This window comes from Pantoea sp. WEP, from assembly GCF_041678305.1.
Taxonomy (GTDB): Bacteria; Pseudomonadota; Gammaproteobacteria; order Enterobacterales; family Enterobacteriaceae; genus Pantoea; species Pantoea dispersa.
Genome location: NZ_JBGNXB010000001.1, coordinates 2,465,830 through 3,380,299, shown reverse-complemented (window position 1 = coordinate 3,380,299; position 914,470 = coordinate 2,465,830). Strand labels below are relative to the sequence as shown.

At 58.1% G+C, this 914,470-nt stretch carries 851 protein-coding genes, 20 tRNA genes, 3 rRNA genes, 1 other RNA gene, 9 pseudogenes, 2 riboswitches and 1 other annotated feature (2 of these 887 running past the window's edge); of the genes and pseudogenes, 523 read left to right on the top strand and 361 right to left on the bottom strand.

Annotated elements, in window-relative coordinates; all coding sequences use genetic code 11:
• Together nhaA and nhaR are read left to right on the top strand one after the other, a co-directional pair.
• Positions 1-131 carry the final stretch of a Na+/H+ antiporter NhaA gene (gene nhaA / locus ABVR31_RS15835; RefSeq protein WP_338670519.1) on the top strand. 1,048 nt of this gene lie to the left of the window's left edge, so 131 of the gene's 1,179 nt are visible here — the last part of the coding sequence; the start codon falls outside the window, past its left edge; its stop codon occupies positions 129-131.
• Between the two features lie 29 nt (positions 132-160).
• A complete protein-coding gene (gene nhaR / locus ABVR31_RS15830) occupies positions 161-1,063 on the top strand; it encodes a transcriptional activator NhaR (protein WP_372773415.1) in 903 nt (300 codons plus the stop codon).
• Positions 1,064-1,114: 51 nt separating this feature from the next.
• Here nhaR and rpsT read toward each other — a convergent pair whose 3' ends face one another.
• Positions 1,115-1,378 (bottom strand): 30S ribosomal protein S20, encoded by a 264-nt coding sequence (gene rpsT / locus ABVR31_RS15825; protein ID WP_013507813.1) that lies wholly within the window; start codon positions 1,376-1,378, stop codon positions 1,115-1,117.
• A gap of 319 nt (positions 1,379-1,697) precedes the next feature.
• Here rpsT and ribF point away from each other — a divergent pair, with 319 nt between their 5' ends.
• The 10 genes and pseudogenes from ribF (at position 1,698) to folA (ending at position 15,439) form a co-directional block, all read left to right on the top strand.
• Complete coding sequence (ribF, locus tag ABVR31_RS15820; RefSeq protein ID WP_150059233.1) at positions 1,698-2,636, top strand: bifunctional riboflavin kinase/FAD synthetase; 939 nt, start codon at positions 1,698-1,700, stop codon at positions 2,634-2,636.
• A 27-nt stretch (positions 2,637-2,663) separates the two neighbouring features.
• A complete protein-coding gene (ileS, locus tag ABVR31_RS15815) occupies positions 2,664-5,483 on the top strand; it encodes an isoleucine--tRNA ligase (RefSeq protein WP_088516070.1) in 2,820 nt (939 codons plus the stop codon).
• Entirely contained in the window at positions 5,483-5,983 is a 501-nt protein-coding gene (gene lspA, locus ABVR31_RS15810) for a signal peptidase II (protein WP_021507598.1), read from the top strand. Before ileS ends, lspA begins: the two co-directional genes overlap by 1 nt.
• 9 nt (positions 5,984-5,992) lie before the next feature.
• Positions 5,993-6,463 carry an FKBP-type peptidyl-prolyl cis-trans isomerase gene (gene fkpB, locus ABVR31_RS15805; protein WP_021507597.1) on the top strand — a complete coding sequence of 157 codons (471 nt, stop codon included), beginning with the start codon at positions 5,993-5,995 and terminating at the stop codon, positions 6,461-6,463.
• Positions 6,444-7,397: a 4-hydroxy-3-methylbut-2-enyl diphosphate reductase gene (ispH, locus tag ABVR31_RS15800; RefSeq protein WP_021507596.1), complete on the top strand. Its 954-nt coding sequence runs from the start codon at positions 6,444-6,446 to the stop codon at positions 7,395-7,397. Before fkpB ends, ispH begins: the two co-directional genes overlap by 20 nt.
• Positions 7,398-7,620: 223 nt before the next feature.
• A pseudogene (dapB, locus tag ABVR31_RS15795) lies at positions 7,621-8,435 on the top strand (4-hydroxy-tetrahydrodipicolinate reductase).
• Positions 8,436-8,905: 470 nt separating this feature from the next.
• Positions 8,906-10,054 (top strand): glutamine-hydrolyzing carbamoyl-phosphate synthase small subunit, encoded by a 1,149-nt coding sequence (gene carA / locus ABVR31_RS15790; RefSeq protein ID WP_238561184.1) that lies wholly within the window; start codon positions 8,906-8,908, stop codon positions 10,052-10,054.
• 13 nt (positions 10,055-10,067) lie between these two features.
• Entirely contained in the window at positions 10,068-13,292 is a 3,225-nt protein-coding gene (gene carB / locus ABVR31_RS15785; protein WP_021507592.1) for a carbamoyl-phosphate synthase large subunit, read from the top strand.
• A gap of 235 nt (positions 13,293-13,527) precedes the next feature.
• On the top strand, positions 13,528-14,670 hold the full coding sequence (locus tag ABVR31_RS15780) for a porin (protein WP_058774843.1): 1,143 nt from the start codon (positions 13,528-13,530) through the stop codon (positions 14,668-14,670).
• A 286-nt stretch (positions 14,671-14,956) separates the two neighbouring features.
• Positions 14,957-15,439, top strand: a complete 483-nt coding sequence (gene folA, locus ABVR31_RS15775; RefSeq protein ID WP_031279709.1) for a type 3 dihydrofolate reductase — start codon at positions 14,957-14,959, stop codon at positions 15,437-15,439.
• 176 nt (positions 15,440-15,615) lie between these two features.
• Here the strand turns inward: folA and apaH are convergent, their stop codons facing one another.
• From apaH to lptD, 6 genes are read right to left on the bottom strand one after another with little or no spacing between them, the layout of a single operon-like run.
• On the bottom strand, positions 15,616-16,485 hold the full coding sequence (gene apaH, locus ABVR31_RS15770; RefSeq protein WP_058759644.1) for a bis(5'-nucleosyl)-tetraphosphatase (symmetrical) ApaH: 870 nt from the start codon (positions 16,483-16,485) through the stop codon (positions 15,616-15,618).
• A gap of 52 nt (positions 16,486-16,537) precedes the next feature.
• Positions 16,538-16,915: a Co2+/Mg2+ efflux protein ApaG gene (gene apaG, locus ABVR31_RS15765; RefSeq protein WP_021507588.1), complete on the bottom strand. Its 378-nt coding sequence runs from the start codon at positions 16,913-16,915 to the stop codon at positions 16,538-16,540.
• Positions 16,916-16,919: 4 nt separating this feature from the next.
• Positions 16,920-17,744 (bottom strand): 16S rRNA (adenine(1518)-N(6)/adenine(1519)-N(6))-dimethyltransferase RsmA, encoded by an 825-nt coding sequence (gene rsmA / locus ABVR31_RS15760; protein ID WP_021507587.1) that lies wholly within the window; start codon positions 17,742-17,744, stop codon positions 16,920-16,922.
• Positions 17,737-18,729 carry a 4-hydroxythreonine-4-phosphate dehydrogenase PdxA gene (gene pdxA, locus ABVR31_RS15755; protein WP_031279708.1) on the bottom strand — a complete coding sequence of 331 codons (993 nt, stop codon included), beginning with the start codon at positions 18,727-18,729 and terminating at the stop codon, positions 17,737-17,739. Before pdxA ends, rsmA begins: the two co-directional genes overlap by 8 nt.
• Positions 18,719-20,014, bottom strand: coding sequence for a peptidylprolyl isomerase SurA (gene surA / locus ABVR31_RS15750; protein WP_031279707.1), 1,296 nt, complete (start codon positions 20,012-20,014; stop codon positions 18,719-18,721). Before surA ends, pdxA begins: the two co-directional genes overlap by 11 nt.
• Before the next feature lie 54 nt (positions 20,015-20,068).
• Positions 20,069-22,465, bottom strand: a complete 2,397-nt coding sequence (lptD, locus tag ABVR31_RS15745) for an LPS assembly protein LptD (protein WP_372773409.1) — start codon at positions 22,463-22,465, stop codon at positions 20,069-20,071.
• A 182-nt stretch (positions 22,466-22,647) separates the two neighbouring features.
• Between lptD and djlA the strand changes: the two genes are divergently transcribed.
• Positions 22,648-23,460: a co-chaperone DjlA gene (gene djlA / locus ABVR31_RS15740; RefSeq protein ID WP_021312869.1), complete on the top strand. Its 813-nt coding sequence runs from the start codon at positions 22,648-22,650 to the stop codon at positions 23,458-23,460.
• A gap of 14 nt (positions 23,461-23,474) precedes the next feature.
• Here the strand turns inward: djlA and rluA are convergent, their stop codons facing one another.
• From rluA to polB, 3 genes are all read right to left on the bottom strand, one after another.
• Entirely contained in the window at positions 23,475-24,134 is a 660-nt protein-coding gene (gene rluA, locus ABVR31_RS15735; RefSeq protein ID WP_372773407.1) for a bifunctional tRNA pseudouridine(32) synthase/23S rRNA pseudouridine(746) synthase RluA, read from the bottom strand.
• Between the two features lie 21 nt (positions 24,135-24,155).
• Positions 24,156-27,062 (bottom strand): RNA polymerase-associated protein RapA, encoded by a 2,907-nt coding sequence (gene rapA / locus ABVR31_RS15730; RefSeq protein ID WP_372773405.1) that lies wholly within the window; start codon positions 27,060-27,062, stop codon positions 24,156-24,158.
• A gap of 151 nt (positions 27,063-27,213) precedes the next feature.
• Positions 27,214-29,574 (bottom strand): DNA polymerase II, encoded by a 2,361-nt coding sequence (gene polB / locus ABVR31_RS15725; RefSeq protein ID WP_372773403.1) that lies wholly within the window; start codon positions 29,572-29,574, stop codon positions 27,214-27,216.
• Positions 29,575-29,742: 168 nt separating this feature from the next.
• Between polB and ABVR31_RS15720 the strand changes: the two genes are divergently transcribed.
• A complete protein-coding gene (locus tag ABVR31_RS15720) occupies positions 29,743-30,507 on the top strand; it encodes a DedA family protein (RefSeq protein WP_021507580.1) in 765 nt (254 codons plus the stop codon).
• On the opposite strand, the gene thiQ is transcribed toward ABVR31_RS15720, so the two are convergent.
• From thiQ to sgrR, 4 genes are all read right to left on the bottom strand, one after another.
• Positions 30,504-31,205: a thiamine ABC transporter ATP-binding protein ThiQ gene (gene thiQ, locus ABVR31_RS15715; RefSeq protein ID WP_021507579.1), complete on the bottom strand. Its 702-nt coding sequence runs from the start codon at positions 31,203-31,205 to the stop codon at positions 30,504-30,506. The two genes, ABVR31_RS15720 and thiQ, sit on opposite strands and share 4 nt — an antisense overlap.
• Positions 31,189-32,799, bottom strand: coding sequence for a thiamine/thiamine pyrophosphate ABC transporter permease ThiP (thiP, locus tag ABVR31_RS15710; RefSeq protein ID WP_372773400.1), 1,611 nt, complete (start codon positions 32,797-32,799; stop codon positions 31,189-31,191). Before thiP ends, thiQ begins: the two co-directional genes overlap by 17 nt.
• Positions 32,775-33,761, bottom strand: coding sequence for a thiamine ABC transporter substrate binding subunit (thiB, locus tag ABVR31_RS15705; protein ID WP_372773398.1), 987 nt, complete (start codon positions 33,759-33,761; stop codon positions 32,775-32,777). The genes thiP and thiB overlap by 25 nt, the downstream gene beginning before the upstream one ends.
• 46 nt (positions 33,762-33,807) lie before the next feature.
• A riboswitch (TPP riboswitch) is annotated at positions 33,808-33,901 on the bottom strand.
• 70 nt (positions 33,902-33,971) lie between these two features.
• Positions 33,972-35,633, bottom strand: a complete 1,662-nt coding sequence (sgrR, locus tag ABVR31_RS15700; RefSeq protein ID WP_058770626.1) for an HTH-type transcriptional regulator SgrR — start codon at positions 35,631-35,633, stop codon at positions 33,972-33,974.
• Between the two features lie 254 nt (positions 35,634-35,887).
• Between sgrR and ABVR31_RS15695 the strand changes: the two genes are divergently transcribed.
• Entirely contained in the window at positions 35,888-37,069 is a 1,182-nt protein-coding gene (locus tag ABVR31_RS15695; protein ID WP_021507575.1) for an MFS transporter, read from the top strand.
• A gap of 91 nt (positions 37,070-37,160) precedes the next feature.
• Here the strand turns inward: ABVR31_RS15695 and leuD are convergent, their stop codons facing one another.
• The 5 genes from leuD to leuL all read right to left on the bottom strand — a co-directional run bounded on the left by leuD (position 37,161) and on the right by leuL (position 42,014).
• Positions 37,161-37,766, bottom strand: a complete 606-nt coding sequence (gene leuD, locus ABVR31_RS15690) for a 3-isopropylmalate dehydratase small subunit (RefSeq protein ID WP_058759635.1) — start codon at positions 37,764-37,766, stop codon at positions 37,161-37,163.
• Positions 37,767-37,769: 3 nt separating this feature from the next.
• Complete coding sequence (gene leuC / locus ABVR31_RS15685; RefSeq protein WP_275026361.1) at positions 37,770-39,176, bottom strand: 3-isopropylmalate dehydratase large subunit; 1,407 nt, start codon at positions 39,174-39,176, stop codon at positions 37,770-37,772.
• Between the two features lie 4 nt (positions 39,177-39,180).
• A complete protein-coding gene (gene leuB / locus ABVR31_RS15680; RefSeq protein WP_058759633.1) occupies positions 39,181-40,272 on the bottom strand; it encodes a 3-isopropylmalate dehydrogenase in 1,092 nt (363 codons plus the stop codon).
• 2 nt (positions 40,273-40,274) lie between these two features.
• Positions 40,275-41,837, bottom strand: coding sequence for a 2-isopropylmalate synthase (gene leuA / locus ABVR31_RS15675; RefSeq protein WP_372773395.1), 1,563 nt, complete (start codon positions 41,835-41,837; stop codon positions 40,275-40,277).
• A gap of 93 nt (positions 41,838-41,930) precedes the next feature.
• Complete coding sequence (gene leuL, locus ABVR31_RS15670) at positions 41,931-42,014, bottom strand: leu operon leader peptide (protein ID WP_125308910.1); 84 nt, start codon at positions 42,012-42,014, stop codon at positions 41,931-41,933.
• Between the two features lie 132 nt (positions 42,015-42,146).
• On the opposite strand from leuL, the gene ABVR31_RS15665 reads away from it, so the two are divergent.
• The 22 genes from ABVR31_RS15665 to secA all read left to right on the top strand — a co-directional run bounded on the left by ABVR31_RS15665 (position 42,147) and on the right by secA (position 68,020).
• Complete coding sequence (locus ABVR31_RS15665) at positions 42,147-42,326, top strand: hypothetical protein (RefSeq protein WP_150059246.1); 180 nt, start codon at positions 42,147-42,149, stop codon at positions 42,324-42,326.
• Between the two features lie 419 nt (positions 42,327-42,745).
• On the top strand, positions 42,746-44,470 hold the full coding sequence (ilvI, locus tag ABVR31_RS15660; protein WP_031279705.1) for an acetolactate synthase 3 large subunit: 1,725 nt from the start codon (positions 42,746-42,748) through the stop codon (positions 44,468-44,470).
• Positions 44,471-44,472: 2 nt separating this feature from the next.
• A complete protein-coding gene (gene ilvN, locus ABVR31_RS15655) occupies positions 44,473-44,964 on the top strand; it encodes an acetolactate synthase small subunit (RefSeq protein ID WP_010615603.1) in 492 nt (163 codons plus the stop codon).
• A 197-nt stretch (positions 44,965-45,161) separates the two neighbouring features.
• Positions 45,162-46,172: a catabolite repressor/activator gene (gene cra, locus ABVR31_RS15650; protein ID WP_010615604.1), complete on the top strand. Its 1,011-nt coding sequence runs from the start codon at positions 45,162-45,164 to the stop codon at positions 46,170-46,172.
• 492 nt (positions 46,173-46,664) lie between these two features.
• Positions 46,665-47,123 carry a division/cell wall cluster transcriptional repressor MraZ gene (gene mraZ / locus ABVR31_RS15645; RefSeq protein WP_021507569.1) on the top strand — a complete coding sequence of 153 codons (459 nt, stop codon included), beginning with the start codon at positions 46,665-46,667 and terminating at the stop codon, positions 47,121-47,123.
• A gap of 2 nt (positions 47,124-47,125) precedes the next feature.
• Positions 47,126-48,067 (top strand): 16S rRNA (cytosine(1402)-N(4))-methyltransferase RsmH, encoded by a 942-nt coding sequence (rsmH, locus tag ABVR31_RS15640; RefSeq protein WP_058759631.1) that lies wholly within the window; start codon positions 47,126-47,128, stop codon positions 48,065-48,067.
• Positions 48,064-48,384, top strand: a complete 321-nt coding sequence (gene ftsL, locus ABVR31_RS15635) for a cell division protein FtsL (RefSeq protein WP_021507567.1) — start codon at positions 48,064-48,066, stop codon at positions 48,382-48,384. Before rsmH ends, ftsL begins: the two co-directional genes overlap by 4 nt.
• A gap of 16 nt (positions 48,385-48,400) precedes the next feature.
• Positions 48,401-50,170 (top strand): peptidoglycan glycosyltransferase FtsI, encoded by a 1,770-nt coding sequence (locus ABVR31_RS15630; protein ID WP_021507566.1) that lies wholly within the window; start codon positions 48,401-48,403, stop codon positions 50,168-50,170.
• On the top strand, positions 50,157-51,644 hold the full coding sequence (murE, locus tag ABVR31_RS15625) for a UDP-N-acetylmuramoyl-L-alanyl-D-glutamate--2,6-diaminopimelate ligase (RefSeq protein ID WP_058780438.1): 1,488 nt from the start codon (positions 50,157-50,159) through the stop codon (positions 51,642-51,644). The genes ABVR31_RS15630 and murE overlap by 14 nt, the downstream gene beginning before the upstream one ends.
• Positions 51,641-53,002, top strand: coding sequence for a UDP-N-acetylmuramoyl-tripeptide--D-alanyl-D-alanine ligase (gene murF, locus ABVR31_RS15620; RefSeq protein ID WP_372773391.1), 1,362 nt, complete (start codon positions 51,641-51,643; stop codon positions 53,000-53,002). The genes murE and murF overlap by 4 nt, the downstream gene beginning before the upstream one ends.
• On the top strand, positions 52,996-54,078 hold the full coding sequence (mraY, locus tag ABVR31_RS15615) for a phospho-N-acetylmuramoyl-pentapeptide-transferase (RefSeq protein ID WP_021507563.1): 1,083 nt from the start codon (positions 52,996-52,998) through the stop codon (positions 54,076-54,078). The genes murF and mraY overlap by 7 nt, the downstream gene beginning before the upstream one ends.
• A 2-nt stretch (positions 54,079-54,080) precedes the next feature.
• Positions 54,081-55,397: a UDP-N-acetylmuramoyl-L-alanine--D-glutamate ligase gene (gene murD / locus ABVR31_RS15610; RefSeq protein ID WP_127833673.1), complete on the top strand. Its 1,317-nt coding sequence runs from the start codon at positions 54,081-54,083 to the stop codon at positions 55,395-55,397.
• A complete protein-coding gene (ftsW, locus tag ABVR31_RS15605) occupies positions 55,397-56,611 on the top strand; it encodes a cell division protein FtsW (RefSeq protein WP_021507561.1) in 1,215 nt (404 codons plus the stop codon). Before murD ends, ftsW begins: the two co-directional genes overlap by 1 nt.
• Positions 56,608-57,666: an undecaprenyldiphospho-muramoylpentapeptide beta-N-acetylglucosaminyltransferase gene (gene murG / locus ABVR31_RS15600; RefSeq protein ID WP_372773389.1), complete on the top strand. Its 1,059-nt coding sequence runs from the start codon at positions 56,608-56,610 to the stop codon at positions 57,664-57,666. The genes ftsW and murG overlap by 4 nt, the downstream gene beginning before the upstream one ends.
• Before the next feature lie 70 nt (positions 57,667-57,736).
• Positions 57,737-59,212: a UDP-N-acetylmuramate--L-alanine ligase gene (gene murC, locus ABVR31_RS15595; RefSeq protein WP_031279704.1), complete on the top strand. Its 1,476-nt coding sequence runs from the start codon at positions 57,737-57,739 to the stop codon at positions 59,210-59,212.
• Positions 59,205-60,125 carry a D-alanine--D-alanine ligase gene (locus tag ABVR31_RS15590; protein WP_104188113.1) on the top strand — a complete coding sequence of 307 codons (921 nt, stop codon included), beginning with the start codon at positions 59,205-59,207 and terminating at the stop codon, positions 60,123-60,125. Before murC ends, ABVR31_RS15590 begins: the two co-directional genes overlap by 8 nt.
• A gap of 1 nt (position 60,126) precedes the next feature.
• The gene (ftsQ, locus tag ABVR31_RS15585; RefSeq protein ID WP_058780440.1) at positions 60,127-60,966 is read left to right on the top strand and encodes a cell division protein FtsQ; all 840 of its coding nucleotides are present in this window, start codon (positions 60,127-60,129) and stop codon (positions 60,964-60,966) included.
• Positions 60,963-62,219 carry a cell division protein FtsA gene (gene ftsA, locus ABVR31_RS15580; protein ID WP_013507861.1) on the top strand — a complete coding sequence of 419 codons (1,257 nt, stop codon included), beginning with the start codon at positions 60,963-60,965 and terminating at the stop codon, positions 62,217-62,219. Before ftsQ ends, ftsA begins: the two co-directional genes overlap by 4 nt.
• 71 nt (positions 62,220-62,290) lie before the next feature.
• Complete coding sequence (gene ftsZ, locus ABVR31_RS15575; protein ID WP_021507556.1) at positions 62,291-63,445, top strand: cell division protein FtsZ; 1,155 nt, start codon at positions 62,291-62,293, stop codon at positions 63,443-63,445.
• 101 nt (positions 63,446-63,546) lie between these two features.
• A complete protein-coding gene (gene lpxC, locus ABVR31_RS15570; protein ID WP_372773385.1) occupies positions 63,547-64,464 on the top strand; it encodes a UDP-3-O-acyl-N-acetylglucosamine deacetylase in 918 nt (305 codons plus the stop codon).
• 272 nt (positions 64,465-64,736) lie between these two features.
• Positions 64,737-65,237 (top strand): secA translation cis-regulator SecM, encoded by a 501-nt coding sequence (gene secM / locus ABVR31_RS15565; protein WP_132466702.1) that lies wholly within the window; start codon positions 64,737-64,739, stop codon positions 65,235-65,237.
• Between the two features lie 77 nt (positions 65,238-65,314).
• Positions 65,315-68,020 (top strand): preprotein translocase subunit SecA, encoded by a 2,706-nt coding sequence (gene secA / locus ABVR31_RS15560; protein WP_059010287.1) that lies wholly within the window; start codon positions 65,315-65,317, stop codon positions 68,018-68,020.
• 40 nt (positions 68,021-68,060) lie between these two features.
• Here the strand turns inward: secA and ABVR31_RS15555 are convergent, their stop codons facing one another.
• Entirely contained in the window at positions 68,061-68,447 is a 387-nt protein-coding gene (locus tag ABVR31_RS15555; RefSeq protein ID WP_021507552.1) for a transcriptional regulator, read from the bottom strand.
• A 185-nt stretch (positions 68,448-68,632) separates the two neighbouring features.
• Between ABVR31_RS15555 and mutT the strand changes: the two genes are divergently transcribed.
• On the top strand, positions 68,633-69,028 hold the full coding sequence (mutT, locus tag ABVR31_RS15550; RefSeq protein ID WP_010618124.1) for an 8-oxo-dGTP diphosphatase MutT: 396 nt from the start codon (positions 68,633-68,635) through the stop codon (positions 69,026-69,028).
• A 26-nt stretch (positions 69,029-69,054) separates the two neighbouring features.
• Here the strand turns inward: mutT and yacG are convergent, their stop codons facing one another.
• Genes yacG through coaE form a run of 3 tightly spaced genes read right to left on the bottom strand, consistent with a single transcriptional unit; the run spans position 69,055 to position 70,617 of the window.
• Positions 69,055-69,252 (bottom strand): DNA gyrase inhibitor YacG, encoded by a 198-nt coding sequence (gene yacG / locus ABVR31_RS15545; protein ID WP_021507551.1) that lies wholly within the window; start codon positions 69,250-69,252, stop codon positions 69,055-69,057.
• Between the two features lie 8 nt (positions 69,253-69,260).
• Positions 69,261-70,004 (bottom strand): cell division protein ZapD, encoded by a 744-nt coding sequence (zapD, locus tag ABVR31_RS15540; protein ID WP_058759493.1) that lies wholly within the window; start codon positions 70,002-70,004, stop codon positions 69,261-69,263.
• A 4-nt stretch (positions 70,005-70,008) separates the two neighbouring features.
• Positions 70,009-70,617, bottom strand: coding sequence for a dephospho-CoA kinase (gene coaE, locus ABVR31_RS15535; protein ID WP_058780442.1), 609 nt, complete (start codon positions 70,615-70,617; stop codon positions 70,009-70,011).
• 207 nt (positions 70,618-70,824) lie between these two features.
• Between coaE and ABVR31_RS15530 the strand changes: the two genes are divergently transcribed.
• Positions 70,825-71,865, top strand: coding sequence for a GMP reductase (locus ABVR31_RS15530; RefSeq protein WP_021507548.1), 1,041 nt, complete (start codon positions 70,825-70,827; stop codon positions 71,863-71,865).
• Between the two features lie 30 nt (positions 71,866-71,895).
• Here ABVR31_RS15530 and hofC read toward each other — a convergent pair whose 3' ends face one another.
• From hofC to nadC, 4 genes are all read right to left on the bottom strand, one after another.
• Positions 71,896-73,095, bottom strand: coding sequence for a protein transport protein HofC (gene hofC, locus ABVR31_RS15525; RefSeq protein ID WP_372773381.1), 1,200 nt, complete (start codon positions 73,093-73,095; stop codon positions 71,896-71,898).
• Positions 73,088-74,476, bottom strand: a complete 1,389-nt coding sequence (gspE, locus tag ABVR31_RS15520) for a type II secretion system protein GspE (RefSeq protein WP_372773379.1) — start codon at positions 74,474-74,476, stop codon at positions 73,088-73,090. The genes hofC and gspE overlap by 8 nt, the downstream gene beginning before the upstream one ends.
• Complete coding sequence (gene ppdD / locus ABVR31_RS15515; protein WP_058759497.1) at positions 74,469-74,918, bottom strand: prepilin peptidase-dependent pilin; 450 nt, start codon at positions 74,916-74,918, stop codon at positions 74,469-74,471. Before ppdD ends, gspE begins: the two co-directional genes overlap by 8 nt.
• 176 nt (positions 74,919-75,094) lie before the next feature.
• Positions 75,095-75,991: a carboxylating nicotinate-nucleotide diphosphorylase gene (gene nadC, locus ABVR31_RS15510; protein ID WP_372773376.1), complete on the bottom strand. Its 897-nt coding sequence runs from the start codon at positions 75,989-75,991 to the stop codon at positions 75,095-75,097.
• 182 nt (positions 75,992-76,173) lie between these two features.
• Between nadC and ampD the strand changes: the two genes are divergently transcribed.
• Both ampD and ampE read left to right on the top strand, forming a co-directional pair.
• Positions 76,174-76,725: a 1,6-anhydro-N-acetylmuramyl-L-alanine amidase AmpD gene (gene ampD, locus ABVR31_RS15505; RefSeq protein WP_088516646.1), complete on the top strand. Its 552-nt coding sequence runs from the start codon at positions 76,174-76,176 to the stop codon at positions 76,723-76,725.
• Between the two features lie 16 nt (positions 76,726-76,741).
• Entirely contained in the window at positions 76,742-77,596 is an 855-nt protein-coding gene (gene ampE, locus ABVR31_RS15500; RefSeq protein ID WP_372773374.1) for a beta-lactamase regulator AmpE, read from the top strand.
• Here the strand turns inward: ampE and ABVR31_RS15495 are convergent.
• From ABVR31_RS15495 to aroP, 3 genes are all read right to left on the bottom strand, one after another.
• A complete protein-coding gene (locus ABVR31_RS15495; protein ID WP_058759499.1) occupies positions 77,578-78,531 on the bottom strand; it encodes a family 43 glycosylhydrolase in 954 nt (317 codons plus the stop codon). The genes ampE and ABVR31_RS15495 overlap by 19 nt on opposite strands.
• Positions 78,528-79,934, bottom strand: coding sequence for a glycoside-pentoside-hexuronide (GPH):cation symporter (locus ABVR31_RS15490; protein ID WP_372773372.1), 1,407 nt, complete (start codon positions 79,932-79,934; stop codon positions 78,528-78,530). Before ABVR31_RS15490 ends, ABVR31_RS15495 begins: the two co-directional genes overlap by 4 nt.
• A 154-nt stretch (positions 79,935-80,088) precedes the next feature.
• Positions 80,089-81,444: an aromatic amino acid transporter AroP gene (gene aroP, locus ABVR31_RS15485; protein ID WP_058759500.1), complete on the bottom strand. Its 1,356-nt coding sequence runs from the start codon at positions 81,442-81,444 to the stop codon at positions 80,089-80,091.
• A 512-nt stretch (positions 81,445-81,956) separates the two neighbouring features.
• Here aroP and pdhR point away from each other — a divergent pair.
• The 4 genes from pdhR to lpdA all read left to right on the top strand — a co-directional run bounded on the left by pdhR (position 81,957) and on the right by lpdA (position 89,020).
• On the top strand, positions 81,957-82,721 hold the full coding sequence (gene pdhR / locus ABVR31_RS15480; RefSeq protein ID WP_021507539.1) for a pyruvate dehydrogenase complex transcriptional repressor PdhR: 765 nt from the start codon (positions 81,957-81,959) through the stop codon (positions 82,719-82,721).
• Positions 82,722-82,847: 126 nt separating this feature from the next.
• On the top strand, positions 82,848-85,514 hold the full coding sequence (gene aceE / locus ABVR31_RS15475) for a pyruvate dehydrogenase (acetyl-transferring), homodimeric type (protein ID WP_021507538.1): 2,667 nt from the start codon (positions 82,848-82,850) through the stop codon (positions 85,512-85,514).
• Between the two features lie 14 nt (positions 85,515-85,528).
• A complete protein-coding gene (aceF, locus tag ABVR31_RS15470; RefSeq protein ID WP_372773370.1) occupies positions 85,529-87,421 on the top strand; it encodes a pyruvate dehydrogenase complex dihydrolipoyllysine-residue acetyltransferase in 1,893 nt (630 codons plus the stop codon).
• 174 nt (positions 87,422-87,595) lie between these two features.
• A complete protein-coding gene (gene lpdA, locus ABVR31_RS15465; protein ID WP_372774062.1) occupies positions 87,596-89,020 on the top strand; it encodes a dihydrolipoyl dehydrogenase in 1,425 nt (474 codons plus the stop codon).
• 149 nt (positions 89,021-89,169) lie between these two features.
• Here lpdA and ABVR31_RS15460 read toward each other — a convergent pair whose 3' ends face one another.
• A complete protein-coding gene (locus ABVR31_RS15460; RefSeq protein ID WP_152999350.1) occupies positions 89,170-89,316 on the bottom strand; it encodes a Hok/Gef family protein in 147 nt (48 codons plus the stop codon).
• Positions 89,317-90,079: 763 nt separating this feature from the next.
• Here ABVR31_RS15460 and acnB point away from each other — a divergent pair.
• On the top strand, positions 90,080-92,677 hold the full coding sequence (acnB, locus tag ABVR31_RS15455; protein WP_141496256.1) for a bifunctional aconitate hydratase 2/2-methylisocitrate dehydratase: 2,598 nt from the start codon (positions 90,080-90,082) through the stop codon (positions 92,675-92,677).
• A gap of 168 nt (positions 92,678-92,845) precedes the next feature.
• Positions 92,846-93,208: a protein YacL gene (gene yacL, locus ABVR31_RS15450; RefSeq protein ID WP_031279698.1), complete on the top strand. Its 363-nt coding sequence runs from the start codon at positions 92,846-92,848 to the stop codon at positions 93,206-93,208.
• Between the two features lie 39 nt (positions 93,209-93,247).
• Here the strand turns inward: yacL and ABVR31_RS15445 are convergent, their stop codons facing one another.
• From ABVR31_RS15445 to ABVR31_RS15430, 4 genes are all read right to left on the bottom strand, one after another.
• The gene (locus ABVR31_RS15445) at positions 93,248-94,567 is read right to left on the bottom strand and encodes an MFS transporter (protein WP_021507533.1); all 1,320 of its coding nucleotides are present in this window, start codon (positions 94,565-94,567) and stop codon (positions 93,248-93,250) included.
• Between the two features lie 41 nt (positions 94,568-94,608).
• Positions 94,609-95,562 carry a phosphoglycerate dehydrogenase gene (locus ABVR31_RS15440; protein WP_058770607.1) on the bottom strand — a complete coding sequence of 318 codons (954 nt, stop codon included), beginning with the start codon at positions 95,560-95,562 and terminating at the stop codon, positions 94,609-94,611.
• Positions 95,563-95,732: 170 nt separating this feature from the next.
• A complete protein-coding gene (locus ABVR31_RS15435; protein ID WP_371221702.1) occupies positions 95,733-96,617 on the bottom strand; it encodes a dihydrodipicolinate synthase family protein in 885 nt (294 codons plus the stop codon).
• A gap of 11 nt (positions 96,618-96,628) precedes the next feature.
• Complete coding sequence (locus ABVR31_RS15430) at positions 96,629-97,783, bottom strand: iron-containing alcohol dehydrogenase (RefSeq protein WP_222951275.1); 1,155 nt, start codon at positions 97,781-97,783, stop codon at positions 96,629-96,631.
• Between the two features lie 188 nt (positions 97,784-97,971).
• Here ABVR31_RS15430 and ABVR31_RS15425 point away from each other — a divergent pair, with 188 nt between their 5' ends.
• From ABVR31_RS15425 to ABVR31_RS15415, 3 genes are read left to right on the top strand one after another with little or no spacing between them, the layout of a single operon-like run.
• Positions 97,972-99,243, top strand: a complete 1,272-nt coding sequence (locus ABVR31_RS15425; protein ID WP_222951274.1) for a four-carbon acid sugar kinase family protein — start codon at positions 97,972-97,974, stop codon at positions 99,241-99,243.
• Complete coding sequence (locus ABVR31_RS15420) at positions 99,236-100,216, top strand: D-threonate 4-phosphate dehydrogenase (RefSeq protein ID WP_222951273.1); 981 nt, start codon at positions 99,236-99,238, stop codon at positions 100,214-100,216. The genes ABVR31_RS15425 and ABVR31_RS15420 overlap by 8 nt, the downstream gene beginning before the upstream one ends.
• 6 nt (positions 100,217-100,222) lie before the next feature.
• On the top strand, positions 100,223-100,984 hold the full coding sequence (locus ABVR31_RS15415; RefSeq protein ID WP_022547144.1) for a DeoR/GlpR family DNA-binding transcription regulator: 762 nt from the start codon (positions 100,223-100,225) through the stop codon (positions 100,982-100,984).
• Between the two features lie 78 nt (positions 100,985-101,062).
• On the opposite strand, the gene speD is transcribed toward ABVR31_RS15415, so the two are convergent.
• The 3 genes from speD to ABVR31_RS15400 form a co-directional block, all read right to left on the bottom strand.
• On the bottom strand, positions 101,063-101,872 hold the full coding sequence (gene speD, locus ABVR31_RS15410) for an adenosylmethionine decarboxylase (protein ID WP_021507527.1): 810 nt from the start codon (positions 101,870-101,872) through the stop codon (positions 101,063-101,065).
• Positions 101,873-101,891: 19 nt separating this feature from the next.
• Positions 101,892-102,746, bottom strand: a complete 855-nt coding sequence (gene speE, locus ABVR31_RS15405; protein WP_058780455.1) for a polyamine aminopropyltransferase — start codon at positions 102,744-102,746, stop codon at positions 101,892-101,894.
• A gap of 109 nt (positions 102,747-102,855) precedes the next feature.
• On the bottom strand, positions 102,856-103,203 hold the full coding sequence (locus ABVR31_RS15400) for a YacC family pilotin-like protein (protein WP_021507525.1): 348 nt from the start codon (positions 103,201-103,203) through the stop codon (positions 102,856-102,858).
• Between the two features lie 177 nt (positions 103,204-103,380).
• Between ABVR31_RS15400 and cueO the strand changes: the two genes are divergently transcribed.
• On the top strand, positions 103,381-104,994 hold the full coding sequence (cueO, locus tag ABVR31_RS15395; protein ID WP_372773364.1) for a multicopper oxidase CueO: 1,614 nt from the start codon (positions 103,381-103,383) through the stop codon (positions 104,992-104,994).
• On the opposite strand, the gene ABVR31_RS15390 is transcribed toward cueO, so the two are convergent.
• Positions 104,981-106,276 (bottom strand): cystathionine gamma-synthase family protein, encoded by a 1,296-nt coding sequence (locus ABVR31_RS15390; protein WP_288423367.1) that lies wholly within the window; start codon positions 106,274-106,276, stop codon positions 104,981-104,983. The genes cueO and ABVR31_RS15390 overlap by 14 nt on opposite strands.
• Positions 106,277-106,430: 154 nt before the next feature.
• On the opposite strand from ABVR31_RS15390, the gene hpt reads away from it, so the two are divergent.
• The 4 genes from hpt to ABVR31_RS15370 all read left to right on the top strand — a co-directional run bounded on the left by hpt (position 106,431) and on the right by ABVR31_RS15370 (position 110,065).
• Positions 106,431-106,967, top strand: coding sequence for a hypoxanthine phosphoribosyltransferase (hpt, locus tag ABVR31_RS15385; RefSeq protein WP_021507522.1), 537 nt, complete (start codon positions 106,431-106,433; stop codon positions 106,965-106,967).
• A gap of 245 nt (positions 106,968-107,212) precedes the next feature.
• Positions 107,213-108,139, top strand: a complete 927-nt coding sequence (locus tag ABVR31_RS15380) for an ABC transporter ATP-binding protein (protein ID WP_021507521.1) — start codon at positions 107,213-107,215, stop codon at positions 108,137-108,139.
• Positions 108,136-108,906, top strand: coding sequence for an ABC transporter permease (locus ABVR31_RS15375; RefSeq protein ID WP_021507520.1), 771 nt, complete (start codon positions 108,136-108,138; stop codon positions 108,904-108,906). Before ABVR31_RS15380 ends, ABVR31_RS15375 begins: the two co-directional genes overlap by 4 nt.
• Positions 108,907-109,057: 151 nt before the next feature.
• Complete coding sequence (locus ABVR31_RS15370; RefSeq protein WP_058780458.1) at positions 109,058-110,065, top strand: acyltransferase; 1,008 nt, start codon at positions 109,058-109,060, stop codon at positions 110,063-110,065.
• A gap of 36 nt (positions 110,066-110,101) precedes the next feature.
• Here ABVR31_RS15370 and panD read toward each other — a convergent pair whose 3' ends face one another.
• From panD to thpR, 9 genes are all read right to left on the bottom strand, one after another.
• Complete coding sequence (gene panD, locus ABVR31_RS15365) at positions 110,102-110,482, bottom strand: aspartate 1-decarboxylase (RefSeq protein WP_021507518.1); 381 nt, start codon at positions 110,480-110,482, stop codon at positions 110,102-110,104.
• A gap of 85 nt (positions 110,483-110,567) precedes the next feature.
• On the bottom strand, positions 110,568-111,422 hold the full coding sequence (gene panC, locus ABVR31_RS15360) for a pantoate--beta-alanine ligase (RefSeq protein ID WP_336699512.1): 855 nt from the start codon (positions 111,420-111,422) through the stop codon (positions 110,568-110,570).
• A gap of 15 nt (positions 111,423-111,437) precedes the next feature.
• Positions 111,438-112,232 (bottom strand): 3-methyl-2-oxobutanoate hydroxymethyltransferase, encoded by a 795-nt coding sequence (gene panB / locus ABVR31_RS15355; RefSeq protein ID WP_058780480.1) that lies wholly within the window; start codon positions 112,230-112,232, stop codon positions 111,438-111,440.
• 82 nt (positions 112,233-112,314) lie between these two features.
• Positions 112,315-112,800 (bottom strand): 2-amino-4-hydroxy-6-hydroxymethyldihydropteridine diphosphokinase, encoded by a 486-nt coding sequence (gene folK, locus ABVR31_RS15350; RefSeq protein ID WP_058780459.1) that lies wholly within the window; start codon positions 112,798-112,800, stop codon positions 112,315-112,317.
• Positions 112,797-114,212, bottom strand: coding sequence for a polynucleotide adenylyltransferase PcnB (gene pcnB / locus ABVR31_RS15345; RefSeq protein WP_206099480.1), 1,416 nt, complete (start codon positions 114,210-114,212; stop codon positions 112,797-112,799). The genes folK and pcnB overlap by 4 nt, the downstream gene beginning before the upstream one ends.
• Positions 114,213-114,250: 38 nt before the next feature.
• The gene (gluQRS, locus tag ABVR31_RS15340; RefSeq protein WP_372773359.1) at positions 114,251-115,186 is read right to left on the bottom strand and encodes a tRNA glutamyl-Q(34) synthetase GluQRS; all 936 of its coding nucleotides are present in this window, start codon (positions 115,184-115,186) and stop codon (positions 114,251-114,253) included.
• A 70-nt stretch (positions 115,187-115,256) separates the two neighbouring features.
• Positions 115,257-115,712 carry an RNA polymerase-binding protein DksA gene (gene dksA, locus ABVR31_RS15335; protein ID WP_021507512.1) on the bottom strand — a complete coding sequence of 152 codons (456 nt, stop codon included), beginning with the start codon at positions 115,710-115,712 and terminating at the stop codon, positions 115,257-115,259.
• 239 nt (positions 115,713-115,951) lie between these two features.
• Positions 115,952-116,668: a DNA/RNA nuclease SfsA gene (gene sfsA, locus ABVR31_RS15330; RefSeq protein ID WP_021507511.1), complete on the bottom strand. Its 717-nt coding sequence runs from the start codon at positions 116,666-116,668 to the stop codon at positions 115,952-115,954.
• Positions 116,669-117,208: an RNA 2',3'-cyclic phosphodiesterase gene (gene thpR / locus ABVR31_RS15325; protein WP_136547259.1), complete on the bottom strand. Its 540-nt coding sequence runs from the start codon at positions 117,206-117,208 to the stop codon at positions 116,669-116,671.
• 35 nt (positions 117,209-117,243) lie between these two features.
• On the opposite strand from thpR, the gene hrpB reads away from it, so the two are divergent.
• From hrpB to fhuB, 6 genes are all read left to right on the top strand, one after another.
• On the top strand, positions 117,244-119,721 hold the full coding sequence (gene hrpB / locus ABVR31_RS15320) for an ATP-dependent helicase HrpB (protein ID WP_372773357.1): 2,478 nt from the start codon (positions 117,244-117,246) through the stop codon (positions 119,719-119,721).
• 98 nt (positions 119,722-119,819) lie between these two features.
• Complete coding sequence (mrcB, locus tag ABVR31_RS15315; protein WP_104188135.1) at positions 119,820-122,348, top strand: bifunctional glycosyl transferase/transpeptidase; 2,529 nt, start codon at positions 119,820-119,822, stop codon at positions 122,346-122,348.
• A 328-nt stretch (positions 122,349-122,676) separates the two neighbouring features.
• Positions 122,677-124,884 carry a ferrichrome porin FhuA gene (fhuA, locus tag ABVR31_RS15310; protein WP_104094025.1) on the top strand — a complete coding sequence of 736 codons (2,208 nt, stop codon included), beginning with the start codon at positions 122,677-122,679 and terminating at the stop codon, positions 124,882-124,884.
• 44 nt (positions 124,885-124,928) lie between these two features.
• A complete protein-coding gene (gene fhuC / locus ABVR31_RS15305; protein WP_150059264.1) occupies positions 124,929-125,723 on the top strand; it encodes a Fe3+-hydroxamate ABC transporter ATP-binding protein FhuC in 795 nt (264 codons plus the stop codon).
• A gap of 9 nt (positions 125,724-125,732) precedes the next feature.
• A complete protein-coding gene (gene fhuD, locus ABVR31_RS15300) occupies positions 125,733-126,611 on the top strand; it encodes a Fe(3+)-hydroxamate ABC transporter substrate-binding protein FhuD (protein ID WP_372773354.1) in 879 nt (292 codons plus the stop codon).
• The gene (fhuB, locus tag ABVR31_RS15295; protein WP_058774802.1) at positions 126,611-128,587 is read left to right on the top strand and encodes a Fe(3+)-hydroxamate ABC transporter permease FhuB; all 1,977 of its coding nucleotides are present in this window, start codon (positions 126,611-126,613) and stop codon (positions 128,585-128,587) included. The genes fhuD and fhuB overlap by 1 nt, the downstream gene beginning before the upstream one ends.
• 35 nt (positions 128,588-128,622) lie before the next feature.
• On the opposite strand, the gene hemL is transcribed toward fhuB, so the two are convergent.
• Positions 128,623-129,903, bottom strand: a complete 1,281-nt coding sequence (gene hemL / locus ABVR31_RS15290) for a glutamate-1-semialdehyde 2,1-aminomutase (RefSeq protein ID WP_372773352.1) — start codon at positions 129,901-129,903, stop codon at positions 128,623-128,625.
• Positions 129,904-130,124: 221 nt separating this feature from the next.
• Between hemL and erpA the strand changes: the two genes are divergently transcribed.
• Positions 130,125-130,472 carry an iron-sulfur cluster insertion protein ErpA gene (erpA, locus tag ABVR31_RS15285; protein ID WP_021507501.1) on the top strand — a complete coding sequence of 116 codons (348 nt, stop codon included), beginning with the start codon at positions 130,125-130,127 and terminating at the stop codon, positions 130,470-130,472.
• A gap of 33 nt (positions 130,473-130,505) precedes the next feature.
• Here the strand turns inward: erpA and ABVR31_RS15280 are convergent, their stop codons facing one another.
• From ABVR31_RS15280 to mtnN, 3 genes are all read right to left on the bottom strand, one after another.
• Positions 130,506-130,757, bottom strand: a complete 252-nt coding sequence (locus ABVR31_RS15280) for a hypothetical protein (RefSeq protein ID WP_021507500.1) — start codon at positions 130,755-130,757, stop codon at positions 130,506-130,508.
• Positions 130,758-130,863: 106 nt separating this feature from the next.
• Positions 130,864-131,670, bottom strand: a complete 807-nt coding sequence (gene btuF / locus ABVR31_RS15275; protein ID WP_222951264.1) for a vitamin B12 ABC transporter substrate-binding protein BtuF — start codon at positions 131,668-131,670, stop codon at positions 130,864-130,866.
• Entirely contained in the window at positions 131,663-132,361 is a 699-nt protein-coding gene (gene mtnN / locus ABVR31_RS15270; RefSeq protein WP_021507498.1) for a 5'-methylthioadenosine/S-adenosylhomocysteine nucleosidase, read from the bottom strand. Before mtnN ends, btuF begins: the two co-directional genes overlap by 8 nt.
• Before the next feature lie 98 nt (positions 132,362-132,459).
• Here mtnN and dgt point away from each other — a divergent pair, with 98 nt between their 5' ends.
• The 3 genes from dgt to ABVR31_RS15255 all read left to right on the top strand — a co-directional run bounded on the left by dgt (position 132,460) and on the right by ABVR31_RS15255 (position 136,888).
• Positions 132,460-133,953, top strand: a complete 1,494-nt coding sequence (gene dgt / locus ABVR31_RS15265) for a dGTPase (RefSeq protein WP_058770587.1) — start codon at positions 132,460-132,462, stop codon at positions 133,951-133,953.
• A 136-nt stretch (positions 133,954-134,089) separates the two neighbouring features.
• Complete coding sequence (gene degP / locus ABVR31_RS15260; protein WP_058759526.1) at positions 134,090-135,529, top strand: serine endoprotease DegP; 1,440 nt, start codon at positions 134,090-134,092, stop codon at positions 135,527-135,529.
• Between the two features lie 201 nt (positions 135,530-135,730).
• Positions 135,731-136,888 (top strand): CdaR family transcriptional regulator, encoded by a 1,158-nt coding sequence (locus ABVR31_RS15255; protein ID WP_021507495.1) that lies wholly within the window; start codon positions 135,731-135,733, stop codon positions 136,886-136,888.
• 38 nt (positions 136,889-136,926) lie between these two features.
• On the opposite strand, the gene ABVR31_RS15250 is transcribed toward ABVR31_RS15255, so the two are convergent.
• From ABVR31_RS15250 to map, 4 genes are all read right to left on the bottom strand, one after another.
• Complete coding sequence (locus ABVR31_RS15250; RefSeq protein WP_010616197.1) at positions 136,927-137,319, bottom strand: DUF3461 family protein; 393 nt, start codon at positions 137,317-137,319, stop codon at positions 136,927-136,929.
• A gap of 294 nt (positions 137,320-137,613) precedes the next feature.
• Positions 137,614-138,438: a 2,3,4,5-tetrahydropyridine-2,6-dicarboxylate N-succinyltransferase gene (gene dapD / locus ABVR31_RS15245; protein ID WP_021507493.1), complete on the bottom strand. Its 825-nt coding sequence runs from the start codon at positions 138,436-138,438 to the stop codon at positions 137,614-137,616.
• A 172-nt stretch (positions 138,439-138,610) separates the two neighbouring features.
• Positions 138,611-141,265: a bifunctional uridylyltransferase/uridylyl-removing protein GlnD gene (gene glnD, locus ABVR31_RS15240; RefSeq protein ID WP_372774060.1), complete on the bottom strand. Its 2,655-nt coding sequence runs from the start codon at positions 141,263-141,265 to the stop codon at positions 138,611-138,613.
• A gap of 197 nt (positions 141,266-141,462) precedes the next feature.
• Positions 141,463-142,257 carry a type I methionyl aminopeptidase gene (gene map, locus ABVR31_RS15235; RefSeq protein ID WP_021507491.1) on the bottom strand — a complete coding sequence of 265 codons (795 nt, stop codon included), beginning with the start codon at positions 142,255-142,257 and terminating at the stop codon, positions 141,463-141,465.
• A gap of 317 nt (positions 142,258-142,574) precedes the next feature.
• On the opposite strand from map, the gene rpsB reads away from it, so the two are divergent.
• From rpsB to ABVR31_RS15130, 21 genes are all read left to right on the top strand, one after another.
• Positions 142,575-143,294, top strand: coding sequence for a 30S ribosomal protein S2 (gene rpsB / locus ABVR31_RS15230; RefSeq protein WP_031279692.1), 720 nt, complete (start codon positions 142,575-142,577; stop codon positions 143,292-143,294).
• Between the two features lie 180 nt (positions 143,295-143,474).
• The gene (gene tsf, locus ABVR31_RS15225) at positions 143,475-144,326 is read left to right on the top strand and encodes a translation elongation factor Ts (RefSeq protein ID WP_058759527.1); all 852 of its coding nucleotides are present in this window, start codon (positions 143,475-143,477) and stop codon (positions 144,324-144,326) included.
• A 153-nt stretch (positions 144,327-144,479) separates the two neighbouring features.
• A complete protein-coding gene (gene pyrH / locus ABVR31_RS15220) occupies positions 144,480-145,205 on the top strand; it encodes a UMP kinase (protein ID WP_010616191.1) in 726 nt (241 codons plus the stop codon).
• A gap of 148 nt (positions 145,206-145,353) precedes the next feature.
• On the top strand, positions 145,354-145,911 hold the full coding sequence (gene frr, locus ABVR31_RS15215; RefSeq protein ID WP_021507488.1) for a ribosome recycling factor: 558 nt from the start codon (positions 145,354-145,356) through the stop codon (positions 145,909-145,911).
• A gap of 115 nt (positions 145,912-146,026) precedes the next feature.
• Positions 146,027-147,229, top strand: a complete 1,203-nt coding sequence (gene ispC / locus ABVR31_RS15210; protein WP_222951261.1) for a 1-deoxy-D-xylulose-5-phosphate reductoisomerase — start codon at positions 146,027-146,029, stop codon at positions 147,227-147,229.
• A gap of 165 nt (positions 147,230-147,394) precedes the next feature.
• The gene (gene ispU / locus ABVR31_RS15205; RefSeq protein WP_058759529.1) at positions 147,395-148,147 is read left to right on the top strand and encodes a (2E,6E)-farnesyl-diphosphate-specific ditrans,polycis-undecaprenyl-diphosphate synthase; all 753 of its coding nucleotides are present in this window, start codon (positions 147,395-147,397) and stop codon (positions 148,145-148,147) included.
• Positions 148,148-148,165: 18 nt separating this feature from the next.
• Positions 148,166-149,023 (top strand): phosphatidate cytidylyltransferase, encoded by an 858-nt coding sequence (gene cdsA, locus ABVR31_RS15200; protein WP_010616187.1) that lies wholly within the window; start codon positions 148,166-148,168, stop codon positions 149,021-149,023.
• A gap of 12 nt (positions 149,024-149,035) precedes the next feature.
• Positions 149,036-150,385, top strand: coding sequence for a sigma E protease regulator RseP (rseP, locus tag ABVR31_RS15195; protein WP_222951260.1), 1,350 nt, complete (start codon positions 149,036-149,038; stop codon positions 150,383-150,385).
• Between the two features lie 51 nt (positions 150,386-150,436).
• Positions 150,437-152,848 (top strand): outer membrane protein assembly factor BamA, encoded by a 2,412-nt coding sequence (gene bamA, locus ABVR31_RS15190; protein ID WP_021507483.1) that lies wholly within the window; start codon positions 150,437-150,439, stop codon positions 152,846-152,848.
• A gap of 113 nt (positions 152,849-152,961) precedes the next feature.
• Positions 152,962-153,459 carry a molecular chaperone Skp gene (gene skp, locus ABVR31_RS15185; RefSeq protein WP_021507482.1) on the top strand — a complete coding sequence of 166 codons (498 nt, stop codon included), beginning with the start codon at positions 152,962-152,964 and terminating at the stop codon, positions 153,457-153,459.
• Positions 153,460-153,462: 3 nt separating this feature from the next.
• Complete coding sequence (gene lpxD / locus ABVR31_RS15180) at positions 153,463-154,488, top strand: UDP-3-O-(3-hydroxymyristoyl)glucosamine N-acyltransferase (RefSeq protein ID WP_021507481.1); 1,026 nt, start codon at positions 153,463-153,465, stop codon at positions 154,486-154,488.
• Between the two features lie 194 nt (positions 154,489-154,682).
• On the top strand, positions 154,683-155,138 hold the full coding sequence (fabZ, locus tag ABVR31_RS15175) for a 3-hydroxyacyl-ACP dehydratase FabZ (RefSeq protein ID WP_013507953.1): 456 nt from the start codon (positions 154,683-154,685) through the stop codon (positions 155,136-155,138).
• Positions 155,139-155,141: 3 nt separating this feature from the next.
• Positions 155,142-155,930, top strand: coding sequence for an acyl-ACP--UDP-N-acetylglucosamine O-acyltransferase (gene lpxA, locus ABVR31_RS15170; protein ID WP_021507480.1), 789 nt, complete (start codon positions 155,142-155,144; stop codon positions 155,928-155,930).
• 3 nt (positions 155,931-155,933) lie between these two features.
• On the top strand, positions 155,934-157,082 hold the full coding sequence (lpxB, locus tag ABVR31_RS15165) for a lipid-A-disaccharide synthase (RefSeq protein ID WP_058759532.1): 1,149 nt from the start codon (positions 155,934-155,936) through the stop codon (positions 157,080-157,082).
• The gene (rnhB, locus tag ABVR31_RS15160) at positions 157,075-157,701 is read left to right on the top strand and encodes a ribonuclease HII (protein ID WP_058759533.1); all 627 of its coding nucleotides are present in this window, start codon (positions 157,075-157,077) and stop codon (positions 157,699-157,701) included. The genes lpxB and rnhB overlap by 8 nt, the downstream gene beginning before the upstream one ends.
• Before the next feature lie 31 nt (positions 157,702-157,732).
• Entirely contained in the window at positions 157,733-161,215 is a 3,483-nt protein-coding gene (dnaE, locus tag ABVR31_RS15155; protein WP_372773343.1) for a DNA polymerase III subunit alpha, read from the top strand.
• Positions 161,216-161,227: 12 nt separating this feature from the next.
• Entirely contained in the window at positions 161,228-162,187 is a 960-nt protein-coding gene (gene accA, locus ABVR31_RS15150) for an acetyl-CoA carboxylase carboxyl transferase subunit alpha (protein WP_021507476.1), read from the top strand.
• A gap of 231 nt (positions 162,188-162,418) precedes the next feature.
• Positions 162,419-164,569: a lysine decarboxylase LdcC gene (locus tag ABVR31_RS15145; RefSeq protein WP_059010415.1), complete on the top strand. Its 2,151-nt coding sequence runs from the start codon at positions 162,419-162,421 to the stop codon at positions 164,567-164,569.
• A gap of 75 nt (positions 164,570-164,644) precedes the next feature.
• A complete protein-coding gene (locus ABVR31_RS15140) occupies positions 164,645-165,034 on the top strand; it encodes a VOC family protein (RefSeq protein ID WP_058770579.1) in 390 nt (129 codons plus the stop codon).
• A 54-nt stretch (positions 165,035-165,088) separates the two neighbouring features.
• On the top strand, positions 165,089-166,387 hold the full coding sequence (gene tilS / locus ABVR31_RS15135) for a tRNA lysidine(34) synthetase TilS (RefSeq protein WP_141496278.1): 1,299 nt from the start codon (positions 165,089-165,091) through the stop codon (positions 166,385-166,387).
• A gap of 15 nt (positions 166,388-166,402) precedes the next feature.
• On the top strand, positions 166,403-166,711 hold the full coding sequence (locus tag ABVR31_RS15130) for a cytochrome c (RefSeq protein ID WP_058780481.1): 309 nt from the start codon (positions 166,403-166,405) through the stop codon (positions 166,709-166,711).
• 39 nt (positions 166,712-166,750) lie between these two features.
• On the opposite strand, the gene rof is transcribed toward ABVR31_RS15130, so the two are convergent.
• A complete protein-coding gene (gene rof / locus ABVR31_RS15125) occupies positions 166,751-167,014 on the bottom strand; it encodes a Rho-binding antiterminator (protein WP_021507471.1) in 264 nt (87 codons plus the stop codon).
• Positions 167,001-167,201 (bottom strand): YaeP family protein, encoded by a 201-nt coding sequence (locus ABVR31_RS15120; protein ID WP_021507470.1) that lies wholly within the window; start codon positions 167,199-167,201, stop codon positions 167,001-167,003. Before ABVR31_RS15120 ends, rof begins: the two co-directional genes overlap by 14 nt.
• A gap of 216 nt (positions 167,202-167,417) precedes the next feature.
• Here ABVR31_RS15120 and arfB point away from each other — a divergent pair, with 216 nt between their 5' ends.
• Positions 167,418-167,828 (top strand): alternative ribosome rescue aminoacyl-tRNA hydrolase ArfB, encoded by a 411-nt coding sequence (arfB, locus tag ABVR31_RS15115; protein WP_021507469.1) that lies wholly within the window; start codon positions 167,418-167,420, stop codon positions 167,826-167,828.
• Between the two features lie 32 nt (positions 167,829-167,860).
• Here the strand turns inward: arfB and proS are convergent, their stop codons facing one another.
• From proS to metN, 6 genes are all read right to left on the bottom strand, one after another.
• Positions 167,861-169,579, bottom strand: a complete 1,719-nt coding sequence (gene proS / locus ABVR31_RS15110; protein ID WP_132466636.1) for a proline--tRNA ligase — start codon at positions 169,577-169,579, stop codon at positions 167,861-167,863.
• 91 nt (positions 169,580-169,670) lie between these two features.
• Positions 169,671-170,378, bottom strand: coding sequence for a tRNA (N6-threonylcarbamoyladenosine(37)-N6)-methyltransferase TrmO (gene tsaA / locus ABVR31_RS15105; RefSeq protein WP_058774790.1), 708 nt, complete (start codon positions 170,376-170,378; stop codon positions 169,671-169,673).
• Positions 170,375-170,776 carry an Rcs stress response system protein RcsF gene (gene rcsF, locus ABVR31_RS15100; protein WP_021507466.1) on the bottom strand — a complete coding sequence of 134 codons (402 nt, stop codon included), beginning with the start codon at positions 170,774-170,776 and terminating at the stop codon, positions 170,375-170,377. Before rcsF ends, tsaA begins: the two co-directional genes overlap by 4 nt.
• Positions 170,777-170,903: 127 nt before the next feature.
• A complete protein-coding gene (locus ABVR31_RS15095) occupies positions 170,904-171,719 on the bottom strand; it encodes a MetQ/NlpA family lipoprotein (protein ID WP_021507465.1) in 816 nt (271 codons plus the stop codon).
• A gap of 37 nt (positions 171,720-171,756) precedes the next feature.
• A complete protein-coding gene (locus ABVR31_RS15090; RefSeq protein ID WP_372773338.1) occupies positions 171,757-172,410 on the bottom strand; it encodes a methionine ABC transporter permease MetI in 654 nt (217 codons plus the stop codon).
• Entirely contained in the window at positions 172,403-173,434 is a 1,032-nt protein-coding gene (gene metN / locus ABVR31_RS15085; protein WP_058759540.1) for a methionine ABC transporter ATP-binding protein MetN, read from the bottom strand. The genes ABVR31_RS15090 and metN overlap by 8 nt, the downstream gene beginning before the upstream one ends.
• Positions 173,435-173,622: 188 nt before the next feature.
• On the opposite strand from metN, the gene gmhB reads away from it, so the two are divergent.
• The 7 genes from gmhB to dkgB all read left to right on the top strand — a co-directional run bounded on the left by gmhB (position 173,623) and on the right by dkgB (position 180,901).
• Positions 173,623-174,183, top strand: coding sequence for a D-glycero-beta-D-manno-heptose 1,7-bisphosphate 7-phosphatase (gmhB, locus tag ABVR31_RS15080; protein WP_141496279.1), 561 nt, complete (start codon positions 173,623-173,625; stop codon positions 174,181-174,183).
• 405 nt (positions 174,184-174,588) lie between these two features.
• Positions 174,589-176,130 (top strand): 16S ribosomal RNA (locus ABVR31_RS15075).
• 88 nt (positions 176,131-176,218) lie between these two features.
• Positions 176,219-176,293, top strand: a tRNA-Glu gene (locus ABVR31_RS15070).
• Between the two features lie 213 nt (positions 176,294-176,506).
• Positions 176,507-179,412 (top strand): 23S ribosomal RNA (locus tag ABVR31_RS15065).
• A 222-nt stretch (positions 179,413-179,634) separates the two neighbouring features.
• A 5S ribosomal RNA gene (rrf, locus tag ABVR31_RS15060) occupies positions 179,635-179,750 on the top strand.
• The 16S, 23S and 5S rRNA genes sit together here with 2 tRNA genes alongside, the layout of an rRNA operon.
• A gap of 100 nt (positions 179,751-179,850) precedes the next feature.
• A tRNA-Asp gene (locus ABVR31_RS15055) sits at positions 179,851-179,927 on the top strand.
• Between the two features lie 170 nt (positions 179,928-180,097).
• Positions 180,098-180,901 (top strand): 2,5-didehydrogluconate reductase DkgB, encoded by an 804-nt coding sequence (gene dkgB, locus ABVR31_RS15050; RefSeq protein ID WP_088516998.1) that lies wholly within the window; start codon positions 180,098-180,100, stop codon positions 180,899-180,901.
• Positions 180,902-180,913: 12 nt separating this feature from the next.
• Here the strand turns inward: dkgB and yafC are convergent, their stop codons facing one another.
• A complete protein-coding gene (gene yafC, locus ABVR31_RS15045; protein ID WP_021507312.1) occupies positions 180,914-181,822 on the bottom strand; it encodes a DNA-binding transcriptional regulator YafC in 909 nt (302 codons plus the stop codon).
• A gap of 100 nt (positions 181,823-181,922) precedes the next feature.
• Here yafC and ABVR31_RS15040 point away from each other — a divergent pair, with 100 nt between their 5' ends.
• Positions 181,923-183,101: an MFS transporter gene (locus ABVR31_RS15040; RefSeq protein WP_021507311.1), complete on the top strand. Its 1,179-nt coding sequence runs from the start codon at positions 181,923-181,925 to the stop codon at positions 183,099-183,101.
• 148 nt (positions 183,102-183,249) lie between these two features.
• Entirely contained in the window at positions 183,250-184,050 is an 801-nt protein-coding gene (locus ABVR31_RS15035) for an endonuclease/exonuclease/phosphatase family protein (RefSeq protein ID WP_031279675.1), read from the top strand.
• Between the two features lie 191 nt (positions 184,051-184,241).
• Here the strand turns inward: ABVR31_RS15035 and mltD are convergent, their stop codons facing one another.
• Both mltD and gloB read right to left on the bottom strand, forming a co-directional pair.
• A complete protein-coding gene (mltD, locus tag ABVR31_RS15030; protein WP_288421317.1) occupies positions 184,242-185,618 on the bottom strand; it encodes a murein transglycosylase D in 1,377 nt (458 codons plus the stop codon).
• A 71-nt stretch (positions 185,619-185,689) separates the two neighbouring features.
• The gene (gene gloB / locus ABVR31_RS15025) at positions 185,690-186,445 is read right to left on the bottom strand and encodes a hydroxyacylglutathione hydrolase (RefSeq protein ID WP_021507308.1); all 756 of its coding nucleotides are present in this window, start codon (positions 186,443-186,445) and stop codon (positions 185,690-185,692) included.
• A 40-nt stretch (positions 186,446-186,485) separates the two neighbouring features.
• Here gloB and ABVR31_RS15020 point away from each other — a divergent pair, with 40 nt between their 5' ends.
• Positions 186,486-187,220, top strand: a complete 735-nt coding sequence (locus ABVR31_RS15020; RefSeq protein WP_021507307.1) for a class I SAM-dependent methyltransferase — start codon at positions 186,486-186,488, stop codon at positions 187,218-187,220.
• Here ABVR31_RS15020 and rnhA read toward each other — a convergent pair.
• Positions 187,205-187,772 (bottom strand): annotated as a pseudogene (rnhA, locus tag ABVR31_RS15015) (ribonuclease HI). The gene ABVR31_RS15020 and the pseudogene rnhA sit on opposite strands and share 16 nt — an antisense overlap.
• Here rnhA and dnaQ point away from each other — a divergent pair.
• Positions 187,726-188,457 (top strand): DNA polymerase III subunit epsilon, encoded by a 732-nt coding sequence (dnaQ, locus tag ABVR31_RS15010; RefSeq protein WP_058776026.1) that lies wholly within the window; start codon positions 187,726-187,728, stop codon positions 188,455-188,457. The pseudogene rnhA and the gene dnaQ overlap by 47 nt on opposite strands.
• 134 nt (positions 188,458-188,591) lie before the next feature.
• Positions 188,592-188,668, top strand: a tRNA-Asp gene (locus tag ABVR31_RS15005).
• A 100-nt stretch (positions 188,669-188,768) separates the two neighbouring features.
• Here the strand turns inward: ABVR31_RS15005 and ABVR31_RS15000 are convergent.
• Positions 188,769-190,262 carry an NCS1 family nucleobase:cation symporter-1 gene (locus ABVR31_RS15000; RefSeq protein WP_021507305.1) on the bottom strand — a complete coding sequence of 498 codons (1,494 nt, stop codon included), beginning with the start codon at positions 190,260-190,262 and terminating at the stop codon, positions 188,769-188,771.
• Positions 190,263-190,406: 144 nt separating this feature from the next.
• Here ABVR31_RS15000 and ABVR31_RS14995 point away from each other — a divergent pair, with 144 nt between their 5' ends.
• From ABVR31_RS14995 to puuE, 3 genes are read left to right on the top strand one after another with little or no spacing between them, the layout of a single operon-like run.
• Entirely contained in the window at positions 190,407-191,129 is a 723-nt protein-coding gene (locus tag ABVR31_RS14995; protein WP_058769324.1) for a GntR family transcriptional regulator, read from the top strand.
• Positions 191,126-191,857, top strand: coding sequence for an allantoin racemase (gene hpxA / locus ABVR31_RS14990; protein WP_150058542.1), 732 nt, complete (start codon positions 191,126-191,128; stop codon positions 191,855-191,857). The genes ABVR31_RS14995 and hpxA overlap by 4 nt, the downstream gene beginning before the upstream one ends.
• 35 nt (positions 191,858-191,892) lie before the next feature.
• Entirely contained in the window at positions 191,893-192,846 is a 954-nt protein-coding gene (gene puuE, locus ABVR31_RS14985) for an allantoinase PuuE (RefSeq protein WP_021507302.1), read from the top strand.
• Positions 192,847-192,909: 63 nt separating this feature from the next.
• Here puuE and hpxZ read toward each other — a convergent pair whose 3' ends face one another.
• From hpxZ to ABVR31_RS14965, 4 genes are read right to left on the bottom strand one after another with little or no spacing between them, the layout of a single operon-like run.
• Positions 192,910-193,293, bottom strand: a complete 384-nt coding sequence (hpxZ, locus tag ABVR31_RS14980) for an oxalurate catabolism protein HpxZ (RefSeq protein ID WP_058769325.1) — start codon at positions 193,291-193,293, stop codon at positions 192,910-192,912.
• 2 nt (positions 193,294-193,295) lie between these two features.
• Entirely contained in the window at positions 193,296-194,693 is a 1,398-nt protein-coding gene (locus ABVR31_RS14975; RefSeq protein WP_150058541.1) for an AtzE family amidohydrolase, read from the bottom strand.
• Positions 194,690-194,875 carry an oxalurate catabolism protein HpxX gene (gene hpxX / locus ABVR31_RS14970; RefSeq protein WP_010616983.1) on the bottom strand — a complete coding sequence of 62 codons (186 nt, stop codon included), beginning with the start codon at positions 194,873-194,875 and terminating at the stop codon, positions 194,690-194,692. The genes ABVR31_RS14975 and hpxX overlap by 4 nt, the downstream gene beginning before the upstream one ends.
• Positions 194,876-194,886: 11 nt before the next feature.
• Positions 194,887-196,473, bottom strand: coding sequence for a gamma-glutamyltransferase family protein (locus tag ABVR31_RS14965; RefSeq protein ID WP_372773331.1), 1,587 nt, complete (start codon positions 196,471-196,473; stop codon positions 194,887-194,889).
• A gap of 192 nt (positions 196,474-196,665) precedes the next feature.
• Between ABVR31_RS14965 and hpxU the strand changes: the two genes are divergently transcribed.
• The 10 genes from hpxU (at position 196,666) to katG (ending at position 206,376) form a co-directional block, all read left to right on the top strand.
• Positions 196,666-197,505 (top strand): MurR/RpiR family transcriptional regulator HpxU, encoded by an 840-nt coding sequence (hpxU, locus tag ABVR31_RS14960; RefSeq protein WP_021507298.1) that lies wholly within the window; start codon positions 196,666-196,668, stop codon positions 197,503-197,505.
• Positions 197,506-197,699: 194 nt separating this feature from the next.
• Entirely contained in the window at positions 197,700-198,485 is a 786-nt protein-coding gene (locus tag ABVR31_RS14955; RefSeq protein WP_031279673.1) for a transporter substrate-binding domain-containing protein, read from the top strand.
• A gap of 12 nt (positions 198,486-198,497) precedes the next feature.
• Positions 198,498-199,166, top strand: coding sequence for an amino acid ABC transporter permease (locus tag ABVR31_RS14950; protein WP_021507296.1), 669 nt, complete (start codon positions 198,498-198,500; stop codon positions 199,164-199,166).
• On the top strand, positions 199,163-199,819 hold the full coding sequence (locus tag ABVR31_RS14945) for an amino acid ABC transporter permease (RefSeq protein WP_021507295.1): 657 nt from the start codon (positions 199,163-199,165) through the stop codon (positions 199,817-199,819). The genes ABVR31_RS14950 and ABVR31_RS14945 overlap by 4 nt, the downstream gene beginning before the upstream one ends.
• Positions 199,800-200,531 (top strand): amino acid ABC transporter ATP-binding protein, encoded by a 732-nt coding sequence (locus ABVR31_RS14940; protein ID WP_021507294.1) that lies wholly within the window; start codon positions 199,800-199,802, stop codon positions 200,529-200,531. The genes ABVR31_RS14945 and ABVR31_RS14940 overlap by 20 nt, the downstream gene beginning before the upstream one ends.
• Positions 200,532-200,552: 21 nt before the next feature.
• Entirely contained in the window at positions 200,553-201,788 is a 1,236-nt protein-coding gene (locus ABVR31_RS14935; protein WP_058781166.1) for an alanine--glyoxylate aminotransferase family protein, read from the top strand.
• Positions 201,785-203,044, top strand: coding sequence for an allantoate amidohydrolase (gene hpxK, locus ABVR31_RS14930; RefSeq protein ID WP_058758022.1), 1,260 nt, complete (start codon positions 201,785-201,787; stop codon positions 203,042-203,044). The genes ABVR31_RS14935 and hpxK overlap by 4 nt, the downstream gene beginning before the upstream one ends.
• A 12-nt stretch (positions 203,045-203,056) precedes the next feature.
• A complete protein-coding gene (gene uraD, locus ABVR31_RS14925; RefSeq protein ID WP_058758021.1) occupies positions 203,057-203,551 on the top strand; it encodes a 2-oxo-4-hydroxy-4-carboxy-5-ureidoimidazoline decarboxylase in 495 nt (164 codons plus the stop codon).
• Complete coding sequence (gene uraH, locus ABVR31_RS14920) at positions 203,548-203,883, top strand: hydroxyisourate hydrolase (RefSeq protein ID WP_021507290.1); 336 nt, start codon at positions 203,548-203,550, stop codon at positions 203,881-203,883. The genes uraD and uraH overlap by 4 nt, the downstream gene beginning before the upstream one ends.
• A 294-nt stretch (positions 203,884-204,177) precedes the next feature.
• Entirely contained in the window at positions 204,178-206,376 is a 2,199-nt protein-coding gene (gene katG, locus ABVR31_RS14915) for a catalase/peroxidase HPI (RefSeq protein WP_262256383.1), read from the top strand.
• A 41-nt stretch (positions 206,377-206,417) separates the two neighbouring features.
• Here the strand turns inward: katG and ABVR31_RS14910 are convergent, their stop codons facing one another.
• The 5 genes from ABVR31_RS14910 to fadE all read right to left on the bottom strand — a co-directional run bounded on the left by ABVR31_RS14910 (position 206,418) and on the right by fadE (position 211,817).
• A complete protein-coding gene (locus ABVR31_RS14910) occupies positions 206,418-206,834 on the bottom strand; it encodes a type II toxin-antitoxin system HigA family antitoxin (protein WP_372773327.1) in 417 nt (138 codons plus the stop codon).
• The gene (locus tag ABVR31_RS14905; RefSeq protein ID WP_215480918.1) at positions 206,831-207,142 is read right to left on the bottom strand and encodes a type II toxin-antitoxin system HigB family toxin; all 312 of its coding nucleotides are present in this window, start codon (positions 207,140-207,142) and stop codon (positions 206,831-206,833) included. The genes ABVR31_RS14910 and ABVR31_RS14905 overlap by 4 nt, the downstream gene beginning before the upstream one ends.
• A gap of 121 nt (positions 207,143-207,263) precedes the next feature.
• The gene (locus tag ABVR31_RS14900) at positions 207,264-208,034 is read right to left on the bottom strand and encodes an amidohydrolase (protein WP_059010998.1); all 771 of its coding nucleotides are present in this window, start codon (positions 208,032-208,034) and stop codon (positions 207,264-207,266) included.
• The gene (locus ABVR31_RS14895; protein WP_372773325.1) at positions 208,022-209,182 is read right to left on the bottom strand and encodes a pyridoxal phosphate-dependent aminotransferase; all 1,161 of its coding nucleotides are present in this window, start codon (positions 209,180-209,182) and stop codon (positions 208,022-208,024) included. The genes ABVR31_RS14900 and ABVR31_RS14895 overlap by 13 nt, the downstream gene beginning before the upstream one ends.
• 184 nt (positions 209,183-209,366) lie before the next feature.
• Positions 209,367-211,817, bottom strand: coding sequence for an acyl-CoA dehydrogenase FadE (fadE, locus tag ABVR31_RS14890; RefSeq protein WP_372773323.1), 2,451 nt, complete (start codon positions 211,815-211,817; stop codon positions 209,367-209,369).
• A gap of 229 nt (positions 211,818-212,046) precedes the next feature.
• On the opposite strand from fadE, the gene lpcA reads away from it, so the two are divergent.
• The gene (gene lpcA / locus ABVR31_RS14885; protein WP_021507284.1) at positions 212,047-212,625 is read left to right on the top strand and encodes a D-sedoheptulose 7-phosphate isomerase; all 579 of its coding nucleotides are present in this window, start codon (positions 212,047-212,049) and stop codon (positions 212,623-212,625) included.
• Positions 212,626-212,673: 48 nt separating this feature from the next.
• Complete coding sequence (locus ABVR31_RS14880) at positions 212,674-213,441, top strand: class II glutamine amidotransferase (RefSeq protein WP_127833720.1); 768 nt, start codon at positions 212,674-212,676, stop codon at positions 213,439-213,441.
• Here the strand turns inward: ABVR31_RS14880 and dpaA are convergent.
• Positions 213,412-214,155, bottom strand: a complete 744-nt coding sequence (gene dpaA / locus ABVR31_RS14875; protein WP_021507282.1) for a peptidoglycan meso-diaminopimelic acid protein amidase — start codon at positions 214,153-214,155, stop codon at positions 213,412-213,414. The two genes, ABVR31_RS14880 and dpaA, sit on opposite strands and share 30 nt — an antisense overlap.
• Before the next feature lie 244 nt (positions 214,156-214,399).
• Between dpaA and dinB the strand changes: the two genes are divergently transcribed.
• Positions 214,400-215,455 (top strand): DNA polymerase IV, encoded by a 1,056-nt coding sequence (gene dinB, locus ABVR31_RS14870; protein WP_058758014.1) that lies wholly within the window; start codon positions 214,400-214,402, stop codon positions 215,453-215,455.
• A 109-nt stretch (positions 215,456-215,564) separates the two neighbouring features.
• Here the strand turns inward: dinB and pepD are convergent, their stop codons facing one another.
• Positions 215,565-217,025, bottom strand: a complete 1,461-nt coding sequence (gene pepD / locus ABVR31_RS14865) for a beta-Ala-His dipeptidase (RefSeq protein ID WP_058776015.1) — start codon at positions 217,023-217,025, stop codon at positions 215,565-215,567.
• 254 nt (positions 217,026-217,279) lie between these two features.
• Here pepD and gpt point away from each other — a divergent pair, with 254 nt between their 5' ends.
• The 3 genes from gpt to crl all read left to right on the top strand — a co-directional run bounded on the left by gpt (position 217,280) and on the right by crl (position 219,617).
• A complete protein-coding gene (gpt, locus tag ABVR31_RS14860) occupies positions 217,280-217,738 on the top strand; it encodes a xanthine phosphoribosyltransferase (RefSeq protein ID WP_021507279.1) in 459 nt (152 codons plus the stop codon).
• Between the two features lie 120 nt (positions 217,739-217,858).
• Positions 217,859-219,106, top strand: coding sequence for an esterase FrsA (gene frsA, locus ABVR31_RS14855; protein ID WP_127833722.1), 1,248 nt, complete (start codon positions 217,859-217,861; stop codon positions 219,104-219,106).
• A gap of 109 nt (positions 219,107-219,215) precedes the next feature.
• A complete protein-coding gene (gene crl / locus ABVR31_RS14850; RefSeq protein ID WP_021313042.1) occupies positions 219,216-219,617 on the top strand; it encodes a sigma factor-binding protein Crl in 402 nt (133 codons plus the stop codon).
• Between the two features lie 81 nt (positions 219,618-219,698).
• Here the strand turns inward: crl and ompC (ABVR31_RS14845) are convergent, their stop codons facing one another.
• The gene (gene ompC, locus ABVR31_RS14845; RefSeq protein WP_021507277.1) at positions 219,699-220,781 is read right to left on the bottom strand and encodes a porin OmpC; all 1,083 of its coding nucleotides are present in this window, start codon (positions 220,779-220,781) and stop codon (positions 219,699-219,701) included.
• Positions 220,782-221,027: 246 nt separating this feature from the next.
• On the opposite strand from ompC (ABVR31_RS14845), the gene proB reads away from it, so the two are divergent.
• From proB to ABVR31_RS14795, 10 genes are all read left to right on the top strand, one after another.
• Entirely contained in the window at positions 221,028-222,131 is a 1,104-nt protein-coding gene (gene proB / locus ABVR31_RS14840) for a glutamate 5-kinase (protein ID WP_088517013.1), read from the top strand.
• A gap of 10 nt (positions 222,132-222,141) precedes the next feature.
• Positions 222,142-223,395: a glutamate-5-semialdehyde dehydrogenase gene (proA, locus tag ABVR31_RS14835; protein ID WP_372774056.1), complete on the top strand. Its 1,254-nt coding sequence runs from the start codon at positions 222,142-222,144 to the stop codon at positions 223,393-223,395.
• A gap of 353 nt (positions 223,396-223,748) precedes the next feature.
• Positions 223,749-224,480: a S24 family peptidase gene (locus tag ABVR31_RS14830; RefSeq protein WP_031279669.1), complete on the top strand. Its 732-nt coding sequence runs from the start codon at positions 223,749-223,751 to the stop codon at positions 224,478-224,480.
• 412 nt (positions 224,481-224,892) lie between these two features.
• Positions 224,893-225,171, top strand: coding sequence for a hypothetical protein (locus tag ABVR31_RS14825; protein WP_021507273.1), 279 nt, complete (start codon positions 224,893-224,895; stop codon positions 225,169-225,171).
• Between the two features lie 178 nt (positions 225,172-225,349).
• Complete coding sequence (locus ABVR31_RS14820; RefSeq protein WP_021507272.1) at positions 225,350-225,817, top strand: glycoside hydrolase family protein; 468 nt, start codon at positions 225,350-225,352, stop codon at positions 225,815-225,817.
• A 2-nt stretch (positions 225,818-225,819) separates the two neighbouring features.
• Positions 225,820-226,164, top strand: a complete 345-nt coding sequence (locus ABVR31_RS14815; RefSeq protein WP_031279668.1) for a hypothetical protein — start codon at positions 225,820-225,822, stop codon at positions 226,162-226,164.
• Positions 226,161-226,454, top strand: coding sequence for a hypothetical protein (locus ABVR31_RS14810; RefSeq protein WP_058769339.1), 294 nt, complete (start codon positions 226,161-226,163; stop codon positions 226,452-226,454). The genes ABVR31_RS14815 and ABVR31_RS14810 overlap by 4 nt, the downstream gene beginning before the upstream one ends.
• Positions 226,402-226,605, top strand: a complete 204-nt coding sequence (locus ABVR31_RS14805) for a hypothetical protein (protein WP_125310414.1) — start codon at positions 226,402-226,404, stop codon at positions 226,603-226,605. Before ABVR31_RS14810 ends, ABVR31_RS14805 begins: the two co-directional genes overlap by 53 nt.
• Positions 226,606-226,655: 50 nt before the next feature.
• A complete protein-coding gene (locus ABVR31_RS14800) occupies positions 226,656-228,401 on the top strand; it encodes an amylovoran biosynthesis protein AsmF (RefSeq protein WP_021507268.1) in 1,746 nt (581 codons plus the stop codon).
• A gap of 196 nt (positions 228,402-228,597) precedes the next feature.
• Positions 228,598-228,673 (top strand) — tRNA-Thr (locus tag ABVR31_RS14795).
• A 453-nt stretch (positions 228,674-229,126) separates the two neighbouring features.
• Here the strand turns inward: ABVR31_RS14795 and ABVR31_RS14790 are convergent.
• Positions 229,127-229,309 carry a hypothetical protein gene (locus ABVR31_RS14790; protein WP_372774053.1) on the bottom strand — a complete coding sequence of 61 codons (183 nt, stop codon included), beginning with the start codon at positions 229,307-229,309 and terminating at the stop codon, positions 229,127-229,129.
• Between the two features lie 218 nt (positions 229,310-229,527).
• On the opposite strand from ABVR31_RS14790, the gene ABVR31_RS14785 reads away from it, so the two are divergent.
• Complete coding sequence (locus tag ABVR31_RS14785) at positions 229,528-230,613, top strand: DUF4297 domain-containing protein (protein WP_372773317.1); 1,086 nt, start codon at positions 229,528-229,530, stop codon at positions 230,611-230,613.
• Entirely contained in the window at positions 230,613-232,265 is a 1,653-nt protein-coding gene (locus ABVR31_RS14780; RefSeq protein WP_032237310.1) for an ATPase AAA, read from the top strand. The genes ABVR31_RS14785 and ABVR31_RS14780 overlap by 1 nt, the downstream gene beginning before the upstream one ends.
• A 301-nt stretch (positions 232,266-232,566) precedes the next feature.
• Here the strand turns inward: ABVR31_RS14780 and ABVR31_RS14775 are convergent, their stop codons facing one another.
• The 3 genes from ABVR31_RS14775 to ABVR31_RS14765 form a co-directional block, all read right to left on the bottom strand.
• Positions 232,567-233,424: an HNH endonuclease gene (locus ABVR31_RS14775; RefSeq protein WP_372774051.1), complete on the bottom strand. Its 858-nt coding sequence runs from the start codon at positions 233,422-233,424 to the stop codon at positions 232,567-232,569.
• Positions 233,424-234,941 carry an AAA family ATPase gene (locus ABVR31_RS14770; protein WP_000402610.1) on the bottom strand — a complete coding sequence of 506 codons (1,518 nt, stop codon included), beginning with the start codon at positions 234,939-234,941 and terminating at the stop codon, positions 233,424-233,426. Before ABVR31_RS14770 ends, ABVR31_RS14775 begins: the two co-directional genes overlap by 1 nt.
• A gap of 667 nt (positions 234,942-235,608) precedes the next feature.
• Positions 235,609-235,866, bottom strand: coding sequence for a HigA family addiction module antitoxin (locus ABVR31_RS14765; RefSeq protein ID WP_001575470.1), 258 nt, complete (start codon positions 235,864-235,866; stop codon positions 235,609-235,611).
• A gap of 719 nt (positions 235,867-236,585) precedes the next feature.
• Between ABVR31_RS14765 and ABVR31_RS14760 the strand changes: the two genes are divergently transcribed.
• The 5 genes from ABVR31_RS14760 (at position 236,586) to ABVR31_RS14740 (ending at position 240,251) form a co-directional block, all read left to right on the top strand.
• Positions 236,586-236,855 (top strand): hypothetical protein, encoded by a 270-nt coding sequence (locus tag ABVR31_RS14760; protein ID WP_032150968.1) that lies wholly within the window; start codon positions 236,586-236,588, stop codon positions 236,853-236,855.
• A 302-nt stretch (positions 236,856-237,157) separates the two neighbouring features.
• Entirely contained in the window at positions 237,158-237,511 is a 354-nt protein-coding gene (gene traJ / locus ABVR31_RS14755) for a conjugal transfer transcriptional regulator TraJ (protein WP_000218774.1), read from the top strand.
• Between the two features lie 81 nt (positions 237,512-237,592).
• Positions 237,593-238,387: a P-type conjugative transfer protein TrbJ gene (gene trbJ / locus ABVR31_RS14750; protein ID WP_001373492.1), complete on the top strand. Its 795-nt coding sequence runs from the start codon at positions 237,593-237,595 to the stop codon at positions 238,385-238,387.
• A 187-nt stretch (positions 238,388-238,574) separates the two neighbouring features.
• Complete coding sequence (trbL, locus tag ABVR31_RS14745) at positions 238,575-239,969, top strand: P-type conjugative transfer protein TrbL (RefSeq protein ID WP_372773313.1); 1,395 nt, start codon at positions 238,575-238,577, stop codon at positions 239,967-239,969.
• A 69-nt stretch (positions 239,970-240,038) separates the two neighbouring features.
• Complete coding sequence (locus ABVR31_RS14740; protein WP_023338107.1) at positions 240,039-240,251, top strand: hypothetical protein; 213 nt, start codon at positions 240,039-240,041, stop codon at positions 240,249-240,251.
• A gap of 32 nt (positions 240,252-240,283) precedes the next feature.
• Here the strand turns inward: ABVR31_RS14740 and ABVR31_RS14735 are convergent, their stop codons facing one another.
• The 4 genes and pseudogenes from ABVR31_RS14735 to ABVR31_RS14720 form a co-directional block, all read right to left on the bottom strand.
• On the bottom strand, positions 240,284-240,484 hold the full coding sequence (locus ABVR31_RS14735) for an antitoxin VbhA family protein (RefSeq protein WP_023338108.1): 201 nt from the start codon (positions 240,482-240,484) through the stop codon (positions 240,284-240,286).
• Positions 240,485-240,497: 13 nt separating this feature from the next.
• Complete coding sequence (locus ABVR31_RS14730; protein WP_023338109.1) at positions 240,498-241,445, bottom strand: hypothetical protein; 948 nt, start codon at positions 241,443-241,445, stop codon at positions 240,498-240,500.
• A gap of 10 nt (positions 241,446-241,455) precedes the next feature.
• Positions 241,456-242,528 (bottom strand): annotated as a pseudogene (locus tag ABVR31_RS14725) (site-specific integrase).
• A gap of 342 nt (positions 242,529-242,870) precedes the next feature.
• The gene (locus tag ABVR31_RS14720; protein WP_222951237.1) at positions 242,871-244,289 is read right to left on the bottom strand and encodes an aldehyde dehydrogenase family protein; all 1,419 of its coding nucleotides are present in this window, start codon (positions 244,287-244,289) and stop codon (positions 242,871-242,873) included.
• A 104-nt stretch (positions 244,290-244,393) separates the two neighbouring features.
• Between ABVR31_RS14720 and ABVR31_RS14715 the strand changes: the two genes are divergently transcribed.
• Positions 244,394-245,308: a LysR family transcriptional regulator gene (locus ABVR31_RS14715; RefSeq protein WP_372773310.1), complete on the top strand. Its 915-nt coding sequence runs from the start codon at positions 244,394-244,396 to the stop codon at positions 245,306-245,308.
• A 9-nt stretch (positions 245,309-245,317) separates the two neighbouring features.
• On the opposite strand, the gene ABVR31_RS14710 is transcribed toward ABVR31_RS14715, so the two are convergent.
• Complete coding sequence (locus tag ABVR31_RS14710; protein ID WP_372773308.1) at positions 245,318-247,213, bottom strand: flagellin; 1,896 nt, start codon at positions 247,211-247,213, stop codon at positions 245,318-245,320.
• Between the two features lie 1,203 nt (positions 247,214-248,416).
• Between ABVR31_RS14710 and ABVR31_RS14705 the strand changes: the two genes are divergently transcribed.
• From ABVR31_RS14705 to ABVR31_RS14695, 3 genes are read left to right on the top strand one after another with little or no spacing between them, the layout of a single operon-like run.
• A complete protein-coding gene (locus ABVR31_RS14705) occupies positions 248,417-249,394 on the top strand; it encodes a glycosyltransferase family 2 protein (RefSeq protein WP_372773306.1) in 978 nt (325 codons plus the stop codon).
• Between the two features lie 16 nt (positions 249,395-249,410).
• Positions 249,411-250,718 (top strand): oligosaccharide flippase family protein, encoded by a 1,308-nt coding sequence (locus ABVR31_RS14700; RefSeq protein ID WP_058758004.1) that lies wholly within the window; start codon positions 249,411-249,413, stop codon positions 250,716-250,718.
• Entirely contained in the window at positions 250,715-251,710 is a 996-nt protein-coding gene (locus ABVR31_RS14695; protein WP_166719896.1) for a glycosyltransferase family A protein, read from the top strand. Before ABVR31_RS14700 ends, ABVR31_RS14695 begins: the two co-directional genes overlap by 4 nt.
• Before the next feature lie 166 nt (positions 251,711-251,876).
• Here ABVR31_RS14695 and ABVR31_RS14690 read toward each other — a convergent pair whose 3' ends face one another.
• Positions 251,877-252,122, bottom strand: coding sequence for a hypothetical protein (locus ABVR31_RS14690; RefSeq protein ID WP_315655215.1), 246 nt, complete (start codon positions 252,120-252,122; stop codon positions 251,877-251,879).
• Between ABVR31_RS14690 and ABVR31_RS14685 the strand changes: the two genes are divergently transcribed.
• A complete protein-coding gene (locus tag ABVR31_RS14685) occupies positions 252,110-253,399 on the top strand; it encodes an HAAAP family serine/threonine permease (protein WP_372773303.1) in 1,290 nt (429 codons plus the stop codon). The genes ABVR31_RS14690 and ABVR31_RS14685 overlap by 13 nt on opposite strands.
• A gap of 99 nt (positions 253,400-253,498) precedes the next feature.
• Here the strand turns inward: ABVR31_RS14685 and ABVR31_RS14680 are convergent.
• From ABVR31_RS14680 to dbpA, 3 genes and pseudogenes are all read right to left on the bottom strand, one after another.
• Positions 253,499-255,053: pseudogene (locus ABVR31_RS14680) on the bottom strand (methyl-accepting chemotaxis protein).
• Between the two features lie 713 nt (positions 255,054-255,766).
• Positions 255,767-256,729 carry a chemotaxis protein gene (locus ABVR31_RS14675; RefSeq protein ID WP_021507259.1) on the bottom strand — a complete coding sequence of 321 codons (963 nt, stop codon included), beginning with the start codon at positions 256,727-256,729 and terminating at the stop codon, positions 255,767-255,769.
• Between the two features lie 141 nt (positions 256,730-256,870).
• Positions 256,871-258,250: an ATP-dependent RNA helicase DbpA gene (dbpA, locus tag ABVR31_RS14670; RefSeq protein ID WP_159377459.1), complete on the bottom strand. Its 1,380-nt coding sequence runs from the start codon at positions 258,248-258,250 to the stop codon at positions 256,871-256,873.
• 391 nt (positions 258,251-258,641) lie between these two features.
• Between dbpA and ABVR31_RS14665 the strand changes: the two genes are divergently transcribed.
• A complete protein-coding gene (locus tag ABVR31_RS14665) occupies positions 258,642-258,839 on the top strand; it encodes a hypothetical protein (RefSeq protein ID WP_010618157.1) in 198 nt (65 codons plus the stop codon).
• A gap of 109 nt (positions 258,840-258,948) precedes the next feature.
• On the opposite strand, the gene ABVR31_RS14660 is transcribed toward ABVR31_RS14665, so the two are convergent.
• Positions 258,949-260,310 carry an amidohydrolase family protein gene (locus ABVR31_RS14660; RefSeq protein ID WP_371221803.1) on the bottom strand — a complete coding sequence of 454 codons (1,362 nt, stop codon included), beginning with the start codon at positions 260,308-260,310 and terminating at the stop codon, positions 258,949-258,951.
• 89 nt (positions 260,311-260,399) lie between these two features.
• Entirely contained in the window at positions 260,400-261,260 is an 861-nt protein-coding gene (locus ABVR31_RS14655) for a LysR family transcriptional regulator (RefSeq protein WP_371221805.1), read from the bottom strand.
• Between the two features lie 87 nt (positions 261,261-261,347).
• Between ABVR31_RS14655 and ABVR31_RS14650 the strand changes: the two genes are divergently transcribed.
• The 6 genes from ABVR31_RS14650 to yniD all read left to right on the top strand — a co-directional run bounded on the left by ABVR31_RS14650 (position 261,348) and on the right by yniD (position 267,047).
• Complete coding sequence (locus tag ABVR31_RS14650; protein WP_371221806.1) at positions 261,348-262,520, top strand: cyanate transporter; 1,173 nt, start codon at positions 261,348-261,350, stop codon at positions 262,518-262,520.
• A gap of 227 nt (positions 262,521-262,747) precedes the next feature.
• Positions 262,748-264,397, top strand: coding sequence for an L-lactate permease (gene lldP, locus ABVR31_RS14645; RefSeq protein ID WP_136546371.1), 1,650 nt, complete (start codon positions 262,748-262,750; stop codon positions 264,395-264,397).
• Positions 264,394-265,179 (top strand): transcriptional regulator LldR, encoded by a 786-nt coding sequence (gene lldR / locus ABVR31_RS14640; RefSeq protein WP_325923135.1) that lies wholly within the window; start codon positions 264,394-264,396, stop codon positions 265,177-265,179. The genes lldP and lldR overlap by 4 nt, the downstream gene beginning before the upstream one ends.
• Entirely contained in the window at positions 265,179-266,369 is a 1,191-nt protein-coding gene (lldD, locus tag ABVR31_RS14635) for an FMN-dependent L-lactate dehydrogenase LldD (RefSeq protein ID WP_058769356.1), read from the top strand. The genes lldR and lldD overlap by 1 nt, the downstream gene beginning before the upstream one ends.
• 62 nt (positions 266,370-266,431) lie before the next feature.
• Positions 266,432-266,860, top strand: coding sequence for an OsmC family protein (locus tag ABVR31_RS14630; RefSeq protein WP_021313986.1), 429 nt, complete (start codon positions 266,432-266,434; stop codon positions 266,858-266,860).
• 79 nt (positions 266,861-266,939) lie between these two features.
• Positions 266,940-267,047, top strand: a complete 108-nt coding sequence (yniD, locus tag ABVR31_RS14625) for a small membrane protein YniD (RefSeq protein WP_021507251.1) — start codon at positions 266,940-266,942, stop codon at positions 267,045-267,047.
• A 111-nt stretch (positions 267,048-267,158) separates the two neighbouring features.
• Here the strand turns inward: yniD and ABVR31_RS14620 are convergent, their stop codons facing one another.
• Positions 267,159-267,398, bottom strand: coding sequence for a hypothetical protein (locus ABVR31_RS14620; RefSeq protein WP_021507249.1), 240 nt, complete (start codon positions 267,396-267,398; stop codon positions 267,159-267,161).
• Positions 267,399-267,509: 111 nt separating this feature from the next.
• Entirely contained in the window at positions 267,510-267,833 is a 324-nt protein-coding gene (locus ABVR31_RS14615) for a hypothetical protein (RefSeq protein WP_125310664.1), read from the bottom strand.
• Between the two features lie 58 nt (positions 267,834-267,891).
• On the opposite strand from ABVR31_RS14615, the gene ABVR31_RS14610 reads away from it, so the two are divergent.
• The 5 genes from ABVR31_RS14610 to ABVR31_RS14590 all read left to right on the top strand — a co-directional run bounded on the left by ABVR31_RS14610 (position 267,892) and on the right by ABVR31_RS14590 (position 271,765).
• The gene (locus ABVR31_RS14610; RefSeq protein WP_021507248.1) at positions 267,892-268,077 is read left to right on the top strand and encodes a hypothetical protein; all 186 of its coding nucleotides are present in this window, start codon (positions 267,892-267,894) and stop codon (positions 268,075-268,077) included.
• Positions 268,078-268,285: 208 nt separating this feature from the next.
• Positions 268,286-268,594, top strand: a complete 309-nt coding sequence (locus ABVR31_RS14605; protein WP_031279665.1) for a PTS sugar transporter subunit IIB — start codon at positions 268,286-268,288, stop codon at positions 268,592-268,594.
• Between the two features lie 88 nt (positions 268,595-268,682).
• Entirely contained in the window at positions 268,683-269,999 is a 1,317-nt protein-coding gene (locus ABVR31_RS14600; RefSeq protein ID WP_325923137.1) for a PTS sugar transporter subunit IIC, read from the top strand.
• Complete coding sequence (locus ABVR31_RS14595; protein ID WP_010618140.1) at positions 269,999-270,313, top strand: PTS lactose/cellobiose transporter subunit IIA; 315 nt, start codon at positions 269,999-270,001, stop codon at positions 270,311-270,313. The genes ABVR31_RS14600 and ABVR31_RS14595 overlap by 1 nt, the downstream gene beginning before the upstream one ends.
• A gap of 12 nt (positions 270,314-270,325) precedes the next feature.
• Complete coding sequence (locus ABVR31_RS14590; protein WP_159377453.1) at positions 270,326-271,765, top strand: glycoside hydrolase family 1 protein; 1,440 nt, start codon at positions 270,326-270,328, stop codon at positions 271,763-271,765.
• 51 nt (positions 271,766-271,816) lie between these two features.
• Here the strand turns inward: ABVR31_RS14590 and ABVR31_RS14585 are convergent, their stop codons facing one another.
• Positions 271,817-273,196 (bottom strand): NAD-dependent succinate-semialdehyde dehydrogenase, encoded by a 1,380-nt coding sequence (locus tag ABVR31_RS14585; RefSeq protein ID WP_021507244.1) that lies wholly within the window; start codon positions 273,194-273,196, stop codon positions 271,817-271,819.
• A 152-nt stretch (positions 273,197-273,348) separates the two neighbouring features.
• Between ABVR31_RS14585 and ABVR31_RS14580 the strand changes: the two genes are divergently transcribed.
• Complete coding sequence (locus ABVR31_RS14580) at positions 273,349-274,233, top strand: LysR substrate-binding domain-containing protein (protein WP_372773296.1); 885 nt, start codon at positions 273,349-273,351, stop codon at positions 274,231-274,233.
• On the opposite strand, the gene ABVR31_RS14575 is transcribed toward ABVR31_RS14580, so the two are convergent.
• A complete protein-coding gene (locus ABVR31_RS14575) occupies positions 274,228-275,247 on the bottom strand; it encodes a LacI family DNA-binding transcriptional regulator (protein WP_336700448.1) in 1,020 nt (339 codons plus the stop codon). The genes ABVR31_RS14580 and ABVR31_RS14575 overlap by 6 nt on opposite strands.
• Before the next feature lie 93 nt (positions 275,248-275,340).
• Entirely contained in the window at positions 275,341-275,988 is a 648-nt protein-coding gene (locus tag ABVR31_RS14570; protein WP_021507241.1) for a CPBP family intramembrane glutamic endopeptidase, read from the bottom strand.
• Positions 275,989-276,522: 534 nt separating this feature from the next.
• Between ABVR31_RS14570 and ABVR31_RS14565 the strand changes: the two genes are divergently transcribed.
• Both ABVR31_RS14565 and ABVR31_RS14560 read left to right on the top strand, forming a co-directional pair.
• Positions 276,523-276,822 carry an I78 family peptidase inhibitor gene (locus ABVR31_RS14565; RefSeq protein ID WP_372773293.1) on the top strand — a complete coding sequence of 100 codons (300 nt, stop codon included), beginning with the start codon at positions 276,523-276,525 and terminating at the stop codon, positions 276,820-276,822.
• 250 nt (positions 276,823-277,072) lie between these two features.
• Positions 277,073-277,390 (top strand): hypothetical protein, encoded by a 318-nt coding sequence (locus ABVR31_RS14560; RefSeq protein WP_021507239.1) that lies wholly within the window; start codon positions 277,073-277,075, stop codon positions 277,388-277,390.
• A gap of 12 nt (positions 277,391-277,402) precedes the next feature.
• Here ABVR31_RS14560 and ABVR31_RS14555 read toward each other — a convergent pair whose 3' ends face one another.
• Positions 277,403-277,654: a biofilm development regulator YmgB/AriR family protein gene (locus ABVR31_RS14555; protein WP_021313231.1), complete on the bottom strand. Its 252-nt coding sequence runs from the start codon at positions 277,652-277,654 to the stop codon at positions 277,403-277,405.
• Between the two features lie 393 nt (positions 277,655-278,047).
• Here ABVR31_RS14555 and ABVR31_RS14550 point away from each other — a divergent pair, with 393 nt between their 5' ends.
• Positions 278,048-279,346, top strand: coding sequence for a multidrug efflux MFS transporter (locus ABVR31_RS14550; protein ID WP_058757990.1), 1,299 nt, complete (start codon positions 278,048-278,050; stop codon positions 279,344-279,346).
• Here the strand turns inward: ABVR31_RS14550 and ABVR31_RS14545 are convergent.
• The gene (locus ABVR31_RS14545; RefSeq protein ID WP_372773290.1) at positions 279,279-282,365 is read right to left on the bottom strand and encodes a beta-galactosidase; all 3,087 of its coding nucleotides are present in this window, start codon (positions 282,363-282,365) and stop codon (positions 279,279-279,281) included. The two genes, ABVR31_RS14550 and ABVR31_RS14545, sit on opposite strands and share 68 nt — an antisense overlap.
• 492 nt (positions 282,366-282,857) lie before the next feature.
• The gene (locus tag ABVR31_RS14540; protein ID WP_155519908.1) at positions 282,858-283,010 is read right to left on the bottom strand and encodes a hypothetical protein; all 153 of its coding nucleotides are present in this window, start codon (positions 283,008-283,010) and stop codon (positions 282,858-282,860) included.
• Positions 283,011-283,028: 18 nt separating this feature from the next.
• Here ABVR31_RS14540 and iraP point away from each other — a divergent pair, with 18 nt between their 5' ends.
• The 4 genes from iraP to ABVR31_RS14520 all read left to right on the top strand — a co-directional run bounded on the left by iraP (position 283,029) and on the right by ABVR31_RS14520 (position 286,458).
• Complete coding sequence (gene iraP, locus ABVR31_RS14535) at positions 283,029-283,283, top strand: anti-adapter protein IraP (RefSeq protein ID WP_021507236.1); 255 nt, start codon at positions 283,029-283,031, stop codon at positions 283,281-283,283.
• Between the two features lie 85 nt (positions 283,284-283,368).
• Positions 283,369-283,674: a PsiF family protein gene (locus tag ABVR31_RS14530; RefSeq protein ID WP_058757988.1), complete on the top strand. Its 306-nt coding sequence runs from the start codon at positions 283,369-283,371 to the stop codon at positions 283,672-283,674.
• Between the two features lie 199 nt (positions 283,675-283,873).
• Positions 283,874-284,785 carry a lipid A hydroxylase LpxO gene (lpxO, locus tag ABVR31_RS14525; protein WP_141496680.1) on the top strand — a complete coding sequence of 304 codons (912 nt, stop codon included), beginning with the start codon at positions 283,874-283,876 and terminating at the stop codon, positions 284,783-284,785.
• Positions 284,786-284,931: 146 nt separating this feature from the next.
• On the top strand, positions 284,932-286,458 hold the full coding sequence (locus ABVR31_RS14520) for an FAD-dependent oxidoreductase (RefSeq protein ID WP_372773287.1): 1,527 nt from the start codon (positions 284,932-284,934) through the stop codon (positions 286,456-286,458).
• A gap of 116 nt (positions 286,459-286,574) precedes the next feature.
• Here the strand turns inward: ABVR31_RS14520 and proC are convergent, their stop codons facing one another.
• Entirely contained in the window at positions 286,575-287,387 is an 813-nt protein-coding gene (proC, locus tag ABVR31_RS14515) for a pyrroline-5-carboxylate reductase (protein WP_021507232.1), read from the bottom strand.
• 144 nt (positions 287,388-287,531) lie between these two features.
• On the opposite strand from proC, the gene ABVR31_RS14510 reads away from it, so the two are divergent.
• Positions 287,532-287,975, top strand: a complete 444-nt coding sequence (locus ABVR31_RS14510) for a YaiI/YqxD family protein (RefSeq protein WP_010616571.1) — start codon at positions 287,532-287,534, stop codon at positions 287,973-287,975.
• Here ABVR31_RS14510 and ABVR31_RS14505 read toward each other — a convergent pair whose 3' ends face one another.
• Positions 287,976-288,662, bottom strand: coding sequence for a DUF2076 domain-containing protein (locus tag ABVR31_RS14505; RefSeq protein WP_058775202.1), 687 nt, complete (start codon positions 288,660-288,662; stop codon positions 287,976-287,978).
• Between the two features lie 332 nt (positions 288,663-288,994).
• Between ABVR31_RS14505 and aroL the strand changes: the two genes are divergently transcribed.
• Together aroL and ABVR31_RS14495 are read left to right on the top strand one after the other, a co-directional pair.
• Positions 288,995-289,519 (top strand): shikimate kinase AroL, encoded by a 525-nt coding sequence (aroL, locus tag ABVR31_RS14500; RefSeq protein ID WP_372773284.1) that lies wholly within the window; start codon positions 288,995-288,997, stop codon positions 289,517-289,519.
• A gap of 110 nt (positions 289,520-289,629) precedes the next feature.
• A complete protein-coding gene (locus tag ABVR31_RS14495; RefSeq protein ID WP_021507229.1) occupies positions 289,630-289,821 on the top strand; it encodes a YaiA family protein in 192 nt (63 codons plus the stop codon).
• Between the two features lie 76 nt (positions 289,822-289,897).
• On the opposite strand, the gene ABVR31_RS14490 is transcribed toward ABVR31_RS14495, so the two are convergent.
• On the bottom strand, positions 289,898-290,092 hold the full coding sequence (locus ABVR31_RS14490; RefSeq protein WP_132466392.1) for a hypothetical protein: 195 nt from the start codon (positions 290,090-290,092) through the stop codon (positions 289,898-289,900).
• 17 nt (positions 290,093-290,109) lie between these two features.
• Between ABVR31_RS14490 and ABVR31_RS14485 the strand changes: the two genes are divergently transcribed.
• From ABVR31_RS14485 to ppnP, 5 genes are all read left to right on the top strand, one after another.
• Positions 290,110-290,868, top strand: coding sequence for an IclR family transcriptional regulator (locus tag ABVR31_RS14485; protein ID WP_058757986.1), 759 nt, complete (start codon positions 290,110-290,112; stop codon positions 290,866-290,868).
• A gap of 182 nt (positions 290,869-291,050) precedes the next feature.
• On the top strand, positions 291,051-292,610 hold the full coding sequence (locus ABVR31_RS14480) for an OPT/YSL family transporter (protein ID WP_058775204.1): 1,560 nt from the start codon (positions 291,051-291,053) through the stop codon (positions 292,608-292,610).
• Positions 292,611-292,625: 15 nt separating this feature from the next.
• On the top strand, positions 292,626-293,558 hold the full coding sequence (locus ABVR31_RS14475) for a DUF1177 domain-containing protein (RefSeq protein ID WP_166709669.1): 933 nt from the start codon (positions 292,626-292,628) through the stop codon (positions 293,556-293,558).
• A gap of 2 nt (positions 293,559-293,560) precedes the next feature.
• On the top strand, positions 293,561-294,238 hold the full coding sequence (locus ABVR31_RS14470; RefSeq protein WP_058758052.1) for an AroM family protein: 678 nt from the start codon (positions 293,561-293,563) through the stop codon (positions 294,236-294,238).
• Between the two features lie 104 nt (positions 294,239-294,342).
• On the top strand, positions 294,343-294,627 hold the full coding sequence (gene ppnP / locus ABVR31_RS14465; RefSeq protein WP_010616577.1) for a pyrimidine/purine nucleoside phosphorylase: 285 nt from the start codon (positions 294,343-294,345) through the stop codon (positions 294,625-294,627).
• Between the two features lie 195 nt (positions 294,628-294,822).
• Here the strand turns inward: ppnP and rdgC are convergent, their stop codons facing one another.
• A complete protein-coding gene (gene rdgC / locus ABVR31_RS14460; protein ID WP_021507129.1) occupies positions 294,823-295,734 on the bottom strand; it encodes a recombination-associated protein RdgC in 912 nt (303 codons plus the stop codon).
• A 147-nt stretch (positions 295,735-295,881) separates the two neighbouring features.
• Between rdgC and mak the strand changes: the two genes are divergently transcribed.
• Positions 295,882-296,793: a fructokinase gene (mak, locus tag ABVR31_RS14455; RefSeq protein ID WP_372773280.1), complete on the top strand. Its 912-nt coding sequence runs from the start codon at positions 295,882-295,884 to the stop codon at positions 296,791-296,793.
• A gap of 60 nt (positions 296,794-296,853) precedes the next feature.
• Here the strand turns inward: mak and ABVR31_RS14450 are convergent, their stop codons facing one another.
• From ABVR31_RS14450 to eat, 3 genes are all read right to left on the bottom strand, one after another.
• Positions 296,854-297,786 (bottom strand): LysR family transcriptional regulator, encoded by a 933-nt coding sequence (locus tag ABVR31_RS14450; RefSeq protein ID WP_150361724.1) that lies wholly within the window; start codon positions 297,784-297,786, stop codon positions 296,854-296,856.
• A gap of 137 nt (positions 297,787-297,923) precedes the next feature.
• Positions 297,924-298,922 (bottom strand): aldo/keto reductase, encoded by a 999-nt coding sequence (locus tag ABVR31_RS14445; RefSeq protein ID WP_372773277.1) that lies wholly within the window; start codon positions 298,920-298,922, stop codon positions 297,924-297,926.
• Positions 298,923-299,131: 209 nt separating this feature from the next.
• Positions 299,132-300,496 carry an ethanolamine permease gene (eat, locus tag ABVR31_RS14440; RefSeq protein ID WP_058758051.1) on the bottom strand — a complete coding sequence of 455 codons (1,365 nt, stop codon included), beginning with the start codon at positions 300,494-300,496 and terminating at the stop codon, positions 299,132-299,134.
• Between the two features lie 267 nt (positions 300,497-300,763).
• On the opposite strand from eat, the gene ABVR31_RS14435 reads away from it, so the two are divergent.
• Positions 300,764-301,768: a phosphotransferase enzyme family protein gene (locus ABVR31_RS14435; RefSeq protein WP_058757981.1), complete on the top strand. Its 1,005-nt coding sequence runs from the start codon at positions 300,764-300,766 to the stop codon at positions 301,766-301,768.
• Positions 301,769-301,824: 56 nt separating this feature from the next.
• Here the strand turns inward: ABVR31_RS14435 and ABVR31_RS14430 are convergent, their stop codons facing one another.
• A complete protein-coding gene (locus tag ABVR31_RS14430; protein ID WP_264441582.1) occupies positions 301,825-301,965 on the bottom strand; it encodes a hypothetical protein in 141 nt (46 codons plus the stop codon).
• Between the two features lie 32 nt (positions 301,966-301,997).
• Here ABVR31_RS14430 and ABVR31_RS14425 point away from each other — a divergent pair, with 32 nt between their 5' ends.
• A complete protein-coding gene (locus ABVR31_RS14425) occupies positions 301,998-303,137 on the top strand; it encodes an AraC family transcriptional regulator (RefSeq protein ID WP_058757980.1) in 1,140 nt (379 codons plus the stop codon).
• On the opposite strand, the gene ABVR31_RS14420 is transcribed toward ABVR31_RS14425, so the two are convergent.
• Positions 303,019-303,399, bottom strand: a complete 381-nt coding sequence (locus ABVR31_RS14420; protein WP_254185826.1) for a cell envelope integrity TolA C-terminal domain-containing protein — start codon at positions 303,397-303,399, stop codon at positions 303,019-303,021. The genes ABVR31_RS14425 and ABVR31_RS14420 overlap by 119 nt on opposite strands.
• A 200-nt stretch (positions 303,400-303,599) precedes the next feature.
• Here ABVR31_RS14420 and ABVR31_RS14415 point away from each other — a divergent pair, with 200 nt between their 5' ends.
• From ABVR31_RS14415 to ABVR31_RS14405, 3 genes are read left to right on the top strand one after another with little or no spacing between them, the layout of a single operon-like run.
• On the top strand, positions 303,600-304,277 hold the full coding sequence (locus tag ABVR31_RS14415; RefSeq protein WP_021507138.1) for a CsgG/HfaB family protein: 678 nt from the start codon (positions 303,600-303,602) through the stop codon (positions 304,275-304,277).
• A gap of 11 nt (positions 304,278-304,288) precedes the next feature.
• A complete protein-coding gene (locus ABVR31_RS14410; protein WP_021507139.1) occupies positions 304,289-304,645 on the top strand; it encodes a DUF4810 domain-containing protein in 357 nt (118 codons plus the stop codon).
• Positions 304,642-305,298 carry a DUF799 domain-containing protein gene (locus ABVR31_RS14405; RefSeq protein WP_021507140.1) on the top strand — a complete coding sequence of 219 codons (657 nt, stop codon included), beginning with the start codon at positions 304,642-304,644 and terminating at the stop codon, positions 305,296-305,298. Before ABVR31_RS14410 ends, ABVR31_RS14405 begins: the two co-directional genes overlap by 4 nt.
• 45 nt (positions 305,299-305,343) lie before the next feature.
• Here ABVR31_RS14405 and ABVR31_RS14400 read toward each other — a convergent pair whose 3' ends face one another.
• Both ABVR31_RS14400 and sbcD read right to left on the bottom strand, forming a co-directional pair.
• Positions 305,344-309,021, bottom strand: a complete 3,678-nt coding sequence (locus ABVR31_RS14400; RefSeq protein WP_372773274.1) for an AAA family ATPase — start codon at positions 309,019-309,021, stop codon at positions 305,344-305,346.
• Complete coding sequence (gene sbcD / locus ABVR31_RS14395; protein ID WP_372773272.1) at positions 309,018-310,235, bottom strand: exonuclease subunit SbcD; 1,218 nt, start codon at positions 310,233-310,235, stop codon at positions 309,018-309,020. The genes ABVR31_RS14400 and sbcD overlap by 4 nt, the downstream gene beginning before the upstream one ends.
• A gap of 197 nt (positions 310,236-310,432) precedes the next feature.
• Here sbcD and phoB point away from each other — a divergent pair, with 197 nt between their 5' ends.
• From phoB to proY, 6 genes are all read left to right on the top strand, one after another.
• Positions 310,433-311,122, top strand: a complete 690-nt coding sequence (gene phoB / locus ABVR31_RS14390; RefSeq protein WP_021507143.1) for a phosphate response regulator transcription factor PhoB — start codon at positions 310,433-310,435, stop codon at positions 311,120-311,122.
• Positions 311,123-311,137: 15 nt separating this feature from the next.
• Positions 311,138-312,451 (top strand): phosphate regulon sensor histidine kinase PhoR, encoded by a 1,314-nt coding sequence (gene phoR / locus ABVR31_RS14385; protein ID WP_059010574.1) that lies wholly within the window; start codon positions 311,138-311,140, stop codon positions 312,449-312,451.
• Between the two features lie 18 nt (positions 312,452-312,469).
• Positions 312,470-313,396, top strand: a complete 927-nt coding sequence (locus tag ABVR31_RS14380; RefSeq protein WP_325923170.1) for a phosphate ABC transporter substrate-binding protein PstS family protein — start codon at positions 312,470-312,472, stop codon at positions 313,394-313,396.
• A 165-nt stretch (positions 313,397-313,561) separates the two neighbouring features.
• Positions 313,562-314,668 (top strand): cobalamin-independent methionine synthase II family protein, encoded by a 1,107-nt coding sequence (locus tag ABVR31_RS14375; protein ID WP_372773269.1) that lies wholly within the window; start codon positions 313,562-313,564, stop codon positions 314,666-314,668.
• Positions 314,669-315,070: 402 nt separating this feature from the next.
• Positions 315,071-316,390 (top strand): branched-chain amino acid transporter carrier protein BrnQ, encoded by a 1,320-nt coding sequence (gene brnQ / locus ABVR31_RS14370; protein WP_021507147.1) that lies wholly within the window; start codon positions 315,071-315,073, stop codon positions 316,388-316,390.
• A gap of 69 nt (positions 316,391-316,459) precedes the next feature.
• Complete coding sequence (gene proY, locus ABVR31_RS14365) at positions 316,460-317,815, top strand: proline-specific permease ProY (protein ID WP_058757974.1); 1,356 nt, start codon at positions 316,460-316,462, stop codon at positions 317,813-317,815.
• Positions 317,816-317,857: 42 nt separating this feature from the next.
• Here proY and ABVR31_RS14360 read toward each other — a convergent pair whose 3' ends face one another.
• The 4 genes from ABVR31_RS14360 to ABVR31_RS14345 all read right to left on the bottom strand — a co-directional run bounded on the left by ABVR31_RS14360 (position 317,858) and on the right by ABVR31_RS14345 (position 322,872).
• The gene (locus ABVR31_RS14360) at positions 317,858-319,810 is read right to left on the bottom strand and encodes an acyltransferase family protein (RefSeq protein WP_372773267.1); all 1,953 of its coding nucleotides are present in this window, start codon (positions 319,808-319,810) and stop codon (positions 317,858-317,860) included.
• 276 nt (positions 319,811-320,086) lie between these two features.
• Positions 320,087-321,322 carry a histidine-type phosphatase gene (locus ABVR31_RS14355; RefSeq protein WP_372773265.1) on the bottom strand — a complete coding sequence of 412 codons (1,236 nt, stop codon included), beginning with the start codon at positions 321,320-321,322 and terminating at the stop codon, positions 320,087-320,089.
• Positions 321,319-322,128: an inositol monophosphatase gene (locus ABVR31_RS14350; RefSeq protein WP_372773263.1), complete on the bottom strand. Its 810-nt coding sequence runs from the start codon at positions 322,126-322,128 to the stop codon at positions 321,319-321,321. Before ABVR31_RS14350 ends, ABVR31_RS14355 begins: the two co-directional genes overlap by 4 nt.
• Positions 322,129-322,290: 162 nt before the next feature.
• Positions 322,291-322,872, bottom strand: coding sequence for an ACP phosphodiesterase (locus ABVR31_RS14345; RefSeq protein WP_058781210.1), 582 nt, complete (start codon positions 322,870-322,872; stop codon positions 322,291-322,293).
• 104 nt (positions 322,873-322,976) lie between these two features.
• Between ABVR31_RS14345 and queA the strand changes: the two genes are divergently transcribed.
• Genes queA through secF form a run of 5 tightly spaced genes read left to right on the top strand, consistent with a single transcriptional unit; the run spans position 322,977 to position 328,421 of the window.
• Positions 322,977-324,047, top strand: coding sequence for a tRNA preQ1(34) S-adenosylmethionine ribosyltransferase-isomerase QueA (queA, locus tag ABVR31_RS14340; protein ID WP_372773261.1), 1,071 nt, complete (start codon positions 322,977-322,979; stop codon positions 324,045-324,047).
• A gap of 39 nt (positions 324,048-324,086) precedes the next feature.
• Complete coding sequence (gene tgt, locus ABVR31_RS14335) at positions 324,087-325,211, top strand: tRNA guanosine(34) transglycosylase Tgt (protein ID WP_021507154.1); 1,125 nt, start codon at positions 324,087-324,089, stop codon at positions 325,209-325,211.
• 25 nt (positions 325,212-325,236) lie between these two features.
• The gene (yajC, locus tag ABVR31_RS14330; RefSeq protein WP_021507155.1) at positions 325,237-325,569 is read left to right on the top strand and encodes a preprotein translocase subunit YajC; all 333 of its coding nucleotides are present in this window, start codon (positions 325,237-325,239) and stop codon (positions 325,567-325,569) included.
• A gap of 25 nt (positions 325,570-325,594) precedes the next feature.
• Positions 325,595-327,442, top strand: coding sequence for a protein translocase subunit SecD (gene secD, locus ABVR31_RS14325; RefSeq protein WP_071813591.1), 1,848 nt, complete (start codon positions 325,595-325,597; stop codon positions 327,440-327,442).
• A 10-nt stretch (positions 327,443-327,452) separates the two neighbouring features.
• Positions 327,453-328,421, top strand: coding sequence for a protein translocase subunit SecF (gene secF / locus ABVR31_RS14320; RefSeq protein WP_372773258.1), 969 nt, complete (start codon positions 327,453-327,455; stop codon positions 328,419-328,421).
• Between the two features lie 65 nt (positions 328,422-328,486).
• On the opposite strand, the gene ABVR31_RS14315 is transcribed toward secF, so the two are convergent.
• Together ABVR31_RS14315 and lysM are read right to left on the bottom strand one after the other, a co-directional pair.
• The gene (locus ABVR31_RS14315) at positions 328,487-329,059 is read right to left on the bottom strand and encodes a DUF3251 domain-containing protein (protein ID WP_372773255.1); all 573 of its coding nucleotides are present in this window, start codon (positions 329,057-329,059) and stop codon (positions 328,487-328,489) included.
• 15 nt (positions 329,060-329,074) lie between these two features.
• Entirely contained in the window at positions 329,075-329,512 is a 438-nt protein-coding gene (gene lysM / locus ABVR31_RS14310; protein ID WP_372773253.1) for a peptidoglycan-binding protein LysM, read from the bottom strand.
• 171 nt (positions 329,513-329,683) lie between these two features.
• Here lysM and nrdR point away from each other — a divergent pair, with 171 nt between their 5' ends.
• From nrdR to ABVR31_RS14270, 8 genes are all read left to right on the top strand, one after another.
• On the top strand, positions 329,684-330,133 hold the full coding sequence (gene nrdR / locus ABVR31_RS14305) for a transcriptional regulator NrdR (RefSeq protein ID WP_031279647.1): 450 nt from the start codon (positions 329,684-329,686) through the stop codon (positions 330,131-330,133).
• A 3-nt stretch (positions 330,134-330,136) separates the two neighbouring features.
• Positions 330,137-331,240 (top strand): bifunctional diaminohydroxyphosphoribosylaminopyrimidine deaminase/5-amino-6-(5-phosphoribosylamino)uracil reductase RibD, encoded by a 1,104-nt coding sequence (gene ribD, locus ABVR31_RS14300; RefSeq protein ID WP_104092646.1) that lies wholly within the window; start codon positions 330,137-330,139, stop codon positions 331,238-331,240.
• 93 nt (positions 331,241-331,333) lie between these two features.
• Positions 331,334-331,804 carry a 6,7-dimethyl-8-ribityllumazine synthase gene (gene ribE / locus ABVR31_RS14295; protein ID WP_021507162.1) on the top strand — a complete coding sequence of 157 codons (471 nt, stop codon included), beginning with the start codon at positions 331,334-331,336 and terminating at the stop codon, positions 331,802-331,804.
• Positions 331,805-331,823: 19 nt separating this feature from the next.
• On the top strand, positions 331,824-332,243 hold the full coding sequence (gene nusB, locus ABVR31_RS14290; RefSeq protein ID WP_031279648.1) for a transcription antitermination factor NusB: 420 nt from the start codon (positions 331,824-331,826) through the stop codon (positions 332,241-332,243).
• Positions 332,244-332,289: 46 nt separating this feature from the next.
• On the top strand, positions 332,290-333,267 hold the full coding sequence (gene thiL / locus ABVR31_RS14285; protein ID WP_021507164.1) for a thiamine-phosphate kinase: 978 nt from the start codon (positions 332,290-332,292) through the stop codon (positions 333,265-333,267).
• The gene (gene pgpA / locus ABVR31_RS14280; protein ID WP_021507165.1) at positions 333,254-333,745 is read left to right on the top strand and encodes a phosphatidylglycerophosphatase A; all 492 of its coding nucleotides are present in this window, start codon (positions 333,254-333,256) and stop codon (positions 333,743-333,745) included. Before thiL ends, pgpA begins: the two co-directional genes overlap by 14 nt.
• Positions 333,746-333,870: 125 nt before the next feature.
• On the top strand, positions 333,871-334,188 hold the full coding sequence (locus tag ABVR31_RS14275; RefSeq protein ID WP_372773250.1) for a helix-turn-helix domain-containing protein: 318 nt from the start codon (positions 333,871-333,873) through the stop codon (positions 334,186-334,188).
• Between the two features lie 11 nt (positions 334,189-334,199).
• Entirely contained in the window at positions 334,200-334,997 is a 798-nt protein-coding gene (locus tag ABVR31_RS14270; RefSeq protein ID WP_372773248.1) for a transposase, read from the top strand.
• A gap of 228 nt (positions 334,998-335,225) precedes the next feature.
• Here ABVR31_RS14270 and ABVR31_RS14265 read toward each other — a convergent pair whose 3' ends face one another.
• From ABVR31_RS14265 to xseB, 4 genes are all read right to left on the bottom strand, one after another.
• Complete coding sequence (locus ABVR31_RS14265; protein WP_372773246.1) at positions 335,226-336,200, bottom strand: aldo/keto reductase; 975 nt, start codon at positions 336,198-336,200, stop codon at positions 335,226-335,228.
• A 67-nt stretch (positions 336,201-336,267) separates the two neighbouring features.
• Entirely contained in the window at positions 336,268-338,133 is a 1,866-nt protein-coding gene (gene dxs / locus ABVR31_RS14260; protein ID WP_150058488.1) for a 1-deoxy-D-xylulose-5-phosphate synthase, read from the bottom strand.
• Between the two features lie 19 nt (positions 338,134-338,152).
• Entirely contained in the window at positions 338,153-339,052 is a 900-nt protein-coding gene (ispA, locus tag ABVR31_RS14255; RefSeq protein ID WP_021507168.1) for a (2E,6E)-farnesyl diphosphate synthase, read from the bottom strand.
• The gene (xseB, locus tag ABVR31_RS14250; protein WP_372773243.1) at positions 339,052-339,294 is read right to left on the bottom strand and encodes an exodeoxyribonuclease VII small subunit; all 243 of its coding nucleotides are present in this window, start codon (positions 339,292-339,294) and stop codon (positions 339,052-339,054) included. Before xseB ends, ispA begins: the two co-directional genes overlap by 1 nt.
• 234 nt (positions 339,295-339,528) lie before the next feature.
• Between xseB and thiI the strand changes: the two genes are divergently transcribed.
• Positions 339,529-340,977, top strand: a complete 1,449-nt coding sequence (thiI, locus tag ABVR31_RS14245; protein ID WP_058757965.1) for a tRNA uracil 4-sulfurtransferase ThiI — start codon at positions 339,529-339,531, stop codon at positions 340,975-340,977.
• Between the two features lie 140 nt (positions 340,978-341,117).
• On the opposite strand, the gene yajL is transcribed toward thiI, so the two are convergent.
• The gene (gene yajL, locus ABVR31_RS14240) at positions 341,118-341,729 is read right to left on the bottom strand and encodes a protein deglycase YajL (RefSeq protein WP_058781215.1); all 612 of its coding nucleotides are present in this window, start codon (positions 341,727-341,729) and stop codon (positions 341,118-341,120) included.
• A complete protein-coding gene (panE, locus tag ABVR31_RS14235) occupies positions 341,683-342,603 on the bottom strand; it encodes a 2-dehydropantoate 2-reductase (protein WP_372773241.1) in 921 nt (306 codons plus the stop codon). Before panE ends, yajL begins: the two co-directional genes overlap by 47 nt.
• A 127-nt stretch (positions 342,604-342,730) precedes the next feature.
• On the opposite strand from panE, the gene ABVR31_RS14230 reads away from it, so the two are divergent.
• On the top strand, positions 342,731-343,222 hold the full coding sequence (locus ABVR31_RS14230) for a YajQ family cyclic di-GMP-binding protein (protein WP_021507173.1): 492 nt from the start codon (positions 342,731-342,733) through the stop codon (positions 343,220-343,222).
• Here ABVR31_RS14230 and ABVR31_RS14225 read toward each other — a convergent pair.
• A complete protein-coding gene (locus ABVR31_RS14225) occupies positions 343,219-344,985 on the bottom strand; it encodes a sigma-54-dependent Fis family transcriptional regulator (RefSeq protein WP_372773239.1) in 1,767 nt (588 codons plus the stop codon). The genes ABVR31_RS14230 and ABVR31_RS14225 overlap by 4 nt on opposite strands.
• Before the next feature lie 261 nt (positions 344,986-345,246).
• Between ABVR31_RS14225 and ABVR31_RS14220 the strand changes: the two genes are divergently transcribed.
• Entirely contained in the window at positions 345,247-346,767 is a 1,521-nt protein-coding gene (locus ABVR31_RS14220; RefSeq protein WP_021507175.1) for an aldehyde dehydrogenase family protein, read from the top strand.
• Positions 346,768-346,797: 30 nt separating this feature from the next.
• Entirely contained in the window at positions 346,798-347,838 is a 1,041-nt protein-coding gene (gene adhP / locus ABVR31_RS14215; protein ID WP_021507176.1) for an alcohol dehydrogenase AdhP, read from the top strand.
• 56 nt (positions 347,839-347,894) lie between these two features.
• Here the strand turns inward: adhP and ABVR31_RS14210 are convergent, their stop codons facing one another.
• From ABVR31_RS14210 to ABVR31_RS14175, 8 genes and pseudogenes are all read right to left on the bottom strand, one after another.
• Positions 347,895-349,259 (bottom strand): MFS transporter, encoded by a 1,365-nt coding sequence (locus ABVR31_RS14210; RefSeq protein WP_315658223.1) that lies wholly within the window; start codon positions 349,257-349,259, stop codon positions 347,895-347,897.
• A 203-nt stretch (positions 349,260-349,462) separates the two neighbouring features.
• Positions 349,463-350,351, bottom strand: a pseudogene (cyoE, locus tag ABVR31_RS14205) (heme o synthase).
• Between the two features lie 13 nt (positions 350,352-350,364).
• Entirely contained in the window at positions 350,365-350,694 is a 330-nt protein-coding gene (locus tag ABVR31_RS14200) for a cytochrome o ubiquinol oxidase subunit IV (RefSeq protein WP_372773236.1), read from the bottom strand.
• Positions 350,694-351,308, bottom strand: coding sequence for a cytochrome o ubiquinol oxidase subunit III (locus ABVR31_RS14195; RefSeq protein ID WP_021507179.1), 615 nt, complete (start codon positions 351,306-351,308; stop codon positions 350,694-350,696). The genes ABVR31_RS14200 and ABVR31_RS14195 overlap by 1 nt, the downstream gene beginning before the upstream one ends.
• On the bottom strand, positions 351,308-353,290 hold the full coding sequence (gene cyoB, locus ABVR31_RS14190) for a cytochrome o ubiquinol oxidase subunit I (protein ID WP_021507180.1): 1,983 nt from the start codon (positions 353,288-353,290) through the stop codon (positions 351,308-351,310). The genes ABVR31_RS14195 and cyoB overlap by 1 nt, the downstream gene beginning before the upstream one ends.
• 4 nt (positions 353,291-353,294) lie before the next feature.
• The gene (gene cyoA, locus ABVR31_RS14185) at positions 353,295-354,218 is read right to left on the bottom strand and encodes a cytochrome o ubiquinol oxidase subunit II (RefSeq protein WP_031279652.1); all 924 of its coding nucleotides are present in this window, start codon (positions 354,216-354,218) and stop codon (positions 353,295-353,297) included.
• A 438-nt stretch (positions 354,219-354,656) separates the two neighbouring features.
• A complete protein-coding gene (gene ampG, locus ABVR31_RS14180) occupies positions 354,657-356,144 on the bottom strand; it encodes a muropeptide MFS transporter AmpG (RefSeq protein WP_372773233.1) in 1,488 nt (495 codons plus the stop codon).
• Positions 356,145-356,199: 55 nt separating this feature from the next.
• On the bottom strand, positions 356,200-356,778 hold the full coding sequence (locus ABVR31_RS14175; protein WP_021507183.1) for a lipoprotein: 579 nt from the start codon (positions 356,776-356,778) through the stop codon (positions 356,200-356,202).
• 268 nt (positions 356,779-357,046) lie between these two features.
• Here ABVR31_RS14175 and bolA point away from each other — a divergent pair, with 268 nt between their 5' ends.
• The 9 genes from bolA (at position 357,047) to ABVR31_RS14130 (ending at position 367,435) form a co-directional block, all read left to right on the top strand.
• A complete protein-coding gene (gene bolA, locus ABVR31_RS14170) occupies positions 357,047-357,361 on the top strand; it encodes a transcriptional regulator BolA (RefSeq protein ID WP_058757958.1) in 315 nt (104 codons plus the stop codon).
• A gap of 303 nt (positions 357,362-357,664) precedes the next feature.
• Positions 357,665-358,969 carry a trigger factor gene (gene tig / locus ABVR31_RS14165; protein WP_021507185.1) on the top strand — a complete coding sequence of 435 codons (1,305 nt, stop codon included), beginning with the start codon at positions 357,665-357,667 and terminating at the stop codon, positions 358,967-358,969.
• A 336-nt stretch (positions 358,970-359,305) separates the two neighbouring features.
• Positions 359,306-359,929 carry an ATP-dependent Clp endopeptidase proteolytic subunit ClpP gene (gene clpP / locus ABVR31_RS14160; protein ID WP_010616837.1) on the top strand — a complete coding sequence of 208 codons (624 nt, stop codon included), beginning with the start codon at positions 359,306-359,308 and terminating at the stop codon, positions 359,927-359,929.
• Between the two features lie 127 nt (positions 359,930-360,056).
• Entirely contained in the window at positions 360,057-361,328 is a 1,272-nt protein-coding gene (gene clpX / locus ABVR31_RS14155; RefSeq protein ID WP_021507186.1) for an ATP-dependent protease ATP-binding subunit ClpX, read from the top strand.
• A gap of 189 nt (positions 361,329-361,517) precedes the next feature.
• A complete protein-coding gene (lon, locus tag ABVR31_RS14150) occupies positions 361,518-363,872 on the top strand; it encodes an endopeptidase La (protein ID WP_372773230.1) in 2,355 nt (784 codons plus the stop codon).
• A gap of 212 nt (positions 363,873-364,084) precedes the next feature.
• A complete protein-coding gene (gene hupB / locus ABVR31_RS14145) occupies positions 364,085-364,357 on the top strand; it encodes a nucleoid-associated protein HU-beta (RefSeq protein ID WP_014606441.1) in 273 nt (90 codons plus the stop codon).
• A gap of 237 nt (positions 364,358-364,594) precedes the next feature.
• The gene (gene ppiD / locus ABVR31_RS14140) at positions 364,595-366,463 is read left to right on the top strand and encodes a peptidylprolyl isomerase (protein ID WP_150361506.1); all 1,869 of its coding nucleotides are present in this window, start codon (positions 364,595-364,597) and stop codon (positions 366,461-366,463) included.
• A 139-nt stretch (positions 366,464-366,602) separates the two neighbouring features.
• Positions 366,603-366,926 carry a helix-hairpin-helix domain-containing protein gene (locus ABVR31_RS14135; protein ID WP_021507189.1) on the top strand — a complete coding sequence of 108 codons (324 nt, stop codon included), beginning with the start codon at positions 366,603-366,605 and terminating at the stop codon, positions 366,924-366,926.
• 101 nt (positions 366,927-367,027) lie between these two features.
• Positions 367,028-367,435 (top strand): thioesterase family protein, encoded by a 408-nt coding sequence (locus ABVR31_RS14130; RefSeq protein WP_058769390.1) that lies wholly within the window; start codon positions 367,028-367,030, stop codon positions 367,433-367,435.
• 44 nt (positions 367,436-367,479) lie between these two features.
• Here ABVR31_RS14130 and queC read toward each other — a convergent pair whose 3' ends face one another.
• Together queC and ABVR31_RS14120 are read right to left on the bottom strand one after the other, a co-directional pair.
• Positions 367,480-368,175, bottom strand: coding sequence for a 7-cyano-7-deazaguanine synthase QueC (gene queC / locus ABVR31_RS14125; RefSeq protein ID WP_058775231.1), 696 nt, complete (start codon positions 368,173-368,175; stop codon positions 367,480-367,482).
• A 26-nt stretch (positions 368,176-368,201) separates the two neighbouring features.
• The gene (locus tag ABVR31_RS14120; RefSeq protein WP_372773227.1) at positions 368,202-369,917 is read right to left on the bottom strand and encodes an SgrR family transcriptional regulator; all 1,716 of its coding nucleotides are present in this window, start codon (positions 369,915-369,917) and stop codon (positions 368,202-368,204) included.
• A gap of 93 nt (positions 369,918-370,010) precedes the next feature.
• Here ABVR31_RS14120 and cof point away from each other — a divergent pair, with 93 nt between their 5' ends.
• Entirely contained in the window at positions 370,011-370,832 is an 822-nt protein-coding gene (gene cof, locus ABVR31_RS14115; RefSeq protein ID WP_058757954.1) for an HMP-PP phosphatase, read from the top strand.
• A gap of 34 nt (positions 370,833-370,866) precedes the next feature.
• Here the strand turns inward: cof and ABVR31_RS14110 are convergent, their stop codons facing one another.
• Positions 370,867-371,901: a PLP-dependent cysteine synthase family protein gene (locus ABVR31_RS14110; RefSeq protein WP_021507195.1), complete on the bottom strand. Its 1,035-nt coding sequence runs from the start codon at positions 371,899-371,901 to the stop codon at positions 370,867-370,869.
• Between the two features lie 115 nt (positions 371,902-372,016).
• Here ABVR31_RS14110 and ABVR31_RS14105 point away from each other — a divergent pair, with 115 nt between their 5' ends.
• From ABVR31_RS14105 to amtB, 5 genes are all read left to right on the top strand, one after another.
• On the top strand, positions 372,017-372,478 hold the full coding sequence (locus ABVR31_RS14105) for an Lrp/AsnC family transcriptional regulator (protein ID WP_021507196.1): 462 nt from the start codon (positions 372,017-372,019) through the stop codon (positions 372,476-372,478).
• A 24-nt stretch (positions 372,479-372,502) separates the two neighbouring features.
• Positions 372,503-374,272 (top strand): SmdA family multidrug ABC transporter permease/ATP-binding protein, encoded by a 1,770-nt coding sequence (locus ABVR31_RS14100; protein WP_348878610.1) that lies wholly within the window; start codon positions 372,503-372,505, stop codon positions 374,270-374,272.
• Entirely contained in the window at positions 374,265-376,040 is a 1,776-nt protein-coding gene (locus ABVR31_RS14095) for a SmdB family multidrug efflux ABC transporter permease/ATP-binding protein (protein ID WP_315658249.1), read from the top strand. Before ABVR31_RS14100 ends, ABVR31_RS14095 begins: the two co-directional genes overlap by 8 nt.
• Positions 376,041-376,299: 259 nt before the next feature.
• Complete coding sequence (glnK, locus tag ABVR31_RS14090) at positions 376,300-376,638, top strand: P-II family nitrogen regulator (protein WP_007886947.1); 339 nt, start codon at positions 376,300-376,302, stop codon at positions 376,636-376,638.
• A 33-nt stretch (positions 376,639-376,671) separates the two neighbouring features.
• Positions 376,672-377,961 carry an ammonium transporter AmtB gene (gene amtB / locus ABVR31_RS14085; RefSeq protein WP_058757951.1) on the top strand — a complete coding sequence of 430 codons (1,290 nt, stop codon included), beginning with the start codon at positions 376,672-376,674 and terminating at the stop codon, positions 377,959-377,961.
• Positions 377,962-378,033: 72 nt separating this feature from the next.
• On the opposite strand, the gene tesB is transcribed toward amtB, so the two are convergent.
• Both tesB and ABVR31_RS14075 read right to left on the bottom strand, forming a co-directional pair.
• Entirely contained in the window at positions 378,034-378,897 is an 864-nt protein-coding gene (gene tesB / locus ABVR31_RS14080) for an acyl-CoA thioesterase II (protein ID WP_372773220.1), read from the bottom strand.
• The gene (locus ABVR31_RS14075) at positions 378,894-379,085 is read right to left on the bottom strand and encodes a hypothetical protein (RefSeq protein ID WP_372773218.1); all 192 of its coding nucleotides are present in this window, start codon (positions 379,083-379,085) and stop codon (positions 378,894-378,896) included. The genes tesB and ABVR31_RS14075 overlap by 4 nt, the downstream gene beginning before the upstream one ends.
• A gap of 15 nt (positions 379,086-379,100) precedes the next feature.
• On the opposite strand from ABVR31_RS14075, the gene ABVR31_RS14070 reads away from it, so the two are divergent.
• Positions 379,101-379,658, top strand: a complete 558-nt coding sequence (locus tag ABVR31_RS14070; RefSeq protein ID WP_372773216.1) for a YbaY family lipoprotein — start codon at positions 379,101-379,103, stop codon at positions 379,656-379,658.
• Between the two features lie 167 nt (positions 379,659-379,825).
• Here the strand turns inward: ABVR31_RS14070 and ABVR31_RS14065 are convergent, their stop codons facing one another.
• The gene (locus ABVR31_RS14065) at positions 379,826-380,137 is read right to left on the bottom strand and encodes an MGMT family protein (RefSeq protein WP_021507202.1); all 312 of its coding nucleotides are present in this window, start codon (positions 380,135-380,137) and stop codon (positions 379,826-379,828) included.
• A 175-nt stretch (positions 380,138-380,312) separates the two neighbouring features.
• Here ABVR31_RS14065 and ffs point away from each other — a divergent pair.
• Positions 380,313-380,409: signal recognition particle sRNA small type (gene ffs, locus ABVR31_RS14060), an RNA gene on the top strand.
• A 128-nt stretch (positions 380,410-380,537) separates the two neighbouring features.
• Here ffs and ABVR31_RS14055 read toward each other — a convergent pair.
• The 3 genes from ABVR31_RS14055 to ABVR31_RS14045 all read right to left on the bottom strand — a co-directional run bounded on the left by ABVR31_RS14055 (position 380,538) and on the right by ABVR31_RS14045 (position 381,657).
• A complete protein-coding gene (locus ABVR31_RS14055) occupies positions 380,538-380,756 on the bottom strand; it encodes an HHA domain-containing protein (protein ID WP_021507203.1) in 219 nt (72 codons plus the stop codon).
• 24 nt (positions 380,757-380,780) lie between these two features.
• Positions 380,781-381,158 (bottom strand): Hha toxicity modulator TomB, encoded by a 378-nt coding sequence (gene tomB, locus ABVR31_RS14050; protein WP_021313568.1) that lies wholly within the window; start codon positions 381,156-381,158, stop codon positions 380,781-380,783.
• Between the two features lie 145 nt (positions 381,159-381,303).
• Entirely contained in the window at positions 381,304-381,657 is a 354-nt protein-coding gene (locus tag ABVR31_RS14045; protein ID WP_372773213.1) for a hypothetical protein, read from the bottom strand.
• Positions 381,658-381,984: 327 nt separating this feature from the next.
• Here ABVR31_RS14045 and ABVR31_RS14040 point away from each other — a divergent pair, with 327 nt between their 5' ends.
• From ABVR31_RS14040 to ABVR31_RS14030, 3 genes are read left to right on the top strand one after another with little or no spacing between them, the layout of a single operon-like run.
• Positions 381,985-382,641: a metal ABC transporter ATP-binding protein gene (locus tag ABVR31_RS14040; protein ID WP_372773211.1), complete on the top strand. Its 657-nt coding sequence runs from the start codon at positions 381,985-381,987 to the stop codon at positions 382,639-382,641.
• Entirely contained in the window at positions 382,638-383,477 is an 840-nt protein-coding gene (locus ABVR31_RS14035) for a metal ABC transporter permease (protein WP_021507206.1), read from the top strand. Before ABVR31_RS14040 ends, ABVR31_RS14035 begins: the two co-directional genes overlap by 4 nt.
• 21 nt (positions 383,478-383,498) lie before the next feature.
• Complete coding sequence (locus ABVR31_RS14030) at positions 383,499-384,377, top strand: metal ABC transporter substrate-binding protein (RefSeq protein WP_058769397.1); 879 nt, start codon at positions 383,499-383,501, stop codon at positions 384,375-384,377.
• A gap of 44 nt (positions 384,378-384,421) precedes the next feature.
• Here ABVR31_RS14030 and ykgO read toward each other — a convergent pair whose 3' ends face one another.
• The 4 genes from ykgO to ABVR31_RS14010 form a co-directional block, all read right to left on the bottom strand.
• On the bottom strand, positions 384,422-384,562 hold the full coding sequence (gene ykgO, locus ABVR31_RS14025) for a type B 50S ribosomal protein L36 (protein WP_010616859.1): 141 nt from the start codon (positions 384,560-384,562) through the stop codon (positions 384,422-384,424).
• A 15-nt stretch (positions 384,563-384,577) separates the two neighbouring features.
• Positions 384,578-384,835, bottom strand: coding sequence for a type B 50S ribosomal protein L31 (locus tag ABVR31_RS14020; RefSeq protein WP_021507208.1), 258 nt, complete (start codon positions 384,833-384,835; stop codon positions 384,578-384,580).
• 159 nt (positions 384,836-384,994) lie between these two features.
• Positions 384,995-388,144 (bottom strand): multidrug efflux RND transporter permease subunit AcrB, encoded by a 3,150-nt coding sequence (locus ABVR31_RS14015; protein WP_021507209.1) that lies wholly within the window; start codon positions 388,142-388,144, stop codon positions 384,995-384,997.
• Positions 388,145-388,161: 17 nt separating this feature from the next.
• Positions 388,162-389,352 carry an efflux RND transporter periplasmic adaptor subunit gene (locus ABVR31_RS14010; RefSeq protein ID WP_372773208.1) on the bottom strand — a complete coding sequence of 397 codons (1,191 nt, stop codon included), beginning with the start codon at positions 389,350-389,352 and terminating at the stop codon, positions 388,162-388,164.
• 142 nt (positions 389,353-389,494) lie between these two features.
• On the opposite strand from ABVR31_RS14010, the gene acrR reads away from it, so the two are divergent.
• Positions 389,495-390,133 carry a multidrug efflux transporter transcriptional repressor AcrR gene (acrR, locus tag ABVR31_RS14005; RefSeq protein WP_058757946.1) on the top strand — a complete coding sequence of 213 codons (639 nt, stop codon included), beginning with the start codon at positions 389,495-389,497 and terminating at the stop codon, positions 390,131-390,133.
• On the opposite strand, the gene rsmS is transcribed toward acrR, so the two are convergent.
• The 3 genes from rsmS to ABVR31_RS13990 are packed head-to-tail and all read right to left on the bottom strand — an operon-like array spanning position 390,130 to position 391,098.
• Positions 390,130-390,285 carry a pleiotropic regulatory protein RsmS gene (gene rsmS / locus ABVR31_RS14000; RefSeq protein WP_072209946.1) on the bottom strand — a complete coding sequence of 52 codons (156 nt, stop codon included), beginning with the start codon at positions 390,283-390,285 and terminating at the stop codon, positions 390,130-390,132. The genes acrR and rsmS overlap by 4 nt on opposite strands.
• A gap of 8 nt (positions 390,286-390,293) precedes the next feature.
• Complete coding sequence (locus ABVR31_RS13995; protein ID WP_010616865.1) at positions 390,294-390,539, bottom strand: GlsB/YeaQ/YmgE family stress response membrane protein; 246 nt, start codon at positions 390,537-390,539, stop codon at positions 390,294-390,296.
• 49 nt (positions 390,540-390,588) lie between these two features.
• Entirely contained in the window at positions 390,589-391,098 is a 510-nt protein-coding gene (locus ABVR31_RS13990; RefSeq protein WP_325924045.1) for a primosomal replication protein, read from the bottom strand.
• A gap of 58 nt (positions 391,099-391,156) precedes the next feature.
• On the opposite strand from ABVR31_RS13990, the gene ABVR31_RS13985 reads away from it, so the two are divergent.
• The 6 genes from ABVR31_RS13985 (at position 391,157) to htpG (ending at position 397,428) form a co-directional block, all read left to right on the top strand.
• Positions 391,157-391,540, top strand: a complete 384-nt coding sequence (locus ABVR31_RS13985; RefSeq protein WP_058757944.1) for a DUF454 family protein — start codon at positions 391,157-391,159, stop codon at positions 391,538-391,540.
• Positions 391,541-391,690: 150 nt separating this feature from the next.
• Positions 391,691-392,242: an adenine phosphoribosyltransferase gene (gene apt, locus ABVR31_RS13980; RefSeq protein WP_372773205.1), complete on the top strand. Its 552-nt coding sequence runs from the start codon at positions 391,691-391,693 to the stop codon at positions 392,240-392,242.
• Between the two features lie 247 nt (positions 392,243-392,489).
• Positions 392,490-394,469 (top strand): DNA polymerase III subunit gamma/tau, encoded by a 1,980-nt coding sequence (dnaX, locus tag ABVR31_RS13975; protein ID WP_372773203.1) that lies wholly within the window; start codon positions 392,490-392,492, stop codon positions 394,467-394,469.
• Positions 393,811-393,872, top strand: a sequence feature (DnaX frameshifting element). It overlaps the preceding gene by 62 nt.
• Before the next feature lie 49 nt (positions 394,470-394,518).
• On the top strand, positions 394,519-394,848 hold the full coding sequence (locus ABVR31_RS13970) for a YbaB/EbfC family nucleoid-associated protein (protein ID WP_010616869.1): 330 nt from the start codon (positions 394,519-394,521) through the stop codon (positions 394,846-394,848).
• Positions 394,848-395,453: a recombination mediator RecR gene (gene recR, locus ABVR31_RS13965; RefSeq protein WP_372773201.1), complete on the top strand. Its 606-nt coding sequence runs from the start codon at positions 394,848-394,850 to the stop codon at positions 395,451-395,453. The genes ABVR31_RS13970 and recR overlap by 1 nt, the downstream gene beginning before the upstream one ends.
• A gap of 106 nt (positions 395,454-395,559) precedes the next feature.
• Complete coding sequence (gene htpG / locus ABVR31_RS13960) at positions 395,560-397,428, top strand: molecular chaperone HtpG (protein WP_185749251.1); 1,869 nt, start codon at positions 395,560-395,562, stop codon at positions 397,426-397,428.
• A 172-nt stretch (positions 397,429-397,600) separates the two neighbouring features.
• On the opposite strand, the gene ABVR31_RS13955 is transcribed toward htpG, so the two are convergent.
• Complete coding sequence (locus ABVR31_RS13955) at positions 397,601-398,470, bottom strand: LysR substrate-binding domain-containing protein (RefSeq protein WP_058769402.1); 870 nt, start codon at positions 398,468-398,470, stop codon at positions 397,601-397,603.
• Positions 398,471-398,659: 189 nt separating this feature from the next.
• Here ABVR31_RS13955 and ABVR31_RS13950 point away from each other — a divergent pair, with 189 nt between their 5' ends.
• The 4 genes from ABVR31_RS13950 (at position 398,660) to ABVR31_RS13935 (ending at position 402,718) form a co-directional block, all read left to right on the top strand.
• On the top strand, positions 398,660-399,487 hold the full coding sequence (locus tag ABVR31_RS13950) for a DUF6024 family protein (RefSeq protein WP_031279661.1): 828 nt from the start codon (positions 398,660-398,662) through the stop codon (positions 399,485-399,487).
• 151 nt (positions 399,488-399,638) lie between these two features.
• Positions 399,639-400,283 (top strand): adenylate kinase, encoded by a 645-nt coding sequence (gene adk / locus ABVR31_RS13945; protein WP_021507222.1) that lies wholly within the window; start codon positions 399,639-399,641, stop codon positions 400,281-400,283.
• Positions 400,284-400,398: 115 nt separating this feature from the next.
• A complete protein-coding gene (hemH, locus tag ABVR31_RS13940) occupies positions 400,399-401,358 on the top strand; it encodes a ferrochelatase (RefSeq protein ID WP_021507223.1) in 960 nt (319 codons plus the stop codon).
• A gap of 58 nt (positions 401,359-401,416) precedes the next feature.
• Complete coding sequence (locus ABVR31_RS13935; protein WP_021507224.1) at positions 401,417-402,718, top strand: inosine/guanosine kinase; 1,302 nt, start codon at positions 401,417-401,419, stop codon at positions 402,716-402,718.
• Positions 402,719-402,816: 98 nt separating this feature from the next.
• Here the strand turns inward: ABVR31_RS13935 and ybaL are convergent, their stop codons facing one another.
• A complete protein-coding gene (gene ybaL, locus ABVR31_RS13930) occupies positions 402,817-404,505 on the bottom strand; it encodes a YbaL family putative K(+) efflux transporter (RefSeq protein WP_372773199.1) in 1,689 nt (562 codons plus the stop codon).
• Between the two features lie 219 nt (positions 404,506-404,724).
• The gene (locus tag ABVR31_RS13925; RefSeq protein WP_058769404.1) at positions 404,725-405,924 is read right to left on the bottom strand and encodes an MFS transporter; all 1,200 of its coding nucleotides are present in this window, start codon (positions 405,922-405,924) and stop codon (positions 404,725-404,727) included.
• 163 nt (positions 405,925-406,087) lie between these two features.
• On the opposite strand from ABVR31_RS13925, the gene ushA reads away from it, so the two are divergent.
• The gene (ushA, locus tag ABVR31_RS13920) at positions 406,088-407,839 is read left to right on the top strand and encodes a bifunctional UDP-sugar hydrolase/5'-nucleotidase UshA (protein ID WP_372773197.1); all 1,752 of its coding nucleotides are present in this window, start codon (positions 406,088-406,090) and stop codon (positions 407,837-407,839) included.
• Positions 407,840-407,873: 34 nt separating this feature from the next.
• Here ushA and ABVR31_RS13915 read toward each other — a convergent pair whose 3' ends face one another.
• The gene (locus tag ABVR31_RS13915) at positions 407,874-408,305 is read right to left on the bottom strand and encodes a multidrug/biocide efflux PACE transporter (protein WP_021508647.1); all 432 of its coding nucleotides are present in this window, start codon (positions 408,303-408,305) and stop codon (positions 407,874-407,876) included.
• A gap of 90 nt (positions 408,306-408,395) precedes the next feature.
• On the opposite strand from ABVR31_RS13915, the gene ABVR31_RS13910 reads away from it, so the two are divergent.
• Positions 408,396-409,265: a LysR family transcriptional regulator gene (locus ABVR31_RS13910; protein ID WP_021508646.1), complete on the top strand. Its 870-nt coding sequence runs from the start codon at positions 408,396-408,398 to the stop codon at positions 409,263-409,265.
• Here the strand turns inward: ABVR31_RS13910 and ybaK are convergent.
• From ybaK to copA, 3 genes are all read right to left on the bottom strand, one after another.
• The gene (ybaK, locus tag ABVR31_RS13905) at positions 409,262-409,741 is read right to left on the bottom strand and encodes a Cys-tRNA(Pro)/Cys-tRNA(Cys) deacylase YbaK (RefSeq protein ID WP_150360899.1); all 480 of its coding nucleotides are present in this window, start codon (positions 409,739-409,741) and stop codon (positions 409,262-409,264) included. The two genes, ABVR31_RS13910 and ybaK, sit on opposite strands and share 4 nt — an antisense overlap.
• Positions 409,742-409,904: 163 nt before the next feature.
• Positions 409,905-410,705: a TraB/GumN family protein gene (locus ABVR31_RS13900; RefSeq protein ID WP_021508644.1), complete on the bottom strand. Its 801-nt coding sequence runs from the start codon at positions 410,703-410,705 to the stop codon at positions 409,905-409,907.
• A gap of 68 nt (positions 410,706-410,773) precedes the next feature.
• Positions 410,774-413,284, bottom strand: a complete 2,511-nt coding sequence (copA, locus tag ABVR31_RS13895) for a copper-exporting P-type ATPase CopA (protein WP_372774046.1) — start codon at positions 413,282-413,284, stop codon at positions 410,774-410,776.
• 95 nt (positions 413,285-413,379) lie between these two features.
• Between copA and cueR the strand changes: the two genes are divergently transcribed.
• Entirely contained in the window at positions 413,380-413,796 is a 417-nt protein-coding gene (gene cueR / locus ABVR31_RS13890) for a Cu(I)-responsive transcriptional regulator (RefSeq protein ID WP_088516259.1), read from the top strand.
• Here the strand turns inward: cueR and ABVR31_RS13885 are convergent.
• The 5 genes from ABVR31_RS13885 to tesA form a co-directional block, all read right to left on the bottom strand.
• Positions 413,772-414,230: an NfeD family protein gene (locus tag ABVR31_RS13885; protein ID WP_021508641.1), complete on the bottom strand. Its 459-nt coding sequence runs from the start codon at positions 414,228-414,230 to the stop codon at positions 413,772-413,774. The two genes, cueR and ABVR31_RS13885, sit on opposite strands and share 25 nt — an antisense overlap.
• A complete protein-coding gene (locus ABVR31_RS13880) occupies positions 414,230-415,144 on the bottom strand; it encodes an SPFH domain-containing protein (protein ID WP_021508640.1) in 915 nt (304 codons plus the stop codon). The genes ABVR31_RS13885 and ABVR31_RS13880 overlap by 1 nt, the downstream gene beginning before the upstream one ends.
• Before the next feature lie 64 nt (positions 415,145-415,208).
• On the bottom strand, positions 415,209-416,063 hold the full coding sequence (locus ABVR31_RS13875) for a co-chaperone YbbN (RefSeq protein ID WP_288443228.1): 855 nt from the start codon (positions 416,061-416,063) through the stop codon (positions 415,209-415,211).
• Positions 416,064-416,142: 79 nt separating this feature from the next.
• Positions 416,143-416,916, bottom strand: coding sequence for an SDR family oxidoreductase (locus tag ABVR31_RS13870; RefSeq protein WP_372773193.1), 774 nt, complete (start codon positions 416,914-416,916; stop codon positions 416,143-416,145).
• Positions 416,917-416,947: 31 nt separating this feature from the next.
• The gene (gene tesA, locus ABVR31_RS13865; protein ID WP_021508637.1) at positions 416,948-417,574 is read right to left on the bottom strand and encodes a multifunctional acyl-CoA thioesterase I/protease I/lysophospholipase L1; all 627 of its coding nucleotides are present in this window, start codon (positions 417,572-417,574) and stop codon (positions 416,948-416,950) included.
• On the opposite strand from tesA, the gene ybbA reads away from it, so the two are divergent.
• Positions 417,542-418,228, top strand: coding sequence for a putative ABC transporter ATP-binding protein YbbA (gene ybbA / locus ABVR31_RS13860; protein ID WP_211726330.1), 687 nt, complete (start codon positions 417,542-417,544; stop codon positions 418,226-418,228). The genes tesA and ybbA overlap by 33 nt on opposite strands.
• Positions 418,225-420,642, top strand: a complete 2,418-nt coding sequence (ybbP, locus tag ABVR31_RS13855) for a putative ABC transporter permease subunit YbbP (protein WP_372773191.1) — start codon at positions 418,225-418,227, stop codon at positions 420,640-420,642. The genes ybbA and ybbP overlap by 4 nt, the downstream gene beginning before the upstream one ends.
• A 161-nt stretch (positions 420,643-420,803) precedes the next feature.
• On the opposite strand, the gene purK is transcribed toward ybbP, so the two are convergent.
• The 4 genes from purK to ppiB all read right to left on the bottom strand — a co-directional run bounded on the left by purK (position 420,804) and on the right by ppiB (position 423,718).
• A complete protein-coding gene (gene purK / locus ABVR31_RS13850) occupies positions 420,804-421,868 on the bottom strand; it encodes a 5-(carboxyamino)imidazole ribonucleotide synthase (protein WP_372773189.1) in 1,065 nt (354 codons plus the stop codon).
• Positions 421,865-422,374: a 5-(carboxyamino)imidazole ribonucleotide mutase gene (gene purE, locus ABVR31_RS13845; RefSeq protein ID WP_058769411.1), complete on the bottom strand. Its 510-nt coding sequence runs from the start codon at positions 422,372-422,374 to the stop codon at positions 421,865-421,867. Before purE ends, purK begins: the two co-directional genes overlap by 4 nt.
• Positions 422,375-422,507: 133 nt before the next feature.
• The gene (locus ABVR31_RS13840) at positions 422,508-423,224 is read right to left on the bottom strand and encodes a UDP-2,3-diacylglucosamine diphosphatase (RefSeq protein ID WP_372773187.1); all 717 of its coding nucleotides are present in this window, start codon (positions 423,222-423,224) and stop codon (positions 422,508-422,510) included.
• Positions 423,224-423,718, bottom strand: coding sequence for a peptidylprolyl isomerase B (ppiB, locus tag ABVR31_RS13835; protein ID WP_021508631.1), 495 nt, complete (start codon positions 423,716-423,718; stop codon positions 423,224-423,226). The genes ABVR31_RS13840 and ppiB overlap by 1 nt, the downstream gene beginning before the upstream one ends.
• 218 nt (positions 423,719-423,936) lie before the next feature.
• On the opposite strand from ppiB, the gene cysS reads away from it, so the two are divergent.
• The gene (gene cysS, locus ABVR31_RS13830) at positions 423,937-425,322 is read left to right on the top strand and encodes a cysteine--tRNA ligase (RefSeq protein WP_021508630.1); all 1,386 of its coding nucleotides are present in this window, start codon (positions 423,937-423,939) and stop codon (positions 425,320-425,322) included.
• 136 nt (positions 425,323-425,458) lie between these two features.
• Here the strand turns inward: cysS and ybcJ are convergent, their stop codons facing one another.
• Together ybcJ and folD are read right to left on the bottom strand one after the other, a co-directional pair.
• The gene (gene ybcJ / locus ABVR31_RS13825) at positions 425,459-425,671 is read right to left on the bottom strand and encodes a ribosome-associated protein YbcJ (protein WP_010618497.1); all 213 of its coding nucleotides are present in this window, start codon (positions 425,669-425,671) and stop codon (positions 425,459-425,461) included.
• Positions 425,671-426,537, bottom strand: coding sequence for a bifunctional methylenetetrahydrofolate dehydrogenase/methenyltetrahydrofolate cyclohydrolase FolD (gene folD / locus ABVR31_RS13820; RefSeq protein WP_021508629.1), 867 nt, complete (start codon positions 426,535-426,537; stop codon positions 425,671-425,673). Before folD ends, ybcJ begins: the two co-directional genes overlap by 1 nt.
• A 175-nt stretch (positions 426,538-426,712) precedes the next feature.
• Between folD and ABVR31_RS13815 the strand changes: the two genes are divergently transcribed.
• The 5 genes from ABVR31_RS13815 (at position 426,713) to ABVR31_RS13795 (ending at position 430,221) form a co-directional block, all read left to right on the top strand.
• Positions 426,713-427,216 carry a DUF1198 family protein gene (locus ABVR31_RS13815; RefSeq protein WP_141496716.1) on the top strand — a complete coding sequence of 168 codons (504 nt, stop codon included), beginning with the start codon at positions 426,713-426,715 and terminating at the stop codon, positions 427,214-427,216.
• 95 nt (positions 427,217-427,311) lie between these two features.
• Positions 427,312-427,388 (top strand) — tRNA-Arg (locus tag ABVR31_RS13810).
• A 456-nt stretch (positions 427,389-427,844) separates the two neighbouring features.
• Complete coding sequence (locus ABVR31_RS13805; protein ID WP_372773184.1) at positions 427,845-429,092, top strand: PD-(D/E)XK nuclease family protein; 1,248 nt, start codon at positions 427,845-427,847, stop codon at positions 429,090-429,092.
• Positions 429,093-429,441: 349 nt separating this feature from the next.
• Positions 429,442-429,867 carry a cell envelope integrity TolA C-terminal domain-containing protein gene (locus ABVR31_RS13800; protein WP_372773182.1) on the top strand — a complete coding sequence of 142 codons (426 nt, stop codon included), beginning with the start codon at positions 429,442-429,444 and terminating at the stop codon, positions 429,865-429,867.
• Positions 429,868-430,017: 150 nt separating this feature from the next.
• On the top strand, positions 430,018-430,221 hold the full coding sequence (locus ABVR31_RS13795) for a hypothetical protein (RefSeq protein WP_150058464.1): 204 nt from the start codon (positions 430,018-430,020) through the stop codon (positions 430,219-430,221).
• A 43-nt stretch (positions 430,222-430,264) separates the two neighbouring features.
• Here the strand turns inward: ABVR31_RS13795 and ABVR31_RS13790 are convergent, their stop codons facing one another.
• On the bottom strand, positions 430,265-431,344 hold the full coding sequence (locus ABVR31_RS13790) for an FAD-dependent oxidoreductase (RefSeq protein ID WP_372773179.1): 1,080 nt from the start codon (positions 431,342-431,344) through the stop codon (positions 430,265-430,267).
• A gap of 76 nt (positions 431,345-431,420) precedes the next feature.
• Here ABVR31_RS13790 and ABVR31_RS13785 point away from each other — a divergent pair, with 76 nt between their 5' ends.
• Both ABVR31_RS13785 and ABVR31_RS13780 read left to right on the top strand, forming a co-directional pair.
• On the top strand, positions 431,421-431,876 hold the full coding sequence (locus ABVR31_RS13785; RefSeq protein ID WP_215786389.1) for a MarR family winged helix-turn-helix transcriptional regulator: 456 nt from the start codon (positions 431,421-431,423) through the stop codon (positions 431,874-431,876).
• 299 nt (positions 431,877-432,175) lie between these two features.
• On the top strand, positions 432,176-432,856 hold the full coding sequence (locus ABVR31_RS13780; protein WP_245001417.1) for a BPL-N domain-containing protein: 681 nt from the start codon (positions 432,176-432,178) through the stop codon (positions 432,854-432,856).
• 23 nt (positions 432,857-432,879) lie between these two features.
• Here the strand turns inward: ABVR31_RS13780 and ABVR31_RS13775 are convergent, their stop codons facing one another.
• Positions 432,880-433,455, bottom strand: a complete 576-nt coding sequence (locus ABVR31_RS13775) for a TetR/AcrR family transcriptional regulator (protein WP_193751834.1) — start codon at positions 433,453-433,455, stop codon at positions 432,880-432,882.
• A gap of 342 nt (positions 433,456-433,797) precedes the next feature.
• On the opposite strand from ABVR31_RS13775, the gene ABVR31_RS13770 reads away from it, so the two are divergent.
• Entirely contained in the window at positions 433,798-435,261 is a 1,464-nt protein-coding gene (locus tag ABVR31_RS13770; protein WP_372773177.1) for a sugar porter family MFS transporter, read from the top strand.
• A 199-nt stretch (positions 435,262-435,460) separates the two neighbouring features.
• On the top strand, positions 435,461-435,721 hold the full coding sequence (locus ABVR31_RS13765) for a hypothetical protein (protein WP_031279895.1): 261 nt from the start codon (positions 435,461-435,463) through the stop codon (positions 435,719-435,721).
• Positions 435,722-435,942: 221 nt separating this feature from the next.
• Here the strand turns inward: ABVR31_RS13765 and ABVR31_RS13760 are convergent, their stop codons facing one another.
• The gene (locus ABVR31_RS13760) at positions 435,943-436,182 is read right to left on the bottom strand and encodes a biofilm development regulator YmgB/AriR family protein (RefSeq protein ID WP_021508614.1); all 240 of its coding nucleotides are present in this window, start codon (positions 436,180-436,182) and stop codon (positions 435,943-435,945) included.
• Positions 436,183-436,494: 312 nt separating this feature from the next.
• Here ABVR31_RS13760 and ycgZ point away from each other — a divergent pair, with 312 nt between their 5' ends.
• From ycgZ to ABVR31_RS13745, 3 genes are all read left to right on the top strand, one after another.
• Positions 436,495-436,737, top strand: coding sequence for a regulatory protein YcgZ (ycgZ, locus tag ABVR31_RS13755; protein ID WP_021508613.1), 243 nt, complete (start codon positions 436,495-436,497; stop codon positions 436,735-436,737).
• Between the two features lie 99 nt (positions 436,738-436,836).
• Positions 436,837-437,106: a hypothetical protein gene (locus tag ABVR31_RS13750; protein WP_058757918.1), complete on the top strand. Its 270-nt coding sequence runs from the start codon at positions 436,837-436,839 to the stop codon at positions 437,104-437,106.
• 134 nt (positions 437,107-437,240) lie between these two features.
• Positions 437,241-437,507 carry a biofilm development regulator YmgB/AriR family protein gene (locus ABVR31_RS13745; protein ID WP_058757917.1) on the top strand — a complete coding sequence of 89 codons (267 nt, stop codon included), beginning with the start codon at positions 437,241-437,243 and terminating at the stop codon, positions 437,505-437,507.
• Positions 437,508-437,539: 32 nt separating this feature from the next.
• Here ABVR31_RS13745 and ABVR31_RS13740 read toward each other — a convergent pair whose 3' ends face one another.
• From ABVR31_RS13740 to ABVR31_RS13720, 5 genes are all read right to left on the bottom strand, one after another.
• A complete protein-coding gene (locus ABVR31_RS13740) occupies positions 437,540-437,737 on the bottom strand; it encodes a hypothetical protein (protein WP_021508610.1) in 198 nt (65 codons plus the stop codon).
• 80 nt (positions 437,738-437,817) lie between these two features.
• A complete protein-coding gene (locus ABVR31_RS13735) occupies positions 437,818-438,078 on the bottom strand; it encodes a hypothetical protein (protein WP_021508609.1) in 261 nt (86 codons plus the stop codon).
• A 180-nt stretch (positions 438,079-438,258) separates the two neighbouring features.
• Positions 438,259-438,540 carry a hypothetical protein gene (locus ABVR31_RS13730; protein ID WP_288443546.1) on the bottom strand — a complete coding sequence of 94 codons (282 nt, stop codon included), beginning with the start codon at positions 438,538-438,540 and terminating at the stop codon, positions 438,259-438,261.
• 66 nt (positions 438,541-438,606) lie between these two features.
• A complete protein-coding gene (locus ABVR31_RS13725) occupies positions 438,607-439,767 on the bottom strand; it encodes a diguanylate phosphodiesterase (protein ID WP_141497077.1) in 1,161 nt (386 codons plus the stop codon).
• A 263-nt stretch (positions 439,768-440,030) separates the two neighbouring features.
• Positions 440,031-441,134, bottom strand: a complete 1,104-nt coding sequence (locus tag ABVR31_RS13720; RefSeq protein ID WP_058769423.1) for an AI-2E family transporter — start codon at positions 441,132-441,134, stop codon at positions 440,031-440,033.
• Between the two features lie 192 nt (positions 441,135-441,326).
• On the opposite strand from ABVR31_RS13720, the gene ABVR31_RS13715 reads away from it, so the two are divergent.
• The 3 genes from ABVR31_RS13715 (at position 441,327) to ABVR31_RS13705 (ending at position 443,744) form a co-directional block, all read left to right on the top strand.
• Complete coding sequence (locus tag ABVR31_RS13715; RefSeq protein ID WP_010615634.1) at positions 441,327-441,566, top strand: DUF1272 domain-containing protein; 240 nt, start codon at positions 441,327-441,329, stop codon at positions 441,564-441,566.
• Between the two features lie 779 nt (positions 441,567-442,345).
• The gene (locus ABVR31_RS13710; RefSeq protein WP_058775266.1) at positions 442,346-442,807 is read left to right on the top strand and encodes an RcnB family protein; all 462 of its coding nucleotides are present in this window, start codon (positions 442,346-442,348) and stop codon (positions 442,805-442,807) included.
• A 109-nt stretch (positions 442,808-442,916) separates the two neighbouring features.
• Positions 442,917-443,744: a Cof-type HAD-IIB family hydrolase gene (locus ABVR31_RS13705; protein ID WP_021508604.1), complete on the top strand. Its 828-nt coding sequence runs from the start codon at positions 442,917-442,919 to the stop codon at positions 443,742-443,744.
• Between the two features lie 34 nt (positions 443,745-443,778).
• Here ABVR31_RS13705 and ABVR31_RS13700 read toward each other — a convergent pair whose 3' ends face one another.
• Positions 443,779-444,924 (bottom strand): iron-containing alcohol dehydrogenase, encoded by a 1,146-nt coding sequence (locus tag ABVR31_RS13700; protein WP_348878632.1) that lies wholly within the window; start codon positions 444,922-444,924, stop codon positions 443,779-443,781.
• Positions 444,925-445,201: 277 nt separating this feature from the next.
• On the opposite strand from ABVR31_RS13700, the gene gntT reads away from it, so the two are divergent.
• On the top strand, positions 445,202-446,518 hold the full coding sequence (gene gntT, locus ABVR31_RS13695) for a gluconate transporter (protein WP_021508602.1): 1,317 nt from the start codon (positions 445,202-445,204) through the stop codon (positions 446,516-446,518).
• A gap of 33 nt (positions 446,519-446,551) precedes the next feature.
• On the opposite strand, the gene ABVR31_RS13690 is transcribed toward gntT, so the two are convergent.
• From ABVR31_RS13690 to ABVR31_RS13680, 3 genes are all read right to left on the bottom strand, one after another.
• Entirely contained in the window at positions 446,552-447,634 is a 1,083-nt protein-coding gene (locus ABVR31_RS13690; protein ID WP_372773171.1) for a malate/lactate/ureidoglycolate dehydrogenase, read from the bottom strand.
• Positions 447,635-447,735: 101 nt separating this feature from the next.
• Positions 447,736-447,981, bottom strand: a complete 246-nt coding sequence (locus ABVR31_RS13685; RefSeq protein WP_021508600.1) for a hypothetical protein — start codon at positions 447,979-447,981, stop codon at positions 447,736-447,738.
• Positions 447,982-448,355: 374 nt separating this feature from the next.
• Positions 448,356-448,541 (bottom strand): hypothetical protein, encoded by a 186-nt coding sequence (locus ABVR31_RS13680; protein WP_058775268.1) that lies wholly within the window; start codon positions 448,539-448,541, stop codon positions 448,356-448,358.
• A gap of 396 nt (positions 448,542-448,937) precedes the next feature.
• On the opposite strand from ABVR31_RS13680, the gene pagP reads away from it, so the two are divergent.
• From pagP to ABVR31_RS13665, 3 genes are all read left to right on the top strand, one after another.
• Positions 448,938-449,510 (top strand): lipid IV(A) palmitoyltransferase PagP, encoded by a 573-nt coding sequence (pagP, locus tag ABVR31_RS13675; protein ID WP_242868554.1) that lies wholly within the window; start codon positions 448,938-448,940, stop codon positions 449,508-449,510.
• Between the two features lie 150 nt (positions 449,511-449,660).
• Positions 449,661-449,870, top strand: a complete 210-nt coding sequence (gene cspE / locus ABVR31_RS13670; RefSeq protein ID WP_010615627.1) for a transcription antiterminator/RNA stability regulator CspE — start codon at positions 449,661-449,663, stop codon at positions 449,868-449,870.
• A gap of 347 nt (positions 449,871-450,217) precedes the next feature.
• The gene (locus ABVR31_RS13665) at positions 450,218-450,643 is read left to right on the top strand and encodes a GNAT family N-acetyltransferase (protein ID WP_021508597.1); all 426 of its coding nucleotides are present in this window, start codon (positions 450,218-450,220) and stop codon (positions 450,641-450,643) included.
• On the opposite strand, the gene ABVR31_RS13660 is transcribed toward ABVR31_RS13665, so the two are convergent.
• A complete protein-coding gene (locus tag ABVR31_RS13660) occupies positions 450,627-451,982 on the bottom strand; it encodes an aminotransferase class I/II-fold pyridoxal phosphate-dependent enzyme (protein WP_125309948.1) in 1,356 nt (451 codons plus the stop codon). The two genes, ABVR31_RS13665 and ABVR31_RS13660, sit on opposite strands and share 17 nt — an antisense overlap.
• Before the next feature lie 136 nt (positions 451,983-452,118).
• On the opposite strand from ABVR31_RS13660, the gene ABVR31_RS13655 reads away from it, so the two are divergent.
• The 6 genes from ABVR31_RS13655 to tatE all read left to right on the top strand — a co-directional run bounded on the left by ABVR31_RS13655 (position 452,119) and on the right by tatE (position 456,810).
• A complete protein-coding gene (locus tag ABVR31_RS13655; protein ID WP_058775270.1) occupies positions 452,119-453,078 on the top strand; it encodes a hypothetical protein in 960 nt (319 codons plus the stop codon).
• Between the two features lie 2 nt (positions 453,079-453,080).
• Positions 453,081-453,875: a deaminated glutathione amidase gene (locus tag ABVR31_RS13650; protein ID WP_372773167.1), complete on the top strand. Its 795-nt coding sequence runs from the start codon at positions 453,081-453,083 to the stop codon at positions 453,873-453,875.
• A gap of 22 nt (positions 453,876-453,897) precedes the next feature.
• Positions 453,898-454,785: an ABC transporter substrate-binding protein gene (locus ABVR31_RS13645; RefSeq protein WP_372773165.1), complete on the top strand. Its 888-nt coding sequence runs from the start codon at positions 453,898-453,900 to the stop codon at positions 454,783-454,785.
• The gene (locus tag ABVR31_RS13640) at positions 454,782-455,741 is read left to right on the top strand and encodes an amino acid ABC transporter permease (RefSeq protein WP_058757905.1); all 960 of its coding nucleotides are present in this window, start codon (positions 454,782-454,784) and stop codon (positions 455,739-455,741) included. Before ABVR31_RS13645 ends, ABVR31_RS13640 begins: the two co-directional genes overlap by 4 nt.
• The gene (locus ABVR31_RS13635; RefSeq protein ID WP_058757904.1) at positions 455,738-456,508 is read left to right on the top strand and encodes an amino acid ABC transporter ATP-binding protein; all 771 of its coding nucleotides are present in this window, start codon (positions 455,738-455,740) and stop codon (positions 456,506-456,508) included. The genes ABVR31_RS13640 and ABVR31_RS13635 overlap by 4 nt, the downstream gene beginning before the upstream one ends.
• Positions 456,509-456,606: 98 nt before the next feature.
• On the top strand, positions 456,607-456,810 hold the full coding sequence (gene tatE, locus ABVR31_RS13630) for a twin-arginine translocase subunit TatE (protein ID WP_010618871.1): 204 nt from the start codon (positions 456,607-456,609) through the stop codon (positions 456,808-456,810).
• 77 nt (positions 456,811-456,887) lie between these two features.
• Here the strand turns inward: tatE and ABVR31_RS13625 are convergent, their stop codons facing one another.
• From ABVR31_RS13625 to leuS, 14 genes are all read right to left on the bottom strand, one after another.
• Positions 456,888-457,937, bottom strand: coding sequence for a hypothetical protein (locus tag ABVR31_RS13625; protein WP_372773162.1), 1,050 nt, complete (start codon positions 457,935-457,937; stop codon positions 456,888-456,890).
• Between the two features lie 156 nt (positions 457,938-458,093).
• The gene (gene lipA, locus ABVR31_RS13620) at positions 458,094-459,059 is read right to left on the bottom strand and encodes a lipoyl synthase (protein WP_058757902.1); all 966 of its coding nucleotides are present in this window, start codon (positions 459,057-459,059) and stop codon (positions 458,094-458,096) included.
• Between the two features lie 176 nt (positions 459,060-459,235).
• Positions 459,236-459,886 carry a lipoyl(octanoyl) transferase LipB gene (lipB, locus tag ABVR31_RS13615; RefSeq protein WP_372773160.1) on the bottom strand — a complete coding sequence of 217 codons (651 nt, stop codon included), beginning with the start codon at positions 459,884-459,886 and terminating at the stop codon, positions 459,236-459,238.
• A 69-nt stretch (positions 459,887-459,955) separates the two neighbouring features.
• Positions 459,956-460,219, bottom strand: coding sequence for a DUF493 family protein YbeD (gene ybeD / locus ABVR31_RS13610; protein WP_010618866.1), 264 nt, complete (start codon positions 460,217-460,219; stop codon positions 459,956-459,958).
• Positions 460,220-460,312: 93 nt separating this feature from the next.
• Positions 460,313-461,524 (bottom strand): D-alanyl-D-alanine carboxypeptidase DacA, encoded by a 1,212-nt coding sequence (gene dacA / locus ABVR31_RS13605; RefSeq protein ID WP_021508587.1) that lies wholly within the window; start codon positions 461,522-461,524, stop codon positions 460,313-460,315.
• A 118-nt stretch (positions 461,525-461,642) separates the two neighbouring features.
• Positions 461,643-462,743, bottom strand: coding sequence for an endolytic peptidoglycan transglycosylase RlpA (rlpA, locus tag ABVR31_RS13600; RefSeq protein WP_372773158.1), 1,101 nt, complete (start codon positions 462,741-462,743; stop codon positions 461,643-461,645).
• Between the two features lie 10 nt (positions 462,744-462,753).
• Positions 462,754-463,866 (bottom strand): peptidoglycan glycosyltransferase MrdB, encoded by a 1,113-nt coding sequence (gene mrdB, locus ABVR31_RS13595; RefSeq protein WP_031279886.1) that lies wholly within the window; start codon positions 463,864-463,866, stop codon positions 462,754-462,756.
• An 8-nt stretch (positions 463,867-463,874) separates the two neighbouring features.
• On the bottom strand, positions 463,875-465,779 hold the full coding sequence (gene mrdA, locus ABVR31_RS13590; protein ID WP_021508584.1) for a peptidoglycan DD-transpeptidase MrdA: 1,905 nt from the start codon (positions 465,777-465,779) through the stop codon (positions 463,875-463,877).
• A gap of 34 nt (positions 465,780-465,813) precedes the next feature.
• Entirely contained in the window at positions 465,814-466,284 is a 471-nt protein-coding gene (rlmH, locus tag ABVR31_RS13585) for a 23S rRNA (pseudouridine(1915)-N(3))-methyltransferase RlmH (RefSeq protein WP_058757899.1), read from the bottom strand.
• Between the two features lie 3 nt (positions 466,285-466,287).
• Positions 466,288-466,605, bottom strand: a complete 318-nt coding sequence (rsfS, locus tag ABVR31_RS13580; RefSeq protein WP_021508582.1) for a ribosome silencing factor — start codon at positions 466,603-466,605, stop codon at positions 466,288-466,290.
• A gap of 92 nt (positions 466,606-466,697) precedes the next feature.
• Positions 466,698-467,342: a nicotinate-nucleotide adenylyltransferase gene (gene nadD / locus ABVR31_RS13575; RefSeq protein ID WP_372773155.1), complete on the bottom strand. Its 645-nt coding sequence runs from the start codon at positions 467,340-467,342 to the stop codon at positions 466,698-466,700.
• Positions 467,335-468,366, bottom strand: coding sequence for a DNA polymerase III subunit delta (gene holA / locus ABVR31_RS13570; RefSeq protein WP_021508580.1), 1,032 nt, complete (start codon positions 468,364-468,366; stop codon positions 467,335-467,337). The genes nadD and holA overlap by 8 nt, the downstream gene beginning before the upstream one ends.
• Entirely contained in the window at positions 468,363-468,962 is a 600-nt protein-coding gene (gene lptE / locus ABVR31_RS13565) for an LPS assembly lipoprotein LptE (protein WP_021508579.1), read from the bottom strand. The genes holA and lptE overlap by 4 nt, the downstream gene beginning before the upstream one ends.
• A 14-nt stretch (positions 468,963-468,976) precedes the next feature.
• Positions 468,977-471,559: a leucine--tRNA ligase gene (leuS, locus tag ABVR31_RS13560; protein WP_222951174.1), complete on the bottom strand. Its 2,583-nt coding sequence runs from the start codon at positions 471,557-471,559 to the stop codon at positions 468,977-468,979.
• 221 nt (positions 471,560-471,780) lie between these two features.
• Here leuS and ABVR31_RS13555 point away from each other — a divergent pair, with 221 nt between their 5' ends.
• Positions 471,781-472,263: a zinc ribbon-containing protein gene (locus tag ABVR31_RS13555; RefSeq protein ID WP_021508577.1), complete on the top strand. Its 483-nt coding sequence runs from the start codon at positions 471,781-471,783 to the stop codon at positions 472,261-472,263.
• Between the two features lie 435 nt (positions 472,264-472,698).
• Here the strand turns inward: ABVR31_RS13555 and ABVR31_RS13550 are convergent, their stop codons facing one another.
• The 9 genes and pseudogenes from ABVR31_RS13550 to miaB all read right to left on the bottom strand — a co-directional run bounded on the left by ABVR31_RS13550 (position 472,699) and on the right by miaB (position 482,005).
• On the bottom strand, positions 472,699-473,424 hold the full coding sequence (locus ABVR31_RS13550; protein ID WP_058757895.1) for an amino acid ABC transporter ATP-binding protein: 726 nt from the start codon (positions 473,422-473,424) through the stop codon (positions 472,699-472,701).
• Entirely contained in the window at positions 473,425-474,102 is a 678-nt protein-coding gene (gltK, locus tag ABVR31_RS13545; RefSeq protein ID WP_021508575.1) for a glutamate/aspartate ABC transporter permease GltK, read from the bottom strand.
• Positions 474,102-474,842 (bottom strand): amino acid ABC transporter permease, encoded by a 741-nt coding sequence (locus ABVR31_RS13540; protein ID WP_021508574.1) that lies wholly within the window; start codon positions 474,840-474,842, stop codon positions 474,102-474,104. The genes gltK and ABVR31_RS13540 overlap by 1 nt, the downstream gene beginning before the upstream one ends.
• 161 nt (positions 474,843-475,003) lie before the next feature.
• Complete coding sequence (locus ABVR31_RS13535; RefSeq protein WP_021508573.1) at positions 475,004-475,897, bottom strand: glutamate/aspartate ABC transporter substrate-binding protein; 894 nt, start codon at positions 475,895-475,897, stop codon at positions 475,004-475,006.
• A gap of 438 nt (positions 475,898-476,335) precedes the next feature.
• Positions 476,336-477,862, bottom strand: a complete 1,527-nt coding sequence (gene lnt / locus ABVR31_RS13530; protein WP_372773150.1) for an apolipoprotein N-acyltransferase — start codon at positions 477,860-477,862, stop codon at positions 476,336-476,338.
• A 4-nt stretch (positions 477,863-477,866) separates the two neighbouring features.
• A pseudogene (corC, locus tag ABVR31_RS13525) lies at positions 477,867-478,749 on the bottom strand (CNNM family magnesium/cobalt transport protein CorC).
• 82 nt (positions 478,750-478,831) lie between these two features.
• On the bottom strand, positions 478,832-479,305 hold the full coding sequence (gene ybeY, locus ABVR31_RS13520) for an rRNA maturation RNase YbeY (RefSeq protein ID WP_278427517.1): 474 nt from the start codon (positions 479,303-479,305) through the stop codon (positions 478,832-478,834).
• A complete protein-coding gene (locus ABVR31_RS13515) occupies positions 479,302-480,375 on the bottom strand; it encodes a PhoH family protein (protein ID WP_058757893.1) in 1,074 nt (357 codons plus the stop codon). The genes ybeY and ABVR31_RS13515 overlap by 4 nt, the downstream gene beginning before the upstream one ends.
• Before the next feature lie 205 nt (positions 480,376-480,580).
• On the bottom strand, positions 480,581-482,005 hold the full coding sequence (gene miaB / locus ABVR31_RS13510) for a tRNA (N6-isopentenyl adenosine(37)-C2)-methylthiotransferase MiaB (RefSeq protein WP_021508568.1): 1,425 nt from the start codon (positions 482,003-482,005) through the stop codon (positions 480,581-480,583).
• A gap of 468 nt (positions 482,006-482,473) precedes the next feature.
• On the opposite strand from miaB, the gene ubiF reads away from it, so the two are divergent.
• Complete coding sequence (ubiF, locus tag ABVR31_RS13505) at positions 482,474-483,646, top strand: 3-demethoxyubiquinol 3-hydroxylase (RefSeq protein WP_222951171.1); 1,173 nt, start codon at positions 482,474-482,476, stop codon at positions 483,644-483,646.
• A gap of 105 nt (positions 483,647-483,751) precedes the next feature.
• On the opposite strand, the gene ABVR31_RS13500 is transcribed toward ubiF, so the two are convergent.
• From ABVR31_RS13500 to nagB, 12 genes are all read right to left on the bottom strand, one after another.
• A tRNA-Gln gene (locus ABVR31_RS13500) sits at positions 483,752-483,826 on the bottom strand.
• Between the two features lie 28 nt (positions 483,827-483,854).
• A tRNA-Gln gene (locus tag ABVR31_RS13495) sits at positions 483,855-483,929 on the bottom strand.
• Positions 483,930-483,936: 7 nt separating this feature from the next.
• Positions 483,937-484,013 (bottom strand) — tRNA-Met (locus ABVR31_RS13490).
• 29 nt (positions 484,014-484,042) lie between these two features.
• Positions 484,043-484,117 (bottom strand) — tRNA-Gln (locus tag ABVR31_RS13485).
• A gap of 34 nt (positions 484,118-484,151) precedes the next feature.
• Positions 484,152-484,226 (bottom strand) — tRNA-Gln (locus tag ABVR31_RS13480).
• 21 nt (positions 484,227-484,247) lie between these two features.
• Positions 484,248-484,332, bottom strand: a tRNA-Leu gene (locus ABVR31_RS13475).
• A 7-nt stretch (positions 484,333-484,339) separates the two neighbouring features.
• Positions 484,340-484,416 (bottom strand) — tRNA-Met (locus ABVR31_RS13470).
• Between the two features lie 216 nt (positions 484,417-484,632).
• Entirely contained in the window at positions 484,633-486,300 is a 1,668-nt protein-coding gene (gene asnB / locus ABVR31_RS13465; RefSeq protein ID WP_058757891.1) for an asparagine synthase B, read from the bottom strand.
• Between the two features lie 339 nt (positions 486,301-486,639).
• Complete coding sequence (locus ABVR31_RS13460; RefSeq protein WP_372773147.1) at positions 486,640-487,392, bottom strand: HAD-IIA family hydrolase; 753 nt, start codon at positions 487,390-487,392, stop codon at positions 486,640-486,642.
• 41 nt (positions 487,393-487,433) lie between these two features.
• A complete protein-coding gene (locus ABVR31_RS13455; protein ID WP_058757890.1) occupies positions 487,434-488,654 on the bottom strand; it encodes an N-acetylglucosamine repressor in 1,221 nt (406 codons plus the stop codon).
• Between the two features lie 7 nt (positions 488,655-488,661).
• A complete protein-coding gene (gene nagA / locus ABVR31_RS13450) occupies positions 488,662-489,810 on the bottom strand; it encodes an N-acetylglucosamine-6-phosphate deacetylase (protein ID WP_059012584.1) in 1,149 nt (382 codons plus the stop codon).
• Positions 489,811-489,868: 58 nt separating this feature from the next.
• Positions 489,869-490,669, bottom strand: a complete 801-nt coding sequence (nagB, locus tag ABVR31_RS13445; protein WP_031279884.1) for a glucosamine-6-phosphate deaminase — start codon at positions 490,667-490,669, stop codon at positions 489,869-489,871.
• Positions 490,670-491,012: 343 nt separating this feature from the next.
• Between nagB and nagE the strand changes: the two genes are divergently transcribed.
• The 3 genes from nagE (at position 491,013) to ABVR31_RS13430 (ending at position 495,497) form a co-directional block, all read left to right on the top strand.
• Complete coding sequence (nagE, locus tag ABVR31_RS13440) at positions 491,013-493,046, top strand: N-acetylglucosamine-specific PTS transporter subunit IIBC (RefSeq protein WP_058758041.1); 2,034 nt, start codon at positions 491,013-491,015, stop codon at positions 493,044-493,046.
• Positions 493,047-493,197: 151 nt separating this feature from the next.
• Complete coding sequence (glnS, locus tag ABVR31_RS13435; RefSeq protein WP_372773144.1) at positions 493,198-494,865, top strand: glutamine--tRNA ligase; 1,668 nt, start codon at positions 493,198-493,200, stop codon at positions 494,863-494,865.
• 236 nt (positions 494,866-495,101) lie between these two features.
• Complete coding sequence (locus tag ABVR31_RS13430; RefSeq protein WP_222951168.1) at positions 495,102-495,497, top strand: hypothetical protein; 396 nt, start codon at positions 495,102-495,104, stop codon at positions 495,495-495,497.
• 61 nt (positions 495,498-495,558) lie between these two features.
• Here ABVR31_RS13430 and fur read toward each other — a convergent pair whose 3' ends face one another.
• The 4 genes from fur to ybfF form a co-directional block, all read right to left on the bottom strand.
• Positions 495,559-496,008, bottom strand: a complete 450-nt coding sequence (gene fur, locus ABVR31_RS13425) for a ferric iron uptake transcriptional regulator (protein WP_021508558.1) — start codon at positions 496,006-496,008, stop codon at positions 495,559-495,561.
• A 352-nt stretch (positions 496,009-496,360) separates the two neighbouring features.
• A complete protein-coding gene (gene fldA, locus ABVR31_RS13420; protein WP_021508557.1) occupies positions 496,361-496,891 on the bottom strand; it encodes a flavodoxin FldA in 531 nt (176 codons plus the stop codon).
• 137 nt (positions 496,892-497,028) lie between these two features.
• Positions 497,029-497,304, bottom strand: a complete 276-nt coding sequence (gene ybfE, locus ABVR31_RS13415) for a LexA regulated protein (protein ID WP_010616122.1) — start codon at positions 497,302-497,304, stop codon at positions 497,029-497,031.
• A gap of 169 nt (positions 497,305-497,473) precedes the next feature.
• Complete coding sequence (gene ybfF / locus ABVR31_RS13410) at positions 497,474-498,238, bottom strand: esterase (protein ID WP_021508556.1); 765 nt, start codon at positions 498,236-498,238, stop codon at positions 497,474-497,476.
• 248 nt (positions 498,239-498,486) lie between these two features.
• Here ybfF and seqA point away from each other — a divergent pair, with 248 nt between their 5' ends.
• Positions 498,487-499,026, top strand: a complete 540-nt coding sequence (gene seqA, locus ABVR31_RS13405; RefSeq protein ID WP_010616121.1) for a replication initiation negative regulator SeqA — start codon at positions 498,487-498,489, stop codon at positions 499,024-499,026.
• Between the two features lie 25 nt (positions 499,027-499,051).
• Positions 499,052-500,692 (top strand): phosphoglucomutase (alpha-D-glucose-1,6-bisphosphate-dependent), encoded by a 1,641-nt coding sequence (gene pgm / locus ABVR31_RS13400; protein WP_372773141.1) that lies wholly within the window; start codon positions 499,052-499,054, stop codon positions 500,690-500,692.
• A 42-nt stretch (positions 500,693-500,734) separates the two neighbouring features.
• On the opposite strand, the gene kdpE is transcribed toward pgm, so the two are convergent.
• Positions 500,735-501,409, bottom strand: coding sequence for a two-component system response regulator KdpE (gene kdpE, locus ABVR31_RS13395; RefSeq protein ID WP_021508554.1), 675 nt, complete (start codon positions 501,407-501,409; stop codon positions 500,735-500,737).
• Positions 501,410-501,655: 246 nt separating this feature from the next.
• On the opposite strand from kdpE, the gene ABVR31_RS13390 reads away from it, so the two are divergent.
• The 11 genes from ABVR31_RS13390 to nei all read left to right on the top strand — a co-directional run bounded on the left by ABVR31_RS13390 (position 501,656) and on the right by nei (position 510,895).
• The gene (locus tag ABVR31_RS13390; RefSeq protein ID WP_031279882.1) at positions 501,656-501,856 is read left to right on the top strand and encodes a YbfA family protein; all 201 of its coding nucleotides are present in this window, start codon (positions 501,656-501,658) and stop codon (positions 501,854-501,856) included.
• A gap of 151 nt (positions 501,857-502,007) precedes the next feature.
• Positions 502,008-502,964 (top strand): 2-thiouracil desulfurase family protein, encoded by a 957-nt coding sequence (locus tag ABVR31_RS13385; RefSeq protein WP_058757888.1) that lies wholly within the window; start codon positions 502,008-502,010, stop codon positions 502,962-502,964.
• Positions 502,965-502,976: 12 nt separating this feature from the next.
• Positions 502,977-504,404: a deoxyribodipyrimidine photo-lyase gene (gene phrB, locus ABVR31_RS13380; RefSeq protein WP_372773138.1), complete on the top strand. Its 1,428-nt coding sequence runs from the start codon at positions 502,977-502,979 to the stop codon at positions 504,402-504,404.
• 18 nt (positions 504,405-504,422) lie between these two features.
• The gene (locus ABVR31_RS13375; protein ID WP_021508550.1) at positions 504,423-505,166 is read left to right on the top strand and encodes a type 2 GTP cyclohydrolase I; all 744 of its coding nucleotides are present in this window, start codon (positions 504,423-504,425) and stop codon (positions 505,164-505,166) included.
• Between the two features lie 161 nt (positions 505,167-505,327).
• A complete protein-coding gene (pxpB, locus tag ABVR31_RS13370) occupies positions 505,328-505,984 on the top strand; it encodes a 5-oxoprolinase subunit PxpB (RefSeq protein ID WP_021508549.1) in 657 nt (218 codons plus the stop codon).
• Positions 505,978-506,916 (top strand): 5-oxoprolinase subunit PxpC, encoded by a 939-nt coding sequence (pxpC, locus tag ABVR31_RS13365; protein ID WP_058757884.1) that lies wholly within the window; start codon positions 505,978-505,980, stop codon positions 506,914-506,916. The genes pxpB and pxpC overlap by 7 nt, the downstream gene beginning before the upstream one ends.
• On the top strand, positions 506,900-507,637 hold the full coding sequence (pxpA, locus tag ABVR31_RS13360) for a 5-oxoprolinase subunit PxpA (RefSeq protein WP_058769446.1): 738 nt from the start codon (positions 506,900-506,902) through the stop codon (positions 507,635-507,637). The genes pxpC and pxpA overlap by 17 nt, the downstream gene beginning before the upstream one ends.
• A 57-nt stretch (positions 507,638-507,694) precedes the next feature.
• Positions 507,695-508,423, top strand: a complete 729-nt coding sequence (locus ABVR31_RS13355) for a DUF969 domain-containing protein (protein WP_021508546.1) — start codon at positions 507,695-507,697, stop codon at positions 508,421-508,423.
• Positions 508,423-509,439, top strand: a complete 1,017-nt coding sequence (locus tag ABVR31_RS13350) for a DUF979 domain-containing protein (RefSeq protein WP_058757881.1) — start codon at positions 508,423-508,425, stop codon at positions 509,437-509,439. The genes ABVR31_RS13355 and ABVR31_RS13350 overlap by 1 nt, the downstream gene beginning before the upstream one ends.
• Positions 509,440-509,446: 7 nt before the next feature.
• Entirely contained in the window at positions 509,447-510,094 is a 648-nt protein-coding gene (gene pcp, locus ABVR31_RS13345; RefSeq protein ID WP_150058437.1) for a pyroglutamyl-peptidase I, read from the top strand.
• 12 nt (positions 510,095-510,106) lie between these two features.
• Positions 510,107-510,895, top strand: a complete 789-nt coding sequence (gene nei, locus ABVR31_RS13340) for an endonuclease VIII (RefSeq protein ID WP_058769449.1) — start codon at positions 510,107-510,109, stop codon at positions 510,893-510,895.
• 306 nt (positions 510,896-511,201) lie between these two features.
• On the opposite strand, the gene ABVR31_RS13335 is transcribed toward nei, so the two are convergent.
• Positions 511,202-512,485, bottom strand: a complete 1,284-nt coding sequence (locus tag ABVR31_RS13335) for a citrate synthase (RefSeq protein WP_021508542.1) — start codon at positions 512,483-512,485, stop codon at positions 511,202-511,204.
• A gap of 755 nt (positions 512,486-513,240) precedes the next feature.
• On the opposite strand from ABVR31_RS13335, the gene sdhC reads away from it, so the two are divergent.
• From sdhC to ABVR31_RS13225, 22 genes are all read left to right on the top strand, one after another.
• The gene (gene sdhC, locus ABVR31_RS13330; RefSeq protein ID WP_021508541.1) at positions 513,241-513,630 is read left to right on the top strand and encodes a succinate dehydrogenase cytochrome b556 subunit; all 390 of its coding nucleotides are present in this window, start codon (positions 513,241-513,243) and stop codon (positions 513,628-513,630) included.
• Positions 513,624-513,971, top strand: a complete 348-nt coding sequence (sdhD, locus tag ABVR31_RS13325) for a succinate dehydrogenase membrane anchor subunit (protein WP_021508540.1) — start codon at positions 513,624-513,626, stop codon at positions 513,969-513,971. Before sdhC ends, sdhD begins: the two co-directional genes overlap by 7 nt.
• Positions 513,972-515,738 carry a succinate dehydrogenase flavoprotein subunit gene (gene sdhA, locus ABVR31_RS13320; protein ID WP_021508539.1) on the top strand — a complete coding sequence of 589 codons (1,767 nt, stop codon included), beginning with the start codon at positions 513,972-513,974 and terminating at the stop codon, positions 515,736-515,738.
• 14 nt (positions 515,739-515,752) lie between these two features.
• A complete protein-coding gene (locus ABVR31_RS13315; protein ID WP_021508538.1) occupies positions 515,753-516,469 on the top strand; it encodes a succinate dehydrogenase iron-sulfur subunit in 717 nt (238 codons plus the stop codon).
• A gap of 206 nt (positions 516,470-516,675) precedes the next feature.
• Positions 516,676-519,483 carry a 2-oxoglutarate dehydrogenase E1 component gene (gene sucA / locus ABVR31_RS13310; protein WP_021508537.1) on the top strand — a complete coding sequence of 936 codons (2,808 nt, stop codon included), beginning with the start codon at positions 516,676-516,678 and terminating at the stop codon, positions 519,481-519,483.
• 15 nt (positions 519,484-519,498) lie between these two features.
• A complete protein-coding gene (gene odhB, locus ABVR31_RS13305) occupies positions 519,499-520,713 on the top strand; it encodes a 2-oxoglutarate dehydrogenase complex dihydrolipoyllysine-residue succinyltransferase (RefSeq protein WP_021508536.1) in 1,215 nt (404 codons plus the stop codon).
• 70 nt (positions 520,714-520,783) lie between these two features.
• Positions 520,784-521,950 (top strand): ADP-forming succinate--CoA ligase subunit beta, encoded by a 1,167-nt coding sequence (sucC, locus tag ABVR31_RS13300; protein ID WP_006118458.1) that lies wholly within the window; start codon positions 520,784-520,786, stop codon positions 521,948-521,950.
• On the top strand, positions 521,950-522,825 hold the full coding sequence (gene sucD, locus ABVR31_RS13295) for a succinate--CoA ligase subunit alpha (RefSeq protein WP_021508535.1): 876 nt from the start codon (positions 521,950-521,952) through the stop codon (positions 522,823-522,825). The genes sucC and sucD overlap by 1 nt, the downstream gene beginning before the upstream one ends.
• A 676-nt stretch (positions 522,826-523,501) precedes the next feature.
• Complete coding sequence (cydA, locus tag ABVR31_RS13290) at positions 523,502-525,073, top strand: cytochrome ubiquinol oxidase subunit I (protein ID WP_058757874.1); 1,572 nt, start codon at positions 523,502-523,504, stop codon at positions 525,071-525,073.
• An 11-nt stretch (positions 525,074-525,084) separates the two neighbouring features.
• Positions 525,085-526,224 carry a cytochrome d ubiquinol oxidase subunit II gene (cydB, locus tag ABVR31_RS13285; protein WP_021508533.1) on the top strand — a complete coding sequence of 380 codons (1,140 nt, stop codon included), beginning with the start codon at positions 525,085-525,087 and terminating at the stop codon, positions 526,222-526,224.
• Positions 526,225-526,239: 15 nt separating this feature from the next.
• Positions 526,240-526,353 (top strand): cytochrome bd-I oxidase subunit CydX, encoded by a 114-nt coding sequence (gene cydX, locus ABVR31_RS13280; protein WP_010615998.1) that lies wholly within the window; start codon positions 526,240-526,242, stop codon positions 526,351-526,353.
• Positions 526,353-526,646: a cyd operon protein YbgE gene (ybgE, locus tag ABVR31_RS13275; protein WP_058757871.1), complete on the top strand. Its 294-nt coding sequence runs from the start codon at positions 526,353-526,355 to the stop codon at positions 526,644-526,646. Before cydX ends, ybgE begins: the two co-directional genes overlap by 1 nt.
• 177 nt (positions 526,647-526,823) lie before the next feature.
• A complete protein-coding gene (gene ybgC, locus ABVR31_RS13270) occupies positions 526,824-527,246 on the top strand; it encodes a tol-pal system-associated acyl-CoA thioesterase (RefSeq protein WP_168714917.1) in 423 nt (140 codons plus the stop codon).
• The gene (gene tolQ / locus ABVR31_RS13265; protein ID WP_010616001.1) at positions 527,243-527,929 is read left to right on the top strand and encodes a Tol-Pal system protein TolQ; all 687 of its coding nucleotides are present in this window, start codon (positions 527,243-527,245) and stop codon (positions 527,927-527,929) included. The genes ybgC and tolQ overlap by 4 nt, the downstream gene beginning before the upstream one ends.
• Before the next feature lie 13 nt (positions 527,930-527,942).
• Positions 527,943-528,371, top strand: coding sequence for a colicin uptake protein TolR (gene tolR, locus ABVR31_RS13260; protein WP_021508530.1), 429 nt, complete (start codon positions 527,943-527,945; stop codon positions 528,369-528,371).
• Positions 528,372-528,396: 25 nt separating this feature from the next.
• Positions 528,397-529,656: a cell envelope integrity protein TolA gene (gene tolA / locus ABVR31_RS13255; protein ID WP_021508529.1), complete on the top strand. Its 1,260-nt coding sequence runs from the start codon at positions 528,397-528,399 to the stop codon at positions 529,654-529,656.
• Between the two features lie 116 nt (positions 529,657-529,772).
• Entirely contained in the window at positions 529,773-531,068 is a 1,296-nt protein-coding gene (tolB, locus tag ABVR31_RS13250) for a Tol-Pal system beta propeller repeat protein TolB (RefSeq protein WP_021508528.1), read from the top strand.
• Between the two features lie 64 nt (positions 531,069-531,132).
• Positions 531,133-531,651, top strand: coding sequence for a peptidoglycan-associated lipoprotein Pal (gene pal, locus ABVR31_RS13245; RefSeq protein WP_021508527.1), 519 nt, complete (start codon positions 531,133-531,135; stop codon positions 531,649-531,651).
• Positions 531,652-531,660: 9 nt separating this feature from the next.
• Positions 531,661-532,452, top strand: coding sequence for a cell division protein CpoB (cpoB, locus tag ABVR31_RS13240; RefSeq protein WP_058757869.1), 792 nt, complete (start codon positions 531,661-531,663; stop codon positions 532,450-532,452).
• Positions 532,453-532,618: 166 nt separating this feature from the next.
• A tRNA-Lys gene (locus ABVR31_RS13235) sits at positions 532,619-532,694 on the top strand.
• A gap of 50 nt (positions 532,695-532,744) precedes the next feature.
• Positions 532,745-532,820: transfer RNA gene (locus tag ABVR31_RS13230), tRNA-Lys, on the top strand.
• Between the two features lie 32 nt (positions 532,821-532,852).
• Positions 532,853-532,928: transfer RNA gene (locus tag ABVR31_RS13225), tRNA-Lys, on the top strand.
• Positions 532,929-533,336: 408 nt separating this feature from the next.
• Here ABVR31_RS13225 and ABVR31_RS13220 read toward each other — a convergent pair.
• Entirely contained in the window at positions 533,337-534,797 is a 1,461-nt protein-coding gene (locus tag ABVR31_RS13220; protein WP_372774042.1) for an AlkA N-terminal domain-containing protein, read from the bottom strand.
• Positions 534,798-534,955: 158 nt separating this feature from the next.
• Between ABVR31_RS13220 and ABVR31_RS13215 the strand changes: the two genes are divergently transcribed.
• From ABVR31_RS13215 to pnuC, 3 genes are all read left to right on the top strand, one after another.
• On the top strand, positions 534,956-535,495 hold the full coding sequence (locus tag ABVR31_RS13215; RefSeq protein ID WP_372773127.1) for a methylated-DNA--[protein]-cysteine S-methyltransferase: 540 nt from the start codon (positions 534,956-534,958) through the stop codon (positions 535,493-535,495).
• A gap of 101 nt (positions 535,496-535,596) precedes the next feature.
• Positions 535,597-536,658 carry a quinolinate synthase NadA gene (gene nadA / locus ABVR31_RS13210; RefSeq protein WP_372773126.1) on the top strand — a complete coding sequence of 354 codons (1,062 nt, stop codon included), beginning with the start codon at positions 535,597-535,599 and terminating at the stop codon, positions 536,656-536,658.
• 25 nt (positions 536,659-536,683) lie between these two features.
• The gene (gene pnuC / locus ABVR31_RS13205) at positions 536,684-537,403 is read left to right on the top strand and encodes a nicotinamide riboside transporter PnuC (protein WP_372774040.1); all 720 of its coding nucleotides are present in this window, start codon (positions 536,684-536,686) and stop codon (positions 537,401-537,403) included.
• On the opposite strand, the gene zitB is transcribed toward pnuC, so the two are convergent.
• From zitB to ABVR31_RS13185, 4 genes are all read right to left on the bottom strand, one after another.
• Entirely contained in the window at positions 537,400-538,356 is a 957-nt protein-coding gene (gene zitB, locus ABVR31_RS13200) for a CDF family zinc transporter ZitB (protein WP_372773124.1), read from the bottom strand. The genes pnuC and zitB overlap by 4 nt on opposite strands.
• On the bottom strand, positions 538,331-541,411 hold the full coding sequence (locus tag ABVR31_RS13195; protein WP_372773122.1) for an ATP-binding protein: 3,081 nt from the start codon (positions 541,409-541,411) through the stop codon (positions 538,331-538,333). Before ABVR31_RS13195 ends, zitB begins: the two co-directional genes overlap by 26 nt.
• Entirely contained in the window at positions 541,393-541,977 is a 585-nt protein-coding gene (locus ABVR31_RS13190; protein WP_021508519.1) for a response regulator transcription factor, read from the bottom strand. Before ABVR31_RS13190 ends, ABVR31_RS13195 begins: the two co-directional genes overlap by 19 nt.
• A gap of 103 nt (positions 541,978-542,080) precedes the next feature.
• Positions 542,081-542,437 carry a YbgS-like family protein gene (locus ABVR31_RS13185; protein WP_372774038.1) on the bottom strand — a complete coding sequence of 119 codons (357 nt, stop codon included), beginning with the start codon at positions 542,435-542,437 and terminating at the stop codon, positions 542,081-542,083.
• A gap of 297 nt (positions 542,438-542,734) precedes the next feature.
• On the opposite strand from ABVR31_RS13185, the gene aroG reads away from it, so the two are divergent.
• Positions 542,735-543,787: a 3-deoxy-7-phosphoheptulonate synthase AroG gene (gene aroG / locus ABVR31_RS13180; protein WP_021508517.1), complete on the top strand. Its 1,053-nt coding sequence runs from the start codon at positions 542,735-542,737 to the stop codon at positions 543,785-543,787.
• A gap of 63 nt (positions 543,788-543,850) precedes the next feature.
• Here aroG and gpmA read toward each other — a convergent pair whose 3' ends face one another.
• The 6 genes from gpmA to modE form a co-directional block, all read right to left on the bottom strand.
• Positions 543,851-544,603 (bottom strand): 2,3-diphosphoglycerate-dependent phosphoglycerate mutase, encoded by a 753-nt coding sequence (gene gpmA / locus ABVR31_RS13175; protein WP_010616013.1) that lies wholly within the window; start codon positions 544,601-544,603, stop codon positions 543,851-543,853.
• 152 nt (positions 544,604-544,755) lie between these two features.
• Positions 544,756-545,790: a galactose-1-epimerase gene (gene galM, locus ABVR31_RS13170; protein WP_058757860.1), complete on the bottom strand. Its 1,035-nt coding sequence runs from the start codon at positions 545,788-545,790 to the stop codon at positions 544,756-544,758.
• Positions 545,784-546,932, bottom strand: coding sequence for a galactokinase (gene galK, locus ABVR31_RS13165; RefSeq protein WP_325967051.1), 1,149 nt, complete (start codon positions 546,930-546,932; stop codon positions 545,784-545,786). The genes galM and galK overlap by 7 nt, the downstream gene beginning before the upstream one ends.
• Positions 546,933-547,976: a galactose-1-phosphate uridylyltransferase gene (gene galT / locus ABVR31_RS13160; protein ID WP_021508514.1), complete on the bottom strand. Its 1,044-nt coding sequence runs from the start codon at positions 547,974-547,976 to the stop codon at positions 546,933-546,935.
• 262 nt (positions 547,977-548,238) lie between these two features.
• Positions 548,239-549,711: a molybdate ABC transporter ATP-binding protein ModF gene (gene modF / locus ABVR31_RS13155; RefSeq protein ID WP_104187140.1), complete on the bottom strand. Its 1,473-nt coding sequence runs from the start codon at positions 549,709-549,711 to the stop codon at positions 548,239-548,241.
• 76 nt (positions 549,712-549,787) lie between these two features.
• Positions 549,788-550,570 (bottom strand): molybdenum-dependent transcriptional regulator, encoded by a 783-nt coding sequence (modE, locus tag ABVR31_RS13150; RefSeq protein WP_372773118.1) that lies wholly within the window; start codon positions 550,568-550,570, stop codon positions 549,788-549,790.
• Positions 550,571-550,687: 117 nt separating this feature from the next.
• Here modE and ABVR31_RS13145 point away from each other — a divergent pair, with 117 nt between their 5' ends.
• From ABVR31_RS13145 to modC, 4 genes are all read left to right on the top strand, one after another.
• The gene (locus tag ABVR31_RS13145) at positions 550,688-550,846 is read left to right on the top strand and encodes an AcrZ family multidrug efflux pump-associated protein (protein WP_021508511.1); all 159 of its coding nucleotides are present in this window, start codon (positions 550,688-550,690) and stop codon (positions 550,844-550,846) included.
• Between the two features lie 127 nt (positions 550,847-550,973).
• Positions 550,974-551,747: a molybdate ABC transporter substrate-binding protein gene (gene modA, locus ABVR31_RS13140; protein WP_372773116.1), complete on the top strand. Its 774-nt coding sequence runs from the start codon at positions 550,974-550,976 to the stop codon at positions 551,745-551,747.
• Positions 551,744-552,436 carry a molybdate ABC transporter permease subunit gene (modB, locus tag ABVR31_RS13135; RefSeq protein ID WP_021508509.1) on the top strand — a complete coding sequence of 231 codons (693 nt, stop codon included), beginning with the start codon at positions 551,744-551,746 and terminating at the stop codon, positions 552,434-552,436. Before modA ends, modB begins: the two co-directional genes overlap by 4 nt.
• Complete coding sequence (gene modC, locus ABVR31_RS13130; RefSeq protein ID WP_372773114.1) at positions 552,436-553,494, top strand: molybdenum ABC transporter ATP-binding protein ModC; 1,059 nt, start codon at positions 552,436-552,438, stop codon at positions 553,492-553,494. Before modB ends, modC begins: the two co-directional genes overlap by 1 nt.
• Before the next feature lie 107 nt (positions 553,495-553,601).
• Here modC and ABVR31_RS13125 read toward each other — a convergent pair whose 3' ends face one another.
• Positions 553,602-554,420, bottom strand: coding sequence for a pyridoxal phosphatase (locus ABVR31_RS13125; RefSeq protein ID WP_372773112.1), 819 nt, complete (start codon positions 554,418-554,420; stop codon positions 553,602-553,604).
• A 148-nt stretch (positions 554,421-554,568) separates the two neighbouring features.
• On the opposite strand from ABVR31_RS13125, the gene pgl reads away from it, so the two are divergent.
• On the top strand, positions 554,569-555,564 hold the full coding sequence (gene pgl, locus ABVR31_RS13120) for a 6-phosphogluconolactonase (RefSeq protein ID WP_372773110.1): 996 nt from the start codon (positions 554,569-554,571) through the stop codon (positions 555,562-555,564).
• A gap of 78 nt (positions 555,565-555,642) precedes the next feature.
• On the opposite strand, the gene ABVR31_RS13115 is transcribed toward pgl, so the two are convergent.
• The gene (locus ABVR31_RS13115) at positions 555,643-556,119 is read right to left on the bottom strand and encodes a kinase inhibitor (RefSeq protein WP_058781275.1); all 477 of its coding nucleotides are present in this window, start codon (positions 556,117-556,119) and stop codon (positions 555,643-555,645) included.
• Between the two features lie 67 nt (positions 556,120-556,186).
• On the bottom strand, positions 556,187-557,479 hold the full coding sequence (bioA, locus tag ABVR31_RS13110; RefSeq protein ID WP_372773108.1) for an adenosylmethionine--8-amino-7-oxononanoate transaminase: 1,293 nt from the start codon (positions 557,477-557,479) through the stop codon (positions 556,187-556,189).
• Between the two features lie 87 nt (positions 557,480-557,566).
• On the opposite strand from bioA, the gene bioB reads away from it, so the two are divergent.
• The 4 genes and pseudogenes from bioB (at position 557,567) to bioD (ending at position 561,155) form a co-directional block, all read left to right on the top strand.
• Complete coding sequence (gene bioB, locus ABVR31_RS13105; RefSeq protein ID WP_058757850.1) at positions 557,567-558,598, top strand: biotin synthase BioB; 1,032 nt, start codon at positions 557,567-557,569, stop codon at positions 558,596-558,598.
• On the top strand, positions 558,599-559,750 hold the full coding sequence (gene bioF / locus ABVR31_RS13100; protein ID WP_372773106.1) for an 8-amino-7-oxononanoate synthase: 1,152 nt from the start codon (positions 558,599-558,601) through the stop codon (positions 559,748-559,750).
• A pseudogene (gene bioC / locus ABVR31_RS13095) lies at positions 559,731-560,487 on the top strand (malonyl-ACP O-methyltransferase BioC). The gene bioF and the pseudogene bioC overlap by 20 nt, the downstream one beginning before the upstream one ends.
• Positions 560,484-561,155, top strand: a complete 672-nt coding sequence (bioD, locus tag ABVR31_RS13090) for a dethiobiotin synthase (protein ID WP_372773104.1) — start codon at positions 560,484-560,486, stop codon at positions 561,153-561,155. The pseudogene bioC and the gene bioD overlap by 4 nt, the downstream one beginning before the upstream one ends.
• Positions 561,156-561,197: 42 nt before the next feature.
• Here bioD and ABVR31_RS13085 read toward each other — a convergent pair whose 3' ends face one another.
• Positions 561,198-561,914, bottom strand: coding sequence for an ABC transporter ATP-binding protein (locus ABVR31_RS13085; protein ID WP_021508499.1), 717 nt, complete (start codon positions 561,912-561,914; stop codon positions 561,198-561,200).
• A 918-nt stretch (positions 561,915-562,832) separates the two neighbouring features.
• On the opposite strand from ABVR31_RS13085, the gene uvrB reads away from it, so the two are divergent.
• The gene (gene uvrB, locus ABVR31_RS13080) at positions 562,833-564,854 is read left to right on the top strand and encodes an excinuclease ABC subunit UvrB (RefSeq protein WP_021508497.1); all 2,022 of its coding nucleotides are present in this window, start codon (positions 562,833-562,835) and stop codon (positions 564,852-564,854) included.
• Positions 564,855-564,884: 30 nt separating this feature from the next.
• Here the strand turns inward: uvrB and yvcK are convergent, their stop codons facing one another.
• Positions 564,885-565,787 carry a uridine diphosphate-N-acetylglucosamine-binding protein YvcK gene (yvcK, locus tag ABVR31_RS13075; RefSeq protein ID WP_021508496.1) on the bottom strand — a complete coding sequence of 301 codons (903 nt, stop codon included), beginning with the start codon at positions 565,785-565,787 and terminating at the stop codon, positions 564,885-564,887.
• 194 nt (positions 565,788-565,981) lie between these two features.
• Positions 565,982-566,118, top strand: a riboswitch (molybdenum cofactor riboswitch).
• Here yvcK and moaA point away from each other — a divergent pair.
• The 7 genes from moaA to ABVR31_RS13040 all read left to right on the top strand — a co-directional run bounded on the left by moaA (position 566,107) and on the right by ABVR31_RS13040 (position 570,749).
• Complete coding sequence (gene moaA, locus ABVR31_RS13070) at positions 566,107-567,093, top strand: GTP 3',8-cyclase MoaA (protein WP_152391226.1); 987 nt, start codon at positions 566,107-566,109, stop codon at positions 567,091-567,093. Its footprint overlaps the riboswitch before it by 12 nt.
• A gap of 17 nt (positions 567,094-567,110) precedes the next feature.
• On the top strand, positions 567,111-567,626 hold the full coding sequence (moaB, locus tag ABVR31_RS13065) for a molybdenum cofactor biosynthesis protein B (protein ID WP_021508494.1): 516 nt from the start codon (positions 567,111-567,113) through the stop codon (positions 567,624-567,626).
• Positions 567,627-567,628: 2 nt separating this feature from the next.
• Positions 567,629-568,114 carry a cyclic pyranopterin monophosphate synthase MoaC gene (gene moaC / locus ABVR31_RS13060; protein WP_058757847.1) on the top strand — a complete coding sequence of 162 codons (486 nt, stop codon included), beginning with the start codon at positions 567,629-567,631 and terminating at the stop codon, positions 568,112-568,114.
• Positions 568,107-568,352: a molybdopterin synthase sulfur carrier subunit gene (gene moaD / locus ABVR31_RS13055; RefSeq protein WP_021508492.1), complete on the top strand. Its 246-nt coding sequence runs from the start codon at positions 568,107-568,109 to the stop codon at positions 568,350-568,352. Before moaC ends, moaD begins: the two co-directional genes overlap by 8 nt.
• 2 nt (positions 568,353-568,354) lie before the next feature.
• Complete coding sequence (gene moaE / locus ABVR31_RS13050) at positions 568,355-568,807, top strand: molybdopterin synthase catalytic subunit MoaE (protein WP_372773101.1); 453 nt, start codon at positions 568,355-568,357, stop codon at positions 568,805-568,807.
• 82 nt (positions 568,808-568,889) lie between these two features.
• Entirely contained in the window at positions 568,890-569,984 is a 1,095-nt protein-coding gene (locus tag ABVR31_RS13045; RefSeq protein ID WP_104187090.1) for a DUF1615 domain-containing protein, read from the top strand.
• 57 nt (positions 569,985-570,041) lie between these two features.
• The gene (locus ABVR31_RS13040; RefSeq protein ID WP_021508489.1) at positions 570,042-570,749 is read left to right on the top strand and encodes a Bax inhibitor-1/YccA family protein; all 708 of its coding nucleotides are present in this window, start codon (positions 570,042-570,044) and stop codon (positions 570,747-570,749) included.
• 136 nt (positions 570,750-570,885) lie between these two features.
• Here the strand turns inward: ABVR31_RS13040 and ABVR31_RS13035 are convergent, their stop codons facing one another.
• The 3 genes from ABVR31_RS13035 to ABVR31_RS13025 are packed head-to-tail and all read right to left on the bottom strand — an operon-like array spanning position 570,886 to position 573,853.
• Positions 570,886-571,851: a lysylphosphatidylglycerol synthase domain-containing protein gene (locus ABVR31_RS13035; RefSeq protein ID WP_058757844.1), complete on the bottom strand. Its 966-nt coding sequence runs from the start codon at positions 571,849-571,851 to the stop codon at positions 570,886-570,888.
• The gene (clsB, locus tag ABVR31_RS13030; RefSeq protein ID WP_058757843.1) at positions 571,851-573,095 is read right to left on the bottom strand and encodes a cardiolipin synthase ClsB; all 1,245 of its coding nucleotides are present in this window, start codon (positions 573,093-573,095) and stop codon (positions 571,851-571,853) included. Before clsB ends, ABVR31_RS13035 begins: the two co-directional genes overlap by 1 nt.
• A complete protein-coding gene (locus ABVR31_RS13025; RefSeq protein WP_021508486.1) occupies positions 573,092-573,853 on the bottom strand; it encodes an endonuclease/exonuclease/phosphatase family protein in 762 nt (253 codons plus the stop codon). The genes clsB and ABVR31_RS13025 overlap by 4 nt, the downstream gene beginning before the upstream one ends.
• Positions 573,854-574,029: 176 nt before the next feature.
• On the opposite strand from ABVR31_RS13025, the gene ABVR31_RS13020 reads away from it, so the two are divergent.
• From ABVR31_RS13020 to ABVR31_RS13005, 4 genes are all read left to right on the top strand, one after another.
• Complete coding sequence (locus ABVR31_RS13020; RefSeq protein WP_021508485.1) at positions 574,030-574,422, top strand: YbhQ family protein; 393 nt, start codon at positions 574,030-574,032, stop codon at positions 574,420-574,422.
• A gap of 239 nt (positions 574,423-574,661) precedes the next feature.
• A complete protein-coding gene (rhlE, locus tag ABVR31_RS13015; protein ID WP_021508484.1) occupies positions 574,662-576,068 on the top strand; it encodes an ATP-dependent RNA helicase RhlE in 1,407 nt (468 codons plus the stop codon).
• A gap of 4 nt (positions 576,069-576,072) precedes the next feature.
• Positions 576,073-577,035, top strand: a complete 963-nt coding sequence (gene dusC / locus ABVR31_RS13010) for a tRNA dihydrouridine(16) synthase DusC (RefSeq protein WP_058775305.1) — start codon at positions 576,073-576,075, stop codon at positions 577,033-577,035.
• A gap of 174 nt (positions 577,036-577,209) precedes the next feature.
• On the top strand, positions 577,210-578,409 hold the full coding sequence (locus ABVR31_RS13005) for an MFS transporter (RefSeq protein WP_021508482.1): 1,200 nt from the start codon (positions 577,210-577,212) through the stop codon (positions 578,407-578,409).
• Here ABVR31_RS13005 and ABVR31_RS13000 read toward each other — a convergent pair.
• Complete coding sequence (locus tag ABVR31_RS13000; protein WP_372773096.1) at positions 578,393-580,000, bottom strand: inorganic phosphate transporter; 1,608 nt, start codon at positions 579,998-580,000, stop codon at positions 578,393-578,395. The two genes, ABVR31_RS13005 and ABVR31_RS13000, sit on opposite strands and share 17 nt — an antisense overlap.
• A 165-nt stretch (positions 580,001-580,165) precedes the next feature.
• On the opposite strand from ABVR31_RS13000, the gene ABVR31_RS12995 reads away from it, so the two are divergent.
• Positions 580,166-581,191 (top strand): transporter, encoded by a 1,026-nt coding sequence (locus ABVR31_RS12995; RefSeq protein ID WP_372773094.1) that lies wholly within the window; start codon positions 580,166-580,168, stop codon positions 581,189-581,191.
• A gap of 104 nt (positions 581,192-581,295) precedes the next feature.
• On the opposite strand, the gene ABVR31_RS12990 is transcribed toward ABVR31_RS12995, so the two are convergent.
• Positions 581,296-582,408, bottom strand: a complete 1,113-nt coding sequence (locus tag ABVR31_RS12990; protein ID WP_058775308.1) for a L,D-transpeptidase family protein — start codon at positions 582,406-582,408, stop codon at positions 581,296-581,298.
• A gap of 199 nt (positions 582,409-582,607) precedes the next feature.
• Positions 582,608-584,422, bottom strand: a complete 1,815-nt coding sequence (locus tag ABVR31_RS12985) for a glycoside hydrolase family 15 protein (RefSeq protein ID WP_021508478.1) — start codon at positions 584,420-584,422, stop codon at positions 582,608-582,610.
• Positions 584,423-584,540: 118 nt separating this feature from the next.
• Here ABVR31_RS12985 and ABVR31_RS12980 point away from each other — a divergent pair, with 118 nt between their 5' ends.
• The gene (locus ABVR31_RS12980; RefSeq protein ID WP_058757839.1) at positions 584,541-585,320 is read left to right on the top strand and encodes an SDR family oxidoreductase; all 780 of its coding nucleotides are present in this window, start codon (positions 584,541-584,543) and stop codon (positions 585,318-585,320) included.
• Here ABVR31_RS12980 and ABVR31_RS12975 read toward each other — a convergent pair.
• Positions 585,317-585,892 (bottom strand): DedA family protein, encoded by a 576-nt coding sequence (locus tag ABVR31_RS12975; protein WP_021508476.1) that lies wholly within the window; start codon positions 585,890-585,892, stop codon positions 585,317-585,319. The genes ABVR31_RS12980 and ABVR31_RS12975 overlap by 4 nt on opposite strands.
• A gap of 164 nt (positions 585,893-586,056) precedes the next feature.
• Between ABVR31_RS12975 and ABVR31_RS12970 the strand changes: the two are divergent.
• The 3 genes and pseudogenes from ABVR31_RS12970 (at position 586,057) to ABVR31_RS12960 (ending at position 590,483) form a co-directional block, all read left to right on the top strand.
• Positions 586,057-586,645 (top strand): annotated as a pseudogene (locus ABVR31_RS12970) (Yip1 family protein).
• A gap of 224 nt (positions 586,646-586,869) precedes the next feature.
• Entirely contained in the window at positions 586,870-587,814 is a 945-nt protein-coding gene (pbpG, locus tag ABVR31_RS12965) for a D-alanyl-D-alanine endopeptidase (protein WP_372773091.1), read from the top strand.
• Positions 587,815-588,038: 224 nt separating this feature from the next.
• The gene (locus ABVR31_RS12960) at positions 588,039-590,483 is read left to right on the top strand and encodes a DUF3772 domain-containing protein (protein ID WP_211726281.1); all 2,445 of its coding nucleotides are present in this window, start codon (positions 588,039-588,041) and stop codon (positions 590,481-590,483) included.
• Positions 590,484-590,751: 268 nt separating this feature from the next.
• Here the strand turns inward: ABVR31_RS12960 and dld are convergent, their stop codons facing one another.
• A complete protein-coding gene (gene dld / locus ABVR31_RS12955; protein WP_372773089.1) occupies positions 590,752-592,461 on the bottom strand; it encodes a D-lactate dehydrogenase in 1,710 nt (569 codons plus the stop codon).
• A 155-nt stretch (positions 592,462-592,616) separates the two neighbouring features.
• On the opposite strand from dld, the gene bglX reads away from it, so the two are divergent.
• Both bglX and ABVR31_RS12945 read left to right on the top strand, forming a co-directional pair.
• On the top strand, positions 592,617-594,914 hold the full coding sequence (gene bglX, locus ABVR31_RS12950) for a beta-glucosidase BglX (RefSeq protein WP_031279874.1): 2,298 nt from the start codon (positions 592,617-592,619) through the stop codon (positions 594,912-594,914).
• Between the two features lie 181 nt (positions 594,915-595,095).
• On the top strand, positions 595,096-595,974 hold the full coding sequence (locus ABVR31_RS12945; RefSeq protein WP_372773087.1) for an oxygenase MpaB family protein: 879 nt from the start codon (positions 595,096-595,098) through the stop codon (positions 595,972-595,974).
• On the opposite strand, the gene ABVR31_RS12940 is transcribed toward ABVR31_RS12945, so the two are convergent.
• Complete coding sequence (locus ABVR31_RS12940) at positions 595,965-596,258, bottom strand: hypothetical protein (protein WP_136548115.1); 294 nt, start codon at positions 596,256-596,258, stop codon at positions 595,965-595,967. The two genes, ABVR31_RS12945 and ABVR31_RS12940, sit on opposite strands and share 10 nt — an antisense overlap.
• Before the next feature lie 226 nt (positions 596,259-596,484).
• Here ABVR31_RS12940 and ABVR31_RS12935 point away from each other — a divergent pair, with 226 nt between their 5' ends.
• Positions 596,485-597,594: a suppressor of fused domain protein gene (locus ABVR31_RS12935; protein ID WP_058769485.1), complete on the top strand. Its 1,110-nt coding sequence runs from the start codon at positions 596,485-596,487 to the stop codon at positions 597,592-597,594.
• 51 nt (positions 597,595-597,645) lie between these two features.
• Here ABVR31_RS12935 and ABVR31_RS12930 read toward each other — a convergent pair whose 3' ends face one another.
• Complete coding sequence (locus ABVR31_RS12930; protein WP_372773084.1) at positions 597,646-598,539, bottom strand: LysR substrate-binding domain-containing protein; 894 nt, start codon at positions 598,537-598,539, stop codon at positions 597,646-597,648.
• Positions 598,540-598,639: 100 nt separating this feature from the next.
• Between ABVR31_RS12930 and ABVR31_RS12925 the strand changes: the two genes are divergently transcribed.
• Entirely contained in the window at positions 598,640-599,374 is a 735-nt protein-coding gene (locus ABVR31_RS12925) for a sulfite exporter TauE/SafE family protein (protein WP_372773082.1), read from the top strand.
• A gap of 158 nt (positions 599,375-599,532) precedes the next feature.
• Here the strand turns inward: ABVR31_RS12925 and ABVR31_RS12920 are convergent, their stop codons facing one another.
• Together ABVR31_RS12920 and ABVR31_RS12915 are read right to left on the bottom strand one after the other, a co-directional pair.
• Entirely contained in the window at positions 599,533-600,105 is a 573-nt protein-coding gene (locus ABVR31_RS12920; RefSeq protein ID WP_288422754.1) for a hypothetical protein, read from the bottom strand.
• 43 nt (positions 600,106-600,148) lie between these two features.
• Positions 600,149-601,561 carry a hypothetical protein gene (locus ABVR31_RS12915; RefSeq protein WP_152391208.1) on the bottom strand — a complete coding sequence of 471 codons (1,413 nt, stop codon included), beginning with the start codon at positions 601,559-601,561 and terminating at the stop codon, positions 600,149-600,151.
• 397 nt (positions 601,562-601,958) lie between these two features.
• Here ABVR31_RS12915 and ABVR31_RS12910 point away from each other — a divergent pair, with 397 nt between their 5' ends.
• Positions 601,959-603,854, top strand: coding sequence for a methyl-accepting chemotaxis protein (locus tag ABVR31_RS12910; RefSeq protein ID WP_058769488.1), 1,896 nt, complete (start codon positions 601,959-601,961; stop codon positions 603,852-603,854).
• A gap of 193 nt (positions 603,855-604,047) precedes the next feature.
• Positions 604,048-604,581 (top strand): isopentenyl-diphosphate Delta-isomerase, encoded by a 534-nt coding sequence (gene idi / locus ABVR31_RS12905; protein ID WP_058757829.1) that lies wholly within the window; start codon positions 604,048-604,050, stop codon positions 604,579-604,581.
• A gap of 31 nt (positions 604,582-604,612) precedes the next feature.
• Here idi and ABVR31_RS12900 read toward each other — a convergent pair whose 3' ends face one another.
• Entirely contained in the window at positions 604,613-606,079 is a 1,467-nt protein-coding gene (locus ABVR31_RS12900; protein WP_372773079.1) for an MFS transporter, read from the bottom strand.
• Between the two features lie 217 nt (positions 606,080-606,296).
• On the opposite strand from ABVR31_RS12900, the gene ABVR31_RS12895 reads away from it, so the two are divergent.
• From ABVR31_RS12895 to ABVR31_RS12880, 4 genes are read left to right on the top strand one after another with little or no spacing between them, the layout of a single operon-like run.
• Complete coding sequence (locus ABVR31_RS12895) at positions 606,297-607,205, top strand: ABC transporter substrate-binding protein (RefSeq protein ID WP_058780854.1); 909 nt, start codon at positions 606,297-606,299, stop codon at positions 607,203-607,205.
• A 3-nt stretch (positions 607,206-607,208) separates the two neighbouring features.
• Positions 607,209-608,375: an ABC transporter permease gene (locus tag ABVR31_RS12890; RefSeq protein WP_372773077.1), complete on the top strand. Its 1,167-nt coding sequence runs from the start codon at positions 607,209-607,211 to the stop codon at positions 608,373-608,375.
• On the top strand, positions 608,368-609,303 hold the full coding sequence (locus ABVR31_RS12885; RefSeq protein ID WP_372773075.1) for an ABC transporter ATP-binding protein: 936 nt from the start codon (positions 608,368-608,370) through the stop codon (positions 609,301-609,303). Before ABVR31_RS12890 ends, ABVR31_RS12885 begins: the two co-directional genes overlap by 8 nt.
• Positions 609,303-610,034 (top strand): ABC transporter permease, encoded by a 732-nt coding sequence (locus tag ABVR31_RS12880; protein ID WP_021508456.1) that lies wholly within the window; start codon positions 609,303-609,305, stop codon positions 610,032-610,034. The genes ABVR31_RS12885 and ABVR31_RS12880 overlap by 1 nt, the downstream gene beginning before the upstream one ends.
• 167 nt (positions 610,035-610,201) lie before the next feature.
• On the opposite strand, the gene ABVR31_RS12875 is transcribed toward ABVR31_RS12880, so the two are convergent.
• Positions 610,202-610,936: a MerR family transcriptional regulator gene (locus ABVR31_RS12875; RefSeq protein ID WP_031279872.1), complete on the bottom strand. Its 735-nt coding sequence runs from the start codon at positions 610,934-610,936 to the stop codon at positions 610,202-610,204.
• A gap of 152 nt (positions 610,937-611,088) precedes the next feature.
• On the opposite strand from ABVR31_RS12875, the gene ABVR31_RS12870 reads away from it, so the two are divergent.
• Positions 611,089-611,652: a helix-turn-helix domain-containing protein gene (locus tag ABVR31_RS12870; protein WP_058757823.1), complete on the top strand. Its 564-nt coding sequence runs from the start codon at positions 611,089-611,091 to the stop codon at positions 611,650-611,652.
• Positions 611,649-612,167: an N-acetyltransferase family protein gene (locus ABVR31_RS12865; RefSeq protein ID WP_372773073.1), complete on the top strand. Its 519-nt coding sequence runs from the start codon at positions 611,649-611,651 to the stop codon at positions 612,165-612,167. Before ABVR31_RS12870 ends, ABVR31_RS12865 begins: the two co-directional genes overlap by 4 nt.
• A gap of 144 nt (positions 612,168-612,311) precedes the next feature.
• Here ABVR31_RS12865 and ABVR31_RS12860 read toward each other — a convergent pair whose 3' ends face one another.
• Positions 612,312-613,283 carry a LysR family transcriptional regulator gene (locus ABVR31_RS12860; RefSeq protein WP_372773071.1) on the bottom strand — a complete coding sequence of 324 codons (972 nt, stop codon included), beginning with the start codon at positions 613,281-613,283 and terminating at the stop codon, positions 612,312-612,314.
• 156 nt (positions 613,284-613,439) lie between these two features.
• Between ABVR31_RS12860 and argH the strand changes: the two genes are divergently transcribed.
• From argH to ABVR31_RS12825, 7 genes are read left to right on the top strand one after another with little or no spacing between them, the layout of a single operon-like run.
• Complete coding sequence (argH, locus tag ABVR31_RS12855) at positions 613,440-614,867, top strand: argininosuccinate lyase (RefSeq protein ID WP_058769494.1); 1,428 nt, start codon at positions 613,440-613,442, stop codon at positions 614,865-614,867.
• A 9-nt stretch (positions 614,868-614,876) separates the two neighbouring features.
• Complete coding sequence (locus tag ABVR31_RS12850; RefSeq protein WP_021508449.1) at positions 614,877-615,755, top strand: amino acid ABC transporter permease; 879 nt, start codon at positions 614,877-614,879, stop codon at positions 615,753-615,755.
• A 13-nt stretch (positions 615,756-615,768) separates the two neighbouring features.
• Complete coding sequence (locus ABVR31_RS12845) at positions 615,769-616,533, top strand: amino acid ABC transporter ATP-binding protein (protein ID WP_021508448.1); 765 nt, start codon at positions 615,769-615,771, stop codon at positions 616,531-616,533.
• 18 nt (positions 616,534-616,551) lie between these two features.
• A complete protein-coding gene (locus ABVR31_RS12840) occupies positions 616,552-617,373 on the top strand; it encodes an ABC transporter substrate-binding protein (RefSeq protein ID WP_021508447.1) in 822 nt (273 codons plus the stop codon).
• An 11-nt stretch (positions 617,374-617,384) separates the two neighbouring features.
• Complete coding sequence (locus ABVR31_RS12835; RefSeq protein WP_372773068.1) at positions 617,385-618,230, top strand: polysaccharide deacetylase; 846 nt, start codon at positions 617,385-617,387, stop codon at positions 618,228-618,230.
• The gene (locus tag ABVR31_RS12830; RefSeq protein WP_132465439.1) at positions 618,223-619,110 is read left to right on the top strand and encodes a polysaccharide deacetylase; all 888 of its coding nucleotides are present in this window, start codon (positions 618,223-618,225) and stop codon (positions 619,108-619,110) included. The genes ABVR31_RS12835 and ABVR31_RS12830 overlap by 8 nt, the downstream gene beginning before the upstream one ends.
• Positions 619,094-620,455 carry an MmgE/PrpD family protein gene (locus ABVR31_RS12825; protein WP_058757817.1) on the top strand — a complete coding sequence of 454 codons (1,362 nt, stop codon included), beginning with the start codon at positions 619,094-619,096 and terminating at the stop codon, positions 620,453-620,455. The genes ABVR31_RS12830 and ABVR31_RS12825 overlap by 17 nt, the downstream gene beginning before the upstream one ends.
• A gap of 157 nt (positions 620,456-620,612) precedes the next feature.
• On the opposite strand, the gene ABVR31_RS12820 is transcribed toward ABVR31_RS12825, so the two are convergent.
• Positions 620,613-621,698 carry an iron-containing alcohol dehydrogenase family protein gene (locus tag ABVR31_RS12820; RefSeq protein WP_141496517.1) on the bottom strand — a complete coding sequence of 362 codons (1,086 nt, stop codon included), beginning with the start codon at positions 621,696-621,698 and terminating at the stop codon, positions 620,613-620,615.
• Positions 621,699-621,826: 128 nt separating this feature from the next.
• Here ABVR31_RS12820 and ABVR31_RS12815 point away from each other — a divergent pair, with 128 nt between their 5' ends.
• The 3 genes from ABVR31_RS12815 (at position 621,827) to ybiB (ending at position 625,954) form a co-directional block, all read left to right on the top strand.
• Positions 621,827-622,723, top strand: coding sequence for a LysR family transcriptional regulator (locus ABVR31_RS12815; protein ID WP_058780844.1), 897 nt, complete (start codon positions 621,827-621,829; stop codon positions 622,721-622,723).
• A 54-nt stretch (positions 622,724-622,777) separates the two neighbouring features.
• Positions 622,778-624,913: an ATP-dependent DNA helicase DinG gene (dinG, locus tag ABVR31_RS12810; protein ID WP_058757814.1), complete on the top strand. Its 2,136-nt coding sequence runs from the start codon at positions 622,778-622,780 to the stop codon at positions 624,911-624,913.
• A gap of 72 nt (positions 624,914-624,985) precedes the next feature.
• Positions 624,986-625,954, top strand: a complete 969-nt coding sequence (gene ybiB / locus ABVR31_RS12805) for a DNA-binding protein YbiB (protein WP_372773065.1) — start codon at positions 624,986-624,988, stop codon at positions 625,952-625,954.
• 114 nt (positions 625,955-626,068) lie between these two features.
• Here ybiB and ABVR31_RS12800 read toward each other — a convergent pair whose 3' ends face one another.
• The 3 genes from ABVR31_RS12800 to hutH (ABVR31_RS12790) all read right to left on the bottom strand — a co-directional run bounded on the left by ABVR31_RS12800 (position 626,069) and on the right by hutH (ABVR31_RS12790) (position 631,065).
• Positions 626,069-627,226 carry a M20 aminoacylase family protein gene (locus tag ABVR31_RS12800; protein ID WP_021508439.1) on the bottom strand — a complete coding sequence of 386 codons (1,158 nt, stop codon included), beginning with the start codon at positions 627,224-627,226 and terminating at the stop codon, positions 626,069-626,071.
• Positions 627,227-627,815: 589 nt separating this feature from the next.
• A complete protein-coding gene (gene hutU / locus ABVR31_RS12795; RefSeq protein ID WP_125308529.1) occupies positions 627,816-629,501 on the bottom strand; it encodes a urocanate hydratase in 1,686 nt (561 codons plus the stop codon).
• 10 nt (positions 629,502-629,511) lie between these two features.
• Positions 629,512-631,065 carry a histidine ammonia-lyase gene (hutH, locus tag ABVR31_RS12790; RefSeq protein WP_104187040.1) on the bottom strand — a complete coding sequence of 518 codons (1,554 nt, stop codon included), beginning with the start codon at positions 631,063-631,065 and terminating at the stop codon, positions 629,512-629,514.
• A gap of 319 nt (positions 631,066-631,384) precedes the next feature.
• Here hutH (ABVR31_RS12790) and hutC point away from each other — a divergent pair, with 319 nt between their 5' ends.
• Positions 631,385-632,140: a histidine utilization repressor gene (gene hutC / locus ABVR31_RS12785; RefSeq protein WP_021508436.1), complete on the top strand. Its 756-nt coding sequence runs from the start codon at positions 631,385-631,387 to the stop codon at positions 632,138-632,140.
• Here hutC and ABVR31_RS12780 read toward each other — a convergent pair.
• A complete protein-coding gene (locus tag ABVR31_RS12780; protein ID WP_372773062.1) occupies positions 632,124-632,663 on the bottom strand; it encodes a HutD family protein in 540 nt (179 codons plus the stop codon). The two genes, hutC and ABVR31_RS12780, sit on opposite strands and share 17 nt — an antisense overlap.
• Positions 632,660-634,015, bottom strand: coding sequence for a formimidoylglutamate deiminase (locus ABVR31_RS12775; RefSeq protein WP_372773060.1), 1,356 nt, complete (start codon positions 634,013-634,015; stop codon positions 632,660-632,662). The genes ABVR31_RS12780 and ABVR31_RS12775 overlap by 4 nt, the downstream gene beginning before the upstream one ends.
• A gap of 84 nt (positions 634,016-634,099) precedes the next feature.
• On the opposite strand from ABVR31_RS12775, the gene hutI reads away from it, so the two are divergent.
• The 7 genes from hutI to hutH (ABVR31_RS12740) all read left to right on the top strand — a co-directional run bounded on the left by hutI (position 634,100) and on the right by hutH (ABVR31_RS12740) (position 641,057).
• Positions 634,100-635,314, top strand: a complete 1,215-nt coding sequence (hutI, locus tag ABVR31_RS12770; protein ID WP_104092738.1) for an imidazolonepropionase — start codon at positions 634,100-634,102, stop codon at positions 635,312-635,314.
• Positions 635,311-636,102, top strand: a complete 792-nt coding sequence (hutG, locus tag ABVR31_RS12765; protein ID WP_372773058.1) for an N-formylglutamate deformylase — start codon at positions 635,311-635,313, stop codon at positions 636,100-636,102. Before hutI ends, hutG begins: the two co-directional genes overlap by 4 nt.
• A 348-nt stretch (positions 636,103-636,450) precedes the next feature.
• On the top strand, positions 636,451-637,302 hold the full coding sequence (locus ABVR31_RS12760) for a transporter substrate-binding domain-containing protein (RefSeq protein WP_021508431.1): 852 nt from the start codon (positions 636,451-636,453) through the stop codon (positions 637,300-637,302).
• A 12-nt stretch (positions 637,303-637,314) separates the two neighbouring features.
• Positions 637,315-638,034 carry an ABC transporter permease gene (locus ABVR31_RS12755; protein WP_031279871.1) on the top strand — a complete coding sequence of 240 codons (720 nt, stop codon included), beginning with the start codon at positions 637,315-637,317 and terminating at the stop codon, positions 638,032-638,034.
• Between the two features lie 11 nt (positions 638,035-638,045).
• A complete protein-coding gene (locus ABVR31_RS12750) occupies positions 638,046-638,774 on the top strand; it encodes an ABC transporter permease (protein ID WP_215480147.1) in 729 nt (242 codons plus the stop codon).
• 1 nt (position 638,775) lies between these two features.
• A complete protein-coding gene (locus ABVR31_RS12745; RefSeq protein ID WP_021508428.1) occupies positions 638,776-639,576 on the top strand; it encodes an ABC transporter ATP-binding protein in 801 nt (266 codons plus the stop codon).
• Complete coding sequence (hutH, locus tag ABVR31_RS12740) at positions 639,573-641,057, top strand: histidine ammonia-lyase (RefSeq protein WP_288422746.1); 1,485 nt, start codon at positions 639,573-639,575, stop codon at positions 641,055-641,057. Before ABVR31_RS12745 ends, hutH (ABVR31_RS12740) begins: the two co-directional genes overlap by 4 nt.
• A 33-nt stretch (positions 641,058-641,090) precedes the next feature.
• Here the strand turns inward: hutH (ABVR31_RS12740) and ABVR31_RS12735 are convergent, their stop codons facing one another.
• Positions 641,091-641,720 (bottom strand): flavin reductase family protein, encoded by a 630-nt coding sequence (locus ABVR31_RS12735; protein ID WP_021508426.1) that lies wholly within the window; start codon positions 641,718-641,720, stop codon positions 641,091-641,093.
• A 179-nt stretch (positions 641,721-641,899) separates the two neighbouring features.
• Between ABVR31_RS12735 and rlmF the strand changes: the two genes are divergently transcribed.
• Complete coding sequence (gene rlmF, locus ABVR31_RS12730; RefSeq protein ID WP_127833848.1) at positions 641,900-642,826, top strand: 23S rRNA (adenine(1618)-N(6))-methyltransferase RlmF; 927 nt, start codon at positions 641,900-641,902, stop codon at positions 642,824-642,826.
• Between the two features lie 65 nt (positions 642,827-642,891).
• Here rlmF and glnQ read toward each other — a convergent pair whose 3' ends face one another.
• From glnQ to rhtA, 5 genes are all read right to left on the bottom strand, one after another.
• Positions 642,892-643,614, bottom strand: coding sequence for a glutamine ABC transporter ATP-binding protein GlnQ (gene glnQ / locus ABVR31_RS12725; protein ID WP_021508424.1), 723 nt, complete (start codon positions 643,612-643,614; stop codon positions 642,892-642,894).
• Complete coding sequence (gene glnP, locus ABVR31_RS12720; protein ID WP_021508423.1) at positions 643,611-644,270, bottom strand: glutamine ABC transporter permease GlnP; 660 nt, start codon at positions 644,268-644,270, stop codon at positions 643,611-643,613. Before glnP ends, glnQ begins: the two co-directional genes overlap by 4 nt.
• Before the next feature lie 86 nt (positions 644,271-644,356).
• Positions 644,357-645,103 carry a glutamine ABC transporter substrate-binding protein GlnH gene (gene glnH, locus ABVR31_RS12715; protein ID WP_222986696.1) on the bottom strand — a complete coding sequence of 249 codons (747 nt, stop codon included), beginning with the start codon at positions 645,101-645,103 and terminating at the stop codon, positions 644,357-644,359.
• A 311-nt stretch (positions 645,104-645,414) separates the two neighbouring features.
• Complete coding sequence (dps, locus tag ABVR31_RS12710; RefSeq protein WP_021508421.1) at positions 645,415-645,918, bottom strand: DNA starvation/stationary phase protection protein Dps; 504 nt, start codon at positions 645,916-645,918, stop codon at positions 645,415-645,417.
• 294 nt (positions 645,919-646,212) lie between these two features.
• The gene (gene rhtA, locus ABVR31_RS12705) at positions 646,213-647,121 is read right to left on the bottom strand and encodes a threonine/homoserine exporter RhtA (RefSeq protein ID WP_031279870.1); all 909 of its coding nucleotides are present in this window, start codon (positions 647,119-647,121) and stop codon (positions 646,213-646,215) included.
• A gap of 502 nt (positions 647,122-647,623) precedes the next feature.
• On the opposite strand from rhtA, the gene ompX reads away from it, so the two are divergent.
• A complete protein-coding gene (gene ompX, locus ABVR31_RS12700; RefSeq protein ID WP_031279869.1) occupies positions 647,624-648,136 on the top strand; it encodes an outer membrane protein OmpX in 513 nt (170 codons plus the stop codon).
• 146 nt (positions 648,137-648,282) lie between these two features.
• On the opposite strand, the gene ABVR31_RS12695 is transcribed toward ompX, so the two are convergent.
• On the bottom strand, positions 648,283-648,477 hold the full coding sequence (locus ABVR31_RS12695) for a hypothetical protein (RefSeq protein WP_021508417.1): 195 nt from the start codon (positions 648,475-648,477) through the stop codon (positions 648,283-648,285).
• 264 nt (positions 648,478-648,741) lie between these two features.
• Between ABVR31_RS12695 and mntR the strand changes: the two genes are divergently transcribed.
• From mntR to ABVR31_RS12655, 8 genes are all read left to right on the top strand, one after another.
• Positions 648,742-649,200 carry a manganese-binding transcriptional regulator MntR gene (mntR, locus tag ABVR31_RS12690; RefSeq protein ID WP_021508415.1) on the top strand — a complete coding sequence of 153 codons (459 nt, stop codon included), beginning with the start codon at positions 648,742-648,744 and terminating at the stop codon, positions 649,198-649,200.
• Between the two features lie 21 nt (positions 649,201-649,221).
• Positions 649,222-650,331: an SLC13 family permease gene (locus ABVR31_RS12685; protein ID WP_058769512.1), complete on the top strand. Its 1,110-nt coding sequence runs from the start codon at positions 649,222-649,224 to the stop codon at positions 650,329-650,331.
• Between the two features lie 182 nt (positions 650,332-650,513).
• Positions 650,514-651,641: an HlyD family secretion protein gene (locus ABVR31_RS12680; RefSeq protein WP_021508413.1), complete on the top strand. Its 1,128-nt coding sequence runs from the start codon at positions 650,514-650,516 to the stop codon at positions 651,639-651,641.
• The gene (locus tag ABVR31_RS12675) at positions 651,638-653,206 is read left to right on the top strand and encodes a DHA2 family efflux MFS transporter permease subunit (RefSeq protein WP_058757803.1); all 1,569 of its coding nucleotides are present in this window, start codon (positions 651,638-651,640) and stop codon (positions 653,204-653,206) included. Before ABVR31_RS12680 ends, ABVR31_RS12675 begins: the two co-directional genes overlap by 4 nt.
• A 1-nt stretch (position 653,207) precedes the next feature.
• Positions 653,208-654,737, top strand: coding sequence for an efflux transporter outer membrane subunit (locus ABVR31_RS12670; protein WP_021508411.1), 1,530 nt, complete (start codon positions 653,208-653,210; stop codon positions 654,735-654,737).
• Between the two features lie 243 nt (positions 654,738-654,980).
• Positions 654,981-656,459, top strand: a complete 1,479-nt coding sequence (locus ABVR31_RS12665; RefSeq protein ID WP_372773052.1) for a sugar porter family MFS transporter — start codon at positions 654,981-654,983, stop codon at positions 656,457-656,459.
• Positions 656,460-656,888: 429 nt separating this feature from the next.
• Positions 656,889-657,290 (top strand): H-NS family nucleoid-associated regulatory protein, encoded by a 402-nt coding sequence (locus tag ABVR31_RS12660; RefSeq protein WP_021508409.1) that lies wholly within the window; start codon positions 656,889-656,891, stop codon positions 657,288-657,290.
• A 258-nt stretch (positions 657,291-657,548) separates the two neighbouring features.
• Positions 657,549-659,141, top strand: coding sequence for an ABC-F family ATPase (locus ABVR31_RS12655; protein ID WP_031279866.1), 1,593 nt, complete (start codon positions 657,549-657,551; stop codon positions 659,139-659,141).
• 100 nt (positions 659,142-659,241) lie between these two features.
• Here ABVR31_RS12655 and moeB read toward each other — a convergent pair whose 3' ends face one another.
• From moeB to ABVR31_RS12635, 4 genes are all read right to left on the bottom strand, one after another.
• Complete coding sequence (gene moeB, locus ABVR31_RS12650) at positions 659,242-660,003, bottom strand: molybdopterin-synthase adenylyltransferase MoeB (protein ID WP_336700361.1); 762 nt, start codon at positions 660,001-660,003, stop codon at positions 659,242-659,244.
• A complete protein-coding gene (gene moeA / locus ABVR31_RS12645; RefSeq protein ID WP_372773050.1) occupies positions 660,003-661,238 on the bottom strand; it encodes a molybdopterin molybdotransferase MoeA in 1,236 nt (411 codons plus the stop codon). Before moeA ends, moeB begins: the two co-directional genes overlap by 1 nt.
• A 169-nt stretch (positions 661,239-661,407) precedes the next feature.
• Positions 661,408-661,713, bottom strand: a complete 306-nt coding sequence (locus tag ABVR31_RS12640; protein WP_021508405.1) for a contact-dependent growth inhibition system immunity protein — start codon at positions 661,711-661,713, stop codon at positions 661,408-661,410.
• Positions 661,713-662,546 (bottom strand): RNase A-like domain-containing protein, encoded by an 834-nt coding sequence (locus ABVR31_RS12635; protein WP_372773048.1) that lies wholly within the window; start codon positions 662,544-662,546, stop codon positions 661,713-661,715. Before ABVR31_RS12635 ends, ABVR31_RS12640 begins: the two co-directional genes overlap by 1 nt.
• A 321-nt stretch (positions 662,547-662,867) precedes the next feature.
• On the opposite strand from ABVR31_RS12635, the gene ABVR31_RS12630 reads away from it, so the two are divergent.
• The 5 genes from ABVR31_RS12630 to gsiD all read left to right on the top strand — a co-directional run bounded on the left by ABVR31_RS12630 (position 662,868) and on the right by gsiD (position 669,179).
• A complete protein-coding gene (locus ABVR31_RS12630) occupies positions 662,868-663,827 on the top strand; it encodes an isoaspartyl peptidase/L-asparaginase family protein (RefSeq protein WP_104092747.1) in 960 nt (319 codons plus the stop codon).
• A gap of 9 nt (positions 663,828-663,836) precedes the next feature.
• A complete protein-coding gene (gsiA, locus tag ABVR31_RS12625) occupies positions 663,837-665,693 on the top strand; it encodes a glutathione ABC transporter ATP-binding protein GsiA (RefSeq protein WP_104187022.1) in 1,857 nt (618 codons plus the stop codon).
• 64 nt (positions 665,694-665,757) lie between these two features.
• Positions 665,758-667,293 (top strand): glutathione ABC transporter substrate-binding protein GsiB, encoded by a 1,536-nt coding sequence (gene gsiB / locus ABVR31_RS12620; protein WP_058757797.1) that lies wholly within the window; start codon positions 665,758-665,760, stop codon positions 667,291-667,293.
• Positions 667,294-667,342: 49 nt separating this feature from the next.
• Complete coding sequence (gsiC, locus tag ABVR31_RS12615) at positions 667,343-668,263, top strand: glutathione ABC transporter permease GsiC (protein ID WP_372773045.1); 921 nt, start codon at positions 667,343-667,345, stop codon at positions 668,261-668,263.
• 10 nt (positions 668,264-668,273) lie between these two features.
• The gene (gsiD, locus tag ABVR31_RS12610) at positions 668,274-669,179 is read left to right on the top strand and encodes a glutathione ABC transporter permease GsiD (protein WP_058757796.1); all 906 of its coding nucleotides are present in this window, start codon (positions 668,274-668,276) and stop codon (positions 669,177-669,179) included.
• Positions 669,180-669,306: 127 nt separating this feature from the next.
• Here the strand turns inward: gsiD and ABVR31_RS12605 are convergent, their stop codons facing one another.
• Positions 669,307-670,974 carry a methyl-accepting chemotaxis protein gene (locus ABVR31_RS12605; protein ID WP_372773043.1) on the bottom strand — a complete coding sequence of 556 codons (1,668 nt, stop codon included), beginning with the start codon at positions 670,972-670,974 and terminating at the stop codon, positions 669,307-669,309.
• A gap of 116 nt (positions 670,975-671,090) precedes the next feature.
• Here ABVR31_RS12605 and ABVR31_RS12600 point away from each other — a divergent pair, with 116 nt between their 5' ends.
• Positions 671,091-671,540 carry a DUF4385 domain-containing protein gene (locus tag ABVR31_RS12600; RefSeq protein ID WP_021508397.1) on the top strand — a complete coding sequence of 150 codons (450 nt, stop codon included), beginning with the start codon at positions 671,091-671,093 and terminating at the stop codon, positions 671,538-671,540.
• Here ABVR31_RS12600 and rimO read toward each other — a convergent pair.
• From rimO to ABVR31_RS12585, 3 genes are all read right to left on the bottom strand, one after another.
• The gene (gene rimO / locus ABVR31_RS12595) at positions 671,537-672,862 is read right to left on the bottom strand and encodes a 30S ribosomal protein S12 methylthiotransferase RimO (protein WP_372773040.1); all 1,326 of its coding nucleotides are present in this window, start codon (positions 672,860-672,862) and stop codon (positions 671,537-671,539) included. The genes ABVR31_RS12600 and rimO overlap by 4 nt on opposite strands.
• Before the next feature lie 126 nt (positions 672,863-672,988).
• Entirely contained in the window at positions 672,989-673,354 is a 366-nt protein-coding gene (locus ABVR31_RS12590) for a helix-turn-helix domain-containing protein (RefSeq protein WP_372773038.1), read from the bottom strand.
• Positions 673,355-673,427: 73 nt separating this feature from the next.
• Entirely contained in the window at positions 673,428-673,688 is a 261-nt protein-coding gene (locus ABVR31_RS12585; RefSeq protein WP_031279864.1) for a type II toxin-antitoxin system RelE/ParE family toxin, read from the bottom strand.
• Positions 673,689-673,984: 296 nt separating this feature from the next.
• Between ABVR31_RS12585 and ABVR31_RS12580 the strand changes: the two genes are divergently transcribed.
• On the top strand, positions 673,985-674,620 hold the full coding sequence (locus ABVR31_RS12580; protein ID WP_021508393.1) for a carbonic anhydrase: 636 nt from the start codon (positions 673,985-673,987) through the stop codon (positions 674,618-674,620).
• A gap of 113 nt (positions 674,621-674,733) precedes the next feature.
• Positions 674,734-675,867 carry a PQQ-dependent sugar dehydrogenase gene (locus ABVR31_RS12575; RefSeq protein WP_372773036.1) on the top strand — a complete coding sequence of 378 codons (1,134 nt, stop codon included), beginning with the start codon at positions 674,734-674,736 and terminating at the stop codon, positions 675,865-675,867.
• On the opposite strand, the gene ABVR31_RS12570 is transcribed toward ABVR31_RS12575, so the two are convergent.
• Positions 675,868-676,524: an HAD family phosphatase gene (locus ABVR31_RS12570; protein WP_021508391.1), complete on the bottom strand. Its 657-nt coding sequence runs from the start codon at positions 676,522-676,524 to the stop codon at positions 675,868-675,870.
• A 274-nt stretch (positions 676,525-676,798) separates the two neighbouring features.
• Between ABVR31_RS12570 and ABVR31_RS12565 the strand changes: the two genes are divergently transcribed.
• Complete coding sequence (locus ABVR31_RS12565; protein WP_104092753.1) at positions 676,799-678,004, top strand: serine hydrolase; 1,206 nt, start codon at positions 676,799-676,801, stop codon at positions 678,002-678,004.
• A 48-nt stretch (positions 678,005-678,052) separates the two neighbouring features.
• Here the strand turns inward: ABVR31_RS12565 and ybjG are convergent, their stop codons facing one another.
• The 3 genes from ybjG to ABVR31_RS12550 form a co-directional block, all read right to left on the bottom strand.
• Positions 678,053-678,658 (bottom strand): undecaprenyl-diphosphate phosphatase, encoded by a 606-nt coding sequence (ybjG, locus tag ABVR31_RS12560; RefSeq protein WP_021508389.1) that lies wholly within the window; start codon positions 678,656-678,658, stop codon positions 678,053-678,055.
• On the bottom strand, positions 678,645-679,400 hold the full coding sequence (locus ABVR31_RS12555; protein ID WP_372773034.1) for a phosphatase PAP2 family protein: 756 nt from the start codon (positions 679,398-679,400) through the stop codon (positions 678,645-678,647). Before ABVR31_RS12555 ends, ybjG begins: the two co-directional genes overlap by 14 nt.
• 201 nt (positions 679,401-679,601) lie before the next feature.
• Entirely contained in the window at positions 679,602-681,290 is a 1,689-nt protein-coding gene (locus ABVR31_RS12550; protein ID WP_021508387.1) for an aspartate:alanine antiporter, read from the bottom strand.
• 260 nt (positions 681,291-681,550) lie between these two features.
• On the opposite strand from ABVR31_RS12550, the gene ybjM reads away from it, so the two are divergent.
• The gene (gene ybjM / locus ABVR31_RS12545; RefSeq protein WP_372773032.1) at positions 681,551-681,922 is read left to right on the top strand and encodes an inner membrane protein YbjM; all 372 of its coding nucleotides are present in this window, start codon (positions 681,551-681,553) and stop codon (positions 681,920-681,922) included.
• A 33-nt stretch (positions 681,923-681,955) separates the two neighbouring features.
• Here ybjM and ABVR31_RS12540 read toward each other — a convergent pair whose 3' ends face one another.
• Positions 681,956-682,219: a GrxA family glutaredoxin gene (locus tag ABVR31_RS12540; protein WP_010618314.1), complete on the bottom strand. Its 264-nt coding sequence runs from the start codon at positions 682,217-682,219 to the stop codon at positions 681,956-681,958.
• A gap of 208 nt (positions 682,220-682,427) precedes the next feature.
• On the opposite strand from ABVR31_RS12540, the gene ABVR31_RS12535 reads away from it, so the two are divergent.
• From ABVR31_RS12535 to rlmC, 10 genes are all read left to right on the top strand, one after another.
• A complete protein-coding gene (locus ABVR31_RS12535) occupies positions 682,428-682,679 on the top strand; it encodes a DUF1418 family protein (RefSeq protein WP_058769528.1) in 252 nt (83 codons plus the stop codon).
• A gap of 12 nt (positions 682,680-682,691) precedes the next feature.
• A complete protein-coding gene (gene nfsA / locus ABVR31_RS12530; protein WP_372773030.1) occupies positions 682,692-683,414 on the top strand; it encodes an oxygen-insensitive NADPH nitroreductase in 723 nt (240 codons plus the stop codon).
• A gap of 17 nt (positions 683,415-683,431) precedes the next feature.
• On the top strand, positions 683,432-684,334 hold the full coding sequence (gene rimK, locus ABVR31_RS12525; RefSeq protein WP_021508383.1) for a 30S ribosomal protein S6--L-glutamate ligase: 903 nt from the start codon (positions 683,432-683,434) through the stop codon (positions 684,332-684,334).
• Between the two features lie 87 nt (positions 684,335-684,421).
• Entirely contained in the window at positions 684,422-684,901 is a 480-nt protein-coding gene (locus tag ABVR31_RS12520) for a YbjN domain-containing protein (RefSeq protein WP_021508382.1), read from the top strand.
• A gap of 372 nt (positions 684,902-685,273) precedes the next feature.
• Entirely contained in the window at positions 685,274-686,383 is a 1,110-nt protein-coding gene (gene potF / locus ABVR31_RS12515) for a spermidine/putrescine ABC transporter substrate-binding protein PotF (protein ID WP_021508381.1), read from the top strand.
• Positions 686,384-686,502: 119 nt separating this feature from the next.
• Complete coding sequence (potG, locus tag ABVR31_RS12510; RefSeq protein WP_021508380.1) at positions 686,503-687,636, top strand: putrescine ABC transporter ATP-binding subunit PotG; 1,134 nt, start codon at positions 686,503-686,505, stop codon at positions 687,634-687,636.
• A gap of 9 nt (positions 687,637-687,645) precedes the next feature.
• Positions 687,646-688,602, top strand: a complete 957-nt coding sequence (gene potH, locus ABVR31_RS12505; RefSeq protein ID WP_021508379.1) for a putrescine ABC transporter permease PotH — start codon at positions 687,646-687,648, stop codon at positions 688,600-688,602.
• The gene (gene potI, locus ABVR31_RS12500) at positions 688,599-689,444 is read left to right on the top strand and encodes a putrescine ABC transporter permease PotI (RefSeq protein ID WP_058757786.1); all 846 of its coding nucleotides are present in this window, start codon (positions 688,599-688,601) and stop codon (positions 689,442-689,444) included. Before potH ends, potI begins: the two co-directional genes overlap by 4 nt.
• A gap of 66 nt (positions 689,445-689,510) precedes the next feature.
• The gene (locus tag ABVR31_RS12495) at positions 689,511-689,975 is read left to right on the top strand and encodes a YbjO family protein (protein WP_021508377.1); all 465 of its coding nucleotides are present in this window, start codon (positions 689,511-689,513) and stop codon (positions 689,973-689,975) included.
• Between the two features lie 48 nt (positions 689,976-690,023).
• A complete protein-coding gene (rlmC, locus tag ABVR31_RS12490) occupies positions 690,024-691,160 on the top strand; it encodes a 23S rRNA (uracil(747)-C(5))-methyltransferase RlmC (protein WP_288422731.1) in 1,137 nt (378 codons plus the stop codon).
• Positions 691,161-691,223: 63 nt separating this feature from the next.
• On the opposite strand, the gene ABVR31_RS12485 is transcribed toward rlmC, so the two are convergent.
• The 6 genes from ABVR31_RS12485 to ABVR31_RS12460 all read right to left on the bottom strand — a co-directional run bounded on the left by ABVR31_RS12485 (position 691,224) and on the right by ABVR31_RS12460 (position 695,756).
• A complete protein-coding gene (locus tag ABVR31_RS12485; RefSeq protein WP_372773026.1) occupies positions 691,224-691,955 on the bottom strand; it encodes an arginine ABC transporter substrate-binding protein in 732 nt (243 codons plus the stop codon).
• A 154-nt stretch (positions 691,956-692,109) separates the two neighbouring features.
• Positions 692,110-692,778, bottom strand: coding sequence for an arginine ABC transporter permease ArtM (artM, locus tag ABVR31_RS12480; protein ID WP_021508374.1), 669 nt, complete (start codon positions 692,776-692,778; stop codon positions 692,110-692,112).
• Between the two features lie 3 nt (positions 692,779-692,781).
• On the bottom strand, positions 692,782-693,495 hold the full coding sequence (gene artQ, locus ABVR31_RS12475) for an arginine ABC transporter permease ArtQ (RefSeq protein WP_021508373.1): 714 nt from the start codon (positions 693,493-693,495) through the stop codon (positions 692,782-692,784).
• 6 nt (positions 693,496-693,501) lie between these two features.
• Positions 693,502-694,233, bottom strand: a complete 732-nt coding sequence (gene artJ / locus ABVR31_RS12470; protein WP_021508372.1) for an arginine ABC transporter substrate-binding protein — start codon at positions 694,231-694,233, stop codon at positions 693,502-693,504.
• A 15-nt stretch (positions 694,234-694,248) separates the two neighbouring features.
• Positions 694,249-694,977 (bottom strand): arginine ABC transporter ATP-binding protein ArtP, encoded by a 729-nt coding sequence (artP, locus tag ABVR31_RS12465; protein ID WP_058775358.1) that lies wholly within the window; start codon positions 694,975-694,977, stop codon positions 694,249-694,251.
• Between the two features lie 239 nt (positions 694,978-695,216).
• Positions 695,217-695,756 carry a lipoprotein gene (locus ABVR31_RS12460; RefSeq protein WP_372773023.1) on the bottom strand — a complete coding sequence of 180 codons (540 nt, stop codon included), beginning with the start codon at positions 695,754-695,756 and terminating at the stop codon, positions 695,217-695,219.
• Between the two features lie 108 nt (positions 695,757-695,864).
• Here ABVR31_RS12460 and ABVR31_RS12455 point away from each other — a divergent pair, with 108 nt between their 5' ends.
• Positions 695,865-696,185, top strand: a complete 321-nt coding sequence (locus tag ABVR31_RS12455; RefSeq protein WP_372773021.1) for a heavy metal-binding domain-containing protein — start codon at positions 695,865-695,867, stop codon at positions 696,183-696,185.
• Positions 696,185-697,009 (top strand): N-acetylmuramoyl-L-alanine amidase, encoded by an 825-nt coding sequence (locus tag ABVR31_RS12450; RefSeq protein ID WP_325923429.1) that lies wholly within the window; start codon positions 696,185-696,187, stop codon positions 697,007-697,009. The genes ABVR31_RS12455 and ABVR31_RS12450 overlap by 1 nt, the downstream gene beginning before the upstream one ends.
• Before the next feature lie 15 nt (positions 697,010-697,024).
• Here the strand turns inward: ABVR31_RS12450 and ltaE are convergent, their stop codons facing one another.
• The 3 genes from ltaE to ABVR31_RS12435 all read right to left on the bottom strand — a co-directional run bounded on the left by ltaE (position 697,025) and on the right by ABVR31_RS12435 (position 700,826).
• Entirely contained in the window at positions 697,025-698,026 is a 1,002-nt protein-coding gene (gene ltaE / locus ABVR31_RS12445; protein ID WP_372773018.1) for a low-specificity L-threonine aldolase, read from the bottom strand.
• Between the two features lie 69 nt (positions 698,027-698,095).
• Positions 698,096-699,817: a ubiquinone-dependent pyruvate dehydrogenase gene (gene poxB / locus ABVR31_RS12440; RefSeq protein ID WP_372773016.1), complete on the bottom strand. Its 1,722-nt coding sequence runs from the start codon at positions 699,815-699,817 to the stop codon at positions 698,096-698,098.
• Positions 699,818-699,926: 109 nt separating this feature from the next.
• Positions 699,927-700,826, bottom strand: coding sequence for a lysine exporter LysO family protein (locus ABVR31_RS12435; protein WP_058780819.1), 900 nt, complete (start codon positions 700,824-700,826; stop codon positions 699,927-699,929).
• 134 nt (positions 700,827-700,960) lie between these two features.
• On the opposite strand from ABVR31_RS12435, the gene ABVR31_RS12430 reads away from it, so the two are divergent.
• A complete protein-coding gene (locus tag ABVR31_RS12430) occupies positions 700,961-702,601 on the top strand; it encodes an ATP-dependent endonuclease (protein ID WP_058757775.1) in 1,641 nt (546 codons plus the stop codon).
• Between the two features lie 90 nt (positions 702,602-702,691).
• Here ABVR31_RS12430 and cspD read toward each other — a convergent pair whose 3' ends face one another.
• Positions 702,692-702,913 carry a cold shock-like protein CspD gene (gene cspD, locus ABVR31_RS12425; RefSeq protein WP_058757774.1) on the bottom strand — a complete coding sequence of 74 codons (222 nt, stop codon included), beginning with the start codon at positions 702,911-702,913 and terminating at the stop codon, positions 702,692-702,694.
• 323 nt (positions 702,914-703,236) lie between these two features.
• On the opposite strand from cspD, the gene clpS reads away from it, so the two are divergent.
• Complete coding sequence (gene clpS, locus ABVR31_RS12420) at positions 703,237-703,557, top strand: ATP-dependent Clp protease adapter ClpS (protein WP_021508363.1); 321 nt, start codon at positions 703,237-703,239, stop codon at positions 703,555-703,557.
• Positions 703,558-703,612: 55 nt separating this feature from the next.
• Positions 703,613-705,892 (top strand): ATP-dependent Clp protease ATP-binding subunit ClpA, encoded by a 2,280-nt coding sequence (gene clpA, locus ABVR31_RS12415; protein WP_021508362.1) that lies wholly within the window; start codon positions 703,613-703,615, stop codon positions 705,890-705,892.
• 93 nt (positions 705,893-705,985) lie between these two features.
• Here the strand turns inward: clpA and infA are convergent, their stop codons facing one another.
• The 5 genes from infA to trxB all read right to left on the bottom strand — a co-directional run bounded on the left by infA (position 705,986) and on the right by trxB (position 711,889).
• On the bottom strand, positions 705,986-706,204 hold the full coding sequence (gene infA / locus ABVR31_RS12410; RefSeq protein WP_002211347.1) for a translation initiation factor IF-1: 219 nt from the start codon (positions 706,202-706,204) through the stop codon (positions 705,986-705,988).
• 346 nt (positions 706,205-706,550) lie between these two features.
• Entirely contained in the window at positions 706,551-707,243 is a 693-nt protein-coding gene (gene aat, locus ABVR31_RS12405) for a leucyl/phenylalanyl-tRNA--protein transferase (RefSeq protein WP_372772919.1), read from the bottom strand.
• Positions 707,244-707,275: 32 nt separating this feature from the next.
• Positions 707,276-709,006 carry a cysteine/glutathione ABC transporter ATP-binding protein/permease CydC gene (gene cydC / locus ABVR31_RS12400; RefSeq protein ID WP_372772917.1) on the bottom strand — a complete coding sequence of 577 codons (1,731 nt, stop codon included), beginning with the start codon at positions 709,004-709,006 and terminating at the stop codon, positions 707,276-707,278.
• Positions 709,006-710,778, bottom strand: coding sequence for a cysteine/glutathione ABC transporter permease/ATP-binding protein CydD (gene cydD, locus ABVR31_RS12395; RefSeq protein ID WP_372772915.1), 1,773 nt, complete (start codon positions 710,776-710,778; stop codon positions 709,006-709,008). The genes cydC and cydD overlap by 1 nt, the downstream gene beginning before the upstream one ends.
• Positions 710,779-710,923: 145 nt before the next feature.
• Positions 710,924-711,889, bottom strand: coding sequence for a thioredoxin-disulfide reductase (gene trxB / locus ABVR31_RS12390; RefSeq protein ID WP_141496496.1), 966 nt, complete (start codon positions 711,887-711,889; stop codon positions 710,924-710,926).
• A 521-nt stretch (positions 711,890-712,410) separates the two neighbouring features.
• On the opposite strand from trxB, the gene lrp reads away from it, so the two are divergent.
• The 6 genes from lrp (at position 712,411) to ABVR31_RS12360 (ending at position 721,438) form a co-directional block, all read left to right on the top strand.
• Positions 712,411-712,905: a leucine-responsive transcriptional regulator Lrp gene (lrp, locus tag ABVR31_RS12385; RefSeq protein ID WP_006118610.1), complete on the top strand. Its 495-nt coding sequence runs from the start codon at positions 712,411-712,413 to the stop codon at positions 712,903-712,905.
• A gap of 119 nt (positions 712,906-713,024) precedes the next feature.
• Complete coding sequence (locus ABVR31_RS12380; RefSeq protein WP_372772906.1) at positions 713,025-716,444, top strand: DNA translocase FtsK 4TM domain-containing protein; 3,420 nt, start codon at positions 713,025-713,027, stop codon at positions 716,442-716,444.
• A 173-nt stretch (positions 716,445-716,617) separates the two neighbouring features.
• Entirely contained in the window at positions 716,618-717,229 is a 612-nt protein-coding gene (gene lolA / locus ABVR31_RS12375) for an outer membrane lipoprotein chaperone LolA (RefSeq protein WP_010618286.1), read from the top strand.
• A gap of 7 nt (positions 717,230-717,236) precedes the next feature.
• Positions 717,237-718,583, top strand: coding sequence for a replication-associated recombination protein A (locus ABVR31_RS12370; RefSeq protein WP_088516417.1), 1,347 nt, complete (start codon positions 717,237-717,239; stop codon positions 718,581-718,583).
• A 97-nt stretch (positions 718,584-718,680) separates the two neighbouring features.
• Positions 718,681-719,973: a serine--tRNA ligase gene (gene serS / locus ABVR31_RS12365; protein ID WP_021508354.1), complete on the top strand. Its 1,293-nt coding sequence runs from the start codon at positions 718,681-718,683 to the stop codon at positions 719,971-719,973.
• Between the two features lie 313 nt (positions 719,974-720,286).
• Positions 720,287-721,438, top strand: coding sequence for an MFS transporter (locus ABVR31_RS12360; protein ID WP_372772903.1), 1,152 nt, complete (start codon positions 720,287-720,289; stop codon positions 721,436-721,438).
• A gap of 99 nt (positions 721,439-721,537) precedes the next feature.
• Here ABVR31_RS12360 and pflA read toward each other — a convergent pair whose 3' ends face one another.
• The 4 genes from pflA to ycaO all read right to left on the bottom strand — a co-directional run bounded on the left by pflA (position 721,538) and on the right by ycaO (position 727,770).
• Positions 721,538-722,278 carry a pyruvate formate lyase 1-activating protein gene (gene pflA, locus ABVR31_RS12355; protein WP_222951108.1) on the bottom strand — a complete coding sequence of 247 codons (741 nt, stop codon included), beginning with the start codon at positions 722,276-722,278 and terminating at the stop codon, positions 721,538-721,540.
• A 163-nt stretch (positions 722,279-722,441) separates the two neighbouring features.
• Entirely contained in the window at positions 722,442-724,724 is a 2,283-nt protein-coding gene (gene pflB, locus ABVR31_RS12350; protein WP_372772901.1) for a formate C-acetyltransferase, read from the bottom strand.
• Between the two features lie 69 nt (positions 724,725-724,793).
• The gene (gene focA / locus ABVR31_RS12345) at positions 724,794-725,654 is read right to left on the bottom strand and encodes a formate transporter FocA (protein ID WP_021508350.1); all 861 of its coding nucleotides are present in this window, start codon (positions 725,652-725,654) and stop codon (positions 724,794-724,796) included.
• A gap of 352 nt (positions 725,655-726,006) precedes the next feature.
• Complete coding sequence (gene ycaO, locus ABVR31_RS12340) at positions 726,007-727,770, bottom strand: 30S ribosomal protein S12 methylthiotransferase accessory factor YcaO (protein WP_372772899.1); 1,764 nt, start codon at positions 727,768-727,770, stop codon at positions 726,007-726,009.
• A gap of 311 nt (positions 727,771-728,081) precedes the next feature.
• Here ycaO and serC point away from each other — a divergent pair, with 311 nt between their 5' ends.
• The 12 genes from serC to ABVR31_RS12280 all read left to right on the top strand — a co-directional run bounded on the left by serC (position 728,082) and on the right by ABVR31_RS12280 (position 742,075).
• Positions 728,082-729,167, top strand: a complete 1,086-nt coding sequence (gene serC / locus ABVR31_RS12335; protein ID WP_021508348.1) for a 3-phosphoserine/phosphohydroxythreonine transaminase — start codon at positions 728,082-728,084, stop codon at positions 729,165-729,167.
• A gap of 85 nt (positions 729,168-729,252) precedes the next feature.
• A complete protein-coding gene (gene aroA, locus ABVR31_RS12330) occupies positions 729,253-730,539 on the top strand; it encodes a 3-phosphoshikimate 1-carboxyvinyltransferase (protein WP_372772896.1) in 1,287 nt (428 codons plus the stop codon).
• 198 nt (positions 730,540-730,737) lie between these two features.
• Positions 730,738-731,418 carry a (d)CMP kinase gene (gene cmk / locus ABVR31_RS12325; RefSeq protein ID WP_021508346.1) on the top strand — a complete coding sequence of 227 codons (681 nt, stop codon included), beginning with the start codon at positions 730,738-730,740 and terminating at the stop codon, positions 731,416-731,418.
• A gap of 122 nt (positions 731,419-731,540) precedes the next feature.
• Positions 731,541-733,214 (top strand): 30S ribosomal protein S1, encoded by a 1,674-nt coding sequence (gene rpsA, locus ABVR31_RS12320; protein WP_021508345.1) that lies wholly within the window; start codon positions 731,541-731,543, stop codon positions 733,212-733,214.
• Positions 733,215-733,300: 86 nt separating this feature from the next.
• Positions 733,301-733,585, top strand: coding sequence for an integration host factor subunit beta (gene ihfB, locus ABVR31_RS12315; RefSeq protein ID WP_010618275.1), 285 nt, complete (start codon positions 733,301-733,303; stop codon positions 733,583-733,585).
• Between the two features lie 232 nt (positions 733,586-733,817).
• Positions 733,818-736,046, top strand: a complete 2,229-nt coding sequence (locus ABVR31_RS12310) for a DNA internalization-related competence protein ComEC/Rec2 (RefSeq protein ID WP_372772893.1) — start codon at positions 733,818-733,820, stop codon at positions 736,044-736,046.
• Positions 736,047-736,080: 34 nt separating this feature from the next.
• Positions 736,081-737,829, top strand: coding sequence for a lipid A ABC transporter ATP-binding protein/permease MsbA (gene msbA, locus ABVR31_RS12305; protein ID WP_021508343.1), 1,749 nt, complete (start codon positions 736,081-736,083; stop codon positions 737,827-737,829).
• Positions 737,826-738,827, top strand: coding sequence for a tetraacyldisaccharide 4'-kinase (lpxK, locus tag ABVR31_RS12300; protein ID WP_372772890.1), 1,002 nt, complete (start codon positions 737,826-737,828; stop codon positions 738,825-738,827). Before msbA ends, lpxK begins: the two co-directional genes overlap by 4 nt.
• Positions 738,828-738,847: 20 nt before the next feature.
• Positions 738,848-740,065 (top strand): winged helix-turn-helix domain-containing protein, encoded by a 1,218-nt coding sequence (locus ABVR31_RS12295; RefSeq protein ID WP_372772888.1) that lies wholly within the window; start codon positions 738,848-738,850, stop codon positions 740,063-740,065.
• Positions 740,066-740,143: 78 nt separating this feature from the next.
• The gene (locus ABVR31_RS12290) at positions 740,144-740,326 is read left to right on the top strand and encodes a Trm112 family protein (RefSeq protein ID WP_010618270.1); all 183 of its coding nucleotides are present in this window, start codon (positions 740,144-740,146) and stop codon (positions 740,324-740,326) included.
• A complete protein-coding gene (gene kdsB, locus ABVR31_RS12285) occupies positions 740,323-741,072 on the top strand; it encodes a 3-deoxy-manno-octulosonate cytidylyltransferase (protein ID WP_166718640.1) in 750 nt (249 codons plus the stop codon). Before ABVR31_RS12290 ends, kdsB begins: the two co-directional genes overlap by 4 nt.
• 109 nt (positions 741,073-741,181) lie before the next feature.
• Positions 741,182-742,075 carry a YcbJ family phosphotransferase gene (locus ABVR31_RS12280; protein WP_372772886.1) on the top strand — a complete coding sequence of 298 codons (894 nt, stop codon included), beginning with the start codon at positions 741,182-741,184 and terminating at the stop codon, positions 742,073-742,075.
• Here ABVR31_RS12280 and elyC read toward each other — a convergent pair.
• Complete coding sequence (gene elyC / locus ABVR31_RS12275; protein WP_372772884.1) at positions 742,055-742,840, bottom strand: envelope biogenesis factor ElyC; 786 nt, start codon at positions 742,838-742,840, stop codon at positions 742,055-742,057. The genes ABVR31_RS12280 and elyC overlap by 21 nt on opposite strands.
• A gap of 124 nt (positions 742,841-742,964) precedes the next feature.
• On the opposite strand from elyC, the gene cmoM reads away from it, so the two are divergent.
• From cmoM to ABVR31_RS12240, 7 genes are all read left to right on the top strand, one after another.
• Positions 742,965-743,735 carry a tRNA uridine 5-oxyacetic acid(34) methyltransferase CmoM gene (cmoM, locus tag ABVR31_RS12270; protein WP_058757758.1) on the top strand — a complete coding sequence of 257 codons (771 nt, stop codon included), beginning with the start codon at positions 742,965-742,967 and terminating at the stop codon, positions 743,733-743,735.
• 11 nt (positions 743,736-743,746) lie between these two features.
• The gene (gene mukF, locus ABVR31_RS12265) at positions 743,747-745,069 is read left to right on the top strand and encodes a chromosome partition protein MukF (protein ID WP_058757757.1); all 1,323 of its coding nucleotides are present in this window, start codon (positions 743,747-743,749) and stop codon (positions 745,067-745,069) included.
• Positions 745,050-745,778 carry a chromosome partition protein MukE gene (gene mukE / locus ABVR31_RS12260; protein ID WP_031279857.1) on the top strand — a complete coding sequence of 243 codons (729 nt, stop codon included), beginning with the start codon at positions 745,050-745,052 and terminating at the stop codon, positions 745,776-745,778. Before mukF ends, mukE begins: the two co-directional genes overlap by 20 nt.
• A complete protein-coding gene (gene mukB / locus ABVR31_RS12255; RefSeq protein WP_338670360.1) occupies positions 745,775-750,241 on the top strand; it encodes a chromosome partition protein MukB in 4,467 nt (1,488 codons plus the stop codon). Before mukE ends, mukB begins: the two co-directional genes overlap by 4 nt.
• Positions 750,242-750,397: 156 nt before the next feature.
• Positions 750,398-752,200, top strand: coding sequence for a L,D-transpeptidase (gene ldtD, locus ABVR31_RS12250; RefSeq protein ID WP_372772881.1), 1,803 nt, complete (start codon positions 750,398-750,400; stop codon positions 752,198-752,200).
• A gap of 188 nt (positions 752,201-752,388) precedes the next feature.
• Positions 752,389-752,940, top strand: coding sequence for a YcbK family protein (locus ABVR31_RS12245; protein ID WP_031279855.1), 552 nt, complete (start codon positions 752,389-752,391; stop codon positions 752,938-752,940).
• A 36-nt stretch (positions 752,941-752,976) separates the two neighbouring features.
• Positions 752,977-753,606, top strand: coding sequence for an MBL fold metallo-hydrolase (locus tag ABVR31_RS12240; RefSeq protein WP_058769556.1), 630 nt, complete (start codon positions 752,977-752,979; stop codon positions 753,604-753,606).
• Positions 753,607-753,639: 33 nt separating this feature from the next.
• On the opposite strand, the gene ABVR31_RS12235 is transcribed toward ABVR31_RS12240, so the two are convergent.
• The 4 genes from ABVR31_RS12235 to pncB all read right to left on the bottom strand — a co-directional run bounded on the left by ABVR31_RS12235 (position 753,640) and on the right by pncB (position 759,193).
• Positions 753,640-754,830 (bottom strand): amino acid aminotransferase, encoded by a 1,191-nt coding sequence (locus ABVR31_RS12235; protein WP_021508330.1) that lies wholly within the window; start codon positions 754,828-754,830, stop codon positions 753,640-753,642.
• Positions 754,831-755,030: 200 nt separating this feature from the next.
• Entirely contained in the window at positions 755,031-756,131 is a 1,101-nt protein-coding gene (gene ompC, locus ABVR31_RS12230; RefSeq protein WP_274526761.1) for a porin OmpC, read from the bottom strand.
• A gap of 300 nt (positions 756,132-756,431) precedes the next feature.
• Positions 756,432-757,832, bottom strand: coding sequence for an asparagine--tRNA ligase (gene asnS, locus ABVR31_RS12225; protein WP_031279853.1), 1,401 nt, complete (start codon positions 757,830-757,832; stop codon positions 756,432-756,434).
• A 155-nt stretch (positions 757,833-757,987) separates the two neighbouring features.
• A complete protein-coding gene (gene pncB / locus ABVR31_RS12220; protein ID WP_058780857.1) occupies positions 757,988-759,193 on the bottom strand; it encodes a nicotinate phosphoribosyltransferase in 1,206 nt (401 codons plus the stop codon).
• Positions 759,194-759,438: 245 nt separating this feature from the next.
• Between pncB and pepN the strand changes: the two genes are divergently transcribed.
• Positions 759,439-762,054 (top strand): aminopeptidase N, encoded by a 2,616-nt coding sequence (pepN, locus tag ABVR31_RS12215; RefSeq protein WP_222951097.1) that lies wholly within the window; start codon positions 759,439-759,441, stop codon positions 762,052-762,054.
• A gap of 164 nt (positions 762,055-762,218) precedes the next feature.
• On the opposite strand, the gene ssuB is transcribed toward pepN, so the two are convergent.
• Genes ssuB through ssuE form a run of 5 tightly spaced genes read right to left on the bottom strand, consistent with a single transcriptional unit; the run spans position 762,219 to position 766,487 of the window.
• Positions 762,219-763,010, bottom strand: a complete 792-nt coding sequence (gene ssuB / locus ABVR31_RS12210; protein WP_021508325.1) for an aliphatic sulfonates ABC transporter ATP-binding protein — start codon at positions 763,008-763,010, stop codon at positions 762,219-762,221.
• Complete coding sequence (gene ssuC, locus ABVR31_RS12205; protein WP_125308465.1) at positions 763,007-763,798, bottom strand: aliphatic sulfonate ABC transporter permease SsuC; 792 nt, start codon at positions 763,796-763,798, stop codon at positions 763,007-763,009. Before ssuC ends, ssuB begins: the two co-directional genes overlap by 4 nt.
• A gap of 10 nt (positions 763,799-763,808) precedes the next feature.
• Positions 763,809-764,954 (bottom strand): FMNH2-dependent alkanesulfonate monooxygenase, encoded by a 1,146-nt coding sequence (gene ssuD, locus ABVR31_RS12200; RefSeq protein ID WP_150058379.1) that lies wholly within the window; start codon positions 764,952-764,954, stop codon positions 763,809-763,811.
• 11 nt (positions 764,955-764,965) lie between these two features.
• Entirely contained in the window at positions 764,966-765,925 is a 960-nt protein-coding gene (locus tag ABVR31_RS12195; protein WP_150058378.1) for a sulfonate ABC transporter substrate-binding protein, read from the bottom strand.
• 10 nt (positions 765,926-765,935) lie between these two features.
• Complete coding sequence (gene ssuE / locus ABVR31_RS12190; RefSeq protein WP_150058377.1) at positions 765,936-766,487, bottom strand: NADPH-dependent FMN reductase; 552 nt, start codon at positions 766,485-766,487, stop codon at positions 765,936-765,938.
• A 732-nt stretch (positions 766,488-767,219) separates the two neighbouring features.
• Here ssuE and ABVR31_RS12185 point away from each other — a divergent pair.
• The 5 genes from ABVR31_RS12185 (at position 767,220) to ABVR31_RS12165 (ending at position 772,459) form a co-directional block, all read left to right on the top strand.
• On the top strand, positions 767,220-768,014 hold the full coding sequence (locus tag ABVR31_RS12185) for a hypothetical protein (RefSeq protein ID WP_372772875.1): 795 nt from the start codon (positions 767,220-767,222) through the stop codon (positions 768,012-768,014).
• Positions 768,015-768,116: 102 nt separating this feature from the next.
• Complete coding sequence (locus ABVR31_RS12180; RefSeq protein WP_021508319.1) at positions 768,117-769,634, top strand: lipopolysaccharide biosynthesis protein; 1,518 nt, start codon at positions 768,117-768,119, stop codon at positions 769,632-769,634.
• Complete coding sequence (locus ABVR31_RS12175) at positions 769,631-770,635, top strand: glycosyltransferase family A protein (RefSeq protein ID WP_058780800.1); 1,005 nt, start codon at positions 769,631-769,633, stop codon at positions 770,633-770,635. Before ABVR31_RS12180 ends, ABVR31_RS12175 begins: the two co-directional genes overlap by 4 nt.
• Before the next feature lie 120 nt (positions 770,636-770,755).
• Positions 770,756-771,766, top strand: coding sequence for a quinone-dependent dihydroorotate dehydrogenase (gene pyrD / locus ABVR31_RS12170; RefSeq protein ID WP_021508317.1), 1,011 nt, complete (start codon positions 770,756-770,758; stop codon positions 771,764-771,766).
• A 150-nt stretch (positions 771,767-771,916) separates the two neighbouring features.
• Entirely contained in the window at positions 771,917-772,459 is a 543-nt protein-coding gene (locus ABVR31_RS12165; protein WP_058759732.1) for a cell division protein ZapC, read from the top strand.
• Positions 772,460-772,462: 3 nt separating this feature from the next.
• On the opposite strand, the gene ABVR31_RS12160 is transcribed toward ABVR31_RS12165, so the two are convergent.
• Entirely contained in the window at positions 772,463-773,572 is a 1,110-nt protein-coding gene (locus ABVR31_RS12160; RefSeq protein WP_372772872.1) for a YcbX family protein, read from the bottom strand.
• Positions 773,573-773,668: 96 nt separating this feature from the next.
• On the opposite strand from ABVR31_RS12160, the gene rlmKL reads away from it, so the two are divergent.
• The 6 genes and pseudogenes from rlmKL to rmf all read left to right on the top strand — a co-directional run bounded on the left by rlmKL (position 773,669) and on the right by rmf (position 781,613).
• Positions 773,669-775,786, top strand: a complete 2,118-nt coding sequence (rlmKL, locus tag ABVR31_RS12155) for a bifunctional 23S rRNA (guanine(2069)-N(7))-methyltransferase RlmK/23S rRNA (guanine(2445)-N(2))-methyltransferase RlmL (RefSeq protein WP_372772870.1) — start codon at positions 773,669-773,671, stop codon at positions 775,784-775,786.
• Positions 775,787-775,791: 5 nt separating this feature from the next.
• Complete coding sequence (locus ABVR31_RS12150) at positions 775,792-777,699, top strand: ABC transporter ATP-binding protein (RefSeq protein ID WP_058775386.1); 1,908 nt, start codon at positions 775,792-775,794, stop codon at positions 777,697-777,699.
• Between the two features lie 16 nt (positions 777,700-777,715).
• The gene (pqiA, locus tag ABVR31_RS12145; RefSeq protein WP_372772868.1) at positions 777,716-778,999 is read left to right on the top strand and encodes a membrane integrity-associated transporter subunit PqiA; all 1,284 of its coding nucleotides are present in this window, start codon (positions 777,716-777,718) and stop codon (positions 778,997-778,999) included.
• Positions 778,971-780,615 (top strand): annotated as a pseudogene (gene pqiB / locus ABVR31_RS12140) (intermembrane transport protein PqiB). Before pqiA ends, pqiB begins: the two are co-directional and overlap by 29 nt.
• Positions 780,612-781,178 (top strand): membrane integrity-associated transporter subunit PqiC, encoded by a 567-nt coding sequence (pqiC, locus tag ABVR31_RS12135; RefSeq protein ID WP_150058372.1) that lies wholly within the window; start codon positions 780,612-780,614, stop codon positions 781,176-781,178. The pseudogene pqiB and the gene pqiC overlap by 4 nt, the downstream one beginning before the upstream one ends.
• Positions 781,179-781,445: 267 nt before the next feature.
• Positions 781,446-781,613, top strand: coding sequence for a ribosome modulation factor (rmf, locus tag ABVR31_RS12130; protein WP_013508548.1), 168 nt, complete (start codon positions 781,446-781,448; stop codon positions 781,611-781,613).
• Positions 781,614-781,678: 65 nt separating this feature from the next.
• Here rmf and fabA read toward each other — a convergent pair whose 3' ends face one another.
• Together fabA and ABVR31_RS12120 are read right to left on the bottom strand one after the other, a co-directional pair.
• A complete protein-coding gene (gene fabA, locus ABVR31_RS12125) occupies positions 781,679-782,197 on the bottom strand; it encodes a bifunctional 3-hydroxydecanoyl-ACP dehydratase/trans-2-decenoyl-ACP isomerase (protein WP_010616565.1) in 519 nt (172 codons plus the stop codon).
• Between the two features lie 67 nt (positions 782,198-782,264).
• Complete coding sequence (locus ABVR31_RS12120) at positions 782,265-784,127, bottom strand: Lon protease family protein (protein ID WP_241797785.1); 1,863 nt, start codon at positions 784,125-784,127, stop codon at positions 782,265-782,267.
• Between the two features lie 53 nt (positions 784,128-784,180).
• Here ABVR31_RS12120 and matP point away from each other — a divergent pair, with 53 nt between their 5' ends.
• Positions 784,181-784,648 (top strand): macrodomain Ter protein MatP, encoded by a 468-nt coding sequence (gene matP / locus ABVR31_RS12115; RefSeq protein WP_021508308.1) that lies wholly within the window; start codon positions 784,181-784,183, stop codon positions 784,646-784,648.
• 69 nt (positions 784,649-784,717) lie between these two features.
• On the opposite strand, the gene ompA is transcribed toward matP, so the two are convergent.
• Both ompA and sulA read right to left on the bottom strand, forming a co-directional pair.
• On the bottom strand, positions 784,718-785,788 hold the full coding sequence (gene ompA / locus ABVR31_RS12110) for a porin OmpA (protein WP_058759727.1): 1,071 nt from the start codon (positions 785,786-785,788) through the stop codon (positions 784,718-784,720).
• A gap of 348 nt (positions 785,789-786,136) precedes the next feature.
• Positions 786,137-786,628, bottom strand: coding sequence for an SOS-induced cell division inhibitor SulA (gene sulA, locus ABVR31_RS12105; protein WP_031279848.1), 492 nt, complete (start codon positions 786,626-786,628; stop codon positions 786,137-786,139).
• A gap of 224 nt (positions 786,629-786,852) precedes the next feature.
• Between sulA and ABVR31_RS12100 the strand changes: the two genes are divergently transcribed.
• Positions 786,853-787,482, top strand: a complete 630-nt coding sequence (locus ABVR31_RS12100; RefSeq protein WP_058759726.1) for a TfoX/Sxy family DNA transformation protein — start codon at positions 786,853-786,855, stop codon at positions 787,480-787,482.
• Here ABVR31_RS12100 and yccS read toward each other — a convergent pair.
• Entirely contained in the window at positions 787,479-789,617 is a 2,139-nt protein-coding gene (gene yccS / locus ABVR31_RS12095) for a YccS family putative transporter (RefSeq protein WP_371220914.1), read from the bottom strand. The two genes, ABVR31_RS12100 and yccS, sit on opposite strands and share 4 nt — an antisense overlap.
• An 8-nt stretch (positions 789,618-789,625) precedes the next feature.
• Positions 789,626-790,069 carry a YccF domain-containing protein gene (locus tag ABVR31_RS12090; RefSeq protein WP_021508303.1) on the bottom strand — a complete coding sequence of 148 codons (444 nt, stop codon included), beginning with the start codon at positions 790,067-790,069 and terminating at the stop codon, positions 789,626-789,628.
• 123 nt (positions 790,070-790,192) lie between these two features.
• On the opposite strand from ABVR31_RS12090, the gene helD reads away from it, so the two are divergent.
• Entirely contained in the window at positions 790,193-792,247 is a 2,055-nt protein-coding gene (gene helD / locus ABVR31_RS12085; protein ID WP_371220915.1) for a DNA helicase IV, read from the top strand.
• A 4-nt stretch (positions 792,248-792,251) separates the two neighbouring features.
• Here helD and ABVR31_RS12080 read toward each other — a convergent pair whose 3' ends face one another.
• On the bottom strand, positions 792,252-792,713 hold the full coding sequence (locus tag ABVR31_RS12080; RefSeq protein ID WP_021508301.1) for a methylglyoxal synthase: 462 nt from the start codon (positions 792,711-792,713) through the stop codon (positions 792,252-792,254).
• A gap of 68 nt (positions 792,714-792,781) precedes the next feature.
• Entirely contained in the window at positions 792,782-793,408 is a 627-nt protein-coding gene (locus ABVR31_RS12075) for a DUF2057 family protein (RefSeq protein WP_021508300.1), read from the bottom strand.
• Positions 793,409-793,582: 174 nt separating this feature from the next.
• On the opposite strand from ABVR31_RS12075, the gene ABVR31_RS12070 reads away from it, so the two are divergent.
• On the top strand, positions 793,583-793,996 hold the full coding sequence (locus tag ABVR31_RS12070; RefSeq protein ID WP_021508299.1) for a CoA-binding protein: 414 nt from the start codon (positions 793,583-793,585) through the stop codon (positions 793,994-793,996).
• Positions 793,997-794,027: 31 nt separating this feature from the next.
• Here the strand turns inward: ABVR31_RS12070 and hspQ are convergent, their stop codons facing one another.
• The gene (hspQ, locus tag ABVR31_RS12065) at positions 794,028-794,345 is read right to left on the bottom strand and encodes a heat shock protein HspQ (RefSeq protein ID WP_021508298.1); all 318 of its coding nucleotides are present in this window, start codon (positions 794,343-794,345) and stop codon (positions 794,028-794,030) included.
• A gap of 59 nt (positions 794,346-794,404) precedes the next feature.
• Positions 794,405-795,595: a 23S rRNA (cytosine(1962)-C(5))-methyltransferase RlmI gene (rlmI, locus tag ABVR31_RS12060; RefSeq protein ID WP_031279846.1), complete on the bottom strand. Its 1,191-nt coding sequence runs from the start codon at positions 795,593-795,595 to the stop codon at positions 794,405-794,407.
• Positions 795,596-795,677: 82 nt separating this feature from the next.
• Here rlmI and yccX point away from each other — a divergent pair, with 82 nt between their 5' ends.
• Positions 795,678-795,956: an acylphosphatase gene (yccX, locus tag ABVR31_RS12055; protein ID WP_058775394.1), complete on the top strand. Its 279-nt coding sequence runs from the start codon at positions 795,678-795,680 to the stop codon at positions 795,954-795,956.
• Here the strand turns inward: yccX and tusE are convergent, their stop codons facing one another.
• Positions 795,957-796,283, bottom strand: a complete 327-nt coding sequence (tusE, locus tag ABVR31_RS12050; RefSeq protein ID WP_010616552.1) for a sulfurtransferase TusE — start codon at positions 796,281-796,283, stop codon at positions 795,957-795,959.
• Positions 796,284-796,383: 100 nt separating this feature from the next.
• Positions 796,384-797,040 (bottom strand): FtsH protease modulator YccA, encoded by a 657-nt coding sequence (gene yccA, locus ABVR31_RS12045; RefSeq protein WP_021508295.1) that lies wholly within the window; start codon positions 797,038-797,040, stop codon positions 796,384-796,386.
• Between the two features lie 223 nt (positions 797,041-797,263).
• On the opposite strand from yccA, the gene ABVR31_RS12040 reads away from it, so the two are divergent.
• From ABVR31_RS12040 to agp, 3 genes are all read left to right on the top strand, one after another.
• Positions 797,264-797,351: transfer RNA gene (locus ABVR31_RS12040), tRNA-Ser, on the top strand.
• Between the two features lie 39 nt (positions 797,352-797,390).
• Positions 797,391-797,478, top strand: a tRNA-Ser gene (locus ABVR31_RS12035).
• A gap of 256 nt (positions 797,479-797,734) precedes the next feature.
• Positions 797,735-799,357, top strand: a complete 1,623-nt coding sequence (gene agp / locus ABVR31_RS12030) for a bifunctional glucose-1-phosphatase/inositol phosphatase (protein WP_288444415.1) — start codon at positions 797,735-797,737, stop codon at positions 799,355-799,357.
• A 119-nt stretch (positions 799,358-799,476) separates the two neighbouring features.
• Here agp and ABVR31_RS12025 read toward each other — a convergent pair whose 3' ends face one another.
• The 3 genes from ABVR31_RS12025 to wrbA are packed head-to-tail and all read right to left on the bottom strand — an operon-like array spanning position 799,477 to position 801,753.
• The gene (locus ABVR31_RS12025; protein ID WP_166718662.1) at positions 799,477-800,850 is read right to left on the bottom strand and encodes an NAD-dependent succinate-semialdehyde dehydrogenase; all 1,374 of its coding nucleotides are present in this window, start codon (positions 800,848-800,850) and stop codon (positions 799,477-799,479) included.
• 52 nt (positions 800,851-800,902) lie between these two features.
• Positions 800,903-801,133: a YccJ family protein gene (locus ABVR31_RS12020; RefSeq protein ID WP_021508292.1), complete on the bottom strand. Its 231-nt coding sequence runs from the start codon at positions 801,131-801,133 to the stop codon at positions 800,903-800,905.
• Positions 801,134-801,153: 20 nt separating this feature from the next.
• A complete protein-coding gene (wrbA, locus tag ABVR31_RS12015) occupies positions 801,154-801,753 on the bottom strand; it encodes an NAD(P)H:quinone oxidoreductase (protein ID WP_021508291.1) in 600 nt (199 codons plus the stop codon).
• 312 nt (positions 801,754-802,065) lie between these two features.
• On the opposite strand from wrbA, the gene ABVR31_RS12010 reads away from it, so the two are divergent.
• Both ABVR31_RS12010 and ABVR31_RS12005 read left to right on the top strand, forming a co-directional pair.
• On the top strand, positions 802,066-802,230 hold the full coding sequence (locus ABVR31_RS12010; RefSeq protein WP_010616548.1) for a general stress protein: 165 nt from the start codon (positions 802,066-802,068) through the stop codon (positions 802,228-802,230).
• 110 nt (positions 802,231-802,340) lie between these two features.
• The gene (locus tag ABVR31_RS12005; protein ID WP_222951082.1) at positions 802,341-803,255 is read left to right on the top strand and encodes a DMT family transporter; all 915 of its coding nucleotides are present in this window, start codon (positions 802,341-802,343) and stop codon (positions 803,253-803,255) included.
• On the opposite strand, the gene rutG is transcribed toward ABVR31_RS12005, so the two are convergent.
• From rutG to rutA, 6 genes are read right to left on the bottom strand one after another with little or no spacing between them, the layout of a single operon-like run.
• Positions 803,252-804,577: a pyrimidine utilization transport protein G gene (gene rutG / locus ABVR31_RS12000; protein ID WP_021508289.1), complete on the bottom strand. Its 1,326-nt coding sequence runs from the start codon at positions 804,575-804,577 to the stop codon at positions 803,252-803,254. The two genes, ABVR31_RS12005 and rutG, sit on opposite strands and share 4 nt — an antisense overlap.
• Before the next feature lie 45 nt (positions 804,578-804,622).
• Positions 804,623-805,144, bottom strand: a complete 522-nt coding sequence (rutF, locus tag ABVR31_RS11995) for an NADH-dependent FMN reductase RutF (RefSeq protein ID WP_058769583.1) — start codon at positions 805,142-805,144, stop codon at positions 804,623-804,625.
• Positions 805,145-805,158: 14 nt separating this feature from the next.
• Positions 805,159-805,959: a pyrimidine utilization protein D gene (gene rutD / locus ABVR31_RS11990; protein ID WP_372772858.1), complete on the bottom strand. Its 801-nt coding sequence runs from the start codon at positions 805,957-805,959 to the stop codon at positions 805,159-805,161.
• Positions 805,959-806,354 (bottom strand): pyrimidine utilization protein C, encoded by a 396-nt coding sequence (gene rutC, locus ABVR31_RS11985; protein ID WP_021508286.1) that lies wholly within the window; start codon positions 806,352-806,354, stop codon positions 805,959-805,961. The genes rutD and rutC overlap by 1 nt, the downstream gene beginning before the upstream one ends.
• A gap of 42 nt (positions 806,355-806,396) precedes the next feature.
• On the bottom strand, positions 806,397-807,107 hold the full coding sequence (gene rutB, locus ABVR31_RS11980; RefSeq protein WP_141496467.1) for a pyrimidine utilization protein B: 711 nt from the start codon (positions 807,105-807,107) through the stop codon (positions 806,397-806,399).
• Positions 807,107-808,198: a pyrimidine utilization protein A gene (gene rutA / locus ABVR31_RS11975; RefSeq protein WP_058759710.1), complete on the bottom strand. Its 1,092-nt coding sequence runs from the start codon at positions 808,196-808,198 to the stop codon at positions 807,107-807,109. Before rutA ends, rutB begins: the two co-directional genes overlap by 1 nt.
• 308 nt (positions 808,199-808,506) lie before the next feature.
• Between rutA and rutR the strand changes: the two genes are divergently transcribed.
• The gene (gene rutR / locus ABVR31_RS11970; RefSeq protein ID WP_031279844.1) at positions 808,507-809,142 is read left to right on the top strand and encodes an HTH-type transcriptional regulator RutR; all 636 of its coding nucleotides are present in this window, start codon (positions 808,507-808,509) and stop codon (positions 809,140-809,142) included.
• Positions 809,143-809,167: 25 nt separating this feature from the next.
• Positions 809,168-810,142: a metal-dependent hydrolase gene (locus ABVR31_RS11965; protein ID WP_222951080.1), complete on the top strand. Its 975-nt coding sequence runs from the start codon at positions 809,168-809,170 to the stop codon at positions 810,140-810,142.
• 41 nt (positions 810,143-810,183) lie between these two features.
• Here ABVR31_RS11965 and cycA read toward each other — a convergent pair whose 3' ends face one another.
• Positions 810,184-811,575, bottom strand: coding sequence for a D-serine/D-alanine/glycine transporter (cycA, locus tag ABVR31_RS11960; RefSeq protein ID WP_372772855.1), 1,392 nt, complete (start codon positions 811,573-811,575; stop codon positions 810,184-810,186).
• Between the two features lie 286 nt (positions 811,576-811,861).
• Here cycA and ABVR31_RS11955 point away from each other — a divergent pair, with 286 nt between their 5' ends.
• Entirely contained in the window at positions 811,862-812,560 is a 699-nt protein-coding gene (locus tag ABVR31_RS11955; RefSeq protein WP_141496464.1) for an extensin family protein, read from the top strand.
• 1 nt (position 812,561) lies between these two features.
• On the opposite strand, the gene ABVR31_RS11950 is transcribed toward ABVR31_RS11955, so the two are convergent.
• Positions 812,562-813,236, bottom strand: coding sequence for a DUF4396 domain-containing protein (locus ABVR31_RS11950; protein WP_058759707.1), 675 nt, complete (start codon positions 813,234-813,236; stop codon positions 812,562-812,564).
• Between the two features lie 539 nt (positions 813,237-813,775).
• Between ABVR31_RS11950 and sdiA the strand changes: the two genes are divergently transcribed.
• Positions 813,776-814,498 (top strand): transcriptional regulator SdiA, encoded by a 723-nt coding sequence (sdiA, locus tag ABVR31_RS11945; protein WP_021508278.1) that lies wholly within the window; start codon positions 813,776-813,778, stop codon positions 814,496-814,498.
• 124 nt (positions 814,499-814,622) lie between these two features.
• Entirely contained in the window at positions 814,623-815,234 is a 612-nt protein-coding gene (locus ABVR31_RS11940; protein ID WP_031279842.1) for an acyl-homoserine-lactone synthase, read from the top strand.
• Positions 815,235-815,265: 31 nt separating this feature from the next.
• Here the strand turns inward: ABVR31_RS11940 and ABVR31_RS11935 are convergent, their stop codons facing one another.
• The gene (locus ABVR31_RS11935) at positions 815,266-815,493 is read right to left on the bottom strand and encodes a DUF2594 family protein (RefSeq protein ID WP_010616664.1); all 228 of its coding nucleotides are present in this window, start codon (positions 815,491-815,493) and stop codon (positions 815,266-815,268) included.
• A 433-nt stretch (positions 815,494-815,926) separates the two neighbouring features.
• Between ABVR31_RS11935 and uvrY the strand changes: the two genes are divergently transcribed.
• The 6 genes from uvrY (at position 815,927) to ABVR31_RS11905 (ending at position 819,469) form a co-directional block, all read left to right on the top strand.
• Positions 815,927-816,586, top strand: a complete 660-nt coding sequence (uvrY, locus tag ABVR31_RS11930) for a UvrY/SirA/GacA family response regulator transcription factor (protein WP_021508277.1) — start codon at positions 815,927-815,929, stop codon at positions 816,584-816,586.
• Entirely contained in the window at positions 816,579-818,411 is a 1,833-nt protein-coding gene (gene uvrC, locus ABVR31_RS11925; RefSeq protein WP_058769589.1) for an excinuclease ABC subunit UvrC, read from the top strand. Before uvrY ends, uvrC begins: the two co-directional genes overlap by 8 nt.
• Positions 818,412-818,479: 68 nt before the next feature.
• Positions 818,480-819,028 carry a CDP-diacylglycerol--glycerol-3-phosphate 3-phosphatidyltransferase gene (gene pgsA, locus ABVR31_RS11920; RefSeq protein ID WP_021508275.1) on the top strand — a complete coding sequence of 183 codons (549 nt, stop codon included), beginning with the start codon at positions 818,480-818,482 and terminating at the stop codon, positions 819,026-819,028.
• A 151-nt stretch (positions 819,029-819,179) separates the two neighbouring features.
• Positions 819,180-819,255: transfer RNA gene (locus ABVR31_RS11915), tRNA-Gly, on the top strand.
• A 43-nt stretch (positions 819,256-819,298) separates the two neighbouring features.
• Positions 819,299-819,372: transfer RNA gene (locus ABVR31_RS11910), tRNA-Cys, on the top strand.
• 11 nt (positions 819,373-819,383) lie between these two features.
• A tRNA-Leu gene (locus ABVR31_RS11905) sits at positions 819,384-819,469 on the top strand.
• A 112-nt stretch (positions 819,470-819,581) separates the two neighbouring features.
• On the opposite strand, the gene ABVR31_RS11900 is transcribed toward ABVR31_RS11905, so the two are convergent.
• The gene (locus ABVR31_RS11900; protein WP_181444752.1) at positions 819,582-819,752 is read right to left on the bottom strand and encodes a hypothetical protein; all 171 of its coding nucleotides are present in this window, start codon (positions 819,750-819,752) and stop codon (positions 819,582-819,584) included.
• 110 nt (positions 819,753-819,862) lie between these two features.
• Positions 819,863-820,726 (bottom strand): helix-turn-helix domain-containing protein, encoded by an 864-nt coding sequence (locus ABVR31_RS11895; protein WP_125309414.1) that lies wholly within the window; start codon positions 820,724-820,726, stop codon positions 819,863-819,865.
• Positions 820,727-820,863: 137 nt separating this feature from the next.
• On the opposite strand from ABVR31_RS11895, the gene rclA reads away from it, so the two are divergent.
• Positions 820,864-822,189 (top strand): reactive chlorine resistance oxidoreductase RclA, encoded by a 1,326-nt coding sequence (gene rclA / locus ABVR31_RS11890; protein ID WP_372772851.1) that lies wholly within the window; start codon positions 820,864-820,866, stop codon positions 822,187-822,189.
• 41 nt (positions 822,190-822,230) lie between these two features.
• Here the strand turns inward: rclA and ABVR31_RS11885 are convergent, their stop codons facing one another.
• The gene (locus ABVR31_RS11885; RefSeq protein WP_264248706.1) at positions 822,231-823,730 is read right to left on the bottom strand and encodes a SulP family inorganic anion transporter; all 1,500 of its coding nucleotides are present in this window, start codon (positions 823,728-823,730) and stop codon (positions 822,231-822,233) included.
• 151 nt (positions 823,731-823,881) lie between these two features.
• Positions 823,882-824,139, bottom strand: a complete 258-nt coding sequence (locus tag ABVR31_RS11880; protein WP_058780778.1) for a biofilm/acid-resistance regulator YmgB/AriR — start codon at positions 824,137-824,139, stop codon at positions 823,882-823,884.
• Between the two features lie 478 nt (positions 824,140-824,617).
• Here ABVR31_RS11880 and ABVR31_RS11875 point away from each other — a divergent pair, with 478 nt between their 5' ends.
• The 23 genes from ABVR31_RS11875 (at position 824,618) to ABVR31_RS11765 (ending at position 846,293) form a co-directional block, all read left to right on the top strand.
• On the top strand, positions 824,618-825,049 hold the full coding sequence (locus ABVR31_RS11875; RefSeq protein ID WP_058769594.1) for a MarR family winged helix-turn-helix transcriptional regulator: 432 nt from the start codon (positions 824,618-824,620) through the stop codon (positions 825,047-825,049).
• Positions 825,050-825,051: 2 nt separating this feature from the next.
• Positions 825,052-826,737: an MFS transporter gene (locus ABVR31_RS11870; protein WP_372772849.1), complete on the top strand. Its 1,686-nt coding sequence runs from the start codon at positions 825,052-825,054 to the stop codon at positions 826,735-826,737.
• Positions 826,734-827,825 (top strand): HlyD family secretion protein, encoded by a 1,092-nt coding sequence (locus ABVR31_RS11865; RefSeq protein ID WP_238561005.1) that lies wholly within the window; start codon positions 826,734-826,736, stop codon positions 827,823-827,825. The genes ABVR31_RS11870 and ABVR31_RS11865 overlap by 4 nt, the downstream gene beginning before the upstream one ends.
• A complete protein-coding gene (locus ABVR31_RS11860) occupies positions 827,822-829,192 on the top strand; it encodes an efflux transporter outer membrane subunit (RefSeq protein ID WP_372772847.1) in 1,371 nt (456 codons plus the stop codon). Before ABVR31_RS11865 ends, ABVR31_RS11860 begins: the two co-directional genes overlap by 4 nt.
• A gap of 236 nt (positions 829,193-829,428) precedes the next feature.
• Entirely contained in the window at positions 829,429-829,818 is a 390-nt protein-coding gene (locus tag ABVR31_RS11855; protein WP_058780774.1) for a hypothetical protein, read from the top strand.
• A 193-nt stretch (positions 829,819-830,011) separates the two neighbouring features.
• Complete coding sequence (locus ABVR31_RS11850; RefSeq protein WP_282954201.1) at positions 830,012-830,743, top strand: beta-ketoacyl synthase chain length factor; 732 nt, start codon at positions 830,012-830,014, stop codon at positions 830,741-830,743.
• On the top strand, positions 830,733-831,533 hold the full coding sequence (locus ABVR31_RS11845) for a 1-acyl-sn-glycerol-3-phosphate acyltransferase (RefSeq protein ID WP_288422668.1): 801 nt from the start codon (positions 830,733-830,735) through the stop codon (positions 831,531-831,533). The genes ABVR31_RS11850 and ABVR31_RS11845 overlap by 11 nt, the downstream gene beginning before the upstream one ends.
• A 3-nt stretch (positions 831,534-831,536) precedes the next feature.
• Positions 831,537-831,794 carry a phosphopantetheine-binding protein gene (locus tag ABVR31_RS11840; protein WP_021508263.1) on the top strand — a complete coding sequence of 86 codons (258 nt, stop codon included), beginning with the start codon at positions 831,537-831,539 and terminating at the stop codon, positions 831,792-831,794.
• Between the two features lie 11 nt (positions 831,795-831,805).
• Positions 831,806-832,057 carry an acyl carrier protein gene (locus ABVR31_RS11835; RefSeq protein ID WP_021508262.1) on the top strand — a complete coding sequence of 84 codons (252 nt, stop codon included), beginning with the start codon at positions 831,806-831,808 and terminating at the stop codon, positions 832,055-832,057.
• Between the two features lie 8 nt (positions 832,058-832,065).
• Entirely contained in the window at positions 832,066-832,626 is a 561-nt protein-coding gene (locus ABVR31_RS11830; RefSeq protein ID WP_021508261.1) for a hypothetical protein, read from the top strand.
• The gene (locus ABVR31_RS11825; RefSeq protein WP_222951071.1) at positions 832,623-833,951 is read left to right on the top strand and encodes an AMP-binding protein; all 1,329 of its coding nucleotides are present in this window, start codon (positions 832,623-832,625) and stop codon (positions 833,949-833,951) included. Before ABVR31_RS11830 ends, ABVR31_RS11825 begins: the two co-directional genes overlap by 4 nt.
• Entirely contained in the window at positions 833,938-834,285 is a 348-nt protein-coding gene (locus ABVR31_RS11820) for a hydroxymyristoyl-ACP dehydratase (RefSeq protein ID WP_058780771.1), read from the top strand. The genes ABVR31_RS11825 and ABVR31_RS11820 overlap by 14 nt, the downstream gene beginning before the upstream one ends.
• A complete protein-coding gene (locus ABVR31_RS11815) occupies positions 834,279-835,973 on the top strand; it encodes a glycosyltransferase (RefSeq protein WP_288422667.1) in 1,695 nt (564 codons plus the stop codon). The genes ABVR31_RS11820 and ABVR31_RS11815 overlap by 7 nt, the downstream gene beginning before the upstream one ends.
• Positions 835,966-836,382 carry a thioesterase family protein gene (locus tag ABVR31_RS11810; protein WP_058769602.1) on the top strand — a complete coding sequence of 139 codons (417 nt, stop codon included), beginning with the start codon at positions 835,966-835,968 and terminating at the stop codon, positions 836,380-836,382. The genes ABVR31_RS11815 and ABVR31_RS11810 overlap by 8 nt, the downstream gene beginning before the upstream one ends.
• Positions 836,379-836,990, top strand: coding sequence for an outer membrane lipoprotein carrier protein LolA (locus ABVR31_RS11805; RefSeq protein ID WP_222951069.1), 612 nt, complete (start codon positions 836,379-836,381; stop codon positions 836,988-836,990). The genes ABVR31_RS11810 and ABVR31_RS11805 overlap by 4 nt, the downstream gene beginning before the upstream one ends.
• Positions 836,956-839,277: an MMPL family transporter gene (locus ABVR31_RS11800; RefSeq protein WP_372772843.1), complete on the top strand. Its 2,322-nt coding sequence runs from the start codon at positions 836,956-836,958 to the stop codon at positions 839,275-839,277. The genes ABVR31_RS11805 and ABVR31_RS11800 overlap by 35 nt, the downstream gene beginning before the upstream one ends.
• The gene (locus ABVR31_RS11795; RefSeq protein ID WP_059010480.1) at positions 839,274-839,849 is read left to right on the top strand and encodes a DUF3261 domain-containing protein; all 576 of its coding nucleotides are present in this window, start codon (positions 839,274-839,276) and stop codon (positions 839,847-839,849) included. Before ABVR31_RS11800 ends, ABVR31_RS11795 begins: the two co-directional genes overlap by 4 nt.
• Complete coding sequence (locus tag ABVR31_RS11790) at positions 839,846-841,003, top strand: beta-ketoacyl-[acyl-carrier-protein] synthase family protein (RefSeq protein WP_372772841.1); 1,158 nt, start codon at positions 839,846-839,848, stop codon at positions 841,001-841,003. Before ABVR31_RS11795 ends, ABVR31_RS11790 begins: the two co-directional genes overlap by 4 nt.
• Positions 840,996-841,469, top strand: coding sequence for a hotdog family protein (locus ABVR31_RS11785; protein ID WP_264239601.1), 474 nt, complete (start codon positions 840,996-840,998; stop codon positions 841,467-841,469). Before ABVR31_RS11790 ends, ABVR31_RS11785 begins: the two co-directional genes overlap by 8 nt.
• Positions 841,469-842,200 (top strand): 3-ketoacyl-ACP reductase FabG2, encoded by a 732-nt coding sequence (locus ABVR31_RS11780; protein ID WP_372772839.1) that lies wholly within the window; start codon positions 841,469-841,471, stop codon positions 842,198-842,200. Before ABVR31_RS11785 ends, ABVR31_RS11780 begins: the two co-directional genes overlap by 1 nt.
• Positions 842,200-843,432 carry a beta-ketoacyl-ACP synthase gene (locus tag ABVR31_RS11775; protein WP_058759684.1) on the top strand — a complete coding sequence of 411 codons (1,233 nt, stop codon included), beginning with the start codon at positions 842,200-842,202 and terminating at the stop codon, positions 843,430-843,432. The genes ABVR31_RS11780 and ABVR31_RS11775 overlap by 1 nt, the downstream gene beginning before the upstream one ends.
• A 169-nt stretch (positions 843,433-843,601) precedes the next feature.
• Entirely contained in the window at positions 843,602-845,803 is a 2,202-nt protein-coding gene (locus tag ABVR31_RS11770; RefSeq protein WP_372772837.1) for a TonB-dependent receptor, read from the top strand.
• A gap of 313 nt (positions 845,804-846,116) precedes the next feature.
• Positions 846,117-846,293: a hypothetical protein gene (locus ABVR31_RS11765; protein ID WP_021506450.1), complete on the top strand. Its 177-nt coding sequence runs from the start codon at positions 846,117-846,119 to the stop codon at positions 846,291-846,293.
• Here the strand turns inward: ABVR31_RS11765 and ABVR31_RS11760 are convergent.
• Entirely contained in the window at positions 846,290-847,429 is a 1,140-nt protein-coding gene (locus ABVR31_RS11760) for a beta-glucosidase (RefSeq protein WP_372772835.1), read from the bottom strand. The genes ABVR31_RS11765 and ABVR31_RS11760 overlap by 4 nt on opposite strands.
• A 152-nt stretch (positions 847,430-847,581) precedes the next feature.
• On the opposite strand from ABVR31_RS11760, the gene ABVR31_RS11755 reads away from it, so the two are divergent.
• Complete coding sequence (locus ABVR31_RS11755) at positions 847,582-849,042, top strand: phosphatidylserine/phosphatidylglycerophosphate/cardiolipin synthase family protein (RefSeq protein ID WP_021506448.1); 1,461 nt, start codon at positions 847,582-847,584, stop codon at positions 849,040-849,042.
• A 40-nt stretch (positions 849,043-849,082) separates the two neighbouring features.
• Here ABVR31_RS11755 and mdoC read toward each other — a convergent pair whose 3' ends face one another.
• Positions 849,083-850,228: a glucans biosynthesis protein MdoC gene (mdoC, locus tag ABVR31_RS11750; protein ID WP_372772833.1), complete on the bottom strand. Its 1,146-nt coding sequence runs from the start codon at positions 850,226-850,228 to the stop codon at positions 849,083-849,085.
• Positions 850,229-850,506: 278 nt separating this feature from the next.
• Here mdoC and ABVR31_RS11745 point away from each other — a divergent pair, with 278 nt between their 5' ends.
• The 3 genes from ABVR31_RS11745 to ABVR31_RS11735 all read left to right on the top strand — a co-directional run bounded on the left by ABVR31_RS11745 (position 850,507) and on the right by ABVR31_RS11735 (position 855,054).
• Complete coding sequence (locus ABVR31_RS11745) at positions 850,507-852,042, top strand: glucan biosynthesis protein G (RefSeq protein ID WP_182688977.1); 1,536 nt, start codon at positions 850,507-850,509, stop codon at positions 852,040-852,042.
• Entirely contained in the window at positions 852,035-854,587 is a 2,553-nt protein-coding gene (mdoH, locus tag ABVR31_RS11740) for a glucans biosynthesis glucosyltransferase MdoH (protein ID WP_372772831.1), read from the top strand. The genes ABVR31_RS11745 and mdoH overlap by 8 nt, the downstream gene beginning before the upstream one ends.
• Before the next feature lie 227 nt (positions 854,588-854,814).
• The gene (locus ABVR31_RS11735; RefSeq protein ID WP_021506444.1) at positions 854,815-855,054 is read left to right on the top strand and encodes a YceK/YidQ family lipoprotein; all 240 of its coding nucleotides are present in this window, start codon (positions 854,815-854,817) and stop codon (positions 855,052-855,054) included.
• Between the two features lies 1 nt (position 855,055).
• Here ABVR31_RS11735 and ABVR31_RS11730 read toward each other — a convergent pair whose 3' ends face one another.
• The 3 genes from ABVR31_RS11730 to ABVR31_RS11720 all read right to left on the bottom strand — a co-directional run bounded on the left by ABVR31_RS11730 (position 855,056) and on the right by ABVR31_RS11720 (position 857,323).
• The gene (locus tag ABVR31_RS11730; RefSeq protein ID WP_021506443.1) at positions 855,056-855,454 is read right to left on the bottom strand and encodes a MysB family protein; all 399 of its coding nucleotides are present in this window, start codon (positions 855,452-855,454) and stop codon (positions 855,056-855,058) included.
• A 121-nt stretch (positions 855,455-855,575) separates the two neighbouring features.
• The gene (locus ABVR31_RS11725; protein ID WP_021506442.1) at positions 855,576-855,842 is read right to left on the bottom strand and encodes a hypothetical protein; all 267 of its coding nucleotides are present in this window, start codon (positions 855,840-855,842) and stop codon (positions 855,576-855,578) included.
• A gap of 557 nt (positions 855,843-856,399) precedes the next feature.
• A complete protein-coding gene (locus ABVR31_RS11720) occupies positions 856,400-857,323 on the bottom strand; it encodes a Kdo(2)-lipid IV(A) acyltransferase (protein ID WP_021506441.1) in 924 nt (307 codons plus the stop codon).
• Between the two features lie 267 nt (positions 857,324-857,590).
• Here ABVR31_RS11720 and ABVR31_RS11715 point away from each other — a divergent pair, with 267 nt between their 5' ends.
• The gene (locus ABVR31_RS11715) at positions 857,591-858,646 is read left to right on the top strand and encodes a rhodanese-related sulfurtransferase (RefSeq protein WP_372772828.1); all 1,056 of its coding nucleotides are present in this window, start codon (positions 857,591-857,593) and stop codon (positions 858,644-858,646) included.
• Between the two features lie 44 nt (positions 858,647-858,690).
• Here the strand turns inward: ABVR31_RS11715 and ABVR31_RS11710 are convergent, their stop codons facing one another.
• From ABVR31_RS11710 to mdtH, 10 genes are all read right to left on the bottom strand, one after another.
• Complete coding sequence (locus ABVR31_RS11710; protein WP_288422658.1) at positions 858,691-859,266, bottom strand: YceI family protein; 576 nt, start codon at positions 859,264-859,266, stop codon at positions 858,691-858,693.
• A 1-nt stretch (position 859,267) separates the two neighbouring features.
• The gene (locus ABVR31_RS11705; protein WP_127833911.1) at positions 859,268-859,840 is read right to left on the bottom strand and encodes a cytochrome b; all 573 of its coding nucleotides are present in this window, start codon (positions 859,838-859,840) and stop codon (positions 859,268-859,270) included.
• Positions 859,841-860,124: 284 nt separating this feature from the next.
• On the bottom strand, positions 860,125-861,240 hold the full coding sequence (gene solA / locus ABVR31_RS11700) for an N-methyl-L-tryptophan oxidase (RefSeq protein ID WP_372772825.1): 1,116 nt from the start codon (positions 861,238-861,240) through the stop codon (positions 860,125-860,127).
• Positions 861,241-861,346: 106 nt separating this feature from the next.
• Positions 861,347-861,601, bottom strand: coding sequence for a biofilm formation regulator BssS (gene bssS, locus ABVR31_RS11695; RefSeq protein ID WP_021506436.1), 255 nt, complete (start codon positions 861,599-861,601; stop codon positions 861,347-861,349).
• Between the two features lie 287 nt (positions 861,602-861,888).
• Entirely contained in the window at positions 861,889-862,158 is a 270-nt protein-coding gene (locus ABVR31_RS11690; protein WP_010617279.1) for a hypothetical protein, read from the bottom strand.
• Positions 862,159-862,302: 144 nt separating this feature from the next.
• The gene (gene dinI, locus ABVR31_RS11685) at positions 862,303-862,548 is read right to left on the bottom strand and encodes a DNA damage-inducible protein I (protein WP_021506435.1); all 246 of its coding nucleotides are present in this window, start codon (positions 862,546-862,548) and stop codon (positions 862,303-862,305) included.
• Between the two features lie 68 nt (positions 862,549-862,616).
• A complete protein-coding gene (gene pyrC, locus ABVR31_RS11680) occupies positions 862,617-863,663 on the bottom strand; it encodes a dihydroorotase (RefSeq protein WP_278707738.1) in 1,047 nt (348 codons plus the stop codon).
• Between the two features lie 218 nt (positions 863,664-863,881).
• Positions 863,882-864,445, bottom strand: a complete 564-nt coding sequence (locus ABVR31_RS11675; protein WP_021506433.1) for a lipoprotein — start codon at positions 864,443-864,445, stop codon at positions 863,882-863,884.
• A gap of 115 nt (positions 864,446-864,560) precedes the next feature.
• Positions 864,561-865,208: a glutaredoxin 2 gene (gene grxB, locus ABVR31_RS11670; protein ID WP_021506432.1), complete on the bottom strand. Its 648-nt coding sequence runs from the start codon at positions 865,206-865,208 to the stop codon at positions 864,561-864,563.
• Between the two features lie 89 nt (positions 865,209-865,297).
• Positions 865,298-866,500, bottom strand: coding sequence for a multidrug efflux MFS transporter MdtH (mdtH, locus tag ABVR31_RS11665; RefSeq protein ID WP_372772822.1), 1,203 nt, complete (start codon positions 866,498-866,500; stop codon positions 865,298-865,300).
• A gap of 244 nt (positions 866,501-866,744) precedes the next feature.
• Between mdtH and rimJ the strand changes: the two genes are divergently transcribed.
• The 4 genes from rimJ (at position 866,745) to murJ (ending at position 870,580) form a co-directional block, all read left to right on the top strand.
• Entirely contained in the window at positions 866,745-867,338 is a 594-nt protein-coding gene (gene rimJ, locus ABVR31_RS11660; protein ID WP_021506430.1) for a ribosomal protein S5-alanine N-acetyltransferase, read from the top strand.
• A gap of 15 nt (positions 867,339-867,353) precedes the next feature.
• Positions 867,354-867,998 (top strand): DUF480 domain-containing protein, encoded by a 645-nt coding sequence (locus tag ABVR31_RS11655; RefSeq protein ID WP_241797815.1) that lies wholly within the window; start codon positions 867,354-867,356, stop codon positions 867,996-867,998.
• 1 nt (position 867,999) lies between these two features.
• Complete coding sequence (locus tag ABVR31_RS11650; protein ID WP_336698596.1) at positions 868,000-868,920, top strand: Gfo/Idh/MocA family oxidoreductase; 921 nt, start codon at positions 868,000-868,002, stop codon at positions 868,918-868,920.
• A gap of 121 nt (positions 868,921-869,041) precedes the next feature.
• On the top strand, positions 869,042-870,580 hold the full coding sequence (gene murJ, locus ABVR31_RS11645) for a murein biosynthesis integral membrane protein MurJ (RefSeq protein WP_058759461.1): 1,539 nt from the start codon (positions 869,042-869,044) through the stop codon (positions 870,578-870,580).
• Between the two features lie 67 nt (positions 870,581-870,647).
• On the opposite strand, the gene flgN is transcribed toward murJ, so the two are convergent.
• The 3 genes from flgN to flgA form a co-directional block, all read right to left on the bottom strand.
• A complete protein-coding gene (flgN, locus tag ABVR31_RS11640) occupies positions 870,648-871,079 on the bottom strand; it encodes a flagellar export chaperone FlgN (protein ID WP_141495567.1) in 432 nt (143 codons plus the stop codon).
• 5 nt (positions 871,080-871,084) lie between these two features.
• Positions 871,085-871,387: a flagellar biosynthesis anti-sigma factor FlgM gene (gene flgM / locus ABVR31_RS11635; RefSeq protein WP_058775421.1), complete on the bottom strand. Its 303-nt coding sequence runs from the start codon at positions 871,385-871,387 to the stop codon at positions 871,085-871,087.
• 106 nt (positions 871,388-871,493) lie between these two features.
• On the bottom strand, positions 871,494-872,153 hold the full coding sequence (flgA, locus tag ABVR31_RS11630) for a flagellar basal body P-ring formation chaperone FlgA (RefSeq protein ID WP_021506424.1): 660 nt from the start codon (positions 872,151-872,153) through the stop codon (positions 871,494-871,496).
• A gap of 154 nt (positions 872,154-872,307) precedes the next feature.
• On the opposite strand from flgA, the gene flgB reads away from it, so the two are divergent.
• The 11 genes from flgB (at position 872,308) to flgL (ending at position 882,198) form a co-directional block, all read left to right on the top strand.
• Positions 872,308-872,721, top strand: coding sequence for a flagellar basal body rod protein FlgB (flgB, locus tag ABVR31_RS11625; RefSeq protein ID WP_021506423.1), 414 nt, complete (start codon positions 872,308-872,310; stop codon positions 872,719-872,721).
• A 2-nt stretch (positions 872,722-872,723) separates the two neighbouring features.
• Positions 872,724-873,128 carry a flagellar basal body rod protein FlgC gene (gene flgC, locus ABVR31_RS11620; protein WP_021506422.1) on the top strand — a complete coding sequence of 135 codons (405 nt, stop codon included), beginning with the start codon at positions 872,724-872,726 and terminating at the stop codon, positions 873,126-873,128.
• A gap of 12 nt (positions 873,129-873,140) precedes the next feature.
• Positions 873,141-873,815 carry a flagellar hook assembly protein FlgD gene (flgD, locus tag ABVR31_RS11615; protein ID WP_021506421.1) on the top strand — a complete coding sequence of 225 codons (675 nt, stop codon included), beginning with the start codon at positions 873,141-873,143 and terminating at the stop codon, positions 873,813-873,815.
• A 25-nt stretch (positions 873,816-873,840) separates the two neighbouring features.
• Positions 873,841-875,043, top strand: a complete 1,203-nt coding sequence (gene flgE / locus ABVR31_RS11610) for a flagellar hook protein FlgE (RefSeq protein ID WP_021506420.1) — start codon at positions 873,841-873,843, stop codon at positions 875,041-875,043.
• A gap of 20 nt (positions 875,044-875,063) precedes the next feature.
• On the top strand, positions 875,064-875,822 hold the full coding sequence (locus tag ABVR31_RS11605; RefSeq protein ID WP_058759464.1) for a flagellar basal body rod protein FlgF: 759 nt from the start codon (positions 875,064-875,066) through the stop codon (positions 875,820-875,822).
• Positions 875,823-875,839: 17 nt separating this feature from the next.
• Entirely contained in the window at positions 875,840-876,622 is a 783-nt protein-coding gene (flgG, locus tag ABVR31_RS11600) for a flagellar basal-body rod protein FlgG (RefSeq protein WP_021506418.1), read from the top strand.
• A 62-nt stretch (positions 876,623-876,684) separates the two neighbouring features.
• Entirely contained in the window at positions 876,685-877,395 is a 711-nt protein-coding gene (locus ABVR31_RS11595; protein ID WP_021506417.1) for a flagellar basal body L-ring protein FlgH, read from the top strand.
• A gap of 69 nt (positions 877,396-877,464) precedes the next feature.
• Complete coding sequence (locus tag ABVR31_RS11590) at positions 877,465-878,514, top strand: flagellar basal body P-ring protein FlgI (protein WP_230201060.1); 1,050 nt, start codon at positions 877,465-877,467, stop codon at positions 878,512-878,514.
• Positions 878,514-879,455 carry a flagellar assembly peptidoglycan hydrolase FlgJ gene (gene flgJ, locus ABVR31_RS11585; protein ID WP_021506415.1) on the top strand — a complete coding sequence of 314 codons (942 nt, stop codon included), beginning with the start codon at positions 878,514-878,516 and terminating at the stop codon, positions 879,453-879,455. The genes ABVR31_RS11590 and flgJ overlap by 1 nt, the downstream gene beginning before the upstream one ends.
• A 116-nt stretch (positions 879,456-879,571) precedes the next feature.
• Positions 879,572-881,215, top strand: a complete 1,644-nt coding sequence (gene flgK / locus ABVR31_RS11580) for a flagellar hook-associated protein FlgK (RefSeq protein WP_021506414.1) — start codon at positions 879,572-879,574, stop codon at positions 881,213-881,215.
• Between the two features lie 17 nt (positions 881,216-881,232).
• The gene (gene flgL / locus ABVR31_RS11575) at positions 881,233-882,198 is read left to right on the top strand and encodes a flagellar hook-associated protein FlgL (RefSeq protein ID WP_059010446.1); all 966 of its coding nucleotides are present in this window, start codon (positions 881,233-881,235) and stop codon (positions 882,196-882,198) included.
• 181 nt (positions 882,199-882,379) lie between these two features.
• On the opposite strand, the gene rne is transcribed toward flgL, so the two are convergent.
• Positions 882,380-885,658: a ribonuclease E gene (rne, locus tag ABVR31_RS11570; protein WP_372772815.1), complete on the bottom strand. Its 3,279-nt coding sequence runs from the start codon at positions 885,656-885,658 to the stop codon at positions 882,380-882,382.
• Between the two features lie 573 nt (positions 885,659-886,231).
• On the opposite strand from rne, the gene rluC reads away from it, so the two are divergent.
• On the top strand, positions 886,232-887,191 hold the full coding sequence (rluC, locus tag ABVR31_RS11565; RefSeq protein ID WP_021506411.1) for a 23S rRNA pseudouridine(955/2504/2580) synthase RluC: 960 nt from the start codon (positions 886,232-886,234) through the stop codon (positions 887,189-887,191).
• 10 nt (positions 887,192-887,201) lie between these two features.
• Here the strand turns inward: rluC and ABVR31_RS11560 are convergent, their stop codons facing one another.
• Positions 887,202-887,783, bottom strand: coding sequence for a nucleoside triphosphate pyrophosphatase (locus ABVR31_RS11560; protein ID WP_372774031.1), 582 nt, complete (start codon positions 887,781-887,783; stop codon positions 887,202-887,204).
• 143 nt (positions 887,784-887,926) lie between these two features.
• Between ABVR31_RS11560 and yceD the strand changes: the two genes are divergently transcribed.
• The 22 genes from yceD (at position 887,927) to ABVR31_RS11450 (ending at position 906,625) form a co-directional block, all read left to right on the top strand.
• Positions 887,927-888,448: a 23S rRNA accumulation protein YceD gene (gene yceD, locus ABVR31_RS11555; protein ID WP_058759469.1), complete on the top strand. Its 522-nt coding sequence runs from the start codon at positions 887,927-887,929 to the stop codon at positions 888,446-888,448.
• Positions 888,449-888,462: 14 nt separating this feature from the next.
• Positions 888,463-888,633 (top strand): 50S ribosomal protein L32, encoded by a 171-nt coding sequence (gene rpmF, locus ABVR31_RS11550; protein WP_016192161.1) that lies wholly within the window; start codon positions 888,463-888,465, stop codon positions 888,631-888,633.
• A 27-nt stretch (positions 888,634-888,660) separates the two neighbouring features.
• Complete coding sequence (gene plsX / locus ABVR31_RS11545; RefSeq protein WP_058759470.1) at positions 888,661-889,701, top strand: phosphate acyltransferase PlsX; 1,041 nt, start codon at positions 888,661-888,663, stop codon at positions 889,699-889,701.
• Positions 889,702-890,655 (top strand): beta-ketoacyl-ACP synthase III, encoded by a 954-nt coding sequence (locus ABVR31_RS11540; protein ID WP_021506407.1) that lies wholly within the window; start codon positions 889,702-889,704, stop codon positions 890,653-890,655.
• A gap of 16 nt (positions 890,656-890,671) precedes the next feature.
• Positions 890,672-891,604, top strand: a complete 933-nt coding sequence (fabD, locus tag ABVR31_RS11535; RefSeq protein ID WP_372772812.1) for an ACP S-malonyltransferase — start codon at positions 890,672-890,674, stop codon at positions 891,602-891,604.
• 10 nt (positions 891,605-891,614) lie between these two features.
• Complete coding sequence (gene fabG / locus ABVR31_RS11530; protein WP_021506405.1) at positions 891,615-892,349, top strand: 3-oxoacyl-ACP reductase FabG; 735 nt, start codon at positions 891,615-891,617, stop codon at positions 892,347-892,349.
• Positions 892,350-892,502: 153 nt separating this feature from the next.
• On the top strand, positions 892,503-892,739 hold the full coding sequence (gene acpP / locus ABVR31_RS11525; protein WP_010617251.1) for an acyl carrier protein: 237 nt from the start codon (positions 892,503-892,505) through the stop codon (positions 892,737-892,739).
• 85 nt (positions 892,740-892,824) lie between these two features.
• Positions 892,825-894,066 carry a beta-ketoacyl-ACP synthase II gene (gene fabF, locus ABVR31_RS11520; RefSeq protein WP_058759473.1) on the top strand — a complete coding sequence of 414 codons (1,242 nt, stop codon included), beginning with the start codon at positions 892,825-892,827 and terminating at the stop codon, positions 894,064-894,066.
• 123 nt (positions 894,067-894,189) lie between these two features.
• A complete protein-coding gene (gene pabC, locus ABVR31_RS11515) occupies positions 894,190-895,002 on the top strand; it encodes an aminodeoxychorismate lyase (RefSeq protein ID WP_127833920.1) in 813 nt (270 codons plus the stop codon).
• A complete protein-coding gene (gene mltG, locus ABVR31_RS11510) occupies positions 894,999-896,018 on the top strand; it encodes an endolytic transglycosylase MltG (protein WP_325923553.1) in 1,020 nt (339 codons plus the stop codon). The genes pabC and mltG overlap by 4 nt, the downstream gene beginning before the upstream one ends.
• Positions 896,008-896,643 carry a dTMP kinase gene (gene tmk / locus ABVR31_RS11505; RefSeq protein ID WP_141495562.1) on the top strand — a complete coding sequence of 212 codons (636 nt, stop codon included), beginning with the start codon at positions 896,008-896,010 and terminating at the stop codon, positions 896,641-896,643. The genes mltG and tmk overlap by 11 nt, the downstream gene beginning before the upstream one ends.
• On the top strand, positions 896,640-897,629 hold the full coding sequence (gene holB, locus ABVR31_RS11500; protein ID WP_372772808.1) for a DNA polymerase III subunit delta': 990 nt from the start codon (positions 896,640-896,642) through the stop codon (positions 897,627-897,629). The genes tmk and holB overlap by 4 nt, the downstream gene beginning before the upstream one ends.
• 17 nt (positions 897,630-897,646) lie before the next feature.
• Positions 897,647-898,438, top strand: a complete 792-nt coding sequence (locus tag ABVR31_RS11495) for a metal-dependent hydrolase (RefSeq protein WP_372772806.1) — start codon at positions 897,647-897,649, stop codon at positions 898,436-898,438.
• A gap of 286 nt (positions 898,439-898,724) precedes the next feature.
• Entirely contained in the window at positions 898,725-900,158 is a 1,434-nt protein-coding gene (gene ptsG / locus ABVR31_RS11490) for a PTS glucose transporter subunit IIBC (protein ID WP_021506398.1), read from the top strand.
• 328 nt (positions 900,159-900,486) lie between these two features.
• Entirely contained in the window at positions 900,487-900,837 is a 351-nt protein-coding gene (hinT, locus tag ABVR31_RS11485; RefSeq protein WP_021506397.1) for a purine nucleoside phosphoramidase, read from the top strand.
• 18 nt (positions 900,838-900,855) lie between these two features.
• On the top strand, positions 900,856-901,221 hold the full coding sequence (locus ABVR31_RS11480; protein ID WP_021506396.1) for a YcfL family protein: 366 nt from the start codon (positions 900,856-900,858) through the stop codon (positions 901,219-901,221).
• Positions 901,222-901,231: 10 nt separating this feature from the next.
• Positions 901,232-901,828, top strand: a complete 597-nt coding sequence (gene lpoB, locus ABVR31_RS11475; RefSeq protein ID WP_021506395.1) for a penicillin-binding protein activator LpoB — start codon at positions 901,232-901,234, stop codon at positions 901,826-901,828.
• Positions 901,815-902,630: a thiamine kinase gene (gene thiK / locus ABVR31_RS11470; RefSeq protein WP_058775433.1), complete on the top strand. Its 816-nt coding sequence runs from the start codon at positions 901,815-901,817 to the stop codon at positions 902,628-902,630. The genes lpoB and thiK overlap by 14 nt, the downstream gene beginning before the upstream one ends.
• Before the next feature lie 15 nt (positions 902,631-902,645).
• Positions 902,646-903,689, top strand: a complete 1,044-nt coding sequence (nagZ, locus tag ABVR31_RS11465) for a beta-N-acetylhexosaminidase (RefSeq protein WP_021506393.1) — start codon at positions 902,646-902,648, stop codon at positions 903,687-903,689.
• Positions 903,690-903,728: 39 nt separating this feature from the next.
• The gene (gene ycfP / locus ABVR31_RS11460) at positions 903,729-904,271 is read left to right on the top strand and encodes an alpha/beta hydrolase YcfP (RefSeq protein WP_021506392.1); all 543 of its coding nucleotides are present in this window, start codon (positions 903,729-903,731) and stop codon (positions 904,269-904,271) included.
• A gap of 212 nt (positions 904,272-904,483) precedes the next feature.
• Positions 904,484-905,788 (top strand): NAD(P)/FAD-dependent oxidoreductase, encoded by a 1,305-nt coding sequence (locus ABVR31_RS11455; RefSeq protein ID WP_031279261.1) that lies wholly within the window; start codon positions 904,484-904,486, stop codon positions 905,786-905,788.
• A gap of 294 nt (positions 905,789-906,082) precedes the next feature.
• Complete coding sequence (locus ABVR31_RS11450; protein WP_031279257.1) at positions 906,083-906,625, top strand: glycine zipper 2TM domain-containing protein; 543 nt, start codon at positions 906,083-906,085, stop codon at positions 906,623-906,625.
• 125 nt (positions 906,626-906,750) lie between these two features.
• Here ABVR31_RS11450 and mfd read toward each other — a convergent pair whose 3' ends face one another.
• Together mfd and ABVR31_RS11440 are read right to left on the bottom strand one after the other, a co-directional pair.
• On the bottom strand, positions 906,751-910,194 hold the full coding sequence (mfd, locus tag ABVR31_RS11445) for a transcription-repair coupling factor (protein ID WP_021506389.1): 3,444 nt from the start codon (positions 910,192-910,194) through the stop codon (positions 906,751-906,753).
• Between the two features lie 186 nt (positions 910,195-910,380).
• The gene (locus ABVR31_RS11440; protein ID WP_021506388.1) at positions 910,381-910,590 is read right to left on the bottom strand and encodes a hypothetical protein; all 210 of its coding nucleotides are present in this window, start codon (positions 910,588-910,590) and stop codon (positions 910,381-910,383) included.
• A 248-nt stretch (positions 910,591-910,838) separates the two neighbouring features.
• Between ABVR31_RS11440 and lolC the strand changes: the two genes are divergently transcribed.
• The 4 genes from lolC to cobB all read left to right on the top strand — a co-directional run.
• Positions 910,839-912,038: a lipoprotein-releasing ABC transporter permease subunit LolC gene (lolC, locus tag ABVR31_RS11435; RefSeq protein ID WP_021506387.1), complete on the top strand. Its 1,200-nt coding sequence runs from the start codon at positions 910,839-910,841 to the stop codon at positions 912,036-912,038.
• Positions 912,031-912,732 (top strand): lipoprotein-releasing ABC transporter ATP-binding protein LolD, encoded by a 702-nt coding sequence (gene lolD, locus ABVR31_RS11430; RefSeq protein WP_021506386.1) that lies wholly within the window; start codon positions 912,031-912,033, stop codon positions 912,730-912,732. Before lolC ends, lolD begins: the two co-directional genes overlap by 8 nt.
• The gene (gene lolE, locus ABVR31_RS11425) at positions 912,732-913,976 is read left to right on the top strand and encodes a lipoprotein-releasing ABC transporter permease subunit LolE (RefSeq protein WP_150360952.1); all 1,245 of its coding nucleotides are present in this window, start codon (positions 912,732-912,734) and stop codon (positions 913,974-913,976) included. Before lolD ends, lolE begins: the two co-directional genes overlap by 1 nt.
• A gap of 147 nt (positions 913,977-914,123) precedes the next feature.
• Positions 914,124-914,470 carry the beginning of a Sir2 family NAD+-dependent deacetylase gene (cobB, locus tag ABVR31_RS11420; protein ID WP_372772801.1) on the top strand. 487 nt of this gene lie beyond the right edge of the window, so 347 of the gene's 834 nt are visible here — the first part of the coding sequence; the start codon lies at positions 914,124-914,126; the stop codon falls past the right edge of the window.

The following is a 914,470-nucleotide window of genomic DNA, read 5'->3' as shown; positions in this document are numbered from 1 at the left end:
TCTTCATCAGCTCGCTGGCGTTTGACGCCGCGCATGAACAGCTGGTGACGTTCTCGAAGCTGGGCATTCTTAGCGGTTCACTGCTGTCGGCGGTGATAGGTTATACGCTGCTGCGCATCAAACTGCGCTAATAAGGAGAGGCGCAAGCCTCCTTTATGGTATGAATCAGCTCAATTTTAATCATCTCTACTACTTCTGGCAGGTGTGCAAAACCGGTTCGGTGGTGCGCGCCGCTGAAGTGCTGTGCCTCACGCCGCAGACCGTAACCGGCCAGATCAAAGCGCTGGAAGAGCAGCTGGATGGCGTGCTGTTTCGCCGTCAGGGGCGCGGTCTGGTGCCCACCGAGCTGGGGCAGCTGGTGTTCCGCTATGCCGATCGCATGTTTATGCTCAGCCAGGAAATGCTTGATATCGTTAACTACCGCAAGGAGTCGCATCTGCTGTTTGATGTTGGCGTGGCGGATGCGCTGTCAAAACAGTTGGTGAGCAAGGTGCTGGAAACGGTGGTGATGGCCGGCGAGAAAATTCAGCTGCGCTGCTTTGAATCAACGCATGAAATGCTGCTGGAGCAGCTCAGCCAGCACAAGCTGGATATGATCCTCTCCGACTGCCCGATAGATTCAACCCAGCAGGCCGGGCTGTTTTCGGTCAAGCTCGGCGAATGTCCGGTTAGCTTCTGGTGTAATGCGCCACTGCCTGAGCTGCCGTTTCCGGCCTGTCTGGAGCAGCGGCGCCTGCTGCTGCCCGGCCGGCGTTCGATGCTGGGGCGCAAGCTGCTGAACTGGATCCACAGCCAGGGGTTACAGGTTGAGATTCTCGGTGAATTTGATGATGCGGCGCTGATGAAGGCGTTTGGCGCGCAGAACAACGCGATCTTTGTCGCACCGACGCTGTACGGAGATGACGTCTATCGTGACGATAGCGTGCGCGAGATCGGCAGGCTGGAGACGGTGATGGAGGAGTATCACGTTATTTTTGCCGCGCGTATGATTCAGCATCCGGCGGTGCAGAGCATCTGCCATCGCGACTTCAGCGCGCTGTTCAGCCACGGATCGCAGGCATAAAAAAACCGGCGAAGCGCCGGTTCTTTTAACAAAGCGATAAACAGACGGCGATTAAGCCAGTTTGTTGATCTGAGCAGTCAGGTTTGCTTTATGACGTGCAGCTTTGTTTTTGTGGATCAGACCTTTAGCAGCCTGACGGTCCACGATTGGTTGCATTTCGTTGAATGCGTTCTGCGCAGCAGCTTTGTCGCCGGTTGCGATAGCCGCGTATACTTTCTTGATGAAAGTACGCATCATAGAACGATTGCTCGCGTTATGCTTGCGACGTTTCTCAGATGTTACGGCGCGTTTCTTAGCTGATTTGATATTAGCCAAGGTCCAACTCCCAAATGTGTTCTATATGGACAAATCAAAGGCCGAGGACTATGCCTTTTGCGCCTTCTTTTGTCAATGGATTTGTGCAATAAAGCGTCGTTTTAACTACGACACCCGCTTACGTAATTGATGGCGCAAGATTCTACCAGCAACACCGCGCTGAATACAGTATTTCGCAACAAAATTGTTGTGATGGGGCCGGAGCCGCCAGCCAGCGGGCGCCTGACGCTGAATCAGGCGCAGGAAAGGCACGCAGACGGGTTAACCTGAACGCTATTCAAGGGTATAATCCGCCGATTTCCACCGGTTTGAGTCAGCCATGAAGTTTATCCGCGGTATTTACAATCTGAAAGAGCAGCATCGCGGCTGCGTCCTGACCATTGGTAATTTTGACGGCGTGCATCGCGGCCACCAGGCGCTGATGGCGGAGTTAATTGCCGAAGGACGTAAACGCAACCTGCCGGTGGTGGTGATGCTGTTTGAGCCACAGCCGCTGGAGCTGTTTGCCGGCGACAAAGCGCCGGCGCGCCTGACGCGTCTGCGTGAAAAGCTCAAATACCTCGCACTGGCGGGCGTTGATGCCGTGGTGTGCGTGCGCTTCGATCGCCGGTTTGCGGCACACTCAGCACAAAGCTTTATCAGCGAACTGCTGGTCGACAAGCTCAATGTGAAATTCCTCGCAGTGGGGGATGATTTCCGCTTTGGCGCTGGTCGCCAGGGGGATTTCCTGTTATTACAGAAAGCCGGTGCGGAGTATGGCTTTGAGGTCATCAGCACCCAGACCTATTGTGATGGCGGCAAACGTATCAGCAGTACGGCGGTACGTCAGGCGCTGGCGCAGGACGATTTTGCTCAGGCGCAGCTGCTGCTCGGTCATCCGTTCAGTATTTCTGGCCGCGTGGTGCACGGTGATGCACTGGGACGCACCATTGGTTTCCCGACCGCCAATCTCCCGCTTCGACGCACCGTGACGCCGGTAAAAGGTGTCTTTGCGGTAGAAGTGCTGGGGCTGGGCGAGCAGCCGATTCCCGGCGTGGCAAACATTGGTACGCGCCCGACGGTAAAAGGTCTGCGTCAGCAGCTTGAAGTTCACCTGCTCGACACACATATGAATCTTTATGGGCGCCACATTGAGGTGGTGCTGAAGCAGAAGATTCGCGACGAACAGCGTTTCGCTTCGCTGGACGCGCTGAAAGAACAAATTGCGAAAGATGTGGTGACGGCCCGCCAATTTTTTGGGCTAAAAACACCGGTTTAATGACCGAAATACGGAACCGAGAATCTGATGAGTGACTATAAATCTACCCTGAATTTGCCGGAAACGGGGTTCCCGATGCGTGGCGATCTGGCCAAACGCGAACCGGGAATGCTGCAACGTTGGTATGATGACAACCTGTACGGCATCATCCGCGCAGCCAAAAAAGGGAAAAAAACCTTTATCCTGCATGATGGCCCTCCGTATGCGAACGGCAGCATTCATATTGGTCACTCAGTTAACAAGATTCTGAAAGATATTATCGTTAAGTCGAAGGGCATGGCGGGCTTTGACTCGCCGTATGTTCCCGGCTGGGACTGCCACGGCTTACCGATTGAGCACAAAGTTGAGCAGATGATCGGCAAGCCAGGCGAGAAAGTCAGCGCAGCTGAATTCCGCGCAGCCTGCCGCAACTACGCGGCGGAGCAGGTTGAAGGCCAGAAGAAGGACTTCATCCGCCTTGGCGTGCTCGGCGACTGGGATCGTCCTTATCTGACCATGAATTTCCAGACCGAAGCCAACATCATTCGCGCGCTGGGCAAGATCATCGGTAATGGCCATCTGCACAAAGGCGCCAAGCCGGTGCACTGGTGCATGGACTGCCGTTCCGCGCTGGCGGAAGCGGAAGTGGAGTATTACGACAAAACCTCACCTTCTATCGACGTGATGTTTAACGCGCTGGACGCCGACGCGGTACGCGCGAAGTTTGGCGTTGCGGCGTCGGAAGGCCCGGTTTCACTGGTTATCTGGACCACCACGCCGTGGACTATGCCGGCAAACCGCGCCATCTCGCTGCATCCGGAATTCGACTACCAGCTGGTGCAGATTGCCGGCCGCAGCCTGATCCTCGCGAAAGATCTGGTGGAATCGGTGCTGAAACGCGCGGGCATCAGCGAGTGGCAGGTGCTGGGCGAATGCAAAGGCGCCGCGCTGGAGCTGCAGCTGTTCCAGCATCCGTTCCTTGAGCAGATCCAGTCGAAAGTGGTGCTGGGCGAGCACGTCACGCTGGACGCCGGTACCGGTGCGGTGCACACCGCGCCAGGCCACGGTCCGGATGACTATGTGATCGGCCAGAAGTACGGCATCGAAACCGCTAACCCGGTCGGACCGGACGGCGCGTATCTGCCGGGCACCTATCCAACCCTGGATGGCGTTAACGTATTTAAAGCCAACGACATGATCGTTGCGCTGCTGCAGGAGAAAGGCGCGCTGCTGCACGTGGAAAAACTGCTGCACAGCTATCCGCACTGCTGGCGTCATAAAACGCCAATCATCTTCCGGGCTACGCCGCAGTGGTTTATCAGCATGGATCAGAAAGGCCTGCGTGCGCAGTCGCTGAAAGAGATCAAAGGCGTGCAGTGGATCCCGGACTGGGGTCAGGCGCGTATCGAAGCGATGGTCGCTAACCGTCCGGACTGGTGCATCTCGCGTCAGCGCACCTGGGGCGTGCCGATGGCGCTGTTCGTCCATAAAGAGAGCGAGCAGCTGCACCCGGATACGCTGGAGCTGATGGAGAAAGTGGCGCAGCGCGTCGAGCAGGACGGCATTCAGGCGTGGTGGGATCTCGATCCGCGCGATCTGATGGGCGATGACGCCGATCACTACGTCAAAGTGCCGGATACCCTCGACGTCTGGTTTGACTCCGGATCGACCAGCTTCTCGGTGGTGGATGCGCGTCCGGAATTTGACGGGCACGCACCGGATATGTATCTGGAAGGCTCGGATCAGCATCGCGGCTGGTTCATGTCGTCGCTGATGATCTCCACGGCGATGAAAGGCAAAGCGCCTTACCGTCAGGTACTGACCCACGGCTTTACCGTCGACGGTCAGGGCCGCAAAATGTCGAAATCCATCGGCAATACCGTGGCACCGCAGGACGTGATGGACAAGCTGGGCGCGGATATTCTGCGTCTGTGGGTGGCCTCAACCGACTACTCCGGTGAGATGGCCGTATCCGACGAAATCCTGAAACGGGCCGCCGACAGCTATCGCCGTATCCGTAACACCGCGCGCTTCCTGCTGGCCAACCTTGCAGGCTTCAATCCGGCGACAGACTGCGTCAGCCCGGAAGAAATGGTGGTAGTGGATCGCTGGGCTGTCGGCCGTGCGCTGGCGGCACAGCAGGATATTGTGCAGTCGTACGAGAACTACGATTTCCACGAAGTGGTGCAGCGTCTGATGCACTTCTGCTCCATTGAGATGGGCTCGTTCTACCTCGACGTGATCAAAGATCGTCAGTACACCGCGAAGGGCGACAGCCTGGCGCGTCGCAGCTGCCAGACCGCGCTGTGGCATATCGCTGAAGCGCTGGTGCGCTGGATGGCGCCGATCATGTCGTTCACCGCGGATGAGATCTGGGGCTATCTGCCTGGCGAGCGTCCACAGTACGTGTTCACCGAAGAGTGGTATCAGGGCCTGTTTGGTCTGGCGCAGGATGAAGCGCTGAATGATGCTTACTGGGCAGAACTGCTGAAAGTGCGCGGTGAAGTAAACAAGGTTATTGAGCAGGCGCGCAGCGACAAACGCATCGGCGGCGCACTCGAAGCCACCGTCACGCTGTACGCCGATCCGGAACTGGCGGCGAAGCTGCAGGCGCTGGGCGATGAGCTGCGTTTCGTGCTGCTGACCTCGGGCGCGACCGTGGCGGATTATGTGACGGCCAGCGACGAAGCACAGCAGAGCGAGCTGTTAAAAGGTCTGAAAATCGCGCTGCATAAAGCAGAAGGCGAGAAATGTCCGCGCTGCTGGCATTACACTACTGACGTCGGCCAGAATCCGGAGCATGCTGCGGTGTGTGGACGTTGCTACACCAACGTAGCCGGAAACGGTGAAGTGCGGAAATTTGCCTGATGAGTAAACTGTGCTCAACCGGACTGCGCTGGGTATGGCTGGTGCTGGTGGTGATCGTGGTCGATTTTGCCAGCAAGCAGTGGGTCATGAACAACATGATGCTGCATGAAACCCAGCCGCTGATGCCGTTCCTGAACCTGTTCTACGCGCACAACTATGGCGCGGCGTTCAGCTTCCTGGCAGACAAAGGCGGCTGGCAGCGCTGGTTCTTTGCCGGTATTGCCATCGCCATTGTGGTGTCGCTGCTGGTGATGATGTATCGCAATCGCGCCAGCAATAAATTAACCAACATTGCCTACGCGCTGATTATTGGCGGGGCGCTGGGTAACCTGTTTGATCGTGCCTGGCACGGCTTTGTGGTCGACTTTATCGACTTCTATGTCGGTGACTGGCACTTCGCCACCTTTAACATTGCCGACTGCGGAATCTGCATCGGTGCGGCGCTGGTGGTGCTGGAGGGCTTTCTCAGCCCGAAAGGCAAACAGGTCACGAATAAATAAGGGTAACAGATGACAGACATCGTTCAGCGCGACAGCGCGCTGCTGGTGCATTTTACACTGAAGCTGGAGGATGGCTCGACGGCTGAATCCACGCGCGCCAACGGCAAGCCTGCGCTGTTCCGTCTGGGAGATGGCAGCCTGTCGGCGGCGCTGGAGCAGGAGCTGGTCGGGCGTAAAGTGGGCGATCAGCACGCCTTTACGCTCGAGCCGGAAGACGCCTTTGGCGCTGCCAGCCCGGATCTGATCCAGTACTTCTCGCGCCGTGATTTCATCGACGCGGGCGAGCCGGAAGTCGGTGCCATCATGCTGTTCAGCGGCATGGGCGGCAGCGAAATGCCGGGCGTGATTCGTGAAATTTCCGGTGACTCGATTACCGTCGATTTCAACCATCCGCTGGCGGGTCAGCGCATTAAATTCGAGATTGAAGTGCTGGAGATCGATCCGGTGCTGGAGGCCAGCGATGCAAATCCTGTTAGCTAACCCACGCGGTTTCTGTGCAGGCGTCGACCGCGCCATCAGCATTGTCGAGCGGGCGCTGGAGATGTATGGCGCGCCAATCTACGTGCGTCATGAAGTGGTGCATAACCGCTACGTGGTTAGCAGCCTGCGCGAGCGCGGTGCGATCTTCATTGAAGAGATCAGTGAAGTACCGGACAACGCCATCCTGATTTTCTCGGCACACGGCGTTTCCCAGGCGGTACGCGCCGAAGCGAAAGCGCGCAGCCTCACCATGCTGTTTGACGCCACCTGTCCGCTGGTGACTAAGGTGCATATGGAAGTGGCGCGTGCCAGCCGTAAAGGTGTGGAAGCGATTCTCATCGGCCACGCCGGCCATCCGGAAGTGGAAGGCACCATGGGCCAGTACAGCAACCCGAACGGCGGTATGTATCTGGTGGAGTCGCCTGAGGATGTGTTTAAGCTGCAGGTAAAAGATGAAAACAACCTGTGCTTTATGACGCAGACCACGCTGTCGGTGGATGATACCTCGGACGTGATCGATGCGCTGCGTCAGCGCTTCCCGGCAATCATCGGACCGCGTAAGGATGATATCTGCTATGCCACCACCAACCGCCAGGAAGCCGTGCGTGTGCTGGCGCAGGATGCGGAGGTGGTTCTGGTGGTCGGCTCGAAAAACTCCTCCAACTCGAATCGTCTGGCGGAACTGGCGCAGCGTGCTGGCAAGCTGGCGAAGCTGATTGATTCTGCGGATGATATTCAGGAAGAGTGGGTCAAAGGCGTGCAGTGTATCGGCGTTACCGCCGGCGCTTCGGCTCCGGATATTCTGGTGCAGCAGGTGATTCAGCGCCTGCGTGAGCTGGGCGGCGAAGCGGCAATTGAGCTGATAGGCCGTGAAGAGAATATCGTGTTTGAAGTGCCGAAAGAGCTGCGCGTCGACGTACGCAACGTGCAGTAAGCACTTCAATTTGCTGACAGAAACAGGCCGACAATGTTCGGCCTTTTCTTTATCCTTTGTCACCTCAGCCGTGACTTCCAGCGGGCGGGATTGCTTTTACTGATAATCTATCGCGGCTGGCCTAAAATTCTTATTATCCCGTTATTATTGTGGCGTGACTGTTATCTGACCGTTAACCTGTTTACGCTTTGCATGCATAGTTTTGTATCAGGAATGAATAAATATGAGTGAAATCCGCATTGCTATTGTTGGTGCGCCGGGTCGCATGGGACGCAATCTGATTCAGGCCGCACAGCAGGCGGAAGGCGTGGTGTTAGGCGCGGCGCTGGCGCGCAGCGGTTCCTCGCTGCTGGGGGCGGATGCCGGTGAACTGGCGGGAATCGGCAAAACCGGCGTACGGGTGACCGACGATCTGCAGCAGGTGGTGAATGATTTCGATGTGCTGATCGATTTCACCCGTCCGGAAGGCACGCTGGAATATCTGGCGTTCGCCGTCAGCATCAAAAAGCGATGGTGATTGGCACCACCGGTTTTGATGAAGCCGGTAAGGCAGCCATCCGTGAAGCGGCTGAAGAGATTGGCATCGTATTTGCCGCGAACTTCAGCGTCGGCGTCAATCTGGTGCTTAACCTGTTACAGCAGGCGGCAAAAGTGATGGGCGACTATGCGGATATCGAGATTGTGGAAGCGCATCACCGCCATAAAGTGGATGCGCCATCAGGCACGGCGCTGGCGATGGGAGAGGCGATTGCCGACGCCATGCACTGGAAGCTGGATGAGCACGCGGTTTACGCGCGCGAAGGCCATACCGGCGAGCGCAAGGCGCAAACCATCGGCTTTGCCACCGTGCGCGCGGGCGATATTGTCGGTGAGCACACCGCGATGTTTGCGGATATCGGCGAGCGCGTAGAGATTACGCACAAGGCTTCCAGCCGTATGACCTTCGCCAACGGGGCCGTTAAGGCTGCTGCGTGGTTAAAAGATAAGAAATCTGGCCTTTATGATATGCGTGATGTGCTGGATTTATCGATGTTGTGAGTGTTGTGAACCATCGTGATGTGGTTATTTCAATCGGTAAGATATTGATTGAACGGGGCAATGTTTTCATTGCCCTTTATTTTGTCTGTAAAATGGCAATCTTAATGTGATTTTTGTTTGTGATGGTTATTTTTGTGACTTATCTGCACGTTTTTTCATGTCGAGTGGCTTTTTTTGACCATTTGGTCAAAAATATACGCATTCAGCCGGTGTTTTGCCATTAATTGCGTCAGGCAACCGATTATTTATCGGAGATCTCTCACTATTTTGTCGCCTTGCTTCACTTTTAACATTCAGTATCCCGAAATATACAAAAAAATAACCGCTCAGGGTAGACAATCACCAGGTCGATCATTAGAATGCGCGCAATTTGCCAAAAATCGAGCGGTCAGGCGGTTTTTGCATTGATTCAGCGCATCATTTTGAATTAATATGCAGATATTGTGACTGTTTATTCCCTGGAGGATGTTTTGATTAAGTCAGCGCTCTTGGTTCTGGAAGACGGAACCCAATTCCACGGTCGGGCCATCGGGGCAATGGGATCGGCAGTGGGGGAGGTCGTTTTCAATACGTCAATGACCGGTTATCAAGAAATCCTCACTGATCCTTCCTATTCCCGCCAGATCGTCACCCTCACTTATCCTCATATCGGCAACGTTGGTGCCAATGCCGCCGATGAAGAATCCAGTCAAATCCATGCTCAGGGCCTCGTCATCCGCGATCTGCCGCTGATTACCAGCAACTTCCGCAGCGAAGAGAGCCTGTCAGCCTATCTGCAGCGCAACAATATTGTCGGTATCGCCGATATCGATACGCGCAAACTGACGCGCCTGCTGCGTGAGAAAGGGGCGCTGAACGGCTGCATCATCGCCGGCGACAGTCCGGATGCGGCGCTGGCGTTGCAGAAAGCCCAGGCGTTCCCGGGCCTGAAAGGCATGGACCTGGCGAAAGAAGTGACCACGGCGGAAACCTACGCGTGGCAGCAGGGGAGCTGGGCGCTGAAAGGCGGCCTGCCCGAGCAGCAAAGCGCTGACGCGCTGCCGTTCCACGTGGTGGCTTATGACTACGGCGCCAAGCGCAACATTCTGCGCATGCTGGTGGATCGCGGCTGTCGCCTGACGGTTGTCCCGGCGCAAACGCCGGCTGATGACGTGCTGGCGCTGAATCCGGACGGGATTTTCCTGTCAAATGGCCCTGGCGACCCGGAGCCGTGCGACTACGCCATCAGCGCGATTCAGGCTTTCCTGAAAACTGACATTCCGGTGTTTGGTATCTGTCTTGGCCATCAGCTGCTGGCGCTGGCCAGCGGTGCGAAAACCGTGAAGATGAAGCTTGGCCATCACGGTGGCAACCATCCGGTGAAAGACCTCGATAACAACACCGTGATGATCACCGCGCAGAACCACGGTTTTGCCGTCGATGAAACCAACCTGCCGGCTAACCTGCGCGTGACCCATGTTTCCCTGTTTGACCAGACCGTACAGGGCATTCACCGCACCGACAAACCGGCGTTCAGCTTCCAGGGACATCCGGAAGCCAGCCCAGGCCCGCACGATGCGGCGCCGCTGTTCGATCACTTTATCGAACTGATCGAAGCTTACCGTTCTAACGCGAAGTAATCAGGAGCCCACGATGCCAAAACGTACTGACATAAAATCTATCCTGATCCTTGGCGCTGGCCCGATTGTGATTGGCCAGGCATGTGAATTCGATTATTCAGGTGCGCAGGCGTGTAAAGCGCTGCGTGAAGAGGGATACCGCGTCATTCTGGTGAACTCTAACCCGGCCACCATCATGACTGACCCGGAAATGGCGGATGCGACCTACATCGAGCCTATCCACTGGGAAGTGGTGCGTAAAATCATTGAAAAAGAGCGCCCGGATGCGGTGCTGCCGACCATGGGGGGCCAGACCGCGCTGAACTGTGCGCTGGAGCTGGAGCGCCAGGGTGTGCTGGCCGAGTTTGGCGTGACCATGATTGGTGCCACCGCCGATGCGATTGATAAAGCCGAAGACCGTCGCCGCTTCGACGTGGCGATGAAGAGCATCGGTCTGGATACCGCACGTTCCGGTATCGCGCACACCATGGAAGAAGCGCTGGCGGTAGCGGAAGAGGTTGGTTTCCCGTGCATCATTCGTCCGTCATTTACCATGGGCGGCACCGGTGGCGGTATCGCTTACAACCGCGAAGAGTTTGAAGAGATTTGCGAGCGCGGCCTCGATCTGTCGCCAACCAATGAGCTGCTGATTGATGAGTCGCTGATTGGCTGGAAAGAGTACGAGATGGAAGTGGTGCGTGATAAAAACGACAACTGCATCATCGTCTGCTCGATCGAAAACTTTGACGCCATGGGGATTCACACCGGTGACTCCATCACCGTGGCGCCAGCCCAAACGCTGACCGATAAAGAGTATCAGATCATGCGTAACGCCTCGCTGGCGGTACTGCGTGAAATCGGTGTCGAAACCGGCGGTTCCAACGTCCAGTTCTCGGTGAACCCGAAAGATGGCCGCCTGATCGTTATTGAGATGAACCCGCGCGTGTCGCGTTCTTCAGCGCTGGCCTCGAAAGCGACCGGCTTCCCGATTGCCAAAGTCGCGGCCAAGCTGGCGGTGGGCTTTACCCTCGATGAACTGATGAACGACATCACCGGTGGCCGTACGCCGGCCTCGTTCGAACCGTCCATCGATTACGTCGTCACCAAGATTCCCCGCTTCAACTTCGAGAAGTTTGCCGGTGCCAATGACCGTCTGACCACGCAGATGAAGTCGGTTGGTGAAGTGATGGCGATTGGCCGCACGTTCCAGGAGTCGATGCAGAAAGCGCTGCGCGGTCTGGAAGTGGGCGCCAGCGGCTTCGACCCGAAAGTGGATCTGGATGATGGCGAAGCCCTGACCCGTATCCGCCGCGAGCTGAAAGATGCCGGTTCTGACCGCATCTGGTATATCGCTGATGCGTTCCGTGCCGGCATGTCGGTCGACGGCGTGTTTAACCTGACCAACGTTGACCGCTGGTTCCTGGTGCAGATTGAAGAGCTGGTGCGCCTGGAAGAGCAGGTGGCGCGCGAAGGTGTCAACTCGCTGAGCGCGGATTTCCTGCGTGCGCTGAAGCGTAAAGGCTTTGCCGATGTGCGTCTGGCAACGCTGGCCGGTGTGGCGGAAAGTGAAATCCGCAAGCTGCGTCATCAGTTCAACCTGCATCCGGTTTACAAGCGCGTGGATACCTGTGCGGCAGAGTTCGCCACGGACACCGCCTACATGTACTCCACCTATGAAGAAGAGTGCGAAGCCAATCCTAATCAGGATCGCGACAAAATCATGATTCTGGGCGGCGGGCCAAACCGTATCGGTCAGGGCATTGAGTTCGATTACTGCTGCGTGCATGCGGCGCTGGCGCTGCGTGAAGACGGTTACGAAACCATCATGGTCAACTGTAACCCGGAAACCGTGTCAACTGATTACGACACCTCAGACCGTCTCTACTTCGAGCCGGTAACGCTGGAAGACGTGCTGGAGATCGTGCGCATCGAGCAGCCAAAAGGCGTTATCGTGCAGTACGGTGGCCAGACGCCGCTGAAGCTGGCGCGCGCGCTGGAAGCGGCTGGCGTGCCGGTGATTGGTACCAGCCCGGATGCCATTGACCGCGCGGAAGACCGTGAGCGTTTCCAGCAGGCGGTGGATCGCCTGAAACTGAAACAGCCAGCTAACGCCACGGTGGCGACGCTGGAACAGGCGGTAGAGAAAGCCGCAGGGATTGGCTATCCGCTGGTGGTGCGTCCTTCCTACGTGCTGGGCGGCCGGGCGATGGAAATCGTCTATGACGAAGTGGATCTTAAGCGCTACTTCCAGACTGCGGTGTCCGTGTCCAACGATGCGCCAGTGCTGCTGGATCGTTTCCTCGATGACGCGGTGGAAGTGGACGTCGATGCGATTTGCGACGGCGAGCGCGTGCTGATTGGCGGCATCATGGAACACATTGAGCAGGCGGGCGTGCACTCCGGTGACTCGGCCTGTTCGCTGCCGGCGTACACCCTGAGCACTGAGATTCAGAACGTGATGCGCCAGCAGGTGGAAAAGCTGGCCTTTGAACTCAACGTACGTGGCCTGATGAACGTGCAGTTTGCGGTCAAGGACAACGAAGTTTACCTGATTGAGGTGAACCCACGTGCCGCGCGTACCGTGCCGTTTGTCTCCAAAGCCACCGGCGTGCCGCTGGCGAAAGTGGCTGCACGCGTGATGGCTGGCAAAACCCTGGCTGAACAGGGCGTGACCGAAGAGGTGATTCCGCCGTACTACTCGGTAAAAGAAGTGGTGCTGCCGTTCAACAAATTCCCGGGCGTGGACCCGATTCTTGGTCCGGAAATGCGTTCGACCGGTGAAGTGATGGGCGTGGGCCGCACCTTCGCGGAAGCATTCAGCAAAGCTATGCTGGGCGCGCAGAGCAATATGAAGAAGCAGGGGCGTGCGCTGCTGTCGGTGCGTGAAGGCGACAAGAAACGTATTGTTGACCTGGCCGCGAAGCTGCAGAAGTTTGGCTTCGAGCTGGATGCGACGCACGGTACCGCCGTGGTGCTGGGTGAAGCCGGCATCAATCCGCGCCTGGTGAACAAGGTGCACGAAGGGCGTCCGCACATTCAGGATCGCCTGAAGAACGGTGAGTACACCTACATCGTCAACACCACCGCAGGACGCCAGGCGATTGAGGATTCTAAACTGATTCGCCGCAGCGCGCTGCAGTACAAAGTGCATTACGACACCACGCTGAACGGTGGTTTTGCCACCGCGATGGCGCTGAATGCGGATCCGACCGAAAAAGTAATTTCGGTGCAGGAAATGCACGCGCAGATCAAAGGCTAAACCGCCTGCTCTGTGACTAAACGGCCCCGCGCGGGCCGTTTTTTTTGGCCTGTTTTGCCTGTGCTGCATAAGTTTATACGTTACAAATCTATTGATTTGACATAATTTTTATCAGTTGATGCGAAACCAGTTACATTCAGGCGTATCCGCACAAAATTATAAATACCTCTCCGCTAAGCGCACCGTACTATTCCGCAGCTCAATCATAGAGCGCTCACCTTTACGGGATATAAAAATGAAAATGCGTGCTTTCACTCTCAGCGCAGTGGCTGCGTTACTTGTTGCTGCACCTCTAGCCAGTCAGGCGGAAATCACCCTGCTGAAGCAGGATCCGCAGGCCGGCGATCCGCTTAGCCGTCTTGATTTCAAAGTGGGCGGCAGTATTCGTCCGCAGTATCTGCACCAGAACGGGGTTAACGATAAATCGTATAAGCGTAACGGCTACGACGGCGGTTCACGTTTCCGTTTCAGCGCCAACTACTACCTGTTTGACGATGTCAGCTGGGTGGGTTACTACGAGCTGGGCGTTAACTTCCCGGCATGGTGGGGCTGGGATAACCACTATGCGGACGGCGCCCATAACACCACGCGTCGCCAGCTGTATACCGGTTTCAAAAGCGCATCGCTGGGCGAGCTCTATTTTGGCCAGCAGAACAGCGTTTATTACGATGTCGTCGGCGCTAAAACCGATATCTGGGACTACGATATGCTGGCCCAGGCACCGGGCAACGGCATCAACGGTGACTACGACGGATCTTACCGCTCGCGTAAGATGCTGAAGTATAAAAACACCTTTGGCGATGCGGATGTCTATGCCGCTTATTTGTTTGAAGATGACGATTATCTGCCGGGTAACGGCCTGCGCTACAAGCGTAAGGGCGGCGGTTCGCTGGGTGTGAACTATCACATCACCAAAGATCTGGCGTGGGGCACCGCGTGGAACTACACCCGCGCGGATATCCGCAATCCGGGCAATGGCGACAGCAAGCGTTACGACCAGAATATCTACGGCACCGCGCTGAGCTGGACGCCGGACAACTGGACGCTGTCCGCCGGTGCGGGCTGGTATGAGAACTTCTCGCCAACTAAACGCAACACCGTTAACAACTACTTCGCGGATGATGCGTGGGGCGTTGAATACTTCGCCGGTTATAAATTCCCGATCGGCCAGTATGCTGTGAAGAGCATCCAGCCGTACTTCATGGGCGATCGCCTGGAGTTCGTCAACGGACGTAACTACAAGCGTATCGATAACGGCGTGGGCGTCAGCGCGCAGCTCGACTACGGTTTCCGCGTCGACTACGAGTACGTGATCACCTCCAGTACCGATAAATCTCTGGGCAACGTTAATCTGGTGCGCCTGCGCTACGATTTCTGATGCGTAAATCAACGGCTCCTGCGGGAGCCGTTTTTTTTGGCGGGCACAGTGCGCTTTTCTTTACACAGCGCGCGGGCAGCGCTGAGCATCACCCTGAGTTGTAGCGCCTTCACCGCGAATTCTGGCGGCTCTTTCCGCTAACGGCCGCAAAGCCGGAGTAAAACTCTGTCGGTCAGACAAAACGCCGAGCCAAGCGGGCTTTACGTAAATAGCACGGTCGTCCTATCGACGAAAGTTTCACCTTTACGTATCATTGCGCCAATTTTTTTCCTGTAGGTCTTTTAACATGATTAGTTTGATCGCGGCACTGGCAGCAGATCGTATTATTGGCATGGAAAACGCCATGCCATGGCACCTGCCTGCCGACCTCGCGTGGTTCAAGCGCAACACGCTGAACAAACCGGTGATTATGGGCCGTCTGACCTTTGAATCGATTGGTCGCCCGTTACCGGGACGCCTGAATATTGTGGTCAGCAGCCAGCCCGGCAACCATGACGGCGTGACCTGGGTGACGTCGCCGGAAGAAGCGATTGCCGCAGCGGGTGAGGCAGAAGAGATCATGGTGATTGGTGGTGGCCGGATTTATGCGCAGATGCTGGCGCGCGCCGATCGTCTGTATCTGACGCATATCGATGCGGAAGTGGAAGGCGACACCCAGTTTCCGGATTACGAGCCGGACGAGTGGCAGTCGACGTTCAGTGAGTTCCACGATGCCGATGCGCAGAATTCGCACAGTTACTGCTTTGAGATTCTGGATCGCCGCCGTTGAGAATGGCCAGGTGCGCATGAATGCGCAGCCTGTAAAGGCAGGGATCAATCGCTGTTTTTGACGCGATAAACCCGTGCAATATCAGGCTGATGGCTGTCACGGTACAGATGGTCGTTGTAGGGTCGCCATTTATGGTGACCCAAAAAAAGCCCCGCTAACATCGCGGGGCTTTTTGTTTACTGCATATCGCTCAGGGGGGAGGGCGCATTCACCGCGCTTTCCGCCATGGCCTGGTCACGGTTCGAGACCTGGGTGTAATACTGGCCGCTCTCCCAGTGCAGCAGGGTCAGCGTTCCGCCCCAGCAGCAGCCGGTGTCGAGCCCGATCACATGCTCTGGCGTGCCTTTTCCTTCCAGCGAAGCCCAGTGACCAAAGATTTGCGTATAATCGCTGCTGATTTTGCCGGGCACCTGGAACCACGGTTTCAGCGGCGGCGGCGCTGAGGCGGGTGCCTCTTTGCAGATCATATCGAGCTGACCATTGGGGAAACAGAAGCGCATGCGCGTCAGCGCATTGGTGCTGAAACGCAGGCGCGCCAGTCCGCTCAGCTCCGGTGTCCAGTTGTTCGGCATGTCGCCATACATGGCATCGAGAAACAGCGGATAGCTGTCGCTGGATAAGACCGCCTCAACTTCGCGCGCGCACTGCTGTGCCGTCTCCAGATCCCACTGCGGCGTAATGCCAGCATGAGCCATCAGCAGCTTTTTCTCTTCATCCACCTGCAGCAGCGGCTGGCGCCGCAGCCAGTTAATCAGCTCGTCGGCATCGTCCGCTTCCAGCAGGGGCGTCAGGCGATCCTTGGGCTTGTTACGGCTGATACCGGCATACACTGCCAGCAAATGCAGGTCATGGTTGCCCAGCACCATGCGCACACAGTCTCCGAGCGACCTGACGTAGCGCAGTACCTCAAGCGAACCCGGACCGCGCGCTACCAGGTCGCCGGTCAGCCAGAGCTCGTCCTGCTGCGCATCGAAATTGACCTGCGCCAGCAGCGCACGTAATTCGTCATAACAGCCGTGAATATCGCCAATCAGGTATGTACTCATTAAGTCAGTCCGATGAAAACGCGCCGCCCGGACTGGCCGGGCGGAGGAGGAATTAGTGAATGTGGGTTTGCACCGCGAGGCGGAACACCGGAATCTCCACGTGGAAGGTCTCGCCCTCTTCGTCGATCATCACATAGTGTCCCTGCATGGTGCCCATCGGCGTTTCCAGAACCGCACCGCTGGTGTACTGAAACTCATTGCCGGGCGCGATATGCGGCTGCTCACCGACCACGCCTTCACCCTGCACTTCGGTCTCGCGCCCGTTGCCATTGGTGATTAGCCAGTAGCGGCTGCGCAGCTGCACGCTGTTGCGCCCGAGGTTACGGATGGTGATGGTGTAGGCAAACACGTAGCGATCCTCATCGGGAGAGGATTGCGATTCCACATACTGACTCAGTACCTGAACACAAACGCGGGCCAGTTCACTCATGCACTCAGTTCTCCGCAGATTCAGCCTGATGATTGCCCAGCCAGTTTGCCAGCTGGCAATACTGCGCCACGGTGACATTTTCTGCCCGCAGCGAGGCGTCGATGTTGAGTTCATCCAGCGCACCGGCCGTGAACAGGTGTCCCAGGCTGTTACGCAGGGTTTTGCGTCGCTGACCAAACGCTTCGGTGGTGATACGGCTCAGTAAACGCACATCGCTGACCGGATACGGTGGCTGGGTAAAGGGCACCAGACGCACTACCGCCGAATCCACTTTCGGTGGCGGGGTGAACGATTGTGGTGGCACTTCCAGCACCGGAATCACCTGACAATAATATTGCGCCATCACGCTGAGACGCCCGTAAGCTTTGCTGCCCGGGCCGGCTACCAGACGGTTAACCACCTCTTTCTGCAGCATGAAGTGCATATCTTTAATCGAACCAGTATAGCTGAAAAGGTGGAACATCAGCGGCGTCGAGATGTTGTAAGGCAGGTTGCCAAACACGCGCAGCGGCTGACCCTGCTCCTTTGACAGCGCGGAGAAGTCGAAGGTCATCGCATCCTGCTGATAAATCGTCAGCTTAGGACCGAGGAACGGGTGCGTCTGCAAACGCGCGGCAAGGTCGCGGTCCAGCTCGACGACAGTCAGCGCATCAAGACGCTCGCCCACCGGCTCGGTTAACGCACCCAGCCCTGGGCCAATCTCCACCATGGCTTCACCCTTTTGCGGATGAATAGCGGAGACGATGCTGTCGATAATGTACTGATCGTTCAGGAAGTTCTGCCCGAAACGTTTACGGGCGTAGTGCCCCTGATGGACGCGATTATTCATTACTGCTCTTGATCATAGTGATGGCGAGGTTAAGCGCCGTAATAAAGCTGCCCGGCTCTGCGCTGCCCAGACCGGCGAGTTCCAGCGCGGTGCCGTGGTCAACAGAGGTACGGATAAATGGCAGGCCGAGGGTGATATTCACCGCGCGACCAAATCCCTGGAATTTTAGCACCGGCAGGCCCTGGTCGTGATACATCGCCAGCACTGCATCAGCGTGCTGCAGATATTTCGGCTGAAACAGCGTATCCGCCGGTAACGGACCGGTGAGCTGCAGGCCCTGCTGGCGCAGTTCGTCGAGCGCCGGGATGATGGTATCGATCTCTTCCCGGCCCATATGACCGCTTTCGCCAGCATGCGGGTTGAGCCCGCAGACAAAGATATGCGGCTGCGGAATGCCAAACTTTTGCTGCAAATCCTGATGCAGGATGGTGATGACTTCATGCAGGCTGTCACGGGTGATGGCGTTCGCGACATCTTTCAGCGGCAGATGCGTGGTGGCCAGCGCCACGCGCAACGCTTCGGTCGCCAGCATCATCACCACGCGATCGCCACCGGCGCGCTCAGCAAAGAACTCAGTGTGGCCGGTGAAGGGGATGCCGGCGTCATTGATCACGCCTTTGTGCACCGGACCGGTTACCAGCGCGGCAAACTCGCCGCTGAGGCAGCCGTCGCAGGCGCGGGCCAGCGTCTCCAGTACGTAATGACCGTTGGCGACCGTCAGTTCGCCGGCGGTCACCGGCTGCGCCGTCGCGATGGGCAGCAGCGTCAGCGTACCGGCCTGCTGCGGCTGCGGTGCCACGCCGGGCTGATAGTCACGCAGCGTCAGCGGCAAACCCAGTTGAGCCGCGCGCTGGCGCAGCACGTCGCCGTCTGCGCACACCACCAGCTCAACCGGCCAGTCACGCTGAGCCAGCGCAACGGCGAGATCGGGACCAATCCCGGCGGGTTCGCCGGGCGTGATCGCCACACGATAATTACTGACCATTGCCATCCAGAATCTTCACGTAAGCACTGGCGCGCTGTTCCTGCATCCAGGTTTGCGCTTCTTCGGCAAACTTACGGTTGAACAGCAGACGGTAAGCGCGCTCTTTCTGCGCGGCATCGGTTTTATCCACCTGACGGGTATCCAGCAGCTGAATCAGGTGCCAGCCGAAGGAGGAGTGCACCGGCGCGCTGACCTGGCCTTTCTGCAGCTTCAGCAGCGCATCACGGAACGCCGGATCGTAGATTTCCGGTGACGCCCAGCCGAGGTCGCCGCCCTGGTTCGCTGAACCCGGATCGTCGGAGAACTGTTTCGCGGCAGCGGCGAAGGTGGTTTTGCCACTCTTGATGTCTGCGGCGATCTGTTCAATCTTCTGACGTGCCTGATCGTCGGTTAGGATCGGTGACGGCTTCAGCAGAATGTGGCGGGCATGCACTTCGGTGACCGAAATGTTTTTGCTCTCGCCGCGCAGGTCGTTCACTTTCAGGATATGGAAGCCAACGCCGGAGCGGATTGGGCCGACGATGTCGCCTTTCTTCGCGCTGCTCAGCGCCTGCGAGAATAGCGTTGGCAGCTCTTCAATTTTGCCCCAGCCCATGTTGCCGCCTTTCAGCGCCTGCGGATCGGCAGAGTAGGTCACGGCCAGTTTACCGAAATCGGCACCACCTTTCAGTTCACCCACCAGCTGACGCGCCAGCGCTTCCTGGTCGTCAACCTGCTGCTGAGTTGGATTTTCCGGCAGCGGCAGCAGAATCTGGCTGATGTTAAGTTCGGTGCCCTGGGTATTCTGCGAGCCGATCTGCTTAGCCAGCGTATCCACTTCCTGCGGCAGAATGGTGACGCGACGGCGCACTTCATTGTTACGCACTTCAGAGATCAACATCTCTTTGCGGATCTGCGCGCGATAATCGTTGTAGTTCATCCCGTCATAGGCCAGACGGCTGCGCAGCTGATCAACGCTCATGCGGTTCTGCGCGGCGATGTTCTGGATCGCCTGATCCAGTTGCTGATCGCTCACCTGCAGACCGGCTTTTTCGCCCATCTGCAGAATGATGGCATCCATGACCTGGCGTTCAAGGATCTGATGACGCAGGGTTTTGTCATCCGGCAGTTGCTGACCAGCCTGCTGCGCCTGTGACTTCACCGTGCGCAGCATGTTGTCTACGTCACTTTCCAGCACCACGCCGTTGTTCACGACTGCGGCAACTTTATCGACCATCTGTGGGGCTGCGAACGCAGTGTTAGCGGTGATCGCCACACCAAGAATCAGCATTCTCCAGTTCTTCATACTTTATCCATTGTTGTTTCCGCACTGCGGGATAGCCTGTCAAATATCACAACATCAGAAAGCGCGCTGATAAGGGATGATGCCCTGACGCAGCATTTCATTGGTGCCTAAGCCATAGTTAGAACTCAGACCACGCAGCTCAATGTTGAATGAGATTTGGTTGTCATACTTGCTGTCGTTGTTTTCCCAACCGTTGATCTTGCGTTCGTAACCCAGACGAATGGCGTAGCAGCAGGAGCTGTACTGCAGACCGACTAGCTGCTCGGCCGGACGGCTGTTGCGGGTGTCATAGTAGTAACCCCCCACCAGCGACCAGGCATCGGCAATCGGCCAGCTGGCCGTGGCGCCCACCTGCGAAATACCGTTTTTGTAGATCTTCTGGTAGCTAGGGTTGTCAATCAAACCAGAATCACTCAGCGCCTGCGCCACATACTCCGGGCTGCTGTAGCGGTAGCTCAGCTGCACCATACGGTCGGCATCACGACGGTATTCCACAATGGCATTGCCCTGGGAAACGTTGTCCAGCCGCGTATCGTATTGCAGGCCGCCGCGCACGCCCCAGCGATCGCTGACTTTCCAGTAAGTATCACCCGCCCACACCAGGCTACCGGTATCATCTTCTTTATTCGTCTGGTTTACGCCGGTACGAGACGGGGTAAACGAGTAGATTTGACCCACGGAAACGTTAAAACGTTCAACCAGATCGTTATCATAAATACGCGTGGTCACGCCGGTCGCCACTTCGTTAGACGAAGCGATACGATCGAGGCCACTGTAGGTGCGATCGCGGAACAGGCCGGTGTAGTCGGTCTGCAGCAGCGTGGAGTCGTACGGATAGATGTTGCTCTGGTTGCGGTACGGGATATACAGGTACTGCACGCGCGGTTCCAGCGTCTGGGTGTAGCCTTCAGCCCAGTCCATATTGCGGTCAAATACCAGGCGACCATCAACTTTAAATTGAGGAAGAGTGCGATTTACCGAGTCTTTAAGCAGGCCACTATTGTTATTGATGGCGTTAGGATTAAAGCGGTTGTTATAGTTTTCGATATTGTCCTGCTGATAATGCGTTGCCAGAAGTTTGGCTTCGGTATCCAAGCTGGCCCAGCCGTTCGACAGCGGCAAGTTAAGTGTAGGTTCAACATGCAAACGCGTCGCTTCCGGCATCCGGTTGCTGACGTTGGTAAACTTTACCGCCTGCGCATAAATACGGCCGTCAAAGGGGCCCATATCATTTTGGTAGGCGTTGAGGTCAAGCTGCGGCTCGGCGCGATAGACGTTAGCAGAACTAGTGTTGCCAAAGACCTGAAAATCTTTAGTCGACAGGGTAGCGTCCCAATTAGTATCTGCATAACCAAGGCTAAATTTCTGCGTCGCATAGTTATTGGTCGAACTGTAATATTTGGAGTCGATATCATTGAAATAGTACGGATCGCTAACTTTGGTATAGTTGGCGTTGAAGCGCCAGTGCTGATCGTAGACGCCGGAGTGGCGCCAGTAGAATAGCCAGCGGTCGTCATTGCTGTCGTTCTGCACTGACTGACGCGCGGCTTTATCTTTGTTGTACTGATTGTCAGACGGCAGATAGTCCAGCTCTAACAGGCCGGCACCAAACTGCGTCAGGTAGCGGAACTCGTTCTGCAACTGCAGACCGCGCTTGCTCATGTAGTGCGGCGTAATGGTGGCATCGGCCTGAGGCGCGATGTTCCAGTAGTACGGCAGCATGAATTCAAAGCCGTTGTTGCTGCCGTATTTCGCGTTAGGGATCAGGAAGCCGGAGCGGCGGCGGTCGCCAATCGGCAGCTGCAGATACGGGCTGTAAAACACCGGCACGTTGCCGAGCTTGAAGCGCGCATTCCAGATCTCCGCCACTTCTTCTTCACGGTCCTGAATCACTTCCGAACCGACCACGCTCCAGCTGTTGGAACCCGGCAGACAGGAGGTAAAGCTACCGTTTTCCAGAATGGTATAGCGGTTATTACCGCGCAGTTTCATCTGGTCAGCATCACCGCGACCCTGACGGCCGACCATCTGATAATTACCGTTCCACACGTTGGTGTCTTTGGTGTTCAGATTGGACCAGGCTTTCGGACCTTTCAGGATGACCTGGTTGTCGTCATAGTGCACATTACCCAGCGCATCGACGGTACGCACCGGCGTCGTTTGTCCGTCCTGCTGACGCTGATGCAGCTGCATCTCGTCGGCAACCAGACGGCTGTTCCCCTGCTGCACATCAACATTACCGGTGAACACCGCGTCGTTCGGATAGTTCCCTTTTGCTGAGTCAGAGTTGATGGTTACCGGCAGCGAATTCGCGTCGCCACTGACCAGCGGACGGTTGTAGCTCGGCACGCCCAGCATACACTGCGACATCAGATCGTCGGCCAGTGCATGCTGACTATAAAGCGCTGCACCAATCATGGTAGCCAGCAGGGTAGGTATACGTTTTTTCATACGCGGTTTCGATAATTCCATGAAAACTGGCATCATGCCGACAATCCGGACAGAGACTAACGTACCGCCCGGCGTTGCGCCAGTGTTAATCCTGCTCTGCCTGCGTTGCCGTTAGGCGCGGAGATAAATGACAGGTATGATAATGCAATTTTCAGCCGCAAGCATGGCGAATTGAGGAGTTTATGCGCTACTGGGGAAAAGTTATTGGTCTGGCTCTCGGCTTACTTTCCGGAGCAGGCTTTTGGGGCATCGTACTGGGTCTGATCATTGGTCATCTGTTTGACAAAGTGCGCAGCGTGAAGGGACAGGGCTACTTCGCCAATAATCAGGCGCGTCAGACGCTGTTCTTCAGCACCACGTTCCAGGTGATGGGCCATCTGACCAAGTCAAAAGGGCGCGTCACCGAAGCGGATATCCAGATTGCCTCTCTATTTATGGATCGCATGCAACTGCATGGCGAGGCGCGCACCGCGGCACAGCGTGCGTTTCGTGAAGGTAAGCAGAGCGAATATCCGTTACGTAATAAACTGCGCGAGCTGCGCAGCGCCTGCTTTGGCCGTTTTGACCTGATTCGGATGTTTCTGGAAATTCAAATCCAGGCGGCGTTTGCTGATGGTTCGCTGCATCCCAACGAGCGTCAGGTGCTGTACGTTATCGCGGAAGAGCTGGGGATTTCCCGCGCGCAGTTCGATCAGTTCCTGCGCATGATGGAGGGCGGTCAGCAGTTTGGTGGCGGCTCGTCGTACGGCGGCGGCGCTTATCAGCAGGCGAAACGTGGCCCGACGCTGGAAGATGCCTGCAGCGTGCTGGGGGTGAAAAGCAGCGACGACAGCACCACCATCAAGCGCGCTTACCGCAAGCTGATGGCCGAGCACCATCCGGATAAGCTGGTGGCGAAAGGTCTGCCGCCGGAGATGATGGAGATGGCGAAGCAGAAAGCGCAGGAGATTCAGGCCGCGTACGACCTGATTCGCAAAGAGAAGGGCTTTAAATAAGGGGCGGCGGCCCCTTAAAAATCGGCCGGCTGGCGAAACGTCATGCTGTTGCCAAACGCCGGATGGGTAATGGTTAGCGATTCGGCGTGCAGCTGCAGGCGTGGCGCCATGGCTAACGCCTCGGGATGGGCATAGAAGCGATCGCCGAGAATCGGATGCCCCAGCGCCAGCAGATGCACGCGCAGCTGGTGGGAACGGCCGGTGATCGGCTTCAGCTGCACCCGCGCGCTGTTATCGGCGTCATACGCCAGCACCTGATACTCCGTCTGCGCCGGCTTACCCAGCTCCACACTCACCATCTGCTTCGGCCGGTTAGGCCAGTCGCAAATCAGCGGCAGATCGATCATGCCCTTTTCCGCCGCCGGATGTCCCCAGACGCGCGCCACGTACTGCTTCGCGGGCTCGCGCTCGCGAAACTGCCGCTTCAGCTCGCGCTCAGCCGCCTTGGTCAGCGCCACCACAATCACACCGCTGGTGGCCATATCGAGCCGGTGCACCGACTCCGCCTGCGGAAAATCACGCTGGATGCGCGTCATCACGCTGTCCTTGTGCTCCTCAAGGCGGCCAGGCACCGACAGCAAACCGCTCGGCTTGTTAACCACCACGATGTGCTCGTCCTGATACAGAATATGCAGCCAGGGGTCGAGCGGCGGATTGTAGGGTTCCATCAGCATGATTCAGCGCGGCCTCAGCGATTATTGGTGTGTCACAACGATCAGACGCAGCGCATCCAGCCGCCAGCCGGCCTCGCCGAGGCTGGCCAGCACCTGCTCGCGGTTGCTCTCCAGCGCATCAACCTCATCATCACGGATGTTGGGGTTGACCGCCTTCAGCGCTTCGAGGCGCGACAGCTCGGCGCTCAGCTTCTCCTCGGCTTCGGCTTTGGCCGCCGCAATCAGCGCCTGCGCTTCCGGCACGATGACTTTTTCCGCCTGCGTCAGGATGTGATGCACATCCTGCTGCACCGCATTCACCAGCTTGCTGCCGGTATGGCGATTGACTGCGTTGAGCTGACGGTTAAAGCTTTCGAACTCCACCTTGCCGGCGAGGTTATTTCCGGCGCGATCCATCAGCAGGCGGACCGGCGTGGGCGGCAGGAAGCGGGTAAGCTGCAGGTGCTTCGGCGCCTGCGCTTCGACCACATAGATCATCTCTACCAGCAGCGTGCCCACCGGCAGCGCCTTGTTCTTCAGCAGCGACAGCGCACAGCTGCCGGTATCGCCGGAGAGAATCAGGTCGAGACCGTTGCGAATCAGCGGATGTTCCCAGGTAATGAACTGGGTATCTTCGCGTGACAGCGCCTGGTTACGGTTAAAGGTTACGGTGCAGCCATCTTCCGGCAGGCCGGGGAAATCCGGCACCAGCATGTGGTCCGACGGCGTCAGGACGATCAGGTTATCGCTGCGATCTTCCTGGTTGATCCCGACGATATCAAACAGGTTGAGCGCAAAGTTCACCAGCTCGGTGTCGTTATCCTGTTCGCCGATGGCATCAGCCAGCGCCTGCGCGGCTTCGCCGCCGTTCGAGTTCAGCTCCAGCAGACGGTCGCGCCCCTGCTCCAGCTGCGCCTTCAGCGTGTCATGCTGTTTGCGGCTCTGGGCGATAAAGTCGTCCAGCCCCTGCGGGTTGTCCGGCGCGGCCAGATACTCAATCAGCTGCGGGTAAGCGCTGTCGTAGATGGTGCGGCCGGTCGGGCAGGTGTGCTCAAACGCGTCCAGCCCTTCGTGGTACCAGCGCAGCAGCACTGCCTGGGCGGTTTTCTCCAGCCACGGCACCAGAATCTGGATGTCATGCAATTGGCCGATACGATCAAGACGGCCGATACGCTGCTCGAGCAGATCCGGGTTAAACGGTAAATCGAACATCACCAGCCGGCTGGCGAACTGGAAGTTACGCCCTTCCGAGCCGATCTCCGAACACAGCAGCACCTGGGCGCCATCTTCCTGCGAAGCGAAGAAGGCGGCCGCGCGGTCGCGTTCGATGATTGATAGCCCCTCATGGAACACCGCGGCGCGGATGCCTTCGCGCTCGCGCAGCACCTGCTCCAGCTGCAGCGCAGTGGCGGCTTTGGCGCAAATCACCAGCACTTTCTCTTTACGGTTGCTGGTGAGGTAGCCCATCAGCCACTCAACGCGCGGGTCGAAGTTCCACCAGGTGCCACTGTCGCCTTCAAATTCCTGATAAATCTGCTCGGGATACAGCATGTCGCGCGCGCGCTCTTCCGCCGTTTTGCGCGCCGCCATAATGCCGGAGACTTTAATCGCCGTCTGATACTGCGCCGGCAGCGGCAGGCGAATCTGATGCAGTTCGCGTTTCGGGAAGCCTTTCACACCGTTACGCGTGTTACGGAACAGCACGCGGCTGGTGCCGTGGCGATCCATCAGCATCGAAATCAGCTCTTTGCGCGCGTCGTCTTTGCCGTCGCGATCGCTGTTCGCCACCTGCAGCAGCGGTTCAATATCCTGCTCGCCGACCAGGTCGTTGATCAGGTTCATCTCCTCTTTGCTGATGGCGTGATCGGCCAGCAGCGTACTGACGGCGTCTGCCACCGGGCGGTAGTGCTGCTGCTCGGCCACGAACTGCGCGAAATCGTGGAAACGATTCGGGTCCAGCAGACGCAGACGGGCAAAGTGGCTCTCCATGCCGAGCTGTTCCGGCGTCGCGGTCAGCAGCAGCACGCCGGCGGTCTTTTCCGCCAGCTGTTCGATAACCTGATATTCGCGGCTCGGCGCGGCTTCGCTCCACGCCAGATGGTGCGCTTCGTCGACCACCAGCAGATCCCAGTCAGCTTCGGCCAGCAGCTCCAGCCGCTGCTTATTGCGGCGGACAAAATCCAGCGAGCAGATAATCAGCTGCTCGGTATCAAACGGGTTGTCGCTGTCGTGCTGCGCTTCGGTGTAGCGGTCGTCGTCAAACAGGGCAAAGCGCAGGTTGAAGCGGCGCAGCATTTCCACCAGCCACTGGTGCTGCAGGGTTTCCGGCACCACGATCAGCACGCGCTCGGCGCGTCCGGCCAGCAGCTGCTGCTGGATAATCATCCCGGCTTCAATGGTTTTACCGAGGCCGACTTCATCGGCCAGCAGCACGCGCGGCGCGTGACGGCGACCGACGTCGTGCGCGATGTGCAGCTGATGCGGAATCAGGTTGGTGCGCATGCCGCGCAGGCCGCTAATCGGCAGGCGATACTGTTCGCTCTGGTATTTGCGTGCGCGGAAGCGCAGGGCGAAGCGATCCATGCGGTCCAGCTGGCCGGCAAACAGGCGATCCTGTGGTTTGCTGAACACCAGTTTGCTGTCGAGCATCACTTCGCGCAGCACCACGTTGCTTTCGTCGGTATCAAGACGCGTGCCGATGTAAGTCACTAAATCGTTTTCGTTGCGGACTTCATCAACCTGCATCTGCCAGCCTTCGTGGCTGGTGACGGTATCACCCGGATTAAAAATCACGCGGGTGACCGGAGAATCATTACGGGCATAGAGGCGGTTTTCGCCGGTGGCGGGAAACATCAGTGTGACCATGCGCGTATCCAGCGCCACGACTGTCCCCAGTCCCAGCTCACTTTCCGTATCACTAATCCAGCGTTGACCCAGTGTAAAAACCATATATTTTTTGCTCGATTCTCTAAAAGATAGAAAGACGTTCGCCTGCTCTCAGACAATACCCCACCGCCAGACAGTTATCTGGTCAGCTGGTGCACGCGGTGAGAATCAGGAAGGGCGCTATGGTACTGGATGGCAGGGCATTCGTCACCTGTCAAAAAAGCCCCAGTTGTCCGGTGATCAGTGTAGCAAAGTCATCACCGACAAACGGTAAAATCCCCTCGGCGATCGGCTGCAGCTGCTTGCTGACGTAGTGATCGTAATCCAGCGGCGTGCTGCGCGCTTCCAGCGGCTCCGGCCCGGCAGTGGCCATGACGTAGCGGATCGATCCGCCGTTCTGATACTGCAGCGGACGCTGCAGTTTACGGTTATGTTCATCGGCGAGGCGCGCGGCACGCACGTGGGGTGGCACGTTGCGTTCGTAATCTTTCAATGGCCGGCGCAGGCGCTTTTTATACACCAGCAGATCGTCCAGCTCGCCGGCCAGCAGCTGTGCCACGGTGTCGCGAATGAAGTCCTGCCAGGGTTCACCGCGGAATATGCGGCCATACAACGTCTGCTGGAACTGCTGCGCCAGCGGCGTCCAGTCGGTGCGCACCGATTCCAGCCCCTTAAACACCAGCCGTTCGTCGCCGTCGCGGCGAATCAGTCCGGCATAGCGCTTTTTACTGCCCTGTTCGGCCCCGCGTATGGTTGGCATCAGGAAGCGGCTGAAGTGGGTTTCGTACTCCAGCTCCAGCGCGCTGTCGAGACCGTAAGTCTGCTGCAGATGCTGTTGCCACCAGCGATTCACGTGCCCGGCCAGCCGCTGGCCGATCGCGGCGGCATCGGCTTCGCTGTGGGCGCTTTTCAGCCAGACAAAAGTAGAATCGGTGTCACCGTAAATCACGTCAAAACCTTCGGCTTCAATCAGCTCACGCGTTTGCTGCATGATGGCGTGGCCGCGCAGGGTAATCGACGAAGCGAGGCGCGGATCGAAAAAGCGACAGGCGCTGGTGCCAAGTACGCCATAAAAAGCGTTCATGATGATCTTCAGCGCCTGCGACAGCGGCTGGTTGCCATCGCGTTTGGCGGCCTCGCGCCCCTGCCAGATCTGCCCGACAATCGCCGGTAAACAGTGGGTGCGGCGCGAAAAGCGCGCGTGGCGAAAACCGGGAACCGAATCGGCGTCATCCGGATGCGCCAGGCCTTCGACCAGCCCGACCGGATCAATCAGAAAGGTGCGGATGATCGACGGATAGAGGCTTTTATAATCCAGCACCAGCACCGAATCATACAGTCCGGGGCGCGAATCCATCACGTAGCCGCCAGGGCTGGCTTCCGGTGCCACTTCGCCGAGATTAGGCGCGACAAAGCCGGCGCGGTGCATTCGCGGAATATACAGGTGGCTGAACGCCGCCACCGATCCGCCGTGGCGATCCACCGCCAGGCCATTGACGGTGGCGCGCTCCAGTAAAAACGGCATGATGGCGGTGTGCTGGAAAATACGCGTAACCAGCTCGCAATCCTTCAGGTTGTAGGTGGCCAGCGCCGGTTTGTCGTGGGCAAAGCGCCAGTTGATCTCTTCCATGCGCTGCCACGGATTGTTGATGGCTTTGCCTTCGCCCAGCAGCTCGCGCGACACCGCTTCAAGGCTGAATGAGGCGAAGTCCCAGAACGCCGATTTCAGCGCCTCGATACCGTCAATCACCAGCCGGCCGCTGGCCTGAGCGAAGAACACGCCGGGCTTAAAGCCGTGCTCGCGCCACTCCAGCGGCTGCTGCTGACGGCCAAGACGCAGCGGAATACCGTAGCGGTCGGCATGTTTTTGCAGCACGCGCAGGTCGAACTGCACCACGTTCCAGCCGATGATGACATCGGGATCGTGACGGGCGAACCAGGCGTTAAGCTGCTCCAGCAGCTGTGGCCGGCTGTCGAGGTAAATCAGCTCAAAATCCAGCTGGCTGGCATCACCGTTCGGCGGGCCGAGCATATAGACCTGGCGCTGGCCGCAGCCCTCCAGCCCGATGCAGTAGAGCTCGCCGTGCTCGGTGGTTTCGATGTCGAGCGACACCCATTTCAGCTGCGGACGGTAATCGGGATGCGGCTTGAGGCGCGCGTTGACGAGGCTGTCGCCGCGCGGCTCGCCGCTGAACCACACCGGCGCCGTGATAAAGCGCTCCATCAGGTAGCGTTCCGGCGGGCGGATATCTGCTTCATACACCGCAATGCCGTTTTCACGCAGGCGTTTTTCAATGCTTTGCAGCTGTCGGTGGCTGCGGCAATAGAGTCCCAGCACCGGTCGGCGACGAAAATCTTTCAGATCCAGCGGTTGCAGGCGCGTATGGCGCTCGTCGCGAATCAGCGCTTCGGTTTGCGCCTGGAACTCCCGGGGAATAAACGCCACTGACTCCTGCGCAGGCAGCACCAGGCGCTGCGGGCCCTGGTCGGTGGCCAGCCACAGCACCACTTCGCTGCCGGTCGGGGTATCCCGCCAGTGGCGAGTCAGCAAAAATCCTGCGCGCGGTTCGGTCACGTTAACTCCGGAGAATGAATTCATTTCAGTATATCATGGATGTTTATACAGTGTACTGCGGTGGTGCCGTCGTCTGCGCGGCGCGGGCGTGCGGGAGCGCGGGGAATTGCTTGACGCTGTGGGGCTGTCTCAGGACAATCCAGCCTCTATATTCCGCAGAGGATAGTTATGGAAGCCTGGATCCAACACCTGTTTACGCAATCGCTGGAGTACGCGCTGATTGCCGTGGCGCTGGTGACCTTTCTTGAGTCGCTGGCGTTTGTCGGCCTGCTGCTGCCGGGAACGGTCCTGATGGCCAGCCTCGGCGCGCTGGTGGGCAGCGGACAAATCGGGCTCTATCCGGCGTGGGCCGCCGGGCTGGCCGGCTGTCTGATTGGCGACTGGGTGTCGTACGGCATTGGCTGGAAATTCCAGGGACCGCTGCACCGCTGGAAATACCTGCAAAAATACAAAGGGCTGCTGGATAAAACCGAGCACGCGCTGCATCAGCACAGCATGTTTACCATCCTCGTGGGGCGCTTTGTCGGACCGACGCGTCCGCTGATTCCGCTGGCGGCCGGCATGCTGGAGCTGCCGGTGCGTAAATTCCTGCCGCCGAACATTATCGGCTGCATCCTGTGGCCGCCGGCCTACCTGATGCCGGGCATTCTGGCGGGCGTGGCGATCGACGTGCCGCAGGCGGCGCAGGGCGACAGCTTCAAATGGCTGCTGCTGGCGGTGGCGCTGCTGCTGTGGATCGGCGGCTGGCTGCTGTGGCGCTGGTGGCGCAGCGGCAAAAGCGTCGACTGGGCCACGCCTTATCTGCCACTGGCGCGGCTGCGCTGGCTGGCTCCGCTGATGGCGCTCATCGGCGTGGGTGCCTTTATTGCGCTGTTGTTCCACCCGATGATGCCAATTTTCCTGCAGCTGCTGTGGAAGGTGTTCTTCGCTTAACGCGGTGATACGCCAAGGATGGCGGCCGCCGGGCTTTCACCGCGCAGCAGGCTGGCGGTGCTGCCATCCCAGTACACCCGACCGTCAACAATCACCAGGCTGCGTGACGCAATCTGCTGCGCATCCTCCAGACTGTGCGACACCATCAGCAGCGTGATAGTGCGCGCCTCGCACACCGCGCGCACCAGCTGCAGCATCTCGCTGCGCAGCGCCGGATCGAGTGCCGAAAACGGTTCATCCAGCAGCAGTACCGGCTGATTACGCAGCAGGCAGCGCGCCAGCGCCACGCGCTGGCGCTGGCCGCCGGAGAGCTGGCCGGGCAGACGCGTCAGCATCGATTCCAGCCCGGTTTGCTCCGCAATCTGCTGTACCTGCTGCTGCTGTTCGCGCGTCAGCTTCAGGCCGGGATGCAGGCCCAGACCCAGATTTTGCTGCACCGTCAGGTGTGGAAACAGATTGTTCTCCTGAAACAGCATCGATACCGGTCGCGCGGAAGGCACGCTGCGGGTGTGGTCGACGCCATCGATCAGCAGGCTGCCCTGACTCACCGGCAGAAAGCCGCCGAGCAGGCTCAGCAGGGTACTTTTGCCCGCGCCACTCGGGCCGAGAATGGCGAGACGTTCACCGGCCTGTGCGCTAAAGCTGAAGCGCATCGGCAGATGCTGGTAGAGATAAGTAAGGTTATTCAGTGTCAGCATGGCGACCCGGTAATTTTTCCATCAGCGTAAACAGCAGCAGGCATAACAGCAGCAGTAGCAGCGCGGTTACCGCGCCATCGGCACCGCGATAGGCGCCAATCTGCTGGAACAGATAAAACGGCAGGGTGCGGAAATCGGCGCTGCCGAACAGCGCCACCACGCCGAAATCCCCAATCGATAGCACGCAGGCAAAGGCCAGCGCCTGTGCCAGCGGACGTTTCAGCGCCCGCAGTTCAATCAGCCGCAGGCGAGTAAACCCACTGATGCCCAGCGATGCGCACAGCTGAGCGTAGCGCGCGCTAAGATCGCGCATCGGATTTTCCAGCACTTTCATGGCGTAGGGGATAGCGATCAGCGCGTTGGTGAAGATCACCAGCGCATCGGCACGCTGCGGCAGGCCAACGGTGGCGTTGAACAGCAGGAAGAACCCACTCGCCAGCACGATGCCCGGCATCGCCAGAATCAGCATCCCGCTGAGTTCCATGGCCTGCGCGGCGAAGCGCTGCTGACGCTGGCGCAGTTCGCGACTGCTCCACAGCAGCATCATGGTCAGCAGCACGCACAGCACACCGGCACCGAGTGCGATACGCAGCGACGTCCACGTGGCCTGCCACAGCGCGGGCTGTTGCAGCGCGCCGGCAATGCCGCCGCGTAAGCCGTCGACCAGCACCGCCGCCAGCGGTGGCAGCAGTAACAGCAGTGCCAGCGTAATCAGCAGCGTATCCGCGACGCGTGCGTGCCAGGAATCCTGCGGATCGCGCCAGCCGCGCACCGTCTGGCTACCGGCCGGAATCGCTTTACTGAAGCGCTGGCTGAGCAGCACCAGCAGCAGACAGCAGCCGAGCTGCAACAGTGCCAGCAGCGCGGCGCGGCCGGGATCGTAATCAAAGCTAAGCGCCTGATAAATGGCCAGCTCCAGCGTGGTGGCCTGCGGACCGCCGCCCAGTGCCAGCACGGTGGCAAAACTGGCGAAGCACAGCATAAAGATCAGCGCTGCCGTTGGCAGCAGCGGACGGCGCAGCCACGGCCACTCCAGCAGGCGAAACAGCGACCAGCCGCGCAGACCGAGCTGCGCCGCCAGCTGGCGCTGCTCGCCGGGAATGCTCTCCAGCGCCTGCAGCAGCATGCGCGTCGCCAGCGGCAGATTAAAGAACACGTGCGCCAGCAAAATACCCTGCAGGCCGTAAGGCGAGAAGTGATAGTCGATACCGACGGCGGCACACAGCTGCGCCAGCCAGCCGCTGCGCCCATAGACGCTCAGCAGACCGAATACGGCGACCAGCACCGGCAGCACCAGCGTCATGGCGCACAGGCGCAACAGCAGGGTGCGGCCGGTAAAACGGCGGCGATAGAGCGCGCGGGCCAGCAGAATGGCTGGCAGCACCGAGAGCAGCGCTGACAGCAGCGCCTGTTCAAAGGAGAACGCCAGCACATGGTGCAGATAGCTATCGCTGAGCAGCGCGCGCCAGTCGGTGGCCGGCGCGGCGAGCAGCAGGGCACCGAGCGCCAGCAGCGCGACCGCACACAATAGCAGTGCGCTAAGCGCTCCGGGCAGCAGCCAGCCGGGCATCAGCGGCTGACGGCGCGCTGCCACGCGCTAATCCACGCCACGCGATGGTCAGCCACCTCTGTCGGGGTGTATTGCAGCGCATTCGCGGGCACCGGTAACGCCTGATAACCGGCGGGTAAATCGCTTTTGATCACCGGATACATCCAGTTGCCGGTGGGAATGGTGCTCTGAAACGCTGGCGACACCATAAACTGCATGAACTGCTGCGCCAGCTGCGGCTGTTTGCTGCTGGCGAGCTGCGCCCCCACTTCTACCTGCAGGTAGTGGCCTTCGCTGAACGGCGCGGCGGCGTAGTTATCCTTTTTCTCTTCAATAATGTGGTAAGCCGGCGAGGTGGTGTAGCTCAGCACCAGATCGCTTTCGCCTTTGAGGAACAGACCATAAGCTTCGCTCCAGCCTTTGGTCACGGTCACGGTTTTGCTGGCCAGCTTCTGCCAGGCCGCCGGCGCGTCATCGCCGTACACTTTCTGCATCCACAGTAGCAGGCCGAGCCCCGGCGTGCTGGTGCGCGGATCTTCATAAATCACCCGCCATTTTTCCGGGCTTTCGACCAGCTCCTTCAGGCTGTGCGGCGGATTCTTCAGCTTGTTTTTGTCGTAAACGAACGCGAAGTAGCCGTAATCAAACGGGATAAAAGTGTCATTGTGCCAGCCGTCCGGCAGCTGCAGTGCACGGGTATCCACCGTGCTTTTGCTGAACAGGCCGGTTTTTTCCGCCGCCTGAATCAGGTTATTGTCCAGCCCCAGCACCACGTCGGCCTTGCTGTTCTTTCCTTCCATACGCAGGCGATTAAGCAGCGATACGCCATCCTCCAGCGCCACATAGTTCAGCTCACAGCCGCACCGGGCCTCAAAGGCTTTTTTCACTGCCGGACCGGGGCCCCAGTCGGCGGCGAACGAGTCGTAGGTATACACGGTGAGGACGGGTTTGGCCGCCAGAGCCGGCGCAGCGATCAGCAGCAACAGGGGCAGAACTTTATTTAACACTTTGCGTTCCTTAAGGAGAAGGTAAGGTTGCGTCGCAAAGGATCTGAGGGCGGAGCATCTCAAATCCCTACGCCGGTACGAGCCGGATCAGGTTCGACGGGTCTCTCTCAGCCAGTTAACCGGCACCCCGTTGAGAACGACATATTCTAGACATTTACAGGACAACGCGAAAGGTTCACCTGCCGGTCGTGTTGTCTGATGCTGCCCTTTTTACAGCTCCGGCGGGGCGAACCAGGCGGACTTGAAGTCAAACCAGCCGAGCGTGTTCAGCCGCACGCCACGCATGCTGCGCTGGCCCTCCAGCAGCAGCCAGTGATGAAACAGCGGATGCAGATAGTCGCTGTTTACCAGCTGTTTACTCCACTCCGCCAGCGGCAGCGCTTTCTCACGCCAGCGCGCGGCGTCGGCCTGCCAGTCCAGCGGGATACAGTGATGCATCAGCGGTAGCTCGTAGAGCTGAGCGAACAGGGCGTAGTCGAGCGGCAGGGTAAAATTGACGCTGCCCAGCCAGATGTCACTCTCGCCCGCGCCGTCGAACCAGCTTTCGTAGCTCACTTCACGGGTAATCAGCTCAACGCCCTGCTGCGCCAGCAGTGGCCGCAGCGCATTGGCGATGCCCTCGTGTTCGACGTGGTGGCTGTACCAGCTGAGCGTCAGCTGGGTCACGCCGTCGGGCTTGTGGGCTGGGGTGATATCGCGCCGATGGTGCCAGCGCGGCAGCAGGCCATAAGCCGGGAACCAGTAGCGCTGATAGCCGACGCCGGCATGATTAAGCAGCGCGATAGGATTAAGCAGATCGCTCACCCAGCGGCGGAAACCGGCATCGCGCCCGCGTTCAGAGCGCTGATCGAACAGCAGAAAATAGCAGCCCTCTTCGAGGCGACTCTCTTCCGATTTTTCGTCGTCGTTTTCGCCTTCCAGTTTTACACCGGCGTAGACCAGCTCATCGCTGATCTCCGGCAGCACCCAGATCGAGACATCATCAATCAGCGCGCGGTAGCCGAAGTAGTCATCAAACGCGGCGATTTTCAGCTGGGTTTGCTGGTTGCGCACCACGCTGTACGGACCGGTGCCAATGGGCTGACGGGCGAAGTGGCGCAGCGTCGGCCACTCACGCGGCAGAATCATGGCGCTGACGCTGGCCAGCAGCCACGGCAGCCAGCAGTCCGGCTGGCTGAGATGGATATCCAGCGTCCACGGCGCCGGCGAGTGCAGCTGGTCGATGTGCGAAAACAGCGGCTGGCTGCGCACCCGTTCCAGTGAAGCGATGACATCCTCCATCTCCAGCTCGCGACCATGATGAAAGCGGATTGCCGGCCGCAGGAAGAAGCGCCAGTGCAGTGGAGAGGTTTGCTGCCAGTGATGGGCGATGTCGGCGGCGATTTCCCCCTTTTCCTCATTTATACGCGTCAGGCCGCTGAATATCTGTCGCGCCAGATGGGTTTCTGAACGGCGCAGCGGCGAGCCGGGCAGCAGGTTAGGCAGGGGCCGGTAGTAGAGTACGCGCAGAATATGCTTGCCCTGGCGAAAGCTGCGGCCAAGGTGCGCGGCAATCATCTGTCGCACCTGGTTTTTATCGCCCACCAGCTGCACCAGCTGGTCGATGCGATCCTGCTCCAGCAGGTCTTCGGCGCGCTGCTGCTGTAGCGCCAGTCCGGTGTAGCAGAAGCTCAGCAGCGAGCGTTTACCGCGACCGGCTTCAGCCTGCCAGATCAGCCAGCCCGCCGCCTGCATGGCGTTCAGCAGGTTACGCATGTGGCGGCGTGAGCAGTGCAGCAGTTCGGCCAGCTCGCTCAGCGTGGTTTCCTGATCCTGGCCCTGACAGTGTTGCCACAGGCGAATGAATTGCTGTTGCAGACGCGCAGAGGACATAAAAGGGGAACTCCTTCTCGACTTCGCTCAGTTTTTCCTGCCCCATATTAGAGGCATACTGGCGGGCAATGGAAGAGCGGGAGGCATTCAGCAATGAATGGCGCTCTGCCAGCGGTTCCGCCGACGTGGAACCTTTTCTGAGTAGGGTGCAATTTCACCGCCAGCGGAGTTTTTCTCTGCTGGCTTTTTTCGTTTTGCTGTGGAATCTTCTACGCTGTTTTTTTCCCGGTCTTTTTCCTCAAAGGGATTTCTGCATGAAATCGCTGTTACCGCGGCCGCGCCGCCTGAATCCGGTTTACCTCTCCTTTATGGCGGTGTCGTTTATGGTCGGCGTGGCGGGGGCGTTACAGGCACCGACGCTCAGCCTGTTTTTGACGCGCGAGGTGCAGGTGCGGCCGTTCTGGGTCGGCCTGTTCTTTACCATCAACGCCGTCGCCGGGATCGTGATCAGCCTGCTGATGGCGAAGCGTTCGGATAACCGTGGCGATCGCCGTCATCTGATCCTGTTTTGCTGCCTGATGGCGGTGGCTAACGCGCTACTGTTTGCCTTTAACCGTCACTATCTGACGCTCATCACCCTCGGCGTGCTGCTGTCGGCGCTGGCCAGCGTGGCGATTCCGCAGATCTTCGCGCTGGCGCGTGAATATGCCGATCAGTCAGCGCGGGAAGTGGTGATGTTCAGTTCGGTGATGCGCGCGCAGCTGTCGCTGGCGTGGGTGATTGGGCCGCCGCTGTCGTTCGCGCTGGCGCTCAACTACGGCTTCGTCACGCTGTTCTGTGTGGCGGCGGTGATTTTTCTGCTGAGTATGCTGCTGATCTGGCGCACGCTGCCCTCGGTGCCGCGCATCGCCGCCACGCCGGAGCAGGTGCTGATGCAGCTCAGCCCGTGGAAAGACAGCCAGGTGCGGCTGCTGTTTATCGCCTCGGTGGTGATGTGGGCGTGTAATACCATGTATATCATCGATATGCCGCTGTATATCAGCGCAACCCTTGGCCTGCCGGAGAAGCTGGCAGGGCTGCTGATGGGCACCGCTGCCGGGCTGGAGATCCCGATCATGCTGCTGGCCGGCCATTACGCGAAGCGCTACGGCAAGCGCAAGCTGATGCTGCTGGCGCTGGTGGCAGCGATTGTATTTTATCTCGGGCTGGTGCTATTCCGTTCTCAAACCGCGCTGATGGTGCTGCAGCTGTTTAACGCCGCGTTTATCGGCATCATCGCCGGCATAGGTATGCTGTGGTTTCAGGATTTGATGCCGGGCCGTGCCGGTGCGGCGACCACCATGTTCACCACCTCGATTTCAACCGGGTTGATTATCGCCGGCCTGATCCAGGGGATACTGAGTGAGCGCTTTGGTCATGAGTCGGTGTACTGGCTGGCATTAGTGATGGCGGTGGTGGCGCTAGTGCTGGCGGCGCGGGTACGGGATGCGCGGTGAGGGCGGTGTGGAGATTGAAGGTCGCCATCAATGGCGACCAAATTACTGACGCGTTTGCTGTAGGGTGCGCCTTGCTGCGCACCGGGTAACCTTAACGCAGAAACGCTGGCTGGCTGGATTCGTAGCTGGCGATGGACGCTTCATGCTGCAGCGTCAGGCCAATGCTGTCGAGGCCGTTGATCATGCAGTGACGGCGGAAGCTGTCGATTTCAAAGCTATAAACCTTGTCGCCGGCGGTGACGGTCTGCGCTTCGAGATCGACGGTGAAGCGGATACCCGGCTGCGCGGCCACCAGTTTGAACATTTCATCGACCTGCTCTTCGCTCAGCTTCACCGGCAGCAGCTGGTTGTTAAAGCTGTTACCGTAGAAGATGTCGGCGAAACTCGGCGCAATCACCACGTGAAAACCGAAGTCGGTCAGCGCCCACGGCGCGTGTTCACGCGAGGAGCCGCAACCAAAGTTCTCGCGCGCCAGCAGGATGCTGGTGCCTTTAAACTCCGGCTTATTCAGCACGAAGCTGGCGGTCGGCTGGGTGCCGGCGTCATCATCAAAACGCCAGTCGTGGAACAGGTGCGCGCCAAAGCCAGTGCGCGTCACTTTCTGCAAAAACTGCTTCGGGATGATGGCATCGGTGTCGACGTTTGCGGCATCCAGCGGGGCCACAATCCCGGTGTGTTGGGTAAATTTGTTCGCCATGGCTTAAGCTCCCTGAGTCAATTCACGAATGTCGGCAAAACGACCGGTTACCGCCGCCGCAGCAGCCATCGCCGGGCTCACCAGATGGGTGCGACCGCCGCGCCCCTGGCGACCTTCAAAGTTACGGTTACTGGTTGAGGCACAGCGCTCGCCCGGATTCAGACGGTCGTTGTTCATCGCCAGGCACATCGAACAGCCCGGCAGACGCCACTCAAAACCGGCTTCGAGGAAGATTTTGTCCAGGCCTTCGGCTTCAGCCTGCGCTTTCACCGGACCAGAACCTGGCACCACCATCGCAACCACGCCCGGCGCCACTTTGCGGCCTTTGGCGATCGCGGCAGCCGCGCGCAGATCTTCGATACGTGAGTTGGTGCAGGAACCGATAAACACTTTATCGATCGCTACCTCAGTCAGTTTGATGCCCGGCTGCAGATCCATATAGGCCAGCGCTTTCTCGGCAGAAGCGCGTTCAACCGGATCGGTAAACGAGGCCGGATTCGGGATGGCCTGATCCACGGCCATCACCTGGCCCGGATTGGTGCCCCAGGTGACCTGCGGCGCGATATCGGCAGCATTCAGGGTCACGACGGCGTCAAACTGCGCGTCGCTGTCAGACTTCAGGGTGCGCCAGTAAGCCACTGCCTGCTCCCACTGCTCGCCCTTCGGCGCAAACTGCTTGTCTTTCAGATAGGCAAACGTGGTGTCATCCGGTGCCACCAGGCCCGCTTTGGCGCCCATCTCAATCGCCATGTTGCACAGCGTCATGCGGCCTTCCATGCTCAGCGCTTCAATCGCCGGGCCACAGAATTCAACCACGTGACCGGTGCCGCCGGCGCTGCCGGTTTTACCGATGATCGCCAGTACGATGTCTTTGGCGGTGATGCCCGGCGCAGCTTCGCCCAGCACTTCAATCTTCATGGTTTTCGCCCGGCCCTGTTTCAGGGTCTGGGTGGCGAACACGTGCTCCACTTCGGAGGTGCCGATACCGAACGCCAGGGAACCGAAGGCGCCGTGCGTTGCGGTGTGCGAGTCGCCGCAAACGATGGTCATGCCTGGCAGCGTCATGCCCTGCTCGGGACCGATCACGTGCACAATGCCCTGGAACGGGTGGTTCAGGTCATACAGCTGAATGCCGAACTCAGCACAGTTCTTCATCAGCTCCTGCATCTGGATACGCGCCATTTCACCCGAGGCGTTGATGTCTTTGGTCTGGGTGGAAACGTTGTGGTCCATGGTGGCAAAGGTCTTCGACGGCTGGCGCACTTTGCGGCCATGCGCACGCAGACCGTCAAACGCCTGCGGCGAGGTGACTTCGTGAATCAGGTGACGATCGATATACAGTAACGGCGTTTCGTCTGGCGCTTCGTGAACGACATGTGCATCAAATAACTTCTGGTATAAGCTTTTCATTTTGTTATTTTTCCTCGCTGATGTAACCGGCAATGATGCTGCCCATTTCATCGGTGCTCACGGCAGGGCCGTCACCGGCCAAATCACGGGTGCGATGGCCCGCTTCCAGCGCACGGCTTACCGCGCGCTCAATGCTATCCGCAGCGGCGTCAGCGTTCAGGCTGAAACGCAGCAGCATCGCCAGCGACAGAATCTGCGCAATCGGGTTGGCGATGTTCTGGCCGGCGATATCCGGTGCGGAACCGCCCGCCGGTTCGAACAGGCCGAATCCCTCTTCATTCAGGCTGGCCGAAGGCAGCATGCCCATCGAGCCGGTAATCATCGCGCACTCGTCCGACAGAATGTCACCAAACAGATTCGAGCAGAGTAAAACGTCAAACTGCGACGGATCCTTAATCAGCTGCATGGTGGCGTTGTCGATGTACATATGGCTCAGCTGCACATCCGGATAATCTTTTGCCACTTCGTTGACGATTTCACGCCACATCACCGAGGTCGCCAGCACGTTAGCTTTATCAACAGAAGTCACTTTATTACGGCGCTTGCGCGCAGCTTCAAAGGCGTTGCGGGCAATACGCTCGATTTCAAAACGGTGATAGACCTCGGTATCAAAAGCGCGTTCATGCGCGCCGCTGCCTTCGCGGCCTTTCGGCTGGCCGAAATAGATGCCACCGGTCAGCTCACGCACGCACAGGATATCAAAGCCGCGGGCAGCGATGTCGCTGCGCAGCGGGCAAAATGCTTCCAGACCTTTGTACAGCGCCGCCGGGCGCAGGTTGCTGAACAGTTTGAAGTGTTTACGCAGCGGCAGCAGCGCACCGCGCTCAGGCTGGCCGGCCGGCGGCAGATGTTCCCATTTTGGACCGCCGACCGAGCCGAACAGAATGGCATCAGCCTGCTCAGCACCGGCCACTGTGGCGGCGGGTAAAGGTTCACCGTGACGATCGATGGCGATACCGCCGACATCATATTCGCTGGTGGTGATGCGCATATCGAAGCGCGCGCGAATCGCGTCGAGAACTTTCATGGCCTGCGCCATCACTTCCGGACCGATTCCGTCGCCTGGCATTACCGCAATATGATAAGACTGAGTCATAGTTACACCGTTTCCTTCTGATCTTTAAATTTACGCTGCAATTCTTTTTCGACCTGCTTTGCCCGCCAGATGTTGTTCAGGGCATTCACCATCGCTTTCGCCGAGGATTCGACGATATCGGTCGCCAGGCCCACGCCGTGGAATTTACGCCCGTTGTAGTTGACCACGATATCGACCTGACCCAGCGCGTTTTCGCCGTGGCCTTTCGCGGTCAGCTTGTAGTTCACCAGCTCAGCATCGAAGCCGGTGATACGATTAATGGCCTGGTAGACGGCATCAACCGGACCGTTACCGGTGGCGGCGTCGGCTTTGGCCTCTTCGCCGCAGCCCAGCTGCACCGACGCCGTCGCGGTGACGCTGGAGCCGGTCTGCACGTTGAATTCGTTCAGCTGGAAGTACTCCGGCTCTTCATTCTGCTTATTAATGAAGGCCAGCGCTTCCAGGTCGTAATCGAACACCTGGCCTTTTTTGTCCGCCAGCTTCAGGAAGGCGTCGTACAGCGTATCCAGGTTGTAATCGGACTCTTTGTAACCCATCTCTTCCATACGGTGCTTCACGGCGGCACGGCCGGAGCGGGACGTCAGGTTCAGCTGAATTTTGTGCAGGCCAATCGATTCTGGCGTCAGGATTTCGTAGTTTTCGCGGTTCTTCAGCACGCCATCCTGATGAATGCCGGAGGAGTGGGCGAAGGCGTTGGAACCGACCACCGCTTTGTTGGCGGGGATCGGCATGTTGCAGATCTGGCTGACAATCTGGCTGGTGCGGTAGATTTCCTGATGATTGATATTGGTGTGCACGTTCATGATCTGCTGACGGGTTTTAATCGCCATGATCACCTCTTCCAGCGCACAGTTACCGGCGCGCTCGCCCAGGCCGTTCAGCGTGCCTTCGACCTGACGCGCACCGGCCAGCACTGCCGCAATGGCGTTACCGGTCGCCATGCCCAGATCGTCATGGGTGTGCACCGACAGAATCGCTTTGTCGATGTTGGGTACGCGCTGCACCAGCTGACCAATAATGTTGGCGTACTCGCCCGGCAGAGTATAGCCCACGGTGTCCGGAATATTGATGGTGGTGGCGCCGGCGTTGATCGCGGCTTCTACCATGCGGCACAGGTCGTCAATCGGCGTACGGCCACCGTCTTCGCAGGAAAACTCAACGTCATCAGTATAGTTGCGCGCCCGCTTAATCATGTGCACCGCGCGTTCAATCACTTCCGGCAGCGTGCTGCGCAGTTTAGTGGCGATGTGCATCGGCGAAGTGGCGATAAAGGTGTGAATACGGAAGGCGTTGGCCACGCGCAGCGATTCGTAAGCCGCGTCGATATCTTTCTCCACACAGCGCGCCAGACCACACACGCGGCTGTTTTTGATGGTCCGGGCAATAGTCTGCACGGATTCGAAATCACCCGGCGAAGAGACCGGAAAACCGACTTCCATTACATCCACGCCCATCCTTTCCAGCGCCAGGGCGATCTGCAGTTTTTCTTTAACACTCAGGCTGGCCTGTAATGCCTGTTCGCCGTCGCGCAGAGTGGTATCGAAAATTATTACTTGCTGGCTCATGGTCATCTTCCTTTTGCATTGACTTCGCCGGTGCTACGAGCATAAAAAAACCCGCGCAGTGGCGCGGGTTTTTTAACTTTCAGCAGGTTCGAATCAGTTGTTGATTTCGCCCACGAGTCTACCGCGCAAACTGGATGCGTTAAGTAGTAGACCGAGTAGACGAAAAGAACGTGACATGAATCAAACCTCGTAAAATGAGTGCTGCACATATTGGTACTGGATTCGCCTGGCGATGTCAACCCTAAGTGAAAGGGTATTTCTCTGGCCGGAAAAGGGCGATGTGCTGGGATTATCGGTCATCACAGAGCATTGCCATTAATTAACGGTGGCTTAGCGCGTTATGCCACTTTAAAAAATCTTTTAAAAAAGGCGGGTAATTTTAAGTTGCTGAATTATATGTTTTTAGTCAGGCTTATTCGTCAGGTGGAAAAACAAGATAAAGCTTGTTGCTTAGCAGATTGTGATGTGGAAGATGGATTTAAGAGTTAATCACGCCAGAAACGCGGTAACGGAAAAAATTGTGGGCTAAACACGCTGGCAATATGAAAATCATATTTCTTACAACACGCTGTAAATAATCTGCAAACCAGCATTTTCCTCTGTCCATATGCCATCGCATTAGTTTATTCCTCCCGGGCGATAATCACGCGTCAGTGCCTTTTTTGCCACTGACAGCGCCGTGCCGCCTTATGACGTTTGCAGGCCGGGTTTTCTGCGGTTATGGTAATCGACCTACTCTCAAAAGAATCCACGCAGGTAGATTCCCTGTACCTGGAAGACGAAATGAATGGCGTCTTCTGAGCATAAACATAAGGTTTTGATCTTAATTGGCAATAAAGGGACAGATGCGAGCGGCACGCAGGATAGCGTTTGCTGGCGCAGCTGGCTCTCAAGCCTGGAGGCAGAAAATGGAGATGTTGTCAGGAGCCGAAATGGTCGTCCGTTCGTTAATCGATCAGGGCGTTAAACAGGTATTCGGTTATCCGGGCGGTGCGGTGCTCGATATTTATGATGCGCTGCAAACGGTCGGTGGTATTGACCACGTGCTGGTGCGCCACGAGCAGGGCGCCGTACATATGGCGGATGGCCTGGCGCGCGCGACCGGCGAAGTCGGCGTGGTGCTGGTCACCTCAGGTCCTGGCGCCACCAACGCCATCACCGGCATTGCGACCGCTTATATGGATTCCATTCCGCTGGTGATCCTCTCCGGTCAGGTGCCGTCCTCGCTGATTGGCTATGACGCCTTTCAGGAGTGCGACATGGTGGGGATTTCGCGTCCGGTGGTGAAGCACAGCTTCCTGGTGAAAAGCACCGAAGAGATTCCGACGGTGCTGAAAAAAGCCTTCTGGCTGGCGGCCAGCGGTCGTCCGGGGCCGGTGGTGATCGATCTGCCAAAAGATATTCTGAATCCGGCCAACAAGCTGCCGTACGTGTGGCCGGAAACTGTCAGCATGCGCTCTTACAATCCGACGCTGCAGGGCCATAAAGGCCAGATCAAGCGCGCGCTGCAGACGCTGCTGGCGGCGCACAAGCCGGTAATTTATGTCGGCGGCGGGGCCATTACTTCTGGCTGCGAGGCGGAACTGCTGCAGCTGGCAGAGCAGCTGAATATTCCGGTCACCACTTCGCTGATGGGGCTGGGCGCGTTCCCGGGCACGCATCGCCAGTGTGTGGGCATGCTCGGTATGCACGGCACCTATGAAGCCAACATGACCATGCACAATGCCGATCTGATCTTTGGTATCGGCGTACGCTTTGACGACCGCACCACCAACAATCTGGCGAAGTATTGCCCGAATGCCACCGTGATGCACATTGACGTTGATCCGACCTCGATCTCCAAAACCGTCAGCGCCGATATTCCGATTGTTGGCGATGCCAGACAGACGCTGACGCAGATGCTGGAGCTGCTGGCGCAGAGCGAGGCGAAGCAGGAACTCGACAGCCTGCGTGACTGGTGGCAGAGCATTGAAGGCTGGCGCAGCCGCAAATGCCTGGAATTTGACCGTACCAGCGACAAAATCAAACCGCAGGCGGTGATCGAAACCATTTGTCGTCTGACGCACGGCGAGGCGTATGTGACCTCGGACGTCGGCCAGCATCAGATGTTCGCCGCGCTTTACTATCAGTTCGATAAACCGCGTCGCTGGATCAACTCCGGCGGCCTCGGCACTATGGGCTTTGGCCTGCCGGCGGCACTCGGCGTGAAGATGGCGCTGCCGCAGGAAACCGTAATTTGCGTAACCGGCGACGGAAGTATTCAGATGAATATTCAGGAGCTGTCGACCGCGCTGCAGTACGACCTGCCGGTGCTGGTGCTGAACCTCAACAACCGCTTCCTCGGCATGGTGAAACAGTGGCAGGACATGATTTACTCCGGCCGCCATTCACAATCTTATATGGAGTCGCTGCCGGACTTCGTGCGCCTGGCGGAAGCCTATGGCCACGTGGGCATCGCGATTCAGCATCCGGCTGAGCTGGAAGAGAAGCTGCAGCTGGCGCTCGATACGCTGGCGAAAGGGCGTCTGGTGTTTGTGGATGTCACGGTGGACGGCAGCGAGCACGTCTACCCGATGCAGATTCGCGGTGGCGCGATGGATGAGATGTGGTTGAGCAAAACGGAGAGGACTTAATTATGCGTCGTATTTTATCAGTTCTGCTGGAGAACGAATCCGGCGCATTGTCGCGCGTGGTGGGGCTGTTTTCCCAGCGCGGCTATAACATTGAGAGCCTGACCGTCGCGCCGACCGACGATCCTACCCTGTCGCGTATGACCATTCAGACCGTGGGCGACCAGAAAGTACTGGAGCAGATCGAAAAGCAGCTGCACAAGCTGGTAGACGTGTTACGCGTCAGCGAACTGGGGCAGGGCGCTTACGTCGAGCGTGAAATCATGCTGGTGAAGATTCAGGCCAGCGGGTACGGTCGCGAAGAGGTAAAACGCAGCGCGGAAATTTTCCGTGGGCAGATTATCGATGTGACGCCGACGCTGTACACGGTTCAGCTGGCCGGCACCAGCGATAAACTCGACGCGTTCCTTAACACCGTACGCGAAGTGGCGGAAATCGTTGAAGTGGCGCGTTCCGGCATCGTCGGGGTATCACGCGGCGATCGCGTAATGCGTTAATACCGCAAAGTTATCATCGGTTTTCAAGCTAACCCGGCGGAATGCCGGGTTTTTTTATTTTATGCGCTTCGGCCGCTTGTGCATGAAAAGCGGTTGCTCAGCGTACTGTTCTGCGGTTAGATGTTACAAATGTTTTACCCTTAGCTACTCTGCGGACATTTTCGCCAGCCCTGGCTTATCAGAATTAAGGTGTCATCGTGAAACTGGATGAAATTGCGCGCCTGGCGGGCGTGTCGCGCACCACGGCGAGCTATGTCATCAATGGCAAAGCGCGGCAGTATCGTGTCAGCGACAAAACCGTTGAGAAAGTCATGGCGGTGGTGCGTGAGTACAACTATCACCCCAACGCGGTGGCTGCAGGCCTGCGCGCCGGACGCACCCGTTCGATTGGCCTGGTGATTCCCGATCTGGAAAACACCAGTTATACCCGCATCGCCAACTATCTTGAACGCCAGGCGCGTCAGCGCGGCTATCAGCTGCTGATTGCCTGTTCCGAAGATCAGCCGGATAACGAAATGCGCTGCATTGAGCATCTGCTGCAGCGTCAGGTGGATGCGATCATTGTCTCCACGTCGCTGCCGCCGGAACATCCGTTCTATCAGCGCTGGGTCAACGATCCGCTGCCGATTATCGCGCTGGACCGCGCGCTGGATCGTGAACACTTCACCAGCGTGGTCGGTGCCGATCAGGATGACGCGCAGGCGCTGGCGGCTGAATTGCGTCAGCTGCCGGTGAAAAACGTGCTGTTTCTCGGCGCGCTGCCGGAGCTGTCGGTCAGCTTCCTGCGTGAAATGGGTTTCCGCGAGGCGTGGCAGGGCGATGAACGCCCGATCGATTTCATCTATTGCAACAGCTTTGACCGCGCCGCTGCGGCGACGCTGTTTGAAAAATACCTCGAAGACCACGCGATGCCCGAAGCGCTGTTTACCACCTCGTTTGGCCTGTTGCAGGGGGTGATGGACGTGACGCTGAAGCGTGACGGCCGCTTGCCAACTGACCTGGCTATTGCAACTTTCGGCGACCACGAATTATTAGACTTTCTGGAGTGCCCGGTGCTGGCGGTAGGGCAGCGCCATCGCGATGTCGCTGAGCGTGTGCTCGAGCTGGTGCTGGCTTCGCTGGATGAGCCACGCAAACCGAAGCCAGGTTTAACCCGTATCCGCCGTAATTTATTCCGCCGCGGACAATTAAGTCGTCGCGCTAAATGAAGCGTCGGGCGAGACGTCGCCCGCGCTGATTTCTCTCATCCATATTTAACCAGACGCACACGGGCGTAAAAAAGCGTAAATTATCATCGCCCCGGCTAACGAATTATCGGCGCTGGATTTTCTTATTTGTTTACATCTTCAGCAGTCGCGCATAGCTGAGCTGATGCGATGGTGCTGGGCTTCCTTTCAGAAATCCCCTAAAATGCCGCCGCCGTCGCAGATTGGGGCAGAATAATCGCAGCGGTAAAATTGCGCTAATTTTCACCGATAAATCTGACGCAAATTTTTTTTATACTGTTATTCATCAGGTTAATTTTATATTGACCATTCATTCTCCTCTTATTCTTCTCTCCGGTTAATTTCATTCGGTGTAAAGAGTGATATTCACTTGCCGTTGCGGCTTGACAAGGATTTCATCGGCTCCGTAAACTCGTTTCGTGGTAAAAAGTGGGATAAAGTGGTGAAAACGGGTAACTGAGGGGTAGGGCTGGCATGTTCCGTGGAGCAACGTTAGTCAATCTCGACAGCAAAGGGCGCCTGGCGGTGCCGACGCGTTATCGCGAATTGCTGCTCGCAGAGTCTCAGGGTCAAATGGTTTGCACTATTGACCTCCATCAGCCCTGCCTGCTGCTTTATACCCTGCCCGAATGGGAAATTATTGAGAAAAAACTGGCCCGGTTATCCAGTATGAATCCGAACGAGCGTCGCGTGCAGCGTCTGCTGTTAGGACATGCCAGCGAGTGCCAGATGGATAACGCAGGCCGTTTACTGCTGGCGAACACGTTGCGCCAGCATGCGAGCCTGACCAAAGAAGTGATGCTGGTTGGACAGTTCAACAAGTTTGAGCTGTGGGATGAACAGACCTGGTATCAACAAGTTAAGGACGATATTGACGCAGAACAGTCAGCTCAGGAGCCTTTATCTGAGCGGTTGCAGGACTTGTCGCTATAGCTATGCAGGAAAATTTTAAACACACCACGGTGCTGCTGGATGAGGCGGTTAACGGCCTTAATATCAGGGAAGACGGCATTTACATTGACGGCACCTTTGGTCGCGGCGGTCACTCACGCCTGATCCTGTCGCAGCTTGGCGCGCACGGACAATTACTGGCGATCGACCGCGATCCGCAAGCCATAGCCGCAGCCGCTGAGATAAACGATCCACGTTTCTCGATTGTGCACGGGCCGTTTTCAGCGCTGGCTGAGTATGTCGAAGAGCGCGGACTGACCGGCAAAATCGACGGCGTACTGCTGGATTTGGGCGTCTCTTCACCTCAGCTGGATGACGCCGAGCGCGGTTTCTCCTTTATGCGCGACGGGCCGCTGGATATGCGTATGGATCCGACGCGCGGTCAGTCGGCAGCCGAGTGGTTGCAGAGCGCGGAAGAGGCAGACATTGCGTTTGTGCTGAAAACCTACGGCGAAGAGCGCTTCGCAAAACGCATCGCCCGCGCCATCGTCGAGCGCAACCGGGAACAGCCGATGACGCGCACCAAAGAGCTGGCCGATCTGATTGCGGCGGCAACGCCGGTAAAAGACAAGTTTAAGCATCCGGCGACGCGCAGCTTCCAGGCGATACGCATCTGGATCAACAGTGAGCTGGAAGAGATCGATATCGCGCTGAAAGGGGCATTAACGGTGCTGGCACCGGGCGGGCGTTTATCCATCATCAGCTTCCACTCGCTGGAGGATCGGCTGGTGAAGCGCTTTATGCGTGACCAGAGCCGCGGACCGCAGGTGCCGGCCGGGATTCCGATGACCGAAAGCCAGCTGAAAGCGCTGGGCGGACGTGAACTGAAAACCCTCGGCAAGCTGATTCCTGGCGAAGCCGAAGTCAAAGACAACCCGCGCGCGCGCAGTTCGGTCCTGCGTATCGCTGAGAGAACCGCATCGTGATTGGCAATGAGCGTCACAGCCTGCCCGGCGTCATTGGTGGCGATCTGCTGCGTTTTGGCAAGATCCCGCTGCTGCTGCTGATCGCCGTGCTGGTTTCTTCGGTGCTGGTGGTGACCACCACGCATAAGACCCGTCTGCTGACAGCGCAGCGTGAGCAGCTGGTGCTGGAGCGTGATGCGCTGGATATCGAATGGCGCAACCTGATCCTCGAAGAGAATGCGCTGGGCGATCACAGCCGGGTAGAACGGATAGCAACCGATAAGCTGCAGTTGCAGCATGTTGATCCTTCACAGGAAAATATTGTGGTGCAGAAATAAGGAATCGCAGACCTCAATGAGCGGCGCAGGCAAAACGCTGAAGTTAAGAAAACAGGAAGATAAGGCCAGCTTTGTAAGCTGGCGTTTTGCGTTGCTGTGCGGCTGTATTCTTCTGGCGCTGGGCGGATTGCTGTCGCGCGTGGCGTGGCTGCAGGTCATCAGCCCGGATAAGCTGGTGAAGGAAGGCGATTTACGTTCGCTGCGCGTGCAGGAAGTGCCTACCGCACGCGGCATGATCAGCGATCGCGCCGGACGCCCGCTGGCGGTAAGCGTGCCGGTTAACGCCATCTGGGCCGATCCCAAAGAGCTGACCGAGCACGGCGGCGTCACCGTTGATAGCCGCTGGAAAGCGCTGTCGGATGCGCTGTCGATCCCGCTGGATCAGCTGGCGGCGCGCGTCAACGCCAATCCAAAAGGGCGCTTTATTTACCTCGCCCGTCAGGTTAATCCGGCGATTGGCGAATACGTGAAAAAGCTCAAGCTGCCCGGTATTTACCTGCGTCAGGAGTCGCGCCGCTACTATCCGGCCGGCCAGGTCACTGCCCACCTGATTGGCTTCACCAACATTGACGGCCAGGGCATTGAAGGCATTGAGAAGAGCTTTGATAAATGGCTGACCGGCGAGCCGGGCGAACGTACCGTGCGCAAAGACCGCTACGGGCGGGTGATTGAAGATATCTCCTCGGTCGATAGCCGCGCCGCGCACAACCTGACGCTGAGCATCGACGAGCGCCTGCAGGCGCTGGTGTATCGCGAACTGAACAATGCCGTTGCCTTCAACAAAGCCGAATCGGGCACTGCGGTGCTGGTGGACGTGAACACCGGCGAAGTACTGGCGATGGCCAACAGCCCGGCTTACAACCCCAATAATCTCAGCAACACGCCGAAAGACGTCATGCGTAACCGCGCTATTACCGACATCTTCGAGCCGGGTTCCACCGTGAAGCCAATGGTGGTGATGACCGCACTGCAGCGCGGCGTGGTGAAAGAGAACAGCGTTCTGAACACCGTGCCGTATCGCGTCAATGGCCATGAGATCAAAGACGTGGCGCGCTACAACGAATTGACCCTTACCGGGGTTCTGCAGAAGTCGAGTAACGTCGGGGTTTCGCGCCTCGCGTTAGCGATGCCCTCCTCAGCGCTGGTAGAAACTTACGCGCGCTTTGGCCTGGGTAAACCGACCAATTTGGGGCTGGTCGGGGAAAGTAGTGGCTTATACCCTCAAAAACAACGGTGGTCTGACATAGAGAGGGCCACCTTCTCTTTCGGCTATGGGCTAATGGTAACGCCGTTACAGTTAGCGCGAGTCTACGCAACCATTGGCAGCTACGGCATCAACCGCCCGCTGTCGATTACCAAAGTTGACCCGCCGGTGGCGGGCGAGCGCGTTTTCCCGGAAGACCTGGTGAAAACCGTGATGCACATGATGGAAAGCGTGGCGCTGCCGGGTGGCGGTGGTGTTAAAGCCGCCATCAAGGGCTATCGCATCGCGATCAAAACCGGTACCGCGAAAAAAGTCGGGCCGGACGGGCGCTACGTCAATAAATACATTGCCTACACCGCGGGCGTTGCGCCTGCCAGTCGCCCGCGTTTTGCGCTGGTGGTGGTGATCAACGATCCCCAGGCCGGTAAATATTATGGTGGTGCGGTTTCTGCACCGGTGTTTGGCGCCATCATGGGCGGTGTGCTGCGCACCATGAACATTGAACCGGATGCGCTGCCAACGGTGGATAAAAACGAGTTGGTGAAGAATAAGAGAAGTGAGGAATCAAGTGACAGATCGTAACCTGCGCGACTTGCTGGCCCCGTGGGTGCCTGGCGCGCCGGCGCGTCCACTCCGTGACATGACACTGGACAGCCGCGCTGCGGCTGCTGGCGATCTGTTTATCGCCGTGGCGGGCCATCATGCTGATGGACGTCGATTTATTCCACAGGCCATCGCCCAGGGTGTGGCGGCGGTCATTGCCGAGGCTGAAGGTGAAGCCAGCGATGGTGATATCCGCGAGATGCACGGCGTCCCGGTTATCTATCTGGCCCAGCTGCCGCAGCGCCTTTCCGCGCTGGCCGGGCGTTTCTACCAGCAGCCGGCTGAAAAATTAAAGCTGATTGGTGTGACCGGCACTAACGGTAAAACCACCACCACGCAGCTGATTGCGCAGTGGGCCAACCTGCTGGGTGAAACCGGTGCGGTGATGGGCACGGTGGGCAATGGCCTGTACGGTCAGCTGGTGCCGAGTGAAAACACCACCGGTTCGGCGGTGGATGTACAGCATATTCTGCACGACCTGGTCGGGCAGGGGGCTACCGTGGCGGCGATGGAAGTCTCTTCGCACGGTCTGGTGCAGCATCGCGTGGCCGCGTTGCCGTTTGCCGCCGCGGTATTTACCAATCTGAGCCGCGATCACCTTGATTATCACGGTGACATGCAGGGCTACGAATCGGCCAAGTGGCTGCTGTTCTCTGAGCATCAGGTGGGCGAGGCCATCATCAACGCTGATGATGAAGTGGGCCGCCGCTGGCTGGAAAAATTACCGGATGCCGTGGCCGTTACGCTGGGCAACAATCTGCAGCCCGGCTGTCGTGGCCGCTGGCTGCAGGCGACGGCGATCGATTATCACGACGGCGGCGCACACGTGCAGTTCAGTTCGAGCTGGGGCAACGGCGAGTTTGACAGCCGCCTGATGGGCGCCTTTAACGTCAGCAATCTGCTGCTGGCGCTGGCGACACTGCTGACGCTGGATTATCCGCTCGACACGCTGGTGGCCAGTGCCAGCCAGCTGCAGCCGGTGTGCGGGCGTATGGAAGTATTCACCGCCGCGCACAAGCCGACGGTGGTGGTGGATTACGCACATACGCCAGACGCGCTGGAAAAAGCGCTGGAAGCGGCCCGGCTGCACTGCAAGGGCCAGCTGTGGTGCGTATTTGGCTGCGGTGGCGACCGTGACAAAGGCAAACGTCCACTGATGGGCGCGATTGCCGAACAGTTTGCCGATATCGTGGTGATCACCGATGACAATCCGCGGAGCGAAGAGCCAACGGCGATTGTTAACGACATTCTCACCGGCCTGCTCGATCCGGGCCGGGCCCGCGTCATTGCAGGACGAGCGCAGGCGGTCACCCATGCGGTGATGCAGGCCAGCGCCGACGACATCGTGCTGGTGGCCGGTAAAGGCCACGAAGATTATCAAATCATCGGCAACCGCCGCCTTGACTACTCTGACCGCGACACCGTCGCCCGTTTGCTGGGGGTAATGGCATGATTCCGGTTACGCTGAAAACCCTGGCAGAGATTAGCGGTGGACAGCTGCACGGCAGCGATCTCACTATTGCGGATGTCACCACGGATACCCGTAAAGTCACCCCAGGCAGCCTGTTTGTCGCGCTGGTGGGCGAACGTTTTGATGCGCACGATTTTGCCGCAGACGCCATCGCCAGCGGCGCCCAGGCGCTGCTGGTGAACCGTGTTTTAGCGGTCGATGTGCCGCAGGTGGTGGTCGCCGATACGCGAATTGCCTTTGGTCAGCTTGGCGCCTGGGTGCGTCAGCAGGCGAAAGCGCGCGTGGTCGGACTGACCGGCTCCTCCGGTAAAACCTCGGTGAAAGAGATGACCGCGGCGATTCTGCGCCAGTGCGGTGAAACGCTGTATACCGCCGGTAATCTCAACAATGACTACGGCGTGCCGATGACGCTGCTGCGCCTCACGCCACAACACGCGTATGCCGTGATTGAAATGGGCGCAAACCATCAGGGTGAAATCGCCTACACCACCAATCTGGTGCGTCCGGAAACCGCGCTGGTCAACAATCTGGCGGCGGCGCATCTGGAAGGCTTCGGTTCGCTGGCGGGCGTGGCAAAAGCCAAAGGCGAAATCTTTGGCGGCTTACCGGTGCACGGCACCGCAATCATCAACGCTGACAGCAACGATCTGCCCAACTGGCAGCCGCAGTTTGCTGACAAAACCCTGTGGCGCTTTTCGCCGCAGCCGATGGCAGACGCGGAGTTCCGCGCCAGCGATATCGTACTGCGCGCTGACGCCACGCTGTTTACCCTGCACACGCCGCGCGGCGACATCGCCGTCGAGCTGCCGCTGCCGGGTCGGCACAATATCGCTAATGCGCTGGCTGCTGCCGCGCTGGCGCTGTCGGTTGACGCGCCGTTAACCGCTATCCAGTCTGGCCTTAAAACCCTACAGCCCGTTCCTGGGCGCCTGTTCCCGATTCGCCTCGCCGGTAATCAGCTGCTGCTGGATGACAGCTACAACGCCAACGTCGGTTCGATGACCGCCGCTGCGCAGGTGCTGGGCGATATGCCGGGCTTCCGCGTCATGGTGGTGGGTGACATGGGTGAGCTGGGCGACGAGGCCGAAGCCTGTCATCGTCAGGTGGGCGAAGCGGCGAAAGCCGCCGGTATTGATTGTGTGCTGAGCACTGGCAGGCTCAGCCATTTTATTAGTGAAAGCAGCGGCAAAGGCGAACATTTCGCCAGTAAAGCCGAACTGACTGAACGTTTACGCACGCTGCTGTCCCAACATCCGGACATCACTATTTTGGTTAAAGGTTCACGTAGTGCCGCCATGGAGCAGGTAGTACAGAGCTTACAGGAGAAAGGAACATGCTAGTCTGGCTGGCCGAACATCTGGTCGCATTTTATTCCGGCTTTAACGTCTTTTCCTATCTGACGTTTCGCGCCATTGTCAGCCTGCTGACCGCCCTGTTCATCTCTTTATGGATGGGCCCGCGCCTGATAGCCTGGCTGCAGAAACTGCAGATTGGCCAGGTGGTACGTAACGATGGTCCGGAGTCGCACTTCAGCAAGCGCGGCACGCCGACCATGGGCGGCATCATGATTCTGACCTCCATCACGGTTTCGGTGCTGATGTGGGCTTATCCGTCCAATCCTTACGTCTGGTGCGTGCTGGTGGTGCTGGTCGGTTTTGGCGTGATTGGCTTCGTTGATGACTACCGCAAAGTGGTGCGTAAAGACACTAAGGGCCTGATCGCGCGCTGGAAATATTTCTGGATGTCGGTGATTTCGCTCGGCGTGGCGTTCGCGCTGTTCATTGCCGGTAAAGATACGCCTGCCACACAGCTGGTGGTGCCGTTCTTCAAAGATGTTATGCCGCAGCTCGGCCTGTTCTACGTGGTGCTGGCCTACTTTGTGATTGTCGGAACCGGTAATGCGGTAAACCTGACAGACGGTCTGGATGGTCTGGCCATCATGCCAACGGTGTTTGTCGCGGCGGGATTTGCGCTGGTGGCCTGGGCGACCGGTAACGTGAAATTTGCCGAGTATCTGCACATCCCGTATCTGCGTCACGCCGGTGAGCTGGTGATTGTCTGTACCGCGATTGTCGGGGCCGGTCTGGGCTTCCTGTGGTTCAACACCTATCCGGCGCAGGTCTTTATGGGCGACGTGGGTTCGCTGGCGCTGGGCGGCGCACTGGGTACGCTGGCAGTGCTGCTGCGTCAGGAATTTTTGCTGGTGATCATGGGCGGCGTATTTGTGGTTGAGACGCTGTCGGTGATTCTGCAGGTGGGATCGTTCAAGCTGCGCGGTCAGCGTATTTTCCGCATGGCGCCGATTCACCATCACTATGAACTGAAAGGCTGGCCGGAGCCGCGCGTGATCGTGCGCTTCTGGATTATTTCGCTGATGCTGGTGCTGATTGGCCTGGCAACGCTCAAGGTACGTTAATCATGGCTGACTATCGGGGCAGAAAAGTCGTCATCATTGGATTAGGCATTACCGGCCTCTCCTGTGTTGATTTCTTCCTCGCGCAGGGCGTGACGCCCCGCGTGATGGATACCCGTGTGTCACCGCCGGGGCTGGACAAACTGCCAGAGCAGGTGGAGCGCCACGTTGGCGGTATCAATAGCGACTGGCTGCTGGCGTGCGATTTGATCATCGCCAGCCCGGGCATCGCGCTGGCGCACCCGGCGCTGAGCGAAGCGGCTGACGCCGGCATTGAAATTGTCGGCGATATCGAACTGTTCTGCCGTGAAGCGCAGGCGCCGATTGTGGCGATCACCGGTTCCAATGGCAAAAGTACCGTCACCACGCTGGTGGGCGAAATGGCGCGCGCCGCGGGCTGGCAGGTGGGCGTAGGCGGCAACATTGGGCTGCCGGCGCTGACGCTGCTCAAATCGCCGGCGCAGCTGTATGTGCTGGAGCTCTCCAGCTTCCAGCTGGAAACCACCTACAGCCTGAAAGCGGCGGCGGCAACCATCCTCAACGTCACTGAGGATCATATGGATCGCTATCCGCTCGGCATGCAGCAGTACCGCGCCGCTAAATTACGTATCTATGAAAACGCGGATATCTGCGTGGTGAATGCTGACGATGGCATGACCATGCCAGTGCGCGGCGCCGATCGCCGCTGCGTCAGCTTTGGCATCGACGTTGGCGATTATCACCTCAACCAGCAGCAGGGCAGTACCTGGCTGCGGGTGAAGGGCGAGAAAGTCCTTAATACCGACGAGATGAAGCTGGTCGGGCAGCACAATTACACCAATGCGCTGGCCGCGCTGGCGCTGGCCGATGCGGTGAATATCCCGCGCGCCTCCAGCCTGAAAGCGTTAACCACCTACAGCGGCCTGCCGCATCGCTTCCAGCTGGTGCACGAAGCGCATGGCGTGCGCTGGATTAATGATTCGAAAGCCACCAACGTGGGCAGCACCGAAGCCGCGCTTAACGGCCTGCAGGTGAAAGGTACGCTGTGGCTGCTGCTGGGTGGCGATGGCAAAGGGGCGGACTTTACGCCGCTGGCGCGCTATCTGCAGGGCGGCAACGTGCGGCTGTTCTGCTTTGGCCGCGACGGCGACGCGCTGGCCGCGCTGCGTCCGGCAGTGGCGACGCGCACCGACACGCTCGAACAGGCGATGACGCAGATTGCCGCTCAGGTGCAGGCGGGCGACCTGGTGCTGCTGTCACCGGCGTGCGCCAGCCTCGACCAGTTCCGTAATTTTGAACAGCGCGGCGATCGCTTCGCGCAACTGGCGAAGGAGCTGAGCTGATGCGTATTCCCGGAGCCAGTATCGCCAGTTTTATTTCGCTGCGCCTGCGTGATTGGGTGATGGGCGCGCGCGACAACGACGACGCGCCGGTGGTGCTGTATGACCGCACGCTGCTGTGGCTGACGTTTGGCCTGGCGATTATCGGTTTTGTCATGGTCACCTCGGCGTCGATGCCGGTTGGACAGCGTCTTAACGACGATCCGTTCTACTTTGCCAAGCGTGATGCCTTTTATATCGCACTGGCGCTGGGGATGGCGTTAGTGACGCTGCGCGTACCGATGGATTTCTGGCAGCGCTACAGCAACGCGATGCTGATGGCTTCGGTGGCGATGCTGCTGATCGTACTGGTGGTCGGTAGCTCGGTTAACGGCGCATCGCGCTGGATCGCGCTCGGGCCGCTGCGTATTCAGCCGGCGGAGTTATCCAAGCTGTCGCTGTTCTGCTATCTCGCCAGTTATCTGGTGCGCAAAGTGGAAGAGGTGCGGAACAACTTCTGGGGCTTCTGTAAGCCGATGGGCGTGATGGTGGTGCTGGCGGTGCTGCTGCTGGCCCAGCCGGACCTCGGCACTGTGGTGGTGCTGTTTGTTACCACGCTGGCGATGCTGTTCCTGGCGGGCGCCAAACTGTGGCAGTTCCTGGCGATTATCGGCTCGGGCATTTTCGCCGTGGTGCTGCTGATTATCGCGGAACCTTACCGTATGCGCCGCGTGACCTCCTTCTGGAACCCGTGGGAAGATCCATTCGGCAGCGGCTACCAGCTGACCCAGTCGCTGATGGCGTTTGGCCGCGGTGAGTTCTGGGGGCAGGGCCTGGGCAACTCGGTGCAGAAACTGGAGTATCTGCCGGAAGCGCATACCGACTTTATCTTCTCAATTATCGGTGAAGAGTTGGGTTATGTCGGTGTGGTTTTGGCGCTGTTGATGGTATTCTTCGTCGCTTTTCGCGCAATGTCGATTGGCCGTCGCGCGCTGGAGATCGACCAGCGTTTTTCCGGCTTCCTCGCCTGTTCCATTGGGGTGTGGTTTAGCTTCCAGGCGCTGGTTAACGTTGGTGCGGCGGCGGGTATGCTGCCGACCAAGGGCCTGACGCTGCCGCTGATCAGTTACGGTGGATCGAGTCTGATCATTATGTCGACCGCCATCGTGTTTTTATTGCGCATAGATTATGAAACGCGTCTGGCAAAAGCCCAGGCGTTTACCCGAGGTGCCCGATGAGTGGTAAACGGCTGATGGTCATGGCAGGGGGTACCGGCGGACATGTGTTCCCCGGACTGGCCGTGGCGCATCATCTGATCGAACAAGGCTGGCAGGTGCGCTGGCTGGGAACGGCAGACCGGATGGAAGCCAATCTGGTGCCAAAGCATGGCATCGATATCGACTTCATCCGCATCAGTGGACTGCGCGGTAAAGGCATAAAGGCCCTGCTGTTGGCACCGGTGCGCATCTTCAATGCGTGGCGCCAGGCGCGCCGCATCATGAAAAACTGGCAGCCGGATGTGGTGCTGGGCATGGGCGGTTATGTTTCCGGGCCGGGCGGCCTTGCGGCGTGGAGTTGCGGCATCCCGGTGGTGCTGCACGAGCAGAACGGCATTGCCGGGCTGACCAATAAGTGGCTGGCGAAAATCGCTACCACAGTGATGCAGGCCTTTCCGGGCGCGTTCCCCACTGCTGAGGTGGTGGGCAACCCGGTGCGTAATGATGTGCTGGCGCTGCCGCTGCCGGCGCAGCGTCTGGCACACCGCAGCGGGCCGATTCGCGTGCTGGTGATTGGCGGTAGTCAGGGGGCGCGCATCCTCAATCAGATCGTGCCGCAGGTCGCCGCCGAACTGGGTGACGCCATCACGTTGTGGCATCAGACCGGCAAAGGTGCACGGGAGACCGTGCAGCAGGCGTATCAGGCCGCTGGCCAGCCGCAGCACAAGGTCACCGAGTTTATCGATGACATGGCGCAAGCCTATGCGTGGGCCGATGTGGTGGTGTGCCGCTCCGGCGCGCTGACCGTCAGTGAAGTGGCGGCGGCGGGTTTACCGGCGATTTTCGTGCCGTTCCAGCACAAAGATCGTCAGCAGTACTGGAATGCGCTGCCGCTGGAAAAAGCCGGCGCGGCCAAAATTTTCGAGCAGCCGCAGTTTACTGCTGCGGCCGTCGCAGACACGCTGCGCCACTGGGATCGCGCCACGCTGCTGGCGATGGCGGAAAAAGCCCGCCAGGTCGCGATTCCTGATGCGACCGAACGGGTGGCACAAGAGGTTGCGCGCGTCGCGAAGTAAGTTAACCGGTCAGTTTGACTGGCCCGCATCTGAATGCAGGTGCAAACGGGAAAACAGGTAACAGAGACAGATGAATACACAACAATTGGCAAAACTGCGTTCTATTGTGCCCGAGATGCGTCGCGTCCGGCACATCCACTTTGTCGGCATCGGCGGTGCCGGCATGGGCGGTATTGCCGAGGTGTTGGCGAACGAAGGCTATCACATTAGCGGCTCCGATCTGGCGCCCAATCCGGTTACGCAGCATCTGGCCTCGCTGGGCGCGACCATTTACTTCAACCATCGCCCGGAAAATGTTACCGACGCCAGCGTCGTCGTGGTTTCCACCGCCGTGGCGCAGGATAACCCGGAGCTGGTGGCGGCGCGTGAGCAGCGTATCCCGGTGATCCGCCGGGCGGAGATGCTGGCTGAGCTGATGCGTTTCCGTCACGGCATTGCGATTGCCGGCACGCACGGTAAAACCACCACCACCGCGATGGTGACCAGTATTTATGCGGAAGGCGGTCTCGATCCGACGTTCGTCAATGGCGGTCTGGTTAAAGCGGCGGGTACGCACGCGCGCCTCGGCAGCAGCCGTTATCTGATTGCGGAAGCGGACGAAAGCGACGCCTCTTTCCTGCATCTGCAACCGATGGTGGCGATTGTCACTAACATCGAAGCGGATCACATGGATACCTATCAGGGCGATTTTGAGAACCTGAAGCAGACGTTTATTAACTTCCTGCACAACCTGCCATTTTACGGGCGCGCGGTGATGTGCGTGGACGATGTGGTGATTCGCGACCTGATTCCGCGCGTGGGCCGTCAGGTCACCACCTATGGTTTCAGCGACGATGCGGATGTGCGGGTCGAAAACTACGAACAGCGCGGCGCGCAGGGCCACTTCACCCTGATTCGTCAGGACAAGCCGGTGCTGCACGTGACGCTGAATGCGCCGGGTCGCCATAACGCGCTGAACGCCGCGGCAGCCGTGGCGGTTGCCAGCGAAGAAGGCATTGACGACAACGCCATTCTGGCGGCGCTGGAGAGTTTCCAGGGCACCGGTCGCCGTTTCGACGTGCTGGGCGAGTTTGACACCGCAGCCGTTAACGGTAAGCCAGGCAGCGCGATGCTGGTCGACGATTATGGCCATCATCCGACCGAAGTGGATGTCACCATCAAAGCGGCGCGCGCCGGCTGGCCAGAGAAAAAGCTGGTGATGGTGTTTCAGCCGCATCGCTACACGCGCACCCGCGACCTGTTCGATGATTTCGCCAATGTGCTGTCACAGGTGGATGTGTTACTGATGCTGGATGTCTACCCGGCGGGCGAAGCCGCTATTCCGGGCGCGGACAGCCGTTCACTGTGCCGTGCCATCCGCAATCGCGGCAAGGTCGATCCGATTCTGGTCTCCGAGCACGAAGCGCTGCCGGATGCGCTGGCACCGCTGCTGTCCGGCGACGATCTGGTGATTGTGCAGGGCGCCGGCAACATCGGCAAAATTGCCCGCAAGCTGGCTGAGATTCAGCTGCAGCCGGCTCTGAACACGGAGGCGCGCCATGGCTGAGAAAGTCGCGGTATTGATGGGCGGTACCTCCGCCGAGCGCGAGGTGTCACTGATGTCCGGCAGCGCGGTGCTGGCAGGACTGCGTGAGATGGGCATTGATGCGCACGGTGTCGACACCCGTGACGTCTCAGTGCTGGACCTCCGGCAGCAGGGCTTTGCCAAAGCGTTTATCGCGCTGCACGGTCGCGGTGGCGAAGATGGCACGCTGCAGGCGCTGCTGGAGTTTCTGCAACTGCCCTACACCGGCAGCGGCGTCATGGCGTCGGCCATCACCATGGATAAACTGCGCAGCAAACTGCTGTGGCAGGGCAGGGGATTGCCGGCGGGCAAATTTGTCTGGCTGACGCGCCAGCAGTATGAGCAGGGGCTGGATGCTGCAGCGCAGGCGTCGATCGCCGCGCTCGGACTGCCGCTGTTTGTGAAGCCAAGCTGTGAAGGTTCCAGCGTTGGCATCAGCCGCGTGAACCAGGCGGAAGCGCTGCCAGCCGCGCTGCAGGAGGCGTTTCGCCATGATGATGACGTGCTGGTGGAAGCTTTTCTCAGCGGTGCCGAATACACCGTGGGCATCGTCGGCGACGAAATTCTGCCGTCAATCAGAATTCAGACCGCCAGCGAGTTCTATGACTATGAAGCAAAATACATTTCTGACGATACTCAATACTTCTGCCCGAGCGGTCTGAGTGCGGAGAAAGAGGCGGAACTGCAGACATTAGTGCTGGCGGCGTGGCGCGCGTTAGGCTGCAGCGGCTGGGGACGGGTTGATGTGATGGTCGACGGTGACGGCAATTTCCAGCTGCTGGAAGTTAACACCTCGCCTGGCATGACCAGCCACAGCCTGGTGCCGATGGCGGCGAAGCAGGCGGGATACAGCTTCCCGCAACTGGTGGCGCGCATTCTGGAGCTGGCTGACTGATATGTCTCAGGCGGCACTGCGCGTTAGAAATCGCGAACCTCAGGAGCGTGCGCGCTCCGGACGGAGCAATGGGGCACGGCTGTTTGGCATCGTGTTCCTGCTGCTGGTGATGGGCATCATGGTGGCTGGCGGCCTCGTGGTGCTGAAGTGGATGAATGATGCGTCGCGTCTGCCGCTGTCGAAGCTGGTGGTGACGGGCGAAACCCACTACACCACGCACGATGATATTCGTCAGGCGATTTTATCGCTCGGCGCGCCGGGAACGTTCATGTCGCAGAACGTGGACATTATCCAGCAGCAGATCGAGCGTTTACCGTGGATTAAACAGGTTAGCGTGCGCAAGCAGTGGCCTGATGAGCTGAAGATAAACCTGGTGGAGTTTGTCCCGGTGGCACGCTGGAATGACTCGCACATGGTGGACGCCGATGGCGTCTCCTTCAGCGTCCCGGCCAGCCACATCGGCAAAGAAACGTTGCCGATGCTGTATGGGCCGGAAGGCAGTGAGAAAGAGGTATTGGCTGGCTATCACACCATGAGTGATGTGCTGCGGGCCAGTAAGTTTACCCTGAAGGTCGCGTCGATGACGGCGCGGCGCTCGTGGCAGCTGGTGACCAGCGACGATGTGCGCATCGAACTGGGGCGCAGCGACACCATGAAGCGTCTGAACCGTTTTATTGAGCTCTATCCGGAGTTGCAGCAGCAGGGCCAGAGTCAGAACCAGCGTATCAGCTATGTTGATCTACGCTATGACTCCGGCGCCGCAGTAGGCTGGGCACCGGCACCGATTGAGCCACAGGACAGTAATCAGCAACAAAACCAGGCACAGGCTAAACCACAATGATCAAGGCAACGGACAGAAAACTGGTAGTAGGACTTGAAATCGGCACTGCGAAGGTCGCCGCCCTGGTTGGGGAAATTCTGCCCGATGGTATGGTCAACATTATTGGCGTCGGCAGCTGCCCGTCCCGCGGTATGGACAAAGGCGGCGTGAACGATCTGGAGTCGGTGGTGAAGTGCGTTCAGCGCGCCATCGACCAGGCGGAATTGATGGCAGACTGCCAGATTTCGTCGGTATACCTTGCTTTATCGGGCAAACATATTAGTTGTCAGAACGAAATCGGGATGGTTCCGATTTCCGAAGAGGAAGTCACTCAGGATGATGTGGAAAACGTGGTGCATACGGCGAAATCCGTTCGCGTGCGCGACGAACATCGTATTCTGCATGTGATTCCACAGGAATACGCCATCGATTATCAGGAAGGCATCAAAAATCCGGTTGGCCTTTCCGGCGTGCGTATGCAGGCCAAGGTGCATCTCATCACCTGCCACAACGATATGGCAAAAAATATCGTGAAAGCCGTTGAACGTTGTGGCCTGAAAGTTGACCAACTGATTTTTGCCGGACTGGCATCCAGTTTTTCGGTGCTGACCGAAGATGAACGTGAGCTGGGAGTCTGTGTTGTTGACATCGGTGGCGGTACAATGGATATCGCGGTGTACACCGGCGGCGCGCTGCGTCATACCAAAGTGATTCCCTATGCCGGGAACGTGGTGACCAGCGATATCGCCTATGCCTTTGGCACACCGCCAACCGACGCCGAAGCGATTAAAGTGCGTCATGGTTGTGCGCTGGGTTCGATTGTCGGCAAAGACGAAAACGTCGAGGTGCCGAGCGTGGGTGGACGTCCGCCGCGCAGCCTGCAGCGCCAGACGCTGGCAGAAGTGATTGAACCGCGTTACACCGAACTGCTGAATCTGGTGAACGACGAGATTCTGCAACTGCAGGAGCAACTGCGCCAGCAGGGCGTGAAGCATCATCTGGCAGCCGGTATTGTGCTGACCGGCGGTGCGGCGCAGATTGAAGGTCTGGCGGCCTGTGCACAGCGGGTGTTCCACACCCAGGTGCGCATCGGTCAGCCGCTTAACATCACCGGCCTGACGGATTATGCGCAGGAGCCGTACTACTCGACGGCGGTTGGCCTGCTGCATTACGGCAAAGAGTCACACATGAACGGTGATGCAGAAACGGAAAAACGTGCTTCAGTGGGCAATTGGTTTAAACGCATCAACAGCTGGCTGAAGAAAGAGTTTTAATTTTTTGAAAAAGGAGATCATCAGGCAATGTTTATGATCTCCAGGCGACAGGCACATAACGGAGAGAAATCATGTTTGAACCTATGGAATTAACCAATGACGCGGTGATTAAAGTCATCGGCGTCGGCGGTGGCGGTGGCAACGCCGTAGAGCACATGGTACGCGAGCGTATCGAAGGTGTGGAATTCTTCGCTGTGAATACCGACGCGCAGGCGTTGCGTAAAACGGCGGTCGGCCAGACGATTCAGATCGGGACCAATATCACCAAAGGTCTCGGTGCGGGTGCTAACCCGGAAGTCGGCCGTACCTCGGCGGAAGAGGATCGCGAAGCACTGCGCTCTGCGCTGGAAGGGGCAGACATGGTGTTTATCGCCGCGGGCATGGGTGGCGGTACCGGTACCGGTGCAGCTCCTGTGGTGGCTGAAGTAGCCAAAGATTTAGGCATCCTGACGGTTGCGGTGGTGACGAAGCCCTTCAACTTCGAAGGGAAAAAACGCATGGCGTTTGCTGAGCAGGGTATCGCTGAGCTGTCCAAGCATGTTGATTCACTGATCACCATTCCTAACGACAAGCTGCTGAAAGTGCTGGGCCGTGGTATCTCTCTGCTGGATGCCTTCGGTGCGGCTAACGACGTGCTGAAAGGTGCGGTGCAGGGTATCGCAGAACTGATTACCCGTCCGGGTCTGATGAACGTCGACTTCGCCGACGTGCGTACCGTGATGTCAGAAATGGGTTACGCGATGATGGGTTCTGGCGTTGCCTGTGGTGAAGACCGTGCTGAAGAAGCGGCCGAAATGGCGATCTCCAGCCCGCTGCTGGAAGATATCGATCTGTCGGGTGCGCGTGGCGTGCTGGTCAACATCACGGCGGGCTTCGACCTGCGCCTGGATGAGTTCGAAACCGTGGGTAACACCATCCGCGCCTTCGCCTCGGACAACGCGACCGTGGTTATCGGTACCTCGCTGGATCCAGAGATGAACGACGAGCTGCGCGTCACCGTGGTGGCGACCGGTATCGGCATGGACAAGCGTCCGGAAATCACTCTGGTGACTAACAAGCCTGCGACTCAGCCGGTCATGGATCATCGCTACCAGCAGCACGGCATGGCGCCGCTGCCGCAGGAGCAGAAACCGGCCGCGAAAGTGGTGAATGACCAGCCAGCGTCATCCAGCAAAGAGCCTGACTATCTTGATATTCCAGCCTTCCTGCGTAAACAGGCAGACTAAGAATATCCTGAGAATTGGGATTCTCCGCTCTTTGTGCTAAAGTGTTCGCCCGCCGGTAATTTATACTGGCGGTCGGATGGGTAATATTGCGAGATAATGCGATGATCAAACAAAGGACATTAAAACGTATTGTTCAGGCGACTGGCGTCGGTTTGCATACCGGCAAAAAAGTCACGCTGACTTTACGCCCTGCGTCGGCTAATACCGGGGTCATCTATCGTCGCACTGACTTGAATCCACCGGTTGATTTCCCGGCTGATGCAAAATACGTGCGCGACACCATGCTGAGTACCTGCCTGGTGAATGATGAAGGCGTGCGTATTTCGACGGTTGAACACCTGAATGCTGCATTGGCAGGTCTGGGTATCGACAACATTATTGTTGAAGTCGATGCGCCAGAAATTCCGATCATGGATGGCAGTGCCGCGCCTTTTGTTTATTTGCTGATGGATGCCGGTGTCGAAGAGCTGAGCAGCGCGAAGAAATTCGTGCGCGTGAAGCAAACGGTACGGGTAGAAGATGGCGATAAGTGGGCCGAGATCAAACCGTACAACGGTTTTTCACTCGACTTCACCATCGACTTCAAACATCCGGCGATCGACTCAAGCTCGCAGCGTTACCAGCTCAATTTCTCGGCTGAATCCTTTGTGCGTCAGATTAGCCGTGCGCGCACCTTCGGCTTTATGCGTGAAATCGAATATCTGCAGTCTAAAGGCCTGTGCCTGGGCGGTAGTTTAGATTGTGCGATTGGCCTCGATGACTTCCGCGTATTGAATGAAGATGGCCTGCGCTTTGAAGATGAGTTCGTGCGTCACAAAATGTTGGACGCCATCGGCGACCTGTTCATGTGTGGTCATAACGTGATTGGCGCATTCTCTGCGTTCAAGTCCGGCCATGCGCTGAACAACAAGCTGTTGCAGGCGGTACTGGCTAAGCAGGAAGCCTGGGAATGGGCGACCTTCGAAGACGAAGCTGAACTGCCACTGGCCTTCAAAGCGCCAAATTTAGTGCTGGCGTAATAAGTCAGCCATCAAACGGCGGGCTTCCCTGACACCCTCTCCGGTCAGTGGAACCCGCCGTTTTTTATTGCCCGTCGCTGAGGCTGTAATCCCGCTCGCAAAACCCTGTTGTCCGCGACCAAACCCTGCGCAAAAAAACGTGAAATCCGCCGTAAGCCCTTTAATCCCTGATGTCGAAGCCCCACATAAGTGCTATTATCTGGCGCTCATGTAAGCAGGGTACGTAACGTAACTCTGGCTTAGCGCTTAATGACTGGCATGATGGACGAAAGGTGATCGGGATTTTCTCACGCTGGCGACAACTCGGCAGACGCTATTTCTGGCCTCATCTCCTGTTGGGAATGGTGGCGGCCAGTCTCGGCCTGCCTGCCTGTGCACAAAGCGCAGAGCCCACCAGCAGCGATTCGCCGGTCAGCAGCCTGTTTACCGGCAAGGTGGTGCGGTTTGATCACCTGATTCGCCTGCAGGAAAGCGCGCGTCGCCCCAGTTTCAACGTTGACTACTGGCATCAGCACGCCATCCGCACCGTCATTCGCCATCTCTCATTCAGCATGACGCCGCCCGCAACAGCGGAAGCGGAACATGCATTGCCGCTGGCGGCGCAAAAGCTGGCGCTGATTGACTCGCTGCAGGCGCTGCTGACTTCACCCGCGCAACCTTTAGCCACGATGGCACCGCCGTCGCGAGCGCATCATGTTTCGCCCAACGTTCACTCTTCTGCTGACTGGCAGGCTGCTATTCATGGCATCCGCGCCGGACCTTTCATTGCTTAACGCTAACGTTTTTTTCCTTTTTCTGTTTTTTGCCTTTGCAGCCCGTATTGTTACGGCTGAATTGAGATAAATTTATTATGTTAATCAAATTGTTAACGAAAGTTTTTGGTAGCAGCAATGATCGTACTCTGCGCCGCATGCGTAAAGTGGTCGATGTCATCAACAAGATGGAGCCGGAGTTCGTCAAACTGTCTGACGACGAACTGAAAGCGAAAACCGATCAATTCCGCGAGCGCCTGAAAAAAGGTGAAACGCTGGAGAGCCTGATTCCCGAAGCCTTCGCCACCGTGCGTGAAGCCAGTAAGCGCGTGTTTGGCATGCGCCACTTTGACGTGCAGCTGATCGGCGGCATGGTGCTCAACGAACGCTGCATCGCGGAGATGCGCACCGGTGAGGGTAAAACCCTGACTGCGACGCTGCCGGCTTACCTGAACGCGCTGAGCGGCAAGGGCGTGCACGTTGTGACCGTCAACGACTATCTGGCGCAGCGTGACGCCGAAAACAACCGTCCGCTGTTTGAGTTCCTTGGTCTGACAGTCGGTATCAACCTGCCGGGCATGCCGGCGGTGGCCAAGCGCGCTGCCTATGCAGCCGATATCACCTACGGCACCAACAACGAATACGGCTTCGATTATCTGCGCGATAACATGGCCTTCAGTCCGGAAGAGCGCGTACAGCGTAAACTGCACTATGCGCTGGTGGATGAGGTGGACTCGATCCTAATCGATGAAGCGCGTACCCCGCTGATTATCTCGGGTCCGGCCGAAGACAGCTCCGATCTCTACATCAAGGTCAACAAAATCATTCCACACCTGGTGCGCCAGGAAAAAGAAGACTCGGATAACTTCCAGGGCGAAGGTGACTTCTGGGTGGATGAAAAAGCCCGTCAGGCGCACATGACCGAACGCGGTCTGGTGAAAGTGGAAGAGCTGCTGGTCAGCCAGGGCATTATGGATGAGGGCGAATCACTCTACTCGCCGACCAACATCATGCTGATGCACCACGTGACGGCAGCACTGCGCGCCCATGCGCTGTTCACCCGCGACGTTGACTACATCGTGAAGGACGGCGAGGTGATCATCGTTGATGAACACACCGGTCGTACCATGCAGGGACGTCGCTGGTCTGATGGCCTGCACCAGGCGGTCGAAGCCAAAGAAGGTGTGGAGATCCAGAATGAAAACCAGACGCTGGCTTCCATCACCTTCCAGAACTACTTCCGTATCTACGAGAAACTGGCCGGTATGACCGGTACCGCTGATACTGAAGCGTTTGAGTTCAGCTCCATCTACAAGCTCGATACCATCGTGGTGCCGACCAACCGTCCGATGGTGCGTAAAGATATGGCCGATCTGGTCTACATGACCGAGAAAGAGAAGATCGATGCCATTATCGAAGATATTCGTACCTGTACGGCTAACGGTCAGCCGGTACTGGTGGGCACCATCTCGATTGAAAAATCGGAAGTGGTATCCCAGGAGCTGACGCGCGCGGGTATCAAGCACAGCGTACTGAACGCCAAGTTCCACGCCAGCGAAGCGGATATCGTGGCGCAGGCAGGTCAGCCAGCCGCGGTAACCATCGCGACCAACATGGCCGGTCGTGGTACGGACATCATGCTCGGCGGTAGCTGGCAGGCGGAAGTAGCCGCGCTGGAAAACCCGACGGAAGAGCAGATTGAAGCCATCAAGGCGGCGTGGAAACTGCGCCATGATGCGGTGCTGGCGGCAGGCGGTTTGCATATTATCGGTACCGAACGCCACGAATCACGCCGTATCGATAACCAGCTGCGCGGCCGTGCGGGTCGTCAGGGTGACGCCGGTTCTTCGCGCTTCTATCTGTCGATGGAAGATGCGCTGATGCGTATCTTTGCCTCCGATCGTGTGTCCAACATGATGCGTAAGCTGGGTATGAAGCCGGGCGAAGCGATTGAGCATCCGTGGGTAACCAAAGCGATTGCTAATGCGCAGCGCAAAGTGGAAAGCCGCAACTTCGATATCCGTAAACAGCTGCTGGAATACGATGACGTCGCTAACGATCAGCGCCGCGCCATTTACAGCCAGCGTAACGAACTGCTGGATGTCTCTGACGTTTCGGACACCATCAACAGCATCCGTGAAGATGTGTTCAAAGCCACTATCGACACTTACATTCCGCCGCAGTCGCTGGAAGAGATGTGGGACGTCCCGGGGCTGGAAGAGCGTCTGCGCAATGATTTCGATCTGGATCTGCCGATTGCCGAGTGGCTGGATAAAGAGCCGGATCTGCATGAAGAGACGCTGCGTGAGCGCATCATGAGCCGCGCCAGCGAAAACTATGCGGCGAAAGAAGAAGTGGTCGGCGCAGAAATGATGCGCAACTTTGAAAAAGGCGTGATGCTGCAAACGCTCGACTCGCTGTGGAAAGAGCATCTGGCGGCGATGGACTATCTGCGCCAGGGTATCCATCTGCGTGGCTATGCGCAGAAGGATCCGAAGCAGGAGTACAAACGTGAATCTTTCGCCATGTTTGCCGCGATGCTGGAGTCGCTGAAGTACGAAGTGATCAGCACCCTGAGCAAAGTGCAGGTGCGGATGCCGGAAGAAGTGGAAGCGATGGAGCAGCAGCGTCGTGAAGAAGCAGAGCGTCTGGCACAGCAGCAGCAGCTCAGTCATGTCGATGACGACACCGCAGCGGCCGCTGCACTGGCGGCACAGGGCGGTGAGCGGAAAGTGGGACGTAACGATCCGTGCCCATGCGGCTCAGGTAAAAAATACAAACAGTGTCACGGTCGTCTGGCCTGATAACAAAAAGGAGCCCGCGGGCTCCTTTTTCTTTGGCTGATTAGCGGGTAATCGCCATCAGCTTCTCCTCATTCAGCCGCACGCCATGGTAGGGCAGCGTAACCAGCAGCCCATCCGGCAAACCATAGCGTTTCAACAGCGCCCGGCTCTGAAACAGCAGCTGGTGATAGTTGTTGTCGCTGATCCCCGGATAGCTCTCATTCCATACCGTGGCAATGATCTGCCGTTTCGACGTGATGCGCAGCAGCAGGCAGGAGAAGAAGCGCTTCTGTGCTTCATTAAGCGGGATGGTCTTCTGTTCTGGCCACCAGGTTAAGGTGTTCTGCGCGCTGTCGAGCGTCAGGATGTCGTGAAAAACCAAATGGCGTAAGGTATTCATCTGTTTCTGTGCGTCTTGCGCCAGAAACGTTGTTAGTTTGCGTTCCATGTGTAGTCGGCCTGGCTAGAGTAAAGTGGCTGCGAGTATTCCCAACATGGCGCCGTGCGATCATTACGACCTGTCTTAATAACTGGAATCTGTGCGACAGGATCGCGGTGAGGCCGACAGCAGTTAACATCGTCCGGCGTCTGCTTTAAAATCAGCGCTCACTCACTACAAGCGGAATCCAGCTTATGAAACACCTGCAGGTTGCGGTGGGCATCATTCGCAATGCCAGTCGTCAGATCTTTCTTGCCCAGCGCGCAGCAAGCTCGCACATGGCCAACAAATGGGAGTTCCCGGGCGGAAAAATTGAACAGCACGAAAGCGCAGAACAGGCGTTAAAACGTGAGCTGATGGAAGAAACCGGTATTGAAGTGACGGCGGCGAAAGCGATTGGTCAGGCCGACCACAGTTACGACGACCTGCGTGTTACGCTGCATTTCTTCCTGGTGGAGGGCTGGCAGGGTGAGCCGTGGGGACGCGAAGGTCAGCCGCAACGTTGGGTCGAGCAGCGTGATTTAGTGGCCGATGAATTCCCACCTGCCAACCACGCCCTGATTGCCCGCTTAGTGGCGGGCGAGATTTAAACTCAGGGGCCGCGTGCCCCTGCCGATCACGACTGCTCTTCACTCCAGTCGTCACTCTCCGTCATGTCTCCGCTGCTGGGAATGCGTTTCTCCTCTGCGGCCCATTCGCCCAGGTCGATCAACTGACAGCGTTTGCTGCAAAACGGGCGCCACGGGCTGAGTTCATCCCACATCACGGCTTTACCGCAGTTAGGGCAAGGTACGGTAATCATCTCTTCCTGCATAACATCCTCTAACAACAGGCTAATTCAAAATTCAGTCGCGCCGGCACTTCACCGCGTTCGCTATCGAGCGGTAAAAAGCGGATGGCATAGCGGCTTTTATGACCAGAGACCTGCGGATAGAGCGCATCTTCCAGCGTCAGCTGCAGGCGCAGCAGGTCGGACCCTTCGGCGTTATCCTGATAAAAGCCGTTGAGGCTGGTCTGATGGCGAAACACGCCTGACTGACGAATCAGGTTGAGGATCATCGTCAGGCTGTTGCGCAGCGGATCGAGCGAGGCCAGCCAGCTATTCACCAGGGTATCGCGCAGCGCCTGTGGCTGGTGCAGCCAGATGTGTAAACCCGGCAGATCAAAACTGCAGCAGCCGCCGGGAATGCTCAGGCGCTGACGCACTGAGGCAATCAGCCGGTCTTCGCGCAGCTGCTGGCCCATGCGCGGCGCAGCCATCAGCTCGCTGGATTGCTGCTTCAGCTGTTCGCGCAGCTGGCTGACGGTGTGTTCATCGACACCCGGCACATCCAGCCAGGCACGCAGTTTTTGCTGCTGACGCTCCAGCTCTTTTAACAGCTCGGTGCGCATATCGCCGCGTTCGAAGATATCCAGCAGGTCGCCAATAATACGAAACACACCGAGTGCGGCAACCGAGCTGTTGACCGGCAGCGTTTCGTGCAGCTGGTTAATCAAAAACTCCACGCGCAGCCAGGTGCGCATTTTCTCATTCAATGGGTGTTCAAACAGAACCACTGTGCTCATGATATTAATCCCGTCCGGTTGCTGCCAGGCGTAAATAGCGCTGGTGAAGTTCAGCAACGCGCGGCAAAGCCTGTTCCGGCGTGCCGCTGTTATCAATGATGTCATCCGCGCAGGCTAAACGCTGCTGACGGCTGGCCTGCGCGGCAAGAATCCGTTGCGCCTGGCTGAGAGAGATACCATCACGCTGGCGGGTGCGCTGCAGCTGCGTGGCCTCGTCGACATCTACGACTAATACCCGATCAGCCTGATGCTGCAGACCATTTTCTACCAGCAGCGGCACTACCCACATGACGTAAGGCGAAGTCGCCTGCGCCTTCAGCTGCTGGGTACGGGCGTTAATCAGCGGATGCAGCAGTTGATTGAGCCAGTTTTTCTCTTGCGGCTGCTGGAAAATAATTTCCCGCAAACGCGCGCGATAAAGCGTGCCTTCTGCGGTCAGAATCGATTCTCCGTGGCGTTTCACAATCGCATTGAGCGCAGGTGTGCCCGGTTCAACCACCTCGCGGGCAATCACATCGGCATCAATGATGTCGACGTTCAGCGCGGCAAAAGCGTTAGCAATGGTGCTTTTACCACTACCAATGCCGCCGGTCAGTGCAACGGTAAAAGGCATAGCGTTCTCTCAACATTTTCTCATCTGCCGCAGCGTGATGAGAGCCCGATCACAATCGGTTTTCTCAGCTAAATTTAACGGATTGTAGCTTAAATAAAGTGAAATTCGCAGTCTTGTCGCGGAACGAATGGCGCGTATGATAACGACACTGGAGCCGTGAGCGCTACCCGAACTGCGGTTCGTCGTCACTAACCAGGACACTCTGCTATGCGTATCGAAGAAGATGTAAAACTGGGCTTTAAAGATGTATTGATCCGCCCGAAACGCTCCACGCTGAAAAGCCGTTCCGAGGTTGAGCTGGAACGTACGTTCACCTTCAAACATTCAGGCCTCGCCTGGTCCGGCGTTCCGGTGATTGCCGCCAACATGGATACCGTCGGCACCTTTACCATGGCCGAAGCGCTGGCTGGCTTTAACGTGCTGACCGCCGTTCACAAGCACTACAGTGTTGAAGCGTGGCAGACCTTTATCCAGCGCGTACCGGCCACGGTGCTCAGCCACGTGATGGTCTCCACCGGGACCTCAGAAGCAGATTTCACAAAGTTAAGCGCGATCCTCGCGCTGTCGCCCCAGCTCAATTTTATCTGTATTGATGTAGCAAACGGCTACTCCGAGCACTTTGTTGCCTTCCTGCAGCGCGCGCGGGAAAGCTTCCCGGGGAAAACCATTTGTGCCGGGAATGTGGTGACCGGTGAAATGGTCGAAGAGCTGATTCTGTCCGGTGCCGACATTGTGAAGGTGGGAATCGGCCCGGGTTCGGTATGCACCACGCGCGTCAAAACCGGCGTTGGCTACCCGCAACTCTCTGCGGTGATTGAGTGTGCTGATGCGGCGCACGGCCTCGGTGGGCAGATTGTCAGTGACGGTGGTTGCGCCGTGCCGGGCGATATCGCCAAGGCGTTCGGCGGCGGCGCTGACTTCGTGATGCTCGGCGGCATGCTGGCGGCACACGATGAGTGCGAAGGCACTCTTGTTGAAGAGCAGGGCGAGCAGTTTATGCTGTTCTACGGCATGAGCTCCGAATCCGCGATGAAACGTCATGTGGGCGGTGTGGCGGGCTACCGCGCCGCAGAAGGTAAAACCGTTCGTCTGCCGCTGCGTGGACCGGTCGCGGAGACGGTGAAAGATATCCTCGGCGGGCTGCGTTCGGCCTGTACTTACGTCGGCGCAGAGCGCCTGAAAGAGCTGACCAAACGCACCACCTTTATTCGTGTGGCAGAACAGGAAAACCGCGTCTTTAACCGCTGATGTGCCGCAACGGGCGCCGCGTGCGCCCGTTTAACGTATGGCGTCTCCCAGACCAAATACCGGCAGATACATGGCAATCACCAGCGTGCCGACAATGCCGCCAATCACCACCATCATTAATGGCTCCAGCGAAGCGGCGAGGCTGTCTGCGCGCGTCAGCGTTTGCGCTTCGTGCCACTCCGCCAGTCGCGCCAGCATCACATCCAGCGCACCGGCCTCTTCACCAACGCGGATCAACTGAGCGCACAGCGGTGTAAACAGCGGATGTCCCTGTAGCGCCTGATGCAGCGGCGCGCCAGCGGCAATGTGCTGCTGTAACGCCACGATGGCATCGCGCCACAGTCGCGCGGCCAGCGTCACTTCCACCGCCTGCAGGCTTTGCAGCAGCGTCAGCCCGGCCTGCTGCGTCAGTTGCAGAATCGCGTATATCTGACTGAGCTGACCGCCGCGCCACAACGGGGCCAGCAGCGGAAGCCGCAGCAGCCACTGCTGGCTGCGCTTTTGCCACGCAACGGATCGTCGGTAGGTCAGACGCGCCAGCCACCCGGACGCCACACCGCACAACAGCAGCGGCAGCGCCGCCTGCTGCAACAGTGCCGACAGCGCCATCACGCCGGCGGTAAAGGCCGGCAGCGGTGCGTCAAAGCTGGCGTACACCGCAACAAATTCCGGCAGCACAAACAGCAGCATCCCGGCGCTGACCGCCAGCGCCACCAACAGGATAAACAGCGGATAGCGCAACGCTTTCACCACTTTCTGGCGCAGAAACTGTTGCCTGCTCTGCTGTAGTGCCAGCTGGCGGCAGCACTCGTCCAGTTGCCCGGTCAGCTCACCTACCTGCATCAGTGCAGAAAACAGCGGCGGGAAGATATCCGGCCAGGCGCGCAGCGCCTGAGAAAACGGCTCTCCGGCCATGACCCGCTGTTGCAGAAGGCTCAGCAGCACGCGCCAGCCTGCATGAGGATGGCCGCTGGCCAGCAATTTCAGACTCTCCGCCAGCGGCAGCCCGGCTTTCAGCAACGTCGCCAGCTGGCGCATCAGGTCAATTTTCTGCTGCCACTTCCAGTCGCGCGCGCGCCAGTACTTGCCGCGTTGCCAGCTCACCACCAGCATGCCGCGATCGCCCAGCTGGCCGAGCAGGGCATCCTGCGTGGGCTGCAGCGACTCGCCCTCCTGCAGCAGGCCCATGCTGTCCAGTGCCTGCCAGTGAAACTGGTAGCGATTAGCCATTGCCAAGGCCCACCACGCGCTGCATCTCCTCGAAAGAGGTGTCACCGCGGCTCACCGCTTCCAGCCCGGCGGTCAGCAGCGTTTTCATTCCCTGCTCCGCGGCCAGCGTCAGCAGGTGCTCCAGCGGCATATCAGCCGAGATGGCGTTCTGCAACCTGCTGCTCATCGGCAGGATTTCAAACAGCGCCAGGCGGCCGTAATAACCCGAGAAGCAGTGATCGCAGCCGGGCGCACGCCAGGTTTGCAGCGTGCCGGGCCACATATCGCCGGGCAGATGGGCAATCGCCTGGCCCGGCTGACGGCAGTGCACGCACAAACGGCGCACCAGCCGCTGCGCCACCACCAGCTGTAGCGCCGGGCCAAGCAGATAGCCGGGAATGTCCATCTGCCGTAAGCGGGTCAGGGTTTCGGCCGTCGAGTTGGTGTGCAAGGTTGAGAGCACCAGATGTCCGGTCTGCGCCGCTTTTACGGCGATGCTGGCGGTTTCAGCATCACGAATTTCACCGATCATTATGACGTCCGGATCTTGCCGCAGCAGCGCGCGCAGGACGCGGTTAAAATCGAGACCGCTCCGTGGCTGTACCTGCGTCTGGTTAATCCCCTGTAGCGGAATTTCCAGCGGGTCCTCCACGCTGCAGACGTTTTTCTCCGGCACGTTGAGGGCGCTCAGGCTGCTGTACAGCGTAAAGGTTTTGCCGCTGCCGGTTGGGCCGGTGACCAGAATCAGTCCCTGCGGTTTGGCCAGCGCGTTTTTCAGCAGGCGCAGCTGTGGCACCGGCATGCCCAGCTTATCGAGCGCAATGGCGCTGTTTTCGCTTTGCAGCAGGCGTACCACCGCTTTTTCACCCTGGCTGACCGGCAGGGTCGACAGGCGGAACGCCGCCGGTTTGTCATCCACCTCCAGACTGAACTGGCCATCCTGCGGCAGCCGACGCTCCGCGATATCCAGACCGCCGAGGATTTTCAAGCGTGCCAGCACGGCGGCGGGTGGGGCATCCGGTAACTGCGGCAGCGGATGCAGCACGCCGTCAATCCGCAGCCGTACGCGCAGCCCGTGACGCTGCGGTTCAAAGTGCACATCGGAGGCGCGTCGCTGTATGGCCTGGCGCAGAATCTGATCCACCGCGTGAATGGCGGACTCGGCGCTGGCCTGTTCGCGCGGTGCCGCACTGCTTTCTGGCTGGTGCAGCAGCTGCTCCAGCCGTGCGGCGGGCCAGCACTCAACCTCGACTGCGCACTGGCTGGCAAACTGCAGCGCCTCTAACAACAGCGGGTCTGGCGCGTCCGCGACCGCCACGCGCAAGTGCGTGGCGTCATGGTGCAGTATCACGGCCTGATAGCGGGCACACAGTGCCTGCAGGGCGCTATCCGGCTTATCCATTGTTTTCTTCCTTGTCGGCAAAGCGGAACTGCTCAAGACAGCTGTCGCGCAGGCTGGTGTTGTCGCTGGTGCAGCTGCGTTGCCAGCTGAGTGCGCCTTCCGCCGCATTCCATATCGGCAACATTGCAACGGTTAACCCCGTCAGGCTCTCCTGGCCGGTCAGCGTAATGGCACCATTGACTACGCTCAGGTTCGCCACATAGCGTGAGCCTTTGGCGGCGGGAATACCGCGCTCGCCTGCCTGACACTGCGCCGGTCCGCCGCGCTCGATGGCGCACAGCTCCACGGCAGTTTTATAGGGCACCATGGTTTGCAGCATGTCGGTCAGCGCGGCACGTTGCAGATAATTTTGGTAAGCGGGCAGGCCAATAGCGCTGAGAATGGCGACGATACCGATGACAATCATCAGCTCGATCAGGGTAAAACCGCGTTGTTTATCCATAATGAGGCTCCTTGTTGTGGAGCCGCAACGGTAAAAAAGGGCGGGGAAAAGCGGAAGGGGGCGCGTTTCAATCCCGGAAAGGGGCGCGCAGACAATGTAGCGCGTTACAGGCGAAGCCACATGATGATGGAAGCCGGCTCGCAATTTGCCGCCAGCGCCGGCGGCATGGCCTTACGTCAGACTTCGCGAAAACGCATCGACAGATCGAGCGCCTGCACGTGCTTAGTCAGCGCGCCTACCGAGACATAATCCACTCCGGTGGCGGCGATCTGCGGCAGCGTCGTCTCCGTCACGTTGCCGGACACCTCCAGCAGCGCGCGCTTCGCCGTCAGCGTAACCGCCTGCTGCATCATCGCCAGCGTGAAGTTATCCAGCATGATGATGTCGGCGCCGGCCGCCAGCGCCAGCTGCAGTTCGCTGAGATTTTCCACTTCCACCTCAACCGGCACATCCGGGTGCAGCCACAGGGCTTTCTCCACCGCTTTACTGACCGAACCGCTGGCAATGATGTGGTTTTCTTTGATCAGGAAAGCGTCGGACAAGCCCAGACGATGATTCTGCCCGCCGCCGCACAGCACCGCATACTTGAGCGCGGTGCGCAGCCCGGGCAGGGTTTTGCGCGTATCCAGCAACTGGGTATTGCTGCCAGACAAAAGCGCCACATAGCGGTTCACGGCTGTCGCTACGCCGGAGAGCGTCTGCACAAAGTTTAACGCGGTGCGTTCTGCGGTCAGCAGCAACCGTGCCGGTCCCTGTAATTCAAACAGCAGCTGATCGGCCACCAGCGGTTGGCCGTCTTCGACGTGCCAGGTAATGGAAACGTTATTGCCCAGCTGGATAAATACCTCTTCCACCCAGCGTTTACCACAGAAAACACCGGCTTCGCGGGTGATGACGCGCGCTTCAGCCTGCGCCGCCTGCGGCAACAGCTGAGCGGTGATGTCGCGCTCAGCGTCAACGTCACCGCCTAAATCCTCCTGAAGTGCGCGCGCCACGGTTTCCGGGATATCCAGCTGAATACGTTTAAGCAGTTCCTGACGACGATGTTCGGGATTATAACGACGCGACACCATGATTTTGCGGCTCCACCCTACGGATTACGTGCGCTCACCTTAGCCTGATTTTGCAGCTATTGCCAGACACGGCAGGTGAAATGTTTAGTATCCTTAACTTGCTGATGCCATAACGCATTAAGTCACAAGCAGCGAGGTGGAATCATGGTATTCTCAGCCAGATTTTGTTCAGGATAACAGGCATGAAACTGGAACACGGCTGGATCACGAGCGCACGCAAGGTGCCGTCGCCGCACTTCAATGCGCGGCCGGATAACGAAGCGCCGTCGCTGCTGATCATTCATAACATCAGTCTGCCGCCGGGCGAATTTGGCGGTCCGTGGATTGACCGGCTGTTCACCGGTACGCTACCGGCTGATGCGCATCCCTATTTTGCGGATATCGCCCAGTTACGCGTGGCGGCGCACTGTCTGATTCGCCGTGACGGTGAGCTGGTACAGTATGTTTCCTTTGACCAGCGCGCCTGGCATGCCGGCATTTCGCAGTTTGCCGGACGGGAAAACTGCAACGATTTTTCCATGGGCATTGAGCTGGAAGGTACCGACACGCTGCCCTACACCGATGCCCAGTACGCTACGCTGCAGCAGGTTACCCACCTGCTGATGCAGCATTATCCGCTGACGCCGCAGCGTATCACCGGTCACAGCGATGTTGCGCCGGAACGCAAGACCGATCCCGGTCCGGCATTTGACTGGATACGCTATAAACAGGCTATCGGGCAGGAGCACCCCTGACACCGCAGGAGCAGGTATGACGTTGTTTAGTTTGTTGTTAGTTTTGGGTTGGGAACGCCTTTTTAAATTAGGTGAACACTGGCAGCTGGATCATCGGCTTGAGCCGCTGTTTCGCGGTCGCCAGCGCTTCTCGTTGCTGCGTACGCTGCTGATGACCGTGATCGCCATGCTGCTGGTCTGGCTGGTGGTGTGGAGCCTGAAGGGTATTCTGTTTGGCGTGGCGCAGCTGCTGTTCTGGATTGTGGTCGGTTTGCTGTGCATTGGTGCCGGCTCGGTGCGGCTGCATTACCACCAGTATCTTAAAGCGGCGAGCCACGATGATGAAGCGGCCCATCAGGCGATGGCCGCAGAGCTGACGCTGATTCACGGCGTGCCGGTTGACTGTAGCGAGCGCGAATTTCTGCAGGCGCTGCAAAACGCGCTGATCTGGATTAATTTCCGCTTCTATCTTGCGCCGCTGTTCTGGTTTGTGGTCGGTGGCCTTTACGGGCCAGTGTTGCTGGTGGGGTATGCGTTTCTGCGCGCCTGGCAGAGCTGGCTGGCAAAACACCGTTCCCCGCTGGAACGCGCACAGTCCGGCATCGATCGCATTCTGCACGTGCTGGACTGGATTCCGGTGCGGCTGGCCGGTGTGGCTTATGCGCTGCTCGGCCACGGCGAGCGTGCGCTGCCGGCATGGTTTGCCGCGCTCAGCGATGTGCATCGTCCACAGTATCAGGTGCTGACCAGCCTGGCGCAGTTCTCGCTGGCGCGCGATCCGCATCTGGATAAAGTGGAAACGCCACGGGTCGCCGTGGCGCTGGCCAAACGCGTTTCGCTGGTACTGGTCGTGGTAGTGGCGCTGCTGACTATCTACGGCACGTTAGTGTGATCGGCAGGCGGCACGCCGAAATCCGGTGTGCCGTCTTCGCGCCAGGCAAAATATTTAAGCCGCGTATGGCGGTTGGGATCCCACAGCGGATCGCCCTCAATTTCGGTGTAATTCCGTGCGTGATACACCAGCACATCCCGTCCTGCTTCATCCACGGTAAAACTGTTATGCCCCGGACCGTACTGGTGATTATCCCAGCTGGTGGCAAATACCGGCCGCGCCGATTTATGCCATGCGCTGATGTCGAGCGGATTGGCCTGCGCGTCAATACTCAGTATGCCGAGGCAGTAATTTTCATCCGTGGCGCTGGCTGAGTAGGTGACAAACAGCCGCTCGCCATGACGAATCACCGCCGGTCCCTCATTAACGCTAAAGCCGGCACACTCCCACTCATACTCCGGCCGGCTGAGCATCAGCGGCTGGGTTTTCAGCGTCCACGGATTCAGTAATTCCGCCAGATAAAGGTTGGAGTTACCGGGAATGGCCGGGTCTTTTTGCGCCCACAGATACCAGTTTTTACCCTGATGCACGAAGTGGGTGGCGTCGAGGGCGAAGGTATCGAGGTGGGTTTGCACGCGGCGGCACGGCTGCCAGTGACCGCTGAGTGGATCAGCATCATCACATACCAGCGCGTACATACGGTGCTGAAACAGCCCCTCTTTGATTTCGCGGGACGGCGCGGCGGCAAAGTAAATCACCCACTGGCCATTGATCACGTGCAGTTCCGGTGCCCAGATCAGGGCGCTGCAGGGACCGCTGTCCGGTTTACGCCACACGGTTGTGGCCGGGGCGGTAATCAGGCCGTTAAGCGTGCTGGCATAGCGCAGTTCCAGTCGATCGTACTCGGGCACCGAAGCGATAAAGTAGTAGCCATCGCCGTGGCGCAAAATAAACGGATCGGCACGTTGCGTAATAAACGGGTTAGGCCAGCTCATTTAATTTCTCCTGGTTGTGAGGTTGCGCGGCGAACGGGGGCAGACAGGTCATGGAAGTTGGCGCGACGCAGGGCGAGATTCTGCTGGATGGTGCGCATCAGCGCGCGGTCCACTTTCAGCAGGCGCACCACGCCGGCGGTGATCAGATAGCCGACGCCGGGGATCAGGGTAAACAGCAACACAATGCCGTTAAGCGCGCTGGCAGACTGCTGCTTCGCCGCTGCGTCATAGCCATACATCGACAATAAAAAGCCGACCATGGCACCCGCTACCGCCAGTCCGACCTTGAGGAAAAACAGGTTGCCGGAGAAGCTGATCCCGGTGATGCGTTTACCGGTTTTCCATTCGCCGTAGTCATCGACATCAGCCATCAGTGACCAGTGCAGCGGCGACGGGATTTGGTGCAGGATGTTCAACAGGAAATAAGCAATTACCACGGTGACGGTGGCGTGCGGATCGATCCAGTAAAAGCCGCTGGAGAACAGCGCCAGCGCAATGTTGGTCCAGAAAAACACCTTCAGCTTGCACCAGCGATCGGTGAGGACTTTCGCCAGTGTGCTGCCCAGCATCATGCCGATGACGCCCAGGCTGATAAACAGCGTCGCAAAGTGCGTCGACTGGCCCATCACCCAGGTGACGTAATACATGGTGGCGGCCATGCGAATAAAACCGGGGCAGACATTACAGAACGTCAGCAGCAGAATGCGCACCCACTGATCGTTCTTCCATACATCGCGCAAATCTTTCTTCAGATCATCGTTGCTCGGTACCGCCGGACGAATACGCTCGCGCACCGTGGCAAAACAGAACAGAAACATCACCAGGCCAATCAGCGCCAGCACGCTCATCGCCAGCTGATAGCCGCGCGCTTTGTTGTCGCCGCCAAACCACTCGGCCATCGGCAGCAGCGACAGCGAGAGGATCAGCGTGGCGATGCCCACCATGACAAAGCGGTATGACTGGCATGAAACGCGTTCACCGGGATCGTTAGTGATGACGCCGCCCAGCGAGCAGTAAGGAATATTGATGGCGGTGTAGGTCAGCGACATCAGGAAATAGGTGACAAATGCCCAGATCACCTTGTTGTCGTAGCTCCAGTCCGGGGTGGTAAACATCAGCACGCTGAACAGCACGTAGGGCAGCGATATCCACAGCAGCCACGGGCGAAAGCGTCCCCAGCGGCTCTGCGTGCGGTCGGCAATCGCGCCCATTATCGGGTCGGTCACCGCATCCAGCACCCGTACCGACAGCAACAGCGTGCCGACCAGCGCCGGAGCAAGGCCAAATACGTCGGTGTAGAAGTAGTTGAGGAACAGCATGATGGCACCGCCGATCATGTTGCATCCGGCGTCACCCATGCCGTATCCCAGTTTTTCTCTGAACGAGAGGGCTGCTCCTTTCATCAGTCGTCTCCTGCGACAAGTGGAGCAAAAATTATCAGCGTTAAATCAGTAACCTGGTGGGGAACAATCGGTCAGGATGATGGACAAAATACGCGGGCGGGGAAAAGTGTGAAGCGGATCGGCCCGGCAGCAGCGTGCCGGGCCCGGTGAAGCATCAGGCTTTCTGCACCCGATTTTTAACGGTATAACCCACGGCCAGCACCAGCAGCCACACCGGAATGAGCCACACTGAAATCGCCATGCCCGGCGTCATTAGCATGATCACCAGAATGGCCGCCAGGAACAGCAGGCAGATCCAGTTACCCAGCGGATACAGCACCGCCCTGAAACGGGTGGTCACGCCCTGCTGGTCTTTTTTCTTGCGGAATTTCAGGTGCGCGAGGCTGATCATCGCCCAGTTGATGACCAGCGCGGAGACCACCAGCGACATCAGCAGGCCGAAGGCTTCGCCCGGCATCAGATAGTTAATCAACACGCACAGCGCAGTGGCTACTGCCGAGACCAGAATGGTCGCCACCGGCACGCCACGACGGTCCACTTTCAGCAGCGCTTTTGGCGCGTTGCCCTGCTGCGCGAGGCCGAACAGCATGCGGCTGTTACAGTAAACACAGCTGTTATACACCGACAGCGCGGCGGTCAGGATCACCACGTTGAGCGCATTCGCCACCAGCGCATCACCCAGTTCGTGGAAGATCAGCACAAATGGGCTGGTCTCTTCGGTGACGCGCGTCCATGGCAGCAGCGAGAGCAGCACCGCCAGTGAGCCGATGTAGAAAATCAGGATACGCCACAGCACCTGGTTGGTGGCTTTAGGGATGCTCTCTTGTGGATTGTCGGCTTCTGCGGCGGTGATACCCACCAGTTCAAGGCCGCCGAAGGAGAACATGATGATCGCCATCATCATCACCAGCCCGCTGACGCCGTGCGGCAGGAAACCGCCCTGGTTCCACAGGTTGCTGACGCTGGCCTGTGGGCCGCCGTTGCCGCTAAACAGCAGCCAGCCGCCAAACAGGATCATACCGATGACCGCCACCACTTTGATAATCGCGAACCAGAACTCCATCTCACCGAACACTTTGACGTTGGTCAGGTTGATGGCGTTGATCACCACAAAGAAGATAGCCGCAGTGGCCCAGGTGGGGAATTCCGGCCACCAGAACTGAATATATTTGCCGACGGCGGTGAGTTCAGCCATCGCCACCAGCACATACAGCACCCAGTAGTTCCAGCCGGAGGCAAAGCCGGCAAAGTTGCCCCAGTATTTATAGGCGAAGTGGCTAAAGCTGCCGGCCACCGGCTCTTCCACCACCATTTCGCCGAGCTGGCGCATGATCAGGAAGGCAATAAAACCGGCGATGGCATAGCCAAGAATCACGGCCGGACCGGCCGATTTAATCACTGATGCGCTGCCCAGAAACAGACCGGTACCGACGGCACCGCCCAGCGCAATCAGCTGAATATGGCGATTTTTCAGGCCGCGATGCAGCGTTTCGCCATGCTGTTGTTCCATACAAACCTCATGATGTTGTTATTGTGCACCTGCAGTGCGCGCACTGTAAGGCTGTTCTATCTGTGTACGTTTTTCTTTACGGTATCCGGCGGGCTGTGTGCAAGCCTGAGCTACCCTGGCGACCAGAATAGTGATAAGCGCGCCGCTTTGCACCTGCTTTTGCTTTTTGTGCTGAGAGATGGCTGAAAAAGCAGCAGCATCCTCTGCGCTTCCCTTGCGCTATTTCTGCCATGAATAAGGCTTAAACACGAATAGCATTCGCTTATGGCTACGCAGCCTGGTGCGCGCTAATGCAGTGTAAGGTTTGGTAAAAGTGAAATCTGTTAACATTTGCCGCGCTGAGACGCTTTTCTGCCAGATCCCGGTAAGTTAGCGCACGGTAACCGGTGTCTGCGGTGAAAGTGTGCGGGGGGCCATATAGACACAAGGTGAATACTTTGTTACTTTACGGGCACCATTTTTCAATTGGTATTACCAATTTACTCCGGACGTTTGGTTCATAAGAAGGGATGATGGCCTACAGTAAAATTCGCCAACCCAAGCTCTCCGATGCAATCGAGCAGCAGCTGGAATCCCTGATTATGGAAGGGACGCTCCAGCCGGGTGAAAAACTGCTTCCCGAGCGTGAACTGGCCAAACAGTTTGATGTCTCACGTCCATCGCTGCGCGAAGCGATCCAGAGTCTGGAAGCCAAAGGCCTGCTACTGCGCCGTCAGGGTGGTGGCACCTTCGTACAGCAGAATCTCTGGCAAAGCCTGAGCGACCCGCTGGTCGGCCTGCTTGCTGAACATCCTGAATCCCAGTTTGACCTGCTGGAAACCCGCCACGCGCTGGAAGGCGTTGCGGCCTACTACGCTGCGCTGCGCGGCACCGATGAAGACCTGCAGCGTATTCGCGACTGTCACGTCAACATCCAGCAGGCGCAGGACAGCGGCGATTTAGATGCTGAGGCCGATGCGGTCATGAAGTATCAGATCGCTGTCACAGAAGCCGCCCATAATGTGGTGCTGCTGCACTTGCTGCGTTCGATGGGCCCTATGCTGGAACAGAACGTCCGTCAGAATTTCGAATTGCTCTACGCTCGCCGCGAAATGCTGGCGAAAGTGAGCGGTCACCGCGCCAGTATCTTTGAGGCGATTGTGGCTCGTGAGCCAGAACAAGCACGCGAGGCATCCCATCGTCACCTGGCGTTCATTGAGGAAATCTTGCTGGACAGAAGTCGGGAGCAGAGCCGTCGTGAACGCTCCCTGCGTCGTTTACAGCAACGTAAGGAATAACGCACGGCAATGAACGTGCGACATAAACGACGGGCCTGTCTTCTTGTGCTGTGAATCAGAAGCAAAGCACAAGCAGACAGGCTCCTGATAATTCAACGTATTAGACACAGATAAGGAATACACCCCATGTCAGAACGTTTACAGAATGACGTGGATCCGATCGAAACTCGTGACTGGCTACAGGCGATCGAATCGGTCATCCGTGAAGAAGGTGTTGAGCGCGCGCAGTATCTGATTGATCAGGTATTGAGTGCTGCACGCAAAGGCGGTGTGAAAGTGGCAGCGGGCGGCAATGCCGTCAGCAACTACATCAACTCCATTGCGGTCGAAGATGAGCCGGAATATCCGGGTAACACCTCTCTTGAACGTCGTATCCGTTCCGCAATCCGCTGGAACGCCATTATGTCGGTTCTGCGTGCGTCGAAGAAAGATCTGGAGCTGGGTGGTCACCTGTCGTCTTTCCAGTCTTCTGCCACCATTTATGAAGTGTGCTTCAACCACTTCTTCCGCGCGCGTAGCGAGCAGGATGGCGGCGATCTGGTCTATTTCCAGGGCCACATTTCTCCGGGCATCTACTCCCGTGCGTTCCTTGAAGGACGCCTGACTGAAGAGCAGATGAACAACTTCCGTCAGGAAGTCCACGGCAACGGTCTCTCTTCCTATCCGCATCCGAAACTGATGCCGGACTTCTGGCAGTTCCCGACCGTGTCGATGGGTCTCGGCCCACTGAACGCCATCTATCAGGCGAAGTTCCTGAAATATCTGGAACACCGCGGCCTGAAAGATACCTCTAAGCAGACCGTTTACGCCTTCCTTGGCGATGGCGAGATGGACGAACCAGAATCCAAAGGGGCGATCACCATCGCTACCCGTGAGAAGCTGGATAACCTGGTGTTCATCATCAACTGTAACCTGCAGCGTCTCGACGGTCCGGTCACCGGTAACGGTAAGATCATCAACGAGCTGGAAGGCATCTTTGCCGGTGCTGGCTGGAACGTGATCAAAGTGATCTGGGGCGGACGCTGGGACGAGCTGCTGAAGAAAGACACCAGCGGCAAGCTGATTCAGCTGATGAACGAAACCGTTGACGGCGACTATCAGACCTTCAAATCACGTGACGGTGCGTACGTGCGCGAGCACTTCTTCGGTAAATACCCGGAGACCGCAGCGCTGGTGAAAGACTGGTCAGACGAAGAGATCTTCGCCCTGAACCGTGGTGGTCACGATCCGAAGAAAATCTACGCGGCACTGAAGAAAGCGCAGGAGACCAAAGGTCAGCCAACGCTGATTCTGGCGCATACCATCAAAGGCTATGGTATGGGTGACACCGCGGAAGGTAAGAACATCGCGCACCAGGTTAAGAAGATGAACATGGATGGCGTTCGCTACATCCGCGATCGCTTCAACGTGCCAGTGGCTGACGACAAGATCGAACAGCTGCCGTATGTGACCTTCGAAAAAGGCTCAGAAGAGTACAACTACCTGCACGGCCAGCGCGAGAAGCTGGGTGGCTATCTGCCAACCCGTCAGGCTGAGTTCAGCGAAAAGCTGGAAATGCCGGCGCTGGAAGAGTTCAGTGCGCTGCTGGAAGAGCAGAGCAAAGAGATCTCTACCACCATCGCCTTCGTGCGTGCGCTGAACGTGATGCTGAAGAACAAGTCGATCAAAGATCGTCTGGTGCCGATCCTCGCGGACGAAGCGCGTACCTTTGGTATGGAAGGTCTGTTCCGTCAGATTGGTATCTACAGCCCGAACGGCCAGCAGTATACGCCGCAGGACCGTGAGCAGGTTGCTTACTATAAAGAAGACGAGAAAGGCCAGATTCTGCAGGAAGGGATCAACGAGCTGGGCGCAGGGTCTTCCTGGCTGGCGGCGGCGACCTCTTACAGCACCAACAACCTGCCGATGATTCCGTTCTACATCTACTATTCGATGTTTGGTTTCCAGCGCATCGGCGATCTGATGTGGCTGGCAGGCGACCAGCAGGCGCGCGGCTTCCTGGTGGGCGGCACGTCCGGTCGTACCACGCTGAACGGCGAAGGTCTGCAGCACGAAGATGGTCACAGCCACATTCAGTCGCTGACTATCCCGAACTGTATCTCTTACGATCCGTCTTACGCGTACGAAGTGGCAGTCATCATGCATGACGGTCTGGTACGTATGTACGGCGAAGCGCAGGAAAATATTTACTACTACATCACCACGCTGAACGAAAACTACCACATGCCTGCGATGCCGCAGGGTGCGGAAGAGGGTATCCGTAAGGGTATCTACAAGCTGGAGACGGTAGAAGGCAGTAAAGGCAAAGTGCAGCTGCTGGGCTCAGGTTCTATCCTGCGTCACGTGCGCGAAGCGGCACAGATCCTGGCGAAGGATTACGGCATCGGTTCTGACGTCTACAGCGTGACCTCGTTCACCGAGCTGGCACGCGACGGTCAGGATTGTGAGCGCTGGAACATGCTGCACCCAACGGAAACGCCACGCGTACCGTACATCGCTCAGGTGATGAACGACGCGCCGGCGGTGGCATCGACCGACTACATGAAGCTGTTCGCAGAGCAGGTTCGCAGCTACGTGCCAGCCAGCGATTATCGCGTGCTGGGTACCGATGGTTTCGGCCGTTCAGACAGCCGCGAAAACCTGCGTCACCACTTCGAAGTGGATGCGTCATACGTAGTGGTTGCAGCCCTGGGTGAACTGGCTAAACGCGGCGAAATCGAGAAGAAAGTGGTGGCGGATGCGATCGCGAAATTCAACATCGATGCCGATAAAGTTAACCCGCGTCTGGCTTAAGAGGTAAGAGAGTAATGGCTATCGAAATTAACGTACCGGATATCGGGTCAGACGAAGTTGAAGTCACCGAGATTCTGGTCAAGGTGGGCGACAAGGTTGAAGCCGAACAGTCGCTGATCACCGTGGAAGGCGATAAAGCCTCGATGGAAGTGCCTTCGCCGCAGGCCGGCGTGGTCAAAGAGATCAAAATCGCGACCGGTGACAAAGTGAATACCGGTTCACTGATCATGATTTTCGACGCCGAAGGTGCAGCTGCTGCGGCACCGGCCGCCGAAGAGAAACCAGCGGAAGCGGCACCTGCTGCGGCCGCCGCCAGCGAAGCGAAAGACGTTAACGTCCCGGATATCGGCGGCGATGAAGTCGAAGTCACCGAAATTCTGGTTAAAGTGGGCGACAAAGTGGCGGCTGAGCAATCGCTGATCACCGTCGAAGGCGACAAAGCCTCCATGGAAGTGCCTGCACCGTTTGCCGGTGTGGTGAAAGAGATCAAAATCGCCACGGGCGACAAGGTGAACACCGGTTCACTGATCATGATCTTTGAAGCCGAAGGCGCAGCGCCAGCAGCGGCTGCCAAACCTGCCGTGAAAGAAGCGGCGGCCTCCGCGCCAGCCGCGGCTGCGGGTGCCAAAGACGTTAACGTCCCGGATATCGGCGGCGACGAAGTGGAAGTCACCGAAGTGCTGGTCAAAGTAGGCGATAAAGTTGAGGCTGAGCAGTCACTGATCGTGGTGGAAGGCGATAAAGCGTCAATGGAAGTTCCGGCGCCGTTTGCCGGTACGGTTAAAGCGCTGAAAGTGGCTACCGGCGATAAAGTCAGCACCGGTTCGCTTATCATGGTGTTCGAAGTAGAAGGCGCTGCGCCGGCTGCTGCGGCACCGGCAGCGAAACAGGAAGCCGCACCCGCTGCAGAAGCCAAACCGGCAGCTGCACCTGCGCCAGCAGCGGCGAAAGCCGATGCGAAGAGCGAATTTGCTGAAAACGACGCTTACGTGCACGCTACGCCGGTGATTCGTCGCCTGGCGCGCGAGTTCGGTGTTAACCTGGCGAAAGTCAAAGGCACCGGCCGTAAAGGTCGCATCCTCAAAGAGGACGTGCAGGCTTACGTGAAAGACGCGGTGAAACGCGCTGAAGCGGCACCGGCTGCGGCCGCAGCCGGCGGTATTCCGGGCATGCTGCCATGGCCGAAAGTGGACTTCAGCAAGTTCGGTGAAATCGAAGAAGTGGAACTGGGTCGTATCCAGAAAATCTCGGGTGCTAACCTGAGCCGTAACTGGGTAATGATTCCGCATGTGACCCACTTCGACAAAACCGATATCACCGATCTGGAAGCGTTCCGTAAGCAGCAGAATGCGGAAGCCGAGAAGCGCAAGCTGGATGTGAAGTTCACCCCGGTGGTGTTCATCATGAAAGCGGTCGCGGCGGCACTGGAGCAGATGCCACGTTTCAACAGCTCGCTGTCGGAAGATGGTCAGAAGCTGACGCTGAAAAAGTACATCAACATCGGTGTGGCGGTCGATACGCCAAACGGTCTGGTGGTTCCGGTGTTCAAAGACGTGAACAAGAAAGGCATCACTGAGCTGTCGCGTGAGCTGATGGCGACGTCGAAGAAAGCGCGTGATGGCAAACTGACCGCCAGCGATATGCAGGGCGGCTGCTTCACCATCTCCAGCCTTGGCGGCCTCGGCACCACGCACTTCGCGCCAATTGTTAACGCGCCGGAAGTGGCTATCCTCGGGGTGTCTAAGTCGGCGATGGAGCCGGTGTGGAACGGCAAAGAGTTCGCTCCGCGCCTGATGATGCCGATTTCGCTGTCGTTCGACCACCGCGTCATCGACGGTGCGGATGGTGCGCGCTTCATCACCATCATTAACAATATGCTGTCTGATATTCGCCGTCTGGTGATGTGACGTTAATCAAGGCCGGCAAATGCCGGCCTTGTTGTAAGCATTCGGAGTTGCCGCGGTTGGCAGTTTGTTAACAATTCTGTAAACTCTCGCGGTGAAATGTCCCGGTGGAGATAGGGCATCAAGAGCCTGGGAAAGGGTCGCTTTTGACCGCCGGCAATCTAACAAGAGGTCATGATGAGTACAGAGATTAAAACTCAAGTCGTGGTACTTGGGGCAGGTCCTGCAGGTTACTCTGCAGCCTTCCGTTGCGCTGATTTAGGTCTGGAAACCGTACTGGTAGAGCGCTACAGCACCCTCGGCGGTGTCTGTCTGAACGTCGGCTGTATCCCGTCAAAAGCGCTGCTGCACGTGGCGAAAGTCATCGAAGAAGCTAAAGCTCTGGAAGAGCACGGTATCGTGTTTGGCCAGCCGCAGACTGACATCAACAAAATCCGTACCTGGAAAGAGAAAGTCATCACTCAGCTGACCGGTGGTCTGGCTGGCATGGCAAAAAGCCGCAAAGTGAAAGTGGTCAACGGTCTGGGTAAATTCACCGGTGCCAACACGCTGGTAGTGGAAGGAGAGGGCGGCGCAACCACCATCAACTTCGATAACGCCATCATCGCTGCAGGCTCGCGTCCAATCGAACTGCCCTTCATTCCACATAACGATCCGCGCGTGTGGGACTCTACCGATGCGCTGGAGCTGAAAGAAGTTCCGAAGCGTCTGCTGGTTATGGGCGGTGGCATCATCGGTCTGGAGATGGGTACCGTCTACCATGCGCTGGGTTCAGAGATCGACGTGGTCGAGATGTTTGACCAGGTGATCCCGGCCGCCGATAAAGATGTAGTGAAAGTGTTCACCAAGCGTATCAGTAAGAAATTCAACCTGATGCTGGAAACCAAAGTCACCGCGGTAGAAGCGAAAGACGACGGTATCTACGTATCAATGGAAGGTAAAAAAGCGCCGGCTGAACCACAGCGCTACGACGCAGTGCTGGTGGCGATTGGCCGTGTACCGAACGGTAAAGGTCTGGATGCTGGCAAAGCAGGCGTGGAAGTGGACGATCGCGGCTTTATCCGCGTCGACAAACAGATGCGCACCAACGTGCCCCACATCTATGCTATCGGTGACATCGTCGGTCAGCCAATGCTGGCGCACAAAGGCGTGCACGAAGGTCACGTGGCGGCAGAAGTGATTTCCGGTCTGAAGCACTACTTCGACCCGAAAGTGATCCCTTCTATCGCTTACACCGAGCCAGAAGTGGCCTGGGTGGGTCTGACCGAGAAAGAAGCCAAAGAGAAAGGCATCAGCTACGAAGTGTCCACCTTCCCGTGGGCGGCATCGGGCCGTGCTATCGCGTCTGACTGCGCAGACGGTATGACCAAACTGATCTTCGACAAAGAGACGCACCGTGTTATTGGTGGCGCGATTGTCGGTACCAACGGCGGCGAGCTGCTGGGTGAAATCGGTCTGGCTATCGAGATGGGTTGTGATGCCGAAGATATCGCGCTGACCATCCACGCGCACCCAACCCTGCACGAATCGGTTGGCCTGGCGGCGGAAGTGTTTGAAGGTAGCATTACTGACCTGCCAAATCCAAAAGCGAAAAAGAAATAAGTTCGCCTGAGGCTTAGGTTAATTAACGGCTCCTGTAAGGAGCCGTTTTTTTATTAATTGAAAACGTAATTTGAATAGATAAAAGCGGGCGCAGGAGCATCACCTTAAACGATGCCGGAATAGCGGAGGAAACCCTCCGCTATTGAAGTTTACTGTTGTGCTTCGTAAGCCATGACAGCCGATAATTCAGCCGTGAATATCCGCAATCGTAATTCACACAGTGAACTGCGATTTGCCAGGCATAAACCTAACAGGATGAGCCCGCTGATAATCAGCGTGCTGAATTTCACCTTCATAATCACTTACTCCTTGCATTAGCACGAGCAAGCCATTACCCTGACACTGTCTGGGTGTAGGGTAGTGGCTCACCCGTGCGGTTAATGAAAATTAATCGCACGGTTCACCTTCCACCATCCACCTCAATTTCTTTTGCAGATCTTAAGGCAGATAGCCTCAAGCGCCCGCAGGCAGTCTACGCTATTTATTTATCATTTCCTCTTTTATTTTTTATCTCTTTTTTAAATCCCAGTTATTTTTTAAGGGTTTATTTTAATTGAATGACTAAGTTTAAAGATTCATTTAAACCGGCACTGCGTTGATAATTAATTAGATGTGCGCAAGGCATTGCGTTCAATATTTATCAGGTGATGTGGTATTAATTTTTCCTCAGGAAAACGTATGGGAAGCTGAACAGTAGCCGTTTAGTGCAAGCGCATTAGCACATAACCAAAAGTGAATGAACCGGCCTGAAAGGGGATTGCAGGTTATGGATTCGCTGTGTGAAGGCCGGAGGCGACAAATTACGCGCTACAACCTGGCTCCGCTGGCTATCGGCACAGGCGCGAACAGGCACTATTAGAGCCGTTCTGGCTTCTCTCCTGGCGCAAAGCGCAGTCAAATCTGCTAAATAACGCGCGGATGTTGCTTTTTTGTAAACGGATTAACAATCAGCCGAAATCCTGCTATGCTGGCCGACGCAGAACCGGGCACCTCACCCTACTGTTTGACAGCATCAACAGGTGCACCGGAAAGCTATACAATGAGAGCGAGGAGAACGTCGTGCTAGAAGAATACCGTAAGCACGTTGCCGAGCGTGCTGCCCAGGGAATCGTACCTAAGCCGTTAGATGCTTCCCAGATGGCCGCGCTGGTTGAACTGCTGAAAAACCCGCCAGCGGGTGAAGAAGAATTCCTGACTGACCTGCTGGTCAACCGTGTCCCGCCGGGTGTTGATGAAGCGGCGTATGTAAAAGCCGGATTCCTGGCAGCTATCGCAAAGGGCGAAGCCCACTCTCCTCTGGTCACTCGTGAAAAAGCAGTCGAACTGCTGGGCACCATGCAGGGCGGCTACAACATCCATGCGCTGATCGAGGCGCTTGACGATGAGGCTCTGGCACCGATTGCCGCTGAAGCACTGTCCCACACGCTGCTGATGTTCGATAACTTCTACGACGTCGAAGAGAAAGCCAAAGCGGGTAATCCCCACGCGAAGAAAATCCTCCAGTCCTGGGCTGATGCAGAATGGTTCCTTAAGCGTCCTAAGCTGGCAGAAAAAATCACCACCACCGTGTTCAAAGTGACCGGCGAAACCAACACCGACGACCTCTCTCCGGCGCCGGATGCATGGTCACGTCCGGATATTCCACTGCACGCGCTGGCAATGCTGAAAAACCCACGTGACGGTATCGAACCCGACGATGCTGGCAACGTTGGCCCGATCAAACAGATTGAAGCTCTGCAGCAGAAAGGCTTCCCGCTGACCTACGTCGGTGACGTGGTTGGTACCGGTTCTTCACGTAAGTCCGCGACCAACTCAGTGCTGTGGTTCATGGGTGACGACATTCCGTATGTGCCGAACAAAAAAGGCGGCGGTCTGTGCCTCGGCGGTAAAATCGCGCCGATCTTCTTCAACACCATGGAAGATGCCGGCGCGCTGCCGATCGAACTCGACGTTGAGCGCCTGAACATGGGCGATGTGATTGACGTTTACCCTTACAAGGGTGAAGTACGCAATCACGAGACCAATGAACTGCTGGCGACCTTTGCGCTGAAAACCGACGTGCTGCTGGATGAAGTGCGCGCCGGTGGCCGTATTCCGCTGATTATCGGTCGCGGCCTGACCACCAAAGCGCGTGAGTCGCTGGGTCTGCCGCACAGCGATGTGTTCACCAAAGCCAAAGATGTGGCTGAAAGCAACCGTGGTTACTCGCTGGCGCAGAAAATGGTGGGCCGCGCCTGTGGCGTGGCAGGGATTCGTCCTGGCGCCTACTGTGAACCAAAAATGACTTCGGTCGGCTCTCAGGACACCACCGGTCCGATGACCCGTGATGAACTGAAAGATCTGGCGTGTCTGGGCTTCTCCTCCGATCTGGTGATGCAGTCCTTCTGTCACACCGCCGCTTATCCGAAGCCGGTCGATGTCACCACACACCACACGCTGCCGGACTTCATCATGAACCGTGGCGGTGTCTCGCTGCGTCCGGGCGATGGCGTGATTCACAGCTGGCTGAACCGTATGCTGCTGCCGGATACCGTCGGCACCGGCGGTGACTCACACACCCGCTTCCCGATTGGCATCTCGTTCCCGGCCGGTTCTGGTCTGGTGGCGTTTGCCGCCGCGACGGGCGTTATGCCTCTGGATATGCCGGAGTCAGTGCTGGTGCGCTTCAAAGGCGAAATGCAGCCGGGCATCACGCTGCGCGATCTGGTGCACGCGATTCCGCTGTACGCCATCAAGCAGGGCCTGCTGACCGTTGAGAAGAAAGGCAAGAAAAACATCTTCTCCGGTCGCGTGCTGGAAATCGAAGGTCTGCCGAAGCTGAAAGTTGAGCAGGCGTTTGAGCTGACCGATGCCTCGGCCGAGCGTTCTGCGGCGGGTTGTACCATCAAGCTGGATAAAGAGCCGATCATCGAGTATCTGAACTCCAACATCGTACTGCTGAAGTGGATGATCTCAGAAGGCTACGGCGACCGTCGTACGCTGGAGCGCCGTATCCAGGGCATGGAAAAATGGCTGGCCGATCCGCAACTGCTGGAAGCCGATGCCGATGCGGAATACGCAGCGGTGATCGAAATCGATCTGGCGGAAATCAAAGAGCCCATCCTGTGTGCGCCGAACGATCCGGACGACGCGCGCTGGCTGTCTGACGTGCAGGGCGAGAAGATCGACGAAGTGTTCATCGGTTCGTGCATGACCAACATCGGTCACTTCCGTGCGGCAGGTAAACTGCTGGACGCGCACAAAGGCCAGCTGCCGACCCGCCTGTGGGTAGCGCCGCCAACCAAGATGGATGCCGCGCAGCTAACGGAAGAGGGCTACTACAGCGTCTTTGGTAAGAGCGGTGCGCGTATCGAGATCCCGGGCTGTTCACTGTGCATGGGTAACCAGGCGCGCGTGAAAGACGGCGCGACGGTGGTTTCCACCTCGACCCGTAACTTCCCGAACCGTCTGGGTACCGGTGCCAATGTGTTCCTGGCATCAGCCGAGCTGGCCGCGGTCGCTTCCCTGCTGGGTAAACTGCCTACGCCGGACGAGTATCAGCAGTTTATGGTGCAGGTGGATAAAACCGCTGCCGACACCTACCGCTACCTGAACTTTGATCAGCTGGGCCAGTACACCGAAAAAGCGGACGGAGTGATTTTCCAGACCGCAGTGTAAAATACGCCTGCCAGTGAAAAAGGGACGAGCGCATCGTCCCTTTTTTTATGCGCTTTTTTCCCTCGCCGTCTCCAGGCATAATGCGAGCGCGATCCCACTTTCTTGCGCGCGCTGCGCACAAAATGCACGAAAGCGTGCCGTCTGGCGCGCCACAGGTATGAGGCCAACATGGAATATGAATTTCTGCGTGACGTGACCGGTCAGGTCCGGGTACGCATGTCGATGGACCACGAAGCGGTGGGGCACTGGTTCAATGAAGAGGTGAAAGAGAACTTTGCGCTGCTGGATGAAGTCGAAGCCGCGGTGCGTGCAGTCAAAGGCACGCAGCAGCAGTGGCAGCGCGTCGGGCACGAATATACGCTGTGGCTGGATGAGGAAGAGGTGATGATCCGCGCCAATCAGCTGGCGTTAGAGGATGACGGCCTGGAAGAGGGCATGACTTATTACGATGAGGAGAGCCTGTCGTTCTGCGGCGTGGAGGATTTTCTTGCGGTGATTGCTGCTTATCGCCGGTTTATGGCCGGCCGCTAACGGGCGCCCGCAGCCGGGGCGCCACTGCCGTTGCGCAGGTTACACGCCGTTAATGGCGGAACGGGCGTGGGATAAAGGTTCCTCATCCACAATCGGTTCGACCTTGCCGAGCAGGAACAGGTAGTTAAGGATTCCGATCACTACCAGCACCGCCGAGAACACCAGCGCCCAGGTAAAGTGGCCAGTGGCACCGACGATAGCGCCGGTAATGATTGGCCCGACCGCGCCGCCCATATTGGATACGGTATTCTGCAGCCCGGCAACAATTGACACGCTGTTGGTGGGCGCAACATCGCCTGGCAGCGCCCACACCTGAGAGGCCGCGACGGTGGTGCCGGACTTAGCAATACACAGCAGCAGTACCGTCATGAACACGGAATCGGTAAATGGCGCAAACCCGATGCACAGCGCCATCAGCAGGCCAATCGTCAGGAACAGCTTGCGCGTGGCGGTCAGCGACAGCACTTTTTTGTGCACCATACGGTCCGACGCCCAGCCCGCCAGCACCTCAATCACCATGCCGCAGATCAGCGGCAGCGCCGCCACCATGCCCATTTTCAGGAAATCCATCCCTTTGTCTTTCACCAGGTAAGTTGGCAGCCAGGTGATAAAGAAGTAGGAGGTGTAATTGATGGTGAAGAAGCCAATACACATTGCCCAGATGTTGCGGTAGCGCAGCAGCTTGTACCACTTCATCGGTCGCACGTTCTTATCGCCGTGCTTCTGCGCCTGGCCATCGCGGATCAGGCGCACTTCATCGGCGCTGATCGCTTTGTGGTCTTCCGGGTTCTCGGCATAAATGAAGTACCAGGCGATGACCCAAATCAGCCCGACGGCACCAATCGCCAGAAAGGTCAGACGCCAGTCGAACAGCGCGATCATAAAGACGATCAGCGGCATGGCGACGGCCCCGCCAAATTTTGATGCGCTGTCGAACAGGCCGGAGACGGTGGCGCGCTCGCGATCCGGGAACCAGCGCGCGGTAATACCGGCGTTGCTGGGATAAGCCGCTGCTTCACCCACGCCGAGCGCCAGACGCAGCGCCAGCAGTGATTTAAAGCCGGTGGCGAGCCCCATCGCCATGGTGGCAATCGACCACCAGCCGACAGCGATGCCGAGGCCTTTTTTCTGGCCGAAGCGGTCGGCAAACCAGCCTGCCGGGATCTGCAACAGCGCGTAGGACCAGAAAAATGCCGCCATGATAAAGCCCATCATCTCCGGATTGATGTCGAGCTCGGTGATCAGGTGCGGTGCGGCAGCAGAGAGTACGGTACGATCAATATAGTTAATGGCAATGGCCAGCCACATCAGGCCGGCGATCCACCATCTGATGCGTGTTGAGCGTGCGGTGTTGGTCATAATCATTATCCACGCGAAAAGGGTGACAGAGGAGGGCGGCGTCAGGCCAGCCCGTTCATGACATTCATCGGGCGTTCGCCCTGTTTTATACACTGCACAATCTGCGTCACGCAGCGTTCGCCGATGGCGCTGATGGCACCGTCGGTATAACCGGCAAGGTGCGCCGTGGGGATAAAGTTGCTCAGGGTGAACAGCGGATGCTGCGCCAGCGGCTCCTGCACAAAGACATCCGCCGCCGCACCGGCAATCACGTTATCCTGCAACGCCTGGTAGAGATCCTGCTCATTCACCACGCCACCGCGTGACGCGTTGATGAGAAACGCGCTCTTCTTCATGCGTTTCAGGCGCGCAGCGTCGAACAGGTTTTGCGTCTGGTCGGTGAGCGGCATATGTAAGGTGATAAAGTCGCTGTGCTCCGTCAGCTGATCGAGGCTGACAAACGTCACACCGTGTTCGGCGGCGAAGGCGTCATCGGGGTAAAAATCGAAGGCGAGAATGCGCATGTTGAAGCCTTTAGCGCGCAGTGCCACCTGCTTACCGATATTGCCCAGGCCGATGATGCCGAGCGTTTTGCCGTAGACGTCGGTGGCAAAAATGCGTGGCCAGTGGCCGGCGCGGGTCTCTATTGCGGCGGTGGTGATCTGGCGCGCGCTATTGAGAATCAGCGCAAAGGCGAAATCGGCAACCGCGTGTTTGTTCGCGTCCGGCACGTTTGTCACGTAAATACCGCGCGCACGGGTTGCGTCGAGGTCGATGTTATCGACGCCCACGCCGTGCTTGCAGACAATTTTCAGCTGCGGTGCCAGCGACAGCAGCGCATCGTTGACCTCGGTAAAGGCCACGATCAGGGCGACGGTGTCGGCGAGATGCGGCGCCAGCGCGCTGAGCGGTGCGTCGGCGGGCAGCGTAATCAGCTCAAAGCCCTGCTGGCGCAGTGTGTCGATCGGCGCGGCGTCGTAGCGGGCGAACGAAGGTGAAGTACAGATGACTTTCATAGCAAATGCGTCCCGGTGTTAATAACAGCAGCCATCGCTGCCTGAATCCGCCCCGCCTCCGTCAGATTAACCCTAACCCTGATGGCGGCAGGGGTAGCGGCGGCTGTATTGCGCGATGAATCGCGCCGCTACCACAGTTGCGTGCGGTAAGTGCTTTGAATTTCCTGGCTTTACTGCAAATACTGATTCACGATCTGGCGGATCTTCTGCTCTTCCTCCGCAGAGAAGCGCACCGCATAGCGGCTGTCGCCAACCTCATAGCCGAGCAGCGCCACGGCTTTTTTCACCGCCGCCGGGGAAAAACCAATGCTGTAAAGATCGGTACGCAGGCCGGTGACGTTCTCCTGAGCGGCGCGCGATCCGGCGATGTCACCGGCATGGAAGCGCGCCCAGATGGCGTTAATCTCTTTCGGCGCCACGTTAGCCAGCCCGGAAATACAGGCGGAACAGCCATCGACGAAGCCCTGATGAATCAGTGAATCCGGCCCGTTCAGCACGTTGAAATGCGCAATACCTGCCGCTGCCTGCAGAAAGCCGCTCAGGCTTTCGTAGCTGCCGGCGCTGTCTTTGATGCCAATGATGTTGGGATGCGCTGCCAGCGTGCGCACGGTTTCCGGCAGCAGCGTATTACCGGTGCGCGCCGGAATGTTGTAGAGAAACAGCGGGACGTCGATAGCGTCGGCCACGGCACGGTAGTGATCAATCAGCTCTTCCTGTTTGAGCGGCACAAAGTAAGGGGTGATCACCGAGACGGCATCCACGCCCAGCTTTGCCACCTGCCTGCCCAGCCGTATAGTGTCACGCGTCGAGATCTCGCCAATGTGCGCCACCACCGGTGCAGTGCCGTTTACTTCGTCGACGCAGGTCTCGGTCACCGCCAGCTTTTCCTGCTCGTTCAGCACGAAAAACTCCCCGTTGGTGCCGCCGCAGAAAATACCGTTACCGGCGCTCAGCTGACGCCGAATCTGTTCACGCTGCGCGGCAGGATTGTAGGCTCCGTCGCGATCAAAAGTGGTGACGATGGCGGTCAGTACGCCCTGAATATTGTTGCTCATGATTCCCCCGCTCATGCTGAGTGATTTAACGCCGGAAACAGCGTCAGGTAGACGTTGCGCACATCGTCGGCGCTGACTTTCATCGGTACATTCTTCATCAGGCGCTGCACGTCCAGCGCGGCTTCGACCAGATACGGCAGATGATCCGGCCCGATGCCCAGCGCTTCCAGGCTGGCAGGCAGTTTAAGGCGCTGCACCAGCGCGGCGAAATAGGCCACCAGCGCGTGCGATTTAGCCTCTTCATCCAGTGTGCTATCGGCATCCGGCAGCAGATCGTAGGCCTGCGCGAACTTGCTCACCGCCGCCGGACGCACAAACTGCATGCACGGCGCCAGCAGAATGGCGTTGGCCACGCCGTGCGGCAGATGATACTTGCCGCCCAGCGGATAGGACATGGCGTGCACCAGGTGCGTCCCGGCATGGGCGATCGCCGCTCCGCCGTAGTAGGACGCCCACAACATATTCAGCCGTGCTTCCAGGTTGTCCGGTTCGGCAAGGGTCTTTTCGAGGCTGGCGAACAGCTTTTTCATGCCGATCAGCGCATAGTTATCACTCACCGGATTGGCCACGGTGGCGGTGAAGCACTCAATCAGGTGGCACAGCGCATCAATTCCGGTCGACGAGGCGATGTGCGCCGGCATGCTGGTGGTCAGTTCCGGAATCAGCGCCACATAGTCCGGCAGCATCACCGGCGAAATAATACCGACTTTGGTCTCTTTCTCCGGAATGGCAAGGATGGCATTGGGCGTGGCTTCCGAGCCGGTGCCGGCCGTGGTCGGGATCAGTAAAGAAGCGGTACGCGTGTGCGGCTTCTCACCGGCCAGCAGCGCCGTCAGGGTTGGCGCATCGGCTACGCACAACACGGACAGCAGCTTCGCCACATCCAGCACGCTGCCGCCGCCAATGCCGATCACCAGATCGACGTCGCCGTGCGGCAGCGCCGCAACAATCGCCGCCACATCATGCTGGCTCGGCTCGGGCGGCACTGTATCAACCAGGCTCAGGCTGGCGATCTGCTGCTGCAGCCGGGCGATAAGCGCCTGCACCGCCGGAATACCCAGAATGTTTTTATCCGTGACCAGCAACGCCTTCTGCTTATCCTGCAGTAAATAGCTGAGATCGTTTAGAGCCTGATAGCCACTGATCACGGTGCTGTTGATATTCATGTCATGCCCTTATAACGGTTTTGCACATTATGATTAGGTTTGCTCAATGCTGTGCGGGGTGTATCCCTTTCTGAGGCTAAATTTATAGGCGATATCGATTTCAATTAATTTGATCTTGCTCACATATAATCAATCATGATTGAATATAATCAAATGCAGCACGGCAAGGGGCCGTGACAGGAGAGAGAATGACTTCATCGCCATGGAAAACGCCCGTTCTGGTGATTGCCGACGATTTTACCGGTGCCAATGACGCAGGCAGCGGCTTCGCGCTGGCCGGCGCGCGCGTCCACGTGCTGTTCAATAACCTGACGCCCCCGGATGCCGGCGCAGCGGATGTGCTGGTGATCAGCACCGATAGCCGTGCGGTGAGCGCAGCGGAAGCCGCCAGCCGTACACATGCCGCCATGCAGCCGCATCAGCAGATAGCGCAACACGGCTGGCTGTTTAAGAAAATTGACTCAACGCTGCGCGGCAATCCAGGCGCTGAGGTGGCTGCCGCGCTGCAGGTCAGCGCGAAACGGCTGGCGCTGGTGGTGCCGGCGGTGCCAAAGCTGGGCCGCATCACGCGCGGCGGGGAAGTGTGGATCCATCAACAGCGCCTGACTGATACCGAATTTGCCAGCGATCCTAAAACCCCGGTGACCAGCAGTAACGTGCTGACGCGGCTGCAGATGCAATGCGACCTGCCGGGCGAGCAGATCGATCTTGCCACGGTACGCAGCGGCACGCTGGCCGCACGGCTGGCGACCAGTCAGGGACTGCTGGTACTGGACGCGGAACTGCAGGCGGATATCGACACTATTATCGCGGCGGCCGCGACGCTGCCGGAACGTCCGCTGCTGGTCGGCGCGTCCGGGTTAAGCGATGCGCTGGGTGCGCATCTTGCTGCGCGGCCCTCTCGCCCGGTGCTGGCGATAGTCGGTTCGATGAGCGCCATGGCGCAGCAGCAAATCGCCCGGCTCGCCAGCCAGCGTGACATCCGCTTGATTGATATTGATATTTGCCAGCTGTTTGCCACACCGGCATGGCCGCAGGCGGCGGCCTGGCAGCAGGCGATGGTCCAGGCGCTGCGCGAGGGCGTGCACTGTGTGGTACGCACCACGCAACAGGCTGATCAGCGCTACGCGATTGCGCAGCTGTGTCAGCAGCAGCAGATTACGCGCCAGCAGCTCGGCGAGCGCATCTGCCAGTTTCTGGCGCAGCTCACGCGCGCCGTCTGCGCGCACATTCAGCCTGCCGGCCTGTTTCTTTCCGGCGGTGACGTGGCCATCGCGGTGGCGCAGGCACTCGGGGCCAGCGGCTTTCAGATTCAGGGCCAGGTGGCGGGCTGTGTACCGCACGGGGTTCTGCTTAACAGTGAATTACACCTGCCGGTGATGACCAAAGCGGGTGGCTTTGGTGATGAAAACACCCTGGCAGAAGCCATTCGTTTTATTGAGGAGAAGTCGAGTGAATAACACTATTGCGGTGACCATGGGCGATCCGGCGGGCATCAGCCCGGAAATCATCATTAAAGCGCTGGCAGAAGGGGAGCTGGCGGGCATTCCGGCGGTGGTGGTCGGCTGTGCCGCGACGCTGCGTCGGGTGCTGGCGCTGAACATTACGCCGCAGGCCGAGCTGCGCGTGCTGGACAGCGTGCAGGATGCGCATTTCGCACCGGGCATCATTAACGTCATCGATGAGCCGCTGGCCGATCCTGATGCGCTGCAGCCGGGCAGGGTGCAGAAGCAGGCCGGCGATCTGGCCTGGCGCTGCGTGAAGCGCGCCACCGAACTGGCGCTGGCGGGCGACGTGCAGGCGATTGCCACCGCCCCGCTGAACAAAGAGGCGCTGCACGCGGCGGGCCACCTTTATCCCGGCCACACTGAACTGCTGGCACAGCTGACCCAGACCAAAAATTACGCCATGGTGCTGTATACCGACCATCTGAAAGTGATCCACGTGACCACGCACATCGCGCTGCGTAAGTTCCTCGACACGCTGAACGGCGAACGTATTCAGACGGTGATCGGCATGGCTGACAGCTTCCTGCGCCGCGTGGGCTATGACCAACCGCGCATCGCGGTCGCCGGGGTCAATCCGCACGCGGGCGAGAATGGCCTGTTTGGTGATGAAGAGATCACCACGGTGACACCAGCCATCCAGGCAATGAAGCAGCAGGGCATTGATGTCTATGGCCCGTGCCCGCCGGATACGGTGTTTTTACAGTGCCAGCAGGGGCAGTACGATATGGTGGTGGCGATGTACCACGATCAGGGGCATATCCCGTTGAAACTGCTTGGCTTTTACGATGGCGTCAACATCACGGCGGGACTGCCGTTTATCCGCACTTCCGCCGACCACGGCACGGCATTTGATATCGCCTGGACAGGTAAAGCGAACTCTGCGAGCATGGCGATCTCGATAAAACTCGCGATGCAGCTTGCATAGGGAAATATGAAGGGACAAAGCCGTCTCGACCAGATTATGGACTATCTCAAAAGTCATAATCTGGTCACTGTTGAACAGCTGGTGAGCGCCATTTCTGCTTCGCCAGCCACCATTCGCCGCGATCTGATTAAGCTGGACAAGGAAGGGGTGATTAGCCGCAGCCACGGCGGCGTCACGCTGAACCGCTTTATCCCGACGCAGCCGACCACGCTGGAGAAGATGCAGCGTAACCTGGCGGAGAAGCAGGCCATCGCCCAGTTCGCTGCCAGCTATGTGCAGTCCGGCGATGCGGTAGTGCTGGATGCCGGCACCACCATGCTGGAACTGGCACGACAGCTGACCCATTTGCAGCTGCGGGTGATCACCGCCGATCTGCACATTGCGCTGTTTTTGTCGGAGTTTAAACAGATTGAGACCACCATCATCGGCGGCCGCATCGACGACTCCAGCCAGTCGTGCATTGGTGAGCACGGCCGGCGCCTGCTGCGCAGTATCAATCCGGACATCGCGTTTGTCAGCTGTAACTCATGGAGTATTGAGCGCGGTATTACCACGCCGACGGAAGACAAAGCCGGGCTGAAGATGGATCTGCTGGCCAACGCGCGCCGGCGCATTCTGCTGGCCGACAGCAGTAAATATGGCTCATGGTCGCTGTACTGCGCGGCACCGATTGATAGCCTGACCGATGTGGTGACCGATTCCCGCCTTGATGAAGCGGTATGCCGTGATTTGCGCGAGCGCGGCATTGGCCTGCAGCTGACCGCGTAAATGTGCCGCCTGCATCAGCGGGTAAATGACGTGCGCTGCGTTACCGCGGCGCAGCCTTCACCCACTGCTGGCGCTGAGTTATAACAACTTCAATCCCGTCGCCGGAATATTGCGCCCGTAATAAATCTCACGCATCTCCTTCCACAACAGATTGGTAATGCGCTTGTGCTCCTGCGGGCTCAGCTCTTCAGGTTTGGTGTTGAACAGGTAATACTTCAGATCAAATTCCTTCAGCAACATCTTGGTATGAAAGATGTTTTCCTGATAAACGTTAACGTCCACCATGTCGTACATCGCTTTCATATCCTCGGACATGAAGTTCTGAATGGAATTGATCTCATGGTCGATGAAATGCTTCACGCCATTGACGTCGCGGGTGAAGCCGCGCACGCGGTAATCCACGGTCACGATATCCGACTCCAGCTGGTGGATGAGATAATTCAGCGCCTTCAGGGGCGAAATCACGCCGCAGGTCGAGACTTCAATGTCGGCGCGGAAGGTACATAAACCGCCTTCCGGGTGACTCTCCGGATAGGTGTGCACGCAGATGTGACTCTTGTCGAGGTGCGCGACCACCGAACTGGGCAGCGGGCCGGGATGCTCGGAATTATCGATATCCTGCGGATTGATCGGCTCTTCGCTGACCAGAATCGTCACGCTGGCACCCTGCGGCTCATAATCCTGGCGCGCGATATTCAGCACGTTAGCACCGATAATCGAGCAGGTCTCGGTGAGGATTTCCGTCAGGCGGTTGGCGTTATATTGCTCATCAATATAGGCGATATAGCCATCACGTTCGGCTTCGCTATTGGCATAGCAAATGTCGTAGATACAAAAACTCAGGCTTTTGGTCAGATTATTGAAGCCATGTAGTTTTAGCTTTTGCAATTGGGTTCACCTCCTGAGATCAGCTGAGCGCGTTTAAAAGATATTGCGGCAGGGCAAAGCTGCCGATGTGCAGCTGTGGCGTGTAGTAACGGCAGGGCAGTCCGGCCGCGGCAAAACGTGACTGCAGCGTCGCAAGGTCCGGCTGGCGCAGCGCCGGATTATCGCTCGCCCAGGCAAAGGTCATGATGCCGCCGTAATAGGTCGGAATCGCCGCCTGATAAAAGCTGACGTCAGCGAAATAGTGGCTGAGTTTGCGGTGGCTGTTGACCGCTTCATCCTGCTGCAGGAAGCAGACGCCGTTCTGCGCGACAAACACGCCACCGGGATTGAGCGCCTGTTTGCAACCGGCATAAAACGCCGAGGTGAACAGACTCTCGCCGGGACCGATTGGATCGGTACAGTCGGAGATGATCACATCAAACCGTTCCTGCGTCTGGCTGACGAAGTTAACGCCATCGTCGATCACCAGCTGCAGACGCGGATCGTCGTAAGCGCCGGCGCTGTGGTTAGGCAGATAGGTTTGACAGAAATTCACCACGCCGGCATCAATTTCCACCATGGTGATGTGCTCAACGCGCTGATGCCGGGCGACCTCGCGCAGCATCGCGCCGTCACCGCCGCCGATAATCAATACGCGCCGGGCATTGCCGTGCGCCAGAATCGGCACGTGCGTCATCATTTCGTGATAGATAAACTCATCGCGCTCGGTGGTTTGCACCACGCCGTCCAGCGCCATCACGCGGCCAAACGCGGCGTTCTCAAAGATCACCAGATCCTGATGCGCGGTTTTATCGCGGTAAAGCAGATTATCTACGCTGAAATATTGGCCAAAGCCGCTATGCAGCGTCTCATGCCAGGTCTCTTTGTCGGCCATGCCGGAGCGCTCCTTATGCTGTTAACGCGCAATAATGCCAGAAAAAAGCATAACGAATTATGACCGTGCTTGCACGGTCAGGGCGTTAACAGCAGCGCAGGGCGGAGGATTATTTCACGTAGGCAAGCAGGCTGAGGGAATCGCGCGCCAGCGACTTACACTTTTTGTCATTGGTGATGGCGATACCGCTCAAATCTTTGTAGCTCTCTTCACCGAGGGATTTCATGTTGTAAGCGCTGTAGTTGCTCAGATCCCAGCGGTTTTGCTGGGCAAAAAACACCAGTGCTTTACGAATCTGCGCGTCGGGCAGATCCTGATAGCCGCAATCATTTTTCAGATAGACAAACACCGCGGTGAGGTCAGCCAGATCTTCTGCTTCGGATTCGCTCAGGGCAAAACTGGTGGAGGAGAAGCCAAGGAGTCCCGCCAGCAGCAGGATCTTGATGCTTTTCGTCATAATCGTTCTCAACAAGGGACAATTTAATGACGTTAGCACAGTTATTGCCGGGATTCCGCTAAATTTGGCTAAATGGGCCACTGGCGCGCTTTTTATCCCGGCGGGCGCTTTCATCGCTTGACCCTCCCGCAGGGGAAAGGTTTACGCTGTGCCCCTATTCACGATAAGGATATGAATATGCAACGTCGTCATTTTCTCAAGCTGACCGCCGCCCTCAGTGCAGCCGGCGCGCTGCCCTTCTGGAGCCGCTCGCTGATGGCCGCTACGCGCCCGCTGTTGCCCATCCCGTCGCTGCTGGAGCCCGATGCACACGGCCAGTACACGCTGACCGCCATGACCGGCAACAGCCAGTGGAACGGCAAATCCGTCCCAACCTGGGGTTACAACGGTAGCCTGCTCGGCCCGGCGCTGCGGCTGCAGCGTGAGAAAAGCGTCACCGTCAATATTCATAATCGCCTGCCGGAAGCCACCACGCTGCACTGGCACGGGCTGGAAATTCCCGGCGCGGTGGATGGCGGTCCGCAGGCGCTGATTGCGCCCGGCGCCACGCGTCAGGTGAGTTTTACCCCCGATCAACCGGCGGCGACCTGCTGGTTCCATCCGCATCAGCACGGCAAAACCGGCTATCAGGTGGCGCAGGGGCTGGCGGGGCTGGTACTGCTAGAAGATGAGGCGTCCGGCAAGCTGCGGCTGCCGATGCAGTGGGGCGAAGATGATGTGCCGCTGATTTTCCAGGATAAGCAGCTCACTCAGGACGGTACGCGTATCGATTATCAGCTGGATATCATGCGCGCCGCCGTGGGCTGGTTTGGCGATTTGATGCTGACCAACGGCGTGCCGTATCCACAGCACGCGGTGCCGCGCGGCTGGCTGCGCCTGCGCCTGCTCAACGGCTGCAACGCGCGCTCGCTGCACATCGCCGCCAGCGATAAACGTCCGCTGTACGTGGTGGCGAGCGACGGTGGCCTGCTGGCTGAACCGGTGAAGGTTAAGAGCCTGCCGCTGCTGCCGGGCGAGCGCTTTGAAGTGCTGGTGGATACTTCAGACGGCAAAACCTTTGATATCGTAACGCTGCCGGTCACGCAGATGGGCATGACGCTGGCGCCGTTCGATCAGCCGCTGCCGCTGGTGCAGATTCTGCCGCTGCGCGTGATGGCCAGCGGTACGCTGCCGGACCAGCTGGTGGATGTGCCGCCGCTGCCGGCAACGGAAGGGCTGCAGAGCCGCTGGCTACAGCTGATGATGGATCCGCAGCTGGATCAGCAGGGCATGCAGGCGCTGCAGCAGCGCTACGGTGCCAAAGCGATGGGCAGCCAGCACGGCGCGGGCAAAGCGATGGATCACGGCAGCATGAAGATGGACCATGGCGCGATGGATCATAGCAACATGGATCACGGCGATATGGCGATGGATCAGGGCAACCCTGCCCGCAGCGCCGTATATGATTTCCACAACGGCAACAAAATCAACGGCCAGGCCTTCAACATGGAAAAGCCCATGTTTGCCGTGCCGCTGGGCAAATATGAAAAATGGACCATCTCCGGCGAAGGCGACGCCATGCTGCATCCGTTCCACATTCACGGCACGCAGTTCCGCATTCTGTCCGAGAACGGCAAGCCGCCTGCGGCGCATCGCGCCGGCTGGAAAGACATGGTCAGCGTCAACGGCTGGCGTAGTGAAGTGCTGGTGCGCTTCAACTACGTCGCCGATAGCGAAAATGCCTATATGGCGCACTGCCATCTGCTGGAGCATGAGGATACCGGCATGATGCTGGGCTTTACGGTGAGCTGACGGCCGCTTCCAGCGCCAGGCGGATATCCTCAATCAAATCATCGGCATGTTCGATGCCGATCGACAGGCGCACCGTCGCGTCGGTGATGCCAATGCGCTCCCGCACCTCCTGCGGTACGCCGGAATGGGTGGTGCTGGCGGGATGGCTGGCGAGCGACTCGGTGCCGCCGAGGCTCACCGCCAGTTTGAACAGCGCCAGCGCGTTGAGAAAGCGGAATGCCGCAGCCTGGCCGCCCTCGATATCAAAGGAGAAGGTGGAACCGGCGCCGCTGCACTGGCGCTGCCAGGTTTCTCCTGCCGGACTGCTGGCGTCGAGATAGGGCAGCCAGTGCAGTTTCGCCACCTGCGCGTGATCGCGTAGAAATGCCGCGACCTGTTCCGCATTGCTGGCGGCTTTCTCCATGCGCAGCGACAGCGTTTCCAGCGAGCGGCCAATCATCCAGCTGGAGTGCGGATCGAGTTGGGTGCCAATCGCGCTGCGCAGCGAACGCACTTTGTTGATGAACGCCCGGCTGCCCAGCGCGGCGCCGGCAATCAAATCGGAATGACCGCCGACATATTTGGTCAGCGAGTAGAGCGAGATATCCGCGCCGTGCTGCAGCGGACGCTGAAACAGCGGGCCGAGCAGGGTGTTGTCGCAGGCGAGAATCGGCCGGGAGCCCTGCTGCTGGGTGATCACCTCCGCCACCTGACGCATCAGTTGGATGTCCACCAGACTGTTGGTGGGGTTGGCCGGTGTTTCAATCAGAATCATCGCGACGCGCCCGCGCTGCCACGCCAGCTTCGCGGCTTCATACACTTTATCTTCGTCGGTGCCGTCGCTGAATCCCACCGCTTTGATCTCCAGATCGTGCAGCGTTTTGCTCAGCAGCGTTTCGGTGCCGCCGTACAGCGGCTGCGAGTGCAGGATCACTTCGCCGGGACGGGCAAAGGTCAGCAGCGTGGTGGCAATCGCCGACATGCCGGAAGAGAACAGCGCGGCGCTTTCGGCACCTTCATAAATGGCCAGCCGATCTTCGACGATCTCGCTGTTAGGATGGTTGAAGCGGGAATAGACCAGCCCGCCGCTTTTGCCCGCCGGCGGTTGCTGGCGGCCGGCAACGAAATCGAAAAATTCTTTGCCCTCTTCGGCGCTGTTAAACACAAAGGTTGACGTCAGAAACACCGGCGGCTTCACCGCACCTTCTGACAGGCGCGGATCGTAACCGTAGTTGAGCATCTGCGTTTCCGGATGCAGTTCACGCGTGCCGATCTGCGTTTTTTTACCTGATGAAGCGGCCATAGGGATCTCCAGAGAGAGCGGGCAGGATGCTTACAGTTAACGCCAGCGCAATAAATTTCGCCACGATAACGTTTGCGTTCTGTGCGCGGCGTTAGCCTGTGCGTCGACTATGATAGAATGCGCGGCTTTCTGAAAACCTTCTTAGGCGAATGCAATGAAACACACCGTCGACGTGATGATCTCTGAGCAGGAGATCGCAACCCGTATTGCCGAACTGGGCAAGCAGATCAGCGAGCACTACCGCAACAGCGGCAGCGAAATGGTGCTGGTCGGCCTGCTGCGCGGCTCCTTCATGTTTATGGCAGACCTGTGCCGCGCCATTGATGTTGCGCACGAAGTCGACTTCATGACCGCCTCCAGCTACGGCAGCGGCATGTCCTCCACGCGCGACGTGAAAATCCTTAAAGATCTCGACGAAGACATTCGCGGCAAAGACGTGCTGATCGTCGAAGACATCATCGACTCCGGTAACACCCTGAGCAAAGTGCGTGAAATTCTGCAGCTGCGTGAGCCAAAATCACTGGCGATCTGCACGCTGCTGGATAAGCCGGAGCGTCGTGAAGTTGAGGTGCCGGTCGAGTTTGTCGGCTTTACCATTCCGGATGAGTTCGTGGTCGGCTTCGGTATTGATTACGCACAGCGCTACCGCCATTTGCCGTATATTGGCAAAGTTACGCTGCTGGACGAATAACCGCACAATCTTCCAAGGCTGATTCCCTCCGCCTGCGATAAGATGCGCAGCCCGTAACTCAATGACTTACGGGCTCGGCACGCGTTTTCCTGCGGCACGCAGAGTGGTAGAGTGTGGTGGGTTATCACTCTGCGCAATTCCTTTGATTTCACAACCGTTATCGCTGAATAACCCCGCACGCTCGACGCGAGCGCACTATCATTTCATATGGCTATGATGTCACTACAACAGGGTACGGACTCGCAATGACTTATGCACTGGAACTTTCCGGGCTGACCAAGACCTATCCCGGCGGCGTACAGGCGCTGAAAGGCCTCGATCTCAACGTGGAAGCAGGCGATTTTTATGCCTTACTGGGCCCTAACGGTGCCGGTAAGTCCACCACCATTGGCATTATCAGCTCGCTGGTGAACAAATCCAGCGGCAGCGTGCGCGTGTTTGGCTACGACCTGCAGAAAGATGTGGTCAACGCCAAGCGGCAGCTTGGGCTGGTGCCACAGGAATTCAACTTTAACCCGTTTGAAACCGTGATGCAGATTGTGGTTAATCAGGCCGGTTATTACGGCGTGGAACGTGCCGAAGCGAACAAGCGCGCGGAAAAATACCTTAATCAGCTCGACCTGTGGGGCAAGCGTAACGAACGGGCGCGCATGTTGTCCGGCGGGATGAAGCGCCGGCTGATGATTGCCCGGGCGCTGATGCATGAACCGAAACTGCTGATTCTTGATGAGCCGACGGCTGGTGTAGATATCGAACTGCGCCGCTCAATGTGGGTGTTCCTGAAAGAGCTGAACGCCAAAGGCACCACCATCATCCTGACCACCCACTATCTGGAAGAGGCGGAAATGCTGTGCCGTAACATCGGCATCATCCAGAGCGGCGAGCTGGTGGAGAACACCTCAATGAAAGGGCTGCTGTCCAAGCTGCAGTCGGAAACCTTTATCCTCGACCTGGCGCCGCGCAGCCCGCTGCCGCAACTGGAGGGCTTCCAGTATCGTCTGGTTGATACCTCAACGCTGGAAGTGGAAGTGATGCGTGAACAGGGGCTGAATAGCGTATTCAGCCAGCTGAGCGCGCAGGGCGTGCAGGTGCTCAGCATGCGCAATAAAGCGAATCGTCTGGAAGAGCTGTTCGTCAGCCTGACGCAGGGAAAAACAGGAGTAACCGCATGACGCATCTGTACTGGGTGGCGCTCAAGAGTATCTGGAGCAAAGAGATCAACCGTTTTGCCCGCATCTGGATTCAGACGCTGGTGCCGCCGGTGATCACCATGACGCTGTACTTTATTATCTTTGGCAATCTGATCGGCTCACGCATCGGCGATATGCACGGCTTCAGCTACATGCAGTTTATCGTGCCGGGCCTGATTATGATGGCGGTGATCACCAACGCTTACGCCAACGTCGCTTCGTCATTCTTCAGCGCTAAGTTCCAGCGCAACATTGAAGAGCTGCTGGTGGCGCCGGTGCCGACGCACATCATTATCGCCGGTTATGTCGGCGGCGGCGTAGCGCGCGGCGTGTGCGTGGGCGTGCTGGTGACGGCGGTGTCGCTGTTTTTTGTGCCGTTCCACGTATTCTCGTGGCCGATGGTGGCGATCACGCTGCTGCTGACGGCGATTCTGTTCTCGCTGGCGGGCCTGCTGAATGCGGTGTTTGCGCGCACCTTTGACGACATCAGCCTGATCCCGACCTTCGTGCTGACGCCGTTAACTTACCTCGGTGGCGTATTCTATTCGCTGGCGCTGCTGCCGCCGTTCTGGCAGGCGGTGTCGAAGCTCAATCCGGTGGTGTACATGATCAGCGGGTTCCGCTATGGCTTCCTTGGCATCAACGATGTTCCGCTGGTGTTGACGCTGTCAGTGCTGGTGGCGTTTATCGTGGTGTTTTACGTGCTGGTGTATGCGCTGATTCAGCGGGGACGCGGCTTGCGCACCTGAGGCGCAGCTCCGAATAAGAAGCCGCTGCCGGCGTCGTCCGGCGGCGGCTTTTTTTTACCCACTCTTCGCAATTCCAGACGCGTCTTGTGCTTTCAGTCTGTGGCTTTCCCCATAGTGGCCGCTGACCAAAAAAGCAGCGGGGAAGCGAAGAGTGAATCGGGTATCATGGATTGATAATTTACGCGGTATGAGCATTCTGGCCGTGATTTTTTTGCACTGCATGATTGCAGTGAACCAGCAGGCCGGGCACTTCACTGCCTTTAACGAGCTGGTGAATCAGCTGCTGGCGCCGGTGCGTATGGGGCTGATGTGCTTTGTCTCCGGACTGTTCGTCGCCAGCGGTTTACGCCACGGGCAGGCGCGCTATCTGCGAAACAAAGTCAGCAGCATTCTCTATCCGTTTGCCGTCTGGGCGCTGATCTACGGCGGGCTGAAGTGGACCTTCAGCGCGATGGCCAATCACCCACAGTCGCCGCTGGCCATCGCGCTCGGCCATCTGAGCGGCGGCGATATCACCTGGTTTCTGCACTCGCTGTTTCTGTTCTTTGTGCTGATTATCCCGGCGCGCCGCCTGCCTGCGGCGCTGGTGCTGACATTGTGCGTTGCCGGTGCGGTGCTGCTGCCGCCGGTGCCGCCTGACTCGCTGTTTGCCAGTTTCGACAACCTGCATCTGAACAAGTCGCTGGTGCTGTTTGCCTTCTTCTACAGCGCCGACTGGCTGGTGCGCCAGGATATTGATATTGCCGCGTTCGCGCAGCGTCGTACGCCGCTGCTGCTGTCGCTGATCGCCTTTATGCTGCTTGCGGCGTTCAGCCTGTGGGGCGGGCTGCGTCAGCATTCGCCGTGGCTGCTGCCGCTGGCGCTGCCCTCAATCCCGCTGTTCGTTGCGCTGGCCTGCCGTATCAATCTGCGGGCGGTTAACTACGTTGGCCGCCATTCGATTGTGTTTTATCTGTCGCACTATCTGGCGATTCAGGTGTGCAGTAAATTGCTGCGCCACGACGGCCACTCTGCGTGGCTGGCTGACCTGCATTTTGTGCTGGCGTTCAGCGTCGCGCTGGCGTTGCCAACGGCGCTGTGCGTACTGCGGGCAAAAGGGTGGTTTGACTGGTTGTTTACGCTGAAGCGCAAAGGGCAGCCGCAGCTGGCGGGTGTGTAAGGGAAAGGCGCGCTGTCAGTACAGCGCGCGGGATGATCAGGCCACCTGCACCGGTAGCGCTTTAGCGATACGTTTCATTTCGTTATCGCCGTCGAAGTAGGCCACTTTGGGCTGCCAGCTGCGCGCCACTTCATCTTCCACCTGCACATAAGAACAGATGATCAGCAGATCGCCCTGACAGGCACAGCGCGCGGCTGCACCGTTGACCGAAATGATTTTCGAGCCGCGCTCGGCGGCAATGGCATAGGTAGAGAAGCGCTGGCCGTTGGTGACGTTATAGATGTCGATGGCTTCGTATTGCAGAATGCCGGAGGCATCAAGGAAATCCTGATCGATGGCGCAGGAGCCTTCATAATGCAAATCCGCCTGTGTCACTTTTACGCGGTGCAGTTTGCCTTGTAATACGGTACGAATCATAGCGTGATACCTTTGTTATACCCGTGCGCGGCCGGTTTCTACCGCGCAGTGTGTAGCGGGTACATGCTGCCCATAAACGACGGCGTTAAACCGTCAGATCCACTTGCTGATTATCAATTAAACGCGCATTGCCGAGCCAGGCGGCCATCAGAATCACTGCGCGCTGGCTGTCGACCGTCAGCGGCTGCAGCGTATCGGCATCGCAGATGGCCAGGCCGTCCGGGCGCAGGCCCTGATCGCGCAGCGTCTGTTCGGCGTGCTCAATAATCTCATCCACGTGCCGCTCGCCGTTGCTGAGGCGCTGCGCCATGCTGTTCATCACCTGGCTGAGCACCGGCGCCAGCTTGCGTTCATCGGCAGTAAGATAGCCGTTACGTGAGCTGAGCGCGAGACCGTCGTTGGCGCGCACCGTCGGCACGCCAACGATGTCAATGTCAAAGCCCATGTCCGCCACCATCTTGCGGATGATCGCCAGCTGCTGAAAATCCTTCTCGCCAAAACAGGCGATATCCGGCTGCACCAGATTAAACAGCTTGCTGACGATGGTCGCCACGCCGCGGAAATGACCGGGACGGCTGGCACCTTCCAGCAGCGAAGAGAGACCCGGGACTTCAACAAACGTCTGGCTGTCGAGACCCTGCGGATAGACATCGGCCGGCGCCGGGGCAAAGACCAGGTCGACGCTGTGGCGATTGAGTTTTTCACAATCGTCCTGCAGCGTGCGCGGATAGCGCGCCAGGTCGTCGGCGCGATCAAACTGCATCGGGTTAACGAAGATCGATACCACCACGATATCTGCGCGCTGGCGTGCTTCATCCACCAGCGTCAGATGCCCCTCATGCAGGTTGCCCATAGTGGGCACCAGCGCGATGCGTTTACCTGCCTGGCGCCAGCGTCGAATCTCACGGCGCAGCAGCGGCAGCGTTTCAATGATCAGCACTGCAAATCTCCTGATTTACTGGAAACTGTGTTCGGCAGCAGGGTAGGTGCCTGCCTCAACGTCGGCCATATACTGGCGAATTGCCGCACGAATGTCGCCGGTTTCCGCAAGGAAATTTTTGGCAAATTTTGGAATGTGGCCGCCGGTAATACCAAACGCGTCGTGCATCACCAGAATCTGGCCGTCGGTGACGTTACCGGCTCCGATGCCGATCACCGGTACCGACAACGCTTTTGTGACGCGCTCAGCCAGCGCGACCGGCACGCACTCCAGCACCAGCAGCTGCATACCGGCCGCTTCCAGCGCCAGCGCATCCGCCAGCAGGCGCTCGGCTGCCGCTTCATCGCGCCCCTGCACCTTGTAGCCACCGAAGATATTAACCGACTGCGGCGTCAATCCCAGATGACCACACACCGGCACGGCGCGCTCGGTCAGCATGCGCACGGTCTCTGCCAGCCAGGCGCCGCCTTCCAGTTTTACCAGGTTGGCACCGGCGCGCATCAGCTGCGCGGCACTGTCAAAGGTTTGCTGCGGCGTGGCGTAACTCATAAACGGCAGGTCGGCCATCACCAGCGCGTCAGGCGCACCGCGCCGCACAGCGGCGGTGTGATAAGCAATATCGTCGACCGTCACCGGCAGCGTGGAATCATGGCCCTGCACGGTCATGCCGAGCGAATCGCCAATCAGCAGCAGCGGAATGCCCTGGTCGGCAAACAGGCGCGCGAAGCTGAAGTCGTAGGCGGTCAGCGTGGCGAACTTGCGGCCGCTGGCTTTCAGCTGGCGTAAGTGAGAGAGGGTGGTGGGTTTCATCGCAATCTCCAGCAATTTCTGATGCGCGCAGTGTACTGGATTGATTGCAAAGGCGATACGACGGGCGTGCGATTCTGCCGCGTCAGGCGGACCACAAGCGGATGCTGCTGCGGTCCAGCGTCGCCAGAATGCCGGCCAGCGGCTGGCCGTTTGGCAGGCGCAGTGTCGGCGCGATCTCCAGCAGCGGCACCAGCATGAAGGCGCGGTTGTGCATATCGTAGTGCGGCACCGTCAGGCGCGGCGTGTGGATCACCGCATTGCCGAACAGCATAATATCGAGGTCCAGCGTGCGCGGTCCCCAGCGTTCGGCTTTGCGCACCCGGCCATGCTCCAGCTCAATGCGCTGGGTGTGATCGAGCAGCGTTTCCGCGGCCAGTGTGGTCTCCAGCGCTACCACGGCGTTGAGATAATCCGGCTGATCCGGCGGGCCGTAAGGTGGCGTGCGATAAAACGCGGAGGTGGCTACGCGGTGGGTATCGGGAATGGCATCCAGCGCGGCCAGCGCTGCATCAACCTGATGCAGCGGATCGGCGAGATTACTGCCTAGGGCGAGATAGACCCGCGTCATGACGCGCTGTGGTTGCTGTCGCGGCGCGGGCCAGCTGGACGACGGCGCGGACGGCGCGGTTTACGGCGCGGAGCCGGATCGTCACCCAGGGTGTTGAGCATGGTTTTCTGCTGTGTCGGCACCGCCGACTGGAACTCGCCCCACCACTGGCTGAGGCGCAGCAGCTCGGCGTTGTTCTCGACTTCTGCGCGCAGCGCCAGCAGGTCGTAGGCGGCGCGGAATTTAGGATGCTCCATCAGCTTCCATGCGCGCTTACCGTGACGGCGCGACATGCGCAGCTGCAGCTGCCAGATATCGCGAATCAGCGTGGTGATACGTTTCGGAATCGCCAGCGCACGGCAGGCTTCATCCAGCGTTTCGTTCATGGACAGCGCAAAGGCGTCGAAATAGGTCAGGCCGCTCTCCTGCGCAATCTGCTCGGCTGACTCCAGCTGCGGATACCAGAACATCGCCGCAAACAGGAACGCCGGATTCACGCGCATATCGTTGTGCAGGCGGGTATCGGTGTTTTTCAGCACCTGGGCCAGCATGCGTTCCATCGGGCTGTCGCCCTGTTCGGTAAAGTTGCGCGCCAGCGTCGGGAACAGCGGCTGGAACAGCTGGTATTCGCGCATCATCAGATAGGTGCGATAACCGTAACCGGCCTGCAGCAGCTTCAGCGACTCCTCAAACAGGCGCGCCGGCGGAATGTCATTGAGCAGCGTGGCGAGGCGGGGAATCGGCTCGGCGGTTTCCGCCGCAATGCTCATGTCCAGCTTGGCGGCGAAGCGCACCACGCGCAGCATACGCACCGGATCTTCGCGGTAGCGCGTTTCCGGATCGCCAATCATGCGGATGATGCCTTCCTGCAGATCCTGCAGGCCACCGACGTAATCGCGTACGGTGAAATCAGCCACGCTGTAATAGAGGCTGTTGATGGTTAAATCGCGGCGCTGCGCATCATCTTCAATGTTGCCAAAAATATTGTCGCGCAGCAGCATGCCGTTCTGACCGCGCTGCGAACCGTTGCGATCGTCGACGCTCTCTTCCTGATGATGGCCGCGGAACGTGGCGACTTCGATCACTTCCGGACCGAACATCACATGCGCCAGACGGAAGCGACGCCCGACCAGGCGGCAGTTGCGGAATAGCTTACGCATCTGCTCCGGCGTGGCGTTGGTGGTCACGTCAAAGTCCTTCGGCTTTTTACCCAGCAGCAAATCGCGCACGCCGCCGCCAACCAGATAGGCTTCGTATCCGGCTTTGTTCAGGCGATACAGCACTTTGAGAGCGTTTTCGCTGATATCTTTGCGTGAGATATTGTGGCTTTCCCGGGGGATAACGGTCATCAGACTTACGGTTTCCACCTCTTCAGGGGCCTCCTCATCACGCTTGAGGACTCTCCGGCAAAAATTAGCGACTCGGGTAAAAATGGGACACCTCGACAGTGAGAAAATGGGTGTGAATAAAATCAGCGGCTAATCATAGCCTGTTGCGAACCATTTAGGAATGGCGTTGTCGTCTCATCCGGTTGTTGCGCATCATGCCGCGGAATCGATGCGCTATCCCAGTGTGTAACGGCATGGTCCAGCAGCGCCTCCAGCCCATGGTCCTGCCAGCCCGGCAAAACCGACTGCCCCAGGAAGCTCAGCGCCTGCACCAGCACCGGTCGCGGATCGCCGTCCGGTAAGGCCGGCGCGTGGTTCTGCTTCGACAATTTATTACCGTCCGGGTTAATTGCCAGCGGCAGATGCAGATAAGCCGGCACCGGCCAGCCAAACTGCTGATACAGCGCAATCTGGCGCACCGTTGGCTCAATCAAATCCGCACCGCGCACAATCTCCGTCACGCCCTGAAAATGGTCATCGACCACCACCGCAAGGTTATAGGCGAACAGTCCATCACGACGGTGAATAATAAAGTCTTCCTGCGCCAGACGCGGCTCCGCCTGCAGATGGCCGCGCAGGCGATCGTCAAAACCGTACACCGGCGCATGCTGACGCAGCCGCAGCGCGGCGCCCTCCGGCTGCAGATGTAAATCGCGGCAGTGACCGTCGTAAAAGCCGCCCAGCTGCTGAATGCGGCTGCGCGGGCAGGTACAGAAGTAGCTTTGACGATGTTCGCGCAGCCAGCTAAGCGCCGCGCGATAGGCCTCGTGGCGCTGCGACTGCCACAGCACGTCGCCGTCCCAGTGCAGCCCATAATGGGTCAGCTGACGCAGGATGCGCGTTGCGGCACCGGCGACTTCACGTGGCGGATCGATATCTTCAATGCGCACCAGCCAGCGGCCCTGCTGCGCGCGCGCGCTCAGGTAGCTGCCTAATGCGGCTATCAGCGAACCGAAATGAAGATCACCGGAAGGAGAGGGGGCGAAACGCCCGATGCAGGGAAGCGTGGCGGACATCATGCTGTGGTACACCGCACGGCGGGAAAACAGTGGTTTTCCCGGCTGTGCGGCGACAGTCTGTTAACGGCCATTAGCCTGCCATCTGCTTCTCGCGGATTTCTGCCAGCGTTTTGCAGTCAATGCAGAGATCGGCGGTCGGACGCGCTTCGAGACGGCGGATACCAATTTCGACTCCACAGGATTCGCAGTAGCCAAAGTCGTCGTCTTCCACTTTCTTGAGCGTTTTCTCAATCTTTTTAATGAGTTTGCGCTCACGATCGCGGTTACGCAGCTCCAGGCTGAACTCCTCTTCCTGGGCGGCACGGTCAACCGGATCCGGGAAGTTGGCAGCTTCGTCCTGCATATGCGACACAGTACGGTCTACTTCATCCCTGAGTTGGTTGCGCCAGGCTTCCAGAATCTTGCGGAAATGGCTCAGCTGGGCGTCATTCATATACTCTTCGCCCGGTTTCTCCTGATACGGCTCCACCCCAGCGATGGCGAGGATACTCAGGGACGATGTTTTACGGTTTTGCCCTTCTTGCATGTTGTTTCTCCTGGATAACACGCACTACCCGTTCTGTTTCAGATTGCGAAAGCCTTTGCCTGCAACCCGACGCATGCGGGGCATATCGATTCCCATCAGGGAAAAAAACAGGCCGCTATAAATAGCAGAAGCAATCAAGGTTGGCAATTATTCATGAACGCACCTTGACAAGCCTGTGAGGAACAGCGTATTTAGCGCACCGCTCAGAACATTCTTATCACAGCAAATAACGTTAAATATTACAACTGTGCGTTAATCGTTACCGTTAACGGCCGGGTAAGTAACATTTCTGCCGGTGAAATCTGAGCCTGATACGCCAACACTTCCACACCGCAGCGCTGCGCCTGTACCAGTAGTTCTGCGTATTGCGCATCGATATGGTGCGCCGGGGAAACGTCCTCAATCCCCGTGTGCAGAACAGCAAACAACAAAACGGCCCGGTGGCCTTCTGCCGCGATAGTGCTTAATTCGCGCAGATGTTTCTGTCCACGAGCCGTCACCGCATCCGGAAAATAGCCTTTACCATTTTGTAAAAGGGTGACGGACTTGACTTCAATATAGCAGTTGGCTTTGCCCTCCGCTTGCAACAGGAAGTCAATTCGGCTTTTTTCCGTGCCGTATTTCACCTCAGCCTGGCAGTGGCTATAAGCGGATAATTCCGGAATTGCGTCGCGCAGCAGCGCCTCGCGCACCAGTTGGTTAGCGCGCAGGGTGTTGACGCAAATCCAGTGGCCCTGCGCGGTTTGCGTTATTTCCCAGCTGTGCGGATATTTGCGCGTCGCGCTGGCCGAGGTGGAGTACCACACCGTGTCGCCTGGCGTGGCGCAGCCGGTCATCGCGCCGGTATTGGCGCAGTGCAGGGTAAAGGTGTCACCTTCCGGCGTAATGACATCGGCTAAAAAACGTTTATAGCGGGTGATTAAGCGGGCTGATTGTAACGGCGGATCGAACTGCATTTATGCTCCTGCGGCAGATAACAGTGGCCAGCGCGCCAGCCGGCGATAGCGCGTGCGTCCCTGCGTGAAGCTGGACGCAAACAGCGCGAAATGACTCACCTCAATGCGCCAGTGAAAACCGCGCGGCGGCAGCGCCACGGCCTGCGCAGCGTGGCGCAGCAGGGTGATGTGGGGATGGAACGGCTGCGTACTCTGCGCACAGCCATGGCGCGCGGCCTGGGCGCGCAGCAGGTTGGCCAGCTGCAGTAAACCGCGCGGCGCGCGCTGGCAGCCAAGCCACACCACGCCGGGACGCGGCCAGTGACCGGCGTCATCGAGATCCAGCGTAAAGCCAGGCTGGCGGATGCGTGCCGCCAGCTGCTGCAGCTGCTCCGCCGTTTCCGTGCTGACCTCACCGAGAAACGCCAGCGTCAGGTGCAGATTCGCCGCCGCCACCGGTTTACCCGCGTCTGCGGCGAAGCAATCGGCCCGCCATTGCACCAGCTGTTGCTGGAGGGCATCAGGCAATTCGAGGGCAAAAAACAGTCGTTGCGTGGCCATGCTGAACTCCGGTAATTGGCGCCGGGTGGTGTACAATGCGCGCCATCTTAGCACAGGCAGAGTGGGAGTTGAGTGTGAGTGAGTTACCGGTAAGCGAGGTACTGCCTGCATTGCTGGCCGCGCTGGCGCAGTCGCCACAGGTGCTGCTGGCGGCCCCGACCGGCGCCGGGAAATCCACCTGGCTGCCGCTACAGCTGCTGCAACAGGCGCAGCTGCCAGGGCAAATCATCATGCTGGAGCCGCGCCGGCTGGCGGCACGCAACGTGGCACAGCGGCTGGCGGAACAGCTGGGTGAACAGCCAGGCGAGACGGTAGGTTATCGGCTGCGCGGGGAAAACTGCAGCAGCGCAGCGACGCGTCTGTTGGTGGTCACCGAAGGCATTCTGACGCGCATGCTGCAGCGCGATCCGCTGCTGGAGGGCGTATCGCTGGTGATCCTCGACGAATTCCATGAGCGCAGCCTGCAGGCTGATCTGGCGCTGGCGCTGCTGCTTGATGTGCAGCAGGGATTGCGCGACGACCTGAAAATTCTGCTGATGTCGGCAACGCTGGATAATCAGCAGCTACGCACGCTACTGCCCGACGCGCCGTTTATTGCGTCACAGGGGCGCAGCTTTCCGGTGATGCGACATTACGCTTCGCTCAATCCGCAGCAGCGGTTTGAAGAGGCAGTGGCGCGCGAGGTGGCACAGTTGCTGCGGGATGAGCCCGGTTCGCTGCTGCTGTTTCTGCCCGGCGTGGCGGAGATTGAACGGGTGAAGCGTGAACTGGCGTCGCGCGTCAGTGATGAGGTGGATTTATCTCCTTTATATGGTGCGCTGTCGTTGGAGGCACAGCGGCGGGCCATCCTGCCGGCCGCGCCGGGCCGGCGTAAAGTGGTGCTCGCCACCAATATCGCCGAGACCAGCCTGACGATTGAAGGTATCCGCCTGGTGGTGGACAGCGCGCTGGAGCGCGCGGCGCAGTTTGACGTGCGCAGCGGCGTGACGCGTTTGCTGACCCAGCGCATCAGCCAGGCATCGATGACGCAGCGCGCTGGCCGCGCCGGTCGCCTGGCGCCGGGGATCTGCCTGCATCTGCTGCCGCAGGAGCAGGCGCTGCGTGCGGCGGCGCAGAGTGAGCCGGAGATACTCACCAGCGATCTGGCCTCGCTGCAGCTGGATTTACTGCAGTGGGGCTGTCAGGACGCGGCTCAGCTGCAATGGCTGGATAGTCCACCGGCGCGCAGCCTGCAGGCGGCACGTCAACAGCTGCAGCGGCTCGGCGCGCTGGATAGCGAAGGACGGCTCAGCGCGCGCGGTCGTAAAATGGCGCAGCTCGGCAGCGATCCGCGTCTCACGGCGATGCTGTGCGCCGCCGGCGATGATGTGCACGCCATCGCCAGCGCGGCGCTGCTGGTGGCGATTCTGGAGGATCCGCCGCGCAGCGGCAGTGTCGATCTGCGTGATGCGCTCAACCAGCCACAGCCGCAGTGGCTGCGGCGCGCGCGGCACTGGCAGCAGCGCCTGAATGCAGGTCAGGGGCGCGTTGACGCCGATCGCTTCCCGGCGCTGCTGGCCGCCGGATTTGCTGACCGGCTGGCGCAGCGTCGCGGTCACAGCGCGCGCTATCAGCTCGCCAATGGTATCGGCGCGATGCTGGATGAGCACGACGGCCTGAGCCGCTATGAGTGGCTGATTGCCCCGAGCCTGCTGCAGGGGGCCAGCAGTGCCGATGCGCGCATGCTGCTGGCGCTGCCGGTAGAGATGGATGCGCTGCGCCAGCAGTGCCCGCAGCTGGTGGAGCAGCGCACCGATGTGGACTGGGATGAAGACAAAGGCACGCTGCGCGCGTGGAAGCGGGAAGCGATTGGCGCGCTGATCCTGCGGGCCCAGCCGCAGGCGCGGCCCGAGCCGGAGATCCTGCATCCGGCGATGCTGCGCTGGATCCGCGAAAAAGGGCTGGCGGTGCTCGGCTGGACGCCAGAGGCAGAGCAGTTGCGTGTGCGCCTGCAGTGCGCCGCGCAGTGGCTGCCGGAAGAGGCGTGGCCGACGCTGGATGATGACACGCTGCTGGCCTCGCTGGAGCACTGGCTGCTGCCGGAGATGGGCGCAGTACGCGATTTGAAAGGGCTGCAGAGCGTTAATCTTGTCAGCGCTTTATTACATTTGCTGACATGGTCACAGCGGCAGCGGCTGGATACTGTGCTGCCAACTCATTACACTGTGCCGACCGGAAGTCGCCTGCCGATTCGCTACGACACGGAAAAGCCCCCCGCGCTGGCGGTGCGTATGCAGGAGATGTTTGGCGAGGCGCAGAACCCGGCGGTTGCCGATGGGCGCGTTCCGCTGGTGCTGGAGCTGCTTTCGCCGGCGCACCGTCCGCTGCAGATCACCCGCGACCTCGCGGCGTTCTGGCGCGGTGCGTATCCTGAAGTGCAGAAAGAGATGAAAGGGCGCTATCCCAAACATCCGTGGCCGGACGATCCGGCCAGCGCCTTGCCGACGAGGCGCACCAAAAAATATTCCTCGTAGCCCGCAGTGGATCGAATTCAGAGGGTTCTGCCATGCGCGGCACGAGAAAGCAGTTAGAGTAGCGGCGCTGCCGTAGCTATGCCTGGAGAAAACAAAGCATGTCTGGGAACGATCGCGAACCTATTGGGCGCAAAGGAAAAGCGCCAAAGCCGCCGCGTAACGTTACGCGCCGGGGTCGCCGCAGGGAGCCTGAAGATGATATCGATCAGGACGATTTTGACGAAGATGATGAGGAGAGTGCGCCGGTGCCACCCAAAGGTAAAGGAAAACGACCCGCGCGTGGCAAACGCCGCTGGTTAGGCTGGTTGATTAAACTCTTCCTGGTGTTTGTCGTGGTGATGGCCGCCTGGGGCGTCTATCTCGATTCGGAAATCCGCAGCCGCATTGACGGTAAAGTGTGGCAGCTGCCAGCGGCCGTGTACGGGCGCATGGTCAGCCTCGAACCGGGCATGGCTTACGACAAGAAAGAGATGATTGCGCTGCTGGAAGGCACGCAGTATCGCGAAGTGTCGCGTATTACCCGTCCGGGTGAGTTCAGCGTGAAAGGCAACACTATCGACCTGCTGCGCCGTCCGTTTGATTTTCCGGACAGCAAAGAGGGCCAGATTAACGCGCGTCTCACCTTCAGCAACAACGAGCTGAGCGAGATTAAAAACCTCGATACCGGACGCGACTTTGGCTTCTTCCGTCTCGATCCGCGGCTGATCACCATGTTGCAGTCGCCAAACGGCGAGCAGCGTCTGTTTGTGCCGCGCGCCGGGTTCCCGGATCTGCTGGTCGATACGCTGATCGCCACCGAGGACCGCCACTTCTACGAGCATGACGGCATCAGCCCGTACTCGATTGGTCGCGCCTTCCTCGCCAATATCACCGCCGGTAAAGCGGTGCAGGGCGGCAGTACGCTGACGCAGCAGCTGGTGAAAAACCTGTTCCTCACCAACGAACGCTCGCTGTGGCGTAAAGCGCGTGAAGCCTACATGGCGGTGATCATGGATGCGCGCTACAGCAAAGATCGCATTCTTGAGCTCTACCTGAACGAGGTGTATCTCGGCCAGGCGGGCAACGACCAAATCCGCGGCTTCCCGCTGGCCAGCCTGTACTACTTTGGCCGCCCGGTGGACGAACTGAGCCTTGATCAGCAGGCGATGCTGGTCGGCATGGTTAAAGGTGCGTCGCTGTACAATCCGTGGCGTAATCCGCAGCTGGCGCTGGAGCGACGTAACCTGGTGCTGCGTCTGCTGCAACAGCAGAAAGTGATCGACCAGGAGCTATACGACATGCTGTCGGCGCGGCCGCTTGGCGTCCAGCCGAAAGGCGGGGTGATCACGCCGCAGCCGGCGTTTATGCAGATGGTGCGTAATGAGCTGCAGGCGAAGCTGGGCGATAAGGTAAAAGACCTCTCCGGCGTGAAGATCTTCACCACGCTCGATCCGATTTCGCAGGATGCCGCGGAAAAAGCGGTTGAAGACGGCATTCCCACGCTGAAGAAACAGCGCGGGCTGAAAGATCTGGAAACCGCGATGGTGGTGGTCGACCGCTTCAGTGGTGAAGTGCGCGCCATGGTCGGCGGTGCCGATCCGCAGTTTGCCGGCTATAACCGCGCGCTGCAGGCACGTCGCTCGATTGGCTCACTGGCAAAACCGGCGACCTATCTGACCGCCCTCAGCCAGCCAAACAGCTATCGCCTGAACAGCTGGATCGCCGACGAGCCGATTGCGCTGAAACAGCCAAACGGTTCGGTGTGGAAGCCGATGAACGACGATCGTCGCTTCAGCGGTAAAGTGATGCTGGTGGATGCACTGACTAACTCGATGAACGTGCCAACCGTTAACCTCGGTATGACGCTGGGACTCGATGCGGTAGTGGATACCTGGACCAAACTGGGCGTGCCAAAAGATCAGCTGCATCCGGTACCGGCTATGCTGCTGGGGGCGCTTAACCTGACGCCGATTGAAGTGGCGCAGGCGTTCCAGTCAATTGCCAGCGGCGGTAACCGCGCAGCGCTGTCGGCGGTGCGCTCGGTGATTGCGGAAGATGGTACGGTGCTGTATCAGAGCTTCCCGCAGGCGCAGCGCGTTGAGCCGGCGCAGGCGGCGTATCTGACGCTGTATACCATGCAGCAGGTGGCCGATCACGGTACGGCGCGGGCGCTGGGCGCACGCTTCCCGGGTGCGCATCTGGCGGCGAAAACCGGTACCACCAATGACCTGATCGACAGCTGGTTTGCCGGTATTGATGGCAAAGAAGTGGCGATCACCTGGGTTGGCCGCGACAACAACCAGACCTCGAAGCTGTACGGTGCCAGCGGTGCGATGCAGATCTATCGTCGCTACCTCGACAATCAGGCGCCGATGCCACTGGTCCTGACGCCACCGGAAGATATCACTCAGATGAATATCGATTCGGCCGGTAACTTTGTCTGCGGCAGCGGCAGCAGCACCTGGCGTTCGCTGCCGGTGTGGGCGCTGGATCCGAACGCGCTGTGCCAGCAGCAACAGCAGCAGATTCAGCAGCAGCAACAGCAAGAGCAGCAACAGCAACAGCAGCAACAGCAACAGCCGCAGGGCGAGCAGAAGGACTCTGACGGCGTCGCGGGCTGGATTAAAGATATGTTTGGCAGTAAATAAGCCATCCGGCACTGCACCGGCTTTATACCTTCAGAGCCTGTGCAGTGCCGGCGTTTTACCACCACGTGGCGGTGCCAGATACATGGCGGCGCTCCAGCCTGAGTCTTGCATAAAAGCTGAATTTAACTCCCTCTGGCGCTGCGGCGCCTTTTTCTTTGCCCGCCATTTTTTTAGCCGCGATCATGGATATGTGCGATCCGCTGGCAAACTCACCGCCAGCAGGCATTACATCTTGCGGTGCTTGCCAGGTTTCGCCTAAAATCCGTGCGTCTAATAATCATTCTCGTTTCCATTCGCCTGCATTGTTCTATTTTCATGAGATCCCACTATGAATGCGCGAAACACTTTTCCTTGTTCTCTGCGCGCGGTGACCACCCGTCGACCGCTCGCGTTATTGATTTCCCTGACTCTGGGCACCCTCAGCATGCAGGCGCTGGCCGAAGATACCGTGGTGGTAACGGCTGATGGCGGCAGCGGCGTCGCGCAGGAGAGCGCATGGGGACCGTCGCCGACCATCGCCGCCAAACACAGCGCGACCGGCACCAAAACCGATACGCCAATCGAGAAAAATCCGCAGTCGGTGTCGGTGGTGACGCAGGAAGAGATGTCAATGCATGCGGTGACCAGCGTCAAAGGTGCGTTCAATTACACGCCAGGCGTGCTGACCGGTAACCGCGGCAGCTCGGACGTTATCGATGCGCTGTCGATTCGCGGCTTCAGCGAAACCAACACCAACCAGTATCTGGATGGCCTGAAGCTGCAGGGTGACAACTACTCCGAATTCGCTATCGATCCTTACTTCCTCGAGCGCGCGGAGCTGCTGCGCGGTCCGGTTTCGGTGCTATACGGTAAGAGCAACCCGGGCGGTGTGGTGTCACTGGTGAGCAAGCGGCCGACCCAGGAGACGCTGCGTGAAGTCCAGTTCCAGATGGGCACCGACAACCTGTTCTCCACCGGCTTCGATTTTGGCGGCTCACTGGATGATGACGGCGTTTACAGCTATCGCCTGACCGGCCTGGCGCGCAGCGCCGATGCGCAACAGGAGATGAACAAAGAGAAGCGCTATACCCTTGCGCCTTCGTTCAGCTGGCGTCCCGATGCCAATACCCGCTTTGACCTGCTGACCTACTTCCAGAACGAACCGGAAACCGGCTATTACGGCTGGCTGCCGCGTGAAGGCACCGTGGTGGGCATCACCCGGCCGGACGGCAGCAGCTATAAGCTGCCCACCAATTTTGATGAAGGCGAAGACAGCAATAAGATCTCGCGCAACACCAAAATGGTTGGCTACAACTTTGAGCACAGCTTTAACGATACCTGGACGGTGCGCCAGAATCTGCGCTATGCCGAAATGCAGACCGATTATCGCAGTATTTATGGCTTCGGTTATAACCCTGAGAATCAACTGATTACCCGCAATGCCGCATTCTCAAAAGAAAAACTCAACCAGTTTGCCGTGGATACGCAAGCGCAGGCTAAATTCGCAACCGGTGATTTAGCCCATACGTTACTGCTGGGCGTCGATTTTCAGCGCACCCGTAACGATATTGATGGTCAGTTCGGCACCGCTACCGGCCTGAGTCCATTCAATCCGCAATATGGCAACGACAGCTACACCCCTTATGACGATCCTTATCAGCGTTTGAACCAGCAACGCCAGACCGGTCTGTACGCGCAGGATCAAATGGAGTGGAACCGCTGGGTACTGACGCTCGGTGGCCGCTACGACTACGCGATGAATTCCGTTACCGACCGCGTAGCGCAGAGCGTTGATCGCCAGAACGATCAGGCCTTTACCTGGCGTGGTGGTGTTAACTATGTGTTCGATAATGGCATTGCACCTTATTTCAGTTACAGCGAAGCGTTTATTCCTAATGCTGGCGCAACATGGGGCGGCGAAGCGTTTGATCCGTCACGCGCTAAACAATATGAAGCGGGCGTAAAATACGTTCCCAAAGATCGTCCGATTGTCATGACGGCGGCGGTCTATCAGCTGACCAAAACGAAGAATCTGACGGCCGATCCCGATTCAAGCCATCAATTTGCCAGCGTGCAAAGCGGTGAAATCCGCTCACGCGGCGTCGAGCTGGAAGCCAAAGCGGCGCTTAACGCCAACATCAACCTGACGGCGGCTTACTCTTACACCGATGCGGAATACACCGAAGACACCTTGCTAAAAGGCCGTACGCCGGTGCAGGTGCCGAAGCATATGGCTTCGCTGTGGGGCGATTACACCTTCCACGAAACCGCCCTGTCGGGCTTCACCGTGGGGGCCGGAGTGCGCTACGTGGGTGAAAGCAAAGGCCTGTACGCCAGCGGCCCAAATGCCAACCAGAACTTTGACGTCGCTGCTTACACCACTGTAGATGCCGCACTGAAGTACGATCTGGGCCGCTTCGGCTTGCCGGGCTCAACCGTCGGCGTCAACATCAACAACCTGTTCGATCGCGAATACGTTGCCAGCTGCTACCGCGACTACGCCTGCTACTGGGGCGCAGAGCGCCAGATCGTCGGTACCGCCACCTTCCGCTTCTGATACTGAACACAGGGCGCTGTGGCGCCCGTTAACCAGGGATTATCATGCAGCATCCGCACCACGCAGAAACCACCTTTTCACTGGAAAACGTCAGCTTCCGTGTGCCCGGCCGCACGCTGCTGCATCCGCTGTCGCTGACTTTCGCTCCGGGCAAAGTCACCGCGCTGATCGGGCATAACGGTTCCGGTAAATCCACGCTGCTGAAGATGCTCGGCCGTCACCATGCCGCCAGCGAAGGGCGCGTGATGCTCAACGGTGAGGCGGTTGATACCTGGAGCAGTAAAGCTTTTGCACGACAGGTGGCCTATCTGCCGCAGCAGCTGCCTGCGGCGGAGGGCATGACGGTGCGCGAGCTGGTGGCGATTGGGCGCTATCCGTGGCACGGTGCGCTGGGGCGCTACGGCCAGGAAGATCGCGATCGGGTAGACGAGGCGATTGCGCTGGTTGGACTGAAACCCTTCGCCGGGCGGCTGGTGGACAGCCTGTCCGGCGGCGAGCGGCAGCGTGCGTGGCTGGCGATGCTGGTGGCACAGAACAGCCGCTGCCTGCTGCTGGACGAACCCACATCTGCGCTGGATATTGCCCATCAGGTTGATGTGCTGGCGTTGATTCAGCGCCTCAGCCACGAACGCGGCCTGACGGTGATAGCGGTATTGCACGATCTCAACATGGCGGCTCGCTACTGTGACCAGCTGGTGGCGCTACGCGGGGGCGAAGTGATCGCGCAAGGCGGACCGGAAGCGATTATGCAGGCCGGGGTGCTGGGTGATATTTATGGCATTCCGATGGGCATTCTGCCGCATCCGCAGGGCGGCGCGCCCGTCAGCTTTGTCTACTGAGGCCTCGTGATGTTCGACATTTCCCGTCGCCGTCTGCTGACCGCGCTGGCGCTCTCACCGCTGATGAACCTTACACCGCTGCGCGCCGCGCCGCCGGACAACCAGCGCATCCTGGCGCTGGAGTGGCTGCCAGTGGAGTTGCTGATGGCGCTCGGCGTCGCCCCGCTCGGCGTAGCCGATCTGCACAACTACGCCATCTGGGTGGGTGACCCGGTGTTGCCGGCCGGCACCCTCGATCTCGGCTTACGCACCGAACCCAATCTGGAACTGATGACCCAGCTGGCACCGTCGCTGATCCTGCACTCCAACGGTTACGGCCCGGCGGTCGACAAGCTGGAGCGCATTGCGCCGACGATGGGCTTTGACCTCAACAGCGGCGATGGCAAACCGTTCACCACCGCGCGCACATCGCTGCATGCGCTGGCTGCCCGGCTTGGCCTTGAAGCGCAGGCTCAGGCCCATTTGCACTGGGTGGATGGTGAAGTGGCGGCCGCGCGTGAGCGGTTACGTCCGTGGGCGCAGCGTCCGCTGCTGCTGATGTCGCTGATGGATCCGCGTCACGCCATTACCTTCGGTAAAGGCAGCCTGTTCCTCGAAGTGATGGAGCAGCTTGGCCTGCGCAATGCCTGGCAGGGCGAAACCAACTTCTGGGGCAGTGCGGTGGTCGGGCTGGAGCGGCTGGCGGAGGTCGGTGACGTTGAGGTGATCTGCTTCGATCACGATAACGAACGCGATATGCAGCAGGTGACGCAAAGCGCACTGTGGCAGGCGCTGCCGTTTGTCCGTTCCGGCCGTTTCCGGCGGGTGCCGGCGGTGTGGTACTACGGTGCTACTTACTCAGCCATCAAATTTATTCGCGTGCTGGAACGCGCGCTGGAGTCGCACTGATGCGCAACCGTCTGTTTCCCGCCGCGCTGCTCAGCGTGCTCAGTTTACTGGCGCTGGCGCTCACGTTTATCAACCTGCGCCAGGCGCTGCCGCTGGTGCAGTGGCAGCAGGCGATGTTCGCGCCGGATATCGATAACATCCGTCAGGTGGTGTTCCACTACAGCCTGCTGTCGCGGCTGGCGCTGGCGCTGCTGGTCGGGGCCGGACTTGGCCTCGCGGGCCTGCTGTTCCAGCAGGTGCTGCGCAATCCGCTGGCGGAGCCGACCACGCTGGGCGTCTCTTCCGGCGCGCAGCTTGGCCTGACCGTCGCCACTCTGTGGCAGCTGCCGGGCGGGGAGCTGACGCAGCAGTTTGCCGCGATGGGCGGGGCGGTGCTGGTCGGCGTGCTGGTGTTTGGCATCGCCTGGGGCAAGCGTCTGTCGCCGGTGACGCTGATCCTGGCCGGTCTGGTACTGAGCCTGTATGCCGGCGCGGTTAATCAAATCTTTGCCATCTTCAATCACGATCAGCTGCAAAACATGTTTCTGTGGAGCACCGGCGCGCTGAACCAGCTCGACGGCCACAACGTGGCGCTGCTGTGGCCGCGCCTGCTGCTGGCGTTCGCACTGGCGCTGGCGCTGTTGCGTCCGCTGACGTTGATGGGGCTGGATGATGGCGTGGCAAAAAACCTCGGTCTGGCGCTGTCGGCAGCGCGCATTGCCGCGCTGGCGCTGGCGATCCTGCTCAGTGCGCAGCTGGTTAACGTCGCCGGTATCATCGGCTTTATCGGGCTGTTCGCGCCGCTGCTGGCGAAGATGCTGGGGGCGCGTCGTCTGCTGAGCCGCTTGCTGCTGGCGCCGCTGATTGGCGCACTGCTGCTGTGGCTGGCCGATCAGTGCGTGCTGTGGCTGACTGCGCACTGGCGTGAAGTGTCAACCGGGACGGCTACCGCGCTGATTGGCGTGCCGATTCTGCTGTGGCTGCTGCCGCGTCTGCGCACGGGCTCGCTGCCGCCGGCGATGAATGCCGGCGACACAGTGCCGCAGGAGCGGCAGGCCGTGCTGCGCTGGTGTCTGGCGGGCGTGATGATTCTGGCGCTGTGCAGTCTGGCGGGCATTGCGTTTGGGCGCGACGCACACGGCTGGACGTGGGTCAGCGGCGATATGCTGCAACAGCTGCTGCCGTGGCGCGTGCCGCGCGTGCTGGCGGCGCTGGTGGTCGGCACGATGCTGGGCGTCGCCGGGGTGCTGATTCAGCGCCTGACCGGTAATCCAATGGCCAGTCCGGAAGTGCTGGGCATCAGCTCCGGAGCGGCCTGCGGGGTGGTGGTTATGCTGTTCTTTGTGCCTGGTAACGCGGTCGCCTGGCTGCTGCCGGCCGGCGTGCTGGGTGCCGCGCTGACGCTGCTGGTGATTATGCTGGTGGCCAGCCGCGGCGGTTTTGCACCGGAACGCATGCTGCTGGCCGGAATGGCGCTGAACAGTGCGTTCGTCACGTTACTGATGGTGTTGCTGGCGAGCGGCGATCCGCGCATGGCCGGGCTGCTGAGCTGGATTTCCGGTTCGACGTACAACATCTCAATGACGCAGGCGCTGCAGAGTGCTGTCGTGGGCATGATACTGGTGGCGCTGGCACCGCTGGCCAGCCGCTGGCTGACGCTGCTGCCGCTCGGCAGTGCCACGGCGCGCTCAGCCGGCATGGCGCTGAACCGATCGCGCTTCAGCCTGCTGTTGCTGGCGGCTGCGCTGACCGCCACCGCGACGCTCACTATCGGTCCGCTGAGTTTTATTGGCCTGATGGCGCCGCACATTGTGCGCATGCTCGGCTTCCGTCGCGCGCTGCCGCAATTGCTGATGGCTGGCCTGCTCGGCGGGGGCCTGCTGGTGTTCGCCGACTGGTGCGGCCGCATGCTGGCGTTCCCGGATCAAATCCCGGCGGGCCTGATGGCGACCTTCTTCGGCGCGCCGTATTTTATCTGGCTGCTAAGGCGCGCTTAGTGAAGCGGGGCGCTATGAGTGGCGCCCCGGCAGGTTTACAGCTGCGCGAAGCAGCGGCGGGCGGCATCGACGGTGCGCTGAATATCTTCCTGGCTGTGCGCCAGTGACATAAAGCCGGCCTCATAGGCCGATGGCGCGAGGTAGACACCTTCCTGCAGCATCAGATGGAAGAAACGCTTAAAGCGCTCCACATCGCACTTCGTCACGTCGGCGTAGCAGGTCACGCTGTCGGCGTCGGTGAAGAAAATACCGAACATGCCACCGACGTGGTTCACCACCAGCGGGATATTTTCCGCCTCCGCCGCCGCCAGCAGGCCAGCACACAGCTGGTCGGTGAGTGCGGTTAAGGTCGCATGGGTGCCAGGCTGCGCAATCTGCGACAGGCAGGCAAAACCGGCAGCCATGGCAATCGGGTTGCCGGACAGCGTGCCCGCCTGATACACCGGGCCGGTGGGGGCCAGCGCGGCCATCACTTCGCGGCGGCCGCCAAAGGCACCAACCGGCATACCGCCGCCGATGATCTTGCCGAGGCAGGTCAGGTCTGGCGCAACGTCGTAATAAGCCTGGGCACCGCCCAGCGCCACGCGGAAGCCGGTCATCACTTCATCGATAATCAGCAGCGCGCCAAACTCATCGCACAGCGCACGCAGGCCCGGCAGGAATTCCGGCTGCGGCGGGATGCAGTTCATGTTGCCTGCCACCGGTTCGACGATAATACAGGCGATCTCTTGCGGATACTGCTCAAACGCCGCGCGCACCGAGTCGAGATCGTTATAGGTGCAGGTCAGGGTGTGACGGGCGAAATCCGCCGGCACGCCCGGCGAGTTGGGCTGGCCGAGCGTCAGCGCACCGGAACCGGCTTTCACCAGCAGGCAGTCAGCGTGGCCGTGGTAGCAGCCCTCAAATTTGATGATTTTGTCACGCTGGGTGAAACCGCGCGCCAGGCGGATGGCGCTCATGGTGGCTTCGGTGCCGGAGTTAACCATCCGCACCATATCCATGCTCGGCACCAGCTCGCACACCAGCTCGGCCATTTTCACTTCCATCTCGGTCGGCGCGCCAAAACTCAGGCCGCGCGCGGCGGCTTCGATCACCGCATTGCGAATGGTGGCGTTATTGTGGCCCAGCACCATCGGTCCCCAGGAGCCGACGTAATCGATATAGGCTTTGCCATCGGCATCATACAGATAGGCACCGTCGGCGCGTTCGATGAACAGCGGCACGCCGCCCACGCCGGTAAAGGCACGCACCGGGGAGTTCACGCCGCCCGGGATCAGGCGTTGTGCTTCGGCATACAGGTTTTCTGACTTACTCATGGTTCGGCTCCTGCTGTTCTGGAAAAAATCTGGCGCCATTCTACGGAAGAGCGGCCGGTGAAGAAAGGCGCGCGGCCGCTTGCGCCTGCGACATTGCTATACTTTATGCCATAACTGGCGGCACACAGTGTCAAGGGCGCTACTTGATTGCACTGGACGGCTGGCAGATAATAGCGAAATTGAGGTCGTTTTCTGACCTGGACGTTTACCCGGAGTAAAAGATGAGTGACGACGTAGCCGCGCTGCCTCTGCAGTTCACCGATGCAGCAGCGAAAAAAGTAAAAAACCTGATTGCGGATGAAGAGAATCCGGCGCTGAAACTGCGCGTATATATCACCGGCGGGGGCTGCAGTGGCTTCCAGTATGGTTTTACTTTTGACGATCAAATGAATGACGGCGACATGACCATCGAGAAGCAGGGTGTGGCGCTGGTGGTTGACCCGATGAGCCTGCAGTATCTGGTGGGTGGATCGGTTGACTACACCGAAGGTCTGGAAGGTTCCCGCTTTATCGTGACCAATCCCAACGCCAAAACCACCTGCGGCTGCGGCTCCTCTTTCAGCATCTGATGCTGGGCTGGCTGCCGTTCTGGCAGCCATGATTTACCACTCAATCGTCACTAAGCGTGCCGTTTCACGGCGCAACGCATCGCGGTTCAGTACGCTTTGTGTCACGCGCGGCTGCGCGCTGAAATGCCGGCCACAGTCAACAGACGGCAGCGTCTGCTCACTCGGGCGTGAGATATCGCAGCGGGAGAAGATCGTTAGCGAGACGGCGATAGAGCCCGTGGTGGTTGCCGCACCGATCGGTGCAGCCACGATCAGCCCTATGGCCAGCAGCAGCGCTCTGGTCATGGTGAAATCCTGGTGATGTCAAAAGTGCGCTATGCGCTAAAAGGGCACAGAGCATACGTGGCTGCTGTGCCTTGTTATTTGATTTTCGACATGAATCGTCGAATCTTTAGTCTGGTAATGCTTTATTTTTCGTCGGATGTAAAGCTTCGCACAATTGTTTTGCCGCCAGCAGCAGGCGCGGACCCGGCCGGCTCAGCCAGTCATCGTTAAGCGCAATCACCGGCACGTTAAGCTGCGGCTGCCAGAAGCGCGCGACGCTGGCGGCGCGGCTGGCATCACCGCCAGTGACAATCGCCTGCGGGTGCCGCGTCAGCACCTGCTCCCGGCTCACCTGAGGCCAGCTCACGCTGCTGTCAGCAAAGATATTGCGACCGCCGCACAGGGTGATGACCTCATTCTGCAGCGTGCTGCGCGCGGCGGTAAACAGTGGCTGCTGGCCAAACTGCAGAAACAGCGGCACCGGCGTTTGCTGCTGATAGCGCTGACGCAGCGTCTGCAACTGCTGGTGTAACGCCTGCGCGGCCGCGGTGGCCCGCTGGGGCTGTGGGCTCCAGCGCTGCAGCGCCGCCAGCGCGTCAATCATTTGGTCGAGTGATTGCGGATCGATCCATTCCACATGGATGCCCAGACGCTGCAGCTGCTCAACCTGGCGCAGTGGATTGCCGCCACGCCAGGCCAGTACCACATCCGGTCTGAGCTGCGCAATGCGTTCAACGCGAATGCCCTGCCAGTTCGCCACCTGCTCCAGCTGGCGAGCAGCGGCGGGATAGTCTGACCAGGCGCTCACCGCCACCGGCGTGATGCCGGCGGCAAACGCCAGTTCAGTGAGATGCGGCGACAGGGTAATGACGCGCGGTGCAGCCAGCAGGCTGTGGCACAGCAGCCACAGCCCGAGCAGCAGATATTTAGCCACGCGCCAGCTGAGCCAGCAGGTTTTCCACCATCAGCGACGACTGTTTAGCCGCCACGCTGAGGAACTCTTCGAAACTCAGATGCGACGCTTTATCGGCCACGTCAGAAATAGCGCGTACCACCACGAACGGCACCTTAAACTGATGGCAAACGTGACCAATCGCCGTGGCTTCCATCTCTACCGCAATCGCCTGCGGGAAGGTGCTGCGGATACGCTCCAGCGGCGCGGCGCCATTGATAAAGGCGTCTCCGCTGACCACCAGACCGCGCACCGCGTTGAGATCCAGCTGTTTGATCACCTGCTCTGCGGCGGCAATCAGCGCGCTGTCCGCGACAAACGCCGCCGGGCAGCCCGCCATCTGACCAGGCTCATAGCCAAAAGCGGTGACATCGGCATCGTGATAACGCACTTCATCGGACACCACGATATCGCCCACCTGCAGGGTTGGTGCCAGACCGCCTGCGGAACCGGTGTTGATCACCAGATCCGGTTTGCACAGCTCCAGCAGCAGCGTGGTACCCAGCGCCGCCGCGGTTTTGCCGATGCCCGATTTCAGCAGAGCCACCTCAACGCCGTTGAGCGTACCGGTGTAAATTTCGCAGCCGGCCAGCGTCAGCGTCTGACGGTTTTCAATTTTGTCACGCAGCAGTGTGACTTCCTGCTCCATCGCGCCAATAATGCCTGCTTTCATAAAGAATCTCGCTGTAGTTATGGATGTATAAGGCTAAAGTGAGGCATAGTCTAACATGGCTCAATGGGGATCAATTCAGGAAAAAATAAGGGGTAACAATGGCGACGATCAATTTCAGGAAGAAGATCAGTTTCACCCGCCCTTATACCAGCCGCAAAGATCCCGAAGGCGAATACTTTATTACCCGCCACTTTGAAAGCGATCGTGGACGCATTATTAATTCTGCCGCGATTCGCCGTCTGCAACAAAAAACCCAGGTGTTTCCGCTGGAGCGGAATGCGGCCGTGCGTTCGCGCCTGACCCATTCGCTTGAGGTGCAGCAAACCGGGCGTTACATCACCAAAGAGATTCTGCATACGCTGAAAACCCAGGGCGGCGGGCTGGCGGCTTACGGCCTCGATGGCTTTGAGGGCGCGGTCGAGAGCCTGGTGGAGATGGCCTGCCTGCTGCACGACGTCGGCAACCCGCCGTTTGGCCATTTTGGTGAAGCGGCGATCAATGACTGGTTTGATGACAACCTGCCGGCCGAACTGGTGGATCCGCTGGTGGCGGGCGTGGCGGATGACGCGCAGCGTGCCGATTTCGACCGGTTAAATGCAATGATTCGTCAGGATTTGTGCCATTTCGAAGGGAATGCGCAGGCCATTCGGCTGGTGCATACCCTGCTGCAGCTAAATCTTAGCTATGCGCAGGTAGCGTGTATTTTAAAATACACCGCGCCGGCGTGGTGGCAGGGTGATAAGCCGGCGGAGTTCAGCGTGTTAATGAAAAAGCCGGGTTTCTATTTATCCGAACGTGAATATGTGGCCGATCTCCGCGCGGCAACGGATATACCTGAGCACCACCGTTATCCGCTGACCTGGATAATGGAAGCGGCTGACGATATCTCCTATTGTATTGCCGACCTCGATGACGCCGTAGAAAAAGACATCTTCACCGTCGATACGCTCTATCATTCTTTGCTCAACGCCTGGGGCCCGGTGAAACCCGGCGACGCGTTTAGCCGCACCATTAATGAAGCCTGGAAAGAGGCTAATCAGAAAAAGCGTCGCAGTATTAGCGATCAATTTTTCATGTCGCTGAGGGTTAACGTCCAGAGCGTGCTGGTCAGCCATGCGGTGCGCCGCTTTGTTGATAATTTACCTGCCATTTTTGCCGGCAGCTTTAACCATGCGCTGCTGGAAGATGACGGTGATGAAGGGCGCCTGTTAAAATTATTTAAAACCGTGGCGCGCCAGCAGGTGTTTAATCACCCTGAAGTTGAGCAGCTGGAATTACAGGGTTATCGGGTCATTAAAGGATTACTGGAAATTTATCAGTCGCTAATGCAGCTCGATTATGAACAGTTTACCACGTTAATGAATGAGGATTTTCTCGCGAAACATCCGATCGAAACCCGACTGTTTCATAAACTTTCCGGTAAACATCGCAAAGCTTATCAGCAACAGATGCGTAACCTGGTGGTGCAGCATAAATATCAGCGATTGTTATGGGAACGTTATTACCGCTCGCGGCTGATTCAGGACTATATCAGCGGGATGACGGACAATTACGCCTGGGATGAGTATCGTCGGTTGATGGCGGTGGAATAAGCGCAGTTTTGTAAAGACGAAGAATAAATTTTTACCTTTACCCAATACTTTATCAGGAACTTCGCGCTAAAAACTTAATCTCATCATCACGACCACAGCAATGGTCTGCACGTTAATTTCAGAGAGACACAGACGAATGAAAAAAAGCACATTAATGTTAAGTGCGCTGGCGCTTAGTCTGGGCATGGCGTTAAGCCCTGTCAGTGTTTTCGCGGCGGAGACAGCGTCTTCCTCCAGTCAGCAACTGCCCAGCCTGGCACCCATGCTGGAAAAAGTGATGCCTTCCGTGGTCAGTATCAGCGTTGAAGGCAGCACCACGGTGAAAACCCCGCGCATGCCGCAGCAGTTCCAGCAATTCTTTGGCGATAATTCCCCCTTCTGTCAGGACGGATCGCCGTTCCAGGGTTCACCTATGTGCCAGGGCGGCGGCGGTGACGGTAGCGACGATGGCGCCAACGCGCAGAAGCAGCAGTTCCGCGCGCTCGGTTCTGGGGTAATCATCAACGCCGACAAAGGCTATGTGGTTACCAACAACCACGTGGTGGATAACGCCACCAAAATTCAGGTACAGCTGAGCGATGGCCGTCGCTACGATGCTAAGGTCATCGGCAAAGATCCGCAGTCTGACATCGCGCTGATCCAGCTGCAGGATGCGAAAAACCTGACGGCAATTAAGATTGCAGACTCCGACAATCTGCGCGTCGGTGATTACACCGTGGCCATCGGTAACCCGTACGGCCTGGGCGAAACGGTCACGTCCGGCATCGTCTCGGCGCTGGGGCGCAGCGGCCTTAACGTCGAAAATTACGAAAACTTTATCCAGACCGATGCCGCCATCAACCGCGGCAACTCCGGCGGTGCGCTGGTTAACCTGAACGGCGAGCTGATCGGTATTAACACCGCGATCCTCGCACCGGACGGCGGCAACATCGGTATCGGCTTTGCCATCCCGAGTTCCATGGTGAAAAACCTGACCGCGCAGATGGTGGAGTATGGCCAGGTGAAACGCGGCGAGCTGGGCATCATGGGCACCGAGCTCAACTCCGAGCTGGCTAAAGCGATGAAAGTGGATGCGCAGCGCGGCGCCTTTGTCAGCCAGGTGCTGCCAAACTCCGCGGCGGCGAAAGCCGGCGTGAAAGCGGGCGATGTGGTGGTCTCTATGAACGGTAAAGCGCTGACCAGCTTTGCTGCCCTGCGTGCGGAAGTCGGCTCGCTGCCGGTCGGCACCAAACTGCAGCTGGGCCTGCTGCGCGACGGCAAACCGCTGAACGTGACGGTTGAGCTGCAGCAGAGCTCACAGGATAAAGTGCAGTCCGCGACGATTTACACCGGCATTGAAGGCGCCGATCTCAGTAACGTTGACAGCAACGGCCAGAAGGGCGTGCGCGTTGACAGCGTGAAAGCCGGCAGCGCTGCGGCACGTATCGGCCTGAAGAAAGGCGATGTGATCCTCGGTGTGAACCAGCAGGCGGTAAGCAACCTTGGTGAGCTGCGTAAAATCCTCGACACCAAACCGTCGGTGCTGGCGCTCAACGTCAAGCGCGGCGACAGCAGCCTCTATCTGCTGATGCAGTGATCCTTTTATTGGTCTCTCAGGCGAGCTGCGGCTCGCCTTTTTTATTGCCTGTATGTTGCTGCGCCCCCAGTCATCTGTGCCTTCCCAGTGTGACCGCTGCCGCAATTCCGGTAATCGCCCTGCGGCTATGTGCAGTTGCACAATGCCAGGGGCAATCGGGATGCGTATTCTGTCGGTTCGTCCCGAATTCTGGAGTGTTTGATGGCCACCTATCATCTTGATGCGCGACTGGCTCAGGATATCGTTGCCCGCACCATGAAAATTATCGACAGTAATGTCAATGTGATGGATGCGCGCGGCCGCATTATTGGCAGTGGCGATCGCGAGCGTATTGGCGAATTGCACGAGGGCGCGCTGCTGGTGCTGTCACAGGGCAGGGTGGTTGATATTGACGAAGCGGTGGCTAAACACCTGCACGGCGTGCGGCCGGGCATCAATTTGCCGCTGCGCATTGATGGCGACATCGTCGGCGTGATTGGCCTCACCGGCCAGCCCAGCACGCTACGCCACTACGGCGAGCTGGTGTGCATGACGGCAGAGATGATGCTGGAACAGGCGCGCCTGCTGCATATGCTGGCGCAGGACAGCCGCCTGCGTGAGGAGCTGGTGCTGAACCTGATCCGCAGCGATACGCTGTCGCCAGCGCTGAACGAATGGGCGCAGCGACTGGGCATCGATCTCAATCAGCCGCGTGTGGTGGCGGTGGTGGAAGTGGACAGCGGACAGCTGGGGGTCGACAGCGCAATGTCGGAGCTGCAGCAATTACAGACGCTGCTGACCACGCCCGATCGCGACAACCTGATCGCCATTGTTTCGCTCACCGAAATGGTGGTGCTGAAGCCAGCGCTGAATGCCCATGGCCGTTACGATCAGGACGATCATCGCCGCCGCGTCGATCAACTGCTGCAGCGCATGAAAGAGAGCGGTCAGGTGCGGATGCGCATCGCGCTCGGCAATTTCTTTACCGGGCCGGGCAGCATTGCGCGCTCTTACCGCACCGCCCGCACCACCATGATGGTGGGCAAACAGCGCATGCCGCAGCAGCGGAGCTTCTTCTATCAGGATCTGGTGCTGCCAGTGCTGCTGGATAGCCTGCGCGGCGGCTGGCAGGCCAGCGAGCTGGCACGTCCGCTGGCAAAACTGAAGAGCATGGACAATAACGGTTTGCTACGGCGCACGCTGGTTGCGTGGTTCAGTCATAACGTGCAGCCGAGCGCCACAGCGCGCGCGCTGTTTATTCATCGCAATACGCTGGAGTACCGCCTGAACCGCATCTCGGAACTGACCGGCCTCAACCTGGCGAACTTTGACGATCGGCTGCTGCTGTATGTGGCGCTGCAGCTTGATGAACAGGCATAAAAAAGGCCAGCAGCGGCTGGCCTGAGAAGCGGCGGGAATTAGCGACCGTTGCGGGTCAGCTGATCGAGATCGGATTCGATTTCCGCGATTTTGTTCGACACCACGTTCTCCAGATGGCGCAGATCGGCGAGGATTTTGCGCTTCAGATCCACTTCTACCTGATCGCGCTGGCAGATCTGATCCAGTTCGTCGATCACGTAACGCAGGTTAGGGCTGATTTCCTGAATCTCTTTATAACCCTGGGTGGTGTGATCGGCCACCACGGTTTTGCGCTGACGCGGGTATTTAAACTTCACGCTTTTGGCGAAGAACTCGCCCTTGTCTTTGCGGAAGTAGATTTTCAGGATGTCGTTGTTGGCTTCCTGACGCAGGCTGTAGCGGTCAATGTCTTCAGGATTGCTGATACCTAAGCTTTTCAGGTTGTCGTACATAGCGTTTATATTCCATCTGAGAGTGAGTGAGCGCGCAGGATTATCATCATCATTCGGCTGCGTAATAAGCGCAACGAACCGAACGCTTACGGCATACTTAATCAACTGTAGACACAAAAACCGGGATGAACAGTGCGCGACCGGAGTTAACTGGCGCGGATTATGACCTGTTTGAAAAACAAACGCACCTGTTAATTCGCGGCGCGAAACAGGTAATGGCGGCAGGAGTGTAAAGAAAAAATGACGGGCCTGAATACAGGCCCGTGGGTATAAAAATAGGCGGGAAGAAAAAACTTAATCGATGGTACGCAGCAGTTCGTTGATGCCGGTTTTTGCCAGCGTTTTCGCGTCGACTTTCTTCACGATCACCGCACAGTACAGGCTGTAGCTGCCATCTTTAGACGGCAGATTACCGGAAACCACCACCGAACCCGCCGGTACGCGACCGTAGTGCACTTCGCCGGTTTCGCGGTCATAAATTTTGGTGCTCTGGCCGATGTAAACGCCCATGGAGATGACCGAACCTTCTTCGACGATCACGCCTTCAACGATCTCGGAACGGGCACCGATAAAGCAGTTATCTTCGATGATGGTTGGGTTGGCCTGCAGCGGTTCCAGTACGCCGCCGATGCCGACGCCGCCGGACAGATGCACGTTTTTACCAATCTGCGCACAGGAGCCGACGGTGGCCCAGGTATCAACCATGGTGCCTTCATCGACATACGCACCGATGTTGACATAGGACGGCATCAGCACGGTGTTGCGCGCGATGAATGCACCCTGACGCACTGCGGCCGGTGGCACGACGCGGAAGCCGGCGCTTTTAAAGCGCGCTTCATCCCAGCCGGCAAATTTCATCGGCACTTTGTCGTAGAAGCGGGTTTCTGCCCCGTCGATCACCTGGTTGTCGTTGATACGGAACGACAGCAGTACCGCTTTTTTCAGCCACTGATGCGTTACCCATTCGCCGTTGATCTTTTCTGACACGCGCAGTTCACCGCTGTCCAGCAGGCCAATCACCTGGTTGATCGCTTCACGGGTGGCGCTGTCCACGCTGGTCGGCGTAATATCGGCGCGGCGTTCAAAGGCAGATTCGATAACGCTCTGTAACTGTTGCATATTTAATTCCTGAGTCTGTCATTGCGGATGCACGCCAGCTGGCGTGCAGAGTAAAATTATCGGGCAAACATCCTTCATGCTGCAAAACGGTGGCGCGCCTATCGGAGCGAGATCCACGGATGGGCCGGGTCACCAGGCCAATGCATCGGCAACGTGAAGAATGGAAGCCGGGTCACATTTTATCGTTTGGATTAAGTACCTCTGTCAACCGTTGTTGCAGCACGGAGCGCATTTCGGCATCCAGCGCACGTCGTTCGCTGTTGGCAAGGATGAACAAATCCTCCACCCGTTCGCCGATGGTACTGATGCGGGCGCCGTGCAGCGAAACACCGAGGTCAGCAAACACTTCGCCGACGCGCGCCAGCAAACCTGGCTGGTCCAGCGCCACCAGCTCCAGATAGCTGCGGCGGTCGGTATGGGTGGGCAAAAAGTTGACTTCGGTATCGACGCTGAAGTGTTTCAGACGTGACGACGGCCGGCGCGTACGCGGTGGCACCCACTGCGTTTGCGTGATCGCCTGCTCCAGCGCCTGAATAATCAGCGGATGGCGATCTGCGGCCAGCGGACTGCCGTCCGGCTCCAGCACAATAAAGGTGTCCATGGCCATGCCGTCGCGGCTGGTAAAGATCTGCGCATCGTGCACGCTCAGATTACGGCGGTCGAGCTCTCCGGCTACGGCGGCAAACAGGTAAGGGCGATCCGGGCTCCAGATGAAGATCTCGGTGCCGCCGCGCGTGGCCTGCGGGCTTACCAGCACCAGCGGTTTGCTAAGGTCATGGTTGATCAGATGCCGCGCGTGCCACGCCAGCTGGTTGGGCGTATGGCGCAGGAAGTAGTCGGCGCGGCAGCGGCTCCAGATATGGTGCAGGCGCTCTTCGTTGAGATTTTCCATGCGCAGCAGCGCCAGTGCCTGCAGCCGGTGATGACGCACGCGCTCGCGCAGATCCGGGCTGTTCTCCATACCGCGGCGCAGCTGTTTTTCGGTGGCGAAGAACAGCTCACGTAGCAGGCTCTGTTTCCAGCTGTTCCACAGGCTTTCATTGGTGGCGCAGATGTCGGCAACCGTCAGGCAGGCCAGATAGCGCAGCCGGTTTTCATTTTGCATCACTTCAGCAAACTGCTGAATCACCGTGGGGTCCTGAATGTCGCGGCGCTGAGCCGTCACCGACATCAGCAGGTGATGACGCACCAGCCACGCCACCAGCTGCATTTCGCGCGAATTGAGGCCGTGCAGCTCAGCAAAGTCCAGCGCGTCCTGCGCGCCGAGAATCGAGTGGTCACCACCGCGCCCTTTGGCGATATCGTGCAGCAGCGCGGCCATCAGCAGCAGCTCCGGCTGCGGCAGACGCGGCCACAGCTCGACGCACAGCGGGTGCATCGGGCGCGTGGCTTCGTCGGCAAAACTTTCCAGCTTCTGCAACACGCGGATGGTGTGCTCATCCACGGTGTAGGCATGGAACAGGTCGAACTGCATCTGGCCGACAATGTTGCCCCACAGTGGCGTATAAGCCCACAGCACGCTGTGGCGATGCATCGGCAGCAGCGCGCGCTTTACCGCGCCAGGATGGCGCAGAATCGCCATAAAGGTGCGGCGCGCTTCGGGGATCTGACACAGCGGCTGTTGCAGATGACGGCGGGCGTAGCGCAGCTGGCGCAGCGTGGTGGAATAGATGCCGGTGATGGTTTCGTTACGCACCATCACGTAAAACATGCGCAGAATCGCCTGCGGCTCGCGCTCAAACAGCGTGGGATCGCGCAGGTCAATCAGATTACCGCGCAGCTGAAAATCCTCATCAATGCTGCGCGGCTTCTCGGTGGTCGACAGCGCCAGAATGGCTTCGTCAAACAGCTGCAGCAGCATCTGGTTCAGCTCGCCGATACGGCGCGTGACGCGATAGAAATCTTTCATCATGCGCTCAACCGGCTCATTGCCTTCACCGCCATAGTTGAGGCGCTGTGCCACGTTGAGCTGGCGATCGAACAGTAAGCGGTTATCGTAGCGCGGCAGCGTCAGGTGCAGCGCGAAACGGATGCGCCAGAGAAATTCCTGGCACTCATTGATCTCATTGCGTTCGGCTTCAGTGAGAAAGCCAAAGCCGACCATCTCATCCATGGTGGTGGCGCCAAAGTGGCGGCGCGCGACCCACTGCAGAGTATGAATGTCGCGCAGCCCGCCCGGGCTGCTTTTGATATCCGGTTCGAGGTTGTAGCTGGTACCGTGATAGCGCTGGTGGCGTTCCAGCTGCTCCTCGATTTTGGCGGCGAAAAAGCGTGACGACGGCCAGAAACCGTCGCTGAAGATATTCTTTTGCAGTTCGAGAAACAGCGCCACGTCGCCGGTCAGCATGCGCGACTCAATCAGGTTGGTGGCGACGGTGAGATCCGACAAGCCCTCCAGCAGACACTCTTCCAGCGTGCGTACGCTGTGGCCGACCTCCAGCTTGAGATCCCACATCAGCGTCAGCAGTTCTGAGGTGCGCTGCGCGGCAGCTTCGTCCAGTGGCTGACGGCTCAGGATCAGCACGTCGATGTCCGACAGCGGATGCAGCTCGCCGCGGCCATAGCCGCCCACCGCCACCAGCGCGATCTCTTTCATCTGGTCAAAGCCAAACAGTCGCCATAGCCGGCGCAGCAGGCGATCGATAAACAGCGTGCGCGCATCAATCAGTGATTCGATATCGCTGCCGGCGTCAAAAGCGCTGCCCAGATGCTGCTGGAACTGTTCAAGATACTGTTTGAGTTTGTCGCGCGTCAGCGCGTCGTCTGGCCAGCTGGCGGGGGAATCGGTCAGGCTTTTGTGTACTGCTTCGGTCACGCTACCACTCATCAACATGCCTCTTCTGCGCCATAAAAAGCGGGCTTAACGCCGTGATGCCGTTCAGTTAGCCACCGTCCGTGACATCACCGCAGTAGCGGCGCGGGTTAACGCGCAACTGATGGCGCCGCTACGGGAGGTGCAGGGATGGGTGAACCTAAACTGACAGGCGTTCGTTTTGAGCCGGCCTGTTATCCTGATGACGAGCGTTACGCGTTGTTTTCCAGCACCGCTGGAATAGTGTCGTCTGCACGCAGCGTCAGGATTTCACAGCCGTTTTCCGTCACCACAATAGTATGCTCATACTGTGCGGACAAGCTGCGATCTTTGGTTTTCACCGTCCAGCCATCTTTCATGGTGCGGATGCGATAATCACCGGCGTTAACCATCGGTTCGACGGTAAACGTCATGCCAGCCTGCAGCACCACGCCGCTGTCGTCGGCATCGTAATGCAGCACCTGCGGCTCTTCATGGAAGCCTTTACCGATGCCGTGTCCGCAATACTCGCGAACCACGGAAAAATCCTGTGCTTCCACGTATTTCTGAATCGCCCGGCCCAGTTCACGCAGGCGAATGCCCGGCTTCACCAGACGCAGCGCAATGTACAGGCTCTCCTGCGTAACCCGGCACAGGCGTTCACCCTGAATCGTCGGTTTGCCGACGATGAACATCTTTGACGTATCACCATGGTATTCATCTTTGATCACCGTGACGTCAACGTTAACGATATCCCCGTCTTTCAGCACGCGATCGTCGCTGGGAATACCGTGACATACCACTTCGTTGACCGAAATACACACCGATTTCGGAAAGCCGTGGTAGCCGAGACAGGCTGAAATGGCCTGCTGCTTTTCGGTGATGTGCTGGTGGCACAGACGGTCAAGCTCGCCGGTGGTGACGCCTGGCACGACGTGTGGAGCGATCATCTCCAGCACTTCTGCAGCCAGACGGCCCGCCACGCGCATTTTTTCGATTTCTTCTGGGGTTTTGATTGAAATGGCCATTAAATAATCCGCAATCGCCGCAATTTTCGACAATAATGAGTTCTGTGGCAGTCATGTTAGCAGTCAGCAAATGGGCTGCCAAATCGGGATTACAGCCTGCCGCTCATGCTAACAACTGTTGGCGTATTCCTGCGCATTGTGGTATAAAGCGCGCCGACGATTCTCTGTCACCTCGTATGAGAGGGCAGGAAACGCATAAATCTCATTATGTGTACTAAAACACACATGTATCGACACGTACGCCGGGGTGCCTCGTAAGAGGTCGGTTGTATGGGATACATGGAGGCCCAACCCCAAACAAACTTTTAGAGGTAATCATGGCAACTGTTTCCATGCGCGACATGCTCAAGGCTGGTGTTCACTTCGGTCACCAGACCCGTTACTGGAACCCAAAAATGAAGCCATTCATTTTCGGTGCGCGTAACAAAGTTCACATCATCAACCTTGAGAAAACCGTACCAATGTTCAACGAAGCCCTGGCTGAGCTGAACAAGATCTCTTCCCGTAAAGGTAAGATTCTGTTTGTTGGTACCAAGCGCGCTGCTGCCGAAGCGGTAAAAGAGTCTGCACTGAGCTGCGACCAGTTCTTCGTTAACCACCGCTGGCTGGGTGGTATGCTGACCAACTGGAAAACCGTTCGTCAGTCAATCAAACGCCTGAAAGATCTGGAAACTCAGTCTCAGGACGGTACTTTCGACAAACTGACCAAGAAAGAAGCACTGATGCGTGCTCGTGAGCTGGCCAAGCTGGAAAACAGCCTGGGCGGTATCAAAGATATGGGCGGTCTGCCGGATGCACTGTTCGTTGTTGACGCTGACCACGAACACATCGCAATCAAAGAAGCAAACAACCTGGGTATCCCGGTATTTGCTATCGTTGATACTAACTCTGATCCAGACGGCGTTGATTTCGTTATCCCAGGTAACGACGATGCGATCCGTGCTGTAAGCCTGTACCTGACTGCCGTTGCCACTACCGTGCGCGAAGGCCGTTCACAGGACCTGGCTGAGCAGGCTGAAGAAGCTGCTGAAGCTTAATAAGGTTCGCTCTTTCTGAGAGCCCTTAGACATCAGATGTGATCTGTTAAGGGGCCGTGAAGGCCCCTTTATTTATCTCACTTAGTCACGCACCCTTTTCGGGCTGGCGGGGCAAGTAAATTTTCCGCAACAAGTTTCTGACAGTGTGAAAGCACTGCGAGACGAATCGAGGATTCTGGAATGGCTGAAATTACCGCTGCACTGGTAAAAGAACTGCGCGAGCGTACTGGCGCAGGCATGATGGACTGCAAAAAAGCGCTGACCGAAGCGAACGGCGACATTGAGCTGGCGATCGAGAACATGCGTAAGTCTGGTGCGATCAAAGCTGCTAAGAAAGCAGGCAACGTGGCTGCTGACGGCGTGATCAAAACCAAAATCGCTGGCGACTATGGCGTGATTCTGGAAGTGAACTGCCAGACTGACTTCGTGGCAAAAGATGCCGGTTTCCAGGCCTTTGCTGACAAAGTGCTGGACGCTGCTGCTGCCGGTAAAGTGACTGATGTGGAAGTTCTGAAAGCGCAGTTCGAAGAAGAGCGCGTGGCACTGGTTGCGAAAATCGGTGAGAACATCAACATCCGTCGTGTTGCTGTCCTCGAAGGTGCTGAGCTGAACGGCTATCTGCACGGCGCACGTATCGGCGTACTGGTTTCTACCACCGGCGCTGATGAAGAGCTGAGCAAGCAGATTGCGATGCACGTTGCTGCCAGCAAGCCAGAGTTCGTGAAGCCAGAAGACGTTTCTGCTGACGTGGTTGAGAAAGAGTACCAGGTTCAGCTGGACATCGCGATGCAGTCTGGCAAGCCAAAAGAGATCGCAGAGAAGATGGTTGAAGGCCGTATGAAGAAATTCACCGGCGAAGTCTCTCTGACCGGTCAGGCTTTCGTTATCGATCCGAGCAAAACTGTTGGCCAGGCGCTGAAAGAGAAAGGCGCTGACGTGATCAACTTCATCCGCTTCGAAGTGGGCGAAGGCATTGAGAAAGTCGAATCTGACTTTGCAGCCGAAGTTGCTGCCATGTCCAAACAGTCTTAATGGTTTGCAGGAACCGCCGAGAGGCGGTTCTTTTTTGTCTGCGTTTTGGCGCAGCAATTTTCAGTCTCATCCCAATAGCTTTTCTCACGCGCTAAGCGGATGATCGATCAGATTTAACTTCTCATTCATCTTATCTTCCAGGAAGAATTGACCATGGCGACCAACGCAAAACCTGTATATCAACGTATCTTACTGAAACTGAGCGGCGAAGCACTGCAGGGTGCCGAAGGTTTTGGTATCGACGCGAGCGTGCTTGACCGTATGGCGCAAGAGGTGAAAGAGCTGGTTGAGCTGGGCATTCAGGTGGGTGTGGTAATTGGTGGCGGTAACCTGTTCCGTGGCGCGGGTCTGGCGCAGGCAGGCATGAACCGCGTGGTCGGCGACCACATGGGGATGCTGGCGACCGTGATGAACGGCCTGGCAATGCGTGACGCACTGCATCGTGCGTACGTCAACGCGCGCCTGATGTCGGCGATTCCGCTGAACGGCGTGTGTGATAACTACAGCTGGGCAGAAGCCATCAGCCTGCTGCGCAATAACCGCGTGGTGATCTTCTCTGCCGGTACCGGCAACCCGTTCTTTACCACCGACTCAGCGGCCTGCCTGCGCGGCATCGAAATCGAAGCGGACGTGGTACTGAAAGCCACCAAGGTCGACGGCGTCTACTCAGCCGACCCGGTGAAAAATCCGGATGCCACGCTGTACGAACAGCTGACCTACGGTGAAGTGCTGGAAAAAGAGCTGAAAGTGATGGATCTGGCCGCCTTTACGCTGGCGCGCGACCATCAACTGCCGATCCGTGTCTTCAATATGAACAAGCCTGGCGCGCTGCGTCGCGTGGTGATGGGTGAAAAAGAAGGCACCCTGATTACGCATTAATACCCGACGCAGGATAAAATAAGGTATATTCTGTTGGCGCGCTGCACTGCTGTCGCGCAGCATTCAGGATGATCGATGTTTATCGATACCGTTTCCGTTCCGCTGCGTCCGGAAGTGGCCAGGTCAAACCGAATCCAAGGGTTTCAACGTGATTAACGATATTAAAAAAGATGCTGAAACGCGCATGGACAAATGCGTGGAAGCATTCAAAAACACCATCAGCAAAGTGCGCACCGGTCGTGCTTCGCCTTCACTGCTCGACGGCATCGTTGTGGAATATTACGGTACGCCAACGCCGCTGCGTCAGCTGGCCAGCGTCACCGTTGAAGATTCACGCACGCTGAAAATCAACGTGTTCGATCGCTCGATGGGTCCGGCAGTCGAGAAAGCCATCATGGCTTCTGACCTCGGCCTCAACCCAAGCTCAGCCGGTAGCGACATTCGTGTTCCACTGCCTGCGCTGACCGAAGAGCGTCGTAAAGATCTGATCAAGGTTGTGCGTGGCGAAGCCGAGCAGGGCCGTGTTTCCGTGCGCAACGTGCGCCGTGACGCGAACGACAAGATCAAGGCGCTGCTGAAAGACAAAGAGATCAGCGAAGACGACGAACGTCGCTCGCAGGACGAGATCCAGAAAATGACCGACGTTCGCATCAAGCACGTTGATGCGGCGCTGGCCGAGAAAGAGAAGGAACTGATGGAATTCTGATTCCGTCATTTGCCTGACAAAACGCCGTTCAGAGACGTAGTACGACTCTGGCGGCGTTTTACATTGTGCCCGGCGTACGCGCGGGCGCGCACCACGACTTCACAGGGACAGCACCATGAAGCGATTAACTCTGCTGGGTTCGACCGGCTCAATTGGCACCAGCACGCTGGCGGTAGTGGCGGCGCATCCTGAGCGCTATCAGGTGACTGCGCTGGTGGCCGGTCAGAATGTGGCGCTGATGGCCGAACAGTGTCAGCAATTTAAACCGCGCTACGCGGCGATGTCCGACGACGCTTCCGCTGCGGCGCTGCGTGAACGACTGAAAGCACTCAACATGGATACGGAAGTGCTCTCCGGCGTTCAGGCCGCCTGCGAACTGGCCGCACTGGATGAGGTCGATCAGGTAATGGCCGCCATTGTGGGCGCTTCCGGCTTACAACCGACGCTGGCCGCCATTCGCGCCGGCAAAACCGTCCTGCTTGCCAATAAAGAATCGCTTGTCACATGCGGCCGTTTGTTTATGGAGGCGGTACGCCAGCATCAGGCGCAGCTGCTGCCGGTCGACAGCGAGCACAACGCCATTTTTCAGAGTTTGCCCGCTTCCATACAGCATCAGTTGGGGTACGCTGATCTGCGGGAGAATGGCATCGAGTCGATTCTCCTTACGGGATCGGGTGGTCCTTTTCGTGACACGCCATTAGCCGAGCTGGCCGCTATGACGCCAGATCAGGCCTGTGCGCATCCGAACTGGTCAATGGGGCGTAAAATCTCCGTTGATTCGGCCACCATGATGAATAAAGGTCTTGAATACATTGAAGCCCGCTGGCTGTTTAACGCCACCGACGCACAAATGGAGGTCATCCTGCATCCGCAGTCGGTGATTCACTCCATGGTGCGATACTGCGACGGTAGCGTGCTGGCGCAGCTGGGTTCACCCGATATGCGCACGCCAATCGCCCACAGCATGGCCTGGCCGGCACGTATTACCGCAGGCGTAACGCCGCTTGATTTCACCCGAATGAAGGCGCTGACGTTTGCTGAGCCGGACTACGAACGCTATCCCTGCCTGAAGCTGGCAATCGATGCATGCGCAACCGGACAGGCGGCCACCACCACGCTGAACGCAGCCAATGAAGTCGCGGTAGCGGCATTTCTGCAGCATCAGATTCGCTTTACCGATATCGCGGCCATCAACAGTGAAGTGCTGGCAACCCTGCAGTGTCAGGAGCCGTGCAGCGTGGATGACGTGATGGAGATTGATCGGATCGCACGCGTGCGGGCCACGGCGTTGCTGCCGCGCTTTCGTTTAGCCGGTTGATGGTGGCGCTATTTGTTCGCTCAGGGTGAAAATGGTATAGTCGCTCGCTCGCGTTTTACGGCCCGACATTGTTTCGATGTCATCCGGTGAGGTTACCGGCGTTTGCCGCAGGCGCAATGTATTCAGAAACCACAGCATTTCTGATGAAAGGAATTATTACGCGTTATGTCGTCCAACAATCACAATACAATCGATGACGGGTCGTACTGCACGCCACGTCACGTGGCCATCATTATGGATGGTAATGGTCGCTGGGCAAAAAATCAGGGCAAACTGCGTATTTCAGGCCACAAAGCCGGGGTAAAATCAGTACGCCGGGCTGTCAGCTTTGCGGTCAGCAACAAGCTGGAAGCGCTCACGCTCTATGCGTTCAGCAGTGAAAACTGGAGCCGACCGGTACAGGAAGTGACGGCCTTAATGGAATTGTTTGTCTGGGCGCTCGACAGCGAAGTCAAAAGCCTGCACAAGCACAATGTGCGTCTGCGCATTATTGGTGATATCAGCCGTTTCAATAACCGCATTCAGGAACGCATTCGCCGCGCCGAGGAACTGACTCAGCAAAATGATGGACTCACCCTCAACATTGCTGCCAACTATGGCGGCCGTTGGGATATTATCCAGGGTGTAAAAAAACTGGCTGAACAGGTTCAGGAAGGACTGCTACGTCCTGACCAGATAACTGAAGAAAGTCTGGCTCCGCATCTGTGTATGCAGGAGCTGGCGCCGGTGGATTTAGTGATAAGGACCGGGGGAGAGCATCGGATCAGCAACTTCCTGCTGTGGCAGATCGCCTATGCTGAGTTTTGGTTTACCGATGTTCTCTGGCCTGATTTTGATGAACACGTTTTTGAAGGTGCACTGAATGCATTCTCTCTGCGGGAGCGACGCTATGGCGGCGCTGCACCAGGCGGCGCCTGAGCAACCTGGGGGTAACCTTTGCTGAAGTCTCGTCTGATCACCGCGTTTATTCTGATTCCGCTGGTGATCGCTGCTCTGTTTTGGTTGCCGCTGTCCGGTTTTGCGATTACCACCATCATCATCTGCATGCTTGCCGCCTGGGAGTGGGGGCAGCTGGCGGGGATGGCAACGCGTCAGCAGCGTATCTGGCTGGCGGTGCTATGCGGCCTGCTGCTGGCGGTGATGCTGTTCACCCTGCAACCCTATCAACGTAATCTGCACCAGTTCCAGATGGAGAGCTCGCTCTGGGCCTCGCTGGGCTGGTGGATTGTCGCGCTGTTTCTCGTGCTGTTTTATCCGGCCTCCGCTGCGCTGTGGCGCGCATCGCGTCCGCTGCGCCTGCTGTTTGGCGTGCTGACCGTGGTGCCGTTCTTCTGGGGCATGATGGCGCTGCGCCAGTATCACTATGACACCGACCATTTCGCCGGCGCCTGGTGGCTGCTGTTCGTGATGTTCCTCGTCTGGGGCGCGGATTCCGGTGCTTACATGTTTGGTCGTCTGTTCGGCAAGCATAAGCTGGCGCCGAAAGTCTCGCCGGGCAAAACCTGGGAAGGCTTCTTTGGCGGACTGCTGTCATCGGCGATTATCGCCTGGCTGTTTGCGCTGCTGGCCCCGCTATCGGTGGCGCCGGGCACGCTGATTATCTGCGCCGTGATTGCCACGCTGGCCTCCGTGCTGGGCGATCTCACGGAAAGTATGTTCAAACGTGAAGCCGGTATCAAAGACAGCGGTAACCTGATTCCGGGGCACGGTGGTATCCTCGATCGCATTGATAGCCTGACAGCCGCGGTGCCGGTATTTGCCTGCCTGCTGCTGCTGGTGTTCCGCACCCTCTGAGGATAAGCGACGATGTTGAGCATACTCTGGAGTTTTGTCGCCTTTATCGTGGCGCTCGGCGTGCTGATTACGGTGCACGAGTTCGGCCACTTCTGGGTGGCGTGTCGCTGCGGTGTCAAAGTAGAACGCTTCTCGATCGGTTTCGGCAAAGCCCTGTGGCGTCGCACTGACCGCCAGGGCACGGAATACGTGATCGCGCTGATTCCGCTCGGTGGCTACGTCAAAATGCTCGACGAGCGCGTAGAGAGCGTGCCCGCTGAGCTGCGTCATCAGGCCTTCAACAATAAAACCGTGCTGCAGCGTGCCTCAATCATTGCCGCCGGTCCCGTCGCCAATTTCATCTTTGCCGTGTTTGCCTACTGGGTGGTGTTCATCCATGGTGTGCCGGGTGTTCGCCCGGTGGTCGGCGAAATTATGAGCGGTTCCGTCGCGGCAGAAGCGCAAATTACCTCCGGCATGGAACTTAAAGCGGTTGACGGTATCGAAACGCCTGACTGGGATGCTGTGCGCCTGGCGCTGATCGGTAAAATCGGCGACAGCAGCGCCACGCTGACCGTGTCACAGTTTGGTCAGCAGGCGACGCAGCAGAAGCAGCTCAATCTGCGCGACTGGCAATTTGAACCGGACAAACAGGACCCGGTGGTCGCTTTAGGTATTCGACCGCGCGGGCCGCAAATCGAAACCACGCTGGCAGAAGTGCAGGCGCGTTCACCGGCAAGTGCTGCCGGTTTGCAAGCCGGCGACAGGATCGTTAAAGTCGATGGTCAGCCATTAACGCAATGGCAGGTTTTTGCGGCTCAGGTTCGGGATAATCCCGGCAAAAACATGGCGCTGGAGGTTGAGCGTAACGGTGAACCGTTAACGCTGACGCTAACGCCGGAAGCGAAACCGGGCAACGCAGCGGAAGGTTTTGCCGGGGTGATCCCGCGTGTGATCCCGCTGCCGGATGAGTACAAAACGGTAAAACAGTACGGACCTTTCGCCGCGATTGGTGAAGCCGGTGTCAAAACCTGGCAACTGATGAAGCTGACGGTTTCGATGCTGGGCAAGTTGATAACCGGGGACGTCAAACTGAATAACCTGAGCGGGCCAATTTCGATTGCGCAGGGTGCCGGATTATCAGCTGAATATGGGGTGATTTATTACCTGATGTTCCTCGCGCTGATTAGCGTCAACTTAGGGATCATCAATCTGTTCCCTCTGCCGGTTTTAGATGGTGGACATCTGCTCTTTCTGGCGATCGAAAAGATCAAAGGTGGACCGGTGTCCGAGCGAGTTCAGGACTTCAGTTATCGCATCGGCTCAATTTTGCTGGTGCTTTTAATGGGGCTTGCACTTTTCAATGATTTCTCTCGCCTGTAATCGCTGGAACGCAGACAGGCGCGGGATGTGTTAGGAAAACGCATAACAACGATGGCGATGAAAAAGTTGCTCATAGCGTCGCTGCTGTTTAGCAGCGCCACCGTTTACGGTGCAGACGATTTCGTAGTGAAGGACATTCATTTCGAAGGTCTACAGCGAGTCGCCGTCGGCGCGGCTCTGCTCAGCATGCCGGTACGCGTCGGTGATACGGTGAATGATGATGACATCAGAAACACCATTCGCTCACTGTTCGCTACCGGTAACTTTGAAGATGTCCAGGTTCTGCGTGACGGCACCACCCTGATTGTTCAGGTGAAGGAACGTCCGACCATTGCCAGCATCACCTTCTCCGGTAACAAAGCGGTGAAAGAGGATCAGCTGAAGGAGAACCTTGAGGCCTCCGGTGTGCGCGTCGGCGAAGCGCTTGACCGCACCACGCTCTCTTCCATCGAGAAGGGGCTGGAGGACTTTTACTACAGCGTCGGTAAATATACCGCCAGCGTCAAAGCCATCGCGACGCCGCTGCCGCGTAACCGTGTCGATCTGAAATTCGTCTTCCAGGAAGGCGTCTCGGCCAAGATCCAGCAGATCAACATTGTCGGCAACAAAGCGTTCAGCTCAGACGAACTGATCTCCCGCTTCCAGCTGCGCGATGAAGTGCCGTGGTGGAACGTGGTGGGCGATCGTAAATACCAGAAGCAGAAACTGGCGGGCGATCTCGAAACCCTGCGCAGCTTCTATCTGGATCGCGGTTATGCGCGTTTCAATATTGATTCCACGCAGGTGAGCCTGACGCCGGACAAGAAAGGCATCTACATCACCGTCAACATCACTGAAGGCGATCAGTACAAGATTGCCGGCGTGATCGTCAACGGCAGCATGGCGGGCCACTCGGCGGAAATTGAGCACCTGACGCAGATTCCTAACGGTGAGCTGTATAACGGCACCAAAGTCACCCAGATGGAAGATGACATCAAGAAGCTGCTGGGCCGTTATGGCTACGCCTATCCACGCGTGGTGACGCAGCCGGAAATCAACGATGCGGATAAAACCGTTAAGCTGCACATCAACGTTGATGCCGGTAACCGTTACTACGTGCGTAAAGTGCGTTTTGAAGGTAACGACACCTCGAAAGATGCCGTACTGCGCCGCGAAATGCGTCAGATGGAAGGCGCATGGCTGGGCAGCGACCTCGTCGATCAGGGCAAAGAGCGCCTGAACCGTACCGGTTACTTCGAAACCGTGGACGTTGATACCCAGCGCGTTCCGGGCTCGCCAGACCAGGTAGACGTGGTTTACAAAGTCAAAGAGCGTAACACCGGTACCTTCAACTTTGGTGTGGGTTACGGTACGGAGAGTGGCGTCAGCTTCCAGGTCGGCGTGACCCAGGAGAACTGGCTCGGCACCGGTAATACCGTCGGCATCAGCGGTACCAAGAACGACTACCAGACTTACGCAGAATTCTCACTCACCGATCCGTACTTCACGGTGGACGGTGTGAGCCTCGGCGGCCGCCTCTTCTACAACGACTTTAAAGCGGATGATGCTGACCTCTCCGACTACACCAACAAAAGTTACGGTGTGGACGGTACGCTCGGCTTCCCGGTTAACGAAAACAACACGCTGCGCGTTGGCTTAGGTTATGTGCACAACGACCTGTCCAACATGCGTCCGCAGGTGGCGATGTGGCGTTACCTTGACTCGGTGGGTCGTCATCAGGGGCTGAATGATGACGGTGATTTCTCTGCGGATGACTTCACCTTCAACTACGGCTGGACGTACAACACGCTCGATCGTGGTTTCTTCCCGACGCGCGGTAACCGTACCAACCTGAACGGTAAAGTGACCATTCCGGGCTCTGATAACTCGTTCTATAAAGCGACGCTGGACACCCAGCAGTACGTGCCGCTGAACCGTGATGGCACCTGGGTGGTGCTGGGTCGTGGCCGTGTTGGCTACGGTGACGGACTCGGTGGCAAAGAGATGCCGTTCTATGAGAACTTCTACGCCGGCGGTTCCAGCACCGTGCGTGGCTTCCAGTCCAACACCATTGGTCCGAAAGCCGCTTACCTGAACGATCGCTCGTCGAGCTGTAATCTGACCGATCCGGACGGCATCTGTAAGTCTGACGATGCGGTGGGCGGTAACGCCATGGCGATCGCCAGCCTTGAGCTGATTACGCCAACGCCGTTCCTGAGCGAGAAATATGCAAACTCAGTACGTACCTCGGTATTTATGGATGCCGGTACCGTCTGGGATACCAAGTGGCAGAACACCGCGGAAACCCGCGCGGCGGGCATTCCGGACTACAGCGACCCGAACAACATTCGCGTCTCTGCCGGTCTTGCGCTGCAGTGGATGTCGCCACTTGGACCACTGGTGTTCTCCTACGCACAGCCAGTGAAGAAAGTCGAGGGAGACAAAGCAGAACAGTTCCAGTTTAACATCGGTAAAACCTGGTAAGGTTCTGAGCACGGAAGCAGAGTCGTAGTACGGCATCGCGCCGGCGCCAGACGGGAGCCGGACGATGCCAACACTGTGTCGCTGACACAAACGTTGATGGTAAGGAGTTTATAGTGAAAAAGTTGTTGTGTGCCGCAGGTCTGGGTCTTGCTTTAGCGGTTTCCGCGGGCGTTCAGGCTGCTGACAAAATTGCAGTGGTAAACGTGTCCAGCATTTTCCAACAGTTACCGCAACGTGCGACCGTTGCTAAACAGCTGGAAAACGAATTCAAGGGCCGTGCCACTGAGCTGCAGAGCCAGGAGCGCGATCTGCAGACTAAAATGCAGAAACTGCAGCGTGATGGTTCAACCATGAAGGCCAGCGACCGCAGCCGCATGGAAAAAGACATCATGTCACAGCGCGAAGCGTTCTCGACGAAAGCGCAGGCTTTCGATCAGGATAACCGCCGTCGTCAGATGGAAGAGCGTAACAAACTGCTGAGCCGTATTCAGGACGCAGTGAAGAAAGTGGCGGACAGCGAAGGGTATGACGTGGTAATCGACGCCAATGCCGTTGCCTATGCTTCTAACGCGAAAGACATTACTGCTGACGTGCTGAAACAGGTTAAATAATCGATGTCATCAATTCGACTGGCTGATTTAGCCCAGCAGTTGGATGCAGAATTGCACGGAGATGGCGATATCGCCATCTCCGGCATTGCTTCTATGCAATCCGCCACCCCTGGTCAAATCACTTTTCTTGCCAACAGCCGCTACCGCGAGCAGCTCGCACAGGTTCAGGCCTCAGCCGTGGTGCTGACGGAAGCGGATCTGGAGTGGTGTAAAACCGCCGCGCTGGTGGTGAAAAACCCTTACCTGACTTATGCCCGCATGGCACAACTGCTGGACACCACGCCGCAGCCCGCGCAAAATATCGCGCCCAGCGCCGTGATCGATCCGAGCGCGAAGCTGGGGAACAATGTCTCGGTGGGCGCTAACGCGGTCATCGAGTCCGGCGTTGAGTTGGGTGATGACGTGGTGATTGGCGCCGGCTGCTTTGTCGGCAAGCGCACGCGCATTGGCCGTGGTTCCCGTTTGTGGGCCAACGTTACGGTTTATCATGAGATCCAGATTGGTCAGGATTGTCTGATTCAGTCTGGCACCGTGATTGGTGCCGATGGTTTCGGTTATGCTAACGACCGCGGCAACTGGGTGAAAATTCCTCAGCTGGGCACCGTGGTGATTGGCGATCGGGTAGAAATTGGTGCCTGTACCACGATCGATCGCGGTGCGCTGGATAACACTCTGATCGGCAATGGTGTTATCATAGACAACCAGTGTCAGATTGCGCATAACGTCGTGATTGGTGATAACACCGCGGTTGCCGGTGGTGTGATCATGGCGGGTAGTCTGAAGATTGGGCGTTACTGTATGATTGGCGGAGCCAGCGTCATTAACGGCCATATGGAAATCTGTGACAAAGTGACGGTAACCGGCATGGGCATGGTCATGCGTCCCATCACAGAGCCTGGGGTATACTCATCGGGTATCCCGCTGCAACCCAACAAAACCTGGCGTAAAACGGCAGCGCTGGTGATGAACATCGATGACATGAGCAAACGCTTAAAAGCCATCGAACGCAAGGTCGGCAAAGACGACTGAGTACATCCCGGCTCTACCCGCTTTCATAATAAAGCAGCGTACCTTCTTTCACCTCGGGGTTAACCAGAGTGCGGCAGCAGGTATCGTGGTAAGCGAAACGCCACTGAACTGATTTGCGGCCTGCGAAAGATCATTTTGATCGGTGCAGGCCGTGTTATTGTTGCCATCAGATTTTTTAGGACAGGAAGAGTATTTTGACAACTGAAACGCATACTCTGAAAATTGAAGAGATTTTAGAACTGCTGCCGCACCGCTACCCGTTTTTGCTGGTTGACCGCGTGCTGGAATTTGAAGAGCATAAATACCTGCGTGCGGTAAAGAACGTTTCTGTTAATGAACCGTTTTTCCAGGGACACTTCCCTGGTAAACCGATTTTCCCAGGCGTTCTGATCCTGGAAGCGATGGCGCAGGCGACCGGTATTCTGGCGTTTAAAAGCGTTGGAAAACTGGAACCGGGCGAGCTGTACTATTTCGCCGGTATCGACGAAGCCCGTTTCAAGCGTCCGGTAGTGCCGGGCGACCAGATGATCATGGAAGTCACCTTCGAGAAGACCCGCCGTGGCCTGACGCGCTTCAAAGGCGTGGCAACCGTAGACGGTAAGATTGTCTGTGAAGCGACCATGATGTGTGCCCGTAGCCGGGAGGCATAATTAGTGATTGATTCAACCGCCAGCATCCATCCAACGTCCATCATTGAAGAAGGTGCGGTGATCGGCGCCAACGTCCAAATCGGTCCGTTTTGTGTTGTCGGAGCGAACGTGGAAATTGGCGAAGGCACGGTGCTGAAATCGCACGTGGTGGTGAATGGCCACACGCGTATCGGTAAAGATAACCAGATCTACCAGTTCGTTTCGATTGGCGAAGTGAATCAGGATCTGAAATATGCCGGTGAACCGACCCGCGTTGAAGTCGGCGATCGCAACCGCATCCGCGAGAGCGTCACCATTCATCGTGGCACCACGCAGGGTGGCGGCCTGACCAAAGTCGGCAGCGACAACCTGCTGATGGTCAATGCGCACATTGCCCATGACTGCGTGATCGGCAATCGCTGTATTCTGGCCAACAACGTAACGCTGGGCGGCCACGTTACCGTGGATGATTTTGCCATCATCGGCGGCGTGACGGCGGTGCACCAGTGGTGCACCATTGGTGCCCACGTGATGGTAGGCGGTTGTTCCGGTGTCGCGCAGGACGTGCCGCCGTACGTGATTGCGCAGGGCAACCATGCCACGCCGTTCGGTGTCAATATCGAAGGCCTGAAGCGTCGTGGCTTCAGCAAAGAAGCACTGCACGCCATTCGTAACGCGTACAAGCTGCTGTACCGCAGCGGTAAAACGCTGGATGAAGTGAAGCCGGAGATTGAAGAACTGGCTAAACTTCATAGCGAAGTGCAGCCTTTCTACGACTTCTTTGCCCGTTCTACCCGTGGATTGATTCGTTAATTCATGTCTGTGCGTCCCTTAACGATTGCCCTGGTCGCCGGAGAAACCTCCGGCGATATTCTTGGTGCCGGATTGATTCGTGCGCTAAAAGCGCGCCATCCTGACGCGCGCTTCGTTGGCGTTGCCGGTCCGCTGATGCAGGCCGAAGGCTGCGAAGCCTGGTACGAGATGGAAGAGCTGGCGGTAATGGGCATCGTTGAGGTGCTTGGCCGCCTGCGCCGTTTGCTGCACATCCGCAAGGATTTAACCCAGCGCTTTACTGAGCTGCGGCCGGATGTCTTCGTCGGCATCGATGCCCCGGATTTCAACATCACGCTGGAAGGCAACCTCAAGCGTGCCGGCATTCGCACCATTCATTACGTCAGTCCCTCCGTGTGGGCCTGGCGACAAAAGCGCGTGTTCAAAATTGGCCGCAACACCGATCTGGTGCTGGCGTTTCTGCCTTTTGAAAAAGCGTTTTACGATCGCTACAACGTGCCGTGCCGCTTCATCGGGCACACCATGGCCGATGCGATGCCGCTGCAGCCGGACAAACTGGCCGCGCGGCGTGAATTAGGCATCGCGGATGATGCGCTGTGCCTCGGCCTGCTGCCGGGCAGCCGCGGCGCGGAAGTGGAGATGCTCAGCGCCGATTTCCTGCGCGCTGCACAGCTGCTGCGCCAGCGCTATCCGGCGCTTGAGATCGTGGTGCCGCTGGTTAACGCGAAGCGGCGCGCGCAGTTCGAGCAGATTAAAGCCAGCGTCGCGCCGGAATTGCCGATGCACCTGCTGGATGGCAAAGGGCGCCAGGCGATGATCGCCAGCGACGCAGCGATTCTGGCTTCCGGCACTGCAGCGCTGGAGTGCATGCTGGCGAAATGCCCGATGGTGGTGGGCTATCGTATGAAGCCGTTCACCTTCTGGCTGGCGAAGCGGCTGGTGAAAACCCCGTACGTTTCGCTGCCTAACCTGCTGGCCGGCCGTGAGCTGGTGCAGGAGCTGCTGCAGGAGGAGTGCCAGCCTGCAGCGTTAGCCGCGGCGCTGGAGCCGCTGTTGCATGCCGGTCCGGAGCGTGACGCGCTGCTGGCCACTTTCACCCAATTGCATCAGCAGATTCGCTGGAACGCCGACGAACAGGCGGCGGATGCGGTACTGGAGATTGCCAATGGCTGAATTTATCTATCCTGACGCCCGGCTGATTGCCGGCGTTGATGAAGTCGGACGTGGCCCGCTGGTCGGTGCCGTGGTGACCGCCGCCGTGATCCTCGATCCAGCGCGGCCGATTGCCGGCCTGGCAGATTCCAAAAAGCTGTCTGAAAAGCGCCGCCTTGCGCTGTTTGATGAAATCAAAGAGAAAGCGCTGGCGTGGAGCCTGGGCCGCGCTGAGCCGGAAGAGATCGATCAGCTGAACATCCTGCACGCCACCATGCTGGCGATGCAGCGCGCGGTTGCCGGTCTGCATATTGCACCGGATTTTGTCCTGATTGATGGCAACCGCTGTCCGGCGCTGCCGATGCCGTCGCAGGCGGTGGTTAAGGGTGATAGCCTGGTGCGGGAAATCAGCGCTGCCTCGATTATTGCCAAAGTCACGCGCGACCGTGAAATGGCCGAGCTGGACCTGCTGTTTCCGCAGTACGGTTTCGCCCAGCACAAAGGCTATCCGACCGCGCTGCACATGGAAAAACTGACGCAGTTTGGTGCCACACCTCACCACCGCCGCAGCTTTGCGCCGGTGCGTAACGCCCTGATTGATGCTGATGTGCTGGCCGCGCGCCAGCCGACTACGCTTTAATAGCCTGACGCTGTTTTAACCGGAAACTGATATGGCTGAACCTCGTTTTATACATCTGCGCGTACACAGCGATTACTCCATGGTCGATGGTCTGGCCAAGACCGGGCCGCTGGTAAAAAAGGCGGCCGCGCTCGGCATGCCAGCCATTGCCATCACCGACTACACCAACCTGTGCGGGCTGGTGCGCTTTTATGGCAGCGCGCACAGCGCCGGTATCAAACCGATCGTCGGGGCTGACTTCCAGGTGGCCAGCGATTTGATGGGCGATGAGCTGACGCAGCTCACCGTGCTGGCCGCTAATAACACCGGTTACCAGAATCTGACGCTGCTGATTTCGCGCGCTTACCAGCGCGGTTACGGTATCACCGGACCGATTATCGATCGCGACTGGTTACTGGAGCTGGGCGAAGGGTTGATTCTGCTGTCGGGCGGACGGCGCGGCGACGTCGGTCGCAGCCTGCTGCGTGGCAATAACGCGCTGGTGGCGCAGTGCCTGAGCTTCTATCAGCAGCATTTCCCTAATCGCTACTATCTGGAACTGACGCGTACCGGCCGGCCAGACGAAGAGGCCTATCTGCACGCCGCGGTTGAGCTGGCGATTGCTGAATCGGTGCCGGTGGTGGCCACCAATGAAGTCTGCTTCCTCAACGAAGAAGATTTCGACGCCCATGAAATCCGCGTGGCGATTCACGACGGCTACACGCTGGACGATCCTAAACGTCCGCGCAACTACAGTCCTCAGCAATATATGCGCAGCGAAGAGGAGATGTGCGAGCTGTTCTCGGACATCCCGGAAGCGCTGGAAAACAGCGTAGAGATTGCTAAGCGTTGTAACGTCACGGTGCGCCTCGGCGAATACTTCCTGCCGCAGTTCCCGACCGGCGACATGTCGACCGAAGATTTCCTGGTGATGAAGTCGCGCGAAGGGCTGGAGGAGCGCCTGGCGTTTCTCTTCCCGGATGAGCAGGTGCGTGCCGAACGCCGGCCGGAGTATGACGAGCGTCTCGACATCGAGCTCAACGTCATTAACCAGATGGGCTTCCCCGGCTACTTCCTGATCGTGATGGAGTTTATCCAGTGGTCAAAGGACAACGGCATTCCGGTCGGGCCGGGGCGTGGTTCCGGTGCCGGTTCGCTGGTGGCCTACGCGCTGAAAATTACCGATCTCGATCCGCTGGAGTTTGACCTGCTGTTCGAACGTTTCCTTAACCCGGAACGTGTCTCGATGCCCGACTTTGACGTCGATTTCTGCATGGAAAAACGTGACCAGGTGATCGATCACGTGGCTGAGATGTACGGCCGCGATGCGGTGTCGCAGATTATCACCTTTGGTACCATGGCGGCGAAAGCGGTGATTCGCGACGTCGGCCGGGTGCTGGGGCATCCGTACGGCTTTGTTGATCGCATCTCAAAACTGATCCCGCCGGATCCGGGCATGACGCTGGAAAAAGCGTTCCAGGCGGAACCGCAGCTGCCGGAGATCTACGAAGCTGACGAAGAAGTCAAAGCGCTGATCGACATGGCGCGCAAGCTGGAAGGGGTCACGCGTAACGCCGGCAAGCACGCCGGTGGCGTGGTCATTGCGCCGACCAAAATCACCGATTTTGCGCCGCTGTACTGCGATGAGAACGGCCAGTTCCCGGTCACCCAGTTCGATAAAAACGACGTGGAATACGCCGGACTGGTGAAGTTTGACTTCCTCGGCCTGCGCACGCTGACCATCATCGACTGGGCGCTGAAGATGATCAACCCGCGGCGCGAAAAGCAGGGGTTACCGCCAATCGATATCGCTGCCATCCCGCTGGATGACAAAAAAAGCTTCGACATGCTGCAGCGCTCGGAAACCACCGCGGTGTTCCAGCTTGAATCGCGCGGCATGAAAGATCTGATCAAGCGCCTGAAGCCGGACTGCTTCGAAGATATGATCGCACTGGTGGCACTGTTCCGTCCGGGGCCGCTGCAGTCGGGCATGGTCGATAACTTTATTGACCGTAAGCACGGCCGTGAAGCCATCTCCTACCCGGACATTCAGTGGCAGCATGAGAGCCTGAAGCCGGTGCTGGAGCCGACCTACGGCATCATCCTCTATCAGGAACAGGTGATGCAGATTGCCCAGGTCCTGTCCGGCTATACGCTGGGCGGCGCGGATATGCTGCGTCGTGCCATGGGTAAAAAGAAGCCGGAGGAGATGGCCAAGCAGCGTTCGGTGTTCCAGGACGGTGCTGAGAAGATGGGCATCAACGGCGAACTGTCGATGAAAATCTTCGATCTGGTGGAGAAGTTCGCAGGCTACGGCTTTAACAAGTCGCACTCTGCTGCTTATGCGCTGGTCTCCTATCAGACGCTGTGGCTGAAAGCGCACTATCCGGCCGAGTTCATGGCGGCGGTGATGACCGCCGATATGGATAACACCGAGAAGGTGGTTGGACTGGTGGATGAGTGCTGGCGCATGGGGCTGAAAGTGCTGCCGCCAGACATTAACTCCGGGCTCTATCCGTTCCACGTCAACGATGACGGGGAGATCGTGTACGGCATCGGCGCCATCAAAGGCGTGGGTGAGGGGCCGATCGAAGCGATCCTCGAAGCGCGTAATCAGGGCGGCTACTTTAAAGAGCTGTTTGATCTCTGCGCGCGCACCGACACCAAAAAGATCAACCGTCGCGTGATGGAAAAACTGATCATGTCCGGCGCGTTCGATCGTCTTGGCCCGCACCGCGCGGCGCTGATGAGCGCGCTGGGTGACGCCCTGAAGGCGGCGGATCAGCATGCCAAAGCCGAAGCGACGGGACAGGCGGATATGTTCGGCGTGCTGGCCGAAGAGCCCGAGCAGGTTGAGCAATCTTATGCGGCCATTACGCCGTGGCCGGAGCAGGTGCAGCTGGATGGCGAGCGTGAGACGCTCGGTCTGTATCTCACCGGCCATCCGATCAATCAGTATCTGAAAGAAATTGAGCGCTACGTTGGCGGCATGCGCCTGAAAGACATGCATCCAACAGAACGTGGTAAAGTGACCGTTGCGGCCGGGCTGGTGATTGCCGCCCGCGTCATGGTCACCAAGCGCGGCAACCGAATTGGTATCTGTACTCTTGACGACCGCTCTGGCCGTCTTGAGGTGATGTTATTTACCGATGCGTTAGATAAATACCAGCAGCTGCTGGAGAAGGACCGTATCCTGATCGTCAGTGGACAGGTCAGCTTTGATGACTTTAGCGGTGGGCTTAAAATGACCGCCCGGGAAGTCATGGACATCGACGAAGCGCGGGAAAAATACGCGCGCGGACTTGCTATCTCGCTGACGGACAGGCAAATTGATGACCAGCTTTTAAACCGTCTCCGCCAGTCTCTGGAGCCTCATCGCTCCGGGACCATTCCGGTGCATCTCTATTATCAGAGAGCAGATGCGCGGGCGAAGCTGCGCTTTGGTGCAGCGTGGCGTATTTCGCCCAGCGATCGTTTACTCAACGATTTGCGGTCGTTAGTAGGGTCGGAGCAGGTGGAACTGGAGTTTGACTAAAACAGGAACATTATGAGTCTTAATTACCTGGATTTTGAACAGCCAATCGCTGAACTGGAAGCGAAAATCGACTCGCTGAAATCGATTGGTCGTTCGGATGAGAAACACGATATTAATCTGGATGAAGAAGTGCAGCGTCTGCGCGAGAAAAGCGTCGAGCTGACCCGTAAAATCTTCTCCGATTTGGGTGCATGGCAGGTTGCGCAGCTGGCGCGCCATCCGCTGCGTCCTTATACGCTGGACTATGTCCGCAATGCGTTTGACGATTTTGACGAGCTGGCCGGTGACCGCGCCTATGCCGATGATAAAGCCATTGTCGGCGGTATCGCTCGTCTGGATGGGCGTCCGGTGATGGTCATTGGCCATCAGAAAGGCCGCGAAACCAAAGAGAAAATCCGGCGTAACTTCGGTATGCCAGCACCCGAGGGCTACCGTAAAGCACTGCGTCTGATGGAGATGGCCGAGCGCTTTAAGATGCCACTGATCACCTTCATCGACACGCCGGGTGCCTATCCGGGCGTGGGCGCGGAAGAGCGCGGTCAGTCTGAAGCGATTGCCCGCAATCTGCGCGAGATGTCAGGCCTGAAGATCCCGGTGATCTGTACCGTGATCGGCGAAGGCGGCTCCGGCGGCGCGCTGGCGATTGGCGTTGGCGATAAAGTGAATATGCTGCAGTACAGCACCTACTCGGTGATCTCACCGGAAGGCTGTGCATCAATTCTGTGGAAGAGCGCCGACAAAGCGCCACTCGCCGCAGAAGCGATGGGCATCACCGCCGGGCGTCTGAAAGAGCTGAAGCTGATCGATTCGATCATCCCGGAACCGCTGGGCGGCGCGCACCGTCATCCGGTGGACATGGCGGCAGCGCTCAAGCAGCAGCTGCTGGCCGATCTGGCCGATCTCGATGTGCTGAGTACGGAAGAGCTGCTTAACCGCCGCTATCAGCGCCTGATGAGCTACGGCTACGCGTAAGCGCCAAAAAGCCTTTACAGAAGCGGACCCCGGTCCGCTTTTTTTATGCCTGTTTGTACCTCAATGCGCACCCTGGGAAAAACCGGGCAGTGATCCTGTAGGGTCGCCATTCATGGCGACCTGAGATGCATCGCTGGCAAACATCAGGCCAACAACGGCGCTATTCCGGAACATTCACCCGCCACTTTTCGCTATCCTTATTCCGTGCCACAACACCACAGGAGGTGAGCATTGAATATTATTGCGATCATGGGACCGCACGGCGCGTTCTACAAAGATGAACCGATTCGCGAACTGGACGCGGCGCTGAAGCTGCAGGGTTTCCAGACCGTTTATCCCAACAATGCCAGCGACCTGCTGAAACTGATCGAACACAACCCGCGCGTCTGCGGGGTGATATTTGACTGGGACGACTACAGCCTGGCGCTATGCAGCGACATCAATCAGCTCAACGAATCGCTGCCGCTGTATGCCTTCATCAACACCCATTCGCAGATGGATGTCAGCATTAATGAAATGCGCATGGCGCTGCACTTCTTCGAATACGCGCTCAACGCCGCTGACGATATCGCACTGCATATCCGGCAGTACACCGATGAGTACATCGACAAAATTATGCCGCCGCTGACCAAAGCGCTGTTCACCTACGTTAAAGAGGGGAAATACACCTTCTGCACGCCGGGCCACATGGGCGGCACAGCGTTTCAGAAAAGCCCGGTCGGCAGCCTGTTCTATGATTTCTTCGGCGCCAACACGCTCAAAGCGGATGTATCGATCTCGGTCACCGAACTGGGTTCGCTGCTCGATCACACCGGTCCGCACCTCGAAGCAGAAGAGTATGTGGCGCGCACCTTTGGCGCTGAGCAGAGCTATATGGTCACCAACGGCACGTCGACCTCGAATAAAATCGTCGGAATGTACGCCGCACCGGCCGGCAGCACGGTATTGATTGACCGTAACTGCCACAAATCGCTGACGCATCTGCTGATGATGAGCGACATCATCCCCATCTGGCTCAAACCAACGCGCAACGCGCTGGGCATTTTGGGTGGCATCCCTAAGCGCGAATTCACCCGCGACAGCATCCAGCAGAAAGTTAACGCTACCCCGCGCGCCAGCTGGCCGGTGCATGCGGTCATCACCAACTCAACCTACGACGGTCTGCTGTATAACACGCAGTACATCAAACAGACGCTGGACGTGCCGTCCATCCATTTCGATTCCGCCTGGGTGCCATACACCAATTTTCACCCTATCTACAGCGGCAAAAGTGGCATGAGCGGCGAGCGCATTCCCGGCAAAGTGATCTATGAAACCCAGTCGACCCACAAACTGCTGGCGGCGTTCTCACAGGCGTCGCTGATTCACATCAAGGGCGATTACGATCACGACACCTTCAACGAAGCCTACATGATGCACACCACCACCTCGCCGAGCTACGCGATCGTCTCTTCGATTGAGACCGCGGCGGCGATGCTGCGCGGTAATCCGGGCCGGCGGCTGATTAATCGCTCGGTGGAGCGCGCGCTGCATTTTCGCCGCGAGATCCAGCGGCTGCGCGAAGAGTCTGACGGCTGGTTCTTTGATATCTGGCAGCCGGAGCAGGTCGATGAAGCCGAATGCTGGCCAATTCAGCCGGGTGACGAGGCGTGGCACGGCTTTACGCACGCCGATCGCGATCATATGTACCTTGATCCCATCAAAGTCACCATACTTACGCCGGGCATGAGCGAACTGGGCCAGATGGCGGAAGAGGGCATTCCGGCCGCGCTGGTGGCGAAATTCCTCGATCAGCGTGGCATCGTGGTGGAGAAGACCGGACCGTACAATTTGCTGTTCCTGTTCAGCATTGGCATCGATAAAACCAAAGCGATGAGCGTGCTGCGCGGACTGACGGAGTTTAAACGCGCCTACGATCTCAACCTGCGGGTAAAAAACATGCTGCCGGATCTCTATGCTGAAGATCCTGACTTCTACCGTAACATGCGCATCCAGACGCTGGCGCAGGGCATTCATCAGCTGATCCTGCAGCACGATCTGCCGCGTCTGATGCTGCGGGCATTCGACGTTCTGCCGGAGATGAAGATGACGCCGCACCAGGCGTTTCAGCGGCAGGTGCAGGGGCAGGTGGAAACCGTGGACATTCGTGAGCTGGTTGGGCGGATTTCAGCCAACATGATCCTGCCTTATCCGCCAGGCGTGCCGCTGGTGATGCCGGGCGAGATGATTACCGAACAGAGCCGGGCGGTGCTGGATTTCCTGCTGATGCTCTGCACCATCGGGCGGCACTATCCCGGCTTTGAAACGGATATTCACGGTGCCACGCTCACCGACGACGGTCGCTATCTGGTGCGCGTGCTGCGCGACGAACCTGTGCGCTAACTTCAGATAATTGCCTCTTTTCAGCGCCGCGCCGGGCACGTAGGCTAAGCGGCTCAGAATACTTTCGGAGCCGCTATGCTGCAGATAAAACAGATCCACCACATCGCCATTATTGCCACCGATTATCAGCGCAGTAAGGCGTTTTACTGCGACGTGCTGGGCTTTGAGCTACTGGGTGAATACTATCGCGCTGAGCGCGACTCATGGAAAGGCGACCTTGGCCTTAATGGCGTCTATACCATTGAGCTGTTCTCATTTCCTGCGCCGCCGCCGCGCGTCAGCGGGCCGGAAGCGTGCGGGCTGCGCCATCTGGCGTTTTGTGTGGATGATGTCGAACAGTCGGTTGCCGCGCTGGCAGAAAAGGGCGTGGTGTGCGAGCCGATCCGCATCGATGCTCTCACCGGTAAAGCCTGTACTTTCTTCCCCGATCCGGACGGTTTGCCGCTGGAGCTGTATCAGGCGTAAAATAGCGCGCGCAGTGAGCCGCAATCCGGCGGTTCACCTCAACGGAATGCGTGCATGTCCTTTTCTCATCTTGCTGCGCTGCTGCCAGCCGATGCCCGCTGCGTGCTGGCATTCAGCGGCGGGCTCGATTCCAGCGTCCTGCTACATCAGTTAGTGAGCTGGCAACGCCAGCAGCCGCAGCTGCGCGTGCGCGCATTACATGTGCATCATGGTTTAAGCCCCAACGCCGATCGCTGGGCGGCGCACTGCCAGCAGCAGTGTCAGCAGTGGCACATTCCCTGCGAGGTGCTGCGCGTGCAGGTGGACGCTCGCGCCGGCGGGATCGAAGCCGCAGCCCGCACGGCGCGCTATCAGGCGTTATTTAGTCATCTGCAACCCGGTGAGTACTTACTTACTGCTCAGCACCTCGATGACCAGGCTGAAACGCTGCTGCTGGCGCTGAAACGCGGCAGCGGTCCGGCTGGTCTGGCGGCGATGCCGCAGCAGCGGCAGGTTAACGGCCACTGGCATCTGCGCCCGTTGCTCAACCTCAGCCGTCAGCAGTTGGAAGCTTACGCTGTCGGGCACCAGCTGGACTGGATTGACGATGAGAGCAACGCTGACCGTCGCTACGATCGCAATTTCCTGCGCCAGGACGTGCTGCCGCTGCTGCAGGCGCGCTGGCCGCACTTCAGCGCGGCCAGCGCCCGCAGCGCAGCGCTGTGCGGTGAGCAGGAGCAACTGCTGGATGAGCTGCTCAGCGAGCAGCTGGCGCAACTGACCGATGCCCAGGGCGCGCTGCATTTTCCGCCGCTGCTGGCCTGTAGCGAGGCGCGACGGCACGCGCTGCTGCGGCGCTGGATTGGCGAACGCGGTGGTGCAATGCCCGCGCGCGACGCGCTGCAGCGCATTACCGACGAGGTGATGCACAGCCGTGAAGATGCGCAGCCATGTCTGCGCTTTGGCGCGCACGAACTGCGGCGCTACCGGGAACGGCTTTACTGGCTGCCGCGACAGCACTCACTGAGTCAGCACTCGCTAACCTGGCAGCCGCTGACGCAGCCATTAATTTTGCCTGATGGGCTGGGTGAACTGCGTGCCAGCCCGGCGCTGGCGGAACTGCGCCAGCCGGTGGCAGATGAGCAGGTTATTGTGCGCTTTCAGGCCCACGGCTATCACCATGTTGTCGGCCGGGCTGGTGGTCGCGAAATGAAAAAACTGTGGCAGGAGCTGGGCGTCCCGCCGTGGCAGCGCGAACGCATTCCGTTGATTTACTACAACCAGACGTTGATTGCCGCGCCCGGGCTGTTTGTCACCCGCGCAGGCGCGGCGGGCGAGACGCAAGGCTGGCAGGCGATCTGGTCAACACCCTAAAAAGGAACAGCAATGATGAAACAGTGGATTGTCGCGGCGCTACTGGCTGCTGCGCTGCCGGCGTTTGCGCAGGGCGACGTCAGGGCTGGCGCGCAGAAAGCCGCCAGCTGTATGGCCTGCCATGGCGCGGAAGGTAAGAGCGCGGTGCCGCTTTACCCTAATCTGGCCGGGCAGCATGCACCTTACCTGCTGCATTCGCTGCAGGCCTACAAAAAAGGCGAGCGCAGTGGCGGTCAGGCAGAGGTGATGAAAGCCTTTGTGGCCGGGTTGAGCGATCAGGATATGGATGATTTAGCGGCGTACTACGCTTCGCTGCAGCCTTAAGCGAGGTGGGCGGGAATAGCTTTCCCGCCCGGGGAGAGATTATTCGTCTTCGCTGACGATAACGGTGCCCAGCTCGGGATGGCTGAAGCTGGCGATGTGGTCGAGACGCAGCTCGCGCGTTTCACCGGAGAGGTCGACCGCAAGATACTCGACGTTTTTACGTGAGACCATGTCCACGGCTTTCGCCTTCAGCTGGTCGCCGTTTTTGAGCTCCAGCGACAGCGTCCAGTGTTTGGTACAGGCGAGCTCGAGGTTGTCGTAGTCATCACAGTTGATGGGTTTGTAGGCTTCATTCGTCAACATAGTCGCTCACCAATAAGTTTGCAGCGGCATACGCTGCCTGTTCCCTGACAGAAGAGTTTAGCGCAGAATTAGCGGCAATATCATTGAGTGCTTTCAGTGCGCATCCGATCGCGTCTGGCACATACCCCAGGTCGCCGCTGCCAATCCCGGCATACTTCTGGCGAACTAACTCACAATACTTTTGCACATACACCTCCTCAGCAGAGCATCAATACTCTGGTTGATATGCGACTATATCACAGGGGTTCGCTGGAAATCAGCCAGGGGGCGCAGGGAAGGTGGCAAAGAAAGGGCAAAAAGTGACAGCCAGCACTGGTCTCAGCCAGCCTGGCGGCGCACAAAAGGTTAAGTTGATGAACAGGTTATTTCCGGATACAACCGCGCTGATAACGGCAGGTGGCAGATGATTGTGCTGTCACGTAGTGTTTCAATTGCGGACAATGAAGTGGAGCTCAGTGCCATTCGCGCTCAGGGCGCGGGCGGCCAGCACGTCAATAAGACGTCGACCGCTATCCATCTGCGTTTCGATATTCACGCCTCGTCGCTACCGCCGTTTTATAAACAGCGGCTGCTGGAGGCGAACCACCACTTGATCAGCGCCGATGGCGTGGTGATTATCAAAGCGCAGGAGTATCGCAGCCAGGAGATGAACCGCGAAGCGGCGCTGCAGCGGCTAATCAACCTGATACGCGAGCTGACAACGGTGGAGAAAGTGCGCCGCGCGACGCGCCCGACGCGGGCGTCCAGAGAGCGGCGGCTGGAAGGTAAATCACGACGCAGCAATGTGAAGGCGCTGCGCGGCAAGCTACGCTAAAAAAAACGCCTCCGGCAGGAGGCGTCAGGGGATTACTTGTTGAGGGCGCGGCTGAGGAAGTCGACGATGTCGTGCTGCTTAATCATCTGCTTCTCGCTGGCGGCGCGGGCTTTGTACTCGATCTCCTGGTTATCCAGGTTGCGGTCGCCAATCACGATAGTGTGCGGTACGCCGATCAGTTCCATATCGGCGAACATCACGCCCGGACGCTCTTTACGATCGTCAAGAATGACGTCGATGCCTTTGGCGCGCAGCTCGTTGTACAGCTGTTCCGCCAGCTCTTTCACGCGGAAGGATTTGTGCATGTTCATTGGCAGAATCGCCACTTCGAACGGTGCCAGCGCTGCAGGCCAGATAATCCCGCGCTCGTCGTGGTTCTGTTCGATAGCCGCCGCCACGACGCGGGTGATACCGATACCGTAGCAGCCCATGGTCATGATCTGGTTGCGACCATCTTCACCCTGTACCGCTGCTTTCATCGCGTCCGAATATTTGGTGCCGAGCTGGAAGATGTGGCCGACTTCAATGCCGCGCTTAATCATCAGCACGCCTTTGCCATCCGGGCTCGGATCGCCTTCTACCACGTTACGAATATCTTCTACGCGTGCTTCTGGCAGATCGCGGCCCCAGTTGATGCCGGCATAGTGCTGGCCATCAATGTTGGCGCCTGCCGCGAAGTCACTCATTTTTGCCACGGTGCGGTCAGCAATCACCGGGATGGTCAGACCGACCGGACCGAGAGAGCCAAAACCGGCACCGATGGCGGCGCGAATCTCTTCCTCGCTGCCCATTTCCAGTGGCGCGGCCACAATGTCCAGATGCTCGGCTTTGATTTCGTTGAGCTCGTGGTCGCCGCGTAACAGCAGCGCAACCAGCGAATGACCGCTCTCTTCGCTGGCTTTCACAATCAGCGTTTTCACCGTTTTTTCTACCGGGATCTGATGCTGTTCGACCAGCTCGGCGATGGTTTTCGCGTCTGGCGTAGCGAACTGCGTCAGCGCCTGCGTTGCCGCCGGGCGCTCACCGGCAGGTGCCAGCGCTTCGGCTTTCTCAATGTTGGCCGCGTAATCGGACTCGCTGGAGAAGATCACATCATCTTCACCACTCTGCGCCAGCACCTGGAATTCATGCGAGCCGCTGCCGCCAATCGAACCGGTATCGGCCTGCACGGCGCGGAAATCCAGCCCCATGCGGCTGAAGCTCTGGCTGTAGGCGCGGTACATCGCATCGTAAGTTTCCTGCAGCGACTCCTGCGAGGTGTGGAACGAATACGCATCCTTCATGATGAATTCGCGCGAACGCATCACGCCAAAACGCGGGCGTACTTCATCACGGAATTTGGTCTGGATCTGATAGACGTTGAGCGGCAGCTGCTTATAGGAGCTGAGCTCGTTGCGGATCAGGTCGGTGACCACTTCTTCATGGGTCGGACCCAGCACAAACGGACGTTCGTGGCGGTCTTTAATGCGCAGCAGCTCCGGGCCGTACTGCTCCCAGCGACCGCTCTCTTCCCACAAATCGGCTGGCTGAACCACCGGCATTGAGATCTCAATCGCACCGGCGTTGTTCATCTCTTCGCGCACGATGTTTTCAACTTTTCGCAGCACGCGAATACCGGTCGGCAGCCAGGTATAGAGACCGGAAGCCAGTTTGCGGATCATACCGGCGCGCAGCATCAGCTGGTGGCTGATCACTTCAGCATCGGAAGGCGTCTCCTTCAGGGTGGAGAGCAGATATTGAGTAGTACGCATTAATTTACGATTCCAGTTGTACGGAAGGATACGAACAAAAAATTTGCTGGCGGCTAGTGTACCAGCGAGATCCGTCACTCAAAAGCTTGTTTTAGCGCGGATCGAGCGCGATCACCTCGGTTCCCGCCGCGTCAATGCGCCAGCGCACATTAAAGTCGAGCAGCCAGGCGGCATATTCACGGCCAGGGCTTTCACCTTTGCGATAAGCCGGGCGCGGATCCTGCGCCAGCACTTCAGTGATAAAGCGCGCCAGCTGCGGGTAGTGGCGTTGCTGCTGCTGCAGCTGCTGCTGCGCCTGCGCGGAGAAACGCACCGGCATGCTGGCGTCGGGCGCGCTCTGGGCGAAACCCGCGCGCGCCTCAGGCAGCGCTTCGGCGAAGGGCAGGTAAGGCTTGATATCCACCACAGGGGTGCCGTCCACCAAATCGAGGCTGCCTAATTGCAGAATCACCTGTTGCTGCTCGCAGCGGATGCCTTTGAGCTCAACCAGCGACATGCCGATAGGATTGGGGCGAAAGGTCGAGCGGGTGGCAAATACGCCCATGCGGGCATTACCGCCGAGGCGCGGCGGGCGTACGGTTGGGCGCCAGCCGCCGGCCATGGTCTGGTGAAAGACGAACAGCACCCACAAATGGCTGAATGCCTCCAGTCCACGCACCGCTTCAGGCTGATTGTACGGCGCCAGCAGATGCAGTTCGCCACCGCCGTCCTGCACCAGACCCGGCTGGCGCGGTACGGCAAATTTCTCTTTCCACGGCGAACGGATCACACCGATTTGCGCAAAGGCAAATTCACTCATTGATTGGAGACTTTCAGCGCGGAACCCTGGCATACCGCCTGGCGATAGCAGCCTGGCGTGCTGGAGACAATTTCACACTTGTGCAGCAGCACGGCGTTGGCTTTCATGCCGGCCGCTTTAATCTGCAGGCGTTTACGCGCGGTATTGAGGTTCGGCGGTGAGTCCTGGGTGCTGCTCTGGCAATCATCACCCGACACTTCGCCCAGATCGCGGAACGGATTGCTGACCAGATCGGTCGCATCGGTATAGATCTTCACCGGGGCCGGACGCGCAGCCGGTTTGCGCTGAGGTTCGCTGGTTGATTGCTGCGGGCGAGACGGAGCACTGCTTATTGGGTGATATTCACGCACGCACCCGGTCAGCATCAATGCCAACAAGCAGAGCGGTAAAAAACGCATGGCAACATCCTCATGTAATAAAAAGTGGCGTTATTGAAACAAGGACGACCAGAAATAACAAGTCAGCTGCCACATGCTGAAATAGAAAGGGCGGCCGAAGCCGCCCTGCACCGCATGAAAGGGATAATTACCAGCCTTTCACTGCGCCGCCGTTGAAGATTTTGTTGGCGGCTTCAGACACTTCGTCTGACTGATAAGCCTCAACAAACTTCTTCACGTTCTCCGCGTCTTTGTTGTCTTCGCGGCTAACGATCAGGTTCACGTACGGCGAGTCTTTATCTTCGACGAAGATGCCGTCTTTCGCCGGGGTCAGGCCAATCTGGCTGGCGTAAGTGGTGTTGATCACCGCCAGCGCAATCTGCTGATCGTCCAGTGAACGTGGCAGCTGTGGCGCTTCCAGCTCAACAATCTTCAGGTTCTTTGGATTCTCAGTGATATCCAGTGAGGTTGGCAGCAGGCCCACGCCATCTTTCAGTTTGATCAGGCCCACTTTCTGCAGCAGCAGCAGAGAACGACCGAGGTTGGTTGGATCGTTCGGGATAGCGATCTGCGCACCGTTCTGCAGCTCATCCAGCGATTTGATTTTTTTCGAGTAGCCGGCAATCGGATAAACGAAGGTGTTGCCGACCGGCACCAGTTTGTAGCCGCGGTCTTTGATCTGCTGATCGAGGTACGGCTTGTGCTGGAAGGCGTTAACGTCAATATCGCCTTTGCTCAGCGCTTCGTTAGGCAGCACGTAATCGTTAAAGGTAACCAGTTCAACATCGAGACCGTATTTCTCTTTCGCGACTTTCACGGCAGTTTCCGCAACCTGCTGCTCAGCCCCGACAATCACACCCACTTTAATGTGGTTGGGATCTTTCTCTTTCTGATCGCATCCTGCCAGCGCAATCGCGCCAATCAGAGCACCCACAGCGGCAATCTTTTTAAATGTGAAAGACATATCCTTTCCTTAATAGAGGACTATTGATGTTGTTTGCTTATTTATGTGACACCGCACGCACGATGCGGTCACCACAGAACTGAATTAAATACACCAGCACCACCAGCAAAATCAGCACGGTATTCATCACGGTGGCGTTATAGCCGATGTAACCATACTGATAGCCAATCTGGCCCAGACCGCCCGCGCCCACAGCACCACCCATGGCGGAGTAGCCCACCAGCGTAATCAGGGTAATTGTAGCGGCATTCACCAGCCCTGGCAGCGCTTCCGGCAGCAGCACTTTACGCACGATCTGCAGCGGTGTGGCACCCATGGCGCGCGAGGCTTCAATCAGTCCGGTCGGCAACTCAAGCAGCGCGCTCTCCACCATACGGGCGATAAACGGCGCCGCGCCCACGGTCAGCGGAACGATGGCCGCCTGCAGACCAATGGAGGTGCCGACGATGGCACGGGTAAACGGAATCATCCACACCAGCAGGATAATGAAAGGAATAGAACGGAAAATATTGACGATGGCTGACAGCACGCGATACAGCGCAGTGTTGGCCAGAATCTGTCCCGGACGCGTGACGTACAGCAGTACGCCAACCGGCAGGCCAAGCACAAAGCCAAAGAAACCAGAAACGAAGGTCATCATCAGCGTTTCCCAGACGCCACGCGTCAGTAACCACAGCATCGCTTCAGACATAACCCAGCACCTCTACTTTCACATGATTTTCTTTCAGCCAGGCAATAGCGGCTTGTGTATCTGTTTCACTGCCGTCCATTTCGGCCAGCATGATGCCGAACTTCACGCCACCGGCGTAATCCATCTGGGCACTGATAATGTTGTTATTGACGTTGAAACGGCGCGCGGCTTCTGACAGCAGCGGCGCATCCACCGATTTACCGGTGAACTCCAGCCGCAGCAGTGGCACGCTCTCGCTGCCCGCGCTCGCCTGCATGCGCTGCTGGTAATCATCCGGAATATCCAGATGCAACGTTGACTGAATAAACTGCTGGGCCAGGGGCGTTTTCGGATGCGAGAACACTTCGCTGACGCTGTCTTTTTCAATCAGTTCGCCGTTGCTGATCACCGCTACCTGATCGCAGATGCGTTTCACCACATCCATCTCGTGAGTAATCAGCAGAATAGTGATGCCGAGCCGACGGTTGATGTCTTTCAGCAGCTCCAGAATCGAGCGGGTAGTGGCCGGGTCCAGCGCGCTGGTGGCTTCATCACACAGCAGGACCTTCGGATTGCTGGCCAGCGCACGGGCAATCGCGACGCGCTGTTTCTGACCGCCGGACAGATTCGCCGGCCAGCTGTCGTGTTTGTCCGCCAGACCGACCAGCTCCAGCAGTTCGCTGACGCGCTTTTTGATCGCTTCGCGTGACAGGTTACCCAGCTCAAGCGGCAGCGCAACGTTGCCCGACACGGTGCGGGAGTTCATCAGGTTGAAGTGCTGGAAGATCATGCCAATCTGGCGGCGCGCCAGCGTTAACTGCCCGGAAGAGAGCGCGGTGAGATCCTGACCGTCAACCAGCACGCGGCCGGATGTCGGGCGCTCCAGCAGGTTGACGCAGCGGATGAGCGTACTTTTACCGGCACCGGATGAACCGATGACGCCATAAATCTGTCCGGCAGGCACGTGCAGGCTAACGTTTGACAACGCCTGAATAGTGCGTGAACCTTGCTGGAACACTTTGGTGATATTTTCGAGTTTAATCATTAGTTTAATTGTTATCGTGTTGCGTTGTCCGTGGTGTATCGGTCTTCGCGCCGCCGGGGCAGGCGAAATCTGGATGGATGGTAAGGCATCCAGACGGCTAAATCAATCAAAGTCATTCAATCTGCCATTCTCACGGTATGCGCAATCATGCGATACTGCGCGGCACTATTTGCAGCAGGAGTTTCTACGTGGCGAACCCAGTCCCGGCTATTTTTCTCGATCGTGATGGCACCCTGAATGTCGATCACGGCTATGTTCATGAGATCGATAATTTTCAGTTTATTGATGGCACCATTGAAGCGCTGCAGGCGTTAAAGAAGATGGGCTACGCGCTGGTGCTGGTGACCAACCAGTCTGGCATCGCGCGCGGCATGTTTACCGAAGATCAGTTTATGCAACTCACCGAGTGGATGGACTGGTCACTGGCCGATCGCGATGTCGATCTCGACGGCATCTATTTCTGTCCGCATCTGCCTGATGCAACGGTCGTGGAGTACCGCCAGACTTGCGATTGCCGCAAGCCGCAACCGGGCATGCTGCTTTCGGCGCAGAAACACCTGAACATCGATATGGCAGCTTCTTATATGGTGGGCGATAAGCTGGAAGATATGCTGGCAGCAAAGGCGGCAGGCGTGGGAACCAAAGTGCTGGTGCGCAGCGGTAAGCCGGTCACCGCCGAAGGCGAAGCGGCCGCAGACTGGGTGATTGATAGTCTCGCAGACCTGCCGGCGCGCATGAAAAAGGCCTGAAATCAGGCCTTCTGCACAAATCTTAAGCGAACAGTAAAAAAGTTGAAATTTGCACTTGCGCTTCCATAAGTTCGCCCTATAATGCGCCACCACTGAGACGGCAAAGCGGCAACGCAGGCGGCTCAGCAGGGCGTGAAGCGATTCACCCCGCCGGAGAAAAACGCTGAAAAAAGTGTTTGACTCTGAAGGAGGAAAGCGTAATATACGCCACCTCGCGACAGCAGGCCGAACGCCGCGTCGCACCGCTCTTTAACAATTTATCAGACAATCTGTGTGGGCACTCGCAGGATTGATATCAGCGTCTCCGGACGTAAAAAATATCAAGTCTTTGCTGAGTGAACACGTAATTCATTACGAAGTTTAATTCACAGAGCATCGCTGCACTCGTTGCAGCAAATCAAACTTAAATTGAAGAGTTTGATCATGGCTCAGATTGAACGCTGGCGGCAGGCCTAACACATGCAAGTCGAACGGCAGCACAGAAGAGCTTGCTCTTTGGGTGGCGAGTGGCGGACGGGTGAGTAATGTCTGGGAAACTGCCCGATGGAGGGGGATAACTACTGGAAACGGTAGCTAATACCGCATAACGTCGCAAGACCAAAGTGGGGGACCTTCGGGCCTCACACCATCGGATGTGCCCAGATGGGATTAGCTAGTAGGTGGGGTAATGGCTCACCTAGGCGACGATCCCTAGCTGGTCTGAGAGGATGACCAGCCACACTGGAACTGAGACACGGTCCAGACTCCTACGGGAGGCAGCAGTGGGGAATATTGCACAATGGGCGCAAGCCTGATGCAGCCATGCCGCGTGTATGAAGAAGGCCTTCGGGTTGTAAAGTACTTTCAGCGGGGAGGAAGGCGGTGAGGTTAATAACCTTGCCGATTGACGTTACCCGCAGAAGAAGCACCGGCTAACTCCGTGCCAGCAGCCGCGGTAATACGGAGGGTGCAAGCGTTAATCGGAATTACTGGGCGTAAAGCGCACGCAGGCGGTCTGTTAAGTCAGATGTGAAATCCCCGGGCTTAACCTGGGAACTGCATTTGAAACTGGCAGGCTTGAGTCTCGTAGAGGGGGGTAGAATTCCAGGTGTAGCGGTGAAATGCGTAGAGATCTGGAGGAATACCGGTGGCGAAGGCGGCCCCCTGGACGAAGACTGACGCTCAGGTGCGAAAGCGTGGGGAGCAAACAGGATTAGATACCCTGGTAGTCCACGCCGTAAACGATGTCGACTTGGAGGTTGTGCCCTTGAGGCGTGGCTTCCGGAGCTAACGCGTTAAGTCGACCGCCTGGGGAGTACGGCCGCAAGGTTAAAACTCAAATGAATTGACGGGGGCCCGCACAAGCGGTGGAGCATGTGGTTTAATTCGATGCAACGCGAAGAACCTTACCTGGCCTTGACATCCAGAGAACTTAGCAGAGATGCTTTGGTGCCTTCGGGAACTCTGAGACAGGTGCTGCATGGCTGTCGTCAGCTCGTGTTGTGAAATGTTGGGTTAAGTCCCGCAACGAGCGCAACCCTTATCCTTTGTTGCCAGCGGTTCGGCCGGGAACTCAAAGGAGACTGCCGGTGATAAACCGGAGGAAGGTGGGGATGACGTCAAGTCATCATGGCCCTTACGGCCAGGGCTACACACGTGCTACAATGGCGCATACAAAGAGAAGCGACCTCGCGAGAGCAAGCGGACCTCATAAAGTGCGTCGTAGTCCGGATTGGAGTCTGCAACTCGACTCCATGAAGTCGGAATCGCTAGTAATCGTAGATCAGAATGCTACGGTGAATACGTTCCCGGGCCTTGTACACACCGCCCGTCACACCATGGGAGTGGGTTGCAAAAGAAGTAGGTAGCTTAACCTTCGGGAGGGCGCTTACCACTTTGTGATTCATGACTGGGGTGAAGTCGTAACAAGGTAACCGTAGGGGAACCTGCGGTTGGATCACCTCCTTACCTGAAGATACCTTCCCGCGAAGTGCTCACACAGATTGTCTGATAGAAAAGTAACGAGCAGGACGGCTGCGAAGTCGTGACACTTTGTGTCCCCTTCGTCTAGCGGTTAGGACTCCGCCCTTTCACGGCGGCAACAGGGGTTCGAATCCCCTAGGGGACGCCACTGCTTGGTGACAGGTGAAAGGTGTCTCCACAGAATATCTCAAAACTGACGGTAACGTCGTGTTTGAGATATTGCTCTTTAACAATCCGGAACAAGCTGAAAATTGAAACGACGCGTCGCTTCATTTCTCCGTAATAAGAAATGAATCACGATGCGTTCGGGTCTCTCAAATGCTTGCAGTCTGCAGCGTTGCAAAACGCCTGTGGGTTGTGAGGTTAAGCGACTAAGCGTACACGGTGGATGCCCTGGCAGTCAGAGGCGATGAAGGACGTGCTAATCTGCGAAAAGCGACGGTAAGGTGATATGAACCGCTACAGCCGTCGATGTCCGAATGGGGAAACCCGGTGCACTCTGTGCATCATCGTTTGATGAATACATAGTCAAACGAGGCGAACCGGGGGAACTGAAACATCTAAGTACCCCGAGGAAAAGAAATCAACCGAGATTCCCCCAGTAGCGGCGAGCGAACGGGGAGCAGCCCAGGACCTGAATCAGCTTGTGCATCAGTGGAAGCGTCTGGAAAGTCGCGCGATACCGGGTGACAGCCCCGTACACGAAGATGCATGAGTTGTGAGTCCGACGAGTAGGGCGGGACACGTGGTATCCTGTCTGAATATGGGGGGACCATCCTCCAAGGCTAAATACTCCTGACTGACCGATAGTGAACCAGTACCGTGAGGGAAAGGCGAAAAGAACCCCGGCGAGGGGAGTGAAACAGAACCTGAAACCGTGTACGTACAAGCAGTGGGAGCCTACTTGTTAGGTGACTGCGTACCTTTTGTATAATGGGTCAGCGACTTATATTCTGTAGCAAGGTTAACCGCATAGGGGAGCCGAAGGGAAACCGAGTCTTAACCGGGCGTTAAGTTGCAGGGTATAGACCCGAAACCCGGTGATCTAGCCATGGGCAGGTTGAAGGTTGGGTAACACTAACTGGAGGACCGAACCGACTAATGTTGAAAAATTAGCGGATGACTTGTGGCTGGGGGTGAAAGGCCAATCAAACCGGGAGATAGCTGGTTCTCCCCGAAAGCTATTTAGGTAGCGCCTCGTGAACTCATCTCCGGGGGTAGAGCACTGTTTCGGCTAGGGGGCCATCCCGGCTTACCAACCCGATGCAAACTGCGAATACCGGAGAATGTTATCACGGGAGACACACGGCGGGTGCTAACGTCCGTCGTGAAGAGGGAAACAACCCAGACCGCCAGCTAAGGTCCCAAAGTCATGGTTAAGTGGGAAACGATGTGGGAAGGCACAGACAGCCAGGATGTTGGCTTAGAAGCAGCCATCATTTAAAGAAAGCGTAATAGCTCACTGGTCGAGTCGGCCTGCGCGGAAGATGTAACGGGGCTAAACCATGCACCGAAGCTGCGGCAGCGACGCTTATGCGTTGTTGGGTAGGGGAGCGTTCTGTAAGCCGCTGAAGGTGTGCTGTGAGGCATGCTGGAGGTATCAGAAGTGCGAATGCTGACATAAGTAACGATAAAGCGGGTGAAAAGCCCGCTCGCCGGAAGACCAAGGGTTCCTGTCCAACGTTAATCGGGGCAGGGTGAGTCGACCCCTAAGGCGAGGCTGAAAAGCGTAGTCGATGGGAAACAGGTTAATATTCCTGTACTTGGTGTTACTGCGAAGGGGGGACGGAGAAGGCTAGGTTATCCGGGCGACGGTTGTCCCGGTTTAAGCGTGCAGGTGTGAAGACCAGGCAAATCCGGTCTTCTTTAACACTGAGGCGTGATGACGAGCCGCCACGGCGGTGAAGTAACTGATGCCCTGCTTCCAGGAAAAGCCTCTAAGCTCCAGGTAACACGAAATCGTACCCCAAACCGACACAGGTGGTCAGGTAGAGAATACCAAGGCGCTTGAGAGAACTCGGGTGAAGGAACTAGGCAAAATGGTGCCGTAACTTCGGGAGAAGGCACGCTGGCGCGTAGGTGAAGGGACTTGCTCCCGGAGCCGAAGCCAGTCGAAGATACCAGCTGGCTGCAACTGTTTATTAAAAACACAGCACTGTGCAAACACGAAAGTGGACGTATACGGTGTGACGCCTGCCCGGTGCCGGAAGGTTAATTGATGGGGTTATCCGCAAGGAGAAGCTCTTGATCGAAGCCCCGGTAAACGGCGGCCGTAACTATAACGGTCCTAAGGTAGCGAAATTCCTTGTCGGGTAAGTTCCGACCTGCACGAATGGCGTAATGATGGCCAGGCTGTCTCCACCCGAGACTCAGTGAAATTGAAATCGCTGTGAAGATGCAGTGTACCCGCGGCAAGACGGAAAGACCCCGTGAACCTTTACTATAGCTTGACACTGAACATTGAGCCTTGATGTGTAGGATAGGTGGGAGGCTTTGAAGCGTGGACGCCAGTCTGCGTGGAGCCAACCTTGAAATACCACCCTTTAATGTTTGATGTTCTAACGTAGGCCCGTAATCCGGGCTGCGGACAGTGTCTGGTGGGTAGTTTGACTGGGGCGGTCTCCTCCCAAAGCGTAACGGAGGAGCACGAAGGTTGGCTAATCCTGGTCGGACATCAGGAGGTTAGTGCAATGGCATAAGCCAGCTTGACTGCGAGAGTGACGGCTCGAGCAGGTGCGAAAGCAGGTCATAGTGATCCGGTGGTTCTGAATGGAAGGGCCATCGCTCAACGGATAAAAGGTACTCCGGGGATAACAGGCTGATACCGCCCAAGAGTTCATATCGACGGCGGTGTTTGGCACCTCGATGTCGGCTCATCACATCCTGGGGCTGAAGTAGGTCCCAAGGGTACGGCTGTTCGCCGTTTAAAGTGGTACGCGAGCTGGGTTTAGAACGTCGTGAGACAGTTCGGTCCCTATCTGCCGTGGGCGCTGGAGAATTGAGGGGGGTTGCTCCTAGTACGAGAGGACCGGAGTGAACGCACCGCTGGTGTTCGGGTTGTCATGCCAATGGCACTGCCCGGTAGCTAAGTGCGGAAGAGATAAGTGCTGAAAGCATCTAAGCACGAAACTTGCCCCGAGATGAGTTCTCCCTGACCCCTTGAGGGTCCTGAAGGGACGTTGAAGACGACGACGTTGATAGGCCGGGTGTGTAAGCGCAGCGATGCGTTGAGCTAACCGGTACTAATGACCCGTGAGGCTTAACCTTACAACGCCAGAGGCGTTTTGGTCTGAGAGACCGGAGAATTTTCAGCTTGTGACGGATAAAGAATCAGCTTTGTTCTGCGGACGCGAGTCCGGAGGATTTTGCGCTGAGGCGAGGCGGCAAGCGAAGGAAAGGAAGGAGCATACACGAGTATGTGACTGACTTTGCGAGCGCGGCCAACGCGGCATCAGCGCGAAAGACGCGGGACAGGGCACAAAGAATTTGCCTGGCGGCAACAGCGCGGTGGTCCCACCTGACCCCATGCCGAACTCAGAAGTGAAACGCCGTAGCGCCGATGGTAGTGTGGGGCCTCCCCATGCGAGAGTAGGGAACTGCCAGGCATCAATTTAAGACCCCTAATCGGGTCGTGACCTTCCCGGTGACGCGGAAAGGGCGAAACACCTGAAATCAGCGACGGTCTGATATCAGTACAGAATCGGTGGAGCGGTAGTTCAGTTGGTTAGAATACCTGCCTGTCACGCAGGGGGTCGCGGGTTCGAGCCCCGTCCGTTCCGCCACTTAAACTGAGAAGCCCTGACTGCAAAGTCAGGGCTTTTTCATGTCCGCTAAAAACCCGCCATTGTTGAGTAAAACGCAAAATTCCTCTGCTCATAAGCGGATTTTTCAGCAACAATAATCCTGCCACAATACGCCTCATCACAACATTCAACGCAATGATGAGGAAAACATGACAATCCCCGCTTTTGGTTTAGGAACATTTCGTCTGCAGGACGATGTCGTTATTCATTCAGTGAAAACTGCACTGGAACTTGGTTACCGCACCATCGATACCGCTCAAATTTATGAAAACGAAGCTGCCGTAGGTCAGGCTATTGCCGAAAGCGGCGTGGCACGTGATGAGCTGTTTATCACCACTAAAATCTGGATTGAGAATCTCGCCGCCGACAAACTGATCCCCAGCCTGCAGCAGAGCCTGGCAAAACTGCGTACCGACTATGTCGATTTGACGCTGATCCACTGGCCATCGCCGGGTGCAGCGGTATCTGTCAAAGAGAGCATGCAGGCATTGATGGCAGCGAAAGAGGCGGGTCTGACGCGTCAGATTGGTATCTCTAACTTCCCGATTGCCCTGATGAAAGAGGCCATTGCCGCTGTGGGCGCAGAGAACATTGCAACCAACCAGATTGAGCTGCACCCGTTCCTGCAAAATCGCCAGGTCGTGGAGTTCGCGAAACAGCAGGGCATTCATATCACTTCATACATGACGCTGGCATATGGCGAAGCGTTAAAAGAACAGGTGATAAAGCAGATTGCGCAGAAACATCAGGCCACACCCGCGCAGGTCGTCCTGGCGTGGGCACTGGCACTGGGTTATGCCGTGATTCCCTCCTCAACCAAGCGTGAGAACCTGGCCAGCAATATGGCGGCGCAGGATCTGACACTGGATGCGGACGACATGGCGCAAATCGCCGCGCTGGATCGCCAGCAGCGTCTGGTCAGCCCGGAAGGCCTGGCACCAGACTGGGATTAATTCTCCCGTGCATCAGCCCTGCACGCGCCAGGGCTGATCTCTGACCCACTCGCTGAGAAAATCAATAAAGGCCCGCACGCGCTGGCTCACCCCTAAATCGCTGTAATACACCGCATTAAAAGGCATCTCAACCGGTACCGACTGGTGCGCCAGCACCTCTACAAAAGTGCCCGCCGCAATTTCCGCATTCACCATAAAGTCTGACAGACAGGCGATACCCTGATCGTTCAGGCACAGCTGCTTGATCGTCTCTCCGCTGTTTGATGACATCGCCGCGTCAATTTCATACAGATCGCTGCCATTAGCCGACACGGGCCAGCGATTGAGACGAGGCGTCTCGACAAAGCCGAGGCACTGATGCTGTGCCAGCGCCTCCACCGACGCCGGCGTGCCATATTTTGCCAGGTAAGCTGGCGTAGCGACCATTTTACGATAGCTGGTGAACAGCAGCCGGGCACGCAGCGTGGAGTCGGTTAAATCCCCGGCACGAATAGCGACATCCACTTTACGATCAATCAGGTTGATAAAGCTTTCGGAAGAGATTAGCGATAGCGTGACCGCCGGATAGCGTTCGCGAAAGGGTTTAATCATCGGCATCAGCAGGTTAAGGATCACTGGTGTTGCCGCGTCGATGCGCAGCACGCCCTGTGGCGCCTGCTGGCGCTCAATCAGCTCATTCTCTGCCGTTGCCATCTCAAGGATCAGCTTCTGCACGCGCCGGAAATAGAGTTCGCCTTCATAAGTCAGCGCCAGCTGACGGGTGGTACGCGTCAGCAGCGACACGCCAAGCTTGTTCTCCAGCTTCTTCACCGTGCGGCTCACCGCTGAATTGGCCATCTGTAACTGCTCCGCTGCACGGCTAAAACTGCCGCTTTCCACCACAGCGATAAAGACTTTTAACTCCTCTGAAGATGCCTTCATTATGCCTCCTCAGGCAAAAGTTTATTGTTACTTTGCTTCTTTTTGTTATTAAAGCACGAGTCGATAATGGCGCCCATCAAAACATTATTGGGAGTCAACCATGCCACTTGCACTCTGGGCGCTGACCATCAGCGCCTTCGCTATCGGAACCACCGAGTTTGTTATCGTCGGGCTGATTCCGACCATCGCTGAACAGCTCAGCATTACGTTACCTTCTGCCGGGATGCTGGTATCCATCTACGCGCTTGGCGTAGCCGTCGGCGCGCCAGTGCTCACCGCCTTAACCGGCAAGCTGCCGCGCAAGCAGTTGCTGATGGGGCTGATGGCGCTGTTTACCGTCGGTAATCTGGTGGCCTGGCTGGCACCCAACTATGAAACGCTGGTGATGGCGCGTCTGCTGACCGGTCTGGCGCACGGTGTTTTCTTCTCCGTCGGCTCAACCATTGCGACCAGCCTGGTAAGCAAAGAGAAGGCCGCCAGTGCGATAGCCATCATGTTTGGCGGCTTAACCGTGGCGCTGGTCACCGGCGTACCGCTTGGCACACTGATTGGTCAGCATTTTGGCTGGCGTGAAAGTTTTCTGGCGGTCTCTCTGCTGGGCGTGATTGCGCTGGTCAGCAGTATGATACTGGTACCGCGTAACATCGCACAGCCGCCTGCCACCTCCCTGGCACAGCAGGCCGCGGTAATGATCAATCCGCGGCTGCTGCTGATTTACGCGATTACGGCGCTGGGCTACGGTGGCATTTTTACCACCTTCACCTTCCTGGCACCGATGATGCAGTCACTGGCCGGTTTCTCACCGACCGCCGTCAGTGGCGTGCTGCTGGGGTACGGTATTGCAGTGGCGATCGGGAATATCTGGGGCGGCAGGCTGGCCGATCGCCGCGGGGCGGTACCGGCGCTGACGCTGATTTTTATCGCGCTGGCCATACTGTTAGTGGTATTCCAGTTCACCGCCAGCATGCATTACCTCGCGCTGCTCACGGTGCTGGTGATGGGCGTCTTTGCCTTTGCTAACGTACCTGGCCTGCAGGTTTACGTGGTGCAAAAGGCTGAACACTATGCGCCAGGCGCAGTTGATGTCGCGTCAGGGCTGAATATCGCGGCCTTTAATATTGGCATCGCACTGGGTTCAACCGTCGGCGGTCACATCGTGGAACATTACGGTCTGGCGCAGACGCCATGGGTGGGTGCCGTCATCGTGTTTGCGGCTCTGCTGCTGGTCCGCCTCAGTGGCCAGCTGGATAAGCCGCGCACGGCAGCCATTACTGAATAAGCCGCACAACAGCCTGCCGTATGGCGGGCTGTTGCCGTTGCTGGCTGTGAGGCGAATTCCGACAATCAATAACAGCAATTGAAACCCCGCGCTAAAATCCCTATAACAGTCAGGTGAAGTTGTAGTCGTAAATCAGCCAGGCGGGACAGTGCGAAAAAAAACTTATGCAATGCGGTATGTAGCAGGTCAGCCTGCTGAGCGGATTTTTCCGCCAGGGGCGATGCTGCATCTTGGGCAGGCGTTACCGCCCGGTGCACCGCTGCCAGCCGACCCAACCCTGCGCGTGCTGGTGTGGAATATCTTCAAACAGCAGCGGGCAGACTGGATGTCAGTACTGCAGGGCTTCGGCAAAGATGCCCATCTGGTGCTGCTGCAGGAGGCGCAGACCACACCGGAACTGGTGCAGTTCGCCACCAGCAATTATCTTGCGGCCGATCAGGTACCGGCCTTTGTGCTGCCACAACACCCCTCTGGCGTCATGACGCTGGCTTCTGCCCATCCGGTCTACTGCTGTCCGCTGCGTGAACGTGAGCCGCTACTGAGGCTGTCTAAATCTGCTCTGGTCACTGCCTATCCGCTTCCCACCGGCGAAATGCTGATGGTGGTGAACATTCATGCGGTCAATTTCAGCCTCGGCGTTGATGTGTACAGCAAACAGCTGGGGCCGATTGGCGAGCAAATCCAGCATCACCGCGGGCCGGTGATCATGGCCGGCGACTTCAATGCCTGGAGCCGCCAGCGTATGAATGCGCTCTACCGCTTTGCCCGTGAGATGGCGCTGCGTGAAGTAAACTTTACTGATGATCATCGGCGCAAAGCCTTTGGCCGCCCGCTGGATTTTGTCTTTTACCGCGACATGAAGGTCAGCGAGGCATCGGTGCTGGTGACGCGAGCCTCTGACCACAATCCTCTGCTGGTTGAATTCAGTCCCGGCGCGGCTAAACGTTAAGCCAAGTGCTGCACGCCAAAGCGAATGATTAACAGCGCTGAAGCCGCATCCTGCTCAATAAACCACTTCAGACCGCTAAAGGCATGGCGCAGCGGCGATAATAATGAGGTTTGCGCGTAAGTGTGTCTGACTGCGGGAAAGGGAAAGGTAAATAATGAAAAAGGCTGACAAAAGTCAGCCTTTTCGGTGCATCAGGTATCAGGTGTTGCGCTATTCTTCACAAACAGCGTCAGCTTGTCGCCGGGCTGAATGTCTTTAGCGTCACTGTTCCAGCGCATCACGTCTTTGGTGTTAACACCGTGACGTTTGGCGATACTGGCAAAAGAATCACCCTTACGCACACGGTAGGTGATGCTGTTGCCGTTATCCGCCAGCTGCGACGCGCCAGCTTTGCTGCCAACGGTCAGTGTCTGACCGATGCGTACTGACGCACTGCGCAGGTTATTCTGCTGCTTCAGTGCACTAACGCTCACACCAAGCTTACTGGCAATGCCCGATAAGGTGTCGCCTTTGCGGACCTTATAGCTATTGCCTGCAGCGCTGACTTTCGCCAGCTCGCCGGGCTGTACCGCAGCAATATCACCGGAAGCCAGTGAATTGCGCAGCTGAGCCACGTTGGACTTTGGCACCATAATATAGTGCGGTCCGTTTGGCGCGGTGGTGCCGTTTTTATACCCGGCATTGAATGTCTTCAGCTTGCTGAGCGACATACCGGCCATATCTGCGGCCTGCGTCAGTTCAATCTGCTGTCCCACTTCAACGCGAGCCAGTGCACGGCTCTCATTGGCGGTTGGCAGCTTAATACCGTAGCGCTTGCTGTTCTTGAGAATATCACTCAGGGCCAGCATTTTAGGTACGTAAACCGTGGTCTCGCGTGGCAGCGATAAATGCCAGAAGTCGGTCGGCTTACCGCGCGCCTTGTTCTGTTTCATCGCCTTCAGCACACGCCCTTCACCGCTGTTATAGGCGGCGATGGTCAGTAACCAGTCACCGTCAAACATGCCGTTCAGACGCTGCATCATATCCAGCGCAACTTTGGTTGAGGCCACCACATCGCGGCGTCCGTCGTACCATTGGTTCTGTTTCAAACCATAGTTTTTGCCCGTTTGCGCAACGATCTGCCAGATGCCAGCGGCATTCGCAGTAGAGGTTGCGTGTGGGTCAAAAGCGCTCTCCACTATGGGTAGCAGTACCAGTTCCATCGGCATTTTACGTTTCTGTATCTGCTCGACAATCCAGTACATGTACGGCTCTGCCCGTAATGTTACATCGTGGAGATAGCTCTTATTTTTTAAGTACTTTGTTTTTTGTTCGCGGATTCGCGGGTTTTCCGGAATCCCCATCTTCAACTCGTCACTAATGTGATTCCAGAGATCAGTGTCTTCTGCGAGGCTGGTTCCATCATCTTGCCAGCGCGGCGACAACAAGCGATCTCCGTACTTTCCATTTTCACCTTGACCAGCTGAAGACAGACTCTGTGCATGCTGTACCGGGATACTGGCGTCATTCCTTGATGCCTGACATCCAACCAGCAAGACCGAGGCGAGTAATATCGCTTTAGCCTTCATGTGTGTGTCAATAGTTCGCTTAAAAGACGAGCAACTATACGTTAGCGACCGGCACAACACAACCAGAAATATCAAAAACGGTCTTTCTTCTCGCGTAGATCGGCAAAAGTCTGCCATAACGGAGCCGACGACACATTAATGCCTAAAGCCTTTTGCAAATCAGGATCTTGCGTACGCAGGAATAAATTTATTTCACGCTCCAGCGCCAGTTTTGTTGGCAAAGTAATGCGATTTTCTGCGCGTAAGTCCTTAATTTGCTGATACCTTGCCAAAATTTTCGGGTCCTGAGGCAGAATAGCCGCAGCAAACTTCATATTGGATAAAGTGTATTCATGCGCACAGCAGATAAGCGTATCGGCAGGGAGTTGATTAAGCGCTTGAAACGACTCAAACATTTGCTGGGCAGTGCCTTCGAACAGTCGTCCGCAGCCACCCGAAAACATCGTATCGCCACAGAAAAGATAAGGTGAGCTGAAATATGAGATATGTCCTAAAGTGTGTCCAGGCGTTGCGATGACGCGGAAATTTAGCCCGAGCAGCGTAAATTCATCACCGTCACTGAGAATAGTGCGCGCGCCTTTATCGGCGGTCTCCTGCGGACCATAAACCTCAAGTTGCGGATAGTGCTCCAGCAGTTCGCTAACGCCGCCCACGTGATCGTGATGATGATGGGTCAGCAGAATGGCCTGCGGCTGCCAGTGATTGGCGTGAATTTTTTCCAGCACCGGTCGGGCTTCACCCGGATCGACGATCAGACAGCGTCCCTGTTCATCGTTCAGTGTCCAGATGTAGTTATCCTGCAACGCGGGAATACTGGTAAGATTCATAAACACCTCTCAGGTCGTAGAAAAAGGAAAATGGTAGAGCATGAAGCCAGCGAAAACACGCCAAATCCTGACTGCGCCGCGCTCCTGGCAGGATATGCCCTGGGGCGACTATTTCCGCGACGCGTTAACCCAGCAACTGCAACCGTATCTCGGCAAGCTGTACGGCTTTCATATGCTTAAAATTGGCAGCCTCAGCGCAGAAATCAATACCCGCCAGTGTGCCATATCGCATCAGGTTAATGTGGGCGATGAGGGCGATGGGCTGCACGTCATCGCCAGCGCAACGCAGTTGCCGTTTGAAGCCAAATCGATTGATGCCTGTCTGCTGGCGCACACGCTGGCCTGGAGCCAGGATCCGCACCGCGTACTGCGCGAAGTGGATCGCGTACTGATTGATGACGGCTGGATGATTATCAGCGGCTTCAATCCGTTCAGCCTGCTGGGCATCAGTAAAGGCCTGCCCGGATTACAGCGCCGCGCACCGTGGAGTGGACGGATGTTCAGCCAGGTGCGCCTGCTCGACTGGCTGAGCTTACTCAATTATGAAGTGGTGTATCGTACGCGCTTTCAGGTGGTGCCGTGGCACCGCCAGGGCGGCAAGATGATCAGCACGCACCTGCCGGCGCTGGGCTGTCTGAATATCGTGGTTGCGCGTAAGCGCACCTTCCCGCTGACGCCGGGCAAAGTGAAGATGATGCCCGGCAAAACCCAGTTACGGCCAGCGGTCAATGCCACGCGGCAGTTTCGTGAAGCCAGCGATCAGGACTCAACCTGATAGCCAATATCGTCGAGGGAAGGATTGCCGGCAGCGCTGCGTGCCAGTTCATCACAGCGTTCGTTCTCCGGATGACCGGCATGGCCTTTTACCCACTCCCACTGAATCTTATGGGTACTGAGCGCCGCGTCGAGTCGCTGCCACAGATCAACGTTCTTCACCGGCTTCTTTTCTGCGGTTTTCCAGCCGCGCTTTTTCCAGTTGTGAATCCAGCTGGTGATCCCCTGGCGCACGTACTGGCTGTCGGTGCTGAGCACCACGTCACACGGCTGGGTCAGCGCTTCCAGTGCCACAATGGCTGCCATCAGCTCCATGCGATTATTGGTAGTAAGGCGGTAGCCGGCGCTGAATAATTTCTCGTGCTGGCGGTAGCGAAGAATGGCGCCGTAGCCGCCGGGACCGGGATTGCCCAGGCAGGATCCATCGGTGAATATTTCTACCTGTTTGCGCATCTCTGGTAGACTTCCTTCTGACAAAACGCCAAGTCTGACATAAAACGAGTCCTATGAGCACTGCAAATAACCGCCAGATCGTCCTCGATACCGAAACCACCGGCATGAACATGATCGGGGTGCATTACGAAGGACATCGCATCATTGAAATCGGTGCGGTTGAGGTGATCAACCGTCGCCTGACCGGCAACAACTTCCATATGTATCTCAAGCCCGATCGGCTGGTGGATCCGGAAGCGTTCGGCGTACACGGTATTGCCGATGAATTCCTCGCCGATAAACCGACCTTTGCGCAAATCGCCGACGAATTCCTCGATTACATTCGCGGCGCGGAGCTGGTGATCCATAACGCTTCGTTCGACATCGGCTTTATGGATTACGAATTTGCCATGCTGCAGCGCGACATCGGCAAGACAGAAACCTTCTGTCAGATCACCGATAGCCTGGCGATGGCGCGTAAAATGTTCCCGGGCAAGCGCAACAGCCTGGATGCGCTGTGTAACCGTTTCGAGATCGATAACAGCAAACGTACGTTGCACGGCGCTTTGCTTGATGCCGAGATTCTGGCCGAAGTGTTCCTCACCATGACCGGCGGCCAGACCTCGCTGGCGTTTTCAATGGAAGGCGAGCAGAGCAATCAGGTGGCAGGTGAGCATATACAGCGCATCGTTCGTCCGGGCGCCGGCCTGCGCGTGGTTAGCGCCAGCGATGAAGAGATAATGGCGCATGAGAGCCGGCTCGATCTGGTGCAAAAGAAGGGCGGCAGCTGCCTGTGGCGTGCCTGAAACCGCTGATTTTGCGTGGAAAAGCGTCGTTAAGCTGAAAAAACCGGCAAACGAGAGATTCCCCTGCAAAAAGCGTTGACGAGGGATGAGGCTGCCATTAATATGCGCCTCGTTCCCGACGGGGAACAAAGCGCGGAGCGGTAGTTCAGTTGGTTAGAATACCTGCCTGTCACGCAGGGGGTCGCGGGTTCGAGCCCCGTCCGTTCCGCCAATCTCTTTAAAGAAGCCGATGCAGCAATGCATCGGCTTTTTGCTTTTCTAAATCATACCCATCTGGCGTACGGTCGCCATTCATGGCGACCACCAGCACATTAATCCTTCTGTACCGCCACTTCCGCACGATAGGTGGCTTGCGGCACCTCACGTTCGGCGCGCGCCAGCCAGCGGTAGCAGCCAGCGCCCAGCGCCACGCCGATGAACCAGCTGAAGTTTGCCACCGCGTGCAGGGACGGAATAAAGCTAATCACCAGACAAATGCCAACGGAAGGCAGCAGTGCAGCAATCGCTTTCGGATTGAAACCGCCGCGATACCAGTAGCGGCCTTTTGGCGTATCGTTGAACAGGTCATCAACGTACACCTTGCTGCGTTTGATCAGGTAGAAATCGGCGATCAGAATGCCAAACAGTGGCCCGATAAACGATCCCAGCACATCCAGCGTGTAGTGAATCAGCTCCGGCGACTGGAACAGATTCCACGGCGTCAACAGCACTGAACCCACGGCGGCAATCATGCCACCGGCGCGGAAGCTGATCTTCTGCGGTGAGCAGTTAGAGAAATCAAATGCTGGCGAAACGAAGTTCGCCACGATATTGATGCCGATGGTGGCGGTAATCATAGTCAGCAGCCCGATAGCGACCGCCACATCGTTGCCTACCATGCTCACGGTTTCGATCGGGTCGGTGATCATTTTGCCAAACAGCGACTGAGTACCCGAGACAATGACCACGGTCACAATCGAAAACAGCAGGAAGTTGAACGGCAGGCCCCAGCGGTTGCCGCGGCGAATCTCACCCATGCTTTTGCCGTAGCGCGAGAAGTCACCAAAGTTGAGCAGCGGACCGGAGAAATAAGAGACCACCAGCGCGGTCGCGGTGATCATCTGCCAGGTTTGCTCGCCCGCGCTCAGTGATTTACTGGCGAGGGTGAAGGAGATACCGTCAAAACCGGTTTTGTATACAATCCAGCCCGCCAGCGCCACCATCACCACGTAGACCGCCGGACCGGCGATATCGATAAAGCGTTTGATCGCGCTCATGCCGTGCCAGAACACCATCGCCTGCAGCAGCCACATGACGCCGAAACAGCACCAGCCAAGCTGCGACAGGCCGAGCCAGCTGCTCTGCGTCATGCTGCTTAACGACGGGTAGAACTTCAGCAGCACCAGCATCAGCGCATTCGCCGCCAGATAGGTCTGAATGCCGTACCAGGCGAAGGCGATCAGCCCGCGAATCACCGCCGGGATGTTGGCCCCGAACACGCCAAATGCCTGACGCGAAATCACTGCATAAGGCACGCCGGCCATCTGGCTCGGCTTTGCTACCAGGTTAGCGCACAGCTGCACGATGCAAATTCCCACCAGCAGACACAGCAGCACCTGCCAGCTGGCCAGACCGAGGGTGAAGAAGCTGGCCGCCACCACATAGCCGCCCATGCTGTGCACGTCCGACATCCAGAACGAAAAAATGTTGTACCACGACCAGCTCTGGTTGCGGGTCGGCGCCAGGTCGTCGTTACACAGACGCGGGCTGTAATGGGCGTTGGCTTCAGAGGCCACCGCAGAGGTCACTTCAGAATGATTTGGCATGAAACCTGCTCCTCTTAACTTCATGGAAAAATAATGACAGCGTGAAACGGTATTGCAGGATCCAGGCCAGAATTGATTTCTTGTATACAAAAAATGAATTTCACGTATACGATGTCTGCATACAGTCACTTGCCGGAGCGGGTAATGAAGAGTGAAACAGGCCTGAAAACGGCTGCCGATCTGAATGACAGAGACGAACCTATCTATCAGGCGTTGCTGAACGCCATCGTGGAGCACCAGCTGCCGCCGGGCAGCAAATTGCCGGAAGAGGCGCTGTCGGAGGTGTTTGGCGTCAGCCGTACCGGCATTCGTAAGGTGCTGCAGCGCCTCGCGGCGGTGCAAATGATCACCCTGTCGCCCAGACGTGGTGCACAGGTGGCGACGCCGGGCGTGGAGGAAGCGCGCGACATCTTCGCCACGCGTAGCCTGCTGGAGTGCGCCAATCTGCCGGCGGTGCTGGCGCATCTGCAGCCGCCGCATCTCGCCGCGCTGAGTGGCTTAATTGCCGACGAGCAGCAGGCGCACCAGCAGCACGACGGGGCCGCCGCCATCCGTCTGTCTGCGGCTTTTCATATCCAACTGCAGGCGATTTCCGGCAACCAGGTGCTGACTGACATGGTGACGCGCCTGACGCAGCGCTCCTCACTGGTGATCGCCGCTTACGGTGCCCCCTGGCAGCGCGGCTGTCGTTGCGATCATCACGATCGGCTGGTGGATCTGCTGCGGCAAAACGATCTGCCGGCGTTAACCACGGCGCTGCAGCATCACTTCGAACATATCGTCGCCAGCCTGCACTTTGAACGCAGCGGCGAAACCCTGCCTGATTTCACCCGGTTATTTGCCGGTCATAAAGGAGCGGCATCATGAGCCTGATCCAGGTGATCAACCCGAATACCAGCGCCGCCATGACGGCGACCATCGGCGCAGCGGCACGCGCCGTGGCCGCGCCTGGCACGGAGATTCTGGCGGTGTGCCCGAGCGAGGGCGTGCCCTCCATTGAAGGGCACTTTGATGAAGCGATTGCCGCGGTGGGCGTGCTGGAACAGGTAAAACGCGGCAAAGAGCAGGGCGTCAGCGGCCACATCATCGCCTGCTTTGGCGATCCGGGACTGCTGGCGGCGCGCGAACTGGCGAGCGGACCGGTGATTGGCATTGCCGAAGCGGCGATGCACACCGCGACGCTGGTGGCGACGCGCTTTTCGATTGTCACCACGCTGCCGCGCACGCTGGTGATCGCCCGCCATCTGCTGCAGCAATACGGATTCAGCCATCACTGTGCCGCGCTGCACGCCATTGACCTGCCGGTGCTGGCGCTTGAGGACGGCAGCGGCGTCGCGCAGGAGAAAGTGCGTGAGCGCTGTCTGCAGGCGAAACGTGAAGATGGCAGCGGGGCGATTGTGCTGGGCTGCGGCGGCATGGCGTCGCTGGCGCAGGATCTGACTAAAGAACTGGGCCTGCCGGTGATTGATGGCGTCAGTGCGGCGGTGAAAATGGTCGAGTCATTACTGGCGCTGGGCTTTGGTACCAGCAAACACGGCGATCTGGCTTACCCGATTAAAAAACCGCTCAGCGCGGCATTTCAGCACCTAAACTAAGGGCTGGTTGAGGACTGATGACAGGAACTTGCAGAATGAGTGATGTATCTGAAAAGAAAGAGTACAGCTTCAACAAAAATTATCCGCGCGATCTGATTGGCTATGCGGGCCAGCCGCCGCACGCGCAGTGGCCGGGTGAGGCGCGGGTGGCGGTGCAGTTCGTGCTCAATTATGAAGAGGGCGCTGAAAACAATGTGCTGCACGGTGACGCGGGCTCTGAGCAGTTTCTCTCCGACATCATCGGTGCCGCCAGCTATGCCGATCGCCACATGTCGATGGATTCCCTGTATGAGTACGGCTCGCGTGCCGGTTTCTGGCGCATCCATCAGGAGTTTCAGCAGCGCGGCCTGCCGCTGACCATCTTTGGCGTCGCGATGGCGCTGGCGCGGCACCCGCAGATTGTCGAGGCCATCAAAGCCGCCGATTACGATGTGGTCAGCCACGGCTGGCGCTGGATTCACTATCAGGGGATGGATGCCAAAACCGAGCGTCAGCACATGCAGCAGGCAGTGGACGTGCTCACCGAGCTATTCGGTAAAGCACCCACCGGCTGGTATACCGGGCGCGACAGCCCCAATACGCGGCGGCTGGTGGTCGAGCAGGGCGGCTTCAGCTACGACAGCGATTACTACGGTGACGATCTGCCGTTCTGGACGCAGGTCACCTGTCAGGACGGCACGGTGAAGCCGCATCTGATCATTCCCTATACGCTGGAGTGCAACGATATGCGCTTCGCCACGCCGCAGGGATTCAACACCGCCGAGCAGTTCTATACCTATCTGCGCGATACCTTTGATGTACTGTATGAAGAGGGCGCGACGGCGCCGAAGATGATGTCGATTGGCATGCACTGCCGTCTGCTGGGGCGTCCGGGGAAATTCCGCGCGCTGCAGCGTTTCCTCGACCATATTCAGCAGCACGACAAGGTGTGGGTGTGCACGCGTCAGCAGATTGCCGATCACTGGATGAAGACGCATCCGGCTGCCTGAGCGGCCTTACCTTTCACTGATGTGTGCCCTCTCTTGCCAGGAGAGGGCAACACTCGCGTCCGCTCAGCTCATCAAACTCACCTGCGCTGCCACGATGCGCCAGCCGCACGGCAGCCGTACCCAGGTCTGCTGCTGACGGCCGATCTTTTCTACGCCCTCGCGGGTGAACTCGGTGCTGCACACCGCATAGTCATCGCCAAAAGTGGTGATGACCGTATTGCGCAGCGTGCGATCGAGCCCCTTTGACGGACGCGCCGCGCGAAAGGCGCGAATCTCGTCAATCCCGTACAGATTCTCTCCGGCACCGAGTCGCACCGTACGCGCATCGTGCCAGAACAACTCGTCCAGCACGGCGACATCATTGCTCACCAGCGCCTGCTCGTAGCGGTAAAACGCGGCGGTGACTTCAGCCAGTATCGCCGGACGATCGATATGTTCAGGTGTCATCTTCAGGCATCCATAAAAGAGGTTTGTGGCAGCGTCACACCCTGCTGCTGCAGTGCCCAGGCGGCGCGCAGCGCCAGCTGTTCGTTAAACGGCGCGGCAATCAGCTGCAGGCCAATTGGTAAGCCGCTGGCGGTGAGCAGCGGTACGCTACACACCGGCAGGCCGAGGAACGAAATCGGCTGCGTCAGCATGCCCATGCTGGCGCGTGTCGGCAAATCCTGACCGTTGATGTGGATGGTTTCCTGGCCGATGGTGGTGGCGGTACAGGGCGTGGCCGGGGCGATCAGCACATCATAATGGTCGAACAGCGGCAGCACCTGCTGCTGGAAGTGACGGCGGAAACGCTGGGCCTGCACATACCACGCGGCGGGCAGCATCGCGCCAGCCAGCAGGCGTTCGCGTGAATTCGGCTCAAAGCGTTCTGGCTGGGTGCGCAGCGCTGGCAGATAATGATTGCCGCCTTCCGCGGCGGTCATGATAAACGCGGCCGAGCGCGCCAGTTCGGCCTGGGGCAGCGTCACTTCTTCTGTCGCGCCGAGCGCGCTGGCCGCTACCGTCACCGCCGCGCGCGCCTCATCGCTGCACCAGTCAGCAAAAAAGCCGCCCAGTACCGCGCTGCGCAGCTTTTCGCTGCCTGCAGAGAGCCTGTCACTGACCGGTTCCGCAGGGCGCGCCGCCTGAAACGCATCGCTGGCGTCGCCGCCCTGCAGCGCATCGTAGACCAGACTCAAATCTTCCACCGAGCGGGCAAACGGACCGATGTGATCGAGGCTGGCGACAAACGGATGGCTGCCGCTGCGCGACAGACGACCAAAGGTAGGTTTCAGGCCGAAAATGCCGCACAGCGAAGCAGGCACGCGAATCGAGCCGTTGGTGTCGGTGCCGAGTGAAAAGTGCACCAGCCCGGCAGCGACGGCTGCCGCGGAACCGCCAGATGAACCGCCGGCCACGCGCGACAGATCGCGCGGGTTGCGGGTGGCACCATAATGGGTGTTCTCGGTGGTAAAGCCGTAGGCGTAGGCGTCCATATTCAGCATGCCGGAGAGCAGCGCGCCGCTCTGCTGCAGCTGAGAGACCGCCCACGCATCCTGCTGTGCCACCGGTCGCTCGCTGAACAGGCTGGCACCGGCAAGCGTGCTGTGACCGGCGACGTCAAACAGGTTTTTTACCGCATAGGGAATGCCAGCCAGCGCCGGCAGCGGCTCGCCGCGCTGACGCTGCTGATCCAGCCGATCGGCTTCCCGCAGCATGCGCTGCGCGGTGACGGCGGTCCAGGCGTTGATGGCCGGGTTATGCTGTTCAATGGCGGCCAGCGTCTGCTGTGCGATGTCGCGCGCGCTGAGATCGCCCTGCGCCAGTGCCTGCTGCAGCTGGCTAATCGATAAGGCTGCCAGCGTCATGGATGAAACACTCCCGCCACTTCCAGGCGATCGTCCAGCGGCAGCGCCATCAGCGGCTGCGCCATCGCGGCGATACGGTTAAACTGCGTCAGCAGTTCGGCGCGGCGCGTGTCGTCCAGCTCCAGCGCCAGAATCTGTTCCATTTGGGCGATATAGGTTGCCCAGTCCGGTTGTGCACTCATGATTGTCTCCGTTAAAAACCGGCAGCGCTGCCGTTGCTGCGAGGATCAAACGCGCCTTCCAGCATGCCATTGTTGTGTCTGACGATGGCGCCAGCGTGGCCCACCACTTCACTGTATTCAGCCAGCAGTTCGACCTCATGACCGAGCGCGCGCAGTTGCTGCACGGTTTCAGGCGCGATGCGCGCCTCCAGCTTGAGGGAGTCCGAGGATTGGCCCCACGTGCGGCCAAGTAGCCAGCGCGGTGCGCTGACCGCCTGCTGCAGCGGCTGGCTCTGAATGACATAGCGGGTAAAGATCGCTGCCTGGGTTTGCGGCTGGCCATCACCGCCCATTGAGCCGTACACCAGCGTGCGGCCATCCTTCAGGCGCGCCGCCGCTGGATTGAGCGTATGGAACGGCTGTTTGCCCGGTGCCAGCGTCAGCAGGTGATCCGGCTGCAGGCTGAACGCCGCGCCACGGTTTTGCCAGGTAATACCGGTGCCGGGCAGCACGACGCCGCTGCCAAATTCGTGGTAAATGCTCTGGATAAAGGAGACCGCCAGGCCGCTGCTGTCCATCACCCCCATCCACACGGTATCGCCCGGTCCGCGTCCGGTGCCCCAGGGCGCGGCGCGATCGTCCCGCACCTGCGCGGCCAGCGTGCCGAGATGATCGGCATTCAGCAGTGACTGCACATCAATCGCCATGTGACGCGGATCGGTGATGTGTTGATCGCGCAGGGCAAAGGCCTGTTTGGTGGCTTCAACGATGCGGTGCACCGTCTGCGCTTCACTGGCGTTGGTCATCGCCAGACGATCGGTGATCCCGAGGATCGCCAGCGACACCAGCCCCTGCGTTGGCGGCGTCATGTTCCAGATATCGCCTTCGCTGTGCGCGAGGTGCAGCGGCGTGCAGCGCCGGGCGCGCTGCCGGTGTAAATCGTCCAGCGTAATCGGCATGCCGAGCGCGCCCATTTCGCGCGCCAGATGGTGCGCCAGCTCACCGCGATAAAAGCTCTCCAGCCCTTGCTCGCTCAGCACGCTCAGCGTCTGCGCCAGCGCCGGCTGGGTAAAACGACTGCCGGCGGCAGGCGGTGCGCCATCAGGCAGAAAGGTGGCAGCAAAACCGGGCTGATGTTGCAGCTCATGCTGTTTTGCCGCCGTCGCTGCCGCCTGGGAGGCGGTGACCGGAATGCCATCGGCCGCATAGCGAATCGCATCGCGCAGCAAACGGCTCAGCGGCAGCGGCGTCGCGCCCAGTTCGTGCGCCAGCGTCAGCGCTTCCTGCCAGCCGCTGACGGTGCCGGCAACCGTCAGTGCCGCTTTAGGGCCGCGATGCGGAATATGGCTCTCACCGTGATAGAAGTCGGGGTGCGCCAGCGAGCCGGCGGCGCCGCTGGCATCGATAGCAATCGGATCGCCGCCGGGCGGCACCACCAGCCAGAAGCCGTCGCCGCCGAGGCCATTCATGTGCGGATAGACCACCGCAATGGTCGCCGCGGCGGCCACCATGGCTTCCAGCGCGTTGCCGCCTTCACGCAGAACCGCCAGTGCGCTTTCGCTGGCAAGGTGATGTGGCGTCACCGCCATGCCCATCGGGGCCATATTGCTTTGAATCATAATGAACTGTTCCCGGATTATTCTTTGGTAGCGGCGCGATTTGGCGCGCTGGATAGGGAAAACAAGCGCAACAAATTGCGCCGCTACCAGTCTGTACTAATGGTAAAGCAAGAGCCGTTCCAGTTTTGGTGTTACGCCAGCCTGGATCGATTTATGCTAGCTTGTGATGAAACGAAAGTTACAGGACCGATGATGAAACAGCTCGATGAACGCCTTCGCAGTCACTATCCGCAACTGTCGCCGCAGGAGCAGCGCATTGCTGACTTTGTGTTTGACCACTTTGATGATCTGATTAGCTATAACAGCGCTGAGCTGGCGCGGCTCAGCGGCGTATCAAAGGCCACGGTAAGCCGGCTGTTCAAACGCCTCGGCTATGAAAAATACAAAGACATGCGTGATGAGCTGCGCACCCTGCGCCAGAGCGGAATGCCGCTGACCGATAACCGCGATGCGGTGCAGGGCAACACGCTGCTGTCACGTCATTACAAGCAGGAGATGGCGAACCTGACGCAGTGGGTCAACAGCATTGACGCCCGGCAGTTTAGCGAGGTGATTGCCGCGCTTGGCGCCGCACGGCGGGTGTTCATCATTGGGATGCGCAACGCGTATCCGGTGGCGCTGCACCTGCGTCAGCAGCTGCTGCAGGCGCGCGCTCAGGTGCAGGTGTTGCCGCAGCCAGGCCAGACGCTGGGCGAAGAGCTGGTGGACATGACGCCGGAAGATGTGGTGGTGGTGATGGCGTTTCGCCGCCGGCCACGCATCATTCGTCCACTGATGCAGCAGCTGCAGCAGAGCGGCATCCCGGTGCTGGTGCTGTGCGAACCGCAGGCGCAGGGCATTCTCACCCTGGCGCGCTGGCAGCTGTGCGCACCGCTCGACAGCGTTTCCGCCTTTGACAGCTACGCCTCGGCAATGAGCCTGATCAACCTGCTGGCCAACGCGCTACTGCACGAAATGCTGTCGCAGGGGCGTCAGCGCATTCATCAAATTGCCGATCTTTACCAGCAGCTCGACGAGCTGGAACACCGCTAAAGGGCACCGTTTTGGTGCTTTGCACCTTTTTTGATCGCGTCTGCTAACGGGGTGCTCCCCGTTAAGATGCGCCCTTAATCGCCTTAAATCCTCCGCTTAGCCGCTGCGTTTGCTGCCCGTTGTGGTTGGCACATTAGTTGCAAATCAATTTATCAAGAATCTTTTGTTTCACCATTAACTCACCGGGGTGCATAATGAACAAAGTATTACTGGCAGTAGCAGGGGCAGCATTGCTGCTGGCGCAGGCAGGCAGCGCCATGGCCGATCAGCTGCAGGATATCCAGAAGCGTGGCGTGATTCGCGTGGCGGTGCCGCAGGACTTCCCGCCGTTTGGCTCGGTCGGTACCGATTTGCAGCCGCAGGGCTATGACATCGACATGGCGAAATACCTCGCGAAGCAGATGAAACTGAAGTTGCAGCTGGTGCCGGTGACCAGTGCCAACCGCGTACCGTATCTGCAGACCGACAAGGTCGACCTGGTGATCTCCAGCATGGGCAAAAACGCCGAGCGCGAAAAAGTGATCGACTTCAGCCGCGCCTACGCACCGTTCTTCCTCGGCGTGTTCGGCCCGAAAGGCGAGACGCTGAAAGATGCGGCGGCGCTGAGCGGTAAATCGATTGGCGTAACGCGCGGTGCGGTAGAGGACATGGTGCTGAGCGATGTCGCCCCGAAAGATGCCCAGGTGAAGCGCTACGAAGATAACAACACCACGCTGTCCGCCTATCTCTCCGGTCAGGTGCAGTATGTCGCCACCGGTAACCTGGTGGTCGCGGCGATTGCGCGCCAGAACGCGGAAAAAGCCCCGGTGCCGCAGTTTATGCTGAAAGATTCACCGTGCTTTATCGGCCTGAAAAAGAATGAGCCAGCGCTGAAAGAGAAAGTGAACGCACTGATTGAGCAGGGTATTAAAGACGGCACGCTGAACAAGCTGTCGGAAGAGTGGCTGAAAGCGCCGCTGCCTGCCAACCTCGGCGCATAACAGGAACGGCCAATGATTGGGCAACTTAACTTTGCAGATCTCTGGCCGCACTGGCCAGAGCTGCTGGCCGGACTGTGGGTCACGGTGCAGCTTACGGTGCTGGCGACGGTGGGCGGTGTCGGACTGGGTATTCTCGGCGCGGCGCTGCGCAGCGGCAAACCGGGCTGGGCCAGCCGCCTGTGGGGCATCTACGTCGAGCTGATTCGCAACACGCCGTTTGTGGTACAGCTGTTTTTTATCGTGTTTGGTCTGCCTAATCTCGGGCTGAAACTGACGGCCGGTGAAGCGGCGCTGCTGGCGATGCTGATTAACCTTGGCGCCTACAGCACTGAAATCATTCGTGCCGGTATCCAGGTCACGCCGCGCGGGCAGTGGGAAGCGGGGCGCGTGCTCGGGCTGAGCCGCACGCAAACCTTCATCCGCGTGGTGCTGCCGCCCTCGCTGCAGCGCATTTATCCGGCGCTGGTCAGCCAGTGCATCATTGTGATGCTCGGCTCGTCGGTGGTGTCGCAGGTCTCTTATGAAGAGCTGACGTTTGCCGCCAACCTGATTCAGTCGCGCACCTTTTTGAGTTTTGAAGTTTATCTGGTGACCACGCTGATCTATCTGGCGTTGTCGATTGCCATGCGTCAGCTGCTGCTGGCGCTGGGTCGCAAATGGTTTGGAGCGCAGCCGGCATGACAACGTTTACTGACTGGGACATCCTGCGCAACCTGCTGCTGGCGGCGCGCTGGACGATTTTGCTGTCGCTGGTGGCCTTTTTCGGCGGCACGCTGGTGACACTGCCGCTGCTGTTTCTGCGTCTGCTGCAGCGTCGCTGGCTCACCCGCCTGATTCGCTGTTATACCGAGCTGTTTCAGGGCACGCCGCTGCTGATGCAGCTGTTTCTTGCCTTCTTCGGCGTTGGCCTGTTCGGCATCGACGTCGCGCCCTGGACGGCGGCGTCGCTGGCGCTGACGCTGTATACCAGCGCGTTTTTACTGGATATCTGGTACGGCAGCATTCGCGCGCTGCCAAAAGGGCAGTGGGAAGCGTCGCGCTGCCTCGGCCTGAACTTTGGCCAGACGCTGTATCGCGTGGTGGCACCGCAGGCTATCCGCATCGCCATCGCGCCGACCGTTGGCTTTGCCGTGCAGGTGATCAAGGGCACCGCGCTGGCGTCGATTATCGGCTTTGTCGAGCTGACCAAAGCCGGCACCATTCTCAACAATGTGACGTATCAGCCCTTCAAGGTGTTTGGCCTGGTGGCGCTCGGTTACTTCCTGATGTGTTATCCGCTGTCGCGTTACAGCCAGTACCTGGAGAAAAAATTCAATGCCGCTCATCACCATTAATCAGGTCCAGAAGTACTACGGTGATAACCACGTACTGAAAGGGGTCGATCTGGATATCGACAACGGCGAAGTGATTTCCATTATTGGCCGCAGCGGCTCCGGTAAAAGTACCCTGCTGCGCTGCATGAACGGGCTGGAAGGCTATCAGGAAGGCAGCATTAAACTGGGCGGCATGACGATTACCGATCGTGAATCGCAGGCGCGTGAAATCAGCCGCTCGGTGGGCATGGTGTTTCAGAACTTTAACCTGTTTCCGCACATGACCGCGCTGGAAAACGTGATGCTGGCACCGCGCCGCGTGCTGAAAAAGAGCGAGGCGGAGTGCCGCACGCTGGCCACGCAGATGCTGGAAAAAGTCGGGCTCGGCGAACGCCTCAATTACTACCCGGCCAACCTGTCGGGCGGTCAGCAGCAGCGCGTGGCGATTGCCCGTGCACTGGCGATGCAGCCAAAAGTTTTACTCTGTGACGAAATCACCTCGGCGCTCGATCCGGAGCTGGTGGGTGAAGTACTGAAAGTGCTGGAGCAGCTGGCCGCCGAAGGCATGACGCTGATTCTCGTCACCCATGAAATGAACTTCGCCCGCGACGTGGGCGACCGCGTGGTGTTTATGCATCAGGGACGCGTGTGGGAGCAGGGCGACAGCAAAACGCTGTTTGCAAACCCACAAACCGCCGAGCTGAAGCAGTTTATTTCGACCGTGCGTCTGTAACCGAACAATAAGGAACCCCTCATGGATATCAGCCAGTTCTCGCAAATCAATCCGCCACAGCGTCTGCTGATGGGACCGGGCCCGATCAACGCCGACCCGCGCGTGCTGCGCGCCATGTCGAGCCAGCTGCTTGGGCAGTACGATCCGGCGATGACGCACTATATGAACGAGGTGATGGCGCTGTACCGTGGCGTATTCCGCACTGAAAACCGCTGGACCCTGCTGATTGATGGCACCTCACGCGCCGGTATCGAAGCCATCCTGCTGTCGGCGATTCGTCCGGGCGATAAAGTGCTGGTGCCGGTGTTCGGCCGCTTCGGCCATCTGCTGTGCGAAATTGCCCGTCGCTGCCGCGCGGAAGTCCATACCATCGAGGTGCCGTGGGGCGAGGTATTTACCCCGGATCAGATCGAAGATGCGATCAAAAAAGTCAAACCGCGCCTGCTGCTGACGGTGCAGGGCGATACCTCAACCACCATGCTGCAACCGCTGGAGCAGCTCGGTGCGATTTGTCGCCAGTACGGCGTGCTGTTGTACACCGATGCCACCGCATCGCTGGGCGGCAACCCGCTGGAAACCGATGCCTGGGGGCTGGATGCGGTCTCTGCCGGGATGCAGAAATGCCTCGGCGGTCCGTCCGGCACCTCGCCGATCACCCTGAGCCCGCAAATGGAAGCGGTGATCCGCCAGCGTAAGTGCGTGGAGCAGGGCATCCGCACCGACGCACATCAGGATGGCGTCGACGAGATGATCTACTCCAACTACTTCGATCTCGGCATGATCATGGATTACTGGGGACCGGAGCGGCTCAACCATCATACCGAAGCCACCTCGGCGCTGTTTGGCGCACGCGAATGTGCCCGTCTGATCCTGCAGGAAGGGCTGGATAACGGCATCGCGCGCCACAAGCTGCACGGTGATGCGCTGCTGAAAGGTATTCAGGGCATGGGGCTGGAAACCTTTGGCGATCTCAGACACAAGATGAATAACGTGCTTGGCGTGGTGATCCCGCAGGGCATCAACGGCGACCAGGTACGCAAATTGATGCTGGACGATTTCGGCATTGAGATCGGCACCTCGTTCGGTCCGCTGCACGGCAAAGTGTGGCGCATCGGCACCATGGGCTACAACGCGCGCAAAGATTGCGTGATGCTGACGCTGAGCGCGCTGGAGTCCGTGCTGAATCACGTCGGTTTCCGCACCACTCAGGGCGCGGCGCTGCAGGCTGCCTGGGACCACTACGGGAGCCACGCATGAGTCATAGCCTGATGAGCGCCGGTGAGGCGCAGTCAGCGGCGGCGCGGGTGATGGCGCGCTGTGACGCGCTGGCAGCAATCAGTGAAAGCGAGGAGGGACTGACCCGCGTCTATCTGTCGCCGGAGCAGGTGCGCGCCAACGCGCGCGTTGCTGAGTGGATGCAGGCGGCAGGTATGCACACCTGGCAGGATGCGGTCGGCAATATCTGCGGTCGCTATGAAGCGGCGGAGCCGGGCGCACCGGCGCTGCTGCTCGGCTCGCACCTTGATACCGTGCGCAACGCCGGACGTTACGACGGCATGCTGGGCGTGCTCAGCGCCATCGAAACCGTGCAGTGGCTGCACGACCATCAGCAGCGCCTGCCGCTGGCGATTGAAATTGTCGGCTTCGGCGATGAAGAGGGCACGCGCTTTGGCATCACGCTGCTTGGCAGCCGCGGCCTCACCGGCAGCTGGCCGGAGAGCTGGGTGTCACATCCGGACGGTAACGGTATTACGGTGGCGCAGGCGATGCAGGACCTCGGCCTGGACGCGGCGCTGATCCCGCAGGCGGCACGTGAGGTGAGCGACATTGTGGCTTATCTCGAACTGCACATTGAGCAGGGACCGTGCCTGGAACAGGACGATCTGGCGCTTGGTGTGGTAACGGCAATAAACGGCGCGCGCCGTCTTAACTGCCGCTTTGTCGGAGAGGCCGGTCATGCCGGCACGGTGCCGATGACGCACCGCAAAGACGCGCTGGCAGCAGCGGCAGAGTGGATGGTGTTTGTGGAACAGGCCACGCAGGATCAGGATGCGCAGCTGGTGGCCACGGTGGGCACGCTGAGCTGTCTGCCGGGCGCCGTTAACGTTATCCCCGGCGAGGTGCAGCTGTCGCTGGACGTGCGCGGACCGCAGGATGAACCGCTGGAACGTCTGCTCTCCAGCCTGCTGACCCAGGCGGAAGCCATCGCGCTGCGGCGCGGGCTCAGCTTCAGCGCTAACGAGTACTATCGCATCGCGGCCACCGCCTGTGATACGCGGCTGCAGCAGGCGCTGAGCCATGCGGTAGAAACCGTGCAGGGGCGCAGTCTGGCGCTGCCGAGCGGAGCCGGTCACGACGCGATCGCGATGGCTGAGCGCTGGCCGGTAGGCATGCTGTTTGTGCGCAACCATCGCGGTATCAGCCATCATCCGGCGGAATCGGTGCAGGTGGCCGATGTGGCGCTCGGTGTACAGGCCTATCTGCAGGCGGTGTGCGATCTGGCGCGCAGCTAAAGGAGCCGCGAAATGGATCTGAACGATTTTAATCAGGCGAGCACCGCGCAGGCGCAGGCGGCGATTGCCCACTGCGTGGCGATTCCCGCCTGGCAGCAGGCGCTGGTGGCGGCGCGGCCGTTCGCCAGCCTGACGGCGCTGTACACCACGGCGCAACAGCTGGCGCTGGCGTGGCAGGGCGACGCCTTGCGACAGGCGCTGAGCGCCCATCCGCGCATCGGCGAAAAAGCGCAGGGCGCGGGTAAAGAGGCCGCGCTGTCGCAGCAGGAACAGGCGGCGATGCAGCAGGCTAACGGCGCGCTGCAACTGGCGATGCTGGCCGGTAATGAGCGCTATGAGCAGCGCTTCGGCCGGGTGTTTCTGATTCGCGCCAAAGGGCGCAGCGGCGAGCAGATGCTGGCGGAATTACAGCGCAGGCTCAACAATGATGAAGAGACTGAGCAGCAGGAAGCACTGGCGCAGCTGCGGGAAATTACCCTGTTACGGCTTAAGGAGAGCATCACATGAGCACTATCACTACCCATATTCTCGACACCGCGCTGGGCAAACCGGCGATTGGCGTCGCGATGTCGCTGGAGCAGAACAGCCCTGAGGGATGGCTGCCAGTGGCCGAGGGCGAAACCGACAGCGACGGGCGCATCAAAGATCTCACGCCTGAACCGCTGGCGCCGGGCCACTATCGCTTAACCGCGGAGATCGGTGACTATTTCGCCGCCGACGGGCGTGATGCGCTGTACGTCAGCGCGCAGATTGATTTTGTGATTGGCTCCGCCGGCAGCCATTATCACCTGCCGTTCCTCATTTCCCCGTGGTCGTGGTCGACCTACCGCGGGAGTTAATCCAGGTCGCCATAAATGGCGCAATGCTTGTCTGTTAAATTGTAAATCCGCTTAACAACGGTTGCGTTTTGGTAGCGGCGCAATTTATTGCGCGATGAATCGCGCCGCTACGAATCTTGTGCGACTTGCAGTACCGGCTTCATACCCTCTCAGGCCCGCTGAAATTCGTGCTCTCTATCACAAACCTCGCGCTTGAAAGCCAGTAACTATCAAAACCTTCGGTCCATCCAAATATATTCTGCAACACGGTGCGGTTATCTTAACCGGACAACGTGAAGCCAATGGAGCCGAGAAATGAGCACGCCCGAAAATAATGATAATGCAGCCGCCTCAGGAAAATGCCCCTTTCATCATGGAGCATCGGAAGAGAAAAGCGTTTTAGCGCGTGGCGCCGGAAGCGGGACCACCAACCGCGACTGGTGGCCAAACATGCTGCGCGTCGATCTGTTAAACCAGCATTCCAGCCGTTCTAACCCCCTCAGTGACAATTTCAACTACCGTGAAGAGTTCAGCAAGCTGGATTACGCCGCGCTGAAAGCCGACATTCGTGCGCTGCTGACCGACTCGCAATCCTGGTGGCCTGCCGACTGGGGCAGCTACATCGGCTTGTTTATCCGTATGGCATGGCACAGCGCCGGTACCTACCGCACCATCGACGGTCGTGGCGGTTCCGGGCGTGGCCAGCAGCGCTTTGCGCCGCTCAACTCCTGGCCGGATAACGTCAGCCTCGACAAAGCACGTCGTCTGCTGTGGCCGGTGAAACAGAAGTATGGTCAGAAAATTTCCTGGGCCGATCTCTACATTCTTGCCGGTAACGTGTCGCTGGAAAACGCCGGCTTCCGTACCTTTGGCTTTGGTGCCGGTCGTGAAGATGTCTGGGAACCGGACATGGACGTGGACTGGGGACATGAGACCGAATGGCTGGCGCACCGCCATCCGGAAAGCCTGGCAAACGCGCCGCTCGGTGCGACGGAAATGGGCCTGATCTACGTGAACCCGGAAGGTCCGGAAGCCAGCGGCGATCCGCGCTCGGCGGCCCCGGCGATTCGCGCTACCTTCGGCAACATGGGCATGAACGATGAAGAGATCGTCGCGCTGATTGCCGGCGGTCACACGCTGGGTAAAACGCACGGTGCCGCTGCGGCCAGCCACGTGGGCGTCGATCCGGAAGCCTCGCCGCTGGAAGCGCAGGGTCTGGGCTGGCACAGCAGCTACGGCAGCGGTGCCGGTGCCGATGCCATCACTTCCGGTCTGGAAGTGGTATGGACGCAAACCCCAACGCAGTGGAGCAACTACTTCTTCGAGAACCTGTTCAAATATGAGTGGGTACAAACGCACAGCCCGGCGGGCGCGATTCAGTTCGAAGCGGTTGATGCCGAAGCGATTATCCCGGATCCGTTCGATCCAGAGAAAAAACGCAAGCCGACCATGCTGGTCACCGACCTGACGCTGCGTTTCGATCCGGAGTTCGAGAAGATTTCGCGTCGTTTCCTCAACGATCCGCAGGCGTTCAACGAAGCCTTCGCCCGTGCCTGGTTTAAACTGACGCACCGCGATATGGGTCCAAAAGCGCGCTACCTCGGTCCGGAAGTGCCGAAGGAAGATCTGCTGTGGCAGGATCCGTTACCGCAGGCCACGCATCAGCCGACGCCGGATGACATCACCGATCTGAAAGCGAAAATTGCCGCTTCGGGTCTGAGCGTCAGCCAGCTGGTCTCTGCGGCCTGGGCGTCTGCTTCCACCTTCCGTGGCGGCGATAAACGCGGCGGGGCAAACGGTGCCCGTCTGGCGCTGGCGCCGCAGAACGGCTGGGCGGTCAACGCCAGTGTCACCCGCGATGTGCTGCCGGTGCTGCAGAAGATTCAGCAGGAGTCAGGTAAAGCGTCGCTGGCGGATGTGATTGTGCTGGCGGGCAGCGTCGGGATTGAGCAGGCGGCAGCAGCGGCAGGTGTCGCGGTGCAGGTGCCGTTCACGCCGGGCCGCGTGGATGCGCGTCAGGACCAGACGGATGTCGAGTCATTCAACGTACTGCAGCCGCTGGCCGATGGTTTCCGTAACTATCGCCGCGTACAGGGCGGTTCTTCCACCGAAACCCTGCTGCTGGACAAAGCGCAACAGCTGACGCTGAGCGCGCCAGAGCTGACGGTACTGCTGGGTGGTCTGCGCGTGCTGGGCACCAACTTCGACGGCAGCGCGCACGGCGTGTTTACCGATCGCGTGGGCGTGCTGAGCAACGACTTCTTCATCAATCTGCTGGATATGCGCACCGCATGGCGCGCCACTGATGAGAGCGCTGAGCTGTTCGAAGGCCGCGATCGTCAGAGCGGAGAAGTGAAGTACAGCGCCACTCGCGCCGATCTGGTGTTTGGTTCTAACGCCATCCTGCGCGCGCTGGCGGAAGTTTACGCCAGCAGCGATGCGAAGCAGAAGTTCGTTAACGACTTCGTGGCCGCCTGGACCAAAGTGATGAACCTCGACCGGTTCGATCTGTAATCCCCTGAGCCGCAGCGTCATGCGCTGCGGCTTATTCCTGCTTATACCTCACGAAATGCCTCAAACGGCAGATTAAAGCGTCGCGCCAGCGCCGCCTTATGCTTGTCCGTCAATCTGCGCTCGCCTTTCAGAATGCGATTCACATACGAACGGTGACCGATTTCTGCCACGAAAGAGGATTGATTCAGACCGTGCTGATCCATCAGCACCCGCAGCAGCGCTACGCCGCCCGGCAGCGCCTGAGTGCGTGCATTAAACGCGGCAAATTCCGCTGCGGTTTCTTCATACTTCGCGACTTTAACGGCCAGCATCTCGATCAGCGGATGCCCCGGCTGATGCTCAACCAGGTATTCCACCAGTTCAAGCGCCTGTTCATAATCGGCTCTGGACTGACTCCCGCCCAGCAGCGGCACGGCTTTAATCAGATTGTTGGAGGCCTGAATCGCTTCGCTAATCATTCTTTGTTCTCCCGGTAATGCTTAACCAGCTTGTCATACTCAGCATGCGTCACGATATGCTTTACGAAGACTCTTTTTGCCACAAAATCCGCAAAGAACATCAGCCGGAGATTGTTGCCGCCGACATTAATTACCCACCATTTTGCCCGATACTTCATGCGATCCAGGCTGGGAAACCAGGCTTTTAACGCCTGTGGATCGGCAAAATCATGGCCGCTTAATAGTCGGTAAGTGGCATCCAGCGCTGCGGCATCATTAGGAAATCTCTGTGTCGCTTCGTTAAACACTTTCCTTGAGATAATGTGCATCATTCCCTCGAACTGTTCCAGGGTGGAAACATTGTAACGCACAACATAGAATGTTTCCACACGGGAAACAACAGGGCGGGAGGAAATATGGAAGCCGCATCGCAGGGATGCGGCTAAAAGATTACTTCAGCGTATATTCATCCGCGTCGCGCCAGGCCGGGAAGCGTTCGCGATAGTCCTGCAGCGCCTCCAGTGATAACTCGGCGTCGAGGCGCGCGCGGGCGAAGGGTTCAGCGGCCGCGAGGATCTCACCCTGCGGCGAGATGATCCGGCTGTCGCCGCTGTATTGATGCTGATTGCCGTCACTGCCGACGCGGTTACACCCGGCTACATAGGCCTGATTCTCAATAGCGCGCGCCAGCAGCAGCGCCTGCCAGTGCAGCGCGCGCGGTGCCGGCCAGTTGGCGACGTACAGCGCCAGATCGTAATCATTCTGGTTGCGCGAAAACACCGGGAAGCGCAGGTCGTAGCAAATCTGCGGCAAAATACGCCAGCCGCGCCAGTGGAACACCTCGCGCGTTTCACCGGGTACATAGTGCTGGTGCTCACTGGCCATGCGGAACAGATGACGTTTGTCGTACTGGTGCAGCGTGCCGTCGGGCTCCACCAGCAGGAAACGGTTTACCGCGCCCTGGTCGCTCTGAATCGCCGCGCTGCCGCCGACCAGGGCATTCAGGGCTTTGGCATGACCGTGCAGCCACGCTACCACCTGATCCTGCGGCAGCGAACTGGCCGCCGCCTCCATGGCGAAGCCGGTGGTAAACATCTCCGGCAGCAGGATGACATCGCGGCCCGTCAAGCCCTGCAGCACCTCATCAAAATGGCGCAGGTTGGCCGCGCCATCCATCCAGCTCAGGGTTTCCTGTAATACGGTAAGTTTTAAAGCTGACATAAACGCTCCGCAGCGGCGTCGAGCGTCGCTTCCTGTTTAGCAAAGCACAGGCGAATGAGCTTGTGCGGGAAAGGGTCCGCGCAGAACACCGACAGCGGTATCGCCGCCACGCCCACTTCGCGGGTTAACCACTGGCAGAAACTGACATCATCCAAATCGGAAATGGCGCTGTAATCCACCAGCAGGAAATAGGTGCCGGCACAGGGCAGCACCTTAAACCGGCTGGCGGCCAGCGCCTGCGTCAGACGGTCACGCCGGGCGCGATAGAATGCCGGCAGCGCATCAATATGGTCCGGCTGCTGGCGCAGCATATCGGCAATCGCCAGCTGCGCCGGGGTATTCACTGAAAAGGTGAGATACTGATGCACTTTGCGAATTTCGGCGCTGATCGCCGCCGGAGCGATGCAGTAACCCACTTTCCAGCCGGTCATATGAAAGGTTTTGCCGAAGGATGAGACTGCGATGGCGCGCTGACGCAGGTCGGCATGTGCCAGCACGCTGGCATGGCCCTGCTCATCGAAACAGATGTGCTCATAGACTTCATCGCTGAGCACATAAATTTCCTGTCCGGCGATCGCCTGCCACAGCGCGGCGTAGTCGCTGGCGTGCCACACGGTGGCGGACGGATTATGCGGCGTGTTGACGATCACCAGCCGGGTGCGCGCGCCGAGCAGGCTGCTGAAGGCCTGCCAGTCGACCTGAAAAGCGGGCGGCTGCAGCGCGATGCGTTTCAGCACGCCGCCAGCCAGCTGAACCGCCGGCGCATAGCTGTCGTAACTGGGATCGAAGCAGATCGCCTCGTCGCCCGGCCGCACCAGCGCGGTGATCGCTGCATATAGCGCTTCGGTCGCGCCCGCTGTCACGGTGATGTCGCTGTTGATATCCGGCCGATGACCGTACATGTCTGCGGTTTTATCGGCGATCGCCTCGCGCAGCGGCAGGGTGCCAATCATCGGCGCGTACTGGTTAGCGCCTTCGCTGACGTGATGTGCCAGGCGCTGCTGCAAATAGCGCGGGCCGTCAAAATCGGGAAAGCCCTGTGACAGATTGATGGCGTTGTGCTGGGCGGCGAGGGCGCTCATTTGGGTAAAAATGGTGGTGCCGAGCGCCGGTAGTTTGCTCTCGGGGATCAGGTTGGGCTGCGTCATTATCGGGTGCCTTAAGCGCGAATGTCGTTGCGGAGTAACCTTGTGCTGCAGCCACTATAAACAGGATGTTAACACTTGGCAATCGAGACGCTTAGACGTCTAAACGTGGCTGGCACAGACGCTGAGTGCGCTTATCCGCTGCCGCAGGCCATAAAAAAAGCCTCCGGCTGGAGGCTTTTTGCGGTTACGCCGCTTCGCTGGGGCGGGCGCTCGGTTTGGGTTTGCTGTCCGGTTTCGCCACCGCCAGCGCCTCGGGCGCAAAATCATCCACGTTAATGGCCTTCAGCCGGCTGGCTTCGGCCCGCGTCAGCACCTTCGCTTCACTCTCGTCAATCCAGCCTTCTTTCAGCGCGCGCTGGGCCAGCGCATCCAGCCGGGTGAAGGAGAAGTGTTTTTTCTGCTGCTGACACAGACGATCGTGAATCACTTCCGCCGCCATCACATCCTGCAGCGCCTGCTCCAGCTGACCGGCCGGGTTGTGCTCACTCGGCGTCAGATACTGGCCGCGGCCCAGACGGGTGCGGGTTGCGGACGGCAGCTGCAGCATTTTGGCCAGCTTATGATCCAGTTTATCGGACGGTGCCGGGCAGTGTTTCCCGCCGGCGAAAATCACCAGCCGCAGCGCACCTGCAACCAGGCGATTCGGGAAGTTGCGCAGCAGATCGTCCATCGCCACTTCCGCCTGATGCAGCGCATCCTGCACGCCCCAGTGCACCAGCGGCAGATCCGACTCGTTGCGGCCTTCATCGTCATAGCGTTTCAGCGTGGCGGATGCCAGATACATCTGGCTCAGCACATCGCCGAGGCGTGCCGAAATACGTTCGCGACGTTTCAGGCTACCGCCCAGCACCGCCATCGACACATCCGACAGCAGCGCAAGGTTGGCGCTCAGGCGGTTCAGCTGCTGATAGTAGCGGCGGGTCGCGTCACGCGTTGGCGTAGCGCTGGTGCGGCCGCCGGTCAGGCCAAGCCACAGGCTGCGCACTTTGTTGCTACCGACGTGGCCGATATGGCTGAACAGCGCGCGGTCAAAGGCGACGAGATCGTTGTTCGCGGCGGCGTTCATCTCTTCCAGCACCCACGGGTGGCAGCGGATTGCGCCCTGGCCAAAGATAATCATGCTGCGCGTCAGGATGTTCGCGCCCTCAACGGTGATGGCGATCGGGGCGCCCTGATAGGCACGCGCCAGGAAGTTATTCTCGCCAAGCATGATGCCTTTACCGCCGGCGATATCCATTGCATCAATGATGGCGCGCTGGCCGCGATGGGTGCAGTGGTATTTAACAATCGCTGACAGCACCGCCGGTTTTTCGCCCAGCATAATGCCGCTGGTGATCAGCGTCGCCGCCGCGTCCATCACGTAAGCGTTACCGGCGATGCGTGCCAGCGGCTCCTCAATCCCTTCCATTTTACCGATAGAGACTTTGAACTGGCGGCGAATGTGCGCGTAGGCACCGGTCGCCAGCGCCAGGCTTTTCAGGCTGCCGGTGGCGTTAGACGGCAGGGTAATGCCGCGTCCCACCGACAGGCACTCAACCAGCATACGCCAGCCCTGACCGGCCATCGCCGGACCGCCGATGATGTAATCGATCGGCACAAAGATATCTTTGCCGCGCGTCGGCCCGTTCTGGAACGGCACGTTCAGCGGGAAGTGACGTCTGCCAATCTCAACGCCTGGCGTGTGGGTCGGGATCAGCGCACAGGTAATGCCCAGCTCTTCGGTTTCGCCCAGCAGATGATCGGGGTCGGAGAGCTTGAAAGCGAGGCCGAGCACGGTGGCAATCGGTGCCAGGGTAATGTAGCGCTTGTTCCAGGTCAGGCGCATGCCCAGCACCTGCTGGCCCTGCCAGTCGCCCATGCACACCACGCCGGTATCCGGAATGGCACCGGCGTCGGAGCCCGCTTCCGGGCTGGTCAGCGCAAAGCAGGGGATTTCATCGCCGCGCGCGAGGCGTGGCAGGTAGTGATCTTTCTGCTCATCGGTACCGTAATGCTGCAGCAGTTCACCCGGGCCCAGCGAGTTCGGCACGCCGACGGTGATCGCCAGGATCCCGGACACGCCTGCCAGTTTTTGCAGCACACGCGCCTGCGCGTAAGCGGAAAACTCCAGACCGCCGTACTCTTTTTTGATGATCATGGCAAAGAAGCGGTGCTGCTTGAGGTAAGCCCACAGCTCCGGCGGCAGATCGGCCATTTCATGGGTGATTTCGAAGTCGTTAGCCATGCGGCAGGCTTCTTCCACCGGGCCATCCAGAAACGCCTGTTCCTCTTCGGTCAGGCGCGGCTGCGGATAGTTGTGCAGTTTCTGCCAGTCCGGTTTGCCGCGAAACAGATCGCCTTCCCACCAGGTGGTGCCGGCGTCGATCGCCTCTTTTTCGGTGCGCGACATCGGCGGCATCACCTTCTGGAAGCTGTGCAGAGCCGGCTTAGAAAACATGCTGCGGCGCATCGCCGGCAGGTTGAAAGGCAGCAGAATAATGGCCAGCGGCAGCAGCAGCCACGGCGTCCACAGGCCGGTGGCGGCCAGTGCCGCGGTCCACAGCAGCACAATCGCACTGCTGAGCCGCAGTGAAACCTGATGGTAGAAGAGGGCGCTAATTAACACCAGCGTCGCGATGATCGAGGCAAGCAACATAATGAACCGCTCCGTAAGTTGTAAGAGGTCTGACCTGTTAGTGATAAGGTTTAGAGCAGTGCACGAAATTTATCAATCTGTTTACATCGCAATTACAACCGAACTCACAAAATCGCGCCGGCAATTGGACGCCAGCGCGGCGTCGCGCTTTTCCCTGCTGCGGGCGCTTTGCGGCTCTGGCCCATTCCGTTAAACTTGCTGGGTCAATTTTCCTCTAAAGGACATCCCTATGTATCAGGACATTATTCGCTCAGAACTCAATGAAGCCGCCGATACGCTCAATAAGTTCCTGAGTGATGAAGCCAACATTCACGCCATTCAGCGCGCAGCCGTGCTGCTGGCCGACAGCTTCAAAGCCGGTGGCAAAGTGCTCTCCTGCGGCAACGGCGGCTCGCACTGCGATGCCATGCACTTCGCTGAGGAGCTGACCGGGCGCTACCGCGAAAATCGTCCTGGCTATCCGGCCATCGCCATTTCGGATGTCAGCCATCTCTCCTGCGTCAGCAACGATTTTGGCTACGACTATGTGTTCTCCCGCTACATCGAGGCGGTCGGGCGCGAGGGCGATGTGCTGCTGGGGCTGTCCACCTCGGGTAACTCGGCCAACATCATCAAAGCCGTAGAAGCCGCGCGCGCCAAAGGCATGAAAGTGATTACCCTGACCGGCAAAGACGGTGGCAAAATGGCCGGTACGGCCGATATCGAAATTCGCGTGCCGCACTTTGGTTATGCCGATCGCATTCAGGAGATTCACATCAAAGTGATCCATATCCTGATGCTGTTAATCGAAAAAGAGATGGTTAAGTGATGACGTGCTCCTCCCGCGCCCGCGGGAGGTTCTGATAAGGCGGTTGCTATGTGCGAATTGCTCGGGATGAGCGCCAATGTCCCCACGGATATCTGTTTCAGTTTTACCGGTCTGGTGCAGCGTGGCGGTGGAACCGGGCCGCACAAAGATGGCTGGGGCATCACCTTTTACGAAGATAAAGGCTGCCGCACGTTTAAAGATCCGCTGCCGAGCTACAACTCGCCGATTGCCCGCCTGGTGCAGGAGTATCCGATCAAGTCGCACTCGGTGGTGGCGCATATTCGTCAGGCCAATCGCGGCCAGGTGTCACTGGAAAATACCCATCCGTTTACCCGCGAACTGTGGGGCCGCAACTGGACTTACGCGCATAACGGCCAGCTAAAGGGCTATCGCCAGCTGGAGACCGGACATTTCCGTCCGGTAGGCGAAACCGACAGCGAAAAGGCGTTTTGCTGGATTCTGCATAAGCTGGCTGAGCGCTATCCGCGCACGCCGGGCAACTGGCCGGCGGTGTTTCGCTATGTGGCGGAACTGGCGACGGAGCTGCGCCAGAAGGGCGTGTTCAATATGCTGCTGTCTGACGGACGCTATCTGATGGCCTTCTGCTCAACCAATCTGTACTGGATTACGCGCCGCGCGCCGTTTGGCAAAGCGAAGCTGCTCGATCAGGATGTGGAGATTGACTTCCTGCAGCAGACCACGCCGAAAGACGTGGTGACGGTGATTGCGACGCAGCCGCTGACCGGTAATGAAACCTGGCACCGCATCGTGCCAGGTGAGTGGGCATTATTTTACCTGGGTGAGCGCCAGGAATGATTTCGACGCCGCTTCCGGCGTGGTCATGACCGGCGTGTTGTTCACCGCATACTGACCGGTTGCCGTCACGTTGACCGTTGGCGGCACGTGGTATTTGGCGAAGTAAGCATAGCCCGGCTGCAGTTCACGCCAGAAGCTGATGTAAGTCGAGTAACGATGACGCTGCATGTTGCTGTCGGTCATGCGGAACGGGAAGATGTTAACCTGCACATCCTGCTGACCGTTACGCAGCGCGGCGTTCACGTAAGTGAAGATCTCGTCCATCGACGCGTTGGTCATGGCATAGCAGCCCACGGACACGCAATCGCCGTGAATCATCAGGTAGTTACCGTTATAGCCTTTGGCGCGATCGTACTGATTCGGGAATCCGGTATTGATGGCGCGATAAAAACGGCTGTCCGGCTTAAGCTGATTCATCTTCACGTTATAAAAGCCTTCCGGACTTTTAAAATCGCCCTGACGACGTTTCGGCCCGAGGCCGCCGGAGAAGTTACAGATGCGATAGCTGTCCAGCAGACGATATTCATTACCGATTTTGCCGTACAGTTCCAGCGTACGCTCTTCCTTGAAGATCTGAATAAATACTGGTGTACCCAGTAATTGTTTCTTTAACTCTTTGCTCACCGGAGCCAGCGGCTGCATTGGCTCAGGCGTCATTGCCCAGCTCAGGAGCGGCATAAGAATCATCGCAAACAATAATGCGATTCTGCCCATTCTGTGTGTACCTTGAAGTGAAGAGGAACGCTGACGCAGTGCGTCACTGTATTGCATTATCGGAAATATCCGCTACCGCAGCGCAACATTATCATTGTCTGGCGTTTAATCAAGCCGGAGTCCGAGAAAATGGTGCAATCCTAAAGGGAATACGACCACAAATTTGTAAACTTTAATCGCACGCGCCACAAATATTGCCGTTGTTTTTCTCTGCTGTATACTTATCCAGTATCCGGAGGGGCGTATGCGCAAAATCATTCATGTCGATATGGACTGCTTTTTCGCGGCAGTGGAAATGCGTGACGATCCTTCATTACGTGATATCCCGATTGCCATCGGCGGCAGCCGCGTGCAGCGTGGGGTGATCAGCACCGCCAACTATCCGGCGCGGAAATATGGCGTGCGCAGCGCGATGCCGACCGCCACGGCGCTGCGCCTCTGTCCCCATCTGAAACTGCTGCCCGGCCGCTTTGATGCCTATAAAGAAGCTTCGCAGCAGATTCGCGCCATCTTTACCCGCTATACGCCACTGATTGAGCCATTGTCGCTGGATGAAGCCTACCTGGACGTCACCGACAGTGAACACTGCCAGGGATCGGCCACGCTGATGGCGCAGGCGATTCGCGCCGATATCCTTCGCGAAACCGGCCTGACCGCGTCCGCCGGCATTGCGCCGATCAAGTTCCTCGCCAAAATCGCCTCAGACATGAACAAGCCAGACGGCCAGTATGTGATCACGCCGCAGGCGATGCCGGACTTTCTGCTGACGCTGCCGCTGAGCAAGATTCCCGGCGTTGGCAAAGTGGCCACCAAAAAGCTCGAAGAGATGGGGCTGCGCACCTGCGCTGACGTACAACAGGCCGATCTGGCGCAGCTGCTGAAGCGCTTTGGAAAATTTGGCCGCGTGCTGTGGGAGCGCAGCAACGGCATCGACGATCGCGACGTGGTGGTGGAGCGCGAGCGCAAATCGCTGGGCGTCGAGCGTACGCTGGGCGAGGACATCCATCACTGGGAGCAGTGTCTGGAGATTATTGATTTTCTTTACGCCGAACTCGACCGCCGTCTCAGCGCGATCCGCCCGGATAAGCAGATTGCGCGCCAGGGCGTAAAGCTGAAGTTCAACGATTTTCAGCTCACCACCCAGGAGCATGTCTGGCCGGTGCTGAATAAAGACGACATGATTGCCGTGGCGCGTCAGGCTTGGGATGAACGCCGCGCCGGACGCGGTGTGCGCCTGGTGGGGCTGCACGTCACGCTGGTAAATCCGCAGCTGGAGCGCCAGCTGGTGCTGGGGTTGTAATGGCTGAGCTGCCGCTGGAAGAGAGCTACAGCGCGGTCGCCTGACGCGGCACCGTTACCGTAAATAAAAAATCCTGCCCGGGGGCAGGATTTTTTTTATCGCAACGGCGTTACGCTTTTTCTGGCACCACGTTCAGCAGCGCGGTCAGCAGTTTCCAGTACAGACCGACGCTGTCGATGTGCACCTGCTCGTCCGGCGAGTGCGGACCGGTGATGGTTGGCCCAATCGATACCATGTCCATGTCCGGATACGGTTTTTTGAACAGACCGCACTCCAGACCGGCGTGAATCACCTGAATGTTTGGCGTCTTACCAAACAGCGCTTCATAGGTCTTACGCGTCAGCGCCATGATGGGCGAGTCGGCATCCGGCTGCCAGCCCGGGTAACCGCCTTTCGGCGCGGTTTTTGCCCCGGCCAGCGCACCCAGCGAAGTCAGGGTTTCGACCACCCAATCTTTACCGGTGTCGATCAGCGAACGAATCAGGCAGATGATCTCGGCGCTGTCCTGCTCCATCGTGACCACGCCGACGTTAAGCGAGGTTTCCACCACGCCTTTCGCCACGTCCGAGTTGCGAATCACACCGTTTGGCGTGCTGTTCAGCAGGTTGATGAAGCGATCGCGGCTGTCTGCGGTCAGCGCCTGGCCCTGATGCGCCAGCGGCTCGCTCAGCACGGTGACGTTCTTCTCTTTACTGCCCAGCTCATTCTGCAGCGTGGCCTGGAAATGGGCGGCAGCAGACTTCAGCGCATCCACTTTATGGCTGTCGATGGCCAGCGTAGCGAACGCCTCGCGCGGAATCGCATTGCGCAGCGTACCGCCGGTGAACTCAATCAGACGGATATCCAGCTCAGCCGCGTGCACGGCAAGGAAGCGCGCCAGCAGCTTGTTGGCGTTGCCGAGACCAAGATGAATGTCCGCGCCGGAGTGGCCGCCTTTCAAACCTTTCAGCGTCAGCTTCAGGGTTTCGAAACCGGCAGGCACGGCCTCGCGGCTCAGCGGCAGGGTAGTGATAAAGTCGATACCCCCGGCGCAGCCCATATAGATCTCACCTTCCTCTTCCGAGTCGGTGTTGATCAGGATGTCCGCCTGCAGCCAGTTTGGCTGCAGACCAAAGGCGCCGTCCATGCCCGACTCTTCGGTCATGGTCAGCAGCACTTCCAGCGGACCGTGAGTCAGGCTGTTGTCCGCCAGCACCGCCAGCGCAGAGGCCATACCGATACCGTTATCCGCACCCAGCGTGGTGCCGCGCGCTTTCACCCACTCGCCATCAACGTACGGCTGAATCGGGTCTTTGGTGAAGTCGTGTACCGTGTCATTGTTCTTCTGCGGCACCATATCAAGGTGCGCCTGCAGCGCCACCGGAGTACGGTTTTCCATGCCTGCGGTAGCAGGTTTACGAATCAGGATATTGCCGACCTGATCGCGTTCAACCCAGAAACCTTGCTCTTTAGCCCAGCCAACAACGTATTCGGCCAGCGCTTCTTCATGGTAAGAAGGGTGCGGAATCGAGCAGATTTTTGCGAAGATATCCCACAGCGGCTGCGGGGAAAGTTGAGACAATTCAGACACAACGCGTCTCCTGTGTCAGCGCGGCGGACATACCGCTCGCACGCGGGTTTCCAGTGAAAGATCGCCGTCAGCACATCTGACGTGATGGGCCAGAGAATATCACTGTTTCCTGCCGGGTGCGCCATCGGGCGCGCTAAAAACCTGCAACCGATGTGACGGGTGCTGGTTTTTAACGCGTCAGATCCTTATAATCTCGCGCAACCTTTTCCCCCTTGCATATTTTTAAGCCAATATCATTGGCCGGGATTCCTTTTATGAGCGAAAAATACGTCGTTACCTGGGACATGCTGCAGATTCATGCCCGTAAACTGGCCCAGCGCCTGCTTCCTGTGGAACAGTGGAAAGGCATCATCGCGGTCAGCCGCGGTGGTCTGGTTCCGGCATCGCTGCTGGCGCGTGAACTGGGGATTCGCTACGTCGATACCGTGTGCATCTCCAGCTACGATCACGATCACCAGCGTGAAATGAAAGTGCTGAAGCGCGCAGAAGGCGACGGTGAAGGTTTTGTGGTCATCGACGATCTGGTGGATACCGGCGGTACCGCGCAGGCGATTCGTGATATGTATCCAAAAGCGCGTTTCTGCACCATCTTCGCCAAGCCGGCTGGCCGCGCGCTGGTGGACGACTACATTGTCGATATTCCGCAGAACACCTGGATCGAGCAGCCGTGGGACATGGGCGTGGTGTACATTCCGCCGATTGTAAAAAGCTGATTGATGCAACGCAAACAACGCCCGGTTATGCCGGGCGTTGTGCTTTCTGCGCCTCGCGCCCGTGCGGCGGGTGCAGTACACTCTTAGCCATCTATGCGACTGCCGCAGGAGAAGCTTAAGATGGCCGAGAAAAATCTCAGCGAAGAACTGTTCAAACCCCGCTTCAAACACCCGGAAACCTCCTCGCTGGTGCATCGCCAGCACCACCCGACGGCGCAGGTGCACAATGCCCTGGAAGGCGATACCCAGCGCGGCTGGTATCGCATGCTGAACAAGCTGCTGTGGACATGGCGCGGCCTGGCGCCGCAGGAGATCAGCGAAGTGCTGGCGCGCATTGCCGTCAGTGAGTTTGAACACACCGACGAAACGCTGCTGGACACGGTGATTGGCTATCGCGGCGGCAACTGGAACTATGAGTGGTCGAAGCAGGCGGCGCTGTGGCAGCAGCGCGCGATGCAGAACGCCGATCACGATGAGGCCGGCCAGCAGTGGCTGCATGCCGCCAGTCTGTACAGCCTGGCCGCGTATCCGTACATTAAAGGTGATGAGCTGGCGGATCAGGCGCAGGTGCTGGCGAATCGCGCTTATGAAGAAGCCACCCAGCGCCTGCCCGGCGAGCTGAAATCCCTGACCTTTCCCATCAGCGGCGGCAGTCCGGTCACCGGCTTCCTGCATATGCCGGCGCAGGCCAGCGCACCGTATCCCACCGTGCTGCTGTGCGGCGGTCTCGACTCGCTGCAGAGCGACCATTACCGGCTGTTTCATGATTATCTGGCACCGCGCGGCATCGCCATGCTGACGCTGGATATGCCGTCGGTGGGTTTCAGCAGCAAATGGACGCTCAATCAGGACACCAGCCAGCTGCATCAGCAGGTGCTGCGCGAGCTGAGCAACGTGCCGTGGATTGACCACACGCGCGTGGCGCTGTTCGGTTACCGCTTTGGCGCCAACGTGGCGACGCGGCTGGCTTACCTTGAGGTGCCGCGTCTGCGCGCGGTGGCGTCGCTCGGGCCGATGGTGCATCACGTGTTTGTCGATGCGCAGCGCCAGCAGCAGCTGCCGGATATGTATATGGACATGCTGGCCAGCCGGCTGGGCATGTCGTCGACCTCCGACAGCAATCTGCGCATCGAGCTCAACCGCTATTCGCTCAAAGTGCAGGGCCTGCTGGGTCGCCGGACGCCGGTGCCGATGCTGGCCGCTTACTGGCCCAACGATCTGTTCAGCCCGGAAGAGGAGGCGCAGCTGATCGTCAACTCCTCGGCGCAGGGCAAGGCGCTGGCGATTCCCGCCACGCCAGTGTTTGCCAGCTTTGATAAGGCGCTCAATCAAATTTGCGACTGGCTGGCAAAACAGTTGCAGCGCTAACTGGCGAAATACGCAGACTCTGCTACAACTTATCTTCGGGAAAATACGTGCGGTGGCGTTTTGCCGCCGCGCTGCGTTTTATACGGTTTATTTGAGGGAGAGAGTTAGCATGACGTTACCGAGTGGTCACCCCCGTAGTCGCCTGCTTAAGCGCTTCACCGAATTGGGGCCGTACATCCGTGAAGGACAGTGTGAAGAGACGCGTTTCTTCTTTGATTGCCTGGCGGCGTGCGTCAACGTCAAACCGGCGCCGGAAAGCCGCGAGTTCTGGGGCTGGTGGATGACGCTGAACGCCTATGAAGATCACTTCACCTACGAATACCACTTCGGCCTGTTTGATAAAGACGGCGACTGGAGCGTGGCCGCCATCAAGGGCAAAGAGAACAATGAGAAAGTGGAGAGCACGCTGCGTAATTTCCACGAGCGCCTGAAAGCCACGCTGCATGAGTTTAAGCTTGATCTCAGGCCCGCGGCGGGGTTCAAAGAAGAGCCGGTTAAACTCAGCGCCTGAACCTGAGCCAGACCTGAATAAGAAAGAGCCGGTGATGAGCCGGCTCTTTTTTTACAGACACAGACAGGGTAATGCTGACGCTTAGAACTGGTAGGTCAGACCGACCGCCACCACGTCATCGCTGTTGATGCCCAGCGGGTTGTTGTCATCCAGCTGGTTGATTTTGTAGTCAACCATGGCCGACATGTTTTTGTTGAAGTAGTACGTCATCGCCACGTCGACATATTTCACGATGTCCGCATCGCCAATGCCTTCAATGTCTTTGCCTTTGCTCTGCACGTAGCCCAGCGATGGACGCAGACCGAAGTCGAACTGATACTGTGCAACTACTTCAAAGTTCTGCGTTTTATTCGCCACGCCGCCTGTGATTGGCGTCATGTTACGGGTTTCAGAGTAGGTCGACGCCAGGTAGATGCTGTTCGCATCATATTTGATGCCCGCGCCCCAGGCTTCCGCTTTGTCACCACGGCCCAGACGGGTCGCCACGTCCTGCGAGTTGGTACGGTCAGCAGAGGAGATCGCACTCATCAGGCTGACACCGCTATCGCCGAGCGTGTAACCCAGTGACGCACCGTAACCGTCGCCGTTCTGCTTAGGAATCTCTGAACGGCCGTTGGCGCTGGTGGAATCGTTCTTGCCCTGATACTGCACCGCGAAACGCAGGCCATCCACCAGACCGAAGAAATTGCTGTTGCGGTAAGTGGCGACGCCAGAAGTACGGCCCAGCATGTAGGTGTCGGTGTAGGCGCTGTCGCCACCGAATTCTGGCAGCACGTCGGTCCATGCCAGCACATCGTAAACCACGCCGTAGTTACGACCGTAATCAACAGAGCCGTAGTTACCAAACTTCAGACCGGCAAAGCCCAGACGGGTTTTGTTACCGATGTTAGCGTCGGTGTTGGTTTCTGCGCGGTTACCCTGGAACTGATATTCCCACTGACCGTAGCCGGTCATCAGGTCGTTAATCTGCGTCTGCCCTTTGAAGCCCAGACGGATGTAAGTTTTGTCGCCGTCAGCGGCTGCGTTGTCGCTGAAGTAGTGCATGCCTTTCACACGACCGTACAGATCCAGTTTGTTACCGTCTTTGTTATAAACTTCTGCGGCTTGAGCGGTTGAGGCCAGAGCCAGCGCGGAAACGATGAGTGCCAGTGTGCTTTTCTTCATTTTGCTATCAATCCCAATGAGTAAAATTTGTTGTACCCGTGAAAAGGTTTGTAAAACACGGGACGTTTTACCGACTGGCAATGAAGGTTTTATGACATTTTTTCTGATTTCTTGTTAATCGCGAACTTTTGGTCTACCCGCTTGTCAGGCGTTTTTTGTGCTTTTCCCCTTGCCGCTGTTGGCTTCCTTGCTGACTCCTGTTAAAACGTCCCTTCGCAGATTTTTTTCTTACATGGCAGGAAAAACATGAGTGGCAGTCAGACCCTGGTGGTCAAATTGGGTACCAGCGTCCTCACCGGCGGATCGCGCCGGCTGAACCGGGCGCATATGGTGGAGCTGGTTCGGCAGTGTGCACAACTGCACGCCGCCGGTCATCGCATTATCATCGTCACCTCAGGCGCGATTGCCGCCGGTCGCGAACACCTTGGTTACCCGGAACTGCCACCGACCATCGCCTCAAAGCAGCTGCTGGCTGCGGTGGGGCAGAGCCGTTTAATCCAGCTATGGGAGCAGCTGTTCTCCATCTACGGTATCCATATCGGGCAGATGCTGCTGACGCGCGCCGACATGGAAGACCGTGAACGTTTCCTCTACGCGCGCGATATGCTGCGCGCGCTGCTCGACAACCATATCGTGCCGGTCATTAACGAGAACGACGCGGTGGCAACCGCGGAAATCAAGGTTGGCGACAATGACAACCTGTCCGCGCTGGCGGCGATGCTCGGCGGTGCCGATAAACTGCTGCTGCTGACCGATCAGCCTGGCCTGTTTACCGCCGATCCGCGTACCAATCCCGAAGCAGAACTGATCAGCGATGTGCATCAGATTGATGATGCGCTGCGCACGCTGGCTGGCGGCAGCGTCTCCGGTCTCGGCACCGGCGGCATGGCCACCAAACTGCAGGCGGCGGATGTTGCCTGTCGCGCCGGCATTGACGTGATCATTGCGGCCGGCAGCCGCGCGGATGTGATCGGGGATGTGCTGCACGGCAAACCAGTGGGGACGCGCTTCCACGCGCAGCAGTCACCGCTGGAAAACCGCAAGCGCTGGATCTTCGGCGCGCCACCGGCGGGCGAGATCACCATAGACGACGGCGCGCTGGCGGCGGTGCTGGAGCGCGGCAGTTCGCTGCTGCCGAAAGGCGTCCGTGACGTGCAGGGCAATTTCTCGCGCGGCGAAGTGATCCGCATTCGTAACCTGCAGGGGCGCGATATCGCCCACGGCGTCACGCGCTACAACAGCGATGCGATGCGCATGATCGCCGGTCATCACAGTCAGGAGATTGGTGAGATCCTCGGTTACGAATATGGCCCGGTTGCGGTGCACCGCGACGATATGATCGTCAGTTAAGGAGCGGATGATGTTAGAACAGATGGGTAAAGCGGCGCGTGAGGCGTCGTACAAACTGGCGGAGCTCTCCACCGAACAAAAAAATCAGGTACTGCTGACCATCGCCGATCGGCTGGAAGCGGAAAGCGCTGACATTCTGGCGGCTAACCAGCAGGATCTGGCCGATGCGCGCACTAACGGCATGAGCGCGGCGCTGCTCGATCGTCTGACGCTCAACCCGCAGCGCCTGAAAGGCATCGCGGATGACGTTCGCCAGGTGTGCCGTCTGGCCGATCCGGTTGGCCAGCTGATCGACGGCGGGCGGCTCGACAGCGGCCTGCGCATTGAGCGACGTCGCGTGCCGCTCGGCGTGATCGGGGTGATCTACGAAGCGCGCCCGAACGTCACGGTCGATGTGGCGTCACTGTGTCTGAAAACCGGCAACGCGGCGATTCTGCGCGGCGGCAAAGAGACCTGGCGCACCAACGCCGCCACGGTGCAGGTGATCCAGAACGCGCTCATTGAACATGGTTTACCGGCAGCAGCGGTGCAGGCGATTGAGAATCCGGATCGCGAACTGGTGAATCAGCTGCTTAAGCTCGATCGCTACGTTGACATGCTGATCCCGCGTGGCGGCGCCGGGCTGCACAAGCTGTGTCGCGAAAATTCCACCATTCCGGTGATCACCGGCGGTATCGGCGTGTGCCATCTCTATCTTGACGAAACCATGGAGACGGACGCCGCGCTGGAGGTGATTGTTAACGCCAAGAAGCAGCGTCCCAGCGCTTGTAACTCGCTGGAAACCCTGCTGATTCATCGCGATCAGGCTGAGCGTTTCATTCCGGCGTTTCTGCAGCGTATGGCGCAGGAGAACATTGCGCTGCACGCCGATGAAAACGTGCTGGCGCGGCTACAGCAGGGCCCGGCCAGCGTGGTGGCGGTGCAGATGCACCAATACGACGATGAGTGGCTGTCGAACGATCTGAACGTCAAGCTGGTGGCGGACCTCGATGAAGCGGTCGCGCACATCCGCGCGCACGGCACCCAGCACTCCGACGGTATTCTGACGCGCAGTATTGGCAACGCCAATCGCTTCGTGAATCAGGTCGACTCATCGGCGGTGTACGTCAACGCCAGCACCCGCTTTACCGACGGCGGCCAGTTCGGTCTCGGCGCTGAAGTGGCGGTCAGTACGCAGAAACTGCATGCGCGCGGTCCGATGGGCCTCGAAGCGCTCACCACCTACAAATGGATTGGCTGGGGCGACGATACCCTGCGCCGTTAGTTTTCTCTCCGGCATCATAATGGGCACCTGACGCGGTGCCCTTTTTGATCGCTTTCGATCCAGTTATTTCCAGAGCTTTTCGTTTTATTCCTGTCATCTGTGGCGCGCCCGCGGCTTTTCGCCCATTTTTTGCTGTGGGTGCTGGTCTCAGCGTTACAGAACAATCCTGAAAACCCCTGTCAGAACAAGCTGTCAGAGATTCATTACTGGTTTCCACCAGGGCGAAGAGGATAATGATCGTCCAGCTTTATTGATAAAAGCGGTTGGGTAGTAAACTAGCGGTAATATAAAATGAACTGGTAGCAAAAATGAAAATAACATTCAGTCTTTTACTGATGGCAGACTATTAACTGATGGTTAAAAAAGAGAGTACGAGACAAGCTTTTACTGCCAGGCTGATTGCCGCATGCGAGAGCGCGGGAATTGTCGGACATGGACGGAACAAACAGGTCGCTCAGGCACTGCAACAACGGGGATGCAGGATCTCAACTCCAGGGGTCTGGAAATGGTTTAACGCGCAATCCATTCCGGATGACAGTAATCTGCTGGCGCTCAGCCAGCTGTTAGGCGTGCGCGTGGAGTGGCTGCAGTTCGGCATGGAAAAACCGGATGTGGCGCTTGCCCGTCAGCGCCTGATTGATCCGCAGCACATGTTCCGCGTCGAAAGCCTGGATATCGGGCAACGCAGCGCACAGGGTATTGTCGCGCGCGACGAACTTGTCGAGACCATTCAGGCGATTGAATACGGTCTGGATGAGGCGCGCGTGCTGTTTAACGGCCGCCCGGCCGAAAATATCCGGCTGATTGCCCTGAACAGTGACTCCATGGCCGGTACTTTTGCACCGCGCGATCAGCTGTTTGTCGATATCAGCGTGCACCGCTTCGACGGCGACGGCATCTACCTGTTTAATCTCGACAACCAGCTCTACCTCAAGCGGCTGCAGTTACAGCACAAGAAGGTGGCGGTGATCTCCGACAACAAACGCTACGAGACCTGGTATCTGACGCTGGACGAAGCGGCGTCGCTGCAGGTGATTGCCCGCGTCATCATGAGCCAGGCGCGTGACTATCAGATTCTGGGCTGAACAGCAGTGCGTTAACCGGCAAAAAAATAATCCGGCTGAAATCAAAAATTTAACTGTCGGTAAATAAAAAATTAACTGTCAGTGTTTGCCAATGCATTAGAACCTGTTAATAATTTGACCATAGATGGACGACATCTCTGCTCCCGGACGAGCCCGCTCTTAAACAATTGAGGCGCTGCACAAGCGCGAGACAACCCACCCAAAGTCAGTGAATTTTGGGATGGGGTGGATACGCACTTAGCAGCGTCGTCAGTTGTCCTCTGCTTTCACTCTCCTCTGCTTATACCTGGCCGTTTTTTACGGCCGGGCAAGCCAGTTGCGGGTGATTGCAGAGGGGCCACGGACGTCCCGGTCTGTGCCGAATCGCCGTGCTCACCACCCCATCGCCAAAGACTCATTCACAGGAGGAGTTATGGCGATTATTCAATATGGCAAATCAGTCTTTAGCGGAAACGCGCGCACCCGTCGCCACCGGCGGCGTCAGCCGCTCAGCCGCCTGAAGCGCAGCATCGACAGTGCCCTGGGCCTGGAGTGTGATGAGATCACCCTGCGCACCGCCGAGCGCATCTGCCAGCGGGAAATCCGCTCCCGGGTAGACCGCGCAGTACTGGCGCCCACCCGGCCCTGCAACGACAACCCCAGCTTTGATAACTGCTGTTTGCCCCACGTTCATCTGTATGCCGTGCGTTAATTCTCTGCTGTTTTCCCAGTTCTGAACGGAACGTTTCACCTTCCCTCACTGTTTAGTTGCGCTTGAGCGTTGCGCTTAACGGCTGCCTGTCGCCCGGCGCAACCGATCAGCGAGGTTTATGTGTTGTGGTTATTTGCGCAGCTTTTCATGCCGTTGCGCCCGTCAAAGAGGAACCGTTATGAGCCAAATCATTGCCATTTTGAATTTCGAAGAGGGATACCGCGAAGCGCCTTACCTCGACACGCAGGGATTTCCCACCGTTGCGGGCGGTATTCGCATCGGGCCGAAAGGCGCGTCGCTCAGCCACTATATCTTCCGCGTGCCGCGCCGCGTTGGCGACGTGTGGAAGCAGTGCATCGTTGAGGGCAAGGTGCAGGAGATGCAGCAGCGCGCACTGGTGCAGCAGGCACTGAGTCAATGCAATGAGGCGCGCAGCGATGTGCTGATCAGCATGGCCTACCAGATGGGCGTCGACGGTCTGGCGCTGTTTCGCGGCATGCTCACCGCGGTGACGCAACGCGATTTCGACGCGGCGGCGAACGCCATGCTCGACAGCCTGTGGGCGCGGCAAACTGCGGGGCGCGCCCGGCGTCATGCCGAAGTGATGCGCACGGGCACCTATGACATCTACAGGGGGCTGTTATGAACATGCGCTGGCTGTTGTTCGTTATCGCCGTGCTGGCGGCCATCATCCTGCTGCTGTTGCTGCAGCGCTTCACCACGCTGGAGTTTGTTAAACACGCGCGCCTGCTGTTTAAAACCTGGTCGGTGTGGCTGGCGTCGCTGGGTTCGATGCTCAGCGCCTGGGTGCAGTCGTTTCCCTCGTCAGCGCTGGATGCATGGAACGCGCTGCCGGCGGATATCAAAGAGATCCTGCCGCACAACTATCTCGGCCTGATCGGCGCCTTCATGGTGGCGATGGGCGTACTGGCGCAGTTCGTGCGTCAGAAGAACCTGGTGGAGCAGAGAAAAACGCTGGAGGACAAACCATGAGCTTTCTTCTTTCTCAGCTTGCCGGCAGCTGGCACTGGCTGGCGGCGATTGGCGGTGTGATTGCCGCGCTGATTGCCAGCTACGCCGGTGGCAAAAAAATCGGCAAGGTGCAGCAGCAGGCGAAAGCTGATGTTGCGCAGGCCGAAAAGACCGCCGCGCAGGCGGTTGAAGTTAATCAGCAGCAGCAACAGCTGCGTGAGGAGGCCAGACGTGTGGAAACCCGCAACGGTAATCTTGATGACGCTGCTGCTCGTGACAAGCTGCAGCAGTCGAAATACCACCAACCCTGAGGCGCCCGTCGTTATCGACTCCGCCTGTTCGTTATTTTCCCCGATTTACACCCACGGCAATGACGCCGAACGCATGGACATTCGCACCGTGCGCGCCATCAACAACCACAACGATCTCTGGGACCAGCACTGCCGCCCGGCGGCGCACTGACGCTGTTCTCTCGCTTTGTATTGCAAACCTGAAATGCCGAGGAGGCTAAGATGATCGAAGTTAACTCTTTTGCTGAACTGCGTACCACTGTGCCGGCCAAAAACGGCGATCTGGCGTTCCTGCGCCGCTACAACCCGGACTCCACCTTCCGTGGCGGTGGGGATTTCACCGGCTTTATCGGCACCACTACGGCCGCCGATGACGGCGGTACGCTGGCGGTCGGCAATGGCTTTTACTGGAAACGCGTGATCAACGATCCGGCCGACGTCAACGTCTACCACTTCGGCGCGAAAGGTGACGGTTACGCTAACGATACCGACGCCTTTAACCGCATGCTGGCGTGGACGCAGGGTTACAGCGGTAATATCCGTGACCTGCCGGTGCGTTTCCCGGGCGGTAAATTCCTGATTAACCCGATCGACATCAGCGCTACCGAGATCGCCTTTTTTGGTCTGCAGGGGGATGACGTGGAGCTGGGTTCGCTGCCGCGCACCACCATCATCTCCGACAAAAGTGCCAACACGGTGTTCAAAGTGAAGGCACGGCGGACCGCGATCAAAGGCATCACCTGGCACGGTCAGGCATCGGCCGACGTCACCACCAACAAAGGTACCATTACCGCCGAGATGTGTACCAACGTGCAGCCGTTCTTCGAAAACACCTGCATCGAAGGCACCACGTTAAATATTTACTGTTTCCGCGCGCAAAACAGCGGCGGCACGGTGATTAAAGCGCTGGATACGCTCGACAGTAAATTTGACCAGATCTACACGCTGTGGACCTATGGCCGGGTGTTTGACATTGGCTGGTCGAACTCGCCAAACGGCAAGTGGGACCACTCAACGGCTATCGAGATCTGCAACTGTAACTTTCAGACCGGCTACGGCGACGCCACGCTGTACATGCCGCGCGTGACGCAGGGCATCATGCGTAACGTGTGGATTGAGCACACGCGTAATCCGGGCGATCTGTCGGACGGTGCCTGGAGCATTGATACGCTGAACATTGAGGATTGCGGCACGCCGTTCAATCTCAATAATGCGCGCGTCATCATGCGCCAGATTGGCCTGCAGTCCGGAGCGAAGATCTCGAACGATATGGCCGGCACGCGCTGGCTGTCGACCTTTGACTACGGCTATCGTCGTGAAGAGCATCACGGCACGCTGATCACCGGCTCATTCCGCGCGGGCTACTACAGCGGCCACAAAGTCACCAACAACACCGACACTGATAACTGGTATCGCCTCGGCCAGCTGTTCTTCCCGACGGCGAATCAGCAGTGGGTGATGGAGCTGATTGGTAAAGCCGACGCCACCCAGCCAACCGGAACGGCCGCTTCGCCGGTCAATCTGGCGGGCACCGGGAAAACGTGGATTAACCTGCAGCGGCTGGAAACGGTATGGGCTGACGCCTGCCATATGGGGCAGCCGGCGGTGCTGGATATTCGCTACAGCCGCGTCGGCACCACGTATGCCGTGGTGTGGGTGAAGCTGCGCGCCAACAGCGGCGACACGCTGATTAACCTGAAGACCACCGGTCCGACGCGTTTTGAAGCCGGCTCCTGCTCGCTGTTCCAGCCTGACTTCTCGGTGGTGACGGATACCACCAAAATGGGCACCCTCAAACCGGCGGCGCGCTTTGGCCTGCACAATGGCGTCGCGGGTATTGGGGCTAACGAGAAAGGCGTGCTTACCGTCGCGACGGCAGCAGGTACGCCGACCAATAAAACCACGCCGACGGGCTTTGTGCTGGTCAATATCAACGGTGTCGATCGTAAGCTTCCTTATTACGATTGAGGCCAGCACCTTTTGGCGAGGCTGCGGCCTCGCCTTTTTTTGTGCCTGGCGCGAGAGGGCGCTGTTCGCGGCGTTTTTTCCGCGTCAAAACTAAGGCCAGCCCGGGTGATGCTGAAAAACGCAGCACTTAACCGGCACCATCTTGACTCATCCCCCCGATTTTTCTATGTTTACTCCCCGTAGTTCCCGCCTCAATGCCGGTATAGCTCAGTTGGTAGAGCAGCGCATTCGTAATGCGAAGGTCGTAGGTTCGACTCCTATTATCGGCACCATCTTTTCTCGTAAAATCATCAGGTTACTATTGCAGAGTTTTGCTTTGTTTAACACTAATGTGCAATTTTGCGCGTTGTAGGTGTGGCAAAATTGTGGCAAGTCCAGTGAGATTGTTTGTGGCTCAATGCAAGGGTATGCTAACAGCACGTGTTACCTTTTAGCTCCCGCCTATCTTGCCTTTTGAGCAATATTACTACTTTGATGGTTTCTGGTTACGGATGTTGTCAGTCCAGTTCGCAGCCAGCACGGTTTGACCTAAAGGATGTTATTACAATAACCTACGCAGGCATTCAAACACGTTTAGTCTGCCATTTAGGTTATTGCATTCACTTGACGACCCATTTGCATTTCACTTAGTCATATCTAACAAAAAAATGCATCCGATACCCTACTATTGACAGGCAGCTTTGAGCGATCTGCTGACATTACCAGCATAGTGGCGTATTAATCATCTAGGAGCAGGTCACAATCTCAGCCATCAAGCTCTGGACTAACCCAACTGCGAAACGCTGCAGACTAACAAGACCATCTTCGTCGTCCTCGCCGTAGAAACGTTTGAAGGCAACCGATCGCACCTTCTCATAGTCTTCACCATGTTCATCGCCTCCAAAACGCTTGGCGAGCGCCGCCAGCACGTACTTCAAAGACTCTTGGTCCTCCTCTGAACGAATAGAGCTATGACTTCGCTAGAGACAAAGTCGCTTACTTAGCTTCACTGTTTCGATGTTGCAACTCACATATTTTTAACTTTCAGAATGTGTTACCCAATAGTTCGTGCTAATGCTACTATTTGTATTCAATCGGATTAATGATGTTGTTACGCGAGTCCATTGAACTAAACATAAGGGAGTATATGGGGTTAGCTGAAACATTAGTTAGTATTCCACAGTCTGAAAGAGGCGGTGAGATTGCTCAACGTGGGTTTGACTATCAAACTTGCTGGGCTTTATCTCAAATGCTGGAATATGAACTAGATGAAAAGAACTATGTGTTTATCTTCGAATATCATGATGATGTTCTTATTCTTGATGACGAAGTTTCTCCAACACAACTCACATTTGCTCAAGTAAAAACAAGAGAGAAACACTGGACTGCATCCACTCTTAGTAATAGCACCAAGAAGAACCCAATATCTATCATCGGTAAGTTATTTATTCATCAAAAGAATTTCGCCGAATATTCACCCAAGCTCCTTTTTGTTACTAATGCTTCTTTCAATCTATGTGAGGAAAACGGTGGTAAGTCTTGTTTTGGTGCAAATGAAGTCAAAGTGGAGTATCAGACGAGCTTTAAGAAAGCAATCAAAGATCAAGTAAAGCTTGATGACTCCAGTATCGATCTTTCTGTTATGCGTTTCGTTCAATCCTCATTAAGCCTAGATGACCACATTACACATCTAAAAGGTAAACTATGCGATTTCCTTAGCAAGAAGTTTGGCGATAGCATTAGCCTGAGTGTTAATGCATTAGCTTCTTTGCTTGAACAGGCGTGTCGAGAAAAATCCAAGGTAAAATCCGCAGATATTATTAATTTTCCTGAACTTATTTCACGAAAGGGTTTCTCATCAGAAGCATTGAATGGTGTGCTTGATTCCTTGAATGCAAGTAATAGTTTAAAGCCTGATTGGGACAAAGCTAGTCCCCTATTCAATGATCTTGGCAAAACATCGCTTCAGCTCATTATCCTGCAAGCCATGTTCTCACAAGTTTGCATCGACCTTAACCAAAACAAAAAAAATCCTTCGACTGTATATCTAGAATATGCAATTAGCCTTTACGATGAGGCGAGTGCTCACTCGGATTTGAAATTATATCTAACTGAAACCATGTACAAAATTGATGCACTTTGTCCAGATTATGCATTGACTTTAAAGTCAGGGAAGAAAGAATGCATAGTTATTTACTCAATAATCCAGAAGCTCTTAGAGGGAAGTGAATAATGAAAAGCATATACTTTAAAAGTGCTCATATATTATCCCTTCGCGATAAGAAAGGATTCTCCTTCAAGTTCTCACCTGATATTAATATCATTACAGGTGAGAACGACACAGGTAAGTCTAGCTTTATTAAGAGCTTATATCATACATTAGGTGCTGATGTTCGACTGGATAAAAAGTGGAAAGAAGATAACTTTGTTTCAAAAGTTGTTATTTGTGTTAATAATCGTGACTATGCGTTTCTTCGTCACGAAAAACGTATTTCCATTTTCGATATAACAGCAGGACAAGAGCATCACTTAGTGACCTCTAGCTCTCGTGCAGAGATTGCATTAGCTGTGCGTGATGTCTTTGATTTCAATTTGGAGCTTGTGACTAAAACTAATTTGGTTCAGGGACAAGCACAACCAGCAAGTCTTTATCTCCCTTACTATATTGATCAAGATAACGGTTGGGGGAAAGTTTTAGATTCATTTAGCAGTTTGGCTATGTATGAGGACTGGCAAAAAAATATCTTGAATTTTCATACTGGTGTAAAACCAAAGGAGTACTATACTTTACAAGGAAAGATTAATTTAATTGATATCGATCTTGTTGAAATCCGAACGACGTTAAAAGCTCTAAAGAGAGCTAAAAAGCGATTCGAAGAGTCATTTGGAAGAGTACTTTTCGATGTGGATGTAAAATATTATGAAGAGCTGCTGGAACGTTTCCTTCGTAAGTGCCAAGACTTACATCAAGAAGAAACAGAATACAGAATTAAGCTCATAAAAATATTATCTCTACGAGATCAATTAGTAACAGAAATAGAGGAATCAAAAAGACAGCTCGATGAAAATGATATAGATTCTTTGCTACCATCGGCAGGCTTAGAAGCAAGATATGTAGTACTTGAGAATAAAGAAAAGCTATTGCAAATCATACCAAAGTTGTATGAGGAAAAATCTGTATATGATGATCAACTCTCTAAAATTAAAGAAGATTTGAAACAGGCTATAAGCTTAAGCTCAGAACTCAAAAACATGCTTCTGGAAGTCAAAGAGCAACTGACTCTTCAAGACGTTATTAAGTCTCAAGCAAGTAAGCAGGTTGAGGTAACTTTCGATGAGCAAATTAACGAATTACTGCTAAAAATAGGCGAATTGGATGTTGCTAGAACTCAGCTTTCAAAAGAAATAGCAAAGTTCGAAGATAAAAAGCGAGCAAAAGAAATCAATGATAAGTTTAAAGAGTCACTGAAGTTTGCGCAAACTGAGTTAGGTATCAAAGATCCTAAAGTTGGAACTATTCTTCAATATGGTCCGATTTCTAAGAGCGAAACAGGGAGCCGTGCTCCAAGATCAATATTGGCTTATCACTATGCTCTTCTAAAAACAATAGAAGATAAATCGACAAGTCCTATGCTTCCAGTAGTAATTGACTCGCCTAAACAACAAGATCCAGATCCGCGTACAACAAAAAAGTTATTCGATTTATGTATTAATGGTTTATCAACTAATAGCCAGCTAATTATCGGCTCAGTTTCATTTGAAAGAGAAACGAATCAGTTTAAAACACTTATTATGACTGAAAAATACAGTCTGCTAAAATCAGAGCTTTACAATCAGGTTTATCAAGAGATTATGCCTCTTTATGAACGAGCTGCGTTATCATAATCTGATCATTTATATGGGAACACGCTCATCACTATGAGTGTGTCTCCTCATAGTTACGCTAGCTATCAATTAAATTAGCCTATTCAATTGACCAGCTCTTCATTGATCAACAATAAGTGCTATTAGCTACTTCAGCTTTCGGCACAGAGCGGACGAGATGGCTGGTTTGAAGGTCCGCTGTGAGCGAAGAGCGGAACTACGCGATTAATCTCGCAGTCAAATAGTTGCATTACTCACATTACGGCGTATTAATCAATGGAAAGCAGATCAATAAGAACAGAAATAAACATTCCAAGCATTACTACAAGTCTGACATTAGAGCCAAACACATAATCCGTTCCCAGTGATTCACAAAAGGCGAATTATTGATTATTGTTTGAAATATAAGGTCTTTAGCAGCATTTTTATCTACGGAGATTGGTAGTACTGAGTTATATAGAGCTAAAAGCACAACTAACCTCGCACCAGCTTCTTTAGAGTATCTTAAAGATAAATCAAAATCGTTAAAATGTTTTTCCACTCTTTGTTTATGTGCATTATCCCAATCAGCAGGTGGCGAAACAAAATACTCAATAACTCCAGGCTCATCATTTTTGCCAACCAAGTATCTAGCCGATATCCACTGTTCATCATAATAACGGCTATCGTCTAAATAGGGATGTATTATCTGTTCTGCTTCATTTCTTGCAAAAGCTTCCCCTTTACCATCCATATTACAATCTCGACAAGCTGGCACAAGATTAACAGGCAATATAGAAAACTGAGGATAGTGAGCTTTAGGCAAATAATGATCTAAATTTCGAGGGCGCCCAATCCCACCACAAAATGGGCATTTTTCATTAGCAGCTGTCATCAGGGCATCATAAATAGTCCGAGCAGGCTTTTTCTTCCCAACAACATAATTTCCATAAAGCTTAACAAAGTCAGATTTCTTTAACCGACCTACAACAATAGGGTCTTCCTCATTTTTTATTTGCAGTGGTTGTATTGTATAAAGTTCACCAGTTAATGCCGATGCATTGTATGAAGCTGCCAATGTTCGCAAATCAGTTATTGCTTCATTCACTTTCAGCAACAAGCCCGGATTACCAGTTATGCCTTCGCGGCAGCTAGTCAGCATATCGGCATATGTATAAGCAGGTTGTTTAAGTTTTAACATCACTTAACACTCCGATCTCTGTGTGTGACAAGCGCTTTTAATAGAGCTCGGGCTTCAACACCAAGCTGGTTACGATACTCATCGACTATATCCTCATATGTTCCACCTGACTTAACAGATTGGACTAATAAATCGTGAAAACCGGATTTAACTACTTCAAGACCAAATACCTCTCTTGTTAAGATTCCTACATTCTCACCAAATGTTTCAATGTCTGGCCTGCGAGATTCGGTAGACAATCTTGAACGATTGATTTTCCAAACACATCGTTTAGGGACCTCTTGAAGTACCACAGGTGAGTGAGTTGCAATAATAGAAACACCATTTCTATCAAGTAGCAAATCAGACAGTGCACGAATAAAAGCAGACAGCAACGGTGGATGAAGATGGCTCTCTGGTTCATCAATTAGCACTAACGTTTTTTCTTCCACCGTTGCAACTAAACGTGTAAGTGTTAATAACACTACCGCATGACCGGAGCTCATTCTTTTTATACGTTTCCGTGCATTACTAACGAGCATCTCACCATTATATCCTGCTAGATTTTTCAGCTCCATGCTTGCAAAATTTTCATCAGACTCCAAAGTATCAATAGCCTGCAGCCATCTTTCACGCTTAGGAATCTGGCTAAAGCATAGCGTCAAAGCTTGTAGAAAGTCTTCATGAATATCATTTAGTCCTTTCAGCGACTCTCCTTTTTTTTTCAAACCTATATAGAAGTAGCAAGTTCCCTTTGATGGATCAGGCTGTTCACTTGGTGGCTCGAATGGATCGAATGCGCTAAATGACACAGAGACTAAACTACTAAAGTAATCATTATCAATCGGATCATCACTCCACCCCTCCAGATCATAAAATTTTGCATTCGACGTACCTTTACTGGTAACAGCTTCAATCATTCCGTTTAGAATTGTCGTTTTCCCTACACCATTACGACCTATGATCGCGTGAATATTGGTGCTTGGTTTTTCTCCTACTTTCACCTTAAATGATAATTCGATATCGGAAATCTTGTCTTGTGCAGGGCGAATGAACTTGAACTCAAAATTAGTCAGTGGATTCTTTCCCTCAAGTACTCGCGCAAACTGCCCTTTAATAACAGACAAGCTAACATACCGAAGCAAAGACGTTTTAAAGACCTCCTCATCCTTAACAAGATCTATAAGTTCTGGCGCATAAGCAATATCTTTGAGCGCCTCAAGTAATGAAACTTTGACGGATTCTGGTAAATTCGAAATTTTCTGATAATAGTCGACATCCTGACCAACGGAAAAATATCCTTCTGGGAGAATTCTAAACCTGCTTCCTAACGTGGAGTAAGTTGATTTTTCAGTAGTTTGTCCTTGAAAGCCAATCTTGACATTCCCAATATCATGCCGTTCACCTTTCTGATCAAACAGATACATGTAAAACATTGTAATGAATGAAAAGTCATTCCAACGATCCACATGCAGGTAAGCCGTACTAATACCTGCGGCAGGAATACGTTGCTCTCGGGGTACAATAATGATTTCCATATAATTTCCGAAAACCTTTTTTGTTTAGATTCACCTAATTATATCAAAAACAACAACAGATGTGTAAATATCTGCTGCGAGAAATTTAAATATACAAGAAAAATCAAGAATTGTTTTTGCGGTTACGCTACTAATTAAAAGAAGTATCTTCAGGAGTTCTAATTATTAGTTGAAATAATTTACATATGAGCCGCAGTTGGACTTTTGACATAATAAGATTCTAGCAAAGGCAGCTTCTGGCCAAAAGCAGTCTTTCGGGTTTAAGACCTACAGCCTGACACTTCCGAATCTAAGTGGTCGAATTTTATTAGTGATGGTGGAGTAATCTGCAAATGGGTAGTCAAGTCAAATGGAACTATGTATCCATTAGTATTTGCGGCTAATTAGATGTATGATATTAACGTCTAATGTAGGAATGTTCCATTCAGGCCAGAGCGTCAAACAAAGTCCGAATTTACCAGTCGGGCTTCTTTATGTCGGTTTTCAGTGTCGCCTGTACCACGGCTAAAATGATTTGTCCGGTCAGGACTGTGTCCCATCATCCAGGATTAAATTTCTCAATCCTCAGTCCTCTTGGTATTATCATGTTTTAATGAGTCACTAGTAATACATGAGTATTATTCAAAGCATATTATGTATTAGGACTAAGCAATCGAATTGAATACCATTACTTTTTTTTATTAAACCATGCCTCATGTAGCTCTTGCAGTTTCACCCAAAAATATGCATCTGTATTGAAAATTATCGCGAGTTGAAAAGCTTCCTCAAGAGTTATATTTCGCTCATTTTTTATTATTTCCAAAATTTTTTCATATGATGTATCCATCAGTTCAGCAAGTCTTGCGGGAGGCATATCCAATGGTTTCAAGAATTCTTCGTATAAAATCTCTCCGACAGTTGAAGGTGCAGCATTTATCGTCCTCATCCCCCCTCCTTTTTTTAAACGTCATCGGATTCATTATAGTAATTTGTTTAGCTAAACAAATCATAGAGTAAGGTTGGTTTAAGTGTTTTTCTTACTCAAATTCTATATATCCGCTGTCAGGTATGAATCATTTGCAAACAGTAGTTCTTATAAAGGTTAGCTAACCAAATTTATAAGTCATCTACAATCCTCTGTTATTTACATTTCGTTTCATTTTATTTATTGCTATTTAGTTTAGCTAAACAATCTATTTCATCATGTATAATCTGTGTATTTATCCACAGATTCTGTTGATAATATTGTGCATGACTTGCTTGTTAATTTTTTATTATATGACATATGAGGTACGCTTTTATGACATATGAGGTACGCTTTCATGACATTTGAGGTACGGGTATAATTTAAAATTGTCATAATAAACAAATAAATATATCGCTTTTCCCCCCCCCCCTCTAACCTGATCTTTAACCTTATATATAACCAAAAAGATTAAAGGGATTATTAAAACCTTAGTGTGATTCAGAAATTGGTCAATAAAACAAATTTCATATGAAGTAAGAACCAGATGAATAAAAACCCTGTTGACATTATTCTTTTTGGCAGTAAGTTTTAATTATTCTCAATTCATAACGTTGGTTAGCAAACTTTAGCGCCTAAAATTTTAGCCGCTAAAATCCTCAAATTTCTACTGAGAGATGGGTTCTTCGATGAAATCAGTTATGCCAGAACTTATAACCGTTGAAGAGTTGGCTTTTGCATTAAAGAAAACTGTAAAAAGTATCCGCAGTGATGCAACGCGAAATCCAAAATGTCTTCCACCAAGATGTCGTCTTCCCGGTAATAAACGTCTTCTCTGGCGTAGAGAGGATGTTAAGGACTGGATAGATAAATCTGTTGAGTCAAAGACAGAAAATGACGATATAGCGAAAGAGATAAATAGGTTTCAAAGGAAACGTGGCAGGCCGCTAAAACCCAAGCCGCGAGAATAAAAATATTCCTTGGGGTATTCAGATAAGTTTCCTTTCAATAAACACATATGCTGCACACTTTTACACGACTAATACTGCACAAATGCTTTACGAAAACACACTGAGTACACAGGAATACACAATACGTACACAGGAATACACAATACGTACACAGATTCACAACGGCAAATGTAGGGCAGGACATGTAAAGTAGGCCCACCGTAAACGGTGCTTCTACTTTACCTTCCCTTATTCGCAGCTGAGCTGCTCAACGGAGTCCTGCTCTGCGAGGCTGATCGGCTACCGCCTGTATGGAGAATGATATGACCGTTTCTCAGACTAGAAAAAATAGTACACCAATTAAAGTTTATTGTTTGCCAGATGAAAAAGCGCAAATCCAGGAAAATGCAGAAGCATCTGGCTTAAGTGTAGCGAGTTTCATTCGTAAAGTAGCAATGGGTTATCAGGTTGAGTCTATGGTAGATATTGAACAGGTTGTAGAGCTTAGCCGAGTAAATGCTGATCTTGGTCGACTTGGTGGGTTACTTAAACTGTGGTTAGCTAACGATCCACGCACAGTTGATTTTTCACCCTCATTGATAAAAACGTTGCTTGCTAAAATAGAATCAACCAGACAAGAACTAAGAAATATTATGGATAGAATCTTGGATAAATAAATTTATGGTTTCCTAAATATCTGTATTTGTTAAAAGTACGAGTTTTCAATATTAATAATCAGTTAAATTTGAGGTGGGCAAATGAAGTTAATGCTCCGAGTATTTTCATCACTGAGAGGGATTTTAGCAGCTAAAAAATCATTAGCAGCTTCCTTCCTGGCGTCCATCATGGCATTACCGGCGACAGCCGGTATCCCTGTAATCGATGGTACTAATGTGGTGCAGACCACAATCAGCGCAGTCAACAACGTTCAGGCTGTGGCAAAACAGATCCAGCAGTACCAGACGCAGCTGCAGCAGTATGAAAACATGCTCAAAAATACAGTCGCACCTGCAGCCTATATCTGGGATCAGGCCAATTCGACCATCAACAAATTGTTGCAGGCGCAGGACACCCTTAATTACTACAAAAACCAGGCCGGGAGTCTTGATTCATATCTGAAGCGTTATCAGGACGTGAATTACTACCGCTCATCACCGTGCTTTAACAGTAATGTTGAATGTACTGCGGATGAAATTAGCGCACTGCGCAAAGCTGAACAGAACAGCTCTGAGGCACGTAAAAAGGCCAATGACGCTGTATTTAAGGCTCTTGACGAACAGCAGGAAACACTGCAAAGCGATGCTGACAACCTTGCAGATTTGCAAACGCAGGCAACCGGCGCACAAGGGCAAATGGAAGCTATTCAGGCCGCTAACCAGCTTGCCAGTGCTCAAACGAACCAGTTGCTGCAAATCCGCTCGCTTCTGGTAGCTCAGCAAAACGCTGCAGCAACACTGGCACAGGCTGAGGCTGATAAAGAAGCCCAACAAATAGTCGCTGATGAAAAAGCGTTAGCTGGCGAGAACACACCAAGCCCGAAGCGAATTTGGTGAGGGAGAGCTGAATGAAAGATAAACTTTTGGTCATTTTTATTCTAATAATTTCATTAATTCTATGCTCTTGCGATAAAAAAGATGAAGATTGTTTATCGACGTCAGAGAATAAATTGAACGAACATAACTACGATAAATGTGCCCTGAGTGGCAATAACAATCCTAGCCCTAAGCGAGAATGGTAATTATGAGAATAGTAAGCAAGCTCACTTTTTTAGGAATGGTTTTTTTGTTTTCTGTAAATGCTTATGCTGGTCAATTAGATAGTAGCGGATTACTTGATACGTTATTAGATAAGTTTCAGCAAGTAGCCAGCACATGGTCATTAGTAATTGGTGATTATGCAAATTGGCTCTTCTGGGGGCTGGTATTAATAAGTATGGTTTGGACATTTGGTATGTTGGCGATGCAAGGGGAAGGTTTAATCAGTGCACTTGCAGAAATAGTTCGTTTTTTTGCCGTGATTGGTTTTTTTTATTATCTTTTAATCAACGGCCCAGCCATATCACAATCTATAATTAACTCAATGAGACAACTTGCAGCAAATGCTTTAGGAACAAGTACTGGTATTTCACCCTCCAGCATAGTGGATATGGCATTTGTGATATTAACAAAGGTCAGTTCAGCAGCATCAATTTGGTCTCCAATGATTTCGACCATTATGATAACCGTCGCGATAATAGTATTAGTAGTAATGGCGCTTATCGCGATAAATATGCTAATAATGTTAGTTTCTGCATGGGTGTTGTGTTATGCAGGAGTTATTTTGCTTGGGTTTGGTGGCTCGAAATGGACTTCTGATATAGCAATAAATTACTTACGCACAGTATTATCGATTGGTATTCAGTTATTTACGATGACATTAATCATGGGGATTGGGCAATCATTTATAGATCAGTATTTTTCTATTATTAAAAATGATATTCCTGATCTTAATAGTCTTATTGTTTTACTTCTGGCGTCAATTATTCTTTTAGTATTGACGAATAAATTACCGTTGTTGTTATCAGGCGTTGTTGGAGGAGCGTCCTTACAAGGGATCGGTGGTTTTGGAGCAGGTATGATTACTGGCGCTGCTACTACTGCAATCAGTGGCGCTGGGGCAATGGCAATGAGTGCTACAGCTCAAGTCAGTGGTGGTGCTTCCGCTCTAAAAGCAGCATTTGAATCTGCACAAGCGGCGATGGCCGAAGAATCTGGTTCTGGTGATAAAGGTGGTTCAGGTGGAGGATTTGGCGGAGGGGAAGATACCGGTTCCGTAGATACTTCTGGAGGACAACCATCAGGCGGTTGCGGTGGTTCTTCTGCAGGGAGTAATACAGGTAGCGTCAGCGGAGGAAGCCAGGGGTTTGCTTCATCATTCTCACGAGCTGGCCGCATGGCTTCTCACATGGCGAGCGGGCTGTCTAACGGAGCTTCGGAGTATCAGATGATGAAGGTAAGTACTAATACTATCCGAAGACAACAGACCGTTGGTGGGGAAATAGCGAATCAAATACGTAAACACACAGCCGATCGTCAGACTAACCACGAACAGGATGAGTTTGAGGGTGATAGTTTAACTGGCAGTAAAAAATCTTGATTTAGGCGCGTCAGTTAGCGCGGTAACGTTAACTGACGCTTCCACTAAACACCTGTAAGGAGGTGGATAATGGCTGATTATAATAGCTTTGTTTTGGAAGGAATAAAAATTATTTTTGCCGATAACAACAAGGAGTTTATTAAAGAGATTTGTGAACCATTGATAAATATTCTATGCATCGAAGAGTATTATTCTGCTACGGGAATTTATAATTATGATGATGCTGATGAGCAAACGGAGTTATTGAAAAAAGCAATTTTTAGTTATAGGAATAATCATTGAGAAGATAGGCTAACATAATGTTAGCCTTTTTCTTATTTTTTCGATTTCTCTATATGGTGATTTAAAATCTCTGCTTTTGCCTCTTCATAAGTTAGCTTACCTCTTATAACTTCATCCTTTATTTTCTGGTAAAATTCTGACCCGCGAGGATCTTTACCTGATAAATATAAGCTAGCCTCTGCTTTCCTAAATGCCTCAATCCTTTTTCTCTTCGTGGTCTCATCCATTTTCATTACTACCTATATTTTAGTCAGCTGATGAGGTAAATGATATCATTTCGATAACTTCTATTCCTTTAGAATTAATTCTGTAGCATTCGTTTTTCGATTTCCTGATGTATGAAAATGAATCTTTTTTTGTATTGCAATCTGTCTTAGAAAAAGCATCAAGTAAAAGAAAAGACTTCTGATGCTCTGGTATTATCTTTATTGAAAAAACACCAATGAATAATAATGCAATTGCTGTCGATAATAGATCTGCAACTCTTAAGTAGCTATTCGAACATATAAGTATTTTTTTAAACCATATCATTAAAATTAGTTTTGCTCTATTAATATCTTGTGCCATTGTTTTTGCAATGTATAATAGATTCTTTTTATTGGATGAAGTTGATTCTTTATTTGTTTTTTGCATTGCTTTGAACATGGTTACGATACCGAAAGCTAACCCGAAAACTAACAACATAATAACTTTGAAATCAACCTCTTGGTTTTTTTCAATCGTCTCTCTTAGCATTGCAGAAAAAGGGATGGTCAAAATTGCCGCGTAAAAGCATTGATAAGCAGTAATTCTTCCAAAGTATAAGTATATGAAAATGCTAAGGCCATAAATGGATAGAGATAGAGGAATGGCCATTGCGAAAGCATAACCATAAGATGAGTATATTAAGTATTCCGGTTGAATATCGTAATCAAAATTAATTTTATGTTTTGCATACCACATACAAATTGAAAAAATCAATACTGTTCCAATCCATTTAATGATGCTGTGCTCAATCATTTTATTGACGATTGTTTTTTTGTTGTTATAGGCACAAAAAATGAATGCTACCGAGAGGAATAATCCACAAACTAAGAAGGTTTTATCTTGAAGTAATAATGGGAACTTCATGATTACAATGCAAGCAATCAGCAAATATATAATGGATACAATGTTGAAATCAAAATTTGCAATGTGTTTTCTAATGTAACGCATAAGATATCCTTTATTTCAACTTTAACGCTAAATCCTCAGCTTTTGGATGATAATACCGCATTAGCATTCTCGGGTCTTTATGCCCCGTGATTTTTGTCAGCTCGTGCATGGGGAAAATCTCAGCCAAGCGAGAGGTCGCTTCATGCCGGAGATCGTGAAATCTTAAATCTTTGAGGAAAGTGTCATCACATTGAGGTTTAGCTTGTTCATATCTTTCTCTGGCGCGCTTTACAGCTCGATCAAAAGCGCGGGTGATCGCATCGGCACGCATTCCAAAAACCTTGTCATCAGCTTGTTTAGAACGCTCCTTTAGATTGGATAGTACCATAACAGCCTTTGTGGATAAGGGGACATCGCGAGCATTACCATTCTTAGTATCTGGCAGATGTGCAACTCGCCTATCAAGATCGATAAAGCGCCATCGAAGTTCTGCAATTTCGCTACGGCGCATGGCTGTCTCTAACGCCAGAAGAATGATTGCTGGCAATACTAATGAATGTGTTGCGGCAATGATATGTTCGATCTCGTTGGCTAATTCCTTTCCTGACGTAACACCGGTTTGCTCAGAAACTAAAGGCAGCGCTTCCAGGCGTCTGGTCCTTGAGTTCTGGGTTGGGGTTTGCGAATGGCCTCTACGGGGTTCAGCAGGCTCTCCATGCCCCATTCTTTCCGCGAAACATTGAATACATGAGAAAGTAAGGCCAAACGCCTTAAAACGGTTGCAGGAGCATAAATTTTCAACCATTCATCTCTTAGCTTGGCGACATCGGCACTCCTGATGCTGGCCATATAGTTTTTTGCCAGCTGAGTGCCTTTTAGTATCCGCACCAATGATCGGTCTTGCACTGCTCCTTTTTTGTCGGGAACAATCTCTTTTTCATAGCGCGTTAGGGCTTCATACAATGTCGTAGATTCCGCTTCGCTGCGGCTAAGCCAAACTCCTCTCGCCATTTCTGACTCGATCATTTTGGCCCAAGCATCTGCTTCTACTTTGGTGTTAAAGGTTTTGGTTTGAGAGGGAAAACCACGTTTACGGATTTGAGCTTCCCATTGGTAGTTACCACGTTTGCGTATAGTCGCCATTTCTGTCTGATTCCTAACGAACTGTGGCAATATTGTGGCAAAAAATCTATTTAAATTCGATAGGTATTGATTTTACAGGACCAATTTACGCATTCGTAATGCGAAGGTCGCAGGTTCGACTCCTGTTTCCGGCACCAGTTAAATCAATGCCTTATCTAATATTGTTACTGTCCCGATTCAGCCTGTGTGACAGATTTGTGCCCTTAACACTCATAAACATGGCGATTTTTGCGTGCGCAGAAAGGTGATGGGCGTCAGGATAATCACAATCTAAAAGAGGCGCATTGCTCGGGCGCGGCACCCTGCGCCGCAGTGCTATTCACTGCAGCGTTCATATCTTCCTTACCCAGCAATCAGCGCCCGTGGTTCCAGAAACGCGCTGATACCCGCCTGTCCCATTTCCCGGCCTATGCCGGAGTGGCGAAAACCGCCGAACGGCGCGCGTGGTTCGTGAGCCAGCGTGTTGATCATCACGCGGCCGGCGATCAGCTGTTCTCCCACGTTGCGCGCATGCTGTTCATCCGCACCGATCACCAGTGCCGACAGGCCGTAATCGCTGTCGTTGGCCATGGCGATGGCTTCGGCTTCATCGCGGTAGGTCAGGATGCTCAGCACCGGGCCAAAAATCTCTTCGCGCGCCAGCGGCATTTCATTGGTGACATCGCTGAACAGCGTCGGGCGGATATACCAGCCGTGGTGCAGCCCGTCCGGGCGGCCGCTGCCGCCGGTCAGCAGGCGCGCGCCCTGTTGTTCGCCAAGCGCAATATAGTGCTGCACGCGCTGCCACTGTTTCTCGTTAACCATCGGCCCGATAGTGGTGCGCGCGTCAGCCGGATCGCCGGAGACCTCCGCAGCGACTGCCGCCGTCAGCGCCTGTTCGAACTCGGCCTTGCGCTGCTCCGGCACCAGAATGCGCGTGCCGGCAATACAGGCCTGGCCGCTGTTGATAAAGCCAGCCTGAACCGCCAGCCCGGCTGCCTGCGCGGCATCGGCATCCGGCAAAATCAGCGTCGGTGATTTACCACCCAGCTCCAGCGTGACGCGTTTAAAGGTGTCGGCGGCGCTGCGCAAAATCGCTTTGCCGGTGGCGGTCGAGCCGGTGAAGGAGATTTTTGCCACCTGCGGACTGCGGCTCAGGGCTTCACCGACGCTGGCACCGCGTCCGGTGACGATATTAAACACTCCCGCAGGCAAACCGGCGGTGTGTAGCGCCCTGGTGATCACCTGGGTCTGCAACAGGCTGAACTCGCTGGGTTTGATCACGGCGGTACAGCCTGCGGCAATCGCGGTCGCCAGTTTATGGCAGATAAAGCCCGCGTTGCTGTTCCATGGCGTGATCAGGCCGGCAACGCCGAGCGGCAGCATCTGCACCTGCGCGCGGCCTGCCTGTTGTACAAACGGATAGCGTTTCAGCTCTTCAATTACCTGCAGAATCACGTCAGCCGGATAGCGGCTCATCCACTCGGAGCGTGCGGTGGGCGCGCCGTACTCCTCAAGGATCGCCGCGTGCAGCTCACTTTCGGCTCCGTTAACCGCATGGTACATCTGTTCCAGCAGGGTAATGCGCTGCGCCACCGTGGTCGCGGCCAGGGCGGGAAACGCCGCCGCTGCCGCCGCAATCGCGCGTTCAGCATCCTGCGCATTGGCCAGACGCGCTTTACCGATAACGCTGCCGTCGGCAGGTTTGATAATATCCAGCCATTCATCGCCGTCAGGAGTGACAAACTGGCCGTTGATATAGATGTGTTCAATCATGTGCATGGCTATGCTCCTTTGCATGTTGCGTGGCGGCAAAGTAGCACGCACCACCGGCGGCGATAATCCGCCTCCGCCTGCAAAGGGTATTGCGCGAAACGGAATAATTGATGAACCGGACAGGTCTGACTGAACTGGAAATTGTGCTGGCGGTCGCGCGGCGCGGCACCTTTAAAGCGGCGGCCAGCGAGCTGGAGATGTCGGCTTCGGCGGTGACCAATGCGGTTGCCGCGCTGGAGAAACGACTGGGCGTGCGGCTTTTCAACCGCACCACGCGCAGCGTCGCGCTGACCGATGCCGGACGGCGTTTCAGCGAGAAAATTGTGCCAGCGCTGGCGATGATCCGCAGCGCGGCTGAGGAAGCCGGCAGCGATCCGGGCGATCCGGCCGGTATGCTGCGTCTCAACGTGCCGCCGGAGAGCAGCGCGCTGTGGTACGCATCGATATTGCTGCCGTTCCTGCAACGCTATCCGCGCATTCGCGTCGATATTTACAGCCAGAAAGAGCGGGTGGATATCGTGGCCGACGGCTTCGATGCCGGTATTCGGCTGGCAGAGGACGTGCCGGGCGATATGATTGCCGTCAGGCTGACGCCGGAAATGCGCATGATTGTGGTGGCCGCGCCAGCCTACCTCGCACACGCGGGCACACCGCAGACGCCAGAGGCGCTCGATCAGCATCAAACCCTGTGTATGCGCATGGCGGACGGCAGCGTTTACCGCTGGGAGCTGAGCCAGCAGCAGCGTTATCGGCTGCAGGGCGAGCCGCGTATGGCGGCCAGCGACATGAGCGCCATCCACCAGCTAGCGCTGGCGGGTCTGGGCATTGCCTGCATGACGGAACAGCAGGTCGCGGCGGATGTGCAGGCGGGCCGACTGGTGCACCTGCTGCCCGGCTGGCAGGTGCCTCTCGGTGCGCTCTGCCTCTACTATCCGGGACACCGGCTGGTGCCGCCGGCGCTGCGGGCGCTCACCGACTTTGTGCGTGAGCAGCGTGATGCTTCTGCCTCATCTGAAGCCGGATGACGTCCTTTATCAGGCGTTCAGTAACTTCAGCACCTGCTGCGGCAGCTGATTAGCCTGCGCCAGCAGGGCGCTGCTGGCCTGCTGCAGAATTTGCTGACGCGACAGGCTGGAGACTTCCGTGGCGTAATCCGCATCCTCAATACGGGAACGCGATGCCGCAATCGCGGCGGTCGCGTTACCCTGCAGCGTTTGCGCCGAGAGCAGCCGGTTAGCAACGGCGCCCAGACGGGTGCGCTGACTGTCGATTTGGCCGATAGCGCGATCCAGCGTGGCGAGCGGATCGTCCGGATGCTTCAGGCGGATCTCTGAACCGGTCTCGGCCACGCGCAGCGTCGTAAAGTTGGTGGAGGCATCGGTAACTGACGACAAAGCCGCCTGGAAGTAAATCTGCACGTCACCCACGCCCTGCAGGGTTTTCAGCATCAGGTTGCCGCTGCTGTCACTGCGGACGAAGGTGGCGGTTTTATCCAGATTGCCGTTCGGCACATCCATGTAGTAATTGCCGTCGGCGTCGAGTTTCAGCACATCATTACTGCTGTTGCCATCGACATCGGTATAGCGCACATCCACATTGGCCGGATCGAGCGTGATGTAGGAGGTGCCGGTCACGCTGTTTACCGCACTGAAGCTGTTAATGCTGCTGGCGCTGGTCGCGACGATGCTCAGGGAATTACTGGTGCCATCCGAGGTCGCGCTGACGGCGGCGTTGTAATACTGGTAGCTACCGCCGCCGTTATCCACTTCCATTACATACTGCCCGCCGCTGCGCAGCAGACGGCCATTGCTCACCGCGTTGCCGCTGGCATCGCTGAAGCTAAGGCTGGCGGTGCTGGTGTCGATCGCCGACGTGTCGGTCACCGTGGTCGGCAGGGTGGCGAAATCACTGTCGGTTTTGGCGGCACCGCCGGTCATGCGTGCCGTTACTGCGCCGCTGCTGCCAAAGCTTAGCGTGGCCGGATACCAGCTGTTGTTCTGCTCAATATAATACTGGCCATTATCCTGCGTTAACGTGGCTGCTGGCGTGGTGCTCAGCGCGCTGCCACTGCTGTCCTGATAATTAACCGCCGGGATGGTGCGCGACGCAATGCTGCTGACGTTGCTGTACAGCGGCGCCGGATTGCTGCGGCTAATCGAGACGTTACCGGCAGCCGTGGCGGTATCCCAGCGCGCACTGACGGCGGCCAGATAATAGACCGGCTTGCCGTCGGCGTCGCTGCTCTGCACGTACTGGCGGTTATCACCACTGCTGCGCACCAGCTGCGGTGAGCCGCTGGCGGGCAGATAGTTCACGGTAATTGCCGGGTTGCTGAACGCCATATTGGTGGCGATGCCGGTAAGGGTGGTGACATTGGTCACTTTGCCGCTGATGCCGCTGATCACCAAATCCTTAAGTCCCAGTGCCTCCACGCTGAAGCCGGGTGCCGACAGGTCGAGACTGATTTTCTCGTTGTCATTAGCGCCCACCTGGAATCCCAGCTTACCGGCGCTGCCATCCAGCAGCCTGATGCCATTAAAGCTGCTGCTGGTGTTGAGCCGGTCAATCTCTTTCAGATTGAGGTTAATCTCCGCCTGAATGGCGTCCGAGTCGCTCTGCGAATTGGTGCTGTTTAATCCCTGAACCGCCAGCTGGCGAATCCGCTGCAGGCGGTTATTGATCTCATCCAGCGCGCTTTCCGCGGTTTCGACCAGTGACAGGCCGTCACCGGTATTACGCTGCGCCACTGCCAGGCCGTTCTGCTGGCTGCTAAAACGGTTACCAATCGCCTGACCTGCCGCATCGTCACGCGCGCTGGTGATGCGCATACCCGACGATAAATGGCGGATCGCATCGCCCAGCGCCGCGCCACTTCTGGCAGATTGCTTGCTGGCGTTGAGGGCTGAGAGATTGGTTTGCAGGCTGATCATTTCCGGGCTCACTGATAAATACACTGATAGCGTTATCGGCATTTACCGGCTTTCTTTAAAAAAATATTTGGCCTAAGTCACGTCAGCGAAGTGCTGATTGTTAAAATAAGCAGCATGAAATCGCGCTAAGTTGAGTTTGTGATGCGGTAAGGATCTGTATTTTTTCGCACGGCGCTAATTTATAGAGGCAGCGCTTGACGACTACTAAAAATAGCAGGTCAGCAGAATGAATAAAGGTTATTACTGCTTAAGCGGGACGGCGAGGGCGTAACCCATTGCGATAACAACCGCTTAGGATGCTACTGGACTTATCCGCCGGTTTCCCTGCTCTTATTCCTGGTCAGCAGCGCGCGCCGCCCTTATCAATCGCCGCGGTTGCGCTTTATCGATGCTAATCAGTCAGCGCGAAATAAGGCGGTGGGGCGAGTGAGTAAATTCCGTTTTGGTCTGGAAGGCATTGACCTTATAACTGCGCCTGGTAAGAATGCGGTAAAAGTTTTGAATCAGATCGCAATTTTTGGCCTTGTGCCATTTGCAGTCCGGCTGCGATAGCCGGACTGAATTAACGCCACTTGCACCTCGCGCCGTGCAACATACATCGCGGCGTAATAAAAGTGCAGGGCATACAGCAAATATCGTTAATGTCGTAACGCTCGTTGCGAAGGCCCGTCGAAAGATGCACCTTTTCAACCGCGGTCGGCAGTTCCCGTTCTCCTGATGCGGCAAAAAATAGCTGGAGAGGTAGCGCCGATTAGGATAACGAATAAACCTTTATCTGATAAATGTTTTACCCGGCAGCAACGCAATAAATACGTTGCTGTGCAGGAAGTGCTGGGGCTAACTGTCTGATAAATAACTGAACTCTGCGGGGTGCAGCGCCCCTTCTTTACGCCTGAAAATGCACCAAAGAGAATTCCAGCACGCTGGTCGCTGTAAGCCAGGGGCGGTAGCCTGCGGTTTTTACCCTTTAAATCGCCAGATAAACCTGACCTGAATATATAGCGAAATTCTTATCTTGTTGCAGCAAAAAATAGACGTGTTTCGGCGGTCATATTTTGCTGAGGAAACTCTGAAAACAGCGGCGTATTAATGTTAAGCCGGATGAAAGCATGGGCCGTTAAACGTTAAGCATTAACGGTTCAGTATCAATTTTTATTTTGTCACGGCGGGTTCAACCCCCAATAAATTATGTTTTGAGGTCATATGCAAACTCCCGTTAACGACGTGCTGATTAGCGTCATTGTGCCGGTGTATAACGCCGCAGCTTATCTGGAAAGATGCATCGACAGCCTGCTGCAGCAGGATGAGGTTCGCTTTGAGGCCATTTTTATTAATGACGGCTCCAGCGATGACTCGCTGGCGATCCTGCAGCGCTACGCCGGTTATCCGCAGTTCCACCTTATCAGCCAGGCCAACGCGGGCGTCTCGGCGGCACGCAACCGGGGCATTCGCGCCTCGCGCGGCCGGCTGCTGTGTTTTTTAGACGCCGATGACTTCCTGCCGCCCCAGGCCTTCTCGACGTATGTGCGGCTGATGAGTGATGAAACGGCGATGGTGGTGGGCGAGTCACAACACTTCAACCCGGACGGCGCACCGCTGGATTTTCCCGCCAACCGTGAACAGGCGCACGCGCTGTCGGTGTCTGCGGCGATTAACGATCTGCTCTATTACCACCCGCGCCACGGTATCTGCGACAAGGTGTTTCGCGGCGATGTCATTCGTCAGCACCGGCTGCGGTTCAACGAAGAGATTGCCAATTTCGAAGACCTGCTGTTTGTCATGAACTACCTGCATCTGCAACAGGATCGCCAGGTAGTGATGACGCAGCGGGTGGTTTATCACTACGTCAAATCCACGCACTCCGCAACGCGTTCGGCGCTGCGGGAAAAACATTTCTCTTTTGCCCGCTCGTTCAGCGGCATGAAGGCGTTTTTATCGAGCCAGCATTATCGCTGCTATTACCACCTCTATTTAAAAGTCACGGCGTCTTACATCCACAAAGGGCTGCACAGCGACAGCCTGAGCCGCGCCTTCATTGATGAATACATCACGCTCTATCGCCGCAGTTTCCGCAGCTGGTGCACCGCCGGACCGCTATTTAATCCGTGGAGCCTGTACTTTGCGCTGTTTTTCATTAGCCCGCGCCTGGTTTCACGGCTGCGCCGGCTGGCAGAGAAATAATCGCACCGGAGGCGTTGTGAAAGACAAATTAAAAAACTCCATGTGGATGATTGCCGAAAAGCTGATTGCGGTATTCGGCCTGATCTTTGTCACCTCCTACGTGGCGAAATACGTCGGGCCCACCACCTTTGGCATTATCTCCATCGCCATGCTGGTATTTCAGTTTATTCAGACCATCGCACTGATGGGCAGCGATGTGATTTTGCTGAAACGCATCGCGCAGAATCATCACTCCGGCCTGCGCCTGATGATGGCGACCTTCCTGCTGGTGCTGGTGCTGTATTGCGTGCTGTCAATTGTCGGCATGGCGATTATGGAAGAGGAGTGGAGCGCCGACGCGCTGGTCTTTATCTGCGCGGCAGCCATTGCCTGCCTGTTCTCATCCATTGACCTGGTCAATATTTACAACGAAGCGAGGCTCAACGCGCGTCTCAATGTGATTGCCAACGTCATTGGCCTGGCGATCAGCCTGACGGTGCGCTTTCTGATCTCCTATTACCAGCTGGAACCAGCCTGGCTGGCGATTCCGATTGTGCTCGCCACCTTTATTCCTTTCACCATCAAGTTAACGCTGTTTTTGCTGTATGAGCGGCGTGCACCGCTTCCGGCGCTGCGCCACGTGAAAAAGTATTCGCGCTACATGCTGGTGTCCGGCATGTCGCTGATCTTCTCTGCGATTGCCGTTGCGCTCTATACACGCGTGAATCAAATCAGCGTCTCTTATTTTCTCGGCGTGAAAGAGGCGGGCATTTTTTCCGTGGCGCTGACGTTGTCAACCGCCTGGGTATTTTTACCCAGCGCGCTGCTGGCGTCGTTTTATCCGGCGTTTTTTGCCGAGCGTAATGACCAGCAGGCGATCGTCAAAGCGCAGAAACTGCATCTGCTGGTGATTGGCGTTTCCGCTGCGGTAATTGTGGCGATCTGGCTGCTGTCGGGCTGGTTTATTCGTGACTTCTATGGTGAGCAATATCTTGATGCGGTGGCGCCGACGTTATTACTCAGCCTCGGTGCGATGTGCGCGGTGCTGAGCAGCGTCATGGATCGCTTCATCATTAAATATAACGGCTATCGCTATCTGGTGAAGAAAACCTTCGCTGTATTAGTGATTTGCCTGCTGTCGTCGCTGCTGCTGGTGCCGCATTTCGGCTTAACCGGTGCCGCCATGAGCGTGGTATTAACCGAGTTTTTATCGTTCTCCCTGCTGAATTACTTTTTCCCGGCACAGCCGGTCATGCGTATTCATCTGATCTTTTTCAACCCCAGGAAACTATGGCAGCTCTTTAGCACTATCAAAACCTCAGACAGTAAAGAGAGTTTATCATGAATGAAAAAACGCTATTTAGTATTATCATTCCCGTCTATAACGCGCAAAACACTATCCGGCGTACGCTGCAAAGCGTATTAAATCAAACCTTCAGTAGCTATGAAATAATTGTTGTCAACGATGGCAGTCGCGATAACAGTGCCAGAATTTTGCAGGAATTTGCTCACTATCCGCAGGTTACGGTGCTTAATCAAATTAACGCAGGCGTCAGTGCGGCACGCAATAGCGGGCTGCAGCAGGCCTGCGGGGAATATGTCCTGTTTCTCGATGCGGATGACTGGGTTGACGATAACTTCCTGATGAGTTTCAAACTCAATCTCAATGCCTGGCCGGCCGAAGCGGTGGACTTAATGGTCGGCAATCTCAACGACAACCGTATCGGCAAAGTCTCGCAGGCGGGATTCTTCAGTCAGCAGGATATTCCTTACGTGCTGGGCGAGCTGGAGATGAGTGACAACATTGGCTATCTGCATAATAAATGTTATCGCCGCCAGATTATTGACGATCTTCATCTGCGCTTCATGGAAGGCGTCTCGATGAGTGAAGACCTGCTGTTTAACCTGAAGTTTTTCAGCTGCGTCAGTAATTTTCTGATCACCCCAGGCGCGGCTTATCATTATGAGGATGTGGCGGGATCGCTGTCGAAACGTAAAGTGCAGTACAGCGAACTGAAAGTGCGTAAACAGTCGCTTACCGATTTGTACGATTCGATTGTGGAAAAGTACGCGTCGGGTAATCTCGACCATTTTTTAAAAGCAATCTCGAAACGCGTGCTGGCACTGGATATGCAGATTGTCACCGCTATGTATCACGCCTCGTTTTCACCTGCCGATATTGCGCAGGAAATTAATCAAATCAAGCGCGGAAAATATTCTAAAGGTATTTTTACGCTGCTGAATAAAAATGAAAAACTGAAGTACATGATTATGAATTTGAATACTATCACAGCGTACTATTTCCTTTATGCCCTCTATAGAATGCGGGCATTCTGATTTTCAATTCTCCCGGCGTTATCCTCTGGCGAAGTACAGCATTGCCCGAGGCTAGCTGCCGGGGGAGTTTCCTCCTGAGCGCTCTGCTGCTGGCAACATCCCCGCACTTCATTCTCCCGCTCACGTCCACTTCGCGCTGTGTCTTGCACTCCTGACACTTCTCAGGTCAAATAGCGCCCCAGGCAATCGATTGCGTGCGTGTTTTGTGCGTAATTGTTGCTTTTATCGCCATCTCGCGCATTTTTACCGCCTTTGTGATGCATGTCTTGCGTTGCGGCAATCCACGCCGGGCAAAAACGGGTAGCATAGGCGCGTTTTGTGAAGCGACCGCACGCTGCAGGCCGCCGCGAATTTTTAGCCGTCGTTCCGGCTGCATTTGAGACAATTTTGGAGAGACAGATGGATAACTCACAAACCGGTACCCTTGGTACGGTGGAGGCGGCAGCAACCGGCTGGCGCAAGAGTGATACGGTGTGGATGCTGGGCCTGTACGGCACCGCGATTGGCGCAGGGGTGCTGTTTCTGCCGATTAACGCCGGCGCGGGCGGGCTGATTCCATTACTCATCATGGCGATTCTCGCCTTCCCGATGACCTTCTTTGCGCACCGTGTGCTGACGCGCTTTGTGCTCTCCGGCAAAAATCCCGGTGCGGATATCACGGACGTAGTGGAAGAGCATTTCGGTGTCGGCGCCGGTAAGATCATCACGCTGCTCTACTTCTTTGCCATCTACCCGATCCTGCTGATGTACAGCGTAGCGATCACCAATACCGTGGACAGCTTTATTGTGCACCAGCTCGGGCTGGTATCGCCGCCGCGTGCGCTGCTGTCGCTGATTTTGATTGCTGGCATGATGACGGTGGTGCGCTTCGGCGAGCAGATGATTGTCAAAGCGATGAGCGTGCTGGTGTTTCCATTTGTGGCGGTGCTGATGCTGCTGGCTGCGTATCTGGTGCCGCACTGGCACGGCGCGGCGCTGGAGACCTTATCGTTTGCGCAAAGCGGCAGCGACAGTAGTATCTGGATGACGCTGTGGCTGGCGATTCCGGTGATGGTGTTCTCCTTTAACCATTCGCCGATTATCTCGTCTTTTGCCGTGGCGAAACGCGCCGAGTACGGCGCCGGCGCGGAGAAGAAGTGTTCACGCATTCTGGCCAGCGCCCATCTGATGATGGTGGTGACCGTGATGTTCTTTGTGTTCAGCTGCGTGCTGAGCCTGTCGCCCGCCGATTTACAGGCAGCAAAGGCGCAGAACATCACCATTCTGTCCTATCTGGCGAACCACTTTAACGTGCCGATGATTGCCTGGATGGGGCCGATTGTCGCCATCGTGGCGATCACCAAATCGTTCCTCGGCCACTATCTGGGCGCGCGTGAAGGCTTCAACGGCATGGTAGCGAAGTCGCTGCGCAGCCGCGGTAAAACCATCACGCCGCAGAAAATGAATCGCCTGACCACGCTGTTTATGCTGCTGACCACCTGGCTGGTTGCCACTCTGAACCCGAGCATTCTCGGCATGATTGAGACGCTGGGCGGGCCGGTGATTGCGATGATTCTGTTCCTGATGCCGATGTACGCTATTCATAAAGTCCCGGCGATGCGCCAGTACAGCGGCAAAATCAGTAACCTGTTTGTGGTGCTGGTGGGGATTCTGGCGATTTCGTCCATCGCTTATTCGCTGATGAATTAACAGCAGGGCGCGGTGCGCCGGACCCGATGCGCACCGCCATGACAATGCCAGCGACACTGAACGGCCCCGTCTGACGCATGCAGAACGGGGCTGTCTGTTTTAAACCGCAGCGGTTTTAAACACGCTCATCGACTGCGCCAGACGGTCGGCCTGTTCCTGCAGCGCCTGAGATGCAGCGGACGCTTCCTGTACCAGCGCGGCGTTCTGCTGCGTCACCGCTTCCATCTGCGTAATGGCCTGATTGATTTCACTGATGCCGCTGCTCTGTTCGCTGCTGGCGATGGTGATTTCGCTCATGATCTCCGCCACGCTGCTTACGCTGTTGACCACTTCACCAATGGTCGAACCGGCGTGCGTCACCAGACGGCTGCCTTCATCCACCTTCGCCACCGAGTCTTCAATCAGCACTTTGATCTCTTTCGCCGCGGAGGCAGAACGCTGCGCCAGGTTACGCACTTCGGTAGCGACAACGGCAAATCCGCGACCCTGTTCACCGGCGCGCGCCGCTTCGACCGCCGCGTTGAGCGACAGGATGTTGGTCTGGAAGGCGATAGAGTCGATCACGCTGATGATGTCGACAATCTTCTTCGAGGAGAGGGCAATCGCCTCCATCTTCACAATCACCTGCTCCATCACTTCACCGCCTTCTTTGGCGACGCCGGAGGTTTTCGCCACCAGCGAGTTGGCTTCGCGCGCATTGTCGGCGTTGTGCTTCACGGTAGCGGTCATCTGCTCCATCGCGGACGCCGTCTCTTCCAGCGAGCTGGCCTGCTGTTCAGTGCGCGAAGAGAGATCGATGTTACCGCTGGAGATCTGGTTGGACGCCACGGCGATGGTGTCGGATCCAGCGCGTACGTCGGAAACAATGGTCAGCAGGTTATCGTTCATCGCCTGCAGCGCCTGCATCAGCGCGCCAGTTTCATCTTTGCTGCGTATTTCAATGCGCGAGCTGAGATCGCCGGCAGCCACTTTGCTGGCGATGGTCACCGCTTCATTCAGCGGATGCACAATCGAACGGGTTAGCAGCCAGCCCATCACCACGGCAGCGAGAATGGCGAGCGCGGAACACCAGCGTGACTTCAATCGCCGTGGTGCCATCGTCGATAATGCCGGCGCCTTCCTGCTGGAGCTGTGAGGACTGGGAATCAGCAAACGCCACCGCCAGGTCGAGGTAGGCATTCTGCACGGCGGTAATTTTTTTCAGCACGTAGTAGCTGGCGTCATCGGCTTTACCGGCACGCACCAGATCCAGCACCTCATTTTTCTGCTGTTCAAACTGCTGACTGGCAGCCAGCAGGCTGGCAATTTTCTTCTTGCCTACGGCGGTAATCTGAATCGCTTCGATCTTCTTCATCGCCGCGTTGGTACGGGCGGTGGCGTCTGCCAGCTGCTGAAAGCGCTGCACGTTGAACTGCGGTCGGGTGGTATCGATGACGATGCCGCGCAGGTATTTGATCTGATCGTTGACGCCATCGCGCACGTCAAAGCCGAGGCGCACTTTTACATAGCGATCTTCCACAATCGAGGTAATGCCGCTCTTGATGTTGTTGATCTTCATGATTGAGGTGATACCAATCACCACCAGTAGTGCCACCACTAAACCAAAGGCGATGCCCAGGCGGACGCCGACCTTCATATTCTTTAAGTTCAACATTGGATCTCCCCGCAATGCCAGAATGCTGTTGTGTTAAAACGGAAACGCAGACGACGGGTCTGCAATATGTCGATGATGTGTAAAGGAAAGATTTTTTGCCATTGCGGCGAGACGGGTCTGGCGCCACCAGCGCAGGCGCTAAAGTTATCGGTTGCTAATGTTTTAACTTTAATTTTTTAGGGATTTGTCACAAAACGGTTAAGAGGGCTTAAGGTTGATTAATCACTGGTCGTAATTAGCTGGCGTCACGGCCTATGTCGGTGCGCAAAATTGCGCCCCCTACAAAAACGCGCAGAGGCGGCAGGGTCACCATTGATGGTGACCTGAGACGCGCAACTGAAAGGCATCGCGCAATAAATTGCGCCGCTACCACTCGTGCGGTTATCAGCGGCATCACATGAAAGGAATATCTGCGTGACACGTCGCGCCATCATGATTCATTGCGGATGGGATATCTGCATTATCCCGTCGCACAAACCGTAGCGGCGCGATTCATCGCGCATTTCATTTCCCGCACCGTGGCGGAATGCGCAATAAACTGCACCCTGCAAAAAACGCGCAGAGGCTCTGTAGGGTCACCATTCATGGTGACCAGGGACGATTAACTGTCCGGCAATACGTAATAAATACGCCGTTACGGTAATGCAGCGGATGGCGAGCGGGCACAAAAAAGGCGCGAATATCGCGCCTGAGGGGAAAATCGGGGCAAGCGCTTAGCGCTTCTTCTCCAGCACGCGATAAATCACGCTGGAAAGCTCGTTGATTTCAAACTTAGCGACGTAACCGTCAGCGCCCACTTTGCGCACGTGATCTTCGTTGGCGCTGCCGGAAAGCGACGAGTGAATCACCACCGGAATCTGCCGCAGCGCGTCGTCGCGCTTGATGTTGCGCGTCAGGGTAAAGCCGTCCATCTCCGGCATTTCGAGGTCGGTCAGCACCAGCGCGATTTTGTCGTGAATCGACTCGCCGTTAGCCTGTGCTTCTTTCTGCATCTCGCTGATTTTTATCCACGCTTCAAGCCCGGTATTGTGCATGATGGCCGGAATGCCCATGCTTTTCAGCCCCTGTTCCAGCAGCTGACGCGCCACTTTAGAGTCTTCAGCAACAATCGCTACCTGGCCGGGTTTAAGGTTGAAATTCTTCGCCGTCTCTTCGCTCGGCTCAACGCCACGCACCGACGGAATGATGTCATACAGAATCTGCTCGACGTCGAGCACCAGTGCCAGATTGTTGCTCTGACCGTCGGTGTCCAGACAGGCGATGCTGGTGATGTTACGGCTGCCGATGCCTGCTTCCGCCGTGTGCACCTGATTCCAGTCGAGACGCACAATGTTCTCCACCGATTCCACGGCAAATGCCTGGGTGCTGCGCGCATATTCGGTGACCAGCAGCAGGTTGAGGCCGGTTTCCGGTTTGCAGCCGGTTACTGCCGGCAGGTCGATCACCGGAATAAACTGGCCGCGAATGCTGGCCATGCCGAGCAGCGGTGAATTCATGCCGGCGGCGCGGGTAATGGTCGGCATCGGCACAATTTCACGCAGTTTAAATACGTTGATGCCGTACAGCTCAGACTTGCCTTTCAGCCGATCGGAACCCAGCCGGAACAGCAGCAGTTCGAACTTGTTAGAAAGCGCAAGGTTAGCGCGTTCATCGATCTCTTTCTGAAAATTATCCATTGTGGCCTCGGGGCAGAATCTGGGCGGAGTAAAGGGCAGGGCAATAGCGCCATGATTAACTTATCGGCAGCGGAGGAAAAAAATGAAGGGAAGGGCGATGAAAATTTAGCGTAAGGGCGATCGCCCTCACGCTCACGACAGTTACTTCAGCAGAATCGCGCGCACGCTTTTGCCTTTGATCTTGCCCTCTTTCAGCTTGATCAGTGCTTTCTTCGCCTGTGCGGCGTCGATGGCGACATACGCATGGGTCGGGGTGAGATCGATTTTACCGATCTGATCGCCGCTGAAACCGGCTTCACCGGTCAGGGCGCCCAGAATATCGCCGGGACGCATCTTGGCTTTACGCCCACCGTCAATGCACAGCGTCATCATTGCCGCCGGCAGCGGCTGTGCGCCTTTGCCTTTCAGCGTGCTGGCCGGCTGCCAGTTGAGCTTCTGCTGCAGGTAATCTTCCAGCGCATGGGCGCGCACCATTTCGTCGGCCGCCACAAAGCTGACCGCCAGCCCCTGTTCGCCGGCGCGGCCGGTACGGCCAATGCGGTGAATGTGCACTTCCGGATCCCACGCCAGCTGGAAGTTAACCACCAGCGCCAGCGATTTAATGTCGAGGCCGCGCGCGGCGACGTCGGTGGCGATCAGCACGCGGATGCTGCCGTTGGCAAAGCGAATCAGCACGCGTTCGCGATCGCGCTGTTCCAGATCGCCGTGCAGCGCCAGCGCGCTGATCTGGCGATCGTTGAGCGCGGCTGCAATCTCATCGCATTCCCGTTTGGTGTTACAGAACACCACGCAGGAAGCCGGTTGCTGCTGGCTGAGCAGGGCGCTGAGCAGGTTGATACGCTCGCTGGCGCTGGTTTCAATAAACTGCTGCTCAATCGCCGGCAGTTCCGACTGCGCTTCGGTCGCTACTGCCAGCGCATCGCGCTGAAAGCGCTGACTCAGGCTGGCAATGGTATCGGGCCAGGTGGCGGAGAACAGCAGCGTCTGACGCGAATCCGGCGTAAAGCCAATGATGGCTTCCATATCGTCGCGGAAACCCATCTCCAGCATGCGATCGGCTTCGTCCAGCACCAGGCTCTGCAACTGACTTAAATCGAGATTGTCACGCTTGAGATGATCGAGGATGCGCCCCGGCGTGCCGACCACAATATGCGGCGCATGCACCAGCGAATCGCGCTGCGCACTCATTGGCTGGCCGCCGCACAGCGTCAGGATCTTGATGTTGCGGGTGAAGCGCGCCAGCTGACGCAGCACGTTGCTGACCTGGTCGGCCAGTTCACGCGTCGGGCACAGCACCAGCGCCTGGGTATGAAAACGCCCGCTGTCGATGCGGTTCAGCACGCCAATACCGAAGGCGGCGGTTTTGCCGCTGCCGGTTTGCGCCTGCGCCCGCACATCGCGTCCGCTAAGGATGGCCGGCAGGGAAGCGGCCTGAATCGGCGTCATGGCGTCGAAGCCCATCTCGCGCAGGTTGTCGAGCTGGCTGGCAGGCAGTTGCGTCAGGGTAGAAAAAGCAGTCACAGGAGCATCTCAGGTAGTAACAGGAATAGCGGCGGCCAGTCTGGCAGAAAGGCGGCCTATCGGCAACGGCAATTGCGGTAATAATCACGTTGTGAAATTAGTCAGTCGTTGCGCTTTGTCAGGTCAATGATGAGGTGCAACTATCGCAAAGTTTTAATGAATGTTCCGAATTTCACACCAGGCAGCACGAACGGTAAAAACGCTTTTTCGAGGGAAAAAATGATATTAGCGGCAGGTAAGCGGCAATATCGCTGCATGTTACGGCTATTTTCAGTAAGATTTCGCTTATATGTTACCTGTTACGCGGAAAATCTGAGTAAAAATCCTAACCGCTTTGCTTTATATTTAGCGCGCCATTTGGCAATTAATAATTACTTCAGAGGTCACCTCATTGAGTCACTATGTCCAGGGACAAAACGAAGACGTTCTGAAAATCGTCGGCCGCGCCGTGCTAACGCTGCATCTGCATGGAGAGACGTTATCCTCCGATAAAGTCAGCTCCATGATTGCCTGTTATGCGGAAGAAGAGCCTGTTAATGACGATGAGCACCAGCGCCTGTATGCGCTGGCGATTCAGATGTTGTCTTAAATCCAGCATTATCATCGGGCTTGCCGCGCCGGTGTCACCTTCCAAAGCCTCCTGCGGGAGGCTTTTTTCTGGCCGGGTCTGGCGTGCTGGTGCTGGCTGCGATGCGCCTTCAGGCGCTGAATACCGGCGTGCCGCGCTGGAACGTAGCGCGCACCGGCGCAATGCGCGCCACGGCTTCCGCCGAGCAGCTGGCGTCGACCAGCATCATACTGGCTTCATCCTGCAGCTGCGGCCACTGGCGCTCCCCGCTATTGGCGAGCGGCAGAATGCCGCCGGTGGCGATATGCAGCGCGCGGCTCAGGCCAAACTCATCCGATCCGCGATACAGCTGGGCATACAGATTGGCTTTCTCCAGCATGCTGCCGGTACCGAACGGCGACCAGTGATCGATCACGCTGTCGGTGCCGGTCATCACCGTCACGCCCGCTGCCTGCAACTGCGGCAATGGCATCGTCAGCTTGCCAATCGGAATCGTTGACGCCACGCTCATCTGCTGTTCGGCCATGCCGGCGATAATCTCATCCAGCGCCTTACCTTCCAGCGTGGCGAGCGCGAAACCGTGGCTCAGTGTCACTTTGCCTTTCAGCTGCGGATTACGGGCGATGGTGGCGATCATGTACTGAATGGCTGCCACGCCGGCGGCGCTGGTCTCATGCAGATGAATGTCCACGCCGCGATCGTAGTCGAGCGCGATGCGGAACATCGCATCAAGCGAAGCCTGCATGGCACCATCCACGTTGGTGGGATCCAGCCCACCGACATACTGCACGCCGAGCTGCATCGCCTCACGCATCAGACCATCGACCTGCGAATGCAGCAAACCATGCTGCGGAAAGGCGACGATCTCACAGCGAAACGCCGGATGGTTGGCCAGCGCCATTTGCAGATGTTCGAGACTTTTCAGGCCACTAACCGGATCGATGTTGCAGTGGCTGCGCGCTTCGGTGCTGCCTTTGCTTTGCAGCAGGCCAATCAGCGCTTCGGCGCGCGCCTGCGAGGTTGGCAGCAGCTGGGGAATCAGCACCTGCTCGCGCGCAATCATATCCATGATGGTCTTGCCCTGCCGCGGACGCGGTGCCTGCCACGGTCCGCCGTAGAAAGTTTTATCCAGATGGATATGCATGTCCCGCGTACGCGGTAACAGCAGCGCACCGCCGGCATCCCACTGCGGCAGGGTCGGTTGGCGCGCCTGGCTAGCGGCGCTAATGGCGCTGAACTTGCCTTCTTTAATGGTGATGTCGTACAGCGCGGTGCGGGTGGCGACTATCTCCGCGCCGTCGCGCTCAAATCCCTCTTCGAGGCGCACATTCAGCAGCTGATAGTGCGCCACGGCAGGCGGCGGTGTGGACGAGACCGGCGGTGTGTCGGGGCGGGCGGCGCTGCTCATGCCAGCCATCATCAGGCTGCCTGCGGCAGTAAGGCGCACGCCGTGGCTGAGGAAATCACGTCGGCTGGAAGCGGTCAGAGGCATCGGAAACTCCAGGCAAAAGGAAAAAACCTAATCTGGCAAAACCGACGCCGCCGCGCTGCGATATTTCCCACTGCCTGGCAGTGGAAAAATCACTGCCACTGTAGCTGGCAGAATTGCACCAGCGCAGCGGCCAGTGCCTGCTGCAGCGCATCCTGCGGCTTACGGCAGAACAGCGCCAGCTCGAAATGGCTGATCACTGGTAAATCCTCAGCGCTGCCCAGCACGCGGTGACCGGGCAGGTGGCAGCTGGCGGGCAGCAGCGTCAGGCCGAGACCGGCGGCGCTGGCGCTGGCGAGGGCCACCAGGCTGGCGCTGCTGTAGCTGATGCGCCAGCTGCGGCCGAGCGCATCCAGCGTCTGACACATCTCTTCGCGATACAGCCCCTGCTGCGGAAATACCACCAGCGGCAGCGGCGTCTGGTCAAAGCAGGGATGTTCAGCACTGTCCAGCCACAGCAGCGGCTCGGGCCGGGCGGCCAGCGGGCGATCGCCGCCCGGCTGCTTGATCAGCATCAGATCCAGCTCTTCGCGCTGCCATGCGCGATGCAAATCGACGTACATGCCGCTCATCACGTCAAGACGCAGCTGCGGATGCTGTCGGCTGAATCCGGCCAGCAGGCTGGCGGTCGGGGCGGCGAAATCCTCCGGCACGCCAATGCGCACAATGCCGTCGCGCCACTTATCGCTCAGCACATCGTGCGCTTCACCGTTGAGGGCGATAATGCGCCGCGCGTAGCCGAGCAATTTTTCTCCCTCTTCGGTCAGCGCCACCTGATGTGAGGTGCGCTGTAACAGCGCTTTACCCACCATCTCTTCCAGCCGCCGCACCTGCTGACTGACCGTCGACTGTGACAGGTGCACACGCTCGGCGGCGCGGGTAAAGCTGGCGGTCTCGCACACCGCCACAAAGCTTAATAGCTGCTGCGGCGTAAACATTGGCTGACGATTCATTTATCCACTGCCCATCATGGTGTTATTTCATTTCCAAATAGTACTGTCTGCTGCGATGCTGACAACCTTTTCACTGCAGGATGGGTTATGAACCGACATGCCAATACGTTAACGCTGGCTGCGCTGGTGCTGGCCGGGCTGAACATGCGCCCGCTGCTGACCTCGGTCAGTCCGCTGCTGGGCCAGCTGCGCCACAGCCTGCATCTGTCAGGGCTGGCCGCCTCGCTGCTGCCGGCGGTGCCGATGGTGATGATGGGCGCGGTGGCGTTGTTCAGCGCCAGGCTGATGCAGCGCGTGACCTTAAAGCCCTTGCTGCTGGCCGGGCTGACGTTATTGCTGCTGGCACTGGCGGCGCGCGGCGTAATCGACAGCGGCAGCGGGCTGGTGCTCAGCGCGCTGTTTGCTGGCATCGGCGTCGGCGTGGTGCAGATGGCGATGCCGGGACTGATTCGACAGCGTTTTAGCCGGCGCAGCGCGGCGGTTACCGGGCTGTGGGCGGGCGCGCTGATGGGCGGCGGTGGACTGGGCGCGGCGCTGTCGCCGTGGCTCAGCGCGCAGCTTGGCGTACCGCTGGCGCTCAGCGGCTGGGCGCTGCCGGTGCTGCTGGCTATCCTGCTGTGGCTTCGGGTGCGCGTGCCTGCCGCGCCGGATGCCGCGCAGGTAACGCTGCCGCCGTTGTGGCGTAAGCCGCGCGCCTGGTCGCTGGCGCTGAGCTTTGGCCTGGTCAACGGCGGCTATGCCACCTGCGTTGCCTGGCTGCCGGATGCGTATCACCGGCTGGGCTGGTCGGCGCAGGCCGGCGGCTCGCTGCTGGGCGTGATGATTCTGAGCCAGGTTGCCGGCGCGCTGCTGATGCCACTGCTGGCGCGCGGTGCCGATCGTCGTCCGCAGCTGATTGTCAGTCTGCTGTGTCAGCTGGCCGGGATGAGCGGGTTTCTTTTTGCGCCACTGCTGGCGCCGTGGCTGTGGGCCGCCATCGCCGGCTTCGGTCTCGGTGCCGCGTTCCCGCTGGCGATGGTGCTGGCGCTCGATCATCTGCCGCAGCCGCAGGCAGGCGCGCGGCTGGTGGCCTTCATGCAGGGCGCAGGATTCATCATCGCCGGCTGCATGCCGTTTATTGCCGGTCAGTTGCAGGTGCTCACCCACAGCTTTGCCAGCGTCTGGCTGATGCAGGGCATCGTGACGCTGGGGCTGATCGGACTCAATCTGCGTTTTCATCCGCGCAGCTATGCGCGCGCCTTTGGTGCGGCAGCGCGCTGATTGGTCCTACCAATGTTATAAAAATGTAGCCACATGGTCACATAACACGAAAAATCACGCCTGCCGCGTTGCTTTGGGTTAACAATGCATTAACTATCTGGAGCCAGAAAGCTCGTCAGCCGCAATGTGGTCCTACCAATTGTGGTGCGGAACCGGGCAACAATCTGCGGCGCACGCCTGCTTTTGCCGATGCGCCGCATCCCTCTGGTGACCTCTGGAGAAACGGCATGCAGGTGTGGCAACAAAACTACGATCCGCTCAACAATTTGTGGCTATCCAGCCTGGTGGCGGTGATCCCGATTGTTTTTTTCTTCTTCGCGCTGATTAAGCTCAAGCTGAAGGGCTATCAGGCCGGTACGATCACCGTGGTGCTGGCGCTGCTGGTGGCGCTGCTGCTGTACGGCATGCCGGTGCCCCAGGCGCTGGCGTCGGTGGCGTATGGTTTTTTATACGGCCTGTGGCCGATTGCCTGGATCATCGTGGCGGCGGTGTTTGTCTACAAGATCTCGGTGAAAACCGGCCAGTTCGATATCATTCGCGCCTCGATTCTCTCCATCACGCCAGACCAGCGTTTGCAGATGCTGATCGTCGGCTTTTCGTTTGGCGCGTTTTTAGAGGGCGCGGCAGGCTTTGGGGCACCGGTGGCGATCACCGCCGCACTGCTGGTCGGGCTGGGCTTTAATCCGCTCTATGCCGCCGGACTGTGCCTGATCGTCAACACCGCGCCGGTGGCGTTCGGCGCGATGGGGATTCCGATCATCGTCGCCGGTCAGGTCACCGGGCTGGACAGCTTCCAGATTGGCCAGATGGCGGGACGCCAGCTGCCGTTTCTCACCCTCATCGTGCTGTTCTGGATCATGGCGATCATGGATGGCTGGCGCGGCATCAAAGAGACCTGGCCGGCGGTGATGGTGGCCGGCGGCTCGTTTGCCATCGCCCAGTACCTCAGCTCTAACTTCCTTGGCCCGGAGCTGCCGGACATTATTTCGTCGCTGGCTTCGCTGATCTGCCTGACGCTGTTTCTGCGCCGCTGGCAGCCGGTGCGCATCTTCCGCTTTAAAGAGCCCGCGCCAGAGACTGCGCCCTCAGGGACACAACGCTACACGCTGGCGCAGATTGTGCGTGCCTGGATGCCGTTCCTGTTCCTTACCGCGACCGTTACGCTGTGGAGTATTCCGCCGTTTAAAGCGCTGTTCGCTAAAGGCGGCGCGCTGTATGACTGGGTGTTTAGCGTGCCGGTGCCGCTGCTGCACGAGCTGGTGGCACGCATGCCGCCGGTGGTGAGCGCAGCAACGCCGTATGCGGCGCTGTTCAAATTTGACGTGGTCTCTGCCACCGGCACTGCGATTCTGCTGGCGGCGGTGATCTCGGTGATTTTTCTGCGCATGAAGCCGGCGGCGGCGCTGCGCACCTTTGGCGAAACCCTGAAGGAGCTGGCGCTGCCGATCTACTCCATCGGCATGGTGCTGGCCTTTGCGTTCATCTCAAACTACTCCGGGCTATCGGCCACGCTGGCCCTGGCGCTGGCGCACACCGGTCAGGCCTTCACCTTCTTCTCGCCGTTCCTCGGCTGGCTGGGCGTCTTTCTGACCGGCTCCGATACCTCTTCCAACGCGCTGTTCGCCGCGCTGCAGGCGACCACCGCGCAGCAGATTGGGGTGTCGGATGTGCTGCTGGTGGCCGCCAATACTACCGGTGGCGTCACCGGTAAAATGATTTCGCCGCAGTCGATCGCCATCGCCTGCGCCGCCGTGGGGCTGGTGGGGCGCGAGTCCGATCTGTTCCGGTTTACCGTTAAACACAGCCTGATTTTTACCTGTATGGTCGGCGTGATCACCACGCTGCAGGCGTATGTCTTTACCTGGATGATTCCATGATTGAACCCACACCGCGGCTGGCGGATACGCTGCGCGCGCGTCTTAGCGCCTGGATTGAAGAGCATCAGCTGAAACCCGGCATGCGTTTACCTTCGGAGCGTGCGCTGGCCGCCCGCTTCGGCGTGTCGCGCTCGTCGGTGCGTGAGGCCATCCAGCAGCTGATCAGCAGTGGCGTGCTGATCAGTAAACGCGGTGGCGGCACCTGGCTGTGCGAGCCGCAGGAGCCGTGGTCAGAACAGCGCATCGTTGAGCCGATTCGTCAGCTGCTGGCCGCCGACCCTGACTACCGCTGGGATATTCTTGAGGCGCGCCACGCGATTGAGGCCAGCACCGCCTGGCACGCCGCGCAACGCGCCACCGAGGCGGATAAAGAGCGGCTGCGCTATGCCTTTGACGCGCTGATACAAATGAACGACTGCGACGATCCCGAACTGGCCGCGCAGGCGGATCTGCGCTTCCACCTCGCCATTGCCGAAGCCTCGCATAATCTGGTGCTACTGCAGACCATGCGCGGATTTTTTGATCTGCTGCAATCCTCCGTGCTGCACAGCCGCCAGCGTATGTACACCCAGCCGGTGATTTTCAACCAGCTCAACGCCCAGCATCAGGCGATGTTCGATGCGGTGATGGCGGGCGACGCCGACGCGGCGCGCCAGGCGGCGATGGATCACCTCGGCTTTGTTCACACCACCATGAAAACGCTGCATGAAGACGAAGCGCGCCAGGCCCGCATCACGCGGTTACCGGGCGCCACGCAGGCTACCCGTAAGGAAGACAACTGATGATTATTTCTGCTGCCAGTGACTATCGCGCCGCGGCGCAACGTATCCTGCCGCCATTCCTGTTTCACTATCTGGACGGCGGGGCCTACGCAGAACATACCCTGAAGCGCAACGTGGCCGATCTCTCTGACGTGGCGCTGCGCCAGCGCGTGCTGAAAAACATGGCTGAGCTGAGTCTGGAAACGCGGCTGTTTAATGAAACATTGTCGATGCCGGTGGCGCTGGCGCCGGTCGGCCTGTGCGGCATGTACGCGCGACGCGGTGAAGTGCAGGCGGCACGTGCGGCAGCCAATCGCGGTATTCCATTTACCCTGTCGACGGTGTCGCTGTGCCCGATAGAAGAGGTGGCACCGGCGATTAACCGTCCGATGTGGTTTCAGCTGTATGTGCTGCGCGATCGCGGCTTTATGCGTAACGCGCTGGAGCGGGCCAAAGCGGCAGGCTGCTCGACGCTGGTGTTCACCGTCGATATGCCGACGCCGGGCGCGCGATACCGCGATGCGCACTCCGGCATGAGCGGCCCGCATGCCGCGCTGCGCCGTTACTGGCAGGCGGTCACCCATCCGCAGTGGGCATGGGACGTCGGGCTGCACGGGCGTCCGCACGATCTCGGCAATATCTCCACGTACCTTGGTAACCCTACCGGACTGGAAGATTATATCGGCTGGCTGGCGAACAATTTCGACCCGTCGATCTCGTGGCAGGATCTGGAGTGGATTCGCGAATTCTGGGAAGGGCCAATGGTGATAAAAGGCATTCTCGACCCGGAAGATGCGCGCGATGCGGTGCGTTTTGGCGCCGATGGCATCGTGGTCTCCAACCACGGCGGACGTCAGCTGGATGGCGTGCTGTCGTCGGCGCGCGCGCTGCCGGCCATCGCCGACGCGGTAAAGGGCGACATCACCATTCTGGCCGACAGCGGCATTCGTAACGGGCTGGATGTGGTGCGCATGATTGCGCTGGGGGCTGACAGCGTGCTGCTGGGACGCGCGTTTATCTATGCGCTGGCGACGCACGGCCAGCGCGGCGTGGAGAATCTGCTGAGTCTGGTTGAGAAAGAGATGAGGGTGGCGATGACGCTGACCGGCGCGAAAACCATTGCGGACATCACCCAGGATTCGCTGGTGCAGGCGAATGCGCTGCTGAGCGAAGCCGGACTCAGCCCGGCGCGCCCGCACGCGGTGCGCTAAGCCAGGCAAAGCGCCGGCTCTTGTCTATACTGAATAGCTGTCTGACTAACAGGAGGAATGACATGACCATTCACAAGAAAGGATCGGCCCATTGGGAAGGCGACATCAAAGGCAAAGGCACGGTTAGCACTGAAAGCGGCGTGCTCAGCAACCAGCCATACGGTTTTAATACCCGTTTTGAAGGCGAGAAGGGCACCAATCCGGAAGAGCTGATTGGCGCGGCACACGCCGCCTGCTTCTCCATGGCGCTGTCGCTGATGCTGGGCCAGGCCGGTCATCCACCGAAAAGCATCGACACCACCGCCGATGTTTCACTGGACAAAAAGGGCGACGGCTTCGCCATCACCAAAATTGCCCTCAACAGCACCATTGCGCTGCCGGGCATCGATGATGCCAAATTTGATGAAATCATTCAGAAAGCCAAAGCCGGCTGCCCGGTGTCTCAGGTGCTGAATGCCGAAATCACCCTCGACTATACGCTGAATAATTAATCGCCCTCACGGGTGACCAGCGGTAGACTATGCGATGCGCCTGCGGGCGCATCGTTGCTTTCTGCTGTCTGGAGGAAACGTGGCAAAAAAACTGGCTGCGACAAAACACTGGAAGATGATTGTGGTGTTGCTGTGCATCTGCGGCGCGCTGATGCTGATTCGCTGGGCGGCGATGATATGGGGCTAAAGGATTGGATATGCCGCCACAAGCTCGGGGTGCTGGTGATGATTATTCTGGTGCTGGAACTGGTGCACTACCTGCTGACGGCCTCGTGGCTGCCGTGGCAATTCTGACGCCTCAGGCATATTCGCCGTCATGCTCATGCTGGCGCAGATTGCGCACGCTGCTGCGCGCAATGCGGTAGGCCTTGCGCGGATCGCCCGCGACAAATTCAAAGGTGGGCGAATAGTAAAACGGCAGCCAGCCGCCGAAGCCGCTCTCCCACTCCCAGCGCACCGGACAGGGCCAGAGAATGCCGTCATACAAAATGTAATAAACCCAGCGTCCGTTGGGACGACGGGGGCGAGTTTTTTTCATGGGATTCACAACTGTAATAGTGTAAAGCAGCTTATATTTTGAACGCTGCGGGCCCAGGTTGCAATGCCGTCTGGCTGTTTTTTATGCAATTGATGACACACTGGCACCGAATTAACGGTGCACTTCCCCACAAAGCAGCACCACGTTCGGCCGGACTTTATGGATGCGATCGGCCATCTGTTCGCAGGCCACTTTCGTGGGGTAAATCCGCTCCGACACCGGCAGGGCATCACAGGCATCGTGGCCGCAGGCACTCACTAACAAGACAAAACCAATCAACATAACCGACTCCTTCTGCACCATTCCCGTGGTACGGAATGCGTGGCTGTGTGTTCCTTTTTTTGATCCAGTATAGCTAAACGCCTCAGGCGTCAATGAACAGCCTGAGCGGCTTTTTTGTCCGAACAGAATGATGATAACCAGCGCCGCGCCCATTAGCAGCACAATCTGGGCTAAACTGTGCGGCACTGACAACAATAAGGAGTGATATCTGATGTCTCATGAAATTGCCCATCCGGCCAGCAGCCCAAAACAGGCCGCCCTGCAACTGGTCATCGAACTGGTGCGCGCCGGTAAACTGAGCCCGCTGCACGGCGATGCTTCCAATATGATCTCCATCTACGAACAGTTCAAGGCACACTTCGAAGCCGACAAGCAAAAAGATTCCGCCATCTCCTGACGCTTCTGCCCCGGTGGCGCGCTGTGTCTGGCCGCGCCACTGTTCCCCGACTTTCACATAATCTCTTCCGTTTATTATTGCATCCCGATTAAATTTGCAGTGCGCTTTTTGATATTTCTCACAGATCCGTAACGCAAATCTGAAACCGGTTGCAGAAAATCTTTAGCGCGGGTATTCGTTAATTAAACCCCACACTGAGGATTGAATGATGCCAAAGATTCTACTCTGCTGCGCCGCCGGGATGTCCACCAGCATGGTGGTGCAGAAAATGGAGAAGGCCGCCAAAGAGAAGGGCGTCGAGGTTGAGATAAAAGCCGTTGGCATTGAAGAGTTTAACGATCAGATCGCGAACTTTGACTGTTGCCTGCTCGGGCCGCAGATTAAATACAAACTGGCGGACTTCCAGCCGCTGGCGCAGCAGCTAAATAAGCCTATCACTGTGATTAATAGCATGGATTACGGCATGATGAATGGCGCGAAAATATTAGATGATTCGCTAAAGCTGATTCACGCCTGACGATTGTTCCGAAAATAAAATAATTGTTTATGCCTGTGCGCCAATGCACAGGCTTATTCTGTTGTTGCCTGATGCAAGGAGCTCGCCGATGAGCAGCATAAGCGAATCGTTATTTGGTGTGATTGAAAACCGCATCAGCCCGCTGGCCGGGCGCCTCTCCAGCCAGCGCCATGTGATTGCCATCCGCGATGGATTTATCGCCTCGATGCCGTTTCTGATTGTGGGCTCGTTTATGCTGCTGTTTGCCCATCCGCCGTTCTCAGCTGACAGTTCATGGGCGTTTGCCCAGTGGTGGCTCGGTATGGTGCGCGCGCATGAAACGCAAATCATGATGCCGTATAACATGACCATGGGCATCATGGCGCTATATATCGCCAGCGCCATCGCCTATAACCTGGCGAACAGCTACAAGATGAACGGCTTTATGGCGGCCAGCCTGGCGCTGATGGCGTTTCTGGTGGTGGCCGCGCCGCAGAGCAACGGCACGCTGCCGGTTGGCTCACTCGGCGGCGAGGGCATTTTCACCGCGATTCTGGTGGCGCTGTTCGCCACTGAGCTGATGCACTTCCTGCAAAAGCACAACATCGGCTTTAAGCTGCCGGAGCAGGTGCCGCCCAAAATTCGTCAGTCGTTCGATCTGCTGATCCCGATCATCGCCATCTTCATCACGCTGTTTCCGCTCAGCCTGTGGGTGCAGGCGCAGTTTGGCCTGCTGCTGCCGCAGGCGATCATGGCGCTATTCGCACCGATTATCTCCGCCTCGGATTCGTTACCGGCGGTGCTGGTGGCGGTGCTGCTGTGCCACATGCTGTGGTTCGCCGGCATTCACGGTGCGGTGATTGTCGGCGGCATTCTGCAGGCGTTCTGGCTGACTAACCTCGGTCTCAACCAGCAGGCGCTTAACGCAGGTGAGCCGATCACGCACGTGTTTATCGAGCCGTTCTGGCAGTTTTTCATCGTTATTGGCGGCTCCGGTTCCACCATGGGGCTGGTGCTGCTCTACCTGCGCAGCCGCTCGGCGCATCTGCGCTCGATTGGCAAGCTGAGCATTGTGCCCAGCATGTTCAACATCAACGAGCCGGTCATCTTCGGTTCGCCGGTGGTGATGAATCCGATTCTGTTCATTCCGTTTATCTGCGCGCCGTTAGTCAACGCCACGCTCGCCTGGACAGCCACCAAAACCCACTTGATTAACCACGTGGTGTCGCTGGCCCCTTGGACCACGCCGGCACCGATCGGGGCGGCCTGGTCGACCGGCTGGGACTGGCGCGTCATCGTGCTGATTGCCGTGCTGGTAACCATCGCCACGCTGATTTACTACCCGTTTTTCAAAATTTATGAGCGGCAACTGCTGCAGCAGGAGCTTGAGCAGGCCGCCGCAGCGCAACCGGTTAAGGAGGCATGATGGAAATTGATGAGAGCACGGTCATGGAACTGATTATTCAGGCGGGAGAAGCGCGCTCCTGCTCGATGGAAGCGCTGCGCGCGGCGCGGCGCAAAGAGTGGCCACGCGCCGATGCGTTGCTGAGCGAAGCCAGCGAGGCGGCCAGAGCCGCGCACCGTATCCAGACCGAATTGATCGGTGCCGACGAAGGCTGCGGCAAAATTCCGGTCAATCTGATCATGGTGCATGCACAGGATCACCTGATGAACGCCATGCTGTGTCGTGAACTGGCGGAAGAGATCATCCAGCTGCGGCGCGAGCTGGCTGCGGACTAACAAGGAGGCAGTATGCAACATCCTAACCCCGGTGCGTTTCCGCACGGCTTTCTGTGGGGCGCTTCAACCTCGGCGTATCAGGTTGAGGGTGCCTGGAACGAAGACGGCAAAGGGCCGTCGGTGATCGATAAAGGCCATTTTCCTGAGGGGATGACGGATTTCACCGTCACCAGCGATCACTATCATCGCTTCCGGGAAGATATCGCGCTGCTGGCGGAGCTGGGCCTGAAAACCTATCGATTCTCCATCGCCTGGAGCCGCATCTATCCGCAGGGTGACGGCGAGCTGAATCCGGCGGGCATTCAGTTTTATCAGCAGCTGATTGATGAAATTTGCCGCCACGGCATTGAGCCGCTGGTCACGCTCTATCACTTCGACCTGCCGTGGGCGCTGCAGCAGGATGGCGGCTGGTCAAACCGGCGTACCGTGGCCGCTTTTGAGCGCTTCGCCATCACCTGTTTCGAGCACTATGGCGACCGGGTGAAATACTGGCTGACCATCAATGAACAGAACATGATGATCCTCAAAGGCGAGGTGATTGGCACGCTGCCGGCCGGCACGGTGGATGCGCAGAAGACGCTGTATCAGCAGAACCACCATATGATGCTGGCGCAGGCCAAAGCGATGATTGCCTGTCACCAGCGCTTGCCGCAGGCCAAAATTGGCCCGGCACCGAACATCTCCTGTATCTATGCCGCCAGCGCCAGACCGGAAGATGTGCTGGCCGCCGATAACTTTTCAGCGATCCGCAACTGGCTCTACCTCGACCTGGCGGTGCACGGCCATTACAACAACGTGGTGTGGGCGTTTCTGCAGCAGCGCGGCTGGCTGCCGCATATTGAGGCGGAGGATATGGCGACCATCGCCGCCGGTCAGCCGGACTTTATCGCCTTCAACTATTATGCATCGGCCACCGTCAGTGCTGACATGCCTGAGGTCGCGCGCGGTGAGCTGAACAGCAAGCAGCAGGCCGACCAGCAGATGGCCGGCATCGACAAATCGGTGTACGTCGGCTGTAACAATCCGCATCTGCAGCAGAATCAGTTTGGCTGGTATATCGATCCGGTCGGTTTCCGCATTACCGCGCGCGAGATCTACGCGCGCTATCGCCTGCCGCTGATTGTCACAGAAAACGGTCTCGGTGCGTTCGACACGCTGGAGGCGGGCAACAAAGTGTATGACGACTATCGCATTGCCTATCTGCGTGAGCATATCGCTCAGCTGCGGCTGGCAATTGCCGATGGCGTCGAGCTGTTTGGCTACTGTCCGTGGTCGGCCATCGATCTGGTCAGCACCCATCAGGGCATCAGCAAACGCTACGGCTTTATCTACGTTAACCGCGATGAACACGATCTGCGCGATCTGGCGCGCTATCGCAAGAAGAGCTTTTTCTGGTATCAGCAGTTGATCCGCAATAACGGTGCACAGCCTGATGCGGAGGTGGAATACTAACGCGCGGCGCGGCGGCATCCCGGCTGGGTCGCCGCCGCGCCAGCAGCGTGATTAACGGTGTTGTCCCGCCATCAGCACATATTTTACCTGCACATACTCTTCAATACCGTAATGGCCGCCCTCACGGCCGTAGCCGGAGTGCTTGATACCGCCAAACGGCACTGATGCCGTACCGACTGAGCCGGAATTGAGGATCACCATGCCGGCTTCCAGTTTTTTCGACAGGCGGAAAGCGCGGCCAACGTCCCGCGTCCACGCATAGGCCACCAGACCGTATTCGGTGTCGTTAGCGCAGCGAATCACCTGCTCTTCATCACTGAAACGGTACAGGGCAAATACCGGTCCGAAAATCTCGGTGTTGTGCACGGCAAACGAGGCGTCCAGATCGCACAGGATGGTCGGCTCATAGAACAGCCCGCCCTTCGCGTGTGGCTTGCCGCCGAGGCGCAGCGTCGCCCCCTGCGCTACCGCATCATCCACCAGCGCGGTGACTTTATCGAGCGCCATGCGGTTAATCAGCGGGCCAACCACAAATTCCTGCTGCATACCCTGATCGACACGGATCTCACTGACTGTTTTCACCAGTTGCTGCACAAAGGCATCGTAAATCGCGTCATGCACAAAGATGCGGTTAGGCGAAATACACACCTGGCCGGAGTTACGCAGTTTGGCGCTGACCAGCCCGGCCACGCTCTCTTCCAGCGGGCTGTCGGCGAACACGATAAACGGCGCGTTGCCGCCCAGCTCCATGGTCATCTTTTTCAGCGTGGCCCCGCACTGCTGCGCCAGCAGTTTGCCGACGCGGGTAGATCCCGTGAAGGAGATTTTGTGGATGCGCGTATCGCTGGTAAAAGCTTCGCCGATGGCTTGCGGATCGCCGGTCACCATCTCAAACACGCCCGCGGGAATACCGGCCTGACGTGCATACTCCAGCAGTTTATACGCGGTAAGCGGCGTCTCTTCTGCCGGTTTGATGATCATGGTGCAGCCTGCGGCCAGCGCGGTAGCGATTTTGCGGGTGATCATCATAAACGGGAAGTTCCACGGCGTGATGGCCGCGGTCGGGCCGACCGGTTCTTTTACCACCAGCACGGAGGCGTTAGCATCGTGCGACGGCAGGGTATCACCGTTGACGCGTTTGGCCTCTTCCGCATACCACTCAATAAAGCCGAGACCGTACTCGATTTCGCCCAGCGCTTCGCTCAGGCATTTGCCGTTCTCCCTGACCATCAGTTCAGCAAACAGGTGCTTATCGGCGCGTACCAGATCGTACCAGCCACGCAGCAGGTCGCTGCGCTGTTTCGCGCTTTTTGCCGCCCATGCCGGAAACGCGGCACAGGTGCGATCGATAGCGGCCGCGACCTCGTCGTGGCGCATGAACGGTGCTTCGCCGACGAGGCTGCCGTCGGCAGGATTGGTGACTTTAATCATTCCAGTGTGCTCCAGTGTCAGAATCAATGTGACAACCTGGCAGTCAGCGTTATCGGGCTGGCTGCCGCTGTGCAGAAATGATGCGCGTCTGGCCTTTTCGCCACAATCGATTAAAATTGCTCCATCATTGAGAAAAACTGAACGGTTAACTGATGCGTGATTTGCCACCCCTGAATGCCTTGCTGGCGTTTGAATATGTCGCCCGTAGCGGCAGCGTGCGGGCAGCGGCTGATGGCCTGTCGGTGACACCAGGCGCGGTGAGTCGTCAGATTCGTCTGCTGGAAGAGTACTTTGGCACGGCGCTGTTTCAGCGTCAGGGGCGCGGGCTGGTACTGACACTGCCCGGCAATGCCTATTTTCTGCAGATCAGCCAGCACCTCGACGGTATTCGCCAGGCGAGCGCCACGCTGCAGCGCAATGCCGGCCGCACGGTCATCCGGCTGCACTCCTTCACCACCTTCGCCACCCGCTGGCTGATTCCGCGGCTGGCACAGTTTCAGCTGGCGCATCCGGCGATTGACGTGCGCCTGACGACCGCGTCGGAATGGGACGATACGGTGGATTGCGACGCAGCGATTCGGCTTGGTGACGGTACGTGGCCGCAGCAGCACGCCACGCCGCTGGTGAAAAACGTGCTGGTGCCGGTGTGTCGTCCGACGGCTGACCGGCGCGCCAGCATGCATCTGGCCGGGCTGGCGCAGCATACCCTGCTGCTGGTGCGCGGACGTCCTGATGACTGGCAGCGCTGGTGCGAAGCATTTGGCGTGGAAATGGACGCGCTGCCGCACCGGCGGCAGATGGAAAGTTCGGCGCTGGCCTATCAGGCCGCCATTGAAGGGCAGGGAATTGCGCTGGCGCAGCGCGTGCTGGTGGAAGCGGAGCTGAAGGCAGGCACGCTAATCGCCATGGAGGATTACCAGCTGGACTATGGCCGGCACACCTATTACCTGGTGCGCCCGCAGGAGAGCGTTAAGGCTGCTACGCTACAGCAGCTGGAGCAGTGGCTGGTCACGCAGGATGCTGGCGAGGCGTTATGAGCGGCGAAATGGTCCATCTGCCACGGAGGCGCGCTCAATCAGCCGTCCGCTGAAGGGCGGCAGGGGCGCAAACGCTTCGCCCTCCAGCATCGCCACCAGCTGCGCCAGCGTGTGCTGAATCATCTCCGCCACCGGCACGTGAACCGTCGTGAGCGGCGGCAGGAAAAATTCGGCCATGCGAATATCATCAAAGCCCATCAGCGATACATCCTGCGGCAGCCGTTTGCCCGCCGCACTCAGGGCCAGCGCGGCACCAATCGCCATATCGTCATTGCTGGCCATCAGCGCACTGAACGGTACGCCGGCACTCAGCAGCTGGCGTGCCGCCGCCTGACCGCTCTCCGGCGTCCACGCGCCCGGCAGTACGCGCGCCGCTTCATACGGCAGCTGATGGTCGGCCAGCGCCTGCTGATAGCCAGCCAGACGCGCGGCGGCGGTGGGCGATCCCGCCAGTCCGGTGATAAACGCGATATCATGGTGACCGCGCGCAATCAGGTAGTTCACCGCATCACGGGTATTTTGCTGGTGCGAAGCCCACACGCAGTTCGCCGCGTGCTGCGTCAGACGGCGGTTAACCACCATGATCGGGATATCGTGCTGGTCGATGATCGCTTCCAGCGCGGCGGTGTCGAGAAAACGCGGGTAGATAATGATGGCGTCGCAGCGCAGATCGAGCAGAAACTCGATTGCCGCGCGCTCATCGTCAGCGCTGGTTTTGCCATCGGCGAGGATCAGCTGGCGGCCATAGTTATTGGTCAGCGTGGCCGTCTGGTACAGCAGCTCGCTGAAATAGGGGCCGTTAAACAGCGAATGGGTGACGATCAGGCCGATATTCTGCGATTTTTGCGTCGCCAGACTGCGCGCCAGCAGATTCGGGCGGTAGCCTGTTTCCTCTATCGCCTGAAACACTTTCTGCTGCGTGGATTTGCTCACATAGCGGTTGCCCGCCAGCACGCGCGACACGGTGGCTTTAGAAACGCCCGCTTTGCGGGCCACATCCAGCATAGTAATCATCAGCGCTTCGACCATCATTCCTGCAGGCTAAAAAGCGATAGTACCTGAAAATGCAGGGAAATTAATGGCATCGTTAGCAAACAGTGAGGGGGATCAGGCGTAGAACCAGGCGGGCAGGATGGCGATCAGGTTATTCAGCGTATGCAGAAAAATCGGCAGCGCCAGGCTGTTGCTGCGCAGACGCGCGTAGCACAGCAGCAGCGAGAACAGCGTCAGCGCAACGATGGTTTCCCAGTGCACGTACTGCGTGTGTAACGCGGCGAACAGCAGCGATGTGAGCAACATGCAGGCAAAACGGCTTTTGGGCGCCCACAGCAAAAACGCCTGCAGCAGGAAGCCGCGGAACAGCACCTCTTCAAACACCGGCGCCAGCAACACGGCGGTGAGCAGCAGAATCAGCATTGAGCTGCGTCCCTGCTGGCTCTGTTCAATCAGCCAGCCTTCCGGCTGCAGGAACTGCGTCTGCGCCACCATCAGCACAAACAGCGCGCCGATAAACAGCAGTGCCTGGCCGGGACGCAGAAAGCCCAGAGGAATGTCGCTGCGGCGCTGGCAGTAGAAACGGTACAGGGGATAGATCACGGCAAATTCAAACAGGCACAGCACCGGCACCAGCAAGCCGTTATTGCGCAGCGTCCCGTAATTGGGAAACAGCGTAATCAGCATGGTCACGAGGTAATAAACCACAAAGCTACCCACGTAAAACAGGGTCAACGTAACTTTGTCGGATTGGGTGTCCATAGGCGACTCAGCGGGCAGAGGAAGACGCATAGTAGCAACGGCGATCGGTGCTGTCGAGGTGCGTTTGCGGAGATTTTCGCCGGTTCAGATACGCCACAATCGCGGCGCTGACCGACCGCCTCATCGCAGGCGATGCGCGGCATGATGGCTTGCGCTTTCATCGCTGAGCAGCAGGCGGAGAGGGAACCGAATCACTTATCTGGCGCGGAGAATGCCGCTGGCACCGTTTGGTGCACAACGGCAGAGAGAAAATTAACGAGGCTTAACGCACCCGGACGGCCACGAAGGTCATCACGATGGCGAAGCCGATAAAAATAGCCAGTTCCATCATTATCTCCTCAGAAAAGTCTTAGATAATTGTAGCGTCTGCCCGGGTGATTTTTAGACACAGCGTGCGATTAATCCGAAAATGTGAGCAGGAAATCGCGCCTTTTGTCACGCAATGCGACCAGTCTGCTGGAAAAATTTTCGCATCGGCGGCACGCTTTGTTACTCTCAGGAACCCGCTTGTTCATTATCCAGGAGGAGAAAATTGTGAACCATTATGGAAAAGCGCTGCTGCTGACGGCGATGCTCGCCCTAACGGCCTGTCAGTCAGCCAGTAAAACTGACAGCAGTCACGCCGTCAGCCACGATCCGGAAACCGACCAGTGCGGTGCCTCGCAGTATCAGAACTACCTCGGTCAGCCGCTGAGCGCGCTTGATACCCAGCGCTTTGCCGTACCGGTGCGTGCGATTCCGTGGAACGGTGCCGCCACCATGGACTTCAATCTGCGCCGCCTGAATTTCCTCGGCGATCAGAACGGGAAAATTTCCCAAGTTTATTGCGGGTAACACCAAACGGACACGGCATTGTCATCGGGCTGTCACGGCGGCGGGCGAGGATAGCTGCGCATTACGGAGATTTCCTCGTCACTCTCGAATATGCAATGCTCGTCTTGTTTCTTCCCGCTACGGCGGGAATTTTTTTCGCTATAACCTGCCTGCTGCGCCATATTGTCCCCGCCATAGCGCGCGATGAATCGCGGCTCTGCGACGCCAGGCGTACAGGCAGCAATAACAGACTGACCTTACAGGAGTGACGATGAAATACCTGACCCGAACGCTGTGTTTGACGCTGCTGCTCAGCCCGCTGGCGCAGGCCTCAAGCGAGGCAGCATGGCAGCAACACGATAAAAACCTGCAGCAGGCGTGTGTGCAGGCCAGCGGTCTGAAAGCGGTGAAAGTGGTGGGCAAGCCGATCATGTACGACGACAGCGTTGGCTACGATGCGCTGTTGCTCGAAGGCCGCTATCCGCAAAAGCACATGAAAAATCAGCTGGGGCGGGAACTGTGCCTGTATCAGCGTCAGAGCGGTAAAGCAGTGGTCAGCGAAGCCGACCAGTTGCGGGTGGTGAAATAATCTCCGGGGCCGCTATTTTTGCGGTCCTGCTTCTAACAGCTGCGCCAGCAGGTTGCGGTAACTCTGCAGGCGCTGTTCATCGCCTTCCACTTCCAGCCGGGTAATCACGCGGGCAATCACCGCTTTATTGGTGGCGGGCTGGCCATCATCCATCAGCTCGCGCATGATGGCGGCCAGCAAATCGCTCTCGTGCGGCGCGTGCCAGGCGGGGCTGTTGAAATAGTCGGTAATCGCCCGACTGGCGCTGTCATGGTGCGTTCTCATAGCCGACCTCCGCAGAGACAACGAAGCCTGCCACCCACGACGGGCAGCAACTGAAAACCTGAATTAAGCATGCGGACTGTCCAGGACGGGCAGCGCCTCGCCAGTGATAACTGGTGATTTTTTAAACATAGATGCGGTGTGGAATATTGTCAGTAACGAATCGTCATATTTTTTCACGTTTGCCGTCTTTCGCGATGCGCTTATCGGGCCTTATGCCAGGTAACCGCACATAAAGACACTACAAAAGTGAGGCATTGCCCTATTTGCTGTGAGCAGAATCACGCCCGGCAGCGAAAAACTGCGTTTTCATCCTCATGCCATGTTTTGCCGTCCGGTAATGTTACGAGGTTGTTAGACTGAACCCTCGTTTCATTTTTTCTGACATCTGCGCTCATGCTACGCTCCATCGAATCCTGGAAGATCAATCTGATATCCGTCTGGTTTGGCTGCTTTTTTACCGGCCTGGCCATCAGTCAGATCATTCCTTTCCTGCCGCTTTACGTGGAAGAGCTGGGTATCCGTGGCGGCAACGCGCTCAGTATCTGGTCAGGCCTGACCTTCAGTGTCACCTTTATTGTTTCTGCCGCCGTGGCGCCGCTGTGGGGCAGCCTTGCCGATCGCAAAGGGCGCAAGCTGATGCTGCTGCGCGCTTCGTTTGGCATGGGCGCGGTGATTCTGCTGCAGGCGTTTGTCACTCAGGCGTGGCAGCTGTTGCTGCTGCGCGCGCTGATGGGACTGACGTCCGGTTATATTCCCAACGCCATGGCGCTGGTGGCCGCGCAGGTGCCGCGTGAGCGCAGCGGCTGGGCGCTGAGCTGCGTGTCGACCGGACAAATTGGCGGCGTGATCCTCGGGCCGATGATTGGCGGTCTGCTGGCCGACTGGCTGGGCCTGCGCATGGTGTTTATCGTTACCGCGGTACTGCTGATGGTCAGCTTTCTGGTGACGCTGTTTCTGATTAAGGAGACCGGCTACACGCCGGTGAGTAAGCAGGACAAACTGAGCGGGCGTGAGGTGATGCGCAGCCTCGATAATCCACGCCTGATGTTCTGCCTGTTCGTCACCACCATGGTGATTCAGATGTGTAACGGTTCGGTGAATCCTATCCTGACGCTGTTCGTGCGTGAGCTGGCGCCGGATGCGCAGAATATCGCGTTTCTCAGTGGTGTGATTGCCGCGCTGCCCGGCGTGTCGGCACTCATCGCCGCACCGCGTCTCGGCAAACTCGGCGATCGCATCGGTACCCAGCGTATTTTGCTGGCGACCATGATCGCCTCGCTGCTGCTGCTGATTGCCATGTCGTTTGTCACCAGCGCCACGCAGCTGGGCGTCCTGCGCTTTCTGCTCGGCTTTGCCGATGGCGCGATGATGCCGGCGGTGCAAACCCTGCTGGTGCGTCATTCACGCGATAACGTCACCGGCCGTATTTTTGGTTATAACCAGTCGTTCATGTACCTCGGTAACGTCGCCGGACCGCTGCTGGGCGCAGCGGTCTCAGCCGCCACCGGTTACCGCTGGGTATTCTTCGCTACCGCGGTCGTCGTCCTGCTCAATGTGCTGTTGCTGCAGCGCTTCTATCGCCGGCCAAAAACCGAGCTGAAACCCCTTAGCCCGGCGGCCGCCGCTAAACCGGCTGACGCAGCGTCAGCGCATAGTGCCAGCGCCGCTGAGAAAGCAAAAACTCCAGGCTGACGCTCGGGCTCCACGAATCGTCGCCGCCGACGCCCATATGGAAGCCGTCGAGATGCAGCCAGCAGCCGGGTTCGTCCTGCAGCAAATGGCGGTGCGAGGTGGCGCGCAGCTGCTCAAGGCTGTGGCGGCTGAGCGAGAAGGCAAAGTCGCCGCTGATCTGCCAGCTGCCGCTATCCAGCTGGCGCGTGCCGCAGCGCAAGCCATTCTCACCCGGAAAGACGTAGCCGGTGCTGAGCGCCGCCAGCGGCAGCTGCCAGCGTGAAAACTGCGCCGCCAGCTGGCGATCCGGATAGTTTTCATGAGGCCCCAGTCCCAGCCAGCTCACCTGGTGCGGGACCTGAGCCAGCTGGCAGCGCAGGCCGATGCGCGCGGGCGGCGGCAGACCGGCGGCCTGTTGTACATCGACGCTGATAGTCAGTTCGCCATCGCCGCTGATGCCATAACGCTTATGGCTGGTAAACAGGTGCTGACCCTCACCCAGTACGCGATGCCAGGTTTCAATCTGCACGCCGTGCTGCAGGCTGTCGACCTGCATCGCCAGCAGCTCTGTTTGCAGCCGATCATAGCCCGCGCGTTTCCAGCGCTCGACCCAGGCGTTGGGGGCGATATTGGCAGCTTCGCTGGTGCCGATATCATTATCGATCGGTGCGCGAATAAAGCACTCCTCCAGCGGTGTCAGCATGGTTTCACGATCGTTCACCCACCACTGCAGCAGCGCGCCGCTGCGGCGACAGAAGTGCCAGCGCTGCGTGGGCAGCACCACCGCCACCAGATTGTGATTGGTTTCCAGCTGGGGCGCGCAGGCGCTGAGCGGCGGCAACGTAACCGGCAGTGCGGCCGGCAGCGCCCACTGATCCCAGGCCACGCGATGATCCGCCTCAGACCAGGGCGTGGCGGCGATCTGATGCACCGCGAGGTTGAGCCACGCTTCACCCTGCAGCGTTTCAGGCGCGGGCACGGTAAAGGTGTGGCTGCCTTCGGCATCGAGATCCAGCACCCATTCACCGCGCGCGAGGGTTACACCGTCCTGCTCAATCCACCAGCGCAGCCGTTCGTTGTCGCTGCGGCGGAATAAATATTCGCTGGTGACGGTCACGCGATACGCATCGCCGGGATCGCGCGTAAACCGGAAAAACTGCTGGGCGCGCTGTGCTTCAAACAGCGCCGGATGCGGCGTGCGATCGGCAAACACCAGCCCGTTCATGCAGAACTGGCGATCGTTGGGCGTGTCACCGAAATCGCCGCCGTACGCCTGCCACGGCTGGCCGTGTTCGTCATAGCGCGTCAGGCTTTGATCGACCCAGTCCCAGACGAAGCCACCCTGCAGCCGCGGAAACTGGCGAAATGCCTGCCAGTATTTGGCAAAGCCACCAAAGCTGTTTCCCATCGCATGGGCGTATTCACACAGGATCAGCGGACGCGCTTCATCCGGCAGGCTGATCCATTTTTTCAGTGACCACTTCGGTACCGCCGGGAAGGGCTGGTCCTGATCGACGCGCGCATACATCGGGCACAGAATATCGGTGGCCGCCGTGTTGGCACCGCCGCCTTCATACTGTACCGGGCGCGTGCTATCGCTGCTTTTCACCCAGCGGTACAGCGCATCGTGCGTGCTGCCGTGGCCGGACTCATTGCCCAGCGACCAGATGATGATGCAGGCATGATTACGATCGCGCTGCACCATGCGCGTTACGCGTTCGCTATAGGCGGCAAACCAGCGCGGGTCGTCGGAGAGGCGGTTCATCGGCTGCATGCCGTGCGTTTCGATATTGGCTTCGTCAACCACGTACAGGCCGTACTCATCGCATAGCCGATACCACAGCGGATGGTTAGGATAGTGAGCACAGCGCACCGCGTTAAAGTTGTGGCGCTTCATCAGTTCAATGTCCTGACGCATGCTGGTTTCATCCACTACCTGACCGCGCTCGGGATGGTGCTCATGACGATTAACGCCGCGTATCAGCAGCGGCTTGCCGTTGAGGCACAGCTGGCCGTGCTCAATGCTGACGCGACGGAAACCCACATCATAAGCTTCGGCTTCAATCACCTCGCCGGCATCATCAAGCAGCGTGACGACCGCGCGGTAGAGATGAGGCGTTTCGGCGCTCCACAACAGCGGTTGCAGTACCGGCAACACCAGCAGGGTACGTTCCGGATAGTGGCCACGTTCATCAATGATGGCGCTGCCCGGCGGCTGTTCGTGCTGCGCAATACAGTCGCCGTTGCGCCATAGCGTGACGCGTACCCGACACTGACTGAGCGAGCGCGCGCCGGCATGGATTTTGACACTCACCCGTAAATCGCCGCGCAGATATTCCGGGCTGAGTGCGGTTTCGATCTGCACATCGCTCAGGCGGGTGTCCGGTTTGTGCAGCAGCGTCACGTCGCGGAAAATGCCGCTCATGCGCCACATATCCTGATCTTCCAGATAGCTGCCGTCGCTCCAGCGCAGCACCATGACCGCCAGACGGTTGTTTCCCGGCTGCAGCGCGTGGCTGAGATCAAATTCGGCGGGTAAGCGGCTATCCTGCGAATAGCCCATCCACTGTCCGTTGCACCACAAATGAAAGGCCGAGCTGACACCATCGAAGATGATGCGCGTCTGCCCCTGGCTTAACCAGCCGTCATCAACTTTAAATGTGAGCGAATAACATCCGGTGGGGTTCTCGCGTGGCACCAAAGGGGGGTTGACCGGAATGGGATACTGCACATTGGTATAAATGGGCGCGTCGTAGCCGTGCAACTGCCAGTTGGCAGGCACCGGCAGCGTTGCGGCGTCCGGTAAGTCCTGTAGCAGCCAGCTGTGCGGCACCGCTTCCGGCGCGGTAAAATAGCTGAAGGCCCACTGACCATTCAGCCGCTGCTGCGCAGGTGAGGGATGGCCATCGCGCGCGCTGACTTCATCGCGCCAGCTGGCAAACGGTGGATGCGCGTCCAGGCGATGCAGGCTGGTGATAACCGGGTTTTCCCAGTCACGGCGCGCCAGCACTTCACTCAGAGAAACAGCCGCTAAGGTCATAGTGAGATCTCATTAATTGTATTGCGCTCACATTGCGTGAAATAGCGATAGCTGTAAAGACGCAGCGCGCAATTTTGTTACTGCGCGCACAGCGAGCAGCACTGACGTTTGCGGCACAGCGTTCGCTGTAACTTAAGCTGATGGATTGAGCGGTCTGTGAGGCTTTTTTAGCGGTTTCTTGCCACTAAAACGTTAAGCGTGGTGAGCAGGCATGAATAGCGCCGGGTTGCGGAGCATTCTGTATTGTCGTGTTAACCGCCGCTTCATACACTCAGCGCAATTTCAGCAACCTGAGGTCAATATGATCCGTATCGTTAAGCTCGCTGCCGTTGTGGCGCTGGTGTCCGCGTTAAGCGGTTGTCTTTTTCCGCCGCCGGGCGGCGGCGGCGGAGGAGGTTGGGGTGGTCCTGGCGGTGGCGGTCCCGGCCATGGGTATCAGGGGCCGCGTTAATTTAGCGCCAGTGCATAATTAATGCAGCGATGCGAAACGTTTTATCTGCGGCGTATTTTGTCAGTGAAACGTTTCGCTGTTATATATTGAATTTCAGCCACTTTTTTTACGCTTCGGCTAACCATTATTTTTCCTCTGGCCGGCAAAAATTCTTGTTGTTTTAATCCTGCCAATGCTAATTTTTGTTTTCCCATTCTGACTGAGTCCATCGCATGAAAAACCTGATTGCGGAACTCCTGCTCAAGCTGGCAGAAAAAGAAGAAGAGTCTAAAGAATTAGTGGTCCAGGTTGAGGCGCTGGAAATCGTGCTCACCGCCATGCTGCGCAGACTGGATGCCGCCCAGGTTAGCGACATCGCGGCGGGTATTGATCGCGCGATGCCGCCCGCCGCTTCCGTGCAGGAAAATCCGGACGCGCTGATGCTGCGCAATTACGTCGAAAAGTTGCTCAACCACCCGCGTGAATAATCCCGCCGTACGCGCATAGATTTTTTTCCGCTTTGCTTATTCCGTGCCATGCTTAACAGGCAATAATCACACGGAGAAACCGGCAATGAAATCGTGTCTTGTGGCAATAATGGCAGCAGGCCTGCTGCTGGCTGGCGGTGCGGGCGCGGCGGAGAAAACCGCGCAGCAGGAAAAAATGACGCTGTGTAATCAGCATGCAGGCGCGCAAAATCTGAAAGGCGATGCGCGTAAAAGCTTTATGAGCGAATGCCTGAAGAAAGACAGCAAAATGGGCAATATGACGCCGCAGCAGATGAAAATGAAAAGCTGTAATAGCGAAGCAGGAGAGAAAAAACTCAGCGGCGATGCGCGTAAAACCTTTATGAGCAGCTGTCTGAAGAAGAGTGCTTAAAGCTCTGGCGGCCTGCGGGCCGCTTTTTTGTGTCCGCACTCGCAGGGTTAACGCGCGACGTATTTTTTCTGTCATAAACGGCACGCGTTGCCAAAACTTTACAAAATACTTACATAAAATTCCATTTCTCCCCCTCCAGTCTCTCTGACGCTTAACCGTGGCCAGAGCGGCTTTACGTGCAACATAAGGAACCTGTTGTATGGTCGCTGCGATCATTATTGGTATATTTATTATTAGTGTGCTTTACGCCCACTCACGCGGCGTGGAAAAGCAAAAGTTTTCCCGTCAGTTATTTGATCACTCCACTTTTATGGCGCCGATCAATATGTTTATGACCGGGCTGTCGCGACTGCCGGCTAAACAGCCCTATTTTCCGGTTGAGGATTTTCCTGAGCTGCGTCAGCTGACCGATAACTGGCAGGTGATTCGCGATGAAGCCATTCGCCTGCAGGATCACATTAAAGCGGCGCAGACGCATAACGATGCCGGATTTAATACCTTCTTCAAGCGTGGCTGGAAGCGTTTCTATTTAAAATGGTATAGCGATGCACATCCGTCAGCGCGCGAACTCTGTCCGGTAACCACCGAACTGGTGAGCAACATTCCCGGCGTTAAAGCGGCCATGTTTGCTGAACTGCCGCCGGGCAGCCATCTGGGCAAACACCGCGATCCTTATGCCGGTTCGGTGCGCTATCACCTCGGGCTGCAAACGCCGAACGACGATCGCTGCTTTATTGAAGTGGATCGTCAGCGCCACAGCTGGCGCGACGGTCAGGCGGTGATCTTCGACGAAACTTACGTGCACTGGGCGCAGAATGAAAGCGAGCAGACGCGTATCATCCTGTTTTGCGATATCGAGCGGCCAATGAAATGGCGCTGGGCGCAGGCGGTCAATCACTGGGTGGGCTCGACGTTAATGTCAGCAGCGGCATCGCCCAACGACGAAAACGATCGTACCGGCTTCCTCAACCGCATCTTCAAATACGTTTATGCGCTGCGCGATGCCGGTCAGAACCTGAAGAAACGCAATCGCCGATTGTATTACTGGGTCAAACATGGACTGATTGTGGCGATTTTCGCGCTGATCATCGTGCCCAGCGTGTTCTTCTGATCCTTTCGTGCCGCTTAAAACGGCGGTTTAACAGACAGTTAACCGCCGTTTCGCTTTGTTTCTCCTGCTAAATCCTCACGCTTTGCCACACTTACTCTTTGTAAGGAATTGGCGTATCAGACGAATAACCCCGAAGGAGGCGAACCGTGAGCTATCAATCTGTCGTGGAACTCAAGGCGCTGGCGCAGCGTAAACCCACTAAAGTGACCGTCGGCGAAACGGATATGGTGCTGATTCGCGACGGCGACCGCGTGCAGGCGCTGCAGGCAAAATGTCCGCACGCGGGCGCGCCGCTGGAGCAGGGCGCAGTGTGCGGCGACAAACTGGTGTGTCCGTGGCATAAGGCGGTGTTTGAACTGCGCGATGGCAAAATGTGCGAGCCGCTGGCGCTGGCCAATCTCAAACGCTATCCGGTGCGCATTGAACAGGGGCAGGTGCTGATTAATCCGCAGGCGATGTCGCCGGCCAGTGCGCCGGTGGCCCAGGGTGAAGCGCCGGTGTGCGTAATTCTCGGCTCTGGCGCGGCGGGCAGTGCCGCGATCTGGACGCTGCGCGATGAAGGTTTTAGCGGCCGTATTGTGCGTATCGAGCGTGAAAGCGACGCCCCTTACGATCGCACTACGCTGAGTAAATTTGTGCCCTCCGGCAAGATGGCCATTGATGAGGTACCAAAGCTACTGAAACAGGATGTGCTGGGCCCGGTGGCGTGGCTGCAGGGGGAGGTGGTGCAGCTGAAGGCGCAGGAGCAGACGCTGGTGCTGAAAGACGGGCAGCAGGTGAAGTTTGACCAGCTGCTGATCGCGACCGGCGGCGTGCCGCAGCCGCTTGATATCCCGGGCAAGGATCTGGATGGCGTGCACCTGCTGCGTTCACTGCGCCAGGCCGACACGCTGATTTCGCAGGTGGATGAGGCGCAGCAGCTGGTGATTATCGGCAACAGTTTTATCGGTATGGAAGTGGCCGGTGCGCTGCGAAACCGCGACATTGATGTCACGGTGGTGGCGCGTCATCCGCTGCCGTTTGCCAGCCAGTTCGGCGAAGAGATTGGCCGTCATTTTTATGAGCTGCACCGCAGCAACGGCGTGAAGTTTGTCGAGGGTGAACCGGAAGCGCTGAGCGGCGAAGGCGCAGTGAGTGGCGTGCGGCTCAAAGGTGGCAAAACCGTGCCAGCCAGCCAGGTGCTGTTTGCCACCGGCATTGTGCCGGCCACCCATTTTATTCACGACCTGCCTTTACAGAAGGATGGCAGCCTGCTGGCCGACAGTCAGCTGCGGGTCAGTGAAAACATCTGGGTCGCGGGGGATATTGCCAGCTATCTCACGCCGCGCGGCGTGCAGCGCATTGAGCACTATCGCGTGGCGCATCAGCAGGGGCGCATTGCCGCGCTGAATATGCTGGGCAAACGCATCATGTACGATCGCGTGCCGTTCTTCTGGACTGCGCATTACGGCACCCGCTATGAGTATCTGGGGCATGCAGAGGAGTGGGATGATTATCGCCTGCTGGGATCGCTGCAGGACAAACGCTTCATCGCTTTTTACTGCCAGCAGGGCATGATTGCGGCAGTGTGTTCAGCCGGCATGTATACGCTCACCGCCGCGCTGGTGCACGAGATGCAGCAGCCAATGACGCTGGAACAAGGCCTGGCGCTGTTTGAAGCGTATCAGGGTTAAGGTTCAAGTCCGCACCCAACAGTCCCCTCTCCCGCCTGCGGGAGAGACAAACGAGCACCCAACAGTCCCCTCTCCCGCCTGCGGGAGAGGGTTAGGGTGAGGGGAAACCCGCACCATCACTGCTTACTCAGCGCCTCGGACTTCGCCATGCACTGCTGCATCGCGCCCATCACCGCAGCGCGGAAGCCTTTCTCTTCCAGCACCTTCACCGCTTCAATGGTGGTGCCGCCCGGTGAGCACACCATATCTTTCAGTTCGCCAGGGTGTTTGCCGGTCTCCAGCACCATCTGGGCGGAACCTTTTACCGCCTGCGCCGCAAACTGATAAGCCTGCGCCCGCGGCATGCCGCCCAGCACGGCGGCATCAGCCATCGCTTCGATAAACATAAACACGTAAGCCGGTGCCGAGCCGCTGACACCCACCACGGCATGAATCAGATACTCGTTCACCACCGCCGCTTTGCCGAAGCTCTCAAAAATGGTCACCACCTCGTCCACTTCCTGCGGTTCCACCAGCACGTTCGGCGTAATAGAGGTCATGCCTTCGTTGACCAGCGACGGCGTATTCGGCATCACGCGGATGATTTTACGGTCATGACCGAGTACCGCCGCCAGCGAATCCAGCGTCACACCTGCGGCAATCGACACCACCAGCGCATCTTTCTTCAGCTGGCCGGCCAGATCCTTGAGTACTTTGAGAATCACGTTGGGTTTCACCGCGCCAAACAGAATGTCCACTTCACGTGCCAGACTCTCGACGCTTTCTGCCGCCGTCACGCCATACTGCTGCGCCATCGCCTGGTTGGTGTCGGGTTTTCGATCGTGCACCCAGATATTGGCCGGGGCGATCTGCCCGCTGTTCACCAGGCCGCTGATGATGGCTTTCGCCATATTGCCGCAGCCGACAAACCCGATTTTCTTCTCCAGCATCGCTTTATCCTTTACGTGGTTCGGTTTTCTCAGTGGGTTAGCTTACGTCAGCGGCGGTGAATAACAAGTCGCGCACAAATAACATTTGCCATTCGCGGTCAGCGCGGCAAGATCGCAGGCATTGCCCGTTAATAAGGATTAAACATGTCGATTTGGGTGGATGCCGATGCGTGTCCCAATGTCATCAAAGAGGTGCTGTATCGCGCCGCTGAGCGCACCAAAGTCACCGTGACTTTCGTCGCTAACCAGCCGCTGCGCGTACCGCCGTCGCCGTTTCTGAAAACGCTGCAGGTAGCTGCCGGCTTTGATGTGGCCGATAACGAGATTGTGAAACGCGTGCAGCCGGGCGAGCTGGTGATTACCGGCGATATTCCGCTGGCAGCAGAAGTGCTGGAGAAAGGGGCGGCAGCGCTGAATCCGCGCGGGGAGCGTTACAGCAGCGATACCATTCGCCAGCGTCTGACCATGCGCGATTTTATGGAAACGATGCGCGCCAGCGGCATTCAGAGCGGCGGCCCGTCGGCATTAAGCCCACGAGACCGCCAGCAGTTTGCCAACGAACTGGATAAATGGTTACGTCAGCGTTAATCAGACGAAGCTGTCGTCGTCGTCAAAATCACCGCCGCTGCCGAAATCGTTGAAATCATTGTTATCGGCAAAGCTGTTGTTGTCCCAGCCTGAATTGTCATTCAGGAAGGCGTTGTTGCTGTCATTGCCGTTGAAGGTGTCCAGATTATCATCCACCTGCGGCAGCGCCGGTTCGTTGATGATATTGACGATCTCTTCCGGCTGCGAATGGTGGAACAGGCTGGTCAGCATGTCCGCCATCACCACACCGCCGGCCACGCCGACAGCCGTTTGCAGTGCGCCGCCAAGAAAGCCGGTACCGCGCGCCGGTGCAGCATACTGCTGCTGAGGCGGTGCGGCATATTGTGGCTGTTGCGGTGCGCTGTTCCATGCCGGCTGTTGCGGCTGCGCCGGGCGTGAACCGCCGCCAAACAGACTCGACAGGAAACCGCCGCTGCTTTGCTGCGGGGCCTGCTGCTGCGCCTGCGCCAGACGGCTCTCCAGCTCAGACACCTGCGCGTTGAGCTTTTTCATCGCCGCTTCCTGAATCAGGATCGCCTGCGCCATGTAGTAGGGCGCACCGGGCTGGCTCTGTAAATGCTGATTGATTAACTGTTCGGCACCGGCATCACGCGGGCCGCTCTGGCTTTCTGCCTGTTTCAGACGGCTGAACAGGCTTTCAATAAGTTGTTGTTCCTGGCTCTGCATGGTGAACCTCCGGTTAGGCATAGCGTGTTGTTCTTCAGGCGACCAACAGGACGTCCGTTGCCTGAACTATAAAGCGTATATGCGGGCTGCGTGACAGAAAGTAAATCAGCGGCCTGGTAAGCAAATGTTGCCCCGCGCTTACAAATCGCCTGATGCACGAAATGCGCATCGTTTTCCCGTTAAAAATCAAAACAATGGCATTGGCTATCGCTGAAATACGCGTAATTCGTGCTTCGCGGCTGGCTGATAAAATAAAATCCAGGTATCATGCGACGCATTATTGACCTGATGACGTTGCCCGCGCGGCAGACTACGGCGGAGGATGAGCCCGGATGTCATTACCCATCTATCTGATCGGCGCACGCGGTTGCGGTAAAACCACCATTGGCCAGGCGCTGTCGCAAGCGCTGGGCTATGCCTTTCGTGACACTGACCACCACCTGCAGCTCACCACACAGCGCAGCGTGGCAGAGATTGTGGCAACGGAAGGCTGGGACAGCTTTCGCGCGCGTGAAAGTGAATCGCTGCGGGCGGTTACCGCGCCTACCAGCGTAATCGCCACCGGCGGCGGCATGGTGCTGGCTGACGTCAATCGCCACTTCATGCGCGAGCATGGCCAGGTCATCTGGCTCAACGCGCCCTCTGGCGTGCTGGCCGATCGGCTGGAGCGTCAGCCAGAAGCGGCACAGCGTCCGACCCTGACCGGCCGGCCTATCGCGGAAGAGATGGAAGATATCCTGCGTGAACGCGCGCAGCTCTATCGTCAGGCCGCGCACCATGAAGTCAACGCGATGCAGGCGCCGGAGCAGGTGGTGGAACATATTCTGCAATCGCTGTCTCTCGCCCGCGCCAGCTAACTGTCTAAGAATTCTCCCTCTTTTTTACAGCGATCCTCGATTGTCTATACTGAATAGCAGGCAGAGGATCACCGCTGTCTGTGTGGAAACCTGACATAAGAGGGAAAACGATGCCAACCAGACCACCCTATCCGCGAGAAGCGCGCATTGTTGCCGTTGAAAAAGGGCAGGCGGGCAATACCGTCACCTGGTATGAATTACGGGCCGACCATCCACGTCCGGATACCTTAATTAGCGAACATAAATCGGAAGCGGAAGCGCAGGATGCCAAAGACCGCTATGAAGATGTGGAAAAAGAATAATCCCGGCGGGCAGGGATGCCCGCTTTAGCGTAATTACGTCCGGTCGCTAAATAGATTTTTTATTTTCCCTGATGCGCTAATTACGGCGATAAAAGCTGCCGTCTTTTCTGTTTAATCGCTCTCCTGCCTGATAACGTCTTTTTATTTTGCCTTTAGCCCTTATTTTCTGCTGCCTTAAATAGCCTGCGTTTTGTCCGGTGCAAAATTTGCGCTTGACCGATAAACCGTCGCGTTTTACTTTCGGGTTATCGATACAGGAACTCAGTTCCATATAGTGAAACCAGCGCCATGACCACACTCGAAAATGCCGCCGCCGTGCTTAAGTTGTTTCAGCGCTTTGGCGTGGCGCAGGGCCATCCCGGCCTGACCTTTACCGAGGTGGTGGAGGCGCTGGGGCTGCCGAAAAGTACCGTGTCGCGCCTGCTGGCGACCATGGAAAGTGAAGGCTTACTGGAGCGCGATCCCGACAGCCGCTGTTTTCAGATTGGCCGCGTGCTGTTGTCCGTTGCCGGGCATTATCTTTCGACACCGCTGATTGACAGCGCATCGGCGCCAATGGCGCGCCTGGCGGCCAGCAGCGGCTGCATGGGCTATATCTCGGTGCTGGACGGGGACGATGTGCTGGTGATGCGCATGTACCACGGTCGCTTCTTTACCCAGCTGGTGACGCCGCCGGGTACTCGGGTATCGGTTACCGGCACGTCGACCGGCCGCGTGCTGTTAGCGCAGCTGAGCGATGACGAGGTGCGCGCGCGCTTCAGCGATAACTGGCAAACCGCGTCGATCAATTCACCGCTGAATATCGATGCACTGTGCAAAGAGCTGGCATTGATTCGTCAGCAGGGCTGGGCACTGGCCCGCAATGAAACGCTGCCTGGCATTAGCTCGCTTGCCGTAGCGGTAACCAATAAACACCGCGGTGAAAGTGCCGCATTGTGTCTCTCATTTCTTTCGCAGGAAGCGGCCCCGGGTTATCCGGAAGCGCTGCTCAGCGAATTGCGCGCAACGGCTGCACTGATGGCCGAAAAATACGGCGCAGCGTCCTGAATAAAACAGGACAACCCTAATTTGATTTCAAGGCGTAATACTTCGCGCCACACCGGGGAAATAGCAGGTCTTCGGACCTGCTTATTTCAATAATCAGGGAACGATGAATAAAACGTTGAGGTTCCGCGTGTCGGGCACAATGTCATTGCGCGTTTTCTACAGGGTGAAAATACGGGGATAATATGCGTCTGGATAATCCAATAAAAAATATTGGCGTGGGTCTGATGCTGGTTCTGCTGTCAGTTGCAGGGGCCATCATTGGGGTACAGCTGATCACAACTATTGGGGTAACGCCCAATACTTCAATTATCGGCGCGCTATTTGCCATGCTGCTGGCGCGCATTCCGCTACAGTGGTTTCGCCGCTACCGTTCGGTTGAAGTGCAAAACCTTGCACAGACCGCCATCTCTTCCGCCACCTTCGGCGCTGCCAATAGCCTGCTGATGCCGATTGCCGTGCCGTGGGCGCTGGGTGAGCCGCAGCTGGTGCTGCCGCTGTTTGTCGGCGTCAGCGCGGCAATGCTGCTGGATGCGTGGCTGCTGTATCGTCTGTTCGACACGCGCGTATTCCCGGCCAGCAATGCATGGCCACCGGGCGTGGCAGCGGCAGAAGCGATCAAAGCCGGTGATAAAGGCGGTCGCCAGGCCTGGCTGCTGGTGGCCGGAATCGTGGGCGGCGTCGCGGGCTCGATGCTGAAAATCCCGATGTCCGCCTTTGGTACGGCATTCATTGGCAATATCTGGGCGCTGACCATGCTCGGCATCGGCTTCCTGCTGCGTGCCTATGCGCAACCGGTTGCTGGTATCGATATTAACGCGCTGTACATTCCGCACGGCGTAATGGTCGGAGCCGGTCTGGTGGCGCTGATTCAGGTGGTGCAGGTGATTCGCAGTCGCCGTCACGACAACCTCAACGTCAGCCGCAGCGACACCGAAGTTAAACGCGCGCTCGGCCTGGGGACTGTCGGCTATATCGTAATCTCGGCACTGCTGGCGCTGGGTGGCGGGCTGTGGAGCGAGATGGGCCTGCCGATGCTGCTGCTGTTTATTATCTACGCGGCCTTTGCCGCCTTCGTGCATGAGCTGATTGTCGGCATCGCCGCCATGCACTCGGGCTGGTTCCCGGCCTTCGCGGTAGCGCTGATCACCCTGATCCTCGGCATCCTGCTCGGCTTCCCGCCGCTGGCGCTGTGCCTGCTGTGCGGCTTCACCGCGGCCACCGGTCCGGCCTTCGCCGATATGGGCTATGACCTGAAGGCCGGCTTTATTCTGCGCGGCAACGGGGCCGATGTGCAGCAGGAGCTGTGGGGCCGCCGCATCCAGCTGATCGCCGCGATGATCGCTTTCGTCATCGCAATTCCGGTGGTGTGGTATGCGCATAACCTGTTCTTTGTCGACAATCTGCTGCCGCCGGTGGCGCGCGTTTACGCCAAAACCATTCAGGCCGGCGCGGAGCCCGGCATTGCCGGTAGCCTGCTGATGTGGGCGATTCCGGGGGCGATTATTCAGCTGATCGGCGGGCCTAAGCGCCAGCTCGGCGTGCTGCTAGCCACCGGTCTGTTAATCAACAACGCCGCCGCAGGCTGGGCGGTGCTGGTCGGGATTGCGTTACGTGTCCTGATCCTGCGCGTGTGGGGCGAGCGTGGACGTTCACCGATGGAGGTGATGGCCGCTGGATTCATTGCGGGCGACGCGCTTTACAGCTTCTTCCACTCACTTTTTGCCAGTAGTAGTAAGAAATAATTCAGGGATTTAGCGATGAGTTTACAGCAGACACTACAGGTTTTTGAGTTACTCGACAGCGCCTGCGTGGATGGCCAGCAGGTGGTCGATCTGTTCGCCGCCTATCCTGGCGTGCAAGCCAGCTTTAAGCGCGTCAGTGGGCCAAAAGGGCGCACCGATTTTGTGCGCATCGACATTCCTGGCGCCCAGGGCAAAAGCCGGGGCGGCAGCGCGCCGACGCTGGGGATCATTGGCCGTCTCGGCGGCATCGGTGCGCGCCCGACGCGCATCGGCATGGTGTCCGACGCCGACGGTGCGGTTGCTGCGGTGAGCAGCGCGCTGAAGCTGGCACAGATGCAAACCAAAGGCGACGTGCTGGCTGGCGACGTGATCGTAACCACCCATATTTGTCCGGATGCGCCGACCCGGCCGCACGAGCCGGTGGACTTCATGGATTCGCCGTGCGACGACATCACCATGAATGACAACGAAGTGGTTGAAGGCGTCGACGCGATTCTCTCTATCGATACCACTAAAGGAAACCGCATCCTCAACCATAAGGGCTATGCGCTATCACCCACGGTGAAAGAGGGCTACATCCTGCGCGTATCGGAAGATCTGCTGCGCATTATGGAGATGACCAGCGGTCAGCCTGCGGTGACGTTCCCGATCACCACGCAGGACATCACCCCTTACGGCAACGGCGTGTATCACCTCAACAGCATCCTGCAACCGTCCACCGCCACTGATGTGCCAGTGGTGGGCGTCGCGATTTGTGCGCAATCCGTGGTGCCTGGCTGCGGCACCGGCGCCAGCCATGAAGTGGACATCGCGGCGACCGTGCGCTTTGCGGTGGAAGTGGCCAAAGAGTTTGGCCGTGAGACCTGCCAGTTTTATGACCCGCAGGAGTACGCGCTGCTGCTATCTTTGTATGGTAGCCTCAGCCACCTGCGCAGCCGGAAAGCCTGATGATGAAACCGTCGCTTGTAACCTTAACCATTGGCCAGTCACCGCGTAGCGATATTTTGCCGCTGCTGCAGGAGCATTTGCCCGCCGACGCCGTCGCGCATGCCGGTCTGCTGGATGGCCTGACGCTGGCTGAAGTGGAGCAGTTATACGCTCCCGCGCCGGGCGATAAAGTGCTGGTTTCGCGCATGAGCAGCGGCGAACAGGTACGGCTGGCGGCGGCCACCGTCGAACAGGGACTGCAGCGTAAAATTACCGCGCTGGAGCAGCAGGGTTACGACACCATTCTGCTGCTGTGTACCGGTGAGTTCGGCACGCTAAAAACCACGTCGGCGCTGCTGCTGGAGCCGGATCGCATCATTCCGCCGCTGGTCAGCGCCATCGTACAGGCGCACAAAATCGGCATCGTGGTGCCGGTTGAGGAGCAGATCGCTGAGCAGGCCAGCAAATGGCGTAACCTGCAAAGCTCGCCCTGTTTTGCCGTCGCCAGCCCGTACCTGGCGCAGCAGAGCGAACTGATGGAAGCCGGACTGACCCTGCAGGAGCAGGGCGCTGATGTGGTGGTGCTCGACTGTATCGGTTATCACCAGAAACACCGCGATTTCCTGCAGAACATGCTGGGCATTCCGGTGCTGCTGTCGAATGTGCTGGTGGCGAAACTGGCGGCTGAACTGATCGTCTGATCGAGGCCGATCACAACTTGCGACGGGCGGCGCTAATTCGCGTGACAGATCAGCGAGTTCCCTTGTAATCTGCCGGTAACCCTAATGTGCTGTGAGGAAGTAACATGCTCAACGTAAGTGAGTATTTCGACGGAAAAGTGAAATCCATTGGTTTCGACAGCGTGACCATTGGCCGGGCCAGCGTTGGCGTGATGGCGGAAGGCGAATATACCTTTGGTACCGGCCAGCCGGAAGAGATGACGGTAGTGAGCGGCGCGCTGAAAGTGCTGCTGCCGGGCGAAGCCGAGTGGAAATGGTACGAAGCCGGATCGGTATTTAACGTGCCGGGCCACAGCGAATTCCACCTGCAGGTGGCGGAGCCAACGTCTTACCTGTGCCGCTATCTTTAAGCATTAAAGCAGCATCCATTATCAACCGGTAATGCCTGTGCGGCGTTACCGGTTTTTTTATGCGCCAGCATGAGGTGTGGCCTGCGGTCAGCATAAATGCTGACCCTACAGCTATGAATCAGCATATTTGCAGGGGCGCCATTCATGGCGATCGTTAACCACACCCGTACTATCCTTGCAGCTTGCGATGTCCGCTTAACGCTGCGCTTCGCCGCCTAACGCTTCCACCAGATTGCTGATCAATGCCGCCAGCTCGCTGGTCATCAGAATGAAATCGGCATCAAAACGCTGGGCGAAATCATCGCGATCGATATCGTCATTCTGCTCGCGCAGCGTGTCGCTGAACTTCAGACGCTTCACCGATGCATCATCGGCGATCACCAGCTGAATACGCTCCTGCCAGTCGAGCGCCAGTTTGGTGACCACTTTACCGGCTTCGATGTGGGTGGCGATCTCGTCGGAAACCAGATCCTGCTTTTTACAGCGGATCACGCCGCCATCTTCCAGTATCGCCTTCAGCTCAGCCTCGTCCATCAGGGTGAAACCCGCCGGCAATTCACCGGAGCGCACCCATTCGGTCAGCGTCAGCTCGATCGGATTTTCCAGCGTCAGTGGCACCACCGGTAGCGAGCCGAGGCTCTTACGCAGTAACGCCAGCGTATCTTCCGCTTTCTTCGCGCTGGCGCAGTCGACGATGATCAGATTGTTGACGGTGTCGATCCACATAAAGGTCTGACTGAAACGGCTGAAGGCGCGCGGCAGCAGGCTATGCAGCACTTCATCTTTCAGCGAATCCTTTTCGGTCTTTTTCAGCTTGCGGCTCTGTTCCGCTTCCAGCTTCTCAATTTTGGCTTCCAGCGCCTGCTTCACCACCGGCGACGGCAGAATTTTCTGCTCGGTGCGGGCGCAGATCACTATCTGACCGTTAATCACATGCGTCAGCGCTTCGCTGCGGTTGCCCATCGGCGAGACCCAGCCGGTTTTGGCCATGTCCTGGCTGCCGCACGGCGTGAAGGTGAAGGCGTCGAGCTGTTTTTCCAGATCGTCTGCGGACAGCGGGATGTCCCGATTCAGACGATAAACCATCATATTTTTAAACCACAACATCAGGATTCCTTACCGTGGGTGCGATCGGGCGCACAAGTCTAAAACAGTCAGCGCGCATGATAGCGAAACATCGGAGTGGTTTCATTGCCTTTCCCGATTCAGCCTTCTACTGTATCTGTCACCTGAACGAATAATGAGGAATAAATCGTGCGTATCGGTATTGATTTAGGCGGCACCAAAATTGAAGTGATTGCGCTGTCTGACCAGGGCGAGGAGCTGTTTCGCCACCGCGTGAATACCCCGCGTGACGACTACGCCGCCACGGTGCAGGCGATTGTCGACTTAGTCCTGCTGGCGGAAGCGCAGACCGGGCAGCAGGGGACGGTCGGCATCGGCATTCCCGGCACGATTTCTCCTTATACCCAGCGGGTAAAAAATGCTAACTCGACGTGGCTCAACGGCCAGCCGCTGGACAAAGATTTGGCGCGTGCGCTGAATCGTGACGTGCGCATCGCCAACGACGCGAATTGCCTGGCGGTTTCCGAAGCGGTTGATGGCGCAGGCGCAGGCCAGCCGCTGGTGTTTGCGGTGATCATTGGCACCGGTTCCGGCGCAGGCGTGGCCATCAACGGAGAATCACGCATTGGCGGTAACGGTAACGCAGGCGAGTGGGGTCACAATCCGCTGCCGTGGATGGATGACGACGAACTGCGTTATCGCGCGGAAGTGCCGTGCTACTGCGGGCTGCAGGGCTGTATTGAGACGTTTGTCTCCGGCACCGGCTTCGCCATTGATTATCAGCGTCTCAGCGGACAGGCGCTGAAGGGCGCGGAGATCATCCGGCTGATCGAACAGCAGGATCCGGTAGCCGAGCTGGCGATGAGCCGTTATGAAACGCGGCTGGCCAAATCGCTGGCGCAGGTGGTTAACCTGCTCGATCCGGATGTGATCGTGCTCGGCGGCGGAATGAGCAACAACGATCGGCTGTACCAGACGGTGCCGACGCTGATGAAACAGTGGGTGTTCGGCCGCGAGTGCGAAACGCCGGTGCTGAAAGCGGTGCACGGTGACTCCAGCGGCGTACGCGGTGCCGCCTGGCTGTGGCCGGTGAAAGGGTAGCATAACGACGCTTTATGCGTGCTTAACCCCTCTTCCAGCGGAAGAGGGGGCCGAAGCGGGTCAGTGTTGGCTTAACTGACCGGCGTGACACACGATATCGTGCGCATGCAGCACGGCTGGCCGGTTTTCATTCAGTCGGATGGCGGCATAAATATCGATATGCAGTTTTTGCGCTTCATCGTCAGCCAGTGCGCGATAACACAATCCTTCCTGATGAAAGGTACATTTCGACTGCGGCATCAGGGCAAAGCCTTTTCCTCGGGCAATGTGTGTCAGCATAACCAGTGAATCATCCGGCTCTTTAACTCTTTTAAGCGGGGTGTGGAGCTGTGAAAACAAGCGTTCACATTTATCGTAGAACGACGGATTGGCGCTTCTGGCAAACCAGAACAGCGGTAAATCACCGATCGCTTCCAGCGAGACTTTTTCCTTCAGGCTGGCCGGATGTCTGGCCGGCATTGCTACCAGCAACGGCTCACGACCGATCCACTGGTACTGCACGGTATCTTCGTGGCCGGTTGCCCTTTCGCCCGTCAGTACCAGGTCCAGGCGGTTTTTTGCCAGACACTGCAGCAACTGCGCAGACGTCAGATCGGGCGTTTCCACATCGTCGGCGGCGTCCAGTTTCAGCAGTTGCTGGTGAATGGGCGCAATCAGTGCAAAATTCAGCGTGCGGGTGAGGCCGATACGCAGGCGCTTTTCTGAAGAAAGCGAGCCAGGCTTGAGTTCATTCAGCGCCTGAAGGATCTTCTCCGCTTTGATTACCAGCGCCCGGCCAGCGTCCGTCAGACTAACGTCATGGGTGCTGCGGCTAAACAACGGCTGCTCCAGCACGGCTTCAAGGCGCTTAATCTGTCGGGTTAGCGGAGGCTGAGTCATTCTGAGCCGTTCGGCGGCCCGGCGAAAGTTCAGCTCGTGCGCAACCGCAAGAAAGCATTGAAGCTGTTTCACGCTGGGGAGATGGTTGCTGATAAGGTGCTCTGCCGTCGCCATAGAGTCCATCCGGGTAATCAAAGACGTTATTCTACCCCGCGAAAGATCAGCAGGATATGGGGTTAATCGGTCTGGACGCGCAGCAGGCTGGCGGCGCGACGTCCGAAAAAATAACCGGGCGTTACCCGGTTATGGCTTCAGGCATTAATGCTTTTCATCCCTTCCTGAGAATAGCGCTCGCCACTGATCTCAATATGCTGGTGGATAGCGTTCAGTAAAGCGATATCTGCCTGCTCCAGCACGATATCGGCGGCCTGCGCATTTTCCGCCAGATAGCGGGTCTGTTTCGTTCCCGGAATGGGGATCAGCTTGTCGTACTGCGCCAGTAGCCAGGCCAGCGCAATCTGCCCCGGCGTGCAGCTGTACTTTTCAGCAAGCGGGTGCACCGCGTCAAGAAGCTGGGCATTATGGTCGAGGCTGGACTGGCTGAAGCGTTCATTATTTTTGCGGAAATCACCCTCAGCGAAGTCGCTGTTATGACGATACTTTCCGGTCAGAAACCCTCTGCCCAGCGGAGAGTAGGGAACTAAACCTATACCCAGCTCTTTCACCACCGGCAGAATCTCAGCTTCGATATCGCGCGTCCACAGTGAATATTCGGTTTGCAGGGCAGTAAGCGGGTGAATGGCATGGGCCCGGCGCAGAGTTGAAGCAGAAACTTCACACAGGCCAATGTGGTTGATCTTACCCGCTTTAACGAGGCGGCTCAGGCATTCCATGCTCTCTTCAATCGGCGTAACCTGGCTCACGCGGTGAAGATAGAACAGATCGATGCGCTCAACGCCAAGCCTTTTAAGCGATTCATTACAGCAGCGGATGATGTAGTCAGGTTGGTTGTTAATCGTCCGGGCATAAGCCTGGTCCGCAGGGCGATCGATTCCGCACTTGGTGGCAATGTTAAACTGCTCACGCGTGGTGTTATCCAGACCGGCAAGAAAGTGGCCAATCAGCCGCTCATTATGGCCCCGCCCGTACATATCCGCGGTGTCGATAAACGTGATATTCAGGTCGATAAGCGTGTGTAACAGCTGCAGTGAAGCGTGGTCGTCTGTCTGTCCATAAAATTCGCTCAGTCCCATGGCACCATAGCCGATCGAACTGACAGTCAGGGTTTGCGATAAATGTCGGGTGTGCATAATGGCTCCTTTTGTGGTTTTTTTGATTGTTGCACCCTGATTACGCGTAATGAATTGTCATTTTCGTCATGCAAAAAAGGTATCACAGCAGCAGGACCGGAGCGGTGCTGTGGTGGGATGGATTTATCACGTGGGGCAGAAAGAGGCGGGTACACAAAGGGCTCTGTGTACCCGCCTCCGTTGCCTGAAGGGCAGGGGCAATGCGTTTGTTACTCGCCGACCAGCATGGAATCCTGCGGTGCGCGCTCGCGCTGGGCTTTGGTAGCGAGGAAGTAAAGGTAGCCGAGCACCATGATCGCCACAAACAATCCGCCGATTACCGGGTTGAACCACAGCATCGCCACCAGACACACCAGCGACAGCACCAGTGCGATGCCCGGAACCAACGGATAGCCCGGCGCACGGAAGCTGCGCTCCAGGTCCGGTGCGCTGCGGCGCAGCTTAAACAGGCTCAGCATACTCATCAGGTACATCACGATCGCGCCGAACACCGCCATGGTGATCATCGCCGCCGTCAGCGTCATGCCCTGCAGATTGATCAGTCCGTCGCTGTAAATGGCGGCGATACCGATGACACCGCCGGCGATGATGGCACGGTGCGGCGTCTGGAAGCGCGACAGCTTCGCCAGGCTGGGCGGCAGATAGCCCGCGCGCGCTAGGGCAAAGAACTGACGCGAGTAGCCAAGGATAATGCCGTGGAAACTGGCGACCAGGCCAAACAGGCCGATCCACACCAGCATATGCATCCAGTTAGAGTGCTCCCCGACGATCATCTTCATCGCCTGCGGCAGCGGATCGTTGATGTCCGACAGCTTGCGCCAGTCGCCCGCGCCGCCGGCCAGTAGCATCACGCCAATCGCCAGCACCACCAGGGTAAGAATGCCGCTGATGTAGGCTTTTGGGATGGTGCGCTTCGGATCTTTGGCTTCTTCGGCCGCCATGGCCGCGCCTTCAATGGCGAGGAAAAACCAGATAGCGAAAGGGATGGCGGCAAAGATGCCGGACAGCGCTGGCATGCCAAAATGGTCGCTGCCGGCCCAGCCGTTGGCGGCGAAGTTAGCGACGCTGAAACCCGGCGATACCACGCCCATGAACACCAGCAGCTCCAGCACTGCCAGCACCGTCACCACCAGTTCGAACATCGCGGCCAGCTTCACGCCGAGAATATTCAGTGCCATAAACAGCAGATAAGCCCCGACCGCCGCCGTTTTGGGGTTGAGATCGGGATACTGCACGTTGAGGTAGGCGCCAATCGCCATGGCGATGGCCGGCGGGGCGAACACAAACTCAATCAGCGTCGCCAGACCGGCAATCAGACCACCGGTTTCGCCAAATGCCCGACGGCTGTAAGCGAACGGCCCGCCAGCGTGCGGAATCGCCGTGGTCAGTTCGGTAAAGCTAAAAATAAAGCAGGTATAAAGCGTGGCGATCAGCGCGGTGGTGATCAGGAATCCCAGCGTCCCGGCCACGCCCCAGCCATAGCTCCAGCCGAAATACTCACCGGAAATCACCAGTCCAACCGCAATACCCCATAAATGCAGGGTGCCCAGCGTGGGTTTTAGTTTGCCTGTCATCTTCATCTCCCCGTCATGCTTGTTGTGCGGCGTTGGCACCGCGCTATTGTGGGTTTGCGCTACAGTGAAGGGATAATGCCGCTGCCCGGGACGGGAAAACTTGACGCCGGCGCAGTGAGTTTTGTCCTCTGCGGTCAACTCGCTGCCAGAAAAAGCGCTGGCTGTACGCTGCGGTCAACTTTTGCTGTTCTGCGGTCAGGCAGTCAGGACGACCTCATCCCATGCTGATAACACTGGTTTATAGAGACTGATGCTGGAGAGTGATGAATGAGCGCCAAACAAGCCGAATCCCTGACCGATGCCGAGATCACCCTGCTGGCGCAACGTGCGCTGGCCTGCTATCCCGCCGCGCTGCACGGTGAGCTGCAATTACTGTGCCGTTCGGAGAACGCCACCTTTTTGCTGCGTGCCGGCGGCAAACGCTACGCGCTGCGCCTGCACCGGCCGGATTACCACAGCAAAGCGGATATTCTCAGTGAACTGATGTGGCTCGATGCGCTGCGCGAGACCGGCATCATGGTGCCGCAGGCCATCCCGGCGCGCGACGGTGAAAGCGTGCTGACGCTGACGCTGGCGGACGGCAGCACGCGTCATGCGGTGCTGTTCCACTGGATTGACGGCGAGATGCCGACCACCGACGTCGATCCCAAAGCTTTTCAGCAGCTCGGTACTATCACCGCGCGCCTGCATCAGCACAGCCGCAGCTGGCAGAAACCCGAAGGTTTTCAGCGTATTATCTGGGATCATCACACCATGGTCAGCGAGCACAGCCACTGGGGGCGCTGGCAGGATGCGCCGCATCTCGATCCGGCCGATCACGGCATTATCGCAGCGGCGGTGGAGCGCGCCGGGCAGGCGCTGGCGGAATTTGGTAAAGAGCGCGATCGCTACGGCCTGATCCACGCCGATCTGCGTCTGACCAATCTGCTGCTGCACAAAGGCGAGACCCGGGTGATCGACTTTGACGACTGCGGCATGGGCTGGTATCTGCACGATCTGGCGGCCGCGATCAGTTTCGTCGAGCACCATCCGCGTGCGGCGGAGTGGGTGGATAACTGGATCCTCGGCTATGAACGCGTGGCGCACATCAGCGATGCTGAGATGGCGCTGGTGCCGACGCTGCTGATCCAGCGTCGTATCCAGATGACGGCGTGGATGGGCACGCACGCCGATACCGAGATGGCGCTCAGCCTCGGGCCGCACTGGGCCAGCCATTCGGTGCGGCTGTGCCGTCGCTATCTTGAGAGCAGCCAGCTGCCGGTAGGCGCGTGACCTGCACCAGCAGAGGGCAGCGGCGCGCGCTGATGGCGTAATCTGGTGCCTGCGCATCAAGCGCGCCAGCCGTGACAGGCGCGCTGCCAGGCACGCAGATCGCCGCCGGGAGCGCGCCAGCGGCGGCCAGGCGGTGCATTGCCTTGCACCGCGCGCCGTCGGGTGACGCTGGTATGAAAATTGCTGGATCCCTTCATTCTGTTATCCGCGCGATCCCTGAGAGGTTCCCATGCAATCACTCATCTCTGCTGCAGATGCCTTCAGCGCGTTTGCCACACCCGCCAGCAACCGTGGCGTTCTGGCCGCGGCGGCGACCGGTCTGAGCGCCTTCATTACGGATAAAGGCGGCGATGTCGATCGCATCTTTGGCATCAGCGGTATCGATTCCGAACTGCTGGCCAGCCCGACACTGAGCCTCGGGCTGGTGAACTATTGCCGCGTGATGGAAGAAGCGGCGCGCCACTCCGGCTTTGATAACTTCGGTTTGCATTACGGCAGGCAGTTCAAACCGCAGTCATTAGGGTTAATTGGCTACATCGGACTGTGCTCGCCGACGCTGGAGCAGGCGCTGCACAATGTGGTGAACGCGTTTCCCTGGCACCAGCACGATACGCTGACGCGGCTGGTGGACAAGGGCGACTGCTGGCGGCTCGATTATCAGGTGCGCCACGGAGCGATCCTGGCACGCCGTCAGGATGCGGAGCTGACGCTCGGCATGTTCCTCAACCTGATTCGCCACGTGGCGGGCAAAAACTGGGCGCCGCGCGAGGTGCACTTTGAACATCCGCGTCCGGAGCAGTGGCACGAGCACTGCAAAGTGTTTGATGCGCCGGTCTGGTTCGATCAGCCGTTTAACTCACTGCTGATCGCGAAACGCGACCTGCAGCGCGCCATGCCGGAGCAGGATGCGATGCTGCTGATGGTGATGCAGGATGCCATTCGCCGCCTCAACAGCAGCGCCAGCGTGCAGAGCGTGGTCGAACAGGCGCGTTCGCAGGTTAGCCTGACGCTCATTCAGGGCGAACCGGTACTGGAGGAGATCGCCGGCAAAATGGGGTTGTCGAGCTGGTCGCTGCAGCGACGCTTGCGCGAAGAGGGCATCAGCTTTAGCGCGCTGGTGGATAAGGTGCGCTGCGAAATGGCCACGCACTACCTGCAGCAAAGACAGCTGCCCATCTCGGAGATGGCGCTGCTGCTCGGCTATTCCGAGGTCAGCGCGTTTTCCCGCGCCTTCCGCCGCTGGTTCGGCATCAGCCCGCGCCAGTGGCGCCAGGATGGGCTGGTGAGTCAGGCCGGTGCGGCGCAAAGCCAAACCACGCTGGCTGGTCGCGCTGCGGCGGAGGCGGTAAGCCGCGCGACTGACCAATAAGCTGCCACGCGCGCAAACACAGCGCTTCGTCGCCCTGGGTTTGCGTCACCGCGTAGCGCCCACTGTTCTGCCACTCCAGGCGCACCCAGCACTGCTGTCCGGCATAGCGCGCCGCATCGTGAAACTGCTTATTGAGCTGCTGCTGCAGTGCTTCACTCCAGTGGCAGGCGGCGCTGTCAGCATCGCCCTGCGGCTGGCACTGATTGGCCAGGCTGGGGGCTGGCGCGGACACCTGCTGGCAGGCGCTGAGCCCCACCATCATTACTAACCCACCTGATAGTCTCGCTAATCGATTAATTAAATTCATTAATAAGCCTGCATTTTCGCTAAAGATTCCTGGCGCTGCTGCCGACAGTCTACAGACCGCAGCAGGGAATGCTATGGCATTACTCTGACTGTCGGCATAACCAGAATTTGCCGCCTGGTGGCGGTGTTATCCCTTCCTTTATTCATGGACCAGAAATGCAGAAGAAATATGCCTTTGCGGCACTCTCCTTGTTAAGCGCCGCGCTGCTCAGTGGCTGTGCCACCGAGTCGTCGCGCGCCATCGACGCGCCTCAGGTTCGCGCCGCAAGCCAGCCGGCTTATCAGGGCGTGCGCAGCCCAATCGCGGTGGGACAGTTTGATAACCGTTCGTCATACATGAATGGGATTTTCTCCGACGGCGTTGATCGTCTGGGCAACCAATCCAAAACCATTCTGATTACGCATCTGCAGCAGACCAATCGCTTCAACGTGCTGGATCGCAGCAACCTGAAAGAGTTGCAGCAGGAAGCCGACTTCAAACACAGCCAGCAGAATATCAAGGGCGCTAACTACATCATCACCGGTGACATCACCGAGTTCGGGCGCAAAGAAGTGGGCGACCAGCAGCTGTGGGGCATCCTCGGGCGCGGTAAAAGCCAGATCGCTTACGCCAAAGTGAACCTGAATGTGGTGGATGTGACCACTTCAGAAGTGGTGTACAGCGTGCAGGGCGCGGGTGAATACCAGCTGTCAGCGCGTGAGGTGATCGGCTTTGGCGGTACCGCCAGCTATGACTCTACCCTGAACGGCAAAGTGATGGATCTGGCGATCCGTGAAGCGGTCGACCACCTGGTGGATGGCATCAATAACGGCGCATGGCGCCCGGTGAAATAAGGATATTGACGATGAAATTACTGCAACTGAGCGCCGCGCTGATCGCGGCAGGCGTGCTGGCCGGCTGTGCGCCAAAAGGACCGGAGCCGATCTACTACTGGGGTGATTACCAGCAGCAGGTCTACAGCTATTACCAGAAAGACAGCGATCCGCAGAAGCAGATTGATGCGCTGAATCTGGATATCGAAAAGGCCAAAGCGGTGAACAAGCCGGTGGCACCCGGTCTGCACGCCCAGCTGGGCCTGCTGTACGCCAAAAACGGCAATACGGATAAAGCTTTCAGCCAGTTCGCCCTCGAGAAGCAGCTGTTTCCGGAATCGGCCCCGTACATGGACTTTCTGATGAAGAAAAAAGGAGTGAACCAATGAAAAAACTGATTGCCGTGTGCGGCGTATTCGCGGCGCTGCTGCTGACCGGCTGTGCCCAGAATAAGAAACCGTATGACTACAGCGCCTTCCGTGCCAGTAAGCCGGCGTCAATTCTGGTGCTGCCTGCCGATAACCGTGCGCCGGATATCAACGCGTCGCACAGCTTCACCTCGCTGGTGACCCAGCCGCTGGCGGAAGCGGGTTACTACGTGTTCCCGGTGGCGGTGGTGGAAGAGACCTTCCAGCAGAACGGCCTGAGCAACGGGCATGAAATTCAGGCGGTGAGCACGAAGCGTTTGCATGACATCTTCAACGCAGACAGCGCACTGTACATTTCGATTACCGATTACGGCAGCAGCTATCTGGTGGTTGATTCGGTGACCACGGTCTCGGCCACTGCCCGTCTGGTCGATCTGCGCAGCGGTAAAGAGCTGTGGCAGGGCATGGCCACCGCCAATGATTCTGAGAACAGCAACAACAGCAACGGCGGCATCATTGGCATGCTGGTGTCGGCGGCGATCAAACAGATCGCCAGCAACGCGGGCGACAAAGCGCACACCATTGCCGGTGTCACCAGCGCGCGTCTGTTAGCGCAGAACGAGCAGGGTGGTCTGCTGGCCGGTCCGCGCTACAAAGCGCCGGTTACGCGTTAATCTACCTGGCGCGGCGATCGGCTGATCGCCGCGCCACTTCACGCATCACTCGCCCGGCAGCTCCAGTTTACTGTAGCCGAGCCCGTTCATTTTACGCACCCGGATTTGCACCGGGATGCGCTCTTTCATCGCTTCCACGTGGCTGATCACGCCGATGGTTTTCCCGCTGGCGTTGAGCGCATCCAGCGCATCCAGCGCGGTATCCAGCGTTTCGGCATCCAGCGTGCCGAAGCCTTCGTCGAGAAACAGCGATTCAATGCGCGTTTTATGGCTGACCAAATCGGACAGCGCCAGCGCCAGCGCGAGGCTGACGAGGAAGCTCTCGCCGCCGGACAGCGTACGCGTGTCGCGCGTGGCATCGGCCTGCCAGGTATCCACCACTTCCAGCTCCAGCTCATCGCTGACGCGGCGCTGCAATAAATAGCGGCCGTGCAGGCGATCGAGCTGGCGGTTTGCCAGCCACACCAGATGATCGAGGGTTAAGCCCTGAGCAAAGCGGCGGAACTTGTCGCCTTTGGCCGACCCGATCAGATCGTTGAGGCGGCTCAGCTGTGCCAGTTCCGCTTCGTCAGCGGCGATCTGCGCCAGCAGCGTTTGCTGCTGCTGACGCTGTTGGGTATCGCTGTGCAGCTGCTGCTGCGCTTCCCCCTGCTGGCGTGCGTTGTCACGCAGCGCCACGCGCAGCTGCTCGAGCCGGGCGGCGATGGTGCCAGCATCGGCATCGCTGAGCGCGGCCGGGCGCTGCTGCTGGTGATCGCTCAGCCGCTGCGCCAGTCTGGCATGCAGCGCGGTGTGCTGCTGATGCTGCTGCTCCAGCGTTTGCAGCCGCTGGCGCAGCGTCTGCACCTCATCTTCCACCAGCAGCGCGGCGCGCAGGGCGCTTTCGTCAGCGAAATCACTGAGCAGCAATGCCTGCCGGAAGGCGCTTTCGGCGTCCGCTGCGCGCTGCGCCAGCGTCTGCTGCTGGCTGACAATCTGTTCATACTGACCTTTCAGGCCGTGCAGCTCGCTTTGCGCCTGCTGCCAGCGCTGCAGCTGTTGCGCCAGCGCCTGGTCATGCTGTTGCAGCGTGGCGTGCTGCTGCTGACGCGCGTCCGCCACGCGCCGGTCGCCAAACAGCTGCTGGCGCTGCTGCTGTTGAGCCTGCTGCTGCTGCTGCAGGTGGTTAAGGGCTTGCTGCAGGCTGGCGACCTGCTGCTGTTCACGCGCCAGAGCGTGCTGCAGGCTGCTGCCTTCCGTTTCGCTTTTCGCCAGCTGCGGCTGTAGCTCAGCAAGTAACCGCTCACTTTCCTGCCACTGCTGCCAGCGCTGCTGCAGCGTTTGCAGCCAGCCGGCGCGCTCGGGCGCTGCAGGCAGGCTAAGCTGATGGGCAGCCAGCTGCTGTTCCAGCTGCTGCAGTTGCTGCTGCCATGCCTGACGTTCACCGCTGACGCGCTGATCGATCTCATCCCGCTGCTGCCGGGCGCTGGCAAGCTGCTGCTGTGCCAGCTGTTGCTGCTGCTGATGTTGCTGCCAGCGCTGCTGCTGTTGCAGATGCGCGTCTTTGGCCTGCTGCAACGTGACGGCCGCCTGTTCACGCGCCTGCAACTGCTGCTGCTGGCGGGCTTCGAGCGCGTCCTGCTGCTGCTGCCAGGCGCTGAATTCTGCGTGCTGTTCAGCGCTGAAGGTAAGCGCCAGCTCACCGCACAGCGCCTGCCAGCGCTCGCGGGTGGCGGCGATCTGCTGGTCGAGATCGGCGATTTCCTGTTGCAGCGCCTGCTGTTGCTGCTGCGACAGTTTAAGCTGCTCGCCCCGCGCGGTGCCGGCTTCCCTGAGCTGCGCCACGTGCGTTTCCAGCGCCGCCTGCCGCTGCTGATTTTCATCTGGCTGCAACTGCTGGTAGCGGTCGATGGCCGGATGCTGGCAGGAGCCGCACAGCGGGCAGGGCTGTTCCGGCTGCAGCCGGGCCCGCTCGTCGGCCAGCTGAATAATGGTGCGCTCCAGCTCGCACAGGCGACGCACATCCAGCAGCGTCTGATGCTCGCGCTTGTACTCCTCGCGCAGCTGCTGCAACGCCAGCGCTTCCTGCTCAGCATGCTGCTGTAACTGCTGCAGTTTAAGCTGACGCTGCTGGCGCTGCGGCTGGAGCGTTTGCCACTGTGCCGCCAGCAGGCTGAGCTGCTGACGTGCGCCGCGCTGCTGCTGATGCTGCGCCAGCGCCGTCCGCAGCGCCGGGCTGGCGATCTCCGCTTCCAGCGAAGTAAGCACCTGCTCCGCCTGCTGGCGCTGCTGCTGTGCCGCGGCTTCTGCCTGTTGCAGCGGCTGTGCCGCCTGTTCGCGCGCCTGTAGCGCCTGCTGCTGCTGTTCCAGCTGGCTTTGCAGTTGTTGCTGCTGCGCGCTGAGCTGCGTCAGCGTTTGCTCACGCTCTTCAAGCCGGGCGAGTTCGGCCTGCCAGCGCGCCAGTTCGCCGCCCCAGCGGGCGACAGCGGCTTCACTCAGGCGAAACGCCTGCTGCTGCGCCAGCTGCTGTTGTAAGCGTTCACTTGCCTGCTGATGCTGATCCAGCGCCTGCTGGCTGAGTAACAGCGTTTTTTGCTGTTCGCTCAGCAGCGCCTGCTGCTGCTCAAGCTGCTGTGCACGGCTGGCGATCTGCTGATCGAGCGGGATCACCTGTTCGCTCAGCAGCGTCTCCAGCTGTTGCTGTTCGGCCAGCGCGCGTTCACGTGCCTGCTGTGCGGCCTGATAGTGGCTTTCACCCTGCTGCAGCGCCGCTTGCGCCTGTTGCTGTTGCTGCTGTAACTGCTGCGCCTGCTGGTTCAGTGTCTGCTGGTCGCGCTGCAGCTGTTCGCGCTGCTGCAGTTTGTCGCGCAGCTTCTCCGCCGGTTCAGCACGCGCCAGCCGCTGGCGATCGCCTTCCGCCTGCTGCCAGGCCGTGGCGGCAGCCTGCAACGCCTGCTGCGCCTGCTGTTGCTCCGCGTTGAGCTGCTGCTGCTGCGTCAGCCACTGCTGCTGCTGCTGGGCCTGCGCCAGCTGCTCGCTCAGATCCTGTTCGGTGCGGGTCAGCTGCTCCAGCTGCTGCGCCAGTTCGGCGCGGCGGGCGTCGTCGAGCAACTGCACCGCACCGGCGCGGGCGCGCAGCGTGTCGAGTGCCGCGCGCGCCGTGCGCCAGCGCTCGTAGATCTGCATCGAGATGTGGCCGTAGATTTCGGTGCCGGTCAGCTCCTCCAGCAGCTCGGCGCGCTCGCCGGGTTTGGCATTGAGGAAGGCGGCAAACTGCCCCTGCGACAGCATCATCGAACGGGTGAAGCGGGCAAAATCGAGACCGGACAAGGTTTCGATGGCTTTGAGCTTGTCACCGACTTTATCGGCGACGATCTGGTTGTCCGCCACGCGCGCCAGTTCGACGCGCGGCGCCTGCAGTTTACCTTCCGCCAGGCCGCGCGCGCGGTTCTGGCTCCAGAAGGCGCGCCAGGCTTCACCTTTGATCTCAAACTCCACTTCGGCGAGGCACTCAGCGGTGTCACGCGTCATCAGCTGATTTTCGCTCTGCGACAGGCCACCAAGGCGCGGCGTCTGGTGATAGAGCGCCAGACAGATGGCATCCAGCAGCGTGGTTTTACCCGCGCCGGTGGCGCCGGTGATGGCGAACAGCCCGTTGCTGGCAAACGGCTCGCGGCGGAAATCGATAAACCACTCGCCGCGCAGCGCGTTGAGGTTTTTAAAACGCAGCGTCAGAATTTTCATGCGCCCGGATCCTCCAGCGTGGCCAGCGTGCTGCGAAACAGCTGCGTTAACTGCGCGCGCTGTTCATCCTCCAGCTGCTCCTCCAGCGCCAGCCGGCGGGCAAACACCTCTTCAACTTTCAGTTCGCTCAGGGTTTCGTTCTCCAGCCGCGCCAGGCTGCGCTGACGCTGATCGCGGCTGCGGCGCACCAGCAGCACCTCAACCGGCAGCGACTCGGTAAGCTGTTCGATGCGGCGCTGCAGGTCGCTCAGGTACTCCTGAGTAGTGATTTCGATATCCAGCCACACCGGCAGATCGCCTTCATGGGTGTGAAACGCGGTCAGTTGCTGTTCGATCTCCGCCATGGCGCCTTTTAACATCTGCATCGGCTGGAATGACGGAATCACCAGCGGTGTGACGGACTCCAGCCGGGTGCTAAATTCCAGCAGGAATACGCTTTTCTCACGCCCCAGCTCATCAAAACTGAGCGCAATCGGCGAACCGCTGTAGCGGATGTGATCGCTGTCGGCGATGCGCTGCGCGCGATGTATATGGCCCAGCGCAATGTAGTCGGCTGGCGGGAAGGCCTGCGCCGGAAAGGCGTCCAGCGTGCCGATGTAGATATCACGCACCGAATCGCTCTTGCTGACGCCCACGGTGGTGAGATGCCCGGTGGCGATGATCGGCAGCGTACTGCCCATGGCTTCGCGCTGCGCCACAGCGGCGGCATAACAGTGCTGATAGTGCTGCTCAATCGCCTGCAGCAGCGACAGCTGCTTATCGCGACCGGACTGACCCGCCTGGCTGCGCAGAATATCGCGCGGACGCAGATAGGGAATGGCGCACAGCAGCGCCCCCGGCGTGCCGTCGCGCTGTTGCAGCGTCAGCACCTGCTGCTCGCCGCCGGGCGTGGCGCTGGTAATGACGCGGGTATTGAGGCAGGCCAGCAGCTCGCGCGATTCATTCAGCGTGGCGACCGAATCATGGTTGCCGGACAGCACAATCAGCTGGCAGCCGCTGGGCTGCAGCGCCACCACGAAACGGTTAAACAGTTCGCGCGCGTAGCTGGGCGGCGAACCGGTATCAAACAGGTCGCCAGCGACGATCAGCGCATCCACCTGATGCTGCACAATCGCGGCCAGCAGCCAGTCGAGGAATTGCTGGTGCTCGGCGGCGCGGCTTTTGCTGTAAAAGAACTGACCGAGATGCCAGTCAGCGGTGTGAATAATGCGCATGAATGCTCCGTGCCTGCTATCGCAAAGCGGCAGTATAACCGCTTAACAACGCAATGAAAAAAAAGCGAAACCGGTTGTCACAATTGCGCTTTTTATCTGATTATCATGAGGTGGGTTTTTCATAAAAGTGTCACAAAACTGACGCATAATGGCGCCGCAAACCCCCGTGACATGCCGTCACAATCGCAGGAGTAATAATGGCTAAGCGCATTTTGGTTGTGGAAGACGAAGCTCCCATCCGTGAAATGTTATGTTTCGTGCTGGAACAAAACGATTACCAGCCGATTGAGGCTGAGGACTATGACAGCGCGATTGGCAAGCTGATCGAACCCTGGCCCGATCTGATTCTGCTGGACTGGATGTTACCCGGCGGCAGCGGCATTCAGTTCATCAAACATTTAAAGCGTGAAGCCATGACGCGTGATATTCCGGTGATGATGCTGACGGCGCGCGGTGAAGAGGAAGATCGCGTGCGCGGGCTGGAAGTGGGCGCCGATGATTACATCACCAAGCCGTTCTCGCCCAAAGAGCTGATGGCGCGCATTAAAGCCGTGATGCGCCGTATCTCACCGATGGCGGTGGAAGAGGTGATTGAGATGCAGGGGCTGAGCCTCGATCCCTCCTCGCATCGCGTGATGTCCGAAACCACGCCGCTGGAAATGGGACCGACCGAATACAAACTGCTGCACTTCTTTATGACACATCCGGAGCGCGTATACAGCCGCGAACAGCTGCTGAATCACGTGTGGGGCACTAACGTGTATGTGGAAGACCGCACCGTGGATGTGCATATCCGTCGTTTACGTAAAGCACTGGAAGTTTCCGGCCACGATCGCATGGTACAAACCGTTCGCGGAACAGGGTATCGTTTCTCTGCCCGCTACTAAACGGAGTCTTTTACCGTGCTGGAACGACTCTCCTGGAAGAGATTACTGACCGAGCTGGCGCTGGTGTGTCTGCCTGCGCTGGTGCTGGGTCTGCTGGTTGGCTATCTGCCGTGGTGGCTGTTACTGGCCGTGTGCGGCGTGCTGTTCTGGCACTTCAAAAATCTGATGCGGCTGTCGCACTGGCTGTGGATTGATCGTTCAATGACGCCGCCCACCGGGCGCGGCAGCTGGGAACCGCTGTTTTACGGCCTGTATCAAATGCAGTTGCGCAATCGCCGCCGCCGGCGCGAGCTGGGCAATCTGATCAAACGCTTTCGCAGCGGGGCCGAGTCGCTGCCGGACGCGGTGGTGCTCACCACCGAAGAGGGCACCATTTTCTGGTGTAACGGTCTGGCTCAGCAGCATCTCGGGCTGCGCTGGCCGGAAGATAATGGCCAGAATATCCTCAACCTGCTGCGCTACCCTGAATTCTCCCGCTATATCCGCCAGCGCGACTTCAACAAGCCGCTGACGCTGGTGCTGAATAATCAGCATCACATGGAGTTCCGCGTCATGCCTTACAGCGAAGGGCAGTGGCTGATGGTGGCGCGTGACGTCACCCAGATGCACCAGCTGGAAGGGGCGCGGCGTAACTTCTTCGCCAACGTCAGCCATGAACTGCGTACCCCGCTGACAGTGCTGCAGGGCTATCTGGAGATGATGGACGATGTCGGGATGAACGAACGCACCCGCAGCAAGGCGCTCAGTACCATGCAGGAGCAGACGCGACGCATGGACAGCCTGGTGAAGCAGCTGCTGACGCTGTCACGCATCGAAGCGGCCCCCGCCATTGATCTGAAAGAGACGGTGGATGTGCCGACCATGCTGCTGCTGTTGCAGCGCGAGGCGGAAACCCTTAGCCAGGGCCGTCACAGCATCCATTTCCATACCGATCCACACCTGAAGGTGTTCGGCAATGATGAACAGCTGCGCAGCGCGATTTCCAATCTGGTGTATAACGCGGTGAACCACACGCCGGATGGCACGCGCATCGACATCAGCTGGTTGCGCACCAAACAGGGCGCCGAATTTAAAGTGTGCGACAACGGGCCCGGCATCAGCGAGGAGCATCTGCCGCGCCTGACCGAACGCTTCTACCGCGTGGATAAAGCGCGCTCGCGCGCCACCGGCGGCAGCGGGCTGGGGCTGGCCATTGTTAAGCACGCGCTCGGCCACCACACCACGCGGCTGGAGATCAGCAGCGTGCCGCATCAGGAAACCTGCTTCCGCTTCGTGCTGCCACCGCGCTTGATTGTGGCGAACGGAATCCGCGAGAATGTGGCGCAGTAAACGCCACCGGACTCTGTGATGAAATCGCTGCTGCTCTCTCTTTTATTACTGTGCCCGCTGCTGGCGACGGCTCAGCAAAGCATGCTGACCGGCAACCTGAGCAGCGTGGGCTCGGACACGCTGGGCTACCTGATGACGCTGTGGGGCGAAGATTTCAGCCGTCAGTCGCCGGGTGTCAACGTGCAGGTGCAGGCGGCGGGATCGTCGACGGCGCCGACCGCGCTGGCCGCAGGGGCCGCTCAGCTTGGCGCCATGAGCCGGCCGATGCAGGTGGATGAGCGTCAGCTGTTTATCGCGCGCTATGGTTATGCACCGCTGGCGGTGCCGGTGGCGATGGATGCGCTGGTGGTGGTGGTTAATCAGGACAATCCGCTGCCGTCCATCCGTCAGCCGCAGCTGGATGCGCTGTTCTCCGTGACGCGGCTATGCGGCGCACAGCAGGTGCCACAGCGCTGGGGCGATGTTGGCCTGCATACGGCGAACTGGGCAACGCGCAGTATCCAGCGCTTTGGCCGTAACTCCGCTTCCGGCACCTGGGGCTTCTTCAAGCAGCAGGCGCTGTGTCGCGGCGATTTCCGCGCTGACGTCGCGGAGTTTCCCGGCTCGGCAGCGGTGGTGCAGGCGGTCGCCAGCACGCCGAACAGCATCGGCTACGCCAGCTTTGGCTTTCACCTGAGCGGCGTGAAAACCCTGCCGATCGTCACCGCCAGCGGCGACAGCGTCATGCCGGATGCCGAATCGATCCGCAGCGGCCGTTATCCGTGGTCGCGCCCTCTGTATATCTACGTTAACAAAGCACCCGGCAAACCGCTGCCGCCGCTGGTCGCCGCCTTTCTGCAGCAGGTGCTCTCTGCGCAGGGGCAGCGCCGCGTAACGGAGGCCGGCTACCTGCCGCTGTCCGACAGCCAGATCGCGCAGGCGCGCGCGGCGATTGCGCAAAACTAATTCACGCTGACCGATCATGAATTTTTTTCACGTCCCCTGAATTTTCTTCCATTGCCGCCGGTGGGGCGGCATGTCACTCTTATGGACATATAGCCATCCAGATGGCCAAAAATAACCGTACGCAATTATACCCTGACGCAATTATGCGCCAGTGCAGGAGTGAATATGCAACGCAACACCGCCCCGTTCCGCGCCGATACCGTCGGCAGCTTTCTGCGTCCCGCCGCCATTAAACAGGCACGTGAACAGTTCGCCAGTGGTGCCATCAGCGCCGACCAGCTGCGTCAGGTAGAAGACGATGCGATTCGCCAGGTGGTGGAGCAGCAGCGCGCCAACGGTCTGCAGGTGGTGACCGACGGTGAATTCCGCCGCGCCTGGTGGCACTTTGATTTCTTTGGCCATCTGCACGGCGTTGAGCTGTTTGAGGCCGATCAGGGCATTCAGTTCAACGGCGTGCAGACCAAAGCGCACGGCGTGAAGGTCACCGGCAAAGTCGCTTTTAACCCGCAGCATCCGATGCTGGACCATTTCCGCTTCCTGCAAAGCGTGGCCGGCGATGCGGTGGCAAAAATGACCATTCCCAGCCCGAGCGTGCTGCACTTCCGCGGCGGCCGTAAAGTGATTGATGCCACGGTGTATCCGGATCTGGATCAGTACTTCGCCGATCTGGCGCAGACTTACAAAGAGGCGATTAAGGCGTTTTACGACGCTGGCTGCCGCTATCTGCAGCTGGATGACACCGTGTGGGCGTACCTGTGTTCAGGCGATCAGCAGCAGCAAATTCGCGAGCGCGGTGAAGATCCGCAACAGCTGGCGCACATTTATGCGCAGGTGCTGAATCGCGCGCTGGAAGATAAACCGGCGGATCTCACCGTCGGCCTGCACGTGTGTCGCGGTAACTTCCGCTCGACCTGGATCTCGGAAGGCGGCTACGAGCCGGTGGCGGAAATTCTGTTTGGCAGCGTGAACATCGACGCGTTTTTCCTCGAGTACGATAATGAGCGCTCCGGTGGCTTTGAGCCGCTGCGTTTCATCAAACCCGGTCATCAGCAGGTGGTATTAGGGCTGATCACCACCAAAACCGGCGAGCTGGAAGACGCTGCACAGGTGAAGGCGCGCCTGCAGGAAGCGGCGCAGTTTGTCAGCCTCGACCAGATTTGCCTCAGCCCGCAGTGTGGCTTTGCGTCAACGGAAGAGGGCAACAGCCTGACCGAAGCGCAGCAGTGGCAGAAGATTCGTCTGGTTGTCGACATCGCACAACAGGTGTGGTGATGCTGTAAAGTTGTGCAAACAGGCGCGTAAAGCGCGCCTTTTGTGCATCCCTGCGGCGGTTTCTGCAAGGAGATCGCCCGCTTTGCAGAAACTTTAAGCAAATCATCTCAGGTGTTTTCCGACTATTTCCTGCTTATCCACTGCGTTCTGACGCTTTCCTGTTATATCCTTCTGGTTTTCCGATCCTGTATTGCCTTTCTTCGCTATAAACGTTTTAATTTGCGCCGTTGTCGATTCATCCCTCTGTGAACAGAAGAAAAGCAGTTTAAATCACCTGCGCTGTACCGATTCGGCCCGCATAACGCACTGGTCAAGCCAGTTAAGCCATTGTTTTCGCGCATCCAGGGGACAACACAAACCCAACTTCCACCGCAACATCAGCTACAGGCAGTACAGAAGTTTATGACACATCGTTTAACCTCCAGGGATATCCTGGCGCTGGGCTTCATGACCTTTGCCCTGTTCGTTGGCGCAGGAAACATCATTTTCCCGCCTATGGTCGGTATTCAGTCTGGTGAACATGTCTGGATTGCCGCCTTCGGCTTCCTGATCACCGCGGTTGGTTTGCCGGTGATGACCGTGATCGCGCTGGCGCGCGTCGGCGGCGGTATTGATGCGCTCAGCTCACCGATTGGTAAAGCGGCCGGTCTGCTGCTCGCCACCGTGTGCTATCTCGCCGTCGGCCCGCTGTTTGCCACGCCGCGCACCGCGACCGTTTCATTTGAAGTCGGGATTGCGCCGCTGACCGGCGACGGCCCGCTGCCGCTGTTTATCTATAGCCTGGTGTACTTTGCGCTGGTGATTGGCATTTCGCTCTATCCGGGCAAGCTGCTGGACACCGTCGGCCACTTCCTCGCACCGCTGAAAATTGTCGCGCTGACCATTCTGGGCGTCGCGGCGCTGCTGTGGCCGGCTGGCGGCATTTCGCCGGCCACCGCCGACTACCAGCGCGCAGCCTTCTCCAGCGGTTTCGTGAACGGCTATCTGACCATGGATACGCTCGGCGCGCTGGTGTTCGGTATTGTCATCGTTAATGCGGCGCGTTCACGTGGCGTGGAAGACAGCAAACTGCTGACGCGCTATACCATGCTGGCCGGCGTGATCGCCGGTGTCGGTCTGACGCTGGTGTACCTCAGCCTGTTCAAGCTGGGCTCCGGCAGCGGCGCGATTGTCGATCAGAACGCCAACGGCGCGGCGATTCTGCATGCTTACGTGCAGCAGACCTTCGGCGGCATGGGCAGCGTCTTCCTCGCCGCACTGATTTTCGTCGCCTGTATGGTTACGGCGGTGGGCCTGACCTGTGCCTGCGCAGAATTCTTTGCGCAATACCTGCCGTTGTCGTATAAAGCGCTGGTGTTTATTCTCGGCCTGTTCGCCATGCTGGTGTCGAACCTCGGTCTCAGTCACCTGATTCAGATTTCAATTCCGGTGCTGACGGCTATCTATCCGCCGTGCATCGTACTGGTGGTGCTGAGCTTTACCCTGAGCTGGTGGAATCGCAGCACGCGCATCATTGCGCCAACCATGCTGATCAGCCTGCTGTTTGGCATCGTCGATGCCATCAAAACCACCAGCTTTAAAGATGCGCTGCCGCTGTTTAGCCAGCATCTGCCGCTGGCCGATCAGGGACTCTCTTGGCTGCCGCCGTCGCTGGCGATGCTGGTGATTGCTGCGGTGGTTGACCGGGTGAAAGGGCGTGAGCAGGTTGCCGTTCACCAGTAAGCGACATCGCTGTTAATTCCGACCACGGGCTTGCCCGTGGTTTTTTCATTTCCACAGGTACTGTTTGTTATGCAAGAAACCAATAAGCTCAAACGCGGACTGAGCACGCGCCACATCCGTTTTATGGCGCTGGGATCGGCGATCGGCACCGGGCTGTTTTACGGCTCGGCAGATGCCATCAAAATGGCAGGCCCCAGCGTACTGCTGGCCTACATCATCGGCGGCGCCGTGGCGTATATCATCATGCGCGCGCTGGGCGAGATGTCGGTTAACAATCCGCAGGCCAGCTCGTTTTCACGCTACGCGCAGGATTACCTCGGACCGCTGGCGGGCTATATCACCGGCTGGACGTACTGCTTTGAAATCCTGATTGTGGCGATCGCCGACGTCACGGCTTTTGGTATCTACATGGGCGTGTGGTTCCCGGACGTGCCGCACTGGATTTGGGTGCTGTCGGTGGTGCTGATCATCGGCGCCATCAACCTGATGAGCGTGAAGGTGTTTGGCGAAGTGGAGTTCTGGTTCTCCTTCTTCAAAGTTGCCACCATCATCATCATGATCGTGGCCGGTTTCGGCATGATTTTCTGGGGCATCGGCAACGGCGGTCAGCCGACCGGCATCCATAACCTGTGGACCAACGGCGGCTTCTTTGCCCACGGTATCGTCGGCATGCTGCTGTCGCTGCAGATGGTGATGTTCGCCTACGGCGGCATTGAGATCATTGGCATCACCGCCGGCGAAGCTAAAGATCCGGCGAAATCGATCCCGCGCGCCATCAACTCCGTACCGCTGCGCATTCTGGTGTTCTATGTCGGCACGCTGTTTGTGATCATGTCGATCTATCCCTGGAACCAGGTCGGTACCGCAGGCAGCCCGTTCGTGCTGACTTTCCAGCACCTCGGTATCGCCGCCGCCGCCTCCATTCTGAACTTTGTGGTACTGACTGCCTCGCTGTCGGCGATTAACAGCGATGTGTTTGGCGTCGGCCGCATGCTGCACGGTATGGCGCAGCAGGGACATGCGCCGAAGATGTTTATGAAGGTGTCGAATCGCGGCATTCCGTGGGTCACGGTACTGGTGATGATGCTTGCCATGCTGGTGGCGGTGTACCTCAACTATCTGATGCCGGAAAAAGTGTTCCTGGTGATTGCCTCGCTGGCGACGTTTGCCACCGTGTGGGTGTGGATTATGATTCTGCTGTCGCAGATCGCGTTCCGCCACAAAATCGGCAAAGAGCAGGCCGGTAAGCTGCAGTTTGCTCTGCCGGGCGGCAGCGCTACGGCGTGGGTAGGGGTGCTGTTCCTTGCCTTTATCATCGCGCTGATTGGCTACTTCCCGGATACGCGTATCTCGCTGTACGTCGGGTTTGCGTGGATTGTTCTGCTGCTGCTGGCGTGGCCGCTGGCGAAGAAGCGTAAAGCGTAAGTAATTCTACAGCGGGCGAAGCGAGACTTCGCCCGTGGTGCATTACCAGTTTTTCCCCAGCGCCATCTCTCCGCCGTACGGATTCAGGTGATTGTTGTCGTACCAGAGCGGCATGCCCTGATGAGTGACCAGACAACCCTGCGCATTACACAACGTCTCCTGCAGTGACAACACGCGCACGCCATGCTGCTGATAATCCTTTAACAGCTCTGCCACCGATGCGTTTGGCATCTGCAACTGCTGCGTGCGTTCCGCCGCCAGCGCCGCGCCATCCTGCGCGCTGAGCCAGCTATTCAGGCTGCGGCGCAGCGGCATATTGCGGTTATGGCTGTAGCGCAGCGGATCGAGCGTGATGGTCGGCACATCGTCAATCAGGGTGATCTTTTTCCCCGCCGCCAGCAGCTGCGCCACCACGGTATCCAGCCCGCTTTTCAGCGACTGCAGATTGTCCTGCGCCGGATCGCGGAGACTGCGGAATCCGCTGCCCGGCTGCGTACTGAGGCCCGCAGCCCAGAACGCGCTGATCACCACTTCGTCTATTTTATCGCTCAGAATGATCGGCAAAACCCGCTGATTAAAATCGAGGCACTGCTGTGCATGCTGCGGTTTTTGCGGCATCGCGCGCGTGGCGTCAAGCAGGAAAGGGCAGGAGGCTTTGGTCAGCTGAAACAGCGGTTTCTGCTGCCGCCGGGCGTAATCGGCGACGTTAGACGCCAGCGCGGCGGCATGGCTGTCGCCAATCAGCGCTATCGCCGGTGTGTCACTCTGCGGCTGGCACTGCGCATCGCGGGCGGGCCGCGTGGCGCCGTAATCCAGCAGGCAGGGATCGCGCTGGGCGGCGACTTTCCATTCGTCGCCGAGCATCACCGCTTCACTGACGCGCGATTTCAGGCCACCGCTCTGCCACAGCAGCACCATGGCACCGGCTGCCAGCAGCGACGAGGCGCAGTAGCCGGGGATCAGCCAGCGCGTACCGCTGCGCGCCCGACGGAATGGCTGTTCGATGAAGCGCCAGGAGAGCCAGGCGATGACCAGCGCCACGGCACAGATGCTCAGCGCCTGCCAGATGCTGAGCGGGCGATCGCTGCAGATGCGCGCCAGACTGAGCAGCGGCCAGTGCCACAGATACCACGAGTAGGAAATTTTACCGATGAAGCGCATCGGCGCGTTCTTCAGCAGCCGCTGATTGAGCGGGCTGCGTGCACCGATCATCAGACAGGCCGCCAGCACCGGCAGCAGCGCCAGCCAGCCAGGGAAGCGATCGCTATGGCTGAGTAACAGCGTGGCACCGATGATCAGCAGCCAGCCAGCAAGATGACAGAGGCTGGCCAGCCGGCCGGTGACGGGGCGGGGTTGCCACAGCGCCAGCAGCACGCCGGCACCCAGCTCCCAGGCGCGGGTTGGCAGCAGATAAAACGCCTGAGTGCTGGAGAGGGGCGTTAACCACAGGCAGCCGGCCAGCGACAGCAGGCTGAGCAGTAGCACCACGCCGGTCATTGTGCGCCGCAGCCGCACGGCCAGCAGCAGAACAAACGGCAGCACGATATAGAACTGCTCCTCAATGCCCAGCGACCAGGTCATCAGCAGCGGATTGAGATCGGCATCCGCACTAAAATAGTCGCCACTCTTCAGTAACAGCATATTGGGCACCGAGAGAAACACCGCCATGCTGTATTTTGCCAGCTGGCTTAATTCCAGCGGGGATAACAGCAGATAACCGAGCAGCAGCAATACCATCAGCATAAAAAACAGGGCGGGCGCAATACGCCGGATGCGGCGTAAATAAAACTGATAAAACGAGAAGGTGCCGGCGGTAATTTCTTTACTGATAATACCGCCAATTAAAAAGCCGGAAATAACGAAAAATATATCGACGCCAATAAAGCCGCCCGGCACGGCGCTGACGCCGCAGTGGAACAGCACAACCAATATAATGGCGACAGCGCGCAGACCATCGATATCCGGACGATAGCGCAGCGAGACAGGTTCAGACATAACAGGATCCCAGTTATTCAATGTTAATTTGCGATTTTATTACTGCGGGTAAAAATAGCTCGGCGCATCCTGTCGCCGAAAAATGTAAAAAGAGAAAGGTATTACTAAGGGATGATTGACCCGTGCAGCATATCGCAGTTTTACAGCGCTAACGCTTTTAAGGGAAAAAAAAGAAAAGTCTCAGATAACCGTGCCCACCAGCTTGCAGTTTATTGCTGTAATTTCGCTGCAGGAATAAGCCGGCGTAATCTGTCTGGCTTAACCCGGTGGCTGGCGTCAGGGATAGTCCACGGGGATTACCGCGCGCTGATCAATGGCGGTGCGCCAGTGCTCAAGCGTCGATTGATAAGGACACAGCGTGCCCACCGCCGTCTGGCGACAGTTTTGCTGATGCCACTCCTGGCGCAGCAGCGGGTGCTGCCGATCGATCGGCGTTAGCTGGCGCAGCGCATCCAGACTTTGCGCCTGAAAATAGACGCGCAGCAGCAGCGTCTGCGTCTGGTTATCGCGCCAGCGCTCAAACACCAGACTGCTGCCGGGCGGAATATTACCGCGCGCGTAGCCGGGCAGTTGCCAGCTGAAGTCGATCAGCGTGCGCAGCATGGCGATATTGGTGTCGTGTGCCACCAGCAGCAGCCAGCGGGTGGAGGGCGTCGCCGCATCGTCCTGCAGGTTGCGCACCACCGCGTCCAGCAGAATCGACGCACGCTTTTGCGCGATATACGGCACATCATTACTCAGATCGTAATTGGCGGTCAGCAGCGGCAGCAGGGCGCTAATCTGCTGCGCCCGGGTGATGTTGCCCCACGCCAGCTGGCTGAACGGCAGATTTTCGCTCCAGCCGAGCCGTAAGGTTTCGGCCATGCTGGCCAGCACGCTGAGACCCTGCACGTAGGTATGGCCGCTTTTACTCTGCTTCAGCTGCCAGGGGCGATCGAAGAACGGGCAATCTCCCACACACACCGCCTGCCTGAGCTGCTGCACGGCGGGCTGTAAACGCTGCTGCAGTGCGGCGAGATCGCCGGCGCGCGCCGCGACCGCTGCCCGCTCCGTGGCAGCATCCGTTTGGCCGAACGGCAGTTTTTCGCTCTGAAACAGCGGATCGACCGCCCCCGCGACGTGATGAACTGCCACATCGCAGCCAGGAAAGGCACCCTGCAGCAGCGCCTGCGCCGTGGCGCGGGTACGCTGCAGCGGACTGGCACGCAGGTAAATTTGCCCGGCATCGGGACAGCCGGCGCGCAGCAGGCCGAGCTGGCGATAGTGTTCACCCTGCCAGCGACCTTTATTCACGACCGCTGCATAACCGTGTGCGGTGAGTTTCCCGTCGGCGCTGCGCCAGCGCGGCCAGGCGCGCTGGGTGGCGGCTTCGATTTCCGTACGGTTACCTGCGGTGGGAGGCCGCACGCCGTGACGGCTGATCTCTACCACTTTTTCCAGCTGGTAGCGCGGCTGCGCCTGCGCGGTGAGCGCCAGCAAAGCCAGCAGCGCGCTCAGCAGCAGACGTGTCATAGCGTTGGCTGTGCCGGCAGCAGCGCTTTGAGCTGCGGATAGAGCACCGCGTTGGCCAGCAGCACCGGATTACCCTGTTGCAGGCCATGGTGGCTGAGATAATCGTTGGTGACGCCGCCCGCTTCGCGCATCAGCACAATGCCAGGCAGGCCATCCCACGGATTCATGTGCGCTTCGTAATAGCCAATCAGCCGGCCGGCGGCCGCCCAGGCGCTCATCAGCGCACCGGAACCGTTGCGGATAAACATGCCGCCCTGCGCCAGCAGCTGGCTGATAAAGGTGGTCAGCGGTTCAATCGGCTGGCTGTTCGAGCTGCTGAGGCCCAGCAGCCCCTGATCGAGCCGCTGCGCGCTGTGTGCCTGAATGCGCTTGTCATTCACCCAGGCACCTTTGCCGCGGCAGGCGTGGAAGGTTTCCTGATGATTAGGATCGCTGACTACGCCAATCACCGGCTGATTGTCACAGACAATCGCCAGCGAGACGCACCAGTTGTGCAGGCCGTTAAGAAAGCTGCTGGTGCCGTCAATCGGATCGATGACCCAGATAAAGCGCGCGCCGCTGACGTCACCGCCGCTCTCTTCACCCAGCACCGCATCGTCAGAAAAACGCTCATGAATCAGGTGTTTTACCAGCAGCTCAACGTTGCGATCCGCCTCGCTGACCACATCCTGCAAATCCTTCTTGTGCTCCACCACCAGCTGATGGCGCTGCTGATACCACGCCAGCGCGCGGCTGGCAGCGGTTTTCGCCACCTCACAGGCATAGTGATAACGGGCATCTAATTCGGTTAGCGTAGCTGATGACATTTTTCCCTCTTATCATTCACTGGCAATCGACGTGGCGAACCACGCCGGATAAAGCGCCATGGCTGTGTGACTTGCTTAACAAAAGTTAAGCAAGGCTTCATTAAGCCGCAGATGGCTGCGGCTGGCAAGGGGAGGCAATGCGGGGCAGCGGCAAATTGTGCTTCACAGCTGCCGGGCGCGCGCGGCGGCCATCAGGCGTGGATAGAACTGGAAAAACAGCGGTTCGAGCTGGGTATAGTGGTCAACAAAATCCTGATAGGAGTCGCGCAGCGCCGCCAGCCGTGGCCGGCGATGCGCCATGCCGCTTAGCACGCGCGCCAGCCGCGCCGGGTCAGCATAGTGTTCAAACCAGCGTTCGCGCCACATTACCGCGTTGAGCTCGATAAAATCGCCCGGCGTGCCGGGCAGCTGCGGCACAATGTCGCGCTCGGCAGCGGCGCTAAAAGCAGACAGCGACTGCGCCGGATGCAGCTGATCCCAGTGGCGCGCCAGGAAGTGGTCCCAGATCACGTCGAGGGTGATGGGCGCCACGCGGCGCGTTTCGGCGCGGAACAGCTGACGCGCGCTGCGCACTTCCGGCAGGTTATCGGTCAGCACATCAATGCGCCGGTGCAGGGCAATACCGGCCACCACTGGCTGCGGCCACTGCGCCTCAACGTTGCCGCGCACGAAGTCGGCCAGCAGATTACCCAGCAGTGAGCTGTCGGCCAGGGTTGCAAGGTGAAGGTGAGCAAGAAAGTTCATGGCGCATTATAGGCAGAATCACACCGGCGCAGCCAGTTGTTCAGAATTGCCCACTTTTCCGCTAAACTATGCCGCCTGTTTTTTGAGTCCTGAAGAAGTGATGCATGCGTGTAGCCGATTTTGCCTTTGAATTACCGGAATCTTTGATCGCCCACTATCCGCAGGCGCAGCGCAGCGGATGTCGTCTGCTGTCGCTGGATGGCCCGAGCGGGGCGCTGAACCATGGCGTATTTACTGATGTGCTGGATAAGCTCAATCCGGGCGATCTGCTGGTGTTCAATAATACCCGGGTGATTCCGGCGCGCGTCTATGGCCGTAAAGCCAGCGGCGGCAAAATTGAGATGCTGGTTGAGCGCATGCTGGATGACAAACGCGTGCTGGCGCACGTGCGCGCCTCCAAAGCGCCGAAGCCGGGTGCCGAATTACTGCTGGGCGACGACGAAAGCGTCAAAGCCACCATGGTGGCGCGCCACGATACGCTGTTCGAAATCGAGTTTGCGGACGATCGCGCGGTGCTGGATATCCTGAACAGCGTCGGCCATATGCCACTGCCGCCGTACATCGATCGTCCGGATGAGGAAGCTGACCGCGAGCTGTACCAGACGGTGTACAGCGCGCGCCCCGGCGCGGTGGCAGCGCCGACCGCCGGTCTGCACTTCGATGAGCCGCTGCTGGCGGCGCTGAAGGCAAAAGGCGTGGAGATGGCGTTTGTGACGCTGCACGTCGGCGCTGGCACCTTCCAGCCGGTGCGCGTAGAGAACATCAACGATCACATCATGCACTCTGAATATGCCGAAGTGCCGCAGGACGTGGTGGACGCGGTGCTGGCGTGCAAAGCGCGCGGTAACAAAGTGGTGGCGGTGGGCACCACCTCGGTGCGTTCGCTGGAGAGCGCAGCGCAGGCCTGTCAGGATGGGCTGATCGCGCCGTTTTTCGATGACACGCAGATCTTTATCTATCCGGGCTATCACTACCAGGTGATTGACGCGCTAATCACCAACTTCCACCTGCCGGAATCGACGCTGATTATGCTGGTCTCGGCGTTTGCCGGTTATCAACACACCATGGCGGCTTATCAGAGCGCGGTGGCGGAGCAGTACCGTTTCTTTAGCTACGGGGATGCGATGTACATCACCCGTAATCCACAGGCTCCCGACGAAATCGTTGGTGGCTGAGTAATCAGACTGTTTCTCTGATTATCGAAAGAGGTCAATGTGAAATTTGAATTAGATACCACCGACGGGCGCGCGCGCCGTGGCCGTCTGGTCTTTGATCGCGGCGTCGTGGAAACCCCGGCGTTTATGCCGGTCGGCACCTACGGCACGGTCAAAGGCATGACGCCGGAAGAAGTGAAAGAGACCGGCGCGCAGATCCTGCTGGGTAACACCTTCCACCTGTGGCTGCGTCCGGGGCAGGAGATCATGAAACTGCACGGCGACCTGCACGATTTCATGCACTGGCAGGGACCAATTCTGACCGACTCCGGCGGCTTCCAGGTGTTCAGCCTCGGAGATATTCGTAAGATCACCGAAGCCGGCGTGCATTTCCGCAACCCCATCAACGGCGACCCGATTTTCCTCGACCCGGAAAAATCGATGGAGATTCAGTACGATCTCGGCTCCGACATTGTGATGATCTTCGACGAATGTACGCCGTATCCGGCGGACTGGGATTACGCTAAACGCTCGATGGAGATGTCACTGCGCTGGGCGCAGCGCAGCCGCGACCGCTTTGACGCGCTCGGTAACAAAAATGCGCTGTTTGGCATTATTCAGGGCGGGGTTTACGAAGATTTACGTGATGTCTCGGTTAAAGGTCTGGTAGAGATTGGCTTTGATGGGTACGCTGTGGGCGGCCTGGCGGTGGGTGAACCGAAAGAGGACATGCACCGCATCCTGGAACACGTCTGTCCGCAAATTCCGCAAGACAAACCGCGTTATTTGATGGGCGTCGGCAAACCGGAAGATCTGGTGGAAGGCGTTCGCCGCGGTATCGATATGTTTGACTGTGTTATGCCAACGCGTAACGCGCGCAACGGCCATCTGTTCGTCACCGATGGCGTGGTGAAAATCCGCAATGCGAAATACAAAGATGACACCGCGCCGCTGGATGCGGAGTGTGATTGTTACACCTGTCGCAATTACACGCGTGCCTACTTGCATCATCTTGATCGCTGTAACGAAATACTGGGCGCACGTCTGAACACCATCCACAATCTGCGCTATTACCAGCGTCTGATGGCGGGTTTACGCCAGGCCATCGAAGAGGGTAAATTAGAGCACTTTGTTAGCGAGTTCTACCAACGGACGGGCAAAGCGGTTCCACCGTTAAACGTCTGATAATTCTATCAATGAGGGAAATTTAATGAGCTTTTTCATTTCTGACGCCGTGGCCGCAGCTGGCGCTCCGTCTCAGGGAAGTCCGTATTCTCTGGTGATCATGCTGGTGGTTTTTGGTCTGATTTTCTACTTCATGATCCTGCGTCCACAGCAGAAGCGCGCCAAAGATCACAAAAAGCTGATGGATTCCATCTCCAAAGGTGATGAAGTGCTGACCAACGGTGGCCTGGTGGGCCGCGTAACGAAAGTGGCTGAAACCGGCTACATCGCTATCGCCCTGAACGACACCACTGAAGTAGTGATTAAACGTGATTTCGTGGCCGCCGTTCTGCCGAAAGGTACAATGAAGGCGCTGTAATTTATTCTTCCCGAAGGGAACTGCCGTGTTAAACCGTTATCCTTTGTGGAAGTACATCATGCTGGTCGTCGTGATTCTCGTCGGCCTGCTGTATGCGCTTCCTAACCTTTATGGTGAGGATCCGGCCGTTCAGATCACTGGTGCGCGCGGTGGCGCCGCCAGTGAGCAAACGTTGGATCAGATCCAGACCGTATTAAAACAAGACAATATCCAGAGCAAATCCCTCGCGCTGGAAAATGGTGCCATTCTGGCCCGTTTCGCTAACACGGATATTCAGCTGCGCGCGCGTGAAGCCATCACCAATGCGCTGGGCGAAGATTTCGTCGTGGCGCTCAACCTGGCCCCTGCCACACCGCGCTGGCTGACCATGCTGGCCGCTGAACCGATGAAACTCGGCCTCGATCTGCGCGGCGGCGTGCACTTCCTGATGGAAGTCGACATGGATACTGCCCTCGGCAAGCTGCAGGAGCAGAATGCTGATGGCCTGCGCAGCGACCTGCGCGAAAAAAATATCCCTTACACCAACGTTAGCAAAATCGCTAACTACGGCACCGAAATACGTTTCCGCGACGGCGCCAGCCGTGATGCGGCCATCAGCTATCTGACGCCGCGCCATCGCGACCTGGTGATCACCAGCGCTGGCAGCGACACGCTGCGTGCGGTGATGACCGATGCCCGTCTGAGTGAAGCGCGCGAATATGCGGTGCAGCAGAACATTAACATCCTGCGTAACCGTGTGAACCAGCTGGGTGTAGCTGAGCCGCTGGTACAGCGTCAGGGCGCTGACCGCATCGTGGTTGAGCTGCCGGGTATCCAGGATACCGCGCGTGCCAAAGAGATTCTGGGTGCTACCGCAACGCTGGAGTTCCGCCTGGTCAACACCTCGGTGGATCCGAGCGCAGCCGCCAGCGGCCGCGTGCCGGGTGACTCGGAAGTGAAAAAGACGCGTGAAGGTCAGCCGGTGGTGCTGTACAAGCGCGTGATTCTCACCGGTGACCACATCACCGACTCGACGTCCAGTATGGATGAGTACAACCAGCCGCAGGTGAATATCTCGCTTGATGGCGCCGGCGGTAACATCATGTCCAACTTCACCAAGGACAACATCGGCAAGCCGATGGCGACCCTGTTTGTGGAGTACAAGGACAGCGGTAAGAAAGATGCAAACGGTCGTGCGATTCTGGTGAAGCAGGAAGAAGTGATTAACGTGGCGAACATTCAGTCGCGCCTCGGCAACAGCTTCCGAATTACCGGTATCAGCAACCCGAACGAAGCGCGTCAGCTATCGCTGCTGCTGCGTGCCGGTGCGCTGATTGCGCCAATCCAGATTGTGGAAGAGCGGACCATCGGTCCAACCATGGGCCAGCAGAACATCACGCAGGGTCTCGAAGCCTGTCTGTGGGGTCTGATTGCCTCCATCATCTTTATGGTGGTGTTCTACAAGAAGTTTGGTCTGATTGCGACCAGCGCACTGCTGTGCAACCTGGTGCTGATTGTCGGCATCATGTCACTGTTACCGGGCGCCACGCTCACCATGCCGGGCATTGCCGGTATCGTGCTGACGCTGGCGGTGGCGGTGGATGCTAACGTGTTGATTAACGAACGTATTAAAGAAGAACTGCGTAACGGACGCTCGGTACAGCAGGCGATTCATGAAGGCTATAAAGGCGCCTTCTCCAGTATCGTCGACGCCAACGTCACCACGCTGATTAAAGTTATCATTCTTTATGCGGTCGGTACCGGCTCGATCAAAGGGTTTGCGATTACCACGGCTATCGGTATCGCGACTTCCATGTTCACCGCTATCGTCGGCACCCGTGCCATCGTTAACCTGGTGTACGGCGGCAAACGCATCAATAAGCTGTCTATCTGAGGAGTGCGTTGTGGCACAGGAATATCGTATTGAACAGCTGAACCATGGGCGTAAAGTCGTCGACTTTATGCGCTGGGACACGCTGGCCTTTATCATCTCCGGCCTGCTGATTGTGGCGTCCATCGCCATTATCGGTGTGCGCGGCTTTAACTGGGGGCTCGATTTCACCGGCGGGACGGTGATTGAGATCAACCTCGAGAAGCCGGCGGATCTTGATGCGCTGCGTGACGGGCTGGTGAAGGCAGGCTTTGAGGAGCCGCTGGTACAGAACTTTGGCAGCAGCCGTGATGTGATGGTGCGTATGCCACCGACCACCGGCAATGCAGGCCAGGAGCTGGGTAACAAAGTGGTCGCCTCGATCAACCAGACGACGCAGCAGAACGCGACCGTGAAGCGAATTGAGTTCGTGGGCCCGAGCGTGGGCAGCGATCTGGCGCAGGCCGGGGCGATGGCGCTGCTGTCAGCGCTGATAGCGATTCTGATCTACATCGGCTTTCGCTTTGAGTGGCGTCTGGCGCTGGGCACCGTGCTGGCGCTGGCGCACGACGTGATCATCACCTGCGGCATTCTGTCGCTGTTCCACATTGAGATCGATCTGACGATTGTGGCGTCGCTGATGTCGGTGATTGGTTACTCGCTCAACGATAAGATCGTGGTTTCCGACCGTATTCGTGAGAACTTCCGCAAAATCCGTCGCGGTTCTTCTTACGACATCACTAACGTGTCGCTGACCCAGACGCTGAGCCGTACGTTGATCACCTCGATCACCACGCTGGCGATGATCCTGATCCTGTTCATCTTTGGTGGCGCACTGCTGAAAGGCTTCTCGCTGACCATGCTGATCGGTGTCACCATCGGTACCATTTCGTCGATCTACGTGTCGTCCGCGCTGGCGCTGAAGCTGGGCATGAAGCGTGAACACATGCTGGTGCAGAAAGTGGAGAAAGAGGGCGCCGATCAGCCTTCGATTCTGCCGTAATTGTGCCGGAGAAATGAAACGGGCTGCCTGAGTGCAGCCCGTTTTTTTTATGCCTGACGCCAGAGTTACTGGCCTGCAACGACCGTGCTGGCATCCGTCACCGCCTGCACATCATGCACGCGCACGTAGCCGGGCTGACCCGGTGCCAGCCCGCTGAGGCGCAGCGGTACGCTGACCGAACTGCGCGGCATCAGACTGGCGGGCACGGTAATGGTCTGGCTCAGGCTGTCGGCGTTCAGCGGCTTGCCGCTGGCGGGATCCATTTCGCCCCATACCACGCGGGCGCTGAGCGCCGGCACCGGCTTATCATCGGTTGCACGGATATTCAGGTTAGCGCGGCTGCCGCTGGCTTCCCCCTCAACGTGCGACAGCGACAGGCGCAGTTTACCCAGCTGCGTCTGCAGCTCTACCGGCGTATTCGCCTGCGGGAGTAACCATGCGCCCTGCGTCGACTGGCTGTTGAGCTGCCCCTGAATCTCCATCGCGCTGGCCTGACTGGTCAGTTTGCGCATCTGCTGGTTGAGCTGGCTCACTTCCTGATGCAGCGCTTTGACCTGAGGTGAAGCGGGGGTGGAGCTGCAACCACTGAGCACCAGCGCAGCAAGCGCTGCCGGCACCCAAATCATCCTGAACGTCATGCAATGTCCTTCCGGTTATTTAGGGATACGTAAAACCTGGCCGGGATAGATCTTATCAGGATGCGTCAACATTGGCTTGTTCGCCTCAAAGATCTTGTTGTATTCGTTCGGCGTGCCGTACACCTGCTTCGAGATAGCGCTCAGGGTATCGCCTTTTGTCACCGTGTAGAATTCGGCCTGCGTGGCGCTGTCACTGGTGGTGACGTTATCTTCCACTTTGGTGATGCCGGCCACGTTACCCGCCGCCACCAGAATCTTCTCTTTCAACTCCTGCGAGATACCGTCACCGCTGACCTTCACGGTATCGCCCTGGACATCGACTTTCACTTTATCGCTGTCGGGCAGGCCGAGTTGATTAATGTGCTCCTGCAGCTTTTTGCTCTGGTCATCGCCGCCTGACACCGCATCCCACAGTTTTTCACCCGCTTCTTTGACGAAATTGAATAAACCCATACATCCTCCTGTCATTAAGCCGGATTGGCTCTCTAAGCTTAGTAACTTTTCACGGTTTGCTGTAACCGTCAGGCGTCGCTGTGAGCCAGGTGGCGATTCTGCGCCCTGTATTTTGTTGCAACCGGGAACGCGCTACACTATCCGCCCCCAATTCTCGCGACAGGAAACGTCATGCATTGCCCATTCTGCTCCGCTGTGGACACCAAAGTGATTGATTCACGTCTGGTTAGTGAAGGCTCCTCAGTGCGCCGCCGCCGCCAGTGCCTGGTGTGCCATGAGCGTTTTACCACCTTTGAAGTGGCCGAGCTGGTAATGCCGCGCGTGGTGAAAAGCAACGACGTGCGCGAACCCTTTAACGAAGATAAGCTGGCCAGCGGCATGATGAAGGCGCTGGAGAAGCGTCCGGTGAGCGCGGATGCCGTCGACAATGCGGTCAATCACATCAAAACCCAGCTGCGCGCCACCGGCGAACGTGAAATTCCCAGCAAGCTGATTGGTAACCTGGTGATGGAAGAGCTGAAGAAACTGGATAAAGTTGCTTATATTCGCTTCGCATCGGTGTACCGCAGTTTTGAAGATATTCGTGATTTTGGCGAAGAGATCGCCCGCTTACAGGATTAATCCATGACCGATGCGCACTACATGGCGCGCGCGCTGGAACTGGCGCGGCGCGGACAATATACCACCACCCCGAATCCTAACGTCGGCTGCGTTATCGTGCGCGACGGCGAGATCGTGGGCGAAGGCTGGCATCAGCGCGCTGGTGAACCGCACGCGGAAGTGCACGCGCTGCGCATGGCGGGTGACCACGCACGCGGTGCGACCGCGTATGTCACGCTGGAACCCTGCAGCCATCACGGCCGGACGCCGCCGTGCTGCGATGCGCTGATTGCCGCCGGCGTCAGCCGGGTGGTCGCGGCGATGCAGGATCCTAATCCGCAGGTGGCCGGGCGCGGCTTGTATCGTTTACAGCAGGCCGGCATCGACGTGAGTCACGGCCTGATGATGAATGAAGCGGAAGCGCTCAATCGCGGTTTTCTCAAACGCATGCGTACCGGTTTTCCGTGGATTCAGCTCAAACTGGGCGCCTCGCTGGATGGTCGTACCGCCATGGCCAGTGGCGAAAGCCAGTGGATCACTTCCGCAGCGGCAAGGCGCGATGTGCAACGTTTACGTGCCCGCAGTTCAGCTATTCTTACCACCAGCGCCACCGTGCTGGCGGACAATCCGTCGCTGACGGTGCGCTGGGATGAACTGAGCGAGACCGTGCGCCAGCAGCTGAATGAGAGCCAGCTGCGTCAGCCGGTGCGGGTGGTGATCGACAGCCAGCAGCGCGTGACGCCACAGCATCGTTTGATCGCCCAGCCCGGCGAAACCTGGCTGATGCGCACGGAGGCTGATGCACAAAGCTGGCCGCCGGGCGTGAGTCAGATTGAGGTGCCGCCGCGCGGTGAGCAGCTCGATCTGGTGGCGATGATGATGCTGCTCGGTCAGCGTCAGATCAACAGCGTGTGGGTTGAGGCCGGTGCCGGTCTGGCCGGTGCGCTGCTGCAGGCCGGCCTGGTGGATGAACTGATCGTTTATCTGGCGCCGAAACTGCTGGGTAATGCCGCGCGCGGCCTGTGTGCGCTGCCGGGACTGGAAACGCTGGCCGATGCGCCAGCGCTGAATTTTAGCGACGTGCGTCAGGTTGGCGACGATTTACGGCTGACCCTGACACCACGCTGAGCATGCACGGAAAAGCCTGAGCGCGTTGCCGAAGAGTATGATAGAATCCGCCCCCTTCTGCGGGGCCATAAAACAAACACCCAAAGGATATGTATGAAAGTTATCGAAGCTGCTGTTGCCACGCCTGATGCCAATATTGCCATCGTAATCGCGCGTTTTAACAATTTCATCAATGACAGCCTGCTGGACGGTGCGGTTGACGCGCTGAAGCGTATTGGCCAGGTCAAAGCGGAAAACATCACCGTGGTCTGGGTACCGGGCGCTTACGAGCTGCCGCTGGCGGCACGCGCCCTGGCGAAAACCGGCAAGCACGACGCGATCGTTGCACTGGGCACGGTGATCCGTGGCGGTACCGCACACTTCGAATACGTGGCGGGTGAAGCCAGCTCCGGCATCGCTCACGTAGCGATGAACAGCGAAATTCCGGTGACCTTCGGCGTCCTGACCACCGAAAACATCGAGCAGGCGATTGAACGCGCCGGCACCAAAGCGGGTAACAAAGGCGCCGAAGCGGCCCTGACCGCACTTGAAATGATTAACGTATTGAAAGCCATCAAAGCCTGATTTTTGTAAGGGGAATTTTGTGAAACCTGCTGCTCGTCGTCGCGCCCGTGAGTGCGCTGTCCAGGCGCTTTACTCCTGGCAGTTGTCTAACAACGACATTGCCGATGTGGAATACCAGTTTCTGGCGGAACAAGACGTCAAAGACGTCGATATTAGCTATTTCCGCGAACTGCTGGCCGGTGTGGCGACCAACAGCGCGTTCCTGGACGGCCTGATGAAGCCTTACCTGTCGCGCCAGCTGGAAGAGCTGGGCCAGGTAGAAAAAGCCATCCTGCGCATTTCGCTCTATGAACTGAGCAAGCGTGACGATGTGCCGTACAAAGTGGCGATCAACGAAGGTATCGAACTGGCTAAAGTGTTTGGTGCTGAAGACAGCCATAAATTTGTTAACGGCGTGCTGGATAAAGCCGCTCCGCAAATTCGACCGAACAAAAAATAAGTGCAAAAGGCCGGCTCACCGGCCTTTTTTCATTGAGACCTGACTTATGTCCTGTGGTGAATTCGAACTGATCGCACGTTATTTTAACCGCGTCACCAGCTCCCGCCGCGATGTGGAGAAGGGAATTGGTGACGACTGTGCGTTACTTAACGTGCCGGAAAAACAGACGCTGGCCATCAGCACCGATACGCTGGTGGCGGGCGTGCATTTCTTACGTGATATCCATCCGGCCGATCTCGGCTACAAAGCGCTGGCGGTTAACCTGAGCGACCTGGCGGCGATGGGCGCCGATCCGGCATGGTTAACGCTGGCGTTGACGTTGCCTGAGGTAGATGAACCCTGGCTGGCCGCGTTCAGCGACAGCCTGTTTGAGCTGCTGGATTATTACGATATGCAGCTGATCGGCGGCGATACCACGCGCGGGCCGCTCAGCCTGACGCTGGGCATTCATGGCCTGGTGCCGGCCGGCCGTGCGCTGAAGCGCGCCGGGGCTAAACCGGGTGACTGGATTTTTGTCACCGGCACGCTGGGCGACAGCGCTGCTGGTCTGTCGCTGCTGCAGCACCATCATCGCCTGAACGATCCGGCGGTGCATGAAGTGCTAATCAAGCGCCATCTGCGCCCGATGCCGCGCGTGCTGCAGGGCCAGGCGCTGCGCAATCTGGCGACGTCAGCCATCGATCTGTCCGATGGCCTGATCTCCGATCTCGGCCACATTCTCACCGCCAGCCGCGTGGGTGCCCGCATCAATCTGGATGCGCTGCCGCTGTCGGCTGCGTTGCGCGATCACTTCGAGCCGGAACAGGTGCTGCGCTGGGCGCTGAGCGGGGGTGAGGATTATGAGCTGTGCTTTACCGTGCCGGAAGTCAATCGTGGTGCACTGGATGTGGCGCTGGGCCATCTTGGCGTGGCGTATACCTGCATCGGCCAGATCGCGCCGGAAGCAGAAGGGCTGACGCTGCTGGAGAACGGCAAGCCGCGCAGTTTCCATCACAAGGGATTTGATCACTTTGACGCTAAATAAAGATGTGGCCAAAAGCCGTCTGCGCATGGCCAATCCGTGGCACCTGCTGGCGACCGGTTTTGGCAGCGGCCTGAGCCCGATTATGCCCGGCACCGCCGGTTCAATTGCCGCCATTCCCTTCTGGTGGCTGATGACGCTGCTGCCGCTGCAGCTGTATTCGCTGCTGGTGCTGATTGGCATCAGCGTGGGTGTCTACCTGTGTCACCGCACCGCGCGTGATATGGGCGTGCACGACCATGGCAGCATCGTGTGGGATGAGTTCATCGGCATGTGGATTACGCTGATGGCGATACCGGCGATGAGCTGGCAATGGGTGCTGGCCGGCTTTGTGATTTTCCGTATTTTCGACATGTGGAAGCCGTGGCCGATTCGCTGGTTCGACCGTAACGTGCACGGCGGCATGGGCATTATGGTCGATGACATTATCGCCGGGGTCATTTCAGCGGCGATTTTGTATGGCCTGGGGCTGGTGCTTTAATGCGCCAGGTGCGCATGAAGGTACAAACCGGCCACATAGGTAACACTTTAGACCGGGCACATGGGTAACAGTTATAAACGGCATAGCAGAGGAGACTCACTATGCCCTGGACTGAGACTGTTACCATGCAACGCCTTGAATTCATCCTCGCCTGCCAGGCAGGCGGGGAATCCATGACGCAGCTGTGTCACCGCCACGGCATCAGCCGCAAAACCGGCTACAAGTGGCTCAGCCGCTTTAACCCCGGCGAGCTCTCCTCGCTTGAAAATCTCTCCCGCGCCCGCCATCTCCAGCCCGATAAAATCGCCCCCGACATCACCGCGCGCCTCGTTCAGTTCCGCCAGCAGCACCCCGACTGGGGGCCAAAAAAATCCGCCACTGGTTCCTCAGCAACGGCGCTGACTTCAGCGTCCCTGCCGCCAGCACCATCGGCGACCTGCTGAAGGCGGCGGGAATGGTTCAGCCGCGGACGCCGCGCAAGCGAACGCCGGGCAACCTGCGCAGCCTCACGACGCCCGTGAGGAATAACCACGTCTGGAGCGCTGATTTTAAAGGGCGCTTCCGCCTGAAAGACGGCAGCTGGTGCCGCCCCTTCACGCTTACCGATAACCACAGCCGCTACCTGCTGTCCTGCGAGCCGGGCACGTCGGAGACCACGGTGTTCGTGCGCGGCTGCATGGAAAGGGCCTTCCTGGAAGGCGGGCTGCCCGACGTTATCCGCACCGACAACGGCTCGCCCTTCGTTGCGCCGGGCATTCTCGCGCTGACGCAGCTGAGCGTGTGGCTGATAAAGCTGGGGATACAGCCGGAAAGAACCGCGCCGGGCTGTCCGGGGCAGAACGCCCGCCACGAGCGGATGCACCGGTCGCTGAAGGTCGCCATGAGCCACCACGACGTCTTTGGCTCGCTGCCGGAGCAGCAGGCGTGGTGCAGCGGATGGCGGAACGAGTTCAATCAGGAAAAGCCGCATGAGGCGCACGGGCAGCAGCCGCCCGCGAAAATATGGACGCCTTCACCGCGGAAATGGGACGGAAAAGTGCCGGAGGTGGGCTATCCGGAGGGGGCGAAGCTGTACAAAGTCGGTGAAAAAGGCGACCTGAGGCTGAACGGGCGAACCTTCCTGAGCGCGGCGTTACGGGGGGAATACGTGCGGTTCCTGGAAGTGGACGACGGCATTGACGTCATCCTCTTCGACAGGCTCATCCTTGCGTATTATGACCGGGCAGAAAAGCGTATTATCCGGATCGACTGACCACAAAAAGTGTTACCTGTGTGCCCGGTCTGATCTGTTACCCATGTGCCCGGTCGTACCTGAATGCGCACCCTACAAAAAGCGTTGCCATGAATGCGTTGCCGCAGGCAGATCGCCAGGAATGCGTAGCCCGCAGGCAGGTCGTATGAATGCGTAGACCACAGGCAGGTCGCCATGCATGCGCTGCCTGTGACATCAGGTCGCCCTGAAGGCGACCTGACTGGACCGTTACTCGAATCCCACCACCGGATGCGGTTGGTAGACGCTCTCCAGCTCGGCGATATCGGTTGAACTCAGCTCCACGTCCACGGCTTTCACCAGTTCGGCAAACTGCTGCTCGCGCGAGGCACCAATAATCGGCGCGGTAACCACCGGCTTATGCAGCAGCCACGCCAGCGCCACCTGCGCGCGCGTTACGCCTTTGTCCGCAGCCACCGTTGCCAGCCGTTGCGCAATGGCCGCGTCATTCTCTTCGGTGCCGGTATAGAGTTTTTCCATCACGTTATCCGACACCGAACGCGCAGTGGTTTCTCCCCACGGACGCGTCAGCTTACCGCGCGCCAGCGGGCTCCACGGCAGCACCGCGATGCCTTCGCGCTGGCACAGCGGATGCATCTCCTTCTCTTCTTCGCGCTGAATCAGGTTGTACTGATCCTGCATACTGACAAAACGCGCCCAGCCATGCTGCTGCTGTAACTGCAGCGCCTGCGCAAACTGTGTGGCATGCATCGAAGAAGCCCCGATGTAACGCGCTTTGCCTGACCGCACTACCTGATCGAGCGCTTCCAGCGTCTCTTCAATCGGCGTGGCGTAATCCCAGCGATGAATCTGCAGCAGATCGACATACTCCATGCCAAGCCGCGTCAGGCTGTCATCAATCGACTGCTGAATATTGGTGCGCGACAGCCCCTGCGACAGGTTGCTCAGCGGAAAGTAGACTTTGGTCGCCACCACCACCCGATCGCGCTGCGCATAATCTTTGAGCGCGCGGCCGAGGATCTCCTCACTGCTGCCGTCGGAGTAGCTGTTAGCGGTGTCGAAGAAGTTGATGCCCGCGTCCAGCGCCTGCTTAATCAGCGGTCGGCTGCTCTCTTCCGGCAGCGTCCAGGCGTGGTTACCGCGCAGCGGATCGCCATAGGTCATACAGCCTAAACAGAGACGTGAAACCTGCAGATCGGTCTGGCCTAAACGAACGGTTTTCATGAAGGGCTCCTGCTCTTATGCGTGGGGTTTTACCCTCAAGCATAGCAGCAGGAGCGGGGAAGGGCGGTTACTGCGCCAGCCAGGCGGCGATTTGCTGCTGGATGCCTGCGGCGTCCAACTGATAATCCTGACGCACTTCTTCCTGCGTTCCCTGCGGAATAAACTCATCCGGCAGGCCGAGGTTAAGCACCGGCACGCGCAGGCGTTTCGCCATCACGTATTCGTTGACGCCGCTGCCGGCACCGCCTTTGATCGCGCCTTCTTCCAGCGTAACCAGCGCGTCGTGGCTGGCCGCCAGCTCGCTAATCAGGGCTTCATCCAGCGGCTTAACAAAGCGCATGTCGACCAGCGTGGCGTTGAGCGCGTCGGCGGCGGCCTGCGCTTCCGGCAGCAGAGTACCAAAGTTGAGGATGGCCAGCTGCTCGCCGCGACGCCGGATGATCCCTTTGCCAAGCGGCAGGCTGGCCAGCGGTTCCAGCGTGGCGCCGGTGCCGGTGCCGCGCGGATAGCGCACCGCGCTCGGGCCATCCTGATAGTGGTAGCCGGTGTAAAGCATCTGACGGCACTCGTTTTCATCGCTTGGCGTCATGATCACCATGCCCGGCACGCAGCGCAGATAGGCGATATCAAACGCCCCCTGGTGCGTCTGGCCGTCGGCACCCACGATACCGCCGCGATCGATAGCAAACAGTACCGGCAATTGCTGAATTGCCACGTCGTGAATCACCTGATCGTAGGCGCGCTGCAGGAAGGTGGAGTAAATCGCCACCACCGGCTTGTAACCGCCGATGGCCATGCCTGCGGCGAACGTCACCGCATGCTGCTCGGCGATCGCCACGTCAAAATACTGCTGCGGATAATCACGCGAGTAGCTCACCATGCCGGAGCCTTCGCGCATGGCCGGCGTCACCGCCATCAGCCGCGCATCGTCGGCGGCCATCTCGCTCAGCCAGTTACCAAAAATTTTCGAGTAGCTCGGCAGGCCCGGCGCGCTTTTCGGCAGCGAGCCGCTGGCCGGATCGAATTTCGGCACCGCGTGCCAGGTTATCGGATCCTCTTCCGCCGGCGCGTAGCCCTTGCCCTTTTTGGTCATGATGTGCAGGAACTGCGGCCCTTTCAGATCGCGCATATTCTTCAGCGTGCTAACCAGCGTCAGCACATCGTGACCGTCGACCGGACCGATATAGTTAAAGCCCAGCTCCTCAAACAGCGTGCCCGGCACCACCATGCCTTTCAGGTGCTCTTCGGTGCGCTTCACCAGCTCTTTGATCGGCGGCAGGCCGCCCAGCACGCGCTTGCCGCCTTCGCGCAGGCGTGAATAGGTTTTCCCCGAGAGAATCTGCGCCAGGCGATTGTTCAGCGCACCTACGTTCTCAGAGATCGACATCTCGTTGTCATTGAGAATCACCAGCATGTCCGGCTTGATATCACCGGCGTGGTTCATGGCTTCAAACGCCATGCCCGCGGTAATCGCGCCGTCGCCAATAATGCAGGCGGTGCGACGACCTTTGCCTTCGCGTTCGGCGGCCACGGCCATGCCGAGACCGGCGCTGATGGACGTCGACGAGTGGCCCACGCTCAGCACGTCATATTCGCTTTCGCCGCGCCACGGGAACGGGTGCAGGCCATTTTTCTGACGGATAGTGCCGATACGGTCGCGGCGGCCGGTCAGAATCTTGTGCGGATAGGCCTGATGGCCGACGTCCCACACCAGATGGTCAAACGGGGTGTTGTACACATAATGCAACGCGACGGTCAGCTCGACGACGCCCAGACCCGAAGCAAAGTGGCCGGACGAGCGGCTCACGCTGTCCAGCAGGTACTGACGCAGCTCGTCGCACAGGTCCGGAAGTTTTTCTTTAGGCAGTAAACGTAATTCCTGAACCGTGCCTGCTAACGCCAGTGTCGGGTATTTTGCAATATCAAAACTCATCAGAGACTCATTATATAAGTTATTTATCGCGTTCAATTATAAAGCTGGCCAGCGCCTGCAGAGCGGACGTGTCATACGACTGTGCCGCCAGCACCTCCAGCGCGCCCAGTGCTTCGCGATAGAGATCCTGCGCTTTGGCCCGCGCGTTATCCAGTCCCAGCAGCGCCGGGTAAGTACTTTTCCCCAGCGCCTGATCGGCTCCCTGGGTTTTGCCCAGAACGGCGGTATCGCCGACCACATCAAGGATGTCATCCTGCACCTGAAACGCCAGTCCGATGGCGTTGGCGTAGATATCCAGCTGCGGCAGCGCATCGCGGCCCGCTGCACCTGCTGTGAGGGCGCCGAGACGCACGGCGGCGCGGATCAGCGCACCGGTTTTGTGGCGATGGATCTGCTCCAGCTGGTTCAGGTCCACGGATTGGCCTTCGGCGGCTAAATCCAGCGCCTGGCCACCGCACATGCCGGCCACGCCGCTGGCCTGCGCCAGTTCGGAAATCATGGCAATGCGATCCTGCGGGCTTACGCCGGGCATCGGCTGGTCCGCAAGAATGGTAAACGCCAGGGTTTGCAGGGCATCGCCGGCCAGAATCGCCGTGTCTTCGCCATATTTGATATGGCAGGTTGGCTGCCCGCGACGTAACGCATCGTCGTCCATCGCCGGCAGGTCATCATGAATCAATGAGTAAGCGTGAATGCACTCCACCGCTGCGGCGGGGGCATCCAGGCTGGCCGCCTCGGCGCGCAGCATCTCGCCAGTGGCATACACCAGAAACGGGCGCAGGCGCTTACCGCCTAATAGTGCCCCATATTGCATGGCGTTCACCAGAGGAGAACTCTGAAAAGGAAGTGGATCTATTAAGCGCGTCAACGCCTGGTTCACGCGCTCATGGTAGGCACGCTGCAGTTGCACGAAATCCATTACTCATTTTCCGGCGTGAAAGGGGTGAGCGGGGCGTCTTTGTCGTCGCTCAGCAGAATCTGCACGCGCTGTTCCGCCGCCTGCAGGATTTGCTGGCCGCTGCGTGCCAGCTGTACGCCGCGCTCGAATTCATTCAGCGCCTCTTCCAGCGGCAGTTCGCCACTCTCCAGACGGCTGACAATCTGTTCCAGCTGCTGCAGTGCGTTTTCAAAACTCACGGGCGCTTCGGCTTTTTTCGGCATAATCAGTGTCGACTCACAGGTTGGGACATTATGTTGCAATCGGTCATGGTAGCCGACGGGCATTGATTAGCAAAATAATCAATGCGGCGAAGGTTGCTTACAGCAGTCACCCGACAAAGGTGATATACTTGCGCGCCTCGGATGCGGTGGCTGATGCCAACCCGCAATTATATGATTTTACCAGCTAAGTGTTGATGATTTTAGCACTTATTTGCCCAACGAAGCTGTGTCGCCATGAAGTTTATCATCAAGCTCTTCCCTGAAATCACCATCAAAAGTCAGTCGGTGCGCCTGCGCTTTATCAAAATTCTGACCGGTAACATCCGTAATACCCTGCGCACCCTCGACGAAGAGATCGCCGTGGTGCGCCACTGGGATCACATCGAAGTGCGCGCGAAGAAGGAAGCGCTGCGTGCCACCGTCACGGAAGAGCTGACGCGCATTCCCGGTATCCACCATGTGCTGGCGGTCGAAGACCGCGCCTATACCGACATGCACGATATCTTCGAGCAGACGCTGGCGCTCAACCGCGAGCGGCTGGAAGGCAAGAGCTTCTGCGTGCGCGTGAAGCGTCGCGGCAAGCACAGCTTTAGCTCGCAGGATGTGGAGCGCTACGTCGGCGGCGGTCTCAATCAGCACATTGAAAGCGCGCGCGTGCAGCTGAATCACCCGGATGTGACGGTGAATCTGGAGATTGAAGATGATCGCCTGCTGCTGATTACCGGCCGCTATGAAGGCCTGGGCGGCTTCCCGATCGGCACCCAGGAAGATGTGCTGTCGCTGATTTCCGGCGGCTTTGACTCCGGCGTCTCCAGCTATATGCTGATGCGCCGCGGCTGTCGCGTGCACTACTGCTTCTTTAACCTTGGCGGCGCGGCGCATGAAATCGGCGTGCGTCAGGTGGCGCACTATCTGTGGCAGCGTTTTGGCCGTTCACATCGCGTGCGTTTTGTCGCCATCAATTTTGAGCCGGTGGTGGGCGAGATTCTGGAAAAAGTTGATGACGGCCAGATGGGCGTGGTGCTGAAGCGCATGATGGTACGTGCGGCATCGATGGTGGCTGAGCGTTACGGCGTGCAGGCGCTGGTGACCGGTGAGGCGCTGGGCCAGGTCTCCAGCCAGACGCTGACTAACCTGCGTTTGATTGATAACGCGTCCGACACGCTGATTCTGCGCCCGCTGATCTCGCACGATAAAGAGCACATCATCAATATTGCGCGTCAGATCGGCACCGAAGACTTTGCCCGCACCATGCCGGAGTACTGCGGCGTGATTTCGAAAAGCCCCACGGTGAAGGCGGTGAAGGCGAAGATCGAAGCCGAAGAGCAGAACTTCGATTTCGACATTCTGCAGCGCGTGGTGCAGGAAGCCAGCAACGTCGATATCCGTGAAATCGCGGAGCAGACGGAAGACGAAGTGGTGGAAGTGGAAACCGTGGCGTCATTCAGCGGCAACGATGTGGTGCTGGATATCCGTTCAATTGATGAACAGGACGACAAGCCGCTGGCGCTGACCGGCGTGGAAGTGAAATCGCTGCCGTTCTATAAGCTGAGCACTCAGTTCGGCGATCTCGATCAGAGCAGAACCTGGTTGCTGTACTGCGATCGCGGCGTGATGAGCCGGTTGCAGGCGTTGTATCTGCACGAGCAGGGCTTTAAGAACGTGAAGGTGTACCGTCCGTAATCGCGGGGGAGTTAAGCCTGGCGCGCCTGATTTCGGGTGCATGGGCAAAACCCGGTGCGCAGGAATGCGCACCCTGTAATCACCGCGACGAATAAAAATGTGCGCTGATCCCGTGAGGTCGCCATTGATGGCGACCTTTTTTATGCGCGCTCTTCAAATTCCTGATAATTATAAATCCCTGCCGCCAGCACCAGCTGTGATGCGACTTCACGCGCTTGCTCTTTATCCACCAGCAGATCAATCAGCTTCAGGGCAAAATCGATCGCCGTGCCCGGCCCCTGGCTGGTCAGCAGATTAACGCGCGGATCCCACACCACGCGGCGCTCCATCCATTTCTCCTCCGGAATGGTGTGCTTCAGGCCGGGAAAACCGGTCATATTGCCCACCGGAAACAGGTCATGCGGTACCAGTACCGTGCCCGGCGCGGCACAGATCGCCGCCACAATTTTGCCTGACAGATGACACTGGCGTACCGTCTCCACCAGCAGCGGGCTGTCGCGGAAGGTTTCAGCGCCTTTGAGGCCGCCCGGCAGGACGATGGCGGCAAAATCGTTATCCGCCACTTCAACCAGCGGTGCGTCAGCCAGCAGGCGTACGCCGCGGGAGCAGACAATCTCGCGCGTGCCGTCGCTCTCCACGCTGGCGGTGGTCACCTTCAGGCCGGCGCGGACCAGCAGGTCAATGGTGGTGACCGCTTCGGTCTCTTCACTGCCATGGGCCAGGCAAACCAGCACTGATGCGTTCGCGCTCATATTGGGACTCCTTGCGTTTAATCAGGTCGTACAGGCGGGTGTTTTCCGGCAGTGCAATCCCCTGCGCACGGGCGCGCCGCAGCAGGTAGCCGGTAATGTAATCAATTTCAGTCTGACGCTGTGCACGCACATCCTGCAGCATTGAGGAGACGTTGGCGGCGGTGCTGTCGATGACGTCGTAAATAATGTCGCGCAGGTTATCCAGCGCAATGTGCTGGCCCTCGCGCTCCATCACCCAGGCCAGCTCCTCGCACAGCCGGTTAATCTGCTCCGGCCAGGTGCGCAGCGCGCCGTTCTGGCAGTCGTGCTCAACCGTCAGCGTGTTGATCACGCAGTTAACTGCCAGCTTGCGCCAGCTGGCAGACGCGATGTTATCGTGCCACGCCACGTCCGGCAGCGCCTGATGCAGAATATCGGCGATATCGCTCAGCGCCGCGCTTTCGCGGCTGGCAGGCCCGATATGGGTGATGCCCTGCGCGACATGTTTAATCACCGTGCCGTCGCGCATCGCCGCGTGCGTGGTGATGCCGCGCAGCAGCGGCTGCTGCACTTCTTTCAGCTCTTCGATCGTACCCATGCCGTTGTGCAGCAGCAGGATCGGCGCGTGGCGCGGCAGCACGCTTTGCAGGTTTTTCACCGCAGGGGAAACCTGTGGCGCTTTCAGGGTCACCAGTAGCAGCTGGCTTTCGGCCAGAAACAGCGGATCGTTAGCGATGAAGGTGTGATTGCTGACGTGGCCCTGCGGATCGACCACGTTGACCGAACAGTATGGCTGCGGTACGCGCAGCCAGCCCTGAACCTCATGTCCCTGGCGTGCAAGGGCCGCGAGCCAGATTTGCCCCAGGGCGCCGCAACCCAACACGGTAATTTTCATTATGCCTCCCGCTGGCGGGTGGGTGAATGGGTGTCACACCCTTAATTATAGCTTTCCGCGTCGCGTGTTTTATTAGCGCGACAAGACGCGTATTATGCATGTCACTTTAGTATCAGGAGAAGAAAAGATGCCATCTTTCGATATCGTTTCCGAAGTCGAACTGCCGGAAGTGCGTAATGCGGTGGAGAATGCCAACCGTGAGATCTCAACCCGTTTCGATTTCCGCAACGTGAGCGCCAGCTTTGAGCTCAACGAAAAGAATGAGACCATCAAAGTCACCAGCGAATCGGATTTTCAGGTGAAGCAGCTGGTGGATATTCTGCGTGAAAAGCTGCTGAAGCGCGGCATTGAAGGCGCGGCGATTGAAGTACCGGAAGAGATTGTGCACAGCGGTAAAAGCTGGAGCGTTGAAGCGAAGCTGAAAAAAGGCATCGAAAGCGATGTCGCGAAGAAAATCGTTAAGCTGATCAAAGACAGCAAACTGAAAGTGCAGACGCAGATTCAGGGTGAAGAGCTGCGCGTCACCGGTAAATCCCGCGACGATCTGCAGGGTGCGATGGCGCTGGTGCGCGGTGGCAACCTGGGTCAGCCGTTCCAGTTCAAAAACTTCCGCGATTAATCCCCTCTGTCGCGTGCCGCACGACGATACAGCGTGCTGCGCGCGACCCCCAGCGCCTGCGCCGCTTTACTGATATTGCCGTCATAGCGCTGCAGCGTTTCACTGATCAGCTGTTCATCGTGGCGTTCGCGCAGCGGCGGGGCTGGTGGGCGGCGATACTCTGTCGGCAAGTGACTTTCCGTCAGCGTTTCGCCCTCATCGGCGAGCGCCAGCAGCACGCGCAGCAGACTACGTAGCTGGCGCACATTGCCCGGCCACGGCTGCTGCGCCAGCGCCGTCAGCAGCGCCTGAGACAGCTGTACGCCACGCTGCGCGGCTCCCAGTTCCTGCCATAAATCGCGGATAAACCCGGCGACGTTCGGCCAGGCGCGCAGCGGCGGAAGGGTCAGGGCGAACTCCTGCAGACGATAGAGCAAATCTTCACGAAATTCGCCGGCGGTCACGCGCTGGGCCAGATCGCGATGCGTGGCGCAAATCACGGCAAAATTCACCGGCCAGCTGCGACTGGAGCCGAGTGGCGCCACCTCTTTTTCCTGCAGCACGCGCAGCAAACGGGTCTGCAGCGTCAGCGGCATATCACCGATTTCATCCAGAAACAGCACGCCGCCATCTGCTTCGCGAATTTTGCCGATGTAGCCATTTTTACTGGCGCCGGTAAATGCGCCGGGCTGGTAGCCAAACAGTTCGGATTCAATCAGCGCTTCGGGGATGGCGGCACAGTTGATGGCGACAAACTTGCCCGTGCGCCACCGGCTTTGCTGGTGCAGCGCGCGGCTGACATACTCCTTGCCGCTGCCGGTTTCACCATAAATGCACAGCGAAACGCCGGCATCCAGCAAGCGCAGCATTTTTGCGCCGTCAGCTCCCAGCACGCGCGGCAGATCTTGCGTGCAACTGTCCGGCACGCTGACGTGGCTGCGCTGCGGCGCGCGCAGGCGGAACCAGTAGCGCTGCGTGCCAATGTCGACCGCGGCGGGAACGCTGTTGGCCTGCTGCTGCAGTTGCGGAAACAGCTGCTGAAACGTCAGGCTGGCAAAGCGGTCGGCGCTGAGAGCCAGTTCGCGCATCGCCAGCCGGTTGGCTGCGGTCAGCACATTGTCAGAGAATACCAGCAGCAGTTCATCACTGGTGTCGATGCCCTGCGGCTGCGGATGCAGACTGAGCAGCCACTGCTGCGGATGCAGGCTCTGCTTCACCCACAGGTACTCGATCTGCTTTGCCGCTGCTTTCACCCGGTTCAGGGTATGCGGATGCGGAAAGTGTGCCGGCCCCGAGATATCCAGCACGCCAGCTATCTGTCCGTTGGGCATCTGCAACGGCATCGCGGCGCAGTACAGACCCTGATTGCGCGTCAGGAAATGCTGCTGACCATCAATTTCACAGCCGTCATCAATCGCCAGCGCGGTGCCAATCGCATTGGTGCCGCGTCCGCATTCACTCCACAGATTACCGGGAGCCAGGGCAAAGCGCTGGGCTTTCTCCAGCGCCTGCATATCGCCAAAGGTGTTCAGCACCAGCCCGCTGGCATCGGACAGGATCACCACCGACTGCGTCTCCGCCATCTGCTGCGCCAACTGGCGGATGACCGGCTGCGCAAACTGCTGCAGCCCGGCGTTGCTGGCCAGCACATCGGCCAGCTCGCCCTGACGCACGCGCGGGAAATCGTCGGCGCTGCGCTCTAATCCATACAGCTGGCTGCGGAACCAGGAGTCGCTTAACAGCGGGTTGGCGTGCACGGCAGACGCGGCTGAATTTCCCTGCATGAGTGACCTCAGAACGGCGTGTAAGTGTTGCAACATTGTAGCGTTCGGGTTTCTGCACTGTTGCGATACGCAACACAGATACCGCGTTTGTCCTGGAGAACTGGCAGGGTTGCTGGCAGGGGGTGATTTTATTTGATTGATAAATAACGAATTTATTGCTTTTCCGCCTGATGAGAAAAAACTGGCACGCGCGCTGCAATACCAACACAGGCAGTTGCGCTGCCTGTTCAGACCCTCTGACCTGATAATAAGGAGTTTGCGATGCGTTATGCACATCCCGGCACGCCCGGCGCGCTGGTCTCTTTCCAGGCGACCTACGGCAACTATATCGCCGGCAACTTCACCGAGCCGCTGAGCGGCCAGTACTTTATGAACACCTCGCCGGTAGACGGCAGCGATATCGCTCAGTTCCCGCGCTCCGACGCGCGCGACATTGATCTGGCGCTGGATGCCGCGCATCAGGCTGCGGATGCGTGGGGCAAAACCAGCGTACAGCAGCGCGCCAACCTGCTGCTGCAGGTGGCCGATCGCATGGAAGCCAGTCTTGAGAAGCTGGCGGTAGCGGAGAGCTGGGATAACGGTAAACCGATTCGCGAGACGCTCAACGCCGATCTGCCGCTGGCGGTCGACCATTTTCGCTACTTTGCCGGCTGCCTGCGCGCGCAGGAGGGCAGCACCGCTGAGATCGACGAAACCACGGTGGCCTATCACTTCCACGAGCCGCTCGGCGTAGTCGGACAGATCATCCCGTGGAATTTCCCGCTGCTCATGGCGGCGTGGAAGCTGGCACCGGCGCTGGCCGCCGGTAACTGCGTGGTGCTGAAACCGGCTGAGCAGACGCCGCTTGGTATTACGCTGCTGATGGAGCTGATTGGCGATCTGTTCCCACCGGGCGTGCTGAATGTAGTGCAGGGCTTTGGCCGCGAAGCCGGCGAAGCGCTGGCCACCAGCAAGCGCATCGCTAAAATTGCCTTTACCGGATCCACGCCGGTCGGGCGGCATATCATGGCCTGTGCGGCGGAGAATATCATTCCCTGCACCGTCGAGCTGGGCGGCAAATCACCCAACATCTACTTCGCGGATGTGATGTCGGGCGAAGAGGCGTTCATCGAGAAAGCGGTCGAGGGGCTGGTGCTGGGCTTCTTTAATCAGGGTGAAGTCTGTACCTGTCCTTCGCGCGCGTTGATTCATGAATCGATCTACCAGCCCTTTATGGAGCGGGTGCTGGCCAAGGTTGCCACCATTCGCCGTGGCGATCCGCTCGATACCGACACCATGATCGGGGCTCAGGCTTCGCGCCAGCAATTCGATAAAATCCTGTCCTATATCAACATCGCCCGTGAAGAAGGCGGTCAGATTCTGACAGGGGGCGAGCGTGCGCATATCGCCGCGGAGCTGGATAACGGATTCTATATCCAGCCCACCCTGATCAAGGGCAGCAACCAGATGCGCTGTTTCCAGGAGGAGATTTTTGGGCCAGTGATTGGCGTCACCACATTCCACGATGAGGCAGAGGCGCTCGCGATCGCCAATGAAACCCAGTTTGGTCTGGGCGCGGGCGTGTGGACGCGCGATACCAATCTGGCGTATCGCATGGGTCGCGGCATTAAAGCCGGTCGCGTCTGGACCAACTGCTATCACATCTATCCCGCCCATGCGGCATTCGGTGGCTACAAGCAGTCGGGCGTCGGGCGTGAGACCCACAAAATGGCGCTCAGCGCCTATCAGCAAACCAAAAATCTGCTGGTCAGCTATGGCACAGCGCCACTGGGGCTGTTCTGAGTCTGCATCCGTTCAAATGGAGAGTGAAAGATGAATATGCAAATCAAAACCACCATGAAAGCCGCGATTGTGAAGGCTTTTGGTGAACCGCTGGTGATTGAGCAGGTGCCGGTGCCGTCCGTTGGGCCAGGACAGATTCTGGTGAAAATCGCCGCCACCGGCGTGTGCCACACCGACCTGCACGCCGCCGAAGGCGACTGGCCGATCAAGCCCAATCCGCCGTTTATTCCCGGCCATGAAGGCGTCGGGCAGGTGGTGGCCATTGGCGAAGGGGTGAAACATCTCAAACTGGGCGATCGCGTCGGTGTGCCGTGGCTTTACTCGGCGTGTGGCCACTGCGAGCACTGCCTCGACAGCTGGGAGACGCTGTGTCTGTCGCAGCAGAATGCCGGCTATTCGGTCAACGGCAGCTTTGCCGAGTACTGCCTGGCGGATGCCAACTACGTCGGCATCATTCCGGATAACGTTGAGTTTAATGAAGTGGCACCGATTCTGTGTGCCGGCGTAACCGTCTACAAAGGCCTGAAGATGACCGATACCAAACCGGGTGACTGGGTGGTGGTTTCCGGCATCGGCGGGCTGGGGCATATGGCTATTCAGTATGCGGTGGCGATGGGGCTCAACGTGGCGGCGGTCGATATCGACGACGATAAGCTGGCATTTGCCAAACGGCTCGGTGCCAGCGTGGTTGCCAATGCGAAGCAGGTCGATCCGGCGAAGGTGTTTCAGGAGAGCTTTGGCGGTGCGCACGGCGTGCTGGTAACGGCGGTCTCGCCAAAAGCGTTTGAACAGGCGATCGGCACGCTGCGTCGCGGCGGTACCATGGTGCTTAACGGCCTGCCGCCGGGGAAATTCGATCTCTCGATCTTCGACATGGTACTGGATGGCATTACGGTGCGCGGCTCGATTGTCGGTACGCGTAAAGATCTGCAGGAGGCGCTGGATTTTGCCGGTCGCCATAAGGTGAAAGCGAATGTCGCGGTTGAGCCGCTGACTAATATCAACGATATCTTTGCGCGCATGCACGCCGGCAAAATTGAAGGGCGTATTGTGGTGGATATGTCGCTGTAGTGACGCTGAGCGGACCGCGTGGAGCCAGATCATCGCGGTCCGCTGTGGCTAAGTCATTAACTGCTGGCGAGCAGCGCCTCCAGCTCCACGCGGCTCGTCACTTTGCTGTCAATTTTAATGTAGGCACTTTTCTCTTCCGGCACGATAAACACTGACGCCACGCCGGGCTGCGCGCGCAGCCGCTTCTCCAGATTCGGTACCGCCAGCACCGCATCACTCAGCACCAGGCGCAGGCTGCTGACGTATGGCGGCTCCTGCATCGACATGGCGACAAACAGCCACGCCGCAGCCACTATCGCGCCGACCAGAAACACCGTTTGCGCATCGAAGTGGCCGAAAATCCAGCCGCCCAGGCTGCCGCCAATCGCGACGCCAATAAACTGGCTGGTGGAATAAATCCCCATGGCCGTGCCTTTGTAGCCCGCCGGCGACTCTTTGCTGATCAGCGACGGCAGAATCGCTTCCATCAGGTTAAAGGCAAGGAAAAACAGCTGCACGCCAATCACCAGCGTCCAGAAGTGGCCTGCGGCGCCCCACAGCACAATCTCCGCGATGATGATCAGCGCCACGCAGCCGACAAACACCCGCTTCATGCGGCGTTTTACCTCGGCATAGATAATAAACGGCACCACGGCGACAAACGCCACCAGCATGGTCACCAGATACACTTTCCAGTGTTCAGCCGCCGGGAAGCCCGCCTGTTCAAACTGGCCCGGCAGCGCGACGAAGCTCGACATCAGTAAAATGTGCAGACAGAGAATGCCGATATTCAGCTTCAGCAATTTGGGATTGGCCAGCACCGCGCGAATGCTGCCTTTGACCATGCCGGATTCGCGGTTCAGCACGTGGCCCGGCGCATTGGGCACTATCAGCAGGGTGATCACAATACCCAGGCTGGCGAGCAGGGCAATCATCCAGAACAGCGCGTGCAGACCCAGCGCATGCGTGACAATCGGGCCGACCACCATGGCAATCGCAAAGGTAACGCCGAAGCTGATGCCGATAAACGCCATCGCTTTGGTGCGGTTCTGTTCACGGGTCAGGTCTGACAGCAGCGCCATCACCGCCGCGGCAATGGCACCGGATCCTTGCAGCGCGCGACCAAGGATAATGCCCCAGATGGAGGTGCTGGTGGCGGCAATAAGGCTACCGAGCACAAACAGCAGCAGGCCACCGACAATCAGCGGCTTGCGGCCAATACGGTCGGACAGCAGACCAAAGGGGATCTGAAACACGGCCTGCGCCAGACCATAAATACCAATTGCCAGACCTATCAACGTTTCGCTGGCGCCCTGTAAAGCCATACCGTAAGTGGTCAGTACCGGCAGGACCATAAACATTCCCAGCATGCGCAGGGAAAAAACTGTGCCTAAACCCCATGTTGCCCGAAGCTCAACTGGTGTCATTCTATTATCGTTCATTCCAACCTCTGTAAGTTTATGCCCCTGGGACTTCAGGTTGCAGCGGCACAGGTTGCGCGCCCTTATCTGCGACCCGACTCACCGGGACATGCAGCGCTTATTTTAGGAAGCAGGGCAGGGCGGGTAAAACAATTGTTTTTAAGCAGTGGTAACAAAAAGAAAGGGCGCGAAATTCGCGCCCTTGTCCGGAGTAACGGTCTGACTTACCAGACGTAAGTCAGCAGGTCCTTAGAGGCCGGGGCCATAAAGTCCACCGACATCATCACGCTCAGCGCAGTGATGGCGACAATGGAGAACACGAACAGTTTACGCGCCCAAACTTTGTCGTTTGAGGTTTTGTAACCTGACAGTGCCATACCCAGCCACCACACGCTGACGGCGGCAGCCACCACCAGATATTTGTAGCCAGCATAACCGCCCAGCGACAGCATCAGCGTGGCAATCATGAACGCCAGGATGTACAGCGTAATATGATTTTTCGCCACGGAGATGCCTTTCACCACCGGCAGAACCGGAATATTGGCGGCCTGATAATCTTTGAAGCGGAAGATGGCAATCGCGTAGGAGTGCGGCATCTGCCACAGGCTAAAGATAGCCAGTAAGATTAACGCGCCGGCATCAAACTGGTTGGTCACCGCGCAGTAGCCAATTACTGGCGGCGCGGCGCCTGAGAGGCTGCCAATCAGCGTGCCATAGACCGAATGACGCTTCATGTAGAGGCTGTAAATGCCGACATAGACGACGAAGCCCATTACCGCCAGCCACATGGCCAGCGGGTTAGCGCCAAAATACAGCAACGCAAAGCCAGCAATACCCAATGCGGTTGCATAAACCAGGCTTACTTTCGCCGAGATCAGGCCTTTGACCAGAACACGGTTCCGCCGCTCTCTCCATTTTGATGTCGATGTCGCGGTCAATCACATTGTTGAATACACAACCGGATGCGACCACCAGCGAAACGCCCACCAAAGCGACGAGAAACAGGGGGTAATCAATGCTGCCTTTTGAAGCCAGCAGGAATCCACCGATCACAGAAATTAAATTGCCGAAAATAATTCCTGGTTTTGTTACTTGCAGGTATTGCTTAATCATTACGCGTGACTCTTTAGTGGGCCATCATGTTGTAGTTGAGGTTCCACATAATCCACAGTGAGCCAATCACCACAATCAGGATAATGACTGCGGAGAAGACAATGGCCACCATGTTCCAGCCACCCTCGGATTTGCTGTCCAGATGCAGGAAGTAGACCAGGTGCACCAGCACCTGAACCACTGCACACACCAGAACCACACCCAGAATGATGCCGTGAGAAGCACTGCCATCCATCACCATCCAGAACGGGATCGCCGTCAGGATGATCGAGAGGATGAAGCCGATCATGTAAGACTTCACACTACCGTGAGATGCACCATGTTCGTTTACAGAATGACTCATTACATGGCCCCCATCAGATAGACAACGGTGAATACGCAGATCCACACCACATCCAGGAAGTGCCAGAACAGGCTCAGACACATGATACGGGTGCGGTTGGTGGCGCTCAGACCGCGTTTAGCGATCTGGAACATCAGCACGGCCATCCAGATCAGACCAGAGGTCACGTGCAGACCGTGCGTACCGACCAGAGTAAAGAAGCCAGACAGGAAGCCGCTGCGGTCAGGACCGAAACCTTCCTTGATCAGGTGATGGAATTCATAGATTTCCATCCCGATAAATCCGGCACCGAACAGGAAGGTCAACGCCAGCCAGCTGATGACCGAACCTTTGTTCTGGTTGTTCATCGCAATCACTGCCATACCATACGTGATGGAGCTCAGCAGCAGCAGCGCGGTTTCAACCAGCACAAACGGCAGTTCGAAGATATCTTTACCTGCCGGGCCACCGGCAGTGTTGTTAACCATAACCGCATAGGTCGCAAACAGGGTTGCGAAGATAATGCAGTCACTCATCAGGTAGATCCAGAAGCCAAAGACTTTATTGGCTCCCGCATCGTGATGCCCATGCTCCGCATGGGCGTCGTGGTGGTGTTTAACGGTTTCAGTTGACATTATTTCAGACCTGCTTTGCTGATGTCATCAAAGTGCTTCTTCTCGATCTGCTCGATTTCAGCAACCGGTACGTAGTAATCCACGTCTTCATCGAAGCTCTTCACAATCCAGGTCACGATGGTGCCAAGGAAAGTAAGACCTGCCAGCCACCAGATGTGCCAGATCAGGGCAAAACCGAAGACTGTCATGAAGGCAGCGATAACAATGGCCGCGCCGCTGTTTTTCGGCATATGAATTTCTTCATATTTTTCTGGCTGCTTGTACGCTTCGCCTTTCTCTTTCATTTCCCAAAACGCATCACGCTCGTGGATATGTGGGATCACAGCAAAGTTGTAGAACGGCGGAGGTGAAGAGGTTGCCCACTCCAGCGTACGGCCGCCCCACGGGTCACCGGTCAGATCGCGGTTCTGCTCACGGTCACGTACCGATACCCAGAACTGGATAAGCTGGCACAGGATACCGCAGGCGATCAGCGCTGCACCGCCTGCTGCAACCACCAGCAGAGAGTGGAACTGCGGATCGATGTCCTGGCTCAGACGACGGGTCATCCCCATGAAGCCCAGCGCGTACAGCGGCATAAAGGCAACGAAGAAGCCGATGATCCAGAACCAGAAAGCACGTTTGCCCCAGGTTTCATTCAGGGTGAAGCCGAAGGCTTTCGGGAACCAGTAGGTCACACCAGCCATACAACCGAACACCACACCACCGATGATAACGTTGTGGAAGTGTGCAATCAGGAACAGGCTGTTGTGCAGCACGAAGTCTGCGCCTGGTACCGCCAGCAGTACGCCGGTCATCCCACCAACGGAGAAGGTGACCAGGAAGCCGATGGTCCACAGCATCGCCGAGTTGAACTCGATACGACCCTGATACATGGTGAACAGCCAGTTAAAGATTTTCACCCCGGTCGGAATCGCGATGATCATCGTCATGATACCGAAGAAGGCGTTAACGTTCGCACCGGCACCCATGGTGAAGAAGTGGTGCAGCCAAACGATGAACGACAGAACGGTGATGGCGATGGTTGCCCACACCAGCGAGGTGTAACCAAACAGACGCTTTTTCGAGAAGGTAGCCGTGACTTCAGAGAAGACACCAAACACCGGCAGAACGAGGATGTACACCTCCGGGTGACCCCAGACCCAGATCAGGTTGACGTACATCATCATGTTACCGCCCATATCATTGGTAAAGAAATGGAAGTCGAGGTAACGATCAAGCGTCAACAGTGCCAGCGTCACGGTCAGAACCGGGAACGCAGCGATAATCAGGACGTTAGTACACAGTGCTGCCCAGGTGAATACCGGCATCTTGAACAGGTCCATGCCCGGTGCACGCATCTTCAGAATGGTCACGAAGAAGTTGATACCGGTCAGCGTGGTACCAATACCGGAGAGCTGGAGACTCCAGATCCAGTAATCGACCCCGACGCCAGGACTGTATTCTGCCCCCGAGAGCGGTGGATAAGCCAGCCAGCCGGTCTGTGCGAATTCGCCCACACCCAGTGACAGGTTAACCAGGATCACACCGATAGCGGTGAACCAGAAGCTCAGGTTGTTCAGGAACGGGAAGGCAACGTCACGGGCACCGATTTGCAGCGGAACCGCGATGTTCATCAGACCCACCACGAAAGGCATCGCCACGAAGAAGATCATGATCACGCCGTGAGCGGTGAAGATCTGGTCGTAGTGGTGCGGTGGCAGTATGCCTGCTTCCCCGGCGGAAGCCATAACCTGTTGGGTACGCATCATTACCGCATCGGCAAAGCCGCGCAGCAGCATGACAAAGGCCATGATGATGTACATGATACCCAGTTTTTTGTGGTCGATGGAGGTTAACCATTCAGACCACAGATACTGCCATTTACCGAAATAGGTAATAGCAGCGATCAGCGCCAGACCACCAATGATGATACCGGCGACCGTAACCATGATAATGGGTTCATGGTAGGGCACTGCATCCAGTGTTAATTTTCCGAACATCGTATTATTCCTCGGCTCCCGCAGCTGCGGCGTGATTCATGTCCATGCCTTCGTGCGACATGTCCATTTTCCCGTGGCTCATCATGAACTTATCAATAACCTGCTTGAACAGTTCCGGATTCGCAGTTGAGAAATATTCCACCGGGTGATTTTCGCTTGGCGCAGCCAGTTTTTCGAAATCATCCATGGTGGTCAGCGTGTTAGGTGCCGCTTTAACTTTGGCAACCCACTGCTGGAATTCCGCATCGTCTTTGGTGGCAATGGCTTTGAACTTCATGCCAGAGAAACCGCGACCGCTGAAGTTAGCAGAGATACCGTCGAACGTACCTGGCTCGTTGGCGATCAGGTGCAGTTTGGTCTGCATACCCGCCATGGCGTAGATCTGGCTGCCGAGCGTAGGAATAAAGAAGGAGTTCATGACGGAGTTCGAGGTGATCTTGAAGTTCACCGGAGTATTTGCCGGGAAGGCAATCTGGTTGACGGTTGCAATACCCTGTTCCGGGTAGATGAACAGCCATTTCCAGTCCAGTGCCACTACGTCGATCTCAACCGGTTTCACGTCAGAGGCCAGCGGTTTGCTCGGCTCCAGCGCGTGGGTTGATTTCCAGGTCAGCACGCCGAGGAAGAGAATGATCAGGATCGGAATGGTCCAGACCACGGCTTCCACTTTGTTAGAGTGTGACCAGTTAGGGCTATACTTCGCGTTGGTATTGGTTGCCCGATATTTCCAGGCGAACACAACAGCCATTAAGACTGCCGGAATAACGACGATCATCATCAAGCCGAAAGCTGTCAGAATCAGTGAACGTTGCTCCAGTGCAATCTGTCCCTTGGGATTTAACAACGCACTATCGCAGCCGCTGAGTAATACAGCGCCTGCAATTAATGACAAAATCCCCAAACTTTTATTGTATTTCCTGAGTCTCATTTAACGACCTCAATGACAAAGGGCTCTATTGTCGTTTAAGTGTGCGCGCATTTTACGGGAAGGTTTATGCAGTGTAAACCAGCTTAAGGATGTGTCAGAAGGCTGTTGACACCTTTTGCTAAGGGTGTCACAGATGTTGCGCAGGGTGACAAATTATTAACTGCGACAAGCAGTTGGCGGCAATATAACAAAAACCAATGACATTAACCGTAGAGAAAACAGGGAAAGCATAAACCGGAGTTTTAATACTCATTTATTTAACAATTCTGCATCATTTTGGCGATGAAATTTCTACAAATTAATTGCTCACCGGATTTAAATATTACGCGGGTTTGTTAATTTAATGTTTCTATTTCGCGTTAAAAAAAATGCTATCGCTTAAAATTCGCCGGGGGCTATTTTTAAGCGATTTATCCCCGTCTGGCAAATAGCGCAGCGTTAATGTGCACGATTTGACGCTGTTTTTCTTAATGCCAGCCAGTCCAGCATCACGCCGAGCAGCACCGCAAGCAGCGCCAGCGCCATCCCTGCCTCAAACAGATGGGTCGGCAGCGTCGCGCTGTGCCAGATATCCGCCGCACGCAGTGCCAGCGTCAGCAGCCAGAGCGCCAGCAGCGTACAGCCCGCCGCGAACAGGCGTACCGTCCAGCGATAACCCTGTGGCCACAGGCTGCGCTTCATGAATTCACCGCTGTGCTGCATTGCCTGTAGCGTGCCGCGACACGCCCACAGCAGCAGCAGGCCCGGTACGGCGGCCATCACGGTAAAGGCATAAAATACCGGCCAGCCCCATAGTTCGACCAGCCAGCCAGCCGCCGGACCGACATACACGCGTCCAACCGCTGACAGCGCTGACAGCAGCGCGAACTGCGTGGCCGAGAACGATTTGTTGCACAACGTCATCAGCAACGCCACAAAGGCGGCGGTGCCCATGCCGCCGCACAGGTTTTCGATAAATACCGCGCTGGCCATGCTCCACAGATGCGGTGGCGTTACCGCCAGCAGCCAGTAAGCGAAATTAGATACCGCCTGCAGCACGCCGAAGATCATCAGCGCGCGGAACAGGCTCAGGCGCTGCATCAGCACGCCGCCGTACAGCGCACCAATAATGGTCGCCAGCAGGCCGAGCGTTTTATTCACCAGACCGACATCACCGGCGCTGAAGCCCACGCCGCGAATCAGGAAGGTGGTGGTGAGCGAAGCGGCGAACGCGTCGCCCAGCTTGTAGAGAATAATTAAGGTGATCAGCAGCCAGGCGTTGTTGCGCTGAAAGAAATCCTTCAGCGGAAACGCGACGGCCTGACGCAGCGAGTGCGGCTCGCGCACCGGTGCCTCAGGTTCACGCGCCAGCAGCGTGGCGATCAGTCCGGGCACCATCAGCAGCGCCATCAGCCAGTAGGTGGCCTGCCAGCCGAGATAGCGATCCGCCAGCCACAGCGCCAGGCCGCCGGAAATCAGCATCGCCAGCCGGTAACCGAGCACGGTAATCGCCGCGCCGCTGCCGCGCTCTTCCGGCGGCAGCACATCGGTTTTCCACGCATCAAACACAATATCCTGCGAGGCTGAGCAGAAAGCCACCAGCACCGCCAGCGCCGCCAGCAGGGTAAGGTCGCGTGATGGCTGCATAAAGCCCATCGCCACAATGCCGACAATCAGCGCTAACTGCGTGACCAGCAGCCAGCCGCGCCGCCGGCCAAGAAAGGGCGGAGTATAGCGATCCATCATCGGCGACCACAGGAACTTAAACACGTAAGCCTGACCGACGAGGGAGAAGAAACCAATGGTTTTCAGGTCGACATTCTCTACCGTCATCCACGCCTGTAGCGTACCGGCGGTCAGCGCCAGCGGCAGACCGGAAGCGAAACCGAGCAGCAGCAGGACCGCAGCGTTACGTTGGGTAAAAATACGCAGATAATGAGATGTCATAGCCAGCCTGAAATGAAGCCCGGTCAGCGGGGACCGGGCAGGTTACTGCGGAAAATTAACGCGCGTTTTGCTTGATGAAGTTATTGACGCTGGTGTCCTGCGCCATATCGGCAATCACGTCGCTCAGGGTCGAGTTAACCGCGTTGGTGATCTTATCGTTAGTGGCGCTGAAGGCACCCTCTACGCTGTAAGTCTGACGGTAGTTTTTCACCTGCTTGTTGCCGTTCTTCGCGGTAGCGATAATAGAGATATCCGCTTTAGTGGTGATGCTGTAACGCACGTTGCCCTGCGTAACATCGGCGTACAGGCCATTAACCACGATCTGCAGATCCACCGCGCCGTTCGGGCCAATCATGTAGCCGCGCGAGGTCATCTGCTTCTCCAGCACTTCCTGCAGCAGGAAACGCAGGTCGCGTGACGGGGTCAGGGTGATCAGCTGGCCGTCGCGGTTCACCTTAGCCAGCGCCTGATCGCTGCGCTGATCGGCACCGTTAACGCTGACGGTAACGCCCATCAGGCTCGGATCCTGCTGTGGCAGCTGGATTTTTGGCTGGATGTTCAGCGTGGTGTTATTGCTGGCGCAGCCGGCCAAAATAAAGGCAGCCAGCAGAGGGAATAACAGTTTTTTCAACATACTCATTCTCGTTAGCATATGGGTTGGTTTGCAAAACTGCGGTCATCATAGCATTGCGGCACGGCGAAAAAAGCCCCGCACCAGGGGAAATTGATTGTAAAGGATTTTTTCGGACAGCCGGACGCGGTAACCAATTGACCGACAGCCTCAGCAGGCTAAGATGCGCAGCGCAGCAGGATTTATTTCCTGCCAGACTGCGGGAAAGGTAAAAAACCTACTAATATTTAAACAGATGGGGCACAGCGCTCGCCGTAGAGGAGTGTTAACAATGATTCGCGAACAAATAGAAGAAAAGCTGCGTAACGCTTTTGAGCCTGCACATCTCGAAGTGCATGACGAAAGCTATCGTCATAACGTGCCTGCCGGTTCTGAAAGTCACTTCAAAGTGGTGATCGTCAGCGACCTTTTCACCGGACAGCGCTTCCTGCAGCGTCACCGTGCCATTTATGGCGAGCTGGCGACCGAGCTGGCAGGCAGCGTCCATGCGCTGGCACTGCATACCTACACGCGCAAAGAGTGGGATGGGCTGCAGGATACCGTACTCGCCTCACCGAACTGTCGCGGTGCCGGTACGCTGGCCTGAGTTTTCCTCTTCAGCTTCCTCCAAAACGGCCTGCGGGCCGTTTTTTCTTACCTCAATGATGCACAAACGCGATCTGCGGCGCAAAAAAGCAGCAAAACCGTTAAAAAGTGGTGAGTTTGCAGCCTCGACTCATTCCGGGGATGCCGCTATAATGCGGCGTCTATTTTTCCGGAATGTCTTCGGGACGCTTCTGGTGACAGGGATTAGGTTCTGCCTGCAGAGGCCGTCCCGGTTGTTGGATACGGCGCATTAATTGTGTGGTGTCTGAAGTTGACCGAGCACGTGATTTTTTGAGGTAACAAGATGACAGTTTCAGTAGAAACCACTCAGGGTCTGGGCCGTCGCATTTCGATTACTGTTCCTAAGGACAGCATCGAAAGCGCAGTGAAGAAAGAACTGGTGGAAGTGGCTAAGAAAGTCCGTATCGACGGTTTCCGTAAAGGCAAAGTGCCGGCTACCATCATTAATCAGCGCTACGGTGCCTCTGTTCGTCAGGACGTCCTGAGCGAGCTGATGACGCGTAACTTCGTTGACGCCATCATCAAAGAGAAGATCAACCCAGCTGGCGCACCGAACTACGTGCCGGGTGAGTATAAAGAAGGTGAAGATTTCACCTACGCGGTTGAGTTCGAAGTGTATCCGGAAGTTGAGCTGAAAGGCCTGGATGCAATCGAAGTCGAAAAACCGGTGGTTGAAGTGACCGACGCTGACGTCGACACCATGCTGGAAACCCTGCAGAAGCAGCAGGCGACCTGGAAAGAGACCGATGCAGCGGCGTCAGCAGAAGATCGCGCGACCATCGATTTCACCGGCTCTGTAGACGGCGAAGAGTTCGAAGGCGGCAAAGCGTCTGACTTCGTGCTGGCGATGGGTCAGGGTCGTATGATCCCAGGCTTCGAAGAGGGCATCACTGGCAAGAAAGCCGGCGACACCTTCACCATCGACGTGAAATTCCCGGATGACTACCACGCGGAAAACCTGAAAGGCAAAGATGCGAAGTTCGACATCGTGCTGAAGAAAGTGGAAACCCGCGAACTGCCGGAGCTGACCGCTGAATTCATCAAGCGTTTCGGCGTGGAAGATGGCTCCATCGAAGGTCTGCGCGCTGAAGTGCGTAAGAACATGGAGCGCGAGCTGAAAGGCGCTATCCGTAACCGCGTGAAGACGCAGGCGATTGACGGTCTGGTTAACGCGAACGAAATCGACGTGCCAGTGGCACTGATCGACAGCGAAATCGACGTTCTGCGTCGTCAGGCTGCACAGCGTTTCGGCGGCAATGAGAAGCAGGCTCTGGAACTGCCACGTGAACTGTTCGAAGAGCAGGCAAAACGTCGCGTTGTGGTCGGTCTGCTGCTGGGCGAAGTAATTCGCATCAACGAGCTGAAAGCCGATGAAGATCGCGTTAAAGCGCTGATCGAAGAGATGGCTTCTGCGTACGAAGATCCGCAGGAAGTGATCGAGTTCTACAGCAAAAACAGCGAGCTGATGAACAACATGCGCAACGTTGCGCTGGAAGAGCAGGCCGTTGAAGCGGTACTGGCGAAAGCCAAAGTGACTGATAAAGCCACTAACTTCCAGGAGCTGATGAACCAGACCTCTGCGGCCTGATTCGTGAGTTAACCCTGAGTGCTAAAGCCCGCGACCGCTGTGTCGCGGGCTTTTTCGTTTCTGGCGGAAACCAACCACATTTGTGCGCTATTTGACTAATTAATCGGCAAATTCTTCGCTAAGCTGTTTTTCCGTGTTAGCGAATGGGGAAAAGGTTGTTATGCTTGAAACAACTGGGCTGCATCCCCAGATACAGGGAGAATGCGTGAAAACAGTAAGACTGGCTGATTAACCGTCCTGTTATGTCGGAACGAGACCGCTGCGCATAGTTTTCGCCGCGCGCCTCGCGTAAAATCGGTACAGAATGTTGCCAATGAAATTTATCAGGAGACGGTAATGTCATACAGTGGCGATCGTGAATTTACTGCACCAACCAATGCGCTGGTGCCAATGGTGGTCGAACAAACCTCGCGCGGCGAGCGTTCTTACGACATCTACTCCCGCCTGCTTAAAGAGCGCGTGATCTTCCTGACCGGTCAGGTTGAGGATCACATGGCGAACCTGATTGTGGCGCAGATGCTGTTTCTGGAAGCTGAGAATCCTGAAAAAGACATTTACCTCTACATTAACTCGCCAGGTGGTGTGATTACCGCCGGTATGTCGATTTATGACACAATGAAGTTCATCAAGCCGGACGTGAGCACCATCTGTATGGGCCAGGCCTGTTCGATGGGCGCATTCCTGCTGACGGCGGGGACCAAAGGCAAGCGCTTCTGTCTCCCAAACTCACGCGTGATGATTCACCAGCCGCTGGGCGGCTATCAGGGCCAGGCGACGGATATTGAGATCCACGCGCGTGAAATCCTGAAAGTGAAGCAGCGTATGAATGAGCTTATGGCGGAACATACCGGCAAATCGCTGGAGCAGATTGAACGCGACACCGAGCGCGATCGTTTCCTCTCTGCCAGCGAAGCGGTAGAGTATGGCCTGGTCGACTCCATCCTGACGCATCGCCAATAAGACACATCTGTCTGCCCCTTACGCTATAGTTAACGGGTGCAGACAGGTGAGTTGCATGCATATCGGCCGTTGCTGTGCGGCCATTGCCGTACACCAATTAGGTCTGAGAACGAAAAGAGGTTAGCTGATGACAGATAAGCGCAAAGACGGTTCAGGTAAGTTGCTGTACTGCTCTTTCTGCGGCAAAAGCCAGCATGAAGTCCGTAAGCTGATTGCCGGGCCGTCAGTGTATATTTGCGACGAGTGTGTCGATCTGTGTAACGACATCATTCGCGAAGAGATTAAAGAAGTGGCCCCGCACCGCGAGCGCAGCGCGCTCCCGACGCCGCATGAGATCCGCCATCACCTTGACGATTATGTTATCGGTCAGGAGAAGGCGAAAAAAGTGCTGGCGGTGGCGGTGTACAACCACTACAAACGTCTGCGTAACGGCGACACCAGCAACGGGATTGAACTGGGCAAAAGTAACATTCTGCTGATCGGTCCAACCGGTAGCGGTAAGACCCTGCTGGCGGAAACGCTGGCGCGCCTGCTGGATGTGCCTTTCACCATGGCGGATGCCACCACGCTGACCGAAGCCGGTTATGTGGGCGAGGATGTGGAAAACATCATCCAGAAACTGCTGCAGAAGTGCGACTACGACGTACAGAAAGCGCAGCGCGGCATCGTGTACATCGATGAAATCGATAAGATTTCCCGTAAATCAGACAACCCGTCTATCACCCGTGATGTGTCAGGTGAAGGCGTGCAGCAGGCGCTGCTGAAACTGATTGAAGGCACAGTGGCTGCCGTGCCGCCGCAGGGTGGACGTAAGCATCCGCAGCAGGAGTTTCTGCAGGTCGATACCTCGAAAATCCTGTTTATCTGTGGCGGTGCGTTTGCCGGCCTCGATAAAGTGATTTCACAGCGTGTTGAAACCGGCTCCGGTATTGGCTTTGGCGCGACCGTCAAAGGTAAATCGCAGAAAGCCAGCGAAGGCGAGTTGCTGTCACAGGTTGAGCCGGAAGATCTGATCAAATTTGGTCTGATTCCGGAGTTCATTGGTCGTCTGCCGGTGGTGGCGACGCTCAACGAACTGAGCGAAGAAGCGCTGATCCAGATCCTGCGTGAACCGAAAAACGCGCTGACCAAGCAGTATCAGGCGCTGTTTAACCTGGAAGGCGTGGAGCTGGAGTTCCGTGACGAAGCGCTGACGGCGATTGCGAAGAAAGCCAACTCGCGTAAAACCGGGGCACGTGGTCTGCGTTCTATCGTAGAAGCGGCGCTGCTCGAAACCATGTACGACCTGCCATCAATGGAAGGCGTAGAGAAAGTGGTGATCGATGAGTCAGTAATCGAGGGGCAATCTGACCCGATGCTGATTTACGGTAAGCATGAAGCCCAGGCTTCTGGCGAATAAATAATCAATTACACCACGTTGTTATCTTAAAAAAGGGGAAAATGTTTCCCCTTTTATTTTTCTCACCTCTGTGACATTGAATGTCGTGCAAGCATCCCCATATACTCATAATCTTGTGGGTCTAACTGCATACAGCCTGTATCACGCGGTTCCCATCACCTGGCGGACATTAAACTAAGAGAGAGCTCTATGAATCCTGAGCGTTCTGAACGCATTGAAATCCCCGTGTTGCCGTTGCGCGACGTGGTGGTTTATCCGCACATGGTAATTCCGTTGTTTGTTGGTCGGGAAAAATCGATTCGTTGCCTCGAAGCGGCGATGGATCATGACAAGAAGATCATGCTGGTTGCCCAGAAAGAGGCTTCAACGGATGAACCTGGTATTAACGATCTCTTCGCGGTAGGGACCGTTGCTTCCGTACTGCAGATGCTGAAACTGCCAGACGGCACCGTTAAGGTGCTGGTGGAAGGTCTTCAGCGCGCACACATCACCACTTTAGCGGACAATGGCGACCACTTTGTTGCCCAGGCCGAATACCTGATCTCGCCGGAAATTGAAGAGCGCGAGCAGGAAGTGCTGGTGCGTACCGCCATCAATCAGTTTGAAGGCTACATCAAGCTGAACAAAAAAATCCCGCCGGAGGTGCTGACTTCACTCAACAGCATCGACGACGCGGCGCGTCTCGCCGACACCGTGGCGGCGCACATGCCGCTTAAGCTGGCTGACAAACAGTCAGTGCTGGAGATGTCCGACATCAATGAGCGTCTGGAATATCTCATGGCGATGATGGAATCGGAAATCGATCTGCTGCAGGTTGAGAAGCGTATTCGCAACCGCGTTAAAAAGCAGATGGAGAAAAGCCAGCGCGAGTACTATCTGAATGAGCAAATGAAAGCGATTCAGAAAGAGCTGGGCGAGATGGACGATGCGCCGGATGAATACGAAGCGCTGAAACGCAAAATCGACGCGGCGAAAATGCCGGTCGAGTCGCGCGAGAAGGCCGAAGCCGAACTGCAGAAGCTGAAGATGATGTCACCGATGTCAGCGGAAGCCACCGTGGTGCGCGGCTACATCGACTGGATGGTGCAGGTACCGTGGAACGCACGCAGCAAGGTGAAAAAAGACCTGCGGAAAGCGCAGGAGACGCTGGATACCGACCATTACGGTCTGGAGCGCGTGAAAGACCGCATCCTTGAGTATCTTGCGGTGCAGAGTCGCGTCAGCAAAATTAAAGGGCCGATTCTGTGTCTGGTCGGACCGCCGGGCGTGGGTAAAACCTCGCTGGGACAGTCAATCGCCAAAGCCACTGGCCGTAAATATGTGCGTATGGCGCTGGGCGGCGTGCGTGACGAAGCGGAAATCCGCGGCCACCGTCGTACCTATATCGGGTCGATGCCGGGCAAACTGATCCAGAAAATGGCCAAAGTCGGCGTGAAAAACCCGCTGTTCCTGCTGGATGAGATCGACAAAATGTCATCCGACATGCGCGGCGATCCGGCTTCAGCGCTGCTGGAGGTACTGGATCCGGAGCAGAACATTGCGTTCAACGATCATTATCTGGAAGTGGATTACGATCTGTCAGATGTGATGTTTGTGGCTACCTCTAACTCCATGAACATTCCGGCTCCGCTGCTGGATCGTATGGAAGTGATTCGTCTCTCCGGCTACACCGAAGATGAGAAGCTCAACATCGCTAAACAGCACCTGCTGCCGAAGCAGATCGAGCGTAATGCGCTGAAAGAGAAAGAGATCAGCGTTGACGACAGCGCCATTATCGGCATCATCCGCTATTACACCCGTGAAGCGGGCGTGCGTAGCCTGGAGCGCGAACTCTCCAAGCTGTGCCGTAAAGCGGTGAAAGCGCTGCTGATGGACAAAGCGAAAAAGAGCATCAAAATCACCGGCGAAAACCTCAAGGATTTCCTGGGTGTGCAGCGTTTTGACTACGGCCGTGCCGACAGCGAAAACCGTGTTGGTCAGGTCACCGGCCTGGCGTGGACCGAAGTGGGCGGCGATCTGCTGACCATCGAAACCGCCTGCGTGCCGGGCAAAGGCAAGCTGACCTACACCGGTTCACTCGGTGAGGTGATGCAGGAGTCAATCCAGGCGGCGCTGACGGTAGTCCGCGCCCGTGCGGAGAAACTCGGCATCAACGGTGACTTCTACGAGAAGCGTGACATCCACGTGCACGTACCGGAAGGAGCGACGCCGAAAGATGGTCCAAGCGCCGGTATCGCGATGTGTACCGCGCTGGTCTCCTGTCTGACCGGTAACCCGGTGCGTTCGGACGTGGCGATGACCGGCGAGATTACGCTGCGCGGTCAGGTACTGCCGATTGGTGGCCTGAAAGAGAAACTGCTGGCGGCGCATCGCGGCGGCATCAAAACCGTGCTGATCCCGGACGAAAACAAGCGCGATCTGGAAGAGATTCCACAGAACGTGATTGCCGATCTGTCGATTCATCCGGTGAAGCGTATTGAAGAAGTGCTGAGCCTGGCGCTGGAAAATGCCCCGTACGGGATGCAGGTTGCCACGGCAAAATAGTGATTAGCGACAAAAAGCGCTAAAAAGCGAAGCTGGCAGGCCAAATCGGGCTTGCCAGCTTTTTTTTGTGCCGCTAATTTAGGGGGCTGCTGGATCAACGATTAAGATGAATACCGTTGTTTCAGCTCCACAGGCTTGATATAACTGGCTGCGCGTTCGCACCGGGCGGGAAGCGCGGGTGCGAGTGAATAATAAAAGAGGGGATGAAGAGAGTGAATAAGTCACAGTTGATCGACAAAATTGCTGCAGACGCTGACATTTCTAAAGCGGCGGCGGGACGTGTGTTAGATGCATTCATGGGCTCCGTTTCTGACGCGCTGAAAGGCGGTGACGAAGTGGCACTGGTCGGTTTCGGTACCTTCTCTGTACGCGAGCGTGCTGCCCGCACCGGCCGTAACCCACAAACCGGTAAAGAAATCACCATCCCGGCTGGTAAAGTACCGGGCTTCCGTGCAGGTAAAGCACTGAAAGACGCCGTCAATTAATGACCGCTGACCTGTCCATCGAAGCATTTTCTTCCATGGATTGAGGACGAAAAAGGCGTTCTCATGTAACATACGGGCACATCATTTTTGATGTGCCTTTTTTTATCTTGATGCGCGACTTTAGCCGCTGGCTTCAGTCTCCGCATGGTTGCCAGCTGCCAGCCTGAACCGCAGCTGCACGATGATGACATCGTGTCAGAGCTTTACATCCACACTACAGCGGAGTGTTGTCATACCATGATGGACAATTTACGCGCGGCGTCGAACCATGTCGTGCTCAAGATCATTCTGGGATTGATCATCCTGTCATTCGTACTGACCGGGGTGGGCAACTACCTGATTGGCGGTAACAGCGATTACGCTGCCAAAGTGAACGGCCATGAAATTAGCCGCGGTGAGCTGGAACAGGCGTTTAACAACGAGCGCAACCGTCAGCAGCAGATGCTGGGCGACCAGTTCTCGCAGCTGGCCAGCAACGACGGCTACATGCAGCAGATGCGCCAGCAGGCGCTGTCGCAGCTGATCGATCAGGCGCTGCTCGATCAGTACATCAAAGATCTGCACATTGGCATCAGCGACGATCAGGTGAAGCAGGCTATTTTCAATCAGCAGGCTTTCCAGACCAACGGTAAGTTCGACAACGCGAAATACAACGGCCTGATCGCCAGCATGGGCTTCAGTGCCGATCAGTACGCCGAAGCGCTGCGCAAGCAGCTGGCGACGCAGCAGCTGATTAACGCCATCGCCAATACCGACTTCATGCTGAAGGGTGAAACCAGCAAGCTGGTGGATCTGGTCTCGCAGCAGCGCGAGATTCGTCAGGCGGTGATTGACGTTAATGCGCTGGCCGCGAAACAAACCGCCAGCGACGACGAAATCAATCAGTACTACCAGCAGCATCAGAGCAGCTTTATGGCACCTGAGCAGTTCCGCGTCAGCTATATCAAAATGGATGCGGCCAGCCTGCAGGAGAACGCCAGCGAAGCGGATATTCAGAGCTGGTACGATCAGCACAAAGCCGACTATTCACAGCCGCAGCGCAACCGTTACAGCATCATTCAGACCAAAACCGAAGCCGATGCCAACGCGGTGCTGGATGCGCTGAAAAAGGGCGAGGATTTCGCCACGCTGGCGAAGAGCAAATCCATCGACCCAATCTCTGCGCGTAAAGGCGGCGACATGGGCTGGCTGGAGCCGAACACCACGCCGGACGAACTGAAAAACGCCAACCTGACGCAGAAAGGTCAGCTGTCTGGCGTGATCAAGTCCTCAGTAGGTTTCCTGGTGGTGCGTCTGGACGATATCCAGCCAGAGCAGGTTAAACCGCTGGCGGAGGTGCACGATGCGGTGGCGGATAAAGTGAAGCAGGAAAAAGCCGTCGACGCCTTCTATAAGATGCAGCAGAAGGTGAGCGAAGCCGCCAGCAACGACAACGAATCCCTGGCGGGCGCCGCACAGGCATCTGGCCTGAAAGTGGTGGAAACGGGCTGGATCACCCGCGATAACGTGCCGGCCGATCTCGATTTCGATGCGGTTAAACAGGCGATCTTCAACGGTGGCCTGACCGGTCAGAACGGCGCGCCGGGCAACAACTCTGACATCATCAGCGTCGATGGCGATCGGGCGTTTGTGTTGCGCATCAGCGAGCACAAACCGGAAGCGGTTAAACCGCTGGATCAGGTCAAAGCGCAGATTGCCGACAGCCTGAAGCATGACAAAGCGACGCAGCAGGCCAAAGCGCAGGCAGACAAATTGCTGACCGAGCTGAAAGCGGGCAAACAGGACGCGCTACAGGCGGCTGGCCTGACGCTGAGCGCCAGCAAAACCGTCGATCGCAACGCCCAGGATCCGGTGGCTCAGGCCGCATTCAACCTGCCACAGCCAGCGGATAACCAGCCGTCGTGGGGTGTCAGCGAAGATATGCAGGGTAACGTGGTGCTGGTCGCGCTGGATAAGGTCAGCGCGGGCAACATGCCGCAGGCGCAGATCGACGAAATGGTGAAAGGCGTGACGCAAAACAACGCGCAGATTGCCTTTGAAGCGCTGCTGGAAAACCTGCGTAAAGAGGCGAAGATTAAGTACGGCGCCGCCGCACAAAACCAGTAAGCCTCACAAAAAAAGGTAAACTGCTGCAATACCGAAAGGCCGCTTCTGCGGCCTTTTCCATTTCTGATCATCGCCTTTTGAGTGGGTTTCTCGCTTGTGCCACCCTGCAGTGGCTGTCAAACACAAGGAGAAACACAGCATGGTTAAATCAACATTTCGTGCCTTTTGCATCACGCTGGCGCTGGGCGGCGCGCTCTGGACCAGCGGACTGGCGGCGGCGGAAAGCCCCAGTGAAACGCAGGCGACGCAGGTGTCCACGCCGCAGCCGGAACAGGTCAGCATCAATCAGGCCACGGCCGAGCAGCTGGCCGCCGCCATGAACGGTATTGGACTGAAAAAAGCGCAGGCGATTGTCAGCTATCGTGAGCAGTACGGGCCCTTCAGCGCCATCGAGCAGCTGAAAGAAGTACCGGGTATTGGCAGTGCGCTGGTGGAGCGGAACAGCGCGCGGCTGAAATTGTGAAGCGGCTCGCGACTCTGAAGGATTGCTAAAGCGGCCCATCAGGCTGTGCTATGCTCAACAGGTCCAACCAGTTGTCATTCACAGCCTGAACAGGAGCAATCATGCAAACCACCATCAAAGTGCGCGGCTATCATCTTGACGTCTATCAGCATGTGAACAATGCGCGCTACCTGGAGTTTCTGGAAGAGGCGCGCTGGCAGTGGCTGGAAGATGCCGATGCCTTTCACTGGCTGCTGGAGCAGCAGCTGGCGTTTGTGGTGGTGAATATCAACATTAACTATCGTCGTCCGGCGGTGCTGGGCGACGTGCTGCACATTGAGAGCGAGGTCTCGCAGCTCAACGGCAAAAGCGGCATTATTTTACAGCGGGTTGTGCTGGCGGGTGATAACACGCTGGTGGCGGATGCGGCGCTGACCTTCGTCTGCATCGATTTGCGCACGCAAAAAACCGTGCCGCTGGAAGGGGAGTTACGTGAACGCCTGGCGGCATTGATGACCGCGCCTTCCTGAGCTGGCATGCCCAGAAAGCACGCCAGCCCGCAGCGCGGCCGCAATCAGCGCAGGCCGCTTTTCTGTTTCATCGCCGCCATCACGCTGGCCGCATTGGCCTGGTAATCGGCCAGACCGCGCGCACGCAGGTGGCAGGCCGCGCACTCACCACAGCCGTCGCCTTTAACGCCGTTGTAGCAGGTTAGCGTCTCCGAACGGACCAGCGGCAACTGCTGCCAGTAGTCCGCCAGCGCCCAGGTTTCCGCTTTATTCAGCCACATCAGCGGCGTTTCAAAACGCACTTCGCGCGCCATGCCGAGAGTGACGGCGTTGTTCAGCGCTTTGACAAACTCGTCGCGGCAATCCGGGTAGCCGGAAAAATCGGTTTCACATACGCCGGTGATCACCGCTTCGGCTTCCACCTGATAGGCATAAATTGAGGCCAGCGTCAGAAACAGGATGTTACGTCCCGGCACGAAGGTGCTGGGCAGGCCGCTGGCCTGTGGATTGTAGGCCGGCACCGGAATGTTATCGCGCGTCAGGCTGCTGACCGCCAGTTCATTGAGCAGCGTTACGTCCAGCACTTTGTGCGCCCGCGCGCCCAGCTGGTGCGCCAGCTCTGCGGCGACGCTGATCTCTTCGCGATGGCGCTGACCATAATCAAAGGTCACGCAGTGCACTTCATCATACTGCTGCAGCGCCTGAATCAGACAGGTGGTGGAGTCTTGTCCGCCACTGAATACGACAACGGCTCGTTTCATGTTTTCTTCCCCATAAATCAGTGCGCCTATGGTACTGGCTCTGGCGCGGGCTGAACAGCACCGCCTGCGGCAGGCGGCGGGATCCAGGCGCGGGTGAAATCGAACCAGCCCATGCTGTTAAGCTGAATACCTTCGACGCCTGGTGGAGCAAACACCTGGTAGCGATAGTTAAACAGCGGCAGCAGATGGCCGTCGCGCATTAGCTGCTGAAACAGCTGATGAATCGCGGCGCTGCGCAGTGCCGGACTGGCCTGACGGGCGATAGCGTGCAGCGGTGCCTGCAGCACCGCCGGACGCAGCGGTTGCCAGGCCGCATCATTTTCCAGCCAGTTCACCAGGGTAAACTGCGGCGCATCACCAATCAGACGGTCGCCCATGATGATGTCGGCGTCACTCAGATCGATGTCGTCGCGCCAGCTTTTTACGTCGTGAAATACGCAGGTGAGGGTACAGCCCTGTGCCGCCAGCAGCGGCACCAGCGCCTGGGCCATGACGTGCAGTTCGATGGGCAGGTGATAATGCAGCGTCAGCGTTGCGGGCAGTGTGCCCTCCGGGCGGTGCGGGGCGGGCAGCGGCCAGCCGGGCAGCAGCTCTGCGGTTGGTGTAATTAAGCCTTCATCCAGCGGCAGCTGCTGAATGACGCCGCTGTGCTGAATCAGCGCGAGCAGCGTTTTGGCCTGCGCCTGGCTGAAGCGAGCCGAGAAACGCGGCGCCAGGTAACAGAAACCGAGACTGATGCTGCGATCCACCGGCCGCAGCGTGTCCAGCTCGTCGGGATCGCCAATGGCGATCTGCACCGGATGGCGACAGCTGGTGCCCAGCCCGCGCTCGAACAGCTGCGGCGTAATCCAGTATTCAACCACCTGAATCAGCGGACGCTGATGGTGCCAGCGTGCATGGCTCTCCAGCCGCACCAGCTCGCGGGTAAAGTGCGTCAGGCGCCATGGTCCGCTGCCGGTATCGGCATGCTCCGGATGCGGCAGCAGGCAAAACTGATGCGCCAGCCGCTGCGGCAGCCAGTAATCGCTGGTGCGCAACCGGATACGCAGCGCCAGCGGATGTGGTGCATCGATGTGTTCCACCGCCGCCAGCAGACGGCCGCCCTGCGGCGTCTGCATGATTCGTTGCAGCTGCTGGACCAGCTGTGCCGCCTGCACCGGTTCGTCGTTATGCCAGCTGAGCAGTGGCCGCAGCCAGAAATACCATTCGCGGCCCTGCGCATCGTGCTGCCAGTGATGTGCCAGATCGCCCTCGACATCATCCGCGTTAAAGCGCGTCAGGCCGGAAAAAATCTGGCGTACCAGATGCTGCTCGGCGCGTCCGGTGAGCTGCAACGGATCCAGCGCCTCCATCGCGCGATAATAGGGAATGCGCAGCACCGGCGCCTGATTCTGCCACTGGCCGCCCATCAGTGGGCGCAGCATTTTCACCAGCCGTTCAGGCGCGACATCCAGTACCTGCAGTGCCAGTACCGCTTCACCGGCTGCCAGCTGCTGGCTGAGCATTTGCTGACGCAGCTGTTCGGGAGAGAGCAGAAAGCGCAGTTCGCCCTGTTTACCGCGTCCCGCCGCACCGTGCCACTGCAGCCAGCCCGCCTGCTGCCACTGCCGCAGCAGGGTACGCACGTGGCGCTCGCTGCAAAAGCAGTGCTGCGCCATGGCCGCAACGCTGATGCGCTGCGCTTCGCCCTGGCTAAGCTGCCACAGGCGCTGAAACTGATTAACCCGATGAAGCTGTCGCATGATTAAACCCGGAACAGTTTTTTGAAAGTATTCACTATTAGTTCCGTAATTACCAGGCGATAGTAAACCCCTCATTCAGACCGGAGAGTTGCTATGGCCCGCCTCGCGGCATTTGATATGGACGGTACACTGCTGCTGCCTACCCACCGTTTAGGTGCGGAGACGCTGCAGAGCCTCAACGCCTTACATCAGCGTGGCGTTACACTGGCGTTTGCCACGGGGCGTCACCTGCTGGATATGCAGGCAGTACGCCAGCAGATCACCTTGCCCGCCTGGCTGATCACCGGTAACGGCACGCGTATTCACGATGTCGAGGGCAGGCAGCTGTACGGCTGTGATTTAGCGCCGTCGGTGGCGGAAGAGGTGTTGCACAGTCACTGGCAAACCCCCGCGTCGATCCACATCTTCAATGACGAAGGCTGGTTTACCGATAAACCGCTCCCGGGATTGCTGGAAGCGCACGCGATGAGCGGGTTTCACTATCAGCTGCGTGATTTGCGCCGCATGCCGGCACATGAAGTCACCAAGATCTGCTTTATCGCGCCGTATGAGATGCTGCTGGCGCTGAAGATTGAACTACAACAGGCGCTCGGCGATCGCGCCAGCCTGTGCTTCTCCGCCAGGGAGTGTCTGGAAGTTTTACCGGTGGATTGCCACAAAGGCGCCGCGCTGGCGCGGCTGTGCCAGCATCTGTCGCTGTCGCTGGCGGATTGCATGGCATTTGGCGATGCGATGAACGACCGCGAAATGCTGGAGCGCGTCGGGCGCGGTTTTATCATGGGCAACGCCATGCATCAGCTCAAAACCTCGCTGCCCCATTTACCGATTATTGGCCATTGCGAGACACAGGCGGTGTCTCACTACTTAAATCACTGGATGACCACACCACACCTCGATTATTCCCCCGAATGCTGAGGCTTACAGTGAACCGGACAGGATGTCCGGTTTTTTATTGCAGTTCGCGCTGCCACGCCTGAATATCGCCGATCTGCTCAGCGACCCACTGCGGATTGTAATAGGTATCCGGATAGCGCTCGCCGCTGTCACACAGCAGCGTGACCAGCGCGGCGGACTGCCCCTGCGCGCGCAGCCGTTTTGCCACCTGCAGCATGCCCCAGAAATTGGTGCCGGTAGAGGCACCCGGACGCCGGCCGAGTATCTGCTCCAGCCTTAACATGGCCGCCACGGTGGCGCCGTCGGGCACTTTCATCATTTCGTCAATCACATCCGGTAAAAACGACGGCTCAACGCGCGGGCGACCAATCCCCTCAATCAGGCTGCCACGCTCGCTGCGCAGCGTGCGATCGCGGCTGTGCCAGTAATCGAAAAACACCGAGTGCTGCGGATCGACCACCAGCAGGCGCGTGTCGTGGCCCTGATAGCGGATGTAGCGCCCCAGCGTAGCCGAGGTGCCGCCGGTGCCGGCGCTCATGATCAGGGTGTGTGGCACCGGGAAGGGTTCATGCGCCATCTGGCGGAAAATGCTTTCGGCAATATTGTTGTTGCCGCGCCAGTCGGTGGCGCGTTCGGCGTAGGTAAACTGATCCATAAAATGGCCGTTGAGTTCACGCGCCAGACGCTCGGATTCGCTGTACAGCTGGCACGGATCGGCGACGAAGTGGCACTCCCCGCCGTAAAAGCGGATCAGCTCGATTTTGCGCCGCGCAGTGCTGGCTGGCATCACGGCGATAAACGGCAGGCCGAGCAGACGGGCAAAATAGGCTTCCGACACCGCGGTGCTGCCGGAGGAGGCTTCGATGATCGGCGTGTTTTCTCCAATCCAGCCATTGGCCAGACCATAGAGAAACAGCGAACGCGCCAGGCGATGTTTCAGGCTGCCGCTTGGATGGGTGCTTTCATCCTTAAGATAAAAGCGAATGCCGGGGAAATCGTCCAGCGTAAAACGGATCAGGTGCGTATCAGCGGAGCGCTGAAAGTCGGCGTTAATTTCATTGATAGCGTGGCGAACCCAGGGCGTTTGCATGGTGCGATTCCGGCAGCGAGATTGCGCTCAGTGTAAGGCACTGGCAGGAAAAAGAGGTTGCTAAAAGTTGGTTATAATTGGCAAATAAGAGAAAATTTTTCTCCTGAGGTGGCGAATGCTAGATAAAACTGACCGCACACTGCTGGCGCTGCTGCAAAAAGACTGCACGCTGTCGCTGCAGGCGCTGGCCGATGCGGTGAATCTCACCACCACGCCGTGCTGGAAACGCCTGAAAAAGCTGGAAGATGATGGCATTATTCGGGCGCGCGTCGCGTTGCTGGATGGTGAAAAGCTCGGTCTGTCGCTCACCGCCTTTATGCTGATCAAAACCCAGCAGCACAGCAGCGACTGGTTTCAGCAGTTTGTCGCGGTGGTACAGCAGATGCCGGAAGTGATGGCCTTTTACCGCATGGCGGGCGAGTACGACTACCTGCTGCGCATTCAGGTGGCCGATATGAAGAGCTACGACGCGTTTTACAAGCGTCTGGTTAACGGCGTGCCGGGACTGATTGACGTCACCTCCAGCTTCGCTATGGAAGAGATTAAATACACCACCGCCTTGCCGGTAGCGCCCTGAACGGGCATCACAAGAGATTGTTTTGTGCGATTATTCAGCCAGTTAAGTTGGTATTTTTTGCGCGAGTGGCGGCGCTATCTGGGCGCCATCAGCTTGCTGATTATCATTGCGCTGCTGCAGCTGCTGCCTCCGCATCTGGTCGGCGTGATTGTCGACGGCGTGACCCAGCACAGCCTGACGCGCGGCGAAATTTTTCTGTGGATCGGCGTGATGCTGGTGACCGCAGTGATTGTCTATTTGCTGCGCTACGTCTGGCGCGTGCTGCTGTTCGGCGCCTCTTACCAGCTGGCAGTGGAGCTGCGCGAAGATTTTTACCGCCAGCTTAGCCGCCAGCATCCGGCGTTTTACCTGCGCCACCGTACCGGCGATCTGATCGCGCGCGCGACTAACGATGTCGATCGCGTGGTGTTTGCCGCGGGTGAAGGGGTGCTGACGCTGGTGGATTCGCTGGTGATGGGGCTGGTCGTGCTGGCGGTAATGAGCGTGCAGATCAGCTGGGAGCTGACGCTGCTGGCGCTGATTCCTATGCCGATTATGGCGCTGGTGATCCAGAAAGACGGCGCGCGCCTGCATCAGCGCTTCAAAGTGGCGCAGGCGGCGTTCTCCAGCCTGAACGATCAAACGCAGGAGAGTCTGACCAGCATCCGCATGATCAAAGCCTTTGGCCTGGAAGATCATCAGTCGAGCCAGTTTGCCGATATCGCCAGCGACACCGGCCGCAAAAATCTGCACGTGGCGCGCGTCGATGCGCGCTTCGATCCCATCATTTATATTGCCGTGGGCTTTTCGAATCTGCTGGCGATTGGCGGTGGCGGCTGGATGGTGTGGCACGGTTCACTAACGCTCGGGCAGCTCACCAGCTTCGTCATGTATTTAGGGCTGATGATTTGGCCGATGCTGGCGCTGGCGTGGATGATTAACATCGTCGAGCGCGGCAGCGCCGCGTGGAGCCGTATTGGCGCGCTGCTGGCGGAAGCGCCTGCGGTTGAGGATGGTCAGCAGCCACTGCCGGCGGATGCGGGCTTGCTGCAGGTGGCGATCCGCGCCTTCCACTATCCGGCGAGCAGCGCGCCGGTGCTGAGCGACGTGCATTTCCAGCTACAACCGGGGCAGATGCTTGGGCTGTGCGGGCCTACCGGCTGCGGCAAAAGCACGCTGCTGAGCCTGATTCAGCGCCATTTTGATATCGATCAGGGCGAGATTTGCTATCACGCCATTCCGCTACCGCAGCTGCGGCTGGACAGCTGGCGCAGCCGGCTGGCGGTGGTCAGCCAGACGCCGTTCCTGTTTTCCGATACCGTTGCGAATAACCTGGCGCTGGGTCGCCCGGAGGCAACGCAGGAAGAGATCGAGCGCGTGGCGCAGATGGCCTGCGTGCACGATGACATACTGCGTCTGCCACAGGGGTACGCTACCGAAGTGGGCGAGCGCGGTGTCATGCTCTCTGGCGGGCAGAAACAGCGCATCGCCATTGCGCGTGCGCTGTTGCTCAACGCGGAGATTCTGATCCTCGACGATGCGCTGTCGGCGGTTGATGGCCGTACCGAACATGAAATCCTGCATAATCTGCGCCAGTGGGGCAAAGGGCGCACGCTGATCATCAGCGCGCATCGGCTGTCGGCGCTGACCGAAGCCAGCGAGATTCTGGTATTGCAGCAGGGCGCAGTGGCACAGCGCGGCGATCACGATACGCTGGCGGCGCAGCCGGGCTGGTATCGCGATATGTATCGCTATCAGCAGCTGGAAGCCGCGCTGGATGAGGACGAGGCAGAACAGGGAGCCGACCATGGCTAAATCGCAACGCTTATGGCCAACGCTGAAACGCCTGCTGGCTTACGGTAAACCGTGGCGCAAATCGCTGTGGCTGGCCGTCGGCATGCTGTGGATCGCTGCCGCTGCCGAAGTCACCGGCCCGGTGCTGGTGAGCTATTTTATCGATAACCTGGTGGCTAAACACCAGATGCCGTGGGGCATCGTGGCCGGGCTGCTGGTGGGCTTTGTGCTGCTACAGCTGCTGGCAGCGGGTCTGCACTATTTCCAGGCGCTGCTGTTTAACCGCGCGGCGATTGGTGTCGTGCAGCAGCTGCGTGTCGACGTGATGAATGCGGCGCTGCGCCAGCCGCTCAGTGCTTTCGACACTCAGCCGGTGGGGCAGATTATTTCGCGCGTCACCAACGACACCGAAGTGATCAAAGATCTTTACGTCACGGTGGTGGCCACTGTGCTGCGCAGCGCTGCGCTGATTGGCGCGATGCTGGTGGCGATGTTTGCACTCGACTGGCGTATGGCGCTGGTGGCGCTGGTGATTTTCCCGCTGGTGTTAACGGTGATGCTGATCTATCAGCGCTACAGCACGCCGATTGCGCGCCGCGTACGTAGCTATCTGGCCGAGATCAATAATGGCTTCAACGAAGTGATTAACGGCATGAGTGTGATCCAGCAGTTTCGCCAGCAGGCGCGCTTTGGCGAGCGCATGGGCGAAGCCAGCCGTTCACACTATCTGGCGCGGATGGAGACGCTGCGGCTGGACGGCTTCCTGCTGCGTCCGCTGCTCAGCCTGTTTTCTGCACTGATTTTGTGCGGTCTGCTAATGCTGTTCAGCTTTGCCACGCCGGGCGTGTTCGAGGTTGGCGTGCTTTACGCCTTTATCACTTACCTTGGCCGCCTTAACGAGCCACTGATCGAGCTCACCACGCAGCAGTCAATGCTGCAGCAGGCGGTGGTGTCGGGCGAGCGTATTTTTGAACTGATGGATGCGGCGCAGCAGGGCTACGGCAGTGACGCTCAGCCGCTGGCTTCCGGGCATATCACCCTGCGCGATGTCAGCTTTGCCTACCGCGACAACCGCGACGTGCTCAGCCATATCAACCTCGAAGTGCCGGCGCGCGGCTTCGTGGCACTGGTCGGCCATACCGGCAGCGGCAAAAGCACCTTAGCCAATCTGCTGATGGGCTACTATCCGGTGACACGCGGCAGTATAGAACTGGATGGCCGCCCGCTGCGCCAGCTGACGCACGATGCGCTGCGCAGCAGCGTGGCGATGGTGCAACAGGATCCGGTGGTACTGGCCGATACGCTGCTGGCCAACGTGCGTTTGGGACGCGATATCAGCGAAGAGGACGTGTGGCGCGCGCTGGAGAAGGTGCAGCTGGCACCGCTGGCCCGCGCGATGCGCGACGGTATTCATACCCGGCTCGGTGAGCAGGGGAACACGCTGTCGGTCGGGCAGAAGCAGCTGCTGGCGCTGGCACGCGTGCTGGTGTCGCTGCCGCAGATTCTGATCCTCGATGAGGCCACTGCCAATATCGACTCAGGCACCGAGCAGGCGATTCAGCAGGCGCTGCGCACGCTGCGCCAGCACAGCACGCTGGTGGTGATTGCTCACCGTCTTTCCACCATCACCGAAGCGGATCAGATTCTGGTGCTGCACCGTGGTCAGGTAGTCGAACGCGGCACACACACCGAACTGCTGGCGCAGCAGGGCCGTTACTGGCAGATGTACCAGCTGCAGCAGGCTGGCGATGAACTCGCGGCGGGCATACCCGCAACGGCAGAGGGGTGATTTGCACCTTTTTTGCGCAGATTTATCGGAATGTTCTGTATTGATGCACTCCTTTGAGGCCGCAAGCACCAAAGGAGTGCAGCAAAGTCCCACCTTTCTGTTTTTCCGAATGAAAACCTTGCCCGTTACGCCATACCGGAGCGCGATACTCTGCGCCCGGCAGCCTTAGCGCCCACTTTTGCCATTTGTGGCACAGCCTTTGCTTAACTCTCTGCGTGTCCGCGAAGACTCACCTATTTTTATATCCGGAGGGGAACGTATGAAGCTGGTTACCGTGGTAATCAAACCATTTAAGCTGGAGGACGTGCGTGAAGCCTTATCCTCCATTGGCATTCAGGGCCTGACCGTGACCGAAGTGAAAGGCTTCGGTCGTCAGAAAGGCCATGCAGAACTGTACCGCGGTGCCGAGTACAGCGTTAACTTCCTGCCAAAAGTAAAAATCGATATTGCGATTGCGGACGATCAGCTGGATGAAGTGGTGGATGTGATCAGCAAAGCCGCGTACACCGGCAAAATTGGCGACGGCAAAATTTTCGTCGCGGAACTGCAGCGCGTGATTCGTATTCGTACCGGCGAGACCGACGAAGCAGCACTGTAACTGGGGCTCTGAATTGTGATGGGATGGAAAGAAATGAATAAAGTAATGACTAAGTTGGGCCTCACCAGCCTGGCGCTGTTACCGTCTCTTGCGATGGCAGCTGCGCCTGCCGTAGCGGATAAAGCCGATAACGCGTTTATGATGATTTGTACCGCGCTGGTACTGTTCATGACAATTCCCGGCATTGCCCTGTTTTACGGCGGCCTGATTCGCGGCAAAAACGTGCTGTCGATGCTGACGCAGGTCGCGGTGACGTTCGCGTTAGTGTGCGTACTGTGGATCGTCTACGGCTACTCGCTGGCGTTCAGCGAAGGCAACGCCTTCTTCGGTAACTTCCAGTGGGCAATGCTGAAAAATATCGAGCTGAAAGCGGTGATGGGCAGCTTCTATCAGTACATTCACGTGGCGTTCCAGGCTTCCTTCGCCTGTATCACCGTGGGGCTGATTGTTGGTTCGCTGGCTGAGCGTATTCGCTTCTCGGCGGTACTGATTTTCGTGCTGGTGTGGCTGACGCTGGCCTATCTGCCTATCGCACATATGGTGTGGGCTGGCGGCTTCCTGGCACAGGATGGCGCGCTGGACTTCGCTGGCGGTACCGTGGTGCACATCAACGCCGCCGTTGCGGGTCTGGTTGGTGCTTACCTGGTAGGCAAGCGTGCTGGCTTCGGTAAAGAAGCGTTCAAACCGCATAACCTGCCGATGGTGTTTACCGGTACCGCGATTCTGTACGTTGGCTGGTTCGGCTTCAACGCCGGCTCTGCGTCTTCCGCTAACGAAATCGCGGCGCTGGCCTTCCTGAATACCGTGGTAGCCACTGCGGGTGCCGTGCTGTCGTGGGTGTTCGGTGAGTGGGCGCTGCGCGGTAAGCCTTCACTGCTGGGTGCGTCTTCTGGCTTCATCGCCGGTCTGGTTGCCATCACGCCAGCCTGTGGTTATGTCGGCGTCGGCGGCGCACTGATTATCGGTCTGGCCGGTGGCCTGGCAGGTATCTGGGGTGTGACCACGCTGAAGAAATGGCTGCGCGTGGATGACCCGTGCGATGTGTTCGGTGTGCACGGCGTGTGCGGCATCCTCGGTTGTGTCCTGACCGGCGTGTTTGCCTCCTCGTCACTGGGCGGCGTGGGCTACGCAGAAGGCGTGACCATGGGCCATCAGGTTTGGGTTCAGCTGTTCAGCTGTGGCCTGACCATCGTCTGGTCTGGCGTGGTCGCCTTCATCGGCTTCAAGCTGGCAGATATGATTGTTGGCCTGCGCGTACCGGAAGAACAGGAACGTGAAGGTCTGGATGTGAACAGCCACGGCGAGAACGCTTACAACCAGTAAGTGCCGTCTGGCAGAAGAGCAGTGCGCTATAACTATAATGATGAGAAAGGGGCGAGATAATCGCCCCTTTTTTTATGCTTCGCGCTGACGCATCACCCCTTCCTGCACCGTCGTCGCCACCAGCGTGCCGTCCTGGCTGAAGAACTCACCGCGCACAAAGCCGCGCGCGCCGGACGCTGAAGTGCTTACCACGCTGTACAGGAGCCACTCGGTGAGATCGAATGGACGGTGGAACCACATGGAGTGGTCAATCGTCGCCACCTGCATATCCGGCTCAAGGAAGCCTTTGCCATGCGGCTGCAGCGCGACCGGCAGAAAGTTGAGATCGGAAGCGTAGCCCAGCAGATATTGATGAATGCGGCGATCGTCCGGCAGCTGACCATTGGCACGCACCCACACCTGGCGCAGCGGCTCATCAACGTGGCCTTTCAGCGGATTGTGGATCTGCACCGGACGGATATCCAGCGGGCGCTCGGCGAGGAATTTTTCTTTCAGCTTGAGCGGCAGGTGCGCAGCCAGTCGGTGGGCGAGATCCTGCTCGGAGGGCAGGTTATCGGGTCCCGGCACCTGCGGCATGCTGTTCTGATGCTCGAAGCCATTTTCCGGTGCCTGAAAGGAGGCGGTCATGTAGAAGATCGGCTGACCGTTTTGTACGGCGCTGACGCGGCGGGCGCTGAAGCTTTTGCCGTCGCGCAGGGTTTCCACATCGTAAATAATGGCTTTATGGCTGTCGCCCGGGCGCAGAAAGTAGCTGTGGAAGGAGTGAATGATACGGGCTTCCGGCACGGTTTGTTTTGCCGCATACAGCGCCTGTCCCACCACCTGGCCGCCAAACACCTGGCGCAGGCCGAGATCTTCACTCTGGCCGCGAAACAGGCCCTCTTCCAGTTTTTCCAGATTCAATAAATCAAGCAGGTTGTGCAGTGCCTGGCTCATAACGGATTCCTCAGTGATGCCAATGGCGTCAGTGTGAAAGATCCGACCAGTTTGCGCAACGCTTTTACCCGGTTTTCAGCAGGATAGCGGGGCTTCAGGCGCAAAGGGGATTTTTGTGCCAGAATTAACAGCAATCGGCGGTGGAAAACCCAGCCAATAAATTTACCGCCGACAATCATAGTGTTCATAAGGAGACGACATCGATGAAACTCTGGCATGTAATTAGCGGTATGACACTGGCGGTGGCACTCACAGGCTGTGCCGATCACAGTAAACCCGTGCCGACGCCAACTTTAGGCGCCAGCGTGGCCGGGCAGCCGTCGGCGATTGCCCAGCCGAACGTAAGCGGTTCCGTCTATATTCGCCAGCGTATTGCGCTGCCGCCGGATGCGGTGCTGACCGTGACGCTGGCCGATGCGTCACTGGCGGACGCGCCGTCCAAAGTGCTGTCACAGCGTGTGGTTCGCACCGAGGGCAAGCAGGCACCGTTCCAGTTTGTGCTGCCCTTTAACCCGGCCGATATCCAGCCGAACGCGCGCATTTTGCTGAGCGCAGCGATCACCATCGACGGCAAGCTGGCGTTTATCACCGATACGGTGAAACCGGTGATTAATCAGGGTGGAACGAAAGCGGAACTGCTGCTGGTACCGGTGACCAATATGGCGATGCCAACCCAGCCGGGCGCTGCTACCACTGTGCCTTCGACGTCGCCAACCCAGGTTACGCCGTCAGCCTCCGTGCCGGCACCAACCAGTCTGTAAGTTGAAACGGGAGACAGCGCGTTACGGAAGCTGCGCCAGAATGGCACTGCAGAAAGTAAAGGCGCTGTCTCGTCCCTGATCGCTCGGCACACGCCATCCCTGGCGTGTGACGCTTTACTTTCTGCAGTGTCATTCCCGCGCTTTAAAGGGAGTGCGGCCTGTCAGCATTAATACTCCCAGCGATACTTCGCCAGTTCAATTTCTCCCGCATCACTCACTTCAATACCTTCGGCTTCCAGTGCATCGCGCTGGCGAAAAAGATCATCGCCCTGCAGCGAAATACGACCATGACGATTAATCACGCGGAACCACGGCAGTTTACTGCCTGGCGGCAGGCGCCGCAGCACGCCGCCCACCTGACGTGCGGCACGCGGTGAACCGGCCAGCAGCGCGACATCGCCGTAGGTCGTCACTTTACCGGCAGGAATAGCGGCAACAATTTGCCAGACGCGCTCGGAAAAATTGCTCTGTTCACTCACTGTGCACCTCGTCTGCGGGAAAAGCGCCACTTTAGCATGCGATTGCGGCTATCAGCAGGGTTTTGCCGCCGGCCTGTTCAAGAAACCAACGGTTGCCCGGCCTGCGCTTGCAATTGCCAGGGGCTTCCCCGATAATGCCAGCGCTCTCAACATGAGAGCTCGTCAATGGGGGCCCTGTTGGTTCTCCCGCAACGCTAACTTGTGAACTCGGTCAGGTCCGGAAGGAAGCAGCCGCAGCAGGCGACGCGTGTGCCGGGATGTAGCTGGCAGGGCCTCCACCATTTCTGCCCATGCAAAATCCCTGCGCGCAATGCGGCACAGCACCCTGTCGGCACTCCTTTGCCTGCCTGTCATCCGTGGAAATAAAGGTGAGTAACGAAACGACCTGCGGGGAGAAAACTTAGCGGACGTACTTCCAGACAGATCCGGGCACTTTGTCATAGAGCTTGTTCATGGTCAGCTCGGCCAGACGGTGATCGGCTGCGGAGTAGAATACCGCTAACTCATCATCGGGTAATTCATACTTGTTCTTTTCAATCACCCGTTCAAGGGTGTCAATTGAGCGACAACGACGCAGTCGCATCAAATAGTCTGTTTTGGTTAAGGCTGGGTTGCTCATAAATAAACCGGTCTCACTCTGATGCTAAAAGGAATGGCTGGGTTGCTGGAGATAAGCGCACTCTTCGGCAAACAGATTAAATAAGCGTTTTGCTGAACGTTGCCACCGTTGAAGATCCTGCGTATTGATTCCATAGCTGCTAAACAGCATAAAGGTATCATCAAGATATTCATCGATTTGCGTAATCAGCGCTTCATCTTCAACATGCTTAATTTTGTAATTCATCGTGAAAGAGGCGATGTGCTCAATCAAATCGTTGAGCTGTAAATTGCCTGGCGAAGTGGGATCATTAACCCAGCCGTGATGGCTGTCGGTTAGCGTCGCCATACTTTCGTCAAACAGGTTCTCACACAGAAATTTAAGCTGGGCAATATCATGCCGTTTCGGTGAGTATTCGTCCATCTTTTTCCCCTCCATAGCGAGCACAGTTACCGCGACGCGGCGAGATTTGGAAAAGCTACCAGGGAGCGATCACGAATAAAAAGAATTCAGCGACCTTTTAAATATAATCCACAATCATTAGTTTTGCTCACCCAATTACTAAATATTACAATTCGTCGCACGGTGACGGGCGGGTATTGTCTATCACCTCAAACACCAGTGCACCGGGCGTTGTCTGGAACATAACTTCTTCACGTTGGGTAAAGGTTTCATTTAAATCAAGGCAGGGATTAAATAAATCCCACGTGAAATCGTAAAGCATTTTAAATCGTTTGTGGCCGACGGGCTGAATGGAAATAATGGTAAAACTGTCCGGAACTAATTGCGCGCTTTGAGAATACCACTGTAAATCGCCGGCAAGGTCCTGGGCTATTTTGAGAATATTCCCCTGGATAATCTGGCGTAACTTGCCGCAATCATCCTCATTCACATCAATATCACTATGAATAATAGACTGCATTCTGCATCCCGTAAAAAGCAAGGAGAGTTCTATCATTGGCTTTCAGCCCGGACATTGCAAGCCATTGGTAAACAGAAAGGGCGATTGCTGCGATGGGCGTTGGCTTGATGGCACAAATCGCCCAGGCGTATCGCCGCTGATCAACTTTTGAAACACTTTCGTCCGCGCGTCGCGATGATGCCATCAGGTAGTATATTGTTATGTTATAACATTTTGGTTGCCTATCATGAATCACAGTGGATTACTTCTCTCGCTCGGCGGGCGCCTGCTGGTAGCGCTACTGCTGAGTAGCCTGCTGGCTTTAGCCATCGTCTGGGGCCTGCACCAATGATGCGTTTTCATCGTCTGCAGGGCGGCTATCAGGGCAGGGCGGTGACGCCGGTGGTGAATGGCGAACTGGCGGCCGGCAGTATGACGGCACTGGTCGGGGCCAACGGAACGGGCAAATCAACCTTGCTCAAAACTATCGCCGGACTGCTGCCGCCAGTGGCGGGACGCTGTGAACTGCAGCTGCCGCGAAAAGCGCTGGGCTGGTTGCCGCAGCGTAGCGAGCTGGACACCCGCTTCCCGCTCACCGTCTATGAGCTGGTGGCAATGGGCTGTTGGCCGCGCTGCGGCTGGTTCGGTGGCATCACGCGTGCGCTGAGGCAGGAGATTGATGCCGCGCTGGAGGCGGTGCAGATGCGCGATTTCGCCACTGCGCAGCCCGCGATGCTTTCCGGCGGGCAGTTGCAGCGCGTGCTGTTTGCGCGCCTGATGCTCCAGCGTAGTCAGCTCTGGCTGCTGGACGAACCCTTTAACGGCATTGATACGCCGACCATAACCTTACTGATGTCGATTCTCGAACAGCAGCAGCGGGCGGGCACCACGCTGCTGGTGGTGCTGCACGACAAGCTGCTGGTGGCGCGCCATTTTCATGATGTGCTGTCGCTGGATGAGCGTGACAGTGCGCAGCAACCGCGGCTGTGTCGGGTGGCGTCATGACGTTACTCCAGCCGTTCATTGAGTTTGGTTTTATGCGCCGGGCGCTGGTGGCCTGCATGGCGCTGGCGATCAGTGCAACGCCGCTCGGCGTCTTTCTCTCGCTGCGCCGTATGAGCCTGGTGGGCGATGCGCTGTCCCATGCGGTACTGCCGGGCGCCGCCATCGGCTATCTGGTGTCCGGCCTGTCGCTGGTGGCGATGGGCATTGGCGGCCTGATTGCCGGGCTGGCGGTGGCGCTGCTGTCCGGTGCGGTCAGCCGTTACACCCATCTGAAGGAGGATGCCAGCTTTTCCGGCTTCTATCTGGGTTCGCTGGCGCTCGGCGTCACGCTGGTATCACTGCGCGGTTCCAGTGTCGATCTGCTGCACGTGTTGTTCGGCTCGCTGCTGGCGGTGGATAACGGCGCGATTGTGCTGGTTGGCAGCATCGCCGCGTTCACCCTGCTGATGCTGGCCGTGATCTTCCGGCCGCTGGTCATTGATGCCTTTGATCCTGATTTTCTGCGTGCGCAGGGAAAATGGAGCGCACCGCTGGTGCACGGCATTTTCCTCACGCTGGTGGTGCTGAATCTGGTGGCGGGTTTTCAGGTGCTCGGCACGCTGATGTCCGTTGGGCTGATGATGTTGCCCGCCACCAGCGCGCGCTTCTGGAGTCGTCACCTTACGCGCATGCTGGCGATTGCCATGCTGCTGGCGCTGATCGCCGCGTTTATCGGCCTGTTGCTCTCCTGGCACTATGCCCTGCCTGCCGGACCGGCGGTGGTACTGAGTGCGGCCGTACTGTTTTTGCTGTCTGTGTTGACAGGACCATGTGGCGGCCTGCTGCGCCGTCGATAATAAGATGACAAGGGGATAGGTATGAAGAAGTTACCGTTGAGTCTGGCGATTGGCGCGATGCTGATTAGCCCGCTGACGCTGGCAAAAACTGTTGATGCCGTAGCCAGTTTTACCGTGCTGGCTGACATCGTTAAACAGGTCGGCGGCGATCACGTTAAGGTGAAATCGCTGGTGGGGCCGGATGGCGATCCGCACACCTTTGAGCCGACGCCGCAGGATAGCCAGGCGCTGGCGCAGGCCGATGTGGTGTTCGTCAGCGGGCTGGGCATGGAAGGCTGGATGGACCGGCTGATTAGCGCGTCCGGCTACAAGGGCACGGTGGTGGTCGCCTCGAACGGCGTCAATACGCGCAAAATGGAGGAGGATGGCAAAACCATCACCGATCCACACGCGTGGAACAGCATGCACAACGGTGTGATCTACGCCACCAACGTGATGAACGCGCTGATCAAAGCCGATCCGGACGATGCTGCCGACATCCGTCACAGCGGTGAACGCTATATTCAGCAGTTGCAAAAGCTGGATAGCTGGGCCAAAAGTGAATTTGCCGGCGTGGCGCAAAGTAAACGCAAGGTACTCACCAGCCATGATGCCTTTGGCTACTTCGGCCAGCGCTACGGCGTGACGTTCCTCGCGCCGGTGGGCTTCTCAACCGAAGCGGAAGCCAGCGCCAGCGATGTCGCCGCTATCATCAAACAGCTCCGGGCCGAGCACATCACCACCTACTTTATGGAGAATCAGACCGATCCGCGTCTGGTGAAACAGATCGCCAGTGAAACCGGTGCGCAACCCGGTGGCGAGCTCTATCCGGAAGCGCTGTCAGCGGCCAGCGGGCCGGCGCCCACCTATGAGGCGGCGTTTAAGCACAACGTGGAAACTCTGCTGCACAGCATGAAGTAAAAAAAAGGCCGGGGAGCATCCCGGCCAATTATCACGACACTTTCCTAACGTTTTTTCTTTCTTCCCTGCACCGCCTTAAAGCGCGGGTTGGTTTTGCAAATCACATAAATACGACCTTTACGCCGCACGACTTTGCAATCTTTGTGACGAGTCTTGGCAGACCGCAATGAACTGACAACTTGCATGTGGCTGAACTCCGGTTATTTGCTGCGCGTCAGGAAGCTGCCAAAACGCTTGTTGAAGCGTGCGGCGCTGCCCTCTTTGGCAAACTCTTTCTGTTTACCGGTGTAGTAAACGTGCGACTTCGACGACACATCAAGCGTGACGTACGGCAGCTCTTCGCCCTCAAACTGGATGGTACGATCGGTCTGAATCGTTGAGCCGACTTTGAAGTATTCGTCGACGGTGGTGTCGTGGAACACCACAGGACGGTAGTGCGGATGAATGTTTGGTTTCATAATAGCGCTCTCGTGTAATGTTATAATATAACAATATTATGAACCTCGCGCCGCAGGATTGCAACCACGCGTCCGGTGCGGATTTGTCATGGGACGAGCGGGCAGGGGAGTGCGCAATAAAAAAGGCCGCTTGCGCGGCCTTTTAGCAGAGAGAAACTATCAGTGAGGGTGATCCACCGGATGGCCCTGTTCCAGCTCAGACTTGTTCTTGCTGAAACGGCGGCGCACCACTACGAAGAACACCGGCACGAAGAAGATCGCCAGCGCGGTGGCCGTCACCATCCCGCCCATCACGCCGGTACCGACGGCGTTCTGTGCGCCGGAGCCGGCACCGCTGCTGATCGCCAGCGGCAGTACGCCGAGGATGAACGCCAGCGACGTCATCAGAATCGGACGCAGACGCATACGTGAGGCTTCCAGCGTCGACTCGACCAGCCCTTTGCCTTCCTTCTCCATCAAATCCTTGGCGAATTCGACGATCAGGATGGCGTTCTTCGCCGAGAGACCAATGGTGGTCAACAGACCCACCACAAAGTACACGTCGTTACTCAGACCGCGCAGCGTGGTGAAGAGCAGGGCGCCAATCACACCCAGCGGCACCACCAGCATGACCGCGAACGGAATCGACCAGCTCTCATACAGCGCGGCCAGACACAGGAACACCACAATCAGCGAAATGGCGTACAGTGCAGGTGCCTGGTTGCCGGACAGGCGTTCCTGATAGGACATGCCGGTCCAGTCGTAGCCGATACCCGCAGGCAGCTTCGAGGCGAGGCTCTCCATCAGGTTCATGGCATCACCCGAGCTCTTGCCCGGCGCCGCCTGACCCAGGATCTCCATTGATGGCAGACCGTTGTAACGTTCCAGACGCGGTGAACCATACTGCCACTTCGCCGAAGAGAAGGCAGAGAATGGCACCATGGTCCCGGCGCTATTGCGCACGTACCATTTGCTGATGTCATCCGGCAGCATGCGCGAGTCGGCCTGACCCATCACGTACACTTTCTTCACGCGACCACGGTCGATGAAGTCATTGACGTAAGAACCACCCCAGGCCGCACCCAGCGTGGTGTTGATGTCGGACAGCGACACACCAAGCGCCTGCGCTTTTTCCTGATCGATAATCAGTTTGTACTGCGGCGTATCTTCCAGCCCGTTCGGACGCACGCCCACCAGCGTATCCGGATGCTGGGCAATCATGCCAAACAGCTGGTTACGCGCGGCGGTCAGCTTCTCATGGCCGAGGTTACCCTGATCGATCAGCTGGAAGTCGAAACCGGTGGCGTTACCCAGTTCGATAATGGCCGGCAGGTTGAACGGGAACACCATGGCATCTTTGATCTGACCCAGCGCCTGCATCGCACGTCCGGCAATCGCCGGCACTTTCAGGCTGGCGTCACCACGCTCATCCCATGGCTTCAGGCTGACGAAGGCGATACCGGTGTTCTGTCCACGACCGGCGAAGCCAAAGCCGTTAACGGTAAACACCGAATTCACGCTGTCTTTCTCTTTGGTCAGGAAGTAATCCGTAACCTGATCCAGCACCTTCTGCGTACGTTCCTGGGTCGCACCGGCAGGCAGCTGCGCCTGCGCCAGTAACAGCCCCTGATCCTCTTCCGGCAGGAACGAGGTAGGCAGTTTCAGGAACAGGTAAGCCATGCCGACCACAATCAGCAGATAAATCAGCAGATAGCGACCGGTGCTGCGCACAATGTGGCCGACGCTGTCGACGTAATGGTTGGTGCTCTTATCAAACAGGCGGTTAAACCAGCCGAAGAAACCGGTGGTTTTGCCGTGTTCGCCTTTTTTGATGGGCTTCAGCATGGTGGCACACAGCGCTGGCGTCAGAATCAACGCCACCAGCACCGACAGTGCCATCGCCGAAACGATGGTGATCGAGAACTGACGATAAATCACCCCGGTTGAGCCGCCGAAGAACGCCATCGGGATAAATACCGCTGACAGCACCAGCGCGATGCCAACCAGCGCGCCCTGAATCTGTTCCATCGAGCGTTTGGTGGCTTCTTTCGGCGGTAATCCTTCTTCCGCCATGACGCGCTCAACGTTTTCCACCACCACGATGGCGTCATCCACCAGCAGGCCGATGGCGAGCACCATGCCGAACATCGTCAGGGTGTTTATCGAGTAGCCAAAGGCACTGATGATGGCAAAGGTGCCCAGCAGTACTACCGGCACGGCGATGGTAGGAATCAGCGTCGCGCGGAAGTTCTGCAGGAACAGATACATTACCAGGAACACCAGCACGATGGCTTCGAACAGCGTTTTCACCACTTCAAAAATGGAGATCTTAACGAATGGTGTGGTGTCGTACGGGTAAACGGTTTTCATGCCGGCCGGGAAGAACGGTTCCAGCTTGGCCAGTTCCGCTTTCACCGCGTCGGCGGTATCCAGCGCGTTGGCGCCGGTCGCCAGTTTGACACCGATACCGGACGCTGGTTTGCCGTTGTAGCGGGCAATGATCTCGTAGTTTTCACCGCCGAGTTCAATCTTCGCGACATCGCGCAGGCGCACCTGTGAGCCGTCCTGATTGACCTTCAGCATGATGTTGCCGAACTCTTCGGTCGAGGTCAGACGCGTCTGGGCAATGATCGAGGCGTTAAGCTGCTGACCCGGCACCGGTGGGGTACCGCCCAGCTGACCAGCGGCCACCTGGGTGTTCTGGGTTTGCAGCGCGCTGATCACATCCACCGGCGTCAGCTGGTAGTTGTTAAGCTTGTGCGGATCGAGCCAGATACGCATCGCATACTGCGCACCAAACACCTGAGTATCACCGACGCCAGGCGTACGGCTGATCGGATCTTTGATGTTCGACGCTACGTAGTCTGAGATGTCGTTCTGCGTCATGCTGCCATCTTCGCTGACGAAACCGGCGACCATCAGGAAGCTGCTGGAGGATTTTTTCACCTGAATCCCCTGCTGCTGTACTTCCTGCGGCAGCAGCGGCATTGCCAGCTGCAGTTTGTTCTGCACCTGCACCTGAGCAATGTCGGCATCAGTGCCAGACTGGAAGGTCAGCGTCAGCGTCAGCGTACCAGAAGAGTCACTGCTCGAGGACATATACATCAGCCCGTCGATGCCGTTCATATTCTGTTCGATAACCTGCGTTACCGAATCCTGTAGCGTTTTCGCATCTGCACCCGGATAAGATGCCTGGATTTCAACTGCCGGCGGCGCAACGTTGGGATATTGCTCGATCGGCAGTTTGATAATCGATAGCGCACCCGCCAGCATAATAATGATGGCAAGCACCCAGGCAAAAATGGGGCGATCGATAAAGAACTTAGCCATGTATCAACGGCTCCTGTTTATGACGATGATTTAGCAGACTGAGATTCCGGTGCGGCTTTGGCATCATCTTTGACTTCCTGCGGCGTCACCTGAGCACCCGGTTTAGCACGCTGAATACCGACGGTAATTACGCGATCGCCCTCTTTCAGGCCATCGGTCACCAGCCATTTGTCGCCAAACGCCTGGTTCGCGGTAATCTTACGCACTTCAACTTTATTATCCGCGCCCACTACCATCGCGGTGGCTTCACCGGTTGGCGTGCGGGTTACGCCGGTCTGCGGTACCAGCAGCGCCGTCGGGTTAGTGCCCTCATCCAGACGTGCACGCACGAACATGCCCGGCAGCAAACGATGATCCGGATTCGGGAAAATCGCGCGCAGGGTAATCGAGCCGGTGGTTTCATCCACGGTAACATCAGAAAATTCCAGTGTGCCCGGCTGGCTGTATGCGCTACCGTTCTGCATCAGCAGGGTAACGTTAGCTTTGCCGTCGTTCTGTTTCAGCTGACCCGACTCCAGCTCGCCGCGCAGGCGCAGGAAATCATCGCTGGATTGGGTCACATCGACATACATCGGGTCGAGTTGCTGCACGGTCGCCAGCGCGGTGGTCTGGCCGTTCGACACCAGCGCACCTTCCGTCACCGAGGATTTGCCAATGCGGCCGCTGATTGGCGAGGTCACTTTAGTGTACGCCAGGTTAATGCGGGCGGTTTCCACATTGGCCTGCGCCGCCTGTACGGCTGCGGCGGTCTGCGCGGCGGTGGCCGCGGCGTTATCATAGTCCTGCTGGCTGATATATTTGGTACCCAGCAGCGGCTTGTAACGATTCATCGTCAGCTGGGCAACGCGCGCGTTGGCCTGCGCCTGGGCTAAATCGCCTTTTGCGCTGTCGTACGCGGCCTGATAGGTGGCGGGATCGATCTGGTACAGCGAATCGCCGGCTTTAACATCACTGCCTTCAACAAAATTACGCTTGAGAATGATACCTGACACCTGCGGACGCACTTCAGCCACGCGGAACGCCGAAGTACGGCCTGGCAGTTCGGTGGTGATTTTCAGGGGCTCGTTTTTTAACGTGACAACACCCACTTCCGGGGGCTGCTGCTGGGCGGCTTGCTGGGATTTATTATCATCACATCCTGTTAACAAAAAGCTGCCTGTAAGCATCACGGCGGCCGCCAGAGGCGCTAATCCTCTGTTTTTATTCATAAATAAACCTCTAGTGTCCGATATCAAATGATCAATGGATCACAAACCGTTAAACCCATTGCTGCGTTAAAACACGGGTCGTGCTATGGTACATACATTCACAAATGTATGTAAACTTGCCAGTTTGTAAAAACAGTCCTCTATGGCACGAAAAACCAAAGCGCAAGCACTTGAAACGCGACATCAAATTCTGGATGCCGCTTTAGCTCACTTTTCTGAACACGGTGTGGCCGCCACCTCACTGGCGGATATCGCCGCGGCCGCTGGCGTCACGCGCGGTGCTATCTACTGGCATTTTAAAAATAAAGCCGATCTGTTACAGGAGATCTGGCTGCGCTGCGACGCCGGGCTCGACGATGTGGAACTTGAGTATCAGACAAAATACCCTGGCGATCCACTTTCTGTAATGCGTTCGATGCTGATCTATATCCTTGAAGCCACAGCAAAGGATCCACAAAGACGCGCATTAATGGAGATTATCTTCCATAAATGTGAGTTCGTTGGCGAAATGTCGACGTTAATGGCGATGCAGCAGGGGCTGCTGCAGGCGTGTTATGACCGCATCGAAGAGGTGCTGCGCAGCTGTATCGAGGCCGGGCAGCTCCCGGGCAGCCTCAACACCCGTCAGGCGGCGCTGCTGATGCGCGGCTACATCAGCGGCATGATGGAGAGCTGGTTATTCAATCCGCAAAGTTTTGATCTGGTGAGTGAAGCGCCGCAGGTGGTCGAGGCCTTTATAGATATGCTGCGCCTGAGCCCGACGCTCGCCGGCACGCGCTAAGCGGTGTGTTCGGCCGCCAGCTTCTGCTCGTAATCGCGCTGGACAATCGCCAGCGCAGCCAGCACCGTGGCCGTGGGTACCTGGTTTTCCTCCAGCAGCTGAATTAAATCGACCGCCAGCTTGATGTCGTCCGGCGCGGTATCCAGCGTCATAGTGTCTCCTAAATACGTAGTTTAGCGGCGACCAGCAGCATCAGCAGTGCACCGGCCAGCGCCACGGCAAAGCCCGTCGGATGCAGCGTACCGAGGTCGCCCGTGGTGAAATACGTGGCGATGTAGCCGCCAATCAGCGCGCCGATCACCGCCAGCACCAGCGTCGGCACCAGTCCGCCGGGACGGCCGGGAAACACCCTCCGCTTCAGCCAGCCGGCAGCCAGGCCAATAATAATCCAGATGATAAGGGTCATGCTTCTCCTCCCGTCAGCGCTGTTTCCAGTATAGAGGAAAGCGAACGGCTTACGGCTGCGCCGCGATCTCCAGTTTATGCAGCGCGGCGCGGCAGCGCGCCAGCCGCTCCTGCAGAATCTCCACCTCGCGCATCAGCTGCTGCTGCACGCTCAGCGTTTCAGCGCGTGCCAGGTGCTGTTCGCGCTGCTGCAGCATGGCCAGCAATCGCGTTTCGTAGCCGCGGTACTCATCACGCTTCGGCTGCAGCGGATCGCGACGCGGCCGTTCACGCACCACGCGCAGTTGCTGGCTAGTGCACTCGCGCTGCAGCGCGGCAATCTGGTCCAGCACCTTCTGCGCCAGCCACTGGCGGCGCGACGCATCACTGTCGGACGCCGCGAGCTGCGCCGCATTGTGCTGCAGCTCTTGCAGATAGTCAGCCAGTCGCGTGCCTTTGCAGCGAAACAGCTGCGCGTCAAAGCGCGGCTGACGGCAGCTACCGTCCGGCTGCTGCGCAATCTGCTGGCGCAGCGTGTCAATCATTGCGTGCAGACGCTGTTGGGCGGGCAGTTGAGGCATCACTTCGATTCCGTCTGTGTTAACGTAGCGCTGTTGTGACATTTTTCAGGCATCTGGCATGCAGCGCATTTTACTGTTAAGCCTTGGCTGGCTGGCGATTGTGCTGGGCACGCTGGGCATTGTATTACCTTTACTACCGACCACGCCATTCGTGTTGCTGGCCGCCTGGTGTTTTGCCCGCTCGTCGCCACGCTTTCACCACTGGCTGCTGTGGCGCTCGCCGTTTGGCCGCTATCTGCGCCACTGGCAGCAGCATCGCGCCATGCCGCCCGGTGCTAAAGGCCGGGCCATGTTACTGATTGTCATTACCTTTGCGGTTTCAATCTGGCTGGTGAAGCTGCTGTGGCTGCGCATCCTGCTCGGTGTGATGCTGGCGCTATTGTTGCTCATGCTGTGGCGCATCCCGGTTGTAGCAGAAAGTGCGAACCCGCACGAACCGTAGCATCAGGGTTGCATTTAGCCGGCTGTTTGCTTAGATTTGGGCATCTTCGTGCGTGGCTTCCCTTTGAGAAACGACTTCGCTTAACCCGGTTTCCGGGTATTGGCGCTGTGGAAGCTGCGCGTTTTAGATATTTTTCCAGGCGTAACCTTTATGACCGCAACTGCGCAGCAGCTTGAACTGATCAAAAACAGCATCAAAAGCATTCCTGACTATCCGAAGGCGGGCATCCTGTTCCGTGACGTCACCAGTCTGATGGAAGATCCGCAGGCGTATGCCGCAGCGATCGCCATTCTGGTGGAGCGTTATCGTAATAAAGGCATCACCAAAGTGGTGGGCACCGAAGCGCGTGGCTTCCTGTTCGGGGCGCCGGTTGCGCTGGGTCTGGGCGTGGGATTTGTGCCGGTGCGCAAACCGGGCAAACTGCCGCGTGAAACTTTCAGCGAAAGCTATGAACTGGAGTACGGTTCAGACGCGCTGGAACTGCACAAAGACGCCATCAAACCCGGCGATGTGGTGCTGGTGGTGGACGATCTGCTGGCTACCGGCGGCACCCTTGAAGCCACGGTGAAACTGATTCGTCGTGCGGGCGGTGAAGTTAAAGACGCCGCGTTCGTGATCAACCTGTTTGATTTAAGCGGCGAAGCGCGCCTGAACGCGCTGGGTATCGACTGCTACAGCCTGGTCAATTTCCCCGGCCACTAAGGCCATCGCGCCGCCAGCCTTGATGCCCGGCGGCGCCTCTCTTCGCACTCCCTGACAGGCGTATTCCGCCCTGAAGCGCAGCGCGCAACGTATCACGGGTATAGGCATATCCGGCTGTGGCTGTTACACTCCTGTCAAAATAAACAGGGTTTGCGTCACCGCATTTTTCCCCTAAGTCCCACGGCAGAATCGGCGCAACTGAGCGTGCTGCTGTGCCAGGTTAAACAACTCCAGTGATTGAATCCACATGAGCTATCAGGTACTTGCGCGAAAATGGCGTCCCCAGGCTTTCGCCGACGTAGTCGGTCAGGAACATGTGCTGACGGCGCTGGCCAACGGGTTGTCACTGGGACGCATCCATCATGCCTATCTGTTTTCCGGCACGCGCGGCGTGGGGAAAACCTCGATTGCGCGTCTGCTGGCTAAAGGCCTCAACTGCGAAACCGGTATCACGGCCACGCCCTGTGGACAGTGCGATAACTGTCGCGAGATTGAACAGGGGCGCTTTGTCGATCTGATCGAAATCGATGCCGCCTCGCGCACCAAAGTGGAAGACACGCGCGACCTGCTGGATAACGTGCAGTATGCACCCGCGCGCGGGCGCTTTAAGGTCTATCTGATCGATGAAGTGCACATGCTGTCGCGCCACAGCTTTAATGCGCTGCTGAAAACGCTGGAAGAGCCGCCGTCGCATGTGAAATTCCTGCTGGCGACCACCGATCCGCAGAAGCTGCCGGTAACCATTCTGTCGCGCTGCCTGCAGTTCCACCTGAAAGCCCTCGACGTCGAACAGATTCAGCAGCAACTGGCGCACGTGCTGCAGCAGGAGCAGATTGACGCCGAGCCTCGCGCGCTGCATCTGCTGGCGCGCGCCGCCGACGGCAGTATGCGCGATGCGCTCAGCCTCACCGATCAGGCGATTGCCATGGGGCAGGGCAGCGTCACGCGCGACAGCGTGGCGCAAATGCTGGGCACGCTGGATGATGAACAGCCGCTGGCGCTGATTGAAGCGCTGGTGGAAGGCAACGGCGAACAGGTGATGGCGCTGCTGAATCAGGCCGCATCGCGCGGCGTAGAGTGGGAGGCGCTGCTGGTGGAGATGCTGCGTCTGCTGCACCGTATCGCGATGGTCCAGCTGCTGCCCAGCTCGCTTGGCGAAGATGATGCCAGCCAGGCGCAGCGCCTGCGCGAACTGGCGCGCGTGCTGCCGCCTGCTGACGTTCAGCTCTATTATCAGACGCTGCTGATGGGGCGCAAAGATTTGCCGCTGGCGCCGGATCGCCGGCTCGGCGTGGAAATGACGCTGTTGCGTGCACTGGCGTTTCATCCGCAGGCCACCATCGCTGAACCGGTGGCGCGCCCGTCGCTGACGCCGCAGGCCGCACCGGCCGTTGCCGCGCCAGCGCCTCAGACCAAAGCCGCACCCGCTGTGGCCGCGCAGCCGCAGATGGCACCGCCGATGGATGAGTCGCCGCCGCCGGCCGATGATTATCCCGACATGGCACCGGCCCCGGAGCACTTGCCCGACGCCACCAGTCAGCTGTTACAGGCGCGGACGCAATTGCTGCGTCAGGGAGCCGGCAAAGCAAAAAAGAGTGAGCCGGCAGCGCGTTCCGCGCGGCCGGCAAACCCGGCGCTGGAACGTCTGGCAAGCGTCACCGAGCGCGTGCAACAGCGCGCGTCTGAACCGGCGGTAAAAGCGCCGGCGAAACCGGAAGCGTATCGCTGGAAAGCCCAGCAGCAGGAGGAGATCAAGCCGGAGCCGGTGGCGACGCCAAAAGCCTTGCGTTCTGCGCTGGAGCATGAGAAAACGCCAGAGCTGGCGCTCAAACTGGCGGAAGAGGCGCTGCAGCGCGATGCCTGGGCGGCGGAAATCGCCACGCTGACGCTGCCGAAGCTGGTCCAGCAGGTCGCGCTGAACGCGTGGAAAGAGGTGAATGAGCAGGGCGTGACGCTGCATTTGCGCAGCAGCCAGCGTCATCTCAACTCTGCCCCGGCGCGCCAGGCGATTCAGGAGGCGCTGAGCCAGGCGGCCGGCCAGACGGTTGAACTGACCATCGTGGAAGACGATAATCCGGCGGTATTGACGCCGCTGGAGTGGCGTCAGGCCATTTATGAAGAGAAGCTGGCGCAGGCGCGTCAGTCGATCGAAAGCGATACCCACATTCAGACGCTGCGTCGCTTCTTTGATGCGGACCTGGATGAAGAGAGTATCCGACCCATATGATCACGCTGTCGCGCAGCGTTGCGCGCAGCCCCAGCAGAGAGAGAAAACTATGTTTGGTAAAGGCGGATTGGGCAACCTGATGAAACAGGCCCAGCAGATGCAGGATAAAATGGCCAAAGTTCAGGAAGAGATCGCCGCACTGGAAGTCACCGGCGAATCAGGGGCTGGCCTGGTCAAAGTGACCATCAACGGTGCGCACAACTGCCGCCGCGTGGAAGTCGATCCCAGCCTGCTGGAAGATGACAAAGAGATGCTGGAAGATCTGATCGCTGCGGCGTTCAACGATGCGGCGCGCCGTATTGATGAAACGCAGAAAGAGAAGATGGCGTCCGTCTCTGCCGGTATGCAGCTGCCGCCTGGCTTCAAGATGCCGTTCTGATGCAAACCAGTCCACTGCTTGAAGCTTTGATGGAGTCGCTGCGCTGTCTACCGGGCGTTGGCCCGAAATCGGCGCAGCGCATGGCGTTTCATCTGTTGCAGCGCGATCGCAGCGGTGGCATGCGTCTGGCGCAGGCGCTGACCCGCGGCATGGCAGAGATCGGCCACTGTTCCGACTGCCGCACCTTCACCGAGCAGGAGATTTGCACCATCTGCGCCAATCCCCGCCGTCAGCAAAACGGCCAGATTTGCGTGGTGGAGAGCCCGGCGGATATCCACGCCATCGAGCAGACCGGCCAGTTTGGCGGTCGCTACTTTGTGCTGATGGGCCATCTGTCGCCGCTGGACGGCATCGGCCCGCAGGACATTGGCCTGGATCGGCTGGAGCAGCGCCTTGAACGTGAGACGCTGCAGGAGGTGATCCTCGCCACCAATCCCACGGTGGAAGGCGAAGCCACGGCTAACTATATCGCCGAGCTGTGCGGCCAGTATGGCGTTGACGCCAGCCGCATTGCGCACGGGGTTCCGGTCGGCGGTGAACTGGAAATGGTCGACGGCACAACGCTGTCACACTCGCTTGCCGGACGGCACAAGATTAAATTCTGACCACTTGCCGGTATCCTGCTGCGATACCGGCTTGAAATTCTTCCCACCATCCCCATTTCACTCTCAACAATTGATCAACCCCGATTCTGTTGAGGTAGCAATGACCATGAAAGGACAAGAGACGCGTGGCTTCCAGTCAGAGGTAAAACAACTTCTGCACCTGATGATCCATTCCCTCTATTCAAACAAAGAGATTTTCCTGCGTGAACTGATCTCCAACGCCTCCGATGCGGCTGACAAGCTGCGCTTCCGCGCACTGTCGACGCCGGATCTGTATGAAGGCGATGGCGACCTGCGCGTGCGTATCTCGGTCGACAAGGAAAAACGCACGCTGACGCTGAGCGATAACGGCATCGGTATGCGCCGTGATGAGGTGATTGAAAACCTCGGCACCATCGCGAAATCCGGTACCAAAGCGTTTCTGGAATCGATGGGTTCCGATCAGGCAAAAGACAGCCAGCTGATCGGCCAGTTCGGCGTCGGTTTCTACTCGGCGTTTATCGTGGCTGACAAAGTGACGGTACGCACCCGTGCCGCGGGCGCCAAAGCCGACGAAGGCGTGTTCTGGGAATCCGCTGGCGAAGGCGAGTATACGCTGGCGGAGATTGAGAAAGCCGATCGCGGCACCGAAATTACGCTGCACTTCCGTGAAGGCGAAGATGACTTCCTCGACGCGTGGCGCGTGCGCAACGTGATCAGCAAATATTCCGATCATATCGCGCTGCCGGTGGAGATCGAGACCAAAGACGAAGAGAACGATACCGTCACCTGGGAGAAGATCAACAAAGCCCAGGCGCTGTGGACGCGCAACAAAGGCGAAATCAGCGACGAAGAGTACAACGAGTTCTACAAACACATCGCCCATGATTTCAGCGATCCGGCCATCTGGAGCCACAACCGCGTCGAAGGTAAGCAGGAGTACACCAGTCTGCTGTACATCCCGTCGCGTGCGCCGTTCGACATGTGGAACCGCGACAGCAAGCACGGTCTGAAGCTGTACGTGCAGCGTGTCTTTATCATGGATGACGCGGAACAGTTCATGCCGAACTACCTGCGCTTTGTGCGTGGCCTGATAGATTCCAGCGATCTGCCGCTCAACGTCTCCCGTGAGATCCTGCAGGACAGCCGCGTCACGCAGAGCCTGCGCGCCGCGCTGACCAAACGTAGCCTGCAGATGCTGGAAAAACTGGCTAAAGACGACGCAGAGAAATATCAGCAGTTCTGGAAAGAGTTCGGTCTGGTGCTGAAAGAGGGCCCGGCGGAAGATCATGCCAACCAGGAGGCGATTGCTAAACTGCTGCGTTTCGCCACCACCCAGAGCGAAGGCGCGGCGCAGACCGTTTCACTGGAAGATTACGTTAGCCGCATGGTTGAAGGGCAGGAGAAGATTTACTACATCACTGCCGACAGCTATGCCGCCGCGAAAAGCAGCCCGCATCTGGAGCTGTTCCGTAAGAAAGGCATCGAGGTCCTGCTGCTGTCCGATCGTATCGACGAGTGGATGATGAGCTACCTGACGGAGTTCGATGGCAAAGCGTTCCAGTCGGTGAGCAAAGCGGATGAGTCGCTGAGCAAGCTGGCGGACGAAGAGACGGAAGCGCAGAAGGAAGCGGAAAAAGCGCTGGAGCCGTTCGTCGATCGCGTGAAAACCCTGCTGGGCGAGCGCGTCAAAGAGGTGCGCCTGACCCATCGTCTCACCGACACACCAGCGATTGTCACCACTGACGCCAACGAAATGACCACGCAGATGGCGAAGCTGTTCGCCGCGGCCGGTCAGGATGTGCCGGAAGTGAAGTACATCTTTGAGATCAACCCGGAGCATACGCTGGTGAAACGCGTGGCTGATACGCAGGATGAAGCGCGCTTTGCGGAGTGGGTTGAACTGCTGCTGGATCAGGCGCTGCTGGCCGAGCGCGGCACGCTGGACGATCCTAACCAGTTTATCCGCCGCATGAATCAGTTGCTGACGGCGTAACGCGGTGCGGTAATCGGAACGGTCGGCATGAATGCCGACCCTACAGGTTACCTGTCACCGATTCGACAACTGTCCACTCTCTGTAGGGTCGTCATTAATGACGACCTAAAAAAATCACATATTCGTAGGGTAGTCATTAATGACGACCTTTTTTTATTTATGCCGCCCTTGCTTACTTCAGCGCTTCATCCCGCAGCCAATCCCGGAACAACGTAATCTCCGCATCGTGCTGGCGTGACCGCTTGGTCATCATCCAGGTGGCACGGTCGGCGCGCACAAACCCCAGCGGCGCAATCAGCGTGCCGTCGTTCAGCTCCTGACGCACCAGCAGGCGCGGCGCCACAATCACGCCCAGCCCGTTTCTCGCGGCCTGAATCGCCAGCGTCAGATTATCGAAATGTTTGCCCAGCCAAAAATTACCGCGCACGCCGCTGATCTTCGCCCATTCGGCCCAGGCCTGCAGGCGGGTATCGGCGTGCAAAAGCGGCAGCGACGCCAGATCCTGCTCGCTGTGAAAACGCGCCGCGTATTGTGGGGCGCACAGCGGGCCAACGTAATCATCGCTGATGAGCGAGGCATCTATGTCGTCGTCCGGCGCCTGTTCATAACTGAGGATCAGCACATCGGTGTGTTCGCTGCGCAGCTGAGCAATCTCGCCCTGCGGCTGAAATTGCACTTCAATATCGGGATAGCGCTGGTAAAAGCTGCTGATGCGCGGAATCAGCCATTGGGATAAAAAACTTGGGGTACAGGCGACGCTCAGATGATTGCGCATCCCGGTGCGAATACTTACGCAGGTGGTAGAGAGTTCGCTAAAGGCTTTCTGGCAGCTCACCAGCAGACGTTCGCCGTGAGAGGTTAAGCGCACGCGCCCGTTAGTGCGGATGAACAGGGGCTTGCCCATCCAGCTCTCCAGCTGGCGAATCTGATGGCTGATGGCGCTGTGGGTGACATGGAGACATTCGGCCGCGACGCTAAAGCTGCAATGCAGCGCCGCCTGATGAAAATAGTGCAGTGCACGTAACGACGGAAGCGCGGTCATACTCATCCCCTGTGTAAAAACCTAACAGGGATTGTCAGTTTATATCATTTTAATGTCCAGCCGCATTAACCTAACCTTTCCTGCTTAATCTGGCGGGTTGACGGACCGGCTTCGCTGTGTACAGCAGCGGCGATGTCCGCTGCCAGCGCCAGCTTCACACAGCAGAATAACCAAGAGAAATGTCACGTGATGACTTCACAACAGGCTACTGCCAGGGCGGCGGCGCGCGATCGGCTGCGCGGCTTGCTGTCCCGTCACTATCGGCTGGAAAATTACGATCTGTTTTTTGCCCCTTCACTGCACATCGCGCGCGTGCTGCTCTCGCAACTGTTTCTGCGCCAGGAGCAGGCGCGCAATCAGACGCGCTACGCCGCGCAATATCCGGTCAGCGAACTCAGCGTGCTGCCGGCCCTGCCGATGATGGCGGGCAATATCGCGCTGGTCGATCACGTCGATATGCAGCAGGGCCGGGTGCGCAATCTCAGTGCCTGCCAGAGCCAGGGCGTGACGCACGCGTCCGGCTCCTTCGCCAGCGTATTGCATAAACGACTCATCAGCGAGGCACGACTGTTTGTCACCCAGCTGAATCAGCATGCGATGCTGAGCGACGATCTGGTGCTGATTGCGCTGCGTACTCATGATTTTAGTACGCTGGTGCGCAGCGAACTGCGGCTGTTCGAACAGGGACTGGCGCTGGGTGACGCGCCGGAACGCGCGCTGGAGTGCATGGCGCAGGACGACTGGCAGCCCTTTAACGTTGCCAGTGTTGACAGCCTGACGCTGGATACGCCGTTCACGCTGCAGTCGATTCACCAGCCCGGCCTGCCGTTTGCGCTGCTGCCCTTGCCACCCGGCAGTGCGCTGCCAGCGTTGCCCGCAGATATGCAGCTGCTGCCCGCGCCGCATCGCCTGTTTTTGCCGGTCAGCGTGCGCGGCAACGGCAATAAGCCGCAGAACGTCACCGCTGCGCTAAAAAAACGGCTGCGCGAGGTGCTCAGAGACAGCCGAAATTCTTAAAAACGTGCGTGCTACTGGCGCACCGCGCTAAAGCAGGTCAAAGTAGGCCTTTCAGCGCCCGGGGGCCCGTTGCCTTGTGGTGTGCGGGTCATAATGGTATGTTCTTGGCCTTCTCAGATTGATCAATGCGATTCGCAAGGGGAATTACGCAATGCGTATTATTCTGCTCGGGGCACCGGGCGCAGGTAAGGGCACTCAGGCTCAATTCATCATGGAGAAATACGGTATTCCGCAGATCTCCACGGGCGACATGTTGCGTGCGGCTGTTAAAGCCGGCACCGAATTGGGCCAGCAGGCGAAAGCCATCATGGATGCCGGTAAACTGGTAACGGACGAGCTGGTGATTGCGCTGGTTAAAGAGCGTATCGCGCAGGAAGACTGCAAAAACGGCTTCCTGCTCGATGGTTTCCCACGCACCATTCCGCAGGCTGACGCCATGAAAGAGGCGGGCATCAAGGTGGATTACGTGCTCGAGTTCGCCGTTCCGGACGAACTGATTGTCGATCGCATTGTCGGCCGCCGCGTGCATGCGCCGTCAGGCCGCGTTTACCACATCAAATACAATCCGCCAAAAGTGGAAGGTAAAGATGACGTGACCGGCGAAGAGCTGACCACGCGTAAAGACGACCAGGAAGAGACCGTGCGTAAGCGTCTGGTGGAATACCATCAGCTGACCGCGCCGCTGATTGCTTACTACAGCAAAGAAGCCGAAGCCGGTAACACCGAATACCACAAAATCGACGGCACCCGCCAGGTGACCGAAGTGAGTGCACAGCTGGCCGATATCCTCGGCTAAGTGGTGACCAGGGCCGGTTGTCCGGCCCTTTTGCAGCAATTGCTTTCCCCCTCCGCTTTTTCCGCTACAATTTCCCCCGATTCAGAACCATTGTCTGCGACATCAAGGAAATACAATGAGGCAAGATAAGCCAGGGGTTTTACTGGTTAACTTAGGTACACCAGACGCACCGACCACCGCGGCGGTGAAACGCTATCTGAAACAGTTCCTCGGCGATCCGCGCGTGGTGGATACGCCGCGCTGGCTGTGGTGGCCGATTCTTAATTTCATCATTCTGCCGTTCCGCTCGCCGCGCGTCTCGAAGCTGTACGCATCGGTGTGGATGGACGAAGGTTCCCCGCTGATGGTGTTCAGCAAGCGGCAGCGTGCCGCGCTGGCGCAGCGGCTGGATATGCCAGTAGAGCTGGGCATGAGTTACGGCCAGCCGAGCCTCAACGGTGCGGTTGAGCGTCTGCTGGCACAGGGCGTCACCAAATTCATCGTGCTGCCGCTCTATCCGCAGTTCTCCTGCTCCACGGTGGCGGCAGTGTGGGATGGCCTGGCGGCCAGCTTTAAACCGCTGCGTTCCCTGCCGGAAGTAGCGTTTATCCGCGATTACGCCGAACATCCGGCCTATATCGCCGCGCTGAAGGCCTCGGTGGAGCGCTCGTTTGCCCAACACGGCGAGCCGGATCTGCTGGTGCTCTCTTACCACGGCATTCCGCAGCGCTTCGCCAATGAAGGCGACGACTACCCGCTGCGCTGCAAAGACACCACCGACGCCCTGGCCGCCGCGCTCGGCATTGCGCCGCATAAAATCATGATGACCTTCCAGTCGCGCTTTGGCCGCGAGCCATGGCTGATGCCGTACACGGATGAGACCATGAAAAGCCTGCCGGCTAAAGGGATCAAACATGTGCAGGTGATGAGTCCGGGTTTTGCGGCGGACTGCCTCGAGACGCTGGAGGAGATCAGCGGCGAAAACTGCGAAATCTTCCTGCACGCTGGCGGCGAGAAATTTGAATACATTCCGGCGCTTAATGCGGATGATGAGCACATCGAGATGATGGTGCAGCTGGTACAAGCGCGCCGCTAAGGGGGCGGCAGAGAATGTGATATCATTCTCTGCCTGATTTTCCCTGACGGCAGCTTTCATGAAATTTCCCGGCAAACGCAAATCCAAACACTATTTCCCCGTCAACGCGCGCGATCCGCTGCTGCAGGCTTCCCAGCAGGAGCAGGAAGAGGGCAGCTGGGTGGTGGGTATCGACCAGACGCTGGTGGATATCGAAGCCAAAGTCGATGACGACTTCCTGCAGCGCTATGGCCTGAGCGCCGGTCATTCGCTGGTCATCGACGATGCGACCGCCGAAGCGCTGTACAACGAGCTGATGCGCGAGCAGCTGATCAGCCACCAGTTTGCCGGCGGTACCATCGGTAATACGCTGCACAACTACTCGGTACTGGCAGATGACCGTTCGGTGCTGCTCGGCGTGATGTGTAACAACATCCAGATTGGCGGTTACGCCTATCGCTACCTGTGCAATACCTCCAGCCGCATGGACCTTAACTTCCTGCAGGGCGTCGATGGCGCCATTGGCCGCTGCTTTACCCTGATCGGCGAGCAGGGCGAGCGCACCTTTGCTATCAGCCCTGGTCTGATGAACCAGCTGCAGGCCGCCAGTATTCCGGAAGAGGTGATTGCCGGTGCGTCGGCGCTGGTACTGACATCCTACCTGGTGCGCTGTCAGCCGGGCGAACCGATGCCGGAAGCGACGCTGCGGGCCATTGAGTTCGCCAAAAAGCACAATGTACCGGTGGTGCTGACGCTGGGTACCAAATATGTGATTCAGGATAACCCGCAGTTCTGGCGCGATTTCCTGCGCGAACACGTCTCAATTGTGGCGATGAATGAAGAGGAAGCGTTCGCGCTGACCGGCGAAGCGGATCCGCTGCTGGCCTCCAACATGGCGCTGGACTGGGTCGATCTGGTGCTGTGCACCGCTGGACCGACCGGGCTGTATATGGCCGGGTTCACCGAAGAGGCGTTTAAGCGCAAAACCAATCATCCGCTGTTGCCGGGGGCGATTGCCGAGTTCAACCAGTTTGAGTTCAGCCGCGCCATGCGCCATCAGGATTGCCAGCAACCGCTGCGGATCTTCTCGCACATTGCGCCTTACATGGGTGGTCCGGAGAAGATCATGAACACCAACGGTGCCGGTGATGGCGCGCTGGCGGCGCTGCTGCACGATATTACCGCCAACAATTTCCATCGTCAGAAAGTGCCAAACTCCAGCAAACACGCCCGCGAATACCTGACCTACTCGTCGCTGGCGCAGGTGTGTAAATATGCCAACCGCGTCAGTTATCAGGTGCTGAACCAGCACTCACCGCGTTTGACGCGCGGGCTGCCGGAGCGGGAAGACAGTTTAGAAGAGTCTTACTGGGACAGGTAATAACGAACCCGTAGCGGCGCAATTTATTGCGCATTCTTCAGCCGTGATATGGCTTTAGTATGCGCAATAAATTGCGCCGCTACGGTGTAATAATGTCTTTAAATCGGGCACTCGCGCACAATCGGGTTTTGCGCGATCTCTTCCTGCAATACATGCAACATACTGTTGGCAATCTCCCGCTCGCCCATCACTACGCGATTGGCACCACGCTCCATGATATAGGCCACTTCGTCGTCATAATGCGCCCGGGCGATAATCTCAATATCCGCCCGCTTTTCGCGCGCGGCAGTAACAATTTCCCCGGCTTCATAGCCGTTGGGGATGGTCAGCAGCAGCCAGCGCGCGCAGTCAAGACGCGCTAAATCCATGGTATCGACTCGCGCCGCGTTGCCCAGCACGGCTTTGATGCCCTGTTCGCGCAGCGCTTCGACGCGCGGGCGCGAATTCTCCACCACCACCAGCGGCACATCAGCTTCCATCAGCTGCTGTCCCAGCAGGCTGCCGACGCGGCCGTAACCCACAATCACCGCATGATTACAGATATCCACCGGAATCTGCTTCTCTTCTTCAATTGCCTCTTCCAGCGTCTGCTCTTCCATGGTCTCGGTTTTGTCGAGATAACGCTCCAGCACGGTAAACAGAATCGGGTTAAGCATGATGGAGAGAATCGCCGCCGCCAGCACCAGGTTACGGCCTTCATCGCTCAGCATGCCGAGCGAAATCCCCAGTCCGGCGAGGATAAAAGCGAATTCGCCAATCTGCGCCAGGCTGACGGAGATGGTCAGCGCGGTGCGCCGCGAGTGGCCGAGCAGCGTGACCAGCAGCCAGGCGGCAATCGATTTACCCAGCACGATAATGGCCAGCGCACCCAGCACCGCCAGCGGCTGCTCCAGCAGGATCATCGGGTCGAACAGCATGCCGACCGAGACAAAAAACAGCACGGCAAACGCATCGCGCAGCGGCAGCGTGTCGTGTGCTGCCCGGTGGCTGAGCTCTGATTCATTCAGCACCATGCCGGCAAAAAAGGCGCCGAGGGCAAAGGAAACATCAAAGAATTCCACCGCGCCGAGCGCGATACCCAGCGCCAGCGCCAGTACCGACAGCGTAAACAGCTCGCGTGAACCGGTGGCGGCGCTTTTGGCCAGAATCCACGGCACCACGCGGCGGCCGACCACCATCATCAGCACCATAAAGGCAGCGACTTTGCCGATGGTCAGTAACAGGTCCCATGCCAGCAGCGTCGGGCTGGCATTTCCCTGCTCCAGCATGCCGGCAATGGCCGGCAGCAGCACCAGCGTCAGCACCATCACCAGGTCTTCGACGATCAGCCAGCCGATGGCGATTTGCCCGCGCTGGCTATCAATCAGTTGACGCTCTTCCAGCGCGCGCAGCAGCACCACGGTACTGGCGGTAGAAAGACACAGGCCAAACACCAGGCCGGTCATCCATGACCAGCCCATCGCCCATGACAGACCCATTCCCAGCAGCGTGGCGACCGCGATCTGCGCGATGGCACCGGGAATGGCGATCGACTTTACCGACATCAAATCCTTGAGCGAGAAGTGCAAACCGACGCCGAACATCAGCAGAATAACGCCGAGTTCAGCCAGTTCGGGGGCCAGATTGGTATCCGCGACGAAGCCCGGGGTAAAAGGACCCGCCAGCACGCCGGCCAGCAGATAGCCGACCAGCGGCGAGATGCGCAGGCGATTCGCCAGCATACCAAGGAGAAATGCGAGGACCAGACCTCCGACAATGGTGGTGATCAACGGGGTAGTGTGATGCATGCCTGTCTCCTTGTGTGCAAATGTATCCGCTTGTAACAACCTAGTGTAATGCACAATCGTTCGCCGCGTTTAAACATTTGAGCGGTGAAAGACGAAAAAATTGAAAAAATGAGACAAAAACGCAGCCGAAGCGCTATTTTCCTCAGTTATCTCAGCATATCGGCAGGATTTATGCAGAATGGGAGGGGGCAGAGAAAAATAGTTGCCCCCCGAAAGGGCTCAGCGCTGCTGCTGATCAGGTAAGAAAGCGGTCAACAGGCCAATAAGTGGCAGCCAGGCGCAGATTTGATACACCCATTCGATACTGGTGTGGTCGGCTACTACGCCCAGGACCGCCGCGCCGAGGCCGCCCATGCCAAAAGCAAAACCGAAAAACAGCCCGGAAACCATGCCAATACGCCCGGGCAGCAGCTCCTGGGCATAGACCAGAATGGCGGAAAACGCCGAGGCAAGGATCAGACCAATAATGACGCTCAGCACGCTGGTCCACATTAGGCTGGCGTGCGGTAACAGCAGGGTAAACGGCGCCACGCCGAGAATCGATCCCCAGATGACATATTTGCGCCCGATTTTATCGCCTATCGGCCCACCGATAATGGTGCCGGCGGCGACCGCGCCGAGAAAGGCAAACAGATGGAACTGCGAGGCCTGCACGGACAGCCCAAATTTGTGCATCAGATAGAAGGTGTAATAGCTGCTCAGGCTGGTGAGATAAAAGTACTTGGAGAATATCAGCAGCAGCAGAATGCCGATGGCCAGCGCCACTTTATTGCGCGGCAGGGGGTTACGCGGCCTGCTGGCAGCGCTGGCCTGCGTGGCGCGCTGCTGGTGGCTGTACCAGCGGCTCACCTGCAGCAGCACAATGATGCCGAGCAGCGCGGCCAGCATGAACCAGCTGAGATGGCCTTTGCCATAGGGCGCGACGATGATGGCGGCCAGCAGCGGCCCGAGTGCGCTGCCAAAGTTACCACCGACCTGAAACAGCGACTGAGCCAGCCCGTGGCGGCCGCCGGAGGCCATACGCGCCACGCGCGACGATTCCGGATGGAACACCGATGAGCCGCAGCCAACCAGCGCTGCGGCCAGCAGCACCTGCGGATAAGTGCTGGCAAAGGTCAGCAGCACCAGACCGAACAGGGTAAACCCCATCCCGACCGGCAGTGACCAGGGTTTCGGATATTTGTCGGTGTAATAGCCAATCAGCGGTTGTAATAATGAGGCCGTCACCTGATATGTCAGAGTAATCAAACCAATTTGCACAAAGCTGAGGCTGAAATCTTTCTGCAGCAGCGGATAGATCGCCAGTAATAGCGATTGCAGCATATCGTTAAGCAGATGCGCGAGACTGATGGCACCAAGAATGCCAAAAGCGGTACGCCCGGTGCGCCGCGTCGGGGTTAACGTCTGTTCACTTGCCATAAAGATCCTGAAGGGGTGGGAATTTCGTTATCAGATTGTTACGTCATGCATGACTGTATTCGCCTTTGGCCTTGAGTTAAAGGGCGAACTGTGCGACACAGAAGGGCGAAAAAGCACATCAGGCGCACCGCCCGGTAAAAAACGCAGAATAAGGAGATCGGCTTTGTTGTTATCACCGCACAGAGGGCGCTGGCTGGCGCTGATTATGCTGCTGTTGCCGCTACTGGCACAGGCGTGGCAGCCGGACCGCAGCTATCGCTTCAGCATTTTGCACACCAACGATCATCACGGCCACTTCTGGGCCAACGCGCAGGGTGAATATGGTCTGGCCGCGCAGAAAACGCTAATGGATCAGCAGCGGTATGATGTACAGGCCAAAGGCGGCGGCGCGCTGATTTTGTCGGCGGGCGACGTCAATACCGGCGTGCCGGAATCGGATGTGCTGAACGCCGAGCCGGACATTCGCGGCATGAACCTTATCGGCTATGACGCAATGGCGCTCGGTAACCACGAATTCGACAAACCGCTCAGCGTGCTGCAAAAGCAGCAGAAGTGGGCGAAGTTTCCTTTTCTTGCCGCCAACATTTATGCCAAAGGCAGCGATAAGCGCCTGTTTAAGCCGTGGGCGATATTCAATCGTATGGGGCTGAAAATTGCGGTGATCGGCCTGACCACCACTGACACGCTGCGCATCGCCAATCCGCAGAGCGTGGCGCAGATCGAGATTCGCGATCCGGTGAAAGAGACGGAAAAAGCGGTGGCAGAACTACGCGCCAGCGACAAGCCGGATGTAATTATCGCGCTGACGCACATGGGCCACTACGACAACGGGCAGCATGGCAGCAACGCACCGGGCGATGTGGAGCTGGCGCGCAGCCTGCCGCCGGGCACGGTTAACGTGATCGTCGGCGGGCATTCGCACGATGCAGTGTGCATGGCAAAAGAGAACGTCAGCGTGGCGGATTATCAGCCCGGACAGCCGTGCCAGCCGGATCGCCAGAACGGCGTGTGGATCGTGCAGGCGAAAGAGTGGGGGAAATTTGTCGGTCGCGGCGATTTCACCTTCCGCAACGGTGAGCTGACGCTGGATAACTATCAGCTGATTCCGGTCAACCTTAAGCACAAGGTGAAGAACCTTGATGGCAGCGAAACCTGGCTGCCGTATCAGGAAGCGATAGCGCAGAACGGCGCAATGATGAAGCTGCTGACGCCGTATCAGCTGCGCGCCGGCAAACAGCTGGCGGTCAACGTGGGTCGCAGCGACAGCGTGTTTGATGGCGACCGCAGCAAGGTGCGCTTTGAACAAATGCCACTGGCTCAGCTGATCCTGCGCGCGCAGATGGCGGCTACTCAGGCCGACTTTGCCGTTATCAGCGGCGGCGGTATTCGCACCTCGCTGGCGCAAGGAGAGATCAGCTGGCGCGATCTGTTGCAGATCCAGCCGTTTGGCAATCAGGTGGTGTCCGTGACGCTGACGGGCAAAGAGCTGCTGAACTACCTGGCGACGGTGGCGAATATCAAAGCCGATTCCGGCGGTTTCGCGCAGTTCAGCAACATCAGCCTGGTGGCCGATGGCAAAAGCGTCAGCGCAGTGAAAATCAATGGCGAGCCGCTGCAGCTGGATAAAACCTATCGCATGGCCACTAACAGCTTTAACGCCAGCGGCGGCGACGGCTATCCGGTGATTGATGGCCATGCTGGTTTCCGCAACAGCGGCCTGCGTGATGCCGAGGTGCTGCGCAGCTATGTCAGTCAGCACTCACCGCTGCGCGTCGCCGATTATGCGCCACCGCAGATTGTGCACCTGACACCGCAGCAGGTTGAGGAGCGCGACAAAGCGCTGGAGAAGCAAAAGAAGCGCAGCTATCCGCAGATGATCCTGGCGTGGATCTGGCCGCGCGCGGCGCACGAGTGACAAAACGGGCGGCACTTCAGCCGCCCGCAGTTTTTCAGGCGCGGCAGGATTTCTGGCTCACCCAGCGCTGGCGCAGCTTATCCCATGCCCAGTTGTAAGCCATGGTGTAGGGCAGAAAGAACAGAAAGAACGCCACTTCCAGCAGGAAAGCGTCCAGCAGCGAAATGTGTAACATCCACGCGGCAATTGGCAGGCCAATAAGGATAAAGCCGCCCTCAAAACCGAGCGCATGCAGCGCGCGCAGGCCGAGACCGCGCTGGCGCTGCGGCGGACAGAGGCGGTCAAAACCGCTGTTATAAATGATGTTCCACAGCATGGCGACGGTCGACAGCATAATCGCCAGCGCGCCCATCTGAAACAGCGGTTTATCCATGACCCAGGCGGCCAGCGGCGCAACCGTGACGATCGCTAACCCTTCAAAGCCTGCGGCATGACAAAAACGTTCTTTCAGTGAACGGGTACGCATATAAACCTCCTTTTGAGTAACGCCACGCATTTTCTCACTGCACAATGCTAAGATAAAATGATTACCTATCGATAAAAGCGATGGTTCAGCATGAAGTACTCACCAGAATCCCTTGAGGCATTTGTCCAGACCGTCGCCAGCGGCTCGTTTTCCGCAGCGGCGCGTGCGCTGGCAAAAAGTCAGTCCACCATCAGTAGCGCGGTGGCCAATCTCGAAGATGACTTAGGCTTTGCGCTGTTTGATCGCAGCGGTCGCCAGCCGGTGCTGACCGCTCAGGGCCAGCGCGCGCTGGCGCAGGTGCAGCAAATTCTTGCTGCCAGCCAGCGGCTGGATGAACTGGCGGTGCGGCTGTCGCAGGGCGTTGAGCCGCGTCTCAGCCTGGCCATTTCCGACTTCTGGCAGGCTGATCACCATGAAAATCTGCTGACGCGCTTTGAGGCACGCTATCCGGATATCGAGTTTGAATGCATGATTGCGGAAGATGAGGATGTGCTGGATTTACTGCAGGCCGGGCGCGTGCATCTTGGCGTGGTGCGCGCCCAGCCGCGTTTGCCGCCGGATCTGGCGGTGGCGCGACTGCAGGTTGAAGCGCAAATGGCGATTTTCCTGCATCAGGATCACCCGCTGGCAGCCCGCTCGCAGGTGAGCGAGGCGCAGCTGGGCGAATTGCGTCAGCTGCGGCTCAATACCTGGGTGGAAACCCGCCAGCCGCTGCCGGCGGGCCGCACCTGGTCGGCCCCAACTTATCTGTTGTTGCTGGAGATGGCGGAGCAGGGGTTTGGCTGGAGCGTACTGCCGCGCTGGCTGGTGCAGCAGTTTGGTCATCAGGTCTTGCGCGAGCTGCCGGTGCCGGGCTGGCCGCAGCATATTGCGGTGGATGTCATCTGGTCGCGGCGCAATCCGCCGGGCCCGGCCGGGCGCTGGATGATCGACCAGCTGTGCGCGCAGCAGCCTGATTAATCGCGGCGCGCCACGTCAGCCAGCGTGGCATCCAGCAACCGTGCCAGATCCTGCGCGGCCAGTTCGATATCCAGCCCGCGCTTGCCGCCGGAAATAAAGATGGTCGGGAATTCGCTGGCCTGCTGATCGATCACCGTCGGCAGCCGCTTTTTCTGCCCCAGCGGACTGATGCCACCCACCAGATAGCCGGTGACGCGCTGCGCCAGTTGCGGATCGGCCATGTCCGCTTTCTTCGCTCCCAGCGCTTTGGCGACTTTTTTCAAATCCAGCTGTGAGGAGACCGGCGTCACCGCCACTGCCAGCGCTTTGCCATCACCGTTAAGCGCCACCAGCAGGGTTTTAAACACCTGGCGCGCATCCAGCTTGAGCTTGCGCACCGCCTCGTCACCGAAGTGGGTTTCATGGCTGTCATGCTCGTAGGGATGCAGGGTAAAAGCGATCTGTTGTTTTTCCAGCAGTTTTACGGCGGGTGTCATATTCAATCCTTGCTACGAAAATTCTTATCTCGGTTTGCGTGAAAGTACTGGCGAAAATCTGAACTTTGCGCGAAAATTGGCCGGCGCCAGTCACCCTGGCGATAACCAAAATCATAAACAAATTCCTCTTTGACGGGCCGATAGCAATATTGGCCTTCTTTTTTTATGCCTTCAGCAGCTGCGGCAAATTGTCTTCGCCGTACAGATGCAGTGCACCGACCGCCACCACATAGCGCCCGCGCGGCAACGCCAGCAGCAGCTCGCGCCAGTGCTGATTACGGTTGCGCATCAGGGTATCGTTCAGTTCACTGCTGAACGTAGTCGGCAGCGCCACCGGCTGACTGGCGGGCGGCGCATCCAGCCACCAGCTGATCATGGTTTGCAGCAGTCGCGCGTTGGTGTGCCAGTGTTCCAGCGTATCCAGCAGCAGCGCCAGGCCATCCTGCGGTAGTGATTTCAGCAACGCGATCTGCGTTTCCGGCCCTTCCAGCTCAATAATGCGTTTGCCTGCCGCCTGCGCTGCCTGCAGCAGCTGATAGTCAATACCGTACTGCGGTCGCAGCCCCAGCCGCTGCGCCTGCTGCGCCTGCAGCATCAGCGCAATTTGCCAGAACGGCAGGCTATCAAACAGCGCGATGTTCAGTGACAGCTCATCGCACAGCGCCGTCAGCTGTTGCAGCGTCTCTGGCGTCAGCCGCGTTGCCAGCGGCGGATATGCTTCACCCTCACTGAATGGTGAACTGCCGCGGGTAATATCCGCTTCCACCACCAGCGCATCGGCTTTCTGCAGCTGGCGCAGCAAGCCGGCCGGCAGCGGTTGCATATCGCGCGTGCCCATATGAATACTGCCAGCCAGATGCAGACGGCGGTCTCCGAGTCTGATATCCATGGCGGGCCAGCTGTAGCTGGCGGGGAACAGGCTGCTGGCCAGCTGTTGCAGGCGGTGCCACACACTGCGTCTCATGCCGTGTCCTTTTTAAGTCAAAAATCCATGCTAGCGATTTCGCTCAGCGAAAGACAGGGCAGAGGTTGCTATTGCCGCTGCGCCGGTTTAAAGCGCAGCAAACGGTTAGCATTGCTCACCACGGTGATCGACGACAGCGCCATGGCGGCACCGGCGACGATGGGGCTGAGCAGCACGCCGGTAAACGGATAGAGTACGCCGGCAGCAATCGGAATGCCCAGGCTGTTATAGACAAAGGCACCCAGCAGATTCTGCCGCATATTGCGCAGCGTGGCGTTGGCCATCGCCAGCGCGTCGGCCACGCAATGCAGATCGTTGCGCATCAGCGCCATCGCCGCGGTTTCAACCGCCACATCGCTGCCGCCGCCCATGGCGATCCCCACATCCGCCTGCGCCAGCGCCGGGGCGTCGTTGATGCCATCGCCCACCATCACCACGCTGCACCCCTGCTGTTGCAGCTGCGCAATCGCCTGCGCTTTACCGTCCGGCAGCACGCCGGCGATCACCTCATCGATACCCGCTTCGGCAGCGATGGCTTCGGCAGTGGTCTGATGGTCACCGGTCAGCATGATCAGACGGTAGCCCAGTTGATGCAGCCGCTGTAGCGCCGCACGGCTCTCCGGACGCAGCTGGTCACGCAGGGCGATCAGGCCCAGCAGCTGCTGCTGATCCGCCAGCAGCACCGGCGTGGCGCCCTGCGCAGCAAGTCGCGCGATATCCTGCTGTGCGGCGCGCAGGTCAATGTGCTGCTCTTCCAGCAGCGCCGCATTGCCCAGCAGCAGCGTTCTGTCAGCGACAGTAGCACTCACGCCTTTGCCACGTATTGTACGAAATTGCGCAACGCGGGCGTCACTGACGGTCGGTGCGGCGGCGACGATGGCCTTCGCCAGCGGATGCCCCGACCCCAGCTCCAGCTGGGCGGCGGCCTGCAATACCTGCTGACGATCCCAGTCGCTGTACAGCAGCACCTCGCTGACCTGCGGCGTGCCCCGGGTCAGGGTGCCGGTTTTATCAAAAACAATGGTGTCGACTTCACTGGCCCGCTGCAGCGCATCGGCATCGCGCACCAGCACGCCCAGCTCGGCAGCGCGGCCGACGCCCGCGATCACCGACATCGGCGTGGCTAAGCCCAGCGCACACGGACAGGCGATAATCAGCACCGTGGTGACAATCACCAGCGTATAGGCCAGCTGCGGCTGCGGTCCGACAACATACCAGACCGCTCCGCTGAGCAGGGCAATCGCCACCACCACCGGCACAAACACCGCCGAGATGCGATCGGCCAGCCGGCCCATTTCCGGCTTGCTGCTCTGCGCCTGACGCACCAGATTGATAATACGGGCCAGCGTGGTATGGCTGCCGGTGGCGCGGGCGGTGAACTGTAGCGATCCGTCCTGCACCAGCGTCCCGGCATAAATCTTATCGCCAGGACGGCGCGACTGCGGCAGCGCTTCGCCGGTGAGCATTGCTTCGTCAAGCCAGGCTTCGCCGCGGCTGACTTCGCCGTCCACCGGTACGCGATCGCCGGTCACCAGCTTCAGCATCATGCCCGGTGCGATTTCGCTCAGCGGCAGTTGCTTTTCCCCTTCAGCGGTGATCACGCAGGCCTGCGCCGGGGTTAAATCCAGCAGCCGCTCCAGCGCCTGTGAGGCGCGCTGGCGCGCGCGCTGTTCCAGCGCATGCCCGAGGTTAATCAGGCCGATGATCATCACGCTGGCTTCAAAATAAAGGTGGCGCGCCTGCGGCGGGAAAAATGCCGGCCACAGCGCGACGCTCATCGAGTAGATCCAGGCCGCACCGGTACCGAGCGCCACCAGCGTGTCCATGGTGGCGATAGCATGACGCAGGCTGCGCCACGCGCTGCGATAGAAGTGGCCGCCGGCAAGCACCATCACCGCCAGCGTGACGGCACCGAGCACGCGCCAGAGCGTCTGATTGCTGTCGTTTAGCATCATGTGATCGCCGACCATGCCCCAGACCATCATCGGCACGCCGACGATCAGCGCCAGCGCCGCCTGCCAGCTAAAGCGGCGCATCGCCTGCTGTGCGCTGACCTGCTGGCGCTCGCGCCGGGTTTGTTCATCTTCGATCACTTCCGCAGAATAACCCGCCTCGTCTACGGCGCTGACCAGCGCTGAGGGTACGGCATCGCCCAGCACCAGCGCGCTGCGCTCACCCAGATTGACGCGCGCCTGGTTCACGCCGGGCACTTTCTGTAACGCCTGCTCGACGCGGCTGACGCAGCTGGCGCAGCTCATCCCGCCTATCAGCAGATGGTGCACCGCAAGATTCTCTTCTGCCGGCTGCGACTCCGTTGTCAGCGCCTCCGGCTGCGGCTCCTGAGCTGGCAACGGATCAGGCTTTGGGCTGGACGCCTCATTTTTCAGCGTGGCGTGATAACCAGCCTGCTCAACGGTGGCAATCAGATTGCTGGCGCTGGCTTCGCCGGTGACGCGCGCTTCCTGCTGCGTTACCTCGGCCTGTTCCACATCGCTGCGCTGCTCCAGCGCCTCTTTAACGCGTTTAACACAGTGGCCACAGGACAAGCCGTCCAGAGCCAGTAATTGTGTGTGTGACATCATCAACTCCTCGTTTATCAGGTTTGACTCGCTGCAAGGTTTGCATTAGTTATAAAGCCTAAACCTTCCATTCAGGGGAAGGTCAAGGGGCAGAGATGAACATCAGCGATGTAGCAAAAAAAACCGGGCTGACCAGCAAAGCGATTCGTTTTTACGAACAGAAAGGGGTGGTTACACCGCCGTTACGCAGTGACAATGGCTATCGCAGTTACGCCGCGCACCATCTGGATGAGCTCAATTTTCTGCGCCAGGCGCGGCAGGTGGGCTTCACGCTCGAGGAGTGCCGCGAACTGGTCGCACTGTTTAATAATCCGGCGCGCCACAGTGCCGATGTTAAAGCGCGCACCCTGCAGAAGGCGGATGAGATCGCGGCGCATATTGAAGAGCTGCACGCGATGCGCGCGCGTCTGCTGGAACTGGCTGCAGCCTGCCCGGGCGATGACGGTGCCGAATGTCCCATCATCAATCACCTGGCGGGCTGCGGTCATCAGGAGGGCGGCAAACGCGGCTGAATCAGCAGCGTGATGCCTGACACGCCGGTCACGATCACTGGCGTGCCCGCCGGCAAATCTTCCTGCGCCTGCACGCGCCAGCTGCTGTCACCAATGCGCACATGACCGACGCCGTCTTTTAGCGCACTGTCTAACGTCAGGTGCTGGCCAATCAACTGGCTGCCGCGCTGATTGAGCGTATTGGGCTGCTGCGCACTTTCGCGAAAGCGCATCCAGCGATACCAGAAAAACACGCACAGCAGCGTCAGGGCGGCGAACAACATGCCCTGGCTGGTCCACGAGAACGGAAACAGCCACTCAATGATCCCGACCAGCACCGCCGCCACGCCGCTCCACAGCAGGTAACCGCTGGTGCCGAGCATCTCCGCTGCCAGCAGTAAACCGCCCAGCGTGAGCCAGAACCAGTGCGGATGCGCAATCAGCTCCATCAGCATCACGGTTTGCGCTCCTGACGGCTCTCTTTCAGCAGCTCGCTGATACCGGCCACTGAGCCGAGCAGGCTGCTGGCGTCGAGCGGCATCATCACCACTTTGCTGTTATTCGCTTCGCCAATTTTTTGCAGGGCATCGGTGTATTTCTGCGCCACGAAGTAGTTAATCGCCTGAATATCTCCGGCAGAGATGGCTTCTGACACCATCCGCGTGGCGTTGGCCTCGGCTTCGGCCTGACGCTCGCGCGCTTCCGCCTGCAAAAAGGCGGAGGTACGTTCGCCTTCCGCTTTAAGGATTTGCGATTGCTTATCGCCCTCGGCGCGCAGGATGGCCGCCTGGCGTACGCCTTCGGCGGCGAGGATATCGGCGCGTTTGGTACGCTCAGCTTTCATCTGTGCGTTCATGGCCGCTATCAGTTCCTGCGGCGGGCGCACGTCGCGGATTTCAATACGGGTGATTTTTACTCCCCACGGATTGGTCGCTTCATCAACAATGTGCAGCAGGCGGGTATTAATGTTATCGCGCTGCGACAGCATCTCATCCAGCTCCATGCCGCCGAGCACGGTGCGGATATTGGTCATGGTGAGGTTGATGATGGCCAGCTCAAGATTGCTGACTTCATAAGCGGCGCGCGCCGAATCCACCACCTGAATAAAGCACACTGCGTCGATAGTGACGTTGGCGTTATCTTTGGAGATGATCTCCTGCGACGGAATATCGAGGACCTGCTCCATCATATTGATCCGGCGACCAATACGATCCATGAACGGCACGACTAAATTCAGACCGGGCGGCAACGTTTTGGTGTAGCGGCCAAAGCGCTCCACCGTCCACTGGTAGCCCTGTGGTACAATTTTAACACCGGCCCACACGGTAACCAGCGCGAGCACGATGATGACGGGAATCACTGTTAACATATAACCTCCTGGCTGTCAGATTGTCGGGCCGAGTCGCTTCGGCCCGTTTACCGCGCGGTACCGGTCAGTACAGCAGCGAGTAGAGCTGGCGACGAAAGCGCGAGGCGAGGGCATCGCCGGTGCCGAGGGCCGCCAGAATCTCCTGGAACATTTTGCGCACTTCGCCGTCACCGGCGCTGAGATCGCGCTTCAGAAAACCTAACAACAGCTCCAGCGCTTCTTCATTGCGACCCACCTGATGCAGCTGTAACGCAAGTTTAGCAGCCAGACCGGCGTTGTCCGGTTCGCTTGCCATCTGCTCCTGCAGCTGCTGGATCTCCGGCGTGTCGGCGGCCTGTTTCAGCAGGTCGATTTGCGAAATCAGGCTCTGATAGCGCGTATCCTGATCCTGCAACGGCACCACAGCCAGCACCGCTTCGGCTTCTTCGCTGCGGTTCAGGGTGATCAGGACTTCTGCCAGCAGAAAACCGATTTCACTGTTCTGATTGCTCAGCTGCCAGGCGTCTTTCAGCAGCGGCAGCGCATCCAGCGGCTTGCCTTCCTGCATTAGCTGCATCGCCTGCTGCGCCTTTAACTCCTCTTCACGCGGCAGGACTTTCTCCAGCAGCGCGCGAATCGCCTCTTCCGGCTGCGGGCCCTGGAAGCCGTCGACCGGCTGGCCGTTCTGGAACAGGTAGACGGTCGGCAGAGAGCGCAGACCAAACTGCGATGCCACCAGCTGCTCTTTATCGCAATCCAGCTTCGCCAGAATAAACTGGCCGGCGTACTCCTGTGCCAGACGCTCCAGCACCGGCGTCAGCTGCTGGCAGTGCTGGCTGCGCTCCGACCAGAAGTAGAACAGTACCGGCAGCTGCATTGATTGCTCCAGCGTCTGCTGCAGGTTGGATTCGTTGATGTCGATAATCAAAGCGTGTGACATGAATACGTCTCTTGGCAGAAAGTGTGTTGAGGATATGGGGGCAAACGCCCCGGCTTCAAGTTCAATTCCGGCTTGCAGTTTAGTTACTGCGTAAAATGCGATCCAGCATCCAGCCCGGCAGCAGTCGCTTGAGCAGACTCATCGCCCAGGCGACCAGCGTCACCGGATAGTGCAGGCGCGGATGTTTACTCTCCAGCGCATGCCGCAGTTTCGGCAGAATCGCCTCCGGCGGCAGGCTAAAGCGCGCGGCGATACCGGGATTGCGCACGGGCTTGTCGCGTTCGCCCTGCTGCACGTTTTCGGTAAACCGGGTGGTAATCGGGCCTGGCTCAATCAGGCTGACGCGCACGCCGCTGTGGCGTACTTCCATGCGCAGCGCATCGCTCCACGCCTCCAGCGCCCATTTACTGGCGGCATAAGCGCCGCGGCCCGGCGTGGAAATCAGGCCGAGCACCGAGCTGGTGTTAATAATTCGCCCGTCGCCGCTATTTTGCAGCGCCGGCAACAGGCGCAGCGTCAGCTGGTGGGTGCCGAAAAAGTTGGTGGAGAATTGCTGCTCCAGCTGCTGACGCGACACGCTGGTCAGCGGACCGTACTGGCCGAAGCCGCCGTTATTGAACAGCCCGTGCAGGCAGTGGTCGGTGAGGGCCAGCACGCGATCGGCGGCGGCATCCACGCTGGCCGGATCGTCAAGATCCAGCAGGATGCCGGTGAAGCCGAGCTCATCCATGCGCGCCACATCGTCAGCGCGGCGACAGGCGGCCAGCACGCGATAGCCGCGCGCCAGCAGATCGTTGGCCGCCACCAGACCGATGCCGCTGGAGCAGCCGGTAATTAATACGGACTTTTGCATATCTTTACCTGTCATTGGGCTCATCGCGGCGTTAATCATGCTTAACTAGCGGAGCCAGTTGCTCAGCCATCAGGTTGGCGATGAACGGCTGTGCATCCGGATTGGGGTGAATACCGTCCTGCTGCATCCACTCCGGCTTCAGATAAACCTGCTCCATAAAGAACGGTACCAGCGGAATATGATACTGCTGCGCGAGGCGCGGATAGAGCGCGCTGAACGCGTCGGTGTAGCGTCGGCCATAATTAGCCGGCAGACGAATTTGCATCAGCAGCGGCTGGGCGTTAGCGGCTTTGACCTGATCGATAATTTTACTCAGATCCTGCGCGATGTTTTGCGGCGGGAAGCCGCGCAGCCCATCGTTACCGCCCAATTCGATTAACACCCACTGCGGCTGATGCTGTTTTAATAGGCCCGGCAACCGCGCCAGCCCCTGACCGGCGGTGTCACCGCTGATGCTGGCGTTAACCACTTTGGGCTGCTGTTGCCAGGTTTTGTCGAGCAGGCTCGGCCAGGCGGCGGTGGCGGACATGCGATAGCCGGCACTCAGGCTATCGCCGAGAATCAGCAGGGTATCGGCGGCGGCGATGCGCGACACCAGCAGCAGCAATAACAACAGGAAGGAATAATGCCAGCGGAAAACATTGTTGCAGTTCATCATCTTACTAAGTCCGTCGGTCAGGGAGAGCATCAGCTGACCATCCTTACCGGAGTTGAGCTGGTTGTCAAACCAGCCGAGACGCTGGCGCTGATCGGCGAGTCGGGATCCGGGAAATCCACCCTGCTGGGCATTCTCGCCGGACTGGATGATGGCAGCAGCGGCGAAGTGCATCTGCTGGGCCAGCCGCTGCACCAGATGAACGAAGAGCAGCGCGCCGCGTTACGTGCGCGTGAGGTCGGCTTTGTGTTTCAGTCCTTTATGCTGGTGCCCACGCTCAGCGCGCTGGAAAACGTGCAGCTTCCGGCACTGCTGCGCGGAGACAGCGATCGCGACAGTCGCGCGCAGGCCACTGAATTACTGACGCAGCTCGGACTAAAAGATCGTCTGCACCATCTGCCGGCCCAGCTCTCCGGCGGCGAACAGCAGCGCGTGGCGCTGGCACGCGCCTTCAGCGGCCGTCCCGGCCTGCTGTTTGCCGATGAGCCGACCGGTAACCTCGATCGCAAAACCGGCGATCGCATCGCCGATCTGCTGTTTTCGCTCAACCGCGATTTCGCCACCACGCTGATTCTGGTGACGCACGATGAGCAGCTGGCGGCACGCTGCGATCGTCGCCTGCGGCTGCGCGACGGCAAGCTGTGGGAGGAAGCATGATCTGGCGCTGGTTCTGGCGCGAGTGGCGTTCGCCCTCGCTGCTGATTGTCTGGCTGGCGCTGACGCTGGCGGTGGCCTGCGTGCTGGCGCTGGGCTCCATCAGCGATCGCATGGAGAAAGGACTGAGCCAGCAGAGCCGTGACTTTATGGCCGGCGACCGCACGCTGCGCAGCAGTAAACCGGCACCGGATGCGTGGCTGGACAAAGCGCGCGAAGAGGGGCTGGCGGTCAGCCGGCAGCTCAGCTTTATGACCATGACCTTTGCGCAGGAGACGCCGCAGCTGGCCGATGTCAAAGCGGTCGATGATGCGTACCCGATGTTCGGCACCCTGCAGACGGATCCGCCCGGCCTGCGTCCGGTGGCCGGAACGGTGCTGGCCGCACCGCGTCTGCTGGCGCTGCTTAACCTTAAGGTCGGTGACCGCATTGACGTGGGCGATACCACGCTGCGCATTGCCGGCGAAGTGATTCAGGAGCCGGACGGCGGATTCAATCCGTTTCAGACGGCACCGCGTTTGCTGATGAACCTTGCTGACGTGGAGAAAACCGGCGCGATCCAGCCCGGTAGCCGGCTGAGCTGGCGCTATAAGTTTTCCGGCGAGGCGGCACCGCTGGCGCGCTATGATCGCTGGATTCAGCCGCAGTTGCAGGCCGGCGAGCGCTGGATCAGCGTGGAAAATTCCGAGGATGCGCTGGGCCGCTCAATGCAGCGTGCGCAGCAGTTCCTGCTGCTCTCAGCGCTGTTAACCCTGCTGCTGGCGATTGCCGCAGTGGCGGTCGCCATGAGTCATTACTGCCGCAGCCGTTACGATTTGGTGGCAGTGCTGAAAACGCTGGGCGCCACGCGTAAATCGCTGCAGCGGCTGATTATCGGTCAGTGGCTGGCCGTGCTGCTGCTGGCGGCCATTGCCGGCAGTGCGCTGGGGCAGGGCATTGAAGTCGCGCTGCTGCTGATGCTCAAACCGGTGCTGCCCGCCGCTTTACCGGCTGCCAGCGTCTGGCCGTGGCTGTGGGCGATTGGTGCGCTGGTGGTGATCTCGCTGCTGGTCGGGTTGCGTCCATACCGTCTGCTGATGGCCACACAGCCGCTGCGCGTGCTGCGTCGTGATGCGGTAGCCTCGCTGTGGCCGCTGCGTATTTATCTGCCGGTGATGGCGCTGGTGGTGGTAGCGCTCCTTGCGCTGCTGATGGGCGGCAGCAAAATGCTGTGGGCGCTGCTGGCTGGCGTGGTGATGCTGGCACTGCTGCTGGCGCTGCTCGGCTGGGGCACGCTCCTGCTGCTGCGCAGACTGGTGGTGCGTAATCTGGCGCTGCGCCTGGCGATCAACCGTCTGCTGCGTCAGCCCGCCATGACGCTCAGCCAGCTGGCGGCGTTTTCGCTCTCCTTTATGCTGCTGGCGTTATTGCTGGTGATGCGCGGCGATCTGCTCGATCGCTGGCAGCAGCAATTACCGGCGGATGCGCCCAACTATTTTCTGCTCAATCTGACCCAGCAGCAGGTGCCGCAGGTAGACGAGTTCCTGCGGCAGCATCAGGTTAACGCCGGAACCTTCTATCCGATCGTGCGGGCAAGGCTCACTGAGCTGAACGGCAAGCCAGCCGATCCCAACATGGATAACGCGCTGAATCGCGAGCTTAATCTGACGTGGCAGACGGAGCGTCCGGACCATAATCCGCTGGTGGCCGGCAGCTGGCCGCCGAAAGCCGGTGAAGTCTCGATGGAGGTCGAGCTGGCCGATCGTCTGGGCGTCAGGCTCGGCGACAGGCTGACATTTAGCGGCGATACGCAGCAGTTCAGCGCGACGATCACCAGTCTGCGCAAGGTCGACTGGGAGAGCCTGCGGCCAAACTTCTTCTTTATCTTCCCGCCGGGCGTGCTCGATCAGCAGCCACAAACCTGGCTGACCAGCTTCCGCATGGCGAACGATCCCGCGCTGCTGGCGCAGCTCAACCGCGCGTTCCCGACGCTGAGCCTGCTGGATGTCGGCAGCATGCTGAAGCAGATTGGACAGGTGCTGGCGCAGGTGAGCCAGGCGCTGGAGATCATGGTGATCCTGGTGACGGTTTGCGGTGTGTTGCTGCTGCTGGCGCAGATCCAGGTCGGCATGCGCCAGCGCCGGCAGGAGCTGGTGGTGTATCGCACGCTCGGTGCCAGCCAGCGCCTGCTGCGCGGCACGCTGTGGTGTGAGTTTGCGCTGCTTGGCGTGGTCGCGGGTATCGCGGCGGCGCTGGGGGCGGAAGCGGCACTGTGGGGGCTTCAGCGCAGGATTTTTGATTTCCCGTGGCAGCCGGACTGGACGCTGTGGCTGGCGCTGCCGCTGTGCGGCGCGGCGCTACTGTCGCTGTGCGGCGGCTGGCTGGGTGTCCGCTTACTGAAGGGGAAAGCGCTGTTCAGGCGATTTGATGCTGCCTGATGCCCTCACCCCAGCCCTCTCCCACGGGAGAGGGGGCCGATCGAGCCCGTATGAGTGATTCTGCACTTCAGGACATTAAGGCGAGCGTCAAACGGAAAAATCGCACCGTATAATCCCCTCTCCCTGTGGGAGAGGGCAAGGGTGAGGGGAACACCGCGGAACTACAGCTTCGCCACGGCCCACGCGATGCCGCTCGCATAGGCATCAGGCAGTAGCGGTACCAGCGCATTGAGTGCGGCGGTGAGGCGTGCCGGATCGCTGTCGGTCAGATTCAGGTGGCCGACCTTGCGTCCGGCGCGGACTTCTTTGTCGTACCAGTGCAGATGCACCAGCGGCTGCTGCAGCCAGTCGATATTGAGGTCGGTGCCAATCAGGTTGACCATCACCGACGGCGCAAACACCACCGGCTGCGGCAGCGGCAGACCGAGCACCGCACGCAGGTGCAGTTCAAACTGGCTGATTGAGGCGCCATTCTGTGTCCAGTGGCCGCTGTTGTGCACGCGTGGTGCCAGCTCATTGATCAGCAAGCCCTGCGGTGTGACGAAACACTCCATCGCCATCACGCCCACGTACTTCAGCTCATGCATGATCGCGCTCAGCATCGCTTCCGCCTGCTGCTGTTGTGCGGCATCAGCCTGTGGAAAGGCAACGCTGGTGCGCAGAATACCGTCCTGATGCAGGTTGTGCGTCAGCGGATAAAACACCGTGCGGCCATCGTGCCCGCGCGCGCCCACCAGCGAGACTTCACCGCTGAAGTTAATACCCTGCTCAACGATGCACTCGCCGTAACACTCATCCGGCAGCGTTGCGGTTTCGTCGGCGCGCAGGCGCCACTGACCGCGGCCGTCGTAGCCGCCGGTGCGGCGCTTGACGATCGCCAGCTCGCCCAGCGTGCTAAATACCGCCGGCCACTCGCTTTTATCAGCCAGCAACTGCCATGGCGCGGTTGCCAGGTTGAGCTGGTCGAGCAGCTGCTTTTGCGTCAGGCGATCGGCGAGGCGCGGAAAAATATCGCGGTTAACGAACGCCGGATGGTTGGCCAGCTCGCGCGTCAGCGCGGTTTCCGGCCAGCGCTCGATTTCTGCCGTAATCACGCTTTGCGCGATCGGCAGTGCTGACGGCTCCGCGTCCAGCCCGACCGGATACACGGCGATGCCCAGCGGCTCGCCGGCCTGGCGCAGCATGCGGCCCAGCTGACCGTTGCCGAGTACGCAAACTGGCTTCATGCGTCCTCCCGCGGATCCGGATTATTCAGCACTTCATCGGTCTGGCTCTGACGCCAGGCGGCCAGGCGTGCAGCCAGCTCGCGATCGTGAATCGCCAGGATCTGCGCCGCCAGCAGTGCGGCGTTGGCGGCACCGGCTTTACCGATGGCCAGCGTACCGACCGGAATACCGCGCGGCATCTGCACGATGGAGTAGAGGCTGTCCACGCCGCTCAGCGCTGCACTCTGTACCGGTACGCCCAGCACCGGCAGCAGGGTTTTCGCCGCCAGCATGCCTGGCAGGTGCGCCGCACCGCCGGCACCGGCGATGATCACCTGAAAACCGTTGTCGGCTGCGCGCTCTGCAAAGCTGAACAGCTTATCTGGCGTACGGTGCGCAGAGACCACTTCAACGTGGAACGGGACATCCAGGCTGTTAAGGATTTCCTCGGCGAACTGCATGGTAGCCCAGTCACTTTTGGAACCCATGACGATGGCGATACGGGCCGGGGCGGCGTTGGATGACATGCGGTCAACTCCTGTGAATAATCAAACGAACCTGGCCGGGCGGGCAGGTAAAGAAGGGCACAGAGAATAGCACGAGACAGCGGCAAGGAAAACGGTTGCGTGGGCGGAAAACCGGCATTTCCGCCGCAAACAATCAGAAAGGAAATTCGATCAACTGCACGCCCTGTGCGTCCAGCTGAATCATCGATCCGCGCTCATGCCACGCGCCCAGCACCGCGCGTTGCGCAGGCGTGCCGGCGAGCTCGAACTGATGAATCGCCGGACGATGGGTGTGGCCGTGAATCAGGATCGGCACCTGCTGGCGCGTCATCGCCGCGGCTACCGCCTGCGGGTTGACGTCCATGATGCTCAGTGACTTGTGCTGGTTGGCCTGCTGGCTGTCGGCCCGCATCCGCGCAGCGATGCGCATGCGCAGACGCAACGGCAGCGCGAGAAACAGCCGCTGCAGCCAGCGCTGATGCACTTTGGCGCGAAAACGCTGATAACCGTGATCGTCAGTACATAGCGTGTCGCCGTGCATCATCAGCACGCGCTGACCATAGCGCTCCAGCACCTGCTCTTCTGGCAGCAGCGTCATGCCGCTGGCGCTGGCGAACTGTTGACCTAACAGGAAGTCGCGATTGCCGTGAATAAAGAATTTGGGTACCGGCAGGGCACGCAGGGCGTCGGCGATCTGCTGATGCAGCGGATTAGGATCGTCATCGCCAATCCAGGCTTCAAACAGATCGCCAAGGATGTAAAGCGCATCACACTGCTGCGCTTCCCCCTGCAAAAAATGCAGAAAACCGGCAGTGATTGCCGGTTCTTCCTGACACAGATGTAAATCTGCGATAAACAGCGTGCGCGACATTACTCGCTGACGGTCACTTTCTGGATGATCACGTCATCAACTGGCACGTCCTGGTGCATGCCGCTGCGGCCGGTTTTCACTGCTTTGATTTTTTCGACCACGTCCATGCCTTCAACCACTTCGGCAAACACGCAGTAACCCCAGCCCTGCAGGCTTTCGTCACGGAAGTTCAGGAAGTCGTTATCGGCAACGTTGATGAAGAACTGTGCGGTAGCCGAGTGAGGTGCCTGAGTACGCGCCATCGCCAGCGTGCCTTTGGTGTTTTTCAGGCCGTTGTTGGCTTCGTTGCGGATGTCTGCTTTGGTGGCTTTCTGCTTCATGCCCGGCTCGAAACCGCCGCCCTGAATCATGAAACCGTTGATCACGCGGTGAAAAATGGTGTTGTCGTAGAAACCTTCACGGCAGTAGTCCAGGAAGTTCTGTACGGTAGCCGGCGCTTTGTCATCGAAGGTTTTGATTACGATATCGCCATGGTTCGTCTGGAAAGTGACCATTATATTCGTCCTGTGGAGGTTGTCGTCAGTATCAACTGCCGCACCGGCAAGGCGGCGGGGCATTTTTGTAGACGCCTCTTATATCACAATTTCCAATAACGCGTCAGTAAGGCAACGGCAGTTGCGAAGCGAGCGATGCACAAGTCGGAAAAATACGGCACAATAACCGGCTACATCAAGAAGGCGTATCCCGCACACGTAAACAACGGAATCGTTCAATGCTAAAGATCTATAACACCCTGAGTCGCCAGAAAGAGGAATTTAAACCCATTCATGCCGGTGAAATCGGTATGTACGTGTGTGGAATCACGGTTTACGACCTCTGTCATATCGGCCATGGGCGTACCTTTGTGGCATTCGACGTGGTCGCGCGTTACCTGCGTTACGTGGGCTATAAGCTGAAATACGTGCGTAATATCACCGATATCGATGACAAGATCATTAAACGTGCCAACGAAAACGGGGAAAGCATTGAAACGCTGACCAACCGGATGATCGCCGAAATGCACAAAGATTTTGCCGCGCTGGGTATTCTGCCGCCGGATCTCGAGCCGCGCGCCACGCGCCACATCGCGGAGATCATCGAACTGGTCGGCAAACTGATCGATCGCGGTCATGCCTACGTGGCGGATAACGGCGACGTGATGTTTGATGTGCTGAGCGATAAAGATTACGGCGCGCTGTCGCGTCAGGATCTCGAACAGCTGCAGGCCGGCGCGCGCGTGGAAGTGGCGGAAGTGAAGCGCAACCCGATGGACTTTGTGCTGTGGAAAATGTCCAAAGCCGATGAGCCGGCGTGGAACTCACCGTGGGGCAATGGCCGTCCGGGCTGGCACATTGAGTGCTCGGCGATGAACTGCAAACAGCTTGGCACCCATTTCGACATCCACGGCGGCGGTTCAGACCTGATGTTCCCGCACCATGAGAACGAAGTGGCGCAGTCGACCTGTGCACACGATGGCCCGTACGTGAACTACTGGATGCACTCCGGCATGGTGATGGTTGACCGGGAAAAGATGTCAAAATCGCTCGGCAACTTCTTTACCGTGCGCGATGTGCTGCAGCACTACGATGCGGAAACCGTGCGCTACTTCCTGATGTCCGGCCACTATCGCAGCCAGCTCAACTATGGCGAAGATAACCTGAATCAGGCACGTGCGGCGTTGGAGCGTCTTTACACCGCGCTGCGCCATACCGATGCCAGCGCGACGCCGGCTGGCGGTGAGGCGTTTGAAGCCCGCTTCCGTACCGCCATGGACGATGATTTCAACACGCCGGAAGCTTACTCGGTGCTCTTCGATATGGCGCGTGAAGTCAATCGCCTGAAGGGTGAAGATAAAGCCGCCGCCGATGCGCTGGCCGCAAAACTGCGTCAGCTGGCCGATGTACTGGGCATTCTGCAGCAGGATCCGGAGCAGTTCCTGCAGAGTGGCGCACAGGTGAATGCCGATGAAGTGGCGGAGATTGAACACTGGGTGAAAACCCGCGCCGATGCGCGTGCTGCAAAAGACTGGGCGCAGGCAGATATTGCGCGTGACAAGCTGAATGAGCTGGGAGTTATTGTGGAAGATGGCCCGCAGGGGTCAAGCTGGCGCCGTAAATAATAAAAAGGGCGAACTGCGGTTCGCCCTTTTTTATACGGCTAACTTTAACCCACTGGTTATGGGTAATTAACCTGATGCACTTATCGTAGCGGCGCAATTCATTGCGCCGCTACAGGTCCGGATTTGCCTGGTAAAATCAGGCCACAACCGTTACGCGCTGACCGGCAAACTCAACCGTCTGACCGGGAAAAATCTTGCAGCGCTTACGCGTCTCGATGGCACCATCAACGCGCACTTCGCCTTCGTCGATCACCGCTTTGGCCTGCGCGCCGCTCTCCACCCAGCCTTCCAGCTTCAGCAGATCGCACAAATCAACGTGCGCATGTTTACCCAGTGAAAAACTCGCCATTATGCCTGCTCCACATCGTGATATTGCTCGCACGCCAGCAGCGTGTTCTCAATCAGCGTGGCGACCGTCATCGGGCCAACGCCGCCCGGTACAGGCGTGATGTAAGCCGCGCGCTCAGAGGCTGACGCAAAATCCACATCACCGACCACTTTGCCACTTTCCAGCCGGTTAATACCGACATCAATCACAATCGCACCTGGTTTGATCCAGTCGCCCGGGATAAAGCCCGGCTTACCGACCGCCACTACCAGCAGGTCGGCATGCTCAACGTGATGGCGCAGATCTTTGGTAAAACGGTGCGTGACGGTGGTGGTGCAGCCGGCCAGCAGCAGCTCCATGCTCATCGGGCGACCGACGATATTTGATGCGCCAACCACCACGGCGTTCAGGCCGTAGGTATCGATGTTATAGCGCTCCAGCAGCGTCACGATGCCGCGCGGCGTACACGGACGCAGCTTAGGGGCGCGCTGGCACAGACGACCGACGTTATAAGGATGGAAGCCATCAACGTCTTTGTCCGGCGTGATGCGCTCCAGCACTTTGACATTATCGATCCCGGCCGGCAGCGGCAGCTGCACCAGAATGCCATCGATAGCGTCGTCATTGTTCAGCTCATCGATCACATCCAGCAGTTCAGCTTCGCTGGTGCTGGCGGGCAGGTTGTAAGCGCGCGAGACAAAACCGACCTCTTCGCAGGCGCGGCGTTTGTTAGCGACATAGATCTGCGATGCCGGGTTTTCACCGACCAGCACCACGGCCAGGCCAGGGGCGCGTTTACCGGCAGCGAGACGCTGCTGCACTTTTTCGGCAACCTCAAGGCGCACCTGCTGCGCAATCGTTTTACCGTCAATAATTTTTGCTGCCATCAGAGAGGAAATCCATCTGTAGAGAGTTAAATCGGGGATGGCGCCTATTCTGTCAGAAGCGCGTGCGGCTGTCAGTCACAGATTCGTTTACGCGACCGGATTCCCGATTTTTCACCGTGGCGCGCGCCAGGCTTAGCGCGTATTATGCCCGCCAGGCAACGATGTGGAACACGTGATGATTTGGTTGATGCTCGCCACGCTGGCGATAGTGTTTGTTGTGGGATTTCAGCTGCTGACTGCCGGTTCGCGCCACGCCGCGCAGGCGCTCAGCAAGCGGCTGCAGCTGCCGCCGGTGCATGTCGAATCGCTGCTTGCGCAGATGGGCAAAGAGGCGGCAAACGAGTTCACCGATTACATTCGCGGCGACAACGAAGCGCACCTCAATAATGGCGCGGCAGTGCTGCTGATCTGGCAGGTGCTGATTGTTGATGGCAGCGATGAAAACGCGCAGCGCTGGCATCACATTCTGACGAAGGCGGGGTTCTCCGCTCTGATTTCACGGCAGCAGCTGTTGCTGGCGCTAGGGTTCCTGCGCCAGCTGGAGCCGGACAGCCAGGAGCTGCATGCGTTACGCGAGCAGTATAATGCGCGCTTTACGCCGCAGGGGATTGAACTGGAAGGGGAATCCGCGGAGGTGAGTAATCTGGTCTCGCTGAGTGAGTGGCGTCAGCGTCATTAAGGCGAATTGTTCATTCCCTCGACACTCTGCCGTCCGTTGGCGGCAAAAACGTTGACGCGCCAGCGTGCCGACGTATAATCCGACGCATCTTCTATGCGCCCTTAGCTCAGCTGGATAGAGCACCGGCCTTCTAAGCCGTAGGTCACAGGTTCGAATCCTGTAGGGCGTGCCATTTTCTCCTGTTAAAAGCCTTTTTATTTTACTTTTTCCTTTTAAATCAAAATATAACACTTCTATATGCTCCTCCCTGGTTCAGGGGCATGATCCGATATTACTAACTGAAGGTGGTATCTGATACCAGGGATAGGCCAAATACCCGATACCGCGGTAACATTTTAATTTGTCCGATGTCGCATATACGTGATAATCCTGACAAGGATGTTTACGAAGATATTGACTTCTCCATCTATTACTTTCAGTAGGGTGCCGCATATCTGACATTTAATCTCCTAAATTTAGAGGGGGAAATGAACAACATCATTGCTAAAACTATCGAGGAATGTTGGCTGAAAGATAGATAAAGATTACAATACACTGACTTCAAAAACAGGAGATTTTTTTTCAGTAATTGCTTGCTACATAGTTAAAGTATTTGAAAAGGCTAAATTATCACACAAGGGACTGAATAATGGAAAAGAACGATGAGTGGCGAGATATACGAGAGTTGTTGCGTAGCACTGTGTTAATGCAAGAGGGCTATCAGCAAGCAAAGAAGCGTTATGCCAGTAAGATAGCTCCCGATTTTCGTTTGTTACGTTTTTTTAATATTAATGAAAATACGCTTTCTAAATGTTTGGCATTCCTTCTTAGCCCCGATGAAAGCCATGCTCAGGGTGATCTATTTCTCACGAGTTTTTATCAATTAATTGAGAAGCCAGAAACGCTCAAAGCTGACATGAAGGCTCGGACTTCAACTGAATTCACCATTTCTAATAGTCGTAGAATTGACATATTGGTCGCGGATAAAAACGAGTTAACAGGTATTGAAAACAAACCCTGGGCAGTCGACCAAAAAGATCAACTTTATGACTATGCTCACTGGTTAGCAGCGGAAGCGAAGCGACGAGGCAGTGGATGGTCCTTAGTATACCTCTGTAACAACGAAATAAATGAGTTTACTTTTCGCGCTCAGTCACCTGACAAAATAAACAAGCATGTAAAAGCTATCACTTTTTTCCAGTTGGAAAACTGGCTTTCGCGCTGTGCATTGCACATTGAAGCACCAGCAGTACGATGCTTTGTCGACGCTCTGATAAAATTCATTCGCGAAGATATTAATGGAGAAACAGCTATGGAACTGCAAAATGAACTCACAGAAAAACTGGTCGCTTCACCGCAAAATCTCAGCGCAGCTTTTTTAATTGCTCAGAATATGCGTCAGGTAAAAGAACGCCTGTGGAAAGATTTCATCGTATATCTTCGTCAGGAACTATCGCCATTGGGGTTCAGGGTTGGTATGAATGATGAGTTACGCACAGGCAGTAAATACGCAACGTTCTCAGTGTTATTTAAAGAAGGTGATGACTTCAAATTATGCTGGGAGTTTGAAACCAGCGATTACCGTAATCTGGCTTACGGGATCTGCTCAACTATCGAGCCACACGAGAAGTTGCATAATGATTATTTTCCTGCAATCGCTCAATCGATGAGGCATGTTTTTCCTGAAATCGATGCAAAAATCGAAAGTGAAGGATGGTGGCCCTGGTGGTGCTATGTTGATGCGGGTATGAATGTTCCACGCAATTGGAATATGGAATCAGATGCCTGGGCATTGCTGCTTGAGCGTGGAGAGGGCAGTTTTGCACAATCAATAATTAGTATTGCAAAACGCATACATGACGAAATGGACTTATCATTGTTGAGAACATCTTCCTAACACCTGAGTGAAGAAGAAAATCATACTAAGGACGCTCAGTAAATCACCTACGTATTGGGGATTGAGTCGGGGGCGCAGAGAGATCTTTACTGAATTTATTCTGCAGCCGTCCCGACCTTTCAACAGAAACCTATCCCTGCATGTCAGGCTGCCCAAAACACGCTGGCCTTATTTCGCAACCTTTGATGGGGTCTGCGAATTGGCTTGAGACGTTACGCTGTTTATTCTCACATCTATAATGTGGTCGGTTGCTGGGTTGTGAGTATTCGCTGCCAATGCGAAAGCAACCCGATAGCAGGCACGGTTTCCGCAATCTGTCCGGGATGCTATAAATGCATAAATGATCTGCATGGAAGCCATGATGAAAAAAACACTCTCACTTATCGCCGTCATGTTATTAGTCGGCTGCCAGTCCCATACTAAACAAACAGCAAGGCAGTCATTCAGGTTTCCAACCGCTTCCGAGATAAGAAGCGAGTGCGAATCGCAAACCTCCTCGCAAATAGCAAATAAAGATACGCATCTGTGGCTTTGTCAGGCCGTTACCGCAATACAGTATCGGTTTTTTGACGCGAATTTATATCACGGTAAGACCTGTGATTTGGTCATTACGCAACCCTTAGGTCAGCCACCGACAAACGTCACTGCGCAGGGCGGAGATGCTGATCTGTGCGCCGTCGCTATCGATGCGGTAAAGCAGGCGATAGATGCCAACACCTTTCCTATGCGGCCTGTGTATCTGAAAGAAAAGATACCGGTGCGTTTTGCGCCCTGACTGATTTTGTCCTGATCAGACCGTTGCTGCATAAGCGTAACCATAGGTAACAAAGTTCGCCGTTTAACCCCTGTATATCACGCCGTCAGTGCTGCCAGGCTATGCTCAGCAGCACTGACATAACACGTATCTTTATGGAGATTTACGGCAATGAAAAAACAGTGGATTGCGGCCCTGGCAGCGGCAGGCCTTCTTTTAGTCGTTAGCGCCCAGGCAGAGGCAAAAGGGTGCCTGAAAGGCGCCGTCGCTGGCGGTGTGGCAGGTCATCTGGTTCATCATGGCGTTGCCGGTGCGGCAGCGGGTTGCGCGGTGGGCCACCACATGGCCGCCAAAAAACAGAAAGAGGCGGAATAAAAGCAACAGTAAACTGCGGGTGGCGGGTCACGTAAAACTGGTGTCAGGCTTTCACATCGAACCAGTTCTGAAACCCCGCTATTGCATCAGGCATCATGTCGCGTGCGCGTTCCATAATCAGGATCTCCGCAGAGCGCAGTCCGTTCTGCGGGTGCGAGGCCTCGCACAGTGCCAGAGCCAGGTCTGAAGCATCAAGCATCGCCAGGTTGACTCCTAAGCCAACCGGCGGCATCAGGTGAGCGGCATCGCCAATCAGGGTGATGCCCGGCCGTGGTGCCCAGCCAAAATCGGCGGGCAGGCTGTAAATCGGGCGTCTGACATAGTCACCGGTGGCGTTCACCACCAATTGCAGGGAAGCGGCCCAGTCGCGGTAGCTGTCGCGCACCCAGGCGGTGAGGCCGGAGGAGGCTATGTGTTGATCGATGACATCAGGGGCGCGCTTCATCGCCGCATAGACGCAAATCCTCCCGCCGCCGTTGCGTTGCGTGACCAGCGCCTGCGCACCGCCAAAGCTGAACGCGGTCCCGTTGCCGGCAATGCTGTTGATTTGGTCGGACGGGTGATCTATCCAGCCTTCGAAAAAGGTAATGCCGGTATAAACCGGACGTACCGGTGTCAGATAACGGCGGACCCGCGACCAGGCACCGTCTGCACCAATCACGATATCGGCTTCGTAGCGCCTGCCGTTTCTGAATACCAGCCCGTGCGCTTTTTGCTGGCCATCGTCAACGTAATGCAGTTTGTGATCCCACTGCAGGGTCTGCGGTAACAGGGCGCTTAGCAGCAGGTTTTTCAACTCACCGCGATCGATTTCCGGTTTATCCATTTCACCTTCCGGCGTGAATCTGTCGGCCTCAACTTCTCCGGTAAGGTAATTCAGCATCCGGCTTTCCTGATCCTCGTGCCTGGCGATGTTGATGAACTGTTCGAGCAGGCCCGCTCTGCGCAGCGCCGCCTGGCCGCTGTCAGCATGCAAATCAAGCGAACCGCCCTGACTCCGCGCAGCATCCGCCGGCTCATCCTCAAACACCGTCACGTTAAAACCGTGGCGCTGAAGAATCACGGCCGCCGTGAGGCCTGCCGGGCCGCCGCCCACGATAGCGATAGTCAGTTTGTCCGACATGTCTGTTCTTCCCCGATGTAAAGTGGATACTGTATAATCACAAAGTTGACATATCAACTACGTGGCGGGATAAATAATGGGCAGCACAGAGATTTCAGACGCAGAGTGGCAGGCATGGCGCGGATATCGCCGGCTTGCTGAAATCATCACCGGACGCATTGTCAGAGAGATCAATGAGGCGACCGGGTTGTCCGGCCCGGATTTCATGATCCTGATGGAAATCAACCGCAGTCCGCAGGGCGTACTGCTGCAGCGTGAGCTGCTGGAATACCTTGAATGGGACAAGTCGCGGCTATCGCACCAGCTTTCACGTATGGCCGCCCGGGATCTGGTACAGCGCAGCCGCGCGACTCGCGCAGGGATTTCAGTCCGCATGACAGCGGCCGGGAGCCAGCTGCTTGCTACAGCGCGGCCGATACATGCCGCGGGCGTGCGGCGAAATTTCCTCGATTTGCTGACGCCGGAAGACATCGAAGGGCTGATCGCCATCACCGGGCGGTTACGGCAGTCAGCCAGCGGTTTTATCGAATAACTCCCGGCCGATCAGCTTCAGACACTTCTTCTGCAACCTGCACAATCGCGGCAGCCGTTGAAGGGATTATGTGAAAGATTAATTAAAACAGGGGTTTGTATTTTTCGCGCTGTCAGGCTGTTGACAGCCTCTTCGTGCTGGCCCTAAATTGAGCGGTCGCTCTAATTTTGAGCCTGGTCCTGCCGCTGATGGTGAAAACAATGTTACTGAGAGCCTCCTCCCGTTTCTGGCGTTATTTGATGAAGAACCTTCTGACGTATGCTGCCATTCTGCTTGCCGGCGGGTTAGCCACCGCGAATATGGCCAGTGCTGCCGTCACCCATGTCGCTATCTATCGCGGCGGTGCCGGCTGTCCGGGCTGCTCCGAAATGGTCCGTAAATCGCTGGAACAGAGCGGTCTGCCGCTGGACATCGCGTATGTCGGAGAGCAGGAAAAAATAAAGGTCACGGAGGATAATCTCGCCACTTTTGATGTGTACATCCAGCCCGGAGGCGGACAGGACATCCCCGGCGCCTTTGCTGCGCTGGGCGACGAAGGGGCTGAGGCCATACGCAAATTTGTCCGCAATGGAAAAAGCTTTCTCGGATTGTGCATGGGCGCGTATCTGGCTGATGAAAACTGGCTGGGGCTGATCCCCTCATCGCTGGACTCTGAAGTCATGCGCAAGGGGACCAATATACCCGACGAGGGCGATTACGTTGTCGATGTTGTCTGGCAGGGGAAAACCGAAAAATTTTATTATCAGGATGGTCCTTACCTGAATGCCGAAGACGCGCACGGCTTTGTCGCTCTGGCGCGCTATGCCAACGGTGATATCGCGCTGGCGAAATATACTTATGGTAAAGGCACGGTGCTCCTGAGCGGACCGCATCCGGAAGCGGATGAAAGCTGGATGGCGCCGGAGAAAAACAATCCGGCCTACACCTCAGCCGGCAGCAAGATGGCCAGACTGATTAATGATTTAAAGCCCGGGAGGTAAGCGGCTATGTGGAAAAATCCCTGCTAGCGACAAAGTTTCTGCAAGGCGGCCATTATCTCAAGAAAAAAATGTGTCCGCTTATCCGCAGAGTAGTTAAGAATAAGCGCGCTTGAGTAACCGTCAATCAGGGCGTGAAGATTACGCGCCACCTCGTCTTTACCTGCTTCGCTGAGGTGGCCAAATGCCTGGCCGGATAAGCCCTGACGGATGATCGCTGTCCACGTCTGCGTGCTGGAGAGCAGCAGCTGCTCATATTGCGTATCCCTTGCCGCCAGCGGCCACAACTCGAGGTAGATCAACCAGTGAGAAGCCGGCCCGTCTGGCAGGAGATAATCCACCAGCGCACGAAAAAAGACGTCATGCTGTGAATCATCCCTCTTTTCACTCTCTACAGAGAAAGCGGCAACGTCCTCATCCAGCATGAAAGCAATCGAGTCCAGCCTCAGCGCATCCCAGTTTTTGAAATAGTGGTAGATATGGCTGCGGGATATGCCCAGCGTATTGGTCAGATCGCGGGTTGAAACATTGTTGAAGCCGCGCTCCCGAAACAGCTGCAGCGCCGCGAGAATGATATTTTTCTTAACCGTTTCTTTTTTCACGTTCTACCTTAAAAGACACCGTTTTCCTGAACGTTAATTCAGCAACCTGTCGCCGGACCTGCCTTTCTGCGTTACGCCTTAGCGTGTTTCTCATTAACCAGCCAGCGTACCTTAGCAGAAAATTTTCCCCCTGTCGGGGGCGGGATTTCAGCAGGCCAGCCAGGGGTTGAGCGCAGCGCGAGCGCGCGGCTGCGGCGCAAACCTGCGCTGTGCAGTCAGGGCGGTGCGGAATTTTAATCAGTCGCCATCCGGTAAAAATCGTGACCGGCCTCACACTTTCTCGTTTCTGACTATACTCAAACCTCCTTTTTATCCCGTCATTGACCAGGTCTTGAATCACCCATGGACGATAGCAAGCAAAATCCTTCGCAGTCTCAATCAGATGATGGCGGCAGCCTGACGTTTACTGTTCAGCAGCGCCTGTTTTTTGTGGTGTTAGTCGCCACGATGGGCGCGCTGGCGTTTGGCTACGACACCGGCATTATTTCCGGCGCGCTGCCCTACATGACGCTGCCCGCCGCGCAGGGCGGTCTCGATCTCACGCCATTTACCGAAGGGCTGGTGACCTCTGCGCTCACCTTTGGCTCCGCGCTCGGCGCGTTCATCAGCGGTTATGTCTCGGACCGCTTTGGTCGCCGTATCACGTTACGCAGCCTTGCCCTGTTGTTCATTGCCGGGGCGTTAGGCACCACGGTTGCGCCGAATCTGGAAACCATGGTGGTGATGCGCTTTATTCTGGGTTTCGCGGTGGGCGGCGGATCGTCAACGGTTCCGGTCTTTATCGCTGAAATTGCCGGGCCTAAGCGCCGGGCACCTCTGGTCAGCCGCAACGAACTGATGATTGTGTCAGGGCAACTGCTGGCTTATGTCGTCAGCGCCGCCATGAGTTTGTTACTGCACGATCCGGGCATGTGGCGCTATATGCTGTCGCTGGCGATGATCCCCGGCATTCTGCTGTTTATTGGCACCTTTTTTGTCCCGGCCTCACCGCACTGGATGGTGGCGGAAGGGCGCTTTAATGAGGCGCTGCGTATCCTGCGCAAACTGCGGGAAAATCCGCGCGAGATTAAAAAAGAGATGGCAGAGATGCGGCAGAATGCCCGCGAAGCCCGTCAGGGGCCACCCGCGCGCGAACTGTTAAAAGAGAAATGGATTGTGCGTCTGCTGCTGCTGGGCTGCGGCATGGGCATCGTCGCGCAGTTTACCGGCGTCAACGCCTTCATGTATTACACGCCAGTCATTCTGAAAAGTACCGGGCTCGGCACCAGCGCTTCGATTGCGGCTACCATCGGCAACGGGGTGGTATCGGTACTGGCCACCTTTGCCGGTATTAAAGCCATCAGTCATTTCGGCCGGCGCCCGATGCTGATGACCGGGCTGTCGGTGGTGATTGCGATGCAACTGGCGCTGGGCGCGGTGCTGGTTTTCATGCCACAAAGCCTGACGCAAAGCCTGCTGGCGCTGGCGTGTATTCTGGTGTTTCTGTTCTTTATGCAGATGTGCATTTCCCCGGTTTACTGGCTGCTGATGTCGGAGTTGTTTCCGATGAAAGTTCGCGGGGTATTAACCGGTTCAGCGGTAGCATTTCAGTGGATATGCAACGCCGTGGTGGCGCTGGCGTTTCCGCCTTTGCTGTCGCTGGTGGGTAATAAGGCGTTCTTTATCTTTGCCGCAATCAATGTGGCTTCCCTGGTGTTTATTGCCGTGATGTTACCGGAAACCCGGGGGAAATCACTGGAAGAAATTGAATCCCACATGCGCGAGCATTTTGGTGAACCTGTGGATCAAGCCGCGTCATCAGGCTGAATCGTCGTCATGCTGCGGCAGGTTGCGCCAGCGCCTGCCGACAGAAACCTTTGTCGCGGCACCCGCCGCGGCATTTTTCATGCTCACTAAAATAAATCCTGTTACAGGCTTCATTTCAGAACTTGCCTGCACCGGTTCGCTCAATAGGGTCTACAGTGTGACGTGAGGTTCTCATCAACGTGAAATGGAGGAAGTAAATTTGTCTATTCAACACGACGGGAAAGGGCACGTCATTATTGGCGAAGCGGCACTAAGCCTGGCTTTGGGCAAAAAGAAGATCAGCGTTAATACGCTTATCGACGAGCTCAGACACATGAAACGCGCTGGCGGCAGCGACACACGCCTGTCCGCGATTTCAGAGGCGATCGGCTGGCTCAGAAGCTTTGATGAGCCTGAGCAGGCCGCGATCCATGTGCCGTACCTGCAGACGCTTGCAGGCCTGAACGACGAGAAGAACTGACGCCATAAGACGTAGTCCGGCTCTGGCCGGAAGACGACAACGTAGATGACCTCATCGGACGCGCGTTAGCGTGTACCGGCCGGAGAAAACTGTCAGGGATGACGTCTTCACCACCATCAAACCTCGTATTAACGATTTTCGGCAACGCGGCATGTGGCAACGGATGCGGGCTTTAGCGACGGATGTGCAACGCGCTGAAGGTGAGCGGATGAATCAAACGATCAGCGACCAAACAGCATCGCCAGCAGGGAACGTGCCTGTTCCGCTTCGACGTCATCGTCCGTGTCATTGATGTGCCCGATAAGCTTGAGGCAGATCGCGGTGCGCGTCAGCCGACGTTCCTGACGCAAAATTTCAACGGTGATGCGTCCCAGTAGCGCAATCTGGCGGGGATCGGTGACCTGACTGAAGTAACCGGCTAGTCCGGTATTGTGACAAGGCGGCAGCCCGTTGTTTCTCATTTGTCCACCTGCAGCACACGATCATCTTGTAGGGCGCAAAGTAACCGATACGATATCGTCTGTACAGCAACAATCCGCATACCGTGTTAGGTAATCAGCGGGTTTTCCAAACCGATACCGTTTTTCCTGCCGCTGAACCCACCCATTACGCCGGTTATTTCAGCACGTAAGCCCCTGAGATTAAGGTGTTAGCATTTTTTGCACAAGAACGTAGCTAATAAAGAAACAGTATTGCTGTACAAGTTTTATTTCTTTGTATAAGTTTACGCACAGAGAGAAGCGACGGTATTTTAACCATCTGAGGGGATCATCATGCGTCAGAATGTTGCAAAATTTCCAGATAGCGCCAGTGAGATTGCCCGCTATTTCAGCAGAGCGACAGCACCTACTCAGCAGGAAACGCTGGGGCAGATTGTCGTTGAGATCCTGCGCGCAGGAAAAAACCTCAACCGTAAGGCGATCTGCACCAAACTGCTGAGACGCCTTGAGGTCGCGGCAAATTATGAAGAAGAGCGTCATTACCAGACGCTGATTGGCATGCTGTTTGAACGCTGATACGTAAAGGGATAATCGGTGGTACCTGCAGCATGCGCTTTATGATCCGGGAAGGGTCAGCCACTTGTCCGAAAGGGCACAGTCCCGCAGGGGGTGGGCATGCAGAGAAGTCAAATTGAACGTTTAACCGAAATCGTTCTGGGCGAGGCGGTGGTCAGGCTGCTTGATAATAATGAACGAATCAATGTGGCGACCGTTTCAGCCCGGCTCCGGTCAATGGCCGCAGAGGAATTTAATCCCGACCGTCTGGAGGCGATCAGGATCGCCATCAGGGAACTGCAGATGCAGTCAGCAGCCCGGGAAATTCGTGAAAAGCCGATGGCTGCTCTGGGCGGGATGTCACAACCCAGGGCTGGTAAAAAGCATTAATGACAGGGACGATACGATCTCGTGATTAACCGGAGTGTGGCAGGACGCCCGGCATAACACGGCCATCTCAGGATGGCCGATTTTTTTGGCGACCACCGGGCTGTCAGCAGCGCCCGGTTTACGGATAACTACACATGCAAACCAATGAACACTCATTCAGCGCTGAAGCGGCCCTTATTCACCATTTTCGCAGCGGCGGTGAGCGCTATGCGGCCGAAGCCGCGGCACTGGATGCCGTGATTCGCGACATCGTCATCCATGGCCAAAAAGTGACGAGCAAAACCATCATCCTGTATCTCATCTCAGAGCTTGAGATGACCACCGATATTGTCAAACTGGATGTACTGCGCAACGTGCTTGAAATCGTGGTCGGCAGAACGCCGGATGATGAAGGGTTCTGAAAAGGTTAGTAAGCCGGAGCAGTAGATTAAGCTTAGTGCATCTGCTTCACAAGCATACTGATGGCGTTTAAACAGGCCTGCCGCAATTCATCTTCGCTTGCCGTTTCGCCAAGATGATGCAGTGCATGGGTAATGTCCTGAAGTGTCAGGTGCTGGTCCGGCTTAAGAAGGCGCGCCACAACCGTTCCAATAACGGCGTAGATATCTTCGGCGGTAGTGTCATCGCTCAAATGACCTCCATCCGTTGGTGGATAAGCATACAGTATAGCAGAAACCACAGCGTCAGGCGCGGCAGATTGTCAGGCAGCGATCAGTGCAGCTTGCCGGAAAAAGAAAAATGCCCGGCAGTGAACGCCTCTTTCTTCACCGCGCTCATCTCCATTTCCCGTCTGACGTCCTCAATGACACGCAGCACAGCACGAATGCGGTCACTGTCTGTTTCGCGGTCAAGCATTGCCTGCAGCCTGTCGTTAAGGGCCGCCCAGCTTATGGCGACGTTATCATCGAGTAACGCCGTTACGGCTTCTCCGATGATGATATCCGCCATTTTATCGTCAAAATTGTTTTTCATCAGTCTGTCCGGCTGCGGTTAGGGCAATGAGCTTACCACAGGAATCTCACCCGGACACATTGAGCACATCAAACTCCGCTAAAAGATGCCGGACGCGGGTTATCGGCGCAATGATCAGCATATTAAGTTGCCGGCGTTGCAAAGAGGATGACATTTGCGTTCGCGCCGGCCATCACGGTGCTACTTTCTGACGGGTGCCGCGGCTTCAGCACGCCCGCTGACTTCTGAAGCCGCCTGATCCAGACGATAAAGTAAGGTGTCGCCGCGTTCGCAGTAACGCGCCGGCCAGATCATCGCCCCGTTACCGTCCTCCACGTACTTCACACCCAGTGCCTCCACCACAGCCCATGGCTGCGCCAGCGCACTGCGGTACCGAAGTAACTCGCGCGCCATGGAAACCGCCTCCGGTTCGTTCTCCTCCGGATGGCTGGATATAAACTGCAGTCGGGCATCGCTCAGCATTGTCTTCTCCTGTGAGCCTGACGTTTTATCTCTTCAGAGGTTCTGCGTCGTCAGGCTTAACCGCTTTCAGATCGCCTCGCGGCTCTCAGGCCATGCCACGGCGCCGCCCTCAGGCGTAAACAGGCTGCCCTGGAAATCGATGATCCCGGCCGCCTCCAGCCACATCCACTCCTCGGGACGCTCAATGCCGGCCGCAATGACGTTGATTTCCAGCGCCGAACAACAGCGGATGACCGCCTGCATTACCGCCTGCTTCGGGCCGCTACGGTGAATATCACGAACAATATTCGCGCCGATACGTACCCGGTCAGGCTGGACGTGCGCCAGTAAAGAGAGACCGGCGGAGCCGTCGCCGAAGTTATCAATGGAAAGGCTGATGCCAGCCTCTTTCAGCTGTCTGACCGCCGTGGAAAAGTCTTCGAGCCGGGAGATAACTTCCGTTTCGCTCACGCCAAGAATGATTTGCTGCGGCACCAGCTCCGCCTGCGCGATGGCGCTGACCAGCTGACTTACCGCATCGGGAAGATAAACCAGCGTCATCGGCAGGATACTGATATACAGCGTCATGCCATCGGGACAGGCCTGGCCGGCTTTATGCAGTGCGTCTGTCACCACGTTGAGGTCATGAGTGTAACGCTCATGTTCCCCGAGTCCGGCGGGTTGCGCGTGCGGAATCGCCTCAATGGCCGTCACTTCACGGCCAAGGGGATCAACCACAGGGCGGAAAGTGACGCCACTGGCTGGCGCGGGAGATTGCCCTTCTGTGGGGATGAACTCCCAGCAATCAGCTGGCGGCACTTCAAAGTAGTTCTCTTTTTCACGCGCTTCGACAAAGGTTCTGAGGAACTGTAGCCCGCGATCGTCATAGGTCAGCTGATATTTCGACGTGCCGCGATCAAGAACCGCCTGCAGCACACTGCCGCTGTGGTGAGTACGCAAATCGAACAGCTCCATGCCGGCATTACCGAAACGCCGCGAAGGGGAGTAGTCGCGCATCAGCTCGACCACATTGTGATGACGCCGGTCGGCACAGATGCGCGCGTAGATTGCCAGAACGCCGTGCTCTGGTCCTTCCAGGATTTGAAAAAAGTGCGTGCCGTTAAACAGCAGGATGCCGGTAACATGATGCTCAGCATTGAGCAGACTCGCTTTTGCCACCATCTCCGGCAGGATATTGACGGGAACATCTTCAGAGATGTGGCTGCGGTAAATTATTGTTGTAAGCATTATACGCTCCAGATTGTCGCGATTGTCCTCTGACACCTTAGCAGCATGGGTTAAATTGTGAAACGTCCGGGCTGAGTGCTGCCTGGCGGCTGACTGAGTCCGGCAAAAGGGTTGAGCGGGATTCAAAGGTCGGAAAAGGTGCTGACAGCCTGGCGGCCGCGCTGGAAAGGCAAGCGGCGCGTAAAGCGCCGCTTCGGATAAGCCTGCCAGTGAGCGATAGTGGCCCGTCAGCAGGTCTTTAGCTGTTGTACTGCTGCTTATCGCTACTCGCGGGTTTTACCCTCTTCGATAAACTCTTCGTCGATCTCTTCGACGTTTTCCCGGTTATCGCGGCCGGAGAGCAGATTCCAGCAGGCGATGAACAGGGCAGCGATCAAGGGACCAATCACGAAGCCGTTGATGCCGTACACTTCCATGCCGCCCAGCGTGGCAATCAGGATCAGGTAATCCGGCATTTTGGTATCTTTGCCGACCAGCAGCGGACGCAGGATGTTGTCCACCAGCCCGACCACGATGACGAAGAAGCCCACCAGGAACAGGCCTTTCCACAGCGCACCGGTGGCGAAGAAGAAGATGGCCGCTGGCACCCAGACGATAGCCGAGCCGACTGCCGGAATCAGCGACAGGAACGCCATCAGCGCGCCCCACAGCAGGCTGCCGTCGATGTCGGTGATCCAGAAGGCAAAGCCACCAAGCACCCCCTGAACCACGGCCACCACCACGGTGCCTTTGACCGTCGCGCGCGATACGGCGGCAAATTTCATCAGCAGATGGTGCTTAACATAGGTGGAGAGCGGCAGCGCTTCGAGAATCAGCCCGACCAGCCAGGCGCCGTCTTTCAACAGGAAAAAAAGCAGATAAAGCATCACGCCAAAGCCCACGGTAAAAGTGAAGGTCCCTTTACCGATCAGGAATACGCTGCCCGCCATGTATTGTCCGCCCTTCAGCGCAAAGCCGGAGAGTTTTTGCTGAATCTGTGCGGCATTGTTCAGATCGTGATCCGCCAGCCAAGTTTGTGCCCACTCCGGCAGATGCTGCAGCAGCGAGGCAAACACCGTCGGGAACTGCGCGGAATTGGTTTGCAGCTTGGTGTACACCGTATTGATCTCGACCACCAGCGACGAGGTGATGATCGCCAGCGGCGTGAACACGATCAGGCAGATAATCAGTAAGGTCACGAAAGAGGCCAGCCCGTTGCGGTCGCCCATTTTGCGCCGCAGCAGTGACTTCAGTGGCGCAAAGATCACCGCCAGAATCGCCGCCCACAAAATGGCGGAGAAATAGGGCGCCAGCACATCAAAAAAGGCGATCGTGACAATCGCCAGAATCACTATAAAGAAACCGATATTTAACCCTTTAACACGCATGCAAAAGCCTCGCAGATAAACGTAGCGAATGAACTATAGAACGGCTTTTGCGGAATGTAATGTTTTTAGCGCGCAAGGCAAGGCGTGCAGGATGAAAAGCTGTCCCGAACTGTCCGCCCTATGTCCGCTCACAGGCTGGCGCGCCAGGGCGGCGGCGGCGATGATAGTCCTGAACCCTGACAGGAGAGTGCCATGCTGGAATTACGTCCTAACTGTGAATGCTGCGATAAAGATCTGCCGCCGGCCTCGCCTGATGCGCGCATCTGCTCGTTTGAGTGCACGTTTTGCGTTGACTGCGCGGAAGGCGTGCTGGCGCAGCGTTGCCCGAATTGTGCGGGTGAACTGGTGCGGCGGCCGATACGTCCGGCGCAGGCGCTGCTGCGCCATCCGGCTGCAACACAGCGATATCCTGTTTCTGCGCCACCCCGCTAAATTCGCCAGCGCAATTGGATTAACAGCCGGCGCATAATTATTGTGCGCCCGCTTGCTGGTTATTTAACCTTACGCTTCAGCGCAGTGAAAAATTAGCGTTATATTAATCACGCACATCGATTAATTGCCAGAACAGCAATAGGGCTCTCGTTATCAATGAAATGTGTCGGCCAGCTATTTTGCCGGTCGGCTTAAATGGCGGCATAACTAAAAAATGGCATGGATTAATTTTTTTCTTTTAAATTCAATTTTTTGTGATTTTGTGTCGATGTTTTATACGGGCTGACTATATTTCCTGGCGACAGCTGGTCAGAGCACGGACCTTATTTCCTTTCACGTTATGTACCTTTGGTGGTTATTTTCGCTGCCATGAACATTTTTACGGTTTTTTCTGAAAATAGAAGTTTTCTGAAAGTATTTTGCCCTGATGAATGTTATTCTTTCCGGGCAATGCTAGTGATGTGGCGTTGTGTGCTTCAGTTTTACCCTCTTTTTAGCAGGGTTTCCCCGCTTTATGCTTTTTATGGAAATAGCATTGTCCGCCCGATCCCCACGATCGGGTTTTCTTTATTTCCGCTGAATTAACTGCTTATTTCCCTGCCAGCCTTATCGTGCCACGCCACCATAAAGTCTCCACAATCGTTAAGAAAGCGCTAACCTGGCGTAATGTATTGTAAGTCATCGATTTTTAAGAGTTTTGGAAATGCTGTTTTAGCTTTGTTTAGGTAATAGTAAGCCTCAACGGCGCGCAGACTGCCGTTATCCCTGGAGGTAACACCATGAAAAAAACAACACTTACGATTATTGCGTCATTTATTGCATGCAGCACATTGTTTTCCAGCGTCTCCTGGGCCGACGGTCCCGGTGACCCTCGCTGGGACCCGCACGGCGGCGACCGCCATCAGGAGCGCGGCCCGGGTCCCGATCATCATGACCGTCGTGACTTTGGCCACGATCGCGGACCGGGCCCGGATCGTCACGATCATTATGCTGACCACCGTATGCCGGAGGGACATCGTGGCGGCGATCGCTTTGCCTGGCGCGGTCATGATTTTCGCCGTGGTTATCCGGCACCGCCGGAGTTTCGCGGTCCACACTATCGCGTCGATGACTGGCGGGCACGCGGTCTGTATGAGCCGCCGCGCGGCGAGCACTGGGCCTTTATCGACGGAAATTATGTGTTAGTGGCGGCCGCGACCGGGATTATCACCGCCATTTTGCTGAATAACGCATTTAACTAATCCTGCCGCACGGATGGCGACGGCCATCCGTGTTTCTCTCCGCTTTCACCGCTCACCAGGTTATTCTCTGGACAACCCGTTTTTCCTTTCAACGCGTTAAGGAGTCATGATGACCATGGTAAAAATGGTGGCGGTGGATATGGACGGCACCTTTCTCGACGATAAAAAACAGTACAACCGGGCACGTTTTCAGGCCTGCTATCAGGAGATGACGCGGCGCGGCATCAAATTTGTGGTCGCCAGCGGTAATCAGTATTACCAGCTCAAATCCTTCTTTCCCGACATCGCCAGTGAGATCGCCTTTGTCGCCGAAAATGGCGCGTGGATCCTCGACAGGGATGAGGAGCTGTTCTGCGGCGCGTTCTCGCGCGAGGACGTTAATGCCGTGCTCGATACCCTGCAGCGCGGTAACTATCCCAACCTGAAATACATCCTCTGCGGCCGCAACAGCGCTTATCACTTCAACACCATGGATGAGCAGTGGCTGGTCAAAATGCGTCACTACTGCCATCGCCTCAAGGCGATCGATAGCCTCGCTGACGTGGGCGATGACCGGCTGTTCAAGTTTGCGCTGAATCTGTCCGATGATTATGTCGATATTCTGATGGCTGATATTGAGCGTTTGCATCAGGGCGCGGCGGCGGCGACCTCCAGCGGGCACGGCTCGGTGGATTTGATTGTGCCCGGCTTGCACAAAGCCAACGGTTTGCGCCTGCTGCAGCAGCGCTGGGACATCAGCAGCGATGAGGTGCTGGCGTTTGGCGACGGCGGTAACGATCTGGAGATGCTGGTGCAGTCGCGCTTCAGCTTTGCCATGCAGAATGCGCCGCAGCGGGTCAAAGACGCTGCGCGCTACGGCGCACCGTCCAATAACCAGGAAGGCGTGCTGCAGGTGATTGAGCAGATGCTGGCGGGGGAAGGGCCGTTTGCTGGCTGAATAAGCAACGGGCAGCCTGCGCTGCCCGAAAGGCTCAGACGACGCGCCACGCGGCGGTAATCATCTCCGTGAGCGTGGCGGGATCATAATTGACCCAGCCGTTTTTGCTGTTGGCGCGCGCCACAATCCAGTCGACCTCTTCCGCAGCCAGCGTCGGTCCTTCCAGCCAGAACGGCACGATAGCCTGCTGCTGCAGCCAGGCTTTCAGCGCCAGCGCCGGCGGTGCCGTTTCATCGGGCAGCAGGCGTTCAGCCAGCGCCGCCATCAGCCGCTGCTGTTCGGGGTGCGCGCTCTCCGCCAGTACATCCAGGAACGGGAACAGCAGACGACCGCAGACTTCGCCGTGATGGAACGGTTTAATCGCCCCCAGCTCGCCGGCAATACCGTGGATCACCCCTAAACCGGCGCTGCTCAGGCTGATGCCGCCGAGCCATGATGCCATCATCATCGCTTCACGTGCCGCATCGCCGCGGCTGTCGTCCTGATTGAGGTACGGCCACGCCTGCATGAACAGTTGCAGCCCGTTGAGCGCGTTTTGCTGACTGAACAGGTTGCCCTTGCGTGACAGATAAGCCTCGAACAGGTGGGTAAAGGCATCGATGGCGCAGGTGGCCAGCACGCGATCCGGCGCCCCTTTGAGCAGATCGGGATCGAGAATCGCCACCTGCGGCACAAACACCGGATGGCGCAGCGAGGCCTTCACCTTAATGTGCTGCTGATCGGTTACCACCGCATTCTGCGTGACTTCGCTGCCGGTGCCGGCGGTGGTAGGTATGGCGATCAGCGGCAGCGTGACCGCCTGTACCGGCGTATCGCCCACTTTCTCGAGGTAGCGCGCGATATTCAGCGGATGCTGCATCATGGCGCCAAAGGCTTTGGCCGCATCCAGCACGCTGCCGCCGCCGATGGCGACAACGCGATCGACGTGGCCACGCCAGCGCGTCACCCAGCCATCGATCTCGTCTGGCGAGGCTTCATGGCTGACAATTTCATAGCCCAGAATGTGATCGTTCAGCGTCGCGCCCAGACGCGCCCACGCCGGACTGTTGAGAAATGAGCGGCCGCAGAACAGCAGCGTGGGCTGCGGATTCGCCGCCAGCAGCGGGACCAGGCGGTCGATGCTGCCACGGCCAAACAGGGTTTGTTGATTACTGTACAGCTCAATCAGATTCTCACTCACCTGCATATCCTTATCGGTTGGCATAAAACAGCTAGTGTAACCAAAAGCCACGCCGCTGCCGGGGCAAACATTCTGATAACCCTCCGACAAAAAGTTGATCACCTTCGCAAAACAGAAATTCACCCGCTGCACCAGGTGCTTTCCCGGCAATGTTACCCTTAACATGATACCGGTAACAGGATGTCGCATTCTGAAACATCTGGCACTGACAACCCCTTTGTCCCATTGCAACAAACCGCTGCCGGTAAGACGCCGAGCGCAAAAGTGGAGAAAAATTATGCCATTACTCTATGTGGCAATTGGCGTGGCGTTACTGCTGCTGCTGATGATTCGCTTCAAACTTAACGGCTTCATCGCGCTGATTCTGGTGGCACTGGCGGTGGGCATGATGCAGGGCATGCCGGTCAATAAAGTGATTGGATCGATCAAAACCGGCGTCGGCGGTACCCTGGGCAGCCTGGCGCTGATCATGGGCTTTGGCGCGATGCTGGGGAAACTGCTGGCCGACTGCGGCGGTGCGCAGCGTATCGCCACCACGCTGATCGAAAAATTCGGCCAAAAGCACATTCAGTGGGCGCTGGTGCTGACCGGCTTCACTGTGGGCTTCGCGCTGTTTTATGAAGTCGGGTTCGTGCTGATGCTGCCGCTGGTGTTCAGCATTGCCGCGTCGGCGCGCGTGCCGCTGCTGTATGTCGGCGTGCCGATGGCGGCCGCCTTATCCGTCACGCACGGCTTTCTGCCGCCGCATCCGGGCCCGACCGCGATCGCCACGTTATTTAACGCCGACATGGGTAAAACCCTGCTGTACGGTACGCTGCTGGGTATTCCGACGGTGATTCTGGCCGGGCCGGTGTATGCGCGTTTTCTGAAAGGCATTGATAAGCCGATTCCGGAAGGGCTGTGGAACCCGAAAACTTTCAGCGAAGCGGAGATGCCAGGCTTTGGCGTTAGCGTGTGGACGGCGCTGGTGCCAGTGATCCTGATGGCGCTGCGTGCCGTGGCAGAAATGCTGCTGCCGAAAGGCCATGTACTGCTGCCGTATGCGGAATTTTTTGGCGATCCGATCATGGCGACGCTGATTGCGGTGCTGATTGCCATCTTTACCTTTGGCCTTAACCGTGGCCGCAGCATGGATGAGGTGATGGGCACCATCACTGACTCGATCAAAATCATCGCCATGATGCTGTTGATCATCGGCGGCGGTGGCGCCTTCAAACAGGTGCTGGTGGACAGTGGCGTGGACAAATACATCGCCGGCATGATGCATGAAACCAACGTCTCGCCAATCTTTATGGCGTGGTCAATTGCGGCGGTGCTGCGTATTGCGCTGGGATCTGCCACCGTCGCGGCGATTACCGCCGGCGGCATTGTGGCACCGCTGATTGCCACCAGCGGCGCCAGCCCGGAGCTGATGGTCATTGCCGTCGGTTCCGGCAGTGTCATCTTCTCGCACGTTAACGATCCGGGCTTCTGGCTGTTTAAGGAGTACTTCAACCTGACCATCGGTGAAACTATTCGCTCGTGGTCGGCGCTGGAAACCATCATCTCGGTGTGCGGTCTGCTGGGCTGTTTGCTGCTGTCCGCTGCGCTGTAACCGGCTGAGGCACCGCGCCTCAGCCCCGGCGGCTTACTGCGCTAAGGCGCGGAAGGCCGCCAGTTCCTCCTCCGGCATGCCAGCCTGGCGTGCCGCTGCGCAAATCTGCTGCCAGCTATTGCTGTCCAGCGGAATGCCCTCGCGTTCACGTGCTGCCCGATTGCGCGTTTCCCATTCGCCCGGCACCAGAATCTCCGCCTCACCACTTTGCGGTGAACGCCTGACCCACGCGAGAAACTCTTCAGCTTCCTGCTGCATCGCCGGTGCGTCAAACGCGTCAGGGTTCAGGATAATGGTGGTCATGCCGTTGAAGATGGCGTCAGTGCCGGAAAGCAGCGTGGCGTCATGCGTAGTGCGACCGCCGGATAGCGCGCCGCCAAGGATTTCGCACATCGTCGCCAGCGCATAGCCTTTGTGCAGGCCGAAGGCGGTCAGCGCGCCATACGGCGACTGATGCATCACGCCCGGATCGGTGGTCGGCTGGCCCTGCGCATCAAGCAAATAGCCCGGCGCGACCGGCTGACCTTTGTTATACGCCACCCGCGTTTTACCATAGGCGATGCCGCTGGTGGCAAAGTCCAGCAGCAGCGGTTCGCCGTCGCGACGCGGAAACACCGCGCAGAGCGGATTGGTGCCGAAGCGGCGATCGCTGCCGTTAAACGGCGCCACCATCGGATCGCCCATCACATTAACGAAGTGAAAGGAGACAAAGCCCGCTGCGGCACACTGCTCCGCCCAGTGACCGATACGGCCAATGTGATGCGAATGATGCAGGCCGACCGCCGCGAGTCCAAACCTGTTCGCCCGCTCAATGCCGTGCTGCATGGCCTCGTACGCGGCCACCTGACCAAAGCCTTTCTGGCCATTAAGGGTGAGGACCGCGCCAGCGTCTTTTTCGATGCTGACGTGCTGATTGAGCTGGAGAAAGCCCTGCGTCAGCGAGGCCATATAGCTCGGTATCATACCGACGCCGTGGGAGTCATGGCCCGCGAGGTTAGCAGCAACAAGATGGTCAGCCACCAGGCGCGCTTCTTCGGCACAGCTACCGGCATGCAGCCAGATAGCCTGAACAAACTGATGTAAGCGGGAAGGGGAAACACGATGCAGTTCAGTCACGCGGTTAATCTCCTTATGGGGGGAGAGAGCATCCTGCGCTGAAATGGATAATAACCGCAAGTAAGGGCTGATAAAGGGCCACAACACGTGGCCCAACAAACTCAGTGCGGCTGTTCGAAGCCGGCTTTAACCATCTGTTCACGCAGTGCGCGTGCAATTTCACGGTTCCCACCCGTGATTGGATAAATAACGTTGTTGACGACATCGTCAAGATAATGCTCATCAAACTCTTGCAGGGTGAGCTGCGTACCGCCTTCGTCATTAATCGCAATGCTGCCACGAATGTGACTGCCATGATCCTTTGCCTTGAGGCTGTAACGACCCATGCTGGTATTAATCGTGCTCATATCATCTCCTTGTTACGTAGACATAGCGAACAATTGAGGCCTGCTACAGGCGCTGTAATTTTAGACAATCAGCGCGCTACGCGTGCGGCGGGATGGCAACGTAAGCGTTAAGCTGCGACCGGGCTCGCAGAAAAAAAGAGCAGGCAACAGTCTCTGAGGCAAGTGACTGGGATCGCGCTCGCAGCGCCCAGCGAAGCCGGAATAATCATCTATACTGAATGCACGATGCGTTATTTTTCATCCTGAAGGAGCGAACTATGAAAATAATACTGTGGATTATTGCCATTATCTTTATTGTCGGGTTACTGACGATTACTGGCGTGTTTAAACTGATTTTCTGACGCGTTCAGGCACCCGCCGGGTGCCTGAAAACATTATTCAACGTGACGGGCGGCAGAAGCCGGGTGCAGGGATGACAGCGGGATCACATCGCGCAGGCTGATCGGCTTGCCGCACGCGGCGCAACAGGCGCCGTGATGATCGGGATCGTCGACCTTTTCCTTGCCGGGTACTGTATAAAAAAATTTGGCGCAACCGCAGCGGCTGCAACGAATTGTCATCTCAGTTCCTCCTCTCTCCGTCCTGGAGTGATGAGATTTATCTCAATCATCGGGTGAGTTCAATTGATAAATTTTATTAATTTATTCATGAAATCAATTTGTGTGGATAAGTTGCTGAATATTAAGTAATCACCCTAAGTAATCATCAACTGAACAGTGCATTTTCTGCACCTTTTACCCTCTGCGTTTTGTTTATTTGCCGTTTCGACTCCGTTCGCGCAGTGAGGTAAAATTAACCAGCTGATTGCCTGCAGAGCCGGGTGCAACTGGCGCCATTGTGGCGCGCGCTGCACGCGCTCGTGGCATCAGCCATTAACCCACGGCAGCACGGTGCGGCGCGATGTGGCGCTACGCAGTGACTGCCGGATACAGGATGATTTAACAGGAAGCATTGTTGTGAACTGGCGTATTTCTGCAGCCTATTGCGGCTGTATTTTGACTTCATCGGTCTCTTTTTCGACACCAGCGGCAACCACAGGCGAAGCGATTAAATCGGGCTGGAATACCTTCTCCGATAACGTGGCGCAAACCTGGACACAACCGCAAAATTACGATCTTTACGTCCCGGCTATCACCTGGCACAACCGCTTTACTTACGATGATGAACACATCAAAAAGTACAACGAGCGGCCGTGGGGCGCGGGCGGTGGCGTTTCGCGCTGGGATGAAAAGGGCAACTGGCACGGCCTGTATGCCATGGCGTTCAAAGACTCGTTTAACAAGTGGGAGCCCATCGCCGGCTACGGCTGGGAAGCGACCTGGCGACCGCTGAACGATCAGAATTTCCATCTGGGCGCCGGTTACACCGCGGGTGTGACGGCCAGAGATAACTGGCGATATATCCCGGTTCCGCTGGTATTGCCGCTGGCTTCGATAGGGTATGGCCCGGCAACCTTCCAAATGACTTACATTCCAGGCACTTATAACAACGGCAACGTCTATTTTGCCTGGTTAAGATTTCAGTTTTAATCTCTGAAGATGCGCAGAAAGTGTGAAGGGCATGAAAAAAATCAATATTTATCACTTTTTCATCAATTCGCGCTGGACAAATGTCACTGCAATTGCTGTACTAGATGCCGACACAGTTTAGTGTCCATTTTTCATGTAAAGGTAATATAGATGTCCAAGATCAAAGGTAACGTTAAGTGGTTTAATGAGTCCAAAGGATTCGGTTTCATTACTCCAGAAGATGGCAGCAAAGATGTATTCGTACACTTCTCTGCTATCCAGAGCAACGGCTTCAAAACTCTGGCTGAAGGTCAGCGTGTAGAGTTTGAAATCACCGACGGCGCTAAAGGCCCATCTGCTGCTAACGTTACCGCTCTGTAAGTTAACAGTCAGAATTTTAAAAACCCGCCTGATGGCGGGTTTTTTTTGTGCTTTTTTCAGCCCTGCCACCAGCTAATGGCCCAGGCGACAATCACCAGCGTACTGAGCGACAGCGCCAGCCATTCATTTAAACAGTGCGGTACCAGATTCTTCATGTGCCATGCCTCGCAACTTCATTTATGCCAGCATGGCAAAGCAAGATTAAGCCAGCCTTAAGCCAGCGTGACAAGGCACATTCTGCGGCGTCGCTCACAGATAATTCCCGTAACATACTCATAACAAAGCTTACTTGCAGATTTTTTAGCGGCAACGCTATATAACAGCAGTCAGGGAACGGAGGAGGCAGGATGAACATACGTGAAGCACAGGCCAAAGACAGCTTTGCCCTGAGTGCACTGTTAACCGAGCTGGGTTATCGCGGCACGGAAAAATTTATCAGCGATCGGCTGGCGCAATTGTGCGCCCATCCCGACGAGACGCTGCTGGTGGCGGAACACGGTAACCAGGTGCTGGGATTTCTTTCGCTGCACTTCATTCCGCAGCTGGCATTAGCGGGCGATTTCGCGCGCATCAGCTATTTCTGTATCGCCGAGGGCGAGCGCAGTAAAGGCAGCGGCCAGCAACTGCTGAACCACGCCGAGCAACTGGCGCGCGCCCGCGGCTGCGACCGCATGGAAGTGCATTGTCACGCCTCGCGACTGAAAGCCAACCAGTTTTATGCGCGTGAAGGCTACGTTGAGTCGCCACGCTATCACATCAAAGATCTGGGCTGATATTGAGCTCGCGTCCGCAGGCAATCACTAACGCATCGGCGATGCTGTCGAGCTGATCGGCCGGCAGCCGCGCAATGCTGACGCGAATGAACTGTCCGCTGTTGATGCTGCAGCGTTCGCCTGGCAGCACGGTGATGCCCCGGGCGGCGAGGGTGATCATGGCATACTGCTCTGACGCCACCGGCAGCATCACGCTCAGGCCGTCGCGATCTTCCTGTACCAGCCCGCGCCGCGCCAGTGCGGCCAGCAACTGCTGACGGCGCGCGGCATACGTGCCTTTGGCCTGCTGTATGCGCTGCTGGGTGGGCGCATCGCTTAGCATCCAGGCCACCGCATCCTGCAAAATACGGCTGGTCCAGCTGACCCCGAAGTTACGCCACGACTGCAGCCGTTTCACCAGTTCTGCCGTGCCGGATACCACCGCCAGCCGCAGATCCGGGCCGTAGGCTTTGGAAAAGGAGTGCACGTGCAACGTACGCTGCGGATAGTGGCGGCCGAGACTCCATACCGGCCAGCGCGACAAATCGCCGATGCCATCATCCTCGACAATCAGGGTGGCACTCTGCGCCAGCACCTGCGCCAGCGCTTCGCTGCGCTGCTGGCTGACGCTGTAGCCGGTCGCCGAGTGGGTGCGTGGCTGATAAATGAACATCGCTGGCGCTTTCTGTAAGTGTGTCGCCAGCACCGCGGGCAGCGGTCCCTGCTCATCACCGGGCAGCGGCAGGATCTCGGCACCGATGTTGTCGAGCATATCCAGCAGACGCGTCGCGGTCGGATCTTCAATCACTACCCGATCGCCGGGTGACAGCAGCGTCTGCACTATCAGGTTCATGGCATCAAAGCCGCCATCGGTCGCCAGCCACGCCTCCGCCGGACAGGGCCAGCGCGGCGCAATGGCCGCCTGCAGCTGTGGCGAAATCGCCTCACGCTGATAGCTATTCAGCTGCGGTGACGCCAGCCCGGCCAGCATCGCCGGGCGCAGATCCGGCAGTAGGGCCGGATCGGGTGCTGCCATCGCCAGCGCGGCTTTGACGTTTTCACCATAGTTGCCAATTTTCTCAAAGCGGACCGGTCGCGGCATCACACTGTTGCCGCACACCCAGATTCCGCTTCGCCCTTTACCCGCCAGCACTTTCTGCTTTTTCAGCTGCGCCCAGGCCGCGGATACCGTGGCCGGACTCACGCCCAGCCGTTCCGCCAAATCGCGCACCGCCGGCATCTGCATGCCTACGGCAATCTGTCCGTCGCGAATCAATGTTGACGCGGCGAGGGTAATGCCTTTTACCGAGGCGTCGTTAATCTGCTGGCTGAGCCACTCTGCATCCACAATTTGCGTCATAAGAAAAAGCTTTGTTCAGTAACAAAGAAATGATTGTTCAGATTAGTATTCGCGTTTTAGACTCAAATTCAAGCACAATTTGCAGAAAAAATGCACAGCGCCAGCGTGGCGGCTGAACAAATGGAGAAGCACAACGATGATCACTATCAGACTGGCGGTGCGCGACTGGGATTACTTCACGCCGCTGGCGCTGGGCGATATTCAGCCACAGGGCTTCAGGCTGGTCATTGACCGCGTAGGCACGCTGGTGGATAACCTGGCCAGCAGTGAACACTACGAAGGCGGTGAGGTGTCGTTCAGCCGCTATGCGCAGGCACGGGCGCGCGGCGACAGCTCACTGCTCGGCCTGCCGCACTTTCTGATGCGTGGCTTTCGCCAGCGCTGCATCATCACCACCACCGCCAGCCCGCTCACCACGCCAGCCCAGCTGAAAGGCAAAAGAATCGGCGTTACCGGCTGGCAGGACTCCGGCAATACCTGGACGCGCACCGTGCTGCGCGAAGCGGGCGTCGATATCAACGACGCCTTCTGGTTTGCCGGACGCCTGACTGCTGATCATCCGATTGTTGACCGGCTGGCGGGATTTGGTCGCCCGGGCCGTATCGAACCGGCGCCGGACGAGCGTCCGCTGATTGAACTGTTGAAAGCCGGCGAGCTGGATGCGGTGTTCACGCCGTTTATGCCTGAGGGTTTTTTCCTGAAAGATTCCGGTCTGCGCCAGCTGCAGGCGGATTTCGTCAGTGCCGAGCGCGACTACTTCAACCGCGTCGGCTATGTGCCCGGTATTCATCTGCTGGCGCTGAAGCCGGCGCTGGCGGCGGCGCATCCGTGGCTGCCGCAGGCGCTGAGCGAGGTGATCGATCGCGCGTATCAGCTGTGGATGCGCAAACGCGAGAAGTACGCGGATACCACGCCGTGGCTGCTGGATGATTTGCGACGCACCGCGCAGGAATTGCCTGCCGACTGGAATCAAAACGGATTTACCGCTAACAAAAGGATGATTGCCGACTTCGCCCGTGAGCTGTTTCAGCAGGGCTTAACCACAACGTTGCTCTCGCCGGAGGAGATTTTCCCGGCGGCGGCCAGAGGGGAGTGAAGATGAAAGTAGCCATGGGGCAGTTCGCCGTTAGCCGCGAATGGCAGGAGAACACCGCCATTTGTCGTGGTCTGATGCAGGATGCGCTGGCGGCGGGCGCCGATCTGCTGGTGCTGCCGGAAGGCGTGCTGGCGCGCGATATCGCCGATCCCGATCTGGTGTTAAAGGCCGCACAGCCGCTGGACGGGCCGTTTGTCAGTCAGCTGCTGGAAACCAGCAAAGGTAACGCGCTGACCACCATGATGAGCGTGCACGTGCCGACGCAGGATAACAAAGCGCACAACGTACTGATTGCCCTGCGTAATGGCGAAATCATTGCGCAGTACGTCAAGCTGCATCTGTACGATGCCTTCGCCATGCAGGAGTCGCAGCGGGTTAATCCGGGTGATGCCGTGCCGCCACTGGTTGAGGTGGCCGGTATGAAAGTTGGGCTGATGACCTGCTATGACGTGCGTTTTCCCGAACTGGCGCGCCGGCTGGTGCTGGACGGTGCCGACGTGCTGGTGCTGCCTTCCGCCTGGGTAAAAGGACCGTTAAAGGAGATGCACTGGGAACTGCTGACCAGTGCGCGCGCGCTGGAAAACACCTGCTACATGGTGGCGGTAGGCGAGTGCGGGCCGCGCAACATTGGTAACAGTCTGGTGATCGATCCGCTTGGCGTGGTGATTGCTAAGGCACCAGAGTGCGCTGCACTGGTGTTTGCCGAACTGGATCCGGCCCGCATCACCTACGCCCGCAGCGTGCTGCCGGTACTGGAAAATCGCCGCTTTGCCCGTCCGGAATTGCAATCACTTTGACCTGCCTGGGAGAAACTGACTGATGAAAATGCTTTTAACCGCCATCGCGCTGGCGTCCGGCCTGACGGCGAGCGTCGCCCAGGCTGCGGACGCCATTCCGACGCAAAAAATGGATCAGGCGCTGCACGATAGACTGCCGGCGCAGATCAAGCAGGCTGGCAAAATGATCTCGGTAAATAACGGCTCCTTTCCGCCGTATGAGATCGTTAACGGGCCGCACTCAATGGATGGCGCCTCGGCCGATCTTACCGTGGCGCTCGGCCAACTGCTGGGCGTGAAAATTGAACACGCGACGGTGAGCGGTCTGTCCGGCGTACTGGCCGGTATTAATTCCGGACGCTATCAGATGGCCATCGGGCCGATAGGTGATTATCCGGATCGCCAGCAAAAAGTGGACTTCATCGACTACGTGCAGGAGTTCGTGGTGTTTGGCGTGCAGAAGGGCAATCCGGCGCACATCAACGGTCTGGCAGATACCTGCGGTAAGCGCATTGCGGTGATGGCGGCCGGTTCGGCGGAGCAGGTGATCCGCAAACAGTCAGCCGCCTGTGAGGCTGCGGGCAAACCTGCAGTCGTGGTGCAGTCCTTTACCGATCAGCCTTCGTCGATACTGGCGGTGCGCTCGAAGCGTTCGGATGCCTTCTTCTCCTCGCAGGCGCCGCTGACCTATTTCATTGAGCAGGCGCAGGGGCAGCTTGAACTGTCTGGTCAGGGGCAGAAAAACGGCTTTGGCGATATCTTTCAGGGCACGGTCGTTCCCAAAGGCTCGCCGCTGGGCGAGGTGGTGCTGGATGCCTACAAAGAACTGTTTGCCAACGGCACCTACGCGGCCATCATGAAAAAGTGGAAGCTGGACGGCAACATGCTGCCGCAGCCGGGACGTAACCTTGCGCAGGAGACGGCAAAATGAGTGCCGTCGGCCCCAACGCGCGCCCCACGGATCAGGGGGACGTGCCGCAGCGCGACGTCGCTTTTGCCCGTAGCGCGCCCGCGTATGGACGCTGGGTTAGCTGGATCGTGGTCCTGACGCTGGCAGCGAATGGTCTGTGGCTGGTGGCGACCAATCCCAATTTTGAGTGGCACGTGGTGCTGCAGTGGTTTACCGAAGGCTCGGTGCTGAAAGGGCTGCAGGTGACGCTCGGGTTGACGGTGGTGTCGATGGTGCTGGGCACCCTGCTGGGGCTGCTGCTGGCGGTCTGGCGGCTGTCAGAGAATAAACTGCTGAGCGGCGTGTCAGCGCTCTACATCTGGTTCTTTCGCGGTACGCCGCTGCTGGTGCAGCTGATATTCTGGTACAACCTGTCGACGCTGTTTCCCACGCTATCGATCACCGTGCCGTGGACGGACATCACCTTTGCCAGCTGGAATACTAACGATCTGATCACGCCGCTGACTGCCGCCATCGCCGGTCTGGCGCTCAACGAGGCAGCCTATATGGCGGAGATTATCCGTGCCGGCCTGCTGTCGGTCGATCACGGTCAGGTTGAAACCACTCAGGCGTTTGGCATGAGCCGCAGCCGCGCGCTGCGGCGTATCATCATTCCACAGGCGATGCGCGCCATTATTCCCCCAACCGGCAACCAGCTGATTAGCATGATCAAAGCCACGTCGCTGGTGAGCGTCATCGCGATGGGCGATCTGCTCTATTCGGTGCAGGCCGTTTACAACCGTACCTTTGAAATCATTCCGATGCTGATGGTGGCGGTGATCTGGTATCTGCTGATTACCTCGATCCTCAACGTCGGCCAGTCAGCCATTGAGCGCTACTACGCGCGCGGCAGCAAACGTACCGTGGTGGTGAACAAACGACGCGCCAGCAGTGACACGGCGCTGGCTGCGGCCCCGCGTTTAAAGGAGGACGTATGAGCGAGATTCAGCCGCTGGTGCGTGCGCGTAATGTGCAAAAGAGCTTCGGTGATAACGCGGTGCTGAAAGGCATCGATCTCGATGTGTTTCCGGGCGAAGTGGTGGTGATTCTCGGGCCTTCGGGCTCAGGCAAGTCGACCTTTCTGCGCTGCATTAATCATCTGGAAGAGATGAATGCCGGCTCGATTATGGTGGGCGACGAGCAGATTGGTTACGCGCTAAAGCGCGGTCTGCTGCATCGCCTGTCGGCGCGGAAAATTGCCCATCAGCGGCAGAAAATCGGCATGGTGTTTCAGCAGTTCAATCTCTATCCCCATATGACGGTACTGCAAAACATCATGGAAGCGCCGATTGGCGTGCACAAGTTCCCACGTGATGAGGTGCTGCAACACGCGCGTGAGCTGCTGGCAACGGTCGGATTGAGCGATAAAGCCGACGCCTGGCCGCGACATTTGTCGGGGGGACAACAGCAGCGCGTGGCGATCGCCCGTGCGCTGGCGATCAAACCGCTGCTGATGCTGTTCGATGAACCGACCTCAGCGCTGGATCCGGAGCTGGTGGGGGAAGTGCTGGCTACCATGCGTACCTTAGCCAATCGCGGCCTGACCATGATTGTGGTAACGCATGAGATTGGCTTTGCGCGTGAAGCCGCCGATCGCGTGGTGTTCATGGATGGTGGCGTGGTGGTGGAACAGGGACCGCCAGAGCAGGTGATTGGCAATCCGCAGCATCCGCGTACCCAGGCGTTTCTCAGCCGCTTTATCTGACGCTGAGATCTCACTCTGTTACAGATTGCAGTTGAGCGTGGTGAATAACTGCGCGTTAATAGTGCTGTCCGTTTTTCGCGAAGGTTGAAAGGTAAAATATGGAAGGTATCAGTATTGCCAAACTGCTGATCATCGGTGCGCTTATCGTACTGCTTTTTGGCACCAACAAGTTACGTTCACTGGGTGGCGATCTGGGTTCCGCAATCAAGGGCTTTAAAAAAGCCATGAAAGATGATGAATCCACCGCAACCAAAAGCAGTGCCGAAGAAACGCCTGCTGAACGCGTCGGCCACAAAGAGTAATCTCTGCGCTGAACGTCAATAAGTGTAAATATTTATTACGTTAAAAAACCAGACTGCCACAGTCTGGTTTTCGTTTTTTAGTGCCAGACAATGTGATGTTCCAGCGGTTCATCCCAGCCTGGCAGGTTGCCACCGTGATCGCCGCTGGCGGTTAGCGTGCTGTCAGCGCTGTGCCACTCATCCAGCCATGCTTCGCTGAAGGTCAGCGGCAGAAGAGCGGGCGCAATATCATCCTGCTGCATCGCCAGTTCCATCAGTGCACAATCAATCGCGCTGAGATCGCTGTCATCAATTGGCGTGATAATAGCGGCAGGCTGCGGCAGTACGGTAATCAACTTATTGTAACGGCTGCTGACATGCCCCTGTTCATCGACGAACTCTGCACTGAATACATGCTGTGCCGCGCTTAAATCGGCGGGCTGAGCGAACTGCCAGTGACCCTGTGCGTCGCCCGTTACCACTTCAATCAGCACATTATCGATATAAATAAGCACCTGAGCGCCCGCCGCCAGCGTGCCGCTAAACATTTTCGGCTCACCGCTGTCATCGTAATCCACCGCATAGTCGTGTTGCTGTATGTCGCGCAGCACAGCCACCTCTGGCAGACTCAGCGGCTGCCGGGCTGGGGGCGTGGGGATCGCCGACGGGTGGGACGTCTGAGGTTCAGCGGCATACCATGCCGCAGGCAGCGCGCTGACCAGCGACAGCGCCGGGCTGAGCGCCGGAACCTCAGGCAGGCTGTGCCAGACGCTCTCGCCGGCGGCCTGCTGGGCTGACTCCAGCGGCGGCAGCGCTGGCAGCAACGGCGTTTCATCCGGCGTTACGCTGCGCAGTTCGGTGAACGGCAGTGCGGGCGCGGGCGCAGACGCAGGCTGCGCGCTTTGCGGCAGGTGCAGATGAATTTCGTCGTAGCGGTGGTCGATGCTGATGGCGGTTGCAAGAAACGCCAGTTCGCACGACGCATGGGGCGTCACGAACGGATTGGTGATATCCATGGGCGTGGTGCGCGCTTTTAGCGCATCCAGGCTTTCGCCCGACGCGCCGCTTCGCGGTCTACCAGAGGATGGACCTGACACATCCGCCGCCCGCATAAAATCGAGCTCATCGATATGAAAGGATGATTGCATAATCTGACCTTTATGAAAAAACACTGAGAAAATAAAAAATAATAAACAGGCTCTTATGGCCTCAGCGGTTAAAGCGACAGATTTGCGACAGGAATTAAGCTGTTTAAGCAGAATTTTTGCGATTGCGCCGCAGCAGGGCGCAATCGCGGCAGGAGATTACTTCACTTCCAGGCCTTTCGCCTGCATATCAGCGTGATAAGACGAGCGGACGAAGGGACCGCAGGCGGCGTGGGTAAAGCCCATCGCCAGCGCTTCTTCTTTCATCTCATCAAATTCAGCCGGGCTGACGTAACGCTGTACCGGCAGGTGGTGACGGCTTGGCTGCAGGTACTGGCCGAGGGTCAGCATGGTGACACCGTGGCGACGCAAATCGCGCATCACCTCGATGATTTCCGCATTGGTTTCCCCGAGACCGACCATCAGACCGGATTTGGTTGGCACGTCCGGATGCGCTTCTTTGAAACGCTCCAGCAGCTTCAGCGACCACTCGTAGTTGGCGCCCGGACGCACCTGGCGATAGACGCGCGGTACGTTTTCCAGGTTATGGTTGAACACATCCGGCGGCGTAGCCGTGAGGATCTCCAGCGCGCGATCCATACGCCCGCGGAAGTCCGGCACCAGCGTTTCAATTTTGATGGTCGGGCTTTTCTCGCGGATGGCGCTGATGCAGTCGGCAAAGTGCTGTGCACCGCCGTCACGCAGATCGTCGCGGTCCACCGAGGTGATCACCACATAGCGCAGCGCCATGTCGGCAATGGTTTGTGCCAGCTTCAGCGGCTCGTTGGCGTCCGGCGCGTTTGGCCGACCGTGTGCCACATCGCAGAACGGACAGCGGCGGGTACAGATGGCACCGAGGATCATAAAGGTGGCGGTGCCGTGGTTAAAGCATTCGGCAAGGTTAGGGCAGGAAGCCTCTTCACACACCGAGTGCAGGCCGTTTTTACGCATCGCCGCTTTGATGCCCTGAATGCGGCTGGAATCCGCAGGCAGCTTGATCTTCATCCACTCCGGCTTACGCAGGATTTCCTGGCGTTCGGTGACCACGGTTTTTACCGGAATCAGCGCCATTTTGTCGGCATCGCGATACTTGACGCCACGTTCCATCTGAATTGGTTTACTCATAAATCTGCAGGTTCCGGTCGGGATTGCGATTTGAAAGCTTCCTCACTCAAACTGAGAACCAGGCTTTCAACTTTATTTGAAGAAATTGCAAAAATTATATCATCTCGCCGGGGCAGAAGCAGCCGATAAGCCGTGGCGAAAGTTACAATTTTGTAAATGCGCACGTACGGTCAAGGTCAGCACGCGGCCTCATCATGCCATTCCGTGTCGCTAAAGCCGGTCAGGCGCGCGAAATGCTGCACCAGGCGCGGTTGCACGTCCGCCGGCGTGACGCCGGGCCGGAAGGCGCTGATCTGCGTCATTTGCATGCCGGCATAGCCGCAGGGATTGATGCGCAGGAAGGGCGCCAGATCCATCGCGACGTTGAGCGCCAGACCGTGAAACGAGCAGCCTTTGCGGATGCGCAGGCCTAGCGAACAGATTTTCGCATCGCCAACGTATACGCCGGGCGCATCCGCACGCGCACGCGCACTGATGTCGTAATCAGCCAGCGTAGCGATGACTGTCTCTTCCAGTGCGGTGACCAGCTCGCGCACGCCCAGCTTGCGGCGTTTAACGTCAATCAGTACATACATCACCTGCTGGCCCGGGCCGTGATAGGTTACCTGGCCGCCGCGATCGCTCTGTACCACCGGAATATCGCCCGGCACCAGCACATGTTCGGCTTTGCCCGCCTGGCCCTGAGTAAACACCGCGGGGTGTTCCACCAGCCAGATTTCATCGGCGGTGGCGCTGTCGCGCCGATCGGTAAAGTGATGCATGGCATCGGAGACGGGCTGCCAGTCGCGCTGGCCAAGCTGACGAACAAGAAGCGTATTAGCAGACAAAGCAGAAGTCCGGTAGCGAGTGGAGGGCAGAGTATAACGCTGGCAAAGCGGCCTTTACCAGCGTCAGCATTACAGCACCATGCGCACGATTTCGATGTTGCCCAGCTCTTCGTACAGGGTTTCCACCTGTTCGATGTGGGTGGCGTTAATGGTGATCGAAACCGAGTGATAATTGCCTTTGCTGCTGGGCTTCACGTCAGGGCTGTAGTCGCCGGGCGCATGACGCTGCACCACTTCAACCACTTGATCAACCAGCTCCGGTTGCGCCAGGCCCATCACTTTGTAGGTAAAAGGCGTCGGGAATTCGAGCAGTTCATTCAGTTTGGTTTTCATATTAACTCCGGTGCATAAAAAACAGGCTCCCGCCGAAGCGGGAGCAATATAGTAGCTTATCTGGGGACGGATTGGCGATTTTTCAAGCGCGCCTTAGCCGAACCAGTGATGGAACATCAGTTTGATGTAATCGATGATGCGGCTGAAGAAACCGCCTTCCTGCACTTCGTTCAGTACCACCAGCGGACGCTGTTCGATGGTTTTACCATCCAGCTGGAAGTTGATGCTGCCCACGACCTGGTTTTTCTGCAGCGGCGCGTGCAGTTCGGTGTTGTTCAGCACGTAACTGGCCTTGAGGTCTTTCATGCGGCCGCGCGGGATGGTCAGGTAGGCATCTTTTTCCACGCCGAGCTGCACGCGATCGCTGTTGCCAAACCATACCGGCTCAGACGCAAACTCTTTGCCCGCCTTCAGCGGTGCCACGGTTTCGAAGAAGCGGAAGCCCCAGGTCAGCAGCTTTTTACTTTCGGTTTCACGGCCTTTGAAGGTGTGACCGCCCATCACCGCCGAGATCAGACGCATCTGGCCTTCGGTCGCTGACGCCACCAGGTTATAGCCGGCGGCTTCGGTGTGGCCGGTTTTGATGCCGTCGACGTTCAGGCTGGTATCCCACAGCAGGCCGTTACGGTTCATCTGGCGGATGTTATTAAAGGTGAACTCTTTCTCTCTGTAGACCGCGTACTCATCCGGCACATCGCGAATCAGCGCCTGGCCAATCAGCGCCATGTCACGCGCCGTACTGTACTGACCGTCAGCATCAAGACCGTGCACGGTCTGGAAATGGGTATTTTTCAGGCCCAGCGCGCCCACGTAGTTATTCATCAGGTTAACGAACGCGTCCTGGCTGCCGGCAACGTAATCGGCCATCGCCACGCAGGCGTCGTTACCGGACTGCAGCACGATACCGCGCGTCAGCTGAGAGACCGGTACGCGATCGCCCGGCTTGAGGAACATCAGCGAGGAGCCTTTGAACACCGGATTGCCGGTTGCCCAGGCATCTTTACCGACGGTAACAATGTCATCCTGATGGATTTTGCCCGCTTTGACCGCCTGGCCGATGACGTAGCTGGTCATCATTTTGGTCAGACTGGCCGGGTCGCGGCGCGCGTCCGCGTTCTTTTCCGCCAGCACTTTGCCGGAGTTATAGTCGATTAGCACGTAAGCTTCGGCATCGATGTCCGGCACGCCCGGAATCATGGTTTTCAGATTAACATCATCTGCAAAGGCAACGTGGCTGAGGGAGAGAGCGACCAGTGATCCCACTGTCAGGCGTTTCAGAAAACGAGAAGGTTTCAGCGTATTCATGTTCAGGACTACAGCATCCGTGGGGTTAAGAGTGAAAAAAGTGCCTTACTATAGCAAAGCTGCCATCGTGCGACATCTGGCTTTATGCCTCAGTGTCAGCAGGCAAGGGCACGGCCCGTCACATTGACGGGCGGGCCGTGGTAATAAAGGAGCTGATCTGCGCTTCAGTGCTCAGACGCTGCTGCAGCGCCGCGGCCTGAGCCCGGCTGCTGAAACCGCCAAGCTGCACGCGGTAGACATTGCCATTGGCTTCCACCGCGCCGGGTACACCAAAGCGCTGGCCAAGGCTGTCCGCCATCTGCCGGGCGCGAGCGGCATCATTCAGGGCGCCAACCTGTACCACAAAACCGCTGCCGGCATGGGCGCTGGCGTTGTGGCTGGCCGGAGCCGGGCTCGCTGCCGCAGCCGCAGCCGGTGCGGCAGGGCTGGGGGCAACCGGTGTAGCCGGCGCGCTGCCTTCCAGTACGCCGCTGGCTAACGGCTGCGGTGCGCCGAGAAAGCCGCTGCTCTGCACCGGTGCGCCGATGTTGCCGTTGCTCTGCAGTGAACTGTTATCCACCGCGCGGACGTCCTGTGCGGCAGGCGCTGGCGCGCTGCTGGCGCCGGTCATCACCATGCCGCCGCTCAGGTCAGGGCGCGCCGGCAGCGCATAGCTCTGTTTGGCCACGGTGGTGCCGATGGTGCCCGGACCGGATACTGAACCGTCCGGCGCTACCTTGATGTAATCCACCCGTACGCGGGTGTTATTGGAAATATTCAGGCGATCGCCCGCGGCGCGCGACAGGTCAATAATCCGGCCCGGCGTGTAAGGGCCGCGATCGTTAACGCGCACCACAATCTGCCGGCCATTGGCCAGGTTGGTGACGCGCACGTAGCTTGGCAGCGGCAGGGTAGGGTGTGCGGCGCTTAACGCGTCCGGATCATAGGTTTCACCCAGCGCGGTGCGGTTGCCCTGCGCCTCTTCACCGTACCAGGTTGCCAGACCAACTTCACTGTAGTTAGACGGATCTTTAATCACCCGGTAGGTTTTGCCGTTGACGCTGTAGTCCTGGCTGGTAGAGGGATTGATCGGCTCATAGCGCGGCTCCACGCCAGGAATCTCCACCACCGGGCCATTGTAGGCCGGCTGTGGCGGGGCCGTGTTCGTCTGCTGTTCCGGTGTGGAACAGGCAGCCAGTACCAGTGATGCCAGAGCAACCCCAAGCCAGTCCTTACGCATGTGCAGCCTCTTAAACGCTTTTAGATAACATTTTTCGATGAGTGTGGATCGACATCACGATGCCAAATCCGGCCATTAACACAATCAGCGCCGATCCGCCGTAGCTCACCAGCGGCAGCGGCACGCCAACCACCGGTAAGATACCACTAACCATGCCAATGTTAACGAAAACATACACAAACAGAATCAGCATCAGGCCGCCGGACATCACGCGACCAAAGGTGGTTTGCGCGCGTGCGGCAATCACCAGCCCGCGCATGATCAGCAGCAGATAAAGTACCAGCAGCAGCAGGACGCCCACCAGGCCGAGCTCTTCCGCCAGCACCGCGAAGATAAAGTCGGTGTGACGTTCGGGCAGAAACTCCAGCTGCGACTGGGTGCCATGCAGCCAGCCTTTGCCGCGCAGGCCGCCGGAGCCGATAGCAATCTTGGACTGAATAATGTGGTAGCCGGCACCGAGCGGATCGCTCTCCGGATCGAGCAGCATCATCACGCGGTCGCGCTGATAATCGTGCATCAGAAAGAACCACAGAATCGGGATGAACGCCGCCACCAGCAGCACGGCCACGCCAATCAGCTTCCAGCTCATGCCCGAGAGGAACAGCACAAACAGGCCGGAGGCGGCGATCAGAATGGAGGTACCGAGGTCCGGCTGCGCCGCCACCAGCAGCGTCGGCATGAAAATCAGCACCAGCGCGATGCCGGTGTTTTTCAGTGTCGGCGGGCAGACATCGCGGTTGATGAAGCGTGCCACCATCAGCGGCACGGCGATTTTAGCGATTTCCGACGGCTGAAAGCGCACAAAACCGAGATCCAGCCAGCGCTGTGCCCCTTTACTGATGTGACCGAAGGCATCGACCGCCACCAGCAAAATCACGCAGACAATGTAGAGATAGGGCGCCCAGCTTTCATACACGCGCGGCGGCACCTGCGCCATCACCAGCATGATGATGGTGCCCATGGCAATCTGCCCGAGCTTGCGCTCCATCATGCCCGGATCCTGGCCGCTGGCGCTCCAGATAACAATGGCGCTGTAGGCCAGCAGGCTGATGATGATCAGCATAAACAGCGGGTCGATATGGATACGCGTCCAGATCGTTCTTTTCTGGGGACTATCGTTCATCGACATCGTTATTCACCTTCGTAGCCGGGCGGCATGGGTGCGGCTTCTGGCAGCACGGTATTGTTGTCGCCCAGCATTATGTGGTCGAGAATCTGGCGCATCACGGTGCCCACCGCCGGGCCGGCACCGCCGTTTTCCAGAATCATGGTGACGGCGACGCGCGGCTTGTCGTACGGCGCGAAGGCGGTCATCAGCTTATGGTCACGCAGCCGTTCGGCAATCTTGTGCGCGTTGTAGGTCTCATTCTCTTTCAGGCCAAACACCTGTGCGGTACCGGATTTCGCCGCAATCTTGTACGGTGCATCGGCAAAGCTTTTATGCGCGGTGCCGTTGGCGCGGTTGGCCACGCCATACATCCCGTCTTTGGCGATCTCCCAGTAGCCGGAATGAATGTCGCCAATCGGCGCATCCGGCGGCTGGCGATACGGCACCATGCTGTTGCCTTCACGGGTGGCGCGCAGCAGGTGTGGCACTTTAATCACGCCGTCGTTAATCAGGATCATCAGCGCTTTGTTCATCTGCACCGGCGTCGCCGTCCAGTAGCCCTGGCCGATACCGACCGGAATGGTATCGCCCTGATACCACGGCTTTTTAAAGCGTTTCATCTTCCATTCGCGCGTCGGCATGTTACCGGGGCTCTCCTGCGGCAGGTCGATACCGGTACGGTGGCCGTAGCCGAATTTGGTCATCCACTCCGACAGGCGGTCGATGCCCATGTCATAGGCCACCTGATAGAAGAAGGTATCCGCCGACTCTTCCAGCGATTTGGTGACGTTGAGGCGACCGTGGCCCCACTTTTTCCAGTCGCGGTAGCGTTTTTCCGAGCCCGGCAGCTGCCACCAGCCCGGATCGAACAGGCTGGTATTACGGTTGATCACGCCGGCGCTGAGCGCTGAGACCGCCACATAAGGTTTAACCGTGGAGGCTGGCGGATACGATGCCTGCAGCGCACGGTTATACAGCGGGCGGTTCTCATCGCCGAGCAGCGCCTTATAATCTTTACTCGAAATACCATCGACAAACAGATTCGGATCGTAACTGGGTGTGGAGACCAGCGCGAGAATCTCACCGGTGCGCGGATCGCTCACCACCACGGCGGCGCGGCTGCCGGTCAGCAGGGTTTCGATGTACTGCTGTAGCTTGAGATCGATGGTCAGCCAGATATCGCGTCCGGCCTGCGGTGACTGCTCATGCAGCTGACGGATCACGCGGCCGCGGTTGTTGACTTCCACCTCTTCGTAACCGGTTTTGCCGTGCAGCACATCTTCGTAATAGTTTTCGATGCCGAGCTTACCGATATCGTGTGTGGCTGCGTAGTTTGGCCATTTGCCTTCTTCATCAAGTCGCTTGACGTCACGATCGTTGATTTTCGAGACGTAACCCACCACGTGCGTCAGCGTCTGGCCGTAAGGGTAGTAGCGGCGCTGGTAGCCTTTCACTTCCACGCCCGGGAAACGGTACTGGTTCACTGCGAAGCGCGCGACCTGCACTTCATTCAGGCCGGTTTTAACCGGAATCGAGGTAAAGCGGCGCGAGCGCTTGCGCTCTTTTTCAAACGCATCGATATCGTCGTCGGTCAAATCCAGCACCGGCCGCAGATCCTGCAGCGTCTGCTTCAGGTCATCGACTTTTTCCGGCACCAGCTCGGCCTGGTAAATGGTGCGATTGAGCGCCAGCGGCACACCGTTGCGGTCATAGATGATGCCGCGGCTGGGGGCGACCGGCACCAGTTTGATGCGGTTTTCGTTTGAACGGGTGCTGTAGTCGTCGAAGCGCAGGATCTGCAGATGATACAGATTGACCACCAGCACGCTGGAGAGCAGCAGGATGCCGACAAAGGCCACCAGGGCGCGGCGGACAAACAGTTTCTGTTCGGCAGTGTAATCGCGAAAAGCGTTGCTCTGTAATTTCATCCGCTGCGTTTATTGTCTGGAGGTTGTCAGGCGTTTATTCACGGTGATAAGGGTGATTAGTGGTAATACTCCAGGCACGATACAGGCTTTCCGCCACCAGCACACGCACCAGCGGGTGCGGCAGCGTTAACGCGGACAGTGACCAGCTCTGCTCGGCTGCCGCTTTACACGCCGGCGCCAGGCCTTCCGGCCCACCAATCAGCAGGCTGACATCACGCCCGTCCAGCTTCCAGCGCTCTAACTGCTGCGCCAGCTGCGGCGTTTCCCACGGCTGTCCGGGAATATCCAGCGTCACAATGCGGTTGCCTTTGCCCACCGCCGCCAGCATCGCTTCACCCTCTTTTTCCAGAATGCGTTTGATGTCGGCGTTTTTGCCGCGTTTACCGGCCGGCACTTCAGTCAGCTCAAACGGCATATCTTTGGGAAAGCGACGAAGGTACTCCATGAAACCGGTCTGAACCCAGTCGGGCATTTTGGTGCCGACGGCGACAAGCTGCAGTTTCAACGTTTAGCTCCAGAGCTTTTCCAGCTCGTACAGCTGGCGGCTCTCTTCCTGCATCACGTGCACGATCACTTCACCGAGATCGACCACAACCCAGTCAGCAGCCGCTTTGCCGTCGACGCCGAGCGGTTTCAGGCCTGCCGCGCGCGATTCCTGCATCACATGGTCAGCGATGGAGGAGACGTGACGGTTGGAGGTCCCGGTACAGATAATCATGCAATCGGTGATACTGGATTTGCCCTGCACATCAATCGCAACGATGTCCTGGCCTTTGAGATCATCAATCTTATCAATAACGAACTCTTGGAGTGCTTTGCCTTGCAAAAGGTTCCCCTTAAAAACAGGTGATTATGGGCAGGCTGAATGCCCCGGAAAACGCAGCCAAAAATGAAGCGGCGCAGTATAGCACGCGGCGATCAATCGCGATATAAGCCCGCGCGATCGATGTAGTCGATCACCGCCGCCGGCAGCAGATCGGCGCAGTCCTTGCCATGATGGCGGCGCTGGCGAATCTCAGTGGCAGAAATGTCGAACAGCGGCGTATCGGCCAGCCAGATGTGGCCTGCCGGCGCGCGATGCAGCTGCTGCACTTCATGCGCGCGGTGCGCATCCAGCCACTGCTGCATCTCTGGCGTAGCCATCTGCGCGGCGTAGCCTGGACGCTGACAAACCAGCAGGTGACACAGCGACAGCAGTTCCTGCCAGCGATGCCATTTTCCTAACGTTAGCAGAGAATCCTGACCGATGATAAACCCGAGGGGCTGTTGTGCACCGCGCTCGGCGCGCAGGGTTTCCAGCGTGTCCACCGTCCATGACGGCGTGGTGCGCGTCAGCTCGCGCGTGTCGATATCAAACAGCGGACGATCGGCAATGGCGCAGCGCAGCATCGCCACGCGCTGTTGTGCGCTGGCTTCCGGCTGTGGCCGGTGCGGCGGCACATTGTTCGGCAGCAGCGTCACTTTTTGCAGGCCAACCTGCTGCGCCAGCGCGGTGACCGGACGCAGATGGCCGAAATGAATTGGATCGAAAGTGCCGCCAAACAGCGCGTAAAGGTCAGACATCGGTTAAACCCAGCGGAAAATCACGATGGCACAGCAGCAATGACAGCGTCTCCAGCTGCGGCCACAGATTCTGACCGTAGTCCTGCTTCATGGTCAGTTCGAGTTGAGCCAGCAGATGCACCGCTTGCTGCAGCCGTTGCGCATCCAGTCGCTGCAGTGCTTCAGTGAACAGGGCACGGCGGTTCTGCCAGATACGCTGTTGATCCATCAGCGTGCGCAGCGGCTGCTTCGCCTGCTGGCGTTGCAGCTGCAGTAGCGTCAGCAGATCGCGCTGCAGCGTGCGCAGCAGAATCACCACTTCGCTGTCCTCTTTTTGCAGCTGACGCAAAATGTGCAGCGCGCGTTTGCTCTTGCCGGCCAGCAGCGCATCAACCCAGTGAAACGGCGTGAAATGCGCGGCATCGTTCACCGCTTCTTCCACGCGGGGCAGCGTCAGTTTGCCGTCCGGCCACAGCAGCGACAGCCGCTCCAGCGCCTGGGCCAGCGCCAGCAGATTACCTTCATAACAGTAGCAGAGCAGCTGAATTGCCGCATCATCAATACTCAGCTGCAGGGCTTTCGCGCGGGCGGCCACCCAGCGCGGCAGCTGCGCCTGTTCCGGCGTCTGGCACGGCACCAGCACCGCACTGGCGCTGAGCGCTTTGAACCAGGCGCTGTTTTCCTGCGCTTTGGTCAGCTTTGCCATACGCAGCACCAGCATAATGTCGCTGTGCAGCAGCGCCGCCAGTTTCACCAGCTGTTCGGCGATGGCGGCGTTGGGGCCGTTTTCCGGCAGTTGCAGCGTCAGCGTCTGGCGCTGTGTGAACAGGCTCAGCGACTGACAGCTGGCGAAAATCGCCTCCCAGTCAGTCTGCGCATCAACGCTGACGGAAAAATGTTCGTCGAAGCCCTGCTGAGCGGCGGCAGCGCGGATGGCATCTGCGCTCTCCTGAATCAGCAGGGGTTCATTACCGGTGAGAAAATAACAGGCGCGCAGCCCCTCTCGAAGCTGCGCGCGCAGTTGTTCAGGATAGATCCTGATCATTGCAGACTGGTGGCTGACGAGGAGGGCACTTCCGGTGAGTCCGCGCCTGGCGCAATCACTTCAGGTTGCGGCAGCGTCTCTTTGTTGCTCTCCTGCGCGGCGTGTACCGTCAGCAGCTTACGTACCAGCTGCTCGGCGGCACGCTGACGCATCTCCTGCACAATCATATCCTGCTCGGCATCCTTCGCCAGCGCGGCGTTCGGGTTGTCGAAGAACGAACGGTACACCGTGGTGCTGATCGGATAAATGCCTTTGCCCGGCAGCAACACCTGCGCGCTGACGGTCATCACCAGCGAGTATTCGGCGGTGGTGCCGCTGATGAATACCGACGCGGTATCGCGTCCCTGGCTCTCCGCGCCGAGACGCAGCGTCGGGTATTGCGCACTGGCCGCTTTGCTGTCTTCAACGATTTTGACATCGTTGATGCGCAGCTGCTGACGCACGGTGCGCGCCAGCGGGCCATACGGATCGCCGCTCTGGACGATCAGCGTTTTCATTTCCGGTGGCACCTGCGTGGTGCCGCGCGGATGAAAACCACAGCCGGCAGTGACCAGCACTGCAAGCAGGACAAACAGCCTGATAACGAGTTGTCGCACAGTTCCTCCTGAACTTAACCTACGACCAGGTTAAGCAGTTTGCCAGGGACATAAATCACTTTACGAAGGGTGACGCCATCCAGATATTTCGCCACCAGATGCTCCTGTGCCGCACGCGCCTGCACCTGTTCCTGCGTCGCATCCGGCGCCACGGTAATTTTACCACGCACTTTACCGTTGACCTGCACCACCACCAGCAGCGAATCCTCTACCATTGCTGCTTCATCGGCAACCGGCCAGCTGGCGTCGTCGATGCTGCCTTCGCCACCCAGTGCCTGCCACAGCACGTAGCTGGCGTGCGGGGTGAATGGGTAGAGCAGGCGCGTTACGGCGACCAGCGCTTCCTGCATCAGGGCGCGATCCTGTTCGCTCTCCTGCGGCGCGCGCAGCAGTTTGTTCATCAGCTCCATGATCGCCGCAATCGCGGTGTTGAAGGTCTGACGACGGCCGATGTCATCCGCCACTTTGGCGATGGTTTTGTGCAGATCGCGACGCAGCGCTTTCTGCTCATCGTTGAGCGCGTTGACATCCAGCGCCACGGTCGCGCCTTTAGCCACGTGATCGTATGCCAGCTTCCACACGCGTTTCAGGAAGCGGTTTGCGCCTTCCACGCCTGACTCCTGCCACTCCAGCGTCATTTCCGCCGGGGAGGCAAACATCATGAACAGGCGCACGGTATCTGCGCCGTAGCGCTCAACCATCAGCTGCGGGTCGATGCCGTTGTTTTTGGACTTCGACATTTTGCTCATGCCCGCGTAGATCACTTCGCGGCCCTGATTGTCGATGGCTTTGGTGATGCGGCCTTTTTCGTCGCGCTCGACGTTAACGTCAACCGGAGAAACCCAGTTGCGCTCGCCGTTGGAGCCGACGTAGTAGAAGGCGTCAGCCAGTACCATGCCCTGACACAGCAGACGTTTGGCCGGCTCGTCAGAGTTGACCAGGCCCGCGTCGCGCAGCAGCTTGTGGTAGAAGCGGAAATACATCAGGTGCATGATGGCGTGTTCGATACCGCCCACATACTGATCGACCGGCAGCCAGTAGTTCGCTGCCGCCGGATCCAGCATGCCTTCGTTGTAGTTCGCACAGGTGTAACGCGCGTAGTACCACGATGATTCCATAAAGGTGTCGAAGGTGTCGGTTTCACGCAGCGCCGGCTGACCGTTGACGGTGGTTTTCGCCCACTCCGGATCGGCTTTGATTGGGCTGGTGATACCGTCCATGACCACGTCTTCCGGCAAAATCACCGGCAGCTGATCTTCTGGCGTTGGCATTACGGTGCCATCTTCCAGCGTCACCATCGGAATTGGCGCACCCCAGTAGCGCTGGCGTGACACACCCCAGTCGCGCAGGCGATAGTTCACTTTACGCACGCCGACGCCTTTGGCCGCCAGCGCATCGGCGATGGCATTGAAGCCGGCGTCGTGGTCCAGACCGTCAAACTCGCCGGAGTTGAACAGCGTGCCTTTTTCGGTCATCGCTGCGGCGCTGACATCCGGCGCGGTACCGTCGAGGTTGAGTACCACCGGCTTGATGTTGAGATCGTATTTGGTGGCGAATTCCCAGTCGCGCTGGTCATGACCCGGTACGGCCATCACGGCACCGGTGCCGTACTCCATCAGCACGAAGTTAGCGACCCAGACCGGAATCTCTTCGCCCGTCAGCGGATGGATAGCGTGCAGGCCGGTGGCCATGCCTTTCTTCTCCATCGTGGCCATATCCGCTTCGGCGACTTTGGTGTTGCTGCATTCAGCAATGAAGTCAGCCAGCGCCGGGTTGTTGACGGCAGCCTGGCGCGCCAGAGGATGACCGGCTGCCACGGCGACATAAGTTGCCCCCATGAAGGTGTCCGGACGAGTGGTGTAAACCGTGACTTTTTCCGCGCTGTTGGCCACATCAAAGGTGATCTCGACACCTTCAGAACGGCCAATCCAGTTGCGCTGCATGGTCTTAACCTGCTCCGGCCAGTCTTCCAGCTTATCGAGGTCGTTGAGCAGCTCTTCGGCGTAATCGGTGATTTTCACGAACCACTGCGGGATCTCTTTGCGTTCGACTTTGGTGTCGCAGCGCCAGCAGCAGCCATCGATCACCTGTTCGTTCGCCAGTACGGTCTGGTCGTTCGGGCACCAGTTGACTGCGGAGGTTTTTTTGTAGACCAGACCTTTTTCGTACAGTTTGGTGAAGAACCACTGTTCCCAGCGATAATACTCAGGCTGACAGGTCGCCAGTTCGCGACTCCAGTCATAGCCGAAGCCCAGCAGTTTCAGCTGGTTTTTCATGTATTCGATGTTGTCGTAGGTCCAGGGCGCTGGCGCAGTGTTGTTTTTCACCGCCGCCCCTTCGGCGGGCAGGCCAAAGGCATCCCAGCCAATCGGCTGCAGGACGTTTTTGCCCAGCATGCGCTGGTAGCGCGCAATTACATCGCCAATGGTGTAGTTACGCACGTGGCCCATGTGCAGGCGGCCAGAAGGATAGGGCAGCATAGACAGGCAGTAGTATTTCTCTTTGCCTTCCTGCTCGGTCACTTTGAAGGTTTCGTTTTCGTCCCAGTGCTGCTGGACGCGGGATTCTATCTCTTCCGGGCGGTATTGCTCTTGCATGGCTGCCTGTGGTCCTTGTGAAATCGTTTTTTAAACACTTTTGATCCGCATAGCATACCCATAAGGCCGCCCCTCAACAACAATTGACGCCCTCCGGCGGCGTGATTTGTGCGGAATGCGCCAGCGCTTTCACCCTTTTGCGATTTCCTCTGCGCTAAGCGCAGCAAATATGGCAAAGCGGCTAAACTTAACTCAGCATCCGCAGCGGAAAGGAGAACAAAATGAATAATGTGGCGCAGGAGTATCGTGCAACGGTAGCAGCATTAACCCAGCGGCTGGAGCGTGGCGAACGTGATGTCGACGCACTGGTCGCCGAGGCGCGTAGTGCGCTGCTGCAGAAACAGACGCTGACCACCGCCGAAGTCGACGAGGTCATGCGCGCGGTGCGGCGCGATTTGCACGAGTTCGCGCTCAGCTATCAGGAATCCAGCGAAGCGCTCGGCGATTCAGTGTTTCTGCGGGTGATTCGTGAAAGCTTATGGAAGGAGCTGGCCGATATCACTGATAAAAGCCAGCTGGAGTGGCGCGAAGTGTTTCAGGATCTGCGGCATCACGGCGTGTATCAGAGCGGCGAAGTGGTGGGGCTGGGTAACCTGGTGTGTGAAAAGTGCGGCTTTACCCGGGCGATTTACACCCCGGAGAGCCTGACGCGCTGCCCGGAGTGCGGCCACGATCAGTTCCAGCGTCAGCCGTTTGAGCCCTGAATTATCACCGTGCTCTGAAGGAAAAAAAGTATTGCTGCTGAAGGCGTGCGGACTGTCAGAAGGGAACCTGAACACGCCCGGATCGGCAAAACCCGCATCCCTGCGTGCCTCGACACGCGGCATCCCTGCCGCGTGTCGTCCGGCTTAGTTCAGGATCCCTTCTGCCGTAAAAAAGCAGGTGCGGCGGTATGAGTGCATTTGTCACCGCGATGATGAAGCTTAATGATGCGCAAGGCATAGCACCTTGCGGCAGCCTCCGCGCCAGGGAAGGCGCGGCGGCAGGCTCCAGGAGGATTCATGCCGGTGCGGCAAGACGCTATGCCTTGCGCAGTCGGGTACCGCATCACAGCAGCAATATATCGATTTTGGTGAAGTGCAGGAGGGGCAAGATAAGCCCTGACGCTGGCGGTCCGTGGACCGCCAGCATTGTGAGTATTAGTGCAGGATTTTCGCCAGGAAGTCTTTGGCACGGTCGGACTGCGGATTGCTGAAGAAGTCATCCTTGTTGGTGTCTTCAACGATCTTCCCTTCATCCATAAAGATGACGCGATTCGCCACTTTGCGTGCAAAGCCCATCTCGTGCGTCACCACCATCATCGTCATGCCTTCGTTGGCTAACTCCACCATGACGTCCAGCACTTCGTTGATCATCTCCGGATCCAGTGCGGAAGTCGGTTCATCGAACAGCATGGCGATAGGATCCATGCACAGCGCACGGGCGATGGCGACGCGCTGCTGCTGACCGCCAGACAGCTGACCAGGGAATTTCTCCGCATGCGCCGCCAGACCCACGCGCTTCAGCAGGGCAAGGCCCTTATCGCGCGCGGCAGTTTTGTCGCGCTTCAGCACTTTCACCTGCGCCAGCACCAGGTTATCAATGATGCTGAGATGCGGGAACAGTTCGAAGTGCTGAAACACCATGCCCACTTTGCTGCGCAGTTGAGCGAGATTGGTTTTTTTGTTGTTCACCTCGGTACCGTTCACCTGAATGCTGCCCTGCTGCACGGGCTCCAGCCCGTTCACCGTTTTAATCAGCGTCGATTTACCCGAGCCGGACGGTCCGCAGACCACCACTACCTCACCTTTCTTCACTTCGGTGGAGCAGTCGGTCAGCACCTGAAAGTGCCCATACCACTTAGAAACATTTTTCAGGCTAATCATTTAAACCGTCCTTTTTCTTTTCAGATAACTGACCAACAGCGAAGCGCTCAGGCTGATCACGAAGTAGACCAGACCGGCAAACAGAACCATTTCTACCTGGGTACCGTCACGTTCACCGATAGTGGACGCGGTGCGGAAGAAGTCCGCCAGGCTTAACACATACACCAGCGAGGTGTCCTGGAACAGCACGATGCCCTGCGTCAGCAGCAGCGGCACCATGGCGCGGAACGCCTGCGGCAGGATGATCAATTTCATCGACTGCCACTGCGTCATACCCAGCGCCAGCGCCGCGTTGGACTGGCCGCGCGAGATGCTCTGGATACCGGCGCGGATAATCTCCGAATAGTAAGCGGCTTCAAACAGCGCAAACGCCACCATGGCGGAGATCAGGCGGATATCGGTTTTTGGCGACAGCCCAAGCACCTGCTGCAGGAAGCTGGGAACCACCAGATAGAACCACAGCAGCACCATCACCAGCGGTACCGAGCGGAACAGGTTCACGTACAGTTTGGCGAACCAGCGGATCGGGGCGAACGCGGACAAACGCATCACCGCCAGAATGGTGCCCCAGATAATGCCAAACACCACCGCCACCGCCGTGATTTTCAGCGTAATGATCATGCCGTTCAGCAGATAGGGCAGGCTGGGCGGAATCGAACTCCAGTCAAAATCGTACATTATTTGCCCCCCAGGTTGCCGGGCAGGCGGATTTTGCGTTCTACCAGACTCATAATCAGCATGATCACCAGGTTAATACCGACGTAGGCCAGGGTGATAGCGGTGAAAGATTCATAGGCATGCGCCGAGTAATCCAGCAGCTTGCCCGCCTGCGCCGCCAGGTCGACCAGACCGATGGTAGAGGCGATGGCGGAGTTCTTCACCAGGTTAAGCATTTCCGAGGTCATCGGCGGCACAATCACGCGGTAGGCGTTAGGCAGCAGCACGTAGCGGTAGGTCTGCGGCAGCGTCAGGCCCATCGCCAGACCGGCGTTTTTCTGGCCGCGCGGCAGCGACTGAATCGCGGCGCGCACCTGCTCACACACGCGTGCGGCGGTGAACAGACCGAGACAGATGGTTGAAGAGAGGAAAAACTGGATGTTCGGGTCCAGTTCAGCCTTAAACCACATGCCGAGCTTCTCCCCGACCAGTTCTGGCGCCACCAGATACCAGAAGAAGAACTGCACGATCAGCGGAATATTACGAAACAGCTCCACGTAGCAGGTGCCAATCGTGGACAGCCAGCGATTAGGCACGGTACGCAGAATGCCAAAGAAGGAACCTACCAGGAAGGCGATAATCCAGGCGCAGCAGGAGACCGCAACGGTCACCTGAAATCCGGACCACAGCCAGCCGAGGTAAGTCGTATTGCCGAACGGAGCCTGCTGTAAAAAGATGCCCCAGTTCCAATCGATACCCATAACGAGCTCCGGTAAAAAAAGGGTAGCGAGGCTACCCATAAGATTGTTGAGCGGTGTCTTGTGTCCTGCTTCAGGGGAACGGCCTGTTACAGTCTGTCTGTCCGCACCGCGTGTTCAGCAATCGAGAGGGCAGCAGTGCCGCCCTTGTTTTCATTGTTAATTCAGAGTGCTTTGTCGTTCGGTGCTTTAAACAGCGCCTGCATATCAGAAGACAGCTCGAAGTTCAGGTTCAGGTTCTTCGGCGGAATTGGCTGTTTGAACCAGGTATCGAACCATTTGGTGGCTTCACCCGACGTCTGCGCTTTGGCGATGGTGTCATCCATCAGCTGTTTAAACGGCGCATCGTCTTTACGCAGCATGCAGCCGTAGGCTTCTTTGGATTGCGGCGTGCCAGTGATTTCCCAGTTATCCGGTTTCTTCGCCTTGGCTCGTTCACCGGCCAGCAGCGCGTCATCCATCATGAAAGCCACTGCGCGACCGGTTTCCAGCGTGCGGAACGAGTCACCGTGATCTTTCGCGCTGATGATGCGCATATCCATTTTCTTCTCGTCATTCAGCTTGCGCAGCAGAATCTCAGAGGTGGTGCCCGAGGTGACGACCACGGTTTTGCCTTTCAGATCGGCGAAATCTTTGATGTCGCCGCCTTTCTTCACCAGCAGACGCGTACCGATGATGAAGATGGTGTCAGAGAACGCCGCCTGCTGCTGACGCTCTACGTTGTTGGTGGTCGAGCCACACTCGAAATCGTAGGTGCCGTTTTGCAGCAGTGGAATACGGTTTTGCGAGGTGATCGGCAGCATTTTGACCTGCAGATCCGGCTTATTCAGTTTCGCTTTGATGGCGGCAACAATGGCGTTGGAGTAGTCCTGCGAATAGCCCACCACTTTCTGCTGGTTGTCGTAGTAAGAAAAGGGAACGGATGACTCACGGTGCCCCACGACAATCACGCCACTATCATTGATTTTTTTCAGGGTGCCGGTGAGATCTTCCGCCTGGGCCGCGCCCGCTGCTGCGCCCAACAGCAGAAGCGATAATGCCACTTTGCGAATCTGCATGTTCCTACTCCTTCGTGTGAATGTTGCGCAGAACATAAACTGCGCAGATGGTGATGTTGTGTGTATTTCCTGCTGCTTTTTTAATTATCCCTTAGCGCAACTGCGCGCAGGATAGTGATTAACATAGCGAATTGTTAACGTAATGAAACAAAAAAGTTCGTTTTTTGCGAGCCGCTCCGCACCAATAAGAGGCAAAAAACGGCCTCTGCGCCAATTAAGTGCGCGTCGGTGCCAGATAATGGTGCGCAAACAGGGCATTACGCTGACAAATCACGGATGTTGCTAAAACCACTGAAATAATTAGCAATGATCGTGCCAGTACGCGGAGAGCGGGCAAAAAGGCAGCAGAAAGTGGCGGTGACTAAGGATAAAGGGAGCGGAAAACTGCGCAGAAAAAAGGCGAAGCCTGCGCTTCGCCTGGTGAGAGAGGGCGGGATATCAGGCGCGGCGGCGTAAAATTGCCAGCACGATGCCCGCCAGCGTCAGCAGCCATACCGGCCAGATACCGACGCGTGCATACGGCGTTTCCCCGCTGGCAGGCGTGACTGTAGCGCTCAGCACTTCGCGGGTGAACTGCGGGATGATGTTCTCCACGTCTCCCTGCGCATTCACCACTGCGGTAACACCATTGTTCGTTGAGCGCAGCAGCGGACGACCCAGCTCCAGCGCGCGCATACGTGCCATCTGGAAATGCTGCCACGGACCGATCGAATGACCGAACCAGGCATCGTTCGACACCGTCAGCAGGAAGTTGGTGTCCGGACGGAAGTTGGCGCGCACCTGTTCGCCCAGCACGATCTCATAGCAAATGGCGCTGGTGAGGTTGTAGCCCGCCACTTTCAGCTGCGGCTGCAGGTAGGCGCCACGGCTGAACGAGGACATCGGCAGGTCGAAGAACGGAGCCAGCGGACGCAGCAGACCTTCCAGCGGCACAAACTCGCCAAACGGCACCAGATGGTTTTTCTGGTAGCGGTTGCGGCTCTGATAGCTGTAAGGCTGCGCGCCGCCCAGCACAATTACCGAGTTGTAATCGTGATAGCGGTTGTCGCTTTCCACGCGCGAATCAACAATGCCGGTGATCAGCGTGCTGCCGCGCGCGCGCAGTTCGTCATCCAGCGCGTGCAGAAACGGCTGCTGATTACTCTCCAGATCGGTAATTGCCGACTCCGGCCAGATGATGATTGGCGCTTTGCCGATAAACGGCTTGCTGTATGCGGTATAGACGCGCAGCGTGGTCAGCAGCTGCTGCGGATCCCACTTCATTGACTGCGGAATATTGCCCTGCACCATCGCTACATTGACGCTGCGTTGCGGCAGCGGCTGATACCACTGCAGCATCCGCAGTGGCCACGGCAGCAGCAGCAGCACGACGGCGATAATCAGGTTTTTCACGCTGCGGTGGTAGCAGGCCGAGGCCAGCAGGCCGGCAATCACCATCAGCAGGAAGGTGATGGTTTCCACGCCAGCCAGCGGCGCCAGGCCTTTCAGCGGCCCATCGATCTGGCTGTAGCCAAACTGCAGCCATGGAAAGCCGGTCAGCACCCAGCCGCGCAGAAACTCGGTGATCTGCCACAGCGCCGGTGCCGCCAGCGCCATGCGCCACAGCGTGGCATGTGGCCAGAAGCGGTTCAGCAGCAGGGCAAACAGCAGCGGGTAAAGCGCCAGATAGGCGGCGAGCAGCACCACAAGGAACACATTGACCGGGCCGGGCATGCCGCCAAACGTCGCAATGCTGACGTACACCCAGTTGATGCCGCTGCCGAACAGGCCAAAGCCCCAGGCAAAACCGATGCCTGCCGCCTGCGCGCTGCGGCGATCCAGCAACAGCAGTTGCAAACCAGCCAGAGAGAGCAGGGCGGCGGGCCAGAAATCATACGGGGAAAAGGAAAGGGTGCCCGCGGCACCCAGAATTAATGCCAGCAGCAGGCGAACCCGCTGCTGCGAGTAGAGAGAGGCTAATGCCATAAAATTATTCGTCTTCCAGTTGCGGTTGCGGAGAGTCTTCCGGAATTTTCACATGCACCTGGATGATACGGCGGCTGTCAGCCATCGCAACTTTGAATTGGTAACCCTCAATGTCGATGCTTTCACCGCGCGCCGGCAGATGGCCGAATCCCTGCATCACCAGACCGCCAATGGTATCGACTTCGTCATCACTGAAATCGCTACCAAATACCTCATTGAAATCCTCAATCGGCGTCAGCGCACGCACCGTATAGGTGTGGCGGTTGAGCTGACGGATATCGCGATCTTCTTCGTCGTCATATTCGTCTTCAATTTCGCCGACGATCAGCTCAAGGATATCTTCGATGGTCACCAGTCCGGAGACACCACCGAACTCATCAATGACGATCGCCATATGATAGCGCTGCGAGCGGAACTCTTTGAGCATGCGATCGACGCGCTTGCTCTCAGGCACTACCACGACCGGGCGCAGCACTTTTTCCATGCTGAATGGCTCTGCGCTGCTGCTCATAAACGGCAGCAGATCTTTCGCCATCAGAATGCCTTCAACATGGTCTTTATCTTCGCTGATTACCGGGAAGCGCGAGTGGGCAGATTCAATAATCACCGCCAGGCACTCTTCAAGGCTCTGGTTGCGCTTCAGGGTTATCATCTGCGAGCGCGGGATCATAATGTCGCGCACGCGCTGTTCGGCAATATCCAGCACCCCTTCCAGCATGTCGCGGGTGTCCTGGTCGATCAGCTCTTTTTGCTCAGAATCGCGGATCAGCCCCAGCAGATTCGTCACGGTTTTTGGGTTCGCCGTGGAAAAGCTGATTGATTAGCAGGGAGAAAAAACCCTTTTTACTACTGGGTGCGTCGTTGTTTTGAGAATGGTCGTCGCTCATGGCGTTTTTATTTAGTTCTCTCGAATGAGGGAAAGGAACTGCCGGCATCCTCGCCAGCAGCGCAATGTCCTGAACCGGCGGTTCAGACGTCTTCTTTTTCCGAAATGTACGGATCGGGATAGCCAAGAGCAAGCATTATCTCGGTCTCGAGCGCTTCCATCTCTTCAGCTTCCTCATCTTCAATATGGTCATAACCCAGCAGATGCAGCGTGCCGTGAACCACCATGTGTGCCCAGTGCGCTTCAGGGCTTTTGCCCTGTTCGGCCGCTTCCTGCTCCACAACCTGACGACAAATAATCAGGTCGCCCAGCAGCGGCAGCTCAATGCCCGGCGGTGCTTCAAACGGAAACGACAGCACGTTAGTCGGCTTATCTTTGCCGCGATAAGTCAGATTTAGCTCATGACTCTCCGCTTCATCGACCAGCCGTATCGTGACTTCACTCTCAGGCTGAAACGGCGTGACCGCCGCCTCCAGCCAGCGCTGAAACGCCGCTTCTGCGGGCAGGCCGTTTTCATCGGCACACGCCAGCTGCAAATCTAAAATCACCGTGCTCATGAAGGCTCCTGCGGCGTCGGCTGGCTGGCAGTTTGTGCCGCCTGCGCCTCACGCTTACGCTCTTCCGCCAGTTTATCACGGCGTTTCTGGTCCGCTTCTTCCCAGGCTTCATAAGCATTAACAATGCGTGCGACCACCGGATGACGCACCACGTCTTCGCTGTGGAAAAAGTTGAAGCTGATCTCTTCCACATTGGCCAGCACTTCGATGGCGTGGCGCAGACCGGATTTGGTGCTGCGCGGCAGGTCAATCTGCGTCACGTCACCGGTAATCACCGCTTTGGAGTTGAAGCCGATACGCGTCAGGAACATCTTCATCTGTTCGATGGTGGTGTTCTGGCTCTCATCAAGAATCACGAACGCGTCATTCAGCGTACGGCCACGCATGTAGGCCAGCGGCGCGACTTCAATCACGTTGCGCTCCATCAGCTTCTCGACGCGCTCGAAGCCCAGCATTTCAAACAGGGCGTCATACAGCGGACGCAGGTAAGGATCGACTTTCTGACTGAGATCGCCGGGCAGGAAGCCGAGCTTTTCGCCGGCTTCGACCGCCGGACGCGTCAGCAGAATACGGCGAATCTCCTGCCGCTCCAGCGCATCCACCGCGGCGGCGACCGCCAGATAGGTTTTCCCGGTCCCGGCCGGCCCAATGCCGAACGTGATGTCGTGATCGAGAATATTGGCGATGTACTGCGCCTGGTTTGGCGTACGCGGTTTAATCACGCCGCGCTTGGTCTTGATGTTTACCGCTTTACCGTACTCCGGCACGCTGTCGGCCGTCTGCTCCAGCACGCGACTCTCTTTGATCGCCAGATGGATCTGATCCGGTTCAATGTCCGGGATCTGGCCGCGCACCGGCGCGGTATCAACGTACAGCGAACGCAGAATATTGGCGGCCGCCTCGACACTCAGCGCACGGCCGACCAGCTTAAACAGGTTGTCGCGGCGATTGATCTCAATGCCCAGACGGCGCTCCAGCTGTTTTACGTTGTCATCAAACGGACCGCACAGGCTCATCAGTCGACGATTGTCTGCCGGTTCAAGGGCGATTTCACGAGTTTCGATATTCAAATGAATCCTTTGGGTCACTCAGGGCCAGTTGAAAGAAATAGCAGATACCGTACGCCAGGCGTCAGCATCTTTACGGAATTATTTATGGGGTCGCGCCCGGGCGCAAGCTTCAGGGGAGATATTTGGGCGGCAGCTGCGGAAAGCAAGGGCTGCGGGATGAAACAGGCGACAGCGCGTTGTGCGCTGTCGCTCAGTAATCGCGGTCTCAAGGTTGATACAGGCCCACGCCGATCTCATCCTCTTTACGCGTACGCGCAATCACCGATGCCGGACTCTCCGCGACGCGCAGGCCCATCTCCTCTTCGGTGCGAACCACGACGCCACGCAGCGAATTGGTATAAACATCGACGATTTCGACATCAACAAATTTACCGATCATGCGCACGTCGCCTTCAAAGTTGACCACGCGGTTGTTTTCGGTACGGCCGGTCAGCTCCATCACATTCTTACGTGAGGTGCCTTCCACCAGAATACGCTGAACGGTACCAAGCATGCGGCGGCTCCATGCCATCGCCTGCTGATTGATGCGATCCTGCAAAATGTACAGACGCTGCTTCTTCTCCTCTTCCGGCACGTCGTCCGGCAGATCGGCCGCTGGCGTCCCCGGACGCGCCGAATAGATAAAGCTGAAGCTGGTGTCGAAATTAACCTCGCCGATGAGCTTCATGGTCTGCTCGAAATCCTGCTGGGTTTCGCCCGGGAAGCCAATGATGAAATCTGAACTGATCTGGATATCCGGGCGCGCGGCCACCAGCTTACGGATAATCGCTTTGTACTCCAGCGCAGTGTGCGCTCGCTTCATCAGCGTCAGAATACGATCGGCACCGCTCTGCACTGGCAGGTGCAGGAAGCTCACCAGCTCTGGCGTATCACGATAAACGTCGATGATGTCGTCGGTGAACTCAATCGGATGGCTGGTGGTGAAACGAATCCGGTCAATTCCGTCAATCGCGGCCACCAGACGCAGCAGCTCGGCAAAGGTACAAATCTGGTCGTCAAAGGTCGCGCCGCGATAGGCGTTGACGTTCTGCCCCAGCAGATTCACTTCACGCACGCCCTGCGCCGCCAGCTGGGCAACTTCCAGCAGGATGTCATCGCAGGGACGGCTTACTTCCTCGCCGCGCGTATAAGGCACCACGCAGAAAGTGCAATATTTATTGCAGCCTTCCATGATCGAGACAAAAGCAGTCGGACCTTCAGCACGCGGCTCCGGCAGGCGATCAAACTTTTCGATTTCCGGGAACGAGACGTCAACAATCGGACTCTTGCTGCCGCGCACCTGATTAATCATCTCCGGCAGACGATGCAGCGTCTGCGGGCCAAAAACGATGTCCACGCACTGCGCGCGCTGGCGAATTTTATCGCCCTCCTGCGAAGCCACACAGCCGCCCACGCCAATAATCAGCTCAGGATTCTTCGCCTTCAGCTTCTTCCAGCGTCCCAGCAAGTGAAACACTTTTTCCTGCGCCTTCTCACGGATGGAGCAGGTATTCAGCAGCAGAACGTCTGCGTCTTCGGCTTCCTCCGTCAGGGTATAGCCGTGCGTGCTGTTCAGTAGGTCAGCCATCTTCGATGAATCATATTCGTTCATCTGACAGCCCCAGGTTTTGATATGCAGTTTTTTGGTCATTGAACTAGCCATTGATTCTGAGCAGAGAAGTGCAGGGCGCGTATTGTAATGCTTTGGCGCGGGTGTGACCAGCATGCCCGTCATACTTCGCACGCCAGGTGCGTTGGCTGCGCGCGGCTCCCCCGGTCACTTACTGATGTAAGCTCCCGGGGAGATCCTTGCTTGCCGCCTTCCCGGCGCACGAATTATTCAGGGCATGATGCCGGTCATACTTCGCACGCCAGGTGCGTTGGCTGCGCGCGGCTCCCCCGGTCACTTACTGATGTAAGCTCCCGGGATGATCCTTGCTTGCCGCCTTCCTGGCGCACGAATTATTTTGGGCATGATGCCCGGTTATACTTCGCGCGGCTGAGCCGTCTGAAGCACAAGGTTAGCAGGGCTTTTCTGCTGGTGCGGTAAATTTCCGGTACACTTTGCCACATAGAGTGCTGCCGCAAGGCGTCACGGCAATCAGAAGGATAAGAGTCAATGCAGGATTCACAGTTTGATGTGGTGGTAGTAGGCGGCGGCATGGTCGGTGCCGCGCTGGCCTGTGGTCTGGCGCAGCAGCAGTTTCGCGTGGCGGTGATTGAGCGTGCCGAGCCGGCCGCGTTTGACGCCAGCCTTGCGCCGGATATACGCATCTCCGCCATTGGTGCGTCATCAGTGGCGCTGCTGCGCCAGCTCAATGTCTGGCCGCGTGTCCAGGCGATGCGCAGCGCGCCCTACCGCAAGCTGGAAACCTGGGAGTGGCAAAGCGCACACGTCACCTTCGACGCCGCTGCACTGGGCATTCCCGAGCTGGGCTATATGGTGGAAAACAGCGTGCTGCAGCGCGCGCTGTGGGAGCAGATGCAGCAGGATGGCGTAACGCTGCTGTGTCCGGCCTCACTGCAGGCGCTGCAGGCGCACAGCGGCGGCTGGCAGCTGCAGCTGGATGACGGGACCACGCTGGATAGCCAGCTGGTGGTGGGGGCCGATGGTGCTAATTCGCGCGTGCGCCAGCTGGCGGGTATCGGCGTGCGCGGCTGGAACTATGCGCAATCCTGCATGCTAATCAGCGTTGAGTGTGAACACGAGGCCGGCGATGCCACCTGGCAGCAATTTACGCCGGACGGACCGCGCGCGTTTCTGCCGCTGTTTGATCGTCACGCTTCGCTGGTGTGGTACGACGCGCCGGCGCGGATCCGTCAGCTGCAAAATCTGCCGCTCAGCCAGCTGGCCAAAGAGGTGCAGGCTAATTTCCCGGCGCGCGTCGGCCGCTTCGAGGTGAAGAACGCGGCGTCGTTTCCGCTGGTGCGCCGCCATGCCACGCGCTATGTGCTGCCGGGCCTGGCGCTGGTCGGTGATGCTGCACACACCATCAATCCGCTGGCCGGGCAGGGGGTTAATCTCGGCTACCGCGATGTGGATGCGCTGATTGATACGCTGGTGGACGCGCGCAGTCAGGCGCAGCGCTGGTCATCGCTGCCGGTTCTGCAGCGTTATCACCGTCAGCGCTACAAAGATAATTTGCTGATGCAGGGCGGTATGGATCTGTTCTACTTCGCCTTTAGCAACGCGCTGCCGCCGCTGCGTGTGGTGCGTAACCTTGGACTGATTGCGGCAGAGAATGCTGGCGTGCTCAAGCGTCAGGTGCTGCGTTACGCGCTGGGGTTGTAACACACCGGGTGCCGCAATCGTGGCGGCGCCATCTGTTGTATAAGGCGTGAAATTGAGGAACGACAAAAACAACAAAGCCCGCAAAAGCGGGCCTGTTGTGCAATTTGGCTGGGGTGCAGGGATTCGAACCCCGGAATGCCGGAATCAGAATCCGGTGCCTTACCGCTTGGCGACACCCCAATAGGTGTTTGGTCAAATTGTCTTTGTATGGCTGGGGTGCAGGGATTCGAACCCCGGAATGGTGGAATCAGAATCCACTGCCTTACCGCTTGGCGACACCCCAATTTGTTTGGTGGCTACGACGGGAATCGAACCTGTGACCCCATCATTATGAGTGATGTGCTCTAACCGACTGAGCTACGTAGCCAGATTGTACTGCTTTACTGCGCCCGATGATGGCTGGGATACCTGGATTCGAACCAGGGAATGCCGGTATCAAAAACCGGTGCCTTACCGCTTGGCGATATCCCATTCGTCGACTCGTATCCACGAGAGTGCATCGGATTGGCTGGGGTACCTGGATTCGAACCAGGGAATGCCGGTATCAAAAACCGGTGCCTTACCGCTTGGCGATACCCCATCCGGCTGCCGAAGACTGAAATGGTGCGGGAGGCGAGACTTGAACTCGCACACCTTGCGGCGCCAGAACCTAAATCTGGTGCGTCTACCAATTTCGCCACTCCCGCAAAAAGATGGTGGCTACGACGGGAATCGAACCTGTGACCCCATCATTATGAGTGATGTGCTCTAACCAACTGAGCTACGTAGCCATCTTTTTTCGCGTTACCTTCATCGGCGTTGCGGGGCGCATTATGCGTATTGAGCTTTGTAGCGTCAACAAATTTTTTGCCGTTTTTTGCCTTAACGCGCCTGTTTGTCTGGCTTGTAACCAGGCTGATGATTTATTCGGCAATTTTCGATCGTATCCGCGTCAGATGCAAGAAAAAGGGGCCACAATGGGCCCCTTATACGCACAAAGAAAATGCTTATTTGTACGCTGACTGATGCACGCCTACCGCACGTCCTGACGGATCGTCCATCGATTTAAACGCTTCATCCCACTCAATGGCTTTCGCCGACGAACAGGCCACGGAGGGACCGCCCGGCACGCACTCTGCCGCGCTTGGCAGTGGGAACAGCTCCTCAAAGATCTCGCGGTACAGATACGCTTCTTTCGAGGTTGGCGTGTTGTGCGGGAAGCGGAAATGTGCGGTCGCCAGCTGCTGCTCGCTAATCTGCTTCGCCGCCACTTCTTTCAGCGTGTCGATCCAGCTGTAGCCTACGCCATCAGAGAACTGCTCTTTCTGACGCCATGCTACGCTCTCCGGCAGGTAAGAGGAGAAACATTCACGCAGAATGTGTTTTTCCATTTTGCCGTTGCTGCCGCACATTTTGTCTTCCGGGTTGATGCGCATCGCCACATCAAGGAATTTCTTATCAAGGAATGGCACACGTGCTTCCACGCCCCACGCCGACATCGCTTTGTTAGCGCGCGCGCAGTCAAACATGTGCAGTGCCAGCAGTTTACGCACGTTTTCTTCGTGGAACTCCTGGGCGTTCGGTGCTTTATGGAAGTAGAGGTAACCACCAAACACTTCATCCGCCCCTTCACCAGACAGCACCATTTTGATACCCATCGCTTTGATTTTACGCGACATCAGATACATTGGCGTCGACGCGCGAATGGTGGTCACATCGTAGGTTTCGATGTGGTAAATCACATCGCGGATCGCATCCAGACCTTCCTGCACGGTGAAATGAATTTCATGGTGCACGGTACCGAGGTGATCGGCCACCGCCTGCGCCGCTTTCAGATCCGGCGATCCTTCCAGACCGACGGCAAACGAGTGCAGCTGCGGCCACCACGCATCGCTCTTGTCCTGATCTTCCACACGTTTGGCGGCATAGCGCTTGGTCACCGCAGAGATGATGGAAGAGTCGAGTCCGCCGGACAGCAGCACGCCGTACGGTACGTCTGACATCAGGTGACTCTTCACTGACTCTTCCAGCGCGTGCTTCAGGCCAGCGGCATCGGTGGTGTTTTGCGCCACGGCAGCAAAATCCATCCAGTCACGCTGCCAGTAACGACGGATTTCGCCATCGGTGCTGGAGAGGTAGCTTCCCGGCGGGAATTCTTTGATGCTGCGGCACACCGGCACCAGCGCTTTCATTTCAGAAGCAACATACAGGTTGCCGTGCTCATCGTTGCCCATATAGAGCGGAATAATACCGATGTGATCGCGGCCAATCAGATACTGCTGTTTGACGCTGTCCCACAGAATGAAGGCGAACATGCCCTGAAGATCGTCGAGGAAGTCGAGGCCTTTTTCCTGATACAGCGCGAGGATGACTTCGCAGTCTGAACCGGTCTGGAAGGCGTAGCGATCGCTCAGTTCCGCGCGCAGCGCCTGGTGGTTATAAATTTCGCCGTTTACAGCCAGTACGTGGGTGTGATCCGCGTTGTACAGCGGCTGGGCGCCGTTGTTCACGTCAACGATGGACAGGCGCTCGTGTACCAGAATGGCCTTCTCATCAGCGAAGACACCTGACCAGTCCGGGCCACGGTGACGCATCAGACGGGAACATTCCAGCGCTTTCTTGCGCAGTTCAACAGGATCGGTCTTCAGATCCAGCACACCAAAAATCGAACACATAACTGACTCCTGATCTCACCCTGTGGCGATGTTATTGACTTGTTTGTCCGGCAGCCTGCGCTGCGTGATGTATAAGAAAATGCGCTAATTGATGGTGGTAACGCAAGCGAAATCACCAAATACTGATAAAAAGATTGTTTGCATGAAGTAATGTTGAATTTTATTCAAAAAATTAACGATTAAATTAGATGGTGTCTAATGAATTGTCAGAAGTGATGGTTTTGTGCGCAACCGATGAGATCGCGTCAGCGGCTGAAACACAGCGGTGTGCCAGACAGATAAAAAAGCCCTGCACACCGTAACGGCGAGCAGGGCCATAAGCAGACAGCATGACGCTAATCAGAACAGGTCGATATCAGCCACGGAAGGGTAGATCCAGTCCGGACGGAACGGCATGGCGTCGATATCGCTCAGCGTAGAGACGCCGGACAGCACCAGAATGGTTTCCAGACCGGCCTGAAAGCCAGCCAGAATATCGGTGCGCAGGTTATCGCCCACAATCACCGTCTCTTCTGAATGCGCATGCATTTTATTCAGTGCGGCGCGCATGATGTAAGGGCTGGGCTTACCGACATAAAACGGTTTGCGGCCGGAAATGGTTTCGATACCGGCACAGAGCGCGCCACAGGCCGGCACAAAGCCGCGTGCGTGGGTATCAGGATTGGTCGCGATAAAACGTGCACCGTTGGCCACAAAGAAGGAGGCTTTATGCATCATCTCCCAGTTAAACGATCGCGTCTCGCCGACGATGACGAAATCCGGGTTGACGTCAGTGATGGTAAAACCGGCTTTATACAGTTCATGAATCAGTGCGCCTTCACCAATCACGTAGGCTTTTTTGCCCTCCTGACGACGCAGGAAATCCGCGGTGGCCATGGCGGAGGTGTAGAACACCGAATCCGGGATGTCGACGCCGGCGTTGGCAAAGCGGTTGGCCAGATCCTGCGCGGTTTGTGACGGATAGTTAGTCAGTACCACCAGCGGCATCTCTTTTTCCAGTATGCGCTGCAGGAATTCGTTTGCGCCTTTCACGGCGGTATTGTCGTGCATCAACACGCCGTCGATGTCACAGATTACGCTTTTGATGGTCATAGGTGGCTTCCGGTCGGGCCTGCCAGCCGGCAGGCTTTCTATTATTCTTCCAGCAGGTGCTGCAGCAGAATGCCATTCAGCATAGCGCGTTTTGCCAGCGCGAAAGCGCCAATTGCCGAGCGATGGTCCAGCTCTGACCGCACCACGGGCAGATTTTTGCGAAACGCGTTCAACGCCTGGGTGTTAATGCAGCCCTCAATCGCCGGGAACAGCACTTTATCGGCATCGGTAATTTCGCCGGCAAGCACCACTTTTTGCGGGTTAAACAGGTTAATGGCGATAGCGATCGCTTTGCCGAGATAGCGGCCAACGTACTCGATCACTTCGCAGGCCAGCGCGTCGCCCTGATTGGCGGCGCGGCAGATTTGCGGCATCTGGCAATCATCCAGCGTCAGGCTGCTGGGATAACCCTGATTGAGCAGGTGGCGCACGCGGTTCTCAATCGCGCCATTAGCGGCAATGGTTTCGAGGCAGCCAAAGTTGCCACAGTGGCAGCGTTCGCCGAGCGGATCGACCTGAATATGACCAATCTCACCCACGTTGCCATTGCTGCCGAGGAAAATGTGGCCGTTCGCGATGATGCCGGCGCCGGTTCCGCGGTGTAAACGCACCAGAATGGAGTCTGCACAGTCGCGGCTTGCACCGAAATAGTGCTCAGCCAGCGCCAGGCTGCGGATATCGTGCCCGACAAAACTGGTGACGTTAAAGCGTTTTTTCAGGCTCGCCACCAGCGGCCAGTGGCTGACGGCAATGTGCGGCATGTAGCGAATGATGCCGTTAATCGGGTCGACCAGCCCCGGCAGGATCACCGCGATAGCGATCAGCTCATGAATTTTACGCTGGTGCGTGCTCATAAAGGCACTGATGGCGTTGAACAGCGCGTTCTCCAGCGTCTCCTGGGTGCGCTCCGGCAGCGGATAATCTTCCTGCGCCAGCGATTTTCCGCTGAGATCAAACAGCGTCAGCGTGGCATCGTTGCGCCCCAGGCGCACGCCGATGGTATGAAAATGGCGGGTTTCGGTGATGATGGAGATGGCGCGGCGCCCACCGGTGGAGGCCTGTTGCTCCACCTCTTTGATGAGGCCGCGTTCGATAAGCTGACGGGTAATTTTGGTGACGCTGGCGGGCGCAAGCTGGCTGAGTTCGGCAATCTGAATACGCGAAATCGGCCCCTGTTGATCAATCAGCCGGTAAACAGCTGCACTGTTAAGTTGTTTGACAAGATCGACATTTCCTATTTGAGTCTGGCCGCCAGTGGTCATTCAGTACTTACTCGCTGAGGACGTTGTCTCCGTTGACGAACGTCTTAGTGATTTGATAATCGCGGGTAAAGACAGTGAGGTTGGCGACTTTTCCTGCTTCCACCGTACCAAACTGCCTTTCCACACCCATTGCCCTTGCCGGATACAGGGTCGCCATGCGCAGCGCTTCGTCCAGCGCGATACCACAATGTTCCACGCTATTCTGCACCGCTTCAATCATTGTCAGCGCAGATCCGCTCAGGGTACCGTTCTCATCTACGCACAGGCCGTCGCGATAGTATATTGTTTTACCTGCAAAAATGAATTGATCAATCGACGCACCGGCCGGCGCGGTGGCATCGGTCACCAGCACCAGTTTGTCGCCTTTGATTCGTTTTGCATTGCGCACGTTAGCGTAATTGACATGTAAACCGTCTGCAATAATGCCGCAGTATACATCAGGCGAATCAAACAGCGCACCGATAAGACCTGGCTCACGACCGCTAAAGGCGCTCATGGCGTTATACAGGTGGGTGGCAAAGGTGACGCCCGCGCTGATGCCCGCTTTGGCTTCGGCATAGGTGGCATTGGAGTGACCAGATGACACAATAATCCCGGCGTCACGCAGCTGGCGAATCACCGCGCTGCCCGCATTTTCCGGCGCCAGCGTAACTTTGGTGATGACGTCAGCGTTGGCGCACAGGAAATCCACCAGTTCCGCATCCGGCAAACGAATCAGCTGCGGATTGTGAGTACCTTTCTTCTCTTTATTCAGCCACGGACCTTCCAGATGCAGGCCCAGCGCCTGATTCTGATGCTTCGCCAGGTAAGCACGCATGGTTTCAATTGCGCGCTTCATCAGTTCATCACTGCTGGTAATCAGCGTCGGTAAATAGCTGGTGCAGCCGGATTTTTCATTGGCACGCTGCATGATCTCCAGCGTTTCCACGCTCAGGGCATTGATGTCATCGTTGAACTGCACGCCGCCGCAGCCGTTGAGCTGCAGGTCGATAAATCCGGGAGCGATGAACGCACCAGCCACATCCTGTTGTGGAATCGCGGCGTCCAGCGCATCGCGCGGGCAGACACGCTCAATCAGGCCATTGGCAATCACCACGGCGTGATTGTCCAGAACTTCATGACCGGTAAAAATCCGGCCGTTAACTAATGCGTACATCATCTCTTCTCCCGGCTGAACCTGCTGCGCTTAACAGCAGGCTTTCTACAACGTGTTGTTACACACCCTTCATATTTTCCGCTTCCATTTCGCGGAAATATTTCACGGTTTTCACTTTCAGTTCCATGGTGGCTGGCTCATCACACACCACCACCGCTTTCGGGTGCAGCTGCAGGCAGCTGATGGTCCACATGTGGTTGACGTTACCTTCTACCGCCGCCTGCAGCGCCTGGGCTTTGACGTGGCCGGTCACCAGAATCATCACTTCTTCCGCATCCAGCAGCGTGCCGACGCCCACGGTCAGGGCATATTTAGGCACCTGATCAACATCGCCGTCGAAGAAACGCGAGTTCGCCACACGGGTGTCGTGCGTCAGGGTTTTAATGCGGGTGCGGGAAGAGAGCGAAGAAGCCGGCTCGTTGAACGCAATGTGGCCATCGTTGCCGACGCCGCCCATAAACAGGTGGATTTTACCCAGTGCGCGGATCTTCTCTTCGTATTGGCGACATTCTGCGTCAATATCTTCGGCATTGCCATTCAGAAGATTGATATTTTCTGGTTGAATATCAACGTGATCGAAAAAGTTACGGTACATAAAGCTGTGATAGCTTTCCGGATGCTCTTTCGGCAGACCGACATACTCATCCATATTGAAGGTGATCACGTGTTTGAAACTAACCTGGCCCGCTTTATGCATCTCGATCAGGTGCTTGTAGGCTTCCAGCGGCGTACCGCCGGTTGGCAGTCCCAGCACAAAGGGACGGTCTGCGCTGGGTTTAAAGGCATTGATGCGATTAACGATATGGCGTGCAGCCCATTTACCCACCTGGGTCGGTGTGGCCAAAGGGATCAGTCTCATGTCTTCACCTCAGTTAAGATTGGAAAGTTAGGGTCGCGTTTACTGCTGCAGCTGGCTGCTTATAGGGTAACCCGTTTGCGCGCTCGCGGCGTTGGAAAAGTGCGACCTGATATTTTTCATCATAAAATAAGTTTGTGGTGGTGGCTAGCATTTCGCAGTGAAAAACGTCCATTTTGGTGATTGAAGTCACAGTTACACTGGTTTTAATTTGCGAGGCGAATTAATTTATCTTTACACTGCGCCTCGTGGTGAAGTGTGTCATCAAGGTACCGGGTGCCGGGATAATAAAATCAACCCGCATCACGGCAAAACGCCAGTCTCATAGGGGGAGAATAAGGTGAGTATTTTAGGATATCTGCAAAAGGTCGGCCGCGCGCTTATGGTGCCGGTAGCGACCCTGCCGGCAGCGGCAATCCTGATGGGGGTAGGTTACTGGATCGATCCGGACAGCTGGGGCGCAGGCAATGCGCTGGCAGCACTGCTGATCAAATCAGGTTCTGCCATCATCGACAACATGTCCGTGCTGTTCGCCATCGGTGTGGCTTACGGCATGTCAAAAGATAAAGACGGTGCAGCGGCATTAACCGGCTTTGTAGGTTTCCTCGTGGTTACTACCCTGTGTTCACCCGCCGCGGTGGCCATGATTCAGAAAATGCCGGTGGAGCAGGTTCCTGCCGCCTTCGGTAAAATCAACAACCAGTTTGTCGGCATCCTGGTGGGCATTCTCTCGGCGGAAGTTTATAACCGCTTCAGCCACGTTGAGCTGCCTAAGGCGCTGTCGTTCTTCAGCGGTCGCCGTCTGGTGCCGATCCTGGTCTCCTTCCTGATGATTGTGGTCGCCTTTATCCTGATGTATGTCTGGCCGATCATTTTCGGCGGTCTGGTGAGCTTTGGTGAGCACATCCAGAAACTGGGCTCGGTCGGCGCGGGCGTGTACGCCTTCTTTAACCGTTTGCTGATTCCGGTTGGCCTGCACCACGCGCTGAACTCGGTGTTCTGGTTCGACGTGGCGGGCATCAACGACATTCCGAAATTCCTGGGCGGCGCGCAGTCTATCGCCAACGGTACCGGCATCCCGGGTATCACCGGTCGCTATCAGGCGGGCTTCTTCCCGATCATGATGTTCGGTCTGCCAGGTGCGGCGCTGGCAATCTATCACTGCTCACGTCCGGAAAACCGCGCTAAAGTCGGTGGTATCATGCTGGCAGCGGCATTCGCCGCCTTCTTCACCGGCATCACCGAGCCACTGGAATTCTCCTTCATGTTCGTGGCACCGGTGCTGTATGTCATCCACGCCGTGCTGACCGGTATTTCGGTCTTCATCGCTGCCAGCATGCACTGGATTGCCGGTTTCGGTTTCAGTGCCGGTCTGGTGGACATGGTGCTGTCGACGCGTAACCCGCTGGCCGTGCACTGGTGGATGCTGATCCCGCAGGGTCTGGTGTTCTTCGTCATTTACTACGTGGTGTTCCGCTTCACCATTCAGAAATTCAACCTGCTGACGCCGGGCCGCGAGCTGGCTGCCGGTGATGAGACAGACGGCTACGACGTCAACGTTGATCACAGCAGCAACGGTGAGAGCGAAACCGAATCTCTGGCACGTCGCTACATCGGCGCGGTGGGCGGTTCTGACAACCTGACCAACATCGACGCCTGCATTACCCGTCTGCGTCTGAATGTGAAAGACTCGGCGCAGGTGAATGAGAGTGTGGCCAAACGCCTCGGTGCTTCTGGCGTGATCCGCCTTAACAAGCAGAGCGTGCAGATCATTGTTGGTACGCAGGCCGAAAGCATTGCGACCGCGATGAAAACCGTACTGAGCAAAGGCCCGGTGGCCGGCGCAGCGGCACCAGCAGCGGCAACAACCGCCGCGCCTGCGGCTGCTCAGCCCCAGGCCGTGCGCAACAGCGAGAAAAAGGTGATTGCAACGCTGCTGGCACCGGTCAGTGGCGAAGTGGTAGCGCTGGAAAACGTGCCGGATGAAGCCTTCGCCAGCAAAGCGGTAGGCGATGGTCTGGCGATCAAACCGAGCGATAAAACTGTCGTCGCGCCGGTGGCGGGCACCGTGGTGAAAATCTTCAACACCAACCATGCATTCTGCCTTGAAGCCGAAAATGGCGTTGAGATTGTCGTGCACATGGGTCTCGATACCGTCGCGCTGGAAGGTAAAGGGTTTACCCGTCTGGTGGAAGAGGGCGCAACCGTCACAGCGGGCCAGCCGATCCTCGAAATGGATCTGGACTTCCTCAACGCCAATGCGCGTTCGATGATCAGCCCGGTGGTGGTCAGCAACAGCGATGATTTTGCTGGTCTGAATCTGCTGGCAGGCGGTACCGTGGTAGCAGGCGTTACGCCGCTGTATGAAGTGAAAAATTAACACGTTTTGAGCGTCACTGAAGGCAGGAAGCAATTCCTGCCTTTTTTGTTTTAAAACGACCAACAAACGGTTGTTTCCCTTCAGCGCTTTGTGGATCATACTCCGTTACTTCGTGGTACAAATCACCCGCTATTGTTTTGAGGATTTTGAGATGAGTGAGGCTGAAGCCCGCCCAACGAACTTTATTCGTCAGATCATCGACGAAGATTTGGCGAGCGGTAAGCACAACAGTGTGCATACCCGTTTCCCGCCTGAGCCCAATGGTTACCTGCATATTGGCCATGCAAAATCGATCTGCCTGAACTTTGGTATCGCACAAGATTATCAGGGGCAGTGCAACCTGCGTTTCGACGACACCAATCCGGTCAAAGAGGATATGGAGTTCGTTGAATCGATCAAGAATGATGTGCAATGGCTGGGCTTTGAGTGGAGCGGCAACATTCGTTACTCCTCTGACTACTTTGACCAACTCTTCAACTACGCGGTTGAGCTGATCAACAAAGGGCTGGCCTACGTTGATGAGCTGTCGCCAGAGCAGATCCGTGAATATCGCGGCACGCTAACCGCGCCGGGCAAAAACAGCCCGTATCGCGATCGCAGTGTGGAAGAGAACCTGGCGCTGTTCCAGAAGATGCGTGATGGCGGCTTCGAAGAGGGCAAAGCCTGTCTGCGTGCCAAAATCGACATGGCATCCAGCTTTATTGTGATGCGCGATCCGGTGCTGTACCGCATTAAATTTGCCGAACACCACCAGACTGGCAACAAGTGGTGCATCTATCCGATGTACGACTTTACCCATTGCATCTCTGATGCGCTGGAAGGCATCACCCATTCCCTGTGTACGCTGGAGTTCCAGGACAACCGTCGTCTCTACGACTGGGTGCTGGATAACATCACTATTCCGGTGCATCCGCGTCAGTACGAGTTTTCGCGCCTGAATCTGGAATATGCGGTGATGTCGAAGCGTAAGCTGACGCAGCTGGTGAGCGAGAAGATTGTTGAAGGCTGGGACGATCCGCGCATGCTGACCGTATCCGGTCTGCGCCGTCGTGGCTATAGCGCGGCGTCAATCCGCGAATTCTGCCGCCGTATCGGTGTGACCAAGCAGGACAACATTGTTGAGATGGCGTCGCTGGAGTCGTGCATTCGTGACGACCTCAACGAGAACGCGCCGCGCGCCATGGCGGTGCTGGATCCGCTGAAAGTGGTGATCGAGAACCTGCCGGCCGGGCATGAAGAAATCATCAGCATGCCGAACCATCCGAACAAGCCGGAGATGGGCACGCGTGAGGTGTCGTTCAGCCGTGAGGTGTGGATCGATCGTGCCGACTTCCGTGAAGAGGCCAACAAGCAGTACAAGCGTCTGGTGCTGGGTAAAGAAGTTCGTCTGCGTAACGCTTACGTCATTCGTGCCGAGCGCGTGGCGAAAGATGAAGCCGGCAACATCACCTGCATCTACGCTACCTGCGATGTCGACACCCTGAGCAAAGATCCGGCCGATGGCCGCAAGGTGAAAGGCGTTATTCATTGGGTGTCGGCGATTCACGCGCTGCCTGCCGAATTCCGCCTGTACGATCGTCTGTTCAGCGTGCCAAACCCGGGCGCGGCCGAGGATTTCCTCACCACCATTAACCCGAACTCGCTGGAGATCAAACAGGGCTTCGTTGAGCCGGGTCTGCGTGCCGCCAGCGCGCTGGCGCCGTATCAGTTTGAGCGCGAAGGTTACTTCTGCGCTGACAGCGTGTACTCGCAGCCGTCGAAACTGGTGTTCAACCGCACTGTGGGTCTGCGTGATACCTGGGCAAAAATCGGCGAATAATTTTACTGCTTGATAGCACGATATGATCAGCAAAGGGCGAGCAATCGCCCTTTTTTATTGCCCGTTATCTGCAAACGGGAATCGATTATGCTGAACCAGACAAAAAACAGTAATTACGCGCGATTACGACTAATCTGACTTTAATAAAATTAACTAATTTACCCGTGTGAAATCGTTATTTTCAGGTAGGCTATGCGCTCTTAAATGTTGCTGTGCGGGTTAGCGAAGGAAGAAAAATGACAAGTCTCGCTCTGGAAGCCAAACATAGCGTGGTGGTTTTACATCAGCTTATCGAACGTATTTTTAATCAGACCGAAGGCAGCGATGACAGTATGGATCTGCTGCTGTCGCACTTTCATCCCGACTTCAAAATGGTGACGCCGCAAGGCAAACAGCTCGATCTCAATGACACTGAAACCCTGTTTCGCAAACTGCACGGGCAGCGGGAAGGGATGCGAATCGCCACCAGTGAGCATGCCATCATTTCCCAGCAGCAGCAGGAAGTGACCATTCAGTATCACGAACTGCAAATGCTCAACGGCAACAACCAGACCCGCATTTCGCTGGCGGTGCTGGACTGCAGCACGTCGGTTCCGCGCTGGCGCTATTTGCAGGAAACGCTGGTCGCCTGAACACAGCCATAAAAAAACCGGTGCCTGGCACCGGTTTTTTTATACTGCATAGCATATTCAATTACTGATCGTGGAGCGTCTCGTCTTCGCGGCAGTCTCCCAGCGCACAGTGGCCGTACAGATACAGGCTGTGGTTGCTGAGTTTGATACCGTGGCGTGTTGCAATCTCACGCTGACGCGTTTCGATAGATTCATCGCTAAACTCGATCACTTTGCCGCAGTCGAGGCAAATCAGGTGATCGTGGTGATGCTGCTGGGTCAGTTCGAACACGGATTTCCCGCCTTCGAAGTTATGACGCGTCACGATGCCGGCGTCGTCAAACTGGTTCAGAACACGGTATACCGTCGCCAGACCAATCTCTTCGCCCATGTCGATCAGGCGTTTGTACAAATCTTCCGCACTGACATGATGGGACTCGGGTCCGGGTCCCTGAAGCACTTCCAGAATCTTCAGTCTGGGCAGCGTGACTTTCAGGCCAGCCTTTTTCAATGCGGAGTTGTTGTCAGTCATGCGGATATTGTCCTGTTACTTTGCTAGTCACTTACGGCGCAAAGGCCTTGAATGTGTGGTCAACGCGCATTCTCATTTGCGTCTCATTATAGAGCTCAGCCTGCGAAATGAAAACCGGCTGCGGCGGACAATTCCCCGGATGCTGTAAGGAGAAATGTCGTGAACCTCAGCGGGATCGTGCAGATCGATGTTCCTTTTCGCGCAGTCTCAGTCTGATGCCCGAGGAATAAGCAGATGACCGTTGCGGGTATTCTACAGAATTGAGGGAAAAAGTTAAAAAACCGTAGCTATTATTTTTATAGGTAATTCCATTGCCCGATGTGAGCCAGCGCCCACATCGGACAGGAAAGCATCAGGCTTCGATGATCGCCTGCAGCTGCAGCTCGTCAAAGATCTGCTTAACCCATTTGTCGACGCGCTCGTTAGTCAGTTCAGGCTGACGATCTTCATCGATGGCGAGGCCGAGGAAGTGTTTGTCGTCTGCCAGACCTTTAGAGGCTTCGAAGTGGTAACCTTCGGTTGGCCAGTGGCCCACAATCACTGCGCCGTTTGGCTCAATGATGTCGCGAATGGTGCCCATCGCGTCACAGAAGTACTCGGCATAATCTTCCTGATCGCCGCAGCCAAACAGCGCTACCAGCTTACCGTTGAAATCAATCTCTTCCAGCGTCGGGAAGAAGTCATCCCAGTCGCACTGGGCTTCACCGTAGTACCAGGTCGGAATACCCAGCAGCAGAATATCGAATGCTTCGAGATCTTCTTTGGTGCTCTTAGCAATGTCATGCACTTCGGCGACATCTTTACCCAGTTGTTTCTGGATCATTTTTGCAATGTTTTCAGTGTTGCCGGTATCGCTGCCGAAGAAAATGCCTACGATTGCCATGGAGTGAGTAACCTCTTAAATCCTGATTGTGAAAGTAAGTCAGAAGACGACACAGTTATGCGAATGATAGCAGACCGGCGAAAAGCGCGGAATGTGTAAAGCGCTGAGTTTGTGTTCCAGCGTGCGGTCTGCGCACGTTACGCCAGTTTGAGCTGCGCCAGCAGCATTTGTTCAATCAGTTCACTGCGGCTGATGTTCTGCTGCTCGGCCAGCGTATTAAGCGCGTCGACCGCTTCGCTGGACATTTTCAGCTCAACGCGGCGCAGGCCGCGCACCCGGTCGCGCTTCAGCTGGTTGCGCTTATTAATGCGCAGCTGCTCATCACGCGACAGCGGACTGGTTTTAGGGCGACCGGGACGCCGCTCGTCTGCGAAGAGATCGAGCGTGGTACGATCTGTCTGTTCTTTTGCCATGGTTTGTGAAACTGCGTGGGCGCGAACGGCGGAAAGGCGCTGCGCGATTTAAACATTTATCGGCCCGACCGCGGCGAAAAAAGCATCCGCGGCAAATTTTTAGCGCGACATCATACTCCAGCGCCCGGCGCGACGCCAACCCTAAACCGCCCGTAGCAAGCTTTTGCTTTTACAGGTTAAAAAAGCGGCGCACCGCGCGCAGTACGGCATCGGGTTTTTCGGCATGCACCCAGTGGCCGGCACCGCTGATAATGTGCGCCTGCGCCTGCGGGAACTGGCGCAGCAGCGCATCACGGTGCTGATTGTCCAGATAGGGTGAATCACCGCCGCGAATAAACAGCGCCGGATGAGGCCACGCGGGCACCTCCTGCCAGCCGGAGAGCACCGGATAATTGTCCCATAACACCGGCACGTTAAAGCGCCATTCGCCTTCATGGAAAGATTTCAGAATGAACTGAATCACGCCTTCTTCGCGCACGTGTTCACGCATCACGTCGGCCGCAGCGCTGCGGCGCGTGACGCCAGCTGCACTGACCGCGCGGATTGCCGCGAAGATCTCATCGTGGCGTCGCGTCTGGTAATCCACCGGCGCGATATCGATCAGCACCATTTTGCCAATTCGTTCGGGCGCAACGGCGCTCAGCGCCATGGCAATTTTGCCGCCCATTGAGTGGCCGATAACATCAACCCGTTCGATGTGGTGCGCATCCAGCGTATCGACCATATCCTGCGCCAGCGCAGCGTAGTGCATCTCTTCGCTGCGCGGTGACAGGCCGTGGTTACGGACATCCACCTGCAGCGTGGGTCGTGCATCGCGCACGCCGCGCGCCAGTACGCCGAGGTTATCCAGGCTACCAAACAGGCCATGAATTAACAGAATGGGCTGGGCATCAGGGGCAGATTGTTCAGTTTGCAGACGGGCGTTCAAAATCATGGCTAAAGTTCTTTCGGTTGAGACCTGGGCTTAGGGTATCATGGATTCACCTGTCCCGGCGCCAGGCGGTCAGGCATTAGGGCATATTCCGACTTTTGCCCGTAAACGATGCCAGCGCTACCGGCTGTCGCGGATTTAACTTTATAATCCTTATGTTAGAGCCCGCTCACATTTTGCACGACCGGATTTTGTTAAGGCCTTTGCAAAGTAGCGTGGTTCTGCCATTTGCCAGAATCGCACGGAAAAAGATGAAAACGATTGAAGTTGACGAAGAACTCTACCGTTATATTGCCAGCCACACGCAGCACATTGGTGAAAGCGCCTCGGACATTTTGCGCCGTATGCTGAAATTCACTGCCGGCCAGAGCGCATCCGCTGCGCCAGCGGCGAATGCGGCGGTAAAAGAAGCACCGGCTGCACGCAGCGAAGCGCGACCTCAGGATCGCGTGCGCGCCGTGCGTGAGCTGCTGCTGTCTGACGAGTATGCGGAGCAGAAGAAGGCGGTTAATCGCTTCATGCTGATCCTGTCAACCCTTTATCGTCTTGATCCGGCAGCCTTTGCTGATGCCACTGCCTCGCTGCAGGGCCGCACCCGCGTCTACTTTGCGGGCGACGAGCACACGCTGCTGCAAAATGGCACCCATACTAAGCCGAAGCACGTGCCCGGCACGCCGTACTGGGTGATCACCAATACCAATACAGGTCGTAAATGCAGCATGGTGGAACACATCATGCTTGCCATGCAGTTCCCGCAGGAACTGGCAGAGAAAGTTTGCGGCACCATTTAAACCGAAGCGTCAGGGAGAAGCGCCAATGGCCAATCACCCCCGTGCCGGGCAACCTGCCCAGCAGAGCGATTTGATTAACGTTGCACAATTAACCTCGCAGTACTACGTCCTGAAGCCGGATGCGGCGAACCCGGACCATGCGGTGAAATTTGGCACCTCCGGCCACCGCGGCAGCGCGGGACGTCATAGCTTCAACGAAGTACATATTCTGGCGATTGCGCAGGCGATCGCTGAAGAGCGTAAAAATAATGGTATCACCGGTCCGTGCTACGTAGGCAAAGACACCCATGCGCTGTCTGAGCCGGCGATCCTGTCAGTGCTGGAAGTGCTGGCCGCCAACGGCGTTGATGTGATTGTGCAGCAGGACAACGGCTATACGCCGACGCCGGCGATCTCCAACGCCATTCTGGAGCATAACAAGCGCGGCGGCGCGCAGGCGGACGGTATCGTGATTACCCCGTCGCACAACCCGCCGGAAGACGGTGGCATCAAGTACAATCCGCCGAACGGTGGACCGGCTGACACCAACGTCACCAAAGTGGTGGAAGATCGCGCGAATCAGCTGATCAAAGGTGAGCTGAAAGAGGTTAAGCGTCTGGCGCTGGATCAGGCGTGGGCCAGTGGCCACATCGTTGAGCAGGATCTGATCCAGCCATACGTTGAAGGTCTGGCGCAGGTGATTGACTTCCCGGCGATCCAGAAAGCCGGCCTGAAAATCGGTGTCGATCCGCTCGGCGGTTCCGGCATGGCCTACTGGCAGCGCATTGCTGAGCACTACCAGCTGGATCTGACCATCGTCAATGATGCCATCGACCAGACGTTCCGCTTCATGCATCTGGATAAAGATGGCGTGGTGCGCATGGACTGTTCGTCCGAGTGCGCGATGGCCGGTCTGCTGGCGTATAAAGATAAGTTCGATCTGGCCTTCGGTAACGATCCGGATTACGACCGTCACGGCATCGTCACGCCCGCCGGTCTGATGAACCCGAACCACTATCTGGCGGTAGCGATCAACTACCTGTTCCAGCACCGTCCGCAGTGGGGCAAAGAGGTGGCCGTTGGTAAAACGCTGGTCTCCAGCGCGATGATCGACCGCGTGGTGAACGACATTGGTCGCAAGCTGGTGGAAGTACCGGTCGGCTTCAAATGGTTCGTGGATGGTCTGTTCGATGGCAGCTTTGGCTTTGGCGGCGAAGAGAGCGCCGGCGCCTCGTTCCTGCGTTTCGACGGCTCCGCCTGGTCAACAGACAAAGACGGCATCATCCTGTGTCTGCTGGCGGCGGAAATCACTGCGGTTACCGGTAAGAACCCGCAGCAGCACTATGATGAGCTGGCCGCGCGTTTTGGTGCGCCAAGCTACAACCGTCTGCAGGCACCTGCCACTTCCGCGCAGAAAGCGGCACTGTCGAAGCTGTCACCTGAAATGGTCAGCGCCGATACGCTGGCAGGCGACCCGATCACCGCACGTCTGACCGCGGCACCGGGCAACGGTGCCTCGATTGGTGGTCTGAAAGTGATGACTGAAAACGGCTGGTTCGCGGCACGTCCGTCCGGTACGGAAGACGCCTACAAAATCTATTGTGAAAGCTTCCTCGGCGCTGAGCATCGCCAGCAGATCGAGAAAGAAGCGGTAGAAATTGTCAGCGAAGTGCTGAAAAACGCCTGACAGGGCATCCTGCATGAAGAAGGCCGCGTTTGCGGCCTTTTTTTATGGCATGAAGCGATAGCCGATGCCGGTTTCTGTCAGCAGGTGCGTCGGCTGGGTGGGATTGGCTTCCAGCTTTTGCCGCAGGTGTCCCATATAGATGCGCAGATAATGGCTGTGTTCCACGGCGTTGGGCCCCCACACCTGGTTAAGCAACTGGCGCTGGGTCAGTACTTTGCCAGCGTTATTCAGCAGCAGGCTGAGCAGGCGAAATTCGGTCGGCGTCAGATGCACCTCTTCGCCGCTGCGCAGCACGCGCCGCGCGGCGAGATCAACGCTCACTTCGCCAAACTGCACCAGCGGCTCCGGCTGGCTGCGCTGATGACGACGCAGCGCCACGCGCACGCGCGCCAGCAGTTCGCCGATGCCAAACGGCTTAGTGAGATAGTCGTCAGCGCCGGCATCCAGCGCCTCTATTTTATCCTGCTCGTCACTGCGTGCTGACAGCACAATTACCGGCATGCTGCTCCACTGCCGCACTTCGCGGATGAAGGCATTGCCATCGCCGTCCGGTAAACCGAGATCGAGAATCACCAAATCCGGTTTGCGCGTAGCCGCTTCAATCAGGCCGCGCTGCAACTGCTCCGCTTCCACAATCTTCAGGCCTTCGCTCTCCAGCGCCAGGCGCACGAAACGGCGAATCTCCTTTTCATCTTCGACAATCAAGATGGTCGTCACGCTGACTCCTGCGGCAAATAAGGTTAACGCATTACTTTAACAATAAACCGCGACGGCGTCCGTCACGATCTCAGTAACTCGCTGTGATCCAAAATTTTACAAAAATGTAACTTCCTTTCATCCCGGCCAGGAAATGGCTGAAAAAAGATCAAAATAGTGGTCGGATGAGTAGTAAAATTACACAACCAGGCGTAATATCTGAGGCAGATCACATTTCATAGCAAAATTTACCACGAGGAGGCATTGATGTATCAGGCATATCCACTCGCCAAAATTGTGCTGCGCCGTGTGCTGGTGGTATTGATTGGCGTACTGGCGCTGCCAGTGATGCTGTTCCGCCAGGATCGCGCGCGCTTCTACAGTTATCTGCACCGCATGTGGTGCAAAACCAGCACCAAACCAGTCTGGCTGGCGCAATCGGAAGCGGCAGGCGGTATCTACTGGTAACGCCCCGCTTCGCGGTGATAACCCGGTGACCTCGCTCGAGGCACCGGGTTTTTTTATCTTAAAGTGGTGCGACAAACGCATTGTCCCGCTGTTATCTCGCGGCATTTCAGCTACACTTAAACCTCTACAAGATTTTGGAGGTTGTACAAGTATGAGCGAGAAAATTCCTGTAGGTATCAGTGCCTGCCTGCTCGGGGATAGCGTCCGATTCGATGGCGGCCACAAGCGTTTTGCCTTTGCAACTGACGAGCTCGCGCCATTTGTGCGCTTCGAACCTGTCTGCCCGGAAATGGCCATCGGTCTGCCGACGCCGCGCCCGGCGCTGCGGCTGGTCAAACAGAGCGACGATCAGATCCACCTGTGTTTCAGCAAAGACGGCGGGGAAGAGCTGACCGACGACATGGCCCGCTGGTCTGCGGAGCGCGTCAAATCGCTGCACCATCTGTGCGGCTACATCCTGTGTGCCAAATCGCCGAGCTGCGGACTGGAGCGCGTGCGCGTCTACGAGCCTGACACTAACAACAATCGCAAAGCCGGCACCGGCGTGTTCACCTCGTTCCTGCAGAAAGAGCTGCCGTGGCTGCCGCTGGAAGAGGATGGACGCCTGCACGATGATGCGATCCGCGAAAACTTTATGGGGCGCGTCTATGCGCTGCATGAGTTCAACGAAATGTGGCGCAGCGGGCTGACGCGCCACAAGCTGATTGCCTTCCACAGTCGTTACAAACTACTGCTGCTGTCACATGCGCAGGATGAGTACCGCGAGATGGGGCGGTTTGTCGCGGCGATGGAACAGTGGGAGTCACTGGATGCGTACGCCTTTGAATACCGTAACCGTCTGATGCACCTGATGTCGCACCAGGCGTCGCGCCGTAATCACACCAATGTGCTGATGCATGTACAGGGCTATTTCCGGCCGAAGCTGAGTTCACCGCAGCGTCAGGAGCTGGCGCAGCTGATCGACCGCTATCGTCGCGGTGTGCAGCCGTTGCTGGCCCCCATCACCATGCTGAAACATTACATGGCGGAGTTCCCGCACCCGTGGCTGGCGCAGCAGCGTTATTTCGATCCCTACCCGGAAGCGCTGCGTCTGCGCTACGGCCAGTAAACACGGAGCGTTATGAGCACTCACTTAGTCTGGCTGCGTAACGATTTGCGCATTAATGATAACAGCGCACTGGCCGCGGCTTGCCGCGACAGTCAGGCCGAGGTGCTGGCGCTGTTCATCGCCACGCCCGGCCAGTGGCAGCAACACAGCATGGCCCCCAAACAGGCGGCTTTTATCCATCAAAACCTGTGCCTGCTGCAGCAGTCGCTGGCAGAACGCGGTATCAAGCTGCACTATCATCAGTGCGATGACTTCGCCGCGTCGGTCGACTATCTGGCGACCTTCTGCCAGCAGTACAAGGTGGATGCGCTATTTTACAACTATCAGTATGAAATCAATGAGCGCCAGCGCGATGCTGCGGTTGAAAAGCAGCTCGATCAGCAGGGCGTGGTGTGCCAGGGATTCGATGACAGCCTGCTGTTACCGCCGGGCAGCGTACAGACCGGCAGCAACAGCATGTTCAAAGTGTTCACGCCGTTCAGCAAAGCGTTTATCCGGCGTCTGCAACAGGGGCTGCCAGAGTGTCATCACGCACCAAAAGCGCGCGCTGGGGCACCCGTGGCCGCCGGCAAAAAAATAGCGGCATTCGATTATCCTGTAGAAGAATTCGACGAAACCTGGTTCCCCGCCGGAGAAGAGGCGGCGCTGAAGCAGCTGCGCCAGTTTGCCCAGCAGCGGGTTGAAAAATATGACCAGCAGCGCGACATACCGGCGATTGATGGCACCAGCCGCCTGTCGCCGTATCTGGCGATTGGTGTGCTGTCGCCGCGTCAGTGCCTGCATCGCATTCTGAAGGAGCATCCGCAGGCGCTGAACAACGGCAGCGCGCTGGTGTGGCTGAATGAACTGGTCTGGCGCGAATTTTATCGTCACCTGATGGTGGCCTTTCCGGCGCTGTGTAAGCATCAGCCGTTTGTCGACTGGACGCGCAACGTCAGCTGGCAACAGAATGAGCAACACCTTACCGCCTGGCAGCAGGGCAAAACCGGTTATCCGATTGTTGACGCAGCGATGCGCCAGCTCAATACGCTGGGCTGGATGCACAACCGGTTACGCATGATCACCGCCAGCTTTCTGGTGAAAGACCTGCTGATAGATTGGCGCGAGGGTGAACGCTATTTCATGCAGCAGCTGATTGACGGCGATCTGGCGGCTAACAACGGTGGCTGGCAGTGGGCCGCGTCGACCGGCACCGACGCCGCGCCTTACTTCCGCATCTTCAACCCGACGACCCAGGGCGAGCGCTTTGATAAGCAGGGCGAGTTTATCCGCCGGTGGCTGCCGGAGCTGCAAGACGTGCCGGACAGCGCCATCCATCAACCGCACGCCTGGGCGGAGAAAAATAACAAGAAACTCGATTATCCGGCGCCAATCGTGGAACATAAGGCGGCACGTAAAAAGACACTAGACGCCTTCGAGCGCGCGCGCAGCGCAGCCTGAGGCGGTCACGGAGCCGTTATGAACAATTTCGAGTTAGAACAGATTGTCAATCAGCAACTCAACACCAGTGCCTTCAGCGACTATGCGCCCAACGGTTTGCAGGTTGAGGGGCGTGAGCAGGTGCGCCGCGTAATCACCGGCGTGACGGCCTGTCAGGCGCTGCTGGATGAGGCGGTAAAACGCCAGGCCGATGCGATACTGGTGCATCATGGCTACTTCTGGAAGAGCGAAGCGCCGGTGATTAAAGGCATGAAACGCCAGCGTCTGCGCACGCTGCTGGCCAATGACATCAACCTGTACGGCTGGCACCTGCCGCTCGATGCTCACCCACAGTTGGGCAACAACGCCCAGCTGGCCACGCTGTTTGATATCGACGTCAAAGGTGAAATTCAGCCGCTGGTGCCCTGGGGCGAGCTGGCTGAGCCGCTAAGCGGTCCGGCGCTGGCGGAAAAGATCGCGGCGCGCCTCGGCCGCCAGCCGCTGCACTGCGGTGATAATGCTCCGGCGCTGATTCGCCGGGTGGCATGGTGCAGCGGTGGCGGCCAGGGCTTTATCGATGCGGCCGCCGCCTTTGGCGTTGACGCCTTTATCAGCGGTGAAGTCTCTGAGCAGACCATTCACAGCGCCCGTGAACAGGGACTGCATTTCTTTGCTGCCGGCCATCACGCCACCGAACGCGGCGGCATCAAAGCGCTCGGTGAGTGGCTCGCCAGCCAGCATGGTCTGGATGTGACTTTTATCGACATCGACAACCCCGCCTGACCGCCTCGCTTATGCGCCCGGAAAACACGCGCCGGGCGCAAATCAGTTGACACATCTCCTTCACTTTCGCATAACTTATTGACTTTTCGCATAAGCGAATGCCCTCAGGCGCGCCGTCACTGCGGTCACGGCGCGTTTTATTAATGACCGGGAGGTGGGTTTTGCAACGAGCACGTTGTTATCTGCTGGGTGAGCGGGCGGTGGTACTGGAGCTGGAACCGCCGGTTTCGCTCGTCAGCCAGCAGCGCATCTGGGGATTGTGCCAGCGGCTGCAGCAGAATGAGCAGATCGCGGAAGTGATTCCGGGCATGAATAACCTGACGCTGCTGCTGCGCGATCCGCAGTTGAAAGCGCTGGATGCAATTGAGCGTTTGCAGCGCTGGTGGGAAGAGAGCGAGGTGCTGCTGGCCGAGCCGCGTCAGGTTGAGATTCCGGTGGTGTATGGCGGCGCGGGCGGTCCGGATCTGGCGGAGGTGGCCCGTGCGGCGGATCTGACCTCGCAACAGGTGGTGGAGCTGCACAGCAGCGCGGATTACGTGGTCTACTTCATTGGCTTTCAGCCTGGTTTCCCTTATCTCGGCGGGCTGGATGAGCGGCTGCACACGCCGCGTCGCGCCGAGCCCCGGCTGGTGGTGCCTGGCGGTTCGGTGGGCATTGGCGGCAGCCAGACCGGCATCTATCCGCTGGCCGCGCCCGGTGGCTGGCAGTTGATTGGTCACACGCCGCTTAGCCTGTTCGATCCACAACAGCAGCCGCCGACGCTGCTGCGTCCCGGCGACAGCGTCCGCTTCGTGCCACAACGGGAGGGCGTATGTTAAACATTTTGCGTGCCGGATTAATGACCTCGGTGCAGGATCGCGGCCGCCACGGCTGGCGGCAATACGGCATCAGCCTGAGCGGTGCACTGGATGAGCCTTCAATGCGCACGGCCAATATGCTGGTCGGCAACGCCGAAAACAGCGCGGTGCTGGAGATTGTGCTCGGCCAGTTCAAAGCGGAGTTTCGTCGCGACGGCTGGTTTGCGCTGACCGGTGCCAGCTGCAGCGCCGAACTGGATGGCCAGCCGGTGTGGACCGGCTGGCGTCTGCCGGTGAAAAAAGGCCAGGTGCTGAGTCTGTCCATGCCTACGCGCGGTATGCGCAGCTATCTCGCGGTGAACGGCGGTTTCGCCATCGACGCCATGCTGGGATCGCACAGCACCGATCTCAAAGCGGCCTTTGGCGGCTGGCAGGGACGTAAACTGCAGGATGGCGATCAGCTGCCGCTGGGCAAGCCGACGCGCCGCTTCAGCCATCAGGCTGGCGTACGGCAGCTGCTGTGGGGCAACCGCATCCGCGCACTGCCGGGGCCGGAGTACAACGAATTTACCCACGACGCGCAGGACGCATTCTGGCGTAACCCGTGGCAGCTCAGCCCGCAAAGTAACCGCATGGGCTACCGGCTGCAGGGCAGTCCGCTGCAGCGCAGTGTCGCACGTGAACTGCTGTCGCACGGCCTGGTGCCGGGTGTGGTGCAGGTGCCGCCGAACGGTCAGCCGATTGTGCTGATGGCCGATGCGCAAACCACCGGCGGCTATCCGCGTATTGCCTGCGTCATCGAAGCCGATCTCTATCAGCTGGCGCAGATTCGTCTGGGAGAACCGATTCACTTCATCCGCTGCACGCTGGAGGAGGCGCTGCTGGCCAAACAGCAGCAGCAACGTTCGCTTGATCAGATAGCCTGGGGGCTTGCTCATGAAGATCGATCTTAACGCCGACCTCGGTGAAGGCAGTGCCAGCGATCGGGCCCTGCTGGAACTGGTGAGCTCGGCCAACATCGCCTGCGGTTTCCATGCCGGCGATGCCGAAACCATGCTGCAGTCGGTGCGCTGGGCCAGCGCCAATGGCGTGGCGATTGGTGCGCATCCGAGCTTTCCCGACCGGGAAAATTTTGGCCGGACCGCCATGCAACTGCCGCCGGAAACCGTCTACGCGCAGGTGATCTACCAGATTGGTGCCCTGAAAAGCCTTGCCGAAAGTGAAGGCGCGAAGCTGGTGCACGTGAAACCGCACGGCATGCTGTATAACCAGGCAGCGGCGGATGCAGCGCTGGCGGATGCGATTGCGCGCGCGGTGAAAGCCGTCGATCCGGCGCTGATTCTGGTTGGCCTGGCGGGCAGCGCCTCAATTGCCGCCGCCGCGCATCATGGTCTGCGCACGCGCGAAGAAGTGTTTGCTGACCGCGGCTATCTGGCTAGTGGCGCGCTGGTGCCGCGCAGCCAGCCCGGGGCGTTAATCGAAGAGGCTGAGCAGGCGCTGGCGCAGACGCTCACCATGGTGCAGCAGCGTCAGGTGCGCAGCGTCAGCGGCGAATGGGTGGCGGTGAACGCGCAGACGGTCTGTCTGCACGGCGATGGCGCCCATGCGCTGGAATTTGCCCGCACGCTGCGCGCCGCTTTTGCGACAAATCAGATTGCTGTCACCAGCGCCTGATCATTGACTGTTAGCCCGGCCTGTTGCCGGGCTTTTTATTTCTGACGAGGGGAAAACATGGATAACGTGGTCAATCTCTGGCCGTTACTTGGCATTGCCGCGATTGTGCTTGGCTTTGTGCTGCGCTTCAACCCGGTGCTGGTGGTGATTGTTGCCGGTTTTGTCACCGGGCTGGCGGCGCATATGCCGCTCGGTGATATTCTGGAGAAGCTCGGTTCCGGCTTTCTCAATACCCGTAATCTGCCGCTGATCCTGCTGTTACCGCTGGCGGTCATCGGATTGCTGGAGCGCCACGGTTTGAAAGAGCGTGCGCAGACGTGGATCGCCCGGATCAAAACCGCCACCGCCGGCCGTTTACTGATCGTCTATCTGTTCGTGCGTGAGCTGACTGCGGCGCTGGGGCTGACCAGCCTGGGCGGCCATCCGCAGATGGTGCGTCCGCTGCTGGCACCGATGGCCGAAGGTGCCACTGAAAACCGTTACGGCAGCGTATCACCGGAGATTCGTCAGCGGCTGCGCGCCATGTCGGCGGCCACCGATAACGTCGGGCTGTTCTTCGGTGAAGATATTTTCGTGGCCTTCGGCGCGATCATTTTTATGCACAACTTTATGCAGGAGTCGGCGGGCATCAGCACCGAACCGTTGCACATCGCGCTGTGGGGCATTCCGACCGCGCTGTGTGCGTTCCTGATTCATGCTGCGCGACTGGTGCGGCTCGACCGTCAGCTGTCGCGTGAGCTGGGCGCGCTCAACCAGCAGGCGCTGCGCGCAAAAGGAGGTGAGTGATGTTTCAGCAACAGTATCTGATGTGGCTGGCCGGGGCGATCCTGCTGATTGTCGCGCTGCTGTCATGGCGCGATAGCGCCAACCCGCGCCGTTTTACCACCGGTTTATTCTGGGCGCTGTACGGTCTGATTTTCCTGATTGGCGACGGTGCTTATCAACTGATGGGGCAGTGGGCCGGTGATGCGGAGCTGGGACGTCGCTGGTTGCATATTGCCGTGGGCGCGGCGGTAGTGGTCATGGCGCTGATTGCCGGGTTCGGCGGCGTGCGCCTCGGTCGCTATCATCAGCGCAGCGATGAACAGAAGCAGCAGAGCGCGCAGCGTCTCGGCAACAAGCTGTTTCTGCCGGCGCTGGCGATCCCGCTGGTGACGGTGATTGGCGTGCTGGCGTTCAATCATATTCCCGGTCTGCAGGAGAGGGTGTTTGGCCCGGGCAATCATTCGACGCTGGTCACGCTGTTTTCGATGATGATTGGCTGCGTGCTGGGCTGGCTGATTGCGCTGAAGTTTACCCACGAGAAGCCGCTGCAGTCGATGCAGGAGACGCGGCGTTTGCTGGATGCGGTGGGCTGGGCGTTTATTTTGCCGCAGATTCTCGCCACGCTTGGCCTGCTGTTTACCAGCGCTGGCGTCGGCACGGCGATTTCGCATCTGACCGAACACTATCTGGCGGTGGATAACCGGCTGATTGCGGTCGCGGTATATGCGCTGGGCATGGCGTTGCTGACCATGGTGATGGGCAATGCGTTTGCGGCGTTCCCGATTGTCACCGCCGGCATCGGTATTCCGATTCTGGTGCTGCAGCACGGTGGCAATCCGGCGGTGATGGCGGCGATCGGCATGTTCTGCGGGTACTGCGGCACGCTGATGACGCCGATGGCTGCCAACTTCAATATTGTTCCGGCGCGTTTACTGGAGCTGCCGGACCGTAACGCGGTGATCAAGGCTCAGGTGCCAACCGGTGTGCTACTGTTATTGGTAAATATTTTCCTGCTTTATTTCCTGATGTTCCTGTGAGGTTGCGATGAAAACGGTGTTAATGACGGCGTTCGAGCCGTTTGGCGGCGAGCGCATTAATCCGTCGTGGGAAGCGGTACGCAGCTTTGATGGTCGGGAGTTCGGCGGCGCGCGGATTGTGGTGCGCCAGCTGCCGGTGGTATTCGCCCGCTGCGGCCAGGTGCTTACCGCCGCGCTGGAAGAGCTGCAGCCGCACCGCGTGCTGTGCGTCGGCCAGGCTGGCGGGCGCAGCGATATCAGCGTAGAGCGCGTGGCGATTAATGTGAACGATGCGCGCATTCCGGATAATGACCAGCAGCAGCCGGTCGATCAGCCGATTGTCGCCGGGGGACCGGCGGCCTATTTTTCCACGCTGCCGATCAAAGCGATGGTCGCGACACTGCGCGAAGTGGGAATTCCGGCTTCGGTGTCGCAAACCGCCGGGACGTTTACCTGTAATAACGTCATGTATCACCTGCTGCACTGGCTGCAGACCACAGGCAGCGCAGCACGCGGCGGTTTCGTGCATATTCCTTATATGCCGCAGCAGGCGGCGCAGCATCCTGGCGCACCGAGTATGTCGACCGCCAGTGTGATCCAGGCGCTGGAAACGTCGCTGCAGGTGATTCTCAGCACAGAGAAAGACATTCGCGAAGTGGGCGGCGCAACCCATTAATCAGGAGCGGTTATGCCAGAGGGACCGGAGATCCGCCGCGCGGCGGATCAACTTGCAGCGGCAATGGTGGGCAAGCCTCTGACCGAGGTGTGGTTTGCTTTTCCGGCGCTGAAGACCTACGAACCGGCGCTAATGGGGGAAACCATCGACGCCTTTGAAACGCGCGGCAAGGCACTGCTTACGCATTTCTCTAACGGACTGACGCTGTACAGCCATAATCAGCTGTACGGCGTGTGGCGTGTGGTGCCGAGCGGGACTGAGCCCAATACTTCGCGCCAGCTGCGCGTGCGGCTGGGTAATGCCGACCGGGCAATTTTGCTGTATAGCGCTTCGGATATTGAGCTGCTGAACGCAGATACGCTCGGCGCGCATCCGTTTTTGCAACGCGTCGGACCGGACGTGCTGGACGCCACGCTGACGGTGGAAGAGGTGCGCGAACGGCTGCTGTCGCCGCGTTTTCGTCGCCGCCAGTTCAGCGGTTTGCTGCTGGATCAGGCATTTCTCGCCGGGCTCGGCAACTATCTGCGCGTCGAGATTTTGTGGCACGCCGGTTTGCTGGCGCAGCATCGTGCACAGGATTTGAGCGATCAGCAGCTGGATGCGTTGAGCCACGCCATGCTGGCGGTGCCGCGTTTGTCTTATCAGATGCGTGGCAGCATGAAGAAGTATCACGAAGAGGCGGCGTTTCGTTTCGAGGTGTTTCACCGCCAGGGCAAAAAGTGCCGGCGCTGCGGTACCGTCATTGAGAAGGGCGTACTGTCATCACGACCGTTTTACTGGTGTCCGGGCTGTCAGCATTGAGTTTTGGTCATCAATAGAAGAGGCGCGGGACAGGCCATCATCGTCTTCCGGCAAACCGCACCAGAGCTAATGCACTGACTGGCTGAGCCCCGGGGCAGGCAATCCGCAGCGCTGAACAGCATGAGGAAGTCAGGATGAGACCGCATGGCTCCGGCGGTCCGTCAGACTGACGAAGGGTGTGAAGGTACCGCGTCAGCGGCGCGAGGACGCCTGAAACGGGGCTCAGCCAGGCAGGGCTTGGCACGATGCGCCCCAAACATTCGCCGTGTACTAAAAAGAAAAGGGCGGGATAACCCGCCCTGATTGTTATTTTTTCAGCGCCGAGCTGAATTCGCGCTCGGTGTAACCGGTGTAGAGCTGACGTGGGCGGGCAATCTTCATGCCTTCGTCGTGCATCTCTTTCCAGTGCGCAATCCAGCCAACGGTACGCGCCATCGCGAAGATCACGGTAAACATTGATGACGGAATGCCCATCGCTTTCAGAATGATACCGGAATAGAAATCGACGTTCGGATAGAGTTTACGCTCAATGAAGTACGGGTCGTTCAGCGCGATGTGCTCCAGCTCCATCGCCACTTCCAGCAGGTCGTCCTTCATGCCCAGCTCATTCAGCACTTCATGGCAGGTTTCACGCATCACGGTCGCGCGCGGGTCATAGTTTTTATAAACACGGTGACCGAAGCCCATCAGACGGAACGAATCGTTCTTATCTTTGGCGCGACGCACGAATTCCGGAATGTGATCGACGGTGCTGATCTCTTCCAGCATACGCAGCGTGGCTTCGTTGGCACCACCGTGCGCAGGTCCCCACAGCGAGGCGATACCGGCGGCGATACAGGCAAACGGGTTGGCACCGGAAGAACCGGCGGTACGCACGGTAGAGGTTGATGCGTTCTGTTCGTGGTCAGCGTGCAGGATCAGGATACGGTCCATGGCGCGTTCCAGCACCGGGTTCACTTTGTACTCTTCACACGGCGTAGCAAACATCATGTGCAGGAAGTTACCGGCATAGGAGAGGTCGTTACGCGGATACACAAACGGCTGGCCGATGGAGTATTTGTAACACATCGCGGCCATGGTCGGCATTTTTGACAGCAGGCGGAAGGCGGCGATTTCACGGTGACGTTCAATATTCACGTCTAATGAATCGTGATAGAAGGCAGCCAGCGCGCCGGTCACGCCGCACATCACCGCCATCGGGTGTGAATCACGACGGAAGCCGTGGAACAGGCGGGTGATCTGCTCGTGAATCATGGTGTGACGGGTTACGGTAGTGCGGAACTCGTCGTACTGCGCCTGAGTAGGGGCTTCGCCGTTCAGCAGGATGTAGCACACTTCCAGATAGTTGGAGTGGGTAGCCAGCTGATCGATAGGGAAACCGCGATGTAACAAAATCCCTTCATCACCATCAATAAAGGTAATTTTTGATTCGCAGGACGCCGTAGAGGTAAAACCGGGGTCGAAGGTGAACAGGCCTTTTGAGCCAAGGGCGCGGACATCAACAACATCCTGTCCCAGCGTGCCTTGCATCACATCCAGTTCCACGGAGTTGTTATCTTGTAGGGTTAGCGTCACTTTTTTATCTGTCATTTTTCGTCTCCATAGCGCCTTAGTAGGTAAGGATCTTAGACACCAGAACAGTCATCATGTTGCGTTTACCCGCCGTATTTTCGGGCCGCTGCTACACTGGCTGCGCGCGCGCAGTGCGGTCATTTACTTGCGTAAACGCCCATCATTTGCACGCTTACTGCCTTGTTGCAACCCGCACGACTTAGGCTAAAACAGAATCTTCACAGCATCACTCAGCGGTAACGTTCATGCTGCAAGGTTACGGAGCGAAATGTGTAAAGCCAATCGGTGGTGTCCGGGCATGACGCGCTGCACATCGTGGATGTTAAAGATCCTGTCACGACATAACTTCTTGGTAACCAATAACCTGACGGTTTGTGTTGCTCGTAAAGGCAATGTTACATAACTTGAGCTTAGGGGAAAGTGTATCCCCATAACTTTTATGCATCATAGGGTTTTAGTGCGTTCGTTTGTAACTGAAATGTTGATCTATTGTCAAATCAGATAATTAAAAATGTATAAATTGTGAAATACGTGAGGCGGATCACTGTTCAGCTTAAATGTGACCAAAGAGATTGTAGGGGAATTGTAATCAGAATGTGATCCTCCTATACTGCCGCCAGGTCTCCGGAATACCCTGACACCAGGAGCCACCCAGCGTTTTACCCGCTTCATTTAACACTGGATGTTGCTATTTTGGTGGCGGTTGCAGTCCGAACACGCACTGTGCTCTTCTGTAACTCAGGACCGGAGGAAGCAAAATAAAAAAGAGCTGTGTGGGCAAAACCGTGAAAAAACAAAGACCTGTTAACTTGGATCTCTCGACGATCCGGTTTCCCGTTACTGCAATATCGTCCATTCTCCACCGCGTCTCCGGCGTGATTACCTTTGTCGCTCTCGGAATTCTGCTCTGGTTACTGGGTCTCTCCCTCTCTTCTCCGGAAGGTTTCCAGCAAGCGGCATCCATCATGGATAGCTTCTTCGCCAAATTCATCATGTGGGGCATTCTGACCGCGCTGGCATATCACGCAGCAAGCGGCATTCGTCACATGCTGGCCGACTTCGGTTTTACGGCAGAAACCCTGCAGGTGGGAACCCGTACCGCGCAAGCGGTTTTTGTTATCACTGTCGTGCTCTCAATTCTGGCTGGAGTCCTCGTATGGTAAGCAATGCTTCTGCATTAGGACGCAACGGTATCCATGACTGGCTGTTACTGCGTGCTGCTGCAATCTTAATTACGCTCTACATTCTCTACATCCTCGGTTTTGTCGTGATGACCGGCACGCTGACGTATGACGTCTGGCGCGGCTTTTTCGCTTCCTCCTTTACCAAAGTGTTCACGTTGCTGACGCTGTTCTCGATTCTGGTCCACGGCTGGATTGGCATGTGGCAGGTTTTGACCGACTACGTGAAACCGCTGGCAACGCGTCTGGTGTTGCAACTGGTGATTGTGGTCGCGCTGTTGTCGTATGCAATTTATGGAACTGTTGTGGTGTGGGGTGTGTAAATGAGTTTGCCAGTCAGAGAATTTGATGCCGTGGTGATCGGCGCAGGTGGTGCGGGTATGCGCGCCGCGCTGCAAATCTCCCAGTCGGGCCAGAGCTGTGCTCTGTTATCCAAAGTGTTCCCAACCCGTTCCCACACCGTATCGGCGCAGGGCGGGATTACCGTGGCACTGGGTAACTCCCACGAAGATAACTGGGAATGGCACATGTACGATACTGTCAAAGGATCCGATTACATCGGTGACCAGGACGCGATCGAATATATGTGTAAAACCGGTCCGGAAGCGATTCTGGAGCTGGAGCACATGGGCCTGCCATTCTCCCGTCTTGATGACGGCCGCGTTTATCAGCGTCCGTTTGGTGGCCAGTCGAAAAACTTCGGTGGTGAGCAGGCGGCGCGTACCGCTGCTGCTGCCGACCGTACCGGCCACGCCCTGCTGCATACGCTGTATCAGCAGAACCTGAAAAACAAAACCACCATCTTCTCCGAATGGTATGCACTGGATCTGGTGAAAAACGCTGACGGCGCGATCGTCGGCTGTACCGCCATCTGCATCGAAACCGGTGAAACGGTCTACTTCAAAGCCAAAGCCACTATCCTCGCGACCGGCGGTGCTGGCCGTATCTATCAGTCCACCACCAATGCCCACATCAACACCGGTGACGGCGTCGGCATGGCGCTGCGTGCCGGCGTGCCAATGCAGGATATGGAGATGTGGCAGTTCCACCCAACCGGCATCGCCGGGGCGGGTGTGCTGGTGACCGAAGGCTGCCGTGGTGAAGGTGGCTATCTGCTGAACAAGCATGGCGAGCGTTTCATGGAGCGCTACGCGCCGAACGCCAAAGATCTGGCGGGCCGTGATGTGGTGGCGCGTTCAATGATGGTGGAAATTCGTGAAGGTCGCGGTTGCGACGGCCCATGGGGTCCACACATCAAACTGAAACTCGACCATCTGGGCGCTGAAGTGCTGGAATCCCGTCTGCCGGGCATCCTCGAATTGTCGCGTACCTTTGCTCACGTCGACCCGATTAAAGAACCGATTCCGGTTATCCCGACCTGCCACTACATGATGGGCGGCGTGCCGACCCGCGTGACCGGTCAGGCGCTGCGCGTCAACGAGCAGGGCGAAGATGAAGTGATTCCGGGCCTGTTCGCGGTAGGTGAAATTGCCTGCGTATCAGTACACGGCGCAAACCGTCTTGGCGGCAACTCGCTGCTCGACCTGGTGGTATTTGGCCGCGCGGCCGGTGTTCACCTGATGGAGTGCATCGCTGAGCAGGGCGAACTGCGCGACGCCACCGAAGATGAAATCGACGCGGCGATGGCCCGCTTCAACCGCTGGGAAAACAACACCACCGGTGAAGACCCGGTTGAAATCCGCAAGGCGCTGCAGCGCTGCATGCAGAACAACTTCTCGGTATTCCGTGAAGGGGATGCGATGCGTGAAGGCCTGGCCGAGCTGAAAGAGATTCGTGAGCGCCTGAAAAACGCGCGTCTCGATGACCGTTCACCGGACTTCAACACCCAGCGTATCGAATGCCTTGAGCTGGATAACCTGATGGAAACCGCTTACGCCACCGCGGTAGCGGCCAACTTCCGCACCGAAAGCCGTGGCGCTCACAGCCGCTTCGACTACCCGGAGCGTGATGATGCCAACTGGCTGTGCCACAGCCTCTATGTTCCGCAAACGGAAAGCATGACGCGCCGTGAGGTGAACATGCAACCGAAACTGCGTGCGGCCTTCCCGCCGAAAGCGCGTACTTACTAATTGCGGAGATCATCATGAGACTCGAATTTTCTATCTATCGTTACAACCCGGAAGTCGATGACAAACCGCGCATGCAGGATTACACCCTCGAAGCGGAAGATGGTCGCGACATGATGCTACTGGACGCGCTGATCCGTTTGAAAGAGAAGGATCCTACGCTGGCCTTCCGTCGTTCCTGCCGTGAAGGCGTGTGCGGCTCCGATGGCCTCAACATGAACGGTAAAAATGGCCTGGCGTGTATCACGCCGGTCTCCGCTCTGGGCAATGGCAGCAAGAAGATTGTTATCCGTCCGCTGCCCGGTTTGCCGGTAATCCGCGACCTCGTGGTGGACATGGGACAATTCTATGCTCAGTATGAGAAGATTAAGCCTTTCCTGTTGAATAATGGGGAAAATCCGCCAGCGCGCGAGCATCTGCAAACGCCTGCGCAGCGTGAGCACCTGGACGGCCTGTACGAGTGTATTCTCTGTGCCTGCTGCTCCACGTCGTGCCCGTCGTTCTGGTGGAATCCGGACAAGTTCATCGGTCCGGCCGGCCTGCTGGCGGCGTACCGCTTCCTGATTGACAGCCGCGACACCGAAACCGATGCGCGCCTCGACAATCTGAATGATGCTTTCAGTGTTTTCCGCTGTCACAGCATCATGAACTGTGTGAGCGTGTGCCCGAAAGGCTTAAACCCAACGCGCGCCATCGGCCATATTAAGTCGATGCTGCTGCAGCGCGGGGCGTAACAAACGGAAGTCACGATCGGGAACCCAGGTTCCCGATCGTTTACGGAAGCCTCTATAAGCGCGGTACTGACCACGCTTATAAAGGTTCCCTTACGGGCCAGGCGCCGGTTGCGCACAGGTTCGTATCGCTGAACTCACTACGGCAAGCCGCGAAAGCGGCAACAAATGAAACCTCAAAAAAGCAGATTAATGCTTAAGGGATCACAATGCAGAACAGCGCGATGAAACCCTGGCTGGACTCCTCCTGGCTGGCCGGCGCGAACCAGTCCTACATAGAGCAACTCTATGAGGATTTCCTGACCGATCCTGACTCTGTTGATGAAGTGTGGCGCTCGATGTTCCAGCAGCTGCCGGGCACCGGCGTGAAACCTGAGCAGTTTCACTCCACGACGCGTGAATACTTCCGCCGCCTGGCGAAAGACGCCACCCGCTACACCTCCACAGTCACCGATCCGGCCGCTAATTCCAAACAGGTTAAAGTGCTGCAGCTGATTAATGCGTTCCGCTTCCGCGGCCATCAGCACGCTAACCTCGATCCGCTCGGCCTGTGGAAGCAGGAGCGCGTGGCGGATCTCGATCCGGCCTTCCACGATCTGACCGACGCCGATTTTCAGGAAAGCTTTAACGTAGGCTCTTTCGCCATTGGCAAAGAGACCATGAAGCTGGCCGATCTTTATGCCGCACTGCAGCAGACCTACTGTGGTTCGATTGGTGCAGAGTACATGCACATCAATAACACCGAAGAGAAGCGCTGGATTCAGCAGCGTCTGGAATCGGTAGTGGGCCATGCGTCATTCAGCGCGGACGAGAAAAAAGGTTTCCTGAAAGAGCTGACGGCGGCAGAGGGCCTGGAAAAATACCTCGGCGCGAAATTCCCGGGTGCCAAACGCTTCTCGCTGGAAGGCGGTGATGCGCTGGTACCGATGCTGCGCGAAATGATTCGCCACGCCGGCAAGAGCGGCACGCGTGAAGTGGTGCTGGGCATGGCACACCGCGGTCGTCTCAACGTGCTGATCAACGTGCTGGGTAAAAAACCGCAGGATCTGTTCGACGAGTTCTCCGGCAAGCACAAAGAGCACCTCGGTACCGGTGACGTGAAGTACCACATGGGCTTCTCGTCAGACGTGGAAACCGAAGGCGGCCTGGTGCACCTGGCGCTGGCGTTCAACCCGTCGCATCTGGAAATTGTAAGCCCGGTCGTCATGGGCTCGGTGCGCGCGCGTCTGGATCGTCTGGCGGAGCCGGGCAGCAACAAAGTTCTGCCGATCACCATTCACGGTGACGCCGCGGTTATTGGCCAGGGCGTGGTGCAGGAAACCCTGAACATGTCGCAGGCGCGCGGTTACGAAGTGGGCGGCACCGTACGCATCGTGATTAACAACCAGGTGGGCTTCACCACCTCGAATCCGAAAGATGCGCGTTCTACCCCTTACTGCACCGACATCGGCAAAATGGTGCTGGCACCGATCTTCCACGTCAACGCGGACGATCCGGAGGCGGTGGCGTTTGTTACCCGTCTGGCGCTGGATTATCGCAATACCTTCAAACGCGATGTGTTCATCGACCTGGTGTGCTACCGCCGTCACGGCCATAACGAAGCCGACGAGCCAAGCGCCACCCAGCCGCTGATGTATCAGAAAATCAAAAAGCATCCGACGCCGCGCAAAATCTACGCCGATCAGCTGGAAAGCGAAGGCGTGGCCACGCAGGAAGATGCCACCGAGCTGGTAAACCTGTACCGCGATGCGCTGGATGAAGGCGAGTGCGTGGTGCCGGAATGGCGTCCGATGAGCCTGCACTCGTTCACCTGGTCTCCGTACCTCAACCACGAGTGGGATGAGAGCTACCCGGAAACCGTGGACATGAAACGTCTGCAGGAGCTGGCGCGCCGCATCAGCAGCATTCCGGAAGCGGTGGAAGTGCAGTCGCGCGTTGCCAAGATTTACAACGACCGCAAAGAGATGGCGGAAGGCAACAAGCTGTTCGACTGGGGCGGCGCGGAAAACCTCGCTTACGCCACGCTGGTGGACGAAGGCATTCCGGTGCGCCTGTCGGGTGAAGACTCCGGCCGCGGCACCTTCTTCCACCGTCACGCGGTGATTCACAACCAGCAGAACGGTTCGACTTACACTCCGCTGCACCACATCCATAACGGTCAGGGTCAGTTCAAGGTGTGGGATTCGGTGCTGTCGGAAGAAGCGGTACTGGCGTTCGAATACGGTTACGCCACCGCCGAGCCGCGCGTGCTGACCATCTGGGAAGCGCAGTTTGGTGACTTCGCCAACGGCGCTCAGGTGGTGATCGATCAGTTCATCAGCTCCGGCGAGCAGAAATGGGGCCGCATGTGTGGTCTGGTGATGCTGCTGCCACACGGCTATGAAGGGCAGGGTCCGGAGCACTCCTCCGCGCGCCTCGAGCGCTATCTGCAGCTGTGTGCTGAGCAGAACATGCAGGTCTGCGTGCCATCAACGCCAGCGCAGGTCTACCACATGCTGCGTCGTCAGGCGCTGCGCGGTATGCGCCGTCCGCTGATCGTGATGTCACCGAAGTCGCTGCTGCGTCATCCGCTGGCGGTATCCAGCCTTGATGAGCTGGCCAACGGTAGCTTCCAGCCGGCGATTGGTGAGATCGACGACCTCGATCCGCAGCAGGTGAAACGCGTGGTGCTGTGCTCCGGTAAAGTTTATTACGATCTGCTGGAACAGCGTCGTAAGAACGAGCAGACCGATGTCGCCATCGTGCGTATCGAACAGCTCTATCCGTTCCCGCACAAAGCGGTGCAGGAAGCGCTGAAGAATTACGCCCATGTTCAGGATTTCGTCTGGTGTCAGGAAGAGCCACTGAACCAGGGCGCATGGTATTGCAGTCAGCATCATTTCCGCGAAGTGGTTCCATTTGGTGCGTCACTGCGTTACGCAGGCCGTCCGGCTTCTGCTTCACCGGCCGTGGGCTATATGTCCGTACATCAACAACAGCAGCAAGACCTGGTCAATGACGCGCTGAACCTTGGTTAATTAAAAGGAAAGAAAATGAGTAGCGTAGAAATTCTCGTTCCCGATTTGCCTGAATCCGTAGCGGACGCCACGGTAGCAACCTGGCATAAAAAACCCGGCGACTCTGTGACCCGCGACGAAGTGCTGGTCGAGATCGAAACTGACAAAGTGGTACTGGAAGTGCCTGCCGCCGCTGACGGTGTGCTGGAAGCGGTGCTGGAAGACGAAGGCGCCACCGTAACATCGCGCCAGATTCTGGGCCGTCTGAAGGAAGGCAACAGCGGCGGGAAAGAGACCACGGCGAAAGTGGAAAGCAAGGAGTCTACGCCTGCACAGCGTCAGACTGCATCTCTGGAAGAAGAGAGCAATGACGCGCTCAGCCCGGCCGTGCGCCGCCTGATTGCGGAAAACAACCTCGACGCCAGCCAGATTAAAGGCACCGGTGTTGGCGGCCGTCTGACGCGCGAAGATGTGGAAAAACATCTGGCGAAGAAAGCCGACGGCGCGAAAGCGGCACCGGCAGCCGATGCGGCTCCGCAGGCAGTCGCCAACCGCAGCGAGAAGCGCGTGCCAATGACCCGTCTGCGCAAGCGCGTGGCCGAGCGTCTGCTGGAAGCGAAAAACAGCACCGCGATGCTGACCACCTTCAACGAAGTCAACATGAAGCCGATCATGGATCTGCGCAAGCAGTACGGCGATGCCTTCGAGAAGCGTCACGGCGTGCGTCTGGGCTTTATGTCCTTCTACATCAAAGCGGTGGTCGAAGCGCTGAAACGCTTCCCGGAAGTCAACGCGTCGATCGACGGCGACGATGTGGTGTACCACAACTATTTCGATGTCAGCATCGCGGTCTCAACGCCGCGTGGTCTGGTGACGCCAGTGCTGAAAGACGTTGATGCGCTGAGCATGGCCGACATCGAGAAGAAAATTAAAGAGCTGGCGGTGAAAGGCCGTGACGGCAAGCTGACGGTGGAAGAACTGACCGGCGGTAACTTCACCATCACCAACGGTGGTGTGTTCGGTTCGCTGATGTCTACGCCGATCATCAACCCGCCGCAGAGCGCGATTCTGGGGATGCACGCCATCAAAGATCGCCCAATGGCGGTGAATGGTCAGGTGGTGGTGCTGCCAATGATGTATCTGGCGCTCTCCTACGATCACCGTCTGATCGATGGTCGTGAATCTGTCGGCTATCTGGTCGCGGTGAAAGAGCTGCTGGAAGATCCGGCGCGTCTGCTGCTGGATGTCTGATTTTCGCCGGGCGCGCTGGCACGAGGCGCGCCCAAATTAACCCTGTTTAGATCTGAATGGATAGAACATCATGAACTTACACGAATACCAGGCGAAACAGCTGTTTGCACGGTATGGTATGCCAGCACCGACTGGCTACGCCTGCACCACGCCACGTGAAGCCGAAGAAGCCGCCTCGAAAATTGGCGCGGGTCCGTGGGTGGTGAAATGTCAGGTTCATGCCGGTGGCCGCGGTAAAGCGGGCGGTGTGAAGGTGGTTAACAGTAAAGAAGACATTCGTGCTTTCGCTGAAAACTGGCTGGGCAAACGTCTGGTGACCTACCAGACTGACGCCAATGGTCAGCCGGTAAACCAGATCCTGGTTGAAGCGGCGACCGACATCGACCAGGAGCTGTATCTGGGTGCGGTGGTTGACCGTGCTACCCGTCGCGTGATCTTCATGGCGTCAACCGAAGGCGGCGTGGAAATCGAGAAAGTGGCGGAAGAAACCCCGCACCTGATCCACAAAATGGCGCTGGATCCGCTGACCGGCCCGCAGCCATACCAGGGCCGCGAGCTGGCATTCAAACTGGGCCTGACCGGCAAGCAGGTCAGCCAGTTCACCAAAATCTTCATGGGTCTGGCGACCATGTTCCTGGAGCGCGACCTGGCGATGGTTGAGATCAACCCGCTGGTGATCACCAAACAGGGCGACCTGATCTGTCTGGATGGCAAACTGGGTGCCGATGGCAATGCCCTGTTCCGTCAGCCAGAGCTGCGTGAAATGCGCGACCCAAGCCAGGAAGACCCACGTGAAGCCCACGCGACGCAGTGGGAACTGAACTACGTCGCGCTGGAAGGCAATATTGGCTGTATGGTCAACGGCGCTGGTCTGGCGATGGGCACCATGGACATCGTGAAACACCACGGTGGTCAGCCTGCAAACTTCCTTGATGTTGGCGGCGGCGCAACCAAAGAGCGCGTTACCGAAGCCTTCAAAATCATCCTGTCTGACGATGCTGTGAAAGCGGTATTCGTTAACATCTTCGGCGGTATCGTGCGCTGCGACCTGATCGCAGACGGCATCATCGGTGCTGTGGCTGAAGTGGGTGTCAACGTACCGGTCGTGGTACGTCTGGAAGGTAACAACGCCGAGCTGGGCGCGAAGAAACTGGCGGACAGCGGTCTTAACATCATTGCAGCAACCAGCCTGACAGACGCAGCACAGCGTGTTGTCGCTGCTGCGGAGGGTAAATAATGTCCATTCTGATCGACAAAAACACCAAAGTCATTTGCCAGGGTTTCACCGGTGGCCAGGGAACGTTCCACTCTGAGCAGGCGCTGGCCTATGGTACGCAGCTGGTTGGCGGTGTGACGCCAGGTAAAGGCGGCACCACCCATCTCGGTCTGCCGGTGTTTAACACCGTGCGTGAAGCAGTAGAAGCGACAGGCGCCACCGCTACCGTGATCTACGTGCCGGCACCGTTCTGCAAAGACGGTATCCTGGAAGCGATCGACGCGGGCATCAAACTGATCATCACCATCACCGAAGGCATCCCGACGCTGGATATGCTGACGGTGAAAGTGAAGCTGGACGAAGCAGGCGTGCGCATGATCGGCCCGAACTGCCCGGGTGTGATCACCCCTGGCGAATGTAAGATCGGTATCATGCCGGGCCACATTCACCAGCCAGGCCGCGTCGGTATCGTGTCACGTTCCGGTACGCTGACCTATGAAGCGGTTAAGCAGACCACTGACATCGGCTACGGCCAGTCCACCTGTGTGGGCATCGGCGGTGACCCGATCCCAGGCTCCAACTTCATCGACATCCTGAAAATGTTCCAGGACGATCCGCAGACCGAAGCGATCGTGATGATCGGTGAGATCGGCGGCAGCGCTGAAGAAGAGGCCGCGGCGTTCATCAAAGAGCACGTGACCAAGCCTGTCGTCGGCTACATCGCCGGCGTAACGGCGCCGAAAGGCAAGCGTATGGGCCACGCCGGCGCCATCATTGCCGGTGGTAAAGGCACCGCCGATGAGAAATTTGCTGCGCTGGAAGCGGCCGGTGTGAAAACCGTTCGCAGCCTGGCCGATATCGGCGACGCGGTGAAAGCGGTACTGCCAGCGAAATAACATTTTGCTGCTGAAAGAACAAAGCCACCTGCGGGTGGCTTTTTTTATGGCTGTAATGCACGGCCATTAGCCGTCCTCACACATTTGCAGTAAAAACGTAACGGCAACATTTTCTGCGGCTATGCTTACTTTGTCGTTGAGTAAAGAAGGGCAAAGAGGCGTGCTTTTTCCCGTCAGCGTCCAGGCATCTGGCTGGCACAGAGGTTAAATAATTACGGGAAAGGTAATTGTTTTCTTAATTGCGCTATCGATTTATGACAACTAATTAACAACAACTCTAACACTACATATCTGGAAAATTATTGTCTTAATCCAGATCAATAAAAGGCGATATATAGCAAACTTTACCGCTGGCTAAAAGCAACCCAACCGGTATAAATTGCGCTGCATCAATTCAGTCTTTTTCATCATTTTTCAGGAGTTTGTGCCAGGCGTTGTCATATCAATTCTGTCGCCTCCTCATCTTACTCCTGCTCGAAACAGGCTGAAGCGATCGGTTTTTCGGGGAATTTTCACCACTGTTACTCGCTCACTTCGGGCCGCAGTACGCATTGTGCTGTCGGTAACAAAACTGGAATCAATAATCAGTCGTTCCTGACCTTATTCTGCATCGCACTGCCCGCTGTTTGTGGTTGTTAATCGCAGGATGAGTTCATGCGAGGAGCAAGGAGTCATCATGTTAGATATTGTCGAGCTGTCGCGTTTACAGTTTGCCCTGACGGCGATGTACCATTTCCTGTTCGTGCCATTAACGCTGGGTATGGCGTTTTTACTGGCGATCATGGAAACGGTCTATGTCCTGTCGGGAAAACAGATTTATAAAGATATGACCAAATTCTGGGGCAAGTTGTTTGGTATCAACTTTGCGCTGGGTGTGGCCACCGGCCTGACCATGGAATTTCAGTTCGGTACCAACTGGTCTTATTACTCCCACTACGTCGGCGATATCTTCGGTGCGCCGCTGGCCATCGAAGGCCTGATGGCGTTCTTCCTTGAATCCACCTTTGTCGGCCTGTTCTTCTTCGGCTGGGATCGCCTCGGTAAAGTGCAGCACCTTGCGGTGACCTGGCTGGTGGCACTCGGCTCGAACATGTCCGCGCTGTGGATCCTGGTGGCGAACGGCTGGATGCAGAACCCGATCGCTTCCGAATTCAATTTCGAAACCATGCGTATGGAGATGGTGAGCTTCTCCGAGCTGGTGCTGAACCCGGTGGCGCAGGTGAAATTTGTGCATACCGTGGCCGCGGGTTACACCACCGGTGCGATGTTCATTCTGGGCATCAGCGCCTGGTATCTGCTGAAAGGGCGCGACATCGCGTTTGCTAAACGCTCCTTTGCGATCGCTGCCAGCTTCGGTATGGCTGCCGTGCTGTCGGTCATCGTGCTGGGTGACGAATCCGGCTATGAAATGGGCGACGTGCAGAAAACCAAGCTGGCCGCTATCGAAGCCGAATGGGAAACCCAGCCGGCGCCAGCGGCCTTTACGCTGTTTGGCGTGCCGGATCAGGCGACGCAGGAGAACAAGTACGCCATCCAGATCCCGTATCTGCTCGGCCTGATCGCCACCCGTTCTGTCGATACGCCGGTCACCGGCCTGAAAGATCTGCTGGCGCAGCATGAAGTGCGCATCCGTAACGGTATGAAAGCCTATGCGCTGCTGAACGAGCTGCGTGCCGGCAGTAAAGATCCGGCGGTGCGCAGTGAGTTTGAGACGCATAAACAGGATCTCGGCTACGGTCTGCTGCTCAAGCGTTATACCCCGGACGTGGCGAACGCCACGGAAGCGCAAATCCAGCAGGCAACGCAGGATTCCATTCCGCGCGTGGCACCGCTCTATTTTGCCTTCCGCATCATGGTGCTGTGTGGCGTGCTGCTGCTGGGCATCATTGCGCTGTCGTTCTGGAGCGTGATTCGTAACCGCATCGGTAAGAATCGCTGGCTGCTGAAAGCGGCGCTGTACGGTATTCCACTGCCGTGGATTGCCGTCGAAGCTGGCTGGTTTGTCGCTGAATATGGCCGTCAGCCGTGGGCGATTGGTGAGGTGCTGCCAACCGCTGTGGCCAACTCGTCGCTGACCGTCGGCGATCTGCTGTTCTCGATGATCCTGATCTGCGGCCTGTATACCGTGTTCCTGGTGGCGGAAATGTATCTGATGTTCAAATTTGCCCGCCTTGGTCCAAGCAGCCTGAAAACCGGCCGCTATCACCATGAAACAGTGCAGGCTGTGACTCAACCGGCGCGCGGATAAGGAGAGCGACCATGTTTGACTATGAAGTGTTGCGTTTTGTCTGGTGGCTGCTGATTGGCATTCTGCTGATCGGTTTTGCCGTCACCGACGGCTTCGATATGGGCGTGGGAATGCTGACCCGCATCCTCGGTCGCACCGATACCGAGCGTCGCATCATGATTAACAGCATCGCGCCGCACTGGGACGGTAACCAGGTCTGGCTGATCACTGCCGGCGGGGCGCTGTTCGCCGCCTGGCCAATGGTCTATGCCGCCGCGTTCTCCGGTTTTTACGTGGCGATGATTCTGGTGCTGGCCTCACTGTTCTTCCGTCCGGTCGGCTTTGATTACCGGTCGAAGATTGAAGATATGCGCTGGCGCGGTGCCTGGGACTGGGGCATCTTCATTGGCAGCTTTGTGCCGCCGCTGGTGATTGGCGTGGCGTTCGGTAACCTGCTGCAGGGCGTGCCGTTCCATGCTGATGAGTACCTGCGCCTGTTCTACACCGGTAATTTCTTCCAGCTGCTTAATCCGTTTGGCCTGCTGGCTGGAGTGATCAGCGTCGCGATGATTCTGGCCCAGGGCGCGACTTACCTGCAGATGCGCACCAGCGGCGAACTACACCTGCGTTCCCGCACCGCGGCGCAAATCAGTGCGCTGGTGATGCTGGTGGGCTTTGTACTGGCCGGCGTGTGGGTGAAGTACGGCATTGATGGTTATGTGCTGAAAAGCGCAATCGATCATCACGCGGCGTCTAACCCGCTGGGTAAAGACGTGGTGCGTGAAGCCGGCGCCTGGCTGGTCAATTTTGAACAGATGCCGGTGCTGTGGCTGTTCCCGCTGCTCGGCGCGCTGCTGCCGCTGCTGACCATCCTGTGTTCGCGCATGGAGAAGGGCGCATGGGCGTTTATCTTCTCTTCGCTAACGCTGGCGTGCGTCATTATGACGGCGGGCATTGCGCTGTTCCCGTTCATCATGCCATCCAGCACCGTGCCGGGCACCAGCCTGACCATGTGGGACGCGACCTCCAGCCTGCTGACGCTACAGATCATGACCGTGGCAGCCATCATCTTTGTGCCGATTATTCTGGCTTACACCAGCTGGTGTTACTACAAGATGTATGGCCGCATCACCAAAGAACACATTGAGCGCAATACGCACTCCCTGTACTGATTGAGGAGATTAAGCATGTGGTATTTTGCCTGGATTCTTGGCACCTTGCTGGCCTGTGCGTTTGGCGTGGTCACGGCACTGGCGATCGAGCATGTGGAAGAGGGCGGCGCGCAGGACGACAAGCTCTGATGCGCAGCCTGATACAGACGCTGTATCGTCTGATGGATAAGGGCCCGCTACGGGCCCTTTCACTGATTCTGGCGCTGTGGCTGGCCGGATGCGTCATCTGGCAGCCGGCGCGCTTTGCCGCACGCACCAGTGAGCTCGCTATCTGGCACGGATTATTGTTAATCTGGGCGGTGTGCAGCGGCGTGATTCACGGCACCGGTTTCCGGCTACAGCGTGCCCGCTGGCAGGCACTGTTTGCCCCGCTGCCGGCGCTGATCGTGCTGGCGCTGGGAATTTACTGGTTCTACCATTAAGTTCTGTCTCAGCCCGCAAGGGCTGTTTTACCGCTGCTGACGTGAGTTTTTGTCAGCGGTTGGTCAGGAAATCTCCCAAAAATCCTTCCAGTTGTTAACGTCTGATAATTATTTTCTCCTGGCTCTGGCGGACCATTCCCAAGCCGATCTCACTTGCGTATAGTAGCAACGTTTAAAATGAGACCGGGATGTAGAGTGAGTACAACGCTGTTTCGCTGGCCGGTTCGGGTCTATTACGAAGACACTGACGCCGGTGGTGTGGTTTACCACGCCAGCTATCTTGCTTTTTATGAACGAGCACGTACCGAGATGTTGCGCCAGCACCATTTCAATCAACAGGCCCTGTTGGAAGAGCAGGTGGCTTTTGTGGTACGGCGCATGACGGTGGACTTTATTGCCGCGGCACGTCTCGACGACCTTCTGGAGATCCAGAGCGAAGTGACAGCAATGACGCGCGCAACCATGACGTTCTCGCAGCGTATCGTGAATGCTGAAGGCAAAGTGCTCAATGAAGCAGACGTCCTGATTGCCTGCATCAACCCACATCTAATGAAGCCGATTGCGCTTCCCAAGTCTATTGTCGCGGAGTTCAAGCAGTGACTGACATGAACGTTCTTGATTTGTTCCTGAAGGCAAGCCTTCTGGTCAAACTTATCATGTTGATTTTGATCGGCTTTTCTATTGCCTCCTGGGCAATCATCATTCAGCGCACCCGCATTCTTAACGCGGCGGGGCGTGAGGCCGAGGCGTTCGAGGACAAGTTCTGGTCCGGTATCGAGCTGTCGCGTCTCTATCAGGAGAGCCAGGCGCGCCGTGACGAGCTGAGCGGGTCCGAACAGATTTTCTACTCTGGCTTCAAAGAGTTTGCCCGCCTGCACCGCGCTAACAGCCATGCGCCGGAAGCGGTGGTTGAAGGGGCCGGTCGCGCCATGCGCATCTCGATGAACCGTGAACTGGAAGCGCTGGAAAATCACATCCCATTCCTTGGCACCGTCGGTTCCATCAGTCCGTATATCGGTCTGTTTGGTACGGTGTGGGGGATCATGCATGCCTTTATCGCACTGGGTGCGGTGAAACAGGCCACACTGCAAATGGTTGCGCCCGGTATCGCCGAAGCGCTGATCGCTACCGCAATCGGTCTGTTCGCGGCCATTCCTGCCGTTATGGCGTATAACCGTCTGAACCAGCGCGTGAACAAGCTGGAGCAGGGCTACGACAACTTTATGGAAGAGTTCACGGCCATCCTGCATCGTCAGGCTTTCTCTACCGACAACAGCAAGTAAGTCGAGGTAAACGATGGCCAGAACCCGTGGTCGCGGGCGTCGCGACCTTAAGTCGGAAATCAACATTGTTCCGCTGCTGGACGTGCTGCTGGTGTTGCTGCTCATCTTTATGGCAACCGCGCCGATTATTACGCAGAGCGTGGAAGTGGACCTGCCGGACGCAACCGATTCGAAAACCGTTTCCAGCGACGATAATCCGCCGGTGATCGTGGAAGTGGCCGGAGTAGGGCAGTACAGCCTGGTGGTGGATCACGATCGTATGACGCAGCTGCCGCCGGAGCAGGTGGTGAGCGAAGCGCAGCGCCGTATTGAAGCCAATCCGAAGACGGTCTTCCTGATTGGTGGGGCGAAAGATGTGCCTTACGACGAAATCATCAAGGCGCTGAACCTGTTGCATCAGGCTGGCGTGAAATCCGTCGGTTTGATGACGCAGCCGATTTAACGCGAACCGTTTTTGGGAACCGAGAGTGTCGAAGGCAACCGAGCAGAACGAGAAGTTAAAACGCGCGATAATCATTTCGGTGATTCTGCACATCGTGCTGATCGCCCTGCTGATTTGGAGCTCGTTTAACGAACATATCGAAGCCAGCGGCGGCGGTGGCGGCAGTGATATCGACGCGGTGATGGTCGATCCTGGCGCGGTGGTTGAGCAGTATAACCGTCAGCAGAATCAGCAGAGTGACAGTCAGCGCGCCGAGCAGCAGCGCCAGAAGCAGGCACAGCAGCAGGCGGAAGAGTTGCAGCAGAAGCAGGCCGCTGAACAGCAGCGGCTGAAAGAGCTGGAAAAAGAGCGTCTGCAGGCGCAGCAGGAAGCCAAAGAGCAGGCGAAGCAGCAGGCAGAGCAGCAGAAGGCGGCTGAAGCAGCAGCGAAGCAGGCGCAGGAGCAGCAGAAAGCCGCAGAAGCGGCCGCAGCGAAAGCCAAAGCCGATGCCAAAGCGCAGGCCGATGCTCAGGCGAAGGCCGCAGCGGACGCGAAAGCCAAAGCGGAAGAGCAGGCGAAGCAGGCCGCAGCCGACGCGAAGAAGAAAGCGGAAGAGCAGGCCAAAGCCGCCGCAGCCGAAGCGGCGAAAGAGAAAGCCGCGCAGCAGGCGAAAGCCGCAGCTGAAGCCAAAGCCAAAGCTGAGGCAGAAGCCAAAGCTCAGGCCGCGGCAGATGCGAAAGCCAAAGCTGCACAGGAAGCCAAAGAGAAAGCTGCGGAAGCCGCGAAAGAGAAAGCGGCCGCCGAAGCCAAAGCGAAAGCTGAGGCAGCAGCCAAAGCCAAAGCGGATGCGGCGGCGAAAGCTAAAGCGGCGGCCGATGCGAAGAAGAAAGCGGCTGCCGAAGCGGCGAAGAACGAGAGCGATGTGGATGATCTGTTAGGCGGTCTCTCTTCCGGTAAGAATGCGCCGAAAAGCGGCGCCGCTTCCGGTGGTGGCGCGGCGGCAGGTCAGGGCAATCAGAAGAAGGCCGGTGCCTCAGGTGCTGAGGTGAATGCGTATCTGGGTCAGATCACCAGTGCGATTCAGAGCCGTTTCTATGATGCCGATCTGTATCGCGGTAAAAGCTGCGATCTGCGGATTAAACTGGCACCGGATGGTTTGCTGATTGACGTGAAAGCTGAAGGCGGCGATCCGGCGCTGTGTCAGGCGGCGATTACCGCAGCGAAGCAGGCACGCATTCCGAAGCCGCCTTCGCAGGCCGTATATGAAGTGTTTAAAAACGCACCGATGCGTTTCAAACCAGAATAATGCAGTAACGTACGGCAGGTTGAACTAAGGTTAGCTTGCCGTACTCTATGAGTACTCGTGTTTTTTCAGGAACTGTGCGAATTATCATGAACTCAGGTTCAGATAAGGGAGATAAGATGAAGCAGGCACTTCGTGTAACCTTAGGTTTTTTTGTACTGCTGTGGGCAGCGATGCTGCACGCGGAAGTACGCATTGAAATTACGCAGGGCGTTAATACCGCACGCCCAATTGGTGTGGTGCCGTTCCAGTGGGCCGGTCCGGGCGCTGCACCTGAAGATATTGGTGGCATCGTCGCAGCAGACTTACGTAACAGCGGTAAATTCAACCCGCTGGATCGCTCTCGTCTGCCACAGCAGCCGACCAGCGCACAGGAAGTTCAGCCTGCCGCGTGGAGCGCACTGGGTATTGATGCCGTGGTCGTCGGGCAGGTTACGCCGAACGCCGATGGCAGCTACCAGGTGGCATATCAGCTGGTGGATACCGGTGGCGCACCGGGTACCGTGCTGGCGCAGAACTCCTACAAAGTCACCAAACAATGGCTGCGCTATGCCGCACATACCGCCAGCGATGAAGTGTTTGAGAAGCTGACCGGTATCAAAGGCGCGTTCCGTACCCGTATCGCCTATGTGGTGCAGACCAACGGCGGTCAGTTCCCGTACGAGCTGCGCGTGTCTGACTACGATGGTTACAACCAGTTTGTGGTACACCGTTCGCCACAGCCGCTGATGTCACCGGCCTGGTCGCCAGACGGCAGCAAAGTGGCTTACGTGACCTTTGAAAGCGGTAAATCGGCGCTGGTGGTGCAGACGCTGGCCAACGGTGCTATCCGTCAGGTGGCTTCTTATCCGCGTCACAACGGTGCGCCGGCCTTCTCGCCGGACGGCTCTAAGCTGGCCTTCGCCCTGTCGAAAACCGGTAGCCTGAACCTGTACGTGATGGATCTGGCCTCCGGTCAGACGCGTCAGGTGACCGATGGCCGCTACAACAGCACTGAACCTACCTGGTTCCCGGACAGCCAGACGCTGGCTTACACTTCGGATCAGGCCGGTGCGCCACAGATTTACAAAGTTAACGTTAACGGCGGAACGCCACAGCGCATTACCTGGGAAGGGGCTCAGAACCAGGATGCGGATGTGTCATCTGACGGTAAAACGATGGTGATGATCAGCAGCGCCGGTGGCGCGCAGCACGTCGCCAAACAGGATCTGGAAACGGGAGCCGTTCAGACAATAACGGACACGTTCCTGGATGAGACGCCAAGTCTGGCTCCTAACGGCACGATGGTAATCTATAGCTCTACTCAGGGGATGGGTTCCGTGTTGCAGTTGGTTTCAACCGATGGGCGTTTCAAAGCGCGTCTTCCGGCAACTGATGGACAGGTCAAATTCCCTGCCTGGTCGCCGTATCTGTGATGCATCGCTCCCTCGCCTGGCGGGGGAGTAAAATGTATGGCAAACAAAATAATAGGATAAAGAAATGCAACTGAACAAAGTGCTGAAGGGTTTGATGCTGGCTCTGCCGGTTATCGCGGTAGCTGCATGTAGCTCTCACAAAAACAACAACAACGATCAGACCGGTATGGGTGCTGACGGTGCATACGGCGCTGGCGCTGGCCAGAACGGCAACATGTCTTCTGACGAGCAGGCGCGTCTGCAGATGCAGCAGCTGCAGCAGAACAACATCGTTTACTTCGGTCTGGACAAGTATGACGTGCAGTCTGAATACGCTCAGATGCTGGATCAGCACGCTGCTTTCCTGCGCAGCAACCCATCTTACAAAGTGACCATCGAAGGTCACGCGGATGAGCGCGGCACCCCAGAGTACAACATCGCCCTGGGCGAGCGTCGTGCTAACGCCGTTAAAATGTACCTGCAGGGTAAAGGCGTGTCTGCTGACCAGATGTCTATCGTATCTTACGGTAAAGAGAAACCTGCTGTACTGGGCCACGACGAAGCGGCTTACGCTAAAAACCGTCGTGCCGTACTGGTTTACTAAGAGAATCACATGATTAGTAACTTCAGACTTCATCTGTTGAGTCTGTCGTTACTGGTTGGCGTAGCGGCCCCCTGGGCCGCTAATGCCCAGGCGTCAATCAGTAGCGTTGGCTCAGGCTCGGTCGAAGACCGTGTCACCACTCTTGAACGTATCTCCAATGCCCAGGCTCAGCTTCTGCAGCAGTTGCAGCAGCAGATGAGTGATAACCAAAGCGATATCGATTCGCTGCGCGGGCAGATCCAGCAGAACAGTTATCAGCTTAATCAGGTGATTGAGCGGCAGAAGCAGCTTTATCAGCAGATCGACAGTCTGAGCAGCAGTAATGGTGCGCAGGCCAGCGGTGGTGCGGATGCAGCAGCCGGTGCCGCAGCGGGAAACGCTGATGCGGGGAGCAGCAACACGGCTGCCGCTGCACCCGCACAAACCGGCGATGCCAACACCGATTACAATGCTGCCGTCGCGCTGATTCTTGAGAAGAAACAGTACGACCAGGCGATTACTGCGCTGCAGGCGTGGGTGAAGAAGTATCCGGACTCCACCTATCAGCCGAATGCCAATTACTGGCTGGGTCAGTTGTTTTACAACAAAGGCAAAAAGGACGATGCGGCCTACTATTTTGCCACTGTAGTTAAAAACTACCCGAAATCGCCAAAAGCGGCGGAAGCGCTGTTTAAGGTTGGGGTGATCATGCAGGAGAAGAACGATACAGCGAAAGCGAAAGCGGTCTACCAGCAGGTGATCAAACAGTTCCCTAACTCTGAGTCTGCTAAGCAGGCACAAAAACGGCTCGCTGCAATGTAATTGCTGCAGTTAAGACCGGATTTCGTCTGATTTCTGGTCTTGCCGCATGAAAGGTAAGCAGTTGAGACATTTAACGGGAAATAAGGGTTGCGCCCTCCCGCTAAATCAGTAATATATGCCGCCGTTGCCGGGACATATCTTAACAAGTATCGGCAGCACTGAAGATGGGTCGTTAGCTCAGTTGGTAGAGCAGTTGACTTTTAATCAATTGGTCGCAGGTTCGAATCCTGCACGACCCACCATCTCAACCATTCAGTTTTGATGTCACTTCAGTTTGCTTCACAACCTTGATGGGTCGTTAGCTCAGTTGGTAGAGCAGTTGACTTTTAATCAATTGGTCGCAGGTTCGAATCCTGCACGACCCACCATCAAGTCGAAAGTTGTAAGCCACTTCCCGAGCGGGTCGTTAGCTCAGTTGGTAGAGCAGTTGACTTTTAATCAATTGGTCGCAGGTTCGAATCCTGCACGACCCACCAGTTATGTAGAAAGGCGCCCTAAAGGCGCCTTTTTGCTTTTTTACGAAGTTCGGTATGTTGCTTTGAGATCGTACTCAGGCCAGATAAGGCGGGGCGGATCGCAAAGGAACCTCACATCCCTGTGGATCGGCCTCGCCATCCATGGCTCGGACGCTTCGCTCCTCCGCACCCGCCTTTTCTGGCTGTCAGGCATTTCAGCTGCTTTAGTTTTGCAGCGCTTTCAGCAAGGCGCAGAGAGTTAACATGAAGCCGAAGGGTACGGAGCGGTGGAGTAAAGCTTCCGGCGCATGGATGCGCCGGCAGAGCCTACAGGGATGTATTCACGGCGACTTTACGCAACCGCCCCGTCCCCTTTGGCTGAAAGGCACTATTACAGTTATTCTGGCAACGACATCATGCCAAATCTCACTAGCGCTTTTCCGGCGTCAGGCTCTTCCAGATATGCAGCACCGCGTAACTGCGCCATGGGCGCCACTCCTGCGACATCTGCTCTGCGACCTTTGCGCTCACGCCACCGAGATTATTGCGGATCGCAATGTCCTCTTTCGGAAAGGCATCCGGCCAGCGCAGGGCGCGCATGGCGATATAACTCGCTGTCCATGGCCCGACCCCCTTCAGCGCCAGCAACTGCTGCTGCACCACGTCCGGATTAACCGCACCATTGAAGCGCAGCGCTCCTGAGGCGCAGGCCGCGGCCAGTGCCTGGATCGCCTGCGCGCGGGCGCTCACAATGCCGAGGCTGGCGATATCATCGAGGGTGGCAGCAGCCAGTGATTCGGCCTCTGGCGGTAAGCGGGAGAGCGCAGGCCACGGTGTGGTGAGGGGGGCGCCAAAACGCTCCGCCACGCGACTGCTCAGCGTCGTCGCGGCTTTCACCGTCACCTGCTGGCCGAGGATGGCGCGGACCGCCAGCTCGAAGCCGTCAAACGCACCAGGAACGCGCAAACCCGGATAGCGCGCCAGACTCGCAGCTAACAGCGGATCCTGGCTGAGCTGCTCGCTGATGCGCTGTGGCTGGGCATCCAGATCAAACAGATCGCGTAAACGGCGCAGCAGGGCAGGCAGCACCGGCGTCAGCGTGGTGGTAAATTGCACCTTCAGCGCCTGCTTTTCCGGCAAATGGCTAATGCGTACCCAGCCACGACACTGACCGAGCGCCACAGTACGATGATAAACACCCTCGCTGACCCACTCGACTTGCTTCATCACGCGCTGTTGCAGGAAATCGAGGATGGCGTCCCAGTCATAAGGAGGCCGGTAGCTGAGGCGCAGTTCGGCGCTTTCCTGCTCACCATTCAGGGCTTCCGTCTGAATCTGCTTACGCAGACGCGAAGGCGTCATGCGATAGCGAGCCTGGAACACGTCGTTAAAACGGCGCAGACTGCGAAAACCGCTGGCATAGGCGATTTCGGTTACCGGCAATGCGGTTTCAGTCAGTAGCTGCTTCGCCAGCAGCATGCGCCGGGTTTGCCGCAGCTCAAGCGGCGACACGCCCAGCTCCTGCTGAATCACCCGTCTTAGCTGGCGTTCACTCAGGTCAAACTCGCTGGCGATCTCAGCCAGTGTCTCCTGTTCTTCCAGTAAGCCTTCTTCGATACGGCGAATCAGCCGGTCGGCGATGCGATGATGGCTATCGACCGGTGCCGAACCAGGTGCCAGCTCGGGACGACAGCGCAGGCAGGGGCGAAAGTGCGCCTTTTCGGCCGCTTCGGCACTGGCGAAAAACAGGCAGTTCTTCTGCATCGGCGCTTTCACCGGACAGATCGGACGGCAGTAAATACCGGTGGAGGTCACGCCGACAAAAAACACCCCGTCGAAACGGCTGTCGCGCGCCGTCAGCGCCTGATAGGCAATTTCAGGATCAAACATCATCGTCTCCGGCAAATAAACACCATCGTCGCGCAGGCGCGGATGGAAAACTGGCTGCTTTCGGACAGCTAATCAGTTTATGCTCATGGCCGAAAACAGCCAGTTTCGCTGCGCAAAAGTGCGATAATCATCCGCATAGCCCACGCCGGAGGTGCAACATGTATCACGCTAAAATCATTACCACGCCCGTCGGAGAACTGACGCTCATTGCCACGGATCGCGGTCTGTCAGCCATTTTATGGGAAAACGAAGGCGCGCAGCGCGTGCCGCTGAAACCGATCGCGCGTAACGACCAGCATCCGATTCTCTGTGAGGCCGAACGCCAGTTGCGCCAGTACTTTGCTGGCGAGCGCCAGCAGTTTGACATGCCGTACGACACCGTTGGCACTGCGTTTCAGAAAAAGGTCTGGCAGGCGCTGCTCACCATTCCGTTTGGTGAAACCCGCAGCTATCTGCAAATCGCGGAGCAGATCGGCAACCCGAAAGCGGTACGTGCCGTCGGGGCTGCCAACGGTAAAAATCCGTTGTCGATCATGGCGCCCTGTCATCGCGTTATCGGCAGCAACGGTAAGCTCACAGGCTTCGCTGGCGGCCTGGCGGTAAAAGCGTTTCTGCTTGAGCTGGAAAGCCCACAACAGGCCAGGCCGGCGCGCAGCTGGTACTTCCCGCATAAAAATCACACGACAGGCTCGGTGTAATCCGCTATTGTGTTTAGCATATAAAACACGATGGCGGATTTAATGCCGCATCATCGTCCTGATGGGCGATTTTGTTAAATCGATAAAACGAGAGCCGTGTCATGAGTGCAATGTTTGATGCTGAAAGCGCCATTTATCCCTTCCCGCCGAAACCGGCGCGCCTCAGCCCGCAGGAAAAAGCCGGTTACATCGAAGAAATTAAACGTCTGCTCAAAGCACGCGATGCGGTGATGGTGGCGCATTACTACACCGATCCGGAAATCCAGGCGCTGGCCGAAGAGACCGGCGGCTGCGTGGCGGATTCCCTTGAGATGGCACGCTTTGGCAGCCAGCATCCGGCGCAAACGCTGCTGGTGGCCGGCGTGCGTTTCATGGGCGAAACCGCCAAAATCCTTAGCCCGGAAAAAACCGTGCTGATGCCCACGCTGCAGGCGGAGTGCTCGCTTGACCTCGGTTGCCCGATTGACGAATTTAACCGCTTCTGCGATGCGCATCCGGATCGGACTGTAGTGGTTTATGCCAACACGTCGGCAGCGGTAAAAGCACGCGCCGATTGGGTAGTGACGTCCAGCATTGCGGTTGAGCTGATTGAATATCTCGACAGTCGCGGTGAAAAAATCATCTGGGCACCGGACCGCCATCTGGGCCGCTACGTTACGCAGCAAACCGGCGCTGATGTGCTGTGCTGGCAGGGCGCCTGCATCGTGCATGATGAGTTCAAAACCCAGGCGCTGCAGCGCATGAAAGCGCTCTATCCTGACGCGGCGGTGCTGGTGCACCCGGAGTCACCGCAGGCGATTGTCGAACTGGCCGATGCGGTCGGTTCCACCAGCCAGTTGATTCAGGCCGCCAAAACGCTGCCGCATCCGCAGATGATTGTGGCGACCGATCGCGGCATCTTCTACAAAATGCAGCAGGCGGTACCGAATAAAGAGTTACTGGAAGCGCCCACCGCGGGCGAAGGGGCGACCTGCCGCAGCTGCGCGCACTGCCCGTGGATGGCGATGAATGGCCTGCAGGCTATCGCTGAAGGGCTGGCGCACGGCGGCGAGCAGCATGAAATTCACGTCGATGCGGCACTGCGTCAGGCGGCGTTACTGCCGCTCAACCGCATGCTAGACTTTGCAGCACAACTCAAACTTACGCTGAAAGGGAACGCCTGAGGCGGTTTTCATACAGGTGCAGATGATGGACTTCTTTAGCACACACAATATTCTGGTTCATATTCCGATTGGCGTCGGCGGCTACGATCTGTCATGGATTGAGGCGATCGGTACGCTGGCCGGCCTGCTGTGTATCTGGCTTGCCAGCCAGGAAAAAATTATCAACTACCTGTTTGGTCTGATTAACGTCACGCTGTTTGCGGTGATTTTCTTTCAGATTCAGCTGTATGCCAGCCTGCTGCTGCAGCTGTTCTTCTTTGTTGCCAACGTGTACGGCTGGTACGCGTGGAGCCGGCAGACCAGCAGCCATGAAGCGGCACTGAAAATCCGCTGGCTGCCGCTGCCGAAAGCCATCGGCTGGGGCGCCGCCTGCGTGATCGCCATTGCGCTGATGACGCGCTATATCGACCCGGTATTCGCTTTCCTCACGCGCACCGCGGTGGGCCTGATGCAATCGCTCGGCCTTAACGTGGTGATGCCGCAGCTGCAGCCAGATGCCTTCCCGTTCTGGGATTCCTGCATGATGGTGCTGTCGATTGTGGCGATGATCCTGATGACGCGCAAATACGTCGAGAACTGGCTGCTGTGGGTGGTGATCAACGTTATCAGCGTGATGATCTTTGCGCGTCAGGGCGTGTATGCCATGGCGCTGGAGTACGCCATTCTGACGCTGATCGCGCTGAACGGCACGCGCCTGTGGATGCAGAGCGCACGGGAACAGGGTCCGCGCGCGCTGTCCCATTAGTGGTGATGATGCGCGTGGCCTTCCAGCGCTGCGTGCTCGTGCTGCGTGCCGCTCTCCTCGCATAACTCGCAGTCCGGGCCGACGCAGGGCTGATACTCCATCTGCACCGTGGCATGGGCAATCTGATAATGCTGGTGCAGATACTGATGAATGCGTCGCAGCAGGCCGTCGTGATCGTACGGCGGAATAACCTGTACGTGCAGCGTCAATACCGGCTTTTCGCCCACCTGCCACACATGCACATGATGCACATTGCGCACTTCATCAATCTGACGCGTCAGCGCCCGCGCCAGCTTATCCACGTCGATATGCGTCGGTGCGCCTTCCAGCAGCTCGTGCAGGCTCTCGCGCAGCAGCGCCCAGCCGCTGCGCACCACCAGCAACGCCACCAGCAGCGACAGAATCGGATCGATCGGCGTCCAGCCGGTCAGCATGATGATCACCGCCGCCACGATTGCACCCACCGAACCCAGCAGGTCGCCCAGCACGTGCAGCGCGGCGGCACGCACGTTGAGATTCTTCTCTTCGCTGCCGCGATGCAACAGCCAGAATGACAGCAGATTCGCCAGCAGGCCGGCAATGGCGATGCCGAGCATCAGGCCGCCTTCAATCGGCTCGGGCTGGTAAAAACGGCGCAGTGCTTCCCAGACGATCAGGACGGTAATCACCAGCAGCGCGATCGCGTTCACAAACGCTGCCAGCGTGGTGAGGCGCAGTAAGCCAAAAGTGTGACGCGCATTCGGTTTGCGCCGGGCGAACTGCACGGCCAGCAGCGCCATCAGCAGCGCGGCGGCGTCGGTGAGCATATGTCCGGCATCGGCCAGCAGCGCCAGCGAGCCGGACACCAGCCCGCCGATGACCTCGGCAACCATAAACAGCGCGGTGACGCCAAACGCGGCGGCGAGACGCATGCGGTTGCCGCCGTGCTCACTGTGAGAATGAGTGTGTGCCATAACGTTCCAGTTGGTTAAGTAGCCTGTTCGTTAATGATATCAGTAAATTGAGATTATCACGGTCAGGCTGATGCTGTTTTGCCGCGTCGGCCAGCTGCTGGCAGCGGGCGGCCACGTCGTCAATGCCGAGCATCAGCCAGCTGCCTTTCAGGCGGTGCGCCGCGCGCGCCAGCTGGGGCCAGTCTGCGGCCGCGCTCGCCTGTAGCAGCGCATCACGATCCTGCTGCAGCGTACGCTGCAGGGTGTGGCAAATACGCGGGATGAAAGCCGGATTGTGCTGCGCCAGAATCTGCAGGCTGTCAGGCAGCACCTGCAACGGATCGCGCACTGCCTGCGCCAGCAGCGGTGCAATATCCCGCAGCGTCACCGGCTTGACCAGCTGCGCTTCGTCCGCCTGCAGCGGCAGTTTCAGCAGCTGTACGTCGGCGGAGCACAGTATGCGCAGCGCAGGCTGCACGCGCTGGCGCTGACGGCGGCGCAGGATGCGCAGCAGCGTCAGGCCGTCCGGGCGCGGCATCATCTGGTCAATAAACAGCACATCAAACGGCTGCTGCGCATCGGCCCGCAGCAGTTCGCGGCCATCCTCAAACACCGCCGCAGTAATGCCAAAGCTCGCCAGCTGCTGCTGCATCACCAGCAGATTGGTCGGGTGATCGTCGACAATCGCCACGCGCAGCTGTGGATAGTGCGGCCAGTGCGTGGCGTCATCCGCCGCTGTCGCCGCACAGGGTTCCAGCGGCAGGCGCACGCTCACCGTGGTGCCCTGCTGCGGTGCGGAGTGCAGCGACAGCGTGCCGCCCATGCGCTGTACAATCTCGCGACAGATAAACAGCCCGAGGCCGCTGCCCTGCACCGCATGGCGCTTGCCCGACGGCGCCTGATACCACGGTTCAAACAGCTGCGCCTGTTCGCTGAGCGGAATGCCGCTGCCGCTGTCGCTCACCGTCAGCGCGATATCCCCGGTGACCGCCAGCGTCAGGCGGATTTCGCCGTGGCGGGTAAATTTCAGCGCATTGGCCACCAGATTGTTCACCACCTGCTGCAGGCGATCGCTGTCGAGCATCACGCTGGCCGGCAGCGGGGTCAGCGCCGCCACGTGCAGCTGTGGCCCGCCATCACGCATCAGCGGGTGGTAAAACTGCTGTTGCTGCTGTAGCCATAGCGTGAGATCGAGCGGGCGCGGCGTCAGGCGGAAGCTGTGATTCTCGATGCGCGCATGATCCTGCAGGTCGTTCAGCAGCGTCATCAGCGACCGGGCGCTGCTGTGCATCAGATCGAGCCGCGCGCTCGGATGCTGCTGCTGCTCCAGCTCCAGCAGACCCAGAATCGCCTGCATTGGTGTGCGCAGCTCGTGGCTGGCGGTGGCGAGAAACTGACTTTTAGCGGCATTGGCGCGCTCCGCCTGCTCGCGCTGCAACCGCTCACGCCGCTGCTGCAGATAGCGGCGCAGCAGCAATACCAGCAACAGCAGGATGATCACGGCGGCCGCAATCAAAATCAGCAGCGGCACATTGCGCATCGTCATGGTGGTGCCGGGCTGCGGCGGCTGCGACCAGCTGACGCGCATCTGGTTCAGCGTATCCGCCGGAATCTGCTGCAGCGCATGGTCGAGCAGGGCGCTCAGCTGCGGCTGCTGAGCGCTCACCTGCGGCGCCAGCGGCCAGGCGATATCGCTGGCCACAAACGCGAGATGCACGCGGTTGCCCTCATGGCTGGCCATGCGCCAGCGCGCCGACAGCACGTTATCCACCACTGCATCAATCTGGCCAGTGTTGAGGGCCTGCCACAGCTGGGCGCGATCGTCGAACAGCTGGGGCGCGATCTCAGCCGGAAGCAGACGCTGCGCCAGATCGCCACGCAGCACGCCGACGCGCTGAGCGTGCAGCGCGGACCAGTCCATCGGCTGCCTGTCGGACAGCGTGTAAATGCCCCAGATGGCGCGCCACACTGGCAGCGCGGTGCGGTTAGCATCGTCCCCGTACAGCGGCTGTAACAGGTTGAGCATCACCTGCTGCTGCTGCAACAGACTGGCGGCCTGCTGCGGATTATTGACCCAGCGCGGCGTGAAACGCAGACCGGTGCTCTGGCTCAGCGCGTTAAGCAGGTCAATACCGAAGCCGCGCGCGTTGCCGCTGGCATCGCGATAGCTCCACGGCGCGTTATCGCTCTCGGCGGCATAAGGAATGGCATCCTGCTGCGCCAGCCACTGTTTCTCTGCGCCCGTCAGCATCAGGGTCTGCGTATCCTGATAGCGCAGCAGCGGCGGACTCCAGCGCTGCTGCACGCGGTTGCTGAACTCCGCTGGCAGCAAACGCAGCTGGCGGTTGAGCCAGGCAATCAGCGCCGGATCGCGCGTCAGTGCGCGCAGCGACAGCTCGCCGGCACCGGGATCGGCGGTGATTTGATAAATCTGTCCCTGCTGCAGCTGGCTGAGCAGGAAACCGGCGCTGGCTTCATCGGCCACCAGATAGTCACTCTGCTGGTTCAGCAGCGCATACAGCGCCTGTAAATTGCCGGGCAGCGTCTGCCAGCGGTGGCGATGTGCAAAGGTTTGCGGCAGCTGCGCCAGCGTGTCGGCGGCGATGGTCAACTGAGCGTTATCACTGTTGAACATCACCGCGCGCTGGTTGTCACGATTGCGGTAGATGCGCATCGGACTGGTGAACCAGCTCTCGCTGGTCAGTACGTCGGCGGGCAGATCGCGCTGGCGGGTGCTCAGCACCATATCCACGTCGCCACGCTGCAGCGCCGCCAGCTGGGCGGCAAAGTCAGGGTAGCCGTGCAGGCTGAATGTGCTGCCGCTCAGCTGGCTGAGGGCGCTGAGATAATCGGCATCAATGCCCCAGATGCGATCGCCGATGCGCATCGCCCAGGGCGCGCTGTTTTGCGCCGGCACCGCCACGCGCAGCACCGCTCCTGGCCACGGCTCGGCGTGCGGCGCGGGCATCATGGCGGGCAGCATCACGCTGCTGGCGGGCTGCAATCCGGCGCGCGCCAGCAGGCTAAACAGCAGGAAAAGCAACGGCAGCCAGCGTTTCACTGCTGCGCTTTCCACAGTTCTGCCAGCTCGACCACCGACTGCACGCCGGTCTTCTCGAGGATATTTTTCTTGTGGGTGCTGACGGTTTTGTTGCTGATGTGCAGCTGTTCGCCAATCTGAATATTCGACAGCCCGCGCACCAGCAGCGCCACAATCTGCTGCTCTTTCTCGGTGAGCGGTAGCGCAATGCGCTCCGGCAGCGGCGGAAACGCCTGCTGACCGCCCAGCACCGCCAGAATCGCGCTCAGCAACTGCGCCATGCTTTGACTCTTCACCACATAGCCGGCCGCGCCGAGCGAGGCGGCGCTGAGCAGCGTGTGGCGGCTCTGCTGGGCCGAGTAGATCAGCACCGGACACTGCGGATGGCGCGCACGCAGACGGCGCAGCAGCTCCAGACCATCGCTATCCGGCAGGCCGATATCCAGCACAATCAGATCAATATGATGCTGTTGCAGCAGCTGGCGCGCCTGGGCTTCGTCACCGGCGGCGTAGAGCTGTAATGGAATAGGGGCGTTGAGGCAGGCCGCTTCCAGCGCGACTTCAACTAAAGGGTGATCATCGATAAGCAGCAGCGCAGCCATGAAACAGTTCCTGTGAATTTCATAGCGTTAGCATAGCGGAAATAGGGCAGGGGAAAAACAACAGGGCGAGCCGAAGCTCGCCCTGCATCACGCTCCGCGTGGATTACTGCGTGGTGCCGTCAGTTTTGTGTTTAACGTGACCACCGCCTTCCTTAGTTTCAACTTTCTTGTTCATATCCGGGCAGCGACCATCTTTACACATGGTATTTTTGTGTTCCTGGCTGGCCGACATATTGCCGGAGCTGGTACCAGGAGTCGCGGCACCGTTGGTGTTCATGCTGCCGTTATTGATGTTGCTATTATCGACATTATTTGGCGGCAGATTCTCTTTCGCGCCGCCTGCGGCTGCGCCGGCTTCTGCTGACGCATTCGCCTGGCCGTTGTTGTTATCTGCAGCCAGTGCTGCGCCGCTGCCCAAAGTCATCGCTGCCGTCAGAAAAATCAATGCAAACTTATTCATCATTATGCTCCTGTAATAAATGGATAGTTGCCGCGTGACACCCGCTGGTGCTGTTTGACGAAAAAAGCGTGCCGCGACGGAATTTAATTCCGTCATGAGTGTTCGGCATGAATATAAATAGCGAAAGCACCTCATTCCTCAGTGCTTACGTTTAAAAAGCTTAGTTCATAAACGAATAAATGCAAATCTGAGCGAGCCATTGGCGCACAGGACATAATTTACACCTGGTGCCTGAAGGGATACATTGGACGGGTTGCGCCCGACGTACGCAGGGCCAGAAATTTGAATGGAATAAGTATGGATTACCAGAACGACGATTTACGCATCAGAGAGATCAAAGAGTTATTGCCCCCTGTTGCGCTGCTGGAAAAATTCCCCGCCACCGATAACGCTGCTCAAACCGTTGCCCAGGCCCGCCAGGCCATTCACCGCATTCTGCACGGTGAAGATGACCGCCTGCTGGTGGTGATTGGGCCATGCTCCATCCACGATACGCAGGCAGCCAAAGAGTATGCCGCGCGCCTGCTGACGTTGCGCGAGGAGCTGAAGGGTGAGCTGGAAGTGGTGATGCGCGTGTACTTTGAAAAACCGCGTACCACGGTGGGCTGGAAAGGGCTGATCAACGATCCTTACATGGACGGTAGCTTCCAGATTAACGACGGCCTGCGCCTGGCGCGTAAGCTGCTGGTGGATATCAACGACACCGGACTGCCGGCTGCCGGTGAGTTCCTCGACATGATCACACCGCAATACATGGCGGATTTGATGAGCTGGGGCGCCATTGGTGCGCGCACCACCGAATCGCAGGTGCACCGCGAGCTCTCCTCCGGGCTCTCCTGTCCGGTCGGCTTCAAAAACGGTACCGACGGCACCATCAAAGTAGCCATCGATGCCATCGGTGCTGCCAGCGCGCCGCACTGCTTCCTGTCGGTCACCAAATATGGTCATTCGGCGATTGTCGAAACCAGCGGTAATGAAGATTGCCACATCATTCTGCGCGGCGGCAAAGAGCCAAACTACAGTGCGGAACACGTTGCGGCGGTGAAAACCGGGCTGGAAAAAGCGGGCCTGCGTCCACAGGTGATGATCGACTTCAGCCACGCCAACAGCAGCAAGCAGTTCCAGCGTCAGATGGTGGTGGCCGCAGACGTGGCGCAGCAGATTGCCGGCGGCGAGCAGGCGATTACCGGCGTGATGATTGAGAGCCACCTGGTGGAAGGCAACCAGAGCCTCGACAGCGGCAAACCGCTGGTGTACGGCCAGAGCGTCACCGACGCCTGTATTGGCTGGGACGACACGGAAAAAGCGCTGCGTCAGCTGGCGCAGGCGATCAAAACCCGTCGCGGCTAACGGCAGCGCACGGCATAAAAAAAGGCCAGACTCGCGTCTGGCCTTTTGCGTTTCAGCGTGAACTTACTTCGCTTTACCCTGGTTAGCAACGGCGGCGGCTTTCGCTGCGATCTCGTCGGCATCACCCAGATAGTAATGTTTGATTGGCTTGAAGTTCTCGTCGAACTCATACACCAGCGGTACGCCGGTTGGGATGTTCAGTTCGAGGATCTCATCTTCGCTCATGTTATCGAGGTATTTCACCAGCGCGCGCAGTGAGTTACCGTGCGCGGCAACGATCACTTTCTCACCGCTCTTGATGCGCGGCAGGATGCTCTCGTTCCAGAATGGGATCACGCGATCGATGGTCAGTGCCAGGCTTTCGGTGGTTGGCAGCTGCGCGTCGGTCAGGGATTTGTAGCGCGGGTCGTGGCCCGGGAAACGCTCGTCGTTACGATCCAGCTCTGGCGGCGTAACGGCAAAGCCGCGGCGCCACTGTTTCACCTGATCGTCGCCATATTTTGCAGCGGTTTCCGCTTTGTCCAGACCCTGCAGCGCACCGTAGTGGCGCTCGTTCAGACGCCAGGTTTTCTCGACCGGCAGCCAGGCCTGATCCAGCTCATCCAGCACGTTCCACAGAGTGTGGATGGCACGCTTCAGCACTGAGGTGTAGGCAAAATCAAACACGAAACCTTCTTTTTTCAGCAGCTGACCGGCTGCTTTGGCTTCGGTGCGACCCTTGTCGGACAGATCCACGTCGTACCATCCGGTGAAGCGGTTTTCCTGATTCCACTGGCTTTCGCCGTGGCGCACCAGAACCAGCTTAGTTACGGCCATAGCTTTACTCCTTAATGCTTAATGTTTCGATGATGATAGAAACCGGCTGCGGCCGCTGATTTCAGCGGCACACTGATAGCGCCATACCATAGCGGAAAACAGCGCACGGCGTAAGCCTGTCGGCACCGCAGTGCGCGTTTTTCAACCGGCGCTTAGTGCGGGGTGAAGCGATAACGCGTCACGGAGTGCCATGTGTCGCCGGGCTGCAGCCAGCAATCAGGCTGCGGCCACTCGCTATGGTTGGGCGAATCCGGTAAAAACTCACTCTCCAGAGCGATGCCCTGGAAAGCAGTATAGCTGCCCTGTTCACGGGCGCGCGTTCCCTCCAGATAGTTGCCGGAGTAGAACTGCAGCGCCGGCGCGGCGGTGAACACGCTCACGCTAAGTTTGTCGTCCGCTGACCACAGCTGCGCAGCAGGCTGGCTGCTGTCACCGGCGGTGGTGAGCAGAAACGCGTGATCGTAACCTTTCACCGCGCGCTGATCGTCGTCGGCCAGGAACTCATCCGCCACGCGTTTCGGCTGGCGGAAATCAAAGCTGGTGCCGTCCACTGCTTTCAGCGGCGCATTGGGAATGCCTGCGCTGTCCACCGGCAGATAACGATCGGCCTGCAGTTGTAAGCGATGCTGGCGCGCGTCGCCATGATGCGCATCAAGGTTGAAGTAAGCATGGTTGGTCAGGTTGACCGGACAGGCCTGATCGGTCTGCGCTTCATAGCGAATCGACAGACAGTTATCGTCATCGAGCTGATAAATTACATCGGCAATCAGATTGCCGGGGTAGCCCTGGTCGCCGTCCGGCGAATCAAGACGATAGTGCACTTCGCTGTCACTCTGGCTGAGAATCTGCCAGCGGCGCTTGTCGAAACCCTGCGGCCCGCCGTGCAGCTGGTGCGGACCCTGATTGGCCGCCAGCAGCCGGTTAAGCGGCTTCAGCTCAGCGAAGGCGATGCGGTTCGCGTAACGCCCGATGGTGGCACCGAGATAAGCATCCTGATGCAGATAGTCGGACGGCGTGGCGCAGCCGAGCAGCGCTTCGCGCACGCTGCCGTCCTGCATCGGCACGCGCGCCGACAGCCAGGTGGCGCCCCAGTCCATAAAAGTGGCGACCATGCCGTTGCGATTGCGCAGTACGGTGATGCGCCACGGCTGACCGTCGGGCGCGTGAGAGTTGACGTCGCTTACCATTGGCCGGCTCCTGCTGAGGCTTTGCACACGTAAAAGGTCTCTTTGATGCCGGTCTGCGCTTCGTACTGCTGCGCCACCGCCGCTTTCACCTGATCGACCAGTTCGGTTGGCATCAGCGCCACGATGCAGCCGCCAAAGCCGCCGCCGGTCATACGCACGCCGCCGCGCGGGCCGATTTCCGCTTTAACAATCTCCACCAGCTGATCGATGGGCGGCACGGTGATCTCAAAATCGTCGCGCATTGAGGCGTGCGAGGCGGCCATCAGTTCACCCATGCGCTGCAGATCGCCGCTGCTCAGTGCGTCCGCCGCTTCCAGCGTCCTGGCGTTTTCGGTGATCACGTGACGCACGCGTTTGGCCACCAGCGGATCGAGCTGCTGTTCTGCTGCCGCAAACTCCTCCAGCGTCACGTCGCGCAGCGCCTTTTTGTTGAAGAAGCGCGCACCGGTTTCGCACTGCTCGCGGCGGGTATTGTATTCGCTGCCCACCAGATTACGGCGGAAGTTCGAGTTGATAATCACTACCGCGACATCCTCCGGCATGGATACGGCGCGCGTACCCAGCGTGCGGCAGTCCAGCAGCATGGCGTGATCCTGCTGGCCGAGTGCGGATATCAGCTGATCCATGATGCCGCAGTTGCAGCCAACAAACTGGTTCTCCGCTTCCTGCCCGTTAACGGCAATCGCTGCGCCGTCGAGCTTCAGCTGATACAGCTGCTGGAACACAGTGCCCACCGCCACTTCCAGCGAGGCGGACGAGCTGAGACCGGCACCCTGCGGCACGTTGCCGCTGATCACCATATCCACGCCGCCAAAGCTGGCGTCGCGCTGCTGCAGATGTTTCACCACGCCGCGCACGTAATTGGCCCACATCGGTTCGCTGAGCGGCTCAATCGGCGCATCCAGCGAGAAGCTATCCTGCTGATTGTCGTAATCCACCGCCACCACGCGCACCTGGCGATCGTCGCGGCGGGCGCAGGCAATCACGGTCTGATAATCGATAGCGCAGGGCAGCACGAAGCCATCGTTGTAATCGGTATGCTCGCCGATCAGGTTCACCCGGCCCGGTGCCTGAATGCTGTGGCTCGGCGCGTAGCCGAAGGTGTCAGCGAAAACCTGTTGAGTGATCGATTTTAAAGACATTTATTGTTCCTCGCGGAAATGGATAGCGCTGACAGAGCGCAGACGTTCTGCTGCCTGTTCCGCCGTTAAATCACGTTGGGTCTCGGCCAGCATCTCGTAGCCAACCATAAATTTTCGTACCGTGGCGGAGCGCAGCAGCGGGGGATAGAAGTGCGCGTGCAGCTGCCAGTGATCGTTGGCTTCGCCGTTGAACGGCGCGCCGTGCCAGCCCATCGAATACGGGAACGAGCACTGGAACAGATTGTCGTAACGGCTGGTGAGCTGCTTGAGCGCCAGCGCCAGATCGGTGCGCTGCGCCTCGCTGAGATCGGTAATGCGTTTCACGTGCGTTTTAGGCAGCAGCAGGGTTTCAAACGGCCAGGCCGCCCACCACGGCACTACCGCCAGCCAGTGATCGGTTTCAACCACGGTACGGCTGCCGTCCTGCAACTCGCGCGTTACGTAATCCACCAGCAGCGGCGTACCTTTATCAGCAAAGTAGCGGCGCTGGTTGTCATCCTCTTTTTGCGCTTCATTCGGCAGAAAACTGTTGGCCCACACCTGACCGTGCGGATGCGGATTCGAGCAGCCCATCGCTGCGCCTTTGTTTTCAAATACCTGCACCCACGGATAGTGCTGACCGAGTTCAGCGGTCTGCTCCTGCCAGGTACGCACGATGTCCTGCAAGTTGTGCAGCGGCAGTTCGGGCAGGGTTTTGCTGTGATCTGGCGAGAAGCAGATTACCCGGCTGGTACCGCGCGCGCCTTCACAGCGCATCAGCACATCATCGCTCTGCGGCGCGTCCGGCGTATCGGTCATCAGCGCGGCGAAGTCATTGGTGAATACGTAAGTGCTTTTGTAATCGGGATTTTTGTCGCCGGTGATACGGGTGTTACCGGCGCACAGGAAGCAGTCCGGATCGTGTGCGGGCAGTTGCTCCAGCGCTGGTGTCTCCTGCGCACCCTGCCACGGACGTTTGGCGCGATGCGGTGACACCAGCACCCATTGATCGATCAACGGGTTATAGCGGCGATGCGGATGATCGACCGGGTTAAATTTTTGCATAACAAGTCCTGGTAATCGGCAAACAGAAGAAAATCACTGCCTTCAACGTAGCATAACGGTGGCGCTGAAAGCGTGATCCAGTCTGGATAAATGGTATCGTTTACACAAGGTGACGATTCTCATTTTGTGGGTTTATGCGCAGCGTTTGCTGAATAATGCGGCAGGCTAGTGGTAGCGGTTACATTTTTAGGGAAGGAAATCTGTCAGGTGCGTACTGTTATCGCCGGGCCGCCATGGATGGCGACCCGCTCATCAATGAAAACTAACGCAACGCCTCCTGCTGATAGACATAGCCCGCGCCCTGTTTTACAAAACTCAGGCGGTGGGTGATGCACTGCGGCGCGTCCTCGGCGTGGTGGGACACAAACATCAGCTGGGTACGACCTTCGCCGATCAGCACATCCACAAAGCGGCGCACCAGCTGGCGGTTAATGGGATCGAGCCCCTGCAGCGGTTCATCCAGGATTAACAGCGTCGGGTGCTTCACCAGCGCGCGCGCAATCAGCACCAGCCGCTGCTGGCCCCACGACAGGCTATGAAACGGCGCATCGGCCAGCGCATTGTCCATGCCAAGCAGCGCCAGCCACTGGCGCGCCAGCGCTTTCTGCCGATCCGATACCGCCTGATACAGACCGATCGAATCAAAAAAGCCTGAGAGGATCACCGTACGCACGTTACAGCTGACGCGGTAATCCAGATGCAGGCTGCTGCTGACGTAACCGATATGCTGCTTGATGTCCCAGATGGTTTCACCGCTGCCGCGCCGAATACCAAACAGCGTTAAATCATTGCTGTAGCCCTGCGGATGATCGCCGGTGACCAGGCTGAGCAGGGTCGATTTACCCGCGCCATTAGGGCCGATGATCTGCCAGTGCTCGCCGGGATTGACCTGCCAGTTCAGGCCGTCGATCACCGCATGATCGTTATACGACACCACGCCGTTGCGCAGGATAACGCGCGGCGCATCTGCCGCCAGCTGCGGCAGCTGATCCGGCTGGTCCGGCTCCGGCAGCGCCATGCCCTGCAGGCGTTCGCTGTGCGCCAGCTGCGCCACCAGCGCTTCGGCGAGAATCGCCTGGCGCGCGCCCACGTGCGTCAGCGTGCACTCCGCCAGCACGCCGACCTGCTGGACAAAATCCGGGATGTCGTCAAAGCGGTTCAGCACCAGCACCACGGTGTAGCCGTCGCGATGCAGCTGATGCAGCGTATCGGCGAGGCTGGCGCGCGATGCCACATCCAGACCATCAAAAGGTTCGTCGAGAATCAGCAAATCCGGCTGCGCCATCAGCGCCTGACACAGCAGCGTTTTGCGCGTTTCGCCGGTAGAAAGGTATTTGAAGCGGCGAGTCAGTAAAGCGCTGATACCAAACTGCTGGGCCAGCGCCTGCGCCCGCGCCTCATCCTTTACTTCATCCTGAATGATTTCCAGCGCGGTGCGGCCGGTGTCATCTTCGCCTTCACTCAGCAGATCGGTGTTGTTGCGCTCCCACTCCTGCGTCACCAGCTGTTGCAACTGCTCCAGCGACAGACGGGTGCGGCGCTGAAAATCCTGCCGCAGCTCGCCCTTTGCCGCCGTCAGCTCGCCGGACAGCGCGCGCGCCAGCGAAGATTTACCGCTGCCGTTGGCACCGACAAAGGCCCAGCTTTCGCCGCTGTGCAGGGTCAAGTCCGGCAGGGTCAGGGTACGGCTATCGCTCAGGTGAAATATGCCTTGCGAAATTTGCAATGAGGCCATGATTTGTTCCGTTTTCTGCATCAAGTCGCTCAGTTGTAGCGAGCCAGCGTAATGAAGTCAAATCATGGCGGCCAGATCAGAGCAGTGTGGCGATGATGGCGTGTTCGGCATTAAAACAGGCGGTCACGGCGCTGCCGGGCTGCAGATTATGCTGGCGAAGTGCCTGGCTGGGGACGGTGGCGCACAACATTTCACCGCCCGTCAGCGCAATCAGCACTTCACTCTGCGTCTCGCCGGGTTCGATGGTGTGGACAACGCCCGGCAGCTGATTATCGCCCTCGGCGGCGTCAGGTGTCAGGCGGATCCACGGCGCTTTGATCAGCACCAGCACCTCTTTACCGCTGTCGAGCTGCAGCCGCTCCGCGCTGCGTTCGGTCAGGGCCACCTGCAGGCGCGTCACGCCGTCGTTCAGCAGTACCTCAATATGCTGCTGCACGTGTTGACGATCGCGCGCCTGCACCGTGCCAAACAGCTGGTTGCGCGCGCTGGTTTGCAGGGAAAAGCGGGCGATCGCCGCCAGCAGGCTGTCGAGCGGCAGGCTATCGTTTTGCAGCACGTCAAAGGCTTTTTGCTGGATCTGCTCCATCAGCTGAAACAGCTGAATTAATCGCTCGCCGTAGCGCGTCAGCCGCGCACCACCGCCGCCTTTGCCGCCGGTCGCGCGTTCGACCAGCGTCTGATCCGCCAGCTGATTCATCTCATTGATGGCGTCCCAGGCGCTTTTATAGCTGATGCCCGCCAGTCTGGCGCCCTGGCTGATGGAGCCGGTTTCCTGCACGCGCCTGAGCAGCTCGATACGGCGCGGATCGGCAAACAGTTTCTGCTGAAGACGGATGTGAAGAGAGAGTTCTGCCTGCATGTCAGCTCCTTAGGTGAATGCGCCAATTGTAAGGCCTAAAGTAAAAGCACGAAAAGGGCAGTGCCTTTTTTTCTCCAGCCGTTACAATCACTTTTTTACTCTTTGCGCGAGGTTTCCATGCTGGAACTGTTAAAAAGCCTGGCGGTCGCCATCATCATGGTGCCCATCGTGATGGCGATTATGCTGGGTCTGATTTACGGCCTGGGTGAAGTCTTTAACGTCATCTCTAAATTTGGCCGCCGCGACGACCGTCCCGCCAATAGCTCACACCACTGATTTTTAACGCCCGCACGCTGCGGGCGTTTTGCCCTTAACTTCCCGCCATTTTTGCCGATATAAAGCTCATGACAGCTTTCAGGCTCGCGTTGTATTATTAACTATATAACGTAACCTGGAGCTCTCTATGCAAAATACGCTTTATCACTGGGCGGCGGCGGCCGTGGTCACCGTGTCGCTGTCGGGTCAGGCGCTGGCGGCGGAGAAAATTACTGTGTTCGCTGCGGCCTCGCTGACTAATGCGATGCAGCAGATTGCCACGCAATATCAGCAAAAAAGCGGCGTTGAAGTGGTATCCTCGTTCGCTTCCTCGTCGACGCTGGCGCGGCAAATCGAGCAGGGCGCCCCGGCGGATCTGTTTATCTCTGCCGATCAGCAGTGGATGGATGATGCGGTGGCGAAAAACAGCGTGATCGGCAATACGCGCTACACGCTGCTGGGCAACGATCTGGTGCTGGTGGCGGCAAAAAGCGCTAACGCGCAGCCGGTGACCATCAATGCGCAGACCCCATGGCAGAACCTGCTTAAGGGCGAGCGCCTGGCGGTGGGCGATCCGGATCACGTGCCGGCAGGTATTTATGCCAAAGAAGCGCTGCAAAAGCTGGGCGCGTGGGACACGCTGGCTTCACGGCTCGCACCGGCTAACAACGTGCGTGCCGCGCTGGCGCTGGTCGAGCGACGCGAAACGCCGTATGGCATCGTGTACGGTTCCGACGCGGTAGCCAGTGATAAGGTGCAGGTGGTCGGATGCTTCCCCGAAGCGAGTCACAAACCCGTAGAGTACCCGATGGCGGTGGTCAGCGATCACCAGAACGCAGCGGTGCAGGCCTTCTATGACTATCTGCAGGGGCCGGATGCCGCTGCCGTGTTTAAACAGTATGGATTTACACCGAAGAGATGATACTGAGCGATCCCGAATGGCAGGCCGTGTTCCTCAGCCTGAAAGTTTCCTGCGTGGCGGTGCTGTGCAGCCTGCCGTTTGGCATCCTGATGGCCTGGATTCTGGCGCGCTGTCGCTTTCCCGGCAAAACCCTGCTCGATAGCCTGATTCACCTGCCGCTGGTGCTGCCGCCGGTGGTGGTGGGCTATTTGCTGCTGCTGACGCTGGGACGGCGCGGCCTGATTGGCAGCTGGCTGTACGACTGGTTCGGTATCACCTTCGCCTTCAGCTGGCGCGGTGCGGTACTGGCCTCGGCGGTTATGGCGTTTCCGCTGATGGTGCGCGCCATTCGTCTGGCACTGGAAGCGGTAGACAGCCGGCTGGAGCAGGCGGCGCGGACCTTAGGCGCGGGCCGCTGGCGGGTGTTTTTTACCATCACGCTGCCGCTGACTTTTCCGGGCATCATCGTGGGCACCGTGCTGGCGTTTGCCCGCTCGCTCGGTGAGTTTGGTGCCACCATTACCTTTGTCTCCAACATTCCCGGCGAAACCCGCACCATCCCGTCAGCCATGTTTACCCTGATTGAAACGCCCGGCGCGGAAGGCACCGCGGCGCGGCTGTGCGCGGTGGCGATTGCGCTGGCGCTGCTGTCGCTGGTGGCCTCGGAGCTGCTGGCGCGCTGGGGCCGCAAGCGGCTGGGAGCGGCCTGATGCTGAAAATCAACATTGCGCAACAGCTCGGTGAGCATCAGCTCAACGTCGATGTGGAGATTCCGGCCAGCGGCATCACCGCGATCTTTGGCGTGTCCGGTGCAGGAAAAACCTCATTAATCAATGCCATCAGCGGTCTGACGCAGCCGCAGAGCGGCCAGATTGCGCTTCACGATCGTCTGTTGTTTGACCGCGACAGCGGTATCAATCTGCCGCCGGAAAAACGCCGCATCGGCTACGTGTTTCAGGATGCGCGCCTGTTTCCCCATTATCGCGTGCGCGGCAATCTGCAGTATGGCATGGCGCCTAAAATGAAGGCGCAGTTCGGGGCGCTGGTGACGCTGCTGGGACTGGATGCGCTGCTGGATCGCTATCCGGCCTCGCTGTCGGGTGGCGAAAAGCAGCGCGTGGCGATGGGCCGGGCGCTGCTGAGCGCGCCGGATATCCTGCTGATGGACGAACCGCTGGCGTCGCTCGATCTGCCACGCAAGCGCGAGCTGATGCCCTATTTGCAGAAGCTGGCGAAGCAGGTGGAGATTCCGCTGCTGTACGTGACCCACAGTCTGGAGGAGATTGTCCAGCTGGCGAATCAGGTGCTGGTGCTGGATAACGGTAACGTCAAAGCCTTCGGCGCGCTGGAAAAAGTGTGGGGCAGCAGCGCGATGCGGCCCTGGCTGCCGGCGGCCGAGCGCAGTAGCGTGCTGCGCGTGCAGGTGCTGGAGCAGCATCCGGATTACCCGATGACCGCGCTGTCGCTTGGCGATCAGCACATCTGGGTCAGCCGGGTGAATCAGCCGGTGAAAAGCGTACTGCGCATCCGTATCGCCTCGGCGGACGTGTCGCTGGCGCTGCAGCCGCCGCAAAATACCTCGATCCGCAATATCTTACCGGCGCAGGTGGTGGAGCTGCTGGAGCTGGACGACCAGGTCGAAGTTAAGCTGCGCATCGGCGTCAGCGAGCTGTGGGCGCGCATTTCACCGTGGGCGCGCGACGAGCTGAATATCCGGCCCGATCAGTGGCTGTATGCGCAGATCAAGAGCGTGTCGATTACCGCGTAACACAAACCGGACGACAACGCGGTACGTCCGGTCTGCGGATCAGCGCGTTTTTTCGCGCTTTTTTCCGGTCAACCTGACTGATGCCTTATGCCGCGATCAGCCTGGCGTTACAGCACTTCCTGGTAGATCACCTGCGCAATGCCCGGCTCAAGGTTGGTACCGATCACTTTGCGCGCGCGTGCTTTGATGGCGTCATCGGCATTGGCCATCGCCACGCCCAGCCCGGCCTGCTCCAGCATGCTGAGATCGTTGTAATTGTCGCCAAACGCCAGCACGTCCTGCATGCTCAGACCCTGGCTCGCCACCCACTGCGCCAGGCGTTTGCCTTTGCTGTTGCCGGCCTGAGCGATGTCGACCTGATCGTGCCACGACCATTCACACGCCAGACCCAGCTCGCGTTCGGTGCGTTCAGCAAACTGCTGCAGCGCGCGGGTATCCGGATGCGACAGGGCAAATTTCCAGATCGACTGCGCGTCGTGCGCCGCCTGCGCCAGGCTCGGCACCTGCACAAACAGCGGGCGCTGCGCTTCCGGCAGCGACTGCGCCCAGTTAAGGGTGCGCGTCACATGGCCGGTCGCTTCCTGGTACAGCATCGCATCATCAACGTACAGCAGACCGTGAATATTCTCCTGATCGAGCATCTCAATCACCCGCGCCGCCTGACTTTTCTCCAGCGGATCGGCAGCCAGCACCCGTTGCGCCTGGTAATCGTACAGGTACGTGCCGTTACAGCAGATGGCGGGCGTTGTCAGCTGCAGCGCCTGATAAAACGGGTGAATCGCGCAGTGATGGCGACCGGTGACGATCAGCACCTGAACGCCAGCCTGTTGCGCGCGGGCTAAGGCTTCAAGGGATTCTGGCAGGATGGTTTTGTTTGGGGTCAGGAGGGTGCCGTCAAGGTCAAGGGCGATTACGCGGTAGCTCATTACACTTTCCGTCCGGAGTTAGCAAAGCGTTAAGTCTACACCCGCCAGCGGCCCTGAGACAAAAAGCAGGGCACAAATCAGCCCAGCGCGCGGCGGTGAAACGCGCTACAGTTACTGTTTTTCATCAGGCAGCGAATAAGGAAAACGCATGAAACAAGTCGTGTATACCGCCAGTCCCGAGAGCCAGCAGATCCACGCCTGGCAGATGCAGGAAGATGGCGCACTGACGTTATTGCAGGTCACGGATGTGGCCGGCCAGGTGCAGCCGATGGTGGTGAGCCCGAAGAAAGATTTTCTCTATGTCGGCGTGCGTCCGAATTTTCGCGTACTGGCGTACCGCATTGCGGCCGACGGTACGTTGAGCCTGGCCGGTGAAGCGCCGCTGCCGGGCAGCCCGACTCACATTTCTACCGACCGCCAGGGCAACTATCTGTTCTGCGGCTCCTATAACGATGCCTGCGTCAGCATCAGCCCGATTGGCAGCGACGGCCTGCCGCAGGCGCCGCTGCAGGTGATTAACGGGCTGGATGGCTGCCATTCGGCGAATATCGACCTCAGCAACCAGACGCTGTTTGTGCCGGCGCTGAAACAGGATCGCATCTGCCTGTATCAGCTGCAGGCGGACGGCAAGCTGGCACCGCGCGCGCAGCCGCAGGTGACCACCGTAGAAGGCGCCGGCCCGCGTCATATGGCGTTCCACCCGAACGGCGCCTATGGCTATGTGGTTAACGAACTGGACAGCACCGTCGACGTCTGGGCCCTGAACAATGTTAACGGCCAGGTCGAGCGTGTGCAGAGTCTTGATATCATGCCGCCGGGCTTCAGCGATACGCGCTGGGCAGCGGATATCCATATCACCCCGGACGGTCGCTTCCTGTATGCCTGTGACCGCACCAGCAGCACGCTGACCGTGTTCAGTCTCAGTGAGGACGGCTCGGTACTGACGATTGAAGGTTATCAGCCGACCGAAACTCAGCCGCGTGGCTTTAACATTGATGGCAGCGGTCAGTATCTGGTGGCGGCGGGGCAGAAATCGCATCACATTGAAGTCTATCGCATCGGCGAGCGTGGTCTGCTGCAACCGCTGGCGCGTTACGCCGTGGGTCAGGGGCCGATGTGGGTAGTGATTCACGCGCTGGACTGAGGAACGCGCTTCGGTCATGCAGGGTCGCCATCCACGGCGACCTCTGCCAGGGTGCGCAGCGATGCGCACCTTATGCAATCAGGCGTATTTCACCGTGATCGACGCGCTGGCCAGCGCATGGAAGTGCACGTTGAAGCCGACCATCGCGCCGCTGGCACCTTCGTCCACCTCAATTTTTTCCACGTCCAGCGCATGCACCGTAAAGATGTAGCGATGCGATTCGCCCTGCGGCGGCGCTGCACCACCGTAACCGCTCTGGCCGAAATCGGTGCGCGTCTGAATGGCACCCTCCGGCAGTTCCGCCACGCCGGAACCGGCGCCCTGTGACAGCACGGTCACCTCAGCCGGAATATTGGCGACCACCCAGTGCCACCAGCCGGAGCCGGTCGGGGCATCCGGATCGTAGCAGGTCACCACAAAGCTTTTGGTGCCGGCCGGCACTTCATCCCATGCCAGGTGCGGCGACAGATTATCGCCCTGGTAACCCATGCCGTTAAACACGTGGCGCTCGGGCATTTTATCGCCATCGTTAAAATCCTGGCTCACTACGCGCATGATCTCTCCTTTCCTGTTGTGTACTGCTCTCCATGATGGTGGAAAATGGCGGCGAGTGCCAGCGGTGTCAGGGCTGAAAGTGGCCGTCCACCACCAGTGCAGCGCTTAACGCCGCCGTCAGCTGCGTCAGCTGTGCGGCAGAAATCAGATAAGGTGGCATCAGGTAAATCAGCTTACCGAACGGGCGAATCCATACGCCGCGTTCCACGAAGAACTGCTGCAGCGCCGCCATGTTCACCGGCTGATGGGTTTCAATCACGCCAATCGCCCCCAGTACGCGCGCATCCGCCACCATCGGATGGTCGCGCAGCGGCAGCAGTTCCGCACGCAGCTGCTGTTCAATCGCCGCTACCTGCGCCGGCCAGTGCCCTTCGTTGATCAGCTTCAGGCTTTCAACCGCCACCGCACAGGCCAGCGGATTGCCCATAAAGGTCGGACCATGCATAAAGCAGCCTGCCGCGCTGCGGCTAATGGTATCGGCGACGTCGCGCGTGGTCAGGGTGGCGGAGAGCGTCAGGGTGCCGCCGGTCAGCGCCTTGCCGAGACACAAAATGTCCGGTGTGATGCCGGCGTGTTCGCAGGCAAACAGCTTGCCGCTGCGGCCGAAGCCGGTGGCGATCTCATCGGCGATCAGCAATAAACCGTAGCGATCGCACAGCGCTCGCACCTGTTGCAGATAGCGTGGATGGTAAAAGCGCATGCCGCCGGCACCCTGCACGATAGGTTCGAGGATCACCGCGGCGATACTGCGATGGTGCTGCTCGATTAGCCGGGCGAAATCGGCAATATCGTTGTCATCCCAGTCATCGTCAAAGCCACACTGCGGCGCGCGGGCGAACAGATGCTCGGGCAGGTAGCCGCGCCACAGGCTGTGCATGGAGTTTTCCGGATCGCAGACCGACATGGCGGCAAACGTATCGCCGTGATAACCGCGCTGCAGCGTGAGGAATTTCTGCCGCGTCTCTCCGCGTCCCAGCCAGTACTGCAGCGCCATTTTCATCGACACTTCGACGGCGATCGAGCCGGAATCGGCGAGGAACACGCACTCCAGCGCCTCGGGCGTCATGGCGATCAGCTGGCGGCTCAGCTCCACGGCTGGCGGATGGGTGATGCCGCCGAACATCACGTGTGACATCTGCGCCATCTGCTGCTGCAACGCCTGATTGAGGCGCGGATGGTTATAGCCGTGGATCGCTGCCCACCACGACGACATGCCGTCGACCAGCTCACGTCCATCGGCCAGCTGCAGCGTGCAGCCGTGCGCGGCCACCACCGGGTAGCACGGCAGCGGATCGCGCATTGAGGTGTAAGGATGCCAGATATGCTGGCGGTCAAAGCGGAGGTCGTCCTGTGTGAACATCTGTCTTGTAAACCATTTTGAAAAGATTTAGTTTACAAGTATAACCACGTTAATCGTCAGGATGAACCCCCTTTTTTGGAGTAAGCAATGGCTAATCGCTGGACACTGGCTCAGGCTCAGGCGCTATTTGATAAACCTTTTCTCGAGCTGATGTTTGAAGCACAGCAGGTGCACCGCCAGCACTTCGACCCGCGTCAGGTGCAGGTCAGCACGCTGCTGTCGATCAAAACCGGCGCCTGTCCGGAAGACTGTAAATACTGTCCGCAGAGTGCGCGTTACAAAACCGGGCTGGAAACCGAGCGCCTGATGGAGGTGGAAGCGGTGCTGGAATCGGCGCGCAAGGCCAAAGCAGCCGGCTCCAGCCGCTTCTGCATGGGCGCGGCATGGAAAAACCCGCACGAGCGCGACATGCCGTACCTGGAGCAGATGGTGCAGGGCGTGAAAGCCATGGGCATGGAAACCTGCATGACGCTGGGAACGCTCGACCACGATCAGGCGCAGCGGCTGGCCAGCGCCGGGCTCGATTTTTACAATCATAACCTCGACACCTCGCCGGAGTTTTACGGCAGCATCATCACCACCCGTACCTATCAGGAGCGTCTTGATACGCTGGATAAAGTGCGCAACGCCGGCATCAAAGTGTGTTCAGGCGGCATTGTCGGGCTGGGCGAAACGGTCAACGACCGCGCCGGATTGCTGGTGCAGCTGGCCAACCTGCCCACGCCGCCGGAGAGCGTGCCGATTAACATGCTGGTGAAAGTCAAAGGCACGCCGCTGGCGGATAACGATGACGTCGAGCCGTTCGACTTTATCCGCACCATTGCCGTGGCGCGCATCATGATGCCAACCTCGCACGTGCGCCTGTCGGCCGGTCGCGAGCAGATGAGCGAACAGACCCAGGCGATGTGCTTCATGGCGGGAGCCAACTCGATTTTCTACGGCTGCAAGCTGCTGACCACGCCGAACCCGGAAGAGGACAAAGATCTGATCCTGTTCCGCAAGCTGGGCCTGAATCCGGAGCACACCGCCACGACGGCAGGCGATAACGAACAGCAGCATCAGCTCAGCGAGCAGTTGCTGCACGCCGACAGCGCGCAGTTCTATAACGCGGCCGTGTAAATGTGGTCTGAACGTATTGCGCAGGCGCTGACGGCGCAGCGTGCCGCCGACGGCTGGCGGCAGCGGCGGCGCATTGAGCACAACAGCGTGCGTGAAATTACCCTCGACGGGCAGCGCTATCGCCACTTCTCCAGTAATGATTACCTCGGCCTGAGCCAGCATCCGGCGGTGATGGCTGCCTGGCAGCAGGGCGTGCGCGAGGCGGGCGTCGGTGCCGGGGCTTCCGGCCACGTCACCGGTTACAGCCGTCATCATGCGCAGCTGGAGCAGCAGCTGGCGTCCTGGCTCGGCTACCCGCGCGCGCTGCTGTTTATCTCCGGCTTTGCCGCCAACCAGGCAGTGATCCATCTGCTGGCGCAAAAGTCGGATCGCATTATCGCTGACAAACTAACGCACGCCTCGCTGCTGGATGCCGCCCGCCACAGTCCGGCAACGCTGCGCCGTTTTGCCCACAACCAGCCGGCCAGCCTGGCGAAGCTGCTGGCGACGCGCGCGGAAGGCGGCACGCTGGTGGTGACCGAGGGCGTATTCAGCATGGATGGCGACAGTGCGCCGCTGGCTGAACTTGCCGCCGAAACCCGGCGCGCGGGCGGCTGGCTGCTGGTGGACGACGCGCACGGCATTGGCGTCACCGGTGAGCAGGGGCGCGGCAGCTGCTGGCAGCAGCAGGTGAAACCGGAATTGCTGGTGGTGACCTTTGGTAAAGGCTTTGGCGTCAGCGGCGCCGCGCTGCTGTGTGATGACGCCACCGCAGATTACGTCGAGCAATTCTCCCGCCATTTAATCTATTCCACCGCCATGCCGCCGGCGCAGTGCTGTGCGCTGCTGGCGGCGCTGCAGCAAATCCAGCAGGGCGACGCGCTGCGCGCGCGGTTGCAGCAAAATATTGCCCGCTTTCGCGCGGGCGCGGCGCAGTTGCCGTGGCAGCTGATGGCTTCTGACAGCGCCATCCAGCCGCTGATCGTTGGCGAAAACCGTACCGCGCTGGCGCTGTCACAGCGGCTGGCGCAGGCCGGTTGCTGGGTGAGCGCGATCCGGCCACCAACGGTGCCGCCGGGTACCGCGCGGCTGCGTATTACGCTCACCGCGGCGCATCATCCCGAAGATATCGACGCGTTGCTGGAGGCACTGTATGACGCTGCAGGTGAATAAACAGGCGGTGGCGCAGGCGTTTGGCCGGGCGGCCGCGCATTACGAACAGCATGCTCAGCTGCAGCGCCAGAGCGGCGAGGCGCTGCTGGCGCTGGCGCCGGCCGGATTTGGCCCGCAGCTGCTGGATGCCGGCTGCGGCACCGGCTGGTTCAGCCGCTACTGGCGCGATCGCGGTCGCAAGGTCTGCGCGCTGGATCTGTCACCGGCGATGCTGCAGGCGGCACGCGAACAGCACTCGGCGCACGACTATTTACAGGGCGATATCGACCAGTTACCGCTGGCGGATAACAGCGTCAACGGCGTCTGGAGCAACCTGGCGGTGCAGTGGAGCAGCGATCTGCGCACCGCGCTGCTGCAATTTCTGCGCGTGACGCGCCCGGGCGGCAGCGTGCTGATTCTCGACGCTGCTCGACGGCTCGCTGCAGGAGGTGCACCAGGCGTGGGCGCAGATCGATGGTCGGCGTCACGCCAATCGCTTCCTCAGCGGCGATGCCTTTGCCCTGGCGACCGCGGGCCTGCCGCTGCGCAGCCAGACGCAGATCGTCACGCTGCACTTCCCCAGCGCGCTCAGCGCCATGCGCTCGCTGAAAGGCATCGGCGCAACGCACCTGCACGATGGGCGACACGCGGCCCTGCTGACGCGCCCGCAGCTGGCGCAGCTGGAGCAGCACTGGCCGCAGGATGCGCACGGCTATCGTCTCAGTTATCACCTGATGTATGGAGTTTTACAAAAATGACACGCTGGTTTATTACCGGAACTGACACCGAAGTGGGCAAAACGGTCGCCAGCGGCGCCCTGTTGCAGGCGGCCAGCGCTGCGGGATTACGCACTGCCGGCTACAAACCGGTGGCTTCCGGCTGCGAGGTCACGCCCGACGGCGTGCGCAACAGCGACGCGCTGGCGCTGCAGCGCTACAGCAGCCTGACGCTGAGCTATGAGCAGGTGAACCCGCTGGCGTTCATCGAACCGACGTCGCCGCATATCGTCAGCGCGGAAGAGGCCAGACCGATTGAATTTGCGCAGCTCTCCGCTGGCTTACGCGCGCTGGAACAGCAGGCTGAATGGGTGCTGGTGGAAGGCGCGGGCGGCTGGTTCACGCCGCTGTCCGCGACGCAAACTTATGCCGACTGGGTCGCCGCCGAGCAGCTGCCAGTGATTCTGGTGGTCGGCGTGAAGCTCGGCTGCATCAACCACGCCATGCTGACGGCGGAAGCGGTGAAGGCGCGGGGGTTGCGCCTCGCCGGCTGGATTGCCAATGACATCCAGCCGCCGGGTAAGCGACATGCGGAATATCTGGCGACGCTGCAACAGCGCATTGCGGCCCCGTTCCTCGGTGAGATTCCGTGGCTGAGCAGCGCGGCGCAGCAGGCCGACTGTGGCCGTTACCTTACCCTGCCACAGTAAATGGCGCGGCGGCGCAGCACTCTGCGCCGCACGCTACCGACGCTAGGTGGCCGTTAACCACTTACTCACCGTGACATCATCCAGTTGTGCCACGCTGCCCTGCGCCACGTTGCGGCCACGATGCAGCAGCAGAAAATAGTCCGCCACGCGGCGAATGAACGACACATGCTGTTCGAGCAGCAGAATCGTCAGGCCATAGTCGCGGTTCAGGCGGCGAATCAGATTCCCCATCTCCTCCTCCAGCCACGGCGACATGCCTTCGGTGGGTTCATCGAGGATCAATAGTTTCGGCTGCAGCACCAGCGCGCGCGCCAGGGCCAGCTGCTGCTGCTGATCCATCGGCAGTTCGCCGCTGCGCTGATGACGCAGCGAGTAGAGCGCCGGAAACAGATCAAACACCATCTCGGGAATGGCGCGGCTGCGATCGTCCTGTGCCGCCATCAGCGCAATCAGCAGGTTATCTTCCACGCTCATCTGGGAAAAGATGTGGCGTCCCTGTGGTACGTAGCCGATGCCCATGCGCGCGCGTTGCTCAGCAGGCTGCAGCAGCAGGTTTTCCGGCGGCGCGCCGTCTTCCTGCCAGGTCATCGATCCACTATTAATGGGCAGGCGACCCATAATACAGTTCACCAGCGTGGTTTTGCCCATCCCCGGGCTGCCCAGCACGCCGGTGCAGGTGCCTGGCGGCAGATCGAGATCCACATCCCATAAAATATGGTTCTGACCGTAAAATTGATTCACCGAACGTAAACTCAGCATCTGACATTCTCCTTCCAGATTATTCGCCTGAATGCTCCCGCTCTGTGTCGTCTGGCATACAGTCATGCACAATGGCTATTGGGACACTGCTGTCGCCGGCGGCGCTTGTTCATCCTGCCGGCATGGACTCGTCACTCCACCCTTAATTCACTGCAATTCCCAGGCCAGATCCGCCAAAGCAGCCTCAACCGGGGAAAAAGGCAGCGAAACTCGCCATAATTGATGAGAAAAGCTTAACAATTGCCCACAGTAATAACTCGCCTGCACTTTGACGGTGCTGACTGCTTAACGTTTCTGGTGCATCTGTGCTGTCATAAGGCAGGGACTGAAGAAATAAGTGGCCTTAACGCTGGGCTTTTTCCCGTTACGGCACGATGGGGTACGCCAAAAGAATAGTTAAAGCCGCACGGGATGATGGAAAAATAATCGCAAAAAAAATTTTTTCGCACGGCAGGATAAGCGAGGGGAAAATTATACACAGCCGATGGACGTGGGGCTGGATTCAGTTATCCACTATTCCTGTGGATAACCTTGTGCATTAGCGACTGAAAACCGGGCGCAAGCGAGGAAATACGCGGGTTGCATACATAATGCTGCGAAACTGGGCTTTTGAGCCAATCTCTTTTAAATCAGCAGGTTATTTAAAAGCAAGCCTGAGAATTGTCTGGCTTGTCATCAGACTGCAATTTAATGACGCTCTATTGACAATTGTTAAAAGCGTTGCTCGTCTGGGGATAACCTTGCGCAACAAACGCTTCCGGATTACCGCATAAATTACGCTGAAGCGAATCGCGGCATCTCCCCATCATCGTGCAGCATATCTGTAATTATATCCAGTATTTTTTTCTGGCAAAATCGCCATAGCAGAGTAGAATTACCAGCCTGCCCGCCGACTTCTTCAGCAGGAACCGTAATACCATGAGTAAAGCCTTTAAACTCAACTCCGCTTTCAAACCTTCAGGCGATCAGCCTGAGGCGATTCGTCGCCTTGAAGAAGGGCTGGAGGATGGACTGGCGCACCAGACGCTGCTGGGGGTTACCGGTTCAGGAAAAACCTTTACTATCGCCAACGTCATTGCCGATCTCAACCGGCCGACCATGGTAATGGCACCGAATAAAACGCTGGCGGCACAGCTGTATGGCGAGATGAAAGAGTTCTTTCCGGATAATGCCGTCGAGTTCTTCGTCTCCTACTACGACTACTATCAGCCGGAAGCCTACGTGCCCAGTTCGGATACCTTCATCGAGAAAGATGCAGCGGTAAACGAGCACATCGAGCAGATGCGTCTCTCTGCCACTAAAGCGATGCTGGAGCGCCGCGACGTGATTGTGGTGGCGTCGGTTTCTGCCATCTACGGCCTGGGCGATCCCGATCTCTACCTGAAAATGATGCTGCATCTGACGCGCGGCATGATCATCGACCAGCGCAGCATCCTGCGCCGCCTCGCAGAACTGCAGTACACCCGCAACGATCAGGTTTTCCAGCGCGGCACCTTCCGCGTGCGCGGCGAAGTGATCGATATCTTCCCGGCGGAATCCGATGACATTGGTCTGCGCGTTGAACTGTTTGATGAAGAGGTTGAGCGCCTGTCGCTGTTCGACCCGCTGACCGGCCAGGTGATCTCGGTGATTCCGCGTTTCACCATCTACCCGAAAACGCACTACGTCACGCCGCGCGAGCGTATTCTGCAGGCGATGGAAGAGATTAAGGATGAGCTGGCGGTGCGGCGCAAAGTGCTGCTGGAGAACAACAAACTGCTGGAAGAGCAGCGCATCACCCAGCGCACCCAGTTTGACCTCGAAATGATGAACGAACTCGGCTACTGCTCGGGCATTGAAAACTATTCGCGCTATCTCTCCGGACGCGGACCGGGTGAGCCGCCGCCGACGCTGTTTGATTACCTGCCGGCGGATGGCCTGCTGGTGGTCGATGAATCCCACGTGACTATTCCACAGATTGGCGGCATGTATCGCGGTGACCGCGCGCGTAAAGAGACGCTGGTGGAGTATGGTTTCCGCCTGCCGTCGGCGCTGGACAACCGTCCGCTGCGCTTTGAAGAGTTTGAAGCGCTGGCACCGCAGACCATTTACGTCTCGGCCACGCCAGGTAACTACGAGCTGGAGAAATCGGGCGGCGACGTCATCGATCAGGTGGTGCGGCCTACCGGTCTGCTCGATCCGATCCTTGAGGTGCGACCGGTGGCGACCCAGGTCGACGATCTGCTGTCGGAGATCCGCAAGCGCGTCGAAATCAACGAGCGCGTGCTGGTCACTACGCTGACCAAGCGCATGGCCGAAGACCTCACCGAGTATCTTGAAGAGCACGGCGAGAAGGTGCGCTATCTGCACTCCGACATTGATACCGTTGAGCGTATGGAGATCATTCGCGATCTGCGTCTCGGGGAGTTTGACGTGCTGGTGGGGATCAACCTGCTGCGCGAAGGGCTGGATATGCCGGAAGTGTCACTGGTGGCGATTCTGGACGCCGATAAAGAGGGCTTCCTGCGCTCCGAGCGCTCACTGATTCAGACCATCGGACGCGCGGCGCGTAACGTCAACGGCAGAGCGATTCTCTACGCAGATAAGATCACGCCGTCGATGGCGCGGGCGATGGAAGAGACCGAGCGCCGCCGCGAGAAGCAGCAGCGTTATAACGAAGAGCGGGGCATTGTGCCGCAGGGCCTGAACAAGAAAATCACCGATATTCTTGAGCTGGGCAAAAACGTGGTGAAAACGCGCGGCAAAGGTAAAACGGCTTCACGCACTGCCGCCGAGGCTGAGGCCAGCTATCTGGCGCTCACGCCACAGGCCATGCAGAAGAAGATCCACGAGCTGGAAGGGCAGATGCAGCAGCACGCGCAGAACCTGGAGTTCGAAGAGGCCGCGCGGGTGCGCGACCAGCTGCACGAGCTGCGTGAACTGTTTATCGCCGCCTCTTAATGTGAAACCGGCGGTCGCGTTGCGCGCCGGCTAAACCGCCTGAATGGCATGTTCCAGCGCGCGGCGCAGCAGCTGGCGGTCGTGACGATAGCGGATATCGGCGGCTTCCAGCGGTTCGCGCACGATCAACCGCTCAGTGACGCCGCGCGTGTCTGCTGACGGGCCGACCACTACAGCGTCAATCACCCGTTTGCCAATAGCTTTTTCCATCATCGCCAGCTTGTCGGCGACCGTCAGGCTGGCCGCCGCTGGACTCAGTTCACGCCCGAGATTTCCGATGAACACCATGGTGGCAGGCGTCCGGCGCAGCGCGCGTGCCATCTCCTCCATCAGCAGAATCGGCATCAGGCTGGTGTAAAAGCTGCCGGGACCAATCAGGATCAAATCGGCCTCGGCGACGGCGTCCAGCGCTTCGCGTGTCGGCACCACATTAGGGTGCAGCATCAGCTCTTCCGGCGCCTGCTTCATTTCGTCAATCGCCGTTTCACCGTACACCATATTGCCTTCGCTATCCTGCGCGACCAGGTCCACCGGCTGCTCCGACATCGGAATCAGAAACGCATCCACCTTCAGCAGGTTGCGGATAATATTGATGGCTTCCAGCGGACGCACGCTGAGGTGATCGAGCGCTTTCAGGATCAGATTGCCCAGATTATGCCCGGCCAGTTCGCCGTTGCCGGTAAAGCGATACTCGAACATGGCAGAGGCCACGCTGGGTTCGGTGATCAGCTGATTAATGCAGTTGCGCATGTCGCCCCAGGCAATGCCGCCTTCTGAACGGCGTATGCGGCCGGTGGATCCGCCGTTGTCGGTGGTGGTGACGATGCCGGTCAGGCGTGAGCCCAGCGGCGCCAGCGCCGACATCACGCGGCCAAGGCCGTGGCCGCCGCCGAGTGCCACCACGCGATCCAAATCTGCCAGGGTACGATTCATGCTGCTCCTTAAAACGCCGCACGTGAGGTGCAGACGGCGTTCAACTGATGTGTATCAATATCTGTCGCGCATTTTACCGTATCCTGTCGCGAAAATGCGGTGAAATAACGTTATGTACCAATATATATAGCGATAAATGCCGATGGATGCGAGCGTCAAATCGCGCTACCATTTGCTTTAACCGTGTTGTCCACAATGACAACAGACTCCCAAGCCTTGCGTTCCTAAGTCGTGTGATATGGATGCCTGGCCGCAGCCGCGAGCTGCCAGGGTGCAGAAAGAAATGACTGCATCTCCCGTACTTTGGAAAGGTGTTCAGGTGCCACAATTTACAGATGCCTATGCGCGCAGCTTTTATTATCTGCGCCTGTCGGTCACGGATGTGTGTAACTTCCGTTGTACCTACTGCCTGCCCGACGGCTACCGGCCGAACGGCGTGCACAACAAAAGTTTTCTCTCGCTGGATGAGATTCGTCGCGTGACGCGTGCCTTTGCGGCGGCGGGCACCGAAAAAGTGCGCCTGACCGGCGGCGAACCCTCGATGCGGCGCGACTTCACCGATATCATTGCCGCCGTGCGCGACAACGCGGCAATCCGCCAGATCGCCATGACCACCAATGGCTACCGCATGGCGCGCGACGTCGGCGCCTGGCGTGCGGCAGGCCTCACCCATATCAATGTCAGCGTCGACAGCCTCGACGCACGGCAGTTTCACGCCATTACCGGGCAGAACAAGTTTCACGAAGTCATGGCGGGGATTGATGCGGCCTTTGATGCCGGTTTCAGCACCGTCAAAGTCAACAGCGTGCTGATGCGCGACGTCAACAGCCACAGCCTGGAGACCTTTCTGGCGTGGATCCGCACCCGGCCGATTCAGCTGCGCTTTATCGAGTTGATGGAAACCGGCGAGGGCGGCGATCTGTTCCGCCGTCATCATGTGTCCGGCGAGGTGATCCGCGATCAGCTGATCATGCAGGGCTGGCAGCGCCAGCCGCGCGGGCGCAGCGATGGTCCGGCCCAGGTGTTCCGCCATCCCGATTATCAGGGTGAAGTCGGCCTGATCATGCCGTATGAAAAAGATTTCTGCGCCAGCTGTAATCGCCTGCGCGTATCGGCGATCGGTAACCTGCATCTGTGCCTGTTTGGCGACGGCGGCGTGCCGCTGCGCGATCTGCTGGCCTCCGACGATCAGCAGGCCGAGCTACAGGCGCGCATCGCTCACAGCCTCGGGCAGAAGAAGCAGACGCATTTCCTGCATCAGGGCCATACCGGCATCACGCAGAACCTCTCCTTCATTGGTGGCTAAACACAGGAGTTACGGCCATGGGTAAACCTTCCGGCGATTTTGTCGCCTTAAATGCGGCGGTGATGACCGTCTCTGACAGCCGCGACGCCAGCAGTGACAGCTCCGGCGACTATCTGCGTGAGGCGCTGACCGAAGCCGGGCATCAGGTGGTCGATCATGCCATCGTCCCGGACAACCGTTATCGCATCCGCGCCACGCTGTCGCGCTGGATCGCCAGTGAAGATGTGCAGGTGGTGCTGATTAACGGCGGTACCGGCTTTAACAGTAAAAACAGCACGCCGGAAGCGCTGCTGCCGCTGCTGGATCGTGAAATTGACGGCTTTGGCGAACTGTTTCGCATGATCTCTTACGAGGAGATCGGCAGCGCGACGCTGCAATCACGCGCGGTGGCCGGTCTGGCCAACCAGACGCTGCTGTTTGCCGTGCCGGGCTCAACCGGTGCCTGCCGCAGTGCATGGGAGCGGATCATTGAAGCCCAGCTGGATGCGCGTACGCGTCCGTGTAATTTTGTCTCACATTTGAAGAAGTTATAAGCATGTCCTCGTTAACCCATATCAACGCGGCCGGCGAAGCCCACATGGTGGACGTCTCCGGCAAAACTGACACCGTACGAGAAGCGCAGGCGGAAGCGCTGGTGCTGATGCAACCGGCCACGCTGCAAATGATCCTCGACGGCAGTCATGACAAAGGCGATGTTTTCGCCACCGCACGCATTGCCGGTATTCAGGCGGCGAAGCGCACCTGGGAACTGATTCCGCTGTGCCATCCGCTGATGCTGAGCAAAGTCGAGGTAACGCTGGTGGCTGAGCCGGAGCACAGCCGCGTACGCATTACCTCGCGCTGTCGCCTGAGCGGCAAAACCGGCGTGGAAATGGAAGCGCTGACCGCCGCCTCGGTCGCGGCGCTGACCATCTACGACATGTGCAAAGCGGTGCAGAAAGATATCGTCATCGACCAGCTGCGGCTGCTGAGCAAAAGCGGCGGTAAATCCGGTGATTTCCAGGCGGTGCGCCATGATTAAGGTGCTGTTTTTTGCTCAGGTGCGCGAACTGACCGGCACCGCCGCGCTGGATCTGGCGGCAGAGTATGCTGACGTCGCCACGCTGCGCGCTGCGCTGGCGCAAAAAAGCGATCGCTGGGCGCTGGCGCTGGAGTCCGGCAAGCTGCTGGCGGCGGTGAATCAGACGCTGGTGCCGATGAACCATCCGCTGCGCGCCGGCGATGAAGTGGCGTTCTTCCCGCCGGTTACCGGAGGCTGAGCATGACAACCCGAATTCGCGTCGGCAGCGCGCCGTTTAACGTTGGCGACGAGTACGCGCTGCTGGCAGCGCATGACAGCGACGGCGCGGTCGTCACTTTCACCGGCAAAGTCCGCAACCACAATCTCGGCGACAGCGTGGCCGCGCTGACGCTGGAGCATTATCCGGGCATGACGGAAAAAGCGCTGGCGGAAATAGTGGCAGATGCGCATCAGCGCTGGGCGCTGCAGCAGGTGACGGTGATTCATCGCGTAGGCGAACTGTTCCCTGGTGATGAGATCGTGTTTGTTGGCGTCAGCAGCGCCCATCGCGGTAGCGCCTTTGCCGCCAGTGAATTTATTATGGATTACCTGAAAACCCGCGCGCCGTTCTGGAAGCGCGAAGCCACCGCGCAGGGCGATCGCTGGGTCGATGCCCGCGACAGCGACCATCAGGCCGCCGAACGCTGGAACTAGCGCGCAAAATCCGCCCGCGCTGATAGCCGCCAGACCACGAAAACGGTAAGGTACGGTTTTTGCTGGCTTATCAGGGAGCAGGATGAACACCACCACGATATTACGAGGCGCAGCGCTGCTGGCTGCGCTGGTGCTGGCCGGATGCAGCACCAAAAAGGAGCCGCAGCTGCCGGCCCGCCAGCCCGCTGACGTGAAAGCGCAAATTCAGCAATTGCTGCCCGCCCATGTGACGCAAAAATCGGCCTGGGCCGACGACATTTATACCGCGCTGCGCGTGCAGCACATCGACGCCAGTGCCAGCAACATTTGCGCGGTGATCGCCGTGACCGATCAGGAATCTAACTTCAGCGCCGATGCCACCGTGCCGGGTCTGCCAAAAATCGCCTGGGCGGAAATTGACCGCCGCGCCGCCAGCGTGCACGTGCCGGCGTTTCTGGTGCGCACCGCGTTACTGATCAAATCCTCCAATGGCGAGAGCTACGCGGCGCGTCTCGATAAGGTGCACAGCGAGAAAGAGCTGAGCGCCATTTTCGATGACTTTATCGATATGGTGCCGATGGGGCAGAAGCTGTTCGGTAATCTCAACCCAATCCACACCGGCGGGCCGATGCAGGTCAGCATTGCCTTTGCCGAAGCGCATGCGCAGGGCTATCCGTACCCGATTGACGGTTCGATCCGGCGCGAAGTGTTTAGCCGGCGCGGCGGTATCTACTTCGGCACGCTGCACCTGCTGGGTTATCCGGTGGATTACAGCCAGCCGCTGTATCGCTTTGCTGACTTCAACGCCGGCTGGTACGCCAGCCGCAACGCCGCGTTCCAGGCTGCGGTGGCGCGTGCCAGCGGCATCAAACTGGCGCTGGACGGCGACCTGATCCGCTACGGCAGCGAACAGGCGAGCGCCACCGAACTGGCGGTGCGCACGCTGGCGAAGCAGCTGGACATGAGCCCGCGGGAAATTCGCCGCGATCTGGAGAAGGGCGATAGCGAAAGCTTCAGCGACAGCACGCTGTGGAAACAGACCTTTATCCTCGCCGATAAGATGGCGGGAAAACGTCTGCCGCGCGAAGTGCTGCCGGGCATTAAGCTGGAGAGCCCGAAAATTACCCGTAATCTCACCACCGCGTGGTTTGCCCAGCGGGTTGACGGGCGATATCAGCAGTGTATGACGCGCCGTTGACGATCCGTGGTGTACACTTCACACTGACGTTATCAGTAACTTTTAAAGAGGTGCATCATGGATCGATATCCACGTAATGGTTCAATCGTGCAGCAGGCTTCGACCGGGCTGCAAACCTATATGGCGCAGGTGTATGGCTGGATGACCTGCGGCTTACTGCTGACGGCGTTTGTGTCGTGGTTTGCCGCGCGCACGCCTGCCGTCATGGAACTGGTGTTTGCCAATCGCATCACCTTCTTCGGCCTGATTATCGCGCAGCTGGCGCTGGTATTCGTGCTTTCCGGCATGGTGCAGCGCATGAGCGGCGCCGTGGCGACCGGGCTGTTTATGCTCTATTCCGCGCTGACCGGGCTGACAATGGCGAGTATTTTCCTTGTTTATACCTACTCGTCGATCGCCAGTACCTTCTTCGTTACCGCGGGCATGTTTGGTGCCATGAGCTTTTACGGCTACACCACCAAACGCGACCTGAGCCGCTTCGGCAGCCTGCTGTTTATGGCGCTGATCGGCATTCTGCTGGCGTCGCTGGTGAACTTCTGGCTGAAAAGCCCGGCGCTGATGTGGGCGATTACCTATATCGGCGTGGTGGTGTTTGTGGGCCTGACGGCTTACGACACGCAGAAGCTGAAAGCCATCGGTGAGGGCATTGATGTTAACGATAAAGAGAATCTGCGCCGCTTCTCCATCATGGGCGCGCTGACGCTGTATCTCGACTTCATCAACCTGTTCCTGATGCTGCTGCGGATTTTCGGTAACCGTCGCTAAGAGTAACCAGCCATTAAGGCTGTGAAAATAATCGCGCCGCTACGGCCAGGTGAACGGTCTGTACTTATCAGCCCGTTTCACCTTGTCCGTAGCGGCGCAATGTATTACGCGTTCTCCAGCCTGCGCCTGGCACGCCTTATCGCGCCGCCATCTTGCGCTCATTCTTCTGCCGTAAATGCTTCGCGCGGCTCTCCAGCCACAGATACAGCACCAGTGCCAGCAGCAGCGGCAGAATAAAATAGAGCACGCGATAAGCCAGCAGCGCGGCGATAATCTCACCGTGCGAAGCATGCTGGCCGCTGAGCAGCGCGAGGAACACCGCTTCCAGCACGCCAATGCCCGCCGGAATATGAATAATCACCCCGGCAATACTGCTGATTAACAGCACCCCCAGCACGATGGGATAATCCACTTCACGCGCCAGCAGCAGCCAGATAATGGTGCCCATCACCATCCAGTTGGCGCAGGAAACGGCAAACTGAAACAGCGCCATGCGCAGCGAGGGCAGTTGCAGATGCTGGCCCTTCACCGTCCAGCGGCGCTTCTTCGCGAAAGCACAGGCCCACAGATAAACCGCCACCATCGCCAGCAGGACCGCACCAATCACCCGTAGCGTGCCTTCGCCGATGAACCAGCCGGGCGGAATCGGCACCATGCCGGAGACAAACACCACGCCGCCAAGCAAAATGTAGCCGAGCCAGTTGGTGGCAATACTCAGTGAAAAGATGCGCGTGATAGTGCCGCCGGGCAGGCCGAGGCGCGAATAGAGGCGATAGCGCATCGCCACACCGCCCACCCAGGTGCTCAGTGTCAGGTTAAAGGCGTAACAGATGAATGACACCAGCATCACCTGACGTTTCGCCAGCTTATGCCCGCAGTAGGCGCGGCCAATCAAATCGTACAGACCGTAGGTGAGGTAGCTCACCACCACTAACGCGGCGGCGCTCAGCACCACGTAGCGGTTATAGCCGACGATGACCTTGTACACGTCCTCCCAGTTCACCTTGCGTGCGTAAACCACCAGCAGCACGATCACCGCAATGAAGAACAGCCAGGTAAGGATTTTTTTCGCTAACTGCCAGCGCGGGTTTTTTTTGCTCATCAGGGTTTCGCTCCTTCGTTATCGGCTTCAACCCGGTCCTGGGTTTCCATTTCCGGCTGCACCGGCGGATCGACCTGAGACAAATGGGGCGTATGGGCAGGCAGCCAGCCGGCGATGGCCGGGAAATGGCGCAGGAAATGGAACACGATGACGCTTTTGGTCAGCTGCCACCAGGTGCGCGGCGGCAGCTTGTCTTCATCGACGCGCACGCAGTCCGCAGCCAGCAGCTGCTCAAGGTTATCGCGCAGCGTCTGGTTGAAGGCGTGGTCGTGGATGATCAGGTTGGCTTCGAGATTCAGCGACAGGCTGAGCGGGTCGAGGTTGCTGGAACCCACCGTTGACCATTGCTGATCCTGTACCGCCACTTTGCCATGCAGCGGGCGGCGGCAGTATTCGTACACTTCAACGCCAGCATCCACCAGATAATTGTACAGCAGCTCAGCGCCGACTTTGACAATCGGCATGTCCGGTTCACCCTGTACAATCAGCCGCACGCGTACACCGCGCTGAGCCGCGCTGCGCATTTCCCGCAGCAGGCGATAGCCGGGGAAGAAGTAGGCGTTGGCGATAATCACATCCTGCTTCGCCTTGCGCAGCATATCGAGATAGTGCTGTTCAATGTCGTCGCGGTGCTCATCGTTATCGCGGTAGACAAACAGCACCTGCGCATCACCGGGCAGGGCGTTCACCGCCAGGCGCTGGGAGCGCGCGCCCCACCAGCGGCGCGTTACCTGTTCGCTGCCGATCGCCTGCTGCACATAGCGCGCGATATCCAGCACCACCGGTCCTTTCACCTCCACGGCGTAATCCTGCTTGGCTTCCGGCCCGTAATCGGTGTTGTGCTCGGCGGAGAAATTGATACCGCCAACAAACGCAATCTCCTCATCAATCACCACAATTTTGCGATGCAGACGGCGGAACACGTTGGTGCGCATGCCCATCACCAGCGGGCGCGGATCGTAATAGATAAAGCGCACGCCTGCTTCGGTCAGGCTGTTGATGTACTGGGTGGAAAGATCCGGCGAGCCGTAGCCATCCACCATCACTTCCACCTTAACACCGCGCTGCGCGGCGGCCAGCAGATCGCGGTGCAGCGCCTTACCAACCTCATCTTCAAACAGGATAAACGTCTCCAGCAGCAGCGTACGCTGAGCGCGCTGAATCGCGCCGGAGACGCGCGGAAAGAATTGATCGCCATTTTCCAGCAGTCGCAGCTGGTTACCTTCGCGCCAGCTGAAATTCATAGAAAGATCTCCACGGCCAGCGGGGCATGATCGGACAGATGTGACCAGGGTTTCACCGGCAGCGCCCACGGCTGGCTCACCGACGCATTACGGATATAGATGCGATCGAGACGCAGCAGCGGAAAGCGCGCCGGGAAGGTGCGCGCCGGGCGACCGTTTTTCATGCTAAACACCTCCTGCAGACCGGCTCCGCGCTGTAAAAATCGATTAGCGCGTACCTGCCAGTCATTAAAATCGCCGGCCACCACCAGGGGCGCATCTGGTGGCAGCGACTCAATCAGTTCACACATCATGCGCATCTGCGCCAGACGGTGCTTCTCTTTCAGGCCGAGGTGCACGCACAACGTGTGAATCGGTTCCGGCCGATCCGGCAGGCTAATCTGGCAGTGCAACATGCCGCGTTTCTCACTGCCGGCGACAGAAATATCGCGGTTTTGGTATTCGGTGATCGGAAAGCGTGACAGTATCGCGTTGCCGTGATGGCCTTCGGGATAGACCGCGTTGCGGCCGTAAGCGAAATCGTGCCACATGGTGTCGGCAAGGTATTCGTAGTGCGAATTTTCCGGCCAGTTTTCAATGTGTGCGGAGTGGATGGCGTGCGTGCCCATCACCTCCTGTAAAAAGACGATATCCGCCGAGGTCGCGCGCACTGCGTCGCGCAGTTCCGGCAGGATAAAGCGACGGTTAAAGCTGGTGAACCCCTTATGGGTATTGATCGTCAGGACTTTAAATGAAGATCCTTGCGTGTTTTGTGGCATACTGCGACGCGCTCCTTTTCATCATCAACAGAACAAAGTGTAGTCTTTGTCACAAATGGGTGGTGCTGGAGACAGAAAATTAGGGTGTTATCCGAAATTTGCTTTACATTGAGGAAATCCGTCTGGCTGCGGTCAGATACACTTGGGCGACCTGTTGGGTCTGCCAGGAGAAGAGAATGAAATGGTCTAATCGTGTTCAGATTGTTACCGGTCAAACCTGCCTGCATATTGCGACCCACCTGCTGGTGATCGCGGCGCTGGTGTGGGGCTGGAAACATAAGGCACTGGTCGAAGTGAGCAGTACCCTGGTGGCAGCTTATGCGCTGGTGTTCATCACCATGCTGGCCCTGCAGCGTAGTGCCCGTTTGCGCCGCTTTGGTGACTCTCTGGAAGAAGTGACGACGACATACTACTTCGGCGCGGCGATGCTGACGCTGTTCCTGATTTCACGCTTCATCCACAACAATCTGCTGATTGGTTGTCTGGGCGTGGTAATGCTGGTGGGCCCGGCGCTGGTGTCGCTGCTGGCCAAAGAGCCACCGCAGCGCGTGCAGAAAAAACGCAGCTAAGCGGACGTGCCAGCAAGAAAAGAGGAGCCCACTGCGGCTCCTTTTTTATGCGCTACCGCGCAGCGGCCCATCACCCTCACGTTTTGCTGGTCGCGGTTCTTTCGGAAAGCTGCTACACTGCCGCTCTTACGCATGGTAGTTTGTGCCCTTTTCACACGCAGGCCTTGAGGCTGCGTCATATCCCCCCTGAAAACTACATCGCGCAGCGCGATCAGGGCGGTTCGGAGTAATACACCTGCATGTCTTTTGACTCTCTCGGCTTGAATGCCGATATTTTGCGTGCGGTAGCAGAACAGGGCTACCGTGAACCGACGCCAATCCAGCGTCAGGCGATTCCCGTGGTGCTGGCCGGTCGTGACCTGCTGGCGAGCGCCCAGACCGGCACGGGTAAAACCGCCGGTTTCACGCTGCCGCTGCTGCAGCGTCTGTCAGAAAAACCGGCAGCGGCGCGCGGTCGCCGTCCGGTACGTGCGCTGATCCTCACGCCAACCCGTGAACTGGCGGCGCAGGTTGGTGAAAACGTACGTGAATACAGCCAGTACCTCAACATGCGTTCGCTGGTGGTGTTCGGCGGCGTCAGCATTAATCCGCAGATGATGAAACTGCGCGGCGGCGTTGATGTACTGATCGCCACGCCGGGGCGTCTGCTCGATCTGGCGCACCAGAACGCGGTCGATCTGTCGCAGGTGGAAATCCTGGTGCTGGACGAAGCGGATCGTATGCTCGACATGGGCTTTATCCACGACATTCGCCGCGTGCTGGCAAAACTGCCGGCCAAACGGCAGAACCTGCTGTTCTCTGCCACCTTCTCGGACGAGATCAAAGCGCTGGCGGAAAAACTGCTCACCAACCCGGAACAGGTGGAAGTGGCACGCCGCAACACCGCTTCCGAGCAGGTGTCGCAGCAGGTGCATTTTGTCGATAAGAAGCGCAAACGGGAACTGCTGTCGCTGATGATTGGTCGCGACAACTGGCAGCAGGTGCTGGTGTTCACCCGCACCAAGCACGGTGCTAACCACCTCGCTGAGCAGCTCAACAAAGATGGCATCACTGCCGCCGCGATCCACGGCAACAAGAGCCAGGGCGCGCGTACCCGTGCGCTGGCCGACTTCAAAACCGGCGGCATTCGCGTGCTGGTGGCGACGGATATTGCCGCGCGCGGCCTGGATATCGAAGAGCTGCCGCACGTGGTCAACTACGAGCTGCCGAACGTGGCGGAAGATTACGTGCACCGCATCGGCCGTACCGGTCGTGCCGCGGCCACCGGTGCTGCGCTGTCGCTGGTGTGCGTTGACGAGCACAAGCTGCTGCGTGATATCGAGCGCCTGCTGAAGCGGGAAATTCCGCGCATTGCGCTGCCGGGCTTTGAGCCGGATCCGAGCATCAAGGCGGAGCCGATTCAGAATGGCCGTCAGCAGCAGCCGCGTGGACGTGGCCAGGGCCGCGCGCCGGGGCAGGGTGCTGACGCACCGCGCAGCCGCAGCGGCGGCAATGGTCAGCGTGCCAGCGCCGGTAACGGCGGCGCGCGTCCACAGGGCGAGGCGCGTGCACCGCGTCGTCCGGGCAACAACGGCCCGGCGGCAGGCAACGCGGGTAAACCGGCGCGTTCACGTCGTCCGGCAGCCAAGAGCAACGGGAACGCGTAACGGTATGCGGGTTTTACTGGCGCCCATGGAAGGCGTACTGGATTCGCTGGTACGTGAACTGCTCTCCGGCGTGAATGACTATGACCTGTGCGTCACTGAGTTTTTACGCGTGGTCGATCAGCTGCTGCCGGTAAAATCCTTCTATCGTTTGTGTCCGGAACTACACCATCACAGCCGGACGCCCTCCGGTACGCGCGTGCGCATGCAGCTGCTGGGCCAGTATCCTGAGTGGCTGGCAGAAAACGCCGCACGCGCGGTGGAGCTGGGTTCGTGGGGCGTTGACCTCAACTGCGGCTGCCCGTCGAAGCTGGTGAACGGCAGCGGCGGCGGTGCGACGCTGCTGAAAGATCCGGAGCTGATCTATCGCGGTGCCAGAGCGATGCGCGAGGCGGTGCCCGCTCATCTGCCGGTCACGGTGAAAGTGCGGCTCGGCTGGGATTCAGGCGCGCGGCGTTTCGAGATCGCCGATGCGGTGCAGCAGGCCGGTGCCAGCGAGCTGGTGGTGCATGGCCGGACCAAAGAGGACGGCTATCGTGCAGAGAGCATCAACTGGCAGGCGATTGGTGAGATTCGCCAGCGTCTGACGATCCCGGTGATCGCCAACGGCGAAATCTGGAACTGGCAGGATGCGCAGGATTGCCTGCGCATTACCGGCTGCGACGCGGTCATGCTCGGGCGCGGCGCGCTCAATGTGCCTAACCTGGGGCGCGTGGTGAAATACAACGAAGCCCCGATGCCGTGGTCGCAGGTGGTTGAGCTGCTGCTGCGCTACACCCAACTGGAAAAGCAGGGTGATACCGGCAACTACCACGTTGCGCGCATCAAGCAGTGGCTGGGCTATCTGCGCAAAGCCTACCAAGAGGCCGACGGCCTGTTCAGCGAGATCCGCACGCTGCGTGTCTCCGCCGAGATCGCCAGCGCCATCGAACGCCATGCCGCACGCATGGCCCAGGTGTCCTGCATCTGAGCCTGAGCGGTGGTACCTGAACCGTCAGGTCCGCCGCGTTAACGGGCAAGCCAGCGATCACCACACGAGAGTGTGCGCTGCCGCCATGTTTTATAACAAAAAAAGCCGCGATCCTTAGCCTGCTAACCGGTATAGTGAACCTTCGCTTTCACCACGTTTCTGACGCCATCTTCCATGTCTGACGCCGCTGTACTGAGTAATGCTCAGTTAAATAAACGCATCCTCTCCGTCATCGTTTTCACCTTCTTTTGCTACCTGTCCGTCGGGTTGCCGCTGGCGGTGCTGCCGGGGTTTGTGCATAACCAGCTGGGCTTCAGCTCGTTTATCGCCGGGCTGATCATCAGTCTGCAATATTTCGCTACGCTGCTCAGTCGACCGCACTCTGGCCGGCTGGCCGATCGCTACGGCCCGAAACGCGTGGTGATGATGGGGCTGGTGTGCTGCGGCATGAGCGGCGTGCTGTCGATCATTGCCGCGCTGTGCAGCGGTGCGCCGCTGCTGAGCCTGACGCTGCTGGCGCTGGGGCGGCTGTTTCTCGGCGTCGGGGAAAGTTTCAGCAGTACCGGCTCGACGCTGTGGGGCATGAACATTGTCGGCCCGCGGCAAACCGCGCGGGTCATTTCGTGGAACGGCGTGGCGACTTACTTTGCCATGGCGATTGGTGCGCCGCTGGGCGTGCTGCTGAACCAGATTTTTGGCATCAGCGGCTTTGCCGGTCTGGTCGCGCTGATGGGGGCGATCGGCTTCTGGATGGCCTCCGGCAAACCGGCGGTCAGCGTCAGCGCCGGCGTGCGCATTCCGTTTCATCGCGTGGTCAGCCGCGTCTGGCTGTTTGGCCTGGCGCTGGGATTTGGCACCATCGGCTTTGGCGTGATCTCCACCTTCATTACCCTTTATTTCGCCAGCCGCGACTGGAGCGGCGCGGCGTTCGCGCTGACGCTGTTCAGCCTCGGCTTCGTGCTGGTGCGGCTGGCGTGCGGACGCTATATCACGCGCTTCGGCGGGCTGCAGGTCTCGCTAATCTCCTTCGTGCTGGAGGGCGCCGGTCTGCTGCTGATCTGGCAGGCGGACAGCAGCTGGCTGGTGGATATTGGCGCTTTCCTCACCGGCGGCGGTTTCTCGCTGGTGTTCCCGGCGCTAGGCGTGGAAGCGGTGAAGCGGGTACAGCAGCAGGATCAGGGATCGGCGCTCGGTACCTATTCGGCATTTCTCGATTTGGGGCTGGGGTTGACCGGACCCGTGGCGGGGCTGTTAATCGGCCACTGGGGCATGCAGTCGGTGTATCTGGCGGCCGCACTGATGGTGCTGGGCGCGTTCCTGATTACGCTGCGCCTGCACCAGCAGTCTTCAGAGCCTATCAGGCCAGATGAATAAACAGCGCATACAGCAGCCCTGACAGCAGCACCGATACCGGCAGCGTCAGCACCCACGCCAGCGCCAGATTACGCAGGGTGGCGAGCTGCAGGCCGGATCGGTTGGCCGCCATGGTACCGGCCACGCCGGACGACAGCACATGGGTGGTCGACACCGGTAAACCAAAGGCATCGGCCGCGCCGATAGTAGCCATCGCCACCAGCTCCGCACTGGCACCCTGCGCATAGGTGAGATGGGTTTTGCCGATACGCTCACCTACCGTAACCACAATCCGGCGCCAGCCGACCATGGTGCCGAGACCCAGCGCAATCGCCACCACCACTTTGACCCACATCGGGATAAAGCGCGTAGCCGCGTCCAGCTCGTGCTTCACCGCCGTCAGGTTGCGCGCCGTCTCTTCCGGCAGCGCGACGTTGGCCGATTGCAGATGCTTGATGGTTTCCGAGGCGAGATACATATCGTTGCGCGTGTTGGTGACCGCCTGCGCCGGGATATTTTCTACCGAACCGTACTGGCGAATCTGTTCGCCGATATCGCCGAGCATCATGCCGAGCGCCGGCAGCACCTGCGGCTGGTTCTGGCTGGTGCGTACATATTCCGTCAGCACCTCACGCGCTGCTGGCATTGCGGCGGGCGGCGGCTGCAGCGTCAGCAGTTGCTGTTCGGTGACATGGGTTAACGCCGCCACGCGCGGAATTTGTTCCGGCGGCAGCGAGCGGTTGAGTGCATAGGCGATCGGCATGGTGCCAACCAGGATCAGCATAATCAGCCCCATGCCTTTCTGACCGTCGTTCGAGCCGTGGGCAAACGAGACGCCGGTACAGGTGAGGATCAGCAGGCCACGAATCCACGCTGGCGGTGGCTGATTGCCTTCCGGCGCCTGATACAGCTGGCGATTGCGTACCAATGCCTTCATGGCCAGTAGCAGCACGGCGGCGCAGATGAAGCCAATCACAGGCGACAGCAGCAGGGCGTAACCGACCTTGATGGCCTGATCCCAGTCGACGCCGCTGGTGCCGCTGCGGCCGTGCAGCAGCGCATTCGCCACGCCTACGCCGATAATCGAGCCGATCAGCGTGTGCGAAGAGGAAGAGGGTAGGCCGAAATACCAGGTGCCGAGGTTCCAGACAATCGCCGAGCACAGCAGCGCGTACACCATAGCAAAGCCGTGACCGCTGCCCGCCTGCAGAATCAGCTCCACCGGCAGCAGCGAAATAATGCCAAACGCCACCACGCCGCTGGAGAGCAGTACACCAAGGAAATTACACAAGCCGGACCACACCACCGCCACGCCCGGCGACAGCGAGTGGGTGTAGATCACCGTGGCGACGGCGTTGGCGGTATCGTGAAAGCCGTTAACAAACTCGAAGCCGAGCGCAATCAGCAGCGCCACGCCGAGCAGCAGGAACGGCGTATAGCTGGTGACGACCGCGCCGGTCTCTTCTACGTCGTTAAACAGGTTGATGCCGGTAAAGAGCAGCCCGGCCACCAGCAGCAGCAGAAAGAGCATGCGCGACGCGCGACCGCTGCGCGGGTGCAGATTGGGCCGTCCGCGGTTAGACGATGATGCAGGGAAACTGTTTTCAGCCATAACACACCCCCCGGGTGAATTAATGATGCACGAATGGCACCCGTTAACTGCAGTGTGATACGGGTTTTGTATGACAGAATGATGATGCCAGCGCGGGCTGTCATCATGCTGTAACAGACCTGTCGCAGGCTGTGGATCTGACCGCTCTGGGATCTTCACGCCGCTATGCTCCAGCCTGTTCTGCCGCTTGCCTCGCTACCGGACTTCAACAACGAAGTCGCCGGACTGATTCACGGTTACCTGTTCAACCCGGATGCGCCGCCACAGCGGCTCAACGCCCGCGAGGCCGCGCAGCTGGCGCGGCACACCTTACCCGACGGCTGCTTTCTCTGGCTGCACATTAACCTGAATCATGCCCGCGCCGAGCGCTGGGTTCAGGACCACTTCAGCGTAGATGACGATTTTTTCGATGAGATTCATTCGGCCTCGCCGCGCACCCGGCTGGCGCAGCAAAACGATGCGCTGCTGGCGGTGCTGAATGACGTCACCTTCAGTAAAGAGGAGCGCAGCACGCAAAATGCGACGCTGTGGATCTGGTGCCGGCCGCAGGTGATGGTCAGCGCGCGCTATCGCCCGGTTGGCATGATTGAACGTATGCATCAGCAGATTGATCGGCTGTGCTTCAGCGCGCCGGATGCGATGCTGCTGTGGCTGCTCGGCGAACAGGAAGCGCAGCTGGAGCAGGTGGTGCGGCGCTCCAGCCAGGCTGTGGATGCGATAGAAGAGCGGCTGCTGAGCGCGGCGATCAAAGCCAACCGCAGCGAGCTGGGCCATCTGCGCCGCATGCTGCTGCGCGTCCAGCGGCTGCTGGCGCCGGAGCCGGCCGCGCTGTTTCGTCTGCTTAACCGGCCGCCAAACTGGCTCAACCGGGAACCGCTCAGTGAGCTGCGGATTTTCACCGAGGAGTTCAGCGTAGCGCTTAACGATCTTGCCAGCCTGATGGAGCGCATTCGCCTGCTGCAGGAGGAGATTGCTGCCCGCCTGATGGAGCAGAGCAACCGAACGCTGTTTTTGCTCACCTCAATCACCGTGCTGGCGCTGCCCATCAATATCGTAGCCGGTTTTTTTGGCATGAACGTGGGCGGCATTCCGCTGGCGAACAATCCGCACGGCTTTCTGCTGTTAGTGCTGGTGGTGCTGGTGTTTACTCTGGTGGCGGGCTGGCTGGGGTTACGCCGACCGCACGATTGAGTGCGCAACTGCGCCGCGACACAATCGCACAATGGTAATGATCCCGGCGATCGGGCAATAAAAAAGCCAGCCCTGCGGCTGGCTTGATCATCGACAGCGAACCCTTACAGGCTGTTGCCGTTGCTGGCAGGCTGTGCCGGCGCGGCCTGCTCAACCGGGGCGGCTTCAGCGGGCTGCTGCGCATCGGCCTGTGGCGCGACGGCGGTGGCACCCTGCGGCGTCATCGGCTCTTCTTTCGGCATCGCGTCAGAAGACTCTTGTACCATCACCGGCGCAGGCTGGGCTTCGCCCGGCTGACCGTTGATTTTGGTCGGCATACCGGTACGTGCCTGGATGGCGTTGTTCACGGCATCCTGATTGGTGCTGGCATCGGCCACCACTTTGGTCACGGCGGACGTCAGGCTGATTGGCACCAGTTCACGTGAGTTGAACTGCTCTTCGGTGGTCGACAGCGGGTTGTGAACCTCGATGTAGCGCGAACCGTCTGGCTCAACGGTGGCTTTTACCGGCTGGTCAATGAACTGGACGCGCGTACCCACTGGCACGTTGTCGAACAGCCATTTGATGTCGTCCGCACGCAGACGCACGCAGCCGTGGCTCACGCGCAGGCCGATACCAAAGTTGGCGTTGGTGCCGTGAATCGCATACAGACGGCCAATGTACAGCGCGTACAGGCCCATCGGGTTATCCGGACCTGCCGGGAACACGGCCGGGATGCTCTCGCCGCGCGCCGCGTACTCTGCGTGCATCGCTTTGGTTGGCGTCCAGGTTGGGCCATTCTTCTTGCGCTCAACCGCGGTGGTCCAGTTAACCGGCGTATCTTTACCCAGCTCGCCGATACCGATCGGCAGCACCACGACAGTTTTGGTGCCTTTCGGGTAGTAATACAGACGCATCTCGGCGCTGTTGATCACGATGCCTTCACGCGGTGCGTCAGGCAGAATCAGCTGCTGCGGGATCACCATTTTAGTGCCTGCTTTCGGCAGGTAAACGTCCACGCCCGGATTGGCTTCCAGCATGTTGCTGAGGCCCATCTGGTACTGCGCCGCAAACGCTTCCAGCGGCAGTTTGCTGTCGTCTGGCACGGTGATTTCAATATTTTCGCCAATCAGGCGGCTATTCGCTGGAGGCAGCGGATAGACGACTGCAAAGGCCGACTGGCTGAACGCCGCCAGTACGAGGGCGAGTGAAGCGAACGCGCGAATGCTTTTTTTCATGTTTTTACAAGTCGTTATGGCCATTTTCATGGCTTGTCAGTGTGTCGAACCCATCAGGGTCAGAATAACCCGCTGCGCATTATATGTGCATAGGCGCAATGATGGGAATCAGGATTTTCGCTGGTTGAAGATACTTTACGCAAAACGCGGCGTTTCACAGACTATTCTCTTTGCCACGCCGCCCAAAATGTGAATTTTCTTACGGTTGCCACAGCGTCACTTCGCCGCTCAGTTTACGGTTGAGGAAAAACGCGGCACTGATCAACGCCAGATGGGTCAGCGCCTGCGGCATGTTGCCCAGCGCGTTGCCGTGCGAGGTAAACTCCTCGGCGTACAATCCCAGCGGATTGGCGTAGCTCAGCAGCTTTTCAAACTCGAAGTGCGCCTCATGCACCCGCCCGGCGCGCGCCAGACACTCCACATACCAGAACGAACAGGCGGCAAACGCACCCTCGCCACCGGTCAGCGCATCGGCGGGCGTCTCACTGATGTTATAACGCCGCACTAAACCGTCGCTCACCAGATGGGTTTTAATCGCATCCAGCGTGGCGATCCACTCCGGATCGGTCGAGCTGACAAAGCGCACCAGCGGCATCAGCAGCATCGACGCATCCAGGTATTTACCGCCGCGCGTGGCGGTGAAGTGGCCGAGTTCGTCGTTCCAGAAGTTCTGCCAGATGTCGTCGCGGATCTCACTGCGCACCCGATCCCAGCGATCGTACGGCATTGGCAGCGAACGCTTCATACCCAGCCGCAGCGCGCGGTCCAGCGCCACCCAGCACATCAGGCGCGAATGCAGAAAGTGCTCCGGCTCGCCGCGCATCTCCCAGATACCGGCGTCCGGCTGGTTCCAGTTAACGCAGACGTAGTCAATCATGCTGGATACATGGCGCCAGCCGCGCTGCGAGATGGCTTCGCCGTATTTATTGGCAAGATAGACCGCATCCATCAGCTCGCCATAAATATCCAGCTGCGTCTGGCGCCAGGCATCATTGCCGATGCGCACCGGGCGCGAGTTGGCGTAACCGGAGAGGTTGAGCAGTTCGGTCTCGTGCAGCTCGGTGCCGCTGTCGAGGCGATACATCACCTGCAAATGCGGCGTATCGTCGTGGCTGTGCTCAACGCAGCGGCCTACCCAATGGGTGAAGTCACGCGCTTCTTCCACATAGCCGAGCCGCATCAGCGCGTACATGCTGAACGAGGCATCGCGGATCCACGAGGCGCGGTAATCCCAGTTACGCTCGCCGCCCAGCTCTTCCGGCAGGCCAAAGGTGGCGGCAGCCGCAATCGAGCCGTGCTGGTGCGAGGTGAGCAGCTTGAGCGCCAGCGCCGAGCGCGTCACCATCTCGCGCCAGCGACCGCGATAAGAGCTGTGGCTGCTCCAGCGCCGCCAGTAATCCACGGTATCGCGAAAGCAGCGCTCGGTCGCGATATGCTGCACCTGCGGATCGTCATCGTTGCCAAACACAAATTCGGCGTGCTCACCGGCCTGCAGGGTAAACTGCGCCACCGCGCTGTCCGGTTCGCGCGTCATCACCACCGTGGCGCTCAGGCGCAGCGACGGCTGGCCTTCGGCGACAAAGGCGATACCGCCGGGGCGCGTCTCCGTGCGCGTTTCGGCACGGGCATAGTCGTGGCGCGGCGCGCAGCGCAGATCAAAGGTGGCGGTGCCGCGGATCATTTTTACCCGCCGCACCAGGCGCGGCACTTTGCTGCGCTCATCGCAGATCGGCATGTAATCGGTGATTTCCGCCACGCCGGCCTCATCAAGCCAGCGGGTTTGCAGAATGTTGGTATCGGGCAGGTAGAGCTGCTGCTGGCGCGCGTTTTGCCACTGCGGTGCCAGCGAAAACAGGCCGGCTTCGTCGCTGTCGAGCAGGGCGGCAAACACGGAGGGGCTGTCGAGTTCGGGCCAGCAGAGATAATCAATGGTGCCGTCGTTCGCGATCAGGGCACAGGTGCGTAAATCACCGATGACGCCGTGGTCGTCAATTCTGCGTTTAATCTTGCTCATCCTGCCTCCTGAACGCTATCCGATTGTTAACTATAGACGAAACGGCAGAATCGGCTGCGACGTGGCACAGAACGATAACTTCTATACTGTGAAGACACCCATCAGGCAGGAGAATGTTATGACACTGGGCAAACAGAAAGTCGCCGTAGTGACCGCTTCAGATTCGGGGATTGGACGCAGCTGCGCCGTAATGCTGGCCGAGGCCGGCTATACCGTCGGCATTACCTGGCGCTCGGATGAAGAGGGCGCGCAGGAGACCGCGCGGCTGGTGGAGAGCAAAGGCCAGCTGGCCCAGGTGCGGCAGCTCGATCTGTCCGATCCGCAGGCTGGCGGGCAGCAGCTGGCGCAGTTGATCAACTCGCTGGGCCGCATCGATGTACTGGTGAACAATGCCGGCGTGATGACCAAAGCCGATTTCCTTGATGTGACCTTTGAGGACTGGCGCAAAGTCTTCACTGTTGACGTAGACGGCGCCTTTGTCTGCGGACAGATTGCCGCGCGTCATATGGTGGATCAGGGCGACGGCGGCCGCATCATCAACATTACCTCGGTGCATGAGCATACGCCGCTGCCGGACGCCGCCGCCTATACCGCAGCCAAGCATGCGCTTGGCGGGCTGACCAAATCGATGGCGCTGAGCCTGCTGCCGCACCACATTCTGGTGAATGCCGTGGCACCGGGCGCTATCGCCACGCCGATGAATGACATGAGCAACAGCGAGGCGCACAGCCGGCGCATGCCGGAAATCCCGATTGGCCGCCCTGGCGATACGCGCGAAATCGCCAGTCTGGTGGCGTGGCTGTGCTCGGAATGGGCCACTTACACCACCGGGCAGTCATTCGTGGTCGACGGCGGCTTCATGCTGGCCAACCCGCAGTTCAAGGGTTACCACAGTTAACCGGCGCGGCGGCGGTTCCAGCGGCGAATCACAAAGCGCAGCACGATGCCGAACACAATTGCCGCCGCCAGCCAGATGAAGTGCTTGAGGTGCTGATCAAGCTTGTGCAGCCACGGAGTAATAATTTCACCGGCGAAGTAGCCGAGGGTGACAAAAATCAGCGCCCACAGCGCGGCGCCAATGACATTAAGCACGAAAAAGCGCAGCGGCTTAAGGCGGCTGGTGCCAATAATAATCGGTCCAATCAGGCGAAAGCCGTACATGAAGCGCACGCCAATCACAAACAGGCTGGGGTGCTTCTGAATCAGCCGGTTAGCTTTTTTAATGGTGTCCTGATGTTTGCGGAAGCGCCGCAGAATGCGTGTGCCATAGCGGCGGCCAAGCCAGAACAGCAGCTGATCGCCAATAATGCCGCCGCCCATCGCCGCCAGCACCACGCCGCTGAAATGCAGCAGGCCCTCGTGCGCCGCGACGCCGCCCAGCAGGGTAAAGGTTTCCCCTTCGGCAATGCAGCCAATCAGCAGCGCCAGGTAACCGTACTGGGTGATTAATCCATTGATATCGATGTGCAATTGCTCCTCCCTGGGTAAGCGATACAGCTAACAGTCTAGCTGGCTGCGGCTTTTTTTGTGCCGCTGGCCGCAAAAACAGCCGCGCCGATTATACTTGAACTGAAGCTGCCTGCATTGGACAGCCTGATCGCTGGGGCAGCCCGTCGCATCAGAGGAGTGATTGTATGAATCATGTCTGGGGTCTTCTGGCGCATCCCAATCAGGAGATGCGTGATATCAAGCAGGAAAACGAGAGCGTTTCGCACCACTACACCCATCACGTTCTGCTGATGGCGGCGATCCCGGTGATCTGCGCCTTTATCGGCACCACGCAATTGGGCTGGAACCTGGGCGAAGGGCAGATTCGTGCAACTCAACATGCTGACCGGTATTGGTCTCGGCATTCTGTTTTACCTGATCATCTTAGGCGGTGTGGCGGTGATGGGCCGCGTCATTCACTGGATGGCGCGCGACTATCCGCAGCGTCCCAGCATCCAGCGCTGTACCGTGTTTGCCGGCTATGTGGCGACGCCGCTGTTTATCAGCGGGCTGGTGGCGCTCTATCCGCTGGTGTGGCTGTGCGTACTGGCCGGAGCATTAGCGCTGATGTACACCGGCTATCTGCTGTACGTCGGCATCCCGGTATTCCTTAACATTGACCGTGAAGAGAGCCTGCGCTTCTCCGGCTCGACGCTGGCGATTGGCGTGCTGGTGTTTGAGGTGCTGCTGGCGCTGACGGTGATTCTGTGGGGTTACGGACCACGCTTGTTCTGACCGTGATAAGGGTCAGGTCGTCAGCCATGGCGACCTGACTGATCCCGATGCGCCTGGCAGCGACTGTTATGCCCGCCTTTTTTAACGCCCGGAAACAATCTCTCTAAGAAATTTCGCAGATGAGCGCGTATGATAGCGCAGCCAGCCCGCGTCGCATCAGGCCTGACGCCGGCGGCCTGTGTTACAACACAGCGCAAACCTCCTCACCGGATTTTTTTGACACGATGTCTGTAAAAATGCGTATTTCTTTGCTGTCGCTGTCGCTGTCGCTGTTTGTCGCCGCGCCAGCTGTGATGACTCCGGCGCTCGCCGCCGCAGCAAAACTGTCCGATCTGGCGCCGATTGCCCAGCCGCAAATCGCCTCCGGCAGCGCGCTGATTGTCGATCTCGATAATAATAAAGTGCTGTTTTCCAGCCATCCGGACCGGGTGCGGCCTATCGCGTCGATCACCAAAGTGATGACCGCGATGGTGGTACTGGATGCCCGACTGCCGATGGACGAAATGCTGTCGGTGGATATCAGCCAGACGCCCGAAATGCGCGGCGTGTTCTCGCGCGTGAAGCTCAACAGTGAAATCAGCCGCCGCAACATGCTGCTGCTGGCGCTGATGTCCTCGGAAAACCGCGCGGCGGCAAGCCTGGCGCATCACTATCCCGGCGGTTACGATGCCTTTATCCGCGCCATGAACGCCAAAGCGCGCGCGCTCGGCATGACGCACACCCATTATGTGGAGCCGACCGGTTTGTCGCTGCACAACGTCTCCAGTGCGGAAGATCTGGTGAAGCTGCTCAAGGCCACGCGCCAGTATCCGCTGATTGGTCAGCTGAGCACCACCAAAGAGGAGACTGCGGTGTTTAAACACCCCAGCTACGCGCTGCCGTTCCGCAACACTAACCATCTGGTGTACAAAAATGACTGGCGCATTCAGCTGACCAAAACCGGTTACACCGACGAGGCCGGTCACTGCCTGATAATGCGTACCATGATTAATAACCGTCCGGTGGCGCTGGTGGTGCTGGATGCGTTTGGCAAATATACCCACTTTGCCGATGCCAACCGCCTGCGCGACTGGCTGGAAACCGGCAAGGCGGCGCCGGTGCCGGCGGCCGCGCTGGCGTACAAAAAGCAGAAAGCGTCGCAGCTTGCCAGCAGTGCGGACGTAGAGTAACGCAACCCGTTACTTAGCGTAGCGGCGCAAGGGAGTGCGCCGTGTGCCGGGGTGGCGCGTGACTGACGATCAACGGCGCTTAAATGAACAAAATTTCTTATCGTTAGCACCAATGTTTTACGCCACCATTCCTATAGTTTCCCTGACGGCAAAGTCCTACACTGGCGACCATTCACGGTCAACCTTGCGTTTATAGGCTGTTATTGCGCTGGAATCTCACTCATATGTTCAAGTTTCGTTCTCTGTTTACCCCGTTCCTGCTGCTACTGGTGTTATTCACGCCGGCGCTCAGCTATGCGGATGACAACGCCGCGCCCGCGCAGCAGGAAGAAGACGCGGCACCGAAGGTCAATCCGGCGGTTGAACTGCCGAAGATGCAGAAGATCCTCGACAAAATTAAGGGCCAGGTGTCTGGCGATACCAACGAAAACCAGCTCAACCAGCTCAATGAGATGGCGCTGGAGCTGTCAGGTAATGCGGAAACCCTCGGCCAGGCGCTGATTCCGCAGCGTCAGCAGCTGGATGCGCAGCTGGCGGTGCTCGGCCCGGCGCCGAAGGCGGACAGCGGCGTGAAAGAGACGCCGGAAGTGACGCGCAAACGCGCCGCGCTGGAGAATCAGAAGGGCAAGCTGGATGATCAGATCAAGCAGGCCGACGGCATCAAAAACGGGGCGCTGGTGCTGTCCTCGCAGATCGTCAACCTGCGGCGCGATCAGCTGAAAAGCCAGCTGGCGCTCAACTCCGGCAGTATTTTAGGGCCACGCTTCTGGTCACCGCTGTTCAGCCGTCAGGACCTGGATGGCGAAAAAATTGGCGATTTTATCAGCGAGCTGCAGGATACCGCCGCGCTGTCGTGGGAGCCGGGCTGGCGCGTGGGCACGGTCGGCTGGCTGCTGGCGGCACTGCTGGTGATGACGCTGGGCCGGCGTTACAGCGAAGAGTTTCTGGCGTGGGTCAGCATTCACAAACTGCCGGAAGGGCGGCTGCGCCGCAGCTTCCTCGCGGCGGCGATTGCGCTGACTACGCTGGCGGCCGTGGTGCTGACCTTTAACTTTCTCTCGCTGGCGTTTGTGCGGCGCGATGAAGTGTCCAGCGACGTGCAGGATTTTATCAGCCGTCTGGTGCAGCTTAGCGTTTACTGCGGACTGATCGCCGGTCTCGGCCGCGCATTTCTGTCAACGCGCCGCCCGAGCTGGCGTCTGCCGAGCATCTCCAGTGAAGTGGCGCTGGCGCTGAAGCCGTTCCCGCCGATTACCGCCGCGCTGGTGTTTATCTTCCAGACCGCCGAGTCGTTTAACTATACGGTCGGCACCAGCCTGAACACCACCATTTTTGCTAACGGCCTGACGGCGCTGCTGATTGGCAGCACCGGGCTGGCGATCAGCATGCGCACCAATCGCGTGCGTCGTCGCATGGCGCAGGCCGGCAATCCGCCGGAAGCGCGTCCCACGATCGTCGGCCTGGTGCAGCTGGCGCTGACGGTCACCGCCGTGGCGATTCTGGTTTCGCTGATTGTCGGCTACGTCACGCTGGCGCGCTTCCTTAGCTATGAAGTGATCTGGTGTGGCATCCTGTTTGGCTCGTTCTACTTCCTTAGTCATCTGATCAACGACGGTTGTGAAAGCCTGTTCTCCACCAACAACGCGACCGGCAAGCGGTTGCAGACCTCACTGAATATTGACGAGCGCTATCTGCAGCAGGCGGCAACGCTGCTCAGCGCCGTGGGGAAAACCCTGCTGGTGGCGTTTGTCGCGCTGGCGCTGCTCAACGGCACGTTTGCCTCGTCTACGCCGATTGAGCTGATCCAGAAAGTCATTGAGTTCTGGGGTGGCAAAGGGCTGGAGTCGCTCAACATTGTGCCGGCGCACATGGTGAACGCCATTCTGTGTCTGGTGGTGGGTATCTACGTGCTGCGCTCGGTGCGGCGCTGGCTGGACAAAGAGTTCCTGCCGAAGACCACCATGGATATCGGCATGCGCGTGTCGCTGGTGACGCTGTTCAGCAATATCGGCTACGTGCTGATTATCCTGCTGACGCTGTCGATTATGGGGCTGCAGTGGAACAAGCTGGCATGGATCGTCAGCGCCCTGTCGGTGGGTATCGGTTTCGGCTTACAGGAGATCGTGAAGAACTTTATCTCCGGTCTGATCCTGCTGACCGAGCGTCCGGTGAAGGTCGGCGATCTGGTGAGCATCAGCGGCATTGAAGGGGATATTCGCCGTATTAACGTGCGTGCGACTGAGATTCAGCTGGGCGATAAATCCACGGTGATCGTGCCGAACTCGCAGCTGATTTCGCAGAACGTGCGTAACGCCACCATGGGCAATGCGCAGGGCGTGGTGACGATCCAGCTGACCTTCCCGCTGGATATCGATCCGGTGCAGGTGCGCGAACTGTTGCTGGACGTGTATCGCGAGAACGAGCGTATTCTCGAAACGCCGGAGCCGTCGGTTTCGTTTAAAGATTTGACGCCGGCCGGTATTGTGCTGAGCGTGACTGGCAACGTCGCCAGCCAGCGCCAGATTTCCGGTGCGAAAAGCGACCTGCTGTTCGATATCCTGACGCGCCTGCGTAAAGAGGGCATCGTGCTGTCGACGCCGCAGACCATGATTATCGAACGCCGCGCGCTGCCGGCGACGGCACAGGAGCAATCCGATCCATTACCGTGACAACGGTTTGGGTCATAATCGCACGCGGTGGTGAATCCAGGTCGGCATGAATGCCGACCCTACACGCCTGTGGAACGTGAGGGTGAATTTGGAGTCGGCATGAATGCCGACCCTACACGCCTGTGGAACGTGAGGGTGAATTCTGGGGCGGCATCAATGCCGACCTTACACGCTTGTGGAACGTGATGGTGAATTCGGGGGCGGCATCAATGCCGACCCGACGGTTGTAGGGTGGCCATTTATGGCCACCGGGACAGCGTTAATCCCTTCAGGCTTTCACCGCCCAGCCTTTCTGCTTACTGGTTTTCCCGATGCCCGGGTTAAAGGTATTGGTCGGATCGAGCTGGCGGTAAAACGCCTGCAGCTGCGGTTTGGCCGCATACAGATGGCCAACGTTATGCTCTGCCGGATACTCCGCGCCGCGCGCCGCGAGGATCGCCAGCATCTTCTCCTTCAGCGCATGGGCATCTACGCCTTTCTTCACAATGTAATCCTGATGGAACACGTGACAGAAGAAGTGGCCGTAGTAAAGGCGATGAATCAGATCGTTATCAAACTCCGGCGGCAGGCGCTCAAACCACTCCTGATCGTTGCGGCGCAGCGCAATGTCCAGCGCCAGAATATCTTCCACTTCGTCAGCGTGCACCGCGTGATAGCGCACGGCGGCACCGGCTGCGGCAAAACGATGCAGAAAAGCGTGCGCGCCCTCTTTGGCGTCGCAGGCAAAGAACTCACCGCCGCCTTCGCGGAAATACTCCTGCAGATACGCCTGCGCTTCGGCCACGCCGTCGCCGGACATCTTCAGCATCAGGTGGTGCTCGTATTTGTCACGATACTGCTTCAGGCGCTTCGGCAGGTGCGCCGGGAACCAGCGGCTGATGCGTTGCAGCAGGCGATCGGTCAGGTGCGGCTTAACGAGGCTCAGCTTGCTGAGCCAGGCATCCACCCGGCCTTTGAGGGTGAAAAACAGCGGCATCTTGTCGGTGCCGAGTTTATCAATCATCACAAAGGTGTCTTTGCCGTAGACCTCGGCGATGTCGAAAATATCGCGGTGCATGTACTCACCGGCGACCGGTAAATGGGTAAACTCCGCCAGTATGTGGCGACGCAGTTCGCCGAGCGTCGCCGGGTCGTTGGTGCCAATGTAAAACACCTGCTGCTTCGGCTCGGTGGGGAAGGTGTCGAGCCGCACGGCAAACACCGCCAGTTTGCCGGCGCAGCCTGACGCCTCAAACAGGCGCCGCTGGTCGGCGTTGAAACGCGCCGGCGTATCGGCATGAATGTCCCGCACCCGCTCGGCGTATTCGTGGTCGGACGCGTGGCGCGCATCCCAGCGCACATCATCCGGCTGCCAGCGCTCGTCGTCCAGCCGGCCGAGAATCTCTTCCGGCGAATGACCGAGGTCGATGCCCAGATGGTTGACCAGCCGGAGCTTGCCGTCGGCGTCCACCTGCGCAAACAGCGCCATTTCGCTGTAGGCCGGGCCGCGTTTGATCAGCGAGCCGCCGGAGTTATTGCAGATGCCGCCCAGCACCGAGGCGCCGATGCACGAAGAGCCAATCACCGAGTGCGGCTCGCGCCCGAGCGGTTTAAGGGTTTTCTCCAGCTGATACAGCGTGCTGCCGGGGAAGGCGAGAATCTGCCTGCCGCCGTCGATCAGCTGCAGTTTGTCGAGACGCAGGGTACTGATGATCACCACCGGGCGATCGTAATCGTTGCCGTTGGGCGTTGAACCTTCGGTCAGACCGGTATTGGCGGCCTGCATCAGCACGATGGCATCGGCCTGAACCAGCGCCTGCAGCACGCGCCATAGCTCCAGCAGCGAGCCGGGGAAAACCACCGCCAGCGCATCGCCCTCGCCGGAACGGAAACCCTTACGATAGCGCGCGGTCTGCTCCGCGTCGGTCAGCAGCTGTGATGCGCCGACCAGACGGCGCAGCTCGGACAGCAGGGCAGGGTGTGAGGTGTTGTTATTCATTAGCCTATCCTTGTCGTTAACGTGGCGTTTCTACTGTAGCACGCGTCGGCCACGGGGGCGCAGTGTGACAATGGCGGCTACCTGCTATCCTCATCTTGTGGCACACTGCCCCGGTTATTTCGATATTGCGCAGTTACTTAAGAGAACCTGACCTGATGAAATGGATTTACTCTGTTAGCCTCGCTGTTTCCCTTGCCGTGCAACCCGCGTTTGCGGACGATCTGTTCGGCCCCCATCCAATGACGGAACAGGCGCGCGACGCCTTTGTTAATCAGCTGCTGAGCAAAATGACGCTGGATGAAAAGATCGGGCAGATGCGCCTGATCAGCGTCGGTCCGGATACGCCGAAAGAGGCGATTCGCGACATGATTCAGCACGGCCAGGTCGGGGCGATTTTCAATACGGTAACGCGTCCGGATATCCGCGCCATGCAGGATCAGGTCATGCAGCTCAGCCGCCTGAAGGTGCCGCTGTTCTTTGCCTATGACGTGGTGCACGGCCAGCGCACTATTTTTCCGATTCCGCTTGGCCTCGCCGCCAGTTGGGATCTGCAAGCCGTTAGCGAAGTGGGACGCATTTCAGCCTATGAAGCGGCAGACGACGGCCTCAACATGACCTGGGCGCCGATGGTGGATGTGTCGCGCGAACCGCGCTGGGGCCGCGGCTCTGAAGGGTTTGGCGAGGATACCTATCTCACGTCGCAGATGGGCAGTGCGATGGTCAAAGCCATGCAGGGCAAGAGCGCCGCCGACCGCTACGCCATCATGACCAGCGTTAAGCACTTTGCAGCTTACGGCGCAGTAGAGGGCGGTCGTGATTACAACACCGTCGACATGAGTCCGCAGCGCCTGTTCCAGGATTATCTGCCGCCGTATAAAGCTTCGCTGGATGCCGGCAGCGGTGGCGTGATGGTGGCGCTCAACTCGCTGAACGGCACGCCGGCCACCGCCGACAGCTGGCTGCTGAAAGATATTCTGCGCAACGACTGGAAATTCAAAGGCATCACCATCAGCGATCACGGTGCCATCAAAGAGTTAATCAAACACGGCGTCGCCAGCGATCCGCAGGATGCCGTGCGCATTGCGCTGAAATCCGGCATCGACATGAGTATGAGCGACGAGTATTACAGCAAATACCTGCCGGGACTGGTGAAAAGCGGCGCGGTGAGCATGGCGGAAATCGACGATGCGGCCCGTCACGTGCTCAACGTTAAATATGACATGGGCCTGTTCAACGACCCGTACAGCCATCTCGGACCGAAAGGCAGCGATCCGCAGGACACCAATGCGGAAAGCCGCCTGCACCGGGCGGAAGCGCGCGACGTGGCGCGCCGCAGTATGGTGCTGCTGAAAAACTGGCATGAAACCCTGCCGCTGAAGAAAGAGGCCACCGTGGCGCTGGTGGGACCGCTGGCCGATAGCCAGCGCGATATCATGGGCAGCTGGTCGGCTGCGGGCGTGGCGAAGCAATCTGTCTCGCTGCTGCAGGGCATGCGCAGCGCCATGGCCGGCAAAGGCACCGTGCTGTATGCCAAAGGGGCCAATATTTCCGATAACAAAGGTATCCAGAACTTCCTCAACCTGTATGAGCAGGCGGTCAGCGTCGATGCCCGTTCGCCACAGCAGTTGATTGACGAAGCGGTCGCACAGGCGAAAAAAGCGGACGTGGTAGTGGCGGCAGTGGGCGAGGCGCAGGGCATGGCGCATGAAGCGTCGAGCCGCAGCGACCTGGTGATCCCGCCGAGCCAGCAGAAGCTGCTGGCGGCCCTGAAAGCCACCGGGAAACCGCTGGTGATTGTGCTGATGAATGGCCGTCCGCTGGCGCTGGTGAATGAGGACCGCATGGCGGATGCGATGCTGGAGACCTGGTTCAGCGGTACCGAGGGCGGTAACGCCATCGCCGATGTGCTGTTCGGTGATTACAACCCATCAGGCAAACTGCCGGTGTCATTCCCGCGCTCGGTCGGGCAGATTCCGATTTATTACAATCATTTGCCAACCGGCCGTCCGTACAATTTCGAGAAGCCGAACAAGTACACCTCGCATTACTACGACGCGGTCAACGGTCCGCTCTATCCGTTTGGTTACGGTTTGAGCTATACCCAGTTCAGCGTGTCGCCGGTGAAGATGTCTGCCCCGACCATGCCGCGTAACGGCACAGTGGAAGCCAGCGTGACGGTGACGAATACCGGCAAACGCGATGGTGCCACGGTAGTGCAGCTGTACCTGAACGATCCGGTTGCCAGTATCAGCCGTCCGGTGCAGGAGCTGCGCGGCTTCCAGCGCATTATGCTGAAGGCCGGCGAGTCGCAGACCGTGCGCTTTAAGATTGATGTCGATGCGCTGAAGTTCTGGAATCAGAAGATGCAGCACGTCGCCGAGCCGGGCAAATTCAACGTGATGATCGGTCTGGATTCGGTCAGAACCCAGGATGCGCAGTTCGATTATTTGTAATTGAGGGTTTGTTATCCTGGTTTCCCTCACCCTAACCCTCTCCCGGCGGGAGAGGGAAACGATCAAACCGACTTTTAGCGGATATTATCCTCTGACCTGCCAGCTTCAGCGGACTGCCCCCTCTCCCGCGCGCGGGAGAGGGCTGGGGTGAGGGAAAGGTCATTAGCGCAAGAACGAACAAATGAATCTCCGCCACCGCATCGAACAGCAGGTCTTTCGCCTTAACGGCCTGTCGCTCAACGAATTTGACATCTCTCAACCGCCGGGCGATCCCGGCCTGTTCGGCCCTGACCACATCATCTGGCAGGTGCACGGCGACTTTCCAGCGATGCTGTGCGGCGGCATCAGCGCGCTGATGCTACAGATGCTGCATCCGGCGGCGCTGGCGGGCGTGTGGGATCACTCCAGTTTCCGCCAGGACATGCTCGGCCGGCTGCGGCGCACCAGCCAGTTCATCGCGGTTACCACCTTCGGCAACACCGCCGATGCGCATACCCTGATTGAGCGGGTCAAACGCATCCATCTGCGCGTCACCGGCATCGATAACACCGGCAAACCCTATGCCGCCAGCGATCCGCATCTGCTCACCTGGGTGCACGTTGCAGAAACCAGCCGCTTCCTGGCCGCGCATCTGCGCTACAAAAATCCGCAGCTCAGCCTCGCCGATCGCGATCGTTATTACGCCGAAGCGGCGCGGGTGGCGGAAGCGCTTGGTGCGCAGCAGGTGCCGAAAAGCGTAGAGGCGGTTGAGGCCTATTTACAGGCGATGCGGGCAGAGCTGGTTTACGATGCGCGTACTCACAAAGTGATGCAGCTGCTGCTTAACGCGCCGGCACCCAGCTGGCAGGCGAAACCGGCAATGCGCGTCATGCTGCGGGCGGGCTGTGGTCTGCTGCCCGACTGGGCGCAACAGCTGATGCAACAGCCGATCGGGCCAGTGACGCAATGGCGGATTGATAAGCAGATCGCGTTGATTGCCGCTCTGTTGCGCTGGTCAATCCAGCGTGGCGCCTGGGCGCGTGCCATGCAGCGCATGGGGCGCGATCCGCGTTACAGGTGAAATTCATCCTGCTTGCTGGTGTAGCTACGCGGCGTGCGCGCCTCGCGTTTCAGCAGGAGCTGGCGCTGCTGATAGTGATGCAGCAGCATGCCCAGGCCAACGCCCAGTAGCGCCAGCGGCACCAGCGTGTAGTAGATATCCAGCGGCAGCAGCACCAGCAGCGCGATGGCACCGACGATCAGCGTCAGGGCTGTCATCACCCACGTATAGCGGACAAACAGCCACAGCAGCAGGGCGAGAATCACGATTTCACGCAGATTGAGATCGAGGGTTTGCAGCACCATGACGACAGCTCCGTAACAGAAGAGTGCGCTGACAATAGCATGCGAAGCGGTAAAAAAATCGCAAAAAAATCTGAAGCTTCGCCGCCGCTGCCCCCGCCATTCTTAAGCCGGGCTGAACGATGGCCTGGCGCACTTTGAGAGTTTTACCCTTGTGTCACATGGCGCGAGTGCCGATCCTGCTCTATTCTCGGGGAAAATGGATCCCTCCAGGCATTGTCGAGGCGTTATGACACACCAACCTCTGATTGCTGAGGTGCCGAATCAGCAACACACTTTAACCGCCATCGTCGAACAGGATGCGCGTACCGCCTATTTTTATATCTGGCCGAACGACCTGTTCCGCAGTCAGTACGCCGTGCGCGGTTGCTGGTTGCGCAATCTGCTGCCGGCACCGGCGCAGGAAGATCGCGAAGCGATGGAGCAGGGTATTGCGCCGCTGCTCAGCGCCAGCTATTGCCGCACGCTGGAAGCGGAGCCGATGCTCGATCCGGCCGGCCTGCAGATTCTGTGGGAGCCCAGCGACGACGGTGCCGCGCTGTGGTATTACGGCCAGCTGCTGGCGGTGATCCCTGGCTGGAGCCTGTATCAGGACAAGCAGGTCAGCTTCTCGGCGGGCTGCATCAAAGAGAACCGTCTCACCGCGCCGCTCGGTTCAGCCTCCACCAACGATTACTACGCGCGCGCCGAACAGCAGCGTCATTTCTGGCGTGACTGGCACGATGGCCAGCAGTGGGATCGCGTGCAGAGCGAGCTGCTGCAACGTTACCAGGCGCAGTTTGGTGAGTCGGTAAAATATTACGCCATCGATCAGGGCAACTGGCCGCCGATGGCGATTTCGCAGCACTGGCATAACGGCGTGTGGTATTTCTTCACGCTCGGCATGAGTATCCGGCCGATGCCGCAGGTGGATTACCTGTTTGACGAGTTGGCACCGCAGTACCGGCGTGTAGAGCTGGCGATGGCGGTGGATGGTGAAGTGATGACCGAGGCCAACGCGGTACAGATGGCCAGCGCGCTGGCGGAGTTTGCTCATCTGCCGTGGGCGCGGCTGACGTGGATTGGCGAAGGGCACACGCTGGCGTCGGAAGTTGCGCCGGTCGGCTTTGAAAGCTTCCTGCTGGCCAACGGGCTGGCGGGCGAAAGTGCACAGCTGCGGCTGCCGAAGCGCGACGGCGATCGGCCAAATCTGCTGTGGGCGACGCCGATCACCGAAGCCGAGCGGCTGTTTGCCCAGGCGGACGATCGCGGCGGCCAGCAGCTGCTGCAGCGTTTGCTGGCGCAGGGCAGCGATCATGTGTTCCGTCCGCGCCAGGAAGTGGTGGAGTCCGCACCGTAGTGCCTGCCGAAAAAGCCCCGACATACCCCTCTGGCAGCGACCAGGCGGGTATTAAGCGGATGCTTCCCGTTCCAGCCATGCGACAAAGCGGTTTAGCGAGGATGATTTATCCACGTCAGGCGCAATTAACGCCACGTAGCGGCTCCCCTTCGCCTCAATAGCTAACGGGGTGACAAGCCGGTTGCCCTGCAGATCATGTCCCAGCATTTGTATTCCACCGATACCCACACCGACGCCATCAATAATCGCCTGCAGACTAATATAATTGTGTTCGAATCGCTGAAAACGTTCCGGACGCACCTCGCCGACGCCAGCCTGCTTCATCCACCGTTCCCACTCGCCTGACCGCGTACTGGATAACACGACAACGTGGGTCGCTAGGTCTGCAGGGGTGTTCAGCGCTTTTGTGGCTAACAGTTTCGGCGCGGCAATCAGGGTGAGTTTTTCCTCAAATAACGCTTTCTTCTCAAAGTAACGCCATTCAGGTTTGTTCAGCGCATCCCGGCGAATCAATACGTCAAAGCCAGATAGCCCTTTCACCTCCGAACTGTTTGAGGTGGATACCGAGATTTCAATGTCAGGATATTGGCGGTGGAATGCCGGCAGGCGCGGGATCAACCAGTGCATCGCAAAGGTGGTTTGCGCATTGACGCGTATCGTGCGGGTGTTGGGTGTTTTGCCAAAGCGCACTGCGGCATCGCTGATGATGTCAAAAGCGGTGCTGATCTCTGCGGCAAAAGCCCGGGCATGTTCCGCCGCCACGCTGCGCTGTCCCTGACGTTCAAATAACGGTTGTCCCAGCCACGCTTCAAGCAATTTGATCTGACGGCTAACGGCACCGTGGGTCACCCCTAATTCCTCAGCCGCGTCACTCAGGCTGTTGGCGTGCGCGGCCGTTTCGAACAGCCGCAATGCATTCAACGGTGGCAGGTTACGTTTTTTCATCTGTGACTTTTAGTATCAGGAGTGGGCAATATTTATCGATATTATGATCGAATCGCCCTCATTAAGATGCGTGCTTTGCCGTTGAAAATGAGGAAAGTCAGTGGGTGAATATCTCTTTGTGACGCTGATCGCGATCCTCTCCGGAGCGCTGAGTGGCATCATCGGCACCGGTTCTTCGTTACTGCTGCTGCCGCTGATGGTCAGCAATTTCGGCCCCAGAGTGGCGATGCCAGTCATGGCTATCGCCGCAATCCTGGGAAATCTCTCGCGCATCGCGGTCTGGTGGCGTGAAATCGACTGGCGCGCCACTCTGGCCTATAGCCTGCCTGGCGTGCCAGCTGCGTCGTTAGGCGCACATGTGCTGCTCTCTTTACCTGCCTGGCTCATTGATGGTGCGCTGGGGCTGTTTTTCTGGGTGATGATTTTGGTCAGACGCAGCCTGAAAAACAGTCACTGGACGCTCTCGATAAAGCAGTTAGGGCTTTGTGGTGGTGTGGTGGGTTTTCTGACAGGACTGGTTCTCTCCACCGGACCGGTGAGCGTGCTGATTTTTAACGCCTATGGATTGAGCCGTGGCGCGTTTATTGGCACGGAAGCATCGAGCGCCTTGCTGTTTTATTTCAGCAAGGTCAGTACGTTTGCCTTCCAGCAGGCGCTCTCAATGCAGGTTGTGCTCACCGGTTTGTTAGTGGGCAGTGGCATTATGCTGGGCACCCTGAGCACGAAGGTGATAGTCCAGAGACTGTCGGTCACACAATTTGCCGTGCTGATAGACGCCATTCTGTTTATTTCCGGCGCAGGATTAATCGTTAATGCCTGGTCAGGAGCACCATGAAATTAATCTTTATCACCCTTGAAATAATTTAAACGTAGCGGGTCAGCCCAATCAGCATCGCAACGATAAGTCATAGTTGCAATAGGCAACGAATACTTTTCGCGCGATGCTGTGATGAGTCAGTTATGCAAGGTTCAGGTACGCAGGAAACAGACCTGTCAGATGATGACTACGCCGATTTTTGGGCATTCATCATAATGTGATGCGCCCCGGCACGAGCATAGATACACCGGTTCGTGAAAGCTTTTGGAGTATTGCTTGATCTCTTCCTGTGCACGGTCAACCGTCAAATTATGGAAAGAGTGATAAAAACCCACACACCAAAATGAGCGCTGCTTAATTTCAGTCTCAATGTAGTGTGATTTAACGATCGAATTCACTTTGGATATGTCGTGCAACATTCCTTTGACTAACGTTGTCGCTTTTATTGCCCGCTTAAATTCAAGGTAGATGTACTGATCCTTGGCAGTATTAGGTTTTCTGAAAATCAAATCGACAAACATGTAAAAACGATTGAGTTTGCTTCTTTGATCAGATTTCGCCTTCAACTCCCTTCTGGTGTGAAAACCCTTCTCATTCAAAAGGAAATATTCAAACTCAATTTGAAACCATTTTTCCCAGTCGTTGTACTCATTGGCCACGACATGGGCAAATCTGGCTTTTACTTCCTTTTTTTTAATAAACTCTAACAGTGATTCCTTTACAAGCTCAAAATCTTTAAATTCACTCATTTCAGATACCATAAATAATAAATGCTGTGTGCCTGCCTGCTGATTAACGTATTACACTTACATTTTCCAGTTTCACCAGGCTTTCCGGCTTATCACCTACCTGCATAGCAACGGTGACGAACACATTGAGATCCTGCAGCCAGGCGAGTCTGACACGGCTACCCGCTTGTCCTGAATCAGTTTGCTGACACTCGACTAAGAGATATTTGCCGCTAAATTCATCCGCAATGCTCTTTGCGTCTCCCATCGAGGTTACCTTGCAGCGTAACCGTGAAGACGTAATTTTCTTATCGGAGTCAATACTTTCCCATTGCGCCTGATATTGTTGACCCGTTACTAGCGGAAAACGCAGATCCGTCTGCAACTTATTAAGGAGTGATGCGCCTGTGCTGATGGACATGGTGAACTTAAGCTGCAACTGATTAGCCAGCGTCAAACGTTGCACCTTCCAGATACCGTAATCTTCCAGCTTACGTACATAACCATTTGGCTGTGCATCCAGCTGCACTTCAACCTTACCGAGCGTGCTTACTTCGGTATAACGGATTTGTTTGAAGCGTGGCAGCGCCCAGGGTTTAATCAGTGCTTGTGCCTGCCGTTCAATTTCAGCAGAAAGAGAATACTTATCCAGCCACTGCGAATTATTTTTACTCAGGTCTGGCATTAATGGCCCCATCAACGTGGATGCTGGCTTATTCGCAGCGGACACAAAATGTCCTTCAGCGGTAAACTTTTTTCCTGCGGGTAACTGGCAGAGCTGATCGAAACGTTGTGTCATCTGAGTATCAATTTTGAAGCTACTTTTGCGGCGAACAAGATCAGCAGTGATGAGTGAATCTGTAACGCGCCCCTCGCTGTCGAAATTCATGGCAGCAATTACAGCACCCTGATGGGTTTTACAGTTGTACAGGTAGTGTTCTGTTTTTAATCCCAGCGGCGCATCGTAAGGCGGTTCCCAGATGATATCTGCGTAATCATATCCCAGACGAACCGATAAAATATCGCCAGTGTGTTGAATGCTATTCACATCGACCAGTTTGGTGGTGCCGATTTCAGACGTGGCTGATAACTTTTCCCACTGAGCCTCTTTTATGGGGAGTTTGCACACCTTGTGAATATCGTCTGCGGTAATTTGCTGATCATCCTGTGCAGGCGCATACCGGAGATAGCTGTTACCGTAATAACGAGCGATGGTAAAGCCCTTATCATTTAACAGATCCTTATACAGGAGCTGTGCTTTGCCCTGTTTGCAATCAATCGACCGCCATTGTTGCGCCGTTTTTCCGTTATTGAAGTTTAACGACACCATGAAATTTACCCGATCGTGGATGCGGGTAACGGAAAAGGGATTCGTGATGACACCTGTTAATTCGGGCATATCTGCAGCCTGGACGCAAGAAAACGGCAGGAGAGACAGCAAAGAAAGCAGACGAATTAAAGAGCGTACGAAGTACATATATGGTCCTTCATATATTGATTAAGAAGTTCATGTATCGGCATCTTGCAGCAAATTTTTAGGCTCTGTGCGTGGGCAGCTTAGAAATGCACTATACGTGGGGCGAGTACGTCCGCTGTTAGCACAACACAAAGGAACCAGCGCTTGCGCCATATTCCCTTTCAGGACGCTTCCGGACGGCGAACTGAAGGCCGAAAGCGTGACGTAGCGACTGTCATGGAAGTTAACACCAGAGCGGTCAGAAAGGGGGCAGGGTAAGGCCGGTGACAATAAGCGCTCTTATGATCACGCTATTCAATCAGTTAACCATTTTGTGATCTCGCGCACCTCAAGTTCCTCTGTAACAAGCCGTTAACCTCGATCAGGCAACTCGCCACACCAGGGTAAGGGCACACCGATGTTAAAAACCACACAATCCCGTTTTACCGCGACTTTAGTCGCATTCTTCGTTGTTCTTATGCTGGTCACCGTCCTGGTGATTAACCAGTTCATCGCACCGCAGCTTAGCCAGAACGAAAGCCGGCTGGTGCGCTATGAGGTGGATGGTCTCGCCGGGCGTATCGTCGAGCAGATGAACCGCGTGCAGGCGCAGCAGCGTGCGATTACCGAAGCGGCGGGCGTGATGGACAGCGCCGCCATTGATACGCTGCTGCCGGCGCTGGTTAATCAGTATCAGGACAGCAACGTGTTCGGCGGCGGTATCTGGCCGTTACCCAACCGGCGCGATCCGGCGAAAGAGAAAGACAGCTCGTTCTTTGCGCGTAACGCCAGCAACCAGCTGCAGGTCAACACCTACTGGAACTCCGATGCTGCCGACAAATACTGGGAGCAGCCGTGGTACAAAGATGGCATGGCCGCAGAAAAAGGCCAGTGCGCGTGGGCGAAGGCTTATCAGGATGCCGCCAGCCCGCAGCCGCGCACCAACTGCGCCATGGCGATTTACCGTAACGGCACTGTGTGGGGCGTCTCAACCATTGACGTCACGCTCGGCTTTTTCAACCAGCTGGCGCAGCAGATGGGTGAGGCGATTCATGGCCGCGTACTGATTGTCGAAGCGGACGGCAAAGTGGTCGGCAATGCCGCGCTGCTGGAGGGGACGCCGAAGCTGGAAAATCTGGCTGATACCCAGCTGCCAATGGCGGCCGCGCTGAAAGGGCTGCTGGCACAGGCCGGTTCTCAGCCGTCGCAAACCACCTTCAGCGGAGAAGATGGTGAGCACACGCTGTTCCTGCAGGCCATTCCCGGCAGCCCGTGGTATCTGGCCAGCGACGTGCCGTCCGCGCTGCTGGATGCGCAGACGCACAGCATGCTGACCCGTCTCGGCCTGGTCCAGATCCCGCTGGCGATTCTGCTGCTGCTGGTGCTGCTTGGCTTTGTCCGCGCGATGATGAAACGCCTGAATCTGCTGCATCAAAACATCGAAGCGCTGTCGACCGGCGGTGCGGATCTGACGCAGCGTCTGCCGGCCAGCAATAGCCCGGAATTCAACGCTGTGGCGCAAAGCTTTAACCAGTTCATCGCCCATTTGCAGGGGCTGATGCGCCAGGTGGGCGACAGCGCACTGGCGATTACTGCGGCTTCACGCGAAATCGCCAGCGGCAACGCCGATCTCTCGGCGCGGACTGAATCGCAGGCGAGTTCCATTGTGCAAACCGCCGCGTCGATGGAAGAGCTGACCGGCACGGTGCGTCAGAACGCCGACAACGCCACGCACGCCAACCAGCTGGCAGATGGCGCGTCTCAGGTGGCGGCGCGCGGCAGTGAAGTGGTGCGTCAGGTGGTCAGCACCATGGGCGAAATCCATCACTCCTCGCGTAAGGTGGTGGATATCATCAGCGTCATCGACAGCATCGCTTTCCAGACCAACATTCTGGCGCTCAACGCGGCGGTAGAAGCGGCACGCGCCGGTGAACAGGGTCGCGGGTTTGCCGTGGTGGCTTCGGAGGTACGCAATCTGGCGCAGCGTTCCGCCAACTCGGCGCGCGAAATCAAGAAGCTGATTGAAGAGTCGGTGGCCAATATCGACACCGGCAGCCAGCTGGTGGAGCAGGCCGGACAAACCATGGACGAGCTGATGCAGGGCGTCAGCAGCGTCACAACGCTGATGAGCGAAATCATGTCCGCCAGCCGCGAGCAGAGCATGGGGATCGAACAGGTGAACGTGGCGATTACCCAGCTCGACGGCAGCACCCAGCAGAACGCGGCGCTGGTGGAGCAGGTCTCGGCAGCGGCGCGCGCCATGGAAGAGCAGAGCGTGCAGCTTGAGCAGGTGGTGCACGGCTTCAAACTGTAATTCATCCCGTCAGAGAGCACAGCGGCGCGTTTTTTGCGCCGCTGTCACGCTTTTCCCCGCCTTTTTCTGCTGAATTATCTGCTGGCTGCTAAGCTTACTGCTTATCGCGCCAGCGCACGGAATGTGCGCGATTTTCTCCGCTGCTGCTTCCGCTATTGTGTACAATAGTGGGGATTTTTCCGAAGGAGTTGTCATGCCCGCCATTGAAGTTATCCTCGTTGACCACCTCGATCGTCCCACCGGCAAGATGGAAAAGCTGGAAGTGCATGAGAAAGGATTGCTGCATCGTGCGGTAACGGTTTACGTGTTCAATTCGCGCCATGAACTGTTGCTGCAGCGCCGGGCGCAAAGCAAGTATCACTGCGGCGGTTTGTGGAGCAATACCTGCTGCAGCCATCCCTACCCGCAGGAGCCGACGCGCGATGCGGCTGAGCGCCGCCTGCGTGAAGAGATGGGACTGGATCTGGCGTTAACGCCGGTGTTTGAACTGAGCTATAACCTGCCGCTCAGCAACGGTCTGATCGAACATGAGTACGGTCACGTGTTTTTCGCCATCAGTGACGAAGTGCCGGTGCTCAACCTTGATGAGGCTGACGACTGGTGTTACCGCTCAGTCGAACAGATTCAGCAGGAGATGCGCGATAATCCGGCAAAATTCACGCCGTGGTTCCTGCACACTTTTCCGCGCATCCCCAACACGCTGGGCGATTTCCGCCTCACCGCCTGAGCCAACGCCTCATCGCTGAGGCGTTATCCGCTTACTGAAAATCTTCCGCATCGACATCATAGCCTGACGGTTCCCAGCGAATCGCCAGCAGCGCCAGTAATCCAGCCAGCGGTGCGAGCAGGATCACCCAGAACACGCCGGTGCCGAACGCCGCGACCAGCAGCGGAAACACAAACAGGGATACCGTCGAACTGGCGCGCATCAGCGTCTGGTTAAAGCCGACGCCCACGCCACGCAGCGAAGCCGGATAGCTCAGCGAGGCAAAGGTCATGGTGTGCGAACCCGGACCAAACCCCTGGCCGAACAGGAACAGCGCCAGCATGGCAATCGCCAGGGCCGCTTCCTCGCCGCCGGCCGGGCGACCAATCAGCGCCAGGCCCAGCAGCGCCGCACACTGGCAGGCGTAACCGGCCACCGACATCTTCCACGCGCCCAGCCGTGGCACCAGCCGCACCGCCAGCAGGCCGCCAACAAACGCAAACAGCAGGTTAAGCGCCAGCGAGACCAGAATGGTGGTCAGCATCGACTGCGCGAGGAAGCTGGAGATGATCACCGGCAGGCCAAAGGCCACGGCGTTATAGGCGAACGACGAGGCAATCGAGGTTATCGTTGCCAGTAGCGTACGGCGGCGGTAAACGCCCTGCAGCAGCGCGCCATAGTTGCGCCAGCTGGCTTTACGTACTGGCTGTACGGCAGTGAGCTCGGCATCCTGCGCGACCTCCGCGTTGATGTTATATGACCGCCGCAGGATTGCCGCTGCACCCTGCAGGTTGCCCTGATTTGCCGCCCAGATCGGTGATTCGCTCATGTAACGACTGCGGATGGCGATGATCAACAGCGCCGGTACCGCGCCAAAGCCGAGGATCAGCCGCCACAGCCAGTCAGTATGGCTCTCTGGCAGCACCGCATATAGCAGCAGCACCAGCAGATAGGAGATGCTGATCGCCGCGTACCAGGTGGGACACCACATCGCGACGCTGGCGGCCTTATTGCCCTGACCGCGCAGTCGGGAAAACTCCGCCAGAAACGCCATCGCCACCGGCAGATCGATGCCGACGCCGAGCCCCATCACAAAGCGCGCCGCCGCCAGCACGTACTCGTTCGGCGCAAAGGCACAGGCCAGTGCCGCCACCACGAAGAAGAACATATCGGCCATAAAGACCCGATAGCGGCCAATTTTATCGGTGAGATAGCCACCGATCAGCGCGCCAACAATCGCGCCAAAGGTGATAGCCGACGCCACCATGCCAGTGCCGGCGGGCGTCAGATTGAATTCGCGCGTTACATCTTTAATACCGAAGGCCAGCGCACCGAGATCGTAGGCATCGAGAAAAACCCCGCCCAGCGCAATGGCGATGACGATGCGTGCATTGCTGCGCGAGGCGTTACTGTTATTGACCAGCCGCGTCACGTCGGCTGCACTGCGAATCCACTGCGTCTCGCCCTGCGGCGTATTCCCTGCCAGCGCCACGTGCGCCGAAGAAGTTGAGTCAGACATGATGTTGTGTGATTTATTGTAAAGAGTGGGGCTATGAGCATAAGCCGCGCCACGGATGTGAAAAATTCTATTTGGTTATAAGTGCAACCAAAGCGTTCTATAAAACCGGCAACGGATAGCAGAAAAAGAACGAATTGCGCCGCTTGACCGCACCCATCCCGTTTCGCCAGGCTACGCTTGATAATCACTGAAAGAAAATAATGCTGAGGAAAGCGCCATGATTAAGCAGGGTTTATTGGGGATGATCGCATTCGCGATGAGTGTCGGGGCCGTGCAGGCAGCGGACCCGGTCAAGGTAGGTTCCAAGATTGATACTGAAGGTTCGCTGCTCGGCAACATCATTCTGCAGGTGCTGAACCAGCATGGGGTAAAAACCGTGAATAAAATCCAGCTCGGTACCACGCAGGTGGTGCGCGGCGCAATTACCGCCGGTGAGCTGGATATCTATCCGGAATATACCGGCAACGGGGCGTTCTTTTTCAATGATGAGAAGGACGCGGCGTGGAAAAACGCGCAGCAGGGCTATGAGAAGGTGAAAAAGCTCGATGCAGAGAAAAATCATCTGGTGTGGCTGACGCCAGCACCGGCCAACAACACCTGGACCATTGCAGTGCGCGGCGATGTTGCGCAGCAGAATAACCTGCAATCCCTCGACGATCTCAGCGCTTACCTGAAAAAAGGCGGTACCTTTAAGCTGGCGGCATCGGCGGAGTTCATCGAGCGCAGCGATGCGCTGCCAGCGTTTGAGAAAGCCTACAACTTCAAGCTGGGCCAGTCACAGCTGCTGTCGCTGGCTGGCGGGGACACCGCTGTTACCATCAAAGCGGCCGCCCAGCAAACGTCCGGCGTCAATGCGGCGATGGCTTACGGTACCGACGGCCCGGTCGCGGCGCTCGGCCTGCAAACCCTGAGCGACCCGAAGGGCGTACAGCCGATTTACGCGCCCGCGCCGGTGATCCGCGCCAGCGTGCTGCAACAGTACCCGCAGATTGCCGACTGGCTGCAGCCGGTGTTCAGCAAGCTGGATGAGAAAACCCTGCAGCAGCTCAACGCGCAAATCGCCGTTGACGGTCAGGACGCCAGCCAGGTGGCGCAGCAGTGGCTGCAGCAGAATAAGTTGCTGTAAGCGGTGCTGTCACGGATAAACCGACCGCGCCAGCAGCCGGTGCTGCTGGTGCTGACGCTGCTGATTACGCTGGCGCTGGGAGCGCTACCGCTGCTGAGCTACGCGGCTAACCGGCTGGTCTCCGGACAGCCGCTGATGCTTTGGCAGGTAACGGCGGGCTGGCTGCTGCTGCTGCCGCTGTTATGGCTATGGCTGGGATTGTGGTGGCCGCCAGGTCGCGGCGCGGCGCTGGCGCAGCTGCTGGGCGCGGAGCTACTGTTCGCCCTGCTGATTGGCATCGGCGGCCACGCCGCCAGTGAGCTGGCCCGCAGCGGCAGCCCGCTGGCGCGCACCGCGCTGGGCAGCGGCCTCTGGTGTGCGGCAGGATTAGCGCTGCTGCTGGCCGCCGAAGCGATTCGCCAGCTTAGCCAGCAGACGCCGCTGCGTATTCTGCTTAATCTGCAACTGTGGCTGCCGCCGCTGATAATGCTGCTGAGTGGTCAGCTGGACGCGCTGTCGCTGCTGAAAGAGTACAGCAATCGCACCGCCGTCTTTAACGCCGCGTTCAGCCAGCATCTGCTGCTGCTGGGCGGCACGCTGCTGCCCACCTTACTGATTGGTCTGCCGCTGGGACTTGCCATCGCGCGTCGTGCCCGCTGGCAACATGCCGCCTTCAGCGTGCTGAATCTGATCCAGACCGTGCCGTCTGTGGCGTTGTTTGGCCTGCTGATTGCACCGCTGGCCGGGCTGGCGGCGCATTTTCCGCAGCTGGCGCGCCTCGGTATCAGCGGGATTGGCGTCGCGCCGGCGCTGATTGCGCTGGTGCTGTATGCACTGCTGCCGCTGGTGCGCAGCGTGGTTGCGGGGCTGCAGCAGGTGCCGCAGGAGGTGCGTGAAACCGCGCGCGGCATGGGCATGAGCGGCTGGCAGCAGTTCTGGCACGCCGAGCTGCCGCTGGCGCTGCCGGTGTGGCTCTCCGGACTGCGCGTGGTGGTGGTGCAAACCGTCGGGCTGGCGGTGGTCGCCGCACTGATTGGGGCCGGCGGCTTCGGCGCCATTGTGTTTCAGGGATTGCTGAGCAGCGCGCTGGATCTGGTGCTGCTGGGCGTGATTCCGGTGGTGGCGCTGGCGGTGATATTCGATGCGCTGCTGCGATTGCTGTCGGCGCTGCTGGAGAGAGGACATGATTGAATTTCATCAGGTGAGCAAAGCGTTCGCCGGTAAAGAGGCGATTCGCAACCTGTCGCTGAAGATTGAGAAGGGCAGTTTTACCGTGCTGATTGGCACGTCCGGCTCGGGTAAATCCACCACGCTGAAGATGATAAACCGGCTGGTTGACCATGACAGCGGCGAAATCCGTTTTGCCGGTGAGCCGATTGAGCAGATGGATGCGCGCGCGCTGCGGCGGCGCATTGGCTATGCCATTCAGTCCATCGGCCTGTTTCCACACTGGAATGTGGCCAAAAATATCGCTACCGTGCCGTCGCTGCTCGGCTGGCCGCGGGAAAAAATTGCCGCACGGGTTGAGGAGCTGCTGGCGCTGCTTAATCTCGACAGTCAGCTGGCGACGCGCTATCCGCACCAGCTCTCCGGCGGCCAGCAGCAGCGTGTTGGCGTGGCGCGCGCGCTGGCGGCCGATCCGGAACTGCTGCTGATGGATGAACCGTTCGGCGCGCTCGATCCGGTCAACCGGCAGGCGCTGCAGCAGGAGATGCTGCGCATTCAGCAGCTGTCGGGGCGCACCGTGGTACTGGTGACGCACGATATCGACGAAGCGTTAACCCTCGCCGATCAGCTGGTGCTGATGGACGGCGGAGAGATTGTGCAGCAGGGACGGCCGATTGACCTGCTGACGCAGCCTGCCAGTGATTTCGCGCGCCAGTTCTTTGGCCGCAGCGAGCTGGGCGTGCGTCTGCTGGCGCTGGGGCGGGCCGGCAGTGCGGCACGACGCGGTGAGTGGCTGGAGGCGGAACCGATCGCCGCCGGGCTGACGCTGCGCGAGGCGCTGTCGCAGTTTATTGCGCGCCGCACCGACAAATTACCGGTTGTCGATCAGCATCAGCAGCCGCTGGGCGTGCTGCACTTTAGCGATTTGCTGCGACAGCAGGAGGCGGGCTGATGCGAGTGCTGCGCGATCCGCTCTACTGGCTGCTGGGGATATTTCTGCTGTTGCTGTGGGGGTTACCGCACAGTGCGCCGCTGTTTGCGCACTGGTTTCCACAGCTGGAGCGTCCGCTGTACCAGCAGGAGAGTTTCTGGCAGCTGGCGCTGGCCCATCTGCTGCTGGTGATCAGCGGCAGCGCGCTGGCGATTGTGGTGGGCGTTGGCTGTGCGGTCTTCGCTACCCGTCACGGCGGCAGGGCGTTCCGCCCGCTGCTGGAGACGCTGGCGGCTGCCGGTCAGACCTTTCCGCCGGTGGCGGTGCTGGCGATTGCCGTGCCGGTCATGGGCTTTGGCGCTGCGCCGGCGGTGATGGCGCTGTTTCTGTATGGGCTGTTGCCGATTCTGCAGGGCACGCTGGCGGGACTGGACAGCGTTCCGGCCAGCAGCCGTGAGATCGCCGTCGGTCTGGGAATGGGACCGTGGCGGCGTCTGTGGCAGATAGAGCTGGCGCTGGCGGCACCGGTGATTATGGCAGGCGTGCGCACCTCTGTGATGATCAACATCGGCACCGCGACCATCGCCTCAACCGTCGGAGCGGAGAGTCTGGGTTCGCCGGTGATTATCGGTCTGAGCGGCTTCAATACCGCCTATGTGATTCAGGGCGCGCTGCTGGTGGCGCTGCTGGCGCTGATCTGCGACCGGCTGCTGGAGCGGTTGCAGCACGCACTCAGTGGGTATGCAGAATAAGGCTGTAGCCAACCAGCATCATGCCGCCCATGCCGCCAATCGCCATGATGGCAAACAGGGTGCCAATGAGAATTTTATTCCAGTTCATAGGTAAACCTGAGAAAAGTCATGAAGTGCGGCATGATAACGCGCACATGCGGTAAGGCAAAGGCCGCATGTGCGATTTTTCAGGTGGGTTCGTGGACGTGAATCGAGAAGCCCTGAGCCTGCCAGTGTTCGAACTGCTCCAGCTGGCGGCGCGTCGGCTTTTTACCGGTCCAGATAAACAGATGCTGGCCGGGAAACAGCTCCGGACGCGGCATATCCAGTGGTTCTGCCAGCACATCAATGCGCCAGCCCTGCTGCGCTAAGCGCCAGGCTTCCAGCCAGATGCGGGTGCGATCTTCTACGCCCCAGCCAATCATTAAGGCATCTTTGCCGGCTTTTTTACGCGCGCCTGCCAGACAGAACGCGACATAATCAATCAGCGCGCCGTCCAGCAGACTGCACATGGTGCGGGCGGTATTTTGATCCAGCCCGAGACGCTGGCGTACCGGTACAAAAACGTGGTCAATCAGCGCATCGACCGGGTGTTCACGGCCAATGGTGGCGATTTTGGTGCGCAGTTTGGAGGCACGCACGTGGCGCAGCACGCTCATCAGCTCTTCCTGCAGCGCCGTCCAGCCGTCATGCACGTTGAAGGTCTCTCCTTCAAGCAGGGCTTTGACTTTGCCTACAGGCACACCGCTCTCTATCCAGCGTTTGATCTCTTCGATCCGCTGAACATCTTCATCATCAAATTGTCGATGACCACCCTCAGTGCGCTGCGGCTTTAACAATCCATAACGACGCTGCCAGGCGCGCAGGGTTACCGGGTTAATTCCACAGCGCTCGGCAACATCACCGATACTGTATAAGGCCATGGCATCCTCTAAAATTCTGACCTGCATAACAACACCTTAACCGCCAGAGTGAGCTTGTACAATGATTATTTTATTGTACAACTTGACCCACTGCACGATTTCGGGCTTTATCTCTTGTGTGAGATTTATTTCCCGAAAATGAGAGGTTGAAGATGTCTGCTCTAAATACGGAAGATCGGCTTGCGGCACGTCTGGCGGAATTACGCCTGCAGCGCGGCTGGTCGCTGGATGAACTGGCTCTGGCAACCGGCATTAGCCGGGCATCATTGTCGCGCATTGAGCGCGCCGAGACCAGCCCTACCGCCGCTTTGCTTAATCGCTTGTGCGTGGCCTACGGTTTAACCATGTCGCGACTGCTCAGCGAAGTAGAAGAAGAAGCGGCGCTGCTGCTGAAAGCGGAGCAGCAGCCGGTCTGGCAGGACACGCTCAGCGGCTTCCAGCGGCGCAACGTCTCGCCGCCGGCCAGTCAGTTTAAAGCGGAGCTGGTGGAGGGCGTGCTGCGTCCTGGCGCGCGCATTGATTATGATGCGCCGCCGGTACAGGGGCTGGAACAGCACATCTGGCTGCAGTCGGGCGAGCTGACCCTCACCATGGAGACGCAGAGCTGGACGCTTCAGGCCGGCGATTGCCTGCGCTTCCACCTCAGCGGACGTTCCTCTTTTCAGGCGCATGCCGAAGGCGGCGCGCGCTACATTCTGGTGGTGTGCAAACCATGATTGAAATCGACTCTCTCAGCGCCACCCAGGCGCAGCCGCTGCTGGCGTCACTGTGTGAGGTGCTGCACGGCTGCGTGGCAGACGGTGCCAGCGTCGGCTTCATTGACGCAGACGATCGCGCAGTGATGGCGCGTTTCTGGCAGGACAAAATTTACAGCCTGGTGAGCGGTGATAACCAGCTGCTGGTGGCCTGGCAAGCGGGCGAGATAGTGGCCACGGTGATGCTGGGCTTCAGCAGTATGCCCAACGGCCGCCATCGCGCGGAGATCAGCAAGCTGCTGGTGCATCCGCGTGCGCGACGTCAGGGCATTGCGCGCCGTCTGATGTTACGTGCCGAGCAGCTGGCGCAGCAGCAGGGGAAAACGCTGCTGGTGCTGGATACGCGCAGCGGCGATGTGGCCAGCGCGCTCTATCTGTCGCTCGGCTGGCAGGTGGCGGGTTCCATTCCGTGCTATGCCGAATCCACGGCCGGCGAGCTGGATGCTACCACGGTGATGTATAAGCGGCTGACGTAAGCGTTCTGGTTGCTGTTACCGGACGCCGCGTTTCCCTTGTCCGCAGGCTGCGTCTCCCTCTCCCGGTGGGAGAGGGCCGGGGTGAGGGCATCAGCGTACACTTTCCCATCCCGTGCCAGCAGAAACCTGGTCACACGCACCAAATCAGGGCGCCGCCGCCGCATCGCTCAACCCCAGCGCCTGCATAAACAGCCGGATGATCGGATTTATTTTCCGGCCTTTCTTCATCACCAGACAAAATGCGGTTTCGCGCCGCAGCGTGTCATCGCCCAGCTCACACAATTGTCCGCGGGCAATAAACGGAGCGGCATAATGTTCCGGTAAATACCCAATAAAGTGACCGGTTAAAATCAGCATGGCCACCGATTCCACCTGCACCGCCTGCACACCGCTCTCCTGCACCGGAATCAGGCGGCGTTCATCGCGCGGGGTAACATATAAATGATTAATAATTTTCTGCTGACGTAATACATCCACCGAAATATTTTTATCGCAAGATCCGCAATAGAGAGGATGTGACGCAGCGCAATATAATTTTGCGTATTCTTTATAAAGTTCGAAGTAATCAAACTCATTTTTCATTTCATACACGGGCGCAATGCCGCAATGAAAACGCCCTTCGCTTATGCCGCGTTCAATATCATCCAGCTGTGCGGTCTGTAGACGAATCTGCACCTTTGGCGCTTTCTGGTGCAACTGTTGCACCGCACTGGTGACCGGCGAGTGTGGATCGCTAATGGTGTTATCCACCACGCAAATCGCGATGTCGCCCAGCAGCTCGTTGCGACTATTGTGCAGCCGCTCGCGAAACAGGTTGAGCGACACGAACAGCTCCAGCGTGGCCTGATAAACATTGATGCCGTACTGCGTCAGCTCAAAACCTTCACGGCCGCGGCTGCACAGCGTCATGCCCAGCCGAATCTCCAGGTCAGAAACCTGTTTACTGATCGCCGCCAGGCCAATATTTAATTCGTGACTGGCGGCGGTTAATCCGCCGGCTTCCACCACGCATTTAAATACCCGCAGCAATTTTAAGTCGATATTACTCAGCGCCAGAACCGCATTATCGCCGCGATTATTCGCATTGTTTCCAGACTGGGAAACTTTACTTTCCATTTTTGCTATTCAACTCCGGAATAATTGCGGTGAAAGTACAGTGAATCTGAAATACCACCTATTTGCCAGTGTGGCAATAAAATAAGTTTTTATTATCGCTGCCGGCTGAATCCAAACTTTTTCATATTGCTGCGGCTGATTTGTGAGGGAAATAACATGTCTGAGAATGCCGAACTGTTATGGGGCGCACGTTTTAAAGCGGCTCCGGCAGCCAGTTTAACCGCGCTGTCGCGTAGCCCGGATTATTACTTTGCGCTGGCGCCGTACGACCTCGCCGGTTGCCGCGCCCATGCGCGCGAGCTGGCGCGTGCCGGGCTATTGAGTGCTGACGAGCTGGATACCATGCTGGCGGCGATTGACGCGCTGGACGCCGATTATCGCGCTGGCCAGCTGCAGCCGATTGCCGCCGATGAAGACGTGCATACCTTCATCGAACGCGCGCTGACAGAACGCCTCGGCGCGCTGGGCGGCAAGCTGCGTGCCGGCCGTTCACGCAACGATCAGACCGTCAACGATCTGCGTCTCTACCTGCGGGATAACGGCCGCAAGCTGGTGAGCGCGCTGTTGCAGTTGCAGCAGGCGCTGGTGACGCAGGCCGCGCAACACACCGACAGCGTCGCGCCCGGCTTCACCCATCTGCAGCAGGCGCAGCCGATTGTGTTTGGCCATCAGCTGCTGGCGCATGCCCAATCCTTCGCGCGTGACATTGAGCGTATGCAGGACTGGGATCGCCGCAGCGCGCGCTGTCCGCTGGGCGCAGCGGCGATGGCCGGTTCGGCGATTGCGCGTCAGCCACAGCTGGCCGCTGCCGATCTCGCTTATCTGGCACCGTGCGAAAACTCGATCGATGCAGTCGCCAGCCGCGACTACGCCGCGGAATTCCTGTTCGTCACCAGCATGATCGGCATCAACCTGTCCCGGCTGTGTGAAGAGGTGTGCCTGTGGGCGTCACGGCAGTTCCGCTGGGTGGAGCTGCACGACAGTTACGCCACCGGCAGTTCGATCATGCCGCAGAAGAAAAATCCGGACATTGCCGAGCTGACGCGCGGCCGCAGCGGCCGGCTGGTCGGTAACCTGATGGCGCTGCTGACCACCATGAAAGCCATGCCGCTCTCTTACAACCGCGATCTCAGCGACGACAAACGTAACGTGATTGATGCGGTCGACACGCTGCTGATGGTGCTGCCTGCCATGGCCGGCATGATGGCGACGCTGAAATTCAATACTGAGGTGATGCGCGAGCAGGCGCCGGATGGCTTTACGCTGGCGACCGAAGTGGCCGACTGGCTGGCAATGCGCGGCGTGCCATTCCGCGAGGCGCACGAGATTACCGGCCAGCTGGTGCAGCTGTGTGAACGCGAAAACTGCGGCCTGGCCGATCTCAGCGATGCGCAGCTGCACGGCGTCGATACACGGCTCACGCCCGAGGTGCGTCAGGCATTAACGCTGGAAGCGGCGCTGGCAGCCCGCAGCGGCTACGGCGGCACCGCACCGGCACGGGTGCGCGAGCAGCTGGCCCGTCTGCAAACCCTGATGCAGGACCAGCAGCGCTGGGCCGATGATTACGCCGGACCGCGCGCCTGAGGAGAGCCTATGTCACACACCACACCGGTTGAACCATCGGTCAACAATGGCCGCGTCCAGCCCCATTACGATCTCGATCGCTATCAGGTGGTGCCGCGCCGCTATTATGGCCGCATCACCGCATCGGCAGTGATCCTTGTGCTGCTGGCGCTGCTGGTTAACGCCTTTGCGCACGGCAATATTGAGTGGTCGTTCGTCGGCCAGTTCTTCACCGCGCAGGCAATCCTCAACGGCGTGGTTAATACGCTGATTATGTCGGTGCTGGCGATGGCGCTGGGCATCCTGTTTGGCGTCATCACCGCCATCATGTACATGTCGCCCAATCCGGTGCTGCACTATATCGCGGTGGGCTATGCGTGGATCTTTCGCGGCACGCCGCTGATTCTGCAACTGCTGCTGTGGTTCAACCTGGCGCTGGTGTTTCCCACCATCAGCATTCCCGGTCTGTTCAGCGTGCAAACCGTCACGGTGATGACGCCGTTTCTCGCCGCGTTGCTTGGCCTGAGCATCAATCAGGGCGCGTACACCTCAGAAGTGGTGCGCGCCGGGCTGTTATCGGTAGATACCGGACAGTATGAAGCCGCCAAAGCCATCGGCATGCCGCGTTTGCAGGCGCTGCAGCGCATCATTCTGCCGCAGGCGATGCGGGTGATTCTGCCGCCGGTCGGCAATGAGTTCATCAGCATGATCAAAACCACCAGTCTGGCCAGCATGATTCAGTACTCCGAACTGCTGTACAACGCACAAACCATTTACTTCGCCAACGCGCGCGTGATGGAGCTGCTGTTTGTAGCGGGTATCTGGTACCTGATTATCGTGACGCTGCTGTCGTTCGGGCAGAGCCAGCTGGAACGCTACTTCTCACGCGGCCATCGTCGTCGCCAGTAACCGGGAGTGAGAGATGAGAAACATCGTGCGCGCCGTCAAGGTGAACAAATATTTCGATCAGTTCCACGCGCTGAAGGACGTCAGCCTGGAAGTGAACTACGGCGAGGTGATGTGCATTCTCGGCCCGTCGGGTTCCGGTAAGAGCACCTTTCTGCGCTGTATCAACCAGCTGGAGAAAGTGGATCAGGGCGGCATCTGGGTCGACAACGAACTGGCGGGCTATCGCATTGCCGGCAACAAGCTGCACCCGCTGAGTGACAAACAGATTGCGCGCCAGCGGCTGCAGACCGGCATGGTATTTCAGCGCTTCAACCTGTTTCCGCACAAGACCGCGCTGGAGAACATCATTGAGGGGCCGTGTCGCGTGCTGCTGCGCCCGAAACGCGAGGCCAGCGAAGAGGCGATGGCGCTGCTGGATCGCGTCGGACTGGCGCACAAAGCGCACGACTATCCACAGTCGCTCTCCGGCGGTCAGCAGCAGCGCGTGGCGATTGCCCGCGCGCTAGCGATGAAACCCAAACTGATGCTGTTTGATGAACCGACTTCGGCGCTCGATCCGGAGATGGTCGGTGAAGTGCTGGCGGTGATGCGCCAGCTGGCAAAAGAAGGCACCACCATGCTGGTGGTGACCCACGAGATGGGCTTTGCGCGTGAGGTCGCCAACCAGGTGGTGTTTATGGATGAGGGACGCATTATTGAGCAGGGCGCACCGGAAGAGATTCTGCTGAACCCGCAAAACCCACGGATGAAAAACTTTATCAACGCGATTCTTCTTTAACGTGACCGGGGTGAATAGATGAAAAAATTGTTATTGAGTGCCATCAGTGCCGCGCTGCTGCTGCAATCCTCTGCCTGGGCGGAGATTGCCGTACCGGCCAGTATCAAAGAGAAAGGGCTGACCGTCGCCATCATGCCGAACTACCCGCCGATGGATTTTAAAGATCCGGCCACCAATCAGCTGAGCGGCGTCGATTATGAGCTGGGCCAGGCAATTGGCGAGAAGCTCGGCGTGAAGGTTAACTGGCAGGAGATCGCGTTTGAACAGATGGTCAACGCGGTGGTGACCAAACGCGTCGATCTGGTGATGTCCGGCATGACCGACACCAAAGAGCGGCAGAAGGTGGTTAACTTTATCGACTACTTCAAAACCGGTCCGCAATTCTACACCCTGGCGGCGCGCAGCGACATCAACAGCGCCACCGATCTGTGCGGCAAAAAAGTAGGCACCAGCCGCCGCACCACCTTCCCGCAGGAGATTGCTACCTGGTCAAAAGCGCACTGCGAAGCGGCCGGTAAACCTGCGATTATCGTGGTGGGCGCGGAAGGCACCGCCGATGCGCGCACGCAACTGCGTCAGCGTCGTCTGGATGGCGCGGTACAGGGCAGCGAAACCCTGCCGTACATCATGAATCTGGAAAAAGGCACCTTTAAGCCGCTGGATAAAGCCTTCTCCTTCCAGTACACCGGCATGGCGCTGGGTAAAGATGCCGGTGAGCTGACCACGGCGATTCAGGCAGCCATCAATGCCATGATTGCCGATGGCAGCTACCAGAAAATCCTCAGTAAATGGGGCCTGAGCGACAACGGCATTGCCGAAGCCACGGTGAATCAGGGCTAAGGAGCGGGCGTATGCAACAACCGGGCGCAGTGTGCTGGCCGCAGGGCAAGCGTGGCTGTATGGCGCTGGCGTTTGATCTTGATGGTCCCACTGGCGATGCCATGCTCAATGGCAGTCTGTGGTCAACACCAGAGTATTTCACCTTTGGCGCCTACGGGCCGTTTCGCGCGCTCGGTCGGCTGCTGGATCTGCTGCGCGCCTTCCAACTGCCGGCCACGTTTTTTGTGCCAGCGTGGGTGGTGGAGCAGTGGCCGCGACAGTGCCAGGCGATTATCGAACAGGGCCATGAAGTGGCCTATCACGGTTATCGCCACGAATCGTTCTGGGCGATTACGCCAGATGAACAGCGCGCTGTGATGGCGCGCTCTGCCGCCATCTTTCAGCAACATCTTGGTATCCGCGCCTGCGGTTTTCGCACTCCTTCCGGCGACTGGCACGCCGAAACGCCGCAGATTCTGCGGGAAGCCGGGGTGATTTACTCCAGCAGCATGCGTGGTGACGATCGGCCGTACAGCATTGCCGTCGCCGGGCATACGCCGCTGGTGGAGATTCCCGGCAAATGGGAGATGGATGATTACGCCTCGCTGGCCTACACGCGCCAGCCGGATTTTCCGCAGGGCGGCGACCGCATCGCCAGCTATGCGCACACCGGTGACAACTGGCAGCGCGAATTTGACGGCGCGATGGCAGAAGGACTGTGCCTGACCACGCTGTTCCACCCGAAAATTTCCGGGCAGCCCGGCCGTTTGCTATTGCTGGAGCAGCTGTTTGCCCACATGACGGCGCGCGACGATGTGTGGTTTGCGCGCTGTGATGCGGTGGCCGCGTGGTATTTGCAGGAGCAGCAACATGACTGAGCATTCACGCTGGCCGTCGGGCAAACAATCGGCGGCCATCATTACCATCGACTATCACGATATTCACGGCATCCTGACGCAGGCACCTGCGGTCGCCGGGCGCGATAAAACCCTGTCGGTGTGGCGCTATGGCACGCTGCGCGGCGTTGATCGTCTGCTGGATCTGCTGGCAGAGAAACAGCTGCTGGCCAGCTGGTGCTTACCGGCCATCGTCGCCGAAGAGCAGCCGCAGGTGCTGCAGCGTATTGTCGCCGCCGGGCATGAGATCGCCTGCAGCGGTGAGCGACACGAAGACTTCTCGGCGCTGACCCTGGCGCAGCAGATTGCCAGCGTAACGCGCGGCTGCGAGCGGCTGGCGCAGCTGACCGGCCAGCCGATTGCCGGGTTTCGCACGCCGGCCGGCCAGTGGAAACCGGGCCTTGCTGCGGCGCTGGCAACGCACGGCATCCGCTGGTCCTCCAGCTGGCGCGGTGATGACTTACCCTATTTTCACCCCGGCACCCGGCTGGTGGAGCTGCCCATGCACTACACGCTGGAAGATGCGCCCTATTTTGCCTTCAACCTCAGCCCGGCGATTCCGCCCGGACAGTCGCGCATCGCGCCCTATGGCGAAACGCTGGCTAACCTGACGCAGGATTTCCACGGTTTTCACCGTTTCGGCCTGTGCTACCTGTTGCGGCTGCACCCGGAAATTATCGGCACCGCCGGACGCATTGGCCTGCTGCGTCAGCTGCTGGAAACGCTGCAGCAGCATGACGTGTGGATCGCTACTGCCGGCCAGGTGGCCGCGCACTGGCAGACGCAGCCGGATAACGATGCCGATCATCCGGCAGAGGTGTTTGCCCGGGTCAGCGGAGGCGAACATGGACACCACGCTTGATCGGCTGGCGGACTTCATCGCAGCCACCCGCTTTGCCCAGCTGCCGGAACCGCTGGTAGCGCAGGCGAAGCGCCATCTGCTGGATACGCTCGGCGCGGCGCTGGCGGGCTGTGACAGCCCGATCTGGCGCGAATGCCGGGCGCTGGTGGCTGAAGAGGGCGGCAGCACCGTGGCGCAGCTGTGGGGCTGTGCGCAGCAAGCTTCCCCGCGCCAGGCGGCGTGGCTCAACGGCGTGGCGGCGCACATGTATGAACTGGACGACACCGGCGGCTGCGATCACTCCGGTGCCGTGGTGTTACCGGCGCTGCTGGCGGCACTGCCGCTGGCGACGCAGCCGGTCGACGGACGGGCATTTCTCACCGCGATGGTCGTCGGTTATGACATCGGCCGCCGCGTGCTGGAAGCCTGCGGGGGTTATGCGGCGCACAACGGTGCGGGCTGGCACTCAACTGCCAGCTGTGGCGTTTTTGGCGCGGCGGCCGCCGTCAGTTGTTTACTGCGGCTGCCGGCCGCGCAGTGTGCCTCGGCGCTGGGCATCGCAGCCAGCTTCAGTGGCGGTCTGTGGGGCTTTATTCATGATGGCTCACACACCAAAAAGCTGCACGCGGCGCGCGCGGCGGAAGGGGGCGTACAGGCGGCGCTGCTGGCACAGCGCGGCATCAGCGGACCGGCCGCGGTATTTGAGGCGCGCTGGGGCGGCTTTCTGCAAACGCTGGCCGGTGAAACGCAACAGCCCGCCGCGCTCACGGCCCAATTGGGCGAGGTGTGGAAACTGGCGCGCTGTTCCATCAAGCCGTACGCCGCCTGTCGCGGTACGCATGCGGCGATCGATGCGCTGGGTCTGCTGCTTGAGCAGCATGCGGTGGCGACCGGGGACATCGCGCGCATTGTGGTTGGGCTCAATCCGTTCCTGCTGGAGATGTGCGGCACGCGTGAGCTCACCAGCCTCGCCGCCGCGCAAATGAGCCTGCCGTATGCGCTGACGGCGCGTGCGCTGTATGGCTCCGCGGAGCTGGCGAGTTATGACGACAGCCGTCGCCTGAGTGCGGAAGCTGCCGCGCTGATGGCGCGTGTTGAGCTGGAGATTGACCACCAGCAGGGGCGCGATGATGAGCCGTGGGTCCGGCTGGAAACGGTGCAGGGCCAGCAGTGGCAGCAGCACGTCGCGGTGCCGTCCGGATCGCCGGCGAATCCGCTGAGCGACGCGGCGCTGCGCGCCAAATACCGCAGCCTCGCCGCGCGCGTCTTGCCGGCGGCACAGGTGCAGCAGCTGGAAACGCTGTGTCTGACGCTGGATAACGTGGCGGATGTGCGGCAAGTCGCGGTGTTACTGGCGACCCGGTAAAAGTGGGGCGCCAGCCATGGCGAAATGCCGCTTGGTCAAGCCAGCGCGACCTGATGATGACGGTGCGCATAAATGCGCACCCTACAAAAACGCGCGCTGGCCCGTAGGGTCGCCGTTTACGGTGACCTGGGATTTACCACATCCATTGCGACCACAATCAAACCCGTTCCGCCAGCCCTTCAATCCGCGCCATCGCCGCCCGCAACCGCGCTTCGTTGACCGGTTCGGCCATGTTCGCCATATCCGGCGCGTGGACAGATTCGCGTATAATCAACGCCAGCTCGCTCTCATCCAGCGCGGCAATCTCGGCCAGCGTCAACGGTACGCCGCAGTCACGCGCCAGGCGCATCTCATCCACCAGCTCTTCGTCGCTGCGATCCTCCAGCGCCAGCAGGCACAAATTGCCATAACCCACCAGCAGGCCGTGACCAAACTCGCGCGTTTTGTCGCAGAAAGTAAAGCCTTCGTAAATGGCATGCGCAGCGGCGGCGTGGGCGCCATTGCTCATCAGCGAGGTCAGACCGGCCCAGGTAAAAATCGCGTCCAGCACCTGATCGAGCGAGGTGCCGCTCTCACCGCGCAGCACCGCTGCGTAAGCCGCCGGACCGTGCTCCGCGATCACCTCATAGCAGATCTGGCTGTGCGCCAGCGATGACAGCGCATTGCCGGTGCGTGTCGGATGGCGCGTGCTTACCGCGCGGAACTCATACCATTTAGCCAGCGTATCGCCGAGGCCCGCGGCCAGCCAGCGGGCTGGGGCGGCTGCCAGCAACTCACTGTCGATGAGCACTGCCGCCGGCGCCTGCGGCAGCGGGAAAATATCAAAGAAGTTGCCGTTATCGTCGTAGCGAATGGTCAGCGGGGTCACCGCAGCGCAGGTGGCGGCAATTGTCGGGACGGTTATCACCGGCAGCCCGAGCTGCGCGCCCACCGCTTTAACCGTGTCCAGCGCCTTGCCGCCGCCCGCACCGATCAGCACTTCTGCCTGTTGTTCAACCGCTAACGCCGCCAGCCGTTCGATATGGTTAAGCGAGGTTTCGCCACCAAACCACACCGGTGCCAGCAGCGTGACGCCAGCGGCGTCGAGCTGCGTCTTTACCTGCGTCGTCACCGCCTGCATCGCGCGCTGGCCGCCAATCAGCAGTGCGCGCTGGCCCAGCCCGGCGCAGATGGCCCCCAGCTGGTTAATCACACCCGCACCACGCAGCACGCGCGCCGGGAACAGCAAATTTTGTTGCGACATAGCGAAAGCTCTCTTTTTCAGGGAATGGCTGCATCATCGCCAAAGCGGCTTGCAGAAAAAATCCCTGTCAGTCGATAATCACTTCAGCGATTCGTTAACTATTGTCAGCAATCCCTGAAGGAAGTGCGGTGCCAACCTTACCCAATCTGAAACTGCTGCAGGTGTTTGCCAGCGTGGTGGAAAACCAGGGCTATTCGCGTGCGCAGCAGGCGCTGAACATGACCACGCCGGCCATCAGCGCCTACATGAGTGAACTGGAAAGCCAGCTGGGCTTTATTCTGTGCCAGCGCGGGCGCGCGGGCTTTGCGCTGACCAGCAAAGGCGAACAGTTCTACGCCTATACCCGGGAAATGCTGGCGACCCTGAGCGGCTGGCAGTCGCAGGTGGAGACGCTGAAAAGCGCGCAGGGCGGCACATTTGCGCTCGGCGTGGTCGACGCCACCGTCACCGACAGCACGCTGGATCTGCCGGCGGTTATCGCCCGTTTTAATCAGCGCTTTCCGGCGGTGTTTCTCACCCTCAGCGTGTGCGAGCCCAACGAACTGCAGCAGCAGGTGCTGGAAGATCGGCTCGACCTGGCCATCGGACACTTTCCGCTGCGCGCCAGCAATCTGGTGACGCTGCCGCTGTACGAGGAGCAGCAGTGGCTGTACTGCAGTCCGCAACATGCGCTGGCGCAGGGCGATGCGGATGTGCGTCGCGTGCAGCAGACCGGCATGGTAACGCGGCGCTACTGGAACCAGCAGGAGCTGAACAAGCGCGGTTTCCGCCATAGCACCGCCTCGGTGGAGAGCATTGAAGCGCAGCTGACGCTGATTCTCTCCGGGCGCTATATTGGCTTTTTGCCCGAGCATTACGCGCGCAGCCGCGAGCAGCAGGGCCAGTTGCTGCGCCTGCTGCCCCACCATTTTCACTTTCGCGCGCCGTTTTCGTTCGCCTTCCGGCGCGGCCGCGCGCGCGAGCCGCTGATCCGCGCGATGCGCGAAATTCTGAATCCAGCGCGAAAAACTGAGCGCGAAAGCTGACGCTGCGGCAATACTGTGTAAAAATACAGGCCGGTTTAACCAACAGTATTCACTATGGCCCTGACAGCAGCGATAAAAAGCCAGATTGCGCAATGGTATAAGGCGCTGCAGCAGCAGGTTCCTGACTTTATCCCGCGCGCGCCGCAGCGCCAGATGATCGCCGAAGTGGCGAAGAGTCTGGCCGGTGACGAGGGTCGCCATCTGGCCATTGAGGCGCCCACCGGCGTCGGCAAAACCCTGTCCTACCTGATTCCCGGCATTGCGGTCAGCCGCGCCGAAGAGAAACGTTTAGTCATCAGCACCGCCAACGTGGCGCTGCAGGATCAGATCTTCAGCAAAGATCTGCCGCTATTAAAGAAAATTATTCCTGACCTCACTTTCACCGCGGCTTTTGGTCGCGGGCGCTATGTCTGTCCGCGCAACCTGACCGCGCTGGCAGCCACGGACGATCAGCAGGGTGATCTGTTGCTGTATCTCGACGAACAGGCGGTGACCGGTTCGAAAGAGGAGCAGAAATTCTGCGCGCGGCTGGAGAAAGACCTCAGCAGCTATAAGTGGGATGGCCTGCGCGATCACAGCGACGTGGCGATTGACGACAGCCTGTGGCAGCGCCTCTCCACTGATAAAGCGAACTGCCTGGCACACCACTGCCGCTGGTATCGCGAATGCCCGTTCTTTGTGGCGCGACGCGAAATCGAGCAGGCCGATGTGGTGGTGGCGAACCATGCGCTGGTGATGGCGGCGATGGAGAACGAGTCGGTGCTGCCGCCGGCCAAACACCTGATGCTGGTGCTGGATGAAGGGCACCATCTGCCGGAAGTGGCGCGTGATGCGCTGGAGATGAGCGCGGAGATCACGCCGGGCTGGAGCAGCCTGCAGCTCGATCTGTTTGTGCGGCTGGTGGAGACCATCATGGCGCAGTTCCGGCCGAAATCCCCGCCGCCGCTGAGCAATCCCGAGCGTCTGAAAGGGCACTGTGATGAGATGCGCGAGCAGCTGCAGACGCTGTGCAACGCGCTCAATCCTCTGCTGCCGCGCGACAATCAGCCAGGCGAGTTTCGCTTTGTGCTCGGTGAGCTGCCGCCAGAACTGCTGACCCTGTGCGCGCGGCTGTTTAAGCTGAGTGATGCGCTGCGTGGCCTGAGCGAAGGGCTGCTCAACGAGCTGGGCGAACAGACCGGCAAGGCCGATATCATGCGGCTGCACAAAGCCATCCTGCAGCTCAATCGCCACTTCGGCTGGTTTGAATCCATCAGCAAACTGTGGCGGCTGGCGGCGATGGAAAAAGCGTCCAACGCGCCGGTGTCGAAATGGGTGACGCGTGAAATTCGTGACGGCCAGGCGCATCTGCTGTTTCACTGCGCCGGGATTCGCGTCAGCGACCAGCTGGAAAAGCTGCTGTGGCGCAAAATCCCGCACGTGGTGGTGACCTCGGCTACGCTGCGTTCGCTGAACAGCTTTAATCGCCTGCAGGAGATGTCCGGCCTGAACCAAAAGGCCGGCGACCGCTTTGTGGCACTCGACTCGCCGTTTAATCATGTCGATCAGGGCAAGCTGATCATTCCGCAAATGCGCTATGAGCCGCTGCTGGCCAATGAAGCGGAGCACATCGCTGAGATGGCGCGCTTCTTCCGCCAGCAAATGCAGGCGCAGCAGCACAAAGGCGTGCTGGTGCTGTTTGCCAGCGGACGGGCAATGCAGCAGTTTGTCAGCCTGGTGCCGGAGCTGCGTCTGTCGATGCTGGTGCAGGGCGATCAGCCGCGTTCACGGCTGGTGGAGCTTCACCGGCAACGGGTGACCGCCGGACAAAGCAGCATTCTGGTTGGCCTGCAATCCTTTGCCGAAGGGCTCGATTTGAAAGGCGATCTGCTGTCGCAGGTGCACATCCATAAAATTGCTTTTCCGCCGGTAGACAGTCCGGTAATTTTGACCGAAGGGGAGTGGCTGAAGAGCCTCAAACGCTACCCGTTTGAAGTACAAAGTTTACCCAGCGCATCGTTTACGCTGATCCAGCAGGTCGGGCGTTTGATCCGCAGCCATCAGTGTTTTGGTGAAATCGTCATTTACGATCGCCGGCTGTTGAGCAAAACCTACGGCAGCCGCCTGCTGGCCGCGCTACCGGTGTTTCCGATTGAACAACCACCGGTGCCGGAAGCGGACAAACCGGCGAAGCGCAGCAAGAAATCCTGAGTATGCGGCAACAGCCGGATGCACGATTGTTGGCCGCCGGGTGACGGCGCGCCCTGGAAGCGGGAAAGTGTGATGGAACTGAATAAGATCATTAAAGAGATTGGCCGTGGCAAGAATCACGCACGCGATATCGACTTTGACACTGCCGTGGCGCTTTACAGCGCGATGCTGGCGGACGAGGTGCCGGATCTCGAACTGGGTGGCGTGCTGATTGCGCTGCGCATCAAAGGGGAAGGGGAAGCAGAGATGCGCGGCTTCTACCACGCGATGCAGCAGCGCATGATGCGGCTGCAGGCCCCGGCACAGCGTCCGATGCCCATTGTGATCCCCAGCTATAACGGCGCGCGTCGCCAGGGCAACCTGACGCCGCTGCTGGCGCTGCTGCTGGTGAAGCTCGGTTTTCCGGTGTTGCTGCACGGCGTCAGCGACGACCCAACCCGCGTAACCAGCGAAGCGGTGCTGGCGGCGCTGGATATTGCGCCGGTGACCAGTGCACAGCAGGCGCAGGCGAAACTCGACGCTGGCGAGCTGGCATTCATCACCATCAATGATTTATGTGCGCCAATGGCTAAACAGCTGGCGCTGCGCTGGCGCATGGGCGTGCGTAACAGCGCGCACACGCTGGCCAAGCTGGCGACGCCGTTTGCCGAACGCGCCGCGCTGCGGCTGGCGAGCGTGTCGCATCCGGAATATGTGCCGCGCGTGGGGAAATTCTTCCAGGATATCGATGCACCAGCAATTCTGCTGAACGGCACTGAAGGTGAGGTCTATGCCAATCCGCAGCGCTGCCCGGCGATTAATTATATTCGCGGTGCCGGCGCAGAAGCGGAAGTGTGGGTTGAGCGGCAGCCGGAGGTCGCGCTGGCGTTAGCAGAGAGCAAAGGCGCCCAGGATACCGCAGCGTGGATCCGTCAGGTGCTGGCCGGTGAACGCGCGGTGCCGCAGGCGCTGCGCCTGCAGCTGGCGTGCTGTCTGGTGGCGACCGGCGAAGCCGCAACGATGGCCGATGCCGAAACGCGGTTACAGCAGACGGGAATTTAACCGGGCTGCCCGGCTGGCCATGCACGAAAAACCTGGGCGGTGACGGCGGTCACCGCAGCGGTTGCGCAGGGGGTGCACGCCTGCGCAGCTGAAGGAGCTTGCTGAGCAGCGCCATCAGCGTTTAATCAGTACGCTCTCCACCAGCTGCTGCCAGAACGTAATACCAATCGGCAGCAGCGCATCGTTGAAATCATAGTTCGCATTGTGCAGCGGGGCTGAAGGCGTGGCACCGTCAGCGCCGAGCCAGAAATAGGCGCCGGGACAGGCTTCCAGCATGCAGGCGAAATCTTCAGACGCCATCGACGGATTAACCTGCCAGTGCACCTGCTGTTCACCCAGCAGCTGGCACGCCACGTCACGCACCTGCTCCGCCGGGGCGACATGGTTGGCGGTAACCGGATAGCCAGGATACCAGTGAATCTCGCCGCTGACGCCAAACGGGCGCGGCAGGGTGGTGACAAAATCTTCAATCAGACCGCGCACGCGATTGCGCACGTCGGTCTGCAGACATCGCACCGTACCGCGCAGCGTGATCTGCTCCGGAATGACGTTAATGGCCTCGCCACCGTGAATCTGGGTGACGCTGACCACCGCCGACGCCAGCGGTGACAGGCGGCGCGACGGGATGGTTTGCAGCGCCAGAATCAGCTCGGCGGCGACCACCATCGGGTCGGCACCGCTTTCCGGCATCGCCGCATGGCAGCTTTTGCCGTGCAGCGTAATCTCAAACGAATCCAGCGATGCCATCATCGCGCCCGGATTTACCGCCAGCGATCCCACCGGCAATCCCGGCCAGTTGTGCATCGCGTACACGGCATCCATCGGGAAGCGCTGAAATAGACCTTCCTCCACCATTTTGCGCGCACCACCGAGATTCTCTTCGGCCGGCTGAAACAGGAAGTGTACCGTACCTTTGAAATTACGCGTGGCGGCCAGCTGACAGGCTGCGGCCAGCAGTATCGCGGTGTGGCCATCGTGACCGCAGGCGTGCATCACGCCAGGCCGGCTCGATTTCCACTGCGGCTCGCCTTTTTCGGTGATCGGCAGGGCATCCATATCGGCGCGCAGCCCGATGACCGGACCGGGACCGTTTTCCAGCGTGCCGATCACGCCAGTGCCGGCGAGGCCGCGAAACACCTGCAGTCCGGCATCGGTCAGCACCTGGGCCACCAGCTCGCTGGTCTGCTGCTCCTGGTAACCCAGTTCAGGGTGTTGATGTAACTGACGACGCCAGGTGAGGGCGTTTTCCAGCAGGACAGCAGGCAGGCTCATAAGGTAAGGCTCCATCAGCAGCGTCAGCTGCGCAATCTCCGACGCGGGAAGTTAAGTGTCCACTGTAGTGGTAAGCGTGGGGGGCGTCTATCGTGGAAAGGAATAATTTGGCTATAGGCTATAGCGGATTGGAATAAGAGGCAGGGGCAAGGTCGGCATCAATGCCGACCCTACAGAGCGCGATAGGATACCGTTGTGCTGGCGCTGCACGCGGTCGGCATCAATGCCGACCCGACAGCGCGTGATGGGATACCGCCATGCTGGCGCTGCACGCGGTCGGCATCAATGCCGACCCTACAGGGCGCGATGGGATACCGCCATGCTGGCGCAGCACGCGGTCGGCATCAATGCCGACCCTACAGGGCGCGATGGGATACCGCCATGCTGGCGCAGCAAGCTGTCGGCATCAATGCCGACCCGACAGAGCGCGATGGGATACCGTCGTGCTGGTGCTGCACGCGGTCGGCATCAATGCCGACCTTGAACAGTGCAACTTTTGGGAACAGTGTTAAGGCTTAACAGACCCACATTGCGGCATGGCCCAGCCATGGTAACTTCCCGTAGGGTGCGCATTGATGCGCACCTGAAACTACTTCAGCATCGGCAAATTGAGACCGTGCTGCTCTGCGCAGGTCTGCGCCAGCTCGTAGCCCGCATCGGCATGACGCATCACGCCGGTGGCCGGGTCGTTCCACAGTACGCGACCAAGGCGCGCATCCGCTTCAGCCGTACCGTCACAGACGATCACCACCCCGGAATGCTGCGAGAAGCCCATACCGACGCCGCCGCCGTGGTGCAGGCTCACCCAGGTGGCTCCGCCGGCGGTGTTCAGCAGCGCGTTCAGCAGCGGCCAGTCTGACACCGCATCCGAGCCATCCTTCATCGCCTCGGTTTCACGGTTAGGTGACGCCACCGAGCCGCAGTCGAGGTGGTCACGACCAATCACGATCGGCGCTTTCAGCTCGCCGTTGCGCACCATCTCATTGAATGCCAGCGCCGCTTTATGACGCTCGCCCAGCCCCAGCCAGCAAATACGCGCCGGCAGGCCCTGGAAGGCGATGCGCTCCTGCGCCATATCCAGCCAGCGGTGCAGGTTTTTGTGATCCGGGAACAGCTCTTTCAGTTTGGCGTCGGTTTTATAGATATCTTCCGCATCGCCCGAGAGCGCCACCCAGCGGAACGGGCCTTTGCCTTCGCAGAACAGCGGACGAATATACGCCGGCACGAAGCCCGGGAAATCAAAGGCGTTTTTCACCCCTTCATCCAGCGCCACCTGACGAATGTTGTTGCCGTAATCCACGGTCGGCACACCCATGTGGTGGAAGTCGAGCATCGCCTGCACGTGCTGCGCCATGGAGGCGCGTGCCGCTTTCTCTACTGCTTTCGGATTGCTGACGCGCTCGGCTTCCCAGCGCGCCACGTCCCAGCCCACCGGCAGATAGCCGTTGATCGGGTCGTGCGCGGAGGTCTGATCGGTCACGATGTCAGGCTTCATGCCGCCCGCTTTCGCGCGCTGCACCAGTTCCGGGACCAGCTCGGCCGCGTTGCCCAGCAGCCCCACGGAGATCGCCTGGCCGGCTTCGGTGGCGTCTTTGATCAGCGCCAGCGCCTCATCCAGGCTGTAGGCTTTATGGTCGAGGTAGCGGGTGCGCAGACGGAAATCGATGCGCGACTCCTGGCACTCAATCGCCAGCACGCAGGCACCGGCCAGCACGCCCGCCAGCGGCTGCGCGCCGCCCATGCCGCCCAGACCGGCGGTGAGGATCCAGCGGCCCGTCAGGTCACTGTTGTAGTGCTGGCGACCGGCTTCGGCGAAGGTTTCAAAGGTACCCTGCACGATGCCCTGCGCGCCGATATAGATCCATGAACCGGCGGTCATCTGGCCATACATCATCAGCCCGGCCTTATCCAGTTCGTGGAAGTGATCCCACGTCGCCCAGTGCGGCACCAGGTTGGAGTTGGCCAGCAGTACGCGCGGCGCATCGGCATGGGTGCGGAACACACCGACCGGCTTGCCGGACTGAATCAGCAGCGTCTCTTCCGGCTGCAGCGCGCGCAGCGAGCGCAGAATCTGTTCAAAGCACGCCCAGTTGCGCGCGGCTTTGCCGATTCCGCCATACACCACCAGATCCTCCGGGCGTTCGGCCACGTCAGGATCGAGGTTGTTCTGAATCATGCGGTATGCCGCTTCAATCAGCCAGTTGGCGCAGTGCAGTTCATTACCGCGCGGCGCACGGATTTCACGGGCAACAGCCTGAGTCAAAGTTTCGCTCATCATCGGTTCCTTAATTAGCAGTAGAACGCTGGCTTGGCAGCAGCGCAGTAAGGGTTTCAGGCCAGACGTAACTGCTGGCCCACAGGCGCATGGCATCAATGTCCGGCGCCAGTAAACGGTCCTGATCGAGGAAGGCGACCTGCGCACGAATGCGGCTCATCTCCTGTTCGATCGCGGCAGAGCTTTGCAGCGGGCGGTGGAAGTCGATGCCCTGCGCCGCCGCCATCGCTTCAATGCCGACCACGGCAGCGGTGTTGAAGCACATCTCGCCCAGGCGGCGTGCCGCGTAGGTGGCCATCGATACGTGATCTTCCTGATTGGCTGAGGTCGGCAGGCTGTCGACGCTGCCCGGGTGCGCCAGCGATTTGTTCTCCGAGGCCAGCGCGGCAGCGGTAACCTGCGCAATCATGAAGCCCGAGTTCACGCCGCCGTCGCGCACCAGGAAGGGCGGCAGGCCGGAGAGACCGGTGTCGAGCAGCAGCGCCAGGCGGCGTTCGGAGATGGCACCGACTTCGGCAATCGCCAGCGCGATGATGTCGGCGGCAAAGGCCACCGGCTCGGCGTGGAAGTTACCGCCGGAGATCACGTCGCCGCTGTCGCTGAAGACCAGCGGGTTGTCAGAAGCGGCGTTAGCTTCAATCTGCAGCACGCGCGCGGCGTGGCTGAGGTTATCGAGACAGGCGCCCATCACCTGCGGTACGCAGCGGATCGAATAGGGATCCTGCACGCGTCCGCAGTTGCTGTGCGAACTGAGAATTTCGCTGCCTTCGAGCAGTGTCGCCACCGCAGCGGCGACGGCAATCTGCCCGTGCTGGCCACGCGCCTGATGGATGCGCGCATCAAACGGTTTAACCGAGCCTTTAATCGCTTCCAGCGACAGCGCGCCGGCCATAAGCCCGGCGGCAAACAGATTTTCGGCTTCAAACAGACCACGCAGCGCCAGCGCGGTAGAGACCTGGGTGCCGTTGAGCAACGCCAGACCCTCTTTTGGCCCCAGCACAATCGGCTGCAGGCCGACGCGGGCCAGGCCTTCGCTGGCGGGTACCAGCTGGCCGTCAATGCGCACCTGGCCTTCACCGAGCAGCATCAGGGAGAGATGCGCCAGCGGCGCCAGATCGCCGGACGCGCCAACCGATCCCTTCGCCGGGATGCACGGCATCACGCCGGCGTTGAACAGCGCCAGCAGCGCGTCAATCAGTTCCATGCGGATGCCCGAGTGACCGCGTGCCAGGCTGATGATTTTGCTGGCGACCACCAGGCGGGTGACGTTGTCCGGCAGCAGATCGCCGAGGCCGACGCTGTGTGACAGCACCAGGTTGCGCTGCAGTTCCGCCAGGCGTTCGGCGGGGATCTGCGTTTGCGCCAGCTTGCCGAAGCCGGTGTTGATGCCGTACACCACCTTGCCGGAGGCGACGATGGCCTCGACGGTTTCACGTGCGCGGTCAATATCCGCCCGCGCTTCCTCTGCCAGCTGCAGGGTCACCTTATCCTGATAAATGCGGCGTAAGGTGGCGAGGTCCACTTCACCGGGAACGAGGCGAATTGCCTGAACCGAACCTGACATAGTCTACTCCTGTCTATACAAGTGATCTGCCACGTTGTGGCGGAGCGTAAGTTGCGATGGCATCCGCCAGGGGCGCTATAAGTGTTGTGAGTGAAGCATAAGTGTCTAATCTTGTCTATACAAGTAGCAAGCGCTGTGCCAGATTGATCGTATTCTGTGAAACGTGCCGCAATGCGGGCGCGGCAACCTCCAGCCTGGTGCGGTGCACCAAAAGCGGGCGGCAACTGCACCACGCAAGCAGGCTATGCACCATTGGATGTATATACATTTAGGCGGCGAGACAGTAAACTTCACACATCATTCGGAAAAGGAACAGGAAATGGCGGAGCAAACGGCAATCGCACAGCTGGCGGCAGCGATGGGGGATGAACCCGCGCCCATTTACCAGCGCGTTAAGCAGGCAATCGTCAGCCAGATCCGGGAAGGTCACTGGAAAGCCAACCAGCGGGTGCCGTCGGAGAGCGAGCTGGTCAATGAACTGGGCGTCAGCCGCATGACCATCAACCGTGCGCTGCGCGAACTCACCAGCGAAGGGTTTCTGGTGCGCATGCAGGGCGTCGGGACCTTTGTCGCGGAGATGAAGGGCTACACCGCAATGCTGGAAGTGCATAACATCGCCGATGAAATTGCCCAGCGCGGCCATACGCACAGCTGCAAAATTCTCTCAATAGGTCAGATGAAGGCCGATCCGGAACAGGCGGCGGTGCTGGGACTCTCCACCGGCCAGACGCTGTATCATTCGCTGATCGTGCACTACGAAAATGAGCTGCCGGTGCAACTGGAAGATCGTCTGGTCAATCCGCTGGTCGCGCCTGACTACCTCAGCCAGGATTACCACAGCCTGACACCGTATACCTATCTGATGCGCGTCGCCCCGCTGACTGCTGGTGAGCATATCGTTGAAGCGGTACTGCCGGATTTGCGCCAGCGTAAGCATCTGGCGCTGGACGAGCACGAGCCGTGCCTGCTTATCCGCCGCCAGACGTGGAGCGACAACAAAATCGTCACCTATGCGCGCCTGCTCTATCCAGGCTCACGCTACAAATTGCTGGGCCGCTTCAGGGGACACGGCTAAGCGCGATAAACAGCAGGCTGGCCTCTGCCGTTTGCGGCACCAGCTGCTGCTGCTCCTGCAGCCACCACATTCCCTGCTGCGCCTGCAGCGTCTCGCCCGCACTGCTGTGCCATGTACCGGCCAGCACATACGCCACGCCATGCAGGCTGCTGACCGTCTGCTGCTCCACGCTTACCGCCGCGCGCCAGGCGTCGCGCCGCGTCATGATGTTGAAGTCCTGACAGCTGCCGCTGACCTGCGCCTCTATCGCCCATTCGCCGGGAAAGGCCCACGGCTGATGGGGCAGCAACGTCTGTTCGGCCTGTTCACAGCGCAGCAGCACGCTATCGCCGTGCAGTAAAGTGATCACCCGATCGACGCCGGGGAAGGGCGAGAACGGCCCGTTGGCGTCGATGGTGGCGATGCTGGCGCGCCACTGGAACTCTGCTGCGCCCGGCGGATAGCTGATAATTTCGCGCGTTTCCCCGCCGCCGTTGCGCCAGCGGCTGACCGGCAGCTGCGCGTAGTCAAAGCGCGCGTTCATTGCAGCGCCCGCATCGCCCGGGCAAAGCCAGCGGCGGCCGCTTCTTCCGCCGCGTGATGGCCTTGCTGAATCACCGGCTGTCCGGCAACAAACACGTCACGAATCTGCTGGCTGCTGCCGGCAAACAGCCAGCGATTGAGCAGCGCGGCGGAGCTGACGCTGGCCAGCAGCGCATCCTCCTCCAGCACCAGCCAGTCGGCGCGTTTGCCCACCGCCAGCTCACCGCTGGCAATGCCACAGGCCTGCGCGCCGCCCTGCGCCGCCTGCTGCCACAGCAGATCGCCGACCGAGGGTTGATCGGTTAGCGTGATGCGGTTGCGGCGACGATCGCGCAGCCGCTGGCCATACTCCAGCCAGCGCAGCTCCTCGAGCGCACTGAGCGAAACGTGGCTGTCGGAGCCAATGCCCCAGCGCCCGCCGCGCCCGATGTACTCCACCGCCGGGAAGATGCCGTCGCCGAGATTGGCTTCGGTGGTGGGACATAGTCCGGCAATCGCACCGCTGTCCGCCATGCGCGCCATCTCCTGCTGATCGAGATGGGTGGCGTGAATCAGGCACCAGCGCGCATCAACGGCAAAGCGGTTATACAACCACGCCACCGGCCGTTCGCCGCTCCATGCCAGACTGTCATTAACCTCTTTTTCCTGCTCGGCAACGTGAATGTGCACCGGCAGATGCGCAGCGCTGGCGGCCAGCACCTCATGCATCTGGGCTTCGCTCACCGCGCGCAGCGAGTGGAAACACAGGCCGTGGTTGATCAGCGGCTGCTGCGCGCTCCACTGCGCGACGCGCTGCTGCTGTTGCAGATAGGCATCGGTGTGCTGAATGAAGCGTCGCTGACCGTCGCTGGCCGGTTGCGCACCGAAGCCGCTGTAACTGTACAGCACCGGCAGCAGCGTCTGGCCGATACCGGCAGTGTGCGCGGCCTGCATCAGCTGATGCAGCATCGCATCATCGGCATACGGCTGGCCGTGCGGATCGTGATGCAGATAGTGAAATTCTGCCACCTGGCTGTAGCCGCCCTTGAGCATATCAATGTAGAGATGGGTGGCGATGGCACCGACCTGCTCAGGCGACAGGCGCTGCACCATGCGGTACATCAGATCGCGCCACGTCCAGAAGCTGTCCTGTGGATCGCCTGCCACTTCCGCCAGCCCGGCCATGGCGCGCTGGAAGGCATGGGAATGCAGGTTGGCCATCGCCGGAATCACCGGTCCGGCCAGGCGCACGGCGTCACCGGGCGTACTGTCGGCGGTAAGGGCGCGAATAGATCCCTGATCGTCGGTTGCGATCAGCACGTTTTCCTGCCAGCCGTCGGCCAGGCGTGCGCGTGGGGCAAAATAAACTGCCATGGTTGATCCTCAATGGCGGAAAGTTGTATATACATATACATACTTTGAGGCGCAGTGTAAATCGCCAGACAAAAGGGGAGTGGGATGGCAAGTAAACAGATCGACAGCCTGTGGCTGGGGGCCGATGTGGTCACCATGCGTGACGGTCGCTATAACCTGATTGAGGATGGCGCCGTGGCGGTGGATAACGGCGAGCTGGTGTGGGTCGGCCCGCGCAGTGCGTTACCGGACTTTGCCCCGCGCCGGCAGCAGCAGTTTGACGGCGGCATCATTACGCCCGGTCTGGTGGATTGCCACACGCATCTGGTGTTTGGCGGCGATCGCAGCCAGGAGTTCGAACAGCGGCTCAACGGCGTGAGCTACGCGGAGATCGCCGCGCAGGGCGGCGGCATCCTGTCGACGGTGCGCGCCACGCGCGCGGCCAGTCAGCAGCAGCTGGTGGCGTCGGCGCGCTGGCGGCTCGATCGCCTGCTGGCCGAAGGCGTTACCACGGTGGAAATTAAATCCGGCTACGGGCTGGACGAAGAGAGCGAACTCACTCTGCTGCGCGCTATCCGCGAGCTAGCGCAGTCGGTGCCTGCCGATGTGCAGGCCACCTGCCTGGCGGCGCACGGCTTCCCGCCAGAGTTCAGGGATAACCCGCAGGGCTGGATTGATATTATCTGTCAGCGCCTGTTGCCGCGGGTGAAAGCGGAGGGGCTGGCGGATGCGGTCGACGCGTTTTGCGAACACCTGGCGCTGTCACCGCAGCAGGTGAGCGCGGTATTTGATGCCGCCAAAGCGCTCGGCCTGCCGGTGAAGCTGCACGCTGAACAGCTGTCGGCACTCGGCGGTGCCGCACTGGCGGCGCGCTATGGTGCGCTCTCTGCCGATCACCTCGAATATGCCACCGAACAGGATGCCCGCGCGATGGCGGAGCATGGCACGGTGGCGGTACTGCTGCCCGGAGCGTTCTATCTGCTGCGCGAGACGCAGCGTCCGCCGGTCGAACTGTTCCGCCAGCACGGCGTGCCGATGGCGCTGGCCAGCGATGCCAATCCGGGCACGTCACCGGCGCTGTCGCTGCGGCTGATGCTGAACATGGGCTGTACGCTGTTTGGCCTGACGCCGGAGGAAGCGCTGGCCGGCGTCACGCTGTGGGGCGCGAAGGCGCTAGGCCTGCAGGCCACGCACGGCTCGCTGGAGCCAGGCAAAGTAGCCAATTTTGTCCACTGGCCGCTGGCTCGCCCGGCTGAGCTGGTTTACTGGCTGGGCGGCGAACTGCCGTGCCAGGTTATCTATCGTGGAGAAGCGCAATGACCCCTTTTCATTTCACCGCCGGTAAGCTGCCGCTGCTGGTCAGTATTCCGCATGCCGGTACCCAACTGACGCCGGAAGTTGACGCCGGGCTGAGCGAGGCCGCGCGCGGCCTGCCGGATACCGACTGGCATATTCCGCTGCTGTACGATTTTGTGCGCGACCTCGGTGCCAGTGTGCTGATCTGTCACTACTCGCGCTTCGTAATCGATCTCAACCGTCCGCCGGACAACCAGCCGCTGTACAGCACGGCCACCACCGGGCTCTATCCGGAGACGCTGTTTGATGGCACGCCGACCTTTAAACCCGGCATGACGCCGGACAGCGCGGCGCGCCAGCGCTATCTCGAGACTATCTGGCAACCCTATCATCAGCAGATTCAGCAGGAGCTGGCGCGGCTGAAAGCCGAACATGGCTATGCGCTGCTGTTTGATGCGCACTCCATCGCTTCGGTGATTCCGCGCCTGTTCGATGGCCAGCTGCCGGATCTGAATATCGGCACCAACGATGGCGCCAGCTGTTCGGCGGCCAGCATCGCGGCGATTGAGCAGGTGTGCGCCGCGCAAAGCGACTACAGCTGGGTGGTGAACGGACGCTTTAAAGGCGGCTACATCACGCGCGCTTACGGCCAGCCAGCGCAGGGCGTGCAGGCGGTGCAGCTGGAGCTGGCGCAGCTGAATTACATGGATGAGGTGCCGCCGTTTGCCTGGCAGCAGGATCGCGCCACGCGGTTGCAGCACGTGCTGAAGCCGCTGCTGCAGGCGTTTCTGCAGGCGGGGAAAGCCGTTTAATTGATGCGGGTCGCCATCATGGTGACCCCGTTTCTCATGTGGCGGATGGACATCCGCTGCCTCACTCCCCAATGCTGTGCAACCCCCGCCCTGAAAGGGTGCACGACGCGGTCCGCCTGACGCCGATCCCCTCCGTTTACCATCTTTGCCGATCTGGCACAGCCCTTGCTAGCTTGTATGTACAAGTAAAGACCGCGCGGCAATGATGACTATTTATTCTGGCTGGCTCACAAAAAGCTTATGCCGACAATGATCTGCCGCAGGCTAACTTGTATATACATGAAATGTCATTTGCGCTGTATCAGCCAACAGAGACAGCCAGATTTGTTAACCACCAGGAGAAGACGTATGACACACCGTGCCCCGTTTCGCCGTTTTTGCCTTACCACGCTGTTTGCCAGCCTGATGCTGGCCGGCGTGTCTGCCGAGGCTAAAGAGTGGAAATCCATCACCATCGCCACTGAAGGCAGCTATGAGCCGTGGAACCTGACGCTGCCGGGCGGCAAGCTGGGCGGCTTCGAACCTGAACTGATGGAAGATCTCTGCAAGCGCATGAGCATTCAGTGCAAGCTGGTGGTGCAGAACTGGGACGGGATGATTGCCGGACTGAACGCCGGGAAATATGACGTCATCATGGATGCGATTGTGATTACGCCGGACCGGAAAAAAGTGGTCAACTTCACCACGCCGTACGCGTCAACGCCGGCGACCTTCATCACCAGCAAAGATAACCCGCTGCTGCCGGCCGATAAGAACATCATCAAACTGCACGACGACGAGGCTGCCATCAATGCGGCCATCGCCCCGCTGAAGGCGGCGCTCAAGGGCAAAACCATCGGCATTGCCTCCGGCACCGTGTATACGCCGTTTATCGATAAATACTTCAAAGATGTGGCCGACGTGCGCGAATACACCGCTTCGGCGGATGCGATTCTCGATCTGCAGGCGGGCCGCATCGATGCGGTGTTTGATGACGTGACCTTCGCGCAGTCGATGCTGGCGCGAAAAGAGAACAGCAACCTGACATTCAGCGGCCCGCAGCTGGGCGGTCCGATCTGGGGGGAAGGCGAAGCGATGGGCGTGCGCATGGCTGATAACGACCTGAAGGCCAAACTCGATGCCGCCATTCACGCTGCGCTGGCGGACGGCACGGTGAAAAAGCTGAGCGAGAAGTGGTTTAAAACTGACGTAACGCCGTAAGTGAGGTGAAAGATGATGAGCCTGCTGAGTTTTGGTGCAGATGGCTGGGGTCGCCTGATTCTGAGCGCCGCCGGTACCACGCTGCTGCTGTCGCTGGCGGCGCTGATGATTGGCGCCGTGGTCGGTTCCGGCGTGGCGGCGGCGAAACTCTCGCACCAGCGCTGGCTGCGCTGGCTGGGTGAAAGCTATTCGGTGGTGTTTCGCGGCATCCCGGAACTGCTGGTGATCTACCTGTTCTACTTCGGTGGATCGGGATTGATCACGCTGGTCGGCCAGCTGTTTGGTGCTGACGGCTTTATTGAGGCACCGCCGTTCCTGATTGGCGCGCTGGCTATCGGGCTCATCTCCGGATCCTATCAGGGTGAAGTGTATCGCGCTGCGCGCCTGGCGCTGGCCAAGGGCGAAGTCGAAGCGGCGGTAGCCATCGGGATGCCGCGCTGGCGTATCGCCCAGCGCATTCTCGTCCCGCAGATTGTGCGCTACGCGCTGCCGGGGATGTCCAACGTCTGGCAGATGAGCCTGAAAGATTCGGCGCTGGTGTCAGTGACCGGCATCGTCGAGCTGATGCGCGCCAGCCAGGTGGCGGCCGGTTCAACGCGCGATTACTTCACCTTTTATCTGATTGGCGGTGGCTGCTATCTGCTGCTGACACTGCTGTCGAACCATGCGTTTCGCCGCGCGGAATCGCGCCTGGGCCGCGCATGGCAAAGTCGCACTGCGGCACAGCACTAAGGAGCAGCAGCATGATCGACTTCGCTTTTCTTGCCGACACTTTTCTTAAGCTGAGCGCGGCGCTGCCGGTGACGCTCGGGCTGTTTATCAGCGCCTTTGTCTGCGGCGGGCTGCTGGCGCTGGGCATTCTGGCGCTGCGCATGAGCCGCTGGCGGCTGCTGAGCGGTTTTGCCCGCGGCTATATTCTGGTGTTTCGCGGCTCGCCGCTGCTGATTCAGCTGTTTCTCATCTACTACGGGCTCGGCCAGTTTGGCGTGATTCGCCACAGCTTCGTCTGGCCGTTTCTGCGCGAGCCGTTTATCTGCGCGGTGCTGGCGCTGTCGCTGTGTACCGCCGCTTACACCGCTGAGATCCTGCGCGGTGCGCTGCTGGCGGTGCCGGCAGGTCAGGTCGAAGCCGGGCTGGCCTGCGGCATGTCACGCTGGCTGCTGCTGCGCCGCATCATCGCGCCGATCATGCTGCGCTATGCGCTGCCGGCGTACTCCACCGAGGCGATTCTGCTGGTGAAATCCACCGCGCTCGCCAGCCTGGTCACGGTGTGGGATGTCACCGGCGTGGCGCAGCAGATCATCCAGCGTACCTATCGCACCATGGAGGTGTTTGTCTGCGCTGCGGCGATCTACCTGATTCTCAACTTTATTATCGTCCAGCTGTACGCGCTGTTAGAGCGCCGTCTGACCCCGGTGCACCGCGCTGAAAAAAAGCCGCTGCCCGCCGTTAAACCGCTTGCCGGAGACTAATATGCATTCCACTTCACCAGTCACCTTGTCCGCCACTGATATCCATAAATCCTTTGGCGCTATGGAGGTGCTCAAGGGCATCTCGCTGCAGGCGCATCAGGGCGATGTTATTTCAATTCTCGGTGCCAGCGGCTCGGGCAAAAGTACCTTGCTGCGCTGCATCAATCTGCTGGAAACGCCGGATGCCGGCGTGGTGAGCGTCGGCGGCGAAACCATTGAAATGAAGCGCCACGCGCGCGGCCATCAGCTGGCGGCGAATCCTAAGCAGATTGAGCGCCTGCGCTCGCGGCTGGGCATGGTGTTTCAAAGCTTCAATCTGTGGTCGCACATGACGGTGCTGCAGAACGTGATTGAAGGTCCGCACTATGTGCTGAAGCGCGACAAAAAGAGTTGTATCGCCCAGGCAGAGCAGTTGCTGGATCGCGTCGGGCTGCTTAACCGCAAGGATTTTTATCCGGCGCAGCTCTCCGGCGGCCAGCAGCAGCGTGTGGCAATTGCCCGTGCGCTGGCGATGGATCCGGAAGTGATGCTGTTTGATGAGCCAACCTCGGCGCTCGACCCGGAACTGGTCGGCGAGGTGCTCAAGGTGATGCGCAGCCTGGCGGAAGAGGGGCGCACCATGCTGGTGGTGACGCACGAGATGGGCTTCGCGCGCAACGTCTCTAATCGCGTGGTGTTTATGCATCAGGGCAACATTGATTGCGAGGGCACGCCGGAAGCGATGTTTGGCGCCAGCGGTTCATCGCGCTTTAAGCAGTTTATCTCCAGCCATCAGAGCCATCACGCGGAGCAGCCAGTATGACCGTCGTCTGGGGCGATGCGCCGCTGACCTGGCAGGCGCTGGTACAGGTAGCGCGACATAACGCCGAACTGACGCTGAGCGCCGCCGCCTGGCAGCGCATTGCGCGCGGTCGCGAGATCGTCGAACAGATCGTTGCCAGCGGTCAGATTGCCTATGGCATCAACACCGGGCTGGGGGCGCTATGTAACATCACCCTGCCAGAAGACCAGCTCAGCCAGCTGTCACGCAATACGTTGCTGAGCCACGCCTGCGGCGTCGGTCCGCTGCTGACGCGCGAGCAGACGCGCGCCATTCTGTGTGCGGCCATCGCCAACTACAGCCACGGCAAATCCGGCGTTTCGGTGGCGCTGGTGCAGCATCTGCTGGCGCTGCTCAATCAGCAGATCACGCCGCAGGTGCCGTCGCAGGGTTCAGTCGGTTATCTCACCCACATGGCGCATATCGGGCTGGCGCTGATTGGCGTGGGCGACGTTGAGTACCAGCAACAGGTGATGCCGGCGGAGCAGGCGCTGCGGCTGGCTGGCTTGCAGCCGTATCGCCCCGGTGCCAAAGAGGGCCTGAGCCTGGTCAACGGTACGCCGTGCATGACCGGGCTGAGCTGTCTGGCGCTGGACGATGCGGCGCGGCTGCTGGATTGCGCGGATGTCACCGGCGCGATGAGCTTCGAAGCGCTGCGCGGTCAGCTGGCGGCGTTTGATGCCGAGGTGATTGCGCTGAAAGCCAGTCCCGGCATGCAGCACAGCGGCCAGCGTCTGCGTGCGCTGCTGAGCGACAGCCCGCTGCTGGCAGCGAGCTGCGGCATACGCACCCAGGATGCGCTCAGCCTGCGTTCGATGCCGCAGGTGCACGGTGCCAGCCGCGATCAGTTCGCCCACGCGGCGCGTCAGGTTGAGATCGAACTGAATGCCTGCACCGATAATCCGCTGGTACTGGGCACGCCGGACAACTGGCGCGTGGTGTCGCAGGCCAATCCGCACGGTGAATCGGTCGCCATGGCGGCCGATCTGCTGGCAATTGCCATGGCGGAGATTGGCAGCATAGCCGAGCGCCGGCTGGACCGGCTGGTCAATCCGCTGGTCAGCGGGCTGCCGCCGTTTCTGGTGGCGCAGCCGGGCGTCAACTCCGGCATGATGATCGCGCAATACGTGGCGGCTTCCCTGTGCGCGGAGAATCGTCAGCTGGCGCAGCCGGCGGTGCTGGACAATTACGTCACCTCGGGACTGCAGGAGGATCACCTCAGCCTCGGTACCGGCGCGGCGCTCAAGCTGCTCAGACTGCTGAATAACCTCTGGCAGGTGCTGGCGATTGAGTACCTGCTGGCGGCGCAGGCGCTGGATTTTCACGGTGAGGCGCAGCTGGCCCGCGGCACGGGCCGGGCGCTACGCGCGCTGCGTGCTGAGGTTGCCACCTGGCAGGAGGATCGCTGGCTGGCACCGGAGATAGCCCGGGCGGTGAAGGTGTTACAGACGCTGGCCTGCTAGCGGCGCGAGGTGACGCGCCGCCAGTGTCCTGATTTAACCGCGGCGCGCGTCCGGGCGCACCAGATCAAAACGCTGATCTTCGCTGATCGCGTAATAGGCGGAAGGACCGCCGGCGCGCAGAATCGGCTGCGCTTTGGCGGTCTGGTAGATGCCGTTCTCCAGCAGCGCTTCATCGATATGAATCGCCACCGCTTCGCCCAGTACCAGCCAGCTCTCCAGCTCGCCTCCCTGTGCATCCTGCAGGCGAATCAGCTGCGTCAGGCGACACTCAAAGTTGACCGGGCTTTCTGCCACCATGCTGACGTTAACGTGGGAAGCGGCCAGCGGCGTCAGGCCGGCGAGGGCAAACTCGTCGTGATCGGGCGGTACCGAGGCGGAACTCTCATTCATGGCTTCTGCCAGCGGACGCGTCGCCAGGTTCCAGACAAACTCGCCGGTTTCACTGATATTCTGCACGCTGTCTTTCCAGCCGCTGCTGGCAAAACCAATGATTGGCGGATGGTAGTTAAAACAGTTAAAGAAACTATAGGGCGCCAGATTGCGCTGGCCGCTGGCGCTTTGCGAGCTGACCCAGCCAATCGGGCGCGGGCCGACGATGGCATTGAGCGGATCGTGAGGCAGACCGTGTCCACTGCGTGGCTGATAAGTGTAACGTTGACGCATTTGCGCTCCTGATTCGTCCTGGATACTGCGTGTTCCGGCGGCGCGGGCGGCTGGACGCAGTATTGCGGATGCAGTTTTAGGGAGAATAGATTTAAATTCGTTGCACTAAATTTTCCTGGCGGATTGTGCGCTGCCGTCATCCAGCGTATCTTACGCGCGCATTAATGTCCGGAGAATCTATGAACAAGCCTGCCGCTACCGCGCTCTTTCATCCGCGTAACCGCCATCAGGGCCGTTATGATTTTGCTGCCCTGACTGCCGCGCATCCGCCGCTGGCGGACAAAGTGCGCCCCAACGGTTACGGTGAGCTGTCGGTTGATTTCGCCGATCCGCACGCGGTGCTGCTGCTGAACCAGGCGCTGCTGAAACTGTTTTATAACCTGAACTGGCAGCTGCCGGAAGGCTATCTGACGCCGCCAGTACCGGGCCGCGCTGACTATATCCATGCGCTGGCGGATCTGCTGGCCAGCGATAACGGTGGCGTGCTGCCGCGCGATCTCGACGTGATGGATATTGGCTGCGGTGCCAACTGCATCTATCCGCTGATCGGTCACGCGGAGTATGGCTGGCGCTTTACCGGCACCGACATCAGCGCGGACGCCGTTAACGCCGCCAGTCAGATTGTGGCCAGCAACCCCGGCCTGCAGCGCGCCATTCGCCTGCGCCGTCAGAAGCAGGAGAGCGCGATTTTTGCTGGCGTGGTGCACAAGAATGAACGTTATCACGCGGTACTGTGTAATCCGCCGTTCCACGCCTCGGCGGCCGATGCGGCGGCCGGCAGCCAGCGTAAAGTGCGCAATCTCGGCCTGAGCAGGCAGGCGCCGCTTAACTTCGGCGGTCAGCATAACGAGCTGTGGTGCGACGGCGGTGAGCGTGCGTTTATCGGCCGGATGATCGATGAAAGCGTCGCATTAGGCGATCGCATCGTCTGGTTTACCTCACTGGTGTCGCGCAAAGAGCATCTGCCTGAACTGCGCGACCGGCTGAAGGCGCACGACGCTTATCAGGTACGCATCGTCGACATGGCGCAGGGCCAGAAGCAGAGCCGCTTTATCGCCTGGACATTTTTACCGCCCGCCACGCGCGCGCAGCGGCTGGCACGCTAAGCGCTGCTCAGGTAAAAAAAAGCCGCTACGGGGATCCGCAGCGGCTTTGTTGTTTTTACGCCGTATTAAGAGACGTGCTGCAGGAACTCACGCAGACGGTCGCTCGGCGGGTTAGTGATCAGATCGTCCGGATTGCCATCTTCCGCGATGGTACCTTTGTCGATAAAGATCAGGCGCGACGCCACTTTCTGTGCGAAGCCCACTTCATGGGTCACGATCACCATGGTCATGCCTTCTTCCGCCAGATCCTGCATCACTTTCAGCACTTCGTGACGCAGCTCGGGATCGAGTGCCGAGGTAGGCTCATCGAACAGCATCATCTTCGGCTTCACCGCCAGCGCACGAGCAATCGCCACGCGCTGCTGCTGGCCGCCGGACAGCTCAGAAGGGAAGTGGTGGGCGCGCTCGGCGAGGCCGACCTTGCCCAGCAGCTCACGTGCCAGTTTGTGTGCGGCGTCTTTCTTCGCCCCGCGCACGCGGATCGGACCAAAAGCCACGTTGTCCAGCGCGCTCATCTGCGGGAACAGATGGAACTGCTGGAACACCATACCGGCTTCCTGACGGATCAGGCGTTCATCCACTTTCGGATCGTTAACCTTCATGCCATCGACAATCAGTTCGCCGCTGCTGATCTCTTCCAGCTTGTTGATGCAGCGCAGCAGGGTAGATTTACCGGAGCCGGACGGCCCGATGATCACCACCACTTCACCCTGATTAATTTTCAGGTTGATGTCGTGCAGTACCTGAGTCTGGCCGAAGTTTTTCGAGACGTTTTTAAATTCAATCACAGGATTTTCACCCTTTTCTCAATACGGCGCAGCACAAAGCTCAACACCAGCGTAATAACCAGGTAAATGATGGCAACGGCGCTCCAGATCTCCAGCGCGCGGAAGTTACCGGCGATGATCTCCTGGCCCTGACGGGTCAGTTCCGCCACGCCAATCACGATGAACAGCGAGGTGTCTTTGATGCTGACGATCCACTGGTTACCCAGCGGCGGCAGCATGCGGCGCAGCGCCAGCGGCATGATTACGTAGCGCAGCGTTTCGCGGCGCGACAGGCCAAGCGCCAGGCCGGCTTCACGGAAACCTTTGTTGATCGACAGCACCGCACCGCGGGTAATCTCCGCAATGTAGGCACCGGAGTTGATCATGATGGTCACGACGGCGGCGGTGAACGGGTCGATGCGCAGGTCCGGGAAGGCCATCGGCAGGGCGAAGTAGATGAACATCACCTGCACCACGATCGGCGTGCCGCGAATCAGTTCAATGAACACTAACGCGATGTTGTTGGTGATCCAGCCGCCGTAGGCGCGGGCGAAACCGGCTACGAGGCCGATAACCAGGCCGCCAATCAGGCCGAGGATCGAGATAAGCAGGGTCATTTTGGCGCCTTCGATCAGGATCGGTAAGGCGGGCCAGATGACGCTCCAGTCAAACTCCATGGTGTGACTCCAGAATCTGTTGCAGTGGAAATGTAAAAAGCAGGGAGAACAAAGCTCCCTGCTGATAAAAAGGCGTCAGGCCTGAATTATTTAGGTTCGCTGCCGAACCATTTTTTATAGATAGTGTTGTAGGTACCGTTGTCGTGCAGGGTTTTCAGCGCGCCATTCACTTTCTCACGCAGGTCGTCGCTGCCTTTCGGGAAAGCGATGCCATACTGCTGCGCTTCGATGGAGTCACCGACGGCTTTGAAACGGCCTTTGCCAGCGGTGTGGATGAAGTACAGGATGTTTGGCGTGTCGTGCAGCACGGCGTCAGCACGGTTAGTGCCTAACTCCATGTACGCGTTATCGATGTTCGGGAACTGGCGCAGGTCTTTGGTTTTGATATGCGCTTTGGCGTAATCCACCGAACCGGTGCCGCTTTTCACTGCCACCACTTTACCGTTCAGATCGTCGATGCCCTTGATGTCGTTTTCGTTGTTACGCACCATCACCAGCAGGCCGCTTTTGTAGTAGCCGTCAGAGAATTCGATGGCTTTTTTACGTTCTTCGGTAATGGTGATGCCGGCCAGCGCCAGGTCAACGTTTTTGGTCTGCAGCGCCGGAATGATGCCGCTGAAATCCATCGGCTTCAGGGTGTAATCCAGCTTCAGCTGTTTAGCGATAGCGTCCCACAGGTCGATATCAAAGCCGACGTACTTGTCGCCCTGTTTAAATTCAAACGGAACGAAGGCGGTGTCGGTAGCGACCACCAGTTTTTTCTCTGCTGCAGTGGAGGAAAGCGAGAAGGCCAGCGCCAGCGCGGCCACGGAGACTTTAATCAACGACTTCATCATTTTTTTCCTTATTACCCGTCAAGCCTGGTGGCCTGATGTACGGCTCATCATATGAAAAAATTATGCCAACTTTTCTCAAACGCGGAAATCAACAGATTGCCGGGGCAGGCTGACACGATTTTGCACGCCGGGAAAAGTTTGCACCAGAATGAATCACCAAAATGGTGCATTGTGCTGTGGTGGTGCAGGCACAGTGTGCATCAGAGTGATAATAAGGGAAAGAAAGGATTAAGGAATTGTTAACGGCGTCAAAAAAGCCGGGCGGGTAGCAGGCATAAAAAAGGCGGGATAACCCGCCTGTCTGAGCATTACTCGATATTTGATTCGATAAACCACAGGAACTTATCAAGGTCACGCGATGCGGCAGTAAAGATATCAGCCGTATCTTCGTCTTTCACCTCACTGATGGCTTTACGCGTATCGTTAGCCACGACGGCGTAACGATCGGCCAGCGCTTTCAGGTGATCCTGTACGCTGTGAATATTCAGCGGATAGCTTTTCAGCGGTGACTTGTCATTAACCACCTGCGTGGTGCCCAGCGCAACGCCGCCCAGCTGTACCACACGTTCTGCAATGGTGTCCTGGTGATCGGTAATCGCGGTACGGAAGCCATCCAGCATTTCATGTACGCCAATGAAATTCGCGCCACGCATGTTCCAGTGCGCCTGCTTGGTGATCAGCGACAGGTCAATAAATTCCACGACCAGACGGTTGAGCACCTCGATGGTAGCTTTCTTCTCGCTATCAGCCACGTCATTGCGGGTATAAATCAGATCGGAAGATTTTGTTTTAACCAGTTTTGCGGTACTCATCATTAATGTCCTCTTATTGATGGTTGTCCTAATCAAGCACGGGAATAAGTATAGCAGCAGTTTTTCACTCTGCAGGATTGATTAAATCAATGACAGGAATAGCTAAAGCTTAATGTTAAGCCGTGAAAATAACGGCTTTATTAAAACACATTAAAATCAATATGTTATTTCATGTGTTAATTATTTTTCTATCATGTTGCAAAATAATAACAGCTTACCGTGCGGCTATTTAAGAAATGATAATGAGAATGTGTCTATATACAGCCGGTTAAATAACCGGCTGACCTGTACGGCTTATTGCGGCGTGTTGATATCCACTTCATTTATATGTGCCGCTTTCTGTTTCATGGTGAGCGTCGAGCCGGCAGACGCGGCGATAATCGCCAGCAGCGCCAGCCATTGCTGTAGCGTCAGCAGCTCGCCGAGGAACAGCATGCCGGAGAGCGCCGCCATCGCCGGTTCCAGACTCATCAGCGTGCCGAAAATGCGCGCCGGCAGACGCGTCAGCGCCATCATTTCCAGCGAGTAAGGAATGGCGCTGGAGAGCAGGGCGATGAGCAACGCCAGCGGCAGAATTTCCCACTGCCAGATACCGGGCGCGGCAAAGGTCAGACCGAGCGGCACAAAAATCACTGAGGCGATCAGCGAGCCCATTGCCACCGTGGCCGGGCCGTGTTCGGCGCCTGCCCGCTGGCCCGCCAGAATATACACCGCCCAGCAGGCGCCGGCACCCACGGCCAGCAGCGCGCCGGTGGGATCAATATGGCTCAGGCCATGGCCAATCGGCAGCAGGAACCACAGGCCGGTGACCGCCAGCAGCACCCAGAGAAAATCCAGCGGACGGCGTGCGCCGGCCAGCGCCAGCGTCAGCGGGCCAAGAAACTCCAGCCCCACCGCTACGCCCAGCGGCACGGTGCGGATCGAGAGATAGAACAGGTAATTCATGCAGCCCAGCGCCAGTCCATACATCAGCAGCGGCTTGCGCTGCTTTGCACTGAAGCGCAGGCGCCAGGGTTTGAAAATCGCGCACAGGATGAGCGTGCCCAGTCCCAGACGCAGCGCGGTAATGCCAGGCGCACCGACGGTAGGAAATAGCGATTTTGCCAGTGACGCGCCGCCCTGCAGCGACAGCATGGCGATCAGTAATACGGCAACCGGCAGCACTACCGGCGCCAGTTTGGGGTGGGAAAGAGGTGCAGACATCCTGTGATCAATTCCTGTGATGATGAATAACCAGGCAACGGGCAGCCAGTGTAAAGCAATCGGCGGGAAATAAGGAGGCGGCTGAGGCAATGATGCGGGGTTTCTGTCGCCGCTTTTTTATCGGGCGCGGCCGCCTCGCATCATCTGGCGTCAGTGACGCCTCATTCACACCTCTTTTCGGGCGAAATTTCGGCGAATAAAGCGCGACGGTGGAAAAAATGCACCAGCGACTGGCTGAAAAAACGCCATTTTCAGGGCCATTTCCGTAAAGAAATGTCAGGTTAGTTTAGGAATTTACTTAAACCGATAATTTTCTGTGCGCAGGATTATTGCAGAAAGATGATGCTTTTTATAAGAAAAATGAATGACATAGGAAAGTTCATTAACTTTCTGTTACACCAAACAATCTGTTAGACAACAAAATGCGGGCAGAGTTTCTTGCTAAGTTTTGTTATATTTTTAGCGTTGTCAGGAGAGAAGTATATTCACATTTGAGGTGGTTATGAAAAAAATTGCATGTCTTTCAGCACTGGCTTGTGTACTGGCAGTTTCCGCTGGTTCCGCCATGGCACAGAGCACCGTTTCTGCCGGCTACGCGCAGAGCGACTATCAGGGCGTTGCTAACAAAGCTAACGGCTTCAACCTGAAATACCGCTACGAAGACGGTTCTAACCCACTGGGTTGGATCGGTTCTTTCACCTACACCGAAAAAGATCGCACTGAAGATGGCGTGTACAACAAAGGTCAGTACTACGGCATCACCGGTGGTCCGGCTTACCGTCTGAACGACTGGGCCAGCATCTACGGCGTAGTAGGTATCGGCTACGGCAAATACCAGCAGAACCAGACTGCCGGTCAGTCTAAAACCGACAGCAGCGACGTAGGCTTCTCTTACGGCGCAGGTATGCAGTTCAACCCAATCCAGAACGTTGCTCTGGACGTGGGCTACGAGCAGAGCCGCATCCGTAACGTCGACGTGGGCACCTGGATTGCTGGCGTAGGTTACAGCTTCTAAGTTTTTGCTTAGACCAGAGTTGCACAGAAACGGCCCTTTACGGGCCGTTTTTTTATGCCTGAAAACGCTGCCGTGAAGGGCGTTTTTCGCAGGCAAAATAAAACCCGCTGCAGGCAGCGGGTCAGACTGTGAAGCCCTGAGGAAACTCAGCCGCGCCAGATCAGATTGGGGCAGGGCTGCGCGGCGATTTTTTTGCCGGTCAGTTTTTCAAGCAGCATCAGGCGCAGGGCAAAAGGCGAGCGGCTAAACAGACACAACAGCGACTTCAGCTCAAAAGCCGGTTTGCTTTGTACGGTCTGGAAGCATTTGCCGCAGTCGAGGCAGCTTTTCATCGTGCTCATCTTTACCTCCTGGAAAACGGGTAACTCAACAGTAAGCACAGCCCTGCAATAAACAGCAGGAAAAGGAGCAGCAACAGCCAGGGTTCGTTCATCGTTGCCTCCTTTGTAGGCTATTCGCTTACAACATGTACAAAGATAGCACTGGCTATACTCTTTAGCCAACACTATTCAGGAAAAATTTGTGCTTATTTGTGCCTGGTTTACAATGAGCGCAGCCAGCCCGCACCGCAGGTAAAGTGCGGCAGATAATAAAGAGGAAGCTGAATGAGTCGTCGTGCGAAAAGCGCCACCCACATGCCCCAGGGGCCGCTGAAAGATATTGAGGAGCATGTCGAAGGATTTCGCCAGGTACGCGAAGCGCATCGCCGTGAGCTGATTGATGATTACGTTGAGTTAATCTCTGATTTAATTCGTGAATTTGGCGAGGCGCGCCAGGTCGACATGGCGGCACGCCTGGGCGTTTCGCAGCCGACCGTGGCCAAAATGCTGAAGCGTCTCAGTACCACCGGTCTGGTTGAGCAGGTGCCGTATCGCGGCGTGTTCCTCACCCCGGAAGGCGAGAAGCTGGCTGAAGCCAGCCGCGTGCGCCATCACATCGTTGAAACCTTTCTGCTGGCGCTGGGCGTCAGCCCGGAAACCGCCCGCCGGGATTCCGAAGGGCTCGAGCATCACGTCAGTGATGAAACCCTCGCCGTGTTCCAGAAATTTTACGAGAATCGCTAACCTACAAGGCCTTCTGCCATCATGCCCATCGTGCTTCGTTCCTTAATGCGTGACCGCGTTTTGCATTTACTGTTGCTGTTGGGCGTGATTCTGTTGCCGCTGGCGGATTACCGCTGGCCGCAGCTGCCCGCCGCCGTTGACTGGCACACCATCATGACGCTCACCGGTTTGCTGATGCTGACGAAAGGGCTGGAAAACAGCGGCTATTTTGATGTGCTCGGCGCGCGGCTGGCGCAGGGCTTCCAGCACGAACGCACGCTGGCGCTATTTATGGTGTGCGCGGCGGCGCTGCTCTCGACCTTCCTGACCAATGATGTGGCGCTGTTTATCCTGGTGCCGCTCACGCTGACGCTGCGCAAGTTCTCGCGCCTGCCCATCTCCCGGCTGATCATCTTTGAAGCGCTGGCGGTCAACGCCGGCTCGTTGCTGACGCCGGTCGGCAACCCGCAAAACATCCTGCTGTGGAGCCACGGTACGCTCAGCGTGGCCGGTTTCATCGGTCAGATGGCACCGCTGGCGGCGATGCTGATGCTGACGCTGGTGGTGCTGACGTGGTTTAGCTTCCCGGCGCGCAGCATTGAGAAGCATGATGCACCGGGCAATCAGCAGTGGCAGAAACCGCTGTTTATCGTCAGCGTCCTGCTGTACGTGGTGTTTATCGTCGCGCTGGAGCTGAAACTCACCGGCTGGGCGCTGCTGCTGGTGGCGGGCTGTTTTCTGCTGATGGCGCGTCAGGTGCTGGCGACCATCGACTGGAGCCTGCTGCTGGTGTTCGTCGCGATGTTCATTGATGTCTTTTTACTGATGCACCTGCCCATTCTGCAGCCGCATTTTGCCGCCATCGGTCAGCTGGGCGAGGGTGGTATCTATCTGCTGGCGATTGGCCTGTCACAGGTGATCAGCAACGTGCCGGCCACTATTCTGCTGTTACAAAAAGTCCCGCCTTCCGAAGTGCTGGCCTGGGCGGTGAATATCGGCGGCTTTGGCCTGCTGCCGGGATCGCTGGCCAACCTGATTGCGCTGCGCATGGCACAGGACGCCAAAGTGTGGTGGCGTTTCCATCTGTTTTCTCTGCCGATGCTTGCCTGGTCGATGCTGTGCGGCTGGCTGTTGTTACAGCTGCTGCGTTAACCCTGACCAACCTGTCCGCCTTTGCAAGACGCGCTGATTTATCAGCGCGTTAAGTGATGTGGCAGAAAATGCGTCGGATGTTAGCTTATGTAAAGTTACACTGGCATTTGTCAATTTCCCATCTAAGGTTAAGTTGACCGTTTCGCCCGGGGATCGGGATTACCAGCCAGTGATGACAAATTATGAGTGAAAACCACAATCCGCCATCCGCCGATGAGCAAAAAGACAACAACACGTCAGATTCCAGTCAGGATAACGAGCAATCACCCCGTAAACGCCCCGGCAAAAAGCCGCTGATCATTCTGGCGATTGTGGTGGTGATTATGCTGCTGGTGGGATTCTGGTTCTGGTTTAGCACGCGCAACATTGAAACCACCGACGATGCGTTCACCGAAGGCGATGCCGTGACCATCGCGCCCAAAGCGTCGGGCTACGTGGTGCAGCTGCTGGTAAAAGATAACCAGCGGGTGAAGAAGGGCGATCTGCTGGTGCTGATCGATCCGCGTGACAACGCCGCACAGCGCGATCAGGCCAAAGCACAGCTTGGTCTGGCGCAGGCGCAGCTGCATCAGGCGCAGGCGCAGCTGGCTCTGGCGCGGGTGCAATATCCGGCGCAGCGCGATCAGGCGCTGGCCGACCAGGCGCGGGCGCAGGCCAATTTACTTAATGCGCAGGCGGATTACCGTCGTCAGCGCGGTGTTGACCCGCGCGCGACCTCGCAGCGCAATATCGATACCGCCGCCGCGCAGTTACGCTCGGCTGAAGCGCAGCTGCAGAGCGCCAAAGCGCAGGTCGAAGTGGCCTCGCAGGTGCAGTTGCAGATTCGCCAGCAGGAAACCAATGTTGAAGCGCGGCAGCAGCAGGTCGAGCAAGCCCGGGCTCAGCTCAACACTGCCGAGCTTAACCTCTCTTACACCGAAGTCCGCGCGCCGTATGACGGTTTCGTCACCAAACGCAACGTGCAGCCCGGTACGCTGGTGCAGGCCGGCAGCGCGCTGTTTTCGCTGGTATCGCCGGATATCTGGATCACTGCCAACTTCAAAGAGTCGCAGCTGGCGCGCATGAATCCGGGCGATAAAGTGGAGATTGGCGTTGATGCCTGGCCGGACATGAAGCTGGAAGGGCACGTCGACAGCGTGCAGATGGGCTCCGGCTCGCGCTTCTCCACCTTCCCGGCCGAGAACGCCACCGGTAACTACGTGAAGATTGTGCAACGCGTGCCGGTGAAAATTGTGATTGATAAAGGACTCGACCCGAATCATCCATTACCGCTTGGCCTGTCGGTTGAACCGAAGGTGACGGTGGAATGAGTGCGAGCGAAAGCTGGCGTCCGGCCAGCAATCCCTGGCTGGTTGCCATCACGGTAACGCTGGCGGTGTTCATGGAAATTCTGGACACCACCATCGTTAACGTCGCGCTGCCGCACATCGCCGGGTCGCTGTCATCCAGCTACGATGAATCCACCTGGGTACTAACCTCCTATCTGGTCGCCAACGGCATTGTGCTGCCGATCTCGGCCTTTTTCAGCCGCCTGTTTGGGCGCAAGCAGTTCTTCCTGATCTGCATCGTGATGTTTACCATCTGCTCCTTCCTGTGCGGCATTGCCACCGAGCTGTGGCAAATCATTCTTTTCCGCGTATTGCAGGGCTTCTTCGGCGGCGGGCTGCAACCGGTGCAGCAGTCGGTGCTGCTGGATTACTTCAAGCCGGAAGATCGCGGCAAGGCTTTTGGCCTGTCATCGATTGCCATTATTGTTGCGCCAGTAATTGGCCCGACGCTCGGTGGCTGGATCACCGACAACTACAGCTGGCGCTGGGTGTTCTTTATCAATATTCCGGTGGGGATCCTCACGGTGCTGGCGATCTATCAGCTGCTGGAAGATCCGCCGTGGGAGCGCAAGTGGGCGAAGGGCCGGCTGAAAATCGACTATATCGGTATCAGCCTGATTACCCTGGGTCTCGGCTGTTTGCAGGTGTTCCTTGATCGCGGTGAAGATGAAGACTGGTTCGCTTCACACTTCATTCGCCTGTTTGCCATGCTGGCGGCCGTCGGCATCGTCGGTGCGGTTTACTGGCTGCTGTATGCACGCAAGCCGGTGGTGGATATCACGGTGATGAAGGATCGCAACTTCTGGGTGGCCGGTCTGCTGATGGCGGGCATGGCGATGATTCTTTATGGCAGCTCGGTGGTGTTACCGCAGCTGGCGCAGCAGGATCTCGGTTATACCGCCACCTGGTCCGGGCTGGTGCTGTCGCCCGGCGCGGTCCTGATCGTGCTCACCATCCCGCTGGTGCTGAAGCTGATGCCGATTGTGCAGACGCGCTACATCATCGCCTTTGGCTTTACCTGTCTGGCGCTGGCCTTCTTCTATTCCAGCACCCTGACGCCCAACGTGGATTTCACCACGCTGGTGCTGATGCGCAGCGCGCAGTCGATTGGCCTCGGCTTCCTGTTTGTGCCGCTCACCACCATTGCCTTTATCACCGTGCCGCAGCGCCTGAATGCGGATGCCTCCGCGCTGTTCACCATGTTCCGTAACGTGGCCGGTTCGATCGGCATCTCGCTGGCCACTGCCGGCATCACCGAACGTGAACAGGTGCGATCGGCCCACATGGTGCACAACATGTCGCCGCTCAATGAGCAGTTCAACCTCACGCTGCAGCACTGGGCGCAGGCGATTCGTGACTTTACCAGTGCGGTGGGCGATCCGCTGACGCTGGCCAGCGGTCAGCTCTATCAGGAGATGATTGCCCAGGCGCGTATTCTGGCTTACATCGACGTGTTCATGGGCCTGAGCATTGTCGCCGTGCTATTGATTCCTTTTTGTTGGTTGCTTTCGCCGATCAAGAGCGAAGGCAGTGCAGGAGCACATTAACATGATCACCTCTTCGCGCGTTACGCCGTCGCTGACGCTGCTGGCGCTGTCCATGCTGCTGGCGGGTTGTGCCGTCGGGCCCGATTATCAGCCGCCGCAGGCGCATACGCCCGGTAGCTACCGTGATTTGCCCTCTCAGGAAGCTTCAAAACCGCTGGCGTCCGCGACCAATCCTTCGTGGTGGAAAAGCTTTAACGACCCGCAGCTCGATAGCCTGATTGAGCGCGCCATCGCCGGCAACCTGACGCTGCAACAGTCGGTGCTGCGCATCGCCGGTGCGCGCGAACAGCTGGCGCAGGCGCGTGGCGGGCTGTTCCCGTCGCTTAACGGCTCGGCCAAAGTAACGCGTCAGCAGCTCGGCCTGAAAGGCATGCTGAAATCCAACGGGGTGTACGATCAGGTGGATGATGACGTGGCGGATCAGCTCAACGGTCTGACCCATTCGGTCACGCTGTATCAGGGCAGCTTTGACGCCAGCTGGGAACTGGATTTATGGGGCAAAGTACGACGCCAGATGGAGATGGCGGACGCGCAGCAGCAGGCGGCGATCGAGCAGCGTAACGATGCGCTGGTGTCGCTGGAAGCTGAGGTCGCGCGCGCGTATCTGCAGCTGCGCGGCGCGCAGGCGGTGCTGGCGACGCTGCAACAGCAGATTAACGTGGCGCAGCAAACCTGGGAGCTGACGCAAAGCCAGCAGCGTAACGGTCTGGCGCCGCTCACCGACGTTGAGAATGCCCGTGCGCAACTGGCCTCCCTCAACGCGCAGCTGCCACAATATCAGGCCCAGGAACGTCAGGCGATGAACGGGCTGGCAGTGCTGCTGGGCAAAACGCCGGGCGCGCTGGATAACGAACTGATGAGCAGCAAAGCGCTGCCGGCGTTGCCGAAGCTGGTGGCGGTGGGCATTCCATCGACGCTGGCGCGTCGTCGTCCGGATATCCGCCAGGCTGAAGCGAATCTGCATGCGCAGACCGCCAATATCGGCGTATCGGTCGCGAACCTGTTCCCCAGCCTGTCGCTCACCGGGCAGCTGGGCGTGCGCAACACCGATGCCAGCTACCTTGACGACTGGAGCAGCCACTTCTTCAGCGTCGGCCCGGCGCTGTCGATCCCGATTTTTCAGGGCGGACGTCTGGTTTCCAGCGTGAAACTGGCGCGCGCGCAGCAGGCGAGCGCGGCGCTCGATTATCGCCAGACGGTACTGACGGCGCTGCAGGATGTGGAAAATGCGCTGGTCAGCTACCGCGCCGATCAGCAACAGGTTACCGCGCTGGATGAGACTACCGGCGCACTGCAGCGCGCCTTTGACCTCGCCAGTGACAGTTACAAACAGGGCATCTCCACCTTCCTTGAGGTGCTGGATGCCCAGCGCCAGCTGGCGCAGTCGCAGGCGCAATCGACGCAGGCGCGCATGCAAAGCGCGCTGGACCTGGTAGCGCTGTATAAAGCGTTGGGCGGCGGCTGGGAGCCGTATCAGCAGGTGACGCTGCCGGACTATGACGTCTTTGGTCCGGCCACCGCCGTCAATTAATCTGCCATCGCTGACCGCATTCACTGCGTGCGGTCAGCGCCTTCCGTGAAATAAATATTCTCCCTTCTGTTTTTTGTGCAAAATTTGCACTGCCTTCTCTGCGCCCCGAATCAGGTTGTGTGATCATTATCTCAATTAAAGGCAAAGGTAATGACCCGTGGCGCAAAATTTAAATTTCATATTTATTTTTTGTGGTGGAAATAATCTATTTTAAAGCTTCTTATCTCAGGAAAGGAGTTGGTTATGTCCCGCGAAACCTGGATGACGCCCAATCCGGCATCAGGGCCAAACAGCAGCACGCGCACCGAGCCTTTTGTGAAAGTCATTGCGCTGATTGCCACCCTCGGTGGTTTGCTGTTTGGCTACGACACCGGCGTGATCTCCGGCGCACTGTTATTCATGGGCGACGATCTGCATCTCACCCCATTTACCACCGGGCTGGTGACCAGCAGTCTGCTGTTTGGCGCGGCGTTTGGCGCACTGGCTTCCGGTCACTTTGCCGCCGCGGTCGGGCGGAGAAAAATTATTCTGATACTGGCGATTATTTTTGCGCTCGGCGCGCTGGGTACCGCACTGGCACCCGATGTCAGCTGGATGATTTTCTTCCGCCTGGTCCTTGGCGTGGCCGTGGGCGGTGCGTCCGCCACCGTACCGGTGTATATCGCCGAAATGGCACCGGCCAACAAACGGGGTCAGCTGGTGACCATGCAGGAGCTGATGATCGTTTCCGGCCAGATGCTGGCCTATATGTCGAACGCCGGCTTCAACGCGGCCTGGGGGGGCGACACGACCTGGCGCTGGATGCTGGCGGTCGCCACGCTGCCGGCGGTGCTGCTGTGGTTCGGGATGATGTTTATGCCGGACACGCCGCGCTGGTATGCCATGAAAGGCCGTCTCGCTGAGGCGCGCAAGGTGCTGGAACGCACCCGCGCGCGCGAAGACGTTGAGTGGGAGATGATGGAGATCGAAGAGACGCTATCGGACGAGCAACAGCAGCGTCCGCGTCTGCGGGAACTGCGCCAGCCATGGCTGATCAAACTGTTCCTGATCGGTATCGGTATTGCCGCCATCCAGCAACTGACCGGCGTGAATACCATCATGTACTACGCGCCGACCATGCTGAAAGCGGTGGGGATGAGCAATGACGCTGCGCTGTTTGCCACCATTGCCAATGGCGCGGTGTCGGTATTAATGACCTTTGTGGGGATCTGGCTGCTGGGGCGCATCGGTCGCCGCACCATGGCGATGATAGGTCAGTTTGGCTGTACCGCCTGTCTGGTGTTTATTGGTACCGTCAGTTACCTGATGCCGGAAACAGTTAACGGTCAGCCGGATATCTTGCGCAGTTATATGGTGCTGCTGGGTATGCTGATGTTTCTGAGTTTCCAGCAGGGCGCGTTATCGCCGGTGACCTGGCTGCTGCTGTCAGAAATTTTCCCGACGCGGTTACGCGGTATTTTTATGGGCGGCGCGGTATTTGCGTTGTGGATCGCCAATTTTCTTATTTCTCTGCTGTTCCCGGTTCTGCTGGCGTCGGTTGGCTTATCCGGCGCGTTCTTTATTTTCGCGCTGATTGGCATAGGCGGCGCGATTTTTGTTATTCGCTGGGTACCGGAAACACGCCATCGTTCGCTGGAGCAGATTGAACATTATTTGCACGACCGGCTGTCTGATGCGCCGGCGCCCCAGGTATTGCGACCGGCAGTGAAGAAAAGCGGATAACCACAGACATACGATTTTTGCATGATGGCCGGTGAACAACCGGCCTTTTTTTATTTATTTAATGGCAAAATGAGATATTGCTCGCATCTGTGACGCTAATGCCATCCGCGTTAAAAACGGATTTTACTTACACTATTAATGTTTTTTTACCTTTATGCTGACTTCTGCCTCAGCGCACAATAAGCGCTAAACGCTTGTTTCCTACGCGTGAATAAGCAATGAAATCGATTCCAGTTCCAGCCGGTGGTACTGAACCGCTGATGTTAATTCACCGTTAATTCACGCCGCACATTGGGTTTAAACGCGCCTGCAAGGAATATGCTAATCCATTCGGATTAATCCGGTCTGCAAAATTAATTTATTTTTTTATTTGAATTGGGTAATCTTGCCACTACAGTTTATTTAACCCCCTTAAGCAAGGACATTGTGATGAGTGACGCATTTAAAGTTCTGAACAACATTCGCACATTACGTGCACAGGCTCGTGAACTGCCACTGAGCGATCTGGAAGAAATTCTGGAAAAATTAACCGTCGTGGTGACTGAGCGCCGCGACGAAGTTGAAGCGGAAGAAGCGCAGAACCGCGAAAAAGAAGAGAAGCTGTCTAAATACCGTGAAATGCTGCTGGCAGACGGTATCGACCCGAACGAATTACTGGGTGCCCTGGAAACCGGTAAAAAACGCGCCAAGCGTGCGCCGCGTCCGGCGAAATATTCTTACACCGACGAAAACGGTGAAGAGAAATCATGGACCGGTCAGGGCCGTACCCCAGCTGCGATTAAAAAAGCGCTGGATGCAGGTAAAAGCCTCGACAGCTTCCTGATCAAATAATCTGCACAATCCTTGTAAGCGGGAGCCGGAGGCGTCAGCGTCTCCGGCTTTTTTATTGGCCTCGCTCCGGGCACGGGCGGCGGTTCATTTCCCGCGCCGTGGATAACCTGTCCGGCACGGTCGCAATTATTTTACCTCTGGCAACAAGGTGTTCTCCGCCTTGCCTCTGCGTATCCGGGTGCAGAGGTGGCTCATCCAGGCCGCTTCTGGCATAATGCCCGCTGTTTTTTCCTCCACTGCGTAACAAAGGTCAATGCCGTGTTAGTTTCCAGCAATATCACTATGCAGTTCGGCAGTAAGCCACTGTTTGAGAATATCTCCGTTAAATTTGGCGGCGGTAATCGTTACGGTTTAATCGGTGCGAACGGCAGCGGTAAATCGACCTTCATGAAAATACTGGGCGGCGACCTGGTTCCGACTAACGGAAATGTTTCCCTCGACCCCAATGAGCGCATCGGTAAGCTTCGCCAGGATCAGTTTGCTTTCGAGCAATATAGCGTGCTGGATACCGTGATTATGGGTCACCAGGAATTGTGGGCGGTGAAGCAGGAGCGCGATCGCATATATGCATTGCCGGAAATGAGCGAAGAGGAAGGCTATAAAGTCGCCGACCTTGAGGTCGCCTACGGTGAAATGGACGGTTACAGTGCCGAATCACGCGCCGGAGAATTATTACTCGGCGTGGGCATTCCGGTGGAGCAGCATTACGGTCCGATGAGTGAAATTGCCCCAGGCTGGAAATTGCGTGTGCTGCTGGCGCAGGCATTATTTGCTAACCCGGATATTTTGTTACTCGACGAACCGACCAACAACCTGGATATTGACACCATTCGCTGGCTGGAGCAGGTGCTTAACGAACGTGACAGTACCATGATCATCATTTCGCATGACCGTCACTTCCTGAATATGGTGTGTACGCATATGGCGGATCTGGATTACGGTGAGCTGCGCGTTTATCCCGGCAATTATGACGAATATATGACGGCGGCGACCCAGGCGCGCGAGCGTTTATTAGCGGATAACGCCAAGAAGAAAGCGCAAATTGCCGATCTGCAATCCTTCGTTAGCCGCTTTAGCGCCAACGCCTCAAAATCGCGTCAGGCCACTTCGCGCGCGAAGCAGATTGATAAAATCAAACTGGATGAGGTAAAAGCCTCCAGCCGTCAGAACCCGTATATTCGTTTCGAGCAGGATAAAAAGCTGTTCCGTAATGCGCTGGAAGTGGAAGCGCTGACCAAAGGATTTGATAACGGTCCGCTGTTTAAAAATCTTAACCTGCTGCTGGAAGTGGGTGAGAAACTGGCCATCCTCGGCGCCAACGGTATTGGTAAATCCACGCTGCTGAAAACGCTGGTCGGTGAACTGCAGCCGGATAGCGGCACGGTGAAATGGTCGGAGAATGCGCGCATTGGTTATTACGCGCAGGATCACGCCGAAGATTTTGCTGACGACCTGAGCGTGTTCGACTGGATGAGTCAGTGGAAGCAGGAAGGTGACGACGAGCAGGCGGTGCGCAGTATTCTTGGTCGTCTGCTGTTCAGCCACGACGACATTAAGAAGCCAGCGAAAGTGCTGTCCGGTGGTGAGAAGGGCCGCATGCTGTTTGGCAAGCTGATGATGCAGAAGCCAAACATCCTGGTGATGGACGAACCGACTAACCACCTGGATATGGAGTCGATCGAGTCACTGAACATGGCGCTGGAGATGTACGAAGGCACGCTGATTTTCGTCTCGCACGACCGTGAGTTCGTCAGCTCGCTGGCGACGCGCGTCATCGAGATGAAAGGCGATCGCATCGTTGACTTCACCGGCAACTACGAAGATTACCTGCGCAGCCAGGGCATCGTCTAACGGCATAGCCGTTTAGCAGCCTCCATCATCAGCGGCGCAATTTATCGCCTGATAAATTGCGCCGCTCAGCAATACCTGACGCTTATGTCACGCCCCGGCGTTATTCCTCACGCTGGCCACACACTTCACACTGCGCATCCTGCGCCACTTTCAGGCTGCGAAACTCGGCGCTCATCGCATCGTACATCAGCAGTCGCGCGCTGGCCGGCTGGCCAAAGGCGCTCAGCACCTTCAGCGTTTCCATCGCCTGCATCGCACCCACCACGCCGACCAGCGGAGCCATTACGCCGGCTTCGACACAGCTCAGCGTCTGCTCGCCGAACAGGCGGCTGATGCAGCGATAGCAGGGCTCGCCGGGCTGCCAGGTAAATACGCTGAGCTGGCCTTCCATACGAATGGCGGCGCCGGAGATCAGCGGCACCCGATGCTGAAAACATCCGCGGTTCACCTGTTCGCGCGTGGTGACATTGTCGCTGCAGTCCAGCACCGCATCGTGACGCGCAATCAGTTCGCCGAGCGCGACTTCATCCAGCTGCGCATCGATCGGCTCCAGCGTGCAGTGTGGATTGAGCGCCGCCAGCTGCTGACGGGCCGAGGCGACTTTTGCCATGCCGATGCGCTCATCGCTGTGCAGAATCTGGCGCTGCAGATTACTCAGGCTGACGCGATCGAAATCCAGCAGCGTCAGATGACCGACGCCGGCGGCGGCAAGATAGGGCGCGGCAGCACAGCCCAGTCCGCCCAGGCCAACGATAAGCACCCGTGAGGCTTTCAGCCGTTCCTGGCCGTCGAAATCGAAGCCGCGCAGCACAATCTGCCGGTTGTAGCGCAGCATCTCTTCATCGCTCAGCTCTGTGTGCATTAGCCCTCCAGCAGGCTGTTGAAGGCCTCGATATCAACCCATTCGCCCGGCTCAACGTCACCACGATCGCGCTCCAGCACAATAAAGCAGTCGGCCAGCGCAAAGGAACTGAACACGTGCGAGCCCTGCGCACCGGTGCTGCGCACTTCCAGTACACCATCATCGCCGCGACTGAGGATGCCGCGCTGAAAATCGAGCCGGCCCGGTGCTTTCTTCAGACGCTGCGTTGCGCGCGCGCGCTGGCGCAGCGGCATGATGCGCGTGGTCTGGCCGGTCAGCGTGGCCAGCAGCGGCTGCACCAGCTGATAGAAGGTCACGGCTGCCGATACCGGATTGCCCGGCAACCCGCAGAACCAGCTGTTGGCCAGACGGCCAAAGGCAAACGGCTTGCCGGGCTTGATCGCCAGTTTCCAGAAGGTAATCGCGCCCAGCTCTTCGAGCATCGCTTTGGTGAAATCCGCCTCGCCCACTGACACGCCGCCGGTGCTGATCACCACATCGGCCTGGCGGTCGGCTTCGCTGAAGGCCTGGCGCAGCTTCGCGGGATCGTCAGCGATCACACCAAGGTCGATCACCTCGCAGCCAAGTTTGCGCAGCATCAGCGCCACGGTAAAGCGGTTGGTGTCATAAATCTGGCCCTCAGCCAGCGGCTGGCCCACCGCCTGCAGTTCGTCACCGGTGGAGAAAATGGCCACGCGCAGCTTACGCAGCACGCTGACCTCCGCAATACCCAGCGACGCCAGCAGCGGCAGCTCCGCGGCACCGAGCCGCACGCCGGCATCCAGTACCTGCTTACCGGCCTGAATATCTTCCCCGATGCGGCGAATATTTTGTCCGGCACGCACTGGCGCGGTGATGACAATGCCGCCGTCACGCGATTCGGTTTGCTCCTGCATCACCACGGCGTCACAGCCGGCAGGAATCGGTGCGCCGGTCATGATGCGAATCACGCTGCCGGCTGGCCACTCGCCATTAAACGGGGCGCCGGCAAACGCTTTGCCCGCTACCGGCAACACGCGGTCAGCGGACAGGTCGCTCAGGCGCAGCGCGTAGCCGTCCATCGCAGAGTTATCGAACGGCGGCACGTCCAGCGGCGAAATCACCGGCTTCGCGGTGATGCGCCCGGCGGCATCGGCCAGCGCGACGCTCAGGCAATCGCTAATCGGTTGCAGCTGCTGCAGCATTTTCTGCTGCGCGTCTTCAAGGGAAATCAGTCCGGCGGTAAAAGGTTCCATGTCCATCTCTGTCGGGTTAAAGGCGAATGCTGCCTATTATGGTGGCTGTTGTCGGCTGAGTCACATGCGAGATTAAAGGGAATGGAAATTAGTGCGCGGTGACGAATCCGCCGGCGAACATGCTTTGTTCAGACTGAAAGTGAGAGTCATGTTAACAACCGTGCTGACGTTATGATGTGAGTGCGGCAGATACTTTCTTATGCACCAGTGACAGAAACGCGCCCGCAGTGGTATCCCAGTTGGCCGGAACAAACTCTCTTTTATAGCGGTCGCGGAAATCAGATTCGACGTCATCGCACTCTGCCAGAAACAGCTCGATGTCTGCCAGCATGGCGTGCAGGTTTCCTTTATGCGCTTCTCTGATATACGCCTCGATTTTGGGCTCGATCTCATCGCCCGGTTCAAACAGGTCATAATCCTGCCCAAACCAGATGCCAATAAAATTATCCAGTTCACTGATACTGATACGGTCCATCATAACTCCGGGAAAGCGGTAATGATAAAGTAAGGTTTGCCGTTGTAGGGCTTAAAATCCAGTATGACGCGAACGGCGTAGCAGGTTTCAACCTCTTCACGCCCTTTACTCACGACTATACCAACCGGATGTGAAAAACGCCGACTCAGGCGCATACGGGCTTGCAAGCCTGGAGGGATATTTTTCACCCACATTTGAATTTGATGCTTATTATCTGCCAGCACCTTACTGATCAGTGCTTCCGCCTCGCTCAGAGACTTAAAGCTACTGGCCTCATCGAGACGAGGCCGGTTACGAAGCCTCTCCCGCAGCTCATCCGGCGTTTTGCCGATATGTCGCTCAATCGTGTGCCCACCGGGTGCTCGCCCTGAAAGCGACTCATGCTCGGCGATTTTGACCCGCCCGGCACGCACCGCGATGACGCGCTCTGCTCCGGCTGCAAAGGCAAATGCCATCGGAATGGCGATATCTACCGTCAGGCCGACATTCATGGCGGTCTGATGGTCAGCGCCGAGCGATTCTGCGAGTGCCACGGCCGAATTAAACGTGTCGGTAGCGACCTGTCTGCCAGTCCATACCTGGCGCAGGCTGGCCTGAAGCGTGTCGAGACCGTGAGTGCCGACAAAGACGCAGCCAGCTTTGGTCAGCAAGGTGGGCTCAGGCACGACGCACAGCGCGCCAGCACCAAAAAGCTCAATCACCCCGCCAGCGAGCCCGAGCCCTCCAAAAATGCGGTTGCTGGTCGTTTCACCCTCGCTGACGCTGCGATCTGAAAGGACAGCTGCCAGCTGCACCGGGGAGAGTGCAATCCTTAGCCCTTTTTCATCTTCCACTGAATATTCCTTTTCATGAATGGGCCTTTAACTTACCCGATTTTTAACCGGCACTGAAGCCATACAGAAAGCAAGGTCAAATAGGTTGTTCACTGCCTTGCCGGTGCCAGACGTAAGCGCGCCAGCCATAATATTAAAGCTGGTGCGTTCTCTCCCTTAATTCACAAAAAAGCATAATCCACATTAAAAGGTTATGACCGCTGATACACTTTCTGCTTTACAAGCAGGGAGGGGCTTCCTATAGTCGAAAATTGCCAAAAAAAGATGAAAACCATTCTAAATCAGTGTTTTTGGCTCTGATTCCTTGACAGGGTAACGGTTATGGCTAAAGCAGTTATCGCAATTCACGGCGGCGCCGGCGCGATTACGCGTGCGGCAATGAGCGCCGAAAAAGAGCAGCACTATCGTCAGCAGCTGGCCGCGATTGTCAGCGCCGGTCAGCAGATTCTGGCCAGCGGCGGTAGCGCGCTGGATGCCGTGACCGAAGCGGTACGGCTGCTGGAAGAGTGCCCGCTGTTCAATGCCGGCAGAGGGGCCGTGTTCACCCATCAGGGCACCCATGAACTGGATGCCAGCCTGATGGATGGCCGTACGCTGGATATCGGCGCCGTCGCTGGCGTCAGCCGTATCCGCAATCCGATTCTTGCCGCGCGTAAAGTGCTGGAAGCCAGTCCGCACGTGCTCTTTATTGGCAGCGGGGCGGAAGCCTTTGCCGCGCAACAGGGCCTGACGCCGGTCGAGCCCGATTTTTTCTCGACGCCAGAACGCTGGGAGCAGCTGCAGCGCGCGCTGGGCAGCGAACAAATGCTGCTGGATCATGATGGCGCGGCGCAGGGGTGCGATCCGCTGGACCCGGATCGCAAATTTGGCACCGTGGGTGCGGTGGCGCTCGATTTGCAGGGTAATCTGGCGGCCGCCACCTCCACCGGCGGCATGACCAACAAGCAGGCGGGCCGCGTCGGCGATTCACCGCTGGCGGGCGCCGGCTGCTATGCCAACAACGCCACCGTGGCGGTCTCCTGTACCGGTACCGGCGAAGTGTTTATTCGTACGCTGGCGGCTTACGATGTCTCAGCGCAGATGGAATATGGCGGTCGTTCGCTGCAACAGGCCACCGCCAGCGTAATTCATGACAAAGTGCAGGAACTGGAGGGCAGCGGCGGGCTGATAGCCGTTGATGCCCACGGCAACGTGGCGCTGCCGTTTAACAGCGAAGGCATGTACCGCGGATTCGCTTATGTGGGCGGCGAGGTTGAGGTGGCGATTTACCGCGACAGCTAAGGAGCAGGCATGACGGATCTACAGCAGCAGTTTGCGCCGCAGCAGGTGCTGGCGGTACGCGATCTCTGCGTGCGCTTTGAGCATGAAGGGCGCGTGACGGACGCCGTGCGGCAGCTTTCGCTCGATCTGCACCGCGGAGAAACGCTGGCGCTGGTGGGCGAATCGGGCTCGGGTAAATCGGTGACGTCGCTGGCGCTGATGCGTCTGATTGCACAGGCCGGCGGCGCGGTCAGCGGTGAAATCCTGCTGCGGCGGCGTAACGGCGAGGTGCTGGATGTGATGCGTGCGTCCGCCAGCCAGATGCGCCGGGTGCGCGGTGCAGACATGGCGATGATCTTTCAGGAGCCGATGACGTCGCTCAACCCGGTGTTCACCGTCGGTGAACAGATCGCCGAATCTATTCGTTTGCATCAGGGTAAAAGTCACCAGCAGGCGCAGGCCGAAGCGCGACGCATGCTGGATCTGGTGCGCATTCCGGAAGCGCACAATGTGCTGTCGCGCTATCCGCATCAGCTCTCCGGCGGTATGCGCCAGCGCGTGATGATCGCCATGGCGCTGTCGTGCAAGCCGGCGTTGCTGATTGCCGATGAGCCGACCACCGCGCTGGACGTCACCATTCAGGCGCAGATTCTGCAGCTGATTCGCGTGCTGCAAAAAGAGATGCAGATGGGCGTCATCTTTATTACCCATGATATGGGCGTGGTGGCGGAGATGGCCGATCGCGTGCAGGTGATGTATCGCGGCGATGTGGTTGAGCGCGCGCCGGTGCAGCAGTTGTTCGACGCGCCGCAGCAGCCGTATACCCGCGCGCTGCTGGCGGCCGTGCCAAAGCTCGGGGCGATGAGCGGCCAGCCGCTGCCGGCGAAGTTTCCGCTGCTGCATACCAACGGCCGCGAAGAGGCCAGCACGCCGCAGGATACCGTGCGTCACGATCGTCCGCCGATTTTACAGGTGCGCGATCTGGTTACGCGTTTTGATATTCGCGGCGGGCTGCTCAATCGGGTGAAGCGTCGCGTCCACGCGGTGGAAAAAGTCAGTTTCGATCTTTATGCAGGCGAAACCCTCGCGCTGGTGGGCGAATCCGGCTGCGGCAAATCCACCACCGGACGCTCGCTGCTGCGGCTGGTCGCCAGCCAGGGCGGCAGCATCACCTTTGACGGCCAGCGCATTGATGCGCTGCAGGGCAGGGCACTGGCCACGCTGCGCCGCGACATTCAGTTTATCTTTCAGGATCCGTATGCGTCGCTCGATCCGCGCCTTACCGTCGGCTTTTCAATTATGGAGCCGCTGCTGGTGCATCGCAGCATGGGGCGCGCGCAGGCAGAGAAACGCGTCGCCTGGCTGCTGGAACGCGTTGGTCTGCTACCCGAACACGCGCAGCGCTACCCGCACGAATTTTCTGGCGGTCAGCGCCAGCGTATCTGCATCGCACGCGCGCTGGCACTCAATCCTAAAGTGGTGATCGCCGACGAATCCGTCTCCGCGCTGGATGTGTCGATCCAGGCGCAGATCATCAATCTGATGCTGGATTTACAGCGTGAATTTGGCATCGCCTTCCTGTTTATTTCGCACGACATGGCGGTGGTGGAGCGCATCAGCCATCGCGTTGCGGTGATGTATCTCGGACAGATTGTGGAGATGGGACCGCGTCAGGCGGTGTTCGAACAGCCGCGCCATCCTTATACCAGAAAACTGATGGCCGCGGTGCCGGTGGCCGATCCGGCGCATCGGCACCGCGAGCGGGCGCTGATGGTCGATGAGATCCCCAGCCCGATTCGCCCGCTGGGTGATGAGCCGGAAGTGGCACCGTTACTGGAAGTGGCGCCGGGCCATTTTGTCGCCCGCCATGCCATTAGCGGCGCCTGAGCAGCAACCAACCGCGCCCTCTGTGCAGGGCGCGCAAGACAGGGACTACAGGAGAACGATAACGATGCACCATATCATGCGAAAAGGGGTTATCACTGCCGGGTTGTTGAGTTCGGCGCTGGCGCTGCCCGCCTGGGCGGCCAAAGATGCGGTGATTGCCGTGGCGTCGACCTTCACCACGCTGGATCCGTACGACGCCAACGACACGCTGTCGCAGGCGGTGGCCAAATCTTTCTATCAGGGCCTGTTCGGCTTCGATAAAGACATGAAGCTGGTCAACGTACTGGCCGAAAGCTATCAGGCCAGCAGCGATGGGCTGACTTACACCATCAAACTGCGTCCGGGTGTGAAATTCCAGGATGGCACGGATTTCAATGCCGAAGCGGTGAAGGTCAACCTCGACCGCGCCAGCAATCCGGACAACCATCTCAAGCGTTATAACCTGTTTAAATATATCGCCACTACCGAAGTGGTCGATCCGTCCACGGTGAAAATTACCCTGAAGCAGCCGTTCTCAGCGTTTATCAACAATCTGGCGCACCCGGCTGCGGTGATGATCTCACCAACCGCGCTGAAAAAATATGGCAAGGACATCGGTTTCCATCCGGTAGGCACCGGACCTTATACCTTTGACACCTGGAACCAGACCGACTTTGTCAAAGTGAAAAAGTGGTCGGGCTACTGGAAACCGGGCTATCCAAAACTCGACAGCATTACCTGGCGTCCGGTGGTGGATAACAACACCCGCGCGGCGATGCTGCAAACCGGTGAGGCCAGCTTTGCTTTCCCGGTGCCGTTAGAGCAGGCCAAACTGCTGCAGGGCAATAGCAAGCTGGATGTGGTGACCACACCGTCGATCATGCAGCGTTACATTAGCCTCAACGTGACGCAAAAGCCGTTCGATAACCCGAAAGTGCGTGAAGCGCTGGAGTACGCCATCAATCGCCAGGCGCTGGCGAAAGTGGCCTTTGCCGGTTACGCCACGCCAGCCACCGGCATCGTGCCGCCGCGCATTGATTTTGCCCAGAGCTATCCGGCCATCAAATACGATCCGGCCAAAGCGCGCGAGTTGCTGAAGGAAGCGGGCTACCCGAATGGTTTCGAAACCACGCTGTGGTCATCGCATAACCACAGCACCGCGCAGAAAGTGCTGCAGTTCACCCAGCAGCAGCTGGCGCAGGTGGGTGTGAAGGTGAAAGTCACGGCGATGGATGCCGGCCAGCGCGCGGCGGAAGTGGAGAGTAAAGGGCAGAAAGAGAGCGGGGTGCGCATGTTCTACACCGGCTGGTCAGCCTCCACCGGCGAAGCCGACTGGGCGCTGACGCCGCTGTTCGCAACCAGCTCGTGGCCACCGGCTATCTTCAACACCGCGTTCTACAGCAACCCGCAGGTGGATAAAGACCTGGCGGATGCGCTGAAGACCACCGATCGCGACCAGAAAGCCAGACTGTATAAAGACGCGCAGGACCGCATCTGGAACGATCACCCGTGGATTCCGCTGGTGGTGGAGCAGCTGCTGTCTGCGAACAATAAAAACCTGACCGGTTTTTACGTCATGCCCGATACCTCATTCAATTTTGATGAGGCGGATCTGAAGTAACAGACGCGGCCAGCCTTACGGGGCTGGCCGATGCTGCGCGGGATTTCGCATGCTCAACTATTTTCTTAAACGCCTGCTCGGGCTGATTCCCACGCTGCTGATTGTCGCAGTGCTGGTGTTCCTGTTCGTGCATCTGCTGCCGGGCGACCCGGCGCGCCTGATTGCCGGACCGGAAGCGGATGCCTCAGTGGTGGCGCTGGTGCGTCAGGAGCTGGGGCTCGATCAGCCGCTGATTCAGCAATTCTGGCACTTTATCCTCAATGCTTTGCAGGGTGATTTTGGTCAGTCGATGGTGTCAAAGCGGCCGGTCTCTGCCGAAATTGCCGCGCGCTTTTTTCCTACTCTGTGGCTGACGCTGAGCAGCATGGTGTGGGCGGTGCTGTTTGGCATGGCGATCGGCATCGCTTCGGCGGTATGGCGCAATCGCTGGCCGGACCGCATCGGCATGACGCTGGCGGTTTCCGGCATCTCCTTCCCGGCGTTTGCGCTGGGTATGCTGCTGATGCAGGTCTTTTCGGTCGAGCTCGGCTGGCTGCCGACGGTGGGCGCCGACAGCTGGCAGCACTATATTCTGCCGTCGATTACGCTCGGTGCCGCCGTGGCCGCGGTGATGGCGCGCTTTACCCGCGCTTCGTTCGTTGAGGTGATGCAGGAAGATTATATGCGCACCGCACGGGCCAAAGGGGTGCGCGAATCGCTGGTGGTGGTCAAACACGGGCTGCGCAATGCCATGATTCCGGTGGTCACCATGATGGGGCTGCAGTTCGGCTTTCTGCTCGGCGGCTCGATTGTGGTGGAAGTGGTGTTTAACTGGCCCGGACTGGGCCGTCTGCTGGTGGATTCGGTGGAGATGCGCGATTACCCGGTGATTCAGGCCGAGGTGCTGCTATTCTCGCTGGAGTTCATTCTGATTAACCTGATCGTCGATATGCTTTACGCGGCGATCAACCCGGCTATTCGCTACAGGTAAGGAGTCGCAATTGAAGAACTGGCGACGCGAGGCGGCACTGAAATCCCTGCCGCTGATGACGGAAAACCGGGTTCGCACGCCGTGGCGTGAATTCTGGCGGCGCTTTCGCCGTCAGCATGTGGCGCTGCTGGCAGGCGCGTTTGTGCTGCTGCTGATTGTGGTGGCGTTTATCGCCCCGTGGATCGCCCCGTTTGATGCCGAAAACTATTTTGACTACGACCGGCTCAACGAAGGGCCGTCGTGGATGCATCTGTTTGGCGTCGATTCCCTTGGACGCGATATCTTCAGCCGGGTGCTGGTCGGCACGCGCATTTCGCTGATCGCTGGCTTCTTCTCGGTGGCGATTGGCACGGTGATCGGCACCGTGCTGGGGTTGCTGGCGGGCTATTACGAAGGCTGGTGGGATCGCATCACCATGCGCATCTGCGATGTGTTGTTTGCGTTTCCCGGCATCCTGCTGGCGATCGCGGTGGTGGCGATCATGGGCAGCGGCATGAGCAATGTGATTGTGGCGGTGGCGATTTTCAGTATTCCGGCATTTGCCCGTCTGGTGCGTGGCAATACGCTGGTGCTGAAACATCAGACCTATATCGAGTCGGCGCGCAGTATTGGTGCCTCCGACTGGACCATTATCATGCGTCACATTTTGCCCGGTACGGTATCGTCGATTGTGGTCTATTTCACCATGCGTATCGGTACCTCGATCATCACCGCCGCCAGCCTGTCCTTTCTCGGCCTGGGCGCGCAGCCGCCGACGCCGGAGTGGGGCGCGATGCTCAACGAAGCGCGCGCCGATATGGTGATTGCGCCGCACGTGGCGATCTTCCCCAGCCTGGCGATTTTTCTCACCGTGCTGGCGTTCAATCTGCTGGGCGACGGCCTGCGCGACGCGCTGGACCCCAAATTGAAGAGCTGAGGGTGAACACCGCATTGCAGTTGTAGCGGCGCGATTCATCGCGCAATAAATTGCGCCGCTACGATAACTGCAATGCCTGGCGTATGACTTTTGTTCAATCCATTGATTTTATTAAAACTTCAGCGCATCAAAACGTTTCCCAGTTATCGTTACCGTGGCTCACCGCCGCGGGCAGAGCGCGGGTCGGGGCGGGCAGCACCGGTTTCACCATCCGCTCGGTTACCGCAGCGGGCGCGCGCGCGCCGGTGTTGAAACGTGCCACCGCCGATGACAATCGGCTGGCCTGCTGCTCCAGCGACGCCGAGGCGCTGGCCGATTCCTGCACCAGCGTGGCGTTCTGCTGCGTCACGCGATCCATCTCATTCACCGCCTGGCCAATCTGGTCAATACCGCGGCTCTGCTCATCGGAAGCCGAGGCAATCTCACCCATGATATCGGTGACGCGCGTCACCGCGCTGACAATCTCCTGCATGGTATCGCCAGCGCTGCTGACCTGCTGCGAACCGAGATCCACGCGCTGCACGGAGTTTTCAATCAGCAATTTGATCTCTTTCGCCGCCTGCGCGCTGCGCTGGGCCAGATTGCGCACTTCGCCTGCCACCACCGCAAAGCCGCGCCCCTGCTCACCGGCACGCGCCGCTTCTACCGCGGCGTTAAGCGCCAGAATGTTGGTCTGGAAAGCGATACCGTCAATGACACTGGTAATGTCGGCGATTTTCTTCGAGCTGTCCGCAATGTCGCGCATGGTTTTCACCACACCTTCCACCACGTTACCGCCTTTGTCGGCGGTGTCCGACGCGGTTTTCGCCAACTGCGTGGCCTGACGCGCGTTGTCAGCATTCTGCTTCACGGTCGCGGTCAGCTGTTCCATGCTGGCGGCGGTCTCTTCCAGTGAGGCAGCCTGCTGTTCGGTCCGCGCCGAGAGATCGTTATTACCGTTGGCGATGGCACTGGCGCTGCCAAAAATGGCATCCGCGCTGTCGCGCACGTTGTTGATGGTACCGAGCAGCGCCTGCTGCATATGGTTCAGGCTGGCGGCAATGGCCGCCATTTCACTGCGGCCTGCCACCTGCAGGCTGGCTGACAAATCGCCTTCGGCAAAGCGCTCGATCTGCTGCTGCACCTGCTGCATCGGTGCCAGCAGCACGCGGCGCACCAGCGTCCATACCGCCGCCACCATCAGCACCACCACCAGCGCGATGACGGCAATCATGATTAGCACCTGCTGATAGTTGCTGTCATTTTGCAGGCTGCGCTGATTGATCAGCTGCATGTTTTCATCGCGCCACTGCTGATAAGCCTGTTCCAGTTCATCCTGCGCCTGCTGCGCATCGAGGTTGCCGTAGGCCGCGTAGTTATTGGCTTTCAGAAACACGGCGGACTGCTGCAGCAGCGCGGCAAACGCTTTGAATTTTTTGTCGATCAGATCGGCGGTCGACGCACTCTGGCCGTCGATGCGCGGATAGCTTCTATACTGATTGAAGTGCTGCTGCGCCGCTTCCAGCGAGGCACCGGATGCCAGCAGCAGCTTGTTGATCGCCGCCAGCGACTGCTCGTCAGTCTGATTTTTCAGAATACGGATCGCCACGCGGTTGATGGTGACGCGGGTTTTCACCAGCGTTTGCCAGCCGTCGCCCAGCTCGCGCTGCTGATGAGACAACTGATTGCTGGCGGTGAAATTATGTTGTCCCGCGCGCAGCGAGGAGAAAAAGAGCGAGCCGGATATGGCCTGCATGGCTGTGAATACCACCAGAATAACCACAATGGCGGTCACAATTTTCATCTTGTTGAACATGTGAGCATCTCTTAGCAAATGAGCCGGTAGTTATGTTATCGGTGGAAAAAAGCATCACTAAAGTGCGGCAGCGAAATAATTCACCGCAGTAATGGTTACGGACAGGAGGCCAGGGGATGAAACCCTTCAATTACCAGCAGGATTTTAAACAGCTCGACTTCCGTCAGCATCCGGAGCTGTATCAGGTCGGACGCGGCGAGCAGGGGGTGCTGATGGTGGAACCTTATAAAAGCGAAATTCTGCCGCACTGGCGCTTTCGCACCGTCGAGCTGGCGCAGCAGTCATCAGAAAAAATCATGCAGCTGTTCGAGGCGTATCGCGCGCAGGATGATTTTGTCGGTATGGATATGGCGCGCAAATTTATTCAGATGGGGTACACCCGCGCGCGCCGCTACAGCAATCATCAGGGCGGACGGAAATACGGTGCCGACGGCAAAGAGCTGCCGCGTACGGTAGAGAAAGAAAAGGCCGCTGCGGCGGCCGTGTTCAAAGCGTGCTGGGACCGGCTGCGCGCCGATAACGATTATCTGGCACGCAAAAAAGCGCACCAGCAAAAGTACGGTTAAACGCGCGAGCCCCACAGGTCGTATTCGTCGGCGTGTTCGACTTTGACCCGCACCACCTCGCCGACCTTCACCTGGCGATCGCCATTCAGGTACACCGCACCGTCGATTTCCGGGGAGTCGGCCATGCTGCGGCCGACCGCGCCTTCTTCATCGACTTCATCAATGATCACCAGAATCTCTCGACCGATTTTCTCCTGCAGACGCTCTGCGGAGATCTGCTGCTGCAGCTGCATGAAGCGATCAAAACGCGCCTGCTTGACGTCGTCCGGTACCTGATCCGGCAGCTGGTTAGCCGTGGCGCCTTCAACCGGGCTGTACTGGAAGCAGCCAACGCGATCGAGGCGCGCTTCACGCAGGAAGTCGAGCAGCATCTGGAAATCTTCTTCGGTTTCGCCCGGGAAACCCACGATGAAGGTGGAACGCAGCGTCAGCTCCGGACAGATTTCACGCCAGCGTTTGATGCGCTCCAGCGTGCGCTCAACCGCGCCCGGACGCTTCATCAGCTTCAGGATGCGCGGGCTGGCGTGCTGCAGTGGAATATCGAGGTAAGGCAGGATTTTGCCTTCGGCCATCAGCGGTATCACGTCATCCACGTGCGGATACGGATAAACGTAGTGCAGACGCACCCAGACGCCGAGTTTCGCCAGCTGCTCACACAGGCTGACCATGCTGGTTTTCACCGGCGAACCGTTCCAGAAACCGGTGCGGTGTTTAACATCGACGCCGTACGCGGAGGTGTCCTGTGAGATCACCAGCAGCTCTTTTACGCCCGCTTCCACCAGACGTTTAGCTTCATCAAGTACCGCGCCAATCGGACGGCTGTCCAGATCGCCACGCATTGACGGGATGATGCAGAAAGTGCAGCGATGGTTACAGCCTTCGGAAATTTTCAGGTAAGCGTAGTGGCGCGGCGTCAGCTTGACGCCCTGTTCCGGCACCAGGCTGAGGAACGGGTTGTGCTCGGGTTTTGGCACGTAAGTGTGCACGTGCGACAGCACCTGCTCGTAGCTGTGCGGGCCGGTGATCTCCAGCACTTTCGGATGCACTTCGCGAATCTGATCCACTTTGGCGCCGAGGCAGCCGGTGACGATCACTTTGCCGTTCTCGTTCAGCGCTTCACCAATCGCTTCCAGTGATTCCTGTACGGCACTGTCAATAAATCCACAGGTGTTAACGATGACGATCTCCGCATCATCGTAGCGTGGCACCACGTCGTAGCCTTCTGTCCGCAGCTCCGTCAGGATGCGTTCAGAGTCAACGAGGTTTTTTGGGCAGCCGAGAGAGACGAAGCCTACACGCGGCGGATTTTTGACATGGCTCATAAGGATAAAAATTCATCATAATTAAGGTGGACAGGAGCGCGATTGTACAGAGGTTGACGGGGAAAATGTATAGGGAAGCACTGTCGAAATCAGAGAAAAAGGCCACGCAAACGGTGGCCGGGGGAATTACAGCAATAATTGTTCCGGACGGCAGCTGTAGAGTCGGGCTAAGCGCTCGCGCGTTTTTTTCTGTGGTTTACTCTCTTTGCGTTCCAGTTGGGAAATTGCGCTTTGCGTGGTCCCTAATTGTTCGGCAACATACTGCTGCGAGAGGTTACGGTAAACACGCCAGGCCGCCTGCAAACTGGTATCCTGGCTGAGCATAATGCCAACCACGTCATGCGGCACGGTTTCATCATCATGTTCATCCGCTTCAATCGCGAGGGTTGTCCAGTTGCTTTCCGCATCTGAAAGCAGCTTTTCATACTCCGCGACAGGCAAAACCACGAATTGCGGTTCGCCTGCTTCATCATAAATATACTGTTTTGACATACGTTATCCGGGTAGCGTCAGGTCGCGGCCAATGTCATCAGGTGCATAGCTGCGGGGTTTCCCCCGCAGAGTATCAGTAAGTATGAGAGGTTCTGCGTGCAACTTCTACAATCTCAAGAACGACAGGCTCTCCCTCTATCAACGCAAAGATAACCCGATAATCGCCCACTCGCAGACGGTAACGATTATCACTCTGCTGCAGCTTCCTGATGTCCAGTGCGACGGCCGGAAAGGCGATCAGCTGGGATGTCTTTTCAAAGATGCTTTTTTGATAGCGTTTGTCGATCTTCATCAGGTGTTTCAGGGCACGTTTAGACCAGGATACTTCAACCACAATGCACCTCTTTTCACCTGCCATCCCTGCAAGGGATAATTAGAAAATAAAGAGTAAATCTAATATTGTCAATCTAATAATCTTATATACAAGGGCAGGGCGGTCACCTGGCGCAACATTTTGTTTGGTGTACGCTTAGTGAGCATGGCGGACATCCGGGTTGTGCAAGCGGGTCGATTTTGCTTAAATATTGGGTTGGTAATTGTAAGTTATTATCGACATTACAGAATTTTAAAGCGCGCCAGCGGTGAGTTTTTCTCTGCCGGGGCTGAAGTGGATAATGTGAGAGCAGACAAATGCAAGAGATCGTCAAAGGTTTTCTGAATTTTCAACAGAATGTGTTTCCTGAAAGGAAGGATCTTTTCAAGAGTCTGGCGTCCAACCAGAATCCTAAAGCTTTATTCATCTCCTGTTCGGATAGCCGTCTGGTGCCAGAGCTGGTGACACAGTCGGAGCCGGGCCAGCTGTTTGTGATCCGTAACGCCGGTAACATCGTCCCGCCGTTTGGTCCGGAGCCGGGTGGCGTGTCAGCAACCATCGAGTATGCGGTGGTCGCGCTGGGCGTAACCGAAATTATTATTTGTGGTCACTCCAACTGCGGTGCGATGAACGCGATTGCGTCCAACGCCGATCTCGAGAGCATGCCGGCGGTTGATCACTGGCTGCACTACGCCAATGCTGCAAAAGCGGTGGTGGAAGAGCGCAACTACGAATCGGTTGAGAAACGCCTCAACGAAATGGTGAAAGAGAACGTGATTGCCCAGCTCAACAATATCAAAACGCATCCTTCCGTTTCGGTCGCGCTGCGTAAAGGCAAGCTGCGCCTGCACGGCTGGGTTTATGATATTGAAAGCGGCGGCATTATTGCCCTGACCAAAGGCGGTGAATCCTTCATTTCACTGTCGGAAAACCCGGAAACCTGCTTCGAATAATCCTGCCTGCTACAAGCCCGGCCACTGCGCCGGGCTTAATGTTTTGTAAATCCTGCACATCCTTTCTTACTGGCTGACTACGCTTAACGGCAGACTGTGAAAAGGAGAATCCCATGCGTTTATGGCGTGTTGCGCTGCTGGCTGGCGCGCTCAGCGGTTCCTTTACCGCGCTGGCGGCCGATGTCCAGGTGCAGGTGTTACAGGACAAGCTCGATCATCCGTGGTCGGTGGCGTTTCTGCCCGACCAGCAAACCCTGCTGATTACCGAACGTTCCGGACAGCTGCGCAGCTGGCAGCCGGGCCGGGGGCTATCGCAGCCGATTAGCGGCGTACCCAACGTGTGGGCCAACCGCCAGGGCGGTCTGCTGGATTTGGTGCTGGCGCCGGACTTCGCGCAAAGCCGTCGGGTGTGGCTCAGTTATACCACCGCCGATGACACCGGCCGCGCGGGCGGCGTGGTGGGTTACGGCACGCTCAGCGCAGATCTCCGTCAGCTGCAGGATTTTAAGGTGGTGCTGGAGCAAACGCCGAAACTGTCCGGCGGTGCTAACATCGGCACGCGGCTGGCGTTTGATCGCCAGGGCTATCTCTATATCGCGTTCGGCGATAACTTTGCCAGCCGCAGCGCGCAGCAGCTGGACAAGCTGTCGGGCAAAATCGTCCGCCTGACGCAGGACGGCAAGGTGCCGGCGGATAATCCGTTTAACCATCGTCAGGGCGCACGCGCGGAGATCTGGTCTTACGGCGTACGCAACCCGCAGGGGCTGGCGCTCAATCCATGGACGCAGCAGATGTGGGAGAGTGAACACGGCCCGCGCGGCGGTGATGAGGTGAATCTGGCGGCGAAGGGCAAAAATTATGGCTGGCCGCTGGCGACATACGGCATTGATTACAGCGGGCAGAAAGTGCCGGAAGCGCAGGGCAGCGCCGTTGCCGGCACTGAGCAACCGCTGTTTTACTGGCAGCAATCGCCGGCCATCAGCGGCATGGCGTTTTACAATAGCGCGCGCTTTCCCCAGTGGAAAAACTCGCTGTTTATCGGTGCGCTGAAAGATAAAAGTCTGATCCGTCTGCGCGTTAACGGCGAGAAGGTCGAAGAGGCGCAGCGGCTGCTGGGTGACCGTGGCGAACGCATCCGCGATGTTCGTCAGGGGCCGGATGGTTATCTGTATGTGCTGACCGATGAGGCCAATGGCAAGCTGCTGAAAGTCGGGCTGGCGGATGCCGCCAGCGCCGCGCGCGGTTAATCAGCGCACCCAGTTACACACCTGCCAGCCGCGCTGCTGCGCTTCCTGCTGCAGCAGCGCGTCCGGGTTAATCACCCATGCATGATCGGCATGCGACAGCAGCGGCAGATCGTTCATCGAATCGCTGTACGCCCAGGTGCGCTCAAAGCGTCGATCCTGCTGCAGCGCTCGCCAGTCGCTGAGTCGTGAAACTTTGCCTTCACGGTAAGTGGCGGTGCCGTAAATCTCACCGCTGTAGCGTTCATCGACCACTTCCACGCCAATCGCCAGTGCGCCGTGTACGCCCAGCCGTTCCGCAATCGGCACCGCGAGGTGATCGCCGCTGGCGGTAATAATCATTACCGTGTCGCCACGCTGCTGATGCCACTGAATGCGTTCGCGCGCGGCGGGAAAGACGCGCGGCAGGATATCGCGATGAATAAAGCGCCGCACCCAGCCTGCGACGGTGAGCGTCGCCATGCCGGTGAGCGGTGAGAGCGTAGTGCGCATGTACTCTTCAATCGACAGGCTGCCGGCGTGGTATTGCGCCATCAGCGCCTGCTCCTGACGAATGATCTCTTCCGGTGCAAACCCCTGCGAAACCAGCCAGCGCAGCCAGAGGCTGGTGCTGTCTTCACAAATCAGGGTTTCATCCAGATCGAAAACGGCTAAGTCCATCATGATTCTCCTCGGGCTGACTGGCATCAGGTTAGCGGAATTTTGTGACTGGCTTAACTGTTCTGCGAAAATTCGGAATTTCTCGCAATTTTTCCTCTGCCCTGACGCCCGCGCACTGGCAGCGCAGCGGCCTTAATGCCAGGGTTACTCTAACAAACTCTAAAAAACTTTACGGTTTGGCGGTTTTTTTCACCGGCGTGAACCGTTAGCGTTTGGTAAGACATGTCTTACCTGCACAAATCCGTGATTTTACAAGGACAATTGGGTCACGCTCATGAGAAAAACATCCCTGACTTCAGTCTGGCGGCCACTGGCGGCCACTTCATTATTGTTGCTTTTCGTCCCTGTCACCACTCAGGCCGAGCAGGCACCGGCGGCACCGCAGATTGAGGCAAAAGCCTGGATTCTGATGGACTACAGCAGCGGTAAAGTGCTGGCAGAGTCCAATGCCGACCAGCGTCTTGATCCCGCCAGTCTGACCAAAATGATGACCAGCTACGTGGTCGGCCAGGCGCTGAAATCCGGCAAAATCACCAGTAACGACATGGTGACCATCGGCCAGGATGCCTGGGCCACCGGCAATCCGAAACTGCGCGGGTCGTCGCTGATGTTCCTCAAGCCGGGCGACCGCATCCCGGTCTCGGAACTGAATAAGGGCGTGGTGATCCAGTCGGGGAATGATGCCTGTATCGCGCTGGCGGACTATGTCGCCGGCAGTCAGGATGCCTTTATTGGCCTGATGAACAATTACGTTAAAGCCTTTGGCCTGCAAAACACCCACTTCATGACGGTGCACGGTCTGGACGCCGAAGGCCAGTACAGCACCGCACGCGACATGGCGATTATCGGCCAGCGCCTGATTGGTGATGTGCCGGAAGAGTATGCGCTGAACAGCGAAAAAGAATTTACTTTCAATAATATCAAACAGATGAACCGCAACCGCCTGCTGTGGAGCAGCAACCTCAAGGTTGACGGCATCAAAACCGGGCATACCTCGGGGGCGGGCAACAATCTGGTTGCTTCAGCAGTGGACGGCGATATGCGCCTGATTTCGGTGGTACTGGGCGCGCAGACCGATGCCATTCGCTTCCGCGAGAGTGAGAAGCTGCTGACGTGGGGCTTCCGTTTCTATGAAACCGTTACGCCGATTAAAGCCGATAAACCGTTTGCCCAGCAGCGCGTGTGGTTTGGCGAAAACAGCCAGGTCAACCTCGGCGTGGCGAAGGATGCGGCGATCACTATCCCGAAAGGGCAGATGAAAAATCTCAAGGCCAGCTTTACCCTCAACGCACCGCAGCTGGAAGCGCCGCTGAAAAAGAACCAGGTAGTGGGCACTATCGATTTCCAGCTGGATGGCAAAACCATTGAGCAGCGTCCGCTGGTGGCGATGGAGGATGTACCGGAAGCCGGCTTTGTTGGCCGCATCTGGGATTTCATTATGATGAAATTCAACGGCTGGTTTGGTAAGTGGTTCAGTTAATTTCAGGGCCGCGGGTCAGCCCGTGGCTAACCCGCCTGCCGGCGCAGTTTATCCGCGAACCCAGCCTTTTTTAATCGGCATCGCGAACAGGGCGCGGTAGAGTTGATGCGTCAGCGCCAGCATGCGCTGACCATACAGCTGCCACGCCAGATGCGAAGCCAGACAGCCAAGCAACCCCACCAGAAAACCGCCCAGCATATCCAGCGGCCAGTGCACGCCGAGATACACGCGTGACCAGGCAATAGCGCTGCCAATCGCCAGCAAAACCACGCCGGACCACAGACGGTGCCAGAAAATAAACGCCAGCGCGAAGGTAAAAATCGTGGTGCCGTGATCGCTGGGATAGGAGTCATCAGCGGCGTGTGAGAGGAACTGGTGACCGAAGCCAATGGCGAACGGGCGCGGGTGTGGCAGTAGCTGGCCCACGCACCAGGAGATGCTCAGCGCATAAATCAGCGCCATGCCGGTTTTCAGCACCAGCGCGCGCTGCGACTGCAGCTGATCGCGCGGCCCCCACAGCCACAGGGCGACGATCAGCAACGGTACAATCGCAATCACATCTTTGGCAATAAAGGTCGCCAGGCTGAGCAGCCACGCGGGTGAATCCGGCGTGGCGTTAATCCATAAAAAGAGGGTGTGGTTAAGAGCTTCCATCACGTTTCCTCGTCCTCGTCTTGTTTACCCAAAAAGAAATTGCGGCAAAAATCAGCAGCTGGCTGAGCCACACCCACCAGCCCGCCCACAAATTGTGGGAGAAAAAGTGCGCACCACGCATCACCTGGCCATAGCCCATCAGCAGGCCACAGGCGATACCCACTGCCAGCGCCAGCAGCGCGCGGCGTGGACGCTCCGGCCACCACAAAAAAAACAGCGCCATCAGCGCAAAGCCGCTGGAAGCATGGCCGCCCGGAAAGCACTGGCCCGGGCCGCTGTTGGCCGGCACCGCCGCCAGCAGCGGAAAGCTCGCGGCATTGCCACCGAACAGCGCCAGATCCCACGGACAGGAGTGCGCGCTGTGCGCCTTCAGTATGCCCACCACCAGCGGCCCCATGCCAAACAGCAGGGCCACCAGCACACGCCGGGCGTCGCGCTGTTGCAGGCCGCGCAGTAACAGCAGCACCGCGCCAGCGATAATCACATCCTTCATCAGCCGATGGTTAATCAGATCCAGCCAGCGGTTGTGCTGCCACGGAAAACGCCGGGTGAGCGGATCAAACCAGCGCTGGCTGATGGCGATGTCGAGGCTTTCGTGGCGCGACCACCACAGAAACACCAGCGCCAGAATTGCCAGCAAAATAAGGTTGATAGCGTAGAAGCGCGCGGAAAGAGAATAAATAGCCGTGCTCCGAATCTCACTGCGGGTTGTTGGAGTGTTTAACTTTGATGAAAGTTGCATGAATATTTGCAAATAGCGAAACCAGAGTCACAGGGTGGCAAATCACGCTTAGGGAAACCTTAAGGGGGCGCGTAGCAGGCATAAAAAAACCCGCTAGCAGAAGGCTAACGGGCTCCTCAATTTGGGGATTTCAAAGAAAAGCAGTGGCACTTATTCAGACTGCATCGCGTCCGATTAGTTCTGACGCGTGTAAAAATATTTTTAAACAGGCAAAAGCGGCCAGATGATGACGATCAGCGTCCCCGCCAGCGTTAGCAAGACGTTGGCAATGGCGTAGGTGCCGGCATAGCCGAGCGCCGGTATGCTGCTGCGCGCGGTATCGCTGATAATCTCCATGGCCGGTGCGCAGGTGCGCGCGCCCATGATGGCACCAAACAGCAGCGCGCGGTTCATGCGCAGCACGTAAGCGCCGAACAGATAGCAAATCACCACCGGCAACAGACTCACCAGCAGGCCGCTCAGCAGCATCAGCGCGCCCGCACTGCCGAGACCGTGCTGCAGCCCGCTGCCGGCGCTCAGGCCGACCCCGGCCATAAACACCATCAGGCCAAACTCTTTCACCATGGTCAGTGCGCCCTGCGGGATGTAGCCGAACGTCGGGTGGTTGGCGCGCAGAAAGCCGAGCATGATGCCGGCAAACAGCAGGCCGGCGGCGTTGCCCAGGCCAAAACTGAAGTTGCTGAACTGGAAGGTGATCATGCCGATCATCAGGCCGATGATAAAGAAGGCGCAGAACGCCAGCAGATCGGTCATCTGGCTGTGAATAGCAATGAAGCCGATGCGATCGGCCAGGCTTTTCACCCGGCGCGCTTCGCCGCTCACCTGCAGCACATCGCCTTTGTTGAGCATAATGCTGTCGTCGATCGGCATCTCAATCTGGCTGCGGATCACCCGGTTCAGGAAGCAGCCATGATCGGTCAGTTTTAAATGGCTCAGGCGTTTATTCACCGCGTTGTGGTTTTTCACCACGATCTCTTCGGTGACGATGCGCATGTCGAGCAGATCGCGATCGAACACCTCTTTACCATTACGGAAACTGGCGTCGAGACGTGCATGGGCATCCGGATAGCCCACCAGAGAAATTTCGTCGCCGAGCTGCAAAACTGCATCACCGTCCGGGCTGGCGAGAATGCCGTTACGCCGCAGGCGCTCAATGTAGCAGCCGGTCTGACGGTGAATCCCCAGCTCGCGCAGGTTTTTGCCGCCGCTCCACTCAACCAGCTCCGGACCAACGCGGTAGGCGCGAATCACCGGCAGGAACACTTTACGCTGGCTGTCCGCATCCAGACCGCGCTCGCGCGCGATTTGCTGGGCGCAGGTCGGCAAATCCTGATGCTGCAGGCGCGGCAGGTAGCGTGCGCCGAAAATCAGGCTGACCAGCCCAATCAGATAGGTGAGGGCGTAACCCAGGCTGAGGTTATCCTGCATGCGCCCCAGCAGCTGCGTGTCGCTGATGCTTTGCCGCAGCGTATCGCCTGCGCCCACCAGCACCGGCGTTGAGGTCATCGAGCCGGCCAGCATGCCGGCGGTGAGGCCGATATCCCAGCCAAACAGTTTGCCGAGCGTCAGCGCAATCAGCAGGGCGCTGACCACCATGACGATCGCCAGAAAGAAATAGTTCTTACCGTCGCGGAAAAAGATGGAGAAAAAGTTGGGACCGGCTTCCACCCCGACACAAAAAATAAACAGCATAAAGCCCAGACTTAAGGCGTCAGTATTTATCGCGAAGTGTTGCTGACCCAGAATCAGCGAAACCACCAGCACACCAATAGAATTACCGAGTTGTACGGAGCCAAGGCGTAATTTACCCAGGCACAGGCCGAGGGCTAATACGACAAATAATAACAGAACGTCATTTCCGCTTAACAATTCTGCGACGTTAATGTTCACGGTTTAACTTCTTATTTACCTGTAACGGGTTGATGGAATGGGATTTTTTCGCTATCTTGTGACGGCAACGCACGGCCCGGTCACCGAATGTTCTTAAACTGTGACCCACATAAAGCGGCGCCATTCTAATCATAATTAACACCCTCAGCTATCAGCAGTTTTCATTCCTTCTGCCTTCAGCTGTTTCTTTTTATTTCCACGTAAGCGCATCAGGGCAGTTAAAAGTTTCAATATTGTTAACGTCAAAGTTGAGGAGAGGTATGTTGCAGCGCAATAATCGCTGGCCAGCATCGGTTCTGGGCGTGATGCTTTATACGCTGGTGTTTATTTTTGCACATCATTTTTGGTCCGCCGCCGCGACGCAGGCGGTGCGTGGACAGCCGGAACTGCTGCTGTTTCTGCTGCCGGGCATCGTGATGGCGCTGCTGCAGCCGGACAGTCCGCTGATCGGCACACTGTGGATCGCGCTGGGCGGGACGCTGCTGGGCATGATGTGGGTGTGGCTGGTGATGCCGATGTCACACAGCTTGCTGCTGGTGACAGCGTGGAGCCTGAGTGCACTATTCTGGGCGGGGTGCGGTGCGCTGCTGGTGCGCCTGTTGCGCATTATGCTGGCGATGCGCACCAGCTGAGTGAAGCGAAGGCGGGCCCGCAGGCCCGTCAGGTCAGGCTTCGATGCCGAGGTTTTCTTTGGTCCACGCCGCAAATTCGGTGTAACCACCGATGTGCTGGTCGTCGAGGAAGATCTGCGGCACGGTAGAAACCGGTTTGCCGGCACGCGCTTCCAGGTCGGCTTTAGTGATGCCGGTCGCCTGGATATCGACGTACTGATAATTAAAATCGTCGCGCTCGCTGGTTAACTTCGTGGCTAACTCTTTTGCTCGTACGCAGTATGGGCAGCTGGAACGGCCAAAAATCACTGCAATCATTGCTTCTCTCCTTCCGCTGCTGTTTTGTGACTTGTCTCACATCACAGCGTGAATAATGCGTCACATCATGCCCGCCCATCCTGCTTAAGAAAAGCAGAAATTGCCTGTTACTCTAATGCGCGCTGTCTATACCCGGTCACAATGCCGTACTACAGTAATCGGGTATCACCTGCAGCAGAAACAGATGAACACTGAGGAGCCCTGAACCATGCGTAATCTGGCGACGTTGCCCAAACCCGTGCTACTGCTGGAAGCACTGGGCGTGCTGGCAGTGATTGGCGCGCTGCTGCTGGTCAACGACTGGCTGGCGGCACCGGCATTCATGGCGAAAAAACCGCTGGCAACGCTGCTGTTTTTCCTCGGCATTGCGCTGATGCTGCCGGCAGCGTGGCTGATGATGTGGCGCACCGCAAAGGCGATGGCACCGCAGTTGTTCAATCACACCCACAAAAAGAAGTAACCGGAGAGGATTATGACGCCGACTATTGATTTGCTTTGCAGCCACCGTTCCATTCGCGCCTTTACTGAGCAGGGGATTGATGACGCCCAGCGCAGCGCGATTATCGCTGCGGCGCAGGCGGCCTCGACCTCCAGTTTTTTACAGTGTTCCTCCATTGTCCGTATCACCGACCGCGCCCTGCGCGAGCAGCTGGTGCAGCTCACCGGCGGCCAGCCATGGGTCAGCGCCGCAGCGGAGTTTTGGGTGTTCTGCGCCGACTTCAACCGCCACCAGCAAATCTGCCCTGAGGCTCAGCTGGGCCGGGCCGAACAGCTGCTGCTGGGTTGTGTCGATACCGCGCTGATGGCGCAGAGCGCCATGGTCGCTGCGGAATCGCTCGGTTTAGGCGGCGTGTTTATTGGCGGCATTCGCAACAGCATCGCGCAGGTGACGGAGCTGCTGGGGCTGCCGAAGTTTGTGCTGCCGCTGTTTGGTTTCTGCATCGGCCATCCCGACGCGTCACCGGACGTCAAGCCGCGCATGCCGCAGGCGATGCTGGTGCATGAAAACCGCTACCAGCCGCTGGATAAAGCAGTGCTGGCGCAATATGACCAGCAGATCACCGCTTACTATCAGCAGCGCGACAGCAATCAGCGCTCGGAAACCTGGAGTGAACTGATTCAGCGTTTGATTATTAAAGAAACGCGACCGTTCATGCTGGACTACCTGCATCAGCAGGGCTGGGCAACGCGCTAAGCACAGGGACCGCTGCAATGAAGATGGCCATTCTCACCCGTGACGGCGCGCTCTACTCCTGTAAACGCCTGCGTGAAGCCGCGGAAGCGCGTGGCCATCAGGTGCAGATGATCGATCCGCTCTCCTGCTATATGAATATCAACTCCGACTCGCCGGCGGTGCACTATCGCGGTGAGGCGCTCGGCCATTTTGACGCGGTGATCCCGCGCATTGGCACCGCCACCACCTTTTACGGTACGGCGGTGCTGCGCCAGTTTGAGATGCTCGGCAGCTATCCGCTCAACGAGTCGGTGGCCATTACCCGTGCACGCGACAAGCTGCGCTCGCTGCAGTTGCTGGCGCGCGAGGGCATCGACATGCCGGTTACCGGCTTTGCCTCGTCGCCGGATGATACGCAGGATGTTATCGCCATGGTCGGCGGCGCGCCGCTGGTGGTGAAACTGGTGGAGGGGACGCAGGGGATCGGCGTGGTGCTGGCGGAAACCCGCCAGGCGGCAGAGAGCGTGATCGATGCGTTTCGCGGTCTCAATGCGCATATTCTGGTGCAGGAGTTCATTAAAGAGGCGCGCGGGCGCGACATCCGCTGCCTGGTGATTGGCGACGAAGTGGTGGCGGCGATTGAGCGGGAAGCGAAAGAGGGCGATTTCCGCTCTAATTTGCACCGCGGCGGCAGCGCCCGCGCCGTCACCATTACCGATCAGGAGCGCGAGATCGCGGTCAAAGCGGCCACGACGCTGGGATTAGCCGTGGCGGGCGTGGATATTCTGCGCGCCAACCGGGGGCCGCTGGTGATGGAGGTCAATGCCTCTCCAGGGCTGGAGGGCATTGAAGGCAGCACCGGTTTAGACATTGCCGCCATGATGATCCGCTGGATAGAGCAGCACGCCTGTCCCGGTTATCGTCCGAAAACCGGGGGCTGAACCGCGCTTTTGCGCGGTTTTCGTGGCATCTGCGACTGATTTTCCGTAAGCTAAGGCGCTTATTTATTCACCCCACAGGATACAACGATGGATTCACTGGTCGTTCCTGACATCGACATGCTGCGTCGCTGGCTGGATCAACAAAATATCACCTGGTTCGAATGCGACGCCTGTCAGGCTTTGCATCTGCCGCATATGCAGAATTTTGACGGGGTGTTTGACGCGAAAATCGACCTGGTGGATAACGTTATCCTCTTCTCGGCGCTGGCAGAAGTAAAGCCCACCGCGCTGATCCCGCTGGTTGGTGAACTGTCGCAAATCAATGCCAGTTCGCTCACGGTGAAAGCCTTTATCGATATACAGGATGACAACCTGCCGAAGCTGATTGTCTGCCAGTCAATCAGCGTAAGCGCCGGCATCACCTTTGGTCAGTTCACCCACTTCATGAAGCAGAGCGAAGAGGGGATTTCGATGGTGATCATGGAAGCGTTCGCCAATCATCTGCTGATGATGGGCGAAGACGAGGAGCGTCCGCCGAGTGTCAGCAGCCACAGCATGCTGCACTGATTTTTTCCCTCCTGCTAACTGCCGCTTTTTGCGGCAGTTTTCATTTCAGGCCCACCACTTTTTATTCTGCATTTTGCCCTTTATTGCCAGATATTAGTCGTGCTTTATGCCGCTAGTGCCAGAGTGCATAGCAGAAACATGCATAACTTATCGCAAAAAGGCGTTTTTTAAGCTGGGATCTGGCACGCAGGAATCAGGGGGGCTATTCTTGCGGGGCTGTCTGATACGTGCAACTACGGCGCAGCTATAGGTTTTTGCTATTAAACTCCCGCTGAATATTGATTCATTGTGTGGCTGTAATTTAACAGACAACGCAACGACCGGATCGCGTGTATGCAGCGTTGTGATGACCCGCTCAGGAGGAAGAAAAACATGATCAACCAGTCAAAAAAATGGTTGCCAGGTGTGGTTGCAGGTGTGCTGATGGCTGCGGCCGTGGGCGCTCAGGCAGAGGATAAAACGCTGCACGTTTATAACTGGTCCGATTATATTTCGGCCGACACCGTGCCCAATTTTGAAAAGCAGACCGGCATCAAAGTGGTCTACGACGTGTTTGACTCCAACGAAGTGCTGGAAGGCAAACTGATGGCCGGCAGCACCGGTTATGACGTGGTGGTACCGTCGTCGAGCTTCCTCGCGCGTCAGCTGCAGTCTGGTGTGTTCCAGGAGCTGGATAAGAGCAAGCTGCCTAACTATAAAAACCTCGATCCCGATCTGATGGCGAAAGTGGCCCAGCACGATCCGGGTAACAAATACGCCATTCCTTACCTGTGGGGCACCACCGGTATTGGCTATAACATCGATAAAGTCAAAGCGGCACTGGGCGCCGATGCGCCGGTGAACAGCTGGGATCTGGTGCTGAAGCCGGAAAATCTGGAAAAACTGAAGAGCTGCGGCGTTTCGTTCCTCGATGCGCCAGAAGAGATTTTTGCCACCGTGCTGAACTACCTCGGCAAAGATCCGAACAGCTCTGACGCGAAAGATTACACCGGTGCGGCGACCGACCTGCTGCTGAAGCTGCGGCCGAATATCCGCTACTTCCACTCTTCGCAGTACATCAATGACCTCGCCAACGGCAACATTTGCGTTGCCATCGGCTGGTCTGGCGATATTCTGCAGGCGAAAGATCGCGCGGTGAAAGCCAACAACGGTGTCCATCTCGGTTACAGCGTACCGAAAGAGGGCGCGCTGGCATTCTTCGACATGATGGCCATTCCAAAAGACGCGAAAAATCTGGATGCGGCTTATCAGTGGCTGAACTACATCATGGATCCGAAAGTGATTGCCGACGTCTCCAACAAGATGAACTACGCCAACGGCAACAAAGCGTCGCTGCCGCTGATCAATGCGGATGTGCGCAACAATCCGGGTATCTTCCCGACGCCGGAAGCGATGGCCAAACTGTTTGTGCTCAAGGTCCAGGATCCGAAACTGGATCGTGCGCGTACCCGTGCATGGACTAAAGTAAAAAGTGGTAAGTAATTCGTTCTGAACGAATTCCCTTATCGGTAAACGACAACAGAGGCGCGGTGCTGGCCTCTGTTGTGTCATTTAGCGGCTGGCTGTGCCGCGCTATCCCGCTTAGCGCCGGAGACATGTGAGTGAACGACGCGATTCCCCGCCCCCAAAATAAAACGGCTAAGGCGTTAACGCCGCTGCTGGAAATCCGCAACCTGACGAAATCGTTTGACGGCCAGCACGCCGTGGATGATGTCAGCCTGACCATTTACAAAGGCGAAATTTTCGCACTGCTGGGCGCTTCCGGCTGTGGCAAGTCCACGCTGCTGCGGATGCTGGCCGGCTTTGAAATTCCCAGCAGTGGCCAGATTGTGCTGGATGGTCAGGATCTGTCCCACGTGCCGCCGTATCAGCGGCCCATCAACATGATGTTCCAGTCGTACGCGCTGTTTCCACACATGACGGTGGAACAGAACATCGCTTTTGGCCTGAAGCAGGACAAACTGCCGAAAGGCGAAATCAGCAGCCGCGTGGCAGAGATGCTGGCGCTGGTGCATATGGAAGAGTACGCCAAACGTAAGCCGCACCAGCTTTCTGGCGGCCAGCGTCAGCGCGTGGCGCTGGCGCGGAGTCTGGCGAAACGTCCCAAGCTGCTGCTGCTCGACGAACCGATGGGCGCGCTGGATAAAAAACTGCGCGACCGCATGCAGCACGAAGTGGTGGATATTCTGGAGCGTGTAGGCGCTACCTGCGTGATGGTGACCCACGATCAGGAAGAGGCCATGACCATGGCGGGCCGCATCGCCATCATGAACCGCGGTAAATTTGTGCAGATCGGCGAGCCGGAAGAGATTTACGAGCACCCGACCAGCCGCTACAGCGCTGAGTTTATCGGCTCAGTGAACGTGTTTGATGGCCTGCTGCGCGAACGCCGCGACGAGGGCGTGGTGATCGACAGTCCGGGGCTGATGCATCCGCTCAAGGTGCAGACCGATGTGTCGATTGTAGACAACGTGCCGGTGCACGTGGCGCTGCGGCCGGAAAAAGTCATGCTGTGCGACGAGGTGCCGGCCGACGGCTGCAACTTTGCCGTCGGCGAAGTGGTGCACATCGCCTATCTCGGCGATCTGTCGATTTACCACGTACGGCTGCGCAGCGGCCAGATGATCAGCGCCCAGCTGCAGAATGCGCATCGCTACCGTAAAGGCGCGCCCACCTGGGGCGATGAAGTGCGCCTGTGCTGGGATGCCGACAGCTGTGTGGTCCTGACGGTTTAAGGAGGCGCTATGAGCCAGATTTCTCAACGCAGCGAGCCGGAGGTAGCGGGCACACCGCTGCAGCGCTGGGGCACACGCATGAAAATGCAGCACGGTCGCAAGCTGGTGATCGCGCTGCCTTATCTGTGGCTAATCCTGCTGTTTATGCTGCCGTTCCTCATCGTGCTGAAAATCAGTTTCGCCGATATTGCGCGCGCCATTCCGCCGTACACCGATTTGGTGACCTGGGCGGACGACCAGCTCAACCTGGTGCTCAATCTGGGCAACTACCTGACGCTGACCGACGACCCGCTGTACGCCGAAGCTTATCTCACCTCGCTGAAGGTGGCGGCGATCTCAACGGTGATCTGTCTGCTGATCGGTTATCCGCTGGCGTGGGCGGTGGCGCACAGCAAGCCCTCCATGCGCACCATCCTGCTGCTGCTGGTGATCCTGCCGTCGTGGACCTCGTTCCTGGTACGCGTCTATGCGTGGATGGGACTGCTGAACAACAACGGGATCCTCAACCGCTTCCTGATGTGGCTTGGCGTGATCGATCATCCGCTGATCATCCTGTACACCAACACGGCGGTGTATATCGGTATCGTTTACTGCTACCTGCCGTTTATGGTGCTGCCGATCTACACCGCGCTGACGCGTATTGATTATTCGCTGGTGGAAGCGTCGCTGGACCTCGGCGCGCGCCCGCTGAAAACCTTCTTCAGCGTCATCGTGCCGCTGACCAAAGGCGGCATTATTGCTGGCTCAATGCTGGTATTTATCCCGGCGGTGGGCGAGTACGTGATCCCGGAACTGCTCGGCGGACCGGACAGCATCATGATTGGGCGCATTTTGTGGCAGGAGTTCTTCAACAACCGCGACTGGCCGGTGGCCTCGGCGCTGGCGGTGATCATCCTGCTGATCCTGATTCTGCCGATCGTCTGGTTCCACAAACATCAAAACCGTGAAATGGGGGAGAAGGGATGAATCAGCTACCGGTAATCCGCTCTCCGTGGCGCACCGCGATTCTGGCGCTGTGCTTCCTGTTCCTGTACGCGCCGATGCTGCTGCTGGTGGTTTACTCCTTCAACAGCTCGCAGCTGGTGACGGTATGGGAGAGCTTCTCGTTTCACTGGTATCGCGTGCTGTTCCAGGATGATGCGATGCTGGATGCGGTTGGCCTGAGCCTGACCATCGCGGCGCTGTCGGCCACCATGGCAGTGGTGCTCGGCACCATGGCGGCGGTGATTATCGTGCGCTTCGGGCGTTTTCGCGGCCACAGCGGCTTTGCTTTCATGCTCACCGCGCCGCTGGTGATGCCCGACGTGATCACCGGTTTGTCACTGCTGCTGCTGTTCGTGGCGATGGGTAACACCTTTGGCTGGCCGGGCGATCGCGGCATGCTGACCATCTGGCTGGCGCACGTCACGTTCTGTACCGCCTACGTGGCGGTGGTGATCAACTCGCGGCTGCGCGAGCTGGATCGCTCAATTGAAGAAGCGGCGATGGACCTCGGCGCCACGCCGCTGAAGGTGTTCTTCGTGATTACCGTGCCGATGATTGCCCCGGCAATCATCACCGGCTGGCTGCTGGCGTTTACTCTGTCGCTGGACGACCTGGTGATCGCCAGCTTCGTCACCGGGCCGGGCGCTACCACGCTGCCGATGGCGATCTTTGCCACGGTGCGGCGCGGCGTCAATCCGGAGATCAACGCGCTGGCCTCGCTGATTCTGTTTGTGGTCGGGCTGGTCGGCTTTATCGCCTGGCGCTTTATGGCGCACGAAGAAAAACAGCGATTGCGCGATATTCAGAAAGCAAAACGTGGCTGAGTGACGCAACATTTGCCAATATAAGCAAGGCTGACTCTGTCAGCCTTTTCTTATGGAGCGCGCGCAATGTCGGAAACGTTGAAAAACCTGGTGTTAACCTCCACGCCCGTGCCGGTGACCATTGCCGGCAGCGCCATTATCGCCACGCGCTGTATCAGCGTGCTGATGCTGGCCAATGAGCTGGGCTATGACGAAATCGCCAATTTCGTGCACCGTAGCGCGCAGGCGTGGGACTCCACGCTGATTTTTATCGCCAGCCAGCTGATTTTCCTGTTTGAACTGCGCTGTGCCTTTACCCTGATGCGCGGCAGTAATGCCGGGCGCTGGGGCTACGTGGCCACACAGATCGTGGTGCTGCTGTACATGCTGATGGCGTCCGTGGGCTGGATCTATCCGGAGATTTTCAGCATTCCCGGCGAGAATAACGCGCAGATTATTCACCACACGCTGCTGCAGAAACTGCCGGATGTGCTGGTGCTGCTGCTGCTGTTTGTGCCGGCCAGCAGCCGCGCATTTTTCCGCAGCCGGTGATACAATCGGCCCCCGTTTTTGCTCCCGATTCTCAATACAGGCCTTTCCATGCATTGCGCGCTTTATCAGGCCGGTCGCTGTCGCTCATGTCAGTGGCTGGAAAAACCCTATCCGCAACAGCTGAGCGACAAGCAGACACAGCTGACGCAGCTGCTGGACGGCATGCCGGTCGCCGACTGGCGGCCGCCGTTCACCTCGGCGCAGCAGGGGTTTCGCAATAAAGCCAAGATGGTGGTGAGCGGCAGTGTGGAAAAACCGCTGTTCGGCATGGTGGCGCGTGACGGCGAGCCGGTGGATCTCTGCGCCTGTCCGCTCTATCCCGCCAGCTTCGTGGCGGTATTCGACGTGCTGAAACCCTTTATCGCCCGTGCCGGTCTGACGCCGTACAACGTGGCGCGCAAACGCGGCGAGCTGAAGTTTTTGCTGCTGACGGAGAGTACCCAGGGCGGCATGATGCTGCGTTTTGTCCTGCGCTCGCACAGCAAACTGGCGCAGCTGCGCGCCGCGCTGCCGTGGCTGCAACAGCAGCTGCCGCAGCTGCAGGTGATCTCCGCCAATATTCAGCCGGTGCACATGGCGATACTGGAGGGCGAGGAGGAGATGGCGCTGACGCCTGAGCAGGCGCTGCCGGAACGCTTTAACGACGTGCCGCTGTATATCCGTCCGCAAAGTTTCTTCCAGACTAACCCGCAGGTGGCGGCTGCGCTGTACGCAACGGCACGCGACTGGGTGGCGGAACTGCCAGTGCACAGCATGTGGGATCTGTTCTGTGGCGTTGGCGGCTTTGGCCTGCACTGCGCCACGCCGCAGATGCAGCTGACCGGCATCGAAATCAGTGCGGAAGCCATCGCCTGCGCGCAGCAGTCGGCGCAGCAGCTGGGGTTAGAGCAGGTGAGTTTTGCCGCGCTGGATTCCACGCAGTTTGCCACCGGGCATACGAGCGTGCCGCAGCTGGTGCTGGTCAATCCGCCACGTCGCGGTATTGGTGCAGAACTGTGCGCCTGGCTAAGCCGCATGGCGCCGGACTACATCCTGTATTCCAGCTGCAATCCCGCCAGCATGGCGCAGGACATTGCCCGCCTGGCCGACTATGACATCAGCCGCGTTCAGCTGTTCGATATGTTCCCGCACACCGCACATTTCGAGGTGCTGACGTTACTGCGTCGTAAGGGTGGAATCGCGTAGCGCCCGGCTGCGCTGAGGACGTGCAGAACCTGGCAGGCCCGGCGCCACGCAACTCCATAATGCTTATTCCGGGAACCACTTCTGATTGATCTGCTGCCAGCGACCGTTGGCTTTCAGCGCCGCCAGCGCGCTGTTCAGCTGTTGCAGCAGCGCGCTGTTGCCCTTGCGCACCGCAATGCCGAGCCCGGTGCCGAAGTAGTCGCTGTCGGTAATGTGCTCGCCGACCGTGCTCAAATCCGTATTGGCCTTCAGCCACTGATTGACGACTGCGCTGTCACCAAATACGCCGTTGAGCCGGCCATTTTTCAGGTCAAGAATCGCGTTCTGGTAGCTGTCGTAGGCCACCGCAATTACTTCAGGATGCTTCTCCAGCAGGTATTTCTGATGGGTGGTGCCGTTTTCCACGCCGATGCGTTTGCCTTTCAGCTGGCTAAAGTCGCTATATTCACCTTTGTGGGCGATGACGATTGCCGAATTGGCGTAGTAGGGCTGGGTGAAATCGACCTGCTTACTGCGCTCGGCGGTGATATCCATGCCGGAAATGACCGCGTCATAGCGACGGAATTTCAGCGAAGGAATCAGGCTATCAAAGGCATTGTTGGTGAAAGTGCACTCAGCCTGCATCTGCTGACACAGCGCTTTAGCGAGGTCGATATCAAAACCGACAATCTGGTTATTCTGATCGAGTGATTCGAACGGAGGATAGGTGGCTGAGGCAGCAAAACGAATTTTCTCTGCCGCATAAGCATTCATTGCCAGCGTTGCCATCATTGCCGCAACAATCCATTTTTTCATTATAAGGCTCCTGTAAACCATGCCAGAGGCGAAACGATTTACACGATGCCAGTTAATGCATTTGTATGCAATAAATATGATTAAAAATTTATTTAGCTGCGATCAAATACAGTGAGGAAGGGCGCGGCGCTTTCCTTCGCGCCGCGTCAGACGATCAGTTGCGGCGCTCAAACGCCAGCGCGCGCTTCTCGACCAGGCGCATCAGCAGCGTCAGCAGGCCGTTAACCACCAGATAAATCAGACCGGCGGCAGCATATACGGTGACGTCGTAGGTGCGGCCATACAGCAGCTGGCCGTGGCCCATCACTTCCATCAGCGTAATGGTATAGGCCAGCGAAGTACTCTTGAACACCAGCACCACTTCGTTGGAGTAAGAGGAGAGGGCGCGCTTAAACGCGTACGGCAGCAGAATACGCAGCGTATCGCGGCGGCGCATGCCCAGCGCGGCGCAGGACTGCCACTGTCCGGCCGGAATGGCGCGCACCGCGCCGTAGAACAGCTGTGTGGTGTAGGCTGCGCTATTAAGCGACAGCGCCAGCATGGCACACAGCCACGGCTGCGACAGTAAATGCCAGAGCCACGGCACGTTCTGAATGCTGGGGAACTGGCCGGGACCGTAATAGATCAGGAAAATCTGCACCAGCAGCGGCGTGCCGGTAAACAGGGTGATATAGCCTTTGACCAGCCAGTTGAGCAGCGGCAGCTTCAGCGCCAGCACAATGGTGCACAGCAGCGCCAGCAGCAGCGCGGCGACCAGTGAGGCGGCCGTCAGCGTCAGGCTGGTATGCAGGCCTTTCAGTAGCTCAGGTAAATACGCCAGCATGCGTCAGGCCCCCCGCTCAAAACGCGTGGTACGTGATTCAATACGGCGCAGCACCGCCTGACTGAATAGCGTAATCACTAAATAGATCGCGGCGGCCACCAGATACCAGGTAAACGGCTCCTGGGTGCGCGTCGCAATGCTTTTGGTCTGCAGCATGAGATCGTTGACGCTAATCAGCGACACCAGCGCCGTATCCTTGAGCAGCACCAGCCACTGATTGCCGAGTCCGGGCAGCGCATGGCGCCACATCTGCGGCATAATCAGCCGGAAGAATATCGCTGACTTTTTCATGCCCAGCGCCTGGCCTGATTCCCACTGGCCGGACGGCACCGCTTTCAGCGCACCGCGCAGTGTCTGAGAGGCGTAAGCCGAATAGAGCATCGCCAGTGCAATCACGCCACACAGGAACGGGCTGACATCAAAGTTCTCAATCTGCATCTGCACCGGCAGGGTGAACAGGCCCAGATTGAGCTGGAAGCCGTCCGACAGCGTCAGCAGCAGCTGCGAGGCACCGAAATAGATAAACAGCACCACCAGAATTTCCGGCAGGCCGCGAATCAGCGTCACCAGCCCGGTACCGATCCACGCCAGCGGTTTCCAGCGCAGCGATTCCCAGCCAGCAAAAATCATCGCCAGCGCGAGGCCGGCGATCAGGGCACAAACGGCAAGGCCGACGGTCATGCCGGCGGCGCTTGCGAGTGGAATCATTTCATTCATCAGGAATTACTGCTGAAACCATTTGTTGTAGATGGTTTTGTAGGTGCCGTCAGCTTTGATCTTATCCAGCGCGCCGTTGAACTTCTGCTGCAGTTCGCTGTTGCCCTGACGCACGGCGATGCCGAGACCGGTGCCGAAGTAGGCTTTGTCGGTCACTTTCTCACCCAGCGCGGCGAGGTTGGCGTTCTGCTTCAGCCACTCGTTAACCACGGCGGTATCCCCGAACACTGCATCAATACGGCCATTCTTCAGGTCGAGCACCGCATTCTGGTAGCTGTCGTAAGGCACGATGGTGATGTCGCTGTGCTTGTCAGAGAGGTATTTCTGGTGCGTGGTGCCGTTCTGTACGCCCACACGCTTGCCTTTCAGCGCCGCAACGTCCGCCAGCTTGCCTTTCTGCGCGATGAAGGTCGCAGAGTTGTCGTAGTAAGGTTTGGTGAACAGCACCTGCTTTTCACGCTCTGGCGTGATATCCATGCCGGCCATCACCGCGTCAAAACGGCGGAATTTCAGGCTGGGGATCAGGCTGTCGAAGGCCTGGTTGGTAAAGGTGCAGGTCGCATCGATCTCTTTGCACAGCGCATTGGCCAGATCGACGTCAAAGCCCTGGATTTTGTTGTCGGAGTCGACAAATTCAAACGGCGGATAAGACGCCTCGGTCGCGAAACGCAGGGTTTGCGCGGCAGAAGCGCTCAGGCTCAGGCTGGCAAGCAGTGCAGCAAGTACAACTTTTTTCATTAGAAGCATCCTGACTTAGTGCGAAAGATAATGAGCAAACGCGTCGGTTTGCGGCTGTGTAAAGTGGCTGGCATCGCCCTGTTCAATGATGCGACCGTTCTCCATGTACACCACGCGGCTGGCGGTTTTGCGCGCCACCTCAACTTCGTGGGTGACAATCACCTGCGTGATCTGCGTCTGCGCCAGCTCACGAATGATGCTGACGATCTGCGCCGTGATCTCCGGGTCAAGCGCCGCGGTCGGTTCATCAAACAGCAACACCTGCGGCTCCATCATCAGCGCGCGCGCAATTGCCACGCGCTGCTGCTGGCCACCGGAAAGGTGCAGGGGAAAGCGATCGGCGTACGGCGTCAGGCGCAGGCGTTCCAGCAGTTTATCGGCGCGCGCGCGTGCCGCATCTTTGCTGAGTCCGAGCACACGACAGGGTGCTTCAATCAGGTTCTGCATCACGCTGAGGTGCGGCCACAGATTGTACTGCTGGAACACCATGCCGACATTCTGGCGCAGTTCGCGAATCGCGTTGTCGGAAGGCGTCTGGCTAAAATCGAAGTGGTTGCCGGCAATCTGCAGGCTACCGGAACGCGGCAGCTCCAGCAGGTTGAGCACGCGCAGGAGTGAACTTTTACCCGCGCCACTCGGGCCGAGCAACACCAGCGTTTCGCCCTGCGGGCAGGCCAGGTTGATATCGAACAGCGCCTGATGGGCGCCGTAAAAACAGTTGATGGCGTTTAGTTGAATACTCATGCGCAAAAAATGAATAGCAATTAGTGTCGCAAATCTTAACGTCACCAGAATAGTTATGCAATTGAGGTGGGTTAAAATTTATTAAAGAGCAATTAAACAGCAAAAGCGTAGCACAAAATCGGGCAGGGCAGCGGGGAAAGGGGCTGACGGGTAAGCGTCGGCTGTTGCGCGGAAGCTTAGCGGCGCCGCAATGGTGCGGCGCGCTAATGGTTGCGGCTGAGTGCGGAAAAAATGCGCGACTATTTTTTCTCTTCCAGCAGCTGGCTGAGCGAGCCGCCACCGGCGTGTGGCCAGTCGCCGACGTAGCGCACATCATCCACCACCCAGCAGGTGCCTTCGTGGATCATCAGCACTTCATCGCGCCAGCTTTTATCGCCGCGGCTCAGCGTCACGCGCAGCGGGATGTTACGCGCGTCGCGGTTAGGAATGCTGGAGGCGCTGGCCACGTCAGCGGCGGTGGGTCCCTGTGCCAGGCTGGAGAACAGATCGCCCTGCCGCCACGCTGCCGGTGGGTTGCTCTGGCTGCTGGCATGCAGCAGTTTCTGATACAGGTTGTCGCTCAGGTATGGGTGATATTTTGCCAGCGTGGTGCTGTCCGGCAATCCCTGAGTTGGCTGGCTGACACGTAAATCGTAGAACTGCTGCGCCACGCTGTCCGGACCGCCGTCAACGCAGGGTGCGGTACGCGGCCCGTTGTCCTTGATCACCGGCTCAACGGTGGTACAGGCACTCAGCAGCAATGCAGCGGGAACAAGCAGCGCAAAGGCTTTGTTTCTCATCTCGATTTCCTTATTGTTCACTGGCAAAGCGCCATTTTTAGCATAGAGTATAGCCGTGCTTTTACGCCGTACGAGCTATCGCCTCATGAATCACCACAGGAGAGAACGATGAAATTTTCGACTACGCCAACCCTGGAAGGGCACAGCATTACTGAATATTGCGGCGTTGTGACCGGCGAAGCGATTCTCGGTGCCAACATTTTCCGCGACTTCTTTGCCGGCATCCGCGATATCGTCGGCGGCCGCTCCGGTGCCTATGAGAAAGAGCTGCGCAAAGCGCGGCAGTTCGCCTTTGAAGAGCTGGAAGAACAGGCGAAAGCGCTGGGCGCCAATGCAGTGGTTGGCATTGATATTGACTACGAAACCGTGGGCAAAGACAGCAGCATGCTGATGGTGAGCGTTACCGGTACTGCGGTGATCGTGCGCTAATGCGTGCGGTGTTACTGCTGGCGATGGCGCTGCTGCTCAGCGCCTGCCAGTCGACGCTGGAAGCGCGCAACGGCTATTGGGTCGATAGCGCGCACCCGGCGCAGGGGGCCAGACCGCGCATCAAAGTGGTAGTAATGCACTACACGGCGGAGGATTTTCCCTCGTCGCTGGCGACCCTGACGGACCGCAACGTCAGCGCGCACTATCTGATTCCGCAGCAGCCGCCGCAGAAAAACGGCGCCGGGGTGATCTGGCAGCTGGTGCCTGAAAACCAGCTGGCGTGGCATGCCGGACCGAGCTTCTGGCGCGGTGCAACGCGCATTAATGACACCTCAATTGGCATCGAAATCGTCAATGACGGCTATCGCCGCACGCTGACCGGCCGGCAGTGGCAGCCGTTCACCGCCGCGCAAATCACGGCCCTGATCGCACTGGTGCGCGATATCAGCCAGCGTTACGGCATCAGTCCGGAAAATATTGTCGGGCACAGTGATATCGCGCCGCAGCGCAAGCAGGATCCCGGTCCGCTGTTTCCGTGGCAACAGCTGGCCCGGCAGGGGCTGGGAGCGTGGCCGGATGCCGCCACGGTACAGCGCTATCTGGCTAACCAGCCGCCGGATGCGCCGGTGGAGTGCGCAGCGCTGCTGACTGCGCTGCAGCGCTATGGTTATGACGTTGCCGCTGCGCAAACGCCGCAGATGCAGCGCAAACTGATTGCGGCGTTCCAGATGCATTTCCGCCCGCGTGATTACCGTGGCGAAGCCGATGCCGAGACGCTGGCCATCGCCCGTGCGCTGCTGGCGAAATACGGCGCGGCACCGTAGCCGCGCGTTGCGGCGTTACGGCTGCAGAAAGGCCTGCCAGCGCGCCACCAGCTGCTGTAATTGCTGGCGGCTGACATCCAGATGGGTAACGATGCGGGTCTGCGGTCCTACGTTGAGCAGCACGTCGCCCGCCTGCATCCAGCGCTGTAGCGGTGCGACCTGCTCCGCCGGCACTTTCACGAACAGCATGTTAGTGTGCTGGCTCACCACTTCCACACCAATAGCGCTGAGCTGTGCGCCGAGCCACGCGGCGTTGTCATGATCCTCCTGCAGACGCGCCACGTTATGCTGCAGCGCGTAGAGACCGGCAGCCGCCAGAATGCCGGCCTGGCGCATGCCGCCGCCAGTCATTTTGCGCCAGCGCCGCGCCTGCTCAATATAAGCTTCATCACCACACAGCAGGGAGCCGACCGGCGTGCCCAGTCCTTTCGACAGGCAGATGGTCAGGCTATCGCAGTAGCGGGCGATATCGATCAGCTGCACACCCTGCGCCACCACGGCATTAAAGATGCGCGCGCCGTCAATGTGCAGCGCCAGCTGGCGCTCGCGGGTAAACTGCCACGCCTGTTCAAGGTAGCTCAGCGGCAGCACTTTGCCGTGATGGGTATTTTCCAGGCTCAGCAGGCGGGTGCGGGCAAAATGCATGTCGTCCGGCTTAATGGCGGCCGCCACGTCGTGCAGCGGCAGCGTGCCGTCGGCAGCCGCGAGGATCGGCTGCGGCTGGATGCTGCCGAGCACCGCGGCACCGCCAGCCTCATATTTGTAGTTGTGCGCCTGCTGGCCGACGATGTACTCATCGCCGCGCTGGCAGTGGCACAGCAGCGCCACCAGGTTGGCCTGGGTGCCGGTAGGGAAGAACAGCGCAGCCGCTTTACCGCTCAGGCGCGCCGCCTCAGCCTCCAGCGCATTGACGGTGGGATCATCGCGATAGACATCATCGCCGGTTTCGGCCGCCATCATCGCATCCAGCATCGCGGCACTCGGGCGGGTCACGGTATCACTGCGTAAATCGATCACGTTGTTCTCCTGACATAAAAAAGCGGGCTAAGCGCCCGCATGATGATTAATCCGGCAAGTCTCTTCGTTTTACCGCAGCCAGTTGGTTTTCGCCAGCTCGACGATTTCATCACCGCGGCCATTCAGGATCGCGCGCAGCATATACAGGCTGAAACCTTTAGCCTGCTCGGCTTTGATTTGCGGTGGCATCGACAACTCTTCCTTGGCGGTGATCACGTCCACCAGCACCGGACCGTCGTGAGCGAACGCCTGTTGCAGCGCGCCATCCAGCTCCGAGGCTTTCTCCACGCGAATCCCTTTGATGCCGCAGGCGGTGGCGATGGCGGCGAAGTCCGGGTTCTCCAGATCGGTGCCATCGGTGAGATAGCCGCCGGCTTTCATCTCCATCGCCACAAAGCCCAGCACGCTGTTATTGAAGATCACCAGCTTCACCGGCAGCTTAAGCTGCGCCAGCGAGATGAAATCGCCCATCAGCATGCTGAAGCCGCCATCGCCGCACAGCGCAACCACCTGACGCTGTTTATCGATGGCCTGTGCACCCAGCGCCAGCGGCATGGCGTTGGCCATCGAACCGTGGTTAAACGAGCCGAGCAGACGGCGCTTGCCGTTCATTTTCAGATAGCGCGCCGCCCACACCGTTGGCGTGCCGACATCACAGGTAAAGATGGCATCATCGGCCGCATAGTGGCTGATCTGCTGGGCCAGATACTGCGGGTGAATCGCCTGCTTATCGTTGGCGGTCGCCAGATCGTCCAGCCCTTTGCGCGCATCCGCGTAGTGCTCCAGTGCGCGATCGAGGTGATGACGGTCGCTGTGGCTGGTGAGCTGCGGCTGCAGCGCCTGTAGCGTGGCTTTGATGTCGCCCACCAGCGCCATATCAACGTGACTGTGCGCGCCGAGGCTGGCCGGATTGATATCAATCTGAATAATGCGCGCGTCCGCCGGGTAGAACGGGCGATAAGGGAACTGGGTGCCGAGCAGTACCAGCGTGTCGGCATTCATCATGGCGTGATAGCCTGATGAGAAGCCGATCAGCCCGGTCATGCCGACGTCGTACGGGTTATCGTACTCGAGGTGCTCTTTGCCGCGCATGGCGTGCACCACCGGTGCTTTCAGCGTTTCGGCCAGCTTTACCACTTCCGCATGGGCACCGGCGCAACCGCTGCCGCACATCAGGGTGATATTTTTCGCTTCATTGAGCGTCTCTGCGAGGCGCGTCAGTTCACTGACCGACGGCACCACCTGCGGCAGCTGCGGCGGATACCATTCGCTGCGCGCATTCTCCGGCGCCGCCTGCAGCGCCACGTCACCCGGCAGCACAATCACCGACACGCCGCGATTGAGGATGGCTTTACGCATCGCAATGCCGAGCACCTGCGGCAGCTGTTCCGGATTGGAGACCAGCTCGCAGTAATGGCTGCACTCGCGGAATAACTCCTGCGGATGGGTTTCCTGAAAATAGCCGCTGCCGATTTCGCTGGAAGGAATGTGCGCGGCAATCGCCAGCACCGGAACATGGTTGCGATGGCAGTCAAACAGGCCGTTGATCAGATGCAGGTTGCCAGGGCCGCAGGAGCCGGCGCACACCGCCAGCTCACCGCTGATTTGTGCTTCCGCCCCGGCGGCAAAAGCGGCCACTTCTTCATGGCGCGTTGGCATCCATTCAATGGTGCCCATGCGGTTGAGGCTGTCGTTCAGTCCGTTGAGGGAGTCACCGGTTACGCCCCAGATGCGTTTTACGCCGGCGCTCTCCAGCGTTTTGGCCAGCAGGGCCGCCACTGTTTGCTTCATCGTTCGCTCCTTTCTGGTGTTGGCCATCCAGTCGGATGGCAAAAAACGTGTCAGAGAGAAAGCGTAGACGAAGCCGCAGCGCAGCGGGCGTGAAAAAATGCGCTGCGCGTCAGGCGGAAAACAGGGCGATGAGGATCGGTGCCAGCAGGTTCATGATAAAACCGTGCACGATGGCCGCAGGCACAATCTCCATTCCGCCGGCACGCTGCAGAATCGGCAGGGTGAAATCCATCGACGTGGCACCGCTCAGCCCGAGTGCCATACTGCGGTAGCGGTTGACCAGCACCGGAATCAGCAGCACCGCAGCCAGCTCGCGCAGCAGATCGTTAAAGAAGGCGGCGCTGCCCATCACCGGGCCGTACGCTTCGGTCATCAGAATGCCGGACAGTGAATACCAGCCGAAGCCGCTGGCCAGCGCCAGTCCGGTTGACAGCGAAACGCCGAGCAGCCACGCCGCCAGCACGCCGCCGCCCAGCGAGCCGCACAGGGATACCAGCGCTACCGTCATGCCGCGCCGGTTCAGGGTGATCTGGCGCAGCGTCATGCCGCTGCCGCGCAGCTGCACGCCAACCAGGAACAGCAGCACCACCAGCGCAATTTCGCTCAGGGTGGAGGCATGGCGCAGTGGTGCCCATTGGGTTAATCCCAGCAGGAAACCGGCCAGCACCGCCACACACAGCTTGAGTGACTCCAGCACCATGTGCCAGCGCGACGGCAGATTCTGCTGGCGATGCTGCTGCCGCCACGGCCAGCGGCGATCCAGCAGCCACAGCGCCAGCAGCGAGCAGCTCAGAATGGCGCCTGCGGCAATCAGTGCGGTTTTAAACACGATCAGCAAGTTGGTGCCGAGATTGTCGAGAAAGGCGAGGCTGGTACCCATAAAAAACAGAATGGCGTAAATCAGCAAACTCAGCAGGCGGTTAACGCGCTGCAACAGCGCAGGCTGATGCCACGGCAGCAAATAGCCCACCATCAGCGGCACCAGAATGATAAGCAGTCCGGTATACATGAAAAATGACATCCTTTTTTGCGAGACGCCACGCTAATGGAAAACGCCTGAAGTGTAAACCTTTTCTCCCGCTGCCGACTTGACCAACGCAGCGCGGCGGACCATGCTCTGGCAAAGCACGGAGGGACTGCGCGATGATTCTGGAACATATCGATATACACGGCTTTCGCGGCATTAACCGGTTGTCGCTGCCGCTGACCGACACCAACCTGCTGATTGGGGAAAACGCGTGGGGTAAATCCAGTTTGCTGGATGCGCTAACGCTGCTGCTGGCACCGGCCGCTGAGCCCTATATGTTCACGGAACAGGACTTCCATTTTCCGCCCGGTGAGGTGGAAGCCCGGCGGCATAAGTTGCAGCTGGTGTTTCGCTTTCGCGCGCAGGGCGATGAGCATGAAGTGCTGTTTGCGCCGTTCTGGCAGCAGGATGACGCGGGGCGCTACCTGCGCTTCAGTACGCTGGCGACGCGCCAGGGCAGCGAAGTCAAAACCCGCTGGCGCTTTATTGACGCGCGTGGCGAGGTGCTGCCGCTGGCGGGCACCGACGCCGCGCTGGCGCAGTTGCGCGCGTACTATCCGGTGCTGCGCCTGCGTGATGCGCGCTTTGGCCGGCGGTCGCGCCATAACGACAACGACACCCAGCGGCGCGCTGATACGCTGAGCGCGCTGGCGCAGGAGATGCATAGCCTGACGCGCGATCTGGTGGCGCGGCCGCAAACCCTGAGCGACGAGCTGTTGCGCCAGGGATTGCATACCATGCAGCAGCTGATGGCGCACTATTTTCTGGTCCAGCAACCGGACACGGGCGCCGCGCGGGTTGCGCCGGAGCTGCGTGACGGCAGTCAGGGCTGGCGTTCGCTCGATCAGCTCAATCAGCTGATCGCCGGTACCGAATCGCGCAGTCGCCAGGTGATTCTGCTGCGCATGTTCTCGCTCCTGCTGCAGGCGCACGGCAGCGATGCGCTGCCAGCGGGCGCGCGCCCCTTGCTGCTGGTGGAGGATCCGGAAACGCGGCTGCATCCCATCATGCTGTCGGTGGCGTGGAATCTGCTGGCGCTGATGCCGCTGCAAAAAATCGCCACCACGAACTCCGGTGAGCTGCTGTCACAGGTAGCGCTGGAGCAAATCTGCCGACTGGTGCGTGAACCCGATCGCGTGGCGGCGTGGCGTATCGGGCCGGAAGGATTAAGTGCCGAAGAGGCGCGCCGTATCGGCTTTCACATCCGCGTCAACCGTCCGTCGGCGCTGTTTGCCCGCTGCTGGTTGCTGGTTGAGGGTGAAACCGAAGTGTGGATCATCAATGAGCTGGCGCGGCAGCGCGGCTACCATTTTGCCGCGGAAGGCGTGAAGGTGATTGAGTTTGCGCAGTCCGGGCTTAAGCCGCTGCTGAAATATGCGCGCCGCATGGGCATTGCCTGGCACGTGCTGACTGACGGCGATGAGGCCGGGAAAAAATATGCCGCCACCGCGCGCAGCCAGCTACAGCCGCATGAGCAGGAGAGCGACCATCTCACGCAGTTCCCGGCGCCCGACATCGAACACTTCCTTTATAAGCAGGGCTTTAGTGATGTCTATCACCAGATGGCGCACCTGCCGTTAAACGTGCCGATGAACGCGCGGCGTATTATTACCAAAGCCATTCATCACAGCTCGAAGCCGGAACTGGCGATTGCGGTGGCGATGGCAGCGGCCGAACGCGGGCCGCAGGCGATTCCGCCGTTGCTCGATCAGCTGTTTGGCCGCGTGATGTGGCTGGCGCGCGGTCGGGCAGAGTAACACTGACGCGGGACGCCAAAGAAAAATGCCAGCGTCTGCGGCTGGCATTTTTTTTCGGGAGTGGTCAGAATGAGAGCAGACGCGCGCCCGTCAGGAGAGTGACGATGCTTCACAGGGCACAATCAGACTGGCATGGTTGCCTTTCGGCCCTTCATGGACATCGAACTGAACGTGCTGGCCCGCTTTCAGCGTTCTGTATCCCTCCATCTGAATCGTGGAGTAGTGTGCGAAGATATCGTCGCCGCCGCCAATCGGACAGATAAAGCCGAAGCCTTTGGCGTTGTTGAACCATTTAACAGTACCCGTCTCCATGCTTTTACTTCCCTCGCAAGACATTTTGATAAGTAGGTGAGGTCATTGAAGCTGTGAGTCGAGTTTGTTTAAAACTCAATCAGCTTGTGTAAGTAGAATGTAGAGAAACGGACCTTATCGTCAAGCAAACGGCCCTGGCGCACGGGGAGAAATTCATCAAAATTTGAGGCAGTTAACGCTATTGCAAATTTTGTGATACAGGTCGCGCATGCGCTTTCAGGACCGATTTTTGCCACAGGAAAAGCGGCTTGACAGGCGTGTTAAACTTGAGGTGAGAGCACAGAAATGTGCGCTACCGTAACGCAGAATTTCAACGGAACATTATGGCAAACACAAACGACTGGCTTAACTTTGAACATCTGGCCGAAGACAAAGTACGCGAAGGGTTAAAGCCGCCTTCAATGTATAAAGTCATTCTGAATAATGACGATTATACACCTATGGAATTTGTTATTGACGTTCTGCAAAAGTTCTTTTCTTATGATGTTGAACGTGCAACGCAACTGATGCTGAAAGTTCACTACCATGGAAAGGCAATCTGTGGTGTATTCACTGCAGAAGTGGCGGAGACCAAAGTCGCCCAGGTGAACAATTACGCGCGGGAAAATCAACATCCGTTGCTGTGTACGCTGGAAAAAGCCTGAAGCTGTCTCCATATAGGATTCAGTCCGTCAGAGCGATAATTGGGGGAGGTGCCAAATGCTCAATCAAGAACTGGAACTCAGTTTAAACATGGCTTTCGCCAGAGCGCGCGAGCACCGTCACGAGTTTATGACCGTCGAACATCTGTTGCTGGCGCTGCTCAGCAACCCGTCGGCCAGAGAGGCACTGGAAGCCTGTACGGTGGATATTGCGGCTCTGCGTCAGGAACTCGAAGCCTTCATCGAACAAACCACGCCGGTGCTGCCTGCCAGCGAAGAGGAGCGCGACACTCAGCCGACGCTCAGCTTCCAGCGTGTGCTGCAGCGTGCGGTCTTCCATGTCCAGTCATCCGGTCGCAGTGAAGTTTCCGGTGCGAACGTGCTGGTCGCCATTTTCAGCGAGCAGGAGTCGCAAGCGGCTTACCTGCTGCGCAAACACGAAGTGAGCCGCCTTGATGTGGTGAACTTCATCTCCCATGGTACGCGTAAAGACGAACCGGGCCAGCCGCAGAACAGCGCGGAAAATCCGGTTAACGAAGAGCAAGCAGGCGGGGAGGAACGTATGGAAAACTTCACCACCAATCTTAATCAGCTTGCTCGCGTCGGCGGAATTGACCCGCTGATCGGCCGCGATAAAGAGCTGGAACGGGCCATTCAGGTGCTGTGCCGTCGTCGCAAGAATAACCCGCTGCTGGTGGGCGAATCGGGCGTCGGTAAAACTGCGATTGCGGAAGGGCTCGCCTGGCGCATTGTGCAGGGCGACGTGCCGGAAGTGATGAAAGAGTGCACCATCTACTCGCTGGATATCGGTTCGCTGCTGGCCGGTACCAAATACCGCGGTGATTTTGAAAAACGTTTTAAAGCGCTGCTTAAACAGCTGGAACAGGATAACAACAGCATTCTGTTCATCGACGAGATCCACACCATTATCGGTGCCGGTGCGGCATCGGGCGGCCAGGTGGATGCGGCGAACCTGATCAAGCCGTTACTTTCCAGCGGTAAAATCCGCGTGATGGGTTCCACGACCTATCAGGAGTTCAGCAATATCTTTGAGAAGGATCGTGCGCTGGCGCGCCGTTTCCAGAAAATTGATATCACTGAGCCATCGGTTGAAGAGACGGTACAAATTCTTAACGGGCTGAAACCGAAGTACGAAGCGCATCACGATGTGCGCTACACCGCCAAAGCGGTACGTGCGGCGGTTGAGCTGGCGGTGAAATACATCAATGACCGTCATCTGCCGGACAAGGCGATTGACGTGATCGATGAAGCCGGCGCGCGTGCGCGTCTGGTGCCGGTCAGCAAGCGCAAGAAGACCGTCAACGTGTCGGACATCGAATCCGTGGTGGCGCGCATCGCGCGTATTCCGGAGCAGAGCGTTTCGGCCACCGATCGCGATACGCTGAAAAATCTCGGTGACCGTCTGAAAATGCTGGTGTTTGGTCAGGACAACGCGATTGAAGCGCTGACTGAAGCCATCAAAATGAGCCGCGCGGGTCTGGGGCAGGAGCGTAAGCCAGTCGGATCGTTCCTGTTTGCGGGTCCGACCGGGGTCGGTAAAACCGAGGTCACCGTGCAGCTGGCGAAGGCGCTGGGCATTGAACTGCTGCGCTTTGATATGTCCGAGTATATGGAGCGTCACACCGTCAGTCGTTTGATTGGTGCGCCTCCGGGCTACGTCGGCTTTGATCAGGGCGGTCTGCTGACTGATGCCGTCATCAAGCATCCGCACGCGGTGGTGCTGCTGGATGAGATCGAGAAAGCCCATCCGGATGTCTTCAACCTGCTGCTGCAGGTAATGGATAACGGAATGCTGACCGATAACAACGGCCGCAAAGCGGACTTCCGCAACGTGGTGCTGGTGATGACCACCAACGCCGGGGTGCGCGAGACCGAGCGTAAATCCATCGGCCTGATTCAGCAGGACAACAGCACCGACGCGATGGAAGAGATCAAAAAGATCTTTACGCCGGAGTTCCGTAACCGTCTCGACAACATTATCTGGTTCCGTCACCTCGATACTCAGGTGATCCATCAGGTGGTGGATAAATTTATTGTTGAGCTGCAGGCACAGCTGGATGCGAAAGGTGTGTCGCTGGAAGTCAGCGATGATGCGCGCGACTGGCTGGCCGAAAAAGGTTACGACAAAGCGATGGGCGCGCGTCCGATGGCGCGTACCGTGCAGGAAAACCTGAAGAAACCGCTGGCTAACGAGCTGCTGTTTGGCTCACTGGTTGATGGCGGATCGGTATCGGTTGGACTGGATAAAGAGAAAAACCAGCTCACTTACCACTTCATGAGCGCGGAAAAACGCAAAACCGAGGGCACCGTGCATTAAGCGGGTGCGCAGATAATAAAAAGGCCGGATTAAAATCCGGCCTTTTTTTTCGCGCTTAGTTTACATCAGCAAACGCGAGGCGAGTGCAACAACTTAGCGACTACGGAAGACAATGCGGCCTTTGCTCAGGTCGTACGGGGTCAACTCGACAGTCACTTTGTCGCCCGTCAGGATGCGGATGTAGTTTTTACGCATTTTACCGGAGATATGAGCGGTAACCACGTGCCCGTTTTCAAGCTCTACGCGGAACATGGTGTTAGGTAACGTATCCAGTACGGTACCTTGCATTTCAATATTGTCTTCTTTGGCCATCGAATCCTCTGGGTGAACTACCAAACTGTTGAACCGGCAAGATAATGCCGAATTCCATGATTTATGTAAAGAAACGTTGGCTGTTTTTGCCAACGCTTCGCCGTGCGTCGCGCCGCTGCGCGTGCATTACGGATAAATTCGGGTGTTTTTGACGTCTGCGGGGGATTAGCGGGCTAAGAATCTGCAGCAATCGGCATCGGGTGCGCAACTGAAACAGCTTCGGGAACAGGGTGAGATTCCCAGCCTGGCAATTCCGGCTCGCCACAGCGAAGCGCGGACGACATACCAAACTCGCTTATTGTATCACTTTTGTCGGGAATTGTGTGCAAAACATCTGCGGGGACAGTCAAAAAAGGGTTTGTGTTTGCCAGCAGCCGGTCTGCACCGGTTGCCACGCCAGCGTTTGCACGTATTGCAGATAATCGACGCGCGGAATTTCAACTGCGCCCAGCGAGGCGGTATGCGGATTCAGCACCTGACAATCAATCAGCCGTCCCTGATGCGCAATAAAGTGCTGTGAGAAAACCCACAGCGCGGTTTTGGAGGCGTTTTCCGCCCGGCTGAACATCGACTCACCGCAAAAAATCTGTCCGAGCGCCAGGCCATACATGCCGCCAACCAGGCGTTGATCCTGCCAGACTTCGATTGAGTGCGCATGGCCCAGCTCATACAGGCGCAGCCAGGCGCGTTTCACTTCAAAGGTGATCCAGGTGCCTTCCTGACGCCCGCTGGCGCAACCTTCCACCACCTGAGCAAAGGCGTGATTCATGGTGACGCGATAGGGCGAACGGCGATGGAAGCGCGCCATGCTGCGGCTGGGATGAAACGACTCCGGCAGCAGGACCGCACGTGGATCTGGCGACCACCATAAAATCGGATCGCCGGGCGAAAACCACGGAAAAATACCGCGCTGATAGGCATTCATCAGGCGGGCAGGGGAGAGATCGCCGCCCATGGCCAGCAGGCCGTTTGGCTCTCGCAGCGCCATCTCCGGCGGCGGGAAATTGAGCGAATCCCGGGAAAGTTGTACCAGTCTCATGGCGTCGGTCACCCTCAGGCTAAACGCATAGACTATAGCGCAAAGCGCTGCTGGAAACGCCAGTAGCGTCCAGCTTTTGAGATTAATTCGTCATGGCTGCCGGATTCGATAATCTGGCCACCGTCAAGCACACAGATGCGATCCATTTTTTCCAGTCCGCTCAGGCGATGCGTCACCATGATCAGCGTTTTTCCCTTGCTAACCTGCTGTAGCAACGTGAGAATCTGCTGCTCGGTCGCAGCATCCAGACCTTCGGTCGGCTCATCCAGCAGCCACAGATCGCCATCGTGCAGCAGCGCACGGGCAATCGCCAGCCGGCGCAGTTCACCGCCAGACAGCGGTCGGCCACCTTCACCCATCCACGCATTCAGTCCTTCGCTGTGCTGCGTCAGATGCGCCAGCCCAACCCGCTGCAGTACGTCAATCAGCTGTGCATCGCTGGCCTGTGGTGCTGCCAGCAGCAGGTTAGCGCGCAGCGTCTGGCTGAACAGATGGACGCGCTGCGTGACAACGCTGATACGCTGACGCAGGCTGGCTTCGTCCCACGCCGCCAGATCAATCCCGTTCAGGCGAATCGAGCCGCGCTGCGCTTCCCAGCCGCGCGTGATCAGCGCCAGCAGGCTGGATTTTCCGCAGCCGGTCGGGCCCAGCAGCGCCAGATGTTCACCGGCTGCTAACGTCAGGGAGAAATTGTGCAGCACCGCTTCTGGCCGCTGCGGATAGCTGAAGTCGATCTGCTCCAGCGTCAGGCTGAGGCCACGCGGCGTCGCGACCGGTTGTGTCGGGAAGTGAATCGCTGGCGGTTGATCGATGATCTCCTGCACGCGCTGCGCCGCGTGCGTCACCTGGGCCAGTGGCAGAAATGCGCCGGCCACCGGTGCCAGCGCTTCAAACGCGGCCAGCGCACAAAACACAAACAGGGCAATCAGTGCACCCGGTGTGCTATTGGTGCCGACGCCGCTGGCGGCCAGCCACAGCAGCAGCGTAACGGTACTGCCGGCGATCAACGTAAGCAGGCTCTGCGCCAGCGCCTGCAGCCGGTGTTGCTGCTGCTGCGCCTGTTGCCACGCACGTTCTTCCTGATCCAGCCGCTGTCGCCACAGCGCCGCCGCGCCGTAAATCTGCAGCTCGGCCAGTCCGCTGAGCCAGTGCGTCAGTTGCAGGCGCCAGCGAGCCTGGTAACGGGCAATCTGCGCGCCGGTGCGCGCGCCGAGTCGCCAGAAAAGCGGCGGCATCAGCAGCAGCGTCAGCAACATGATCGCCCCAAGCAGCAGCGCCAGTCGCATATCGAGTAGCGCCAGGCCACAGGTCACCACCACAATCACCACCGCCGCACCCAGCAGCGGAGAAATAACACGTAAATAGAGATGATCGAGGGTATCGACATCGCTGACAAAGCGGTTCAGCAGTTCACCGTTGCGAAAGCGCGCCAGCTGCGCCGGTGCCAGCGCCATCAGCCGGCTAAAGGTAAAGACGCGCAGATGTTGCAGCACGCGGAAAGTGGCGTCGTGGCTCACCAGCCGTTCAAAATAGCGCGCGGCGGTGCGGGTGATTGCCGCGCCACGCACACCGGCTGCGGGCAGCATGTAATTGAAGCTGTACAGGCCGGCGACGCCAGCCAGCGAGGAGGCAGCAAGAAACCAGCCGGACAGCGTCAGCAAGCCGATGCTGGCGAGCAGCGTGACAATCGCCAGCACCACGCCAAGACCTAAACGCCACGGATGGCGGCGATACAGGCGCAGGAAAGGCAGTAACGTGCGCATCAGGCAATCTCCTTCTGACGATGCTGCGCCAGCTCGCGCAGCGGGCCGGCTTCAGCGATCAGCTGTTGCCAGTGGCCCTGCTGCACCAGTTGTCCAGCCTGCATCACCCACACTTCATCCCACTGGTCGAGAGCGTGCAGCTGATGGGTAATCATTAAGGTGGTTTGCTGCTGTGCGGCCTGCTGTAGCGCGCCCATCACGTGCTGCTCGCTCTGGCTGTCGAGCCCGGATCCCGGTTCGTCCAGCAGCAGCAGGCGGGCCGGTTTTAGCAGCGCCCGCGCGACGGCGATGCGCTGTGCCTGCCCAACGGACAGGCCGATGCCGCCATCGCCAACTGGCGTATCCAGCCCTTGTGGCAGACGCGACAAAAATTCACTGACGCCAGCGCGCTGCAGCACGGCGGTCAGCGTGGCCTCGTCCACCGGCGTGTCAGTAAGCTGGAGATTGTCACGCAGCGTCGCCGCCGGCAGCTGCGGATTTTGTCCTACCCAGGCCAGCTGCTGCTGCCAGCTGCTGCGGCTGATGTCGCGCAGTTCCTGGCCGTTAATGCACAGTGAACCCTGATAGGGCAGAAAACCGAGCAGGACATTCATCAGCGCACTTTTTCCGGCCCCGCTTTGTCCGACCAGCGCCACGCGCTGACCGGGAGTAAGGCTGAAATTCAGCGGCTGTGACAGCGCCTCGCCGGTGACGGTCATGATCACCACATCCTGCGCCCGGAGGGAGAGTGGCGCGTCAGCATCCAGCGTTTGTGTGGCCGCCTGCGGCGCGCGCTGGGGCGTTTCGCGCAGGAAGGTATCCAGCGCGTCTGCGCCGCCCACCGCCTGCGCTTTGGCATGGTAAAAGGTGCCGAGATCGCGCAGCGGCTGGAAAAATTCGGGGGCTAGAATCAGCGCGAGGAAACCGGCAAACAGCGTCACGCCGGTGCTGTAGTGGCCAAAATTGAGTTCACCCAGGTAAGAGAAGCCGAAATAGACCGCGACCACGGCAATCGCCAGCGAGGCGAAAAACTCCAGCACCGCAGAGGAGAGAAAGGCGAGGCGCAGCACTTCCATGGTGCGCTGACGAAAATCCTGCGTAGTGGCGGCAATCGCCTGCTGCTCAGCGTCCGCGCGGTGAAACAGGCGCAGCGTTTCGCGTCCGCGCAGCCGGTCATAGAAATCGCCGCTCAGACGCGCCAGCGCAAGAAAATTACGCCGATTGGCATCGGCCGCTCCCATGCCGACCAGCGCCATAAACAGCGGAATCAGCGGCGCGGTCGCCAGCAGAATCAGTCCGGCGGCCCAGTTAATCGGGAAAATGGCGATCAGGATGGCGCAGGGCACAAACACCGCCAGCGACATCTGCGGCAGATAGCGCGCGTAATACTCCTGCATCTCTTCAATCTGTTCCAGCAGCAACGTTGCCCAGCTCCCGGCCGGTTTGCCCTGAATCCAGGCCGGACCGAGCGCGTTCAGCCGGTCCAGCACCTGTTGCCGCAGTGCACGGCGAATCGCCACGCCGGCCCTGAAGCCGGCCATCTCACGACCATAGTGCAGCGCGGCGCGCAGTGCGAAGCACAGCAGTAGTAACAGGAAATCACTCACCAGTTCAGCGCGGGGTTGCTGTTCCACCAGCAGTTTTTGCAGCAGGGAGGCCAGTAGCCAGGCCTGGGCGATGAGGATTAACGCCGCAGCAAAACCTGCCAGCGAAGCCAGTCGCAGGCTGCGTGCGCCATGATGACGTTGCTGGCGTAACCAGCGCAGCAGTTCGTGTTGCCGTGATTTGTTCATGCGAAGCCGTTTGATCACCGTGACGAGAGGCAAAATCCGACGCTAAATGCCGGACAGACGGGTGGCAGAACTGTAGCACGCAGGCGATAAAAAAGGCGACCAAAAGTGGCCGCCTCAGTGCAATTATGATCAGATAATTAACAACTTACTTATCGTTTTTAACCAGACCATCCAGATAACGTTCCGCATCCAGCGCGGCCATACAGCCGGTACCGGCAGAGGTAATGGCCTGACGATAGATGTGGTCCATCACGTCACCGGCAGCGAACACGCCCGGCACGCTGGTCTGCGTGGCGTTGCCCTGCAGGCCGGACTGCACTTTGATATAGCCGTTTTCCAGATCCAGCTGGCCATCGAAAATCGCCGTGTTCGGACTATGACCGATGGCGACAAACAGGCCCGCCACTTCCAGCGAGATCGGGGCTTCACCTTTGGTTGACGAGAGTTTCAACCCGGTAACGCCCATCTGATCGCCTACCACCTCGTCCAGCGCGCGGTCAGTGTGCAGCACGATGTTGCCGTTACGCACTTTCTCCATCAGGCGGTCAATCAGGATTTTCTCAGCGCGGAAGCTGTCACGACGGTGAATCAGGTGCACTTCGGAAGCGATGTTCGCCAGATAGAGCGCCTCTTCAACGGCGGTGTTACCGCCGCCGATAACCGCGACTTTTTGGTTGCGATAGAAGAAACCATCACAGGTGGCGCAGGCCGAAACCCCTTTGCCTTTGAATGCCTCTTCTGACGGCAGGCCGAGGTAGCGCGCTGAAGCACCGGTCGCGATGATCAGCGCATCCGCCGTGTATTCGCCGCTGTCGCCGGTCAGGCGGAACGGACGGTTCTGCAAATCAACCGTGTGAATATGGTCAAAGATGATTTCGGTGTTGAACTTCTCAGCATGCTCCTGCATGCGTTCCATCAGCGCAGGGCCGGTCAGATCGTGCGGGTCGCCCGGCCAGTTTTCGACTTCAGTCGTGGTGGTGAGCTGGCCGCCTTTTTCCAGTCCGGTAATCAAAACCGGGTTCAGGTTAGCGCGGGCGGCATAAACCGCTGCGGTGTAACCGGCAGGGCCGGAGCCCAGAATGAGCAGCTTACTGTGTTTGGCCGTACTCATGCGTTCCTCAGTGTGTGTCTGACAACATAGTTTTCGATTGTAGGGAAATTACTGTCGCAAAAAAAGGTTTCAGCAATTTTGTTAACAATCACTGCAAGCGGCGTAGACGATGAATGGCAATTCTGCACGCGCGCTGCGCCAAAAGGGGGCATTGCTCGGCAATTTGTGGTGCAGCTGTATAAAAATTCTCATTTAAAAACAGCAACCCAGTACGCTGTCTGGCATCTTGTACTGAATTTGGATGTTTTACTTTGACAATCGCCTGCGCTTTTGCGAAAACATTGTCAGAAGCAGAGAAAATTTAGCGGTTCGAAACAGAATTTCAGCTCTGTTTTGCGCAATTTCGCCAAATAAACTCAGCCTGACATTGGTAATGACGCATGATGTGGACAGACAGCATGCGTCATACGGATGGTCGCGTTACTGCACAGGCTTAAAGACTTCACTTCAGTAAGGCCCTGAACATTGAACGTTTTCAGGGTTTGGCAGGTAAAGGGAAGGAATTAAGAGAGACAATAATAATGGTAGACAACAAGAAACGCCCCGGAAAAGATCTGGATCGGATCGACAGAAATATTCTGAATGAACTGCAGAAAGACGGTCGTATTTCCAACGTTGAGCTTTCAAAACGTGTCGGCCTCTCGCCAACACCTTGTCTTGAACGCGTACGTCGCCTGGAACGCCAGGGTTTCATTCTGGGCTACACCGCGCAGCTGAACCCGCACTATCTCGATGCTTCACTGCTGGTATTCGTTGAGATTACTCTGAATCGCGGCGCTCCGGATGTGTTTGAACAATTTAACGCCGCCGTACAAAAACTTGAGGAAACTCAAGAATGTCACCTCGTTTCCGGTGACTTTGACTACCTGTTGAAAACCCGCGTGCCGGATATGTCCGCCTACCGTAAACTGCTGGGTGAGACCTTGCTGCGCCTGCCGGGCGTCAACGACACCCGTACCTACGTGGTGATGGAAGAGGTCAAACAGAGCAATCGTCTGGTGATTAAGACCCGGTAACGCAGGGCAGGTGCAAAGCTTGCAGGATTTCGGTACACTCCTGTGAATTCATACAGGACCAGCGTCAGGCAAGCCTGGCGCTGTTGCCTTCTTAATTTACAGGCACCTGGAGAGTTCTCTTGAGCCAGGAATATACAGAAGATAAAGACGTTTCATTACAACCACTGAGCAGCGGACGTCGGCTGCTGGAAGCGTTGCTCATCCTGGTGGCCTTGTTTGCCATCTATCTGATGGTGTCGCTGGTTAGCTTTAATCCCTCCGATCCCAGCTGGTCACAAACCGCCTGGCACGAGCCGATCCACAATCTGGGCGGCAGCGTGGGCGCATGGCTGGCTGATACCCTGCTGTTTATTTTTGGTGTGATGGCCTACGCCATTCCGCCAGTAATTATTGGTCTGTGCTGGATCACCTTCCGTCAGCGCGATCGCCAGGATTACATCGATTATTTTGCGGTGGGCCTGCGGCTGATTGGCGTGCTGGCGCTGGTGGTGACTACCTGCGGACTGGCTGCGCTGAACGTGGACGATATCTGGTATTTTGCCTCTGGCGGCGTAATTGGCAGCCTGGTGAGCAATGCGATGGCGCCGTGGTTCAGCGGTGCCGGCGGCACACTGACGCTGCTGTGCGTCTGGGCGGCGGGTATCACGCTTTATACCGGCTGGTCCTGGCTGGCGATTGCCGAGAAGATCGGCAGCGTGGTGATGGGCGTGCTGACCTTTGCCAGCAACCGCTCGCGCCATGATGAACCCTGGCAGGAAGAGGACGACTACGACGAGGCGCACTCCGACGAAGCGGTTCCGCCACTGCGCGCTGCGCCGGCTCAGGACGACGAAGATGACGTACTGCTGGCTAAGCCCCGACAGGTAGCGGAACCTGTGGCTGAAGTCGCCAGCGACGATCCCCTGCTGGCGAAAGCCAGTGCGGCTACCGCGGCTGCGCTGGCTGCCACCAGTGACGCCGCACGTCAGGTGCCGTCCGTCGCTGCACCTGAGCCATCCGCACCGGCGGTAAACGTGGCTCCACAACCTGCGCCGTCACAGCTGGCTGCAGCTGCGCCGGCATCGGCATCCGTTGCCAGTGCGCCTGCGACGCCAGCTATTTCGCCAGCAGAGTCCGCGCCAGCGGCTCCTCCGTTATATCGCTTCGAAGTGCCTGCGTCACCGGCCGCCGACGCCTTCTCGCTCGCTGAAGAAGACGATGGCCCGCGCATGGGTAACTGGCAGAGTGCCGATCAGGCCGCCACACCGCTGAATACGGCAGCCGCTGCCGCACTCGGTTCAGCGACGGCCGCCGCTGCTGCCCGCTCTGCGGCTTACACGCCAGCCTTTGATGTGGTGCCGGAGCGCGATTACAACCCGCAGGTGAAACAGGGTATTGGCCCGGAACTGCCGCGTCCTAACAAAGTTAAGCTGCCAACCCGGCGTGAGCTGGCCTCATACGGTATCAAACTGCCATCGCAACGCATGGCAGAAGAGAAGGCACGTGAAGAGGCCGACCAGCAGCAGCCGGAAATCAGCGCCAGCTGGCAAGTGCCCCAGCCGCACGATGACGATAATGCTGCGCTGCAGGAAGCCCAGCTGCGCGAAGCGTTCCATTCGCAGCAGCAGCAGCGATACGGCGACAGCTGGCAGCAGCAGCCGGCAGAGGAAGAAGATGAAGAGGCGCTGCAGCAGGCTCAGCTGGCGCAGCAGTTTGCTCAGCAGCAGCAACAGCGTTACAGCCAGCCTGAACAGGAGCGCGCGCCGGTATTTAATCTGGATACTTCAGCCGCGTTTGATTTCTCTCCGATGAAAGATCTGGTTGATGACACGCCGAGCGAACCGCTGTTTACCATTGCCGCCACGCCAGAGCAGGACGCTCCGGCCCAGTGGCAGCAGCCAGCGGCACCTGAGCCGGCGGTACCCGCATCGCTGAGTGAGGAAACCAGCCCGTGGTCAACGCCAGACGACGAGGTTTACGCCGCGCCGGCTGAAACGCCGAAGCCTGTCGCCCCTGCGCAGGACAGCCTGTTCCACCCCTTCCTGGTACGTCACGAACAGCCGCTGGAGAAACCTTCCACGCCGCTGCCGACGCTGGATCTGCTGACGTCGCCGCCGGCGGAAGAGGAGCCGGTGGATATGTTCGCACTGGAACAGACCGCGCGTCTGGTTGAAGCGCGTCTGGCGGATTACCGCGTGAAAGCCGAAGTGGTGGGCATCTCTCCGGGGCCGGTAATCACCCGCTTTGAACTGGATCTGGCGCCGGGCGTCAAGGCGGCACGTATTTCTAATCTGTCGCGCGACCTGGCACGTTCGCTCTCTGCCGTTGCGGTGCGTGTGGTTGAGGTGATTCCGGGCAAGCCTTATGTCGGCCTGGAGCTCCCCAATAAACATCGTCAGACCGTCTACCTGCGTGAGGTGCTGGACTGCGATAAGTTCCGCGATAACCCTTCGCCGCTGTCGGTGGTGCTGGGTAAAGATATTTCTGGTCAACCCGTGGTGGCCGATCTGGCGAAGATGCCGCACCTGCTGGTGGCCGGTACCACCGGTTCCGGTAAGTCGGTTGGCGTTAACACCATGATCATCAGCATGCTGTATAAAGCCACGCCGGAAGAAGTGCGCTTTATCATGATCGACCCGAAAATGCTCGAGCTGTCAGTGTATGAGGGCATTCCCCATCTGCTGACGGAAGTGGTCACCGACATGAAAGACGCGGCCAACGCGCTGCGCTGGAGTGTGGTCGAAATGGAGCGCCGCTATAAGCTGATGTCTGCGCTGGGCGTGCGTAATCTGGCCGGCTATAACGAGAAGATCGAGCAGGCTGCCGCAATGGGCCGGCCAATTCCGGACCCGTTCTGGAAACCGGGCGACAGCATGGACACCACGCCGCCGGTGCTGGAAAAACTGCCGTACATTGTGGTGCTGGTTGATGAGTTCGCTGACCTGATGATGGCGGTGGGCAAGAAGGTCGAAGAGCTGATCGCGCGTCTGGCACAGAAAGCCCGTGCCGCAGGTATTCACCTGGTGCTGGCTACCCAGCGTCCGTCGGTGGATGTGATTACCGGCCTGATTAAGGCTAACATTCCGACGCGTATTGCCTTTACCGTATCCAGTAAAATTGACTCGCGTACCATTCTCGATCAGGGCGGTGCGGAATCCCTGCTGGGTATGGGTGACATGCTCTACATGCCACCTAACTCCTCCATGCCGGTACGTGTTCACGGCGCCTTTGTGCGTGACCAGGAAGTGCATGCAGTCGTGCAGGACTGGAAAGCGCGTGGGCGACCGCAGTACATCGACAGCATTACCGCCGGTGAAGAGAGTGAAAGCGGTGCTGGCGGCCTGGACGGCGATGAAGAGCTGGATCCGCTGTTTGACCAGGCGGTGGCGTTCGTGGTGGAGAAACGCCGCGCGTCGATCTCCGGCGTGCAGCGCCAGTTCCGTATCGGCTACAACCGCGCGGCGCGGATTATCGAACAGATGGAGGCGCAGGGCATTGTCTCGGAGCCGGGCCACAACGGTAACCGTGAAGTGCTGTCACCGCCACCTCACGAAATGTAAGACTTTTCTCCGCAGTGTTATACCGGGCCAGTGTAAACTGGCCCGTTGTTTATCTGTGGTCCGATCCCCATATCATTGGGAGCTTTCGGCTTTTTCTCCTGTCGAACTGACGGAGCGGCGACTACGGTTAATGCAGTAAGTGTCAGGAAACCATGAATAAGGAATCGTATCAGATGAAATTTCGCGTTATTGCCTGTGGCCTGCTGGCCGGTTTTGTTGCTTCTTCTGCCCTGGCGGATGCTTCCAGCGATCTGCAGCAGCGCCTTAATAAAGTGAACAGCTTCCATGCCAGCTTCAGTCAGAAGGTGACTGACGGTAGCGGCGCAAATGTGCAGGACGGCGAAGGCGAACTGTGGGTAAAACGTCCGAGCCTGTTTAACTGGCACATGACTGCACCGGACGAAAGCGTGATTATCTCCGACGGTAAAAATCTGTGGTTCTATAATCCTTTTGTGGAACAGGCGAGCGTTAGCCTGCTGCAGAATGCCACCAGCAACACGCCGTTTATGCTGATTGCGCGTAACCAGCCCTCTGACTGGCAGCAGTACAACATTAAGCAGCAGGGGGATAATTTTGAGCTGACACCTAAAAGCAGCGATGGCAACCTGAAACAGTTCACCATCAATGTCACTTCCGCAGGCACCATCAATCAGTTCAGCGCGATCGAGCAGGATGGACAGCGCAGCAGCTATCAGCTGAAGAGCCAGAAAAACGGCGCTATCAGCCCGGATAAATTCACCTTTACGCCGCCAAAAGGGGTAACGGTGGACGATCAACGTCAGTGAGGTGAGGGTGAGTAACCTGTCGCTGGATTTTGCACCGTCAAATGAGTTCAGACCGCTGGCTGCGCGTATGCGGCCAGCGACGCTGCAGCAATATATTGGTCAGCAGCATCTGCTCGCGCCCGGTAAACCGTTGCCGCGCGCTATTGAGGCAGGTCAGCTGCACTCCATGATCTTATGGGGACCGCCGGGTACCGGTAAAACCACGCTGGCGGAGATCATTGCGCATTACGGCAAAGCTGATGTCGAACGCATTTCAGCGGTGACTTCCGGCGTTAAAGAGATCCGCGAGGCCATTGAGCGCGCGCGGCAGAACCGCCAGGTGGGGCGTCGCACTATTCTGTTTGTTGATGAGGTGCATCGCTTCAACAAGAGCCAGCAGGATGCGTTTCTGCCACACATTGAAGACGGCACCATCACCTTCATTGGCGCAACCACGGAAAATCCCTCCTTTGAACTGAACTCGGCACTGCTGTCGCGCGCGCGCGTTTATCTGCTTAAATCGCTGACCAGCGCAGATATTGAACAGGTGCTGGATCAGGCGATGCAGGATAAAACGCGCGGTTACGGCGACAGCGATATTCTGTTACCGGACAATACCCGGCGCATGATCGCTGAACTGGTCAATGGTGATGCACGACGCGCACTGAATACGCTGGAAATGATGGCCGATATGGCTGAGCTAAATGCGCAGGGACAGCGGGAGCTAACGCCACAGCTGCTGAATGAAGTGTCGGGTGAACGCGCGGCGCGTTTCGATAACAAAGGCGACCGCTTTTACGATCTCATCTCGGCACTGCACAAATCGGTTCGCGGTTCAGCCCCGGATGCGGCGCTTTACTGGTACGCGCGCATCATCACTGCCGGTGGCGATCCGCTGTACGTGGCGCGGCGACTGCTGGCGATTGCTTCGGAAGATGTCGGTAATGCCGATCCGCGTGCGATGCAGGTAGCAATTGCCGCATGGGATTGTTTTACCCGCGTCGGGCCTGCGGAAGGGGAACGTGCAATTGCCCAGGCAATTGTTTATCTGGCCTGCGCGCCAAAAAGCAATGCTGTTTATACCGCCTTCAAAGCGGCGATGCGTGATGCGCGTGAGTTCCCGGATTACGATGTGCCGGAACATCTGCGCAATGCACCGACGAAGCTGATGAAAGAGATGGGCCTCGGCAAAGAGTACCGTTACGCGCATGACGAACCCAATGCCTATGCGGCCGGCGAGGTGTTTTTCCCGCCGGAAATGGCGCAGACGCGCTACTATCAACCCACCAATCGTGGCCTTGAAAGCAAGATCGGTGAAAAACTCGCCTGGCTTGCTGAACAGGATCAAAATAGCCCGATAAAACGCTACCGCTGATAAACGCGTTACGGTAAGGTGAGCAAGGATTTCAATGCATTCCAGTGGAATGCATCCCTCCATTCGTTCAATCAACCTTTTATTACACAGGATAAGCATGCTCGATCCCAATCTGCTGCGTAATGAGCCAGACGCAGTCGCAGAAAAACTGGCACGCCGGGGATTTAAACTGGATGTGGATACGCTGCGCTCCCTCGAAGAGCGTCGTAAGGTTTTGCAGGTAGAAACTGAAAACCTGCAGGCTGAGCGTAACTCCCGCTCCAAATCCATCGGTCAGGCCAAAGCACGTGGGGAAGATATCGAGCCGCTGCGTCAGGAAGTGAACGCGCTGGGCGAACGCCTGGATGCGGCGAAAGCAGAGCTGGATACCCTGCAGAACGAAATTCGTGACTTTGCGCTTGCGCTGCCGAACCTGCCGGCCGACGAAGTGCCGCTGGGTAAAGATGACAGCGAAAACCAGGAAGTGAGCCGCTGGGGCCAGCCGCGCCAGTTCGATTTCCCGGTGAAAGACCATGTTGAGCTGGGTGAAGCGGTCAAAGGGCTGGATTTCGCCTCGGCGGTGAAACTGACCGGTTCGCGCTTTATCGTGATGCAGGGCCAGATTGCCCGTCTGCATCGCGCGCTGAGCCAGTTCATGATCGATCTGCACAGCCAGCAGCACGGTTATCTGGAAACCTACGTGCCGTATCTGGTGAACCACGAGACGCTGTACGGTACCGGTCAGTTACCAAAATTTGGTGAGGATCTGTTCCATACCAAACCGCTGGGCGAAGAAGCAGGCAGCAGTAACTATGCGCTCATCCCGACCGCCGAAGTGCCGCTGACTAACCTGGTGCGCGATGAGATCGTTGAAGAGGAATCTCTGCCGATCAAACTTACAGCCCACACACCTTGCTTCCGTTCCGAAGCCGGTTCTTACGGACGCGATACGCGCGGTTTGATCCGTATGCACCAGTTCGACAAAGTGGAGATGGTGCAGATCGTCGCACCGGAAACCTCCATGGACGCGCTGGAAGAGCTGGTCGGCCATGCGGAGAAAGTCCTGCAGTTGCTGAACCTGCCGTACCGTAAAGTGCTGCTGTGTACCGGTGACATGGGCTTTGGCTCAGCCAAAACCTATGACCTGGAAGTCTGGCTGCCGGCACAGGACACCTACCGTGAAATCTCCTCCTGCTCGAATATGTGGGATTTCCAGGCGCGCCGCATGCAGGCTCGCTGCCGCAGCAAAACGGACAAAAAACCGCGTCTGGTGCACACGCTGAATGGTTCAGGCCTGGCGGTGGGGCGTACGCTGGTGGCCGTGCTGGAAAACTATCAGCAGGCAGATGGTCGCATTGCGGTGCCGGACGTGCTGCGCCCGTATATGGGCGGGCTGGAATATATCGGCTAACAGGCATTCATGCACTAACCCGGCTCAGGCCGGGTTTTTTATTTCTTAAGCGCGTCAGTCATTATTTTTTAACCGGAATTAATCAGAAATAAACGTTATCGTCATGGCTTCGCGTCAAACTATCAAAAATGTATAAATTCATGTAGATAGATTCAGGCATAAGACCTTTCTCAAGTCCTGTAACCCGCTGAAGATAAAAATAATAAATTGTTCAGCAGCAAAATGTGCGGCGCTGTTTTTTTGCACATTGACTTTGCCATCGCCAATGGCAAACTGCGCGCAAATCTGTTCATTTCTTTTGGTTTTATTCCTTATGTCAACCTGGTCGCGCCCCGTCCTGCTGCTGCTTTGCGGCTTAATGCTGATGACGGTGTCTATTGCTGGGCTTAATACGCTGGTGCCGCTGTGGCTCACCCATGATCAACTGCCGACCTGGCAGGTGGGCATGGCGAGCTCTGCTTATTACACTGGTAACTTACTGGGCACCTTGCTGGCGGGCTGGTTGATTAATCGCTATGGCTTTAACCGCTGCTTTTACCTTGCCAGCTTACTGTTTGCGCTGGCAACCATGGGCATGGTGCTGCTGGACGGCTTTTACAGCTGGACGCTGCTGCGCTTCACCGCGGGCGTAGGCTGTGCACTGATTTGGGTGGTGGTTGAGAGTGCACTATTGTGCAGCGGTACCGTGCGCAATCGCGGTCAGCTGCTGGCCGCTTACATGATCATCTACTACCTCGGCACCGTTGCCGGTCAGCTGCTGGTGAGCCGTGTCTCGACAGAGTTGCTGCATGTCATTCCCTGGGTGAGCGCGCTGATCGTCTGTGCCGTGCTGCCCGTGGTGTTTGTGCAGGTCAACGCCGGTGCGGCTACTGAAGAAGCTTCAACCGGGCGTATCTGGAGCATGCTGCGCCGCCGCAGTTCGCGGTTAGGTATCAACGGCTGCATTATCTCCGGTATCGTGCTCGGTTCGCTTTACGGCCTGATGCCGCTTTATCTTTCGCATCAGGGCATGAGCGATGCCACCGTGGGTTACTGGATGGCGCTGCTGGTCAGTGCCGGGATTGTTGGTCAGTGGCCGGTAGGACGTCTTGCCGACCGCTTTGGTCGCCTGATGGTGCTGCGCGTGCAGGTGTTCGTGGTGATACTGGGTGCGATTGCTATGCTGAGCGGAACGGCAATGGCACCGGCACTGTTTGTGCTGGGGCTGGCTGGCTTTACGCTTTATCCGGTAGCGATGTCCTGGGCGTGTGAAACGGTGGCGCATCATGAACTGGTGGCGATGAATCAGGCGCTGCTGTTCAGTTATACCGTTGGCAGTCTGGTCGGGCCGGGGATGACCGCGATGCTGATGCAGAACTATTCCGATCGCCTGCTGTTTGTGATGATTGCGGTGGTGGCGCTGGTCTATCTGGTGATGCTGCTGCGTAAAGCCGATCAGCACGCAACACCGGTGGCGCATGCCTGATGGCGGTGCTTAAACGGGACATTCGCAACCTGTCGCAAATGTCCCGACGGTAACGCCTCTGTGTCTTGCCGGCGAGGCTTTAGCTACACTCCAACAGTCTTAATACATGACGTTATGGCCGTAACCGGCAAGAATATTTTTCACCCGCTCCATGGTCTCTTTCGTTGGCGGCTTTACGCCTTCCAGCTTGTACTCTTCACCCATCGCAATCCATTTGTGCTTGCCGAGTTCGTGATAAGGCAGCAGCTCGATCTTTTCAATGTTACTCATGTCTTTAGTAAATTTACCAAGGCGATGCACCGAATCGTCATCGTCCGAATAACCCGGCACCACCACATAGCGAATCCAGGTCCTTTTACCGCGCTTTTGCAGATAGCGGGCGAAATCCAGCGTGCGGTGGTTTGACACGCCGACCAGAATCTCATGGATATCGTCATTGATTTGCTTGAGGTCGAGCATTACCAGATCGGTCGCATCAAGCAGTTCATCGATCACCGGATCGTAACGACGCACAAAGCCGTTGGTGTCGAGGCAGGTATGGATGCCCTCGGCCTGGCAGGCGCGGAACCAGTCGCGCACAAATTCAGCCTGCAGAATGGCTTCACCGCCGGAGGCCGTCACGCCGCCACCAGACGCATTCATAAAGTGGCGATACGACAGCACATCCCTCATTAGCTCATCGACGGTAATTTCCTTACCGCCGTGAGTGTCCCAGGTATCGCGGTTGTGGCAGTACAGGCAGCGCATCAGGCAGCCCTGGAAGAAGGTGATAAAACGGATGCCTGGACCGTCAACGGTGCCGCAGGATTCAAACGAGTGGATACGACCGATGGTTGACATTGCGATGTATTCTCCGGTTCAGCCTGGCGCGCAGGCGGCACAATCTGTGTTGTGCTCTGGGGATGTAAGTCGGTTTTGCCAGACTGCCTGCAAAAGCAGACTGGCAAAACAGGCTTGTGGAGAAAAGGCTCCCGCAGGAGCCTTTCGATTACAGTGAGGAGGATTACAGCGACTGAGTAAAGGTACGGGTAATCACATCCTGCTGCTGCTCTTTCGTCAGCGAGTTGAAACGTACGGCATAACCGGAAACGCGGATGGTCAGTTGTGGATATTTCTCAGGGTGCTCCATGGCATCCAGCAGCATTTCACGGTTCATGACGTTGACGTTCAGGTGCTGGCCGCCCTCGATACTGGCTTCGTGGTGGAAGTAACCATCCATCAGGCCAGCAAGGTTGGTTTTACGCACGTTATCATCTTTGCCCAGCGCATTCGGTACGATAGAGAAGGTATAAGAAATACCGTCTTTGGCGTAGGCAAATGGCAGTTTGGCCACGGAAGTCAGTGAAGCGACAGCACCTTTCTGGTCACGGCCATGCATTGGGTTGGCACCGGGTCCAAATGGCGCACCGGAGCGACGACCATCCGGGGTGTTACCGGTTTTCTTACCGTATACCACGTTGGAGGTGATGGTCAGTACCGACTGCGTTGGCACCGCATTACGGTAGGTCTGCAGTTTCTGAATTTTCTTCATGAAACGTTCAACCAGGTCACAGGCCAGATCATCCACGCGCGGGTCGTTGTTACCAAACTGCGGATATTCACCTTCAATCTCGAAGTCCACTGCCAGACCATCGGCGTCACGGACCGGTTTCACTTTGGCATATTTAATCGCTGAAAGTGAGTCCGCGGCGACAGACAGGCCTGCGATACCACACGCCATGGTACGATAAACGTCACGGTCGTGCAGTGCCATCAGCGCGGCTTCATAACTGTACTTATCATGCATGTAGTGGATGATGTTGAGTGACGTGACGTACTGTTTTGCCAGCCAGTCCATGAAGTGGTCCAGACGCGCCATCACGGTGTCATAATCCAGCACATCGTCAGTGATTGGCGCTTCTTTCGGGCCGACCTGCATTTTCAGCTTCTCGTCCACACCGCCGTTGATTGCGTACAGCAGTGTTTTAGCCAGGTTGGCACGTGCGCCGAAGAACTGCATTTGTTTACCGACAATCATCGGGCTCACGCAGCAGGCGATGGCGTAGTCATCATTGTCAAAGTCCGGACGCATCAGGTCATCGTTCTCATACTGCAGCGATGAGGTGTCGATGGAGACTTTTGCCGCATATTTTTTGAAGTTAACCGGCAGCTTCTCAGACCACAGGATGGTCATGTTTGGTTCCGGTGATGGACCCATGGTGTACAGCGTGTTCAGGAAGCGGAAGGTGCTTTTCGTCACCAGCGTACGACCGTCAACGCCCATACCAGCCAGTGATTCAGTGGCCCAGATTGGGTCGCCAGAGAACAGTTCATCGTATTCCGGCGTACGCAGGAAGCGCACCATACGCAGTTTCATCACCAGATGGTCAATCAGCTCCTGTGCCTGCTCCTCGCTCAGTTTACCGGCTTTGATATCGCGCTCGATGTAAACGTCAAGGAAGGTGGACACGCGACCAAACGACATCGCGGCACCGTTCTGTGATTTCACTGCTGCGAGGTAACCGAAGTAGGTCCACTGTACTGCTTCCTTCGCGGTGGTGGCTGGCAGAGAGATATCAAAGCCATATTTGGCTGCCATCTCTTTGATCTGGCCCAGTGCGCGGTGCTGTTCAGAAATCTCTTCACGCAGGCGAATGGTGGCTTCGAGATCAACGCCATTTTCCATGTCACTCTGCAGTGAGTTGAACTGAGCCACTTTGTCTTTCATCAGGAAGTCGATGCCGTACAGCGCGACGCGACGGTAGTCACCGATAATACGACCGCGGCCATACGCATCTGGCAGACCGGTCAGCACGCCGGATTTACGGCAGCGCAGGATATCCGGGGTGTAAACGTCAAACACGCCCTGGTTGTGGGTTTTGCGGTAATCGGTGAAAACTTTCTTCAGCGCCGGGTCCAGCTCGCGGCCGTAAACTTTACAGGAGCCTTCCACCATTTTGATGCCGCCAAACGGGATAATGGCGCGTTTCAGCGGGGCTTCAGTCTGCAGACCAACGATGGTTTCCAGCGATTTATTAATATAGCCCGCATCGTGTGAGGTGATGGTAGACGCTAAATCAGTGTCGAAATCAACCGGTGCATGGGTACGGTTTTCAATTTTGATGCCTTCCAGCACGCTGTCCCACAGTTTGGTGGTGGCTGGCGTCGCGCCGGCGAGGAATGCTTCGTCACCTTCATACGGCGTGTAGTTTTTTTGGATGAAGTCACGGACGTTGACGCTGTTCTGCCATTCACCGGCGCTAAATCCTTCCCAGGCTGACGCCATTTTTTCATTCAGTTCGGACATGATATACCTGCCTTATTTAGGGAGACTGTAACGTATGGCGCGCTGCTCAGCACGCCCGTACTTAATGACTCAGTGCGCGGACTCACCGTCGCGCAGATAGATAACCCAATAGGTCAACCCGACTAACAGACCGCCGCCAATGATGTTGCCGATGGTTACGGGAATCAGGTTATTAACAATAAAATCGCCAATGCCCAGTGCAGGAAATTGCGCCGCGCTGGCACCGGTCATCTGCCAAAATTCCGGGCTGGCAAAATCGCGAATCATGATGGCCATCGGGATCAGGAACATATTGGCGATGCTATGCTCAAAGCCGCTGGCTACGAACATCGCAACCGGTAAAATCATCGCCACCATTTTGTCGAGCAGGCTGCGGCCGGAGTAGCTCATCCACACCGCCAGACACACCATCAGGTTAGCCAGTGTACCGAGGCTTACCGCTTCGATAAACGTATGATGCATTTTGTGGTCGGCGGTCTGTAAAACATTCAATCCCCAGGCACCATTTGCGACCATATGCTCACCGGCCAGCCAAATCAGCGCCACAAAAAACAGCGCGCCGCACAGGTTGCCAACGTAGACATTGAGCCAGTGACGACCCAGTTGCAGCCAGGTAATGCGTCCGCTGGCTTTTGCCACCACGATCAGCACCGTTGAAGTAAACAAATCAGCGCCGCAGACCACTACCAGCATCAAACCCAGTGAGAAGCAGATGCCACCGATTAATTTAGCCATGCCGTACGGCATAGTGCCGCTGCCGGTGGTGGCGGTGATATAAAACACAAAGGCAATGGAAATAAAGACGCCAGCAGTGATAGCCAGAAAGAAGGTGGTTAAGGGATGTTTCGTCGCTTTATAGACACCGGCATCTTCTGCGACTTTTGCCATCGCCGCCGGTAATAATGAATTAAAAGGGTTGTCAGCTTTCACACTAACGCTCTCCAGAAATTGTCTGTAAAGATACTAACAAAGGAGTATAGGTCAGGAGTTGATGTGGATCATATTTGCCGAAACGGCAGGGTTAAGCAAAGCCGCAAAACGAGTAGAAAATTAACTAACGCATTGAAAATTATTGAATAAATAATTTTTAATTTATGCAAAATAAGTTGAAGGTGCGGCTGGCTTAAGGGCTATTTTGTTAAATGCTGTTTATCAATGATAGTGAATTGTTATTTATTATTTTCTGCGCCCGATGAATTTTCAGCGGCATAAAAAAGGGCACTGGATACTGCCAGTGCCCGTCAATTTTCAGGCTAATTGGTCGCAGAAAAAATGCGCCGATTTATTTCGCAGACCAGTAACGACGTTTTGCCGCCTGTAATTTTTCATACGCGGCCAGCAGTGCCTGATGCGCCGGGAACGCGTGCAGATCGCGGTCAACCACCTGCAGACCGTAGAACGGTGCCTCACCGCTGATGGCAGCCGAAGCGGCGTCGACGGCGGCTTCGCCATACATGCGCACAAACGCGCGATGATACTGCAGCGGATCGCGATCTTCTTCCATCGCCAGCAGCAGCAGAGTCTGCAGGCAGCGATAGTAGTTGGCACGCTCAGGGCTGAAGATCGACTGGTTGAACTCCATGGTCCATTCCGTCCAGATCAGCGCCTGATCCAGATCGCCACCGGCCAGCGCCAGCATCGCTTTCAGCTCGCCAATACGCAGCGTGAACCAGCCGTTGTCTTTGCCGGTCGCCAGCCCCAGCAGTTCACGCACGCGGGTGAAGTCATCATGACCTTCTTCATCCAGCTGTTCGATCAGCGCCAGATACTCCTCTGGTTGCCACTGGGTTGCCGGCAGGGACAACAGCGTTTCACGCAGCGATGCACCCATGTTGTTATTCGCCAGCAGCAGGTCTTCGGCAGGGTAAATATCAGACATGCCCGGTACGATAATGCGGCAGGCGTAAACGCCCAGATGTTCGTAGTCGGCGATATACACTTCTTTATCTTCCGCACGGAAGATCGCCATCAGCGTGTCAAACTCTTCATGGGTGGTGCCGGCAAAGCTCCAGTCGACAAAGGGATAGTCGGCATCGTCTTTGAACATATTCCAGGAGATCAGACCGCTGGAATCAATGAAGTGGGTTTCAAGGTTAGCGTGTTCGGCCACTTCTTCATCATCAAAGGTGGGCGGGGTAAACACGTCGAGATCTTTCAGGCCGCGGCCCTGCAGCAGTTCGGTAACGGTACGTTCCAGCGCGACACCAAAGTCCGGATGGGCACCAAAAGAGGCAAAGCAGGTGCCGTTAGCCGGGTTGAACAGCACCACACAGATCACAGGATAGTTGCCGCCCAGCGAAGCGTCATAGGAGAAAATCGGGAAACCTTCCGCTTCAAGACGATTGATAGCCTCCACCACGCCAGGATAGCGCTGCATTACCGCTTCAGGAATTTCCGGCAGGCTGATGGATTCCGCGATAATGCGGTTTTTAATATGGCGCTCAAACACTTCGGATAAGCCCTGTACGCGCGCTTCATTGGCGGTGTTGCCAGCGGACATGCCGTTAGACACATACAGGTTGCCGATGATGTTCATCGGAATGTAAACAGTTTGCTGATCGGACTGGCGGGTAAATGGCAGGCCGCAAATACCGCGATCGGCATTACCAGACTGCAGATCCACCAGATCGGACGCGCTCAGGCTCTGTTCCGGATCGTAAAACTTACGCAGGCGCGCATCCAGAATGCCTTCCGGCAGGCGGTCATCGTCGGTTAGCGGGAACCATTTCTCGTTCGGGTAGTGCACGAAGTCGCTGTTAGCGATGGTTTCGCCCAGCCAGAAATCGGCAAAAAAGTAGTTGGTTGAGAGGCGCTCAAAATATTCGCCCAGCGCCGAGGCCAGCGCCGCTTTTTTACTGGCGCCTTTACCGTTAGTAAAACAGAGCGGGCAGTCGCGGTCGCGAATGTGCACTGACCAGACGTGCGGCACCGGGTTTAGCCAGGAAGCTTCTTCAATGTTGAAACCCAGATCCTGCAGTTTCTGCTGGAAGCGTGCGATGGAGTCTTCCAGTGCGGCGTCTTTACCTGGAATAAACGTTTGCGTCATGGTGGCGCTCTCTCAAGTCGATGGTTGGGCGTAAAGCGCGCAATAATACGGGTTTTGCGCCTGCTTCGCTATTGCTCCGCCAAATTTCTCAACGCATTGTTACGGCTTTTTCGCGCTCTGGCAGCTGTCTGATTTTACTTCACCGCACTGCCTCACAAAATTCCGTGGCTTATTACATTTGTGACATAAGCTGCGGTGGAGCGGGCTCTGGAAATGTGATCGCTGCCGGATAAATGATTGCAGCCATCCGGAGGCAATGATAAAACCGATGGGGTATTCATAACCGTTCGATATGACAATGGTGAGGGGAAATGGCGCAGGTTTATAATTTTAGCTCCGGACCGGCAATGCTGCCGGTGGAAGTGCTTCGTCGTGCAGAACAAGAACTGACAAACTGGCATGGCTTAGGCACCTCGGTGATGGAAATCAGTCACCGCAGCAAAGAGTTTATTGAAGTCGCGGAAGCGGCGGAGCAGGATTTTCGCGATCTGCTGAAAATCCCGGCCAACTACAAAGTATTATTCTGCCATGGCGGCGCGCGTGCGCAGTTCGCGGCAATCCCGGGCAATCTACTGGGCGATGCCAGCCGCGCGGATTACATCGACGGCGGCTACTGGGCGCACAGCGCTATTAAAGAAGCAGAAAAATTCTGCTCGCCGAACGCCATTGACATCAAAACCACCCGTGAGGGTAAACGCGCACTGTTACCGATGCGTGAATGGCAGCTCAGCGATGATGCTGCTTATGTGCATTTCTGCCCGAATGAAACCATCGACGGGATTGCCATCGATGAAGAGCCAGACTTCGGCGATAAAGTGGTGGTGGCCGATCTCTCTTCGACCATCCTGTCCCGCCCGCTCGACATCAGCCGCTACGGCGTGATTTATGCCGGCGCGCAGAAAAACATCGGTCCCGCTGGCCTGACGCTGGTGGTGGTGCGTGATGACCTGCTGGGCAAAGCGCAGCGCTGGGTGCCCTCCATTCTCGACTACAAAGTGCTGGCCGAAAACGATTCGATGTTTAACACGCCGCCGACGTTTGCCTGGTACCTCTCCGGCCTGGTGTTCAAATGGCTGAAAGAGAAGGGCGGTGTAGCGGAGATGGACAAGGTTAATCAGGCGAAAGCCGATCTGCTGTACGGCGTGATTGATAGCAGCAGTTTCTACCGTAACGACGTCGCCAGTGAAAACCGTTCCCGGATGAACGTGCCTTTCCAGCTGGCCGATGCTGCGCTGGATAAGGTGTTCCTTGAGGAATCACTGAAGGCAGGCCTGCATGCGCTGAAGGGGCACCGTGTGGTTGGCGGTATGCGTGCCTCGATCTACAATGCGATGCCGCTGGAAGGCGTTAAGGCGCTGACCGAATTCATGGTCGACTTCGAACGTCGTCACGGTTAATTATCTACTTTAGTGCCAGCCTGCCCGGCTGGCATCAGACCCTGTCACTGGACAGGGTCTCGTATTTCTGGAGATTTGGTTCCACATGCAGGACTCCCTGACTTTACAGCCGATTGCCCGCGTTGACGGCACGGTAAACTTACCGGGCTCAAAAAGCGTATCAAACCGCGCCCTGTTACTGGCCGCGCTGGCGAACGGCACCACGCGCCTGACCAACCTGCTCGACAGCGATGATGTTAAACACATGCTTAATGCGCTGCAGGCGCTGGGTGTCAGCTATACCCTGTCAGCCGATCGCACCGTGTGTGAAGTGGTTGGCAACGGTGGACCGCTGCGTGCCGAACAGCCGCTGGAATTGTTCCTGGGCAATGCCGGAACCGCGATGCGTCCGCTGGCGGCCGCACTGTGCCTCGGCGAGCAGTCGGTGGTACTGACCGGCGAACCGCGCATGAAAGAGCGTCCGATCGGCCATCTGGTCGATGCGTTACGGCAGGGCGGCGCGCGCATTGATTACCTCGAACAAACCGACTATCCGCCGCTGCGTTTGAACGGCGGATTTACCGGCGGCGAAGTCAGTGTCGATGGCAGCGTTTCCAGCCAGTTCCTGACGGCGCTGCTGATGACCGCGCCGCTGGCACACAACGACACCACGATCACCATTAAAGGCGAGCTGGTTTCCAAACCCTACATTGATATCACTCTGCACCTGATGCGTTGCTTTGGCGTGGACGTTGATAATCAGCACTACCAGCGCTTTGTGGTGAAAGGTCAGCAGCAGTATCAGTCGCCGGGTGATTATCTGGTGGAAGGCGATGCGTCGTCAGCGTCCTATTTCCTTGCCGCTGCGGCAATTCGCGGCGGTACGGTGCGGGTTACCGGCATTGGCCGCAACAGTGTGCAGGGCGACATCCGTTTTGCCGATGTGCTGGAGAAGATGGGAGCAGTGATTGAGTGGGGCGACGATTATATTGCCTGCACGCGCGGTGCGCTGAACGCCATTGATATGGACATGAACCATATTCCGGATGCGGCAATGACAATCGCTACCACCGCGCTATTTGCCGAAGGCACCACGCTGATGCGCAACATCTATAACTGGCGCGTAAAGGAGACCGATCGCCTGGCGGCCATGGCGACCGAGTTGCGTAAAGTCGGTGCGGAAGTGGAAGAGGGACACGATTTTATTCGCGTCACACCGCCTGCGCAGTTACAGCACGCCGATATCGGCACGTACAACGATCACCGTATGGCGATGTGTTTCTCGCTGGTTGCGCTGTCCGACACGCCAGTAACCATTCTCGATCCCGGCTGTACGGCGAAAACCTTCCCGGATTACTTCCAGCAGCTGGCAAAAATCAGCCACGCATCCTAATCCGCCCGCCCGGTACCGCTGTGCCGGGCTTCTGAACCCTCTGCTGGCCTCACTGGCGGGAAATTGTTCTGAAACTGTCGAAATTTCTGGCGCTGTCTACGCTAAAGGGTAACCAAGCGGACGCGGGCAGCGTATAATGCCGCGCAATCCAGACAGCCAAGAAGGCTGATCATCAGCACGCAGCAACAGGAGAGAACAATGACGGCAATCGCCCCGGTAATTACCATTGATGGCCCAAGCGGCGCGGGTAAAGGGACTTTATGTAAAGCGATGGCGGAGTCGTTGCAGTGGCACCTGCTGGATTCAGGGGCTATTTATCGCGTACTGGCTCTGGCCGCGCTGCATCATCAGGTGGATATCGAGTCGGAAGAAGCGCTGGTGCCAATGGCAGCGCACCTTGACGTGCGCTTTCTGTCGGTAGACGGTGAAATGCAGGTAGTGCTGGAAGGTGAGGATGTCACCGGCGAAATCCGCACCCAGGAAGTGAGCAATACGGCGTCGCGCGTGGCGGCATTTCCGCGTGTGCGTGAAGCCTTGCTGCGCCGACAGCGTGCTTTCCGCGAGGAGCCGGGTTTAATCGCCGATGGACGTGATATGGGCACCGTGGTTTTCCCGGACGCGCCCGTTAAAATTTTCCTCGATGCCAGCTCCGAAGAGCGTGCGCATCGCCGTATGCTACAGTTGCAGGAAAAGGGCTTTAGTGTTAACTTTGATCGCCTTTTATCCGAGATAAAGGAACGCGACGACCGCGATCGTAACCGCGCCATCGCGCCTTTAGTGCCAGCCGCTGATGCTCTGGTGCTGGATTCAACCAGCATGACCATTGAGCAAGTGATTGAAAAGGCACTAGATTATGCCCGCCAGAAGCTGGGCATTTAATCTTTTCGGCGACCGAATTGTAGTAACCCTGTGCCAGGGAAGCGGTGCAGGGCATGTGAAACAACCCCATCCGACAATGACGTCAGGTGGACGTTAAATTGAAGAATCCTAAGATTATCAATATGACTGAATCTTTTGCTCAACTCTTTGAAGAGTCCCTGAAAGAAATCGAAACCCGTCCGGGTTCCATCGTTCGTGGCGTCGTTGTTGCTATCGACAAAGACGTCGTGCTGGTTGATGCGGGTCTGAAATCTGAATCTGCTATCCCTGCAGAACAGTTCAAGAACGCAGCTGGCGAACTGGAAATCCAGGTGGGCGACGAAGTTGACGTTGCTCTGGATGCAGTAGAAGACGGCTTCGGTGAAACCCTGCTGTCCCGTGAGAAAGCTAAACGTCACGAAGCTTGGATCACGCTGGAAAAAGCTTACGAAGACGCTGAAACTGTTACCGGTGTTATCAACGGCAAAGTTAAAGGTGGCTTCACAGTTGAGCTGAACGGTATTCGTGCGTTCCTGCCAGGTTCACTGGTTGACGTTCGTCCGGTCCGCGACACTCTGCACCTGGAAGGCAAAGAGCTTGAATTCAAAGTAATCAAGCTTGATCAGAAGCGTAACAACGTCGTGGTTTCTCGCCGCGCGGTTATCGAATCTGAAAACAGCGCTGAGCGCGATCAGCTGCTGGAAAACCTGCAGGAAGGCATGGAAGTCAAAGGTATCGTTAAGAACCTCACTGACTACGGCGCATTCGTTGACCTGGGTGGCGTTGACGGTCTGCTGCACATCACCGATATGGCGTGGAAGCGCGTTAAGCATCCAAGCGAAATCGTCAACGTGGGCGACGAAATCACTGTTAAAGTGCTGAAGTTCGACCGCGAGCGTACTCGTGTATCTCTGGGCCTGAAACAGCTGGGCGAAGATCCATGGGTTGCTATCGCTAAGCGTTATCCGGAAGGTACCAAACTGACCGGTCGCGTGACCAACCTGACTGACTACGGCTGCTTCGTTGAAATCGAAGAAGGCGTTGAAGGCCTGGTACACGTGTCTGAAATGGACTGGACCAACAAAAACATCCACCCATCTAAAGTTGTCAACGTAGGTGATGTGGTTGAAGTTATGGTTCTGGACATCGACGAAGAGCGTCGTCGTATCTCACTGGGTCTGAAGCAGTGCAAATCTAACCCATGGCAGCAGTTCGCAGAGACCCACAACAAAGGCGATCGCGTTGAAGGTAAAATCAAGTCAATCACTGACTTCGGTATCTTCATCGGCCTGGACGGTGGCATCGACGGTCTGGTTCACCTGTCTGACATCTCCTGGAACGCGACTGGCGAAGAAGCCGTTCGTGAGTACAAGAAAGGCGACGAAATCGCTGCCGTTGTACTGCAGGTTGACGCAGAGCGTGAGCGTATTTCTCTGGGCGTGAAGCAGCTGGCTGAAGATCCATTCAACAACTACATCACCCTGAACAAGAAAGGCGCAATCGTGACGGGTAAAGTCACTGCAGTTGACGCTAAAGGTGCTACAGTAGAATTAGCTGACGGCGTAGAAGGTTACCTGCGCGCTTCTGAAGCTTCTCTGGACCGCATCGAAGACGCCACTCAGGTTCTGAGCGTAGGTGACGACGTTGAAGCGAAATTCACCGGCGTTGACCGTAAGAACCGCGTTGTGAGCCTGTCTGTTCGTGCTAAAGACCAGGCTGACGAGAAAGAAGCTATCAACACTGTTAACACCAAACAGGAAGATGGCAACTTCTCTAACGCAATGGCTGAAGCGTTCAAAGCGGCTAAAGGCGAGTAATCGACCCGAAGCACCGGACGGTGAAAATCGTCCGGTTTCGGTAAAAGCTGTCATACCTTTCCAAACAGGGATTAACCGGAGGTTACATGACCAAGTCAGAACTGATTGAAAGACTTGCTGGCCAGCATACTCATATCCCGGCGAAAGTCGTTGAGGATGCGGTCAAAGAGATGCTCGAGCACATGGCCACTACGCTGGCCCAGGGCGAGCGCATTGAAATCCGGGGATTCGGCAGCTTTTCTTTGCACTACCGCGCACCGCGCACTGGTCGTAACCCGAAAACGGGTGACAAAGTGGAACTGGAAGGTAAATACGTTCCCCACTTCAAGCCAGGCAAAGAATTGCGTGACCGTGCAAATATCTACGGCTAAGCCGTTACCGAACGATAAAAACGACACCTGCAGGTGTCGTTTTTTTTTGCCTCGCATTCAGGTTTGCGATCCTGCTTCCATGTTGCTGTTCATTTCCTGCAACCACCATAAACTGCGCGTAATCCCTCTCTGAAATCGACATTTAGCCGCATGCTTTTGCCTCTGCCAGCGCGCACAATCCGCGGCAATGACAGAAGAGGGCGTGCGCGTGACAATAACAGTGGTAGCCAGAATGATGCTCCTCGCGGCGCTGCCGCTGGGTATGTTGCCGCACATCCCCGCTTACAGCACCATTGTGCTGCTGTTAATAAGCGCACTGTTGCTGGCGTGTACATCAGTAATGCTTTTGCGCTACGCCGGACTGGGCTTGCTGCTGTTGAGCTGGGCACTGATCGAGGCGCGTCAGACGGTCGATACCCTCGAGCAACTGACCGTGGCACCGGTGGCGGCCACGCTTCAGATAACTGCAGTGAATCCCGCGAAGAACCAGCTCACGGCGCAGATAATCCGGACAGGTGACCGCTACGTCTTTCCACCGTTGTTTGTCACGCTGCGTAATGTCAGCGATGAGGTCGCCTGGTGTGCGGGACAGCGCTGGCAGATGCAGCTACGGCTACGCGCGGTGCACGCCCGGCTCAACGAGGGCGAATTTGATCTACAGCGTTTTGCCATTGCTAACCACAGCGCGCTGCAGGGGCGTATTGTCAGCCAGCAGGCTGAGTCTCTGCGCTGCAGCTGGCGGACGCGTTTTATCGATCATCATCTGGCGCGTTTCACCGGGTTAACGCAGCCCGCAATAATACAGGCACTGGCCTTTGGCGTGCGTGACGCGATGACCCCGGCCCAGCGAGCCTTGCTGCGCGAAACCGGTACCGCGCACCTGATGGCCATCTCAGGCATGCATATCGCGCTGGCGGCCAGCGTAGGCTGGCTAGTGGCGCGCGTCATCCAGTTAGTGTTACCTGCCAGGCGAATCGGCTATCTGATGCCGCTGCTGATCAGCGGGTTAACAGCGGCAGCCTATTGCTGGATCTCAGGCAGTCATCCTCCGGCACAGCGCGCGATGCTGGCGTTAACGCTGTGGCTGGCGACGCGTATAGCTGGCTGGCAGCTGAGCAACTGGCAGGCGTGGACGCTCTGCGTGGGGAGTTTGTTATGGCTTGATCCGCTGACGGTGCTGTCAGAGAGCTTCTGGCTGTCGGCGCTGGCCGTGGCGATGCTGATACTGTGGTTTCAGTGGTTTCCTCTGCCGCCACGTTTCCGCCAGCCGCGTCGCTGGCTCATGCTGCGACTGCTGCACCTGCAATTGGGCATGATGATTCTGATGGCGCCGCTGCAGATCTTTCTGTTCCACGGGCTCAGCCTGAGCGCGCTAGTGGCCAACCTGCTGGCAGTGCCGGTGGTGTCGCTGATTACCGTGCCGTTGATTCTGCTGGCGATGCTGTTGCCGCTGCCTGCAATCGCCATTCCGCTATGGCAGCTGGCCGACCTGTCGGTCAGCCTGGTGATGCAGGGGCTGGCGTGGCTGCCCGCCGGCTGGTGGCGCTGGAGCGATACGCTGCCGGCGGTGCTGCTGCTTTGGGCCGGGCTGGCGCTGTGGCGCAGCGGCTTGCTCGCGAAGGCGCTGATGCCCTGCTGTGCGCTGTTGCTCTTGCTGTGGCTCTGGCGCAGCAATGCCCAGCAGGACGACTGGCAGATTGACATGATCGATGTCGGACATGGTCTGGCGGTGGCGATCAGCCAGGGAAATGAGGTGATGCTGTATGACAGCGGACCCGGCTGGGCAGAGGACAATGCAGGCGGGCGGGTTTTGTTACCCTGGCTGCACTACACCGGGCGCCAACTGCAAGGGGTGATCCTGAGCCACAAGCATCTCGATCACCGTGGTGGATTAGCCGCGCTGCAACAGGCGCAGCCTGGTCTGCGGGTACGCAGCGCGCTCGGCGAGCCCGGGCATCTGCCGTGCTATCGCGGCCAGCAGTGGCAGTGGGGGCGTTTGCACTTTCACGCGCTATGGCCGCCGCGCGCGCAGACCGCCGGGCAAAATAACGACTCCTGCGTGGTGCGCGTGGATGATGGCCAGTTCAGCCTGTTACTGACCGGGGACATCGAGCTGGAGGCGGAGCGCAAGCTGGTCGCCCTGGAAAAGGGCGGCTTACAATCTACGGTTATCCAGGTGCCCCATCATGGCAGCCGGAGCTCCTCCGGCCCTTTACTGTTACGGAGTGTTGCCGGGCAGGCGGCGCTGGCTTCGCTGGCGCGCTATAACGCCTGGCGTATGCCCGCCGTCGCCGTGGTCCAGTGTTACCGCGAGCAGGGCTATCGCTGGTATGACACTGCGCAATCAGGCCAGATTCACATCGCGATACGGCAGGGTCGCTGGCAGATTAAGGGGTTAAGAGAGCAAATAATGCCCCGCTGGTATCATCAGTGGTTTGGCGTCAAACGCGATTCCAGGTAGAATGAGCGGCTATTTCAAACAGCGTGAATAAATAATGCATCAAGACAAAGACCTCTCAACGTGGCAGACATTTCGCCGACTCTGGCCGATGATTGCACCGCACAAGGCTGGCCTGATTGTGTCCGCCGTGGCGCTGATACTCAATGCGGCAGGCGACACCCTAATGCTCTCCCTGTTGAAACCTTTACTGGATGATGGTTTCGGCAAAGCCGACAAATCCGTTCTGCTGTGGATGCCGCTGGCGGTCATCGGCCTGATGCTGATCCGCGGCGTAACCAGTTATATCTCCAGTTACTGCATCTCATGGGTCTCCGGCAATGTGGTGATGAACATGCGCCGTCGCCTGTTCGGCCACATGATGGGCATGCCGGTTGCGTTCTTTGACCAGCAGTCTACCGGTACGCTGCTGTCGCGGATTACCTATGATTCTGAACAGGTGGCCTCTTCCTCCTCCAGCGCGCTGGTGACGGTGGTACGCGAAGGCGCATCGATCATTGGCCTGTTCATCATGATGTTCTACTACAGCTGGCAGCTGTCACTGATTTTGATCCTGCTGGCGCCGCTGGTCTCTTTTGCCATCCGCACCGTATCCAAACGCTTCCGCAGCATCAGCAAAAATATGCAGAACACCATGGGGCAGGTAACCACCAGTGCTGAGCAGATGCTGAAAGGGCACAAAGAAGTGCTGATTTTTGGCGGACAGGAAGTGGAAGCTGAGCGTTTTTCGCAGGTGAGCAATAAAATGCGCCAGCAGGGCATGAAACTGGTCTCGGCCTCTTCGATTTCCGATCCGGTGATCCAGCTGATCGCATCGCTGGCGCTGGCTTTTGTGCTGTATGCGGCCAGCTTCCCGAGCGTGATGGATACCCTGACTGCCGGTACCATTACCGTGGTGTTCTCGTCGATGATCGCCCTGATGCGCCCGCTGAAATCACTGACCAACGTCAATGCCCAGTTCCAGCGCGGCATGGCAGCCTGTCAGACGCTGTTCACTATTCTGGATAGCGAGCAGGAGATCGACAACGGCAAGCGCGAAATCACGCGTGCAAAAGGGGATGTTGAATTCCGCAACGTGACCTTTACCTATCCGGGCCGCGATATTCCGGCGCTGCGTGATATTAATCTCACGCTGCCCGCGGGTAAAACCGTGGCGCTGGTGGGCCGTTCCGGTTCGGGTAAATCCACCATGGCCAGCCTGCTGACGCGTTTTTACGATATCAACGAGGGCGAGATTCTGCTGGATGGCCACGACCTGCGTGAGTACACCCTGCGCTCGCTTCGTAATCAGGTGGCGCTGGTCTCGCAGAATGTCCATCTGTTCAATGACACTATCGCCAATAACATCGCTTATGCGCGCAACGGTGAATACACCCGCGAGCAAATCGAGCAGGCGGCGACCATGGCGCACGCCATGGACTTCATCAACAAGATGGATAACGGTCTCGATACGGTCATTGGTGAAAACGGCGTGCTGCTGTCTGGCGGCCAGCGTCAGCGTATCGCCATTGCCCGTGCGCTGCTGCGTGACTGTCCGATTTTGATTCTCGACGAAGCCACTTCGGCGCTGGATACCGAATCCGAGCGTGCCATCCAGTCGGCGCTGGACGAGCTGCAGAAGAACCGCACGTCGCTGGTGATTGCGCACCGTCTCTCCACCATTGAAAAGGCCGACGAAATCGTGGTGGTCGAGGATGGGCGAATCGTGGAACGCGGTACCCATGAGGTGCTGCTGGCGCAGAAGGGCGCTTATGCGCAGCTGCACAAACTGCAGTTCGGTCAATGATTGAACGTATCTGGAGCGGACGCTCGCCGCTGTGGCTGCTGTTGTGGCCGCTGAGTCTGCTGTATGGCGCTATCACCTGGCTGATTCGCCTGAGCTATCAGCGCGGCTGGCGTACCCGCTGGCGCGCGCCCTGTCCGGTCATTGTCGTTGGCAACCTGACTGCAGGCGGCAACGGTAAAACACCGCTGGTGATTTGGCTGGTGCAGGCGCTGCAACAGCAGGGGCTGCGTCCGGGTGTGGTGTCGCGCGGTTACGGCGGTAAAGCGGAACGCTATCCGCTGCTGGTCAATCAGGATAGCGCGACGGAACAGGCTGGTGATGAACCGGTGCTGATCGCCCAGCGCACCCAGGTGCCGGTGGCAGTGGCACCGCAGCGCCGGCAGGCAATTGAGGCCCTGCTGGCGGCGCATCCGCTGGATGTGATTGTGACGGATGATGGCCTGCAGCACTACGCGCTAGAGCGCGATCGCGAAATCGTGGTGGTGGATGGCGTGCGTCGCTTTGGCAACGGCTGGTGGTTACCGGCCGGACCGATGCGTGAACGCGCATCGCGGCTGGAGCAGGTTGATGCCGTGGTAGTCAACGGGGGCAGCGCGCAGGCTGGCGAGATCGCCATGACGCTGCAGCCGGGTCTGGCGGTCAATCTGCTGACCGGCGAACAGGCTGCGCTGACGCAGTTGCCGCCAATTGTCGCGATGGCCGGCATCGGTCATCCGCCGCGTTTCTTCACTACGCTGCAGCAGCAGGGCGTGCAGCCAGTGGCAGAGATTGCCTTTGCCGATCACCACGCTTACAGCGAAGAAGAGTTACGCAGCCTGACTCAGGATGCACAGTGCCTGCTGATGACGGAAAAAGACGCGGTCAAATGCCGCCATTTTGCCCGCGCTAACTGGTGGTATCTGCCGGTGGATGCGCATCTGGCGGGCGCGCCGCTGGCCGCATTACTGGCCGATCTGACGCAACTCTGTACAGCTGCGCGCGACGCCCGGTCGCGCTAACCATTCAAAGGGACGACGTAATGACCAGCACGTATTCCCTCTCTCTGCAAACCGCCCGCAACCTGCACCTCTCTGCCCAGGGCCTGCTACGTCCGCCGCGCCGTCAGGCGCGTTTTGCCGATATTCACGCCTGTGTGCGGCAGATGTCGCTGCTGCAAATCGATACCATTAATGTGGTCGCGCGCAGTCCGTATCTGGTGCTGTTCAGCCGGCTGGGCGCTTTTCCTGCTGAGTGGCTGGAGCAAACGCTGGCAGCGGGCGCGCTGTTTGAATACTGGGCGCATGAAGCCTGTTTTATCCCTTTTGAAGATTATCCGCTGCTGCGTCACCGCATGCTGGCTCCGCAGCGCCTGGGCTGGAAATACAATCAGCAATGGGTGGATCAGCATCAGCAGGAAATCGCCGATCTGCTGCAACATATCGCCGCCACCGGTCCGGTTCGCGCCGCTGATTTTGCCAGTGACAAGCACACCAAACCCGGCTGGTGGGCGTGGAAGCCGCACAAGCGACATCTGGAGAACCTGTTTAGCGCCGGTGAGCTGATGGTTGTCGAGCGCCGTAACTTTCAGCGCGTCTACGATCTGCGTAGCCGGGTGATGCCGCACTGGCGCGACGAGCAGCATGCGCTGAGCGAGAACGAGGCGGTGATGCAGATGCTGGATCACAGCGCGCGCAGCCTCGGCATTTTCCGCGCCAGCTGGCTGGCCGATTACTACCGGCTGAAACGCGCGCCCATTGCACTCTGGCTGGCGCAGGCCGCTGAGCAGGGAGTGATTCAGCGCGTTGAGGTTGAGCAACTGGGCGAGATGTGGCTGCACCATACGCTGCTGCCGCAGTTGGCGCAGCCGCAGGGCGCCACACACAGCGCGCTGCTGTCACCGTTTGATCCAGTGGTATGGGATCGCCGCCGCGCGCTTGAGTTGTTTAATTTTGACTACCGCATCGAGTGCTACACGCCAGAGCACAAACGCAAATACGGCTATTTTGTCCTGCCGCTGCTGCACCGCGGCGCACTGAAAGGGCGCGTCGATGCCAAAATGGATCGCCAGGCGCAGCGCCTGATTCTGCGGGCCTTCTGGCTGGAGCCCGGCGTGCGCGTGAGCCAGCAGTTTCTCGCCGATGTGCATAAAGCCATTAACCGCTTCGCCGCCTGGCAGGGCGCCAGCGAAGTGGTGCTGGAAAACGCGCCTGATGCGCTGCGGGCCGCCTGGTCCACGCACTGGCACGTCAGCATATAAGCCGATGGCGGCGCGCCGTCCCTGATTGCGCTATGGTATGCTAATCCTCTGACGTATCGGTCCTGAAAGGAGAAAAGTATGGATCACCGTTTACTTGAGATTGTGGCCTGTCCGGTCTGCAACGGAAAACTGTATTACAACAAAGAGCAGCAGGAGTTGATCTGCAAACCCGACGGCCTGGCGTTCCCGGTGCGTGACGGTATTCCGGTATTGCTGGAAGTAGAAGCGCGCACCCTGTCCGTTGAAGAGATTCATCCATGAGTTTCGTGGCGATTATTCCGGCACGCTACGCCTCCACGCGCCTGCCGGGCAAACCGCTGCTGGATATTCACGGTAAACCGATGGTGGTGCACGTGATGGAGCGTGCACGCGAGTCCGGCGCCGGGCGGGTGATTGTGGCCACCGATCATCCTGACGTGGCGGCGGCAGTGACCGCTGCCGGCGGGGAAGTCTGCATGACGCGCGCCGACCACCAATCTGGTACCGAGCGCCTGGCCGAGGTGATTGAAAAGTATCAGTTTGCTGACGATACCATCATCGTGAACGTGCAGGGCGACGAGCCGATGATTCCGGCGGAGATTGTGCGTCAGGTCGCGGACAATCTGGCCCAGGCGGATGCCGGCATGGCCACACTGGCGGTACCGATTCACGAGGCAGAAGAGGCGTTCAATCCCAACGCGGTAAAAGTGGTCACCGATGCCAGCGGCTATGCACTCTATTTTTCACGTGCGACCATTCCGTGGGATCGCGAACGTTACGCGCAGTCGCGTGAGCAGATTGGCGACACGCTGCTGCGCCACATCGGTATCTATGCCTATCGCGCCGGTTTCATCCGTCGCTATGTGGCATGGCAACCCTGTGCGCTGGAGCAGATCGAGTTGCTGGAGCAGCTGCGCGTGCTGTGGTACGGCGAAAAGATCCACGTGGCGGTAGCGGCCACCGTGCCGAGCGTCGGTGTGGATACGCCGGACGATCTGCTGCGCGTGCGTGAAGCGATGCAGGCATAATCGTCAGCGGCCAGCGACCCGGCTGGCCGCAAAGTTTGATCTGGCGCTAAGTTTCGCGCCGTCATGACCTCCAGGATGGTGCAATGAGTTAACTCCGGAGGACTCTTCCATGGAACAACTCCGTGCAGAACTGGCGCTGGTGCTGGGCGAAGGCGTTAGCCGGCTGGAAACCATCAGCGAACAGGCACAATCGCGGCTTTACGCCCTCTATGATGACCACGGCAAGCCGATGCCGCTGGTGGCCAAATATTTTCGTCATCAGGGGCGCGCCGCGCTCGAAGCGAAAAAACTCACCATGCTGGCGCATGAAGGGCTGATTACGCTGCCCACGGTGTACGGCCTGGTTTTGAGTCAGCAACCGCCGGCGCATGAAATGCTGCTGCTGGCGCGCTTAAATGGCGTATCGGCCGAAGCGCCGGCACGCACGGCAGCGCGCTGGGAGCAGCTGTGTGAACAGATTGTCGAAGGGCTGCTGGCGTGGCACCGCATTGACAGCCATGGCCTGGTCGGCAGCGTTGACAGCGTGCAGGAAAATCGCTGGCCGGCGTGGTATCGCCAGCGGGTGGAAGTGCTGTGGTCCACGCTGGGCTATCTGTCGCCCCCCGGATTTACCCACGCCGATCGTCAGATTCTGTTTCGCAGCCGCGAACAGCTGGTGCAGCTGTTTGCCGGCTTTGACGACCCGTGCGTGCTGATGCACGGCAATCTGCGTCTCGCCAGTATGCTGAAAGACCCGCACAGCGATCAGCTGGTGGCGATGACCCAGCCGGGCACCATTTTGTGGGCCCCGCGTGAGTATGAGCTGATGCGCCTGGCGGAAAACGGTGCTGAAGCATCGCTGCTGCAGCACTATTTACAGCGTGCGCCGGTGGATGACGGTTTCGTCTGGCGCCGCTGGCTCTATCAGCTGTGGGATTGCGTTGACACGCTGGTCAGCAGCGGCCAGTTTGACCGGCCGCGCTTTGACCATGCCCGCGCGCAGCTACTCCCCTGGCTCGGCTGAAGGTTCGCCACTGCCGCGCAGCCGCTGCCAGATCAGCCCCAGCGTTTCGTACACCGCGCGCTGGCTATGGCTGAGCCACAGCGGCGAGGGCAGCGTGCGATCCCAGACGCTGATTGGTGAGGTGATCGCCAGCTGGTTAGCCGGTGCCGGTAGCGGATTCAGGCCGGCGCTCTGGAAAAAGTGCATGGCGCGTGGCAGATGGTTGGCAGACGTCACCAGTAAAAACGGATGCTGCCCGATGGTCTGCTTCACCGCCAGCGCTTCTTCGCCGGTGTCATGTGGCTGATCCAGCACGATAATGGCATCGTCGGGCACGCCAAGGCTGCGCGCCACGTCAGCAGCAACGCTGGCGTTGCTGCGCGGATTGTAGCCCGCAGCGGCACCGGTGAAGATCATTTTGGCCTGAGGATAGCGTCGCCACTGGCGAGCGCCTTCGGTCACGCGCGGCAGGCTGTTGTTCAGCAAGTTGGAGCTCGGTGCCCACTGCCGGTTATAGGTGTAACCCCCGCCCAGCACCACGATATAGTCTACCGGCTCGCTGCCATTCCACGTGGCATACTGGTTTTCCAGCGGGGCCAGCAGCCGATCGGCCACCGGTTGCAGACTCAGCAGTAACAGCATCAGCCAGCTCAATGAGATAAGGATTTTGCCGCTTTTTTGCCAGCGGCTGAACCAGAGCAGTAAAAGTCCTGCCGCCATAAGCGTTAACAGCAATGGCAAAGGCAGTAGCATCGCGCCAATCCATTTTTTTAAGGCAAAAAACATCGAAAACGTCTCCTTTTGTCCGAAAAAACAGCAGCCAGACAGTTACTGCGGCATGAAAGGTTCATTCTTGTCGAGCCTGTGACAAAATAGCACAAGTTGAATGCAGCAAAGCGGAGCCATCACCATGCAGGATCGTAACTTTGACGATCTGGCGGAAAAATTCTCGCAAAATATTTATGGCACCCGTAAAGGCCAGGTGCGTCAGGCGATCATCTGGGATGAGCTGAACGCCATTCTGCCGACGCTGCCCGCTGGCCCGCTGACGGTGCTGGATGCCGGTGGTGGTGTCGGTCAGATCTCCAGCGGTCTGGCTGCGCAGGGGCATCAGGTATTGCTGTGCGACCTGTCGGGCGAGATGCTTAAGCTGGCCGCCGCCCATGCGTACAGCGCAGGTGTGAGCCACAACATGCAATTCAAACAAATTAGCGCGCAGCAGGTTGGCGAACATTTGGATAAGCCGGTGGATCTGGTATTGTTTCACGCTGTGCTTGAGTGGGTGGCGGATCCGCTGGCGGTGCTGCAGGCGCTGTGGCATACGCTGAAACCCGGTGGTGTGCTGTCGCTGATGTTTTATAACGCGCACGGCCTGACGTTCCGCACCCTGACGCTCGGCAATTTCGGCTATCTGCGCGCCAACATGAACAAGCGCAAAAAACGCACGCTGTCGCCGGATTTCCCCCGCGATCCTGACGATGTACAGCGCTGGCTGACGCAGTGCGGATTTATCACCGAGCAGCGTGCCGGTATCCGCGTGTTCAGTGACTACATGAAGCCGCAGCCCGGCGCCGGGAAGAGCGTTGAGGAAATTATTGAGATGGAACGGCGCTACTGTCGTCAGGAGCCCTTTTTGAGTTTAGGGCGCTATATCCACGTGACTGCGCGCAAACCCAGGTAGAAGGATCAACTATGAGCGAATTTTCCCAGACGGTCCCCGAACTGGTGGCATGGGCGCGCAAGAATGACTTTTCCCTTGCGCTGCCGGTAGAACGTCTGGCGTTTTTGCTGGCCATCGCCACCCTCAACGGGGAGCGCATGGACGGCGAGATGAGTGAAGGTGAGCTGATTGACGCCTTTCGTCACGTCAGCAAAGCGTTTGAACAAACCCACGAAACCGTTCAGGTCCGTGCTAACAACGCCATCAACGACATGGTGCGTCAGCGCCTGCTTAACCGTTTTACCAGCGAGTTGACCGAAGGTCACGCCATCTATCGTCTGACGCCACTGGCGATCGGCATCACCGACTATTACATCCGCCAGCGCGAATTTTCCACGCTGCGCCTGTCGATGCAGCTGTCGATTGTCGCGCAGGAGCTGAAGCGCGCCGCCGACGCCGCCGAGGAAGATGGCGACGAATTTCACTGGCACCGCAACGTCTTTGCGCCGCTGAAATATTCGGTCGCGGAAATCTTCGACAGCATCGACATGACGCAGCGCCTGATGGACGAACAGCAGCAGGCGGTAAAAAGCGATATCGCCGATCTGCTGAATAAAGACTGGCGCGCGGCCATCTCCAGCTGTGAGCTGCTGCTGTCGGAGACCTCCGGCACGCTGCGCGAACTGCAGGATACGCTGGAAGCGGCAGGCGACAAGCTGCAGGCTAACCTGCTGCGGATTCAGGACGCCACGCTGAGCAGCCCGGATCTGGGCTTCGTCGACAAGCTGGTGTTTGACCTGCAAAACAAGCTCGATCGCATTATCAGCTGGGGCCAGCAGGCCATCGATCTGTGGATCGGTTACGACCGCCACGTGCACAAATTTATTCGTACCGCCATCGACATGGATAAAAACCGCGTGTTCGCGCAGCGTTTACGCCAGTCGGTGCAGAACTATTTCGATCAGCCGTGGGCGCTGACCTACGCCAATGCCGACCGTCTGTATGACATGCGCGATGAAGAGATGACGCTGCGTAACGACGAGGTGATGGGTGAGCTGCCGCCGGAAATGGAGTACGAAGAGTTTAACGAAATCCGCGAGCAACTGGCGGCGATGATTGAAGAAGCGCTGCAGATTTACAAGCAGCAGCAGAAGCCGCTGCATCTCGCCACGGTGATGCGTGACTATCTGGCGCAGTATCCCCGCGCGCGCCACTTCGACCTCGCACGTATCGTCATCGATCAGGCGGTGCGACTCGGCGTGGCCGAAGCCGATTTAGCCGGTCTGCCTGCGGAATGGCAGACCATCAATGATTACGGAGCCAAGGTGCAGGCACATGTCATCGACAAATATTGAACAAGTGATGCCGGTCAAACTGGCGCTGGCACTGGCAAACCCGATTTTTCCCGCGCTCGATAGCCAGTTACGCGCCGGCCGCCACATTGGTATTGAAGAGCTGGATAATCACGCTTTTCTGATGGATTACCAGCCGTTTCTGGAAGAGTTCTATGCGCGCTACAACGTTGAGTTGATCCGCGCACCGGAAGGTTTTTTCTATCTGCGTCCGCGCTCAACCACGCTGATCCCGCGCTCGGTGCTGTCCGAGCTCGACATGATGGTGGGTAAAATTCTCTGTTATCTCTACCTGAGCCCGGAGCGGCTGGCCAACGAGGGCATTTTCACCCAGCAGGAGCTGTACGACGAGCTGCTGTCGCTGGCGGATGAAAGCAGGTTGCTGAAGCTGGTTAACCAGCGCTCCACCGGATCGGACCTGGATCGCGCCAAACTGCAGGAGAAGATGCGTGCGTCGCTCAGCCGTCTGCGCCGTCTCGGCATGGTGTGGTTTATGGGCAACGACAGCAGCAAGTTCCGCATCATGGAGTCCGTTTTCCGCTTTGGTGCGGATGTGCGCAGCGGTGACGACGCACGTGAAGCGCAGCTGCGCCTGATTCGTGACGGTGAAGCGATGACGCTGGAGAACGCACCGGTCGCCAGTGAGAGCGACGAGGCAGAAAATGACAGCGAACACGACGCGAGCGAGCGCGCGGAGGATGAACAGGCATGATTGAACGCGGTAAATTTCGATCGCTCACGCTGATCAACTGGAACGGTTTCTTTGCCCGCACCTTTGATCTGGATGAGCTGGTCACCACGCTGTCCGGCGGTAACGGTGCCGGTAAATCGACCACCATGGCGGCGTTTGTTACGGCACTGATTCCGGACTTAACCCTGCTGCATTTCCGTAACACCACCGAAGCCGGTGCCACATCCGGCTCGCGCGACAAGGGTCTGCACGGCAAACTGCGCGCGGGCGTCTGCTATGCGGTGCTGGACGTGGTCAACTCGCGCCATCAGCGCGTGGTGGCTGGCGTGCGCCTGCAGCAGGTGGCCGGACGCGATAAGAAAGTCGACATCAAGCCTTTCAGTATTCACGGCCTGCCGAGCGATACGCTGCCAACCGATATGCTGACCGAAATTCTCGGCAGCCGTCAGGCGCGCGTGCTGCCGCTGGCAGAAGTGAAGGAGCGGGTGGAAGCGCAGGAGGGCGTGCAGTTCCGCCAGTTCAGCTCGGTCACGGACTACCACGCCATGATGTTTGAGCTCGGCGTGGTGCCGCGTCGTCTGCGCACCGCCGGCGATCGCAGCAAATTCTACCGTCTGATCGAAGCCTCGCTGTATGGCGGTATCTCCAGCGCCATTACCCGCTCGCTGCGTGATTACCTGCTGCCGGAAAACGGCGGCGTGCGTAAAGCGTTCCAGGATATGGAAGCGGCGCTGCGCGAAAACCGCATGACGCTGGAAGCGATTCGCGTCACGCAGTCGGACCGCGATCTGTTTAAGCATCTGATCTCTGAAGCCACCAGCTACGTTTCTGCCGACTATATGCGCCACGCCAACGAGCGTCGCATCCATCTCGACGGTGCGCTGCAGCTGCGTAACGAGCTGTTCACCAGCCGCAATCAGCTGGCATCAGAACAGTATCGTCACATCGAAATGGCGCGCGAACTCTCTGAGCACAACGGTGCAGAGAGCGATCTGGAAACCGATTATCAGGCGGCGAGCGATCACCTTAATCTGGTCCAGACAGCGATGCGTCAGCAGGAGAAGATCGCGCGTTACGACGCCGATCTGGAAGAGCTGACTTATCGCCTCGAAGAGCAGAATGAAGTGGTGGCCGAAGCGCGTGAGGTGCAGGAAGAGAACGAAGCGCGCGCTGAAGCGGCGGAAATTGAAGTCGACGAGCTGAAAAGCCAGCTGGCCGATTTTCAGCAGGCGCTTGATGTGCAGCAAACCCGTGCCATTCAGTATCAGCAGGCGCTGCAGGCGCTGGAAAAAGCGCGGGCGCAGTGTCAGCTGCCGGACCTCACCATCGACAACGCCGCAGAGTGGCAGGAAACCTTCCAGGCGCGCGAAGAAGAGGCCACCGAACGGCTGCTGCGCCTGGAGCAGAAACTCAGCGTGGCGGAAGCGGCGCACAGCCAGTTTGAACAGGCGCTGGCGCTGGTCACCAGCATTGCCGGTGAGGTCAGCCGGCAGGATGCGTGGCAGGTCGGGCGCGAATTGCTGCGCGATGCCGCTAACCAGCGCCATCATGCCGAGCAGCTCTCTTCGCTGCGTCTGCGTCTCAACGAACTGGAAACCCGCCTGCGCGAGCAGCATGACGCCGAACGTCTGCTGGCCGACTTCTGTAAACGTCAGGGCCAGCAGTATGACGCTGACGCGCTGGAAGGCCTGCAGCGTGAACTGGAAGCGCAGATAGAACAGCTGAACGAAAGCGTGGCCGACGCCGGTGAACGCCGCATGCTGATGCGCCAGGAGCTGGAGCAGCTGCGCGAGCGTATCACTGCGCTGACCGCACGGGCACCGCACTGGCTGGCGGCGCAGGAGATTCTTACCCAGCTGAGCGAGCAGACCGGCCAGACGCTGAGCAGCAGCCAGCAGATCACCGAATATATGCAGCAGCTGCTGGAGCGCGAGCGTGAAACCACCGTTGAGCGTGATGAAGTGGCGGCGCGCAAGCGTGAAGTCGAGCAGCAGATTGCGCGACTCAGCCAGCCGGGCGGCGCGGAAGATGCGCGCCTGACTCAGCTGGCGGAGCGGTTTGGCGGCGTGCTGCTGTCAGAAATTTACGATGACGTGACGCTGGATGATGCGCCGTACTTCTCCGCGCTGTATGGCCCGTCGCGTCACGCCATTGTGGTGCCGGACCTGTCGCTGGTGCGCGAGATGCTCGACGGCCTGGAAGAGTGTCCGGAAGATCTCTATCTGATCGAAGGCGATCCGCAGTCGTTTGATGACAGCGTCTTTAGCGTTGACGAGCTGGAAAATGCGGTCGTTGTCAAAGTGGCGGAGCGCCAGTGGCGTTATTCGCGCTTCCCGAAAGTGCCGCTGTTTGGTCGCGCGGCGCGGGAAAATCAGCTGGAGCTGTTGAACAATGAGCGCGACCAGCTGGCCGAACGTTTTGCCACGCTGTCGTTTGACGTGCAGAAAACCCAGCGTCTGCATCAGTCGTTTAGCCGCTTTATCGGCAGCCACCTGGCGGTGGCCTTCGACGAAGATCCGGAAGCGCAGATGCGCCAGCTCAATAGCCGTCGTGGCGAGCTGGAGCGCGCGCTGGCGCAGCACGAGAATGACAACCAGCAGCAGCGTGCCCAGTTTGAGCAGGCAAAAGAGGGTGTGGCGCAGCTCAACCGCCTGCTCCCGCGCGTTAACCTGTTGCTTGACGACTCGCTGGCCGACCGCTGCGAAGAGATTCGTGAGCGGGTGGAAGAAGCCCAGGAAGCCGCGCGCTTCCTGCATCAGCACGGCGCGAAACTCAGCAAGCTGGAGCCGCTGGTGGCGGTGCTGCAGAGCGATCCGCAGCAGCACGAACAGCTGACGCGTGATTATCAGCAGGCGCAGCAGCAGCAGCGCGAAGCGCGTCAGCAGGCATTTGCCCTGACCGAAGTGGTGCAGCGCCGCGCGCACTTCAGCTATGAAGATTCGGCTGGCATGCTGACCGGTAACAGCGATCTCAACGAAAAACTGCGCCAGCGTCTGGAGCAGGCGGAAGGCGAACGCAGCCGCGCGCGCGAACGCCTGCGCGAACATCAGGCGCAGCTGACGCAGTATTCCCAGGTGCTGGCATCGCTGAAGAGTTCGTACGACGCCAAGCGCGACATGCTGAAAGAGTTGCAGCAGGAGATGCAGGATATTGGCGTGCACGCCGATGCCAGCGCCGAGGAGCGTGCGCGCAGCCGGCGTGACGAACTCTACACGGCGCTCAGCCACAACCGTGCGCGTCGCAATCAGCTGGAGAAACAACTCACCTTCTGCGAAGCCGAGATGGATAGCCTGCAGAAGAAACTGCGCAAGCTGGAGCGCGATTATCACCTGATGCGTGAGCAGGTGGTCAGCGCCAAAGCGGGCTGGTGCACCGTGCTGCGCCTGGTGAAAGAGAACGGCGTCGAGCGCCGTCTGCATCGTCGCGAGCTGGCTTACCTGAGCGGCGACGAGCTGCGCTCGATGTCGGATAAGGCGCTCGGTGCGCTGCGCCTGGCGGTCGCGGATAATGAACACCTGCGCGATGTGCTGCGCATGTCGGAAGATCCAAAACGGCCGGAGCGCAAGATTCAGTTCTTTATCGCCGTCTATCAGCATCTGCGTGAACGTATCCGTCAGGACATTATTCGTACCGACGATCCGGTTGAAGCCATCGAGCAGATGGAGATTGAGCTGAACCGTCTGACCGAAGAGCTGACGGCGCGTGAGCAGACGCTGGCGATCAGTTCGCGCAGCGCGGCCAATATCATCCGCAAAACCATTCAGCGCGAGCAGAACCGCATCCGTCAGCTGAACCAGGGCTTGCAGGCGGTGAGCTTTGGCCAGGTGCGCAGCGTGCGGCTGAACGTCAACGTACGCGAAACGCACGCCATGCTGCTGGATACGCTGTCGGAAGAGCATGAACAGCATCAGGATCTGTTTACCAGCAATCGACTCACGTTCTCGGAAGCGCTGGCGAAGCTGTATCAGCGTCTCAATCCGCAGATTGATATGGGCCAGCGCACGGCGCAGACCATCGGTGAAGAGCTGCTCGACTACCGCAACTACCTTGAGATGGAAGTGGAAGTGAACCGCGGCTCCGACGGCTGGCTGCGCGCCGAAAGCGGGGCGCTGTCGACCGGTGAAGCGATCGGTACCGGTATGTCGATTCTGGTGATGGTGGTGCAGAGCTGGGAAGAGGAGTCACGGCGTCTGCGCGGAAAAGATATTTCACCGTGCCGCCTGCTGTTCCTCGATGAAGCCGCGCGTCTTGATGCGCGCTCCATCGCCACGCTGTTCGAACTGTGCGAGCGTCTGGAAATGCAGCTGGTGATCGCCGCGCCGGAGAATATCAGTCCGGAAAAAGGCACCACTTATAAGCTGGTACGTAAAGTCTTTAACAATACGGAGCATGTGCACGTGGTCGGACTGCGCGGTTTCTCCGCCGATCCGACGCCGGTGAAACAGGAAAATCCCGGCGCAGGCGTGGTCACTGAAAATAGCTAGCAGCAAATCTGGTTAAAAATTCAGGCTGCGGTTAATCTGTAAACGGCATCGGCCCTGCGAGGCGGATGCCGTTTTTTATTTTATACTCAACCATAAGAGTACAGGCGGTACACGGCGTTTTCAGGATGCTGTGTCTTTGGTAAGAAGGGGGCAGGGATGTTGCTGAACAAGAAGAGCAGAGTTAATCGTGCTGCAATAGCACTCAGTTTGTCACTGATGGCGGCACCGCTGGTTATCAGCCAGGCGGCAGACGTCGGCGCGCTGCCGCACAGCACGCTGTCTGTGGCTGCCAGCCAGCAGCAAATTCAGCAGGCATTTAGCCCCAGCGAACGACCCTTTTATCTGCCCGGCCTCGCCGGCATCTATGCGGCACGCAACATGGCGCCGCTGTGGCAGGATCGCGACGCCGTGCAGGCTTTCCAGCAGCAGCTGGCAGAAGTGGCGCTCTCCGGCGTACAACCGCAGTTTACCCGCTGGGTAGAGTTGCTCACCAATCCGGATATTAAAGGCTTTGCGCGGGACGTGGTGCTGAGCGACGCCATGCTTGGCTATCTGCAGTTTGTCGCTAACGTACCGACCCAGGGCGAAACCTGGCTGTACAGCAATGTGCCGTACAAGCTGACCATGCCGTCACTCTCCGCCATTAATCAGTGGCAGAACGCGGTGAACGGCGGAGGCAGCCGCGCCTTTGTGGTGTCGCTGCAACCGCAGCATCCGCAGTACGCACCGATGCACAGCGCGTTAAAAGCGTTGCTGACCGATAACCGGCCGTGGCCGCAGCTGCGCGATAAGGGCACGCTGCGCCCGGGTCAGATCAGCGATGATGTGCCGGCGCTGCGTGAGATTCTGCAGCGCACCGGGATGCTGACCGGCATGCACAGCCCGACGCCCACGCCAGCCGACGATGCCGTCCCGACGGCGCCGCAGCCGGTGAGTCAGAGCGATCAGCCCGTGGCCGTCAGTCCGTCGGCCACCAGCATAAGCGATCTGCCGGCGCAGGTACCGCAGGCCAGCGGCAACATCAGCACGCTAACCCCGGCGGCCAGCAACAATGTCTACGACAACACGCTGGTGGAGGGGGTAAAACGCTTCCAGCACTGGCAGGGACTGGCCGACGACGGTGCCATCGGCCCGCGTACCCGCGAGTGGCTGAATGTTTCGCCGCAGATGCGTGCGGCGCTGCTGGCGCTGAATATTCAGCGTCTGCGTCTGCTGCCGGATGACATGCACAACGGCATCATGGTGAATATTCCCAACTATTCCCTGACCTACTACAACAACGGCAATACCATTCTGTCCTCGCGGGTGATTGTCGGTCGTCCGGACCGCAAAACGCCGCTGATGCGCAGCGCGCTCAATAATGTGGTGCTCAATCCACCGTGGAACGTGCCCACCACGCTGGTGCGCCAGGATATCGTGCCGAAGGTGAAGCAGGATCCGAGCTATCTGTATAAGCACGGCTACACGCTGCTGTCGGGCTGGAGCGCTGATGCGGAAGTGATCGATCCGTCGATGATTGACTGGCACATGGTGTCCGCCGCCAGTTTCCCGTATCGCATTCGTCAGGCGCCGGGTGCCAGCAACTCGCTGGGCCGCTATAAATTCAACATGCCGAGTTCAGACGCAATTTATCTGCATGACACGCCGAACCATGGTCTGTTCCAGCGTGATATCCGCGCGCTCAGCTCCGGCTGCGTGCGCGTCAACAAAGCTTCTGAACTGGCCGATCTGCTATTGCAGGACGCGGGCTGGAACGACAGCCGTATCTCTGACACGCTGAAGCAGGGCGATACGCGTTACGTGCCGATTCGCCATCGCATTCCGGTCAATCTCTACTACCTTACGGCCTGGGTGGCGGACGATGGCCAGCCGCAGTATCGTACAGATATTTACAATTATGATAACCCGGCGCGCTCCGGCAGCCAGGTGCTGACCAAAGCGGGGCAGCTGCTGCTCTAAGCGTTGATTTCCCTGTTATCCTTCCCTCAAAGAAAATGGCAAGACCGGTCTGGAAAATTGATTTCAGACCGGTTTTGCGCATTCTGTGACAGATTGCGGGTTGACTGCTCTCCAGGCTGCAGTTACTGTTCGGCCTTGTGTACTTTTTGCACATATTTTTATCGTTTTAGATTAGGTAACCCCGCTTCATGGCTAATTTTGATTCTCAACGTCGTCGTTTATTGCTGCTGGGTGGCGCAGCGGCTGGATTGTCACTGCTGCCGGGTGCAGCGCTGGCGTCAGTTTCCACCTCCCGCCCCCGGGTATTAACGCTCAGTAACATGCATACCGGTGAAACCCTCAAAACTGAGTTTTTTAACGGTAAGAGTTATGACAAGGATGAGTTAGCTCGCTTAAACCACTTCTTCCGTGATTACCGCGCCAATCAGGTTAAACACATCGATCCGCATCTGTTTGACCAGCTGTATCGTTTGCAGACGCTGCTCAACACGCGCAAACCGGTGCAGCTGATCTCCGGCTACCGTACGCTGGCGACCAATAATATGCTGCGTGAATCGGGCCCTGGCGTGGCTAAACACAGCTATCACACCAAAGGGCAGGCGATGGATTTCCACATTGAGGGCATTTCTCTGAGCAATGTTCGCAAAGCGGCGTTATCTATGCGCGCCGGTGGTGTAGGATATTACCCGCGCAGCAACTTCGTACACATTGATACCGGGCCTGCAAGGCACTGGTCCTGATACCGGCAGCGCTGCGTGTGTCGGTCATGGAGCGCTATGAATTACCTGATTATTCCGGTCACCGCCTTTTCACAGAACTGTTCCGTTATCTGGGATGACGAGACGCAACAGGCTGCGCTGGTTGATCCCGGCGGCGATGCCGAAACCATTATTGCCGTGCTGGCGGAGCGAGGCTTAACGCCGTCGCAAATCCTGCTGACCCACGGCCATCTCGATCACGTCGGTGCTGCTGCCGAACTGGCGCAGCACTATCAGGTGCCGATCGTCGGGCCGCAGCCAGCCGATGCTTTCTGGCTGGATAACCTGCCCACTCAGAGCCGGATGTTTGGTTTGCCGGAGTGCGCGCCGCTGACGCCAGATCGCTGGCTGGAAGAGGGCGAAACGGTACAGCTGGGCAACGTGACGCTGGAAGTGCTGCACTGTCCAGGGCATACGCCTGGCCATATCGTGTTCTTTGACCGTGCTGGCCGTCTGCTGATCTCCGGTGATGTGATTTTTAACGGTGGCGTCGGGCGCACCGATTTCCCGCAGGGCAGCCACAGCGATCTAATCGCGGCCATCCAGGATAAACTTCTGCCGCTGGGTGACGATGTGACGTTTGTTCCCGGCCATGGCCCGATTTCCACCCTCGGCCACGAGCGCGTCAGTAATCCTTTCCTGCAATAAAAAAAATGGGCCATCAGGCCCATTTTTCGTTGGTCACAGCACGGCGACTATCGCTTCGCACAGCGCCGACATATTATCCGGCGTCATGCCTGCCACGTTAACGCGACCGGAATTCACCGCATACACGCCAAACTCCTCACGCAGACGCACCACCTGATCTTTGGTCAGACCGCTAAACGAGAACATGCCGTTCTGTTTGATGATGAAGCTGAAATCGCGCTGTGCGCCTTTCTCCGCCAGGGTATTCACAAACAGCTGACGCATGCGCTGAATGCGCTGGCGCATGTCGGTCAGCTCCTGTACCCAGATGGTACGCAGCGCGTCGTTACCGAGAATGGTGGCCACCACGGCAGCACCGTGCGACGGCGGGTTAGAGTAGTTGGCGCGGATGCTGTATTTCACCTGGCTGAATGCTGTCTTCGCCACGTCGGCCGTTGCCGCTACCAGCGTCAACGCACCGACACGCTCGTTGTACAGACCAAAGTTCTTCGAGTAGGAGCTGGCGACGATCAGTTCCTGATGGGATGCGGCGAAAATGCGCAGGCCTTCAGCATCTTCATCCAGACCGCGTGCGAAGCCCTGGTAGGCGAAATCGAACAGTGGCAGCCAGCCTTTCTCCAGCGACAGCTGCGCCAGCTGTTGCCACTGGTCAGCGGTAGGATCGATACCGGTCGGGTTATGGCAGCAGCCGTGGAACAGCACCACGTCGCCCGCCTGCGCTTCCTGCAGCGAGGCCAGCATGCCGTCGAAGTCGAGGCTGTGGGTCGCCGCATCGTAATACTGGTAATCACACACTTCCAGGCCGGCGGCGTTGAACACGTTTTTGTGGTTCGGCCAGCTGGGATTGCTCACCCAGACGCGTTTGACGTTGGTTTGCGTAGCGAGGAAATCCGCGGCGACGCGCAGCGCACCGGTACCGCCCGGCGTCTGCGCGGTGCAGGCGCGGCCAGCGCTAATCAGCGCGTTCTCTTTGCCAAACAGCAGTTCCTGCGTGCAGCGCGCGAAATCAGCCAGACCATCAATGCTGAGGTAGTTTTTGGTGGTCTCGTTCTCCAGCAGATACTGCTCAGCTTTTTTCACACTGGTCAGCACCGGCGTTTTGCCGGTTTCATCTTTATAAACACCAATGCCAAGATTGATTTTATTCGGGCGGTCGTCGGCGCGAAACAGGTCAGCCAGTCCCAGAATAGGATCGGCTGGTGCGGCAGAGATTGATTCAAACATGAGTCAGTTCCGTTAGGGTGAACTTTAGCAAAATGAGCTATCAGGTTAACGTCAGACGCAACGCTTGCCAACCGCTGACATAAAAAAGAAATAACTGTGGCGTATAAAGTAATGGCGCTAATCGGGAGCCCGATCACTGAAATGCAAAACGGAGCCCGAAGGCTCCGTTTCTGAGGTGTTACGCAGTTCGAATCGGCAGATTAGAACTGGTAAACCAGGCCAACGCCAACCACGTCGTCGGTGCTGATGCCCTTCGCACGGGTAAAGTCGTTGTCGTCCAGCAGGTTGATTTTGTAGTCAACATAGGTGGACATGTTTTTGTTGAAGTAGTAATAGGTACCCACTTCGATGTATTTAACCAGGTCAGCATCGCCGCCAGCGAAGGTTGAACCGTTGCCAGTCGCGCCGCTCAGGTCCTTACCTTTAGACTGCAGGTAAGCGATGGATGGACGCAGACCGAAGTCGAACTGGTACTGAGCAACCACTTCGAAAGCCTGAACTTTGTTAGCAGTCTGGGTGTTGGTGCCACCGTAAGGCGTGGTGTTACGTGATTCACCGTAGAATGCAGCCAGGTATACGTTGTTCGCGTCATATTTCAGACCGAAACCGTAAGCGTCAGCTTTGTCGCCGTTGCCATCAAGAACCTGTGCATCGGTACGGTCAGAAGAGAAGTATGCACCTACAGCGCTGATGCCCATACCGGTGTCATACGCTACAGAAGAACCCCAGCCGTCGCCATTCTGGTTCAGGACGTCACGGCCTTCGTTTTTGCCCTGATACTGCACGGCAAAGCTCAGACCATCAACCAGACCGAAGAAGTTGCTGTTACGGTAGGTAGCCAGACCGTTTGAACGACCAACCATGAAGTTGTCGTTGTCCTGATACAGGGTATCGTCACCGAATACTGGCAGCTGGTCAGTGTAAGACATTGCGTCGTACAGAACACCGTAGTTACGGCCGTAGTCGAAGGAGCCTGCATCACCAAATTTCAGACCGGCAAAGCCCAGACGAGTTTTAGAGCCTTCGGTGCCCTGGTTCTCAGTCACGTTAGCCTGAATGTTGTATTCCCACTGGCCGTAACCGGTCAGCTGGTCGGTAATCTGAGTTTCACCCTTAAAGCCAAAACGAACATAAGATTTGTCGCCGTCATCACCAGCGTTGTCAGAGAACTGATGACGCGCATCAACTTTACCGTAGAGGTCCAGTTTGTTGCCGTCTTTATTATAAATTTCTGCTGCGTTTGCTGCGCCGGCAGCTAACAGAGCAGGGATAACCACTGCAAGAATGTTGCGCTTCATCATTATTTATTACCCTCATTGGAGTTATTTGGACATCTGCCACTGCCGTCAAGAAACCTTTACGGGAACCTTGAAAGAAGTTTGATGTCTCCTGTGTCTGCACGCATCTTTCCATCACGGGGTTGCTAATTCTAGCCCGAAAATGATTCAATTCTCGTAATTACGTATCAAAAAGCAAAATTGTATTACAATTTGTAAAATATCGGGAACTTTGTGAGAGAACTCAAAATTTACAAAAATAAAAAAAGGCCGGCAGGGCCGACCTCAATATATATATGAATTTCTTATATTTAATCTTAAATCTTAGAAATTCGCGTTACGTGGCGTGCGTGGGAAGGGGATAACGTCTCTTACATTTTGTACGCCGGTGACATAGGCGATCAAACGTTCGAAACCTAAACCGAAGCCGGCATGCGGTACGGTGCCATAGCGACGCAGGTCACGATACCACCAGTAATCTTCCTTATTCAGTCCCATTTCAGCGAGACGCGCATCCAGCACATCAAGACGCTCTTCACGCTGGGAACCGCCGATGATTTCACCGATGCCCGGTGCCAGCACGTCCATCGCCGCCACGGTTTTGCCGTCGTCGTTCATACGCATGTAGAACGCTTTGATATCTTTCGGGTAGTTTTTCACCACCACCGGCGCTTTAAAGTGTTTCTCCGCCAGATAACGCTCGTGTTCGGAAGAGAGATCGACGCCCCATGACACCGGGTTCTCGAAGCTCTGGCCGCTTTTCAGCAGGATGTCGACGGCGTCGGTATAGTCTACCTGGGCGAAATCCGTGGTGATGAAGCGCTCCAGACGGGCGATGGCTTCTTTATCCACGCGCTCGGCGAAGAACGCCATATCATCAGCACGCTCTTCCAGTACCGCTTTAAACACATACTTCAGCATCGCTTCCGCCAGGGCAGCCGCATCGTCCAGCGTGGCGAACGCCACTTCCGGCTCCAGCATCCAGAATTCCGCTAAATGACGGCTGGTATTCGAGTTCTCGGCACGGAACGTCGGGCCAAAGGTATACACTTTGGACAGCGCACAGGCGTAGGTCTCGGCGTTCAGCTGGCCGGAAACGGTCAGGAAAGCCTCTTTACCAAAGAAGTCTTTATCGAAATCGACTTTGCCCTGCGGGTCGCGCGGCAGGTTCTCCAGATCCAGCGTTGAGACGCGGAACATCTCGCCGGCACCTTCGGTGTCAGAGGCGGTGATCAGCGGCGTGGAGACCCAGAAATAGCCGTTTTCATGGAAGAAGCGATGCAGCGCCTGCGCCAGCGTATGACGTACGCGCGCCACGGCACCGACAATGTTGGTGCGCGGACGCAGGTGCGCCACTTCGCGCAGGTATTCGATGCTGTGACGTTTAGCCGCCATCGGATAGGTATCCGGATCGTCCACCCAGCCGGTGACTTCAACCTGGGTCGCCTGCAGTTCGAATGCCTGGCCTTCACCCGGCGACTCCACCACTTTACCGGTGACGATCACCGAACAGCCGGTGGTCAGACGCAGCACTTCATCCTGATAATTATTCAGAGAATTATTGACGACGGCCTGAACGGGATTAAAGCAGGAACCGTCATAAACGGCGATGAAGGAAAGACCGGCTTTGGAATCTCTTCGGGTACGTACCCAACCACGTACGGTGACTTCACTGTCAACCGCGACACGGCCGTGCAGTACATCCGCTACAGGCACTACGCTCATAAAAATCTCTCTATATAAATGAAGATGGAGTGAAATAAGCCCCATTCCGGGGTTTAGCTATGTTACTTGCGAGCCACCAGGAAACAAGCAAAATTGCCGGAGAATAAAGAGATTTTCTGGCGCAGAGCAGGGCGCAGGCACCCTGCTCAGGCCAATTAGCTGGCGCGTTTGACCAGCGGCAGGTCGAAGGCTTTGCGCAGGGCGCGCACGAAGGCTTTATCCTGGCAGATGGTTTTACCGGGACTGTCAGAGAGTTTGGCCACCGGTTTGCCGTTGCAGCTCACCAGTTTGATCACGATATTCAAAGGCGTGACGCCGGGAATATCGCAGGTGAGGCGGGTGCCGATGCCAAATACCACGTTCGCGCGCTGACCGAAATGCCGATACAGCGCCAGCGCTTTATCGAGGTTGAGATTGTCGGAGAACACCAGCGTTTTGCTGAGCGGATCGATATTCAGCCGCTGATAATGCGCAATGGCTTTTTCTCCCCATTCCACCGGATCGCCCGAATCATGGCGCAGGCCCTGATAGCGATGGGCAAAACCGGGGCCGAAATCACGCAGGAAGGCGTCCATCGTGATGCAGTCGGTCAGGGCAATGCCGAGCTGGTTATCGTACTCATCCAGCCACGACTGCAATGCCGCGCGCTGGCTGTTGGCCAGTACCGGGCTGATCTGCTGATGCGCCTGGAACCATTCATGTGCCTGGGTTCCGACCGGGTTAAGCTGCAACCGGCGCGCCAGATCGTAGTTACTGGTGCCCAGCAGCCACGGGAATTCGTTTTTCAGCGTGCTGACAATCGCTTCCTGCACCGCGCGCGAATAACGACGGCGTGTGCCAAAGTCCATCAGCTGGAAGCGCGACATATCGAGATCGCCTACCTGCTCACGGAAGTGCACCAGCTTCTGCTGCAGATGCGCCACCGCCTGTTCCGCGCCGCTTTCCGGCGTCCGGTGGCGGTGTACCACTTCGCTGATCAGCGCCAGCAGCGGCACTTCCCACAGAATCACTTCACGCCACGGGCCGCGAATCTGAATGCGCAGATGCCCGTGATCGTCGCGCACCTCAACCTGCGAGGCATCGAAGCGGAACTGGCGCAGCCAGTCGAGATAATCCTGCTGGAAAAACGGTAAGCTGCTGAGGTAACGATATTCGTCATCGCTCAGCGCCAGAGATTGCATGGCAGTAATGTGCGTGCGGATGGCGTCGGCATACTGGCCGAGCTGCTCATCGCTGCGGCAGCGAAATTCTGCCGTTACCGGGACATCGTAGTAACGATGATAAACGGCCTGCTGCATGTGAAGCTTATAGGCATCGGTATCAAGCAGCGTGGTCAAAATCGGGGAAGCGTGTCCAGTCATGGTGCGTTTCAGCATCCTCTTCCGCGGAGCAGAGCCCGGTATTCAACAAAGTCATAAAGACGCAGGAGTATAAAACAGTAATCACCGCGATCACACCATAATTGCAGGTGACAGGTCGAGGGTCATTTGTGCCATTGTTAATGAATTGTAGACTTTTGGCGCAACGCACGCTTTGTGCGTGGCAACCCGGGCGCAACCCGCTTAGACTCTGAGGGTTGACTATATTAACGATGCGAGAAGGATTTATGACGCAACAGCCGCAAATTAAATATCGCCACGACTACCGGGCGCCGGACTACACCATCACCGATATCGACCTGACGTTTGATCTTGATGCGGCGACTACGCGCGTCACCGCCGTCAGTCAGGTAAAACGCCTTGGCGCGCAGCAGGCTGAACTGCGTCTGGACGGTGAGGCGCTGACGCTGCTGTCGCTGGCGGTGGATGGCAATCCGTGGCCGCACTACCGCGAAGAGCAGGGCGCACTGATCATCAGCCAGCTGCCGGACAACTTTACCCTGACCATCATTAATGAAATCCATCCGGATAAAAACACCGCGCTGGAAGGGCTGTATAAATCCGGCGAGGCGCTCTGCACCCAGTGTGAAGCCGAAGGCTTCCGGCATATCACCTGGTATCTCGATCGCCCGGACGTGCTGGCGCGTTTCACCACTACCCTGATCGCCGACGCGGCTAGCTATCCGTACCTGCTGTCCAACGGTAACAAGCTGGAGAGCGGTCAGCACGAGGATGGGCGTCACTGGGTGAAATGGCAGGATCCGTTCCCGAAACCCTGCTACCTGTTTGCGCTGGTCGCCGGCGATTTCGATGTGCTGCGCGATAGCTTTACCACCCGTTCCGGCCGTAACGTGGCGCTGGAAATTTTTGTCGATCGCGGCAACCTGGACCGTGCGGACTGGGCGATGACCTCGCTCAAAGCCAGCATGAAGTGGGACGAAGAGCGGTTCGGCCTCGAATATGACCTCGATATCTTTATGATCGTCGCGGTGGATTTCTTCAACATGGGCGCGATGGAGAATAAAGGCCTCAACGTCTTCAACTCCAAATACGTGCTGGCCAAAGCGGAAACCGCCACCGACAAAGATTATCTCGGCATTGAAGCCGTGATTGGTCACGAATATTTCCACAACTGGACCGGCAACCGCGTGACCTGCCGCGACTGGTTCCAGCTCAGCCTGAAAGAGGGTCTGACGGTCTTCCGCGATCAGGAGTTCAGCTCCGATCTCGGCTCGCGCGCGGTCAACCGTATTGATAATGTGCGCGTGATGCGCGGCGCGCAGTTCGCCGAGGATGCCAGCCCGATGGCCCATCCGATCCGTCCGGATCAGGTGATTGAAATGAACAACTTCTACACCCTGACGGTGTATGAAAAGGGTTCTGAAGTGATTCGCATGCTGCACACGCTGCTGGGTGAAGAGCAGTTCCAGCAGGGGATGCAGCTCTATTTCGAGCGTCACGATGGCAGCGCCGCCACCTGTGATGATTTCGTGCAGGCGATGGAAGATGCCTCCAACGTCGATTTGTCACAATTCCGCCGCTGGTACAGTCAGTCGGGCACGCCGGTGCTGACGGTGCGTGATGACTACAACCCGGAGCTGGAGCAGTACACGCTGCACGTCACGCAGCACACGCCCCCGACCGCCGATCAAAAAGAGAAGCTGCCGCTGCACATTCCGCTGGATATCGAACTGTATGACGGTGAAGGCAAGGTCATTCCGTTGCAGCACAACGGTCATCCGGTTCATCACGTGCTGAACGTTACCGACGAGTTCCAGACCTTCATTTTCGACAACGTCTATTTCCAGCCGGTGCCGTCGCTGCTGCGGGAATTCTCCGCACCGGTGAAGCTCGACTATAAATGGAGCGATGCGCAGCTGACTTTCCTGATGCGCCACGCGCGCAACGACTTCTCGCGCTGGGATGCCGCGCAAAGCCTGCTGGCGACGTATATCCGCCTCAACGTGGCGCGCCACCAGCAGGGCCAGCCGCTGTCGCTGCCGCTGCACGTCGCCGATGCTTTCCGCGCGGTGCTGCTGGATGAGCAGGGCGATCCGGCGCTGATGGCGCTGATCCTGTCGCTGCCGTCAGAGAATGAGATCGCCGAGTTGTTCGAGGTGATCGACCCGCTGGCGATTGCCGCAGTGCGCGCGGCGCTGGTGCGCACGCTGGCGAATGAGCTGAGCGATGAATTCTATGCGGTGTATCTCGCCAACCAGAGCAGCGACTACAAAGTCGAGCATGCCGAGATCGGCAAGCGCGCGCTGAAGAATGTCTGCCTGAGCTATCTGGCGTTTGCGGACGCGGAGCAGGCCAGCAAACTGGTGCAGGCGCAGTACGACAAAGCCAGCAACATGACCGATGCGCTGGCCGCGCTGTCAGCGGCGGTGGCGGCGCAGTTGCCGTGCCGTGATGCGCTGCTGGCGGCGTACGACGAGCGCTGGCATCAGGATGGTCTGGTGATGGATAAGTGGTTTATGTTGCAGGCCACCAGCCCGGCGGCTGACGTGCTGAGCAAGGTACGTAGCTTGCTGACGCATCGCTCGTTCACCATGGGTAACCCGAACCGCATCCGTTCGCTGATTGGCGCGTTTGCCTCGGCCAACCCGGCAGCCTTCCACGCCAAAGATGGCAGCGGCTACCAGTTCCTGGTGGAGATGCTGACCGATCTCAACCGCCGCAACCCGCAGGTGGCAGCGCGCATGATTGAGCCGCTGATTCGTCTGAAGCGTTATGATGCCGACCGTCAGGCGCTGATGCGTCAGGCGCTGGAGACGCTGAAAGGGCTGGAGAATCTGTCCGGCGATCTGTATGAGAAGATCACCAAAGCGCTGAACGCGTAATCACTCAGGTCGCCCGGAATGGCGACCCTGTACGACTCGCGTAGTAATCCCCAGGTCGCCATAAATGGCGACCCTACACGGATTTCGCACGGTACGTGTTTCATTACCATTAATGGCAACGATGCACGATCCCGTAGGGTGCGCATTTATGCGCACCTGTTCCTTCAGCGCTGCTGCGCGAACTGCAGGGGCTGCTCTGAGGTTCCCCGCTTCATCACCCGATCCAGCACCTCGGCCTCCAGCTCGGCGAGGCGCGCCGATCCTTTGCGGCGCGGACGCGGTAAATCCACCGCCAAATCCAGCCCGATCTGACCCTCTTCAATCAGCAATACGCGATCGGCCATCGCCACCGCTTCGCTGACATCGTGCGTCACCAGCAACACGGTAAAATTATGCTGCTGCCACAGCGACTCAATCAGGCCCTGCATTTCAATGCGCGTCAGCGCATCAAGTGCGCCGAGCGGTTCATCGAGCAGCAGCAGGCCGGGACGATGAATCAGCGCCCGCGCCAGTGCCACCCGCTGTTTCTGTCCGCCGGAAAGCGCTGCCGGCCACTCATGTGCACGATCGGCCAGACCGACCGCCGCCAGCGCCTCAAGCGCGGCGCTGCGCCACTCGCGGCCTTTCAGACCGAGGCCAACGTTATCAATCACTTTCTTCCACGGCAGCAGACGCGCATCCTGAAACATCAGGCGGGTATCTTCGCGCGCCTCGGCCAGCGGCGCGTTGCCCGCCAGCAGTTCACCGTGCGTGGTGGATTCCAGCCCGGCCAGCAGGCGCAGCAGGGTACTTTTACCGCAGCCGCTGCGGCCGACCACCGCGACAAACTGGCCGGCCGGAATATGTAAATCGATATGATTCAGGATGGTGCGATTGCCATACTGCTTGGTGACGCCATTGACGCCCACCGGGGTACCGCGGTTCAGGCGCGCCGGGCTTAGCGTTGCGTTGCTCATGCGTTCTCCTCCTTCAATTGGTAAGCCGGATGCCAGCGCAGCCAGACACGCTCCAGCAGCTGTGCCGTTACGTCGGCCAGTTTGCCCAGCAGGGCATAGAGAATGATGGCGACCACCACCACATCGGTTTGCAGAAACTCACGGGCGTTCATTGCCAGATAGCCAATACCGGAGTTGGCCGAGATGGTTTCGGCCACGATCAGCGTCAGCCACATCAGACCGAGGGCAAAGCGCACGCCAACCATGATTGACGGCAGCGCGCCCGGCAAAATCACCTGAATAAACAGGCTCCAGCCGGAGAGACCATAGCTGCGCGCCATCTCCACCAGGCCGCGGTCAATATTCCGTATGCCGTGATAGGTATTGAGGTAGATAGGGAACAGCGTGCCGAGCGCCACAAGAAAAATTTTGGCTGACTCGTCGATGCCGAACCACAAAATCACCAGCGGGATCAGCGCCAGGTGCGGCACGTTACGCAGCATCTGCACCGAGGTATCCAGCAACCGTTCGCCGGTGCGCGACGTGCCGGTAATCAGCCCGAGAATCAGACCAATCGAACCACCAATGGCAAAGCCGATTGCCGCTCGCCAGCCGCTGATGGCGAGGTGTTGCCACAACTCACCGCTGGCCGCGAGATGCCAGAAGGTGATGACAATATTCTCCGGCGAGGGCAGGATGCGCGTCGACAGCCAGCCAGCCTGTGAGGCAATCTGCCACACCACCACCAGCAGCACCGGCAGCGCCCACGGCAGCAGGGCATTGCTCAGCTGTTTATTGACCTTTGCCATATGCGACTCCTTAACTCTGCGCGACTTTTTGCGGGGTGAAATCATTGGCGACCGCTTCACCGTGCGCCTGCACTACGCGGGGTTGCGGGATTTCCGGCACGGCCAGGTCGAGATGCGGGAACAGCAGCTCGCCCACGCGATAGGCCTCTTCCAGATGCGGATAGCCAGACAGAATAAAGGTCTCGATGCCGAGATCCTGATACTCCTGCATACGCGCCGCGACCGTCGGACCGTCGCCCACTAGTGCAGTCCCGGCACCGCCGCGTACCAGACCGACGCCGGCCCACAGGTTCGGGCTGATCTCCAGCCGATCGCGGCGTCCGCCGTGCAGCGCGGCCATGCGCTGCTGACCGACTGAATCGGTGCGGGCAAAAGCCGCCTGCGCTTTAGCAATGGTGGCATCGTCAAGATGGGCAATGAGCCGTTCTGCCGCCTGCCATGCTTCCTCATTGGTTTCACGCACAATCACGTGCAGACGAATGCCGAAGCGCACCGTGCGCCCCTGCGCCGCCGCTTTGGCGCGCACCTGTTCAATCTTCTCTTTGACCAGCGCGGGGGGTTCGCCCCAGGTCAGATAGACATCCACCTGCTCCGCGGCCAGATCCTGCGCGGCATCCGATGAGCCGCCAAACCACAGCGGTGGACGTGGCTGCTGCACCGCTTTAAACATTAATCGTGCACCGCGCACTTTGACGTACTTGCCTTCGTAATCGACCGTTTCGCCTTCACTCACCCGGCGCCAGACGCGGGTAAACTCCGCAGATTCGGCATAACGCTCGCGGTGATCGAGGAAAACGCCGTCGCCCGCCAGCTCTTCCGGATCACCGCCGGTGACGAGGTTAAACAGCGCGCGTCCGTTGGAGAGACGATCGAGCGTGGCGGCCTGCCGTGCGGCCTGCGTCGGGGAAATCACTCCCGGGCGCAGCGCCACCAGGAAACGCAGGCGCTGCGTCACCGGAATCAGGGATGCGGCCACCAGCCATGCATCTTCACACGACCGGCCGGTGGGGATCAGCACGCCACCAAAACCGAGGCGATCGGCGGCCTGCGCCACCTGTTGCAGATAACCGTGGTCCACCGGGCGCGCGCCTTCGGCGGTACCGAGATAGTGGCCGTCGCCGTGGGTGGGAAGAAACCAGAATACGGATACGCTCATGATAAATTTCCTTATGGCCGGGCCGGCAGTGGCTGCCAGATGCGATCGGCAATGGTGACTTTGACCGGCATTAAATGGTTGGCATAAAACAGATCGGCAGTTTGCTGTTGGGCCTGCGCCGTGTGGGCGCTGACCGGCGTAATAGTGGTCGGCGGACGATGGTCAAGGTAGCTGGCGATCACCGGCTTCGGCAGGCCCATCGCCTGTGCCAGCAGATCGATACTTTGCTGGCGCTGGCTGCGCGTCAGCGCGTCGGCTTCGCTAAAGGTGTGCAGCACCTGCTGCACGAAGTCACCGTGCTCGGTAGCAAAGCTGCGCGTGGCGAGGTAGAACGAACCGGTCTGGTTCAGCTTACTGCCGTCCACCAGCACACGGACGTTGCCCTGCAGCAGCGCAGCGGAATAGTAGGGATCCCAGATCGCCCAGGCGTCAACATCACCCTGCTGAAACGCGGCGCGCGCATCGGCTGGCGTCAGATAAGTCGGCTGAATATCGTTAAAGCTCAGGCCAGCCTGTTCCAGCGCGCGCAGCAGCAGATTGTGCGAACTGGAGCCTTTCTGGAACGCCACTTTATGACCTTTCAGTTGCGCCACGCTGTGGATGGGACTATCCTTCGGCACCAGAATCACTTCAGCCTGCGGCTTCGGTGGCTCCGAGCCGACATACAGCAAATCCGCCCCGGCGGCCTGAGCAAACAGCGGCGGGATATCACCGGTGCTGCCCAGGTCAATGCTGCCCACGTTCAGCGCCTCAAGCATTTGCGGACCGGCCGGAAACTCGATCCACTGAATGTTGGTGGCCGGGAAGCGCTGCTCCAGCAGCCGATGCGATTTGGCCAGCACCATGCTGACCGATCCTTTCTGATAGCCGATACGGAATTGTGCCGGCGCTTCGGCAGCCTGAGCCGCGAGGGTCAGGGCAAACAGCGCGGTAACGGTTGGCAGCAGCCAGCGGGTTAACATCCTTTTCATCGCGGTTCCTTTATACAGCCTGAGCATAGGGTTGATGACGACGGTGCAGCGCCTGCCAGAAGGTTTCCAGCGCCTCATCAATGCGCTCGCTCAGCAGCGCATCCAGCTCAGGCTGGCGGTCGTAATGGGTGATTTGCGTATCACTGGCGAACACGCCGTGCAGAACTTCCTGCGCTTTCAGCGCGTTCAGCACCGGTTTCAGCGCGTAGTCAACGGCCAGCATGTGCGCCACGCTGCCGCCGCTCGCCAGCGGCAGCACCACTTTATGTTCCAGCGCGCGCTCTGGCAGCAGGTCGAGCAGGGTTTTCAGCGCACCAGAGAAAGAGGCTTTATAAATCGGCGTGGCGACGATCAGCCCCTCCGCGAGCGCTAAATCCGCTTTCAGCGCGGTCAGTGCCGGTGAGTCAAAGCGCGCATATAGCAAATCTTCCGGCTGAAAGTTGTGAATGTTCCACGGAATCACCTCAACGCCACGCGCTTCCAGCGCCCGATGACACACACTCAGCAGCGCCGTAGAACGTGAAGGAAAACGCGGACTCCCCGCCAGCGTAATAACCCGCATGGTCACTCCTTATAACTGAAAGTTATTGATTAGCAATTATTGAGAACTGATGCGTTCAATCCTGACAGAGCAGGCGGCGAGGCGTAAATGATTTATCCGGCAATGGATAGCCGTCAGGCGGGAATAGCCCGCTCTTATAAAGGAAGGGAAAAGCGCCTCTAAGGTTAATCTGAATTGCACCCGCAGATTGCCGGGTTTTCATTAGCGACTTCCGTCACGGGCAAGGTGAGAATGATTAAAAGCGCTGTTGCCTGGTTAAATCAGAGGTGTAACCGTCGACACATATCGCCGGGCGCGCCATTGTCGTCAGGCTTAAGAAGAAATAGATGAGGTAATTTAAGCTGTAGCGAAGAAATGGCGGCCTAAGTTAAAAATTATCACCAGGATTTTTCTCACCTGCTGTTTTCGCTGCTCCATTTTAAGTTGGCCTTAAATTGAAGAGGAAGTGTGTCAAAACGTAGCCTTTTATTAAAATTGAGCCATGTCTCAACGTTTCCTGTTACGAGTATTGCTAATTTCCTCTGCGCTTAAGTGGGGCTTTCTTTAGTGACGCTTAACAATAAAAGGCAAATAAACAGCCAGCCTGGCAAGGGCCAATAGTCATGCCGTCGGCGGGCTGTTTATAATCGATTGAGTTTTCTTACGCTAAAAAAAAGTCACTGCCTTATTTGCGCCTTAATTGGGCGGATTTTTATCTGGCCATTATTCAGTATTATTTTTAGGGAGAGGAATATGGGAAGGTCTGCTCTGTTAGTGCATCCGGCTGAGCCGGTCGCCGCTCAGCCTGCGCGCGTCGCGGCTGATAACGTTAATCCGCTGTTGTGCTATCTGCTGCAGCCGGATGCCGCGCACAGCCAGTTTACCGCTGTGCCGCAGCCAGCGGCAGAGAGCGTCAGCGACGACGCGTTCTTACTGTTTGCCGCCGACGGCTTTGTGCCCTCTGCTGCACTGTTGCAGGAAGTGGCAACGCTCAGCCATCAGCGCCCGGAGCTCAACTGCATGCTGCTTTCACTGGCACCGCGCGCACTGAGCAGCGGCCTGCAGCCGTCACTGCAGCTGTTTCAGCAGCTGCAGGCGCAGCGCCTGTGGCAGCAGAATAACTATGCGGTCATCCTGCGCGCCGCGCTGGTGAAAAATGCCGCTCCGCTGGTGCGCATTCAGGATGTGATGCTGGCTGGCCTGTTAAATACGCAAACGGTATGGCTGCTGGATGCCCGCGCGGAGCATGAGGTCACCACGGTTAATCCGCCGCCCAGCTATCAGCAATTTATGACGGAGTATGAAAAGGTCACCCGTTTGTCACACTTTATTCCGGAGCGAAACCGCTATCGCCAGAGTTATTTACGCAGCGGGTTATTACAGCTGGTACAGCAGGAATTAAACGCTGAAACACAGTTCTCTAATAATGTGCGGCACGCGGTGCGCTACTTTGCCGATCAGTTTTCACCGCAGAGCACAATGGAAAAACTGTTACTGAAACAGCCCGACCTCTATTTCTCACTGATGAAAATGAGAAAAAGCCGCTGAGATAGCGCCAGCGTTAATTTTAAGAATTACTCCCGTGGGCGCTGAGGTATTTTTGTGTCACGCTGTTAACACTGAGAAAAATACCCAGACGCCAGAGTTTTTATGTCTATCAAACGTAACGCGATTGCCAACTATGTTGGCCAGATCTATCTGACGCTGTCAGGTATTTTAGTAGTTCCCCTGTATATTCAGCATTTAGGTATGGAAGCTTACGGTCTCGTGGGCTTCTTTTCTATATTGCTGACCTGGCTGCAGCTGCTCGACGCGGGCGTTTCAACCACGCTGATGCGCGAGGCGGCACGCTACCGGGCGAATCAGGCAGAATTTGTCTGGTTTCCGGCGCTGTTTGCCACGCTGACCCGCTTCTTCCTGTTCTCCACCCTGGTGCTGGTGGTGCTCGGCTGGCTGGCGACGCCATGGATTGCCACGCACTGGCTGGATGCGCAGCACTTGCCCGCCAGTGATGTGGTAGTTGCCGTGGCGATCATGGTGATCACCGCCGCGATTCGCTGGCGTACCAGCCCGTATCGCAGTGTGATTGTCGGTTTTGAGCATCAGGTCTGGCTCAACGGCGTGAACCTGATCATTACCACGCTGCGTACTTTTGGCGCGGTGCTGGTGATCCAGCTGTTCCCGAATCCGCTGCTGACCTTCTTTATCTGGCAATTGCTGGTGTCGATTGCCGAAGCCGCCTGCTGTATCTGGAAATCCTGTCAGCTGGTGCCCCGCGCAGCGCGCAAAGAGAAGCGCGACGATCTGAAAGGCGTGCTCAAACCCTTTATTCGCTTTGCGCTGAGCGCCGCCTTCTCCAGCGCCGTGTGGACCTTTATTTCGCAGATTGACCGGCTGGTGCTGTCAAAAACCCTGCCGCTGAGCGAGTACGGCTCGTTCACCGTGGTCGCCACGGCTGCGACCGGGATCCTGCTGCTGAGCAGTCCGATTATGCAGGCAATTGTGCCGCGCATGACCGGCATGAAAACCCGTCAGCAGGGCGATGCCGAATCGCTGAAGCTTTATCGCTATACCACCCAGGCGGTGGCAATTTTTATGGCCCCGCTCAGCATCACCATTGCCTGCTATGCCGGACCGCTGCTGTGGGCGTGGACGCAGAAACCGCAAATTGTCGAAGAGATGGCGTTCGTGCTTAGCCTGTATGCGCTCGGCAGCGGTATCCAGGCGATCTGCGGCCTGCTGTATCACCTGCAATACGTCAACGGCAATTTGAAACTGCACATGCAGGGATTCACCTGTTTTGCCGTCGTGCTGGTGCCGCTCAACATCTGGTGTGCCGTCCATTACGGGGCGCTGGGCACCGGCTGGCTGTGGCTGGGGCAGAATATCTTCTATTTAGTTGGCTGGGCGTGGCTGGTGCATCGCCGCTTTGCGCCGGGCATCCATTTCAGCTGGCTGACGCGCGACGTAGCGCTGATTTGGGCGGTGTCGGCGCTGATTGCCTGGCTCAGCACGCTGCTGCCCATTGAGTGGAACCAGAATCGCTGGATCAACCTGCTTTGGCTGGGGCTGATCGGGGCCTTTAACCTTGGCGTGTGCTGTCTGTTACACAGCCTGGTGCTAAAACGCCTGCGCGCGCCGCTTGTTAACGCAGAGGAAAGAGGATGAGCATGACATCACGCCGCACGCCGACGGTTTCGGTAATTATCCCTAACTGGAACTGCGCGCCCTGGCTGCCGGAAACCCTGGGGTCGCTGCTTCGCCAGTCATCGCCGCCGGAAGAGATCATCATTATTGATGATGGCTCAAGCGATGACAGCGTGGCCTGGCTGACGGCGTTTGCTGCGCAGCATCCGCAGGTGACGCTGCTGAGTGGCGGACGCGGCGGCGTCAGTGCCGCTCGCATGAAGGGGCTGGCCGCAGCCAGCGGCGATTTCGTCTATTTTATGGATGCCGACGACTTCGTCTCGACTGAACTGTTCGCCGATTTCCGCCGCGTGCAGGCCCGTCACCCGGAGATTGATCTGTTCTGCTTTGGCGCGAAGATGTTTTTCGACCTGCCAGCACCGCAGCGCCATTATCAGACCATCCATCAGCGCCACGTCAGCGGCCTGCTGCCGGGCGGCAGCGCCACGCTGCGCACGCTGATTCAGCATCAGTCGGCGCATCGGGTGATCTGGAGCAGCATCATCTCGCGTCGCCTGATTGACCAGCTCGATCTGCAGTTTCTGCCGATCCAGAACCATGAAGACGCGCCTTTTATGTTCGCCCTCTACCTGCAGGCGCGCGCGCTGTACTGCACCAGCCAGAGCTACTACTACAAACGCTTTATGCTGAGTTCACTGTCGCAGAGCACGCGCGACTTCTCGTGGGTGAAAAATTACTTTATCGCCCGCGCCGGCAGTGAGCAGTTCCTGCAGCAGCAACAACTGCCGCATGATGAGGCGCTGCTGGACGATTATTACCAGACGGTGATGCACGGCTGCCTGACGCAAATCCGCAAAAATCACATGACGGTGCCCGCCGAGTGGCAGCCGCAGGTGAATCAGCTGGTGCGTAAAGTGTTACAGCACAACGCGCGTCTGAAACTGCTGTGGTATTGCCCGGCGATTTACAGCGGCTTACAGGCCTGCCGCGATCGTCTCGGACGCTATTCCGCCCGACGCTGATACCGATCAAATTGTTGCATTCCAGAGTAATTTACTTTTGCGCCAGAGCACCTTACCATTCTGGCGCACAAATTCCCGTGCACCCGACTTTCACGAAGCTTCCGCCATTCAGGAGAGTGCATGCTATATCCTATCGTCCGGCCGGCGCTGTTTAAGCTCGATCCAGAGCGCGCGCACGAACTCACCTTTCAACAGTTACGCTTCATCAGCGGCACGCCGCTGGAAGGGCTGATTCGTCAGTCGCTGCCGTCACGCCCGGTGACCTGTATGGGGCTGACCTTTCCGAACGCGCTGGGTCTGGCTGCGGGTCTGGATAAGAACGCGGAGTGCATTGATGCCTTTGGCGCCATGGGCTTTGGCTTTGTCGAAGTGGGCACGGTGACGCCGCGCGCGCAGCCGGGCAATGACAAACCCCGCATGTTCCGGCTGGTGGCGGCGGAAGGAATCATCAACCGCATGGGGTTTAATAATCTCGGCGTCGATCACCTGGTTGAGAATGTGAAAAAGGCGCGCTTTAAAGGCGTGCTCGGCATCAATATTGGTAAAAATAAAGACACGCCGGTGGAGCAGGGCAAAGACGATTATCTCACCTGCATGGAAAAGGTGTATGCGCACGCCGGTTATATTGCCATCAATATTTCCTCACCGAATACCCCCGGATTACGTTCGCTGCAATATGGCGAAGCGCTGGACGATCTGCTGTCGGCGATTAAATTAAAACAGCGGGCGCTGCAGGAAAGCCATCTGAAATATGTGCCGGTGGCGGTGAAGATCGCGCCGGATCTTTCTGAAGAAGAATTGATCCAGGTTGCCGACAGTTTAGTGCGTCACGAAATAGACGGCGTGATCGCCACCAATACCACGCTCGATCGTTCGCTGGTGAGCGGGTTAAAATATGCCGACGAAGCGGGGGGATTAAGTGGCCGTCCGGTACAGTCGCGCAGCACCGAGGTGATTCGCCGTCTGGCGCAGGAGCTGCAGGGACGTCTGCCTATTATTGGCGTCGGTGGCATTGATTCGCTGGTCGCGGCACGGGAAAAAATGGCGGCTGGCGCAACGCTGGTGCAGATATACTCAGGCTTTATTTATAAAGGTCCGGGTTTAATTAAAGATATCGTGACTCACCTCTAAGACATTTCTCACTTTCCCTGGCCGGGGGGTTTATTTCTCCCTCCGGCTCGTTTATATTTTGTCCTGTTCGTACAATTTTCAGCTTTTTCCTTAAAGCAATATTTTAAATTTCAGCGCCGTTTAGCGCAGCGTAAATCCACAGGGCACCCCATGAAAATCAAACCCGATGACAACTGGCGTTGGTATTTTGACGCAGAGCATGACCGGATGATGCTGGATCTGGCCGATGGAATGTTATTTCGCTCGCGCTTCTCGCGCAAAATGCTGACGCCCGATGCCTTTAATGACAGCGGTTTTTGCGTTGATGACGCTGCGCTTTATTTTACTTTTGAAGAGCGCTGTCGCCAGAGCGGTTTAAAAAGCGATCAGCGCGCCGAGCTGGTGCTGAACGCGCTGGTGGCCAGCCGTTTCCTTAAGCCGCTGATGCCGAAAAGCTGGCACTTCACCAGCCATGCGCACAGCTGGCAGCCCGTCGCGGGCGATATGGTGGCGGTAACGCTGGCCGACAGCGGCGAACAGGCACAGCTGCTGGTGGTCGAAAGCGGCGAGAATGCCGCGCTCTGTCTGCTGGCGCAGAGTGCGCTGACGGTGGCGGGCAAAGGGATGCAGCTCGGCGATGCCATTAAGATCATGAACGATCGCCTGCAGCCGCAGTTGCAGGAGAGCAGCGCGCCCTTCGCCCGCGCGGTGTAGCGCTTACGCCAGCTCGATATCTCCGTTCGGAATACAGCTGCAGCTGAGAATGGTGCCGTCGCCGCGTACCGCGCTCTGCTTCAGCGCCTTCACGTCACCCGACACCAGCGTTATTTTGCAGCTGCCGCAGATTCCGGCACGGCACGAATAGGGAATGCGAAAGCCCTGCATCTCCAGCTGTTCCAGTAATACCTGCTGATTATCGCCGGCAAACTGCTGCCCCTGATAGCCAATGGTCACGGCGGCTGGCGCGCTACTGGCGGCCTGCAGCGTTTCCACCACCTCACCGGCACCGTAAGCGCGCGGCGTTTGCCGTTCCAGCACTTCAACCGTATCGCCGACGCGCACGATACCGCTGTTAAGCGCAATCAGATTCAGGCCGAAATCGATATCTCCGCTGCCGTCCTGCGTGCTGCGGAAATGCTGCAGCGTGGCGAGCGGTTCGCCCTGTGGATGCTTGCGGCCGCTTTCGGTGCCGATGGTGGTAAACACGCAGCGGCTGCACGGCTTCGGCATCTCGAAAGTGATCTCGCCGATCTTAATACGTTTCCAGCTGTCCTCATCCCAGGCGCTGGCGCCGCTGACGATCAGATTGGGGCGGAACTGTTCCAGCCGCACGCTGGCCGGACAGCGCTGCTGCAGATCCTGCAGCGACGCCATGTTGACCAGCAGATAAGGGAAGCCGTCGGCGAACCCCAGCGGGACCTGGTCGAAGCGTTTTACCCGGCGAGACGGCTCAGTGCCGACCCAGCGTAGCTGCACCGGGCGCGGGAAAAAGCCGCTCAGCCACTGGTTAATGGTGTCAGGCGCAATACGGGCGGTGAACTGGTTGCCCCACACTTCGGTCGGTGCCGGCTGGGTGCTGAAATCGCTGAAGCGGATCAGCGCCTGGCTGCCGTCCGGCGCGGTGATGAATAGCCCGTCGGGCAGCAGGGCGGGCGTGAAACGCACCATCTCCGGAAACTGGCGGGCGGTAATAAAGGTCCCGTCCGCTTCGGTCACCATAAAGATGCGATCGAAGGCCAGACCGCTTTCCAGCACCTGCGCGTGTGACAGCTGCAAACCACGCATCGATTTAACCGGGTGAATATACAGGCGAGACAGGGTAATCATCACAACTCCGTACAGACAAAAAGAAGCTAACTTTATGACATAGGACGCTGATTCGCTATAATGCGCAACAATTTTAGCAAGAGTAAAAGTGACGATATGAATTCTCTGTTTGCCAGTACGGCGCGTGGGCTCGAAGAGCTGTTGAAAACTGAGCTGGACGCGCTGGGTGCGCAGGATTTGCAGGTGGTGCAGGGCGGCGTCCACTTCCGAGCCGACGACCGCATAATGTACCAAAGCCTGCTGTGGAGCCGTCTGGCTTCACGTATTTTGCTGCCGCTGGGAGAATTCGGCGTCTGGAGCGATCTCGATCTCTACGTCGGCGCGCAAAGCATCCCGTGGAGCGAGCTGTTTGACAGCAACACCACGTTCGCCATCCACTTCAGCGGCACCAATGAGGTGATTCGCAACAGTCAGTTTGGTGCGCTGCGCATCAAAGATGCGATTGTCGATAGCTTCACCCGGCAGAATCTGGAGCGTCCGAGTGTCGATCGCGAGCAGCCGGGCATCCGCATTAACGCGTGGCTGAATAAAGATCGCGTTAGCATCGCGCTGGATCTGAGCGGCACCGCACTGCATCAGCGCGGCTATCGCCAGCAAACCGGCCAGGCACCGCTGAAAGAGAACCTGGCGGCGGCGATTGTGATGCGCTCCGGCTGGCAGAACGGCACACCGCTGGTCGATCCGATGTGCGGCTCCGGTACGCTGCTGATTGAAGCGGCGCTGATCGCCTGCGATCGCGCGCCGGGCCTGCTGCGTTCACACTGGGGCTTCAGCCGCTGGAAACGCCACAACAGCGCGCTGTGGCAGGAGGTGCGCAGCGACGCGCTGCAGCGTGCGCGCGCCGGCACGGCCGCCACCACGTCACGCTTCTTTGGCTATGATAATGATGGTCGCGTGCTGGAGTGGGCACGTGCCAACGCGCGCCGCGCCGGCGTGTTCGATCTGTTCACCTTTGCGCAGCAGGATGTGCTGCAGCTGAAAAATCCGCTGGCGGGCGAAGCGATGCGCGGTACGGTGCTGAGTAACCCGCCGTACGGTGAGCGTCTGGAGAGCGAGCCGGCGCTGATTGCGCTGCACAGCCAGCTGGGCCGCATCATGAAACAGCAGTTTGGCGGCTGGAATTTGTCGCTGTTCAGCGCCTCACCAGAGCTGCTCAGCTGCCTGCAGCTGCGCGCCGATCGCCAGTTTAAAGCGAAAAACGGTCCGCTGGAGTGCGTACAGAAGAACTACCAGCTGGCGGAGAACAGCGCCGAAGGCGGCGCACAGATTGCCGAAGACTTTGCTAACCGCCTGCGTAAGAACAGCAAAAAACTGGAAAAGTGGGCGCGCCAGTCGAATATTGACTGCTACCGCCTGTATGACGCCGATCTGCCGGAGTATAACGTGGCGGTCGATCGCTACGCCGACTGGGTGGTGGTTCAGGAGTACGCGCCGCCGAAAACCGTGGATGCGACCAAAGCGCGTCAGCGCCTGTTTGACGTGATCGGTGCCACGCTGAGCGTGCTGGAGATACCGGCCAATCGCCTGGTGCTGAAAACCCGCGAACGGCAGAAGGGCAAAAACCAGTACCAGAAGCTGAGCGAGAAGGGCGAATTCTTTGAAGTGCAGGAGTTTAACGCGCGGCTGCTGGTGAACCTGACGGATTATCTCGATACCGGCCTGTTCCTTGACCACCGTATCGCGCGCCAGATGCTGGGCCAGATGAGCCAGGGGAAAGATTTCCTTAACCTGTTCTCCTATACCGGTAGCGCCAGCGTGCACGCCGGGCTGGGCGGCGCCAAATCCACCACCACGGTCGATATGTCGCGCACCTATCTGGAGTGGGCCGAACGTAACCTGCGCCTGAACGGATTAACCGGGCGCCAGCATCGCCTGATGCAGGCGGACTGCCTGAGCTGGCTGCGCGAAAGCGATGAGCAATTCGATCTGATCTTTATCGATCCGCCGACCTTCTCCAACTCCAAACGCATGGAAGATGACTTCGATGTGCAGCGCGACCACCTGATGCTGCTGCAGAACCTGAAGCGCATGCTGCGTCGCGGCGGCACCATTATGTTCTCCAATAACAAGCGCGGCTTCAAAATGGATCTGGACGGCTTGCAGCGTCTGGGTCTGCAGGCGCAGGAAATAACGCAAAAAACGCTGTCGCAGGACTTTGCGCGCAACCGTCAAATTCACAACTGCTGGCTGGTAAGCCACGCCGGTAAGGAATAAGTTTTATGTCACTGATCAGTATCCATGGCGCTTACCTGTCGTTCAGCGATGCGCCGCTGTTGGATAACACCGAACTGCATATCGAAGAGGGCGAGCGCGTCTGTCTGGTTGGGCGCAACGGCGCCGGTAAGTCGACGCTGATGAAAATCATCAATGGCGAACAGCCGCTGGATGACGGCCGCATTATTTATGAGCAGGATTTGGTGGTTGCGCGGCTGCAACAGGATCCGCCACGCAATATCACCGGTTCGGTGTATGACTTCGTTGCTGAAGGCGTGGCCGAACAGGCTGAGCACCTCAAGGCGTATCACGCCATATCGCATTTAGTGATGGAAGATCCGAGCGAGAAAAACCTCAACGAAATGGGGCGACTGCAGACGATTCTCGACCATCACAACCTGTGGCAGCTCGATAGCCGCATCAACGATGTGCTGCAGCAAATCGGGCTGCAGCCGGACACCGAACTGTCGTCACTCTCCGGTGGCTGGCTGCGTAAAGCCGCGCTGGGCCGTGCGCTGGTCAGCAACCCGCGCGTGCTGATGCTCGACGAACCGACGAACCACCTCGATATTGAAACCATCGACTGGCTGGAAAGCTTCCTGAAAACCTTCAACGGCAGCATCGTGTTTATTTCGCACGACCGCTCGTTTATCCGCAATATGGCGACGCGCATCGTCGACCTCGATCGCGGCAAGCTGGTGTCATGGCCGGGCGATTACGATCAGTTCCTGCTGGGCAAAGAGGAAGCGCTGCGCGTTGAAGAGATGCAAAACGCCGAATTCGACCGCAAGCTGGCGCAGGAAGAAGTGTGGATTCGCCAGGGCATCAAAGCGCGTCGCACCCGTAACGAAGGCCGCGTGCGCGCGCTGAAAGCGCTGCGTCGTGAACGCTCTGAACGGCGTGACGTGATGGGCAAAGCCAACATGCAGGTCGGTGAAGCGGCGCGTTCCGGCAAAATCGTCTTTGAGCTGGAAAACGTGGATTACGGCGTTGACGGCAAAACGCTGGTGAAGGATTTCTCCACCCAGGTGCAGCGCGGCGACAAAATCGCCCTGATTGGCCCGAACGGCTGCGGTAAAACCACGCTGCTGCGCCTGATGCTCGGCCAGCTGAAGGCGGATGCCGGTCGCGTGCACTGCGGCACCAAACTGGAAATTGCCTACTTCGATCAGCATCGCGCGGAGCTCGATCCGGATAAAACCGTGATGGATAACCTGGCGGAAGGCAAACAGGAAGTGATGGTCAACGGCAAGCCGCGCCACGTGCTCGGCTATCTGCAGGACTTCCTGTTCCACCCGAAACGCGCCATGACGCCGGTGCGTGCGCTGTCCGGCGGCGAGCGTAACCGCCTGCTGCTGGCGCGTCTGTTCCTCAAGCCCAGTAACCTGCTGATTCTTGACGAACCGACCAACGACCTTGACGTCGAAACGCTCGAGCTGCTGGAAGAGCTGGTGGATGGCTACCAGGGCACCGTGCTGCTGGTGAGCCACGATCGTCAGTTTGTGGATAACACCGTGACCGAATGCTGGATCTTTGAAGGCAACGGCGAGATCGGTACCTTCGTCGGTGGCTACCATGATGCGCAGCAGCAGCGCGCCGCTTACAAGCAGACCAAAGCTGCACCGGTCAAAAGCGCAGCGACTAAACCGGCAGAAAAAGCCGACGCCCCCAAACGCAGCGCAGGCAAGCTAAGCTATAACCTGACGCGTGAACTGGAACAGCTGCCGCAAAAGCTGGAGCAGCTGGAGACGCGTATCGGTGAGCTGCAGGCGCAGATGAGTCATCCGGACTTCTTCAGCCAGCCGCACGACAAAACGCAGCCGGTGCTGGATGCGCTGGCGCAGGCGGAGCAGGAGCTGGAAACCACCTTTGAACGGTGGGAAGAGCTGGAAGCGCTGAAAAACGGCGCATAACGCAGAGGGAGTCAGCATGTGTGCCACGCATCAGACGCAGCACTGGATGCTCTGTCCGCAGTGTGATTTAACCGTAAAACTGCCCGCCGTACCGGTGGGCAGCCGTGCGCGCTGTCCGCGCTGTCACACCACGCTGATGGCTAACTGGCACGAACCGCGTAAACGTCCCACCGGCTATGCGCTGGCGGCGCTGTTTATGCTGTTGCTGGCCAATCTGTTTCCGTTTATCAGCATGCATGTGGCCGGTCTCAGCAGCCAGATCTCGCTGATGGCTATCCCGCAGGTGATGGATCGCGAGGATTATCGCAGCCTCGCCACGCTGTTCCTGCTGTTTGTGCAGGGCATTCCGGCTTTCTGCATGATCGCCATTCTGCTGCTGGTGAATCCGGTGCGCCTGCCGCACAGCCTGCGACTCGGGCTGGCACGCATTCTGTTTCAATTGCGCAGCTGGGGTATGGCCGAAATTTTCATGGCCGGTGTGCTGGTCAGCTTCGTCAAACTGATGGCCTACGGTGAAATTGGCCTTGGCAGCAGCTTCTGGCCGTGGTGCCTGTTTTGTCTGCTGCAGCTGCGCGCGTTTCAGTGCGTCGATCGCCGCTGGGTCTGGCAGCGGATCGATCCGCTGCCGCCGCTGGCGCAAACGCCGCAGGCGGGCATCAGCGGACTGAAGCAGGGGCTGCGCAGCTGTCCGTGCTGCACCGCGATTCTCCCGGCTGCTGAGAAAACCTGTCCGCGCTGCGGCGTGAGCGCTGCGCCGCGCAGGCAGCACAGCCTGCAGTGGACGCTGGCGCTGCTGATTACCTCGGTGATGCTGTATATCCCGTCGAATATTATGCCGATCATGGTGACCGAAACGCTCGGCTCGCAGTATCCGTCCAACATTATGGCCGGCGTCATTTTGCTGTGGAGCGATGGCTCCTGGCCGGTGGCGCTGGTGATTTTTATCGCCAGTATTATGGTGCCTTCACTGAAGATGGTGGCGATTGGCTGGCTGTGCTGGCACGCCAGCGGTCGCGGCCGGCGCGACAGCGAGAAGATGCACCTGATTTATGAGGTGGTGGAGTTTGTTGGCCGCTGGTCAATGATTGATGTGTTTGTGATCGCTGTGCTTTCTGCGCTGGTGCGCATGGGCCAGCTGATGAGTGTTTACCCTGCGCCAGGCGCGCTATTGTTTGCGCTGGTGGTGATCCTGACTATGTTCGCCGCTATGACGTTTGATCCGCGCCTGATTTGGGATCGCCTACAGGAAACTGAACGTAAGGAGCCGCGTCTTGACGGACAACCAACACGGCATTGCTAACGTCGACCAGATTAAACGCTGGTCGCCGGTGTGGATCGTACCTATCGTCACGCTGTTAATCGGCGGATGGATTCTGTTTTATCACTTCAGCCATCAGGGACCGCAGGTCACGCTGATCACCGAAAACGCCGAAGGCATTGTTGCCGGTAAAACCACCATTAAAAGCCGCAGCGTCGACGTGGGCACCGTCGAAAGCGCGGTACTGACGGACGATCTGCACCATGTGGAGATCACCGCGCGCCTGAATGCCGGCATGGAAAAACTGCTGCATAAAGACAGCGTGTTTTGGGTGGTGAAGCCGCAGATTGGCCGGGAAGGGGTGACGGGCCTCGGTACGCTGCTCTCCGGCGCCTACATTGAACTGCAGCCGGGCGCCAAAGGGGATAAGCCAGAGCACTATCAGCTGCTCGACGCGCCGCCGCTGGCCCCGCCGGATGCCAAAGGTATTCGCGTCATCCTTGACAGCAAAAAAGCCGGCCAGCTCAATCCGGGCGATCCGGTGCTGTTCCGCGGCTATCGCGTCGGCACGGTGGAAACCAGCACCTTTGATACCGACAAGCGCATGATGACCTATCAGCTGTTCATCGCCGCGCCTTACGATCGGCTGATTACCACCAACGTGCGCTTCTGGAAAGACAGCGGCATTGCGGTGGATATGTCCGCTTCCGGCATGCGCGTCGAAATGGGCTCGCTGACGACCCTGTTTAGCGGTGGTGTGAGCTTTGACGTGCCGGACGGCTGGGAACTCGGCGAGCTGGCAAAAAACCAGGACGATTACCATCTGTATGATGACCAGCGCAGTATTCAGGATTCGCTGTACACCAAACACACTGATTTCCTGATGTTCTTCAGCGACTCGATTCGTGGTCTGCAGGTCGGCGCTCCGGTACAGATTCCGCGGCATTCGTCTTGGTACCGTGGCTCAGGTGCCTTACATGATCCCGGGCGTGAATCAGGCGCTGAACACCGATTACCGCGTGCCGGTGCTGATCCGCATCGAGCCGGACCGCTTTATCAGCCGTCTGGGTGGCGACTTCAATCTTGAACAGCATCTGCAGGATGGTAAGAAACGCGGCCTGCGCGCCACGCTGAAAACCGGCAACCTGCTGTCCGGTGCGCTGTTTGTCGATCTCGACTTCTATGACAATGCACCGGCTTACAAAGGACCGAACGAAGTGGCGGGGCTGGAAGTGATTCCGACCGTGAGCGGCGGTCTGAGCCAGATTCAGCAGAAACTGATGGCGGCGCTGGATAAGATCAACGCGCTGCCGCTCAACCCGATGATCAACCAGGCTACCGGCACGCTGAAAGAGAGCCAGCGCACCCTGCAGCAGCTGCAGAAAACGCTGGATAACCTCAATCAGATCACCGCCAACCCGGCGATGAAAACGCTGCCGGCCGATATGCAGCAAACCCTGCGCGAGCTTAATCGCAGCATGAAGGGGCTGCAGCCGGGATCGCCAGCCTATAACAAACTGGTGGGCGATATGCAGCGCCTTGACCAGGTGCTGCGCGAATTGCAGCCGGTGCTGAAAACGCTCAACAGCAAGAGCAACGCGCTGGTATTTGAAGCCAAACCGGGTCAGGATCCGCAGCCAAAGAGGGCGAAACAGTGAAAAAAGGGCTGATTATCGGTGCTGTGCTGCTGCTGGCGGGCTGCAGCAGCACCATCGACACCACTTATTACCAGCTGCCTGCGGGCAGCACTATGGCGCGCGTCAGCAGTGACGCCTCCGCCAGCCAGCCTATGATTTGGGTTGAACAGGTGAGCGTGCCGGATTATCTCGCCGGCAACGGGCTGGTTTATCAAACCAGCGACGTGAAGTACGTGATTGCCGCCAACAATCTGTGGGCCAGTCCGCTCGACCAGCAGCTGCAGCAGACACTGGTGAGTAACCTCGGCCAGGCGTTGCCCGGCCGGCTGGTGGCCAGTCAGCCGCTGGGTGACACGCACGATACGCTCAGCGTGCATGTCACCGGCTTCCACGGTCGCTATGACGGCAAGGTGGTCGTAAGCGGTGAATGGCTGTTGCAACATCAAGGCCGGCTTATCAAACATGGCTTTAATCTGACGCTGCCGCAGACCGAAGATGGCTACGATGCGCTGGTGCGCACGCTGGCGCTCGGCTGGCAGCAAACGGCACAGCAGATCGCTAACAGCGTGGTGACGCTAAATTAGGATTTGTTCGATGCTTATGCTAAGTCCCTGATTTGCCGTTATGTGACGGCGCGCAAATCAGGGACTTTTTTATTGCGGAATCAGCCAGATATGGCAGCGGCACTGAGGGATTTGTGTCGATTTCACGGCAAATTGATGACATTGGCGTGAATTTTGCGCATTGACCTTTCACCCACCACAGGTTAGAACATTACTGTGGTTGAACATTAATTCACCACTCTTTCTTTCCACCAGATTCCACCAGACCTGAAATGAGGGAAACGAGGTATGAAGAGACAGAAGAGAGACCGCCTGGAACGAGCACATTCACGAGGCTATCAGGCAGGCATTACCGGCCGCTCAAAAGAGATATGCCCTTATCAAATGATCGATGCCCGGTCTCACTGGTTGGGAGGTTGGCGACAAGCCATGGAGGACAGGTCGGCGGTGGCTTAGGCACCGTCGGATGTCTGTAAACAGGAAAAAAACCTCCGCTGCGTGCGGAGGTTTTTGTTGGCGGATCAGAACGCTGAAGTGTCTTTAAACAGGCCCACTTTCAGGTCAGTCGCGGTGTAAATCAGGTTGCCGTCGACGAACACTTCGCCATCGGCCACGCCCATCACCAGCTTGCGGTTGATGACGCGTTTGAAGTGAATTTTGTAAGTAACCAGCTTCGCCGTCGGCAGAACCTGGCCGGTGAATTTCACTTCACCCACACCCAGCGCACGGCCTTTACCTTCCGCACCCAGCCAGCCGAGATAGAAGCCAACCAGCTGCCACATAGCATCCAGACCCAGACAGCCTGGCATCACCGGATCGCCTTTAAAGTGGCAATCAAAGAACCACAGGTCAGGGCGGATATCCAGTTCGGCTTCCACATAACCTTTATCAAATTTGCCGCCGTCTTCGGTCATTTTGACCACGCGGTCCATCATCAACATGTTGTCAGACGGAAGCGGCGGGCCATTCTCGCCAAACAGTTCGCCGCGACCAGAGGCAATCAGGTCTTCTTTGCTATAGGATTCGCGTTTATCTACCATGTTCTCAATATGCCTTCTTTTAGTGAAGCCCGAATATTAGCGAACAGTTGTACGCTGGGCAATGTAATCAGCTGTGGTTGAACCAGTTGAGCCAGCGTAATGGCCAGGGCCGCGGTCGGTTTTCCTGCTGATTGAGCTGAGTAATGCGCTCCTGAATGGTGCTCAGCAGCGAGTCGCCGCTTTCGCTCTGCCAGGCAATACCGGTTAACAGCGGCAGCGCTTCGTCAACGCGCTCAATCGCCCAGATATGGAACTGGCCCTGCTGCACCGCTTCTACCACGTCGTCGCTGAGGCTGAGATGGCGGACGTTGCTGGCAGGCAGAATGACGCCTTGTTTGCCGGTCAGCTCACGCGACTGGCAGATATGGAAGAAGCCTTCGATTTTCTCATTCAGACCACCCACCGGCTGCACGTTACCAAACTGGTCCACCGAACCGGTAACGGCAATCTGCTGGTTCAGCGGCTGGTTTGCCAGCGCGCTGATCAGCACACACAGTTCGGCCAGCGAGGCGCTGTCACCGTCGACTTCGGAGTAAGACTGCTCAAACACCAGCGATGCCGAGAAGGGCAGCTGCTGTTCCAGCTCCAGCTCGGAAATCAGGTACGCCTGCATGATCATCATGCCTTTGGCGTGGATGTTGCCGCCAAGCTCCGCTTTGCGCTCCACGTCGGTAAATTCGCCATCGCCCGGGTGCACAACACAGGTGATGCGTGATGGCTCGCCCCACGGACGTGGATGACCAGGGAATTCAATCACCGACAGGCCGTTGATCTGACCAACCACTTCGCCTTCCGTTTCGATCATGATCTGATTTAACAGGATCTCATCGCGCATCCGGTCGGCAAGGAAACTCTCGCGCCACTGGCGTGCTTCCAGCGCCTCTTTCAGCGCCTCACCATTCAGTGTCTCACCGTGCAGCGCGGCTTCCTGCAGCTGACGGCGCAGCCAGCGCGGGCACAGCGGCAGCGTGTCCTGATCGCCGGTCAGACGCACCGCTTCCTGGATCAGCAGCGGCCAGAAATCAGCTTCGGGTGGTGTCAGACCGGCCAGCTCCGCCTGGCATAGCGTCCAGCGGCACCAGTTGGCCATGTCATCCTCATCGACCAGCTGGAGATTCTCTTCGAACTCGCTGTAGAGCGCCATTTCGTGCACTTCAACGTCCAGTTCCTGGAAGCTGGCCAGCGCCTCGCGATCGCCACATAAAATCAGACGCAGCTGCAGCGGCAGCGGGGGAATGGTCACCGGCAGGGGACGACGCTCGTCCGGTGAGTACCAGTCGAAGCGACCCAGCTCGATCACTTTGCGCAGGCGCAGCCACAGCAGCGGCTGCGCCAGCAGGGTATTGATCGACAGAATCAGCGTGCCACCGTTAGCCTGATGCAGCAGACCGGGCTCCAGCTGTACGCGATCTTTATACTGACGCACGCAGCCAAACAGCTGTTCGGACTCAATCCAGTCGGCATAATGCACGCCGCCGGTGCTGGTGAAGGGACGGCCGGCGTCGACAGGCGGTTGCAGGCTGACATTGTCGCCCATCACATGGTAATCACCGCCGTACAGCGCGTCCTCGTCAGGCTGAAAGCGCTGCGCCGCCTCGGCAATCCACGCCAGATAATCACTGTTTTCCTGGCTGCGTAACAGCAGCAACGGAAAGCCCAGCGTTTGATGATGTAAATGCGCCAGCGCATTCAGCAGACGCGGCTGAACCGCGGCAAGCGTATCGCTATCTTCCAGAGAGACGGTTGAGAAAAGTGATTGGTAGCGTGAGCTATCCGGCTGCAGGGCTTGCCACGTAAGTTGAGTGCTGGTCAAAATATTCGCATTAGTCTGGTTCAGGAAAAGCGCGATTATACAGGATTCAACCCGGTTAAGCACGGCGCACTTCCGGCCTGAACTGTGATGGCCGCAACATGTTTTTCCTTGCTGCATCCGGGAAAAAAGCTGTTATTCTTAGTTTGTTACGTGATCACGATGAGATTCCGATGAAATACCAGCAACTCGAAAATCTTGAAAGTGGATGGAAGTGGAAATACCTGGTGAAAAAGCATCGGGAAGGTGAGCTGATCACCCGGCATATTGAACTGAGCGCTGCGCAGGCGGCGGTAGAGACGTTGCTGGCGATGGAGAATAACCCGGTTGAGGTCGGTGACTGGATCGCAAAGCATATCCATCCGGAGCTGGAAAACCGTCTGAAACAGACCATACGCGCGCGGCGCAAACGTCATTTCAACGCCGAGCATCAGCACACGCGGAAAAAATCGATCGATCTGGAGTATCTGGTGTGGCAGCGTCTGGCCGGTCTGGCGCAGCGTCGTAACAGCACCCTGTCAGAGACCATTGTTCAGCTGATCGAAGATGCGGAACGCAAAGAGAAGTATGCCAGTCAGATGTCAACGCTGAAGCAGGATCTGCAGGCGATTCTGGGTAAAGGCGGCGCGGATAACGAATAGCAAAAAATTGCGTGTGATAAAAAGCCAAAAAAAACCCCGCCGAAGCGGGGTTTTTTATTGCGCGATAACTTAAGCCTGTGGCTGAGTTACAACGTCTTTGATACCTTTCACGTCGATTTCAACTCGACGGTCTGGCGCCAGGCAGTCGATCAGGGCATTGCGGCCTTTCACGCTGTCACAGGTGTTGCCAGTAACTGGGTTAGATTCACCCATGCCACGTGCAGAGATTTTGTTAGCCGGGATACCTTTAGATACCAGGTAGTCGACAACAGACTGAGCACGTTTCTCAGACAGTTTCTGGTTGTACTGGTCTGAACCGATGCGGTCGGTGAAGCCCAGAACCACAACAGAACCGTCTTTCGGATCCATTGAGCTCAGCTGGCTGTACAGCTGATCCAGAGCCTGCTGGCCTTCTGGCTTCAGGGTAGATTTGTTGAAGGTGAACAGCACGTCAGACTTCAGAGTGAAACGCTTGGTTTCAACAACCGGAGCCGGAGCTGGCGCTGGAGCAACAACTGGTGCAGCAGCTTCGTCCTGACCGAAACGGTAAGAAACGCCGACGCTCAGCATGCTGTTGTCTGGACGCGCACCAACGGTACCTGCGTCACCGATGTTATTAACCCACTGGTAGTCCAGGCGAGTCGCCCAGTTTTTGGTCAGTGCGTATTCAACACCAACAGCAGCCAGCGGAGAAACGCCGGTGTCGTGGTTGCTGATGCGGCCGTTGTCTGGGTTGGTCTGAGTTGAATCAGCACGCCATACCATGCCGCCCAGACGGGTGTACACGTCCAGATCGTCAGCAATTGGGTAGCTCAGTTTAGCTGCCAGCTGAACGCCCTGTGCTTTGAATGCGCCATTGGTCACGTTGCCTTTGTTCGGCATACGGCCCAGCCAGTCGTAGCCCAGCTCGAAGCCCAGGTATGGGTTAGCCTGGTAGCCCAGGAAAGCACCTGCGCCCAGCTGAGATTCGTGAGTTGGACCGTCGTTGTTTTCGTAACCGTTACCGTAGTAACCAGTATCGTGATACTGAGACCAGCCCAGTTTAGCACCGGTGTACCAGGTGTCATCTTTAGGAGCGGCCTGCGCTACGGTAGCGAAGCCAGCCAGTGCCACTGCAATTGCGATAGCTGTCTTTTTCATTTTGCGCCTCGTTATCATCCAAATAGGCAATGAGCAAAAAGGTTGCTCTTGGTTGTAATCCTTCGCCGGGTCTAAACGCTCGCTTATGACTCTACCGAAAAAACGGAGGTTATTGAGCACCCTGGCGAGGTAAAGTCTACAACGAGATTGGAAACTTACAAGTATGATGTGACGTCAGCGGATAAAAAAACAGGGATTTATACACACATTTTAACAAATGACATGGCAAAATTTTCGCTACCAGAAAAGAAAAATGCGGCTAAGCCATTGTCATAGCTGGCGGGAAAAGAATCAGTGGCTTAGCCGCAACTTTGTGAAAAAATAGCGTGAGAAAAATCTTAGTTTTACTTAATGAAACAAATCAGAGGGAATTTTTGCGCTGTTTGGCTGTCTGGACAGAGCAAGATCCCGCCCCTGAGGACGCATAATCAACCCCAGCGCTTCGCCTTCGGCGGCTGCCTGCTCAAGTTCCAGGCGCTCTTCATTGCTCAATTCATAAGGAATCCAGGCAAGTACCACGCTGTAGTTGCCGGTGCGCAACGCTTTCACCATGCTCTCAACCGTGCTTAAACGCTCGGATTCCGTAATATGCATACTCTTTTCCAGCGGTAATCCTGACTGCTGCATCCAGCTGCGGTTCAGTTTGTGCGCTGGCGTCAGCCACAGCTGCCAGCGTGACTGGGTGCTCAGCTGCTTGAGGACTGGCAGTAACAGCAGCGGCATGATGCCGGGCTGCTCGCTATAACGCAGTTCAGTAATACCACCCAGAGAAGGTTGCGTTAAGCCCGTCGCAGCGAAACGGTGAGCACGATCAGCAGGGCCAGAGTATTGAGTACGCATATTTTAATCACTCAGTAATGAACTGTATGAATATACAGTAATGAGTTCCTGGATAAAGATCAACCTCAATTTCTGAAAATGCCTCGCAAATTCCGCACAAGATCCGCGCGTTGCCGCTTTTATTCATTGAACAGCTAAATCGTTTTTTCTATCTTCTAACCAGATGAATCTCTGAGCTTTTTATAGGAAATTTCCCGCGCAAGGAATGAGGAAAAGGGGACGTTATGAAGAAAAATAATCCGGTGGTTGAGCAGTCCAAAGCCCAGTTAGCGGCATTGGGAAAAATTGAATCGCGCACCCAGTTTGGTGGTTACGCGCTGGCGGTCGAAAAGGTGGTGTTTGCTTACATCAATGAGGATGCGCTCTATCTGCGCGCCAGCGAGGCGCTACAGCACTATGCCGCACAGCGCCCGCTGGAACCGTTGATATACCGCAAGCGCGGCATGCCGGTGACGCTCAGCTACTACAAAGTGGATAAACAGCTCTGGCAGGACGCCGATCAGCTGCTGCGCTTATCGGCCAGTTCGCTGTCTGCGGCGCGCGCCGAGGCGGCGAACAGACTTGTCTTGCTCAGGCTGAAAGATCTGCCCAATCTCAGCCTGCGCATGGAGCTGATGCTGCACAAAGTCGGGATCAATTCTGTTCGCTTGCTGTATGAAATGGGCTCGCGTCAGAGCTGGCTGAAGTTGCGGGCGGTGAATAAAGACATCGGCCTGAAAACGCTGCTGGCGCTGGAAGGGGCCATTTCCGGCCATCACCAGGCCGCTTTGCCGGCGGCGGTACGTGAAGAGTTGAGCGCCTGGTATCAGGAAACGCTCCGCCAGCACGCCGCGGCGGAGCGCCTGTTGCCTTAAGCGGCGGCGAGGGTGCGGCGCAGGCGGGCAATTTCCGGCAGCAGCGCAATCAGCAGCCCCAGCTGCTGCAACACCAGCGGTGCCTGCGCCTCCTCACTGGTTTTCAGCGCGCTCAGGCGCTGCATCAGTGCCTGCTGCATCGTTTCCGCCTGCGCTTCGCTGACGCGTTCGATCTGCAGCACATCCTCGACGAAGCATACCGCGTCATCTAAAAGTGTCAGCAGTTCGCCCTGCGTCAGCCGCTCCCGGTGCGCGCCCAGCGCCGAGATGTAGCTGAGAAACGAGTGGTTGAGGCACATCAGACGGAACGCATTCTCGCGCAGCGGCGGCTGTTGCTTCAGTTCGCCGCTGATATTGGACACCACAGACGCCAGTTCCGCATCGGCGTTATGCGCGTCACGGCGCGCCACGCGGTAGGCGAGACGGTTATCTTTACCCTGATGATACTGTTCCAGGATGGCATCAAGATAACGACAGTTGGCATTCAGCGTGCGATCGGCAACCGTCGTCAGCTGACGGAAACGCCAGTCAGGCCAGACAAACGCCACCGCCAGCCAGGCCAGACCACAGCCGAGCAAGGTATCCACCACGCGCGGCAGGGCGACATCAAAGCCTTCACCCAGCAGATTGAAGCACAACAGCACCAGCAGAGTGATGAACAGCGTCGCCTGCGCGTACTGAATCTGGCGGAAGGCAAAAAACAGCACGCCGCTCAGCACAATCAAAACCAACTGGCCCTCAATAGAGGGCACCAGCCACAGCACCGGCAGGCCAATCGCAATACCGGCCAGGGTTCCGCCAATACGCAGCGCCAGCCGCCGCCGTGTGGCGTTATAGTTGGGCTGGCAGACAAACAGGCTGGTCAGCAGGATCCAGTAGCCGCGATGCAGGCCGGTAAGCTGAATGAAGGCGTACCCCACGCACAGCACCAGCGACATGCGCACCGCGTGGCGGAACAACGCCGAGGTCGGACTCAGATGGCGACTGAGGCGCAGACGGATATCCGCCCAGCCACTCAAGCCTTCACGCGACAGATGGTGATCGCTCTGCGTCAGCGGTTCTGCCAGCCGCTGCTCTGATTCTATCGACGCCAGCTGCGCATCAATGGCGCGTAAGTTGCGCAGCAACCAGAACAGCGGACGAATGTGCGTCGCCTGCGGATCGTTATGTTGCAGGCGCTGCAGGGCGGTCTCCAGCCGTTCAAAGCTGCGTGCGAAGTGGCTATCGTGGTGCCACGGCTGGCGCAGCACGATATTCTCTGCCAGCTGGCGACAGGCCTGCGCCTGCATGTTCAGCAGTCGCTGAAAGCGAAACAGCACCTCGTTGTAGCGCCAGTCATCGCGCAGCAGGTGATATTGCAGATGCGACGAGCTGGCGCGCTCGTGAATATCCTGCGCCACAAAATAGTAATGCAGGCTGCGCCGCGTGCTGCGCGAGCCGCGGTCGCCGCGTAAACGGCTCTGAATGGTGGTTTTTGTCAGGTTGAGCTGCGCCACCAGCTGGCTATTGACCATCGCGGTGGCGATCAGCGCCGCGTCATCCTGCTCACCGCCGTCGGGATCAAACAGATTGGCCTTGGCTTCCAGATAGCGCGCCAGCTGGGAAAAGCTGGCGGCCAACTGCTCCTGCACCGGGCGCACCGGAAACATCAGGTGGCCGATAAAGGTCAGCAGGTTGTACCACAGCGCGCCAATCAGCAGCAGCGCCGGCTGCATCCACCACTGCGGAAACAGGCCAATGCCCAGCATGGTGTACACCGCGATCAGCAGGGCACCAAACGCAATGGTGGCGTAGCGCTGCCCCAGCGCGCCCAGCAGAATAAATCCCCAGCTGGAGAGCGCCAGACCGATAGCAAACAGCCACGGGTGCGGAAACAGCAGCTCGACCGAGACCGAGGCAATGCAGAAGCACACCAGCGTGATGAGCAGGTTGCGCACGCGGCCGGTCCAGCGATCGTCAAGATCGGCCAGCGCCGCCGCCACGACGCCGAGCGTCAGCGGGATGGTCCACTCAATCTGCTGCAGCCACCAGGGAACGGCGGCACAGCCGGCCAGCGCGAAGAAGATGCGCAGCAGGTAGCGCAGGCTGCTGTTGAACAGATAACGGCGCCAGCCGGGCATAGCGTCAGGCATCATCTTCAGCCTCAGTAGCGGCGCCGCGCGTTGGCTTCACGCGCCGCCTGCGCTTCTTCCACTGACACCACGCGACGACCTACCGGCCACAGCGCGATAGCGGCGATTTTGAAGTGGGCAATGCCGGTCGGAATACCGATGATGCTCAGACACTGCAGGATGCCGGTCGAGATGTGCATCAGGCACAGCCACCAGCCAAAGAAAATCAGCCAGAACAGGTTGAGGAAGGTGCCGCCGGCGTTCAGCACGTGGCTTTTGCTCTCCGGGCGCAGCACGTCAACGTGAACCGCTTCGTTGCCAAACGGCAGCAGGGACAGTTTGGTGATCTCCCAGCAGGAGCGGGTTAGCGGTAGGGTAAAAATCAGCACGATGCTGATCAGCGTGGCCAGCAGCCAGCCGAGGGTGGTGATAAAGCCGCCAAGAACAAAATTCAGAATATTAAGCACGGTGCGCATAACGCGATTTTCCTTTTGCAATCCGCAATATGTGTCGCCCAGTTTAGCGTGTTTTAAGGCTGGAGCGCTAAGGGTCTGACAGGTAAACTGCGCGATAATTGAATTCCACATGACGGTGCGGAGATGGAACTAAAAGCAACATCCATGGGCAAACGGCTGGCACAGCATCCCTATAACCGGGTGCGACTGCTGGCTGCCGGTGTGGAAGTCAGCGGCGATCGCCACGAGTACCTGATCCCGTTTAATCAGCTGATCGGTATCACCTGCAAACGCGGCCTGGTGTGGGGCGAGCTGGAGTTTTTGTTACCGGAAGAGAAAGTGGTGCGGTTGCACGGCACCGAGTGGCAGGAAACCCAGCGTTTTTATCATTACCTGCAGCAGGCGTGGCAGCAGTGGAGCCTCGAGATGAGCGAAATCAGCGCGCAGGTGCTGAGCGCGCTGCAGCAGGAGATCGTCGCGTTTACCGGCCAGGATCGCTGGCTGAGGCGCAGCGAGCTGGCTGCGGTAAAAGAGACCATCACGCGCCAGTTTTCCGCCTTACCGCTGCCGCTGGCACGGCTTGAGGAGTTTGATAACTGCCGTACGCTGTGGCGCTTTTGCCAGCAGTGGCTTGAGCAGGGCGAGAGCGCGATTCGGCAGCGCAACCGTGAATGGAGCGCGCGGGTGATCAGCGATAATCACGCCTTCTTCTCCACCGTCGAAACCACGCCGCTCAATCCATCGCAGTGTGAGGCGGTGGTTAACGGTGAAGACGCGCTGCTGGTGCTGGCTGGCGCGGGCAGCGGTAAAACCTCAGTGCTGGTGGCGCGCGCCGGCTGGCTGTTACAGCGCAAACTGGCGCAGCCGGAGCAAATCCTGCTGCTGGCTTTTGGTCGCCAGGCGGCGGAAGAGATGAACGATCGGATCCAGACGCGGCTGGGTGAGAGCGCGATTCAGGCGCGTACGTTCCACGCGCTGGCGCTGCACATCATTCGTGAAGGCAGCAATAAGCAGCCGGTCATCAGCCGGCTGGAAAGTGACAGCAGCGCGCGACGTCAGTTGCTGATCGAAAACTGGCGCGAGCAGTGCAACAGCAAAAAGGCGCAGGCCAGCGGCTGGCGACAGTGGTTGCAGGAAGAGCTGGCGTGGGACGTGCCGGAAGGTCCGTTCTGGCAGGATGACAAACTGGCGCAGCGTCTTGCCGTGCGGCTGGAGCGCTGGCTCGGCCTGATGCGCATGCACGGCGGCGCGCAGGCGGCGATGATTGCCGATGTGCCAGAGCCGCTGCGCGACAATTTCACGAAGCGCGTCAGGCTGATGGCGCCGCTGCTGAAAGCATGGAAAAGCGCACTGAAAGCCGAGGGCGCGGTGGATTTCTCCGGGCTGATTCACCAGGCGATCGCTGTGCTGGAGAAGGGCCGCTTTATCAGCCCGTGGAAGCACATTCTGGTGGATGAATTCCAGGATATTTCCCCGCAGCGGGCGGCGCTGCTCAGCGCGCTGCGTCAGCAAAATAAGCGCACCAGTTTATTTGCGGTCGGCGATGACTGGCAGGCGATCTATCGCTTTAGCGGCGCGGAGATGAGCCTGACCACCGCGTTTCATCACTATTTTGGCGAAGGCGACCGCTGCGTGCTGGATACCACCTACCGCTTCAACGATCGCATCGGTGACATTGCCAACCGCTTTGTGCAGCAGAATCCGCATCAGCTGCGCAAGCCGCTCAACAGCCTGAGCAAAGGGAACAAGAAATCCATTACGCTGCTGCCGCAGGAGCAACTGGAAGCGCTGCTCGACAAGCTGAGCGGTTACGCGAAGCCTGACGAGCGCGTACTGCTGCTGGCGCGTTACCATCATCTGCGTCCGGCCATGCTGGATAAAGCCAAAACCCGCTGGCCGAAACTGCGTATCGACTTCATGACCATCCACGCCAGTAAAGGTCAGCAGGCGGATTTTGTCATCGTGCTGGGGCTGCACGAAGGGCGTGACGGCTTCCCGGCGCAGGCGCGCGAGTCGATCATGGAAGAGGGACTGCTACCGCAGCCGGAGGATTTTCCGCATGCTGAAGAGCGGCGCCTGGCCTACGTGGCCATCACGCGCGCGCGTCAGCAGGTATGGCTGATGTTTGATAAAGAGCGGCCTTCCGTGTTTGTCGAACACCTGCGCGAACTGGGCGTTGCGCAGAGCCGGAAGGCCTGAGCCATCAGGCTTTCAGGCGTTCCGTCAGGTAGCGCTGATAATCGGGGATCTGGATGGTCACTTCGCTGGCAAACATCGGCGAATGGATAATGAAATCCGCGGTGGCGCGGTTGGTCGCTACCGGGATATTCCATACGGTAGCCAGGCGCAGCAGCGCTTTGACGTCCGGATCGTGGGGTACTGCATTGAGCGGATCCCAGAAGAAGAACAGCACATCAATTTTACCTTCAGCAATCAGCGCGCCGACCTGCTGATCGCCGCCCATCGGCCCGCTGAGCATGGCATTCACATCCAGTCCGGTGTGACGATTGATCAGGTTGCCGGTGGTGCCGGTGGCGTATAGCACGTGAGGTTGCAGCGCATTTTGATTGATTTTCACCCAGTCCAGCAGCGAGGCTTTGCAGTGGTCGTGGGCAACGAGGGCGATGTGTTTCTGAACTTTCAGGGTACGAACGGTCTGCTCCATGGGGCTTCCTGTTTCGGCGCGTGCAAACGTAGTGAATGCACGAGTTTACCCCTGGCGTTCAGCTGCTATCAACTTGCGCGTAGGGTTTTCACCCAACTGATAAAACGCTGCCGCGTGGCAGCATCAACACGCTGCAGCCAGCGTTGCAGCGCGGGCAAATTACTGGCGTCCTGCCATACCATATCCAGACTGAGACTGGCGTCCGGTACGCTGGCCGCCTGCAGCGCAAAGCGCGGCACGCTGGCCGCCTGCGCCGTACGGTTGTAATTGATCATCGCCTGTTCAACATTGCCGCTGCTCTCACCCGGCAACCGATCGCGAATGCTGGCTATTTCATTACCACGCTCATCAATCAGCTGAAAATTCAACGATTTATCAAACAGGCTGCGTTCGCGGCGGTTATTCAGCGCCGGCAGGCGAATCGCTACGGAATGGGCGTCGGCGGTGAAGGTGACGATCATCAGTTCTGAGCGGAAGTGAGTGGCATCGGCGCAGGGTTTATCCACGCGAAACAGAAACTGATGCTGACCGCGCTCCAGCTCAAGGCTGTCCGCGCCTTTCAGCAGCGAACCTGAGATTTTGCGCCCATCCAGCACCAGCAGGTCGATCTGCGGATCGAGCTTCAGGGTGATGGCATGGCAGGTTGCCGATACGAGCAGCAACAGCAAACCCGTAACAGCCAGAGACAGCTTCATTTCAACTCCCGGAACAGGGGAAAAAGGGCGATGTGTAGCAAATTATTACATTATGGCAGTTAATTTACATTTTAACATATTTATTCGTGTCGCCGCGCAAACTTTTCGTGCGCTGCGCTTGCACTTTAGCGTGCAATGGCATCTACACTCAGGCGAGTGAACAAGGAGAAAAACATGAACGACCAAACGATTCGCGATGTCCTGACGCAAACCCAACGCATCGCGCTGGTCGGTGCCAGCGATCGCACTGAGCGTGCCAGCTATGGCGTAATGAAATACTTGCTCGATCAGGGTTATGACGTGGTGCCGGTGAGCCCGAAGCTGGCGGGACAGCAGCTGCTGGGCCAGACCGTATATGGCACGCTGGCGGAGATCCCGGGCAAGATCGACATGGTGGATGTGTTCCGCAATTCCGAAGCGGCATGGGGCGTGGCGCAGGAAGCGATTGCTATCGGCGCCAAAACCCTGTGGCTGCAGCTGGGCGTAATCAATGAGCAGGCGGCGGTGCTGGCGCGTGATGCCGGGCTGACGGTGATTATGGATCGCTGCCCGAAGATAGAAATTCCGCGGCTGGGCGTAACGCGGTAAAGACAAACGGCGACGCGCAGTCGCCGTACCCTTAATGCCGCAGGCTGGGCGCCTGCAGCTGCTGGCGGATCGAAGCGGCCAGCTCATCCATGGATGGCTGTTCCGGATGTTCGAACGAGGTTTCGCCGGCCAGCTGAATCTCAGCGATATAGGTATGCACCTGTTCGCCTTCCTCATCTTCCATCACCACGTGATACCAGGGAGCGGCACGCAGCGATTCCGTCGCGCCAACCTCATCCAGCTGTGGATCGTCCAGCGAATACTCCGGGTCGACATCCACAATCACGCCGAGCACCCCGGAGAGACGGTGCCGGACCTGCTGTCCAATTCCAAATTTACTGGCAATCATTGTGACCTCCCAAAACTTTGCCCTGCCACCGATATGGGGGCAGGGACAGCGTTTTCAAGTCACAGCACGCGACAGGCAAAGCCTTTCAGATAAAGCCCTTCAGGATAGCTGGCTATCACCGGATGGTCGGCTGCCTGACGGAACTGCTCTATAAATTGTACATCACGACCGGCATCAACAGCGGCATCGGCGATAATTTTCTGGAACAGCTCGGTGGCCATCAGCCCGGAACAGGAGAAAGTCAGCAGAATGCCGCCCGGATTCAGCAGCTGCATTGCCAGCATGTTGATGTCTTTATAGCCGCGGCAGGCGCCCATCAGCTGGTTTTTATTCTCAACGAATTTCGGCGGATCCATGACGATCATGTCGAACTTCTCGCCGCTGTCGCGGTAGCGACGCAGCAGTTTGAACACATCGTCACGCAGGAACTGCGCGCGTGAGACATCCAGCCCGTTAAGCGCCACGTTCTGTTTTGCTACGTCAAGGGCGTCCTGCGAGGTATCCACACTGATCACTTCCCGGCAGCCGCCGAGCAGAGCAGAGACCGCAAAGCCGCCGGTGTAGGAGAAACAGTTAAGCACGCGGGCATTTTCCGCGTAACGACGGGTGGCAAAACGGCTGTCGCGCTGATCAAGGTAATAACCGGTCTTGTGACCGCCCTGAATATCCACCAGCAGCTGCATGCCGTGCTCGGTTATCGGCAGCAGCGCAGGCGGCAGTTCACCGCTTACGGGACCCTGCGCCAGCTCCAGGCCCTCTTTCTTGCGCACCGCCACGTCAGAGCGGTCATAGATGGCGCAGTCGGGATAGCACTGCTGCAGCGCCGAGACGAGAGCCGGGCGCTGATACTCCGCCCCGGCCGACAGCAGTTGCAGCACCAGGAAGTTACCGAAGCGATCAATCGTGACGCCCGGCAGTCCATCGGACTCGCCGGCAATCAGGCGATAGCTGTCCAGCCCGTCGCGCTGCGCCAGCCAGTCGCGCCACTGCTGCGCTTTCTGCAGCGTGCGCACAAAGAAGGCGATGTCGATTGACTCATCCTGCTGCCAGCTCCAGACGCGCGCGCGAATTTGTGACTGAGGAGAGTAGGCGGCGCGGGCCAGCCATTTGCCGTTGCTGTCACAGATATCAATGGTTTCACCCGACTGGGCTTTACCTTCCATACGGGCAACGGCCCCGGAGAACACCCACGGATGGCGGCGGAGCAGGGATTTTTCACGTCCCTTAGCGAGAATCAATCGAACGGTCATGTTTGCTATGCTTACCTGAAAAAATGAGGCGCCATTTTCCGGTGGATGGCGGCAAAATGCAACGCACAAAGGGGAGATCGCCATGGCGACGACAGGTTACAAAATCTGGGTTCACGGCAGGGTGCAGGGCGTGGGCTTCCGTTATTACACCCAGGCGCAGGCGAACGCGCTGGGCGTCACCGGCTATGCGCATAATCTGGCCGATGGCAGCGTGGAGGTACTGGCGGCGGGAGAACCGCAGCAGGTGGAGTCACTGATTGCGTGGCTGAAGGCGGGCGGACCGCCCAGTGCCCGGGTCGATAAGGTGCTGGTGGAGCCGCATCAGCTGGCGGAGCGGCCGACGCGGTTTACTACCGGATGATCACAGACACTTCGCCGGTTTTGGCAGGCCAGCGATTTTAGTGGCCTGTTTGGCCGGACCTTCCGGAAACAGGCGAAACAGATAGCGGCTGTTGCCTTTCTCTTCGCCATATTTTTGCGCCATGGCTTTGACCAGCATGCGCACTGCCGGCGACGTATTAAACTGCTGATAAAAATCACGCACAAAGTGCACCACTTCCCAGTGCGCTTCACTCATCTCAATCGCTTCCTGCTGGGCGATGGCCTGCGCCAGCGCTTCACTCCAGTCGGCGCTATTTTTCAGATAGCCTTCTGCGTCAGTGGCAATTTCTTTACCGGCAAAAATCACGTTGTTTCCTCATATCGTCAGCGCGCCTATTGTAAAGGCGGCGGCAGATAAAAAGCAAAAACCCCGCCGGAGCGGGGTTTAACGGTGCGTGCTTTACGTCTTAGTCGCGGTTGGCGAAGCCCAGCAGGCTCAGCAGGCTGACAAAGATGTTGTACAGCGAGACATACAGGCTGACGGTGGCGCGAATGTAGTTGGTTTCACCGCCCTGAATGATGTTGCTGGTTTCCCACAAAATGGCACCGGCAGAGAACAGAATAAACAGGGCGCTGATCGCCAGGTGCAGCGCAGGCAGCTGCAGGAAGATATTGGCAACCACGGCCACCAGCAGCACCACAAAGCCGGCCATCATCATGCCGCCAAGGAAAGACATGTCGCGACGCGTGGTCAGGACATAGGCGGAACAGCAGAAGAACACCAGCGCGGTGCCGCCCAGCGCCATGGCGATAACATCACCCATACCGGCGGTGAGGAACGAGCTGAGAATCGGGCCGAGGCAGTAACCAAGGAAGCCGGTAAAGGCAAACGCGGCCAGAATACCCGCCGGGCTGTTCGCCAGGCGATAGGTCAGGAACATCAGCCCATAAAAGCCCACCAGCATCAGAATCAGTCCCGGCGAGGGCAGGGCGTAGACGGTGCTGAGCGTGGCGGTGACGGCGGAAAACGCCAGCGTCAGGCCAAGTAAGAAATAAGTATTGCGCAGCACTTTATGGGTGCTGAGTAGCGACTGCTGCTGTGACGAGCTAATTATTCTGTCCATCATGCGCTCCTGTTAGAGAGAGAACACCAAATATGGCCTGAGAATACGCAACGGTCAGAGGACAGAAAAGGCGTTTTACCCATCTTTACGCGATAAATTGCTGTTTCACTGAGCAGAATGATGATTAAGACGGCAAAAAAATCATTTTTGACTGTTTTTCAGGCGAACGAATCATTGGATGCTTTACATCGTTCGGGGGGATGTTTATAGTGCGCCTCATTGCGGAGGGGTGGCCGAGCGGCTTAAGGCAGCGGTCTTGAAAACCGCCGATGGGAAACCATCCGAGAGTTCGAATCTCTCCTCCTCCGCCACTTCACACTCTCGCAGTGTGAGGTGACAAAAAGATTTCAGGAGGGATGGCCGAGTGGCTTAAGGCAGCGGTCTTGAAAACCGCCGATGGGAAACCATCCCAGAGTTCGAATCTCTGTTCCTCCGCCATATAAGAGAAGCCCGCAGCGATGCGGGCTTTTCGCTTTTCTGCTTTCCATCCTTCTGAAAAACATCCTGAAGCTTTTCAATCTGCTGCCGTAACCCGACGGCCAGCGCGTTTACTGCTATAGTCGATGCACGGTTTTTGCAAACATCTGGCGATTTTCTCAGGCAAGCTGGGTTACACTGTGCGGTAATTCGCTCTTTGGCGAGCTAATCGCTTGAATGCCAGAGTGTTTCCCTGATGAATTATGGAATAGGCACAATGATCAAGAAACTGAGTCTTTGCGCGCTGTCAGTGATCGCGGCGCTGCCGATGGGTATGAGCGCTTACGCCGCGGATGGCGATATGCAACTGCAGCAGGTCCTGATGCTGAGTCGTCACAACCTGCGTGCCCCGCTGGCCAACAATGGCAGCGTGCTGGAGCAGGCGACGAAAAAAAGCTGGCCGCAGTGGGATGTGCCCGGCGGTGAGCTGACCACCAAAGGCGGCGTGCTGGAAGTCTACATGGGTAACTACACCCGTCAGTGGCTGGCCCAGCAGGGGCTGGTACAGAACGGCACCTGTCCGGACAGCAGCAACATTTTTGTCTATGCCAACAGCCTGCAGCGCACCGTCGCGACGGCGCAGTATTTCGTCACCGGTGCTTTCCCGGGCTGCGATATCGCTGTCACCCATCAGGATGCGATGGGCACCATGGACCCCATCTTCAATCCGGTGATCACCGATGGCAGCGAAGCGTTTAACAAGAAAGCGCTGGCGGCGATGACCGCAGCTAATGAGAAGCTGGCGCTGAAGCCGGCCTTCCAGCGGCTGGAAAAAATCGTGGATTACAAATCAGCCCCGGCCTGTAACGGTAAGAAACAGTGCGACCTGAGCAGCGGCGACAACACCTTTAGCGCGGAAAACGGCAAAGAGCCCGGCGTCAATGGCCCGCTGAAAGTGGGTAACTCGCTGGTCGACGCCTTTACGCTGCAATATTACGAAGGTTTCCCGGCGGATCAGGTTGCCTGGGGACAAATCAAAACGCCTGAGCAGTGGAAAGAGCTGGCGGCGATCAAGAATGGCTATCAGGATGCGCTGTTTACCGCGCCGGAAGTGGCGCGTGACGTTGCCGCCCCGCTGGTGGATTACATCCGCAGTCAATTGGTCGATCAGGATAAAGCCACCGCGCCAAAAGTCACGCTGATGGTCGGACACGATTCGAATATCGCGTCATTGCTGAGCGCGTTGCAGGTTAAGCCGTACGAGCTGCCGGGTAACGACGAGAAAACCCCGATTGGCGGCCAGGTGGTGTTTGAACGCTGGCACGATGCAAAGAACAATAAAGACCTGCTGAAAGTGGAGTATGTCTATCAGACGGCGGATCAGCTGCGGAATGCCGATGTGCTGAGCCTGAAGAACCCACCGAAGCGCGTTACGCTGCAGCTGGCGGGGTGTGACACTGACGCCAACGGCTACTGCAGCTGGGATCAGTTCACCAGCGCGCTGAACAACGCGCTGCAGGGTACACCGCTGCAGCCAGCCGCACCGGCACCGGCCGCACAGCCTGCTGCCGCGCCGGCAGCCAGCGATGACGCACAGGCCAAAGCGGATCAGGCCAGCGCGGATAAAGCGGCAGCTGACAAAGCGGCGGCTGATAAAGCTGCAGCGCAGAAAGCCGCTGACGCCAAAGCCGCTGAGGAAAAAGTGAAGGCGGACAAGGCCGCGGCGCAAAAAGCGGCGGACGACAAAGCCAAAGCTGAGAAGGCCAGCGCTCAGAAGGCCGCTGAGGAGAAGGCGAAAGCCGATGCTGCAGCAGCGCAGAAAGCGCAGGCTGAGGCAGCGCCGGCGAAGCCGGAGGCGGACGCTAAACCCGCGCAACAGCCGGCAGCAGTCAGCAACTAAAACGCCAGCAGGGTCGCCATGCACGGCGACCCTGCTGTGTTGTTACCGGCTGCGCATTGACGCGCACCGCAGTGAACCGAATAAAACCACCGTTCAGTTCAACGGTGGTTTCATGCCGCTTAACCGGCTACCACGACCAGTTTCTGGTTAGCAAACTCCTTCAGCCCGAGATCGGACAGTTCACGGCCATAGCCGGAACGCTTCACGCCGCCGAACGGCAGCTCAGCCGCGGTATCGCTCTGCGAATTGATAAACACCATGCCGGTCTCAATCTGCGAAGCCATGTTGCGCCCGCGCGCAATGTCCCGCGTCCACACGGAACCGCCCAAACCGTAGTGCGAATCGTTAGCCAGCGCCACGGCAGCACGATCGTCCGCCACCACATACACCTGCGCCACCGGACCGAAAAACTCCTGATAGTAAGCCGGGTTATCCGGCGTCAGGCCGGTCAGGATGGTTGGCTGGTAGTAGCAGCCAACGCCGTCGATTACGCGTCCGCCGCACTCCACGCGTGCGCCATGCGCCACCGCCTCGTCCACCTGTTTCACCAGCCGGTCACGTGCATCCTGTGATGACAGCGGCCCCAGCGTGGTTTTTTCATCTAACGGATCGCCGGGCGTAGCGGATTGCAGCGCCGCGCTAAACTTAGCCATAAAGCTTTCGGCAATCTTTTCATGCAGAATAAAGCGCTTGGCCGCGGTACACACCTGACCGCAGTTGCTGAGCCGCGCCTGCGCCCCCTGGCGCACCGCTTCATCAATGTCGGCATCGTCCAGCACCACAAACACATCGTTACCACCCAGTTCGAGCGTGGATTTTTTCAGGTGCTTACCGGCCTGCTCAGCCACCGCGCTGCCAGCGCGCTCTGAACCGGTGAGCGCCACGCCCTGCACGCGCGGATCGGCAATCAGATCGGCCACCTGCTGGTTAGAGATAAACAGATTGGTCCACGCGCCCTGCGGCGCACCGGCTTCCAGCACCAGCTTTTCAAACACGTCGGCGCAGTGCGGCACAATATTGGCATGTTTCGCCAGTACCGGGTTGCCCAGTGCCAGGTTCGGTGCCAGCACGCGCATCAGCTGATAATACGGGAAATTCCACGGCTCGACGGCCACTACCACGCCAATCGGATGGTATTCGAGCCAGGCATCACCGACATCGCTGGGATAGGGCTGTGCCTGCAACAGCCTTGCCGCATGTTCGGCATAATAGCGCGCGATGCTGGCGCAGATTTTCACTTCGCCGCGGCTCTGGCCAATCAGCTTACCCATCTCTTTGCTGGCAATGGTGGCCAGCTCTTCGCTGTGCTGGTCGATCAACTCTGCCAGACGCTGCAGCACCTGCAGACGCGGCTGAATATCGCCTTTGCTCCACGGCGAATGGTAGAGCGCATCGGCGGTGTGCAGCGCCTGCTGCGCGTAGCTGTCATCGTGTGATGGCCAGGTTTTCAGCAGCTGATTATTGGCCGGATTAATGCTTTGATAGGCTGACATAAAGGCTCCCTGACGGCTAAAAATGAGAAGGCGGGACATGCCCGCCTGTGCTTCAGATGTTTTTGCGTTCAACCGGCTTATCGTCCCACGTCAGGACGTCCTGGTCGGTTTTCTCAAACGCGCGGAATAACACCTCATCGCTGCCTTGCTGGCGCCAGATCTCTTCGGCAAGCCGCTCGTCATAATTCGCCACTTCGAAAATTGCTTCAGCGATTTCCGGTGAGGTGTGACGTAAGGTCGCCCATTCGCCCACGTGGTGAGCTTTAAACTGTTCTGTTGCCATAACTCTCTCCTGTTGGGAATTTATCCTTTCAGTTTTACCGCCAGACCGGCGACGTATTGGCCCTGATAACGGGCAATTTCCAGTTCTTCCGCCGAGGGCTGGCGCGATCCGTCACCGCCCGCCAGCGTGGTTGCGCCATACGGCGTACCGCCACGCACCTGCGAAATATCAAACAACTCTTTAGTGCCGTAGCCGATGGGCACAATCACCATGCCGTGATGTGCCAGGGTGGTCCACACCGAGGTGATAGTCTGCTCCTGACCGCCGCCAGTGCCGGTAGACGCAAACACGCTGGCAATCTTGCCGTACAGCGCGCCAGAGGCCCACAGGCCGCCGGTGCGGTCCCAGAAATTACGCATCTGACCGGACATGTTGCCGAAGCGCGTCGGAGTGCCGACGATGATGGCATCGTACTGCGGCAGGTCGTCCGGTTTGGCTTCCGCCGCCGGCTGATTAACCTTCCCGCCGACCTGAGCAAACCGTTCGGCATCCATACTTTCCGGCACGCGCAGAATGGTGACTTCGGCACCGCTCACGCTCTTCGCACCGTCCGCCACCGCGTTAGCCATGGTTTCGATATGTCCGTACATGGAATAATAAAGCACCAGAATTTTTGCCATCGTGTTTTCATCCTGTGGTGTAAGGAACAGAAAGAAGTATAGAAGAGGCTGCGCGCTATGCTGGTTAGCCATTGAACAGTCACAGAGATCGCGCTGCGACTTCTGCCGCTAAATGCTTGTTTTTCAGCTGAATATCTCGCCATAAAAACGATGCTAAGCGGTTTATCTGTTGCAAAGTATGAATATGTGCCTGATTGTGCGCATCCATTGGCTATGCTTTAAGCGGGTGTGGCGAGATATTACGCACCTGACCTGACACTGTTAGCGCAGTGAAATGTCTTCACCACCTATGCTCAATACCTGGAGGAAATGATGGCTCAACATCGTGGAGGATCAGGCAACTTCGCGGAAGATCGCGAAAGGGCCGCGGAAGCGGGTCGTAAAGGCGGTAAAAACAGCGGCGGGAATTTCAGAAATGATCCGCAGCGTGCTGCCGAAGCAGGTGAAAAGGGGGGACGCAGCCGCGCGAAAAAATAGTGCGTCTGTGACGGTATCCCCGGCCGCCGGGTATGCCCGGCGGTTACAATGATTGCAATTTGCCCGGCTAATCAGCAAAAATGTGCGCCAGTCCTCTATTCTGGTGCGTTATGTCTGCTTCCACTTCCCGCCTCAGCCTGCGTATTACGCGTCAGGAGCTGGTACTTATTTTTATCACTATGGTCTGGGGTGGCACCTTTCTGGTGGTGCATCGCGCCATGGCGCACTCGGGGCCGTTCTTTTTTGTCGGGCTGCGTTTTGCTACCGCCTCGCTGCTGCTGGCCTTTTTCTTTCGTCGCTATTTGCGTCACATTACCTGGCTGGAAATCAAAGCGGGTACGCTGATTGGCGTGGCGATTGCCGGTGGTTACGGATTGCAAACCTGGGGTATGCAAACCATTTCCAGCAGCCAGTCGGCGTTTCTGACGGCACTTTACGTGCCGGTAGTGCCGCTGTTGCAGTGGCTGTTTCTGCGCCGGCCGCCGGGCCTGATGGCGTGGCTGGGCATTTTGCTGGCGTTCACCGGTCTGGTGCTGGTAGCGGGTCCGCAGGATGGCAGCCTGACGTTGAATGCCGGTGAGATCGCCACGCTGCTCAGCACCCTCGCCATTGCCGCCGAGATCATTCTTATCAGCCGCTACGCCGGGCAGGTCGATGTGCGCCGCGTGACGCTGGTACAGCTGCTGGTGGCCTCGGCCTGCGCCTTCGTGCTGATGCTGCCCAACGGCGAATCTTTACCCACGCTATCGGCGCCGCTGCTGTTCAGCGCGCTGGGCCTCGGCGCGGCCAGCGCGATGATTCAGGTCACCATGAACTGGGCGCAGCGCAGCGTCTCGCCGACGCGCGCCACGGTGATTTATGCCGGCGAGCCGGTGTGGGCCGGTGTGGTCGGACGCATTGCCGGCGAACGGTTACCGGCGGCGGCGCTGCTGGGCGGCGCACTGATTGTCTGCGGGGTGATTGTCAGTGAACTGCGCCTGCGGCGCAAAAAAGCGGTGCCGGAGCAGGCACCGCATAAGCCTTAAGGCTGCGGGCGCGCCGCCGGCTGGGTCAGCGCGGCACCGCGTCGCTGCAGAATTGCGTTGAGGATGATGGCACCGAAGGTGGCCGTGCCGATGCCGCCGAGGGTAAAGCTGCCAATCTTCAGCGCAAAATCCCCGGCGCCGAGCACCAGCGTGGTCGCCACCATAATCAGATTGCTGTTCTGGCTAAAATCGACATGGTTTTGCACCCAGATACGTGCGCCGGCCACAGCGATTAAGCCAAACACCACAATTGAAGCGCCGCCAATCACCGGGCCGGGAATGGTGTGGATGAGCGCGCCGAACTTAGGCGAAAAGCCCAGCACCAGCGCAATCAGCGCCGCAGCGACAAACGCCAGCGTGGAGTAGACTTTGGTCACCGCCATCACGCCAATGTTTTCGGCATAGGTGGTGACGCCGCTGCCGCCGATGGAGCCGGACAGCATGGTTGCCAGGCCGTCACCGACGAACGCGCGTCCCATCCACGGATCGAGATTGCGCCCGGTCATGCCCGCCACCGCTTTAATATGGCCGAGGTTCTCCGCCACCAGAATAATCGCCACCGGTGCGATCATCACGATTGCCTGCATATCAAATACCGGCGCGGTGGTGTGCGGCAGACCAAACCATGCGGCGCTGGCCACGCGGCTGAAATCCACCGGCTTGCCGAAGCCCATCACGTTGGTCAGCAGAGCGTACAGCGCCCAGGCGACAATCAGTCCTACCAGAATCAGCAGCCGCTGCACCATGCCGCGGGTAAATACCGCCACCAGCCCGATGCACAGCACCGTCATCACCGCCATCCAGCTATCAAACATCGAGGCGGAGACGCTGTGCACCGCAATCGGTGCCAGGTTAAGGCCGATGGCCATCACTACCGCGCCGGTTACCACCGGTGGCATCAGCCGTTCAATCCAGCCGGTACCCACTTTCATCACCACCAGGCCAATCAGCGTGTAGAGCGCGCCGCAGGCAATAACGCCGCCCAGCGCCAGCGCCAGGTTGGGATTGAGCCCCTGACCGTTGAAGCCGGTAATGGCGATCACCACGCCGACAAACGCGGCGCTCGATCCGAGATAACTCGGCACGCGACCACCGGTAATGACAAAGAACAGCAGGGTGCCGATACCGGAAACCAGAATCGCCAGATTGGGGTCCAGCCCCATCAGCAGCGGCATCAGCACCGTTGCGCCAAACATTGCTACCGCATGCTGCAGGCCCAGCACGAACGTCTGCCCGAGCGGCAGGGTTTCGTCCGGGGCAATCAGCCCGTTATCGCTCATGGCTGACTTTTTCTGCCAGCGGGGGAACCAGGAACTCGCCATCGTCTTCTCCAGGGTAGTGGTCGAACCGGGCCGCACGGTGCGGCGTTAGCGGGCGTCCTGCCGTGAAAGGGCATGGTAGCGACGGTCAAACCACATCAGACCGGGCTGGGCATCATGGCGCTCCAGCGCCATCACGTTGCAAAACAGAATGTCGTGTGTCGCCACGCTGACGACCTGCGTGATGGTGCAGTCGAACGCCATCAGCGCCCCCTGCAGAAGCGGTGCGCCGCTGCGCTGCGTGTGCCAGCGGGCGGCGGCGAAACGTTCGGTCATCGGGGTTTTGCCGCCAAACAGCGTCGACAATGACTCCTGCCCGGCGGCCAGCGTGTTCACGCACAGCACGCCGTTATCGCGGAAGAGGGGCCACACCGACGCGTTGCGATTGAGGCAAACCAGCAGCGTCGGCGGCGTATCACTGACGCTGCACACCGCGGTGGCGGTAAAACCGGCGCGTCCGGCGGGACCGTCGGTGGTGATGATATTGACCGCCGCGCCCAGGCCGGACATGGCATCGCGGAAAGCCTGCTGGCTCACTTCGGGCAGCAGGGGCAGTTCATGTACGCTCATCATCGGCTCCGTGATTAGCTGGCGCGGCGAGCCGGCGTGGTGGTGTCCGCCAGCCAGCGCAGCAGCAGCGCATTAAAGTTGTCGGCATCGGTCACGCTCATGGCATGGCCGCCCCACGGCATCTCAATCAGGCTGCCGTTGGGCAGCGCCTGCGCCAGCTGCGGCGAGCAGCTCCACGGCACCAGCAGGTCATCCTGACTGCATATCGCCAGCACCGGCTGGGTGATTCGCGAGGCGTGCGGACGGAAATCGGCCGATTTCAGCGCGTGCAGACGCCGCAGCAGGTTCTCCATGCCCTGGAAATGCGCCACGTGATGCACATCCTCCGCGCTGATGCGCGACTGATGGCGTGCCAGCCATTCGGCCGGATAAAGAAACAGCGGCTGCGCGCGCACAAACGCTTCAACACCAACGTTGAGCAGCAGATCCTGGCGCACCTGGAAGCAGCGCTCGGTGTGGGCATCCAGCGCCAGCCAGCCGTTAATCACCACCACGCGTCCCACGCGCTGCGGATAATCGAGTGCCAGCTGCAGGCCAATCAGCCCGCCAAGCGCATGGCCCACGATGTCATACTGTTCGATGCCGTGCTCCGCCAGCGCGTCGGCCAGTTCCGCTGCCATCATCGCCATGCTGTAACATTCCGGCAGCGTATCGGGGCTGCGACCGGTGCCGCGCTGATCGTAGGTCACCACGCGATAGTGTGGCGTCAGTGCCGCCAGCTGCGGTTGCCAGAAAGCGGCCACGCCGCCCAGCCCGGACGACAGTACCAGCGTCGGCGCGTCGGGCGCGCTTAATCCCTGAATGTCCAGATGCATTACGCCTCCTGCCGGCCAATGTGTGCCACGCTGGCGATTTCAATCAGCGCATCGGGTTTCACCAGACCGCACTGAATACAGAAGCGCGCCGGTTTGTCGCCGGGAAAATAGTCGGCATACACCTGGTTTACCGCCGCGTAGTTGCTCCAGTCGGTGATGAAAATCGAGTTGAAAGTGACGTCCTGCAGGCTGCCACCGGCGGTCTCGATCACTTTTTTGATGGTTTCCAGCACGTGGCGGGTTTGCGCCGCCGCATCCCCGACGTGCACCACGTTGTTGTCGGCATCGAACGGCAGCGTACCGGAAACGTACACCACGCCATCGGCTAAAGTGCCGGGCACAAACGGAGCGATCGGCGTCGTGGTGCCGGGAGGAATAATCACTGTTTTAGGCATGACTCAGAGTCCTTATTATTAAGCGTGCAGGTGAAACGGCGGTTACGACTTCAGCGCCTCGCAGAAGGTGTCGGTATCGCTGACCCAGCCAAAAAAGGTTTCAATGTTGAACAGCGCCGCCTGCTGAGCAAACGACGGTCCGGCCTGATGGGTGGCATCGGCCAGCACCACGCCGAAATACTCGAGGAAAAAGCCGTCGCGCAGCGTCGATTCCACGCAGACGTTGGTGGCAATGCCGGTAAACACCAGATGACGAATACCGCGGCTGCGCAGCATGCTGTCGAGCGGCGTGTTGAAAAAGCCGCTGTAGCGCGGTTTGGGCAGCACAATATCGCCGGCTTGCGGTACCAGCTCATCCACCAGCGCATAATCCCAGCCACCTTTTGCCAGCAGCGTGCCGTGCAGCTCCGGCCGCTGGCGCATGGTTTTCAGCGCGTTGGATTTATGGAAATTGGGCGAACCGGCGTCACCGGCTTCGACATACTGATTATCCCAGCCGTTCTGGAACCAGATGATCTGCATCCCTGCCGCGCGGGCGGCGGTGACCGCCTGATGAATCCGGGCGATAACCGGCTGTGTGGCGGAGACATCAAACCCGGCCAGATCGAGATAGCCGCCCTGGCTGGCGTAGGCGTTCTGCATATCCACCACAATCAGCGCGCTTTGCGCCGGCGGCAGGGCGATGGCTTCCGGGCGCGCCGGCAGAGTCACTGCAGGCTGGCTGCTGCTGTGGGCACAAACGACGGTATTCATTATGCAACCTCCTTGTGGGCGTCAATCAGCGCGCGGCGGCACGCCATCAGCGGCTGGATACGTTCACCAAAATCTTCAATGCCCTGCAGGAAATCATCAAAGGTCAGCAGCACGCCTTCGGTGCCTTCCACCAGCGCCACTTCATCCAGCATGCGTGCCACGCTGGCATAAGAACCGACCAGTGTGCCCATATTGATGTTGACGGCAGAGGTCGGATCCGCCATCTGGCGCACATTGGTGTCACTGCCGGATTTGGTGTCCTGCTGGCTCTGCGTGGTGAGCCAGGCGAGGGCTTCCTCGTCAGCACCGGCTTTATAGTGTTCCCATTTGGCGCGCGCGGCTTCGTCGCTTTCGGCGGCGATAATCATAAACAGCACGTAGGAACCGACGTCGCGCCCGGTTTTGTCCGCGGCCTGTTTCATGCGTGCGGCGGTGGGCGCAAAGGCGGTCGGGGTATTGACGCCCTTGCCGAAGCAGAAGTTGTAATCAGCGTATTGCGCCGAAAAGGCCATGCCGGCATCACTTTGACCGGCGCAAATCACCTTCATCGGCTTCTGCGGCTGCGGACTGACGCGACAGTCGTTCATGGTGAAGAACTCACCTTTGAAGTCGCTCTGGCCAGTGCCCCACAGGTCGCGCAGCACCGTGACGTACTCCGTCAGGTAGTTGTAGCGGCTGGCAAAATATTCATCGCCCGGCCACAGCCCCATCTGCTCATACTCCGGCTTCTGCCAGCCGGTGACCAGATTGACGCCGAAGCGGCCGCCGGAGATGGAGTCGATGGTGGCGGCCATGCGCGCCACGATGGCGGGCGGCAGCGTCAGGGTGGCGGCGGTGGCGTAGATTTCAATGCGTGAGGTCACCGCGGCCAGCCCGGCCATCAGGGTGAAGGACTCCAGGTTGTGGTCCCAGAATTCGGTTTTGCCGCCGAAGCCGCGCAGCTTAATCATCGACAGGGCAAAGTCGAAGTGATAGTGCTCAGCCTTGAGCACAATCGCTTTGTTGAGCTCAAAGGTCGGCTTGTATTGCGGGGCATGCGTGGAGATGAGCCAGCCATTGTTGCCAATCGGAACGAAAACGCCAATTTTCATGTGAAACCTCTCTGCATTGAACATGGATTGCTTCACGCGCTGCGTTGCTTCCTGCACGCATCCTGCGGGCGGCGCTCGATCACAAAATTGCAAAGCCTGTGCCACAATTTTAAAAGTGATACATAACAATCGGTTAAAATTAGCGACGTAGTAAATCCTGAGTGACTGGTCCAAAACAGACCATCTGGTCAAAACAAATTGCACGTTTTTCATGCGTCACCTGAGCGAAAAAGGTGCAGGGCACAGCATTAGGCAGGAAACAGGGCGTTTGTTATGATGCGATTTCGCAGGATGGAAGAGGTAACAGTGTGAAAAGCGATGAAAAAAAGCCAGGACGCCGATCGCGGGCCGTTGCGGCGAAACGGGCAGCTATTCTGGAAGCGGCATTGGCCTTCTTCTCGCAGTTTGGCATTCACGGCACCAGTCTGGATAAAGTGGCTGAGCGCGCGGACGTCTCAAAAACCAACCTGCTTTACTACTATCCGTCAAAAGAAGTGCTGTATGTGGCAGTACTGAAAGAGATTCTTGATGTGTGGCTGGCGCCGCTGCGTGCGCTGCGTCATGACCAGGATCCGCTGGTGGCCATCCGCAACTATATTCGTCTCAAGCTGGAAGTGTCGCGTGACCATCCGCAGGCATCGCGCCTGTTCTGTCTGGAGATGCTGCAGGGCGCGCCGCTGCTGAAGGGCGAGCTGGCGGGGGATTTAAAAGCGCTGGTGGATGATAAAGCGGCGATTATCGAACAGTGGATCGCCGAAGGGCGTATTGCCGGCGTGCAGCCGCAGCATTTGTTCTTTCTGCTATGGGCGACCACGCAGCACTACGCTGATTTCGCGTCCCAGGTGGAAGCCATCACCGGCCAGACGCTAAACGATGCGGAATTTTTTGCCCAGACGCTGGATAACGTTCAGCGCATGATCATTGAAGGGATCCGCGTGCGCTGATCCCGAAGGCTGACCAGGAGAGTGCATGGATTCGCTATCACAACTAACGCTGGGCGCGGCGGTGACCGTGGCCGTAATGGGCAAACGCGTGCCGCTGTGGCAGGCGGCGCTGGCGGGGGCGGTCGCGGGCACGCTGCCGGACCTCGACGTGTTTATCGACCACGGCGATGCCATCCGCAACATGACGCTGCACCGCACCGAGAGCCACGCGCTGCTGTGGCTGACGCTGGTGGCACCGTTATTTGGCTGGCTGGTGGCTGGCGCGACGCGCAGCCGGCAGCACTGGCGAGCCTGGTGCCTCGCCATCTGGCTGGCATTGATCACGCATCCGCTGCTGGACCTGACCACGGTGTACGGCACGCAGCTCGGGCTGCCGCTGACCGATTACCCGTTCGCCATCGGCAGCATGTTCATCATCGATCCGCTCTATACGCTGCCGCTGCTGTTCGCCCTGATCGTCGCACTGTGGCGGCGGGATGCGTGCGGGCTACGCTGGAATCAGGCCGGATTGCTCATCAGCACACTGTACCTGGGCTGGAGTATGGTGGCGCAAAGTATTGCTACCCGGCATATTGAGCACCAGCTGACGCAGCAGGACGTGCAGCCGCAGCAACTGCTGGTGACGCCCACCGCGTTTAATACGCTGGTGTGGCGCACGGTGATTATCACGCCGCAGCGCTACGGGGAAGCCTGGTGGTCGCTACTGTCGCCCGATCGTCCCTTACAGATCCGCTGGTACGATCGCCATCCCGCGCTTTTTGCGCCGTTTAAAGGCCAGTGGCACGCGGAACGCGTTGCGTGGTTCAGCCATGGATTTTATGCCATGCGCCAGCAGGGCAACGATACGCTGATTGTGGATTTGCGCATGGGGGAAGAGCCGGATTACACCTTTACCTTTAATCTCGGTTCCGCCGCAGCGCCGGCAGCAGCACCACAGCGGGAAGATTCGCTGCGGCCGTCGCTGGCGCAGGCGTGGCACAAATTCACAGAACGCTTATAACGAAAAAGGCCCGGATAACCGGGCCTTTTCGTTTAGGTGGATCAGGCTTTACGCCGGCGTAGCAGCCAGCCCATGGTCAGCACCACAAACCACAGTGGCGTCACCATCAGCGCCTGGCGCGTATCTTCCTGCAGTGTCAGCAGCACCAGCACAAAGGCAAAGAAAGCCATGCACACCCAGCACATCAGCTTGCCGAGTGGCATTTTGAAGCGTGACGCCGCATGACGCTGCGGATGCTGTTTGCGGTAGGCCAGGTAGCTGCACAGGATAATGGTCCAGACAAACATAAACAGAATCGCCGAGACCGTGGTCACCATGGTGAAGACCGTCATCACATCCGGAATCAGATAGATCAACGCCACGCCAGCCAGCAGACACAGGCAGGAGAAGAACAGGCCGGTGGTCGGCACCGCGCGCGCTGAAAGGCGGCCAAACGCTTTATGCGCCACGCCCTGTTCCGCCAGGCCATACAGCATGCGGCTGGTGGAGAAGATGCCGCTGTTGGCTGAGGAGGCTGCGGAGGTCAGCACCACAAAGTTAACGATGCTGGCAGCGGCCGGCAGGCCAATCAGCACAAACATTTCAACGAACGGACTGCGATCCGGCATGACCTGGTTCCACGGCGTCACCGCCATGATCACCAGCAGCGCCAGCACGTAGAACATGATGATGCGCAGCGGGATCGCGTTGATGGCGCGCGGCAGAACTTTATGCGGATCTTTGGTCTCCGCCGCCGCCGTGCCCACCAGTTCAATGCCGACAAAGGCAAACACCGCAATCTGGAAGCCGGCAAAGAAACCGCTCAGCCCTTTCGGGAACATGCCGCCGTGATCCCAGATATTGCTCAGCGCCGCGTGGCTCCCGTTCGGCGAAGGGTAGTGCAGGCTGACCAGCACAATCCCGGTGATGATTAACGCCACGATGGCGACAATTTTGATAATGGCGAACCAGAACTCCATCTCGCCAAACAGTTTTACCGTGGCGATGTTCAGGGCAAGGAAAACAAACACGCACAGCAGCGCGCTCATCCAGATCGAGAAGTCCGGGAACCACAGCTGGAAATAAGCGCTGATCGCCACCACGTCGGCGATGCCGGTCACCACCCAGCAGAACCAGTAAGTCCAGCCGGTGAAATAACCGGCCCACGGCCCGAGCAGATCGGCGGCAAAGTCGCTGAAGGATTTGTACTCAAGGTTGGAGAGCAGCAGCTCACCCATAGCGCGCATCACAAAGAACAGCATAAAACCGATGATCATATAGACGAAGATGATCGACGGACCCGCCAGGCTGATGGTTTTACCGGAGCCCATGAACAGACCGGTGCCAATGGCACCGCCGATGGCGATAAGCTGGATGTGACGGTTATGCAGGTTGCGCCGGAGTTTATCCGGCTGTTCGGCCTCAATGGGCGCCGCTTTAGATTGATCAACCATAAAAATATCTTTCCTGTCTTGATGTTGTGTCAGCTCTGCTGGCTGTTGAATAACGTGCTGTTGCACAGGGCAAGAGGGCATAAGATAGAGTAAAGGCGGCCACTCTCGGTAATGGTTTTTAAACCTTTGTACCCTTTTGCGTGCTTTACCGTGTCAGTAAATATTTACATGGCGCGCCGTGCCGTCATTTTGCGTAAATGTTCTGCAAATGAGCCGCTTGCACCCCGCAGCGCTGCGCAGGGTTCTACACTTGTCATTTCGATGAACCCGGAAAAAGTGAGGCAGCGTGCGCGCATTGCTCGCGATAGTGCTGCTGGCCCTGTGCGGCTGGTGGAGTTTACCCTGGCTGAAAACGCATCTGCCGCCACAGTGGAATCCGTTTATACCGCTCCAGGTTACCGATCCGCCGGGCTGGATGACGCGCTACAAGCTGCAGCGGCTGAGCAGCGATCCGGCCGCGTGTCTGGCGGTGATGCGTGCGGCCAGCGCGCAGGGCAGAGTCAGTTTCCGTGAGGTGCCGCCGCTGCAGGGCGATTGTCCGATTGATCAACCGCTGCGCATCAGCCGCTTCGGTGAGGTCACGCTGAGCAGCAGTTTTCTTGCCAGCTGTCCGATGGCGGTGGCCAGTACGCTGTATGTTACGCGCAGCAATGCGGCGCTGCAGCAGGCCGGCATTACCTCGCCGCTGCGCCGCATCGCGCACGTTGGCAGTTACGCCTGCCGCAATATTTATCACCGCCAGGAAGGACGCCGCAGTGAACACGCGACGGCAGATGCGTGGGACATCACGGGGTTTCAGCTGGCGGACGGGCGCTGGCTGCAGGTAGGCAAAAACTGGCAGCAACCGCCGCAGGCCGCTGCCGGTTTGCACGCGTTATGGCGCAACGGCTGTGCCAGCTTCGGTAATGCGCTGGGGCCGGATTACAATGCGGCGCATGCCAGCCATTTCCACCTTGGCATGCGCGGCGCAGGCTTTTGTCGCTAAACTACACCGCCGGGTTTAATCCGCGTTTGATGAGGAAATGATTTGCCGGCCAGGAGAAAATAAATCCGGTGAGCATCGCCAGCTGTAACATAAACCAGAAGGCGCTGAGCAGGGGATTGAGCTGTTGATTAAGCACATATTTTAGGGCCAGCGTCATAAAGATAAAGATTCCCGTTTGATAAATCAGCAGCGGAAAGGTTTCTGTTTTCAGCGCTAATAATAACGTACGGACAATAGAAAGTTGTTCCCGCTGGCGAATGGCCAGAAACTGAAAAAATAATCCCGCCAGTAACGAAATCATCACGCAAATAACCGCCTGTAACCACAGCGCCGGGCTAATAGCAAAATGCTTGAGCAGAGTGACTATTGGCAGGGTGATGATGTCGCCGAATATACAGGCGGCGGCAGAGAGCGAAGTGGAAATAAAAATGGTTTGCCAGCTGGCATAACCGGTTAATCCGGATGGCAGCAGCAGCGCCAGTTTTCGCTGACGTGACGGTTTACGCCCGAGATACCACCATGCCAGCCAGCCGAAAAACGGCATGTACAGCCCGGTGAGCGGCCAGATGATATTCATGACCGCCAGCGGATGCGGGTGACGCAACAGATCTTTAGCGATCATCAGGGCGGTACACACGCCCACGACCAGAAAAGGTAATGCCAGCTGGTTTAACATAGTCAGTCCCACTCAGTTTGCTGAAATCGCGCCAGCCTGCGGAGCTATGCTGGTGCCTGCCACCTTGCGCCTCTGCTAAAGCGTAGCTGGAAAAGACGGTGCCGGAAATGTCTGCCACAGGGGCACGGCAGGGAAACACTGCAGAAATAACTGGAATTAAGCCGCGCTGCGGACTTAATCAGCAGGAAGATTATGACGGGCGGTATAAAAAAGGGGAATGGCAAAGATAATAGCGATTAATGATGAGGCGAATGTTTTATCTGCGAAGTCTGGCGTTTAATCAACAGGACGATTGAAAATTCTTCAGAAAAATCTTATTCTGATTCGCACAACTTATCATCCTGATGGTGCCGCTGGCAAACGCACCCTAGTTTAATTTCTCATTTGGGTAACATATTGACAACAAGGTAGTTATCACTTTTTGCCCGCAATGCCGCTCTGGTTTCAATCAATATTTTTTCTCTGGTTAATTTATTTTTTACATTAATCGGCACAGATATCCTGTTATGAATAAGGCGTGAAACAGCGCCAGGGCAATAATGACCATCGATAATTATTTCGTCTGGCGAGGCGAAACTGAAAAAGAATTTCAGGCGCTTTCCGAAGTGCTGCAATTGAAATCGCTGCTGCAAAAACATGTTGAGGCCCTTGGATTTGATGCTTTTGCCTTTTTGGTACAGCATCCCGTGCCTTTTACCCGACCGCGTATTTTTCTCTTTAGCACCTATCCGCAGAGCTGGGTGAAACGCTACGAGAGTGAAAATTACTATGCGGTGGATCCGGTGTTAATGCTCTGCCAGCAGCCCGGTCGCGGCGTGGAGTGGACGCGTGATTTATTTACCGGCGCAGGCAATTTATGGGCAGAAGCCAATGCCGCAGGGCTGGTAAGTGGCTTTTCATGCTCGGCAATGGCGCTAAATCGTGCCATTGGTATATTATCTATAGCATCGCAACAACCCAGCCAGACCCAGCACAGACGCGTTGAGCTGGAGGTGCAACTGCACTTCCTGGCGGAGCTGAGTTTGCGTGTGCTGGACCGTCTGAATGACGGCTCAATGGTGGTGTTATCGAATGATTTTAGTCAGCGCGAGCTGGAAATATTGAAATGGACAGCGGAGGGAAAAACCTCAGCCGAAATTTCCCTCATTCTGGCTATTTCTGAACACACGGTAAATTTTCACCAAAAGAATATGCAAAAGCGTTTTAATGTTTCCAATAAAACGCAGATTGCCTGTTATGCCGCAGCCATCGGCCTGATATAGCGAAAAGGCAACTACTAATTTTAGTAGTTCCTAAGCCGCAGTCAGTTGTCTACCCTGCGCCGGAAACTCCGCCAGGCTGGCGCTTAATAAATCATTGCAAACATGGGGATGTCAGGGGCGCATGATGAAAATAATTCAAACACAGCTAAAGGATATGCCGTCCTCTTTGCTGGCCGAGTTGGGCACCTATCGTTACAGCGTCTTTGCGCGTGGCGAGGGCTGGTCAATTCCGCCGCGACTCAGCACGCCGGGACAGGAATACGATCGCTTCGATCGTTCCGATGTCACCTGGCTGATTGCCTGGACTGCGCGTCAGGGCATTTGTGGCTGCGCACGTCTGCTACCGTGGCACGAGCCGGAAGTGCCGGAAGGCATGGTGCTGCCTTTTGATCAGCAAAAAGTGTGGGAAATGTCGCGCTATTCGGCCCGCCTTGAAGTGGATGCCGAGCTGCCGCTGAACATCTTATGGCATTCGGTACAGCTGGCAGAGCTGAGCGGGATGGAGTATTTGATCAGTTCGGCCACGCCGATGCTGGAGAAGATGTTTGAGCAGCATCAGGTGGTGTACGAGCCGCTCTCGCCGGGACTGATCCAGTCAGAAGACAATCTGTTTGCCATTCGTATTCCGGTGCAGCAGCCGGCGCTGGCGGAAAAGTATCGCGGCACGCGTCGCTTCAGTCCGGAAGAAGTGCTGCCCTCGCTGGGCGTGTCGGTCAACTGGCAGTCACACAGCTAACGCCCCGCGCAGGATGCGCAGGGCACGCCGCTTACTGACGGTAGGCGGTTTTAATCTGGCGGATGGTGTTGCTGAATACCTCGGCCTGCGGTTTATCGGCCAGCGCGGACTGAACGTAGCGCTCCATGTTGATGATCACCTTACCGGCATCAGCCTGGCCCATGCCTTTCAGGATCAGCGTCACCATCATTTTCAGGCAGGCAACTTCATCCGCCAGCGCCTGGGTATCGCGCGATGTTACGAAATCTTCATCACTCATCATTATCTCCTTGGTGGAATGACCTTGTGCGCACACATTCTTCCCGTGCATAAAAAACAGAGTATATCATACGCTTGATGGAAGAATTTAGGCCACATCATCGACCCGCGCGCAGACGGTTAATTAATTGCGCCGTTCGCTATTTTTTGTGCGCAAAAAACTTCCACGGAAAGATTATTTTTTTGTGCTGCGGGCGGGAAGAAGCGAAGGCGGGTTATAAATTATAACTTAATGATATTAGTCACATTTTAACAATTTTATTCCAGTATGGTATTGCATCAGCTAAAAAAAACAATCACTGCGGCCTGCTATTTGACATGGGTCATTAGTTTTGAGATTTATCTGGCGCCCCTGATGTTCTTTCCACGCGAAACCCGGTAAGATAACGCCCCTGAAATATATTTTCCCCCACTAACCTGCGGAGTACGTCCCGTTGATCAGCCTGCTTCTTGTTGATGACCATGAACTGGTGCGCGCCGGTATTCGTCGCATACTGGAAGATATGAAGGGACTGGTGATTGCCGGGGAAGTGGCCTGTGGTGAGGATGCGGTAAAATGGTGCCGCACTCATCCTGTGGATGTGGTGCTGATGGACATGAACATGCCCGGCATTGGCGGACTGGAGGCGACGCGCAAAATCGTGCGCTTCAATCCGGATATCCGCATCATCATGCTGACTATCCACACCGAAAATCCCCTGCCAGCGAAAGTCATGCAGGCCGGTGCGGCAGGTTATCTCAGCAAAGGGGCGGCGCCGCAGGAAGTGGTCAGCGCCATTCGCTCGGTGCACGCTGGTCAGCGTTACATCGCCTCTGATATCGCTCAGCAGATGGCGCTGAGCCAGATTGAGCCGCAGCGCGCCGAATCACCGTTCAGCTGTTTGTCGGAAAGGGAATTGCAGATTATGCTGATGATTACCCGAGGGCAAAAGGTGACGGAGATTTCCGAGCAGCTTAACCTGAGCCCGAAAACCGTTAATAGCTATCGCTATCGCATGTTCAGCAAGTTGAACATCAGTGGTGACGTAGAGTTAACGCATCTGGCCATACGCCATGGCCTGTTCAATGCGGAGCCGTTAATCAGTAGTGAGTGACGTTTTCAATCCTAAAGCCTTTCTCAGCACTGTGACCAGTCAGCCCGGCGTCTACCGCATGTATGACGCGACAGGCACGGTGATCTATGTTGGTAAAGCCAAAGACCTTAAAAAACGCCTGAGCAGCTATTTCCGCACGCAGGTGGGAAGCCGTAAGACCGAAGTGCTGGTCAGCAACATCCATAATATTGATGTCACGGTCACCCATACCGAGACCGAAGCGCTGCTGCTGGAGCACAACTACATCAAGTTGTATCAGCCGCGCTACAACGTGCTGCTGCGCGATGATAAGTCGTACCCCTATATTTTCCTTAGCGGCGATCCGCATCCGCGCCTGGCGATGCACCGCGGTGCCAAACACGCTAAAGGCGAATACTTTGGTCCGTTTCCCAACGGCTATGCGGTGCGTGAAACCCTGGCGCTGCTGCAAAAGGTGTTTCCGATTCGCCAGTGCGAGAACAGCGTCTACCGCAACCGCTCGCGCCCGTGCCTGCAGTATCAGATTGGCCGTTGCCTCGGCCCCTGCGTCGCCGGCCTGGTGAGCGAAGAGGAATATGCGCAGCAAACCGACTATGTGCGGCTGTTTCTGGCCGGTAAAGACGATCAGGTAATTAATCAGCTGGTGCAGCGTATGGAGCAGGCCAGCGTGGGCCTGCGCTTCGAAGAGGCGGCGCGCCTGCGGGACCAGATTCAGGCGGTGCGGCGGATTACAGAGAAACAGTTCGTCTCCAATCAGGGCGATGATCTCGACGTGATGGGCGTGGCCTATGACGCCGGCATGGCCTGTCTGCACGTGCTGTTTATCCGGCAGGGCAAAGTGCTGGGCAGCCGCAGCTATTTCCCGAAAGTGCCCGCAGACACGGAACTCACCGAAGTGGTGCAGACGTTTGTCGGACAGTTTTATCTGCAGGGCAGCGAAGCGCGCACCTTACCGGCTGACATCCTGCTGGACTTCACTCTGCCTGAGCGGGAACTGCTGGCCGCATCGCTGAGCGAACTGGCCGGGCGCAAGGTCAGCATTCAGAGCAAACCGCGCGGCGACCGCGCGCGCTACCTGAAGCTGGCGCGCACCAATGCCGCTACGGCGCTGACGACGCGGTTGGCGCAGCACTCGACTATCCAGCAGCGTCTGGCGGCGCTGGCGGCGTTCCTCAAACTGGAGCAGATTAACCGCATGGAGTGTTTCGACATCAGCCACACCATGGGCGAACAGACCATCGCGTCCTGCGTGGTGTTCAACCGTGACGGCCCGCTGCGCGCTGACTATCGCCGCTACAACATTGAAGGAATTACTCCCGGTGATGACTACGCGGCGATGAATCAGGTGCTGCGCCGTCGTTACGGTAAGGCGCTGGAACCGGAAAAGATCCCGGATGTGATCCTGATCGATGGCGGTAAAGGGCAGCTGGCGCAGGCGCAGCAGGTGTTTGCGGAACTGGATGTGCCGTGGGATAAAAACCGGCCGATTCTGCTCGGCGTGGCAAAAGGCAGCGACCGTAAAGCTGGCCTGGAAACCCTGTTCTTTGCGGCGGAAGGCGAGGGCGTTTCGCTGCCGCCGGACTCGCCGGCGCTGCATGTTATCCAGCACATTCGTGACGACGCTCACAATCATGCAATTTCGGGCCACCGGAAAAAACGCGCCAAAGTGAAGAACACCAGCGCGCTGGAGAGCATCGAAGGCGTCGGACCCAAACGGCGTCAGCAGCTGCTGAAGTACATGGGCGGCCTGCAACCGCTGATGAATGCCAGCGTCGATGAGATCGCTAAAGTACCGGGTATCTCCTTCGCCCTGGCGGAAAAAATCTACTACTCGCTGAAACACTAACATTGAAACAGGGTGGGCAATGTAGGAACATACGTTAAATCCTACTCACACCAGACAGTTACTGGCATATGCAATTTAACATTCCGACGTGTCTTACCCTGTTTCGAGTTGTTCTGATCCCGTTCTTCGTGCTGGCGTTCTATCTGCCATTTCACTGGGCTCCCTTCGCGACGGCGCTGCTGTTTGTCATTGCTGCGGTCACTGACTGGTTTGATGGCTTCCTCGCGCGTCGCTGGAAGCAGACAACACGTTTTGGTGCCTTTCTCGATCCGGTCGCTGACAAAGTGATGGTGGCGATGGCGCTGGTGCTGGTCGCCGAGTATTTCCACGCCTGGTGGATCACGCTGCCGGCCGCCACCATGATCGCGCGTGAAATCATTATCTCGGCCTTACGTGAGTGGATGGCCGAGATTGGCAAGCGCAGCAGCGTGGCGGTATCGTGGATTGGCAAAGTGAAGACCACGGCGCAGATGCTGTCGCTGGTGGCGCTGCTGTGGCGTCCGGACGCGACCGTAGTCGGCGTTGGCGTGGTGGCGTTGTACATCGCAGCGGTGCTGACTTTCTGGTCAATGTTCCAGTATTTAAGCGCGGCACGCGGCGATTTGCTCGATAGCTGATCGATGCGATTTAAAAAGCAGCAAACGGACGCAGTGTGTGGATAATTCTATTGACTCGTTGCGTCAGATAAGTAGAATGCATCGCATCGAACGGCAGCAAGGCTGCAAGAAGCTGAATAAAATCAGCAAGTTCGGTGAAGCATAAGCAAATGCGGGAATAGCTCAGTTGGTAGAGCACGACCTTGCCAAGGTCGGGGTCGCGAGTTCGAGTCTCGTTTCCCGCTCCAGATATTGCAATACGTCGCAGACGGCTTGCACCTCAGATTAAAAGGCGCGTTGGCAGAGTGGCCATGCAGCGGATTGCAAATCCGTCCACCTCGGTTCGACTCCGGGACGCGCCTCCAGTTTACACCCTGCCCGGGTGGTGAAATCGGTAGACACAAGGGATTTAAAATCCCTCGGCTTATGGTCGTGCGGGTTCAAGTCCCGCCCCGGGCACCATATTTAATACCGAATAAAATCAAAGCAATAAGTAGCAATGTCGTGACCGCCCAAGGGCGGTTTTTTTGTGCCTGAAAAATAAAAACGGGACATAATGTCTGTCCCGCTAATCTCAATCCTGTGGCTGCCCGACCGGGCCTTCGCCTTCGCTGGCACCAGGCACTGACTGCTTGCTGGGCGCGTGTGGACGTCCGTCACTGCCCACCGCGTCGCTGTGTTGCATACAGCCGGCCAGGGTAACCAATGTCAGTGCCGCTAAGGCTGCCTTGATCAAACCACTCATCTTGCTCTCCTCCTGTTACGAATCGCGTAATCGTTAACGCACTGAGAAATAAGCAAAGCCACGAATACGCCTTTACGCAAGCGAAGCGCGTACAGTTTTCTTCTTTACTCTTAGCGCTCCTGCGCCAGCGTTTCAACGCGACGTCGGTATTCTCCCGGTGTGCAGCCAAACTCACGGACAAACGCTTTGTGAAAGGATGATTCGCTGGCGTAGCCGACGGCCAGAGCGATGTTGATTAACGGGGCTGTTTCGCGCGCCAGTCGCTGAGCGGCCAGCTGCAGACGAAGGGCGGTGAGCACGGCCAGCGGCGTGGTAGCGCTGAGCTGGCGGAACAGCAGCGCGAAGGAAGCGCGGGACATAAACACTTGCTGAGCCATGGCTTCTACCGTCCACGGCCTTTCCGGCGCGGCGCACAGTTGGGTGATTAAAGGGCCAATACGTGGATGCAGAGCCACGGAGAGTAAGCCAGGGTGCGCTGCGTGAGTTGAGAGCCCATGACGCACCGCCAGTGTGAACAGGCTGCCAATCTGCTGGCTGCGAAGTGCGGCATCACCAGCAGCTGGCAGTGCGTCAGCACTCTGGGTGATGAACGGTAGCACCGCAGCCAGCCAGCGCCCATCGCTGCTTGTGGGTTCGGGGGCCAGCATTAGCACTTCGGGCAGGGCGGTGAGGAAAGCATGCGCCGACGCGGGCAGTTCCAGCAGGCCGCACACCAGTTGGGTTGGCTGCGTATGGCGCTGATAAATACGATGCGCGGCGTTTTGTGGCAGAAATATGACGCTGCCAGCAGTGAGTTCGACACCCGCAGTGACGGGCATATCCAGCATGACCGGGCCGCCTGTGACCGTATGCCAGCGCACTGCGCACAGGTGCCCGGCGCTGTGCGGCAGTTGCCACTCACCGCTCAGCACGCAGTTCTTATCTATGCTGCCCTGCGGGTTATGCAGCAGCAGCAGTTGACTCAATGGATCCATCTGTTTTTCCCTTTTCCCTGAACTGCCCGCTTGATTCAGACGCAAAGACAAAAATACCAGCGTTGCGGCGAAATACGGCGCGGCAGCAAACCGTAAGCTTTGGGTGATGACTATTTTTGACGCTTATGGAGAACATCATGAACCATTATCAGGCAGCAATCATCGGCTTTGGTAAAGCAGGTAAAACGCTGGCGGCGGCTTTGGGGCGCGCCGGATGGCGCGTCGCGATCATCGAAAAATCCCGCGCAATGTATGGTGGCACCTGCATTAATGTTGGCTGTATCCCAACGAAAGCACTGGTACACGATGTGCAACATCATGCCAGTTTCAGCGATGCCATGCAGCGCAAAGCGGCAGTAGTAGAATTGTTGCGTGAGAAGAATTATCTCAACCTGGCCGCTATTGGGAAGGTCGATGTCATTGATGGTGAGGCGGAATTTGTGGATGCCCACACGCTGAAAATCACCTCCTCACAGCAGGTCAGCCAGATTCATGCTGAGCGAATTTTTATCAATAGCGGTGCCGAAGCGGTGTTTCCCGCACTGGAAGGCTTAGTTGCCGGACCGCGCGTGGTTGACAGCAGCGGGATCCTGAATTTAACGCAACTACCGCAGCGGCTGGGGATCCTTGGCGGCGGTTATATTGGCGTTGAGTTTGCTTCCATGTTTGCCGGTTTTGGTAGCGAAGTGACGTTGTTTGAAAGTGCACCGCAATTTCTGGCGCGGGAAGATGATGATATCAGTGCGGCGATAGCCGGGATCCTGCAGGAGCAGGGCGTTAAGCTCGAGCTCAACACTGCATTACAGCGTGTAACCAGCGGTCGCGACAGCGTGACGCTGCATACCGCACAGGGCGATCGTGAAGTCGATGTGCTGCTGGTCGCCACGGGCCGTCGCCCGGCGACGAAGGCACTGAAATTGGAAAACGCGGGAGTAGTGACCGATGCGCGCGGCGCGGTGCGCGTCGATAAACAGCTTAAAACCTCTGTGGATCATATCTGGGCGCTGGGCGATGTTACCGGCGGGCCACAGTTTACCTATATTTCGCTTGATGATTTCCGCATCGTTTACGATCAGTTGCTGGGCAAGGGCACGCGCACCACCGAAGACCGCATTAACATCCCGTATTCCGTGTTTATGACGCCTGTGTTATCACGCATTGGTTTGACTGAAGCGCAGGCGCGCGCGCAGGGGAGGGATATTCAGGTGGTGACACTGCCGGTTGCCGCGATTCCACGTGCGCGCGTTGTTGACGACACCCGTGGCATGCTCAAAGCCGTGGTTGATAATGGCAGCCAGCAGATTCTCGGCGTGGCGCTGCTGGCAGCGGACTCGCATGAAGTCATTAACATCGTGAAAACGGTAATGGATGTCGGGCTGCCGTATAGCGTGTTGCGTGACCAGATTTTTACCCACCCAACCATGAGCGAATCGCTCAATGATCTGTTTGCCCTGGTAAAATAATGACGAACAGGACGCCTGCACCGGGCGTCCCGATCGCACATCTAGCCGAGATTGCCGCTCAGGCGATCGCGGAAATCGCTGCTGCGGTTATCCAGGCCGGTGAAGGTGACGCTGGCGCCGTGCCGCTGGTAGCGGTACTCAATGGCGTCGAGCGCCGCCACGCTGGAGGCATCCCAAATCTGCGCGTGGGTCAAATCGATGGTGACGCGCTGCGGATCGTGGCCGTAGTCAAAATGCTCAAACAGATCGTTGCTGCTGGCGAAAAACAGCGGGCCACGCACCGTGTAGTGCACCTGCTGGCCATCGTCACTCAGCTGACGTTCGGCGTGGATCACGTGAGCGATGCGGCGGGCAAACAGCATCATGGCGAGCATCACTCCCACCAGCACGCCAAGCGCGAGGTTACCGGTCCACACTGTGACGGCGACGGTCAGCACCATCACCAGCGTTTCCGACCACGGCATGCGTTTTAGCGTGGCCGGCTGCAGGCTGTGCCAGTTCACGGTTTTCACCGCGACCACCATCATAATGCCCGCCAGCACCACCATCGGAATCTGCGCCATGATCTGGCTCAGACCGGTGACCAGCAACAGCAGCACCAGCGCCGCGGCCACGGTGGACACCCGGGTACGCGCCTTGCCCAGCTCAACGTTAACAATGGTCTGGCCGATCATCGCGCAACCGGCGATACCGCCGTAAAAGCCTGCCAGAATATTGCCGACGCCCAGCGCCCAGGATTCACGCCGCTTACCGGAAGGCGTATCGGTCATGTCATCCACCAGTTTGGCGGTCAGCAGGGATTCCATCAGGCCGACGAAGGCGACCGACAGCGCGGTGGGCCAGACAATCTGCAGCGTCTGCAAATTAAGCGGCACCAGCAGGGTATTGAAATCCGGCAGGCCGGCGCGCATTGGCCCTTCATCGCCGACGTTGGGCACGCGATAGCCCAGCAGCAGCGCGACAGCGGTGACAGCCACGATAGCCACCAGCGGCGAAGGCACGCTTTTAAGCACTTTGGGCAGCAGCAGCACGATGGCCAGCGTGGCGGCGAACAGCAGCCACACCAGACCCGACTGGCCCCAGACGTGCGGCACCTGTGCAAAGAAAATCAGTATACCCAGCGCGTTAACGAAGCCGATCATCACCGAGCGCGGAATATAGCGCATCATGCGCGACAGCCCGGCAAGGCCGAAAATGATCTGAATAAGACCGCCGAGGATCACCGCTGGCAGAATGTACTCCACGCCATGCGCGTGCACCATCGGTCCGATCACCAGCGCGACGGAACCGGCCGCCGCGGTGACCATCGCTGGCCGTCCTCCCAGAATCGACAGCGTCAGGCACAGCACCACCGAAGCGACAAGACTGACTTTAGGGTCGACGCCGGCAATCACGGAAAACGAAATCACTTCCGGTATCAGCGCCAGGGCGGTAATCACCCCGGCCAGGCACTCGCGGGTGAAAAGAGAGGGTGAACGCAGCACACGTGCGACCGTGATGTCGCTCGCTGTGGCAGCGGGGCGATCGGCAGTTTGACTCATCTGTTGCAGGCTCTTTTATTGGATGCGCATGCCGTCACGGCATAGCAATATTTAGTGGAAAAGTTAACGCGGGCGATGTTACCGGGTGATGACGCGAGGCGCCAGTAAAACGGGGTGATAAGGTTGAGTCCATCCCTGGAATCCGCTGCGGCTACAGCGAAAAATCATCCGGAGTCTGGTGAACCACCAGTTCCAGCAGGTGACGGTAGACATCCAGCTGGACGACATCGGCTTCCTGCTCCAGCCGGCCAATCAGGGCAGCAATAATGGCCTTATTGGTCACCGGCATACCGCTGTGCAGGATTTCAGCAATCAGATGGCCTAAGACTTCCATCTCATTGGTTTCACTGTTAACGGCCTGTTTAAAATTGTCAGCGATGGTATCGCTGCTGTTGACGGCATTTTGCATGTGTAAGCCCTTAAGATTGGCTGATGGCCCAGCGGCCAGCACAACCAGGAAGAAATATTTCCGCGCGGACAGGCGCGAAAAACCTGACTCACCACCCAACACAAAAAGACACCTCTGAAGGTGGAAATCCACAACACCTTCAGAGGCGACGCAACTGCATCATTCGTTACCGAATCGTTAACCGATTCATGGCGGCTAAAGTTATACAGTAACCCCTAATCTGTACAAGCGGCGGCTTGTGCATTTCGTGCTTATCAGGCTAATTTACTCAATATTATAGGGTATTTTGCCGAAAAAAGTTATACAGGCAAGCTGTACACACGACCTGATCGGGCCTTTCCGCGACTTAAGTGAAACTGGTAATCTGCGCGCAGCACGACTAAATTTGCTGATGTAAGCAAACTTTTCATTCGCACGTCGCTTAGCTTATAATAACCCTCCCATTTAGTTAGAACTCTAACCATTAGGCCGCTACGCTTTGACTGACCATCCACAACCGTTCTCCCGTCTGTTGCATCTTACTGCCCATGCGTGGCGGCTGGCGGTTGATCGCCGCCTGAAAGAGAGCGGTTTGAGTATGAGTAGCTGGCTGGCAATTGCCAGCGTAGCGACCGCCAGTGAACCGCCGACGCAAAAAGCGCTGGCACAGCTATTGGGGCTGGAGGAAGCCAGTGTGGTGCCGCTGGTCGATCGGCTGGTGAAACAGCAGCTGCTGGCACGGGTGCAGCCAAAGGAAGATCGTCGCAAGCGCCTGCTGGTGTTAACCGAGCAGGGCGGCGAGGCGTTCGCTACGGTAAAAACGCAGGCGGATGCGCTGCGCGCCCAGCTGCTGGCCGATATCGATCCCGCCGCGCTGGCAGTGACCGAAAATGTGTTGCAGCAGCTGCTTGAACGCTTAGGAAACGTATAGCCGTGGCGAAACGTAACCCGTATGCCCCTCGCGAATGGCTGCCGCACGAAAAGCCGATGCTGCCGGGATCGCCCTCGACACCGCTGCATGCGCCATCGAAACGCATCGCGTTTGGCCTGATCGGCCTGCTGATCTCCATTACCGGCGCGCTGAGTAATGCGCTGGTGACCGCCAACCTCACCAATCTGCAGGGCACCTTCGCCGCGTACAGCAACGAAATCGCCTGGCTGCCGGCGGTCTACGTGATGGGCAATATCTCCATTAATCTGTTGCTGGTGAAGTTCCGCCAGCAGTTTGGTCTGCGGCTGTTTACCGAAGCTTTTCTGGTGCTGTACGTCATCGTGGCGTTTTTTCACATCCTCGCGAACGATCTCAGCTCGGCGATTATCGTGCGTACCGCGCACGGCATGGTGGGCGCGGCGCTCAGCTCGCTGGGCATCTATTATCAGATCCAGGCCTGGCCGGCGAAGCACCGTCTCAAAGCGCTGGTGATTGGCATCACCGCCTCACAGCTGGCGATTCCGCTGGCGCGGCTGTTCTCCAGCGAGCTGCTGCAGCTGGAGGAGTGGCGCGGCCTCTATCTGTTTGAGCTGGGCCTGGCGATGATTGCGCTGGGCTGCGTGCTGGTGGTCAAGCTGCCGCCGGGCGACCGTATCAAAGCGTTCGAAAAGCTCGATTTCGTCACATTTATGCTGCTGGCACCGGGCATGGCGTTATTGTGCGGCGTGCTGTCGCTCGGGCGCATTGAGTGGTGGTTCAGCACACCCTGGCTTGGTGTCTGTCTGGCGCTGGCGCTGGTGCTGATTGTCGCGGCGGTGGTGCTGGAGCATAACCGCGCTAACCCGCTGATTAACACCCGCTGGCTGAGCAATGGCATGATCGTGCGGCTCGGCATCGTGATGATCATGATGCGCATCGTGCTGGCCGAGCAGAATACCGGCGCGGTGGGCTTTCTGCAGCAGCTGGGCCTGCTCAACGATCAGATGCGCGGGCTGGCGCTGGCGATCATTGCGGGCGTGATCTGCGGCATGATTGCCAGCGCGCTGACCATCAAACCCAACCATCTGAGCTGGCCAATCGTGGTCTCGCTGGCCGTAATGATTGTCGCCTCGCTGATGGATGCGCAATCCAGCCCGCTGACGCGCGCCAGCAATCTCTACTTCAGCCAGTTTCTGCTCGGTTTCAGCAGTGCCTTTTTCCTTGGGCCAGCGATGCTGCTTGGCATCGGCGGCGTGGTGACTCAGCCGAAAAATCTGGTGAGTTTTGTCGTGCTGTTTGGCATGAGCCAGAATCTTGGCGGGCTGATTGGCTCTGCCATTCTCGGCACCTTCCAGACGTGGCGCGAAAAATATCACTCCAGCCTGCTGGGCGATCAGCTGTCGCTGCTCGATCCCAATGTGGTGGATCGCCTCAGCCAGTACAGCGCGCTGTTTCGCAGCCAGCTGGCGGACAGCGGCCTGGTCAGCGCGCAGAGCAGCAGTCAGTTGCAAACCGTGGCCACGCTGCAGGCCAACGTGCTGGCTTATAACGATACCTATTTACTGACCGCCGCGCTGGCAATGGTAACGCTGATGTGGGTGCTGTGGCGCCTGACGCGGCTGCGTTACCTTAACTGGCGCCAGGCGCGACATAATCTGACTGAGCAACAGCAGCAGGCTGCGCCAGCAAACCGAACGGAGACCCCATGAGTCAACAGGACGATTTACAGGCTGCGGAGCGCGAGCGCACCAACCGCCGACGCATTCTCTCTATCGCCGCCGGGAGCGGTATCGCCATCGTGGGCGTGCTGGTGATTTTATACGCCTGGCAGCTGTGGCCCTTTACCAGCACCATCCAGTCAACGGAAAACGCCTACGTGCGCGGCCAGGTGACCTTTATCAGCCCGCAGGTCAGCGGCTACCTGACGAACGTTGAGGTGGTGGATCTGCAGCCGGTGCGCAAAGGACAGTTGCTGATGACCATTGACGATCGTATCTATCGCCAGCGCGTGCATCAGGCGCAGGCACAGCTGGCGATGAAGATCGCCGCGCAGAATAACAACCAGCAGCAGCAGAAGAGTGCGGAGGCCACTATCGCCAGCAATAAAGCCGCACTGGAGAATGCCAAAGCGCAGGCGCTGAAAAGCAGTCTGGATTTGAAGCGGGTGGAAAATCTGGCGGCGGATGGCTCGCTGTCGGTACGCGAGCGTGACGCCGCGCGCGCAGCCAATGCGCAGGCCCAGGCCCAGCTGCGCCAGGCGGCGGCGCAGGTGGCGGTCTCGCAGCAGAATCTGCAAACCACCATCGTTAACCGCGCGGCGCTGGCCGGCGACGTAGCCAGCGCGCAGGCGGCACTGGAGCTGGCCAATATCGATCTGGACAATACGCGCATTATCGCGCCGGACAGCGGCCAGCTCGGTCAGCTGTCGGTGCGCAAAGGCACGTACGTTACTGCCGGCACGCGGCTGACCTCGGTGGTGCCGGATAATAAATGGGTGATTGCCAACCTGAAGGAAACCCAGCTGGCGCGTGTGCGCCCCGGTCTGCCGGTGTCGATCCGCGTTGATGCGCTGGACGGCAAGCGCTTTGACGGCCGCGTTGAGTTTATCTCGCCCGCCGCCGGATCTGAGTTCAGCGCCATCTCACCAGATAACGCCACCGGTAACTTCGTGAAAATCGCCCAGCGTATTCCGGTGCGCATCAAAATTCTTGGTGATGAACTGCAGCAGCTGCGCCCCGGGATGTCAGTGGAAGTCGACATTGATACCGCCGCCGAACCAAACCGGGATGCATTATGAAGCGGCCGTTACTCGCGGCGCTCATCGCGCTGCTGCTGACCGGCTGCGCCCGCGAAGTGGAGCAGGCGCCGTCGTCGCTGCCGATTCCACCCGGCTGGCGCCAGCAGGTCGGGCCCGCCGCCGCGCCGGAAGCGCAGTGGTGGCGCAGCTTTGGTGATGATCGCCTCAACTGGCTGGTGAACCAGGCGCTGCAGCACAACAGCGATATTCTCATTGCCCGGTCGCGCGTTGATCAGTATCGCGCCGAGCTGCGCGCTGCGCAGGGCGACAACTTCCCCACGCTGTCGGCGGGCGTGGCGGCAACCCATCAGCGTGCGCTGTCAGCGGCGACCGGTCAGCCATACGAAAGTGCGGTATTTCAGGGACTGCTGCAGGCCAATTATGAGGTCGACTTATGGGGCAGCCGCAGCAACAGCATCCGCGCGGCGGAAGCCACGCTGGCGGCGCAGCGTGCGGCGGCCTCGGCAGCCGAGCTGACGGTGGCCAGTTCGGTCGCGTCCGGTTACCTCAGCCTGTGCGCGCTCGACGAGCAGCTGCGCGTGACCGAGGCCACGCTGGAAACGCGGCAGAACTCGCTGAACCTGGCGCAGCGTCAGTTCGAAACCGGCTATACCTCGCGGCTCGAATGGATGCAGGCGGCGTCGGAGTATCAGACAGCGAAAGCGCAAATTCCTCAGCTGCAGCATCAGATCGCCCAGCAGGAGAACGCGCTCAGCATTCTGGTTGGCATGAATCCGCGCCAGATTGCACGCAGCAGCCAGTTCGACCAGCTGCGACTCCACGCACTGCCGGCGCTGCTGCCGTCGCAGCTGCTGAATCGCCGGCCTGACATAGTCCAGGCGCAGCGCCTGCTGCTGGCGAGCGACGCGTCGCTGGCGGCGGCGCAGGCACAGCTGCTGCCATCGCTCAACCTGACGGCGTCCGGCACGCTGCAGAGCAGCCAGCTACACGATCTGCTGGATAATCCGTTCCGCCTGTGGAGCATCGGCGGCAGCGTGCTGGCACCGCTGCTCAACCGCGAAGCGCTGACCGCGCAGGTGGATGTGGCGATGGCGTCGCGCAACCAGGCGCTGTACGGCTACGAAAGGGTGGTGCGCAACGCCTTTGCCGAGGTGGATAACGCGCTGGATGCCATTACGCGCAGCCAGCAGCAGCTGACAGAGTTGCAGGCGCAGGAGCGCTACGTTGCCGAGGCGTGGCGGATTGCGCGCAACCGTTATCAGAATGGCTATGCGTCCTACCTTGATGAGCTTGATGCGCAGCGCACGCTGTTCAGCACCCAGCTGAATATTGTGGCGGTGAAAAACACGCTGCTGCTGGCGCAAATCGATCTCTACCGCGCCCTCGGCGGCGGCTGGCAGGGTTGATCATCATGCCGCAGCCGCCTGGCTGCGGTCATAAATGACGTCTAAAGCCCGTTCACCCCGCTTTCACAACAGCACCAGCCCGAACTTAAGTGGTTCATGCTTTTTTTTACTTGTCTTTACAATTAGTGGTATTATCCGCGGCGCTTTACACAGTCTGAACGGAACTATGCAGGGGTTGTTGCCTGCACGGCCGCGTGGTTGCGCGGCTTGCCATGACAGGGGAAGAAAAGGAAATGATGAACAAAAAAGCCACGCTGGCACTGCTGGTTGCAGCGGTATTAATCACCGGCTGTGCATCGCGCACGGCACCGATCCAGAACGTCAGCCAGACGGTCGCGCAGAGCTACAGCGATCAGCAGATGCAGCGGGCTATCGTGGAAGCTGGCGCGGCCAATCACTGGGTGATCTCACCGGCGGGTTCGGGCGTGATGAATGGTCTGCTGGCAGAACGCGGCCACACGGCGAATATCCGTATCACCTACACTGCTAACAGCTACCGCATTGATTACGTCAGCAGCACCAATCTGAAAGCAGGCAGTGGCCAGATTCACCGTAACTACAACCGCTGGATTCAGAACCTGAACCAGGGCATCCAGACCCGTCTGGCGGTGCAGGCGGTAAAATAAGTCATCACGCGCGCCGCTAACAGTTAATCGTAAAGTTAGCTGGCACGCTGCCGAAATAGAAACAGGCGGACCCGATGTCCGCCTGAGAACTCGGCGACATCCGCGTGAGGCGGATGACTGGAATAGAGAGCAGGGAAGGGATGCCGCGCAGCGAAAATCTGACCATCCCTGAGGCTGAAGAAAGAATGCAGGTATGAAACTCGCTTACTCCCTTGTTGACTGGCATGCCATCGCGCCGGGCCACAGCAGTGCCGACGACTGGCAGCGCTGGGCGCAACACGCGCCGGTACTGGATGCCTGCCTGGCTATCGCCAAACCTCAGTTTTTACCGATGATGACTGCCCGTCGTCTCAGCCCCGGCAGCCGCGCTGCCGTTGAGTGCGGCCTTGCGCTGCTGGCCCGACAGTCGGTTGACGCCGTGGTGTTTACCAGCCGCCATGGCGAACTGGAACGCAATCTGCGTATTCTGCGTACGCTTGCGGACGGCCAGCCGCTATCCCCCACCGACTTCGCGATGTCGGTGCACAACTCGGCGGTCGGCAGCCTGACCATCGCCGCACGTCAGCCATTAGTGTCATCGTCAATTTCTGCCGGCATCGACAGCTTCCAGCAGGGCCTGCTTGAGGTCAGCACGCTGCATCAGGCCGGTTACCGGCAGGTGCTGCTGGTGGATTTTGACGGGCTGGTGCCCGACTACTACCGTCCGTGGCTGCCGGAGATCGATACCTTTAATGCACCCTACGCGGTTGCGCTGCTGCTGCGCGCCGGCGAAGCGTGGCGCTGTACGGCGACCGCCGCCCGCGCTCAGCCCGATGCGCTGCCGCAGAGCCTGCAGTTTCTGCATGCGATGCTGAGCGAAACGGCGGATTTCACCCTGGCCGGCGAGCGTCATCAGTGGCGCTGGGAGCGTGCTCATGGCGGATAACGCTATGCCGATGCGTCAGCGGCGCGGTGGCAACTATTACTGGCGGCTGGTGATGACCGCGCTTTGCTTTAGCCTGTTCAGCATTGGCGGTCTGTTGCTGTCGCTGATCTGGTTCAACCTGCTGCTGCTGATTCAGCGTGACGGTCTGCGCCGGCGGCAGATCGCGCGCCGCAGCATTGCGTTGAACTTTCGCTGCTTTCTGCGCTTCTGCCGTTTTGTCGGCGTGTATGACTATCAGATGCTGGGTGCAGAAGCGCTGCGTCAGGATCGCGGCTGCCTGATTGTCGCCAACCATCCGTCGCTGATCGATTACGTGATGATCGCCTCGCTGTTACCCGAGATGGATTGCCTGGTGAAGGCCGACCTGCAGCACAACATTTTCTTCCGCGGCGTTATTAAATCAGCCGATTACCTGATCAACAGCGAGGCGGAGACGCTACTGCCGGATAGCCAGCAGCGGCTGGCACGCGGCGATACCATTCTAATTTTCCCCGAAGGGACGCGCACCCGCTACGGCCAGCCGCTGCAACTGCAGCGCGGTGCGGCAAATATTGCGGTGCGCGCCGGATGCGATCTGCGCGTGATTCATATCACCTGTACCCAGCGTATGCTCGACAAGCAAAGCCGCTGGTATCAGATTCCGCTGGTTAAACCGGTTTTTACGGTACGCGTACAATCGCGTATTGCCAGCCACGCCTTTCACGAAGCGGATGAGGATGCGCAGCCGCTGGCCGCGCGCCGTTTGACGCGTTATCTGCAACAGGCGCTGGTGCCTGAAGAGACAAAGTAAGTTATGCAAGCACTGATTGACGACATTAAAACCATGATTATCGACACGCTGAATCTGGAAGATATCAGTCCGGATGATATCGATAGCGATGCACCGCTGTTTGGCGAAGGGCTGGGGCTCGACTCGATCGATGCGCTGGAGCTGGGACTGGCGGTGAAAAACCGCTTCGGCGTGCAGCTCTCCGCCGAGAGCGAAACGCTGCGGGCGCACTTTTTTTCCGTGGCCACGCTGGCCGCTTTTGTTGAACAACAGCAAGCCTGAGAACCGTCGACATGAATAAACAAGATATTTACCAGGAAGTGGCGACGCTGCTGACTACGCTGTTCGAAATTGATCCGGACGAGATCCGCCCGGACGCTCGCCTGTATGAAGATCTCGAACTCGACAGTATTGATGCGGTTGACATGGTGGTGCATCTGCAAAAACGCACCGGGCGTAAGATCAAGCCAGAAGCCTTCCGCGCGGTGCGCACCGTACAGGACGTGGTTGACGCCGTCGACCAGCTGATGCGCGACCAGGCCTGATAAACGCCATGCACAGGCTGTTGCAGCTGCTGAACGCGCTGGCGCTGATCGCCTGGCCATTGCTGGTATGGCTGGCGCTGACTCACCCGCAGTGGCGCGGCGTGCTGGTGCTGCTGGCGCTGGTGTTTGCGGCGCGCATCTGGAGCCTGCGTCAGGCGCAGGGCGCGCTGAACCGCACGCTGCTGCTGCTGGCGCTGATCGGCTGCCTGCTGTCTCTCGCCAGTATCGTGTTGCGGGCGCAGCATCTGCTGCTGTGGTATCCGGTGGTGGTGAATGGCCTGTTGCTTCTGCTGTTCGCCGCGTCGCTGTTCAGCCCGATGCCGCTGGTAGAGCGCCTGGCGCGCCTGCGTGAACCTCAGCTGCCGCCGCGTGCCGTCCGTTATACCCGACGCGTGACGCAGGTGTGGTGCGGGTTTTTTATTTTCAACGGCAGCGTGGCCCTGACTACCTGCCTGCTGAGTCATATCCGGCTATGGACACTCTGGAACGGGTGCATCAGCTATGTGCTGATGGGCGCGCTGATGGGCGGCGAATGGCTGCTGCGTCAGCGCATGAGGAAACACGCATGAAGGCCGTGGCGATTCGCGACTGGCTGCACGGCGCCGATCGTCTCGTCGCCTGGCAGGGGCAACAGCTGCATACGCTGGCGCAGATGCGGCAGCAGGTGCTGGGCTTAACCCATCAGCTACAGGCGCAGCCTGGCGCACGCTGGGCGCTGTGCTTTGACAACAGTTACCACTTTACCGTGGCGCTGCTGGCGAGCTGGTACGCCGGCAAAACGCCGGTCATCCCGGGCCACTGCCGCGCAGCGCAGCTGGAAGAGATGCACGACAGTCTTGATGGCGTGATCAGCGATATGCCGCTGGCGGTCACCCTGCCACAGCTACGCTGGGACGGCGCGCTGGCGCAGGGCGCGCTGCCAGAGATAGCGGCGCAGGCGAGTCTGGTGCTGTTCACCTCCGGCTCAACCGGAACGCCGCGTCGCGTGGTCAAATCACTGCGCGCCATGGATCTGGAAGCTCAGTGGCTGGCCGATCTGTGGGGCACGCGTCTGCAGGCGTGTCACGTCATTGCCTCGGTAAGCCATCAGCATCTGTATGGCCTGAGTTTTCGCATTATTCTGCCGATGGCGCTCGGCCTGCCGTTCGCCGCGCAGCAAATTTTTTATGGTGAGCAACTGGCGGATCAGCGTGCCGATCGCCGCTACGCCTTTATCAGCAGCCCGGCGTTTTTGCGCCGGCTGGACACGGCGCTGGTGGCGCCGCCCTGTGCACTGATTGTCTCCGCGGGCGGCGCGTTGCCGGGCGCGGATGCGCAACGCGCGCAGCAAACGCTGGACTGCGCGGTGGATGAAATTTACGGCAGTACCGAAACCGGGGTGATCGCGTGGCGCCGGGCCAGCGATGACGCTGCGCTGTGGCAGTGCTTCCCCCACGTCTCGCTGCGCGAGATCGCGCCGCAGCGCTGGCAGGTCTTCTCCGATCTGCTGGAGAGCCGCGCGGGCTGTGCGCTGGACGACCGTATCGTGCAGCAGCCGTCGGGCCGGTTTCAGCTGGCAGGGCGCCAGGATCGGGTGGTGAAAATTGAAGACAAGCGCGTGTCGCTGAGCGAAGTAGAGCGTCGCCTGCTGGCGCTGCCTGGTGTGGAAGATGCCGCCGCGCTGGCGATTCAGCGTCACGGCCGCCATGCCATCGCGGTGGTGCTGGCGCTGCCGCAACTGCCAGACGCCGCCACGCTGCACCAGCGTAAACAACAATGGAAACGCGCGCTGCAACCCTGGCTGGAGCCGGTCGCCATGCCGCGCTACTGGCGGGTGGTGACGGCGATTCCGGTCACCGCGCAGAGCAAGCGCGCATGGCCGCAGATAGAGGAATTGTTTGATGTTACCGGTTGAATTAGACGCGCAACAGCAGGACGACACGCTCACCCTGCGCCTGCTGGCGGCTGCCGACCTGCTGTGGTTTCGCGGCCACTTCCCGACGCTGCCGATTCTGCCGGGAGTGGCGCAGCTTGACTGGGTACTGCACTACGGCCTGACGCGCCTGGCGCCTGGTAAGAGCTTTGCCTCGATTGAAAACATCAAATTCCAGCAGCCGGTGCCGCCGGATGCGCAGCTGGAGCTGCAGTTGCAGTGGCTGCCGGAAAAGTCGCTGCTAAGTTTTCGCTACGCGCTGCTGCGCGGTGCGCAGGCTGAGGTCGCCAGCAGCGGGAAGATTCGCCTGTGCTGAGTGCCTCTTTTGCGCCCTGCGTGCTGATTCCCTGCTACAACCACGGTGCCATGCTGGCGTCGGTGCTGGCGCGGCTGGCCCCGTTCAACCTGCCGGTGATCGTGGTCGACGACGGCAGCGATGCCCGGACCAAACAGCATATCGCTGCGCTGGATGCGCCGCAGCTCCGGGTGCTGACGCTGCCGCACAACCAAGGTAAGGGAGCGGCGGTGATTGCCGGACTGCGCGCCGCCGCGGCCGTGGGCTTTAGTCATGCGCTGCAGCTGGACGCCGACGGACAGCATCAGGTGGAGGACACACCGCGCATGCTGGCAGAGGCCGAACGCTATCCGCACTGCCTGATCTCCGGCCAGCCGCAGTACGATGCCTCAATCCCGAAATCCCGGCTCTATGGACGCTACATCACCCATTTCTGGGTATGGGTGGAAACGCTGTCGTTTTCGCTGAAAGACAGCATGTGCGGTTTCCGCGTCTATCCGCTGGCAGCGTCGCTTGAGCTGTGCGATCGCCGCGCTATCGGCCAGCGCATGGATTTTGACACCGAGATCATGGTGCGCCTCTACTGGCAGGGCACGCCGAGCCGGTTTATCCGCACGCGCGTGACCTATCCGCCGAGCGGCGTCTCACACTTTGACGCGCTGCATGACAACCTGCGTATCTCGTGGATGCACACCCGTCTGTTCTTTGGCATGCTGCCACGCATCCCGCAGCTGCTATCCCGCCGGCGTCAGCAGGCGCACTGGGCAGCGACGCCAGAGCGCCGCGGCCAGTGGGGGCTGCGCTTTATGCTGTGGCTGTACCAGCGTGCCGGCCGCCTGCCGTTTATTCTGCTGCTGTGGCCGGTGGTGGCGGTGTACTGGCTCAGCGGTCGCGCGGCGCGGGCGGCGTCGCAGCAGTGGCTGACGCGCGTACAGGCCGTGGCGCATCAACAGCAGATTGCGCTGCCGCGGCCGCTCAGCAGCTATTGCCACTTCCTGCGTTTTGGCAACAGCATGCTGGATAAAGTCGCCAGCTGGCGCGGTGACCTGCAATGGGGACGCGATATCGACTTCGCGCCCGGTGCGGAAACGGTGATTCGCGCCGCTGAAGGCAAAGGCCAGCTGATTCTCGCCTCGCATCTGGGCGATATCGAAGCCTGCCGGGCGATGGCGAAGCAGGTCAGCGGTCTGGTGATCAACGCGCTGGTGTTCACCGACAACGCCCAGCGCTTCCGCGCGGTGCTGGAGAGCATTGCGCCGCAGGCGGGCGTCAATCTGCTGCCGGTCAGTGATATCGGCCCGGACACCGCAATTTTACTGCAGCAAAAGCTGGATGCCGGTGAGTGGGTGGCCATCGTTGGCGACCGCACCGCCGTGCAGCGTCAGCGCGGCGGCGAACGGCGCGTGGTGTGGAGTGAATTTATGGGCCAACCGGCACCGTTCCCGCAGGGACCTTTTGTGCTGGCGGCGGCGCTGCGCTGTCCGGTGCTGCTGATGTTCGCGCTGCGCCAGCAGGGCAAACTGCGCGTGCACTGCGAGGCCTTTGCCGATCCTTTACCGCTGCCGCGCAATGGGCGACAGCAGGCGCTGCAGGCGGCGGTCGATCGCTATGCTGCGCGCCTGCAGCATCATGCCCTGCTGGCACCGCTGGACTGGTTTAACTTTTACGATTTCTGGGCTCTGCCCGAAGAGGAGCAACGCGATGCGTAACGCAAGCTGGCGCGCGGAGATTGAACGGGTGGTCTCGTTTCATGACTGCGATCCGATGGGCGTGGTGTGGCACGGCAACTATTTCCGCTACTTCGAAGTGGCGCGTGAAGCGCTGCTGCGCAGTATCAACTACAGCTATGCAGAGATGAGCGCCAGCGGCTACGTCTGGCCGGTGGTTGATACCCGGGTTAAATACCGCCTGCCGCTGCGCTGTGAAGAGGCCATTCGTGTTGAAGCCAGCATCAGCGAATATGAAAACCGGCTGCGCATCGATTATGTCATCCGTAACGCTGCCGGGCAGGTGACCACCAAAGCGCACACGCTGCAGGTGGCGGTCAGCGCCAGCACGCAGGAGATGTGCTTTGTCTCGCCGGATATTCTGCTGCAGCGTTTGGGGGTGTCATCATGATTCGTCTGGTCTGCCTGCTGCTGACGCTGCTCAGCGCCAGCGCCAGCGCGGTGACGCTGGAACAGCTACAGCAGCGCTTTGCCAGCCAGCCGGTGATTCGCGCCAGCTTTGTACAGGTGCGCAGCATCGCCGGCATGGCACAGCCGCTGGTGTCGCGCGGCCAGCTGTTGATTGCTCAGCAGCAGGGGCTGTGGTGGCACCAGGCGACACCGTTCCCGATGACGCTGATTCTGGATGATCACCGCATGGTGCAAAGCATGAGCGGCCAGCCACCGCAGGTGATCACCGCTGACAGCAATCCGCAAATGTTCCAGTTTAACCATCTGCTGCGCGCGCTGTTCCAGGCGGATGAGCAGGTACTGCGCGAGAATTTTGTGCTCGATTTCCACGATGACGGTGGCGACGGCTGGCAGCTGAGCCTGACGCCGAAAGCGGCACCGCTGAATAAGATCTTCAACCGCATCGATCTGCAGGGCGCGGCGTATCTCAACCGCATTACGCTGGATGACCGCCAGGGCGATAAAACGGAAATCACCCTGAGCGATACCCGTACGCAGCCCGGCCAACTGACTGATGAAGAGCGAGCCCGTTTTGCCGCAGCGCAGTGAGATTTTTGCCGCGCGCGCCTGGCTGGCCGTCTGTCTGCTGCTGATGCTGGCGCTGGCCTGGTTACTGCCGCGCAGCCACATTAACAGCAGCGTGCTGGCTCTGCTGCCGCAGCAGAATCTTGGCCAGGCACCGGCGGAGATTCAGCAGGGCTTTATGCAGCGGCTCGACCGCCAGCTGGTGTGGCTGGTAAGTGCGCCTGGTGCGGACGGTGACGCCGCCGCCGCGTGGTGGCAGGCGCAGCTCCGGGCACTGCCGATGCTCAGTGAGGTCAGCGGCGCGCTGGATGATGATCAGCTGCAGCGCTGGGGAAGCTTTGCTTATCAGCATCGCAACGGGCTGATCGATCCGCTGACGCGTGCGCGACTGCAGCACGGCGGCGGCGCGCAGGCCGACTGGATTCTGGCGCAGCTGTTTTCGGCGTTTGCCGGGGTGAGCAGCAAAGAGCTTGCCGGTGACCCGCTGCTGCTGGTGCGTGGCGCGCAGCTGGCGCTGCAGCAGAACGCCAGCAAAATGGTGCTGCACAACGGCTGGCTGACGGTCAGCGATGCGCAGCAGCGCCGCTGGTATTTTCTGCACGGCGAACTGGTACATAACGCCTTCAGCATGGCGCAGAGCCATCAGCTGGTCAGCGCGCTGCATCAGCTTGAGCAGCAGTTGAAACAGCGCTGGCCGCAGGCGCAGCTGCTGACGCGCGGCACGGTGCTGTTCAGCGACGATGCCAGCCAGCGCGCGCAGCATGATGTTGCCACGCTGGGCAGCGTGACGCTGGGCGGTTTGCTGCTGCTGGTGTGGCTGGTGTTTCGATCACTGCGGCCGCTGGCGCTGAGCGCGCTGTCGGTAGCCATCGGGGCGATGGCCGGCACCGTGTTCACGCTGCTGTTTTTTGGTGAGCTGCATCTCACCACGCTGGTGATGAGTCTCAGTATTGTCGGCATCTCGGCCGATTATACGCTGTACTACCTGACGGAACGCATGGTGCACGGCGAGCACGCCACACCGTGGCAGAGTCTGCATAAAGTGCGCGGTACGCTGCTGCTGGCGCTGGGCACCACGGCGATCGCCTGGCTGCTGATGTTGCTGGCACCGTTTCCCGGGCTGCGCCAGCTGGCGGTATTTGCCGCCAGCGGCCTGAGCGCCTCGTGCCTGACGGTGATCTGTTTCTATCCGTGGCTGGTGCGCGGTCTGCCGGTGCGACCGGTGCCGGCGATGGTGTGGCTGGCGCGCTGGCTGGCCGCGTGGCGCCGCCAGCGCGGGCTGCGCGTCGGGTTACCGCTGCTGGTAGCCCTTTACGCGCTGAGCGGCATCTTACAGCTGCGCGTCGACGATAATATTGCTCATCTGCAGAGCGCGCCGGCGCAGCTGCTGGCGCAGGATCGCCAGCTGGCGCAGCTCACCGGGCAACAGGCCGATCAAACCTGGTTTGTCGTCTGGGGTGATAACGAGCAGCAGGTGTTGCTGCGGCTTAATGCGCTGGCGCCCGAACTGCAGCGCGCGCAGCAGCAGGGCTGGCTGGCGAGCTATCGCCTGCTGCCGCTTAGCTCGCTGGAACAGCAGCAGCAGGATGTCGCGCTGTTACAGCAGGCGGCCCCGACCATCATGGCGCATCTGCAACAGGCCGGCATCCATCTGGCGCAGGCCAGTCTGCAGCCGATGCCGGTCAGCGTGCAGGCGTGGCTGGCGAGTCCGCTGAGTGAAGGCTGGCGGCTGCTGTGGCTGTCGCTGCCTGACGGACGCAGCAGCGTGCTGGTCCCGGTGAGCGGCGTGCAGAACAGTGCCGCGCTGCAAAAGCTGGCGACAGCGCAGGCAGGCGTGAGCTGGGTCGATCGCAAGGCCCGTTACGATGAGCTGTTTGGCTTCTGGCGCACGCTGCTAAGCGGCCTGCTGGCGCTGGCGCTGCTGCTGATCACCGTCAGCTACACCCTGCGCCTTGGCCTCAAAGCCGGGCTACGCAGCGTGCTGCCGTCATGGCTGTCGCTGGCGGCCGCGCTGGCCACGCTCGGCTGGCTGGGTGCCAGTCTGAATCTGTTTGCGCTGCTGGCGCTGATTCTGGTGCTGGGCATTGGCATCAATTACACGCTGTTTTTCAGTAATCCGCGCGGCACGCCGCTGACGTCGATGCTGGCGGTGACGCTGGCGATGATGACCACGCTGCTGACGCTAGGCATGCTGGTATTCAGCAGCACCAGCGCCATCAGCAGCTTTGGTACCGTGCTGTGCAGCGGAATTTTTTGTGCATTTTTACTGGCGCCGCTGGCGCTGGCGGGCGGAAAAAGGAAATCACGATGAGAATGGGTGCGTTACTGCTGGCGCTCAGCCTGCTGCTGAGCGGATGTGCGTCTCACCATGACGAGTCCAGCCGGCCCACGGCCTGGCTCAAACCCGGTGTGCGCGTCACGCTGCCGGCACCGGGCATCTCGCCCGGCTTTCAGCAGCAGCAGTTGCTGACCGGGCGCGTGAAGGGCAAAACCCAGTCATTGCTGGTGCTGCTCAGCGCGGATGCGCAGCAGATCTCGCTGGCCGGGCTGTCGTCGCTTGGCATCCGGCTATTCCGCGTCACTTACGATCAACAGGGGATTCATACCCAGCAGATGATGGCGCTGCCCGACCTGCCGCCAGCCAGCCAGGTGCTGGCCGATATTATGCTGAGCTACTGGCCGGTCAGCGCGTGGCAGCCGCAATTGCCGTCCGGCTGGACGCTGCGCGATGTGGGCGACCGGCGCGAATTACGCGATGCTTCCGGCCAGCTTATCAGCCAGATTCACTATCTGCAGCGCGGGGAACAGCGTGAGCCGATTAGCGTCGATCAGCGCGCCTTTGGCTATCAGATTCACATCCAGCATCTGGACGCCTCCTCATGATTTACCTGTCGGCTTTTGGCATGGTCAATGCGCTGGGCAGCAGCCTGGCGCAGATTGCCGCCCAGCTACAGCAGGGCACAGCGCCCGGTATGCAGCTGCGTGACGGCTGGTTAGCGCAGGGCAAGCGCTGCTGGCTGGGTGAAGTGCCGGGCGCGCTGCCGGCGGTACCGGCTGAACTGGCGGCGCATGATACGCGCAACAATCGATTGCTGCTGGCGGCGCTGCAGCAGTGCCAGCCAGCATTGGATGAGGCGATTACGCGCTATGGTCGCGCCCGCGTGGCCATCGTGCTGGGCACCAGTACTTCCGGCGTGGATGAGGGCGATCGGCAGACGGACGGCGGTCATGCCGGTTATGACTACCGGATGCAGGAACTGGGCGATCCGTCGCGCTTTCTGGCGCACTATCTGCAGCTGGATGGCCCGGCGTACACGATTTCTACGGCCTGCTCCTCCAGCGCGCGCGCCATCATCAGCGGGGCGCGGCTGATTGCTGCCGGTCTGGCCGACGTAGCGCTGGTGGGCGGTGCGGACTCGCTCAGCCGCATGCCGATTAACGGCTTTGCCAGCCTCGATTCGCTGTCGGAACATCACTGCGCACCGTTCAGCGCCGGGCGCGACGGAATTTCGATTGGCGAAGCGGCGGCGCTGCTGCTGCTGACGCGCGAGCCACAGCCGCTGGCGCTGCTGGGCTGCGGTGAATCATCAGATGCCTGGCACATGTCAGCGCCGCATCCGCAGGGCGTGGGCGCGGAAGCCGCCATGCGCATGGCGCTGCAGCAGGCCGGTTTGCAGCCGCACGAGGTGGGCTATATCAATCTGCACGGTACCGCCACGCCGCTCAACGATCAGGTTGAAGCAGCGGTGATTCACCGCCTGTTTGGCGATGCCGTGCCGTGCAGCTCTACCAAGCACCTCACCGGCCACACGTTAGGCGCAGCAGGCGCCACCGAAGCCGCGCTGGCGGCCCTGATTATCCAGCAACAGTTGTCGCTGCCGCCGCAGGATTTTTCGCACGCGACGCAGGATAGTACGCTGCCGCCCTGTGGACTGCTGACGGTGGCACAGCCGCTGGCGCGCCCGGTAATTGCCTCCAACTCCTTTGCCTTTGGCGGGAACAATACCTGCCTGATTGTAGGATCTTCGCATGAATGATTTTTTGCCGGTGGGCGATTACCTGCCGCATCGCGCGCCGCTGTTGCTGCTTGAGCGCGTGCTTGACGTCACGCCAGACAGCGTTGTCTGTGCGGTCACGGTGAGCCCGCACGGCGTGCTGGCACCGTTCCTCACGCCGCAGGGCGAGCTGCCGGCGTGGTTTGGCGTCGAGATCATGGCGCAGACCGTGGGCGTCTGGTCCGGCTTTCATGCCCGCCAGCGCGGCGCCAGTGACATCCGCCCCGGCATGCTGCTGGGCGGGCGCGGCTATCGTGCCAGTGCGCCCACCTTCGCGGCACACAGTGAGTTGAAGATTGAGATGCACCTGCTGATGCGCGATGACAAGCTGGGCAGTTTTGAGGGCGAGATCCGCTGCGGCACCAGCCTGCTGGCCAGCGGACGACTGAACACCTACCAGCCCGACGACGACGAATTAACCCGATTAGCGCAACAAGGAACCGAGTGATGACCCGCAGCGTATTAGTAACCGGGGCCAGTAAAGGTATTGGCCGTGCCATGGCTTTACGTCTGGCCGCCGACGGATTTGATATTGTGGTGCATTACCACCGCGACGCCGCTGGTGCGCAGCAGACGCTGGCGCAGATCGTTGCCGCAGGCGGCCGCGGCCGCACGCTGCAGTTTGACGTGGCACAGCGGGAAGCCACGCGTAACGCGCTGGAGCAGGATATCGCCGCGCACGGTGCTTATTATGGCGTGATCAGCAATGCGGGCATTACCCGCGACGGTGCTTTTCCGGCGCTCACCGAAGAAGAATGGGACAGCGTGATCCACACTAACCTCGACAGTTTCTACAACGTGATTCATCCCTGCGTCATGCCGATGATCGGCCTGCGCCAGGGCGGACGCATCATTACTCTCTCTTCGGTATCTGGCATGATGGGCAACCGCGGGCAGGTCAACTATAGCGCGGCCAAGGCCGGTATCATCGGCGCCACGAAAGCGCTGGCGATTGAACTGGCGAAACGCAAAATCACCGTTAACTGTATCGCGCCAGGTTTGATCGATACCGGCATGACCGATCTTGAGCCACAGGTAATCGACGAAGCGCTGAAAATCATTCCGATGAAACGTATGGGCGCGGCAGACGAAGTCGCTGGCCTGGCCAGCTATCTGATGTCGGATATCGCTGGCTACGTTACGCGGCAGGTGATTTCCATCAACGGAGGGATGTTGTGATGCAGCGGGTAGTGGTTACCGGTATGGGCGGCGTCACCGCTTTCGGTGAGAGCTGGAGCGCGGTGGCGCAGCGCATTAAACAGGGCCAGAATGCGGTACGTAAAATGCCGGAGTGGCAAGTCTATGATGGCCTGCACACGCTACTGGGCGCGCCGATCGATGACTTCACGCTGCCGCCGCACTACACACGTAAACGCATCCGCGCCATGGGGCGCGTCTCACTGCTGGCGACGCGTGCCACCGAGCTGGCGCTGGAGCAGGCCGGCCTGATTGACCATCCGGTGCTGACCAGTGGTGAAACCGGCATCGCCTATGGGTCTTCGACCGGCAGCACCGGTCCGGTGAGCGAGTTCGCCACCATGCTGACGGAAAAGCATACCAACAACATCACCGGCACCACCTATGTGCAGATGATGCCGCACACCACGGCAGTTAACGCTGGACTGTTTTTTGGTCTGCGCGGTCGCGTGATCCCCACGTCCAGCGCCTGCACTTCCGGCAGCCAGGCGATTGGCTACGCGTGGGAAGCCATTCGCCATGGCTATCAGACCGTGATGGTCGCGGGCGGGGCAGAGGAGCTGTGCCCCTCGGAAGCCGCCGTGTTCGATACGCTGTTTGCCACCAGCCAGCGTAACGACGCGCCGCACACCTCGCCGGCACCGTTCGATCAACAGCGCGACGGTCTGGTGATTGGCGAAGGGGCGGGCACGCTGATTCTGGAATCGCTGGCACATGCGCAGGCGCGCGGCGCGACCATCTATGCGGAGCTGGTCGGTTTTCACACTAACTGTGACGCGGCCCATATCACTCAGCCGCAGCGTGAAACCATGCAGATTTGTATTCAGCGCGCGCTGGACAGCGCAGGGGTGACGGCAGCGCAGATTGGTTACATTAACGCACACGGTACCGCCACCGATCGCGGCGATATTGCCGAAAGCCAGGCGACGGCAGCAATTTTTGGTAATCGTACGCCCATCTCTTCGCTGAAAAGCTACTTCGGTCACACGCTGGGTGCCTGCGGCGCGCTGGAAGCGTGGATGAGTATTGAGATGATGCGTGAGGGTTGGTTTGCGCCCACGCTGAATCTGACGCAGCCCGCCGCCGAATGCGGTGAGCTGGATTACATCACTGGCGCGCCCCGGCAGCTACAGACCGATTACGTCCAGTCAAACAACTTTGCTTTTGGCGGTATCAACACCTCGCTGGTGTTTAAACGCTGGCGCGACGCCTGAGTCTCTCTGTTTACCTTTTATTCCCGTCGTCCGGCGGGAATCTTCCTCCCCGATGTTGCCTCTGGCGGTAACACACCGCCGGATTTCGCTTGCATTTAGCTGTACGCTGCGCATAATCGCAAACCGCAATAATAATGATTCTCAGTATAGTTTGCATCAGGGGATAACCATGCGCAGAACGCCTTTCAATCCCGGAATGAAACCGACGCTGCTGGCCATGCTGGTCAGCGCCGGTTGTTTGCCAGTGATGGCTGCTACCACTAACACCAGTAATGCTCCTCAGGGCGCTAACGAACAGCAGACGCTGACCGTTACCGCCACGCCGCAGAGTGAATTCAAACCCGGCGGCAACGACTTAGTACCGGCCTTTCTTGACGGCCAGATTGCCCACGGCGGTCGCCTCGGCATGCTGGGCGAGCAAAACGCCATGGACGTGCCGTTCAACGTCATCGGCTATACGGCAAAAATGATTCAGGACCAGCAGGCGCAAACCATCGCCGATGTGGTGCGCAACGATGCGGGCGTGCAAAACGTAAAAGGTTACGGCAATTTTGCTGAAACTTACCGCATTCGGGGGTTCACGCTCGACGGTGATGATATGACCTTCGGCGGTCTGCCGGGCGTGGTGCCGCGCCAGGTGATGGACGCTTCGCTGATCGATCGCGTGGAGATCTTCAAAGGCGCGAACAGTCTGGTTAACGGCGCAGCCAGTTCCGGCGTCGGCGGTATGATCAACCTCGAGCCGAAACATGCCGAAGATACGCCGATCAATCGCGTTGGCCTCGATTACACCTCCTCGTCTCAGGTTGGCGGAACGCTGGACGTGGGGCGTCGCTTTGGCGATAACAATCAGTTTGGCGTGCGGGTTAACGCCGTGCATCGCGAAGGTGAAACCGGCGTTGACGGCGAGAAAAAACGCACCACGGCGGCTTCGGTCGGTCTTGATTATCGCGGCGATCGGCTGCGCACCTCGCTGGACGTTGGCTATCAGAAGAAAACCTTCCATGACGGCTTACAGGGGGTGAAATTCGCCAGCGCCGGCGTGATCCCGGCGGTGCCGTCAAATTCGCACAACTACAGCCAGAAATGGGTGTACAGCGATATGGAATCTGAATTCGGTATCGCCAAAGCAGAATACGATATTACCGACAGCTGGACGGCCTATGCCGGCCTCGGCGCACAGCACGCTCATGAAACCGGCAACTACGGCGCGCCGACCATTACCAACAGCAACGGTGACGGCACCATCAGCAGCTTCTACTCCAACCGTATTCAGGACAACATGAGCGGCATGGTGGGGCTGCGCGGTGAGTTCCACACCGGTTTCGTCAGTCATAAAGTCAACGTGGGTTACTCGGCGCTGACCACCAATGCCAAAAATGCCTACGACATGTCGCTGGTGGGCACGCCGTTTAATATCTACCACAGCGGTGACGTGGCGGAACCGGCGGCCACTTTCGCCGGCGGCAAGTTCTCCGATCCGCTTACCACGTCACGCACCCGCACCCAGGGCTATCTGCTGAGCGATACGCTGGGATTACTGGACGATACGCTGCTGGTGACCGTTGGTGCTCGCCATCAGAAAGTGGTGGTGCGCAGCTATAACTACAACACCGGCGCGGAAAGCGTTGATTCGCGCTTCACCAACGACCGCTGGATGCCAACGTACGGCGTGGTCTACAAGCCGTGGAAAGAAGTGGCGCTGTACGCGAACCATACGGAAGCGCTGCAGCCTGGTGAAGTGGCCCCTAAAGACGCCGTCAACTATGGCACTGTGACCGGCGTGGCGCACTCGAAGCAGAATGAGATCGGTGTGAAAACGGATTTCGGCCGCATCGGCGGCTCGCTGGGGCTGTTTGAAATCCATAAACCGTCCGGCCTGATCAACAGTGACAATGTCTACGTCATGGATGGCGAGCAGCGCCATCGCGGCGTGGAAGCCAACGTGTTTGGTGAGCCGGTGCTGGGCCTGCGCCTCAACGCCAGCGCCACCTGGATCGATCCGGTGATGAAGAAAACCGCCGGCGGCACTTACGATGGCAAACAGGCGATCGGCGTGCCGCGCTACACCTACGTGCTGGGCGCGGAGTATGACATCAAGCCGGTGGAGGGGCTGACGGCCACGGCGCTGCTCAACCACAGCGGCTCTCAGTACGCCAACTCGGCCAACACCCTCAAGCTGGACAGCTATACCACGCTGGATCTCGGCATGCGTTACCGCATGAAGGTGAATCAGAACGATCTGGTGTGGCGCGTGGCGGTCGAAAACGTCACCAATGAGAAGTACTGGTCAAACGTTGATGACACCGGCACCTATCTCGCGCAGGGCGACCCGCGCACGCTGAAAATCAGCATGAGCTACGATTTCTAAGCGGCCACCACGGGGCGTAATGACGCTCCGTGGTCTTTTCCGTCAGAAATAGTGCTGTACGTTGGCCGCTATTCCATTACACTCTGTGCGGCAATCCCGCTGAAAAACGCCTCTTTCCTGTTGAGTCATCATGAGTTCACCCGCGCCACCTGACGATCACGACGAACCTTTACGGCAACCGCTGGATGATGCGCACTTCGCCATTGTGGTACTTGCAGTGACCTCGGTTACCCTTATAATCTTCGTCCTGATGCTTACATTATGGATGAGCTGAGGCCAGCAACCGACTACGGACGCCCGCAAGGAGATGCCGATGGAATCCCGGGATGACAAACTGATCGCCATCATTGGACTGCTTTCCGCCTGCCTGATCGGCGTAGTGTTCCTTTTCACCATGACCTGGCTGACGGACGTGCGCCATCCAGCCGATCCGTCACTGGATGTACAAACCTGCCCGCCTAAAACCGCCAGCCCGGTGCAGCACTCTTAATCGTGGGTGCGCCATTTAATCTGCTGACTGCGTAACTCCAGCGCCAGCGCTTCGTGCAGGGTGCGATTGCCATTGGGATCGCCCAGACCAAACAGCGCGCCAGGCGAGCGCCGATCGTCGGCCCACGCCGGATACTCCACCACCGGATAGAGCGAAATGCCTTCCAGCGCCACGCCCTGCGCTAAGGCCAGCCGTGCTTCATCACTGACATGCCGCAGCCAGGGCGCGCGCGCGTCGCCTTCCGCGCCGGTTTCCGCCAGCAGCAGCGGGCGCTGATAACGCTGCCAGCACTGCATCAGCAGCCGGTGCAGCGGCTGACGCTGCGGATGGTCGGGCGGAATGGTGTCGCCGGAGAAGAACCAGTGGTTGTCGGGATAATAGTTCAGCCCCAGGATGTCGAGAAAATCGGGCTGACCACCCAGCTCCGGCGCATCGCGTCCTGCCAGCCAGTCCCAGGCTTCAAACTGCGCCTGATGCTGGCTGTCGGCATAAGGTTTGCTGTCGGGGTTATGCGGATCGGCGGCGATCTGCACCAGCGGGTCGGTCAGCACGAAGCGGGCGTCCGGATAGACGTCGCGAATGGCGTGCATGGCCGTCAGCGAGGCGCGCACCAGCTGACGTTTCAGTTCGCGACCGCGTGCGCTGGCATAGGGATCGAGCCACGAGACATCGGCGCCGGCCCAGGACCAGAAGGATATCTGATTGATAGGCGTAAAGAACGGCTGCTCCACGCCCTCATCCCGCATCAGCTCAGCCATGGCGCGCGCGAAGCGGCCAAAGTGCTCCACAAACGCCGGCTTCCAGATATCGAGATGATCGGGGTAGCCAAAGTGCGCCAGCTCCCAGATGATTTGTAAATCATGGCGCGCCGCCGCGTGAATCATCGGCAGAAAGGTGCGCCAGTCGTATTCACCTGGCGTAGCCTCAATCAGGTGCCAGCGGGCGCCGTCGCGCGCGGTGCGCAATCCTTCCTGCGCCAGCGCGGCGTAATCTTTCTCCAGCAGCATGTCGTGGCCGCTGCTGATGACCATATCCAGTCGTCGCCCGCCGCTGCGGCAGGCGGTAGAGCAGGGGAAGCTGCCCTGAAAAAAGCTGCGAAATAGCCGGGGCTGATGGCGCGGGGATAGCTGAGTCATGATCTTCTCCTCACGAAGAACGCCGGATGCAGAACGCCTGGCTAAGTCTAGACTAAATTAACGCCGCACCCGACGCAGAAGTAGACGGCTCTGATTGCCTTTACGTGCGGTGATACCAACAATAACAGCTTCAGGGTAAGCAGGGATTGAGTATGAGCGAAGCGGCACTGCGTTCCTCACGCGAACGGCCGGGCGACGGGCTGAGAGAACATGCGCAACAGCAATGTGCCCGTCATCCGGGACTGAGCGGCATTCATCCGCTGAACGATGGGCTGGATGCGTTTGCGGCACGCTATCTGCTGATGGGCATGGCGCAGCACACCATCGACGTCCAGTATTATATCTGGCACAACGACATGTCCGGGCGCCTGCTGTTTAGCGCGCTGCTGGATGCGGCGGAGCGCGGCGTGCAGGTGCGCCTGCTGCTGGATGACAACAATACGCCCGGGCTGGATGAAACGCTGGCCGAACTCGATCGGCATCCGAATATCGCCGTGCGGCTGTTTAATCCCTTCTCGTTTCGAACCCTGCGCGCGCTGGGCTATCTGACCGACTTCGCCCGCCTGAACCGCCGGATGCACAACAAAAGCCTGACCGTGGACGGCGCGGTAACGCTGGTGGGTGGCCGTAACATCGGCGACGAATATTTTGGCACCGGCAATGAGCCGCTGTTTACCGATCTCGACGTGCTGGCGCTGGGACCGGCGGTAGATGAAGTGGCGGAAGATTTCGCCCGCTATTGGCACAGCAAAGCGGTATCGCCGTTGCGCAGCGTCGTGGACACCGGCGCACCGCCGCATGAAGCGGTGCGTTTACCGCCGGAGTGGCAGCAGAGCGAGGCGGTGCAGCGCTATCTGGCGCGGCTGGAGAAATCCTCGTTTGTCAGCCAGCTGGAGCAGGGCTCGCTGAGCATGACCTGGGCACACACACGGCTGCTAAGTGACGATCCGCGCAAAGGGCTGGGCAAAGCGAAGCGCTCCTCTTTGCTGCCGCAGCGCATGCTGGAGGTGATCGGCACGCCGCAGCAGCAGTTCGATATTATTTCGGCCTATTTTGTCCCGACCCGGGCCGGGGTGGCACAGCTGCTGGCGCTGAAGCGGCGGGGCGTTAAGATCGCCATCTTAACCAACTCGCTGGCCGCCAATGATGTCACCGTGGTTCACGCCGGCTATGCGCGCTGGCGCAAGAAGCTGCTGCGTCACGGCATTGCGCTCTATGAACTGAAGCCGCAGGCCAATGCCGCGGATGCCCCGCACGATCGCGGTCTGACCGGGAATTCCGGCTCCAGCCTGCACGCCAAGACTTTCACCGTCGATAACCGCAAAGTGTTTATTGGCTCGTTTAATTTCGATCCGCGTTCGGCGGTGCTGAACACGGAGATGGGGCTGGTGATTGAGAGCGAAGCGCTGGCGCAGCAGACCCATCAGCGCTTCAGCAGCGGCATGCGCGACCGCGCCTGGGCACTGCGACTGGATAAGTGGGGCCGCGTTAACTGGGTGGAGTACAGCGGCGAAGCGCGGGAAGTGGTGCATAAGCACGAGCCGCAGTGCACGCTGTTGCAGCGTTTGCTGGTGCGGCTGGTATGGCGTCTGCCGGTAGAGTGGCTGCTATAGCCGGGCTGCACCGCGCGCAGCCCGGCAGATAAGTACGCCGTTACGTCTGCGCGGAGGTCTCTGGTTTGCGCTGCGGCTTGCCGGAGAACAAAAAGCGCAGCAGCGGGATACGCAGATGAATCTCGTACAGGGCAAAGGCAACGCCAAACACCATCAGCAGGCCGACAAAGAAGCCCAGCGTATTACTGCTGATGTGTGGCGTAACGTAGATGCCGTACAGGATGGTCAGCGGATGGTGCACCAGATAAATAAACAGCGAAGCGTTCACCAGATACATGATGCGCGGCGAGTGACTGTTCAGCAGCTTGTGGCCGAAGCTGAAGCAGACGTTCAGCATACACAAGCCCATCAGCGTAGAAATGATGGCATCAAGCTCGTACAGCCAGCCTTCACCGCTGCTGTAGCGCTGATTCAGGCTGTATGCGACAAACACCGCAATGGCACCAAAGCACATCACCGGATTAAAACGCACAAACAGCGCTTTCAGCGCCTGATGTTTCCAGCTCAGTGCACCCAGCATAAAGAACGGCAGGAAGAACAGCGACTGCATTACCGCAATGCTGAACAGGCCATCCATTAACAGCGCGGGAGCAACGTGAAAAATCAGCCGGCGGAAGGCGCACCACACCAGCGCATAGGCCAGCAGGGCCAGCGTCAGCTTGCCCCAGCCAACCTGCTGATAATCGATGCGGCGCTGCTGATCGCGCAGCCAGCGGAAGCTCAGCATGCCAAACGCGGTGAGAATCACCAGTACCAGTAAAAACCACAGGTGCGAAATCAGATCCCACATCAGCGCGTTGTACTTGTCATACAGCGAGAAGTTTGCCCAGTCGCCGACTTTGCTGGTGAGATTTTTCAGCATAAAAAACTGCGGCAGGGTAATGAGCGGCACCGCGGTTAACAGCGGAATGCCGACGCGCTCCAGCCGCACCTTCAGCCAGCGGTTGGGCTGATAGCGCAGATAGAGCATATACGAGAAATAACCTGAAATAACAAAGAACACCTGCATGCGGAAGGCGTGAATAAAATCATTCAGCACCGTCAGCCACAGTGAGGCGTCCTGGCTGTTAACCGACCAGCGTTGGGTCGAGTAAATCAGCGAGACGTGGAAAGGCACGCCCAGCAGCATTAAATACGCTCGAATCGAGTCGAGGAAATATTCACGTTCGGGTTTGGCTGAACTCATAAGCTTCCGGTTTGTCAGTTTACTTGCCGGTTTCACCCTGAAACCGGATTATGCCGGACGAAATTCTACCGGCTGTAAACAGCGTATACTATCAGGTGAATCTGTTTCTTAATCTTCCGGGTTTAATTATCCGAAAAGTACACTTTCGGCTTACGAATCAGGGGAACAATCTTTTACATAAGCTGTCGGAAAACCGAATAATCCTTTAAGATAAATGGGTTTGATCTAAGCACACGAAAGGGGGGGATGTGCTGACTAAAGTGAAGAATAATGGCGGGCTGGTGAAGATGCGCTGGGTAGGCGCAGCAGTTCTGCTGGCGTTGTACGCCAACAATAGCTGGGCGTTCAACATTGATGATGTGGCAAAGCAAGCTAAGGCGCTGGCAGGGAAAGGTTTTGAAGCGCCAAAAAGCAATTTACCCTCTCAGTTTCGTGAAATGAAGTTTGCTGACTATCAGCAGATCCAGTTTAACCACGACAAAGCATACTGGGGCAAACTGCGCACGCCGTTTAAGCTCGAGTTCTATCATCAGGGCATGTATTTCGACACGCCGGTGAAAATCAATGAAGTCACCGCGTCTTCGGTACGTGAAATCAAATATAACCCTGACTACTTCAATTTCGGCAACGTGAAACACGATGCCGATGCGGTGAAAAACCTCGGTTTTGCCGGTTTCAAAGTGCTGTATCCTTTAAATAAAAAGGGTAAAGACGATGAGATTACCAGCTTCCTGGGTGCCAGCTATTTCCGCGTGATTGGCGAAGGCCAGGTGTATGGCCTGTCGGCGCGTGGACTGGCGATTGATACCGCGCTGCCTTCCGGTGAGGAGTTCCCGCGCTTTAAAGAGTTCTGGATCGAGCGGCCGAAGCCGCAGGATAAACAGCTGGTGATTTATGCGCTGCTGGATTCTCCGCGCGCCGCCGGTGCCTATCGCTTTGTGATCCAGCCGGGCAAAGAGTCCACCGTGGACGTGCAGTCTAAAGTGTATCTGCGTGACAACGTCGGCAAACTCGGCGTAGCCCCACTCACCAGTATGTTCCTGTTTGGCGCTAACCAGCCGTCGCCGGTCAGCAACTTCCGTCAGGAACTGCATGATTCAAATGGCCTGTCGATTCACGCCGGAAATGGCGAGTGGATCTGGCGTCCGCTCAATAACCCGAAACACCTGGCGGTCAGCACCTTTACCATCGAAAACCCGAAAGGCTTCGGTCTGCTGCAGCGTGGCCGTGACTTCAGCCATTACCAGGACCTGGACGACCGCTATGATCTGCGTCCAAGCGGCTGGGTTGAGCCGCAGGGCGACTGGGGCAAAGGCCGCGTAGAGCTGGTGGAGATCCCGACGGCAGATGAAACCAACGATAACATCGTGGCCTTCTGGACGCCGGAGAGCCTGCCAGAGCCAGGCAAAGAGATGAACTTCAAATATCGTCTGCACTTTACGCGTGATGAAAACCAGCTGCATCAGGACGATGTGGCCTGGGTGAAAGACACGCTGCGTTCTGCGGGCGATGTGAAGCAGTCTAACCTGGTGCGTCAGCCGGATGGTTCCATCGCCTTTACCGTGGACTTTGTCGGTAAAGCGATGAGCAAGCTACCGGAAAACACCCAGGTGGCGCCGCAGGTCAGCGTCGGTAACAACGCCGACGTGGTCGAGCAGAGCGTACGCTACAACCCGGTCACCAAAGGCTGGCGTCTGGTGCTGCGTCTGCGCGTGAAAGACAACAAGCAGCCGACCGAGATGCGTGCGGCGCTGGTGAGCGGCGACAAGACATTGACGGAAACCTGGAGCTATCAGTTACCTGCCAATGAATAAATCGACTTATTTACCTCAATCTTACGTGGAGGCGCTGCCGCTTGATGCGGCAGCACGCGCCACGCTCAGCGCCTCGCTGCAGAATGCGCAGGCGTTTCATGCCATTCACAGCGCGCTGGGGCAGGATATCGCCGCCAGCGAACGGCCGGACGATGCGCCGCTGAAATCGGTCTCGTCGCGCGTATCCATGGCGTGGCCGGATTCGCTCGCCGATGGCCAGCAGCTCAGTAAAGATTATCTCGACCGCACCACGCTGAAGGCGATGCCGCCGGTGAAGCGTTCGCTGATGTTCCCGGAAGCCTGGCGGACTAACCCGATCGCGCGCGCCTGGGATTCACTGCGCGGGCAAAAAGGCAACCCACGCTATGCCACGGTGGAAGAGCAGAAAGCGGAAGACAAATGGCGCCACGTAGGTTCCATGCGTCGCTACGTGCTGCTGATTCTGACCATTCTGCAGACCGTGGTCGCCACCTGGTACATGAAAACCATTCTGCCGTATCAGGGCTGGACGCTGCTCGATCCGGTCGAGCTGTTTAACCAGAACTGGCTGCAGTCGGTGGAGCTGATCCTGCCGTATATTCTGCAGACCGGCATCCTGTTCCTGTTTGCCATCCTGTTCTGCTGGGTATCGGCTGGTTTCTGGACTGCGCTGATGGGCTTCCTGCAGCTGCTGATCGGTCGCGATAAGTACAGCATCTCGTACTCGACCACCGGGGATGAGCCGCTCAATCCGGAACATCGCACCGCGCTGATCATGCCAATCTGTAACGAAGACGTGGAACGCGTGTTCGCCGGTCTGCGCGCCACCTGGGAGTCGGTGAAACGCACCGGTAACGCGGAGCATTTCGACGTTTACATCCTGAGCGACAGCTACGATGCCGACATCGCCATCGCCGAGCAAAAAGCGTGGATGGAGCTGGTGCGGGATGTCGGTGGGGCGGGCAAGATCTTCTATCGCCGTCGTCGCCGCCGCGTGAAGCGTAAAAGCGGCAACATCGATGACTTCTGCCGTCGCTGGGGCAGCAACTACAGCTACATGGTAGTGCTGGACGCCGACAGCGTGATGAGCGGTGAGTGTCTCACCGGTCTGGTGCGCATGATGGAAGCGAACCCGAACGCCGGTATTATCCAGTCGTCGCCAAAGGCGTCAGGCATGGATACGCTGTATGCACGCTGTCAGCAGTTCGCCACCCGCGTTTACGGGCCGCTGTTTACCGCTGGTCTGCACTTCTGGCAGCTGGGCGAATCGCACTACTGGGGGCACAACGCCATCATTCGCGTGCAGCCATTTATTGAACACTGTGCGCTGGCGCCGCTGCCGGGTGAAGGCTCCTTCGCCGGTTCGATCCTGTCACATGACTTCGTGGAAGCGGCGCTGATGCGTCGTGCCGGCTGGGGCGTGTGGATCGCCTACGATCTGCCGGGTTCTTATGAAGAGCTGCCGCCGAACCTGCTGGACGAGCTGAAGCGTGACCGTCGCTGGTGCCACGGCAACCTGATGAACTTCCGCCTGTTCCTGGTAAAAGGCATGCACCCGGTGCACCGCGCGGTGTTCCTGACCGGCGTGATGTCCTACCTGTCGGCACCGCTGTGGTTTATGTTCCTTGCGTTGTCGACCGCCCTGCAGGTGGTGCATACGCTGATGGAACCGACCTACTTCCTGCAGCCGCGTCAGCTGTTCCCGGTGTGGCCGCAGTGGCGTCCGGATTTGGCGATTGCGCTGTTCTCCACCACGCTGGTGCTGCTGTTCCTGCCAAAACTGCTCAGCGTGGTGCTGATCTGGTTTAAAGGGGCGAAACCGTACGGTGGCGCATTCCGCCTGTTCCTCTCGCTGCTGCTGGAGATGCTGTTCTCAGTGCTGCTGGCACCGGTGCGCATGCTGTTCCACACCGTGTTTGTGGTCAGCGCGTTCCTCGGCTGGGAAGTGGTGTGGAACTCGCCGCAGCGTGACGATGATGCCACGCCGTGGAGCGAAGCGTTCCGTCGCCACGGTTCACAGATGCTGCTGGGCATTGTCTGGGCCGTCGGGATGGGTGTGCTCGATCTCAACTTCCTGTGGTGGCTGGCGCCAATCGTCTTCTCGCTGATTCTGTCGCCGTTTGTCTCGGTGATGTCAAGCCGCGCCACGGTCGGGCTGAAGAGTAAGCGTGCCAGGCTGTTCCTGATCCCGGAAGAGTATGAGCCGCCGAAAGAGCTGGTCGACACCGATCACTATCTGCAGCTGAACCGTGAACGTGCGCTGAAGCATGGCTTTATGCATGCGCTGTTCAATCCGGCGTTCAACGCGCTGGCGATGGCGATGGCGACATCGCGCCATAAGCAGAGTGCACTGCTGGATCACGCGCGCGATCGCCGCGTCGATCAGGCATTGAGCGATGCGCCGGAAAAACTGAATCGCGAACAGCGTCTGCAGCTGATCAGCGACCCGGTGGTGCTGGCGCGCGTGCACACGCGCTTGTGGGAAAGTGCGGATAAATATCATCAGTGGGTAGAGAGTTATCAGAAACTCACGCTTAACCCGCAGGCGCTGCCTCAGCGCGCCTGACAGGCTAACGGTGATGAAAAAGCGGCAGCGATGCCGCTTTTTTTATGCCTGCGCTTCAGCGAAGTGCTTAACGCGCCTCACACAATATTTACGCATAAAGACATAGCGGTTTAGCTGCACCCGCAGCTAAAATGGCGCGATGACGCGTGCCAGCGTTCCTGAGCACATTTAAACAGTCACTGACGCACATCAGAATCAGGGGTGTCAGTTCAGGGTGAGTAAATGCAGTGAAATATTGCCTGAAGTTAATTGCGCTGTGCGCCGCCATTTTACTGCTCACGGGCTGTGGCAGCATTATCAGCCGGACCGTACCCGGACAGGGGCACGGCAACCAGTATTATCCGGGCGTGCAGTGGGATGTGCGTGACGGGCCGTGGCGCGTGCTGACCATTCTCGATCTGCCGCTGTCGCTGGTGATGGACACGCTGCTACTGCCGGTTGACGCACAGCACGGCCCGTACGAGTAACTTACGCCCAGTTGTCTGACGGACTGTCGTCGTCTTCCCACTCTTCGGCCGCTGCCTCGCCTTCTTCCAGGTCGCGCGGCGGCTCCAGCTGAAATTCGCCTTCGTCCCATTCGTGCAGGGTATTTTCCGACTGCCACTCCTGGCGCAGCTCAATTTCATCGAAATTACCGTCGAACACCGCCTGCGCCGCTTCACCGCTGCAGATTGGCAGGCATTCGCCCTGGCCGTCCTCATCAGCGAAAAACTCCGCCTGCCACATAATGTCGCCATCCTGCATCACGTACTTCTGCAGCGCAAACTGGCTGACGCTGGCGTCATCCTGCTCCAGTTCAGGCTGGCTGGCGAGGAACTCTTCGCGTGCGGCTTCAATGGCTTCTTCTAACGTACTATACAGGCTCATCTGCAACTCCTTGTCAGTGCAAAAAGGGATTTCACAGAAGAATAGACGAAAATTGGCGGCTGTCAGGGCGGGAGAGAACAATGCCGGGGTGGATGCGTAAAAAGTCATCCACCCGCGCCGGTTACATCATTTTTTGCGGAAAGTGCAGAACCGGTCGTACCGACTCGCGTAACACGGGTGCAGAATAACGGATGCAGCATTTAATACAGGGTTTCACCTTTTTAAAATTAATTCGTGCGGTGGCCAAAGCCTGATTTAAATTATAGAGCGTACCGATGAACACCATATCCTCCTTAACCGGCAGACGTTTACACTCCTTCCGATGCAGCAGATGGTAACCCTCCTGATCGGTACTGATCGTCACGTAGTAGTAGATACCTTTATTCATATTATGTGTCCTGAATATATTTGCTGTGTGTAATCTTTTTATATTTTTAAACGCGCAGTTAACGAACTAACTGTCAGGGTCGAAACTAACTGGATTCAATCGGGCTAACCAATTCCATAAAGATATATTAAAGATGAATTTTTAATCAAAAAAGAATATGGCGGTTAACTTTCAGACAAATACTTGTTTAATCAGTAAAATTTATTAGATAAGTAAACAAGACGGCAAGCCTGAGTAAAATTAAATAGGAAAAGGCCTGGAAGTCATCAAAATCAGATCCGCACCCGTCATATTTACGCATATTGCCGTACAAACTCAGGCACTGAAAAGCAGCGGCGGGCGAGGGAGAAAGCGTCGGCGTAGCAGCGAAAAACCGTGATTAATGCGCAAGATAGCAGCATGCGGGGTAAAGGGTGTCGTTGATGTAAGTGTCGCCGTGTGGAAGGCATAGCAGTTCTGGCTGGGCCTTTTTTAGCGCGCCACTGCGCAGAGAATCACGTGAATTAAGGCAAATGCGCGGTTAATAACGCGGGGCATTGATAATACCCCGCAACCGATTAATAGCGTGAAGGCTGCCCTTCAGGCCGGGTTTTAAAGCGGCGATGCAGCCACATATACTGCTCAGGCGCCAGCAGCACCGTCTCTTCCACCACTTTATTCATCACGATAGCGGTATCCAGTTCACTCTCCAGTGAGAATTTGTGGCGGATATCCGGCATCATTTTCAGTTCGTAGCCGCGGCCGTGCGGCAGGCGGCGCGCCAGAAACGGCACCACGCTCGGATTGGCCAGACGAATCAGCATATGCGTGCCGGTGGTGGTCGCGGCTTCCTGAACGGCAAAGAACGGGGCGAATACACTGCTGCGCGGGCCGTAGTCGTGATCGGGCGCATACCAGATGATGTCGTTGTTCTTCATGGCGCGGATCATGCCTTTCAGATCTTTGCGGTCCAGCATGCTTTTATTGGAACGCATGCGTCCCCAGGTTTGCAGCCAGTCCAGTAACTTGTTGTCGTTAGGGCGATACACGCCAATACCCGGGTTATACATGCCAAACACGCGCGCGCCCAGCTCCAGCGTCAGGAAGTGCATGCCAATCAGCAGGATGCCGCGCTTTTGGGCCAGCGCCTCGGTAACGTGCTCCAGGCCGCTGGTGCTGACCCATTTACGAATACGCCAGTCCGGCCAGAACCACGCCATGCCGGTTTCAATCAGCCCCATTCCCACCGATTCGAAATTGTGCTTCACCATGGCTTCACGTTCGCTGGTCGGCATATCCGGGAAGCACAGCGCCAGATTGCGTTGCGCGACCTGAACACGACGCTTCATAAAACGCATGGCAAGGCGTCCCAGCCCGCAGCCAGTCACGTACAGCAGCGGGTAGGGCAACAGCACCAGCACATAGAGGAAGCCGATGCCCAGCCAGGTCAGCCAGTAGCGTGGATGAAGGAGTTCGCGGGTAAATTGCGGAAGTTGCGTCATGGAAATATCAATGTCCTGCGTCGTGTACCAGAGAGTCCGGTTTCTGTAATTGGCCGGGATTATGCCATTTTTTCTCTCTGACTGAAATCAACCATCCGTGCGTCAGCGCACGACGAACAGCATTTCTGCGCAGATATTAGCGAGCACAACGCAGAACCCCGTCGATTGTGGCTGATGGCAGGAGAATTGCACCAGAGGCTTTGCATCACGCTCAATTCAGGTATCATATGCGCGCTAAATTTCTCTGATTGCTAACAGGTGTTCACCATGCCAGTGTTACACAACCTCGTTTCCAATAAAGAGCTGAAAGAACGTATGCTGGCCGAAACCGAGCCGCGTACCACAGTCTCTTTTTATAAATACTTCCAGATTGCCGATCCACAGGCATTCCGCGACCGTCTCTATGTTGCCTTAACCCAGCTGAAGGTGTTCGGCCGCGTCTACGTGGCGCAGGAAGGGATTAATGCACAAATCAGCGTGCCGGCCAGTCGCTATGAGGCGATGAAGGCGATGCTCTATGCCTTTGACCCGGCGCTGGACAATCTGCGCATGAACATCGCGCTGGATGACGACGGCAAATCGTTCTGGGTGCTGCGCCTGAAAGTACGCGATCGCATCGTGGCTGACGGTATTGAAGACGGTAGCTTCGACGCCAGTAACGTCGGTAACTATCTTAAAGCGGCCGAAGTCAACGCCATGCTCGACGATCCGGATGCGGTGTTTGTGGATATGCGTAACCACTACGAATACGAAGTGGGCCACTTCGACAACGCGCTGGAAGTGCCAGCCGATACGTTCCGCGATCAGCTGCCGATGGCGGTGGATATGCTGCAGGCGCAGAAAGACAAAAAAATCGTCATGTACTGTACCGGCGGCATCCGCTGTGAAAAAGCCAGTGCGTGGATGAAACACAACGGTTTTGATGATGTTTACCACATTGAAGGGGGCATCATTGAATATACCCGCCGCGCGCGCGCGCAGGGTTTACCGGTGCGCTTCAAAGGCAAAAACTTCGTGTTTGACGAGCGTATGGGCGAGCGTATCTCTGACGATATTCTCTCCAGCTGCCATCAGTGTGGTGCACCGTGCGACAGCCACACCAACTGCGTTAATGACGGCTGCCATCTTCTGTTTATCCAGTGCCCGAGCTGTGCAGAAAAGTATCAGAACTGCTGCAGCCCGCTGTGCATGGAAGAGTCGAAACTGGCGCCGGAAGAGCAGCGCGCGCGCCGCGCTGGCCGTGAAAATGGCAACAAAGTGTTCAATAAATCGCGCGGTTTACTCAACATGACCATGGCGATCCCCGCGCTGGACAAAAAGTAACGGCTTAACAGCCTGGCGCATTGCCCGCCAGGCTGTACTGCTGATTACTGACGCACACCTTCGACTGAAATGATCAGCTCGGCTTTTTGCGAGGCCGGACCGAGATCTTTGCTGATGTTGAACTCTTTCAGCACAATTTCGCCGCTGGCGGCAAAGCCGGCGCGATAACCGCCCCACGGATCCTTGCCTTCCCCAATCAGCTGCGCATCCAGCGTGATCGGCTTCGTTACGCCGTTGAGCGTCAGGTTGCCGGTGATCTTATAATCCGTACCCTGTTTTTTAACCTCAGTCGAGCTGAAGCTGGCCTGAGGGAATTTGCCGGTGTTGAGGAAATCTGCGCTGCGCAAATGCTTGTCGCGCTCGGCATGGTTGGTATCGAGGCTGTTGGTATTGATGGTCACATTGACCTTGTCCGCGGCGGGATTGGCTTCATCAAAGGTGAAGCTGCCATCAAAATCTTTAAAGCTGCCGTACAGCCAGCTGTAGCCAAGATGCTGAATGCGGAACTGGACAAACGCGTGCTGACCCTCTTTATCAAACTTATACTCAGCCGCGCTGGCACTCAGGCTGGTCGAAAAGAGGGCAGCGGCGCTGAGCGCCAGCAGGGTTTTCCTGATCATATTACTTTTCCTTTTCAGAGGTTAAGGGGATGCGGTAACCGAGCATCCGTTTCAGCGTCATGTCGCGATCGACAAAATGGTGTTTCAGCGCGGCCAGGGCGTGCAGGGCAGACAACAGCACCAGAGCCCACGCCAGCCATAAATGGACCTCACCGGCGACATCGGCCTGCTCACCCGCGCCGGTAAACAGTGCCGGTACCTCAAACCAGCCAAACACTGAGACCGGCTTGCCGTCTGCGGTAGAGATCAGATAGCCGCTGATCAGCAACACCAGCAGCAGGCCATACAGCAGCCAGTGCGCCGCATGGGCGGCACGGCGTACGTGCGGCGAGTAACTGGCGAGCGGTGCCGGCGGTGGCGATATGACGCGCCAGCACAGGCGCAGCAGCAGAGCAGCAAACAGTAAGATGCCGATGCCTTTGTGAATCTCAGGGGCGCTGTGATACCAGCCGTCGTAATAGCCAAGTCCGACCATCCATAAACCCAGCGCGAACATACCGTAAATCGTCAGCGCCATCAGCCAGTGCAACGCAATGGTTAACGCACCGTAATGCCGTGGAGAATTACGCCACATAGTTAAGCCGTTATCAGGAAATAAGTGGTAATGAGAATCTACAACCTGAAATAGAAAATCAATCGTCCTTACTTTTCTATAACTTTGAATTTACGGGTTCGATATATATGGCGAAAGGTTGGTGGTGTAATTCAATAATTCTGAATAGATAAGCAAATAGCCGTTTTAGTCCTTGCGGCAATGGGGATTGCTACACCAAATGCGCCATAACTGCGGGCGGAAAGTAAATCTGTGTCAGGAAAGGTCAATAACTGCCAGTGCGCTCCGCACCGGCAGCACCAACATCAGGCAAAACGCGTAAGTGAGAAGGGCGTGAGGTCAAAGGAGAACGGTTTATTCTGCGCAAACTCGCTGGCCAGTTCACCCAGCACGCTGGCGAATTTAAACCCGTGGCCGCTCAGGCCGGTGATGATCAGTCGGTCAGACTCGCCGGGAAGCGTATCGATAATAAAGTCTTCATCCGGCGTGTTGTCATAGCTGCAGGCTTCACCATGCAGGCACACGCCTACGCCTGGCAGAAACTGGCGCAGGAAGCTAAAGGCTTCGTTACCGTCAGCGGCGATGCTGCCGAACGGTTTGCGGTCCGCTGGCGTCTGCATCGGCTGACCGCCATCGTGGCGTCCCACTTTCAGGGCATTATTGTCTGCCGGGAAGCCGTAGAAATGGCTGCCATCCGTCATCTCTACCGTAAAGCCGGGGAACTGGTTATTTTCGCTGTAGCGCCCATCGGCCTGATACCAGGCAAACACCTTGCGCACCGGCGTAACGGGCAGATTGTCCACCAGCTGACTGACCCAGGTGCCGGCGCTGATCAGCAGCTTGCGCGCGCGGAATATGCCATCGCTGGTGGTGACCTGCTGCAGATCGCCCTCGCGGCCAATTGCGCTGACCGGGCAGTTAAACAGCTGCGCGCAGCCGGCCTGTTCCGCCAGCTGCACCCAGCTGCGTACCGCCTGTTCGCATTTCAGGAAGCCAGAGTTGGGCTCAAACACGCCTACGTAGCCGTCCGGTACGCTAAGCTGCGGCCAGCGTTTACGCACCTCATCGGCCTGTAACACCTGCACCGCTAACTGCCAGCGGTTAGCGCTGTCGATCACGTTGTGAATGAAATCCGAGCTGGCCGGCGCCAGATTAAGAATGCCGCTGCGGTGCATGATGCGTTCGCCGCTCTGGCGTTCCAGCTCGTCCCACAGCGTCTGGGCGCGCAGCACCAGCGGCACGTAGCGTTCACCTTCGCCGTAAGCGTGACGAATCAGGCGGGTTTCGCCGTGATGCGTCCCCTGGCTGTGGGGCGGGTGCGCGCTGTCGATCATCAGCACCGACAGGCCCGCCTGGGTTGCGTAGAAACCCGCGGCAGCTCCGACGGAACCACTTCCCACCACAATCAGATCATAAACCATGACGACATCACTCCTGCAAAACGGCGATTTTTTTCAATAGCATATCAAAAGAGTGCGCCCATGAAAAAGGCACCCTGTAGGGTGCCTTTTCACGCGATGGTGATGATTAGTGCTTGCGATTATCGCGTAGGTATTGCTCAGTGGACTCGATCTTTGCAATGCCAGCTTCGAGGATAGAGATAAACTGTCTGGCTACGTCAGTTGTCAGCCAGTATGTTGGGCCCACGTCAGCTTCTTCTTCTTTCTGGTCCTGCGATGATAGCGAGTGCAGGCGGATCATCATGGCGTCATAGCTGTCAACGGTGCTGATATCCCATCCCACCAGCGGATGGGTCTGGATGACGTCTTTACTTCTGTCCATTATAACCTCCTTATTACTCGTTAAACGAAGTGCTTTCGAGGTTCAATGCGTCTGTATCTTGCACTAGCGAGATAATTATAACATGGAATTAACAGTACAGTAGTTAAAAAGTGTGGTGGTTAAAAACACAGCAAAATAAAAGCAGCCAAAAGCCGGTTTTCAACGAATAAATAAACGCCTTACGCAGCTGGGTATTTATTGTCGCAGCGCAACATGTCGTCATACCGATTATCGGCATCTCAGCATTAAAACTTTAACGGGCTGAACGCCAGGGTAAAAATCTGAAATTATCCCTGCGACTCGGCAGGCAGCTGCCCTTTGCGCCGGTGGATCTCGTCCGCCAGCCGGGCAAAATGCTGCTGTAACTGAGCGTCATGATTTTGGTTTTGCGCTTCGAGCGTCAGATTGTGAGCCAGCAGCTGACTGGCGCGATCGTCCAGACAGAAGGTCAGCGTAGCAAAGGCATTTTCCAGCACGGTCAAACGGCGTTGCTGTTCAGCAATGAAGGCCAGTAATTCCCCAAACGTCATCGCCTCTTCTGGTTTTTCAGTAGTCATGTGCAACACACCTCCTGTAAGCACGACGAGGCAAGAATAGGACATCGTTTAATCGGAGTCTAGCTGGCGCGGGTTTTTCTGGCGAGCGGGAAATAAAAACAAAAAAGCCGGGCGGCGGGCCCGGCAAAAACGGCACAGTGGCGGTTAATCGGTAATAAACCAGTCGTCAGCGCTTTCCCAGGTTTCCTGCAAAATATCGCTGATGCGGTCGCGTGATTCTTTACAGCCGCCAAACACGCTGAGCTGGTTACCACCGGCATAGCGCACTTTGACGTGATGATTGTCGTCGGGAAAATCGCGGGAGATACGGCGAGTGAGTTCAGCGCTCAGTGCATCCAGTGCACCGGCGGGAAGGGGCTGAGTCTTTGCTACGGTAATTTCAACACGCATAAACGCCTCCGGGATAATATACTGGTTATTTGTACAGTATAAAATTCCCGAAGGCAAGCGGCAGATGATTATTCTTTGATGCGCCAGTTAAGGGTTTCACCGGCGAGGAACGGAACCAGCGTATCGTCAGCGACCGTGATGCTCTCCTGTACCGTCCACGGCTCACGCACCAGCGTCAGGGTACCGTCGTTGAGCGGCAGGCCGTAGAAACTGGGGCCGTTCTCAGAGCAGAAGGCTTCAAAATGCTCCAGTGCGCCAAGCTCTTCAAATACGGTCAGATAAGCGGGCAGCGACGTCGGCGCATTAAATACGCCGGCACAGCCGCAGCTGGCTTCTTTCAGGTGGCGCAGGTGCGGTGCCGTGTCGGTGCCCAGGAAGACACGCCGGTTGCCGCTTGCCACCAGGTTACGCAGCGCTTCCTGATGAATGTTGCGCTTCAGAATGGGCAGACAGTAGAGATGCGGGCGCACGCCGCCCACCAGCATGTGGTTGCGGTTGAACATCAGATGCTGTGGCGTAATGGTCGCGCCAAGCAGTTCGTTACCGGCGGCCACATACTCTGCAGCTTCCTTCGTGGTGATGTGTTCCATCACCACTTTCAGACCCGGGAACTGCTGGCGCAGCGGCTGCAGCACGGTTTCGATGAAACGCGCTTCACGATCAAAGATATCAATGTGCGCATCGGTGACTTCGCCGTGCACCAGCATCGGCATACCGATTTCCTGCATGCGCTCCAGCACGCTGGCAATTGAAGCAATGTTGGTGACGCCATGGCTGGAGTTGGTGGTGGCGTGTGCCGGATAGAGTTTAGCCGCCGTAAAAATCCCGCTGCGGAAGCCGCGTTCGATTTCGTCCGCATCAAGCGAATCGGTGAGGTAACAGGTCATCAGCGGCGTGAAGTGATGCCCAGCAGGCAGCGCCGCCATGATGCGTGCGCGATACGCTTCGGCAGCCGCAACGCTGGTAACCGGCGGAACCAGATTTGGCATGACAATCGCACGACCATTCACCGCGCTTGTATAGGGCAGCACTGCATTGAGCATCGCGCCATCGCGCAGGTGGATGTGCCAGTCGTCAGGGCGGCGAATCGTGATTTGCTGGGGTTGGGCTGTCATTCAAAAAGGCTCCGGCTGAGGTGAAAACGAAATGGCTCGTTTAGGCCGGGGACTAATCATAAGGGGGCGGGCAACCGTTTGCACGGGATTTTGCAGTGCGGCAGAGAAATAACCGCAGGCGCGGCAAATTGCGTAGCAGTGTGGCAGGCGCGGGCAGAATCATGCCGGCATCCTGCCACGCTATGCATGGCCGCCACTGAGAACGGCCGCTTGCAACGTTAATCGGTAAACGGAATGACCAGCTGGCCAGGCTTCACTTCCAGCCCTTTAGCCAGTTTCTTCGCCAGCGCCTCGCCTTTGCTGCGGTCGGCGCTTAGCACGTAGGCGGGTTTTTCATTGAAATAGCGCTTGAGGGATTCGTTCAGATACGGCGTAAGGGTTTTCATGATCGACGCCATCTTCTCAGGTTGCACCTGCGCGTCGACGATTTCGAGGTCCTGCAGATAGATGGCGCCCTGCTGCGCGTTGTACACCGGTTGCGCTTTCATCTTCAGCTGCATTTCGGCCTGCTGCGGACCAAACAGCGAGCTGACGTTGATGTTGGCTTTACCAGACAGCGTCACTTTGCCGGGTTCTTCACGGCCAATCTGGCTGCTCAGGTCGGTCAGTACAATATGGGCATTCACCAGCCCGGACACGCCGATGTCTTTCTCATAGTTGTTGCGCTTTTGCAGCGCCTGATTCACTTCCTGCTCGCTGATGGTGTATTGCGTCAATTGGTTACAGCCGCTGAGCAGCACGGCAAAAAACAGGGCAAACAGCCCGGGAAACGCCTTCTTCATCATTTCTTCTTCCTGGTTGATACGGCCAAACAGCCTTAAGCCTGCCTGATTCAGGGCCAGGTGTCACCAGGAGAGAGATGAGAAACGCAGCCGCGCGCTTCTCATCACCGCGCCATCAGGCCGCAATCGACGACAGCAGATTCACCTGCGTCTGTTTCGCCATATTATCGCGGTAGTCGGCGACACGGCTCGGCCATTCGATACCGGAAACCAGCGTCAGCGAGCGCAGCAGCGGAAACAGATGAATGTCATCCTCAGACAACTCGCCGTTCACCGCATTGGGTTTGACGATCAATTTATCCAGCTGACGCAGGTCATCGCTGATATTTTTGATGAAACCCGGGGCATGCTTACGCAGTTCGGCAAAGTCACCGAGGCTGGCCTGTTTCTTTTCGCGGAAGTAATCACGTGCTTCGGGAGTGGCGAATTCAGCAAAGGCGGCCTCAGCGATGCGCGGCAGCAGCAGCTTGTTGATGTAGCCATTGACCCGTCGCAGCCAGTCGGCGATGGCGGGATTTTGCTTGCCGGTCAGCAGCGGCTGGCGATCCTGATTATCGACAAAGCGCACGATATCCATGCTCTCTGGCATCGCACTGCCATCGGCTTTTTGCAGAATCGGCGCCATTTTCTGGCCAATCAGCTTTTTCGGCGTTGCTTCATCATCATTGAGCATCACAATCAGCTCAACCGGCAGGTTTTTCAGGCCAAATATCATGCGTGCTTTGACGCAGAAAGGGCAGTGATCGTAGATGTAAAGTTTCATCCCGTTTCTCCTGTGATTCTCAGGGTGACGGAGGTCACCCTTTTTCCGGACGTGCGGGAAGTATGGAAGAGAACGCCTGAACCGGCAAACTAGCTGCTGAAGATCGCCGGTGCCACCTGGCGCGGCTGGAACTGCCACCACAGCGCCAGTAGCGTGATCATGCCGACGGTGCTGAGCAGCATCCACGGCAGCTCCGGCAGGGCCAGCTGCTGGCCCATATCGAACATCCAGCCGCCACCGGAGTAGCCAATCAGCCCGCCAATCGCCAGGCCGAGCCGGCTGAACCCCATGTAGCTGCCGCGTGCCCGGGCTCTGGCCAGGGAGGCACTCAGGGTTTCACGCGCCGGTTCAGCGATGATCGATCCGAGATAGAAGACGGCGATCAGCAAAAACAGCGACGGCAGCGAATCGGTCATGCCAACCGGCAGCAGGCTGAAGGTCATCAGAAACAGTCCGGCCATCAGGCGTGTTTCCAGGCGGAAGCGCTTTTCACTCCAGCGCGCCAGCGGATAGAGCAGGCTGAGTGACAGCAGCGCTTCAATCGCGTACATCCATTTCACCGCCGCCGGTGCGCCCGCCACCTGATTGACCATGACCGGCAGCATCAGCATCACCTGCACGGCGAGAATGTAATAGCCGGTCAGGGTAAAGACATACAGGCGGAAACGGCGGTCGCGCCACACACGCTGCATTCCCTCGCGCATGGCGATACGCTCCGTAGAGATGCGCCATGCTGGCAGCCACACGGCGTTAAAGATGGCGGCGACGACAAACACCGCCGCACCGACCCAGCACACCAGACGGAAATCCCACGCCAGCAGCCAGCTGCCAATCAGCGCGCCCAGCACCGCGCCGGCGCTGTCCTGCATCATCAGCAGCGAAAAGAAGCGTCCGCGCTCGCGTGCCCGCACCAGTTTCACCACCAGCGCGCTGCGTGGCGGATCGAACAGCGTGCCGCCCAGTCCGGACAGCAGACAGGCCAGCCACAGCAGCCACGGCTGATGCGCCAGCGCCATACAGGCGAAACCGGCAGCGCGCATCAGCATGCCGGTGACGATCAGCGGGCGTGCGCCAAAACGGTCTGCAATCGCCCCACCGAAGATGCCAAGCCCCTGCTGCACCAGCTGACGCAGGCCGAGCGCAATGCCCACCAGCAGCGCGGCCCAGCCAAGCTGTTCCACAAAGTGAATGGAGATCAGGGGAAACACCACAAAGAATCCCATTACCACCAGCATGTTATCGACTAACAGAAACGTTTTTCCAAGGCGTCGTGCCCGCGCAACCCGTGACATGCTGAATCCTGAGCAAGTGAGAAGGAAAAGTGACCAGTTGGTCTATTTTCTGCCTGCTCCGGCGGGAAAAATAGCGTTTTCAGGATGATATTTTTTTATCCAGCCTGAAGAGAAATTAATCCTTAATCGGAATCAATTGCCGTGAGCGATGCGCGGGGTTTTACCGCAGCCGGGGTGACGGTTATAGTGAGAAGTAACGCCGCTGGCGTACATCTTTCTTTCGTTATGGATTTCAGGAGTCATGATGTTTGGCTATCGCTCTGCTGGCCCGCGCGTGCGGCTTACCACCGATCGTCTGGTGGTGCGTTTAGTACATGAACGCGATGCCTGGCGTCTGGCGGATTATTACGCCGAAAACCGCGCCTTTCTTAAACCCTGGGAACCGGTGCGCGATGAGAGCCACTGTTATCCTTCCGGCTGGCAGGCGCGTCTGGGTTTAATTGCCGACATGCATAAACAGGGCTCCGCGTTCTATTTTGTGCTGATGGACCCGGAAGAGCATGAAGTGCGCGGCGTCGCCAACTTCAGCAATGTGCTGCGCGGATCGTTTCATGCCTGCTATCTCGGCTACTCGCTGGGAGAGAAGTGGCAGGGGCAGGGCATGATGTTTGAGGCGCTGCAGGCGGCGATTCGCTACATGCAACGCCAGCAGCGCATTCATCGCATCATGGCCAACTATATGCCGCACAATCAGCGCAGCGGTGATTTGCTGGCGCGCCTCGGCTTTGAAAAAGAGGGCTACGCCAAAGATTATTTACTGATTGATGGCCGCTGGCAGGATCATGTGCTGACGGCGCTTACCTGGCGCGAATGGAACCCGGATCGTCGCGGACAATAATAAAAGGAACACGTAATGAAGATGGCTCTCTCCGCGCAGGCATTGCGCGTGATCGGCTGCCTGCTGGAGAAGCAGGTCACCACGCCGGATCAATATCCGTTATCCCTCAATGGCGTGGTCACCGCCTGTAATCAGAAATCTAACCGTGAGCCGGTAATGAACCTGAGCGAAAGCGAGGTGCAGGCACAGCTCGATGAGTTGGTGAAAAAGCATCTGGTCACCGCTAACAGCGGTTTCGGTCAGCGCGTCAGCAAATATGAACAGCGTTTCTGCAACTCGGCGTTTGGCAATCTGCAGCTGAATGCCGCCGAAGTGGCGGTGCTGACGCTACTGTTCCTGCGCGGCGCGCAGACGCCGGGCGAACTGCGTACCCGCAGTGGTCGTCTGCATGAGTTTCAGGACATGGCCGAGGTGGAACGCACGCTGGAGGGGCTGACGACGCGCGACGACGGCCCCATGGTGGTGCGTCTGGCGCGCGAGCCGGGCAAGCGTGAAAGCCGCTATATGCACCTGTTTGGCGGCGAGGTGGTGGACGAACTACCTGCCAGCCACACCGCGTCGCCTGAGTCTGACGATCTGGCCGCGCGCGTTGCTCAGCTGGAAGCGCAGGTGGCGCGCCTTGATGCTCAGCTGCAGCAACTGCTGCAGCGGGAGGCGTGAAATGACGCTGCGTATTGGTGTGGTCGGGCTTGGCGGTATCGCGCAGAAAGCCTGGCTGCCGGTGCTGGCACAGGCCAGTGGCTGGCAGCTGGTGGGCGCGTTCTCGCCCAGCCAGGCCCGGGCGCAGCCGATCTGCGACAGTTACCGTATTCCTTATTTTAGTCAGCTGGATGCGCTGGCGGCGGCCAGCGATGCGGTGTTTGTGCACAGCAGCACCGCCAGCCATTTTGAGGTGGTGCAGGCGCTGCTGCTGGCCGGTAAAGATGTTTGTGTCGATAAGCCGCTGGCCGAAACGCTGCAGCAGGCGGAGACGCTGGTGGCGCTGGCGGAAAAGCGCAAACGCAAACTGATGGTGGCCTTCAACCGGCGCTTTGCACCGCGCTACCAGCAGTTGAAAGCGCAGCTGCCGGGCGCGTCCTCGCTGTGCATTGAGAAACACCGGGCAGACAGCGTCGGCCCGCACGACCTGCGCTTTACCCTGCTGGATGACTATCTGCATGTGGTCGATACCGCGCTGTGGCTGGCCGGCGGCAAGCTCAGGCTGGAGCTCGGCCATATCGACACCCATGATGACGGCGCAATGCTCTACGGTGAGCACCATTTCTCGGCCGGATCGCTGCAAATTACCACCAGTATGCATCGCCGCGCGGGCACGCAGCGTGAAGTGGTCAGCGCCATCTGCGACGGGCGTTACATCGAGATTAATGAGATGCGCGACTGGCGTGAAGAGACGCTTAGCGGCCTGCGCAGTGATGTCCCGCCGGCGTGGCAAAGTCATCTGACCCAGCGTGGCTTCAGCGGTGCGGCACACCATTTTATCCAGTGCGTGGAAAATCAGACGATGCCTGAAACCAGCGGTGAACAGGCGCTGGCGGCGCAGCGTCTGGTGGAAAAACTGTGGCGCGACGCCGTACAGGAATAATCCCTTGTAACACTCAATGCTGGTCATTTCCCACCGCAGCAGTAGACTATCGCCGGACATCGCAGGATGTCCGCGCTAAGTTGCTCATTTATCCGACACTTTTCAGGATGCGCCACTCATTATGAATTTGCTGAAATCGCTGGCTGCGGTCAGTTCGATGACCCTGTTTTCCCGCGTGCTGGGCTTTGCCCGCGACGCCATTGTGGCGCGCGTTTTCGGGGCTGGCATGGCCACCGATGCCTTTTTCGTGGCGTTCAAACTGCCCAATCTGCTGCGCCGTATTTTCGCCGAGGGCGCCTTTTCACAGGCCTTCGTGCCAATTCTTGCCGAATATAAAAGCAAGCAGGGCGAAGACGCCACGCGGGTGTTTGTTGCCTATGTATCAGGCCTGCTGACGCTGGTGCTGGCGGTGGTGACGGTGCTGGGTATGGTCGCTGCGCCCTGGGTGATTGTGGTGACGGCGCCGGGTTTTGCCGATACCGCCGACAAGTTCGCCTTAACCAGTTCGCTGTTGCGCGTCACCTTTCCTTATATTCTGCTGATCTCGCTGGCGTCGCTGGCCGGGGCGATTCTCAACACCTGGAACCGCTTCTCCGTCCCGGCGTTCGCGCCCACGCTGCTGAATATCAGCATGATTGGCTTTGCGCTGTTTGCCGCACCGCACTTCCATCCGCCGGTGATGGCGCTGGCGTGGGCAGTGGTCGTGGGCGGGCTGCTGCAGCTGTTTTATCAACTGCCGCACCTGAAAAAGATTGGCATGCTGGTACTGCCGCGCGTCAACCTGCGCGATGCCGGCGTGTGGCGGGTGATGCGCCAGATGGGCCCGGCGATTCTCGGCGTGTCGGTAAGCCAGATCTCGCTGATCATCAATACCATTTTCGCCTCGTTTCTGGTCTCCGGCTCGGTGTCGTGGATGTACTACGCCGATCGTCTGATGGAGTTTCCCTCTGGCGTGCTGGGCGTGGCGCTCGGCACCATCCTGCTGCCGTCGCTGGCGAAGAGTTTTGCCAGCGGCAACCACGATGAATATTCCCGTCTGATGGACTGGGGCCTGCGTCTGTGCTTCCTGCTGGCGCTGCCGAGCGCGGTTGCGCTGGGCATTCTTTCCGGTCCGCTCACCGTGGCGCTGTTCCAGTACGGCAAATTTACCGCTTTTGATGCGGCGATGACCCAGCGCGCGCTGATTGCCTATTCGGTTGGGCTGATGGGGCTGATCGTGGTGAAAGTGCTGGCGCCGGGCTTTTATTCGCGGCAGGACATCAAAACGCCGGTAAAGATTGCTATCGCCACCTTGATCATGACCCAGCTGATGAACCTGGCGTTTATTGGCCCGCTGAAGCACGCCGGTCTGTCGCTGTCGATTGGTCTGGCGGCCTGCCTGAATGCGGCGCTGCTCTACTGGCAGCTGCGCAAACAGCAAATCTTTCAGCCGCAGCCGGGCTGGCACGGTTTCCTGCTGCGTCTGCTGGTCGCCGTCGCGGTGATGGCTGCTGCGCTGCTGGGCATTCTGCAGGTGATGCCGGCGTGGGAAGAGGGGCAGATGTGGTGGCGGCTACTGCGGCTGGCGGCGGTGTGCGCCATTGGCGGCGGCGCTTACTTCGTGATGCTCGGTTTACTGGGTTTCCGCCCGCGCGATTTTGCCCGCCGCACGGCGGTGTGAGCGCACAATAAAAAAGGGTCGCCCGGCGTGGCGACCCTGATTCAGCGGACCCGCAGCACGGCTGCGTTTAGCCTTTGCGGCTCAGCGTGGCCTGGCCTAAACCACGACCGTCCGGACCGTAGAACGACTGGGTCTGATGCGGTTTCAGCACCGACAGCGCCTGTTCAGTAAAGGTCATTTGATGCTGCAACAGCATGCCATTGTGCTGATTGGCGTCGCGCAGACGCTGGGTATGTTGCTGAATGCTGTGCCAGCGGCGTGCGATATCACTGTGACCACGATAAGGCGCTTTGGTACCCAGCGACAGCTCGGTTTTGCGGCGCATCTCGTCCAGATAATTCAACGTCGTCAGCAGCGCGCTTTTATCTTCTGTAATGCGCTGCAGCAGGTTGCCATTAATCCGTCCGGCAGAAAGTTGCTGCTGCTCTTCATCCATCACGACGTTAAGCGAACCCAGCACATCCTGCATTTTATCTAAGGTGGTCAGCAGATTATCCATCGGGACTATTTACCCTCTAAAAACGCCCTGGTATCGGCGATCAGCGCATCGGCGATCTTACCGGTATCCATTTTCAGTTCACCATTACGAATGGCGGTCTTCAGCTGCTCTACGCGCGCTGTGTTAATATCTTTGCTGCCCGGCTGCATCAGCTGCGCCTGAGCGGGACTCAGCGTCACTTCTGCACCATTCTGGCTGGTGCTGGCGGCCGGTGCGCTGTTCTGACGCACTTTTGCCTGGTTGTCGCTGCTGTCACGGGTTTGTACAGTGCTCACCGGTTTTAAAGGCTGCGTTCTGTCGATACTCATGGTGTGGCTCCTGTTAGGGTCAGTTGGGGATCAGCCAACTGAGTCAGCATAGGGTAATATCATTGTTGATATCTCTATCGGCAGAACAACAGCGTTCTTTAACGCTTTATAGCGATATCAGAATATTCCCATCCTCGCTGACACGACCGCTTACCACCTGGCCATTGCTCATGCGCACGCGCACCGTCTGCGCCGCGCTGGCGTTGTTTAACGCACGACCTTCACTGCTCGCATTAAAGCCGTTGCCGCTGGCAATCACCATCACATTCTGACCGGCTTTCACCCGCCACGGCTGGCGCAGCATGGTGGCCGTCACCGGCTGGCCTGGCGCAATGTCACGCAGGGCAATGGCGTCCGCCAGATTGCTGCTGCTGAGCAGCGCGCGCGCCGGCAGCGTGTCCAGCCGGCCACTTTCCAGGCGGAAATCACTGGCGCTGACGTTGCTGCCGCGCGCCAGCTGACGATTGGCCACCAGATACTCACCGGTCACCTGCACCTGTACCTGCAGATAGCGACGATTCTGGCCGCAGCTGGCGGCAATGCTCAGATTGCCCCACTGGCGACTGTTACCCGGCAGCAGCAGCTGCGGTGTGTCGCAGGCGGGCCACTGCGTCTGCGGCGTGCGGACCACCACGGTCATACCGGCGGCGTGCTGCGGATCGCGTGCCTGAAAGAACTGAGTCAGCTGCGCGCTGAGATCGGCGGCATAGCCGGGCGTCGCGAAGGCCAGCCACAGCAGGGCCAGCAGGGAAGAAGTTGTACGCATCAACGCCTCCTGTCGAAAAGATGGCACTGAGTCTACTCCGCGCACCAAAAATTCAAGGTGAAAAATAGCCACGATTTTTGCTGCTATTCAGACGATAGCCCTTGCTTTTGTCCCATTAAGCTGTCAGCTCGAAATTCTCATTCGCGGAGGAAGCATGCTCGACAAACTCGATGCCGCGCTGCGATTTGGTACAGAAGCATTAAACCTGCGGGCGCAGCGCCAGGAGATTCTGGCGTCTAACATTGCCAACGCCGATACCCCGGGCTACCAGGCGCGGGATATCGACTTTGCCAGCCAGCTGAGCAAGGTGATGCAGAACGGCCGTGCCGAAGGCAGCAGCCTGGCGCTCAATGTCACGTCATCACGTCACATTGAAGCGCAGACCAACTCACAGCCCGCACTGGATCTGCTGTACCGCATTCCCGATCAGCCTGCCGCGGATGGTAACACCGTGGATATGGATCGCGAGCGTACGCAGTTTGCGGATAACAGCCTGAAATACCAAACCGATCTCACCCTCATCAGTAGCCAGATCAAAGGCATGATGAGCGTTCTGCAGGGGCAATAATCATGGCATTGCTGAATATCTTTGATATCGCCGGTTCTGCGATGACCGCACAGTCACAGCGGCTCAACGTCAGCGCCAGTAACCTGGCCAACGCCGACAGCGTCACCGGGCCGGACGGTCAGCCGTACGTGGCGAAGCAGGTGATTTTCCAGACCGATGCCGCTCAGGGCGCGGCCACCGGCGGCGTCAAAGTAGCCGGTGTCGTGAACGACCCGACGCCCGCCAAACTGGTGTATGACCCGGGTAATCCGCTGGCTGACCAGAAAGGCTACGTCAAAATGCCTAACGTCGACGTGGTCGCCGAAACCGTTAACACCATGTCCGCGTCGCGCAGCTATCAGGCCAACGTCGAAGTGCTGAACACGGTGAAGTCAATGATGATGAAAACCCTCACCATGGGTCAGTAACGGAGACGCATTATGAGCCTTGCAGTAGGGATTAAAGACAACCTCGACCCCACGGTCCTCAGCTCCAGCAGCAGCACCGGCAGCGGCAACAGCGCGCAGGATCTGCAAAACCAGTTCCTGAACATGCTGGTGACGCAGCTGAAAAATCAGGACCCGACTAACCCGATGGACAACAGTCAGCTGACAACCCAGCTGACGCAGATCAACACCCTGAGCGGCATTGAAAAACTCAATACCACGCTGGGATCGATCTCCGGTCAGATCAGCACCAGCCAGTCGCTGCAGAGCTCAACGCTGATCGGCCATGGCGTGATGGTGAAGGGCAGCCAGGTGCTGGTCGGCAGCGGCACCAGCACGCCGTTTGGCGTGGAGCTGGGCACCGCGTCGACCGCCACCAGCGTCACCATCAAAGATGGCAACGGCAGCGTAGTGCGCTCTATCGATCTCGGCGGTCTCAGCGCCGGCGTTCACACCTTCTCGTGGGACGGCAAGATGGACGATGGCAGCGCCGCACCGGACGGCAAATATACGGTTTCACTCGCCGCCAGCAATGGCAGCACCCAACTGGTGGCACAGCCGCTGAACTACGCCTATGTCAACGGCGTCAGCACCGTGAATAACACCGCAAAACTGGATCTCGGCACCATGGGCTCCGCGACCCTCGATGAAATTCGTCAGATTCTCTGACTAACCTCTTAGCAGGAGAAATAGCATGTCATTTTCACAAGCGGTGAGCGGCCTGGGCGCTGCCTCCAGCAACCTCGACGTTATTGGTAACAACATCGCCAACTCGGCGACGGCCGGCTTTAAATCCAGCACCATCGCGTTTGCCGATATGTTCGCCGGTTCGAACGTGGGTATGGGTACCAAAGTCGCAGCGGTGATTCAGAACTTTAACGACGGCACCACCACCTCTACCAGCCGTGGGCTGGACGTGGCGCTGAGCGGCAACGGTTTCTTCCGTCTGACCGACGCCAGCGGCGGCGTGTTCTATTCGCGCAACGGCCAGTTCACGCTGGACGAAAACCGTAACCTGGTGAACACCCAGGGCCTGACCGTAACCGGCTATCCGGCTAACGGCACCCCGCCAACCATTCAGGCCGGTGCCAACCCGGTCGCGCTGAGCATTCCGACCACCCAGATGTCGGCGCGCGCCACCACTACCGCCACCATGGTATCCAACCTGAACTCAACCGATGCGGTGCCAACCGGCGGTGCGTTCACGGCAACCAACGTGGATACTTACAACGCCAAAAGCACCGTGACCGTGTACGACTCGCAGGGTAACGACCACGCGCTGGATCTGTACTACGTCAAAACGGCCGACAACAACTGGACGGTGCACGCGATTGATTCCACCACCGGTCAGGCTGCCGGTAACTTCAACATGGTATTCGATACCAGCGGTAACCTGACCTCGGCCAGCACCGTGGCGCTGACCATTCAGGGTGCCAACGGTGCTGCGGCCAACCAGGCGGTCAGCCTCAGCGTGCTCGGCAGCCTGCAGCAGAACACCGGCAAAACCAACTTCGGTAACCCAACCCAGGATGGCTATGCACCGGGCGATCTGACCAGCTACACCATCAACGACGACGGCACCATCACCGGGACTTACTCCAACCAGAAAACCCAGCTGCTGGGTCAGATTGTGCTGGCGAGTTTCTCTAACCCGGAAGGGCTGAAGTCCGAGGGCGATAACGTCTGGTCGGCAACCAACTCCTCGGGCCAGGCGGCAGTCGGTCTGGCAGGCACCGGTACCTACGGCAACCTGACCTCCGGCGCGCTGGAAGCGTCCAACGTCGACCTGAGTAAAGAGCTGGTGAATATGATCGTTGCCCAGCGTAACTATCAGGCCAACAGCCAGACCATCAAAACGCAGGACCAGATTCTTAACACCCTGGTCAACCTTCGTTAATACGCTAACGGGATTGCTTTATGGATCACGCAATATATACCGCGATGGGCGCGGCCAGTCAGACGATGGAGCAACAGTCTGTCACCGCCAGCAACCTCGCCAACGCCTCGACGCCGGGCTTTCGCGCTCAGCTCAATGCGCTGCGCGCGGTGCCGGTCAACGGCTGGTCGCTGCCAACGCGTACGCTGGTGGCCGCTTCCACACCGGGGGCCGATATGTCGCAGGGCTCGCTCGATTACACCGAGCGTCCGCTCGATGTGGCGGTGCAGCAGGATGGCTGGCTGGCGGTGCGTACCGCTGACGGCAGTGAAGCTTATACCCGCAACGGTAACATGCAGATCAGCCCGACCGGCCAGCTGACCATTCAGGGCAATCCCGTGATGGGTGATGGCGGTCCGATTGCCGTGCCGCAGGGCGCGCAACTGACCATTGCCGCCGACGGCTCCATCACCGCGCTGAACGCCGGTGACGCGCCGAACGCCACGGTGCAGCTCGGACGGCTGAAGCTGGTACGTGCCACAGGCCAGGAACTGACGCGCGGTGATGACGGCATGTTCCGTCCCAGCGCCGCCACTCAGGCACAGCGCGGCGCGGCGCTGCCGAATGACGCGACCGTGCAGGTGATGCCGGGCGTGCTGGAGGGCAGCAACGTGAAGCCCGTGGAAACCATGGTCGACATGATCGCCAACGCCCGACGTTTTGAGATGCAGATGAAAGTGATCTCCAACGTCGATGAAAACGAACAGCGGGCTAATCAGCTGCTCAATATGAGCAGCTAAGGCTTAAGGAAAAAACAATGATTCGTTCTTTATGGATCGCGAAAACCGGTCTTGACGCACAGCAGACCAACATGGACGTCATCGCCAACAACCTGGCGAACGTCAGCACCAACGGCTTTAAGCGTTCACGCGCGGTGTTCGAAGACCTGATGTACCAGACCCTGCGTCAGCCGGGTGCGCAGTCGTCAGAACAGACCACGCTGCCGTCGGGCCTGCAGATCGGTACCGGTGTGCGTCCGGTGACCACCGAACGTCTGCACAACCAGGGCAACCTGTCGCAGACCAGCAACTCAAAAGATGTGGCGATTAATGGTCAGGGCTATTTCCAGGTGCAGATGCCGGACGGTACGTCGGCGTATACCCGCGACGGCTCGTTCCAGGTGGATCAGAACGGCCAGCTGGTGACCAACGCCGGTTTCCCGGTGCAACCAGGCATCACTATTCCGGCGAACGCCACCAGCATCACCATTGCGCGTGACGGCGTGGTGACGGTGACACAGCAGGGGCAGACGCAGCCGGCGCAGGTTGGCCAGCTGACGCTCAGCACCTTCATGAATGATGCCGGACTGGATAGCGTCGGGGAAAACCTCTATCAGGAAACCCAGGCCTCCGGCGCGCCGACCGAAAGCACGCCGGGCCAGAACGGGGCCGGTCTGCTGTATCAGGGTTACGTGGAAACCTCCAACGTCAACGTGGCGGAAGAGCTGGTGACCATGATCCAGACGCAGCGCGCTTATGAGATCAACAGCAAAGCGATCAGCACCTCCGATCAGATGCTGCAGAAGTTAACCCAGCTCTAATGCCGGGATCGTTGGGCCAGCGCGTCTGGCCCGATTAAGAACATGAAAAAGGTCAGAACTCCGTGGCGAAGCAAGTGATTCTCAAGCCTGGGCATTGGTTAGTAGCCACGCTGCTACTGACCCTTAACGGTTGTGCGCTGGTGCCGCGCACGCCACTGGTACAGGGTGCGACGACGGCTGAGCCGACGCCATCCGCACCGCCGGTGGTGAACGGTTCCATTTTTCAGGGCGTGGCGCCGCTCAACTACGGCTATCAGCCGCTGTTTGAGGATCGTCGTCCACGTAACATTGGTGACACCCTGACCATTACGCTGCAGGAAAACGTCAGCGCCAGCAAAAGCTCTTCAGCGAACGCCAGCCGCGACGGCAGCAACAGCTTTGGCCTGAGCGCCATCCCAACCGGCCTGGCCGGACTGGTGGGCGCCGGCGGCGAAAAAGCCGCGCTCGACGCCAACGGCAAAAACGATTTCGCTGGCAAAGGTGGCGCAACCGCCAACAACACCTTTACCGGCACCATCACCGTCACCGTTAACCAGGTGCTGTCGAACGGCAACCTGCGCGTGGTCGGCGAGAAACAGATTGAAATCAACCAGGGCACCGAATTTATTCGCTTCTCTGGCGTAGTGAACCCGCGCACCATCAGCGCCAGCAACGCGGTGCTGTCAACGCAGGTCGCCGATGCACGTATTGAGTACGTCGGTAACGGTTATATCAATGAGGCGCAGACCATGGGCTGGTTCCAGCGCTTCTTCCTGAACGTCTCGCCGATGTAAGAGGTCATGATGAAAAACACTACACTGCTGCGTTTGGGCCTGGGCCTGTTGCTCGGCATCAGCAGCCTGATGGCGCAGGCCGATCGCATCCGCGATCTCACCAGCGTGCAGGGCGTACGCGATAACCAGCTGATTGGTTACGGTCTGGTGGTTGGCCTTGATGGCACCGGTGACCAGACCACCCAGACGCCGTTCACCACGCAAACGGTGAGTAACATGCTGTCGCAGCTGGGCATCACCGTGCCTGCTGGCACCAACATGCAGCTGAAAAACGTGGCGGCGGTGATGGTCACCGCCAAACTGCCGTCGTTTGCCCGTCAGGGACAGACGGTTGACGTGGTGGTGTCCTCTCTGGGTAACGCCAAAAGCTTGCGCGGCGGTACGCTGCTGATGACGCCGCTGAAGGGCGTCGATAACCAGGTTTACGCGCTGGCGCAGGGTAACATTCTGGTCGGCGGGGCGGGAGCCTCGGCCGGCGGCAGCAGCGTGCAGGTTAACCAGCTCAACGGCGGCCGCATTACCGGTGGCGCCACCGTGGAACGTGAGCTGCAGAGCAACTTCGGCAGCCAGAACACCATCAACCTGCAGCTTAACAACGAAGATTTCACCATGGCGCAGCGCATTGCTGATGCCATCAACAGCCGTGGCGTGGGGTCAGCGCTGCCGCTGGACGCCCGTACCGTGCAAATCCGCGTGTCGCCGAATAACAGCTCGCAGGTACGTCTGCTGGCGGAGATCCAGAACATCGACGTGTCGGTGCCGCTGGAAGACGCCAAAGTGATCATTAACTCGCGCACCGGTTCGGTGGTGATGAATCGCGAAGTGACGCTCAACACCTGTGCGGTGGCGCAGGGCAACCTGTCGGTCACGGTTAACCAGCAGCAGAACGTCAGCCAGCCGGATACGCCGTTTGCCGGTGGTCAGACGGTTGCCACCACGCAAACGCAGATCGATCTGCGTCAGAGCGGTGGCGCGCTGCAGCGGGTTAACGCCAGTGCCAACCTGAACAACGTAGTGCGGGCGCTGAATGCGCTGGGTGCGACACCGATTGAGCTGATGTCGATTCTGCAATCGATGGAGAGCGCGGGCTGCCTGCGCGCGAAGCTGGAAATTATCTGATGACCGATACGCAATCGCTGATGAACGCGGCGTATGACAGCCGCTCGCTGAACGAACTGAAACGCCAGGCTGCCGTGGACCCGAAAGGCAAAGCGCTGCAGGTGGCGAAGCAGGTCGAAGGGATGTTCGTGCAGATGATGCTGAAGAGCATGCGTGAAGCGCTGCCGCAGGATGGCATGCTGAGCAACGATCAGACGCGGCTTTACACCTCGCTTTACGATCAGCAGATTGCGCAGGAAATCGGCAAGCGCGGACTGGGTCTGGCCGACACCATTGTCAAACAGATGCAGCCGGCGCAGGCACCGGACGAAAGCGCCGGTACCGTGCCGATGAAACTGGATAACAGCTTCATCTATAGCAGCATGGCGCCCACGCAGCTGGAGCAGATGGTGCGCAAAGCGGTGCCGCGTCTGCCGGTCTCGCCGGCCAGCCTGCCGGGTGACAGCAATGAGTTTATCGCCCAGCTGGCGCAGCCGGCGAAAGTGGCCAGCCAGCAGAGCGGCATTCCTCACCATCTGATTCTGGCGCAGGCGGCACTGGAGTCCGGCTGGGGCCAGCGGCAGATCCTGACGCGCGACGGCAAGCCGAGCTACAACGTGTTCGGGATCAAAGCCAGCGGCGACTGGAAGGGCGAAACCACCGACATCATGACCACGGAATACGAGGGCGGTGAAGCGAAGAAAGTGCGCGCCACCTTCCGCGTTTATGGCTCCTATTTCGAAGCGCTCAGCGACTACGTCCGATTGATTTCCAGCAACCCGCGTTATGCGGCGGTGGCGAATGCACCGAGCGCCGAGCAGGGCGCGCGCGCGCTGCAGGCGGCCGGTTACGCGACTGACCCGAAATATGCGCAGAAACTGGTAGGAATGATCCAGCAATTCAAAAACATGGGCGAAAAAGTGGTTAAGGCTTACAGCCAGGATTTCACCGACCTGTTCTGATTTTTCCGCTCAAGTTTCGCTTAAGCACGCCGATAACCTTCACATGCCGCGGGCGTTGTGGCCCGCGCAATCGCACTGATGACTGCCAGCCCGGTTAACGGGAAAAAGGAACCGAGATGTCCAGCATAATTAACTCCGCGATGAGCGGGCTGAGCGCCGCACAGGCCGCATTAAGCACCACCAGTAACAACATCAGTAATTACACCGTGGCCGGTTATTCGCGCCAGACGATTTTGCTGTCGCAGGCCAACAGCACGCTGCAGGGCAGCAACTATTATGGCAACGGTGTCAACGTGACCGGCGTGCAGCGTGAATACGATGAGTTTATTACCGCCCAGCTGCGCGGTAACAGCGCCAACTACAGCGCGGTCAATTCACAGTACAACCAGATTTCGAATATTGATGATCTGCTGTCGACGTCGACCACCAGCCTGTCTGATTCGATTCAGAGCTTTTTCACTAACGTGCAGAACGTGGTGAGTAACGCGGACGATCCTTCTGCGCGTCAGTCTATGCTGAGCTATGCGCAGGGACTGGTAAACCAGTTCCAGACCACCGCACAGTATCTGACCAGCATGCAAAACAGCGTCAATACGGACATCAAAGCCAGCGTCGAGCAGATCAACACCTACTCCAGCCAGATTGCCGATCTCAACACGCAGATCGCCAAGCTGACCACCGGCGGCGGCTCTGCGCCTAACGACCTGCTCGATCAGCGCGATCAGCTGGTCAATAACCTGAATGGCCTGGTCGGCGTGAACGTTTCGCAGCAGGACGGTAACTACATCGTCTCGATGGGTAACACCACGCTGGTCAACGGCAGCAAAACCACCTCGCTGATCGCCATGCCTTCCAGCAGCGATGCGTCGCGCATTACCGTGGGCTATGTCGATAAGCAGGCCGGTAACGTTGAGATCCCGGAAAAAACGCTGACCACCGGTTCGCTCGGGGGCCTGCTGGCATTCCGTACCCAGGATCTGGATAACGCGCAGAACCAGCTCGGGCAGCTGGCAGCGGCATTCACCACCAGCTTCAACCAGGTGCACAGCCAGGGCTATGACAGCAAAGGCAACACCGGCATCAACTTCTTCAATATTGGTAGCCCGACAGTGGTGACCAACAGCAAAAACACCTCTGCCGCTACCGTTAGTGCCAGCTGGACCGACACCGGGGCGATGAAAGCCTCTAACTACAGCGTGAGCTATGACGGCAGCAACTGGTCGGTGACGCGTCTTTCGGACAACGTGAAAGTGACGCCGACCATGGGCAGCGACGGTGCCGGCAATACCACCATGAGCTTTGACGGACTGTCATTAACGGTGAACGGAACGGCTAACGCCAAAGACAGCTTCCTGGTCAAACCGGTGCAGGATGTGATTAGCGGCATGTCAGTGGCTATCACCAGTGAATCGCAGATCGCGGCAGCTTCGGCTGCGGGTGGCGCCAGCGATAACCGTAATGCGCAAAAGCTGCTGGACCTGCAGGATGCCAAACTGATTAACGGTAACGCCACGCTGGCGCAGGGTTATGCCAGCCTGGTGAGCACCGTTGGCAACAAAACCAAAAACCTCGAAACCGCCGCGACCACCCAGAAGGGCGTGGTGACGCAGCTGACCGAACGTCAGCAGTCGGTTTCTGGCGTAAACCTCGACGAAGAGTACGCCAACCTGAGCAAATATCAGCAATTTTACATGGCGAACGCGCAGGTACTGCAAACCGCCAATACCATTTTCGATGCTCTGATGAGCATTCGCGGTTAATACGGGAGGCCTGACCGATGAGACTCAGTACCAATATGATTTTCGACCAGCAGGTGCGCGGCGTCACTGACGCGCAATCCTCCTGGCTGAAAGCGGGTGAACAACTGTCAACCGGTCGCCGCGTGACCAATCCGTCTGACGATCCGATCGCCGCTTCGCGCGCCGTGGTGCTGTCGCAGACGCAGGCGCGCGACAGCCAGTTCGCGCTGGCGCGTTCGTTCGCGAATCAGGGACTGTCGCTGGAAGAGAGCACGCTGAGTGATGTCACGACGGCGATTCAGTCGGCGCAATCCACGCTGATCAGCGCCGGTAACGGCTCGCTGAGTGACGATGACCGCGCGTCTTATGCTACCCAACTGGAGGGCATTCGCTCGCAGTTGCTCAACCTGGCCAACAGCAAAGACGGCAACGGCCGCTACCTGTTTGCCGGCTATGCGTCCGACAAGCCCCCGTTCACCGAAGATGCCAGCGGTAAAATCATCTATAGCGGTGGCAGCGACGCGATCACCCAGAAAGTCGACAGCGAACGCACCATGACGGTGGGCCATACTGGTAATTCAATTTTTGACCAGCTGACCAGCAACGCCAAGCCGGAGCCGGATGGCAGCGCCAGCCAGACTAACCTGTTCGATATGCTGGATGACGCCATTGCGGCGCTGAAAGTGCCGCAGAATGACGCTGACGATGCCACTAAACAGACCTTCAGCGCGGCGATGGACAAGGCCAACCGTGGCTTCAGCAACTCGCTGAACAACGTGCTGGCGGTGCGTTCTGAGATTGGTACCCAGCTGGACGAACTGGATACGCTGGATGCAAAAGGTGACGACCGCAAGGTGACGCTGAAAGATCAGATGAGCACGCTGGTTAATGTCGATTACACCGAAGCCATTTCTACCTACACCATGCAGCAGCAGCTGCTGCAGGCGTCGTACACCACCTTTAGCGATATGTCGAAGATGTCGCTGTTCCAGATGAATAAATAAACCTGACTGTTTGAGCGTACTTAAACCGGGTACGCTTAGTTTTTCCCACTGCCTGCGAGGGCCGTGGGATTTTTTTTGGCTTTTATTCAGAGTGTTCAATCAGGTGGGAGGGGAGAATGCGGGCAATAAAAAACCCCGGACCAGCCGGGGTTTGGAGACGGTAGTGCTCTACAGCAGAGACTTACGCGCTTTCCGGACGGGTAGCCGGTGCGGTAGCCTGATGCGTGGCGCTGTGACCACCGGCTGAACCGCGTCCTTCGAAGTTGAAGGCCGGACGGACCCAGTCACTGTGGCGCACGGGCTCAGGTTCCCATGCCGGTGCCGGTGCTTTGGTCATCGGCGCCGTAGCGTGATGCTTGAAGCGGGTCTCAGCATGGCTGACCCCGGTATCACGGGCGGCAACCGGTGCGTGCGGTTCGGTGACCGGCGCGACAGGTACTTCGGCCGCTACCGGCGCGGAAAGCACCTCTTCTACCTGCGCTTCGACTGCGGGTGACACCTCGATCGGAGCCTGTTCCGCTGCGCTAACCGCTTCGGTAACCACTTGCTGCGTCTCTTCGGCAGGCGTAACAGCCGGTTGCGCTTCTGCTGCGGTTTCCTGTGCAACCGCTTCATCGGCTGCGGAAATCACTGCTGGCTGGTGATCAACCGGTGCCGCCACTGGCGTCAGGTCATCAGTATTCACCACCGGCACCTCAGTGTGCGCCTGTGGTTCAGCCTGATGCACCACTTCTGGCGCTGGCGTTTCGGGCTGTGCCACGGCTGTGGCTTCGACAGCCACAGGCAGTTCTTCCGCCGGCGCGGCATCCTGATAGCCATAGTCTGGCATTTCGTTCAGCGCCTGGTTAGAAGTGAAGTGCTCGTGAGTCTGCGTGACCGGATAGGTGATCCACACTTTGCCTGACGCCATCTCTGGTGAGGCAGCTGCTGTTTCCAGCGGCATCGCAGACTGCGTAGGGTAACGCTCGTCACGATAGCGACGACGACGCTGACCGCTGACGCGCAGATGACGCGGTGAGCGACGTGAACGGCGCGGCATGTTGGCCCCGTCACGGTTCTCGCTGTCATCCTGCTCATCCTGAGCGGTTTCGGCTTGCTCTTTCAGCTGGGCGCGCTGGCTGTTTTCCTGCACCGCTTCAGTAACGGCAGCGGCAGGCAGCTCAGCAGGCATCGCGTCAGCGTTGTCACCTACGCGCACGCGCTGACTGAGCTGGCGCTGTTTGCGACGTGGCATAACCTGAACGCGTTCGTCTTCCTGCGCAACGCTGTCATCAACGCTATCAACAACAGGCACCTGCTCAGCAACCTGCGGTTCCTGCTGCGCACGTTTCTCTTCCTGACGACGACGCTGGCGCTCAGCACGCTGTTCGCGACGCTGTTGCTGCTGCTCATCACGCTGCTGCAGTTGCTCTTCAGTCAGCGCCGGACGCTCGCCGCGCGCGTCATTCTGACGCTTGTTACGGCGGTTATCCTGATCGCGTGGCTCGCGGGCTTCACGAGGCTCACGGGGTTCCCGCGGCTCGCGCGCTTCACGTGGCTCACGGCCTTCACGGCTCTGCGCATGCTCACCGTTACGCGGCGTGCGCTCGCGGCGATTGTTGTTGTTGCGGCGATTGTTACGACGCTCACCACGCTGCTGCGTATTCTCACCGTCAGCCGTTTTCGCTTCGGTCTTCTCTTCAGCAGGGGCTGCGGCGGGCGCATCACCGGCAAACAGTTTTTTCAGGCCACCCAGCAGGCGCGCAACAAAACCGGTGCTGACCGTCGCGTGTGCTGCGACCGCCGGTTTGGTTTTGACGTCAACCGCTGCCGGCTGGCTCTCTTCGCTCACTTCAACCGGAGCCGGTGGTGCATCCGGCATCACGAAGGCGGCCAGTGCTGGCTGCTCCGGACGACGACGCTCAGCGTGCTCTTCTTCCGAAGGCAGCGCCATCTCAGCTTCATGCAGTTTCGGCAGGTGATAGGAGAGGGTCTGCGTCTCTTCACCTTTGCGCACGCGCAGCACCGAGTAGTGCGGCGTTTCCATCTGATCGTTTGGCACGATGATGGCACGCACGCCGCCCTGACGTTTCTCAATCGCACTGACCGCTTCACGTTTTTCGTTCAGCAGGTAAGAGGCCACCTGAACCGGCACAATGGCGTGCACTTCTTTGGTGTTGTCTTTCAGCGCTTCTTCTTCAATCAGACGCAGGATCGACAGCGACAGCGATTCGTTATCACGAATGGTGCCGGTACCGCTACAGCGCGGGCAGACGTGATGGCTGGACTCACCCAGTGACGGGCTGAGGCGCTGACGCGACATCTCCAGCAGACCAAAGCGCGAAATGTGGCTGATCTGGATACGCGCCCGATCCTGACGTACCGCTTCACGCAGACGGTTTTCCACGGCGCGCTGATGGCGCACAGGCGTCATATCGATGAAGTCGATAACAATCAGACCACCGAGGTCGCGCAGACGCAGCTGACGGGCAATCTCGTCGGCGGCTTCCAGGTTGGTGTTGAAGGCGGTCTCTTCGATATCGCCACCGCGTGTCGCGCGGGCGGAGTTGATATCGATGGCGGTCAGCGCTTCGGTGCTGTCGATAACGATAGAACCGCCGGACGGCAGACGCACTTCGCGCTGGAACGCCGATTCAATCTGCGATTCGATCTGGTAATGGCTGAACAGCGGAATTTCACCGGTGTACAGTTTGATTTTGCTGCTGAAGTCCGGACGACCGAGCGCGGCGATGTGCTGACGCGCCAGCTCCAGCACTTTCGGGTTATCGATAAGGATTTCACCGATATCCTGACGCAGGTAGTCGCGGAAGGCGCGCACAATCACGTTACTTTCCTGATGAATCAGGAACGGTGCCGGGCGGCTGTCTGCGGCTTTTTTGATGGCTTCCCAGTGCTTCAGACGGAAGCTGAGGTCCCACTGCAGCGATTCGGCAGATTTGCCGACGCCAGCGGTACGCACGATCAGGCCCATGCCGTCCGGCAGCTCCAGCGCTGAGAGCGCCTCTTTCAGCTCGGTACGGTCATCACCTTCGATACGGCGGGAAATGCCGCCAGCGCGCGGGTTGTTGGGCATCAGCACCAGATAGCTACCGGCCAGCGAAATAAAGGTGGTCAGTGCTGCCCCTTTATTACCGCGCTCCTCTTTATCGATTTGTACGATCACTTCCTGGCCTTCACGCAGCACATCTTTGATGTTCGGACGGCCATGCGCGTTGTAATTAGCAGGGAAGTATTCGCGGGAAATTTCTTTCAGAGGGAGGAAACCGTGACGCTCGGCACCGTAATCAACAAACGCAGCTTCGAGGCTGGGTTCAATACGGGTGATTTTACCTTTGTAGATGTTGGCTTTTTTCTGCTCGTGTCCGGGGCTTTCGATATCCAGATCGTACAGACGTTGTCCGTCAACAAGGGCAACGCGCAACTCCTCCTGCTGAGTTGCGTTGATTAACATTCTTTTCATCGTGACTTACTCGTTATTCTCACATGAGTGATAAAGCTGCGGGCATCGTTACCCTGGACGAGAATCAACCGATGGCCCCGTGTCTGCATGCACTGACGTCAACCTCACGGTTGTCGGCGGCTAAAGGGGCGCAAATCTTGTCGGTGGCCTGTTTTTCATAAGGAAAACCAGCGCCTGAAGGTGGAAGTGCTACAGAGTATTCAAAAATCCACACATCCCAGTCTGTCGTCCAGGCCGCAACCCGCAGCCCGCTAAGTGCCTGATTAAACATCACGTCTTACGCCATTGCTGCGTGTCCGTTTCATCCGGCAAAATACCTTAATTTCGCTCTTTTTCCTGCCTGACTCTTTCCAGGACAGAAACCTCTGCATTATTCCATTGCTTAGCAACTTATAGCAAGGCGACTTTTACCGAGCTGTGAAGTTTGTTCATCCTTAACCTGTTCATTTGCAGGGGTAATCATCGCATCGTTGAAAAAGCCAGCGTTCTGGCCGCGTAACGCGGCGATAAAGTCAGAGTTAAGCACAGAAAAAGGGGTGGCGCTATCCGGGGACACTATTTAGAATCGCCGCCATGAAAACAGAGAATCCCGGCGTACAGTTTGTCGCCATCACGGCTGAAAATGCCGGTCAACGCATTGATAACTTTTTGCGCACCCAGCTGAAAGGGGTGCCGAAAAGCATGATTTACCGCATTCTGCGTAAAGGCGAGGTGCGGGTGAATAAGAAGCGCGTAAAACCTGAATATAAGCTGGAAGACGGCGACGAAGTGCGTGTGCCGCCGGTGCGCGTGGCCGAGCGTGAAGAGCAGGCGGTGTCGCCCAAACTGGATAAAGTGGCGGCGCTGGAGTCGTGCATTCTGTATGAAGACGATTATCTGCTGGTGCTGAACAAACCGTCCGGCACCGCGGTGCACGGCGGCAGCGGGCTGAGCTTCGGCGTGATTGAAGGGCTGCGCGCGCTGCGCCCGGAGGCGCGTTTCCTTGAACTGGTGCACCGTCTCGATCGTGACACGTCCGGCATTTTGCTGGTGGCGAAGAAGCGCTCGGCGCTGCGTTCACTGCACGAGCAGCTGCGTGAGAAGGGTATGCAGAAGGATTATCTGGCGCTGGTGCGCGGCGACTGGCCATCGCATCTGAAAGTGGTGCAGGCACCGCTGCTGAAAAACATTCTGCAAAGCGGCGAGCGCGTGGTGCGGGTCAGCGCCGAGGGCAAGCCGTCAGAAACGCGCTTCAAAGTTGAAGAACGTTTTGGCCTGGCGACATTAGTTAAAGCCAGTCCGGTGACCGGACGTACGCATCAGATTCGCGTGCATACCCTGCATGGCGGGCACCCGATTGCCTTTGACGATCGCTATGGCGATCGCGAATTCGATCGCCAGCTGGCACCAACCGGTCTGGCGCGGCTGTTCCTGCATGCTGCCGCACTGACGTTTACCCATCCCAACACCGGCGAAAGCCTGCGTATGGAAGCGCCGCTGGATAAGGCACTGAAGCACTGCCTGTCCCAGCTGCGCCAGCAGAAAAAAGCCTGACAGCGTGGCATCAGCCCAGCGGGTTGATGCCCGCCTGCCTTAGCAGGCCATTCAGCGCGATCAGCGGTAAGCCAATCAGGCTATTGGGATCGCGCCCCTCCAGCCGTTCGAACAGACAAATCCCCAGTCCCTCACTTTTGAAACTGCCGGCGCACTGCAGCGGCTGCTCCAGCTCGACGTAGCGCGCGATCTCTGCCGCGCTCAGTTGCCGAAAATGCACGGTAAAGGGTTCACATAGCACATGCTGCTGCGCGCTGGCGGGGTGAATCAGCGCCAGGCCGGTATAAAAGGTAATGGCTTTGCCGCTCGCCAGCGCCAACTGCTGGCTGGCGTTCTCTGCGGTATGCGGCTTGCCGGCGATTTGTCCGTCCAGTACACAGACCTGATCGGACCCAATGATCCAGTGCGCAGGATAGCGCGCGGCCAGCGCCTGCGCTTTGGCAATGGCCAGCCGCTGCACCAGCTGCGGCGCGGCTTCTCCCGGCAGCGGCGTTTCATCGCTTTCAGGGGCGGCAGTGATAAACGGCAGGCCGAGCTTGCGCAGCAGCGCCTGACGGAACGGAGAGGTTGAGGCTAAAACCAGCGGTGTCATCATTTTTTTGCAGAAGTGATAGCGTAAAGATGACAGGCATTTTAAACTATGCGCCGCACTGGATGCGACTAACGGGTGAAAGATGCTGTAAACCGGCCTTTTTCTTTGACTCTATGACGTTACAAAGTTAATATGCGCGCCCTATGCAAAAGGTAAAATTACCCCTGACGCTCGATCCGGTCCGCGCCGCGCAAAAACGCCTGGATTATCACGGTGTTTACGCACCTGAATTGGTGGCGCGCCTGGCCGAAACGGTCGTGAGTGTGGACAGTGATGTGGAATGTGCCATGTCGTTTGCGGTTGACAACCAGCGCCTCGCGGTTCTGCAAGGAACAGCCGATGTGCAGGTAACGTTGTTATGTCAACGCTGCAACCAACCGTTCCCGCATGCTGTGCACGTAAGCTATTGCTTCAGTCCTGTCTCTTCTGATGAGCAGGCCGAGGCACTGCCGGAAGCCTACGAGCCGGTCGATGTCAACGATTTCGGTGAAATCGACCTGCTGGCGGTGATCGAAGATGAACTCATCCTCGCGCTGCCGGTCGTTCCGGTGCATGATTCTGAACACTGTGAAGTGTCCGACGCGGACATGGTCTTTGGCCAGCTGCCTGAAGAGGCGGAAAAACCAAACCCATTTGCCGTATTAGCCAGTTTAAAGCGTAAGTAATAGGAGTAAGGTCCATGGCCGTACAACAGAATAAACCAACCCGTTCTAAGCGTGGTATGCGTCGTTCGCACGATGCGCTGACCACTACCACTCTGTCAGTAGATAAAGTTTCTGGTGAAACTCATCTGCGTCACCATATCACTGCGGATGGTTACTACCGCGGTCGCAAGGTTATCACCAAGTAATTCTTTGCGGTTACGCAAGGCGATACCTTGACACGTTTGACCCTGGCAGTTGATGCCATGGGCGGGGACTTCGGTCCCTGCGTGACAGTGCCTGCAGCCTTGCAGGCACTGGCCTCTCATTCGCAGCTGGTTCTTCTTCTGGTCGGCGATCCCGACATCATCTCGTCATTTCTTGCCAAAGCGGATTCCTCGTTACTGGGGCGTGTGCAGGTAATCCCTGCCGAATCGGTTATTGCAAGTGATGCCAAACCCTCGCAGGCGATTCGTAACAGCCGCGGCAGCTCCATGCGCGTGGCGTTAGAGCTGGTGAAAGAGGGGAAAGCGCAGGCGTGCGTCAGTGCCGGCAATACCGGTGCGCTGATGGGCCTGGCAAAATTATTACTGAAGCCGCTGGATGGCATTGAGCGTCCGGCGTTGATGACCGTGCTGCCGCATCAGCAGCACGGCAAGACGGTGGTGCTGGATCTGGGCGCTAACGTTGATTCCGACAGTGAAATGCTGGTGCAGTTTGCCGTGATGGGTGCGGTGATGGCGGAAGAAGTGCTGGAAATCAGCCAGCCGCGCGTCGCGCTGCTCAACATTGGTCAGGAAGAGACGAAGGGGCTGGAGACGATTCGCGCCGCATCGGCGGTGCTGCGGGCCTCGCCGCAGATCAACTATATTGGTTACCTTGAGGGGAACGATCTCCTCACCGGCAAGACGGATGTGCTGGTCTGTGATGGCTTCGTGGGTAATGTCACGTTGAAGACCATGGAAGGCGTGGTAAGAATGTTTCTTTCTCTGCTCAAATCGTCAGGTGAAGGAAAAAAACGGGCCTGGTGGCTGAAATGGCTGGGACGCTGGATCCAAAAGCGTCTGGCTAAACGTTTCGGTCATCTCAACCCCGACCAGTACAATGGCGCTTGTCTGTTAGGATTGCGCGGGACAGTGATCAAGAGCCACGGCGCGGCGAATCAACGCGCGTTTGCCGTGGCGATAGAACAGGCAGAGCAGGCGGTGCGCAAGCAAGTTCCCGAGAGAATTGCCGCGCGCCTTGACGCTGTATTAGCCAGGAGTGACAAAGCGTAGATGTTTACCAAAATTATCGGTACGGGCAGCTATTTGCCTGAGCAGGTTCGCAGCAACGCGGACCTGGAAAAAATGGTGGAGACTTCGGACGAGTGGATTGTCACCCGGACCGGTATTCGTGAACGTCGCATTGCGGCACCGGATGAAACGGTAGCCAGCATGGGCTTCACCGCTGCCCAGCGTGCGCTGGAGATGGCGGGCGTGGCAGCCAGCGACGTTGGCCTGATCATCGTGGCAACCACCTCGTCCAGCCACGCCTTCCCGAGCTCAGCGTGCATGATTCAGCAGATGCTGGAAATCAACGACTGCGCCGCCTTCGATCTCGCCGCCGCCTGTGCCGGTTTTACCTATGCACTGAGCGTGGCCGATCAATACATCAAAAACGGTGCGGTGAAGCACGCGCTGGTGATCGGCGCGGATGTGCTGGCTCGCACCCTCGATCCTGACGATCGCGGCACCATCATCCTGTTTGGTGATGGCGCGGGTGCCGTGGTGCTCGGCGCAAGCGAAGAAGCGGGCATTCTCTCCACGCATCTGCATGCCGATGGCCGCTACGGTAAGCTGCTGACGCTGCCGTACCAGGATCGCGCGCATCAGGATGAGCCGGCTTACCTCACCATGGCCGGCAACGAAGTATTTAAAGTCGCGGTCACTGAGCTGGCGCATATCGTCGATGAAACGCTGCAGGCGAATAATCTCGATCGTGAACAGCTTGACTGGCTGGTGCCGCATCAGGCTAACCTGCGCATCATCAGCGCCACCGCCAAAAAGCTCGGCATGGGCATGGATAAAGTGGTGGTGACGCTGGATCGACACGGCAACACCTCGGCAGCGTCGGTGCCAAGCGCGCTGGACGAAGCGGTACGTGATGGCCGCATCAAGCCCGGACACCTGATTTTGCTCGAGGCCTTTGGTGGCGGTTTCACCTGGGGCTCGGCGCTGGTTCGCTTTTGATTGACAGGAACGCAAGATGACGCAAATTGCTTTTGTTTTCCCGGGACAGGGATCGCAGACCGTCGGCATGCTGGCCGATCTGGCAGCGGAAAATCCACAGGTTGAAGCCGCTTTCCGTGAAGCTTCTGACGCGCTGGGTTACGACTTATGGCAGCTGGTCCAGCAGGGCCCGGCTGAAGAGCTGAACAAAACCTGGCAGACCCAGCCGGCGCTGCTGGCAGCCTCGGTCGCGATTTATCGCGTCTGGCAGAGCAAAAATGGCGCACAGCCCGCGCTGATGGCCGGACACAGCCTCGGTGAATACTCTGCGCTGGTGTGTGCGGGCGTGCTGAATTTTGCTGACGCCATCAAGCTGGTTGAACTGCGCGGCAAACTGATGCAGGAAGCGGTGCCGGAAGGTACGGGCGCCATGCAGGCGATTATCGGTCTCGACGACGCGGCAATTCGCAAAGCCTGTGAAGAGAGCGCGCAGGGCCAGGTGGTTTCGCCGGTCAACTTCAACTCGCCGGGACAGGTTGTTATCGCCGGCAATAAAGAAGCGGTTGAACGTGCCGGTGCCGCCTGTAAAGCGGCCGGTGCCAAGCGCGCGCTGCCGCTGCCGGTCAGCGTGCCGTCACACTGCGCGCTGATGAAACCTGCGGCGGATAAGCTGGCGGTGGCGCTGGAAAGCGTGACCTTCAATGCGCCGTCGGTACCGGTGGTCAATAACGTTGACGTTAAGTGCGAAAGCGACGCCGCGGCGATTCGCAGCGCGCTGGTGCGTCAGCTGTACAGCCCGGTGCGCTGGACTGAGGCGGTTGAGTTTATTGCTGCACAGGGCGTGACTGAACTGCTGGAAATCGGTCCGGGTAAAGTGCTGACCGGCCTGACCAAACGAATTGTGGACAGCCTGACGGCTGCAGCGGTGAACGATCCGTCGTCACTGGCTGCGGCGCTTGGCCAGGAATAAGAGGAAAATCATGAGCTTTGAAGGTAAAGTAGCGCTGGTGACCGGCGCCAGCCGCGGTATCGGACGTGCCATCGCGGAAACGCTGGCGGCACGCGGTGCAAAAGTGGTGGGTACTGCCACCAGCGAAAGCGGCGCGGAAGCCATCAGTGCTTACCTCGGCGACAAGGGCAAAGGTCTGCTGCTGAACGTGACCGATGCGGCCTCTATTGAGAGCGTGCTCGAGAAAGTTCGCGCCGAATTTGGCGAAGTTGACATTTTGGTCAATAATGCAGGCATTACGCGTGACAATCTGCTGATGCGCATGAAAGACGATGAGTGGGCGGATATCCTCGATACCAACCTGACATCGGTGTTCCGCCTGTCGAAGGCGGTCATGCGTGCCATGATGAAAAAGCGCGTGGGCCGTATCATTACCATCGGTTCGGTAGTTGGAACCATGGGTAACGCGGGTCAGGCAAACTATGCGGCAGCAAAAGCAGGTTTGATTGGCTTTAGCAAATCACTGGCGCGAGAAGTTGCGTCACGTGGCATTACCGTAAACGTCGTGGCTCCGGGCTTTATTGAGACGGACATGACGCGTGCACTGAACGAAGATCAGCGCTCGGGCATTCTGGCAGAAGTGCCGGCAGGTCGTTTAGGCGACCCGCAGGAGATTGCCAATGCTGTTGCATTCTTAGCCTCTGACGAAGCCGCCTACATCACGGGTGAGACGCTGCACGTCAATGGCGGCATGTACATGGTCTGATAATCACGAAATCATTTGCATTATCTGCGGTAAACACCGCAGAATAACGCAAAATCGTGGTTCGACCAGCCGGGATTTTGTTGCATCTTTTTCAACATTTTATACACTACGAAAACCATCGCGAAAGCGAGTTTTGATAGGAAATTAAATAGTATGAGCGATATCGAACAACGCGTTAAGAAAATCGTAGCTGAGCAGCTGGGCGTTAAAGAAGACGAAGTGGTTAACGGCGCTTCTTTCGTTGAAGACCTGGGTGCAGATTCTCTTGACACCGTTGAGCTGGTAATGGCTCTGGAAGAAGAGTTTGATACTGAAATTCCAGACGAAGAAGCTGAGAAAATCACTACCGTTCAGGCAGCGATCGACTATATCAATAACCATAAAGGTTAATGAATATCTTCAGGCGGTCATTCGACCGCCTGAGTTTTATGTTTGCCCCACATAGCGTCATTATTTCCCTCCCTGGAGGACGAACGTGTCTAAGCGTCGTGTAGTTGTGACCGGTCTTGGCATGTTGTCTCCTGTCGGCAATACCGTAGAGTCTACCTGGCGTGCTCTCCTTGCCGGTCAGAGCGGCATTAACCTGATCGACCATTTTGATACCAGTGCCTACGCAACGCGTTTTGCGGGTCTGGTCAAAGATTTTAATTGCGATGAATACATCTCGCGCAAAGATCAACGCAAGATGGATGACTTCATCCAGTACGGCGTTGTGGCCGGTATTCAGGCTATGGCGGACTCCGGTCTGGTCGTAACTGATGAGAATGCCGGACGTATCGGTGCGGCTATCGGTTCCGGCATCGGCGGTCTGGGTTTGATCGAAGATAACCATACCTCGCTGGTCAATGGCGGTCCGCGCAAAATCAGTCCATTCTTCGTGCCTTCAACCATCGTTAACATGGTCGCTGGCCACCTGACCATCATGTACGGCCTGAAAGGTCCGAGCATCTCGATTGCGACCGCCTGTACTTCCGGCGTGCACAATATTGGTCATGCGGCGCGCATCATCGCGTATAACGACGCGGATGTGATGCTGGCCGGCGGTGCTGAGAAAGCCAGTACGCCACTGGGCGTAGGCGGTTTCGGCGCGGCGCGTGCGCTCTCTACCCGTAACGATAATCCGCAGGCGGCGAGCCGTCCGTGGGATAAAGATCGTGACGGTTTCGTGCTGGGCGACGGTGCCGGTATCGTGGTGCTGGAAGAGTACGAACACGCAAAAAAACGCGGTGCGAAGATTTATGCGGAAATCGTTGGTTTCGGCATGAGCAGTGACGCTTACCACATGACATCACCACCGGAAGATGGTTCAGGTGCAGCCGCAGCGATGGTCAACGCGCTGCGTGACGCGCAGCTGGATCCGGCGCAGATTGGCTATGTTAACGCGCACGGCACCTCAACGCCGGCCGGTGACAAAGCAGAAGCGCAGGCGGTGAAGTCGGTGTTTGGTGCGTCAGCGCACAGCGTGATGGTCAGCTCGACCAAGTCGATGACCGGTCACCTGCTGGGTGCGGCGGGCGCGGTAGAAGCGATTTATTCGATTCTGGCGCTGCGCGACCAGGCGGTTCCGCCCACCATCAACCTCGACAATCCTGACGAAGGTTGCGATCTGGACTTCGTGCCGCACACGGCGCGCCAGGTCAGCGGACTGGAGTACACGCTGTGTAACTCCTTTGGATTCGGCGGCACCAACGGCTCGCTGATCTTCCGCAAGGTATAAGCGCTATCCAGCCGAACAGAGGCCCGCAATGCGGGCCTTTTTTATATTTTGTCACGCAGTGGCGTGGAATGTTACGCGCCACAGTGCTATTCAACGCTGACGCCAGCGGCAGAGGAGAAGCGCATGTGGATTAACGGAGTGGCACAGGACACTCTTTCTGCCCGCGACCGCGCGGTGCAGTTTGGTGACGGCTGTTTCACCACGGCGGCAGTCAGAGAGGGCCGTATCCAGTTGCTGGAGGCGCATCTGCAGCGTCTGCAGGACGGCTGCCAGCGTTTGCTGATGGCCGCGCCGGACCGCGCCTTACTGGCGGAAGAGATGCGCCGCGCGGCGGCGGGCCAGCGCGAAGCAGTGCTCAAAGTGATCCTGACGCCCGGCGCGGGTGGACGCGGCTACAGTCGCGCCGGCTGCACACAACCCACGCGTATCATCGCGCTCGCCCCCTGGCCACAGCACTACGCCACGCTGCAGCAGCAGGGCGCGCGGCTGGTGACCAGCCCGGTGCGGCTGGCGCAGAACCCGCTGCTGGCCGGCATCAAACACCTCAACCGGCTGGAGCAGGTGCTGATTCGCCAGCAGCTGGACGCGTGCGACGCTGACGAAGCGCTGGTGCTTGACACCGCCGGGACGGTAGTGGAATGCTGTGCGGCCAATTTATTCTGGCGCAGCGGTGAGGCCATTTTCACGCCGCGCCTCGCGCAGGCCGGCGTTGATGGCATCATGCGTCGTTATCTGCTGGCGCAGCTGGCCCAGGCCGGTTACGACTGCCAGCAGGTGGAGGCCAGCCGGTCGGCAGTGTTAAGCGCCGATGAAGTGGTGATCTGTAACGCGCTGATGCCAGTATTACCCGTGCGGCAAATTGACGACGTCACCTTTTCCGCACGCACGCTGTACCAGCAACTGCTCGCCAGTTGCCAGACGATGGAAGCATCATGACCCGAATGAAAAAAATAGTTGCCGGCGCCGTAGTCATCGCTGGCCTGGTTGCCGCATTGAGCTACTGGCAGATTAAACGCTTTGCCGCGACGCCATTAACCATTCACCAGGAAACCCTGTATACCCTGCCGGCCGGCAGCGGTCGCGTGGTGCTGGAAGCGCAGCTGGAGAGCCAGCACATCATTCCGCAAAGCATCTGGTTTGGCCCGTTGCTGAAGCTGGAGCCCGATCTGGCTAACTTCAAAGCCGGGACGTATCGCCTTGAGACCGGCATGACGGTGCGCCAGCTACTGCAGTTGCTGGCCAGCGGCAAAGAGGCGCAATTTCCGCTGCGCTTTGTCGAGGGTTCCCGGCTGAAAGAGTGGCTGGCTGAGCTGCGTAAAGCGCCATACCTTAAACACACGCTGCCGGATGATGAATTTGCCAGCGTTGCGGCCGCGCTTAAGCTTGATGTCAGCCAGCTGGAAGGCGGTTTCTATCCGGATACCTATCTGTATACTGCCAACACCAGCGATGTGGCACTGCTGGAGCGGGCGCACGCGCGCATGAACAAGCTGGTGGATGAGATCTGGCAGGGGCGGATGGCCAGTCTGCCGTATAAAACGCCGCAGCAGATGGTTACCATGGCGTCGATTATCGAAAAAGAGACCGGCGTCAGCGAAGAGCGCGCGCGCGTTGCCTCGGTATTCATCAATCGCCTGCGCACCGGTATGAAACTGCAGACCGATCCCACGGTGATCTACGGCATGGGCGACAGCTATACCGGTACGCTGACGCGCAAGGATCTTGAGACCCCGACCGCGTACAATACCTATACCATCAGCGGTCTGCCGCCGGGACCGATTGCCATGCCGGGGCGCGCCTCGCTGGAAGCGGCGGCCCATCCGGAGAAGACCAATTACCTCTATTTCGTCGCGGATGGCAAAGGCGGTCACACCTTTACCACCAATCTGGCCAGTCATAATAAAGCCGTGCAGGTTTACCGGCTGGCGATGAAGGAAAAAAATGAAAAGTAAGTTTATCGTCATCGAAGGGCTGGAAGGCGCGGGCAAAACCACCGCGCGTGAGGCGGTGGTTGCGGTCCTGCATGAGCAGGGCATTGAAGACGTGGTCTTTACCCGTGAGCCAGGCGGCACGCCTTTGGCCGAACAGCTGCGCGTGCTGGTAAAACAGGGCATTGATGGCGAACAGGTGAGTGATAAAGCCGAGCTGCTGATGCTGTATGCGGCGCGGGTGCAGCTGGTAGAAAACGTCATCAAACCGGCGCTGGCACGCGGTGCCTGGGTGGTGGGCGACCGTCACGATCTTTCGTCGCAGGCGTATCAGGGCGGTGGTCGCGGGCTCGACGCCCAGCTGATGACCACGCTGCGCGATGCGGTGCTGGGCGATTTTCGTCCCGACCTGACGCTCTATCTCGACGTCACGCCGGAGATTGGCCTGCAACGTGCCCGGGCGCGCGGCGAACTGGATCGCATTGAGCAAGAGTCGCTGAACTTTTTTACCCGCACGCGCGAACGCTATCAGGCGCTGGCCGCTGCCGATCCAACCATTAAAACCATCGATGCGATGCAGCCTATTGAGAATGTGACAGCGTCACTTAAAGACGTGCTGCGTCAGTGGCTGGCAGGTCAGGCGGCATGAACTGGTATCCGTGGCTGAACCAGCCGTACCGACAGATCATTGCCCGCCATCAGAGTGGACAGGCACATCATGCGCTGCTGATTCAGGCCATCGACGGCATGGGCGACGATGCGCTGGTGTGGGGCGTCAGCCGCTGGCTGATGTGTCAGCAGCCACAGGGACTGAAAAGCTGCGGCCAGTGTCACGGCTGCCAGCTGATGCAGGCGCACACCCATCCGGACTGGTATCGGCTGGAAGCGGAAAAGGGAAAAGCCTCGCTCGGCATTGATGCGGTTCGCGACGTCAGTGAGAAGCTGTACCATTTTGCCCAGCAGGGTGGCGCGAAAATTGTCTGGCTGCCGGATGCGACGCAACTGACCGAAGCCGCCGCCAACGCGCTACTGAAAACGCTGGAAGAGCCGCCCGCTAACTGCTGGTTTTTCCTCAGCGTGCGCGAGCCGTCGCGACTGCTGGCCACGCTGCGCAGCCGCTGTATGACGTGGCATCTGTCGCCGCCGGAAGAGACGCACAGCCTGCAATGGCTGCAGAAACAGCAGCCGCAGCCGGAAGCGATTCTGCGCGCGGCGCTGCGTCTGAGCAACGGTGCACCTGCTGCGGCGCTGGCCTTGTTACAGCCGGACCGCTGGCAGGCACGGCAAACGCTGTGCGACAGCCTGAACAGCGCACTGAGCGGCGATATTCTGCAGCTGTTGCCGGCGCTCAACAGCGACGATGTGGCGGTTCGCCTCGGCTGGCTGCTTTCGCTGCTGGTGGATGCGATGAAAGTGCAGCAGGGCGCCAGCAACTGGCTGAGTAATGGCGATCGCCCGGACGTGGTGACGCAGCTGGCGCAGCAGTTCAGCAGCAGCGCGCTGAATGCCAGCGTGCAGCAGTGGCTGCAGTGTCGCGAGCAGCTGCTGCACGTAGCGGCGCTTAATCGTGAACTGATTCTGACCGACGGTCTGCTTGCCTGGGGACGTTTGCTGTCTCCCGCGACGGTCGGCTAAGAGTAAAAGAGAGATCTATGTTTATTGTTGATTCGCACTGCCATCTTGATGGCCTTGATTATGAAACCCAGCACCGCGATCTGGATGACGTGATTGCCAAAGCGGCGGCGCGGGATGTGAAATTCATGCTGGCGATTGCCACCATGCTGCCGGATTACTACAAAATCAAACAGCTGGTCGGCGATCGCGACAACATCGCGCTGGCCTGCGGCGTGCATCCGCTCAATCAGGAAACGCCGTATGACGTGGAAGAGTTTCGCCGTCTGGCGGCGGAAGAGCAGGTGATTGCACTGGGCGAAACCGGGCTGGATTATTTTTACCAGCAGGAGACCAAAGCGCAGCAGCAGGCCTCGTTCCGTGAGCACATCCGCACCGGCATTGCGCTGAATAAGCCGATTATTGTGCACACCCGCGATGCGCGCGAAGACACGCTGGCCATTCTGCGTGAAGAGCAGGTAGAGCGGTGCGGCGGCGTGCTGCACTGTTTCACGGAAGACAAAGAGACGGCGGCGCAGCTGCTGGATCTTGGGTTCTACATCTCCTTCTCCGGCATTGTGACCTTTCGTAACGCTGAACAGATCCGCGAAGCAGCGCGCTATGTACCGCTGGATCGCATTCTGGTTGAAACCGATTCACCCTATCTGGCACCGGTACCGCATCGCGGCAAAGAAAACCAGCCAGCCTTCACCCGCGACGTGGCTGAGTATATGGCCGTGGTGAAGGGCGTCGATCTTGAGACCCTTGCGGCCGCCACCACGGAAAACTTCTCCCGCCTGTTTAAGGTGCCGATGAGCCGACTCGGCGGCTAACGCGCTTTATTTCAAACTCTGTAATTAATCTGAAATCACTCATCTGCGCTGCGTGTTTCGCGGCGCAGGCAGTGATTTATTGCTGTTTATAGCAGCAAGTCAGTAAGAAATGACTGAAATTTCAGCGCTGTGTTTGGTGAAACGTGATAGCCGTCAAAGTAACGTGTCGTCATTTATTTTACCCTTCGTAATAAATCAAAAGACGCTCAGCGTCACCCCGGCTAAGGATCCTCCCCCTTTGCCATGCGCACTGCGCTAAAAAATGCACTCATACTCAGGAGCTTCTATGTTCAAGAACGCATTTGCGAACCTGCAAAAGGTAGGTAAATCGCTGATGTTGCCGGTATCGGTTCTGCCGATTGCCGGTATTTTGTTAGGTGTTGGTTCTGCTAACTTCAGCTGGCTGCCGGAAGTGGTTTCCCACGTGATGGCCGAAGCGGGTGGTTCGGTGTTTGCTAACATGCCGCTGATCTTTGCGATCGGTGTGGCACTGGGCTTTACCAATAACGACGGCGTGTCGGCGCTGGCCGCCGTGGTCGCCTACGGCATTATGGTGAAAACCCTGGCTGTGGTCGCGCCGCTGGTGCTGCATCTGCCGGCAGCCGAGATCGAAGCCAAACACCTCGCCGATACCGGGGTGCTGGGCGGCATTATTGCCGGTTCGATTGCGGCCTACATGTTCAACCGCTTCTACCGTATCAAGCTGCCGGAATACCTCGGCTTCTTCGCCGGTAAGCGCTTTGTGCCAATCATTTCCGGTCTGACCGCGATTTTCACCGGTGTGGTGCTGTCCTTCATCTGGCCACCTATTGGTACCGCGATTCAGGACTTCTCCCAGTGGGCGGCCTATCAGAACCCGGTGGTGGCGTTCGGTATTTACGGTGTGGTTGAGCGTGCGCTGGTACCGTTTGGTCTGCATCACATCTGGAACGTTCCTTTCCAGATGCAGATTGGTGAATTCACCAACGCCGCTGGTCAGGTCTTCCACGGTGACATTCCGCGCTACATGGCGGGTGACCCGACTGCCGGTAAACTGTCTGGCGGCTTCCTGTTCAAAATGTACGGCCTGCCGGCTGCGGCTATCGCCATCTGGCATTCTGCTAAACCTGAAAACCGCGCCAAAGTGGGCGGCATCATGATCTCCGCCGCGCTGACCTCGTTCCTGACCGGTATCACCGAACCGATCGAGTTCTCGTTCATGTTCGTGGCACCGATCCTGTACGTGATCCATGCCATCCTGGCGGGCCTGGCGTTCCCAATCTGTATTCTGCTGGGCATGCGTGATGGCACCAGCTTCTCACACGGTCTGATCGACTTCATCGTGCTGAGCGGCAACAGCAGCAAAATCTGGCTGTTCCCGATTGTCGGTATCATCTACGGTCTGGTGTACTACACCGTGTTCCGCGTGCTGATCGCAAAACTGAATCTGAAAACCCCGGGTCGTGAAGACACGGCGATGGAGCAGAGCAGCGCGACCGGCAGTGAAATGGCGGGCAAGCTGGTCACGGCGTTCGGTGGCAAAGAGAACATTACTAACCTTGATGCCTGTATTACCCGTCTGCGCGTCAGCGTGGCGGACGTAGCGAAGGTGGATCAGGCTGAACTGAAAAACCTCGGCGCGCGTGGTGTGGTGGTGGCCGGTTCCGGTGTGCAGGCGATTTTCGGCACCAAGTCCGATAACCTGAAAACCGAGATGGATGACTATATCCGCAGTATGTAAGTGACATGACGGCAGGCCGGGCCGGTGCGGTGAAGCGGCGTCAGATCGTAAAGACGCCAACACCATCCCTGGGGCTCGGCCCGCGACATCCCTGCCGCGGGACGCTTTACTCCTCTGCCGCCGCTTCACCGCACTGCAACTTCGGTGCGACAAAACCCCTCATCCGAGGGGTTTTTTATTTTACCGCCGCCAGACAACGCCCGCCGCGCCAGCGTGAAAAAGTGATGCAAAGGCAGCCATTTAATGAAGAAAAGTGGTCCTGAGGTTGAAAGAAACGGAATTCCTCACGCATACTGCCTGACTGAACTCAGGCTTAAGGAACTGCACCATGGCTGAAGAAACCATTTTCAGTAAAATCATTCGTCGCGAAATTCCCGCCGACGTGGTTTATCAGGACGAACTGGTCACCGCCTTCCGCGATATCGCGCCCAAAGCGCCTACCCACATATTGATTGTCCCCAATGTACTGATTCCGACCGCCAACGATGTGCAGGCGGCGCATGAGCAGGCGCTGGGCCGCATGGTCACCGCCGCCGCAAAAATTGCCCGTGATGAAGGCATCGCCGAGGATGGCTATCGCCTGATCATCAACTGCAACCGTCACGGTGGGCAGGAGGTTTACCACATTCATATGCACCTGGTCGGCGGACAGCCGCTGGGCCCGATGCTGGCCATCTAACCTCAGGCGGACCTTGTGATGCGTCAATGGCTGAGCGGCTTGCTGTTGCTGACCCTGGTGGGCTGCAGCAGCGATAAGCCGATGATCAACACCTCCCAGTCGCTGGTGATGGAGTCTGCCGTACTGTCGGCGGGCATCATCACCGATGAGCCCGCGCTGACCAGCCGAGACGGCCAGCAACGCGCTGCCAGCGTGCTGCAAAATCTGCGTGAAACGCCGGTCACCGTGCACTATCGTTTCTACTGGTACGATGACAAAGGGCTGGAGATTGAGCCGCAGGAACCGGCGCAGACTCAAACCGTACCGGCGCACGGCAGCGTAGAAGTGGCCTCGCAAATGGGTAACCCGACCGCCAGCAAGGTGCGTCTCTATCTTTATCTTTGAGGAGTAACCTGTGATTCGCAGTGTACAACGTTCCGGCGCGCTACTGTTTGCGCTGATGCTCACCGGTTGTGTGGTGAAACAACAAACTCCGGCGCCGGTTGAACCGACGCAGCCGACCACGCCAACCCAGCCAGAGCAACCACCCGCGCAGCCGGTGCCGCCGCCGCAAACTGTGCCGCAGCCGCCGAAGCTGAAAACCATCAACTGGAACGCCAGCGTCCAGCCGTTAGTCGCCAACATGGTGCAGTCGGCGGGCGTCAATCCGGGCAGCGTGCTGCTGGTGGATCGCATCAAAAACAGCACCAACGGCTCGCTGCAAACGGAAAAAGCCACGGCAGCGATTGAGAACGCGCTGGCCAATAACGGCAAGTTCAGCCTGGTCTCAAACGATCAGCTCAATCAGGCGAAGCAAACGCTCGGCCTGTCGCCAGAGGATAGCCTCAACTCGCGCAGCAAAGCGATTGGCCTGGCGCGCATCGTCAACGCGCAGTATGTGCTTTACAGCAACGCGCAGGGTGATGTGAAAGCCCCTGCGCTGCAAATGCAGCTGATGCTGGTACAGACCGGCGAAATCATCTGGTCGGGCAACGGCGTTGCACAACCCTGATCCCCGGCTGCAGCATCTGGTTCAGCAACAATGGCCGACGGCGCAAGCTGCCGGTCATTTTTTCGCGCTGCCAGGACTGAGCGGTAACAGCGTGCAGGTACGCAGCGAGCAGGGCGATCTGCTGGCGCGCCGGACACCGTCGCAGCCCATCCCGTTTGTCGATCGTCAGCGCGAATACCGCATCCTGCGTCAGTTGCGTACTACGGCGCTGGCGCCGCAGCCGCTGACGTGGCAGGCGCCGTGGCTGCTGCAGCGCTGGCTGCCGGGCGAGGTGCTGTCGCCGGATCAGTTCAGCGCGCAGCGCGCAGCGGTGCTGACGCTGCTGCTGCGCCTGCATCACCAGCCGCTGACCGGTTATCGCTTACGGCTGGCACCGCTGCTGCAGCGCTACTGGCAGCTGTGTCAGCAGCGACACTGGCGCTGGCAGCGGCGCTTAAACCAGTTGCTGCAGCGCGGCGAACCGTCGCCGCTGCGGCTGGCACCGCTGCACATGGACGTCCACCCTGGCAATCTGATTGCCACGCCGGATGGCCTGCGTTTAATTGACTGGGAATATGCTGCGGATGGCGACGTGGCGCTGGAGCTGGCTGCTGTCGGCGCGGTGGATGGCGCTGAACACGATCACTGGATAACCGACTATGCCGCCGAGGCGCGGCTGTCGGCAACGGCGCTGCGGCGTCAAAGCCGGCGCTGGCAGCCGTGGCTGCAGCTGCTGATGGCCAGCTGGTATCAGCTGCGCGCCGAGCAGAGCCATGACCAAACATTGCAACGGCTGGCGCAGGCCAGCTGGCAGGATCTTTAATTCAGGAACCGAAACATGACGATGACAACGCCCGGACCGCTGATGCTGGACGTCGAAGGCTACGAGCTGGACGCCGAAGAGCGCGAAATTCTGCAACATCCGCTGACAGGCGGACTGATCCTGTTCGCCCGCAACTTCCATGATGTTGCGCAGCTGGCGGAGCTGGTACGCCAGATTCGCGCGGCGTCGCGCAACCGGCTGCTGGTGGCGGTCGATCAGGAAGGCGGACGCGTGCAGCGCTTCCGCGACGGTTTTACCCAGTTGCCGGCGATGCAATCGTTCGCCGCGCTGCATGACATAGCGCGCGCCGGCGAGCTGGCGCAGCAGGCCGGCTGGCAAATGGCGGCGGAGATGATCGCCATGGACATCGATATCAGCTTTGCGCCGGTGCTGGATATCGGCCACATCAGTGCGGCCATCGGCGATCGCGCTTTCCACGCCGATCCGGCGATTGCGCTGCAGATGGCGCGCCAGTTTATCCACGGCATGCACGAAGCCGGCATGAAAACCACCGGCAAGCACTTCCCGGGCCACGGCGCGGTCAGCGCGGATTCGCACAAAGAGACGCCGCGCGACACGCGCGATGCGGCCACGCTGCGCCAGCACGACATGGCAATCTTCCAGCAGCTGATTGATGAGCAGCTGCTGGATGCGGTGATGCCCGCGCATGTTATCTATACTGAAGTGGACCCGCTGCCGGCCAGTGGTTCGCCTTACTGGCTGCAAACGGTGCTGCGGCAGGAGCTGGGCTTCAACGGGGTGATCTTCTCAGACGATCTGTCGATGGAGGGCGCGGCGGTGATGGGCAGCTACGCGGAACGGGCTCAGCAGTCGCTGAATGCCGGCTGCGATATGATCCTGGTGTGCAATCAGCGTGCTGGCGCGGTGAGCGTGCTGGATAATTTGACGCCGATCCAGGCGACGCGCGTCACGCAGTTATACCATCAGGGACGTTTTGACCGTCAGAGTTTGCAGGCCAGCGAGCGCTGGCGGCAAAATCAGCGTCAGCTCAGTGACCTGCAGGATCGCTGGCTGGCGCACAAAGCGTCGGGCAGATAATCGCCGCTGCCCGGATCTCACTCCACGCTGAGGATAATCATGATCATCTATCTGCACGGTTTTGATTCCAACAGTCCGGGCAACCATGAAAAGGTGCTGCAGCTGCAGTTTATTGACCCGGACGTCAGACTTATTAGCTACAGCACCCGCCATCCGAAACACGATATGCAGTTTCTGCTGAAAGAGTGCGACAAGCTGCTCCAGCAGGGCAGCGATGCGCATCCGTTGATTTGTGGCGTCGGCCTGGGCGGCTACTGGGCGGAACGCATCGGCTTCCTTTGCGGCATGCGCCAGGCGATATTCAATCCCAACCTGTTTCCTGATGAAAACATGGAAGGCAAGATCGACCGGCCGGAAGAGTATCTTGATATCGCCACCAAATGCGTCAGCAACTTCCGTGAAAAGAACCGCGACCGCTGCCTGACCATTTTGTCACGTCACGATGAAGCGCTGGATAATCAGCGCAGCGCGGCCGCATTGCACCCGTACTACGAAATCGTGTGGGACGAGGAGGCCAGCCACAAATTCAAAAATATTGCCCCGCATCTGCAACGCATCAAAGCGTTCAAAACCCTTGCCTGAGTGCTGCTGCGCCGTGTGATGCGGCGCACAAAACGTGTAACATTCTGATAATGCAGTGCAAAGATTGATGTACATCAATTTTCTTATGTCCGGATGATTATGCCGTGCTATTCTGCCCTCAGCTCGCGATTAAATGTCGCCAACCCTATGTTTATTAAGGTTTTATATAACCATTAATTAACTTTTGGTTTACAACTTTGAGGGGGTCTTCATTGACTACAAGCATGGAAAAAATCGTCATCGTCGGTGGCGGTGCCGGAGGGCTGGAGCTGGCAACGCAGCTCGGCCATAAACTCGGCCGCAAAAAAAAGGCGGAGATCATCCTGGTCGATCGTAACCACAGCCATCTGTGGAAACCGCTGCTGCATGAAGTGGCGACCGGCTCGATGGATGAAGGTATTGATGCGCTCAGCTATCTGGCGCATGCGCGCAACCACGGTTTCCAGTTCCAGCTCGGTTCGCTGACGCAAATTAATCGCGACACAAAAACCATTGAACTGGCGGAGATCCGCGACGCGGAGGGTGGGCTGCTGGTACCGCAGCGCGAACTGGCGTATGACCGTCTGGTGATGGCGCTGGGCAGCACCTCGAACGATTTCGGCACGCCAGGCGTGAAAGATCACTGCATCTTCCTCGACAACCCGCATCAGGCGCGTCGGTTCCACAATGAGATGCTCAACCTGTTCCTGCGCTTCTCTGCCAGCGAAGGACAGCTGCAGAAAGTCAATATCGCCATTGTCGGCGGCGGCGCGACCGGCGTCGAGCTGTCGGCAGAACTGTATAACGCAGTGAAACAACTGCACAGCTACGGCTATAAAGGTCTCGACAGCAGCGCGCTCAACGTTACGCTGGTGGAAGCCGGCGAGCGTATTTTGCCTGCGTTGCCACCGCGCATCTCCGCAGCGGCGCACCAGGAACTGAGCAAGCTTGGCGTGCGCGTACTGACGCAAACCATGGTCACCAGCGCAGCAGCCAACGGTCTGAATACCAAAGGGGGCGAATTCATCGAAGCCGATCTGATGGTGTGGGCGGCCGGTATTAAAGCGCCAGACTTCATGAAAGAGATTGGCGGGCTGGAGACCAACCGCATTAATCAGCTGGTGGTCAAAGAGACGCTGCAGACCACGCTGGACGACGACATTTACGCCATCGGCGACTGCGCCTCCTGCGCGCTGCCGGGCGGCGGATTCGTGCCGCCGCGCGCGCAGTCGGCGCACCAGATGGCGTCGCGAGCGCTGGAAAACATCCTCGCCCAGCGCAAAGGCAAGCCGCTCAAAGCCTACGTGTATAAAGATCACGGCTCGCTGGTGTCGCTGTCCCGCTTCAGTACCGTCGGCAGTCTGATGGGTAACCTGATGCGCGGTTCGATGATGGTGGAAGGGCGCATTGCGCGTTTTGTCTACATCTCCTTGTACCGTATGCACCAGATTGCGCTCCATGGATACTTCAAGACCGGTCTGATGATGCTGGTCGGCAGCCTCAACCGCGTGCTGCGTCCGCGTCTCAAACTGCATTGATCGCTGGCGGGCGGTCACCCCCGCCCGCTGCGCGCCCGGCTGCCGTAACCGGCTGATTGCCGTTCAATCAGCGCCAGGTTACGGCGCAATGACACTGCCGCTCAGAACTCTCCTAAAAGCTGGTCCTGCTGGCTTTCCGCTGCGTTTCCTCCATTAATCTGATGTTGCATTTTCGGACCATCTGTAAAACTTATGCCAACGAACACGGCGCGGCGCGCACGCCGGTTATGCCTCGGTAACCCGGGATCGGGTTGCGGCAGGAATGCGCGGTAACAACTTCAGGAGGACATTCCTGTGAATAAATCAATGTTAGCGGGTATTGGAATCGGCGTAGCAGCAGCGTTGGGCGTGGCCGCCGTCGCCAGCATGGATGTGTTTGATCGTGGCCCGCAGTATGCTCAGGTGCTTTCGGCAACGCCAATCAAAGAGAGCATCAAGCAACCGCGTCAGGAGTGCCGCAACGTTACCCTCACGCACCGTCGTCCGGTGCAGGATGAGAACCGCATCGCCGGTTCCGTACTGGGTGCCGTGGCCGGTGGGGTGATTGGTCACCAGTTCGGCGGTGGCCGCGGCCGGGATATCGCGACCGTAGCCGGTGCGCTGGCAGGCGGCTACGGCGGTAACCAGGTGCAGGGTGCGCTGCAGGATCGTGACACTTACACCACCAGCGAGCAGCGCTGCAAAACCGTGTACGATAAACAGGAAAAAATGCTGGGTTATGACGTGACCTATAAAATAGGCGACCAGCAGGGCAAAATCCGCATGGAGAATGACCCTGGCACCCGCATCCCGCTCGACCGTAATGGTCAGCTGATCCTGAATTCGAATCAGGCCTGATTGGGCAAAGCTACTTCACAGCAGCAGTAACAAAAAAAGCGCCGCAAGGCGCTTTTTTTATACTCTGGCTCCCGCACCGTACGCAGCAGCGCGTCGCATAGCGCTGCTACGTAAAGGCTGGGCGATCAAACCCGGTTCTTCGCCAGTTCGGCGACGAAATTCTGCACCCATTCCATGCGCGTTTTGCGTTCGCTGAGATCGCGGGTGAATTTCAGTCGCGTCGGGCCATCCAGCTTCCACTGCTTGGCATCTTTCTGCAGCAGGCCGATCAGCCAGCCGGGATCGACCTGATTTTGCGGCGCGAACTCAAAGAAGCCGCCTTTTTCGCTGGCTTCGATTTTACGCAGCCCCAGCTGACGCGCCACCAGGCGCAGCGCGGCGATGTCCAGCAGGTTACGCGCGGCGTCGGGCAGCTTGCCGAAGCGGTCAATCATCTCAATTTTCAGCTCAGCCAGCTCCTGTTCATCGGCCGCACTGGCGATGCGTTTATACAGCGACAGGCGCGTATTGACGTCCGGAATAAAATCATCCGGCAACAGGGCAGGCATGCGCAGCTCAATCTCCGTCTGATTGCTGGTGAGATCTTCCAGCGACGGCTCACGTCCGGCTTTGAGTGCATCCACCGCGTTTTCCAGCAGCTCCATGTAGAGCGTGAAGCCAATGGTCTCCATCTGACCGCTCTGATCTTCACCCAGTAGCTCACCGGCACCGCGAATCTCCAGGTCGTGCGTCGCCAGCGCAAAGCCAGCGCCCAGATCCTCCAGCGAGGCAATTGCTTCCAGTCGCTTCTGGGCATCGGTGGTCATCGCCTTCGGATGCGGCGTCAGCAGCCAGGCATAGGCCTGATGATGCGAACGGCCGACGCGGCCACGCAGCTGATGCAGCTGCGCCAGACCGAAATGGTCGGCGCGCTCAATGATGATGGTATTGGCGCTCGGCACATCGATCCCGGTTTCGATGATGGTGGTGCACACCAGCACGTTGAAACGCTGGTGGTGGAAATCGTTCATCACCCGTTCCAGATCGCGCTCGCGCATCTGACCGTGGCCGATGGCGATGCGCGCTTCCGGCACCAGCTCGGCCAGCCGCTGCGCTGCTTTCTCGATGTTCTCGACGTCGTTATAGAGATAGTAAACCTGACCGCCGCGCAGCACTTCACGCAGGATCGCTTCGCGCACCACCAGGCTGTCATACTCGCGCACGAAGGTTTTCACCGCCAGACGGCGCGCCGGTGGCGTGGCGATAATCGACAGATCGCGCATGCCGCTCATCGCCATGTTCAGAGTACGCGGAATCGGCGTTGCGGTGAGCGTCAGAATATCGACGTCAGCGCGCATCGCTTTGATGCGCTCTTTGTGACGCACGCCGAAACGGTGCTCCTCATCGACGATCAGCAAACCGAGATCGCGCCACTTCAGATCGCTCATCAGCAGCTTGTGGGTGCCGATCAGAATATCAATTTTGCCCTCGCTGGCCTGCTCCAGCACCTGCGCCTGCTCTTTGGCGCTGCGGAAGCGCGACAGCATCTCAATGCGCACCGGCCAGTTGGCGAAGCGGTCGCGGAAGTTGTCGTAATGCTGCTGCGCCAGCAGGGTGGTAGGCACCAGCACCGCCACCTGTTTGCCGTTCTCCACCGCAAGGAAGGCGGCGCGCATCGCCACTTCGGTTTTACCAAAGCCAACATCGCCGCACACCAGGCGGTCCATGGCCAGCGGCTGGCACATATCGCTGAGCACGGCGTTAATTGCCTGTGCCTGATCCGGCGTGGTTTCAAACGGAAAACCTTCGCAGAACAGCTGATACTGCTCGCGGTCGTGCTTAAAGGCAAAGCCGGCCTTGGCTGCGCGCTGGGCATAGATATCCAGCAGCTCAGCGGCCACGTCACGGACTTTCTCCGCCGCTTTCTGGCGCGCGCGTGACCAGGCATCGCTGCCCAGTTTGTGCAACGGCGCATTTTCATCGGCACCGCCGGCGTAACGGCTGATCAGATGCAGCGATGACACCGGGACGTAAAGTTTGGCATCGCCGGCATAGGAGAGCATCAGATACTCGGCGACGATACCGCCGGCTTCCAGCGTGGTCAGGCCGATGTAGCGGCCCACACCGTGTTCAAGATGCACCACCGGCTGGCCCGGGTGCAGCTCGGCGAGGTTACGAATCAGTACATCCGGATTGATGGTGCGCCGATTGTCCTGACGCCGCCGGCTGACGCGCTCGCCGAGCAGATCGCTTTCGCAAATCAGCGCGCGCTGGCGCTGGGTGTCGATAAAACCGCGCTCGCTGGCGCCAATCATCAGGCTGTACGGCTGCTCATCGGCCTGCTCGAAGCGATCGATCGGCTGCGGGCGCAGTTTGATGCGGGACAGCAGCTCCTGCAGGCTCTCGCGGCGACCTTCGCTTTCTACTGAGAAAATCACCTGACCGGTAAACTGCTCGAGGAACTGGCGCAGCAGATCGAGCGGCGCTTTGGCCTGCGCCTGCACCGTCAGCTCCGGTAATGGCTGATAGCCCAGATTACTGTTCGCGGCTTTCTCCGGCAGCGTCTCAGCGCTGAGCTGCATGCGCGGCCAGTTTTTCAGCTCGCTCAGCAGCGCATCCGGGCGCAGCCATAGCGTGGCCGGTTCCAGCAGCGGGCGCATAGGATCGATGCGGCGATTTTCATAGCGTGCGTTAGCATCCTGCCAGAAACGCTCAGCGCTGGCGTGCAGATCGCCGCTGTTCAGCACCAGCGTGCTGGCGGGCAGATAGCTAAACAGGGTAGGCAGTTCCTGCTCGAAAAACAGCGGCTGCCAGTACTCAATCCCGGCCGGCAGCGTGCCTTTGCTCACCTGCTGATAGACGTGCTCGGGTTCGCGCCGCACGTCGAAGGTTTCACGCCAGCGGCTGCGGAACAGCTCAATGGCCGCTTTATCGGTGGGAAATTCATGCGCCGGCAGCAGGTTGATGGCGCTCACCGCCTCCAGCGTGCGCTGTGAGTCGACGTCAAACAGGCGCAGGCTGTCGATCTCATCATCAAAGAAATCGATGCGGTAAGGCTGATCGCTGCCCATCGGGAACAGGTCGAGCAGCGCGCCGCGCGTCGCGTACTCGCCATGCTCCATCACCTGATCGACATGGCGATAACCGGCCTGCTCCAGCTGGTCGCGCAGGGCATCGCGCGACAGTTTCTGGCCCTGCTGCATCACCAGCGCATGGCCGTGCAGGAAGCTGTGCGGGCAAACGCGCTGCATCAGCGTATTGACCGGCAGAATCAGCATGCCGCGCGTCAGGGTGGGCAACTGGTACAGGGTAGAAAGACGGGCGGAAATAATGTCCTGATGGGGCGAGAAGCTGTCGTAGGGCAGTGTTTCCCAGTCAGCAAGATTGGTGACCGGCAGATCGGTAAATTGCCTGATCTCCTCCTGCAGCCGCAGGGCCGATTGCATATCCGGGGTGATCATTAACACCGGACCGCTGTGGCGTTCGGTGATGCTGGCACACTCAACCGCCTGCGCGGCGCCGACCAGCTGACCGAGCTGACGATGGTCGCCTGCTTTAGCAGGCAGGGTATAACGACGCTGTTCCGACATAAGGTCCGACATTCTCTCCTCAGTTTCCAGGGCGTCATCATTCCACATTCCGCCGTGAGGATCATCTCTCCTTTCTGAGTTTATGTCAGGGTGCATGAATGCGCACCTTACACCAGCGGCACCCTGAAGGGCCGCCAGTATCGCCGGTTGCCAGGTCGTCATTGATGGCGACCTGGCCGCGTCACGTTATTTACTGGATTGCTGTGTGTAGTGCATGCGAGGACGATCCACATTGGCCCATGACAGCTCGCGCTCGACATGGTAGCTGTTGTTGCCATCGTCCCACTTCACATAATAACCGGTTAGCGCGTCTCCCTGCTCAAAGACATTGACCACTTCGCCTTTGATCTCGCCAGATTTATGTTTAACGATACTGCCTTTAGGAAACCTGCTCATGGTAAGAACCTCCGTACTGCGCTTACTGTGATGCGAAAACCGGTACTGCAAGCTAAGTCTAACCTACCTGCTGACGAATAATCGTACTAATAGCGTCACTATTTTGTCGTAATTTTGTGCATTGTCGCGCAGCAGGACGCATTTTGACGCAACTTTGCAACTGACTCAGCGGGTTAGAGGTTTCATAAAGCAGACGGCTCCTTTATCATCGCTCTACTTAATTTTGGGCAACGGCCAAGACGGATCTCATGTATCAACCAGTCGCGTTATTCATCGGTTTGCGCTACATGCGTGGACGTGCTTCAGACCGTTTCGGTCGTTTCGTCTCCTGGCTCTCGACTATTGGTATCACGCTCGGCGTGCTGGCACTGGTGACGGTGCTGTCGGTGATGAACGGCTTTGAGCGCGAGCTGGAAGGCAACATTCTCGGCCTGATGCCGCAGGCGCTGGTGACCAGCGACACCGGCAGCATCAATCCGCAGCAGATGCGCGCGCAGGATCTCAAACTGCAGGGCGTGACGCGTATCGCGCCGCTGACCACCGCCGATGTGGTGTTGCAGAGTGCGCGCAACGTGTCGGTGGGCGTGATGCTGGGCATCAATCCTGACGAGCCGGATCCGCTGACGCCTTATCTGGTCAACACCCAGCAGAGCGTGCTGCAGCCGGGCCAGTATAAAGTCATTCTCGGTGAACTGCTGGCCTCGCAGCTGGGCGTGAAGCGCGGCGATCAGCTGCGCCTGATGGTGCCATCGGTCAGTCAGTTTACCCCAGTGGGGCGCGTGCCGAGCCAGCGCATCTTTACCGTTGCCGGTACCTACGCGGCCAATAGCGAAGTCGACGGCTATCAGATTCTGGTGAACCAGCAGGACGCCTCGCGCGTGATGCGCTATCCGCTCGGCAACATTACCGGCTGGCGCCTGTGGCTGGATAAGCCGCTGAATGTCGATGCGCTGAGCCAGCAGCCGCTGCCGCAGGGGCTGACGTGGAAAGACTGGCGCGAACGCAAGGGCGACCTGTTCCAGGCGGTGCGCATGGAGAAAAACATGATGGGGCTGCTGCTCAGCCTGATTATTGCCGTCGCCGCCTTCAATATCATTACCTCGCTGGGCCTGCTTATCATGGAGAAGCAGGCGGAAGTGGCGATCCTGCAAACCCAGGGCTTAACGCGGCGGCAAATCGTCGCGGTATTTATGGTGCAGGGCGCCAGCGCCGGTATTATCGGCGCGCTGCTCGGTACGCTGCTGGGCGTGCTGCTGGCCAGCCAGCTCAACAATTTAATGCCGGTGATCGGCCTGTTCCTTGATGGCGCCGCGCTGCCGGTGGATATCAATGTCTGGCAGGTGATCACCATTGCGCTGGTCTCGATGGCCGTGGCGCTGCTGTCTACCCTCTATCCGTCATGGCGCGCTGCCGCCGTTCAACCCGCTGAGGCTTTACGTTATGAGTAATACCCCTTTGTTGCAGTGTCGTGACCTGTGCAAACGCTATCAGGAAGGCAGCGTGCAGACCGATGTGCTGCGCAATGTGGCTTTTAGCCTGCAGCCGGGCGAACTGACGGCCATCGTCGGCAGCTCCGGCTCCGGCAAAAGTACCTTACTGCACCTGCTGGGCGGGCTGGATGCACCGACCTCCGGTGACGTGGTGTTTGACGGGAAATCGCTTAACGCCATGTCGTCGGCGGCCAAAGCAGAGTTGCGCAACCGGGAACTCGGCTTCATTTATCAGTTTCACCATTTGCTGCCGGACTTCAGCGCGCTGGAGAACGTAGCGATGCCGCTGTTGATTGGCAAAACCGGCAAAGCCGAAGCGGAAGCGCGCGCACGCGAGATGCTGGCGGCGGTTGGCCTGGAAAAGCGCGCGGCGCACCGGCCTTCTGAGCTGTCGGGCGGTGAACGTCAGCGCGTGGCGATTGCCAGGGCGCTGGTGAACCGGCCGCGGCTGGTGATGGCCGATGAGCCCACCGGTAATCTCGATGCGCGCAACGCCGATGCCATTTTTGAACTGCTCGGCGAGCTCAACGTGCAGCAGGGCACCGCGTTTCTGGTGGTGACGCATGACCTCAACCTGGCGAAGCGCCTGAGCCGTCAGATGGAAATGCGCGACGGCCAGCTGAGCGATCACCTGACGCTGGGAGCGATCTGATGGCGTCCTCTTTATCCCTGCTGCTCGGGCTGCGCTTCAGCCGCGGCCGGCGGCGCGGCGGCATGGTGTCGCTGATCTCCATCATCTCGACCATCGGCATTGCGCTTGGCGTGGCGGTGCTGATCATCGGGCTGAGCGCGATGAACGGTTTCGAGCGGGAGCTCAACAACCGCATTCTGGCCGTGGTACCGCACGGCGAAATTGAGGCGGTTAACCAGCCATTTCGCAACTGGCAGCCGATGATTGCGCCCATCGAACAGGTGCCGGGCATCGCCGCAGCGGCACCTTACGTTAACTTTACCGGATTGATTGAGAGCGGTGCGAAGCTGCAGGCGCTGCAGGTGAAGGGCGTTGATCCGCAGCAGGAGCCGCGGCTCAGCGCGCTGCCGCGTTTTGTTAGCGGCGATGCCTGGTCGCAGTTCAGCGCCGGCAGGCAGCAGATCATTCTGGGCGGCGGCATCGCCAGATCGCTCAACGTGAAGCAGGGCGACTGGATCACCATCATGATCCCGAATAATGATGGCGAGAACAAACTGCTGCAGCCAAAACGCATTCGTCTGCAGGTGAGCGGTATTCTGCAGCTGAGCGGCATGCTGGATCACAGTCTGGCGCTGGTGCCGCTGGCCGATGCGCAAAAGTATCTGGATCTGGGCGACAGCGTCAGCGGCATTGCGCTGAAGATGAGCGATCCGTTCCAGGCACAGAAGCTGGTGCGCGATGCCGGCGAAGCCACCCACTCCTATGTCACCATCCGCAGCTGGATTGGCACTTACGGCTATATGTATCGCGATATCCAGATGATTCGCGCCATCATGTATCTGGCGATGGTGCTGGTGATTGGCGTGGCCTGCTTTAATATCGTGTCGACGCTGGTGATGGCGGTGAAGGACAAGAGCAGCGATATCGCCGTGCTGCGCACGCTGGGCGCGAAAGACGGCCTGATTCGTGCCATCTTTATCTGGTATGGCCTGCTGGCCGGGCTGCTGGGCAGCGTCAGCGGTGTGGTGGTCGGCGTGCTGGTGGCGCTCAATCTGACGCCGGTGATGCGCGTAGTGGAGCATCTTACCGGGCACCAGCTGCTGGCGGGCGATATCTACTTTATCGACTTTCTGCCGTCCGAGCTGCACTGGCTGGATGTGGCCATCGTGCTGGCGACGGCGATTGGCCTGAGCCTGATTGCCAGCTGGTATCCGGCGCGGCGCGCCAGCCGCATCGATCCTGCCCGCGTGCTGAGCGGTCAGTAAAGACAAAACACGCAGCCGCCTTCGCGGCTGCGCACATTTTCAGCGTCTGCGGCATGCAGCCGTCATACCCAGCCGCTATTATCGGGTCTGAGTAACCCGGAAAACACCCGCAGCGCGGCGTTCAGCGCCGCAGATTAAGGAGCCTTTATGCGCCAACCGCGCCGCCGCCTTCGACTCGCCCGCTACAAAAAGAACCGCCGCAAAGTGCATCAGCGCTTTCGCCAGCGCATCTTTGAGCGCGATCGTCAGGTCGAACTTGCCGCCCATCCGCAGCCGCACGTGGTGGTGCTGACCGGTGCCGGAATTTCGGCAGAATCCGGCATTCGCACGTTCCGCGCGGAAGATGGCCTGTGGGAAGAGCATCGCGTGGAAGATGTGGCGACGCCCGAAGGCTTTCGCCGCGATCCGGAGCTGGTGCAGGGCTTCTACAATGCGCGCCGGCGTCAGCTGCAGCAGCCAGAAATCCAGCCTAACGCGGCGCACAAAGCGCTGGC

Excerpts from the sequence above, each read along its gene's own strand:
- nhaR (WP_372773415.1), top strand. The coding sequence starts at position 161 with ATGAATCAGCTCAATTTTAATCATCTCTACTACTTCTGGCAGGTGTGC.
- ribF (WP_150059233.1), top strand. The coding sequence starts at position 1,698 with ATGAAGTTTATCCGCGGTATTTACAATCTGAAAGAGCAGCATCGCGGC.
- ileS (WP_088516070.1), top strand. The coding sequence starts at position 2,664 with ATGAGTGACTATAAATCTACCCTGAATTTGCCGGAAACGGGGTTCCCG.
- lspA (WP_021507598.1), top strand. The coding sequence starts at position 5,483 with ATGAGTAAACTGTGCTCAACCGGACTGCGCTGGGTATGGCTGGTGCTG.
- fkpB (WP_021507597.1), top strand. The coding sequence starts at position 5,993 with ATGACAGACATCGTTCAGCGCGACAGCGCGCTGCTGGTGCATTTTACA.
- ispH (WP_021507596.1), top strand. The coding sequence starts at position 6,444 with ATGCAAATCCTGTTAGCTAACCCACGCGGTTTCTGTGCAGGCGTCGAC.
- carB (WP_021507592.1), top strand. The coding sequence starts at position 10,068 with ATGCCAAAACGTACTGACATAAAATCTATCCTGATCCTTGGCGCTGGC.
- ABVR31_RS15780 (WP_058774843.1), top strand. The coding sequence starts at position 13,528 with ATGAAAATGCGTGCTTTCACTCTCAGCGCAGTGGCTGCGTTACTTGTT.
- folA (WP_031279709.1), top strand. The coding sequence starts at position 14,957 with ATGATTAGTTTGATCGCGGCACTGGCAGCAGATCGTATTATTGGCATG.
- apaH (WP_058759644.1), bottom strand. The coding sequence starts at position 16,485 with ATGAGTACATACCTGATTGGCGATATTCACGGCTGTTATGACGAATTA.
- apaG (WP_021507588.1), bottom strand. The coding sequence starts at position 16,915 with ATGAGTGAACTGGCCCGCGTTTGTGTTCAGGTACTGAGTCAGTATGTG.
- rsmA (WP_021507587.1), bottom strand. The coding sequence starts at position 17,744 with ATGAATAATCGCGTCCATCAGGGGCACTACGCCCGTAAACGTTTCGGG.
- pdxA (WP_031279708.1), bottom strand. The coding sequence starts at position 18,729 with ATGGTCAGTAATTATCGTGTGGCGATCACGCCCGGCGAACCCGCCGGG.
- surA (WP_031279707.1), bottom strand. The coding sequence starts at position 20,014 with ATGAAGAACTGGAGAATGCTGATTCTTGGTGTGGCGATCACCGCTAAC.
- lptD (WP_372773409.1), bottom strand. The coding sequence starts at position 22,465 with ATGAAAAAACGTATACCTACCCTGCTGGCTACCATGATTGGTGCAGCG.
- djlA (WP_021312869.1), top strand. The coding sequence starts at position 22,648 with ATGCGCTACTGGGGAAAAGTTATTGGTCTGGCTCTCGGCTTACTTTCC.
- rluA (WP_372773407.1), bottom strand. The coding sequence starts at position 24,134 with ATGCTGATGGAACCCTACAATCCGCCGCTCGACCCCTGGCTGCATATT.
- rapA (WP_372773405.1), bottom strand. The coding sequence starts at position 27,062 with ATGGTTTTTACACTGGGTCAACGCTGGATTAGTGATACGGAAAGTGAG.
- ABVR31_RS15720 (WP_021507580.1), top strand. The coding sequence starts at position 29,743 with ATGGAAGCCTGGATCCAACACCTGTTTACGCAATCGCTGGAGTACGCG.
- thiQ (WP_021507579.1), bottom strand. The coding sequence starts at position 31,205 with ATGCTGACACTGAATAACCTTACTTATCTCTACCAGCATCTGCCGATG.
- sgrR (WP_058770626.1), bottom strand. The coding sequence starts at position 35,633 with ATGTCCTCTGCGCGTCTGCAACAGCAATTCATTCGCCTGTGGCAACAC.
- ABVR31_RS15695 (WP_021507575.1), top strand. The coding sequence starts at position 35,888 with ATGAAATCGCTGTTACCGCGGCCGCGCCGCCTGAATCCGGTTTACCTC.
- leuD (WP_058759635.1), bottom strand. The coding sequence starts at position 37,766 with ATGGCGAACAAATTTACCCAACACACCGGGATTGTGGCCCCGCTGGAT.
- leuC (WP_275026361.1), bottom strand. The coding sequence starts at position 39,176 with ATGAAAAGCTTATACCAGAAGTTATTTGATGCACATGTCGTTCACGAA.
- leuB (WP_058759633.1), bottom strand. The coding sequence starts at position 40,272 with ATGACTCAGTCTTATCATATTGCGGTAATGCCAGGCGACGGAATCGGT.
- leuA (WP_372773395.1), bottom strand. The coding sequence starts at position 41,837 with ATGAGCCAGCAAGTAATAATTTTCGATACCACTCTGCGCGACGGCGAA.
- leuL (WP_125308910.1), bottom strand. The coding sequence starts at position 42,014 with ATGTCACGTTCTTTTCGTCTACTCGGTCTACTACTTAACGCATCCAGT.
- ilvI (WP_031279705.1), top strand. The coding sequence starts at position 42,746 with ATGGAGATGTTGTCAGGAGCCGAAATGGTCGTCCGTTCGTTAATCGAT.
- ilvN (WP_010615603.1), top strand. The coding sequence starts at position 44,473 with ATGCGTCGTATTTTATCAGTTCTGCTGGAGAACGAATCCGGCGCATTG.
- mraZ (WP_021507569.1), top strand. The coding sequence starts at position 46,665 with ATGTTCCGTGGAGCAACGTTAGTCAATCTCGACAGCAAAGGGCGCCTG.
- rsmH (WP_058759631.1), top strand. The coding sequence starts at position 47,126 with ATGCAGGAAAATTTTAAACACACCACGGTGCTGCTGGATGAGGCGGTT.
- ABVR31_RS15630 (WP_021507566.1), top strand. The coding sequence starts at position 48,401 with ATGAGCGGCGCAGGCAAAACGCTGAAGTTAAGAAAACAGGAAGATAAG.
- murF (WP_372773391.1), top strand. The coding sequence starts at position 51,641 with ATGATTCCGGTTACGCTGAAAACCCTGGCAGAGATTAGCGGTGGACAG.
- mraY (WP_021507563.1), top strand. The coding sequence starts at position 52,996 with ATGCTAGTCTGGCTGGCCGAACATCTGGTCGCATTTTATTCCGGCTTT.
- murD (WP_127833673.1), top strand. The coding sequence starts at position 54,081 with ATGGCTGACTATCGGGGCAGAAAAGTCGTCATCATTGGATTAGGCATT.
- ftsW (WP_021507561.1), top strand. The coding sequence starts at position 55,397 with ATGCGTATTCCCGGAGCCAGTATCGCCAGTTTTATTTCGCTGCGCCTG.
- murG (WP_372773389.1), top strand. The coding sequence starts at position 56,608 with ATGAGTGGTAAACGGCTGATGGTCATGGCAGGGGGTACCGGCGGACAT.
- murC (WP_031279704.1), top strand. The coding sequence starts at position 57,737 with ATGAATACACAACAATTGGCAAAACTGCGTTCTATTGTGCCCGAGATG.
- ABVR31_RS15590 (WP_104188113.1), top strand. The coding sequence starts at position 59,205 with ATGGCTGAGAAAGTCGCGGTATTGATGGGCGGTACCTCCGCCGAGCGC.
- ftsQ (WP_058780440.1), top strand. The coding sequence starts at position 60,127 with ATGTCTCAGGCGGCACTGCGCGTTAGAAATCGCGAACCTCAGGAGCGT.
- ftsA (WP_013507861.1), top strand. The coding sequence starts at position 60,963 with ATGATCAAGGCAACGGACAGAAAACTGGTAGTAGGACTTGAAATCGGC.
- ftsZ (WP_021507556.1), top strand. The coding sequence starts at position 62,291 with ATGTTTGAACCTATGGAATTAACCAATGACGCGGTGATTAAAGTCATC.
- lpxC (WP_372773385.1), top strand. The coding sequence starts at position 63,547 with ATGATCAAACAAAGGACATTAAAACGTATTGTTCAGGCGACTGGCGTC.
- secA (WP_059010287.1), top strand. The coding sequence starts at position 65,315 with ATGTTAATCAAATTGTTAACGAAAGTTTTTGGTAGCAGCAATGATCGT.
- ABVR31_RS15555 (WP_021507552.1), bottom strand. The coding sequence starts at position 68,447 with ATGGAACGCAAACTAACAACGTTTCTGGCGCAAGACGCACAGAAACAG.
- mutT (WP_010618124.1), top strand. The coding sequence starts at position 68,633 with ATGAAACACCTGCAGGTTGCGGTGGGCATCATTCGCAATGCCAGTCGT.
- yacG (WP_021507551.1), bottom strand. The coding sequence starts at position 69,252 with ATGCAGGAAGAGATGATTACCGTACCTTGCCCTAACTGCGGTAAAGCC.
- zapD (WP_058759493.1), bottom strand. The coding sequence starts at position 70,004 with ATGAGCACAGTGGTTCTGTTTGAACACCCATTGAATGAGAAAATGCGC.
- coaE (WP_058780442.1), bottom strand. The coding sequence starts at position 70,617 with ATGCCTTTTACCGTTGCACTGACCGGCGGCATTGGTAGTGGTAAAAGC.
- ABVR31_RS15530 (WP_021507548.1), top strand. The coding sequence starts at position 70,825 with ATGCGTATCGAAGAAGATGTAAAACTGGGCTTTAAAGATGTATTGATC.
- hofC (WP_372773381.1), bottom strand. The coding sequence starts at position 73,095 with ATGGCTAATCGCTACCAGTTTCACTGGCAGGCACTGGACAGCATGGGC.
- gspE (WP_372773379.1), bottom strand. The coding sequence starts at position 74,476 with ATGGATAAGCCGGATAGCGCCCTGCAGGCACTGTGTGCCCGCTATCAG.
- ppdD (WP_058759497.1), bottom strand. The coding sequence starts at position 74,918 with ATGGATAAACAACGCGGTTTTACCCTGATCGAGCTGATGATTGTCATC.
- nadC (WP_372773376.1), bottom strand. The coding sequence starts at position 75,991 with ATGGTGTCGCGTCGTTATAATCCCGAACATCGTCGTCAGGAACTGCTT.
- ampD (WP_088516646.1), top strand. The coding sequence starts at position 76,174 with ATGAAACTGGAACACGGCTGGATCACGAGCGCACGCAAGGTGCCGTCG.
- ampE (WP_372773374.1), top strand. The coding sequence starts at position 76,742 with ATGACGTTGTTTAGTTTGTTGTTAGTTTTGGGTTGGGAACGCCTTTTT.
- ABVR31_RS15495 (WP_058759499.1), bottom strand. The coding sequence starts at position 78,531 with ATGAGCTGGCCTAACCCGTTTATTACGCAACGTGCCGATCCGTTTATT.
- ABVR31_RS15490 (WP_372773372.1), bottom strand. The coding sequence starts at position 79,934 with ATGAAAGGAGCAGCCCTCTCGTTCAGAGAAAAACTGGGATACGGCATG.
- aroP (WP_058759500.1), bottom strand. The coding sequence starts at position 81,444 with ATGGAACAACAGCATGGCGAAACGCTGCATCGCGGCCTGAAAAATCGC.
- pdhR (WP_021507539.1), top strand. The coding sequence starts at position 81,957 with ATGGCCTACAGTAAAATTCGCCAACCCAAGCTCTCCGATGCAATCGAG.
- aceE (WP_021507538.1), top strand. The coding sequence starts at position 82,848 with ATGTCAGAACGTTTACAGAATGACGTGGATCCGATCGAAACTCGTGAC.
- aceF (WP_372773370.1), top strand. The coding sequence starts at position 85,529 with ATGGCTATCGAAATTAACGTACCGGATATCGGGTCAGACGAAGTTGAA.
- lpdA (WP_372774062.1), top strand. The coding sequence starts at position 87,596 with ATGAGTACAGAGATTAAAACTCAAGTCGTGGTACTTGGGGCAGGTCCT.
- ABVR31_RS15460 (WP_152999350.1), bottom strand. The coding sequence starts at position 89,316 with ATGAAGGTGAAATTCAGCACGCTGATTATCAGCGGGCTCATCCTGTTA.
- yacL (WP_031279698.1), top strand. The coding sequence starts at position 92,846 with ATGGAATATGAATTTCTGCGTGACGTGACCGGTCAGGTCCGGGTACGC.
- ABVR31_RS15445 (WP_021507533.1), bottom strand. The coding sequence starts at position 94,567 with ATGACCAACACCGCACGCTCAACACGCATCAGATGGTGGATCGCCGGC.
- ABVR31_RS15440 (WP_058770607.1), bottom strand. The coding sequence starts at position 95,562 with ATGAAAGTCATCTGTACTTCACCTTCGTTCGCCCGCTACGACGCCGCG.
- ABVR31_RS15435 (WP_371221702.1), bottom strand. The coding sequence starts at position 96,617 with ATGAGCAACAATATTCAGGGCGTACTGACCGCCATCGTCACCACTTTT.
- ABVR31_RS15430 (WP_222951275.1), bottom strand. The coding sequence starts at position 97,783 with ATGAATATCAACAGCACCGTGATCAGTGGCTATCAGGCTCTAAACGAT.
- ABVR31_RS15425 (WP_222951274.1), top strand. The coding sequence starts at position 97,972 with ATGACTTCATCGCCATGGAAAACGCCCGTTCTGGTGATTGCCGACGAT.
- ABVR31_RS15415 (WP_022547144.1), top strand. The coding sequence starts at position 100,223 with ATGAAGGGACAAAGCCGTCTCGACCAGATTATGGACTATCTCAAAAGT.
- speE (WP_058780455.1), bottom strand. The coding sequence starts at position 102,746 with ATGGCCGACAAAGAGACCTGGCATGAGACGCTGCATAGCGGCTTTGGC.
- ABVR31_RS15400 (WP_021507525.1), bottom strand. The coding sequence starts at position 103,203 with ATGACGAAAAGCATCAAGATCCTGCTGCTGGCGGGACTCCTTGGCTTC.
- cueO (WP_372773364.1), top strand. The coding sequence starts at position 103,381 with ATGCAACGTCGTCATTTTCTCAAGCTGACCGCCGCCCTCAGTGCAGCC.
- ABVR31_RS15390 (WP_288423367.1), bottom strand. The coding sequence starts at position 106,276 with ATGGCCGCTTCATCAGGTAAAAAAACGCAGATCGGCACGCGTGAACTG.
- hpt (WP_021507522.1), top strand. The coding sequence starts at position 106,431 with ATGAAACACACCGTCGACGTGATGATCTCTGAGCAGGAGATCGCAACC.
- ABVR31_RS15380 (WP_021507521.1), top strand. The coding sequence starts at position 107,213 with ATGACTTATGCACTGGAACTTTCCGGGCTGACCAAGACCTATCCCGGC.
- ABVR31_RS15375 (WP_021507520.1), top strand. The coding sequence starts at position 108,136 with ATGACGCATCTGTACTGGGTGGCGCTCAAGAGTATCTGGAGCAAAGAG.
- panD (WP_021507518.1), bottom strand. The coding sequence starts at position 110,482 with ATGATTCGTACCGTATTACAAGGCAAACTGCACCGCGTAAAAGTGACA.
- panB (WP_058780480.1), bottom strand. The coding sequence starts at position 112,232 with ATGAAACCCACCACCCTCTCTCACTTACGCCAGCTGAAAGCCAGCGGC.
- folK (WP_058780459.1), bottom strand. The coding sequence starts at position 112,800 with ATGACGCGGGTCTATCTCGCCCTAGGCAGTAATCTCGCCGATCCGCTG.
- gluQRS (WP_372773359.1), bottom strand. The coding sequence starts at position 115,186 with ATGATGTCCGCCACGCTTCCCTGCATCGGGCGTTTCGCCCCCTCTCCT.
- dksA (WP_021507512.1), bottom strand. The coding sequence starts at position 115,712 with ATGCAAGAAGGGCAAAACCGTAAAACATCGTCCCTGAGTATCCTCGCC.
- sfsA (WP_021507511.1), bottom strand. The coding sequence starts at position 116,668 with ATGCAGTTCGATCCGCCGTTACAATCAGCCCGCTTAATCACCCGCTAT.
- thpR (WP_136547259.1), bottom strand. The coding sequence starts at position 117,208 with ATGGCCACGCAACGACTGTTTTTTGCCCTCGAATTGCCTGATGCCCTC.
- hrpB (WP_372773357.1), top strand. The coding sequence starts at position 117,244 with ATGCGCGCCATCTTAGCACAGGCAGAGTGGGAGTTGAGTGTGAGTGAG.
- mrcB (WP_104188135.1), top strand. The coding sequence starts at position 119,820 with ATGTCTGGGAACGATCGCGAACCTATTGGGCGCAAAGGAAAAGCGCCA.
- fhuA (WP_104094025.1), top strand. The coding sequence starts at position 122,677 with ATGAATGCGCGAAACACTTTTCCTTGTTCTCTGCGCGCGGTGACCACC.
- fhuC (WP_150059264.1), top strand. The coding sequence starts at position 124,929 with ATGCAGCATCCGCACCACGCAGAAACCACCTTTTCACTGGAAAACGTC.
- fhuD (WP_372773354.1), top strand. The coding sequence starts at position 125,733 with ATGTTCGACATTTCCCGTCGCCGTCTGCTGACCGCGCTGGCGCTCTCA.
- fhuB (WP_058774802.1), top strand. The coding sequence starts at position 126,611 with ATGCGCAACCGTCTGTTTCCCGCCGCGCTGCTCAGCGTGCTCAGTTTA.
- hemL (WP_372773352.1), bottom strand. The coding sequence starts at position 129,903 with ATGAGTAAGTCAGAAAACCTGTATGCCGAAGCACAACGCCTGATCCCG.
- erpA (WP_021507501.1), top strand. The coding sequence starts at position 130,125 with ATGAGTGACGACGTAGCCGCGCTGCCTCTGCAGTTCACCGATGCAGCA.
- ABVR31_RS15280 (WP_021507500.1), bottom strand. The coding sequence starts at position 130,757 with ATGACCAGAGCGCTGCTGCTGGCCATAGGGCTGATCGTGGCTGCACCG.
- mtnN (WP_021507498.1), bottom strand. The coding sequence starts at position 132,361 with ATGAAAGCAGGCATTATTGGCGCGATGGAGCAGGAAGTCACACTGCTG.
- dgt (WP_058770587.1), top strand. The coding sequence starts at position 132,460 with ATGGCGACGATCAATTTCAGGAAGAAGATCAGTTTCACCCGCCCTTAT.
- degP (WP_058759526.1), top strand. The coding sequence starts at position 134,090 with ATGAAAAAAAGCACATTAATGTTAAGTGCGCTGGCGCTTAGTCTGGGC.
- ABVR31_RS15255 (WP_021507495.1), top strand. The coding sequence starts at position 135,731 with ATGGCCACCTATCATCTTGATGCGCGACTGGCTCAGGATATCGTTGCC.
- ABVR31_RS15250 (WP_010616197.1), bottom strand. The coding sequence starts at position 137,319 with ATGTACGACAACCTGAAAAGCTTAGGTATCAGCAATCCTGAAGACATT.
- dapD (WP_021507493.1), bottom strand. The coding sequence starts at position 138,438 with ATGCAACAGTTACAGAGCGTTATCGAATCTGCCTTTGAACGCCGCGCC.
- glnD (WP_372774060.1), bottom strand. The coding sequence starts at position 141,265 with ATGAGTGGTAGCGTGACCGAAGCAGTACACAAAAGCCTGACCGATTCC.
- map (WP_021507491.1), bottom strand. The coding sequence starts at position 142,257 with ATGGCCATTTCAATCAAAACCCCAGAAGAAATCGAAAAAATGCGCGTG.
- rpsB (WP_031279692.1), top strand. The coding sequence starts at position 142,575 with ATGGCAACTGTTTCCATGCGCGACATGCTCAAGGCTGGTGTTCACTTC.
- tsf (WP_058759527.1), top strand. The coding sequence starts at position 143,475 with ATGGCTGAAATTACCGCTGCACTGGTAAAAGAACTGCGCGAGCGTACT.
- pyrH (WP_010616191.1), top strand. The coding sequence starts at position 144,480 with ATGGCGACCAACGCAAAACCTGTATATCAACGTATCTTACTGAAACTG.
- ispC (WP_222951261.1), top strand. The coding sequence starts at position 146,027 with ATGAAGCGATTAACTCTGCTGGGTTCGACCGGCTCAATTGGCACCAGC.
- ispU (WP_058759529.1), top strand. The coding sequence starts at position 147,395 with ATGTCGTCCAACAATCACAATACAATCGATGACGGGTCGTACTGCACG.
- rseP (WP_222951260.1), top strand. The coding sequence starts at position 149,036 with ATGTTGAGCATACTCTGGAGTTTTGTCGCCTTTATCGTGGCGCTCGGC.
- bamA (WP_021507483.1), top strand. The coding sequence starts at position 150,437 with ATGGCGATGAAAAAGTTGCTCATAGCGTCGCTGCTGTTTAGCAGCGCC.
- lpxD (WP_021507481.1), top strand. The coding sequence starts at position 153,463 with ATGTCATCAATTCGACTGGCTGATTTAGCCCAGCAGTTGGATGCAGAA.
- lpxB (WP_058759532.1), top strand. The coding sequence starts at position 155,934 with ATGTCTGTGCGTCCCTTAACGATTGCCCTGGTCGCCGGAGAAACCTCC.
- rnhB (WP_058759533.1), top strand. The coding sequence starts at position 157,075 with ATGGCTGAATTTATCTATCCTGACGCCCGGCTGATTGCCGGCGTTGAT.
- dnaE (WP_372773343.1), top strand. The coding sequence starts at position 157,733 with ATGGCTGAACCTCGTTTTATACATCTGCGCGTACACAGCGATTACTCC.
- accA (WP_021507476.1), top strand. The coding sequence starts at position 161,228 with ATGAGTCTTAATTACCTGGATTTTGAACAGCCAATCGCTGAACTGGAA.
- ABVR31_RS15140 (WP_058770579.1), top strand. The coding sequence starts at position 164,645 with ATGCTGCAGATAAAACAGATCCACCACATCGCCATTATTGCCACCGAT.
- tilS (WP_141496278.1), top strand. The coding sequence starts at position 165,089 with ATGTCCTTTTCTCATCTTGCTGCGCTGCTGCCAGCCGATGCCCGCTGC.
- ABVR31_RS15130 (WP_058780481.1), top strand. The coding sequence starts at position 166,403 with ATGAAACAGTGGATTGTCGCGGCGCTACTGGCTGCTGCGCTGCCGGCG.
- rof (WP_021507471.1), bottom strand. The coding sequence starts at position 167,014 with ATGTTGACGAATGAAGCCTACAAACCCATCAACTGTGATGACTACGAC.
- arfB (WP_021507469.1), top strand. The coding sequence starts at position 167,418 with ATGATTGTGCTGTCACGTAGTGTTTCAATTGCGGACAATGAAGTGGAG.
- proS (WP_132466636.1), bottom strand. The coding sequence starts at position 169,579 with ATGCGTACTACTCAATATCTGCTCTCCACCCTGAAGGAGACGCCTTCC.
- tsaA (WP_058774790.1), bottom strand. The coding sequence starts at position 170,378 with ATGAGTGAATTTGCCTTTGCGCAAATCGGTGTGATCCGTTCGCCGTGG.
- rcsF (WP_021507466.1), bottom strand. The coding sequence starts at position 170,776 with ATGCGTTTTTTACCGCTCTGCTTGTTGGCATTGATGCTGACCGGGTGC.
- ABVR31_RS15095 (WP_021507465.1), bottom strand. The coding sequence starts at position 171,719 with ATGTCTTTCACATTTAAAAAGATTGCCGCTGTGGGTGCTCTGATTGGC.
- ABVR31_RS15090 (WP_372773338.1), bottom strand. The coding sequence starts at position 172,410 with ATGTCTGAAGCGATGCTGTGGTTACTGACGCGTGGCGTCTGGGAAACG.
- metN (WP_058759540.1), bottom strand. The coding sequence starts at position 173,434 with ATGATTAAACTCGAAAATATCACCAAAGTGTTCCAGCAAGGTTCACGC.
- dkgB (WP_088516998.1), top strand. The coding sequence starts at position 180,098 with ATGACAATCCCCGCTTTTGGTTTAGGAACATTTCGTCTGCAGGACGAT.
- yafC (WP_021507312.1), bottom strand. The coding sequence starts at position 181,822 with ATGAAGGCATCTTCAGAGGAGTTAAAAGTCTTTATCGCTGTGGTGGAA.
- ABVR31_RS15040 (WP_021507311.1), top strand. The coding sequence starts at position 181,923 with ATGCCACTTGCACTCTGGGCGCTGACCATCAGCGCCTTCGCTATCGGA.
- mltD (WP_288421317.1), bottom strand. The coding sequence starts at position 185,618 with ATGAAGGCTAAAGCGATATTACTCGCCTCGGTCTTGCTGGTTGGATGT.
- gloB (WP_021507308.1), bottom strand. The coding sequence starts at position 186,445 with ATGAATCTTACCAGTATTCCCGCGTTGCAGGATAACTACATCTGGACA.
- ABVR31_RS15020 (WP_021507307.1), top strand. The coding sequence starts at position 186,486 with ATGAAGCCAGCGAAAACACGCCAAATCCTGACTGCGCCGCGCTCCTGG.
- dnaQ (WP_058776026.1), top strand. The coding sequence starts at position 187,726 with ATGAGCACTGCAAATAACCGCCAGATCGTCCTCGATACCGAAACCACC.
- ABVR31_RS15000 (WP_021507305.1), bottom strand. The coding sequence starts at position 190,262 with ATGCCAAATCATTCTGAAGTGACCTCTGCGGTGGCCTCTGAAGCCAAC.
- ABVR31_RS14995 (WP_058769324.1), top strand. The coding sequence starts at position 190,407 with ATGAAGAGTGAAACAGGCCTGAAAACGGCTGCCGATCTGAATGACAGA.
- hpxA (WP_150058542.1), top strand. The coding sequence starts at position 191,126 with ATGAGCCTGATCCAGGTGATCAACCCGAATACCAGCGCCGCCATGACG.
- puuE (WP_021507302.1), top strand. The coding sequence starts at position 191,893 with ATGAGTGATGTATCTGAAAAGAAAGAGTACAGCTTCAACAAAAATTAT.
- hpxZ (WP_058769325.1), bottom strand. The coding sequence starts at position 193,293 with ATGACACCTGAACATATCGATCGTCCGGCGATACTGGCTGAAGTCACC.
- ABVR31_RS14975 (WP_150058541.1), bottom strand. The coding sequence starts at position 194,693 with ATGACGCTGGCAGCCTTATCGATTAGCCAGCTGCAGCAGGCACTGGCG.
- hpxX (WP_010616983.1), bottom strand. The coding sequence starts at position 194,875 with ATGAGTGCACAACCGGACTGGGCAACCTATATCGCCCAAATGGAACAG.
- ABVR31_RS14965 (WP_372773331.1), bottom strand. The coding sequence starts at position 196,473 with ATGATTCAAAGCAATATGGCCCCGATGGGCATGGCGGTGACGCCACAT.
- hpxU (WP_021507298.1), top strand. The coding sequence starts at position 196,666 with ATGAAACAGCTCGATGAACGCCTTCGCAGTCACTATCCGCAACTGTCG.
- ABVR31_RS14955 (WP_031279673.1), top strand. The coding sequence starts at position 197,700 with ATGAACAAAGTATTACTGGCAGTAGCAGGGGCAGCATTGCTGCTGGCG.
- ABVR31_RS14950 (WP_021507296.1), top strand. The coding sequence starts at position 198,498 with ATGATTGGGCAACTTAACTTTGCAGATCTCTGGCCGCACTGGCCAGAG.
- ABVR31_RS14945 (WP_021507295.1), top strand. The coding sequence starts at position 199,163 with ATGACAACGTTTACTGACTGGGACATCCTGCGCAACCTGCTGCTGGCG.
- ABVR31_RS14940 (WP_021507294.1), top strand. The coding sequence starts at position 199,800 with ATGCCGCTCATCACCATTAATCAGGTCCAGAAGTACTACGGTGATAAC.
- ABVR31_RS14935 (WP_058781166.1), top strand. The coding sequence starts at position 200,553 with ATGGATATCAGCCAGTTCTCGCAAATCAATCCGCCACAGCGTCTGCTG.
- hpxK (WP_058758022.1), top strand. The coding sequence starts at position 201,785 with ATGAGTCATAGCCTGATGAGCGCCGGTGAGGCGCAGTCAGCGGCGGCG.
- uraD (WP_058758021.1), top strand. The coding sequence starts at position 203,057 with ATGGATCTGAACGATTTTAATCAGGCGAGCACCGCGCAGGCGCAGGCG.
- uraH (WP_021507290.1), top strand. The coding sequence starts at position 203,548 with ATGAGCACTATCACTACCCATATTCTCGACACCGCGCTGGGCAAACCG.
- katG (WP_262256383.1), top strand. The coding sequence starts at position 204,178 with ATGAGCACGCCCGAAAATAATGATAATGCAGCCGCCTCAGGAAAATGC.
- ABVR31_RS14910 (WP_372773327.1), bottom strand. The coding sequence starts at position 206,834 with ATGATTAGCGAAGCGATTCAGGCCTCCAACAATCTGATTAAAGCCGTG.
- ABVR31_RS14905 (WP_215480918.1), bottom strand. The coding sequence starts at position 207,142 with ATGCACATTATCTCAAGGAAAGTGTTTAACGAAGCGACACAGAGATTT.
- ABVR31_RS14900 (WP_059010998.1), bottom strand. The coding sequence starts at position 208,034 with ATGTCAGCTTTAAAACTTACCGTATTACAGGAAACCCTGAGCTGGATG.
- ABVR31_RS14895 (WP_372773325.1), bottom strand. The coding sequence starts at position 209,182 with ATGACGCAGCCCAACCTGATCCCCGAGAGCAAACTACCGGCGCTCGGC.
- fadE (WP_372773323.1), bottom strand. The coding sequence starts at position 211,817 with ATGTTGCTTGCCTCGATCATCGCGACGCTGGTGTTAATTAGCGCCCTC.
- lpcA (WP_021507284.1), top strand. The coding sequence starts at position 212,047 with ATGTATCAGGACATTATTCGCTCAGAACTCAATGAAGCCGCCGATACG.
- ABVR31_RS14880 (WP_127833720.1), top strand. The coding sequence starts at position 212,674 with ATGTGCGAATTGCTCGGGATGAGCGCCAATGTCCCCACGGATATCTGT.
- dpaA (WP_021507282.1), bottom strand. The coding sequence starts at position 214,155 with ATGGGCAGAATCGCATTATTGTTTGCGATGATTCTTATGCCGCTCCTG.
- dinB (WP_058758014.1), top strand. The coding sequence starts at position 214,400 with ATGCGCAAAATCATTCATGTCGATATGGACTGCTTTTTCGCGGCAGTG.
- gpt (WP_021507279.1), top strand. The coding sequence starts at position 217,280 with ATGAGCGAAAAATACGTCGTTACCTGGGACATGCTGCAGATTCATGCC.
- frsA (WP_127833722.1), top strand. The coding sequence starts at position 217,859 with ATGGCCGAGAAAAATCTCAGCGAAGAACTGTTCAAACCCCGCTTCAAA.
- crl (WP_021313042.1), top strand. The coding sequence starts at position 219,216 with ATGACGTTACCGAGTGGTCACCCCCGTAGTCGCCTGCTTAAGCGCTTC.
- ompC (WP_021507277.1), bottom strand. The coding sequence starts at position 220,781 with ATGAAGAAAAGCACACTGGCACTCATCGTTTCCGCGCTGGCTCTGGCC.
- proB (WP_088517013.1), top strand. The coding sequence starts at position 221,028 with ATGAGTGGCAGTCAGACCCTGGTGGTCAAATTGGGTACCAGCGTCCTC.
- proA (WP_372774056.1), top strand. The coding sequence starts at position 222,142 with ATGTTAGAACAGATGGGTAAAGCGGCGCGTGAGGCGTCGTACAAACTG.
- ABVR31_RS14830 (WP_031279669.1), top strand. The coding sequence starts at position 223,749 with ATGGTTAAAAAAGAGAGTACGAGACAAGCTTTTACTGCCAGGCTGATT.
- ABVR31_RS14825 (WP_021507273.1), top strand. The coding sequence starts at position 224,893 with ATGGCGATTATTCAATATGGCAAATCAGTCTTTAGCGGAAACGCGCGC.
- ABVR31_RS14820 (WP_021507272.1), top strand. The coding sequence starts at position 225,350 with ATGAGCCAAATCATTGCCATTTTGAATTTCGAAGAGGGATACCGCGAA.
- ABVR31_RS14815 (WP_031279668.1), top strand. The coding sequence starts at position 225,820 with ATGCGCTGGCTGTTGTTCGTTATCGCCGTGCTGGCGGCCATCATCCTG.
- ABVR31_RS14810 (WP_058769339.1), top strand. The coding sequence starts at position 226,161 with ATGAGCTTTCTTCTTTCTCAGCTTGCCGGCAGCTGGCACTGGCTGGCG.
- ABVR31_RS14805 (WP_125310414.1), top strand. The coding sequence starts at position 226,402 with ATGACGCTGCTGCTCGTGACAAGCTGCAGCAGTCGAAATACCACCAAC.
- ABVR31_RS14800 (WP_021507268.1), top strand. The coding sequence starts at position 226,656 with ATGATCGAAGTTAACTCTTTTGCTGAACTGCGTACCACTGTGCCGGCC.
- ABVR31_RS14785 (WP_372773317.1), top strand. The coding sequence starts at position 229,528 with ATGGGGTTAGCTGAAACATTAGTTAGTATTCCACAGTCTGAAAGAGGC.
- ABVR31_RS14780 (WP_032237310.1), top strand. The coding sequence starts at position 230,613 with ATGAAAAGCATATACTTTAAAAGTGCTCATATATTATCCCTTCGCGAT.
- ABVR31_RS14775 (WP_372774051.1), bottom strand. The coding sequence starts at position 233,424 with ATGTTAAAACTTAAACAACCTGCTTATACATATGCCGATATGCTGACT.
- ABVR31_RS14770 (WP_000402610.1), bottom strand. The coding sequence starts at position 234,941 with ATGGAAATCATTATTGTACCCCGAGAGCAACGTATTCCTGCCGCAGGT.
- ABVR31_RS14765 (WP_001575470.1), bottom strand. The coding sequence starts at position 235,866 with ATGAGGACGATAAATGCTGCACCTTCAACTGTCGGAGAGATTTTATAC.
- ABVR31_RS14760 (WP_032150968.1), top strand. The coding sequence starts at position 236,586 with ATGCCAGAACTTATAACCGTTGAAGAGTTGGCTTTTGCATTAAAGAAA.
- traJ (WP_000218774.1), top strand. The coding sequence starts at position 237,158 with ATGACCGTTTCTCAGACTAGAAAAAATAGTACACCAATTAAAGTTTAT.
- trbJ (WP_001373492.1), top strand. The coding sequence starts at position 237,593 with ATGAAGTTAATGCTCCGAGTATTTTCATCACTGAGAGGGATTTTAGCA.
- trbL (WP_372773313.1), top strand. The coding sequence starts at position 238,575 with ATGAGAATAGTAAGCAAGCTCACTTTTTTAGGAATGGTTTTTTTGTTT.
- ABVR31_RS14740 (WP_023338107.1), top strand. The coding sequence starts at position 240,039 with ATGGCTGATTATAATAGCTTTGTTTTGGAAGGAATAAAAATTATTTTT.
- ABVR31_RS14735 (WP_023338108.1), bottom strand. The coding sequence starts at position 240,484 with ATGAAAATGGATGAGACCACGAAGAGAAAAAGGATTGAGGCATTTAGG.
- ABVR31_RS14730 (WP_023338109.1), bottom strand. The coding sequence starts at position 241,445 with ATGCGTTACATTAGAAAACACATTGCAAATTTTGATTTCAACATTGTA.
- ABVR31_RS14720 (WP_222951237.1), bottom strand. The coding sequence starts at position 244,289 with ATGCACATGATTGAACACATCTATATCAACGGCCAGTTTGTCACTCCT.
- ABVR31_RS14715 (WP_372773310.1), top strand. The coding sequence starts at position 244,394 with ATGAACCGGACAGGTCTGACTGAACTGGAAATTGTGCTGGCGGTCGCG.
- ABVR31_RS14710 (WP_372773308.1), bottom strand. The coding sequence starts at position 247,213 with ATGATCAGCCTGCAAACCAATCTCTCAGCCCTCAACGCCAGCAAGCAA.
- ABVR31_RS14705 (WP_372773306.1), top strand. The coding sequence starts at position 248,417 with ATGCAAACTCCCGTTAACGACGTGCTGATTAGCGTCATTGTGCCGGTG.
- ABVR31_RS14695 (WP_166719896.1), top strand. The coding sequence starts at position 250,715 with ATGAATGAAAAAACGCTATTTAGTATTATCATTCCCGTCTATAACGCG.
- ABVR31_RS14685 (WP_372773303.1), top strand. The coding sequence starts at position 252,110 with ATGGATAACTCACAAACCGGTACCCTTGGTACGGTGGAGGCGGCAGCA.
- ABVR31_RS14675 (WP_021507259.1), bottom strand. The coding sequence starts at position 256,729 with ATGGATAATTTTCAGAAAGAGATCGATGAACGCGCTAACCTTGCGCTT.
- ABVR31_RS14660 (WP_371221803.1), bottom strand. The coding sequence starts at position 260,310 with ATGCCTCTGACCGCTTCCAGCCGACGTGATTTCCTCAGCCACGGCGTG.
- ABVR31_RS14655 (WP_371221805.1), bottom strand. The coding sequence starts at position 261,260 with ATGAATCGTCAGCCAATGTTTACGCCGCAGCAGCTATTAAGCTTTGTG.
- ABVR31_RS14650 (WP_371221806.1), top strand. The coding sequence starts at position 261,348 with ATGAACCGACATGCCAATACGTTAACGCTGGCTGCGCTGGTGCTGGCC.
- lldP (WP_136546371.1), top strand. The coding sequence starts at position 262,748 with ATGCAGGTGTGGCAACAAAACTACGATCCGCTCAACAATTTGTGGCTA.
- lldR (WP_325923135.1), top strand. The coding sequence starts at position 264,394 with ATGATTGAACCCACACCGCGGCTGGCGGATACGCTGCGCGCGCGTCTT.
- lldD (WP_058769356.1), top strand. The coding sequence starts at position 265,179 with ATGATTATTTCTGCTGCCAGTGACTATCGCGCCGCGGCGCAACGTATC.
- ABVR31_RS14630 (WP_021313986.1), top strand. The coding sequence starts at position 266,432 with ATGACCATTCACAAGAAAGGATCGGCCCATTGGGAAGGCGACATCAAA.
- ABVR31_RS14620 (WP_021507249.1), bottom strand. The coding sequence starts at position 267,398 with ATGAAAAAAACTCGCCCCCGTCGTCCCAACGGACGCTGGGTTTATTAC.
- ABVR31_RS14615 (WP_125310664.1), bottom strand. The coding sequence starts at position 267,833 with ATGGGCGCGGCGCTGGTTATCATCATTCTGTTCGGACAAAAAAGCCGC.
- ABVR31_RS14610 (WP_021507248.1), top strand. The coding sequence starts at position 267,892 with ATGTCTCATGAAATTGCCCATCCGGCCAGCAGCCCAAAACAGGCCGCC.
- ABVR31_RS14605 (WP_031279665.1), top strand. The coding sequence starts at position 268,286 with ATGCCAAAGATTCTACTCTGCTGCGCCGCCGGGATGTCCACCAGCATG.
- ABVR31_RS14600 (WP_325923137.1), top strand. The coding sequence starts at position 268,683 with ATGAGCAGCATAAGCGAATCGTTATTTGGTGTGATTGAAAACCGCATC.
- ABVR31_RS14595 (WP_010618140.1), top strand. The coding sequence starts at position 269,999 with ATGGAAATTGATGAGAGCACGGTCATGGAACTGATTATTCAGGCGGGA.
- ABVR31_RS14590 (WP_159377453.1), top strand. The coding sequence starts at position 270,326 with ATGCAACATCCTAACCCCGGTGCGTTTCCGCACGGCTTTCTGTGGGGC.
- ABVR31_RS14585 (WP_021507244.1), bottom strand. The coding sequence starts at position 273,196 with ATGATTAAAGTCACCAATCCTGCCGACGGCAGCCTCGTCGGCGAAGCA.
- ABVR31_RS14580 (WP_372773296.1), top strand. The coding sequence starts at position 273,349 with ATGCGTGATTTGCCACCCCTGAATGCCTTGCTGGCGTTTGAATATGTC.
- ABVR31_RS14575 (WP_336700448.1), bottom strand. The coding sequence starts at position 275,247 with ATGATTACTATGCTGGATGTGGCCCGCAAAGCGGGCGTTTCTAAAGCC.
- ABVR31_RS14570 (WP_021507241.1), bottom strand. The coding sequence starts at position 275,988 with ATGGACACCCAATCCGACAAAGTTACGTTGACCCTGTTTTACGTGGGT.
- ABVR31_RS14560 (WP_021507239.1), top strand. The coding sequence starts at position 277,073 with ATGAAATACCTGACCCGAACGCTGTGTTTGACGCTGCTGCTCAGCCCG.
- ABVR31_RS14555 (WP_021313231.1), bottom strand. The coding sequence starts at position 277,654 with ATGAGAACGCACCATGACAGCGCCAGTCGGGCGATTACCGACTATTTC.
- ABVR31_RS14550 (WP_058757990.1), top strand. The coding sequence starts at position 278,048 with ATGCTACGCTCCATCGAATCCTGGAAGATCAATCTGATATCCGTCTGG.
- ABVR31_RS14545 (WP_372773290.1), bottom strand. The coding sequence starts at position 282,365 with ATGACCTTAGCGGCTGTTTCTCTGAGTGAAGTGCTGGCGCGCCGTGAC.
- ABVR31_RS14540 (WP_155519908.1), bottom strand. The coding sequence starts at position 283,010 with ATGGGAAAACAAAAATTAGCATTGGCAGGATTAAAACAACAAGAATTT.
- iraP (WP_021507236.1), top strand. The coding sequence starts at position 283,029 with ATGAAAAACCTGATTGCGGAACTCCTGCTCAAGCTGGCAGAAAAAGAA.
- ABVR31_RS14530 (WP_058757988.1), top strand. The coding sequence starts at position 283,369 with ATGAAATCGTGTCTTGTGGCAATAATGGCAGCAGGCCTGCTGCTGGCT.
- lpxO (WP_141496680.1), top strand. The coding sequence starts at position 283,874 with ATGGTCGCTGCGATCATTATTGGTATATTTATTATTAGTGTGCTTTAC.
- proC (WP_021507232.1), bottom strand. The coding sequence starts at position 287,387 with ATGCTGGAGAAGAAAATCGGGTTTGTCGGCTGCGGCAATATGGCGAAA.
- ABVR31_RS14510 (WP_010616571.1), top strand. The coding sequence starts at position 287,532 with ATGTCGATTTGGGTGGATGCCGATGCGTGTCCCAATGTCATCAAAGAG.
- ABVR31_RS14505 (WP_058775202.1), bottom strand. The coding sequence starts at position 288,662 with ATGCAGAGCCAGGAACAACAACTTATTGAAAGCCTGTTCAGCCGTCTG.
- aroL (WP_372773284.1), top strand. The coding sequence starts at position 288,995 with ATGTCATTACCCATCTATCTGATCGGCGCACGCGGTTGCGGTAAAACC.
- ABVR31_RS14495 (WP_021507229.1), top strand. The coding sequence starts at position 289,630 with ATGCCAACCAGACCACCCTATCCGCGAGAAGCGCGCATTGTTGCCGTT.
- ABVR31_RS14490 (WP_132466392.1), bottom strand. The coding sequence starts at position 290,092 with ATGGAACTGAGTTCCTGTATCGATAACCCGAAAGTAAAACGCGACGGT.
- ABVR31_RS14485 (WP_058757986.1), top strand. The coding sequence starts at position 290,110 with ATGACCACACTCGAAAATGCCGCCGCCGTGCTTAAGTTGTTTCAGCGC.
- ABVR31_RS14480 (WP_058775204.1), top strand. The coding sequence starts at position 291,051 with ATGCGTCTGGATAATCCAATAAAAAATATTGGCGTGGGTCTGATGCTG.
- ABVR31_RS14475 (WP_166709669.1), top strand. The coding sequence starts at position 292,626 with ATGAGTTTACAGCAGACACTACAGGTTTTTGAGTTACTCGACAGCGCC.
- ABVR31_RS14470 (WP_058758052.1), top strand. The coding sequence starts at position 293,561 with ATGAAACCGTCGCTTGTAACCTTAACCATTGGCCAGTCACCGCGTAGC.
- ppnP (WP_010616577.1), top strand. The coding sequence starts at position 294,343 with ATGCTCAACGTAAGTGAGTATTTCGACGGAAAAGTGAAATCCATTGGT.
- rdgC (WP_021507129.1), bottom strand. The coding sequence starts at position 295,734 with ATGTTGTGGTTTAAAAATATGATGGTTTATCGTCTGAATCGGGACATC.
- ABVR31_RS14450 (WP_150361724.1), bottom strand. The coding sequence starts at position 297,786 with ATGGCGACGGCAGAGCACCTTATCAGCAACCATCTCCCCAGCGTGAAA.
- ABVR31_RS14445 (WP_372773277.1), bottom strand. The coding sequence starts at position 298,922 with ATGCACACCCGACATTTATCGCAAACCCTGACTGTCAGTTCGATCGGC.
- eat (WP_058758051.1), bottom strand. The coding sequence starts at position 300,496 with ATGACAGGCAAACTAAAACCCACGCTGGGCACCCTGCATTTATGGGGT.
- ABVR31_RS14435 (WP_058757981.1), top strand. The coding sequence starts at position 300,764 with ATGAGCGCCAAACAAGCCGAATCCCTGACCGATGCCGAGATCACCCTG.
- ABVR31_RS14430 (WP_264441582.1), bottom strand. The coding sequence starts at position 301,965 with ATGAAGGGATCCAGCAATTTTCATACCAGCGTCACCCGACGGCGCGCG.
- ABVR31_RS14425 (WP_058757980.1), top strand. The coding sequence starts at position 301,998 with ATGCAATCACTCATCTCTGCTGCAGATGCCTTCAGCGCGTTTGCCACA.
- ABVR31_RS14420 (WP_254185826.1), bottom strand. The coding sequence starts at position 303,399 with ATGATGGTGGGGCTCAGCGCCTGCCAGCAGGTGTCCGCGCCAGCCCCC.
- ABVR31_RS14415 (WP_021507138.1), top strand. The coding sequence starts at position 303,600 with ATGCAGAAGAAATATGCCTTTGCGGCACTCTCCTTGTTAAGCGCCGCG.
- ABVR31_RS14410 (WP_021507139.1), top strand. The coding sequence starts at position 304,289 with ATGAAATTACTGCAACTGAGCGCCGCGCTGATCGCGGCAGGCGTGCTG.
- ABVR31_RS14405 (WP_021507140.1), top strand. The coding sequence starts at position 304,642 with ATGAAAAAACTGATTGCCGTGTGCGGCGTATTCGCGGCGCTGCTGCTG.
- ABVR31_RS14400 (WP_372773274.1), bottom strand. The coding sequence starts at position 309,021 with ATGAAAATTCTGACGCTGCGTTTTAAAAACCTCAACGCGCTGCGCGGC.
- sbcD (WP_372773272.1), bottom strand. The coding sequence starts at position 310,235 with ATGCGCATTATTCACACCGCTGACTGGCATCTCGGTCAGTTCTTTTAC.
- phoB (WP_021507143.1), top strand. The coding sequence starts at position 310,433 with ATGGCTAAGCGCATTTTGGTTGTGGAAGACGAAGCTCCCATCCGTGAA.
- ABVR31_RS14380 (WP_325923170.1), top strand. The coding sequence starts at position 312,470 with ATGAAATCGCTGCTGCTCTCTCTTTTATTACTGTGCCCGCTGCTGGCG.
- ABVR31_RS14375 (WP_372773269.1), top strand. The coding sequence starts at position 313,562 with ATGCAACGCAACACCGCCCCGTTCCGCGCCGATACCGTCGGCAGCTTT.
- brnQ (WP_021507147.1), top strand. The coding sequence starts at position 315,071 with ATGACACATCGTTTAACCTCCAGGGATATCCTGGCGCTGGGCTTCATG.
- proY (WP_058757974.1), top strand. The coding sequence starts at position 316,460 with ATGCAAGAAACCAATAAGCTCAAACGCGGACTGAGCACGCGCCACATC.
- ABVR31_RS14360 (WP_372773267.1), bottom strand. The coding sequence starts at position 319,810 with ATGTCTGAACCTGTCTCGCTGCGCTATCGTCCGGATATCGATGGTCTG.
- ABVR31_RS14355 (WP_372773265.1), bottom strand. The coding sequence starts at position 321,322 with ATGACACGTCTGCTGCTGAGCGCGCTGCTGGCTTTGCTGGCGCTCACC.
- ABVR31_RS14350 (WP_372773263.1), bottom strand. The coding sequence starts at position 322,128 with ATGTCATCAGCTACGCTAACCGAATTAGATGCCCGTTATCACTATGCC.
- ABVR31_RS14345 (WP_058781210.1), bottom strand. The coding sequence starts at position 322,872 with ATGAACTTTCTTGCTCACCTTCACCTTGCAACCCTGGCCGACAGCTCA.
- queA (WP_372773261.1), top strand. The coding sequence starts at position 322,977 with ATGCGTGTAGCCGATTTTGCCTTTGAATTACCGGAATCTTTGATCGCC.
- yajC (WP_021507155.1), top strand. The coding sequence starts at position 325,237 with ATGAGCTTTTTCATTTCTGACGCCGTGGCCGCAGCTGGCGCTCCGTCT.
- ABVR31_RS14315 (WP_372773255.1), bottom strand. The coding sequence starts at position 329,059 with ATGACGTTCAGGATGATTTGGGTGCCGGCAGCGCTTGCTGCGCTGGTG.
- lysM (WP_372773253.1), bottom strand. The coding sequence starts at position 329,512 with ATGGGTTTATTCAATTTCGTCAAAGAAGCGGGTGAAAAACTGTGGGAT.
- nrdR (WP_031279647.1), top strand. The coding sequence starts at position 329,684 with ATGCATTGCCCATTCTGCTCCGCTGTGGACACCAAAGTGATTGATTCA.
- ribD (WP_104092646.1), top strand. The coding sequence starts at position 330,137 with ATGACCGATGCGCACTACATGGCGCGCGCGCTGGAACTGGCGCGGCGC.
- ribE (WP_021507162.1), top strand. The coding sequence starts at position 331,334 with ATGAAAGTTATCGAAGCTGCTGTTGCCACGCCTGATGCCAATATTGCC.
- thiL (WP_021507164.1), top strand. The coding sequence starts at position 332,290 with ATGTCCTGTGGTGAATTCGAACTGATCGCACGTTATTTTAACCGCGTC.
- ABVR31_RS14275 (WP_372773250.1), top strand. The coding sequence starts at position 333,871 with ATGCAACGCCTTGAATTCATCCTCGCCTGCCAGGCAGGCGGGGAATCC.
- ABVR31_RS14270 (WP_372773248.1), top strand. The coding sequence starts at position 334,200 with ATGGTTCAGCCGCGGACGCCGCGCAAGCGAACGCCGGGCAACCTGCGC.
- ABVR31_RS14265 (WP_372773246.1), bottom strand. The coding sequence starts at position 336,200 with ATGAAAACCGTTCGTTTAGGCCAGACCGATCTGCAGGTTTCACGTCTC.
- dxs (WP_150058488.1), bottom strand. The coding sequence starts at position 338,133 with ATGAGTTTTGATATTGCAAAATACCCGACACTGGCGTTAGCAGGCACG.
- ispA (WP_021507168.1), bottom strand. The coding sequence starts at position 339,052 with ATGGATTTCGTGCAACTGCAGCGTGCCTACCATGAGCGCGTGAACCAG.
- xseB (WP_372773243.1), bottom strand. The coding sequence starts at position 339,294 with ATGCCGAAAAAAGCCGAAGCGCCCGTGAGTTTTGAAAACGCACTGCAG.
- thiI (WP_058757965.1), top strand. The coding sequence starts at position 339,529 with ATGAAGTTTATCATCAAGCTCTTCCCTGAAATCACCATCAAAAGTCAG.
- yajL (WP_058781215.1), bottom strand. The coding sequence starts at position 341,729 with ATGAGCGCGAACGCATCAGTGCTGGTTTGCCTGGCCCATGGCAGTGAA.
- panE (WP_372773241.1), bottom strand. The coding sequence starts at position 342,603 with ATGAAAATTACCGTGTTGGGTTGCGGCGCCCTGGGGCAAATCTGGCTC.
- ABVR31_RS14230 (WP_021507173.1), top strand. The coding sequence starts at position 342,731 with ATGCCATCTTTCGATATCGTTTCCGAAGTCGAACTGCCGGAAGTGCGT.
- ABVR31_RS14225 (WP_372773239.1), bottom strand. The coding sequence starts at position 344,985 with ATGCAGGGAAATTCAGCCGCGTCTGCCGTGCACGCCAACCCGCTGTTA.
- ABVR31_RS14220 (WP_021507175.1), top strand. The coding sequence starts at position 345,247 with ATGCGTTATGCACATCCCGGCACGCCCGGCGCGCTGGTCTCTTTCCAG.
- adhP (WP_021507176.1), top strand. The coding sequence starts at position 346,798 with ATGAATATGCAAATCAAAACCACCATGAAAGCCGCGATTGTGAAGGCT.
- ABVR31_RS14210 (WP_315658223.1), bottom strand. The coding sequence starts at position 349,259 with ATGAACGATAATAGAATGACACCAGTTGAGCTTCGGGCAACATGGGGT.
- ABVR31_RS14200 (WP_372773236.1), bottom strand. The coding sequence starts at position 350,694 with ATGAGTCATTCTGTAAACGAACATGGTGCATCTCACGGTAGTGTGAAG.
- ABVR31_RS14195 (WP_021507179.1), bottom strand. The coding sequence starts at position 351,308 with ATGTCAACTGAAACCGTTAAACACCACCACGACGCCCATGCGGAGCAT.
- cyoB (WP_021507180.1), bottom strand. The coding sequence starts at position 353,290 with ATGTTCGGAAAATTAACACTGGATGCAGTGCCCTACCATGAACCCATT.
- cyoA (WP_031279652.1), bottom strand. The coding sequence starts at position 354,218 with ATGAGACTCAGGAAATACAATAAAAGTTTGGGGATTTTGTCATTAATT.
- ampG (WP_372773233.1), bottom strand. The coding sequence starts at position 356,144 with ATGACATCTCATTATCTGCGTATTTTTACCCAACGTAACGCTGCGGTC.
- ABVR31_RS14175 (WP_021507183.1), bottom strand. The coding sequence starts at position 356,778 with ATGTTGAAAAAACTGTTATTCCCTCTGCTGGCTGCCTTTATTTTGGCC.
- bolA (WP_058757958.1), top strand. The coding sequence starts at position 357,047 with ATGATTCGCGAACAAATAGAAGAAAAGCTGCGTAACGCTTTTGAGCCT.
- tig (WP_021507185.1), top strand. The coding sequence starts at position 357,665 with ATGACAGTTTCAGTAGAAACCACTCAGGGTCTGGGCCGTCGCATTTCG.
- clpP (WP_010616837.1), top strand. The coding sequence starts at position 359,306 with ATGTCATACAGTGGCGATCGTGAATTTACTGCACCAACCAATGCGCTG.
- clpX (WP_021507186.1), top strand. The coding sequence starts at position 360,057 with ATGACAGATAAGCGCAAAGACGGTTCAGGTAAGTTGCTGTACTGCTCT.
- lon (WP_372773230.1), top strand. The coding sequence starts at position 361,518 with ATGAATCCTGAGCGTTCTGAACGCATTGAAATCCCCGTGTTGCCGTTG.
- ppiD (WP_150361506.1), top strand. The coding sequence starts at position 364,595 with ATGATGGACAATTTACGCGCGGCGTCGAACCATGTCGTGCTCAAGATC.
- ABVR31_RS14135 (WP_021507189.1), top strand. The coding sequence starts at position 366,603 with ATGGTTAAATCAACATTTCGTGCCTTTTGCATCACGCTGGCGCTGGGC.
- ABVR31_RS14130 (WP_058769390.1), top strand. The coding sequence starts at position 367,028 with ATGCAAACCACCATCAAAGTGCGCGGCTATCATCTTGACGTCTATCAG.
- queC (WP_058775231.1), bottom strand. The coding sequence starts at position 368,175 with ATGAAACGAGCCGTTGTCGTATTCAGTGGCGGACAAGACTCCACCACC.
- ABVR31_RS14120 (WP_372773227.1), bottom strand. The coding sequence starts at position 369,917 with ATGCGACAGCTTCATCGGGTTAATCAGTTTCAGCGCCTGTGGCAGCTT.
- cof (WP_058757954.1), top strand. The coding sequence starts at position 370,011 with ATGGCCCGCCTCGCGGCATTTGATATGGACGGTACACTGCTGCTGCCT.
- ABVR31_RS14110 (WP_021507195.1), bottom strand. The coding sequence starts at position 371,901 with ATGCAAACGCCCTGGGTTCGCCACGCTATCAATGAAATTAACGCCGAC.
- ABVR31_RS14105 (WP_021507196.1), top strand. The coding sequence starts at position 372,017 with ATGCTAGATAAAACTGACCGCACACTGCTGGCGCTGCTGCAAAAAGAC.
- ABVR31_RS14095 (WP_315658249.1), top strand. The coding sequence starts at position 374,265 with ATGGCTAAATCGCAACGCTTATGGCCAACGCTGAAACGCCTGCTGGCT.
- glnK (WP_007886947.1), top strand. The coding sequence starts at position 376,300 with ATGAAGCTGGTTACCGTGGTAATCAAACCATTTAAGCTGGAGGACGTG.
- amtB (WP_058757951.1), top strand. The coding sequence starts at position 376,672 with ATGAATAAAGTAATGACTAAGTTGGGCCTCACCAGCCTGGCGCTGTTA.
- tesB (WP_372773220.1), bottom strand. The coding sequence starts at position 378,897 with ATGAGCCAGGCACTGCACAACCTGCTTGATTTATTGAATCTGGAAAAA.
- ABVR31_RS14075 (WP_372773218.1), bottom strand. The coding sequence starts at position 379,085 with ATGAACACTATGATTGTCGGCGGTAAATTTATTGGCTGGGTTTTCCAC.
- ABVR31_RS14070 (WP_372773216.1), top strand. The coding sequence starts at position 379,101 with ATGAAACTCTGGCATGTAATTAGCGGTATGACACTGGCGGTGGCACTC.
- ABVR31_RS14055 (WP_021507203.1), bottom strand. The coding sequence starts at position 380,756 with ATGAGCAACCCAGCCTTAACCAAAACAGACTATTTGATGCGACTGCGT.
- tomB (WP_021313568.1), bottom strand. The coding sequence starts at position 381,158 with ATGGACGAATACTCACCGAAACGGCATGATATTGCCCAGCTTAAATTT.
- ABVR31_RS14045 (WP_372773213.1), bottom strand. The coding sequence starts at position 381,657 with ATGCAGTCTATTATTCATAGTGATATTGATGTGAATGAGGATGATTGC.
- ABVR31_RS14040 (WP_372773211.1), top strand. The coding sequence starts at position 381,985 with ATGATGCGTTTTCATCGTCTGCAGGGCGGCTATCAGGGCAGGGCGGTG.
- ABVR31_RS14035 (WP_021507206.1), top strand. The coding sequence starts at position 382,638 with ATGACGTTACTCCAGCCGTTCATTGAGTTTGGTTTTATGCGCCGGGCG.
- ABVR31_RS14030 (WP_058769397.1), top strand. The coding sequence starts at position 383,499 with ATGAAGAAGTTACCGTTGAGTCTGGCGATTGGCGCGATGCTGATTAGC.
- ykgO (WP_010616859.1), bottom strand. The coding sequence starts at position 384,562 with ATGCAAGTTGTCAGTTCATTGCGGTCTGCCAAGACTCGTCACAAAGAT.
- ABVR31_RS14020 (WP_021507208.1), bottom strand. The coding sequence starts at position 384,835 with ATGAAACCAAACATTCATCCGCACTACCGTCCTGTGGTGTTCCACGAC.
- ABVR31_RS14015 (WP_021507209.1), bottom strand. The coding sequence starts at position 388,144 with ATGGCTAAGTTCTTTATCGATCGCCCCATTTTTGCCTGGGTGCTTGCC.
- ABVR31_RS14010 (WP_372773208.1), bottom strand. The coding sequence starts at position 389,352 with ATGAATAAAAACAGAGGATTAGCGCCTCTGGCGGCCGCCGTGATGCTT.
- acrR (WP_058757946.1), top strand. The coding sequence starts at position 389,495 with ATGGCACGAAAAACCAAAGCGCAAGCACTTGAAACGCGACATCAAATT.
- rsmS (WP_072209946.1), bottom strand. The coding sequence starts at position 390,285 with ATGACGCTGGATACCGCGCCGGACGACATCAAGCTGGCGGTCGATTTA.
- ABVR31_RS13995 (WP_010616865.1), bottom strand. The coding sequence starts at position 390,539 with ATGACCCTTATCATCTGGATTATTATTGGCCTGGCTGCCGGCTGGCTG.
- ABVR31_RS13990 (WP_325924045.1), bottom strand. The coding sequence starts at position 391,098 with ATGCCTCAACTGCCCGCCCAACAGCGTCTGCACGCAATGATTGACACG.
- ABVR31_RS13985 (WP_058757944.1), top strand. The coding sequence starts at position 391,157 with ATGCAGCGCATTTTACTGTTAAGCCTTGGCTGGCTGGCGATTGTGCTG.
- apt (WP_372773205.1), top strand. The coding sequence starts at position 391,691 with ATGACCGCAACTGCGCAGCAGCTTGAACTGATCAAAAACAGCATCAAA.
- dnaX (WP_372773203.1), top strand. The coding sequence starts at position 392,490 with ATGAGCTATCAGGTACTTGCGCGAAAATGGCGTCCCCAGGCTTTCGCC.
- ABVR31_RS13970 (WP_010616869.1), top strand. The coding sequence starts at position 394,519 with ATGTTTGGTAAAGGCGGATTGGGCAACCTGATGAAACAGGCCCAGCAG.
- recR (WP_372773201.1), top strand. The coding sequence starts at position 394,848 with ATGCAAACCAGTCCACTGCTTGAAGCTTTGATGGAGTCGCTGCGCTGT.
- htpG (WP_185749251.1), top strand. The coding sequence starts at position 395,560 with ATGAAAGGACAAGAGACGCGTGGCTTCCAGTCAGAGGTAAAACAACTT.
- ABVR31_RS13955 (WP_058769402.1), bottom strand. The coding sequence starts at position 398,470 with ATGACCGCGCTTCCGTCGTTACGTGCACTGCACTATTTTCATCAGGCG.
- ABVR31_RS13950 (WP_031279661.1), top strand. The coding sequence starts at position 398,660 with ATGACTTCACAACAGGCTACTGCCAGGGCGGCGGCGCGCGATCGGCTG.
- adk (WP_021507222.1), top strand. The coding sequence starts at position 399,639 with ATGCGTATTATTCTGCTCGGGGCACCGGGCGCAGGTAAGGGCACTCAG.
- hemH (WP_021507223.1), top strand. The coding sequence starts at position 400,399 with ATGAGGCAAGATAAGCCAGGGGTTTTACTGGTTAACTTAGGTACACCA.
- ABVR31_RS13935 (WP_021507224.1), top strand. The coding sequence starts at position 401,417 with ATGAAATTTCCCGGCAAACGCAAATCCAAACACTATTTCCCCGTCAAC.
- ybaL (WP_372773199.1), bottom strand. The coding sequence starts at position 404,505 with ATGCATCACACTACCCCGTTGATCACCACCATTGTCGGAGGTCTGGTC.
- ABVR31_RS13925 (WP_058769404.1), bottom strand. The coding sequence starts at position 405,924 with ATGGCAAGTGAACAGACGTTAACCCCGACGCGGCGCACCGGGCGTACC.
- ABVR31_RS13915 (WP_021508647.1), bottom strand. The coding sequence starts at position 408,305 with ATGCGTACCCGTTCACTGAAAGAACGTTTTTGTCATGCCGCAGGCTTT.
- ABVR31_RS13910 (WP_021508646.1), top strand. The coding sequence starts at position 408,396 with ATGAAGTACTCACCAGAATCCCTTGAGGCATTTGTCCAGACCGTCGCC.
- ybaK (WP_150360899.1), bottom strand. The coding sequence starts at position 409,741 with ATGACACCCGCCGTAAAACTGCTGGAAAAACAACAGATCGCTTTTACC.
- ABVR31_RS13900 (WP_021508644.1), bottom strand. The coding sequence starts at position 410,705 with ATGAGACGCAGTGTGTGGCACCGCCTGCAACAGCTGGCCAGCAGCCTG.
- copA (WP_372774046.1), bottom strand. The coding sequence starts at position 413,284 with ATGTCACACACACAATTACTGGCTCTGGACGGCTTGTCCTGTGGCCAC.
- cueR (WP_088516259.1), top strand. The coding sequence starts at position 413,380 with ATGAACATCAGCGATGTAGCAAAAAAAACCGGGCTGACCAGCAAAGCG.
- ABVR31_RS13885 (WP_021508641.1), bottom strand. The coding sequence starts at position 414,230 with ATGCTGATGGAGCTGATTGCGCATCCGCACTGGTTCTGGCTCACGCTG.
- ABVR31_RS13880 (WP_021508640.1), bottom strand. The coding sequence starts at position 415,144 with ATGTTAACAGTGATTCCCGTCATCATCGTGCTCGCGCTGGTTACCGTG.
- ABVR31_RS13875 (WP_288443228.1), bottom strand. The coding sequence starts at position 416,063 with ATGTCACACGCTTTGATTATCGACATCAACGAATCCAACCTGCAGCAG.
- ABVR31_RS13870 (WP_372773193.1), bottom strand. The coding sequence starts at position 416,916 with ATGCAAAAGTCCGTATTAATTACCGGCTGCTCCAGCGGCATCGGTCTG.
- ybbA (WP_211726330.1), top strand. The coding sequence starts at position 417,542 with ATGCCAGCGGAAAACATTGTTGCAGTTCATCATCTTACTAAGTCCGTC.
- tesA (WP_021508637.1), bottom strand. The coding sequence starts at position 417,574 with ATGATGAACTGCAACAATGTTTTCCGCTGGCATTATTCCTTCCTGTTG.
- ybbP (WP_372773191.1), top strand. The coding sequence starts at position 418,225 with ATGATCTGGCGCTGGTTCTGGCGCGAGTGGCGTTCGCCCTCGCTGCTG.
- purK (WP_372773189.1), bottom strand. The coding sequence starts at position 421,868 with ATGAAGCCAGTTTGCGTACTCGGCAACGGTCAGCTGGGCCGCATGCTG.
- purE (WP_058769411.1), bottom strand. The coding sequence starts at position 422,374 with ATGTCATCCAACGCCGCCCCGGCCCGTATCGCCATCGTCATGGGTTCC.
- ABVR31_RS13840 (WP_372773187.1), bottom strand. The coding sequence starts at position 423,224 with ATGTCGCGCACGCTGTTTATCGCAGATTTACATCTGTGTCAGGAAGAA.
- ppiB (WP_021508631.1), bottom strand. The coding sequence starts at position 423,718 with ATGGTCACTTTCCAGACGAACCATGGCGATATCGTAATCAAAACCTTC.
- cysS (WP_021508630.1), top strand. The coding sequence starts at position 423,937 with ATGCTAAAGATCTATAACACCCTGAGTCGCCAGAAAGAGGAATTTAAA.
- ybcJ (WP_010618497.1), bottom strand. The coding sequence starts at position 425,671 with ATGGCGAGTTTTTCACTGGGTAAACATGCGCACGTTGATTTGTGCGAT.
- folD (WP_021508629.1), bottom strand. The coding sequence starts at position 426,537 with ATGGCAGCAAAAATTATTGACGGTAAAACGATTGCGCAGCAGGTGCGC.
- ABVR31_RS13815 (WP_141496716.1), top strand. The coding sequence starts at position 426,713 with ATGATTTGGTTGATGCTCGCCACGCTGGCGATAGTGTTTGTTGTGGGA.
- ABVR31_RS13805 (WP_372773184.1), top strand. The coding sequence starts at position 427,845 with ATGGAAAAGAACGATGAGTGGCGAGATATACGAGAGTTGTTGCGTAGC.
- ABVR31_RS13800 (WP_372773182.1), top strand. The coding sequence starts at position 429,442 with ATGGAAGCCATGATGAAAAAAACACTCTCACTTATCGCCGTCATGTTA.
- ABVR31_RS13795 (WP_150058464.1), top strand. The coding sequence starts at position 430,018 with ATGAAAAAACAGTGGATTGCGGCCCTGGCAGCGGCAGGCCTTCTTTTA.
- ABVR31_RS13790 (WP_372773179.1), bottom strand. The coding sequence starts at position 431,344 with ATGTCGGACAAACTGACTATCGCTATCGTGGGCGGCGGCCCGGCAGGC.
- ABVR31_RS13785 (WP_215786389.1), top strand. The coding sequence starts at position 431,421 with ATGGGCAGCACAGAGATTTCAGACGCAGAGTGGCAGGCATGGCGCGGA.
- ABVR31_RS13780 (WP_245001417.1), top strand. The coding sequence starts at position 432,176 with ATGGCCAGTGCTGCCGTCACCCATGTCGCTATCTATCGCGGCGGTGCC.
- ABVR31_RS13770 (WP_372773177.1), top strand. The coding sequence starts at position 433,798 with ATGGACGATAGCAAGCAAAATCCTTCGCAGTCTCAATCAGATGATGGC.
- ABVR31_RS13760 (WP_021508614.1), bottom strand. The coding sequence starts at position 436,182 with ATGAGAAACAACGGGCTGCCGCCTTGTCACAATACCGGACTAGCCGGT.
- ycgZ (WP_021508613.1), top strand. The coding sequence starts at position 436,495 with ATGCGTCAGAATGTTGCAAAATTTCCAGATAGCGCCAGTGAGATTGCC.
- ABVR31_RS13750 (WP_058757918.1), top strand. The coding sequence starts at position 436,837 with ATGCAGAGAAGTCAAATTGAACGTTTAACCGAAATCGTTCTGGGCGAG.
- ABVR31_RS13745 (WP_058757917.1), top strand. The coding sequence starts at position 437,241 with ATGCAAACCAATGAACACTCATTCAGCGCTGAAGCGGCCCTTATTCAC.
- ABVR31_RS13735 (WP_021508609.1), bottom strand. The coding sequence starts at position 438,078 with ATGAAAAACAATTTTGACGATAAAATGGCGGATATCATCATCGGAGAA.
- ABVR31_RS13730 (WP_288443546.1), bottom strand. The coding sequence starts at position 438,540 with ATGCTGAGCGATGCCCGACTGCAGTTTATATCCAGCCATCCGGAGGAG.
- ABVR31_RS13725 (WP_141497077.1), bottom strand. The coding sequence starts at position 439,767 with ATGCTTACAACAATAATTTACCGCAGCCACATCTCTGAAGATGTTCCC.
- ABVR31_RS13720 (WP_058769423.1), bottom strand. The coding sequence starts at position 441,134 with ATGCGTGTTAAAGGGTTAAATATCGGTTTCTTTATAGTGATTCTGGCG.
- ABVR31_RS13715 (WP_010615634.1), top strand. The coding sequence starts at position 441,327 with ATGCTGGAATTACGTCCTAACTGTGAATGCTGCGATAAAGATCTGCCG.
- ABVR31_RS13710 (WP_058775266.1), top strand. The coding sequence starts at position 442,346 with ATGAAAAAAACAACACTTACGATTATTGCGTCATTTATTGCATGCAGC.
- ABVR31_RS13705 (WP_021508604.1), top strand. The coding sequence starts at position 442,917 with ATGACCATGGTAAAAATGGTGGCGGTGGATATGGACGGCACCTTTCTC.
- gntT (WP_021508602.1), top strand. The coding sequence starts at position 445,202 with ATGCCATTACTCTATGTGGCAATTGGCGTGGCGTTACTGCTGCTGCTG.
- ABVR31_RS13685 (WP_021508600.1), bottom strand. The coding sequence starts at position 447,981 with ATGAGCACGATTAATACCAGCATGGGTCGTTACAGCCTCAAGGCAAAG.
- ABVR31_RS13680 (WP_058775268.1), bottom strand. The coding sequence starts at position 448,541 with ATGACAATTCGTTGCAGCCGCTGCGGTTGCGCCAAATTTTTTTATACA.
- cspE (WP_010615627.1), top strand. The coding sequence starts at position 449,661 with ATGTCCAAGATCAAAGGTAACGTTAAGTGGTTTAATGAGTCCAAAGGA.
- ABVR31_RS13665 (WP_021508597.1), top strand. The coding sequence starts at position 450,218 with ATGAACATACGTGAAGCACAGGCCAAAGACAGCTTTGCCCTGAGTGCA.
- ABVR31_RS13660 (WP_125309948.1), bottom strand. The coding sequence starts at position 451,982 with ATGACGCAAATTGTGGATGCAGAGTGGCTCAGCCAGCAGATTAACGAC.
- ABVR31_RS13655 (WP_058775270.1), top strand. The coding sequence starts at position 452,119 with ATGATCACTATCAGACTGGCGGTGCGCGACTGGGATTACTTCACGCCG.
- ABVR31_RS13650 (WP_372773167.1), top strand. The coding sequence starts at position 453,081 with ATGAAAGTAGCCATGGGGCAGTTCGCCGTTAGCCGCGAATGGCAGGAG.
- ABVR31_RS13645 (WP_372773165.1), top strand. The coding sequence starts at position 453,898 with ATGAAAATGCTTTTAACCGCCATCGCGCTGGCGTCCGGCCTGACGGCG.
- ABVR31_RS13640 (WP_058757905.1), top strand. The coding sequence starts at position 454,782 with ATGAGTGCCGTCGGCCCCAACGCGCGCCCCACGGATCAGGGGGACGTG.
- ABVR31_RS13635 (WP_058757904.1), top strand. The coding sequence starts at position 455,738 with ATGAGCGAGATTCAGCCGCTGGTGCGTGCGCGTAATGTGCAAAAGAGC.
- tatE (WP_010618871.1), top strand. The coding sequence starts at position 456,607 with ATGGAAGGTATCAGTATTGCCAAACTGCTGATCATCGGTGCGCTTATC.
- ABVR31_RS13625 (WP_372773162.1), bottom strand. The coding sequence starts at position 457,937 with ATGCAATCATCCTTTCATATCGATGAGCTCGATTTTATGCGGGCGGCG.
- lipA (WP_058757902.1), bottom strand. The coding sequence starts at position 459,059 with ATGAGTAAACCAATTCAGATGGAACGTGGCGTCAAGTATCGCGATGCC.
- ybeD (WP_010618866.1), bottom strand. The coding sequence starts at position 460,219 with ATGAAAACCAAACTGAATGAACTGCTCGAATTCCCGACGCCTTTTACC.
- dacA (WP_021508587.1), bottom strand. The coding sequence starts at position 461,524 with ATGAATACGCTGAAACCTTCTCGTTTTCTGAAACGCCTGACAGTGGGA.
- rlpA (WP_372773158.1), bottom strand. The coding sequence starts at position 462,743 with ATGCGTAAGGACTGGCTTGGGGTTGCTCTGGCATCACTGGTACTGGCT.
- mrdB (WP_031279886.1), bottom strand. The coding sequence starts at position 463,866 with ATGAACGATAGTCCCCAGAAAAGAACGATCTGGACGCGTATCCATATC.
- mrdA (WP_021508584.1), bottom strand. The coding sequence starts at position 465,779 with ATGAAATTACAGAGCAACGCTTTTCGCGATTACACTGCCGAACAGAAA.
- nadD (WP_372773155.1), bottom strand. The coding sequence starts at position 467,342 with ATGTCTGACCTTTACGCGCTGTTTGGCGGCACTTTCGATCCAATTCAT.
- holA (WP_021508580.1), bottom strand. The coding sequence starts at position 468,366 with ATGATCAGGATCTATCCTGAACAACTGCGCGCGCAGCTTCGAGAGGGG.
- leuS (WP_222951174.1), bottom strand. The coding sequence starts at position 471,559 with ATGCAAGAGCAATACCGCCCGGAAGAGATAGAATCCCGCGTCCAGCAG.
- ABVR31_RS13555 (WP_021508577.1), top strand. The coding sequence starts at position 471,781 with ATGAATAATGTGGCGCAGGAGTATCGTGCAACGGTAGCAGCATTAACC.
- ABVR31_RS13550 (WP_058757895.1), bottom strand. The coding sequence starts at position 473,424 with ATGATTAGCCTGAAAAATGTTTCTAAGTGGTATGGGCACTTTCAGGTG.
- gltK (WP_021508575.1), bottom strand. The coding sequence starts at position 474,102 with ATGTACGATTTTGACTGGAGTTCGATTCCGCCCAGCCTGCCCTATCTG.
- ABVR31_RS13540 (WP_021508574.1), bottom strand. The coding sequence starts at position 474,842 with ATGGGTATCGATTGGAACTGGGGCATCTTTTTACAGCAGGCTCCGTTC.
- ABVR31_RS13535 (WP_021508573.1), bottom strand. The coding sequence starts at position 475,897 with ATGCAGATTCGCAAAGTGGCATTATCGCTTCTGCTGTTGGGCGCAGCA.
- lnt (WP_372773150.1), bottom strand. The coding sequence starts at position 477,862 with ATGGCATTAGCCTCTCTCTACTCGCAGCAGCGGGTTCGCCTGCTGCTG.
- ybeY (WP_278427517.1), bottom strand. The coding sequence starts at position 479,305 with ATGAGCACGGTGATTTTAGATTTGCAGCTGGCGTGTGCCGATGAAAAC.
- miaB (WP_021508568.1), bottom strand. The coding sequence starts at position 482,005 with ATGACCAAAAAACTGCATATCAAAACCTGGGGCTGTCAGATGAACGAA.
- ubiF (WP_222951171.1), top strand. The coding sequence starts at position 482,474 with ATGCAGGATTCACAGTTTGATGTGGTGGTAGTAGGCGGCGGCATGGTC.
- asnB (WP_058757891.1), bottom strand. The coding sequence starts at position 486,300 with ATGTGTTCGATTTTTGGTGTGCTGGATCTGAAGACCGATCCTGTTGAA.
- ABVR31_RS13460 (WP_372773147.1), bottom strand. The coding sequence starts at position 487,392 with ATGACCATCAAAAGCGTAATCTGTGACATCGACGGCGTGTTGATGCAC.
- ABVR31_RS13455 (WP_058757890.1), bottom strand. The coding sequence starts at position 488,654 with ATGACCACTGGCGGCCAGACTCAAATAGGAAATGTCGATCTTGTCAAA.
- nagA (WP_059012584.1), bottom strand. The coding sequence starts at position 489,810 with ATGTACGCATTAGTTAACGGCCGGATTTTTACCGGTCATGAAGTTCTG.
- nagB (WP_031279884.1), bottom strand. The coding sequence starts at position 490,669 with ATGAGACTGATCCCTTTGGCCACACCGACCCAGGTGGGTAAATGGGCT.
- glnS (WP_372773144.1), top strand. The coding sequence starts at position 493,198 with ATGAGTGAGGCTGAAGCCCGCCCAACGAACTTTATTCGTCAGATCATC.
- ABVR31_RS13430 (WP_222951168.1), top strand. The coding sequence starts at position 495,102 with ATGACAAGTCTCGCTCTGGAAGCCAAACATAGCGTGGTGGTTTTACAT.
- fur (WP_021508558.1), bottom strand. The coding sequence starts at position 496,008 with ATGACTGACAACAACTCCGCATTGAAAAAGGCTGGCCTGAAAGTCACG.
- fldA (WP_021508557.1), bottom strand. The coding sequence starts at position 496,891 with ATGGCAATCGTAGGCATTTTCTTCGGCAGCGATACCGGCAACACTGAA.
- ybfE (WP_010616122.1), bottom strand. The coding sequence starts at position 497,304 with ATGGCAAAAGAACAGACAGATCGTACCACGCTCGATCTCTTCGCAGAC.
- ybfF (WP_021508556.1), bottom strand. The coding sequence starts at position 498,238 with ATGATTTTGAACGCCCGTCTGCAAACTGAACAATCTGCCCCTGATGCC.
- seqA (WP_010616121.1), top strand. The coding sequence starts at position 498,487 with ATGAAAACGATTGAAGTTGACGAAGAACTCTACCGTTATATTGCCAGC.
- pgm (WP_372773141.1), top strand. The coding sequence starts at position 499,052 with ATGGCCAATCACCCCCGTGCCGGGCAACCTGCCCAGCAGAGCGATTTG.
- ABVR31_RS13390 (WP_031279882.1), top strand. The coding sequence starts at position 501,656 with ATGTATCAGGCATATCCACTCGCCAAAATTGTGCTGCGCCGTGTGCTG.
- ABVR31_RS13385 (WP_058757888.1), top strand. The coding sequence starts at position 502,008 with ATGAGCGAGAAAATTCCTGTAGGTATCAGTGCCTGCCTGCTCGGGGAT.
- phrB (WP_372773138.1), top strand. The coding sequence starts at position 502,977 with ATGAGCACTCACTTAGTCTGGCTGCGTAACGATTTGCGCATTAATGAT.
- ABVR31_RS13375 (WP_021508550.1), top strand. The coding sequence starts at position 504,423 with ATGAACAATTTCGAGTTAGAACAGATTGTCAATCAGCAACTCAACACC.
- pxpC (WP_058757884.1), top strand. The coding sequence starts at position 505,978 with ATGTTAAACATTTTGCGTGCCGGATTAATGACCTCGGTGCAGGATCGC.
- pxpA (WP_058769446.1), top strand. The coding sequence starts at position 506,900 with ATGAAGATCGATCTTAACGCCGACCTCGGTGAAGGCAGTGCCAGCGAT.
- ABVR31_RS13355 (WP_021508546.1), top strand. The coding sequence starts at position 507,695 with ATGGATAACGTGGTCAATCTCTGGCCGTTACTTGGCATTGCCGCGATT.
- ABVR31_RS13350 (WP_058757881.1), top strand. The coding sequence starts at position 508,423 with ATGTTTCAGCAACAGTATCTGATGTGGCTGGCCGGGGCGATCCTGCTG.
- pcp (WP_150058437.1), top strand. The coding sequence starts at position 509,447 with ATGAAAACGGTGTTAATGACGGCGTTCGAGCCGTTTGGCGGCGAGCGC.
- nei (WP_058769449.1), top strand. The coding sequence starts at position 510,107 with ATGCCAGAGGGACCGGAGATCCGCCGCGCGGCGGATCAACTTGCAGCG.
- ABVR31_RS13335 (WP_021508542.1), bottom strand. The coding sequence starts at position 512,485 with ATGACAGATAAAAAAGTGACGCTAACCCTACAAGATAACAACTCCGTG.
- sdhD (WP_021508540.1), top strand. The coding sequence starts at position 513,624 with ATGGTAAGCAATGCTTCTGCATTAGGACGCAACGGTATCCATGACTGG.
- sdhA (WP_021508539.1), top strand. The coding sequence starts at position 513,972 with ATGAGTTTGCCAGTCAGAGAATTTGATGCCGTGGTGATCGGCGCAGGT.
- ABVR31_RS13315 (WP_021508538.1), top strand. The coding sequence starts at position 515,753 with ATGAGACTCGAATTTTCTATCTATCGTTACAACCCGGAAGTCGATGAC.
- sucA (WP_021508537.1), top strand. The coding sequence starts at position 516,676 with ATGCAGAACAGCGCGATGAAACCCTGGCTGGACTCCTCCTGGCTGGCC.
- odhB (WP_021508536.1), top strand. The coding sequence starts at position 519,499 with ATGAGTAGCGTAGAAATTCTCGTTCCCGATTTGCCTGAATCCGTAGCG.
- sucC (WP_006118458.1), top strand. The coding sequence starts at position 520,784 with ATGAACTTACACGAATACCAGGCGAAACAGCTGTTTGCACGGTATGGT.
- sucD (WP_021508535.1), top strand. The coding sequence starts at position 521,950 with ATGTCCATTCTGATCGACAAAAACACCAAAGTCATTTGCCAGGGTTTC.
- cydA (WP_058757874.1), top strand. The coding sequence starts at position 523,502 with ATGTTAGATATTGTCGAGCTGTCGCGTTTACAGTTTGCCCTGACGGCG.
- cydB (WP_021508533.1), top strand. The coding sequence starts at position 525,085 with ATGTTTGACTATGAAGTGTTGCGTTTTGTCTGGTGGCTGCTGATTGGC.
- cydX (WP_010615998.1), top strand. The coding sequence starts at position 526,240 with ATGTGGTATTTTGCCTGGATTCTTGGCACCTTGCTGGCCTGTGCGTTT.
- ybgE (WP_058757871.1), top strand. The coding sequence starts at position 526,353 with ATGCGCAGCCTGATACAGACGCTGTATCGTCTGATGGATAAGGGCCCG.
- ybgC (WP_168714917.1), top strand. The coding sequence starts at position 526,824 with ATGAGACCGGGATGTAGAGTGAGTACAACGCTGTTTCGCTGGCCGGTT.
- tolR (WP_021508530.1), top strand. The coding sequence starts at position 527,943 with ATGGCCAGAACCCGTGGTCGCGGGCGTCGCGACCTTAAGTCGGAAATC.
- tolB (WP_021508528.1), top strand. The coding sequence starts at position 529,773 with ATGAAGCAGGCACTTCGTGTAACCTTAGGTTTTTTTGTACTGCTGTGG.
- pal (WP_021508527.1), top strand. The coding sequence starts at position 531,133 with ATGCAACTGAACAAAGTGCTGAAGGGTTTGATGCTGGCTCTGCCGGTT.
- cpoB (WP_058757869.1), top strand. The coding sequence starts at position 531,661 with ATGATTAGTAACTTCAGACTTCATCTGTTGAGTCTGTCGTTACTGGTT.
- ABVR31_RS13220 (WP_372774042.1), bottom strand. The coding sequence starts at position 534,797 with ATGTTTGATCCTGAAATTGCCTATCAGGCGCTGACGGCGCGCGACAGC.
- ABVR31_RS13215 (WP_372773127.1), top strand. The coding sequence starts at position 534,956 with ATGTATCACGCTAAAATCATTACCACGCCCGTCGGAGAACTGACGCTC.
- nadA (WP_372773126.1), top strand. The coding sequence starts at position 535,597 with ATGAGTGCAATGTTTGATGCTGAAAGCGCCATTTATCCCTTCCCGCCG.
- pnuC (WP_372774040.1), top strand. The coding sequence starts at position 536,684 with ATGGACTTCTTTAGCACACACAATATTCTGGTTCATATTCCGATTGGC.
- zitB (WP_372773124.1), bottom strand. The coding sequence starts at position 538,356 with ATGGCACACACTCATTCTCACAGTGAGCACGGCGGCAACCGCATGCGT.
- ABVR31_RS13190 (WP_021508519.1), bottom strand. The coding sequence starts at position 541,977 with ATGGCTGCGCTGCTGCTTATCGATGATCACCCTTTAGTTGAAGTCGCG.
- ABVR31_RS13185 (WP_372774038.1), bottom strand. The coding sequence starts at position 542,437 with ATGAATAAGTTTGCATTGATTTTTCTGACGGCAGCGATGACTTTGGGC.
- aroG (WP_021508517.1), top strand. The coding sequence starts at position 542,735 with ATGGATTACCAGAACGACGATTTACGCATCAGAGAGATCAAAGAGTTA.
- gpmA (WP_010616013.1), bottom strand. The coding sequence starts at position 544,603 with ATGGCCGTAACTAAGCTGGTTCTGGTGCGCCACGGCGAAAGCCAGTGG.
- galM (WP_058757860.1), bottom strand. The coding sequence starts at position 545,790 with ATGGTAAGCGACGTCAACTCTCACGCGCCCGACGGTCAGCCGTGGCGC.
- galK (WP_325967051.1), bottom strand. The coding sequence starts at position 546,932 with ATGTCTTTAAAATCGATCACTCAACAGGTTTTCGCTGACACCTTCGGC.
- galT (WP_021508514.1), bottom strand. The coding sequence starts at position 547,976 with ATGCAAAAATTTAACCCGGTCGATCATCCGCATCGCCGCTATAACCCG.
- modF (WP_104187140.1), bottom strand. The coding sequence starts at position 549,711 with ATGGCCTCATTGCAAATTTCGCAAGGCATATTTCACCTGAGCGATAGC.
- modE (WP_372773118.1), bottom strand. The coding sequence starts at position 550,570 with ATGCAGGCAGAACTCTCTCTTCACATCCGTCTTCAGCAGAAACTGTTT.
- ABVR31_RS13145 (WP_021508511.1), top strand. The coding sequence starts at position 550,688 with ATGCTGGAACTGTTAAAAAGCCTGGCGGTCGCCATCATCATGGTGCCC.
- modA (WP_372773116.1), top strand. The coding sequence starts at position 550,974 with ATGCAAAATACGCTTTATCACTGGGCGGCGGCGGCCGTGGTCACCGTG.
- modB (WP_021508509.1), top strand. The coding sequence starts at position 551,744 with ATGATACTGAGCGATCCCGAATGGCAGGCCGTGTTCCTCAGCCTGAAA.
- modC (WP_372773114.1), top strand. The coding sequence starts at position 552,436 with ATGCTGAAAATCAACATTGCGCAACAGCTCGGTGAGCATCAGCTCAAC.
- ABVR31_RS13125 (WP_372773112.1), bottom strand. The coding sequence starts at position 554,420 with ATGAGCTACCGCGTAATCGCCCTTGACCTTGACGGCACCCTCCTGACC.
- pgl (WP_372773110.1), top strand. The coding sequence starts at position 554,569 with ATGAAACAAGTCGTGTATACCGCCAGTCCCGAGAGCCAGCAGATCCAC.
- ABVR31_RS13115 (WP_058781275.1), bottom strand. The coding sequence starts at position 556,119 with ATGCGCGTAGTGAGCCAGGATTTTAACGATGGCGATAAAATGCCCGAG.
- bioA (WP_372773108.1), bottom strand. The coding sequence starts at position 557,479 with ATGTTCACACAGGACGACCTCCGCTTTGACCGCCAGCATATCTGGCAT.
- bioB (WP_058757850.1), top strand. The coding sequence starts at position 557,567 with ATGGCTAATCGCTGGACACTGGCTCAGGCTCAGGCGCTATTTGATAAA.
- bioF (WP_372773106.1), top strand. The coding sequence starts at position 558,599 with ATGTGGTCTGAACGTATTGCGCAGGCGCTGACGGCGCAGCGTGCCGCC.
- bioD (WP_372773104.1), top strand. The coding sequence starts at position 560,484 with ATGACACGCTGGTTTATTACCGGAACTGACACCGAAGTGGGCAAAACG.
- ABVR31_RS13085 (WP_021508499.1), bottom strand. The coding sequence starts at position 561,914 with ATGCTGAGTTTACGTTCGGTGAATCAATTTTACGGTCAGAACCATATT.
- uvrB (WP_021508497.1), top strand. The coding sequence starts at position 562,833 with ATGAGTAAAGCCTTTAAACTCAACTCCGCTTTCAAACCTTCAGGCGAT.
- yvcK (WP_021508496.1), bottom strand. The coding sequence starts at position 565,787 with ATGAATCGTACCCTGGCAGATTTGGATCGCGTGGTGGCACTCGGCGGC.
- moaB (WP_021508494.1), top strand. The coding sequence starts at position 567,111 with ATGGGTAAACCTTCCGGCGATTTTGTCGCCTTAAATGCGGCGGTGATG.
- moaC (WP_058757847.1), top strand. The coding sequence starts at position 567,629 with ATGTCCTCGTTAACCCATATCAACGCGGCCGGCGAAGCCCACATGGTG.
- moaD (WP_021508492.1), top strand. The coding sequence starts at position 568,107 with ATGATTAAGGTGCTGTTTTTTGCTCAGGTGCGCGAACTGACCGGCACC.
- moaE (WP_372773101.1), top strand. The coding sequence starts at position 568,355 with ATGACAACCCGAATTCGCGTCGGCAGCGCGCCGTTTAACGTTGGCGAC.
- ABVR31_RS13045 (WP_104187090.1), top strand. The coding sequence starts at position 568,890 with ATGAACACCACCACGATATTACGAGGCGCAGCGCTGCTGGCTGCGCTG.
- ABVR31_RS13040 (WP_021508489.1), top strand. The coding sequence starts at position 570,042 with ATGGATCGATATCCACGTAATGGTTCAATCGTGCAGCAGGCTTCGACC.
- ABVR31_RS13035 (WP_058757844.1), bottom strand. The coding sequence starts at position 571,851 with ATGAGCAAAAAAAACCCGCGCTGGCAGTTAGCGAAAAAAATCCTTACC.
- clsB (WP_058757843.1), bottom strand. The coding sequence starts at position 573,095 with ATGAATTTCAGCTGGCGCGAAGGTAACCAGCTGCGACTGCTGGAAAAT.
- ABVR31_RS13025 (WP_021508486.1), bottom strand. The coding sequence starts at position 573,853 with ATGCCACAAAACACGCAAGGATCTTCATTTAAAGTCCTGACGATCAAT.
- ABVR31_RS13020 (WP_021508485.1), top strand. The coding sequence starts at position 574,030 with ATGAAATGGTCTAATCGTGTTCAGATTGTTACCGGTCAAACCTGCCTG.
- rhlE (WP_021508484.1), top strand. The coding sequence starts at position 574,662 with ATGTCTTTTGACTCTCTCGGCTTGAATGCCGATATTTTGCGTGCGGTA.
- dusC (WP_058775305.1), top strand. The coding sequence starts at position 576,073 with ATGCGGGTTTTACTGGCGCCCATGGAAGGCGTACTGGATTCGCTGGTA.
- ABVR31_RS13005 (WP_021508482.1), top strand. The coding sequence starts at position 577,210 with ATGTCTGACGCCGCTGTACTGAGTAATGCTCAGTTAAATAAACGCATC.
- ABVR31_RS13000 (WP_372773096.1), bottom strand. The coding sequence starts at position 580,000 with ATGGCTGAAAACAGTTTCCCTGCATCATCGTCTAACCGCGGACGGCCC.
- ABVR31_RS12995 (WP_372773094.1), top strand. The coding sequence starts at position 580,166 with ATGCTCCAGCCTGTTCTGCCGCTTGCCTCGCTACCGGACTTCAACAAC.
- ABVR31_RS12990 (WP_058775308.1), bottom strand. The coding sequence starts at position 582,408 with ATGAAAAAAAGCATTCGCGCGTTCGCTTCACTCGCCCTCGTACTGGCG.
- ABVR31_RS12985 (WP_021508478.1), bottom strand. The coding sequence starts at position 584,422 with ATGAGCAAGATTAAACGCAGAATTGACGACCACGGCGTCATCGGTGAT.
- ABVR31_RS12980 (WP_058757839.1), top strand. The coding sequence starts at position 584,541 with ATGACACTGGGCAAACAGAAAGTCGCCGTAGTGACCGCTTCAGATTCG.
- pbpG (WP_372773091.1), top strand. The coding sequence starts at position 586,870 with ATGTCTGTAAAAATGCGTATTTCTTTGCTGTCGCTGTCGCTGTCGCTG.
- ABVR31_RS12960 (WP_211726281.1), top strand. The coding sequence starts at position 588,039 with ATGTTCAAGTTTCGTTCTCTGTTTACCCCGTTCCTGCTGCTACTGGTG.
- dld (WP_372773089.1), bottom strand. The coding sequence starts at position 592,461 with ATGAATAACAACACCTCACACCCTGCCCTGCTGTCCGAGCTGCGCCGT.
- bglX (WP_031279874.1), top strand. The coding sequence starts at position 592,617 with ATGAAATGGATTTACTCTGTTAGCCTCGCTGTTTCCCTTGCCGTGCAA.
- ABVR31_RS12945 (WP_372773087.1), top strand. The coding sequence starts at position 595,096 with ATGAATCTCCGCCACCGCATCGAACAGCAGGTCTTTCGCCTTAACGGC.
- ABVR31_RS12940 (WP_136548115.1), bottom strand. The coding sequence starts at position 596,258 with ATGGTGCTGCAAACCCTCGATCTCAATCTGCGTGAAATCGTGATTCTC.
- ABVR31_RS12935 (WP_058769485.1), top strand. The coding sequence starts at position 596,485 with ATGACACACCAACCTCTGATTGCTGAGGTGCCGAATCAGCAACACACT.
- ABVR31_RS12930 (WP_372773084.1), bottom strand. The coding sequence starts at position 598,539 with ATGAAAAAACGTAACCTGCCACCGTTGAATGCATTGCGGCTGTTCGAA.
- ABVR31_RS12920 (WP_288422754.1), bottom strand. The coding sequence starts at position 600,105 with ATGAGTGAATTTAAAGATTTTGAGCTTGTAAAGGAATCACTGTTAGAG.
- ABVR31_RS12915 (WP_152391208.1), bottom strand. The coding sequence starts at position 601,561 with ATGTACTTCGTACGCTCTTTAATTCGTCTGCTTTCTTTGCTGTCTCTC.
- ABVR31_RS12910 (WP_058769488.1), top strand. The coding sequence starts at position 601,959 with ATGTTAAAAACCACACAATCCCGTTTTACCGCGACTTTAGTCGCATTC.
- idi (WP_058757829.1), top strand. The coding sequence starts at position 604,048 with ATGCCCGCCATTGAAGTTATCCTCGTTGACCACCTCGATCGTCCCACC.
- ABVR31_RS12900 (WP_372773079.1), bottom strand. The coding sequence starts at position 606,079 with ATGTCTGACTCAACTTCTTCGGCGCACGTGGCGCTGGCAGGGAATACG.
- ABVR31_RS12895 (WP_058780854.1), top strand. The coding sequence starts at position 606,297 with ATGATTAAGCAGGGTTTATTGGGGATGATCGCATTCGCGATGAGTGTC.
- ABVR31_RS12885 (WP_372773075.1), top strand. The coding sequence starts at position 608,368 with ATGATTGAATTTCATCAGGTGAGCAAAGCGTTCGCCGGTAAAGAGGCG.
- ABVR31_RS12880 (WP_021508456.1), top strand. The coding sequence starts at position 609,303 with ATGCGAGTGCTGCGCGATCCGCTCTACTGGCTGCTGGGGATATTTCTG.
- ABVR31_RS12875 (WP_031279872.1), bottom strand. The coding sequence starts at position 610,936 with ATGGCCTTATACAGTATCGGTGATGTTGCCGAGCGCTGTGGAATTAAC.
- ABVR31_RS12870 (WP_058757823.1), top strand. The coding sequence starts at position 611,089 with ATGTCTGCTCTAAATACGGAAGATCGGCTTGCGGCACGTCTGGCGGAA.
- ABVR31_RS12865 (WP_372773073.1), top strand. The coding sequence starts at position 611,649 with ATGATTGAAATCGACTCTCTCAGCGCCACCCAGGCGCAGCCGCTGCTG.
- ABVR31_RS12860 (WP_372773071.1), bottom strand. The coding sequence starts at position 613,283 with ATGGAAAGTAAAGTTTCCCAGTCTGGAAACAATGCGAATAATCGCGGC.
- argH (WP_058769494.1), top strand. The coding sequence starts at position 613,440 with ATGTCTGAGAATGCCGAACTGTTATGGGGCGCACGTTTTAAAGCGGCT.
- ABVR31_RS12850 (WP_021508449.1), top strand. The coding sequence starts at position 614,877 with ATGTCACACACCACACCGGTTGAACCATCGGTCAACAATGGCCGCGTC.
- ABVR31_RS12845 (WP_021508448.1), top strand. The coding sequence starts at position 615,769 with ATGAGAAACATCGTGCGCGCCGTCAAGGTGAACAAATATTTCGATCAG.
- ABVR31_RS12840 (WP_021508447.1), top strand. The coding sequence starts at position 616,552 with ATGAAAAAATTGTTATTGAGTGCCATCAGTGCCGCGCTGCTGCTGCAA.
- ABVR31_RS12835 (WP_372773068.1), top strand. The coding sequence starts at position 617,385 with ATGCAACAACCGGGCGCAGTGTGCTGGCCGCAGGGCAAGCGTGGCTGT.
- ABVR31_RS12830 (WP_132465439.1), top strand. The coding sequence starts at position 618,223 with ATGACTGAGCATTCACGCTGGCCGTCGGGCAAACAATCGGCGGCCATC.
- ABVR31_RS12825 (WP_058757817.1), top strand. The coding sequence starts at position 619,094 with ATGGACACCACGCTTGATCGGCTGGCGGACTTCATCGCAGCCACCCGC.
- ABVR31_RS12820 (WP_141496517.1), bottom strand. The coding sequence starts at position 621,698 with ATGTCGCAACAAAATTTGCTGTTCCCGGCGCGCGTGCTGCGTGGTGCG.
- dinG (WP_058757814.1), top strand. The coding sequence starts at position 622,778 with ATGGCCCTGACAGCAGCGATAAAAAGCCAGATTGCGCAATGGTATAAG.
- ybiB (WP_372773065.1), top strand. The coding sequence starts at position 624,986 with ATGGAACTGAATAAGATCATTAAAGAGATTGGCCGTGGCAAGAATCAC.
- ABVR31_RS12800 (WP_021508439.1), bottom strand. The coding sequence starts at position 627,226 with ATGAGCCTGCCTGCTGTCCTGCTGGAAAACGCCCTCACCTGGCGTCGT.
- hutU (WP_125308529.1), bottom strand. The coding sequence starts at position 629,501 with ATGAGCGAAACTTTGACTCAGGCTGTTGCCCGTGAAATCCGTGCGCCG.
- hutH (WP_104187040.1), bottom strand. The coding sequence starts at position 631,065 with ATGTCAGGTTCGGTTCAGGCAATTCGCCTCGTTCCCGGTGAAGTGGAC.
- hutC (WP_021508436.1), top strand. The coding sequence starts at position 631,385 with ATGGCGGAGCAAACGGCAATCGCACAGCTGGCGGCAGCGATGGGGGAT.
- ABVR31_RS12780 (WP_372773062.1), bottom strand. The coding sequence starts at position 632,663 with ATGAACGCGCGCTTTGACTACGCGCAGCTGCCGGTCAGCCGCTGGCGC.
- ABVR31_RS12775 (WP_372773060.1), bottom strand. The coding sequence starts at position 634,015 with ATGGCAGTTTATTTTGCCCCACGCGCACGCCTGGCCGACGGCTGGCAG.
- hutI (WP_104092738.1), top strand. The coding sequence starts at position 634,100 with ATGGCAAGTAAACAGATCGACAGCCTGTGGCTGGGGGCCGATGTGGTC.
- hutG (WP_372773058.1), top strand. The coding sequence starts at position 635,311 with ATGACCCCTTTTCATTTCACCGCCGGTAAGCTGCCGCTGCTGGTCAGT.
- ABVR31_RS12760 (WP_021508431.1), top strand. The coding sequence starts at position 636,451 with ATGACACACCGTGCCCCGTTTCGCCGTTTTTGCCTTACCACGCTGTTT.
- ABVR31_RS12755 (WP_031279871.1), top strand. The coding sequence starts at position 637,315 with ATGATGAGCCTGCTGAGTTTTGGTGCAGATGGCTGGGGTCGCCTGATT.
- ABVR31_RS12750 (WP_215480147.1), top strand. The coding sequence starts at position 638,046 with ATGATCGACTTCGCTTTTCTTGCCGACACTTTTCTTAAGCTGAGCGCG.
- ABVR31_RS12745 (WP_021508428.1), top strand. The coding sequence starts at position 638,776 with ATGCATTCCACTTCACCAGTCACCTTGTCCGCCACTGATATCCATAAA.
- hutH (WP_288422746.1), top strand. The coding sequence starts at position 639,573 with ATGACCGTCGTCTGGGGCGATGCGCCGCTGACCTGGCAGGCGCTGGTA.
- ABVR31_RS12735 (WP_021508426.1), bottom strand. The coding sequence starts at position 641,720 with ATGCGTCAACGTTACACTTATCAGCCACGCAGTGGACACGGTCTGCCT.
- rlmF (WP_127833848.1), top strand. The coding sequence starts at position 641,900 with ATGAACAAGCCTGCCGCTACCGCGCTCTTTCATCCGCGTAACCGCCAT.
- glnP (WP_021508423.1), bottom strand. The coding sequence starts at position 644,270 with ATGGAGTTTGACTGGAGCGTCATCTGGCCCGCCTTACCGATCCTGATC.
- glnH (WP_222986696.1), bottom strand. The coding sequence starts at position 645,103 with ATGAAGTCGTTGATTAAAGTCTCCGTGGCCGCGCTGGCGCTGGCCTTC.
- dps (WP_021508421.1), bottom strand. The coding sequence starts at position 645,918 with ATGAGTACCGCAAAACTGGTTAAAACAAAATCTTCCGATCTGATTTAT.
- rhtA (WP_031279870.1), bottom strand. The coding sequence starts at position 647,121 with ATGTCTGCACCTCTTTCCCACCCCAAACTGGCGCCGGTAGTGCTGCCG.
- ompX (WP_031279869.1), top strand. The coding sequence starts at position 647,624 with ATGAAAAAAATTGCATGTCTTTCAGCACTGGCTTGTGTACTGGCAGTT.
- ABVR31_RS12695 (WP_021508417.1), bottom strand. The coding sequence starts at position 648,477 with ATGAGCACGATGAAAAGCTGCCTCGACTGCGGCAAATGCTTCCAGACC.
- mntR (WP_021508415.1), top strand. The coding sequence starts at position 648,742 with ATGAGTCGTCGTGCGAAAAGCGCCACCCACATGCCCCAGGGGCCGCTG.
- ABVR31_RS12685 (WP_058769512.1), top strand. The coding sequence starts at position 649,222 with ATGCCCATCGTGCTTCGTTCCTTAATGCGTGACCGCGTTTTGCATTTA.
- ABVR31_RS12680 (WP_021508413.1), top strand. The coding sequence starts at position 650,514 with ATGAGTGAAAACCACAATCCGCCATCCGCCGATGAGCAAAAAGACAAC.
- ABVR31_RS12675 (WP_058757803.1), top strand. The coding sequence starts at position 651,638 with ATGAGTGCGAGCGAAAGCTGGCGTCCGGCCAGCAATCCCTGGCTGGTT.
- ABVR31_RS12670 (WP_021508411.1), top strand. The coding sequence starts at position 653,208 with ATGATCACCTCTTCGCGCGTTACGCCGTCGCTGACGCTGCTGGCGCTG.
- ABVR31_RS12665 (WP_372773052.1), top strand. The coding sequence starts at position 654,981 with ATGTCCCGCGAAACCTGGATGACGCCCAATCCGGCATCAGGGCCAAAC.
- ABVR31_RS12660 (WP_021508409.1), top strand. The coding sequence starts at position 656,889 with ATGAGTGACGCATTTAAAGTTCTGAACAACATTCGCACATTACGTGCA.
- moeB (WP_336700361.1), bottom strand. The coding sequence starts at position 660,003 with ATGCACACAGAGCTGAGCGATGAAGAGATGCTGCGCTACAACCGGCAG.
- moeA (WP_372773050.1), bottom strand. The coding sequence starts at position 661,238 with ATGGAACCTTTTACCGCCGGACTGATTTCCCTTGAAGACGCGCAGCAG.
- ABVR31_RS12640 (WP_021508405.1), bottom strand. The coding sequence starts at position 661,713 with ATGGACCGTATCAGTATCAGTGAACTGGATAATTTTATTGGCATCTGG.
- ABVR31_RS12630 (WP_104092747.1), top strand. The coding sequence starts at position 662,868 with ATGGCTAAAGCAGTTATCGCAATTCACGGCGGCGCCGGCGCGATTACG.
- gsiA (WP_104187022.1), top strand. The coding sequence starts at position 663,837 with ATGACGGATCTACAGCAGCAGTTTGCGCCGCAGCAGGTGCTGGCGGTA.
- gsiB (WP_058757797.1), top strand. The coding sequence starts at position 665,758 with ATGCACCATATCATGCGAAAAGGGGTTATCACTGCCGGGTTGTTGAGT.
- gsiC (WP_372773045.1), top strand. The coding sequence starts at position 667,343 with ATGCTCAACTATTTTCTTAAACGCCTGCTCGGGCTGATTCCCACGCTG.
- ABVR31_RS12605 (WP_372773043.1), bottom strand. The coding sequence starts at position 670,974 with ATGTTCAACAAGATGAAAATTGTGACCGCCATTGTGGTTATTCTGGTG.
- ABVR31_RS12600 (WP_021508397.1), top strand. The coding sequence starts at position 671,091 with ATGAAACCCTTCAATTACCAGCAGGATTTTAAACAGCTCGACTTCCGT.
- rimO (WP_372773040.1), bottom strand. The coding sequence starts at position 672,862 with ATGAGCCATGTCAAAAATCCGCCGCGTGTAGGCTTCGTCTCTCTCGGC.
- ABVR31_RS12590 (WP_372773038.1), bottom strand. The coding sequence starts at position 673,354 with ATGTCAAAACAGTATATTTATGATGAAGCAGGCGAACCGCAATTCGTG.
- ABVR31_RS12580 (WP_021508393.1), top strand. The coding sequence starts at position 673,985 with ATGCAAGAGATCGTCAAAGGTTTTCTGAATTTTCAACAGAATGTGTTT.
- ABVR31_RS12575 (WP_372773036.1), top strand. The coding sequence starts at position 674,734 with ATGCGTTTATGGCGTGTTGCGCTGCTGGCTGGCGCGCTCAGCGGTTCC.
- ABVR31_RS12570 (WP_021508391.1), bottom strand. The coding sequence starts at position 676,524 with ATGGACTTAGCCGTTTTCGATCTGGATGAAACCCTGATTTGTGAAGAC.
- ABVR31_RS12565 (WP_104092753.1), top strand. The coding sequence starts at position 676,799 with ATGAGAAAAACATCCCTGACTTCAGTCTGGCGGCCACTGGCGGCCACT.
- ybjG (WP_021508389.1), bottom strand. The coding sequence starts at position 678,658 with ATGGAAGCTCTTAACCACACCCTCTTTTTATGGATTAACGCCACGCCG.
- ABVR31_RS12555 (WP_372773034.1), bottom strand. The coding sequence starts at position 679,400 with ATGCAACTTTCATCAAAGTTAAACACTCCAACAACCCGCAGTGAGATT.
- ybjM (WP_372773032.1), top strand. The coding sequence starts at position 681,551 with ATGTTGCAGCGCAATAATCGCTGGCCAGCATCGGTTCTGGGCGTGATG.
- ABVR31_RS12540 (WP_010618314.1), bottom strand. The coding sequence starts at position 682,219 with ATGATTGCAGTGATTTTTGGCCGTTCCAGCTGCCCATACTGCGTACGA.
- ABVR31_RS12535 (WP_058769528.1), top strand. The coding sequence starts at position 682,428 with ATGCGTAATCTGGCGACGTTGCCCAAACCCGTGCTACTGCTGGAAGCA.
- nfsA (WP_372773030.1), top strand. The coding sequence starts at position 682,692 with ATGACGCCGACTATTGATTTGCTTTGCAGCCACCGTTCCATTCGCGCC.
- rimK (WP_021508383.1), top strand. The coding sequence starts at position 683,432 with ATGAAGATGGCCATTCTCACCCGTGACGGCGCGCTCTACTCCTGTAAA.
- ABVR31_RS12520 (WP_021508382.1), top strand. The coding sequence starts at position 684,422 with ATGGATTCACTGGTCGTTCCTGACATCGACATGCTGCGTCGCTGGCTG.
- potF (WP_021508381.1), top strand. The coding sequence starts at position 685,274 with ATGATCAACCAGTCAAAAAAATGGTTGCCAGGTGTGGTTGCAGGTGTG.
- potH (WP_021508379.1), top strand. The coding sequence starts at position 687,646 with ATGAGCCAGATTTCTCAACGCAGCGAGCCGGAGGTAGCGGGCACACCG.
- potI (WP_058757786.1), top strand. The coding sequence starts at position 688,599 with ATGAATCAGCTACCGGTAATCCGCTCTCCGTGGCGCACCGCGATTCTG.
- ABVR31_RS12495 (WP_021508377.1), top strand. The coding sequence starts at position 689,511 with ATGTCGGAAACGTTGAAAAACCTGGTGTTAACCTCCACGCCCGTGCCG.
- rlmC (WP_288422731.1), top strand. The coding sequence starts at position 690,024 with ATGCATTGCGCGCTTTATCAGGCCGGTCGCTGTCGCTCATGTCAGTGG.
- ABVR31_RS12485 (WP_372773026.1), bottom strand. The coding sequence starts at position 691,955 with ATGAAAAAATGGATTGTTGCGGCAATGATGGCAACGCTGGCAATGAAT.
- artM (WP_021508374.1), bottom strand. The coding sequence starts at position 692,778 with ATGCTGGCGTATTTACCTGAGCTACTGAAAGGCCTGCATACCAGCCTG.
- artQ (WP_021508373.1), bottom strand. The coding sequence starts at position 693,495 with ATGAATGAAATGATTCCACTCGCAAGCGCCGCCGGCATGACCGTCGGC.
- artJ (WP_021508372.1), bottom strand. The coding sequence starts at position 694,233 with ATGAAAAAAGTTGTACTTGCTGCACTGCTTGCCAGCCTGAGCCTGAGC.
- artP (WP_058775358.1), bottom strand. The coding sequence starts at position 694,977 with ATGAGTATTCAACTAAACGCCATCAACTGTTTTTACGGCGCCCATCAG.
- ABVR31_RS12460 (WP_372773023.1), bottom strand. The coding sequence starts at position 695,756 with ATGAGAAACAAAGCCTTTGCGCTGCTTGTTCCCGCTGCATTGCTGCTG.
- ABVR31_RS12455 (WP_372773021.1), top strand. The coding sequence starts at position 695,865 with ATGAAATTTTCGACTACGCCAACCCTGGAAGGGCACAGCATTACTGAA.
- ABVR31_RS12450 (WP_325923429.1), top strand. The coding sequence starts at position 696,185 with ATGCGTGCGGTGTTACTGCTGGCGATGGCGCTGCTGCTCAGCGCCTGC.
- poxB (WP_372773016.1), bottom strand. The coding sequence starts at position 699,817 with ATGAAGCAAACAGTGGCGGCCCTGCTGGCCAAAACGCTGGAGAGCGCC.
- ABVR31_RS12435 (WP_058780819.1), bottom strand. The coding sequence starts at position 700,826 with ATGTATACCGGACTGCTTATCATTCTGGTGCCGCTGATGGTGGGCTAT.
- ABVR31_RS12430 (WP_058757775.1), top strand. The coding sequence starts at position 700,961 with ATGATTCTGGAACATATCGATATACACGGCTTTCGCGGCATTAACCGG.
- cspD (WP_058757774.1), bottom strand. The coding sequence starts at position 702,913 with ATGGAGACGGGTACTGTTAAATGGTTCAACAACGCCAAAGGCTTCGGC.
- clpS (WP_021508363.1), top strand. The coding sequence starts at position 703,237 with ATGGCAAACACAAACGACTGGCTTAACTTTGAACATCTGGCCGAAGAC.
- clpA (WP_021508362.1), top strand. The coding sequence starts at position 703,613 with ATGCTCAATCAAGAACTGGAACTCAGTTTAAACATGGCTTTCGCCAGA.
- infA (WP_002211347.1), bottom strand. The coding sequence starts at position 706,204 with ATGGCCAAAGAAGACAATATTGAAATGCAAGGTACCGTACTGGATACG.
- aat (WP_372772919.1), bottom strand. The coding sequence starts at position 707,243 with ATGAGACTGGTACAACTTTCCCGGGATTCGCTCAATTTCCCGCCGCCG.
- cydC (WP_372772917.1), bottom strand. The coding sequence starts at position 709,006 with ATGCGCACGTTACTGCCTTTCCTGCGCCTGTATCGCCGCCATCCGTGG.
- cydD (WP_372772915.1), bottom strand. The coding sequence starts at position 710,778 with ATGAACAAATCACGGCAACACGAACTGCTGCGCTGGTTACGCCAGCAA.
- trxB (WP_141496496.1), bottom strand. The coding sequence starts at position 711,889 with ATGAGTACGGCCAAACACAGTAAGCTGCTCATTCTGGGCTCCGGCCCT.
- lrp (WP_006118610.1), top strand. The coding sequence starts at position 712,411 with ATGGTAGACAACAAGAAACGCCCCGGAAAAGATCTGGATCGGATCGAC.
- lolA (WP_010618286.1), top strand. The coding sequence starts at position 716,618 with ATGAAATTTCGCGTTATTGCCTGTGGCCTGCTGGCCGGTTTTGTTGCT.
- serS (WP_021508354.1), top strand. The coding sequence starts at position 718,681 with ATGCTCGATCCCAATCTGCTGCGTAATGAGCCAGACGCAGTCGCAGAA.
- ABVR31_RS12360 (WP_372772903.1), top strand. The coding sequence starts at position 720,287 with ATGTCAACCTGGTCGCGCCCCGTCCTGCTGCTGCTTTGCGGCTTAATG.
- pflA (WP_222951108.1), bottom strand. The coding sequence starts at position 722,278 with ATGTCAACCATCGGTCGTATCCACTCGTTTGAATCCTGCGGCACCGTT.
- pflB (WP_372772901.1), bottom strand. The coding sequence starts at position 724,724 with ATGTCCGAACTGAATGAAAAAATGGCGTCAGCCTGGGAAGGATTTAGC.
- ycaO (WP_372772899.1), bottom strand. The coding sequence starts at position 727,770 with ATGACGCAAACGTTTATTCCAGGTAAAGACGCCGCACTGGAAGACTCC.
- serC (WP_021508348.1), top strand. The coding sequence starts at position 728,082 with ATGGCGCAGGTTTATAATTTTAGCTCCGGACCGGCAATGCTGCCGGTG.
- aroA (WP_372772896.1), top strand. The coding sequence starts at position 729,253 with ATGCAGGACTCCCTGACTTTACAGCCGATTGCCCGCGTTGACGGCACG.
- cmk (WP_021508346.1), top strand. The coding sequence starts at position 730,738 with ATGACGGCAATCGCCCCGGTAATTACCATTGATGGCCCAAGCGGCGCG.
- rpsA (WP_021508345.1), top strand. The coding sequence starts at position 731,541 with ATGACTGAATCTTTTGCTCAACTCTTTGAAGAGTCCCTGAAAGAAATC.
- ihfB (WP_010618275.1), top strand. The coding sequence starts at position 733,301 with ATGACCAAGTCAGAACTGATTGAAAGACTTGCTGGCCAGCATACTCAT.
- ABVR31_RS12310 (WP_372772893.1), top strand. The coding sequence starts at position 733,818 with ATGATGCTCCTCGCGGCGCTGCCGCTGGGTATGTTGCCGCACATCCCC.
- msbA (WP_021508343.1), top strand. The coding sequence starts at position 736,081 with ATGCATCAAGACAAAGACCTCTCAACGTGGCAGACATTTCGCCGACTC.
- lpxK (WP_372772890.1), top strand. The coding sequence starts at position 737,826 with ATGATTGAACGTATCTGGAGCGGACGCTCGCCGCTGTGGCTGCTGTTG.
- ABVR31_RS12295 (WP_372772888.1), top strand. The coding sequence starts at position 738,848 with ATGACCAGCACGTATTCCCTCTCTCTGCAAACCGCCCGCAACCTGCAC.
- ABVR31_RS12290 (WP_010618270.1), top strand. The coding sequence starts at position 740,144 with ATGGATCACCGTTTACTTGAGATTGTGGCCTGTCCGGTCTGCAACGGA.
- kdsB (WP_166718640.1), top strand. The coding sequence starts at position 740,323 with ATGAGTTTCGTGGCGATTATTCCGGCACGCTACGCCTCCACGCGCCTG.
- ABVR31_RS12280 (WP_372772886.1), top strand. The coding sequence starts at position 741,182 with ATGGAACAACTCCGTGCAGAACTGGCGCTGGTGCTGGGCGAAGGCGTT.
- elyC (WP_372772884.1), bottom strand. The coding sequence starts at position 742,840 with ATGTTTTTTGCCTTAAAAAAATGGATTGGCGCGATGCTACTGCCTTTG.
- cmoM (WP_058757758.1), top strand. The coding sequence starts at position 742,965 with ATGCAGGATCGTAACTTTGACGATCTGGCGGAAAAATTCTCGCAAAAT.
- mukF (WP_058757757.1), top strand. The coding sequence starts at position 743,747 with ATGAGCGAATTTTCCCAGACGGTCCCCGAACTGGTGGCATGGGCGCGC.
- mukE (WP_031279857.1), top strand. The coding sequence starts at position 745,050 with ATGTCATCGACAAATATTGAACAAGTGATGCCGGTCAAACTGGCGCTG.
- mukB (WP_338670360.1), top strand. The coding sequence starts at position 745,775 with ATGATTGAACGCGGTAAATTTCGATCGCTCACGCTGATCAACTGGAAC.
- ldtD (WP_372772881.1), top strand. The coding sequence starts at position 750,398 with ATGTTGCTGAACAAGAAGAGCAGAGTTAATCGTGCTGCAATAGCACTC.
- ABVR31_RS12245 (WP_031279855.1), top strand. The coding sequence starts at position 752,389 with ATGGCTAATTTTGATTCTCAACGTCGTCGTTTATTGCTGCTGGGTGGC.
- ABVR31_RS12240 (WP_058769556.1), top strand. The coding sequence starts at position 752,977 with ATGAATTACCTGATTATTCCGGTCACCGCCTTTTCACAGAACTGTTCC.
- ABVR31_RS12235 (WP_021508330.1), bottom strand. The coding sequence starts at position 754,830 with ATGTTTGAATCAATCTCTGCCGCACCAGCCGATCCTATTCTGGGACTG.
- ompC (WP_274526761.1), bottom strand. The coding sequence starts at position 756,131 with ATGATGAAGCGCAACATTCTTGCAGTGGTTATCCCTGCTCTGTTAGCT.
- asnS (WP_031279853.1), bottom strand. The coding sequence starts at position 757,832 with ATGAGCGTAGTGCCTGTAGCGGATGTACTGCACGGCCGTGTCGCGGTT.
- pncB (WP_058780857.1), bottom strand. The coding sequence starts at position 759,193 with ATGACTGGACACGCTTCCCCGATTTTGACCACGCTGCTTGATACCGAT.
- pepN (WP_222951097.1), top strand. The coding sequence starts at position 759,439 with ATGACGCAACAGCCGCAAATTAAATATCGCCACGACTACCGGGCGCCG.
- ssuB (WP_021508325.1), bottom strand. The coding sequence starts at position 763,010 with ATGAGCAACGCAACGCTAAGCCCGGCGCGCCTGAACCGCGGTACCCCG.
- ssuC (WP_125308465.1), bottom strand. The coding sequence starts at position 763,798 with ATGGCAAAGGTCAATAAACAGCTGAGCAATGCCCTGCTGCCGTGGGCG.
- ssuD (WP_150058379.1), bottom strand. The coding sequence starts at position 764,954 with ATGAGCGTATCCGTATTCTGGTTTCTTCCCACCCACGGCGACGGCCAC.
- ABVR31_RS12195 (WP_150058378.1), bottom strand. The coding sequence starts at position 765,925 with ATGAAAAGGATGTTAACCCGCTGGCTGCTGCCAACCGTTACCGCGCTG.
- ssuE (WP_150058377.1), bottom strand. The coding sequence starts at position 766,487 with ATGCGGGTTATTACGCTGGCGGGGAGTCCGCGTTTTCCTTCACGTTCT.
- ABVR31_RS12185 (WP_372772875.1), top strand. The coding sequence starts at position 767,220 with ATGGGAAGGTCTGCTCTGTTAGTGCATCCGGCTGAGCCGGTCGCCGCT.
- ABVR31_RS12180 (WP_021508319.1), top strand. The coding sequence starts at position 768,117 with ATGTCTATCAAACGTAACGCGATTGCCAACTATGTTGGCCAGATCTAT.
- ABVR31_RS12175 (WP_058780800.1), top strand. The coding sequence starts at position 769,631 with ATGAGCATGACATCACGCCGCACGCCGACGGTTTCGGTAATTATCCCT.
- pyrD (WP_021508317.1), top strand. The coding sequence starts at position 770,756 with ATGCTATATCCTATCGTCCGGCCGGCGCTGTTTAAGCTCGATCCAGAG.
- ABVR31_RS12165 (WP_058759732.1), top strand. The coding sequence starts at position 771,917 with ATGAAAATCAAACCCGATGACAACTGGCGTTGGTATTTTGACGCAGAG.
- ABVR31_RS12160 (WP_372772872.1), bottom strand. The coding sequence starts at position 773,572 with ATGATTACCCTGTCTCGCCTGTATATTCACCCGGTTAAATCGATGCGT.
- rlmKL (WP_372772870.1), top strand. The coding sequence starts at position 773,669 with ATGAATTCTCTGTTTGCCAGTACGGCGCGTGGGCTCGAAGAGCTGTTG.
- ABVR31_RS12150 (WP_058775386.1), top strand. The coding sequence starts at position 775,792 with ATGTCACTGATCAGTATCCATGGCGCTTACCTGTCGTTCAGCGATGCG.
- pqiA (WP_372772868.1), top strand. The coding sequence starts at position 777,716 with ATGTGTGCCACGCATCAGACGCAGCACTGGATGCTCTGTCCGCAGTGT.
- rmf (WP_013508548.1), top strand. The coding sequence starts at position 781,446 with ATGAAGAGACAGAAGAGAGACCGCCTGGAACGAGCACATTCACGAGGC.
- fabA (WP_010616565.1), bottom strand. The coding sequence starts at position 782,197 with ATGGTAGATAAACGCGAATCCTATAGCAAAGAAGACCTGATTGCCTCT.
- ABVR31_RS12120 (WP_241797785.1), bottom strand. The coding sequence starts at position 784,127 with ATGCAGCAAGGAAAAACATGTTGCGGCCATCACAGTTCAGGCCGGAAG.
- matP (WP_021508308.1), top strand. The coding sequence starts at position 784,181 with ATGAAATACCAGCAACTCGAAAATCTTGAAAGTGGATGGAAGTGGAAA.
- ompA (WP_058759727.1), bottom strand. The coding sequence starts at position 785,788 with ATGAAAAAGACAGCTATCGCAATTGCAGTGGCACTGGCTGGCTTCGCT.
- sulA (WP_031279848.1), bottom strand. The coding sequence starts at position 786,628 with ATGCGTACTCAATACTCTGGCCCTGCTGATCGTGCTCACCGTTTCGCT.
- ABVR31_RS12100 (WP_058759726.1), top strand. The coding sequence starts at position 786,853 with ATGAAGAAAAATAATCCGGTGGTTGAGCAGTCCAAAGCCCAGTTAGCG.
- yccS (WP_371220914.1), bottom strand. The coding sequence starts at position 789,617 with ATGATGCCTGACGCTATGCCCGGCTGGCGCCGTTATCTGTTCAACAGC.
- ABVR31_RS12090 (WP_021508303.1), bottom strand. The coding sequence starts at position 790,069 with ATGCGCACCGTGCTTAATATTCTGAATTTTGTTCTTGGCGGCTTTATC.
- helD (WP_371220915.1), top strand. The coding sequence starts at position 790,193 with ATGGAACTAAAAGCAACATCCATGGGCAAACGGCTGGCACAGCATCCC.
- ABVR31_RS12080 (WP_021508301.1), bottom strand. The coding sequence starts at position 792,713 with ATGGAGCAGACCGTTCGTACCCTGAAAGTTCAGAAACACATCGCCCTC.
- ABVR31_RS12075 (WP_021508300.1), bottom strand. The coding sequence starts at position 793,408 with ATGAAGCTGTCTCTGGCTGTTACGGGTTTGCTGTTGCTGCTCGTATCG.
- ABVR31_RS12070 (WP_021508299.1), top strand. The coding sequence starts at position 793,583 with ATGAACGACCAAACGATTCGCGATGTCCTGACGCAAACCCAACGCATC.
- hspQ (WP_021508298.1), bottom strand. The coding sequence starts at position 794,345 with ATGATTGCCAGTAAATTTGGAATTGGACAGCAGGTCCGGCACCGTCTC.
- rlmI (WP_031279846.1), bottom strand. The coding sequence starts at position 795,595 with ATGACCGTTCGATTGATTCTCGCTAAGGGACGTGAAAAATCCCTGCTC.
- yccX (WP_058775394.1), top strand. The coding sequence starts at position 795,678 with ATGGCGACGACAGGTTACAAAATCTGGGTTCACGGCAGGGTGCAGGGC.
- yccA (WP_021508295.1), bottom strand. The coding sequence starts at position 797,040 with ATGGACAGAATAATTAGCTCGTCACAGCAGCAGTCGCTACTCAGCACC.
- agp (WP_288444415.1), top strand. The coding sequence starts at position 797,735 with ATGATCAAGAAACTGAGTCTTTGCGCGCTGTCAGTGATCGCGGCGCTG.
- ABVR31_RS12025 (WP_166718662.1), bottom strand. The coding sequence starts at position 800,850 with ATGTCAGCCTATCAAAGCATTAATCCGGCCAATAATCAGCTGCTGAAA.
- ABVR31_RS12020 (WP_021508292.1), bottom strand. The coding sequence starts at position 801,133 with ATGGCAACAGAACAGTTTAAAGCTCACCACGTGGGCGAATGGGCGACC.
- wrbA (WP_021508291.1), bottom strand. The coding sequence starts at position 801,753 with ATGGCAAAAATTCTGGTGCTTTATTATTCCATGTACGGACATATCGAA.
- ABVR31_RS12010 (WP_010616548.1), top strand. The coding sequence starts at position 802,066 with ATGGCTCAACATCGTGGAGGATCAGGCAACTTCGCGGAAGATCGCGAA.
- ABVR31_RS12005 (WP_222951082.1), top strand. The coding sequence starts at position 802,341 with ATGTCTGCTTCCACTTCCCGCCTCAGCCTGCGTATTACGCGTCAGGAG.
- rutG (WP_021508289.1), bottom strand. The coding sequence starts at position 804,577 with ATGGCGAGTTCCTGGTTCCCCCGCTGGCAGAAAAAGTCAGCCATGAGC.
- rutF (WP_058769583.1), bottom strand. The coding sequence starts at position 805,144 with ATGAGCGTACATGAACTGCCCCTGCTGCCCGAAGTGAGCCAGCAGGCT.
- rutD (WP_372772858.1), bottom strand. The coding sequence starts at position 805,959 with ATGCATCTGGACATTCAGGGATTAAGCGCGCCCGACGCGCCGACGCTG.
- rutC (WP_021508286.1), bottom strand. The coding sequence starts at position 806,354 with ATGCCTAAAACAGTGATTATTCCTCCCGGCACCACGACGCCGATCGCT.
- rutB (WP_141496467.1), bottom strand. The coding sequence starts at position 807,107 with ATGAATACCGTCGTTTGTGCCCACAGCAGCAGCCAGCCTGCAGTGACT.
- rutA (WP_058759710.1), bottom strand. The coding sequence starts at position 808,198 with ATGAAAATTGGCGTTTTCGTTCCGATTGGCAACAATGGCTGGCTCATC.
- ABVR31_RS11965 (WP_222951080.1), top strand. The coding sequence starts at position 809,168 with ATGGATTCGCTATCACAACTAACGCTGGGCGCGGCGGTGACCGTGGCC.
- cycA (WP_372772855.1), bottom strand. The coding sequence starts at position 811,575 with ATGGTTGATCAATCTAAAGCGGCGCCCATTGAGGCCGAACAGCCGGAT.
- ABVR31_RS11950 (WP_058759707.1), bottom strand. The coding sequence starts at position 813,236 with ATGTTAAACCAGCTGGCATTACCTTTTCTGGTCGTGGGCGTGTGTACC.
- sdiA (WP_021508278.1), top strand. The coding sequence starts at position 813,776 with ATGACCATCGATAATTATTTCGTCTGGCGAGGCGAAACTGAAAAAGAA.
- ABVR31_RS11940 (WP_031279842.1), top strand. The coding sequence starts at position 814,623 with ATGAAAATAATTCAAACACAGCTAAAGGATATGCCGTCCTCTTTGCTG.
- ABVR31_RS11935 (WP_010616664.1), bottom strand. The coding sequence starts at position 815,493 with ATGAGTGATGAAGATTTCGTAACATCGCGCGATACCCAGGCGCTGGCG.
- pgsA (WP_021508275.1), top strand. The coding sequence starts at position 818,480 with ATGCAATTTAACATTCCGACGTGTCTTACCCTGTTTCGAGTTGTTCTG.
- ABVR31_RS11900 (WP_181444752.1), bottom strand. The coding sequence starts at position 819,752 with ATGAGTGGTTTGATCAAGGCAGCCTTAGCGGCACTGACATTGGTTACC.
- ABVR31_RS11895 (WP_125309414.1), bottom strand. The coding sequence starts at position 820,726 with ATGGATCCATTGAGTCAACTGCTGCTGCTGCATAACCCGCAGGGCAGC.
- rclA (WP_372772851.1), top strand. The coding sequence starts at position 820,864 with ATGAACCATTATCAGGCAGCAATCATCGGCTTTGGTAAAGCAGGTAAA.
- ABVR31_RS11885 (WP_264248706.1), bottom strand. The coding sequence starts at position 823,730 with ATGAGTCAAACTGCCGATCGCCCCGCTGCCACAGCGAGCGACATCACG.
- ABVR31_RS11880 (WP_058780778.1), bottom strand. The coding sequence starts at position 824,139 with ATGCAAAATGCCGTCAACAGCAGCGATACCATCGCTGACAATTTTAAA.
- ABVR31_RS11865 (WP_238561005.1), top strand. The coding sequence starts at position 826,734 with ATGAGTCAACAGGACGATTTACAGGCTGCGGAGCGCGAGCGCACCAAC.
- ABVR31_RS11860 (WP_372772847.1), top strand. The coding sequence starts at position 827,822 with ATGAAGCGGCCGTTACTCGCGGCGCTCATCGCGCTGCTGCTGACCGGC.
- ABVR31_RS11855 (WP_058780774.1), top strand. The coding sequence starts at position 829,429 with ATGAACAAAAAAGCCACGCTGGCACTGCTGGTTGCAGCGGTATTAATC.
- ABVR31_RS11850 (WP_282954201.1), top strand. The coding sequence starts at position 830,012 with ATGAAACTCGCTTACTCCCTTGTTGACTGGCATGCCATCGCGCCGGGC.
- ABVR31_RS11845 (WP_288422668.1), top strand. The coding sequence starts at position 830,733 with ATGGCGGATAACGCTATGCCGATGCGTCAGCGGCGCGGTGGCAACTAT.
- ABVR31_RS11840 (WP_021508263.1), top strand. The coding sequence starts at position 831,537 with ATGCAAGCACTGATTGACGACATTAAAACCATGATTATCGACACGCTG.
- ABVR31_RS11835 (WP_021508262.1), top strand. The coding sequence starts at position 831,806 with ATGAATAAACAAGATATTTACCAGGAAGTGGCGACGCTGCTGACTACG.
- ABVR31_RS11830 (WP_021508261.1), top strand. The coding sequence starts at position 832,066 with ATGCACAGGCTGTTGCAGCTGCTGAACGCGCTGGCGCTGATCGCCTGG.
- ABVR31_RS11825 (WP_222951071.1), top strand. The coding sequence starts at position 832,623 with ATGAAGGCCGTGGCGATTCGCGACTGGCTGCACGGCGCCGATCGTCTC.
- ABVR31_RS11820 (WP_058780771.1), top strand. The coding sequence starts at position 833,938 with ATGTTACCGGTTGAATTAGACGCGCAACAGCAGGACGACACGCTCACC.
- ABVR31_RS11810 (WP_058769602.1), top strand. The coding sequence starts at position 835,966 with ATGCGTAACGCAAGCTGGCGCGCGGAGATTGAACGGGTGGTCTCGTTT.
- ABVR31_RS11805 (WP_222951069.1), top strand. The coding sequence starts at position 836,379 with ATGATTCGTCTGGTCTGCCTGCTGCTGACGCTGCTCAGCGCCAGCGCC.
- ABVR31_RS11800 (WP_372772843.1), top strand. The coding sequence starts at position 836,956 with ATGAAGAGCGAGCCCGTTTTGCCGCAGCGCAGTGAGATTTTTGCCGCG.
- ABVR31_RS11795 (WP_059010480.1), top strand. The coding sequence starts at position 839,274 with ATGAGAATGGGTGCGTTACTGCTGGCGCTCAGCCTGCTGCTGAGCGGA.
- ABVR31_RS11790 (WP_372772841.1), top strand. The coding sequence starts at position 839,846 with ATGATTTACCTGTCGGCTTTTGGCATGGTCAATGCGCTGGGCAGCAGC.
- ABVR31_RS11785 (WP_264239601.1), top strand. The coding sequence starts at position 840,996 with ATGAATGATTTTTTGCCGGTGGGCGATTACCTGCCGCATCGCGCGCCG.
- ABVR31_RS11780 (WP_372772839.1), top strand. The coding sequence starts at position 841,469 with ATGACCCGCAGCGTATTAGTAACCGGGGCCAGTAAAGGTATTGGCCGT.
- ABVR31_RS11775 (WP_058759684.1), top strand. The coding sequence starts at position 842,200 with ATGCAGCGGGTAGTGGTTACCGGTATGGGCGGCGTCACCGCTTTCGGT.
- ABVR31_RS11770 (WP_372772837.1), top strand. The coding sequence starts at position 843,602 with ATGCGCAGAACGCCTTTCAATCCCGGAATGAAACCGACGCTGCTGGCC.
- ABVR31_RS11765 (WP_021506450.1), top strand. The coding sequence starts at position 846,117 with ATGGAATCCCGGGATGACAAACTGATCGCCATCATTGGACTGCTTTCC.
- ABVR31_RS11760 (WP_372772835.1), bottom strand. The coding sequence starts at position 847,429 with ATGACTCAGCTATCCCCGCGCCATCAGCCCCGGCTATTTCGCAGCTTT.
- ABVR31_RS11755 (WP_021506448.1), top strand. The coding sequence starts at position 847,582 with ATGAGCGAAGCGGCACTGCGTTCCTCACGCGAACGGCCGGGCGACGGG.
- mdoC (WP_372772833.1), bottom strand. The coding sequence starts at position 850,228 with ATGAGTTCAGCCAAACCCGAACGTGAATATTTCCTCGACTCGATTCGA.
- mdoH (WP_372772831.1), top strand. The coding sequence starts at position 852,035 with ATGAATAAATCGACTTATTTACCTCAATCTTACGTGGAGGCGCTGCCG.
- ABVR31_RS11730 (WP_021506443.1), bottom strand. The coding sequence starts at position 855,454 with ATGAGCCTGTATAGTACGTTAGAAGAAGCCATTGAAGCCGCACGCGAA.
- ABVR31_RS11725 (WP_021506442.1), bottom strand. The coding sequence starts at position 855,842 with ATGAATAAAGGTATCTACTACTACGTGACGATCAGTACCGATCAGGAG.
- ABVR31_RS11720 (WP_021506441.1), bottom strand. The coding sequence starts at position 857,323 with ATGACGCAACTTCCGCAATTTACCCGCGAACTCCTTCATCCACGCTAC.
- ABVR31_RS11715 (WP_372772828.1), top strand. The coding sequence starts at position 857,591 with ATGCCAGTGTTACACAACCTCGTTTCCAATAAAGAGCTGAAAGAACGT.
- ABVR31_RS11710 (WP_288422658.1), bottom strand. The coding sequence starts at position 859,266 with ATGATCAGGAAAACCCTGCTGGCGCTCAGCGCCGCTGCCCTCTTTTCG.
- ABVR31_RS11705 (WP_127833911.1), bottom strand. The coding sequence starts at position 859,840 with ATGTGGCGTAATTCTCCACGGCATTACGGTGCGTTAACCATTGCGTTG.
- solA (WP_372772825.1), bottom strand. The coding sequence starts at position 861,240 with ATGGTTTATGATCTGATTGTGGTGGGAAGTGGTTCCGTCGGAGCTGCC.
- bssS (WP_021506436.1), bottom strand. The coding sequence starts at position 861,601 with ATGGACAGAAGTAAAGACGTCATCCAGACCCATCCGCTGGTGGGATGG.
- ABVR31_RS11690 (WP_010617279.1), bottom strand. The coding sequence starts at position 862,158 with ATGACTACTGAAAAACCAGAAGAGGCGATGACGTTTGGGGAATTACTG.
- dinI (WP_021506435.1), bottom strand. The coding sequence starts at position 862,548 with ATGCGTGTTGAAATTACCGTAGCAAAGACTCAGCCCCTTCCCGCCGGT.
- pyrC (WP_278707738.1), bottom strand. The coding sequence starts at position 863,663 with ATGACAGCCCAACCCCAGCAAATCACGATTCGCCGCCCTGACGACTGG.
- ABVR31_RS11675 (WP_021506433.1), bottom strand. The coding sequence starts at position 864,445 with ATGAAGAAGGCGTTTCCCGGGCTGTTTGCCCTGTTTTTTGCCGTGCTG.
- grxB (WP_021506432.1), bottom strand. The coding sequence starts at position 865,208 with ATGAAACTTTACATCTACGATCACTGCCCTTTCTGCGTCAAAGCACGC.
- mdtH (WP_372772822.1), bottom strand. The coding sequence starts at position 866,500 with ATGTCACGGGTTGCGCGGGCACGACGCCTTGGAAAAACGTTTCTGTTA.
- rimJ (WP_021506430.1), top strand. The coding sequence starts at position 866,745 with ATGTTTGGCTATCGCTCTGCTGGCCCGCGCGTGCGGCTTACCACCGAT.
- ABVR31_RS11655 (WP_241797815.1), top strand. The coding sequence starts at position 867,354 with ATGAAGATGGCTCTCTCCGCGCAGGCATTGCGCGTGATCGGCTGCCTG.
- ABVR31_RS11650 (WP_336698596.1), top strand. The coding sequence starts at position 868,000 with ATGACGCTGCGTATTGGTGTGGTCGGGCTTGGCGGTATCGCGCAGAAA.
- murJ (WP_058759461.1), top strand. The coding sequence starts at position 869,042 with ATGAATTTGCTGAAATCGCTGGCTGCGGTCAGTTCGATGACCCTGTTT.
- flgN (WP_141495567.1), bottom strand. The coding sequence starts at position 871,079 with ATGGATAATCTGCTGACCACCTTAGATAAAATGCAGGATGTGCTGGGT.
- flgM (WP_058775421.1), bottom strand. The coding sequence starts at position 871,387 with ATGAGTATCGACAGAACGCAGCCTTTAAAACCGGTGAGCACTGTACAA.
- flgA (WP_021506424.1), bottom strand. The coding sequence starts at position 872,153 with ATGCGTACAACTTCTTCCCTGCTGGCCCTGCTGTGGCTGGCCTTCGCG.
- flgB (WP_021506423.1), top strand. The coding sequence starts at position 872,308 with ATGCTCGACAAACTCGATGCCGCGCTGCGATTTGGTACAGAAGCATTA.
- flgC (WP_021506422.1), top strand. The coding sequence starts at position 872,724 with ATGGCATTGCTGAATATCTTTGATATCGCCGGTTCTGCGATGACCGCA.
- flgD (WP_021506421.1), top strand. The coding sequence starts at position 873,141 with ATGAGCCTTGCAGTAGGGATTAAAGACAACCTCGACCCCACGGTCCTC.
- flgE (WP_021506420.1), top strand. The coding sequence starts at position 873,841 with ATGTCATTTTCACAAGCGGTGAGCGGCCTGGGCGCTGCCTCCAGCAAC.
- ABVR31_RS11605 (WP_058759464.1), top strand. The coding sequence starts at position 875,064 with ATGGATCACGCAATATATACCGCGATGGGCGCGGCCAGTCAGACGATG.
- flgG (WP_021506418.1), top strand. The coding sequence starts at position 875,840 with ATGATTCGTTCTTTATGGATCGCGAAAACCGGTCTTGACGCACAGCAG.
- ABVR31_RS11590 (WP_230201060.1), top strand. The coding sequence starts at position 877,465 with ATGGCGCAGGCCGATCGCATCCGCGATCTCACCAGCGTGCAGGGCGTA.
- flgJ (WP_021506415.1), top strand. The coding sequence starts at position 878,514 with ATGACCGATACGCAATCGCTGATGAACGCGGCGTATGACAGCCGCTCG.
- flgK (WP_021506414.1), top strand. The coding sequence starts at position 879,572 with ATGTCCAGCATAATTAACTCCGCGATGAGCGGGCTGAGCGCCGCACAG.
- flgL (WP_059010446.1), top strand. The coding sequence starts at position 881,233 with ATGAGACTCAGTACCAATATGATTTTCGACCAGCAGGTGCGCGGCGTC.
- rne (WP_372772815.1), bottom strand. The coding sequence starts at position 885,658 with ATGAAAAGAATGTTAATCAACGCAACTCAGCAGGAGGAGTTGCGCGTT.
- rluC (WP_021506411.1), top strand. The coding sequence starts at position 886,232 with ATGAAAACAGAGAATCCCGGCGTACAGTTTGTCGCCATCACGGCTGAA.
- ABVR31_RS11560 (WP_372774031.1), bottom strand. The coding sequence starts at position 887,783 with ATGACACCGCTGGTTTTAGCCTCAACCTCTCCGTTCCGTCAGGCGCTG.
- yceD (WP_058759469.1), top strand. The coding sequence starts at position 887,927 with ATGCAAAAGGTAAAATTACCCCTGACGCTCGATCCGGTCCGCGCCGCG.
- rpmF (WP_016192161.1), top strand. The coding sequence starts at position 888,463 with ATGGCCGTACAACAGAATAAACCAACCCGTTCTAAGCGTGGTATGCGT.
- ABVR31_RS11540 (WP_021506407.1), top strand. The coding sequence starts at position 889,702 with ATGTTTACCAAAATTATCGGTACGGGCAGCTATTTGCCTGAGCAGGTT.
- fabD (WP_372772812.1), top strand. The coding sequence starts at position 890,672 with ATGACGCAAATTGCTTTTGTTTTCCCGGGACAGGGATCGCAGACCGTC.
- fabG (WP_021506405.1), top strand. The coding sequence starts at position 891,615 with ATGAGCTTTGAAGGTAAAGTAGCGCTGGTGACCGGCGCCAGCCGCGGT.
- acpP (WP_010617251.1), top strand. The coding sequence starts at position 892,503 with ATGAGCGATATCGAACAACGCGTTAAGAAAATCGTAGCTGAGCAGCTG.
- pabC (WP_127833920.1), top strand. The coding sequence starts at position 894,190 with ATGTGGATTAACGGAGTGGCACAGGACACTCTTTCTGCCCGCGACCGC.
- mltG (WP_325923553.1), top strand. The coding sequence starts at position 894,999 with ATGACCCGAATGAAAAAAATAGTTGCCGGCGCCGTAGTCATCGCTGGC.
- tmk (WP_141495562.1), top strand. The coding sequence starts at position 896,008 with ATGAAAAGTAAGTTTATCGTCATCGAAGGGCTGGAAGGCGCGGGCAAA.
- holB (WP_372772808.1), top strand. The coding sequence starts at position 896,640 with ATGAACTGGTATCCGTGGCTGAACCAGCCGTACCGACAGATCATTGCC.
- ABVR31_RS11495 (WP_372772806.1), top strand. The coding sequence starts at position 897,647 with ATGTTTATTGTTGATTCGCACTGCCATCTTGATGGCCTTGATTATGAA.
- ptsG (WP_021506398.1), top strand. The coding sequence starts at position 898,725 with ATGTTCAAGAACGCATTTGCGAACCTGCAAAAGGTAGGTAAATCGCTG.
- hinT (WP_021506397.1), top strand. The coding sequence starts at position 900,487 with ATGGCTGAAGAAACCATTTTCAGTAAAATCATTCGTCGCGAAATTCCC.
- ABVR31_RS11480 (WP_021506396.1), top strand. The coding sequence starts at position 900,856 with ATGCGTCAATGGCTGAGCGGCTTGCTGTTGCTGACCCTGGTGGGCTGC.
- nagZ (WP_021506393.1), top strand. The coding sequence starts at position 902,646 with ATGACGATGACAACGCCCGGACCGCTGATGCTGGACGTCGAAGGCTAC.
- ycfP (WP_021506392.1), top strand. The coding sequence starts at position 903,729 with ATGATCATCTATCTGCACGGTTTTGATTCCAACAGTCCGGGCAACCAT.
- mfd (WP_021506389.1), bottom strand. The coding sequence starts at position 910,194 with ATGTCGGAACAGCGTCGTTATACCCTGCCTGCTAAAGCAGGCGACCAT.
- ABVR31_RS11440 (WP_021506388.1), bottom strand. The coding sequence starts at position 910,590 with ATGAGCAGGTTTCCTAAAGGCAGTATCGTTAAACATAAATCTGGCGAG.
- lolC (WP_021506387.1), top strand. The coding sequence starts at position 910,839 with ATGTATCAACCAGTCGCGTTATTCATCGGTTTGCGCTACATGCGTGGA.
- lolD (WP_021506386.1), top strand. The coding sequence starts at position 912,031 with ATGAGTAATACCCCTTTGTTGCAGTGTCGTGACCTGTGCAAACGCTAT.
- lolE (WP_150360952.1), top strand. The coding sequence starts at position 912,732 with ATGGCGTCCTCTTTATCCCTGCTGCTCGGGCTGCGCTTCAGCCGCGGC.